This window comes from Pseudomonas sp. HN2 (genome assembly GCF_020736465.1).
GTDB lineage: Bacteria > Pseudomonadota > Gammaproteobacteria > Pseudomonadales > Pseudomonadaceae > Aquipseudomonas > Aquipseudomonas moraviensis_A.
Genome location: NZ_CP085885.1, coordinates 3842568 through 4765313 on the forward strand (window position 1 = coordinate 3842568; position 922746 = coordinate 4765313).

The window sequence follows — 922746 nt, forward strand, 5'->3', positions numbered from 1 at the left end:
GGTCTTCAGCTCGTCGCGGGAGATCGCGCCGGCCAGTTCATTCATCGCATCGGCACCGATGTGCGGCAGGCGATCGGCCAGTTGCTGGCCCTGCTCGGTCAGCTTCAGCTGCACCTGACGACGGTCACCTTCGCTGCGCTGACGAAGCAGAAAAGCCTTCTGCTCGAGACGATCGAGCATGCGCGTCATCGAACCGCTATCGAGCGACAGATGCCGGCACAGCTCGGCCGGGGTGTCGACGCCAAACTGGGCCATGATGATCAACACCTTGAACTGCGCAGCGGTGATGCCGTGGGGTTCCATGTGGGTGTCGATGATCCGGTCCTTGAGCAACGCGGCACGCCCGAGCAACAGGCCGAGGTGGCAGTGTTTGAATTCTTCCGGAGTGAAATGCTTCATATGTCGACCTGATGACTGCCTAGGCAGTGAATGTATGTCGAGATGTTACTGCTTAGGCAGCGAATGTCAACGCAATAGTTAGGGGGCTTGGTAATTAGTTGCGTTTTAGCGATGCAGAGGCGCTGGAATGCATTCCCCTGTAGGAGTGAGCCTGCTCGCGATGGCGTCCTTTCATCCACCATCAATGGCGCGGCTGATGGCCTCATCGCGAGCAGGCTCACTCCTACAGGGGAACGCATTCCAACTGTGGGAGCGAGCCTGCTCGCGAAGGGTGCGACTCGGTTGAAATGAGCAGATGCGCTCTAGAAATCCCGCTTGTAGAAAATATCCAGCGAACTCGCGACGCCGCTCGCCGCTTCGACGTAGACCTTCTTGCTCAGCTTGTAGCGCAAGGCGATGGTACTGGCCGGTTCGAAGACGCCGACGCCGTAGCGCAGGCTGAGTTTTTCGGAAATGTTGCCGCTGGCGACGACGCTGGTGTCGTTGCCGCTGCCCTGGGTGTCGAGCTGGAAATCCTCGATGCCCAGATCCTTGGCCAGCCCACTGGTGACCCCGGCGCTGCCCATCAGACCGAGGCCGAGCGCGGCTTGGGCGAGCATGTTGTTGTCTTCGCCGCTGGTGCTCAGCGGACGGCCCAGCACCAGATACGACAGCGCCTGTTCCTGACTCATGGCCGGTTCGGAAAAGATCTGCGTGGTCGGTTGTTCGGCGCTGCCGCTCAGGCGAATGCCGGCGATGACGTCGTCGGTCTGGCGGATCGCTTCGATGTCCAGATACGGCTGGTCGATGGGGCCGGCGAACAACAGACGCGCACGCCGTACCGTGAGGCGCTGGCCATAGGCGCGATAGCGGCCGTCGTTGAGCCAGAGTTCGCCACGGGTGTCCATATTGTCGCCGATGTGCACCTGGCCTTGCAGATTGGCGGTCAGGCCGAAACCGGCGAAGCTCAGCTTGTCCTGGCCGACGATCACGTCGATGTCCATTTTCATCGCGATCGGCGGTTTGCCCTCCTCGGTCTGCGCGCCAACGATGATGGTGTCGTCGGAGACTTTCACCGTTGATGGTGGCAGCTCGCGCACGGTGATTTCGCCTTTGGGCACCAGCACCTTGCCCGCAACCTTCAGCTCATCGCCGGCCATGGAAATCTTCAGATCCGGGGCCATTTCGAGTTTGGCGTAGGGTTCGACGCTGACGGGCAATTGCGTGCCCTTGAGCGCCAGATCGACCACCAGCGCCTGGCCCCAGGCGACGTTGCCGTTGAGGCTGCCCCGGCCGGTCTTGCCGCTGTTCCAGCCGCCGTCCAGACGCACCGATTCGCCGGCAATCGCCGCGGTCAGTTGCAGGTTCTGCAGCTCCATCGGCAGTTCAGCGCCGGACACTTCGCCGTCGCTGAGCTGCACGGTGCCATTGACCAGCGGCGCGAGCAGGCCGCCGGAGAGCGTACCGCTGCCGTTGAGCCGGCCGGTGAGTTTTTCCACCATCGGCACAAACGGCCGCGCCACCGACAAATCGAGCCCGAAGAGGCGGAACGAGCCAGTCAGCGGTTTGTTTTTCGGCAATGGATTGAGCTGCGCCTGCACCATCAATTCGCCGAGTTTGCCGCCGACAAAGTTGAGCTCGGTGTCGACGCGCTTGGGCGTGAGTTTGCTGCTGAGCTTGAGCGTCTGGTAGGGAAAATCCAGCCACTGATCCTTGTCGCGCACGCGCAGGGTGCCGCCGCTGGCATCGATACTGACCACGCCGTTCGGGCCGCTGGCCGGCAGGTCCAGTTGCAGATCGGCATTGAGCCGGCCCTGCCAGGCGAAGTCCTTGGGCAGCCATTGCGCGAGGCTTTCGATCGGGAATTGCTTGAGGTGATAGCGCAGCTTCGGCTCGGGCATCAGGCGCTGGTCTTCACCACACAGGCTCGCATTGCCGGACAGCCAGCAATGCGCGCCGAAATTGATCTGGCCGTCCGCCAGGCGCTCCAGTCTTGCCGGGTTTTGCAGTTTCCAGTCCTGGCCACCGGCCTGAATATCGCCGCTGGCCAAGCGACCGCGCCAGTTGCCCTTGTCCACATTGCCGTCCAGTCCCAGCGCCAGTTTCAGCTTGGGTCCGAGCAGATCGAGGCTGAGTTTCTGGCTCTTGATGTCGCCCTGAGCACTGGCGGTCAGGGTGCCCAGGGAGGTGTCGCCGGTGTGAATGCCGCTGCCTTTGAGATTGATTTTCGCTCGTTGCGCACTGTCGAGGGTGGCGTCGAGGTTGAGGCTTTGCAGGCGATTATCCTGAAAGGCCAGTTGCGAACCTTGCAGATCGAGCTTGCCCTGTGGCGCCTTCAGCGTGCCAGCGACGTTGACCTGACCGTTGACCTGCCCGCGCAATTGCGGCCATAGCTGCGCGAGACGCGGCAGCTTGATATCAATCTGCCCGCCGAGCTTGTCCTGCAGGCTGCCCTTGCCGCTGATGCTGTTATCGCCGAGGCGGATTTGCAGGGCATTGAGGTTCCACCGCTCGCCCGCGCCGTCAGCCTTGGCTTGCAGAATCGCCGGTTGGCCGCGCAGTTTGCCTGTGAGGTCGAGGTCGGCGCTGAGGCTCAGTCGCTCATTTTTCATCTCGCCTTTGCTCTTCAACGGCCCAGCCAGGGTGCCCGGCAGTTCCGCAACCCAGTACGCCGGGTTGAGCGCCGACAGATCCAGCGCGGTATCCCAAGCGATGCCGTCGGCGAAGCGCACATTGACGTGCCCTTCCGCCCTGCCCTGCCCGGCCTGCATGACCAGTTGCGGCAAGGCGATCTGTTCGAGGCTGCCGCTGAACGGACTGCTCAGGGTGAACGCCCCGGCCGGGCCATCCAGCGCAGCGTCGAAGTTGCCGAGGTACTGACCGTCGGTGTAGGACACTTCGCCGGTGAAGGTACGCAAGGCGACTTGTGGCTCGTCGATTTCTGGATAGAGGCGATGCCACGGGAAGTCTTGCCAGTTGATGTTGGCCTGGGCGCTGAGGCCTTTGCTCCAGTCGACATTGCCGGTGAGCTTGAGGCTTTGCTTGTCGCTGGCGTTGAGATCGAGCCCGGCGATTTGCGCGCCGCTGGCGTCGACCTTGCCTTTGAGCAGCAACGCCACCGGCGATTTTTCCGCGGGCAGCGTGGCGTTGCCGAGCAGTTGATAACCGTTTTTCAGGTCGCCTTCGCCGGTCAATACCAACTGGTTGAATTGCAGGGTGTCCGGCAGATCGGCGCTCGGTTTGAACGCGTCGCTGGTGATGCGCAACCTGGCCGGGAGGTTTTCCGCCAACGCTTGCAGCTCGCCGCTCAACTGGCCGTCGAGGTAGCCACGGCTGTCGGCGTGCAGGTTGAGGGTTTTCAGCAAATCGCCGTCGATTTTCAGCGCCAGGGTCCACGGCTCGCTGCCGGGCGCGGGCAAGGTCAGATCGCCCTGAATGTTCAACGGCCAGTTACCGCTCGGCTGCAGCAGGCCGGACAGGTTCAGGCTGAGTTCGTCACGCTGCAATTTCACGCTGTCGATCTGCAGACCCTGAGCGGTCCAGTGCGCCGCCAGTTGCAAGCCCTTGAGCTGTTCGCTGCCGTTGAACAACAGACTGCCGACCTCGACGTCACCCAGTTCAACGGCCAGCGGCAATTGCAGATCGGGCAGTTTGATCGGGCCGCTCTCGGTGGTTTCTTCGCTCGGCGGGAATTGCAGAATCACCTGATCGGCCTTGAGCTGATCGATGCACAAGGTCATGCGCGTCAGGCACAGCGGCGACCACGCAAAGATCGCCCTGTTCAGCTCGACGCGGCTTGTGTCCTGCTGCCACACCAAATGATCGGCGCTCCATTGGCCACCGAGGCGACCCTGGAAATTCTCCACGCTCAAACCCGGCACCAAGCCCAGCGCCCAGCGACTGCCCGCCTGCGTACCGAGCAGCGCGGCGAGGGTCAAGACGATCAATAAAACCAGCGCCAACAACGTCAGCGCCGTAATTTTCAAACCACGCTTCACAGCTCAGGCCCCATGGAAAAGTGCAGCCGGATGCCGCCGTCGTCGTCCAGCGCATGAGCGAGGTCGAGGCGGATCGGCCCGACCGGCGAGACCCAGCGCACACCTACGCCGACCCCGGTCTTGAGGTCGGGCAGTTCGAGTTTGTTGAAAGAGTTGCCCTGGTCGACGAAGGTCGCGACCCGCCATTTCTCGGCGATCGAATATTGATATTCGACGCTGCCGGCAATCATGTAGCGGCCACCGATGCGGTCGCCGTCGGAGTTTTTCGGCGACAGGCTCTGGTAGTCGTAACCGCGCACGCTCTGATCGCCACCGGCAAAGAAACGCAGCGACGGCGGGATCGAGTTGTAGCCATTGGTGGCGCTGCCGCCAACCTGCACGCGGCCGAGCAAGCGGTGCTTGTCGAAAACAGTGGTCAGGCCTTTGACCTGCGCGGTGCCATATAAGAGGTTGTTGTCCGAACCGAGGCCTTCCTTGGCCACTTTGCTTTCGAAGCTCAGGCGGTAGCCGTTGCGCGGGTCGATGCGGTTGTCGCTTTTGAGGTAGGAATAACTGATGCCGGGCATGAGCAACGTGCTCAGGCCGGAGTCGTCGCCGAGTTCGTATTCTTCACGTTGCCATTTCAGCGAGATCACCCGCTGCCAGCCGCTTGGCAACTTGCTGTGCCATTCCGGGCCGAAGGTCAGCAGTTTGCTCAGGGTGTCGGAGCCTTCGATGTCTTCGAACTGATAGCCGCCGGCCCAGCGCAGTTTGTCGGTCAATGGCGGGTCGAGCGGGATGTCATAGAACAGCCCGACGTTCTGCCGGGGCGCCGAGAGTTCGGCCTCCCAGCCATAACTGTCGCCCTGGGGATTGACCCAGTGACGCGTCCAGTTGGCCTTGATGCGTGGCCCGACGTCGGTCGAGTAACCGAGACCCAGGCCCATGGTGCGCGGCTTGCGCGTGTCGAGTTTGACCTCGACCGGAATCACCTGATTCTTCGCCGCCGTCGGTGCGGCGTCGACGCGTACGCCTTCGAAATAGCCGCTCGATTGCAGATCGCGGTTGAGTTCGGCGATCAGTTCCGAATCGTAGGGCTCGCCTGCCTTGAACGGCACCATGCGTTGCAGCAGGTCTTCGTCGAACGGCGTGTCGCCTTCGAAGCTGACTTTGCCCAGCGCATAACGCGGGCCGCTGTCATAGATCAATTCGATATCGGCGACACCCGCGCGCGGATCGACCATGAGCTTCTGGCGGGTGAAATGGCCGCTGAAGTAACCGAAGCGCGAGGCCTGATTCTGGATGACCCGTTTGGCGTCTTCGTATCGGCCATGGTTGAGTACCGCGCCGGACTTGAGCAGGTCGCTTTTCGGTACGCGGAAGGATTTCAGCGAGGCCGCCGGGCCGTCGACGCGCACGGTGACGTTGCGCAGGCGAATCGGCTCGCCGGGATCGATGTTCAGCACCAGACGCGGTTTTTCCCCGCCCTTGACGTCGCTGTCGATCTGCGGCTGGTAGTAGCCCAGCGCCTGAGCGGCTTTGCGCGCCTGCTCTTCGGCACCGCGACTGAAGCGCAGCAAGGCTTCTTCGTCGCGATCGCCGAGGCTGCCGATATAGCCTTCTATATTGGCCTTGAGTTCATCGTTGGACGGCTTGATCCGTACATCCAATTCACTTTGCGCCAGCGCCGCGCAGCTGGATAACAGCATCAGCACGCCGCTGGTAAATCTTCGTGGAAACTTCATAGGCGCGGATGCTATCACGGGCTCGGGAGCCTGATAGAACAGGTAATTTGTGAAGAAGTTCGATCATTATCCCGTGGCTGTTTGTAACACCTGCGGATTGGCGTGGAAAAATACGTGTTCACGCACTGGTCCGACGGCAACCTCGCCGATCTCCTGATAACCCTGCCTTTTATAGAATTCCAGGTAGCGCGGGTTGCCGGTGTCGAGCACCACCCCTTGCGAGGTTTCATCGACCGCGCACCAGTTGTGCACGGCAGTGAGCAGCTGTTCGCCGTAGTGCTTGCCCTGAAACTGCGGATGCACGCCGAGCAGCGGCAGCATGTGCACGGAGTCGCCAGGCACGCACGCGGCGACGGCATCGTGATATTCCAGATAACGCCGGGTGCAGCGAAACCCGGTGCTGAGCACCATGCGCAGGCGCCACGCCCAGCTCTCAGTCACCCCCAGGCGCCTTTGCGGCGGCGCAATCAGGGCGATGCCGATCAGGCGATCATTGACCAACAGGCCGATCGCCGGCAGGTCCTGGAGGAAATGCTGTTTGACCAGCTCACGCACCGTGGCCCGCACCCGTTGTTCGTAGCCGGGACGCTCGGCTTCGAACAGGTAGCCGAAGGTCGGCTCGTGGCGATAGGCCTGATACAGCAGAGAGCGGGCCTCGCGCGAATAGCCGCGGTCGAGCATGTGGATGGCGGCGCTGACGAACTGGGTTTCAGGCATGGCAATGATTCTCCCCGGGGCGCGCTCGGAGGCTGGCGCGCTTGTTGGTACGAACCTTGGGCGGGTGTGGTGGTTCTCCTGACAGGTTAGACCAGCCCTGGATCTTCATCGACTGGGAGGGCGCTATCGCGAGCAGGCTCACTCCTACATTTTGGAATGCGTTCCCCTGTAGGAGTGAGCCTGCTCGCGATAGCGTCATCACTAACAACATAAATCCCACAGGCCAAAATGATTTCTCCCACACTGGCCCATCTCCCCCATGTCAGCTAGCATCGCCCTTTTGCCAGGACTGCCGACCATGAAGATCGTTTCCTTCAACATCAACGGACTGCGTGCCCGTCCGCATCAGCTGGCAGCGCTGATCGAAAAACATCAGCCCGACGTGATCGGCCTGCAGGAAACCAAGGTTCACGACGACCAGTTCCCCCTCGAAGAGATCCGCGCCCTCGGCTATCACGTGCATTTTCATGGCCAGAAAGGTCATTACGGTGTCGCCCTGCTTTCGCGCAACGAGCCGATCGCCATTCATAAAGGCTTTGCCACCGACGAAGAAGATGCGCAGCGGCGCTTTATCTGGGGCACTTTCGCCGATGCCAACGGCGTGCCGGTGACGATCATGAACGGCTATTTCCCACAGGGTGAAAGCCGCGACCACCCGACCAAATTCCCTGCCAAGCAGCGTTTCTACAGTGATTTGCAAGCACTGCTGGAGAGCCAGTTCCACAACGAGCAGCCACTGGTGGTGATGGGCGATGTGAACATTTCCCCGGAAGACTGCGACATCGGCATCGGCCCGGACAACATGAAACGCTGGCTGAAAACCGGCAAATGCAGCTTCCTGCCGGAAGAGCGCGAGTGGATGGCGCGCCTGAAAAACTGGGGCCTGACTGACAGCTATCGCCACCTGAACCCCGACGTAACCGACATGTTCAGCTGGTTCGATTACCGCAGCCGTGGTTTTGAAGACGAGCCCAAGCGCGGCCTGCGCATTGACGTGATTCTGGCTTCCCATGGTTTGCTGCCACGGGTCAAGGATGCCGGTGTGGACTACGAACTGCGCGGCATGGAAAAGCCCTCGGACCATGCGCCGATCTGGCTTGAACTGGCCTGATTCCGGACTCAACACATTTCCCCTGTAGGAGTGAGCCTGCTCGCGATAGCGGTGGATCAGTCGACATAAATGTTGACCAGTAAATAGCTATCGCGAGCAGGCTCACTCCTACAGGGGATCAGTGTCATCTGAAAGTCATCTTTCTGACTTAATCTCCCCGGCAATCCCCTTGGCTTGATTCGGTGCCGGCATGACCCTGCGTGTTCTCTGCGTTTTCCTGTTGAGTGGCTGGCTGTCGGTCTACGCCGCCGTCCTGCCGATCCCCGAAAACGGCCCGGCGCTGCGCATTCAGGGTTCCAACACTATCGGCGCCGAGCTCGGCCCGGCGTTGGTCGAAGGCCTGTTGCAGGAACAAGGCCTGCTGAAAATCCATCGTGAAACGCCGGATACCGCCAACGAACAGCGCATCGTCGGTCAGACCGCGCAGGGGCAACGCGTGGTCATCGAAGTCGCCGCCCACGGTTCCAGCACCGGTTTCGCTGCGCTGAAAAACACCAGCGCCGATCTCGCCGCTTCTTCCCGGGAGATCAAGGACAGCGAGCTGCTCGCCCTGCAAACCCTCGGCGATCTGAAAAGCCCGGCGGCTGAGCAAGTCATTGCCATCGACGGTCTGGCGATCATCCTCAACCCGGCCAATCCGCTACAGCAGCTGGATACCGAACAACTGGCGCGGATTTTTGCCGGCGAAGTGAAAACCTGGGAAGACCTCGGTGGCCGTGGCGGCGCCATACATCTATATGCGCGGGATGATCAGTCGGGGACCTACGACACATTCAAGGAACTGGTCCTGAGTCGGCGTGGGAAAAGTCTCAGCAGCACGGCGAAACGTTTCGAATCCAGCGAGCAGTTGTCCGATGCGGTCAGCGCCGATGCGCAGGGTATCGGCTTCATCGGCTTGCCTTACGTACGTCAGGCGAAAGCCGTGGCAATCACCGATGGTGCGTCGCAAGCGATGTTGCCGCTGAACAGTCTGATCGCTACCGAAGATTATCCGCTGTCGCGGCGCCTGTTCTTTTATCTGCCGCCGGACACCCGCAATCCTTGGGCGCAGGCCCTGGCCACGTTCGCGCAGAGCCCACAGGGTCAGGCAATCGTCGCCGCCAGCGGTTTTGTCAGCCAGACCGTGCAGGCCATGAGCGTGGCGCCGAATGCGCTGATGCCCGAGGGTTACCAATCCCTCAGCCGACATGCCCAGCGTCTGACAGTGAATTTCCGGTTTGCCGAGGGCAGCGCCGGCCTGGACAACAAGGCGCGGCAGGATCTGGCGCGAGTGCTCGACTATATAAAGCGCAATGGCAAGACCGAGCGCGCGGTGACCCTGGTGGGTTTTGGTGACCTCAAGGATGACCCGGCCCGGGCAGACCTGCTGTCGAAGCTGCGGGCGATGGCGGTGCGCCGCGAGCTGGTCAGGAACGGCGTGGTCATGCGCGAAGTGCGCGGCTTCGGCGCGCTGATGCCGGTGGCGACCAACAGTGCGGATGAGGGGCGGATCAAGAATCGGCGGGTTGAGGTTTGGGTGTATTGACCCTGATGTTGATGTGCTGAATGTTCAGGCCCTTTCGCGAGCAGGCTCGCTCCCACATTGGATCTGTGGCGGTCACAAATCCTGTGGGAGCGAGCCTGCTCGCGAATTAGGCGACTCGGTATTACTGACCGCTACGCAACATTTCCTTCGGCACATACTTGCCGATCTCGAACTTGCCGATCGCCGCGCGGTGCACTTCGTCGGGGCCGTCGGCCAGGCGCAAGGTGCGTTGCATGGCGTACATATAAGCCAGCGGGAAATCGTTCGACACCCCGGCGCCGCCGTGCATCTGGATCGCCCGGTCGATCACCCGCAAGGCGACGTTCGGCGCCACAACCTTGATCTGCGCGATCTCGCTCTTCGCCACCTTGTTACCGACAGTGTCCATCATGTACGCCGCTTTCAACGTCAGCAGGCGGGCCATGTCGATCTCCATCCGCGAGTCGGCGATCTTGTCGATATTGCCGCCCAGGCGCGCCAGCGGTTTGCCGAACGCGGTGCGGCTCACCGAGCGTTTGCACATCAGTTCCAGTGCCCGTTCAGCCATGCCGATCGAGCGCATGCAGTGGTGAATGCGTCCTGGGCCAAGGCGGCCCTGGGCGATTTCGAAGCCGCGTCCTTCACCGAGAAGGACGTTTTCGTACGGCACCCGCACGTTATCGAACAGCACTTCGGCGTGGCCGTGCGGTGCATCGTCGTAACCGAACACCGGCAGCGGCCGGACGATCTTCACGCCAGGGGTGTCGACCGGCACGAGGATCATCGAGTGCTGGGCATGACGTGGCGCGTCGGGGTTGCTCAGGCCCATGAAGATCAGAATCTTGCAGCGCGGATCGCAAGCGCCGGAGGTCCACCATTTCTTGCCGTTGATTACCCACTGATCGCCATCGCGCACGGCGCTGGCGGCCATGTTGGTCGCATCGGAGGACGCCACGTCAGGTTCGGTCATGGCGAACGCCGAACGGATCTCGCCGCGCAGCAGCGGTTCGAGCCAGCGCTGTTTCTGTTCTTCGTTGGCGTAACGCACCAGCACTTCCATGTTGCCGGTATCCGGCGCCGAGCAGTTGAACGGCTCCGGCCCCAGCAGGGAACGGCCCATGATTTCCGCCAGCGGCGCGTATTCGAGGTTGCTCAGGCCGGCACCCAGTTCGGACTCGGGCAGAAACAGATTCCACAGCCCTTCCGCCTTGGCCTTGGCCTTGAGCTCTTCCATGATCGCGGTCGGCTGCCAGCGATCGCCCTCGGCGACCTGGCGCTCGAACACCGCTTCGGCCGGGTAAACGTAAGTGTCCATGAACGCAGTCACGCGCTCACGCAGTTCTTGCACCTTGGGCGAATAAGCGAAATCCATGGGTAGTTACCTTCTCGGGCAGAGGTTGTTCAAGTCATGCAATCGATGCTAGAACAGCACTGATAATTTACCTAGCCTATTCTCGGCGTGTATAAACATTCATCACCGATATATGATCGGCTGATCCTGAGCCCCAAAACACTTGCACTTAATAACAAGAGAAGCCGCGTTATGAACCTGAGCAAGGTCGACCTCAACCTTTTCATCGTCTTCGACGCGATCTACACCGAAGCCAACCTGACCCGCGCCGGGCAGATTGTCGGCATCACCCAACCGGCGGTGTCCAACGCCCTGGCCCGGCTGCGCGAGACCTTCAACGACCCGCTCTTCGTGCGTACTGCCCAAGGCATGGTGCCAACGCCGATGGCGCAGAACATCATCGGCCCGGTGCGTAATGCCCTGTCGCTGCTGCGTGTGTCGGTGCAGGAAAGCCGCATCTTCAACCCGGCGCAGGCAGTCAAGACTTATCGCATCAGCATGACCGACCTCACGGAAGCAATCATTTTGCCGCCGTTGTTCCAGCGTCTGCGCCGCCTGGCGCCGACGGTGATCATCGAAAGCTTTCTGTCGAAACGCCGGGAAACCACCAAGGAACTGGCGGCCGGGCGCCTGGATTTCGCCGTGGATGCGCCGCTCAATACCGACCCGCAGGTGCGCCACGTCAAGCTGATGGACGACCGTTACGTCTGCGCCATGCGCAAGGGCCATCCGATGGCAGGCAAGGAAAAACTCAGCCTTGATGATTATCTGTCGCTGACCCACATCCATATCTCCAGCCGCCGCAGCGGTCTGGGTTATGTCGATCTGGCGCTGGGCAAAATGGGCATCCAGCGCAAGATCGCCCTGCGCTCGCAGCACTATCTGATGGCCTCGCAGGTGATGCAGCAGACCGACATGGTCATGACCGTGCCGGAACGCTTCGCCCGTCGTCATGACTTGCAGGCGTTCAATTTGCCGGTGAATGATGTGCCGTCGGTGGAAACGCATTTGTACTGGCACGAAAGCACCGACCAGGACCCGGCCAACCGCTGGATGCGTGAGCAGATGATCGAGTTGTGCCAGCAAGTGACGGCGCAGGAGAAGAAGCTGGATAAGCAGGCGGTTTGAGGCAAATCAGAAGATCGCAGCCTTCGGCAGCTCCTACATTTGGAATGCATTCCCCTGTAGGAGCTGCCGAAGGCTGCGATCTTTTTCTTGCTTGACGTAAACGTAAACCACCGATTAGCTTAGCGCCATGCCCCTTTTCCGAGCGCTTTCATGAGCAGTCAGACCTACAGCATTTCCGACCTCGCCCGCGAGCTGGACATCACCACCCGGGCGATCCGCTTTTATGAAGAGCAAGGCCTGCTCAGCCCCGAGCGTCGTGGCCAGGAACGCATTTACTCACCACGGGACAAGGTCACGCTGAAGCTGATCCTGCGCGGCAAGCGCATCGGCTTTTCCCTCGCCGAATGCCGCGAGCTGATCGAGCTCTACGACCCGTCCAGCGGTAACACCCGACAGCTCAATAGCATGCTGGCGAAAATCAGCGAACGCCGCGAACAGCTTGAGCAGCAGTTGCTGGATATCGAACAGATGAAACTTGAGCTTGATACCGCCGAAGAACGCTGCGTGCAGGCGCTGGAGCAGACGCTTAAAAGCCAGGCGGTCTAGCAAACACTACATCCCCCCTGTAGGAGTGAGCCTGCTCGCGATAGCGGTGTATCAGAAAAAAATATGGCGACTGACACTCCGCTATCGCGAGCAGGCTCACTCCTACAAGGGATCTCCACGAATTCAAAAGAGCAGGTCCCGCCCATGTCCCTCCCCTCCCAAGTACGCCTGATCGAAGTCGGCCCGCGCGATGGCCTGCAGAACGAAGCCCAGCCGATCAGTGTGGCTGACAAGGTGCAACTGGTCGATGCACTGAGCGCCGCCGGGCTCGGCTATATCGAAGTCGGCAGTTTCGTTTCGCCCAAGTGGGTGCCGCAGATGGCCGGTTCCGCCGAGGTGTTCGCGCAGATTCAACGCAAGCCAGGCGTGACCTATGGCGCGCTGGCGCCGAACCTGCGCGGTTTTGAAGACGCGATTGCCGCCGGGGTCAAGGAAGTCGCGGTGTTCGCTGCGGCCTCCGAGGCGTTCTCGCAGCGCAATATCAATTGTTCGATCAGCGAGAGCCTGGCGCGCTTTGCGCCGATCATGGAGGCGGCGAAACAACACGGCGTTACCGTGCGCGGTTACGTTTCCTGTGTGCTGGGTTGTCCGTATGAAGGCACGGTCGCGCCGGAGCAAGTGGCGATGGTCGCCCGTGAGCTGTACGCGATGGGCTGCTACGAAGTGTCGCTGGGCGACACCATCGGCACCGGTACGGCGGGCGCGACCCGGCGCCTGTTCGAGGTGGTTTCGGCGCAGATGCCACGGGACAAGCTCGCCGGGCATTTCCACGACACCTATGGCCAGGCCATGGCCAACATCTACGCCAGCCTGCTCGAAGGCATTGCGGTGTTCGACAGCTCTATCGCCGGCCTCGGCGGCTGCCCGTACGCCAAAGGCGCGAGCGGTAACGTCGCCACCGAAGACGTGGTGTACCTGCTCAACGGCTTGGGCATCGAGACCGGTATCGACCTGGACGCCTTGATCGCCGCGGGCCAGCAGATCAGCGCAGTGCTCGGCCGCCCGACCGGTTCGCGAGTGGCGAAGGCATGCAGCGCCCAGTGAGGTGTTACCGCTGGGTCAGTGATGTGGGCAAAAGCGAGTAACACGGAAACAAATTGTCTGGCTTTGCCCAAGGCTGAAAACCTCTGAAAATCGTAACCCGTTGATCTAGAAAGCTTTTCAAAAGTTGGCACGACACCTGCTATCTCTATCGCATAACAAGAATAAAAAGCCGCAAACCAATAAAAACAAGACGAAACGACTCTGACATAACAAGAACAACACGGCAGAGACGCAGCTAACAGATTTTTTTGGAGAAGGTGTGCTTTTCAGGGTGCTCTCAGGAGTGACCCGCAACCGGGCAGAGAACAATAAAACTACCTTCAGGTAGTTCCCGAATCGGTTGGATCGTTTGACGAGAAAGCAGATCAGCGCTCAAAAAAATACGTTTGCTCTTGACCCCGGATGGGGGTCGCCAAAAGCTGTACAGGGCCACGGTTGCCAAAAACAACAACAGACCGCCCCTCAATAATAAAAAGAGCACGCAACGACAAATTAAAGGGGAGCCTCGGCTCCCCTTTGTGCTTTCTGCAATTCCTGAATTCACCCGATCCCCTGTAGGAGTGAGCCTGCTCGCGATAGCGTCATATCAGCCGATGCAAATATTGACTGATACACCGCTATCGCGAGCAGGCTCACTCCTACAGGGATTTGTGTCAGGCGTTATTGATGCGCAGCTCTTCGATACTGATCTCACGCATCCTGAATTTCTGGATCTTCCCCGTCACTGTCATCGGAAACGCGTCGACGAACTTGAAGTAACGCGGTGTCTTGAAGTGCGCAATCCGCGCTTTGCACCAGGTGTGCAGCTCCAGTTCAGAGGCGCTGTGGCCGGGGTGGAGTTTGATCCAGGCGACGATCTCTTCACCGTAGCGCGGGCACGGAATTCCGATCACCTGCACGTCCGCCACCGCCGGATGGGTGAAGAAGAATTCCTCCAGCTCTCGGGGATAAACGTTCTCGCCGCCACGAATGATCATGTCTTTGTTACGCCCGGCGATGTTGACGTAACCCACCTCGTTCATGCTCGCCAGGTCGCCGGTGTGCATCCACCCCGCCTCATCGATGGCCTCGGCGGTGGCCTTCGGGTTGTTCCAATAGCCGAGCATCACGCTGTAACCGCGGGTGCACAATTCACCGATGGTGCCGCGTGGCACGACGTTGCCTGCGTCGTCGATAACCTTGCTTTCCAGCTGTGGCTGAGTGCGCCCGACCGTGGTGACGCGCAGCTCAAGCTCGTCGGCCGGCCCGGTCTGCAGCGACACCGGGCTGGTTTCGGTCATGCCGTAGGCGATCTGCACTTCGCTCATGTGCATTTCGCTGATCACTCGACGCATGACCTCGATCGGACAGGTCGCTCCGGCCATGATCCCCGTGCGCAGGCTCGTCAGGTCGAAAGCCTGCCGCTGCGGCTGATCGAGCATGGCGATGAACATGGTCGGCACACCGTACAGCGCCGTGGCTTTTTCTTCGGCCACCGCTTGCAGAGTCACCGCCGGATCAAAAGCGTCGCTGGGGTAAATCATCGTACTGCCATGGGTGACGCAGCCGAGGTTGCCCATGACCATGCCGAAGCAGTGATACAGCGGCACCGGGATCACCAGACGATCGGCAGACGTCAGCCCGAGGCTTTCGCCGACCATGTAGCCGTTGTTGAGAATGTTGTAGTGACTGAGGGTTGCGCCCTTGGGAAAACCGGTGGTGCCAGAGGTGTACTGGATGTTCACCGGTTGATCGAAATGCAGGCTGGCGCTGCGCTCGGCCAGGTGATCAGGCGAGACGCTGGCAGCCAGCTCGCTGAGCTGCGACCACGGCAGAAAGCCAGCTGGCGGGTTTGCATCGAGGCTGATCACGCCGCGCAAATCCGGCAGACGTTCGCTGCGCAGGTGACCGATGGCGTGCTCGGCCAGCTCGGTCGCCAGGCCTTGAAGCATCTCATGGTAATTCGAGGTTTTGAACGCGCCCGCGCAGACCAGCCACTGACAGCCGGATTGCTTGAGCACGTATTCGAGTTCCGAGCTGCGATAGGCGGGATTGATGTTGACCAGGATCACTCCGATCTTCGCCGTGGCGAATTGGGTGACGCACCACTGCGCACAGTTCGGCGCCCAGATGCCGAGGCGATCACCGGTCTGCAAACCCAATGCGAGCAAAGCTCTGGCCTGCTCATCCACGGCGTCGGCCAGTTGTCGCCAGGAGTAACGCAACTGCTGGTGGCGCACCACCAGCGCCTCGCCATCCGGGTATTGCGCGACCGTTTGATCGAAGCGCTGACCGATGGTCAGCGCCAACAGGGCCTGGTGCTGAGAGCCACGGGTGTAGCTGCGCGGCGGGTTTGCAGTGGGTTGATCCATGACGAGCCCTATTGTCTTTATTTATGGGTAACGACGACCCTGTAGGAGTGAGCCTGCTCGCGATAGAGTCGTGTCAGCAAACGCAAATATTGACTGACACACTGCCATCGCGAGCAGGCTCACTCCTACAGAAAGCTCTGCGCTTTCTATCCTGAACTGTCCTTACTCTCGCGCAAGTTGACGCTTACGTAAAGCTGATTGACAGCCGAACTCGGGAAGCTTTACGTTAACGTAAAGCTGAGCGCCGATCTGACGTGCACTCCACCCGATAAAAAAGCCAAAAGGTGACCCATGAGCTATCCATCCCTGAACTTCGCCCTCGGTGAAACCATCGACATGCTGCGCGATCAGGTGCAGTCCTTCGTCGCCGATCAGATCGCCCCGCGTGCCGCGCAGATCGATCACGACAACCTGTTCCCGGCCGATATGTGGCGCAAATTCGGTGACATGGGTCTGCTCGGCATCACCGTGCCGGAAGAGTACGGCGGCGCGGGCCTGGGTTATCTGGCGCACGTGGTGGCCATGGAAGAAATCAGCCGTGGCTCGGCGTCTGTGGCCTTGTCCTACGGCGCGCACTCCAACCTCTGCGTCAACCAGATCAACCGCAACGGCAACCACGAACAGAAAAGCAAATACCTGCCGCAGCTGATCAGCGGCGAGCACGTCGGCGCCCTCGCCATGAGTGAGCCAAACGCCGGTTCCGACGTGGTTTCGATGAAGCTGCGTGCCGACAAGCGCGGCGACCGCTTCGTCCTCAACGGCAGCAAGACCTGGATTACCAACGGCCCTGACGCCAACACCTACGTGATCTACGCCAAGACCGATCTGGAAAAAGGCCCGCACGGCATTACTGCGTTCATCGTCGAGCGTGACTGGAAAGGCTTCAGCCGCAGCAACAAGTTCGACAAGCTGGGCATGCGCGGCTCCAATACCTGCGAGCTGTTTTTCGATGACGTCGAAGTGCCGGAAGAGAACATCCTCGGCGTGCTCAACGGCGGCGTGAAGGTGCTGATGAGCGGCCTCGATTATGAGCGCGTGGTGCTGTCGGGCGGCCCGACCGGGATCATGCAGTCGTGCATGGACCTGATCGTGCCGTACATCCACGACCGCAAGCAGTTCGGCCAGAGCATCGGCGAATTCCAGCTGATCCAGGGCAAAGTCGCCGACATGTACACCCAGCTCAACGCCAGCCGCGCCTATCTGTACGCGGTTGCGCAGGCCTGCGAGCGCGGCGAAACCACGCGCAAGGATGCCGCTGGAGTGATTCTCTACACCGCCGAACGCGCCACACAAATGGCCCTCGATGCCATCCAGATTCTTGGCGGCAACGGCTACATCAACGAATTCCCCGCCGGCCGCCTGCTGCGCGACGCCAAGCTCTACGAAATCGGCGCCGGCACCAGCGAAATCCGCCGCATGCTGATCGGTCGCGAACTGTTCAACGAGACGAAATGAATTTCGTCAGTTGCAAGCCGCAAGTTTCAAGCTGCAAGAGAACCGCGCTCTTGCCCCAACCTGCAGCTTGCCGCTTGTAGCTAGAAGCTGCTTACGGAGTAAGCCCCATGATCCTGCACACTCAGCTCAACCCGCGCTCCGCGGAGTTCGCCGTCAACAGCGCGGCGATGCTCAAACAGGTCGACGCGCTGCACACCCTGCTCGCTCAAGTGGCCCAGGGTGGCGGTGCCAAAGCTCAGGAACGCCACACTTCGCGTGGTAAATTGCTGCCGCGTGAACGCATCAATCGCCTGCTCGATCCGGGCTCGCCGTTTCTGGAAATCAGCCAACTGGCCGCTCACGCCGTGTATGGCGAAGACGTCCCCGCCGCCGGGGTGATTGCCGGGATCGGTCGCGTCGAAGGCGTGGAATGCATGATCGTCGCCAACGATGCGACGGTGAAAGGCGGTTCGTACTACCCGCTCACAGTGAAGAAACACCTGCGTGCACAGACCATCGCCCAGCAGAATCGCCTGCCGTGCATTTATCTGGTGGACTCGGGCGGCGCCAACCTGCCGCGTCAGGACGAAGTGTTTCCGGATCGCGAGCACTTCGGACGGATCTTTTTCAATCAGGCCAACATGAGCGCCATGGGCATCCCGCAGATCGCCGTGGTCATGGGCTCGTGCACCGCTGGCGGCGCGTATGTGCCAGCGATGGCGGACGAAGCGATCATGGTGCGCAACCAGGCGACGATCTTTCTCGCCGGCCCGCCGCTGGTGAAAGCTGCAACCGGTGAAGTGGTCAGCGCCGAGGATCTGGGCGGTGCCGATGTGCATTGCAAGACTTCCGGCGTGGCCGACCATTACGCCGAGAACGACGAACACGCCCTCGCCCTCGCCCGCCGCAGCGTCGCCAACCTCAACTGGCGCAAGCTCGGCGAGGTGCAGCAACGCACGCCGATTGCGCCGCTGTACGCCAGCGACGAGTTGTACGGCGTGGTTCCGGCTGACGCCAAGCAGCCATTCGATGTGCGCGAAGTGATCGCGCGACTGGTCGATGGCTCGGTGTTCGATGAATTCAAAGCGCTGTTCGGCACCACGCTGGTTTGCGGTTTCGCTCACTTGCACGGCTACCCGATCGCAATCCTGGCGAACAACGGCATTCTCTTCGCCGAAGCCGCGCAAAAAGGCGCGCACTTCATCGAACTGGCCTGCCAACGCGGTATTCCACTGCTGTTTCTGCAGAACATCACCGGCTTCATGGTCGGACAGAAATACGAAGCCGGCGGCATTGCCAAGCACGGCGCGAAGCTGGTTACCGCAGTGGCCTGCGCCAAGGTGCCGAAATTCACCGTGATCATCGGCGGCAGCTTCGGGGCCGGCAACTACGGCATGTGCGGTCGCGCTTACGACCCACGTTTTTTGTGGATGTGGCCGAACGCGCGGATCGGCGTGATGGGCGCCGAACAGGCCGCCGGCGTGCTGGTGCAGGTCAAACGCGAACAGGCCGAACGCAGCGGTCAGGCGTTCAGCGCCGAGCAGGAGGCCGAGATCAAGCAGCCGATTCTCGACCAGTACGAAGAGCAGGGTCACCCCTACTACTCCAGCGCGCGGTTGTGGGACGACGGCGTCATCGACCCGGCGCAGACCCGCGATGTGCTGGCCCTGGCCTTGTCCGCGTCGCTGAACGCGCCAATCGAACCGAGCCGCTTCGGCGTGTTCCGGATGTGATGGGGAGAACCTGATGAGCGACTTCAATACCCTCGAACTGCAAACCGACCCGCGCGGCTTCGCGACGCTGTGGCTCAACCGCGCCGAGAAAAACAACGCCTTCAACGCCGAGATGATCCGCGAACTGATCCTCGCCCTCGACAAGGTGGCCAGCGATTCGAGCCTGCGTTTTCTGCTGCTGCGCGGGCGCGGCAAGCACTTCAGTGCCGGCGCCGACCTGGCCTGGATGCAGCAGTCGGCGGAGCTCGATTACCACACCAACCTCGACGACGCCCGCGAACTGGCCGAGCTGATGTACAACCTCGCCAAGCTGAAAATCCCCACCCTCGCCGTGGTTCAGGGCGCGGCGTTCGGTGGCGCGCTGGGCCTGATCAGTTGCTGTGACATGGCGATTGGCGCCGATGATGCGCAGTTCTGCCTGTCGGAAGTGCGCATCGGCCTGGCGCCGGCGGTGATCAGCCCGTTTGTAGTGCAGGCGATCGGTGAGCGGGCGGCGCGGCGTTACGCGCTGACCGCCGAGCGCTTCGGCGGACAGCGGGCGCGGGAGATCGGCTTGTTGTCTGAAAGCTGCCCTACCGCTGAACTGGAGCAGCAGGTCGAGCAGTGGATCGACAATCTGTTGCTCAACAGCCCCGCCGCCATGCGTGCCAGCAAGGACTTGCTGCGTGAAGTCGGCAACGGCGCGCTGACCCCGGCCCTGCGCCGCTACACCGAAAATGCCATCGCGCGGATTCGCGTCAGCGCCGAAGGCCAGGAAGGCTTGCGCGCCTTTCTGCAAAAACGCCCGCCGAGCTGGCAAGCCGCATCCACCAAGGAGTCGCGTTGATGAGCGCACCTGTGATTACCACCCTATTGGTGGCCAACCGCGGCGAAATCGCCTGCCGGGTCATGCGCACCGCCAAGGCCTTGGGCCTGACTACCGTCGCTGTGCACAGCGCCACCGACCGCGATGCGCGGCACAGCCGTGAAGCCGATATCCGCGTCGATCTGGGCGGCAGCAAGGCCGCTGACAGTTATCTGCAAATCGACAAATTGATCGCTGCTGCCAAGGCCAGCGGCGCCGAGGCGATTCATCCCGGCTACGGCTTTCTCTCGGAAAATGCCGGATTCGCCCGCGCCATCGAAGCTGCCGGCCTGATCTTTCTCGGCCCGCCTGCCTCTGCCATCGATGCGATGGGCAGTAAATCCGCCGCCAAAGCGCTGATGGAAAAGGCCGGCGTGCCTTTGGTGCCGGGCTATCACGGCGAGGCGCAGGATCTCGACACCTTCCGTGAAGCCTGCGAACGCATCGGTTATCCGGTGCTGCTCAAGGCCACGGCCGGTGGCGGCGGTAAAGGCATGAAAGTCGTGGAGGACGTCAGCCAATTGGCCGAAGCCCTCGCCTCCGCTCAGCGGGAAGCGTTGTCCTCGTTCGGCGACTCGCGAATGCTGGTCGAGAAATATCTGCCGAAGCCGCGTCATGTGGAGATTCAGGTGTTCGCCGACCAGCACGGCACCTGCCTGTATCTCAATGAGCGCGATTGCTCGATCCAGCGTCGGCATCAGAAAGTCGTCGAAGAAGCCCCGGCGCCGGGCCTGACGCCGGAATTGCGCCGGGCCATGGGCGAAGCGGCGGTGCGTTCGGCACAGGCAATCGGTTATGTCGGCGCTGGCACCGTGGAGTTTCTGCTGGATGCGCGCGGCGAGTTTTTCTTCATGGAAATGAACACGCGCCTGCAGGTCGAGCACCCGGTGACCGAAGCGATTACCGGGCTCGATCTGGTCGCCTGGCAGATTCGCGTCGCCCGGGGTGAAGCGCTGCCGATGACCCAGGCGCAGGTGCCGCTCAACGGTCATGCGATTGAAGTGCGCTTGTATGCCGAGGATCCGGCGAATGATTTTCTGCCGGCCACCGGGCGTCTGGATCTGTACCGCGAATCGGCACAGGGTCCGGGGCGGCGAGTGGACAGCGGGGTCGAGGAAGGTGACGAGATTTCGCCGTTCTACGACCCGATGCTCGGCAAACTGATTGCCTGGGGTGAAGATCGCGAACAGGCGCGCCTGCGTCTGCTGAGCATGCTCGATGAGTTTGCGATTGGCGGACTGAAGACCAACATCAACTTCCTGCGCCGGATCATCGCGCATCCGGCGTTTGCCGCCGCAGAACTGGATACCGGGTTCATTCCGCGTTATCAGGAGCAGTTGCTGCCAGCGCCAGGTACGTTGAGCGATGAGTTCTGGCAAGCGGCGGCGCAGGCTTTCGCGCAGAGTCTGCCAGCACGTAAGCGGACGGATGATCCCGCCTCGCCGTGGTCTTGCGGCAGTGGTTTGCGGGCAGGCTTGCCGGCGGAGATCACTTTGCATTTAAGTTGCGAGGGACAGGATCGTGCGCTGACATTGGCAGCTGCGGCCCACGTCAGACTGTTGGGCGAAGCGCTGGCGGTCGAGCATGACGGCGTGCGCCGCACGTTGCGGGCAATTCGTCAGGGCGATTCGTTGTATCTGCAGTGGGAGGGAGAGCTGCGACGCATCGAGGCCCATGATCCGATCAGTGCCGTTGAGGCCAGCCACAGCCACCAGGGCGGTCTGACCGCGCCAATGAACGGCAGCATCGTGCGCGTGCTGGTCGAGGTCGGGCAAGCGGTCGAGGCCGGGGCGCAACTGGTGGTGCTCGAAGCCATGAAGATGGAACACAGCATTCGTGCGCCACAGGCGGGCGTGGTCAAAGCGCTGTATTGCCAGGAAGGCGATATGGTCAGCGAAGGCAGCGCTTTGGTTGAACTGGAACAAGTGTGAAATTGCAGGATTGATCCGGGCCTTGAGCGAGGATCGATCCGGTCAGAAACGCGCCGTCGCCTGAACCACCACGCCAACAATCCGGCATTCATCGGTGAACAGCGCTTTCGGCCAGGTCGGATTGAGCGGCACCAGGTAACGCTGGCCGCCCTGTTCGTCGAGTTTGCGGAAAATCGCTTCTTCGCTGTCCGGCCACTGGGCAATCACCAGTTTTCCAGGCACCGCCTCCAACTCCGGGTCGACCAGAATCAGCATGCCCTCGGCAATGCTCTGACCGCTGGGCGCGGTCATCGAATCCCCCGTCACGGTCAGCCAGAACGCCGCACCGCGAGCGTGGTAATCGGTAAGTTCGAAGCGCTGCTTCGCCGATGCGCCGGCGTAGCTCGCCGAATCGTCGCGCACCTCACAGGGCGCGTGCCAGTCACGAACCGGGTAGCGGAAGTACGGGTTGTACTTCTGCGCCAGCGGCATTTCATCCTCCGGCGTCGGCTGCGGTTCGCGGATCACCAGAACGACTTCGAGGAAATCCATTCCCAGCGCTTTGAGCACACGGTTCATTTCGGTAACACCGGGTTCGCGACGCTTGTTCAGCCAATGACCGATCCCGCCCTGGGACATGCCGACGCGCTCTCCGAGCTCTGTTTGAGTGACTTTGAGTTCACTCATCTTGGCCTTGACCAACTCAATCCATTTATCCATGTGCCGCACCTTACGCGGACGTCTTCGACCGGCAAAACACATATTGTAGTATTTAAATTCTGGTCACAAATACAGGCGGTACTATCCTAGGTAAACGGACTTTCAATCGAACATGGAGTGCCTTCTCATGATGAACATCAGCAGCAAAGACCTGCCCGATCTGCAAATCGACACCAGTTTCACGTCGCCCCAAGGCACCGCCGCCGCACAACGCGCGCTGGACTACTACTTGAAACCGGCAATTTCAGAACCGGAGACGGAAGAACGGTTCTTCGATGTCAAAGGCCATCTCAGCGGCGAGGAAGCGCTGGTGCATGCCTCGGACCTGTTGCGATGCGCAGCCGCCACGGCCTTCAAGGCCGCAGAAAACCTGCAGGGCACGAATCGCGACCTGGCCTTCTCGGTGGTGCACATGGTGGATATGGCGCGGGCGATGGTCGATCACTCGATCGACAACGATGAAGTCATAGCAAACAAGGTACGGACGGACAGGAAAGAATTTTCCCATCGCGCAGATAAAAACATTTGACTTGCAAATGATAATGATTATTATTGCAAGCAGCTGGTCGCGAGATCAGTCGATGGACCAGAGACCTTAGGTCGGTCTTCTGGACTATCTCCTCATCAGGCTAATCACGGTTTTTGACCCGGCTTTTTGCCGGGTCTTTTTTTGCCCGTTTTTCGGGCTTGTGTCTTCAGGCTAATGAAGTCTTTGGGTGTTGCAAATTCGATGGCGCGGATAATATCAAAAGAATATTGATTGGCAAGCCGAGCCCGGCCACATTGGCCGAAACTAACGGCAATCAGCACTTGAGAATCAATCGCATAGCCTCTAAGCTGCTGGCGCGTCACGGAGGACGCCCCCGCCAGCACCCTGCAATTCCCCTCGGTTTCACCCCAGCCTGCGTGTAAAGTACCGGTCATAAAAATCCTGCTCAGGAAGCGACTATGACCGTGGCCAAATCTTCGTTCGACATCAGCGCCAATTTTGACAGCGGCAACATCCAAGTCATCGACATCAGCAACCCTCTCAATCCGGTTCTGGCGATCCGCCCGGACACCCGCAGCCCTCATTTCCAGTGGTTCCACTTCAAGGCCAGCGGCCTGCACGTTCATCAGGAACACTGGTTTCGCCTGGTCAACGCCAGCCAATCGACCTACAGCAAAGGCTGGCCGGGCTATCAAGCGGTGGCGTCGTATGATCACGTCAACTGGTTCCGCATTCCCACCAGCTTCGAAGGCGACAGCCTGCGCTTCTGCCTCGAAGCCGAACAGACCCACGCCTGGTTCGCCTACTTCGAACCCTACAGCCGCGGCCGCCACGATTGGTTGATCGAGCAGGCGCTGAGCAAGGCTGGCACCGAATTGCTGGCGACCGGCAAAAGCGTCGAAGGCCGCGACATTCAGCTGCTGCGCAAGGGCAGCGGCGCCGACGGCCAGCGCAAGATCTGGATCATCGCCCAGCAGCATCCGGGCGAACATATGGCTGAATGGTTCATGGAAGGCGTGATCGAGCGTCTGGAACGACAGGACGATCCGGTATTGAACAAACTGCTGGCCGGCGCCGATCTGTATCTGGTGCCGAACATGAACCCGGACGGCGCCTTCCACGGGCACCTGCGCACCAACGCCATGGGCCAGGATTTGAATCGCGCCTGGCAGAACGCCAGTCAGGACATCAGCCCGGAAGTGCTATTCGTTCAGCAGCAGATGGAAAAGTACGGCGTCGATGCGTTTATCGACGTACACGGCGACGAAACCATCCCCCACGTCTTCACCGCGGGCTGCGAAGGCAACCCTGGCTTTACGCCGCGCATCGAAAAGCTGGAAGAGCATTTCCGCAGCCATTTGAAGCACACCACCAAAGACTTCCAGACCACCTACGGCTACACCCGCGACGAACCGGGCCAGGCCAACATGACATTGGCCTGCAACAGCGTCGGACAGAAATATGACTGCCTGTCGCAGACTCTGGAGATGCCGTTCAAGGACCACGACGACCACCCGGACAAGATCACCGGCTGGTCGGGCAAGCGTTCGAAGCAATTGGGCAAGGACGTGCTGACCACTCTCGCCGACATGGTCGATATCCTGCGCTGATCCCCGGCGTCAGGAACAAAAGATCGCAGCCCGCCTGCGATCTTTTGTTCCTGACTCAGCCGCGATCGCGCCCGTGCAACATGCTGTCGAGCACTTCGTCACGACGCACCCAGCCATGAAACAGCGCCGCCGCCAAGTGCAGCAGCACCGTCAGAAACAGCAGATACGCCAGATAGCCATGGGACTTGCGCAACAGCGCGAACAGTTGCGCATCCGCCGGCACAATCGACGGCAGATGCAGCGACGCCGTGAGCATCACTGGCTCGCCCGATGCACTGATCATCGCCCAGCCGAGCAGCGGCAGCACCAGCATCAACGCGTACAGCAAGACGTGGGAAGCCCTGGCTGCCAGCACCTGCCAGCCCGGCAGATCATCCGGCAACGGCGGTTGACGTGTGGTGAAGCGCACCACCAGGCGCACAATCACCAGCGCCAGAATCGCGATGCCCAGCGGCTTGTGCAGATGAATCAGCCATTCATGGCGAGACGACACCGAAGTGACCATGCCCGCGCCGATAAACAGCATGGCGATGATCATCAGCGCCATCAGCCAATGGAGCAAACGCGCCAGCAATACGAAATGAGTCGGGTGCTTGCTCATGGGCGAGCCTCCTGTCTGGCGGCGGGCAATTGGCTGACTTCGCTGGTGCGACGCAGGTAGGAATCGGCGTAACCGGCCGAGCGCGCGGCGAGCAATGGGTCTTCCGAGCCTTGAATCCCGGCTGGCAGCACCAGCGGGTCGTAGTTGATATCGCGGCACTCGCCACTCAGCTGCGGCTGGGTTTTCTCCAGCACCAAAGTCCCGGCGTTCAGCACTTTGCGATCTGTGGGCCAGGACTTGCTGGCATCGTTGACCGGGTCGTCAGCGTTGGCCAAGGTGATGTTCAGCTGGAAGCGCAAGGGTGCTGCTGCCAGGCGTTGCACCAGATCCTTCTCGAGAAAATCCGCGCCTTCAGGGGCCGTGGCCCCCGCCGCGTCCTGCGCCAGCGGCGTCATGCTCCAGCGCACTGCCTGTTTCTTGCCGTTGCCATCGACCAGATAGAACGCATTGATGCTGTTATAGGTTTCGGTGGCGTAGCTGGCCGAGGGCTTGGCGGTCTTCACCCAAGTCAAGAACGGCACGGCTTCCGGATGTGCGGCGAAGAACGCCGGTACCTTGGTCGGGTCGGGTTTGCCGGTGGCCGGATCCGGCGACTGCGCTTGCTGCAATTGATAGAACGCCTCGGGGGTGCCGATCGGGAACACCGGCATGCTGTTCATGCCGGTGCGCCACTGCTGGCCGTCCGCCTGAGTGAAACGCAGCGCCAGGCTGCGGATCGGCACGGCGCTGTCCGGCGCATAGGGATTGCCGGCGGGCAAGGCAAAGCGCCCGACCACCGGCGTCTGCGGCAGGTTGAACACCTGCGCAGTGGAGTACGCCCGCGCCTCACCGCTGCTCTCGAAATGGCCAATCACGCAGACACCTTTGGCGTGATTGCGACGAAAACCGGGATGCACGCCGTTGTTCTTTTCCAGCACATCGACCAACGCCTTTGGCGTCAGGCGCTGTGGGTCAAGGTTGCCGTGCACGTAGGCAAACGCCCCGGCCACGGCGGCGACAATCACGGCAATGCCGCCCAGACGGAAAACCAGGCTCGCAGCGCTCAGTGGCTGGCGCGGCGGCCTGCCGGGCGGTGCAGCGTTGGGGGATGAGCGATCAACCATGAATATCTCCAGGCCATCGGCCACAAGTGGAAAGAGTCAGCAAGACGCACCCCGCCAGGGTTTATTCCACGGCGCCGTATTTATTTTTGCGCACGGGGAATAACCTGCGCTGACGGGCGTCTTCCTAGTCCACAGCGTAGCGACCAGCAGAAATTCATGAGCGAATTCGACGAACAGTTGAGAGAAATCATTCCCAGATTGCGCCGCTTCGCCGTGTCGTTGACGCGCAACAGCAGCAGCGCTGACGATCTGGTCCAGGCCAGCCTCGAGCGGGCGCTGTCGGCGTGGGGCGAAAAACGCGCCGAAGGCGACTTGCGCGCCTGGCTGTTTGCGATCCTCTATCGGCAATTTCTCGATGCCCACCGTCGCTCGCGGCGCTATGCGCGGATGCTCGAATTTTTCACTGGTCGCGACGATGCCGAGCCGTCGGTGGAACGCACGGTGATCGCCCAATCCACCCTGCAAGCCTTCGAACGCCTGCCCACCGAACAACGCGCCCTGCTGCTGATGGTGTCGGTGGAGGGCCTGTCCTATAAAGAGGTCGCCGAGATCCTCGGCGCCCCGATCGGCACCGTGATGTCGCGCCTGTCCCGCGCCCGCCAGGCCTTGCGCCAACTCAGCGACGGCGAAATCAGCAGCCCTTCCCTGCGGATACTCAAATGATCAGCCTCCCTCCCAATGAGCGTGACTTGCACGCCTACGTCGATCACCAGCTCAGCGACGCCGACCGGCGCATGCTGGAAACATGGCTGGCCAGCCACCCTGAAGAAGCGGCGCAGGTTCGTGCCTGGCAACGCGATGCCCAGCAGTTGCGCGCGGCGCTCAGTGGTGCGCTGCAGCAGCCGAGTAATCCGGCGTTGGATCCGACGATGATTCGCCAGCGTCGCCGCGAGCAGTCACGTGGTCATCTGGCCCGCGCAGCGGTGTTGCTGATTGCCGTGAGCATTGGCGGTTTCAGTGGCTGGCAGGCACGGGAAATGACCCTGGTGCGCCCTGCGCAATTGCCGATGACCGACGCGTTGCAAGCCTACCGCCTGATTGCCCAGCAAGGCGTGCTGCCCGCCGATTACAAGGTCGACAGCGGCGGCGACATGCAGCGTTGGCTCGACCGTTACTTCAGCGGCGCCGGGCGCTTGCCCGATCTCAGGGCGGCCGGGTTCGAGCCGGTCAGCGGGCGCTTGCTCAGCACCGATGAGGGCCCGGCGGCGATGGTGATGTATGAGGATGGCAGCGGCCACAAGGTGAGTTTCTACCTGCGTCCGCCGGGGCCGAAAAACACTCTGCTGCCGCGCGGTTCGCGCAGCGATGGCGATCTGCAGGCCGATTACTGGTCGGGGCCCGGCTACAACTATGCAGTGGTCAGCCCGACGGACTCGCCGGCGGCGCAATTGCTCAAGCAATCACCACCGCTCTGAAATCCGCCCCCTGTAGGAGTGAGCCTGCTCGCGATAGCGGTTTGTCTGTCACATCGCCTTTGGCTGACACACCGCTATCGCGAGCAGGCTCACTCCTACAAGGGACCGTGCACATATTTCATGGAGCCAACGCTGGAGGTCTGGTTACACTTGGACCACCGCGCTCCCGGTGGAGCCGGCCAATCAACCAGGAGCCTGTGCCGCGTGCCCGCAAGAACGCCGAAACGATCACGACTGAGCCAACGCTGGCCGTTGCTGCGCCGCCTGTTCGGCAAAGGCCTGCCCGCCAGCGCCGGGCACGATGCCAATGCCGCGATCATCCGCGATTACTTTCGCGACAAGGCCCACAGTCAGGGCTACACCCTCAGCCGCAGTCAGCAGCACGTCATTGATTGCATGGCGCAACAGGCCAGCGTGCTGTTGGGCGACAGCGGACTCACACCACCCAGTCTGTATCTGTACGGCGCGGTCGGGCGCGGCAAGAGCTGGCTGCTCGACGGCTTCTTCCAGGCACTGCCGATCACCCGTAAACGCCGCCTGCATTTCCATCAGTTCTTCGCCCGACTGCATGACGGCATGTTCCGTCATCGCCAGCAGGAGGACGCGCTGGAAATCACCCTGGACGAGCTGCTGGAAGATTGTCAGGCGCTGTGTTTCGACGAGTTTCACGTGCATGACATCGGCGATGCGATGCTCATCACGCGCCTGTTCAAGGCGCTGTTCAAACGGCGGATCATGCTGTTGGTCACGTCCAACTATGCGCCGGAGGGCCTGCTGCCCAACCCGCTCCATCACGCACGCTTCAAACCGGTGATCGAGCTGATCAACACGCGCATGCAGGTGATGGAAGTCGGCGGCGCCCACGATTACCGCACGCTCAACCGCCAGCACACGCATCAGGTGTTCACCCAGGGGCATTACGTGTGGCCGGCGACGTCAGAGCAGCGCCAGGCCTTGAGCCTGCCGCCAGCCGATGCGCCTGCCATAGCGCTCGAGGTCGCCAAGCGCCAGCTTCAGGCGCGATTGTGCGAGGGCCGGCGCGTCGCTTTCACCTTCAATGACCTGTGCGAACAACCGACGGCAGTCATGGATTATCTGCAGCTCTGCCAGCGTTTCGACCAGTGGATCATCGATGACCTGCCACTGCTCGGGGACTGTCCGATCGCCGTGCAACAGCGCTTCATCAATCTGATCGACGTGCTTTACGATCAGGACAAACACCTGACCCTGCTCGGCCAACTGCCGCTGGGCCAGAGCCTGGAAGGTCACGCCATCGACCTGGCGCGCACACGCAGCCGATTGGGGCAATTACAGGAAATCCACGAATCTGGCTGACACCCGGCCCCCTGTAGGAGTGAGCCTGCTCGCGATAGCGCTCTTTCAGATGCTGATGATGTGACTGACAACCCGTCTTCGCGAGCAGGCTCACTCCTACAATGACCGGGTGTGATTCCAGCATCCTGCCCCGTTCAACATCCGCTTTACCGCTATCATGTCGCCCATCCTCAGCGCCCCCGCGTCGCTCCACCGATCAATAGCGAAACCAAACATGCATACTCTTGCTCAACTGCGCGCCGGCGAGCTGTCTGGCATTACCCGCCTCGATCTGTCTTGCGGACTCACCGAATTCCCCCGGGAAATTTTCCAACTGGCCGACACGCTGGAAGTGCTCAACCTCAGCGGCAATGCCTTGAGCACCCTGCCCGACGACCTGCACCGCCTGACACGCCTGCGCGTACTGTTCTGCTCCGACAACCAGTTCAGCGAACTGCCGACCTGCCTCGGCCAGTGCGCGGCGCTGACGATGGTCGGCTTCAAGGCCAATCGCATCGTCGATGTCCCCGGTGCCGCCCTGCCGCCGCAGCTGCGCTGGCTGATCCTCACCGATAACCGCATCGCAAGCCTGCCGAGCGAACTCGGTGAACGGCCCGCCCTGCAGAAACTGATGCTCGCCGGCAATCGCCTGCAATCGCTGCCGGAATCCCTGCGTCACTGCCATCGGCTGGAATTGATCCGCATTGCCGCCAACCAACTCGACGAGCTGCCACAGTGGCTGCTGACCTTGCCGAGCCTGACCTGGCTGGCCTACGCCGGCAATCCGCTGGAAACCGAAGCCGATGCCGCTGCCCTTGAGGCCACGCCGCCAATCGACTGGTCGGCGCTGCGCCTTGAGCAACAACTGGGCGAAGGCGCTTCCGGGGTGATTTCCCGGGCGATCTGGCAGCGCGACGATGGCACGACGCAGGCGGTCGCGGTGAAGTTGTACAAAGGCGAGATGACCAGCGACGGCTCGCCGTTGCACGAGATGAATGCCTGCATCACCGCAGGCTTGCACCCGAACCTGATCCGCGTCGAAGGACGCATCAGCGGCCATCCCGATCAGCAGCAGGGATTGGTGATGCAGTTGATTGATCCGAGTTTCCGCAATCTGGCGGGTTTGCCGAGCCTGGCCTCATGCTCTCGGGACGTCTATGCCGAAGATTGCCGGTTCTCGGCCGACGTGGCCCTGCGCATCGCCAAGGGCATCGCTTCGGCGGCGGAGCATCTGCATCGACAAGGCATCACCCACGGCGACCTCTACGGTCACAACATTCTGTTGAACACTCAGGGCGATTGTCTGCTGGGGGATTTTGGCGCGGCGTCGTTTCATGCCACCACCGATGACGCACAGACACGCGCGCTGCAGCGGCTGGAAGTGCGCGCGTTCGGCGTGTTGCTCGGGGAGCTGCTGGAGCGTGTCGACTCGGGGTTGAGTACAGAGCGGCGCTTGGCATTGGAAGCGCTGGAGCGGCGCTGCTGTCAGGCGGATGTCTTGGGACGCCCGGCATTCAGCGAAGTGATAGAACTTCTGCAAGATCACTGACGGAGACGAACACTGTGGCGAGGGAGCTTGCTCCCGCTGGATGGCGAAGCCGTCCCGAAAAAGCGACGACTGCAGCGCAGCCGAGCGGGAGCGAGCTCCCTCGCCACAGATCAATACAGCAGCAGATCAGCCAGCCAGGCCGACAAACATGTCCTGCACATCATCATGGTTGTCGAGGCCTTCAAGGAACGCTTCGACTTCAGCCATCTGCTCGTCGCTCAAGCCGCTGACCGGGTTCTTCGGCTGGTAGCCGAGCTTGGCCGACAGCACAGTGAAGCCTTGTTCCGGCAGGGCTTTCTGCACGGCATCAAGATCAGTCGGGTCGGTGAGGAACAGCGTCGCGCCCTCTTCACCCGGCTCGAAATCCTGGGCGCCGGCTTCAATCGCAGCCATTTCCGGATCGGCGTCGGGGCTGTCCGGTGCGGCTTCGATCATGCCGACGTGGTTGAACATCCATGCCACCGAACCGGAAGCGCCCAACTGGCCCTTGCGGAACGCCACGCGGATTTCCGCGACGGTGCGGTTGATGTTGTCGGTTACGCATTCAACGATCAGCGGCACCTGATGCGGGGCAAAGCCTTCGTAGGTGACGCGATGGTATTGCACGGTTTCACCCAACAGACCGGCGCCTTTCTTGATCGCGCGATCGAGGGTTTCTTTTGGCATCGAGGCTTTCTTCGCCTGTTCGACCACCAGACGCAGGTGTGCGTTGGTGGCGGTATCGGCGCCGTTGCGCGCAGCAATGGTGATTTCCTTCACCAGTTTGCCGAAGATTTTTCCTTTGGCGTTGGCTGCCGCTTCTTTGTGTTTAACCTTCCACTGTGCGCCCATTACTCACTCTCTTGATCTGTGGCGCCGAGACATCTATTGGCCGACGCGTGGCGGCAAGTTTATACGGCCTAAAGTCGGCAATCGACCAAAAAAACCGCTGACGGAATCGACATCTTCACCAAAGCGTGTAGGGGAATTCTGAAAAGCGCCTTTGACATGACCATTCAGCCCGACGGTTTCGTACCCTTGATTCCCCGTATCGCCTGACAGGGCTTGCTCGAATGCTCAATGACAAGGAAAGTCCGTTCACCCTTACCCTGACCGACAGTGGATTGCGCCTGCCGGTGGTGCGTTTTCGCGGCGAGGAAGCGCTGAACCAGCCCTACCGTTTCGACATCGAACTGCTCGGCCTGGCCCCGGCCATCGCTCCGGGATCCTTCCTGCACAGGCCAGCCTTTTTGCGGCTGAGTGAACAGCAGGGCTTCCACGGCACAATCTCCAGTGCCAGTTGCGAGCATCGCGGCACGCATCGCGTCGGGTATCGGCTGATTCTGGTGCCGTATCTGCAACAACTGGCGCAAGCGCAGCAACGACGCGTGTTTACCCACCTCAGTGCGCCGCAGATCATTCAACAACTGCTCGAAGAACATGCCCTGCCAGCGCACAGCTACCGCATGGAAATGACCGTGGGCCACTACCCGGCCCGGGCGTTTTGCATTCAGTACGAAGAAACTGATCTGGCGCTGCTGCAACGGCTCTGCGAAGAAGAAGGCATCCACTATCACTTCGAACACGGGCCGGACGGACACGTCGTGGTGTTCGCCGACGACAGCCTGAGCCTGCCGCAGGAACCGGTCGAAATCCCCTTCAATGCCGAAGACCAACCGCCATCGCCCTGCGTAAGCGTTCTCTACCAACAGCATCGTGCGGCACCGGTGCCGATGCTGCATGCGGTGCGCAATCGCGGCCAGCCAGCCTGCAACGGCGAAGCGGCGAACGAAGTTTCCCCGCCGCTGCCGGTGCCAGCACGCTCACTGGAGCGCCTGCACGCCGAACAACGCAGTCGTCGTCATCTGCAGCGACAACGCTGCCAACTGCGCTCCATTCACGGGCGCAGTGATTGCTGCTCTCTGCTCAGTGGCCGTTTGCTGCTGGTCGCAGATCACCCGATCAGTCATTTCAATGAACAGTGGCTGATCAGTGCCGTACGTCACCATGGGCAACACCCGTCGATCCTTGATCCGGCGCCAAACACTCATCGCTATCACAACGACTTTACCGCTCAACCCTGGTCGAACGATTTTCGTCCGCCACTCAAACAGCCGCGTCCGAATGTGGCCGGTTATCACGTGGCGCGGGTGGCGGGCGCGCCGGGGCAGCCTGCGCAAGTGGACGAAAACGGCTGTCTCGCCGTGACCTTGTGGCCCGCAGACCATCAGCCCGGCAATGACAGTGACGCCCTCTGGCTGCCGATCGCCATGAGCCGGCTGAACGGCCCCGTCGCCGTCGATGAACTGCCAGGTGCCGGCAGCGAAGTGTGGGTCAGCTTTCTCGACAGCGATCCGGACCGACCGATCCTGTGCCTCGGTCACGCCCGCCAGCCACCGGCCCGGGAGTCAGAGCCCGCGCGTGACAGCCTGCTGCTCGACTGGCTGATCAACCGCGCCGAACACTAGAGCAAAGTCAAAGATCGCGGCCGTCGGCAGCTCCCACATTCATTGCGCCAAACGCAGAACTCATGTGGGAGCAAGCCTGCTCGCGCAGGAGTCACCTCGGCTTCAGTCGGGCGCCAGATCAAAAAAGGCCTGGATCAAGCGCAACGCGCGTCGTCGCTCCATGCAGCCAAGCAGGTGTCGATTGACCAGCCCTTCCCCGGCAATGGGAATCGCCACCACGCGCGGGTCGTGGCTGACCTCCACCGATGACACCACACCGACACCCAACTGCGCCGCGACCGCCTCGGTCACCGCCTCGCGACTGTCCAATTCCAGCAACACTCGGGGATTGATCGACGCCTGCGCACACGCCTGATCGAACGTGCGGCGGGTGATCGAACTCGGCTCGCGCAAAACCATGATCACCTGATCCAGCTCCTTGAGTTTCACTTCCCCCGCGCGGGCTGCCCATTGATGCGCTGCCGGCAACAGCGCGCAGATCCGTGACTCGCTCAGTGCTTGCAGATGCAGGCCTTTGCGCGGCTCGACCTCGGTCAGCACTGCAACGTCGGCGTGCTCCGACAACAGCGCCGCCAGGGTTTCCTGGGCATTGCCCAGACGCAGGTTCACGGTGATCCCCGGGTAGCGCGCGCGCAGGCTCGCCAACATCGGCATGACCAGGTGCGGCCCGTCCGCCGCCACCTCCAGACGCCCCGTCAGCAGCTGCCGATTGGCTTCGAGCAGTGTCTGCGCTTCTTCTGCCAGGCCAAACATGGCCCGGGTGATCGCTGCCAGTCTGGTGCCCTCCTCGGTCAGCTCCACCCGTCGCGCGGTGCGCCGCAACAAGGTGATCTGGTAGTGCTCCTCCAGCGCCTTGATGTGTCCGGTAACTGCCGGCTGGCTGATGAACAACCGCGCAGCAGCGCGGGTGAAGCTGCCTTCGCGGGCCACTGCATCGAAGGCGCGCAGCTGGAACAGGTTCATGAATAACTCTCACTGATGGCTGGCATAACAACAAACAATTTGATTGATGAAGCGGCGAATTGCAACGTACGCCCCATAACTTCATCCCAGCGTATTCCCGAGGACACACGAATGAGCACCGCCGCACCGATTCTTCTCACTCCCGGGCCGTTGACCACTTCGGCCCGCACCCGTCAGGCCATGATGGTCGAGTGGGGTTCGTGGGATGATCGCTTCAACCAGTTGACCGCCAGCCTCTGCGAGCAATTGCTGGGCATACTCAACGGCGCCGCCAGTCATCATTGCGTGCCGTTACAGGGCAGCGGCACGTTTGCCGTCGAAGCGGCGATCGGCACGCTGGTGCCGCGCGATGGACAAGTACTGGTGCTGATCAACGGCGCCTACGGCAAGCGTCTGGCGAAGATCTGCGAAGTGCTCGGCCGCTCGTTCAGCACCTTCGAAACCGCCGAAGACGAACCGACCAACGCCGCCGACGTCGACCGACTGCTGCGCGCCGACGCCAACATCACTCACGTAGCGCTGATTCACTGCGAAACCAGTACCGGCATTCTCAATCCGCTGGCGGAAATCGCTGAGGTCGTTGCGCGACACGGCAAACGTCTGATCATCGACGCCATGAGTTCCTTCGGCGCGTTGCCCGTGGATGCGCAGAAAGTGCCGTTCGATGCACTGATCGCCGCCTCTGGCAAATGCCTGGAAGGCGTACCGGGGATGGGCTTTGTCATTGCCCGCAAGGAATCTCTGGCCGCCGCCGCTGGCAACTCGCACTCGCTGGCGATGGACCTGTCCGACCAGCACGTCTACATGATGAAAACCGGCCAATGGCGCTTCACCCCGCCGACCCACGTGGTCGCCGCGCTGCACGAAGCCTTGTTGCAATACAGCGAAGAAGGCGGCCTGCCGGCGCGGCATGCGCGCTATGCAGCCAACTGCCAGGCGCTGATGGCAGAAATGAACAAAATCGGTTTGCGCAGCTTTCTGCCAGCAGCAATTCAGGCGCCGATCATCGTCACTTTCCATGCGCCGCAGGACGCGCGTTATCGCTTCAAGGACTTCTACGAACGGGTCAAGGCCAAGGGTTACATCCTCTACCCCGGCAAGCTGACCCAGGTCGACACCTTCCGCGTCGGCTGCATCGGCCACGTCACCCCGGACGACATGCGCCAAGCGGTGGCAGCCGTGGCTGAAGTGCTGCGGGAGATGGAAGTGCTCGACATTTAAATCCCACCACAAATCCCCTGTGGGAGTGAGCCTGCTCGCGATGAGGCCCTGTCAGTCGACGAAGATGTTGAATGATCAACCGCTATCGCGAGCAGGCTCCCTCCTGCATTTGAATCGTATTGCCAAATCAGGAATTGATTGCCATGAACTACACTAATCCAACCAGCCTGCAAGCCGCGATTCTCGACTGGGCCGGCACCGTGGTCGATTTCGGCTCGTTTGCGCCGACGCAGATTTTCGTCGAAGCCTTCGCCGAGTTCGACGTGCGGGTGTCGATCGAAGAAGCCCGCGGGCCAATGGGCATGGGCAAGTGGGACCACATCCGCACCCTGTGCGACCAGCCGCAGGTGGCCGAGCGTTATCGCAAGGTGTTCGGCCGCACGCCGACCGATGACGACGTCACCGCCATCTACAACCGCTTCATGCCGCTGCAGATCGAGAAGATCGCCGAGCACTCGGCACTGATTCCCGGCGCGCTGGACACCATCGCCCAACTGCGCGAGCAAGGGATCAGGATCGGTTCCTGCTCCGGCTACCCGAAAGCGGTCATGGATAAAGTCGTCGAACTGGCCGCCAGCAACGGCTATGTCGCCGACCACGTCGTCGCCACCGACGAAGTACCAAACGGTCGCCCATGGCCGGCGCAAGCGTTGGCCAACGTGATCGCCCTGGGCATCGACGATGTGGCAGCCTGCGTGAAGATCGACGACACCGTGCCGGGCATTCTCGAAGGTCGCCGGGCCGGCATGTGGACGGTTGCGCTGATTTGCTCGGGCAACGCGCTGGGTCTGGACTACGAGGCTTTCCGCGCGCTGGGTAGCGACGAACTGACCAGCGAACGCACGCGCATTCATGCACTGTTCGAAAGCTCGCGCCCGCATTACATGATCGACACCATCAGTGATTTGCCGCAAGTGATTGCCGACATCAACAAGCGTCTGGCCAATGGTGAGATGCCTCAAAACGCCTGACGCTGAAAAACCAGAACACCGCTGATCAATAACGATCAGCGGTGTTTTTTTTTGCGCGGTCCTGGAATCAGGCCAGTGCCAGGTAATTACTTACGCCGACACCAGATTGCTTTCTGCGTCGTATGCAAGGCCATCGGGATGTTTAACACTACCGTCCGGCAACTGTTCAGTTCCATCTTCCCAGACAATACGGCCATCAGGATATTCAACAGTGTTATCCGGCCAGACGATACGCCCGTCCGGATACTCTACACGGCCGTCCTCATATTGAATGATGCCGTCGGGACGTTTGATGGATGTGTTATCGACATCCACCACGCTACCATCCGATAGTGTGGTGGAACCATCAGCATTGACGGTCGCGCCGATAGTTTGAATCAGCGTTATCAGGGCCACCGGATCAACATTAACATTGATGGTCGGCCATGGCATTGGCGGCCGCTTGTTGTCGACGGGCGTGGTCGGCGCTACTGGCTTGGTTGCCACTGGCTTGGGTGGCGCTACGGGCCTGGTCGGTGCGACCGGTTTAGTTGGCGCAGGTTTGGGTGGCGCTACAGGTTTGCTCGGTGCAACCGGTTTGGTGGGCACAGGCTTGCTCGGTGCAACTGGTTTGGTTGGTGCAGGCTTGCTCGGTGCTACCGGTTTGGTTGGCGCAGGTTTGCTCGGTGCCGGTGGTTTGGCTGGCACAACCGGCCTGGTCGGTACGACTGGTTTTGGCGCAGTGGTAGAGGGGCGAGGCTTCGGGGTCGGACTTTTCATATTCATACTCAAATTAAAAAATAGACATTAAATCTTTAACAATCAACTAAAGACTCGACCAGACAATAATCAACCAAAACCAACTATTCAAACCAAAACAAAACACAAGATATAAACAACATAAAGTTACGCCAGATATAAAAACATATAACAGGTTACTTCCAACTAACTGGCAAATTAAAACCGGGCAGTAAGCAGTTATCCTGGCTGCAAAACATCTCACCTTGCAGGCATAAATATTCCGGCGGATTCACAGTTAACTGAGTAGCGTAAGGACGGTGTTCGATGAGGTGGTGCGCAATAACACCTTGCTGCAAAGAATGCCCAAGCGCGGCTGAGCTTCACGGCGTCGCGGCAATCCCGCGCCGCCCTTGCAGGCCACCGGTGTGGACGAAAATCAGACGAGTACCGGCGGCGAATCCGCCCGATTCGACATGCCGCTTGAGCGCCAGCACGGCCTTGCCGGTGTACAGCGGTTCCAAGGGAATGCCGGTCGCCTGCTCGGTCTGTTCGATGAAGTTCAGCAACGCCTCATCAACCTTGGCGAAGCCGCCACGGCTGGCATCGATCAGCCGATAGTCCGCCGCAGGCCCGTTGGCGTGCGCAAGAATCGATTCGATATTCGGCGCCACGCCGTGATCATCCGGCACCGCCAGCGCGCCGTACACTGAGCGCTTGCCTTTCTCGACGATTGCCAGCCCGGCCAGCGTCGTGCCCGTGCCACAGGCCAGCCACCAGGCGTCGAAATCATTCCATCCCAGCCTGGGCAATTGTTCATCGACCTGCTGCCTGATCGCCGCGCACCCCAAGGCACCGGCCAGTCCGCCACCGCCCTCGGGCACCGCCTGCAACGTTGGATACTGAGTCTGCCAGGGCGTCCAGAATCCCGGCTCGTGCCGGGCGCGGTAGCCGGCGTAACCCAGCCAGTGCAACTGCATGCCGAACGCTTGCAGATCCTCCACCGTCGGCGTGTCCTGCGGGTGCCCACGCAGCAGCCCTACAGTTTTGAATCCCAGCCGCCTGCCCGCCGCCGCCAGCGCGTGCAGGTGATTGGAATGCGCACCGCCGAGGCTGATGATGCCGTCGGCACCGGCGCGCTCGGCGGCTTTGAGGTGTTCGGCGAGTTTGAACCACTTGTTGCCACTGATCAGCGGGTCGATCTGATCGAGGCGCAGGATCGCGACTTCGATGCCGGCGCTTGCCAGCCAGTCCAGATGGAGGGGTTCGAGGGGAGCTTGGGGTAGCCAATTGGCGGGAGGCAGAAGCATGGGTACAGCACAATCTGGAAAAGACGACATATTAGTAGGAGCTGCCGCAGGCTGCGATCTCTTGATCTTGCTTTCGAACACAAGATCAACAGATCGCAGCCTGCGGCAACTCCTACAAAATGTGTTTACAGCTCAGCGGCCAGGCGCGAACCCTGATTGATCGCCCGCTTGGCATCCAGCTCCGCCGCCACATCCGCGCCACCGATCAAGTGCACATTCTGTCCGGCTTCGACCAGGCCATCGTGCAACTCACGCAACGGATCCTGCCCGGCGCAGATCACGATGTTGTCCACCGCCAGCAATTGCGGCTCGCCGGTTTCGCCGATGCGGATATGCAAGCCCTGGTCATCGATGCTCAGGTACTCAACGCTGTTGAGCATCTGTACCTGTTTGTTCTTCAGACCGGTGCGATGAATCCAGCCAGTGGTTTTGCCCAGACCGTCGCCGACCTTGGTTTTCTTGCGTTGCAACAGGAACACCTCACGGGCCGGCGCATGGGGTGCCGCTTTGATCCCCGCCACACCACCACGGGCTTGCAGTTGCGTGTCGATGCCCCACTCTTTCCAGAATGCCGCGCGATCAAGACTGGTGGCCACGCCTTGATGGACGAGGAATTCCGACACGTCAAAACCGATCCCGCCCGCACCGATCACCGCGACCCGCTTGCCGACCGGCTTGCGCTCGAGGATTACGTCCAGATAACTCAGTACCTTGGCGTTCTCGACACCCGGAATCGCTGGCACGCGCGGGGCAATACCGGTGGCGAGAATGATTTCGTCGTAGCCACCTTCAACCAGTTTCGTCACGTCGACGCGGGTGTTCAGGCACACCTCGACATTCGTGGTCTGCAACTTGCGCTTGAAATAGCGCAGGGTCTCGAAAAACTCTTCCTTGCCCGGCACGCGCTTGGCGATGTTGAACTGGCCACCGATCTCACTGGCCGAATCGAACAGCGTTACCTGATGACCGCGCTCGGCGGCCACGGTGGCGGCGGACAACCCGGCAGGCCCGGCACCGACCACGGCGATTTTCTTGATCTGCTGCACCGGCAGGTAATTGAGTTCGGTCTCGTGGCAGGCGCGCGGGTTGACCAGGCAACTGGTGAGCTTGCCGCCAAAGGTGTGGTCCAGGCACGCCTGGTTGCAGCCGATGCAGGTGTTGATTTCGTCGGCGCGGCCTTCGGCAGCCTTGTTGACGAACTCCGGGTCGGCGAGGAACGGCCGCGCCATCGAGACCATATCGGCATCGCCTTCGGCAAGAATCTGCTCGGCGATTTCCGGGGTATTGATGCGGTTGGTGGTGATCAGCGGAATGCTCACCGAGCCGCGCAACTTGGCCGTGACTTTGCTGAATGCCGCGCGCGGGACTTTGGTGGCGATGGTCGGAATCCGCGCTTCGTGCCAGCCGATGCCAGTGTTGATGATGGTCGCACCGGCCTGCTCAATGGCTTTGGCCAGGGTGACGATCTCGTCCCAGGTGCTGCCGCCCTCGACCAGATCGAGCATCGACAGACGGAAAATAATGATGAAGTTCGGTCCCACCGCTTCGCGCACACGGCGGACGATTTCCACCGGCAGGCGCATGCGGTTTTCGTAGCTGCCACCCCAGCGATCGGTGCGGTGGTTGGTGTGGGCGGCGAGGAACTGGTTAATGAAATAACCTTCCGACCCCATTATCTCGACGCCGTCGTATTCGGCGGACTGCGCCAGCACCGAACAGGTGACGAAATCGCTGATCTGCTTCTCGATGCCCTCCTCGTCCAGCTCTTTGGGCTTGAACGGGTTGATCGGCGCCTGGATCGCGCTCGGCGCTACCTGCTTCGGGCTGTAGGCATAACGGCCGGCGTGGAGAATCTGCATGCAGATCTTGCCGCCGGCCTCATGCACGGCGCGGGTGACGATGCGGTGCTTGAGCGCCTCTTCTTCGCTGGTCAGTTTCGCCGCGCCAGAGTACACGCCGCCTTCATCATTCGGGCCGATGCCGCCCGTGACCATCAGGCCTACGCCGCCCCGGGCACGTTCAGCGAAGTACGCCGCCATGCGTTCGAAGCCACCCGGTTTTTCTTCCAGGCCAGTGTGCATCGAGCCCATCAGGGTGCGGTTGCGCAGCGTGGTGAATCCCAGGTCCAGCGGGGCCAGCAGATGCGGGTAATGAGCGGCGGTCATCGGTAACTCCACAACGAGCGATCACGGAAAATTGCGGGAGCTCTGCGTCCCCCGTCAGTCATGTTCGACAGACTAAGAGGCGCACCGCTGTCACTCAATGACCGTAACTGACAAGTTATTGATCCAAATGCGCAGGGCCCCTTGGCAATCCGGGCCATGGGCCCTAACCTAGGCGCCACACTCTGTACCCGGCTGTTGTTGGTTTTCATGCGCAAACTTCTGTATCTGTTTTTCTCCATGGCCCTCGTTGCCGCTTTGACCACCTACGCCATGTGGGCGGCGGACCGGCCGGCGGGGCATTACCTGTCGGATCTGCGCATCAAGCTTGCTGTCGATCAGGGCACACCCGCCGATCGCGGCAACCTCCTGGGCATTCAGCCCGAACTGTTTCCCACCGATTATCAAAGCTCCGCACGCCTGCACCGCAAGCTCGCGGCTTATCTTCAGCAAGCCCGCGATCAAGGCTTGCTCAATGAGAAAACCGTGGTGGTCTTGCCCGAGCATGTCGGCACCTGGCTGATGATCAGCGGCGAGAAAGACGAGCTGTACCAGGCGCCGACCCTGGCTGAGGCGATGAACTGGCTGGCGGCGAGCAATCCGTTGCTGTTCGCCCGCGCCTGGCTGAGTGCAAAGGGCGAGCAACGTCTGGACGACGCGCACCTGCGGATGAAATCGAAGGCCATGGCCAAGGATTATCAGGCGCTGTTCGGGGGCCTGGCCAAGGAGTTTCAGGTCACACTGGTGGCCGGCTCCATCGTGCTGCCGGAGCCAAGCATTCGCGACGGTCAGCTCAAGCCCGGTAGCGGCGCCCTGTTCAACAGCAGCGTGGTCTTCGGCCGCGACGGCGTGCCGCTGGGCCAGCCGCAACGGCAGATGCACCCGATCTTCGATCAGCAAGGCGTGATCAAGGCCGAGGACAAACACGCCATCCAGGTCGTCGACACACCGGCCGGACGCTTGGGCATCCTGATCGGCAGTGACAGCTGGTATCCCGCCAACTACCGCACCCTCGATGAACAAGGCGCGCAACTGGTGGCCGTACCAGCGCAGGTCATTGGCCAGGGTGCCTGGGACAAACCGTGGCGGGGCTACAAAGGTTCGAGCACGCCAGGGTCGGTCAGCCTCAAGCCCGGCGACCTCAGTGAAGGCCAGGCCTGGCATCGACTGACCCTCACCGCACAACCGCCGAGCAGCCGCGCGATTGCCGGCGTCAGTGTGTTCATGCGCGGGCAGTTCTGGGACAAGCCGAGCACCGGCAGGAGCTTTCTCAGCAGCAACGGACAGCAGTTCGCCGATAGCGAAACCCGTGGCGCGCGTTTGCTGAACGTCTGGCTGTAAATCATGAAGCCGCAGCCGATGCGTCTCGGGGATCTGTCGGTAGGCTTCGTGCACAGCCTGGCTGATGCCGTGCGCAGCCACGACGCCGACCCGCTGCCGTTATTGGAGCAATACGGCCTCGATGCTGCGCGACTGGCCGAGGCAGGAGCGCGTTTATCAATCCCGCGCTACATGCGCCTTGGCCATGCCGCCATCCAGCTGACGGGCGACCCGGCCCTGGGCCTGCGCATGGGCCGGATGATTCGCTTGAATCAGGCAGGTCTGGCCGGCATCACCGCCGCGCAGGCGCCCACCGTACGCGAAGCGGCCCGCTGCCTGACCCGCTTTGAACCGCTTTACGGTTCCAATTACCGCGGGCAATCCAGTTTCCATGAAGACGCCAATGGCGCCTGGTTGCGTTTCTACTCGATCAGCCCGTACAACGCCTATAACCGCTTCGTGGTCGATTCGATCCTCGCCGGCTGGCTGCACCAATTGTCGGGGCTTTGCGGCCAATTGTTGCGCGCCGAAAGGATCGAAATCGAGTTCGAAGCGCCGGACTACCGCGACGCGTACACCGTGCTCGGCGACTGCCCGATCCAGTTCAGCGCCGAACGCAATCAATTGCGCCTGAGCTTGGGCAGCCTCGCCCTGCGCAACCCCGAGCATTGTCCGAGCACCTGGCGACATCTACTGCAACTGTGTGAGCGGGAACTGGAGCAATTGACCCGCACCCGCAGCCTGCGCGAGCGCATCACCCAATTGCTCGGCCCCCTGCTCAATGGCGGCCGCGAACCGGATCTTGAAGAAGTCGCCGCACGCCTGAAACTGCCCACCTGGACCCTGCGCCGCAAGCTTGCCGAAGAAGGCACGCAGTTCCGCGCAATCCTCAACGACACACGCCGCGACCTGGCGATGACCTATATCCGCGACACCGAACTGGCGTTCGGCGAAATCGCCTACCTGCTGGGCTTCGCCTCAGCCGAAGCTTTCCAGCGCGCATTCAAACGCTGGAGCGGCCAGACGCCCGGCGAATCCCGACGCAATTATCGCTCGGGAGCTTGAAGCTCAGAGCTCCGTTGCATCGTCAGCCGGCTCTGGTTGATCCAGTTCAAAGGCCTGGTATTCGAGCAGTTCTTCCTGATACTCATCCATCGTATAAATCCCCCAAACCGCTCGCGGTGAAAATGGCTGATCAATCGACCTGTGCCCCGAGCATAAAGTGCCCGTGTGAAGGAAAAGTGAAACGCGACCTTCATGAATAAAACGTAGCAGGTGATTGGAGATTTATCGCGCAATGGTATGGCAGCTATGTAACGAGATCTTAAGCCACCCCAAAACAATGTAGGAGTGAGCCTGCTCGCGATAGCGGTGTATCAGTCATTGATGAAGTGACTGATAAACCGTCATCGCGAGCAGGCTCACTCCTACAGTTTGAAACGCGGGGTTATTGGCCCGACGCAGGCATCGCCGGGATCGGCTCGGACGGCGGTGGAATATCCGGGTTGGTCGGTGGCGTGATGGTTTCGCTGGCCGGCGCTGGCTCCTGCGCGGGCGCAGGCGCTGGTGTGATCGGCGTCGACTCAGCTGGCGGCACCACTGGCTCGGAGCTCACTGGCGCGGTTTCAACCGGCGCAGGCGCCGGTTCCGCTGCAGGTGCTGGCACCAATGGCGCAGCAGCGGGTGCAGGCGTCGCCTTGGGCTCTGGCACGCCGAGATCGGTTTTCGGTTTTTCTTCGATGTGCGCAGCCTTCTTCGCATCGGCGGGGAGGAACTGCTCCACCAAGGTGAAGAAACGCTCGTAGAACTTCTGCGCAGTGACCGTCTCGCTGGCGACCTTGACCATCGAGTCGTCTGAAGAACCGATCGGCATCGATACCGAACCCAACACGCCAACCCCGAGGCTGGCCGAGTTGTTGGTCTTCTTCAGCGCGTAACGGTCCTGCAGGGCGTTGGCGAACACCGTAGCGTGATGCCCGGCGCTGCCGTCTTCGGCACAGACCACGTTGAAGCTGATCTCCAGGTGCGTCTCGCCGGTCTGCTGGAAACTCTTGTGACCGCTGACCAGCTTCGGATCACTGCTGGTAATGATGTAGCCCTGACTGAGCAACGCACGCCGCGCCGCTTCGCAACTGGCGGTATCGGTCACCGGGTAATTGCGCGAAAAGGTGCCGGAGTCATCGAAGTTCTCATGCTCATAGATCGGCTTGTCCTTCGAACAACCGGCCACCGCAGTCAACAAAAGCGCCAGCCCGACAACACGCATGGGAGTGGAAATCAACATTGAACATCCTGAGGGAAAACAGTCCGGGGCGTATTGTGCAACAGATCGCCGCCCCATGGCGCATGGAATAGTGTCAAGAATCGGTTACAACTCTACCGGTCATGGCCGCAAGGAAAAAGCCGCGCCGACAAATGATCTGCCAGCGTGTGCAATCCGCCGTGGCCCGGCGACTCGACGGCCACACTACCCAGAACTGCCGCGCATGCCGGGGAAAGTGTACATCTGAAGAAACAGGTCGGCCGTCAAGCCGCCTTCGCGAGCAGGCTCGCTCCCACAGAACCACCCCCCCCAAGCGCACGACCGGCCCAAAAACCACCGGCCCAAAAACGAAAAAGCCCCGACCAACCAGGCCGGGGCTTCCTCAATCCACCTCAGGCAAAAGATCAGAACCGCTCGATCTTCGCCTCAGCTTCCAATTGCTTGCGATAAGCCGCAAAGTCCTGCTGCCCCTCACGGGAAGCGAGGAAGCGACGATATTGCGCCTTCTCCTCATCCGTCGGCGCAGCCGCTTCATTGACGCCATTCAGACGCACGATCATCAGACTACCGTCCGGCAACGTAACGCTGGTGAACGTCGGCTTGTCCTTGGCAGCCGGCTTCGGCATCCGGAACAACGCCTGCAGCACAGCCGGATCAACCCCTTCCTGACCACGGGTGGCCGCTTCAGTGGTTTTCCAGTTCTGACCGTCAACCGCCTTGTCCAGCGGCGCCTTGCCGTCACGCAGATCAGCAATCAGCTTCTCGGCACGGGTCTTGGCCTCGGCACTGGCGTGCTCCTTGGTCAACTGAGTGCGGATCGCCGCGCTCACGCTTTCCAGGGGCAATTGCGCAGGCTTCAGGTGTTCCTTGGCACGCAGCACGATCACCGTTTCCGGGTCCAGTTCGATGGCGGTGCTGTTGGCACCTTCATCAATCACTTCGGGGCTGAACGCGGCAGTGACCACGGCACGGTTGGCCGCAACACCTTCGCCACCTTCACGGCCAAACGGCTTGGAGGTGTGTACGGTCAGTTTCAGGTCCGCTGCTGGCTGAGCTAGGTCAGAGGCTTCGAACGCCGAGTCTTCCAGCTGCTTGGTCGCTTCAACGAAACGCTGCTCGACCTGAGCGGCTTTCAGCTCGCGGGTCAGCTTGTCTTTCAAGCTAGCGAGGGTCGGCACTTCAGGCGCTTCCACGCCCAGCAGCTTGATCAGGTGGAAACCGAAGTCAGTACGAATCGGCTCCGACACCTGGTCTTTCGACAAGGAGTACAGGGCTTTTTCGAAAGCCGGGTCATAAACGCCAGGACCGGCATAACCGAGGTCACCACCGTTGTTGGCAGAACCCGGATCCTGCGAGAACTCCTTGGCCAGCGCTTCGAACTTCTCGCCCTTGGCCAGACGCGCCTGGACTTCATCGATCTTCGCTTTGGCCTGCGCCTCGGTGGTCTTGTCGTTCACTTCAATGAGGATGTGAGCGGCACGACGCTGTTCCGACAGGTTGGCGATTTCTTTCTGATACGCCGCCTCAAGGTCTTCATCCTTGACCGCGACCTGATCGAAGAACGACGACTTCTTCAGCTCGACGTAATCGATGATCACCTGATCCGGCGTCATGAATTCCTTGGCGTGCTCGTCGTAGTAAGCCTTGACCTCGTCGTCGGTCAGCTTGACCGCAGCCGGGTCGGCCTTAACGTTCAGAGTGGCGAAATCGCGGGTCTGTTTTTCCAGACGGGCGAATGCCAGCACTTCGGCGTCGGTGACGAAACCGCTGCCGGCAACGCCTGCGCGCAACTGGCCGATCAGCATTTCCTGAGCCAGCATCTGGCGGAACTGCATGCGGCTGTAACCCAGTTGGCGGATTACCTGGTCGAAACGCTCGGAGCTGAACTTGCCATCGACCTGGAATTCAGGCGTCTGCAGGATCACCTGATCCAGCGCGGCTTCGGAGAAAGAGAACTTCGCCTGTTCGGCGCCTTGCAGCAGCAGCTTGCGGTCGATCAGGCCTTTGAGAGCCGATTCGCGCAGCATTTTTTCGTCGAGCAAGGAAGCATCGAAGTCCTTGCCCAGCTGTTGCATCAGCTGACGGCGTTGCATGTCAACGGCCTGGCTCAGCTCGTTCTGGCTGATTTCGTCACCGTTGACCTTGGCCGCCTCGTTCTTGTGAGTCGTGGCCTGGAAAATGGCGTCGAAACCGGTCAGGGCCATCAGTGCAACGATGACCCCGATAATGGTCTTGGCAATCCAGCCTTGTGAATTGTCCCTGATATTCTGCAGCATGCGTCCCCCAGAAACGGTTGAACTTCAATTTAGGCAACCGTGGAGCGTGGGTAGAATCCGGATAGAAGAAAGGCGCATCCGAGGATGCGCCTTCTCGTAACTGGCGGAGCGGACAGGGCTCGAACCCTCGATCCCGGCGTTACAGGTGCCTGTTCCAGCCACCTGCTCTACCGCTCCGCTGCCAAGTCAGGCTTGACCCCGACCCGGATGGGTAAAAACCTGAAAACTCAGTTAACAGCTTCTTTCAGTGCTTTACCGGCTTTGAAACCTGGCTTCTTGGCAGCCGGGATTTCCAGAGTCTTGCCGGTTTGCGGGTTGCGACCGGTACGAGCCGGACGGTCAGTCACGGAGAAAGTACCGAAACCAACCAGAACAACGGAGTCGCCAGCCTTCAGAGCGCCAGTGACGGATTCGATTACAGCGTCCAGCGCACGGCCAGCAGCAGCTTTCGGGATATCAGCGGATGCAGCGATAGCATCAATCAGTTCCGACTTGTTCACTCTAAGTCCCCTTATATCTATTTTGAGATGTTTCTAAGTTTTTTGGTGAAAGCAAAAACGAGTGCTGAATGGCCTACAGACACTTAAGAGCCGCTTTATAACAAGGGCTCTAAAAAGCTGTCAAGGAAAGCCCCCCAGGCTAAAACGTATTAATGCGTGCTAATTCTTTCCTTGGCATCAGACTCGCGTTTTTCGTCCTTGGCAACTATCTCTGGAGCCACATCCGGCAAGGGCTCCGGCGCGTATTGCAGCGCAATTTGCAGGACCTCGTCAATCCATTTAACCGGTTTGATCTGCAGATCCTGCTTGATATTGTCAGGAATCTCCTTCAGATCGCGGACGTTTTCTTCCGGAATAATCACAATCTTGATTCCGCCGCGATGCGCCGCCAGCAGTTTTTCTTTCAGGCCGCCAATCGCCAGCACCTGCCCACGCAAGGTGATCTCACCGGTCATGGCGACGTCGGCGCGCACCGGAATACCGGTCAATGCCGAGACCAGCGCCGTGCACATACCGACGCCAGCGCTAGGACCGTCTTTCGGCGTCGCCCCTTCCGGCATGTGAATGTGGGTGTCGCGCTTCTCGTGGAAGTCCAGTGGAATGCCCAGGCTCTTGGCGCGGCTGCGGACCACGGTCTGCGCGGCAGTGATCGATTCGACCATTACATCACCGAGCGAACCGGTCTTGATCAGCTGGCCTTTGCCCGGAATCACAGCGGCTTCGATCGTCAGCAATTCGCCGCCAACCTGAGTCCATGCCAGGCCAGTCACCTGCCCCACCTGATCCTGTTGCTCGGCCAGACCGTAGCGGAATTTACGCACGCCCAGGAAATGCTCAAGCAGATCAGCTGTCACTTTTACCGAGAAACGTTTTTCCAGCGCATGCTCTTTGACCGCCTTGCGGCAGACCTTGGCAATCTGCCGCTCAAGGCCACGCACGCCCGCTTCACGAGTGTAGTAACGGATGATGTCGCGGATCGCTTCCTCGTCGAACTCCAGCTCGCCCTTCTTCAGACCATTGGCGGCGATCTGTTTTGGCGACAGGTATTTCACGGCGATGTTGATCTTCTCGTCTTCGGTGTAACCCGGCAGACGGATGACTTCCATCCGGTCCAGCAGCGCTGGCGGGATGTTCATCGAGTTCGAGGTGCACAGGAACATCACATCGGACAGGTCGTAGTCGACTTCCAGATAGTGATCGTTGAAGTTGTGGTTTTGCTCGGGATCGAGCACTTCCAGCAACGCAGACGCCGGGTCGCCACGCATGTCGCTGCCCATCTTGTCGATTTCATCGAGCAGGAACAGCGGGTTACGAACGCCCACCTTTGTCATTTTTTGAATCAATCTTCCCGGCATCGAACCGATGTAGGTCCGGCGATGACCACGAATTTCCGCTTCATCACGCACACCGCCGAGGGCCATGCGCACGAATTTGCGATTGGTGGCGTGGGCGATCGACTCCGCCAGCGAGGTTTTACCCACACCTGGAGGCCCGACCAGGCACAACACCGGGCCACGGATTTTCTTCACGCGCTTTTGCACGGCGAGGTATTCAAGGATGCGTTCCTTGACCTCTTCAAGACCGTAGTGATCGGCGTCGAGAATATCTTCAGCACGGGCCAGATCGAGGCGTACCTTGCTCTGCGCCTTCCACGGCACCTGCACCAGCCAGTCGATGTACGAGCGCACCACGGTGGCTTCAGCCGACATCGGCGACATTTGCTTGAGCTTGTTCAGCTCGGCGGTGGCTTTGGCCAGTGCGTCTTTCGGCAGGCCGGCAGCATCGATGCGCTTTTTCAGCTCTTCGATTTCGTTGTGGCCTTCGTCACCATCGCCGAGCTCTTTCTGAATGGCCTTCATCTGCTCATTCAGGTAGTACTCGCGCTGGCTCCGCTCCATTTGCTTTTTGACGCGACCGCGAATGCGTTTCTCAACCTGCAGCAGGTCGATTTCGGCGTCCAGCAGCGCCAGCACGTGCTCGACACGGGCCGACAGATCGATGATCTCGAGGATTTCCTGCTTCTGCTCGATTTTCAGCGCCATGTGCGCGGCCATGGTATCGACCAGGCGACCCGGCTCATCGATGCTGTTGAGGGATGACAGGACTTCAGCCGGGACCTTCTTGCCCAGCTGCACATATTGTTCGAACTGCGACAGCAACGTGCGCACGAAGACTTCCGACTCGCGCTCGGCGGCATCGACTTCTTCGATCAAAGAGACTTCGGCGCGGCAGTGGCCATCGACTTCGCTGAAGCGTTCGACGGTACCACGCTGCTCGCCTTCGACCAGAACCTTGACCGTGCCATCAGGCAGCTTCAGCAGCTGCAGAACGGTAGCAATCGTACCTACGCGATAGAGAGCGTCTTCACCGGGATCATCGTCAGCCGGGTTTCGCTGGGCCAGCAGCAGAATCTGCTTGTCACCCGTCATCGCGGCCTCGAGGGCTTCGATGGATTTCTCGCGCCCCACGAACAGCGGGATAACCATGTGCGGATAAACCACGACATCACGCAATGGCAGGAGAGGCAATTCGATGGTTGTCTTCATGATTTCGCCTCTACGGCGGCCATATGGCCGTAATCAGATGGAATTGAGCTTGAAACCAAGATGGGGGCTGCCTCGAAAAAAAACAAGCGTAAAGCGGAGGTAAAAAACGACTTAAAAAAAAAGAGGCCCGAAGGCCCCTTCTTTGTTGCGGCGCGGTGGACGCTTACGCGTCCGGCGCTGCCTTGGCCGCCGGCTCACTGTTTTCGTAGATATACAGTGGCTTGGACTTGCCTTCGATCACGCTTTCATCGATCACGACCTTGCTCACCTCGGACTGCGAGGGGATCTCATACATCGTGTCGAGCAGCACACCTTCGAGAATCGAACGCAGGCCACGAGCACCGGTTTTACGTTCCAGGGCACGCTTGGCGACCGATTTCAGCGCGTCGGAACGGAATTCCAGGTCCACGCCTTCCATCTCGAACAGCTTGGCATACTGTTTGGTCAGAGCATTTTTCGGCTCGGTGAGGATCTGCATCAGCGCAGCCTCGTCGAGCTCGTCCAGTGTCGCCAGGACCGGCAGACGACCGACGAACTCCGGGATCAGACCGAACTTGACCAGATCGTCAGGCTCGACTTCACGCAGGGATTCACCGACTTTCTTGCCTTCTTCCTTGCTGCGCACTTCGGCGTTGAAGCCGATGCCGCCTTTGGTGGAACGGTTCTGAATGACCTTTTCCAGGCCTGAGAACGCACCACCGCAGATGAACAGGATGTTACGGGTGTCGACCTGCAGGAACTCCTGCTGCGGATGCTTGCGGCCACCTTGCGGCGGTACCGAGGCGACCGTGCCTTCGATCAACTTGAGCAAGGCCTGCTGCACGCCTTCACCGGAAACATCACGGGTGATCGACGGGTTGTCGGACTTGCGGGAAATCTTGTCGATTTCGTCGATGTAGACAATACCCATCTGGGCTTTCTCTACGTCGTAATCGCACTTCTGCAGCAGCTTCTGAATGATGTTCTCGACATCTTCACCCACGTAACCGGCCTCGGTGAGGGTGGTTGCGTCGGCGATGGTGAACGGAACGTTCAGCAAGCGGGCCAGCGTTTCGGCCAGCAGGGTTTTACCAGAGCCGGTCGGGCCGATCAGCAGGATGTTGCTCTTGCCGAGTTCGACGTCGTCAGCCTTTTTGTCACGCTGGTTCAGGCGCTTGTAGTGGTTGTACACCGCTACGGCCAAAACCTTTTTCGCACGCTCCTGACCAATGACGTACTGGTCAAGGATGCCGCTGATTTCTTTAGGCGAAGGCAATTTATGCGCGCTGCTTTCGGCCTGTGCTTCCTGCACCTCCTCGCGGATGATGTCATTGCACAGGTCGACGCACTCGTCGCAGATAAAGACCGAGGGGCCGGCAATCAATTTGCGCACTTCATGCTGGCTTTTGCCACAGAAGGAGCAATAGAGCAGCTTGCCGTTGTCCTCGCCGTTGCGGGTGTCAGTCATTCGTTCGATCCAAATCCGATAGGCTTGCAACACAAGATGAAGGCTATTGCGGGCTTTTTCAAGCCCGCCGCTGATCGGACATGCCGATCAGGCCTGTTTTGCGCTGCTTATATTAAGCTGGACGCTGGTTGATCACTTCATCGATCAGGCCGTATTCCTTCGCAGCTTCGGCACTCATGAAGTTGTCGCGATTGGTGTCGCGCTCGATTTCTTCCAGAGTACGGCCGCTGTGCTTGGCCATCAGCATGTTCAGACGCTCGCGGATGAAGAGGATTTCCTTGGCGTGGATTTCGATGTCCGACGCCTGGCCCTGGAAACCACCCAGTGGCTGGTGAATCATCACGCGCGAGTTCGGCAGGCAGAAACGCTTGCCCGGAGCACCTGCGGTGAGCAGGAATGCGCCCATGCTGCAGGCCTGACCGATGCAGGTGGTCGATACGTTCGGCTTGATGAACTGCATGGTGTCGTAGATCGACATGCCTGCAGTCACCGAACCGCCCGGCGAGTTGATGTACAGATGGATGTCCTTGTCCGGGTTTTCCGCTTCAAGGAACAGCAGTTGCGCACAGATCAGGTTGGCCATGTAGTCCTCTACCGGGCCCACCAGAAAGATCACTCGCTCCTTGAGCAGGCGCGAGTAGATGTCGTAGGCGCGTTCGCCACGAGCGGACTGCTCGACAACCATCGGGACCAGGCCGCCGGCGGCCTGGATATCAGAGTTCTGCTGAATATAAGAATTACGGAACATGCTCTGCAGTCGCTCCCAAATAGTTATGTCTTGAATACGCATAAGCCAGCTCGAGAGCTGGCTTATGGTGTGCACTTCTAACGCAAAATCAATCAGTCGGCTGCTGGAGCTTCTACCGGCTTGACTGCTTCTTCGTAGGAGACCGATTTGTCGGTCACACTAGCTTTCTGCAGAACAGTATCCACAACTTGTTCTTCCAGCACAACCGAACGCACTTCGTTCAGTTGCTGCTCGTTTTTGTAGTACCACGACACGACCTGCTCTGGCTCCTGGTAAGCGGAAGCCATTTCCTGAATCATTTCGCGAACGCGAGCTTCGTCAGGCTTCAGATCGAACTGCTTGACCACTTCAGCGACGATCAGGCCCAGCACGACGCGACGCTTGGCTTGCTCTTCGAACAGCTCGGCCGGCAGTTGGTCTGGCTTGATGTTGCCACCGAACTGCTGAACAGCCTGCACGCGCAGACGGTCAACTTCGTTGGACAGCAGGGCCTTTGGCACTTCGATCGGGTTGGTGGCCAGCAGACCGTCCATGACCTGATTCTTGACCTTGGACTTGATCGCCTGACGCAGTTCACGCTCCATGTTCTTGCGAACTTCGGTGCGGAAACCGTCGATGCCGCTTTCCTTGATGCCGAATTGAGCGAAGAACTCTTCGTTCAGCTCAGGCAGCTTAGGCTCGGACACAGTGTTGACGGTCACGGTGAACTCGGCCGCTTTGCCAGCGAGGTCGAGGTTCTGATAGTCCTCAGGGAAGGTCAGGTTCAGAACGCGCTCTTCACCAGCTTTAGCGCCGACCAGGCCTTCTTCGAAGCCCGGGATCATGCGGCCGGAACCCAGTACCAGCTGAGTGCCCTTGGCGGAACCGCCAGCGAACACTTCGCCGTCGACCTTGCCAACGAAATCGATGTTCAACTGATCTTCGTTCTGGGCGGCACGATCGGCCACTTCAAAACGGGTGTTCTGCTTGCGCAGGATGTCCAGCATCTTGTCCAGGTCAGCGTCAGCCACTTCAGCGCTCAGGCGCTCAACGGTGATGCCTTCGAAACCGGCAACGGTGAACTCAGGGAACACTTCGAATACGGCCACGTATTCCAGGTCCTTGCCCGCTTCGAGGGATTTTGGCTCGATCGAAGGCGAACCGGCTGGGTTCAGCTTCTGCTCGACCACAGCTTCGTAGAACGAAGACTGGATCACGTCGCCTACCGCTTCCTGGCGCGCGTCAGCACCGAAACGGCGCTTGATTTCGCTCATTGGCACTTTGCCTGGACGGAAGCCAGCAATTTTGGCCTTTTGGGCAGTCTGCTGCAGACGCTTGTTGACCTGAGTCTCGATGCGCTCTGCCGGCACGGTGACGCTCATGCGGCGCTCGAGAGCAGTAGTATTTTCAACAGAAACTTGCATGGATATTCCTCGTTGCACAGACGTTAGCCGGCCGTTTCCGACCCCAGAATCAAGGGCATGCATTCTAGTGGGTCAAACTCAAGAAGTCACCCTACTGGAAACGGGTAAAAAAACAGCAGGCAATTTATAGGGAGCGCCGCACGAATGCCGCGCACTCCACAGGCGAATACAAGCGATCACTTCAGGGCTCTGCATCAACCCTTCTATATATAGAAGGACAATCAATTGGCCCTGACAGCTATACCGGCAATGACCGGAACAGCGAGCAGCTCAGCCCCATCGGAACCTGTAAATTCGATGAAGTGCCCTGCCCTGCGGCCTGAATCCGGCCATAACCGGATTTCAGAACCACTAAAACAAAAAAGGCGCCAGACTGTTAAATCTGGCGCCTTTCGAAATATGGGGTGGACGATGGGGATCGAACCCACGACAACGGGAGTCACAATCCCGTGCTCTACCAACTGAGCTACGCCCACCATATTGCGTAACAAAAAAGCCAAACAACTTCTTTGTCGAAACCTCATCAGGCCCGAAGCACAAATGAAGCTTTATTTGGTGCGGATGAAGAGACTCGAACTCTTACGCCTCGCGGCGCTGGAACCTAAATCCAGTGTGTCTACCAATTCCACCACATCCGCGGATGAAGCTTTTAAAGCAAAGGCGCCAGACCGTTAAATCTGGCGCCTTTCGAAATATGGGGTGGACGATGGGGATCGAACCCACGACAACGGGAGTCACAATCCCGTGCTCTACCAACTGAGCTACGCCCACCATATCGCGTTACTTGTGCCAAAGCTGCCTAATGGCGCACCCGGCAGGACTCGAACCTGCGACCATCCGCTTAGAAGGCGGATGCTCTATCCAGCTGAGCTACGGGCGCCTTGTTAATCTGTACTCTTAAAGGACTACAAACTAAGTGCTTTCCAGTGTCGCAGAACCTTGATTCCGCTTCACCTTCTTAACCAGTGCTAGGCTGTGCCCGACAAGTGCGACGAATAGTATAGAGGGCTCCAAAGGTCGTCAAATCCTTTTTGAAAAAAATTCATTTAATTAAAGGAGTTAGAGGAATTTGCTGACCAAGCGCCTTTGCCCTCACCGCTCGACATGCGAGAATGCGTTCTCATTTTTTCCCCTCTCGATGGTTAATCACGCGCAATGACTGCACAACTAATCGACGGCAAATCGATCGCCGCCAGCCTGCGCCAGCAGATCGCCCAACGAGTTGCCGAGCGTCGCCAGCAAGGCCTGCGCACCCCCGGCCTCGCGGTGATCCTGGTCGGCAGCGATCCTGCCTCTCAGGTTTATGTCTCGCACAAGCGTAAAGACTGTGAAGAGGTTGGCTTCCTCTCTCAAGCCTACGACCTGCCCTCCGACACCACTCAGGACGCCCTGACCGACCTGATCGATCGTCTCAATGACGACCCGGCCATCGACGGCGTTCTCCTGCAGCTGCCTCTGCCCGACCACCTCGATGCGTCCAAATTGCTGGAACGCATCCGCCCGGACAAAGACGTCGACGGTTTCCACCCCTACAACGTCGGTCGTCTGGCCCAGCGCATTCCGCTGCTGCGCCCGTGCACCCCGAAAGGCATCATGACCCTGCTCGAAAGCACCGGTGCTGACCTTTACGGGATGGACGCTGTAGTCGTCGGCGCCTCCAATATCGTCGGTCGCCCGATGGCCATGGAACTGCTGCTGGCCGGCTGCACCGTCACCGTGACCCATCGCTTCACCAAGGATCTGGCCGGTCACGTCGGCCGAGCCGATCTGGTGGTCGTTGCCGCCGGCAAGCCGGGCCTGGTCAAGGGCGAGTGGATCAAGGAAGGCGCGATCGTGATCGACGTCGGCATCAACCGTCAGGACGACGGCAAGCTGGTCGGTGACGTCGTCTACGAAACCGCCCTGCCCCGCGCCGGCTGGATCACCCCGGTACCGGGTGGCGTCGGCCCGATGACTCGCGCCTGCCTGCTGGAAAACACCCTGTACGCGGCAGAAACCCTGCACGCCTGAGCGGTTTTTTTCCACCGTATCGGAACCCCGCCTTGTGCGGGGTTTTTCATGCCTGAGAAAAAACTTCAACCGTTCGCCGGAAACCGCTCTTTTTACAGGCCTTTTCACGAGATTTTCAGGTCTCTCAAACAACCATCGACAGTTCTTCAGCCATACTCCTAAAATGCGCCGGTTTTAAGAAATAACCCGTTACAAACTAACGGAATATCCAACCCTTATGAGTTCGCCCGCGTGAAAATTCGTCTCTCGATTCTGAGCCTGTTTTTTGCTGTCACAGGCACATTCATCACGCCAACGATCAACGCTGCGGAAACCACCGCTGTCCCGCGCGACGCTTCGACCCTGAAGATTGCGTCCGGCAGCGCCCTGCTCATGGATATGCAGACCAATAAAGTCATTTATTCCAGCAACCCTGACGTGATCGTGCCGATCGCCTCTGTCAGCAAGCTGATGACCGGCCTGGTGGTGGTAGAAGCTCGACAGAACATGGACGAATGGATCGATGTCGATATCAGGAACACGCCGGAAATGAAGGGTGTGTTCTCCCGGGTCAAACTCAAAAGTGAGCTGCCGCGCCGCGAGATGCTGCTGATCGCGTTGATGTCTTCGGAAAACCGTGCTGCCGCCAGCCTTGCGCATCACTACCCGGGCGGCTATGCAGCTTTTATTGCGGCGATGAACGCCAAGGCCAAGGCGCTGGGCATGACCAGCACACACTTCGTCGAGCCGACCGGCCTGTCGGAACGCAACGTCTCCACTGCCCGCGACCTGAGCAAATTGCTGGTAGCTGCACACAAGCAGCCATTACTCGTGCAGTTGACCACCACCAAGGAAAAAACCGTGGCGTTCCGCAAGCCCAACTACACCCTGGGCTTTCGCAATACCGATCATCTGGTCAACAAGGCCGATTGGGACATCAAGATCACCAAGACCGGCTTCACCAATCCGGCCGGCCATTGCCTGGTGCTGGTGACGAAGATGGGCAATCGCCCGGTCGCCCTGGTGATTCTCGATGCGTTTGGCAAGTACACGCATTTTGCCGATGCCAGCCGTATCCGCAGCTGGGTGGAGACCGGGCGCAGCGCGAATGTTCCTGCGGTAGCCCAGCAATACAAGGCCGACAAAAACCTCAAGAGTCGTCAGAGTGGCGTGGTCGAAGCGGCAAAGTAGATCCTGCGAGCATGAAAAAGCCCCGAGTTTTCGGGGCTTTTTTTCGTCTGCTGCTTTTTCAGTCGTTGGGCAGCGGCATCTTGTCGTCATCGGGGATGCCATCGCCCGAGCTCGGCTCTGGCGAAACGTCGGGCGTCAGCACATTGGGCCGCGCCAGTGGATCGCGCATCGGACTGCCCGGATCCAGCACCGGATCAACGTCTGGCTCCGGCGTGGTCGGGACGCTGTCAGGTTTGTGATCGTCGAAGCTTGAATCGGTACTCATACGCACCTCGCATCAAGGTTTCAGATCGGCCATCGGATCGTAGGGCTTGGCCGGTTTCTTCGGATCTTCACCAGGCTCGACATCCAGCGGCGCCTTGGCCGGACCGACCGGATCGACTTGCGGATCGTCAAGGTCCGGCGAATCCGGATCGAATCCCAGATCATCACCCGAGGAGTGATCGGACGAATGCGGGCCTTTCGGGGTTGAGGAATCTGCCATGTTGCCTCCTTGATTCACCCGCGAAGCACGGGTACTGATCTTCAGAGGCCTGCCGGGCGCAGTCGTGCCCGGCAGATGACGAACGGAGCCTTACTGCGCCGCCAGAGCTTTTCTCGCTTGCGCCGCGGCGTTTTCTTCACCAGCCTGCGCCAGCTCATCGGCGGCTTTCAACCAACGGGCACGGTCTACAGCGGCCGGGATCTGCGACGGCTTCTGGATCAGAATCGCCCAGCCACCGGATTTGTCGAACGCCGACTCGAAGCTGCCAAAATCCATCAATTGCCGACGATTCATGCCGGCGCGCAGCAGGACCTTCTGCTTATTGCGGTCGTAGCCGGAGAGGATCGCGTAACGCGGTTCAGCCCAAAAGGCCGAACCCTCGCTGAAGCGCACCATCACCGGATAACCTGCCGCAACCTGAGTCAACAAGGCTGGCAGCTTGCTGTCGAGCGGATAGACCACCAAGCCATATTCGCGGGCGAGGTTCTGCATGTTTTGCTGCAGCTTGTCTTCAGCGCCCGGCAAGTTCAGCGGTTTTTCCAGAAGTCCCGGAGTGATCACGATGCCTTGTTGCGACAGCAGACTGGCCAGCACCTGTGGCCCGCTCTGATTGGCTTCGCCGCGATAAAAAGTGCCACTGAGTTCAACCCGCTCCGGCAAGCGTTTGACTTCCGGCACCACATTGCCTGCGCATCCGCTCAGCGCCGCCACGCAGGCGCCGATAAGCAACGCCCCACGCATTCGAGAAAATACCTGCACCATCTTCACTCTCTTCACAGACGCCGGACATCGTGTTCCGGCAACGCCAGCGATCATAGAGCCGCACCTGCTCGCGGTATAGCCTTAAACCGCAGACACCGCGATTACATAGAGCAAAGTGATTGGTCACTAACGACCTTTGGTCAATAGCTTGAAACACCCCATTGACTAGACTGTCACTGAAATAGAGCGAATTGCGAAAAGCGAGCGCCCGACGCAGGGCGAAGAGGAGGCACCAATGAGCCTGACCATGACCATCGTGATGTTGATAGCCGGCTGGCTGGCCGTGGCGACTGCCATGTTGTGGGGCGTGTTGCGGATTTCCCGGCGGCATCATCACCCGGTGCAGACGCCGACGGTTGAGAAGACAGAAAAGCATTCCGTACGGCACGTTGCCGCGCACTGAAGATCAAGAGCCCCTCACCCTAGCCCTCTCCCGGAGGGAAAGGGAACCTACCGGGTTGTTCTTTTGAATGACGCCGACCTGAATCATCGAGCCGAACTCAGGATTTGAAGAGCCCCTCACCCCAGCCCTCTCCCTCGGGAGAGGGCTGGGGTGAGGGGCTGGTTCTCCAACACACCGCCAACATCAACGCGAAAAAAAACCGCCTGGACTCAACCAGCCCAAGCGGTTTTTTTGTTGTCAGCCATTACGCCTGCTGAGCAACCTTCTTCTGCTTCGCCCGGCGCGACATCATGTTCAACACCTCGATACCGGCCGAGAACGCCATGGCCGCATACACATAACCTTTCGGTACATGGGCGCCGAAGCCTTCGGCGATCAGCGTCATGCCGATCATGATCAGGAAGCCCAGCGCCAGCATGACCACGGTCGGGTTGTCGTTGATGAACTTGGCCAGCGGATCAGCCGCGAGCAGCATCACCAGTACCGACACCACCACCGCGATGATCATGATCGGCAAGTGTTCGGTCATGCCGACAGCGGTAATGATGCTGTCGATCGAGAACACCATATCCAGCATGAGGATCTGGCCGATGGCCGCGGCGAAGCCCAGGGTCACGGTCGACGTCGCAGTCTTTGGATCTTCCGGCGCCGGGTCCATGCTGTGATGGATCTCGGTCGTGGCTTTCCACACCAGGAACAGGCCACCGGCGATGAGGATCATGTCCTTCCAGGAGAACGCATGGCCGAGGATTTCGATCACCGGCTCGGTCAACTGAACGATGAAGGCGATGGTGCTCAACAGTGCCAGACGCAGGATCAGGGCCATGCCGATACCGATACGGCGCGCCTTTTGCCGGTGCTGCTCGGGCAATTTGTTGGTGAGGATCGAGATAAAGATCAGGTTATCGATGCCGAGCACGATTTCCATCACCACCAATGTGGCCAAAGCAACCCAGGCGGTCGGGCTGGCGGCGAGTTCTAACAGATATTCCATGGGTCAGTCCTGACTCTGTGTAAGACGGTTCAGATGGTCTCGGAGGAAGATTCGGATTCTTCCGTTTGTTTTTCCGGCGTTTCTTTTTTCTGGATCAAGCCACCAGTGGCATCGCTGAGCGCTTGCTCGGCGGCCTTGTGGGTGTCGTCGATCGCTTGCTTGGCGGTCTCGGCCGCAGCGCCCATCAATTGCTGCGCGCTTTTTTCCGCCTGATCACAACCGGCCAGAACCAGTAAAGACGCAAACATCAATGCGGGAAATGTATATTTCATAAGGTTTCCTTCGAATGAACAGACAGGCGCACACACCGGCCGTCGATGGCTGGGCATTCTAGGGAGATGAACAGTTCAGGAAAATTCGTATTTTTAGCGGCTATACTTCGGTTTTCACGAAGTGGCGATCGATATGCTCAATTACCGACAACTGCATTACTTCTGGGTCGTGGCTAAAACCGGCAGCATTGTCCGCGCCTGCGAGCAGCTCAATCTGACGCCGCAGACCATCAGCGGGCAGATTTCCCTGCTCGAACAAACCTATAACGTGGAACTGTTTCGTCGCGTTGGCCGGCAGCTGGAGCTCACCGAAGCCGGGCGCCAGGCCCTGCCCTACGCCGAGCAGATGTTTCAGTTGGGCGGCGAGCTGGAGCTGATGCTGCGCGCGCAACCCAACGAGCAGCAGATCCTGTTCCGTGTTGGCGTCGCCGATGTGGTGCCAAAATCCATTGTCTATCGCCTGATCGCACCGACCATGGAGCTGAGCGAGCCGCTGCGCATCACCTGTCGCGAGGACAAACTCGAACGCCTGCTCGCGGATCTGGCCATTCAACGTCTGGATCTGGTGATTTCCGACAGCCCGATGCCCTCGCATCTGGACATCAAGGGCTACAGCCAGAAGCTCGGTGAATGCGGCATCAGTTTTTTCGCCACCGCCGAACTCGCCGCACAGTATGGCCAGGATTTCCCGCGCAGCCTGCACGGCGCGCCGCTGTTGATTCCCGGGGCCGAAACCGTGGTGCGCAGCCGCTTGCAGCGCTGGTTCGCCGAACAGCAGATCCAGCCGCAGATAGTCGGCGAGTTCGATGACAGTGCTTTGATGCAGGCCTTCGGCCAATCCGGCAGCGGGATCTTTATCGGCCCGAGCGTGATTGCCGAGGAAGTGAAGCGTCAGTACGGCGTCGAACTGATCGGCCAGACCGATGCGGTGAGCGAGTCGTTCTACGCCATTTCGGTGGAGCGCAAGGTCAAGCACCCTGGCATCGTTGCGATTACCGAGGGTGCCCGACGCGAGCTGTTTACCGGGTTATGAAGCGCAGGCTTCACGCGGCTTCAGCGTCATCAGCACCATGGCGAGGAACACCGACAGCAGGATGAAGCCGGCAGCGGCAAAGCCGAGAAAGCCCAGACCAGCACTGTCGATCACCCGACCGCCGACCATCGCGCCCAGGCCGATACCGAGATTGGCCCCGGCGATGTTCAGCGATGCGGCAAACGCAGGCGCTTGCGGCGCGGCTTTCATCAGGCGCACATGGCTGACCAGGAACAGCGCCGCCTGGGTTACGCCCCAGATGCCCATCGCCACTGCCAGGCCGACGGGCGAATGAATGTTCGGCACCAGCGAGACCATGCCAGCGATCATGAACGCGCAGAACAACACCGACGCTCCCAGCGGATGCCGATCCACCGCACGTCCACCGAGCGAGTTACCAATCAGCCCGACCGCGCCAAAGGCCATCAGGCACCAGCCGACTACGGTGCCGTTGAACCCGGCAAGGCGCTCGAGGATGTCGGCGAGGTAGGTGTAGGCGGTAAACATGCCGCTGAACACCAGAATCGACAACACGATATGGCCGATCATCAACGGACTGCGCAGGATCTTGAATTGCGAACGGAAGCTGACCTGATGCTGGTGCAGACTGGTTTTCGGCAGGTAGACAAACAGCAGCAAGGCTTTGGCAAACGCGATCAGCGCGAGAATGCCGAATGCGCTGCGCCAGCCGAACGCGTCGGAAATCAGCGTGCCGACCGGAATGCCGAACACCGTGGCGCAGACAATACCGAAGCCGATCTTGGCAATCGCCCGACCGGCGAAATCCGGGCCGACGATGTCCACCGCCGTCTCGCTGGCCAGCGCCCAGAACACCGGCAAGCCCAGCGCCGGAATCAAGCGCGCGATGGCCATCACCCAGATGTTCGGCGCCAAAGCTGCAACTGTGTTGGCCAGGCCGAACATGATCAGGATGCTGATGAACAGTCTGCGCCGTTCGAAACGGGCGAAATAAGCGGTCAGGAACGGGCCGAACAGCGCCACGGTAAAGGCGAACAACGTCACCAACAGCCCGGCTTGCGGGATGGTGACTTCGAGGTCTCGGGCTATCGCCGGCAGCAGGCCGACAATGACGAATTCCGTGGTCAGCACCGTGAACCCGGCGGCGGACAACAGAAGAATAGGCAACAGCATGCGCAACTCCAGCAAAACGACGACGCCAGCGATGACCCGGAGGCCCGCTGGCAGAACTAGAAAATGAGGATGGCGAATCTTAACAGACTGTGTCTGCACTGAGTTGCCCAAAACTGCCGATCTGCCCGGTTGATGCGGTGGCAGATCGTCACAGGCTGAAGGTTGGCGCCTGCGCTGTGATAAAGTCCGCGCCCTGAAAATCGTACAGCTGATCAACGTGCCGTTTGGCGGCGTTGATGTCACTTCGACAGGCGTTTCGTGACTGCCCACGACGCTTCGCACCCTATAAAAAACAGAGATGCCGTCATGACCGCTTCATCCCCTTCTCTTTTGCAACGCCTGAAAAACCTCAGTCTGGTCAGCCAGATTGTCATCGGCCTGATCGCCGGCATCGCCCTGGCTCTGTTCGCCCCGGAAGCGGCGAAGTCCACCGCGTTCATTGGCAAAGTGTTTGTCTCGGCGTTGAAAGCCGTGGCGCCGATTCTGGTGTTCGTGCTGGTGATGGCTTCGATCGCCAACCACAAGCATGGCCAGGAAACCCACATCCGGCCGATCCTGTTCCTCTACCTGCTGGGCACGTTCGCCGCGGCGGTGGTGGCCGTGGTTGTCAGCATGAGCTTCCCGTCGAGCCTGGTACTGTCCACGGACAACGTTACGGTCACCGCGCCCGGCGGCATCACCGAGGTCCTGCAAAGCCTGTTGCTGAGTGTTGTCGACAACCCGGTCAGCGCGCTGATGAATGCCAACTTCATCGGCATTCTCGCCTGGGCGATCGGCATGGGCATCGCCATTCGCCACGCCGGCGATACCACCCGCGAAGTGCTCGATGATCTGTCCAACGGCGTGACCCTGATCGTGCGCGTAGTGATTCGCTTCGCGCCGCTGGGCATCTTTGGCCTGGTGGCGTCGACGCTGGCCACTTCCGGTTTCGGCGCGCTGCTCGGCTATGCGCACCTGCTGGCCGTGCTGCTGGGCTGCATGCTGTTCGTTGCGCTGGTGATGAACCCGCTGATCGTGTTCTGGAAGCTGCGCCGCAACCCGTACCCGCTGACCCTGATGTGCCTGCGCGAAAGCGGCATCACCGCATTTTTCACCCGCAGCTCGGCGGCGAACATTCCGGTCAATCTGGAGTTGAGCAAGCGCCTGGGCCTGCACGAAGACACCTACTCGGTATCGATCCCGCTCGGCGCCACCATCAACATGGCGGGCGCGGCAATCACCATCACCGTGCTGACCCTGGCGGCCGTGCACACCCTGGGCATCACCGTGGACATCCCGACCGCGATCCTGCTCAGCGTCGTCGCAGCGATCTGCGCCTGTGGCGCTTCGGGTGTGGCCGGTGGTTCGCTGCTGCTGATTCCGCTGGCGTGCAGCCTGTTCGGCATCCCGAGCGAGATCGCCATGCAGGTCGTGGCGGTAGGCTTCATTATTGGCGTGCTGCAGGATTCGGCGGAAACCGCGCTCAACTCGTCGACCGATGTGCTGTTTACCGCAGCGGCTTGCCTCGGTGAGGAAGAGAAGGCTCAGCGTACGGCGTAATTTCTCGCGCAACGAAAAGCCCGCCTTGGTGTGAACCTTGGCGGGCTTTTTTGTGGCTGGAATCTACCCCCTCACCCCAACCCTCTCCCCCAAGGGGGCGAGGGGGAAAGGGAGCCGATCTGTGTCGTTTTCATACCTGAGTTCGGCTTGATAGCTCACGTTAGCTTATCTCGGGCAAACACCACGGTCAGTTGATCTGGCTTAATGATTCTGGACACCCCTAAAGGGCGGTAATCTACGCCCATAGACGAGGTGTGATTTGACCAGACGATATTTTTCGACAGATTTCAAACGGGATGCGGCTTGCCTGGTTTTGGATAAAGACTATTCGGTGAGTGAAGCCTGCGAAGCAATGGGCGTGGGCCCTACAGCTCTGCGTCGCTGGGTTGAGCAACTGCGTGCGGAGCGCAGCGGCAAGACGCCTGAGAAGTCCAAGGCCATGACCGTTGACCAACAACGCATCCAGGAACTGGAAGCAACAATTCGACGGATTGAGCGCGAGAAGGAAATTTTAAAAAAGGCTACAGCTCTCTTGATGTCGGATTCCCTCGATCGGTAAGGCTGGTCGAGGAGTTAAGCGAGCAATATTCAAGATCCGAGTTGTGCGTTGTATTTGGAATCAACCGCAGCAGTTATTACGAGCGTCTGAAACAGCGGGCGAAAGTAGATGACGGGCGCAATCGCCTAAAGATCAAAGCTGCTGAATTACATGAGCAAAGTCGCGGCTCAATGGGCGCGCGCAGCCTGTCAAAGGCGCTATGTAACGAAAAAGAGTCGGTGGGTCGTTACATGGCTCGTAGCCTGATGCGCGAGCTCGGGTTGAAGAGTCAGCAACGGCGCAGGCATCGTTACAAACCCAGCGGTGCGGAGGCGCAATACGCCCCCAATCATTTGGAGCGTAAATTCAATGTCGAGGTCCCCAATCGAGTGTGGTGTGGCGACGTGACTTACATTTGGGCCGGTACTTACTGGGTTTATCTGGCTGCTGTACTTGATCTGCATGCCCGGCGCATCGTCGGCTGGGCGATGTCCAGAAGTCCGGATTCAGCTCTGACCTGTCGAGCGTTAAAGATGGCTTTCGAGTCGCGAGGACGCCCTGAAAACCTAATGTTCCATTCGGATCAGGGCTGTCATTACAGCAGTAAAGTATTTCGTGAAATGCTGGCGGACATGCGCATAAAACAAAGCATGAGTCGACGAGGAAACTGCTGGGATAACGCCCCGATGGAGCGTTTCTTTGGCAGTTTGAAATCTGAATGGATACCCAAGGCTGGCTACCGAAACGAAGATGAGGCTAGTACCGATGTGTTGCGCTACCTGACCCATTATTACAATCGGATCAGGCTGCACAGTCACAACGGATATCGGACTCCGGTAGCAATGGAAGCCTTGGCAGCATGAGAAATGACCTAAACCCTATAACCGTGTCCAGTATCGTTTGACCAGAACAAGTCCCCTCTCCCTCCGGGAGAGGGTTAGGGTGAGGGGCTCTTGCAGGCTTAGAACGCGCCCATGTAGTCGCGCTTGCCCACTTCAACGCCGTTATGACGCAGCAGCGCATAAGTGGTGGTGACGTGGAAGAAGAACTGCGGCAAGCCGTAAGTCAGCAGATACGCCTGACCACTGAAGCGCTTCTCTTTCGGCGTGCCCGGACGGGTCACGATTTCGATGCCTTCCTTGCCGTCGATCTGCTCTGGCTTGATCTCGCCGATGAAGGCCAGAACCTTGGCAATCAGCGCTTGCAGCTCGGCGAAGGTGGTTTCGGTGTCGTCGTACTTCGGCAATTCGACCTCAGCCAGACGCGCCGACACGCCTTTGGCGAAATCCACAGCGATCTGCACCTGACGCACCAGCGGGAACATGTCCGGGTACAACCGCGCTTGCAGGAAGACGCTCTGGTCGATGTTTTTCGCGCTGGCGTGGGCTTCAGCCTTTTTCAGCACATCGCTCAGGGCGTTGAGCATTTGTTGAAAAACCGGGACGGATGCGGCGTACAGTGAAATGGTCATGGCAATCTCATGTGATGGCTGGGTAATACGTGGTGGCGATTATAGCCATGCTTGATGACCGCACGGCTTGCCTTTTGTTTGGCAAGGATTAGGCTAGGCGGCTTCGACTGCAGAGGGAACGCGCGATGAGCAACGAACAAGAATCCACCGCCGAACAGCCACGGCTCAATGCCACGGAAATCCGCATCCTCGGTGCGCTGATCGAAAAGCAGGCCACCAGCCCGGAAACCTATCCGCTGACCCTCAACGCGCTGGTGCTGGCCTGCAATCAGAAGACCAGCCGCGAACCGGTGATGAACCTCAATCAGGGTCAGGTTGGCCAGAGCCTGCGGGCGCTGGAAGGTCGCGGCTTCACCAGACTGGTCATGGGCAGCCGCGCCGACCGCTGGGAGCACAAGGTCGACAAGGCGCTGGAACTGGTGCCGGCACAGGTGATTCTGACGGGTTTGATGTTTCTGCGCGGTCCGCAGACCGTCAATGAACTGCTGACCCGCAGCGGGCGCATGCATGAGTTCGAAGATAGCGAACAGGTCGTGCATCAGCTTGAGCGATTGATCGCTCGTGGTCTGGCGGCATTGATTCCGCGTCAGGCCGGGCAGCGCGAGGATCGCTACACCCATGCGCTGGGCGATCCGGCGGATATCGAGGCGATATTAGCGGCGCGGCACAATCCTGGGGAGCGTTCGAGCGGTGGCATTTCGCTGGAGCGCATCGAAGAACTGGAAGCGCGGATTGCAGCGCTGGAAGAACGCCTGGCCCGTCTCGAATAACCCTGGGATCCCCGTGTAGGAGTGAGCCTGCTCGCGATAGCGGTGTGTCAGTCACAGCGGATTTGACCGACATACCGCTATCGCGAGCAGGCTCACTCCTACAAGAGACATCAGCGCATTTCAGATTTTTTATTCGCCATCCCAATAATCCACCCCATCCGCCTGCCGCGCGACAGCGACAAACCCCGAGGCATTGCCCTCGGCATCCACCGCGAAGTTATCCATCACCGCGTACTTGTTCGAATCCGGATACTCGCAAATCTCAGGCTGCTGCTGAGTGCTCACCGCCAGATAACGCAGTTCGCCCGCGCCGGTATTGATGATCTGATGGGCGTTCTCCGGCCCGCCCGCTGGGCAGGCGATCACATCACCGGCGCGGATCGAAAAACGCTCGCCTCCCAACCGCACCTCGCCCTCCCCGGCCACCACGTAGAACATTTCCTCATTGACCCGATGGCTGTGGAACGGACTGCCGCGCATGCCCGGCGGCAGCGCATACAGGCGATAACCGAGTTTCTGCGCACCCAGTTGCTGACCTATGCGCGCGATACGCTGCTGATAACGCCCGGCGGTTTCGCCTTCGGGGGCGAGGGCTTCGGGCAGGGGCTCGAGTTCGACCTCGTTGAGGTTGAGGATGGGCGGATGCATGGGTGGCCTCGGTTACGGTTTTTGTGTGGGCACATCTGTGCGTGCTGGCGAGAATTATAGAGAGTGATCCAGAACCGCAGCGCGGCCTTCGCGAGCAGGCTCGCTCCCACATTCAATCGCATTCCAGCGCAACCTGTAGGAGTGAGCCTGCTCGCGATGAGGCCAGACCAGCCCACTACAAAAATCACTCAGCTACGGGCAAATTCCACCGCCGCCGCAAACTGCGCCTCATTCGGCCGCACCCCGGTGTACAGCACGAACTGCTCCAGCGCCTGGATCGCAATCACTTCCAGCCCGGTGATCACCCGCTTGCCTTCGGCCCGCGCCCGCACGATCAGCGGCGTTTCCGAAGGGATCGCCACTACATCGAACACGGTCTCGGCCGCCTGGATCATTTCAGGCTCGAACGCCAGTTGCCCCGCCTCCGGCCCGCCGTCCATGCCCACCGGCGTGACGTTGATCAGCATCTGCGGGCGCTCGTCACCCAACTCGGCCTGCCAGCGATAACCCAGCGAATCTGCCAAAGCACGTCCGGCCCGCTCGTTGCGGGCGACGATCAAACCGTTCCTGTAGCCGCCATCGCGCAGGGCGCTGGCCACCGCTTTGGCCATGCCGCCGCTGCCACGCAGGGCGAAGGTCGAATCTTTCGGCACCGCGTGGCTTTCCAGCAACTGCGCGACGGCGATGTAATCGGTGTTATAGGCCTTGAGGTGGCCGTTGGTGTTGACGATGGTATTGATCGACTGGATCGCCGCTGCCGAGGCATCCAGCTCATCGACCAGGGCAATGCAGGCTTCCTTGAACGGCATCGACACGCCGCAGCCACGAATACCCAGTGCCCGGATGCCACCGACTGCGCCGGTCAGGTCCTGGCTGCTGAATGCCTTGTAGTAGAAATTCAGGCCCAACTGCTCATACAAATGGTTGTGAAAACGCAGACCGAAATTCCCCGGCCGCCCGGACAGGGACATGCACAATTGGGTGTCTTTGTTCGGGTTCATCTGCATGAAACTTCTCCTTCAAACGCACTTTCGGATGGACGGGATTGGCCAGCCCACCGGGTTCTGAATCATCATTGCGGCTTGTTCGAGGCGCCGCGCTGCCGAGTAAAAAAGCCGCTACAGACCTTACACAAAATTTACCCAGCGGCTGTGCTGAATTTCGCAAATTTGCTGTCTTAGCTGTATCCCCGCGACAACTGTGGGCCTGGTTCAGGCCCAGCCGCCGGGTCGAAGAACCGAGGACTTATCATGATTCGTAAACTTCCCATCATGGCTTTGTTGATTGGCGCACTCGCCGTCACCGGTCAGGCTGAAGCGGGTGGTGGCCATGGCTGGCAGGGCCCTGCAGTGTTTGGCGCGATCGTCGGCTCGGCCATCATCGGCTCGGCACTGATCAACCAGGATCGGCCGGTGTACGTGCAGCAACAGCCGGTTTATGTTCAGCCGCAACCGGTCTACGTGCAGCAACCGCCGCCACCGGTCTACTACCAACCGGCACCGGTGTATGTGCAGCAACCGGTTTACGTGCAGCCGGCCCCTGTTTACTACGGCCCGCCTCGCGGTTATTACGGTCGGCCCCATGGCTACTATGGCGGCCCGCATGGTTACTACGGCGGTCCACGCTGGTAAGCGCAACACAGAGCCCCGCTTTCGAGCGGGGCTTTTTTATGACCGCTGGTCGGCGAAGGTCCGAAAAAATCTCGCCGAGGTCGTTGTGAGGACAGTTCGAGCAGCTAAAGTCGGCATGATGGAATCGACCGTAGGCAGTTCTTTCATCAAACGGTCACCGTTTTGTCATGGCGGAACCGCAATCTGAATCCGTCCGTAAACAACAGATCGATAACAACAAGGACGACTGTATGCCCACACAAAATCCGCACCGCATCGTCGGTTTGTGCACCTCGAGCAAGGTCTACAGCGCGCTCACCGAGCTCAAGCATCTGGAAGGCCATCGGTGCGCCAAGTTGCTGTCCCTGCTCGCCGAAAACCTTGTGCACAAGGGCCTGCTCAATGAACGTGAAGTCATGCACATGCTCGATCAGGTGGTCGAATGACGCCGTACCTCACTGGCATCAATGACCACTATCGAAAGCGTTGATTGTCCGTCGCGCCGGCAAATCCCTAAGGTAGCCCCATCAGTTTGATGGAGGTTTTCCCATGGCTCAGGTTCAAATCATGTCGGTGATCGGCAGCGCAGTTCCCGCTTCGCTGCGCGCGTCGGGCTTGCTCGCCTGCTGGTATCTGGTGCGCGATGGCGAGCCAATCAGCGGCCCGCTCACCTCTTTGCCGGCGGCGCAGGCCTTGTCGCAACAGGTCACCAGCACCGCGTTGCATGCCTAAGGCAGTTGCACTTTGGGCTTGGTCTCGACGAACAGCGCCCAGCTCGACAGGAATAGCGCGGCGATCAGCGGGCCGATCACGAAGCCGTTGAGGCCGAACACCGCAAGCCCGCCAAGGGTGGAAACCAGAATCAGGTAGTCGGGCATTTTCGTGTCCTTGCCCACCAGAATCGGGCGCAGCACGTTGTCGACCAGGCCGATCACGAAGACGCCGAACAAGCCCAGCACCACGCCCTGCCAGATCATGCCGCTGAGCAGGAAGTACACCGCCACCGGCGCCCAGACAATCCCCGCGCCCACCGCAGGCAACAGCGAGAGAAACGCCATCAGCACCGCCCAGAGCAACGCGCTGGGAATGTCGAGAAACCAGAAAATCAGCCCGCCCAGCGCACCCTGGGTCACGGCCACGACCACGTTGCCCTTGACTGTCGCACGCACCACGCGGTTGAACTTCAGTTGCAGGCGACGCTTGTGGTTTTCCTCCAGCGGCACCGCCGTGCGCATCTTGCGCGCCAGCTCGGGGCCGTCACGCAGAAAGAAAAACAGCAGATACAGCATGATGAAAAAGCTCACCACGAATTCAAAGGTGCCCTGGCCGAAACTGAACGCCTGGGTCGCCAGCACCTGACTGCCCTGCATCGCCGTCTTGACGATTTTCTCCCGCAGGCTGTCGAGTTCGCCCATGCCAAAGCGATCGAGCAAATGCTGAAAGTACGGCGGCAGGCTGTGCTTGAACTGCGCCAGATACGCGGCGATGTCCAGCTCACCGCTTTCGATGTTCTTGTAGACCGTCGCCCCTTCCTGCACCAGCAAAATGCTGACGATGATCACTGGCAGAATCGCGATCACCAGACACAGGCTCAACGTGCACAGCGAGGTCACGTTGCGTGGCCAGCCGAATTTCAGCTGCACCTTGCGCTGCACCGGCGCAAACAGAATGCCGAGGATGACAGCCCAGAACACCGCGCCGTAAAACGGCAGCAGAATCCAGATAAAAGCTACCGTGACCAGCACCAGCAGCACTGTCAGGGATTTGAATTGCAGACTCTTTTCGTTCATATCCGGTCCATGTCAGTCAGGCGTCACGCACGCCCGCCCCACTTAGTCAGCCGCCGCGCGCGCGAGTGCCATGTTTATTCATGGAGCATAGATCCAGATCAATAAACCCTCGCGACAGCTGCCCTACCCTGCGTGGCTTTTGCGACCGACCCCCAAATGCCGACTCTCATCGCTCCCGAGCTGCTTGCCCCCGCTGGCACCCTGAAAAACATGCGTTACGCCTTCGCCTACGGCGCCGATGCTTGGCCGAGGTGAAGGTGGAGAATCGGTTTGTCATCGGCGATCATCTGGAATTGATGACGCCCAAGGGCAATTTTCATTTTGATCTGCATGAGTTGCGCAGTGTCAGCGGGGCAGCGATAGAGGTGGCGCCGGGGGATGGGCATACGGTGTATGTTCCGGTACCGGATGGAGCGGACTTGCGCTTTGGGTTGTTGATGCGGGATTTGGTCCCGGTTTAATTCCGAGGCACGCCTGCCGAAGGCTGCGATCTTTTGATTGTGATCGCTCCCACCCTCCAGCGTGGGAGCGAGCCTGCTCGCGAAGCGGCCGACACATTCAACGAAAAATCCAGGCTTCAGCGCATATCATCCGACAACGGCGTCGGCTCATCCGCCGGCGGCACATCCTCGTCATCCGGCGGATCCTTCCAGTCATCCGGCCGGTCGCCATCGCTCAGTGGATCGCGCCCCGGATGCATGCCCGGCGGTGCGTCGTGATCGCTCAGGGTCGGCTCGTCGGTGCCGGATACGGGGCGGGTCTGGTCGGTGGGCGCCATGCCACCGGGAACAAGCGAGTCATCAGCCATGCTGCACCTCACAATACTGGCCCGGATTATCCGGGGCGTATAAGTTGGAAGCGCGGCCATCGACGGCGTGCGATAGATCAGACCAGCGGCATCAATCCTGGGCAATAAAGCGATCACGACTGTTGGTCAAGTGCAGCCACATGGCGGCACGGGCGGCGTCGGCGTCCTGACGCTTGATCGCATTCAGAATCGCCTCGTGCTCCAGATTCGCCAAATGCCCGAGCTTGCTCAGATCCGCCGCGCCGCGTTCGGCGGCATTCAGACGATTGCGCGGGATCATCGCGCTGCCCAGGTGCTGCATGATCTCGCTGAAGCAGGCGTTGCCGGTGGCCTCGGCGATCAACAGATGAAAACGCCGATCGGCCTCCACGCAACTGTCGTTGTTGGCCAGCAGCCGCTGATAGTCATCCAGCGCCTGACGCATCTGCAGCAACTGCTGCTCACTGCGTCGCTGCGCCGCCAGCGCTGCGGCTTGCGTTTCAAGGCCCATGCGCAATTCGAGAATGCTGCGCACACCCAGCGCCGTGTCGACATTCAGGCGCAGGCCCTGCTCCGCTGCGCGCTCGATCACGAAGGTACCGATGCCGTGGCGCGTCTCGACCAGCCCCGAGGCCTGCAACTTGGAGATCGCCTCGCGCACTACCGTGCGGCTGACGCCGTGCTCCTGGACGATGGAATTCTCCGACGGCAGTTTGTCACCGGGCGACATCTGTCCGAGCAGGATGCTCTGGGTGAGTTTTTCCACCAGGTCATGAGCGAGGTTGTGCGTGCGTTTGCGCGCAGGCGCGTCGAGGTCTTCTTGCATGGTCGGTTCCGGTGATCGGGGCTTGCCGATCGTAGCACCGCGGGATGACGGTTGAGATGGATTCTAGCGCTGTATGCCACGACTACTTGTATGACAACATCAGAGACGTCGAAATTCGCTGTGTTGATCCTACGGTGTTACCGATATGCCTGAAGCAAGCAAGCCACTACGCACATCTCGCTATAACCCCCGAAAATATTGGGCTTAACCCGATTTTTTCATAAGAAACTCTATGTTCAGACGAATTTAATAACCCCTCCCCACTTGTAGGACAAAAAAACACAGTTGTATGATGTCTATCAACAACGCAACACCAGTCCTACCCGCATAAAAATAATCAGTGGGAGAAAAAACAAGTGAAAACCTCCGTCTCGCGGATGCAGGAAAGCGTTGATCCAACGCTCGCCTCGGCCATCTCGAAAGTCAAACGCCACGTCCTGCCGCTCTTCGTGATCATGTTTATCGTCAATTACATTGACCGGGTGAACATCGGTTTCGTCCGCACCCACATGGAAACCGATCTGGGCATTGGTGCTGCCGCCTACGGCTTCGGCGCCGGCCTGTTCTTCATCGGCTACGCGCTGTTCGAAGTGCCGTCCAACATGCTCCTGCAAAAAGTCGGCGCGCGCATCTGGCTGACCCGCATCATGTTCACCTGGGGCATCGTCGCGGCCTGCATGGCCTTCATCCAGAACGAAACCCACTTCTATATCCTGCGTTTCCTGCTCGGTGTCGCCGAGGCCGGGTTCTTTCCCGGGGTGATTTATTACTTCACCCGTTGGCTGCCAGGCGTCGAGCGCGGCAAGGCGATCGCGATCTTCCTCAGCGGCTCGGCGGTGGCCTCGCTGATCTCCGGTCCGCTGTCCGGTCTGCTTCTGCAGATCAACGGGCTGGGCATGCACGGCTGGCAGTGGATGTACTTCATCGAGGGGATGTTCTCGGTGTGCCTGTGCGTCTTCGTCTGGTTCTGGCTGGATGCCAAACCCCACGATGCGAAATGGCTGAGCCGCGCCGAACAGGATGCGCTGGTCAGCGCCATCGACGACGAGCAAAAGGCCCGCGAAGCCGCGACGCCGATCAGGCCCTCGCTGGGCAAACTGCTCAAGGACCGGCAGATCATTCTGTTCTGCCTGATCTACTTCTTCATTCAGTTGACCATTTATGCGGCGACCTTCTGGCTGCCAAGCATCATCAAGAAGATGGGCGAACTCAGCGACGTTCAGGTCGGCCTGTTCAACTCGATTCCATGGTTGCTGTCGATTGTCGGCATGTACGCCTTTGCCTCGCTGTCGGCGAAGTGGAAACACCAGCAAGCGTGGGTGGCTACGGCGCTGCTGATCGCCGCAGCTGGGATGTTCATGTCCACCACTGGCGGGCCGATCTTTGCCTTCGTCGCGATCTGCTTTGCGGCGCTGGGCTTCAAATCCGCCTCGTCGCTGTTCTGGCCGATTCCCCAGGCCTACCTGGACGCACGCATCGCGGCGGCGGTGATCGCACTGATCAACTCGGTGGGCAACCTCGGCGGTTTCGTCGCCCCGACCACCTTCGGCCTGCTGGAACAACACACCGGCTCGATTCAGGGCGGCCTCTATGGTCTGGCCGCGACCTCGATCATCGCCGCAATCATCGTCTTCGCTGCGCGCACCACGCCGAAACCCGCTGCTGAAAAAGCGCTGGCCGACGCCGCGCCGAAACACGCCTGACTCCGTCTCGACAAGGAAAACAACAATGACTGTTCATGACACCGCCAAAGCTCCGATCATCACCGAGATGCAGGTCATTCCGGTGGCCGGTCACGACGGCATGCTGCTCAATCTGAGCGGCGCCCACGGGCCGTTTTTCACCCGCAACATCGTCATCCTCAAGGACAACGCCGGCTATACCGGCGTCGGCGAAGTGCCCGGTGGCGAGCGCATTCGCCAGACCCTGGAGGACGCGCGCAACCTGGTGGTCGGCAGCCCCATCGGCACGTACCAGAAGATCCTCAACCAGGTGCGCCAGACCTTCGCCGACCGCGATGCCGGCGGCCGTGGTCTGCAGACGTTCGACCTGCGCATCACCATTCACGCGGTCACCGGCCTGGAAGCCGCCCTCCTCGACCTGCTCGGCCAACATCTGGATGTGCCGGTGGCGGCGCTGCTCGGCGAAGGTCAGCAACGCGATGAAGTGAAGATGCTCGGTTATCTGTTCTACGTCGGCGATCAGCACGAAACCGATCTGGCCTATCGCAGCGAACCGGACGCGGACAACGACTGGTTCCGTGTGCGTCACGAAAAAGCCATGAGCGCCGAAGCGGTGGTGCGTCTGGCCGAGGCGGCGCACGCCAGGTACGGTTTCAAGGATTTCAAACTCAAGGGCGGTGTGCTCAGTGGCGATGCCGAGATCGAAGCGGTGACGGCACTGGCCGAGCGCTTCCCCGATGCGCGGATTACCCTCGACCCGAACGGCGCCTGGTCGCTGAAAGAAGCGATTCGTCTGTGCCGCGATCAGCATCACGTACTCGCCTACGCCGAAGACCCGTGCGGTGCGGAAAACGGTTATTCCGGTCGCGAAGTCATGGCCGAATTCCGCCGCGCCACCGGGCTGAAAACCGCGACCAACATGATCGCCACCGACTGGCGCGAAATGGGTCATGCGATTCAGTTGCAGTCGGTGGACATTCCGCTGGCCGACCCACACTTCTGGACCATGCAGGGTTCGGTGCGCGTCGCGCAGATGTGCCACGAGTGGGGCCTGACCTGGGGCTCGCATTCCAACAACCACTTCGATATTTCCCTGGCGATGTTCACTCACGTCGCCGCCGCTGCACCGGGCGACATCACCGCCATCGACACTCACTGGATCTGGCAGGACGGCCAGCGCCTGACCAAGGCACCGCTGCAGATTGTCGATGGTCTCGTGCAGGTGCCGAAAAAACCGGGGCTGGGTGTGGAACTGGACATCGATCAAGTGGCCAAGGCCCACGAACTGTACAAAGGCATGGGCCTCGGCGCGCGGGATGACAGCGTCGCGATGCAGTTTCTGATTCCGGGGTGGAAATTCGATAACAAGCGGCCGTGTCTGGTGCGGTAAACCTGATCTCCCATCCACCACGGTCCCTGTAGGAGTGAGCCTGCTCGCGATAGCGGTGTGTCAGTCAAAATTGATATCAACTGACACACCGCTATCGCGAGCAGGCTCACTCCTACAAGGGATTTGCATTAACCAGAGATTTGCAGCAACCACGCCTTGAACGCTTTCATCGCCGCTGTCTCGGGTCGCGACTGCAACCGCGTCAGCCAATAACTGCCGGTGGTGATCTCGATCGCAAACGGCTGGCAGATCGCATCCGCCGCCAGTTGCCGGGCGAACATCAGCGGAGGTGCCAACGCCACCCCGCCGCCCTGCAATGCCGCCTCCATCATGGCCAGCGACGAATCGAACACGATGCTTTGCGGTGGCGCGGCCTGGGTCGCCAGACCCGCCGCGTGAAACCATTCCGGCCATTCATCGGTGCGGTAGGAACGCAGCAAGGTCTGCTGCAACAGGTCCGCCGGCGAATGCAATTGACGGGCAATCTCCGGCACACACAGCACCGACAACGGCGCATCGAGCAAGCGTGTTGCCTCGATGCCATGCCACGCGCCGGCGCCGAAACGAATCGCGTAATCCAGCCCCTCCGCCGCAACATCCACCCGGTTGTTATGAGTCGAGAGGCGTAAGTCGATCAGCGGATATTTCGCCCGAAAGTCCGCCAGCCTCGGCAGCAGCCAGCCCACGGCAAACGTGCCCACCGCGCCGACCGTCAGCATGTCGCGATACTGGCCACCGGCCAAGCGCTCGAGCATCTGCGCAATATGATCGAATGAGGTAGTGAGCACCGGCAGCAAGGTCTCGCCTTCACTGGTCAGCATCAGTCCACGGGGCAGGCGTTTGAACAGGGTCAGATTGAGTTGCGCTTCCAGGCTTTTGACTTGATGGCTTACGGCAGCTTGCGTCACGCAGAGCTCGACGGCAGCGCGGGTGAAACTCAAGTGGCGTGCCGAGGCTTCAAACGCGCGCAGAGCGTTGAGCGGCAGTTGTGGTCGAATCATGCGCTGTCCAGAATTTTTCTAATGGCTCGTCCGAGTTTTCATCGTTTGTCGAGGGCCGGCGATGTGCCTAAATTAACCGCGCTGATCAGCCGCCCGATGAAAAATCACCCGCAGTGTAGCGGTATACAACAATCGACACTCATGGAGAGTGACTCACTCATGCGTTCCTTCAAACCGAGCAAGGCCTTTTCCTACAGCGCTTTCGCCCTGTTCTTCGGCAGCGTTGCCTGCCATGCCGCCACGCCGAGCGATGCGCAATTGCAGGCACTGGTCGCCCAAGCCGTGACCCCGGTGATGCAGCAAAACAACATCCCGGGGCTGACCGTGGCGATCACCCTGAATGGCCAAGCGCATTACTTTAACTACGGCATTGCCGACAAGGATGTAGGGCAAAAGGTCACTGAAAACACTCTGTTCGAAGTCGGCTCGGTGAGTAAAACCTTCACCGCCACCCTCGCCGGCTACGCCCAGGCCACAGGCAAACTCGACCTGTCGAGCAAGGCCAGCCAGCTCTGGCCTGAGCTCAAGGGCAGTGCCTTCGACAATGTCAGCGTGCTGCAACTGGGCACCTACAGTGCTGGCGGTCTGCCGTTGCAATTTCCTGCTGAGGCGGATTCTTCCGACAAGATGCTCGGCTATTACCAACAGTGGAAACCGCAGTTTCCCGCCGGCAGCCATCGCCTGTATTCCAACCCGAGTCTCGGCCTGTTCGGCTACCTGACGGCGAAAAGCCTCGGCCAGCCGTTCGACCAAGCAATGACGCAAACCCTGCTGCCGAAACTCGGTTTGCAGCACACCTTCCTCAGCGTGCCGTCAGCGCAGTCAAAGCTTTACGCCCAAGGCTACGACAGCGCCGACCAACCAGTGCGCGTCAGCCCCGGCGCCCTTGACGCCGAGGCCTACGGCATCAAAACCAGCGCCGCCGACCTGCTGCGCTATGTCCAGGCACAGCTGAAACCGGCCAGCCTCGCGCCTGATCTGCACAAAGCCATCGTCAATACACACCTCGGTTATTACCGCGTCGGCGACATGACCCAAGGCCTCGGCTGGGAGCGCTACGCCTACCCGATCACTTTGGAAAAACTGCAAAACGGCAACTCGATCCCCATGGCCATGGAACCGCACAAAGTCGAGTGGCTGACCCCGCCGCAAGCTGAACCGGCCAACGTGCTGTTCAACAAGACCGGTTCGACGCGGGGCTTTGGCGCGTACGTGGCGTTCGTGCCGTCGCGGGATATGGGTATCGTGATTCTGGCCAACAAGAATTACCCGAATGCCGAACGGGTGAAGATTGCGCATACGGTTTTCGCGGCGCTGGCGGATTAAGAGCAAAAGATCGTCCGATCGCGGCCCGAGCCTTCGGCAGCTCCTACGGGGTCGGGTTTTCACACGGTCGATGGAGCTGTCGCAGGCTGCGATCTTTTCGTTTCAGCGCTTAAAGCTGCGCCTGCAACTTCCAGCCGATGACATCCATCAGGTCGCAACTGTCACGCAGCACAGTCGCCGAGACCCGGGCCAGATCCTGCAGCAACAAGGCGTCGTGGCCCTTGCCGTCACCCAGCGCCAGGGTTTCCAGCAATTGCGTTACGCAGCGCAAGCGATACGCTGCAGTGCCGTGTAGAACATCCAGTGGAGCTTCGCTGTCGATCAGCAGACAGGGGATCTTGCAGTCAATCCCGGTGATGGGTATGTAGCGCGCCATGTAGAACCTCCCTGTTCAATGTTGAGTCGCCGTTGTGGGTGAATCGAGATTGTCCAGCGCGCGGTCGACCAACAGTTCACCGAGCACGGCCAATTGCTGGATCGACAATGTCAGGCTGCGCTGCGCACCGCTCAATTCGCAGGCCAGATCAGTGGTCAACACGTTCAGTGAGGCCAGGGTTTCGCAGGCGTGACTCAAGAGTGTTGCTGTGTCGATGTCGGGGAGAATGGTGAAGACGTGGCTGATGGGATCGGGGTTGCCGGGATGGCGGAGACGCGGGTTATTGGAGTCGAAGGAGCTTGAATCCATAAGGGATTCTGGGGGATTTGGAGTGTGTTTTTTCATGTGTTTATTACCGTTGTGGATTGTAGGAAACACTACCTGTCTCACTTCCACATGAGGGTGGCAGCAGTACGCAGGTGTGGAAGACCAGGCCAATCCACCAAGACCCGGCGCACTCGAAAGTGCTCCTGCGCACAGCCGCCAAAACGCGGCGATGTTGACATAAAACCCGTCGACATGCGCTTTTGAGACATTGATGGATGTAACCGAACAACCAGACTTCCACATCCGACCACTGTTTTTCTCAGCGGCCAAAAGAGGTTATCCCTCTGCGCCACAACGCACCAGTTCACCCCGGCCGCCGCGTCTTGCAGGAAAAATCCACCGGGTTTGAAGGGTGTTAGTGTCGGACATTTCGGCGGGCACATGCTGCAACGAGTTTTGATTAGCGGATGAATTCGTTGTATCTACACTCCACATTTTCCTGCAATCCGAGTACCGCTCAAAAGGCGCATCCATGGAAATCCAAAGCTTCAAACTCTCGAACGTCGGACATTTTGGCGATCTGGATATCGAGTTTGCACCGACCCGGACACATTCATCGAATATCACGGTACTGGTGGGCAACAACGGCACGGGCAAAACCACTGTGCTGAAATCCGTTAACACCTGCCTGACCTGGTTGATCGCGCGAATCCGTTCCGATAAAGGCAAGGGCAGACAGCTTGCCGACGAAGAAATCAGGAACGACGCCCCGGCAGCCGTCGTTTCGATTGGCCTCGCGGACCGTTCTCACCCACGGGCTGCTGTCTGCAATGCCGATGACGAAAACCATCTGTTCGTATGGGGCAGCGCTCGCACTCGAGGAGAACCTGCGGTCTCTGACCGTGGCTTTCTGAGAGACGTCAGAGAGCTTGCCGATCACTACCGTACGCGCCTCACAGCCGATGCCAGCGCCTCACTCCCGCTGATCGCCTACTACCCAGCCGAACGGTGTGTGAACGATATCTCGCTGAAACCCAGCGGCAGACAGGCCTTCGATCAGCTCGATGCCTACGACAGCAGTTTTAGCGATGGCGCCGATTTTCGCGGCTTTTTCGCATGGTTTCGTGAGCGCGAGGACAGCGAAAACGAGGATGGGTTATCTGCTTCGGCACTGGCAGCAATCTCGGAAAGATTCGGTACCGACAGCGACGTCTGGAAAGAACTTGCCACAATAAAGACCTCGGCGCGCGACAGCCAGTTGACTGCTGTTCGCTCGGCTATCGCGGCATTCATGCCGGAGTTTACGAATCTGCGCGTGCAGCGCCGAGCGCGCCTGTTTATGGCCATCGACCGGCAGGGCACATCGCTGGATGTGAGCCGGCTCTCCCAAGGCGAAAAATCGATGATCGCGCTGGCAGGCGATATCGGCCGACGTCTGGCACTGCTTAATCCATCACTGGCTGATCCGTTGCAAGGCGACGGCATCGTGCTGATCGACGATGTCGACTTGCACCTCGATCAACGCAGGCAACTCGGTCTGATCGAGCAATTGAGCGCAACCTTTCCCAACTGCCAATTCGTATTGACCACCCGCTCGCCTATGATCATTGAGCGTGCAAAAGGTGCATTGGTGTACATGCTTGATGACAAGTGATATGCCGACCTGCACATTTTTTTTGCAGGCAGCGCCGGTCAAACTGTAGGAGTGAGCCTGCTCGCGATCGCGGTTTGTCAGGCAACATATTCGCAGGCTGATTCGCCGCCATCGCGAGCAGGCTCACTCCTACAAGGGATTTGTGACTGCCTCGGGTTTGTGTTCTGACAAAAAAATGTGGGAGCTGGTTTGCCAGCTCCCACAGGGATTTTGCTTCATTCAGTCAACGCGCGATCAATCATCCGGCATCTGCGGCGGCTTGCTCGGTTTCGCCGGTTTGCTCGGTTTGGCGCCCTTCGCGCCTTTGGCCGGTTCCGGCTCGGTGGCGGCGGGTGTTTGCGCAGCGGCGGCAGCAGCGGCGGCTTCTTTTTCGGCCATGGGCATGGCGTCGATGGTTTCGAAGATTTTCGCCAGGCTCAACGCCTTGGCTTCGTCACCTGAGGCGGAGAGCTTGGTCTCGCCGTCCTTGCCCACCAGGAACACTTTCGGATACGCCCCGGCCCCCAGCTTCAGCGAACGCAGCAGCGCCATGGTGTCCTGCTGGCCCATGTCCTTGCCATCGAGTTGGCCGGACATGCTGAGGATGGTGTAGACCTTGATGTTGCGGTCGGTGACGCCCTTTTTGTTGGCGGGGTCTTCCAGCGACTTTTTCAGGCTCAGCCATACCGGGTCGACGGTGCTTTGCGCAATCACGATCAGCGGGCGGGCGCGGCCCACGTCCCCGGCCAGGGGTGAATCGCTGTCGGCGGCGAACAAGGGGCCGGCGATCGCCAGCAAGAATGTCAGGGTCAGGGACCTGATGAGCATGCGCATCTCCTTTTGATATCCACGCACTACTGATTGCGCATCGTAGCGATTGTTCCGGCGGCGTCTGGCAAAAAGGCATTGCCCTGTCAGAAGCTTAGGTCAGGGCGCGCTTTGCGCAACATGGCAGACGTGATCACGCTGTCGATTTGCTTACCGGCCAACGGCGCACTACGGTGGCTGCTCTGCCAATGAAATGGAGTTCACCCGCATGCACATCGACTATCTGTGCAATCACCCCGAATTTATCGAAGAACTGGCCACACTCAACTTCAAGGAATGGGGTGATTTCGCGCCTGGCGACAGCCTGGAGGCCCGCATCGAGTTGATGCGCTCTGCGTGTGGCAAGGGCGAGATCCCCAGCGTGGTGGTGGCTTTGGAAGGCGCGGAGCTGCTCGGCGGTGCCTTGCTGATCGACAGCGATCTTGACCTGCGGCCGGAATTGACGCCGTGGCTGGCCGGGGTCTACGTCAAAGCCGGACACCGCGGCAAAGGCGTGGCTTCACAACTGGTCAATCGAGTGGTTGAAGAAGCAGCGGCGCTGGGCGTACCTGAGCTATATCTCTACACCGACACTTCGCAGTCGCTGTATGCGCGACTGGGCTGGCAGGTAGTCGAGGAACTGGTTTACGAAGAACTGCCGGTAACGGTGATGAAGTTCGTCATCCAACGCTGACCCCTGTGGCGAGGGAGCTTGCTCCCTCGCCACAGTTCTGTAGGGCGCTCAGCAGGATCAGAACGCCAACTTATACCCAATCAACACCAGCATCGTAGCCAGGCACGGGCGCAGGACTTCGTCGGAGATGCGGCCGGTCAGGTGGCTGCCGAGCCAGATGCCTGGCAGCGAGCCCACCAGCAAGAAACCCAGCACACCCCAATCCATATTGCCCATGCTCGCGTGGCCGAGGCCGGCGACGAGGGTCAGGGGCACGGCGTGGGCGATTTCCGTGCCGACCAGGCGGCGGGTTGGCAGCAACGGGTAGAGGATGAAGAGCGCGACGGTGCCCAGTGCGCCGGCGCCGATCGAGGTCAGGGCAACCATGGTGCCGAGGATCAGCCCGGTGATCACGGTCATCACGTTGAGCCGCGAACCGCTAGGGTTGTAGTTGCCACCCGCGCGTTTGTGGGCGAATTCGAGCAAGCGTTTCTTGAAAAAGATTGCCAGCGCCGTGGCAAAGAGGACGAAGCCCAGCGCCTGTTTGATGATGGCGTTCATCGCTTCCGGCGCGGTGTGCAGAGTGCTGAGGAACCACAGGGTCATGGCCACAGCGGGCACACTGCCCAGGGTCAGCCAGCCGGTGATGGCCCAATCGATGTTGTTGTTTTTCCTGTGAACGAGGACGCCGCTGGATTTGGTGATCGCCGCATACAACAGGTCGGTGCCCACCGCGGTTGCCGGGTTGATGCCGAACCACAGGAGAATCGGCGTCATCAACGAACCGCCGCCGACACCGGTCATGCCGACGATAAACCCCACCACCAGCCCGGCAATCACCAGGCCGAAATTTGCCAATTCCATTCAAACGTCCAGAAAACGACAGGAAAAATCTGGCCCGCAGCATAGCGATTTTTCATATAACCACATATATCGATGCGGTCTATGGTTATGCCATATCGAATTTACCCGGGATTAAAATTGTAGGAGTGAGCCTGCTCGCGATAGCGGAGTGCCTGTCGACTCATCAAAATCTGAAAGACGGCTATCGCGAGCAGGCTCACTCCTACAGAGATCTCTGCACTAGCCGAAACCGTGGGGCTCACTGCACCGGCAGGAAATTCAGAAACAACAGACTCTGCGCGTAATTCAAACCAATCCTGCGATAGCGCTCATCGAGCATCTGCGTGAGCAGGTCCAGGCGCGCGACGATTTTGCTGAATTCGGTGGCGAAGCTGAGGTTGCTGCCCTCCTCCGAAATTTCATTGGAGAACAGCAATGGCTGGCCTTCCTTGTTCTGCCGTTGCGAGAGGATCCACATGGCTTTTTCGATATTACGTGCAGCGTTGTGGACGAAGGTCGGGTTGATCGCGTCGGTCATGTAGAACTCGGTGCGATTGCCGTGGGCGGTGACCAGCATGCTGCCGATCGCATAGATGAACGCGCCGACGCGGTCGCCGAGGAATTCCGGGCTCATCGCATAGCTCAGCGCCGCCAGATCCTTGCGCCCGCCGAGCACGGGCAGCGGCTGCTGTTGCTCAACGGCGAGGCGCACCTGTTTCACGGCGGTGTTGATGTTGAGGAAGCCGGACTTGCGCAGTTCTTCCGGGTTGCGCAGGTAGAGCTTGCCCATCAATCGGTAGAGGCTGTCGAGGTTGTCGCGCATCGCCAGGGTGGCCATACGGTCGACGCTGGTCTGCAGGAATTCCTGCGGCTGCCCTTCACGCATCTGGTTGAAGAACCCGTTGCCGTTCTGGTGGCTGCAGCCGCTGAGCAACAGCGAGACCAGGCAGGCCAGCAGCAGGCACGGGCGGCGGTGAGCGACGGTGATCAGGGCAAAAACACTCGGCATGAAATCTCGGGACAGGCACATTCCTGTGCGGCGGGAGTCACCGCATCCTGGCCATGCATAGAGCCGCCGATTGGGAAAAAGTGCAGTGCTTGGGCGTTTAGCCGACCTTCGGTGACAGGCGACTCATCAATTAGTCGGACTTTATATTTGCCAACACCGGCAAATCCGCTATAAATCTTCTCTCTCGACTCAAATAGCATGACTAGTGATATGTAGGAGCTGCCGAAGGCTGCGATCTTTTGATCTTGCTTCTAAAAATCAAAATCAAGATCAAAAGATCGTCCGATCGCGGCCCGAGCCTTCGGCAGCTCCTACGGTCAATACGAAAACAACAACAAAAAGGAAGGTCAACCATGCTTCAATCCCGTCACCTGCTCTCCGGCCTCGGACTGTCCCTGATGATCGCTACCCTTTCCGCCAACGCGGCGGGACTGACCGCCGAACACAAAGCCTTCGGCAAGACCAATGACGGCACGCCCGTCGAACAGTACATCCTGCGCAACAGCCACGGCATGCAAGCCACTGTCATCACTTACGGCGCGACCCTGCAAGCACTGAAAGTTGCCGACAAGCACGGCAAGTTCGACGACGTGGTGCTGGGTTTCGATGATGTGCAGGGCTACCAGAAAGGCACCGCGTACTTCGGCGCGACCATCGGCCGCTTCGGCAATCGCCTCGCCGAGGGTGCTTTCGAACTCGACGGCAAACGCTATCAAGTGCCGCAGAACGACAAGTCCAATGCCTTGCATGGCGGCCCCGAAGGTTTCGACAAGAAAGTCTGGAAGGCCAAAGAGACCAAGGACAAGGATTCGGTTGGCGTGACCCTGACCTATTTGTCGGCCGACGGTGAAATGGGCTTCCCTGGCAACCTGACCACCGAAGTCACCTATCGCCTGACCGACAACAACGAGCTGCGCATCGACTACAAGGCCAGCACCGACAAGCCAACCGTGCTCAACCTGACCAACCACAGCTACTTCAACCTGGCCGGCGCAGGCAATGGCGACATTCTCAAACAGGTCGCGACCATCCACTCCAGCCATTACACGCCGGTCACCGCGAAACTGATCCCCACCGGGGAACTGGCGCCAGTCGCCGGTACGCCGATGGACTTCAGCAAACCGACGGCGATCGGCACGCATATCAAGGCTGATCATCCGCAACTGAAATTTGCCGAGCCGAAACAGGGTGGTTTCGATTTCAACTGGGCGCTGGACACCAAGGGCGATGTCAGCAAAGTCGCCACCGAAGTCAGCGATCCGCAATCCGGACGTGTCCTGCAACTGTTCACCACCGAGCCGGGCGTGCAGTTCTACACCAGCAACTTCCTCGACGGCACGGTCAAGGGCAAGGGCGGCAAGGTCTATCCGCACTGGGGCGCGTTTACCCTCGAGACCCAGCACTACCCGGATTCGCCAAACCAGCCGGACTTCCCGAGCACGCGGCTTGATCCGGGACAGACTTATGCCCACAGCGTGGTCCTGAAATTCTCCACAAAATAACCTGCAACACGCGCCCCTGTGGCGAGGGAGCTTGCTCCCGCTGGACTGCGCAGCAGGCCCCTGCTTTTCAATTCAAGGAAAAGCGAGGGCCGCTGCGCGCCCCAGCGGGAGCGAGCTCCCTCGCCACAGGAGTTTCAGCGTTCCGACACACCTTCGTTGGGGAACCCTTGGTCTATCCTGCTGCCCACTAAAGATATCGACTCTTTAAGCCAGGAGGTTTGAATGCGTACCCTTGAGTTGGCCGGCGTACAGGTTCCCGTGATTGGCCAGGGCACTTGGCGCATGGGCGAGGATCGCTCGGCGCACACCCGTGAAGTCGCGGCGCTGCGCACCGGCATCGAGCTGGGCATGACCCTGATCGACACTGCAGAGATGTACGCCGAGGGCGGTGCCGAAACCGTCGTCGGCGAGGCCATTGCCGGTCAGCGCGACAAGATTTTCCTGGTCAGCAAGGTCTATCCGCACAACGCCAGCCGCCAAGGCATCCCGCAAGCCTGCGAGCGCAGCCTGCGTCGGCTCGGCACCGACTACATCGATCTGTATCTGCTGCACTGGCGCGGTCAATACCCGCTGGAGGAAACCGTCGAAGCCTTCGAACGTTTGCGCGAGGAAGGCAAGATCGGCCGTTGGGGCGTGTCGAATTTCGATGTCGACGATCTCGAAGAACTGTCCAGTTCGGCCTGCGCCACCAATCAAGTGCTGTACAACCTCGAAGAGCGCGGCATCGAATTCGATCTGCTGCCGTGGTGCCAGCATCAGCGCCTGCCGCTGATGGCTTACTGTCCGATCGGCCAGGGCGGCGCGATGCTCGCCGAGCCGGTTCTGCAAGACATTGCCAGTCGTCACAACGCCACCCCGGCGCAGGTTTCGCTGGCATGGATTCTGCGCCAGGATGGCGTGATTGCGATTCCCAAGGCTGTGCGCCCGGAACATGTGCAACTCAATGCTGAGGCGGCGCAGCTGCAATTGGACGCCGGGGATCTGGCGGCGCTGGACAAAGTATTCCCGGCGCCACAACGCAAGCAGCGGCTGGCCATGGTCTGAGCCGCCGACTGCGAGGACTTGGCGATGAGAAGCACAGATCTGCACGACCCGTTTGATCTGCAACGTTTTGTCCAGGCGCAGGACCCGGTGTTCGACCGCGTTCAACGCGAACTCGAAGAGGGCCGCAAGCGCAGCCACTGGATGTGGTTTGTCTTCCCGCAGTTCGCCGGGTTGGGCGGCAGCGAAATGGCCCGACGCTTTGCCATTGGTTCAGCCGATGAGGCCCAGGCTTATCTGGCCCACGAACTGCTTGGCGCGCGATTGCGCACCTGCACGCAGTTGGTACTCAACGTGCCGCAGCGCTCGATTGCAGAGATTTTCGGTCATCCCGATGACTTGAAGTTTCATTCTTCGATGACCCTGTTCGCCCAGTTCAGCGCCGAGGAAAGCCTGTTCAATCAGGCGCTGGAGCGCTATTTCCACGGCATTCTCGATGAGTGGACACTGCAACTGCTTGATTCAAAACAGGCCCAGTTGCCCACCGATCAGGGTTGAGAAGTCGTCGTCGACAAACGGCAGGATTGCATCCGCCACCGGTTGCAGCTGGCGGGTGATGTAGTGATCGTAATCGATGGCGGCGCGGCGTACCTCCAACGGTTCCGGGCCGGCCAGCGTGATGACATAGCTGATCCAGCCGCCGTTCTGATACTGCCGGGGCCGACCCTGCTCCGCGTTGTAGTCGTCGGCCAGCCGTGCCGCACGGACATGCGGCGGCACGTTGCGTTCGTAATCGTCGAGCGTGCGACGCAGACGCTTGCGATACACCAGCCGATCATCGAACTCTCCGGCGAGGGTCTTGCGCACGTAGTCGCGCACGTAATCCTGATACGGCTTGCGCTGGAAAATCCGCTCATACAGTTCCTGCTGAAATTGTCGGGCCAGCAGTGACCAGTCGGTGCGCACGGTCTCCAGGCCCTTGTAGACCATTTCCTCGCTGCCATCGCTACGGGTGACCAGACCGGCATAGCGCTTCTTGCTGCCCTCCTCCGCACCGCGAATGGTCGGCATCAGGAAACGCTTGTAGTGAATCTCGAACTGCAACTCCAGCGCGCTTTCCAGCCCGTATTCGTCGCGCACATGGGCGCGCCACCAATCGTTGACGTGCTTGACCAGCGCATGGCCGATCTGCGCTGCTTCTTCCTGGCCATGCAGTCGGCGCAGCCAGACGAAGGTCGAATCGGTATCGCCGTATATCACCGCGTGGCCTTGTTCCTCGATCAACTGGCGAGTGCGCAGCATGATTTCGTGGCCGCGCAAGGTGATCGACGAGGCCAGTCGGGTATCGAAAAAACGGCAGCCGCTGGAGCCAAGCACGCCGTAGAAGGCGTTCATGATGATCTTCAACGCCTGGGACAGCGGCGCGTTGTGCTCGCGCTTGGCGGTCTCACGCCCTTCAGCCACCCGCGCCACGATGGCCGGCAGGCAATGCCGGGTACGTGAGAAACGGGCGCCACGGAAACCCGGCACCGAGTCAGCGTCGTCGGGATGTTGCAGGCCTTCGATCAGGCCCACCGGGTCGATCAGAAACGTGCGAATGATCGACGGGTACAGGCTTTTGTAATCGAGCACCAGCACCGACTCGTACAACCCCGGCCGCGAATCCATGACAAACCCGCCGGGGCTGGCCTGCGGCGGGTTGGTGCCGAGGTTCGGCGCAACAAAGCCCTGGCGATGCATCAACGGCATGTACAAATGGGTGAACGCGGCGACCGAACCGCCGCTGCGGTCGGCTGGCAAACCGGTCACGCTGGCGCGCTCAAGCAAAAACGTCAGCAGTTCGGTCTTGGCGAAGATCCGCGTGACCAGTTCGCAGTCCTTGAGGTTGTACTTGGCCAGCGCCGGTTTGTCTTGGGCGAACATGCGGTTGATCTCGTCCATGCGCTGGTACGGATTGTTGATCGCCTTGCCTTCGCCGAGCAGGGTCTGCGCAACATTTTCCAGGCTGAACGACGGAAAGCTCCAGGTCGCCGACCGCAACGACTCGATGCCATCGATGATCAGCCGCCCCGCTGCCGAGGCGAAGTAGTGATTGCGGCTGCCGTGCTCGCGCCACTGCATTTCTTCGCCGCCACGGCCGATTTTCAGCGGCACGCCGAGACGCCGGGCGTGTTCGTGAAGGATGCGCAGATCGAACTGCACAACGTTCCAGCCGATGATTGCGTCAGGGTCGTGGCGGGCGAACCAGTCGTTGAGTTTTTTCAGGATCACCGCGCGTGAGTCGCAGTACTCCAGATCGAAATCGACAATGCTGGCGTCGCCGTTCGGCGCGCCGAGCATGTACACCTGGCGCTCGCCGCAACCTTCCAGGGCAATCGAATACAGCTCGCCGTTTTCCGTGGTTTCGATGTCGAGCGAGACCAGGCGCAGTTTCGGCCGGTAATCGGGGTCGGGTTTCAGCTGGGCGTTGAGCAGCACGCCCTCTGCATCCGGGGTGCCGCCGAACAGCACCGGCGCGGTGATGAAGCGCTCCATCAGATAGCGTTCCGGCGGGCGCACGTCGGCTTCAAAAACATCGACGCCGGCGCGGTTCAGCGCGGTTTCCAGGCGCATCAACTGGCCGTGTTGCTGGCAATACAGACCGAGTACCGGACGATGCTGAAAATCCTGCAGGGCGAGCGGGCGCAGTTCGACATTGTTTTCATCGTGCAGCAGACGCTCGGCCGCTTCACGCTGGGCGGCGGGAATGAACGCTACCGACGGCTGATGCGCCAGGCGCACACGGCGTGGCCCGGCGTCGGTCGCCAGCCAGAACTCGACTTCGGTGCCGGCCGGCGTATCGCGCCAATGCCGGGTCAGGACGAAGCCCTGCTGTAAATCCACCACTGCGACCTCGAAAAATCAGACTGACCGGCATTCTACGCGGCATTACCACGCCTGGCCTCGGCAAAAAACACCGCGGATCTGCGGAAAAACCCGGCGAATGGCGTTTTTTGCACGCTAACTGCCGCTTTGCCACCTTGCTCTGCGCGGCTGCGTCTACGATGCTTGATGAACAACGACAACACCTGAGTAACCGCCATGAAGACCGTCGCCCAACTGCTCAAGCTCAAAGATCAGAAAAATCAGGAAGTGCACCAGATCAAACCCGATCACATGGTGCTCGAAGCGCTGATGAAGATGGCCGAGAAAAACGTCGGCGCCTTGCTGGTGGTCGAAGACGACAAAGTGGTCGGCATCATCAGCGAGCGCGACTATGCACGCAAACTGGTGCTGCACGGCCGCTCCTCGGTAGGCACGCCGGTGCGCGACATCATGGTCAAGGACGTGATCACCGTGGACACCCGGCAAACCGTCGACACCTGCCTAGGCATCATGTCGGACAAACGCCTGCGCCACCTGCCGGTGGTCGAGGACGGCCAGTTGATTGGTCTGCTGTCGATTGGCGACCTGGTGAAGGAAGCGATTGCCGAACAGGCTGAATTGATCAAACAGCTCGAGCAATACATTCGCGGCGAATGAGCCCACCGCCGTGCCGTTGTGGGAGCGAGCCTGCTCGCGAATGCGCTGGGTCAGTAGAAACATCTTTGGCTGACACACCGCTTTCGCGAGCAAGCTCGCTCCCACAAGGGGCTATTTGTCAGCCTTGAGAGGGCCAATGCCGTTCGAACACCGGTGCCAGCACCGGGTGTCGGTCAATCCTTTGCAACCACGCATAAAACCCCGGGCGGGTCTGGCGCAGATGTTCGCGGCTGCCGGCCCAGCGGCTCACCACCGCCGCCAGCACATCCAGTGCCCCGGGGGTTTCATCGTCCAGATACAGCTCGCCGGAAAACTGATCGGCAAATATCTCCCAACTGAAGTGCAGGCGCTGGCGCGTGCCAGCGATCAGGTTCTGCCGTGCGCTCTCGTCGGGCGTGATCAACCAGCGCTCGGGGTAATCGATGATGCCGACCGCCGCGTAGCAATTGCCGACGATATAGGCGAGGCCGCGAATCGCCTGATCGCGATCAGCCGCCTCGCTCGGCAGCAGGCCGGACTTGGGAAACGTCAGGCCCAGGTGGATCAGGATCGCCGCACTTTCAGTCATGGCGCTGCCGTCCGGCAGTTGCAGGGTCGGGATCTGCTTCAGCGGATTGAGTTTTCCCAGCGCCTCGGCAGCCTCGGCGCTGGCTTCGGTATCAATGAAGCGGTAAGCGATCTGGCACAACTCCAGTGCCGCCTCGATGGCGGCCGCGCCGGAATTCTTGTGCCCGTAGAGCTGGTACATGTCCGTTTCCCCCGATTAGGCCTTAGCACAGGGTAGATGGCTGTGGCTCGGGTGTAAAAGTCTCCGACGTAACCCCCTGTAGGAGTGAGCCTGCTCGCGATGGCGTCGTGTCAGCAAAACTTATATAGCAGGCATACCGCTATCGCGAGCAGGCTCACTCCTACAGGGTTGTGGCGAGTCATCAAAAATATTCTCCCGGCACTGCATCCAATCGCCTCCGCCACGGGTAGTCCTTGTAACAGCCCACTCTGGTGCTGTCAGCGCCCTACCCTTTTCGGAGAATCATCGGATGAACATCACCCAGCTGATTGGCTTCACCGGTTTGCTCGCTTTCACCGCCAGCACGTTTGCCCAGAGCAGTTATCCCGACGCGATCAAAGTGCCGGACGGGCACAGGATTGCCCTGGAAACCACCGGGGTTGGCGAGATTACTTACGAATGCCGCGACAAGCCCAATATGGCCGGGCAGACCGAGTGGACTTTTGTCGGGCCGAAAGCGGTGCTCAATGATCGCAGCGGCAAACAGGTCGGCACCTACTTCGGCCCACCGGCGACCTGGCAAGCGAAAGACGGATCGAAAGTCACTGGCACGCAACTGGCCGTGGCACCGTCGAGCCCGGGCAACCTGCCGTATCAACTGGTCAAGGCCAATCCGGCCGAGGGCAAAGGCGCGATGACCGGGGTCAGCTACATCCAGCGTGTTGCGCTCAAGGGCGGCGTAGCGCCGGGCAGTGAGTGCACCATGGCGAACAAGGGCAAGCAGGAAATGGTGAAGTACCAGGCGGATTATATTTTCTGGGCGGCGAACTGATATCTCGATCCCAGCACAAATCCCTGTAGGAGTGAGCCTGCTCGCGATAGCGGTATGTCAGTGAACGATCTGCCGGCTGACACAGCGCTATCGCGAGCAGGCTCACTCCTACAAGTGGGACTGTGTGATTCTGGAGAATGTGAGCTAGATTGCACGCCATGCCTTTAGCCGAATCCGTTTTCGATTACGAAGCCCGCCTCGCTGCCTGTGCCCGGGGCGAGCGGGCGGCCTTGCGCGATTTGTATGTGCAGGAAGGCCCGCGCCTGCTCGGTGTGGCCAAGCGGCTGGTGCGCGATACGGCGCTGGCAGAGGACGTCGTGCATGAGGCGTTCATCAAGATCTGGAATGGTGCTTCCGGGTTCGACCCGGCGCGCGGTTCCGCGCGGGGCTGGATGTTCAGCGTGACCCGGCATCTGGCCTTGAATCAGCTGCGCAGACAAAGTCGGGAAACGCCCTTCAGCGAAGAACATGAGGCAGCGGCGCCTGATGAGTTGGCCGATGTTCACTCGGCGCGCATCCATCGCTGCCTCGAGCAACTGGAACCGCAGCGGCGCAGCTGTATCCTCCACGCCTACGTCGACGGTTACAGCCATGCGCAGATTTCCGCACGCCTCGACACGCCGCTGGGCACGGTCAAAGCGTGGATCAAGCGCAGCCTCAATGCTTTGCGGGAGTGCATGGGATGACCGGCGAATCAGCGCAGGACCGGGATGAACTGGCCGGCGAATACGTGCTCGGCACGCTGTCGTTCGAGCAGCGCATCGAGGTGCAACGGCGTTTGCCCGACGAACCCGAATTGCGGGCCGCCGTGGATGCCTGGGAACGCCGGCTGCTGGAGCTGACCGATCTGGCCGAGCCACAGCAACCGTCGGCGCAGCTGTGGCCTCGCATCGAGCGCAGTCTCGAACGGCTGACGGAGAGCAAACCGCTGACTTCGTGGTGGAACCTGCTGCCGCTGTGGCGCGGTCTGAGCGCCGCCGGTCTGGCGGCGACATTGATCCTCGGCACGATCCTGCTGACCCAGACTGCGCCGAAGCCGAGTTATCTGGTGGTGCTGGTGGCGCCGCAGGACAAGGCGCCGGGTTGGGTGATTCAGGCGAGCGATTCCCGGGAGATCCAGTTGATTCCGCTGGGCGTGGTCGAGGTGCCGGCGGACAAGGCGCTGGAGTTCTGGACCAAGGCTGACGGCTGGTCGGGGCCGGTTTCCCTGGGCCTGGTCAAACCGGGGCAGGCTTTGTCGGTGCCGCTGGACAAATTGCCGCCGCTGCAGCCCAACCAACTGTTCGAGCTTACGCTGGAAGGCGCGAGCGGCTCGCCGATCGGCAAACCGACCGGGCCGATTCAGGCGATCGGGCGTGCGGTCAAAGTCTTGTAGTGTGCCCTGTAGGAGCTGCCGAAGGCTGCGATCTTTTGATTTTTCTTAGAATCAAGATCAAAAGATCGCAGCCTTCGGCAGCTCCTACATCAATCATCATCGACGTCGATGTTCACCATCACGGCAATGAAGTTCTCATAAAAAATTCCGGGCGTAACATCGGCTCCATACCAACCAACAACACCCCGGAGCACACCATCATGAAACGCCAGACCCTTCTCAGCATCGCTTTCTCGGTTTTCGCAGTTAACGCTTTTGCCGCCACCCCGGCGCACACCATGATCGCCGAAGGCGGCTCGGACAAACTGATCGAAAGCCGTCTGGCCGAAGGCGGCTCGGATCGTCTGATCGAACGTCGTGTTGCCGAAGGCGGTTCGGATCGTCTGATCGAACGCCGTGTTGCCGAAGGTGGCTCGGATCGCCTGATCGAACGTCGCGTTGCTGAAGGTGGCTCGGATCGCCTGATCGAACGCCGTGTTGCCTGATGCATGACTGCAAGCGCAACACCGCAGAGAAACCCGGCTCCCGCAGCCGGGTTTTTTATGTCTGCCTGTTTTATCCGGCCTTGGCCATGCAGCGTTTGTAGCGCTCGTCCACGCGTTTGGCGAACCAGGCTGTGGTGAGTTTGCGGGTGATCTTCGGGCTCTGCAGCACGATCCCCGGCAATAGCGCACGCGGTAATGCCTTGCCTTCGGCTCGCTCCGCCAGTTCGAACACGCGCTGATAGAGTTTGGTCTCTTCGAATTCCAGGGTTTTGCCCTTCTCCAGTTGATCGCGAATCGTCGGGTTGCGCATGCCCAGCGACTTGCCAAGGGTGCGTACCGCCAGTTCGGTGCTGCCGGGCATGATCGAATCGTAGCGGATCAGGTCGCCGTCCAGGGTCAGCGGAATGCCGGACGCGCGACTGACCGCGTTCTGAAACGCAGCATTGCGGCTGGCGTACCAGCCGGCGTTGAAATCGGCGAAACGATACAGCGGCTCGCGGTAATTCACCGGATAGCCGAGCAAATGGGCGATGCCGAAATACATGCCGCCGCGCCGGCTGAACACTTCACGGCGAATCGTGCCGTCCACCGGATACGGGTAATCCTTGGCGTGCTCTTCGGCGAATTCGATGCTGACCTGCATCGGCCCGCCGGTGTGCACCGGGTTGAAGCCGCCGAACAGGGTGCGCCCCATCGGTACCATGCCGATGAAGTCATCGAAAATCGCGCTCAGCTCCTTTTCACTGCGTGCCGCATTCAGGCGTTCGCTGTAGGTCTTGCCATTGGGCGAGCGCACTTGCAGAGCGCCGCTGACCAACAAGCTGGGGATGTGCACCTTGGCGGCGCGGCGATCGATCTCGTCGCGGGCAATCTTGCCCAGACCGGGCACCGTCGGATCGGCCTGGAAAGTGGATTCCTGTTCCGCCACGGCCAGTACCGAACAGAGATTTTGCGTGGTGGTATTGATGCCCTGCGCGGCGAACGCGGCGTAGATGTCCGTGGCCCAGCCTTGGCGATCAGCGGTTTTCGCCGGCAGCAAGCGGACGATTTCCGCTTTCACTTCAGCCGGCGGGCGCGGTGCCGGTTCGTTGCTGCGCTGGCTGGCGCAACCGGCGAGCAGCAGCAAGGCGCTGAGTGTGGCGAGTAATCTTGAGGGGTGCATCGTTGCTCCTTCCAGTCCGGTGTGCCGCGTTCCCCCTGCAAGCCCACAAATCCTGTGGCGAGGGAGCTTGCTCCCGCTGGGCTGCGGAGCGGCCCCGAATCCTGCCATCCGCGTCAACCAGAAACAACCGGGAGTCCAGGATTGCGACGGCTGCGCCGCCGAGCGGGAGCAAGCTCCCTCGCCACAATGTGCAGCTCTTACGGGGCTGATGACAAACTGATTGCAAAACGTTACTGCGAAACCCTATCATTTGCGCCTGGAGTCGCATTAGCGCAAGGAGTTCCGCGCCGCCCTTATTTTATTCATTGGCCGCTCGCCTCCAGGTATCCGACATGCCCGCTTCAGCTCGACTTGGCGCTCCGTTCCGCCCGACTTTGCTTGCCCTGCTATGTTCCCTGACCGTTACCGCCCACGCCGCTGAAGACAACAGCAAAGAGCTCGTGCTCGACGACGTCAACGTCAACGCCCAGGCCCCAACCCCCAACGCCCTGCCCCCGGTCTACGCTGGCGGTCAGGTTGCACGCGGCGGCCAATTGGGCGTGCTGGGCAATCAGGACATGATGGACGTGCCGTTCAGCGCGGCGTCCTACACCGAGCAACTGATCCAGGACCAGCAGGCGGAAAACGTTGCCGATGTGCTGCTCAACGATTCCTCGGTGCGCCAGGCCTCGGGCTTCTCCAACCAGGCGCAGGTCTTCATGATTCGCGGCCTGCCGCTCAATGGCGATGATATTTCCTACAACGGCCTGTACGGCGTCTTGCCCCGGCAGATCATTTCCACCGATGCACTGGAACGCGTAGAAGTGTTCAAAGGCCCCAATGCCTTCATCAATGGCGTAACCCCGACCGGTTCCGGCATCGGCGGCGGCGTCAACCTGCAACCAAAACGCGCCGGCGATGTGCCGCTGCGCCGTTACACCACCGACATCAACAGCGAAGGTCGCATCGGTCATCACTTCGATATCGGCCAGCGTTTCGGGGAAGACAATCGCTTCGGCGCGCGGGTCAACCTGTCCCAGCGCGAAGGCGACACCGGCATCGATCACGAGAACCAGCGCTCGAAACTGTTCGCCATCGGTCTGGATTATCGCGGCGATGCGCTGCGGCTTTCCGGCGACTTTGCCTATCAGAAAGAACGCGTCAACGGTGGCCGCAGCTCGGTCAACCTCGGTACCGCCACGCACCTGCCGGACGCGCCATCGGCGGACACCAACTACGCGCCGAAGTGGGGCTACACCGACATCGAAGACACCTTCGGCATGCTCCGCGCCGAGTACGACCTCAACGACAACTGGACCGCCTACGCCGCCGGTGGCGCCAAGCACACCCGTGAAGTCGGCCGCTACAACTCGACCACCCTGGTCGGCAACAGCGGCGCTTCGTTCACCACCGGCTCGTTCGTGCCCCATGACGAGGACAACACCAGCGTCATGGCCGGCCTCAACGGCAAATTCAACACCGGCCCGGTCAGCCACAAGCTGAATTTCGGCCTGACCGGGATCTGGGCTGAGCAGCGCAGTGCCTATGATTTTGATAGAACACAAACCGCAAACAATATTTATCATCCGATTCAAGCCCCGGCACCAATAACTGGGAATGTCGGTGGGGACCTTAGTGATCCTGGCATCGTCGGCAAGACCTTCAACCGCAGCGTGGCGATTTCCGACACCCTCGGTTTCTTCGACGATCGCCTGCTGGTCACCGCCGGCTTGCGCCGTCAACAGCTGGTTGTACAGGGTTATAACTACGCCAGTTGGGGCAGTGGCGGACGTAAGTCGAGCTACGACGAATCGATCACCACGCCGGTGTACGGCATCGTGTTCAAGCCGTGGGAGCATGTGTCGATCTACGCCAACCACATCGAGGGCCTGGCGCAGGGTCCGACCTCGCCGACCAGCTCCGGCGGTTTCCGCGTGACCAACGGCAACGAAGTCTACGCACCGAAACGCTCCAAGCAGACCGAGCTGGGCGTGAAAGTCGACATGGGTACCTACGGCGCAAGTCTGGGTGTTTACCGCATCGAACAGCCAAGCGATGGCTACTGCGAAATCAACGGTCCGACCACTTGCACCTACGTCCGTGAAGGCGAACAGATCAACAAAGGCGTGGAAATGAACGTGTTCGGCGAGCCGATCGATGGCCTGCGCCTGATCAGCGGCCTGACCCTGATGGACACCGAACTGAAAAACACCCTCAACGGTGCCAACGATGGCAACCACGCCATCGGCGTGCCGACCTTCCAGTTCAACGCTGGCGTGGATTGGGACGTGCCGGGTCTGCAAGGCGTCGCGCTGAATGCGCGGATGCTGCGCACCGGCGGGCAATACGCCGACGCGGCGAACAACCTCAGCCTGCCAACGTGGAACCGCTTCGACGCAGGTGCGCGCTATGCGTTCAAGGTGTCGGAGAAAGACGTGACGCTGCGTTTCGGCGTTGAGAACGTGGCGAACAAGAAGTACTGGGAATCGGCTCAGGGCGGGTACCTGACCCAGGGTGAACCGCGGGTGGCGAAGCTGTCCGGAACGATTGATTTCTAAGCACTAAAAAGATCAAAAGCCCCTCACCCTAACCCTCTCCCAAACCCTCTCCCAAAGGGAGAGGGGACTGACCGAGATGTTCTCTCGAACTACGCCGACCTGAAATATCCAGTCGAACTCAGGACTGGAAAAGCCCCCGATCGGCTCCCTCTCCCTCGGGAGAGGGCTGGGGTGAGGGGTTGCAGCCGTGCAGCCCATTCCCAGGTATGCACAAAACAGCCGCCCTGTCCCGTCCGGCCGACCACACTGGCCACCCTCTCCCGCTGATCCATACTTGCTGCACAGCCAGAGGAGGACAGCCCCATGAACCGCAGCGACGTGCTGATCATCGGCGCCGGCCCGACCGGTCTGGTCCTGGCGCTGTGGCTGAGCAGACTCGGCGTGCGCGTGCGCATCATCGACAAGACTACAGCGCCCGGCACTACTTCCCGCGCTTTGGCCGTGCAAGCGAGAACCCTCGAGCTGTATCGCCAACTCGACCTGGCCGACACCATCGTGCGGCGTGGCCATCAGGTCGCGGCGGCGAACTTCTGGGTCAACGGCAAACCGGTCGCGCTGTTGCCACTCAAGCGCATCGGCGAAGGCCTCACTCCCTACGCCTTCGTCGAAATTTTCCCGCAGGACGAGCACGAACGGCTGCTGCTCGAGCGCCTTGAAGATTACGGCGTCAGCGTCGAGCGCAATACCGCGCTGGACAGCTTCGAGGACACCGGCGACACCATCACCGCGCATCTGCGCCTGCCGGATGGCCAGCAGGAAGTCTGTCAGGCCTGCTATCTGGCCGGTTGCGACGGCGCCCGTTCGGTGGTGCGCAAAACCCTCGACACCGATTTCCCCGGCGGCACCTATCAGCAGATTTTCTACGTCGCCGATGTCACGGTCAGCGGCCCGGCGCTCAATGGCGAGCTGCATCTGGATCTGGACGAAGCGGACTTTCTCGCGGTGTTCCCCCTGGCGGGCGAAGGCCGCGCGCGGCTGATCGGCACCGTTCGGGACGAACGCGCCGAGCGTGCCGAAACCCTGCAATTTTCCGACGTAAGCAGCCGCGCCATCGAGCATCTGAAAGTGCATATCGAAGACGTGCACTGGTTCTCCACCTACCGCGTGCATCACCGGGTGGCCGAACACTTCCGTGATGGCCGGGCATTTCTGCTCGGCGATGCCGCCCACGTACACAGCCCCGCGGGCGGCCAAGGCATGAACACCGGCATCGGCGATGCGATCAATCTGGCCTGGAAGCTCGCCGCCGTGCTCAGCGGTGGTGCCGAACCGAAACTGCTCGACACCTACGAAACCGAGCGCATCGCCTTCGCCCGCCGACTGGTCTCGACGACCGACAAGGTCTTCAGTTTCGTCACTGCCGAGGGGCGCATGGCCGACCTGCTACGTATGCGTGTAGCGCCGTTTCTGCTTCCGAAAATGGCCGCGTTCGAAGCAAGCCGTGAGTTCCTCTTTCGCACCGTCTCGCAAGTCACCCTCAACTATCGCGGCTTGCCGCTGAGTCAGGGCGAAGCCGGCCATGTGCACGGCGGCGACCGCTTGCCGTGGGCGCATGATGGCGAAGGAGATAATTTCGGACCGCTGCGGCAGCCGTGCTGGCAGGTGCATGTCTACGGCGACACCAGCGACGAGATGATCGCCTGGTGCGCCGAACATCACTTGCCGCTGCACGTCTTCGACTGGCGCCCGGCGTTTGAAACAGCCGGATTGGGCCGCAACGGCTTTTACCTGCTGCGCCCGGATACCTATGTGGCGATTGCGGATAACAGTGCCGATCCAAAAGTGATCGAGCGCTACTTCCGCGATCACGGCATCCGCCCGTTCTTCAACTGACACACCACAACCCCCTGTAGGAGTGAGCCTGCTCGCGATAGCGTTGTGTCAGTGGAGAAAATTCATGTCTGACACACCGCTATCGCGAGCAGGCTCACTCCTACAGTCTGGATTTGTGCTGGGCTTAGATCCCGGCCAGTGCCAGATCCATCGCAAAGTAAGTGAAGATCAGATCCGCGCCCGCACGCTTGATGGCGCCAAGGCTTTCGCGCACCACGCGATCTTCATCGATCGCCCCGGCCTGGGCGCCGAACTTGATCATCGCGTACTCGCCGCTGACCTGATACGCCGCCAATGGCAGGTTCGAAGCCTGACGAATGTCACGGATGATGTCGAGGTAGGCGCCAGCCGGTTTTACCATCAGCGCATCCGCGCCTTCCTGCTCATCGAGCAGCGATTCGCGCAGGGCTTCGCGACGATTCATCGGGTTCATCTGATAGCTCTTGCGATCACCCTTGAGCGCGCTGCCGCCGGCCTCGCGGAACGGACCGTACAGCGCAGAAGCGAATTTGGTCGAGTAGGCCATGATCGGAATCTGCGTGAAGCCGGCCGCGTCCAGTGCCTGGCGAATCGCGCGCACCTGGCCATCCATTGCTGCCGACGGTGCGATTACGTCAGCCCCGGCGCGAGCGGCGGCCACGGCTTGCTTGCCAAGATTGATCAGGGTCTGGTCGTTGTCGACTTCGTGATTGTGCATCACACCGCAATGGCCGTGGTCGGTGTACTCGCAGAAGCAGGTGTCGGACATCACGATCATTTCCGGCACGGCATCCTTGGCGATGCGCGACATGCGCGAGACCAGGCCGTCTTCGCGCCAGGTGTCGCTGCCGTTGGCGTCGAGATGATGGGACACGCCAAAGGTCATCACCGACTTGATCCCGGCACGGGCATAGCGCTCGATTTCACTGGCCAGTTTGCGCTCGGGGATGCGCTGCACGCCGGGCATGCTGGTGATCGGCACGAAGTCGTCGATCTCTTCCTCGACGAATATCGGCAGCACCAGATCGTTGAGGCTGAATTCGGTTTCCTGGAACAGACTGCGCAGGCTCGCATTGCGGCGCAGACGGCGGGGACGTGCTTCGGGGAACTGACTGGACATGGGGCCTTTCCTGAAAACAGCGGATGAGACGAAAGTCGTAGGGGGCGAAGCTTATGCCTTGCGGCGGGTGCGGGACAAACCTGGATCGGCCAAGAGAGCGTTACCGGGCTTGCAATAATCGATAAAACGCAACAAATCCCCCTGTAGGAGTGAGCCTGCTCGCGATAGCAGTGTGTCGGACATAAATTTCTCCACTGATACACCGCTATCGCGAGCAGGCTCACTCCTACAAAAGGAACGCGGTGGGTCAGGAAGGAATGGTCAGGCCGCGGATGACTGCCGGGCGAGCGAGGAACCGCTCCAGCACCCGGGTGACGTTGGGGAAATTCTGAATCCCGACCAGATCCCCTGCCTCATAGAAGCCGAGCAGATTGCGCATCCACGGGAACGTGGCGATATCGGCAATGGTGTAGCGCTCGCCCATGATCCAGTCGCGGCCTTCAAGGCGGGTGTTGAGCACGTTCAACAGGCGTTTGCTCTCCTCGACATAGCGGTCACGCGGGCGCTTGTCCTCGTAATCCTTGCCAGCGAATTTGTTGAAGAAACCGAGCTGGCCGAACATCGGGCCGATGCCGCCCATCTGCCACATCAGCCATTGAATGGTCTCGTAGCGCAGCGCGCCTTCCTGAGCGAGCAACTGGCCGCTCTTGTCGGCCAGATAAATCAGGATCGCGCCGGATTCGAACAGCGGCAGCGGCTGATCTTCCGGGCCATACGGGTCGAGGATCGCCGGGATCTTGTTGTTCGGGTTCAGCGAGAGAAACTCCGCCGAGGTCTGGTCGTTGGTGTCGAAGCCGACGCGGTGCGGCTCGTACGGCAGGCCGATCTCTTCGAGCATGATCGACACTTTGACGCCGTTGGGGGTCGGCAGGGAGTAGAGCTGAATCCAGTCCGGGTACTGCGCCGGCCATTTCTGAGTAATCGGGAATGCAGACAGATCGGTCATTGGAAGCATCCAGTCACAAATTGAAAGCCGATCATAATGTAGGCCCGGGTTGGCGCCTACACGAACCGTAACATCCTGTCGCTAACCTGCCTGCATGCCCGCAAAGGTTGCCGTTAGAGTGCTGCGCACTGGCCCGGATCGAACCAAACGGGCATTACAGGACTCTGAGCTATGCCTTTCTCGCAGAGGAAGCTGTTCACGACAGGGAAACACCCGGTGCTGGGAGCCCGCGGTGCAAAGGTTTGTCAGCCTTAACCGATTTTGCTGAAGAATCTTCGAATTGATGACGAACCTGATGAGTTTCGCCAAACGTTTCAAACATCGCGCGTACGTGGCCCTGCCCTCCCTGCTGGCAGTCAGTGCGCTATTTCTGTCCCTCGAATCCAGTGAAAGCCGCGCGCAACCGGCGGACGGCACGCAGACCCTGGTGTTCCTGCGTCATGCGGAAAAACCCGAAGGCGGCTTAGGCCAGCTCAACTGCCAGGGCCTGAACCGCGCCATCGATCTGTCGACACTGCTGCCGGAAAAATTCGGCAAGGCCGACTACGTGTTCGCCGCCAACCCGACACGCAACGTTGAAGAAGGCGAGCTGGATAACTCCTACAGCTACATTCGCCCGCTGATGACCATCAGCCCGGCCGCGATCAAGCTTGGCCTGCCGGTGAACATCGAGTTCTCCGCCAACGACACCAGCGATCTGGCCCGCGAGCTGCTGGACGAGAAATACCACAACTCGACGATCTACACCGCCTGGTCACACGGCTATCTGCCGGAGCTGATCAACAAGGTCGCCGGCAATGCGGTGGGCGAGCGGCAGAAGATCACCGATGACTGGGCTGGAGACGACTTCGACTCGCTGTACGTGCTCACCCTGAAGTGGCACAACGGCAAGGCCAGTCTGCAGAGCCATAGCTACAAGCAGGGGCTGGATAACGGCAAGGACACCTGCCCGACCTGAGATTTTTATCGCCTGACCTGGCCCTATCGCGAGCAGGCTCACTCCTACATTTGGAACGCGTTCCACCTGTAGGAGTGAGCCTGCTCGCGATGAGGCCGGTACAACCGACGCTAAATCCTCTGATTCACCCGCTCGCGCAAATACTCGATCACCGCCTGACGCTCCCCGGCGAACTCGATCCGCCCTCCCTTCTTTTCGCGCTGGAACACATACATCGGGTCGTAGTACTCACGCAGCAACACGCTTGTCCAATCGCGAAACAGCTCGACCGAACCGCTCCGGGCCTGTTCGGCCAGTGCCGCCTCCATCTGACCGTACAGTCGTTGATAGCGCTCGCCACCCAGGCGACGCTGAATATTGTTCAGGCTGGCAATCAATCGCTCGGCATATAGGGCGAAACCCACCTGCTCGCCATGCAAGGCGACGAACTCGGCGTGCAGGTCAATCACGTAATCCTGGAGGATTCGCTCGACCCGATTCTCAAGGCTGTCTTCAAGCCAGACCAGCGGTGCCGCTTGCATGCTCCGGTACAGCGGCAACGGCAAAGCACAGCTGCCGACCACCCGACTCTCGTCTTCCAGGACAAATTGCCCGATCCCGCGGGCGCGCTTTTTCAGCACATCGACAGCCAGGCGATTCTCGAAATCGATGTTGCCCGGTTGCCCGGTGGCGCGCTTGCCGAAACTCGAACCGCGGTGATTGGCATGGCCTTCCAGATCCAGACCATTGCTCAACTGCACCAGCACTTCGGTCTTGCCAGTACCGGTCATGCCACCGAGCAGAACCAGATCGCATTCGGCCACAGCCTGATCGACCGTTTCCAGGAGGAACGTGCGCATGGCCTTGTAGCCACCGCCCACACGCGGGTAATCGATACCACCTTCGTCCTTGATCCATTGCTGGACGATCTGTGAACGCAGACCACCGCGGAAACAATAGAGATAGCCGTCGGGGTGGTTACGGGCGAATTCGACCCAGCCCTGGATGCGTGCCTCCCGAACCTCGGCCGACACCAGCCGCTCACCCAGAGCAATCGCGGCTTGCTGCCCGTGCTGTTTGTAACAGGTGCCGACCTGTTCGCGCTCACGGTCGTTCATCAGCGGCAGATTGATCACACCCGGGAACGCGCCGTGGGAAAATTCAACCGGCGCACGGACATCCATCATTGGCCGGTCGTTGAGGAAAATATCGCGGTAGTCAGTGCAGTCGCGGAGCATCAGATCACCTCGACTGCGTTCGTCTGTCGCTCAACCAGTTCGCCGATCGGCTCAAGGTTCAGCCCCAGTTCGGCAGCAACGCCGAGGAACTCTTCATTGCCCTCGGGCGTGACCGCAATCAGCAGACCGCCACTGGTTTGCGGATCGCACAGCACGCGCTTGTGCAGTTCCTGCACGCGGCCGACCTTGCTCGAGTAGCTGTCGAAATTGCGCAGCGTACCGCCTGGCACACAGCCTTGATCAAGGTAGTACTCGACGCTGTCCAGACGCGGCACGCGGTCGTAGGCGATGCGCGCGGTCAACTGGCTGCCGTCGGCCATTTCCACCAAGTGCCCGAGCAGGCCGAAACCGGTGACATCGGTCATCGCCGTAACGCCGGCGAGCTTGCCGAAACGACTGCCGGGCTTGTTCAGGGTACACATCCAGTCACGGGCGACACCGACGTCGGCGGCGCGCAATTTGCCCTTCTTTTCTGCGGTAGTGAGGATGCCGATGCCCAGCGGTTTGGTCAGATACAACAGGCAACCGGCGGTGGCGGTGTCGTTGCGCTTCATGTGGCGCTTTTCCACCAGACCGGTAACGGCAAGACCGAAAATCGGCTCCGGCGCATCGATCGAATGCCCCCCCGCCAACGGTATGCCTGCGGCGTCACACACCGAGCGACCGCCACGAATCACTTCCCGCGCCACTTCCGGCGCCAGCACGTTCACCGGCCAGCCGAGGATCGCAATCGCCATCAACGGATCGCCACCCATCGCGTAGATGTCGCTGATCGCGTTGGTCGCGGCGATGCGGCCGAAGTCGAACGGGTCATCGACAATCGGCATGAAGAAATCGGTGGTCGACACCACACCGCGCTCGGCATCGATCTCATACACCGCAGCGTCATCGCGCGACGCGTTGCCGACCCAGAGCTTGGGATCGAGGTTCTGTGCGCCGCTGCCGGCGAGGATCACTTCCAGCACCTGTGGGGAAATCTTGCAGCCACAACCGGCGCCATGGCTGTATTGGGTCAGACGAATCGGCTCGCTCATGGGAGAGTCTCTGGCAATGAATGGGGCGGATTCTAGCAGAGCCGGTGCAGGTGGAGACTTTCACCCTGGAACCCATTGTGGGAGCGAGCCTGCTCGCGAACAGGCCGTTTCAGTCGACGAATATTGCGACTGACACAGCGTCTTCGCGAGCAGGCATGCTCCCACAGGTTATCCGGGTGGCTGAGGGAATGGCGTCCTTCAAGGAATCAAAATGATCTTGTCGCCACCACCCTGATTGACCTCTGCATAACGCGCCAACCCTTCCGCCAGCGGCACTTCCACCAGGCCCTGCGGCAGCGGCAAGCGATCTTCGTCGAAGAACCGCCCGAACTGCTCAAGCATCGCCGCACATGCCTCGACGCCGTACAGCAACGAGTTGATCCCGACCACCGAGCCGCCCTTGCGATACAGCGCCAGCGCCGGCAGGTGCACGTGGCCGTCGACCGGGGCGGCGATGATGGCGATGCGGCCGAAGGTGGCCAGTGCGGCGACCGAGGCCGGCAGCCAGAAACCGGTGGTATCGAAGATCACATCGGCGCCGCCGCGGTACACCGCGTTGACCTGCGCACCCAGCTCGTCAGGCTTGTCCAGTTGAATCGTCTGATAGCCCTGCTTCTGCAAATCCGCCACCTGCTCGGGCCGGCGCGCGGCGGCCAGCAACTGCGCGCCGCGCACTTTCGCCAAGGCCAATGCCGCCGTCGCCACCGCCCCGCCGCCGATCACCAGCAAGCGCGTGTCGGCGCTGACCAGGCTGCGCTCCAGCGCATCCCACGCCGTGGTGTACGGCACGCCGAGGCTGGCCGCCTGGGCAAAACTCAGATGCGCCGGTTTGTGCGCCACGCCATTGGCCGGCAGTTTGACGAATTGCGCATGCGCGCCGTCGGCGAAGAAACCCAGCTCGCGGCCAGTGCCCCAGACTTCCTGACCGATCAACGCTTGCGGTCCCTCGACCACCACCCCGGCAAAATCCCGTCCCGGTACCCGCGGCAAAGTGGTGTAAGGGAAACGACCGAGGACGTTTTTCACATCGCTGGGATTGAGGCCCGCAGCCTTGATCTGCACCAGCACTTCATCGACGCCGGGCACCGGGGTCGGCACGTCGACGAAACGCAGGGAAGACAGGTCGCCGGTCTGATCGAATTGCAACGCTTTCATGGGCACATCCACCGTGAAAAAAGGGAAATTCAGGACAACCAGCCAGCGACCAGTTGCCGGCCCATCGGCCACAACTGCTCACCGGCCAACATGCCGAGCAGACCGACCAGCGCTATGGCCGGCGGTGCGGGAGAACGGAAATCGAGCGCGCCGTAGAGCAGGCCGACGCCCAGGCCAATGGTCAGAGAAATGAGGTAGTTCATGGGGGGAACTCCGCCGCGACAAGTGATGGGCAGAGTCTAGGGAAAGGGACGGAGCGGTATCGGCCAAGGACTTCTGAATTTCGGACAAAACCAAAAGGTCACCACAACGCCCTGTAGGAGTGAGCCTGCTCGCGATAGCGGAGTTTCAGTCAACTCATCAACATCTGAAAGACCGTTATCGCGAGCAGGCTCACTCCTACAGGGGGTTGTGTTCAGCCAGTGGAGAATTGCGAAGGCGCGACGCCCAGCTCTCGGCGAAACATGTCGCTGAAGCTGCTCGGTGAATAACCCAGTTCGCGAGCGATGACGCTCACCGCCACGCCCTGAATCAACGCCGCCACCGCCGTCGCCAGTTGCACTTGGCGCCGCCATTCGGCGAAGCCCATGCCGAGGCTGTCCTTGAACAACCGCGCCAGAGTGCGCACGCTGGCCCCAGCGTTTTCCGCATGCTGCTCGAACGGGATCTCCAGTGACGGCGCGGCCATCACTGCCTGACACAGGTTCATCAGACGCCGGTCGGACTCATCCGGCAGTGGGATCTTCAGTTGCGAACGCCTTGCCCGCCGCAACTCCAGCAACGCCAGCCCGACCAGCGCCTCGTAATACTCAGCCTCGCCATCATCGCCCTGCGCCACCAGCCCGACGATCAACTCGCGCAGCAAACCGCCGACTTGGATCACCTGCACCGTCGCATCCAGCGTCGCCGCCAACGCCGGGCGCAGGTAGATATTGCGCATCTGCAAGTCCGACACCACGCGAATCCCGTGGGGCACCCCCGGCGGCAACCACACCGCCCGCTGCGGCGGCACCACCAGTGCTTCGTGCGGGGTTTCCACCCACATCACCCCGCTCATCGCATACAGCAACTGCCCCCAGACATGCTCGTGCGGCTCGACGAACAAACCACGCGGGTACGTCCGCGCCAGCGGTTGCACGGGCACATCGGTGTCGGTCAGATCAGGGGGCGCGGCGAGGGCCATGGCGAGCGTTCACAGGGGGTTGGCGAAGCCGCCATGGTAACCAGCACGCCCCGCCCTCGCCAACGATAGATACCGTCGGACAATCCAACTGAATTTTCTCGGCACAGCGCGATCCGTTTATTACCACAGGGAGGAATACGGGCTTTATGAACAACGCAAAACTTTACGTCATCGACTACACACTGCATGGCACCCCCAAGTCGTTCATTATCCGCTCGGACAAAATGGACAACGCCGAAGCCTGGCACTGGGCAAGCTGCGACGCGGGCGTGGGTCGCATCCCGCGCTTCGGCCGCGAAAAAGTGCAAAAGACCAGCAAACCGATGGCAGAAAAATTCGGCCTGGAAAACGTCACCTGGCGCCAGACCAACTGACCCCATCGCCTTCACCGCAGGCTTGACAATCGCAAGGGGGAATCGACGATGACCGACACTTATCACCCGGCCCGACTGGATTACGGCCTGACCACCTTCTTCGGCCAGATCAGCAAAACGGTGGATTGCGAGGTGGCACTGGAAACGGTGGCGGATGACCCCTACCGCTTCACCTTGTGCGTCCAGGCACCGGTGCCGGAGGATCTGGACCAGGCCAAGATCGTGGTGGTCAAGGTCAAGGGGCGAACGTTGCAAGGCACGGTGAGACACTTTGAACGACAGGAAGACGACAGTCTGAAAATGGAAGTGGAGCCTGATTAGGCTCCACTTTTTTTTGCCCTGATTATTTCGGATGGGCGCAACCGCAGCCCTTCATCGCACATTCTTCACCGTGCTTGTGGTGATGAGCGCAGGCCTCGCAGCAATAGTGTTTACCGTGCACAGCATAGGAATGTTCGCCCTCTTTGAGGGTGCAGTTGCAGCCGGGGCAGTCGCATTTTTTATCGGACATGGGACAGACTCCTTGCGTGGTGGTTGTCTGGGGCTTGAGTGGTAAGCCGTAAGAGACAGTGTAGGAGGTGATTTTGCAGGCTGGGCAATTGATGAGAGATTGGGCGCCGCGCAGATGGCTTCCGCGAGCAGGCTCGCTCCCACAAGAACGACTTCGCGCAGCACAGACCTGCGCATGACATCAAAAGCCCCTCACCCTAGCCCTCTCCCGGAGGGAGAGGGGACTGACCGAGGTGATTGCGAGAAACCCGCCGACGTGGAATACAGAGTCGAACGCAGATTTGAAAAGCCCAAAAATCGGCCCCCTCTCCCTCGGGAGAGGGCTGGGGTGAGGGGCGAACCCACCAGAAAAACCAAGGCAGGCACCACCCGCTATTCACCACTCAAAACAATGAGCGCAAGCTCGAGTACCGCTCTTGATCTTGCCGTGCCGGCCCCATCGGCAGGCTGAGTGGAGGGATCGATCCGGGCGTGGGAGCGCAGCGACCGTACGACGCAGTCGTACACAGCGGGAGGAGGTGCAGCGAAGCAAACCGGAGACGCTGCGCCCGGATCGATTCCGGAACGAAGGAACCCCGAGCCCCAGCGAGCGGGCCGAACGCCGGGGCCAAGCCTTTTGGTTACTTTTTGGCGTCTGAAAAAGTAACCCGCTGTAAGAGCGGAACCGTAATGAGCAACACCCGAAGCAACGGATATGTCCTCAAATCCAATCACTCAGCAGAACGCAAACTGCTCCGATACATGAAAACCAAAGCCACCGCCAAACAAACCATCGCCAGCATCCGGCTCGAAGACAAGCCGATCGCCGGATTCCCCAACCAGCCAAAATTGTCGATCAACATCCCCATCCCCAACTGCCCGACAATCACCGCCACGGTCGCCACAGCCGTCCCGACCACTGGCACCGCGCCGACCATCACCATCATGTACACCACGCCAAACAGCGCCCCGGTCAACTGCCACTTCGGCACCTCCAGCAGACTCACCGCCTGCGCCGGCTCGAAAAACAGGATCAACAACCCGGTCACCACCGCACCCACGGCAAAGGTCAGCAGACTGCTACGCAGCACACCCACCGTCTCACCCAAGCGACCATTGATCGCCGCCTGAACACTCAATACCGCCCCGGCCAACACCACCACCGCCAACAAAATCACCAGACCCATCATTCACCCCCGAGCAATCAGAACCAAAGCCACCACAATCAAACCCAACGCCAGCCAGCGCTCGCCGTTGACCTTCTTGCGCGTCGCGCCGAACCAGCCGAAATGGTCGATCAGCACACTCTTGCCGACCTGCCCGGACAAAATCGCAATCATCGTCATGGCAATGCCGATGTGCGGCGTCGCCAGCGTCAGCACCACCACGTAGATCGGCCCCAGAAATCCGCCGATCAACTGCCAGCGTGGCAGTTCGGTCAGCGCCGGACCTTTTCGCGGGCCGGCGAACAGCAGCAGCAAAAACAGAATCGCCGAGCCCACGCCGAAGATGCTCAAAGTTGCCCACAAATGCCCGACCTGCTCGCCCAACGGCCCGAGCAAGCCCGCCTCCACCGACAAGCCCATGCCGGCGAGAATCACCAGCGGCAGCAACAACAGACGTAACACCGACCGCTTCACCGGCGCCGCGACCAACCCCTCATCCAACGTCTGCATACACAACCTTCCACGCTCATAAACAATGGCGCGAATTATCGGCTGGCGCCGCTGTGCGATAAATGGGAGCATCCGGACAACACTTTTGCGCAAAACGCACAGCGAGACACAGCATGCACGGGCTCAATGAACTCGGATTCAAGGCGTTACGGCTGTTTGTAGCGGTCCTCGACCACGGCAGCTTTTCCGAAGTCGCCCGCCGCGAAGGCGTGGCGCCCTCGTCTATCTCGCGACAGATCCAGTTGATGGAGCAGGCGCTGAATCAGCAATTGCTCTACCGCCACACCCGTGCCGTCACCCCGACCGAAGCCGGGCGCACGCTCGGCCATCATGCGCGGTTGCTGCTGGTGCAATTGGAAGAAGCCGAGCAAGCGTTGCAGGAGCAGCAAAGCGAACCCACCGGACTGGTGCGGATCAACGCGCCAGTGGTGTTCGGCCAACGCCACCTGACGCCGTGGCTGGGCGAGCTCTGCGCGCGCTATCCGAAGCTGCAACTGGACATCCAGCAAACCGACCATTACGTCGATCCGTTGCAGGAAGGCGCCGATCTGCTGTTTCGCATCGGTGCGCTGCACGACTCGAGCATGCAGGCTCGGATCCTCGCTCCGCACCGCTTTCAGGTCGCCGCCAGCCCGGCCTATCTGCAGCGCCACGGCACCCCACAGCATCCCGACGAACTCGCGCAGCATCAGTGCCTGGCCTACAAAGGCGCGGCCGGTCAGCAGCGCTGGTTTTTTCGCCGTGACGGTGCGAACTGGACGCCGTACACGGTCAGAGGCCCGATCACCGGCAACCACGCCGACACCCTCACCCAGGCCGCTCAGCAGGGGCTGGGGCTGGTGATGTTTCCGTCGTGGCTGATTGGCGAAGCGGTGCGCGAAGGCACACTGGTGCCGGTGCTCGGGGAGTATCAGGTGTCGAACAGTCTGGAGCCGCAGCAGATCGCGGTGCTGTGGCCGGGGAGCCGACGGTTGTCGGTGAAGGTGAGGACGGTGATTGATTTTTTTGTTGAATGCTTTGGCGAGATTCCCTATTGGGACAGAGCTTGAAGATCAAGAGCCCCTCACCCTAGCCCTCTCCCGGAGGGAGAGGGAACTGATTGGGGGATGCTCGAGAATTTCGCCAACCTGAATGTCCCGCTTTGAATCCACCATCGACCGGATTCAGCTGGACGCAGAACCAGATCGTTTTTGGATTCACCCGAGAGCGTTCAAGTCGGTGCAGCTCCCGAGGATCGCGCGGTCGGTCCCCTCTCCCTCTGGGAGAGGGCTAGGGTGAGGGGCATTTCAGGCGATCAGATACGGAACTGACCAACCAGCTTGCCCAGCCGCTGCCCCAGCTCCGCCAGACTGCGCGAGGTCTGCGCACCCAACTGCGTTTCATCAGCGACGCTGTCCACCGCCACGGCAATCTGATGCACGCTGCGGTTGATCTCTTCGGCCACCGCTGTCTGCTCTTCCGCTGCGCTGGCGATCTGCGCGTTCATCGAGTTGATCGTCGCGATCAACTGCGCCATGGCATCCAGCGACGCGCCGGCCTGATTAGCTTGCTGGGAAGTGCCGTCGCCGGCCTCGCTGGAGCGGCGCATCGCCTCGACCGCCTGCTGCGTGCCCGCTTGCAAGCGGTCGATCATGCCCTGGATTTCCTGGGTGCTGATCTGCGTTCGGCTGGCCAGCGCGCGCACTTCGTCGGCGACCACGGCGAAACCACGCCCGGCCTCGCCAGCACGGGCCGCTTCGATGGCTGCGTTCAAGGCCAACAGATTGGTCTGCTCGGCAATCGAACGGATCACCCCGAGCACGCCGACAATTGAACTGACGTCCTGCTGCAGGCTGTCCAGCGACACGCCGCTGTTGCGGATGTCATCGACCAGCGCATGAATCTGTTTGATGCTGCCCGCGACCACGCGCTTGGCGCTCTGGCCTTCTTCGTCAGTCTGCTGGGCGGCGACGGCGGCGTTCTGCGCGCTTTTCGCCACCTCCTGGGCGGCGGCGGACATTTCGTTGATCGCCGTAGCGACCTGATCGGTTTCGTGGCGCTGACGCTCCATGGCCTGATCGGAACGCTGCGCCTGTTCCGAGACCTGGGTGACCAGGCCGGTGAGTTGCGTGGTCATTTCAGTGATCTGCCGCACCAGGCCGTGGATCTTGTCGACGAAACGATTGAACGAGCCGGCCAGCTCACCGAGTTCGTCCTGGCTGGTGATGTTCAGGCGTCGGGTCAGGTCGCCCTCGCCCGCCGCGATATCGTCGAGGCTGGCTTTCATTTGCGTCAGCGGGCGCAGAATGGTGTTGGCCAGCAGCATGCCCGCCGCCGCGATCACCAGCAGCACCAACACGGCAACGCCGACGATGCTCAGCACCACGCCTTGCACACGCTCCTGCACTTGCGCTTCGACCTGCGCGACTTGCGCTTCGATGCCGTCGAGGTTGACCGAGGTACCGACCGCCATGTCCCACTTCGGCAGGTATTCGGTGTAGCCGAGTTTCGGCACCAGCACCTTGGCGTTGCCCGGCAGTGGCGAGCTGTATTGCAGATAGTGGGTGCCGTCCTTGGCCACTTTGACCAGGCCGAGGTTGACGTAGACGCCGTTCGGATCGCGGTTGTCCTTGAAGCTTTTGCCGACGCCGTCGGGGTCGTTGGCCTTGAACAGGCGCACGGTCTCGGAATCGTAGCCGAAGAAGTAACCGTCCTTGCCGTAGCGAATGCCCGAGAGCAATTTGATCGCCTGCGCCCGCGCCGCGTCGTCGCCCGGTGCGGCGGCGTCGTAAAGGGGTTTGATCGTGGTCATGGCCACGGCGACGTAACTTTGCAGGGTGGCCTTGGCATCGCTGAGCAGCCGCTCGCGGGTCTGTTCGACTTCCTTGCGCGCCTGTTCCTGGAGGATGAACAGCGTGGTCACGCTGATGACCAGCGCAAAGAGCAGCACCGGCAGAACGGCAAGGGACAGGACTTTAGCCTTCAGACTCAGGCGCATCGGGGGACTCACTTTTTTGTTTTATTGGCGTGGTTAAAGGCTTTAACGGCACGCCGGGGCAAAAGTTGAGTCCGGGAACAACCCAATCCCCTGTAGGAGTGAGCCTGCTCGCGATAGCGGTGTATCAGTCAGCGGATGAGGCGACGGATACACCGCCATCGCGAGCAGGCTCACTCCTACAAGAGGGTTGGTGGGCCGTTTAGAGAACCATCGCCGCCACCCAGCCAAACGCCAACAGCGGCAAATTGTAGTGCAGGAAGGTCGGTACGACGGTGTCCCAGATGTGGTGATGCTGGCCGTCGATGTTCAGGCCGGAGGTCGGGCCGAGGGTCGAGTCCGAGGCCGGCGATCCGGCGTCGCCGAGCGCACCGGCAGTGCCGACGATGCAGACGATGGCGATCGGACTGAAGCCCAGTTGCACGCACAGCGGCACGAAAATCACCGCGAGAATCGGCACGGTGGAAAACGACGAGCCGATGCCCATGGTCACCAGCAGCCCGACCAGCAACATCATCAGGGCACCGACGCCCTTGCTGTGATCGATCCACGCCGCCGAGGCTTCTACCAGGGTCTGCACTTCGCCGGTAGCCTTGATCACTTCGCCGAAACCGGACGAGGCGATCATGATGAAGCCGATCATCGCCATCATCTTCATGCCTTCGGTAAACAGATCATCGGTCTCGCGCCACTTGACGATGCCCGATGCCGAGAAGATCAGAAACCCGGCCAGCGCACCGATAATCATCGAGTCCAGCAACAGCTGAATGACGAACGCGGCGGCGATCGCTACACCGGCAATCATCAGGCTCAGTGGGTTGTACTGCACCGCGGTCTGCTCGACCTGTTCGATCTTCGCCAGGTCATAGACGCGCTTCTTGCGATAGCTGATAAACGCGATGCCGAGGCCGACCAGCATGCCCAGCGCCGGAATACCCATGGCATGGGTGACATTGATACCGCTGATGTCGACGCCGCTGCGCGCGACGTTGGCCAGCAGGATTTCATTGAGGAAGATGTTGCCGAAGCCCACCGGCAGGAACATGTACGGAGTGATCAGGCCGAACGTCATGACGCAGGCGATCAACCGGCGATCGAGTTGCAGCTTGGTCAGTACATAAAGAAGCGGCGGTACCAGCAGCGGAATGAACGCGATGTGGATCGGCAGAATGTTCTGCGAAGCAATCGCCACCACCCAGAGCAGGCCGATCAGCAGCCATTTGACGTTACCGCCGCCGGTCGCATGTTGCCGATCGACCATGGCCAGAGCCTTGTCGGCCAACGCATGGGCCAGGCCGGATTTGGCGATCGCCACGGCAAAAGCGCCGAGCAAGGCGTAGGACAACGCCACCGTCGCGCCGCCGCCCAGGCCGCTGTTGAACGCCTTGAGCGTCGCTTCGATGCCCAGACCACCGGTCAGGCCACCGACCAGCGCCCCGACGATCAGCGCGATCACCACATGCACGCGCGCCAGGCTGAGGATCAGCATGACGCCGACGGCTGCTATGACTGCATTCATTTCACTACCTCAAAAAACACTGCGGGTGAAAACACACCGCCAGACAGGATGAGTCCGCCCGGAATTGGCCGGCGGATTTGCAAAGAGGGTCTTATTAGAGGGCGCGCACTGTGCCGCAGCGAACAGTCCTTGTCAAAGTCACACGGCCCTGTAGGAGCTGCCGAAGGCTGCGATCTTTTGATCTTGTTCCAGAGCAAAAACGCAAGATCGCAGCCTTCGGCAGCTCCTACATGGATCGCATGCGCAATTGGTCATATTGCGCTGGAGGGATAAAGAAAGCGCAAACGCAGCCGCTACAGTGCAAAGTCTCAGATATTTATCGGATAAGGATGTTTTCCATGTCGCTCAGACAACTTTCCATCCAATGGAAAATCACCCTGCTCGCCGGCCTCTGCCTGGCCGGTATCGTGACCCTGTTGGTCGGTCTTTCGCTGTATCGCATGGAACACAGCTCGGCGCTGGTCAAGGCCTCGAGCATGGAGATGCTCACCGAATCGGCGCAGGCGCGGATCGAATCGCAAGGTGAAGTGCAGGCTGCGGGCATTCGCCAGCAGTTCATGGACGCCTATCAGTACGGCCACGGTTTCTCGCGGCAGGTGCTGTTCTTGCGTGAACAGGCCGAGAAGCGTTTTCTCGATGCCTTCGACCTGCGCGAGGACATGACCCGTCAGGTCAAGTCCGCGCTGCAGGCCAACCCGGACCTGCTCGGCCTGTCGCTGGTGTTTGAAGCCAACGCGCTGGACGGCAAGGATGAACTGTTCGCCGATCAGGCTGAGCTGGGCAGCAACGACAAGGGCCGCTTCGCGCTGTACTGGTCGCAGCCGACCCCGGGCAAAGTCACCTCGATGGCGCTGCCGGAAAGCGACATGAGCGACACCAGCACCGGCCCCAGCGGTCAGGCCGCCAACGCCTGGTTCACCTGCCCGCGCACCACCCTCAAACCCTGCGTGATCGAGCCGTACTTCTATGTCATCGACGGGCAGAAAGTGCTGATGACCAGCATCGTCTTCCCGCTGCAGGTCAACGGCAAAGTCATTGCGTCGTTGTCGGTCGACATCAACCTCAACAGCCTGCAAGCGATCAGCCAGAATGCCAGTCGCAAACTTTATGACGGTCAGACCGCGGTAAGCATCGTCAGCCCTGCCGGCCTGCTCGCCGGTTACAGCCCGGATGCCGGCAAGCTCAGCCAGCGCCTGGATGCGGTGGATCAGGCCAGCGGCAGCGAGTTGCTGCGCCTGCTCGCCTCGAGCCCTGGCGTGAGCAGTCTGCGCAGCAACGGCCAGTTGAAAGTGCTGTCGCCGTTCCAGCCGATTCCCGGCGGGCCGGCGTGGGGCGTGTTGTTGGACGTGCCGGAAAAAGTCCTGGTCAGCCGCGCCGAGGCGCTCAAGCAGCAACTGGATGCGAGCAATAATTCGGGCACGCTGATCGAACTGAGCCTCGGTCTGCTCGCCGCGCTGATCGGTTTGCTGCTGGTGTGGCTGATGGCGCGCAGCGTGACCAAGCCGATCCTCGGCGTCGCGCACATGCTTGAAGACATCGCCAGCGGCGAAGGCGATCTGACCCGGCGCCTGGCCTATGACAAGCATGACGAACTCGGGCAACTGGCCGGCTGGTTCAACCGTTTCCTCGACAAGCTGCAGCCGATCATCGCCGAGGTGAAACGCTCGGTGCAGGACGCGCGCAATACCGCCGACCAGTCCTCGGCCATCGCTACCCAGACCAGCGCTGGCATGGAGCAGCAATACCGTCAGGTCGATCAGGTCGCCACCGCCTCCCATGAAATGAGTGCCACTGCGCAGGACGTCGCACGCAGCGCCGCGCAGGCCGCCGAAGCCGCCAAGGACGCCGACCGCGCTACCCGCCAAGGCCTGACGGTGATCGATCGCACCACCGCGAGCATCGACACCCTCGCCGCCGACATGAGCGCAGCGATGGTGCAGGTCGAGGGCCTGGCCGCCAACAGCGAGAAGATCGGCACGGTGCTGGAAACCATTCGCGCCATCGCCGAGCAGACCAACCTTTTGGCGCTTAACGCTGCCATCGAAGCGGCCCGCGCCGGTGAAGCCGGACGCGGTTTCGCGGTGGTCGCTGACGAAGTGCGCAACCTCGCGCGCCGCACCCAGGAGTCGGTGGAGGAAACCCGCCAGGTCATCGAGCAATTGCAGAACGGTACGCAGGAAGTGGTCGGCTCGATGGGCAACAGCCATCGTCAGGCCCAGGGCAGTGTCGAGCAGGTGGGCCAGGCCGTGACGGCGCTGCGGCAGATCGGCGATGCGGTGACGGTGATCAGCGACATGAACCTGCAGATTGCCAGCGCCGCCGAAGAGCAGAGCGCGGTGGCCGAGGAGATCAACAATAATGTGGCGACGATTCGCGATGTGACCGAATCGTTGTCGGGACAGGCGAATGAATCGGCGCGGGTGAGTCAGTCGCTCAATAGCCTGGCGAACCAGCAGCAGCGGTTGATGGATCAGTTTCGCGTTTGATCTGAGATTGCGGGGTGTCAGTCAGATTCCCCCCTCACCCCAGCCCTCTCCCCCCAAGGGGGGCGAGGGGGAAAGGGAGCCGATCTTCACACCATTCAAACCTGAGTTCGGCTCGGTATTTCAGGTCGACGTATCTCGTCCAATCACCACGGTCAGTCCCCTCTCCCTCTGGGAGAGGGTTAGGGTGAGGGGCTTTTCAAGGGCTCACCGCCGAGGCAGTTCGATCACCACTTTCAACCCGCCCCACTCGCTCTCGCCCAACACCAGCAAGCCGCCCCAGGTATCGACGATATCCCGCACGATGCCAAGGCCCAGCCCATGCCCGTGGGTCTGCTCATCAAGCCGCGTGCCACGGCTGAACACCTGAGCGCGTTGTTCCTCGGGGATTCCCGGCCCGTCATCTTCCACGCTCAGGGCAAAGCCGTCAGCGCGCTCGATGACGCTCAAGCGCACCTCGGCATCGGCCCATTTGCAGGCGTTGTCGAGCAGGTTGCCGAGCAGTTCCAGCAAGTCCTCGCGATCCCACGGCAGTTGCAGGCCCGGCGGTGCGACGTAACTCAAGGCCAGGTGTTCGCCATGAATCATGTTCAGCGTCGCCAGCAACCCCGGCAGCTCGGCATCGCAATCGAACAACGCGCCGGGCAGCGCATCACCGGATAACCGCGCCCGATTGAGTTCACGATTGAGGCGCTGCTGCACCTGCTCGAGTTGTTCCTTGAGAATCCTGCGCAGCTCGGGATGGTCGTCGAGCTTGTCGCTGGAGGCCAGGCTCAGCAGCACCGCCAGCGGTGTTTTCAACGCGTGGCCGAGGTTGCCCAAGGCATTGCGCGAGCGCTTTAGGCTGTCTTCGGTGTGAGCGAGCAAATGGTTGATCTGCGCCACCAGCGGTTCCAGTTCCACCGGCACCTGATCGTCGAGTTGCGAGCGCTGGCCCTGCTGCAACTGAGCGATCTGCTCGCGCGCGCGCTCCAGTGGTTTGAGGGCGCGGCGCACGGTCAGGCGCTGCAGGAACAGGATCAGCAACAACGCCGCCAGCCCCAGGCCGAGGCCGATCTGGCGCATGCGCTGGAAGCTGTCGCTGACCGGCGTGTAATCCTGGGCGACGCTGATCGAGATCGACTGGCCCAGGCGCCGATAGTCCGAACGCAATATCAGCAGGCGTTGACCGCCGGGGCCCAGTTGCAGGTTACTGTGCAGCCCCGGGTGGTCGAGCAAGGGCAGATCCTGATCCCATAACGAGCGCGAGCGCCAGTGACTGTCAGAGAAGTCGATGCGAAAGTAATGCCCGGAAAATGGCCGCTGATAGGCCGGCGACAGATGCCGCTCATCCAGCTGCAACCCTTGCGGGCCGCGCACCAGCGCCACCAGCAGGCTTTCGCTGTCATTGCGCAGGCCGGCTTCGAGGTAGCGCTGCAAGCCGACCTCGAATAACCACAGGCTGGTTTGCGCCAGCACCAGACCGACGATCACCATCACGCTGATCAAACCCAGGCTCAACCGGCGCTGGATTGATCTCATGAAGCTTGCCCGCCGAACAGGTATCCCTGACCGCGACGGGTTTCGATGACGCTTTTGCCGAGCTTGCGCCGCAGGTGATTGACGTGGACTTCGAGAACGTTGGAATCGCGCTCGGTCTCACCGTCATAGAGGTGTTCGGCGAGGTGGCTTTTCGAGAGGATTTGTTCGGGGTGCAGCATGAAATAGCGCAGCAGGCGGAATTCGGCGGCGGTCAGCTGGATGTCGGCGCCGTCGCGAACCACGCACTGGCGGCCCTCGTCCAGATGCAGACCCGCGGCTTGCAGGGTGGGCTGGTTGGACTGGCCCTTGGAGCGGCGCAACAGCGACTGAATGCGCAGGAACAGCTCTTCCGGGTGAAACGGTTTGGTCAGGTAATCATCCGCGCCGGCCTTCAGGCCTTCGATGCGCTCGGCCCAGGAATCGCGCGCGGTGAGGATCAGCACCGGTATCGCCAGACCGGCCGCGCGCCACTGCGCAAGCACGTCCAGCCCCGGTACGCCGGGCAGGCCGAGGTCGAGGATGATCAGGTCATAGGGCTCGCTGCTGCCCTGATACACCGCGTCACGGCCATCGGCCAGCCAATCCACCGCGTAGCCCTGGCGCTGAAGGCCAGCGAGCAATTCGTCGGCCAGCGGTACGTGGTCTTCCACCAGAAGCAAACGCATCGATCAATCTTCCTTGTCTTTGACTAACTCGCCGGTATCGGCCTTCAAGTGCAGCTCGCGCGCCACGCCTTCGACCGTCAGCAATTCGACTTCGTAAATGTACACGTCGTGTTTTTCTTCCAGCTCGACTTCCAGCAGTTTGGCACCGGGGTAGCGATCCATGGCCTGCTGCAGCACTTGCTCCAGCGGCAGGATCACGCCATCGCGACGCAGGGCCAGCGCCTCGTCCTGATCGAGATCGCGAGCCATGGCCGTACTGCACAACAACACCAGCGCCAGCGCCGTCAGGCGGGTGGCGCGAATATTCAGCTTCATTACGTATCCTGATGATCCCTGAGCACTTCACCATCTACCGCGTTCAACTCCAGATCCCACTTCACACCTTTCGGGTCGCGCAGTTCGATCTGGTAAATGAACTTGCCGTACTCTTCTTCCAGCTCGGTTTCGGTGATTTCCGAACCGGGGTGTTTTTCCAGCGCGATGGCGTTGAGCTTCTCGAAGGAGACGATAGTACCAGCGTCGCGCAAACGAAGCGCTTCGTCAGGCCCGAGATCGCGCGCGTGAGCGGTGCTGGCAGTGAGGCCGATGAGCGAGGCAGTGGTCAGGGCAGTCAGGGTTTTCATGGTGTCTCCGAATTCTTATATGTTGCATACGGTGGGCACCTTAGCGGGGTCAACTTAACTGAAACTGAATGGCCATCATTGTGCCCTTTCATTACCAATCCACCGCCTGGAACAAGACTGTGTAGGAGTGAGCCTGCTCGCGATAGCGGTGTGTCAGCCAACACATCTGCCACTGATGCACCGCTATCGCGAGCAGGCTCACTCCTACAAGGGTTCGCAACATCGGCTTATAATTCGCAGCTTGCCAACGATCGAGACCGGTATGACCGCCATCCACATCAAGTTCCCCGCCCTCACCCTCAAGGCCGGCCCGCGGGCCATGGCGCGGATTCGTGCGCAGGGCTTGCACGCCGCTGACGTCGGCACCCTGCCCGGTGCGGCCGGTGGGCCGAAGGCGCTGGGGATTCAGGGGCTCGATCTGGCGTTGTTCGGCGAGTGGCTGCCGAGTGCGCCGCGCGAGCGTTCGCTGATCGGTGCATCTGTGGGTTCCTGGCGCTTCGCCAGTGCCTGCCTGCCGGACGCCGCCGAAGGCATTCGCCGCCTCGGTCAGCTGTACGCCGAGCAGAATTTCAACAAAGGCGTGACCATGGCCGAGATCAGTCAGAGCTCGCAACGCATGCTCAACGATCTGCTCGACGGCCGCGACGCGAGCATCCTCGAAAACCGCGATTACCGCCTCAACATCATGGTGGTGAAAAGTCAGGGCCGCCTCGCCGAAGACCATCGCGGGCGCCTCGGTCTGGCGCTCGGTTCGGTGATTGCCGACAACCTGCGCGGGCGCGCCCGGCTGTCGCGGCACTTCGAACGGCTGATCATCCACGATCCGCGCCTCGCCCCGCCGCTCGATGCCTTGACCGATTTCCCCTCGCGCTTCGTTGCCCTCAATGCCGGCAACCTGCGTCAGGCGCTGCTCGCTTCGGGGTCGATTCCGATGGTCATGGAAGGCGTGCGCGACTTGCCCGGCGCCGGCGCAGGTACGTTCCGTGACGGCGGCCTGCTCGACTATCACCTCGACCTTCCCTACAGCGGCGACGGCATCGTGCTTTATCCGCACTTCACCGACCGGGTGATTCCCGGCTGGTTCGACAAGACCCTGCCGTGGCGCCGCGCCTCGGTGCAGCGTTTGCAGGACGTGGTGCTGGTCGCGCCGTCGAAGGAATATCTGGCGCGCCTGCCCTACGGCAAACTGCCCGATCGCAACGACTTCAAACGCTTCATGGGCGATGCGCCGAGCCGGCAGAAATACTGGCACGCGGCGATGGACGAGAGTCGCCGACTGGGCGATGAATTCCTCGAACTGACGGCCAGCGGTCGCCTCGCCGACCGCTTGCTGACCCTTTAGTCAGCACGGCCAAAGACAAGCTGATAAACTCGCCGCCTGCCCGAATCGCTGCGGCGAACGCCATCTGAACAGAGCCGAAAATACCGTGGAAATCTTCAAAGAGTTTACCTTCGAATCCGCCCACCGCCTGCCCCACGTCCCCGACGGCCACAAGTGCGGACGCCTGCACGGTCACTCGTTCAAGGTCGCGCTGCACCTGAGCGGCGACCTCGATCCGCACACTGGCTGGATTCGCGATTTCTCCGAGATCAAAGCGTTCTTCAAGCCCCTGTACGAACGCCTCGACCACAACTACCTGAACGACATTCCCGGCCTGGAAAACCCGACCAGCGAAGTGCTGGCCAAATTCATCTGGAACGAGATGAAGCCGTTGCTGCCGGAACTCAGTGCGATCCGCATTCATGAGACGTGCACCAGCGGGTGCATTTATCGCGGCGAATAAGCACCACACATCTCCTGTGTAGGAGCTGCCGCAGGCTGCGAGCTTTTGATCTTTGTTTTTTACAATCAAAATCAAAAGATCGCAGCCTTCGGCAGCTCCTACAGGGGCATCGCGTTCCCTCAGGGAAATGGAGAACAGCCTTTACGGCTGTTTTTTTATGCCTATGCTTTTCGTTCTCCCGCCAAGAGGACAGACCCATGACGGAATGGCTGCTGGATCAGGTCTTTGACTTCAACGGGCATCAGGTGCGCTATACCGTGCGCGGTGACGGTCCGCCGCTGGTGTTCGTGCATGGCACACCGTTCTCGTCTTACGTATGGCACCGCATCGCCCCGCACTTTTTCGCCACGCACCGTGTGCACTACTTCGATCTGCTTGGTTACGGACAGTCCGCGCAGCCAGACGCCGACGTCTCCCTCGGCGTGCAGAACGAACTTCTGGCGCAACTGCTTGATCACTGGAATCTGCAAACTCCAGACGTGGTCGCCCATGATTTCGGCGGTGCCACGGTGTTGCGCGCGCACGTGCTCGACGGCAAGGATTACCGCAGTCTGACCCTGATCGACCCGGTCGCCTTGACGCCGTGGGGCTCGCCGTTTGTACAGCATGTGCGTCAACACGAAGCAGCGTTCAGCGGCCTGCCCGATTACATCCAGCGCGCCATCGTGCCGACCTATATTAGGGGCGCGATTCACCGCCAGATTGCCGATGAGCAACTGGCGCCGTATGTGCAGTCGTGGCTGGGGGATCCGGGCCAAGCGGCGTTCTACCGGCAGATTGCGCAGATGGACGAACGCTATACTCGCGAAGCCGAAAGTCTGTACCCGACGATACGCTGCCCGGTGCAGATTCTCTGGGGCGAAGAGGATCAGTGGATTCCCATCGAACGTGGCCGGGCCTTACAGCAGATGATTCCCGGGGCGCAATTTCACGCCATCGCCAATGCCGGCCACCTCGTCCAGGAAGATGCGCCCGAAGCCATCGTCGCCGCCCTGCTGCGCTTTCTCTGAATCACACACCTGCACCTGTAGGAGCTGCCGCAGGCTGCGATCTTTTGATCTTTGTTTTTTACAATCAAAATCAAAAGATCGCAGCCTTCGGCAGCTCCTACATTGGGCTTCGGTGTGGTCAGGTGCACCGTTTTCGCGCCTGACTTCACCATGTCGCCTATACAGACCCGGCCCGACCGCGTTTGGCACGACCGCTGCAACCCTCCTGCGTCTTCCCCTTCCAGCAAGGACTGCCCCATGACGCAGAACGCCTCCGGCAACGATTACCCGCTCAGTGAAGTGCCGATGCACGCGCGCAAAGGCCTGGCCTCTACGGCGATGGTGTTACTGGGTTTCACGTTTTTCACCGCGACCATGTTTGCCGGCGGCAAGCTGGGGGTCGCGTTCGGTTTTGCCGAGATGATGGCGGTGATCATTGTCGGCAACCTGTTGCTCGGTCTGTACGCCGCGGGCCTGGGTTACATCGCCTTCAAGAGCGGCCTCAATTCGGTGCTGATGGGGCGGTTCTGTTTTGGCGAAGTCGGCAGCAAGCTCAGCGACCTGATCCTCGGTTTCACTCAGATCGGCTGGTACGCCTGGGGCACGGCGACGGCGGCGGTGGTGATCGGCAAATACTTCGATCTGAATGAGGCCACGGTGCTCGGCCTGATGGTGTTGTTCGGTCTGGGCTTCTGCGCCACGGCGTACATCGGTTATCGCGGACTGGAAATTCTCTCTTACATCGCGGTGCCGGCGATGATGTTGCTGTTAATGCTGTCGATGTGGGTGGCGACGGTGAAAGTCGGCGGCTTCGAAGGTTTGCTCAGCGTGATACCGACGGGTTCGCTGGACTGGTCGACAGCGATCACTCTGGTGTTCGGCACTTTCGTCAGCGGCGCTACGCAAGCCACCAACTGGACGCGATTTTCGCGCTCGGCAAAAGTGGCGGTGCTCGCCAGTCTGATCGGCTTTTTCATCGGCAACGGCCTGATGGTGCTGATCGGCGCATACGGCGCGATCGTCTATCAGCAGCCGGACGTGGTTGAAGTGCTGCTGTTGCAGGGCTTCGCCATGGCCGCGATGGCCATGCTCCTGCTGAACATCTGGAGTACGCAGGACAACACCATCTACAACTTCGCCGTGGCCGGCTGCAACCTGCTGCGTACCGGGCGGCGCAAAACCGTAACCCTCGGTGGTGCGGTGATTGGCACCCTGCTCGCCCTGCTGGGCATGTACGACATGCTGGTGCCGTACCTGATCCTGCTCGGCACGGTGATTCCGCCGATTGGCGGGGTGATCATGGCTGACTTCTTCTACCGCTGGCGCGGGCACTATCCGCGTCTGGCCGACGCACGGTTGCCGGCGTTCAACTGGCCGGGGCTCGGGGCCTATGGGGTGGGCACCGTCGCTGCGTTCAGCTCGCCATGGGTCGCGCCGCTGGTAGGGATCGCCGCTGCCGCGCTAACGTATGTCATCGTCACCGGTGTGCTCGGCGCCCGTCGCCTAAGCGCGCCACTACAAGACCTATAAAAAGGATTCGCCTGATGCACATCATCAACGCCCGCCTGCGCAACCAGGAAGGCCTGCACGAATTGCACCTCGAAGACGGCCTGATCCACAGCATCGCTCGCCAGACCGAAGCGCCGACCCTCGGCCCGGATGACCTCGATGCCGGCGGCAATCTGGTGGTGCCGCCCTTCGTCGAGCCGCACATTCACCTCGACGCCACCCTTACCGCCGGCGAGCCGCGCTGGAACATGAGCGGCACGCTGTTCGAAGGCATCGAGTGCTGGGGCGAGCGCAAAATCACCATTACCGAAGAAGACACCAAGACCCGCGCCAAGAAGACCATTCAGGCGCTGGCCGCCCACGGCATCCAGCATGTGCGCACCCACGTCGACGTCACTGACCCGCAACTCACTGCGCTCAAAGCCATGCTCGAAGTGCGCGAGGAAAGCCGGCACCTGATCGACCTGCAAATCGTCGCGTTCCCGCAGGAAGGCATCGAGTCGTTCCGCAACGGTCGCGAGCTGATGGAGGAAGCGATCCGCATGGGCGCCGATGTGGTCGGGGGCATTCCGCATTTCGAATACACCCGCGATCAGGGCGTCAGCTCGGTGAAGTTCCTGATGGACCTGGCCGAGCGCACCGGCTGCCTGGTCGACGTGCATTGCGACGAGACCGACGACCCGCATTCGCGCTTCCTTGAAGTGCTCGCCGAAGAAGCGCGCAGCCGCGACATGGGCGCCCGCGTCACCGCCAGCCACACCACGGCGATGGGCTCTTACGACAACGCCTACTGCGCCAAACTGTTCCGCCTGCTCGGCCATTCCGGGATCAGTTTTGTTTCCTGCCCGACCGAAAGCATCCACCTGCAGGGACGTTTCGACAATTTCCCGAAACGCCGCGGCGTCACCCGCGTCAACGAACTGCTCGAAGCCGGGATGAACGTGTGTTTCGGCCAGGATTCCATCGTCGATCCCTGGTACCCGCTGGGCAACGGCAACATCCTGCGCGTGCTTGAAGCGGGTCTGCACATCTGTCACATGCTCGGTTATCGCAACCTGCAAAGCGCGCTGGACCTGGTCACCGACAACAGCGCCAAAGCCATGCACCTGGGCGAGCGTTACGGCCTGGAACAGGGCCGCCCGGCGAACCTGCTGATTCTGTCGGCGGACAGCGATTACGAGGTGATCCGCAGCCAGGGCCTGCCGCTGTATTCGATTCGTGACGGCAAGGTGTTGATGAAACGGCAGATGCCGGTGGTGGAGTTCAGCCGAGAATTGCGCTGAGTCGAATGCAAATATTCCATTTGCCACAAACCCTGTAGGAGTGAGCCTGCTCGCGATAGCGTTCTTTCAGTCGATGGAAATGTGGCTGACACACCGCCATCGCGAGCAGGCTCACTCCTACAAGAGCATCGCTAGTGGCCGAATCAAGCGATCAACCGCGCCGTGCCAAACAATCTGACGCGCAGCAACTCCCCTTCTGAAACCTCAAGCAAAACCGGTGCAGTGCCGCCAGGCATGGTCACTTGCACTTCCCCCGCCTCGACCCAACCCACCCGCCACGCCGCACAAGCCACTGCGCTGGCACTGGTGCCGGATGACGCGGTCGGCCCCTCGCCGCGCTCGAACACCCGGGCAAGGATTTGCTGCGGTGACGCCAGCGCAGCCCATTGCAGATTGACGCCCGCCGGGCAGGGATTGCCGGCACCGGTGGGCATGGCATAGGCAATAGCGGTCAGCCGTTCGTTCAGGGGCGATTCACGCATCTGTTGGTTGCCCGGCAACGCGGCCGCATCGCTGAGCAGCGTTACGCAGTGGGGATTGCCGATGCGCACGAACTGGCTGTGGGTCCAGTCGGGATCGAGTTGTGCCAGGGGCCGGACATGACTGACGTCACGGTGATTGAAGTGAACGCTCTCAACTGACTGCGCCCCCACGGCTCGCGCGCCGAATCCGGGCTGTCCGAGATCAAGCCAGAAACCGCGCACGCCTTCGACCTCGGCCGGTTTCACCGAGGTTTCCAGCGCCTCGCCCTTGTCATGATGAACGCGCAACACTGCACCCTGCGCCGGCATCAGGCCTTGCTCGGTCAGCGCCTGAGAAAAAATCGTCAGGCCGTTGCCACTGCGTTCGGCGAGGCTGCCGTCGGTGTTCACGATCAGCACATCGAACGGTGCACACGTCTGAAACGGGCCGATCAGCAGACCATCACTGCGGTGCGGTTTGCTGTTGGCCGGGCGCAGGCCTTCGGGCCAATGGCAGCACAGGGCGATGGCGGCTTTGCTCCATTGCTGCCGAGACGTGGCGCATTCGGCGGCGCTGACCGGCAAAGCAATCCCGGCCTCGCGCAAGGCTTGGGGCGAAACCACGGCGTAGATATTGCCGCGTGCGTCGTAGAAGCTCGTCATGCCTTGGTCCCGTATTCCATGCTGGCGAAAATCCAACTGTAAACCGCAATCCCCTGTAGGAGTGAGCCCGCTAGCGATAGCGGTGTGTCCGTTAAAAAATTGTCGACTGACACACCGCTATCGCGAGCAGGCTCACTCCTACAGGGTAGGATGTTCACCGTTATGCCCCGAAGGCCTGAGATCGAACCTCAACGCCGTCAGAATGTCACTCGGGATGCAGTTGTTTTTTTGCCAAGGATCGATATGACCAGCCTCAACCCCCAAGACACGTTCGTCCCCGGACGCCTGGAACAGATGTCCACGCGCGTCGCTTTTTTCATCGCCGGCCTCGGCATCGCCGCGTGGGCGCCGCTGGTGCCGTATGCCAAGGCGCGGGCCGGGCTGGATGAGGGCACGCTGGGGTTATTGCTGTTGTGCCTGGGCGTCGGCTCGATTCTGGCGATGCCGCTGGCGGGGATTCTCGCGACGCGCTTCGGCTGCCGGCGTGTGGCCACCGGCGGCACGTTGCTGATCTGCGCGGCGCTGCCTTTGCTGGCGACGGTGTCGTCGATCCCGGCGCTGATCGCCACGCTGTTCATGTTCGGTGCCGGCCTCGGCACGGTGGATTCGACGGTGAACCTGCAAGCCGTGATCGTCGAGCGCGCCAGCGGCAAGCACATGATGTCGGGCTTCCACGGCTTGTTCAGCCTCGGCGGCATTGTCGGTGCGGCGGGCGTCAGCGCATTGCTCGGCCTCGGCCTGACGCCGCTGGCGGCGATGCTGGTGGTGGTGGTTTTGCTGATCGGCGCCTTGCTCAAGTGCGTGCCGCACATGTTGCCCTACGGCAGTGAAAGCTCCGGCCCGGCCTTCGCCATTCCCCACGGCATCGTGCTGTTTATCGGCGGCATGTGCTTCATCGTGTTCCTCACCGAAGGCGCGGCGCTGGACTGGAGCGCCGTGTTCCTCGCCCAGGAACGCGGAATCGACACGGCGTACGCTGGAATGGGTTACGCAGCGTTCGCCCTGACCATGACCGTCGGACGTCTGCTGGGTGACCGCATCGTGCGCAAGCTGGGTGCCACGCGGATCATTCTGTTCGGCGGGCTGCTGGCGGCGACGGGGTTGTTTCTCGCCACCTTCGCGCCGAGCTGGCAAGCGGCGCTGGTCGGTTACGCGCTGGTCGGCGCCGGTTGCTCGAACATCGTTCCCGTGCTGTACACGGCGGTAGGCAAGCAGACAGTGATGCCGGAAAGCATCGCGGTGCCGGCGATTACCACGCTCGGCTACGCAGGGATTCTCGCCGGGCCGGCGGTGATCGGTTTTGTCGCCCATGCCAGCAGCCTGAGTTTTGCCTTTGGGCTGATGGCGGTGTTGCTGGTCGCTGTGGCGATCGGCGGGAAAGTCCTGAAGGTCTAAAGCAAAAGATCGCAGCCTTCGGCAGCTCCTACAGGGCGAACATCCTGTAGGAGCTGCCGAAGGCTGCGATCTTTTGATCTTGTGTTTTAAAAACCGACGCTGGCCTGCACGAAGAACGTGCGCGGTGCGCCGACATACATCCCCGAGTTGTTGTCGCTGGAGCGGGTGAAGTACTGCTTGTCGAAGACGTTTTTCACCCCGGCGCCGAGCTTGAGGTTCGACACCTGCGGGCCGAAGTCATAGCCGCCGCGCACGTTCCAGGTCACGTAACCCGGAATGTCGCCGTACTGCCCGTCCGCTGTGCCTTCGGTGATGTAGTTGCCATTGAAGCTGCCATCGGCATTCACTCCGGTGCCCGGCGAACGTTGTTTCGATTGGGCGAAGCCGTCGATGTTCCAGGTCCAGCGATTGATGTCGTAACGCAGCCCGACCGTGGCCACCTGCCGCGAATAGAACGGCAGATCGCGGCCCTTGAAGCCGGGAATCTCGCCTTCATAGGTGGCGCGGGTGTAGGTGAAGCCGGCATTGGCGGTCAGGCCATCGAGGCGCGGGTCGAGTGCCGCCATGTCGTAGTGCACGGACGCTTCGATGCCCTGGTGCTTGGTGGCGCCGAGGTTGGTCCAGCCGACGTCGTTGCTGATGTATTGCAGCTCGTCGTCGAAGTCGATGTAGAACAGCGTCACCTCGCCACCCCAGACATCATCGTTGTAGCGCGTGCCGATCTCGTAGGTCTTGGCCTTTTCCGGCTCCAGACCGTTGGCGGTGCTGTCACCCGAACCGCCCTGGCCGAGCTGGAAATACTGCAGGCTGCCGAACGAGGTCTCGTAATTGGCGAACAGCTTCCAGGCGTCCGACAGGTGATACATCACGCTCAGCGCCGGCAGCGGTTCGTTGCTTTCGATGCTGCGTTTTTTTTCCGGGACCGGCCGGCCAGCGGTGTCGAGCACGGCGCGGTCATGCCAGTCGGTACTGATGTGTTCAAAGCGGATGCCCGGGGTGATGGTCCAGTTGCCGACGTCGATCTTGTTGTCGACATACACCGAGTTGGCCTCGGTGCCACCGGTGCGATCCTGGAACACATGGCCGTCGGAGGTCGGTGTGACCACTGGCTGGTTGTTGACCAGCGCCAGACGGCTGGATTCTTCGTGCATTGCTTCTTTCAGATAGCGATAACCAACGCTGACTTCCTGGGTGGTCGGGCCGACATCGAACACCCGCGACACGCGCGGCTCGATGCCGAGGGTGTAATAGGAACGCGGGTACGAGCTGAGGGTGCGCTGATCGCGCGCGGCGATGGTACTGCCGCGAAAGCTGTCGGTGTAATAGGTGAGGATCTCCGCCTGAGTGCGCTCATCGATCTGGCGAATCCACTTGAACGACACGTCTTTGCGCCGGCCACTGAACTGATCGTAGTCACGCACCGATTGGTAAGGCTTGTCGTCGTACTGACGCTGGGTCAGGCCGCCGGGCATGTCGGCGCTGGCGTCGTAGTAGTGAAAATTGAGACTGAAATCATCCTGATCGGTCGGCGCCCAATGCGTCTTGAGCAGCACGTCGTCGATGTCATTGCCGTTGTTGCGTTCGCGATAGCCGTGGCCGTTGACGCCGGAGTACAACAGTGCGACGCCCATGCCGTTGTCGGCCGTGCCGCCGAGGAACGCCGTGTCGATGTGTTTCCAGCCGCCGTACTGCGTGGTCTCGAGGGTGGTGCCGATTTCACCGGTGGTTTTTTCCGGAATCGCACGAGTCACGAAGTTGATTACGCCGCCGACGTTCTGCGGCCCGTAACGCACGGAACCGGCGCCCCGCACCACGTCGATGCTGTCGAGATTGCCCGAGGAAATCGGCGCCATCGACAGTTGCGGCTGGCCGTACGGGGCAAACGCGGCAGGTACGCCGTCGATCAGCACGGTCGAGCGTGGCGACAGGCGCGAAGTCAGACCGCGCACGCCAACGTTGAGAGAAATATCGCTGCCGCCGGTGCCGTTGGAGTCCTGCACCTGCACACCGGGCACGCGTTTGAGCACGTCGCTGACGTTCATCGCACCCTGCTCGACCATCGCTTCGCGGCGAATCACCGTACGTGCGCCGGGATGGTTCTGCACCACCGCCGCATCGGCGTCACCGAGCCAGTCGCCGACCACTTTGATGTCGGTCACGCCGAGCTCCAGCGGGCCACTGCTGGCAGCCGAAGTGGCGGCCGGCGCGAGCGTCACCGAGCCATCGCTGATCTGATAATCGAGGCCGCTGCCCTGCAACAACTGGCGCAGCGCCTGCTCCGGCGAGAGGTCGCCGTCGACCGCTGGCGCCTGTTTGCCAGCCACCAGCTCAGGGCTGAAAAACACCTGCAGCGAGGTCTGCTGGCCCAGCTCGCTCAAGGCCTGGCCCAGCGGCTGCGCGCGGATATGAATGGCTTCGGCGGCAAATGCCAACGGCATCGCCGTGTTGACCGCGAGCGCCAGCGCGAGTGGCAACCAAGGGGATTTTTTATTGTGGGTTATGGTGATGTTCACGTCGTACGGAGTCCTGTAGATCGCAAGAGTGTGCGGCTGTTAATGCAAACCAGTTGCAGTTGAACAGGAAGACGCTGAACGGGAAAAAAACCTGAATGCTATCGGGAAATTATTTCCTGACTGCCATCGGCGAGGGTGCGCACGGTCACCGGCAGGATGCTCGGCAAGGCTTTAAGCAAGGCCTCGGTGTCGTCGGATTTGAACACGCTGGTCAGGCGCAGGCTGGCCACGTTCGGCTGAGTGACGGTGAGCGGCTTGTCGCGATAGCGTGATACTTCTGCCGCCACTTCGCTGAGGCTAGCGTTGTTGAACACCAGTTTGCCGTGGCGCCATGCAGTCAGTTCCGCCGGGTTGACCGGGTATGCCGGCAGGACTTTGCCTTGCGCATCGACCGAAGTGCCGAGGCCTGCGCTGAGGTTGATGAACTCGTCGTCCCGCGCATGACTTCCCTGCACTTTCACCGTGCCCTGCTCCACCGCCACACGGGTTTGCGTGGCCTCGCGGCGCACATCGAAACGTGTACCGGTGACCGTGACCTTGCCGCTACCGGCCTCGACGACAAACGGCCGCGAGGGGTCATGTGCAACGCTGAACATCGCCTCGCCTGCGCTCAACTCGATCACCCGTCGATCCTGCTCGTAACGCACCTGCAAGCGGCTGCGACTGTTCAGATCAATCACCGAGCCATCCGGCAACGCCACATGTTTGCGCTCGCCCTGCGCCGTGGCGAACCCGGCGCGGTAACCGCCGGGATGATTCAGCCCACTGAACAGGCCAAGTCCCAGCGCAACGGCCAGGACACTCGCGGCCACGGCATAACGCAACAACGGACGTCGTTCGCGGCGAGGTGGCGCAGTTTCAACAAGCGCTTGCAGACGCGACGTCGGCAGCCGATCAGCCGCCGCCCACAATCCTTGCAGCAGTTGGAATTCTTCGCGGTGTTGCGGATGCTCGTTCAGCCAGGCGTCGAAGCGCTGCTGTTGTTCGACGCTGACATCCGGCTCCTGCAAGCGCACGAACCAGCCTGCCGCCTCGTCACGCATCGCGGTTTGCCCACAGGCGCAATCACCCGTCTCCATCATGGAATGTCCTGTCCGGCTGAGAATGAAAAGGTGCGAGCGCTCATGATTGCATCCCATCCAGCCGCTCACGCAGATGCCGCAGGGTGCGGATCATATACTTTTCGACCATGTTCTTGGACAGCCCGAGGCGCTCGGCAATTTCTGCCTGCGTCAGGCCTTCGATTTTCTGCCAGACAAAGATCTTGCGACAGTTGAGCGGCAGCTCGGTGAGCGCGCGTTCGATGGAATCCGCCAACTGGATCGCGTGCATGTAGTGCTCCGGGTCGCCCGCTGATGACGCACTGTCATCGACCGCCTCCGACTCCATGGCGCCCCGCCGGTCCTCACGCCGGTAACCATCGACCGCGATATTGCGCGCGGTCTGGTGCAGATACGCGCGCGGCTGCTGCACCGCCGCCGAATCCGCCTCGAGCACCCGCACAAAGGTGTCGTGCGCCAGATCCTCGGCCTGCGCGCGATTGCGCAGGCGCCGAGTCCAGGTGCCGATCAACTCTTCGTAATGCTCGAAAAAGCCGGATCTGCGGGAGCGCATGGGGGATGGACGGCGTGGTGAGGAAAGGGGCGTGAATAGTAATGCTTCCTATTAAGCCCGGCAATTCATTCCTTTGCATGCAAACGCGCTCAGCAACAACGCTACACCATTGCACACGATCAGCGTTGCGCCCAACGCCTGAAGCCGACCGACAAGCATTAGTCCCGCGCCTATCAGCAAGTAATACATCAACCCCAGCAACGCCCCGGCAGTACCCAGCCGATCGGCGTAATCCACCAGCGCCAGGCCCAGAACGTTGGGAATGGCCATGCCGAATGCCAGCACGATCAACAGCATTGGCAGCAGGAACGCGGCGCTGTCTTGCAGTAACCAGACGCCAATGCCACCAGCCAGTCCGCACACCGCTGCGAGCCGGATCAATTGCATCGCCGCGTACCCGGCCAGCAACAGACGCTTGTTGAACCACGCGCCAAGACCCGAACCCAGCGCGAGCAACACGCCGCTGTAGCCGAACCACTTCTCGCTCATGCCCAAGCGCTGGAACATGAATGGCGCGAGGCTGTAGTAACTGAACAGCGCGACGTTGAATGACGCAACCCACAACGCTGAGCGCCAGATCCCGAGGTCGCGCAGCATGAGCCAGAGGGTTTCGGAAAGACGGATGTCCGGCGTCTGTTCCGGCCGCGACTCCGCCAGGCCGTACCAACTCCACAGCCACAAACAAGCCGCGAGCAGCACCAACGCGCCGAGCACACCGCGATACCCGAACACCTGCACCAGACTGGCACCGCTGAACAATCCAATCGCCGGGCTTGCCGCCAGTGCGACGCCCACCAGCGAGAAGACCTGCGCCAGTTCGGCGCCCTTGAAGCGATCACGCAATACGGTTTGCGTGACCACCGAAGCCACCGCCGCGCCAAACGCTGCCAGCCCTTGAACCAACAGCAAAGCGTTGAAACTGCTGACCCCCAGGCCGACCAGCATGGCTACGGCATAAAGCGCCAGTCCCGCCAGCATCACCGGACGCCGTCCGAAGCGATCACACGCGCGGCCCCACGCAACTACGCCGAACGCAAACGCGAGAAAAAATACCGACAAGGATTGCGCGGCCGCTTGCGGACCGACAGCAAACGCTTGCCCCATGTCAGCCAAGGCCGGGCTGTACAGCGTTTGCGCGATTTGCGGGAACATCAGCAACCCGATCGCCAGCGCCAGAAAACTTCGGTTATTCATCCCTCACGACTCCTCTACGAAAGCAGAGAAGTTTAAGAACCAACCGTTGGCGTATTATCCAGACCCCGCCAATTTATCGCTGAAATCGGACAACCCCATGGCCTGGCTCGATGCCCATACGACGTTTGATGCAGACAGTTTTGCCGCCCCGGTCATCGGCCTCGCCTCGACCCTGGGTGAACACGATTCCGGTATGCATCAGCATCGGCGCGGGCAATTGCTGTACACCCGGCAGGGCTGCATCCGGATTACCCTGGCGCAGCAGTTGTGCCTGTTGCCGCCGTCGCGGGCAGCATGGATTCCGGCTGGCGTCAGCCATCGCGCGGTGATGCAGCAGAGCGTCGATTATCGTTCGATCTACCTGGTCGATGACTTATGCCATGAGTTGCCGCATGAGGTCTGCGTCATTGAAGTCAGACCCTTGCTGCGCGCGGTGCTCGAACCCATGGCGACGGCGGCGTTCGACACTGACTGGCGAACAGGCAAATTCGCCCACTTGCTCGGGCTGTGTCTGAGTGAAATCAATGACGCGGCGCAGCAACCGATGCTGTTGCCATTGCCTTGGGACAAACGAATTGCACCGCTGCTGGCGATGCCCGAACGCCTGCCACCCGCGCTGCATGTGCTGGAACAGCAGATCGGCGCCAGCAGCCGCACGATCGGGCGGATCTTCCAGCGCGAGACCGGCATGAGTTATCAGCAATGGCGTCAGCAGTGGCGCTTGATGCGCGCGATCGAACTGCTTGCCACCGGGCGAAGCCTGAGTTACTGCGCTTTTCAGTTGGGGTTTGCCAGCGACAGCGCGTTCATCGCCTTTTTCAAATCAATGACCGGCAGCACACCGGGCCAGTGGCTCAAGTAAGCAACTGACGATCGACCGCAGAAATAATTTGCCACGAAATATTACTCGCGTCATATTACAGCCGTAATAACGAACCGTTTCCTCAGGTACTGACGCCATGACCAGCATGCCCTCCCCCGATTCTGTTCCGGTCAAGACCCGGCCTCCCCTGTTCAAACGCCTGTTGATCGCCGGCAGCGTTTTGCTGGTGTTGATCCTGGCGGGCATGTACGCCTTGCACTGGTGGGGCGCCGGACGCTTTCTGGAGGAGACCGACGATGCCTACATCGGTGGCAACGTCACAGTGATCGGGCCGAAAGTGGCCGGTTATATCGAAGAGGTGCTGGTGGGCGACAACCAGTCGGTGAAGGCCGGCGATGTGTTGATCCGCCTCGATGCCCGGGACTATCGCGCCAATCTGGCCAAGGCCGAAGGCGCTGTGGCGGCGGAACAAGCGCTGCTGGCCAACCTCGACGCAACCGAGCAATTGCAGCACGCGGTGATCGGTCAGGCCCGCGCCGGTATCGACGCAGCAAGCGCGGAAACGGCGCGGTCACGGGATGACAACACACGCTACAAACGTCTGGTGAGCAGCAACGCAGTGTCGGTGGAAAGTGCGCAGCGCGCTGACGCCACGTTCAAGACCGCACAAGCCCTGAGCGCCCGAGCGCAGGCCGAACTGCTCGCCGCGCAACGGCAACTGGCGGTGATCGAAACCCAAAAACAACAAGCCCGCGCCGCCCTGCAGCAGGCCCGCGCTGAACGTGATCTGGCCGAGTTGAACCTCGGTTACACCGAACTGCGCGCGCCGGTCGATGGGGTGATCGGCAATCGCCGCGCCAGGGTCGGCGCCTATGCCCAGGCCGGTTCGCAACAACTGTCGGTGGTGCCGGCCAGCGGTCTGTGGGTCGATGCCAATTTCAAGGAGGACCAACTGGCGCGGATGAAACCCGGGCAACGCGTGAGCATCCGCGCCGACGTGCTGTCCGGGCAGGAATTCCACGGCCATCTCGACAGCCTCGCCCCGGCCACCGGCTCACTGTTCAGCGTGTTGCCGCCGGAAAACGCCACCGGCAACTTCACTAAAATCGTTCAGCGCGTGCCGGTCAGAATCGTCCTTGATCCGGCCGATGGCGTGCTCGGTCACCTGCGCCCGGGTCTGTCGGTGACCGCTGAAGTCGACACCCGCGCCGAGCCGCAAACCTCCGCCGTGGCTGTCGCGCCATGAGCACCCGCCTCGCCGCTCCTGCGCAACCGTTCAATGCGGCAGACATGAGCACTGCGACAAAGGTGTTTGCCTTCGCCACCATGTGCATCGGCATGTTCATCGCCCTGCTGGATATCCAGATCGTCTCGGCGTCGCTGCGCGATATCGGCGGTGGCCTGTCCGCCGGCACCGACGAAACCGCATGGGTGCAGACCAGCTACCTGATCGCCGAAATCATCGTGATTCCGTTGTCGGGCTGGTTGTCGCGGGTGTTTTCCACGCGCTGGCTGTTCTGCGCCTCGGCAGTCGGTTTCACCCTCGCCAGTCTGCTCTGCGGCCTGGCGTGGAACATCCAGAGCATGATCGCCTTCCGCGCATTGCAAGGCTTTCTCGGCGGCTCGATGATTCCGCTGGTGTTTACCACCGCGTTCTTTTTCTTCACTGGCAAGCAACGGGTGATTGCCGCCGCGACCATCGGCGCGGTGGCTTCGCTGGCACCGACGCTGGGGCCGGTGATCGGTGGCTGGATTACTGACATTTCTTCCTGGCACTGGCTGTTCTATATCAATCTGGTGCCGGGGATTTTCGTCGCCGTGGCGGTGCCGATGCTGGTCAGGATCGATCAGCCGGAACTGTCGCTGCTCAAGGGTGCGGACTACCTGAGCATGGTCTTTCTCGCGCTGTTCCTCGGTTGCCTGGAATACACCCTCGAAGAAGGCCCGCGCTGGAACTGGTTCAGCGACCAGACGATCCTCACCACCGCGTGGATCAGCGGCCTGGCCGGGCTGGCCTTCATCGGCCGCACTCTGCATGTAGCCAATCCGATCGTCGATCTGCGGGCCTTGAAAGACCGCAATTTCGCCCTCGGCTGCTTCTTTTCCTTCGTCACCGGCATCGGCCTGTTCGCGACGATCTACCTGACGCCGCTGTTCCTCGGCCGCGTGCGCGGCTACAGCGCGCTGGACATTGGTATGGCGGTTTTCTCCACCGGGGTGTTCCAGATTCTGGCGATTCCGCTGTATGCCTTTCTGGCCAATCGCATAGATCTGCGCTGGATCATGATGCTCGGCCTGGGCCTGTTTGCCTTGTCGATGTGGGAGTTCAGCCCGATCACCCACGACTGGGGCGCCGGGGAATTGATGCTGCCGCAAGCACTGCGCGGGATTGCCCAGCAACTGGCGGTGCCGCCCGCGGTGACGTTGACGTTGGGTGGACTGGCACCGGCGCGACTCAAGCACGCGTCAGGGTTGTTCAACCTGATGCGCAACCTCGGCGGTGCGATTGGCATCGCGGCCTGCGCGACGATTCTCAATGACCGCACCAACCTGCATTTCACCCGGTTGGCCGAGCATTTGAACAGCAGCAATGAGGCGATGAACCAGTGGCTGTCGCAGGTCGGCGGCAACTTCGCCCATCTCGGCCAGAGCGGCGATGTCGGCGTCACTGCCAGCCTGCGCCAGTTGTGGCTGGTGACGTATCGCGAGGCGCAGACGCAGACCTATGGCGATACGTTTCTGATGATCATGGTCTGCTTCATCATCGCCACGGCGATGGTGCCCTTGATGCGCAAGGTGCAACCACCGGCGGCGCCGACTTCACAAGCACATTGAAGATTCCCTTGTAGGAGTGAGCCTGCTCGCGATAGCGGTGTGTCAGGTAGCAAACATGGTGACTGACATACTGCTATCGCGAGCAGGCTCGCTCCCACAAGGGATCTGCGTGAATGCCTTAAGCCTGCGGCAGTTTGCGGAAGCCCACCGCCAGGCGATTCCAGCCATTGATGGTGTTGATTGCCACGGTCAGGTCAACCAGTTCCTTCGGCGAGAATTGCGCAGCCACCACGTCATAGTCTTCGTCGGGTGCGTGGGTCAGGCTCAGTTGCGTCAGGGATTCGGTCCACAGCAGCGCGGCACGTTCGCGCTCGCTGAAGAACGGCGCTTCGCGCCATGCCGTCACGGCGAACAGGCGACGCGGGGTTTCGCCATCCTTGATGGCATCGGCGGTGTGCATGTCGATGCAGAACGCGCAGCCGTTGATCTGCGAGGCACGCAGCTTGACCAGTTCGATCAGGCTCTTTTCCAGCGGCAGTTTCGAGACGGCATTTTCCAGCGCCATCATCGCTTTCAGGGCATCGGGGGAAGCGGTGTAGAAATCGGCACGAGGTTGCATGGTGGGCTCCGGGGTAGCGATTGAATGTGTGGCTACGTTAGTCCCCGGGGGTGGTTCGGCAAATAGCCAATATTGCAGAAGAACGGTAGGCCACTCAGCGCGGCAACTGACCGCTCGTCACTCGACCGGCACCAAGGCTTGGGCGCGCGAGACCAATATCAGGTAATCCCCTTTATCAGGAGACGTACCATGATGACGCGCAAATTCACTTCGTTGTTGTTGGCCGGCCTGCTCGCCACGGCATCTGCCGCCAGCTTCGCCGCCAATGACAGCACCGACGCGACGGGCACCAAGTCAGGCGGCCCCACCAGCTCGACCATGCCGCCAGACAACACCCCGGGCTCGCCATCGGGCAGCACCGGCTCCGGCACCAACAACGGCACGGGCACGGGCACTGGTTCGAGCATGGGCACCGGCACGGGCACGGGCACCAATGGCGGCGCCAGCGGCTCCGGTTCCGGCGCGGGTGGCGGCACCGGTTCGGCCGGCGGCGGCACAGGTGGCGCGGGCGGTGGCACGGGCGGCTGAACGAACAAGAGTCATCCCAGATAGTCCTGAATACATCAGGACGATTGTGGAAGCGAGCCTGCTCGCGAAAGTGGTGTATCAGTCAACAAATAGGGTGACTGACATGCCTCTTCGCGAGCAGGCTCGCTCCCACTTTCTATTTATGTAAATTGAAAGAATCAGCGATCCGAACGCATCAGCTCGGCAAAACCTTCTTCCGGCGCGAACACCGCCGCCCGATTACGCCCGGCATTTTTCGCCTGATACAACGCCGCATCTGCACGCTGGATAAACACCTGCGGGCTGTCATTGCCATGGGGAATAAATGAATAACAGCCCAGGCTCACGGTGAGATAACCGGTCGGCGAGCCACTGTGAATAATGTGCTTGTCGATAACGCTGCGGCGTATCTGCCCGGCGATTGCCAGTGCCCCATTGATATCGGTGTCCGGCAACAGCACCGCGAACTCTTCACCACCGTAACGCACCGCCAGATCCGACTTGCGCTGGCAGCAGGTCTTCACCACTTGCGCCACTTGCGCGAGGCATTGATCGCCGGCGACATGGCCGTAAGCGTCGTTGTAGCGCTTGAAGAAATCGATATCGAGCATGATCAGGCTGACCGGACTCACCTGGCGCGCGCCACGGGCAAATTCGATGTCCAGCGAACGCTCGAACAAGCGTCGATTAGCCAGTCCGGTGAGGCTGTCGTGGGTGGCGATCTGCTCCAGCGCCAGTTGCGCCTTGCGCAGGTTTTTCTCGATGCGCTCACCATCGCGCACCTGATGAATGAACACCCAGCCGAACAGGCCAACCCCGAGAATCACCAGCGCGACAATCACGCTGGACTGGAATGCGCGGTCGTGCCAGCCCTGCAGAATGGTGTCTTGCGAAGTCGCGGCGGAGACCACCAGCGGATACGAGGCGAGCTGTCGATAGCCATACAAGCGGGTCACGCCATCGACCACTGAATTGAGCATCGCCGTGCCCGCGTTAGCGTTGGGCAACAGGGTTTGATAGATCTCGCCGTGGGCTACCGAGGTATTGATCAGCGACTCATCGAAAGGCCGTCGCGCCAGCAAGGTGCCGTCGGTCAACGCCATGAACATGATGCCGCTGTCATCAAGGCTGAAACTTTTGAAGAACTGATCGAAGTACGACATGCGGATGCCGGCCATCAGCACGCCCTGAAAATTGCCAACCTGGTCGTTGACGCGTCTGGAGATCGGGATGATCCACTCGCCATTTTCACGGCTGCGAATCGCCGGGCCGATGTGCGCCACGGTCGAGGCATTCTGCTGATGGAACTTGAAATATTCGCGATCGGCCACGCCGTTGCCACGGGGCAGATTGGCGAACGAAGTGATGACCCACTGCCCCTCGCGATCGAACAGAAATATGCCGTGCAACTGATCCAGCTGCTGCGCGCGGCGGGCGAAGATCCGTTGTAATCGAGGACGCTGCACCGCTCCGTAACCGTCATCCTGAATCCAGTCGACCAGGCTGGTCATCACCAGATCCGCTGCCCGCACGGTGTCTTCGGCCTGCTGGGCCATGGCTCGGGTCAGGTTGCCCGAAGCCATCTTCGCCACCGCCAGATCCTGCCGCCGCGACTGCTCCAGTTGCAGATACAACAAGCCGCACAGGCACAGGCTCACCGCAACGATGAACAGCACCGCCGCTTTGCGTAGCGGCAGGCGCTTGAGCGTGCCGGGGGCTTGATGCGGATCGTGAATGGGGATTGGCAAAAGCATGTCCTGGGCAGGTACGACAGGGGCGCGAGCCCGAAACCCTTGTGTTCGTGAGCGTAGCCCACCGGGATGCACGGAGCAAACGCCCGCCTCCCGCCCAGTTATCGGCGCCTCGCGAGTTTGGATGATCGCTTTTCGTCGATTTATTTGCGATTGCTTCTTTCCGGTTAATCAGTTGTGCAGGGCCAGCCGCCGCATCGCGCTGCTCAGATGCGCGCGAGCACTTTGCGCATCGCCTTCGCGCATTTGCTCGCTGGCGCGTTGCGCTATGGCATGCGGCACCGGTTTCAATTCGCGCTGGGTGGCCATGGCCAGCAGTTGAACCTGCGCGGCGCGTTCCAGGTAATACAGATCATCCCAGGCTTCGGCGATAGTCGGCGCGGCAACGATCACACCGTGGTTTTTCAGAAAAAGAATATCGGCGTCGCCCATGACGCTGGCGATGCGGTCGCCTTCGGATGCGTCCAGCGCGAGGCCGTGGTAATCCTCGTCCACGGCCGTGCGTCCGTAGAACTTCAGCGCGGTCTGCCCCAGCCACAGCAGCGGCGGGCCTTGCAGCAGGCACAACGCCGTGGCGTGCGGCATGTGCGTGTGGAACGCAACTTTTACCCGTGGCAACTGTTTGTGCAGGCGCGCGTGGATGTAGAACGCCGTGGCTTCGGGCTCGCCCTCGCCAGCGACCACGTTGCCGGCGAAGTCGCAGACCAGCAGATTCTGCGCGGTCACTTCCGAGAAAGCGTAGCCATAGGGATTGACCAGAAACAGATCATCATGCCCCGGCAGCATCGCCGAAAAGTGATTGCAGATGCCCTCCTCCAGGCCATGCAAAGCCGCCAGTTGAAAGCATGCGGCGAGTTCGTTGCGAGCCGTGCTGATCGCCTCGGTTTCGAGGTTCGGTGTCGATGCTCGTCTGGTTTTGGCTGTGCCGCTCAAGGTGTGCGCCATGGCAGTTCTCCTTAGGTCCAGCCGAGAGATTTGAACAGCGGCAGCACTTGATCGAGGCTCGGCAGAATCGCGTCGGGGCGATAGTCCGGCAACAGCTGGCGGCCCGTGCCGCGATCGATCCACACGCAACGAAAACCCATGTCCCGCGCCGCTGTGTGATCAAGCATGGGGCTGGCGCAGATGTGCACCACTTCATCCCTTGTCACGCCCAATTGCTGATGAGCGTAGTCGAACAGCCGCGGCGCCGGTTTGTAGGCACCGGCCTGTTGCGCGGTGATCACCCGGTCGATATGACCACCGAGTTGCGCGACGTTGCCAGCGATGATGTCGTCGTCGGTGTTGGACACAATGCACAGCTTGAAACCCATCGCCTTGAGTTGCGCGAGGGTGTCGAGCACTTCGGCAAAGGGCGGCATGTTCGGGATGGCGGCCGCCAAGCGTTGACTATCTTCCGGCAAGCTCGGCAAGCCAAGTTCTTCCAGAGCCAGTTGCAGACCGAGGGTGCTCAATTCGCGGAAGGAACGGTGCGGCGGGGTTTGTTCGAGGCGGTGCTCGTGACGGTCGTAGACTTCAATCAGCTTATCGGCATCGATTGCGTGCTCGCCCTTCTCGCCGAGGATTTTTTCGACAACGGCTTTCAGTCCTTCGTCCCACTGAATCAGCGTGCCGTAGCAATCGAAGGTCAGCCATTGCGGGCGTGGCGTGTTGTTCAAGGTCATCGGTCAATTCCTCCAGAGTCAGGACTTCAGCTTATGAGCGCACGGTGATAGTGTGAAATTAAATAAACACGCGATCGTCATTCGCAAAACCACTATCAGGACCGTCGCCATGCTGGATCTGGAACTGCTGAAAACCTTCGTCTGTGTGGTCGACGAAGGCAGCTTCACCCGCGCCGCCGAGCGTGTGCACCGCACGCAATCAACGGTCAGCCAGCAGGTGCGCAAACTCGAAGATCTGGTCGGCCACCCCCTGCTGTTGCGTGACCGAAGCGGATTGAACGTTGCCGTCACCGAGCACGGCGAATTGCTGATCCACTACGCGCGTCGATTGCTGGCGCTGTCCGCTGAAGCCAGCCAAGCACTGGCCAGCGATGTCGACCTCGAAGTGCTGCGCATCGGCATGCCGGAAGACTTCGATGCGCGGCGCATGGCGCTGATCCTCGCCGGCTTCACCCGCAGCCACCCGCAAGCGCGCCTGGAAACGATCAGTGGCATGAGCCTCGACCTGCGCCAACGCCTCGATGCCAGCGACATCGACATCGCCCTGATCAAACGCGAACCCGACAGCGGCCCGGCATGGGCGACCTGGCCGGAGCGACTGGTGTGGGTCAAAAGCCCCGGGTTCGATACCTCCAGGGGCGTGCTGCCGCTAGCGCTGTTTCCTCAGGGTTGCCTGTATCGACAACGGGCGATCCGCCTGCTCGACGTGGCGCAACGACCGTGGCGGGTGGCGTTCGGCAGTCATAGCCTGACCGGGATTCAAGCGGCGGTGGCGTCCGGGCTGGGGGTTTCGGTGCTCCCGGTTTCGGCGGTTTTGCCGGAGCATGAGGTGTGTGCGGATTTGCCGGAGCTGGCGCCGACGGAACTGGCGCTGGTTAGTCGTGAAGGGGTTTTGAGCGGGTTGCAGCGGGGGTTGGTGGAGTTTTTGCGTGGGGAGTTGGGGGTGGATGCGGGGGGATTTGCGTGAGCCCCCCCGGGGTTTCTTATTCGGGTTTGTTGATTTCCCGGAGCAGGTCGGCGGTGGGGATGTTCATGGTGTTTGAGTAGTAGGGTTTGTAGCCGTAGGCGGTGATGACGACTTTGCAGGGGATTTGGGTTTTATTGGATAGGAGGTTGTTCAGCTCCGCTACTGACAAATGTCTTTCCGAACTCTGATCGCTGGAAGTTTCACTCATGAACGCTCGGGTGAAGTAAGAGAATTTGGCACTTTCGCTTTTTGTTTTCTCGGATCTGATCAATCCGTATGAGGAAAACCGAATGCCTTTGCCCACTGAGAAATCCTGATCGTCAGCCAAAGCGCATTTGAGCATGCCTGAGATCATTCCTTCCCGCTCGCCTAGTCCAAAAAGATCCAGAATATCAACATCAGACTGATATCTGATTACGTATAAAACAGACTGCTCTCTTTCAACTGACATGAATTTCAGGTGGGCGGCAGGCATAACATGGTCTTTGGCGCACCCTGAGCAAATAGCCAGAAACGCGCAAAGCAACGTCCTGTTCATGCTGGAAACTCCTTCATGATCGAGTCGAAGAGAAGATCACTCGCCGTTTTTCCCCCGGCGATACGCGCGGTGAACAATCCCAATGCATTCGCGTGATTGGTGTCAACATTGGTGTTCAATGAAGGTCCGCATGAAATTGTCCATTTCTCGCCAAAATCCGCGACTCCGTCTGATGAGTCTCTTCTGGATGGCGTTGCCTTGACGTTTATCCAGTCAAGAGCGACTGGATCGGGAGCGCCAAAGTAGATGTCTGAGCCAGCCCAGACCAAAGCCCCCTCACCCACCGGGTCAAGGGTAATTAACATTTGAACTCTGTAATTCCAATCCGACATCAACTTCGTCAAGTGCGCGCCATTCCACCCACCGAGGCTATGCCCAATGATGTAAACGGGACAGCTTTTATAGGGGATCAGACTTAGGACGTACCGCTGTATATCCTGCTTTCCTTTGACTTGGTTGTAACCCAACCAATCCGACTTGTATTTCCCTTCCCTCGCGAGCGTTAAAGCTCGCTCATCAAATTCCTTGCGCGCCTCTTGGATGTTTCCATACGGCCCAGAAAAGTAATAACTCTCCTTATCCCCAGCCCCACCAATAAAAAGCACAATCGCCCTGGTACTTTCCACCGGCACAGGCTTGGCACTGACATCCTTCTTGTCGGTCAGCACATGTTCCTTATGCAGCTTGTAAGTGTTGCCCTTCGCGCACGTTACCGTCTCAGCCGTCATTGCCTCACTCCTCCAGAAACAGCTTGATTGTTTCAGGCAGGTGCGAACTGACCTCATGGGTAAATCCGGCGGCATCAGAAACGCCGTGCTCCATGCGCCCGTCGGCGCGCTGGATCATGTAGGGGTGATCGGGCATCGGTTCACCGGTCACATCGTTGACCAGGTTCAACTTGTCGGTGAAGTGCACCGGCATCGGCAGGCGCCACGACTACGGTGTCGCCAATGATCACCGTGCCTGAACCTCCGATGACGACATTACCGTGGCCACCGGTGCTGTCCAGCGTCGCCGCGCTCAGGCCATTGATGAACACGGTGCCGGATACAGCGCCGCTGATCGCGCTGCCGCAAGCGGACTTGTCGGTCATGCGTGCAGCCGCCAGACCGTCGAAATTCACGTTCGGCGAGCCGCTGACGATCGGGTTGGTGCCGTGTCCTGGCAATGGACAGGCGGTCGGGTCGGTGACGCGGGCAGCGGGTTTTCCGCTCATGAACAGCTCCTTGCAATGTGTCGTGCAGATCCTTTGAGGCGCGCAGCATGCGTGAATTTGCCAAGCGCTTCAAATCTTCAGGCGAAAAAAAGGCGCTCACGGGAGCGCCTGTTTGTCCTGGCTCATTACGGATGTCTCACCGTGCCGGCGGAACCCGAATATCCCCCGCGCGGCACTGAGTCTTCACCCCGTTGCCACACGCGCCGAACTGCAAATCCTTGTCCAAGCACACCCGCACTTCCGACAGCTGCGGGCCGCTGCAAACCACCGCGATTCCATCCTCGGGAATACCCGGATTGGCCTTGCGAAACAGATCGACAATCTCCTGCGCTTCGAAGTAGTACGACGTCGAGCCGAACGGTTGCAGTTCCTGCGGAATCTTCACAGCGCCGAGAGCCTGATCTGACTTGTCGAGATAGCCCATCGCACCGAGACCGCTGCAGGTGCCGTGCTTGGACCATTCGTGATCGAGGAGTTTTTTCGTGGGGTACATCGTCAGGCCCTTGCTGGTTTCTGCCGCCGATAGCCTGATCAGCGGCGGACAGGATTCTGGCCAGCCGCCCTTGGCGTATTGCGGCCACAAACCGTGCAGGACAAACCCATAACCCTTGCCGGTGCATTGCGCGTCGTCCTTGTGCGTCAGACAAAAGGTCGGCGACCAGGACAGCGCCAGCAGGTAGTAGTCGAACACCCCTGCCACCGACTCCGCCTGCGCTTTGTTAGATGACGGCTGACGCGCCGAGCTTATGCCGATGCTACCGGCCGTCAGCGCAATCAGCGCCAGAATTGTAAACAGCTTTTTCATTAACCCATTCCTTGGGACGCCTGCGTCCGTGGTTTTCGTTGATGGCCACGCTTGGCCAGCGCTGATTTCGACACGTTTGTATTGCAAGCGCATGACGCAAGGCAAGGCCCTGCGCCGTGCAAAGGTCTACGCTGAACAGGCAGACATCCAACAAGGGAACCGACATGAGTAAAGCAGACGAACTCGCCGCCAGACTCAAGCAGACCCGGCATACCCAGGCTGATGCGGCGCTGGAAATCGATTGCTGGCCTGCTCAGGTGTACGACTTGTACCACCGCATCGAGGGCTGGCTGCAGCCAGTCACCGAAGTAGGACTGAAGATTCGCCGCAATCCTACGCACGTTTGCGAAACTTCGCCGGATGGCGAAGCCCGTGACTACGCCATCGACCAACTGGTGATCGAGGCCAACCATCACAGCCTGACGTTCGATCCGATTGCGCGGTTTACCGAGGATGGTTGCGGGCGTGTCGAAATCAAGGTGCCAGGGCGCGATCAGTCGTTGCTGCGCACGGTTGACGAGCATGGCGAAAGTCACTGGTGGCTGCAAACTATCGAGACCGGCCAGGAGCTGGATGCGATTGCGTTGACGGAAAACAATCTGCTGCAAGTGGTGCAGCAAGGGCTGGGCCTCTAACGGATCAACATTGACGGTGACAGCGGACTGGATCAACGGTGAGAACGTGGTTAACTTCGAACACGTTCTTCCCGCCCACTCCAGAGAAAAGTCCGACAGATGCCAACGACAAAAACCACATTCCTGCTCGGTGCATTGCTCGCGTTGCCTTTCACCGCTCAGGCAGCCGAACCGTCAACCCACCTCGACAGCATCCAGCAACAAGGCCAGTTGCGCGTCTGCACCACCGGCGACTACAAGCCGTACACGTTCAAGCGCAGCGATGGCGACTTCGAAGGCATCGACATCAGCATGGCCCGCTCCCTGGCCGACAGCCTCGGCGTCAAAGTGCAATGGGTGCAAACCACCTGGAAAACCCTGATGCCCGATATGCAGGCCGGCAAATGCGACATCGGCATGGGCGGCATCTCCGTCACCCTCGAACGGCAGAAAAAAGCCTACTTCAGCAACACCCTGGATACCGACGGCAAAATCCCGCTGGTGCGCTGCGCCGACCAGTCCAAATACCAGACCATCGACCAGATCAACCAGCCCAACGTGCGCCTGGTGGAACCGGCCGGCGGCACCAACGAAGCTTTCGTTCACGCCTTCCTGCCCAGAGCGCAACTGGCCCTGCACGACAACGTGACGATCTTCCAGCAACTGCTCGACAACAAAGCCGACGTGATGATCACCGACGCGTCGGAAGCGCTGTATCAGCAGAAACTCAAACCCGGTTTGTGCGCGGTGAATCCGCATCAGTACATGCAATACGGTGAGAAGGCGTACTTGCTGCCGCGTGATGACATCAGCTGGAAACTGTATGTCGATCAGTGGCTGCATTTGAGCAAGGTCACTGGCAAGTATCAGCAGACGTTGAGTGAGTGGATTGCGGTGCCGTCTCAATAACGGTTAATCGTCGTGCAGCGGTGACGGCGACTTTTCAGCTAACCATATAGCCTCGCGGTGACGGATAAGCGCTCCGTCACCGCGAGGTTCGCTTCAAGCCTTCACTTCAACTTTGTCCAACGCCTGATTCACTGCGATCTCTCCCAGCATCACTACCTGGGCGATGCCCAATAACGTCTTGCGGTGCGAGTTTTCCAGTAACGCGGCGAAGTCGTTGAGCATGGTGCTGGCCGAACCCAGCGATTCGCTGGCATTGGCCAACAGGGATTCGCTGTCGTACGCAGGGTTGGCGAGGAACATGCGTTCGGGCTGGTTGGTGGAGGCTTTGATGTGACTGGCGGGAGGCAGGTAGTAATCCAGCGCACGCTCGGCGGCGTCGTGGAGTTTTTTTGAGTCTGGGGATTTGTACGGGGATGCGGGATCGGTGTCCGGCGGATTGGGTGTGGGTTTGAACATGGGTGAATCCTCTAGCGCGATTACCAAAAGGAGCCATCACCCTCGCTACCAAACGAAGGGTGGCGGCCATACGCGGGTTGGTAGACCGGTCGCACTAGAACCCGGCGCCCACGAATGGACCCCACGCATGACCACCATGATATTCGAGCGCTGAGAAGCGACCTGAATCAGGTGACGCAATGCATCTAGACACGAAGCGGGCTACCAAACCCGATCACTGATTTCAGTGACCCAGGGACGATAGAACCCGCAGGCTAGACGCACAAGCCGGCGGATTCTGTCTTAGGTGTAGGGGGAGGCGCAAGACAACGTAGGCTTCGAATGACTTTCACTAGTCAGATTTAAACAAGCGCCCGCGTAACCGTTTAAACGGATATTGAAGGACAGAAAACAGGCAGATATACACTTCCTCCCATCAGGCCGAGCGCGTCGGAGCCCAGTTCAAACCACAAACAGCGCCTCGCAAGCCTTTGCTGGTTCGCAGACCTGATAAACTCTTGCGCCTTCGCCTTCATGATCCAGATTCCTCACATGTCCCTACAACCCGCCCCACTCTCCCGCCGTTTTTCCGTCGCCCCAATGATGGATTGGCACGGCTAATTCTACAGGCCGCTAAAGTCGCGGCCTCCAGCACCATCTAGAAACGCACGTACCATTTTCGTACCACCCCATTTCTTTTTCTCCCCCTGGCGGGACAAGCGACAGTCCTCTCGCATCATCGACACATACGCCAGTCGCTCCAATCCCAAGCACTTCCTACAAGCGTTTCCGCACGGGCAAAAGGTCCTGCGCGAGAGTGTCCCTTTATCATCTGCGTGAGTGAGCCCAGCGGCCATCGGCTGCGCCGCCTTATAGGAGATGCCGTTGTTCGGGAAAGGCATCGGAAAAAGGTAATTTTGGTAAGCCGAACGGTCAATCTTGCTGAGAGCCTTGATTTTACTGGGCTGCAAAAGATCGGCATGAAGTAATTTTTGAGTAATGTAGAAGTAAGGTAATTACCTTTTAAGGAAGTAATATTTGTTTTTGTGCATCCCTTCTAAATCAACCACTTGCAGCCACATTACCTTTTTCATTACTCAAAATTACTTTCCGAAGTAAGCCAGCAAAGCCAATGAATACGGGGCTTTTACCGGTGTTCCGATATTTGAATTACCACATTACTTTTTTCCGATGGCGTTCCTGAAAAACCCGCATCGAAAGGTTTCGTCTACCTGCCTCCCGCTTCGCCAGATCCGCCCTGTCAGACCCTACCCTTCGCAGGGATCCGCAGGCTTTTGGACCTTCGACGCCACTACTACAGCGCCCGGCTGTGGGGGCGCTTGGCCAGGTGCAGAACTGCGGAAAAAAAGACCCATTTAGCCCGCAGGCGAGGTGGGGGGACGACGGCGCGCGCCAGAGTTGGAAAAGGACTTCATGGGCGAATCCCGCGGATAAATTTTGATAAAAAAAAACCACCTAGAAGGTGGTTTCAATAGATATTAATTCTGGCAATCAATAGATCCCGTTATTCTCGCCAAGATTGAAAAGACCATCTAGACCTTTCAATAATACTGAATTATCAACAGGACACTCCAACTGATACTTTTCGGATATTGCTTTTACAGCCGACGCATACGGTTCAATCGCATATGGGGAAACAACAATTTTTTCCAAAAAATTTAATCCTTTGACCTTTACTGCATACGACTTGGCACTAGGAGAGTCTCGGCCCACCTTGAACTCTGAAGGTAAGAAATATGCACGCACTTCATTTTCATGAGCGAACGACATCCTTTTCATTACTGGCCCCAACCCAGACTTCACAAGATGGCGCAGACTTTCATCGGATGGCTCTTCGTAATCCGTATAGATCACCTTTGCAATTTTTATCGTCTCCGTCGATAACAATGCTTCTTGGAGCAGTTGAACGGTGGATTGTATCGCCACCCCCTTATGCCCCTCACCATAAAGTTTCCACATTGCTTCGGACTCAAATTCATTAGCATGCCAGCAGCTGACAACGTGTCCCTTGAACATATTAGTTACAAACACCGTAAAATTACGATGTTCCTCATCTATCGATTCTGCCAGCGACTCGCTCAAATCTTTTGACAATCTCAAATCTGCATCTTTCGGCATGGCCTTCAAAGCAGCTAAATCTTTTTTAATTCTTGAGTCAACAGGCACTAATTGACGAATTTTTTTTATAATCCGCAACGGCGGCATACCTTCGAACGGATCGCTGCGCGAATACTCATTCAAAGTGCTAAAATATAAGGTTTCCGAATCCAGCAAGTGAATATACTTATCTAAGGTCATGTACCGCCATATTTTGGTGTCTGGCCTCAGATCGCCCAACAAATCGATTCCCATCCTTCTTCTCCCTAATTACTACGCTAAGCAACCTTCAAATCTGACCTCCATGCCGAGATACTAGCTGCCTTGGTGTCCGAGATCATAGAGGCTTTCCTCAACAAGCAAAACTTTACACATCGTCTGAGTTGGCACCCACATCAGGTTTAAATGGATCCCTTCCCCCTCTTCAAAATTTTTTGGCCTTGCCGTAAATATGGTATACAAATCTATCGGTCTATCATCACCTATAAAATCGCACATCCACCGCCTACTACTTCCAACCTCTAAATAGCACTCATAAAAATAGCACTTTAGATATATTCGCGTAATTGATTCGATATACTCCTCCAGCAATGGAAGAAGATGAAACCTCTCAGCTTGAAGAGCGAGCTGCTTCTTAACTATCACCCCCCATTCCGAATAAGACTCTAATAAAGCGTCTCGATCAAGGGTTACTTCAATTTTTACCTCATTCTCCCTGACTGGCGAGTGATCCATGGTAAAGTGTAGAGGTGGCATCCCACAATGCTGAGTATAATTTCTAAGCTTATAAAAGAAGCCATATGAAAAATAGCTATCAAATTCCAACGCAGTATGCGCCTTGAAATTTGCGAGTTGCGAAGAATCCTTGCCAAACTTTCTTTTTATCGCCGTTTCGCGATGATCTAGGAAAGTACGAACACTATACAAAACATTTAGAAGCATTCTATTCCCGTACAGAATCAACCCTTCATAAAAGGCTGCATTAAGTACGTGATCAGCACCAGCCTGCTGATGAGCAACCTTAATCAAATTAGATATCAACTCTTGAAAGCTATCTTGCACACATTGAATCAACTCATATCCACGAGCAAACTCAGCCAAAATTTTGGTATGCTTTTTATAAATAGCTAGTTCCTCCGGCGTAACCTCTCTAATACCCGAAATACAGCCTTCTTTGAAAACCCCCAACTCCATCGGCAAAACCGTTGCATCAGTCACGGGCAAGCTCCACATGATTGTAAATCGTGAGATTAGTCCAAAGCCCTAAGGTCTGACAGGGATTTAAATCTAATCACCTCATCTCCCACCCAGTCATTAAGCTGCGCCATACGCGATTGTATTGGTGCAAGCTCGTTTTCCATCCAGACGTCTGTCGCCTCTTTTATTGATCCGAACCCGCCCGCATTCTGCGGAACAATCCCCATCAACTGCGGCGGAATCCGCAGGCTCGCCAGCACGTCATCCCGCGTCTGATTCTTGATCGAGTTAAATTCATCCTTCGCCGCCACCTCGCTCACCGGGATCAGCTGAATCCCGTCCTTTTTGCCGGTCGGCGAGTAAACAAACAGATTCCGGAAATTCCCCGGCCCTTTCGATTCCTTGAGTGCCTTGCGCAGCGCATCGATGTCCGCTTCTGTCTGCGCCGCATCAGTCATGTAAAGGATGAACCCAGCATGACTTCCGTTCTCGTAGTACTTGCGTCGGAACAGGGTTGCGGACTCATTCAACAACGCCGACTGCAAAGCGCTGATCCACTCCGGCAACCCATATATCTCCTGGTGCAAATCCGCCTCACGCAAATGAAAAATGCTGTCCGGCTCAAACGCGTGTTCATCCTTCCACCCTCGCACTTGGTAAAACTGCCCATCCGGCCCGGCGCGCATGTATTTGGCCAATGGCGTCTCCAGCTTCCGAACCCCGCCCAACCGCGAACGCCGCCCCTCAAGATACCCATTGCCCAAGCACAGAAAGTCCAAAGCAAACTGCTCAAACGAAGCCCGTGACAACAGCGGATGCGGGATAAACGTCTTGCTCAACAGGTTGCGCTTGAACATCAACCCTGAATGCAGATGCACACTCGCTCCCACCGACCGGGCCAGCCCATCCAGCGACAGTGGCGGCTCATACCACCGCCCGTTGAACCAGCACTCCAGATAGTCGAAGACCTCCCGACCACCCAGCACCGGCGTCGGCTCGCCGAAGGAAAACACCTGAGTCCCGGCGCCTGTAGCGGATGTGGTCGCGGGCAACGTCTGGTTGGCCATTTGTTCGGTCATCAGTAAATCTCCATACGCCCGGTGTTGGCAGTGGTCTGCCCCTCAAGCGGTTCGTGGTGCAATGCGTGAAAGAGTGCCCAAGCCAGGTCGGCGTGGCCGGTGTTGTCGTTTCTGCCGGCGGTGTAGGTGTACTGGCGCCCGCCGGCGGTGACCGTCTTGCGGATCGCCATCAGCGACTGGGCCATGTCGGTCCAGCCGGCATCGAATTCGAGCCGGCCCTTGTGGATCACGTCATACGCCTTGAGTACCAGGCGGGTTTTGACTTCGGGCGAGTAGCTGAAGGTAGTCACCGCCGGGAAGAACTGGCGCACCAGCTGGGCCACGCCGCTGCCCAGACCGGTCACGTCAATGCCGATGTAGGTCACCCAGTAGCGGTCGCAGACGCTCTTGATGAACGCGGCCTGCGCGGCGAAGTCCATGCCCCGGAATTGGTGGCGCTCGAGGATGCGGAATTTGCCACCGGGCACCAGCGGCGGCGCGACCACCACCATGCCGGAACAGTCGCCTGTCTCGGCCGGGTCGTAACCGATCCAGACCTGACGGTCGCCGAACGGGCGCATGGCGAAGGGCTTGTAGTCCTCGGCCCACTCGACCCAGCTGTCCACCATGCAGGACTGCAACAGGGTCAGCGGAAAGATGCTCGCGCCGTCGTCGACGAACTCGCACATGAGCAGGTTGGCGAACGCCTCGGGACTGTATTCGCGGCGCAGTTCCTCGATGTCGAACAGATCGCAACCGCCGCGTTCCGCGTCCAGGATCGTGACGATCTGCCGCCACAATCGATCCTCACAGAACCGGCCCTGCTGGAGCGCGCCGTGGGACACGTCCACCTTCGTATGCTGCGCGGCGGGCTTGCCCTTGTTGAAACGCTCGCCGGTCCAGAAGGTGTATGCCTCATGGGCCATGCTAGACGGAGTGGAGAAGTACGTTTTGCGCCACTTCTTGTGCATCGCCATGCCCGAGGCGACTTTGTTCAGTTCCTCGAACTTGAACGTCCAGAAGAACTCATCGAAGTAGAAATTGCCGTGATAGCCCTGGGCGGTACGCGCATTGGTACCGAGGAAAAACAGCTCGGCGCCGTTGGGCAAAACGATGGGGTCGCCAGTCAGTTCGACGCCGATAATCTCGCGGCAGAACGCCTGAATGTAGCCCCGAAACAGGTAGGCCTGGTTCTTCGAGGCCGACAGGAAAATCTGGTTGCGCCCGGTGTCCAGCGCATCGATGAACGCCTCGCGTGCGAAGTAGTAAGTCGCACCGATCTGCCGGCTCTTGAGAATGACGCGGGTGCGCTGATTGCCAGCCCGGTACCAGTCTTTCTGATAGTCGAAACAGCCATCGATGAAGGCCTCGCGCAGCAGCTCGATCTGGTCTTCATCAATCTCGTTTTTGACGGCCTTTTTCTTCGGCTCGGCGTTGCGCTTGGCAAGGTTCGGGTTCAGGTCGGTTTCGGTACCACCACCCTGAAAACGTTGAATCCGCGCCTGCCGCTCCAACTGCCGGTGCAGCAAATCAATCTCTTTGAAGTCGCCGCCGCTTTTTCCCTCCTTGAGGATCAGTTGCACCAACCGCGCTTCCAGTGCCCCGCCAATGCGTTCGACGTTGTCCGCCCGGTCCCACTCATCGCGAGCTTTCCAGCTGTGTAGCGTTTTTTCCTTTTCGCCCGTAGCCTCGGCAATCTCGCAGATGCGCCAACCCATCCAGTAGAGAAACTTGGATTGGCGGCGGGGGTCGATAGGCAGCAGTTCGGTCGTAGTCATGGCCGCGATGCTGCCGCCCGCGCCCGCGACTCAATAGCGCTGCCGCTTGTACCGCCCTGCCCTACAGTCCTGCCTCATTGCCGCAACTCGCGCGCGTCACGACCATGCCCTTCATCGCAACGCACTGCTCACCCAACAGCAGGCGCCCCAAGCAATGAGGATTTTCGGCATGAAGAAATTTCGCAGCAACTGGTTCCGCGTGGCCGTCGAGGGCGCTACCTCCGACAAGCGCATCATCAAACGTACCTGGCTGGAACAGGCTGCGAAAAACTTCAATCCGTCCACCTACGGCGCCCGCATATGGCTGGAGCACTACCGTAGCGTGATGCCGGACAGCCCATTCAAGGCCTATGGCGACGTGCTGGCTGTGAAGACCGAAGAAGTGGACATCAACGGGCAGAAGAAACTGGCGCTGTTTGCCCAGGTTGAGCCGACGTCCGATCTGATCGCCATGAACAAGGCGAAGCAGAAGATTTACACCTCCATCGAAATCGACGACAGCTTTGCCGATACCGGCGAGGCGTACATCGTCGGGCTCGCGGTAACCGACTCCCCGGCCAGTCTCGGCACCGATGTTCTGGCGTTCTCCGCGCAGAAGCCAGACGCCAACCCGTTCAAGGATCGCCACTATTCCGCGACCTCGATGTTCACCGAAGCGCTGGAAACCGAGCTGACCTTTGAAGAAATCGAGGAAAAACCAAGCCTCGGCGCTCAGCTTTTCAGCAAAGTGCAAATCCTGCTCGGCGGCAAACAGGCCAAGGATGACGCCGAGTTTTCGCAGATCAGCCAAGCCGTCGAAGCCGTCGCCGAGCACGTCAAGGACCTGCCGGACCAACTGACCGCCGAGAAGAAATTCTCCGCCGGCCTGAGCACCCGGCTGGACCAACTGAGCAAGGACTTCACCGAGTTGAAGGCAAAGCTCTCGAACACCCAAGACCACAACCAGAAGAAGCGCCCTCCGGTCACCGGTGGCGACAACCAGGTCATGACCGACTGCTGACAGCCGGCCCACCCACAGCCCCCGACCCACGAAGGACGATATTCATGCGTAACGACACTCGCGAACACTTCAACGCTTACCTGAGTCAGTTGGCGCGCCTCAACGGCGTATCCTCGACTGCCGCCACCTTCGCGGTCGATCCGACCGTGCAGCAAACGCTGGAAACACGCATGCAGGAATCCAGCGAATTCCTCGGCCAGATCGGCATCATCGGCGTCGATGAGCTGCAAGGCGAAAAAGTTGGCCTTGGCGTCAGCAGCACAATCGCCGGCCGTACCGACACCACCGGCAACGGCGTGCGCCAACCTCGCGACGTGTCGTCACTGGACAAGAAAGGCTACGAAGCCAAGCACACAGACTTTGACACCGCGATCCGCTACGCGCAGCTCGACGCCTGGGCGAAGTTCCCCGACTTCCAGGCACGCCTGCGCGACGCGATCCTCAAGCGCCAGGCCCTCGACCGCATCATGGTCGGCTTCAACGGCGTCAGCGCTGCCGCCACCACCGACCGCCAAGCCAACCCCCTGTTGCAAGACGTCAACATCGGCTGGCTTCAGCAGTACCGCAACAACGCCTCGGCACGCGTGCTCAAGGATGGCAAAACCGCCGGCAAAATCGTCATCGGCACCGGTGCAGAAGCGGACTACAACAACCTCGACGCGCTGGTGTACGACGCCATCGCCAATCTGATCGATCCTTGGCACCGCAAGGACCCGGGCATCGTGGTCATCCTCGGCAGCAACCTGGTGCACGACAAATATTTCCCACTGATCAACAAGGAGCAGCCGGCCACCGAGAAATTGGCAACCGACATGATCCTGTCGCAAAAGCGCATGGGCGGTAAGCAGCCAATCGAAGTGCCGTATGTGCCCGACGGCGCTGCACTGATCACGACGCTGAGCAACCTGGCCATCTACTGGCAGATCGGTGGACGCCGTCGCTACGTGAAGGAGGCGCCGGAAAAGAACCGCATCGAGAACTACGAATCCAGCAACGATGCCTATGTCGTTGAGGATTATGGCCTCGGCTGCCTGGTCGAAAACATCGAGCTTGAAGGGGCATAAGCCATGGCCAGCAGCCTCGCCAAGCAGCATTTCCAACGAGTCACTGCCGCCATTGAGGCGGCAGCGACCGAACCCACGCAAACCATGGCCGGCGCCACGGCCTACGAACATCAGCTCAACCAGTTGCTGCAAGATCGCCTGCGCCTGAAACAGGTGCAATCGAACCAGGGCAAGGCCGAACTCAAGCGTCAGCTGCTGCCCGAATACGTCCCCTATGTGCAAGGCGTGCTGGACGCTGGCCAGGGTGCCCAAGACGAAGTGCTGACCACCATCATGGTCTGGCGCTTCGACGCCGGCGACTTCACCGGTGGCCTCGACATCGCGCAGTACGTGCTGCAATACAAGATGGTCATGCCGGACCGCTTCGCCCGCACGCTGGGCTGTCTGGTCGCCGAAGAAGTCGCGACCGCCGCGTTCAAGGCGCAAAAGGTCGGCGAGCCTTTCGACCTGGCCGTCCTGCACCGCACCGCCGAACTGACCGACGCCGAAGACATGCCCGACCAGGCACGTGCGAAGCTGTTCCTCGCCATGGGCCGCGCAACACTAGAAGGCGTCACCGACGAAAAGCCCGGCCAACCCGGCCAGGTTCAAGCCGGCATCGACTTGCTGAAAAAAGCCATCGACCTGCACGACGCCTGCGGTGGCAAAAAGGATCTGGAGCGGGCCGAACGCCTGCTCAACAAACTTGCTGCCGCTGGCAGCTAACCGAGCGTCCCCACGCACCCCGCCGGCTCGGGGCGGATCGGCCAGGCTGCTCCTCCTGAACGTGAAGCCCCGACCACCGGCGACCTACAACAGAGCGCAGATCCATGAGCGGATTCGTAGCGGGCGGCAGCGGTACTCCGGCCCCCAGCGGCCACATCAACACCGACCCCTTTTGGCCATCGATCGACCTCGACGACGTGCGCGGCACTTTGCGCATCGACTCCAGCGTCACGCCGATCCGACTGGAAACCGCGACCATTGCCGCCGCCATCAGCGTAAACCGCGAGTTTGCCACCTGGCGCCGCGCCAAACAGGCCGAAGGCTACACCACCCTCGCGGACGTACCGGCCGAGCAGATCGAGGACAAATCTGAACTCGTTCACCTCTACCAACGGGCGATCTATGCCGCGACCGGCGCGGAGATTTGCGAGCGCTACCGTTCCTATGACAGCACCAACAGTGGCAACCAAAACGCCGAGGAACTGACGCCGAGCATCGACGAACTGCGCCGCGACCAGCGTTGGGCCGTGCGCGACTTCCTCGGTCTCGGCCGTACCACTGTGGAGCTGATCTGATGGCCGTCAGCATCCGCGCCCAACAAAACGACACCGTCGATGCCCTGTGCTGGCGTCACTACGGCCGCACCGCCGGTGTCACCGAAGCAGTACTCGAAGCCAACCCCGGCCTTGCCGACCACGGCCCGACCTTGCCGCAAGGCCTCCTGGTGCAAATGCCAGAAGCCCAAGCCGCCGCCCCGCAACGGCAAATGGTGAACCTATGGGACTGAACCGCCCGCACCGCGCCCTTGAACCCAACCACTCTGGATCATGGAATGAAACGCATGCCTGACCGTCCCGACACCTGGGCCTGGCTCGCCGCCTGGCTCGAACAGAACTGGCCCGCCATTTACTCCGGCCTGCTGGCCGTGATCATCGCAAGCCTTCGAGTGATCTATGGCGGCGGCACCGTGCGCCGGATGGTGATCGAGGCTCCCCTTTGCGGCGCACTCGCTCTGTCCGCGAGTCACGGGCTGTCGCTGCTGGGGATTCCAGCCTCGACTGCGCCGTTCTTCGGAGGCGTCATCGGGCTACTCGGCGTTGAGGGCACGCGCGCGGCTGCCAAGAAGATTTTCAACCGCAAGGTAGAACAGCTATGACCACACTTCGCCACGGTGACCGCTCGCAAGCGGTGCGCAATCTGCAAAAGAGCCTCAACCAACACGGCGCCAAACTGAACGTCGATGGTGATTACGGCGACGCCACGGAACACGCCGTGCGCGCCTATCAACTCAAGGTTGGTTTGGTGGCTGATGGCGTCGCCGGCAGCAAAACACTGAGCGCGCTCACTGGCACCGACTGCCAGCAGTTGCTAAAGAATGCAGACCTAGTCAACGCCGCCGAACGCCTCGGCGTGCCGCTGGCCAGCGTCTACGCGGTCAATGAAGTTGAATCGAAAGGCAATGGCTTTCTCGATAATGGCAAACCGGTGATCCTGTTCGAACGACACATCATGTATCGCCAACTGGCGAAAGTTCGGCACGAAGGCGACGACCCCGCCGCGCTCAAACGCCACGCTGATCAGTTGGCCGCAACCAACCCGGCCATCGTCAATCCGAAATCCGGCGGCTATGCCGGCGGCAGCGCTGAACACCAGCGGCTGTCGACCGCGCGCCTGATCGACGACACCGCCGCACTGGAATCCGCGTCATGGGGTGCGTTCCAGATCATGGGCTTTCACTGGCAGCGCCTGGGCTACAACAGCGTGCAGGAATTTGTCGCCGCCATGAGCGCGGGAGAATCGCAGCAGTTCGACGCGTTCGTCCGTTTCATTGAAACCGACCCGGTGCTACACAAGACGTTGAAGGGCCGTAAATGGGCCGAGTTCGCCAAGCTCTACAACGGACCGGACTACCAGCGAAACCTGTACGACATCAAACTTCAGCGCGCCTACGAACGGCACGACGACTGCGGTTGCGGGCAGGCGGTGGCGGCATGATCGACTTCAACGCGGTGCAGCGGCTGGATGTCCAAGACGGTGATCTGCTGGTAGTGCCAGAGAACAGCGATCAGCAGGACATGGTGCAGCTGCGCGACGCGCTCTGCATCCAGAACCCTCAGCGCAAAGTCATCATCATTCGCGGCCCGATCCAGCACATGGACGTCGGCGACATGAATCAGCTTGGCTGGTACCGGGCGTGAGCATCCTACGGCAGGCCTTGCTCGGAGTTGCATTGCTTGCAGCGCTGGGGCTGCTGATCTGGAGCCAAGAGCTGCGCATCAGCGGGGCGAACAAGGACACGCAACTGGCCGAGCAAGACGCCAGCCGCGCACGAGAACAAGCCGAACGCAACCTCGCCAATGCCAACGCGTTGCGCGACACCCTGCAACAGGAACGCAACGCCCAGACCACCCTGCGCGCGCAACAGGATCAACTACGCCAAGGCCTGGCAAAGCGCGAACTCACCATCGAGGCTCTGAAACGTGAAAACGCCGACCTACGCAATTGGGCTGCCCAGCCTTTGCCTGATGCTGCTCGCCGGCTGCGCGAGCGCCCCGCCTTCACTGGCGCCGACGCTTATCGTCAGTGGCTGTCCGGCCGTGGTGCCGTGCACGCTGCCGGCGACCAGCCCGCGCAGTAACGGCGATCAGCTCACCGACCAGGACCGTGTCGAAGCCGCTTGGGCAGACTGTGCGAGCCAGGTGGACATGGTTTACCAACACCAGCAGGCCCAACCATGAACAAGCCCGACAGCCTGAAAGCCCACCTGCTCGCCACGGTGGCCGAACTCAAGCACAACCCCGACCGACTGTTGATTTTCATCGACAACGGCAAGATCCGCTGCACCGCCGCGCAGTCGCTGTCGTTCGAGTACATCTTCGACCTGCAAGTCATCCTCACCGATTTCGCCGGCCATCCCGATAGCGTCATGTTGCCGCTGCTGGGTTGGCTGAGCGTTCACCAGTCCGAACTGCTGGAAAACCTGAACAAGGCCGCTGATGGCATTCAGTTCGAGGCTGACATTCTCGACAACAGCAAAGTGGATATGAGCCTGACGCTGCCGCTGACCGAGCGTGTGGTAGTGGGCAAGGATGACCAGGGCAACACAACCATTCGACATCCTGGCGAGCCGCAACGGGCTGCTGACTTTCTTGATCCGAACTGGATACCTGGTGCGCAGGGTACTGGTAGCGAATGGGTAGTGCCCAAATGACCAATCGACTGGAAGCGCTGGAAGACTGGGCAGCGGGGCTGCTTGGGCAGCTCGAACCGGCGTCGCGCAACAAGCTTGCACGAAGCGTTGGGCAGGCATTACGTCGCAGCCAGCAGCAGCGAATCATTGCCCAGCAGAACCCGGACGGCAGCGAATACGCACCGCGCAAGCAGCGCAATCTGCGTGGTAAACAGGGTCGGGTGAAGCGGAAGGTGAAGATGTTTCAGAAGCTGCGCACCGCCACGTTTTTGAAGGTAAAAGCCGACGGAAGCACTATTAGAGTTGGGTTTACAGGACGCATCGCGAGAATTGCTAGAGTGCATCAATTTGGACTAAAAGATCGCGCGGAACGCGACGCACCGGACACCCGGTATGAGCAGCGGGAATTACTAGGCTTCACCGATACAGATCTAGGATTAATTCGAGACGCTTTGTTAACCCACCTGATTGATCAATAAGCTTCTATTCTCAATATTGCCTCCGCCGTGCAATGCTAACGAAATAATTGTACGAAAATGGAGAGTGGAGTTGGAAGAAGCCAAGATAGTCAAAGCGCTTTGCCCCCGCTGTAAGGGAGAAAGGAAATGCGTAGAGCACGGCTTTGTAAGCGTCCCCTGGGAGCTAGGAGACGAGGTCAACTACAACTGGGGCAACGACGAGTCGAGACTCCTACAATGCTGTGGTTGTGAGACTGTTTTCCTCCACATCAAAAGCTGGGACAGCGAACTGTTCGAAATCGAATACGATTACATCAAACGTGATCAGGTGCAGGTCCCCATTGTAAGGGTGACAACCTTCCCAGCTATTGAAGTTGAGGGAAACCGAAAACCTGATTGGATTTGGGAGATTGCACGTGTCGACCCGCAGCTTCACAGAATTCTTGATGAAACGTATATGGCTTTTGAGGCTGGGTTGCTCATCTTGGCAGCAGTTGGCTTGAGGACAGCGTTCGACCGCGCCACCGAAGCATTACAGATTGACCCTGGCCATACACTGGATGAAAAAATACGGAAGCTCAAAGAACGGGGTTTCATTGGAGAAACTGAAGCATCGACTTTGGGAGTCCTCGCAAATGCGGGAAGTGCGGCAGCCCACCGCGCCTGGTCTCCTACCGAAGCAGAGTTTAAACCCCTACTTGCAACACTAGAGCATTTCCTACAGCGCACCGTGGTCAGTGGTAAATCCGCTCTGAGCATCGCGGACAAAATCCCTCCTCGCCAACCACGACCGAAGAAACAATGAAAATTAGTGGTATTGAAAAAAAGTAAAATCACAAACGCATAAACGTCGATTTGTAAGAGCAGCGTCTACACACCAGCAAGACTGCACTCGCACACGCATGGCGCCACCATCGGCGCCATGAATGACTTAGCCACCCTCGCCCGCCTGATCGAAAACCTCATCCGCCTCGGCACCATCGCTGCCGTCCAGATGAAGCCCCCGCGCGTGCAGGTTAAAACCGGAAACCTCACCACCGGTTGGCTGCCATGGCTCGCCGCCCGAGCCGGCGCCGACCGGGAATGGAACCCGCCCACCGAAGGCGAGCAGATCATCCTCTTCAGCCCATCCGGCCAACTCGGCAATGGCATCGTCCTGACCGGCCTGTTCAGCGACAACATCCCAGCCAACGGCGACCGTGAAGGCCTGCACCGAACGACCTACCGCGACGGCACCGTCATTGAGTACGACAGCGTCGCTCACCACCTCAACGCCACATTGGCCGAAGGCGGCACCACCAACTTGGTCAGCACCGGCGGCATCCACATCGTCGGCCCGATCAACCATGAGGGCGACTACACCCAGACCGGCAACCAGAACGTCACCGGCATGGTCACTGTGTCCGAAGATGTCATCGCTGCAGGCATCAGTCTGGTGAAGCACCTGCACGGCGGTGTCATGCCTGGCGGCGCGAAGACGGGGAAACCGGAATGAACCGAGAAACCGGCGCAGCCCTCGGCTTGGTCGAACATATAGCCCAGTCCATTACCGACATCCTGACCACTCGTATCGGCACCCGCGTCATGCGCCGCGAATACGGCAGCCTGCTCCCCGAGCTGGTGGATCAGCCGTTCAATGACTTCACCCGTTTGCAGGTCTACGCCGCCACCGTCATGGCGCTGATGCGTTGGGAAACCCGCATCAGCCTCAGCCGTATCCAGTTCATCGGCGCGAACCTTCAGGGCCAGGCGTCGCTGGAGTTCGAAGGCACCATCGTCGACAACAATCAGCCGCTGAGCCTAAGCGTGCCTCTACAACTGGGGGGCAGCGTATGAATACTTTTGTCGCCATCGACCTCGGCCAACTGCCAGCGCCGCAGATCGTTGAACAGATCGACTACGAGCAGATCCTCGCCGAGCGCAAGGCCTACGCCGTCAGCCTCTGGCCCGCTGAGGAACAAGCCGAGATTGCCGCCCGCCTCAACATGGAGTCGGAGCCGCTGACCAAATTACTCGAGGAAAACGCCTACCGCGAAACTGTCTGGCGTCAGCGGGTCAATGAAGCATCCGTCGCCAATATGCTCGCCCTGGCCAAGGGCACCGACCTCGAACAGCTCGCCGCCAACTTCAACGTGAAGCGCCTGGTCATTCAAGCTGCAAACCCGACTGCCGTGCCGCCCCTCCCCAAGCTGATGGAAAGCGACGACAGCCTGCGCGAACGTGCGCAAATGGCATGGGAAGGCCTCAGCACCGCCGGCCCGCGCAACAGCTACATTTTCCACGCTCGGTCCGCTGACGGTCAGGTCGCCGACGCCACTGCCGAAAGCCCGGCGCCGGCCGAAGCCGTGGTTACCGTGCAATCGGTGCTGGCCGATGGCACCGCGTCGCCGGCGCTGCTCGACAAGGTCAAAACCTACCTCAGCGACGACGACCGCAGGCCCGTCGCCGATCGGCTTACGGTCCAAGGCGCGGAGATCATCAATTACCAGATCAAAGCCAGAATCTACCCGCTGAGCAACGGCCCTGAAACTGAATTGGTCCTCGCAGCGGCCGAAGCCCAGTTGCTCCAGTTCGTGCATCAGCGCCGACGCCTGGCACTGGAAGTTTCCGAATCCATCGTGCATGCCGCGCTGCACGTCGAGGGTGTGCGCAAAGTAGTGCTGGAAGACTGGGAAGACATCGTCGCCACCAAGTACCAGGCGCCGTATTGCACGAGCGTGGAACTGACATTGGGGGTTGAGTGATGACCTACCAGCCATTGCTACCCGGCAACTCGACACCACTGGAGCGCCAAGCCGCACAGGCCTTGGCAGAAATCCAACGCGTACCGATTCCGTTGCGCACGCTCTACAACCCTGACCTGTGTCCCCTGCCCTTATTGCCGTATCTGGCCTGGGCGTTTTCGGTCGATCGCTGGGACAGCAAATGGTCAGAAGCCGCCAAGCGTGCCGCCTGCCGTGCCGCGTATTACGTGCACTCGCACAAGGGCACCATCGGCGCTTTGCGCCGGGTCGTTGAACCTCTCGGCTACCTGATCGAGGTCGCCGAATGGTGGCAGACCGTTCCCCCCGGCACACCGGGCACCTTCGCCTTGCGCATCGGCGTTCTCGACTCCGGCATCACCGAAGCGATGTACCAGGAACTGGTCTGGCTGATCGACGACGCGAAACCCCTCACCCGGCACCTGACCGGTCTCGACATCGTGCTTGAAACCAAACTCGACGCCTTCGTCGGTTTCGCTGTTTACGACGGCGATGAAATCGACGTGTACCCCTGGAACAACCCGGACATCGATGTCGCGATCCGGGGCTACAGCGGCGTCAGCCTTTTCACCCTCGACGAACTGGATGTGTATCCCCATGGTTGACCAGAATTCTATTTTCGGCGGCATGCTGACGACGCAGGGCGTCGCCAAGAAAACCAACTGCGACGCCCTCGGTATACCGTGGGAGCCGAGCCATATGCTGATTGGCGACGCCAACGGCACCGACCCGGTACCGAGTCCTTCGCAGACCAAGCTGATCAATCAACGGTATCGCGCTCAGATCAACCAACTGTTCGTTTCACCTACCGATGAAAACGTCCTGATTGCCGAGCTGGTATTGCCGCCCGACGTCGGCGGCTGGTGGATCCGTGAACTGGCCCTTGAAGACAAGGACGGCGTGTTTAGCGCGGTGGCCAACGTCGCGCCGAGCTACAAACCTCTGCTCGCCCAAGGCTCTGGCCGCAACCAGGTGGTGCGGATGCACATCATCACCAGCGGCACGTCGAACATTCAGTTGAAGATTGATCCGTCGGTAGTGCTAGCGACACGGAAATACGTCGATGACTCCGTAAAAAGTGCGCTGCCCGCAGACAAACAGGCAGGGCAATTCACTCGCGTCAAGACCGATACCCGAGGGATCGTGCTATCGGGCGATAACCCGGAAACACTGGCCGCGATGGGCATCAAGGACACCTACACAGCGGCCGAAATAGACGAGCTGATTGCCAAGGCGACGGCACTGCCAGTGGGCACCGTCGTGTCGTTCCCGCTGAATAAGATGCCGGCAGGCTTTGTTGAGCTGGATGGCAGCGTCAAGAGCAGCATCGTCTATCCGGATCTGTCGGATTATCTGGGGACTGCTTTCAACAAGGGCAACGAGGGCGCCGGCAACTTCCGTCTGCCGGATCTGCGCGCTGAGTTCCTGCGGGGTTGGGATCATGGCCGGGGTATTGATGCGGGGCGAGCGATTGGCAGCGCCCAGCTCGGCACGCTCGTGGTGTTTGACAGCAACTATAGCGGCGGCGCATCGGTTGATATCGCACGCGCTACGGCGGTCGAGGCTCAGGCGGATACCTATAAGGATTCGGATTATCCCAACGTCGGAATCTCTTACACGACAGCGGGCGTAACCGCTGGCGCGTACCCTTCCGGCGGCGGCGTCGCCCGGCCGCGTAACGTCGCGGTGATGTGGTGTATCAAGGCTTGGAGTGCGCCGGTTAATCAGGGCGTGATTGACGTCGGTGTTTTGGCCGATGAAGTGCGCAAGGCGACGGGGCGTCTGATCGGCACGCGGCGAATTCGTGCGACTCAGATTTACTGGTCGACGCCTGGAACCAACAAAATCCGGGTGAAGGGACAGGGGGCAGGCGCTGCTGGCGGCGGTGCAGCATCCACCGCGACTGGGCAGGTTTCCGCCGGCTGCGGCGGCGGTGCAGGGGCGCCATTCGATACGTGGATTTATAGCGGCTTTGACGGTGTGGTAGCCACGATCGGCAAGGGCGGCACCGGTGTGCTGGTTGGTCCGGGTAATAACGGCGGGGCCACTTCATTCGGGTCGCATGTTACCGCGCCGGGCGGTATCGGTGGCGGGTTGTCGGCGAACGTGGTGCCGCCGCTATACCTCGGCCAGACCCCAAACTCACAGCCGGCGGTCGGCGCGACCGTGAATAATGGATCGGGCAAAGGGGGCGGTGGCGTCATTGGGCCAAAAGCGGACTTTGTCGTATCTGGCGAGGGCGGTGCGAGCGAAATGGGGCCGGGTGGTAACTCCATCTCAACCAGCGCGCCGGGTGCTGATGCGGTCAACCCAGGTTCAGGTGGCGGCGGTGCCGTTGCGCTTCCTTCATACCCTGCGCATTTGCGCGGCGGTCACGGCGCTGATGGTTGGATCGATGTTGAGGAGTGGACATGAGTATTTATGCGCGGATCTATGCCGATCAGGTGTTTGAGTTTGTCGAGGTGAGCGGCGATATCTCGACGATGTATCACCCCTCCATGATCTGGGTGTGTATGGACGGCATCGAGCCAGCGCCGGCCATTGGCTGGAAAGCGATCGAGATGGACGGAGCGTGGCAATTTTCGCCGCCAGGGTTGCCCATCGTGGTTCCTGAACCGCTCAGTGAAATTATCGCCGCCGAGCGTTTCAGGCGGGAGGGCTCCGGCGTCACAGTCGAAGGGCTGTCCATCGAGACGACACGCGACAGCCAGGCGTTGATTGCCAGCACCGGATTGTCCGCAGTCCTTGATCCGGACTATCGCTGCAACTTCAAAACGGCCGCCGGTTTCGTCGAGATCGGGTCGGCGCAAATTATTGCCATAGCCAAGGCCGTGCGTGCACACGTTCAGGCATGTTTTGACCGCGAGCATGCATTGTTGCAGGCGATTGAAGCCGGCGAGTATCGCGATGAGATGCTCAATGAAGGTTGGCCGGACTCAGCGACACCAACTACGAAACCGTAATCGGTCTCGTCGGGAGGCGCTGTCCTGTAGCGCCTCTCCCTACAAGTCCCAGCTCTCGCCCATCCGGCGCGCGCGCGGCAGCCTGTGCACTGTCATCCCATTTACTGCGCAGGCAAATCCATGGCCGATTATCTTCACGGCGTGCGGGTGCTCGAACTCAACGACGGCACCCGCCCCATTCGCACCATCCCCACCGCCGTCATCGGCATGGTCTGCACGGCCGACGATGCCGACGCTACCGTCTTCCCGCTCGACACGCCGGTGCTGCTCACCAACGTGCAGACCGCCGTCGGCAAAGCCGGCACCACCGGCACCCTCGCCGCCAGCCTGCAAGCCATCGCTGACCAGACCAAGCCCTACACCATCGTCGTGCGCGTCAAGGCAGGCGCCACCGAGGCGGAAACGGCCAGCGCGTTGATCGGTACCACCACCGCCGATGGCAAATACACCGGCATGAAAGCGTTGCTCGCCGCAAAGGCCAAAGTCGGTATGGTGCCGCGCATCCTCGGCGTGCCAGGCCTCGACAGCCAACCGGTGGCCACCGCTCTGGCGAGCATTGCCCAACAACTACGCGCCTTCAGTTATGTCAGCGCCTGGGACTGCAAAACCAAGGAAGAAGCTGTCGCCTATCGCGAGAACTTCGGCGCCCGCGAAGTGATGGTGATCTGGCCGGACTTCCAGAACTGGGACACCGTCACCAGCGCCACGGTGAAAGCCTCGGCTGTCGCCCGTGCCCTCGGTCTTCGCGCCAAGATCGATCAGGAAGTGGGCTGGCACAAAACCCTGTCCAACGTCGCGGTCGATGGCGTTACCGGCATCAGCGCCGACGTGTTCTGGGATCTGCAAAACCCGGCCACCGATGCCAACTACCTCAACGGCAACGAAGTCACCACCCTGATCAACGAAGGCGGTTTTCGCTTCTGGGGTAGCCGCACGTGCAGCGACGATCCGCTGTTCGCTTTCGAGAACTACACCCGCACCGCGCAGATCCTCGCTGACACCATGGCCGAAGCGCAGATGTGGGCCGTAGACAGGCCCATGCACCCGTCCCTGGTGCGCGACATGATCGAGAGCATCAAAGCCAAGTTTCGCGAAATGGTCGGCAGCGGCTACCTGATCGGCGGCGACTGCTGGTATCCAGAGGACATCAACGACAAAGACACGCTCAAGGCCGGCAAGCTCTACCTCGATTACGACTACACACCCGTGCCGCCGCTGGAAGACTTGACCCTTCGTCAGCGCATCACCGACCGCTACCTGATCCAGTTCGCCAGCAAAGTGAACGCCTGAATCGGCGCTTCCCTATGGGAGAGTCCGTACCCCGGAGACCAATGCCATGGCCATGCCTCGCAAACTCAAAAACATGAACCTGTTCAATGACGGCAACACCTACCAGGGCGTTGCCAAAAGCGTCACTCCGCCGCCGCTCGGTCGCAAGATGGAAAGCTATCGCGGCGGCGGCATGAACGGCCCGGTCAAGGCTGACCTCGGCTTCTCCGATGATGGCATCCAGTTCGAATGGAAAACCGGCGGGCTGGATCTGATCGCGCTTCGGCAGTTCGGCAGTGTCAACGCGTCCGGCGTGCAGCTGCGCTTTGCCGGCTCTTTCCAGCAGGACGACACCGGCGAAATCAGCGCCGTGGAAATCATCGTGCGTGGCCGTCACGAAACCATCGAGATGGGCGACGCGGCGCCCGGTGAAGACACCGAACACAGCATCACCACGACGTGCAGCTACTACAAGCTGATCGTCGACAACGAAGACATCATCGAGATTGACTTGCTCAACTTCATCGAGAAGGTCAACGGCGTGGACATGCTGGAGAAACAGCGTTCCGCCATCGGCCTTTGAACTCCTTCCTAAAACCATTACCTGGAGCAACACATGAACACCGAAGACACCAACACCGAAGCTCTGCCGGCAGTCGATGACAACACCGTCAACCTCGACACGCCCATCGTTCGCGGCAAGTCCTACATGACCAGCCTCACCCTGCGCAAACCGTCATCCGGCGAACTGCGCGGCGTCCATTTGGTGGACCTGCTGAACCTCGACGTCGCCGCCCTGCTCAAGGTGCTGCCGCGCATCACTTCGCCAAGCATCACCGCCACCGAAGCCGCCGGCATGGACCCGGCCGACCTGCTCGCCTGCGGCAACAAGGTTGCGCATTTTTTGTTGCAGAGGTCGGTGAAGACGGACGCCTCCCTCGTTGCGTAGAAGACGCCATGGCCGATCTGGCCGTGGTCTTTCACTGGGCGCCAGCTGATATGGATCAACTCGGCCTGCAAGAACTGATGGACTGGCGCGAGCGCGCCAGGGTGCGGAGTTCCACCGATGGCGAATGACTTAAAGCTTCAGGTACTGCTCAACGCGATTGACCGGGCGAGCGGCCCCCTGAAGGCCATCGACAAGGGCAGCATCGGCGCGGCGCGCGCACTCAAGGACGCGCGCGACCGCCTCAAGGAACTCAACGCGCAGCAGAAAGACGTCAGCGCCTGGCGCACCCAGCGCGCCGCCGCTGAACAGACCGAAACCGCCCTAACCTCCGCCCGCGACAGAGTACGCGCGCTCAGTCAGCAGTTCGCCGCCACGGGCGTTCCCACCAAAGCGCTGGCCAAGGACTTCCGCACCGCCGTGCGTGAAGCCCAGCGGCTCAAGGAACAACACCAGCAACAGTCCGAACAGTTACAGACCTTGCGTTCGAAGCTGTACAGCGCAGGGATCAGCACCAAAGACCTCGGTACACACGAACGCCAGCTGCGCGAGCAGATCGGCGCCACCAGCACCAAAATCAGCGAACAGGGCAAACGGCTGGTCGCGCTGAATGCCCAGCAGAAACGCATGGCCGCCGAACGCGCCAAACTGGCGAAGACCCAAGGCCTTGCCAGTGACATGGCGGTCAACGGTGCGGCCGGGTTGGGAGTTGGTTACGCGGCCAGCCGCCCGATAGCCAAAGCCGTGGGCGCATTTGCACCGAACGAAGACTCGGCCACACAGCTGAAAGTGTCGATGATGGACAACACCGGCAAAGTCGCCGAGGACTTTCAGAAAATCACCGACCTGGCCACCAAACTGGGCGACCGTTTGCCCGGTACGACGGCCGACTTTCAAGAAATGATGACCATGCTGCGGCGCCAGGGCCTCAGCGCGCAAAGCATCCTCGGCGGTACCGGCGAAGCGGCCGCGTACCTGGGCGTACAGTTGAAAATGCCGGTGGCCGAAGCCGCCGAGTTTGCCGCCAAGATGCAGGACGCCACGCGCACCACCGAGAAGGACATGATGGCGCTGATGGACACCATCCAGCGCGGGTTCTACTCCGGTGTCGATTCGACCAACATGTTGCAGGGCTTCAGCAAGATCGCCCCGGTGATGGACACCATCAAGAAATCCGGGATTGAGGCCGCCAACGAACTGGCCCCGCTGCTGATCATGATGGATCAGGCCGGCATGGAAGGCGGCGCCGCTGGTAACGCCTTCCGCAAAATCTTTCAGGCGGGCTTGAACAAGGACAAGGTCGACGACGTCAACAAGATCCGCCAACTCAAGGGCCAGAAGATCCAATTCAGTTTCACCAACAAGGAAGGCAACTTCGCCGGGCTGGAGAACCTCTTCGCCCAAGTCGAAAAGCTGAAAGCACTGAACGACGAAGACCGTACCGAGACCATCAAGGACTTGTTCGGTGATGACTCGGAAACCATGACCACCCTCAACACCATGATGAACAAGGGGCTGGCGGGTTACAAAGAGGTGCAGCAGAAGCTCCAGAATCAGGCCGACTTGCGCACCCGCGTCAATGAACAACTCAGCACTTTGACCAACGTCATGGAAGCCGCCGAAGGCAGCTTCACCAACGCCATGGCCGAGTTCGGCGCCGCCGTTGCACCTGAATTGAAAGAACTGATCAACACCCTCGGCGAAGTCGCCAACAACGTCGGCGCCTGGGCGCGGGAAAACCCAAAGCTCGCCGGCGGACTGGTCAAAGTCGTGGCACTGGTCGCAGGTTTGTCGTTCGTGTTCGGCGGCTTGGCCATCGGCATGGCCAGCCTGCTCGGCCCGTTTGCCGTGATTCGTTACGGCATGGCGATGTTCGGTATGCAGGGCGGTGGCACGCTGAGAGTCATGCAAAAGCTCGCCCCCACCATCACCGGTCTGGCCCGTAATGCACTTCCCATGCTGGGCCAGGGCCTTCGCACGCTGGCCAGCACACTCAGCGGCGCACTGGTGACCGCCCTGCGAACCGTCAGCATCGCTATGTGGGGCCTCGCCACCAACCCGGTCGCGCTCGCCATCGGCGCAGTAGTCGCGGCTCTCGCCGGTGCGGCCTATCTGATCTACACCAATTGGGACGCGGTGAAACTGTACTTCAGCAACGCCTGGACCGAGATCAAAGCCGGTTTCAGTGGAGGCATCGGCGGCATCCTCACCACGCTCGCCAACTTCAGCCCTATCGGCCTGATCTACCAGGCCTTCGCCGGCGTGCTGAGTTACCTGGGCGTAGACCTGCCGAGCCGCTTTACTGAGTTCGGCAACATGCTGGTCAACGGCCTGATCAACGGACTGCTTGCAGGGTTGGGCCAGATCAAGGACGCCGTCAGCTCAATCGCTGATTCTGCCATCAACATGTTCAAGGAGAAACTCGGCATCCATAGCCCGTCCCGTGTGTTCACCGCGCTCGGCAGCTTCACTATGGCCGGGCTGACTCAAGGTCTTGAAGGTGGCCAGGACGGCCCGCTCGGCGCCATCACCGACATGGGCAAACAGGTCGTGTCTGCCGGGCAACGTGCGCTCGGCGCCGTGGCTGGCCCGCTCGGCTCCATTGGGCTGCCGCAGTTGCCGACTGGCGCCGCCGCATCCTCTTCAGTGTCGATCGACAATCGCGCGCCCATCAGCCCGGCGCCGGCCGCAGCCTACGACAGTCACGACACCTACGAAATCAACATCCACACCACGCCCGGCATGGACGAGCGCGCCATCGCCCGCGCCGTGCGCGCCGAGCTGGCCCGCGTCTCCAGCGAAAAGAACGCCCGCCAGCGCAGCAAATTGTCCGACCTGGAGTAACCCGCCATGATGCTTGCCCTGGGCATGTTCGTTTTCAGCCTCTCCACCGCCGCCTACCAGGAACTGCAACGCCAAACCGAATGGCGCCACGCCAGCAGCAACCGCGTCGGCGCCGCGCCGGCCCGCCAGTTCGTCGGCCGTGGTGATGATTCCATCACCCTACCCGGCATCATCCTGCCGGAACTCGCCGGCAGCGCCCTCAGTCTCGACGCTCTGCGTCTGATGGCCAACACCGGCAAGGCGTGGCCAATGGTCGAAGGCAGCGGCCGAATCTACGGCTTGTGGATCATCGAAAGCCTGAGCGAAACCAAAACGTTGTTCTTCCGCGACGGCACGCCGCGCCGTATCGAATTCACCCTCAGTCTCAAGCGCATCGATGACAACCGGATCGACCTGATCGGCGCCGGTACCAGCGCCGGCGTCAGCATCATGAGGGCGCTGCTGTGATCGATGCCGCCCTCTCCCGCGTCACCGGTTTTCTGGACAAGACCATCGAGCGCTACAAGCGCGAGGCCGCCTACCCGGTGCCAGCGTTCCGTATCACCGTGGACGGCAACGACATCGCCCAACTGATCAGCCCGCGCCTGATGAGCCTCGACCTGACCGATAATCGCGGCATCGAGGCTGATCAACTGAGCATCACCCTAAGCGACCACGACGGATTGCTCGCCATCCCGCCCAAGGGCGCGGTGATTCGGTTGTGGCTGGGCTGGAGCGATACCGGACTGGTCGACAAGGGCACCTACACTGTCGATGAAACCGAACACTCCGGCACGCCCGACGTGCTGAGCATCCGCGCCCGCTCGGCAGATCTACGCAAAGGCCTGAAGACCAAACGCGAACGAAGCTGGAGCAACACCACCCTCGGCGACGTGCTGGGCGACATCGCCCTGGGCAACGGACTGACCTCAACCGTCGCTGGCGCCCTCGACGGCTTGCCCATCCTTCAACTGGACCAGGCCAACGAATCCGACGCCAACCTCATCAGCCGCGTTGGTGAAGAGTTCGACGCCGTGGTCACCGTCAAAGCCGGATGCTTGCTGTGCCTGCCCGCCGGCGGCGGTAAGACTGCCAGCGGTACCGAGCTGCCCCACGTCACCCTCTCCCGCGCCGATGGCGACCAGCACCGATACCTGCAAGCTGACCGCGACAGCTACGATGGGGTGCGCGCCTATTTTTACGACGTGAACAGCGCCAAGAAACAAGAAGCCATCGCCGGCAGTGGGGAGAATCTCAAGGATCTGCGGCATACCTACAGCGACAGGCAATCTGCCCTGCGTGCCGCCCGGGCTGAGTTCAATCGGTTGCAACGAGGGAGTGCGACGCTCAGTTACACCCTGGCCACGGGCCGGCCGGATCTGATACCGGAGCTGACCTATACGTTGGAAGGTGTGAAGCCTGAGATCGACGAAATCATTTGGTACGGCGGGAATGTGCAGCACACGCTCAGTGCGGACAACGGATACACCGTCAGCCTGGAGCTGGAGAGCAAGCTGCCGGAGGATACGGTTGAGGACTTGGCCGAAGAAAATAAGGGGGACTTCACAGGTATCATCGCGTACTACCGCGACAAGAAGACCGGAAAAGAGAAGACAGTCACAGCCGGTGATCAGACAAGGCCCAGACGATTGCGTTGGTTATATGCGAGTGAACGAACAGCAAAGCGTGCTTTAGACAGGGAATGGCTTAGAGCAAAATCCAAATATTAGACAAAATGAGTATGGCCCAGATTGAGTCTGGGCCTTCGTGCCTAGCTCAATCGATGAGCCAGTTCCACAATTTTTTTATAGGATTGTAAAGCCGCAATATTATCACGTGCAGAATAATACACCTCTGTTTTCCAGCCATCCAAACGACTCCCCATCTCTCTTAACCTATGAGAATCAGCATTCAAAAGACTTAAATAAAATGAAACTAAACTGTCGATATCTTGCATAGTAGTGGTAAATGAAAACGTAACTCCGGGTCTACTTTCATTATAAGCGGTGAACGCCCCAGCGCCTTTCTCTCTGTCAAAAAGCAACCCGTACCCCTCATGCTTTGAGTTCTTATAAAACACGAGGAACGCGAGCCAGAAAAAATGAACTGCGCCATCAATCGAATCAGCCGCACTCTTAATCTGCTTTAGATAGTTAACCAGCTCACGCAACTCTACATCAAAGTAACGACACAAGCCGACTACAAATATAGCATTTTCAGAAAAATCCTTTATATCTGAAACCACCGTATTTTTTTGAGGATGCTTAGGTTCCTTATCACCACGGAAATAGCGAGCGTCAAATTTCCCGCTAATGTTTACACCCAATTTTAAACTATTAATTTCCGGAAGAGAATGATGCACCATCGAGAAAATATCTTGATTGTCAAGGTTAAACTCTACATCAAAAAATCTATTCAAGTATCTTTCAGATGCAAAACCCTCACCATAAACAGCTCGAATTGAGTGAGCTAACTGAGCCGAATCGGATGCAATAATAAAACGACAATCGTCCAACTCAAAAAAATGCTTGATACGCTCCAACAACTCAATTGCATATGTAGGGCGACAGCGATCGAGCTCATCTATAAATATAAATGCGGGCGCTTTCTTCCCTTGATTCGACGCAGCACTTGCAAGACGGGACCTGACCTCCTTTTTAAACTCCTCAACATTACCTTTCGTCTCAGCCTGCTCTTCAATGAGCGCTTTGATAACATCATCGGCCGCATCACCCGCTCCGTCGCCGATCAGCTCATCAATTTCTACACCACTGAACTTCTTAACCAACCCCTTCATAATCAACGGGCCAGCTTTTTTTATCAGCGCGGAACTTACATTGATTATTCCCTTGCCAACTTTGGTTGACTCCAAAGCAAGAGGATCCATAACTTGTTGCTCAATACATGAGATAAGCGCAACCAATGGCTCTGTTGTATAATCGGAATCCCACGCATTGAAATTTACGCACACATGATCTTCAGAAAGAGCCTTCGACCAACGCTGTAAAAAAAATGACTTCCCTGACCCCCAAGGCGAGTTGACGTTCAATACTTTTACATGACTATTCGCCAATAAATAATTAGTCAAAAATTTTGCACTTGGCTGGCGATCCATGAGATCACCTTCCCAAAAATCAACACCTGCTTTCTTACTCGCCACTATAATCCCTCATCTTTTACGAGTTGGTAGAATCAACAGAGGCCCCGGCAGTTTTCCCGGAGCCGCCCAAAAATATCGCCTTACTTCGATGACTGCACAAGCGCCTCCATGATCCTCAGCACGTCTTGACGCTGCTGTTCATCCAGCTTTGCCAGTAGCTGCAAAAAAAGGTGCTCCAAAGGGGTAAGGTTTTCCATCATACGTACTCCATTTCCTTGTGATGGGAGGGGTGCTATTCGCAGCACTTGAACCGCCCGGGAGTCACCCATTCTCAGCACGTTTTTCTGTGCCACCAGCCCCTACAGCTCATTTGGGTCCGGACTGAATGGGTGTCGCCTCCGAGATGGCTACTCCTGTACCTCTGCACCACATTGGAAATGTAAACAGCCGTTGCTTGTGCCCTACAGCGTCGGCGAACGCGGTGGCAGCGTCATGTAGGCACCGTTCTCACCCCATCCCTGCAAGTTTCCCTTCGCGTCGACTACGTAGTACTCGCCGAAGCTGTTTTCAGGCTCATCCAGGCGAAGTCCGCCATCAGGAAGGTTCTTCGCCTGATAGCTTTCCGTGTTTTTTCCGCCATTAGGGAAAATTGAATCGATGGCGTATTTGCCGTTCCGCTTGTACAGAACCATCACGTGGCCAAGTGCACCATCCCGTATCCAGCTGCCTAACTTGTCTGGGTAAGCCTTCAGGTCGAGAGCTTGCAGGTTCTGATAATCTTGGGCACTAAGGCCGATGAGAGAGCTTTTGTAATCAGGATCAAAACTGGCGTTGGCCCAGTAGGCCTTGTCGTTCTGGCCTTCGACCCTGAAGCCGATGAATGTCGTCTTGGGCTTCGACTTCGTATCGGCGCGAACGGCCTTGGCCACTTCAGACAGCTCCGCATCACTTACACGTTTGGGTAAGACGACTTCAACCTTACGAGGTCGCCCCTCTTGGAAATCGTCTTTAGTGATCGTGTATGCCTTGGTCGCAACGTTCTGCGTAACCTGTTCGACAGGCTCGTCTTTGTTATCCCGAGAGCACATCGACACTGTCACAGCGATGATGACTACCAGAATGATAAACCCGCCGATCTTTTGGCCGAGGGTGACTCCTGGATCGGCCACGCCACAGCTGGGACAAACCTTCGCTGAAATATCTACTTTGTGTTTGCAAGACTTGCAGGGCTTCAAAGCCATTCGAACCGCTCCTTTCTATATCCATGAAAAAGCCGGCCATCGTGGCCGGCGTGTTGCACCCACTTTCCTGACCAGTGTTTGCTCGGTCAGCTTTTTTCCTTTGTCACATCACACTTGCGGCCTTCGCAAAAGCCGCGGCCATGCGAAACAGAACCTCCCGATCAGGTTCGCCAATGTGCTGATAGACCTCAAGAAACTTTGCCGCCTCGGTACTGATGCTCCCTGCGGCGGTTGGTTTGCGCTCGCCTGTCACGACATAAAGAACGTCTACGCCCAATTCGGCAGCGGCAGCCAAGTACTTAGCGTCGGGACTACCTGAACCTTTTTCATAATTTATTTGGGTGGTTTTACCGACACCACCAGCAGCACCTAAATCAGTCTGGCTGAGGCCTAGACGCGACCTCTCTTCCTTCAGCCGTTCACCGATGGTCATATTTTTTGAACCCCACACATTGACAGGTTCAATTTACTGAACCAATATCATCAAACCATTACGCGAAATCACACGAATTTGAACTATGCACGCCACCTATGCACCCGAGCAAGCCTGCCAGGCCGCTAGAACGCGGCTGGAACGCAAAGGCATGTCCGTAAAGGACTTTGCCCTTCAGAACGATTTGCACCCCTCAACCGTGTACGCGGTATTGAACGGCCAGAAGAAGTGCCTGCGGGGCGAAGCCCACCGCGCCGCAGTACTTCTCGGTATCAAAGATCGCGTGATTGAAAACTAAGCCCGTTGGCTCAGGGAGGAAACCAGAAGATGAAACGCCCCGTTCTAGCCAACAGGAAAGACGTTGTCAGTGCAGTGATCGGCGCCTACCAGGGCGGGCGGATTTACGCCGCTGCCGACTTGGGAATGCCGCTCAAAAAATTCGATAACCAGGCTTACGAGAACGCCGGTAGCCGACCGCTGAGTGACGACCATATCCATCGTCTCGAACAAGTAGCAGGTACGACCTTCCTGCCGGACTACATCGCAGCCAAATACGGCGGCATGTTCGTCCCACTGACGGCGCCAGCGGATCTGGACAACGTCGAGCTGTACAACCGCTCAGTCAAAGCCGCCGCCAAACGCGGAATGGTGGACCAGATCATCGCCAAAGCACTCGACGACGGCGTCATTGAGTCCTGCGAAGCCCAAGCCATCATCAACGCCCTGATGCACTACATGTCCGCCCGCTACGCCGAAGTGTTGGCCACCATTCAATTGCACGGTCGGGGGTTCGCCGGGTGAGTACTTACAAACTTGTCTGCCCGCACTGCCTCGGCCGCATGCGCATCCGCACCAGCGAAGGCACACACATTTTCCTGCGCGTGGCCTACCTCCAATGCACCAACGAGGCCTGCGGCTGGTCGGTGCGTGCCGAGTTCGAAATGACTCACGAAATGAGTCCCAGCGGCATGGCCAATCCATCGGTGCGTTTGCCCATTGCCGACATCGCCCTGCGCCGCGCCGCGATGAAGACCGCCAACGATCAACCCGACCTGCTCGACCAAATGGAAATGGAGTGTGCGCAATGAACCTCGATCAGTTGACTCACGATTACCGCAGCAGCATGCAACGTGCCGCGTTCGCTTACCTGCAACGGCACGAAGCGCAGTACCTGGTGGATTCGGACCTGCTTTATGAAAACTGCGTTCGCCACTTGGCTACGTCTCTTGAGGTGCCTGTCTTCATGGCGGAGCGACTGGTGCATAACGCCTGGACTGAATTGCAGGTGATCAATCAGCGCAAGTGGATCGGTGTGGACTGGGGCAACAGCCCCGGCTGCACGGTCGTGCACTTGATCGACACCCGTGCTGATCTGCGCTACCCGGTACCGGCGAGGCTGCTGCCGCAAAGCCTGCTCGCCCAGCGCGGTTCCGCGCACAAGCACCACCCTCAGTAACCCCTTTTTAAACACCCCGCCCTGCCCCGCTTCCCGTGGGTTTGGGTGAGCTTTGCCTGAAATCCGAGGTGGACCATGGAAATCGACATCGCCATCACCGCAAAACTGCCCCGCGCACAGGCCGAAGCCCTGCTCCAGGCACTGCGCGCCCAGTACTCCATGCAGTTCAACGAGTACTGGTATGACGACCGGTTTCGCATGATCCCCGAGGGTTTACGGCACGGCTCGCTGCTGTCGGCCTTCCCCGTGATGGCCGCGCAAAAACGCCTGATTGGCGCCCTTAAACACAGTCTCGGCGAAGTGAAGTAAGCCCCGATGAACATGAAACACGATTTGCGCGCCGACATTCTGCAACGCCTTGAATCCGACTACGGACTCAAACACAAAGCCGGCAAATACATGCGCCAGGGCGAATGCCCGGCATGCAAGAAGAAGGAGCTGTACGCCTTCCACGATGACCCGTGGATGATCCGATGCGGCCGGGGCAAGTGTGGCCAGACTTGGCACGTTAAAGAGATTTACGAAGACCTATTCGAAGACTGGAGCAAGCGCGCGCCGGCCAGCGAGCAACACCCCAGCGCCACCGCCCGTGCCTATCTGGAATTTGCCCGAGGCTTTCAGCTTGATCTGATTCAAGGCTGGTTTACGCAGGAAACGTATTTCTCCGGCGAGCTGAATGCCGGCAGCGCGACGGTGCGTTTTGCGTTGGAAAAAGGTGGCTACTGGGAGCGCCTGATCGACCGGCCGCACCGGTTCGGCAAGATGAAAGCGCGGTTCAAGCCTGGCGATAGCCCGCGTGGGTACTGGTGGTGCCCGCCATGTGTCGAGCTGCTGGATGTCAAAGAGCTGTGGATTGTCGAGGGCATCTTTGACGCCATCGCTCTGGTGCATAACGGCATTGCAGCCGTGTCGGCAATGTCGTCTGCCTTCTTCCCTGAAGAGTCTCTGAAAGAGCTGGCCCGGCAGCGCGGCGGCAAATTGCCCAAGCTCATTTGGGCATTGGACAACGAACCCGGCGCGCACAAATACACCAAGCGATGGGTGCGTCAGGCTCGCGCTCTGGGCTACGAGTGCGAAGCGGCACAGATCCCGCAATCGGACAGCCGCAAGGTTGATTGGAACGATCTGCATCAGCGCTGGGCATTCATCGATGACGAGAGCGAGCGTGCCGAGCAGATCGACAAGGATCTGGCCACGGCGCGCTATCACGGCTCCTTGCTGATCGCCGAAAGCGCGTCAGAGAAAGGCGTGCTGATGTACGAATGGCGCGAGCGCCATGAGTTTCACTTCGGCTTCGACAGCCGGCTCTACTGGTTCAAGATGGACCTGGAGAAATTCAACAAGGCCATGCAGGCGCTGGAGTCCTCCGATCGCCACGAAGACCAGCTGTTGAACGAAAAGCAGCGTCGTGAAAAGGCCCTGCGCCAATGTGGTGGCGTGGTGGAAATCGCCAACTGCTACCCACAGGCGCTGTACTTCCAGCGCAACGAAGTCACCGACGAATCCTGGTACTACTTCCGCGTCGATTTCCCGCACGACAGCGGCAGCGTCAAGAACACTTTCACCGGTGGCCAGGTCGCGGCCGCCAGCGAATTCAAGAAACGCTTGCTCAGCATGGCCGCCGGCGCGGTGTTCACCGGCAGCGGACAGCAGCTCGACAAGATCATGAAGGACCAGCTGTTCGGCCTGAAAACGGTCGAGACCATCGACTTCATCGGCTACAGCAAACTGCACGGCTGCTACGTGTTTGGCGATATCGCGGTACGCGGCGGCATTGTCAGCGTGGTGAACAAAGAAGACTTTTTCGAGTTCGGCAAGCTGCGGCTCAAGACATTGCAGAAGTCTATCGCCATGCACATTCAGCGCGACAGCAAGCAGTACCGCACTGACTGGCTGCCGATGCTGTGGCTGTGCTTCGGTGCCAAAGGAATCGTCGCCCTGGCGTTCTGGTTTGGCTCGCTGTTCGCCGAGCAGATCCGTGCACAGTACAAGTCCTTTCCGTTCCTTGAGGTCACTGGTGAAGCGGGCGCCGGCAAGACCACGCTGCTGACTTTCCTGTGGAAACTGCTCGGCCGCGAGCATGAAGGTTTTGACCCGTCGAAATCGACCCGCGCCGGCCGTCAGCGCGCCATGGGCCAGGTCTCCAACATGCCAGTGGTGCTGATCGAGGGCGACCGCAACGAGCCGGATAAAGCGCACGCCAAGGGTTTCGACTGGGACGAGCTGAAAGACTTCTATGGCGGCGGCACGCTCGGCACCAAAGGCATGAAGACCAGCGGCAACGAGACCTACGAACCGCCGTTCCGTGGCGCGATTGCGATCAGCCAGAACGCTGATGTCAGCGCATCCGAAGCGATCCTGACCCGGATTATCAAATCCCACTTTGCGCGGCCGGAAGTCACCACCGAGAGCCGTGCAGCGGCTGACAACCTGAACCTGATCCCGGTCGAGCAACTGAGCCACTTTCTGTTGCTGGCCGTCCGTGCCGAAGCCCAGGTGATGGCCAAGTTCTCCGAACGCGTGCTGGTCCATGAGCAGCAACTGCGAAAGCTCAAAGAAATCCGCGTGGAGCGCATCATCAAGAACCACAGCCAGTTGATGGCCCTGGTCGATTGCCTGCGCCTGGTCTGCCCGCTCGATGACAACCACGTCGCCACAACGCATCAGGCTCTGATGGTCATGGCGCTGGAGCGGCAAGCCGCGATCAGTGCCGACCACCCGCTGGTTGCCGAATTTTGGGAAGTCTACGAATACCTCGAAAGCCTGGGCGAAGGCCCGCAGGTCAACCACAGCACCGACCCGAAACTCATTGCGATCAACCTCAACGAGTTCGCCGAAAAGGCCAGCGAGCATCGGCAGAACCTGGCCGACCTCAAGACCTTGCGCGGGCTGCTGGTCAACAGCCGCAGCCACAAATGGCTGGAATCCAATAAGGCCGTGTACAGCGCCGTGCGCGCTTCACAAGCCGCCGGCAACGCGATGTTCAACAAACCCACCACTGTGCGCTGCTGGATTTTTCAGAGCGCGTAAACCGCAACCAGCGCTGCAACGCTGGGCACATTCCAAAGGAGAAGCACCATGCAAGTTCAAGTCATCACCGGCAATGCAGGCACGGGCAAGACGACAAAACTGAGGTCGATCGAGGCCCAGCAACTGGCCGAAGGAAAACCGGCCGCGATCATGTACGCGGAAGCGTATTCGCATCGAGGCCTGCTCATAGCCTTGGAGGTCAGGTTGGAACGCGGCGAGCGGACGCTGCTTGTCGACGATTGCTCGAGCAAGCAGATCGAGGAGGTTTTGCAGTGGCAACGGGAGGTCGATGGCAACGAGCGGTTCAAAGACTTGGCGATTCACCTGGTTCGCCGCGCGGGCTGAACGAAGTTCATGCCAGAAAGAAGTGATGCCGAGGGGCTGCAACCCCTCGACACCGACCACCGCAAAGGAGAAGCACCATGCAAGCACAAAACCCAAGTGGCAGCAGCACAGAGGCTATCACGAAGCCACTGGAATTCGGCGTCGCTGACTTCGACACCCTGCTGCGTGAGGTGGAACAACTCAGACAGTTCAAGGAATCCATCAAGCGCACCTGTGAAAACCCGAAAAATCGAACGAGGCAGACCCAGTTGCAGATGTGCAGATTTCTCGATGAGCTGCGGCTGACGGCGATCAATGTAGGCGCGGTAGGTGCGGGAAACGCGGAGGCGCGATGAACGCAAATCCCGATCCTGCTTCGCGCATCCGCCCGCCCATGGCCAGTCATCGCCTGGACCTGCCCAGTTGCTGCGACATTTGCGGCAAAGCCCGATCCACCCGCAAGCATCAACGGTGTAGCCGGATCAGGCAGCAGCGCAAGTCTGTTGAGTGGGCCGAGTTGATGGCAGCGCGAGCTGAAGCGAAGAACAAAAAACTTCGGCGCTACACGCGCTGAACCGAATCACAGGGCGAACAACGGGGAGCTGCAACTCCCCATCGCCCGCAACGGGGAGAAGCACCATGCAAATGCTCAAACGTATAGAACCGAACATCTCTCAGCAGCAGGCCGCGCTATGACTGTTTTCCTGCTGCTGTACCTGTGCGCAGATGCGTCTCGGACAGATTGCCAGGTATTTCCGGCGCAGCACTGGATTGGCGATACGGCATATGAACAGTGCCTCGACGCTGTTCCCGGACTCACCAAAGCCCTGACCGCAACCAACCGTCAACGGCACAGATTCGTCTGTGAGATCCAGACGGAGGCCGCAAAGCCGGCGGAAGAAGTAGCCCGGACGAGGTTCATTCATCAATCGTTTCGGATGTGAGGGGAGCATCATGAACACAGCTTTTATTCTGATGGCCCAGTACGAAGGCCAAGCGATTATCCCGCTTGACCGGGTGTGTCGGGACTACTTCACACACCTGACGCCGGACATGTTCCAGCGCAAGGTGATGAGTGGGCAGATAAAAATTCCGATCACCCGACTCGAGCCGAGCCAGAAGTCCGCCAAGGGCATCCACATCGGCGACCTGGCGGCTTACCTCGATCTCCAGCGCGCCGCCGCGGTGAAAGAGAACAACCAGCTCAACGGCTTAAAACCCGCCTTTTGAGCCACTTCATTGATGCGGCGCCCAGTTGGACGGGCGCCCTCAATATCTTTTCGTGCCACTCCCACCCCACATACCGATCACCCTTACCGCGCAGGTGGGTGTAGCGTCGCAGCGAGTTCCAGTCTCTGTGCCCCGACACGCTCGCCACGCGCGGAATGTCCCAGTCCATTTCGAACAACCGGCTGACACCTTCATGCCGGAGGTCGTGAAAGTGCAGGTCAGCGATTTCCAGGAATTTGCAGGCCTTCGCCCAGGAGGTGGAAATAGACTCAGGGCTGTACGGGAAAATGTCTTCGCCGGCCTTCGGCATCGTTTGGAGGATCTGCCACGCTTCATCAGGCAAGTAACACCAGACGTCGTTGCCGATCTTCTGGCCAGGGTTCTTCATGTCCCGAACCAGGACTCGCTGGCCGGCCTCGTCCACGTCCGCCCAACGAATGCGGGTGATTTCATCGAGACGGCGGGTTGAGAATAGGGCGAAGCCGACGACCTTCAGCATGTTGGTGACGCTGCGGCGGCGGGCCTGCATTTCCTCGTAGTGCGTCATGAGCTTGCCCAACTCTTCAAGTGTCGGACGGCGGTCCCGCTCGCGACTCTTGAGGTTGTAGCCGAGTTTGCGCAGCACTCGCCGGGCGCCGGCCATGGCCAGCGGATCGACCTGATAACCCCATGCGTCCCGAGCGATGGAAAGCACAGCGCCGAGGTGCGCGAGATCGTTTCCAGCCGTTTGCGGCTGGACGCCCCCGCCTTCGGCGCTCATCCGCCACAGGGCGAAGTCCACCAGGCATTGGGTATTGATGTCGGTGTCATTGAGCTTGCCGAAGTAGCTGGCACCGATAGCCGTGAGCGTGGCCTTCTTGGTTTTGCCCAGCGGCCGCGCTTTTTCAACTTCGCGCAGGTATTGATCGATCATTTCCTTGGCAGTGGCGCCTTTGCGGCTCGCCCGCTCGATCGCACCTGGTTCATCCAGTTCCGATTCACGCTTACGCGCCCAGGCCTGGGCGGCCTGTTTCCGGGCGAAGGTCTGGCTCTCTTGGTAGACTTGCACTCCGTCACGCTTGATGCGGATCTGAGCGGTGTAGCTCATAGACCCATCCGCCAGTTTTCTTGCCCTGATAGCTGCCATATCGAAAGTGGTACGCGTCGGTTTTGAAGTGGTACATCGTACCACCGAGACCTGAAAAAGGCCTGAAAACGCCCAAAAACACGCCGAATACACGTTGAGTAAAATGGTACAGAATCAGAGCTTTAGCCCAGTAAAACCAAGGCCTACGCTGTCTCGGCGGTTTAGCGTCGCACCCATGATGGATTGGACGGACCGCCATTGCCGGTACTTCCTGCGCCTGCTTTCCAAGCACGCCCTGCTCTACACCGAAATGGTCACCACTGGCGCGTTGCTCAACGGCGATCACGAACGTTTCCTCCGTCACCACGAAGCCGAGCACCCGCTCGCGTTGCAGTTGGGCGGTAGCGTTCCGCTTGATCTCGCGGCCTGCGCGCGTATGGCGCAAGAGCACGGCTACGACGAAGTGAACCTGAACGTTGGCTGCCCGAGCGATCGTGTGCAGAACAACATGATCGGCGCGTGCCTGATGGGGCATCCGCAGCTTGTGGCGGATTGTGTGAAGGCGATGCGCGATGCGGTGTCGATTCCGGTGACGGTAAAGCACCGCATCGGCATCAACGGACGCGACAGTTATGCCGAGCTGTGCGATTTCGTCGGTACGGTGCGCGATGCCGGGTGCACGAGTTTTACCGTGCATGCGCGGATTGCGATTCTCGAAGGGTTGTCGCCGAAGGAGAATCGCGACATTCCGCCGTTGCGTTATGACGTCGCGGCGCAGTTGAAGGCGGATTTTCCGGAGCTGGAGATTGTGTTGAACGGCGGGATCAAGACCATGGAGGCCTGCCATGAGCATCTGCAGACTTTCGACGGTGTGATGTTGGGGCGTGAGGCTTATCACAATCCGTATTTGCTGGCAGAGGTCGATCAGCAGTTGTTCGGCAGTAACGCGCCGGTGATCAGCCGGGCTGGAGCGTTGGCGCAGTTGCGGCCTTATATTGCCGAACATCTGCTGGCCGGTGGTGCGATGCATCACATCACGCGGCATGTGCTGGGTTTGGGTACCGGATTCCCCGGGGCGCGCAAGTTTCGGCAGCTGTTGTCGGTGGATATTCACAAGGCCACGGATCCGCTGGCGTTGCTGGGTCAGGCGGCGGAGTTGCTCGAAGGGCGTTGATGCCCTGCCCTCAACAGCCGGGCGGTTTGATCCGCCTGGCTTGACGCCTCAACCGGCCGCAGCCGCCGTCCAGTTCACCCAGCCAAACACCCACGTCGCCAGAATCAACAAACCAAAACCGATCCGGTACCACGCGAACGCCGCATAGCTGTGGTTGGCAATAAACTTCAGCAAGCCACGCACGGCGATCATCGCAAAGATGAATGCGGTGACGAAGCCGAGGGCGAAGACTGGCAGGTCGTTGGGCTGAAACAGGTCGCGGTATTTATAGCCGGAGTACACCGCGGCGCCGACCATGGTCGGCATGGCGAGGAAGAACGAGAACTCGGTCGCGGCTTTGCGTGAGAGGCCGAAGAGCAGACCGCCGATGATGGTCGAACCGGAGCGCGAGGTGCCGGGAATCATCGCCAGGCATTGTACGAAACCGACTTTTAGCGCGTGAGACCAGCGCATGTCGTCGACATGTTCGACGCTGACCACATGGCTACGCTGTTCCGCCCATAACATGACGATGCCGCCGACAACCAGGGCAACCGCAACGGTGATCGGGTTGAAGAGATATTCATGGATCGCGTCGGCGAATAACACGCCGAGAATAACGGCGGGGAGAAACGCGATCAGCAGATTAAGGGTAAAACGTTGTGCATTGCGCTCGGTGGGCAGACCTTTGACGATTTCGAAGATCTTCGGACGGAATTCCCACACCACCGCAAGAATAGCCCCCAGTTGAATAATGATGTTGAACGCCATCGCGCGTTCGCCGCCGAATTCGAGCAGGTCGGCGACAATAATCTGGTGACCGGTACTCGAGATCGGCAAGAACTCGGTCAAGCCTTCTACCGCGCCCAATATCAACACCTGGAAAAGGGTCCAGAAATCCATTAATCCTCCGTCAGAGCACTCAAGACGAGCGACCGGTCAATAACACTCAGGGGTTGAGTATCTGAAGTTACACAATTGGCTTTTATGAATATCAAAAGATCGCAGGCTTCGGCAGCTCCTGTAGGGGAACGCATTTCAAGCGTAGGAGCTGCCGAAGGCTGCGATCTTTTGGTGTTGAAGAATAGGTCTAACGGATTGCCACACTCAAGTCATGTTAGTAATCGTCGGTCGACGAACTTAACTGGAAAAATTTACATCTATCACAACAATTATTTCAGTTCAGATATGAAATGTGATCAACTTCACACAATCAGGACATGGCCAACCCATGGCAAAAGGACATAGACAAAGCCATCGCTATAAGCTCAAAATAGTGGCACCATTGCATATAGCCATCACACACGCATTAGTTCACAACCCCCGAAAAATCAACTAAAAGCTTGAAAAGCTTACTTATTGTTAGAAAACTCGGGAGACACGTCTAAAATCCGCGTAAATGTTACCAATTGTCAGTCACAGATGAGAACCGGTGCTTTAACATCCCGATGTCAGCACCTAATTCGAGTCAACGCATGATGCTCTCAGGGAACTTGGCGACTAGAAGTCCGCGCCCGACAAATGATGAATCCGGTGTTCTTGCTCTGGGTCGTACCTTGGGTGTGGCCGATCATTTTACGACGCTGATCGCAAAGCACGTGCAGCCCGATATGATCTTGGAAACAGGTGCTTTCACTAGTTCATATAAACAGCAGCGTTACATCGATTCCTATCGCGCCATCTTCCTCATCATCGATAGCCCACAGGCCCTCGAAGACAATTTGGCGCTGATACAGAATCTGCGCGATGCGAACTTGAAACCGCTTATTTGCGCAGTCATCACCGGCCGCGGGGCGGTCAACAAGATCAAGTATTATCTCGCCGGCGCCGATGCCTGTATCAAGCTCAACACACTGAGCGATGACAGCGACGACTTGCTCACGGAGTTCTTCAACAGCGAAGACTGGCAGCGGGATATCACTCTGACGCTTGATCCGACGCGGATCTGCCTGCTGGACAGTCGGCGCAAACTCGATATTTCTTTCGCCGAGATGAAGATCCTCGAGGCCTTTGCGCAGACCGCCAATCACATTCTGAGCCATGATGAAATCGCCAGCATCATGGGCCTCAACGCCAATTTCTACGATCCTCGGGCACTGGAGAAATCTATCAGCCGCTTGCGTGGAAAAATCAAGGACATGTATGGTACAAACGCGATTCAGAGCATCCGCGGCTACGGCTATCGCCTGATGCGGGGCCTGATATCGACTGCCTGAGTCTCGGGCAGTCTTCCCTTTTGCATACGTACGAAGGATCGTCTGATGCAGCCATATCGTTTCAGTTCCGCTTCATATTTATTAAAACTCAAGCACTTGAATGAGCGCGGCAACACGCCACATAACAATAAAACTCCATAACATAGCAGCAGATCGAGTGGAATTTATCGACGGCCATTTTCGGCCCGAACCCTGCCTACGATTACTTCCGAGGAAGTCATTGCTCGCCTGCCGATTTATCTTTTAGCCAATTTTGGTGTGTATTTAGGAGAGAGACATGGAAACGAGTACAACCCTCCCCAGAAAATATTTTGTAGTTGTGACGCACAGCACAACGTCGCAGCGTGAACTGGAAAGCATTTTGTCCAGTGAGCGTTTCAATTCGTTTGGCACGTCGCAGGCACAAATGTTTGTTGAAGGTGTTGCTTCGCCCTCTTCCGCCCCGATGGTCATGGAGTTCAGTTACCCAAGTCTTAGCCGAAAGAACGTTGCGCGCAGTATCGAACATGATACTCAACGCATACTGGCCACCCTTGAAAATGAATGGCGAGCCGCGCAAACAGACAACCCGTTCCAGAGCTTTCCGGCAGTTAGTGCAGAACGAGCACATATCTCGAATGTCAGCGAGAGTCCTGACGCCTGCAGCGACACCTGGCATCTTGACGATGATCAAGGCGTACTGCTCAAGGACAACATCGCAATCAGCCTGACTGGCCTGGAAACCGCCCTGGTCCGGAAAATGCTGACCCATGAAGAACGGGTGGTCAGTCGCGATGACTTGATCATCAGTATTGGCCGGGAACCGGAGCAATACCGTGGTCTGGAGATGTGCCTGAGCCGCTTGCAGGATAAATTCAAGAGCGCGAGTAATGGCGAGCGATTGTTTCGAGCCGTAAGAAATCGCGGATATTGCTTGATCCAGGAAGTCGTCGCGTAATCACAGGCGACATTCTAACCAAGACAAACAGATATAAAGTGCGACTACAACAACAAGAAGAGCACTCTGTTTGGTTTTTCCTCCCTGATTCAATAAAAGCTTCCCTGCCTCCACCCCGCCAACAGTAACAAATACATCCCCGCCTTTTCATCCCCCTCTCTACGACCTTTTCTAACAGACTGGTATTTAAATATTAGAAAGTTGGCATTATGCCATCTTGTTAGAACTCGTCAGACACCATTCCCAACAATAACTTAGTCTATTGGCTGACGACAGTTCGGCTCTCGATGTTGTTACCTCAAGACACTCGCTAAAACAAAAACAATAAGTCTGCATAACAACTCGGCTTTCAACTGTTGAAACCTGAATGGACGTCTTTTGGGGATATCGTATGGATCTTTCTCTCAGTATTAATCGAAGCACGGGCCTCAAGGGACTGACCTTTTGGGGCCAATGGGCGCTGGCACAGGCTTTCGTTGTGACGCTGTTGTTCATCCTCGCTGAACAGCACACCGGCACCGTCGCGTTCTACTACCGAATGTGCGCTACCCTCGCCGTCCTGGCCTCGGTGCCGGCTTACACATTCAGCGGCGTTTATCGCAAACGCGACAACTACCTGACTGGCCTCGGCCGTCTGTTCATGGGTTGGTCGATGACCATGGCCGCGCTGGCGTGCATCGCGTTTGTCTGCCAGGCCGATGAGCTGTTTTCCCGTCAGGTGATCCTGAGCTGGGCGGTGTACGGCTTCCTCGGTCAGGCCTTCCTCTACGCGCCGCTGCATGCGTTTTCCAAGTACTACCAGCGTTCGCGTAAAAGCGAGCACCGGACGCTGATCGTCGGCACTGGCGAACTGGCGCTCGGCCTGGCGAAGAAACTCAGCCAACTGGAAAACCTGCCGCTGATCGGTCTGGTCAGCAACGGCGACAAACCAGTCCTCGCCGCGGACGCACCACGCGTCGTCGGCGCTCAGGATGAGTTGCTCGAACTGATCGAGGCTCACGACATCCGCCGCTTGTACATCACCCTGCCGCTGTGCGAAGCCGCCAAAATCGAGGCGATGTATGTCGATCTGCTCGGGGCCAACGTCGATGTGGTGTGGGTGCCGGATCTCAACAGCCTGACCCTGCTCAACCACTCGGTGAAAGTCGTGGACGGCCTGCCGGCGATCTACCTGAACGAAAGCCCCCTGACCAGCCGCCCGACCGCTGCCCTGAGCAAAAGTCTGGTTGAGAAGACCGTGGCGTTCCTGGCGATCATTGCCCTCAGTCCGCTGCTGTTGATCATCGCGCTGGCGGTTAAACTCAACTCGCCCGGCCCGGTGTTTTTCAAGCAGGATCGTCATGGCTGGAACGGCAAGGTGATCAAGGTCTGGAAATTTCGCTCGATGCGTGTCCACGATGATCGCGAAGTGAAACAGGCCAGTCGTAATGACTCGCGTATCACCGCTGTGGGTCGCTTTATCCGCCGCACGTCGCTGGATGAGTTGCCGCAACTGTTCAACGTGTTGCAGGGGCATATGGCTCTGGTGGGTCCGCGTCCACATGCTGTTGCGCACAACAACTACTACTCGGGCAAGATCCTCGCCTACATGGCGCGTCACCGAATCAAACCGGGGATCACCGGGCTTGCACAGATCAGTGGCTGCCGCGGCGAAACCGACACCATCGACAAGATGCAGAAGCGTGTCGAGATCGACCTGCAGTACATCAACAGCTGGTCGTTGTGGCTGGACCTGAAGATCCTGGTAAAAACCCCGTTTACGTTGTTATCGAAAGATATTTACTGAGGTTCACAACTTCAGATCGCAAGGGGACGAAAGTCCCCTTTTTTGTGGGCGGGATTTGGCACAAGGGTATCGAACACAGGTGCGCCCCCTGTGGGGGTTGGGTTATGGCCGGGTTCTGTAATTGGATGACGATCAAATGTAGGAGTGAGCCTGCTCGCGATGGCGGTGTGTCAGTCAATGATGATGTCGGCTGACATGACGCTATCGCGAGCAGGCTCACTCCTACAAGGGGCTTTGAGACATGGCCGGGATGTGTGGCGCGACGCAGATCAACTGTAGGAGTGAGCCTGCTCGCGATGGCGGTAGGTCAGTCAACAACGATGTCGGCTGATCGGACGCTATCGCGAGCAGGCTCACTCCTACAAGGGTTTTGTGTCGGGCTTGGGAGGCCAGCGCTTACTCGGTAATCTTCTCGAAGTTGCGATAGAACATGTCCCCTTCCCGGCTATCCGTCATCGAGTGCAGTTGATAGCTGCGGCTCAGTCGGGCGCCGCCATCTCGGGTCAGTGGCGCCCAGACCAGGTTGGCGCGACGCATGGTCGACATGCTCATCATTTCGTCGAACGGGATCGACAGGTACAGGCCCTTGTCGAAACTACCTTCGCCGTATTCGGCGCTGCTGGCCGTGGTAATGGTCGCCCACGCACCGACGCGCACGCCGTTGAAGAACTCGCGGGAGATGTCCACGGTCGTGCCCCAGTCCCCGGCCAGATAACGACCGACACTGACCGCGGCCAGCGTGTCGAAAGGCAGATCGGTATAGCCAGTGATATGCCCGGTCACCACGGAGTAATCGCGCAACGCGAAGCCTTGATCGAAATCGCGCTGGCGCACCCAGTTCAAATCCGCTCCTACCGACCAGCGTTCGCCTGTCGGGCGGAACAGCACTTCGGCACCGACGCCGGCAAACATCGATTCCAGATAACCGCCATAAACCATGCCGTAGAGATCCTTGTCCAACTGCTCGGCATGGCTGAGCTGGAACAACGGCATGGTCGTGTTGGAGGTGGTCAGGTACTGGCGCAAATCCGTGCGCACGCGCGGTAATCCGCTCGGTGCGTCGTAGACGAATTTGTCGAAGTTGTTGACCAGATTGGCGCTGAGCAAACCGCTCCACCAGGTGTTGCGGTTGAAGCGATATTCCGCGTCCGCGTCGGCACTGAATTGATAGAGCAGACCGTCCGGGCCGCCGACGTTTTGCTTGAAGCCCAGACCGACGCCATAGCTGAAATGCTGCGGCGCTTCGGTGTAGAGGGTTTTCTCGTTGCGCGGCATCGCCGGGTTGATTTCGGTGGTGCGGTGCAGCGACTGCAACGGCTCCTCGTTGTTGATCACCTCGCGAAAGGTCTGGCGCGGCAGGCTGGTTTCTTCCAGCGGCAAGTCGTAGCGCTTGTTGACCACGGTGAACCAGTCGATGTCGTCGTTGACGCTGTTGTCGAGAATCCGGCTCGCGCGGCCGACAGCCTTGGACGAATGAAAATATCGCTGCTGCTCGCCATACACGATCAGCTCGGAATCGCGCTGGCTGATGCGCTCGACCTTGTACCCGGCATTCTGCTGCAGACGCCGCGACACATCGGCCCAGTTGACCTGCTCCATCGAGGTCGTCGGGGCCTTCGCCGGCAACGGTTCGGGCGTCGGGTCGTAGGTCTTGGCCGGGGCGTTGCGGCTGACGAAATTGGTGTGAAAGGTCACGCCGAACATTGCCGTATTGCCCCGTTCCCACGCAGCGCTCAGATCGATCGAATCGGTGACCTTGAACACCGCGCCGAGGTTGATCGGCGAGTCCTGTTTGATTTCGTTGTCCTTCGGCTCGTTCTTGTAATCGTTGCCTTCGAACTCCAGTTTCAGGCTGAGACGATCCCAAGGCGTCTGGTAGCTCACGCCACCGAACAGCGACGGTTTGCCACGAAAGTACGAGCCGGAGTTGACGTCACCGGTGCCTTCAAGGGCCGGGCGGGTATCGAAGCGATTGCTGACGTAGCCCAATGGGTTGTCGAAGTCGCCGCGATTACCGATGTAGCCCCAGGCGATGCCCGCGCTGAAATCGAAATTGTCGAAACGCTTGTTGGCGACGAAGAATTCGCTGGAGAACAAACCGGTACCACCGATATCTCGAAAGCCCAGCGCCACTTCCGGCGCCCAGTGGCTTTCCTGCCACAGGCGCACTTTGGCGTCGACCGCCTTGTCCTTGTAGCTTTGACTGCCGCTCAGGGCCTCCGAGCCATACGGCCGGTTGGTGATCGCGGTGTAGCGAAACGAACCTTCGAGCCAGTCCAGCGGCTGCAACGACACGCTGTAGCGGCTGTAAGGGTCGGTGCGATTGGCGTTGACGCTCAGCTCGCCGGCCGGGGCCATGCGCGCCGTCGGCGTCTGCAACAGGCCGGTGCCACCGAAGTCATTCTGGGTGATGCGCGGCTCGGCGTGGGCCAGACCGCAGGGCAATAACAACACAGCTGCAAAACGTAACTTCAACGAACCACCTCGGCCAGCTGCGTGGCAATGAATTCGGCCAACTGCTGATTCAGTTCAGGAAGAGGCGGATCCAGATCATCATTTTTTATCGGCACCAGAATCCTGCTGCCGGCCACCGGGAACTGTCCGGACTCGCGATTCCAGTGCGCGATACCGACACGCCGCGACACGCCGTTGGGCTGGATCAGCCACAGGTAATCGGCCTCGGCGTCGTCGAGAATCGAGCAACCTTCCAGGTATTCGCGAGCCTCCTGCAACGGCTGATACGGCAGGTGGCACGGCTCGGCGACTGCGCCCAATACCTGCACTTCGTCGACCCGTTTCGGGTAGATCAGCCGATCGCCGTCATCCAGACGAATGTTGCGCGCGAAGCCGACTTCCACGGCCACCGGGTCGAGGTCAGCGATCTGCCGCCCGGTCACCGGCATCTGCCGCACTTCTTCGGCAATGCGCTGTGCCAGTGCTGCGCGGCCTGGCCGGTCGAACAACGTGGCCATGCGCTGCAGCACATCGAGGTCGAACAGCACGCCGACCTTGAGCCGTGTCTGTTCCTCGACCAGCGACTGACGCAACAAACCGCCCGCCAGCCAATAGCCTTCGGCATTGGGCACGGCTTCGCCGATCACATCGAGCAGGCGACCGCCCGGCGGCAGTGCGATCGGCCCGGGATTGGCGACATCGCCGGACACCGTGACGGCGGCCTGACTCGCCCCGGCGATCAGCAGAAAGCCCACCGCGATAAGGCTGAAGCGCTTCACGGCAGGTGCCTGCGATCAGGGGTCAGCTGCACCAGCTTGACGCGCAGTTGCGAGGTCAGCTGTTGCTCGCTCTGCAGAATGAAACCGTCACGTGGGTCGACCCAGTAACGGTTGGTCGCACTGAGGCCGATGGCTGGCGCGTCAATCTGCTCATCGACGCGCAGTACCGAGTAAGCCTTGTCGAGAATCTCCAGGGTCTCGGTGGAACGGCGCGAGAAGCGGCTGTTGACCACCACGCCGACTTCCTGGCCCTTGTACAGGTCGATCCAGCGCCGCGTGGTGTAACCATCGGCAACATGATGCAGGCCTTGCTTGAATGGCGAGTCATCGGCCAGCCGCGTGCCATCCAGATCGCCCTCCAGTCCCAGGCCAATGCTGCGCACGGCAAGGCCATCGCGCAGCAGCAAAACCTGCTTGCCAGAGGCGACCCAGAACTGCAGGTCTTCACGCTCGCGCACCAGCGCCAGCACGCCGGAGCCGGAGGGCGTGGTCAGTTTCAGTTGCGAATAGTTGACCCCGGCAACTTCGGCCGCCGAAACGTCAACTTCATCGGGGCCGACGACGGCGGCCTTGAGGTTGTTCAGCGACGCGCTCATCAGCGGGTTACAGCCGCACAGCAACGACGCCGCCATCAGGCAGACGCCCACTTTCAATAGGTTCACAGTCGGGCGGCCTTATTTGCTGTTGTTGCTGTATTCGCTCCAGTTCTTCGCTGCCGAAGCCCCAGTGCCGACAATCGACGCCGACGGCACCAACTGGCTGATGAAACGGTTCCAGCGAGTGACGTTGGCCGGGCCGACGTAGACGACATCCTGCGGCCGCACCTGGAAGTGCGAAGCCAGTGCCATGGCGGTCGGTGATTCGGCTTCGAGCTGATAGATCTTCGCTGGCTCGACGTCGAGATTTTCTACCCCGCGAATGACGTAGACCGCGTTGCCGTTGGAGCTGGTCTGACTCAGGCCGCCGACCGAACCGAGCACGTCGGAAAGGTTCATGGTCGCAGTCTTGAAGCTCAGCGCGCGTGGCTGGTTGACCTCGCCCATGACGTAGATGCGCTTGTTGTCGTTGTATGGCAGGTACAGCTGATCGCCGCCCTTGAGGTAGACGTTCTGCAGTTCGGAATCCTGCTGATTGAGCGAGTCGAGATTGAGCGGATAGACCCGCCCGTTGCGCGTCAGCAGCAGGCCCGACAAGTCGGCGTTATTGGTGTCGATGCCGGCGGAACCGAGGGCCTCGACCACGCTCAGCGGATTGGTCGAAATCGCTTGCGGGCCGGCCTTCGTTACGGCACCGGTGACCACGACTTTCTGGCTGGCGAAGCGCAACACCGCTACATCGACCTGGGGCTCGGCGATGAATGCCGACAAGCGTTGTTCGATGTCCGCGCGCAGTTGCTGGATGGTCCGGCCAGCGGCCTGGACTTCCTTGATGAACGGGTAATACAGCGTGCCGTCGGAGCGCACCAGGCGGCCGTTGGCATCGATCTGCTGTTGCGCGCCGGAGGGGGCGGTCAGCTCCGGGTGATCCCAGACGGTGATGTACAGAACATCATTGTTGCCGATGCGATATTCCGCCGGCGTTACCAGCAGCTCCGCCGGCAGCGACTCACGCTTTTGCGTGGCGCGGTTCATGGCGATCAGCTTCGGGGTGATCGGAATCAGCTCGACCCGACTGCTTTCGCTGGCGCCCTGGCGGGTGATATCGCTGGTGCTCAGGTACTGACCGGGGGAAAACATGCAACCTTGCAAAGCGAGACTTGCCAACATTAAAAGATAAACACTACGAGTCATAATGGCACTACGCTATTCAAGGGCGAATCCAAAAAACAAAGTCACCCGACTTGCGTCGGGCGACTCTGTACTGCACTAACAAATGTTCCTGTTAGTTATGCGTGCCGGTTGTACCGGTGGTACCTGTCGTACCGGTGGTACCGCCATTGGCACTGCCACCGCTGTTGGACGCCGCTACAGCACTGGCAACCATTGCAGTACTGGCGGCGGGCGCTTGCGAAGCCGCCACACTGCCACCTACATTGGTTACCGCTGTCAACGGCGCTTCAGCTGCGGCAGCCCAGTTGCTCAACATCGTCAACAGGGCAACTGCCATCACTTTTTTCATAACAACTCCTTTCTAACATTCGACCTGTTAAAAAACCGGTCTGTGTCAGAGCTGGTAGCGTTCGAGTCCGCAAAGAGCGCGAACACGATCCGTTGTTCTTTCACAGTCTTACCCAACTGATAAAAGTCGAACGGCAGGTTTATATCTACGGACTTGCAAAAGGCATTGCCAGTGTAATTTCCCGACGTTATCTAACAACCTGACTGAAACTAACATCGGACTAAAAGGCCATCATCGCGAATAACCGTTGGGGTGATTCGATTGCCAGCGCCAAGTGTCGGCGACCATGTCCTGCAAGTTGCGCGTGGCCTTCCAGCCGAGTTCTTTTGCGGCTTTCGAAGCGTCGGCGAAACTTTCGGCAATGTCACCAGCCCGACGCGGCATCATCCGGTACGGCACCGGCCGCCCGCAGGCCTGTTCGAAGGCATGCAGCACTTGCAGCACGCTGTAGCCATCGCCGGTGCCGAGGTTCCAGGTGTGGATGCCGGTGCGTTCACTGATCGACTGCAACGCCTTCAAGTGGCCGTCCGCCAGATCGACGACATGGATGTAATCGCGCACGCCGGTGCCATCGGCTGTCGGGTAATCGTTACCGAAGATCGACAACTCACGCAGGCTGCCGACCGCGACCTGGCTGATATAAGGCACCAGATTGTTCGGAATGCCGTTCGGGTCTTCGCCCATATGCCCGCTGGCATGGGCGCCGATCGGATTGAAGTAGCGCAGCAGTGCGATGCTCCAGCGTGGCTCGGCCAGGCTCAGGTCGCGCAGCACGTTCTCGACGATCAGCTTGGACTGGCCGTAGGGATTGGTCGGATTGCCCGTCGGAAAATCCTCGCGGATCGGCATCTCCTCAGGTTCGCCGTACACCGTCGCCGAGGAACTGAACACCAGTCTGAACACCCCCGCCGCCGCCATCGCCTGACACAGGGTGATGCTGCCGCCGACGTTGGTTTCGTAGTATTCGAGCGGCTTGCGCACGCTCTCGCCCACGGCTTTCAGCCCGGCGAAATGCAGCACGGCGTCGATCTGATGTTCGCGGAAAATACGATCCAGCAATGGGCGATCGCAAACATCGCCGCGAATCATCCACGGGCTTTTGCCGCAAATGGCTTCAACGGCGTGGAGTGCCGCATCGCTGCTGTTACAAAGATTATCCAGAACGACAACTTCATAACCTGCTTCAAGCAATGCAAGTGTGGTATGCGAGCCGATATAGCCGGCGCCACCCGTTACTAGAATCTTCATAGCGCGATCCGTCATTGAATAAATACCCGGTAGCGTGTCAAGCCTTGCCTGGTGGATATGCGGGGCAATTCACACAAACAAGGCGACAACAACCTCAAACAAATTTAGTTCAACCACTGGCAATAAATATTTTCGCCGGTCAAACTATCTGCGGGTACTTATTAGCACTCCCCGTGCACTTATCACTATCAACGGATACCGACTAAAAATAACTTAAAACACAGTAGTCGACATCTCATAACATTAACGCCTTTTAACGGCGCAACTAATTGCCACCCACAGCCTGACTCGGGTATTAAAGTAAGCCTTCAATAATCATTGAAACTTGCCGCCACTCTCTGGTGCGCAACCGTCGCCTGTGTTCCATGACTGTCCAGGATACTTTTATGATTCGTAAATGTTTGTTCCCCGCTGCCGGCTATGGCACGCGTTTCTTGCCGGCAACCAAAGCCATGCCGAAAGAGATGCTGCCGATCGTCAACAAGCCGTTGATCGAATACGCCGTTGAAGAAGCACGGGACGCCGGTCTGCAACACATGGCCATCGTCACCGGCCGGGGCAAACGCGCGCTGGAAGACCACTTCGACATCAGCTACGAACTCGAGCACCAGATTCGCGGCACGGAGAAAGAGAAATTCCTGGCCGGCACCCGTGAGCTGATCGACACCTGCACCTTCTCTTACACCCGTCAGGTGGAAATGAAAGGTCTGGGTCACGCGATTCTCAGCGGCCGTCCGTTGATCGGCGACGAGCCGTTTGCCGTGGTACTGGCCGACGACCTGTGCCTGAACCTCGAAGGCGACGGCGTGCTGTCGCAAATGATCCAGCTGTACAAGAAATTCCGCTGCTCGATCGTTGCCATCCAGGAAGTCCCGGCCGACCAGACTCACAAGTACGGCGTGATTGCCGGCGAGCTGATTTCCGACGGCATCTACCGGGTCAACAACATGGTGGAAAAACCGGCACCGCAGGATGCGCCGTCGAACCTGGCGATCATTGGGCGCTACATCCTTACGCCGGATATCTTCGACCTGATCGCCGACACCGAACCGGGCAAGGGCGGCGAAATCCAGATCACCGACGCCTTGATGAAACAGGCGCAGAACGGCTGCGTGCTGGCGTACAAATTCAAAGGCCTGCGCTTCGATTGCGGCGACGCCGAGGGTTATCTGCAGGCGACCAACTTCTGCTACGACAACGTGTACCTCAAGGGCCGCTGAGACGGCTTTCCACTTCCCCACAGGCAGGCAACCATGAACATTGCACAACATTCGACAGAGATTGAACGTGAGGTGGGCAACCTCGGGGTGATGAGCTGGTTGTCGCGCCATCAACCGCTGCCCAGCGCCAACGAAACCTGGCTGGGCACGATTCTGCTGGTGGAGCGGATCGGTGTGTTTCCTGCGTCCGGCGATATTCGCCGGCCGATGCGCGATCCCTACCCGCTGCTCGCGCACCTGAAGGCGCTATACGGTGGACAAGCGCTGGAGATGGACGACCGCGATGGCCTGAAAGTGATCTTCAGCGACTGGCGCTTTCGCGTGCGCATCTGCTGCAACGACCCGGCGATCATCATCAACGTCGAAACCCGTTGTGATGCACGGTTGATGCCGCAGAAGCTTGACGAACTGCTGGGGCTCATCGACGCCTTCAAGCACGACGCCTGATCACCCGGGCTTCACGCCAATCCATTGTGGGAGCGAGCCTGCTCGCGAAAGCGGTGGCACAGTCAGCACTTCGGTATCTGACACGGCGCCTTCGCGAGCAGGCTCGCTCCCACATTCAGATTTTTGCAGCGCTGCCGCACCCAGTCTCGTGCCCCATAATCCAGCCATAAAAATAATCGGCAATCACCTTCCCGCCCGTGGCCGGCAATGGATGAATCCTGTCCGGGCCGATCATCGCGCTGGCGTAGCGTTTGACGTCGGGGCCGAATGCGCATTGCAGGTTGGCGAATCCGAGATGCTGTTCACGCGCCCAAGGCTCGAGCACCTGCGCATAGGCCGACATCGGGTAAGCGCTGGAACGCGTGGTGTCCTGGCGCATGATCAGGTTGATGCTCGCCGCTGGCTGGATCTCGCGCAGCATGCTCACCAGGCCCTGAACGTTCTGCAGATACTGCGCAGGCTTGACGCCAAAACCCTGATCGTTGCCGCCGAGCATGATCAGGTAAACGTCGGCCGGAATCTTCGACACCACGGCTTTCCATTGCGTCTGCCACTGCGGATCGGCGTGATAGAAATCGGCCGATGCCGCACCTGACGCCGCCAGTTTCGACACCCGCACACCCTTCTGCTCGTTGCCCAGCCACAGGCCGAACAGCGTCGGCGCGCCTTTCACCACTTCCAGTTTGAATGACCAGTCTGCGGCTGATGGAGCACCGGGTAGCGCGACTTCCTGAACGCCCGAGCCTGCGAGCTGCAACGGGCGCCAGTCTTGCGTGGGCGACCAGCGATAGCGCAGTTCGTCGGATCCGCCGTTACCCACATACAACAGTTTCGCCTGAGTCACCGCGGTATCGATGCGCGGCGAAGGGTTGGCATCCACCTGCAACCAGGCGCCAGGTTTGCCGCTGATCGTGCGACTGTCCGGGCTGGCCTGGCCCAGCTCGGAAACCTTCCAGTCGCCACCGAAGTATTTGTCGCTGCTGCGGGTGTATTTGAAATGCGTGCCGCCCAGCGCCGCGCCGTGATTGAACCCGACGTAACCGGGGCCGGCGAAACCCACCTCGGCAGCCACTCGTTGCACCAGTTTGTTCAGGTAAAAATCCTGCCCGGCGGTGTAGCTGTCGCCGATCACCGAAACGGACAACACCTTGCCGGCCTTGCCCTCGCGCCATTGCGCAAAACGTTCGCTGGCATCCTCTACCGTGATGGCCGAGGTGGCGACTGGTTGAGGGGCGTCTACTGGCATCATTCAATATTTCCTTTGTCCGGGATGGCCCTTTCGCGAGCAGGCTCGCTCCCACAAGGATGTGTGACTTGCACGGATCCACTGTAGGAGCTGACGAGTGCAACGAGGCTGCGATCTTTTGATCTTCGCAAGCCACGACAAAAGATCAAAAGATCGCAGCCTCGTTTCACTCGTCAGCTCCTACAGGGATGATTGCGTGTGTACCACGGGGGTGACGGGCGCCAACGGTTTCTTACTCGCCGCGCGCTCGCCAAGGAACAACACCGAGGTGAAGTTGAACCGACTGAACACCATCGCCAACACCACCGGCCCGAGCAAACCGCTGCTCAAACCACCGAGCACCAGCAAGCTTTCATCTTTCACGCCCATGCGTCCCAGCACAAACCGCGAGGTCGCCGCGAACAGCACATGAAACAGGAAAATCGCATAGGAATATCCGCCCAGCCAGGTCAGCGCTTTCGAGCGCATGTCACTGGACAGCAACGCGATGCAAGACACACACCCCACCGCCAGACCGATCACACTGCGACGATCGACAATCAGCTCACGATCGATCGCCGCGACATACAGCAACGTCAGCGAAATCAGCACAAACAGCAGCGGGCCGAGCACCTTGAAACGCTGCTTCAAAACATCGACATTTTCCTGGCCAATCATCCCCGCGACGAAAAACGGTAGCAGGTATATCGCACCGTTGATGCCGAACGCATCCAGCGGCAACGGCGGCAGCAGGAACAACACCGCCGCAAACGCAAACAACCCATACAACCGCGTCGCTGAACGCAGCAGGCCGCGCCATTCCAGCAAGCCGACGAAGATGAAAATGATGAACACCGCCTGCAGGAACCAGAAGTGGTTGATCGGCACCCAGAACGACAACAGCGCATCGATCACGCCGACGTCCTTGTTCACCCCCGGCCCCACCGCTTGCAGCACCGAGAACGGCACGCCGACGCACAGCAGTGGCACGATCAACCGACGCACCTTGCCGCTAAAGAACGCGGAAAAGTCATTGCCGCGAATCTTGTAGATCGAATAGATGTAGCCGGAGATAAAGGTGAACAGCGGCATGCGCACGTACACCATCGAGTCGGCGATGACCCGGAACGGCGAGCCGATGTCGATCTTCAAGCCGCCGCCCAGCGGGCCGATGACGTGATAGAGCACCAGCAGCAGGCACGCCAGGCCGCGCAAAGTTTCGATCTCCAGGGATTTTTTCTTGCTCGACATAGAGCACCTGCCTTAAGTGAGAATGCGTGATTCAACCTGCGCCGGCTTGTTCGCGCGCAGCATCAAGCCCAGGCCGACGAACAACACCGGCACGACCATCGAGAAGTGGCGGGCGAAGGAGCCGAAGTCCGGCTCGAACAAGCCTTGCACCAACAGAAACGCCAGCGGAATCGCGATCAGCTCCTTGGGTTTGGTCTGGATCGGCGCTCCCTTGTAGTCGGTCGACGTGATGACTTTGAACAGCAGCAGCGCGGTCATGATCATCAGCGCGACGAAGATCACCTGCCCCGGCCCGGACAGCAGAATCAGCTCCACAGGGAACGACAGGCGGAAGAAAATGATCATCGAGTCCAGCGCCTGGGAGACGAAGTCGCTGCCGCTGAGCCACGAGACGATCAGCGACTTCGAACCCTCTTCGCCCGCCGTGCGCAGTTCGTTGTTGCTAGCGCGAATCGACGACACGGGAAAGCCCAGCGCCAGCTGAATGGCCATGGCCACCGCCAGATAAAACAGGAACAGCATCAGAAAGAAGGTGAAGCGCGACACGTACTTTTTCATCACACAGACGCCGACCCACGACAGCGAAAACAGAATCCAGTACGGCCGGATCAGCACGCCATAAATCACCGCCGAGAGAAAAAACCCGCCGCGATACTTGCGCGTCAATGCGCTGAGCAGAATGCTCAACACCGCCACCGAGACGATGATTTCCTTGGTCAGGTTCTCGAGGAAAAACGAACGCACGATGCCCCACAGACACAGGGTGCCGAAGATGGTCAGCGGCATGCGCCGGAACACCACCACCGGAATCGCCGTGAGGAAGAAATTGCAGAACATGCCGTAGGCCCAGGCATTGGTCAGGTTGATCCCGGTGGGCCGCAGCAGGAACGCCGAACACTCGTAGGACGAACGATCCGGCGAGAACGGGTTCCAGAAATTGCAGTTGTCCGCACGCGCATACGACGACCACAGGGTCATCGCATCCGGCCCCGGATCGCGTGGCACCAGCAGCGGCATCGCCACTGACAGGAACAGCCCGGTGAACAGGATCAGAAAGGAAATCGACGAATCGAATTTGCGCCCGCGAAATTCGATGCGCGGCAGTTTCAGGCCCATGACAGCGCAGCCTTTTTCGCGCCGGTGACGCGGGTCAATAACGCGATCACGCCAAGCTGCACGACGATGGCAAACACGTTGCCCCACGCCGCGCCATAGATAGAGTAATGCTTGATCAGCATGTAACTGACCGGCACCGAAATCAGCAGACAGAGGGCCGCGCTGGCCAGCGACACCCGACTGTTCTTCGAGGCAATCAAACCGCCCCAGACGATGTCGCCGATTGCACGCAAGGCGAAAGAAAAAATCAGCACCGCGAGGAGAGCGTTATCCGGACGCGGCACGCTGCTGGCGACGTAATCGAGCACCAGGTTGAAAAACACATAGATCGCCACGGCCACAACCGCGGAGACCACCAGCGAGCGCATGACCCATTTATTCACGAACAGTTGCCTGACCGTGAACGCCTGCTGATCCGCCTGAAAACGCTTGGCCAGCACCGGGATGCCGACCACCGCCACTACTGCATACGACAACGCCTGCAAAGTGTTGGCCGCCGACCACGCGTAGACATATTTTCCGAGGCTGGCGTAGGGTTCCAGATCGATGATCAGAAAGCGTTCGGCGTACTGACTCAGGGCGATCAGACCGGTGCCGAGATAGAACGGCAACCCGGCCTTCCACACCGTCGCGGTGTCCAGCACCGCTGCCTCGCGACCCTTGTGCACGTTCACCACGATCAGGTATCCGGCGATGATCACCAGCACGTTGGCGGCGACCCACAGCCACAAGACGCTGGCGATGCCCGCGACCCAGCCGAGCATCATGCCGCCGACCGCCAACATGGCCCAAAGGCCGGTCTTGATGAAGAACAGCAAGGCACCGGCGGTGGCTTTCTGTGCGGAGAACACAAAGGAATTGATTTCGAACGACAGGTGCTCGGTGAGCAGCACCAGGGTCACGCAAAGGATCAAGGTGGCGGTTGCTTCGACCGACTGAAACAGCGAATAGATCAGCACGGTCAGCACCGACAACAACAGCCCCACTGCCAGGTACAGCAGCAGGACTTTGTCGACCACCCGCCGCGAACTGCCGCCGACGCTGATCAGCCGATTGATCTCGGAACTGAAGCCGACGCTGTAGAACTTCGAAGCGATCAGCGACGCCGCGACCACCACGCCGTAAAAACCCAGCGCCTCGTACCCGAGGTAATGGGTGATGGCCAACACCAGCAAGAACTTCGCCCCCAACGCTCCGCCGCGAAGCAACAGCCGAAATATCATCGAACGACACCCTTGATGATCTCGTCCATCGCAACGGTTTTCGCCTCGATCTCGCGGCAGGTGTCGGTCAGACGCTTGCCGAAATCCGCCAGCGCATTCGGTGCGTAAACAGTATTGATGATGGTGTCGACGTCGATGTCGCCGCCGTTGATGACCCAGTCCTCGACGCCCATGTCCTGATAGGCGCCAAAGCCTTTGCGCTCGTAGCTGATGTGGTACGCCGGCACGCCGGAGAGCAGCGATTCGATGGCGCCGTGCAGACGCACCGAGATCACCAGGTCCGGTTGATATTTGGCGATGGTTGCCTTCAGCGACAGCAGGTCTTCGTTGATGCCCAGCTCGCGGTAGAACGCGCCGTCATCGTTGCCACGCACCGCGCTTTGCACGGCGCAGACCACTTTGCTTTTGTTCTTCAGACGCTGCAGCAGCAGTTTCAGGTTGGCCACGTAGGCGACCTTCTTTTCTTTGCTCCACTCCGGCGGCTTGCGCAGCACCACGCACACTGTCGTCGGCGAGGCGGCGCAGCGGGTGAATTTCGGTTGCTGAAGAATCTTGCCTGCCAGCGATTGCACCGCCAGATCCGGCGCGCGATAGACGTTTTCGCAAGCGTCGAAAATCGCCGAGGAGCGGTTGTCGCGCACGAACACCGCATCGGCGCTGGCGTAATGCTCAACGATCTTGTTGCTCTCGCCATGGAACGGACCAATGCTCTGCGGCAGGTACACCGACGGCACCTTGCTGAGGATCGCCGTTTCCAGTTGCTTGGCGTGGCCAAGCTTCAGCTTGATGTGCTCGAACGCGCTCTTCGAACGCATGTAGCCACCGCCGACACCGACGATCAGATCGGTCTTCTTCAGCAGCTCGGCGAGCCCGGCGTAGGACTGATTGAGAAACACCGCTTGCTTGACCCGGCCCAGGCCTTTGGCCGCCATCACCGGCGCATCGAAACGCGGGTGCGGCAGGTAGCTGAACGACTCGGGATCGGACGCCACGACATTGATCGCGGTGTCTTCACCGAAGTTACGCTGCACCAGAGCAATGGCCAGATCGACAAGCAGACCGTCACCGGAGTTGGACGCACTGTAGCCATGCAAAATCGTTACGTTCATAAGCTTGAGTTCTACTTAATAAGTGGGAGCGTGATACAGGTCGTAGGTCTGACGGATCATCAATGCGGCGCTGAAGCGTTCGCGGACGATGCTCCGGCCTTCGTTGCCGAGGTCGAGCAGGCGCGGCTTCTGGATGATCGTCAACACGTCGGCCAGCGCCTGGTGGTCGCCGGACGGAAAGACGTAGCCGGACACTTCATTGGTGACCAGTTCCGGCAGCGAGGTGCAGTTGCTGGCAATCACCGGCAGCCCCATGGCCATGCCTTCCAGCGGCACCATGGCGAAGCCTTCCCAGCGACTGGGCACGATCAGCGCATCGGCCTTCTGATACAGCGCCTGCACTTCGCTCGGGGTCACCCAGGGCAGGTACTCGACCGAATCCATCGGCGGGCACTCCACCGAATCCTCGTTGACCGCACTGCCGACCACGGTCAGTTTCAGGTCGTTGCGATTGACCTTGGCGTAGGCCTTGAGCAGCACGTCGAAACCTTTCTGATAGTCCAGGCGTCCGACAAACAGCAGATGAATCGGGTCTGCGCCAGCACGCTTCGGCGCCTCGTCCTTGTGGTGAATGCCGTTGTAGATCAGCTTCATGCGCTTGCGCTCGATGCCGAAGCGCGCAGCTTTGTCGAGTTCGTACTGGCTGACGCAGATGATCACGTCGGTGACTTTCTGCAGCACCCGTTCGATCCACGCGTAGACCTTCTGCTTGGTCGGCGAGCTTTCCATCAGGAACGAAAACGCGTGCGGGCAATAGACGATTTTCGGCTTGCGCCACGGCCGCAACAGCACGCAGACACAACGGCCAATCACCCCGGAAAAAGTGCTGTGCAGGTGCACGATGTCGGGTTTTTCCTTGAGCAGCACCTGGCTCAGGCGCCAGGCGAAACGCAGCAGCGACGTCACGTTACGGCCACTGCGCGGGAAGGTGCGCACCTGCTGGGGCGCGATGCCGTGCAGTTCTTTGGCCTGATCCTCCGGGACCAGATAGACCAGTTGATAATTCGCCGTGTCGTCGTCAGGCGATGCCGAAATCGTACGGATCACCGTCGCCACGCCACCTTTGATCGTCTCTGCCACGTGCAGTATTTTTTTCACAGCTCACCCACTTCAAACAGGAAAGAACAATCGGCAACCATCAGGATTTGTCGGACGCGTATTCGTAGTTGTAATAGCCAGTGCCGCCGTAATAGCTGGCGGCACGCTTCTCGACGCCGTTGAACACCGCGCCTTTCAACTCGATGCCGTTCTGGGCGAAGCGGCGAATGGTCAGTTCGATCTCTTTGGCCGGGTTCACGCCGAAGCGGGTGACGATCAGGCTGATGCCGGCCTCACGACCGACGATGGCGGCATCGGTCACCGCCAGCAGTGGCGGCGTGTCGATGATCACCAGGTCATAGCGCTCGCTGAGTTGCGCCAGCAGCTCACGGAAGTTGGCGTGCATCAGCAACTCGGAAGGATTGGGCGGCACCTGTCCCCGGCTGATGAAATGCAGGTTGTCGATCTCGACAGTGTTGATCGCCTGCTCGAGGGTGCAGCGCTTGACCAGCAGGTCGGACAGACCGTTGCTGATCGGTGTGTTGAGGGTTTTGTGCAGATGCCCTTTGCGCATGTCGGCGTCGATCAGCACCACGCGCTGGCCGCTCAGGGCCATGACCGCCGCGAGGTTGGACGAGACAAAAGTCTTGCCGACCTGCGGGCTCGGCCCGGAAATCATGATGCGGTTGTTGGTCGAGTCGAGCCCGGCAAAGTGCAGGCACGTGCGCAGGCTGCGGATCGATTCGATCGACAGATCGGTCGGATTGCGCAGCGCCAGCAAGTAGGCCGGTTTATCAACGCCATCCCGGGCGCGGCCCTTTTTACTGTCCTCTTCCTCCTGCAAGGCACTGTAGGGAATCGACGCATAAACCGGCAGGCCCAACTGCTCGATGCCCTCCGGGCCTTCGAGGCCTCGACTGAGGGATTTGCGCAGCAACACCACGGCCACGCCGATGAACGCACCGAGCAACGTCGCGATCAGCACGATCAGCGGTTTCTTCGGTTTGATCGGGCTGGTCAGGTCGACGTCAGCGGTGTCGATCAAACGTACATTGCCAACGGCCCCGGCGCGGACGATGTCCAGCTCCTGGGATTTGTTCAGCAACTGCGTGTAGATCTGCGAAGCCACTTCAACGTCGCGGGTCAGGTTGAGCAATTCCTGCTGGGTGGCGGGCAGGTCCTGAACCTTGCCTTCGAGGGATTTCTGCTGCTGGGTCAACTCGCCGATCTGCGTCATCAGGGCGCGATACGCCGGGTGCTGTTTGGTGAACTTGCGATCGAGCTCGGCCTGCTGCATTTTCAGTTCGGAGATGCGCGTTTCCAGCGCCACCGACTGGCCCAGCACCGACTGGGTTTCCAGTGAGATATTCACGGTCTTGCCATGGGTCTGGTAGGCATTCAAGGCGTCGCTGGCCTTGGCCAGATCGCGTTTGACCTGCGGCAACTGACTCTGCAGGAACGCCAGGCTTTGCGCGGCCTCCGCCGAGGTGCGGCGCACGTTTTGCTCGACGTAGAGCGAGGCGATCTTGTTGAGAATCTTCACCGCTTCGCCAGCGTCCGAGCTGGCCAGCGCCAGACGAATGATCCCCGACTCCTTGCCTTGCTCGGAAATATCCAGCGCGTCCTGATAGCCCTGAATGGTCACGATCCGTGGATTGCGCACCACTTGAAAACGCGTACCCGGGTTGGCCGCCAGTTGCGCGATCTGCCCTTCTACACCGTCGTTGGCAAACGCTTCACCGGCCACACCTTCGGCGAGCAGATTGTCGTTCTCATCGAACAACTGGAAGCGCTGTTGCTCGCCGGCGATCAGGGTGAGTTTCTTGCCGAGCAGGTCTTTCGGCAATTCCAGTCGTGTGAACTCCAGACGCTCACCGCCCCAGGCATAACTGCTCAGACCGAAGCGCGGCGGCGCTACGCTGGTCTCGCTTTCGCCGCGATAGCGCCGCGAAAGAAAGCCGCCGATCAACGGAAACGTGTTGGGAGTGACGTCGATATCCAGGCGCAGGTCATCAACGGTTTTGCCGATTACCGCGCGGGATTTGATGATGCCGATTTCGGTCACCGATGGCGATTGCCCACCGAGCATGCTGTTGAGGTCGGAGAAACCGAGCATGTCGTTCTTTTTCGGTTCGACCTGCACCAGCGCGTTCGCCAGATACACCGGCGTCGCCAGCACCGCATAGGCGACGCCAGTGACCATGAAGGCACCGGTCAGCGCGCCGATCAGCCACTTCTGGTCGATCAGGCTGCCAAAGATGCCGAGCAGATCAATACTGTCTTGATCATTGTCGCGGGAGCCGATTACGGACGGTAACTGCATAAGTCTGTTCTTACCATTCACTGTTCTGAAGAATATTCATCAATGCCCGAGACGCTTTGCCCATGAACTAACAGCATCTTCAATCAATGCGTGGGCATGAATAAAAGCGGCCTTGCCTTGACGATACGGGTCATGTATTTCGCGCTCGCTCTGCCATTTGCCGAGCAGAAACACTTTGCCTCTGGCGTGCGAGGCAATCTTCAGCACTTGATTGACGTGGGCCTTTTCCATGACCAGGATCAGATCCGAGTCATTGACGATGTCCGAAGTCAGTTGCCGCGCCTTGAACGCCTCGGCGCAGTGCCCGTGTTCTTCGAGAACCTGCCGCGCCGAGGCTTCGACGCCCTCGCCCACGCGGGCGGACAGGCCAGCGGAGGACACCGTGATGGCGGACGGGCCCAGCGCGTTGCGCAGCAGCAGTTCAGCCGTCGGACTTCGGCATATATTGCCTACGCAGACAACGAGGATCTTTTTGAACAAGTCTTGCTTTCCTGTGTAATATCAAACAGCCAACATGCCGTGAAAGTTAATGAACCCCCACGACTTTCCTGCACTCAGAAATAGCTTCGCCCTGTTAGTACAGGAACATTAAGTACCACAGCGTTTTAAGCCGCCCCAACCACAATTAGCGGACTAAAAATAACTGTGATTTTCAGTTGCTGTTTTCCTGACAAAAAATAACATTCACGCACTTAGTGCCATCATCGTTATCGGAAATTGAGTAACGGGATAAATATTCGTAGTTGTCATTCTCTTCAGGAGAGCAGACATGAAATCAGCACAGCGCAATAAACTCGCCGCCCTCGTCCTGATGGCAATCGGTGCCACCAGTCAGGTTCATGCCAGTGAGCTGTTCCCCAACCTTCCAGCGAAAACCATCGGCGTTCAGGTGAAGATCCAGAGCTTTACCGCTGCCGATGCCGCGCAGATCAAAGCGGCAGGTTTCAGCTTTGTGCGCTTCGGCGTGTGGAGCGACAGCCTCACCGCCAAGGCTTATCAGAAACAGGTCAGCGACGCCTTCGCCGCCGCTGCTTCCGCCGGGCTGCCGGTGTTGCTGACCGTGCGCGCTATCAAGGCTTTGCCCGCGACTTCGCCCGCTGAACTGAACGCAGCCGGTGCTACGTTTGCCAACGCCGTGACCGGGCTGGAAAAATCCTGGAGTTCGCAATTGGTCGCGATCGAAATCTGGAACGAGCCGGATCTGGAAACCTACTGGCCAACCCGCAATTTCGACACCACGTTCGTGCCGTTCATGGCAGGTATGTGCAAGGCCTTCGAAGGCCAGCCGCAGACGACACCGCGCGTCGGTTTCGGCTTCGCCCGGCCGCCAAGCGCCGGTTCTGCCTCAACGGTGGCGCTGAAAAGCATCGTCAGCGATTATCCCAAATGCCTCAATGCGGTGTCCTATCACCCTTACGGCATGACCGCTACGCAGATCAGCAACGCGCAGACGTTTATCCAGCAGAACTTCAATCTGCCGGGGGTCATCAGTGAGTGGGGAGTTTCCGCCCTCGCCTCCAACGGCGGGCCTGAGGGGCAAGCGACCAAGATCAACGCGTTTATCGCTGACGTTAAACGTCTGAATATCCCGCTGACATCTATCTATGAATGGCGCAACAGTGATTCAGGCAGCAATGATCGCGAGAAGAACTTCGGCTTTCTCACTTCCGACGGTCAGCCAAAACCGGCCCGCTTGTCCGTGGAAGGTTTGTTGAACGCTGAGTAGGGCTTGGGCAACCGGTCTGTTCACAGGTCGGTTGCTTTGAACCTGTGGGCTGTTTTGGCATCGTATTCATCGACACCGCGCCCCGCCTTTCAAACAATCGTTGTCAGGTTGTTGCCGCAGGGGCCATCGATCCACGAATGCACCCTTGAGTGCCCGTCAGCGCTCGGGTAATGTCTTCAGACCCATAGGATAGAGCACGCCCATGACTTCCAAGCTGGAACAACTCAAACAGTTCACCACCGTGGTTGCCGACACCGGCGACTTCGAAGCGATCGCCCGGGTCAAACCGGTCGACGCCACCACCAACCCTTCCCTGCTGCTCAAGGCCTCGGCGATTCACGGTTACGCCGAACTGCTGAACGATTGCGTCCGCGACTGCAAGGGCGATGTCGGCCTGGCCAGCGACCGTTTCGGCGTCGCAGTGGGCAAGGAAATCCTCAACGTGGTTCCTGGCCGCATTTCCACTGAAGTGGACGCACGCCTGTCCTTCGACCAGGACGCGATCCTCAAGCGTGCACACCGCCTGATCGAGCTGTACGACAAGGCTGGCGTCGGCCGCGACCGCGTGCTGATCAAGATCGCCTCGACCTGGGAAGGTATCCGCGCCGCCGAGATCCTCGAGAAAGAAGGCATCCAGACCAACCTGACCCTGCTGTTCTCCTTCGCCCAGGCCGCCGCCTGCGCCGACGCCGGTGTCTTCCTGATTTCGCCGTTCGTGGGCCGCATCTACGACTGGTACAAGAAGGCCAACGGTAACGACTACACCGGTGCCGATGATCCGGGCGTGCAGTCGGTGACGCGCATCTACAACTACTACAAGGCCAATGATTACAAGACCGTGGTCATGGGCGCCAGCTTCCGCAACATCAACCAGATCGAACAACTGGCTGGCTGTGATCGCCTGACCATCAGCCCGGAACTGCTGGAAAAACTCGCCGCCGACACCGGCAAGCTGGAACGCAAACTGGCACCGGGCAACGCCGGGGAAGCGCGTCTGAGCCTCAACGAAGCGCAATTCCGCTGGTTGTCCAACGAAGACGCGATGGCCACCGAGAAACTGGCTGAAGGCATCCGTCAGTTCGCACGCGACCAGGAGAAGCTGGAAGCGTTGCTGCAGGCCAAGCTGTGATTTGAGTTTGTAGAATGCAAAAAGGGCGAACCTTCACAGGTTCGCCCTTTTTTGTGTACGCGCAATTCGCTGTCAGCCAGTCACCTGTGGCGAGGGAGCTTGCTCCCTCGCCACAGGCCATCAGTGTCTTTCGAGGGCATTCACCAGATCATGAAACGCCTCACGATTGGAATCGTTCAGGCCCATGAGGATCTTGTGCGCTTCCAGCACTTTGATGCGCACCACCTCTTCCGACTGATCCTGATCCGGCAGGTCGTCCAGGCACTCCGGGCACGGCACCGGGTGGTTGACGATGTTGAACACCTGCTCGAAGCCCATCGACTGCAATAGCCGGGTGATGTCTTCGTGGGTGGTGACAACCGTCGGCAACAGACCGACCTTCTGCCGCGACAGGATCGACAGTTTGGCCAGCAGGCCGAGGGTGGTGCTGTCGATGCTGCGGGTTTCGGTCAAATCGATCACGATCGCGTTGAAGTTCAGCGCGGTGAAGATTTTCTCAATAGTCGCATCCAACGCCGAACACAGGGTCAGGCGAACTTCACCGACGAACTTCAGGACGAAGGTGCCGTCCTGCTCGGCGAACTGGATTCTACCGGTACTCATTGAAGATTCCTGCTCAACACCAACAGGGCGATATCATCCGGCATCTCCCCTAGCGTGGCCAAACCAAACACTTGCCGCAGACCATCCAGGCTGCCGCCCGCTGACTTCACCCGTTCGGGCAAAGCAGCCTCTTTTTCTTTGAGCGTTGCTTCCGGCAAAAGGTCCAGAATGCCATCAGACATCAGCGTCAGGCTGAACGTCGGCGGCAGCTCAAGCACGTGGTCTTCGTAGGTGGCTTCATTGAACAGCCCCACCGGCAGACCACGACCTTCGAGATAACGAACACTGTCAGGCGTGTACAACACAGGCAACGGCAGATGGCCGCCGATGCTATAGGTCAACAAACCGGTCTCCTCGTCGATGACTCCACCGACCATTGTGACGTGTTTACCCAGCTTACAACTGATCAGCCCCCGGTTGATATGACCGAGCACTTCCGAAGGCTTGAACTCCGGCAAGGTACCGCTGCGTTTCGATTCGAAGAGCAGACGCGTGGTCATGAACTTCAACAGCACAGTGACGAAGGCGGATGACGCGCCATGCCCGGAAACATCCGCCAGGTAGAACGCGACCCGACGCTCGTCGACGCGGAAATAGTCGACAAAATCACCCGACAGGTACAACGACGGGATGATCTGGTGGGCAAAGTTGAATTCGTCGATGCTCCACGGGCTGTCCGGCAGCATGTTCATCTGCACCTGGCGACCGGCGTTCTGGTCTTCCTGGAGCAGGTTCAGGCTGGCTTCGAGCTCGCGGTTGGCCTTTTCCAGCTTCTCGCGGTAACGCTGGTTTTCCAGCAGCAGCCGCGCACGATCCAGGGCCCGGCGCACAGAGTGCTCGAGCACAGCCAGATCTTCGAGAGGCTTGATCAGGTAATCTGCCGCGCCGAGGCGCAGGGCCTCGACCGCGTCGTTCATCACCCCGGCACCCGAGACCACGATCACCGGCGTTTGCGGCGAGCGCTCGGTGACCTGACGGATCAGTTCGAGACCGCCCATCTGCGGCATGCGCAGATCGCAGATCACCAGATCGGGCTCGTCTTGCTCGAATACCTGAAGACCCTGTTGGCCGTTGCCGGCCTGCAGGACGCTGAAACCACTGTCTTCCAGATAGGCCGCGAGGCTCGCGCGCACTACCTCGTCATCATCGATTATCAGCAGCGTGGCACTGGTTTTTGGCATGTGGGCAAACGGCGCCAGAATTAGGTTGGCGTAGTGAGCGGGGCAACGGCCCTGCGCAGACTACTGGATTCGCTTTCTAGCCTCTCTGCTGCAGCGCTTTCAAGCATTCGCCTGGCGCGCGGTTTTAAACAGAGGTGCCCTTCTAAGGCGCAGACGGTACTCCCATCCGCAGAGCGTTTCAAGCATGCGCCGATTGTCGCTTGACGACTTTGTTTGTCAAATCACCGGGAGTTATAAGAACCGCTCCAACCGTAACCCGATGGAAGGTAGCGACAGTCGATGGCGATGCTCTGGCGCAGACAAAAAAGGCGACCCGAGGGTCGCCTTTTTGGCATCGGTCGAAATCAGAAATCGTCTTCGACTTGTCCGTCCTTCACCTTGAACTCGCGGTTCTGCAGGTAAGCGTTGCGGATGAAGGTGTACTTGTCGCCGCTGATCAGCTTCTCACTCGACAGCAGGCTGGCGCGGGTGTCGACGATGTTGAGGCCGAAGATCGAGTTACGCGTGGGCACGTGATCGATGTAGCGGTACATCCCGGTGTAGCTGTCGACGTATTTCGACGGTGCGTCACGCAGGGTGCTCGGGCCCATCAGCGGCAGCATCACGTACGGGCCGCTGCCCACGCCCCAGTAACCGAGGGTCTGACCGAAGTCTTCGTCGCTGCGGTTCAGGCCCATCTGGGTGCCAACGTCGAAGAAGCCGAGCAGACCGAAGGTGGTGTTGAAAATCAGTCGGGCAGTATCAACGCCCGCTGCAGCCGGTTTGGCCTGGAGAATGTTGTTCGCCAGGTTGGTGACGTCACCGACGTTGCGGAACATGTTGTGAATGCCATCTTCAACGAACTGCGGGGTGACGAACTCATAGCCCTGCGCCAATGGCTTCAGCGCGTAGGTGTCAACGAAGTCGTTGAACCGGAATATCGGCCGGTTGACGCTTTCCCAAGGGTCTTCTTCCGTGGCCGCCTGAGTGGCGAACGGCGCCAGCAACAGGCTGGCACATACACTTAGCTGAGCGAGCGAAGGGCTCCAGCGCATAGAAAAACTCCTTGGATTTGATACTGGCGCGGACCTCTGGGCCCACGCATTAAGGCCGCTAGTATAAGCGTAAACGGCGATTTGGGCAGTCTGCCAGGCAAGGATATGCAGGAAGTTTCCTACGTCGTCTTTCACAGGGCTGTCATGCAACTGTCACCCGCGCGCCATAGCCTTGAGCGTTATTTCAGGGACGTTGCCATGACTCACGCCGAAACCTTGCCCGTCGCCGCGCCCAGTCTGACTGCCGTGCTGTTCGGCCTGAGCGGTTGCCTGGTGGATTTCGGTTCCCGCGCCGCGCAGCAGCTCACCGCCGCCCCGGAACACGCCGAAGCCACCCCGGGCGCCCTCGATAGCCTGAGAAGCTTGCAGCGTCAGCGGATACCCTGTACCTGGCTCGACGAATTGCCCCCCGCCCTCGCTCATTCACTGGCCGCTTCGCTGCCAACCTGGATCAAGCCGACGCAACATTCAGCAACAATGAATCCATGGCCGGCACCCAATGCGTGTTGGCAAGCATTGATGGATCTGAACATCGACCGCCTCGATGGCTGCGTGCTGGTCAGCGGTGAGCCGCGCCTGTTGCAGGCCGGCCTGAATGCCGGACTGTGGACAATTGGTCTGGCGTCCTGCGGCTCGTTGTGCGGCCTGAGCCCGAGCGAATGGCAGGCGCTCTCGCAAGCGGAACGCGAACAGTTGCGCGGCAAGGCGACCGTGCAGTTGTTCAGCCTTGGCGTGCACTCAGTGATCGATCATCTCGGCGAACTGGATGCCTGTCTTGCCGACATCTGCTCGCGCCGCGCCAAAGGCGAAAAGCCCTGACCGACGTCATGCAGGTTCACCGAGAGTGGATTAATCTAAAGGTCAGCCATAGACCTTTGGCGCGCGGCTGCGGTCAATGCCAGTGCCTATTGATAAAAGGAAACCACCATGCCCGCCCAAGAACTGCAAAAACAGCTCGATACCCTGCGCGAGCAGCTGGAACAGAATCCACCGCTGTCGGAAGTCGAGCGTGAAGATCTGCGTGCGTTGATGGCGCAGATCGAATCGGAAATCCAGCTGGAAACTGCCACCCAGGACGCGAGCATCGCCGATGGTGTGAACCTGGCAGTGGATCGCTTCGAGCTTGAACACCCAGCTATCGCCGGCACTCTGCGCAACATCGTCAACGCGCTGGGCAGCATGGGCATCTGACGCCCCGTCGCGCAAAAAAGCCCTGCCAGCGATGGCAGGGCTTTTTCATTTCCACAATTTGAAACGCAATCTCCTGTAGGAGTGAGCCTGCTCGCGATAGCGGTGGACCAGTCGACATCAACGTTGAATGTCAGTCAGCTATCGCGAGCAGGCTCACTCCTACAGTTACTGACGCACCAGACGATGGTTCGGCAGTTGCACCTCTTCAGTACTGCGATACGGGTTGATATCCAACCCGCCGCGCCGAACATATCGCGCGAATACAGTGAGCTTCTGCGGCTTCAGCAACCGCTGCAGATCAAGAAAAATCCGCTCCACACACTGTTCATGGAAATCCGAGTGCTGGCGGAAGCTGACGATGTATTCCAGCAGGCTGGCGTGATCCAGCGCCGCGCCGCGATATTCCACGACCACGCTGCCCCAGTCCGGCTGGCTGGTCACCGGGCAGTTGGATTTGAGCAGATGGCTGTGCACGCTCTCTTCAACGATTCGCGAATCGTCGCAACGCAGCAATTCCGGGCGCGGATGTTCGTAGTTGCTGACGCTGATATCCAGATCGTCGATGCACACGCCCGGCAGTGCCACGACGCCTTCAGCCTCAACGTCCTTCAAACTGCGAACCCGCACGCCCACCGGTTTGCCGGCGGCGGCGGACAGATCCTTGACCAGCGTCGCCTCCAGCGTGGCGACGTCGGCGAACGGCGTCTGGTTCAGCGAGTTGAGGTACAGCTTGAACGACTTCGATTCGATGATGTTCGGCGAGTCCGCCGGGATGCTGAATTCAGCGATCGCCACCACCGGTTTGCCCGACGGCAGCAGCCACGACAGCTCGAAGCAGTTCCAGAAATCTACGCCTTTATACGGCAGGGTTTCGGCGCTCAGGCCCAGCTCTGCCCATTTCGCGGTGCGCGGAATCGGGAACAGCAGGGACGGCGTGTAGGTGGCGATGTATTCGCTGGATTTGCCCAGCGGCGAATGTTCGGCTGCGGGATGCATGGCGGAAACCTGACTGAAGAATCAGCGGATTCTACCAGCCTTTGCCCGCGCCTTTGAGTGCTTACTGACTGACTGTCAGGTTGCCGACCATGCCCGCCTGGTAATGCCCCGGAATATTGCAGGCGAACTCAAGCGCCGTGGCCTTGCTGAAGGTCCAGGTCAACTCCGCGGATTTACCCGGTTCGACCAATACACTGTTGGGGTCGTCGTGTTTCATTCCGTGGCCCATCGCCGCGTGATCCATGCCCGCCATGTCGTGGGACATTTCTTTTATCCCTGTCGGCGTGAGCATGCCGCTCTGCTGCATCTGTAACATTTCCTGCTGGTGACTGGCATGCATCGCCGCGTCACCCAAGTTGAATTCGTGCAGCAACTGGCCTTTATTCACCAGCACAAAGCGAACCGTCTCACCCGCCTTGACCTGTATGGTTTTCGGATCGAAGTTCATGTCGCCCATGACGATTTCGATACTGCGCGTGGCCTGGCTGACCGCTGCCGGCTGGCCGAAGGCGTAGGTGTGCGCCGGTGTCGCCCAGGCTGGCGAACTCAATGCCAGCAGACAAGCCGCTACTGTAAGAGGTGTGGGAAAAAACATGGTCACGCTCCAGCAAGAGAAGGTTCAGCCTGTGGGAAACTCTAACCACCCTGGGCTGGCACCGACCTGACAGACAGATTACAACTTTGTCAGCTTGGCGCTTATCGCCGGATCTCACGGTATAACGCCCTCGCCCTTCTAAATACCACCCCGTCCGAGTCGCCCATGAAACTGTTGATCGTTGAAGACCAAGCCAAAACCGGGCAATACCTGCGCCAGGGCCTGACCGAGGCCGGGTTCAATACCGAGCTGGTGGCAGACGGCATCAGCGGCCAGCAATTGGCCTTGAGCGGCGAGTACGCGCTGCTGATCCTCGATGTGATGCTGCCCGGACGTAATGGCTGGCAGATTCTGCAAGCGGTGCGCAGCGCCGGCCTCGACACGCCGGTACTTTTTCTGACGGCCAAGGACGCCGTGGACGACAGGGTTCACGGCCTCGAACTGGGTGCTGACGATTATCTGGTCAAGCCATTCGCCTTCTCCGAACTGCTCGCCCGGGTGCGCAGCCTGTTGCGGCGCGGCAGCGCGATCGCCCAGGAAACCAGCCTGCAACTGGCCGATCTGCGCCTGGATCTGATCCGCCGCCGGGTCGAACGCAGCGGCCAACGCATCGACCTGACCGCCAAGGAGTTCGCCCTGCTGGAAATGCTCCTGCGCCGCCAGGGTGAGGTCCTGCCGAAGTCGCTGATCGCTTCGCAGGTCTGGGACATGAATTTCGACAGCGACACCAACGTCATCGAAGTGGCGATCCGCCGCTTGCGCCTGAAGATCGACGACGACTTCCCCAACAAACTGATCCACACCGTGCGCGGCATGGGTTACGTGCTCGAAGAGCGTGCGCTGTGATGCGTCACTTGTCCCTGAGCACGCGCCTCGCCCTGTTGTTTGCCGCCTGCACCGCGGTGGTCTCGCTGTTCGCCGGGGTACTGTTCGACCGCGCCAGCGAGGCGCACTTCATCGAGCTCGATCAGCAACAACTGGAGGCTAAGCTGATCGGCCTGCGCCGCGCCTTGCAGGATCTCCAGCCTGCTCAGCGCGAAGCGCGGCTGGCCGATGAGCTGAGCCGCCAGGCCGACTTGTCGTTGCGCATCACCAGCGGCGACGGTCAGCACTGGTACGACAGCTCGGTGCAGATCCCCAAGAGTCTGCCGCTGCAAACTGGCCTGTCGACCATCAGCCATGACGGCACCGACTACCGTGTACTCCGGGCCCCGCTCTACCCGGACTCAACGGATTCGCCGCAACTGACGCTGCTGCTGGACATCACCCATCACCAGCATTTCCTTGCGCGCATGCAGCATCTGATCTGGCTGACCGTCGGCCTCTCAGCGCTAGCCACGGCGTTGCTCGGTGCCTGGGCCGCGCGCAGCGGACTGCGCCCGTTGCGGCGGATAAGCGCGGTGGCCCGTGGGATTTCTGCGCAATCGCTGAATGCCCGACTGCCTGAAGAGAAAATGCCGCCAGAGCTTGCGGAAATGGCCCACAGTTTCAACGCCATGCTCGCACGCCTCGACGACTCGTTTCAGCGCCTCTCGGCGTTCTCCGCCGACATCGCCCATGAACTGCGCACGCCACTGTCGAACCTGCTCACCCACACCCAGGTCACCCTCACCCGTCCGCGGGCACTGGAGGATTACCGCGAAGCGCTGCACAGCAACCTCGAAGAGCTGCAATGGATGGCGCAACTGGTCAACGACATGCTCTACCTCGCGAAGGCCGATCACGGCCTGCTGATGCCCAAGCGCGAACCGCTGGAACTGGCGAACGAGGCTGACATGTTGCTGGAGTTTTTTGCGCCATTGGCCGAAGACGCTCGCGTTAACCTGAGTCGTGAGGGGGCGGCGCGTATCGAGGGTGATCGCGGCATGTTGCGCCGGGCCTTGTCGAATCTGCTGGATAACGCGCTGCGCTTTACCCCAGCTGAAGGTGATGTTCGGCTGAGCATTGTCGAGCAGCCGCAGGCTGTACGCGTTTGCGTCGAGAACAGTGGTGAGGGGATTTCAGGGCAATTACTGCAACGTCTGTTTGACCGGTTCTATAGAGCGGATCCGGCGCGGCAGGAAGGCAGCAGTGAGCATGCGGGGTTGGGGCTGGCAATTACCCAGTCGATCGTCCGTGCGCATGGCGGGACGATTCATTGCGAATCTGAAGCGGGCTGGACGCGGTTTGTGATCGAGTTGCCAAAGGAAGAATGAGGCCAGCAGTACCGGCCCTATCGCGAGCAGGCTCACTCCTACAGAGGGAACGCATTCCAATTGTAGGAGTGAGCCAGCTCGCGATAGCGGTTTTGCAGGCTACGAATATCTCAAGGCATGCGCCGGTTCGATCTTCGCCGCCCGCCACGCCGGATACACCGTCGCCAGAAAGCTCAGAACGAAGCCCGCCGAGCAGATCAACAGCACGTCGCCGCCCTGCAGTTCCGAGGGCAGGTTGCTGACGAAATACACGTCCGAACTGAAGATGTGCTGCCCGGTCACGCGCTCGACCCAGCCGACCAGTTCGCTGACATTTAGCGCGGCGATAACGCCCAGAACGCCACCAATGATGGTGCCGACAATGCCGATCACCGTGCCCTGCACCATGAAGATCGCCATGATCTGCCGCGGTGTGGCGCCGATGGTGCGCAGGATCGCGATGTCGGCGCCCTTGTCGTTCACCACCATGATCAGCGTCGCGATGATGTTGAACGCTGCCACCGCGACGATCATCAGCAACAGCAGGCCGATCATGGTTTTTTCCATTTTCATCGCGCTGAACAGGCTGCCCTGGGTGTGGGTCCAGTCGTCAGCCTTGAAGTCGGCGCCAAGGCCACCGGCAATGTCCGCAGACACCTTCGGCGCGGCGTACAGATCCTTGACTGCAAGGCGCACGCTCTGCACCTGATTCGGCTGCCAATGCTGCATGGTCGCCGCATCGGCGACATGGATCAGGCCCATCGAACCGTCCAGCTCGGCACCGACCTTGAACACGCCAACCACATTCAGGCGCTGCATGCGCGGAGTAATGCCTCCCGGCGCGGTGCTGACTTCCGGAACGATCAGGGTGATCTTGTCACCGACGTTCAGGCGGAAACGTCGCGCGGTGATTTCACCGATCACCACGCCAAATTCGCCCGGTTTCAGAGCATCAAGACGCCCTTGGACGATGTGCTGAGCAACGATCGACACCTTGCCTTCCTGGGACGGGTCGACGCCGCTGATCTGGATCGGCTGCATCGAACCCTTGTACGAAAGCATGCCTTCCATTTCGGTGAACGGCACGGCGGCGGTCACTTCGGGATTTTTCATCGCGGCGGCGGCCACCGGTTGCCAGTCGTCGATCGGCTTGACGCCGACGATGGTCGCGTGGGGCACCATGCCGAGGATGCGCGAGCTCATTTCGCGCTGAAAGCCGTTCATCACCGACAGCACCACGATCATCGCCAGCACGCCAAGGGCGAGGCCGATCATCGAGGTCATCGAAATGAATGAAACAAAGCGATTGCGGCGCTTGGCGCGGGTATAGCGCGTGCCGATAAAGATCGATAACGGTCTGAACATTCGCTGGGGCACCGTATAGAAATAAAAGACCCGGCGCCGTTACCAGCGCCGGGTTTCAGCCAGTCAGATGGGGGTGAGGCAGCCTTCCTGCAGCTGCAGAACGCGATCCATCTGGCGAGCCAGGTTCATGTCGTGCGTCACCACCAGGAACGCCGTCCGCATCGACGTGCTCAGCTCGAGCATCAGATCCTGAATGCCTTCGGCGGTGTGCAGGTCGAGGTTGCCGGTTGGCTCATCGAGCATCACCAGCCCCGGGTTGTTGACCAGGGCACGAGCGATGGCTACGCGCTGACGTTCGCCGCCGGACAGTTCCGCCGGCTTGTGCTCGAGGCGATGGCCCAGACCGACACGCTCCAGCAACGCCGTGGCACGCTGGCGCGCCTCCGGGATGGCGGTCTTGCCGATCAACAGCGGCATGCAGACGTTTTCCAGCGCAGTGAATTCCGGCAGCAAGTGGTGAAACTGATAAACGAAGCCGAGCGCGCGGTTGCGCAGCAGGCCGCGCTTCTTCTCGCTCAACGCCGACAGCTCTTCGCCATCGAGCCAGACGCTGCCCTTGCTCGGCGTATCGAGACCGCCGAGCAGGTTGAGCAAGGTACTTTTGCCGGAACCGGATTTACCCACGATCGCCACGCGCTCGCCCGGATGCAACTCCAGTTGCAGGCCGGCCAGCACTTGTACCGACTCAGGGCCTTCCTCGTAGGATTTGCCCAGGTTACGGCAGCTCAGAATTGCTTGTTCACTCATGCCCGACTCACTCATAACGTAACGCCTCCGCCGGCTGGGTGCGCGCGGCACGCCAGGCGGGATACAGGGTGGCGAGGAAACTCAGGACCAACGCAGCGGCGCAGACCATGACGACGTCCTGGCTCTGTACCTGCGAAGGAAGATAATCAATGAAATACACGTCAGCATTAAGGAACTTGTGGCCGATCAGCCCTTCAAGCGCCGAAATGGCCGCACTGACATTCAGCGCCGCGAGAATCCCGACCACCGCGCCGATGGCCGTGCCGACCACGCCGATTACCGTGCCCTGAACCATGAACGTGCGCATGATCGTGCCCGGTGTGGCGCCGAGGGTGCGCAGAATGGCGATGTCGCCCTTCTTGTCGTTCACCACCATCACCAGCGTGGAAATGATGTTGAACGCGGCGACGGCGACAATCAGCAGCAACAGCAGACCGATCATGGCTTTTTCCATGCGGATCGCCTGATAGAGGTTGCCGTGGGTGCGGGTCCAGTCGCGGGCGTAGTAACGGTCCTCGCCGAGCTGCTGGGCGATGTTCCACGCCTCGCGCGGGGCCTGGAACAGGTCGTCGAACTTCAGACGCAGGCCCTGCACCTGATCGGCTTTCCAGCGGTGCATTTTCGCCAGATCCTGCAGATTGGTCACGCCGAGGTAGCCATCGAGCTCACCGGCGCCGACATGGAAAATGCCGACCACGGTGAAGCGCTTCATGCGCGGGAACATCCCGGCCGGGGTCACGCTGACCTCCGGCGCGACAAAAGTAACCTTGTCGCCGATGCCGACGCCAAGCTTGGTCGCGGCCTTGTCGCCGATGACGATGCCGAAGCTGCCGGGCGTCAGGTCGTCGAGTTTGCCCTGCTTCATGAAGTTGTCGATGATCGACACATTGCGCTCGAGCGCAGGATCAATGGCATTGAGCAACACTTTGGAGACCTGACCGTTATTGGTCAGCAGGCCCTGCATCTGGGTGAACGGCGCTACTGCCGTGACCTGCCGGTTCTGCTTGACCTTATCGGCCAGGCTCTGCCAGTCATTGATCGGCTCGCCGGTCTCGAGAGTAGCGTGGGGCACCATGCCCAGCACGCGGGTGCGCATCTCATGGTCGAAGCCGTTCATCACCGACAGCACGACGATCATCACGACCACGCCAAGGGCGAGCCCGATCATCGAAGTCAGGGAAATGAATGACACAAAATGATTGCGACGCTTTGCACGGGTATAACGCGTGCCGATAAATACGAAGAGAGGTCTGAACATGTCGGGGCTTGTTCGGAGGGAAAAGGAACGTCCTTGTGGCGGGGGTCGAAAACCAGCTTTACACTCAGACCACCGCCGCTACCATGGGTTCGCCATGTCGACATTAGATGAAGAAGATCGCCGCGAATACTACCGTATCGAGGACACGATCGCACTGGAAATTCGGCCCCTGTCCGCTCCCGAAGCCGCAGGCCAGGAAGTGTTGCAGGATGCTTCCCCACTGTTCAACCTGCTCAGCGAATTGCACCTGAGCGAATTCGAGTCGCAGCACCTGCTGCGGCAGATCAGCGAGCGCGACCGCGCCATCGCTGCATTTCTCAAATCGCAGAACAAACGCATCGACCTGCTCAGCCAGGTGATCGCCCTGACCGCGCTCGGCCACATCGGCGAGCCGCAGCCGGTGATCATCTCCGAAGGCGGGATCGACTTTCAGTACCCGACCCCGATCGCCACCGGCGCGCACCTGTCGGTGAAACTGGTGCTGATGCCGCAGGCGCTGGGCCTGCTGCTGCGCGCCCGGGTCACCCATTGCGATCCCAAGGGCGATGGCTATGACGTCGGTACCGAGTTCGAACGCCCGACCGATGCGCAGCGCCAGTTGCTTGCGCGCTACATCTTGCAAAAGCAGGCTCAGGAACGCCGTCTGGCCCGCGAACAGAACGAATCTGGCATTTAACTTAAGGAAGCACCGTGACCCTCATCTACGGCCACCGCGGCGCCAAGGGCGAAGCACCGGAAAACACCCTGAGCAGCTTTCAGGAATGCCTCAAGCACGGCGTGCGCCGCTGCGAACTGGATCTGCACCTGTCCAAGGACGGCGAGCTGATGGTCATCCATGACCCGACGCTCAAGCGCACCACCGAACGCCGCGGCAAAGTCGTCGAGCACACCGCTGCCGAACTGGTGACCTATGACGCGCGCAAGGGTGGCCCGGGCTGGATCAAGCCGTGCCCGATTCCGACGCTGGAAGAGTTGTTCGAGAAGTGTGATTTCGAGCACTGGCAGCTGGAAGTCAAAAGCGCTTCGCGCACCCGCGCGGCGACGACCGTGCTGGCGATTCGGGAAATGGCTCAGCGCCACGGACTGCTCGACAAGGTGACGATCACCTCGAGTTCGCGGGAAGTCTTGAAGGCAGCGCTGGATCTGGTACCGGACGTGTCGCGTGGGCTGGTGGCCGAATACGCCTGGCTCGATCCGTTGAAGGTCGCCGCCAGCTACGGCTGCGAGATTCTCGCCTTGAACTGGACGCTGTGTACGCCGGAACGCCTGCAGAAGGCGCAGCGTCAGGGCCTGCATGTGTCGGTGTGGACCGTCAACGAGCCTGCACTGATGCGCAGACTCGCCGACTTCGGCGTTGACAGCCTGATTACAGACTTTCCCGGTTTGGCCACTGCCACCCTTGAGAATTGCTGAAATCGGTCTCCCCGGCCGGCTCAGGCCACCGGCCGGAGCCCGTCAAAAAAGCCGGTTGAGGCCGTCGTACGCTGCTACCCGATAGGCTTCGGCCATGGTCGGGTAGTTGAACGTAGTGTTGACGAAATACTTCAGGGTGTTCAGCTCGCCCGGCTGGTTCATGATCGCCTGACCGATGTGAACGATCTCTGACGCCTGATAACCGAAGCAGTGCACACCGAGCACTTCCAGCGTCTCGCGATGGAAGAGGATTTTCAGCATGCCTTGCGGCTCGCCGGCAATCTGCGCCCGCGCCATGCTCTTGAAGAAGGCCTTGCCGACTTCGTAGGGCACTTTGGCCTGGGTCAGCTCCTGCTCGTTCTTGCCGATCGAGCTGATCTCCGGAATCGTGTAGATGCCGGTCGGTACGTCATTGACGAAGCGCCAGCTGCCATTGTCGACGATGCTGCCAGCGGCCGAACGACCCTGGTCGTGGGCGGCACTCGCCAGGCTTGGCCAGCCGATCACGTCACCGGCGCCGTAGATGTTCTCCACGCAGGTGCGGTAGTTCTGGTCGACTTCGATCTGGCCACGGCTGTTGACCTTGACCCCGATGTTTTCCAGACCCAGCGTGTCGGTGTTGCCGGTACGGCCGTTGCACCAGAGCAAGGCATCGGCCTTGATCTTCTTGCCGGACTTGAGGTGCAGGATTACACCGTTGTCCACGCCTTCGACGCGGTCGTACTCTTCGTTGTGGCGCACGGTGATGTTGTTGTTGCTGAAGTGGTAGCTCAGCGCCTGGGAAATTTCCGAGTCGAGGAAGCTCAGTAACTGGCCCCGGTTGTCGACCAGTTCGACCAGCACCCCCAGACCACTGAAGATCGACGCGTATTCGCAACCGATCACACCAGCGCCGTAAACGATCAGTTTGCGCGGGGTGTGGCCGAGGCTGAGGATGGTGTCGCTATCGTAGATACGCGGGTGGTGGAAATCGATGTCCGCCGGGCGATACGGACGCGAACCGGTGGCGATGATGACGTGCTTGGCGACCAGTTTTTCGACCACGCCGTTGCCGCAGACCACTTCGATGGTTTGCTCGTCGGCAAAGCTGCCGGTGCCGAAGAACACGTCTACGCGGTTACGGGCGTAGTAGCCGGTGCGCGAAGCGACCTGCTTGGAAATGACTTTCTCGGCGCTTTTCAACACGTCCGGGAAGGAGAACCAGCGTGGCTCGCCGATCGCGCGGAACATCGGGTTGGTGTTGAACTGCATGATCTGCCGCACCGAGTGACGCAGTGCCTTGGACGGGATGGTGCCGAGGTGGGTGCAGTTGCCGCCGACCTGGCGACGGCTGTCGACCATCGCGACCTTGCGCCCCGCTTTGGCGGCGTTCATTGCCGCGCCTTCTCCCGCCGGGCCGGAACCCAGTACCACCACGTCGTAGTTGTAGACAGCCATGCGTACTCCTCAGAACAGGCCGCGATGCCAGCAGCACCGGCGGCTAAATCACGCCGAACGGCGGCGCGAAGGAACAATTGGGGGCCAGTGAAGAACCCGGACACAGTCTATAGAAGCGTCAACGCCGCGCACATTAACCCTTGGTCGCGTCGTAGGCTACTTTTGCCTGCACTACAACGCCAGCTTTCGTCTTGTCTTCAGTCAGTTTTTTTCGTCGACAAGCTGCGCAAATGCCTGACTGCTGCGGGTGACGAAACCTGTATCGGCACGCAGGACAAAGAATGCAGCAATGTCATGCTTTTGGGCATAGTCCTGCGCCCTTTCCGGCCCGAGAATCAGCAACAGCGTCGATAGTCCATCGGCCATCAACGCTGAAGGATGAATCACCGTGACTGACGCCAGCTCATGTAGGACCGGTCGCCCAATGCGTGCATCGAAGGTGTGGGAATAACGCCGGCCGTCCTGCAGAAAATAGTTGCGGTAGTCGCCGGAGGTGGATACGCCGTAACCATCGACATCGATAATCCGCTCGGCCACTTGCTGGTCATCCCGGGGCTCTTCGACGGCGATGCGCCACGCTGAGCCATCTGGCTTGCTGCCCTTGGCTTTGAGTTCGCCCGTGGCTTCGACCAGGTAATTGGCGATGCCCATGCCCTGCAATCTGGCGGCGATGGCATCCACGGCATAACCGGCGGCGATGCTGTTGAAGTCGACTTCGACAGCGGCGTCCTTGCACAAATGGATGCCGTCGATACGCAGATGCTGATGGCCGACCCGCTGCATGACCTCGGCCAGGGCAATCTCATCGGGGATGATCTCTTCGCGTCCTTGCGGGCCAAATCCCCAGAGATTCATCAGTGGCTCCACGGTCAGATCGTAGGAGCCTTCGCTTTGCGTCGAAAGCTGTTCACCGACGCGGATCAACTCAAGCACCGCTGCCGGCATCGATTGGCAACTGTCGGCAGGCAACGAGTTGAAACGCTCGATGGCGGAGTCACTTCGGTAAGTCGACATCTGTTGATCGACTTCACCGAGGATGGTCTCCACTTCGCCGCGCACCTGTGCAGGATCGGCAACCCCGGCGTGGCGCACGTACTTGACCGACCAGGTGCTGCCCATGGTCGAGCCGCCGACCTGTTCCAGGGAATCGCCGTTGCCGCAGCCGCCGATTGCCCCCGCCAAGACCACAAGCCCCAACCAGCGTCCAGTTAACAATTCTTCATCTCCCCGCAAAACCACGGCGGCCATTATGAACTACAAGCGCCCGCTCGCTTCCCCATGGCAGCAACGCCTTTATACAAAATTGAACAGTGAGTACCTCCCATGTCCTCGACCACGGGCAAAGGCAAAGCGATCTTTCGCGTTGTCAGCGGCAACTTCCTCGAAATGTTCGACTTCATGGTCTACGGCTTCTATGCCACGGCCATCGCCAAAACCTTCTTCCCCACCGACAGCGCGTTCGCTTCGCTGATGCTGTCGCTGGCAACCTTCGGTGCCGGCTTCCTGATGCGCCCGCTCGGGGCGATTTTTCTCGGCGCCTATATCGACCGTCACGGACGGCGCAAAGGGCTGATCATCACTCTGGCGATGATGGCCGCCGGTACAGTGCTGATTGCCTGCGTGCCCGGCTACGCGACGCTCGGCGTCGCCGCGCCGCTGCTGGTGTTGTTCGGCCGTCTGTTGCAAGGCTTTTCGGCGGGCGTGGAACTGGGCGGTGTGTCGGTGTATCTGGCGGAAATCTCCACGCCGGGGCGTAAAGGCTTTTTCGTCAGTTGGCAGTCCGCCAGCCAACAAGCTGCGGTGGTGTTCGCCGGCCTGCTCGGCGTTGCTCTGAATCACTGGCTGAGTCCGGAGCAAATGGGCGAATGGGGCTGGCGCGTACCGTTTCTGATTGGCTGCATGATCGTGCCGGTGATTTTCTTCATCCGCCGCTCGCTGGAGGAAACTCCGGAATTCCAGGCGCGCACCCACCGCCCTACCCTCGGCGAAATCGTCCGTTCGATCGGCCAGAACTTCGGCATCGTCATCGCCGGCATGGCACTGGTGGTGATGACCACGGTGTCGTTCTACCTGATCACCGCCTACACCCCGACGTTCGGCAAAGCCGAACTGCACCTGTCGGACCTCGATGCCTTGCTGGTGACCGTGTGCATTGGTTTGTCGAACTTCTTCTGGCTGCCGGTGATGGGCGCTGTTTCCGACAAGATCGGGCGAAAGCCCTTACTGCTGGCGGCGACGATTCTGGCGATCCTGACTGCGTATCCGGCGCTGTCGTGGCTGGTGGCGAATCCGAGCTTCAGCCATTTGCTGATTGTCGAACTGTGGCTGTCGTTCCTCTATGGCTCCTACAACGGTGCGATGGTGGTGGCGCTGACCGAGATCATGCCGGTGGAAGTGCGCACGACCGGGTTTTCACTGGCCTACAGCCTGGCGACGGCGACGTTCGGCGGGTTCACTCCGGCGGCGTGCACCTACCTGATTCATGTGCTGGACAACAAGGCAGCACCGGGCATCTGGCTCAGCGGCGCGGCGGTATTGGGCCTGGTTGCCACGCTGGTGTTGTTCCGTGGCAATCGGCATGAGTTGCGCACGGCGCAGGCTTCGGTTGCCAGCGGCGCCTGACAGAATGCTTTCGCGAGCAGGCTCGCTCCCACAGGGAATTGTGAACGCCCCCCTGTAGGAGTGAGCCTGCTCGCGATGAGGCCTACGCAGGCAACACAACTCTATAAAGCAGACAAACAAAAACGCCCCGACAAAATGCCGGGGCGTTTTCATTCAAGCCTGAGGCTTAGCGCGGGAACGCTGGCGGATTCACATCAGCCATGTCTTCCATCACGCGAACCACCTGGCAGCTGTAGCCGAACTCGTTGTCGTACCAGACGTACAGAACAACGCGGTTGTCCTGCACGATGGTCGCTTCAGCGTCGACTACACCGGCGTGACGCGAGCCGACGAAGTCAGTCGACACAACTTCCTGCGAATTGACGAAGTCGATCTGCTTGTGCAGCTCGGAGTGCAGCGCCATGTAGCGCAGGTACTCGTTCATCTCTTCACGGGTGGCGGCTTTCTCAAGGTTGAGGTTGAGAATGGCCATCGACACGTTCGGCGTCGGCACACGAATCGCGTTGCCGGTCAGCTTGCCGGCCAGCTCTGGCAGCGCCTTGGCCGCAGCGGTGGCGGCGCCGGTTTCGGTGATCACCATGTTCAGCGCGGCGCTGCGACCACGGCGATCGCCCTTGTGGAAGTTGTCGATCAGGTTCTGGTCGTTGGTGTACGAGTGAACGGTTTCGACGTGACCGTTGATGATGCCGAACTTGTCATTCACAGCCTTCAGCACCGGCACGATGGCGTTGGTGGTGCAGGAAGCGGCGGACACGATCTTGTCGTCAGCGGTGATTTCACCGTGGTTGATGCCGTGAACGATGTTCTTCAGCTTGCCCTTGCCAGGCGCGGTCAGAACAACGCGGTCGATACCCGGGCAGGCCAGGTGCTGACCCAGGCCATCGGCGTCACGCCATACACCAGTGTTGTCCACCAGCAGCGCGTCTTTGATGCCGTACTGGGTGTAATCCACCTCGGTCGGGTTCTTCGCGTAGATCACCTGGATCAGGTTACCGTTGGCGGTGATGGTGTTGTTTTCTTCGTCGATGGTAATGGTGCCGTTGAACGAACCGTGTACCGAATCGCGGCGCAGCAGGCTGGCGCGTTTGGTCAGGTCGTTCTCGGCGCCTTTGCGCACGACGATGGCACGCAGACGCAGACCGTCGCCACCACCGGTTTTCTCGATCAGGATGCGCGCCAGCAGACGGCCGATACGACCGAAGCCGTAAAGAACAACGTCAGTGCCTTTGCGGGCCGAGGCGTTTTGCTGACCAACCACGTCAGCCATCTCTTCACGCACGAACTGCTCGGCGCTGCGGCCGTTGCCTTCATTGCGGAATTTGAACGCCAGCTTGCCCAGATCCACCGACGCCGCGCCGAGCTTGAGCTCGCTCATGGCCTTGAGCAGTGGGAATGTTTCGTGGACGGAGAGTTCGCTGTCGTCGGAAGAACGGTGGCGAGCAAAGCGGTGAGCTTTGAGAATCGCGATGACAGACTGGTTGATCAGGCTGCGGCCATAGATCGAGCTAACCACGTTGTTATTGCGGTAGAGCTGACCGATAAGCGGGATCATCGCTTCTGCGAGTGCTTCACGGTCGATCCATTCACCAAGACACTGGTCGGGCTTCTGAGTCACGGTAACCTTCCACATGTAGGGGCAGAAAAAAGGGGCTACATTATGCCGCCGACAAGCCCTTTCAGCAATGCGCGCTTGTCGCGCAATCGGTAACAAAATCCCGTTCAAAAAATTTACGCCTTTCTCCAGCCCAGTAAAACCGGGGCTTTCAGCGCAGTCAATTTTTCGACGACTGTTAGACGATGTCTGTAACCCTCCGTAACACCGCGCGGTTTCGGCACTACATAACCACGAAAAAAGTGCCCGTTTTTATGGTTACCACTACATTTCGTCCAAACCGTGAAGATAGACGCAGTCTGCAACTGACAGGCGGCACCGGAGGCCGCTACAATTACCGACTTTGTCGCAACGCCTGGAGCTCAACCTTCCGTGCCTGTTCTGCGTCTACCGCTACTCCCTGCCGAAGCAGGTAAACAGCATTGGGGCAATCTGCCCGGTGCCGCCCTCAGCCTGGCGATTGCCGAGGCTGCCAGCGCTGCCAAGCGCTTTACCCTGCTGCTGACCGCCGACAGCCAAAGTGCCGAACGGCTGGAACAGGAGCTGAGTTTCTTCGCCCCGGATTTGCCCGTGCTGCATTTCCCCGACTGGGAAACCCTGCCCTACGACCTGTTCTCGCCGCACCAGGACATCATTTCCCAGCGCATCGCCAGCCTCTATCGCCTGCCGGAACTGGCCCACGGTGTGCTGGTGGTGCCGATCACCACCGCCCTGCACCGTTTGGCGCCGACCAAATTCCTGCTCGGCAGCAGCCTGGTGCTGGACATCGGCCAGAAGCTCGACGTCGAACAGATGCGCGCGCGGCTCGAAGCCAGCGGCTATCGCTATGTCGACACGGTGTATGAGCACGGCGAGTTCACCGTACGCGGCGCGCTGATCGACCTGTTCCCGATGGGCAGCAAGCTGCCCTATCGCATCGACCTGTTCGATGACGAAATCGAAACCCTGCGCACCTTCGATCCGGAAACCCAGCGTTCGATCGACAAGGTCGAGTCGGTCAAGCTGCTGCCGGCTCGTGAGTTCCCACTGCAGAAAGACGCAGTCACCCGCTTCAAGGCACGCTTTCGCGAGCGCTTCGACGTCGACTTCCGCCGCTGCCCGATCTTTCAGGACCTGAGCAGCGGCATCACCCCGGCCGGTATCGAGTATTACCTGCCGCTGTTCTTCGACGAAACCTCGACCTTGTTCGATTACCTGCCCCAGGACACTCAGGTGTTCTCGCTGCCGGGCATCGAGCAAGCGGCGGAAAATTTCTGGAACGACGTGCGCAACCGTTATGAAGAACGCCGCGTCGATCCTTCGCGTCCTTTATTGCCACCGGCCGAACTGTTCCTGCCGGTGGAAGACTGCTTTGCGCGCCTGAAGAACTGGCCGCGGGTCGTCGCCAGTCAGCAGGACGTTGAAAGCGGCGTGGGCCGTGAACGCTTCCCGGCGCACGCGCTGCCGGATCTGGCCATCGAAGCCAAGGCCACGCAACCGCTGGCGGCGCTGGCAGGTTTCCTCGAAGATTTCCCCGGGCGCGTGCTGTTCACCGCTGAATCGGCGGGGCGTCGCGAAGTCCTGCTGGAACTGCTGGAACGTCTGAAGCTGCGGCCGAAAACCGTCGACAGCTGGCCGGACTTCGTCGCCAGCAAGGATCGTCTGGCGATCACTATCGCCCCGCTCGACGAAGGTCTGCTGCTCGACGACCCGGCGTTGGCGCTGGTCGCGGAAAGTCCGCTGTTCGGCCAGCGCGTCATGCAACGTCGTCGCCGCGAGAAGCGCAGCGACGTCAGCAACGATGCGGTGATCAAGAACCTCACGGAGCTGCGCGAAGGCGCGCCGGTGGTGCATATCGATCACGGCGTCGGCCGCTACCTGGGCCTGACGATTCTGGAAATCGACAATCAGGCCGCCGAATTCCTCACCCTCGAATACGCCGAGAACGCCAAGCTCTACGTGCCGGTCGCCAACCTGCACCTGATCGCACGCTACACCGGCAGCGACGATTCGCTCGCGCCGCTGCATCGCCTCGGCTCGGAAACCTGGCAGAAAGCCAAGCGCAAAGCCGCCGAACAGGTGCGCGACGTCGCCGCTGAACTGCTCGACATTTATGCCCGTCGCGCCGCCCGTGAAGGTTATGCCTTCGCCGACCCGAAGGCCGATTACGCTACGTTCAGCGCCGGTTTCCCGTTCGAAGAAACTCCCGACCAGCAAGCCACCATCGAGGCCGTGCGCGAGGATATGCTCGCGCCGAAACCGATGGATCGCCTGGTCTGTGGCGACGTCGGCTTCGGCAAGACCGAAGTGGCCATGCGCGCCGCGTTCATCGCCGTGCACGGCGGGCGTCAAGTGGCGATTCTGGTGCCGACCACCCTCCTCGCCCAGCAGCACTACAACAGCTTCCGCGACCGCTTCGCCGACTGGCCGGTGACGGTGGAAGTGATGAGTCGCTTCAAGTCGGCCAAGGAAGTCAACGCGGCAATCGCCGATCTGGCGGAAGGCAAGATCGACATCGTTATCGGCACGCACAAGCTGCTGTCCGACGACGTGAAGATCAAAAACCTCGGGCTGGTGATCATCGACGAAGAACACCGTTTCGGCGTGCGCCAGAAGGAACAGCTCAAGGCCCTGCGCAGCGAAGTCGACATCCTGACCCTGACCGCCACGCCGATCCCGCGCACGCTGAACATGGCAGTGTCGGGCATGCGCGACCTGTCGATCATCGCCACTCCGCCGGCGCGACGCCTGTCGGTGCGCACTTTCGTCATGGAGCAGAACAAGAGCACGGTCAAAGAGGCGTTGCTGCGTGAACTGCTGCGTGGCGGTCAGGTTTACTACCTGCACAACGATGTGAAGACCATCGAGAAATGCGCCGCCGACCTCGCCGAACTGGTGCCGGAAGCGCGCATCGGTATCGGCCACGGGCAGATGCGCGAGCGTGAACTCGAACAGGTGATGAGCGATTTCTACCACAAGCGCTTCAACGTGCTGATCGCCTCGACCATCATCGAGACCGGCATCGACGTGCCGAGCGCCAACACCATCATCATCGAGCGCGCCGACAAGTTCGGTCTGGCGCAGTTGCACCAGTTGCGTGGTCGTGTCGGTCGCAGTCACCACCAGGCTTACGCCTACCTGCTGACGCCGCCGCGCCAGCAGATCACCTCGGATGCGGAAAAGCGTCTGGAGGCGATCGCCAACACCCAGGACCTCGGCGCCGGTTTCGTCCTGGCCACCAACGACCTGGAAATCCGTGGCGCCGGCGAACTGCTCGGCGATGGTCAGAGCGGGCAGATTCAGGCGGTCGGTTTCACCCTGTATATGGAGATGCTCGAGCGCGCGGTGAAGTCGATCCGCAAAGGCGAGCAACCCAACCTCGATCAACCGCTTGGCGGCGGCCCGGAAGTCAATCTGCGGGTGCCGGCGCTGATTCCGGAAGATTATCTGCCGGATGTGCATGCGCGGCTGATTCTGTATAAACGCATCGCCTCGGCCACCGATGAGGAAGGGCTCAAGGATCTGCAGGTCGAGATGATCGACCGCTTCGGCCTGCTGCCGGAGCCGACCAAGAACCTGGTGCGGATCACCGCGTTGAAACTGCAGGCGGAAAAGCTCGGCATCAAGAAGGTCGATGGCGGGCCGCAAGGCGGGCGCATCGAGTTCGAAGCGCAGACGCCGGTTGACCCGATGACCCTGATCAAGCTGATCCAGACGCAGCCCAAACGCTACAAGTTCGAAGGCGCAACGATGTTCAAATTCCAGGTGCCGATGGAGCGCCCGGAAGAACGTTTCAATACTGTCGAGGCGCTGTTTGAGCGCCTCATCCCGAAATCCGCTTGAAGGACGCCCGATGCGCCTGTTCCGCTCTCTGACTTTGTTGCTTGCCTCGCTCTTGATTACAGTGGCAGCACCAGCGGCGTTTGCCGATGACACGTATCAGGTCGAAATGATTCTGGTGCGCCAGAATGCCGTACCCGCAATCGTCAGCCGCGCCGCCCCGGAAGACTGGGCCGCTGGCGCCCAGCGTTTGGGCAACGACAGCCAGCGCACGCCCGCGCTCAATGATGTGGTAACCAAACTCACGGCCAGCGGCGAGTACACGGTGCTGATGCACAAAGCCTGGCAGCAGAGCCTCGGCGAAGCGCCAGCGAAAGTCGCAGTCAGTGAAGGTCAGGAGCAGTTCGGCCAGTTCCCCATCGAGGGCACGCTGGAAATGAAACTCGGCCGCTTCACCGACGTGACCGCCGACTTCTGGGTCAATCAGATCGACGCCAATGGCCTGGTCACCGCCAGTGAGCGTCTGCGCCAGGACAGCCACACCAAGAACGGCCAGCTCAACTACCTCGACAACGGTCATCTGGCCTTGCTGATCAAGATCACTTCCCTCACCGCGCCAGCGCCGCGGGAAGCGCCTGAAGTCGTGCCGGACTGATCGAAGTCCTTATGCCGCCGCCCCTGAGCAAACCGCTGGCCCCGTCGTGGGTCAGCCGATTCAAAGAACAGAGTCTGGAGCGCGGCCGTCGCTACGCTTTGGAGAATCGGGTGCGCATCGCCCAGGTCGGCGATGCGACCATCACCGCCAGTTGCGAAGGTTCTGGCGGCAGTGTCTACCGGCAGACTATCCATCTGCGCGAGTCAGCCAAAGCCACCCTGCTGCTGGTCGACGCCACCTGCACCTGTCCGGTGCGCAGCAACTGCAAACACTGCGCTGCGGTGCTGCTGAAAATCCAGGAAACCCTCGACTACCCCGCCGCCGCGAAAGATGCCGAACTGCTGGAGAAACTCCAGGCGGTGCTGGAAAACCGCAGTCCGAAAGCGCCGCCGCAAGTGCTGGTGGACAACGTGCAGCCGGTGCCGCGCTTGTGGCTGGCGAGCGTCGAGTTCAGCGCCTTCGAGCCGCGCAACGGCAAGATGCAGCGTTACATTCAACACCGCGCGGCGCTGTCGTTCAGCTATCTGGACGAATACGTCAGCGGGCAAAAACACAGCGATATCCTGATCCGTCAGGAAACCCAGACCCTGCGGATAAAACGCCACCCGGATGTTGAACAGTCCTACCGCGAACAGCTACGCATCCTCGGTTTCCGCATCGCCACCCGGCAGAGCAAAGCTCTGCCGGAAAGCGCCGGCGAACTTTACGAAATGGTCAACGACAGCGCCTGGCTGACCTTCACTCTCAACGATCTGCCGAAGTTGCGCAGCCAGGGCTGGGAGTTGCAGATCGATGAAGAATTCGGCTTCGACCTGACCGCCGTCGACGACTGGTACGCCACCGTCGAACAGGCGCCGGAGCGCGACTGGTTCGATCTGGAACTGGGCATTATCGTCAACGGCGAACGCCTGAGCCTGCTGCCGATCCTGCTCAATCTGATGCGCTCGCACACCGAGATCCTCAACCCGGAACGCCTCGCCCGCCGTCGCGATGACGAATTGATTCTGGTAAACATTCCGCAACGCACCAGCGAGCACGGCCCGTTGCAAGTGGCGCTGCCGCTCGGCCGCTTGAAGCCGGTATTGATGACGCTGGGCGAGTTCTATTTGCAGGAGCCGGGCGAAACCACCCTGCGCCTGAGCAAGGCTGACGCCACCCGGCTCAATTCGCTGGAAGGCCTGCCGCTGCTGTGGGAAGGCGGCGAGCAGATCCGCACCTTCGCTCAGCGCCTGCGCGACATCCGCGATTTCAGCGCCGAAGCGCCGCAAGGCTTGAACGCAACGCTGCGCCCCTACCAGCTCGAAGGCTTGAGCTGGATGCAATCGCTGCGGCAACTGGAAGTCGGCGGGATTCTTGCGGATGACATGGGCCTGGGCAAAACCCTACAGACCCTGGCGCATATTCTCACCGAGAAGAACGCCGGACGCCTCGATCGCCCGTGCATGGTGGTGATGCCGACCAGCCTGATCCCCAACTGGCTCGACGAGGCCGCGCACTTTACTCCGCAACTGAAAGTACTCGCGCTGTATGGCGCCACGCGCAAGAAACACTTCGACAATCTCGCCGACTTCGATCTGATCCTCACCACCTACGCCCTGCTGCCAAAAGACGTCGAGCGCTTGGCCAAACAGCCGCTGCACGTATTGGTGCTGGACGAAGCGCAGTACATCAAGAACCCCAACAGCAAAGCCGCCCAGGCCGCGCGCGACCTGAATGCGCGCCAGCGCCTGTGCCTCAGCGGTACGCCGCTGGAAAACCACTTGGGTGAACTGTGGTCGCTGTTTCACTTCCTGCTGCCGGGCTGGCTCGGCGACGTGAAGAGCTTCAATGCCGACTACCGCGTGCCGATCGAAAAGCGCGGCAGTGAAGTCAGGCTGCAGCACCTCAACGGTCGGATAAAACCGTTTCTGCTACGCAGGACCAAAGAGCAGGTCGCCACTGAGCTGCCGCCGAAAACCGAAATCATCCATTGGGTCGAACTCAACGAAGCGCAGCGCGATGTGTACGAAACCATGCGCCTGGCGATGGACAAGAAAGTCCGCGACGAGATCACCCGCAAAGGTGTGGCGCGCAGCCAGATCATCATTCTCGAAGCACTGCTCAAGCTGCGTCAGGTCTGCTGCGACCTGCGTCTGGTCAACGACGCCACCCTGCCTGCACGCGGCAGCACCTCGGGCAAACTCGACAGCCTGATGGAAATGCTTGAGGAATTGTTCGAAGAAGGTCGGCGGATTCTGCTGTTCTCGCAATTCACTTCGATGCTGTCGTTGATCGAGGACGAACTGAAAAAACGCAAGGTCGCCTATGCCCTGCTCACCGGCCAGACCCGTGACCGGCGCACCCCGGTAAAGGAATTCCAGAGCGGCAAGCGTCAGATCTTTCTGATCAGCCTGAAGGCTGGCGGTGTCGGTCTGAACCTGACCGAAGCCGATACGGTGATTCACTACGACCCGTGGTGGAACCCGGCGACCGAGAACCAGGCCACCGATCGGGCCTATCGCATTGGCCAGGAAAAACCGGTGTTCGTGTACAAGATGATTGCCCGGGGCACGGTGGAAGAGAAGATTCAGCACCTGCAGAAGGAAAAGTCCGACCTCGCCGCGGGCGTGCTCGATGGGCGCAAGGCCGGAGACTGGAAGTTGCAGAGCGATGATATTGAAGCGCTGTTTGCGCCGTTGCCGGACAAGATCGACAAGCGTTGAAATCGTCGTCGCCGGTTAGATAGCTTTCGCGAGCAGGCTCACTCCCACACGATCCAGATTCACTGAAGATCAAATGTGGGAGCGAGCCTGCTCGCGAAGGGCCTCACCGCGGTTCAAACCCTTCAACCTCTGGAAACAGGCAACGGCGCAAACAACGCTTCGATATCACTCTGTTCCAATTTGAAGCCGCCCGTCGTGCCCCCCTCAAGCACAGCCCCGGCCAGCGCAGCCTTCTCCTGCTGCAACGCCTGGATCTTCTCCTCCACGGTGCCTTTGGCAATCAGCTTGTAGACGAATACCGGATTGTTCTGGCCGATACGATAAGCCCGATCAGTCGCCTGATTCTCCACGGCCGGGTTCCACCACGGATCGAAGTGAATCACCGTGTCCGCCGCCGTCAGGTTTAGACCAGTACCGCCGGCCTTGAGACTGATGAGGAACAACGGCACCTTGCCGCCCTGAAAATTCTTGACTGGCGTGCGCCGGTCGGTGGTGTCGCCGGTCAGCAACGAATAACCGAGCCCACGCTGCTGCAACTCCTCCTCGATCAGCGCCAGCATCGAGGTGAACTGGGAGAACAGCAGAATTCTGCGACCTTCACCGAGCAATTCTTCAAGCATCTCCATCAGGCTGGTCAGCTTGCCGCTGCCCGAGCGCAACGCCTTCGCCGTGAGCGGCATGTTGATCAAGCGCAGATCGCAGCAGACCTGACGCAGCTTGAGCAGCGCATCGAGAATGATGATCTGACTGCGCGCCACGCCGCTGCGGGCGATTTCGTCGCGGACCTTTTTGTCCATGGCCACGCGCACCGTTTCATAGACGTCGCGCTGACCATCGCTGAGTTCGACCCAGTGAATGATCTCGGTTTTCGGCGGCAACTCGGTAGCGACCTGATCCTTCTTGCGCCGCAGCAAAAACGGCTTGATCCGCGCCGTCAGGTGCTGCATGCGCTGCACGTTGCCGTGCTTCTCGATCGGTGTGCGGTAATCGCGGTTGAACGACTTGCTGTCGCCGAGCCAGCCGGGCATGAGGAAATGGAACTGCGACCACAGCTCCCCGAGGTGGTTTTCCAGTGGCGTACCGCTCAGACACAAGCGCTGACGGGCCTGCAAGTCACGTGCGGCCTGCGCGGCTTTGCTCAGCGGGTTCTTGATGTTCTGCGCTTCGTCGAGAATCAGTACGCTCCACGCCTGCGGCTGCAACGTCTCCAGATCCCTGGGCAGCAATGCGTAAGTGGTCAGCACAAGGTCGTATTCGGCGAGATTGGCGAAGTCTTTTTGCCGCCCGGTGCCGTGCAGCGCCAGCACTTTCAACTGCGGCGTGAAGCGCTCGGCTTCATCGAGCCAGTTGGGAATCAGGCTGGTCGGCATTACCGCCAGTGCCGGGCAATCGAGACGCCCGGCGTGCTTTTCCGTGAGCAGGTGCGCCAGGGTCTGCAGGGTTTTGCCCAGGCCCATGTCATCGCCAAGAATGCCGCCGACCTCCAGCTCGCGCAGGGTTTGCATCCAGTTCAAGCCTTCGAGCTGATACGGGCGCAGTTGCGCATTGAGACCGGCCGGCGCAGCAACGTGGGCGTGACTGGAATTCTGCAGGCGCCTGGCAAAGGACCGCAGGCGCTCGCCGCCCTGCCAATCCAGCGGCACGCCATCGAGCATACTCAGGCGCGCGGCGTCTGGAGCGGTCAAGCGCAGCGCATCGCCCTGATGTCCGCCCAGGTACAGTTCACCCAGCGTCGCCATCAGCGGTTTGACCCGACTCAGCGGCAACGCGACCTTGGCACCCGCCGGATCGCCAAAACCGTTGGGCTTGAGTTCGATCAGGAGTTTTTCGTCATCGCTGCGTTGCGCCAGATTGACCGGGTCGAGCAAGCGCGGCTGGGTGCGCAACAGATGCAGAAGGATCGGCAGCAAGCTGTAGCGCTCGCCATTGACGACGATGCCCAACTGCAAATCAAACCACTGATGCCCGGCCTCTTCTTCGACCTCGGCGTACCACTGTTCAACCGGTTGCACATTGAAATGGAAGCCGGGACTGATCTCGATTTTCCAGTCTGCGGCGCGCAGTGTGGCAAGCCCTTCGTGCATGAATCCGAGCCAGGCGGAATCATCCGGCAAGGTAAACATCTCGCCGGGACGATCCATAGCGCTCTTGCGCGTGGCTTTTTTGAAGCCGTGCTTTTGCAGGCTCTGGCGCAGCTTCTTTTCCAGCGCAGGCTGACGTTGAATGCGCTGGGTTTCGCTGCCGTTGAGGATCATTACTTCCGGGTTGCGATCCACCACCGGATGGCCGTTGTAGGTAAACAGCAGAGCGGCGCGGTGCTCCAGCACGTATTCCCAGCGCGAGCGTTCTCGACCGCTGACGAGGGTCAACTGCGGCTGCGGCAGCACGTCATCGATGATTCGTTCGGTGAGCTTGTGCGGCGGCGGGATTCTGGTCGTCGCGCTCATGCGATGACTGAACTGCATGGCCTGACGCGCCGGAATGTCTGGGGCGAGGGTCAAATGGCAGGCGAGTTTTTCTTCCAGCTCACTGAACAGAGGGCCAACCTGTCGCTGCTCACGATCGAGGTAATAAAGCGGCTCCAGCGCCAGCACGGTTTCCTGTGCGGCTTCGGCACTGCTCCACTGCGCGCGGAAGCCGCCGTCGGCCTGCTCGGCCCAAGAGAACTGGCCCACGCGTTTCGCGCCCGGCGTCAGGGGCTGCAAGTCTTCGAATTCGAGGAACAGGCGCGAGGTGCGCAGGAGCATTTCCAGCAGTTCGGCGCCACTGCTGCCTTCCAGCGGATAGCCGCTGTAATAGGCGTGATGGGAGTGCATGGCGACCAGCAGCCTGGCGACGCGCAGATCCAGCTCGGACAGGTAGCCGGGCTGGCGCATGAGCATGTCCGAGAGCGAATACATCGGTTTTACTTCGCGCAACTCGCCGCTCTTGAGCTGATAGACCTTGAAAATATCGAGCAGCCACTTGCCGTTCGCAGGCGTCGGTTTGAGCTTGTAAAACAGACGCGTGCCTGCGGTTTGCGCACTTTCTTCAGCAGGCTTGGCCGGCACGGGAATTGTCGACAGCCAATGCTCCAGGGCCCGGCCCAAGGGGACCGCTGCGTCACTTTCAGACGTATCGTCGCCAGTGCCCTGCAGGTGATAGAGCACCGCTGCACAATGCTTGCAATCGATCGCAACGGGACAGGTACACAAGCACCGCAAATTAACCGATCCCAGGCGATCTTCGGACAGGTAGATGCTTTGCTCATACGCCTGAAGTTCCGAACCGACGCAGAACGCCTCGATTTTTTTGTCATCGATTTCGATGATCTCGACCCGGTCATCGGCAGCATAAGCGCGGGCCTTGGCCAACGCCTTGCTAGTGAATGCGTGGGTCCATATCAGCCCTTTAAGCCGCTCGATGAAAATGCTCATGGACAGTCCTTAGCTGGCCAGCACCCGTGCCAACGTAGATTTCACCTTGCCCATGCCATCGTGCAGTGCCTGCTCGATTTCTGCCATGGTGATCACTTCTGTGGTCTTGCCCGCGGCTGGATTCACCACCAGCGCCAGACAGGCGTAATCCAGATCCAGCTCACGGGCCAGCGCGGCTTCCGGCATGCCGGTCATGCCGACGATGTCGCAGCCGTCACGTTCCAGTCGGACGATCTCCGCGACCGTTTCCAGACGTGGGCCCTGGGTGCAGGCGTACACGCCCTGATCGCTGTATTCGCAGCCTTCAGCGGCGAGCGCGGCAATCAGTTGCTGACGCAACGGCTCGCTGTAGGGAAAGCTGAAATCGATATGAGTGACGTGTTCCAGATCGTCGGCGAAATAGGTGTGCTCGCGCCCGCTGGTGTAGTCGACGATCTGATGCGGCACGCAGAAATGCCCGGTGCCCATGGCCGAATGAATCCCGCCGACCGCATTCACTGCGATGATCGCTTCGGCACCGGCCTGCTTCAATGCCCAGAGGTTGGCGCGGTAGTTGACCTTGTGTGGCGGAAAGCGGTGCGGGTGACCGTGACGGGCGAGGAACAGCACTTCCTTGCCCGCGTACTCACCAATCTGCACTTCGGCCGAAGGCGCGCCGTAAGGAGTGTCGACTGCCAGCGACTGGCGGATGCTCAAGCCTTCGAGCTGAGTCAGGCCGGTGCCACCGATGATTGCGTAAACGGTCATAACGAAAAATCCTTAATCGATCAGTTGGGCGTCTTTGAGCGCGCCGAGGGCGGTGAGCCAACGCGGGTCCTGACGATAATCGGTGCTGGCGAAAGCCTGACCGCGCATCTTCGCGATACGCGCGGACGGCTTGACCTTCATGCGCTGGGCGGCGCTGAGGGCCAGTTCGGCAGCGGCGCGGTCGTTGCATACCAGGCCCATGTCGCAGCCAGCAGTGAGCGCAGCTTCGATGCGACTGGCGGCGTCCCCGACCACATGGGCGCCGGCCATCGACAGATCATCACTGAAGATAACGCCATCGAACTGCAACTCGCCGCGCAGGATCTCCTGTAGCCAGCGCCGGGAGAAGCCGGCGGGCTGTGAGTCGACTTGCGGATAGATGACGTGGGCCGGCATGACGGCGGCCAGGTGTTTGCTGAGTTTGGCAAACGGCACGAGATCGTTGGCGCGGATCTCGTCGAGGCTGCGCTCGTCGTTCGGGATCGCCACGTGAGAATCGGCTTCGGCCCAACCGTGGCCGGGGAAATGTTTGCCGGTGGCGGCCATGCCAGCGCTGTTCATGCCGCGAATGAATGCCCCTGCGAGCAAGGCAGCACGCTCGGGATCGCCTTCGAAAGAACGGGTTCCGACCACGGCGCTGCGCTGATAGTCCAGATCCAGCACCGGGGCGAAACTCAGGTCGAGCCCGACCGCCAGCACTTCGGTGGCCATGATCCAGCCGCATTGCTCGGCGAGGTATTCGGCGTTCGGGTTGTCGGCGATGGCGCGCATGGCCGGCAGACGGACGAAACCCTGACGCAGGCGCTGCACGCGCCCGCCCTCCTGATCCACCGCCAGCAACAGATCCGGACGAATCGCACGGATAGCCGCGCTGAGTTCACGCACCTGGCGCGGGTGCTCGATGTTACGGGCGAAAATGATCAGGCCGCCCACTTCGGGCTGACGCAACAATTGGCGATCTTCGGCCGTCAGCCAGGTACCGGCGACGTCCACCATCAACGAGCCTTGCAGGCCAGCAGTCATAGAGATTCCTTGAAAACGAAAAACCCGACCTGCCTGTGTTCGCTACCGTGGGCAGCGCCCGGACGGTCAGCAGAACTCATGCAGATCGGGTTCAGTACGAGAGTCGGCATGGCCGGCTAGCTTAGCGGATCCCCGCTGCCGCGCCCACCCGTGCGCGGTCAAACCTTGGCGGCGACCGGCGTGGATTTGCTGCGCGGCCGCAATTGCGCACTGGCCATGGCTGTATCGGTAACGCCGGTTTCGGCGCGCATGCCGGCGGCGAGGAACGGCACCATCAGGCGCATCACTTGCTCAATGGACGTGTTGACGCCGAAATCGGTTTCGGCAATCGCGCGCAAGGCCTTGATCCCGGACATGCTGAACGCGGCGGCGCCAAGCATGAAGTGCACGCGCCAGAACAGCTCGATCGGCGGAATGCGTGGCGCCGCTTCGTTGACCAGGAGCATGTAGCGGCGGAACACCTTGCCGTACATGTCTTCCAGATAACGCCGCAAGTGGCCCTGGCTCTGACTGAACGCGAGGCCGAGCAGGCGCATGAAGATGGACAGGTCGTTGCCGCTGCGAGGCTGCACGACGAGTGCTTGCTCGACGAGGATTTCCAGCAACTCTTCGAGCGTCGGCTTGTTTTCCGGCTTGGCCTGACGGCGCTCGAGCTCTTTGTCGAGACTGACGCAGAATGGTCCGAGAAAACGCGAAAACACCGCCTGGATCAGCGCCTTCTTCGAGCCGAAGTGATAATTCACCGCAGCCAGATTGACGCCAGCCTTGCTGGTGATCAAACGCAATGAGGTTTCAGCGAATCCTTTCTCCGCGAACAACTGCTCGGCAGCATCAAGAATGCGTTCAACGGTTTCCGACTGGGCCATGGCTACTCCGCCTGACAAACACTTGTTTGAAACATACGTTTCAGCCTGTGCCTTGTCAAGCCTGCCGGTTCGTTTTGGGAATGGTCGGTCAGCTATTTAACCACACAAGACCACAGCATTAATAAGCGCCCTTGGCGACCGCTCGGCGGGCGGCAAAAAAACGCCCATTGCCAAGAGCGCTTCACTGTATATAATCCCAGTCACTGTATAAAAAGACAGAGCGATCAATATGCTAAAGCTGACGCCACGCCAAGCCGAGATTCTGGCCTTTATCAAACGTTGCCTAGAAGACAACGGCTATCCGCCCACCCGTGCGGAAATCGCTCAGGAACTGGGTTTCAAATCGCCCAATGCGGCGGAAGAACATCTCAAGGCCCTGGCCCGCAAGGGCGCGATCGAGATGACGCCCGGCGCTTCCCGCGGCATCCGTATTCCCGGCTTCGAAGCCAAGGCCGACGACTCCACCCTGCCGATCATTGGCCGAGTGGCTGCCGGCGCGCCGATCCTCGCCCAGCAGCACATCGAAGAATCCTGCAACATCAACCCGACCTTTTTCCATCCTCGCGCCGACTACCTGTTGCGTGTGCACGGCATGAGCATGAAGGACATCGGCATCTTCGACGGTGATCTATTGGCCGTCCATACCACCCGTGAAGCACGTAACGGCCAGGTCGTGGTTGCCCGTATCGGCGACGAAGTCACGGTCAAGCGCTTCAAGCGGGAAGGCAGCAAAGTCTGGCTGATCGCCGAAAACCCCGAGTTTGCCCCTATCGAAGTCGACCTGAAAGATCAGGAACTGGTGATTGAAGGCTTGAGTGTCGGCGTCATTCGCCGCTAAAGGAGGCTCCATGCAGTTCCCACACACACCTCAGCAAACACAACTGCCTTTATTCGAAGCGTTTCTGGCCCAGCCTATGGCGCCGATTCTGAAAGACGTGGTCGAGCGTGATTGGAATGCCAAACCCGATGCCTTCAGTGAACTGTCACTGCGTGGTGCTGCCGGGAACTGCCTGAACCTGCTCGCGCCGATCCTGCGCGAGCTCAGCGAGGATCAGGATGCTCGCTGGCTGACGCTGATCGCTCCGCCCGCCAGCCTGACGCAAACCTGGCTGCGCGATGCCGGACTGAATCGCGAACGCATTCTGCTGCTGCAACCGCGGGGCACTCAAAGCGCTCAGCAACTGGCGTGCGAAGCTTTGCGCCTGGGTCGCAGCCATACCGTGGTGACCTGGCTCAACCCGTTGAACGCCAACTCGCGGCAACAACTGATCAGCGCCGCGCGTACGGGCGAAGCTCAGAGTCTGAACATTCGTTTGGGGTAATTGCCTGGTGATGCGGGCTGTGTGAAGCGCAGGGCTTCTCCATGGATAGAGAAGCCGATCTGAAGTGCAAGCGATCGAGAAAAGGTCAAGGCGTGGATCAATGAAGAACCCGCGGCCCCTCTTCCTTATCAAACTCGCCTTCAACCATACGCCCCGCCATCTGCACGCCGACGCTCAGCATCGCTTTGGCAATTTCGACGTGCTGGCCTTGCAGGAACGCCTTGGCATCCTCGGAGAAATCCAGCGTCACCAGGGAGCCTTCGTCCTCAGCCCTGCGCAGTTCGATTCGGCCGTCTGGTAACTCGACAATTTCTAGAAAGGACGTTGGCATATAAGTCTGTTCTCCACGAAAGGCAGCGATTATATAGACATCATTCGAGCTTCGCTCGGGATCTTGACCAGCAGCATGTTTCTGATTGCCACTGCATCAAACCCCGTCAGCACTCGTTCAAGCCTTCACGGAATCTAATGGCCAAGCCTTTGAGGCTCTGTCGCCAGCTCTCCAGTTCCTCTCGAGTCAGCTCTTCTGACGCCTCTTCTTCATCCAGGTTGATGGCCTGAATCAGCGGCTGTGTCACGTCGCCTTTCGGCTTGCGTGGCACCCTGGGAGGTTGAAACAGTGCCGCGTGCGCCGCCAGCAGTTTGGCCAGCCAGGTTTCCGGATTACCGGCCAGCTCGACCATTTCTGCGAGCTCCGGGATAGCGATCGATTCCAGAACTTCCTGCTTCAGCAACTCCTCCGCCCTCGGCGAATTGGCCTGCGGTAGCCGGTAAAAACCGGCAATCTCATGACACAGACCCAGCAGTGCGCCGTAGAGGTGGAACAGCGCCGACTCACGCCCGGCCTGAATCAGCGCCAGAGAATTCATCGCCCGCCCTTCTTCAGCACGAGCCAGAGCTTCAAGTGACAGGCCGGCGAAATAGATTTTCTGGTTGGTGCGGGTATAGAGTTCGTGGGCCATGACGGCAGCCTCCACAACGAAATAATTGCTTCACACAGGCCCGACAGTGTCGTGGATCAGCCAATGCCACCGCAAGCACAAAACAAAAAGGCCGCATGAAATCCTTAAGGTTTCATGCGGCCTTTTCGCTGTTCAGACTAACGCTTACTCAGCCTTGGCCTTCGCGCTGCGCTTGTCTTCAACTGTCCACTTGCCACCGTCGTAATACGCCTTCCATCCTGTAGGCTTGCCATCGACTTCGGTCTGCACGTATTGCTCCTTGGTCTTGCGGCTGTAGCGGATGACCGCCGGCAGACCGTCAGGATCCTTCTGCGGAGCTTCGCACAGGAAGTGGTACTTCGGATCGATCTCGTCCTTGTGCGGCAGAATCTCGATTACCAGCGGAGCACGGGTCTCGCGGTTTTTCGGGAACTGACTGGCGGCCAGGAACAGACCGGATGCGCCGTCGCGCAGGATGTAGGTGTCGTTGACCTTTTCGCATTTCAGCTCAGGCATCTTCACCGGATCCATCTTCGGTGGCGCTGCGTCACCGCTCTTCAGCAGTTTGCGGGTGTTTTTGCACTCCGGGTTGGTGCAACCGAAGAACTTGCCGAAACGACCGGTCTTGAGCTGCATCTCGCTGCCGCACTTGTCGCACTCCAGACTAGGACCTTCATAGCCCTTGATGCGATAGCTGCCCTCTTCGATTTCATAACCGGCGCAATCCGGGTTGTTACCGCAGATGTGCAACTTGCGCTTTTCGTCCAGCAGGTAGGCGTCCATCGCCGTGCTGCAGATCGGGCAACGATGCTTGCCACGCAGTACCAGCGATTCCGATTCACCCTCGTCGTCCGCTGCGATTTCATCGCCCGGCACCAGGTTGACCGTGGCCTTGCAGCGCTCTTTCGGCGGCAGGCTGTAGCCCGAGCAGCCGAGGAACACGCCAGTCGAGGCAGTACGAATCTGCATCGGGCGGCCGCAGGTGGTGCACGGAATGTCGGTCATGACCGGCTGGTTGGCGCGCATGCCGCTGTCCGGATTTTCCGCTACTTCGAGTTTCTTCTTGAAGTCGCCGTAGAACTCGTCCAGTACGTTTTTCCAGTCGCGCTCGCCTTGCGCCACGTCATCGAGGTTCTCTTCCATGCCGGCGGTGAAGCCGTAGTCCATGAGATTGGAGAAACTCTCGGAAAGACGCTCGGTGACGATGTCGCCCATCTTCTCCGAATAGAAACGGCGGTTGTGCAGCGTCACGTAACCGCGATCCTGAATGGTCGAAATGATCGCAGCGTAGGTCGAAGGACGACCGATGCCGCGTTTTTCCATTTCCTTGACCAGACTGGCTTCGGAGTAGCGCGCCGGTGGCTTGGTGAAATGCTGCGACGGATCGAGCTTGATCAGCTTCATCACATCGCCCTGCGCCATATCCGGCAGTACGTCGTCATCGCCGGGCTTGGCAATTTGTGGCATCACGCGGGTGTAACCGTCGAACTTGAGGATACGGCCCTTGGCGCGCAGCTCGAAGTCGCCAGCGCCAACGCTGACGGTGGTCGACAGGTACTGCGCCGGCAGCATCTGGCAGGCGAGGAACTGACGCCAGATCAGCTCATACAGACGCTCGGCATCGCGCTCCATACCCGCCAGTTTGCTCGGTGTGGTGTTGGCGTCGGAGGGACGAATCGCTTCGTGAGCCTCTTGCGCACCTTCCTTGCTGCTGTAGACGTTTGGCGATTCCGGCAGGTATTTCTTGCCGAACTCGTCTTCGATGTAAGTGCGCGCCATCGCTACGGCGTCGGCCGAGAGATTGGTCGAGTCGGTACGCATGTAAGTGATGTAGCCGGCTTCGTACAGACGCTGGGCCATCATCATGGTTTTCTTCACGCCGAAACCGAGGCGGTTGCTCGCGGCCTGCTGCAAGGTCGAGGTGATGAAAGGCGCCGACGGCTTGCTGCTGGTCGGCTTGTCTTCGCGCTTGACGATGCTGTAGCTGGAGGATTTGAGCTTCTCCAGCGCAGCCATGGCCTGGGCTTCGTTGAGCGGCTTGAAGGCTTCGCCTTTTTCGCGAGCCACTTCGAAACGCACGGTCGAGCCTTTGGCAGTGCCGAGATCGGCATGCACTTCCCAGTATTCTTCCGGGATGAACGCACGAATTTCGCGCTCACGCTCGACCACCAGTTTCACCGCTACCGATTGCACACGACCGGCGGACAGACCACGGGCGATCTTGGCCCACAGCAGCGGCGACACCATGTAGCCGACGACGCGGTCGAGGAAGCGACGCGCCTGCTGGGCGTTGACACGATCGATGTCCAGCTCGCCCGGCTCGGAGAAGGCTTCCTGAATCGCCTTCTTGGTGATTTCGTTGAACACCACGCGCTTGTAGCGGCTGTCATCACCACCGATGGCTTCGCGCAGGTGCCAGGCAATGGCTTCCCCCTCGCGATCCAAGTCGGTTGCGAGATAGATGGTGTCAGCATCCTTGGCGAGCCGGCGCAGCTCTTCGATGACCTTCTCTTTACCCGGAAGGATCTCGTACTTGGCTTTCCAGCCGTGCTCGGGATCGACGCCCATACGCGAGACCAGCTGCTTGCGAGCTTTGTCTTTCGGCGAGAGCACCGGACCTTCGCCCGCAGCCGCCTTGCCACGCTTGGCGGCTGGCTCTTTGCTGGCGCTAGCCGAACCGCTGGTGGGCAGGTCTCGGATATGGCCGATACTCGACTTCACCACGTATTGGTTACCCAGATACTTGTTGATGGTCTTGGCCTTAGCCGGGGATTCCACAATGACCAGCGATTTGCCCATGGATCAGAAAATTCCTGAATTCTAGAAGTGAAAGGCGGTTGGCGCCTGACGCGGCACCGCTATATATAGTTGATACAAGGTGAGGTCAAGCGCAGGGTTCTCTGCGCAGTCGCCTCAAACCTCGTCAAAAAGGCTCGGTTCGGCTTGCACCAAAGCAAAGCGCGGTACCTGCTCGCCGTCAACCTCGACCGACTCGACGAACATGCTCAGCGGGCGCACCCAAAAGCCGTAATCGCCATACAGGGCTTGGTAAAAGACCACTTCTTCTTCGGTCTCGGAATGCCGCGCAATACTGAATACACGGTATTGCGGACCTTTGTAATGTTGATAGAGCCCAGGTTGTATCGGCATGCTTCGGCCCTCACTGAAATCATTTCAAAAATAAATAAAAAACCCAAAAACAAAAACCGGGGCACTGGGCCCCGGCTTCCATCGACGAGACGCTTAAACGCGTTCGAAGACGGTGGAGATACCTTGGCCGAGACCAATGCACATAGTGGCCACCCCGAAGGTACCGCTATTCTGCTTCATCACGTTCAGCAGGGTGCCGGAAATACGCGCACCGGAGCAACCGAACGGGTGACCCAGGGCGATCGCGCCGCCGTGCAGGTTAACCTTCTCGTTCATCTTGTCGAGCACTTTCAGATCTTTCAGCACTGGCAGGGCCTGTGCAGCGAAAGCTTCGTTGAGCTCGAAGAAGTCGATATCGTTGATACCAAGGCCCGCACGCTTCAGGGCTTTTTGGGTCGCTGGCACTGGACCATAGCCCATGATCGCCGGATCCACACCCGCCACTGCCATCGAACGGATCACCGCCATCGGCTGGATACCCAGGTCCTGCGCGCGCTGCGCCGACATCACGATCATGCACGAGGCGCCGTCTGTGATCTGCGACGAAGTGCCCGCCGTCACGGTACCGCCCTTCGGATTGAATGCCGGCTTGAGCGCCGCCAGACTTTCCAGGGTAGTTTCCGGACGAATGGTTTCGTCGTAGTCGTACAGTTTCAGGAAACCGTTCTCGTCGTAACCCTGCATCGGGATGATTTCATCTTTGAACTTGCCTTCCACAGTTGCCTTGTGGGCCAACTGGTGAGAACGCACGCCAAAAGCATCCTGCTGTTCGCGGGTGATGCCGTGCATCTTGCCGAGCATTTCAGCGGTCAGGCCCATCATGCCCGAGGCTTTCGCCGCGTACAGCGACATATGCGGGTTCGGATCGACACCGTGCATCATGCTCACGTGGCCCATGTGCTCGACACCGCCGACCACGAACACGTCACCGTTGCCGGTCATGATCGCTTGCGCAGCGGTGTGCAGCGCGCTCATCGACGAGCCGCACAGACGGCTGACGGTCTGACCTGCAGAGGTGTGCGGGATCTGGGTCATCAGCGACGCCATGCGCGCGATGTTCCAGCCCTGCTCCAGGGTCTGGTTGACGCAGCCCCAGATCACGTCCTCGACTTCCGCCGGGTCGACCTTGCTGTTGCGTTCCAGCAGTTTGCTGATCAGGTGCGCCGACATGTCTTCAGCGCGGGTGTTGCGGTGCATGCCGCCCTTGGAGCGGCCCATCGGAGTACGACCGAAGTCGACGATCACAACGTCTCTAGGATTCAAGCTCATAAGTTCACTCTCACTCTAGTTGGGGGCGCTTAACCGAAGAAGCTCTGGCCGTTTTTGGCCATTTCGCGCAGCTTCGCGGTCGGGTGGTACAGCGCGCCCAAATCAGCGTACTGGTCAGCCAGGGCAACGAACTCGGCGACACCGATCGAATCGATGTAGCGCAGCGCGCCGCCACGGAATGGAGGGAAACCGATACCGTAAACCAGACCCATGTCGGCTTCGGCGGCGGTTTCGACGATGCCGTCTTCCAGGCAGCGCACGGTTTCCAGGCACAGCGGGATCATCATCCAGTTGATGATGTCTTCGTCAGTGACTTCGCGCTGCTCGTAAACGATCGGCTTGAGCACTTCCAGCACCGACGGATCGGCGACTTTCTTCTGCTTGCCTTTCTTGTCGGCCTCGTAGGCGTAGAAACCCTTGCCGTTCTTCTGGCCCAGGCGCTTGGCTTCGTACAGCACGTCGATGGCCGAACGACGGTCATCCTTCATGCGATCCGGGAAACCTTCAGCCATGACGTCACGACCGTGGTGACCGGTGTCGATGCCGACCACGTCCATCAGGTACGCAGGACCCATCGGCCAGCCGAATTTCTCCATGACTTTGTCGATACGGACGAAGTCGACACCGGCGCTGACCAGCTTGGCGAAACCGCCGAAGTACGGGAACAGCACGCGGTTGACCAGAAAGCCCGGGCAGTCATTGACGACGATCGGGTTCTTGCCCATTTTCTTCGCGTAGGCAACGGTGGTGGCAATGGCCAGCTCGCTGGACTTTTCGCCACGGATCACTTCCACCAGCGGCATCATGTGCACCGGGTTGAAGAAGTGCATGCCGACGAAGTTTTCCGGACGCTTGAGGGCCTTGGCCAGTAGGCTGATGGAAATGGTCGAAGTGTTGGAGGCGAGGATGGTGTCCTCTTTGACCTGACCTTCGACTTCAGCCAGTACCGCTTGCTTGACCTTCGGGTTCTCGACCACAGCTTCGACGACCAGATCGACGTGACCGAAGTCACCGTAGGACAAGGTCGGACGAATGCCGTTGAGCACTTCAGCCATTTTCGCAGCGGTCATGCGACCTTTATCAACGCGGCCAACCAGCAGCTTGGCGGCTTCGGCCAGACCCTGTTCGATACCTTGCTCGTTGATGTCCTTCATCAGGATCGGCGTGCCTTTGGAGGCCGACTGATAGGCGATACCGCCACCCATGATGCCAGCGCCGAGTACGGCGGCCTGCTTCACGTCTTTGGCGATTTCGTCGTAGGCCTTGGCCTTTTTCTTCAGTTCCTGATCGTTCAGGAACAGACCGATCAGGCTCTGCGCAGCAGAGGTCTTGGCCAGTTTGACGAAGCCTGCGGCTTCCACTTCCAGAGCTTTGTCGCGCCCGAAGTTCGCGGCTTTCTGGATGGTCTTGATTGCTTCGACCGGCGCCGGGTAGTTCGGACCCGCTTGACCGGCGACGAAACCTTTGGCGGTTTCGAAAGCCATCATCTGCTCAATGGCGTTCAACTTGAGTTTTTCAAGTTTCGGCTGACGCTTGGCCTTGTAGTCGAACTCACCGGAAATGGCGCGCTTGATCAGCTCGAGGGCAGCTTCCTGCAGCTTCTCGGGAGCAACCACGGCGTCGACGGCGCTGACTTTCAGGGCGTCTTCAGGGCGGTTTTCCTTGCCGGCGGCAATCCATTCGATGGCGTTATCGACGCCGATCAGGCGTGGCAGACGTACGGTACCGCCGAAGCCCGGGTAGATGCCCAGTTTGACTTCCGGCAGGCCGATCTTGGCCTTGGTGGACATGACGCGATAGTCGGCCGCCAGGCACATTTCCAGACCGCCACCGAGGGCGATGCCGTTGATGGCCGCGACGGTTGGCACGTTGAGGTCTTCGAAATCGCTGAAGATCTTGTTGGCTTCGAGATTGCCAGCAACCAGCTCGGCATCCGGCAGCTTGAAGTTGTCGACAAATTCGGTGATGTCGGCGCCGACGATGAACACGTCCTTGCCACTGCTGACGATCACGCCCTTGATCGAAGCATCTGCCTTGATGATGTCTACGGCCTGACGCAGTTCGTTCAGGGTTAGACGGTTGAACTTGTTGACGGACTCACCCTTGAGGTCGAATTTCAATTCGACGATGCCACTTTCAAGAGCTTTAACCGTGATGGCTTTACCTTCGTAAATCATCAACTGATCTCCACGATATGGAAGCTGAACAGTACACGTCGGACGCAGGCATATGGCTCAGAAGGACGCTTTGTTCGTCAATGCTGATACCTGTCCGCCTGGCACACCCGCCAACGCGATAGTCGGGATTCTGTAGGAGCAGTCTGTAAGACAAACGCTCAATTCATACGCCCGTTTGATTCGGGTACGTCACATTCACGGAATTTCTGACAATTGTCAATCGCCCTAAATTCGGGCTGAAACGCGACTTTGTAGTCATTTCTGCACCATGATGAGCAGCAACACGCGCCCGCATGGTCAGCTATTCATAGAATCAATAGTTAGAAAAGTCGCCCTAATTCCCGACGTGCCCTGTTCAGGAGGCTACGCTAGGTGGACTTCAGAGAATTTGCCGAGGCGAACCAAGCGCCTGCCGCGAAAAAGTTTACCAGCCTGCCTGGCCAACCCGCCCGACGAATCATGTCGGGCTTTTTAATGCGCGTCTGCCGGACGCATCACACCGTTGCAGTGAGAAAAATCGCCACGTCACGCGAGCGCTTTCAGCGTCGCGTCAATATCCTGCAAAACCGTCGCTTCGCCCTTCTCGCCCCAGTACAAGGCGATCATCTGCCTGTCCGCTTCGATCTTGAAAACATTGCCCGGCAATTTTTCGAAATAATCCAGCAGCGTCCGGTCCTCGCAGACTTCCTGCCACTGATTGACCCAGACTCCGGGAGTCTTCTGCCAGTAGGTCCAGCACGCCGGCTGACTGCCACGCCGCGGCCGGTGGTACTGGGCGCAGGGATTCGGCGGCTCAGGCAACAGCCAGTGCGGCCACTCCTGCGGCGCCAGCTGCATGGCCAGGCCGATGCGCCGCGCTTCCATGCGCAGGGCCATGCGCCCGCTCTGTGTACGCGATGGGCGCAACCATGCCAGCGGACTTAAAACTACCAGCAGGATTGACACCACCAGCCAGACCGTCATATCTGTACTCCCGATTTTTGATGAGCCCATTGTGTCACTAGCGAACCAATGCGCTTGAAACCAGCCATACTTACCAATATCGAACCCTCAGGAGGAGCACCTCATGCCCTACCACCACATACTGGTCGCTGTAGATCTGACCGAAGAGTGCGACCCTGTGATCCACCGCGCCCGCGAGCTGTCGGTGAGCAACGGTGCCAAGTTGTCGCTGGTGCACATCGTTGAACCGATGGCCATGGCCTTCGGTGGCGACGTGCCGATGGACCTGTCACAACTGCAACAACAGCAGTTCGATCAGGCCAAGGAGCGCCTGGAAAAACTGAAATCAAAATATCCCGAACTCGAAGGCGCCAATTGCCACCTGACCTACGGCCAGCCACGCCAGGAAATCCACCACTTCGCCAAAGACCAGGCGTGCGATCTGATTGTGGTTGGCAGCCACGGCCGTCATGGTTTGGCGCTATTGCTCGGCTCGACTGCGAATGACGTGCTGCACGGTGCGCCTTGCGATGTACTGGCGGTGCACCTGGTCAAACGCTGACTTGTCTTGCTCATTGTGGGAGCGAGCCTGCTCGCGAATACGTCGGCGCATTCAAAATGAGTGCTGCCTGACACACCGCTTTCGCGAGCAGGCTCGCTCCCACAGGTAATTTGATTCATCCTTTATCGCATTACATATGAAAAGCCCGGCGCTCATTACTAAGCGCCGGGCTTTTTCATATCAGGATCAATCAGGCATCCAGCTCGGCCCAACGCTCCACCAACGCATCCAGCTCGGCCTGCAGTTGCTCCAGCGAAGCTATCACCTTGGCCGTTTCCGCCGGCGGACGCTGGTAGAAACCGGCCTCAGCCATTTCCGCCTCAACCGCCGCAATCTGCTGTTCCTTGGCGTCGATGTCGCCCGGCAAGGCTTCCAGCTCACGCTGGAGCTTGTAGCTCAGCTTCTTCTTGGCAGCCGGTGCAGCAGCGGCTGGCGCAGCAACCACAGCAGGTTCAGCGGTAACCACTGCCGAGTTGAGATCCGCCTTGCCCGACTTGCTTTCAGTCACGCCCAGCAGGCGCGGCGAACCGCCTTGACGGATCCAGTCCTGGTAGCCGCCGACATATTCTCGAACCTTGCCTTCACCTTCGAAAACCAGAGTGCTGGTCACTACGTTGTCGAGGAATGCCCGGTCGTGGCTGACCATCAGCACGGTGCCGTTGAAGGTCAGCAGCACTTCTTCGAGCAGTTCAAGGGTTTCCACATCGAGGTCGTTGGTTGGTTCGTCGAGTACCAGCAGGTTGGCCGGTTTGCTGAACAGCTTCGCCAGCAACAGACGCGCGCGCTCACCACCCGACAACGCCTTGACCGGCGTGCGCGCACGCTGCGGGCTGAACAGGAAGTCGCCGAGGTAACTCAGCACGTGGCGGCTCTGCCCGTCAATGTCGATGAAGTCGCGACCTTCGGCGACGTTGTCGATCACGGTTTTTTCCAGATCCAGCTGATGGCGCAACTGGTCGAAGTAGGCCACGTCGATGCGCGTGCCCTCTTCGACTTTGCCGCTGGTGGGTTGCAGACCGCTGAGCATCAGCTTCAGCAGTGTGGTCTTGCCGGTACCGTTGGCGCCGAGCAGACCGATACGGTCGCCGCGCTGCAGGACCATGGAGAAGTCCTTGATCAGGAACGGCCCGCCCGGATGCGCGAAGCTCACGTTCTCGAGCACCATCACCTGCTTGCCGGACTTGTCGGCGGTTTCCAGCTGAATGTTGGCTTTGCCGGTACGCTCGCGACGCTCACTGCGCTCGACGCGCAGGGCTTTCAGCGCACGCACGCGGCCTTCGTTACGGGTACGCCGGGCCTTGATGCCCTGACGGATCCACACTTCTTCCTGAGCCAGACGCTTGTCGAACAGCGCGTTGGCGGTTTCTTCAGCGGCCAGCGCCGCCTCTTTGTGCACGAGGAAACTGGCGTAGTCGCCGTTCCAGTCAATCAGGCCGCCGCGATCCAGTTCGAGAATGCGCGTGGCCAGGTTTTGCAGGAAGGAACGGTCGTGCGTGATGAACAGCACGGCGCCCTGGAAATCCTTCAGTGCCTCTTCGAGCCAGGCGATCGCCCCGATGTCCAGGTGGTTGGTCGGTTCGTCGAGCAGCAGCAGGTCCGGCTCGGACACCAGGGCCTGCGCAAGCAGCACCCGACGACGCCAGCCGCCGGACAACTCGGCGAGGGTCTTGTCGGCCGGCAGTTGCAGGCGGCTCAGGGTGCTGTCGACCAGGGTCTGCAAGCGCCAGCCGTCACGGGCTTCGAGGTCGTGCTGGACGTGCATCAGCTTGTCCAGGTCGGCGTCGGTGACGATGTTCTGGCTCAAGTGATGATATTCGGCGAGCAACGCGCCGACGCCGTCGAGGCCTTCAGCCACCACATCGAATACCGTCCGGTCGTCGGCCACCGGCAATTCTTGCGGCAATTCGCCGATTTTCAGACCGGGGGCACGCCAAACCGAGCCGTCATCGGGCTTCTGATCGCCCTTGACCAGTTTCATCATGCTGGATTTGCCAGTGCCGTTGCGGCCGATGATGCACACCCGCTCTCCACGGGCGATCTGCCAGGATACCTTGTCCAACAACGGCATAGCGCCGAACGCAAGGGACACATCGCTGAATTTGAGCAGGGTCATGAGCTTCTCCAAAAACCGGGGGCGCATTCTACCCGACTTGGGGCTTCAGCAGGCCGGCAATTTGTCGGTCGAAGCACTCTGCACAACATTTGTTGCGAACTTGTGCAGCGAGGCTCGCAAAGCTTTCGCCGCTTGCTGGCAAAAGGCTAAGCTACAGGCAATTCAGTGCGGATTTCGGTCAGCACTTGTCATGATTTCTCTGCCCGGATGTCTCATGCGCAGTCGCCTTCTCAGTGTTTTGTCCTGCTTGTTACTCACCGCCGCTGCCGCTCAATCCGCCCAGGCGGTGGACCTTTCCACCCAACGCCAGTATTACGATGAAGCCAAACGCGCCCTTGCCAAGGGTGATACCGGCCCGTATTTGCGCTACAGCCAGGCGCTAGCCGATTATCCGTTGGAACCGTACCTGGCCTACGACGAACTGACAGCGCGCCTGAAGACGGCGAGCAATGCGGAGATCGAGAAATTCCTTGCCGAACACGGCGACCTGCCGCAAGCCAACTGGATGAAACTGCGCTGGTTGCGCTGGCTCGCGGACCGCGGCGACTGGGCGACCTTCGTCAAGTACTACGATCCGAAGCTGAATTTCACCGAGCTCGACTGCCTCAACGCGCAGTACCAGATCAGCCACGACAAGAAAGCCGAAGGCTATGCCAGCGCGGAAAAGCTCTGGCTCACCGGCAAATCGCAACCGGCCGCCTGTGATGCCTTGTTCGGCATCTGGGCTGCCGACGGCCAGCTCACCGAGCAGAAACGCTGGGAGCGCACCAAGCTCGCCGCGCAAGCACGCAATTATCCGCTGGCCAACAGTCTGATCAACGGCTTGACCACCCTCGCCCCGCGCGGTCGTTTGCTGGTCGACGTGGCCCAGAAACCCGAACTGCTCAATCAGCCGTCGCGCTTCGCCCCGGCCGACGAGCCGATGTCCGACGTGGTCAGCCTCGGCCTGCGTCGCCTCGCCAGGCAGGACCCGGACAAGGCCATGGCATTGCTCGACGGTTACGCCAGCAGCATGCATTTTTCTCGTGATGAAAAAGTCGCGATTGCCCGTGAGATCGGCCTGACCCTGGCCCGCCGTTTCGACAGCCGCGCATTGGACGTAATGACCAAATACGATCCAGAGCTGCGCGACAACACCGTCTCGGAATGGCGCCTGCGCCTGCTGCTGCGTCTGGCACGCTGGAACGATGCCTACGAACTGACCAAACGCCTGCCGCAAGATCTGGCTACCACCAATCGTTGGCGCTACTGGCAGGCGCGCAGCCTGGAACTGGCCCAGCCGCAGAACCCGCAAGCGCTGACCCTGTACAAGAATCTGGCGCGTGAACGGGACTTCTATGGCTTCCTCGCCGCAGACCGCTCGCAGTCGCCTTACTCGCTGAACAACAAGCCACTGGTGCTCAGCCAGGCGCTGATCAATAAAGTGCGTAACACCCCGGGCGTACGCCGCGCGCTGGAGTTTCATGCACGCGGCCAGATCGTCGACGGGCGTCGCGAGTGGTATCACGTCAGCCGTCATTTCAACCGCGATGAAATGGTCGCCCAGGCCAAACTGGCCTACGACCTGAAGTGGTACTTCCCGGCGATTCGCACCATCAGTCAGGCGCAGTACTGGGACGATCTGGACATCCGCTTCCCGATGGCTCACCGCGATACCCTCGTGCGCGAAGCCAAGGTGCGTGGGCTGCATTCGAGCTGGGTGTTCGCTATCACCCGGCAGGAAAGCGCCTTCATGGACGATGCACGCTCCGGCGTCGGCGCCAGCGGTCTGATGCAATTGATGCCCGGCACCGCCAAGGAGACCGCACGCAAGTTCAGCATTCCACTGGCCTCGCCCCAGCAAGTGCTCGATCCAGACAAGAACATCCAGCTCGGCGCGGCCTACCTCAGCCAGGTACACAGCCAGTTCAACGGCAACCGCGTGCTCGCCTCCGCCGCTTACAACGCCGGCCCCGGCCGCGTGCGTCAGTGGCTGCGCGGCGCCGATCACCTGAGCTTCGACGTCTGGGTGGAAAGCATCCCGTTCGACGAAACCCGGCAATACGTGCAGAACGTGCTGTCGTACTCGGTGATCTACGGTCAAAAGCTCAACTCGCCGCAACCGCTGGTGGATTGGCATGAGCGGTACTTTGATGATCAATAACCGGTAATCCCGGTCAGGCGGGAGCTGCCGAAGGCTGCGATCTTTTGATCTGGCTTTTCAAAAAATGCCCGCACGCGATGCGGGCATTTTTTTGCTGCAGATCTATCTTTTCGCCAGCCCAATCTTGAGCCTGCCCGTTTCGGTGAGCAAATATTTCTGAACTGGACTGTTCGGGCTTTGAGGATCCGACATCTTTACAAATCCCGCTACCAGCGCGGGTTTAAGGTAGTTGGATCGAAACGTTGCTTTATGTCTAAGGCCCAACTCGCCCATTAGCTCGCTGGTTTTCAGCGCTCGGTTTTCCAACGTTAGCAACAGCCTCTTTACTGGGTCGGTTACTAGGTCGTTTACTGGGTCGGTCACAGACTCGCTTTCGACGGCTTCGCGCAGTGCAAGGCTCAACGCCTGGAGCATGTATTCAACAAACGGCGTCGATTCTGCCGTCCGGTCCGCTGTCGAGAGCGCAGCGTAATAGGCGTCCTGTTGATCTCGGATAACCGCCTCAACTGGCAGGTAGGCAAGCACCGGTCGCCACTGACTGAGAATCAGCGTTTGCCAGAGACGCCCCATCCTCCCATTTCCATCCGCGAAAGGATGAATAAACTCGAATTCGTAATGGAAGACACAACTGATGATCAACGGATGCCAATCAGATGAGCCAAGCCATGCCAAGAGGTCATCGACCAGATCCGCAATCCGGCTCGGGGGCGGCGCCATGTGCACCAACTGATCGCCTCGATAGATGCCAACGCCTGTACGGCGAAGTTGCCCGCATTCTTCGATCAAACCTTTCATCAATAGCTCGTGGGCCCGCAAAAGATCAGCCTTGCTGGCCGGATTCCAAGCGGCCAACAACTCATAAGCCGCGAAAGCGTTGTGGACCTCCTGTATCTCTTTGGGCAGCCCCAGGACTCTGCGTCCGGCAATGACCGCGGTGACCTGCTCAACGCTCAGTGTATTGTTTTCGATAGCCAGCGACGCCTGAATCGTGCGGATTCGATTGCTTCGACGGAGCTGAGGCGTCTGCCTGCTGTCGTCTACAGCCAGGAGCTGACCTATCTGTTCGCTGATGTCAGCGATCAAGGTAATCATTCGTGCAGTCAGGGTCAGCGGCGGCTGATAACGACTCATATCCTCATCCCAGCAATCATGCAGTTCGTCATGATGCCCGATGTAGGCGCGATGTATCAGTCCCGTTTGCTCGTCTCATCGCCATCATTGAACTGCAACGCCGCCAGGCGCGCGTACAGCGGGTTGCTGGCGATCAATTCCTGGTGCGTCCCCACCGCGACCAGCTTGCCTTGATCCATCACTGCAATTCGATCAGCGTTCTTCACGGTGGCCAGCCGGTGGGCGATGACCAGCGTTGTGCGGTTTTCCATCAGCGTTGGCAAGGCTTGCTGGATCAGATGCTCGCTCTGTGCGTCGAGGGCGCTGGTGGCTTCGTCCAGCAGCAGGATCGGCGCGTCCACCAGCAGGGCGCGAGCAATGGCCAGGCGCTGGCGCTGACCGCCTGACAGCCCGAGACCGCCATCGCCCAGATGAGTCTGATAACCATCAGGCATTTGCTCGATGAAATCGTGGGCGTGGGCGATTCGCGCAGCTTCCTTGACCTGCTCCAGCGTGGCGGTTGGGCAGCCGTAGCGAATGTTCTCCTCCACACTTCCGAAGAACAGCGCAGGGGTTTGCGAGACCAGTGCAAAACAGCGGCGCAGATCCAGCGGATCGAGGCTGGTGAGCGGCACGCCATCCAGCAGAATCTGGCCCTCGCGCGGATCGTAGAAGCGCAGCAACAGGTCGTAGACCGTGGACTTGCCCGCGCCGGACGGTCCCACCAACGCCAGGGTTTCGCCCGCCCTGACCGTCAGATTCAAGCCATCGACTGCGTAGCTTTGCGGACGCGACGGGTAGGAAAAGCGCACATCGCGCAGTTCAAGCTCACCTTTGACTCGGGCTGGCAAAGTAACCAGTCCGGTCAACGGTGGCTGGATGATGTTTTCCGAGCGCAGCAATTCGGCGATGCGTTCGGCGGCGCCCGCAGCGCGTTGCAGCTCACCGATCACTTCGCTCAATGTGCCGAACGCACTGCCGACGATCAGGCTGTAAAAAACGAATGCCGCCAGTTCTCCGGCGGAAATCCGCCCGGCCATGACGTCCATGCCGCCGACCCACAACATCACTGCCACCGCGCCCAACACCAGCACGATCACCAAGGTGATCAACCACGCCCGCTGAAAAATCCGTTTGCGCGCGGTGTCGAACGCCTGCTCGACGGTCGCGGCGAAGCGCTGTTGATCCTGCACCTGGTGGTTGTAGGCCTGCACGGTTTTGATCTGGCCAAGGGTTTCCGACACGTAGCTGCCAATATCAGCGATGCGGTCCTGGCTCTGGCGCGACAGATTGCGCACGCGGCGGCCGAAAATCAGGATCGGCGCGATCACCAGCGGCAGCGCAATCACGACGATGCTGGTGAGTTTGGGGTTGGTAATGAACAGCAACACCACACCGCCGATCACCATCAGCAAATTGCGCAGGAATAGCGAGAGCGACGAGCCGATTACTGATTGCAGCAGCGTGGTGTCGGCAGTCAGGCGCGACTGGATTTCCGAGCTGCGGTTGTCCTCATAAAAGCCCGGATGCAGATACACCAGATGGTTGAAAACCTGGCGACGAATATCGGCGACCACCCGCTCGCCGATCCACGACACCAGATAGAAACGGGCGAACGTTCCCAGCGCCAGCCCGAGCACCAGCAGCATGAAAATGCCGATGGACTGATTGAGCAGATGCGGCGATCGGGTCATGAAGCCCTGATCCACCAACAACTTGATGCCCTGCCCCATCGACAAGGTGATGCCGGCCGTGACGATCAGCGCGAGTAACGCGCCGAAGGCATGCCAGCGATATGGAAGGAGAAAATGACTGGTCAGGCGCAGGGCGCGCCGGTGTCGGGAAGAAAGCATGGAGATCATGGAGTTCACGTCTGCGCAAATGGATCGGGCCAGCCTACAGACTCAGATGGGGTGGAACTCTGTAAATCACAATGAGTCAGGTTAAATATGCCCGGGATGTCCGGATGCTAGAAACGATTGGTCTAAGGTTGCGGTTGAGACGAGCGGTCATTTCTGTTTGAGTAGAGATGCCGCCCGCCGACAGACCGCAGGGAGTTGTCACAGCCTGGTCACGTGGCGGTTTTAACTTAGGCACACAACCTGATGAGGAGACAGGCCATGTCCTTGCAACACAGCAGCGAAGACAAGATTGAAGTGATCCGCACCCAACCCGACCAGTCTCTGGGTTGCTCGATTATCGATGAACAGGGCCGCGAAGTACCGATCACTGAAAACATGATCCAGGACGCTTGCCGCGAACTGGAGAAGCGATTGGTCAAGCCTGCCGAACAAGAGTGATATAGCCACCGTCTTCCTGACCCGGCCCTGATTGGCCGGGTTTTTTCTGTCTGCAATTCAGGATCGGGGGTGCCGCTTTCGCGAGCAGGTTCGCTCCCACACAAATCGGATGTTCATTGAAGATCCCTGTGGGAGCGAGCCTGCTCGCGAATGAGCCGCTTCGGTTTCTAGACAGCCACAGCCCCCAGCGCCTCGACAATCTGGCGCAACGCCGGCCCATCCCCTTCAATCCGCACCTTGAGCCCTTCGATCTCGCGTCGCACCGGATACTGCTTGCGCAACATATCAAACGCCGCACGCTGTTCAGCGACATTTCCCACCAGACTGCGGCGGAAATCCGCATCATCGCGGCGCGGGTCGTACACGCCCCGGCACAACATCGCCAGCGCCCACGCCGGGTCACTGCCGCCGTGCAGGGAAACTTCCGACAGCCACGCTGCCGGCAAAAGATCACTGAGCTGGATATCTGCGGGCTGCCCGATGAACGCGCAGTAAGCCTGATAGATTTGCGCAGTCCCGCGTTGCTTGCCATCGAGGCTGTAACCGGCAATATGTGGCGTGGCCAATACACAGAGTTCGGCCAGCGCAACATCGACTTCAGGCTCCTTTTCCCAGACATCGAGCACTGCCTGCAAGTCTTCGCGCTCGAGCAGCACCTCACGCAGCGCTGCGTTGTCCACCACAGGGCCGCGCGCCGCGTTGATCAGCCACGCACCCTGTTTGAGTTGCCGCAGACGCTGTTGATCGAACAGATGCCACGTTGCATCGTCGCCGCTACGGGTCAGTGGCGTATGCAGACTGATCACGTCGCACTGCTGGATGATCTGCTCAAGGCTGACGTAATCGCCGCCTTCAATCTGACGCGGCGGATCGCACACCATGACGTTCCAGCCCAAGCCCTTCAGGACCTTGATAAAGCGACCACCGACTTCACCGGCGCCAACGACGCCGTAGGTACGCTGACTCAGGTCAACGCCTTCGATTTCGGCCAGTGTCATGAGACTGCCCAGTACGTAATCGACCACACCCCGGGCGTTGCATCCCGGCGCGCTCGACCAGGTAATCCCAGCCTCGTTGAAATAATCGAGATCCAAATGGTCGGTGCCGATGGTGCAGGTGCCGACGAAGCGCACCTTGCTGCCCTCAAGCAGCGCGCGGTTGACGTTGGTCACCGAACGCACCAGCAACACATCGGCCTGCTCGACCGTCGCACGGTCAATGGAGCGGCCCGGGACCCGGCGGATTTCACCGAAACCGGCAAAAAAGGCGTCGAGCAGCGGGATATTTTCATCGGCAACAATCAGCATGGCGGGCTCCTTGGGCGGATCGGCAGTTTAGGTGCAGACGCGTCGATCAGCCAGCAGGCTTTGCGTTTACAAATACGCAACAGAGGATTTTTCCTGACCGGGGCGTCAGCGGCGTAGAATGCCCCGCCTCGCGCATCACTACTTTCTGGACGCTTTGCCTGTGAACCCTGTAACTGACCAACCTGTCGCCGTCTCCCTGACCCGCCCTGCGCGGATTCGCCTGGAGTTGAAAAACCTGCTCGCCCTGGCCCTGCCGATCATCATCGCGCAACTGGCGACCACGGCCATGGGCTTCGTCGATGCGGTGATGGCCGGGCGCGTCGGGCCTAAGGATCTGGCGGCGGTGGCATTGGGCAACTCGATCTGGGTGCCGGTGTTTCTGTTGATGACCGGCACTCTGCTCGCCACCACGCCGAAAGTGGCGCAACGTTTCGGCGCCGGCAAGCACAGCGAGATCGGCCCGATCGTGCGTCAGGCGCTGTGGCTGGCATTGGTGGTGGGACTGATCGCCACCTCGATGCTGGTCGCCGCTGAACCGGTGTTGCACCTGATGAAGGTCGACCCAGAGCTGATCGGCCCGTGCATGCAATACCTGCACGGCATCGCCAGCGGCTTGCCGGCGGTGGCCTTCTATCACGTGTTGCGTTGCACCAGTGACGGCATTGGCCGCACCCGCCCGGCCATGGTGTTGGGCCTGTGCGGTCTGGCGCTGAACATCCCGCTGAACTACATCTTCATCTATGGCCACTTCGGCGTGCCGGCCATGGGCGGCGTCGGCTGCGGCTGGGCCACGGCAATCGTGATGTGGATGATGGCGCTGGGTCTGGCCGGTTACGAACGCTGGGCGCCGGCCTATCGTTCGAGCGAGCTGTTCAGTCGCTTCGACTGGCCGCAGTGGGCGGTGATCAAGCGTCTGCTGTCGATTGGTTTGCCGATCGGCATCGCGGTGTTTGCCGAATCGAGCATCTTCGCCGTGATCGCCCTGCTCATCGGCAGCCTCGGCGCGACGGTGGTGGCCGGGCATCAGATTGCATTGAACGTCAGCTCGCTGGTGTTCATGATTCCGTATTCGCTGGGCATGGCGGTCACCGTGCGTGTCGGGCAGGCACTGGGCCGTGAAGAACCGCGGGAGGCGCGTTTTGCCGCCGGAGTCGGCATGGGTACCGCCCTCGCCTACGCCTGCCTGTCGGCGAGTCTGATGCTGTTGCTGCGCGAGCCAATTGCAGCGATCTATACCGCCGATCCGACGGTGATTCACATCGCGGCGATGCTGATTGTGTATTCGGCGCTGTTCCAGTTTTCCGATGCGATCCAAGTGACTGCTGCCGGCGCGTTGCGTGGTTATCAGGACACTCGCGTGACGATGATCCTGACCCTGTTCGCTTACTGGGGGATTGGTTTGCCGGTCGGTTACGCGTTGGGCCTGACCGACTGGCTCGGCGCGCCACGTGGCCCGAGCGGCCTGTGGCAGGGGTTGATCGTCGGTCTGAGCTGCGCGGCGCTGATGCTCTCGATCCGTCTGACGCGCAGTGCGCGCAAGCGGATTCGGATCAGTCGTTCGGCGGGTTGATCACCCATAAAAAAGACCTGCATTTGCAGGTCTTTTTTTGCCCAGAGTCAGGACTTCTTGCGAATCCAGTACAGATAAGTACCGGCCTCTTCATGCTGGCTCACCAGTTCATGGTCGAGGAACACACAGAACTTGGGAATGTCGCGTTTGGTCGAGGGGTCCGTGGCGATCACCTTGAGCAGGCCGCCGGGCAGCAGATCGCGGATGTACTGGTGCAACATCATCACCGGTTCCGGGCAATTGAGGCCGGTGGCGTCGAGGGTGCGGTCGACCGGGGTATCGATCATTTCACTCATGGTTCACTCCAGAAACTGGCCTGCATTGTCGCGCATTGCCGGATATCGTCCAACCCATGTGGGAACGAGCCTGCTCGCGAATACGCTGTTTCATCCAACATTGGTGTCGGCTGACAAGACGCTTTCGCGAGCAGGCTCGCTCCCACAAGGGTTTGCGCTGCTTCAGCGGGACTTGGCTTTTTTGCTGTCGTGCCGACGCAAGTGGCAGGTCACTTCTTCGCGGTCGTGATACAGCTGCTTGCAGCCGATATCAACCTTGATCCCGCGCGCCTTGAAACCATCGGCAATACGCTCCAGCAGACGCTTCACTTCGGCATAACGCTGTTTCATCGGCAGCTTCAGGTTGACCACCGCCTCGCGGCAATGTCCCTCGCCGATCCATTCTTCCAGCATCGCGGCGTTGCGCGCCGGTTTCTCAACGATATCGCAGACCATCCAGTCAACTGGCTGTTTCGGCTTGAAGGTAAAACCATCCGCCATCAGATGCTGGACGAGCCCGGTTTCCATCAGGCTTTCAGCCATCGGGCCGTTGTCGATGGCGGTGACCAGCATGCCACGGTTGACCAGTTGCCAGGTCCAGCCGCCCGGCGCGGCACCGAGGTCGACGCCGGTCATGTCACTGTGCAGACGATCTTCCCACTGATCACGCGGAATGAAGTGGTGCCACGCCTCTTCCAGCTTCAAGGTGGAACGACTGGGCGCTTCGCGGGGAAACTTCAGGCGCGGAATGCCCATCGGCCACATTGCCGAGTTACCGGCGTCGGCCATGCCAAGAAACACCTCGCGACCGCTTTTGAAGGTCAGCAACAGACGCGGCTTGCTGGCGTCTTCCACCAGTTTTCCGGCGGCGGTCAGTGCCTTGCGCAGCGGGCCTTCGAACTTCTTGCAGAAGTTCGACAGCTCCTTGCCGTCGTTGGTATCGACCACTTCCAGCCACAGACTGCCACACACCGGGAAATCGGCCATGTGCGCGAGGATCACGCTGATCCGGTCGTTTTCCGGCAGATCGATGAAAAAGCCGCGCGCCCACTGCCGCGGGAAGATCAGTTCGGCGAAACGCTGACCGCGCATCAGGCGTTCGGCGCCGTCGGCTTCGGTGCAGACAAACTCGGCGCAGGCCGCGGCCGTTTTGGCTTTGGCGTAGCCGGCGACGTTGAGACGGGCGGCGAGGTCGGAAACTTCCGAACAGACTTCGCCTTCGAAGCCGGGCCGGCAATGCATGAATAGGGTGTTCATTCTTACTCCTGGGCAGCGCTCGATGATTCGGCCGCTGCGCGATGCTCAAGCCTTGCGTTGCCGCAATGCCTGTCACGAAAACCGGCGCATGATAGCCGAAGTCGGAACCTTGGTTCCGCCCATAGAGTCCAGTTATTAGCCAGCTACTCAAAACAGAGCTAGGTTTAATGCTCTGCCCGTCCCCTCAGTCCGTAGCCGTGCGGACTCAAAGGAGTGATCGTAATGCCGTCCCTCGATAGTCTGAAATCACTGAAAACCCTGCAAATCGACGCCACGACCTACCATTATTTCAGCCTGCCGGAAGCCGCCAAAAGCCTGGGCGACCTCGACAGGCTGCCGATGTCGTTAAAGGTACTGCTGGAAAACCTGCTGCGCTGGGAAGACGAAAAAACCGTGACCGGTGCCGACCTCAAGGCCCTTGCTGCCTGGCTCAAGGAGCGCCGCTCCGATCGGGAAATCCAGTACCGCCCGGCGCGCGTATTGATGCAGGATTTTACCGGTGTCCCCGCCGTGGTCGACCTCGCCGCCATGCGTGCGGCGATGGCCAAGGCTGGCGGTGATCCTCAACGGATCAATCCGTTATCACCGGTGGATCTGGTAATCGACCACTCGGTGATGGTCGACAAGTTTGGCAGCGCCAGTGCGTTTGAACAGAACGTCGACATCGAAATGCAACGCAACGGCGAACGCTATGCGTTTCTGCGCTGGGGCCAGAGTGCGTTCGATAACTTCAGCGTGGTACCGCCGGGCACCGGCATCTGCCACCAGGTCAACCTCGAGTACCTCGGTCGCACCGTGTGGACCAAAGAAGAGGACGGCCGCACCTACGCTTTCCCCGACACGCTGGTCGGGACCGACTCCCACACCACCATGATCAACGGCCTCGGCGTACTCGGCTGGGGCGTCGGCGGGATCGAAGCGGAAGCGGCGATGCTTGGGCAACCGGTGTCAATGCTGATTCCGGAAGTGATCGGCTTCAAACTCACCGGCAAGCTCAAGGAAGGCATCACCGCGACCGACCTGGTGCTGACCGTGACGCAGATGCTGCGCAAGAAAGGCGTGGTCGGCAAATTCGTCGAGTTCTATGGCGACGGCCTCGCCGACCTGCCACTGGCCGACCGCGCGACCATCGCTAACATGGCTCCCGAGTACGGGGCGACATGCGGCTTCTTCCCGGTGGACGATGTCTCCCTGGAATACCTGCGCCTGTCCGGCCGGCCAGCGGAAGTGGTGAAACTGGTCGAGGCTTACACCAAGGCTCAAGGTCTGTGGCGTCTTCCGGGTCAGGAGCCGGTGTTCACTGACAGCCTGGCGCTGGACATGGGCAGCGTCGAAGCCAGTCTGGCGGGACCGAAGCGCCCGCAGGATCGCGTCTCGCTGCCGAACGTTGCGCAGGCCTTCAGTGACTTTGTCGACCTGCAATTCAAACCCACCAGCAAAGAAGAAGGACGCCTGGAAAGCGAGGGCGGTGGCGGCGTCGCCGTGGGCAATGCCGATCTGGTGGGCGAAGCGGATTATGAATACGAGGGCAAAACCTATCGCCTGAAAAACGGCGCCGTGGTCATCGCCGCGATCACCTCCTGCACCAACACTTCCAACCCGAGCGTGATGATGGCGGCCGGGTTGCTGGCGAAAAAAGCAGTGGAAAAAGGCCTGACGCGCAAGCCGTGGGTCAAAAGCTCGCTGGCCCCCGGGTCGAAAGTCGTCACCGACTACTACAAGGCTGCCGGGCTGACCCAATACCTTGATCAACTAGGGTTTTCTCTGGTCGGCTATGGCTGCACCACCTGCATCGGCAACTCCGGGCCACTGCCGGAGCCGATCGAAAAAGCCATTCAGAAAGCCGATCTTACGGTCGCGTCGGTCCTGTCCGGCAACCGCAACTTCGAAGGTCGCGTGCATCCGCTGGTGAAAACCAATTGGCTGGCCTCGCCACCGCTGGTCGTCGCCTATGCATTGGCGGGTAGCGTGCGCACCGATATCAGCAGCGAACCACTGGGTGAGGATCAGCAGGGTAATCCGGTGTATCTGCGCGATATCTGGCCGAGCAGCCGAGAGATCGCCGAAGCGGTGAATCAGGTCAATACGGCGATGTTCCACAAGGAATACGCCGAAGTGTTTGCCGGTGATGAGCAATGGCAAGCCATCGAGGTGCCGCAAGCGGCCACTTACGTGTGGCAGGACGATTCGACCTACATTCAGCATCCGCCTTTCTTCGACGACATTTCCGGCCCCCTGCCGGAGGTCAAAGATGTAAAAGGCGCACGGGTATTGGCCCTGCTCGGTGATTCGGTAACCACAGACCACATCTCCCCCGCCGGCAATATCAAGATCGACAGCCCGGCCGGGCGTTATCTGCAGGAAAAAGGCGTCGAGCCTCGCGACTTCAACTCCTACGGTTCACGTCGCGGCAATCATCAAGTGATGATGCGCGGCACGTTTGCCAACATCCGTATTCGCAACGAGATGCTCGGGGGCGAGGAAGGTGGCAACACCCTCTACATTCCCACCGGGGAAAAAATGGCCATTTATGATGCAGCCATGAAGTACCAGGCTTCGGGCACTCCGCTGGTGGTGATTGCCGGACAGGAATATGGCACAGGGTCAAGCCGTGACTGGGCGGCAAAAGGTACCAATCTGCTGGGGGTCAAAGCGGTCATTGCGGAAAGCTTCGAGCGCATTCACCGCTCCAATCTGGTGGGCATGGGTGTGCTGCCGTTGCAGTTCAAGCTTGACCAGAATCGCAAGAGTCTCAATCTGACTGGCAAGGAAACATTCGAGATTCAGGGGCTGAGCGGTGTCGAGTTGACGCCGCGGATGAATCTGCCTCTGGTGATTACTCGCGAGGACGGGCGTCAGGAGAAGGTCGAGGTCTTGTGCCGGATTGATACGTTGAACGAGGTTGAGTACTTCAAATCCGGGGGGATTCTGCATTATGTGTTGCGGCAGTTGATTGCTTCGTAACGGGTGACATTTGCAGCAGGCTGCGGTTTTTTTGACTTTGGCTTTAAAAGCAAGATCAAAAGATCGCAGCCTTCGGCAGCTCCTACGTGCAGACGAAAAAAAACCCGCCGAAGCGGGTTTTTCCCAAGACCATTATCGACTCCCTGTCGGTAGCGATCCTTGCAAATGGTCGATCATCCATGATCCTGAAACACTCCCTGTGTCTCAGTTGATGTGTGTAGATTACCCAGTGGATCCAATCAGCAATAGTCGTAAAAGCTACCAACGCGTGTAAGACATTCGCTATACAAACACTTCCGAAAACCCTTAGACCTGTCAGGCACTACCGCTTTCACGGGCCTTGGCACTTTCAGCGAGGAACTGTTCAAGCCTGCTCAATTGTTCCTCCCAACCGCGACTGTCCATGTAATACGCCTCTTTCTGGCGAACATCGGGGATGTGGGCGAAGCCGGATTCCGAAACCTTGAGCAACGTACCGTCCTCGAAATCCTGCAGCTCGAACTTGACCAGGGTGGTGGGCTCTTGCGAGTAGTCGATCTTCGGGTTGACCGCATACGGATGCCAGCGGAAAGAAAACAACTGCTGCGGCTCGACCCGCTCGATCAGCACGTTCCACAATACGTGTTCATAACCGGGGTACGTGACCTGGCCCTGCGTCCATTCGCCAGCGATGAATCGCCGGCCCTCGAGCGCCACGCCAAACCATTGTCCAAACGCCTCGGCATCGACTAATGCACGCCAGACGTGGGAACGCGACGCCTTGAGCTTGATTTTGCGTTCGAAACTGTTAGGTACTGGTTTCATACGTCACCTCCTGTTCTGAACACTAGGCTTGTATGACCACATGTCCAATGGGAAGTTGTATCCAAGCGCTGCAGCTTTGACTCGTGCAGACACATTCTGCCGTAGTTTGCGCTCTGTAATCAGCGCCGATTGACCTGCTATCTTGCCAGCGAATTCGCAGAAACAAGGACGAACCATGCAGCCCTCTCTAGCCGATCGTTATCGCGGCGCCCTTCTAGGCCTGGCTTGCGGCGACGCGGTCGGCACCACGGTCGAGTTCCAACCGCGAGGATCATTCCGGCCGCTGAGTGATATGGTCGGCGGTGGCCCGTTTCAGCTCAAACCGGGGCAATGGACCGATGACACCTCAATGGCGCTGTGTCTGGCCGAGAGCCTGCTGAGCAAAAACGGCTTCGATGCGGCTGATCAGATGGGCCGCTATCTCAATTGGTGGAAATGGGGATACCTGAGTTCTACCGGTGAATGTTTCGACATCGGTATGACCGTGAGCCAGGCGCTGCAACAGTACCAGCGCACCGGGGAGCCTTTTGCCGGCTCGACTGATCCGTTGACTGCTGGCAACGGGTCGCTGATGCGACTGGCCCCCGTCGTGCTGTTTTATTTTCCCGATGTTCGACAGATACAGACGTTCGCTGCCGACAGCTCACGCACAACCCATGCCGCGCCGGAGGCAATCGAGTGCTGCCAATTGCTGGCTGATCTGATCGCAAGAGCCCTTGAGGGTGCGGAGAAAACCCAGCTTCGCCGGGCGCCACTGCTAGCGCTTTCCCAGCCGGGGGTGGCTGCGATCGCACGGGGTGAATACCTCGACAAAGGGGAAACTGAAATCAAGGGCAGCGGCTATAGCGTCCAATCGCTGGAAGCCGCGTTGTGGTGCTTCCACCACACGCAGACCTACGCCGACGCGGTGTTGCAAGCAGCCAATCTCGGTGATGATGCGGATACAACCGCTGCTATCGTGGGTCAGTTGGCAGGTGCTTACTATGGGGCTCGGGCGATTCCCGAGCACTGGCTGGAGCGGCTGCATGAATGCGAGGAAATCGCCGCCACTGCGGATCGCCTGCTGGAAGCTTCCAGGTTACGCACTCAACCCTAGCTACACTGTTTGCACTTTTCCATTCGGTACAGCGAGAACCTTATGTCAGTACGACTGCTTCTGGCCTTTGCGCCCTTTGTTTTTTCCCCATTCGTCCACGCCGCCGTTGACTGCGCCAATGCCAGTGATCAAGCGACAATGAATCAATGCGCGGGGCAAGCATTCAAAGCGGCAGACAAGGAATTGAATGCGGTTTACCAGCAGATCACCGGCCGCTTGAAAGACAATCCGGACGGCAAGAAGCTGCTGGTGGGCGCGCAACGGGCATGGATTGGATTCCGCGACTCTGAATGCAAGTTTTCGGCATCAGGAGTGGCGGGCGGGAGTGTTTATCCATTGATTTACAGCGATTGCCTGACGGGCATGACCAAGACGCGTGTCGAGGCGCTCAAGCAATATTTGAAATGTGAGGAAGGCGACATGAGTTGCCCGGTACCCGGTGCGTAATCACAGGCTCCGCTGGAGCCTGTGCCATGAAGCTACTACGCTTTAGACGTGGGGGTCGCCCGGGGCTTTGCTCGGCGCGGCGTATTGCTGCTTGAGATGACCATCCTGATCGAGTAACCAGGCATCCATGATCTGCCGGACTACCGGCCCTGCGACCCGCCCGCCGGCCTCGCCGTTCTCGATCATTACCGAGATGGCGATTTTCGGATGCTCTGCCGGCGCGAATCCTACGAACAGGGCGTTGTCACGGTGGCGCTCAAGGGTTTTCTCACGGTTGTAGCGCTCCCCCTGCTTGATCGCCACGACTTGCGCCGTACCACTTTTGCCGGCAATGCGGTATTGCGCGCCCGCAGCGGCCGCTCGGGCAATGCCTCGAGCATCGTGCATGACCATCTGCATGCCGTGGTTGACCTGCTCCCAATCACGCGGATCCTTGAGCAGGATGTTCGGCATCGGGTGCTCGTCAACCGGCGCTACGCCGTCGACCGATTTGGCCAGATGCGGCCGATTCCATATCCCTTTATTGGCGATCAGTGCGGTAGCTTGGGCCAATTGCAGGGGTGTGACCTGCATGTAGCCCTGGCCGATGCCCAGGATAACGGTTTCACCGGGATACCATGCCTGCCGCCGCGTTGCGCGTTTCCAAGCCTGCGACGGCATCAGACCGGGGGACTCTTCAAACATGTCGAGCGAGACCTTTTCACCGAGGCCGAACATCGCCATGTAGTCGTGCAGGCGATCAATGCCAAGCTTGTGCGCCAAATCGTAAAAGTAGGTGTCGTTGGATCGCATGATCGCCGCGTCCATATCCACCCAGCCGTCACCGCTGTGGTTCCAGTTGCGGTACTTGTGATCGAAGTCCGGTAGTTGGTAATAGCCGGGATCGAATACGCGTGTTTGCGGGGTCACGACGCCTGCGTCCAGACCTGCGATGGCGACTTCCGGCTTGATCGTCGAACCGGGGGCGTACAAGCCGCGCAATACGCGGTTGAACAGCGGCCGGTCGATGGAATCGCGCAGGGCGGAATATTCCTTTGAGCTGATGCCAGTGACGAACAGATTCGGATCGAAGCTGGGGTTGCTGACCATCGCCAGTACTTCTCCCGTGGACGGATCAAGAGCAACCACGGATCCACGACGATCGCCCAAAGCAGCTTCGGCGGCCTCCTGCAGTTTCACATCGAGGCTGAGGACGATGTTTTTGCCTGGCACCGGGTCGGTATGCTTGAGCACCCGCAGCACTCTTCCTTGAGCGTTGGTTTCGACTTCTTCATAGCCGACATGGCCATGCAGCTGCGCTTCATAGAAGCGCTCGATACCGGTTTTACCGATGGATTGCGTACCACGGTATTCAACGGAGTCGAGAGCCTTCGATTCTTTCTCGTTGATCCGACCGACATAACCGATTGAATGGGCGAAATGCGCGCCAAGGGGATAGTGCCGGACAAACTGCGGTTCGACATCGAGGCCCGGCAGGCGGAACTCATTGACCGCCAGGACGGCAATCTGCTCTTCCGTCAGCTCATAAAACAGGGTAACCGGTGTGAACGGATGCCGGGATTGCTTCATCGCCTTGTCGAATACCATGCGGTCCTCAGCAGGCAAGTGCAGCAAGTTGATGACTTCGTCCAATTCCTGATTGACGTCAGTTGCACGCTCACGAGTGATGGTCAGGTTGTAGCTGGGACGGTTGTCGGCGAGAAGTACACCGTTGCGGTCATAGATCAATCCGCGCGTCGGCGGAATCGGCAGGACATGCACACGGTTATTTTCGGAGATGGTCGAGTGGTAGTCGAATTCCACCACCTGAAGGATATACAGACGCACCACCAGAGCACAGCTGATGGCAAAGACGAACAGAGCACAGGCAATCAAGCGTTTGTTGACCAGCCGCGTCTCTTTTTCATGGTCCTTGATCGGGATTGGTTCAGGCATTTCTACAGCAACTCTTCGACATAAATGAGTGCCGATCCATGGGCAGGACATCAGTCCGTTAAAAAAAGGAGCTGCACCATACCAAAACTGGCCGTCCACTTCAGGATGTATTTCCCCGGTGGCGCTGTGAAAAACTTTCTCGCAGGCAAAACAAAACCCCAACTGCTTTCGCAATTGGGGTTTCGGAATTTAATCTTGACGATGACCTACTCTCACATGGGGAAACCCCACACTACCATCGGCGATGCATCGTTTCACTGCTGAGTTCGGGATGGGATCAGGTGGTTCCAACGCTCTATGGTCGTCAAGAAATTCGGGTACTGAGTCGTGACCAGAGGGCCTCGCTTCAGCAAATTAGGTATGTGACAGCTGTCGGTGTTTGTGCGCTTCGAACTTTCGGTTCGTTTCGTCTTCACACACCGCAATCTGGTGCCTTCTCAGGTCAGCAAATTGCTTGGGTGTTATATGGTCAAGCCTCACGGGCAATTAGTATTGGTTAGCTCAACGCCTCACAGCGCTTACACACCCAACCTATCAACGTCGTAGTCTTCGACGGCCCTTCAGGGAACTCAAGGTTCCAGTGAGATCTCATCTTGAGGCAAGTTTCCCGCTTAGATGCTTTCAGCGGTTATCTTTCCCGAACATAGCTACCCGGCAATGCCACTGGCGTGACAACCGGAACACCAGAGGTTCGTCCACTCCGGTCCTCTCGTACTAGGAGCAGCCCCTCTCAAATCTCAAACGTCCACGGCAGATAGGGACCGAACTGTCTCACGACGTTCTAAACCCAGCTCGCGTACCACTTTAAATGGCGAACAGCCATACCCTTGGGACCGGCTTCAGCCCCAGGATGTGATGAGCCGACATCGAGGTGCCAAACACCGCCGTCGATATGAACTCTTGGGCGGTATCAGCCTGTTATCCCCGGAGTACCTTTTATCCGTTGAGCGATGGCCCTTCCATACAGAACCACCGGATCACTAAGACCTACTTTCGTACCTGCTCGACGTGTCTGTCTCGCAGTCAAGCGCGCTTTTGCCTTTATACTCTACGACCGATTTCCGACCGGTCTGAGCGCACCTTCGTACTCCTCCGTTACTCTTTAGGAGGAGACCGCCCCAGTCAAACTACCCACCATACACTGTCCTCGATCCGGATAACGGACCTGAGTTAGAACCTCAAAGTTGCCAGGGTGGTATTTCAAGGATGGCTCCACGCGAACTGGCGTCCACGCTTCAAAGCCTCCCACCTATCCTACACAAGCAAATTCAAAGTCCAGTGCAAAGCTATAGTAAAGGTTCACGGGGTCTTTCCGTCTAGCCGCGGATACACTGCATCTTCACAGCGATTTCAATTTCACTGAGTCTCGGGTGGAGACAGCGCCGCCATCGTTACGCCATTCGTGCAGGTCGGAACTTACCCGACAAGGAATTTCGCTACCTTAGGACCGTTATAGTTACGGCCGCCGTTTACCGGGGCTTCGATCAAGAGCTTCGCGTTAGCTAACCCCATCAATTAACCTTCCGGCACCGGGCAGGCGTCACACCCTATACGTCCACTTTCGTGTTTGCAGAGTGCTGTGTTTTTAATAAACAGTCGCAGCGGCCTGGTATCTTCGACCGGCATGAGCTTACGGAGCAAGTCCTTCACCCTCACCGGCGCACCTTCTCCCGAAGTTACGGTGCCATTTTGCCTAGTTCCTTCACCCGAGTTCTCTCAAGCGCCTTGGTATTCTCTACCCAACCACCTGTGTCGGTTTGGGGTACGGTTCCTGGTTACCTGAAGCTTAGAAGCTTTTCTTGGAAGCATGGCATCAACCACTTCGTCACCCAAAGGGTAACTCGTCATCAGCTCTCGGCCTTAAGATCCCGGATTTACCTAAGATCTCAGCCTACCACCTTAAACTTGGACAACCAACGCCAAGCTGGCCTAGCCTTCTCCGTCCCTCCATCGCAATAACCAGAAGTACAGGAATATTAACCTGTTTTCCATCGACTACGCTTTTCAGCCTCGCCTTAGGGACCGACTAACCCTGCGTCGATTAACGTTGCGCAGGAAACCTTGGTCTTTCGGCGTGGGTGTTTTTCACACCCATTGTCGTTACTCATGTCAGCATTCGCACTTCTGATACCTCCAGCAAGCTTCTCAACTCACCTTCACAGGCTTACAGAACGCTCCTCTACCGCATCACCCGAAGGTGATACCCGTAGCTTCGGTGTATGGTTTGAGCCCCGTTACATCTTCCGCGCAGGCCGACTCGACTAGTGAGCTATTACGCTTTCTTTAAAGGGTGGCTGCTTCTAAGCCAACCTCCTAGCTGTCTAAGCCTTCCCACATCGTTTCCCACTTAACCATAACTTTGGGACCTTAGCTGACGGTCTGGGTTGTTTCCCTTTTCACGACGGACGTTAGCACCCGCCGTGTGTCTCCCATGCTCGGCACTTGTAGGTATTCGGAGTTTGCATCGGTTTGGTAAGTCGGGATGACCCCCTAGCCGAAACAGTGCTCTACCCCCTACAGTGATACATGAGGCGCTACCTAAATAGCTTTCGAGGAGAACCAGCTATCTCCGAGCTTGATTAGCCTTTCACTCCGATCCACAGGTCATCCGCTAACTTTTCAACGGTAGTCGGTTCGGTCCTCCAGTCAGTGTTACCTAACCTTCAACCTGCCCATGGATAGATCGCCCGGTTTCGGGTCTATTCCCAGCGACTAGACGCCCTATTAAGACTCGCTTTCGCTACGCCTCCCCTATTCGGTTAAGCTCGCCACTGAAAATAAGTCGCTGACCCATTATACAAAAGGTACGCAGTCACAGAACAAAGTCTGCTCCCACTGCTTGTACGCATACGGTTTCAGGATCTATTTCACTCCCCTCTCCGGGGTTCTTTTCGCCTTTCCCTCACGGTACTAGTTCACTATCGGTCAGTCAGTAGTATTTAGCCTTGGAGGATGGTCCCCCCATATTCAGACAAAGTTTCTCGTGCTCCGTCCTACTCGATTTCATGACTAAGAGATTTTCGCGTACAGGGCTATCACCCACTATGGCCGCACTTTCCAGAGCGTTCCGCTAATCTCAAAGCCACTTAAGGGCTAGTCCCCGTTCGCTCGCCACTACTAAGGGAATCTCGGTTGATTTCTTTTCCTCAGGGTACTTAGATGTTTCAGTTCCCCTGGTTCGCCTCTTGCACCTATGTATTCAGTACAAGATAACCATCTTATGATGGCTGGGTTCCCCCATTCAGACATCTCCGGATCAAAGTCTGTTTGCCGACTCCCCGAAGCTTTTCGCAGGCTACCACGTCTTTCATCGCCTCTGACTGCCAAGGCATCCACCGTATGCGCTTCTTCACTTGACCATATAACCCCAAGCAATCTGATTATACTGTGAAGACGACATTCGCCGAAAATTCGAATTTCTCAACTAAGAGAACTCACAAATTTTACCTTAGCCTGATCCGCTACCAGTGAAAGTAACGTTCAGTCTATCTTTCTATCACATACCCAAATTTTTAAAGAACGATCTAGTCAAAGACTAGAAATCAATATTCACTACGAATATTCATTTCTAAACTCTGTAACGGCGAAGCAGTTTATGGTGGAGCCAAGCGGGATCGAACCGCTGACCTCCTGCGTGCAAGGCAGGCGCTCTCCCAGCTGAGCTATGGCCCCATAACAAAATTGGTGGGTCTGGGCAGATTCGAACTGCCGACCTCACCCTTATCAGGGGTGCGCTCTAACCAACTGAGCTACAGACCCAATTTCGAGCTTGTAACTGTTAGCTCAGAGCTATCAGCTTGGAGCTTAAAGCTGCTTCTATCGTCTTCTTCAATGAATCAAGCAATTCGTGTGGGAGCTCATGCAGCAGCTGATGTCGTCGATTAAGGAGGTGATCCAGCCGCAGGTTCCCCTACGGCTACCTTGTTACGACTTCACCCCAGTCATGAATCACACCGTGGTAACCGTCCCCCCGAAGGTTAGACTAGCTACTTCTGGTGCAACCCACTCCCATGGTGTGACGGGCGGTGTGTACAAGGCCCGGGAACGTATTCACCGCGACATTCTGATTCGCGATTACTAGCGATTCCGACTTCACGCAGTCGAGTTGCAGACTGCGATCCGGACTACGATCGGTTTTACGGGATTAGCTCCACCTCGCGGCTTGGCAACCCTTTGTACCGACCATTGTAGCACGTGTGTAGCCCAGGCCGTAAGGGCCATGATGACTTGACGTCATCCCCACCTTCCTCCGGTTTGTCACCGGCAGTCTCCTTAGAGTGCCCACCATAACGTGCTGGTAACTAAGGACAAGGGTTGCGCTCGTTACGGGACTTAACCCAACATCTCACGACACGAGCTGACGACAGCCATGCAGCACCTGTCTCAATGCTCCCGAAGGCACCAATCCATCTCTGGAAAGTTCATTGGATGTCAAGGCCTGGTAAGGTTCTTCGCGTTGCTTCGAATTAAACCACATGCTCCACCGCTTGTGCGGGCCCCCGTCAATTCATTTGAGTTTTAACCTTGCGGCCGTACTCCCCAGGCGGTCAACTTAATGCGTTAGCTGCGCCACTAAGAACTCAAGGCTCCCAACGGCTAGTTGACATCGTTTACGGCGTGGACTACCAGGGTATCTAATCCTGTTTGCTCCCCACGCTTTCGCACCTCAGTGTCAGTATCAGTCCAGGTGGTCGCCTTCGCCACTGGTGTTCCTTCCTATATCTACGCATTTCACCGCTACACAGGAAATTCCACCACCCTCTACCATACTCTAGCTTGCCAGTTTTGGATGCAGTTCCCAGGTTGAGCCCGGGGCTTTCACATCCAACTTAACAAACCACCTACGCGCGCTTTACGCCCAGTAATTCCGATTAACGCTTGCACCCTCTGTATTACCGCGGCTGCTGGCACAGAGTTAGCCGGTGCTTATTCTGTCGGTAACGTCAAAATTGCAGAGTATTAATCTACAACCCTTCCTCCCAACTTAAAGTGCTTTACAATCCGAAGACCTTCTTCACACACGCGGCATGGCTGGATCAGGCTTTCGCCCATTGTCCAATATTCCCCACTGCTGCCTCCCGTAGGAGTCTGGACCGTGTCTCAGTTCCAGTGTGACTGATCATCCTCTCAGACCAGTTACGGATCGTCGCCTTGGTGAGCCATTACCTCACCAACTAGCTAATCCGACCTAGGCTCATCTGATAGCGCAAGGCCCGAAGGTCCCCTGCTTTCTCCCGTAGGACGTATGCGGTATTAGCGTTCCTTTCGAAACGTTGTCCCCCACTACCAGGCAGATTCCTAGGCATTACTCACCCGTCCGCCGCTGAATCCAGGAGCAAGCTCCTTTCATCCGCTCGACTTGCATGTGTTAGGCCTGCCGCCAGCGTTCAATCTGAGCCATGATCAAACTCTTCAGTTCAAACATCTTTGGGTTTTTAAGAAACCCTAAACTTGGCTCAGCAATCGTTGGTTACATCTTTGATTTCTCGCGGAGTAACTTGTGATGCTGATAATCTTGTTGACTATCAGTCTGACTGCACAAGCACCCACACGAATTGCTTGATTCAGTTGTTAAAGAGCGGTTGGTTAAGATCTTTCGTCTCAACCGAGGCGCGCATTCTACAGCAGCCTCATTTGCTGTCAAGTGATTATTTTCAGAAGTTTTCGAAGAATTCTTCAACAACTTCAACCACTTGCGCTTCCGATCTCTCGTTAGCGGGAGGCGAATTCTACAGCGTTAATCGCTGCTGTCAACACCTCTTTTTCTCCGCTTTCGACCGAGAAGATCGAACCGTTAAAAGAGCCAAACATCACTGCTCTTTCAACTCCTTCCAGGCTTCGATGATCTGAAGCGAGCCGCTGCCGAAAACTGCGTAACTCTTTGAATCTCAAGGAGTTTTCCGTTTCGACTGCGCCGGAAGTGGGGCGAATTATAGACCTCTGGAATCTGCCGTCAACCGTTAATTTCGCTTTTCTTACAAATCAGCAAAAACCTCCTCTATATATAGACGCGCCCCCATCCAATGCGCAATATATTGCCCACTCCCATAACAACACTCTGCTTTTGCCTGGATGCCGCCCTGTAATGAATGACCAACCTCGCTCCCTAGCCTCCATGTTGTTTCCGGTAGGCCTGCTCATGATAGCCATGGCATCCATCCAGTCAGGCGCCTCCCTAGCCAAAAGCATGTTCCCGATTATCGGCGCTCAAGGCACGACCACGCTGCGCTTGATCTTTGCCAGCGTGATCATGCTGCTATTACTCCGGCCATGGCGCGCAAAGCTGACCGCCAAGTCTCTTCGTACCGTGATCGTCTACGGCATGGCACTGGGCGGGATGAACTTCCTCTTCTATATGTCTCTGCGCACGGTGCCGCTGGGCATCGCCGTAGCTCTCGAGTTCACCGGCCCTCTGGCTGTAGCGATATATGCCTCTCGCCGCGCTATCGATTTTCTCTGGATCGCGCTGGCTGCGGCCGGCTTGCTTCTATTGATACCTACTGGGGCAACCACTGCTGGCATTGACCTGGTCGGAGCGGGCTATGCACTGGGAGCCGGGGTTTGCTGGGCGCTGTACATACTGTTCGGGCAGAAGGCCGGCGCTGATAACGGAGTAACTACGGCTGCGTTGGGCGTGATGATCGCCGCGCTGTTCGTAGCGCCGATCGGTATCGTTCATGCCGGCGCTGCGCTGCTGACACCCTCACTGATTCCAGTCGCTATCGGAGTCGCCATTCTGTCCACCGCCCTGCCCTACACCCTGGAAATGGTCGCCCTGACGCGAATGCCCGCGCGCACCTTCGGCACACTCATGAGTATCGAACCCGCGTTCGGCGCGCTATCGGGCCTGCTTTTTCTGCAGGAATACCTTTCATTGTCACAATGGCTGGCCATCCTGTGCATTATTCTGGCCTCCGTGGGCGCAACGATGACCATGGGCAGCGGAGCAAAGCCTGCTGTCGCGGCGGACTGAAGGGTAATGAAAAGTGGCTCTGGTAATTGGCGCTTATTTAGGCCATGTTTAGCTTCGTAACCCATCGCCAGGCATGGATTTTTTCGCAAAGGAACGGCACAACGCTGCAAACGCGAGCGAATACAGGCAGACCCGAGCACAAGACTCGCGGCCGCTATTAAGGATGGTAATGAAACGAATTTTGCTATTGATCGCCCTGCTGGCGATCGCAAGTTGCGCAGCGACCTCGGAAACCCAGGTCAAGCGGGGAAAGAAGGGCCTGCATATCAACTGTTCCGGACTTTCATCCTCATGGGACAAGTGCTACACCAGCGCCGCCAACTCCTGCGCGCCCAAGGGGTACAAGGTGATCGCCAAATCCGGGGATGCCGTGGAAGAACCAGGCGATTATCCGTTCGGCCTGAACCCCGCCGGCTATACCAGCCGCAGCATGATCGTCATCTGCAAATAACTACTCGGCTCGCGGGGAAGCGAGCTGACGCGTGATTTCCTGATGGCTCGAGCGCAACACCGTTCGCTGCATGTCCGGTGTTGCCAGCATCCGCGCGACCACCAGCGCACCCACGCATTGCGCAAGCACCGACCAGGCCAGGCTCTCGCTTTCCAGTATCTCAGCCCAACTTTGCTGGAGACGGCAGATCCATTCTTCCGCCTGCTCACGCACCTGCACATCGGCACGGGCGATCTCTGCACCCAATGTCGGCAGCGCGCAGCCGGACTCGGGTTGCTCGACGTGGGCCATGCTCAGGTACTGCTTCAGACAACGCTCCAGCCGCTGCCGATCTGCGCCGCCCTGCCCACCAAGGCGCTCAAGACTCTCACTCAGCTCTCGCTCGACAATGGCAGCAAACAACCCATCCTTTGAGGAAAAGTGACTGTAGAACGCTGCGCCACTCAAACCGATAGCCTTCATCAGACCATCCACGCCCACCGTGGAAAACCCCGATTTCTTTGCCGAGAGCGCGCTGCTTTGCAGCAATCTTTCGCGGGTTTCCGATTTGTGGCCTGCCGAATAACGCATGTCCTCTCCTGAAATGGTTCGCCTTGACGCTGCCCGAATCCTAGCATAACGTTCGTTAACTAAACGATCGTTAACCTAAAGGGATTCACCCATGAATAACAAGAAGGTCGTATTGGTTGTCGGTGCGGGCGATGCCACTGGCGGCGCGATTGCCAAGCGTTTTGCCAAGGAAGGTTTCACTGCCTGCGTGACCCGGCGCAGCGCCGAAAAACTGCAGCCATTGGTCGACGCCATAGTCGCTGAAGGCGGTGAGGCTCATGGGTTCGCTTGCGATGCGCGCAAGGAAGAAGACGTCATCGCGCTGATCGAAGACATCGAGACACGCGTCGGTCCGATCGAGGCCTTTGTCTTCAACATCGGAGCCAACGTGCCGTGCAGCATTCTCGAAGAAACCGCGCGCAAGTATTTCAAGATCTGGGAGATGGCCTGTTTCTCCGGGTTTCTCAATGCCCGTGAAGTGGCCAAGCGCATGGTGACCCGGCAGCGCGGCACGATTCTGTTTACCGGTGCCACCGCCGGACTGCGCGGCGCTTCCGGATTCGCCGCTTTCGCTGGCGCCAAACACGGTATCCGCGCACTGGCCCAAAGCATGGCCAGGGAACTGGGACCGATGAACATCCATGTCGCCCATGTCGTAGTGGACGGTGCGATCGACACCGACTTCATCCGCAACAGCTTTCCCGAAAAATACGCGACCAAGGATCAGGACGGCATTCTCGACCCGGAGCACATCGCCGAAAACTACTGGTATCTGCACCGTCAGCCACGGGATGCATGGACCTTCGAGCTGGACCTGCGCCCATGGAACGAGCGCTGGTAAGCCCTCCCCCTCATCACAACAATAAGAGCGCGACTTGATCATGACGAAAACCGTGGAATTCTATTTCGACCTCGGCAGCCCCACCACCTATCTGGCGCACACCCAGCTGCCGAACATTTGCGCCGAAACCCGCAGCGAACTGATCTACATCCCGATGCTGTTGGGTGGCGTATTCAAAGCCACCGGCAATGCCTCGCCGGCGGTGATTCCGGCCAAGGGTCGTTACATGTTTCAGGACCTCGACCGTTTCGCCAAACGCTACGGCGTACAGCTCAGGTTCAATCCGCACTTTCCGATCAATACGCTGATATTGATGCGCGCCGTCACTGGCATGCAGTTGCATCAGCCGCAGCGTTTCGCCGACTTCGTCGATTGCCTGTTCAAGGCACTTTGGGTGGAAGGCCGTAACCTTAACGATCCGCAAACCATCGCAGGGGTGCTGACTGAAAACGGCTTCGATACCCAGGAAATAATGGCGTTGACCAACGATGAATCAGTCAAGGCCGCACTCAAGGAAAACACCGAAAGAGCCATCAAGCGCGGCGTTTTCGGTGCTCCAAGCATGTTCATTGGCGATCAGATGTTCTTCGGTCAGGATCGACTCGACTTCGTAGAAGAGGCATTGCGCAAGGATTGAAGCCAAGCCCAAGGCACCGCGGGCAGTGCCTTGGGTACATCGATCAAATTGCCACAGTGCGCTCGTTCAGCCAGCCCAGCGCCGCACCCTCCAGCAATGGGCTCAAACGCTCGCGCACTTCACTGTGATAAGCATTGAGCCAGTGCTTTTCTTCCTGGGTCAGCAGATCCGCAATCAGGCAACGGGTATCGATCGGGCACAACGTCAGGGTTTCGAACTTGAGGAAATCGCCGAATTCGCTGGTGCCGGCCTCGCGGTTCATCGCCAGGTTCTCGATGCGCACACCCCAACGGCCTGGACGATAAGTACCGGGTTCGATCGATGTGATCATTCCCGGTTGCATCGCCGTTTGCGGCGCCGGCGCGGCCTGATAGGCGATCACCTGCGGACCTTCGTGAACGTTGAGGAAATAGCCCACGCCGTGACCGGTGCCGTGACCGTAATCGACGTTTTCAGCCCAGATCGGCGCACGGGCGATGGCGTCGAGCAGCGGCGACAGAATGCCTTTCGGGAAGCGTGCCCGTGACAGGGCAATCACGCCTTTCAACACACGCGTGCAATCCTGCTTCTGCTCTTGGGTCGGCGTTCCCACCGGGACCATGCGGGTGATGTCGGTCGTACCGCCGAGGTATTGGCCACCGGAATCGATAAGCAACAGACCATCACCCTCGATCACCGCATGCTCCTCTTCGGTAGCGTGATAATGCGGCATCGCGCCGTTGGCATTGAACGCGGCAATGGTGTTGAAACTCAGCGAAACATAATCGGGGCGACGTTCACGAGCGGCGGTGAGTTTCTCGTCAATGGTCAGCTCGGTGATGCGCTCGCGACCCCACGCCGATTCCAGCCAGGCGAAGAATTCGCACAACGCCGCGCCATCCTGCTCCATCGCTTTGCGGATGTGCTGAGCGTCGGCTTCGCTTTTCTGCGATTTGGCCAGCGTGGTCGGGTTCAGGCCTTCGACCAGTTTCACGCCACTGTCCAGGTGATCCAGCAAACCTGTGGTCACTCGCGCCGGATCGACCAGCAGGCTCGCGCCACTCGGCACAGCACGCAATGCATCGGCCACTTCGCTGTAGTCACGCAGCGTCACGCCATCCTGTTCGAGCACGCCGCGCAGATCGGCATCGACCTTGCTCAGGGCGACGAATAACGTCGCCTGTTGCTGATTGATCAAGGCGAACGAAACAAACACTGGATTGAACGAGACATCACCACCGCGCAGGTTGAACAGCCAGGCGATGTCATCCAGGGTGGCGATGAAATGCCAATCGGCCCCACGCTCTTGCAAGGACTCGCGCAGCTTCGCGAGTTTCTCACCGCGGCTGACAGTCGCTTGCGGCGGCAGATGCTGATAGACCGGCGCGTCGGGGAGGCTCGGGCGATCGCGCCAGACTTCCTGCAACAGGTCGATATCGGTGCGCAGACGAGCGCCGCGTGCTTCGAGCTTGCTGCTCAGTGTGCGCGCCGACGCCACTGCCATCACCGCACCATCGACCGCCACCACGCCGCCCTCTGGGGTTTGCTCGGCCAGCCAGTCCAGCGGGCTCGGCTGCCCCGGTTGCAGCTTGACCAGTTCGATGCCGCTGCCGTCGAGTTCCTTGGTCGCCTGTTCCCAGTAACGACTGTCGGCCCACACGCCAGCGAAATCAGTAGTGACAATCAGCGTACCGACCGAACCGTGGAAACCCGACAGCCATTGCCGGCCCTGCCAGTAACCCGGCAAATATTCCGACAGATGCGGGTCGGCGGACGGCACGAGCAGCGCATGGATGCCTTCGCGGCGCATCAGTTCACGGGTATGCGCCAGGCGCTGAGGCACCGATCCTTCGGTCAAGGTGTGGGAACTCATCATGTCTCCTGCTAATCGCGTCATCGTTATTGTTCGTAGCCTTCACGGCCATGGAAAGCGTCGGCTGTTTTAAAGCCCTGTCGCCCAGAATGCCGGGGCACTGGCGCAGGCGGTTCTGATCAGTTCGACGGCCTTGTCGACATCCTCGGCGGTGGTAAACCGCCCGAGGCTCAAGCGAATGGTGCGCCCCGCCAGCCGCGCATCGTGGCCGAGCGCGAGCAGCACGTGGGACGGCGCGTTGCTTGCGGAATTACACGCCGACGTCGCGGAAAACGCGATCGAATGGCTCAACGCAGCACTGTTGAACTCGCCCTCGCTGAAGGTCAGGCTCAGGGTGTGCGGAATACGTTGCGAGGCACTGCCATTGAGGCGCACGCCAGGCAAACTCAAAAGCTGTTCGAGCAAACGTTCGCGCAAAGCGACGATGGCTTTTTTCTCTTCATCGAATGCGTCGGCGGCCAGAGCGAATGCTGCGCCCATACCAGCAATCTGATGAGTCGCCAGGGTTCCGGAGCGCAAGCCGCCTTCGTGACCGCCGCCATGGATCTGCGCCTGCAAGCGTTGCTGCGCGTGCGGACCGACATACAAGGCGCCGATGCCCTTGGGGCCGTAGAGTTTGTGTGCGGAAAACGACATCAGGTCAACCGCCAGGCGGCTCAGATCGATCGCGACTTTGCCAGCGCCCTGCGCGGCGTCGACATGGAATAGCGCCTGCCGACTGCGCACCACCTCACCAATCGCCTCGACATCGTTGACCGTGCCCAGCTCGTTGTTGACCAGCATCAGCGACACCAGAAACGTGTCGTCGCGCATCGCTTCACTGACCGCTTGCGGTGTGATCAAGCCTTCAGCGTCCGGCACCAGATAAGTCACGGCAATGCCCGAATCCTGCAATTGTCGGGCGGTGTCGAGAATGGCCTTGTGTTCGATCTGGCTGGTAATGATGTGCCCGCCGGAAACGCCACGGGCCTGGGCGACGCCTTTGAGGGCGAGATTGTTGGATTCGGTGGCACCGGAGGTCCAGACGATCTGCTCAGGCTGCGCGCCGACCAGATCGGCGACTTGCCGACGTGCCTGCTCGACCGTCTGCCGGGCCTGCTGGCCGAAGGCGTGGGAGCTGGAAGCCGGGTTACCGAAGTTACCGTGAAAACCCAGACATTCGGTCATCACCCTGATGACCCGCTCGTCCACCGGGGTGGTGGCGGCGTAATCGAGATACAACGGACGTGTGTTCATAAAGGACTCGCAGAGCGTGTTCCGGGATCAGGAGGCTCGTGTCTGCAAACGACGGTGCACAGCCTCGTGAGCTGTGCATGGGTTCGAGAGCGTCATCAATACCTGATCGGATGCCGTTAAAGAAGTAGGGCTTCATTTAAAAGTGCGTAGGAACGCTCCTGAAACCGAGCTTAACAGGCATCGGGCCGGCGATTGAAGCAATGCGTCAGTGAAAGCTTTCGAGAAGTAACGGATACAGCGAAATTACCAGTAGCGCCGCCATGCCCCAATTGAACACACGCAACCACCGCGGATCCTTGAGTACATTGCGCAGCAGCGTGCCGCACGCGGCCCACAGGCCAACACTTGGAAGGTTGATGATGGCGAATACCGCCGCGATGACCACCACATTGTAGAAATAGCCCTGCATCGGCGTGTACGTGCTGATCGCACCGATGGCCATGATCCACGCCTTGGGATTGACCCACTGAAACGCGGCGGCGCCCAGATAGCTGATCGGTTTCGCCTCGCCGTCGGCACCGTCGCCGACCGGGCCGGAGTGGGCGATCTTCCACGCCAGGTAGAGCAAATAGGCGGCGCCGACATAACGCAGCACCGTATAAAGAATCGGGTAGGCCTGAAACACCGCGCCCAGGCCGAAGCCCACCGCCACCACTAACAGGAAGAAGCCGCAGCTGATGCCGAGCATGTGCGGAATGGTGCGGTTGAAGCCGAAATTCACTCCGGATGCCAACAACATGGTGTTGTTCGGCCCCGGTGTGATCGAGGTGACAAGGGCAAACAGGGCAAAGCCCAACAGCAGATCAAGCGAGAGGTTCATCGAGGCAGTCCATCCAGGGTCATTCAGGTGTTGACCCTATCCCACGGCGTCCGGCAAACCCACGGACAGTTAGGGAAAACTTCAAGCAGTACAGTTTGCTTTCAGCTAGGACGTCCGTGCAGCTGTACGGCACGCTCGGCGCTCATCTCACCCTGCTGGTCAAAACCGAAAGTCTTCTGCGGCTGGCCGAGCAACTGGGCTTTTTTTGCGTGGTATTCGTCGAACGACAGGCCGCTGCGGTTCAGCGCCTCCAGTGCCAGTTCGCGGGATTCTTCAGCGGTGTAAGGGCGCAGCTCTGGCGAAACGTGGCCGGCACAGCCAGCGAGTACGGAAACAGCGAGCATCAGCGAAACAGTCAGTAAACGGTTCATGGGGGCGTCCTGGCGAGCAATGTGGGGTCGATGGAGAAAGGCTACGCCCAGGCACGCTCGCGCAGAAATCAACGCTCTCAATAGTGGCTATCAGGTTTGCGCTAATCCTGGCTAACCCGGCAGACGGCAATGCAGCGCATCGTCGTGGCTGCGGGCAATGCTGCTGCGTACCTGGAAGGAATTGAAGGTCACGGTTTTCGCGCGATGAGTGCGGATCAGTTGCCAGAAATCCTGCTCACCGTTTTCGAAACTGTGAAATGCCGCCTCCCCCGCCTCGCGGCTTTGCCATTGCAGAAAGCTCAACACGCGGCGGCCGTCGTCGCTGGCCTGCACGCTGGCACTGAGAAAACCGTCGTAACGCTGAGCCAGACGCTCGGTTTGCATCGCCAATGCCGAAACCAGCGCGACTTGCTGACGCGGTTCGATCTCGAATTCGATCAATTGGGTAAAGCTGCGATTGCTCATGGAAAGCCCCCACTCATCTTGAAGCGAGCCTTGCGACCCGAAGAGCTGCAGGGTAAAACCTCTAGTTAAGTCAAGGTCAAGAGCATTTTCCCCATGATCAGCAAAGACCAGGTGCATAAACCTCTTACCGTCGGCGAAGTTGCCGCGCGCAGTGGCGTCGCGGTCACCGCGCTGCATTTTTACGAAGCCAAAGGTTTGATCAAAAGTGAACGCAACGCCGGTAACCAGCGCCGCTATCCCCGTGCCGTGTTGCGCCGGGTAGCATTGATCAAAGTCGCGCAACGACTAGGGATACCGCTGGCGGAGATCGGCGAAGCGCTGAAGATCCTGCCGCAGGATCGCGCGCCATCGGCGGCGGACTGGAAAATGCTGTCTGAACAATGGCAGCGCGAACTCGACGAACGAATCAGGCAACTGACGCTAATGCGCGATCAGCTCACCGGTTGCATCGGCTGCGGCTGTCTGTCGATGGAGGCGTGTCCATTGCGCAATAAGGGTGACGTGCTCGGTGACCGAGGCCCAGGCCCGCACTTTCGCGATGCGTGATGCGCGCTGCTCGTCGGCAGAAAACCTGCGCTGCGAGGACGGTTCTATAGTAATTGCTCCGGACAAATCCGGAGCAACCCCATCTGTTGAAAACAAAAACAGGGAGAACGTCATGAGCGTCAAACCCATTCCTGAGGGGTATCACAGCATTACCCCGTATCTCGGCATCCAACAGGCCGCCGAGGCCATCGATTTCTACAAGAAAGCCTTCAATGCCAGCGAAGTCATGCGTCTGACCATGCCCGACGGCAATATCGGCCACGCCGAACTGCGCATCGGTGACAGCGCGATCATGCTCGGCACACCTTGCGACCAAGGGCCGTTGAGCAATCCGCAGCAGGCGGTTTCGATCGGTTTGCACCTGTACGTGCCCGATGTCGATCAGGCCTTTCAACAAGCACTGGATGCCGGCGCGCAAAGCGTCTCCGAGGTCAAAGACCAGTTCTACGGCGACCGCAGCGGGACTTTGAGAGATCCGTTCGGCCATTTATGGTTTCTCGCCACCCACAAGGAAGACCTGAGCGAAGAGCAGATTCGCCAACGAGCGATGGAAATGTTCAACCAAAACTAAAGCCTTGTTGCCGGAACCGACCGACAAAACGCTGTGCCGATGTAACTGCGAAACATTTGCTTTCATATCCGCTTTCGGGATTTTCTTCGCTCATACGTCTTATAGGAATGCAGGCCGTTCGCGTAGGCAAAAGCCACGAACGGCCTCCCGGGGAGTTCCGTGCTGCGAAGCCCGTAGCCCGGCCCCTTCCACCGCTATCAAGACGCGCAATCATGTCGAAGAAATCCCGTTCCAAACTGTGGTTCCTGGTGCATAGCTGGCTGGCGTTGCCGATCTGGTTCTTTGTGCTGATCGTCTGTGTCACCGGCACGCTGGCGGTGGTCAGTCAGGAAATCGTCTGGCTGGCCAACCCGCAAATGCGCGCCAGCCAGCCGTCGGACGACGCGCCGCGCCTGAGCTACGACCAGATTCTTGCCGCGATCAAACAAGCCGAGCCGCAAACCCTGGTGCAGAGCATCAACCGCCCGGACGAGTCGCACTTTGCCCTCGACGTCGAAGTCAGCTACCCCGACGGGCGTTCGTTGACGGTCTATGTCAATCCGTACACCGGCGTCATTCAGGGCACTGCGCCGGCCTTCGATTTCAAGGCCTTCACCCGCGCCCTGCACGGCTGGTGGCTGGTGCCGTTCACCAATGGCTACAGCTGGGGCTGGTATCTGGTGTCATTGCTCGGCGTGCCGATGCTGGTTTCGCTGATTACCGGGCTGGTGGTCTACAAGCGCTTCTGGAAAGGTTTTCTGCGCCCGACCCTACGCGTACGCCATGGCGCGCGGATCTTTTGGGGCGATTTCCATCGCCTGTGCGGCATCTGGTCGATCTGGTTCATTGCGGTGATTTCCATCACCGGCATCTGGTTCCTGATCAAGGCATTCCTGTTCGATAACCAGATTTCCATTTCCAGCGAACCGATCATTCCGGCGATGTCCCGGGAAAGCGTGCCGATCTCCGCCGCCGGCACTCCGCCACCGCGGATCAGTCTGGACCGCGCCATCGAAATCGCCCAGCAGAAAATTCCGGGGCTGGAAGCCAGCTACGTCAACCTGCCGGGCAATGCCTACTCGCACATGAGCGTCAGCGGTCGCGGCTGGTATCCGCTGATGTACCAGACCGCGACACTCAACCCATACAACGGCGAAATGGCCTCATCACGCTTGCTGTCCGACCGGTCCTCGCTGGAATTCGTCACCGAATCCATGCGCCCGCTGCACACCGGTGACTTCGGTGGGATCTGGATCAAATTGATCTGGTTCTTCTTCGGTCTGTTGCTGAGCATGATGATCCTCAGCGGCCTGCTGATCTGGACCAAACGTACCGCGCTGGCCACCGCCAATGCACTGAAGCGCGAGGACAAGAAAAACCGCGTCACCGCCCAACCAGCGATGCGCCGTGAACCTTCGGAGGCCAGCCTGTGAACAAAGCCATCTCGGTCACACCGCCGTCTCGCCTGTCGCGTTTCTGGCACAAGTGGCGCTTCCACATCAATGTTCTGTTGTTGCTGATCCCTTTGGGGTTCATGCCGAAATACTTTGCCGATGCCTCGCTTTTTCGCGGCGACAGTGGCTTGGGCCAACGGGAAATAGGCACCGTTCAGGTCGGCCCGTGGAGCCTGCGCCTGGCCGAGCTGCGCGAAGAAGCGCCGCACCTGAGCGGCCCGGCTGGCTATATGAAGGATTTCACTGCTGCCGTCTGCGATACCTGCGTCGAACAGGTCAAGGCCACTTACCTGCGCATCGGCAAACCGCGCAGCCTGCGTGCCGCCGGCACGATCTTCTTCGGCACCCCTTACCGCATGGGCACGCAGATGCCGATCCCGGCGAAAACCAAACCTGACGCCGAGCTGTGGATCACCATGGAAGGCTGGGACGGCAGCATGCACCAGGCCGCGATTCCCCTGAGCCAAGCCTCCCCCGCCACCGTTGCCTGGCTGAACAAACAAGGAGCCAAACCATGACTCGCTCGCCACTCCACCCGCGCTTGCTGGCAAGTGCCGCGCTGCTGGTCCTGAGCGCCGGTTTCAGTGCCGGCGCTCTGGCGCACAACCCGATGTGCGAATGCAAAGCCATCGATGCCGAACAGATCAAATGCACCGGCGGTTTCTCCGATGGGAGCGGCGCGCCGGGCGTGACCCTCGACGTGATCGGCTACGACGAAACCATTCTGGTGCCCGGCAAACTGGGTCAAGACTCGACGCTGACATTCAAGAAACCCGGTAGTGAGTTTTATGTCCTGTTCGACGCCGGCCCCGGCCATGTAGTGGAAATCGACCAGGCGGATATCGAAGCCCCATGAGTACCCCGACAACTCAAGTGGTACGCCCGGCGGGTGCCGGCCATGAAACCCTCAACGTGCTGCTGTTGTGTCTGTTGATCCTCGCGGTCGCCGGTTCGGTGGTGGCGTGGCGCGGGGTTTCCCATGAGCCGGAGCCCGTCGCGAGCAACCAGTACGACGCCCGCCGCGACCTCAGCGCCGCCGAGCAAGGCATCTATGCCGACCTGCGGGTGACCCTCGACGAAATCCGCTTGCTGCGCGAAGAGCAAAAAACCCTGCCGACCCCACAGGTGCTGGCCGAAGAGGGTTTCGCGCCGTTCGCACAGGATGCCAGTTCGGTCAGCCGTGGCGGTCATGCATGGCAGATGCTCGCCGACCGCGCCTACTTCGGTCGCAGCGCGACGCCTGATGTCGCCGGGTCATTTCTGATGCGTGTCGGTGCCGATGCCAACGCTGCGCCGGACATCTGGCTGAACCGCAGCGCCGACCTCGCGCCAGCGGAGGATCTGTCCGATGCCGCGCTGTCCGCCGCTGGCTGGAAACAGATCGTCGCGCAATTCGATGCCGGGGTTACCCGCGAACATCGCCATTGATTCCTCGCCTTCATCCGAGAGAAGACTGCTTGCCCATGTCCATTTCATCTCCTCGCCGTCCATTGTTACGCCTGTTTCTCCTCGGCCTGTGCGCCTGCCTGCTGAGCCCGCTGGCCAACGCCGAACAGGGCAAACGCCTGCGCATCGGCATCACCCTGCATCCGTATTACAGCTATGTCGCGAACATCGTCGGCGACAAGGCGGAAGTGGTGCCGTTGATTCCCGCCGGTTTCAACCCGCACGCCTATGAGCCACGAGCCGAAGACATCAAGCGCATCAGCGGTCTGGATGTGATCGTGCTCAACGGCGTCGGCCATGACGACTTCGCCGATCGCATGATCGCCGCCAGCGAAACGCCCAACGTCAAAACCATCGAAGCCAACGAGAATGTGCCGTTGCTGGCCGCTACCGGTGTCGCTGCGCGCGGCGCCGGCAAAGTGGTCAACCCGCACACGTTCCTGTCGATCAGCGCCTCCATCGCCCAGGTCAACAACATCGCCCGCGAGCTGGGCAAGATCGACCCGGACAACGCCAAGACCTACACCCAGAACGCCCGCGCCTACGGCAAACGCCTGCGGCAGATGCGCGCCGACGCGTTGGCCAAGCTGACCCAGGCACCGAATGCCGAACTGCGTGTGGCCACGGTGCACGCGGCTTACGACTATCTGTTGCGCGAATTCGGTCTGGAAGTGACGGCCGTGGTCGAGCCCGCCCACGGCATCGAGCCAAGCCCAAGTCAGCTGAAAAAAACCATCGACCAGCTGCGCGAGCTCGACGTGAAAGTGATCTTCTCGGAAATGGATTTCCCCTCCAGCTACGTCGATACCATCCAGCGCGAATCCGGGGTGAAGCTGTACCCGCTGTCGCATATTTCCTACGGCGAATACACCGCCGACAAGTACGAAAAGGAAATGACCGGCAACCTCAACACCGTGGTCCGGGCGATTCAGGAGTCAGGGGCATGACGTCGAAAGAAACCCTCGCCCCAGAAAACACCGAGTCCCCTGTAGGAGTGAGCCTGCTCGCGATGGCGTCCGCTCAGCCAACATCTTCATTGGATGAAACTCCGCTATCGCGAGCAGGCTCACTCCTACAGGTTACGGGGCCATCGCTGGAGTTTGCGGAAGTCAGCCTGACGCTGGGGCGCACAACGATTCTCGACAAGGTCAGCTTCCAGGTGCAGCCCGGCAGCGTGCATGCGCTGGTCGGCCCCAACGGCGGTGGCAAGAGCTCGCTGATCAAAACCCTGCTGGGGCAGATGCCGCATCAGGGCCAGCTCAGCCTGCACTGGTCCGGCGAGGCCGGCACCATCGGTTACGTCCCGCAGGCGCTGGAGTTCGATCGCGGTTTGCCGATGACCGTCGACGATTTCATGGCCGCCATGTGTCAGCGCCGTCCGGCCTTTCTCGGCTTGAGCAAACACTACGCCGCTGCCATCGGCGAGGCGCTGGAGCGTGTCGGCATGCAGGACAAGCGCAAGCGGCGCATGGGCGCGCTGTCCGGCGGTGAGCGGCAGCGGGTGCTGCTCGCGCAGGGCCTGATTCCGCCGCCGCAATTGCTGGTGCTCGACGAGCCGATGTCAGCCCTCGATGAGGCCGGGATTCAGGTGTTCGAACGTCTGCTGAATGACTGGCGCGCGGCGGGCATCACCGTGTTGTGGATCGAACATGATCTGGAAGCGGTGGGGCGGCTGGCCGATCACGTGACCGGCCTCAACCGTCGCGTGCTGTTCGACGCCACGCCGCAACAGGCGCTGACGCCGGAACGTCTGCTGACGCTGTTTTCCACCCATCCACGGAGCGCTCTCTGATGAGTTACGAAGCCTTTCGTTTGATGGTCCAGGGTTGGGCATCTTCGGGTTATCTGCCGGAAGCGCTGGCCTACGGATTTGTGGTCAACGCCCTGCTCGCCGGTCTGCTGATCGGCCCGGTGCTCGGTGGGCTCGGCACGTTGGTGGTGGTCAAGCGCTTCGCGTTCTTCTCCGAAGCGGTCGGCCATGCGGCACTTACCGGCGTGGCCATCGGCATTCTGCTCGGCGAACCCTACACCGGCCCGTACGGCAGCCTGTTCGGCTACTGCCTGCTGTTCGGCATCCTGCTCAATTACCTGCGCAACCGCACCGGTCTGGCACCGGATACGCTGATCGGTGTGTTTCTGTCGGTGTCGCTGGCACTCGGCGCGAGCCTGCTGCTGATCCTCGCCGGCAAGATCAACGTGCACATTCTGGAAAACGTGCTGTTCGGTTCGGTACTGACGGTCAACGGCAATGATCTGGCGGTGCTGGCGATCGTCGGGTCGCTGGTCATGGCCCTCGCCCTGCCGCTGTACAACCGCATCATGCTCGCCAGTTTCAATCCGCAACTGGCGGCGGTGCGTGGCGTGGCGGTCAAGACGCTGGATTACCTGTTCGTGATCCTGGTGACCTTGATCACCGTCGCGGCGGTAAAAGTCATCGGTGCAATTCTGGTCGGCGCCTTGCTGGTGATTCCGGCTGCGGCGGCGCGCTTGCTCAGCCAGTCGCTCAAAGGGTTTTTCTGGTGTTCGGTGCTGATCGCTACCGTCAGCACGCTGTGCGGCATTCTTGCGCCGATCGTGTTCGACCTGCCGATTCCATCCGGCGCCGCGATCATTCTGGTCGCCGGCATCGCTTTCGCCCTCGCCGCCATCGCGCGAGGTGTTGTCCCCAGCCTGAAAGGGAACCTTGGATAAATGGCTTTTTCATTGCGAAACCTGACTCTGGCCATGGCCCTGTGCGGCGTGGTCTGCACGCCGTTGATGGCTGCTGAAAGTGCAAAACCCTTGCGCGTTCTGGCCTCGTTGCCGATTACCTTCGGCCTCGGCGAAGCGCTGCTCAAAGGCACCGACGTCAAGCTCGAACGTGCAGCGCCGGCCAACCTGCCCGGCAGCCGCCAGACTGCGTATTTCACTGGCCGTGGCGCTCCGGCCCTGAGCAAACTGGCCACCGACGCGGACGCGGTGATCGGTCTGCGTTCGCTGTGGGCCGATGATCCGCTGTACCCGATCGCTCGGCGCAGCAACATCCGTATCGTCGAAGTCGACGCTGCCCGCCCGGTCGACGGCGCCCTGCCCGGCATCGCTGTGCAGCCGGGCGTGCAGGTTGATGGCCTGAACAGTCAGCCATGGCTGGCGAGCAACAACATGGGGCGCATGGCGGATGTGATGGCGGCGGACCTGGTGCGCCTGGCACCGAGCGCCAAGCCTGCGATCGAAGCCAATCTGGCGGCGTTGAAACAGCGTCTGCTGAAACTCAGCGCGGACACCGAAGCGCGTCTGGCCGAGGCGGACAATCTGAGTGTGATGAGCCTGAGCGATCACTTCGGCTATCTGATTGGCAGCCTCAACCTTGAACTGGCGGGACAGGATGCGCGTCCTGATGCCGAGTGGACGCCTGAAGCACTGAAGAAGCTGACCGCAACACTCAAGGACAACGACGTAGCGGTGGTGCTGCACCATCGCCAGCCAGCCGAACCGGTGAAAGCGGCGATTGCCGAATCCGGCAGCCGACTGGTGGTGTTGAGTACTGATGCGGCGGATCCGCTGGCGGAGCTGGAGGGCAATGTGGATTTGTTGCTCAAGGGGCTGAGCGGAGCGTAATTTCAGGCACGACCGCGTTATCGTTTATCGCGAGCAGGCTCACTCCTACAGGGGATCGCATTTCAACTGTAGGAGTGAGCCTGCTCGCGAAGAGGCCAGCACTGACAGCGCCACTCTCCAGACATGAAAAAACCCGCTGCCCATCATTGGTCCAGCGGGTTTTTTTTCTGCCCGGTCGCTTATTGCGCCGCGACTTGCGCATCCATCTTCTGACGCAGACTCAACGGGCGCATGTCGGTCCAGACTTCTTCGATGTAGGCCAGGCATTCCTTCTTCAGGCCGCTCTTGCCCACGGTGCGCCAGCCTTCTGGTACGGCTTTGTAATCGGGCCAGATCGAGTATTGCTCTTCGTGGTTGACCACGACCTGAAAGAGGATGTCCTCGCGGTCGAATACTGACGTCATGCTGGTTCTCCATCGTTGTAAGGTCGGCTGCACAACGGATGCAGCCGGGGTATGTAGAAAGAACGTTCGCCGCGCGGAAAAATTTACAGTGCGGCGGTGGCAGCGACCAAAGCGCGACCGAAAATCTCCGCGACGCGGTCGATTTCCGCAGCGGTAATCACCAACGGTGGCAGGAAACGCACCACTGCGCCATGGCGGCCGCCCAGCTCCAGAATCAGGCCGCGCTTGAGGCATTCACGCTGAACCAGCGGCGCCAGACGTGCGAATGCCGGCGGGTGACCGAGCGCGTCGGGTAGGCCGCTCGGGTCGACCAGTTCGACGCCGAGCATCAGGCCGCGCCCGCGGACGTCGCCCAGTTGCGGGAAGTCGCGTTGCAGAATGCGCAGATGCTCGCTGAGTCGATCCCCCATGGCGGCGGCGTGTTCGCAGACCTTGTGCTCTACCAGATAGCGCATCACCGCTGAACCGGCGGCCATGGCCATCTGATTGCCACGGAACGTGCCGGCATGGGCGCCCGGTTGCCAAGTGTCGAGCCAGTCGCGGTAAACCACCACCGCCAACGGCAGGCTGCCGCCGATGGCTTTGGACAACACCACCACATCCGGAACGATGCCCGCATGCTCAAAGGCAAACATCTTGCCGGTACGGGCGAAACCGCTCTGGATCTCATCGACAATCAGCGCCACACCGGCCTTCTCGGTGATCCGGCGCAAACCGCGCAGCCACTCGATATCAGCGGGTATCACCCCGCCCTCGCCCTGCACCGCCTCGACAATCACCGCTGCCGGCAACTGCACGCCAGCCTCGGGATCGCTCAGCAGGTTTTCCAGATAGCTCAGATTGGCTTTGACGCCCGCCGCGCCGCCGAGGCCGAACGGGCAACGGTAGTCGTAGGGGAACGGCATGAATTGCACGCCATTGCTGAGCAAGGCACCCAGTGGTTTTTTTGGTCCCAGGCTGCCCATCAGGCTCAATGCGCCCTGACTCATGCCGTGATAACCGCCGGAAAATGACAGCACGGTGCTGCGCCCGGTGGCGGTGCGTACCAGTTTCAGCGCTGCCTCCACGGCGTCGGTGCCGGTCGGGCCGCAGAACTGGATTTTCGCCTGCGCCGCCAGTTCCGTCGGCAGCAAGCCGAACAGATCCTGGACGAATTGATCTTTGACCGGCGTGGTCAGGTCGAGGGTGTGCAGCGGCAATTCATCGGCGAGCACCTGCTGGATTGCCTCGATCACCACCGGGTGGTTATGCCCCAGCGCCAGCGTGCCGGCCCCGGCCAGGCAGTCGATGAATGTGCGCCCCTCGACATCCTCGACATACAGGCCCTTGGCACGCTTGAGCGCCAGTGGAATACGCCGAGGGTAGCTGCGTGCGTTGGACTCCTGCTGGCTCTGGCGCGCCAGCAACGGTGATTCGTGGAATTCGTACAACGTCTCCGCTGGCGCCGAGGCGACCCGGGCCGGCGATTCTTCGATAAGGCTGGTGGCGACTGACATCTCTCGACCCCTCAATTCGCTATGGATAGTGACCAAAACAGCACACCAACAGGTGCGCGTTCCGGTGGCGGGGCGCACTTGCAGGTTTTCCTGTTCTGGAAACGCTTCAGCGCGGCGCGGATTTACACCCTTGATCGAGTTGTCGGGCCGGTGCGGACAAAGGTTTGTGCAGCGGCACGGTCTGCAAGCCGTCGCAGATGCCGGATGGCGCCGCTTGTTGATAACCCAGATGCCGATAGAACGGCTCGGCGGTGCAGGAACTGTAGAGGTGAACATGCTGCACGCCACGAATGCGCAACCAGCCTTCGAGATCCTGCATCAGCGCCCGTCCGACGCCCCGGCGAAAGGATTCCGGCTGCACGTAACACAGGGAAATCTCGCCGCTGGCCTGGGCCATGCCGACACCGACCGGTTTGTCCGCCAGTAAAGCCAGACATAAATGGAAGTGGGGGTCAGCGAGTCGGGCGCTGATGAAGTCAGCGGATTGCTGAGCGATCCAGGTGCCGACCCGTGGCGGATCGTTACGGTGGTCGAGCGCGCAACCGATGCGGATGGAACGCTCGATAATGCGGCTGATGATGCCAGCGTCGGCCAATCGGGCCGGACGAATGCAGATGGGTGCTTCCATGGCGCAGTTCCCTCAATCCATTGAGTCAAGCTGCGTTGACCTTAGCCCCGGCCCTGCCGAATAGCGAACGGCGAGAAGTTACATTTCATGTGGCAGAACATGTTCCCTTGTGGGAGCGAGCCTGCTCGCGAAAGCGTCAGGCCAGTCAACGTCGATGTTGAATGACTTACCGCATTCGCGAGCAGGCTCGCTCCCACAGGGGATCTGAGGTGCGGTCAGAGGGCTTGCAACGGCATGGTCAGTTCGACCCGCAAGCCATCCGGGCGGCTGTCGAAATGCAGGGCGCAGTCGCAGCGCTGAACAATTGCCTGGACAATCGCCAGACCCAGCCCGCAACCGGTGCTCTGACCGTTGCGCCAGAAGCGCTGAGTCAGATGCTGCAAGTCATCCGGCGCAATGCCCGGCCCATGGTCGCGCACGACAAAGCGCACACGGTTGCCGATGCTTTCGAGATTGACCTCGACCGCACAATCTTCAGGCGTGTGGCGCAGAGCGTTGTCGAGCAGGTTGCGCAGCGCAGCAATCGCCAGCACTGCAGGCATTTGCAGCGGCGCGGCGGACAGCTCGTCCGGCACGTGCAGTTTGATCCGCAGCCGTTCACCGCCCGTGGCGTCCTGAATCGCCAGCCTGGCCACTTGCTCGGCGCTGCATTGCGAGCCGTCATCGAATGACAGACTGCCTTCGACCCGCGCCAGCAACAGCAACTGTTCAAGGGTGCGGTGCAGGCGATCGGCACCCTCCTCGGCGCGGGCCAGCGATTGATCGCGGGCGCTGCCATCGGTCATGCGCGCGACTTGCAGGTGGGTCTTGATCGCCGTCAGCGGACTGCGCAATTCGTGCGCGGCGTCACCGGTCAGGCGGCGTTCACGCTCGATGGTCTTGCCGATGCGCTGGAACAATTGGTTCTGGGTTTCCAGCAGCGGCTTCAATTCGCTGGGAAACGCCTGCAACTGCAACGGTTCAAGCGAATCGGCATTGCGCCGCATCAGCGCTTCGCGCAGACGATTCAGTGGCGCCAGGCCTTGACCGATCCCCAGCCACAGCAAGCACAGACAACCCAGCAAGGCCACGCCGACCGGTACCGAAGCGGCGAGCAGGATCGACATGTTCAACGCTTCACGCTCGATCTGCCGGTCTGCGGTAGTGATCCGCACATCGCCGCGGGCCAGGGTGAAACTGCGCCACGGTGCGCCGTCGATCATCTGATCGTGGAAGCCCATTTTTTCCGCTTCCAGCGCTTGTTCGGGATTGTTGTGGCTACGGGCAAGAATCTCGCCGCGCAATGAGCTGACCTGACAGGCCATCCCCCCGGGAATATTCAGCTGTTCAGCGCTGAAGTGAGTGCCTTCGCCCTTGCTCGGCAGCGTCGGCAACTGCTCGAGCAGACCGGCGACCATGCGCGCCGAGGCAACCAGGCGCTGGTCGAGGGAAAACATCATCTGATTGCGCAGATCGCTGAGCATCCACGCCGCAGCCAGCGCCCAGATCAGCGCAAATGCGGCGCCGAGCGTCAGGCTCAGGCGCAGGCGCAGACTCATCACTTGCCCTGCTCCCCGCCATCGGCAGGCCCGAGGCGATAGCCCAGACCGCGCACGGTTTCGACGATGCCTTTGCCAAGCTTGCTGCGCAGATGATGGATATGCACGTTCAGCGCATTGCTTTCCAGCTCATCGTTGAAGCCATAGACGCTGTCCTTCAATTGCTCGGTGGACAAAACGCGGCCGCGGTTGTGCAGCAGCGCCTGCAACAGCGATTGCTCGCGGCGCGACAAGTCCACCGGTTGTCCGCCCAGGCGGGTTTCCCGGCTGCTCGGGTCGTAGGTGAGCGCGCCATGTTCGATCAGATTGACGCTGCGTCCGGCCACTCGGCGCAACAGGGTTTGCAGGCGGGCGAACAGTTCGCGCAGGTCGAAAGGCTTGAGCAGGTAATCGTCGGCGCCGGCCTGCAAACCGTCGACACGATCCGTCACAGAATCGCGGGCGGTGAGAATCAGCACCGGAATCTCCAGGCCGCTCTGGCGCAATTGCTGGAGCAACTTGAGGCCATCTTCGTCGGGAAGGCCAAGATCGAGCACCATCACGTCGAACTCGGCGACCTTGAGCATCGCCCGCGCTTTCGACGCCGTGTTGACGTGCTCGACGGTCAGGCCCTGAGCCGTGAGCCCGGCAACGATGCCGCTGGCGATCAGCTCATCGTCTTCGCAAACCAGTACGTGCATGGTGAATCCCACAGGAAAAAAGCGGATTAGGCGGTTGGCCGATTAAGCTGACATTATGGCGCCGAACGTCACTGCGACAAGGGCATCGCGGTTAATCATCGGTTAATCGCCGCTGCCCATTGTGCACCTCAATTGCACAGGGACAAGGCTCCTCCATGCGTCATTTTTTTCTTCTGTTTGCTTTACTGATTTCCGGTCTGGCCCAGGCCGGAAACAATCCGTTCGAGTCCAAGCCGGACTTTTTACCCGTCGACAAGGCATTCGTCCTCACCTCCGAGCGTCTGGAGTCGGGGGAAACCCAGCTGTTCTGGCAGATCACCGACGGCTACTACCTGTATCAGAAACGCTTGAAGTTCGACGGACTGGCCGCCGACCAGCAGCCGGTGCTGCCTGAAGGCGAATCCCACAGCGATGAGTTCTTTGGCGAGCAGCCGGTGTATCGCCAAGGCCTGGAAGTGAAAATCCCGGCTGCGGCCAGCGGGCAGATCAAGGTCAGTTACCAGGGCTGCGCCGATGCCGGCCTGTGTTATCCACCGCAAACCCGGGTGATTGACCTGGGCGGCAAAGCCGCAGCGACAACTGGCGGGGAAGCGCCGGATCAGGCCTTGGCCAGCAGCTTGCAACAACGGGCGCTGGGCTGGAGTCTGCTGGTGTTCTTCGGTCTCGGCCTGCTGTTGGCGTTTACCCCGTGTTCACTGCCAATGCTGCCGATTCTGGCCGGAATGATCGTCGGCAGTGGCGCCACACCACGGCGCGGCTTCGCCCTGGCCAGCAGCTATGTGATCTGCATGGCGCTGGTGTATGCGGCGATGGGTGTGATTGCCGCTCTGCTCGGTGCGAACCTGCAGGCGTGGTTGCAGAATCCCTGGCTGCTCGGTGCGTTCGCGGCGATTTTCGTGGTGCTGGCATTGCCGATGTTCGGCTTCTTCGAGCTGCAGTTGCCGGTGGCGCTGCGTGATCGACTTGAACACGCTTCACGCAGCCGCAGCGGCGGCAGCCTGATCGGCGCCGGTGTGCTCGGTGCATTGTCCGGTCTGCTGGTCGGGCCGTGCATGACCGCGCCACTGGCCGGTGCGCTGCTGTACATCGCGCAAAGCGGTAACGCGTTGCACGGCGGTCTGATTCTGTTTGCACTGGGCATCGGCATCGGTGTGCCGCTGTTGCTGCTGGTCACCGTGGGCAATCGATTCCTGCCCAAACCAGGGGCGTGGATGAACCTGCTCAAGGGCATATTCGGTTTTCTCTTTCTCGCAACCGCATTGCTGATGCTGCGCCCGGTACTGGATCCGTCGTTGTGGCTGGGTCTGTGTGGCGCGCTGCTGCTGATTGCCGCCTACAGCGCCTGGAAACAGTCCGAAGGTTTTGGCCGCGTCGCGCAGATGTTCGGCGCCCTGTCCCTGTTGCTCGGTTTGTGGGGCAGCTTGCTGGTGATCGGTGCGGCTGGCGGCAGTGATGATCCGTACCAACCATTGCAGGTCTACAGCGCCGGCCGGGTCGCCAGCGCCGCACCAAGCGGTCATGACGCCTTCACCACCATCAAGGAACCGGCCGCCCTGCAACGTGAACTCGACGCCGCCAAGGCCCAAGGCCAGTGGGTACTGCTCGATTACTACGCCGACTGGTGCGTGTCGTGCAAAGTCATGGAGAAGAAGGTATTCGGCGAGGCCAAGGTCATGCAGGCATTGAGCGACGTGCGTCTGCTGCGCCTGGATGTGACCGCCGACAACGCCGCCAGCCGCGAGCTGCTCGGTCGCTATAAAGTGCCCGGTCCGCCGACTTTCATCTGGGTCGGTACTGACGGTGAAGAACGCCGCAGCCAGCGCATCACCGGCGAGGTCGATGCCGACACGTTCCTGCAACGCTGGTCCACTACCCGAGACGCCAACTGATGCTGACGTTCACCCTCGGCACTTTTGCCATCGCGCTCAACCACCTGCTGCTGATCAGTGCGCTGGCACTGGCGACATTTGTCGGCTGGCGGGTAGCCAAGCGCGGTGGCGATAACCCCGAGTCGGCGCTGTTCAGCCTGTTTTTGCTGGGCATGCTTACGGCGCGCATTGCCTTTGTCGCGCTGTACTGGTCGCATTATCGCAATGACCCGTGGCAGATCATCGATCTGCGCGACGGTGGATTCCTCGCCTGGCCCGGGGTGATCGTGCTGCTGCTGGCGGCGTTGTATCGCGGCTGGCGTCGTCCCGGTCTGCGCCGACCGTTGGGCTTTGGTGTGGTCAGTGGCGTGGCGTTCTGGCTGCTCGCCACCCTCTCGCTGAACATCTACGAACAAGGCACGCGCCTGCCGGACATTTCCCTGCGCAATGCCGCCGGGCAAACCATCAAGCTCAGTGACTATCAGGGCGGCCCGCTGGTGATCAATCTGTGGGCCACCTGGTGCCCGCCGTGTCGGCGGGAAATGCCGGTGCTGGAAAATGCCCAACAACAGCGCCCTGACCTGACATTTCTGTTCGTCAATCAGGCCGAAAGCATGCAAAGCGTGGCGACGTTCCTGGAAACCCAGGGCCTGAGCCTGAACAACGTGCTGTTCGACCGCAACGGCCGTCTCGGTCAGGCCGTGGGGTCCATGGCGTTACCGACTACGCTGTTCTATAGCCCGGACGGTCGCTTGCTGACCAGTCACCTCGGTGAACTGTCGAACGCCAGCCTCGCCCGCGCTCTGGAAACCTTCGACACTTCCCCTTCAAGCCCGAATCAGGCCGTTGCCCCGGCCAACTCTGCAAGGAAACTGCCATGCCCCGCCTCCGCCACCTGCTGACGCTGACCCTGGGCACCGCCCTGCTGCACTTGCCGTCGGTGCAGGCTGCTGAAGAACTGCCCGCGGCGATCAAAAAGATCGAAGCCAAGGGCGCGAAAATCGTCGGCCAGTTCGACGCCCCCGATGGCCTGCGCGGGTATGCCGCGCAATACCAGAATCGCGGCATGGCGCTGTACCTGACCCCGGACGGTAAACACGTGGTAGTGGGCAACCTGTACGACGCCGACGGCAAGGACCTGAGCAGCGAGCCATTGCAAAAACTGGTTTACGCGCCGATGTCCAAGGAAGTCTGGGCCAAGTTCGAGGCGAGCAACTGGATTCAGGACGGCAACAAGGATGCGCCGCGCACGGTGTACCTGTTCAGCGATCCGAACTGCCCGTACTGCAACATGTTCTGGGAGCAGGCGCGGCCATGGGTCAAGGCCGGCAAAGTGCAGTTGCGCCACATCATGGTCGGCATTATTCGTGAAGACAGCCCGGGCAAATCCGCCGCGCTGCTGGCGGCGAAAGACCCGGCCAAGGCCCTGGAAGATCACGAAAAGGCTGGCAAGGGCAGCGCGCTCAAGGCTCTCAAAGACATTCCGGTCGCCGTGCAGAGCAAACTCGCGGCGAACATGCAATTGATGGAAGACCTGGAACTGCAGGCCACTCCGGCGATTTTCTACCTGGACGACAAAGGCGAACTGCAACAACAGCAAGGCGCGCCTTCGCCGGACAAGTTGGTGAAGATCCTCGGGCCCAAGTAGTTTTTCATCGCCTGAACCGGCCCCAATCGCGAGCAGGCTCACTCCTACAGTTGACTGCATTCCTTCAGCAAGAATGCGATACCTGTAGGAGTGAGCCTGCTCGCGATTGGATCAAACGGTGTGTCTGTTGCACTCGCTCAAGAAGCCAAGCAGCGCCTCAGTCACAAACCCGGGATTCTCCAGATTGGAGATATGCCCCGCCTCCGGTACCAGCACACACGGGCAACCAATCAATTCAGCCATTTCCCGGGCCTCCGAGGGTGGTCGTGGTTTGTCCTGATCGCCGCACAGCACCAACGTGGCCGCTGCGTTGAGTTCGCCCAAACGTGGCAACAGATCGTCGCGACCAAACGTAATGCGCCCCATCGGTACGATGCTTTCGCGCAAACGCTCGGGCGAGTAGTTCTGCAGTTTTGCGCGGAAGTTCTGATACAGCGGCGACTGCGGATCGATGCCCGGGCGGAAGAAGATCGGTACGACGATGTCCAGCAGTTGTTCGGAGATGGTCCCGGTGTCTTCGATCAGCTTGAACAGCGAGAAGTAATACTGCCGGGTCGGTTCCGGCTCGACGCCGACGTAGGTGTCCATCAGCACCAGACCGTTGAGACGTTGCGGCGCGGCCAGTGCCAGGCGCGTGCCCCACATGCCGCCGACCGATAGCCCGACGAGGGTGACGCGGTCGATGTCCAGATGATCGAGCAAGGCCTGCGCCTGACGGGCGATGTCGTCCAGCGATGTGGTGCCTTCAGGTAACTTGCCGGACTCGCCATGCCCCCACAGATCCAGGGCAATGACGCGATAGTGCGGGGTCAGCGCGGCGATCTGCGGCGCCCACATGGCCTGATCCCAGAGATAACTGCCAGCGAGCAACACGGCCGGGCCGGTGCCGTGATCAATGTAGTGCAGCGCTTGTCCGTCAACCGTGAAAAAGGGCATCGACCACCTCCGGGAGAAAAAACAGAACCGGCAGACTGAGCTGCCGGTTGTTGATCGTCAAGGGTGGAAATGTACAGTCATGTACCGTTGATTTGTGTTGAATCCACCGACGCCATCGCGAGCAGGCTCACTCCTACAATTGGAATGCATTTCAACTGTAGGAGTGAGCCTGCTCGCGATGGGGCCAGTACAAACCCTAGAGAACTACAGCCCCTCCAACTCCGCCATCAGATCATTCAACCGATCCACCTTCTCCTCGGTAATATCACTGGCCGCCAATCCATCGATGTACTCAGCCAGTTCCTCTACCGTGCTGCACTCGAACATCGCGCGTAGCGGCACGTTGCGTTGCAGGGCTTTCTGCACCCGCGATGCAATCTGCGTCGCCAGCAAGGAATGCCCGCCGAGTTCGAAGAAGTTGTCGCGCACGCCGACCTTTTCCACCTTCAACACCTCGGCCCAGATATCAGCCAGGGTCTGCTCCAGCTCGTTGCGCGGGGCGAGATAATCCTCGCTCTGCAATTGACCGATCTCCAGCGCCGGCAGGGCTTTGCGGTCGAGTTTGCCGTTGGCATTGAGCGGCATCTGCTGCAGCCACAGCCAGTGCAGCGGCACCATGTATTCCGGCAGTTCGGCGCGCAGGCGCTGCTTGATCCGTTCAAGGCGTTCGCCCGGATTGAGCGCTGCATCGGCAGCAACCAGATAACCCACCAGATGCTTGCCGTTGACGCCTTCCTGCACGCCAACCGCAGCGTCGCGCACTTCCGGCTGTTCATGCAGGCGCGCTTCGATTTCACCAAGTTCGATGCGGTAGCCGCGAATCTTCACCTGATGATCGACGCGGCCGACGTATTCCAGCACGCCGTCAGCGCGGCGCCGCGCCAGGTCGCCGGTACGGTACAGACGCTCGCCCGGCGCGCCGAACGGATTCGGCACGAACACTGGCGCGGTGCGCAGCGGATCACTGACGTAGCCGCGCCCGACACCGGTGCCGGCCACGCACAGTTCGCCCACCGCGCCCAGCGGTACCAGATCCAGCGCACCATCGAGCAGATAGAGCAAGTTGTTGTCGGTCGGCGTGCCGATCGGCAAATAACTGCCGCGCGTCGAGGCCAGGTCAACGCGGAAGAACGCCACGTCGTCGGAACATTCCGCCGGGCCATAAGCATTGACCAGACCGATGTCCGGGTAACGCAGCAGCCATTGATGCGCCAGTTCGGGCGGCATCGCTTCGCCGGTCGGCAGCATCCAGCGCAGACCGTCGAGGCTCATGTGGTCTGCGCCGAGCATGCCCTGGATCAGCGAGGGCACACTCTCCAGCACGGTGATGCCCTGCGCCTGCACATGCGCCAGCAGACCTTGCGGATCGTGTGCGATGGTGTTCGGCACGATGTCGACCCGCGCGCCGAACAACGGCGCGGCGAGGAACTGCCAGACGGAAATGTCGAAGCTTTGCGAAGCGGTCTGCGCGATCACGTCGGCCTCGCTCAAGTCGAGGTACGGGCGTTTGCTCACCTGGTTGTTGAGCATGCCGCGCTGCTCGACCATCACGCCTTTTGGCAAACCGGTCGAACCCGAGGTGTAGATCACATAAGCGAGGTTATCCGGGCTGCTGTGAATCCCGGGATTCTCAGTCGCCGTCCCCGATACCTGCACCTCTTCCCAGACCAGCAGGCGCGGACGATTCGAACATCCAGACTCCTCGAGCAAACTCTGCGCCTGTCCAAGGCAGGCGGCGCTGCACACCAGTAACGGCGTGCGGCTCATCTCGATGATGCGGCTCAGGCGCTGGCTCGGCAGGCCCGGGTCCAGCGGCAGGTAACCGGCGCCGGCCTTGAAGCTGCCGATGATCATGCCGAGCAGGTCGAGATTACGCTCGGCCAGCAGCGCCACCGGTTGATCCATGCGCACCCCGGCGGCGATCAGCGCATGACCCAGGCGGTTGGCGTTGTGATTCAGCTCGGCATAGCTCAATTGCTGATCGAGGCAACTGGCGGCAATGCGCTGCGGATGCGCCGCGACCTGGGCTTCGAACAGCGCCACGTAGCTTTGCTCCAGCGGATAGTCGTGGCCACTCTGGTTGCAACCGTGCAGAAGGAAATCGCGTTCTTCGTCGCCCAGCAGCGGCAAGTCGGCCATGTCGCCATGAAAGCCGTCGACCAGCGCCAGCAGCAACCGCTTGAACTCAGCGAGCATACGCTCGACCGTCGACTCGTCGAAATAACGCTGGTCATACGACAGGTGCAAACCAAGGTCATCGCCCGGGTAGCACACCGCTGTCAGCGGGAAGTTGGTGTGGGTCCGGCCGGAATCCGAGGTCGCGTTCAAGCTCTGTGCACGATCCAGCACCGAGACTTCCACCGGAGCGTTTTCGAACACGAACAGGCTGTCGAACAGCGGCTGGCCTTTGGGCAATTCGCTCTGTTCCTGGATGTTCACCAGCGGCAGGTATTCGTACTCGCGCAGTTGCATGTTGCTGTAGAGCAACGCGCTGAGCCACTGGCGCACGCTGCTGCACTGATCGTCCGCAGGCATCTTCACCCGCAGGGCGATGCTGTTGATGAACAGGCCGACGGTACGTTGCATCTCCGGCATGTCCACCGGGCGCCCGGCCACGGTCACGCCGAAGAGCACGTCGCGGTCGCCGCTCAAGCGTCGCAGAACCAGAGCCCACGCCGCCTGGGCAAAGGTGTTGACGGTCAATTGATGGGCCTGCGCCAGCTCGCGGAGCCGCGCACCGTCCTCGACATTCAGGCGGGTGTAGCGGTCGCCGACGATCATGCCGCCGCTTTCACCGGCATGCTCGCGCAGGAACGGCCGGTCGCTCGGGATCGGCGTGGTGCGCTCGAAGCCCTGCAGATTCTGCCGCCACCACTGCCGCGCTTCGGCCAGGCTCTGCCGTTGCAGCCAGCCGATGTAATCGCGATAACGCGGCGGCACGCTCAACTGCGCTTCACGACCTTCGCCGAGGGCAGTGTAGATCTCGAAGAAGTCGTTCATCAGCAGCGAACGGCACCAGGCGTCGATGAGAATGTGGTGGTTGCTCATCATGAACCAGTAGCGCGCCGCGCCGACCTTGATCAGGCGCAGGTGGAACGGCGCCTGATTGAGCAGATCGAAACCGGCCTCGCGCTCGCTTTTCAGCAGCGCTTGCAGTTTCGGTTCCTGCTCGGGTTCGGCGAAGGCGCTCCAGTCCAGATACTCGATCGGCGTGCGACCCGGGGTGTGAATCACTTGCAGCATGTCTTCGCCGACGTTCCAGCAGAACGAGGCGCGCAACGCTTCGTGACGGGCGACCACCGCTTGCCAGGCCTGGGCGAAACGCTCGGGATCGAGTTCGCTGTTGATGCGATAACGATCCTGCATGTAATACAGACCGGTGCCCGGTTCCAGCAGGGTGTGCAGGAGCATGCCCTCCTGCATCGGCGTCAGCGGATAGACATCTTCGATGTGTGCGGCCGGCACCGGCAAGGCGTCGAGTTGCGTCTGGGTCAGTTTTGCCAGCGGGAAGTCCGACGGCGTCAGACCGCCGCCCCCTTCCTGCAGGCAATGTTCGATCAGGCTTTGCAGCTCACCGACGTAAGCATCGGCCAGATCGTGGATGGTCTGCGCGTCATAACGCTCGGCGCTGAAGGTCCAGCGCAGGAGCAATTCGCCGCCATACACCTGACTGTCGACGCTCAGCTCGTTCGGCAACGGCGCCTGCGGATCGTGGGCGGCACCGACCGGCTCATCGAGCGGACGGAACAGCGCATCGCTGGCAAAACTCTGGTCGAACTGGCCGAGGTAATTGAAGGTGATCGGCGCGCTCGGCAGCGTAGCCATGCTTTGCCGGCAACCGTCATCGGCGAGATAGCGCAGCACGCCATAACCGAGACCTTTGTGCGGCACGGCGCGCAGTTGTTCCTTGATCGCCTTGATCGAAGCGCCCTGCCCGGCGGCCTCTTCGATGGTGAATGGAGTCAGGCGCAGCGGGTAGGCGCTGGTGAACCAGCCGACCGTGCGGGTCAGGTCGATCTCGTCGAACAGGGTTTCGCGACCGTGGCCCTCCAGTTGAATCAGTGCCGACGGCTGGCCGCTCCAGCGGCACAGCACGCGGGCCAGTGCGGTCAGCAGCAGGTCGTTGACCTGGGTGCGGTACGCGCTCGGCGCCTGTTGCAGCAACTGCCGGGTACGCTCGGCATCGAGGCGCACGCTGACGGTTTGCGCATGACGATTCTGCCCGTCGCCCTGCGGATTCTCGCAAGGCAGGTCAGCGCTCGGCCCGGCCAGTTGCGCTTGCCACCAGCTCAATTCTTCACGTAGCGATTCGCTGCCAGCGTAGGCCTGCAAACGCGCGGTCCAGTCCTTGAAGGCGCTGGTTTTCGCCGGCAGTTTCAGCGGCTGCGCCGCGTCGAGTTGGCGATACGCCGTTTGCAGATCGTCGAGCAGCACGCGCCAGGAAACACCGTCGACCACCAAGTGATGGATGACGATAAACAAGCGTTGCTGCGCATCGGCGCCATCGACCAGCACTGCGCGCAGCAACGGGCCGTTGTGCAGGTGCAGGCTGCGTTGCGCGTCGGCAAACAGGCCTTCGCATTCGTTCAGCGAATCGATACTGAACTGCCACAGCACATCCTCATCCGTCAGCGCTTGATGCGTCGCTTGCCATACGCCATCGGTTTCGCTGAAACGCAGACGCAGTGCATCGTGCTGCTCGATCACCGCCAGCAAAGCCTGGCGTAAACGTTGCGGCGCGAGCGGCACAGTCGGTTCCAGCAACAGCGCCTGGTTCCAGTGCTGACGCTCGGGGATATCCGTATCGAAGAACCAGTGCTGAATCGGTGTCAGACGCGACTCGCCGTCGACCAGACCTTGCTCGGCAGTCACTTGCTGCGTGCGACTGGCAACTGCAGCGAGTGTCTGCACGGTCTGATGCTGGAACAGATCACGCGGGCTGAAGTGAATACCCTGCTGACGCGCGCGGCTGACCACTTGAATCGACAGAATCGAATCACCGCCGAGTTCGAAGAAGTTATCGCTGAGACCGACCTGCCTGACGTTGAGCACGTCGCACCAGATCTGCGCGAGGGTCTGCTCCAGCGCGTTGCTTGGCGCGACGTAGTCCTGCCGATTGAGCTGCGGATCCGGAGCCGGCAAGGCGCGGCGGTCGAGCTTGCCGTTGGCGGTCAGCGGCATGCTCGCCAGCAGTATGAGGTGGGTCGGCACCATGTAATCCGGCAGTTGCGCCTTGAGGTGAGTCTTCAGTGCCTCGCGCAGTTCCGCTTGTTGCGCCTGATTTTGCTCGGCTACGTCGGTCACCAGGTAGCCCACCAGTTGCTTGCCACTCGGTGCGTCCAGCGCCAGCACTACGGCTTCGCGGATCGAAGGGTGATCGAGCAGGCGCGTTTCGATTTCGCCCAGCTCGATACGGAAACCACGGATCTTCACCTGATGGTCGATCCGGCCCAGATACTCGACCAGACCATCGGCACGCTGGCGCACCAGGTCGCCGGTGCGATACATGCGTCCGCCATCAGCGGCAAACGGGTCAGCGACGAAACGCTCGGCGGTGATGCCCGGACGGTCGTGATAGGCCTGGCCCAGACCGGCGCCGCCAACGAACAGTTCACCGGTCGCACCTTGCGGCACCAACGCCAGGTCGGCGTCGAGAATGTACGCGACCCGCGCGCCGATCACGCTGCCGATCGGCACACTGCCGGCGCCCTCTTCCAGCACCTGCGGCGCCAGACTGGCCAGCGGCATGACCACGGTTTCGGTCGGGCCGTAGGCGTTGAAGAACTGCGCCGGTTGGAACGCCGCGCGGATGCGCTGCAGATGCTCGCCGGTCAGCGCTTCGCCGCCGGTGATGATCATCCGCACCGGCAGGACTTGGTTCTGTGTCGCGAGAAACTGCGCCAACTGGCTGCCGTAGCTTGGCGTGAAGCCAAGGACGTTGATTCGATGCGTACGAATCAAACCGCAGATTTCTTCCGCGTCCCATTGGCCCTGCGCCCGCAACACCACCTGCGCACCGCTGAGCAGCGGCACCAGCAGACGTTCGGTGGCAGCGTCGAAGTTGATCGAATAGAAATGCAGTTCACAGTCGTCCGGGCGCATGCCGAAGCGTTCGATCACGGCCTGGCAGTGCATGGCGATTTCGCCGTGGGAGACCACCACGCCTTTCGGTTTGCCGGTCGAGCCCGAGGTGTAAATCAGATAAGCCTGATGTTGCGGCAGGCTGATGAACGGCAACTCGCTGGCCGGGTAGTCGGCCAATGCCGGGCTGTCATCTTCCAGGCACCAGCGCGCCACGCTTGGCGGCAACTCGCCGAGGGCTTCGAACATCGCCCGATCGCTGAGCAGCAGGCCGATGCGACTGTCTTCGATCATGTAGTGCAAACGGTCGAGCGGGTATTCCGGATCCAGCGGCACATAGGCGCCACCAGCCTTGAGAATCGCCAGCAGGCCGATGACCATTTCCAGCGAACGCTCCAGCGCCAGACCCACCCGCACTTGCGGGCCGACCCCGCGTTCGCGCAGCGCCCAGGCCAAGCGACTGGCGCGGGCATCGAGCTCGGTGTAGCTCAGGGTCTGCCCGGCGAAGGTCAGCGCTGGCGCGTCTTTGCGCGCCAGTGCCTGTTCGGCAAACAGATGATGAATGCACTGATCGAGACGATGCTCGCCCGGCTCGATGCCGAGGCTGTCGAGCAGTTGCTGTTGCTCAGGCTGATCGAGCAACGGCAATTCGCTGAGGCGTTGCTGCGGATTGGCGATCAACGCCTCAAGCAGGTTGCGCCAATGCCTGGCCATGCGCGCGATGGTCGGTTCGTCGAACAGATCGGTGCTGTAGGTCAGGCAGCAACCGAGGCGATGGTCGAGGTCGGTGACTTCCAGATTGAGGTCGAACTTGGTCGCCCGCGCATCGTTGGCCAGATACTCGACGGTCATGCCGGCCAGCGTGCGACTCTGCTGGAATTCCCAGCGCTGGACGTTGCACATCACCTGGAACAGCGGGTTGTAAGCGGCGCTGCGCGGCGGCTGCAAGGCTTCGACCAGATGATCGAACGGCAGATCCTGATGGGACTGGCCTTCGATCACCGTGTGGCGCACTTGCTCGAACAATTCGCCGACCGACATCTGCCCGTCGAGCTGGCAACGCAGCACCTGGGTGTTGAGGAACGCACCGATCAGCCTTTCGCTTTCCGGGCGGATGCGGTTGGCCACCGGCGCGCCGATGCGCAGGTCGGTCTGGCCGCTGTAGCGGTAGAGCAACGTGGCGAGTGCGGCAGTCATGGTCATGAACAGGGTCAGACCGTTTTGCGCGTTGAACGCCCGCACCCGCGCGGCGAGATCGTCGCTCAGATCGAAACGGTACAGCTCGCCCTGGTGGCTTTGCACCGGTGGACGCGGACGGTCGCCGGGCAATTCCAGCAGCGGATGTTCGCGGCCCAGTTGTGCAGTCCAATAGTCGAGTTGGCGCTGACGCTCGCCGGATTCCAGCCACTGGCGCTGCCAGACGCTGTAGTCGAGGTATTGCACCGGCAGCGGCTCGAGCGGTGATTCGCGCTCATCGACGAACGCTTCGTACAACGCGCTGAGTTCACGGGCGAAGATGTCCATCGCCCAGCCTTCGGTGACGATGTGGTGCAGGGTCAGAACGAAGTAATGCTCGTGCTCGGCAGTCTTGACCAGACAGGCGCGCAGCAGCGGGCCGGTTTCCAGGTCGAACGGCTGGTGCGCTTCTGCATCGGCCAGTTGCTGGACTTGTTGTTCACGCACAGCCGCCGGCAGGCTGGAGAAATCCTTCCAGCCCATGCGCACGCCGGTCTCGGCATGCACGTGCTGGCGGGCGACACCGTCAACACTTGGGAACGTTGTGCGCAGGGTTTCGTGACGCAGGATCAGCGCCTGCAACGCGGCCTCGAAATGCTCGACATGCAGCACGCCACGCAGGCGCGCCATGCCACCGACGTTGTACGCAGGGCTGTCCGGTTCCATCTGCCAGAGGAACCACATGCGCTGCTGCGAATAGGACAACGGCACCGCTTGGCTGCGATCGACTTTGCCGATCGGCAACTGTTGGTTGGTGCGGCCGCTGGCCTGGATCTGGCGGATCTGTTCGGCGTAATCGCCCAGTTCGCTGTGCTCGAACAGCGTGCGCAGCGGCAGTTCGACGTCACAGGCCTGACGTGTGCGGGAGATGATCTGAGTGGCCAGCAGCGAGTGACCGCCGAGGGCAAAGAAATCGTCGCTCAGGCCAATCTGATTTAGGCCGAGTACTTCACGCCAGATGGCGGCGATTTGTTGTTCCAGTTCGCTGACCGGTTCGACGTGTTCACGCACCTGCCATTGCGGTTCAGGCAAGGCGCGGCGGTCGAGTTTGCCGCTGGGGCTGAGCGGCATCGCGTGGAGGCGCAGCAGTTGCGCCGGGACCATGTACTCCGGCAGCTCGGCAGCCAAAGCGGCTTTCAGGCGAGCGATTTGCTCATCGGCATCTTCAGGCAAATCGGTTGTCGTGAAGTAGCCGATCAGTTGCCCACCGGCAGCGGTTTCGCGCACCAGCACCACGGCTTGGGCGACGCCCTCCTGAGCGAGCAGCCGCGCCTGGATTTCTTCCGGCTCAACCCGAAAGCCGCGCAGCTTGACCTGCTGATCGAGACGGCCGAGGTATTCGATCACCCCGTCGGACGTCCAGCGCGCACGGTCGCCAGTACGGTACAAGCGGGCGCCCTGCTCGCCCGATGGATCGACGACAAAACGTTCAGCGGTCAACGCCGGACGGCCGAGATAGCCACGGGCCAGACCGCTGCCGCTGATGCACAGCTCACCCGGCACGCCCGCTGGAACCGGGTTGAGATCGGCATCGAGGATGCGGCAGATCACGTTGCCCAGCGGCCGGCCAATCGGCGAGCGCTCGCCATCGGCGCTGGTGCAATGCCAGTGCGTGACGTTGATCGCAGTTTCAGTCGGGCCGTAACGGTTGTGCAGTTGCACCGCCGGTAGTTGCGCGAGGACACGATTGCGCAGTTCGGCCGGCAGTGCTTCACCGCCGGAGAATACCCGACGCAGGCTGGTGCATTCGGCGCTCAGCGGTTCATCTATGAACAGCGAGAGCAGCGGCGGCACAAAGTGCAGCGTGGTCACGCCATGTTCTTGAACCAGTTGCGCGATGCGATGGGGATCGCGGTGTTCGCCGGGGCCGGCAATCAGCAGACGCGCGCCAGTGATCAGCGGCCAGAAGCATTCCCACACCGAGACATCGAAACTGATCGGCGCTTTTTGCATCAGCACGTCGGTTTCATCGAGGGCGTAGGTGTTCTGCATCCATTGCAGGCGCTCGGCCAGCGCTGCGTGGGTATTGCCGACGCCTTTCGGTTGCCCGGTGGAACCCGAGGTGTAAATCACGTAGGCGAGATTGTCGCCGTGCAAATGCAGGCCCGGTGCATGGCTCGGCCATTTTTCCAGGTGCAACGCGTCCATGGCGATCACACTGACACCGTCGCTGGCTGGCAGGCGCTCAAGCAGTTCGGTCTGGGTCAGGAGCAGTTCGACGCCGCTGTCGCTGAGCATGTAGGCGAGGCGTTCCGCCGGGTAATCGGGGTCCAGTGGCACATAGGCGCCACCGGCCTTGATGATCGCCAGCAGACCGATCAGCAGTTGCGGCGAACGCTCGGCGGCGATGGCCACGCACACGTCCGGGCCGACGCCTTTGTCGCGCAGGTAATGGGCGAGCCGGTTGGCTTGCGCGTGCAGCTCGGCAAAATCCAGGCTACCGGTCTCCCACGCCAGCGCGGTGCGGTGCGGGGTTTTATGCAGTTGCTGGTCGAGCAGCTCCGGCAGCCACTGTTGCGCCGCGGTGCACGGTGCGACGCTCCAGTCCTTCTGCTGGTGTTGCTCGCTGGCGGTCAACAGGCGCAGATCGCCGATGGCCTGCTGTGGCTGTTCGCACACTTCGCTCAGCAGATTGTGGAAATGCGCGGCCAGTCGCTCGATGGTCGTGGCGTCGAACAGTTCGCTGGCGTAGTCGAACGACAAGCTCAGACGTCCGTTGCGGTCTTCTTCACTGTGCAATTGCAGATCGAACTTGGCCTCCCGGCTGTGCCACGGCAGCTCTTCGGCGAGCAGACCGGGCAAGCGCTTGAGTGCACCGAGGTCGCGCTGCTGATGGTTGAACATGACCTGGAACAGACCCTGTTCGCGGGCCTGCGGGAAGGCTTCAAGCAGTTGCTCGAAGGGCAGATCCTGATTGTCCTGGGCACCGAGTGCGGCCTGGCGCGTCTGGCTCAGCAACTCGGCAAACGGCAGGCGCGAATCGACGTGCGCACGCAGTACCTGGGTGTTGATGAAGAAGCCGATCAGGCCCTGGGTTTCCAGGCGCGGGCGGTTGGCATTGGGTACGCCGATACGAATGTCGCGCTGACCGCTGTAGCGGTGCAGCAGGCTCTGCAACGCGGCGAGCAGAAGCATGAACGGCGTGGCTCGGTGCGCCTGCGCGGTCTGGCGGATGGCCTCGCTGAGCTGGGCACTCAGGCGCACGCTGTGGCGCGCAGCGCTGTGGTTTAGTCTGGCCGAGCGGGGATGATCGGTAGCCAGTTCCAGTGTCGGATGCTCATCGCCCAACTGCGCTTTCCAGTACGCCAGTTGCCGCTCGCCCTCGCCTTGCGCCAGCCATTGCCGCTGCCAGTTGCCGTAGTCGGCGTATTGCGTGGGCAGCACTGCCAGGTTTGCCGTTGTACCCTGCGCAGCGGCGGCGTAGAGGCGCGAGAACTCGTCGAGGAGAATATTCAGCGACCAGCCGTCGGCGATGATGTGGTGCATCGTCACCAGCAGTTGATGTTCTTCATCGTCCAGACGCACCAGGGTCACCCATAGCAACGGGCCTTTTTCCAGGTCGAACCGAGTGCGCGCCTGGTCTTCGCGAATCTGCTCGGCCCGGGCTTCACGCTCGGCCGCTGGCAGGTCGCTGATGTCGATCAATTGCAGATTGAATTCGGCGGCGGCGAGCACTTGCTGCAATGCCACACCGTCGCGTTCGAAGAAACGCGTGCGCAGGGATTCGTGGCGTTCGATCAGTTGCTGGAAGCTGCTGCGCACGGCGTCTTCGTCCAGCTCCCCACGCAGGCGCAGGCCACCGGGAATGTTGTAGGCGCTGCTGTGCGGGTCGAGCTGCCAGGTGATCCACAGACGATTTTGTGCCAGCGACTGCGGCATCGCCTCGCTGCGCGACAGCGCGGTGATCGCACCCTGGGCGCTGCCACCGTCCTGTTGTTGCTGCGCCACAGCGGCGGCGAAGGCGGACAAGGTGGGCGCTTCGAATAGCAGGCGCAGGCTCAGCTCGACACCTAATGCTTCGCGAACCCGCGCAACCACTTGCGTGGCGGCGATCGAGTTGCCGCCGAGCAGGAAAAAGTGATCATCGGCGTTGACCTGCTTGACGTTGAGTTGCTCGGCCCAGACTTGCCCGATCAACGTTTCGAGATCCGACGTGCTGCGGGTCGCGGTCTGGGTTTCGGCAGCGGTCGACGGGAACAGCGCATAGCTGTCGAGGCTGCCCTCGGCCAGACGATTGCGGCATGCCGAGCGCTGCAGTTTGCCGCTGGAGGTTTTCGGCAAAGCGCCCGGATTGAGCAGCACCACCACGCTTGGGGCTTGCTGATACGCCTCGGCGACGGCTTGGCGAATGGCTTTGATCAGCGCTTGCGGCGGGAGGATTTTCTGCACGCTGCGGCTGATTTCTGCGGCGATGCCAATGCCCTCTTCACCGTCGTCAGTGACTGCGAAGGCTGCGACGCGGCCCTTGCGCACGACTTCGACTTCGCGTTCGACGGTCTGCTCGATGTCCTGCGGATAGAGGTTGTGCCCGCGGACGATGAGCATGTCTTTCAGACGCCCGGTGACGAACAATTCCCCGTCACGGACAAAGCCCAGATCACCGGTGCGCAGCCAGGTGCGGCCGGCGTGCTGAACGAAGGTCTTGGCGCTGGCTTCGGGATTGCGCCAGTAGCCGTGGGCAATGCTCGGGCCGGCGGCCCAGACTTCACCGACCGCGTTGTCCGCCAGTTCCTTGAGCGTATTCGGTTCGACGATCAGCACCGCGTGTTCCGGCTGGCTGATGCCACAGCTCATGATCGCGCCGCCGTCGCCCGGCTCGGCACGGTTTTGCGCCAGCGCCTGATCGTTCACGCGCAGCGCCGGGATGCCGTTGCCGCGCGGCGTGCCGGCGACAAACAGGGTCGCCTCGGCCAAACCGTACGAAGCCATGAAACTCTGTTCACTGAAACCGCAGGCAGCGAATTTCTCGGCGAAACGTTCAAGGGTATCGAGGCGGATCGGCTCGGAGCCGGAATAGGCCACGCGCCAACGGCTCAGATCGAGGCGCTCCAGCGCCGATTCGCTGACCCGCTCGCTGCACAGGCGGTAGGCGAAATCCGGCCCGCCGCTGATGGTACCGCCGTATTCGGCGATCGCTTCCAGCCAGCGCAATGGTCGGCCGAGGAAGTATGCCGGCGACATCAGAATGCACGGCACACCGCTGAAGATCGGCTGCAGCAGGCCGCCGATCAATCCCATGTCGTGATACAGCGGCAACCAGCTGACGATGACGTCGTCCGGGTTGACGTCGATGCCGAAACCGTGACGGATCAGCAGTTCGTTGGCGACCAGATTGCCGTGGCTGACTTGCACGCCCTTGGGCAGCGCAGTGGAGCCGGAGGTGTATTGCAGGAAGGCGATGTGCTCGGGCGGCAGGCTCGGCTCAATCCAGCGCTCGGCCAGTGCGCTGTCGAGGGTGTCGACGCACAACAGCGGCGGCGCGCCCTCGATTTGCTGCAAGGCATCGCGCAGGTCGGCGCTGGTCAGCAACAGCCTGGGCTCGGCGTCGGCGATGATCGACAGCAAGCGCTCCTGATGGTGACGCCGGGCGGATTCCGGCGGATAGGCCGGCACCGCGATCACACCGGCATACAGGCAGCCGAAAAACGCCGCGACGTAATCCGCGCCACTGGGGAACAGCAGCACCGCGCGCTCACCGAAACCGGCCTCGGCCTGCAATGCAGCGGCGATGGCGCGCGCGCGTTGATCCAGTTCGCGATAGCTGAGCACCACAGCCTGCTCCGGGTTTTCGGCGAGAAAACGCAAGGCCAGTCGGTCCGGCGTCAGGGCCGCACGACGCTTGAGGGCATGGACCAGGGTGCTGGGGAGTTCGAACGCGTCGGTCATGAGGTTTCCTGCCTGAATTCGGCTTGCAAGTGGAATCGGTGGCTGCGTCACGCCTGTCGAGAGGCGTGCAGGGCGCGGTCTGTGCCGACCGCGCAAGGCATCGGAATGCGCTGTGGCCGGGGATCAACACCCGGAACCATTCACCAATGAGAACGGATGACGTCTTGAAATAATTAGTCGGCAGGCTCGACGTTCAACGGGGCCAGGCTGCGGCAGCGTGTCGCAGTTCGCAAAACACATCGACTTACAGCAGTACTTCTCTTTCTCATTTGACAATCATTATCATTCAACATAATTTGTCGCTCGATGTGTAGGACGGCGCCGTCCCCCAGGCCCTCCCACTAACCTATTGGCAGCAAGGTGATTTCCATGACGGAACAAGTATCCACAAGCAGGTGCGATTCACCGCTACTTCAGGCATTCGTCGACAATCGACTGATTCTGGTCAAGATTGCAGCCCGCATTACCGGCTGCAGGTCTCGTGCCGAAGACGTGGTTCAGGATGCGTTTTTCCGACTGCAATCGGCGCCGCCGATCACGTCGTCGATCAAGGCTCAGCTGAGCTACCTGTTCCAGATCGTGCGCAACCTCGCCATCGATCACTACCGCAAGCAGGCGCTCGAACAGAAATACTCAGGCCCGGAGGAGGAAGGCTTGAACGTGGTGATTCAGGGCGCTTCGCCGGAAACGTCGCACATCAACTTCTCGACCCTGGAACACATCGCCGATGCGCTGACCGAATTGCCCAGCCGCACCCGCTACGCCTTCGAGATGTATCGCTTGCACGGCGTGCCGCAGAAAGACATCGCCAAGGAACTCGGCGTATCGCCGACCCTGGTCAACTTCATGATTCGTGATGCGCTGGTGCACTGCCGCAAGGTGTCGGGCAGTCGACGGGATGGGGTGATCGCGGGTCGTCGCTGAGACCGCGTCGTCTGATCAAAAAAGATCGCAGCCTTCGGCAGCTCCTACTTGAGAATGCATTCCTCTGTAGGAGCTGCCGAAGGCTGCGATCTTTTGCTTGATGCGATATCAGGCCAACCGGCACCGATCAAAAAACCGCTCCCGCCCCAGAATCATCAGCGCCGCGCGCTTGTGCGGGAAATCGAATTCCTTTTCGCAGTGGAAACACTGGTTGTGCATATGCCCGATCATCCTCGCGTTATCGGCACGCGGCTCGGCGACCACGCGCTGGGTGCGTGGGTCATCGAGAAACAGGTAATGCACCAGCGCCGATAACCAGCTCGCCACTTTGTGCGGGCCGCGATGGCTTTCCTCGCCGACCAGCATGTGAATCCCACGGTCGTAATCGCCGGCATCGTAGAACGGCGCGATGCGGTCTTCCTTGGCCCAGTAGGCTTCAAAATAGGCGAATGGCTGATCGTCAAAACAGCCGATCAGCGTCAGCGTGTGCGGATCGGCATCGAGCTTGCTCAGGTATTCGCGATGCTGCTCAAGGCTGCCCTCCTCCTGCCAGAAGCTCGCCACGCGCGGACTGTTCTGCCAGCGATTGAAGCGCGACAGGTCTTCTTCGATTTCCAGCGTACGCAGGGAAATCCACGCGCCGAGCCGCGCATCGAAACGTCGATAGACTTCACCCCGCGGCTTCACCGGGCGCAGCGGATGGCGCTTGCCCTGGCTGATGACCATTTGCTGCGGATAGCTGCCGGTCAGTGAAGCGCCGAGCCACGGTAGCGGCAGTTGCCAGAACAGCGTGCGCTCGCAGCGATATTCGCCAGCCACTTCGGTATTGATCAACAAACCGCTGAGCAATGCCTCGGTGGGCGGTTGGTCGAGTTGCCAGGTCAACTGCTGACACGCCGGGTCACGGGCGAACAACCAATAGCAGGCCGCCCACAAAGCTTGCCCGGGCGGCAGGGCGAAACGCTCGTCGAGCTGGATCGGGCCTTTGCCCTCGCGGTCGAGACGCAGCCGAATCAACGGCTGACCGTCCAGGCTCAGGCTCAAGCGGCTCTCGGTGGCATCAGCGATCAATTGACTGCCCGAGGGCAAAGCCAGGGCAGTCAGGTCATTCAGATTGGACATGGGTCGGGCTCACGTAATCGTCGACAGTTCAACGAAGTGACGTGAGCCGGGAGGGGAAATTTAAGCGCGGGATGAAAACCGCACCTCAGCGCTGAGGCACCGGCACCACCGCAATCCGGTAAGGATCGAAGATCCTCAGCAATTCCCCGTTGTCGCGCAGCCCTTGCAGCAGCTTGCCGAAAGCTTCGCCAGTGATCGGAGCACTTGTGCGCAGAATCGCGTAGTGGTGATAGATCTGATCGGTACGCTGCGAGGGCAGCAAGGCATCGCGGACCTTTTCGTTGCGCAGCAGGTAATCGAACAGATAGGAACGGGTAACCAAGGCAATGTCGGCGCGTCCGCGCAGGACCATCAGCAGGTTGCTGTCGTGGGAATAGGTCAGCGTGGCGTTGTAGTTTTTCGCGAGGTATTTCGGATCGGCGTTGAAGTTGGCAAATTCGTAGTGATAACCGCTGAACAACGCCAGACGCTTGCCCGAAAGGCTGGAGAAATAGCTCTGCTGGCGGCCGTCTTCGCGTTGCGCGACGAAAATCTCGGCGTCTTCCAGGCCCATGTCGACGTCATCGTGGGGAATGTCTTTCCAGCCCCACTCGGGGTTTTCGAAGATCGCCATGTCGATGCGGCCCTGCTTGAAATCACCGAAACGGCGCGGGATCGACGTTGGCACCAGGACGAACTGATAGTCGCTCTGCGAACTGTTCAGCGCCTCGATCAATTGCGGCAACAGGCCGGTGTCGGCGCCGTTTTCCGGGCGAATCGTATAGGGCGGAAAATGCGCGGCGCCGACCCGGACCAATTGCGCTGACTGAACGGGCAATACCCATAACACAGCCAGCGCAGCGAGCATCAGCCCGGCGGCTGTCCGAATTGGCGAAGACTTCAAAACACCCCACTCCCCGAAAAAAAATAGCGATCAATGCATTCAAGCTAGGCGGTTTCGCCGACTTAGCCAGTTTCCCGGCCGGTCCGACAACCGTTCAACGCGCTTCGAGGACCAGAATCAGCGCTTCATCGGCGAGTTGATCGAGGCTCAAACTGCCGCCGGCACGGAACCAGGTGGTGGTCCAGGACAGTGCGCCGGTGAGGAAACGTCGGGTAATAAAAACGTCGCCGCGAATATAACCGGCGTCCTTGGCCTCGCCCAGAACCTGCAGCCAGATGTCTTCATAAACGTCACGCAAAGCGAGGACTTTAGCCTGGCCGTCTTCGGACAATGAGCGCCATTCATACACCAGCACCGCCATCGCTTCGCCGCTGCCGCCCATGATCGACTGCAACTCGCAGCGAATCAGTGCCAGGACTTTCTCGCGCACATCGTTTGCCTCGGCCAGGGCTGCGCGCATCAACGCGGTGTTGTAGCGGATGGTTTCCTCCATCACCGCGCGAAGGATTTCATCCTTGCTTTTGAAGTGATGAAAAATGCTGCCCGACTGAATGCCCACGGCGCTGGCCAGATCGCGCACCGTGGTGCGCTCGTAGCCTTTGTTGCGAAACAGGTGAGCCGCCACTTGCAGCAATTTGCCACGGGCGCTGTCCGGGTCGGTCAACTGGCCTGACTCGACCAGTTCGCGCATGACCCGCAGGGCTTTTTGCTCGTCCACCCGTTCTCTCCTACAGTCGATCAGTGTGTTGCCCCCTGTAACCGCAGGGTTGCGCGCAATTTAAGCCGCGCGCGGGCACCAAGCAAGCGCTTGGGCAGAAGAATGTTTCCCCTGTTTACAAACCAAGCGCTTGCTTGGTAGCCTCCAGACACTTCTGTCGCAGGTTCCTGAGTCGGAGATAAAAATGCCAACCACCGTGCGTATCGGCTGCGCCAGCGCCTTTTGGGGCGATACCTCCACCGCTGCCGCCCAACTGGTGACGGGCGGAGACCTCGATTATCTGGTGTTCGATTATCTGGCCGAGATCACCATGTCGCTGATGGCCGGCGCGCGTCTCAAAGACCCGCAGGCCGGGTACGCCGGCGACTTCATCGAAGTGCTGACGCCGCTGCTGACGCAACTGGCCGAACAGCAGATCCGCGTGATCAGCAATGCCGGCGGCGTCAATCCGCAGGCCTGCGCGGCTGCCCTGCAAGCGGCGTGCGACCAGGCCGGGGTCAAGTTGAAGATTGCCGTGTTGCTCGGTGATGACCTGCAAGGACACCTCGAAAACCCCGCCGACATCCGCGAAATGTTCAGCGGCGCCCCGCTTCCACGCGTGTGCGTGTCGACCAACGCCTACCTCGGCGCGCCGGGGATTGTCGAAGCGTTGCGTCTGGGTGCCGACATCGTCATTACTGGTCGGGTGGTCGACAGCGCCGTGGTCAGCGCAGCGCTGGTCCATGAATTCGGCTGGTCGTGGCATGACTACGACAAACTCGCCCAGGCCGCGCTGGCCGGGCACATCATCGAATGCGGCGCGCAATGCACCGGCGGCAATTTCACCGACTGGCGCGAGGTACCGGATTACGAGCACATCGGTTTTCCGATCGTCGAAGTCAGCGCCGATGGCCAGTTCCTCGTCAGCAAACCGGAAGGCTCCGGCGGGCTGGTCACGCCGCTGACGGTCGGCGAGCAGATGCTCTATGAAATCGGCGATCCGCAGGCTTACTTGCTACCCGACGTGGTCTGCGACTTCACTCAGGTCAAACTCCAGCAGCAAGGCAAAAACGTCGTGCAGGTGCACGGCGCCAAAGGCCTGCCGCCCACCGACAAATACAAGGTCAGCGCCACTTGTCCGGACGGCTTTCGCTGTACGGCGAGTTGCCTGATGGCCGGCATCGACGCAGTGGACAAGGCGCGGCGGGTCAGCCAGGCAATCATCGACAAGACCGCCGAGATGTTCAGCCTGCGCGGCTGGGCGCCCTACAGCGAAACCCATATCGAACTGCTCGGCAGCGAAGCCACCTATGGCCCCCACGGTCAGCGCCGTGACAGCCGCGAAGTGGTGATCAAAATCGCCGTGCGGCATCCCGACAAACGCGCGCTGGTGCTGTTTTCCAAAGAGATCGCCCAGGCTGCGACCGGTATGGCGCCTGGCTTGACCGGCATCGTCGGCGGTCGCCCGAGCGTTTACCCAGTCATCCGCCTGTTCTCGTTTCTCATCGAAAAAAGCGCCTGCACCCTGCAAGTAGACATGGCTGGCGAGCGTCATCCGTGTGCCCTGCCCGCCGTGGTCGCTCTGGACAGTGCAGACTTGCCCGTCGTCCAGCATCCGCCCAAACCCCAGGGCCGCGCCGATGCCAGTGTGCCGCTGGTGAAACTGGCGGTGGCGCGCTCCGGCGACAAGGGCAACCACAGCAACATCGGCGTGATGCCGCGCCATCCCGATTACCTGCCGTGGATCGCCGAAGCGCTGACAACTTCGGTGGTGGTCGACTGGATGCGCCACGTCCTTGATCCAGTGCTCGGGCGTGTTGAACGTTGGTACCTGCCCGGTACCCACAGCCTCAACTTTCTCTTGGAAAACGCCCTCGGCGGTGGCGGTGTCGCCAGTCTGCGCATCGACCCGCAGGGCAAAGCCTTCGCCCAGCAATTATTGGAAATCCAGATCCCGGTGCCGCAGAGCATCGCCGAACAGCTCGACTAGAGGATGGTGTGCATGGCTTACGCGTCGATTTTTCGCGCCGATCTGTTCAGCGGCCAGAACCTGATTGTCACCGGTGGCGGCAGCGGCATCGGTCGCTGCACCGCCCATGAACTGGCGGCGCTCGGCGCCCATGTGCTGCTGGTCGGGCGCAAGCCGGAAAAGCTCGAAAAGGTCGCCTCCGAAATCACCGAGGACGGCGGCCGCGCGCACTGGAAGGCTTGCGATATCCGCGATGAAGAAGCGGTCAAGCAACTGGTCAAAGAGCTGATCGCCGAACACGGACCGATTCACGGTCTGGTCAACAACGCCGGTGGTCAGTACCCGTCGCCGCTGGCGTCGATCAATCAGAAGGGTTTCGAAACCGTGTTGCGCACCAATCTGGTCGGCGGTTTTCTGATGGCCCGCGAAGTGTTCAACCAGTCGATGAGCAAACACGGCGGCAGCATCGTCAACATGCTCGCCGACATGTGGGGCGGCATGCCCGGCATGGGCCACTCGGGCGCCGCGCGTTCGGGCATGGACAACTTCACCAAGACTGCCGCGTTCGAGTGGGGCTATGCCGGGGTGCGGGTCAACGCTGTGGCACCGGGCTGGATTGCGTCCAGCGGCATGGACACTTACGAAGGCGCCTTCAAAGCAGTGATCCCGACGTTGCGCGAGCATGTGCCGCTCAAGCGCATCGGCACCGAGTCGGAAGTCAGTGCGGCGATCGTGTTTCTGCTCAGCCCGGCGGCGGCGTTCATCAGCGGCACCACGGTGAAAATCGACGGCGCCGCCAGCCTCGGCAGTCGCGCCTGGCCGCTGCACAAGGCCAGCCACAGCGAATCCTTCAACGGCTTTCACCGCGCCTATTCACCAGAAGTGTTGCGTCCCGACGTGCCCAAGGACGAGGAATAAGCCATGGCGCAGATTCAGTCGCAACTCGACCCGCACAGCGAAGCGTTCGCGCGCAACCGCGCCGCCATGCTCGCCGCCATCGAGCAGGTCCGGCAGCTTGAACAGAAGCTGCTGGACAAGGCCGCCGACGCCAAAGACAAATTCAGCAAACGCGGGCAACTGTTGCCCCGCGAGCGTCTGAACCTGTTGCTCGACCCTGGCGCGCCGTTCCTCGAACTGGCCAGCCTCGCCGGCTACAAGTTGCACGACGACAAGGACGGCAGTTCGGCCGGTGGCGGGCTGATTGCCGGCATCGGTTACGTCTGCGGCATCCGTGCGATGGTGGTTGCCAACAACAGCGCGATCAAGGGCGGCACGATCTCGCCGAGCGGTCTGAAAAAATCCCTGCGCCTGCAACAGATCGCTCGGGAAAACAAACTGCCGATGATCACCCTCGCCGAAAGCGGCGGCGCCAATCTCAATTACGCGGCGGAGATTTTTGTCGAAGGCGCGCGCAGTTTTGCCAATCAGGCGCGCATGTCGGCCATGGGGTTGCCGCAGATTACCGTGGTGCACGGCTCGGCCACCGCGGGCGGCGCTTATCAACCGGGTTTGTCGGATTACGTGGTGGTGGTGCGCGGCAAGGCCAAGCTGTTCCTCGCCGGCCCGCCATTGCTCAAAGCGGCGACCGGCGAAGTGGCCAGCGATGAGGAGCTGGGTGGCGCCGAGATGCACGCGCAGGTCGCCGGTACCGCCGAATATCTAGCCGAGAACGATGCTGACGGCATACGTCAGGTGCGCGAAATCATGCGCATGCTGCCATGGAATGCACAGCTGCCATGGCAGCCGGAGGCGCAATTCAAAGAACCGCTCTACCCCATCGATGAACTGCTCGGGTTGATCCCGGACGATGCGAAAAAGCCCTACGACGTGCGCGAAATCATCGCGCGGATCGCCGATGAATCGGATTTTCTCGAGTTCAAGGGCGAGTTCGATCAACAAACCATCTGCGGCCAATTGAAAATCCAGGGCCGCGCCTGCGGCTTCATCGGCAACAACGGCCCGATCACCCCTCAAGGTGCGAGCAAGGCGGCGCAGTTCATCCAGTTGTGCGACCAGAGCCAGACGCCGCTGCTGTTTTTCCACAACACCACGGGTTTCATGGTCGGCACCGAATCGGAACAGCAAGGCGTGATCAAGCACGGCTCGAAACTGATTCAAGCGGTGGCCAACGCGCGGGTGCCTAAACTGACCATCGTCGTCGGCGGTTCCTACGGCGCCGGCAACTACGCGATGTGCGGGCGCGGTCTCGACCCGCGCTTCATCTTCGCCTGGCCCAACAGTCGCACCGCAGTCATGGGCGGTGCGCAGGCCGGCAAGGTTTTGCGCATCGTCACCGAGGCCAAACAGCTCAAGGACGGCATCGAGCCCGATCCGAAAATGCTTGACATGCTCGAGCAGATGACCGCGCAGAAACTCGACAGCCAGTCCACCGCACTGTACGGCAGCGCCAACCTGTGGGACGACGGCCTGATCGACCCGCGCGACACCCGCACCCTGCTCGGTTACTTGCTGGATATCTGCCACGAAGCCGACAGGCGTGCGCTGCAACCCAACAGCTTCGGCGTCAGCCGCTTCTGACCGCCACGGATCCTACGGAGAACAACAACAATGATCTTCACCCCGGAACACGAAGCCCTGCGCCGCACCGTCCGCCAGTTCGTCACGCACGAGATCAACCCGCACGTCGAAGAATGGGAAAAGGCCGGGCGCTTTCCCATCCACGATATTTTCCGCAAGGCCGGCGAACTGGGCCTGCTGGGCATTTCCAAACCGGAAAAATTCGGCGGTATGGGCCTCGATTACAGCTATTCGATTGTCGCCGCCGAAGAGTTCGGCACCATTCATTGCGGCGGGATTCCGATGTCGATCGGCGTGCAGACCGACATGTGCACTCCGGCACTGGCGCGTTTCGGCTCCGATGAACTGCGCGAAGAATTCCTTCGTCCGGCCATCACCGGCGAACAGGTGGGTTGCATCGGCGTTTCCGAAGTCGGCGCCGGCTCCGATGTCGCCGGGCTGAAGACCACGGCGCGCAAGGACGGCGATGACTACGTGATCAACGGCAGCAAGATGTGGATCACCAACTCGCCAAGCGCCGACTTCATTTGCCTGCTGGCCAACACCTCGGACGACAAGCCGCACATCAACAAGTCGCTGATCATGGTGCCGATGAACACCCCGGGAATCAGCCTCAGCTCGCACCTGGACAAGCTCGGCATGCGCAGCTCGGAAACCGCGCAGGTGTTCTTCGACAACGTGCGCGTGCCGCAGCGCAACCGCATCGGCCATGAAGGCGCGGGGTTCATGATGCAGATGCTGCAGTTCCAGGAAGAACGCCTGTTCGGCGCGGCGAACATGATCAAAGGCCTGGAATATTGCATCGACAGCACCATCGAGTACTGCAAGGAGCGCAAGACCTTCGGCAATACGCTGATCGACAATCAGGTCATCCACTTCCGCCTCGCCGAATTGCAGACCGAAATCGAGTGCCTGCGTGCGCTGGTCTATCAGGCCACCGAGCAATACATCAAAGGCCAGGACGTCACGCGACTGGCGTCGATGGCCAAGCTCAAGGCCGGACGCCTCGGCCGCGAAGTCAGTGACAGCTGCCTGCAATACTGGGGCGGCATGGGTTTCATGTGGGACAACCCGGTGGCCCGCGCCTACCGCGATGTGCGCCTGGTGTCGATTGGCGGCGGCGCCGACGAAATCATGCTGGGCATCATCTGCAAACTGATGGGCATCCTGCCGGGGAAAAAGAAATGAGCGACCTGCCGGATTGCCAGACGCTGTTGCTGGAACTGCATGGCGGTGTGCTGCATATCACTCTCAACCGCCCGGACAGCCGCAACGCGATGAGCCTGCAAATGGTCGCCGAACTGCGCGCGGTGCTCGCGACGATACGCGATGACCGTACGGTGCGGGCGTTGGTGCTCAGCGGCGCCGGCGGGCATTTCTGCGCCGGTGGCGACATCAAGGACATGGCCAACGCACGGGTGCAGGGCACGGAGGCTTACCGTGAGTTGAACCGGGCGTTCGGCGCGTTGCTGGAGGAAGCCCAGCACACGCCGCCAGTGCTGATCACTGTGCTGCAAGGCGCGGTGCTCGGCGGCGGATTTGGTCTGGCCTGTGTCAGCGATATCGCTTTGGCCGATCACAAGGCGCAGTTCGGGTTGCCGGAAACCAGCCTCGGCCTGATCCCGGCGCAAATCGCGCCGTTTGTGGTGCAACGGATCGGCCTGACCGAAACCCGCCGACTCGCGCTGACGGCGGCGCGTTTCGATGGCGCCGAGGCGCAGCGATTGGGGCTGGTGCATTTCGTTGAACAGGATGCGCAAGCACTGGCCGAACGGCTGGATGAAGTGTTGCAACAGGTGCTGCGCTGCGCCCCGCAAGCGAATGCGATGACCAAGAAATTGCTGTTGGCGAGTGCCGGGCAACCGTCGAATGAATTGCTGGACGACGCGGCGCAGTGGTTCAGCGCGGCGGTGACTGGAGACGAAGGGATCGAGGGGACTATGGCTTTTGTGCAAAAGCGCAAACCGCGGTGGGTCAACTAAAAGCTTCGCGAGCAGGCTCGCTCCCACAGGTCGAAATTGCATTGCAAATGTGGGAGCGAGCCTGCTCGCGATGAGGCCATCACATTCACCGCCATCATTTCAGGAAATTCACCATGCCCACTCTCCACAAAATCCTGATCGCCAACCGCGGTGAAATCGCCTGCCGCATCCAGCGCACGGCCCAGGCGCTGGGCTATCGCACCGTCGCGGTGTTCAGCGATGCCGACGCCGATGCGCTGCATGTGCAAATGGCCGATCAGGCGGTGCACATCGGCCCGGCGCCGGTGCAGCAGTCCTACCTCAACATTCCGGCGATCATCGAAGCCGCCCGACGCAGCGGCGCCGATGCGATTCACCCCGGCTACGGCTTCCTCTCGGAAAACGCCGATTTCGCCCGCGCCTGCGCCGAAGCCGGGCTGATCTTCATCGGCCCCAGCGCCGACGCGATCGAACTGATGGGCAGCAAACGCCTGTCGAAGATCGCCATGCTTGATGCCGGTGTTCCATGCATTGCAGGCTACCAGGGCGCCGCGCAGGACGACGCGACTCTGCTGGCCGAGGCCGAGCGCATCGGTTATCCGCTGATGATCAAGGCCAGCGCCGGTGGCGGTGGACGCGGCATGCGCCTGGTGCACGAGGCCAGCGAACTGGCGGCGCAACTGCGCACGGCTCGTTCCGAAGCACTGAACGGTTTCGGCAGTGACGAGTTGATCCTTGAGCAGGCACTGATCGAACCCCGCCATGTGGAAATGCAGCTGTTCGGCGATCAGCACGGCCATCTGGTCTACCTCGGCGAACGCGATTGCTCGATCCAGCGCCGCCATCAGAAAGTCATCGAAGAAGCACCCTGCCCGGTGATGACCGCCGAGCTGCGCCAGGCCATGGGCGAGGCGGCGCTCAAGGCCGGGCGCGCGGTGGATTACGTCGGCGCTGGCACCGTGGAGTTTCTGCTCGACGCGCGCGGGCAGTTCTATTTTCTGGAGATGAACACGCGCCTGCAGGTCGAACACCCGGTGACGGAAATGATCACCGGACTTGATCTGGTCGCATGGCAGTTGCTGGTCGCCGAAGGCCAGCCGCTACCGCTGACGCAGGAACAGATCCATCTCGACGGTCACGCCATGGAAGTGCGCCTCTACGCTGAAGATCCCGCCGCGGACTTTCTCCCGCAAACCGGCCGGATCGCCGCATGGCAGCCAGCGCTGGGGCACGGCGCGCGCATCGATCACGGTCTGCTTGAAGGTCAGTCGGTCAGCCCGTTCTACGATCCGATGCTGGGCAAACTGATCGCCCACGGCGCCACTCGTGAAGAGGCGCGGCGCAAGCTGTTGCGTGCGGTGCAGGACACCGTGCTGCTCGGGGTGCAGAGCAATCAACGTTTGCTCGAAGGCCTGCTGCAACATCCGCAGTTCATCAGTGGCGACTTCAGCACCGCTTTCATCCAGCAGCACTTTTCCAGCCACGCCAGTCTCAACGCCCATGTGCCAACGACGGAGCAACTGGCGATTGCCGTGGTGTTGTTCTATCAGGCCAGCGCCCTGCCCCATCGCGCCCCTTTGAACGGCTGGCGCAACAACGCCAGTGTGCCGTTGCACTATCGACTCGGCAGTGACGAGCAGGACTGGGCACTGTCAGTGCTGGCGCGCAAATCCGGTGAATGCGTCGTGCAGGTCGGCGAACGCGCGCTGGAATTGAAAGTCATCGAGCACACCGCGCAATCGGTCACCATGGAGGTCAACGGTCTGCGCCAGCGCCACGCCTATCGCCTGCACGACGGGCAGCTCTGGCTGTTCACCCATCCGGGCAGCCTGCGCCTGGAGGATCGAACTCATGCGCAGATCGGCAGTCAGACCAGCGTCGCCTCCGGCACCCTGAAAGCACCGATGGACGGTGCCATTGTCGACGTGCTGGTCAGCGAGGGCAGTACGGTCCGCAAGGGTCAATTGCTGGTGGTACTGGAGGCAATGAAAATGGAGCATCCGCTGAAAGCCGGCATCGATGGCGTGCTCAAACGGGTGCAAGTGAAGGTCGGCGATCAGGTAAAAAATCGTCAGGTTCTGTTGCAGGTCGAGTAGTCGCCCGGACACAAGCGCGGGGTTTGACTACGCTCTGATAAATCAGAACGCGGAAATCAGGAACCCTGCGATGCCCCATTGGCTGGTCATAGATCTGGAAGCCACCACAGACGAGGGTGGCTGGCCGGTGACGGAAATGGAAATTATCGAGATCGGTGCGACGCTGGTCGATCGTGCCGGGCGCGAGCAGGATCACTTCCAGCGCTTCGTCAAACCGACCCGCCGTCCATTGCTGACGCCGTTCTGTCGGGAGCTGACGCACATCACCCAGGCCAATATCGATTCGGCGCAACCGCTGAGCGAAGTCTGGCCGGCTTTCGAGCGCTGGCTGGCGCAGCATCAGGCTCGCCTTGAAGGCTGGGCCAGTTGGGGCGGTTACGATCGCCAGCAGCTGCTGCAGGAATGGCAGCGCCTGAACATCGACAGTGGGCTGAACAAAGTGCCGCACATGAACCTCAAACAACGCTTCGCCAAGGCCCGCCGCCTGGAACGACCGCTTGGGCTCAACGGCGCGCTGCAACTGGCGGGCATGCAGTTCAGCGGTCAACAGCATCGGGCCCTGGAAGATGCGCGCAATACTGCACGATTACTGCCGCTGGTCCTGCCGCTTTAGGGGCGTGACGAGGTTGCAAGCCTTGTGCATACTGGCCGCCCCCTTTCAAGCCCTTTTCGAGGAATCCGCCCATGTTTAAAGTCAACGAGTACTTCGACGGCACCGTCAAGTCGATCGCCTTTGGCACCGCTGAAGGTCCGGCGACCATTGGCGTCATGGCCCCGGGCGAATACGAATTCGGCACCAGCCAGCGGGAAATCATGCACGTCGTTTCCGGCGCGCTGAGTGTAAAACTGCCAGACAGCAGCGACTGGGAAACCTTCGCCGCCGGCAGCCAGTTCAACGTCCCGGCCAACAGCAAGTTCCAGCTGAAAGTCGCCGTCGATACCGCTTACCTGTGCGAATACCGCGGCTGATCCCGCCGGTTTTCACAGCGCAAAAAAATGCCCGTGTCCAGAAGACACGGGCATTTTTCATTTCAGCGACAGCCTATTCGAGAACTTCCACCGGCATGCCGACTTCCAGGCGGCCGTTGCCGTCGTTGACCAGATTCTGCCCGAACATCGCGCCGTCGGCGGTGCTGCGGTTTTTCTGCAGCGTCGCGAACGGCTCGCGATCGGCGCTGCGCTCACCGGTTTGCGGGTCGACGGTAGTCATGATGCAGCGCGCGCACGGCTTGACCACGCGGAATTCGATGTCGCCGATGCGAATACGCTTCCAGTTGTCCTCGGCGTAAGGCGCGCTGCCTTCGATGACCAGGTTCGGGCGGAAACGCAGCATCTCCAGCGGTCGCCCGACTGTTTCCGCAAGCGCCAGCCGCGAGGCTTCGCCGATCAGCAGCAACGGATAACCGTCCGCGAACGCCACTTGATCGTCGTCCTTGCCGAATCCCGACTGGGTGGTGCGCGCCCGCTCCAGTGGCATTTGCACCAGACGCGTCGGTTTGCCGAGGAAGTCGCTGACAAATCGCGCGGCTTGATCACCGGCGTCCGGCACACGCAGGGTGTCACGCCAGATCGTCACCCCGCGCAGCTCGGCGTCGGCCGCAGGCAATGGGACTTCGATGGAGCCCTGGTCTGGAGCGCTCAGGGTCAGACCGCCGCTGGCATTCCACAATGCCGACAACTGACTCATTTTCGCTTCGGCGCGCTGGGTCAGAAAGCGTCCGCTGGCCTCGTCCACCAGCATCCAGCGTCGATCGCCCGCCAGGCCCAGCTTGTCCAGCTCGATGCTTTGCAGGATTTCGCCCTTGCCGGATTTCAACGGGTAACGATAAAGCGCGCTCAGACGCAGCATGGCCAGCTCCCTGATGGAAAAACGCCACCCTATACGAGCTTCAATGCTGAATCAAAGCCGTAGTGGGTTTGAACATATCCGTTGTGGGAGCGAGCCTGCTCGCGAAAGCGCAGGCTCAGACAGCATTGATGGTGAATGTGCCGGCGTCTTCGCAAGCAGGCTCGCTCTCACAGGAAGCAAAATCTGCGTGTTTCAGGCTGGCACGGCGTCGAGCATCAGGCGCTGGCGCACCACATCGACCAGTTTGTCCGGCTGGAACTTGGACAGGAAGTTGTCGCAGCCGACCTTCTTCACCATCGAGTCGTTGAAACTGCCAGACAGCGAGGTGTGCAGCACTACGTACAAGCCACGCAGACGCGGGTCATTGCGGATTTCCGTGGTCAGACGGTAGCCGTCCATTTCCGGCATTTCTGCGTCGGTGAAGATCATCAGCAGTTTGTCGGTCATGTGCACGCCGGTATCGGCCCAGGCCTTGAGCATGTTCAAGGCTTTCAAACCGTCGCTGGCGATGTGCATTTTCACCCCGAGCTGGCCGAGGGTGTCGCGCAATTGCGAAAGCGCCACGTTGGAATCATCCACCAGCAACACTTCGCGCCCACGGGCGCGCTCCAGTACCGGGTCGTCGAGTTTCTCGCGCGAGACCTTGGCGTTGTACGGGACGATTTCGGCGAGGACTTTTTCCACGTCGATGATCTCGACCAGTTGATCGTCGACCTTGCTGATCGCAGTCAGGTAATGCTGGCGGCCGGCACTGGTCGGCGGCGGCAGAATGGCTTCCCAGTTCATGTTGACGATGCGGTCGACACCGCCAACAAGGAAGGCCTGCACCGAACGGTTGTATTCGGTGACGATGATCGTGCTGTTCGGGCCCGGCACCAGTGGGCGCATGCCGATCGCCTGGGACAGGTCGATCACTGGCAATGTCTGGCCGCGCAGATTGACCACGCCGCAGACAAAGGGATGACGCTGCGGCATCAAGGTCAGCTTCGGCAGTTGCAGTACTTCCTGAACCTTGAACACGTTGATCGCGAACAACTGCCGTCCGGCCAGGCGAAACATGAGGATTTCCAGGCGATTCTCACCCACCAGTTGCGTGCGTTGGTCTACCGTGTCGAGAATGCCGGCCATCAATGACTCCTGGGCTTGTTCTGATGAATTCACTATGGGGGTTTATCGGCCGCGTTCAGCTAATCTTGATTGCTGTAAGCAGCGCCGGTAAAAATGCCATAAACGCCCATTGATGTCACACTGACATCATGCTTTACTGGCGTTCGTGATTTCATCTGCTAGATTCATTGCGGCGCGACCTCGGTTTGCACGTTAGGTTCCCGCGCCTAAGGGATTCCCCTAGCCACAATCAGGCCCAACCTGATATTCGCCCTTTCCAATAGCCATTACTGTGACGCCATTCTCATTGCATGAACGGAGTCAGGCTATTGTGTGCGATCGCAATTCAGTGGCAACCCACCCTCTGGAACCCCTCGGTCCGTGCACCTGCACCGCCGGGCGCGATCTGCCGACGATCCACGATCGTCGCCACACACGGCCATCCGTCAACCAACACGACGTGGTGGAGATGAACATGCCAATCGACCGTAAAGACTGGGCGCAGCGCTTCCCCGAATTTCTGGTCGAGGCCGAAACGCTTCTCGCCAAGTCCGAAGAATGCCTGAATCACCTGCAACTGATCAGCAATGACAAGGATGCCATCGACTGCATGCTCGGCACCCTGCTCAAGTTGGCGGGCCGGGCCGAAGCATTGGCGCTGGAAGCGATCTCCGAGTTTTCCCTGCATATCTACAACCTGCTGAATCTGACCCAGGGTCATGTCGACCTGCACGAGCAGGCCCTCGATGCACTGCGAGACTGCTTCACCCTGATGGCGTGGCAGCTTGAACTGGTCGATCCTAAAACCGGCCAACTGAGCCTCGATGAAAGCGAGCAGGCAGCCTTGCTTGAAGCGTTCGCGGCGCACATGGGCCAGGACACCCTTGAGCCGAAGACGGCGAGCAAACGTTTGCTCCCGACGTCTCTGACCGCGCGCCAGGCTTGAGAAACCAGGCCGCGATACTGTCGTAATTGAATAGTTGATACCTGCCAGCGACAATGCGGGCCAAACAATCAGCCCGACCAACGGCTGAGTTCCAAGTGCCGGCATCAGGGTTTTCCCTGTGTGCACTCGGCGATACTTCCAGGCAAATCGAAGTCGTCCAAATACAATAATTCCAACTTTTCCAATATGGAACTTGCGTCCACGATCCGGTATTTCCTGACCAGATAGACATATATAGCGACCGCGACCAACGGTATGTTAAGTGGTATTATGCCGCCGGTTAGTTGCCTGCCGATTAATGGCACACTGACTTCAGCGTTTCGGTACCGATGTTATTGCCGGTCAATGATTGCTTAACGAATGCGGTTTGAATCAATAACATAATTGACAGTATTTCCACACAGAGATCCGCCCCTTACCGGCCGGTCTGCCCGCAGCGAACATCCATTGGCTCCATCCGTTATGTACGCCAGTCTCAAGTCACTCATTACATGGCCACCCTCACGGGAAAACGCCCGGCGCTTCACACTGGTGCTGTGTGTTCTGGCGACCCTTGGCAGTTTACTGGCCTATTGTTTTTCCGCGAGCATTCCGTTGGGGTTGCTGGCGATCGAGATCGCCGCGACCGCCTGCGTCTGGGTGCAATATCGCTTGTCGCGCAAGTCGATCAAGTTCCAGCCGCAAGAGCTGGCCGATCGTCTGCTGCAAGTCCAGGAAAACGAACGGCACCGCCTCAGCCGCGAATTGCATGACGATATCGGCCAATTGCTCACCGCCGCCAAACTGCAAAGTGACTGGCTCAAGCGTCGCCTGCCGGAAGAGCTGCAGGAACAATGCGCGGTGCTGTGCGACACGCTGGACGAAACCCTGACCAAAGTGCGTGACGTCTCGGCCATTCTCAATCCGCGGCAATTGACCAGTCTGGGGCTTGAAGCCAGCCTGCGTGCGCATTTGCTCAAGACGCTGGCCAACAGCTCGGTCAACTGGAGCCTCGACTGCCAGCAACGGCTCAACGGCATTCCCGAGGAAATGGCGGTCGCGGCGTTTCGCATCGCTCAGGAAGCCGTGACCAATATCCTGCGCCACGCACAGGCAAAAAATCTGTTGATTCGAGTGCAGCGTCTGCCGCAAGGTCTGACTCTGCTGATCAGCGATGACGGTCTCGGTTTCGCCCCGGCGGCCGACCCGGCCAGAGAAGGCCAACGCGGCATGGCCGGGATGGCCGAGCGCATCGAACAGTTGGGCGGCACATTGAGCGTTGTCAGCGAGCCGGGCAAAGGCACAAGAATCGAAGCACGTTTCCCCTGGGCGCCGCGAGCGCTCGAACGGGCCAGTACGAATAAGGTTATGCGTTGACTTGTAACTTACTTCTGGTGGATGACCACTCGCTGATCAGGGCCGGCGTGCGCGCTCTGGTACTGGATATTCCCGGTTACGCGGTAATCGGCGAAGCCAATGATGGTTCGCAACTGCTCGAAATGGTCGAGCAATTGAGCCCCGACATCGTATTGCTGGACATTTCGATGAGGGAAACCGGGGGCCTGGAAGCGCTGCAACGCCTCAAGCGCGTGCGCCCGCAGAGCAAGGTGCTGATCCTGTCGATGCACACCGATCCGGCGCTGATCATGCAGGCGCTGGAGTCCGGTGCCCATGGTTACCTGCTCAAGGACACCACGGCCACCGAGCTCGAACACGCACTGGAAGCCCTGCGCAATAACGAACGCTACCTCAGCCCCGCCATTGCTCATACGGTGATCAACCAGGCATTGACCCGTAACCAGAAGAGCCAGCCGGACATCGCCGATTCGCACAACCTGACGGCGCGCCAGCTGGAAATCCTTCGGCTGATCGTACGAGGCAAATCCACCCGGGAAATCGCCAACGGCCTGGGCTTGAGCGTCAAGACCGTGGAAACCCATCGCGCGCAGATCATGAAACGCCTGCAGATCTACGACGTAGCGGGTCTGGTGCTATTCGCCGTGCGTGAACAGATCATCAGCCTGGATGACTGATTGACGCTTGTGGGCCCAATAGCGGCGAGTCTTTCGGCAGGTGCACCTGCAACGCTGCGGGTTTCGCCACGAAGCGCAGACTGTCGCCTTCCAGCGGCTCGCCGTCGAGATTGATGCTCAGCCCTTCGGCGACCTTGATCTCGACCCACGGCAACCGCGCGCGTACAAACATGTTGTCGAGGCCAAAGCCCTCGCTCAGCAAATTCTTCAGTGTCCCGACCAGTTCCTGCGGCGCCGGCAAAATGCTGATATCCAGCAGACCGTCGTCGACCCGCGCCTCGGGGCACAACACATGCCCGCCACCCGCCTGCCGACCGTTGCCGATGCCCAGTGCCAGCAGTTCGCCCTGCCAATGGAAATCCGGCCCCTGCAACTCACCGTAAGCGGCGTGCAGCTCGCTGAACCGGGTCAGGCCAGTGAACAGATAAGCCGCGCCACCCAGGACTTTTTTCAGGTCTTCCGAGGTATTGGCGGTGACCTGGCTGCCGAATCCACCCGTCGCCATGTTGAGGAAAATCTGCCCGCCGACTTCGCCCAGATCGATATCCGAAGGCTCGACGTCCAGCAGATCGAGGGCCTGCGCCGGCTCCAGGGAAATGCCGGCAGCCCGGGAAAAATCGTTGGCGGTGCCCAGTGGCAGCAAGACGAGACTGGCTTTTTGCGGATGCTGAGCCAATGCTTCGGCGATATCACGCAAGGTGCCGTCGCCGCCGCCGGCGATGATTTTCGTGTAGCCGGCGGCCAGCGCTTCTTCTACCAGACGCTGGGCGTCGCCGGCTTCCCAGGTCACTCGCACCGCAAGCTCCCAGCCTGACTCGCGCCTGGCCTCAACAGCGGCGCGGACATCCTCGTTGAGTGCCTGTTTGCCATGCAAGATCAGCAGTGCCCGGCGTTCACTCATAACGTCACTCCAAGAATTGAATCGGTTGAAACATCTTGACCACGGCGTGCCTCGAAAAAGCCACCGGGGAGAGCAATTAATTGCTGTTCGAACAGCACGCTTCCTGCACAGCGGTATTTTTTCTTACGAAACAACAGGAATCGGCTTAATTGACCGCGCCCGGCCCTTGGGTCACCGTGTGCTGACAGCATCAACCTTCAACCCAATAACACAAGGATGTGCCGGTAATGAACGGATCCCCCCCGATTTATTTTCATGAATCGCGTCATGGAAACATCAGCAAGCGTGCAGTTGATTCATTCAGCGAGTACTTCCATGCACAACCATGAAACCAAGGCACCGGTGAGCCCGGTCGCCGCGCTGGCCGAAAGTCGTGCCAGTAAAAAAGCGGATTTTTGCAACAGCGCCAAACCCACTGGAGAGTTTGATATGGAGCCCCGTGTCAGCGAGCTGGAAACCCATTTCAAATACATGCGCCGCGACATGGACGAAATGCTCAATGACGTCCGTACCATCAAACACCGTCTGGCCTATTCGGCGGGTGCGACCGCTGTCATCCTGGGACTGTTGGGATGGGTGGCCAACAGCCGATTCGACCAGTTGGTGACACTGATCAGCAACTGACCGAACCAATCGTTGCACGCGCCGTGCGTACCCGCCGACGCGTGCATGGGTGAGAAGGTCTACCCCAGAAGCTCACTGAGCGGAATGAAGTTCACTTCATCACCCTCGCTCAGCGTGCGGCCTTCTCGGACTTCGACCAATCCGTCGGCCCACGCCGCGCTACGCAGCACACCCGAACTCTGGTTGCGGTAGATGATTGCCCGCCCGTGCTCGAGACGTCCGCGCAAATATTCGCGACGGTTTCCGGCGACCGGCCAGACAAAACCTGCTGGCACTGCAAACTTGAGCGGTTCGACGTCTTGCACACCCAGGCGTCGCAACAGATAAGGCCGCGTCAGCAATGCGAACGTCACCAGCGTGGAGGCGGGATTGCCGGGCAGGCCAATCACCGGCACGTTGCGGAAATGGCCGAAGGTCAAGGGTTTTCCAGGCTTGATGGCGAGCTTCCACAAGGCCAGTTCGCCTTCTTCACGCAAGGCAATGCCGAGGAAATCCGCCTCACCGACCGAGACACCGCCGGTGGAAAGAATCAGATCGACATTTTGCAACTCGCCCAGCCGGGCCCTTGTGGTGGGCAGATCGTCCGGGAGAATTCCGCCATCGATGACTTCACAGCCCAGACGCTGCAGCCAGCTGCACAGAAGCACGCGGTTGCTGTTGTAGATCTGGCCCGGGCCCAGTGCCTGGCCGGGCTCAACCAGTTCGTCACCGGTGGACAATACCGCCACGCGCGGCTTGCGCACGACATTGAGGCCGGCGCAGCCAAGCGAAGCAGCCAGACCTTGCTCAATCGGCCCCAATCGGGTGCCTGCCTGCAGCACCAATTCGCCAACCGTGGTTTCCTGGCCCTGCGGACGAATGTTCTGGTCTGGTTTCAGCGTTTCAAGGAAACGCACTCGGCCGTCGGCCTGAACTTCAGCGTTTTCCTGCATCTCGACGCAGTCCGCGCCCGGCGGCAGCGGTGCCCCGGTAAAGATGCGAGCGCAAGTGCCTCGCTCCAACGGTTGCGGAGACTGCCCGGCGAAGACCTTTTGACTGACGGCCAGCGGCTCACCCTTCCAGTCAGCAAGGTTCAAGGCGTAGCCGTCCATGGCGCTGTTCGGCCAGGGCGGCAAATCCAGTGTCGAGATCAGATCTTCAGCCAGCACCCGTCCTTCCACCTGAGCCAGCGGCAAGTGCTCGCGCTCGACAATGCGCGATGCATCGGCCATGTCCAGCAAACGCTCGAGCGCCGCTTCGACGGGCAACAAACTGCCGGTCTTGCCTGGCTTACCCACGGGATTCACAAGGCGCCGCCTGCTTCAGATGGGTGACGAAGTTGCACGGACGATGACGGGCGTCCAGTTGCTCAGCGAGGATGCCGTCCCATCCGGTACGCACCGCATTGGTCGAACCTGGCAGGCAGCACACCAGCGTGCCGTTGGCCAGACCTGCCAGGGCACGGGACTGTACGGTCGACGTACCGATATCGGCCACGGAGATCTGGCGGAACAGTTCGCCAAAACCGTCGACCTGCTTGTCGAGCAGGCACGCCACTGCTTCCGGTGTGCTGTCACGGCCGGTGAAGCCGGTGCCGCCAGTGATCAGCACCACTTGAACGACATCGTCGGCAATCCAGTTGGCGACTTGCGCGCGAATTTTATACAGATCATCTTTTAGCAGAACGCGCTCGGCCAGCGCATGGCCGGCCGCGATCAAGCGATCGACGAAGACCTGGCCGGAGGTATCGGTTTCCAGGGTTCGGGTATCGCTGACAGTCAGCACCGCGATATTGAGCGGCACGAAAGGTACATCAGCCTTGGCTTTCATAGGCTCTTCCAGTTGTAGGGGAAACAGCCCGGTGTTATATCACAGCGGCTCATTTTTCTGCCGCCCCTCTGGAGAGTCGTCATGCCCTTGAACAGCCCATTGCCACCCTGCTCTGTACTGCTTCTGGCCGGTGGACGCGGCCAGCGCATGGGCGGTCAGGACAAGGGGCTCATCGAGTGGCTGGGCGAGCCTTTGATCGCGCATTTGCAGCGTAAGGTGCGGCCGCTCACCGACGATCTCATTATTTCGTGCAACCGCAATCGCGAGCGTTATGCCGCGTTTGCCGATCAGTTGGTCATGGATGATGAGGGGGACTTTCCGGGCCCGTTGGCCGGGATTCGTGCAGGGCTGAAAGCGGCGCGCCATGCGCACTTGCTGGTGTTGCCATGCGATGTGCCACGGATCGACGAGGCGTTGCTGCAAGCCATGCTTGCCACCGCCGATCAGCAACATGAAAAACCTTTAATGCTGCGCCACGGCGAGCACTGGGAACCACTGCTGTGCGTGATTCCTGTGGCGCTATTGCCGGCATTCGAAGCGGCGTGGCACAGCGGTGAACGCAGCCCCGGGCGGGTGATGCGCGGTCTGGGCGCCGTCGCATTGCAATGCCCCGACAACGACCCACGACTGGCCAACCTCAACACCCCCGAATTGTTACATCTGCATAACACTGTGTCAGACTGACATTATCCAAGGAACTCTCACGCCTTGTTTACGTCTCAAGCTCAGTAACCAGAAGATTTCCCATTCGGAGACACACTCATGACTCAACGGACCCTCGCCACTTTCATGCTCGCACTGGGCCTGGCAACCCTCGCCGGTTGCTCCTCGCCAACAGTGATCACCTTGAATGACGGTCGCGAAATCCAGGCCGTCGACACCCCGAAATACGATGATGATTCGGGCTTCTACGAGTTCCAGCAACTGGACGGCAAAGAAACCCGCATCAACAAGGATCAGGTTCGTACCGTTAAAGAGCTGTAAGGCTCCGGGTCGATACCGGATACACAAAAGCCCGCATTGCGATGCGGGCTTTTTCATGGGCGTAGCAAAAGTGATCGGTTGTCACCACTGCAAGGTGATCCGGCTTTCGAACTCCCGTAATTCACCCGTCACCGGATCAATGAAGCGCAGGCCTTGCGCAAGCAGCTTCAATGGGTTGGCGTAGTCGTCCTCGACATCTTTCAGCACAGTCGGATAAAAAGGATCGTTGCAGATACTCGCCCCCAGCGCGGTCATGTGCACACGCAGCTGATGCTTTTTGCCGGTCACTGGAAACAGGCCATAGCGCCACAGATCGCCGTTTTTCTCGCACACCTCGACCGCCGTTTCGGTATTACTGACACCAGGCCCCTCTTGCATGCGGAAGAATGGCTCGCCATCGACCAACCGGCTCTTGTGTACCAACGGAAAATTCAGATCGGGCAGCGCCGGGGCAATCGCTTCGTAGCGTTTGTCGATCTGCCGCGTCGGGAACAACGACTGATAGGCGGAACGGGTTTGCGGATTGGCCGAGAAAATCACCAGCCCCGCGGTGTGCCGATCGATGCGGTGCAGCGGGACCAGATGCGGATTGTCCAGCCGACGGATCAGCCGCCGCAGCAGGGTCTGCTCGACATATTCCCCGGCCGGCGTGACCGGGAGGAAATGAGGTTTGTCGGCCACCACCAGATGTTCATCTGCGTAGAGAATCGATTCGACCACCGGGATCGGTTTCTCATCCGGTACTTCGCGGAAGTAATGAATGCGCAAACCTTCCTTGTACGGCAAGTCCGGCGCAATGGGCTGGCCCTGTGCATCCAGCACCCGCCCCCGAGCAATCCGGTCGAGCCACTGCTCGCGGCCGATGGCACTGAAGTGCTCGCACAGGCAATCGAGTACCGTCAGCCAGGGACCGGGCGGCAAGTACAACGTGCTGGCCTGATTGTGCGCAGCGGAAAAAAAGGGAGTGGACATACGAAACAGGAATCCTCAATGCAGGCCGGCATTATCCAACACCGAGGCAAAGCCACCTAGCGCAGTTTCTTCACGCCGGCACGGATTTGAGTGCCGCCGCTTCGGTGAACTCCTTCAGCCAGCGCAACACATCGACCGCCTCCCAGCGCCCCGGATCGTACAAGGCATACAGCAGGCCCTGATAACCGACCACATCCAGCTGCTTGTGATAACCGGCGCGTTGAAACAGGGCTTCGATTTCGGCAAAGCAGGTATTGAAATGCAGCTTGTTGAACGGCGTCTTGCCTTCCGTGACCAGCCCGTCCAGGCGCAATTCGAGGACGGCCTCGCGCACCACGTCGACCGACATCCGGTTAACGCTGCTCTTCAACTGTTCGACATTGACCACGGTTCATCCCTCTGACTCGATTGCTGTATGAACATACAGTAACCGAAGAAGCCGGGGACTGCCAACGCAAGGATGGGTTGCTGCGACCAGCGGAATGAACAGGACTACTCTGCGTCAGCGTAAAAACGCCACGATTTCATCGCCACTGAACGGCCAATCCAGCTCCGCGCCAGTGTCGACCCGCCGCAGTACCGGAATGCGCAAGCTGTACTTTTGGAACCACGATTCGTCTTCGGCGATGTCCACCAGTTCCACCAGCAGACCATGCTCGACAAAGGGCATCAGCTCGGCTTCGGCGACTTCACACAGATGACACCCGAGGGTGCCGAACAACTGACATTCAGGAGGCATGACGGCATTACCGGAAAACAAGTGAGCCCATTCTAGGACGGTGCCGAACCCTCGTCGACCCGCCACCGCCCAAAGGATGCAACGCTGCTGGCGCAAAATCCTGACGCAAATCATTCGGCGCAAATTGCAATTGCGTCATCCTCGCGGACTTTTTGCCTCTACGCTTCAGAGGCCAACGCCCTGACAGCGGAGTGTCCCGTGTTTGCAAATCTGTTGATCATTCTCGCCTCGTCCCTGGTGGTGATTGCCCTGTTCCGGCGCCTGCGACTGCCACCGGTGCTGGGCTACCTGTGCGTGGGATTAATGGTCGGGCCGAACGCGTTCGACTGGGTCAACCAGAGCGAACATCTGCCGGATGTCGCTGAGCTGGGCGTAGTGTTCCTGCTGTTCTCGCTGGGCCTGGAGTTTTCCCTGTCGAAGATGATTGCGCTGCGTCAGGTGGTGTTTCGCCTCGGCAGTCAGCAGGTGCTCATCAGCACAGCCTTGCTCGGCACACTGTTGATGGGGCTGGGCATGCCGATGATGCCAGCGCTGTTGCTCGGTGCCGGTCTATCGCTGTCATCCACGGCGATTGTGACCAAGGAGCTGGGCAGTCTCGGTGAAGTATTCAGCAGCCACGGCCAGAACGCGGTCGGCGTGCTGTTGTTTCAGGACGTCGTCGCAGTGTTGCTGCTGACACTGGTGCCCGTGTTCGCCGGGACCAGCGAGCAGCCCTGGTACTGGGCCTTGCCGTTGACCCTGGGCAAAACCGTGGTGCTGTTCTTCGGCCTGCTGCTCGCCAGTCGCTGGTTGCTGCCAAGGCTGTTTCATGAAGTGGCGGCGTCACGCTCGGCGGAGCTGTTCGTCCTGCTGGCACTGGTGATCGTGCTGCTCACCGCATGGCTCACGCACTTGTTGGGCCTGTCGCCAGCCCTCGGCGCCTTTCTGGCCGGCATGTTGCTCGGGGAGAGCCATTATCGGCACCAGATCGAAGCCGACATCCGGCCTTTTCGCGACATCCTGCTCGGCGTGTTCTTCGTCAGCATCGGCATGCTGATCGACCTGCAATTGTTCGTCAGTCACAGCCTGTTGATCATCGGCCTGACGCTGGGACTGATGTTGGTCAAGGGCATCGTGGTTGCGCTGCTGGTGAAGTGGCGTGGCAGCGACAGCGAAACCGCGTGGCGCAGCGGTCTGGCGCTGGCCCAGGGCGGCGAATTCTGTTTTGCCTTGATGGCGCAGATGCAACAGAACAGTTTGCTGCCGGCCGAACCGGGTGCCCTGCTGCTCGCGGCGACGTTCTGTTCGATGCTGCTCACGCCGCTGCTTTTGCGCGCAGCGCCGCGCCTTGCCGCCGTGCTGCACCGCAAGCCCAATCAGGAAGCGCAGATCGAACAGATCAGCGCGCTCAACGCCGATCTCGACCAACATGTGGTGATCTGCGGCTACGGTCGCGTTGGCCAGTCCATCGGGCGCTTCATGGGCAATGCCGGGCAAGCCTATGTCGCGCTGGACAACGACCCGGTACGGGTACAGGAAGCCGCTAGCGGGGAAAGCGACGTGCATTACGGCGACTCGGCGCGTGGCGAACTGCTTACTGCCGTTGGCCTGCTACGCGCGAGGCTGCTGGTGATTGCCGTAGATCAAAGTGATGTGGCGTTGCGCATCCTCCGCGAAGCGCGCCGACTCAACCCACAGGTGCCGATTCTGGTGCGCACCCGTGACGACAGCCAATCGGCCGAGCTCAGAGCCGCCGGCGCCACCGAGGTGGTGCCGGAGCTTCTGGAGTCGAGCCTGATGCTCGCTTCACACGCACTGATCATGCTTGGCCTGCCAGCGCATCAGGTGCAGGAGAAAGTCGATCAGGTGCGCATCGATCGCTATCGCCTTCTCCACGGTTTCTACCCCGGAGCCAATGATGAGGAAATCTAGTCCTGACTCACCGCGCCGATCTTGTGCAGCGACAGGTCGGCGCCGTAATACTCTTGTTCCTGACTCAGGCGCAGCCCATGCAGAGCCTTGATCGCGCCGTAAACTACAAAGCCGCCGACCAGCGCCACCACGACGCCGAGCACGGTGCCGATCACCTGGCTGATCAGACTCACCCCGCCCAGACCTCCCAGCGCAGTCTGGCCGAAAATGCCGCAGGCAATTGCGCCCCACACGCCACACACGCCGTGCAGCGGCCATACGCCGAGGACGTCATCGATGCGCCATTTGACTTGAGCAGCGGTAAAGCACCAGACAAACAAGGCTCCGGCAATTGCCCCCGTCACCAGTGCGCCGACCGGGTGCATCAGGTCGGATCCGGCACAGATCGCCACCAGACCGGCCAACGGGCCGTTGTGCAGAAAGCCCGGGTCATTGCGCCCGACGATCAACGCCGCAACGGTGCCGCCGACCATGGCCATCAGCGAGTTGACGGCGACCAGGCCACTGACACCTTGCAGCGTCTGCGCGCTCATCACGTTGAAGCCGAACCAGCCGACAATCAGGATCCACGACCCCAGTGCCAGAAACGGGATGCTCGATGGCGCAAATGCGACCAGCCGACCATCGCGATAACGACCATTGCGCGGCCCGAGCAACAACACGGCGGCCAACGCCAGCCAACCGCCCATGGCGTGCACCACCACCGAGCCGGCGAAGTCGTGGAATGCGGCGCCAAACTTCGCCGCCAGCCAGCCTTGCAGGCCGAAGTTGCCGTTCCAGACCAGGCCCTCGAAAAACGGATAGATGAAGGCCACGATCAGCGCCGTCGCGCACAGCTGCGGGACGAAATGCGCGCGCTCGGCAATACCGCCGGAAATGATCGCCGGGATCGCGGCAGCGAAGGTCAGCAGAAAGAAAAACTTCACCAGTCCATAGCCATGGTCGGCGCTGAGCACCGCGGCGGGTTGCATGAAGGTCACGCCATAGGAGATCCAATAGCCTATAAAGAAATAGGCCAGGGTCGAGACGGCGAAATCGCTGAGGATTTTCGACAGTGCGTTGACCTGATTCTTCTGCCGGACCGTGCCAACCTCCAGAAAGGCGAAACCGGCGTGCATCGCCAGTACCATCACCGCACCGATCAGAATGAACAACGTGTTGGAACTGTGAACCAGCGTGTCCACAGCACTTTGCAGATTTTCCATGAGGAGGCAGACCTGAAGGCTAAAAAGGCACCAAAGCGGTTCATGGGGACATTTCATGCACCAAGTTGCGCCCCGTCAGTCATCCATCCACAAATGGGATGAACTGATTTGGCGCACTGTTGATGTCCGATCACGAACCGCAAGCAGATGAATTGGATTTTTTCGCCCGGCAACAGCGCACGGATACCAAGCGACGCACCACGACACAGCAAAAGTTGTACCAGGCATTTGCACTGAACCTTCACGCAAGGCTCATACTCGAACGCTTCAAAGCCACCTACGGAGATCCACCAATGGCCAGCATCAAGGCAAAGACTGCTCAAGAAATCCTGATGAACGACTTCCAGACTCTGGTTGCCGACACCGAACGCTTGCTCGAGCACACCAAGACCCTCGCTGGCGATCAGGCCGATGAGCTGCGCGCCCAGATTCATGACAGCCTGCTGCGCGCCCGCGAGACCCTGAAAGTGACTGAAGACACTCTGCGCGAACGCGGTCAGGCGGCGGTCACCGCTACTGAAGACTATGTGTCCGCCAACCCATGGCAATCGGTGGGCATCGCTGCCGGCGTCGGTTTCCTGGTTGGCCTGCTGGCTACTCGGCGCTGATCATGTCGATCGGTGAATCCGGCCCGACTGCGGGCACCGCCTCCTCCACGCGTCGTCTCGGCGCCGCCGTTCTGGGCCTGCTGCACAGTCATGTCGAGTTGTTCGGCATCGAATTGCAGGAGCAGAAATCACGCACCGTCAGCCTGCTGCTGTTTGCCGGTCTGGCGCTGGTGTTTGCCCTGCTGTTGCTGGTGGGCCTGTCGACGCTGGTGATGATCATCTTCTGGGACACCTACCGTCTGGCGGCGATCATCGGCCTGTGCGTGTTCTACACGCTGGCGTCGATCTTCTGCGGCCTGCGCCTCAAAGCGGCGATTTTCGACGAGTCCTCGCCTTTCCACGGAACGCTCGAAGAGCTCGCCAACGACCGGGAGCGCCTGCTGCCATGAGCCTGCCTGAACTTCCGCACAACAGCTCGCGCCGGGAAATGCGCAAGGCCCTGATCCGCCTGCGCATGGAAATGCACCGTCAGGAAATCCGCCACGAAACCGCGCAAGTGCTGCAACCCTTGCAGCGCATGCGTGGCATGAAGCAGAACGTGCAGGACGGTTTCGGCATCAAGCATGCGCCGTTGTGGGGCGTGGCGGCGGTAACGCTGCTGGGTTTCCTCACCGGCAAAGGCTCGAAACGCAGCGGCGGTGGCGGTCTGACCCGACTGCTGCGTCTCGGCACCACGCTCGGACCGCTGATCAAACTGGTCATGCACAGCTCGGGCAAACGCTGAGTCGGTGTCTCTGGCTACAATCTTGCAATAGCGCCGGGGTGAATCTCCTTATCGGGGGATTCAATCCCGCGTGCCTATCCGGCAAACGCGGCCAACAAACAATAAGATTAAGGACTTGCCGTGATCGACGGGCAACCGCTCGCCTGCTTTCAGCCTTTCATTGACACCGCCACCGGACGCATTGCAGGCGTCGAAGCACTCGGCCGCTTGCGTCACGGCGATGGTCAGTTGACCTCGGTCGGACCGTTATTCGCCGATCCGCGCACCCCGGCCACGGCCCTGCGTCGTCTCGACCGGCAGATCCGTGATCATGCCTTGAGCCGCCTGCATGAGGCGCCGCCCGAATGGTTTCTCAGCCTCAACATGTCGCCACGCTGGATCAGTAGCCTGCGTGCGGATCAGGCCTTGCCCAGTCTCAAGCAGTTGGCCCGGAACAAGGTTGATCCGCAGCGCATCGTGTTCGAAATCACCGAGCTGGGTGGCAACAGCGAACGTTTGTCACAGGTGGTCGGACGCTACCGCGACGCAGGCGCAAGAATCGCCATCGATGATTTCGGCGCTGGCTATTCGCAGCTGGATCGGGTGCTGGCCCTGCAACCGGACATTCTCAAGCTCGACATGCGCCTGTTCCAGGCAGCGGCCCTTGGTGGCCCGAGCAGCGATGTGGTCAAAGCACTCGCGCAAATGGCCGAGAAAACCGGCTGCTGGATCATCGCTGAGGGTGTCGAAACCGAAGCGCAGCTCAATTTCGCACTGGAATGCGGCTCGCGCTACGTGCAGGGTTTTCTCTTCGCCCGTGCGCAGGAAGATTTCTTCGCTACGGACGCTTTCGTCGCGCACTTCGCTCAACTGCGCCAGCGTTATGTGAAGCAGAAACTCAGCGAGCGCGGACGCCTGATGCAGATGCGCCAGCAGCTCAGTGAGTTGATGGCGATTCTGCAGCAATGGGCGCAGGCCCGCGCTCCGCTCAGCGCACTGCCAAAGCTGCAGGCGTTTCCCTGGCTGCTGCGCTTTTATCAATGTGATCGTCACGGCACGCAACTGACGCCCAACCTGGAATGGCGACACGACGGCTGGTTCGCCGATGATCGCTACCTGGGGCACAACTGGTCGTGGCGACCCTACTTCTATCATCTGCTCGCCGAAGGCTGGGAAGAACGCCGCCTGACCCTGTCGAGTACTTATCGCGATGCCACCAGCAACCAGTATTGCCTGACCGCCGGGCAGTTCTTCGATAACGGTGAACGCTTGCTGTTGATCGATATCGATGCGGCGGGCCTGTAGTTCTGCTTGCAGGCACGGGGCCGAACCGGGAAGCTAGGGCGATCAGTCACCAGACGGAGAGAATCAGCCTTGGATTGGCCTACCCTGCTCAACCGCGAACGCCTCGGCAAGCCGCTGCACAGCCCGCAAGAACTTGGCCGCAGCCCTTTTCACAAAGACCATGACCGCATCATTTTCTCCGGTGCCTTCCGCCGCCTCGGGCGCAAGACCCAAGTGCACCCGGTCACCAGCAACGATCACATTCACACGCGCCTGACCCACTCGCTGGAAGTCAGTTGCGTCGGCCGGTCGCTGGGCATGCGCGTCGGCGAAACCCTGCGCAGCGCGCTGCCGGAATGGTGCGACCCCGCCGACCTCGGCATGGTGGTGCAGTCGGCCTGCCTGGCTCACGACATCGGTAACCCGCCGTTCGGCCATTCCGGCGAAGACGCCATTCGCCACTGGTTTCAACAAGCCGCCGGGCGCGGCTGGCTCGATGGCATGAGCGAAGCCGAGCGCGGTGACTTCCTCAATTTCGAGGGCAATGCTCAAGGCTTTCGCGTGCTGACACAGTTGGAATATCACCAGTTCGATGGCGGCACCCGCCTGACCTACGCGACGCTGGGCACCTATCTGAAGTACCCGTGGACCGCGCGCCACGCTGACTCCCTTGGCTACAAGAAACACAAGTTCGGCTGCTACCAGAGCGAACTGCCGCTGCTCGAACAGATCGCTCACAAGCTCGGCCTGCCACAACTAGAAGATCAGCGCTGGGCACGCCATCCATTGGTGTATCTGATGGAGGCAGCCGACGACATCTGCTATGCGCTGATCGATCTCGAAGACGGTCTGGAGATGGAGCTCCTGGAATACGCCGAAGTCGAATCGCTGCTGCTCGGATTGGTCGGTGACGACCTGCCGGAAACCTATCGCCAGCTCGGCCCGCAGGATTCCCGACGGCGCAAGCTGGCGATCCTGCGCGGCAAGGCCATCGAGCACTTGACCAACGCAGCGGCGCGGGCCTTTGTCGAACAACAGGAAGCACTGCTTGCGGGCACGCTGCACGGCGATCTGGTCGAACACATGCACGGGCCGGCGAAACGCTGCGTGTTGAACGCCAAGGACATTGCCCGCAAGAAAATCTTTCAGGACAAGCGCAAGACCTTGCACGAAATCGGCGCGTATACGACGCTGGAAATCCTGCTCAATTCGTTCTGCGGCGCCGCGCTGGAGCAACACAACGGCCGCACGCCGTCGTTCAAGAGTCGGCGCATCCTCGATCTGCTCGGTAATAACGCCCCGGACCCGCGGGGGTCGTTGCACAGCTCGTTTCTGCGCATGATCGATTTCATCGCCGGCATGACCGACAGCTATGCCAGCGACATGGCGCTGGAAATGACCGGCCGCTCCAGCCACTGAGTCTGCTGCATCCAGTCGGGCGGGCACCGTGACCGACTGGATACAACCAGCTGCCCCCGCGATCATTCAGAAAACGCCGTGCTGGCCAGGGCAGCGCGTGAGCTGATAGCGGAAAAGATAAACACCATGACGGCGCACTGTTAAACCCATATTTAAACACTTGCAAAATTATCAAAGCCCAACACTTGCAAACTCTGACAAGCCAACAGTGAAGTCCTGCCAACCCCGCACTTCCTTACGTCAAACCTAATTTTAACGTAGTCCCTTTCCTTATTACGCGTAGGACTAATCCTATAAGGTAGTCACGACACTGCCAGTCCATGCGAGTGCTCACGCATCTGAGCTAAGGTGCGCGCTTTATTCATGCTTGCATGGGACTCTATTTATGAACTCCGTTTTTATTGTGGACGACCATCCGGTTATCCGTCTCGCCGTCCGAATGCTGCTGGAACATGAAGGCTATAAGGTCGTCGGTGAATCCGATAACGGTGTCGATGCCATGCAAATGGTCCGCGAATGCATGCCTGACCTGGTCATCCTGGATGTCAGCATTCCCAAGCTGGACGGCCTCGAAGTGCTGGCCCGCTTCAACACCATGGGTTCGAATTTCAAAATTCTCATTCTGACCGCGCAATGTCCAACGCTGTTCGGGATTCGTTGCATGCAGTCCGGTGCCTCCGGTTATGTCTGTAAACAGGAAGATCTGAGCGAACTGGTCAGCGCAATCAAAGCGGTACTCTCCGGTTATAACTACTTCCCCAGCCAGGCACTTAATCCGGTGCGCTGTGACGACATCCGTTATGTCGAACTTGAATTATTCAAATCCGTCAATGATCGCGAATTGATGGTGCTGCAGTTATTTGCCCAGGGCCGTACCAATAAAGAAATTGCCAAGGGCATGTTTCTAAGTAACAAGACGGTGAGCACGTATAAAAAACGCCTGATGCAAAAACTCAAGGCCAGATCCCTTGTAGAACTTATCGAGATGGCCAAACGCAACGCTCTTGTGTGAGACCCTTCATGCCCAGCCGTTTAAAGGACTATCTAATCGCCTGGAGCGCAGGTCTGTGCCTGAGCGCCAACGCATCTGCCATGCCAGGCGTCTCACCGGACTACGCCTTGCTCAGTCGCTCGGCCAGCGAAGCCGTCCAGGTTGTCTTGCAGCCTGCTCAGCGGCAATGGCTGCAGACTCGCAGCGAACTGGTGCTGGGAACCTCTGCACCTGACTACCCGCCATTCGACATGACCGTGAGCGGCAAGGACTACGAAGGACTCACCGCCGACTACGCGGGCATCCTCGGCCAGGCCACCGGCTTGCCGATCAGGGTGCAACGTTTCCCCTCCCGCGACGCTGCCATTCGCGCTCTGGTCGACGGCCAGATCGACCTGCTCGGCACAGCCAACGGCTACGAAGCGGGCAACGCCAATCTCGCGTTCTCCAGACCTTACGCGGTCGATCAGCCAGTACTGGTGACCCGCGAGGATGAAACCCGCTCTCTGACCGAGGGTCTGGCCGGGCTGCGCCTGAGCATGGTTTATCACTACTTGCCACTGCCCGAGATCAGAGCGCTGTATCCCAAGGCGCTCATTACCTGTTATCCGTCCTACCAGAATGCAATCAACGCCGTGGCGTTCGACCAGGCCGATGTGTTTCTCGGCGATACCCTTTCCACCCACTACATGATCAACAAGGGTTATCTGAACAATGTGCGCATGGCCAACTTCGGCAAGCAGGAAGCCCAAGGGTTCAGCTTCGCCGTAAGGCGCAGCAATCCGCAACTGCTGGCCATTGTCGACACGGTGCTCGACGCCATTCCGGGCAGCCAGCGCGACGAAATCGGCAAACGCTGGAGCGCTGGCAGCGACTTGCTGCTCACCGACAGAAAACTGCAGTTGACCCATCGCGAGGAGAGCTGGCTCAAGCAGCATCCCGTAGTCAGCGTAGTGGTCAATGAAGCGTTCGCACCGTTGACCTTCTTCGACAGCGCCGGCAACTTTCGGGGCATCAGCGCCGATCTGCTCGAACTCATTCGCTTGCGCACCGGCCTGCGTTTCGAAATTCAGCGCAGTCGCAACGATGCGGAAATGATCAAACAGATCGACAACCACAAGGCCGATCTGATCGCCGCGCTGCTGCCCAGTGCCGAACGCGAAAAAACCCTGAGCTTCAGCCGGCCCTACCTTGAAAATTCCTACGTGCTGCTGACCCGCAAAAGCGCCGACGGCCCGACCAACCTGGCACAACTCAAAGGCAAGCGGCTGGCGATCGCCCAAGGCAATCCACTGGTCGATTACTTGCGGGAAGACTTCCCGGGCATTGAAGTGATCGAAACGCCCGACAGTTTCAGCGCGGTGTCGATGCTGGCTGAAAACCATGTCGACGGCGCCGTGAACTCACTGGTGATCGCCAACTACTTCATTTCATCGCGCATCTTTGCCCGGCCATTGCAGATCACCACCACCATCGGCACCGGTCAGGCCGCGTTTTCGCTGGCTACCGCCCGTGACAACAGCGAGCTCTCCTCGATCATCAACAAGGCACTGCTGAGCATCGCTCCGGAAGAACTCGGTGTGATCAACGGTCGCTGGCGTGGTTACTCCACCGCATCGCAGAACATCTGGCAAAACTATCAGCGCCTGTTCTATCAAGTCATCGCTGCCGCCGGCCTGATCCTGCTGCTGTTGCTGACATGGAACGCCTACATGCGCCATCAGATCAAACAGCGCCGCGCCGCCGAGCGCGCGTTGAACGATCAACTGGAGTTCATGCGATCTCTGGTCAACGGCACGCCGCATCCGATCTACGTGCGGGATCGCCAGGGTCTGCTGCAGAGTTGCAATGACAGCTATCTCCAGGCGTTCAACGCCAAGCGTGAGGACATCCTTGGCAAAGGGGTGATGCAGGGCACAGTGAGCAATGCTTTCGAGGCCCAGGCCTTCCACGCCGATTACCAGAGAGTCATCGCCGAAGGTACTGCGCTGATACTCGACCGCCCCCTGCACATCGGCAACCGCCGTCTGACGATTTACCACTGGATCCTCCCCTACCGCGACTCCAGCGGCGACGTCCAGGGCATCATCGGCGGCTGGATCGATATCAGTGAACGCCGTCAGTTGTTCGAGGAACTGCGCGCGGCCAAGGAGCAGGCAGACGAGGCGAACCGGGCCAAGAGCACGTTTCTGGCGACCATGAGCCATGAAATCCGCACACCGATGAACGCCGTGATCGGCATGCTCGAGCTGACCCTCAAACGCATCGAGCCCCAGCATCCGGATCGAGCATCCATCGACACGGCGTACCATTCGGCGAAGGATCTGTTGGGGCTGATTGGCGATATTCTCGACATCGCCCGCATCGAATCCGGGCGACTGAGCCTGTGTCCGGACTGGATCAACCTAGTCGACACGGTGACATCCGTGGCGCGCATCTTCGACGGTCTCGCCCGGCAGAAAAACCTCGCCCTGCAAGTCGTCTTCAATCCGCCGGACCCGGCCGTGGAGGTGCATCTGGATCCGCTGCGTTTCAAGCAGGTGCTGTCCAATCTGGTCAGCAATGCCATCAAATTCACCGACCACGGCCACGTGCGGATTACCCTTGACTTGATGACATCGGACGCAACCGGACGGGCTCTGATGCAATTGACCGTGCAGGACAGCGGTGTCGGGATCAGCGCCGAAGATCAACAGCGCCTGTTCGAACCGTTTGCCCAGGCACAAAATGGCAGTCGCCAGGCCACAAGCGGCGCCGGGCTGGGGCTGGTCATCAGTCGCAACCTGTGTGAAATGATGGGCGGACAACTGCAGCTCAACAGCCAGCCGGAACTGGGCACTCAGGTCTGCGTGTCCCTGCCATTGCAAATCCGCCCGGCAACGACACACCCAGCGAAAAGCGAGCCGGCGATCAAACCTGCAACGACGCCCCTGCATGTCCTCGTGGTCGACGACCATCCCGCCAACCGTTTGCTGATGTGCCAGCAGCTCGAGTTTCTCGGTCACCGCTTCAGCATCGCCGAAGATGGCCGCAGCGGCCTGGAACTGTGGCAGGCAGAGCATTTCGATCTGGTGATTGCCGACTGCAACATGCCCGTGATGAACGGATATGAGCTGACTCGCGCCATCCGCCAGTTCGAGCTGCAAAATCGTCGTCCGCCGTGCACCGTGCTGGGTTTCACGGCCAACGCCCAGCCAGAGGAAGTCCAGCGCTGCAAACTCGCCGGCATGAACGATTGCCTGTTCAAGCCACTGAGCCTGACCCTGCTCGGACAGTGGATCGACGGGATCACGCCAACGTCTCCCGCATCGGTGTTCGACCTGCAGAGTTTGTGCCTGCTGACCGGCAGCAACCCGGCGCAGACACGCCGCTTGCTGGTGGAGCTGCTCAAAAGCAGCCGCCTCGACCGCCAGGAACTGCTCACTCTTTCGCCCGCCGATGATCGCGAAGGACTGACAGTAGTCGCCCACAAGATCAAGGGCGCGGCACGCATCGCCCAGGCATCGCGGGTGATCGAATGTTGCGATGCCCTCGAGGACGCTTGCCAGCAAGCGCTTCCCTCGCTGGAGATTGGCCGCCGATGGCAAGCAACCAGTCAGGCGATGCTCGAACTGGAGCAAGCCCTGCAACATCAATTGGCATTGGCCGACCAAGGCACAGTGAGCGAGTCTTAACTATGCTTGGGGCTGAGCAGTGAGTTAAACATTCATGGAGAGCCTGCAATGCCCAGCCCACTGCGCCCCGAGCAGCGCCGCTTGCCGCTGCACGTGCACATCAGCGTCATGTTCACTTTTCTTTTGTTGCTGACGGGCGTAGTGCTGGGCCTGTTCAATTACCGCCAGACCACGCAGATCATTCTGTCGAGCAGCGAGAAACTGTTCGATCGCATCGAACAGGATGTGCGCGATGACCTGCAGGCGACTTACCAGCCGATCCGCCATCTGTTGAGCCTGCTGGCAGATACCCCGGCGGCCCAGTCTGCTGATCTTGAGCATCGCCTGCCCTTGCTCAAGCCCTTCAGCCAGTCATTGGTCGACAACCCGGCGCTGGCTTCGCTGTATCTGGGTTACGCCAATGGCGACTTTTTCATGGTGCGGGCGCTGCGCACGGCGGCGCTCAAGGCCCAGTTGCAGGCGCCGGACACGGCGGTGTATCAGGTGTGGAGCATCGAGCACGATCCCCAAGGCGCCATACGCTCGCAATCACTGTTCTTTGATCAGGGCCTGACCCCGATCAGCCGCCGCGATCATCCGCAGGACGCCTACGATCCACGCAACCGGAACTGGTTCAGCGACGCCCTGCAACAGGCCGGGCAGATCACCACCGAACCCTACGTATTTTTCTCCACTCACAATGTCGGCACCACGCTGGCCCGGCGCAGCGGCGAGAACGCCGTGATTGGCGCCGACCTGACCCTCGCCTCGCTGTCGACCGCCCTTGGCAGGCACCGGGTCACGCCCTCTACGGAAATCGCGTTGTACGACACCGACGGCAATGCCGTGGCCTACCCCGACAGCCATCGCCTGATCGTCGACGACCGCTCGGCGCGGCTGGCCCGAGCGGCCGATCTGAGCCCCGAGCTGAACGCACTTTTCAGCGCAGGAGATATTGGCAAGCGCCTGCAGGTGAACGGCCGGCAATGGATCGTCGCCCGTACCGGCATTGAGGAAGGTGGGCCAAAAGGTCTGCAACTGGCGCTGCTGGTGCCGGAAGATGAATTACTGGCCGACGCTTTCCGCCTGCGCTGGCAAGGCGCGCTCATCACCTTGGCGATCTTGCTGCTGTGCCTGCCACTGGGCTGGGTGACTTCGCGGATCCTCGTCAAACCGCTGCATGCATTGGTCAAGGAAGCCGATGCCATTCGCAGCTTCGACTTCAACTTCCCACTGACCCGCCGCTCAGCCGTGCTGGAAATCGACCGATTGAGCCTGTCCATGGCGCGGATGAAGGACACCCTGGGCAGTTTCTTCCGGATCACCGACAGCCTGTGTGCCGAAACACGCTTCGCCCCGTTGCTTGAACGAGTGCTCTTCGAAACCGTGCAAATCGCCCAGGCTCAGGCCGGCCTGATCTATCTGCGTGAAGCCGACGGTGCCCGCATGGAACCTTATGGGCTGATCATCGATGGCGTACCGCAAGCACTGGAGGCATTTGACATTCAGGGCCGTGAGCTGCATCAAAACAGCGGGCCGGCGTGGTTCGAACAATTGGCCAGCGCCAACAATACCGTCAGCCATCTGGGCTTCGATCAGGCCGGCGACTTGCAGAAAATCCTCCTGGCGATGCAGTCGCCACGCATCCACCTGATTGGTATCCGCCTGCACAACCAGCATGATGAAACCATCGGCCTGCTGATTCTGCTGGTCGATGACAGCGGTGCGCCGAGCGATCTGGAAAAACTGCGGCCTGACCGCATCGCCTTTTTGCAGGCGGTGTCCGGCGCGGCGGCGGTGAGCATCGAAAGCCAGCGCCTGCAGGCCCGGCAGAAACAATTGCTCGATGCTTTCATCCAGCTGCTCGCCAGCGCGATCGACGCCAAGAGCCCGTACACCGGCGGCCACTGCCAGCGAGTACCGGAACTGACGCTGATGCTCGCCCAGGCTGCCGCCGCCAGCCAGGCGCCGGCGTTCAGTGCCTATCAGCCCAGTGAGGATGAATGGGAGGCGTTGCACATCGCCGCGTGGCTGCACGATTGCGGCAAGGTCACGACGCCGGAATACGTGGTCGACAAAGCCACCAAACTTGAAACCATCAACGACCGCATCCACGAAATCCGTACGCGTTTCGAAGTGCTCAAGCGTGATGTGTGGATCAACTACTGGCAGACGTTGGCGAACGGTGCAGACGACGCTGCGCTGGCCCGCTCGCGTGACCTCGAGTTGATGACGCTGGACGACGATTTTGCCTTTGTCGCCCGCTGCAATCTCGGTGGCGAGGCCATGGCCGAGGCTGATCTGCAACGCCTTGATCAGATCGCGCAACGCACCTGGCTGCGCACGCTTGACGATCGCCTCGGTGTGTCATGGGAAGAACACCGCCGCCAGACGAAAACGCCTGCGCCCACGCTGCCCGTCAGCGAAAGACTGCTGGCCGACAAACCCGAGCATCTGATCGAACGCGACCCGAACGAGCTGATCCCGGAAGACAATCCCTGGGGCTTCAAACTTGATGTGCCCAAATACAAATACAATCGCGGCGAGCTCTACAACCTGAAGATCGCCCGGGGCACGCTGACCCGCGAAGAGCGCTACATCATCAATCACCACATGGTGCAGACGATCATGATGCTCAGCCGCCTGCCCTTCCCCGGCCACCTCGACAGCATCGCCGAGATCGCTGGCGGCCATCACGAAAAAATGGACGGCACCGGCTACCCGAAACGGCTGAAGCGCGAGCAGATGAGCCTGCCGGCGCGGATGATGGCGATTGCCGATATTTTCGAAGCGCTGACCGCCGCCGATCGCCCTTACAAGAAAGCCAAGTCGTTGAGCGAGGCGCTGGGGATCATGGCGACCATGTGCCGCGAAGCGCACATTGACGCGCCGCTGTTCGGCCTGTTCATCAACGAGGGGGTGTACATGCAGTACGCGACGCGGTTTCTCGATCCCGCGCAAGTCGACAGCGTGGACACGGCCAGCCTGTTGCACAAGGCTGGCCTCAGCGGTTGATCAGCAGTCGGTCAGGCGCAGGAAAATCGCCGCCAGTTGCTCGATGCCGGCCTGGTCTGCGGCGCCGAAACGCGCCAGCTTCGGGCTGTCGAGGTCAAGCACGCCAATCAGGCGACCGTCCTTGACCAACGGCACCACCAACTCACTGTTGGACGCGCTGTCGCAGGCGATGTGGCCGGGGAAGGCATGCACATCTTCGACGCGCTGAGTCTGCAGACTGGCAGCCGCCGCGCCACACACACCACGCCCGAACGGAATGCGCACGCACGCGATCTGGCCTTGAAACGGGCCGAGCACCAGTTCTTCGTTGCGATTAAGGTAGAAACCGGCCCAGTTCAAATCATCGAGCTGATTGAACAGGAACGCGGAAAACTGCGCGGCATTGGCGATGAAATCGCGCTCGTCCGCCAGCAGCGACTCCAGTTGGGCAGCCAACATACCGTAGCCTTCGAGGCCCTGGCCGCTGTGTTGCAAATCAATCATGCCTTGTGCTCCAGCAATTTCAGTCCCACCCAGTAGCGGGCGAATTGATACGCGCAACGTCCGTTGCGATTACCGCGGCCGGTGGCCCAGCGCACGGCGAGAATGTCCAGTGCTTCGTCGCGCTGCCAGCTCAGGCCGGCCTTGGCGGCCAACTGGCCGATCCAGTGTTCGACGACATTGAGGAAGTGTTCCTGGGTAAACGGATAGAACGACAGCCACAGACCGAAGCGGTCCGACAGGGCGATCTTGTCTTCCACCGCTTCGCTGGGGTGCAGTTCGCCGTCGACGCGCTTCCAGTTTTCGTTGTCGCTTTCCTTTTCCGGCACCAGGTGGCGGCGGTTGGAAGTGGCGTACAGCAAGACGTTGTCGGGGGCCTGCTCGAGCGAACCGTCAAGCACGCTTTTCAGCACGCGGTAGTCGCCTTCGCCGGATTCGAACGACAAGTCATCACAGAACAGCACGAAACGTTGCGGCAATTTGGCGACCTGCTCGACCACCCGTGGCAAGTCCGCCAGATGATCGCGCTCGATCTCGATCAGACGCAGGCCCGCTCCGGCATGCTCGGCCAGCAACGCCCGTACCAGCGAGGACTTGCCAGTGCCGCGCGAGCCCCAGAGCAAAGCGTGGTTGGCCGGCATGCCATCGAGAAACTGTTGCGTGTTGCGCCCCAATTGCTCCAACTGACGGTCGACGCCGATCAGGTCCGACAGGCGCATGTCGAGGCTGACTTCCAGCGGCAGCAGATAACCGCTGCGCCCGTCACGCTGCCAGCGCGCCGCCAGACACGTATTCCAGTCAATGACAGGACGCGGTGCCGGCAACAGTGGTTCGATTCGCGCCAGAACCGACTCGGCGCGTTCAAGAAAAGCATTCAATCGGGAATCCACGTCTTCTCCTCGGGCACTTTCACAGTGATGATGACGATCCGGCGACCCCGCACAGATAGAATTGCCCGACCAAGCCTTGTTACAAGGCGATTCGGGAACCTCGGTATCCATACATGATCGACTATGCTTGAGCAGCGAAGGGAAACGGAAGTGGTTCAACACCTCATGGATATCAAATTCACCCACCGGCTGTCATACAAGCAAGCCAGGCTTACCGTGCTGGTCGGGTTCATTCTGGGCACCCTGCTCAGTCTGCTGCAGATCGGCATCGATTATGCCAGCGAAGACGCTTCCATCAACCGGGAAATCCTCGCCCTGCTGGAAATCAGCCACAACCCGGCCTCGCGCATCGCCTACAACATCGACGCCGAACTGGCGCAGGAACTCACCCTGGGCCTGCTGCGCTCGCCGGCGATCATCGCCGCGCAACTGATCGACAACAACGAGACCGTGCTGGCCAACGTCAAACGCCCGGAACTGCAGAGCAACTATCGGCTGATCAGCGACTTCCTGTTCGGCGCCAAGCGTCATTTCGAAGACCGCCTGTACCTCGACCACTTGCCCAATGAATCCCTCGGCGTCCTCAAGCTCGAAGTCGACACCTATGCCTTCGGCAGCCGTTTCCTGCGACGTGCAGAAGTCACCCTGCTCAATGGCTTCGCCCGCAGCCTGCTGCTGACCGGGATCCTGCTGGCGCTGTTCTACGTGATGCTGACCAAGCCGCTGGTGCGAGTCATCCGCGAGCTCAGCGGCCGCGATCCACGCAGCGCCGAGCCGACCACGCTGGAGTGCCCCGCCGGCCACGGCAATGATGAAATCGGCGTACTGGTAAAAGTCGCCAATCAGCAATTCGAAAACATCGCCACGGAAATCCAGCAACGGCGTACAGCGGAAAACCGCCTGACCGAATACCTCGCGCAACTTGAAGACATCGTCTCGGCGCGCACCGCCGAGCTCAAGGCGATCAACGCCCGCCTCAGCCAGTCCAACGAAGAACTCGAAGTGGCGCGCCGCACGGCGCTGGACATGGCCGAAGCGCGTTCGGCCTTTCTGGCCAACATGAGCCATGAAATCCGCACGCCGCTCAACGGCTTGCTGGGGATGATCGCGCTGTCGCTGGACGGCCCGCTGAACGCCGAGCAGCAGCAACAATTGTCGATTGCCCACGACTCGGGCAAGGTGCTGGTGGAACTGCTCAACGATATTCTCGACCTGTCGAAATTCGACGCCGGGCAACTGGAGCTGGAAAACATCCCGTTCGATCTCGGCTCGCTGATCGAGGACACGGCCAATCTGCTCTCACAAAATGCTGCGCCGAGCGTTGAGCTGACCTGTTTGATCGAGCCGCACTTCCCGGCCCTGGTGCTGGGGGACCCGACGCGAGTGCGGCAGATTGTCAGCAACCTTTTGTCCAATGCACTGAAATTCACCCGCTTCGGTCGGGTCGACGTGCGTTTGTCGGCGCACAAGCATGGCGTGCGCATCGAAGTCTGCGATACCGGCATCGGTATCGCCCAGGAAGCTCAGGTGAAAATCTTCCAGCCGTTCACTCAGGCCGGCGCTGGCATTACCCGTCAATACGGCGGCACCGGGCTGGGTCTGGCGCTGACGTACAACCTGTGCGAAGCCATGCAGGGCCGCCTGACCATCAGTTCCGAGAGCGGTTTCGGCAGCCAGTTCTGCGCCGACCTGCCCCTGCCAAGCCACACCCGCGCACTGGCGCCGGAGCCGTTACGCGGCAAGGTCCTGGCGATCACCGCCGCCAGCAGTGGTCTGGCAGAGCTGCTGAAAAGCCTGTTGCCGGTGTGGGGGCTGGAATACACGCAGCGCACCATCGATGACTCGCTGCTGGGCCTGAATCCTGACGTACTGATCACTGATTGCCCGGAGTGCCTGTTCGGTCTGCGCCCGAACATCACCGCACCGATTCTGCTGGTGACGGCTTACGGCAGTTTCCTGCCCAGCGAAGAAGCCGCCGCCCTCGCCCCCTTGCAGCAGCAAGCCCGGCCGCTGGCGCGCAACGCGCTCTATCAGCACCTGCGGCGGATTCTGCAACCGGATGTTGCCACCCTCAGTGAAACGCAAGCGGATGCCTCGCCGTCCACGCGTCGGGGCAAGGTGCTGCTGGTCGAGGACAACCCGGTCAATCAGTTGGTCGCCAAAGGCATGCTCGGCAAGCTTGGCTGCGATGTGGTGGTGGCGGGCCATGGCGCCGAGGCGCTGGACCAGCTGGAGTTTGCCGATTTCGATCTGGTGCTGATGGATTGCAACATGCCGGTGATGGATGGCTATGAAGCCAGTCGGCAGATTCGCCAGAGCGGACGCTGGCCGAATCTGCCGATCGTCGCGCTGACCGCCAATGCCATGTCCGAGGAGCGCGAACGCTGCCGCGCGGCCGGCATGAGCGATTATCTGGCCAAACCCTTTCGCCGCGAAGAACTCGCGGCGTTGCTCGATCAGTGGATGCCGACTACGTCAGCGCTTTGATCTGCCCCAGCAAGTGATCGAGGCCGGCGCGCAAGTCGTCGAGACGGTCGAGATCAACGCCGCTGTCGCATAACAGGCGCGCTTTCAGCGGCCCGACCTGTTCGCGCAATGCTGCGCCGACAGGCGTCAGGCTCAAATGCACCTCGCGTTCATCGCGCTCCGAGCGCCGACGCTGGACCAGATCGATGTGCTCCAGCCGCTTGAGCAACGGCGTCAACGTGCCCGAGTCCAGCGCCAGACGCTCACCGAGGGCTTTTACCGTCGGCTGCTCCGGTGCAGCGTCCTGCCACTCCCACAACACCAGCATCGCCAGGTACTGCGGGTAAGTCAGGCCCAACTGATCAAGCATCGGCTTGTAGGCGCGAATCACCGCCCGCGAGGCTGCGTAAAGCTTGAAGCACAACTGGCTGTCGAGCTTCAGCGAATCAACCGCCAGACTCATTTCAGCAAGGCTTCGATCTCGCCGCTCAGATCCTGCGGCTTGGTCGTCGGGGCGAAACGCTTTACCAACTGGCCGTCCTTGCCGATCAGGAACTTGGTGAAGTTCCACTTGATGCCCTGCGAGCCGAGCACGCCCGGGGCGCGTTTCTTCAACTGCACGAACAGTGGATGAGCATCGGCGCCATTGACGTCGATCTTCTTGAACAGCGGGAAGCTGACGCCGAAATTCAGCTCGCAGAATTCGCTGATGGCGCCCTCAGTGCCCGGTTCCTGCTTGCCGAACTGGTTGCAGGGAAAGCCCAGCACCACCAGCCCCTGGTCCTTGTAGGTCTGCCAGAGCTCTTCGAGGCCTTTGTATTGCGGAGTGAAGCCACACTTGCTCGCCGTGTTGACCACCAGCACTGCTTTGCCAGCGAAGTCGGCGAGGGTCTTTTGCTCACCCTTGATGGTGGTGCAGGGGATATTCAGCAGGTTGTCGCTCATGAGATGGCTCCGCAATCGTGAGGAAAGGGCGAACATAACGAGCAATTGAATTGTGTGCAATTTAATTATTCGAAAAACAGGCGACATCGCGTCGCCTGGTTCGGTTATTCGCGGGGCTCGAGATTCAGGCACACCGAGTTGATGCAGTACCGCAGGCCAGTCGGTGGCGGGCCATCCGGGAACACATGGCCAAGATGCGCATCGCAGCACGCGCATTTCACTTCGGTGCGGATCATGCCGTGGCTGGTATCACGGATTTCGGTCATCGCGCTTTCGCCGATCGGCGCGTAGAAGCTCGGCCAGCCGCAACCGGAATCGAACTTGGTCGTGGAATCGAACAGTGGTTCATTGCAGCAGATGCAGTGGTAGACACCGTCGGTTTTGGTGTCGTTGTATTTGCCGGAGAACGGGCGCTCGGTGGCACTCAGACGGCAGACGTTGTACTGCTCGGGGTCGAGCATGGCTTTCCACTCTTCCAGGGTTTTCTGCAACTTTTCCATCATCACACCTCAGCGGCTGAAAAAGCCCGATCTGTACCTTTTCCACGGATCGGGCGGCACGTATGATTGCGCCTCGTCACGCGCCAGTCTGGCAGCCAGACCGGGCGCATTCAAACGGATTCTGAGCGCTCAAGCGACAGACCTCCGCCTGTGCGAAGACGCAGCAATCCCAGTACGGTTGTCCACTTGCCGTCTGGATCGTTCATTTTCGGGATCACATCGCCATGCAGTTCAGCAAATCGAACAAGCTCGCCAACGTCTGCTACGACATTCGCGGCCCGGTGCTCAAGCACGCCAAACGACTGGAAGAGGAAGGCCAGCGCATCCTCAAGCTGAACATCGGCAACCCGGCGCCGTTTGGTTTCGAAGCGCCGGACGAAATCCTCCAGGACGTGATCCGCAACCTGCCGACCGCGCAAGGCTACAGCGATTCCAAAGGCCTGTTCAGCGCGCGCAAGGCGGTGATGCAGTACTACCAGCAGAAACAGGTCGAGGGCGTCGGCATCGAAGACATCTACCTGGGCAACGGTGTTTCCGAGCTGATCGTGATGTTGCTGCAGGCGCTGCTCAATAACGGCGACGAAGTACTGGTGCCAGCGCCGGACTATCCGCTGTGGACCGCCGCCGTCAGCCTCGCCGGCGGTAATGCCGTGCATTACCTGTGCGATGAAGGCGCCGACTGGTTCCCGGACCTGGCCGACATCAAGGCCAGGATCACCCCGAACACCAAGGCCATGGTGATCATCAACCCGAACAACCCGACCGGTGCGGTGTACTCGAAGGAAGTGTTGCTGGGCATGCTGGAAATCGCCAGGGCGCACAACCTGGTGGTGTTCTCCGATGAAATCTACGACAAGATCCTGTATGACGATGCCGTGCACATCTGCACCGCTTCGCTGGCGCCGGACCTGCTCTGCCTGACCTTCAACGGCCTGTCGAAATCCTACCGCGTGGCCGGTTTCCGCTCCGGATGGATCGCCATCTCCGGGCCGAAACACAACGCACAGAGCTATATCGAAGGCATCGACATGCTGGCCAACATGCGTCTGTGCGCCAACGTGCCGAGCCAGCACGCGATCCAGACCGCGCTGGGCGGCTATCAGAGCATCAACGATCTGGTCCTGCCCCAGGGCCGCCTGCTGGAACAGCGCAACCGCACCTGGGAACTGCTCAATGACATTCCCGGTGTCAGCTGCGTCAAGCCGATGGGCGCGCTGTACGCATTCCCGAAAATCGACCCGAAGGTCTGCCCGATCCATAACGACGAGAAATTCGTCCTCGACCTGCTGCTCTCCGAGAAGCTGCTGGTGGTGCAAGGAACGGCATTCAACTGGCCTTGGCCGGATCACTTCCGTGTGGTCACCCTGCCCCGCGTCGATGATCTGGAAATGGCCATCGGCCGTATCGGCAACTTCCTCAAGTCCTACCGCCAGTAATAGGCCAGCAGTGCGCAACGGATCAGCCGTTGCGTACTGTCTGATTCAGCAACACATCTTTGTTCCGCACCTTTGCAGCCCTTCTACACTTGCGATGCGAGGCGTGCAGACGTGTCCGACCTAATGGCAGCGGGGCGCGAAGCTGTGTCATCCGCATCGGAATTGAGAGTGGGAATTTTCTTTTTCCTCAGGAAACCGCTGTAGGACACAGTTTGAAATAGTCACTCGGTTGAATAGCCCGGTGCCGCACCTTATATACCCCGCAGTACGCTACATCTTTAGCTTGAGGAGAGTTCTACAACCATGATGCGCATCCTGCTGTTTTTGGCCACTAACCTGGCGGTCGTGCTGATAGCCAGCATCACCCTGAGCCTGTTCGGCTTCAACGGGTTCATGGCGGCCAACGGGGTCGATCTCGACCTCAGTCAGCTGCTGGTTTTCTGTGCGGTCTTTGGTTTCGCCGGCTCGCTGTTCTCACTGTTCATCTCCAAGTGGATGGCGAAGATGAGCACCGGAACGCAAATCATCAGCCAGCCACGCACTCGTCATGAGCAATGGCTGCTGCAAACGGTCGAGCAACTGTCCCGCGAAGCCGGGATCAAGATGCCTGAAGTCGGGATTTTCCCGGCCTACGAGGCGAATGCCTTCGCCACCGGCTGGAACAAGAACGACGCGCTGGTCGCGGTCAGCCAGGGCCTGCTCGAGCGTTTCTCGCCCGATGAAGTGAAAGCCGTACTGGCCCACGAAATCGGTCACGTTGCCAACGGTGACATGGTTACGCTGGCACTGATCCAGGGCGTGGTGAACACCTTTGTGATGTTCTTCGCGCGGATCATCGGCAACTTCGTCGACAAGGTGATCTTCAAGAACGAAGAAGGCCAGGGCATCGCCTACTACGTCGCGACCATCTTCGCCGAACTGGTGCTGGGCATTCTCGCCAGTGCGATCGTCATGTGGTTCTCGCGCAAGCGCGAATTCCGCGCCGACGAAGCCGGCGCCCGCCTGGCCGGTACCAGCGCGATGATCGGCGCGCTGCAACGCTTGCGCGCCGAACAGGGCTTGCCGGTGCACATGCCCGACACCCTGAACGCCTTTGGCATCAACGGTGGCATCAAACAGGGCTTCGCCCGCATGTTCATGAGCCACCCGCCGCTGGAAGAGCGTATTGACGCATTGCGTCGTCGCGGTTGATCTGATCGCAATAAAAAAGAAGGCCCGCAGTGATGCGGGCCTTTTTTTGTGTCCGACGATTATGCGCTGGCAGTGCCAACCCTTTCGCGAGCAGGCTCGCTCCCACCTTTGGAATGCATTCCCCTGTGGGAGCGAGCCTGCTCGCGAAGACGCCGGAACTGTTAACAAAAAACTATCTGGAAGAAACCCGATAAACCCGCTCCACCAACCACTCAGCCCCGCCCTGCAGAAACTTGGGGCTCTCAGCCAGAATATCCCGCTCTTCCAGCCTCTCCACCTGCCAACCCTGGCCCAGCAACCGCTGCACTTCACCATCGCTCACCGCAAAAGGCGGCCCCGGGATCTGCGTCTGATCGTAATCCAGAGTAATCACCAACCCTTTCATCCCCTGCGCCAGCAACTGCTGCAGGTGCGTCGCGTAGCGCTCGCGCATCGCTTCCGGCAAGGCAATCAACGCGGCGCGGTCATACAACGCAGTGCAACCCGCGACATCCTCCGCCTTCAGCGCGAAAAAATCCCCGCACCAAAGTTCGACGGCATCACTTCGATAAACCTTGAACGCGCCCTGCTCGCTGATCTGCGGCTCAAGCTTGTGCTCAACGAAAAAATCCTCGACCGCCCTTTCCGCGAGCTCCACCCCAAGCACCTGATGCCCCTGCCCGGCAAGCCAGAGCAGATCCAGACTCTTCCCGCACAGCGGCACCAGCACACGCGCCGACGGTGCAATCGCCAGATCCGCCCAGTAGCGCTGCAAATACGGGTTGGCCTCGGGCTGGTGAAAGCCGATCTGGTTCGAATCCCATTTCTTGTACCAAAACTCAGGCTGCATGGATCACTCCCGAAAAACCGATGAAAAACCGCAGAAACTTATATTGGATTCAGATCGATGACCTGACTGAAGATGGCTCATCTTAACGCTGAGGAGTCCGTCCATGTTGCCCAGCCTGTTTATCTCCCACGGCTCACCGATGCTGGCGCTGGAACCCGGTGCCAGCGGCCCGGCACTGGCGCGACTGGCCGCCGAACTGCCGCGCCCCAAAGCCATCGTCATCGTCTCGGCACACTGGGAAAGCCACGAACTGCTGGTCGGCAGCCATCCGCACCCGGAGACCTGGCACGACTTCGGCGGCTTTCCGCGAGCGTTGTTCGAAGTGCAATATCCGGCGCCGGGCAATCCGCAGTTGGCAGCCGAAGTGGCTGAGCTTCTCAACACCAATGACCTGCCGTCGCGCCCCGATCCGCAACGACCGTTCGATCATGGCGTCTGGGTGCCGTTGTCGCTGATGTATCCGCAGGCCGATATTCCGGTGGTGCAAGTCTCGCTGCCGAGTCGCGGCGGCCCGGCACTGCAGACGCGAGTTGGCCGTGCTCTGGCGAGCCTGCGCGAGCAAGGCGTTCTGTTGATCGGCTCCGGCAGCATCACCCACAACCTGCGCGAACTGGACTGGCACGCCGGGCCGGAAAGCATTGAGCCGTGGGCGCGGGATTTCCGTGACTGGATGATCGCCAGGCTTGCCGCCGACGATGAGGCGGCGCTGCATGATTATCGCCAGCAGGCACCGAGCGCCGTGCGCAGCCACCCGAGTGAAGAGCATTTGTTGCCGTTGTTCTTTGCTCGCGGTGCTGGCGGGATTTTCAGCGTGGCGCATCAGGGCTTTACGATGGGCGCGTTGGGTATGGATATTTATCGCTTCGGTTGAGGCCTTCGCGAGCAGGCTCGCTCCCACAGACGCCAAAACACAGGCAAAAAAAATCCCCGAACCAGTCGGGGATTTTTTATCTGCGATCAATCAGCCCAGAGGCGGATCAATCTTCGCGATAGCGACGCAGCTTCAACTGCTTGCCAGCAACGCGAGTGTCCTTCAGTTTGGTCAGGAGTTTTTCCAGACCTTCTTCCGGCAGCTCGACGAGGCTGAAGCTGTCACGCACCTGGATGCGACCGATCGCTTCACGGGCCAGACCGCCTTCGTTGAGGATGGCGCCCAACAGGTTTTTCGCAGCGATACCGTCACGCGCACCCAGCGCGGTACGGCAACGAGCACGGCCTTCGCCCAAAGGCATTGGCGCGCGACGCTCGCGATCACCACGGTCCGGACGATCGCCGGAACGCTCAGGACGGTCGCCACGCGGTGCGTTGTTCGGCACCAGTGGACGTTCCTTCTCGATCGCCGCCAGGTTCAGCGCTTGACCGTTGGTAGCCTTGCGCAGCAGCGCAGCGGCCAGTGCACGCGGGGTGCAACCGATGTCGGCGGTCAGGCGATCGAGCAGCTCACCGTGAGTCGATTCGGCATCAGCGACCAGCGGCGACAGGCTGTTGGTCAGTTTCTTGATGCGGGCATCGAGCACAGCCTGAGCGTCCGGCAGACGCACTTCGGCAACCTTCTGACCGGTTACACGCTCGATCACTTGCAGCATGCGGCGCTCACGTGGAGTCACCAGCAGCAGGGCACGACCTTCGCGACCGGCACGGCCGGTACGGCCGATACGGTGCACGTAGGATTCCGGATCGTACGGCATGTCAACGTTGAACACGTGAGTGATGCGCGGAACGTCCAGACCACGGGCAGCAACGTCGGTCGCCACAACGATGTCCAGACGGCCATCCTTCAGCGAGTCGATGACGCGCTCACGCTGGTTCTGGGCGATGTCACCGTTCAGCGCGGCGGCTTTGTAGCCTTTGGCGTCGAGGGCGCTGGCCAGGTCCAGGGTGGCCTGCTTGGTGCGCACGAACATGATCAGTGCGTCGAAGTCTTCGACTTCCAGCAGGCTGAGCACGGCCGAGGTTTTCTGGTCAGCGTGAACCAACAGGTGAGCCTGTTCGATCGCGGTAACCGTCTGGGTCTTGGTCTGGATCTTGACGTGTTGCGGATCGCGCAGGTGGCGTTCGGCAATGGCGCGGATCGACTGCGGCAGGGTCGCCGAGAACAAAACGGTCTGACGGGTCGCTGGCAGAGCCTTGAAGATGACTTCCAGGTCATCCATGAAGCCCAGCTTCAACATTTCGTCGGCTTCGTCGAGAACCAGATGGTTCACGGTCGACAGGACTTTCTCGTCGCGACGCAAGTGGTCGCACAGACGACCCGGAGTGGCGACAACGATCTGTGCGCCATTACGGATTGCCTTGAGTTGCGGGCCCATCGGCGCGCCGCCGTAAACGGCCACGACCGTAACGCCTGGCATTTGCTTGGCGTAGGTTTCAAAAGCGGTTGCTACTTGCAGCGCCAACTCTCGGGTTGGCGCCAGGATCAGGGCTTGCGGTTCGCGCTTGGCAGGATCGATGCGGTGCAGAATAGGCAGTGCGAACGCGGCGGTTTTACCGGTACCGGTTTGCGCCTGGCCAATCATGTCCTGGCCGGCCATGATGATCGGGATCGATTGCTGCTGAATCGCCGAAGGCTCCTCGTAGCCGGTCGCTGCGACGGCTGCAAGAATATTCGGGTTGAGATTAAAAGCGGCGAATCCGCCGGTTTCCTGGGTCATGGGTCTGCCTCTAAGTGCATCCGCAAAGACCCATGCTCCAAAGCTGCGCATGCCGTGTTGAGACTCAAGAGTCGCCCTGGCAGCTTTGTCGGCGGGGATTTGCGAAAACGAATGAATGAAGATGAATCGTCAAGGAAGAGCCCGCAGTGCGGACGTGCAGCCGAAGCTGACTTCGGGAAATTGCGCTACCTAAACGCGGCCCGGTTAAAGGCCGGCGCGCACTATACCGGATTTTGCCCAAAAAGGGAGCTTTTTTTATCGCCACAACCCGTGTGTCACCGCCGTGTAACGGGCTTTTGCGGATAATCGTGCAACGGTCTATTTTGCAAAGGCCCGGCCCTGCGGGTGATGACGCTTAAACGGTTCACCGACCTGCGGCAAAGCGCCGCGCACCCGTCCATCCTGCTCGAGGAATTCTTCATGAATCAGCCCTGCGCCGGCCGTGTCAGCCGAGAAAGTCGTGGTCACGTGTACCTGATCGGCCTTGATCGGGCGGCCAAGCGCAATGCCTTCGACCTCGATCTGCTCAATGAGCTGAGCCTGGCTTACGGCGAGTTCGAAGCCGACCGCGAAGCGCGGGTGGCCGTGGTGTTCGGCCACGGCGAGCACTTCACCGCCGGGCTCGATCTGGTCAATGCCAGTGCCGCACTGGCCGAAGGCTGGCAGGTTCCGAGCGGCGGTTGCGATCCCTGGGGTGTTTTCGTCGGGCCCCGGGTGAGCAAACCGGTGATCGTCGCCACGCAAGGTTACTGCCTGACCATTGGCATCGAGTTGATGCTGGCGGCAGACATCAACCTGTGCGCGAGCAACACCCGCTTCGCGCAGATGGAAGTGCAGCGTGGGATCTTTCCGTTTGGCGGGGCGACTTTGCGTTTCCAGCAGATCGCCGGCTGGGGCAATGCGATGCGCTGGTTGCTCACGGGCGATGAGTTTGATGCCCACGAGGCGTTGCATCTGGGCCTGGTGCAGGAAGTGATGGCCAGTGAAGACCTGATGCCGCGGGCGATCGAGCTGGCCGAACGGATTGCCCGGCAGGCGCCGCTGGGCGTGCAGGCGACTTTGCTGTCGGCGCGAAAGGCGCGCTATGAGGGTGAGACGGCCGCGGCGCAGGCGTTACCGGCACTGGTGAAGAAGTTGCTTGCTACTGAGGATGCCAGGGAGGGGGTGCGGTCGCTGGTGGAGCGGCGGCCAGGGATCTTCAAAGGAGTTTGAGAAGTCTGGCGCCTGTCGAGGCGACATCGCGAGCAGGCTCACTCCTACATTTGAAATGCAATCCCCTGTAGGAGTGAGCCTGCTCGCGATAGGGCCGGCACGGCCCTCGTTTCAGGTCGCCGGGCGAATCGCCTTGATCAACGACTGCAACGAATACCCCAGCTGTGGCGCCAGCGCTTCGGCCCGTTGGGTCAGCGCCTGCAGATCCAGCGTCTGATCGAGGTCCGCCGGGACGATCAGAATCACGTTGCCCTCCTTCACCGGCAGCTCCCAGTAATGCCGGTGATAAAGGCCGCGCAACAACGCCGCGCCCAGTGGTTTGCCATCGTCGGTGGCCCACTGGTTGATCACCAGCCAGCCGCCCGGATTCAGGCGCTTCTGGCAATCGCCGAGAAAGCTCCAGGCCAGATGCCCGACCCCGGGGCCGACATCGGTGTACAGGTCGACGAAAATCAGATCCGCCGGCTCGGCAGTCGGCAGCAGCTCAAGCGCATCGCCGACGCGGATGTACAGACGCGGATCGTCATCCAGACCGAGGTACTCGATGGCCAGACGCGGCACGTCCGGGCGCAGTTCGATGGCTTCGACGTCTTCCAGCGGCAGAAACTTGAGACAGGCCTGGGTCAGCGTGCCCGCGCCCAATCCGAGAAACAGCGCGCTCTCAGGTTGCTCGTGACACAGCGCGCCGATCAGCATCGCACGGGTGTAGTCATACTCCAGCCAGCTCGGGTCAGCGGTGAACACGCAACTCTGCTCGATCGCATCGCCGAATTCGAGAAAGCGGTAATCGGCCACTTCCAGCACGCGAATCACGCCGAACTCATCCTGTACTTCGGCGAGCAGATGCTCGACGCGCTCCTCAGTCATTTCGTCTCCTGATGGTCACCGGGCGCGGTGACGCGATGGCGCCGCTGTGGCACCGTGGCAAAGCGGCGATTGTCGGCGATGGGGCGGGAACAGGTCACGCACTAATTGCTGCTAACATGGCGCTCCCCTGCGTACGAACTTCGAGACCGTGATGAGCCAACCGTGGAGCCCTGACAGCTGGCGCGCCCTGCCGATCCAGCAACAACCGCAATACCCCGACGCCGCGCACCTGCGCCAGGTCGAGCAAACGCTGGCCAGTTATCCGCCGCTGGTGTTCGCCGGCGAAGCGCGCGAGCTGCGCCGTCAGTTCGCCGAAGTCACCCAGGGCCGGGCGTTTCTGTTGCAGGGCGGCGATTGCGCGGAGAGCTTCGCCGAGTTCTCCGCAGCGAAGATCCGCGACACCTTTAAAGTGTTGCTGCAAATGGCAATCGTCATGACCTTCGCCGCCGGCTGCCCGGTGGTCAAGGTCGGGCGCATGGCCGGTCAGTTCGCCAAGCCGCGTTCGGCCAACGACGAAACCATCGGCGGGGTGACTTTGCCGGCCTACCGTGGCGACATCGTCAACGGTATCGGCTTCGACGAAAAGAGCCGCGTGCCGGATCCGGAACGTCTGCTGCAGTCCTACCATCAGTCCACGGCGACTCTGAACCTGTTGCGCGCTTTTGCTCAGGGTGGTTTTGCCGACCTGCATCAAGTGCACAAGTGGAACCTGGATTTCATCGCCAACTCGGCGCTGGCCGAGAAGTACAGCCACCTCGCCGACCGCATCGATGAAACCCTGGCATTCATGCGCGCCTGCGGCATGGACAGCTCGCCGCAACTGCGCGAAACCAGTTTCTTCACCGCCCACGAAGCGTTGCTGCTGAACTACGAAGAAGCCTTCGTGCGCCGCGACAGCCTGACCAACGATTATTACGATTGCTCGGCGCACATGCTGTGGATCGGCGACCGCACCCGCCAGCTCGACGGCGCGCACGTCGAATTCCTGCGCGGGGTGAACAACCCGATCGGGGTCAAAGTGGGTCCGAGCATGAACCCCGATGACCTGATCCGCCTGATCGACGTGCTCAATCCCGACAACGATCCGGGCCGTCTGAACCTGATCGCGCGGATGGGCGCAAACAAGGTTGGCGATCACCTGCCAGCACTGATCCGCGCGGTGCAGCGCGAAGGCAAGCACGTGCTGTGGAGCTCCGATCCGATGCACGGCAACACCATCAAGGCCAGCAGCGGCTACAAGACCCGCGACTTCGCGCAGATCCTTGGCGAAGTGAAGCAGTTCTTCCAGGTGCACGAAGCGGAAGGCAGTTATGCCGGCGGCATCCACATCGAAATGACCGGACAGAACGTCACCGAGTGCATTGGCGGCGCGCGACCGATTACCGAGGATGGCTTGTCCGATCGTTATCACACCCATTGTGATCCACGGATGAATGCCGACCAGTCGCTGGAATTAGCGTTTCTGATTGCCGAGACCCTGAAGCAAGTCCGCCGCTAGACCGGATCCCGTGTAGGAGCTGCCGAAGGCTGCGATCTTTTGATCTTGATCTTCAAAAACAAGAGCAAAAGATCGCAGCCTTCGGCAGCTCCTACAGGGAGCCGGTGCCATCCAGTTGCGCCAATGCCAGCCTGAGCCGAGCCGCACTCTCGCGCTGACAATTCAACTGCACCCGCTCAAGCCCTAACCAACCCGCCATCCGCCGCAAATTCAGGGCCAGCGCCAACATCCCCTCCTCGTCCAGCCCCGGCTCTTCCTCGTGAACCGCATGCACCGCCAACTGCCCCGCCGCTCTTTCGGCGCGTAAATCGACTCGCGCCGCGATCCGCTCGTTGTGCAAAAACGGCAGCACGTAATAGCCGTAAACCCGCTTGGGCTGCGGCGTGTAAATCTCCAGGCGGTAACGGAAATCGAACAGGCGCTCGGTGCGGCTGCGTTCCCAGATCAATGAGTCGAACGGCGACAACAGCGCACTGGCAATGACCTTGCGCGGCACCTTGGGCTCCGGCAGGCAATAGACGATCTGCCGCCAATCGCCGACTTCGCACATCTGCAATTGCCCCGCCTCGACCAGCTCAGCCAGACGCGGCCGTGCATCCGCAGGATTCAGCCGGAAATAATCGCGCAAATCTTTCTCCGTACCGACGCCCAGCGCTTGCGCTGCGTGCAACAGCAAACCGCGTTGTGCTTCGGCCTCATCCGCCAGCGGCTGCTGCAGGATCGCTGCCGGAATCACCCGCTCGGGTAAATCGTACAAACGCTCAAACCCGCGTCGCCCCGCCACCGTCACCTCGCCGGCAGCGAATAGCCATTCCAATGCCTGTTTCTCAGCACTCCAGTCCCACCACGGCCCGGCCTTGTCTTCGCGGGTCGACAGACTTCCCGCGCCCAACGCGCCCCGCTCTTCAACCGTGGCCAGCACGCGGCGAATGATTTCCTGTTGTTCGCGACCAAACTTCGCCAAGTGCTGATAGATGTCCTCGCCCCGCCTGGCTCGCTGCATCCGCCAGCCCAGCAACGGATACATCGACAGCGGCAGCAGCGACGCTTCATGGCCCCAGTATTCGAACAGCGTACGGCGACGCCCCGAACTCCAGGCAGCCTGGTCGAGCAAGTCGGAAGAATAGGAACCAAGGCGGGAAAACAGCGGCAGGTAGTGCGAGCGCACCACGGCATTGACGGAATCGATTTGCAGCAGACCCAGCCGATCGATCAGCCGGTTGAGGTGGCTGGCGTTGACGGTCGGCGGCTGGCGCCCATTGAACCCTTGGGCAGCCAGCGCCAGACGTCGCGCCTGTTTGATGGAAAAGGACACTGTCGCGGGCATTGATTCCTCCATGTCTGCTCGCAACCTACCTCACCTGAAAGGGGTTTGTGTAGCGATGGCCTCATCATTTATGCATCGGGTCGTCCCAGAACGGCCGCACGGTTTCGTGTTCGACATCGGCGCGGCTGATGCCGATGTCCTTCAACGCTTCGTCGCTCAGCCCGGCGAGCATTTCCCGCTCACGGTGCAGCTCGTACCAACGGCTGAACTTGTGCAGCAGATCGGACACGATATGCCCGTGGCCAGCCTGCTGTTGTTCACTTACATACTCTCTTTGACCTTTCATCGTCTTGCCTCCTTTTGTGGATGGCTCAAGTCTCGCGCCGGCGCTAAGATCAATCCAACGAATGTTTCTGATGGCATGCATCACGGAGATTCATCAATTGTCCGCGTACCCCAGTATCGATACCGATGTCCTGCGCACCTTCGTCGCGATTGCCGATCAGGGCGGTTTCACCCGTGCTGGCGAGATGGTCAATCGCACCCAGTCGGCGGTGAGCATGCAGATGAAACGCCTGGAAGAAGACGTGTTGCAGCGCCAGCTGTTCGAGCGCGATGGTCGCCAGCTGCGCTTGACCGCTGAGGGCCAGGTGCTGCTCGGTTACGCGCGGCGCATCCTCAAGCTGCACAGTGAGGTGTTCAACACCCTGCGCGAGCCGCACATGGTCGGCACCGTGCGCATCGGTACTCCGGATGATTATGTGATGCGTTTTCTGCCGGGGATCCTGTCGCGATTTGCGCAGTTCTATCCGCTGATCCAGATCGAGGTGCATTGCGAGTCGAGCAAGCAGTTGCTGCAACGCACTGATCTGGATTTGTCGATCGTCACCCGTGAACCGGGTAACGAGATTGGCCAGTTATTGCGCAAGGAGCGCTTTGTCTGGGCCGAGGCGCAGAACTTCAGCGCCCACGAACAGACGCCGTTGCCGTTGGCGATGTTCAACAGCGACTGTTTCTGCCGCTTGTGGGCGTGCAATGCGCTGGACGCGATGGGCCGCGATTACCGCATCGCCTACAACAGCAGCAGCCTGTCGGCGCTGATGGCGGTGGTCAGCGCGGGTCTGGCGATCACCGCGCAGCTGGAAAGCCTGATCACCCCGGACATGCGCATCCTCGGCGCCGCCGAAGACCTGCCGCTGTTGCCCGAGGCGAGCATCATGCTGATCCGCAACCTGAACAACCCGTCGCCGATCACCGAGTGCCTGGCCGAGCACATCGTCGAAGGCTTCAAACTTTAAACGCGAGCATCACCGCACACAGCACCAGGAAGCCGCAGAACAGCCCGCGCAGCAGTTTCTCCGGCATGGCGTGGGCAACTTTCACGCCCCAACTGATGCTGAGCAGACCACCGACTGCCAGCGGCAAACCGATCATCCAGTCGACTTCGTGGTGCACCGCGTAAGTCACTAGCGTCACACCGGTGCTCGGCAAGGCCAGCGCCAATGACAAGCCCTGAGCGACCACCTGCGTGGTGCCGAACAGGCTGGTCAGCACCGGCGTGGCGACCACGGCGCCACCCACGCCGAACAAGCCGCCCATGGTTCCTGACGCCGCGCCAAGCACACCCAGCCAAGGCCACGAATAGCGCATCTCGGCAGTCGGCGCCGGGCGCGGGCCGAACATCTTCAACAGGTTGTAGGCCGACAGCGCCACCAGAAACGCGACAAAGCCGATGCGCATGGTTTGCGCATCAATGCCCACTGCCCAGATCGAGCCGAGCCAGGCGAAGCAGAAACCCATCACCGCCAGCGGCAGCGCATGGCGCAATTCGATGCGGTTGCGCTGGTGATAACGCCACAGCGCCAGCATGACGTTGGGCACCACCATCACCAGCGCCGTGCCTTGGGCGATCTGCTGATCAAGGCCGAACCACACGCCGAGCAACGGAATCGCGATCAAACCGCCGCCAATGCCAAAGATCCCGCCCAATGTGCCAAGGGCAGCGCCGAACAGCAGGTACAACAGAAAATCCATCACAAGCGTAATCCTCTAACGACAGGCGGCCAATGCTACGCACTCGCGCCTAGCGGGGAAACGCACAGCAACGCACAATGGCTGTGCCGATTTTGCACAAGCGTGGTTTCACATGAATCCCAACCAATTGACAGAGCAGCTTGGTCTGTTTCTCGACGTGCTGGAGAGTGGCAGCTTTTCTGCCGCGTCGCGCCGTCATCCGCTGACGCCTTCCGCTGTAGCCCGGCGGATCGACAGCCTGGAAAGTGCCGTCGGCAGCCAGCTGTTTGTGCGCAGCACCCATGCCGTGCTGCCGACTTCGGCCGGACTGGCCTTTGCCGAACGGGCGCGGCGGATCATCGCCGAATTGCAGCTGGCCCGCGCCGAGGCCGTTTCGTTGAGCAGCGCGCCGGAAGGCTTGATCCGCATCGATGCGCCAGCAGCGTTCGGACGGCGGCATCTGGCGCCGGTGATCGCCGACTTTCTCCTGCTGTACCCGGGACTCGATGTGCAGATGCATCTGATCGACAGCTTCATCGACATGGCCGGCAGCAGTCTGGGCAAGGTCGATCTGGTGCTGCGTACCGGGCAGTTGGCCGACTCGCGTCTGGTCGCCACGCCCTTGGCCAGCATGGTCCGCGTGGCCTGCGCGAGTCCTGACTACCTCAAGCGTCGTGGCATGCCCAATCATCCCGCGCAGTTGAGCGAACACGACGGCCTCGATTGGGAAGGCCTCGCCCCGCCCTTTGCCTGGAAATTCGAAGTGGATGGGCAGCTGCAACTACACCGTCCGTCGCGCGTGCGCCTGAGCGCCAACAATGCCGAAGCCCTGGCATGTGGCGCGGCGGCGGGTCTGGGCGTCGCACACCTGCCAACCTGGCTGGCCAGTGAATACCTGCTGCGCGGCGAGCTGGTGCCGCTATTCTGCGAAAACGGCCTGCCGCCACCGGAGTCCACCGGCATTTACGCACTGCGCATGGAACAGCAGATCCATTCACGCAGTCGCCTGCTGCTGGAATACCTCAAAACCCGCTTCAGTCCGGTGCCGCCGTGGGATCTGGCGCTGCAACGGCAATTCGCCGGGCACTGACGCCGGGCATATTTATCTGGCGCATTAAAGGTTCGAGCGCTAGATTCAAAACGATCAACGATCAAGGCTTTGACATGACTTCCGAACGCGACAATTGCGACGACCTGCTGCTCGACAATCAGGCGTGCTTCGCCCTGCACTCGACCTCGCTGATGATGACCAAGGTCTACAAGCCGCTATTGCAGGCGCTGGGGCTGACCTATCCGCAGTATCTGGCGATGATGGTGTTGTGGGAGAAGGACGGTTTGACCGTCGGAGAAATCAGCGCGCGCCTGCTGACCGATCCGGGTTCGCTGACACCGTTGCTCAAACGACTGGAAGCCGAAGGCCTGCTCAGCCGCACCCGCAGTCGTGAAGATGAACGCGTGGTGATTGTCGAGCTGACCGCAGCAGGCCGGGCATTGCGCGACAAGGCGCAGACCGTGCCGCAGTGCATTCTTGGCGCCAGCGGCTTCACCCTTGAACGCCTGCAGAAGTTACAGGCCGAGCTGCAAGCGCTGCGCGGTCATCTGCAAGACAGCCTCAACTGAACGCACGCAGCCCCCTGTAGGAGTGAGCCTGCTCGCGATTGCGGTCTGTCAGGCTACACAGGCGGTGACTGACCCACCGCAATCGCGAGCAGGCTCACTCCTACAATTGATCTCCACCGCCAGAAAATATTTCACCCTTCACCTTTCCCTCCGACCGCTCTAATTCAAGTCTTTCAAGCTAATTGATCTTCAGACAGTCGCATTCCTCCAAGTTTTTTCGAAAATTTATCTTGCGCGCTAAACATTAGCGCTATACATTCTCTTCACACCTACTTAGCGCGCAAACAATTAGCGCACAACACCACAACCAACGAGGCTCACATCATGCAAACTCTCTACACCGCAATCGCAACTTCCACTGGCGGCCGTGACGGTCGTGCGATCTCCAGCGACAACGTTCTCGACGTCAAACTGGCCACTCCGAAAGAACTCGGCGGTGCTGGCGGCGCGGCGACCAACCCTGAGCAACTGTTCGCTGCCGGTTACTCGGCCTGCTTCATCGGCGCACTGAAATTCGTTGCCAGCCAGACCAAGCGCAAAATTCCTGACGACGCATCAATCACCGCCCACGTCGGCATCGGCCAGATCCCTGGCGGTTTCGGTCTGGACATCGACTTGCACATCAGCCTGCCGGGCCTCGAACAGGCCGACGCGCAATCGCTGGTCGACGCTGCTCACCAGGTCTGCCCGTACTCCAACGCCACCCGTGGCAACGTCGATGTCCGTCTGCACGTGACCGTGTAAGCACTGAAGCCCCCGGCCCGAACAAGGAAATTGAACATGAACACTTTCAGCAAAGTCTTGACCGGTACCCTTCTCGCCCTGTCGGTGCACAGCGCTTTTGCCGGTGATGTCGAACACAACACCCAGGCATTTCTCGATGCGCTGAATGCCGGCAGCGGCAAACCGATCGAGCAGCTGTCGCCCAAGGATGCCCGCGCCGTGCTGGTCGGCGCGCAATCCGGGGTCAAGTTGACACTGCCCAAAGCCGATGTCAGCGAGAAGACCGTGCAGGTCGATGGCCAACCGTTGAGCCTGACCATCGTCCGGCCGGCCGGGGTCAAGGGTGAGCTGCCGGTGTTCATGTTCTTCCACGGCGGCGGCTGGGTACTGGGGGACTTCCCGACTCACGAACGTCTGGTGCGGGATCTGGTGGTCGGTTCGGGGGCGGCGGCGGTGTTCGTCAATTACACCCCATCGCCGGAAGCGCATTACCCGGTGGCAATCAATCAGGCCTACGCTGCGACCAAGTGGGTGGCGGAACACGGTAAAGAGATCAATGTCGACGGCAAGCGCCTGGCCGTGGCCGGCAACAGCGTCGGCGGCAACATGGCCGCAGTGGTCGCGCTGATGGCCAAGGACAAGGGCACCCCGGCAATCAAATTCCAGGTGCTGCTGTGGCCGGTGACCGATGCCAACTTCGACACCGGTTCGTACAACCAGTACGCCGAAGGGCACTTCCTCACTCGCAACATGATGAAGTGGTTCTGGGACAACTACACCACCGACGCCAAACAGCGCAACGACATCTACGCCTCACCGCTGCGCGCCACCACCGCGCAACTCAAAGGCCTGCCGCCTGCACTGGTGCAGACGGCCAGCGCCGATGTACTGCGCGATGAAGGCGAAGCCTATGCGCGCAAACTCGACGAAGCCGGAGTGCCGGTTACGTCGGTGCGCTACAACGGCATGATCCACGATTACGGTTTGCTCAACGTGGTCAGCCAGGTGCCAGCGGTGCGTTCGGCGATGTTGCAGGCTTCGCAGGAGCTCAAGGAACACCTGAAATAACCGCAGCCCTCCTGTAGGAGTGAGCCTGCTCGCGATAGCGTCGTCTCAGTCAACATCTTCAGCGACTGAATCACCGCCATCGCGAGCAGGCTCACTCCTACAAGGGATTCGCGCTGCCGCAAATACCGCAGGCACAAAAAAACCCGACTCAATGGTCGGGTTTTTTCTTTCCGCAAAAAGCAGTGCTTATTTGGCACGGCCTTTGTAGGAACCGCCTTCGCGGGTGTCGATCTCGATCATGTCGCCGATTTCGATGAAGTCGGCAACCGACAGTTCGGTACCGTTCTTCAGTTTGGCAGGCTTCATCACCTTGCCGGAAGTGTCACCGCGAGCGGAGCCTTCGGTGTAGTCGACCTGACGCACGATGGTGGTCGGCAGCTCTACGGAAACCAGACGCTCTTCGAAGAACACGGCTTCGCAAACGTCGGTCATGCCTTCTTCAACGAAAGGCAGAACGCTTTCGATGTCTTCGGCGTTCAGCTCGTACATGGTGTAGTCAGTGGTGTCCATGAACGTGTAGGTGTCACCGCTGATGAACGACAGGGTGGCTTCTTTACGATCCAGGATCACGTCGTCCAGTTTGTCGTCCGCACCGTAAACGGTTTCGGTCTTGTAACCGGTCAGCAGGTTCTTCAGCTTGGTCTTCATGATCGCGCTGTTACGGCCCGACTTGGTGAATTCAGCTTTCTGAACCAGCCAAGGATCGTTGTCGATACGGATCACGGTACCGGGTTTGAGTTCTTTACCAGTTTTCATTGCGAATATCCGAATTTGGATGGGATTTACAAAAATCTAGGCCGCGTATCATATCCAATTTACATAAAACTGTACCAGCGCCGTGGCAAGATCCGCCTGCAAGGCCTGTTCCAGACACCATGCCTCGGCGTTTTCCTCAAGTTCCGGCCAATGTTTTCGCACCCTCAGCCAGTGCTCGCCGATCGGTTGACCAGCGCTCCAGGCGCGCCACAGACCGTTCATCGCCTCAGCGGCCGCAGGTGAAAGCCCTTGGGTGTAGAGCGCGAGGAAAGCATCGAGCTTGTCCAGATGGATGTCGTCGTCCTGCTGATAGATGTGCCAGAGCATCGGCCGCCCCCCCCATTGCGCGCGCACGAATGAGTCTTCACCGCGCACCGCATTGAAATCGCAGCACCAGAGCAAATGATCGTATTGGTCCTGACGGACGAATGGCAGCACTTGCACGGTCAGCGACTCGCGCACATGAATCGCCCCGACCGTCAGGATCTCCACGTCCAGCCAGCGCGCCACATCACCGAGAATCCGCCCTTCCGGCACCAGCAGGTGCGTCGGCTGTGCATCGGCGGCCAGCACATCCAGCCAACTGGCCAACCCGGCATTCTCGTAAGCAAACAGCGAGATCAGCTGTGCGCCGGGCGCAGGATCGATGCCCAGGCCCTGCAGGAATTGTCGCTGCGCCGGTCGATCCTGCTGAAACTGCCGACGCTGTTCGAGCAGTCCGCGTTCACGCAGCAGGCCGCCGGTGCCCGGTTTGAAGCCCGGAAAGAAGAAGAACTTCTGCACCGATTTGTATTTCACCGACGGCAAGCCGTGGCAACCGGTGACCCAGTCTTCGGCGCTGAGATAATCGAGGTTGAGCCACAGCGGCGGCGTTTTCCGGGCGGCCATGCTGTCCATGTAATCAGTCGGCAGTTGACAGGCGAAGGCTGCGATGACTACGTCGGCAGCGTCCGCATGCCGCCACTCGCTCGGCCACTGTCGCACGTCGACACCCTGCTGCCACTGCTGCGCAAGATCGATATCGATCTCTGGGCAGAGGCGCTCGAACGCACGCAGATCATCTACCCACAGGCGCACCGGCAAGGCCTGTTCGGCCACCAATTGCCGGGCCAGGCGCCAGGTCACGCCGATGTCGCCATAGTTGTCGACCACGGTGCAGAAAATATCCCAGCGGGGTTTCGCTTCAGGCATGCCGTTCTCCCGTTGGCAAAAAACCTCGATTGTCCGCATAAATGCGCTCGCGCAGAAGAGCCGACGGCGATTAATCTTCGTGCGACAATCGTCACTTGCCTGCAACCATCCGCCAGGAGGCCGCCATGCCCTACCGTCCGAATCCGCGTCGTCCCTTGCCTGTTCAGCTTAGCGCGCTGCATCTGACCGGCAGCATCGCATTGGGCCTGTGGCTGGGGTTTCTCGCGATCGCGCTGACTTGCTGGCTGCTCTCGCGTCTGTTTTTTGCCGAGCAACTGGCCCCTGTCGCGCAAGCGGTGCAGCAGCGCGTCAATCCACCAGCAGCCGTCGAGCCACAGCCGGACGTTGCGCCGCCGCCAACGCCGATGTTCCAACAGTACGAAGAAAACCTGCGCAAGAATGAACAGCAGGCGCGACTGGATCAGGCACGCGCCAATTCGCGCAATGCATCCAATCCGAAATGCCAGTTCTGGCTGCAGCAGGACCAGACCGCGCCAACCGAAAAGAGCCGCGCCAACGTTTTGCAATTCTGCGATTGATCATGAACAAACACAGCGTCCACCAATTGATTCTCGACAAGCTGCGCATCGACCTCGACATTGCCGAGCGCGCCGCGCAAACCGCTTACGAAACCGCGACCCACGAAGAAAACATCGCCGAAAACAAATACGACACCCTGGGGCTGGAGGCTTCGTATCTGGCGGCCGGTCAGGCGAAACGGGTTGAGGAGATCCGTCAGTCACTGGCGCTGTGCCAGAACCTGACGTTGCGTGCCTACGATGAAAACCGCGGTATCGAAGTCGGCGCCCTGCTCGGTCTGGAAGACGAAAAGGGTCGCGAGCAATGGCTGTTTCTGGCGCCGGATGCGGCGGGCCTGAAAGTCGATGTAGTGGGTCAGCCGATCACCGTCATCACCCCGCGCTCGCCACTGGGCAAAAGCCTGCTGGGCAAGTTCGAAGGCGATGAGGTGGAGATTCTGGTGGCGGGCACCCGGCAACAGTTCGCTGTCACCGAGGTGCTTTGAGGCGGGACCTTAGTGGACCGGCAGTTCGACACCGTCGAACAGCTCTTCCAGTTCCTGCTTGTTGTGGCACTGAATGGCTTTGGCCATGACTTCGCGGGTCAGGTGCGGGGCGAACTTCTCGATGAAGTCGCACATGAAACCACGCAGGAACGTGCCGCGACGGAAACCGATCTTGGTGATGCTCGACTCGAACAACTCGCTGGCATCCAGCACCACCAGGTCGTTATCGAGTTTGGTATCGACGGCCATTTTCGCCACGATGCCCACGCCCAGGCCCAGGCGCACGTAGGTCTTGATCACGTCGGCGTCAGCAGCGGTGAATACCACTTTCGGGGTCAGCCCACGATGGCTGAACGCTTCGTCGAGTTTGGAGCGGCCGGTAAAACCGAACACATAAGTAACGATCGGGTATTCGGCCAGCGCTTCGAGGGTCAGCTTCGGCAGCTTGGTCAGCGGGTGCCCATGAGGCACGACCACGCAACGGTTCCAGCGGTAGCACGGCATCATCACCAGATCCCCGAACAGCTCCAGCGCTTCAGTGGCGATGGCGAAATCGACGGTGCCATCAGCGGCCATTTCGGCGATCTGCATCGGCGAGCCCTGATGCATGTGCAGCGCCACGTCCGGGTATTGCTTGATGAAATTGCTGATCACCGGCGGCAGCGCATAACGTGCCTGGGTGTGGGTGGTGGCGATCGACAGCGTGCCTTTTTTCTCGTTGGAGAATTCCTGGGCAATCTGCTTGATGCTCTCGACCTTGCGCAGAATCTCGCCGGCGGTGGTGATGATGCGCTCGCCGGCCGGGGTGACGCGGGTCAGGTGCTTGCCGCTGCGGGCGAAGACTTCGACGCCCAGTTCGTCTTCCAGCAGGCGGATCTGCTTACTGATGCCCGGTTGCGAGGTGTACAGGCTTTGGGCGGTAGCGGAAACGTTGAGGTCGTGGTGCGCCACTTCCCAGATGTAGCGCAGTTGTTGAAGCTTCATATCAATCCCTCAAAGCAGGTAGACGCCACGGGCATCAGCGACGGTATATAACTATATTAATGGTTTGAAGAATAAATCTAGAACTTTTTATCAAAACGCCATTATTCCTGCTTCAACGATCTTCCCGCCGCCGGCGCTCCATCAACGGCACCAGATACACCGGCACCTTGGCCAGTTGCAGCACCCGCGCCGCCGTGCGCCCCAACGGCGTTTCAGCGCCGACGCCATGGCTGTGACTGCCGACGATCAGCAGATCGACCGAGAGCTTGTGCACCTGATCGAGAATCACCTGCGACGGATCGCCCTGCAGCACGCGCACTGCGCGAATGCGCTGCAGATCCTGTTCGCCGTCGTCCCCCAGTTCTTCACGAAAGCTGTCGAGCACCCGCTGTTCGATATTGGCGATGACTGTTTTCAGACCCTGACTATGGAATTCGTTCAATGCCTGTTCGTCGAGATAGCTTTGCAGCACCGACTCGGCAAACAGGCCCATGGGTTCCACCGCGTGCACTACATACAGATCGGCATTGAAGGTGCGCGCTAACGCCAGGGCATGCTGCATCACGAACGGTGCATAGAGACCGAGGTCGGTGGCATACAGCATTGAGCGAATCATCGGGACCTCCTCGCGAGCCAACGATGGCGGAGATTGATTCAGCTTAGCAGTGCCTTGGCGAGTGCGACGTGCGACGCAACGTCCTGAATGAAAAGGCTCTAGATCGGCGGTTCGTTGCTGATGCCATGGGGTACATGGCCGGTGGCGACCACTTCACGGGCCAGCTCGCAATGGCCGGTCTGGTCATCGAAGAACACGTCAGCGGCGAAGGCTTCGAGGAACGCCGATTTGGTCAGGCCACCGAGAAACAGCGATTCATCGAGACGGATATCCCATTCCCGCAAGGTGCGAATCACCCGCTCATGGGCCGGCGCCGAACGCGCGGTCACCAGCGCCGTGCGGATCGGGCAGTCGTCGTCGGGAAACTCGCGCTGCAACAGATTCAGCGCAGCCAGGAAGCCTTTGAACGGCCCGCCACGTAACGGCTCGCGGGCCGACTCGCGTTCCTTGGCCTGAAACGCTTCCAGACCACCAGACTGATAGACGCGCTCGGACTCGTCGGAAAAAATCACCGCGTCACCGTCGAAGGCAATGCGCAATTCATCGCTGGCCGCGCGGCTGGCGCCACCGGACAGGATCGTTGCCGCGGCAAATCCTGCATCCAGCGCCGCGCGCACGTCTTCAGCGTGAGTCGAGAGAAACAGGTCACAACCAAACGCTTTCAGGTACGGATACGGACTGCGCCCACCAACGAACGCCGCGCGGGAAATCGCCAGCCCATAATGGTGAATCGAATTGAACACGCGCAGCCCGGTGTCGGCGCTGTTGCGCGAGACCAGAATCACCTCGACCCGCGCGCGGCCGAGGCGACTGTTCAGGCTCAGGAGTTTTTCCACCAGCGGGAACGCATCGCCCGGCGCGAGAATTTCGTCTTCGTGCTCGATCTGATATTGCCGATAGGCTTCGACGCCGCTCGACAGATAGACCTTGTGGCTTTCGCTCAGGTCGAACAAGGCGCGCGAGGAAATCGCCAGCACCAGTTTGTCATCGATGTTATTGGCCATGCCTTCCCCCAGAACAACCGACTCAAGTATTGCGTCGGTCGATGAAACCCAAATGGCGATACAACGCCTCGATGCGCGGCAACTCGCAGCCCGCCGCTTTCGCCGCCGCCAGTGGCCGGGCGTAGATCGCCTCCAGCTCCAGCGGGCGTTTGTGTGAAAAGTCGTGGTACATGCTCGGCCAGTAATCGGGCATTTTTTCCGTCATGGTAAACAGGTACTCGCCATAGCCGGGCGGGATCTCGTATCCGCAAGCCCTCGCGCCCTGCACCACTTCGGCCATCAGCGCCTGAATCGACACGCGGCTGTCGGCATCGGCCATCAGCGCTTCAGTGCCCGCGCCGAGCAATACCGAAAGTCCGTTGTAGGGAATATTCCACACCAGTTTCTGCCAGCGCGCCTGATGCACGTTGGCCATCGCTTGAGAGTCGATGCCAGCGGCGCGGAACAACCCGGCGCCTTCTTCGACAATCGCCATGCGCGCCACTTCATCAATGGCCGGACCGCTGTGGTAACCAACGTTCACCGCGCCAAGGGCCTGGTGGGTAATCTGCCCCGGGCCTTCGCGATTTACGCAGATCAGACACAGGCCGCCGAGCAGATGCAGCGAATCCGGCAGCAGCGGCCGCAGGCTGTCTTCGACATCCAGACCGTTTTGCAGCAACAGCACTTTTGCGTCAGGTTTGGCCGCTTGAATGATCGCCGGCGCGAGACCTGCGTTGCTGGTGGTTTTGGTGCCGACCAGCAGCCAGTCGCAGCGCGGCATGTCTTCGGCAGCGCAATAGGCATTCGCCGGATTCAGCGTCAACGCACCGTGCACCGAACTGTTGATCTGCAAACCACGCTCCGCCACTGCGGAAAATTCGCTGCGCAACAAGAAGTGCACGTCGAAACCGGCACGCGCCAGCATCACCCCGTAAAAACCGCCGATTGCACCGGTGCCGATAATCCCCACCACCGGTTTGCTGACTGTCTCGCTCATGGCAACTCCTCTGCAATTCGACCCAGCGCCTGCGCCACGGCCTGGTTGAGACCGTCAACCGTCAGGCGGCTGTGCACTGCGCCAAAGAACTCGCCGTCGCGCACCACAAACAGCGCCGGCAAATGAAACACCTGATAACGCTCGACCAGGCCGCCATTGTTGCCGGCGTCGATCCAGCACAGCCGATCGATTGCCAGCGGCATGCCCGGCAACACCTCGCGGGCATAGCGACAACTGGCGCAGCCGACGCTGGTGAAAATCACCAAGCAAACCCCTTTCATCGCCAGCAGCCGCTGGTCGGCGTCAAAGTCGGTCAGCTCGGATTCGGCCACTATACTGGGAGAAACAATGTCAGATGGCCGACACAGGGAGTCTGTGCTCATGGGACGTTTCATTCCTCATCCGGACGAAGTGCCGGTTGAATTGACGTTACTCAAGCCTGAATGCATTTCCAGACAACAGCTGCACACTATCAGCCTCGGCGGCATCGCTTGCAATTACCACCGCGCCTGGCGCCACGGCACCGCGTTGCAAGTGCGCATGCCGACGCTGAATGCCGACTTCTGTTGTCCGGGCTATGTGGCCTGGTGTCTGCGCCGCAAAAAAGGCTATCTGGTGGGCATCGCCTTCACTGACGAACAGACTCTGTTCAGCGCGCGAATGGGTGAGCAGGTGTGTCAGATCGAACGCTATTCGCGCATGCAGGACAGCCACGATGACCTGCAGGATATTCAGGCGCTGGCCCTGCAATGGGTCGAGGAGCATGCCGAAGAGTTCTCCCACGACAACCTGCGCAAGGCTTTTGCGCAGCCAGCGCTGGACTAAAGCACGGTTTGCCCATTGTCGAGCCGCGTCTGACGCGCTAAGGTTCGGCTCCCCCGACGCGCTAAATCTGCTGTGCTCCGCCGCGCGGGGATCGCTGGCGGCCGGCACCCGTGACCTGACGAGTAAACGATGGCTGATTTACCGATCAACGACCTAAACGTCGCCTCTAACGAGACCCTGATCACTCCCGATCAGCTCAAGCGTGATATCCCCCTGAGCGACGCCGCCCTGCGCACTGTCACCAAGGGCCGCGAAGTCATTCGCAACATTCTCGATGGCACCGACCACCGTCTGTTCGTCGTGATCGGCCCGTGCTCGATTCATGACATCAAGGCTGCCCACGAATACGCCGATCGCCTCAAGGTGCTGGCCGAGGAAGTCTCCGACACCCTGTACCTGGTCATGCGCGTGTATTTCGAGAAGCCGCGTACCACCGTCGGCTGGAAAGGTCTGATCAATGATCCGTACCTGGATGACTCGTTCAAGATCCAGGATGGCCTGCACATCGGTCGTCAGTTGCTGCTGGACCTGGCCGAAAAAGGCCTGCCGACCGCGACCGAAGCCCTCGACCCGATCTCCCCGCAATATCTGCAGGATCTGATCAGCTGGTCGGCCATCGGCGCGCGTACCACCGAATCCCAGACTCACCGCGAGATGGCTTCCGGCCTGTCCTCGGCGGTCGGCTTCAAGAACGGCACCGATGGCGGCCTGACCGTGGCGATCAACGCCTTGCAGTCGGTGTCCAGCCCGCATCGTTTCCTCGGCATCAACCAGGAAGGTGGCGTATCGATCGTCACCACCAAAGGCAACGCCTACGGTCACGTGGTGCTGCGCGGCGGTAATGGCAAGCCGAACTATGACTCGGTCAGCGTGGCCCTGTGCGAGCAGGCGCTGAACAAGGCGAAGATCAAGCCGAACATCATGGTCGATTGCAGCCACGCCAACTCCAACAAGGACCCGGCCCTGCAACCGCTGGTGATGGAAAACGTCGCCAACCAGATCCTTGAAGGCAACCAGTCGATCATCGGCCTGATGGTTGAAAGCCACTTGAACTGGGGCTGCCAGGCGATCCCGAAAGACCTCGCCGACCTGCAATACGGCGTGTCGATCACCGATGCCTGCATCGATTGGTCCGCCACTGAAAACACCTTGCGCAGCATGCACGCCAAGCTCAAGGACGTATTGCCGAAACGCCAGCGCACGTAAGCATGGTTTCGCGGACATAAAAAAACGCCGGGCAATGCCCGGCGTTTTTGCGTGTGCGATTCAGATTTTTGCGGCGCGGCGCTGATGACGTTCCATGTAGCGCTCGACGTAGGAGCAGGACGGGATCACCGTGTAGCCCATTTCTTCGGCGTATTGCAGCGCGCGTTCAGTCAGCGCTGCGGCGATGCCACGACCGCGCAGGGCATTGGGCACGAAGGTGCGATAGATATCCAGGGTCTGCTTGCCCAGATCCATGTAGGTCAGGTAAGCACGATGACCGTCCACGGTGGTCTCGAATTGATGACCAGCCTGGTCATGGTGGATGGACAACGCCTCGCTCATCACTACTCCTCGCGGGTCTTGAATTGTGACCCCTACCTTACCGATGTTTTCCCGGCGAAGGAACATCTACGCCACCCCGTGCCTGATGGACACCGAGAAGAGCCACACCGATCTCGCGCAACCTGACACCAATTGAATAGTAGGCACCATTGGCAAAAATGCTCAAGGTACGCTCGTCATCGCACAGTCGGTGGGCGAAGGCTTCGATGCTCGCAGGATGGCCGCAAGACGTTCTTCGCGTGCCGTTTGCCTGAACATTGCCGGAATGTTGAGACTTAAGACGTGCGACCTTTTTTAAAGTCACCTGAACATCAACAAAGATACGCGAAGCGGTTCGCAGAAGCAGAACAAAAGTGTGGACGAATTCATTTAGAAAGACTCTCGCCGAACTCGCAAAAAGAGCATGCAAGGGTGGGAACTTTTTCCGTTTGAGTCGCTCACACCGGGGCTTGCAGCTGGATATTTTTTATACAGCGCAGTTAAAAGTTGCTCGAAAAAGAATCAACGCCTACAATTTTTTTTGCTTCTTGCGCTACGTCAGTTTACTTACTACAAGTAATGGGTAGTATGTACGCCGGCTATTTCCTCAATCGTGAGGAGACAGCCACTTAATTTGAAAGTCCTTGAAGGGGAACACGATGAACAACGTTCTGAAATTCTCTGCTCTGGCTCTGGCCGCAGTTCTGGCTACCGGTTGCAGCAGCGCATCGAAAGAAACCGAAGCACGTCTGACAGCTACTGAAGACGCAGCTGCTCGCTCCCAGGCTCGTGCAGACGAAGCTTACCGTAAAGCTGATGAAGCTCTGGCTGCTGCTCAAAAAGCACAACAGACTGCTGACGAAGCTAACGAGCGTGCTCTGCGCATGCTGGAAAAAGCTAGCCGCAAGTAATAATCCCTCGGGATTGTTATCGAGCCGATCCGGTTTCCGGGTCGGCTTTTTTGTGCCCGGTACTTTCCTCCGGGCACTAAAAAACCCGCCGACGCTCTCGCATCGGCGGGTTTCGATCAACGCTTATTGCTGCAGATCGATCGGTGCACTGCTCACCATCGGCGCCGAAGCGTTCGGCACGGCGATCTCGACCGGCAGGCCATCTTCGGCCGCGACCACATCACGCACCACGTCCCAGTTCATGCGCAGGTTACTGGTGATGTCTTCACGCTTGAGCATCGCGTTGATCACCGCCGTGTGCTTGTCGACTACAGACGGGTTGCCGTTGTCGTCGAGCGGCGTGTGCGCTTCCAGATAGACCTTGCCGCCGCTGCGTCCGAACTTGTACGGGTCGTTGATGATGCGCACCGAGGTGCCGACCGGGACCATGCCGGCCATCTCCAGCACGTTGTTGTTGAACATGCGGAAGCAACCGTGACTGGTGCGCATGCCGATGCCGAACTTCTTGTTCGAACCGTGGATCAGGTAACCCGGCGTGCCGAGAGTGAACTTGAACGGGCCCAGCGGATTGTCAGGTCCGGCTGGTACCACGTTGGGCAGCGGATCACCGTCTGCGGCGTGCTCAGCCTTGATCGAGGCCGGAGGAGTCCACGTCGGGTTCGGCGTCTTGGCGATGATCGAGGTATGCGCGATCGGCGAGCCCCAGCCTTCACGGCCGATGCCCAGCGGGAAGGTGTACACCACGTCCCGGCCTTTCGGGTAGTAATAGAGGCGGTATTCGGCGAGGTTGATGACGATGCCTTCACGCGGGCCCGGCGGCAGGATGAACCGGGTCGGCAGGACGATCTCGGTGCCGGCGCCCGGCAGCCAGGCATCGATGCCCGGGTTGGCCGCAACCATCTCCGAATAGCCCAGATCGTAAGTAGTGCCCAGGTCGGCGAAGGTGTCTTCGTACTTGGCTTTGATCACCTGCACCTGACCGACGATGTCCTCGCCGGGTGGTGGCAGGGGAAGCTCCAATGCAGCAACGGGACCGGCCACACACAGGGCGGCAAGTGACAGGCAGCGGGTGACGGCAGGAAAGCGCGGCAACATCCGGAAAATCCTTCGCATGATCATCAAGGGTATAAGGGCGCGATTGTACACCGCGGCTTGGGGATTCGGGGAGGTAGCGCGGCCATAGGCGACAGGGTGCGTTCAGGGTGGGAGCGAGCCTGCTCGCGGAAGCAGTGTGTCAGCCAGCATGAATGTCGATTGAAAAGACCTTCGCGAGCAGGCTCGCTCCCACATTTTTGATCTTGAACACTCAGAGCTCGAAACGCAGCTCGGGCCAGATCGGCGAGGTACCGCGCTTCTGCGATTCGAGAATCGCCCGGCACAGCGAGCACAGGCGCTGATCCTGAAACACCCGGCGATCAACATTCGACCAGCGCGGTTGCGCCGGCAGCAGCGTGCCACAGAGCGTGCGGTCAGCCGAGCCTCCGAGTTCCAGCTGACGCGTCACCAGATGTACCCGCACTTCCTGGCAGGCGAACAGGTCCAGCTGCTCGTCAGGCTCGATCAGTTGGTAGGCAAACAGGGACCAGGCAGGACGCGGCATCGGGGGCTCCAAATTAGGGGGCGCCACATTAGCCGAAAGCCTGCCTGTAGAAAAGCCTCATAACAGCGGTTTCAGCGTCGGCCAGACATTTTCCAGCAACTTGCCCTGAGCCCCGGCGGCCGGGTGCAGACCGTCGGCTTGCATCAGGTCCGGATGACCGCCGACGCCTTCCAGAAAAAACGGCACCAGCGGGACCTTTTTCTCGTCAGCGAGCCTGCCGTAAACCTCGGCGAACGAATCGGTGTAACGCTTGCCATAGTTGGGTGGCAGTTGCATGCCGAGCAACAGCACTTTGGCGCCGCTCTGGCGCGAGCTGTCGATCATCGAGGCAAGATTTTGTTGCAATTGCGTTGGCGGCATCCCGCGCAGGCCATCGTTGCCACCCAGTTCGAGGATCACCAACTCAGGCTTATGCTCTGCAAGCAGCGCCGGCAGCCGCGCCTGGCCTCCGGCGCTGGTGTCGCCACTGATCGAGGCGTTGACCACTTTATCGTCGAAACCCTCTTGTTCGAGCCGCTGCTCAAGCAGCGACACCCACCCCAGACGGGTATCCAGGCCGAAACCGGCGCTGATACTATCGCCAACGATCAGGACAGTACCCGCCGCTGCGTTCTGGGCCATGCACATCAAGGCCAGGCCAGCACTCAAAAACCATACACGCATCGGATTCTCCATGGGCGCAAGCATTCTCACCGCGAAGAACCTCAGCAAAGTGGTCCCTAGCGCGGAAGGTGAACTGACTATCCTGCACGAACTCAGCCTGGAACTGAACAAGGGCGACAGCCTGGCCATCGTCGGCGCGTCCGGTTCCGGCAAATCCACCCTCCTCGGCCTGCTCGCCGGCCTCGACCTGCCGAGCAGCGGCGAAGTCACCCTCGCCGGCCAGGGCCTGAGCAATCTCGACGAAGACCAGCGCGCGCGAATCCGCGCCGAGCACGTCGGTTTTGTCTTCCAGTCGTTCCAGTTGCTCGACAGCCTCAATGCGCTGGAAAACGTCATGCTGCCGCTCGAGCTTGATGGCCGCAAAGATGCCCGCGAGCGCGCCACGCAACTGCTTCAGCGCGTCGGCCTCGGCCAGCGCCTGACCCACTCGCCGCGCCAGCTCTCCGGTGGCGAACAGCAACGTGTGGCCATCGCCCGCGCCTTCGCCGCCGAACCGGACGTGCTGTTCGCCGACGAACCCACCGGCAATCTCGACAGCCACACCGGCGAGCGCATCAGCGACTTGCTGTTCGAGTTGAACAAGGAACGCGGCACCACTCTGGTGCTGGTGACCCACGACGAACGCCTGGCCCATCGCTGCCGGCGCCTGATCCGTCTTGAAGCCGGGCTGCTGGTCGCCCCTCTGGAGCCTTGATGGCACGTCTGCCGCTGTTGCGTCTGTTCAGCCTCGCCCTGCGCCAGCTCATGCGCGATGCCCGCGCTGGTGAGTTGCGCGTGTTGTTCTTTGCGCTGGTGGTAGCCGTCGCGGCGAGCACCGCGATTGGCTATTTCGGCGCTCGCCTCAATGGCGCGATGATGCTGCGTGCCACCGAGTTTCTCGGTGCCGACCTGGTTCTGGAAGGCAGCTCGCCGGCCCGCGAGGAGCAAATCCGCAGCGGCACCGAACTGCGCCTGAATCATGCGCAAGTGGTGGAGTTCTCCAGCGTCATTGCCACCGACAACGGCATTCAGCTGTCGAGCATCAAAGCTGTCGACCGAGCCTATCCACTGCGTGGCGAGCTGAAAAGCGCGCCCGCGCCATTTGCCCAGGAAGAAGTCGGCGGCGAACCGCAACCCGGTGAAGCCTGGGTCGAGGCGCGCCTGTTGACCGCGCTGGATCTGAAGATCGGCGACAGCATCGATGTCGGCATGAAGACTTTGAAGCTGACGCGCGTGCTGACCTACGAGCCGGATCGCGCCGGCAACTTCTACAGCCTGACGCCCCGGGTGCTGATCAACCTCGATGACCTCGCCGCCACCGGCGTGGTGCAACCGGGCAGCCGGGTGAGCTACCGCGAACTGTGGCGCGGCGAACCGCAGGCGCTGGAAACCTATCGCGAACTGATCAAACCGGGCCTGGCTGCAAACCAGCGAATCCAGGATGCCCGTGATGGTAACCGGCAGATTGGCGGTGCGCTGGGCAAAGCCGAGCGCTATCTGAACATGGCCAGTCTGGTCGCGGTGTTGCTGGCCGGGGTGGCGGTGGCGTTGTCGGCCAACCGTTTCGCCAGCCGGCGGTTCGACGCCAGTGCCTTGCTGCGCTGCCTCGGATTATCGCGGCGGGAAACCATGGTGCTGTTCAGTCTGCAGCTCACCGCGCTGGGTCTGATTGCGGCGATCAGTGGCGCCCTGCTCGGCTGGCTGGCGCAACTGGGCCTGTTCGCACTGCTGCATGATTTGCTGCCGAGCGATGTGCCGCCGGGTGGCCTGTTTCCAGCCATTGCCGGGATCGGCACCGGGCTGGTGGCATTGGCCGGTTTTGCCCTGCCGCCGCTGGCCGCCCTCGGTCGCGTGCCACCGCTGCGGGTATTGCGTCGCGACATGCTGCCGATCCCGTCGAGTACGTGGATGGTCTATGGCGCGGCGCTGGGTGCGCTGGGCCTGATCATGTGGCGTCTGAGCCTCGACCTGCTGCTGACTTTCGCCCTGCTCGGCGGTGGCGTGGTCGCCGCGCTTGTGCTCGGCGGCCTGCTGCTGTTGTTGCTGCAAAGCCTGCGCCGCATGCTCGCCCGCGCTTCGTTGCCATGGCGCCTGGGCCTTGGCCAGTTGTTGCGGCATCCGTTGGCCGCGGCCGGACAATCCCTGGCCTTCGGCCTGATCCTGTTGTCGATGGCACTGATCGCGCTGCTGCGCGGTGAGTTGCTGGACACCTGGCAGAACCAGCTACCGAAAAATGCGCCGAACTACTTCGCGCTGAACATCCTCCCGGCTGACAAGCAGGCCTTCGCCGATCACCTGATCAAGGTGTCCGCGCAAGCGGCGCCACTGTATCCAGTGGTGCCGGGGCGGCTGATCAGCATCAATGGCGAGGCGGTGCAACAAATCGTCAGCAAGGATTCCGCCGGAGACCGCGCCATTCAGCGCGACCTGAGCCTGACCTGGGCGGCGGATCTGCCGGCCGGCAACAAGCTCACCGCTGGCTCATGGTGGAGCGGTCAGCCGTCCGACGATGTGCCAGGCGTTTCCGTGGAAGGCAAAGTTGCCGAAAGCCTGAAACTCAAACTCGGCGATCACATGGTGTTCAGTGTCGGCGGGGTCAATCGCGAAGCGAAGGTCACCAGCCTGCGCGAGATCAACTGGGACAACTTCCAGCCGAACTTCTTCATGATCTTCCAGCCGGGCACCTTGAAGGATCTCCCGGCGACCTACCTCACCAGTTTCTATCTGGCACCAGGGCACGATCAGCAGATCGTCGAGCTGTCGCGGACCTTCCCGGCGGTGACCATCCTGCAGGTCGAAGCCTTGCTCGAACAGCTGCGCAGCATCCTCGCCCAGGTCACCCTGGCGGTGGAATATGTGCTGTTGTTTGTTCTCGCTGCGGGGATGGCGGTGCTGTTCTCCGGCCTGCAGGCGACGCTGGATGAACGCATCCGCCAAGGTGCGCTGTTGCGTGCGCTGGGTGCCGAGCGGCAGTTGCTGATCAAGGCGCGGCGTATCGAGTTCGGTTTGCTGGGCGCGGTCAGCGGCTTGCTCGCGGCGATCGGTTCGGAGGTGGTCAGCCTGGTGCTGTACCGCTTCGCCTTCGACCTGCCATGGCATCCGCATCCCTGGCTGCTGGTGCTGCCGTTGATTGGCGCCGCATTGATAGGGGGAGCCGGGGTGTTCGGCACGCGTCGCGCACTGAACGCCAGCCCACTGACAGTGTTGCGCGAGGGTTGATAGACTCAGGCGGTCTTAATCACAAGAAGTTGCCATGAGCCGTTATCGCCCTCCCCGCACCGCCGGCACCGCGCTGATCACCCCCGAAGGTGAAGCGCGGATGCGCGCTGAATTCCATGAGTTGTGGCATGTGCGTCGCCCGCAGGTCACCCAGGCGGTGAGTGAAGCGGCGGCGCAGGGTGATCGTTCGGAAAACGCCGAGTACACCTACGGCAAAAAAATGCTGCGCGAAATCGACAGTCGCGTACGTTTTCTCACCAAGCGTCTGGAAGCGCTCAAGGTAGTCAGCGAAAAACCCAGTGACCCGAACAAGGTCTATTTCGGTGCCTGGGTCACTATCGAAGACGAAGACGGCAAGCAGTCGCGCTACCGCATCGTCGGCCCCGATGAACTGGACCTCAAACTCGGTTTGATCAGCATCGACTCACCGCTGGCCCGCGCTCTCATCGGCAAGGCACTCGACGCCGAAGTGCGGGTGCAGACGCCGACCGGCGAGCAGTTCGTTTACATCGTGGCGATTGAATACCCGTAAGAACAATCAGCGCCGGGTGATCAAGCCCTGCCGCGCAACGCGGGTCAGTTGCTTGATCATTTCCGGCGCCTCTTCTGCGCTCGGCGCCTGAATCACCGCCAGATCAAAGCTGTCAGTGGCGAAACGCGCCAGCGACTCGCCATCATCGACAAACTGGATCAGGAACGCGGCAGGACCGCCGCTGCGACGTGGCCAGCCATCGAGATAACGCAACAGCGTCGGCTGGTGTTTGCCGCCAAGAAGAATTTTCGGGTTGCGCTGGGTGACATGGGCCGTGATCGGCGCGGGACGTGCTGGAGGGTGTAGTGCATTCATCGTGTCGTGTCTCTGCCTCAAAAGTCTGCATGGCAGGTGAGAGGCAACACCGAACCAGCGCTTTAGCGGTATTTCGAAGCCCTGTTCCGGCTTCTGACGGTAACTGTAGAAGTCACCTGGCGCCCCGCAAGTAGCTGTTTAAATCGGCGCATGAGCAACATCCTAGAGAACGTGACCGACCAGTGTCAAGAATCGCCCGCAACAAAAAAAGGCCCGCGCAATGCGGGCCTTTGCCTTGAGCCAGAGCCTTCAACCGGCGATGGCGCGATCCGCCGAAAGCTTGCCGGCACCTTCGATCAGTACCGCGATGCTACCGGCCAGCAGAGCCAGGGCGAACTCATAACCGTTGTTGGCCATGAACAAACCGTTGCCGATGTGCACCGAGAAGATTGCCACCAGCGAGAGGAACGCCAGACCGAGTGCTGCCGGGCGTGCCAGCAGGCCGATGATCAGGGCCAGACCGGCGAAGAACTCGGTACCACCGGCCAGCGAGGCCATCAGGTAGCCCGGGGTCAGGCCGATGCTTTCCATCCATTGCGCGGTGCCGGCCAGGCCGTAGCCACCGAACAGACCAAAGAGTTTCTGCGACCCGTGGGCGGCGAAGATCACGCCAACAGCAATGCGCAGGACAGTCAGGCCGTAACCGGCGCGGGTGAACAGAACCTTGTTGATCAAAGAGCTCATGGTGCATTCCTTGTTGTGCAGAAGTGTTTGTGTGTTTGGGTTGGTCGCTATATTAATCAGTTTATTTCATGTTAAAAGCGAAAATATTTCGCCATAACAATCAAATTTTTAGATTATTTTCGTGTGACCACTTTCTGCTGGCGGGGCTCGAGCGACTCACGCTCCCGGTCGAATGCCAGGTAGTACTTGTTCACGCTATTAACATAGCTGACGGCGCCCATTCCCACCTGCTCCATGGCGATACGCTCGACCTGGAAAAACCACTGGTTGGGATTCAGGCCACGGCGGCGCGCTTCGGCACGCATGCCCTGCACGCGCTCAGGGCCGATGTTGTACGCAGCGAGGGTGAATGCCATGCGCTCACGCTCGTTGAGTTTGGGGCTGCTGAAAAATTTGCGGCGGATCATCGCCAGATACTTGGCGCCGGCCTGCACATTCGCATCGAGATTCTGGATATTGCTCACCCCGACCCGTTGCGCGGCGGACGGAGTGATCTGCATCAGCCCGGTCGGGCCGCTGCCGCTGCGGGCGTCGGGCTGCAGACGCGATTCCTTGAACGCCAGCGCCGCAAGATTGAGCCAGTCCATGTTCTGCGCGTCGGCGTGCTTTTGCAGGGTCGGGCGGAGTTTTTCCAAACGCTGGCGATCCCCCTTGGCCAGCGGATTGTGCACCTGGTACAAGCGCCGATAGATGCGCAGAAATGCGGCGTCTTCGTCAGAGGGTTTCTTGTAACCGGTGAGAAAGCGATCGATGCTCGCGCGCAACATCGACGCGTCGCGGCGCACGAACCAATGTTCCTCGCCCGGCTCGCCGAGGCTCAGTTGCCGGTCGAGGCGCAGCTTCGGCAGGATCTTGCCCCAGCGCTCGGCAATCGGCTGCTCGACGATGGTCAGGTGGAAAATCCCGCCCTGGACCATTTCCAGCACATCCTCCACGGCCAGCGTTGGATCGACCCATTCGATATTGATCGGTGCCAGTTTGTGCAGCGCCAGTTTCTGGTTGAGCTGGCTGACCACCTCCCCCGCCGCACTGCCAGTGGGCAGGGCCAGGGTTTTGCCAGAGAGTTGCTCGACCCTGGTGTAGCGGCGCTGGCCCTTGATGCCGACCAGCACCAGCGGCACGTTGCTGGCGATCGGCTCACTGCTGGCGACCGCATAGCCCGAAGGCAGATCGAGCAACTCGCCCGGCGCGACCATGTCACCTTCGCCGCGCTGCAAGGCGCCGAGCAATTGATCCTTGGCTTTGGGAATGATTTTGAGGGTGACTTGCTGGCCATCACGGGCATGGCCGTTGAGGTATTGCTCGAAGGCGCGCAGGCGGTGGTATTCGACACCAATGGCCTGGCCCTGCACTTCGCCGGAGCTGTTGCGGCTCTGATTGACCAGCACGCGCAACACGCGGCTGCTGCGAATGTCCGAGAGGTCGCGAACCTTGGTCGCCGGCACGGCTTGCAGCGGCCCGGGCAGGCGCGCGACCGCCGTCATCGGCAGCAGCAACGCAGCGCACAACAGCAGCAGAACCGAGGGACGATGCATCCACTCTCCGAAAAGAATACGGGGCGACTTCACCATGAAAGCGGCGAGATCACCGACGAAAACAGAGCGCTTGTGCGCTGGTAAAGTGCGAGAGACTGGCACAGTGATGGCATTGCCGCCACCCCGGAGTTCCCCGCGGCCCCAACAGACAGCCATAAGTCGTTGTAGTTCTTGCCTTTTCTTATAAATCTACAGCTCTGATATGCTTTCCGGCCTTCGGCCCGAGGTAGCACCATGCAACTCATCGATATCGGCGTCAACCTGACCAACCCCAGTTTCGCCGACAAACACCAGACGGTGCTCGACCGCGCCTACGCCGCCGGCGTCTGCCAACTGGTGCTCACCGGCACCAGCGTCGAGGGCAGTGAGCAGGCGCTGGAGCTGTGCCAGCAACTGGACGAAAGCGGCCAACGACTGTTCGCCACTGCCGGTGTTCACCCACATTCGGCCAGCGACTGGAACGCTGACAGCGCGCGTCGTTTGCGCAGCCTGTTGAACGAATCCAATGTCGTCGCGGTAGGTGAATGCGGTCTGGATTTCAACCGCGACTTCTCCCCGCGTGCGCAGCAGGAAAAGGCCCTCGAAGAACATCTGGCGCTGGCCGCCGAGCTGCAACTGCCGGTGTTCCTGCATGAGCGTGATGCCAGCCAGCGCCTGCTGGAAATCCTCAAGGACTTCCGCGATCAACTGCCGGCGGCAGTGGTGCACTGCTTCACTGGCGAACAGAAAGCCCTGTTCAGCTACCTCGATCTGGATCTGCACATCGGCATTACCGGTTGGATCTGCGACGAGCGCCGCGGCACGCATCTGCATCCGCTGGTCAAGGAGATCAAGCCGGGACGGCTGATGCTGGAAAGCGATGCGCCGTATCTGCTGCCTCGCACGCTGCGGCCGAAGCCGAAAAACGGGCGCAATGAGCCGGCCTATCTGACCGAGGTGTTGCGCGAGGTGGCGTTGCATCGCGGCGAGACCGAAGAAGCACTGGCCGCGCACACCACCGCGTGTGCCCGGGCATTCTTCGGTTTACCGATCATTTCCTGACACACCCAAATCCCATTGTAGGAGTGAGCCTGCTCGCGATAGCGGTGGGTCAGTCGCTTACATCATTGACTGACACACCGCTATCGCGAGCAGGCTCACTCCTACAGAAAAGCAGGCCAGCGGCATCTGTTGATTCATATCAAAACTCCCTTATCTGCATAGCGGCACAATAATGGCACCTTGCCAAAACTGTTTCCGCTATCAGAGAAGACCTCCATGGGTGCCTGGCTTAGCAACATCTCGCTGAAATACAAATTCTGGGCGGTCAATGCGGTCGCCTTTGTCACAACGCTGCTGCTGGTGCTGTACGCCGTACATCTCGAACAGCAGGCCCGTAGCGACGCCGCTCAGGCATCCGCGCAGGCGCAGGCGCAATTGCTCAAAGCCTGGCCGCCCGGGCAGGCGCTGCCCAGATCCGCTCAGGTGCTGACCTTCAAACGCGGTGAAGCGCCGCGCCTCAATGATCAACCGCTGCTGGAAATCAGCGGCAGCGTCGGTTGGAACGCCATCAATCATCTGTCGCTGTTTGGCGAAAATCCATTGATCGGCGCCGAGGTGTTCAGCCGTGCCGACGGCGAACGAGTGGCAGTCATCGCTTATGCCCCGAGCCTGAGCCAAGTGTTCAGCGAGCGCTTCGCCAACTACGCGCTGGCAGTCTTCGTCCTGATGCTGGCAATGCTCGGCGCTTCGCAACTGTTGATCCGCTTTCTGCTCAGCCAGCTCAACACGTTGAAAGACGTGATGCTGCACGTTGAAAAAACCGGCGACCTTTCAGCTCGGGTGCCGCTGGTGGGCAGGGATGAAGTCGGGCAGATGGCCAATGCCTTCAACGCCATGCAGGCCGGATATCAACGCGTCGTGACGACAGTGGCCAACACCGCACGGCAACTGGATGTCGGTGCCGCGCGGCTGGCGGCGAGCATGAACGATGTGCGGCACGGCATGCTCGGGCAGCAGAGCGAAACCGATCAGGCCGCCACCGCGATCAACGAAATGACCGCCACCGTTTATCACATCGCACAACACGCCGGCGCCACTCGCGATCTGTCGAAAACCGCCGACGGCCTCGCCGGCAGCGGCCAGCAAGTGGTCGCCCGGGTGCAGCAGTCGATTGCCGGGCTATCCAGTGGCGTGCAGCAGACGGCGCAAATGATTCAACGCCTGGCCGAAGACAGTCAGAAGATCAGCGGCGTGGTCAGCGTGATTCACAGCATCGCCGAACAGACCAATCTGCTGGCGCTCAACGCGGCGATCGAAGCTGCCCGTGCTGGGGAAATGGGTCGCGGCTTTGCCGTGGTCGCCGATGAAGTGCGTAACCTTGCCAAGCGCGTGCAGGCCTCCACCGACGAGATCACCGGGATGATCGCGGCGTTGCAGGCCGGCACCCGCGATGCGGTGGATTTCATGCAGGAGAGCTCGTACAAGGCTGACGATTGTGTGCAGCAGGCGCAGGAGGCCGGCGCAGCCTTGGCAGAGATCACCGGCGCGGTGGCGCAGATGCGCGAGAGCAACACGCAGATCGCCGTGGCGGCGGAGCAACAGAGTCAGGTTGCCGAGGAGATGAACCGGGCGGTGGTGAGTATTCGTGATGTGACCGAGAACACCGTACAGCAGACCGTGGATTCGGCGACGACCAGTGATGAGTTGGCGACGTTGGCCGGGGAGTTGAGCAAGGCGATTGGGCAGTTGAAGCTTTAACATCAGAAGATCAAAAGATCAAAAGATCGCAGCCTTCGGCAGCTCCTACGGGGGGAACGCATTTCAAATGTAGGAGTGAGCCTGCTCGCGATGGGGCCAGATCGGGCACCATCAAAAACGGCCATTGCCGCTATCAACTCAATAGCCAACCTTGATTCGCCGCCCTCCGCGCCCGGGCCTATTCTTCAACCATGAAGTTCAACATGGATCGAGGAGTAGTAAACATGGGCAAACGTCACCCCAATCTTCCCGCGTGGCAATGGCGCGCCTACCCGGGCAATCATCAGCATCCGACCAATCTGGTTCTGCACCTGATTGCCGTGCCGCTGTTCATCGTGGCGTTTCTGCTGATCGTGTCGGGGGTGTTCAGCCTGAGCCTGGCCAGCGTCGCCATCGGCGTGATCGGTATCGTCGCGGCGCTGGGTCTGCAGCGTCACGGTCACAGCCTGGAGGCGCAAGCCTCCGAGCCGTTCAGTGATCGCCAGGATGCCGTCTCACGTTTGCTGGTCGAGCAGTTTCTGACCTTTCCACGATTCTTTCTCAGCGGTGGCTGGTGGCGCGCCTGGCGTGAGCGCCACCGTCGGCATTGAGTCAGGCAAAGATCGTCACGGTCTGGCGACTCATGGCTATCAACTCTCCCTTCGCGCTCCACAGCTTGGCGGCGACATGGCCGTAGCCGTCGGCCGCGTATTCGATATCGGCCAGGTATTGGCACCAGTCCAGCGTACTGAAGTCGTGTAACGGCTGAACGAATTCAATGGTCCAGGTCAGCGTGCTGCCCGGTGCAGGCTTCTTCAGATACGGCAACAGCGCCGGTGGCCAGGCATCCACCAGCGCCAACAGATGCGCCTCGTTGACCGGCTCCTCTTTGACATCCCCACGCAAGCGCACCCAACCGCCCATCAAGCGCGATGGCGTGCCGGAGAACGGAATGCCACCGACGCTCCAGCGCATGGCCAGGTGGCGCATGAATTCCGGGGTCACGCCTTTGATATACGGCAGCTCCTGACATTCGTCCCAGTGTTTCATCGCTGGCGCTGGATAGGCTTCGACGGCGACTTCCGAGGGCCGCGAGGCACCGAAGCTGCCCTGAATGATCGTCACCACCTGGCCATTCTGCATGGCTCGGCCCAACACCTGGCTGACCGCTTTGCCTTCGCGCAGCACGTCGACTTCGAAACTCACCGGCACGTCCGGCTCGACCGGGCCGACAAAGGTGATCGCCAGCGAACGCACCGGACGTTCCGACGGCACCCTGGCGCGCATGACTTCAAATTGCAGCGCGGCCACCAGTCCGCCAAAACTGGCGCGGCCCTGCCCCCATTCGGCGGGGATGGTCACTTCAGGTTGTTGGCGGACAGCATCGAGCAGATCGCAAAAGCGCATGGCAACCTCGGAAAGCGAAAAAGGAATGCGGGGATCTTAACCAGCCCGGGGCGGCGGCGCAGCGTCTATTCCGGTCAAATGGGCTGACAGATAGGCCTTGCACCTTTATCCGTCACACCGAATTCTCCTGTAGGAGTGAGCCTGCTCGCGATAGCGGTCTATCTGGCAGCGAAGTGTCGACTGATGAATCGCTATCGCGAGCAGGCTCACTCCTACAAGGGACCGTGTGGATTTCAGGGTTTGAAACAAGTGGCGCTGAGTTTTTCCAGCACTTGATCGGCCTTCAGTTCTGCCTTGATCAACCCCGCCTGCCAGGTTGCCACACACGGTTGCAGATCGGCCTCTTGCTCTGCGCGGGCCAGCCATTGCCAGCAATCGTGCCAATCGCCCAATGCGCCTTGCGCGGATTTCAGTTGTTTGTAAGCCGGTTTCGGCAAGCGATCCAGTTGCGGATAAGCTTCGATGCCGTAGCGCACGCGTTTGATCAGCAGGCGCAGACGATGACGGTCGTGGGCGGGATCGTGCAGCGCCGCGTCGAGCTTCTGCCATTGTTTGCCCAGACGTTTTTCAATGCGCTTATCCAGATCCTTGAGCAGCCCCTGACGCTCGGACGCGCGCAAGAACCGTGGAAAGGCGTCAAGAATCATCAGCAACGAAGCCAATTCCGCACTCGCCGCCAGCGCCGGATAGGCTTCGGCCATTTGCGCCAGACGCCGCTGCGCAGCCTCGGGCTGATCATGCTCGAGCAGATACGCCGCGAGCACTTCGCGATCACGCCACGGTGTGGTCAGATCGCCCACCGCCGAAGCCGCCGCCTCCAGTTGCTCGACACCCGGCAACCCGCGCAACGGCCGCAACAGACTGCGCAAGCGCCGCACCGTGGTGCGCAAATCATGCAACGCCTCGGGATCGGTGCGCGCATTCAACCTTGCCTGACACGCCAGCAGCCGCACATCCAGGCTCAACACATGAGCCACCAAACGATCGATCATAGGGGTCTACTCCGTAGGACAGCTGCAAGTTGCAAGCTACAAGCTTCAAGCTGAACGCGGTCGTTTTAAGCTTGCCGCTTGCAGCTAGAAGCTTGCAGCTGCTTTTTTAACGTCCTGCTCGGGATTCGCGAATGTAGAATCGGGCTTTTTCGGCTTTCTTGCTGCAGCCTTCGAAGCCTTCGAATTGTTGCTGGGTCTTGGCGGCGGTCAGCAGCGACAGCGCTTTGGAATAGCTGACGGTGCCGGCGAAGCCTTCAGCCTTGGCCAGGTCCAGTTCGTGCCAGGCCGTATCGAGTTGGCTGCCGCAGCTGTCGCGGTACGCGGTTTTGCCGGCGCAACCGGCCAGAACCAGGGCCATCAACGGTACACAGATCCAGGCTTTCATCACTCACACCTCAAGGTAGGTCAACAGTCGTGCAGGTAAGACGGTCGAGCGGCGAAAAAGTGCCTCGCCCGCCGGCCAAACCGTGTGGCGCAGAGCATAGCGCGCAAGCGTGCGGCGCGAGCGAAAAACGACGTCACTGCCTCGCGCAACGACCTTGACGATTGAGCCGCTTGGCCGATGCGTGCATTGTGCAGGCTTGTCCGGAGGAAGTTTGATGAAAAAGCGTGTCGCACTGGTGCTGGGCTCCGGTGGTGCCCGGGGCTATGCCCATATCGGCGTTATCGAAGAGATTGAAAGACGCGGCTACGACATCGCCTGCATTGCCGGTTGTTCGATGGGCGCGGTGGTCGGCGGGATCTATGCCGCCGGCAAACTGGATGACTACCGGCGCTGGATCGAAAGCCTCGATTACCTCGACGTGCTGCGTCTGGTCGACGTCAGTTTCCGCCTCGGCGCGATTCGCGGTGAAAAGGTCTTCGGGCAGATTCGCAAGATCGTCGGCGAGATCAACATCGAAGACCTGCGCATCCCCTACACCGCTGTCGCCGCCGACCTGACCAATCAGCAGGAAATCTGGTTTCAGGAAGGCTGCCTGCATCAAGCCATGCGCGCCTCGGCGGCGATTCCCAGTCTGTTTACGCCGGTGATGCAGGGCAACCGCATGCTGGTCGACGGCGGCATCCTCAATCCGTTGCCGATCGTTCCGGTGGTGTCCAGCCACTGCGATCTGATTATCGCGGTCAACCTCAACGCCACCAATCAGCGTCATTACAAATTACCGGTGATCGAGCGGCCCGCCGCGTTCCGTTCGCGCTTCGACAGTCTGATCAAATCCATGGGTTCGAAGTTGCCATTCCGGCGCAAACAGGCCGAGCAGTTGTTGAAACTGGAACAGGAGGCCCTGCGCGCCGAAGCGGCGGAAATCAATCCGTGGCTCGAAGGCGTCGAACCGGAAAGCCAGCAACCGGCCGCCGCCCCGGAACGCGAAGGCGCACCGAAATCCGCCACCGGTTCGTTCATCATCGATAACGTCGGGCCGGCGTCGCTGCTGGATCTGATCAACCAGAGTTTCGAGGTGATGCAGACCTCACTGGCGCAGTACAAGATCGCCGGCTATCCGCCGGATATCCTGATCAACGTGCCGAAGCGGGTGTGCCGGTTTTTCGAGTTCTACAAGGCGCCGGAATTGATTGCGCTGGGCAGACAGATTGCCAGTGATACGCTGGATCGGTATGAGCAGGAGCAGGGTTGAGATCTCCGTTGGCTGTCAGGCCCTCATCGCGAGCAGGCTCACTCCTACAATGGATTTATGCACGACGCAACCCCCCTGTAGGAGTGAGCCTGCTCGCGATGAGGCCATAAAAGACAACAAAAAATCTACAGCCCACCCTCCCCCAACAACCGATACCCAACCCCAGCCTCAGTCACAATAAACCGCGGCCGGGTCGGGTCATCCGCCAGCTTCTGCCGCAGATGCCCGACCACGATCCGCAGGTAATGACTGTCCTCGGTGTGCGTCGGTCCCCAGATATCCTTGAGCAATTGCTGCTGGGTGATCACTCGCCCCGGATGCCGCGCCAGTTGCGCGAGCACCGCGTATTCCTTGCGGGTCAGGGCGACTTCGGCGCCGTCGAGCAGCACCCGCCGATAGGCCAGATCCACGGTCAACGGGCCGACGTTCAGCGCCGCCGGCTGCGCCTCGCCCGCCGGGGCCTGGCGCAATAGCGCGCGAACCCGGGCGAGAAATTCCTGGATGCCGAAGGGTTTGGTCACGTAGTCATTCGCGCCGCCATCCAGCGCTTCGACCTTCTGCCCTTCACTGGCGCGCACCGACAGCACCAGCACTGGCGTGCTCGCCCATTCGCGCAACTCGCGCAGCACTTGCTGACCGTCCATGTCCGGCAGGCCGAGGTCGAGCACCACCAGGTCCGGTTTGCTCAGCGCGGCTTGCGCCAGGCCTTCGGCGCCGGTACCCACTTCGAGCACTTTATAGCCTTGTGAAGCGAGGCTGATGCGCAGGAATTTGCGGATCTGCGGTTCGTCGTCGATGACCAAAATGGTCGCGGTCTGGCTCATGAATTCACATCAACACAAAAGAGTGGCAAGAGAGTAGCGCAGTCGGCCTCAGGCTTCATTGTCCATCCCAGGTTGCGCTTGCAACGGCAGGTGCAAGGTGATGCAGGTGCCCCGCCCGTCGATGCCGTCAGCTACGGCGATGCGCCCACCGTGAGCGCCGACCATGCCCTGACAGATCGCCAGTCCCAATCCGGTGCCCTGGCCGCCGCGATCACCGCGCGCGGCGGTGTAGAACATGTCGAAAATCTTCGCGCGGTCCTCTTCGGGGATGCCCGGGCCCTCATCGCTGACCGAAAAGAAAATCTCCTGCTCATCCGCCCCGGCGTGCAGTTGCAAGCGACCGTGGCTCGGCGAAAAACGCGCGGCGTTTTCCAGCACGTTGACCAGCGCTTGCTCGATCAACGCCGCGTGCACGTACAGCAGTGGCAACTCGGCCGGCACCTCGGTGCTGACCTGCAAAGGCGCCAGCACCGCGCGCAGGCGATTGAGCGCACTGCCGACGATATCGGCCGGTGACACCCAGTCCCGCGCCAGCTTCAAGGCGCCGTGGCCGAGGCGGGTCATGTCGAGCAGGTTCTGGATGTAGCGGTCGAGGCGTTCAGCTTCATCGCGGGTGCCTTCGAGCAACTCGCGGCGATCCTCCAGCGGGATCGCTTCGCCGAGGGCCAACAGGCTGTCGATGCTGCCGCGCATGGCGGTGAGTGGCGTGCGCAAATCGTGGGACACCGAGGCCAGCAAGGCGCTGCGCAGTTGCTCGGTTTCGCCATGCAGCCGCGCCGCTTCGAGGTCATCGGCCAACTGCGCGCGTGCCAGGGCCTGCGCGAGCGGCTGGCTCAGCGCAGTGAGCAAGCGTCGGCGCTGACCGCTCAAGGTCTGGCCTTCCCTGGCGCAAACACCGAGCAATGCCAGCGGCCCGTCCTCGACCGACAGCGGCCACCACCACCAACGCCCAAGCGGCAAGGTGCCGGTGCCCTTGCCCGCTGGTTGATCGTGTTGCCACGCCCAATCGGCGGCGGCGCGTTCGGCCTCGGTGAATTGCAGCGGCCCGCCGGTTTCGACTTTCCAGCCGCCCTGCCCGTCGCGGTTGAGCAGGCACAGTTGCAGGTCGCTCCAGCCTTCGAGGTGCTGCGCGGCGGCGCTGACCACGGCCTGGCGATCAGTCGCGGCGGTGAGTTTGCGCGACAGGTCGAGCAATTCGCTGGTCTCTTCCTGGGTATCGCGCAGGGCCTGCAATTGCCGCCGCTGACGTGCCGCGAGGTTGCCGGTGAGCGCCGCCATCAGCAGGAAAAACAGCAGCGTCAGCACGTCTTCTTCGCGCTGGATGCTGAGCGAGAAATTCGGCGGGATGAACAGGAAATCGTAGGTCAGAAACGACAGCGCCGCACACGCCAGCGCCGGGCCAAGGCTGCTGCGCACCGCCACCAGCAACACCGCTGCGAGAAACACCAGCGAGATGTTCGGCAGCGGCAACACGCTCGACACCGCCCAGGCCAGGGCACTGGCCAACAACGTCGCGACCAGCGCCAGCGCATAGTCGAACCACACCAGCGTGAGCGGATTGCGCGGGCGCGGTGGGTGCTGTTCGTGGTCACTGTCGAGGACGTTGATTTCCAGCCCATGAGCCTGACGCAGCAGCCGCGCCGCCAGGCCACCGCCGAACAATCGACGGCGCAATCGCGGCCGCGACTGGCCGACCAGCAACAGACTGGCGCGGCGCTCGGCGGCGTGTTGAATCAGGGTTTTCGCCACTTCACCGGCCCGCAGCAGCACCACTTCGCCGCCGAGGCGTTCGGCCAATTGCTGGGCGCTTTGCAGACGCAACCGCGATTGCTCGTCGCGGCCACTGCCGTTGTCGACATGCACCAGACTCCACGGCAGATGCCGGCGCTGGGCGACGCGGCTGGCATGACGCACCAGACGCTCGGCCTGCGCATCGCCATCGACACCAACCAGCAAACGCCCGCGCACCGCCGGCGCAGCCTGACCGAGCTGGCGATAGCCTTGGGCGAGATCGTTATCGACCTGCGCAGCAGCGGTCTGCATCGCCAGTTCACGCAGGGCGGTGAGGTTGGTCTGGGTGAAGAACGCGTCGATAGCGGCGCGCGCCTGCTCCGGCACGTAGACCTTGCCTTCGCGCAGACGCTCGAGCAATTCACGCGGCGGCAGGTCGATCAGCAGCAGCTCATAAGCCTCCTGCAAGACCCAGTCCGGGAGCGTCTCGCGCACTTGCACGCCGGTGATGCCGCGCACCTGATCGTTGAGGCTTTCCAGGTGCTGGACGTTGACCGTGGTGAACACGTCGATGCCGGCGGCGAGCAGTTCCTGAATGTCTTGCCAGCGCTTGGCATGACGACTGCCGGGGGCGTTGCTGTGGGCCAGTTCATCGACCAGTACCAGCTTGGGTCTGGCAGCGAGAATGCCGTCGAGGTCCATTTCTTCAAGCAGCACGCCACGGTACTCGCTGCGCACCAGCGGTTGCTGCGGCAGGCCACCAAGCAAGGCTTCGGTTTCGGCGCGGCCATGGGTTTCGACCACCCCGGCGAGAACTTTCACGCCCTGGCGCAGTTGCGTGTGGGCGGCCTGAAGCATGGCGTAGGTCTTGCCGACACCGGGGGCGGCGCCGAGAAAAACCTTGAGCCGGCCACGGCCATCGCGGGGCAGGTCTGCTAACAGCGCGTCGGCGCGGCCGGAGTCGCTCATGCTGGGATTGCCTTGTTCGGTTTGAGATTGGTGTGAAGCGTCAAGAGATCGCTCCTACAGGGTAATGCGATTCATGTAGGAGCTGCCGAAGGCTGCGATCTTTTGATCTACAGGTTTTGCAGTGCCAGGTTCAGCTCCAGCACATTCACAACCGGCGGCCCCACCAGCGGCTGTTCGATGTGCTTATCGAGCAGTTGCTGCAAGGTCGACACCGGCAGGTTACGCGCCGCCGCAACACGCGCCAGTTGATAGGCAATTGCTGCCGGTGGCAAGTGCGGATCGAGGCCGCTGGCGGAGGTGGTCAGCAGTGCCAGTGGCACCGGGCCCTGGCCGGGGACTTGTTGTTTGTGGGCGTCTTCGATCACTCGGGCTGCCAAGGCCGGATTGCTCGGCGCGAGGTTGCTGGCGCTGCTGGCCACTGTGGCAAAAGCCCCGGCGGACGGGCGTGGGTGAAACCAGTTGTCGCCGCTGAAATCCTGGGCGATCAGCGACGAGCCGCGGACCTTGCCGTCGGCGTCGTGGATCAGGCTGCCGTTGGCTTGGGCCGGGAATGCGACCTGGGCGATGCCGGTGACCACCAGTGGATAGGCGGCGCCGGTGACCAAGGTCATCAGCACCAGAAGGCTCAGGGCCGGGCGTATCATTGTGGACATTTCAAGATCCTCGAATTCGTTGGGCAAACTTTTGCGGGGTGTCAGGGAGATCTTTTCCCCCTCACCCCAGCCCTCTCCCCCAAGGGGGCGAGGGGGAAAGGGAGCCGATCTATGTGCAGTTCAAAACCTGAGTACACCTCGGTATTTCAGGTCGATAAAGCTCCCGTCGTCACCTCGGTCAGTCCCCTCTCCCCCCGGGAGAGGGCTAGGGTGAGGGCCTCTTTTCTAATCGTCACACCAGATGCAACGCCGTAAGCAGCATGTCGATCGCTTTGATCCCCACGAACGGCACGACAATCCCGCCCACGCCATAGATCAGCAGATTGCGCCGCAACAACGCCGCCGCACTCGCTGCCTGCACGCGCACGCCGCGCAATGCCAGCGGAATCAGCACGACAATGATCAACGCGTTAAAGACGATGGCCGAGAGAATCGCGCTCTGCGGACTGCTCAGGTGCATGATGTTCAGCACGCCCAGCTGCGGATAAATCGAGGCGAACAGTGCCGGCAGAATCGCGAAGTATTTGGCGATGTCGTTGGCGATGGAAAAGGTCGTCAGCGCGCCACGGGTCACCAGCAATTCCTTGCCGATCTGCACCACGTCGAGCAGCTTGGTCGGGTCGCTGTCGAGATCGACCATGTTCGCCGCCTCGCGCGCCGCTTGCGTGCCGTCGTTCATCGCCATGCCGACGTCTGCCTGGGCCAGTGCCGGGGCGTCGTTGGCACCGTCGCCGCACATGGCAACCAGACGACCGTCGTTCTGCTCGTGACGAATGCGCGCGAGTTTTTTCTCCGGCGTGGCTTCGGCAAGCACGTCATCGACGCCCGCTTCGGCGGCGATGGCCGCAGCGGTCAGCGGGTTGTCGCCGGTGACCATCACCGTGCGAATCCCCAGTTTGCGCAGCTCGGCAAAACGCTCGCGGATGCCTGGCTTGACCACGTCCTTGAGATGAATCGCGCCAAGCAATTTGCCGTCAGCGCAGACCAGCAACGGCGTGCCGCCGCTCTGGGCGATCCTGTCGATTTCCCGCGCCAGCGCCGGGGCCAGATCGGTGCGCTGCTGACCGAGAAACGCCAGCAGCGAATCCACCGCACCTTTACGATACACGCGGCCCTGATAATCCACGCCGGACAAGCGGGTTTCCGCGCTGAACGGTACGGCGGTCAGGGTTTCCGGGGCAGGCTCCGGTTGTGGATGCAGACCACGGAGGAACTCGACGATCGATTTGCCTTCAGCGGTTTCATCGGCAAGCGACGCAAACAACGCACCTTCGGCCAGCTCACGGCCGGTCACACCCGGCGCCGCGTACACCGCGCTGCAACGACGGTTACCGAAGGTGATGGTGCCGGTCTTGTCGAGCAACAGCACATGCACGTCACCCGCCGCTTCTACTGCGCGACCGGACTTGGCAATCACGTTGAGGCGCACCAGACGATCCATCCCGGCGATACCGATGGCCGACAGCAGACCGCCGATGGTGGTCGGAATCAGCGTGACCAATAACGCCACAAGGAACACCAGCGGCAGGCTGCCATTGGCAAAGTGGGCGAACGGTTGCAGGGTGACGACCACCAGCAGAAAGATCAGGGTCAGGCCGATCAGCAGAATGTCCAGTGCCACTTCGTTCGGGGTCTTCTGGCGTTTGGCGCCTTCGACCAGCGCGATCATGCGGTCGAGCGTCGATTCACCGGGGTTGGCGGTGATCTTCACCAGCAGCCAGTCGGACACCAGCCGCGTGTTACCGGTGACGGCGGAACGGTCGCCACCGGATTCGCGGATCACCGGCGCCGATTCGCCGGTAATCGCCGCTTCGTTGACCGCCGCGATGCCTTCGATGACTTCGCCGTCACCGGGGATCATCTCCCCGGCCTCGACACGCACCACGTCGCCCTTGCGCAGATTGGCAGCCGGCACGATCTTGAAACTGCCATCGGCCTGGCGGCAGCGCGCACTGAGGCCTTCGCTGCCCGCCTTGAGGCTGTCGGCGCGGGCCTTGCCGCGACCTTCGGCCAAGGCCTCGGCGAAGTTGGCGAACAGCACGGTGAACCACAGCCACAGGGCGATTTGTGCGGCGACGAAGGTCGGCACGTCGGCATCCGGGATGAAGCACAGCACGGTGGTGAAAATCGCCGTCAGTTCGACCACCAGCATCACTGGCGAACGCGCCAGTTGCCGTGGGTCGAGCTTGACGAAGGCTTGCACCAGCGCCGGCCGCCACAGGGCCGAGATCGCGGTTTTTGCTTGTTCCGGCGCCTTGACAGCGGCGGGTTTGATTGCAGGCATATTCATGGATGGATTCCTTGGAAGCCCATACTTAAATGTTCGGCGACAGGACCGAGCGCCAGCGTCGGCAAGAACGTCAGGCCGCCCACCAGCAAAATGGTCACGGTCAACAGAGTCACGAACAGCGGGCCGTGAGTCGGGAAGCTGTTCTGGCCGACCGGTGCACTTTTCTTCATCGCCAGGCTGCCGGCCAATGCCAGCACCGGCAGGATGTAGCCGAATCGACCGATCAACATGCCCAGGCCGAGCATCAGGTTGTGAAACGGGGTGTTCGCGCTCAGGCCACCGAATGCCGAGCCGTTGTTGGCGCTGGCCGAGGTGTAGGCGTAAAGCAACTGACTGAAACCGTGGGGGCCGGGGTTGCTGATGGTCGCCGCCGGGCCGGGTAGCACCGCAGCAATGGCGCCGAGCACCAGCACACCGACCGGCATCACCAGCAGCGTCACCACCAGCAACTGCACTTCGCGGGCCTGGAGTTTCTTGCCGAGGTATTCCGGGGTGCGGCCGATCATCAGACCGGCGAGGAACACCGCGATCAGCACGTTGAGCAACATGCCGTACAGCCCGGCGCCGACACCGCCGAAGATCACCTCGCCGACCATCATGTTGACCAGCGCGACCATGCCGCTGAGCGGGTTGAGGCTGTCATGCATGGCGTTGACCGAACCGTTCGAGGCCGCCGTCGTCGTCACCGACCACAGCACCGTGGCGGTGGTGCCGAAGCGCGCTTCCTTGCCTTCCAGCGGCGCGGTCTGCTCGACGGCGGTGTTGTTCAGGGTCGGATTCGGCTGATACTCGGCCCACAGCGAGGTCGCGCCGCCGATCAGGAACAGCGCCAGCATGCAGGCGATGATCGCGCGGCTCTGACGCAGATCCTTGACGTAGTGGCCGAAGGTGAACACCAGCGCCACCGGAATCAGGATGATCGAAGCGACTTCGAACAGGTTGCTCCACGCCGTCGGGTTTTCGAACGGATGCGCCGAGTTGACGCCGAAGAAACCGCCACCGTTGGTGCCTAATTGCTTGATCGCGATCTGGCTGGCGGCCGGGCCGAGCGGGATCACCTGATCGACGCCTTGCAGGGTCACGGCATTCACATACTGGGCGAAGGTTTGCGGCACGCCCTGCCAGACCAGATACAGCGCCAGCAGCAGGCACAGCGGCAGCAGGCCATAGAGGGTGGCGCGGGTCATGTCGACCCAGAAGTTGCCGAGGGTTTTCGTCGATTTACGGCCGATGCCACGGCACAGCGCGACCAGAACGGCGAGGCCGGTGGCAGCGCTGACGAAGTTCTGCACGGTGAGGCCGACCATCTGGCTCAGGTAGCTGAGGGTTGCCTCGCCGCTGTAGGACTGCCAGTTGGTATTGGTCATGAAACTGACCGCGGTGTTGAATGCCTGCGTCCATTCCTGGCCCGGCAGGTTTTGCGGGTTCAGCGGCAGGTGATCCTGGAACAGCAGAATCGCAAACAGCAGCAGGAAACCGGCGAGGTTGAAGGCCAGCAGCGCCAGCGTGTACTTCTGCCAGCTCTGCTCCGCCTGCGCATCGACCCCGGCGAGACGATAGCAACCGCGCTCGACCGGGCCGAGAATCGGCGTCAGCCAGGTGCGCTGGCCCTCCATGACCTTGTAATAAAAGCGCCCGAGAAACGGCGCCGGCAACAGGACCAGCGCGAAAAACCCGAGGATCAGCCAATAGTCATAACTGTGCATAGCCGCTCCTAGTTCCGGTCCGCGCGCAACAGCGCAACCAACAGATAAATGAACAGCCCCACTGCCAACAGCAGTGACACCCCGTCCAGAACGCTCATGGAAGATCTCCGTGTTACGGCGTATTGCCGTGTGTGCGCTGATTGTCGGGAAGGTCGCTGTAAAGGAACGAGAGCGAGGCGCGGCGCGGGACATAAAGAAAGTGTAAAGAGTGGGTTTATGCGGGCTTTACAGGGAGATTTCTGGTGTTTGTACAGGCCCCATCGCGAGCAGGCTCACTCCTACATTTGGAATGCGTCGCCCTGTAGGAGTGAGCCTGCTCGCGAAGGCGGCGGCGCAGACAACATCGCACCCAACTGGCGCACAAAACCCACACATCCAGCGCCAATCATCCCCGCTGCGACAGCTTTGAACTCATTACGACTTGTTTCACGGCAGTGGCACGCCCACTGCACGCGCCCTCCCCGGAGCTTTCCAACCATTTCGGGAGCAAGCGCATGAACACACAACTCAAACCCACGCTGGGCACGTTGCACCTGTGGGGCATTGCCGTAGGGCTGGTGATTTCCGGGGAATATTTCGGCTGGAGTTACGGCTGGGGCGTGGCGGGCACGCTGGGCTTTCTGGTGACTTCATTCATGGTCGCGACCATGTACACCTGTTTCATCTTCAGTTTCACCGAACTGACCACCGCAATTCCCCATGCCGGCGGACCATTCGCCTACAGCCGCCGTGCGTTCGGCGAGAAAGGTGGATTGATCGCCGGGCTGGCCACACTGATCGAATTCGTCTTCGCCCCGCCGGCGATTGCCTTGGCGATCGGTGCTTATCTGAATGTGCAATTTCCGGCCCTCGACCCGAAACACGCAGCGGTTGGCGCGTACATCGTGTTCATGAGCCTGAACATTCTCGGGGTGAAACTGGCGGCGACGTTCGAGCTGATCGTCTGCGTGCTGGCGGTGGCTGAGTTGCTTGTTTTCATGGGCGTAGTCGCTCCGGCGTTCAGCTTCAGCAACTTCGCGCTGAATGGCTGGGCCGGCTCCGACGTCTTCGGCGCGCCGGCGATTGCCGGGATGTTCGCGGCGATTCCCTTCGCGATCTGGTTTTTCCTCGCCATCGAAGGTGCGGCCATGGCGGCCGAAGAAGCCAAGGACCCGAAACGCACGATTCCCAAGGCTTACATCAGTGGCATCCTGACGTTGGTGCTGCTGGCCATGGGCGTGATGTTCTTCGCAGGCGGCGTCGGCGACTGGCGCACCCTGGCCAACATCAACGATCCGTTGCCACAGGCGATGAAAACCGTGGTCGGTGACAACTCCGGCTGGCTGCACATGCTGGTGTGGATCGGCCTGTTCGGCCTGGTCGCCAGTTTTCACGGGATCATCCTCGGCTACTCCCGACAGTTCTTCGCCCTCGCCCGCGCCGGCTATCTGCCTGCTTCGCTGGCTAAGCTCTCGCGCTTCCAGACACCACACCGCGCGATCATCGCCGGCGGGCTCATCGGCATTGCCGCGATCTACAGCGATGGTCTTATCAACCTCGGCGGCATGACACTGACAGCTGCGATGATCACCATGGCCGTGTTCGGCGCAATTGTGATGTACATCATGAGCATGCTCAGCCTGTTCAAACTGCGTAAAACGGAACCGAATCTGGAGCGCACCTTCAGGGCGCCGTGTTACCCGCTGGTGCCGTTGATTGCGCTGATACTGGCCGTGGTTTGCCTGGTGGCGATGGCGTGGTTCAACACGCTGATCGGGCTGATTTTCCTCGGCTTCATGGCGGTCGGGTTCTGTTACTTCCTGCTGACCGGACAACTGCGCGCCGATGCACCGGCGGATGCGATGCTCACAGGCCTGTAACGCCCCGTCCCCTACAAAAATTTGGGATCCACCGGGGGCAAGCGGCCTGGAAGGGAACCACTGCGAGTTCACTTCGCTCAAAAGTGGTATGCAGCATCGCACGGCGAAATCCTCGCCCGTCGAGCTGCCATTAAGGAGAGCCGTTATGCCCTGGTATGCCTGGTTGATTCTGGTCGTTGCGATCGGCTCGATTGTTGGCGGATTGATGATGTTGCGCGACACCGCCAACAAGGTCGAACTGACCGATGAAGAACGCAAGCGCGTCGCACAGCGCAATGCCGAAGCGGACGCCAAGGACGCACAGGACCGCTGACACCAGACCCCGCTGCAATGGCGGGGTTGGTTTTTCCAATGCAATCGGACTTACTGGCAGGCTTTTAGATTTTAGAAGTACAGTCACCATTTAATCTTCCGTGGTTAAGATGGCAACATCGTCGCGGAGAGCTCCACATGCGTTACTCGCCAGATCACAAAGCCCAGACCCATCAGCGCATCATCAAGGAAGCCTCGGCGCGCTTTCGCAAGGACGGCATCGGCGCGACCGGCCTGCAACCGTTGATGAAAGCCCTCGGCTTGACCCATGGCGGTTTCTACTCGCACTTCAAATCAAAGGAAGAACTGGTCGAAAAAGCCCTGCAAGCGGCCGGCGCGCAGGTCGCGGGCCTGTGCGAAGACATCTTCGCGCAGGAAAACCCTCTGCAGGTCTTTATCGATACCTACCTGTCAGAGTGGCATCAGACCTCGCCCCACGAAGGCTGCCCGCTGCTGACCATTTCCTCAGAGCTGGGCCTGCGCGGCCAGCCGAGCCCAACCAGCGACGAAGTCCTCAATGCTCGACTCAGCCAGATTCAAGGCACACTCGCAGGCGACAATATTGCCGATCGCAGCATTGTCATCATGGCGACCCTGGCGGGTGCACTGCTGCTGTCGCGCAGCGTCGCCGATGCCGACTTCGCTCAGCGCATCCTCGACGTCACCCGCGAGCATCTCAAGCAATCGACCGATTAACCTCCCCAGCGCTTGAACAACACACTCGCATTGACCCCGCCAAAACCGAAGCCATTGGACAACGCAAACTCGATCGACATCGACCGCGCCTCGCCATGGACAATGTCCACCCCTTCGCTCGCTGGATCCGGGTTTTCGAAGTTGAGCGTCGGCGGCACCACCTGATCACGGATCGCCAGCAGGGTGAAAATCGCTTCCAGCCCACCCGCCGCGCCGAGCAAATGACCGGTGGCGGATTTGGTCGACGTTACGGCGATTTTGTTCTGCGCACCGAACACCGCCTTGATCGCGGCCAACTCGCCCAGGTCGCCAACCGGCGTTGAAGTGGCGTGAGCGTTGAGATGTTGCACCTGCGCCGGCGTCACGCCACCCTGGGCCAAAGCCAGTTGCATCGCCCGCCGCGCGCCGCTGCCGTCTTCTGGCCCGGCGGTCAGATGATACGCATCGGCGGTGGTGCCGTAGCCCACCAGTTCGGCCAACGGTTTTGCCCCCCGCGCCAGAGCATGCTCCAGCGACTCGATGACCAGCAGGCCGGCCCCCTCACCCATAACGAAGCCATCGCGCCCGCTGTCGAACGGACGGGAAGCTTTCTCAGGGGTGTCGTTGTAACCGCAGGACAACGCCCGCGCGGCGGCGAAACCGGCCAGACTGACGCGATCGATCGAAGCTTCCGCGCCGCCACATACGGCGATGTCCGCCTCTCCCGAGCGAATCAACCGCGCCGCGTCGCCGATCGCCTGAACCCCGGCGGCACATGCGGTCACCGGTGCGCCCAACGGCCCTTTGAGGCCATGCTGGATCGAGACATGACCGGCCGCAAGATTGACCAGAAACGATGGAATGGTGAACGGTGACAAACGCCGAGGACCACGGCTGTCGGTGGTACGCACGGCGTCGGCAATGGCCCCGAAACCGCCGACGCCCGAGCCGATGATCGTCGCCGTGCGCTCCTGGCTTTCAGGGTCCGCTGGATGCCAGCCGGCCTGCTCCAAAGCCTGCCGCGCCGCTTCCATGGCAAACAGGATGAAGCGATCCATCTTCTTCTGTTCTTTGGGTGGCGTTGCGCGATCCGGGTCGAACCCGGCCTCGGCGTCCTCCTCGACCGTCGGCACACTGCCGCCCACTCGGGTCGGCAGATCAGCCACGACCGCGTCAGGCAAATTGCGCAACCCGGAATGCCCGGCGAGCAAACGCTTCCAGACGATTTCAACATCACTGCCCAAGGGTGAAACCAGGCCCATGCCCGTGACGACGACTCGACGTTGGTTCATACCGTGGTGACCCCTTTATCAGTTCAAATATTCGACGTATCGCGGCGTGCTGCGATTCGGCTACTGCGTCAGCGACGAAATGCCGAGCAGCTCGGCCGCTGCCGTTTCGGCTGCTGAATCAGCCCCAAGCGGAATTTATTATAGGCATAATCAAGGCGCAATATGATAACCGTAATTTTCAGCTTGCAAGCTTCCACAGGTCGGCAGCCAATAAAAAGGCCGGTCAATGACCGGCCTCTCGGCGTTGAACTGTCAGCTTAGTTCACTTCCAGCTTTTCACGGTTGCGATCCAGGATCGCCTTGCCGATCCCCTTCACTTCCAGCAACTCATCCACCGATGCGAACGGCCCGTTTGTATCACGATACGCAACAATCGCTTGCGCCTTCGCCTCTCCCACACCCGACAACTCCTTTTGCAGTGTCGCCGCATCCGCGCCGTTGAGATCGACCTTCGCGCTTGCCGAGGGCGCAGCCGCCTCCATCAGCAAAGGCGCCTTTGTTGTCTCGGTCGGGGCTACAGGGGCAGCAATGGCAGCGATCGAGGCGCTGGTGAGGAAAGCAAAGATCAGCGAGTAGAAATAACCGGTACGCATAAGTGACGCTCCATCATCGTTTTAGAAAGCAGCTTTTCCGAAGCTGCTCTCCAAACGTAGGTCATGCTGGAGCGATGTCAAAAATGCGTGCGTTACAGAATGTGAAACAATCAAGGCTCGAGGCGGCGTTGCTGGTAGATCCAGTCGACGATGTCGCCGTCGGGTGTATAGCCGCTGACGGTTTCGCGCAGGAGCTGCCGGACGTGGGTGTAGTTGTCGCTATCAACGGCTGACAGCAGTTCGCTTAGCCGCGCTTTCAGTACATCCCATGGCAGATGGTCCTCATGGGCGCTCATGATCATCGGATGCGGGGTGGCGGCGACGTTATCGCCGATCAACAACTCTTCGTAGAGCTTTTCGCCGGGACGCAGCCCGGTGAACTCGATGGAAATATCGCCTTGCGGATTGCGGTCCGAGCGCACACTCAGACCGGAGAGATGGATCATTTTCTCGGCGAGCTCGACGATCCTCACCGGCTCGCCCATGTCCAGCACGAATACATCGCCACCTTGCCCCATGGAGCCGGCCTGAATCACCAACTGCGCCGCCTCGGGAATGGTCATGAAGTAGCGGGTGATTTTCGGATGGGTAACCGTCAGCGGCCCGCCGGATTTGATTTGGCTGTGGAACAATGGGATCACCGAGCCGGACGACCCCAATACATTGCCGAACCGAACCATGGTGAAGCGGGTTTTGTTGACCCTTGAAACGTTGGACTTGTCGCCAAACAGTACCGGAGCAATCTCGTGACTGAGCGCCTGCAGCACCAGCTCGGCCAGGCGTTTGGTACTGCCCATCACATTGGTCGGGCGTACAGCCTTGTCGGTCGAGATCAGCACGAAATTGGCAACACCCGATTGCAGGGCGGCCTGCGCAGTGTTCAAGGTGCCGATCACGTTGTTCAGCACACCTTCGGCAATATTGTGCTCGACCATGGGTACATGTTTGTAAGCGGCGGCGTGATAAACAGTGTCGACGTGCCAGGTTTTCATCACGTCCAGCAGCTTGTGCGGATGGCGCACGGAGCCGAGGATGGGCAGCAGTCTGACCTTTCCCGCCTCCCTGCAACTGCGCTGCTCGAGTTCGGACAGAATGCTGTAAAGATTGAATTCACTGTGATCGAACAACAGTAGCGTGGTCGGTCCCAAGGAAAAAATCTGCCGGCACAGCTCGGATCCGATCGACCCACCGGCACCGGTCACCATGACCACTTTGCCCTTGATGCAGCGCTGGAGCAGGTCCGGTTGCGCCGGCACCGCATCGCGCCCCAACAGGTCAGCAATGTCGACTTCCTGAATATCCTCGACTCTCACCCTGCCACTGGCCAGATCGGTGAAATTTGGCACGCTGCGGATATGCAGAGGAAAACCCTCGAGCAGATTGAGGATTTCCCGCCGCCTGGCCCGGGTGGAGGATGGCAGGGCCAGCAGGATTTCCTGCGCACCGGTGACGTCGATCATTTCCTGAATGTGCTTGGGTTTATAGACATGCAGACCCGAGATCGAACGGTCAGCGATACTGGCATCATCGTCGATGAAAGCCACGGGGCGCATGACCTTGCCCATGCGCAACGCGGCAACCAGCTGATTGCCGGCGACGCCGGCGCCGTAAATGGCGACCTTGGTCAGGCCGTTGTCACGATTGGTGAAGGGAACGTGCTGTGCTGCAGTGAACCAGTCGCCCATGAAGTACTGGCGCATGCACAGGCGCAGTCCGCCGATGATGACCAGGCTCAACCACCAGTAATTGAAAATGATCGAACGCGGGACCACAGCCTCATGATTGCTGTACCAGTACACGACAACGGCCAGGATCAACGAAGAGAGACTGACGGCCTTGATGATGGCAATCAGGGCATCATTGCCGAAGTAGCGCATGACCGCCCGATACATACCGAAGCGGATGAACAGGGGAATGGCGACCACGGGTGCGCAGACAAACAGCCAGACATGCACCCTGAACGGGTTATACATGTCATCGATGCCCAGGCGCACGATGAACGCCAGCCACAGGGCTGCCCAGACCAGGACGATGTCCGTTGCCACCTGAATCAGGCGCTTGCGTCGCCTCGGCAATGCGACGAGCCGTTCCCGAACCTTGTCCATCAACTCTTCAAACACTCAGTTTTCTCCCTTCAACTGCTGTATTCCTCTGCGAAACTGCTGGCATGCCCTGCACTGTAAACCCAAATGACAGAACTGCTACCCGCGGATCTCCGAGCTCTTTTCCAGTTCGCCGGCGCGATACCTGATCGCCAGCCACAGCAAAGGAGCATAGGCGACAATAATGCCCACGCTCCCGTCCAGACCGAAATGCATGACGGCCACGGCAATCGGCAACAGCCAAAACATATTGATCACGGCAACGGCAATAGTGACGGGCAGATGACTGCCAAACCGACGAGAGGCATATTGATAGGCATGACTGCGGTGCGCCTCATAAACTTTATCGCCGCGCAGCAGGCGCCGAAACAGCGTGAACGTCGCGTCGACAATGAATACGCCGAGCAGAATCAACCAGCCCCACAGCAGTTCGCCATTCTGTCCTGCCGCCTGGAGCGACAAGCCTCCCAGCACGATACCGAGAAACCCGCTGCCGGCATCGCCCATGAAGATCCTCGCGGGCGGGAAATTCCAGAACAGGAAACCGCCGACGCAAACTGCGAGCAACAACGGGGCCCATATCAGCTGCGGCCAGCCACCCAGCCAGCCAAGAAGACAGGCGCCGAGGCACACGCAAATGGCTTCGACACTGGCGATACCATCGATGCCATCCATGAAGTTGTAGAGGTTGAGCAGCCAGACCAGATAAAAGGCCGCCAGCACATCACCGACAACGCCCAGGTCGACCAGCACGCCCCAAATCCGCAAGGCAGGCAGTCCGCCCATCCACCAGAGCAACCAGATCGCCGCGGCAAAATGCCCTAACAAGCGCCAGCGTGCGGCGATGTGTCCATGGTCGTCCATGAAACCAACCACGGCGACCAGCGTGCCCGCTCCGGCGATGGCCAGAAATGGCGCAAACGCGATCAGATCCCGCCACAGCAGATAAACCAGCGCCACTATGAATGTCAGAACAATCGCCACCCCGCCCCCGCGCGGGGTTGGCACCGAATGCGAGCTTCGCGCGTTGGGAATATCCATCAGGCTGCGTGACAGTGCGTAATGGCGCAAAGCCCAGGTCAGCGTGAGGGAGAAAAGCGCGATGATCGCGATGAACCATCCGTAATTCATATTTCGCGAGTATCCAGAAAATGCTGCGCCGTCAGGCTCAAGGCGCGATCAAGGGGCACAGGAGGCACCCAGTTCAATAGTTGGCGGTTCTTGCTGACGTCGACCTGCAGAGAACCGAAGATTCTCTGCGACAGGGCTTCACGCCCCAGCAACCTGGCCACACCGCTCATCAAGCCGACAGGGACCGGCACCAACCGGGCCGGTCTGCCGAGCGCAATGCCAAGCCTGCGCAACAGTTGAGTGGTCGACACATCTTCACCATCACTGGCCAGGAATACCTGGTTTGCAGCGGCCGGGTGCTCGACGCACGTCAGCAAAAGGTCGATCAGATTGTCCAGCCCCAGCAGGCTGCGCCGATTGTCGACAGTACCGAATGGCAGCGGCACGCCTCGAACGAGCCAGCGCATCATGTCGAGGAAATTGGCTTTGACCCCAGGCCCGTAAACCAACACCGGTCGAATGATCACGACTTCCATGCCAGTCTCCTTCGCCAGCGCCTGCAACACCTGCTCCGCCTCGTATTTCGAGATACCGTACGGATCGACCGGAGCAGGTACGTCGTCGGCGCAGTACGGCCGGCCCGGCGGAGTACCTTCGCCATTGACCTTGATCGAACTGACGAAGATGAAACGCCGCACTCCGGCCGCCGCCGCTTGCCGGGCAAGATCCAGAGTGCCTTGGACATTGACCTGACGAAACGCTGCCAGCGGATCAGCAGCCACCTCGTTCATGACGTGGACCCGGGCTGCCGCATGAATGACGCAATCGACGCCCTGCAGCGCTTCCGACAGATCCTGCCCGCTGCCAAGACCGGACCACTGGATCGCACGCATGCGAGGGTCAACAGCCGTTTCGGCGCGGCGCAGAGGGGCCACGACACGGCAGTCCGCTGACGCGAGCAATTGCCCGATCAATGCCCGGCCCACGAAACCGTTGCCACCCGTTACCAGAAATGTCTTGGTGCTCATGGGCGACCCTTGGAAGAAATGGATGCTGCAAACACACTGCAGCGACGCTGTTGCAAGTGGCGGAACCGCACGTGTGGCGCGACGCCAGGAAAATCGGATCGGCTATCGACTTGAGGCGGGCAGTTTATTGAATCGTCGACGTCATAGCCACTTCTGTGGCGACAGCAATCCTGCAAGCTGCATCTACCGCATAGCCCGACACTGGCGCTAATTGCACTTTGCTGTTGGAGCGGACTCAGGGTACGGATAGAATCCGTGCGGAAAAGTGATCAGAGCGCTCGCCGCTACAGGATTTTCAGATCCGTCATCACGCCAAATCTCGGCTAACACCGGCCAAAATCAAGATAGCAGACGCCTTTTGCTTCGAAATGGAGAGCACCCATGCAACAGATCAACAACCTCGCAGCGAAGATCGACAAGTTCAAGTCGCAGATTAATGCTTCGGTGCAGCGCGTGGTCGACAGCGGGTGGGTGGTTTTAGGACCGGAAGTCAAACGCTTTGAAACGGCATTCGCAGAGTATCTGCAGGCTGGCCATTGCGTCAGCGTCGCCAATGGAACCGACGCCATCGAGCTGGCGCTCAAGGCACTCGGTGTCGCTGATGGCGATCAGGTCGCTACAGTGGCCAATGCCGGCATGTACACCACCACATCGGTACTGGCCATCGGCGCCACTCCGCTGTTCATGGATGTTGACCTGGACACTCATGTAGTCACATTGGCGAGCGTCAAGCAGGCGATCGAAGCCGGGGCCAAAGCCGTAGTCGTCACCCACCTGTATGGTCTGGCAGTGCCGGACATCAAGGCGATCGCCGCGTACTGCGCGGCGCACAAGGTTGCCCTGCTGGAAGATTGCGCCCAGGCTCATGGCGCCGAGCGCGATGGTCAGCGGGTGGGTACCTTCGGGGACGCTTCCAGTTTCAGCTTCTATCCTACGAAGAATCTCGGCGCCCTGGGCGACGGCGGCGCTGTCGTGACCAATTCGGCTGCGATAGCCCAGCGTGTGGCGCAATTGCGTCAGTACGGCTGGTCCTCCAAGTACTGCGTGGAGCTCGCGGGCGCCCGCAATAGCCGCCTGGATGAAATGCAGGCAGCCATCCTGTCCGAGTTCCTGCCGCACCTCGATGAGGGCAATGCCCGCCGTCGCGAAATTGCCCAGCGCTACCGCAACGAGATCCGTCACGCAGAGGTCAGTCATGCGCAGGATGCAGGCCTGGCCTCGGTGGCCCATTTGTATGTGATCAAATCCCCGAAGCGCGACGCCCTGCAGCAGCACTTGCGTCAGGCGCAGATCGCCTCCGACGTTCACTATCCGATTCCCGACTACAAACAACCGGTGTTCGGTGAGCAGTTTGCCGGCCTGAGCCTGGCCAATACCGAACAACTGGCATCGCTGATCCTGACGCTGCCCTGCTACCCGGAAATGAGCGATGCAGAAGTCGGCAACGTCATCGCTGCGGTCAATGGATGGGCTGCATGAGATATTCGGTCATCGTCCCGGTCTATAAAAACGCGGATTCCATCCCCCGGCTGATCCAGGCGCTGACGGACATGAACACCACCCTCGAGAACCAGCTCGAGGTGGTATTCGTCGTGGACGGCAGCCCTGACGATTCGTTTCTGCTGCTCAAACAGGCTTTGGGCGCAATGAGCTTTTCCGCACAATTGCTGGCCCACTCGCGCAACTTCGGTTCGTTCCCCGCCATACGCACCGGCCTGATGGCTGCCAAGGGTGATTATTTCGGTGTGATGGCCGCTGATCTGCAAGAGCCGCCAGAACTCCTGATCAACTTTTTCAGGTCGCTTGCCAACGATGAGTGCGACGTCGCCATCGGTACGCGCAACGCCCGCCAGGATCCGTTTTCCAGTCGGATGGCGTCATCGATCTTCTGGGGCCTGTATCGCCGCCTGGTGGTGCACGACATGCCGCCAGGAGGGGTCGACATCTTCGGCTGCAACAAAGCGTTTCGCGAGCAGCTGCTGCAGTTGAACGAGTCGCGCTCGTCGCTGATTGCGCTTATTTTCTGGCTCGGCTTTCGGCGCAAGTTCATCGAATACGAACGGCAGACACGCCTGGAAGGCAAATCGGCGTGGACCTTCAAGAAGAAGCTCGAGTACATGATGGACAGTGTGTTCGCGTTTACCGATTACCCGATCAGACTGCTCACACGCATGGGCGCCATGGGTTCGCTCATTTCGCTGTTCATCGGTTTCATGGTGATCATTGCGAAGCTGTCTGGAGCTATCGAGGTGCCAGGGTATGCCGCCACCATGCTGGTGGTGCTCTTGTTGGGCACACTCAATCTGCTCGGCCTGGGACTCGTGGGCACCTATGCCTGGCGCGCCTACGAAAACAGCAAGCAGCGACCGCTTGCCATTGTCTGCATGAAACTCGACAACAAGGAACATTCCAATGACTGAGCCGTTCATCCACGCCAGCGCCGATGTAAAGAGTTCGAAGATCGGCAAGAACACACGCATCTGGCAATACGTTGTGGTCTTCCCGGACGCGGTGATCGGTGACGACGTCAACGTCTGCTCGCACTCACTGATTGAAAATGACGTGGTGATCGGTGATCGCACCACCATCAAGTCCGGTGTCTACGTGTGGGACGGCTTGCGGATCGGCTCCGACGTATTCATCGGCCCGAACGCCACGTTCACCAACGACAAGTTCCCACGCTCGAAGGTATATCCGGAGTCGTTTTCGCAGACGGTCATTCAGGACGGCGCCTCGATTGGTGGCGGCGCGGTCATTCTGCCTGGCGTCACCATCGGTACCGGCGCAATGGTGGGTGCAGGTGCGGTCGTTACCAAATCCGTACCTCCGTACGCCATCGTGACCGGCTCTCCGGCCCGTATAACAGGCTACGTGGAAAACTCCGCATCCAGTGATGCAACCAAGACTCCTGCCGTCAAAACCCAGGAGCAGGATGATGCGGTAGTGCGTATCGGCGTCGGCGATGTCACCACCCACCGCTTCAAATACATTGCGGACATGCGCGGCGACCTCTCCGTGGGTGAGTTCCACAAGGAAATCCCGTTTACCCCCAAGCGTTATTTTCTCGTGTTCAATGTCCCGAGCCAGAAGACCCGCGGCGAGCATGCCCACCACAAGTGCCACCAGTTTTTGATTTGCGTCAAAGGCAGCTGCGCAGTGGTGGTAGATGACGGTACCAACCGTGCCGAAGTGTTGCTCGACGCTCCGAACAAAGGCATCTATCTGCCGCCACTGACTTGGGGCATCCAGTACAAATATTCCGAAGATGCGGTACTGCTGGTGTTCACCTCGGACTATTACGAAGCTGACGATTACATCCGTGATTATTCAGAGTTCACCAAGCTGACCGCAAAAAAAACAACGCCGTGACTACACTGAAGGACAATCCGCAAGTTCGCCGCTGGATCAGCTTCCTGATCGGCGGCGGACTCAATACCGGAATAACCTACTGCCTCTATCTGTTGCTCAGCTATGTGATCAACTACCAGATAGCCTATGCGATCGCCTATGTTGCCGGAATAGTCTTTGCCTACTTCTTCAACTCGAAAGTCGTGTTCAAGGTCGAGCACTCGGTAATCGGCATGCTTGTTTATCCGAGCATTTATCTCGTGCAGTACGTACTCGGCGCAGTTTTACTCAATGTGCTGGTCGAGCACTTGAATATGCACAAGGCTGTCGCACCGATTCTGGTCATATTGCTTCTCCTACCCTCAAGTTACCTTCTAAACAAAGTCGTTCTCAAGGCAACTCATAAAACCAAGCCCGCGAAGGATTAACAGGCGCCCCATGACAACTACGAAACCGGCATTGCCTGCGATGCCTATTCATACCTATAGCAGGTCGATGCTATGGCTTGCCCACTTGGCTCCGGCACTGCTGACCGTTGTGTTCATATGGCTGCCCTTCGGATTTTTGCTGACCGGGCTTATTGAGGAATGGGGTGTAATCGGCCTCTTCAGCAGAGCGGGGCTGTTTTTCGTAACAGACATTTCAAGCCCCTTGCCTGCTCATGCCTTGCGACCACTGACGGTATTTCCCCACGCGGTTGCTTATTTTCTCGACCCGAACAGTTTCAATTTCTGGCACATATTGCTGATGGTTGCACTGACGATCAAAGGCGCCTCATTGAGTTTGCTTACCACGCGGGTGACAGGCTCTATCAAATGGGGAATGTTCGCCAGCATTCTGGTCATCATTTATCCAGCTGACACGATGCAGCTCTCGTTCCGGGCGATCCACATCAATTGGGCATTGAGCCTGGTATTGATTGGCAGCGTCTTGCTGCTCGCAGCAACTGACCAGAACAGCAAACTCCGCGGGACACTCCTGAGCCTGGCTGCTGGCTTTCTGCTGGCTTGTGCCAGTGCAATGTATGAAGCCTCCCTGCTGCTCGTCGCAATTCCGTTTCTGGTCGCGTTCGCACAGACGGGATTCAAGCGATTGTTTTCGAATCTGAAAGACAATTGCCTGTACTACGTGATCTGGGTTTCCGGCGCCCTGACGTATATTGCTTATGTCATTCATACTGCGCCGCTGGTAAAAAGCTATCAAAGCGTGCTGGCTGGCGGCAGCGCACTGACGACGCTGATGACGTACTATCCCAACCTGTTCAAAGTGGGCCTGTTTCGCAGTATCTTCGGCGGCTGGATCGATGCACTGCGCATCACCCGCATCGAGATAATCAGTTATTGGTACCTGGTAGTTGCGACTGCACTACTGTTGGGATTGATTTATATCTTCTTGAAGAGATCAGTAAAACCCGTCGCATTCGAAGAAAAAAGCGCCAACCTCGCAATCGTTTTCCGGCTCGCCTTGATCGGCCTCGCCCTTATTTGCATCGGCTACGCTCCGTTTCTGCTTTCGCCTCCGCATATGGCGATCAGCCAACGGACCTTTTTATTCGCCACACCGGGCGCCGTCCTGTTCGCAGTCTCAATGCTCTGGGCTTTGAGCAAAGCATCCAAAGCACTGACCTCGGCAGGATTCGCCGCGCTCATCTTCACTGGCCTCGCCTTCCAGCTGTTCCAGTTTCACCATTACATTGAAATTTCCAGGCAACAACAGCTCGCGCTCAGGGACATTGTTCAAAATTTCGACGGCAACGCAGCTGATAAGACCCTGTTGATACTCGACTACAACAATCAGCTCAATCATGTCTGGATGTTCTTGAATCCTGATCTGGCAAACGTTCTTACTTACATTTATGGCAAACCCGTCAACGACATTCAGGTTTGCTATATGCCTAGTCGCGAATGGCAAGCTCCAACACCTTCGGTACAACGCAAGGGCACTTGCGAAGAGGGCAAAGATGACTGGACATTCAACTTTCCATCGCCTGTTACTGGCCCAGGCATGGAGTTGGCACCCGCTACCCCGAGCATAAAGCTCTCCAAGTCGAAAGTGGTCACGGTGGTAGTCGGGGACAGAAAGCCGAACGCGGAAAATGGTTTATCGGCATCCTACCGCACGGAGCTGGAATCGGGCGATACGCCGACCAGCCTGCGCTACCGTGGAATTACCGAAACCAAACCGTGGTTTGATTTTTTCAAATTTCGCGACCAATTGGCCAAAGATGAATACTCCTGGGGCTTTGGCAACTGGTGGAATCTCGACCTTCCTACGGCTGGCTCTGGATGGCGCGACGCAGATTGGGAACCTCGCCGGTTCAATCACATTGCTACCGCCTGGATGAATGCACCGCAAGCGTCACTTTACTTCGATATCGAGCCGAAAAACGCGCCTTACGTACTGAGCGGTTTTTTCGACGCGTTCCCGAACGAGGCGAGCCGCAGCAACATGAAGTTCAGAATCAACGGCGCAGAGATTCCTGTTGAATGGAGCGAGGTTGGAAAGTTCACTGGATCAGTGGACCCTAAACTTTTGAAAACGGGACGCAATGTACTCGAGTTCGAGACGGTCCCGAACCATGATTACTACGGTTACTCTGCCCGGCTGGACTGGGTCAAGATCGTACCTGAATAACCCTGCAGCCCCGCATCCTTGCCGAGTCAAAAATGCAGATGCGGGGTTTATCGGAATTTATTTCACGTCGAGCCAGCACACTCTTCGTTGAAAACGGAGCAACAACATGGATGCGATGAAAATCGATACCCGCACCCCGTCAGAGCAATCGGCAATGTATACCTTCAGACTAAGCGAGAAATTCGTCGCCTTCATATTGGCCACGCTACTGATGTTCATGGCCCAGCTTTACATCAACCCACAGACATTCCTGGGTGATGCCTATAACTATTGGGACCTGAGCTCAAAAGTCTGGGATTTTTCATTTCCAAAATCTTTGCGCGGTTACTTTTATCCATTGCTGCTCTCGCCAGCGAGGATATTCTTCGACGCTTATCCTGCAACGGGATATCTGGCTGTCCATTTGATCCAGGCACTGGCCTTCTCCTACTCACTGTGCATTTCGCTTCCATACGTGTTCAGCAAGGTCATCGGGGGCAAAGTCACTCTGCCGCGCCGCCTGTTGGTTCCCGCGCTGGTAGCCATTTTCTTCCCGCCGCTGATTGCTTACACACTTAGCGACCTTCCCGCTTTCTGCCTGATCATTGGCGCGCTGGCCCTGATTCTCAAAGCAAGCGAGCAAAAGAGTGTTGCAACAGCAATCGTCCTGATGATCGTGGCAGGGGTACTGGCATACGGGGCATACAATACTCGAACGATTTATCTGTTCACTCTCATTGCCTTGCTGCCGGCTATTCCCCTGCTCGCCCTTAAGAATCAATGCCTGCGTAAAAAAATGCTGTTATTGGCATTCTTCGTTATCGGCTCGGCGATCGCAGCCATTCCTCAGTCTTTGATAAACAAAAAGCACCTGGACTCTGCAACCCCGCTGGTTGTCGCGAGCGTCAACGACGCTTCACTTTTTGCAAGTCAGCTGAAATGGGGGATTACCCTGCAGCGTTATGAAACAGGCCACGACACAGAGACCGGCGCAATCTTTCCTATCTTCTATCTCGATCCGATAGGTGTGCGATTGACTGAAGAATTAAAGTTTAAAGGTACTGTTCCAACACTACCGTGGTACTTCCAACTGCTCCTCTCGGAACCGGTTTCATTCCTCAAGATATACACCAAGCATTTTGTGAACGGGCTGGATGTTCGCGACTATGACACCTACACAAAGGTTCGTTCCAAGGAAAATGACGTTCGTTCGGCGACCAGTATCGCAACCGCTTTTTTTGGACTGATCTGCTTATTCCTTTTAGTGATTCGAAAATCGGACAAACCGGCGCAGGGCCTATATCGCATTGGCTGGCTGGCGGTTATTGTGCTGCCAGTATTCGCAATTCTTCCGGGCGCCATTGAGACCAGGTTTTTCTTGCCTCTGCATGTGATGGCTTACTGTGCGATTGCGTTCGGAGTTTCAAAACAGTGCGCACGAGCGACTTCGGCAAAAGTCCTGATTCCCTTGGGCATTTTGTTTGTGGTCGCCGTACCTATTGCGTTCATGATTGCAAAAGCTGCGATATCCAACCCGGTATTTCAGCTGAATTGAGAATCGGATGTCAGTGTAAGGGCGCCGCGCGAGACGCCCTTACATGCAGATTGAGCCGACGCGCTCACGATGGCTGTACGGAAGATTCTACGACGCTTGTGCGAAGCTCTCGGACCTCAGGGCTTTCGCAGCAAGCGCCGATAGATTGCCGCGTACGCTGAAACCATGGATTGCGCAGAAAACACCTCAGAGTATCGACGCTGCGCATTCTCACCGAAGGCCTGAGCGCGCTCAGGTGCGTTCGACAACGTCAACATTGCGCTGGCAAGGGCACCGGAGTCTCGAGGCGGAACCACAAGACCAGTCTCACCAGCAATGTTGATGAAGGTCGTACCCGAACCGATTTCACAGGAAATGAGCGGTTTGCCATACATCGCCGCCTCAAGCAGCGAGATGCCAAATGACTCCGAACGCAAGTGTGATGGAAACACAAAGGCATAACACAGCGTCAACAGCGCAGCCTTGTCCTCATCATCCAACCCTCCCAGGAAATGCACATTGGCAAGGCCGAGCCGCCCAGCCTGCTCTTTTAGTTCGGACTCCTGATGCCCACCCCCGAGGATCACTACTGGCAGTCCGCTGATCTTTGCCGCATCCAGCAGGTAATCGAGCCCCTTGTAATATCGCAAGGCACCGACGAACAGGAAGAACTTCGACCCCACCCTGCTCCGCCAGAAATCAAGCCTGGTTTCGGGGACGACCGGATAGGTAGCCCTGTCCAACCCATAAGGAATGATTTCGACCTTGTCGCGGAACCGTGACAGCACCGGACTGCTTTGCGCGTAGTTAGGTGAAGACGCCACGATACAATCCACGCTCGAGAGAAAGCGGTTCATCAGTGGCTGATACAACTTGAGCAGTGTCTTTTGCTTGACGATATCGGAGTGATAACTGAGTACCGAGGGTTTGCCATGCCGAGTCGCAAAATGGACCAGGTCCATATAAGGCCATGGGAAGTGGTAATGCACCACGTCAGCCTGTTTGGCCAATTGCGAAAAATCCTTGAACGCGGACAGAGAGAATCCCGTCGAGGCAACATGCATATCCAGCCTGGAGCGATGGGTCAGGTGGTTACCCACTGTTTCATTACGAGCAGCGCCCCGTTCACTGAGGTACAGCACTTCGGAGGAAAACCCGTGTTCCGCGCCACCTTGGGCTATCTGGAAAATGACCTGCTCGATCCCACCCATCGTTTCCGGGTAATAGGTTTTGAAGAAGTGCAGAACCTTGATCATTTGGCGTCGATAACCTTTTGGTAGACCTGCAGCGTTTCTCGAGCGCAACGCTCCCAGGAAAAGCCTTGAGCGTGCTTCATTCCCTTGATGACAGCGGCATCGCGCCAACACTGATCGGTCAGCCCGCGCTCGATAAGACCGGTCAGCGCTTCGACGTCCAGCGCGGCGCACATCAGCGCAGCATCACCCGCCACCTCAGGCAGCGATGAACTATTGGAGCAGACCACCGGCACCCCGGAGCTCATGGCTTCCAGAACCGGTAGACCGAAACCTTCATAAAGCGACGGAAACGCGAACAGACGTGCACCGGCAAACAGCAGGGGCAAGTCTGCGCTGGGGACGAATCCGAGATAGTGCGCCCAGCCTTCTCGCCTGGCGCTTTCGAGCTTCTCGTGAATCGCGTCGTTGCGCCAGCCGTGATACCCGGTAAGGATCAACGGCCAACGGGTTCGCAATGCAAGCGGCAATCGACCATAGGCGGCGAGTAAGGTCTCGATGTTCTTGCGTGGCTCGATCGTACCGACAAAAAGCGTATAGCCATCGGGCTTCAAGCCATGGCGTGCAAGCACATCGCGAAGCTCGTGCGGCGCGCGAGGAAAGAACTCCGGAGAGCTGGCCAGCGGCACAGTATGGATTCGTTCGATGGGCCAGGAAAAATAGCTGGCCAGTTCCTGTCGCGTGAATTCCGAATCAGTGATCAGGGCATCAGCCCTGACCAGTGTGGTTTTCAGCTCTTTTTGCAGGTAACGGACTAACTGCGGCGCGTGACAATGCGCCCAGGTGAAGGGCGACAGGTCGTGAAACGTCGCCACGCTGCGCCCGGCAAAAGGCGGCAGATAATAATTGGGACTGTGGTAGAGAAAATCCCCGTGACCTTTCAGGGCAGCCTTTCGCAACATCGGCATCAATAGCCGATAAGCTTCTACTGCCAGGAAGTTCTTCTGCACCGCACGCTTTAAGCCGTAGCCACTGCCTGACTCATTGGCAGCTGTGGGAAGTTCAGGCAGAAAATGTCGACCGGCAAAAAATTGCAGGTCGGTAATTTCAGGACTTTGCTGAAGTCTCAGCGCAAGTTCATAGGTATAGCGGCCGATGCCAGTCAGCGGAAAGCGGATCGGCTCAACTGAAAGAACTAGCTTCATTTATTCCGCCGCAAGCATCCAGCTCAGAGTTTCTTCCAGCCTTGGCGTGTCCCAGCCCTGGACCAGCTCGCAAAGACGGGTATTGTCGCCGCACAGGATTTTGACTTCGTTGGCTCGGACGAACGCCGGGTTCACTTCGACTGCAAGCTGATGCCCCGTGATAGCCGAACACATGTCGATCACTTCACGCAGGGAATGACTTTTTCCCGAACTCACATTGACCGTCTGGCCAACAGGCCGCGCCTCGATCAAACCGCGATAAGCCTTGACCACTGCACGCACATCACTGAAGTCGCGAGATACATCAAGGTTGCCCAGCTCGATCTTGTCCGCACGCTGGCGGAAATGAGCGACGATCTTCGGCAGCAGAAAGCTCTCGGCCTGGCCGACACCGGTGTAATTGAAAGGACGTGTCACCACTATCGGCAAGCGGTTATGCCAAAGACTGGCCATGTATTCCATGGCCAGTTTGCTGACTGCGTAATCGTTGGCCGGTGCTGGCGGTGTGGTTTCGCTGAGCAAACCCGCCGAAGCATTGCCATAGACATTGGCACTGCTTGCCAGCAGCACGCAGTCCGGCACCTTGCCACAGGCTGCGACGGCTTCAAGCAGGTGACGGGTGCCGATGAGATTGACGCGGTAAAAGGTATCGGCCGCACCGTGGGCCACAAAGGCGAGTGCGGCCAGATGAATTACCACGTCGGGTTGAATAGTTGCCAGTAACTCGCGCAAGGCAGGACCGTCGGCCAGATCAACCTGATAATAGCCAGGTTCATCCGACGGCTGTGTACCCATCCCTATCACTTCATAGCCACCGGCTTTCAGCTCAGCAGCCATGTACCGCCCGGTGAAACCTTGAATACCTGTGATCAACGCGCGTTTACCGGCAATACTCATCAGAACGAAAACCCTTTCTCATTTCGACGCAGATCCGCTTCGACCATCATGCGGCACAGCTCTTCAAGCGTGGTTTTTGGCTCCCAGCCCAGCGCCGCTTTGGCTTTGGCAGGGTTGCCGATCAACAGCTCGACTTCGGTAGGACGGTAGAATTTCGGATTGATCGTGACCAACACCTTGCCAGTTGCCAGGTCTGTGCCCTTCTCGTCTTCAGCCGCACCGCTCCAGGCCAGATCGATCCCGACAGCCTTGAAGGCCATGGTGACAAAATCACGCACGGTTTCGGTACGGTTGGTCGCGAGTACAAAAGTATCCGGCTCGTCTGCCTGCAGCATGCGCCACATACCTTCGACGTACTCTTTGGCAAAGCCCCAGTCACGCTTGGCGTCCAGATTGCCGAGTTCCATCTTGTCGAGCAGGCCCAGCTTGATCTTCGCCACGGAGTCGGTGATCTTGCGGGTAACGAACTCGCGTCCGCGCAGTGGCGACTCGTGGTTGAACAAAATGCCGCTGGTGGCAAAGATGTTGTAGGACTCGCGGTAGTTGATGGTCATCCAGTGCGCGTACAGTTTGGCAACGCCATAAGGACTGCGCGGGTAGAAAGGTGTGCTCTCGATCTGGGGAATCGCCTGCACCTTGCCGAACATCTCGGAAGTCGACGCCTGGTAGAAACGCACTTTCGGATTGACGATCCGGATCGCTTCCAGAAGGTTCACACAACCCATGCCGGTAATGTCACCGGTAGTCAGAGGCTGATCGAATGACACGCCAACGAAACTCTGGGCTGCGAGGTTGTAAACCTCAGTCGCTTCAGTGGTCTGAAGCAGACGGATGCTGGCCGAAAGATCGGTCAGGTCGTACTCGACCAGATGCAGATTGGGATGCTTTTCAATACCAAGCTCCTCAATGCGCCAGAAGTTGACAGAACTGGTTCGACGGTAGGTGCCGTACACCGTATAACCCTTTTCCAGCAGCAGTTCCGCCAGATAGGCGCCGTCTTGCCCAGTAATGCCGGTAACGATAGCTTTCATGCGAATCCTCTAAACTCCATTAGAGAGCCTTTGCCAGGCTCCGTTGTGTCATGTGCGCCCATTGAGCTCTAAGTGGAAGAGCCATGAAATCTTGCAGATCATACAGAATGCGGCTCGGAACGACGATACCAAAGCTGTTCGCAAGGCGTAACAGGATCATTATGCCAGCAGCCCATGACATTCCTCCGCATGTCGAGGATTGCATTCTGCCCGATCCCTGCCACGCCTACACGGATATATAAATCAAGAAGTTGCTGCTACCGATCGAAATCTCCCAGCGCGTGCGACAGGCAATAAAGAAATAACTCAGAAAGAGTGACACTCCCCGCACCCAAGCCTAAAATGGCGTGTTTTTTTGATCAACAATCTGGTGCTATTAATGCGCAATGGTTCAGTAAGTATCGCCGTGTCGGACATCATCGCCGCGACGAGACGGTACGCTTTAGTAGGGATGCTAGGCTGGCAGGACGTTCGACAGCGCTATAGAAGGTCGGCACTCGGACCGTTCTGGCTGACCATCAGCATGGGTGTCATGATCGCCACGATCGGCGTGGTTTTCGGTCAGATTTTCAATTCTCCGATTCAGGAATTCCTGCCCTTTCTCGCTATCGGCATGATTCTCTGGAGTTTCATGTCCACGGTGATCACCGAAGGCTGCACCGGCTTCATTGCCGCCGAAGGCATCATCAAGCAACTACCGATCCCCCTGTTTGCCCACATCATGCGCATGATCTGGCGCAACATCCTGATTCTGGGTCACAACATCGTGATCTTTCCACTGGTACTGCTGGCCGTCGGCAAGCCGCTGACGTGGCTGGCCCTGATCAGCATTCCGGGTTTTTTCCTGGCACTGCTCAACTTGACCTGGATCGCCCTTCTGCTGGGCATTCTGTGTGCGCGCTATCGTGATCTGCCCCAGATTGTCGGAAGTTTGTTGCAAGTCGTGTTTTACCTCACGCCAATCATGTGGATGCCAAGCTTGCTGCCGCAACGGGCAGGTCTGTACCTGCTCGATCTCAACCCGGCCTACCATGTCATGTCGGTGGTTCGATCACCGCTGATCGGGCAGTTGCCAACCGCCACCAACTGGTGGGTTTCCCTGGGCATGGCCGTCGTCGGCTGGGCTTTCGCGCTCGTGGTTTATGGCCGTTACAAGCGCCGCATCGCATACTGGCTCTGAGAAGAACGACTAATGTCCTTGATCGAATTCAAAAATGTCTGTGTAGATTTTCCGATCTATAACGCGAACGGGCGCTCGCTGAAAAAGCGTCTGATGCAAGTGGCTACCGGCGGTCAGTTAGGTGCGGATCAACAGGGTCGAGTGATTGTCAGAGCTCTCGAAGACCTGACGTTCACACTTCGCGACGGGGATCGGGTCGGTCTCCTTGGACACAACGGCGCCGGCAAGAGCACGCTGCTGCGCTTGCTCAGCAGCGTGTACGAACCTTCCTCCGGCACCGCCGTGATCAAGGGAGAAATCGGCTCGTTGATCGACATATCACTGGGTACGGATCCGGAGGCGACCGGCCGGGAAAACATTTTCCTGCGCGGCGGCATTCTTGGCATGACCAAGTCGGAGATCGCTGAAAAGCTCGACGAGATCATCGAGTTCTCGGAGCTTGGGGATTTCGTCGACATGCCGATCCGTACGTATTCGTCAGGGATGCACTTGCGTCTGGCGTTTGCAGTTTCGACGACGATAAAACCGGAAATCCTGTTGATGGACGAATGGCTTTCGGTGGGCGATGAAGGCTTCAAGCACAAAGCCGAAATCCGCATGAACGAGCTGGTGAAATCGACCAATATCCTGGTGATTGCCAGCCACTCGCGCGAACTCGTCATGCACACCTGCAATCGAGTGCTGTGGCTGGAGCACGGGAAAATAAAAATGGATGGCGACCCGGCGACGGTCACCGCGGCTTATTTCGGAGCTTGAGGCAGATGAACAGCATTAAGCGCAACGGCGTGGATATACAGGTGGCTTTCACGCTGGCCTCCAGCCGCCTGCACGCCAAGAACATCATTGAAACGGGCGGTGATGTCCCGGCGGAGGTCGTAGCGACCAAGCCAGGCATGAAACTGATCGTACGCCACTATACGAAGCAGGCGCTTGTGCGTATTGCGCATCGCCTTGTCAGAGCGGCCCGACCGGTCACCCGTCCGCTATTGTTCCGCCTGCGCAACTACTTCACCTCCACTCTCCGCCAGGAGATGCTGGAAGAGTTCACCAAACTGCAGAAGATTCAGTACCAGCAGCACCAGCAGATTGTTCTCGAATTCCAGCGCCTGGCGAACTCGGCGAAGATCCAGACCCGACTGTCGCAAAAAATCTTTTCCGGCCAGCACTCGCTGGAAAGCCTGCAACAACAACTGGACCGTATCGAACAGAAATGTCCGGGTGCCGACCGTCAAGCGGCTGTCGATTCGCTTCAGGACGACGCCGCGGCCGCTCCTCGACAAGCCAGAGGTGAAGGTGCATGAAAAGTGAAGTGATCGTCGTCGGTGCCGGTGGGCACGCCAAGGTGTGTATCGAATTGCTGCGCGCCCAAGGCGATAGCGTCGCTTACTGCGTAGGTAATCCGGACAGTCCGGATACCTGCCTGGGGGTTCCCGTACTTAAGAATGACGAACACCTCGCCGCGCTTCGCAAGGACGGCTACGAAAAGGCGTTCATCGCGATCGGGTCCAATTCAGTGCGAAACAAGCTGGCCGCGAAGGCGACCCAACTGGGGTTTGGCCTGGTCAATGCGATCAGTCCGGCAGCAGTGGTATCGCCTTCAGCTACCTTGGGGAGGGGAATTGCCGTCATGGCTGGCGCCGTTATCAATGCCGAGGCGAAGATTTCGGATCTGTGCATCGTCAATACCGGCGCCACTATCGATCACGATTGCGTGATTGGCGAGGCGGTCCATGTCGCTCCGCAATGCGCGCTGGCGGGCAATGTGCATGTGGGCAATTTCAGCTTTATCGGTGTCGGCAGCAAAATCATCCCCGAGGTTCATATTGGTGAGTCGGTGATGGTAGGTGCCGGCAGCGTCGTCATTTCGAACATCGGGTCGGCAACCACAGTCGTAGGCGTGCCAGCCAAAGCTCTACACAAAATTTGAAGGAACAAGCATGAATCGTATTTCTGTTGCACAACCGAAGCTTGCCGGAAACGAACGTAAGTATGTGCTGGATTGCCTGGATACCAACTGGATTTCCTCGAACGGCAAATACATCGGCGCCTTCGAAGAAAGCTTCGCAGCATTCTGCGGCGTCAAGCATGCGATCGCCACCAACAACGGCACTACTGCACTGCACCTGGCATTGGTCGTGCTCGACCTGCAACCGGGCGATGAAGTCATCATCCCGACAGTGACTTACATTGCCACCGCCAATGCCGTGCGCTACTGCGGAGCGACGCCTGTACTGGTGGACGTGTGCGCCGATACGATGAACATCGATCCGCAGACCATCGAAAGCAAGATCACCGCGAAGACCAAAGGCATCATCCCGGTGCACCTGTACGGTCACCCGGCGCAGATGGATGTCGTCAACGAAATCGCCCGCAAACACAACCTGTGGGTGGTGGAAGACGCGGCCGAAGCTCATGGCGCCGAAGTCAAGGGCAGCAAGGTTGGCAGCCTCGGCACGTGCGCAACCTTCAGTTTTTTTGGCAACAAGATCGTCACCACCGGTGAAGGCGGCATGATTACCACCAACGATGATGAGCTGGCGGCGAAACTGCGCCTGTTCCGTGGTCAGGGCATGGATCCTAAGCGTCGTTACTGGTTTCCAGTGGTCGGCTACAACTACCGCATGACCAACATTCAGGCAGCCATCGGTCTGGCGCAGATGGAAAACATTGACACTGCCCTGGCTGATCGTGATCGGCTCGCTGGCTGGTACAACGAAGCGCTGGCCGACCTTGCTGGCAAAATCGTGTTGCCGACCGAGGCTTCCTGGGCCAAACAGGTTTTCTGGATGTACAACATCTTTCTGAGCGATGGCGACGAGCACAAACGTGACGAAGTCATGCAAAAACTTGATGCCATGGGTATCGAAACCCGCCCGGTCTTCTACCCGATGCACGTGCTGCCACCGTACATGGAAGACAGCACCTACCCTGTTGCAGACTTGTGGTCGGGGCGGGGCATCAATCTGCCGACGCATCAGGACCTGACTCAGGATGACATCATCAGAATTGCAGCCAGCCTGCGTGAGGTCCTGGCCGACTGATGAAAATCGCCCTTTGCTCCACATTCGTGCCCTTCATCAGAGGGGGCGGAAGGAATATCGTCGACTGGCTGGCCTCTACACTGACGGCTGCCGGCCATCAGGTCGAAGTCATCTACTTGCCCGAACTGGATGCGCCGGATCTGTTGTTTCAACAGATGATGGCGTTGCGTTGGGTCGATCTGCAGAGCGCTGACCGGGTGATATGTTTCCGGCCACAGTCGCACCTGATTCCCCATCCGCACAAGATCCTCTGGTTCATCCATCACATTCGTGCGTTCTACGATATGTGGGACAGCCCGTACCGCGATTTCCCGGACGATGCCAAGCATCGCGCAATTCGCGATGCGCTGGTGGATGCCGATACCCGAGCCCTGGGCGAAGCAAAGGCGATCTTCACCAATTCGAAGGTCGTATCCAAGCGACTCAAGACCTACAACGACTTCGATAGCGAGGTGCTTTACCCTCCGGTCTTCGAGTCGGAGCGTTTTTTTTGCGCTGGCTACAACGATGAAATCGCTTACATCTGCCGCCTCGAACATCACAAGCGCCAACACCTGCTGATCGACGCACTGAACTATACGACGACGCCGGTCCGCCTGCGGTTGCTGGGAACGGGCGCGGGTCCTGACTACGGCATCGCCCTGCGAGAAAAAATCGAAGAGTACGGCCTTTCGGACCGAGTGACCCTGGATGATCGCTGGATCACCGAAGAAGAAAAGGTCGCGCAGTTGTCAGTTTGCCTGGCTGCCGCTTACCTTCCGGTTGATGAAGACTCCTACGGCTATCCCAGCCTCGAAGCCAGTCACGCGGAAAAACCGATCCTCACCACTACCGACTCGGGTGGCGTTCTGGAGTTGGTGCAGGATGGCTACAACGGTTATATCGCCGAGCCGACTCCAGAGTCTCTGGCCGTTGCGATGGACAAACTCTACCGGGATCGAAGTCTGACCGAAGCGATGGGCAAGAATGCCCGGCAGCGCCTGGTTGACTTGAAAATTTCCTGGTCACATGTGCTGGAGCGTCTGTTGGCATGAAAGTCCTGATTGTGAACAACATGGCTCCGTTCATCTGGGGCGGCGCAGAAGAATTGGCGGTCAATCTGCAAAGAAACCTGCTCATGGCCGGTCACGACGCCGAAGTCATGCGCATCCCGGCTCAGTGGGAACCGGCATCGCGCATCCCCTCGCAGATGTTGCTGACCCGCACGCTGGAAATCTTCAATACCGATCACGTCATCGCCTTGAAATTCCCGGCGTACCTGGTTCGCCACCACCGCAAATCACTGTGGCTGCTGCACCAGTATCGTCAGGCCTACGACCTTTACGACGTCGGCCAGACCAACCTGCCGGCAGACAAAAGCGGCACCGACATTCGCAACGCCATTATCAACGCGGACAACGAAACATTCGCGGAGAGCCGCAGCATCTACACCAACTCCGAAGTGACCAGACAGCGGTTGTTCAAGTACAACGGCTTCGACTCGCAGGTGCTGTTGCCGCCCGTAAACGATCCTGAAGCATTCACCGGCGGTGAATATGACGATTACATATTTGCCGGCGGACGCGTCAACGGCATGAAGCGTCAGCACTTGCTGCTGCGAGCACTTGCCAAAGCCGACAAACGGGTCAAGCTGGTCATTGCCGGGCCTCCCGAGTCGCACGCCGACACGCTGCAATTGCATTCGATCATCAATGAGTTCGGCCTGCATGATCGCGTCAAACTCGACCTTGGCTTCCTGCCTCGGTCCACCTACGTCAATTATGTCAATCGTGCACTCGCCGTTGCTTACATCCCGTTCGATGAAGACTCCCTGGGTTACGTCGCGATGGAAGCCGCCACTGCGCGCAAGGCACTGATCACGACGACCGACAGCGGTGGCATCCTGGGCCTGGTCAATCCGCAGGAGTCCGGATGGCGAGCAGAGCCCACTGCAGAAAGTCTGGCCGAAGCGATGAATGCGGCGTTCGAAAGCAAAACCCGAACCATCGAGTACGGCGAAGGCGCGGAGGCGCTGTGGAACACCCTGGGCATCAACTGGCCCGAGACCATAGAGGCGCTACTTAAATGAAACTGGTCATTTTTACCCCCGGCGTCAAATCCTCCGCCATCGGAAGGATGACTCGTCTCGTGGTTCGCGCCCTGCTCAGTCAGCAGCACCACATTGTGCTGGTGCGCACTGAAAGCCCGCATGTTCTCGACAAAGAGGCTCATGACTTCGGTTGCACCGTCATTGCCTGGACGGATGAAGAACGGGTTAGCACCGAAGTGGCCGACGCTGACTGCCTCGTCTACCAGATCGGCGACAACTACGAGTTTCACGAAGGTGGCGTGGCCTGGCTTCACAAAGCCCCAGGCATCGTCTGCCTGCATGACTTCTTCCTCGGCCATCTTTTCTGGGGCTGGGCGCAGCAGCGGCGCGATGAAGCCCATCACATCCTGACGCAGTGGTACGGACGCAGAATCGCCACCGACTACTTCAACGTCAGCGACAGTACGACCTTCATCAACTCGACGCGAGAAACCGCACCGCTGACCGAATGGATCAGTTCGATGGCCACCGGCGTGATTACCCATAGCAACTGGGGATGCAAGCGGGTAATGGCCGCGTGCGCGGGTCCGGTTTTCGTGACACCGCTGGCCTACGACGCTCCCGGGGCCGTCGATGTGCAACCGGTACACAATGACAATCGCAAGTTGCGCTTGTTGACCATCGGCCACGTCAACCCCAACAAACGCGTGGAAAGTTGCATCAAGGCGATTGCCAGCAACGCCTCACTTCGAAAGAACGTGAGTTACCGTCTGGTGGGGGCGATTCTTCCGGATGTCGAACGGAAATTGACCGAAATGGCCGCCAAGGCCGGGGTCGAGCTGATCATTTCCAACGAAGTCGATGACGCCCCGTTGTCAGAGGCCATTCGCGAAGCTGACGTCATCAGTTGCCTGCGCTGGCCCAGCCTCGAAGCTGCGTCGGCCTCTGCGATTGAAGCGATGCTCTACGGTAAAGCCACCATCGTTACCAACACTGGCTTTTACAGCGAACTGCCCGATCAGTATGTATTGAAGGTATCGCCTGAAAGGGAAATAGAAGATCTGAAGAAGATCCTTCTATCACTGCGCGGCAGCCCCTCCTCGGCGATCGATATCGGCAAGCAGGCGCAAACGTGGGCACAGGATACATTCACGGCCGAGAACTACGCCCACAAACTTGCGCAGGCTGTGCCTGTCGCGCTTCGGGCGAAGGTCATCATTTCAGCGGTCGACCATTTTGCGACCATCATCGAGAAATGGTCAGCGAGCCCCGAATTGCTCGGTACGCCCGAGATTCTCAAGTCGCTGAATCTGTTCAACACCAATACGATTGCCTGAATACCAGCATGCGGTGGATCGCCCCTGATCCACCGCATGCTGTAATCGTTACTTCAGGCTATCGAAAACAAACTGCGCCGTCTCTTTCCAGGCAACGGGTTTGTAATCACGTTTGATCGCCGCTTCCTTGGCCGCCAGCGCCAGCGGATCGAAAGCATATTTGTGCAGTTCAGCGACCCACGCCGACACATCCCACGGCTCCAGGTAGTCCAGCAGATGCCCGCCTACTTCCGGAATCGAAGCCGCATTGGAGGCCAGGCAATACTTGCCGGCAGCCAGACTTTCGGCAACAGGCAACCCCCAGCCTTCATACAAGGAAGGGAACGCGGTCATCATGCAGTTGCGATACAGATGCATGAGGTCAGAGTCCGAAACGTTGTTGAGAATCCGTATGTAATCCCGGGTTCTCGGGTCAAGGGAGATGTCCGATAACAAGTCACCCACGCCCCAACCCGGCATTCCGACGAAGACCAGTTTAGGCAGATCCTCAACACCGCTATCGATCAGGCGCGTATAGGCGCGATATAGCACTTCGTGGTTCTTGCGGCGCTCGATCGTGGAAACGAACAGCACGAAACGCTCTTTCAACAATGTTTCGACGTCGGGGCTGACGGTGTCGCTCAACTCGTGGGATAGCTGGCAGCCCAACTTGACCACCGCCGTTTCAGGAATCGGCGCACCCAATTCATCGAGCAACGCGATCAGATCCTTGCGCGTGCATTCGGAAATGCACAGGATCTTGTCCGCGCACCAGGCGACGTCAGCAAAGTAATTGGCAAACTTGGCCGCAACATCACCCACGCACAAGTGTGGCAGCCTCACCGGAATCACGTCGTAGCAGAAGAGAATGACGCGCAAACCGACCTGCTTCTTCAACTCATAGAGATGCGCAAGGTCTTTATTGTCCCAGTCCAGCCCCACCGATATGTAGCTGTCGCCTTTGGCAAAGGGATGGCCGCCACTGTGCACTTTGCGTGACGAAGGATTGAATACATGGCTGCGCTGGGCCGGTTTGAAAAAAGCCCGTGCGGCCGAGATCAAATGGCGGACGCCGATCACCGCTTCAACGATGGAGGTACGGCGCAGCTGGAAAAACTGATAGATACGCCCGCTCAACTTGGGGGGCAGGCGGTTCAGTACCTTGGTCGCCTTTTCTTTCAGGCGCGCCTCTATCGAACGTTTATGGGTAGCGCCCGCAACTGTCCGGCCTGGCGCTGCTGCGTGAGCCCCGGAAATTCTCTTCAGGGTCGCTGCCACGTCGGCCGCATCGATCGCGCTGTATCCGGTGGCATGACTGAAGAAGCAGAACTTCACCTCTTCCCCCGCCGCAATCAGTTCGAGCGCATGGGCCGCAGCCTCGGCCTCGGTACGAATAATGCCTACGGCAGGCCGACGCCAGCCAAGAATGGTTGTTACATCAAACCAAGTGGTCATGCTTGCGCCTTCTGAACGATTACGTCTGCCGCTGTACGCGGAATTGATTCCAGACTCCGAGCCCACGTCAATGGCTCGCGCGATGCTCTGTCCGGGCCGTCACCACTGATCGTCGCAGGCCCGGTGAGACGCGCGCGGATTGCCGCATGAAACTCGTGTGGCGTACGCGCAACACTGAGCTCGGGAAGCAGAAGATGCTGTTCAAAACCACGAAATGCCGCTTCGGTACCGATGACGTACTTGCCAGAGTAAATGGCTTCCGCGGTTTTGATATTCGAGCCGCCACCGTGGGGGATCGGTAACAGAAATGCGTGCGCAAGTGTCTTGACGGCGTCCAGATCTTCGTCCGGCAGCATGTACAGCAGTTGCAGGCGCGAAAGGTTCAGTTGTCCCCAGCGACTGTCGCGAAGTGTGGTTTCGAGGTGCTCACATACACTGCCGACCACCACCAGTTTGCTGTCCGGAGGAATGCACGCCAGAGAACTGCCGAGGCATTCATTGAAACCCTTGAAGTTGGGCGGATGGGCACTGGCAACATAGAGAATCCAGGGCGACTGCGGCAGCCGCTCCTTCCAACTGGCGAGCAACTCCGCCCTGGCCGACCACGGCGCGATACCGTTGGACGCCAGCAGCGGTCTTTTCGCGCCCCAGGCCTTGAGAATATCGAAATCGGCCTGGGTTACCGCCACGGCGATATCTGCTTCCAGCGTCGCCTTGCGCTCGAGCGTCTCGATGTCGGCGATCACCGATTCGGCGCCCTTGATGCCGTAGCTGTCGAGGATCTCCTGCTTCAGCGGAGCCTCGATGTTCTGCGAGCCGTAAATGAGGCAGGCATTGGCGTATTGCGGCATCTGGCGGATCTTCAGCACCAGCGGCCATAGCCATGGCTGCTCGACATGAATGACGTCGATCACTGGCGGCAGTTTCTTGAGAATGTCAGCGAACCCGCCCTGCTCCGACGCTGCGAATTCCCCGGACAGCAAATCGTTGATCAATGGCACGTACGTGCCCTTGTATTTCCTGAAGTCGCTGCCAGCCGGAAAGCTGACATCGTTGGCACCCAGGGTAGATGGCGGATAACCTTCCGGCTCATAGACAGCCAGATGAGTCACATCCCAACCATTTTCGCGAAAGGTCTTGGCGATGTTGGCGACCCGGACCTGTCCGCCGTGGCGGGGACTGGCAATCGGGTACGTGCTTAGCAATAAAACCGTTTTCAAAATGGCAACCTATAGAAATGATGTTTCGCAACCCGCGCCCGCATCGCTGTGCTTCGCTCACCAAAGCACCGGCGCCGCTGAATACCAGACGGGCGAAGCTTCAAGCACCTTTGATCAACAACTCGATCTCTTTCAGACGCGCCCACATCAACGCCTGATCGCCACGGGTCTCGACGTTGAGGCGCAACAGCGGCTCGGTGTTGGAGCCGCGCAGGTTGAAGCGCCAGTCGGCAAACGACACGCTGATGCCGTCAGTCCTGTCGAGCGCGGGATTGAGCGGCAGGAAATGCTCCAGGACTTGGTGCAGCATCGCCGGCACATCTTCAACGCGATAATTGATCTCGCCGGTGCATGGATAAGCGGCAATACGCTCATCGACCAGTTGCGCCAGGCTCTTGCCAGTGCTGGACATCAGGGCCGTGACCAACAACCAGGGGATCATCCCGCTGTCACAATAGGCGAAATCACGGAAATAGTGGTGGGCACTCATTTCGCCGCCATAAATGGCGTCCTCGATACGCATGCGCTCTTTGATAAAGGCATGTCCGGTCTTGCACAGCACCGGTACACCGCCAGCTTGCTCGACCTGCTCGATGGTGTTCCAGGTCAGCCGCGGGTCATGAATGATCTTGCTGCCCGGGTGTTGCTTGAGCAACATTTCCGCCAACAGACCGACCAGGTAATAACCTTCGATAAACCGGCCGGTTTCGTCGAAAAAGAAACAACGGTCAAAATCCCCATCCCACGCCAGCCCCACATCGCAGCCATTTTCAAGCAATGCCTGGCGCGTCAGCTCGCGATTTTCCGGCAGCAGGGGATTGGGCACGCCATTGGGGAAGTGACCGTCCGGCTCGGCATTGATCAGCGTCCATTCGAATGGCAACTTGCCCATCAACTCCTGCAGGACCGGCCCGGCAGCACCGTTGCCAGGGTCTGCCAGGATCTTCAGCGGCTTGAGGTCCGCCACGTCGATGTAAGTCAGCAGGTGATCGATGTAACGGCTTTTATCGAACGCCTCACGCACGTTACCGACGGCATCCGCCAACGCGCCAAGGTCACCACTCTCTACCCGATCACGGATGGCGTTCAGCCCGGTGTCACCGCTGATGGGCCGTGACTGCGACTTGACCAGTTTCATCCCGTTATAGCCTTTGGGGTTGTGACTCGCCGTGATCATTACGCCACCGTCGGCATTGAAGGCACTGGTGGCGAAATAGACTTCTTCAGTTCCGCATAGTCCGATATCGATGACATCGGCACCTGCCTCTCTCAGACCACGGCTCATCGCCTCGGCCAGCATCGGACTTTCCAGTCGCATGTCCCGCCCCAGCACGATGCTTTTGGCTTGCAACTCGACGACCATGGCCCGGCCGATCCGGTAAGCGACATCCTCGTTCAGATCGACCGGTACTTCACCACGGATGTCATAAGCCTTGAAGCAGCGGGTCTTGATAGGGGTATGCATTTCGATCTCTTGCCTGGGAATCCGAGACAGCCGCCGGTAAATGCCGCAGCTGTGAATCATCGATAGGGAGTGAAGTCGCGTGAAGCCACATGCAAATAAGCCCGACCGGTAAAAAATCGCCGATCAGGCTTAAGGCTGCAACCCGCTGTTATTTGTCGACGCGGCCGTAGTTGTCTTCGAAGCGGACGATATCGTCTTCACCCAGATAATCGCCGCTCTGCACCTCGATCAGCACCAGGTCAATGACGCCCGGGTTCATGAGGCGATGCTGGTGACCGGCACGGATGAACGTCGACTCGTTGGTGTTGAGCATCAGTTCCTGCTGGTCGTTGACCACGACCGCCATCCCGCTGACGACGATCCAGTGTTCACTGCGGTGATGATGCATCTGCAGCGACAGCGACGCCTTGGGCTTTACGACAATCCGCTTGATCTTGAAGCGTTCGCCATTTTCCAGGGTCGTGTAGGTACCCCATGGACGGTGGACCGTACGGTGCAGCAAATGCACGGTGTGGCTGCACGCCTTGAGCTGATTGACGATGTGTTTCACGTCTTGAGCGTGATCCTTATGAGCAATCATCACCGCATCAGGCGTGTCGATGACCAACAGGTCTTCCACACCGACCAGCGCAGTCAGACGCCCTTCGCTGTTCACATAATTATTGCGCGAGCCATGGGACAGCACTTCGCCTTCAAAGCGGTTGCCGTTTTCATCCGGCGCAGTCAGTTCGCTCACCGCGTTCCATGAGCCGATGTCACTCCAGCCGATGTCACACGGAATGGTTGCGACTTTCTGGGAACGCTCCATCAATGCATAGTCGATGGAAATATCCGGCACCTGCGCAAAGCTTTCGCTGTCCAGCGCCAGGCAACGATATTTGTTGGAGGAAGTCAGGCGAGACACCTCGATGGTCTTTGCAACCGCCTCGACAACGTCGGGGGCGTGCAGCCGAAGCTCTTCCAGGACGGTGCCTACACGGAAACAGAACATGCCCGAGTTCCAGAAATAGTTGCCGGCACTGACGTAGTTCTGTGCAGTCTCCAGATCAGGCTTCTCGACAAACCGGGCGACCTTCAGCCCGCCTTTGAGCGGCGCCTCTTTCTGCGCCTCGATGTAACCGAAACCGGTTTCCGGATAGGTCGGCTGAATGCCAAACGTAACCAGCCAGCCTTCACTGGCCAGCGCCACGGCATTGGACACGGCCGCGGCAAAGGCTTTTTCGTCCTGGATCAAATGATCGGCGGCGAGCACCAGCATGTGTGCATCGGGACCATGGGTGGTCTCCAGTTGCAGAGCCGCCGCCGCCACTGCCGCTGCAGTATTTCGCCCAAAGGGTTCGAGGATGAAGCCTTGCGCGTGCCTGGCCGTGTTGACGACGCCGTATTCATCTTCAGTCTTGAACAGCAACTCACGATTGGTCACGGTGAGGACTTCCACCACACCGTCCAGCCGTGAGGCGCGCAGGAACGTCTTCTGGATCAGATTCTGACCATCCGGCAACTCCATGAAGGGCTTGGGATGGGCTTCTCGGGACACAGGCCACAACCGGCTGCCCACTCCGCCAGACAAAATTACGGGAATCAGTTCCATGCTCAAAGTCCTTAACCCTCTCTCCCGCCAATGATTGTCAGGAAAGCAGTCTCAATTATGTTTGCAATCGAACTGCACCAAACCCAGTGCAGAATCCTTGCCCCGCCTCTCGATCTCAAGACAACGGGACTGATGACACATGCGCCCTCGCGAGCGCGGAATACGTTGCGTAATTGCCTGCCATTCTACATCGCCAATCGCAATTGATACCTCGACAGAATGCAACAAACAGCGCTCGATAAACCGCGCCCGTCAACGTGCTGGCTGATCGAGCAGCTTCTGCAGATATTGCCCGTAGCCGGTTTTCTTCAGGCGCAGCGCCTGAGCTTCGACTTGCTCTGCGCTGATCCAGCCGTTGTGGTAGGCGATTTCTTCAAGGCAAGCGACTTTGAGCCCCTGACGGTGTTCGATAGTGTGGACGAAATGCCCGGCTTCCAGCAGCGAGTCATGCGTACCGGTATCCAGCCAGGCAAAGCCGCGCCCCAACATTTCGACGTTCAGGGTTTTCTGTTCCAGATACGCGCGATTGATGTCGGTGATTTCCAGCTCGCCTCGTTCCGACGGCTTGATGTTCCTGGCGATTTCGACAACCTGGTTATCGTAGAAGTACAACCCGGTCACGGCGTAGTTGGATTTCGGCTTCAGTGGCTTTTCTTCGATGCTCAGCGCACAGCCATTGGCATCGAATTCCACCACTCCGAAACGCTCCGGGTCGGACACGTGATAGCCGAACACTGTCGCGCCTGAGGGCTGAGCGTTGGCAGAGCGCAGGTTTTCAGTGAAGTACTGACCGTAAAAGATATTGTCGCCGAGAATCAGGCAGCAAGGGTCGCTACCGATAAACGACTCGCCGATGATGAACGCCTGCGCAAGGCCGTCCGGGCTCGGCTGCTCGGCATAACTCAACTCGATGCCATACAGACTGCCGTCACCCAGGAGCTTGCGGAAATTGGGCAAGTCTTCAGGCGTCGAAATGATCAGGATTTCTCGTATGCCCGCGAGCATGAGCACCGACAACGGATAGAAAATCATCGGCTTGTCGTAGATAGGCAACAGCTGCTTGGACACCCCCAGCGTGACCGGATGCAAACGTGTCCCGGAGCCACCTGCCAGAATGATGCCTTTACGATTGGTCTTGATCATTTATTCAGAATTTCCCTGAGCATTCGGGTTACACCACTTTGCCAATCCGGCAAGTGTAGAGAAAAAGTAGCGCGCAGCTTTTGAGTATTCAGTCGCGAGTTCAGCGGTCGGTGTGCGGGCGTCGGAAACGCAGTGGTTTCGACCGGCTCGATAGCCTTCACCGCGAGTAATTCACCATTGGCTTTAGCGAAAGCGATCACCTCGCTTGCGTAGCCATGCCAGGACACTTCACCAGCGGCTGCCAAGTGGTACAACCCCGCCAGCTCGGGCTGTTGCAGGGCCTGGCGAAGCGCCTGAGCCGTTACGTCGGCAATCAGATCTGCACCGGTAGGCGCACCAATCTGATCCGCGACCACGCTCAACGTTTCGCGATCGGTGGCCAAGCGCAGCATCGTCTTCGCGAAGTTGTTACCGCGAGCGCCATAAACCCAGCTGGTACGGAAGATCAGGTGCTTGCAGCCCGATGCAGTGATTGCCCGCTCGCCGGCGAGTTTGCTGGAGCCATAGTGGTTCACCGGCGCAACGGCATCGGTTTCCCGCCACGCGGCAGTGCCCTGGCCATTGAAAACGTAATCGGTTGAGTAATGAACCAGCCAGGCACCGGAGGCGGCGGCTTCTTCAGCCATAACACCCGCTGCAATGCCGTTTACACGGTCAGCCAACTCGGTTTCCGATTCGGCTTTATCAACGGCAGTGTAAGCAGCAGCGTTAACGATAACGTCGGGCTGCACCTGCCGAATCGTCGCGCGAAGAGCCTCGGGATTCGACAGATCGCCATTCAATCCATCGGCCTGATGGCGATCAAGTGCAATCAACTCTCCAAGCGGAGCCAGAGAGCGTTGCAGCTCCCAGCCCACCTGACCGCTCTTGCCCAGCAACAGAATTTTCATGCGTTGTTCGAGCGATCCGTGTAGTTCTGATCGATCCACTGCTGATAGCTGCCGCTCTTCACGTGCTCAACCCAATCAGCGTTGTTCAAATACCACTCAACCGTCTTGCGGATTCCGGTCTCGAAGGTCTCTTCAGGCGCCCAACCCAATTCCCGCTGGATCTTGCTGGCATCGATTGCATAACGCTGATCATGCCCCGGGCGATCCTGCACATAGGTAATCAGGCTGGCATGGGGACGATGGGCCGAATCAGGCCGCAACTCATCGAGCAACGAACACAGGGTATGCACCACGTCGATGTTCTGTTTTTCGTTGTGTCCACCGATGTTGTAGGTCTCACCGATGACGCCTTCGGTGACGACTTTGTACAACGCACGAGCATGATCTTCGACATACAACCAATCGCGAACCTGATCGCCTTTGCCGTACACCGGCAGCGGCTTGCCTTCAAGTGCGTTGAGAATGATCAGCGGGATCAGCTTCTCAGGGAAGTGACATGGGCCATAGTTGTTCGAGCAGTTGGTCACCAGCGTAGGCAAGCCATAAGTGCGTGCCCAGGCACGAACCAGATGATCGGAGCTGGCCTTGCTCGCCGAGTAGGGTGAGCTTGGTTGATAAGGCGTGGTTTCGGTGAAGAGGTCTTCCGGACCTTCGAGGTCTCCGTAAACTTCGTCAGTCGAAATGTGGTGGAAGCGGAAGCGCGCTTTACGCGCATCGTCCAGCGCGGCCCAGTAGTGGCGCGCGGCCTCGAGCAGCGTGTAGGTACCGATGATATTGGTCTGGATGAAGTCGGACGGGCCCGATATCGAGCGATCGACGTGGGATTCTGCGGCCAGGTGCATGATTGCATCCGGTTGATGCTCACGCAGAACGCGGTCGATCTGCTCACGATCACAGATATCGACTCGCTCGAACGCATAACGCGAATTCTGGCTGACTTCCGCCAAGGACTCCAGATTGCCGGCGTACGTGAGTTTATCGACGTTAACGACTGCATCGGAAGTGTTGGAGATGATGTGACGGATGACTGCCGAGCCAATGAAGCCGGCACCGCCGGTAACTAGAATTTTCACGCGAAGCGATACCCTTGAGCTGCGGACAGCGCTGCTAGCGAGCGCGGTCTAATCCATGAATGCAGAAGCCACTATCAGTCGGCATCCGTCAGAGTCAGTCTGAATCGACATGCAGAAGGCACGATCGAACAAGGGACGCATTTTACAGCTTAATGATGGTTTTACTAATGGATAAAGGCAGGCCGAGGCGCAATTTCGACAGATGCCTTGCGCCTGCCGTTTTCAGACCATTCGCTTGCGTGCGGCTCTGGACGAACGCCCCAGAAACCAGCCCAATACCGGGCCGATCAGCATGCCAATCAGCAGCGCCAACACTGCAACCACCGAGACTGGCAACTGCGGGCCGGAAAAACCCAGAAACAAAAGCGCAACCGATTGCTGGTTCTCCAGTACAAACGCCAGAACAACCAGAACCATCAACAGAAGAAATACGCCAAGCAGTATGCGTTTCAGATTACGCATTCACACGCCCTCGAATTTGAATAGCGAAGATCAAGCGCCCTCCTCCTCTTCCTCGTTCACGCGGTCACGCAACTCCTTGCCTGGCTTGAAATGCGGAACGAATTTGCCGTCCAGACTGACAGACTGGCCGGTCTTTGGGTTACGGCCGACGCGGGGCGCGCGGTAGTGCAGGGAGAAGCTGCCGAATCCACGGATCTCGATGCGATCACCGGTGGCAAGGCACTGAGACATTTGTTCAAGCATGGTCTTGATAGCCAGCTCAACATCCTTGGATGAGAGTAGCCCTTGATGGGTGACAATTCGTTCGATCAACTCCGACTTCGTCATATTTTTCCCTTCTTTTTCAAGCAGCTAGATCAGCGCTTGAAAGGTTTTAGCATGCCCCGAAGAATTTGAACAGCCCAGGGATTGACATATCTTCCCCCGCGTTAAAACGCCCATTTTCAGGGCATCGAACCCGCGAGCCGGAACGCTGCGCACCTAGCGACACATCACCAGCATGGTCCGGGTGACAAAGCCTGCGGGATTGAAGCCGAACGGATAGTCGTCTTCATCTTTCGCATCATCAGAGCGGGTGATGACCTTGTAGCCTTTGCCCTTGCACTCTTTAGCCGCACGCTTCTGGCACTTCTCCCAGCTGGAACCGAGCCCCGAACAGTCGACTTCGATACCGCTGACACCACGTACTGCATGGGTCTTCGCACTGGTGGCACAACCTGCCAGCGCCATTACCATTGCAACAACAAGTAACTTGTTCATCCACTTCCTTATGCCAGGCAAGCCCGACGACTACACGCTCAAGACCAAGCTTAGTCGCGAATAGGCGATTGATCCGATTAAAGAAACAGACCCACAGGCGGACGCAATGGTTTCATGCACGGGCGTACAAAGACCAAATCGCAGACACAAAAAAGGGCGACCGAAGTCGCCCTTTTTCATGATCAAGCAGAACTTAGTTCTGTTTGGCCATTGCTTGACGCAGCAGTGCCGCCATAGTGGTGTCAGCTGCTTCACCTTCCGGAGCTGCTTTCAGGCTCTGGATGGCTTCTTTCTCTTCAGCATCGTCTTTCGACTTGATCGAGAGCTGGATTACGCGGCTCTTGCGATCAACGCTGATGATCTTGGCTTCAACTTCCTGGCCTTCTTTCAGAACGTTGCGCGCGTCTTCAACGCGGTCACGGCTGATTTCGGAGGCTTTCAGGGTAGCTTCGATGTCGTCGGCCAGAACGATGATGGCGCCTTTGGCGTCAACTTCTTTCACGGTACCGGTCACGATAGCGCCCTTGTCGTTAACCGAGACGTACTCGGAGAACGGATCGCTTTCCAGTTGCTTGATGCCCAGGGAGATGCGCTCGCGCTCCGGGTCAACCGACAGGATGACAGTGTCCAGCTCGTCGCCCTTCTTGAAACGACGTACGGCTTCTTCGCCCACTTCGTTCCAGGAGATGTCGGACAGGTGAACCAGACCGTCGATGCCGCCGTCCAGACCAATGAAGATACCGAAATCGGTGATCGACTTGATGGTGCCGGAGATCTTGTCGCCCTTGTTGAACTGGCCAGAGAAGTCTTCCCATGGGTTCGACTTGCACTGCTTGATGCCCAGGGAGATACGACGACGCTCTTCGTCGATGTCCAGAACCATGACTTCCACTTCGTCGCCGACTTGTACGACTTTCGAAGGGTGGATGTTCTTGTTGGTCCAGTCCATTTCCGAAACGTGTACCAGGCCTTCAACGCCTTCTTCCAGCTCAGCGAAGCAGCCGTAGTCGGTCAGGTTGGTTACACGAGCGGTTACGCGAGTGCCTTCTGGGTAACGGGCTTTGATAGCAACCCATGGATCTTCGCCCAGTTGCTTCAGGCCCAGGGAAACACGGTTGCGTTCGCGATCGTATTTCAGAACCTTGACGTCGATTTCGTCACCAACGTTGACGATCTCGGAAGGATGCTTGATGCGCTTCCAGGCCATGTCGGTGATGTGCAGCAGGCCGTCCACGCCACCCAGATCGACGAATGCGCCGTAATCGGTGAGGTTTTTGACGATACCTTTGACTTGCTGGCCTTCCTGCAGGGATTCCAGCAGAGCTTCACGCTCGGCGGAGTTCTCGGCTTCGAGGACGCTGCGACGGGAAACGACAACGTTGTTGCGCTTCTGGTCCAGCTTGATGACCTTGAATTCCAGCTCTTTGCCTTCCAGGTGCGTGGTGTCGCGCACAGGACGGACGTCAACCAGGGAACCTGGCAGGAACGCACGGATGCCGTTAACGTCGACAGTGAAGCCGCCTTTAACCTTACCGTTGATAACGCCCTTGACCACTTCCTCGGCTGCGAAGGCTGCTTCCAGAACGATCCAGCATTCAGCGCGCTTGGCTTTTTCACGGGACAGCTTGGTTTCGCCAAAGCCGTCTTCAACCGAATCCAGAGCAACGTGAACTTCATCACCAACGTTGATGTTCAGTTCGCCAGCATCGTTGTAGAACTGCTCAAGCGGGATGAGTGCTTCAGACTTCAGACCAGCGTGAACGGTTACCCAGCGAGCCTGGTAATCGATATCAACGATAACACCGGTGATGATGGAGCCTGCCTGAAGGTTCAGGGTTTTCAGGCTTTCTTCAAAGAGTTCCGCAAAGCTTTCGCTCATTTTAATTCCTGTAGATGAGGGCGAAGTAAACGCCCATCTCCACACCCCAGACGGTGTGGGTTAGTTTCATTTAAAAGAAGCACCGCAGGACTATGACTGGTCCCCTGCGGCCCTCTTGGTCACCCGGCGATATCGCGAATGGCGATCTCGCTCATGATGCGTTCAAGCACCTGATCGATGGAAAGCTCCGTGGAATCCAGCTGAATCGCGTCGGCCGCCGGCTTGAGCGGGGCTACTGCGCGCTGGGTGTCACGCTCATCGCGTGCACGGATCTCATCTAGCAGACTCGACAGACTAACACCCTCGACTTTGCCCTTCAACTGCAAATATCGACGGCGCGCCCGCTCCTCGGCACTGGCGGTCAGGAAAATCTTCAGCGGTGCATCCGGAAAAACCACCGTACCCATGTCGCGACCGTCAGCCACCAGGCCTGGCGCTTCCTGGAATGCGCGCTGGCGCTGCAGCAGCGCCTCGCGCACGGCGGGCAGCGCAGCCACTTGCGAGGCACCGGAACCGACGCTTTCAGTGCGAATGACATCGCTGACTTCATCGCCTTCCAGAATGATCCGCTGTAACTGACCTTCGGTCGCGGCGATGAACTGCACATCCAGATGAGCGGCCAATGTCTTCAGCAGCTCTTCGTTGGTCAGGTCGACGCCATGATTGTGCGCAGCGAACGCGAGCAAACGATAAAGCGCACCGGAATCCAGCAGGTTCCAGCCCAGACGCTTGGCCAGAATCCCGGCGACCGTGCCTTTGCCGGAGCCGCTTGGCCCATCGATGGTGATGACCGGTGCAATGTTTTTCACGACTGAGCCTCTTGTGCCACACGAATGCCGACTTGCCCGCACAGCGCGAGGAAGTTGGGGAACGAGGTCGCGACGTTGGCGCAATCGTGGATACGGATCGGTGCGGTAGCGCGCAACGAGGCAACGCTGAAAGCCATGGCAATACGGTGATCGCCGTGACCGTGCACTTCACCGCCGCCGATCGGGCCGCCGTCGATGATGATGCCGTCCGGGGTCGGTTCGCACTTGACGCCCAGCGCCAGCAAACCGTCCGCCATGACCTGGATCCGGTCGGATTCCTTGACCCGCAGCTCTTCGGCGCCAGTCAGCACGGTCCGCCCTTCGGCGCATGCAGCAGCGACGAACAGTACCGGGAATTCGTCGATCGCCAGCGGCACCAGTTCTTCCGGAATCTCGATACCTTTGAGTCTAGCTGCCCGCACGCGCAAGTCAGCCACTGGCTCACCGCCGACTTCGCGCTGGTTTTCCAGAGTGATATCAGCGCCCATCAAACGCAGGATGTCGATCACGCCAGTACGGGTCGGGTTGATACCGACGTGCTCCAGCACCAGTTCGGAACCCTCGGCGATCGAGGCCGCGACGAGGAAGAACGCCGATGACGAGATATCGCCCGGCACTTCGATGTGAGTTGCAGTGAGCTTGCCGCCGGACTCGACCGAAGCCGTGGCACCGTCGACGCTGACCGGATAGCCGAAGCCACGCAGCATGCGCTCGGTGTGGTCACGGGTCGGTGCTGGCTCGGTGACGGTGGTCTTGCCTTCGGCGTACAGGCCGGCGAGCAGCAGGCAGGATTTCACCTGAGCGCTGGCCATCGGCATGGTGTAGGTCAGGCCTTTGAGCTTGTGGCCACCGCGAATGGTCATCGGCGGACGACCTTCAGCGGCGGTTTCGATCACGGCGCCCATTTCCCGCAGAGGATTGGCCACACGATTCATCGGACGCTTGGACAGCGACGCGTCGCCGGTCAGGGTGCTGTCGAAGTCCTGCGCCGCCAGCAGGCCGGAGAGCAGGCGCATCGAGGTGCCGGAGTTGCCCAGATAGATCGGGCCCGGCGCCGGTTTCAGGCCGTGCAGGCCGACACCGTGAATGGTCACGCGGCCGTGGTGCGGGCCTTCGATGACCACGCCCATGTCGCGAAACGCCTGCAAGGTCGCCAGGGCGTCTTCGCCCTCGAGGAAGCCTTCGACTTCGGTGACGCCTTCGGCCAGCGAGCCGAGCATGATCGAACGGTGGGAAATCGATTTGTCACCCGGTACGCGAATCCGACCGGACAGGCGGCCACCAGGTTGAGCCAGGAAGATCAGATCGTTGGAATTCATAGCGTCCACATAGGCCCTGCGGGCCAGGATTTTACTGAAATGCTCGCGGGCAACCCGGGCGCGCGTGAAAACGCCCAACAATTGGTGCCCATCCCCTGCATCGACCGCGTCGCGCAAGGCGTCGAGGTCGCTGCGAAATGTATCGAGTGTGCGCAGGACAGCCTCGCGGTTGGCGAGGAAGATGTCGTGCCACATCACCGGGTCGCTTCCGGCGATTCTTGTGAAATCGCGAAAACCACCGGCAGCGTAACGGAAGATCTCCAGATTTTCATTGCGCTTGGCCAACGAATCGACCAGACCGAAGGCCAGCAGGTGCGGCAGATGACTGGTCGCGGCAAGCACTTCGTCGTGACGCTCGACCTGCATGTGCTCGACATCGGCGCCCAGCTCGCGCCACAGGCGATCGACCAGCGCCAGCGCGGCAGGATCGGTCTGCTCGAGCGGCGTCAGGATCACCTTGTGCCGGCGGAACAGCTCGGCATTCGAGGCTTCCACTCCGCTCTGCTCGGAACCGGCAATCGGGTGGCCCGGCACGAACCGCGCCGGCATGCCGCCGAACGCTTCGGTCGCCGCGCGCACCACATTGCCCTTGGCGCTGCCGACATCCGTGAGGATCGCCTGCCCCAGATCCATTACAGCCAGACGTGCGAGCAGTTTTTCCATCGCCAGAATCGGCACCGCCAGCTGAATCACATCAGCGCCGACGCAAGCTGCCGCCAAGTCGTCTTCACAGCGATCGACCACACCCAACTCGACCGCGAGCTTGCGCGATTGCGGATCCAGATCGACGCCGACCACTTCACGGCACAGGCCGCTCTCACGCAAGCCTTTGGCAAACGAACCACCGATCAATCCCAGACCGACCACCACAAGGCGACCGATCATAGGTGCAGCAGGTTGCAGCGCAGTGACATCAACCACGAGCCAGAACCTTGCGCAGCGCCTCGAGGAAACGGCTGTTTTCCGCTGGCAGACCGATGGTCACCCGCAGGTGGTTCGGCATGCCGTAATTGGCCACCGGACGCACGATCACGCCTTCGCGCAGCAAGCCCTGGAAAACCGGCGCCGCGACCTGGCCGAGATCGACGCAGATGAAGTTGCCTTTGGACTCGATCCAGCCCAGATCCAGCTCACGGAAACCAGCCTGCAACTGCTGCATGCCCGCTTCGTTGAGCTGACGGCTCTGCGCCAGATACTCATCGTCCTTCAATGCTGCACAAGCTGCGGCGAGGGCGAGGCTGTTGACGTTGAACGGCTGGCGAACGCGGTTCAGCACATCTGCCACCACAGGCGTCGACAAGCCATAACCGACGCGCAGCGCTGCCAGGCCATAGGCTTTGGAGAACGTGCGCGACACCAGCAGGTTTGGATAAGCCGCGAGAAAGTCGAGGCCGTCCGGCAAGTCGCTGCCTTCGGCGTATTCGATGTAAGCCTCGTCGAGCACCACCAGCACGTGCTCGGGAACGTCCTGCAGGAACTCGTCCAGCGCTTCTGCGCCGAACCAGGTGCCGGTCGGGTTGTTCGGATTGGCAATGAACACCACACGGGTATTGGCATCGATAGCCGCAAGCATCGCCGGCAGATCATGCCCCCAATCCTTGGCCGGCACGACTTTGGCTTGTGCGCCGACCGCTTGGGTGGCAATCGGATATACGGCGAAAGCGTGCTCGCTGAACACCGCATTCAAGCCCGGTGCCAGATAGGCACGGGCAACCAGCTCAAGAATGTCATTGGAGCCATTGCCCAGGGTGACCTGATTCAGCTCGACGCGGCACTGCTCGGCGAGCAGCGATTTCAGGGCGAAACCATTGCCGTCCGGGTAGCGGGTCAGCTCGGCCAGCTCTTCGCGAATCGCCGCCAAGGCTTTCGGGCTGGCGCCCAGCGGGTTTTCATTGCTCGCCAGTTTGACGATTTTTGCCGGATCCAGATCCAGCTCGCGCGCCAGTTCGTCCACAGGCTTGCCCGGAACGTACGGCGAAAGTTGTTGCACGCCCGGCTGTGCCAGAGCGAGGAAGTTGCCACTCATTTGCTACCACCCCTTAGAGAACTGCTTTCGGGTAGGAACCCAGCACTTTGAGTGCTACTGCTTCCTGACTGATCTTTTCCAGCACACCTTTGATCAACGGATCACGGTGGTGGCCGACGAAGTCGATGAAGAACACGTAGGTCCATTTGCCGCTGCGCGACGGACGTGTTTCGATGCGGGTCAGGTCGATGCCATTGTCATGGAACGGCACCAGCAGCTCATGGAGCGCGCCGGGCTTGTTGCTCATCGACACAATGATCGAGGTCTTGTCGTCGCCGGTCGGCGGCACTTCCTGATTACCGATCATCAAAAAGCGCGTGGAGTTGTCCGGACGGTCTTCGATCTTCTCGGCCAGGCGCGTCAGGCCGTACAGCCCCGCCGCCATGTCGCCGGCGATCGCCGCGGAATTCCACTCACCCTTGACCCGCTTGGCCGCTTCGGCGTTGCTCGACACCGCGACGCGCTCGACATTCGGGTAATGCGCGTCCAGCCACTTGCGGCACTGGGCCAGCGACTGCGCATGGGAATAGATGCGGCTGATGCTGTCGGTCTTGGTGTTTTCGCCGACCAGCAGATGATGGTGGATGCGCAGCTCGACTTCGCCGCAGATCACCATGTCGTGCTCGAGGAAGCTGTCCAGCGTGTGGTTGACCGCGCCTTCAGTGGAGTTTTCCACCGGCACCACGCCGAAATTCACCGCACCGGCGGCGACTTCACGGAACACTTCGTCGATCGCCGCCATTGGCTTGCTGATCACTGCGTGACCGAAGTGCTTCATCGCCGCCGCTTGGGTGAAAGTGCCCTCAGGACCCAGATACGCCACTTTCAACGGCTGCTCCAGCGCCAGGCACGAGGACATGATTTCGCGGAACAGCCGCGCCATCTCTTCGTTGCCCAGCGGCCCCTGATTGCGCTCCATCACGCGCTTGAGCACCTGAGCTTCGCGCTCGGGACGATAGAACACCGGCACTTCGCCTTCGGCCAGCGAGGCCATCTTCACGCGGGCGACTTCCTGGGCGCAACGCGCACGCTCACTGATCAGCTCGAGGACTTTGGTGTCCAGAGCGTCGATGCGAACGCGCAGTGCCTTGAGTTCTTGCTCGGACATCAGCCGTGTTCCTTCTCGAATTCCGCCATGTAGGCCACCAGCGCGTTGACCGCAGTGATGTCGACAGCGTTGTAGATGGAGGCGCGCATGCCGCCCACCGAGCGGTGGCCCTTGAGGTTGAGCAGACCGCGCTCGTCGGCACCGGCGAGGAACGGCTTGTCCAGACGATCGTCAGCCAAACGGAACGGCACGTTCATCCACGAGCGATCCGACTTGTTGATCGGGTTGCTGTAGAGGCCGCTGGCATCGATGAAGTCGTACAGGGTGCGCTGCTTGACGTCATTGAGCCTGGCGATCGCTTCGACGCCGCCCTGCTCTTTCAGCCACTGGAACACCAGACCGGACAGGTACCAGGCCAGGGTCGGCGGGGTGTTGTACATCGAGCCGTTGTCGGCCGCGACCTTGTAGTCGAGCATGGTCGGGCACAGCGAGCGGGCCTTGCCGAGCAGGTCTTCGCGGATGATGTTGACGAGGATGCCGCTCGGGCCGATGTTCTTCTGTGCGCCGGCGTAGATCATGCCGAAACGCGAGATGTCGACCGGACGCGAGAGAATGTCCGAGGACATGTCGGCCACCAGCGGCACGTCACCGGTTTGCGGGATCCACTGGAATTCCAGACCACCGATGGTTTCGTTCGGCGCGTAGTGAACGTACGCGGCGTCTTTCGACAGATTCCACTCGTTCTGGCCGGGAATGGCGAAATAGTCGTAAGGCTTGGCGGTGGCGGCAACGTTGACGTGACCGTAGCGCGAGGCTTCTTCGATGGCTTTCTGCGACCAGATACCGGTGTCGATGTAGTCGGCCGAACCACCTTCGGGCAGCAGGTTCAGCGGGATCTGTGCGAACTGCTGGCTGGCGCCGCCCTGCAGGAACAGCACTTTGTAGTTCGACGGGATATTCAGCAGGTCACGCAGATCCTGCTCGGCCTGGGTGGCAATGGACACGAACTCATCGCTGCGATGGCTCATTTCCATGACCGACAGACCCTTGCCGTGCCAATCAAGGAGTTCACCCTGGGCGCGCTGCAGGACAGCTTCAGGCAGCGCCGCAGGACCGGCGCAGAAGTTATAGGCTCGCTTGCTCACATCCAATCTCGCTCTGATTTGATATCACGCATTAAATCGTATCGACCGTCGACACTGGAACGGCGATAAACCGCTTTCCAGTGTAGGAGTGAGCCTGCTCGCGATAGCGGTGTGTCAGATAAACATTCGCTGACTGAAACACCGCTATCGCGAGCAGGCTCACTCCTACAGGGGATCTCCTTGCCTGACGATATTTCATACCGGACAAATAACAAGGGGGCGAATTCTCATCCGCCCCCTCGTTTTTCCGCTTATTCCTGCGGTTCTTCGTCAGCTGCGGCGTCCAGTTGCTGGTCTTCACCTGCCTCGTCGATGCCGACGCTGCCTGCGAATTCCTCGCCCTCTTCACCTTCGAGCTCTTCGCCTTCGACTTCCGAAGGCTCCTGGACCCGCTCCAGCCCGACCAGGGTTTCATCCTTGGCCAGCTTGATCAGCGTCACGCCCTGAGTGTTACGGCCCAGGCTCGACACTTCGCCGACACGGGTACGCACCAGAGTGCCCTGATCGGAGATCAGCATGATTTCTTCACCGTCGAGCACCTGCACCGCGCCGACCAGACGGCCGTTACGCTCGTTGCTGACCATGGCGATCACGCCCTGGCCGCCACGCTTGTATTCAGGGAACTCGGTGATCGCGGTGCGCTTGCCATAACCACGCTCGGAAGCGGTGAGGATCTGGCTGCCTTCTTCCGGGATCAGCATGGAAATCAGCTTCTGCCCTTCCGGCAGACGCATGCCGCGCACGCCGCGCGCGGTACGGCCCATGGCACGTACATCGGACTCTTTGAAGCGGGTGACCTTGCCGCCGTCGGAGAACAGCATCACTTCGCGCTCGCCATCGGTAATGGCCGCAGAGATCAGCACGTCGCCTTCGTCCAGCTCCAGCGCGATCAGACCGACGCTGCGCTGACGGCTGAAGGATTCCAGCGGGGTCTTCTTCACGGTGCCGTTGGCGGTGGCCATGAAGATGTAGTGACCTTCGGTATATTCCTCGACCGGCAGCATGGTGGTGATGTATTCACCGTCATCCAGCGGCAGCAGGTTGACCAGCGGACGACCACGGGCCGCGCGGGATGCTTCCGGAATTTCGTAGGTCTTGAGCCAGTACACCTTGCCCTTGCTGGAGAACAGCAGCAGCGTGGTGTGGCTGTTGGCGACCAGCAGGTGAGCGATGTAGTCCTCGTCCTTGACGCCGGTGGCCGACTTGCCTTTGCCGCCACGACGCTGAGCCTGGTACGCAGCCAGCGGCTGGGTCTTGGCGTAGCCACCGTGGGAAATGGTCACGACGCGCTCTTCTTCCGGGATCATGTCGCCCAGGGTCAGGTCAAGACGGGCATCGAGAATTTCGGTACGGCGCACGTCGCCGTATTCGGCGCGGATCACTTCCAGCTCTTCGCGGATCACTTCCATCAGGCGCACAGCGCTGTTGAGGATGCGGATCAGCTCGCCGATCTGGTTGAGGATCTCCTGGTACTCGGCCAGCAGCTTCTCGTGCTCCAGACCGGTCAGGCGGTGCAGGCGCAGTTCGAGAATGGCTTGAGCCTGTTCTGGCGAAAGGAAGTACTTGCCTTCGCGCAGACCGTATTGCGGATCGAGGTTTTCCGGACGGCACGAATCGGCACCGGCACGTTCAACCATCGCCACCACCGCCGAGGATTCCCAAGGCGTGCTGATCAGCGCTTCCTTGGCTTCCGACGGCGTTGGCGAGGCCTTGATCAGGGCGATCACCGGGTCGATGTTCGACAGGGCAACGGCCTGGCCTTCGAGAATGTGCCCGCGCTCGCGCGCCTTGCGCAGTTCGAACACGGTGCGGCGGGTGACCACTTCGCGACGGTGACGGACGAAGGCTTCCAGCAAATCCTTGAGATTGAGGATGCGCGGACGGCCGTCGATCAGCGCGACGATGTTGATACCGAACACCGATTGCAGCTGGGTCTGGGCGTAGAGGTTGTTGAGGATCACCTCAGGCACTTCGCCGCGACGCAGTTCGATCACGACGCGCATACCGTCCTTGTCGGACTCGTCACGCAGCTCGGTGATACCTTCGAGCTTCTTCTCCTTGACCAGTTCGGCGATTTTCTCGATCAGACGCGCCTTGTTCAACTGGTAAGGCAGTTCGGTGATGACGATCTGCTGACGGCCACCGACCTTGTCGATGTCTTCGATGATCGAGCGGGCACGCATGTAAATGCGCCCGCGACCGGTGCGATAGGCTTCGATGATGCCGGCGCGACCGTTGATGATCGCGGCAGTCGGGAAGTCCGGACCGGGGATATATTGCATCAGCTCATCGACGGTCAGCTCGGGATTGTCGATGAGGGCCAGGCAACCGTCGATGACTTCACCGAGGTTGTGCGGCGGAATGTTGGTCGCCATGCCCACGGCGATACCGCTGGAACCGTTGACCAGGAGGTTCGGTACGCGGGTCGGCATGACCGCCGGGATCAGTTCGGTGCCGTCGTAGTTCGGCACCCAGTCCACGGTTTCCTTGTGCAGGTCAGCCAGCAGCTCGTGCGCCAGCTTGGTCATGCGCACTTCGGTGTATCGCATGGCCGCGGCGTTGTCGCCGTCGACCGAACCGAAGTTGCCCTGGCCGTCGACCAGCAGGTAGCGCAGGGAGAAAGGCTGGGCCATACGAACGATGGTGTCGTACACGGCAGTGTCGCCGTGCGGGTGATACTTACCGATCACGTCGCCGACGACACGGGCAGATTTCTTGTACGGCTTGTTGTAGTCGTTGCCCAGCTCGCTCATCGCGAACAGTACGCGACGGTGCACGGGCTTGAGGCCATCGCGCGCATCCGGCAGTGCACGGCCGACGATCACGCTCATTGCGTAGTCGAGGTAGGACTGTTTCAGCTCGTCTTCGATATTGACCGGGAGGATTTCTTTGGCCAGTTCGCCCATGAGAAGCCTGATTCCTTTTTCTGGTGAAACTTCGTCATATCCATGTGGGAGCAACGAAGCTTGTCGGGGCCGGCCGAGTGCCATGCGCCGACTTACGACAAATCAACATTGGATCGCGGATTTGCGCAGTAAAGACAGCTCCGTGGAGCCGCCTCGGAAAACGCCGGATGTTATCACAAAGGCCGCCACGCACCTATCCCCCAGATGCGCATGGAGCATAGTTAGTTGACCGATGACAGGCTTGAGGGGGACGAGAGAGGCTCAGAGCTTCGTTGAATGTGAAATCTCGGCCTGAATTGGAGTTGTTTATTGACTTTACCGGCCTCTTCGCGAGCAGGCTCGCTCCCACAATGGTCTGTGGCGATCACGAAACCTGTGGGAGCGAGCCTGCTCGCGAAGGGCTCAATGCAACACCAGAGCCTGTCAATGCAGGCGCTTGCGGCACATCAGCTGGGCCATTTTCGCGGTGTCCGGCCGCTCGACGATGCCTTTTTCGGTGACGATCGCGTCGATCAGATCCGCCGGAGTGACATCGAACACCGGGTTGAACGCTTCAACGTCGGCACCGACGCGTTTGCCGCCAACTTCCAGCAGCTCGGCGCCATCACGCTCTTCGATCGGGATGTCATCGCCGCTGGCCAGATTCATGTCGATGGTCGAACTCGGCGCCACCACCATGAAGCGCACGCCATGATGCATGGCGTTCACCGCCAGTTGATAAGTCCCGATCTTGTTCGCCACGTCGCCATTGGCAGTGATGCGATCAGCGCCGACGATCACCCAGGTCACGCCTTTGGTTTTCATGATGTGCGCGGCGGCGGAGTCGGCGTTCAGGGTCACCGGAATGCCTTCGTTGGCCAGCTCCCACGCGGTCAGCCGCGAGCCCTGCAGCCACGGTCGGGTTTCGTCGGCGTAGACGCGCTCGACCATGCCTTCTATATAAGCGGCGCGGATCACACCCAGCGCAGTACCGAACCCGCCGGTCGCCAGCGCGCCAGTGTTGCAGTGAGTCAGAATGGCCTGAGCGTTGCCCTGATGCTTGCGAATCAGATCGACGCCGAGTTGCGCCATGGTCAGGTTGGCTTCGCGGTCGCTTTGGTGAATGGCGATGGCTTCGGCCTCGAGCGCCGCCAGCGGATCGGCGTTGCTTTTCAGGCGATCAAGGCGATCATGCATGCGGCCCAGCGCCCAGAACAGATTGACCGCGGTCGGCCGCGAATCCGCCAACAGGGCAAAATCCTCTTCCAGCGCCGCGTACCAGTCGCCACCCTCGGCAATCCGCGCCCGCGCCGCGAGGACGATGCCATAAGCCGCGCTGATGCCGATGGCCGGCGCGCCACGCACGACCATCGAGCGAATCGCCTCGGCCACGCCGGCGGCGCTGGTGTAAGCGATCCAGGTTTCCTCGAACGGCAAAATACGCTGATCCAGCAGGTGCAGCGCGCCATCACGCCAATCGATGGCCTTCACTTTCTCCGCAGCCAACAGTCGATCGCGCATCCCACACCCCGCACTCATGAACAAAAGCCGCCGATTATAGCGATCCCCCCGCGAAGACGCTCGGGTATACTTCGCCATCCTTTACAAAAGCACTGGAACCGACCCTCGATGCCGAAACCTGCCATTGCGCTCGACCTGTTATTGCTGCCGACCTGGCTGGTTCCCGTCGAACCTGCAGGCGTGGTGCTCAAGGAGCACGGCCTGGGCATCCGTGATGGTCGCATCGTATTTATCGGCCCGCGGGCTGAAGCATTGAAGTGTAACGCCACGCAGATCCGTGAACTGCCGGATATCTTGCTGGCGCCGGGGCTGATCAACGCCCACGGCCATGCGGCGATGACACTGTTCCGGGGCCTGGCCGACGATCTGCCGCTGATGACCTGGCTGGAAAATCACATCTGGCCGGCCGAAGGCAAATGGGTCGATGAAGACTTCGTCCGCGACGGCACCGATCTGGCGATCGCCGAGCAGATCAAGGGCGGCATCAGCTGTTTTTCGGACATGTATTTCTTCCCGAAAGTCGCCAGCGAGCGCGTGCACAACAGCGGCATCCGTGCGCAGATCGCCATTCCGATCCTCGATTTCCCGATCCCCGGTGCCAGCAGCGCCGACGAAGCCATTCGCCAGGGCGTCGAATTGTTCGGCGACCTCAAGCATCACGAACGCATCAAGATCACTTTCGGCCCTCATGCACCCTACACCGTCGGCGATGAGAACCTCGAGAAAATCAGGGTGATCGCCGAGGAGCTGGACGCCTCGATCCACATGCACGTGCACGAAACCGCATTCGAGGTGCAGCAGGCCGTCGAGCAGACAGGCGAACGGCCACTGGCGCGCCTCGCTCGCCTTGGCCTGCTCGGCCCGCGGTTCCAGGCCGTGCACATGACCCAGATCAGCGATGACGACCTCGCCCTGCTGGTAGAAAGCAACAGCAGCGTGATCCACTGCCCGGAATCCAACCTCAAACTGGCCAGCGGCTTCTGCCCGGTCGAGCGTTTGTGGCAGGCTGGGGTCAATGTGGCTGTCGGCACCGATGGCGCGGCGAGCAACAATGATCTCGACCTGCTCGGGGAAACCCGCACTGCCGCCCTGCTGGCCAAAGCCGTCGCTGGCTCCGCCACCGCGCTGGATGCCCATCGCGCCTTGCGCATGGCCACGCTGAACGGCGCCCGTGCATTGGGCATCGAGACGCAGGTCGGCTCGCTGGAGATCGGCAAAGCCGCGGACATCGTCGCTTTCGATCTGTCCGGTCTGGCGCAGCAACCGGTGTACGACCCGGTGTCGCAGCTGATCTATGCCACCGGGCGCGATTGCGTGAAACACCTGTGGGTCGCCGGCAAACAACTGCTCGACGATCGGCGCCTGACCCGCATGGACGAACAACAGCTGGGCGAGACCGCCCGCCACTGGGGCCAGCGCATCAGCGGCCATACCGAATCGTAAACACCGCGGCGCAATATCCGCGGCTACAGCCCTTTTTCAGGTTTTTCGAGGAATTGAACATGAGCAACGTCGACCACGCCGAAATCGCCAAATTCGAGGCCCTGGCCCATCGCTGGTGGGACCGCGAAAGCGAATTCAAGCCACTGCACGACATCAACCCGCTGCGGGTCAACTGGATCGACGAACGGGTCAACCTGGCCGGCAAGAAAGTCCTCGACGTCGGCTGCGGCGGCGGCATCCTCAGCGAAGCCATGGCCCAGCGCGGCGCCACGGTGATGGGCATCGACATGGGCGAAGCGCCGCTGGCGGTCGCGCAACTGCATCAGCTGGAATCCGGGGTCAGCGTCGAATACCGGCAGATCACCGCCGAAGCCCTCGCCGACGAAATGCCCGAGCAGTTCGACGTGGTCACCTGCCTGGAAATGCTCGAGCACGTGCCGGATCCGTCCTCGGTGATCCGCGCCTGTTTCCGCATGGTCAAGCCGGGCGGCCAGGTGTTCTTCTCGACCATCAACCGCAACCCGAAGGCGTATCTGTTCGCGATCATCGGCGCCGAATACATCATGAAGCTGCTGCCGCGCGGCACCCATGATTTCAAGAAATTCATTCGCCCGTCCGAGCTCGGCGCGTGGAGCCGCATGGCCGGCCTGACCGTCAAGGACATCATCGGTCTGACCTACAACCCGCTGACCAAGCACTACAAGCTGGCCAACGACGTTGACGTCAACTACATGATCCAGACCCTGCGCGAGGAATAAGCCGATGGCCATCAGAGCGGTACTTTTCGACATGGACGGCACCCTGCTCGACACCGCGCCGGACTTCATTGCCATCTGCCAGGCAATGCGCGCCGATCGCGGTTTGCCGCCGATCAACGACAAGCACATTCGTGATGAAATCTCCGGCGGCGCCAAGGCGATGGTCGCGGTGACGTTCTCGATGGATCCGGAATCGCCAGGCTTCGAGGAGCTGCGCCTGGAGTTTCTCGAGCGCTATCTGGTCGGCTGCGCAGTGCACAGCAGACTGTTCGACGGCATGAGCGAACTGCTCGCCGACATCGAAAAGGCCAATCTGATCTGGGGTGTGGTCACCAACAAACCGGTGCGCTTCGCCGAGCCGATCATGCAACGTCTTGGGCTGGCCGAGCGTTCGGCGCTGCTGATCTGCCCGGACCATGTGAAGAACAGCAAGCCGGACCCGGAGCCGTTGATCCTCGCCTGCAAGATGCTTGATCTGGATCCGTCGACCGTGCTGTTTATCGGCGATGATCTGCGCGATATCGAATCGGGCCGCGACGCCGGCACCAAGACCGCTGCGGTGACCTACGGCTATATTCACCCTGACGACAACCCGCGGCATTGGGGCGCGGACGTGGTCGTGGATCACCCGCTGGAGTTGCGCAAGGTGCTCGATAGCGCGCTTTGCAGCTGCTGACCAAAATCAAAAGATCGCAGCCTTCGGCAGCTCCTCCAGGAGAATGCATACCCATGCAGGAACTGCCGAAGGCTCGGGCCGCGTTCGGACGATCTTTTAAGGACTATGAGGTTTTTATGTTTGATTACACCGCTCGCCCCGAATTGCTCAAGGACCGGGTGATTCTCGTCACGGGTGCCGGTCGTGGCATCGGCGCGGCTGCGGCGAAGACTTATGCCGCATACGGCGCCACCGTGCTGCTGCTTGGCAAGACAGAGGCCAATCTGACCGAGGTCTACGACGAGATCGAAGCGGCCGGTCATCCGCAGCCGGCGGTGATCCCGTTCAACCTTGAGACTGCCCTGCCCCATCAGTACGATGAACTGGCAGCGATGATCGAAACCGAGTTCGGCCACCTCGACGGGCTGCTGCACAACGCCTCGATCATCGGCCCACGCACGCCGATCGAGCAACTGTCCGGCGAAAACTTCATGCGCGTCATGCAGGTCAACGTCAACGCGATGTTCATGCTGACCAGCACCCTGCTGCCGCTGCTCAAGCTGTCGCAGGATGCTTCGGTGGTGTTCACCTCCAGCAGCGTCGGGCGCAAGGGCCGTGCGTATTGGGGCGCCTACGGTGTGTCGAAATTCGCCACCGAAGGCCTGATGCAAACCCTGGCCGACGAAGTCGAAGGCGTGGCGCCGGTGCGCTCCAACAGCATCAACCCCGGCGGCACCCGCACCAGCATGCGTGCGCAGGCGTACCCGGCGGAAAATCCGCTGAACAACCCGACGCCGGAAGAGATCATGCCGGTGTATCTGTACCTGATGGGTCCCGACAGCACAGGCGTCAATGGCCAGGCTTTCAACGCTCAATAACGCCATACGTCGCATTTGTTGCCGCGGCAGAATGCTGTCGCGGCAAATCATTGCCGCTCAGAAGCGTCACAAAGCCGCCAATTACCCAGCGCGGGACGCTGGCACCTTTCAGCAAGTCATTGATTGGAAAAGCTTTAAATAAAATCGAACCGAATGGCACGGGTTTCGCTCTAAATTCCCTCAAAACATGCCGTGTGATGGCCATGGGGCAACGCCGATTTCGATAGCTGACTGATCGTCCTGCGGCAGACTAAACTTACGCCAAACGTCCTACGGGACTGATGGATCAGTACGACGCGCAGCCCATAGCCGCTCTCACCCAGCCTGTAAGACAGACTTACTGCTTAGGGGCTCACGCCATATGAAATCTCCTTCCCAGACCCATGCAATTGACTTTGACAGTGCCAAATTGCAGCGCCTGGGCTTCGGTCAACTACCGGCGCTGATCGAGCGCCCGACCAGCCTGGCGCAATTGCGTCAGCAAATGAGCCTGCAACTGCAAACCAGCCTTGAGCCACAGCGCATCCTTGGCCTCTTTTTCCGCGAAATCCAGCGTCTGGTGCCGTTGGACGCGCTGAGCTACGTGCATAAGGCCAGTGATCTGCGCCTGGAGTTCGGCGCGCGCGGCCACCATTCGGTCAGCTACACCCTGAGCCACGAAGGCGAGCACATGGGCGAGCTGGTCTTCCGCCGCAATCAGCGTTTCAACGACAAGGAACAGGGCGACCTCGAGTCGCTGCTGTCCTGTCTGTTGTACCCGATGCGCAACGCCCTGCTCTATCGCGCCGCCACTCAAAGTGCCTTGCGCGACCCGTTGACCGGCGCCGGCAATCGCGTGGCGATGGAGCAGACCTTACAGCGCGAGATCGACATGTCGCGCCGCCATGTGCAGCCGCTGTCGGTGCTGATGCTCGACATCGACCACTTCAAACGGGTCAACGACGAACACGGCCACGGCGCCGGGGATGACGTGCTCAAGGCTATCGCAGCGTCGATCAAGGCGCAGCTGCGCAACGTCGACATGGTGTTCCGTTATGGCGGCGAGGAGTTTCTGATCCTGCTGTCCAACACCGGCCGTGAAGCGGCGGCGATGGTCGGCGAGCGTTTGCGCCAGGCGACGCAGTCGGAGGAATATTTCGCCGATGGCCAGTTGATCGAGATCACCGTGAGCCTGGGATGCTCGACGTTGTTGCCGGGCGAATCGGCGGACAGCTTGCTGCGCCGCGCGGACAGTGCGCTCTATGTCGCAAAGCGCGAGGGGCGTAACCGGCTGGCGATGGCCGGCTAGAAATCATTGTGGGAGCGAGCCTGCTCGCGAAGAGGGAGTGTCAGACAACGATTCGTTGAGTGACCCACCGCTTTCGCGAGCAGGCTCGCTCCCACAGTTCTATCAGCTCTCGGTGACGGTCCTGCGCTCGCGGTTGACCAGCAACCGCTCCGACGTTTCAAGCTGCATGCACCGTTCGAGGAACAGATACATGTAGTCGTAGCTCTTGCAGATCGCCTGCCGCAGCTCGGCCTGCAAAGCCTTGGTCGGGTTCAGGCCGGCCAGGGTGCAGATGATTTCCAGCGCTTCCCACGGGTGGGCATCATCGTACTGGGCGTGCATCTTCAACCACTTCATCGCGCGCTTGCGGTCCTCTTCCGGGAACGCCGCCGCATAGACCCCGGTCGAGCAGACCACCGCTGACCACTCCCCGGTCGCGCCCTCGATCGCATAGTTGGTCGCGGCGATCGCGACGATCAGCGAATCCGCCGAGCTGGTGTGCCAGCACCAGTGACTCAGGGCGTGCAGCTCCGGTGGCACTTGCTGAGCCTGGAGATCTTCGAGGCTGACGCCATGGGCGCGGCTCCAGTGCATCCAGTAGTCGGCGTGATTGAGTTCGACGCGGATGTTGCGCATCAGCCAGCGCCGCGCCATGTCCTCGCCGGGATGGCGGGCGAAGCGGGTCTTGGTGAGGTTCTGCGCCATGTACAAGGCAAACTGCTCGACCACCGGCCAGCCGCCGATCAGGTACTGGCGCATGGTTTTCGCGCTGAGTTTGTTGTCACGCATGCGCTGATAAAGTTCATGTTCGACAACCCGGCGCTTGCTCTCGCTGCAATCCTTGATGAGCTGTTGTGCCCAGGCAGGATAACTTGCAGCTTCCATGAGGGGTCCGGTTCGGTTGAATGTGTCGATCACTGTTCGGCTCCTTTTGAGTTGTGATGGCAAGGATCGGCGAGAGACTTCAACGGAACGTGCCAGGCGCTTTGAACAACAACGGCTGCGGTCTGGCAGGGCGACTTTGCAAACTGTCACAGGTAAACAACTGCGGACGCTCTATGACATAACCCTGAGCGTAATCCACACCTATTTCAAGCAATGCCTGTTCGATCTGGTTAGTTTCAACAAACTCGGCAATTGTCTGCTTACCCATAACATGGCCAATGTGATTGATCACCTCGACCATTGCCCGATTAATCGGGTCGTCCAGCATGTCCTTTACGAAACTCCCGTCGATCTTCAGGAAGTCTACAGGCAAATGTTTCAAGTAAGCGAATGAAGACATTCCGGCACAAAAGTCATCCAGGGAAAAGTGACAACCTAAGCCTTTGAGTTCATTGATAAAACGAATTGCGCTGCCAAGATTGGCGATTGCACTGGTTTCAGTAATTTCAAAACAAATCATTTCAGGCGGTATAGCGTAGTTAACAAACTGTTCGCGCAGGAAGTGCAAAAACGCGTCATCTCCGATAGTAATGCCTGACAGATTAATCGCACACATCGCTAACGGAAGTTCATGTTCCTGCTCAATACACTGAGCAATTACCTTAAACACGTTTTGAACTACCCAGCGATCTAACTGGGTCATCAAACCATAGCGCTCTGCCGCCGGAATAAAGCTGTCAGGCAAAATCATCCGCCCCGACTCATCGTGCAGACGCAGGAGGATCTCGATGTGCCCGGCCTGACCGGGTTGCGGCTTGAGCGGCGCGATCTGTTGCGCATACAGGCAGAAGCGGTTTTCCTCCAGCGCCATGTGCAGCCGTTGCACCCAGGCCATTTCACCGAAGCGCATGGACAGTTCGGAATCGTCGGCGTGATAGACCTGCACGCGGTTGCGGCCCTTTTCCTTGGCCATGTAGCAGGCCATGTCTGCCGCCCGCAGCGAGGCCTCAAGGGTGGTCGGATTCTGCGCCACGTGGACCAGGCCGATACTGACCGTGGTCAGAAACGGCCGCCCTTTCCAGACAAAATGCAGGTTCTGCACGGTCTGGCGCAGGCTCTCGGCAATCTTCTCCGCCACCTCCGGCGGGCAGTTCTCCAGCAGGATGCCGAATTCGTCGCCGCCCAACCGCGCCAGCGTGTCGCCCTCGCGCAGGCCCGATTGCAGCAGCGTGCAGATATGCCGCAACAACTCATCGCCTGCCGCATGGCCGCAGGTGTCGTTGACCAGTTTGAACTGGTCCAGGTCGAGGAACATCAGCGCATGCCGCCCGGGCTGGCGTGTCAGGTTGTGCAAGGCCTGTTCGAGGCGATATTCGAATTCGCGGCGGTTGGCCAGCCCGGTCAGCGCATCATGGGTCGCCTGCCAGGACAGATTGGCGATGTACTGCCGCTCCTGGGTCATGTCGTGCAACACCAGCACGGTGCCGCTGACATTGCCGGCATTGCGGATCGGCGCACCGACCAGGGTCACCGACAACGTGCTGCCATCCAGACGCTGAATCAATTTGGAATGCTCGCTGCCGCCGCTGAGCTGACCGCTGAGAATGTGCTCGATCAAGGTCAGCCCTTCGGTCTGGGCATTCTCGTCGAGCAGGTTGAACAGCGCCGACAGCGGCAGGCCCGCCGCCTGCTCGGCCTTCCAGTGGGTCATGGCTTCGGCGGCCGGGTTCATGTAATCGATCGCGCCGTTGACGTCGGTGGTGATCACGCCATCGCCAATCGACTGCAAGGTGATATGCGCGCGATCCTTCTCCAGTTGCAGTGCCTGGGCAAACTCATGTCGTTGTTTGAGCAGTTTGTGCGTGCGCCACAGCGCCAGCACGATCAGACCCAGCGCGGTGGCCAGGTTGGTGAACAGCAAAATCCGCATGATCACCCGCGACCCTTCGCCCAAGGCATCGCTGAAAGCCCTGGCTGCCGGGGTCACGGCATCGTTGATGGCGAAGATCTGCACTTTCCAGCGCTGCACATCGCCGGGGCTGGCCTGGTTCCGGGCAATGCCCTGATGCATCTCCTGCGCGACGTCGTGCAATCGGTCCAGATAGGCGTCGCCGATCGTCCAGCGATCGATGGCGGTTTCGAGATAACTGAAGTGACGAAAATTGAGGTACAGCCAGATCAGGCTGGAGACGTCGTCGGGGTGATTACCGCCCTTGAGTATGCCTTCGCGCGCGGCCTGCAGATCCGGCGGCTGACGATCCAGCGCCAGGCGCAATTCGTGCCCGCCCTGGGGCACAGCGATGGCCGTCAGGTACTTGCGGTAGATCGCCTCGTCACGGCTGTCGGCGTAGAGGTTCAAATAATAGATGGCGTCTTTCTGGCCCTTGGACCACAGGCTTTCTCCAGCCACGTAGCCACGCACGGCCGAAAGCACGTAAAGGCTCACGCCCCCGAGTAATGCCTGGAACACCACGACAGCAATAAAGGGCCAGACGATACCCAACAACCGTGGTGTTCCCAGAGTCTGCTTTTGCTTCATGAGAGTCCTTGCATGAGCACTGCCCGCTCGCCTTCCGGGCGAATTCGCTATGACGAGACTAGGTGGGGTTCTCGTTCAAGGCAAGGCGCGGCCTTACACCGCGCGCAGAACGTCTGACAGGTCGGCGAAGGTTTCGATCAGTGCTGTTGCAAGTTGCCGTAGAGCTTGGCGTACAGACCGCCGTCGGCGATCAGTTGGCGATGGTCGCCGTCCTCGGCGATCTGCCCGCCGTCGAACACCAGCACCCGGTCCGCCTGCTTAACCGCCGAAAGGCGATGGGCAATGATCAATGTGGTGCGACCGTTGAGAAATTTCGCCATCGCCTGATGCAGGTTGTACTCGGTGGCGGCGTCGAGGGCCGAGGTGGCTTCGTCGAGAATGACCACTTTCGGCTCGGCGAGGATCATCCGTGCGATCGCCAGACGTTGGCGCTGGCCGCCGGACAAACGCACGCCGGAACGACCGACGATGCTGTCGAGGCCATCTGGCAGCGCGCGGATGGTCGAGGCCATTTGCGCAATTTCCAGAGCCTGCCAGCAGGCTTCGTCGCTGCGAATCCGGCCCATGGTCAGGTTGGCGCGCACGCTGTCGTTGAACAGTGCCGGATGCTGCAGCACCACCGCGACGTTCTCGCGCACCGTCTCCAGACCGATTTCCTGCTGGGTCGACCCGCCAAAGCGAATGGTCCCGGCCGCTGGCGTGTACAGGCCCAACAGCAGCTGCACCAAGGTACTCTTGCCGCCGCCGCTGGCGCCGACAATCGCAACTTTCTCGCCGGGCAGGATCGACAGGTTCATCTGATCCAGCACCAGCTCGTCGCCATAACCGAAGCTCAGGCCTTGCACCTCGATGCCGACGGTGTCGCGGCCCTTGAACGGATCGACGCCGCCGGGATACTGCGGCTCGTCGGCGCGCGCCAGCAGTTCATTGATCCGCGCCAGTGCGCCGCCCGCCGCGTAGTAGGCGTATTGCAGGTTAAGCAACTGTTCGACCGGGCCGATCATGAACCACAGGTAACTGAACACCGCGAGCATCTGGCCGATCGACAGGTCGGAAAACAGCACGGTGAGCATCGCTGCTGCGCGGAAGATGTCGATGCCGAACTGGAACAGCAAACCACTGGCGCGATTCGAGGCGTCGGTTTTCCACTGCGAGTTGACCGCGTAGTTGCGCACTTCCTGCGCTCGTAACCCGAGACGCCCGAGGAAATAGCCCTGGCGGTTGCCGGCGCGCACTTCCTGAATCGCATCGAGGGTTTCACTCAGCGCCTGGGTGAAGCGCGAAGTGCTGTCGTTCTCCAGTTTCTTCAGATGTTTGACGCGCTTGCCCAACTGCACCGTGGCGTAGATCACCAACGGGTTGAACAGCAGAATCAGCAGCGCCAGCTTCCAGTGCATCCACATCAGGATGCTGGCGGTGCCGACCAGGGTCAGCATGGCCACAAGGAAGCGGCTAAGGGTTTCGCCGACGAATTTATCCAGCGTGTCCAGATCGGTGACCAGATGCGTCGTCACCGTGCCGCTGCCAAGGCTTTCGTATTCGCCGAGGGAGATACGCTTGAGCCGTTCGATCAGACGCACGCGAATCCGGTAGACGATGTCCTTGGCCAGCCGCGCGAACAGCCGCGACTGCAAAACACCAAAACACAGGGCGCTGCAACGCAGAGTCAGGGTCACCACCAGCATCAGGCCGATATAACCCGCCGCCTGCTGCCACATGCTCGGCAGGAAATGGTTCATGACTTTCAGTGCCGCATCGCCGTGGCCGAGCAGGACTTCGTCGACCAGCAATGGCAGCAGCAACGGAATCGGCACACTGCACAACGTCGCCAGCACAGCGACGCCGTTGGCGATCCACAGGGATTTCTTGTGATGCAGTGCCAGACGCCGGACTTCGGCCCAGCTCAGCCGGTCGACACGCTCTACGGCTGGCGTGTCATCGGCCCGGTCAGACACAGGCCGCGCGCTCCAGCCAGCGGCCGAGCAATGGCGACAGCTCGCTGAGTGGTTGATAGCCGTTGGTCAGCAGCGCCAGTTGACCGTTGCGCTCGGCGAGCAGGGTCGGGAATCCGGCGATGCCCAGATCCTGCACCCAGCTGAAATCGGCCTGGGTCGCCTTGTGCTGCTCGGCATGATCGAACAACGCGGCGAATTCGATACGCGGCACACCGGCCTGCTCCGCCAGTTCGACCAGCACGCTGGCCTGGGTGACATCGCGACCTTCGGCATAGAACGCCTGCTGGATCAGCCCGACCAACGTCCACGCGCAATCCGGCGCCAGACTGCGCGCGGTGACGATGGCGCGACAGGCCGGTTCGGTGTCGTAGACAAAACCGTCAGGCAACGCGCCGTCGAATTTGAACGGCTGGCCGGTGGCCTCGGTGACCGCTTGCCAGTGCTCAAGAATGTAGCGTCGCGTGGTCGGCTCCAGCGCCGAACCGCTGCCGGTACGCAACCCGCCAACCACCAGATGCAGCTCGACCCCGGCTGCCTGCGCCTGCTCGACCAGTGACTTGGCCACCGGAGCAAATCCCCAGCACCACGAACACATCGGATCCATCACATAGAGCAGGCGCGCAGACATGGTTAAGCCTCGGTGGATGCTTGCTTATAGTTGTAGCCGATCGGGTGCGGCTGGTTGCGCGCCTTGGCCAGTTCGATCTGCTTTTGCCGATCGATGGCGCTGCGCCGGGTCTTCTCGCTGAGCTTGTCCCAGCAATGCGGGCAACTGATGCCGGCGACGTAGTGCTCGGAGGCGCGATCCTCAACGCTGACCGGTGTGCGGCAGGCATGACATTGATCGTAGTCGCCTTCCGTCAGGTCGTGACGCACGGTCACGCGGTTGTCGAAGACGAAGCAGTCGCCGCGCCACTTGGTTTCTTCCTGCGGCACCTCTTCGAGGTATTTCAGAATGCCGCCCTTGAGGTGGTAGACCTCTTCGAAACCTTCGCCGAGCATGTAGCTCGAGGCTTTTTCGCAGCGAATGCCGCCGGTGCAGAACATCGCGACCTTCTTGTGCACGGCCGGGTCGAAGTGTTCTTTGATGTAGTCGGGAAACTCGCGAAAACTGGTGGTTTTCGGATCGATGGCGCCTTCGAAGGTGCCGATCGACACTTCGTAATCGTTGCGCGTGTCGATCAGCAGCACTTCCGGGTCGCTGATCAGCGCATTCCAGTCCTGCGGCTCGACGTAGGTGCCGACCTTCTTGTTCGGGTCAACGCCTTCGACGCCGAGGGTGACGATCTCTTTCTTCAGCTTGACCTTGGTGCGGTAGAACGGCTGCTCGTCGCAGTAGGATTCCTTGTGGTCGATATCGACCATGCGCGGATCGTTCTTCAGCCAGGCGAGCAGACCATCGATACCCTCACGGCTGCCGGAAACCGTGCCGTTGATGCCTTCTTCGGCGATCAACAGGGTGCCTTTGATGCCGTTGTCGACCATCGCTTGCAGCAGGGGCTCGCGCAGGTCAACGTAATCTTCGAGGGTGACGAACTTATACAGTGCCGCCACGACAATCGGTTGTGTCATGGGTATTTCTCCAGGTGGCTACCCTCGCAAAGGGTGAACCGGATTCAAAAAAAACGCGCCGGCTAAGCGGCGCGTTGCGGATTCTAGCAAAAAACACGGTCAATTGACGGTGCACTGATATCTCTGTGGCGAGGGAGCTTGCTCCCGCTTGGCTGCGCAGCAGTCATAAAACCAGCAAGCGCATTCCTTCAGCCCGTGCACCTTTGCAGCCTCGGGAGCGCTGCGCACTCCAGCGGGAGCAAGCTCCCTCGCCACAACAGCCCTCACTATCCTCAGTGTTTGCTACCGCCAGCACAGGTCGGCGACGCCGGGGCGCCATCGAGCTCTGCCCATTCCTGCGGGGTATAGGTGTGCAGCGCCAACGCATGGAACTCGCCCATCAGCTCGCCGAGCGTGCCGTAGACTTTCTGGTGACGCTTGACCCGGTTCAGGCCTTCGAACTGCGCACTGACCACCACAGCCTTGTAGTGGGTCTGTAACCCGCGACTGTGCATGTGGCTTTCGTCCAGCACTTGCAGGTGCTCAGGCTGTAACAGTGCCAGCGTCGATTCGATGCGTTGTTGCATGGTCATCACGAACTCCGCTTACTTCTTCTTGGCCGGCGCAGCAGCGCCTTTCGGGTCCAGCTCTTTGGTCATGTCGTCGAGCAGCTTGTTGACCACAGGCACCGCGCTTTCGAGTTTGCCCTGGGTCATCTGCGCCGACTGCTGGGTCAGCTGCGGCATTTTTTCGAGGACTTTCTTGCCCAGTGGCGACTGGTAGAAAGCCACCAGATCCTTCAGCTCGGATTCGCTGAAGTTGCTGGTGTAGAGCTTGACCATGTCCGGCTTGAGCTTGTTCCAGCCGATGGCCTGGTCCAGCGCGGCGTTGGCCTTGGCCTGGTAGGTTTCGAGAACGGCTTTCTTCGACTCCGGCGCTTTGGTCTGTTCAAAGCGCTGGGCGAACATTTGCTGCACTTGCATGTACACCGGGGTGCCCAGCTTGTCAGCGTGAGCCAGCGTCAGGAAAGCTTCGGCACTGGCGTTGTGGCTGGCGGTATCGGCAAGCACCTGGCCGCTGGCGCAAACCAGTGCAACCGCGGTACAGATGGCGCGAAGACGAGTCATCGAGTTTCCTTTAAGCAAAGCGAGGTCGAACCCCAAGGGCGACCATTCTGCGCCTAACAATCGCTGTGGCTCAACCCCCGCCCCTTGCCGCGCTTGATTGGCGGGGCTTTGCGGTCAACAATCGAGCCGATGGAACCACCCGGGCCGATGCCGGCCTAAATTGCGCCAACAGACCAACAGGAGTGTGCACGATGAGCCGTATCGAAACCGACAGCCTGGGCCAGATCGAAGTCCCGGACGACGCTTACTGGGGTGCTCAGACGCAACGCTCGCTGATCAACTTCGCCATTGGTCAGGAACGCATGCCGCTACCGGTGCTGCATGCCCTGGCGCTGATCAAGAAAGCTGCCGCGCGGGTCAACGACCGCAACGGCGATCTGCCCGCCGACATCGCCCGCCTGATCGAACAGGCCGCCGATGAAGTCCTCGCCGGCGAGCACGACGAGCAGTTTCCGCTCGTCGTCTGGCAGACCGGCAGCGGCACCCAGAGCAACATGAACGTCAACGAGGTGATCGCCGGCCGCGCCAACGAACTGGCCGGCAACCCGCGCGGCGGCAAGTCGCCGGTGCACCCGAACGATCACGTCAACCGCTCGCAAAGCTCCAACGACTGCTTCCCTACCGCGATGAGCATCGCCACCGCCAAAGCGGTACAGGAACAGCTGCTGCCGGCGATTGCCGAGTTGTCCGGCGGCCTCGCTGAACTGGCGGCGCGCCATATGAAACTGGTGAAGACCGGGCGCACGCACATGATGGACGCGACGCCGATCACCTTCGGTCAGGAGCTGTCCGGGTTCATCGCGCAACTGGATTATGCCGAGCGCGCGATTCGTGCCGCATTGCCCGCGGTCTGCGAGCTGGCGCAGGGCGGCACTGCGGTGGGCACCGGGCTCAATTCGCCCCACGGCTTCGGTGAGGCGATTGCCGCCGAGCTCGCTGCGCTGTCCGGCTTGCCGTTCGTCACCGCGCCGAACAAATTTGCCGCGCTGGCCGGCCATGAGCCGCTGGTCACCCTGTCCGGTGCGCTGAAAACCCTCGCTGTGGCGCTGATGAAAATTGCCAACGACCTGCGTCTGCTTGGCTCGGGTCCTCGCGCGGGGTTCGCGGAAGTGAAGCTGCCGGCCAACGAACCGGGCAGCTCGATCATGCCCGGCAAGGTCAACCCGACCCAGTGCGAAGCGCTGTCGATGCTCGCCTGTCAGGTGCTCGGCAACGACGTGGCGATCGGTATTGCTGCGAGCCAGGGGCACTTGCAGTTGAACGTGTTCAAACCGGTGATCATCCACAACCTGCTGCAATCGATCCGCTTGCTCGGCGATGGCTGCAGCAACTTCCAGCAGCACTGCATCGCCGGACTCGAGCCGGATGCCGAGGCCATGGCCAAACATCTGGAGCGTGGGCTGATGCTGGTGACTGCACTGAACCCGCACATCGGTTATGACAAGTCGGCGGAGATCGCCAAGAAGGCCTACAGCGAAGGGCTGACCCTGCGTGAGGCGGCGCTGCAGTTGGGTTATCTGACCGATGAAGAGTTCGATGCGTGGGTGCGGCCGGAGAACATGATCGAAGCGGGCGCCAAGGGCTAGATCTGTAGCGTCTGTTAGTCAGTCATCGCGAGCAGGCTCACTCCTACAGGGGGTACGCATTCCAACTGTAGGAGTGAGCCTGCTCGCGATGAAGCTGACGCGGTTTAACTGGCTGCCATCTTCAGCCGGCGCGCCCTGAGCCCGGCAATCAACGATGGCCCCAGCGCCACCAGCGCCGAACCCAGCACCACCAGCACCGCCCCGCCATAGCCCAGGGCATTGATCTGCTCGGCATGCACATACTCGGGCCAGATCCGCGCCGCAATGGCCACCGCAACGAACGTCACCAACGGCGTGATCGCCAGCGTCGCACTGACCCGCGACGCTTCCCAATGCGCCAGCGCTTCGGCGAATGCGCCGTAAGCGATCAAGGTATTCATGCAACACGCCAGCAATAGCCAGCCCTGCAGCGGGCTCAGCGCCAGCGCTTCCAGCGGATGCACCCACGGCGTCAGCAACAGCGCGCAGAACAGGTAGATCACCATCATCACCTGCAACGAATTCCACACCGTCAGCAATTGCTTCTGGCCCAGCGCGTAAAAGGTCCAGACGGTCGACGCCAGCAACACCAACAGCACGCCAGCGGTGTAATCGGACAGCGAGGTCAGCAGTTCGGCCAGGCGCTGATTGAAGAACAGACCAAACCCGAGCAGCAGCACCAGCAAGCCGATGCCCTGGCCGATGCTGAAGCGTTCCTTGAACACGAACAGGCTGGCAATCAGCAACATGATCGGGCCCATTTGCACCACCAGTTGCGCGGTGCCGGGGCTGAGCAGGTTGAGGCCCATCAGGTACAGCACGTAATTGCCGACCAGCCCTAGCACGGCCATCAGCACCAGCCAGCCGCCCTTGGGGCCGAGCACCTTGCGACTCGGCAGGCGTTTGACCGAGGCCAGATAGATGAACAGGCAGCCGCCGGACACCAACAGGCGAAACCAGGTCACCGTGACCGGGTCCATCACCAGCAGCACCTGTTTGAGCTTGATCGGCAGGATGCCCCACAGAAACGCGGTCAGCAGCGCCAGGAACAGTCCGTATACCCAGCGCCCCGATGAAATGTGCATGCGAACCCCAAAAGCCTGCTGACAAGAGCGGTCATTCTAGGCGCCCTGTCCCGTGCAACACAGGGACAGTTGCCGGCAGGCCGCGAATGAAACTGTGCAGGTCGCAGCAGTAAACCGCCACGCCGCCGTTGATCGGCCGGACAGGCGCGCCAAGTGCTTCAGGCATAAGCTGATTGCAGACTTTTCCACACATTGATCAGGGAGACCGACATGTACGCCATGCGCGCCGAGGACAGCGCCCCCGCCACCCGTTTTCGCAGCGACCGTGTGTGTCGGGTCAATGGCGAGCTGTATTTCAGCACCCGGGAAAATACCCTTGAGGGGCCGTTTGACGGTCAGGTGATTGAGCGGGAGATTCAGGCTTATATCGCGCGGATGCAGCGGCAGGATTCCAATCGGACAACCGGTTGATGCCATCGCGAGCAGGCTCACTCCTACATTTGGAACGCCTTCCCCTGTAGGAGTGAGCCTGCTCGCGATAGCGGTTGATCAATCAACGCATCAGTCAGGGCTTAGCGCACCGCCTCAAACAACCCCGTCGCCCCCATCCCGCCACCCACACACATGGTGACGATGCCGTAACGCAGATTGCGCCGCTGCAACTCGCGAATCAGATGCCCGACCTGGCGCGAGCCGGTCATGCCGAACGGGTGGCCGATGGAAATCGAGCCGCCATTGACGTTGTACTTCTCGTTGTCGATCTCCAGCCGATCGCGGCTGTACAGGCACTGCGAAGCGAACGCCTCGTTCAATTCCCACATATCGATATCCGCCACTTGCAGGCCCTTGGCCTTGAGCAGTTTCGGCACCGAGAACACCGGGCCGATGCCCATTTCGTCCGGCTCGCAACCGGCCACAGTGAAACCGCGGAAAAACGCTTTGGGTTTGAGCCCCAGCTCCAGGGCTTTGTCCAGACTCATCACCAGCGTCATCGACGCACCGTCGGACAGCTGTGATGAATTGCCCGCCGTGACCGAACCGTCGTCGGCGAATACCGGCTTCAAACCGGCAAGGCTTTCGTAGGTCGTGTCCGGACGGTTGCAGTCGTCGCGCTCGACGACCCCGTCGACAATCTGCACCTCACCGCTGGTCTTGTCCTCGACGCGGTATTTCACCGCCATCGGCACGATCTCGTCATCGAACAGGCCGGCTGCTTGCGCTTGCGCCGTACGCATCTGGCTTTGCAGCGCGTAACGATCCTGCGCTTCGCGGCTGACACCGTAACGGCGCGCCACCACTTCGGCGGTCTGGCCCATGGTGTAGTAGATGCCGGGGGTCTGCTGCTTGAGCAGAGGGTTGATCAGGTGATCGGTGTTGACGCTTTTCAGGGTCAGGCTGATCGACTCGACGCCGCCGGCAACGATGATCTCGCTGCAACCGGAGGCGATCTGGTTGGCGGCGATCGCAATCGCCTGCAGGCCCGACGAGCAGAAGCGGTTGAGGGTCATGCCCGCGGTGCCGGTGCCCAATCGCGAGAGCACCGCGACGTTGCGGCCGATGTTGTAGCCCTGCGCGCCTTCGTTGGAGCCCGCGCCGACGATGCAATCCTCGACGCTGGCCGGGTCGATATCGTTGCGTGTCAGCAGCGCATTGACGCAGTGGGCCGCCATGTCATCGGGGCGGGTCTGGTTGAACTTGCCGCGAAAGGATTTGGCCAGGCCGGTCCGCACGCTGTCGACGATCACCACTTCACGCATGGCATACCTCATTGTTGTTGTCGGTTGAGAGTGGACCTGAGCATAAGTCCACCTTCTTGCCGACCGCGAGGATCATTCACCCGGCGTATGCGCGGCCATCGTCTCAGTCCTTGTGCTTCCGGGCCTTCTTGTCGGATTTCTCGAACGCGTCTTCCAGCGCACGGTTGATGGTGCGCAGGACTTTCACCCGTGCCCAGCGCTTGTCGTTGGCCTCGACCAAGGTCCACGGCGCGATCTCGGTGCTGGTGCGATCGACCATGTCACCGACTGCTCCACGATAGGCGTCCCACTTCTCCCGATTGCGCCAGTCGTCTTCAGTGATCTTGAAACGCTTGAAGGAAATCTCTTCGCGCTCCTGAAAGCGTTCCATCTGGGTGTCCTTGTCGATGGCCAGCCAGAACTTGACGACGATGACCCCGGCGTCGGTCAGCTGCTCCTCGAAATCATTGATCTCGCCATAGGCGCGCAACCAGTCGGCCTGGGTGCAGAAGCCTTCGACGCGCTCGACCAGCACCCGCCCATACCACGAGCGGTCGAACACGGTGAATTTGCCCCGTGCCGGAATGTGTCGCCAGAACCGCCACAGGTACGGTTGCGCGCGCTCTTCTTCGGTCGGCGCGGCAATCGGCACGATGCTGTACTGACGCGGGTCGAGCGCCGCCGCCACCCGCCGGATCGCGCCGCCCTTGCCGGCCGCATCGTTGCCTTCGAACACCGCAATCAGCGCATGGCGACGCATGCGTTTATCGCGCATCAGCCCGGACAGGCGCGCTTGCTCGCTGATCAGTTGTTCTTCGTAGTCTTTCTTGTCCAGACGCTGTGTCAGGTCGAGGCTGTCGAGCAGGTTCAACTGATCGACCGGCGCCCCCAACGGCGCGGCGCTCACCTCACGCGGATTGACCTCGGCGCGTTTGAGCGCACTCTGCAGGCCTTCAAGGAGGATCTTGCCCACTGCCAGGCTACGGTAGTTGGCGTCGGCGCCTTCAATGATGTGCCACGGCGCGTAATCGCGGCTGGTGCGGCGCAACACGCGCTCGCCGTATTTGACGAACTTGTCGTAGGTCTGCGATTGCTGCCAGTCCAGCGGACTGATGCGCCAGCTGTGCAGCGGGTCGTCGGCCAATGACTTGAGCCGCGCTTTCATCTGCTTTTTGGACAGGTGAAACCAGAACTTGAAGATCAGCGCACCTTCATCGCAGAGCATCTTTTCCAGACGCTCGGCGCCGGCAATGGCCTGATCCAGACGGGGATCCTTGAACAACCCATGAACTCTGCCCTGCAGCATCTGGCTGTACCAGTTGCCGAAGAACACCCCCATCCGCCCCTTGGCCGGCAGCATCCGCCAGTAGCGCCAGGCCGGTGGCCGCGCGAGTTCTTCATCGGTTTGCTGGTCGAAAGTGCGCACTTCGATCAGGCGCGGGTCCATCCATTCATTGAGCAGTTTGACCGTCTCGCCCTTGCCCGCCCCTTCGATGCCGTTGATCAGGATGATCACCGGGAAGCGCTTCTGCTGCTGCAACTCGAACTGCGCTTCCAGCAAGGCTTCACGCAGCGCAGGGACCGCCGCCTCATAAGTGTCTTTGTCGATGGCGTGACCGATTTCAGCGGATTCAAACATGGGACGGCTCCTTCCAGGGTTCAGCAAGACTAGCGGATTGGGCACGGGCGCGGCGCAGAAATTCCCTGTGTTCAACGATTGTCCCCGAGCGGTCGATGCTGGACCTTGCGCTGGATCAGGCAGCCCTCGCGCGATCGGCTAGAATGGCCGCCTTGTGTTTGCCGAGCCTGCCATGAAAGCCGAAATGCCCCACGCCCAACTCGACTGGGATGACCACGGGCGCCCACGTTCGCGGGTGTTCGATGACGTGTATTTTTCCGACCAGTCGGGGCTGGAGGAAACCCGTTACGTGTTCCTCGAACAGAACCGTCTGGCCGAGCGTTTCGCTGCGCTGCCGGCCAATGGGCGCCTGGTCATTGGCGAAACCGGCTTCGGCACCGGGTTGAATTTTCTCTGTGCCTGGCAGCTGTTCGAGCAACACGCAGTGGCGGCCGCGCGCCTGCATTTTGTCAGCGTCGAGAAGTACCCGCTGGCGCCTGCGGACATGCACCGAGCCTTGGCATTGTGGCCGGAGCTCAAGCCGTTGGCCGATCAGTTACTCAAGCACTACGTAGCGATTCATCCAGGCTTTCAGCGCATCACGCTGGCCGGAGGTCGGGTGACGCTGACCTTGCTGATTGGCGATGCACTGGAGCAACTGCCGCAACTCGATGCGCAGATCGACGCGTGGTTTCTCGACGGTTTCGCTCCGGCGAAAAACCCCGACATGTGGACGGCTGAACTGTTCGTCGAACTGGCGCGTCTGGCCGCGCCGGGCTCGACCATCAGCACCTTCACCAGCACCGGTTGGGTGCGACGCTTGCTCAATGCTGCCGGGTTCAAGATGAAACGCACGCCGGGCATTGGCCACAAATGGGAAATCCTGCGTGGCGAGTTTCTCGGCTGGCCCGCCGAGGTGGCGGCGCCAGTGCCGGCAAAACCCTGGTTTGCCCGCCCTGCTCCGTTGCGCGGCGAACGCCGGGTGTTGGTGATCGGCGCCGGTCTCGCCGGCTGCGCAACGGCGTCGAGCCTGGCGGCACGTGGCTGGCACGTGAGTCTGCTGGAGCGTCATGCTGAGGTGGCGCAAGAAGCCTCGGGCAATCCGCAAGGCGTGCTCTATCTGAAGCTGTCCGCCCATGGCACCGCATTGTCGCAGTTGATTGTCAGCGGCTTCGGTTACACCCGGCGACTGCTCGAAACGCTGCAGCGCGGTACTGACTGGGATGACTGCGGCGTGCTGCAATTGGCGTTCAATGCCAAGGAAGCCGAACGTCATGGGCAACTGGCGACGGCGTTTCCCGAAGATCTTCTGCAATGGCTGGAACAGCCTGAAGCACAGGCGCGTGCCGGTGTCGGCGTGGCCCATGGCGGTTTGTTCTATCCCGAGGGCGGTTGGGTGCATCCGCCGGCGCTGTGTCAGGCCCAGGCGATGCACGTCAACATCGAACTGCTCAGCCATCACCATGCCCTGGAGCTGCGCAAGGTCGCTGACCAGTGGCAAGCCCTCGACGGCGAACGGCTGCTCGCCAGTGCAGCGGTTGTGGTACTGGCCGGAGCCGCAGACATCCAACGCTTTGCCCAGAGCGCCGAATTGCCGCTCAAGCGCATTCGCGGACAGATCACGCGTCTGGCTGAAACCGCAGAAAGTCATGCCTTGGCGACGGTGGTGTGCGCCGAAGGCTACGTCGCCCCGGCACGTCTGGGCGAGCACACCCTGGGCGCCAGTTTCGACTTCAACAGCGACGATCTGACGCCCACGACTGCCGAGCATCAAGGCAATCTGGCAATGCTCGAAGAGATCTCCAGCGATCTGCTGGCACGCCTGAACATCAGCGAGCAGCCGCTTGAGCACCTTGAGGGCCGCGCCGCCTTCCGCTGCACCAGCCCGGACTACTTGCCGATCGTCGGCCCGCTCGCCGATCGCGCAGCCTTTGTCCAGACCTACGCGGCCCTGAGCAAGGATGCCCGGCAAGTGCCAGACAATCCCTGCCCATGGCTCGACGGACTCTACGTCAACAGCGGCCACGGTTCTCGCGGACTGATCACCGCGCCGCTGTCCGGCGAACTGCTCGCCGCGTGGCTGGACAACGAGCCGCTGCCGTTGCCACGCAGCGTGGCCGAAGCCTGCCATCCCAACCGTTTCGCATTACGGCAGTTGATTCGCGGCAAGTGAACCTCACGTATCGGGCATCGCGCAGAGGCCGAGGTCCATCAAGCGGATCGATTCTTCGGTCAGGCGTTTGATCACGGCCTCTTGCGCCTGTTCCTTCTCAAGTTTGAGGGCATCCGCCTGACTCACATAGTCGGCACTGAGCAGTGTGTCCGCCTGCTCATCCAGCGCACTCATTCGCGGAGCAAACGATTCATCGATCAGCGAAAACTTGCGTGTAAACGTACGCTTCAGGTAGTCACGCCAGAACGTTTGCGCCTGGATGAATTTCAGCCACTGAGGCGAGAGTTCGGCGGTCGTGATGCGGTTTTTTGCGGTTTCCAGATCCGTTGCAGTGACGCCGCTCTGCGCATTGAACAGCATGCTTTGCGGCTGGCCGGGCAGCTCCAGCGCTTTGGCCAGCCCGACGCGATACGCCAGATTGACCTCCAACGGATCCGACTTCACAGCCTTGACGGCATGTTCGCGGGCAATCGCGTTCAACCGATCCAGCCGGAACAGGCCGCGCCCCAGATTGAGCAGCGGTTTGGCCGTGACTCTGCCGCCTGCCCCCTTGGTGACCTGATCAACTTCAACGGCGACTTCCAGGTGACTGAAATTGAGCGCCGCGCTGTCAATGCAGTTGATCGGGTTGGCGGCCAGATCGAGCAACTGATCGCACAGAGCACCGTCAGCCTCCGCCGCCTTCAACACTCTCCAGACCCGTCGCTGCATGTCTGCGCTGCCCTTGGTGGCGTCGGCTGTGTCGCCCAGTTGCGCGAGCAAATGAAACAGGCCTTCGGCGCGGGTATCGTCACGAAATGCCGCCCAGATTCGCGCCTGCTCGGCCGAGTCTGCAGCGGACGTTCTGGTCAACCATAACGATCGCGCGGTCTGCTCGTTGAGGCGGGGAATGTCATCGGCGGAATAGCCCATTCCGATACCGAAATTTTCGCGATAGTCATCCAGATGCGTTTTGCTTGTTTCGTTGAAGGGATTCAGCCCCAGTTCGAGCACGCCGGTGAATCGTCGATTTTTTTCAAACAGCCAGTCGGGCAGTTCCCTGATCTGGTTTTTGCTCAGATCCATCCATTCAATGTGCGCAGCATTGTTGAGGCCTTCGGGCAATTCCGTGATGCCTGTCTCGCGCAGCGTCAATCGACGCAGGTCGGTCATCTGACTGACATCAGGGGTAGCGCCCAACGGATTGCTGTCCAGATTCAGATACCGCACCGTCCGCAGCCGATTCAGTTTCGCCAGTGTCTGCTCGGTCAACTTCAGCTTATTGCCCGGCAGACTCAACCGTTTGAGCCTGGGCATATACGAGAGCACTTCAGGGAGCCGGGTGATTTTATTGTTGTCCAGTTCCAGCGACTCGAGCTGTTTGAAGGATTTGAGGAAGTACACGATATCGTCATCCTGCTCCATGTTTCTCATCGACAGGTGCTGGATATGGGCAAAGCTCAAACCCGTTGGCAGGGTCGGCAGTTTACCGACCCGCATGCCGTCCAGATTGAGGGCGCAGACCCGGTCGCCCTGCTCATCATTGATCCAATTGAATCGACGAAAGCCCTCCTCGATCAGTTCAGCGGCCATTTTGCGGCTGTGTCGCGCCTCTGCCCGATCACCGCCCATGGCCGCCAGGGCAACGCCATCCTCACTCCAGGTAAACAGCGCGTCGCGCAGGGTTTTCACGTCCTCGCGCAAGGCTTTGACCCGGGTTGCGCGGCTCAGCGAATCGTCGCCCAGTTCATCGAGCAATTTGCCGGCCTGGGTGTCGTCCAGGCGTGGAAACAGTTTGCGCACTTTGCGCAGCAGCTTGCGTGAATGAGCTGTCGCGGGGACCTGATCGCCTTGCACACAGGCCGGCTCGACAGCCGATGGTTCAATGCTGTCGCCGAGCAATGTCCGCGCAGTGACCTCGCGTTCGTCGAGTGCAACATTGAGCAGCTTTTTGCGTAACTGTTGCGTACTGACCTGTCCGGCGTCGGCAAATCCGAGCGCTGCCCGCTGACGTGACGGCAGCGCCTTGAGGATGGCCATGTATAACGCGCCGGGGCCGGATTTCACCTTGCCCAGGGATTTCCTGTCGCCGCCAAAGGCTTCATAGCCCTCAGTGGACTTCACCAGATAGCCGGTATTGTCGGAGGTCGCCGACGCATCGCCGACCTCTTCGAGCAACGGTCCGGTCAAGGCCTTGTCGCGTACCTGCAGACGCAGTTGAGCGTCCCATCCGCTGAGGCGCGGCAGCAATTTCACGGCCAGCTTGTCTGTGTCGGCATTGGCCAGTCGCGACCAGTGCAATCCGCTCAGCGCCCGGTCAAGCCGCACCTCGGCCACACCGGCCCGAACCCGCTGCCCCAGGCGCAATGGCACGCGCCCGGTCGAACGCAGGTGCAGGCGCTCGACACTCGGAGCGCGGTCAATCAGCCTTTGGCCAAGGCGCGCCGGAATGTCGGCGAAGACCTTGCGCAATTTGTCCAGATCCTGCGCGTCACTGTGGTCGTAGCGCTTGTACATCCGCTCGAACGCCGCGCGGTAATCCGCCTTGAGCGCAGCAGCCAGTTTTTTCGCCAGCGCAGAAGCCTGGGTGGTTTTCGCGACTTGGCCGCCGAGCATGGCCTCGACTTCATGCGGGTAAAGGCCACCGATCACGGTTTGCAGCAAGCGTCCGAGTGCCAACTGGCCTTGAGTGACCGGCACTTCCAGGGTTTCGTCGAGCGTGCTGTTTGCAGGATAAGTGGTGTCGACGTCGCCTTCATGACCGGCGACCTTGATGTAGCGGTCAGTCGGCCAGCCCGGCAGTTGCGTCAAGGCATGCATCTGTTCCTCGACAGGTTGCCCGGAGTGAAACTCGCCATTGGCCAGCTCCGTCGTCAGCTCCCGCAGCTGCCGCCCGATGCGCACGCGCTCGACGGTATCGCGCAGGCGTACCGGCAACTTCAGATTGTCATTGAACGTGTCGAGCAGGGTCTGCTGCGAGGTGTCGCTCAGCCGGCGCAGCATGTCCAGATCACTGTCGGCAAATTCGCTCAACTGCGGATCGATGCGCTTGAGCGTGTAGGCGGAACTGCCCCATTCTTCGGGCTCCTCGGCAGGGAGCCGCCAGCCGCCTTCGACGTGGCGGATCAGTTCGGGGGCATAGGCTTGTGCGCGGCCGGCGTGTTCCAGGCGCCAGCGCTGGGTGTCGGTATCAAAGTTGCCGGCCAACAGGCGGTGCTCGAGGCGGCCGATAGTCTTGCTGCCGATCTGGTAGAACTCCTTGGAGCCGGCATCGATGGTGAATCCGGCCGGCAGAGAATGCTCGTACGGGCTCAAATCAGCCTTCCACAGGCGTGGCTTGCCGGCCTGGCCGAGAATGGCGGTGAACTGCGCGAAGAACTGCGGATGCTCGCGCAGCAGTTTTTTGCCCAGTGTTCCCAGCGCTTTCTGCCCCCCGGCAAAGACGCCCATCAATGCGACGTTCTCGACCACACTGAGCAGATGTGACAGCGCTTGTTGATGATCACCGCGACGCCAGTCCTCGACGCCTTCATACACTTCGCCGAGCAATTGCCCGACCGCGACGCCCATCATCAATTGCCCCAGGACCGGCACGAACAGCCCGGCCACCGACGCCACGCTCACCCCGCGCTGAACGAAATCCAACAGACGTTTCTGCCGCGCCGCTTCATCGATATCAGCCGTCGGCACCGCCAGTTTGCGCGCGTCGATCTGCAGCTTGCCGACATGGCTCTGCACCATGAAATCGAAGAGCGGCACGTTGATCGGCCACTGTTCGACCAACCCCAGATCAGGTTTTTCGGCAAGCGATTTGAAGAAGTCGGCCTTGTCATCTTCATCGAGACTGCCGGAGAAATACCGCTGATATTCGGTGCTCTTGAGTTGTTGCGCGAGGTAGCGCTTGAACGCGTTGAAACTCGGATATTCATACACCGCTCGCTCGGGCTCGCCGGGCATGTACACCATGCATCCGTCCTCAGGGTGTTGCTGCACGGAGCGTTTGGAAAACACGACCACGCCCCACACGCAACTGTCGAGGATTTTGATGCCCTGCATGATCATCGGGTCTTTGCCGTAGCGCAGGTTTTGCGCCGACGCCACGCCCTCGGCCACCATCAGATCCTGCAGCATGCGCAGACCTGCCGTGGTGATATCGCCCTTGAGCGCGGCCAGATGGGCGTCCAGTTCCAGCAGCGATTGCTTCAATGCGGCGATATCGCGGGTCATGGCACTGGTCGCGACGACTTTGCCGCTGTCATCACGCAGACCGAACACTTGCTGCAGATGCTCCTGGTACTTCTTGCCCAGATCCAGCTTGCGGCAAAACGCTGCGAACGCTGCCGGCGTCAGATCTTTCACGCCAGCGGGCGCACTTTTGATGCGCACCAGACTGCCGGCGGGGAAACCGTCGGCCAGTTCCTCGTCTTCGGTGAAATTCTGCATGGCTGCTTGCAACAGGGTCTGGGTTGCGTGTCTGACCAGGTCGATATCGGCCTGATCCGTCGCCGTCGCATCGCAGCCGCAATCGACGCCCGGCAGACTGAGCACATCCTCGCCTGCGTCATAGACCGCTGGCCATTTCGCGCTCAGCACCGCGTCGAGTTCGCTGATGCAGAAGCTGTGCAAGGGTTTGAGCCGGGTCAATTGCTTATCGACCTTGAGTTGCAGGGTGTGCAGCTCACGATTGATTTCGTCCAGCTTGACCAGCGTGGCCGTGGACGCCTTGAGCAAATACGCCGGCAAGCGTTTTTCCAGGACTTCAGCGGTGTCGAGGTCGCCTGTAGCGTCGTACAGGGTGCTCAGGACCGAGGCCTGAATCGGTGGATTTGTCTTGTCTTGGGTGGGCATGGCAATAGTCCTTTATTGCGATTTGAACCCTCGACCCTAGCGGTGCCGGACGGCCAATAACAGTCCAAATTCCTGGGCCGAATCCGCGCAGATCAACCGTGTTTTTGTATGGAAAAAATAGCCCTGCACCACCCGCGCGGAACGTCGACGCCCAGCGGGGGCTTATGCACAAAAAGTGTAAAGGCACGCAGGCAAATCCGGCGCTCGATCCGCGCTGATAGCGTGACGACAGGAGGCAGCGCGGCCGACTTATAACTTATCGATCTAAAACTCCACATACCGAGACAGGTCAGTTTCTGAGTACCCGCACTTTCCGCGTGGTACGGCTTGACCTTCCCCAACGGAAAAACCGGTAAGGACTTTATGTGCGGATTAGCTGGCGAGTTACGTTTTGATCAACAACCTGCAGACCTTGCAGCGATCGAGAGAATCACCCATCACCTGGCCCCTCGCGGCCCTGACGCGTGGGGCTTCCATGCCCAAGGGCCGATTGCCCTGGGGCATCGACGCCTGAAAATCATGGACCTGTCGGACGGCTCGGCACAGCCGATGATCGACAGCCAGTTAGGCCTGTCCCTGGCCTTCAACGGCGCGATCTACAACTTCCCGGAATTGCGCGAAGAGCTCGAAGGGCTGGGTTATGCCTTCTATTCCGGTGGCGACACCGAAGTGCTGCTCAAGGGTTATCACGCCTGGGGCGAGGCGCTGCTGCCGAAACTCAACGGCATGTTCGCCTTTGCCATTTGGGAGCGCGATGCCCAGCGCCTGTTCATCGCTCGTGACCGTCTCGGCGTGAAGCCGTTGTACCTGTCGCGCACAGGGCAGCGCTTGCGCTTTGCCTCGGCACTGCCAGCCCTGCTCAAGGGCGGCGATATCAACCCGATCCTCGATCCAGTGGCGCTCAACCACTACCTGAATTTCCACGCAGTCGTGCCTGCGCCGCGCACATTGCTGGCCGGCATCGAAAAACTGCCGCCGGCCACCTGGATGCGCGTTGAAGCCGATGGCCGCACCGAACAGAAGACCTGGTGGACCCTGCCCTACGGCCCGCATGAGGACGAGAAAAACCTCAACCTCGAAGACTGGGTCGATCGCGTTCTCGACAGCACCCGCGAAGCGGTGGCGATTCGTCAGCGTGCGGCGGTTGATGTCGGTGTGTTGCTCTCGGGCGGTGTCGATTCGAGCATGCTCGTCGGCCTGTTGCGCGAAGTCGGTGTAGAAAATCTCTCGACCTTCTCCATCGGGTTTCAGGATGCCGGCGGCGAGCGCGGCGACGAATTCCAGTATTCGGACCTGATCGCCAAGCACTACGGCACCCGCCACCATCAATTGCGCATCGACGAGAAAGAAATCATCGAGCAACTCCCCGCCGCGTTCCGCGCGATGAGCGAGCCGATGGTCAGCCACGACTGCATTGCCTTCTACCTGTTGTCCCGGGAAGTGGCCAAGCACTGCAAAGTGGTGCAGAGCGGCCAGGGTGCCGACGAGTTGTTTGCCGGCTATCACTGGTATCCGCAAGTCGACGGCGCGGCCGATCCTTACGCGGCTTACCGCGATGCGTTTTTCGACCGCAGCTATGACGACTATGCCGCAACCGTGCAGCCGAAATGGCTGGTCGATCACGACGCAGCAGGCGACTTCGTCAAAGATCATTTTGCCCAGCCTGGCGCTGCTGCCGCGGTGGACAAAGCCTTGCGTCTGGACAGCACGGTGATGCTGGTCGATGACCCGGTCAAACGCGTCGACAACATGACCATGGCCTGGGGCCTGGAAGCGCGCACACCGTTCCTCGACTATCGACTGGTCGAACTGTCGGCCCGCGTGCCCGGCAAATTCAAGCTCCCCGATGGCGGCAAACAAGTGCTCAAGGAAGCCGCGCGTCGGGTCATTCCAAGCGAAGTGATCGACCGCAAGAAAGGCTATTTCCCGGTGCCGGGCCTCAAGCATTTGCAGGGCGACACGCTCAATTGGGTGCGCGAACTGCTGCTCGATCCAAGCCAGGATCGTGGCCTGTTCAACCCGACCATGCTCGACAAGCTTTTGACTGATCCACAAGGCCAGCTGACCCCGTTGCGGGGTTCGAAATTGTGGCAACTGGCGGCCCTGAACCTGTGGCTCAGTGAACAAGGAATCTGATTGATGAAACCCCATGCCACGTCCATCAACCAACGTCTGTTGCGTGGTCAGGCCCCTTCGTATGAACGTTTGCAGGCGCGCCTGGCCGAAGACGGCAGCGAACCTGCCACCGCCCCGATTGCCGTGCATTGCGGTTGGGGTCGGCTGCTGATCGGTCACACCTTTCCCGACCCGGCGTCACTGGCGCAGGAACTGCTCAACGAGCAGCCCGGCGAGCGCGACATCGCCCTGTACGTCGCCGCACCGCAGCAGATTCTCGGCCTCGAGCCGACTCAGCTGTTTCTCGATCCATCCGACACCCTGCGCCTGTGGTTCAGCGATTATCGTCAGGCGACACGGGTGTTTCGCGGCTTCCGCATTCGTCGTGCGCAGAGCGAAACCGACTGGCAGGGCATCAACCGTTTGTATCAGGCGCGCGGCATGTTGCCGATCGATCCGGAGCTGCTGACCCCGCATCATCAGGGCGGCCCGGTGTACTGGCTGGCGGAAGACGAGGACAGCGGCGCGGTGATCGGCAGTGTCATGGGCCTCAATCATCAGAATGCCTTCAACGACCCGGAACACGGCAGCAGCCTTTGGTGCCTGGCGGTCGATCCGCATTGCTCGCGTCCGGGCGTCGGTGAAGTGCTGGTGCGGCACCTGGTCGAGCACTTCATGAGTCGCGGCCTGGCTTATCTCGATCTGTCGGTACTGCATGACAACCGTCAGGCGAAAAGCCTTTACGCCAAACTGGGCTTCCGCAACTTGCCGACCTTCGCCATCAAGCGCAAGAACGGTATCAACCAGCCGCTGTTTCTCGGTCCGGGGCCGGAGGCGAATTTCAATCCTTACGCACGGATCATTGTCGAAGAAGCGCATCGGCGCGGTATCGATGTGCAAGTGGATGACGCCGACGCCGGGCTGTTTACCCTCAGCCATGGCGGCCGCCGCGTGCGCTGCCGCGAGTCGCTGAGCGATCTGACCAGCGCGATCAGCATGACCCTGTGCCAGGACAAAAGCCTGACCCATAAAGTGCTGAAGGCCGCAGGCCTGAAACTGCCGGCCCAGCAACTGGCGGGCAATGCCGACGATAATCTGGCCTTTCTCGATGAGCATCAGCGTGTAGTGGTCAAACCTCTCGACGGCGAACAGGGCCACGGCGTGGCTGTGGATCTGCGCACCATTGAAGAAGTGCAGAAGGCCATCGAAACCGCCAAGCAGTTCGACAGTCGCGTGCTGCTGGAAAGCTTCCATGAAGGCCTTGATCTACGGATTGTGGTGATCGGTTTCGAAGTGGTTGCGGCAGCGATTCGCCGTCCGGCGGAAGTGGTTGGCGATGGTCAGCATTCGATCGGTGCGCTGATCGAAGCGCAAAGCCGCCGTCGGCAAGCGGCCACCAGCGGCGAGAGCAAGATCCCACTGGATCACGAAACCCAACGCACGCTGCACGCCGCCGGCTATGACTACAGCAGCATTCTGCCGGCAGGCGAGCATCTGTTCGTGCGGCGCACGGCCAATCTGCACACCGGCGGGACGCTGGAAGACGTGACGGCGATTCTTCATCCGACCCTGGTCGACGCGGCGGTGCGTGCGGCGCGAGCGCTGGACATTCCGATGGTCGGCCTCGATCTCATGGTGCCGGCGGCGGATCAGCCCGAGTACGTTTTCATCGAAGCCAACGAACGTGCCGGCCTGGCCAACCATGAACCGCAGCCGACGGCGGAGCGCTTTGTCGATCTGTTGTTTCCGCACAGTCAGCCGGCTGCCTCTTGAACCTTCATTGTTCCGGCTGACGCCTTCGCGAGCAGGCTCGCTCCCACATTTGGAATGCGTTTCCCCGTGGGAGCGAGCCTGCTCGCGAAGAGGCCCGAACGTCATCACAAATTTCTCTCATCGAAACCATCGGTGTGCTCAACCCATCAGGAGTTTCCATGACCAAGACCCCACACATCCCTGAACCGGATCTGGCTTACCTGCAAAAAGTCCTGCTGGAGATGCTCGCCATTCCCAGCCCCACCGGCTTCACCGACACGATCGTGCGCTACGTCGCCGAACGTCTTGAAGAGCTGGGCATTCCGTTCGAAATGACCCGGCGCGGCACCATTCGCGCGACGTTGAAGGGCAAAAAGAGCAGCCCCGACCGCGCCGTGTCTGCGCACCTGGACACCATCGGTGCCGCCGTCCGTGCGGTGAAAGACAACGGTCGCCTGACCCTCGCCCCGGTCGGTTGCTGGTCGAGCCGCTTTGCCGAGGGCAGCCGGGTCAGCCTGTTTACCGACACCGGCGTGATTCGCGGCAGCGTGCTGCCGCTAATGGCTTCCGGGCATGCGTTCAACACTCAGGTCGATGAAATGCCGATCAGCTGGGATCACGTCGAACTGCGTCTGGACGCCTACTGCACGACCAAGGCCGATTGCGAATCCCTGGGCATTCATGTCGGTGACGTGGTGGCGTTCGACCCGCTGCCGGAGTTCACCGAAAGCGGCCATATCAGCGCGCGCCACCTCGACGACAAGGCCGGCGTTGCCGCACTGCTCGCCGCACTGAAGGCGATTGTCGACAGCGGCCAGGAACTGAACATCGATTGTCATCCGCTGTTCACCATCACCGAGGAAACCGGCAGCGGCGCGGCGGCGGCATTGCCGTGGGACGTCAGCGAATTTGTCGGCATCGACATCGCTCCGGTCGCGCCGGGCCAGCATTCCAGCGAACACGCGGTGAGCGTGGCGATGCAGGATTCCGGTGGCCCATATGATTATCACTTGTCCCGGCATCTGTTGCGCCTGGCCGATGAACACGAACTGCCGGTGCGCCGCGACATGTTCCGCTATTACTTCAGCGATGCGCACTCGGCGGTCACCGCCGGCCACGACATCCGCACCGCCCTGCTCGCTTTCGGCTGCGACGCCACGCATGGTTACGAACGCACGCACATCGACAGCCTGGCGGCGCTCAGCCGTTTGCTCGGCGCGTACATTCTGAGCCCGCCGGTCTTCGCCAGCGATGCGGCGCCGGCCAATGCATCACTGGATCGCTTCAGCCACCAGATCGAGCATGACACGCAGATGGAAAGCGAGACCCGCGTGCCGCCGGTGGACAGTCTGGTGGGGCAGCGTTCCGACAGTTAAGACTGGTTGCCTGAAACATCGCTATCGCGAGCAGGCTCACTCCTACATTGGGAATGCGTTCCCCTGTAAGAGTGAGCCTGCTCGCGATGGCGCTGGTCGAGGCACTACAAAAACTGGCAGGCAAAACCCAATCCCCGTAGCATCCCGACATCGATTTGACCGAGGTGCCCATGCTCATCCCCCACGACCAGCTTGAAGTCGACACCCTCACCCGCCTGATCGAGGATTTCGTTACCCGCGACGGTACCGACAACGGCGATGACACACCGCTGGAAACCCGCGTACTGCGCGTGCGCCAGGCATTGACCAAAGGTCAGGCGCTGATCGTGTTCGACCCGGAAAGCGAACAGTGCCAGTTGATGCTCAAGCACGACGTACCCAAGCATCTGTTCGACTGAAACCGTCAGCCAGCCTTCGCTGCGGCCTCCTTGCGCTTGATCCGGTCATAGACCTCGGCGCGGTGCACATGGACTTTCTTCGGCGCCTCGACGCCGAAGCGCACGCTGGAGCCATTCACCGACAGAACACGCAGGGTGATGTCGTCACCGATTGAAATCAACTCACCGACCACACGGCTGAGTACAAGCATGGGATTCATCCTTCAGGACTGGCAAACCCTGAAGATGCGCGGCTTACAGCGGCTCCACAATGCATGACGAGCAAATCAGTCTTGCCCTACAGCCTCCCATGCCCGCAGCCGTCAGACGCTTCGCACAAAGGTATCAGGCGGCGGAAAAGCGCGGCCCCAACAGAATCACACTCGCACCGACCACGCATAGCGCCATGCCGATCCAGTCCGAGCCCAGCGGGCGCACCCGTTCGACGACCGCGAGCCAGCCGATCGAAGCGACGATGTAGATCCCGCCGTACGCGGCATAGGCGCGCCCGGCGTAGGCCGCTTCAACACGGGTGAGCAACAGTGCGAACAGGGTCAGGCTGAGTAGCGCGGGAATCACCCACAACGCACTTTTGCCCTGGCGCAGCCACAAATAGAAAGCAAAACACCCGGCGATCTCAAACAGCGCCGCCAGGAAGAACCACAGGTAATTGAGCATGGAATGCGTCTCGACAGGGTGACCATGGCGGCCACCCTAACCACGCGGCGGGCAACGAACAAGATCACGCGTTGTTTTGTCGGGCCTTGGCGCGCATTTTCTCCGCCATCGAAGTCATCTCGTTGTAGAGCAGTTGCGGATTTTTCTGTTTCAGCGCCCAGGCCATGCGCCCTTGTTCGTGGGGCAGAATCATGAACTCGCCAGCGGCGACTTGCTGATAGATGTATTCCGCAATATCGGCTGCACTGATCGGCGAACTTTCCAGCAACTTGCCGACCTGCGCTTTCATTGCCGGGGTTGGGCCGCGGAAGGAATCGAGCAAGTTGGTCTGGAAGAACGATGGGCAGACCACGTGCACCGCCACTTCCTGCTGCGCCAGTTCGATCAGCAGGCTTTCCGACAATGCCACCACGCCCGCTTTGGCGACGTTGTAGTTGCTCATCGCCGGGCCTTGCATCAGCGCGGCCATGGAGGCGATGTTGATGATCTTGCCCTTGCTCTGTTCCAGCAGTGGCAGGAACGCCTTGCAGCCTTTGACCACGCCCATCAGGTTGATCGCGATCTGCCAGTCCCAGTCTTCCAGGGACAGTTCGCTGAAGAACCCACCCGAGGCGACCCCGGCATTGTTGACGATGATGTCGATGCCGCCGAGCTTCTCTTCACAGGCTTGGGCGAACGCGGTGAGCTGGCTGTAATCACGCACATCGCAGCGCTGGATGAAACCGTCGCCGCCCGCCTCGCGCACCAGTTTGAGGGTTTCCTGCAGGCCGGGTTCACTGACATCGGACAAGGCCAGCCGCCAGCCTTCACGGGCCCAGCGCAGCGCGATTTCGCGACCCAGGCCGGAGCCTGCACCAGTGATCATCATGCGATTTTGCATAGCGGACAGCCTTGTTGTTCCGGGAGAGATGCGCCGAGTGTAGCGAAGGAACTGCGTCCGCCCACGCTCCATCCAGTTGCTGAATGGAGGATCAAAAGATTGCAGCCCCCGCCAACTTCGCCATCCAATCCCGTAGGAGCTGACGAGTGCAACGAGGCTGCAATCTTTTCGCTGGAAAGGAAATAACAGAGCAATCCAAATACATTAAAAAAACATTGAATTTTTTTTCATTCGCGCAAGTCGGAACATGTAAGCCGGCTGGAATTTAGTTGCTATCCAGCTGCCCACTGAGCGTCAAGACTCTTCCAGACTCTGAACAAGGAAATCACCCATGGGCACAATTCTAATCATCATCCTGATCCTGTTGCTGATCGGTGGTCTGCCGGTCTTCCCGCACTCCAGAAGTTGGGGTTATGGCCCGTCGGGCATTATCGGCGTGGTGTTGGTCGTGCTGCTGGTGCTGTTGTTACTCGGCAAGATATGACGATTTGAAGCTGTAAAAAAAGAGGCCCTTTTTCAAGGGCCTCTTTTTTATTGCGTGGACTTCAACGAGTCATCAATCCGGCTTGCCGTGAATCACACCGGCGGTGTTATCGAGCAGGCTTTTGGTCGCGGTTTGCAGGAACGCCTCGAGTTTGAGTTTGAGTTCGGCAGTACGCGGCGCATTTGGCACAACTTCGGCGTGCGGAGTGGCACCGAGCTGGTATTGCCAGATTTTCGGGCCCATGTCCTTGTCGCGCGGCAGCACCAGAATCTGGTCAGCGGTGACGATGGCGGTGGTCTGCTCGCTGCCCGATGGCTTGATCACACCGAAACCGGTGTCGCCCTGCGGCAGGTTGAGCAGGTCACGGCCCCAGCACTGGTGACGCACTTCACCACCGAGACGGCCCATGATGGTCGGCACGATGTCGATCTGCGTGCCCACGGTGTGGTCACGGGCACCGAACTTCTGCTGAATGCCCGGGGCGATCATCAGCATCGGCACGTTGAAGCGGCCCAGGTCCATTTCAGTGATCTGGCGCTCGTTGCCGAAGCCGTGGTCGCCGACGATGATGAACAGGGTTTCGTTGAAGTACTTCTCTTTGCGCGCCTTCTCGAAGAACTGGCCGAGCGCCCAGTCGGAGTAACGCATGGCGGTCAGGTGTTCGTTGAGGCTGCCACGGTCAGTCACGCGCTCGACCGGCAACGGTGTCGGCAAGGCGTACGGCGTGTGGTTGGACAGGGTTTGCAGCAGGGCGTAGAACGGCTTGCCGTTTTCCCGCGCCTTGAGCTCCTGCAGGCCACGATCGAACATGTCCTGGTCGGACACGCCCCAGGTCGGATCGGAGAACACCGGATTGACGAAGTCGTTACGGCCAACGAAGTTGGTCATGCCCTGGTTGCTGAAGAAGCCCGACTGGTTGTCCCAGGCGAAGTCGCCGTTGTAGACGTACACGTCGTCGTAGTCGCGAGCACTGAGCACCTGCGGCAGGCCGGACAGCTTGTGGCTGCCTTCCGGGGTCTGCATCAGGTATTCGAAGCCGGGCAGGTTCGGGAAGCAGGCCATGGTCGCAAACATGCCCTGGTGGGTGTGCGTACCGTTGGAGAAGAAACGGTCGAACAGCAGGCCTTCCTTGGACAGCTTGTCCAGGTAAGGCGTGATGTTGCCCGGAGCACCCAGGGCGCCAACCGAGTGACCGGCCATGCTTTCCATCAGGATCACGACAACGTTCTTGATCGGCAGGGTCTTGCCGGCTGGCGGCATGTAATCACGGCGCACGGCGGCAATATCGGCGTCGACCAGTTTGTCGTCAGGCATCAGCAGCATGTCACGCACGATTTTCTGCGCCTGTTCCTGCGGCAGCGTGGCTTTCCAGATGTTGTCGCGATCTTCGCCCATGCGCGACTTGGCGGCCTCGATCAGCGACAGCGTGGCGTTAAGACCGAGCTGGTTGGCGAAGTTGGAATCAGTGGTGTACACGTCACCCCAGCGCATTGGCGGGCCTTGACGCAGGGTGCCACGGGCGGCAACCACGCAGATCAGCAGGCAGACCACAAACACCGCCAGGCGGGTGTACCACGGCGCAACCTGACGGGAGCTGACGCTGCCGCCGCTGAACGGCCCGCGCGGGCGGGTGGCGCGGTCGGCGCCCTTGAATGCCAGGGTCAGAATGACCGTGCCGATGACCCACGCCAGCAGGTAGCGCACCACCGGGAAACCGTACCAGAGCATGCTCATCACGGTTTTCGGATCTTCTCTCACGTATTGGAACACCAGACCGTTGAGGCGCTGGTGAAACTCGCGGTAGAAGTCCATCTCCATCAGGCCGAGGAACAGCGCGATGCTCGAGGCGATGGTCAGCCACAGGCGAAAGAAGCCGCGCGCGGCCATGGCCCGGGCGCTGAACAGCGCCAGCACCAGCGGAATGCACAGGTACACCACCAGGCGCAGGTCGAAACGCAGACCGTTGACGAACGCTTCGAGGAAGGTCGCGGCCGGGGTGTCGAGGATCATCTCGCGGTTGTAGACCAGCAGCGCGAGGCGCAGCGCGGAAAACATGACCATCATGACCAGTGCGCACAGCAGCGTGTAGGCCAGATGCGATTTGACGGTCGGTTGCAGCAGGCGAGCAGAAGATCGCTGCTGATTCAGGGCGTCCGGGTTTGCCATGTCGTTTTAGGACCCATTGGAAGTTGAAGTTGCAAAAATACAGCGGCGCCAGGCCCTCTATTGGTCATTCCAGACCCCGGGGCGTGCGCGGTGCGCAAATGTTGCACGATCGTTCACACCATTGCCATTGATTACTGCCCTGCTCTTCGAGACTTTCATTCAAAGGGCTGACAGCGCTGTAGCAGGCAACAAGTGCGGGCGAATTGTCTTGAAGGCTTTGTGAAAATTTCGTGCAACGCATATCTGGAAATACAATTTAGAGACAAAACAAAACGCCCCGAACCGGTCGGGGCGTTTTGCTTAGAGCGCGAAGATTATTTCTCGGCGCGTTCTTTCAGCGCTTTCAGCGTATTGAATGGCGCATCGACGACGAACTTGTTGGCAACCATCGCCGGTACGCTGCCACCTGGCTCGGTGTGTACTTGATAGGTCACTTCGACCTGATCGCCTTTAGGCACGAACTTCCAGAAGCCTTTGACTTGCTGAACCCGTACGAAGCCTTTTTCTTCCGGCAGATAGGTCGGCACGCCTTCAAGATTCCGCGTCAGGCTGCCATCGGCACCTTCAACAGTGGTGATCTTCAACACCGAATCACGCGGAGTCACCGGCCATGGTGTATTGAATTGCGAATAGGTCCAGCTCAGATCGCCTTCATGCTTGAGCAGTTTCTGGCTCTTGCACTCGTGAATCCAAGCGCAGGCGCCGGAGACGTCTTCCTGCAAGGCGCGCAGTTTGGCAATGGTGGTCTTCATCAGCGCGACGCCCTGATAGGACTTGTAGTCCGAACCGGGTATTTCACTCAGGGAAACCTTGATACCGTCTTCGTTCTTGGCGACTTTCCAGTCTTCCGCCTGGGCGACCGAAGTGGCAAGTACGGCAGTCAGACCACACAACACAGCGATACGATGCAGCGAACCCATAGTGTTATTCCTTATTGTTGAAGTTCCGTTGGTGAACACATCACGCCGCCGTCATCTGCTCCCACCAGCCGATCAATCTGATCGCCTCTTCCGAACTGCTGCCGCAAACCTCGACATCCGCAGCGAAACCCGAGCAGACAGGCGGACGTTCCGGACGGCCGAAAATGCTGCACAGGTTATCGACCGACAGTTGCACGCAACGTTCGCCAGCGGGTTTGCCATCGGGCATGCCGGGGATCGGTGAACTGATGGAGGGGGCAATGCAGCAAGCGCCACAGCCTTCGCGGCATTTCATGACGTACAGATCCTCGGGACGGGCGATGTGTAAAGAGACGGGGAACAGAGTAACCGCTAAAACGGCTGTTTCAAATTGTTGGAAGCGGGTTTTCAACGATAAGTAAAAGTGACCGGGCAGTCTCCGACGAAGCGTCTGGTCTGCGCATCACAGATGACCCGTTCTACTGTTTGAATTCAAAATCCAGCGCGGCGCCTTCCACATCGCGTCGCGCTTCATTGCGCAGTTGCAACTGCATTTCGTTGCTGAGCAAGCGCCCGTTGAGCTGGAAACCGGCGTCCTTCTCACCGAACATCTGCGGCAGGATCGCCTCGCGCTTGGGCAGCTCCACCGTGCCCTTGGGCTTCAACTCTTCAACCATATCCTTGGGCAGGCTGAGATCGAGTTTTGCCGGCGGCAATTTGGTCTTCGCCACTTCGCTGGCGGATTTCGATTTCGAAGCAACCGGGCGGCGCTTCTTCACTGTGGCGGTTTTTTTGGCCTGGGCTTTTTTTGCTGGAGCCGCGGTTTTCACGGTTTTGTTCGTCGTACTCGTCGCTGCCGGTTTTTCCTGGGCTGCGGCCACCATGACACCCGGTACCTGACCGATCATCAGCCAACCCAACAATACCCACGCGGCAGGAACAATGGCTTTCATGGACCCAACGAACTAACGGCAGAGGGCCACATGCTCGCCTGTTGCGCGTCACATGACAAGCATCACCTGCCCCCTCGTTCAGAAACCGCCAGCGGTTTCCTGACACAGTTGCGTCGCCAGCAGACCCAGCGTCATCAGCGCCCGCTCCGCCTCGCGATTCCACGGAATGCCGCAATTGAGGCGGATACAGTGGTTGAACTGCTCGGTGTTACTGAAGATCAGCCCCGGCGCGATGCTGATGCCTTGTTGCAGCGCGCGGACATGCAATTCCTGGGTGTTGACCCGTCCCGGCAAGCTCACCCAGAGGATGAAACCGCCGGTGGGCCGGGACATTTGCGTGCCCTCGGGGAAGTGCTGCTGCACCGCCAGCTGGAACGCGCTGAGGTTTTTTCGGTATTCCTGGCGGATGTACCGTAAATGCCGGTCATAACCGCCGTTTTCCAGATAGGCGGCGATCGCCATTTGCGTAACGCTGCACGCCGAATGGGTGCTGAAGGTTTGCAGTCGCTGGATTTCCTGCTGGTACTTGCCAGCGATCATCCAGCCGATGCGCACACCTGGCGACAAGGTTTTGGAGAAGCTCGAGCAGTAGATCACCCGATCCAGCCGGTCATAGGCTTTCAGCGCTTTGGTGCGGCCTTGCTCGAACATCAGTTCGCCATAGATATCGTCTTCGACAATCTGAATGTCGAAATCCGAGGCCAGGCGCAGCAACTGTTTCTGCCGCTCTTCCGGCATGGTTCCGCCGAGGGGATTACTCAATCGCGTGGTCAGCACCAGTGCCTTGATCGACCATTGGTTGGCGGCCAGTTGCAAGGCTTCCAGGCTCATGCCGGTGGCGGGATCACTGGGGATTTCGATGACTTTCAGACCGAGCAGATCAGCCAGTTGCAGCAGGCCGTAATAGGTGGGTGATTCCGCAGCGATCAGATCGCCCGGGCGGGTCAGCACGCGCAACGACATCTGCAGGGCATCGACACAGCCGTGGGTGATCACCACTTCCGATGGATCGACCACCACGCCGGCGTCACGCATGCGGATCGCGACCTGGCGGCGCAGCGGTTCGAAACCGGGGCTGAACATGTAGCTGAACGCCCGCGGACTGTGGAATCGGGTGACCTTGGCGAGCTGCTGATGCAGGGCACGCACCGGCAAATAATCGACACTCGGCACCGCAGCGCCCAGCGGAAACACGCCTTCGCGTCGAGACTCGACCAATACCTGTTGGATGATGCTGCTGCGCGTGACCAGCCCCGGCCGCTCGACCCGGGCAATGTCCGGGGTCGGCGCGGTCAGCGCGGGGGTCTGGTGCACGTAATAACCCGATTGCGGACGCGCGCGGATCAGGCCCTGGTCTTCGAGGTTGGCATACGCCTGCAACACCGTCGCGTGGCTGACGTTGAGCTGCGAACTCATCTTGCGCACCGAAGGCACGCGCTCCCCGGGTTGATAGACACCACGGCGGATGTCCTCGGCCAGTTGCTGAGCAATACGTTGGTAGAGCAAGAGATTGGTCATGAGCGCAGCACTCGATTTCACGGGTGTTTTATTCTTGTGTGAAACAATACCGGAACAGTTTAGAAGTGTACTGGGACAGTTGCCAGATTACTCGACCGTACAGTGCGGTGTCTGCCCCATCTGTACGGTTTTGCGCGGCAATCGACAGACGTAAAAAAGCCCGGCACTGCATGACAGGCCGGGCTTCCCAGAGACGCAACCCTCAGCGGGCGGCGCCGAGCTGGCCTTTTTCGTCGGAGAAAACAATTTCCACCCGGCGGTTCTGTGCCCTGCCGCGCTCGGAAGCGTTGGCGTCGACCGGGAACTGGTCGCCGTACCCTTCGACCTGAATGCGTTTTTCATCGACACCCAGATCGACCAGCACGTCAGCCACCGATTGCGCGCGGTCGCGGGACAGTTTGAGGTTTTCCTGCTTGCCGCCGGTGCTGTCGGTATAACCCTCGATGCGCACCACGCGCTTGGGGTTCAGTTGCAGGAACTGAACGATCTTCAACACGACACGGTTGGCCGAGTTTTTCAGTTCCGCTTCGCCGGTGTCGAACAACACATCACCGAGAGTCATCACCAGACCACGATCGGTCTGCGTGGTGGCCAGCGCCACGATCTGTTCCTCCAGCCACTTGCCTTGCTGCTGCACGCTGAGCAGTTTCGACTCGCGCAGGGCCAGTTGCAGACGCTGCCGCTCCAGTTCGAGTCTGGCCGCCTGCTCCTCGTTGAGTGCCTGGTTGGTGTGCTCGCGAGCGATTTCGCTGTAGCGCTGGCTCAGGTAGGCGTAATGCACAACGTCAGCACCGCTGCCCCAATAAGTCGACAGACGATCGGCGCGGGCCAGGGATTCACCGGCGCGGATCACGTCTTTCGGCGCAATCCGCAGCACGTTGGAATCTTCCTTGACCTTCTGGAAATCAGCCCCGGCCTGTTGCAGCGCCGCCTCACTGTGCTGGCCGACGCAGCCGTAAAGGCTCGCGCACCCGGCGAGCAGCAGAATACCAATAGCGTTGGATCTGAGGCTCATTGCGCTTCCCCCAGTTGCAGCTGCTTGCGCAGGCGGACAATGCGGGTATTGAGCACATTGAGTTGCTCTTCGCTTTTTTTCGTCAGCACCTTGGCTTCGGCCAGACGTGCATCCAGTTCGGCCTGCTCGGCACGCATGCGCGCATTGCGATAGGACTCGTCCGCCATGTTGCCTTTGGCGCGGTTGTACTTGGTTTCGGCCAGTTGCATTTCCGGCACTTCGTCAGCGGTGGCGCCGACTGCCTTGGCCTGCACGATGGCCTGTTCGGTCAGACGCATTTGTTCACTGGGTGCCGGATCGGTTGCGCACCCGGCCAGGGCCAGAACGGCCACAGCCGCGAAAAGAGGTCGAATACTCACTAAGAATCCCTACTGTTTTGGGGCACTGACAGGTTGTGGCGGCTGTTGCTGTTGCGCCTTCCAGCGCTCGATGTTGCGTTGCAGCGCGGCTTCCGTCAGTCCGGACGCGGGCAATTCTGTCATCTTTTTGGCGAGCTGTCCGCGCAACCACGGATCGTTGCAGGCCGAGTTATGGGAAACCGCGAGGAACAGTCCCGGACGATCAATGGGTTGCTCGAACGCCAACAGATCGCTGGTCATGCCCAATGTCTGCGCGGCGGCCAGGCCTGAGTAACGTCCGGCGAGGACATATTCCACCTCGCCCAACAGAAGTTTCTGTAGGGCCTGGGTAAGGTTGGCTGTCCGCGTCAGGGTCAGATTCTGTTCGGCGAAAGTGCCGAATGCCTGGGTCATCCGAGACTTTTCCGACACCGCGCCGGCATGGCCTTTCAGATCGACCGCCTCGGCATAGGTCAGCGTCGAGCCTTTGCGCGTCCACACCAGATAGTCGTTTTCCAGTAGTGGCGGATGAATGTAGTCGAGGTTTTCCAGCTCATTCACGGTCAGCGGCGCGTCGGCGAGCATGTCCATGCGCCCGCTGCGCACTTCGTCGAGCGCTTGCGAGCGTTTACCGGCATACAGCAGGTCGACTTTGATGCCGAGGTCCTTGGCCACTTGCTGCAACAGATCGGCACTGGCACCGATCAAGCGCTTGGGGTTTTGCGGGTCCTGCCACAGGTACGGCGGCGCATCCGGGCTACCGGTGACGACCAGGCGCTCGCACTTGCCAGCGGCCGTGGCCAGACCTGGCAACAGCATCAATCCCAACAACCATCCGCAGCGCAGATCCATGGCAAACCGTTCCCCACTCAAATCCGAGACAAAAAAAAGCCCGACCAACAGGCCGGGCTCTTTATAAGTGAAGCCGCCGGATTAGACCAGCTTCTCCAGCTCAGGTACTGCTTCGAACAGATCTGCCACCAGACCGTAATCGGCCACCTGGAAGATCGGCGCTTCTTCGTCCTTGTTGATCGCAACGATCACTTTGGAGTCTTTCATACCGGCCAGATGCTGGATCGCGCCGGAGATACCGACGGCGATGTACAGCTGTGGCGCAACGATCTTGCCGGTCTGACCGACCTGCATGTCGTTCGGTACGAAACCTGCGTCGACCGCAGCGCGGGAAGCACCAACAGCCGCGCCGAGCTTGTCGGCCAGAGCGTACAGGTGTTTGAAGTTGTCGCCGTTCTGCATGCCGCGACCGCCGGAAACGACGATCTTTGCAGCGGTCAGCTCAGGACGATCGGACTTGGCCAGCTCTTCGCTGACGAAGCTCGACGTACCGGCGTCGTGGGCAGCGCCAACCGCTTCAACGGCAGCCGAACCACCTTCAGCGGCAACCGGGTCGAAACCGGTGGCACGCACGGTGATCACTTTGATCGCAGCAGTCGATTGCACGGTAGCGATGGCGTTACCAGCGTAGATCGGACGCTTGAAGGTGTCAGCGCTTTCCACCGAGATGATCTCGGAGATCTGGTCAACGTCCAGCGCAGCAGCAACGCGCGGCAGGATGTTTTTGCCGTTGGAGGTCGCGGCAGCCAGGATGTGGCTGTAGCCAGCGCCGAGTTCGGCTACCAGCGGCGCGATGTTTTCCGGCAGCTGATGCGCATAGGCGGCGTTGTCAGCGTTGAGGACTTTGCTCACGCCAGCGATTTTCGCCGCGGCTTCGGCCACCGGGCCAGCGCCCTGACCTGCCACCAGAACGTGGATGTCGCCGCCGATTTTGGCAGCAGCGGCCACGGTGTTCAGTGTGGCCGGGGCCAGCACTTTGTTGTCGTGTTCAGCGATTACCAAGATAGTCATTTTTAGATTACCTTCGCTTCGTTTTTCAGTTTCTCGACCAGTTCAGCCACCGACTTGACCTTGATGCCTGCGCTGCGTGCTGCCGGCGCTTCGACTTTCAGAGTCTTGTTGGTGGAGGCGGTGGAAACGCCCAAAGCGTCCGGAGTCAGCACTTCGAGAGGCTTCTTCTTGGCTTTCATGATGTTTGGCAGAGACGCATAGCGCGGCTCGTTCAAACGCAGGTCGGTGGTGACGATGGCCGGCAGTTTCAGCGAAACGGTCTGCGCGCCGCCGTCGATCTCGCGGGTCACGGCAACGCTGTCGCCGGAGACTTCGACTTTCGAAGCGAACGTGCCCTGACCGTAGCCGCTCAGTGCAGCGAGCATCTGACCGGTCTGGTTGTTGTCGCTGTCGATCGCCTGTTTGCCAAGGATCACCAGCTGAGGCTGTTCCTTGTCGACGACGGCCTTGAGCAGCTTGGCCACGGCCAGCGAAGTCAGGTCTTCAGCGGATTCGACGAGGATGGCGCGGTCGGCACCCAGAGCCAGTGCGGTACGCAGCTGCTCCTGAGCGGTGGTCGGGCCGATCGAGACGACGACGATTTCAGTCGCAACGCCCTTCTCTTTCAGGCGAACGGCTTCTTCCACGGCGATTTCGCAGAATGGGTTCATCGACATCTTGACGTTGGCGAGGTCGACGCCGGAATTGTCCGCCTTGACGCGGACCTTGACGTTGTAATCCACAACGCGTTTGACAGCTACAAGAACCTTCATGGATTCCTCGTTACTCTCCGGTGAAAAGAAAGTCGCCTAGGCGAACCTGGCGGATGATGCTCATCGGGCGACAAGGGCACCTCTAAAAACGCCGGCTTGAATGTGAGGTGATTCACTTGGCGAAGGGTGATGACCGTTCGTCAGGGGTGACTGCCGGGTCATTCATTCCCACGCTGTGTAAACTGCGCGCCGGACTTGCGCTGCGCATCACCGTCTACTGCCTGTGCCCTGTCTTTAGAGGTGCTCTTGAAACCGCCAGTCTGCCTACGGCGAGCGCAAAACCGCCCGTATCTTGACCGGAACGCCCATTCTGGTCAATACGCCAAAATGCCCTGTCATAAGCCGCGCTTCTTTGATTTATCAGGGCTGGAGGCGATTCAAACAAACGTTTGTATTGGACGTTAGGAGTGGTGTAGATATAATGCGCCGCCTAGAGAGAAAGGTAGATTCGCCAATATTCCCTTTGACGTTAACGTAAAGGCAATACGGAAGCGACATCAAACCTCCAAATCAGAAAAAAAACTGTTGAGCCTTGAGTAGGAGATAGCCTGTGGAACGCGAATACATGGAATTCGACGTCGTCATCGTCGGTGCCGGCCCCGCTGGTCTGTCCGCCGCCTGCCGCTTGAAGCAGAAGGCCGCTGACGCCGGTAAGGAAATCAGCGTCTGCGTGGTCGAAAAAGGCTCCGAAGTCGGCGCGCACATCCTCTCCGGTGCGGTGTTCGAACCGCGCGCATTGAACGAACTGTTCCCGGACTGGAAAGCACTCGGCGCACCGCTGAACACGCCAGTCACGCGCGATGACATTTTCGTGCTGAAAAACGCCGACAGCGCGCAGAAGATCCCCGACTTCTTTGTGCCCAAGACCATGCACAACGAAGGCAACTACATTATCTCCCTCGGCAACCTGTGCCGCTGGCTGGCTCAACAGGCCGAAAACCTCGGTGTGGAAATCTACCCGGGCTTCGCCGCTCAGGAAGCGCTGATCGATGAAAACGGCGTGGTGCGCGGGATCATCACCGGTGATCTGGGCGTCGATCGCGAAGGCCATCCGAAAGAAGGCCTGTACACCCCGGGCATGGAATTGCGTGGCAAATACACGCTGTTCGCCGAAGGCTGCCGTGGCCACATCGGCAAGCAACTGATCAAGCGCTACAACCTCGACAGCGATGCCGACGTCCAGCATTACGGCATCGGTCTGAAGGAAATCTGGGAAATCGACCCGGCCAAGCATCAGCCAGGCCTGGTGGTGCACACCGCCGGCTGGCCGCTGGACATCATGGGCACCGAAAATACCGGCGGCTCGTTCCTCTATCACCTGGAAAACAATCAGGTGGTGGTCGGTCTGATCGTCGACCTGTCCTACAGCAACACTTACCTGTCGCCATTCGACGAATTCCAGCGCCTCAAGCATCACCCGGTGCTCAAGCAATACCTGGAAGGCGGCAAGCGCGTCAGCTACGGCGCCCGCGCCATCGCCAAGGGCGGCCTGAACTCGCTGCCGAAAATGGTCTTCAAGGGCGGCGCGCTGATCGGTTGCGACCTCGGCACCCTGAACTTCGCCAAGATCAAAGGCAGCCACACCGCGATGAAGTCCGGCATGCTCGCGGCTGAATCGGTGGCAGATGCGCTGTTCGCCGAGCAGGACTGCACGGTCGAACTGACGACTTACGTCGACGCGTTCAAGAACAGCTGGCTGCACGAAGAACTGTTCGCCAGCCGCAACTTCGGCGCGGCGATTCACAAGTACGGCGCGATCATCGGCGGAGGTTTCAACTGGCTGGACCAGAACATCTTCGGCGGCAAACTGCCGTTCACCCTGCGCGACACCAAGCCGGATTACGCCTGCCTCAAGCTCGCGGCCGACTGCAAGAAGATCGACTATCCGAAACCCGACGGCAAACTGAGTTTCGACAAACTCAGCTCGGTGTTCATCTCCGGTACCAACCACGAAGAAGAACAGCCGTGCCACTTGAAGCTGACCGACCCGAGCATCCCGATCAGCAAGAACCTGCCGCTGTACGACGAACCGGCGCAGCGCTACTGCCCGGCCGGCGTGTACGAAGTGATCACCAAGGAAGACGGCGAGAAGCGCTTCCAGATCAACGCCCAGAACTGCGTGCACTGCAAGACCTGTGACATCAAGGACCCTGCGCAGAACATCACCTGGGTGGCGCCGGAAGGTGCCGGCGGCCCGACTTATCCGAACATGTAAGTCGACGCGCTGAACAACAAGGTTCCCGAAATGGGGGCCTTTTTGTTGCCCAAAATTCCTGCAACACCGCCGAACCAATGTAGGAGTGAGCCTGCTCGCGATAGCGGTGCTTCAGTCAGCATCATCGTCAACTGATACACCGCTATCGCGAGCAGGCTCACTCCTACAGGGGATCTCCATCGGCTCAAGCAGCGCGCTCATCGCCCGGGCTACGTTCGAAGTAGCGCTTGTACTCGCGGCTGAACTGCGACGTGCTCTGATACCCCACCCGATGCGCCACCTGTGCCACACCCAGCCCTTCCGCCACCAGCAGCGTCTGCGCCTTCAACAAGCGCAAACGCTTGAGATACTGCACCGGCGACAACAACGTGCTGCGTTTGAAATGCTCGTGGAAGGTCGACACGCTCATGTTCGCGCAACCGGCGAGGGTCTCGACATTCAGCGGCTCGGTGTAGTGCGCATGCAGATGGCTGATCGAAGCCGCCACCCGGGCGAATTGCCCTTGTTGCTCGACCAGCGCGCGCAACACATCCGCTTGCGGCCCGCGCAGCGCGACGAACAATAATTCGCGAACCCGCGCCGGGCCGAGAATCTGGCATTCCAGCGGATCGTGCAGACAGCTGAGCAGGCGTTCGACGCAACCGCGCATGCCGTCATCGAGCACCACCGAGGTCATCGACTCCGGTGTCTGCGCCGGAATATGCCGCCCCGGCGCCAGCCCCATGGCCAGCACCAGTTCGCCGAGCAGTACGCGATCAATCGCCACCGAGACCCCAAGCAACGGCGCATCGGGCAAGGCAAAGGTTTCGCATTCGAACGGCACCGGCAGCGCCTGGATCAGGTAATGCCCGGCGCCATATTCCATCGTCCGTGGGCCGAGAAACGCCAGTTTGCTGCCCTGGGCGATGATCATCAGGCTCGGCTCGTAAATGTGCGGGCCACGGGCGACGTCGCAACTGGCGCGCAGGATCTGCACACCGGGCAGGCCGGTCTGGCTGTAGCCATCGCGCAGCGCCAGCGGTTCGATCAGCGAAACCAGCCGGGCATTGGCATCAAGATGACGGGTCAACTGCATCGAATAGGTCTTCGTAAAAAATCAGGGAAAAGGGGATGAAAACATCATCGCAGATCTGCTGGCCAATACGACTGCCGCAACCCGCATCCCGGAGGATTAGGCATGAGACCCGGAGAAATCGTCATGGCCGCACCCGCGCCTGGCGCCCAGAATTCACCGCCTCACTTGTCACTGTTTTTGCGAGGTCACTCATGTACACCGCCATCGGCTATGCCGCCCAATCGGCCACCACTCCCCTCGCCCCGATGAAATTCGAACGCCGCAGCCCGCGCGCGGACGACGTGGCGATCGAAATTCTCTACTGCGGCGTCTGCCACTCCGACATCCATCAGGCGCGCAACGAATGGGGCATCGCCGTTTATCCGCTGATGCCCGGCCATGAGATCGTCGGAAAAGTCACCGCTGTCGGTGCGAATGTCACCCGTCACAAAGTAGGCGATCTGGTTGGCGTCGGATGCATGGTCGACTCCTGCCGCAGTTGCGAAGCGTGCCAGGCGAACCTCGAGCAATATTGCCTCGAAGGCCCGACCATGACCTACGCCACCCCGGACCGGGTCGATGGCAGCAACACCATGGGCGGTTATTCGGACAGCATCGTGGTCAGCGAACACTTTGTCGTGCGCATCCCGGAACGCCTGGCGCTGGCCAGCGCCGCACCGATTCTCTGCGCCGGCATCACCACCTACTCGCCGCTCAAGCACTACGGCGTCAAGGCCGGTGACAAGGTCGGGATTCTCGGCATGGGTGGCCTCGGTCACATGGGCATCAAGTTCGCCAAGGCCATGGGCGCGGAAGTCACGCTGTTTACCCGCTCGGCGAGCAAGGCTGAAGAAGGTCGCCGTCAGGGTGCCGATCACGTCATTGTCTCCACCGACGCCGAACAGATGAAGGCCGCGGCCGGTTATTTCGACTTTCTGCTCGACACCATTCCGGTCCAGCACGACCTCAACCCGTACCTCGACACCTTGCGCTTCGATGGCGTGCACATTCTGGTCGGTCTGATCGAGCCGGTGAACCCGCCGGTCCACGCCGGCAAACTGGTGATGAGCCGTCGCGTACTGGCCGGCTCGCTGATCGGCGGTATCGCCGAAACCCAGGAGGTGCTGGATTTCTGCGCCGAGCACAACATCACCTGCGACATCGAAATGCTCGACATCCGCAATATCAACGAAGCCTACGCGCGGATGATTGCCGGTGACGTGAAGTACCGTTTCGTCATCGACATGGCGACGCTGAAGGCTTAAACCTTCACGGCTTACACCTTCAAGCCAAGCTCCGCCGACAGCCGGGTTGTGACCCCTTTGAGCAGGGGGATCAACTCGGCCATTTTTTCCAGCGGCATGTACGGCACAGTGCTGGCGATGCTGATCGCCGCGACAATGCCCTTGCTCGCATCGCGAATCGGCGCCGCCACACAGCGGATCGACGGTTCGTTGTCTTCCAGATCGAAGGCGTAGCCACCAGTGACGTATTCGCCCATGCGCTGCTCCAGCTGTTCCCACGACTGCTGGGGATGCTGCGGCCAGAACTGACTTTTGCCACCCGCCGGAAGGCTGATGTCATACAGCCGCCGCCAATCCTGCGGCGAGTCATCGAGCATCAATGCCTTGCCGATCCCGGTGCGCACCAGCGGCATGCGATGGCCGACCCGAGAGCGCATTTCCGGGCCGTTGCGCCCAGGATTCTTCAGCAGATACAACACCTCGTCGCCTTCGCGAATGCCCAGATGCACGGTATCGCCGGTCAGCGCCGACAACTCGTCCAGATACGGCCCGGCCAGGGTCACCAGCGGCAACTCTTCGCGGGCCTGAAAGCCCAGTTCGATCAGTTTCGGCCCAAGCAGATAACCGATTTGCGGCACCACGCGCAGATAACGCTCGTCGACCAGGCAACTGGCCAGCCGATGGGTGGTGCTGCGCGTGGTGCCGATCAGCCGGGCGATCTCCTTGAGATCACGTGCGCCGCTGGCCACCGCTTGGACTACACCGAGGCCGCGCAACAGCGTCTGGGTGCCGGTGGGCGCGGCGTCCTTGGTTTTTTCCGGGGCGTTTTCCTGCATATCCAGCCTTTTACCGTTGAGCGAAGGAACGGGCGGCATTATGGTCGCCCGACGCAGAGCACTACAACTCGATACGCTCGACCTTGCCCACCAGCAGCACGTAGGACAGGGCACCGACCAGTGCGAGCACGGCGATATAGGTAATCGCCGGCGCGAACGAATCGCCGCTGGCGAGGAAGCCGATCACGATTGGCGTCGCGATCGCCGAGAGGTTGCCGATGAAGTTGAACACGCCGCCGGTCAAGCCGAGCAAACGCGCCGGCGCCAGCGTCGACACCAGCGACCAGGTGATCGACGCCAGACCATTGCCGAAAAATGCCAGGGCCAGGAAGGCGATCACCAGCGATGTCGACTCGACGAAGTTGGCGCCGATGATCGAGGTCGAAATCAGCAGCCCGCCAATGATCGGCAACTTGCGCGCGAAGCCCACGGTGTAGCCACGGCGAATGAGGAAGTCGGAAAAGAATCCCGAACACAACACTCCCACGAACGCGGCGAGAAACGGCAGCGACGCGAGCAGGCCGGACTTGATGAAGTCCATGCCGCGATATTTCACCAGGTAGGTCGGGAACCAGGTGAGGAAAAACCACAGGGTCGAGTTCAGGCAGAACTGGCCGAGGTAGATGCCCCACAACTTGCGTTTGCTGAGGACGATGCCCAGATCGGTCCAGCTGAATCTGGCTTTGACCTTGGCCGCGTCAGCCTGGATATCGACCAGCCCGCCACCCTCGCGGATCAGATCGATTTCCGCCTCATTGGCGCCTTTGAAATCGCGCGGCTCGCGATACACCGCGTACCAGATCAGCGCCCACAGAATACCCACGGCGCCGGTGGCGACGAACACCATGTGCCAACCGAATTCATGTTGCAGCCACGCCAGCACTGGCGTCAGGAAGGCCAGGCCGACGAACTGCCCGGAGGTGTAGAAACCGATCGCCGTGGCGCGTTCGCGCTCGGGAAACCAGGTGGTGACCACGCGGCTGTTGATCGGATAGGCCGGCGCTTCCAGTGCACCGACGGCCATGCGCAGCACGAACAGTGCGATGAAGCTGCTGACGAAACCGAGCATCACCGTGGCCACCGACCACAGCAGCAGCGCGACGCTATAAAGGATCCGAGGCGGCACGCGATCGACCAGCCAGCCGCCGGGGATCTGCATCGCGGCATAAGTCCAGCCGAAAGCGGAGAAGATCAGCCCGACGTGTACCGGATCGATGCCCAGCTCACTGGTCAGCGCCGGTGCGGCAATCGACAGGTTACTGCGGTCGAGGTAGTTGATGACCACGGTGATGAACAGCAACACCATGATGAAAAACCGCTTGCGGCTGGGCGTGACTAAAGACGCCTGCCCGGAGAGGGTGTGCGTTTGCATGAGGAGAGCCTCTTTTTATGTTTATTGAGGTCGGCCTGAGGCCTTGCACAAATCCCTGTAGGAGTGAGCCTGCTCGCGATAGCGTTCTGTCAGTCACAAACATTCCGGATGTAAAACCGAATCGCGAGCAGGCTCACTCCTACATTGGGATTGTGGTGTTTCGCAGACGACTTACCACTCGGCAAAGCTGCCATCGGCATGGCGCCAGATCGGGTTGCGCCAGCGGTGGCCGACGGCGGCGCGTTCGATCACGTATTCCTCGTTGATCTCGATGCCCAGCCCCGGGCCGTTCGGAATTTTCACGAAGCCCTGATCGTAGTCGAACACCCGCGGGTCCTTCACATAGTCGAGCAAGTCATTGCTCTCGTTGTAATGGATGCCCAGGCTCTGCTCCTGGATAAACGCGTTGTAACAAGCCGCGTCGAGTTGCAAACACGCCGCCAGCGCAATCGGCCCCAACGGGCAATGCAGGGCCAGCGCGACGTCGTAGGCTTCGGCCATGTTGGCGATCTTGCGGGTTTCGGTGATGCCGCCGGCATGGGACGCGTCCGGCTGGATGATGTCGACGTAGCCTTCGCTCAACACCCGTTTAAAATCCCAGCGCGAGAACAGCCGCTCGCCGAGGGCAATCGGTGTGCTGGTCAGCGGCGCCAGTTCTTTCAGCGCTTCGTAGTTTTCGCTGAGTACCGGTTCTTCGATGAACATCAGTTTGTAAGGGTCGAGTTCCTTCATCAGCACCTTGGCCATCGGCTTGTGCACGCGGCCATGGAAGTCGACGCCGATGCCGACGTTCGGCCCGACCGCGTCACGCACGGCGGCAACGTTGGCCAAGGCGAGATCGACTTTTTCGAACGTGTCGAGGAACTGCAGCTCTTCGGTGCCGTTCATTTTCACCGCAGTGAAACCACGGCTCACCGCCTCTTTCGCCGCACGCGCGGTGTCGGCCGGGCGGTCGCCGCCGATCCACGAGTAGACACGGATCTTGTCGCGCACCTGGCCACCGAGCAGGTCGCTGACCGAGACGCCGAGGGCCTTGCCCTTGATGTCCCACAGGGCCTGATCGATACCGGCCAGCGCACTCATGTGGATCGCGCCGCCGCGGTAGAAGCCGCCGCGATAGAGCACGGTCCAGATGTCTTCGATATTGCGTGGGTCTTTACCGATCAGGTAGTCGGACAATTCTTCCACCGCAGCGGCGACCGTGTGCGCGCGCCCTTCGACCACAGGCTCGCCCCAACCGGTCACGCCCTCGTCGGTTTCGACCTTGAGGAAGCACCAGCGCGGCGGAACGATGAAGGTCGTGAGTTTGGTGATTTTCATCTCTGCTCTCTTTTGTAAATGCAGCTTTTATTAGATGCAGCGCACACAGCGCCAAAACGTCTTTAACGCAGGGCTTTCCAGGCAGCCACGTAGGCCTTGGCATTGACCGCCACCTGCTCGGGCGTCATGCCCGGTTTGAACAGGCCGGAACCGAGGCCGAAACCTTTCACGCCAGCGTCGATAAAGTCCTGCATGTTGTCCGGGGTAATGCCGCCGACCGGCGCCAGCACCGTGCCGGCCGGCAACACCGCAAGCCAGGCTTTGACGACTGCCGGCCCCATCTGCTCGGCCGGGAACAGCTTGAGAATGTCCGCACCCTCGGCCAGCGCGGCGAAGGCTTCGGTCGGCGTCGCCACGCCCGGCGACAGGTACAGCCCCGCCGCTTTCGCCGCGCGCAACACCTTGGCATCGCTGTGGGGCATAACGATCACTTGTCCGCCAGCAGCTTTGACCTGCTCGACCTGCTCGGGGGTGAGCACCGTGCCGGCACCGATCAGGCAATCGGCGGGCAGCGCATCACGCAGAATGCGGATACTGTCGTACGGCGATGGGGAATTGAGCGGTACTTCGATGACGCGAAATCCGGCGGAATAAAGGACTTCTCCGACAGCCGCCGCTTCCTGCGGTTGCAGGCCACGCAGAATCGCGATCAGACCGTTTTGTGCCAGTGCTTGCTTGAGCATGTCAGGCCTCCAGTCAGGGTTAACGGGATGAGGAATCGATTAGCCCGGCGGCACGCGCCAGTTGCCACAGGCCACGCTCGGTCGCCTGCTCGGCCAGCGTCACCCGAGCAAAGCCGCAGGCATCGAGCGCGCGTTGATAGCGCGTGCACAATTGCGCATTGCCGATGAGCACGATCGCTGGAAGATTCGCTTGATTGCGCCGGCGCCGCTGCACATTGGCGAGCGCGGCCAACTCGTGGCCGATCATCAGACCGGACAGATAATCCGCTTGAGCGCTCGGGCTCAGTTCACCAGTGAGGCCGAGGGTACGGGCGCTGAACAGGGTCGAGAGCACACCGAGCTCGGCATCCGCCGACAGCGCGATCTGCACGCCACGGTCAAATGCCTGTGCGTCGAAGATCGGGCTCGGCTGTTGGGTACGGCCAAGAATGCTGTGTTCGCTGAGTACGGCGAAGACTTCGCCAGTCATGAAGGTGTCGAAATGCGTGATGCGGCCATCGACCACTTCCACCCATTTCGAGTGGCTGCCGGGCAGGCCGATCAACAGATCGTTACCCGCCTCGGCCGGCAGACTTTGCAGCACGCCGAGGACTTGGGTTTCTTCGCCGCGCATCACATTCGGCAGCCGCGAACGCTGGATCACGCCCGGGACGATATGCACTGGCGTGCCGCGAAGACTGATAACGGTCTGTAGGGAATTTCCGAGATGGGCGACGTCGGCCGGCGTCTCGCAGTAAGCCGCTTCGCGCCAGCCCTGGGCACTGCCGACCATACCGCAAGCGATCACCGGCAGATCCGGCTGCGCGTCGAGCCAGTCACCGCAGGCTTCGTCGAAGGCCAGTTCAAAACCATCGGCGCATTCACGACCGTGGATGATTCGCGGAGTCTTGTGCAACTGCATGATCCCGGACGACAGCGCACGCTGCTCCAGCACCACACCGTCCGCCGCGAGTTTGTAAGCACGTAATGAGGTTGTCCCCCAATCGAGCGCGATCAATTGCGCCTGCATCGCTTCACCTGTTTTGTTTTTGGCAGTGAGTGCGACGGACTATAAACCCGGGCGAGCTAAAATCTCAATATATAAATATCAATCCCATATTTTGGGATGAAAGCAAAAAAAGATCGCAGCAGTTCCTGCCGAGTGAGCAGAATCTGCCAAAGGCTGCGATTTACTTAAGAAATTCAGTTTCCTTCGGCGAACTCGCGCAACACCTTGCCATCCATGCGATACCGCACCCACTCCTCCTGCGGTTGCGCGCCGAGGGATTTGTAGAATTCGATGGCCGGGGTGTTCCACTCCAGCACACTCCATTCGAAGCGGCCGCAGTCGTTGGCGCAGGCGATTTTCGCCAGGTGGCGCAGCAGGGTTTTACCGGCGCCGCCGCCGCGTTGTTCCGGGGTGATGTAGAGGTCTTCGAGGTACAGGCAGTTGCTGCCCAGCCAGGTCGAGTAACTGAAGAAGAACACCGCGAAACCGATCGGCAAGCCGTCGCGCAGGCAGATCAGGCCGTGGGCGGTGGCGCCGTCGCCGAACAGGCTGCGTTCGATGTCGGCGACGCTGGCGATGACTTCGTGACGGGCCTTCTCGAAATCTGCCAGTTCGGTGATGAAGGCGAGGATTTGCGGCGCATCGCTGGGGGTCGCCGGGCGGATTTCGATCGTCATGGACGGGCCTTGTGTGCAAATTAAAGCGCCATACTAAGGCGCGCAGCGGCGCTCGTCACATGGCAAAACATCCTGACCTGCCCAATTTGGTGAACACTGCTGCCCCAGTGGGACCGAGCCTGCTCGCGAAAGCGTCCTTCCAGTCAGCCTCGAGTCAACTGACATAATGTCTTCGCGAGCAGGCTCGCTCCGACAGCTGATACCGCACATTCTGAAAGGATGCTTATGACCGTTAACTGTTTCGCGCCGATGGAAACATTGGCTTCAGCGCTGATTCGGCACGCACTGGAACCCTCGGACGACGGCGCCCACGACCTCGCTCACCTGCAACGGGTCTGGCACAACGCACGCACCTTGCATGAAACCGAAGGCGGCGATCTCGAGGTGCTGCTTGCGGCCGTGCTGCTGCACGATTGCGTCGCGGTCGAGAAAAACTCAGCTCTGCGCTCGCAGGCTTCACGTCTTGCCGCGGACAAGGCTTCATCGGTGCTGCAGGAAAAAAACTGGCCCCGCGAGAAAATCAGCAACGTCGCCCACGCCATCGAAGCCCACAGTTTTTCCGCCAACATCACCCCACTGACACTCGAAGCGAAAATCGTCCAGGACGCTGATCGTCTCGACTCGCTGGGCATGCTCGGCGTTGCTCGAACCTTCTACGTGGCCGGGCGCATGGGCTCGGCACTGTACGATCCGCAAGATCCCGAAGCGCATGAACGCGAATACGACGACAGACGTTTTTGCCTCGATCATTTCCAGACCAAACTGCTGCATCTGGCCGACGGCTTTCAGACCGCGACCGGCCAGCGTCTGGCACAGATTCGTCATCACCGTCTGAAGGATTTCATGGAGCAGTTCAAGGAAGAGATCGGCATCGCCTGAACAGCAAAGACGTACCTCGGTGAAGACCGTTCGTCGATCATCAGGCACCAATCCGACACCAGGGCTGACCAACCAAGTGTATGGATTCCAATCACTGGAGAAGCCCTATGATCTCGTCAAGGTTGACCGCTCTTGTCTTCAGCGCCCTGCTCTGCCCTGCGGTGTTCGCCGCCTCGTCCACGGCAGCAGGCACTGGCCCTACCGATCCGACCCCGCCACGTGCGCCCGCCATCAACAGTGCTCCCGGTGTGAACACCGATGGCTCCGGTGTGCCGCTGATCAATCAGCCACCGGCCACCGGTACCGACCCGCGCACTCAGGGCAGCGATCCTGGACGTCAGGGCGGCATGAACACCCCAGACTCCCCGGCCGCCACGCCTGACAATGCCGGCCCGGGTGTCGGCTCGAAAACCACCACCGGTGGCTCCGGTTCCGAAGGTGCCGGTCAGTAGTTCGCCGACGCGAGCGCCCTATTCACTCCCATGAAGAGGTAACCATGAACGTCGACAAAGACCTGGAAAAAGAAGTCCTCACCCGTCTGCTCCACGCGCATCCCAATGGTCTGGGCAAGGAGGTGCTGGACAATTACCGGGGCGAGAAAGTCGTGGCCAGCGCCCTCGCCGCCCTGCAGGATCGCGGGCTGATTCACCACGGTCATGTGACATGCAGTGAAGCGGGCGAACACTCGCTGAACCTGCCGATCAAGCTCAGTTCAGCCGGGGTTGAAGCGGCGAAGAAACTCGATAGCTGACGCTGGTTGGGGCTGCGGACTTTCGATTTCGGACGTGTGATTCGTCTCGAGAGATTCGCAGCCCTCGGCGCAACGCACCACATCCTGACGCAAGGAGAAATCCCATGCCTCGTGGAAGCAAAGACAAATACACCACCGAACAGAAGCGCAAAGCCGAGCACATCGAAGACAGCTACGAGAAAAAGGGCGTGTCGAAAGATGAAGCCGAGGCGCGCGCCTGGGCGACGGTGAATAAACAATCCGGCGGCGGTGAGAAGTCCGGCGGTTCAGGGCGCAAAAAGCCTGCGAGCGCCAAGTCGCAAGAACGCAAAGAGTCATCGCGCCGCGCGGTGGCCAGTCGCAAGGGGCACTCGCGTAACAGCGAAACTTCGAAGGACACCCAGACTGTCGACAGCCTGATGAAGGAAGCCCGGGCGAAGAATATTCCGGGGCGCTCGTCGATGCGCAAGCAGGAGTTGATCGAGGCATTGCGCAAAGCGGGCTGAGCCGAGAATCTTTAGCGTGTTTGATGGCCCTATCGCGAGCAGGCTCACTCCTACACTTGGAATGCGTTCCCCTGTAGGAGTGAGCCTGCTCGCGATGGCCGTGGATCAGTCGCCACAGGACTCGCGGATAAACTCATCAACCTCAGCGGCCCCCGGCGATGTCGCCGGCCCCCAGCGCGTCACCGCCAGTGCCGCTGCCGCATTTGCCCGCCGCGCCGATTCCCACGCATCCAATCCCTGCGCCAATCCGGCAACAAACACCCCGGCATGGGCATCGCCGGCGCCATTACTGTCCAGCGCTTTCACAGCAAATCCCGGCACTTGACGACGCTCGCCACGCTGTTGAATCCAGCAACCCTGCGGCCCGTCGCGCACCACCATCAGCACATCTCCAGGCAAAAATTTCGCCAGACGATCCATTGCCGCGCCAATCTCATCAGCACCGGTAAAGCGCAGCGCCTCGACACTGTTGCTGGTCCACACATCGATGCGCGGCAGCAACGCTTGCATCATCGGCGCGTCCGGCGATTCCACCAGCGGTCCCGGGTCGAACACCACGTTGACCGATCCCGGCAGCGCCAGTGTCCAGTCGAGCAACGCCTGCGCCTTGCCCTCGTGCAGCAGGCTGTAACCACTCAGGTAAACGTAATCACCGGCCTCGGCCGGCACGCTGTTCAAATCCTCCGCGGTCACCTCGCCTTCGGCGCCGATGTAGGAAATAAAACTGCGTTCGGCCGAGGCATCGGTCAGCGCCACACACAACCCGGTGTCGCGCTCGGCCGGTTCACGGATGCCAATGCAGATACCTTCCGCCTGCATCGCTTGGCGTGCCAGATCGCCGAAGCGCCCGCTACCATGGCGACCGAGATAGACCACCGGCAAGCCGTTACGCACCGCCGCCGCCATCACGTTGAAACCGCCACCGGCTTCGAATCCCGCCGACTGCGCCAGTACGTCGCCGCCAATCTGCGGCAATTTATCCACGGCCATGACCAGATCGATGATGACCTGGCCGGTGTGCAACATCTTAGGCATGAGCATTCTCGGGTTGCGCGGCGCGGCGATCTTTCGCGCCGCCGAGTATCAGGTAAAGGCCACCGGCGACGACGAAGGTCACGATCCAGCCGAGGCCGTTGTGGCCCAGCCAGGAGTCGGACAGAAAGCCCTTGAACCAGACGTTTTCCGCCGTGGTGCCGATGGTGGTGAAGCTGAAGCCGAGCACGATGGCGATCGCCCAGGCGCCGAACGCGCGCCACTCGATGCCGCCGCGATACCAGTAGGCGCTGCTCGGGCTGACGTCGAGCAGGTCTTTGGGGCTGTAGTAGTGACGGTGAATCAGGTCGACCACGAAGATCCCCACCCACGCAGTGATCGGCACCGCCAGCAGGGAAATGAAGGTGATGAACGGGCCGTAGAAACTGTCGGCGATCAGCATGAAGTAGATCGAGCCGGCGAAGATCGCGACGATGTCGACCACCACCGCGTAGACGCGTTTGACCTTGAGGCCCAGCGTCAGCGTGGTCAGGCCGGCCGAGTACACCGACAGGTTGTTCGACAGCAGCAGGCCGCCGAACGCGGTGATCAGGTACGGCACGGCCATCCAGGTGGGCAGCATGTCGCGGATCGCCACGATCGGGTCAGTCGCCGAAGCCAGGTCATTGTTGCCCACCGAGAGCAAGCCGCCGAGGGTGATCAGCAGCACCAGCGGAATGCCCGCGCCGAATGCCGCCGACGCTACCAGACGCACAGCCTTGACGCTGCGGTGCTGATAGCGCGACATGTCGGCGCCGGCGTTGGCCCAGCCGATGCCGGTGCCGGCAGCCATGGTGCCGATACCGATGATCATCGCGCTCAGCGGCGCCGGCGTGGCGTTGAACACCGCACTCCAGTCGATGGTCGCGCAGAGGAAGCCGCCGACGAGAATGTTCAGCGCGCCGAACACGTAGGTCGCCCACTTCTGGATCACCAGCAGTGTCGCGTGGCCGAGGCCGGACACCGCCAACGTCAGCAGGACGAAGATGGCGATAAAGATCAGCGTCAGTACCGGCGCGCTTTTCGCCTCGACCGGCGAGCCGAACAGGATCGAACACAGCGACAGCAGTACGAACGCCGCGGTGGTGGTGTTGACGGTTTCCCAACCCAGACGCGACATCAGCGAAACCAGCGTCGGGCCGATGTTGCCGCGTACGCCGAAGATCGCCCGCGACAGCGTCAGGCTCGGCGCGCGGCCACGACGTCCGGCAATCGAAATGATGCCGACCACCGCAAACGAACCGGCGGCACCGAGGATCGCGACGATGATCGCCTGCCAGATCGCCAGCCCGCGAAACGCCACCAGCGTGGCGCCCAGCGGCAGGCCGAGAATGGAAATATTGGCGGCAAACCAGACCCAGAACAGCTGCAGCGGATGACCGTTGCACTCGGCTTCCGGCACCGGCTCGATGCCGCGGGTTTCCAGTTGCCCGACGCTTTGCCCGGCGGTTGATGAACTCATGAAGATGCTCCTGTTTGCCTTTTTTGTGGTTGTGGCAATGATGCAAAACGACAAGACAACCGGCCTTCCGAGGCCTGTCTGTGCGATCCATTGCTGTGTGAATTCTTTAGAAATGCGCCGCCCCTTTCGCGAGCAGGCTCGCTCCCACAAGGAAATGCATTCCAATTGTGGGAGCGAGCCTGCTCGCGAAGAGGCCAGCCAGTCAACGCAAGGCCAAAAGCCCCTGCACCAATGGCTCGAGCTCGAGTTGATTAACCGCTTTCACCGTCTCGATCATCTGTACCGGCCAGCACTCAAGCCCCAGGCAGGCCCCGAGCATGGCACCGAGAATCGCCGCGATGGTATCGGTGTCGCCACCCAGGCTGGCGGCCATGCACACCGCGTCAAAAGCGCTCATCTCGCCAATGGCCACTTGTTGCGCCAACGCGAATGAAACCACCACCGACTCCTGCGACGCCACCGATGTACCGATCACGTCATAGAGCAGATCGGCGAGCAGTGTTTTGTCACTGTCGACACTGATGCTGCGCGCCCAACTGATCCGTGAGGCGATGCGCCCACCGGCGACCCAGTGCCCGTGGACTTCGGCTTGCTGGGCAATCTGCTGGCCGAGGTTCAGCGCCTCGCCCAGATCGACGCCATTGATCCCGGCCGAGACCACCGCCGCCACCGCCGCCGCGCTGGAAATCCCCAACGTGGTGTTGTGGGTCACCTGACAGGCTTGCACCACCGCCGCAATGAAGCGCTGCGGATCGGCCACGTTCGCAGCTATTCCCACCGGGGTGATGCGCATCGCCGCGCCGTTGGTAGTGCCGTAGCGCCCGGCTTCTTCCGGGGAATGCCCGGCGAGGATCATTTCGATGGCGCGTTTGGTCGACGGGCCGAGCAAGTCCTGTGAGCCTTTGGCCTGCATCTGTGCTTCCCATTCGATCAAGCGCTGGGCAAGCACGGCGGGTTCGATCCGGCCCTGACCTTCGACCAGCAACTCGCCAACCAGAATCGCCTGTTCGGTGTCATCGGTGATTGAGCCCTTGGGCATGTTCGCAGCGATCGGTTGCAAGGGACCGGCATCCTGCAGATCGGTGATCTGTCCGAAGCGCGCTTTTATCGTTTCACGATCGAGCGACTGCGTCGGCATGCCCAGCGCATCACCCAGGGCCAGACCGTAGAAAGCGCCGAGCGCACGGTTGAGCGCGGTCATTTCGATTCTCCAAATTGCAGGTGCAGACGAAAGTGCACGGGATCGAGCAGACTTTCGACCTGCTCCATGAAACGGTTCTGTCGGTCGTAGGTGGTGCGCAGCGCCTTGAGGAACACCGTGCCGGCCGGGCGACCGAGCAACTCGGCGTCTTCGGCACTCAGCGGCTCGGCGCCGATCCACTGATCGCCGCGTTCGCCGATGTACCCGTAGGCGGCCAGGGTGATGGTCAGGGAATTGTCGATCAGACCGACACGCGGCAGGCTTTCCAAGCCGCCGTTGGCCGGCATCAATGCACGTTCCAGAGACACCAGCGTACCGTCGGTGGCGCGCCGGCGACGGTCGAGGGTGATGAATTGATCGGTGCCGAAACGCACCAGCAGATCAGGTCGGGTTACGGCTTCGAGGCGCAACACTTCGGTGTTGATCAGCGCCCCGCTGTCGGCCAGCGCCTGCGCCCAGCCGCTGCGCTGATCCAGCGCGACACCGTCGAAGGTCACGATCGAACCGACCCCACTTTGCGTGGCGATGTACTTGCGCCGCTTCAGCTCGGCCAGCGCCTCACGCAAGGTGCCACGGCTGACCTGGAATTCTTGAGCCAACTGATGTTCGCCGGGCAACAGAAAGCCGTCCTCCATGAGGCCGCTTTCGATGCGTCGGACGAGCTCGTCGACCACCCTTTGTTTCTTGTCGAATCGTACCTGTCTAATCATGTACAAATTGATAACCGAAACGGGTGCGGGCGAGCAAGGAAAATCTCGGGGAAGAGACAGAAGGTTGAAAGTCAAAAGCACCCTCACCCTAGCCCTCTCCCGGAGGGAGAGGGGACTGAATGGGGGATGCTCAAGAGGTATGCCGACCTGAAAGTGCTCCGCCGAATCCATAATCGACGAGAGCTTTCAGGTCGACGGATTACGCAAGACACCTCGGTCGGCCCCCTTTCCCTCTCCCGGAGGGAAAGGGAGAGGGTGAGGGATGCTCAGGAGATACGCCGACCTGATATTGCTTTAGCGAATCCACAATCGACCCAACCTTCCAGGTCGATGTAGACCGCAAGACACCTCGGTCGGCCCCCTCTCCCTCCGGGAGAGGGCTGGGGTGAGGGTAGTTCTTGACGTTAGCGTTGTTTCAGGCGGTCAATGACCACGGCCAACAACAGGATCGAACCCCGAATCACATACTGATAAAACGTATCGATGTTCTTCAGGTTCATCGCGTTCTCGATGATCGCCAGAATCAACACCCCGGCAATCACATGGCGGATCATGCCGATGCCGCCGCTCAGCGAAACCCCGCCCAGCACGCAAGCCGAGATCACCGTCAGTTCAAAACCCTGACCAATCATTGGCTGCCCGGAAGTCATCCGCGAGGCCAGGATCACCCCCGCCAGCGCGCCGATCACACCGTGCACGGCGAAGATGATGATCTTGGTGCGGTCGACGTTGACGCCCGCCAACAGCGCCGCTTCCTGGTTGCCACCGATGGCCATGGTGTTGCGCCCATAGGTGGTGTAGTTCAGCAGCCAGCCGAAAAACAGGAAGCAGACAATGGTGATCAGGATCGGCACCGGCACGCCGAACAACTGGCCGTTACCGAAGACGAAGAAGGATTCCTGCGAGACGCCGACCGCTTTGCCGTTGGCAAAGATATAAGCCAGACCGCGAACGATCTGCATGGTCGCCAGCGTCGTGATCAACGCATTGACGCGCAACTTGGCAATCACGATGCCGTTGATCAACCCGACGATCAGGCCCATCACCAGCGCCGCACTGACCCCGAGAAACACGCTGTTGGTGTCACGCATCACCACCGCCGCGACCACGCCGGCACAGGCAATCACCGAACCAACCGAGAGGTCGAAGTGTCCCGACGCCAGGCAGTAAAGCATGGTGCACGCGGCGATGCCGGTGGTGGAAATCGCCAGGCCCAGACCGCGCATGTTCAGCGGCGAGAGGAAGTTATCGATCAACAGCGTGCAGGCGACAAAGATGCCGATCGCCGCCAGCAGCATGACCCAGTCATCGAGGAAGCGCCGCAGGTCCAGCGGTTTGCGCTCGTTCGGCAGGGTTTCGTTTTGGGTAGTCATCATAGTCACCTCTCAGTTCGCCACGCCGTCAGCGCGGTGGCGTGGCAAAGCCAGTTGCAGCAGGTTGGATTCATTGGCCTGGTCGCGGCTGACTTCGCCGCGCAGGGCGCCTTCGCACAGCACCAGGATGCGGTCGGAAATGCCCATCACTTCCATCAGATCGCTGGACACCACGATCACCGAAATGCCGTCGGCGGCGAGGTTGTGGATGATCTGGTAGATCTCGGCCTTGGCGCCGATGTCGATGCCACGGGTCGGTTCGTCGAGCAGCAAAACCTTCATCGGCATCGACAGCCAGCGGCCGAGAATGGCCTTCTGCTGGTTGCCGCCGGAAAGGAACTTGATCTGCTGGCCGGCGTGCGGGGTTTTCACTTTCAGGGCTTTGATCTGCTTGTCGGCGTTGCCCTTTTCCCACAGGCCACGGATCAGGCAGCCAAGCCCGGAATGCGCACCACGGGCACTGATGTTGATGTTCTCGGCGACGCTGGCCAGCGGGATGATGCCTTCCTTCTTACGGTCTTCCGGGCAAAGCAGAATGCCGGCGGCAATCGCGTCACGGGGCGAGCGCAGTTTCAGCTCATGGCCGCGCAATTCAAGGCGTCCGGCGGTGTTGCGCTCCAGGCCACTGAGCAGACGAAACAGCTCGGTGCGCCCTGCCCCGACCAGGCCGAACAAGCCAAGGATTTCGCCCTTGTGCGCTTCGAAACTGATCGGCTCGCGCAGGCCCGGGCCAAGCAGACCATCGACTTTCAACGCCACGGCGCCACGGGGGCGATGGCGGTAGTCGTAGATGTCCTGAATGTCGCGACCGACCATGCAGGTCACCAGTTGATCGTGGGTCAGCTGGCTCATGTCTTCAAACGTGCGCACGTAGCGGCCGTCCTTGAACACCGTCACGGCGTCGCAGATGCGGAACACTTCTTCCATGCGATGGGACACGTAGAGCACGACTTTGCCCTCATCGCGCAGGCGCCCGATGATCGCCATCAAGCGATCGATCTCGCGTGCCGAGAGGCTGCTGGTCGGTTCGTCGAAAGCGATGACGTGGGCACCACGAGACAACGCTTTGGCGATTTCGACCAATTGGCGCTGGCCCAGCGACAAGCGCCCGACTTTGGTTTGCGGATCGATTTCGTCCGCCAGGCCTTTCAGGCAATTCAAGGCCTTCTGGCGCAGTTCGCCGCGATTGATCAAACCGAAACTGGCCGGCAGATGACCGAGAAACAGGTTCTCGGCCACGGTCATTTCCGGAACCAGATGCAGTTCCTGGTGAATCACCGCGACACCGCTGCCAATGCTGTCGGCAGTCGACTTGAACGCCATCGCCTGCTCGCCGATCTGCAGTTCGCCGCTGCTCGGAATATAGGCGCCACCGAGGATTTTCAGCAGCGTCGACTTGCCCGCACCGTTCTCGCCCATCAAGGCATGAACCTGGCCGGGGTGGGCGACGAAGCTGATGCCATCGAGCGCTTTTACCCCGGGAAAGGTCTTGCCGATCCCGTTGAAACGCAGGCTGCCGCTGGCGCCATGTTGTTGTTCTTGTGTCTGTACTTGCGCGTGCATAAAGCCACCTCTTCACACCGAAAAACGGCCCGGCTGCCCGGGCCGTCGCTGCCTCAGTTCCACAAGCCGATTTTTTCCAGCTCTTGCTTGAAGTTTTCGCGGGTGATCAGGGTGACGTCATCCATGGCGGTGTACTTCGGCGGTTCTTTGCCGGCGGTGATCCACTCGTACATCATCTCGGCGGTTTTGTAGCCTTCGATGTGCGGACTAGGCAGCATCGAACCGAAGAAGCCGCTGTTAGGTTTCTTCAACTCGCCAATGGCGTCGGTGCCGTTGATGCCGATGCCGATCACGTTGCTCGCGGCAAACCCGGCCGCTTCGGTAGCACGCACGCCGCCAAGCACGGTGTTGTCGTTCATGCCGCCGATGATCAGGTTTTTCGCCGCACTCGGCAGTTTCACCAGCGCCGAGTTGGTGGCGTCCATGCTGCCCGGTACGTCGAGGGTTTTCAGCGCGGCGAAGAGGATGTGATCCTCTGGCATGCCGGCCTTCTTCAGCGCATCGACCGAACCATCGGTGCGTTTCTTGCCGGTGTCGAGTTCGTTGTAGGTATTGACCACCGCGTAGGTGTCTTTCCAGTCCCAGTTACGTTTCTTCGCTTCGGCAGCCATGGCGGCGCCCTGCTTCTGCCCGACTTCGAACGCGGCCATGCCCAGGTACGGCACGTCTTCCATGAATTTGCCGTTGGCGTCGACGAAACGGTCGTCGACGGCAATCACTTTCAGATCGTTGATCTTGGCCTTGGCCATGATGGCCGGGCCGAGGGACACGTCCGGCGGGCAAATCACGAAGCCCTTGGCGCCGTTGGCAGCCAGGCTGTCGATGGCCGAAAGAGTTTTTTCGCCATCGGGCACAGCGATCTTGATCAGTTCGAAGCCCTTGTCCTTGGCGGCCTTTTCGGCAAAAGCCCATTCGGTCTGGAACCACGGTTCTTCGGCCTGCTTGACCAGAAAACCGATCTTCACCGCGTCGGCGGCGAGCAGCGCACTGCTCAGGCTGAACGCAGTGACCGTCAGGGCAGTGCTGCACAGGGTACGAATCCCGAAACGACGTTTCATCAGATGACTCCTTGTTATTTTTTTTGAGCAAATTAAACAGCTTGTGGCGAGGGAGCTTGCTCCCGCTGGGCTGCGAAGCGGCCCTAAAACCGGTTACCTCGGTCAATCAGACACACCGCATTGCCCGAATTTACGACTGCTGCGCAGCGGAGCGAGAGCGAGCTCCCTCGCCACAGGTGTGGTGGCGTGACACGTACTGCTGCAAAGCTATTTGAAAATAGTCATATCGTATGATGATTGGATTTCAAGCGTAGTTCAGCGCTGGAAATCCGTTCTATTCAGTCGTGGTACATCACCGAGCGACCACCATCGATGGTGATGCACGAGGCGTTGATAAACGGTGCTTCATCGCTGGCCAGAAACACTGCGGTCATCGCCACTTCGATCGGCTGGCCGATGCGCTTGGGCGGATGCAGGTCGAAGGCGCGCTGCCGCTCGGCGTGGGGATCGGCAAAGCCGTTCCAGTAATCGACGTTCAGCTGGGTTTCGATGTAGCCCGGGGCGATGGCGTTGACGCGAATGCCTTTGGCCGCATATTCGATGCCGAGGGCGCGGGTCAGGCCGAGCAAGCCGTGCTTGGCCACCGGGTACGGAAAGCAGCCAGGAATGATGTGGCTGGAATGAGTCGAGGCGATGTTGATGATGCTGCCGACGCCCTGCTCGATCATTTGCGGCAGCACGGCTTTGCAGCCATACCAGGCGCCATCCAGATCAATGGCGAAGCAACGATGCCAGTCTTCCTCGGTCATCTGCAGCGGATCGCGGAACACATTGACCCCGGCGCAGTTGACCAGCACGTCGATGCGGCCATGCAATTCCACGGCGCGTCTGGCAAGGGCATGCAGGTCCTGCTGATTCGACACATCGACCTTCAGTGCCTGCACGTCATGGCCTTGTGCACGCCAATGGGCGGCGACCTGCTCGACCTTGTCGGCCTGGATATCGCTGATCAGCAGTCTGGCCTGCTGTGAGGCAAAGGCGGCAACGATCGCTTCGCCAATGCCCTGAGCGGCGCCAGTCAGCAGCACAACCTTGTTTTTCAGGCGTTCGCCTTTTGGCGTTGGCGGCACGGCAGGCAATGTGAGCGCTTCACCCATGGTTCAGGCCTCCCGCGCGCAGACGCAAAAAAACCGGGCATCGGTCGATGTCCGGTTTTCACGGCTTGGGAAAAGAAACAGGCAAGCGTCGCCAACGGCATTGAGCCGTGACGAAAGGCGGATCCCGCCTAAGCGGGCGACAAGAATTCGCTGCATCACTTCACCTGTTTTGTTCTTTTTAAGTGTGAGTGCGTGTTACTGCTGGAGCCGACTATAAACCCGACCCGCAAATAATCTCAATATATAATTTTGCATCCCATATTTTGGGATTTAACCGGCAAAACGCGTACAGAGTTTTCCTGCAACATCGACGCGCATGCTCAGCACCGCACCATCGAGTGGATGATTGAGCGGACTTTTTGCACTGGTGATGTACAAGGTTCTCAGGTCTTCACCACCGAATACGCAACTGGTCGGGCGACTGACCGGCAGGTCGATTCTGCGATCCACCTGCCCGTCCGGCGTCAGGCGCAACAGGCAACTGCCGTCCCAGCGCGCATTCCACACATAGCCTTCGGCATCCATGGCCGAGCCGTCGGGGCCGCCGTGCTGATCGGATGAATAGAAAACCTGTGGCGCATCGAGACTGCCGTCGGTGCGGATGAAATATCGATTGAGCGTGCTGTCGAGACTTTCGCCGAACAGCAGCGTGGTGCCGTCGTCGCTCCACAGCAGGGTGTTGGGAATGCCCAGACCGAGCAGCAGTGGCGTGACGCGCTGATCGGGATCGACGCGGAACAGGCCACCGGAACGACGCACGATCGGCAGATCCTCGCCATGCTCGCCGATGTTGTTCTGCATGGTGCCGAGCCACAAGCGGCCCAGCGCATCACAGCGGGCTTCGTTGGGCCGATTGCCCGGTTGCGGGTCGGCAACGCAGAACAGGGTCAATCGAGGCTCAAGCCCGGGAGAATCGAGATCCAGTCGATACACGCCGCTGCTCAACGTGACCAGCGCATCGCCGCTGGCGCAGGGAATGAAGGCGGAGATGTGCTCGGGCATTTGCCAGATCTGCACGTTCTGGCCAATCAGGCGCAATGCTTGTTTGCCAGCGATGTCGACCCAGTACAACGCATGGGTCGGCGCATCCCAGAACGGGCCTTCGCCAAGTAGCGCGCGGTGTTGGGTCAGGGCGGTGCAGGTCATCTGGAATCCTTCATGTTCTTGTTGTTCGCATTGTAGGAGTGAGCCTGCTCGCGATAGCGGTGTATCAGTCGACATCATTGGTAGTGAACCACCGCTATCGCGAGCAGGCTCACTCCTACAGGGGATCTCGGTGTTCAGCTGGCTTTCCGGTCGGCCATGACTTTCGGGTAAAAGCGTTTTATCGCCAGATCGGCATTGTCGATCAAGGTCATGCACGCCCACACGCCACGGGTCGAATCCCGTGCGGCGATGGCGTCGGCCATGTCTTTATGGATCGGCAAGGTGCGACGCAGTTCATCGGGGTCGGCGGCGGAGACTTCGAACGACACCGCCAGCAACGCGCCGAGAGCCGGGACCATTTGTTCGATGAACTGATTATGGCTGGCGGCCAGGATGCATTCGTGGAAAGCCTGGTCGGCGCGGTTGTAATCGATGCCACTATCGACCGCACGCTCCAGCGCATTGAAGGCCAGTTGCACCGCTTCGATCTGCTCCGGGGTCGCCCGTTCACAGGCCCAGCGCACCGCCATCGGCTCAATGGTGCGGCGCAAATCCAGCAAGTCATCGACGAAATTTTCCGGCAGGCCATTGCGCGACAGCCAACCCACCACTTGCGGATCGAACAGATTCCAGCGGCGCACCGGCAATACCCGCGTGCCGACTTTCGGCCCGACTTCGAGCATGCCTTTGGCGACGAGGGTTTTGATCGCTTCGCGAATCACCGTGCGGCTGACACCGAGTTGCTCGCCCAGATCCGCCTCGACCTTGATGGTCTGCCCCGGCTTGACCTGGCCAGCGGCAATCCAGCTGCCCAGCCAGTCAACGGTCGACGCATGAAAGCTGCTGGACATGAACACCTCAAGGCGAATCGCGATGGGTGCCTACGCTAATCATCATATGAATAACAGTCAACCGGGATTTTCCGCTGGAACACGAAACAGATGTAGGAGTGAGCCTGCTCGCGATAGCGGTGTACCAGTCAATGCAAATATCAACCGTCATACCGCCATCGCGAGCAGGCTCACTCCTACAGGGGATTTATTCAGGGTTCGAGACCGATGCGAAAGAACTCGCCGCCGCTCCACACGCCGAGCCAGCGCTGACCATCAATCTCGCGGCTCACCGCCAGTTCCACCAGCTGATAAAACACATTGCGGTGAATCAGCGCTTCCAAATTGCTGCGCACATGCACATAGGGCGCAGGCTCCTGGGTCTCAGGATCAATCTCGACGCGAATCGGATGCTCCGGTCCCGCCTCGGTGGTTTCCTCGACATTGGTAGTAAAGCGCAAAAGCTGCGTCTCGCCCTCGCCTTCTACTTCCACGGCAACCGCCACAAACGGCGCGTCATCGACCTTGATGCCGACCTTCTCGACCGGGGTAATCAGGAAATAATCATCGCCATCGCGGCGGATGATGGTGGAGAACAATTTGACCATGGGCTTGCGCCCGATCGGCGTGCCCAGGTAGTACCAGGTGCCATCGCGGGCGATGCGCATGTCGATGTCGCCGCAGAAATCCGGGTTCCACAAATGCACCGGTGGCAGGCCTTTGGTCTTGGGAATCTGTCCCAGCAGGTCATTGGCTGTTTGCGGGTCACTCATGGCGTACTCCTTGATTACTGGTCGCCGATCCCCAGCAGGCGGCGTGCGTACTGCGCCAGCGGCGGACCGATGAGGTCTTCGGGTTTGGAGTCATGGAACGTCAGTAAACCGCCACGACTCTTGATCCGTGCAGTATCAATCAAATACTGGGTGCTGGTCTCGATCAACATGATCTGAATCACGCCGCCGTCGATACCGAGGCGATCCACCGCTTCCTGATCCAGCCACTCGTCGGAGTTGCCGATGCGGTCGTCTGCCTTGGCGAAACGTGTGTAGAGCAGGTAATGCGCGCCGGCGTCGCGGGCTTCGCCCATGGCCTGGTCGAGGCCTTCCGGCGCGCGGGCGCGGCGGACCATCGGGAAGTATTCGACGAAGCCCTTGAAGGCTTCTTCGGCGACCACATTCGGCCGTGGATAGGAACCACCCGGCGGCGCGAATGCGCCCTGGGCGATGAAGATGAACGAGTCCGGCTGAATGCGGATATTGTTCACCCGGCGGCTGTCGCTATGGTCCAGAAGTCCCGCATCGCTCATGTGATAGCGAGTGCCTTCGGCCATGTCGCTGACATTCATGCAGCCGCCAAGCGCCAAAACGGCCAGCAGCAAAACCAGGCTACGCATCCTATTCCTCCAGAAGCCGGTGTCGGAAAACCGGCGAATGGCCGTTGGATGCAGCTTTTGCGCCAGCTCGGCTAATTCGGTGACAGAGGCATTCGCGAGCAGGCTCGCTCACACAGGGAAATGCCTTTTCAAGGTGGGAGCGAGCTTGTTCGCGAAAGCGGTAGATCAGCCGCCAATAATCTTCATGACCGTAGCGCCGCCAGAGAACGCCACCTCCTGCTTGTCACCCAACGCCTTGACCAGCAAACGCTGCAGCGCCGGCAACGCCTGATGCCGCGGCTTGTCGAGCAAATCGCCGACGTAGTGACGGTTGCTCGACGACAGGCAGCCATGCAGCCAACCGGTCGACGACAGGCGCAAGCGCGAACAGGTGCGGCAGAACGGCACGCTTTCATTGGCGATCACGCCGAAGGTGCCGCGACCGGGAATCGCGTAGCGTACGGCCGTGGCATCCACAGGCGCGTCGGTCTGGGCGTATTCATAACGTTCGCCGATCAGACCGAGCAACTGCTCAAGGCTGACGAACTGCTGCAGGAAGGCGTTCGAGTCTTTGGCCAGGTGGCCCATGCGCATCAACTCGATGAAACGCAGTTCAAAGCCGCGTTCCAGACAATAATCGAGCAGCGGCATGACCTGATCGAGGTTCTGCCCGCGCAACGGCACCATGTTGACCTTGATCTTCATCCCGGCGGCGGCAGCCTGATCCATGCCGTCGAGCACGCTGGCCAGATCGCCGCCACGAGCGATGCTGCGAAAAGCAGCGGCATCAAGAGTATCGAGGGAAACGTTGATTCGACGCAGACCGGCATCCACCAGCAGCGGCAGTTTTTTCGCAAGAAGTTGACCGTTGGTGGTCAGGCTGATGTCGTCGAGGCCCATCTGGCCGACGGCAGTCATGAACGATTCGAGCTTGGGGCTGACCAGCGGCTCGCCGCCGGTGATGCGCAGGCGCTCGATGCCGGCCGCCTCGATCAGGTATTCGACGCCCCGCGCCATGGCTTCGGCCGACAGTTCATCCTGCGCAGCGACCAACCGCTTGCCGTTGGGCACGCAGTAGGTACAGGCATAGTTGCAGGCAGAGGTCAGGCTGATGCGCAGATTGCGAAAACGCCTGCCTTGACGGTCAACGATCATGAAACACTCCGGCGAAAGAAAGTCGAGCGCGGAAAACCTGACTGAGAAATCAGGTTTTAGCAAGCCCTATGCCTGAGTATATTCCTGCGCTACTGCGCCATGTAGCTAAAACATGGCGCAATCAGATCGCTGAATGGCTCAAGTGCTCGGCGTTTCCGGGTCGCGCTTGCGCTTGTTGCCCATGCGCACGCCGATGTCCATCAGGAACTGGAAGAAGCCTTCCTGATCTTCCAGCACATTGCTCCAGAACGGCGAGTGATACAGCGCCACCGCGCCGTGCACCAACGCCCAGGATGCGCAGTAGTGGAAGTACGGCGGCACATCTTCGAGCTTGCCTTCGCTGATGCGACCCTTGATCAGCAGGGTCAGGCGTTCGAAGTTCGAGGCACGGATCTTGTGCAGTTCCTCGACCATCTCCGGCACCTGATTGCCCTTGACCACTTTCTCTTCGAGGCGGTCAAACAGGCGATAGCGCTGCGGGTCGCGCATGCGGAATTCGAAGTAGGCGCGGGACAGCGCTTCCTTGTCCTTGTCGACATCGGCCGAATGCAGCAACTCGTTCAGATCGCGCTCGTAATCGAGCATCAGGCGCAAGTAGATCTCGGCCTTGGATTTGAAGTGCTTGTAGATCGTGCCTTTGCCGATACCCACGGCATCAGCAATCATCTCGACGGTGACACTGTCTTCACCCTGGTCGAGGAACAGCTTGAGCGCGGTATCGAGAATTTCCTGCTCGCGGCGACGAAATTCACGGACCTTACGAGGTTCTTTATGCATAAGAAAAAGGTCTGAAGGGTCAAAATTCGAAGCCGCGTATTATGCCTAACTTGCACAAAAAAGCACGGTTCATCGACCAAATCTGTGTTTCTTGTTCATTTCGAGAACGATTTGAGCGCAATGAGAACTCAACTGAAGCAAACGTATTCCAAATTTGTTTAAAAACCCCGACCGGCTCACTGGACTGAACGCCAGACTGATCAATACTTGAACTGTCGGCCGACATCTCCCCCAAGTGTCGCGCCGGTAAAGGTACCAACGGACCGCGTGCCTTTGTTTTACTCCTAATGGTCTTAACCCGGATTCACCCCCCAGAACCCGGGTTTTTTTTGCCTGCGATTTGGTCAGCCGTCACAGGGCAGATTTAACACTCGCCAGCGGGAACAGACGCTTGAAATTTTCTGTGGTCTGCTCGGCAAAGCGCTCGTAGTTCTCACCACGCAGCATCGCCAGAAACTCCGCCACTTCGCGCACGTACTGCGGCAGGTTCGGCTTGCCACGATAAGGAATCGGCGCCAGATACGGCGAATCGGTTTCCACCAGCAGGCGATCGGCCGGCACTTTGCTCGCCACATCGCGCAGCGCGTCGGCGTTGCGGAACGTAACGATGCCTGACAGGGAAATGTAATAGCCCATGTCCAGCGCCGCTTTGGCCATGTCCCAGTCTTCGGTGAAGCAATGCAACACGCCGGCCTGGGGCAACGCCGCTTCGCGCAGCAGTTCGAGGGTGTCGGCACGCGCGCCGCGAGTGTGGATGATCACCGGCTTACCGGTCTGCTGCGCCGCCTGCAGATGCAGGCGAAACGACTCCTGCTGCAATTCGGCGGCTTCCGGCTCGTAGTGATAGTCGAGGCCGGTCTCGCCGATTGCCACCACTTTCGGGTGGTTGAGTTCGTGCAACAACCAGTCAAGCGCCGGTGCCGCGCCCGGCTGCACATCCAGCGGATGCACGCCCACCGAGCAGTCGACGTCGGCATGACGCTCGGCGAGGGCTTTGACGTCGGCGGCGTTGTCGGCACTGACGCCGATGCACAGAAAATGTCCGACCCCGCGCTCACGGGCCGCAGCAAGTGCGGCATCCAGCGAGCCGTCATGGGCGGCGAGGTCGAGGCGATCAAGGTGACAATGGGAATCTACGAGCATAAAAAAGACTGCAACTTACATCGTATGAGTGGGACGGTCGGATTTCAGCGCTCCGGCCAGATGAGTTTCGATGCGACTGCGCGCGGTGTCGTCGCCGTCGTTGAATTGCACGCCGACACCGGCGGCGCGATTGCCTTGCGCGCCTTTGGGGGTGATCCAGGCGACCTTGCCGGCGACCGGAATCTTTTCCGCTTCATCCATCAGGTGCAAAAGCATGAACACCTCGTCGCCCAACCTGTAGCTTTTGTTGGTCGGGATGAACAGACCACCGTTCTTGATGAACGGCATATACGCGGCGTAAAGCACCGACTTGTCCTTGATGGTCAGGGACAGGATGCCGTTACGCGGCCCCGGGCTGACAGGTTCAATCATGTTCACCTCCACTGCTGATCTTCAGAGTCTAGATACACATTCTTATCTTTGACCAGGCAATCCCACCCATTGCACCAACAACGCTTCCAGCAACAGCGCCGGATTGAGGTTGGCCTTGCTCAGGACTTTCTGCCGTTGGGCGAGAATCCAGTCCTGAATCTCCAGCACTTTGCCCTGCGCGCTTTTCTGCGCCAGATATTGCACAACCTTGCGCATATCGGCCAGGCCAAGGCCGGCTTCGTCCTGGGTCAACTGATAGCGCAGGATCAGGCTCGACCAGTCGCAGAACCAGTCGAACAGACGCAGCATCGGAATGCTTTTCCACTCTTCCGCCAGCTGCGTCGGCGATTGCTGCCCTTTGAGCAACTTCTTCACGCCTTCGACCACTAGCGCGCGCTGTTCACGCACGCCCTGGGCTTGCAGGCTGACCGCCATCAGCGGCGAGCCGGCGGCGAGGGTCAGCAGTTCGACGCGTTCTTCTTCGGCGCAATCCGGCAGCGCCTGAGCCAGCCACTCCAGGCTCATCGCCTCGCCCGGCAGCGGGCAGGCCTGCTGCACGCAACGGCTCTTGATGGTCGGCAACAAACGGCTCGGCTGATGGCTGACCAACAGCAGCACGGTATCCCCGGACGGCTCTTCGAGGCTTTTCAGCAAGGCGTTGGCAGCGTTGATGTTCATCGACTCGACCGGCTCGATCAGCACCACTTTGCGCCCGCCGAGCTGTGCGGTCTGCACGACGAAACTGACCAGATCACGAACCTGATCGACCTTGATCGCCTTGTCCGCTTCTTCCGGCTCCAGAATGTAATTGTCCGGGTGACTGCCGGCCTTGAGCAGCAGGCAGGATTTGCACTCGCCACAGGCCTCGGGGGTTGGCCGCTGGCACAGCAGGCTGGCCATCAGACGTTCGGCAAGCGCACGTTTGCCGATCCCGGCAGGGCCGTGCAGCAGATACGCGTGGGCGTGCTGACTGCGTCCGGCCAGTTGCTGCCAGAGGCTGTCCTGCCATGGATAGGCCTCAGCCACGGGCCAGCTCCAGCAGATTCGGCAGCAAGGTGTCCAGCGATTGCTGGACCTTGGCCAATGGCTGACCGGCATCGATGCGCACATAGCGCGAAGGGTCGGCTTCGGCGCGTTTCAGGAACGCATTGCGCACGCTTTCGAAAAACGCCCGCCCTTCCAGTTCGAAACGGTCCAGTCGACCACGGGCACTGGCACGGGCCAGACCGATTTCCACGGGCAGATCGAAAATCAGCGTCAGATCGGGACGCAAGTCGCCCTGCACGAAAGTCTCCAGAGTGGCGATGCGCTCCAGCGACAAACCCCGACCGCCGCCCTGATAGGCGTACGTCGAATCGGTGAAGCGATCACACAGCACCACGGCGCCACGGGCCAGCGCCGGGCGAATCACCTCTGCCAGATGCTGCGCGCGTGCGGCGAATACCAGCAACAACTCGGCGTCCGGGTGCATCACTTCGTCGGCCGGTGTCAGCAGCACCTCGCGAATCCGCTCGGCCAGTGGCGTGCCACCCGGCTCACGGGTGAGCACCACTTCGATGCCGGCGGCGCGCAGGCGCTCGGCGAGGTATTCGCGATTGGTGCTCTTGCCCGCGCCTTCCGGGCCTTCCAGGGTAATAAACAAGCCAGTCACAGGCAGTCCTTCATCAAAGTCATTGCGCGTTCTGCGGTGCAGCGGCGTCCGGTTCTTGGGCTGGCGCCGGATCTTGCGGCGGCGCTTTCGATGGCACTTCGGGCAGCGCCTCTGGCGCGGTGTTCGGCGAAGCGGCCGGAATCGCCTCATCGGCGGCCGGCGCCGTTTCGGGCGCGTTCACTGGCGCCGGGCTGGAACGGTAATCGGCACGGCGTTTGAGCTGGTACTCGCGCACTGCGTTGTTGTGCGCATCCAGATCATCGGAAAACACATGGCTGCCATCGCCACGGGCGACGAAATACAGGCTGCTGCCTTCTACCGGATTGAGCGCAGCGTGAATCGCTTCGCGTCCGACCATCGCAATCGGCGTCGGCGGCAAGCCGGGAATCACGTACGTGTTGTAAGGCGTCGGCTCTTTCAAATGCGCGCGGGTCAGTTTGCCGGTGTAGCGATCACCGAGGCCATAAATCACCGTCGGGTCGGTCTGCAACTGCATGCCCAGCGCCATCCGCCGCACAAAGACGCCGGCAATCTGGCCGCGTTCCTGCGGAACGCCGGTTTCCTTCTCGACCAGTGAGGCCATGATCAGCGCTTGATAGGGTTCGGTGTAAGGCACATCGCCGGAACGCTGTGCCCACTCTTTGGCAAGCACCTCGTCGAGGCGGTCAAAGGCCTTCTTCAACAGCTCGGCATCGGACATGCCGCGCACGAAACGATAGGTGTCCGGGAAGAACCGGCCTTCAGGGAACAAGCCCTTGTGGCCAATCTTGGCCATGACGTCGCCGTCGCTCAGACCGTTGAGGGTCTGCTCGAGCTTGTCGTCCTTGGCCAGGGCGGCGCGCACTTGATGGAAAGTCCAGCCTTCGACCAGAGTCAGGCTGTACTGAACAACGTCGCCGCGCTTCCACGAATCGATCAGACCGTTGACGGTCATGCCCGGCTGCATGCGGTACTCGCCGCTGTGAATCGGCGTGCCGGCGAGGTTGAAGCGCCAGTAGACGCGCAGCCAGAACGCGTCCTTGATGACGCCATCGGTCTCGAGTTCAAGGAAGGTACGGGTCGGAGTGGAGCCTTTCGGCACATCCAGCAGTTGCTCCTGCGGGATGTTCAGGGGCTGTTCCAGTGCCGAATGAATTTTCCAGGCGCTGGCGCCCAACAGCAGCCCTGCCAGAACCAGTCCGGTTTCCAGCAGCAGCAAAAGTTTACGTCTCACGAATCAAGCATCCAGTAGCGCGCGGGCAATGGTTTGCAGTTTACGGGTGAGCGGGCCAACCGACCAGCTCAGTGCGGCACAGGCGCGTACCGGCCAGACGCCATAAACGCTGTTGCAGACAAACACTTCATCAGCCCATTGCAGGTGATCGAGGCTGATATCGGCGATTTGCGCAGGGATGGCCAGTGACTCGGCCTGAAACAATATTTCCGCGCGCATCACACCAGCGACGCCGCAGCGCTTCAAGTCGGGCGTGATCAGACCACCGTCGCGCACCAGGAAAATATTGCTGAACACGCCTTCGACGACGCGCCCGGCCTGATCGAGCATCAAGCCTTCGGCATGCTCGCTGTCCTGCCACTCGGCGCGGGCAAGCACCTGTTCGAGTCGATTCAGATGTTTGAGTCCGGCCAACAACGGCTGCGTGGACAAGCGGGTGTTGCAGGGAAAGAGGCGGATGCCGTGCTCGGCATGGGCAGCGGGATAAGCCGCCGGCGGATTGCCTTGCAGAATGCGTCGGCCCTGCGCCGCAGGGTCGGGCGCATAACCGCGCAGACCGTCACCGCGAGTGAGGATGAGCTTGAGCACGCCCTCGCCCATCGCTGTCGCATAGCTCAGCAGCTCGTGGCGAATCAGCTCGATATCGGTAGAGATGGCCAGACGCATACAGCCCTCGGCCAGACGCGTCAGGTGCCGATCCAGCAGGATCGGCCGACCACTGCGCACAGCAATGGTCTCGAACAGACCATCGCCGTAAGCCAGGCCGCGATCTTTCAGCGACAGCGCGTCAGCCGGTTGACCGTCGACCCAGCTCTCCATCAGCCCGCGAACCGGCGGAACGCCAGAGTGCCGTTGGTGCCGCCAAAACCGAAGGAGTTGGACAGCACGACATCGATATCCATGTTGCGCGCAGTGTGCGCGACGAAATCGAGATCGCAGCCTTCGTCCGGCTCATCGAGGTTGATGGTCGGCGGTGTTACCTGGCTGTTGATCGCCAGCACGCTGAAGATCGCCTCGACGGCGCCCGCTGCACCCAGCAGGTGACCGGTCATCGACTTGGTCGAGCTGACCGCCAGCTTGTAGGCGTGATCGCCGAACACTGACTTGATCGCGTTGGCTTCGGCAAGGTCGCCGGCCGGGGTCGAAGTGCCGTGAGCGTTGATGTACTGCACTTGATCGACATTGATCTTCGCGTCGCGCAGGGCATTGGTGATGCAGCGCGCGGCACCGGCGCCGTCGGCGGGTGGCGAGGTCATGTGGAACGCATCGCCACTGGTGCCGAAACCGATCAGCTCGGCGTAGATCGTCGCGCCGCGCGCCTTGGCGTGTTCGAGTTCTTCAAGAACCAGCGCACCGGCGCCGTCGGACAGGACGAAGCCATCACGGCCCTTGTCCCATGGACGACTGGCGCGGGTCGGCTCGTCGTTGCGGGTCGACAGCGCACGGGACGCGCCGAAGCCGCCCATGCCCAGGCCGCAAGCGGCCATTTCCGCACCGCCGGCAATCATCACGTCGGCTTCGTCATACATGATATTGCGCGCGGCCATGCCGATACAGTGCGTACCGGTGGTGCACGCGGTGGCGATAGCGTAGTTGGGTCCCTGTGCGCCCAGATGGATCGACAGGAAACCGGAAATCATATTGATGATCGAGCCAGGCACAAAGAACGGCGAGATCCGTCGCGGACCGGTCTCGTGCAGGGTGCGACTGGTTTCTTCGATGTTGGTCAGACCGCCGATACCCGAACCCATGGCCACGCCAATGCGCTCACGGTTGGCGTCGGTGACTTCCAGACCGGCGTTGCGCACGGCTTGAAAACCTGCGGCGAGGCCGTACTGAATGAACAGGTCGAGCTTGCGCGCTTCCTTGACCGACAGGTACTCCTCGACATTGAAGCCTTTGACCGAACCGCCAAAGCGGGTCGAATAGGCAGAAAGGTCGGTGTGTTCGATCAGACCAATGCCACTGCGGCCAGCCAGAATGCCCTGCCAACTGCTCGGCACATCCGTGCCCAGTGGCGACAACATACCCATACCGGTGACTACGACGCGTCTACGCGACACAGCACTCTCCTTTTTCAAATGACGACTTTGCATCAGGCCTAAAGAAAAAACCGCACGCCATGATGGCAGTGCGGTTTTTCCATGACAGCAAGCAACGATTACAAACTATTACGCCTGGTGGCTGGTAACGTAGTCGATTGCAGCTTGTACAGTAGTGATCTTTTCAGCTTCTTCGTCAGGGATTTCGGTCTCGAATTCCTCTTCCAGAGCCATCACCAGCTCAACGGTGTCAAGGGAGTCGGCACCCAGGTCTTCTACGAAGGAAGCGGTGTTGACCACTTCTTCTTCTTTAACACCCAGTTGCTCGGCAACGATTTTCTTGACGCGCTCTTCGATGGTGCTCATACCTTGTTTTCACTCCTAATGGACAAATTCAGGCAGCTGGCCAGTGGGTAAGTGTATAGAAAGACTTTTCAGCTTTTCAACTGAAAGCTTCACTCCTCAAACCCTGCGACCCTCTGCCTATAAATAGATTGCAGCTTTATAACGGATTTTAGACAGCTCGTATGACATTTTTTTGAAGCAATCCGTCACATTTTACTTACATGTACATCCCACCGTTCACCGGGATTGTAGCCCCGGTAACGTATGCCGCACCGTCGGATGCAAGAAAAGCGACCACGGACGCGATCTCTTGAGCTTGTCCCAGACGACCCAGCGGAATCTGCGTCTGCAAGGCTTCACGCTGTGCTTCAGGCAGCTCGCGGGTCATATCGGTGTCGATGAACCCTGGGGTTACCGAGTTGACCGTAATCGAACGCGAACCGACTTCACGCGCCATCGCCCGGCTGAAACCTTCCAGACCGGCCTTGGCGGCTGCATAGTTTACTTGGCCGGCGTTGCCCATGGCACCCACCACCGAGCCAATACTGATAATTCGACCCCAACGTGCCTTGGTCATGCCGCGCAGAACGCCCTTGGACAAGCGATACAGACTGTTCAGGTTGGTATCGATTACGTCGTACCATTCGTCGTCTTTCATGCGCATCATCAGGTTATCGCGGGTGATACCGGCATTATTGACCAGAATCGCCACCGGCGCACCGAACTGCTCCTGAATGCCCGCCAGCACGGCGCTGACCGATTCGTCGCTGGTGACGTTGAGTTCGAAACCGGCACCCTGGATGCCGTTTTCCTTCAGGGTCGCAGAAATGCGCTCGGCGCCCGACGCGGAGGTCGCGGTGCCAACAACGATGGCGCCCTGACGACCCAGTTCCAGTGCGATGGCCTGGCCGATACCGCGGCTTGCACCGGTGACCAGTGCAACTTTACCTTGCAGACTCATGCAAGTTTCTCCTGATTCAGGCCTGCGCTGCACGAGCGGCAGCGAAGGCGTCTGGGGTATTGAGATTGGAAGTCGAAACGCCTTCGGCGCAACGTTTGTTCAGGCCGGCCAGGACTTTGCCCGGGCCGCATTCGACCAGATTCGTGGCGCCCTTGCCCGCCAGGGTCTGCACCGATTCAACCCAGCGCACTGGCTTGTAGAGTTGTTCCAACAGATCACGCTTGAGGATTTCCAGATCGGCCGGCACTTGTGCGCTGACGTTCTGGACGACCGGGATCTGCGGCGCCTGCCAGTCGATGGCAGCGATCGACTCAGCGAAGCGCTCGGCAGCCGGACGCATCAGTTCACAGTGCGATGGCACGCTCACCGGCAACGGCATGGCGCGTTTGGCACCACGGGCCTTGCAGCCTTCGATGGCGCGCTCGACGGCTGCCTTGGCGCCGGCGATCACCACTTGGCCTGGCGAGTTGAAGTTCACCGCGCTGACGACTTCGCCTTGCGCCGCTTCGGCGCAGGCTGCCAGCACATCGGCATCTTCCAGACCGAGAATCGCGGCCATGCCGCCCTGCCCGGCCGGCACCGCTTCCTGCATCAACTGGCCACGGCGCTCGACGAGCTTGACCGCGTCAGCCAGGCTCAGGCTGCCGGCGGCGACCAAGGCGCTGTATTCACCCAGGCTATGACCGGCGACGAATGCCGGACGCGCGCCACCTTCAGCCAGCCACAGACGCCACAGGGCGATCGAAGCGGTCAGAATGGCCGGCTGGGTTTTATCGGTTTGGTTGAGCAGCTCTTCCGGACCCTGTTGGGTCAGTGCCCACAGGTCATAGCCCAGCGCAGCAGAGGCTTCTTGGAATGTTTCGAGGATCAGCGGATGTTGCGCGCCCAGCTCGGCCAGCATGCCGAGGGACTGCGAACCCTGTCCTGGAAAGACGAATGCGAGGGAAGCAGACATGTAACAAGCCCCTAATGATCTTGTCGTCGGAAAATAACGTCCCGCTCGGGACGGGAGAAACTGACAGTTTGGATGGCCCTTTGAACCGGGCGGTCACATTTAAGCATTGTCCGACGAAAACGCCTAAGACAACAGATCCTCCAGACGACCGTGGAGGCGCTCGGGCAGGTTCTCTTGAATCTCGATCAGCGCCCGCTGAATCGCACTCTGAAAGCCCTGCACCCCGGCCGATCCGTGACTTTTCACGACGATGCCCTGCAAGCCGAGAAAGCTTGCGCCATTATGTCGCGCCGGGGTCAGATCGGCCTGCAGACGCTTCATCAACGGCATCGCGAGCGCACCTACAGCGCGAGAAGCCAGGTTTTTCTTGAACAGAGCCTCGATGCGCGCCGCAATCATCGTCGCCAGCCCCTCGCTGGATTTGAGCAGAATATTGCCGACGAAACCGTCACAGACCACCACATCGGCCTCGCCGCGATACAAGCCGTCGCCTTCGATGAAGCCGATGTAGTTGATCCCGCGCGCAGCCTGCAACAGCGTCGCCGCCAGTTTGACCTGCTGATTGCCCTTGATGTCTTCGGTGCCGATGTTCAGCAGCGCCACACGCGGACGGGCAATCCCCAAGGTCTGCGCAGCCACCGAACCCATCACAGCGAACTGCAACAGGTGCTCGGCACTGCAATCGACGTTGGCGCCAAGATCGAGCAACTGGCAATAGCCGGTCTGCGTCGGAATCGCCGCCACCATGGCCGGACGATCAATGCCGGGCAGTGTCTTCAGGACAAAACGCGACAACGCCATCAACGCGCCGGTATTGCCGGCACTGACACAGGCCTGCACCTTGCCATCGCGGAGCAATTCGAGGGCGACACGCATCGACGAATCCGGCTTGCCACGCAGGGCCTGGGCAGGTTTTTCGTCCATGGTGATGACTTCGCTGGCCGGAACAATCGTCAGGCGCGCGCGATCGGCAGCCGATTGGCCGTGGATCAGTTCTTCAAGAAGGGAGGGTTGACCGACGAGGGTCAGGTGCAACGAGGGCGTAGCAGACAGACAAGCGAGACTGGCCTGAACAATGCTGCGGGGACCGAAGTCCCCGCCCATTGCGTCAATCGCGATGACTTGAGCGGACAAGTGATTACTCGTCAGCGCCCTTGTCGATCACTTTACGGCCACGGTATACGCCTTCTGGCGATACGTGGTGACGCAGGTGAACTTCACCGGTGGTTTTTTCTACAGACAGGGTGCTAGCCTCGAGAGCGTCGTGCGAACGGCGCATGTCACGGGCAGAGCGGGATTTTTTGTTCTGCTGAACAGCCATAATTGATTAACTCCTAAACGTTTGGGTCACGCTTTAACTGCGCCAATACACTGAACGGGTTGGACCGCGTTACCTCGTCCTCGCTCGGTTCGGGCTCATCTGCTCCCGCCGGCTGCTGGCATTCTTCCGGATGATGAGCAGGCACAATGGGCAAGGCGAGCAGAAGCTCCTCCTCGATCAGTGACTGCAGATCCAATGGATCTTCGCCCAGTTCCAGCACGTCATAACCTTTCGGCAACGACTGGGTATTCGCACCCTCCTTCACCACCGCGTAACTGCATTCGCTGTGGATCGGCAGGGTGACCAGCTCAAGACAACGCTGGCAAACCATTTTGACTTCGGTGTCGATAAAGCTGTGGATGACCACAGACTTACGTTCATCTCGTTCAAAAACGAATTTGGCCTGCACCGTACCGACATCGTCGGAAAGCGGGTCGCAGAGTCTCTTCAAATCGGCCAGCAGCAGCTCACCTTGAAGGGTGGTGCCACGGTCAGCCAATTTGCGCGGGTCAACGTGAGGTGGAATCGGGTCATTCAACATAGGCGCAGCATTATAGGGATGCACCCACCCATGTCAAAGGAAATTGTGCCCTGTCCGTCACTTGCGCGCCTCCGCTAGAATCCGCACCTGCCTCAGGAGACGTCCATGCTGCCTTTATTACTCGCTTCAAGCTCGACTTATCGCCGCCAATTGCTGGCCCGCCTGCACCTGCCGTTCGTCTGCAGCTCGCCGGACATCGATGAAAGTCATCGCCCGGGCGAGTCCGCGCTCGACCTGGTCAAACGTCTTGCCGAGGAAAAAGCCCGGGCCTTGGCGGACAGCCACCCTGCTCATTTGATCATTGGCTCGGATCAGGTCGCCGTCCTCGGCGAACAGATCATCGGCAAGCCGCACACCTTCGAAAAGGCCCGCGATCAGCTGATGGCCGCCAGCGGCGCGAGCGTGACCTTCCTCACCGGCCTGGCGCTGCTCAACAGCCAGACCGGGCAATGCCAGGTCGACTGCGTGCCGTTCACCGTGCACATGCGTCAGCTGGATCAGGCGCGCATCGAGCGCTACCTGCGCATTGAGCAGCCGTACGACTGCGCCGGCAGCTTCAAGGCCGAAGGCTTGGGTGTAAGCCTGTTTCAATCGACCGAAGGTCCGGACGCCACCAGCCTGATCGGCCTGCCGCTGATTCGCCTGATCGATATGTTGCTGACCGAAGGTGTGCAAATCCCTTAAAAGCAAAAGATCGCAGCCTTCGGCAGCTACTACAGAATCGGCGTCACCGCAAAAAAAGCGAGTGAACATTAATCCTGTAAGAGCTGCCGCAGGCTGCGATCTTTTGATCTACCGGCAATTTACCGCAACGAAGGCCCGTGGAAACCCATCCACATCGCCAATTGCTCCGCCACGCTGGCACCAAGCTTCTTCGAGAAACGATCAAACGGCGACTCCTGCACAGTGAAGTCCACCAGTTCCTTCTCGCCAATCACATCGCGCGCCACCGAACTGGCACTGCCCAGGCCGTCGATCAGGCCCAGCGGCAGCGCCTGCTCACCCGACCAGACCAGCCCGGAAAACAGCTCCGGATGCTCTTTGTCTTTCAGGCGTTCGCCACGACCCTGCTTGACGCTGTTGATGAACTGCTTGTGCGTAGTGTCGAGCACGCCTTGCCAGAACGCGGTTTCTTCAGGCTTTTGCGGCTGGAACGGATCGAGAAACGCCTTGTGCTCGCCGGAGGTGTAGGTACGACGCTCAACACCCAGCTTTTCCATGGTGCCGACGAAACCGTAACCCGCCGCTGTCACGCCGATCGAACCCACCAGACTGGCCTTGTCGGCGTAAATCTGGTCCGCCGCGCTGGCGATGTAGTAAGCACCGGAGGCACCTAGATCGGAAATCACTGCGTAAAGCTTGATCTCCGGGTGCAGAGCACGCAGACGCTTGATCTCGTCGTAGACATAACCCGACTGCACCGGACTGCCGCCCGGGCTGTTGATGCGCAGGATCACGCCCTTGACCTTTTTGTCTTCGAACGCCGCGCGCAGGCTGCCCACGATATTGTCGGCGCTGGCTGGCTCCTTGTCGGCGATTACGCCGTCGATCTCGATCAACGCCGTGTAGTTCGGGCCGCGGGTGGCGCTTTTTTCCATGTCCATCAGCGGCGTGAACAGCAGCAGCACAACAAACAGATAAACAAACGTCAGCAGCTTGAAGAAAATCCCCCAGCGCCGCGAACGGCGTTGTTCCTGCACACCAGCCAGCAGAGTTTTTTCCAACAGCTTCCAGCTTTTCGCGTCACCGTCGTCGGCACTTGCCTTGGCCGGTGCTTTCCATTCGTCGGTCATGCCATCTACCCCAGCAAAAACGTATTAAGCCCGCTGACCCAGCCAGGCATGCAATTCAGAAAAACGGTCGATCGACAGCCGCGGCTCAAACTGCTGCAGGGACTCGATCGATTGCGCGCCATAACTGACCGCCACCGAATCCATTCCCGCATTGCGCGCCATCAGCAGATCGAACGACGAATCACCGACCATCAACGCCTGCTCCGGGCGCACGCCGCAGTGGCTGACGATCTGCTCAAGCATCAGAGGGTGCGGCTTGCTGGCAGTTTCATCGGCGGCACGGGTGATATCGAAATAATCTTCCCAGCCATTGGCCTTGAGCACGCGATCCAGTCCGCGCCGATTTTTGCCAGTCGCCACCGCCAGGTGATAGCCCTGCTCGCGAAACGACGCCATCGACTCGACCACGCCTTCGAACAGCGGCGAAGGCACGGCCTCGGCAGCGATGTAGTGATCGGCGTAGTACTCGCGGAACGCGAGCAGTTCTGCGTCGCTGATTTCGGGGTACAGGGTGCGAATCGCTTCCGGCAATCCGAGGCCGATGATGCCTTTTACGGCGAAGTCATCGCGCAGCTCGAAACCGGAACGGCCGGACGCCGAATGCATGGCCTCGACGATCCGGTGAATGGAATCGGCGAGGGTGCCGTCCCAGTCGAAAATCAGCAGCTTGTAATCAGATGGGCGCACTCAATCGCTCCACGGTCTTGGCCCACATTTCGTCAACCGGTGCCTGAAGGGTCAGCTTGCCGCCGTCGGGCAGCGGCACGGTCAGCATGTAGGCGTGCAGGAACAGGCGCTTGCCACCCAGATCGCGGATTTCCCTGGTGAAATCGTCGTCGCCGTACTTGCTGTCGCCGGCGATGCAATGCCCGGCGTGCAGGGTGTGCACACGAATCTGGTGGGTACGCCCGGTAACCGGTTTGGCCTCGACCATGGTGGCAAAGTCGCCGAAGCGGCGCAGCACCTTGAACACGGTCAGAGCTTCCTTGCCTTCATCGTTGACCTCGACCATGCGCTCGCCGGAACGCAGATTGCTCTTGAGCAATGGCGCACGGACTTGCTTGATCGACGTTGCCCAGTTGCCGCGAACCAGTGCCATGTAGCGCTTGTCGACGCCATCGCCGCGCAGTTGCTCGTGCAAGTGGCGCAACATGCTGCGCTTCTTGGCGATCATCAGCAGGCCGGAGGTGTCACGGTCGAGACGGTGAACCAGTTCGAGCTCCTTGGCATCGGGACGCAACTGACGAAAGGCTTCGATCACCCCGAAATTCAGCCCGCTGCCGCCGTGAACCGCAATGCCGGCGGGCTTGTTGATCACGATCAGGGCTTTGTCTTCGTAGACAATCGACGCTTCCAGCCGCTGCAGCAGCCCTTGGGCCAGGGGCACCGGCTCGTCGCGCTCAGGCACGCGAACCGGCGGCACGCGCACGATATCGCCGGCCTGGAGCTTGTATTCGGGCTTGATCCGACCTTTGTTCACGCGCACTTCGCCTTTGCGCAAAATGCGGTAAATCAAGGTCTTGGGCACGCCTTTGAGCCGGGCGAGGAGAAAGTTGTCGATTCGTTGGCCGGCATACTCCGGCGAGACTTCAAGCAGTTGAACGCCTGGAGTCGAAGGGGCAGTAGTTGTCATGCCGCGGATGATAACAATTTTTATGGAATTGAAGCACTTAATCATTGCTGCTATAGTCGCGAACGCCGCCAAAAGCGGCCTGGACAGCGGAACCACGGTCAAAGACCGGCCCTGACCAACGCAATTCACCAGGGCGCGAGGCCGTCCTACGGGGCTTTCGCTACGTAACGGTGGAGTTTGCGGTTGTAACGAGCGCAGGTGACATGAGGCCTGAATTACACCGTCGAGCAGAGTTCTCACTCGCCCGGCAGGCAACATTCGAGGCCAGTTCACAAAGTGCAGTCGACTGCGAATGACCCCGAGCGAATGTTTCGGAAACATCGCCTGAATTAGCCATGATGCGTGACCTCCCCTTTCGGAGCTCACGGTAAATGCCAACCCGCTGCGGATTCTGCGCGCGGCAGCACCCGAATTATCAGGGATACGTGTAGGGTGGAGATGCACAACCGCCGGACTGTGTAGCAACAAGCTTTGATCAAGACGCTTCATCTCGTCCACAGCCGCTGGTTGATTCCTCCTCCTGACTGAGTGCTTAAGTAGCCACAGCAAGCAGGACGCGTACGTCGCGGTATCGGCCCAATTGGCCGGACATCGCTGGACACGGGAATGGCCAACCACTCCCGACGCACCTGACACCGACCGTGAGAAGTCGTGTGTGCCGAACGCCGTTTCCGGCAGCCCGGAAACCGACGGTACTACATGAAAAGAATGCTGATTAACGCAACTCAACCCGAAGAGTTGCGTGTTGCACTGGTAGATGGCCAGCGCCTCTACGACCTGGACATCGAATCCGGTGCACGCGAGCAGAAGAAGGCCAACATCTATAAAGGCCGCATCACTCGCATCGAACCAAGCCTTGAGGCTGCCTTTGTCGATTTCGGCTCCGAGCGCCACGGCTTCCTGCCCCTCAAAGAAATCTCCCGCGAATACTTCAAGAAAGCCCCCGAAGGCCGCGTCAACATTAAGGACGTCCTGAGCGAAGGCCAGGAAGTCATCGTTCAGGTCGAGAAAGAAGAACGTGGCAACAAGGGCGCCGCCCTCACCACCTTCATCAGCCTGGCCGGTCGTTACCTCGTGCTGATGCCGAACAACCCGCGTGCCGGCGGCATCTCCCGTCGCATCGAAGGCGAAGAGCGCAACGAACTGCGTGAAGCGCTGAACGGCCTGGTCGCTCCGGCCGACATGGGTCTGATCGTGCGCACTGCCGGCCTGGGCCGCAGCAGCGAAGAAATGCAGTGGGACCTCGACTACCTGCTGCAACTGTGGACCGCCATCAAAGAGGCTTCGCTGGATCGCTCCGCGCCATTCCTGATCTACCAGGAAAGCAACGTGATCATCCGCGCCATCCGCGATTATCTGCGCCAGGACATCGGCGAAGTGCTGATCGACAGCGTTGAAGCCCAGGACGAAGCCCTGACCTTCATCCGCCAGGTGATGCCGCAGTACGCCAGCAAGATCAAGCTGTACGAAGACAGCGTGCCGCTGTTCAACCGTTTCCAGATCGAAAGCCAGATTGAGACCGCGTTCCAGCGCGTCGTCGAACTGCCTTCCGGCGGCTCCATCGTCATCGATCCGACCGAAGCCCTGGTGTCCATCGACATCAACTCGGCGCGCGCCACCAAAGGCAGCGACATCGAAGAAACCGCCCTGCAGACCAACCTTGAAGCCGCCGAAGAAATCGCCCGTCAGTTGCGCCTGCGCGACATCGGCGGCCTGATCGTCATCGACTTCATCGACATGACCCCGGCCAAGAACCAGCGCGCCGTGGAAGAAAAAGTCCGTGAATGCCTGGAAGCCGACCGCGCCCGTGTGCAGATCGGTCGCATCTCGCGCTTCGGCCTGCTGGAAATGTCCCGTCAGCGCCTGCGTCCATCGCTTGGCGAAAGCAGCGGCATCGTCTGCCCGCGTTGCAACGGCACCGGCATCATCCGTGACGTTGAATCGCTGTCGCTGGCAATCCTGCGTCTGATCGAAGAAGAAGCCCTGAAGGACCGCACCGCCGAAGTTCGCGCGCAAGTGCCGATCCCGGTCGCCGCCTTCCTGCTCAACGAAAAACGCAACTCGATCACCAAGATCGAACTGCGCACCCGTGCCCGCATCGTCATTCTGCCGAACGATCACCTCGAAACGCCGCACTTCGAAGTTCAGCGTCTGCGTGATGACAGCCCGGAAGCCGCGACCAACCAGTCCAGCTACGAAATCGCTGCGGCAGCTGCCGAAGTCGAAGAAGTCCAGCCAGCCGCTGCCACCCGTACCCTGGTTCGCCAGGAAGCTGCGGTGAAGACTGCGCCGGCCCGCGCCAACGCGCCGGTGCCGACTGAAGTTGCCCCTGCCGCCCCTGCTCCGGCACCGGTTGCCGCGCCTGAGCCGAGCCTGTTCAAAGGTCTGGTGAAGTCGCTGGTCAGCCTGTTCGCCACCAAGGAAGAGCCAGCCGCACCGGTTGCCGTTGCAAAACCGGCTGCCACCGAGCGTCCAGCGCGTAACGAAGAGCGTCGCAACGGTCGTCAGCAGAGCCGCAACCGTAACGGTCGCCGCGATGAAGAACGCAAGCCGCGCGAAGAACGTGCTCCACGTGAAGAGCGTGCGCCGCGCGAACCGCGTGAAGAGCGTCAGCCACGTGAAGTCCGTGAGCCCCGTGAAGCTCGCAGCGAAGCACCGGTTGCCCGCGAAGAGCGCGCACCACGTGCCCCGCGTGAAGAACGTGCACCGCGCGCACCGCGTGAAGATCGCAAGCCGCGTGGCGAGCGTGAAGAACGCGTACGTGAACTGCGCGAGCCACTGGACGCCGCGCCAGCCGCAGCCGCAGCCACCGCTGCCGTGTCGGCTGAAGAGCGTCCGGCCCGTCAGCCACGCGAAGAACGCGCTCCGCGTCCGCCGCGTGAAGAACGTCAACCGCGCGCCGAACAAGCCGCTGCTGCCGTCGCTGAAGAAGAAGTGAACACCCATAACGAAGAGCAACTGCCGGAAGACGGTCAGGACAGCGCCGAAGGCGATCGTCCACGTCGTCGCTCCCGTGGTCAGCGTCGTCGCAGCAACCGTCGCGAGCGTCAGCGTGATGCCAACGGCAACGTGATCGAAGGTTCAGAAGAATCCGAGTCCGCTGAAAACGCTGGTGAGCCAAGCACTGCCGATCTGGCCGCTGGCCTGGCCGTCACCGCCGCCGTTGCCAGCAGCACCATCAGCGCGCCGGCTGAAGCCCAGGCCCACGAGCAGGCTGAACGCGCCACCGCCGCCACACTGGAAACTGCTCCAGTCGAAGCGCCGGTTGTCGAAGCCACCACCCCTGTGGAAGTGACCGCTGCACCGGAAATCGAAGTGGCCCCGGTTCGCGAAGCCCAACCTCAGGCTGAAGCGGCGGCTGAACCAGAAGCTACCGTTGAAGTGCCAGCTGCCGTCACTGAGCCAGCGGTTGAAACCGTCACTGAAGACGTGACCAAAACCGTGCGTGAAGTTCGCGAAGAGCAGACTGCGTTCAACTGGGTTGCCGAGCCAGCCGTCACCGAAGCGCCAGCGCCAGTCGCTGAAGTCGAAGTGCCGCAGGCCATGGTTTCCGAGCCAGTAGTTGCAGCGGCCGAACCGGCTCCAGAGCCAGTGGTTGAAGCACCAGCTGTCGAAGCACCGGTTGCGAAAGCTCAGGTTGAAGAAGCACCAGCCGTAGTCGAAGCGCCTGCCCCGGTAGTTGAAGCACCGGCCCCGGTCAGCGCCCTGACGCCAAACGGCCGCGCGCCAAACGACCCGCGTGAAGTGCGTCGTCGCAAGCGTGAAGCCGAGCGTCTGCAGAAGGAAGCCGAACTGGCTGCCGCTGCGGCGCCAGTGGCTGCCGAACCAGCCCCTGCGGCTGAAGTGGTCGAGGCAGCCCCTGCCCCGATCGCGGAAGAAGCATCGGTTGAAGCGGTGATCGCTGAAGCACCACGCTCCGTTCAGGACGCGGTCGAGCAGCGCGAAGAAGCCCAGGAAAAACACCACGAGCCTAAACCACTCGTGTAATTCCTGAAGCGATTAAAAAGCCCCGCCAGGTGAAAGCCTGGCGGGGCTTTTTATTGACTGCGATTCAGGCCGCACCGATGTTCATTGTAGGAGTGAGCCTGCTCGCGATAGCGGTGTGTCAGTCAGCACACATGTAGCTGAACGACCACTATCGCGAGCAGGCTCACTCCTACAGGGGATTTGTGCATGGCTCAAGAATGAGGAAATACCAAAGATTCAGGCACATCGATATCCCACAATACACCAGGATCTTCCACCGCCACTTCCACCATCCTACCCTGCGCAAACAACGGCCGGGCCCCACGATCACCGGTCAGCGTCTGCAACTGCGCGCCAAACGAACGACCGAACCCCACCGGATGGCCAAACTCGCCGTTCAGCACCGGCACACTCACCGCATCGTCAGCCATCGCCGCGACCACTCGCTCAATACTCGATGGCAAGATAAACGGCATATCACCCAGCACGATCAACCAGCCATCGGCGTCAGGGCAAGCGGCAACACCTGCGGCGATACTGTCACCCATGCCTATCGATGCGATCGACACCACATCGCAGCCGTAAGCCTGGGCCATGCGCATCGCCTGCGGGCGCGCTTCGGTCGTGACCAGTACGCGCTTGTCGAGACTGGCCGGCAGGTTCACGAGTACTTGCTCGATCACCGAGCGCACGACGTCGTCGCGCCCCGTGCAGTCAGCGAGCAACTTGTCTTTGTCAGGGCCGGCGATCTGGCGAAAGCGCTTGCCCTCGCCCGCTGCCAGCACGATCACTGCGATGGATTGGCTCATGCACCCTCCAGCGGTTTTTTCTGCTTCAACTCCACACCGTTCTTGATCGCGACAATTTCCGCCAGCAACGACAAAGCGATCTCCGCTGGCGAATGACTGCCGATGTGCAGGCCGATCGGCCCGTGCAGGCGATCAATCGATGTTTGCGACAAGCCTAGCTGAGCGAGGTTATCCCGGCGCTTCTGGCTGTTGACCCGCGAGCCCAGCGCGCCGACGTAGAACGCCGGCGAGTCGAGCGCGGTGAGCAACGCCATGTCGTCCAGCCGAGGATCGTGGGTCAAGGCAACGATCGCCGTGCGCTCGTCGGTCTGGATGTTCAGCACTGCTTCGTCCGGCATGCCGGGAACAAAACGGCCATGTTGCTCTTCCCAGCCGTAAACGAACTCGGTGCGTGGATCGCAGATCAGCACTTCGAAATCCAGCAGCCGCGCCATGTCGGCGACGTAGCGCGACAACTGCCCGGCGCCGATCAACAACAGGCGCCAGCGCGGGCCATAAATCGCTCGCAGGACTTTGCCGTCGAACACCAGTGAGTCGGATTTAGTCGCCGGAGTTAACAGCACCTCGCCGGTTTCGATGTTCAGTTCCCGGGCAACGATTTCATGGTTTTCGCAACGCTGCAGCAGCTCGGCCACCCACGCCGGATCCCCGACGCGCTCCTCGGTCAGGCGCAGGGTGCCGCCGCATGGCAGGCCGAAACGCGCGGCCTCCTCGCGGGTCACGCCGTAGGTAATCATCTGCACTGGCGGGCCCTCGGTGGCGATGCGACCGTCGTGCAGGCGCGCGATCAGGTCATCCTCGACACAGCCGCCCGACACCGAGCCGATCACCACGCCATCTTCACGCAAGGCGAGCATGGCGCCGGGCGAGCGCGGTGCGGTGCCCCAGGTCTGCACCACACTGAACAGCACCACCCGCTGCCCGGCGCGGCGCCATTCGAGGACGCTGCGCAGGACGTTGAGATCGACGCTGTCCATTACGCCTCCGCCTTCTGCCAGCCTTGCAACTGATAACGCACCGGCAGATTGCGGATGCGCTTGCCGGTCGCGGCGAAGATCGCATTGCACAGCGCCGGAGCAATTGGCGGTACGCCCGGCTCACCAACGCCACCCAACGGCACGTCCCCCGGCGGCGTGACCAGATGCACCGCAACTTCCTTCGGTGCCAGCGACATGCGCGCGACCTCGTACATATGGAAGTTGTCCTGCTGCACCTTGCCGTCCTTGAAGCTGATTTCACCGAGTACGGCATTGCCCAGGCCCATGACGCACGCGCCTTCGAACTGCGAACGGATACGCTCAGGGTTGATTTGCGGTCCGCAGTCCACGGCGATGTCGGCCTTGTGCACGATCAGCGAACCGTCGTCCTTGACCTCGACCTCAATCACCGCCGCCACATAGGTGACGAAGCTGTAATGCACGGCCAGACCGAGCCCCCGGCCCTTGGGCAGCTTGCGCCCCCAACCGGCAGCCTTGGCGGCCGTTTCCAGCACCGTGCGCATGCGACCGGTGTCGATCGGATAACGCTCGGGCGATTCGCCGTAGTTCCACTCTTCGCTCAAGGTGCGAGGATCGATCTGCCGGTCCGGCCCGAGCAGTTTGATCTGGTACTTGAGCGGATCTTCACCGGCCTTGTGCGCCAATTCATCAACGAAACTCTGAATCGCAAAGCCATGGGGAATGTTCGATACCGAGCGGTACCAGCCGACCCGCGTGTGCACTTTGGCTTCGGGGTTTTCCAGGCGCACGTTGGGAATCGCGTAGGCCATGCTGGTAAAGCCCATGCCCAGCTCGAACGCGGCTTCATGGTTCATGTCCGGGGCAAACAGTGCAGTGATGCTTGGCGCCACGGTGCGATGCAGCCAACCGGAGGGCATGCCGTTCTTGTCGATGCCGGCCTTCAGGTACTCCGCCGATACGGTGTGGAAATACGAATTGTGGATGTCGTCTTCACGCGTCCACTGCACCCGTACAGCCTTGCCCGGAAATTCCTTGGCGAGAATCGCCGCTTCGACGACGAAGTCCGGTTTCGACTTGCGCCCGAACCCACCGCCCAGCAGCGTTACGTTGAAAGTGACCTTTTCGAACGGTACGCCCAGGCGCTCGGCGATGCGCTCACGGGTGACCTGCGGTGCCTGGCTCGGCGCCCAGGCTTCGCACACACCGTCCTTGAACCGCGCAATCGCAACCATCGGTTCCATCGGCGCCTGCGCCAGATGCGGCAGGTAATACGAGGCTTCGAGGGTGCTGGCAGCGCCGCTCAGGGCCTTGTCGATGTCACCGGTGTTGCGCACCACTTTGCCGGCTGTCAGCGACGCGGCTTCAAGCTCTTTGCGATAGGCAATCGAGTCATAACTGGCATTCGGGCCGTCGTCCCACTCGATCTTCAGCACCTCGCGGCCCTTGATCGCCGCCCAGGTGTTGCTGGCGACGACTGCGACGCCGCCCAACGGCTGAAACTCCGACGGCAACGGTCGGCCTTCGATCTGAATGACTTTTAGCACGCCCGGGACTTTCAGTGCGGCGCTGTCATCGAGGCTTTTGACCTTGCCGCCATACACTGCCGGGCGAGCGATGGTGGCGTAGAGCATGCCGTCGAAATGCACGTCGGCGCCGTACACTGCGCGGCCATTGACGATGTCGGCACCATCAATGGCCTTGGTGCCTTCTTTGCCGATGTAGCGAAACTCCGACGGCTGCTTGAGGCGCAGGCTGTCACGCGCCGGTACTGCCAGCGCACTGGCCGCAGCGGCGAGCTCGCCATACCCCAGCTCACGGCCGGAGGGTTTATGAATAACTTTGTGCAGTTGCGCATGGCATTCGCCGACCGGCACTTTCCATTGCGCAGCGGCCGCCTGTTCGAGCATGGTCCGCGCGGCCGCGCCGCAACGACGCATCGGCTCATACCAGTGACGCATGCTGCGCGAACCGTCGGTGTCTTGGTTGCCGAAGCGCACTTCGTCACCGGGCGCCTGCTGCACTTTGACCTGCGCCCAATCGGCCTCCAGTTCATCGGCAACCACCATGCTCAGGCTGGTGCGCACGCCCTGGCCCATTTCCGAACGGTTGCACACCACGGTGACGCTGCCATCGGCGGCAATGCTTACATAGACCTTGGGATCGTCGACCCAACCATTGGGCATGCCGTCGGCGCCGAACTTCTTCGCCGCGTCATCGGCCAGCGCATCCTGCCAGCCCCAACTCGCCGCAAGGACCAGCGCGCTGGTGGCGCCGACGCCTTTGAGAAAGCCACGGCGGCTGAGGTTGCTCAGGGCGAAATCATTCGGGACGCGGCTCATGCCTTCACCTCCTTCAGTTGCGTGGAGGCCTGGCGGATCGCGGTTTTGATCCGGTTGTAGGTGCCGCAGCGGCAGATGTTGCCGACCATGGCTTCTTCGATCTGCTCGTCGCTCGGGTTGGGATTGGTTTTCAGCAGAGCGGTGGCCGACATGATCTGCCCGCCCTGGCAATAACCGCATTGCGCGACCGCGCTGTCGAGCCAGGCTTGCTGAACGACCTTGCCCACCGGATCGGCGTGGAGGTTATCGATGGTGGTGACATTCTGGCCGATCACCGAGCCGATCGGCGTGATGCAACTGCGCGCCGGCAAGCCGTCGATGTGGATGGTGCAGGCGCCGCACAGGCCCATGCCGCAACCGAACTTGGTGCCGTTGTAACCGGCTACGTCACGAATCGCCCACAGCAGCGGCATGTCTTCGGTGACATCGAGGGAGTGGTCTTGACCGTTGAGTTTCAGGGTAATCATGGGCACGCCCGCATATTTTTTAGTGGTTATGGGGTCGAGCAATCTGCCGCCGGAAAATCAGCGGTGGGTTCGCGCAGATCGACTCAGGCTAATCAGGCTCTCTTGCGCCGACGGGAACGTCTGCACCGGGCCTTTGGGTGGAGCAAATGGTAGGTATCGTTAGGTCGCTAAGTTAACCCAGCATTAACAAAAAAGCCCTGCACTTTTTTCAGCAGTGCAGGGCTTTGGATGGCGTCAGGCAAGCGTAGCCTCAATACCGATTGGGCTCCATTTCCAGTTCGACATGGAAGCGCTCGGCGATGTCTTTCTGGATACGTTGCGCCAGGTCGAGCAGTTGCAGACCGGTGGCCGTGCCGTAGTTGACCAGCACCAGTGCCTGCAACTTGTGCACGCCGGCATCGCCGTCGCGAAAACCCTTCCAGCCGGCGCGTTCGATCAGCCAGCCGGCGGCCAGTTTCATCTGTCCATCGGCTTGCGGGTAAGCCACCAGATCCGGGTGCTGCGCTTTGATCTGCGTGACTGCAGCGGCGGGCACCAGCGGGTTCTTGAAGAAGCTGCCGGCGTTGCCGAGCACCGCCGGGTCCGGCAGTTTTTCGCTGCGGATGCTGCAGATGGCGCGGCTGACGTCGGTGGGCGTCGGCTGCTCGATGCCCTGCTCGCTCAAGCGCTGACGCACTGGGCCGTATTCCAGATGCAGGTGCGCTGCGCGATCGAGCCTGAAGCGCACCCGCAGGATCAGCCAACGTCCCGGCTGCTGCTTGAACAGGCTGTCGCGGTAGCCGAAGTTGCAGTCTTCCAGACTGAAATCACGCAGCTCGCCGCTCTCGCGGTCGAGCGCGGTCAGCCCGGCAAACACGTCTTTGATCTCGACGCCATAGGCACCGATATTCTGCATCGGCGCGGCGCCGACGGTGCCAGGAATCAGGCTGAGGTTTTCCAGCCCGGCCAGCCCCTGGGCCAGCGTGTGCTGGACGAACGGGTGCCACGGCTCGCCCGCTTCCGCCTCGATCACTACGCGACTGCCATCATCGCTGAGCAGCCGAATGCCACGAGTGGCCATGCGCAACACCAACGCCTGAACATCCGCCGTCAGCAGCAAATTGCTGCCGCCGCCGATCACCAGCAACGGCACGTCATGGGACGCGGCATAGGCCAGCGCCTCGCGGACGTCGGCGTCGCTGTGGGCTTCGGCAAACAGTTGCGCACGCACATCGACGCCAAAGGTGTTGAACGCTTTCAGCGACACTTGTGCTTGGATCTGCAAACTCATAAGCGGCCCTTCACTTCGATCAGCAGTTGATCGCAGGCCGCTTCGATCAGATCGAGCACCTGCTCGAAACCCTGATCACCGTCGTAATACGGATCTGGCACTTCATCGATCAATCCAGCATAGCGACGCAGGAACAGGTCAAGCTCGGCCTTGCCGGCGGACGGCTGCAAGGCTTTGAGGTTGCGCAGGTTGCTGTTATCCATGGCGAGAATCAGGTCGTAGCTGGCGAAATCGGCCCGGCTGACCTGCTGCGCGCGTTGCGTCGACAGGTCATAACCGCGCAGTTTCGCCGCGGCCTGGCTGCGCTTGTCCGGCGGGTTGCCGACGTGCCAGTCACCGGTGCCGGCGGAGGCCACTTCGACCACGTCCGCCAATCCGGCTTCGCGCAACTTGTGGCGCAACACGCCTTCGGCGGTGGGCGAACGGCAGATGTTGCCCAGGCACACAAACAGAACGCGCATCAGGCCCCCAGCAGGCGACGAACCCGCTCAAGGTCTTCGACGGTGTCGACGCCGGTCGGCGGCGCGATCAGCGCGTCGGCGACATGAATGCGCACGCCGTGCCACAAGGCACGCAGTTGCTCGAGGGATTCGGTGTTTTCCAGCCAGCACGGCCCCCAGCTCACGAAGTCGTGGAGGAACCCGGCGCGATAGGCATAAATACCGATGTGGCGGCGATAGGGCACGCCTTCCGGCAGTTGCTCGCGGTTTCTGGCGAATGCATCGCGAGCCCATGGCAAGGTTGCACGACTGAATGTCAGGGCCAGACCGTTGATGTCGCTGGAAACCTTCACAACGTTGGGGTTGAACAGGGTTTCCACATCTTCGATCGGCTCGGCCAGCGTGGCCATGCGCGCTTCGGTATGGGCAGCAAGGTTGGCGGCGACCTGATCGATCACGCTCGGCGGAATCAGCGGCTCATCGCCTTGCACGTTGACCACGATCGCATCCGGCGCAAGGCCCAGTTTCGTCGCGACTTCGGCCAGACGATCAGTGCCGGAATTGTGATCTTCACGGGTCAGCACCACTTCGGCGCCAAAGCTGTTGCACGCCTCGACGATGCGCGCGTCATCGGTAGCCACCACGACGCGGGTCGCGCTGCTTTTGCTCGCCTGTTCCCAGACATGCTGGATCATCGGCTTGCCGGCGATATCGAGCAACGGCTTGCCCGGCAGACGGGTCGAGGCGAAACGCGACGGGATGACAACGGTGAAGGCTGTGGTCATTTATCCAGGCGCTCGTCGGTGGTCAGGGTGCGCGCTTCGCTTTCCAGCATTACCGGGATGCCGTCGCGGATCGGGTACGCCAGGCCGGCGCCCTTGCTGATCAGTTCGGTCTTGTCGGCGCTGAGCTTGAGCGGGCCTTTGCACACGGGGCAAGCAAGGATGTCGAGCAGTTTGGTGTCCATGAACATTCCCAGAAATAAAAACAGTTAAGGCAACAGACGATCCGGCAACAGGCGCATCAGCTGCGTGTCGAACCAGGCCACGAAGGCCGACGATGGCACGGCATCGACCGCCAGATACCACCAGTCGGCAGCAGCAAAGGCACGGCACTTCACCGCGTCCTTTTCGGTCATTACCAAGGGCAATGACGGGGTGAAATTCAGGGCCTGCACGCTGTACTCGGCGTGGTCGGCAAACGCATGCGGAACTGGCCGCCAGTCTAGCGCTTCGAGGGTATTGAAGAAACGTTGCGGATTGCCGATCCCGGCTACCGCGTGCAGCGCCTGGCCGGGCGGAAAATGCTCGAGCGACTGCCGTTCGCCGCTGTGCAGATTGACCAGCGCCGTCGGTTGCAGGCGGAAGGCGAAACCGTCGTCGCGATCAGCCAAGGCGCCGTTGAACAATACGCCGTCGACACTTTGCAGGCGCTCGACCGGCTCACGCAACGGTCCGGCCGGCAGACAGCGCTGGTTGCCCAGGCCACGAGCCGCATCGATCAGTACCAGTTCCAGATCCCGTGCGAGGCGGTAATGCTGCATGCCATCGTCGGACAGGATCAGGTCCAAGGGCTCACTGGCGATCAAGGCTTTGACGGCGGCGCTGCGATCAGGGTCGATCATCAGTGGCACGCCGGTGCGCTGGACAATCAGCAGCGGCTCGTCACCGGCAACCTCGGCGCTGTGCGCAGCCTCGACGCGCCACGGCAGGTGCGGCGGCCTGGCGCCATAACCACGACTGACCACGCCAACCCGCAGTCCACGGCGCCGGCAATGCTCGATCAGCCAGAGAATCATCGGTGTCTTGCCGGTGCCGCCGACGGTGATATTGCCGACCACAATCAGCGGCACGGGCGATTGGTAGATTTCACCTTCGCCGTCGAGAAAGCGCTGACGTTTGTTGATCACCACACGGCGATACAACATTTCCAGCGGCCGCAGCAGCGTCAGGGCCGGGTGCCCCTGATACCACGCGGCGAGCAGGCGATCGGAGAGGCTCATCAGGATTTCGGCGCCGCCTCGACCGTGGTCATGCGCAGATGGCTGAAACCGAGCTTGCCGGCCGCGTCCATGGCGGTGATCACCGATTGGTGCTGGGCCTTGCCATCGGCACTGATCGACAGCGGCATGCTGGTATCGCCGTTGGATTCTTTCTGCATGGCTTCCATCAGCGTCGGCAGGTCATTCTTCGGCAGAATCCTGTTATTCACCGAGAACACGCCTTCGGCGCTGATCGCGACGTCCAGTTGTTTGACTTGCTGATCTTCGGCCGGCGAACCGCTGACTGCTTCCGGCAAATCCACGCGCAACTGGGTTTCACGGGTGAAGGTGGTAGTGACCACGAAAAACAGCAGCAGAATGAACACCACGTCGATCAGCGACGCGAGGTTGATATCGATGGTTTCCCGAGGCTTGCGACGGAATTTCACGCGCGGCCCTCGGCCAGATCGACATCACGGTCGCCCTGCACCACTTCCACCAGTTTGATCGCTTCCTGCTCCATGCCGACCACCAGCTCGTCGATACGGCGTTGCAGGAAACGGTGGAAGAACACCGCCGGAATACCGACCATCAGGCCCGCCGCCGTGGTGATCAGCGCCTTGGAAATACCGCCGGCCAGCACCGATGCATTGGTGGTCATGCCGGAACCGGTGAAGGCACTGAAAATGTCGATCATGCCGAGCACAGTGCCGAGCAGACCGAGCAACGGCGACATCGCGGCGATGGTGCCCAACGCGTTGACGTAGCGTTCGAGCTCATGAATCACCCGCGCGGCGGCCTCTTCGATGCATTCCTTCATGATCTCGCGACCATGCTTGGAATTGGCCAGGCCCGCGGCGAGGATTTCCCCCAGCGGCGAGTTGGCGCGCAATTCCTTGAGTTTTTCCTTGTTGAGCTGCTTGTCCTTGATCCAGACCCAGACCTGACCCAGCAGATGCTCGGGGGTGACGCGACTGGCGCGCAGTGTCCACAGGCGTTCGGCAACGATCGCCATGGCCGCAATGGAACTCAGAATGATCGGCAACATCATCCAGCCGCCGGATTTGACCAATTCCCACACAGTGACAGTCCCCTCGAAAAAGTGCGCCACTTTACCATACCGATCCGCGATTAAGACCCGCCGCCCCGACGACCGTAAGGTGGCAACCATGCTGGCACCGATCAACGGCCAGGCGCCGGCGGCTCGCGCCAGAAGCGCCGCTGGTGACGCATCGTCCACGGCGGTTTGAAGCTGCCCAGTTGCAGATGGATGGCGCCCTGCTCGGCGCTGTCATAGATGCGCAGGCCTTGCTTGCGGTAGCGCGCAAGCACGGTCGGATGCGGGTGACCGAAGGAGTTGCCGTGGCCACGGGAGATCAGCACCGCTTCTGGCTGCAAGGCTTTGAGCAGGGCCATCGACGATGAGCTGCGACTGCCGTGATGCGGCGATTGCAGCCATTGCGTCGGCACCGCCAGTGGACTGTCGAGCAGAACGCGCTCGGCGTGAATGTCGATGTCGCCGGTGAGCAGCAGGCGCTCGCCGTTGGCTTCGATCTGCAAGACACAGGAGCGCTGGTTGCTGTCATCGGCCGCCGACCATTGCCAGAGCTGGAACTGCACGCCATCCCATTGCCACTGTTCGCCATTTGCGCAGGCTTCGGCGCTCAACTCCGGCGGCAGGTTTGGCGGGTCGCCACTGACGATGCGGTGCACGTTCAATCCACGCATCACCGCCCCGGCGCCGCCAGCGTGATCGGCGTCGGCATGGCTGAGCAGCATCAGGTCGAGCGTTTGCAGATTGAGTTTGCGCAGCGCTGGCAGCACCACCCGCTCGCCGAGATCGAACTCGCCGAAACGCGGCCCGGCGTCATAGAGCAACGCGTGATGGCGGGTGCGCACGAGGATGGCCAGGCCTTGGCCGACGTCGAGTTGCCAGACATCGGCCCGCCCCTCTTCTATTCGCTCTCGCGGCGGCAATATCAGCAGCAACATCAACGGCCAGCCCAATGGACGTAGCGGCACACCACGGGGCAACAGCAATAACAAGGCGCCGAGGCTGCCCAAGACCAGCGCCCACAATGGAATGGCGGCGGGTATCCACGCCGGCCATTGCCCGGCAATCAGCGCCAGTCCGATAAACAGCCAGTCGATCAAACCACCGGCCAGCCACAACAACCCTTCGCCAACATAAGGCACGGGCAGCAATAGCGTGCCGAGCAACGCCGGCGGCAATACCACAAGACTGACCCACGGCACCGCAAACAGATTCGCCACGGGGCCACTGACGCTGATCGGCAGGCTGAGCGCCAGCAACACCGGACACAAGCCAATCGCGATCAGCCACTGCGCGCGGGTCCAGGTCTGCCACCAGCGCCAAGCGCCCAGCCGCCCGCCGAAGGTGAAAATCAGTACGGCCACCGCCGCGAAAGACAGCCAGAACCCGGGACGCAAACTGGCCAACGGATCAAACAGCAGCACGCCGTTGAACGCCAGCAACAACGGCCTCCACGCACCGAGATGGCGAAAACGCAGGCGCCACAACAGCACCAGCGCCACCATCACGCAGGCGCGCTGCACCGGCACATCGAAACCGGCGAGCAAGCCATAACCCAGCGCCGCCGCGAAGGCCAGGCCGCATGCCCAGGGCAGCCATGGCCAGCGCAACGGCCACAAACCGTATCGCGAAAGCCCGGCGACCAGCAGATACATCACCGCGGCGAGCAAACCGATGTGCTGGCCGGAAATCACCAGCAAATGCACGGTGCCGGTGTCTTGCAGTACCTGCCAGTACTCGCGACTCAGACCCGAACCGTCGCCGAGCACCAGCGCCGCCAACGCGCCCTCTCGCCCCTGCGCATCGACCGCCAGCAGGCGCTGACGAACGCTGTCGCGCCAGGCGTACCGGGCCTCAGCCAGACGCTGGCCATCTTTGATCGTACCGGTCGCACCGATGCGCTGGGCGAGCAGCCAGGCCTCGTAATCGAAGGCGTCCGGGTTGAGCAAGCCACCCGGGCGCTTCAACTTCACCGCCAGACGCCAGCGTTCGCCGCTGTTGACCGGCGGCCCGGCGTACCAGGCCAGGCGCATCAGCGATGGCAGCTTTTCGTGGCGCGAGCGGGCGTCAGCCAGTTCGAAACGCACCACACCGTCGCCGTGCTGCGGCAAGCCGACCACACGCCCCTCGAGCCAACGGGTTTCGCCGTCCAGTGGCGGCGGCAAGCGGTCATTCAGAGCCATCTGCGCGCCGACGCAGACCCATGTGAAGCCAAACAACAAAAATGCCAGTGGATAGCTGCGAAACGGTAGGAGCATCAGCGCCACCACCGGCAGTACCACCCACCAACCGACCGGCGGCAAGGCCGGCAAAAAAACCGGGGCCAGCAGACCGACTGCCAGCGCCATCATCCCTGTGCGCATATGCCCGTCCTTGAGAGTCCCCTCCTTAGGCATAGCGGGTCTGCGGCACCACTGTGGTCAACAATTGTCACAAAGTCTGAATGGGCGGTTCGTAGAATCCAGACATACTTGCCGCCTTAACCGACCGAGAAGCCTTATGCCCCGGCGCTTATTCAAACGTTACATGCCCGACCCGACGAGCATCAGGGAACACAAATCCTTACGCTTTCTCGGCAAGTTGCTGCATGACCCGAACCTCTGGCACCTCAACCGCCACTCGGTGGCCCGGGCGATGGCGGTCGGCCTGTTTGCCGCGTTCCTGCCGATACCAGCACAGATGCTGGTCGCGGCGGCGCTGGCGGTGATGGTGCGCGGCAACATGCCGATCGCGGTGAGTCTGGTCTGGCTGACCAACCCGATCACCATGCCGGCGGTGTTTTTCTGTACCTATCAGGCCGGGGCGTTCCTGATGGATGTGCCGGCGCGACATCTGCCGGACGAGTTGACCTGGGAATGGATCAGCGGCGAATTGTCGACGCTTTGGCAACCGTTTCTGTTGGGCTCGGTGGTCGTCGGCCTGGTGCTGGGCATCCTCGCCTACTTTCTGGTGATGCTGTACTGGCGCTGGTGGGTGGCGCGGCAATGGCGGCGGCGCAAGAAAAGCCGGCAGAAATGAATGCAAAACGGCCTCCGCGATGGGAGGCCGTTTTTTCGTTGTGTCTGGGCTGGCCCCTTCGCGAGCAGGCTCGCTCCCACGGACATCATTCCAGTGTGGGAGCGAGCCTGCTCGCGAAGAAGGCGACGCGGTCCTGGATCAGGTACGCATGCCGCGCCCGCTCACCAGCAACCGCGCACAGCCGAGATACAGCACCACGGTCGCTACCAGCATGAACGTAATGGCGATGCCGATGCGGATATCCGAGACACCAAGGATGCCGTAGCGGAAGGCGTTGACCATGTGCAGCACCGGGTTGGCCAACGACACGGTCTGCCAGAACGGCGGCAGCAAGGTGATCGAGTAGAACACGCCGCCCAGGTAAGTCAGCGGAGTCAGCACAAAAGTGGGGATGATCGAAATATCATCGAAGTTGCGCGCAAACACCGCGTTGATGAAGCCCAGCAACGAGAAGATCGTCGCGGTCAGCACCACCACCAGAATGGTCACGCCGAGGTGATGGACCTGCAAATCGGTGAAGAACAGCGACAGAATCGTCACGATCAGACCCACCGCCAGACCGCGCAATACACCACCAATGGTGAAGCCGATGAGGATCGTGTGCGGGGACACCGGTGAGACCATCAGCTCTTCGATCGAACGCTGGAACTTGCTGCCGAAGAAGCTCGATACCACGTTGCCGTAAGAGTTGGTGATCACCGACATCATGATCAGGCCCGGCACGATGTACTCCATGTAGGTGAAGCCACCCATGTCGCCGATCTGCCGGCCGATCAGGTTGCCGAAGATCACGAAGTACAGAACCATGGTAATCGCCGGCGGCAGCAGCGTCTGCGGCCAGATCCGCATGAAGCGTTTGACCTCGCGGTAGACGATGGTTTGCAGGGCGACCAGGTTGGGACCGAACTCGGAACTCATACCGCCACCTTCGACAGATTTTTCTCCACCAGGGACACGAACAACTCCTCGAGGCGATTGGTTTTGTTGCGCAGGCTCAGCACTTCGATGTTCTGCCGCGCCAACTGGGTGAACAGCGCCGTAATGCCCATGGATTTGTCGACCTGGACTTCCAGGGTATGACTGTCAAGCAACCGGGCGGGGTAGCCGAGCAATTGCGGCGCCGCATGCAGGTCGTTTTTCAGATCCAGCAAAAAGGTTTCCACGTGCAACTGGCCCAGCAATTGTTTCATGCTGGTGTTTTCGACGATGGTGCCGTGGTCGATGATGCCGATGTTGCGGCACAACTGCTCGGCCTCTTCCAGATAATGCGTGGTCAGGATGATGGTGATGCCTTTCTGGTTCAGCTCGGTGAGGAAGGTCCACATCGAACGGCGCAGCTCGATATCAACGCCAGCAGTCGGCTCATCGAGGATCAGCAGACGCGGTTCGTGCACCAGTGCACGGGCGATCATCAGACGACGTTTCATGCCGCCGGACAGCGAACGCGACGGCACATCGCGCTTGTCCCACAGGCCGAGCTGGGTCAGGTACTGCTCGGCGCGCTCCTTGGCGACTTTCGCCGGAATGCCGTAGTAACCGGCCTGGGTCACGACGATGTCGAAGGTCTTCTCGAACTGGTTGAAATTGAATTCCTGCGGCACCACACCGATCGAGCGCTTGAGCGCCGCCGGGTTCTTGTCCAGATCGTGGCCGAAGATATTCACCGTACCGCTGGTCTTGTTGACCAGGGTCGAGAGGATGCCAATGGTGGTGGATTTGCCGGCGCCGTTGGGGCCGAGCAAGGCGAAAAAGTCACCTTCGGCGACGTCCAGATCGATACCACTCAAGGCCTGGAACCCGTTGCCGTAGGTTTTGGTTAGCTGCCGGATGGACAGAGCGGAACTCATATCGGATTTACGCACCAAGAAGGAAGGAAAGGAATAAATTAGGGCGGGCGGCGAGGGAAACAACCGCGGCGCAAGTTCGCAATGGTGCTTGCCGCCGCCGCACAAGTACAGTCAAGTGTGTCGATAGTAATTATCAAGTCAACGCGGTCATGACCGCTTTCTGATAGGCCGCACGCTGCTTCAAACGTTCATACCAGGCTTGCAGGTGGGGCTGCGGAGCGCGCTCGATGGGCATTTCGAACCAGGCATAAATGAAGCTGCCCAGCGGGATGTCACCCATGCCGATGTCATTGCCGGAGAGATAAGGCTGGCTGATCAGGGCATGGTCGGCCATGTTCAGCAATTCATCGCATTCCTTGATCGCGCCGTTGATCGCCTTCCAGTCCTGCTTCTCGGAGGGCGTGCGCAGCACACCCCAGAACACCGTGCGAAACGGCCCGGCGAAGCTCGAAGTGGTCCAGTCCATCCACTTGTCCGCCGTGGCGCGGGCTTGCGCATCGGCCGGATACCAGGCGCTGTCCGGTGCATGTTTGGCCAACAGATAGCGAACGATGGCGTTGGATTCCCACAGCACGAAACCATCATCTTCGATCACCGGCACCCGGCCATTGGGGTTCATCGCGCGGTACTCGGGCGTGTCGACCACACCGAACGCGCCACCGGCATCGATGGCCTCGTAAGCCAGGCCCAGCTCCTCGGCAGCCCACAAGGGCTTCCTGACGTTCGATGAATTTTTCCGTCCCCAGATCTTCAGCATGACCGCCTCTTTGCACATGAGTGGACGGCCAGCATACGCCGGATCAGGTGCGGCTCAAATCAGTCTGCATATCACCCAGCAGCACGGGCAGTTGCTCGCTGAACAGATGCGGATAGCACTTTTGCAGGTGCTCGAAGAAGAAGGTTTCCGGCACGTCGGTGAACTGACCGTGATCGAGCAGATACTCCATCAACTGCGCGCCGTCCCGGTTGAACGGGTGGAAAACGCTGTCGTTGATCCCGTCGAACTCCAGCGCTGCGACGTTGAACAGCTCGCACAGTTGCTGGTTGAACGCCGGCGTCGCCTTGACCCAGCGGCCGGCGAGAAACAGCTCGGTGTAGCCATGCATGGCAAACACATCGCTTTTGAGCAACTCAAGCAGCCGCGGCGTCGACAGGTGATTGCGTACATCGGCCAGACCGATGCGCGCCGGGATCCCGCAATGCCGCGCGCACCCGGCAAGCAGCGTGGCTTTCGGCACGCAGTAACTCTGCCCCGCTGCCAGTGCGTAACTGCCGCGCAAGGTTTGCGGATCACGGCTGAAGGTGTAAGGGTTGTAGCGCACCGCCTCGCGCACGGCGTAATAAAGACTGATCGCCTGCTCACGCGGATCATTGCTGGCACCGCGATGCTGCTCGGCGAACTCCACCACTGCCGGGTGGTCACTATCGATGAAGCGGCCGGGGCTCAGATACTCGTGCATGGCGGCAATCTCCTGGTTAAGCCACGAGTCTAGCGACAGCCTGAGCACAGAGATAACGACGTTTCGGCCAAACCTGAAAGCAAAGCTGCGCAGCAACGAACGATTTCCCACACGTGTTGCCCACCGAACCTACGAAAACCATCCGGGGTTTCCCACGATTTCAATCACCATGCTCTGACCACCCGGATTTACAGATGCCGTCTAAGCTCTGGAGGGTCGATTTGCCTTGGTTCACGGAGGACTGAATATGCTGTTGTTGTGGATACTGGTTTTGATCGTCGGCGTGGCGTATCTCGCCCATCGACGCATCGCCCCGCTGCCCGCGTTGGGCATCGTCGCCGTCTATTTGCTGGCGATGGGGATTTTCAGTCACGCGCCGGGCTGGCTGCTGTTCATCTTCTGGGTCTTGCTGGCAGTGGTCGCCGCGCCATTGCTGTTGCCTGACCTGCGCCGCAAGCACTTCACCGCGCCACTGTTCAACTGGTTCCAGAAAACCCTGCCGCCGATGTCGCAGACCGAACGCGACGCAATCGACGCCGGCACCGTATGGTGGGACGGCGAGCTGTTCAGCGGCCGTCCGGACTGGGACAAACTGCTGGCCTATCCCAAAGTGCAGCTGAGCGAAGAAGAACAGGCCTTCATCGATGGTCCGACCGAAGAACTCTGCGCGATGGTCAGCGACTGGCAGATCGGCCAGTCGATGGATCTGCCGCCCGAGGCCTGGACGCACATCAAGGAACACGGCTTTTTCGCCCTGATCATTCCCAAGGAATACGGCGGCAAAGGCTTCTCCGCCTACGCGCACTCACAAGTGGCGATGAAACTGGCCACCCGCAGCGGCGACCTCGCCTCTACCGTGATGGTCCCGAACTCCCTCGGCCCGGCCGAATTGCTGCTGCATTACGGCACCGATGAACAACGTAATCACTACCTGCCGCGCCTGGCCCGTGGCGACGATATCCCGTGCTTCGCCCTCACCGGTCCGCTGGCCGGTTCCGACGCTGGCGCGATGCCCGACACCGGGATCATTTGCAAAGGCCAGTGGCAAGGTGAGGAAGTCATCGGCCTGCGCCTGAACTGGGAAAAGCGCTACATCACCCTCGGCCCGGTCGCGACCCTGCTCGGCCTGGCATTCAAAGCCTACGACCCGGATCACCTGCTCGGTGAAGAGGAAGACCTTGGCATCAGTCTGGCGCTGATCCCGACCGATACTGCAGGCGTGGAAATCGGTCGTCGTCACCTGCCGCTGGGCGCCGCGTTCATGAACGGCCCGAACTCCGGCAAGGACGTGTTCATTCCGCTGGACTACCTTATCGGTGGTCAGGAAATGCTCGGCAAGGGCTGGATGATGCTGATGAACTGCCTGTCGGTCGGGCGTTCGATTTCGTTGCCGGCCGTCGGTACCGGCGCGGCCAAGTTCACCAGTCTGGTGACCGGCCAGTACGCGCAGATTCGTGAACAGTTCAATGTGCCGCTGTCGGCGTTCGAAGGCATCCAGGAAGCGATGGCGCGCATCGGCGGCAACGCGTGGATGATGGACGCCGCCCGCATGCTCACCGCCAACGCGGTGGACCTCGGTGAAAAACCTTCGGTGCTGTCGGCGATCCTCAAATATCACCTCACCGAACGCGGCCGCGAATGCATCAGCCACGCCATGGATGTGCATGGCGGCAAAGCGATCATCATGGGGCCGAACAACTACCTCGGCCGCAGCTGGAACGGCGCACCGATCTTCATCACCGTCGAAGGCGCAAACATCCTGTCACGCAACCTGATGATCTTCGGTCAGGGCGCAATCCGCTGCCATCCGTTCGTACTCAAGGAAATGGCCCTGGCTGGTCGTGCGGACAAGGAACAGGCACTCAAGGAGTTCGATGGCCTGCTGCTCAAGCACATCGGCTTCGCCGTCAGTAATGCCGCCAGTACATTGGTGCTGAACCTCGGGCTCGGTCACTTCGAACATGCACCGGGCGACAGGATCAGCCAAGGCTACTTCCGCGCGCTCAACCGTCAGGCTGCCGCATTCGCCATGCTTGCCGACTTCAGCATGATGCTTCTGGGTGGCGAACTGAAACGTCGCGAACGCCTGTCGGCGCGGCTCGGTGATGTGTTGAGCAACCTGTATCTGGCCTCCGCCTCGCTCAAGCGTTATCACGACCTGGATTCGCCGGCCTACATGGAGCCGCTGTTCCGCTGGGCCATGGAAGAAAGCCTCGGCCAGTCGGAGCGCGCGCTGGATGAACTGTTGAGCAACTTCCCGAACAAGGTCTTCGGCTGCCTGCTGCGGGTTATCGTGTTCCCGTTCGGCCGCCGACACAAAGGCCCGTCGGACAAACTCGGCGCCGAAGTCGCTGCGGTCATCGGTCGCGCCAAAGGCGATCCGGCCCTGGAAGAACTGCTCGCCGGCTGCTACCGCCCGCAATCGGCGGACGATGCCGTGGGCGCACTGCAACACGCGAGCGACCTGCTCAACGCTGCGCAACCTCTGCACAAAAAGCTGCACATCGCGCTGAAAAGCGGCCAGGTCAAACCGGCAGCAGGCGAACATGCCATTGATGCCGCCCTGGAGGCCGGCGTGCTGCAAGCTGTCGAAGCGCAAAGCCTGCGCGACGCCGAAGCGGCCCGCCGCAAGGTGATCGACGTCGATGATTTCGACAAAGACGAACTGACCCAGGCAGAGGGCAAAGTCCGCTGATCCCGGTTTTTGTGAAAAAACGGCGCGAGGGCTTTATACTCCCGCGCCCGTTTTGCTCTTGAGGACTTATCTCGTGTCCAACGTCGTTGCCGATCATCTCGTGTTGCTCGACCACCTGCGCAGTATCCTGGTCGCCGTAGGTGAGGCCGAACAAGTGCCCGAAGAAAGCCATGCCCTGTTCCTCGAGCGCTTCGACGAACTGCTGGCCTCCCTGCCGATCGACCCTATCGAAAGCCAATACCTGGGTCAGGACATCCTTACCCAAGTCATCACCCGCTACCCGCAAATCGCCCACCTGATCCCCCGCGACCTGCTGTGGTTCTTCGCCGGCGACTGCCTGCACTACCTCTCCGACGAAGAAATCGACCTGTACCAGGCCCTCGAAGAACGCCGCTACGACGCCGAACAGAACGACGAACCGTTCGACTGGAACCAGGAAAAACAACTGCTGGCCATGTCCGCACAGGACAGCAAGCACTGATTCTCGACAGGTAATCAAAGGCCCGCATTGGAGATTCCATGCGGGCCTTTTTTTAAGATCAAAAACACCCTCACCCTAGCCCTCTCCCGGAGGGAGAGGGGACTGAACGGTGTGATTGGGCGAAGCACGCCGGCCTGGGATATCGAGTTGAATGCAAATACGCACAAGATCAAAAGCCCCTCACCCTAGCCCTCTCCCGGAGGGAGAGGGGACTGACCGCGTTGGTTGGACGAGGTACGCCGACCTGGAATTACCGAGTCGAATGCAGATTCTGAAAAACCCGCAAATCGGCTCCCTCTCCCTCGGGAGAGGGCGGGATGAGGGGCGAATCCAACGCAGATCCAAAGCAGACCACCCGCTTTTCACCACTCAACAATGAGCGTTAGCGCGAGTGCTTTTGATCTTGATCCACGGGCGACGTCGGAAGGCTGAGTGGAGGGATCGATCCCGCAGCGAAGGAACCCGAGCCTGCGAGGGCCGAACGCAGGAGCTAGCGTTTTGGTTACTTTTTGGCGCCTGAAAAAGTGACTCGCCGTAAGGGCGAAACCGCCATCAGCAACACCCGAAGCAACGGATATACACCCAAAACTTCAAAGCAACCCCTCACTCTCCGGCAACTCATACGCCACAGCCGCGTTGCTCCCGCCGGCCGACTTCCCGGGCCTGCCCAACGTCGGCTCCTTCTGCAGACACTCCACCAGATAATCAATAAACACCCGCAACTTCGGCGGCAAATAACGCGTCGGCGAATGCAGCAACCACAACCCGCCATGGTAAGAGGCCAGAAACGTCCAGTCCGGCAACACCTGCACAATCAACTTCTGCTCCAACGCATAACGCGCGGTGAAATACGGCAGACTGCCAATTCCGATGTGCTGCAATACCGCCCCCAACCGCACGCCAGTGTGATTGGCGGCATAGCGCCCCCGCACACCGACCGTGACAGCCTTGCTGCCCTTCTTGAATTTCCAGCGCGCATCGCTCGGAGTTTCACCCAGATAAATACAACTGTGATTGAGCAAGTCGTGAGGATGCGTCGGCGTGCCGTGTTCGGCCAGGTATTGCGGCGTGGCGCAGAGCAAATGATCGATAGTCAGCAACTGCCGACCGACCAGCCCGGCCGGCGGACGATCAGTGATACGAATCGCCAGATCGACATGATCATCGATCAGATCGACCTGACGATCCTCCAACAGCAACTCCACATCGACCTTGGGATAGCGGCGCAGAAAATCCGGCATGTGTGGATGGATCACAAAGCGCCCTACCGCCTTCGGCACGCTGACCCGGACCAGACCTTCCGCTTCGTGGGTGAACTGGCCGCTGATCTCCATCACCGATCTGGCCGCACTGACCATTTCCTGGCAACGCTTGAACACCTCTTCCCCGCCATCGCTCAAACGCAGTTTGCGGGTGGTGCGTTGCAGCAAGCGCGTGGCTAACGCCTTCTCCAGTCGGGAAATACTGCGACTGACCGCCGAGGGTGAGGAACCCATCTGCCGGGCCGCTTCAGAGAAGCTGCCGGTCTCGACAACCTTGACGAAAATCGCCATTTCACCCAGCAGCGGCAGCGGAAGATTGATGCTCACAACGCACAAGTCCTTTGATGTTCGAATGGATTATCACGTTATTGCACGATTCATATAATAAAAACAGAACTTCGATCAGGGCACGGAATATGACGCTTCGCCTGTTTTTTCACAGTGATGACCTCAAGGCGAATGTCGAAGTCCTCGACTGCACACCCCACGAGCACGAATTCGCCGTAGTGCTGCGCGCTACTCTGTTCCACCCGCAGGGCGGCGGGCAGCCTTGCGATACCGGCTGGATCGGTGAAAGCCAGGTCTCGCGGGTGGTGCAAGAGCCGGAGCGCATTGTGCATTTCGTCGACCGACCGGTGCCGCTGGGCATGACCGTCATCCGGGTCGATGAACAGCGCCGCCGCTTCAATACGCGCATGCACTCGGCCGGGCACTTGATCGGACATTTCATTCAGGCCATGGGCTGGATGCCGATCAAGGCGCATCACTGGCCGGACGAAGGTCGGGTGCAATTCAAGCCGGGTGATGGCGCTGAAGAGGTCGACGCGCCAACGCTGCAAACCGGCATCGAGCAGTGGATCGAACACGATCTGCCGCGCCTGACCTCACTGCGCGAAGGCGCGCGGGAAATCAGTTTTGGTGAACTGCCAGCCTATGGCTGCGGTGGCACCCACGTACGCAGCCTGAAGGATCTGGGCACAGTCACGATCGCGTCACTTTCGCAGAAGAAAGGCACGCTATCCGTCCACTACAGCGTGGATTGAGCATTTCGGACGTTGCCGTCGCGCAGCGTCCGCCGCCGGGGAACCGCAATCGCCGGTTCCGTTGACTATCGATAGATGGACCTAAAACAAATGATGCTAGACGTCGAGCGTCTCGATGAGACGTGCATAAAAAAACTGGCCAACGAAGAAGTCCTCGCCATCCGCGTCAAACGCTTTCTGCCCGAGCCGCTGGCAGTCGAGATTGGCGACAAGATCCTCGCCCCGGGCTTTGAGGGCTACATCAACGCACCGAGCATCGGCCGCATCGGCATGGCCTTTTATGAGGCGGAAAACCAGCCGCTGCTGATCGAGGATTACTTCGAACGCGCCACCCGCAACATCGACGAACTGCGCCAGCGCTGCGCGCCCTACTCTTCGCCGATCGACACCCTGCGCTGCATGCTCGACGAATCCTGGCCCGCCGGCGCGCATCTGGAAAACCTCTACGGGCGCAAGATGTATGTCGGCTTGTCGCGGGTGGTCAAACCCGGCGTGTGCTTTCTCGCCCACCACGACATCTTCGCCAAGGACGCCCCGGACAGTTTTCAGGCACGCAGCCTGGAAGCGCAATTCGCCTGCAACGTCTACCTGAACATGCCCACCGAGGGTGGCGCTTTGCAGATGTGGGACGACGACATCACCCCGGACCAATTCGATGAAATGCGTGGCGACAGTTATGGCATCGAGCCGTCGCTGCTGGGGCCTCCAGCGCTCGAAGTGCGCCCGCAGCCCGGCGATTTCATCATGTTCAACTCGCGCCGCATGCACTCGGTGACCCCGGGCGTAGCGGATCCGCGTTTGAGCCTGTCGTTCTTTGTCGGCTATCGCGGCAATGCTTCCCCTCTGACTTTCTGGAGCTGACATGCTTTCCAATTACCTGGGCGAATTTCTCGCATTGGCGACTATCCACTTCCTCGCCGTCGTTGCACCCGGCCCGGACTTCGCCGTGACCATCCGCCAGAGCGTGCGCTTCGGACGCCTCGTCGGCATCTGCACCGCGCTGGGCATAGGCGCGGGGATTTCCGTGCATGTGCTGTATACCTTGCTCGGCGTCGGCGCCTTGATGCACACCACGCCTTGGCTGCTCACCGTCGCCAAGGTTGTCGGCGGTGCCTACATCCTTTATCTGGGCGTCAGCCTGATCCGCAGCAAACCGAAAAGCAGCGTCGAAGGCGAAAAAAACGCTGACGAGCCGCTGGTCGAACAGTCGCTGTTCAAAGCCTTCAGCACCGGTTTTCTGACCAATGCGACCAACCCCAAGGCCACGCTGTTCTTCCTGGCTATTTTCACCACGATCATCAGCGCCAGCACACCGCTGCAGATCCAGGCGTTCTATGGATTGTGGATGTGCTTCGTCAACGCGCTGTGGTTCGTCATCGTCGCGCTGTTTTTCTCCAGCAACAAAGTGCGCCTGCTGTTCATGCGCCTTGGACATTGGTTCGAGCGCAGCATGGGCGTCATTCTGATTCTGTTCGCCGGACGCCTGATGCTGTCGATGTAATCCACCCAAAAAAGTCCCGGCCATCACCCGCCGGGACTTTTTCATTTGTGCGTCTCTTTTGCATTTCTGTGCGACAGATCAAGTTTGCGACTCCCTCTCCCAGCGCTCGCAGTGTTAGGTTTACAAAATGTTTCTGTCACAAGCGTCAGAAATACTTTCCCAATCCTTTGCAAAGGAATGCCTGCTCCATGGTCTTTTCCCTGAAAAAACTGGCCGCCGCCACTCTGGTCATGGCCAGCCTCGCCACGTTTACCAGCGCCGCACAAGCCAACATCACTGCCGAGCAAAGCGCAGCGATCCTGAAATCCTTCGACGGCAAGAACCTGGCGGACTTCCGTAGCTTCCTTGGCAGCCTGGCGCAAAGCGATCTGGCCAAGACGGATAACCTCAACCCGTCCATCAGCGCCTTCCTCGACAACAAGCCCCTGAATGCCGAACAGCAGAATGAAATCCACCGTCTGCTGGGTATCTACACTCGAGTGAAATACGGCAAGGCGGCGCTGGAAACCCTGCGTCAACTCGTCGAGATTCCAACCTTCCGCAAGGACGGCGTGGCGCAGCACGACAACCCGGAATTCATCAAAATTGCCGGCGAGATTCTAAAGCTCTCCGAATCCTTTGGTTTGAAATTCCGCAACATCGATAACCGTGTCTACGAAATATCTCTGGACGGCAAAGGCGACGAAGTCGTCGGTATTCACGCGCACGCTGATGTGGTGCCAGTGACCCCGGAAAACTGGGTGCTGAAAGACGGCACCAAGCTCGACCCGTTCAAAGTCACGCTGATTGGTGATCGCATGTACGGTCGCGGTACCGAGGATGACAAAAACGCCATTGTCGTCGCGCTGTACGCCATGAAAGTGATCAAGGACGAGAAGCTGCCGCTGGCACGCAATTTCAAATTGCTGGTCGACACCACCGAGGAAACCAGCGGCGACGCCATCCCGTACTACTTCGAGCGCAACCCGACGCCGAACTACAACATGGCGCTGGACGGCGGCTATCCGGTGGTGATTGCCGAGAAAGGCTACGGCACGGTGATGGCCAACTTCGCCAAGCGCAAAGGCGAAGGCAACGGCGCGGAAATCGTTTCGATGACCGGCGGCAAGGCGACCAACCAGATTCCATCGGCTTCGGTGGTCACCCTGGTAACCGACAAGCCTGCCGAGCTCGCCGCCAGTCTGCAAAAATCCGGCGACGCCTATGCCAAAGCCAACGGTGGCGACTTCCAGGTCGCTGCGAAGGTTGATGGTAAAGACGTGAAACTGACCGTCACCGGGGTTTCTGCGCACTCCTCGGAACCAGAGTCCGGCGTCAACCCGGTCGCGCGGATGTTGAGCTTCATCAACAGCCTGGACGGCAAAGTCGCGCTCAAGCACAACCAGTTCACCGACGCGGCGCGTTATGCCGACGACAACTGGGGCCTGGATTACTTGGGTAAAAAACTTGGCGTGGGCTTCTCCGATTCGTTCATGGGACCACTGACCACCTCGCTGACCTATGTCGGCGAGGACGACAAAGCCTTCAAACTGGCGGTGAACCTGCGGGTGCCGAAGGGTAAATCCCCGGAAAAGCTCAAGGCCGAGATCGCCGAGAAACTGGACGCCTGGAGCAAGAAGACTCACGTTGCCGTGGCGTTCGACTACTCAGTGGCAGAACCGATGTACCGCAATCCCGAAGGTGAGTGGGTCAAGGCGCTGCTCGCGGTGGCCAGCGAAAACCTCGGCATGAAGTCGGAATTCGGTACTTCCGCTGGCGCGACTTCGGTTCACGAATTGCCGAACGGCGTGCAATTCGGCCTGGCGCGACCGGAAGCCAAATACACCGGCCACACCGATGGCGAATTCAAGACCGTCGACCAGTTCCTGCTGGATCTGCAGATCGTCACGGAAATGATGGGGCGTGTCGGGCAGTTGCCGAAGCTCTGATGCGCTGTTTTAACCCGGTCGCTTGTGACCGGGTTAAACATAAGGAAGGACCCGCATCGGGTCCTTTTTTTTGCCCCCAAAAAACGCGCGCGTCGAGGCTGTCAGCCCCCTGAGCAGGTCGCACTTCGATCGCCTGCAACCGTCACCCAACTTCGTTGCACTTGCAATCACATGCAAGCGTTGAGTAAGGTGCAGGCACGACGGAACGTACGGAGATCGTGGAATGATCGGCTTTTCCAGCTTCACTAAGACGCCAGAAACCAGCCTGGCCGCTCAGGCCTGCATCGATAAGATCCGCACAGTTCCACCGCAGCAGACTGCGGGCTCTTCCTCGCCGCTGCTCACCATGGTCGATATCGCCAATCGCCTCGAGAGGGATCCGGGAACAGCCAGGCATATCTGGGTCGTCCGCTCCAGCAAACAGAGCCAAACCGCAAATGCCCACACCCGGATCAGCGCCTGGCCCCTGCGTTTGAACGCCACAGCCCGCTGCAGTGAGAGGCAGCTGCTGTACCTGACCACTTCGGCAACCTCGGCCGAGTTGTGTGCACTTTCCAATGAATCGGCCCATCGCGGCATTCTGTGCAATGACATCGAAACCTTGCCTTCACGCTGGCCCAAGGGGGCTCATCCCTGGGTGCCACTCTGGCTGGTCGCCAACACGCACTGCCTGCCCTTTGACCCCGCCAGCGGCGCCGAAGCGCAGGCCATTACCCTGGCGGCTTTGCAAAGTCTGTATGTGGAAGGCAACGACGGTTTTTATTACATGGCACTTCACGATGAGCCCAGTGACTTCATCGCTCCAACCAACCGACTCAGCGCCAGCGAGGCTTTCAAGGGCATGTACCGGCTCAGCAGCATCGATATCGATTCAGCGCGCCCTAAAGTGCGCTTGCTCGGGGCGGGGCTGGCGTTGCAGTCGGTGACGACGGCGGGGCAGCTGCTACGCGAGGACTGGGGCGTGGCCAGCGAACTGTGGAGCTGCCCCAGCTATACCCGCCTTGCCCGCGATGCGGACAATGCGCACCGCTGGAATCGCCTGCATCCCGAGATGCCGCGCAGGTCAGCGCATTTGTTCGATTGCCTGGACAACGAGGATTGGCCGGTGGTGGCCGTGACCGGGTATGGCCGGCATGTCGCCGAGCAGATCGGTGCACATGTGAAGTCACGGTTCGCGGCCCTCGGTGCCGACTCGATCGGGTCCGCCATGGGCCGGGTGGATGAGCGCTGGATCGTGGTGCTGGCCCTGCAGGTTCTGGCTGAGGAAGGCGTCATCAGCCCAGCGTTCATCCAGCAGGCCATGGATCGGTACCTGCTCCAATGAAAAGCCCCCTCACTTCCCCCGCCCACTGCTGCGCGCAGCGCTGGCCGCGCGCTCGAGGGCATCGCTGAAAAGCCGTTGCTCGGCGTCGTCAAATTGCGACAAGAACAGTTCGTCCACTGCGCCTTCGTAGATGGCCCACATTTTCTTGCGTAACGCCTTGCCCTGCTCGGTGATGCTGGCATAAGCGCCGCGACCGTCATCGCTGGCGCGGCTGCGGATGACCAGACCTTCGGCTTCCAGGCGGTCCACCAGACGCGTCAGGTTGTAGCGCTCGATGGCCATCACATCCGCCAGTTCGTTCATTCGCCGGCTGCCTTCGGGGCCGCTTTCCAGCCCCCATAACGCGTCGTACCAGGCGTAGGCCGGAAGTCCGGCGGCCGCCAGCCGACGCTCGATCTCGCGGATCAGGCAGCGGTGTGCCCTGACGAATCTGAACCAGGTATCCGGCTCGTTGGATGACATACATCACCTTTTTCATGAAATCGATTTAGTTGCAATTGTAGCGCACGGCAGGCTAAGTTCTTTCACGTAGTTGCAACTGCAACTACAAACTCGAAGGCTGGCGCTGACCCACGCCCCTTGGTCAGGCACCAAACGACTCGGTGCTGCTGCAATGTTCAGGAGACGACAACGATGGCACAACAACCCGCTTTTCTCGACGAGGATCCACAAGAGACTCGCGAATGGCTCGAATCGATTGAGTCGGTGGCGAGTGTCGAAGGACGCCCTCGCGCCCACTATCTGATCGATCAGATGCTGGATTTCGACGCCAACCGTCACGGTGACTTCTACGGGCGCGTGACGACGCCCTACGTCAATACGATCCCGGTCGAACGCCAGCAGCCCTATCCCGGCGATCTGGCCGTGGAGCGCCGGATCAATGCCTATATCCGCTGGAACGCGCTGGCCATGGTGCTGCGCGCTGGCAAACATTCGAACGTGGGCGGACACATTGCGTCCTACGCATCGGCGGCGGTTTTGTACGACGTCGGCTTCGAGCATTTTTTCCGTGGCCGCACCGAGCAGTTCGCCGGCGACATGGTGTACATCCAGGGCCACTCCTCACCGGGCATCTACGCACGGGCGTATCTGGAAGGACGCCTGAGTGAAGAGCAACTGGACAACTTCCGCCGCGAAACCGATCGTGACGGTATCTCATCCTATCCGCATCCGCGGCTGATGCCGGAGTTCTGGCAATTCCCGACGGTGTCCATGGGGCTCGGGCCAATTACCGCCGCGTATCAGGCCCGGTTCATGCGTTACCTGGAGGACCGCGGGCTGAAGGAACATCAGGGGCGAAAAGTATGGGCATTTCTCGGCGACGGTGAAATGGACCAGCCGGAATCCCTGGCGGCGATTTCGCTCGCAGGCCGGGAAAAGCTCGACAACCTCATCTTTGTCGTCAACTGCAATCTGCAGCGCCTGGATGGACCGGTGCGCGGCAACAGCAAGGTGATTCAGGAGTTCGAAAGCCTGTACCGGGCGGCTGGCTGGAATGTACTCAAGGTAATCTGGGGCAGCGGCTGGGATGCCCTGTTGCAGAAGGACAGGACCGGCCTGCTGCGCCAGCGGATGATGGAGTGCGTCGACGGCGACTATCAGAACTACAAGTCGCAGAACGGCGCCTATGTGCGGGAGCATTTTTTCGGCAAATACCCTGAGCTGCTGGAGCTGGTCAGTGACCTGAGCGACGACGACATCTGGAAACTGTCCCGTGGTGGCCACGATCCGGAGAAAGTCCACAACGCGTACGCCGCCGCCATGCGCCACATCGGCGGACCGACCGTGATCCTCGCCAAGACGGTGAAGGGTTTCGGCATGGGCGAAGCCGGTGAAGGTCAGAATATCAACCACCAGCTCAAGAAGATGGGCGACGACGCGGTCAAGGCGTTCCGTGATCGGTTCGGACTGGAACTCAGTGACGATCAGCTCGGCGACATGCCTTACCTCAAACCGGCTGCGGACAGCGTCGAAAGCCTGTACCTGCAAGCCAGGCGCAGCCAGTTGGGCGGTTACATCCCGGCCCGTTTCAATGCCGTGGCACCATTGCAGGTCCCGCCTTTGTCGACGCTGGATACACAGCTCAAAGGGACTGGCGAGCGGGCGATCTCCACGACCATGGCGTTCGTGCGCATCCTCGGCACGCTGCTCAAGGACCCGAACATTGGCAAACTGATCGTGCCGATCGTGCCCGATGAATCACGCACCTTCGGTATGGAAAGCCTGTTCCGCCAGATTGGCATCCACTCCCACGTCGGCCAGCTCTATACGCCTCAGGACGCCGGCCAACTGAGTTATTACAAGGAGGCCAGAGATGGCCAGATCATGCAGGAAGGCCTGAACGAATCCGGCGGAATTTCTTCCTGGATCGCCGCGAGCACTTCCTACAGCACCCACGCCGTAATGACGGTGCCCTTCTATATTTTCTACTCGATGTTCGGCTTCCAGCGCGTGGGTGACCTCGCTTGGGCGGCAGGTGACGCCCGTGCCCGGGGCTTCCTGCTCGGCGCCACGTCCGGCCGGACCACGCTGATGGGCGAGGGCCTGCAGCACGACGACGGCCATAGCCATGTCCTGTCCTCCACCATCCCCTGCTGCGTGTCCTACGACCCCACTTACGCCTATGAACTGGCGGTGATCATCCAGGACGGGATGCGGCGGATGTATGCCGAAAACGAGGATATCTTTTACTACATCACGCTGCTCAACGAGAACTACGCCCATCCGCCGATGCCCGAGGGTGTCGAGCAAGACATCCTCAGAGGCATGTACCGGCTCAGCGCCAGTGCGCACCCCGCCGAAGGCAAGCATGTGCAACTGATGGGTTGCGGTTCGATCCTGCAGGAAGTCGTCGCCGCAGCCCAATTGTTGGAGCGGGATTTTGCCGTCAGCAGTGACGTATGGAGCGTCACCAGCCTGACCGAACTGCGTCGGGAGGGCCAGGATGCCGAACGCTGGAACCTGCTTCATCCACAACAGACACCTCGCATCAGCCATGTTGAAAGCTGCCTGCAGGATGCACAGGGTCCGGTGGTGATCGCGACCGACTATATGAAAATATTCGCCGATCAGATCCGCCCGTTCGTGCCCAATCGCCGCTTCGTCGCCCTGGGCACTGACGGTTTCGGCCAATCGGACACCCGCGAATCGTTGCGTCGGTTTTTCGAAGTGGATCGCCATTTCATTGCCTTGGCGGCCCTCAAAGCGCTGGCTGACGACGGAGCGATCACACGGGAAAAAGTCGCCGAGGCGATTGTTCTTTATGGGATTGACCCCGAGAAGCAGAATCCTGCAGCTGTATGATTGGGTGATTCCATTGAAACTGGAAAGGCACCCTGCACTGGTTCCAGGGCAGGGTCCTTTTTTTTTGCCGCTACAAAACGCGCACAAACAAAAACGCCGATCATCACTGATCGGCGTTTTTGTGAAATTGGAGCGGGAAACGAGACTCGAACTCGCGACCCCGACCTTGGCAAGGTCGTGCTCTACCAACTGAGCTATTCCCGCAAATGGCGTCCCCTAGGGGACTCGAACCCCTGTTACCGCCGTGAAAGGGCGGTGTCCTAGGCCACTAGACGAAGGGGACACGCTACCCGGAACACATGGTGTGTGTTTCGGTGTCCAGATCCGCGTCCGAAGACTTGGTTCTGGTTTCACTCAGCACCGCCCGAAAGCACTGCTGTTTAAAATTGGAGCGGGAAACGAGACTCGAACTCGCGACCCCGACCTTGGCAAGGTCGTGCTCTACCAACTGAGCTATTCCCGCATTGGCGTCCCCTAGGGGACTCGAACCCCTGTTACCGCCGTGAAAGGGCGGTGTCCTAGGCCACTAGACGAAGGGGACACACTACAACATTCACTCCCTGCCGCGTTTCGCTGTGTGCTTTACGCTGCAAGTGGCGCGCATTCTATGGATGGATTGAGAGGTCGTCAACCCCCTGATATAAATTTATTTAAATCAATGACTTCGACCTGGATTAAGGGCTACGCAGGGCTTTTCCGTCATCCGAAACCTGACGCCTATATTCCGCCACTCGCCAAGACGTTATAGTCCACCGCACAGTGATGGCAATCTGCACATCAAGCGCCAGCATTCATCTATACAGCCGGCGGCCGATACAGATTGCAGCAGCCGATCAAACCCGTCGAGCGGCGCTAGGCGCCTAAATGCCCAGCCACTACACTCGCATGCGAACCCTATAAAGAGGTCTTACCGGTGACACCACTCATGATCACCCTGCTAGTCGTAGCCGGGATCGCAATTCTGATCGCCATTGGCTACATGAACCATGTGGTGGAAAACAATAAACTGGAGAAGGCCCGCACCAAAGTCGAACTCAACGACCGCCTGCGCCGCTGCGGCGAACTGACCGAAACCTTCCCCGGCCAGTTCATGACCCCGGCGCTCAAGCTGCTGCTGACCCGCCTGGAACTCAACGTCTGCCAGCGCCTGCTCAATCTGGAAAAAACCAGCGCGACCACCAAGGCCCGGATCACCGAACTCAGTGCCCTGGTGGCCCAGGGCGAATCGATCCCGGTCAACAACCCGCCGGCGCCGATCCTGACCGAAGCCAAGGCCAAAGACGTACGCTTCCTCCTCGAAGCCCTGCACGGCCAGATCACCCGCGCCGCCCACGACGGCTTCCTGCCACCGAACGAAGCCAAACAATGGATTCGCGAAGTGCGCCACATCCTTGTTCTGCTGCACATCGAATTCTTCAACAACCTGGGCCAACAGTCCCTGCAACAAAACCAACCCGGCCAGGCCCGCCTCGCCTTCGAACGTGGCGTGCAATATCTGCGCAAACAACAGGATCCGCAGATGTACGCCGAGCAACTGCAATACCTGGAAAAACTCCTCGCGCGCGCCAATGCCCAGGTCATGGACAAGATTGCCCCGGTTGAAGGTGAAGAAAACCAATTGACCGCTGGTTTGAAGGATGTCGAAGCGGATGCGGACTGGAAGAAGAAAGTGATTTACGACTGAGGCGCGAATGCCGGGAAAGAAGCCACCGTAATCGGTGGCTTCTTTGTGGGGGGGTTAAAAGAGGGTGTGATTTGAAGATCGCCATCGCGAGCAGGCTCGCTCCCACAGAAAAGCAAAGTCAAAAGCAAAAGATCGCAGCCTTCGGCAGCTCCTACAGGCGGATCGCGTAACACTCAAGAACAGGTCGGCTGTCAGACCGCCTTCGCGAGCAGGCTCGCTCCCACAACAGCAACAGCAACAGCAACAGCAACAGCAACAGCAACAGCAACAGCAACAGCAACAGCAAAAGATCGCAGCCTTCGGCAGCTCCTACACACGATGAGCGTTAGCTCGAGTTCCGCTTTTGATCTTGATCTGGGAGCCCGTCGGCAGGCTGAGTGGAGGGATTGATCCGGGCGTGGGAGCGCAGCGACCGTACGACGCAGTCGTACACAGCGAGTGTAGGTGCAGCGAAGCAAACCGGAGCCGCTGCGCCAGGATCGATCCCGTAGCGAAGGAACCCCGAGCCCCAGCGAGGGGCCGAACGTCAGGGCACAGACCTTTGGTTACTTTGGGGCGTTTGCCAAAGTGACCCGCCGTAAGGGCGGAACCGCCAGAAGCAACACCCGCAGCAACGGATATTCACGCCATCAACCCACAGCCTGGTCGGCCCAGAGGCCGCCAAGGCTCAAAGCCGAAAATGCCCAACCATCGAGCGCAACTCCCCCCCCAACTGCGCCAGCTCAACACTCGAAGCCGCATTCCCGCGCATCGCCAGCGAAGAGTGATCCGCGCTCGCGCGAATCTGTGTGACACTGCGATTGATTTCCTCCGCCACCGAACTCTGCTCCTCCGCCACCGCCGCAATCTGCTGATTCATCTGCTGAATCAACGACACCGCCGCCGCAATACTCCCCAGCGCACTCTCGGTCTGCAGTGCATCGCTGACCGCCAGCTTCACCAGCTCGCCACTGCTGCGAATCTGCTGCACCGACGACTGCGCCGCCGCCCGCAAGGCACTGACCAGACGCTCGATCTCCTCGGTCGATTGCTGCGTGCGCCGTGCCAGTGCGCGCACCTCATCGGCCACCACCGCAAATCCCCTGCCCTGCTCACCGGCCCGCGCCGCTTCGATGGCCGCGTTCAGCGCCAACAGATTGGTTTGCTCGGCCACGCTCTTGATCACCTCCAGCACCGTGCCGATATTCTGAATCTCGGCGCTGAGGCTCTCGATACTCGAACTGGCGGAAGTCGCCGAATCGGCCAACTGCTCGATCCGCGCCATGCTCTGGCGCACAACCTGCTGGCCGCTCTCGACCTTGTCATCCGCTGTCTGCGCTGCCAGCGCCGCTTCTTCGGCATTGCGCGCGACGTCATGCACAGTGGCGGTCATCTGATTCATGGCCGTGGCCACCTGCTCGGTTTCTTCTTTCTGGCTGTTGACCTCCAGGTTGGTTTGCTCAGTCACTGCTGACAGCGATTGCGCGGAACCGGCCAGGCGTTCGATCCCGGCCTGCAAGCCACTGACAATCGTGCCAAGGCCTGCAGCCATCTGCTGCATCGCCAGCATCAGCTGACCCATTTCATCGCGGCGCGTCACCTCGACCTTCGCCGTCAGATCACCCGCAGCAATCTGCTGAGCCACGCGAATCACACTGCGCAGCGGCGCCACGATCAGCCGCGTGATCACCCAGGCGGCGAGCAATCCGACCAACAAGGCCAGCGCCGAGGAGCCGATGATCAGCATCGAGTTCTTCTTCAGCTCGGCCTGCATTGAAGCGTCTTCGGCGACATAGGCCTGATTCACTCGATCCATCACCTGCGCGGCACGCTGATGCAGTTGGTCGTAGACAGTTTTTTCCTGCGCCAGCAGGCCAGTGTATTCAGCGAGTTTTTCGTTGAACCCGGCGATGTGCCCCGACACTTCATTGAGCACGGTCAGATAGCCCTCGTCCTTGACCGTGGTTTTCAGCGCCTCGGCCTGCTCTTGTGCTTGCGCCGCCTGTTCAATATTGCCTTGACCCGCATTGTCGGGATCGCCCTTGCGACTCTGATCCAGGCGCACGCGCGCTTCGTTCATTGCCTGCAACATCAGCCGCGAGACCTGACTGACCTGACTGGCCTGTTCGATGAACTGGGCGCCGTCCTTGCCCTCGGTGTCTTTGAGCGTGTAGGCGCCATCATCGGCGAGCCCGGCCTGCAACACGTCGAGATTATTCGCCACGCTGGACACCGACCAACTGGCCATTTCCAGCGCGAGGTCCTTGGCCTGGCTCAGCGAAACGAATTCATCGAACGCCTTGCGATACGCGCCCAGCGCTTGCTCGACATCGCTCATCACCGGCACATTGGCCGGCGTATGCGCCTTGAGCTCACCGGCAAGGACGATCAGCCCATCGACACCTTCGCGCAGGGCATCGGCGGTTTTCGGATTGCCACGCAGGGCGTACTCCTGCTCGAGCAGACGCACCTTGAGCAGGCCGCTGTTGAGCGCAGACATCTGCTTCAAGCCGTCGAAACGCAGACTGATGGCTTGCAGGGACCAGACCCCGATCGCCGCGACCAATGCAGTCAGCAGCAAGACCAGCACAAATCCGATACCCAGTTTTTTCGCCATACCGAGGTTGGCAAAACGTCCTTGCACGGCCGAAATCATTGCGCGTAGTCCCCTGCCAAAGTCTGTTGCCGAAGATTCGCAACGGGCTCGAACCAGCACAAGTCTCGGGCGTCGGAATAATGGCAAAAAGCTACGCCCGCGTCGTTTTCAGAATGCTGGAGGTCGATCCGCGCAGGTATTGCGGAAAAACTGCCGGGCACGCGGGTCGCAGGCACAGGCGACATTGATGCGCTGCCAGTCACCGGCCTCGCCGCTGGGACTGAAGGCGTCCGCTGCCGATAACTCCAGCCCGCAACGCTGCGCCTGCCTGCGCACCAACGCCTGATCCTTCAACCGCGCCCGCGCCCAGATGAACAGCCCGCCAACCGGCTTGCCGAACACTTCCCAGTCGGCATCTTCCAGGGCCTGCAGGGCCGCCGCGCGATCAGCATTCAAGCGCTGGCGCTGACGCTGCACCAGTTTGCGATACGCGCCCGTCGCCATCAGGCGGGCCAGCACTGCCTCGGCCAGCCTTGAACAACCCAGGCCGCTGATCATCTTGACCTCGGCCAGGCGCATGACGAGTTCGCGCTCAGCCAGCACAAAACCCACCCGCAACGAACTGCTCAGGGTCTTGGAGAAACTGCCCACATAGATGACCCGCCCCTCATGGTCCAGCGCCGCGAGGCGGGTGCCGTTGCCCGTGTGCAGATCGGCATAGACATCGTCCTCGATCACGCGCAGATCGTAGGTCTTGCTCAGTTGCACGATGCGCTGGGCGACAGCGGGCGTCAGGCAACTGCCGGTGGGATTGTGGTGGTGACTGCCGATGAACAGGGCGATGGGACGAAACTGACGCAGCACCGATTCAAGCATTTCGATGTCCGGCCCGTTCGGCGTACGTCGGACTTCGAGCATGCGTACGCCGTGCATGCGCAACAGGTCAAACAACGGTGCATGACCAGGCGTTTCCACCACCACACAGTCGCCGGCCTTGAACAAGGTGCGCACGATAAGATCCAGCGCATGACTGGCGCCGCTGGTGCTCATCAACCGGCTGCCACAGGCTTCGATATTCATCGTTTTGAGACGCTTGACGATCTGCTCGCGCAACGCTGGCAGGCCCAGCGGCGAGCTGTAATTGAACAGACTGGCCATGTCGGTCCGCGCTACCTCGCGTAACGCGTAGCTGAGGTCGTCGGGCTCACGCCAGCTCGGCGGCAGGCTGCCCTGCCCCAGCTTCAGACGACTGGTCGTGGCGCTCATCTCATCACACCAGGCATGGCGCCCCTCGAACACGCCCAGTTCCGGCTCTGCACCGCTCACGGTCGCCGACGCCGCGACGATAAATCCGGCCCCCTGACGCGTGGTCAGAATGCCCTGCGAAACCAGGCGCTCGCAGGCTTCGACGACGCACGACTGGCTGAGCAGATTGCCCCGGGCGATTTGCCGCACGGAGGGCAACCGGGTGGCCGGCGGGATGCCGCTTTGCACGATCCAGTCCGTCAGTCCGTCCACAATCTGCTGCACGACCGGCACCATTGCCTGTCGGTCAATTCTCAGTTCCATGAGCTCGCAAACTCCTGTCAGTTTTGCTGGCAGCAGTAAATCACAGCCGCGCCGCCGAGGCTGTGCGACAACGCCGCCAAATGCAGCAGTTCTAACTATTTGATACACATTGTTTAACGGATTCACGCCCACAGAACGCGGGACAAAAAAACCCGCACGAAGGCGGGCTCTTTAGAAGCGGACACATTCAGAACGCCGTCACGCCACCGTCCACCGCCAGTGAGTGCCCGGTAGTGAACGCCGCGCCATCGCTGCACAGGTACAGCACCGCACTGGCGATTTCCTCGACCTTGCCGATGCGCCCGACCGGGTGCATGGCGTTGGCGAATTCGCCCTTCTTCGGATCGGCTTCGTAAGCACGCCGGAACATGTCCGTATCGATCACCGCCGGGCACACCGCGTTGACGCGGATTTTCTTCTTCGCATATTCGATTGCCGCCGATTTGGTCAGGCCGATCACTGCATGTTTCGACGCCGCGTAGATACTCATTTTCGGTGCCGCGCCCAGCCCGGCCACCGATGCCGTGTTGACGATCGCCCCACCGCCCTGAGCCAGCAGCAACGGCAACTGATACTTCATGCACAGCCAGACGCCTTTGACGTTGACGCCCATGATCGCGTCGAATTCGTCGAGCGAACCGTCGGCAAGTTTGCCTTTCTCGATTTCGATCCCGGCGTTGTTGAAGGCGTAGTCGAGCCGACCGTAGGTATTGATCACCTCGTCCATCAGATTTTTTACATCACTTTCCAGCGTTACGTCGCAGCGCACGAAGGCCGCTTCGCCACCGGCTGTACGAATCAGCGCCACCGTGCCTTCACCACCGGCCGCATCCAGGTCAGCCACCACGACTTTCAGGCCCTGCGCGGCAAACGCCAGAGCGGTCGCCCGGCCGATGCCGTGGGCCGCTCCCGTGATTACAACCACCTGACCGGAAAACGTCATGCTCATGGATATGTCCTCGAAGGCAAAGAAGCCGGGATGTTGGCGTTGCAGCATAGCCAGCTGCGGTGGCGGTGCGTCAGCACTATCCAGAAGCCGTTTATGGGTCCATGCGTTGCAGTGATAAAACCCCACCTGCAACCATCACTGCACTGGATCGACCTGCATTCGCCGTATCAGCCAACCTTGCGACATCGGCGCTGAAGGTCTATCAACAAAGCTTCATTCCGTTCGAGTGCCTGTCATGACCAACCAGACCAATCGCCAGTTCCTGCTCGCCAAACGCCCAGTAGGCGCCGCGACCCGCGAGACTTTCACTTATCAGGAAGTACCGGTCGGCGAACCACAGGCGGGACAGATTCTGGTCAAGAACGAATATTTGTCTCTGGATCCGGCCATGCGAGGCTGGATGAACGAAGGCAAGTCCTACATCCCGCCGGTCGGCCTCGGTGAAGTCATGCGCGCACTGGGCGTGGGAAAAGTCATCGCCTCGAACAATCCCGGTTTTGCCGTGGGCGATTACGTCAACGGTGCCCTCGGCGTGCAGGATTATTTCCTCGGCGAGCCGCGCGGCTTCTACAAGGTCGATCCGAAACTCGCACCATTGCCGCGTTACCTGTCTGCGCTGGGCATGACCGGCATGACCGCCTACTTCGCCCTGTTAGATGTGGGCGCCCCAAAAGCCGGTGACACCGTGGTGCTGTCCGGCGCGGCAGGTGCGGTGGGCAGCGTCGCCGGGCAGATCGCCAAAATCAAAGGCTGCCGCGTCGTCGGCATTGCCGGCGGTGCCGACAAGTGCAAATTCCTCATCGACGAGTTGGGCTTCGACGGCGCCATCGATTACAAGGCTGAAGACGTGGTGGCGGGACTGAAGCGCGAATGTCCGAAAGGCGTCGACGTGTACTTCGATAACGTCGGCGGCGACATTCTCGATGCGGTGCTGAGCCGCTTGAACATGAAGGCGCGGGTGGTGATCTGCGGCGCGATCAGCCAGTACAACAATAAAGAGGCGGTCAAGGGGCCGGCCAATTACCTGTCACTGCTGGTCAATCGCGCGCGTATGGAAGGTTTTGTGGTGATGGACTACGCCGCGCAGTTTGCCAGTGCCGCGCAGGAGATGGCCGGCTGGATGGCCAACGGGCAGCTCAAGAGCAAGGAAGATGTGGTTGAAGGGCTGGAGACGTTCCCGGAGACGCTGATGAAACTGTTCAACGGTGAGAACTTTGGCAAATTGGTGTTGAAGGTTTAAGACAGAAGATCAAAAGATCGCAGCGTTCCGCAGCTCCTACAGGTGTTCACATGGCTCTGTAGGAGCTGCCGAAGGCTGCGATCTTTTAGGCGATTTCGGCTACGACCGCGGCCAAGGCTTGGGCCGGGTTCGCCGCCTGGCTGATCGGGCGACCGATCACCAGGTAGTCGGAACCGGCATCCAGCGCCTGACGCGGGGTCAGAATGCGGCGCTGATCGTCCTGCGCGCTGCCCGCCGGGCGAATCCCCGGGGTGACCAGTTGCAGCGACGGGTGCGCGGTTTTCAGCGCCGACGCCTCCAGCGCTGAACACACCAGACCGTCCATCCCGGCCTTCTCGGCCAGGGCCGCCAGCCGCAGCACTTGCTCCTGCGGTTCGATGTCCAGACCGATACCCGCCAGATCCTCGCGCTCCATGCTGGTCAGCACGGTCACACCGATCAACAGCGGTTGCGGGCCGCTGCGCTTGTCCAGCTCTTCACGGCAGGCGGCCATCATGCGCAGGCCACCGGAGCAGTGCACGTTGACCATCCACACGCCCATCTCCGCAGCGGCTTTCACGGCCATCGCCGTGGTGTTGGGGATGTCGTGGAATTTCAGGTCCAGGAACACTTCGAAGCCCTTGTCACGCAGGGTGCCGACGATTTCCGCCGCGCAACTGGTGAACAGTTCCTTGCCCACTTTGACCCGGCACAGTTTCGGGTCCAACTGATCGGCCAGCTTCAGTGCGGCGTCACGGGTGGGAAAATCCAGGGCGACGATGATAGGAGTCTGGCAGGCGGACATGGATGGGCTCTCAGGCTGGTCGAAAACGGCGCGCATTGTAGCGGAACCGGCGGCGGCGCGGCACCCGATGATCGGTAAATCGTCGCGCCGGCGGTGTTCAGCGTAGCCGCCACGGTCATTGTGTCGACTCCGATACACAACCGACACGCCGGCAACACGCACCCGGGTTAGCCTCGTCCGGCGCAACACGCCCTTACAACAGCACTTCCCGCCTCCCGGCTGGACGCCTATGCTGAAACCACCCCTGGTAGTGAACAGCCCCATGCCCAACGCCCCGACAACCGTGACGGATGAAAGCAAAGACGACAAGCGCTGGAGCATCCGCGCGCTGATCGTCGACGATGACGTGCCGATCCGTGAGCTGATGATCGATTACCTCGCCCGCTTCAACATCCACGCCAGCGGCGTCACCGACGGAGCGGCAATGCGCCAGGCGCTGCAGGCCGAACACTTCGATGTCATCGTCCTCGACCTGATGCTCCCCGGCGAGGACGGTCTGTCGCTGTGCCGCTGGCTGCGTGCCGAATCGGACATCCCGATCCTGATGCTCACCGCTCGCTGCGAACCCACCGATCGCATCATCGGCCTGGAACTGGGCGCCGACGACTACATGGCCAAGCCTTTCGAACCGCGCGAACTGGTGGCCCGCATCCAGACCATCCTGCGCCGCGTGCGCGACGACCGCACCGAGCAGCGGGCGAACATTCGCTTCGACCACTGGCGCCTGAACAGCGTCCTGCGCCAAGTGATCGCCGACGACGGCCTGGTAGTGCCGCTGTCCAACGCTGAGTTCCGCCTGCTCTGGGTCTTCCTCGAACGCCCGCGCCGCGTGCTCAGCCGCGAACAACTGCTCGACGCCGCCCGCGGTCGCTCGATCGAAGCATTCGACCGCAGTATCGATCTGCTGGTCTCGCGCCTGCGGCAAAAACTCGGCGACGACCCGAAAGCCCCGCAGTTGATCAAGACCGTGCGCGGTGAAGGCTACCTGTTCGACGCGCGGGACATTGGCTGATGAGGGTGCGCTTCGACACATTGTTCGGCAGGCTGTTCGGTGTGCTGTTCGTGGCAATTGTCCTGGCCCACCTGCTGGCCTTCGCCTGGTTCAAACTCTACGGCCCTCCGCCGCCCCCACCGCCGCCCGCGTTCACAGCCAACATCGACGGCCAACCGCCGGTGCACGATTCCGCTTACCCACCGAGGCAAGCGCGTCCCTGGTTCGGTGGCCCGGTGGTGCCACTGACCTTTCAGTTCATCACGCTGATGATCGCTGCGTGGTACGGCGCCAAACTGCTCAGCCGGCCGATCCAGCGCCTGAGCGACGCCGCCGAGCGCCTGAGCGAAGACCTCGACAGCGACCCCCTCGACGAGTCCGGCCCGCGCGAAGCCCGGCAAGCCGCGCACACTTTCAACCTCATGCAGCGGCGTATCCGCGAACAGGTCCAGCAACGCGCCCGCATGCTCGGCGCCGTCTCCCACGACCTGCGCACGCCACTGTCACGGCTGAAACTGCGCCTGGAAAACATCAGCGACGACAGACTGCAAAATCAGATGCGCCAGGATCTGGACGACATGATCGGCATGCTCGACGCCACCCTCACCTATCTGCACGAACAACGCACCAGCGAAGCCTTGCAACTGCTGGACGTGCAGGCGCTGGTCGAATCGCTGTGCGAGAACGCCCAGGACCAGGGCGCCGATGTTCAGGTCAGCGGCCACTGCGCGCCCCTGCCGGTGCAACCGATGGCGCTGCGCTCATGCATCAACAACCTGCTGGATAACGCCCTGCGTTACGCCGGACAGGCACAGATTGAACTGCTGGAACAGCGTGAAGCATTGCTGATTCGGGTAATCGATCACGGACCGGGCATTGCTGAAGACCAGCGGGAAGCGGTGTTTGAACCGTTCTACCGACTGGAAGGCTCGCGCAACCGCAACTCCGGCGGCGTAGGGCTGGGCATGACCATCGCCCGCGAAGCCGCGCAGCGGTTGGGTGGGCAATTGACGCTGGAAGACACACCGGGCGGTGGGCTGACCGCTATTGTCCGGTTGCCGCGGTGCTGACTCTCTGTGGGAGCGAGCCTGCTCGCGAAGGCGTCTGTTCATTCAATGTCTGTGTTGAATGTACGCCCCCTTCGCGAGCAGGCTCACTCCTACATTGGAGTGGTGTTCATCCGGGATAATGGGTTGGCTGTGAGGGCGCTGTTGCTGGCAAGCCAGCTCCCACAGGGGATCGAGTGATCTCAGAGGACGATGGGTTGGCAGTGAGGACGTCATCGCGAGCAGGCTCACTCCTACACTTGGACTGGGTACAACCTCAAGAAACAGGTCGGCTGTCAGGCCGCCTTCGCGAGCAGGCTCGCTCCCACATTGGAGTGGTGTTCATCCGGGATAATGGGTTGGCTGTGAGGGCGCTATCGCTGGCAAGCCAGCTCCCACCGGGATCGAGTGGTCTCAGAAAGAAATGGGTTGGTTTTAAGGACGCTATCGCGAGCAGGCTCGCTCCTACAGTGGATCGCGTATCACTCAAGAGCAGGTCGGCTGTCAGGCCGCCTTCGCGAGCAGGCTCGCTCCCACATTGGAGTGGTGTTCATCCGGGATAATGGGTTGGCTGTGAGGGCGCTATCGCTGGCAAGCCAGCTCCCACCGGGATCGAGCGGTCTCAGAAAGAAATGGGTTGGTTTTAAGGATGCTATCGCGAGCAGGCTCGCTCCTACAGTGGATCGCGTATCACTCAAGAGCAGGTCGGCTGTCAGGCCGCCTTCGCGAGCAGGCTCGCTCCCACAGAAAAGCAAAGCAGCGCAGCTGCCCGCGGCGAAGCCGCCCCACTCAACAATGAGCGTTAGCTCGAGTGCTTTTGATCTTGCTTTTGATCCACTGGCGACGTCGGGAGGCTGAGCGGAGGGATTGATCCGGGCGTGGGAGCGCAGCGACCGTACGACGCAGTCGTACACAGCGAGTGTAGGTGCAGCGAAGCAAACCGGAGCCGCTGCGCCAGGATCGATCCCGCAGCGAAGGAACCCGAGCCTGCGAGGGCCGAACGCAGGAGCAAGCCTTTTGGGTTACCTTTTTGGCGTTTGAAAAAGGTGACCCGCCGTAAGGGCGGAACCCTAAGTCGCCGTTACCGCAGAAATGGATATTCACCCAAAACCCCAAGCAGCATGGTCGGCCCAAAGGCCGCCAAGCCCCCCTAGACCCGAGCCTGACTCTTACTCCAATCCGTCAACAGACTATAAGCCACCGCCAACAACGTAGGCCCAATAAACAACCCGATAAACCCAAACGCAATCAACCCGCCAAACACCCCGAGCAACACAATCACCAACGGCAGATTGCCGCCACGGCTGATCAGATACGGCTTGAGCACATTGTCCACGCCACTGATGATGAACGTCCCCCAGATCCCGAGAAACACCGCCATCCCGTAATCGCCCTTCCACGCCAGCCACGCCGTGGCCGGCACCCACACCAGCGGCGGCCCCATCGGGATCAGGCTGAGCAGGAACGTGACGATCCCCAGCACCAGCGCCCCCGGAACGCCAGCAATCAAAAAGCCGATCAACGCCAGTACCGCCTGCGCAGCCGCCGTACCAATCACGCCGTTGACCACCCGCTGAACAGTTCCGGCCACGAGCTCGATGTAATACCCGGCACGATCGCCGATCAAGCGCTGCAGCAGACTGTGCACGAACGCCGCCAGTCGCGGCCCGTCACGGTAGAAAAAGAATACGAACACCAGACTCAGCGTCAGCTCGAGAATCCCGCCGCCGATCTGCGCGCTGCGTGCCAGCAGCCAGTTGCCGACCTGCCCCAGATACGGTTTGATCGAGACCATCAACGCCGCGCCCTGCTGGTCGATGCTGTCCCACATCGCCACCAGCCGCTCACCGACCAGAGGCACGCTGCCCAGCCAGGTCGGTGCTTCGGGCAGACCGTCGACCTGCACATCCTTGATGAATGCTGTGGCATCGCGCACATGATCGGCGAGATTGAACCCCAGCCAAACCAACGGTGCGGCCACCAGCAACATCCAGCCCAGTGTCAGGATCAACGCGGCCAGCGATTCGCGGCCATTGAGCGCACGGGTCAGCAAACGCATCAGCGGCCAACTGGCGAACGCCAGCACCGCGCCCCAGAACAGCGCCGACCAGAACGGCGCCATCACCCACAGGCTGGCGCCAAACAACACCAGCAGCAGAATCTGCACCAGCAGGCGATCGTTATTGAGCATGGAAAGTCCCGGCAAAGTCAGTCAGCGAAAGAGTAGGCGAACATGCATCGCATGCTCGCCGGGCACAGCTTATCGCAACAGGTCGATGCGCAGGCCAGAGCCTTCGAGATTGCCGGTTTCCAACCTCGCCGCCCGCACGCCCTGAGTGATCAACGCCTGGCGCCAGGCTTCGGCCCTGGGCCCGGAAACCGTGACCCGCAAGGTCGTATCGAGATTCAGCCCACGGGAAATCAGGCGCAGCCAGGTAGCATCCGGGTCATCGGCGAGTTTCGGGAAATCCAGTTCGCCAGTGCTTTTCAACTGCCGCAACAGGGTCGCTGAGGTTGGCAGCAACTCGCCCAATGGCGCAGTCGCCTCGAACTGCTCGACATGCAGATAGGCTTTGCGATTGCCGCGCGTGATGCTGTAGAGCGCCACCAACGTGTTGTCCTTTGGCGCCGCCAGCCTGAGCAACAGATAGGCCTGCTGCTCATCGGAACCGTACAACTTGGCGTTGCCGAACACCTCGTTGGCCCACAGGCTGCTTTCGCCGCAATCGCGGGCCTGACACCAGAACAGCAGCTCGGCGTCCTGCTTTTGCAGGGCTTCGCGGGCGGCGGTGAAGGCTTCGGTAGCGGAATGTTCCGGCGGCAATTCGTAGGTCACCGAGGTGGTCTGGCCGCGGGCGGTGATCTGCCCGTCGAAACGCAACTGGCCGCTGATCTTGCGGATCGAGCCCAGCGGATAGATGCGCTCCAGCTCGGCGGCCGGGCGATAGTCGACGATCTGCGCGTCGGCCAGACGCGGCACGATTTGCAGATCATGGCTGCCCGGCACATCGGCGGCGAACGATAAGGAGCTGAAGCAGCCCAGCGCGAAAAGACTGAGTGACCGCATAGTCAGGCTCACCGGACGGTCAAGGCTGGGCGGGTCGGGGTCGCAGCGGTATAGAAATCCATCGAGTTTGTCTCCCATTTCAACCCGCCCAGCCTCGGCAGTTGCCCGCAGCAAGTCAAGGCATGGCGAAGAAGCGATTGAAACAGTCTGCTACAAGACCTGCGCCAGCCTGGTCATTCAGGTGCAGATGATGCCCGCCCGGCAACTGTTCGTGACTGAACGGTAGACGCTGCAGCAGCTCGGGATGCCTGGCCAGCATGCCATCCGCCGCGACCACCAGATGGGCCGGACAGCTGACGCGCAGAGCGAATGCCATCGCCTGTTCCTCGGTCAGGCGCAGCGGCGATGGCAGCGTCAGGCGATTGTCGGTGCGCCAGGTGTAACCGCCGGGCACCGGCATCAAGCCGCGTTGGGCCAACAGTTCAGCGGCTTCGCGACTGACCGCCACCAGGCCTTTCATCCGCGCCTCGATGGCACGCTCGAGGGTGGTGTAGACCGGTTTGCGCTTTTCCCGCAGATCGAGTTGCGCCTGCAGGGCCATGCCCATGCGCTCGGCGGCGTTTTCTCCTTTGTCTGTAGGAGGAATCACCCCATCGATGAGCGCCAGATGACTGATGCGCTCCGGCAGCGAACCGGCGAGGACCATCGAGACGATCGCGCCCATCGAATGCCCGAGCAGGCCGAAACGCTTCCAGCCCAGTTGTTCGGCGACTTGCAGCACATCGTGGGCGTAGTCCCACAGGGCATAACCGGCGCCGTTCGGCCGATGCCCGGAATGGCCATGCCCGGCCATGTCCAGCGCGACGATGCGCAGGCCTTTGAGCATCGGCGCCAGCCGGGCAAAGCTGTTGGCGTTGTCGAGCCAGCCGTGCAGCGCGATCACCGGCAAGCCGTCGTCAGGGCCGAACAAGTGCGCGGCCAGCTCGATGTGCGGCAGGTTCAGGCGTACTTCTTCGCAGGTCGGGCTCATGCGCAATCCTTGCTCTGTCGCTGTTCCCAGCGCATGAACAGGCTCTTGAGCAACCGTGCCGTGTCCTGCGGGCGCTCCAGCGGAAACATGTGCCCGCCGGGCATGCTCAGCGCCTCGCCTTGCGGCAGACGCGAAACGAAGCGTGTGTGATGACGCATGACCACGCGGCTCTTGTGCCCGCGCACCATGGCCAGTGGCACCTGCAATTGCCGGGTACGCCCGGGGCTGGTGTGCGGCACGCCGCGATAAATGCTGATCTCCGTGGCGGGATCAAAACGCAGACGCAGTTTGTCGTCGACCTGATGCAAACCGTGTTGCAGGTAGGCGTCGAAGCATTCCGGGTCGAAGCCACGAAAAAGGGTTTTGCCGGCAAAGTAACTGCGCGCGCTGTCCAGATCGGCGAATTCTTCACGGCGCCCGAGCGTGCGCCCGGCCGGGGTCAGCTTATCGATGAAACCAAAGCGCTTGGCCGCGCGAATCACCCACTGATCGGTGCGGGTCAGCACCGGCGAATCGAGCATCACCACGCCCCGGTACAGCTCGGGACAGCGCAACGCTGCGTGCAGGTGCAGCAGACCGCCAAAGGAATGCCCGACGCCCCACACCGGCTGCTCCTGCTGTTCCAGGTGATGGATCAGCTCATCGACGAGGTTGTACCAGTTGTCGTCCGCCGGAAAACGCGGGTCATGGGCATGCTGCTCCAGATGCGCGACCCGGTACTCCGGCGCCAGCGCCGCGAACAACTTGCCATAGGTCCCCGAAGGGAAACCGTTGGCGTGGGCGAAAAAGATCGGTTGCGACATGCGGGCAAATCCACTGGGCGAGAAACGTGGCGTTGATTGTCCGCAAGACCCGGCGCCGCAGCAATGACTGTAAGTGCCAGGAATGATGACAGTCTGGTCAGGCTGATGTGTGTCAGCGAGACTGCTTCCCCCTCTCCCCCAAAGGGGGCGAGGGGGGAAAGGGACTGATCGGGGATAATTCAATTCTGAAGGTCGGAGCGAAACCGCCGATCAGAACTCACTCTGGAACACGCAGATCTCTAAGGTCTACGACGATCGCCGAAACCACACGGTCGGCCCCCTCTCCCTCTGGAAGAGGGCTGGCCCTGACGCAACTCGATAATTGTCAGCGCAATGGTGGCTGTTCCCCCAGCGGCACCACCGCCATGGTCAGGCGCGATACGCAACTGGCCTTGCCTTCATCGCTGGTCAGGCGGATGTCCCAGACGTGTGTGGTGCGGCCAATGTGGATCGGCGTGGCCACCGCGGTCACTCGCCCGCTCCGCAAGCCACGCAAGTGGTTGGCGTTGATCTCCAGGCCGACGCAATAGAACTTGCTGGCATCGATGCACAGATAACTGGCCATCGAGCCGACGGTTTCCGCCAGCACCACCGATGCGCCGCCATGCAGCAGACCGTAGGGCTGATGGGTGCGATGGTCGATGACCATGCTCGCGGTCAGCGATTGTTCGTCGAAGGCTTCGAAGCGAATGTCCAGCACTTCGCCAATGGTGTTCTTCTGGATTGCGTTCAACTGTTCGATGTCGGGTGCAGTACGCCACAAGCTCATCGCAGACTTCCTTTGTTGTTGTAGTCGACGCTCAATCCTGCCACAGCACCGCCTCACTGCGCGCGCTCCATTCTTCGAAGCGCGCGCCGTAGCGGTCTTCAATGACATTGCGTTTGATTTTCAGGGTCGGCGTGAGGAAGCCGTTGTCCACCGCCCAGTTGTCCTTGACCACCACCAGCCGGCGCAGGCGTTCGTGTTTGTCGAGGGCGGCGTTGACCTCTTCCAGGAGCTTTTCCAGGCTCGCGTGCAGGTTCGCTCGGGGCTCCTGCTGATTGACCGTCGACAGCACGCACAACCCCAGTGGCGCACTCAGGCCATCGCCGACCACGCACACTTGTTCAATGCGCGAATGCACGGCCAGACGGTTTTCGATCGGCGCCGGCGCGACGTATTTGCCTTTGCTGGTCTTGAAGATTTCCTTGAGACGCCCGGTCAGGCGCAGGCGCCCTTCACTGTCCTGCTCGCCCTTGTCGCCGGTGCGCAGAAAACCGTCGGCGGTCAAAGTCTCGGCGGTCTTCTGCGGCTCCTTGAAATAACCGAGCATGTTGGCCTGGCTGCGCACCTGCACTTCGCCCGATTCATCGATGCGCACTTCCACTTCCGGGCACGGCTGACCAATCCAGCCCTGCTTGTATTGCCCGGGGAGGCAGATATGCGAATAACCGCAGCCCTCGGTCATGCCGTAGACCTCCAGCACATCGAGGCCGAGTTTCTGATACCAGGCAAGCAAGGTCTGTGGCACTGGCGCGGCACCGGACAACGCCACGCGCAAGGCATCCAGGCCAAGCCCGGCCAGCACTTTATGCCCGACCCGCTTGCCGATGAAGGGCAGCCCGAGGAGAAAGTCCAGACGCTGCGCCGGGATCTTGCTGTACACCCCCATCTGGAATTTGGTCCAGATACGCGGCACGCCAAACATGGCCGTCGGCCGCGCGCGCTGCAGATCGGTAATAAAGGTGTCGAGGCTTTCGGCGAAAAAAACCGTCTGCCCGGTGTAGATCGACGCCAGTTCGACAAACATGCGCTCGGCGACGTGACACAGCGGCAAGTACGACAGCAGCCGATCGTTCTCGTTGAGCCCGAACAGCTGCGTGCCCCGACTGGTGGCGAAACCGAGATTGGCGAAACTGTGCATCACGCCTTTGGGCAGGCCGGTGGTGCCGGAGGTGTAGATGATCGTCGCCAGTTGCTCGGCGGCCGGACGCGGATCGTCCTGGATCGGCGAACAGTTTTGCAGGTCCGCCCAACTGAAATCGAATTCGCCCGGCGGATGCAGCGGCAGGCTGATGGTCGGCAAACCCGCCGGCACGCCTTGGGACATGCCTGCCCAGTCATCGAGCTTGCCGATGAACGCCAGCGCACTTTCCGAGTGGGTCAGCACCTGCGTCACGGATTCCGCGGTGAGGTTGGGATACAGCGGCACCGAGACATGCCCGGCCATCCAGATCGCCAGGTCGGCGATGATCCAGTGCGCGCAGTTTTTCGAGATCAGGGCGATGTGGCTGCCGGGCGGCAGTTCCCGCGCCCGTAGCCAGTGGGCAGCGCAGCGTGCCTGATGGCCGACGTCCGCCCAGCTCAGCGTCTCGACCTGGCCGCCACCGATGGGCTGCACCAGAAAGCGCTGGCGCGGGTGCCGGGCTTCCCGTTCGTAGAACACGTCCAGCGGTAAACGGAAGGCGGCAGACATGCGACTCGCTCCTGTTTTTTTGGGTCTGGAGCAAGCGTAGTCAACCAAGCAAGTGCTTGGTTGAATTTTTTACCAAAAGAGACAAGATGAAGAGATCGCAGCCTTCGGCAGCTCCTGCAGGGGTATGCATTCCAATGTAGGAGCTGCCGAAGGCTGCGATCTTTGCTTTTAAGGGTGCTTAAGGCTATTGAGCTTCATTGAGCCAATCAGCAGTTCACTGTGTTCGAGCTCCGCCAGTCCCGCTGTACTGACTCGCTCCGGTGGATGCCCGGCGCCATGTTGCAAATAGCTGAGCAGATTGCCCACCAACGGGTTGTGGCTGACCAGCAGTACATTGCTCACCGCAACCAATTGCTCGGCCACCTTGTCGGGATCAGTATCCGGCGTCAGCCAGTCGACCGTGCGAATCTCCGGCTCGAAGCCGAGTACCTCACGAACGATTTGCGCAGTCTGCTGCGCGCGCAGATAAGGGCTGGCGTAAATCGCGGTCAGCGGCTGGCCCATCAGATGCGCCGCGCTCGTCAGGGCTTCCTTGCGGCCGTGCTCGGTCAGCTCACGTTCGGAATCGATTTTCGAGCCGTGAGGCACCGCCTCACCGTGACGCAATACCCAGAGTTTCATAGTTTTGGCTCCTCATCGCGCACCGGATGCGCGGCCGGGGCGACGGTGTGCGGCGTTTCCCCTTCCGGGGTGCGCGGCGCTGGCCAGTCGGCGAACGGCCAGGGCTTCTGGTCACTGTGGAACGTGCCGAAGCGGCCGATCTGCGCGAGGAACTGGCTGAGGCTGTCGCCAAAATTCATCAGGCTGGCGCTCGGTGCGCCGTAGATCAAACGGTAGATCAGTTGCACCAGTACCACCGCGCCGAGGATGAATTGCGCGACTTGCCAGACCAGCAGATAAACGATCATCCACAACACCCGCAGGAGAATGGATTCGTACTGGGTTTCGGTTTTCGGATCGTTCATGGCTTGCTTCCTGTCCGTGTAACAGCTGAATCAGTTGAAACCGCTGGTGGAAATAAAGTCGACGTCGGTTTTCGGCTCGGCACGCATCAGTAGACCGATCACCTGCTCCAGCGTGCGTCCTTCGAACAGGATTGCGTGCAGCCCGGCGACCAGCGGCATGTACACACCGACTTCCTGGGACTTGGCCTTGAGCACTTTGAGGGTATTGACCCCTTCGGCGACTTCGCCGAGACGCGACACCGCTTCGTCGAGGCTCAAGCCCTGACCAAGGGCGAAACCGACCTGATAGTTGCGGCTCTTGGGCGACGAACACGTCACGATCAGATCGCCGACCCCGGCCAGGCCGAGAAAGGTCATCGGGTTGGCGCCTTGATTCACAGCGAAGCGGGTCATCTCGGCCAAGGCGCGAGTGATCAGCATGCTCTTGGTGTTCTCGCCCATCTCCAGCGCCACCGCCATGCCGGCGATGATCGCGTAAACGTTTTTCAACGCCCCGCCCAGTTCGACACCGAACCGGTCGGCGCTGGCGTAAACGCGGAAGGTGCGCCCGTGCAGCGCGGCTTGCACCTGTTTGCACAGCTCTTCGTCTTCGCTGGCGACCACTGTGGCGGTCAATGCATGTTCGGCGATTTCCCGCGCCAGGTTCGGCCCCGACAACACGCCGATCCGCGCCTGCGGGGCGATCTCTTCGAGGATCTGGCTCATCAGTTTGAAGGTCTGCGCTTCAATGCCTTTGGTCAGGCTGACCAGCATCTTGCCGCTCAAGCGCTGGGCGTGGGCCGCAAGCACCGTGCGCAAGGCGCTGGAGGGCAGCGCGACAAAGCACAGATCGCAGGCGTCAAGGGTGGCCTGCAGGTCGGTGACGGCGCTCACCCCCGGCAGAATCTTGATGCCTTTGAGGTAGCGTGGGTTTTCGCGATTGACCCGGATGGCCTCGGCCTGCTCGGGGTCACGCATCCACTGAAGGACTTGATGGCCGTTCTCGGCCAGCAGATTGGCCACGGCGGTACCAAAACTTCCGCCTCCCAGGACCGCAATCGGGCGCTGTTCAGTCATATGCAATCCGTTAATCCATACCAGTGGCGATGCCGGGCATTATACGGGGCGCCCCGGTGGCGGCCAGCCCCAGCAACAATTACCGACATTTGTAGGAAGAAGACCAATAAAGCCTAGGAAAATGCCTGTAACGTCACTGGAAAAGTCGCCGCCCTCGGTTAACATGCGCGCCAATTCTTCTCTCTACAGGCTGTGTCGTGTTTTCTGGCCCTCCTCCCCCGCGCTCGCCCCTGCTACTGGCACTGCTGTTCAGCCCGCTGGTGCTGGCGGACGACCTGTTCGTCGACAGCCAGACGCTGCCGCCGGTGCTCACGGCCACGCGGCTGAAGCAGACGCCGGCAGAAGTGCCCGGGAGCATGACCGTCCTCGACAACGAATTGATCACTGCCAGCGGTGCCCGCGATATCAGCGAACTGTTGCGGCTGGTGCCGGGGATGATGGTCGGCAACATCAACGGCAATCAGCCGGCGGTGAATTACCACGGCACCAACGCCAGCGAAGCACGACGCATGCAGGTGCTGATCGATGGCCGTTCGGTGTACCGCGCCGGTCTGGCGACGGTGGACTGGAGCGATATTCCAGTGGCCATGGAAGACATCGAGCGGATCGAGGTGTTTCGCGGCCCGAACACCGTCAGCTACGGCGCCAACGCATTGATGGCGGTGATCAACATCATCACTCGCCACCCGGCGGACAGTCACGGCACGCGCCTGAAAATCACTCGCGGCCAGCGCGGCATCAACGACTTTTATGCCAGCCAGGGCACCGGTTGGGATGGCGGCGATTTGCGCCTGTCGCTGTCCGGCCAGGAAGATGACGGTTTCGACAGCGACCGCAACGGCGCCGATTACCGTGACAGTCGGCGCTTGAATCGTCTGAGTCTGGCGATCAGTCACGACCTCAATGAAGGACAAAGCCTCGACTGGCAGCTCAACGCCAAGGACGGCAGCAATCAACGGCCCTATACCTACCGCCCGGTGTTCTCCGGGATTACCGACGCCGGGAACAATTCCGACGTGGTCGCTAAGGATTACGCCGGCTCGGTGCGCTGGAACCTCGATATCAACCCGGAACACAGCCTTTACGTGCAAGGCTCGGCGCAGCATTGGGACCGCCAGCAAGTCTGGCGCGCCTGCGATGCCGAGGTGTCGTTCAGTCCTGAACTGACGCAATTGTGGCAGCTCAACCCGAATTACACCGAACGCCTGGCGCGCAACATCAGCCAGTTCACCGGCCCCGGCGCGGCACCCGGCACGCCAGAGGAAATGGCCCTGGCCAATCAGGTGCTCGAACAATGGCGTAACGGCGCGAGCAGAACCCTGTGCGGCGACATCGATCAGAGCGCCCGCGAGTCGCGTTACGACCTCGAACTGCAAGACACCCTCAGCCTGTCCGACAGCCTGCGTCTGGTCAGCGGCCTCAACTACCGCTACGACCGCGCCGACTCCGAGACCTACTTCAACGGTACCCTCGACGACACCACCTGGCGCGCCTTCGGCCAACTGGAATGGCGCGCTACCGAGCACTGGCTGGTGCAGGGCGGTGCGATGTTCGAAGACACGCAACTGATCGGCAGTTCGCTGACCCCGCGCTTCGCGGTCAACTACCTGATCAACCCGCGTCACGGCCTGCGCGCGGTGTACTCGGAGGCGATCCGTTCGCCGGACATGTTCGAGAACAACGTCAACTGGAGCTATCAGGTCAGCAACCTGCGACCTTCGGCGTATGGCCAGTCGTCGGCGCGCTATTTCGTCAAGACCCGCGGCCCCGGCGATCTCGATCAGGAGCACATGCGCTCGCGGGAATTGGGCTACAACGGCTATTTCGCCGAACTCGGACTGGCCGTAGACGTGAAGCTGTTCTACGACGAAATCACCGGGATGATCAGCGAGCCGCTGCGCAACAATCAGTACATCGCCAGCAACGCCAACAGTTCGCGCTTTCGCGGCACGGAAACGCAACTCGACTGGCGCCTCAGCAGCGCCGACCGTTTGCGCTTCACCTACGCCTTCGTCGACGCCGAGGCGAGCAATCCGCTGGATCAGCAGTTCACCTCGCGCAACAGCGGTTCCGCCGGTTGGCTGCGCAGTTGGGGCCATGGCTGGAACAGCGCCCTCTTCTATTACGGTGACAACGCGCTCAACGGCTATCGCTTCGAACGCGTCGACACACGCATCGCCAAACGCATCGCCATTGGCAAAGCGCAGCTGCAACTGGCGGGCGTGCTGCAACGGCGTCTCGACCATCAGCCGAACACCTTCGTCGATAACAATTATGACGAACGCCGGGTGATGTATTTCAGCGCCGAGCTGGAGTTCTAGGATGCGCAACGGCTCGTCACGGAAGACGCCAACCCTTGGCCACTGGCTGGCGGGGCTCTGCCTGTTCTTGACCGCGTGGCTGCACGGGGTCGCGGTGCAGGCCGCCGACATTCTCCTGACCGGCGCCGAGGAAAGCCCCGGCGTGCAGGCGTTCGTCCAAGCATTGAGTGAACTGCGCCCGACCGACAACGTGCGGTTTCAGCCGCTGGCGAGCCTGCCGGCGCCGGGCAAACTGCCGGCCAGCCTGCGCCTGATCCTGCTCGATCTGCCGAGCCTCGACTGGCGCCTGCAGGACGCGCAAGGCCCGTCGACCCTGGTGTTGCGCATCAGCCGCTTGCAGGCGCGCCAGCGTTTCGCCGATGCCCACCCGGCGCGCCTGAGTCTGCTGTGGAGCGACCCGCCGCTGAGCCGACAACTGCAACTGATCCGGCGAATTCTGCCCCAGGCCCGGCGCGTCGGCGTGCTGTTCGATGAGCACGGCGAATTCCTTCTCGACGAACTGCGCGTGGCTGCCCGGTCCTTGAATCTGGACATCGTCAGCCAGCGCTGGGACAACACCCACGACAGCCGTCCGTTGCAAGCCGTGCTGAAAAACAGCGACGTATTGCTCGGTCTCGACGACCCCGATCTGTACAACTCACAAACTGCAAAGAATCTGTTGCTCAGCAGCTACTCGCGGCAGGTTGCGCTGATCGGCCCCAACATTGCATTCGTTCGCGCTGGCAGTCTCGCCAGTACCTACAGCGATCAAAGCGACTGGCTGGCGATCCTCGACCATTTGCTCGATCAGCCGACCAGCGCATGGCCGCGGGCGCTCTATCCCGATCGTTTCAAAGTCTCAAGTAATGCGCAGGTGGCTCGTTCCCTAGGCATCGAACCGTTGAATGAAGCATCTGTCGCCAGTGCCTTGGCCGAAGGAGAGCGTCGCCCATGAATTTCCGTCGCCGTTGGGACATCAACACCCGCACGCAGCTGATCAGCCTCGGCCCGGCGCTGTTGCTGACGTTGCTGCTGATCAGCTTCTTTACCTTCGTGCGCATCCAGGATTTGCGTCAGGAGCTGAACCACACCGGCCAGTTGATCGCCAACCAACTGGCCCCGGCCACGGAATACGGGGTGATTTCGGGCAACAACGAAGTGCTGGAAAGCCTGCTCAAAGCGACACTGGCCACGCCCAATGTGCGTTTTCTCGAAGTGCAGGACAGCGCCAACCGGATTCTGGTGTATGTCGAACAACCGGCCGACAGCCACAGCCGCCCCCATCAGGTCGAAGTGTTCCAGGCCCCGGTGCGCCTGCAGCGGATCGCTTTGCACAATGATTTTTTCCAGGACGGCAAAGTCAGCAACAGCGCCGCGGGCGAGGATTATCTGGGGCGGGTGATCGTCGGCCTGTCCAACGACGCTTTCAGTCAGCGCCAGCAGGAGATCCTTTTCAAGGCCGGGATTCTCGCGCTGTTTGCCCTGCTCTTCACCTTCGTCGTCGCCCGGCGTCTGGCCGGCAGTCTGTCGCAACCGATCCGCGACATCGGCGACGCAGTCAAGGCGATTCAGGAAGGCGACTACAAAACCCCGCTGCCGATCGTCGACGACACCGAACTGGGCGCGCTGTCGCAGCACATCAACAACCTCGCCCAGGCGCTGGAACAGGCCAGCCGCGAACAGCAACAGGCGATGGCGCAACTGATCCAGACCCGCGAAGAAGCGGAAAAGGCCAACAACGCCAAATCGGATTTCCTGGCGATGATGAGCCACGAACTGCGCACCCCCATGAACGGCGTGCTGGGCATGCTGCAGTTGCTCGAAACCACCGAGATGACCGACGAGCAGGTGGAATACGCCGCTCTCGCTTCGGAGTCGACCGAGCATTTGCTCAAGGTCATCAACGACATTCTCGACTTCTCGCGAATCGAGCGTTCGGAGCTGGAGCTTGAGCACATTCCGTTCAACCTCGCCGAGCTGATCGGCGCCTGCGCGCAATCGTTCCAGCACAGTGCGGTGCAGCGAGGCCTGGCGCTGAATCTGCGCATTCCCGACGACATGCGCGGTTTGCAGGTGCAGGGCGATCCGACGCGGATCCGGCAGATTCTGGTCAATCTGGTCGGCAATGCCTTGAAGTTCACCGAGCAGGGCCGGGTCAGCATCGAGGCGCAATGGCAATCGCTGGATCATGAACTGCTGTGGTTCACCTGCTCGGTGCGCGACAGCGGCATCGGCATTTCATCGCAGAGTCTGGAGCTGATGTTCAATGCCTTCCAGCAGGCCGACAGCTCGATCTCTCGCCGTTACGGCGGCACCGGCCTGGGTCTGCCGATCGCGCGCACGCTCGCCGAACGCATGGGCGGCACCTTGCGCGCGCAGAGTGAGGAAGGACGCGGTTCGGTGTTCACGCTGGAAATTCCATTGGCGCTTTATAAGCAGGCAATGCCGGCGCTGGCCGCGCCGCGTGCGCTGAACGGCAGCGGTCAGGGCGACGGGCGTCATGTGTTGCTGGTAGAAGACAACCCGGTCAACCAGACCGTGATCGAAGCGATGCTGCGCAGTCTGGGTTTTGCCGTCAGCGTGGCGACCGATGGCGCGCAAGCGGTGCGCAGCGCCGGGGACGGCGAATTCGAAGTGATTCTGATGGATTGCCGCCTGCCGGTCATCGACGGCTACGAGGCCACGCGACAGATTCGCGGCCTGCCCGGACGCCGCGATGTGCCGATCATCGCGCTGACTGCCAATGCCTTGCAGGGCGACCGCGAAACCTGTCTGGCGGCGGGTATGAACGATTACCTGGCCAAGCCGTTCAAACGCAATGACCTGCAGCAGATTTTGCAGCGCTGGGTGTCGTAGTGTGGGCCTTTCGACCATCTGCGACTGGCGTGAAAAGCGAAAGTGCGGCAGTCTTAGGCACCCGAACGAGCCCCAAAAGGGGCTTGATTAAAAATTTCAGTGCACAAGTGTACATTCATGTCCTTGGTGCTGTGACTTTCACCACAACGCAATAGTCTATGAGTAGGCTGCCGGTTCGAGGCATGAACGCTTCGAACGGTCGGGAAGATCTGCCCCACCTGCCGCATGGGATTATTGAGGAGCTCGCATGACCAAACAAAACGCCTTTACTCGGGAAGACCTGCTGCGCTGCAGTCGCGGTGAGCTGTTCGGCCCAGGTAACGCGCAACTGCCCGCCCCGAACATGCTGATGGTGGATCGCATCACCCATATCAGCGAAGAAGGCGGCAAGTACGGCAAAGGTGAATTGGTCGCCGAACTGGATATCAACCCTGACCTGTGGTTCTTCGCCTGCCATTTCGAAGGCGATCCGGTGATGCCGGGCTGCCTGGGTCTGGATGCCATGTGGCAACTGGTCGGCTTCTTCCTGGGCTGGCAAGGCCTGCCGGGCCGCGGCCGTGCGCTGGGTTCGGGCGAGGTGAAATTCTTCGGTCAGGTGCTGCCGACCGCCAAGAAAGTCACTTACAACATTCATATCAAACGCGTCCTCAAGGGCAAGCTGAACATGGCCATCGCCGATGGTTCGGTGAGTGTCGACGGACGCGAAATCTACACCGCCGAAGGCCTGCGCGTCGGCGTGTTCACCTCCACTGACAACTTCTAAGGGTTATTCGCATGCGCCGCGTCGTTATCACTGGTCTGGGCATCGTTTCGTGCCTGGGCAATGACAAAGAGACCGTCTCCGCTAACCTGCGTGCAAGCCGCCCTGGCATCCGGTTCAACCCGGAATATGCTGAAATGGGTCTGCGTAGCCAGGTTTCCGGCTCCATCGACCTCAACCTTGAAGAGCTGATCGATCGCAAGATCTATCGCTTCGTCGGCCATGCAGCGGCTTATGCCTACCTGGCCATGAAAGACGCCATCACTGACTCCGGCCTGACCGAAGAGCAGGTGTCCAACCCGCGCACCGGCCTGATCGCCGGCTCCGGCGGTGCCTCCACGCTGAACCAGATGGAAGCGCTGGACATCCTCCGTGAGAAAGGCGTGAAACGCGTCGGCCCGTACCGCGTCACGCGGACCATGAGCAGCACCGTTTCCGCCTGCCTGGCCACGCCATTCAAGATCAAGGGCCTGAACTACTCCATCGCGTCTGCCTGCGCCACCAGTGCTCACTGCATCGGTACCGCCATGGAACAGATCCAGATGGGCAAGCAGGACATCGTCTTCGCCGGTGGCGGTGAAGAAGAGCACTGGAGCCAGTCTTTCCTGTTCGACGCCATGGGCGCCCTGTCCAGCAAGCGCAATGACACCCCGGAACAAGCTTCCCGCGCCTACGACAAGGACCGTGACGGTTTCGTCATCGCTGGCGGCGGCGGCATGGTTGTCGTCGAAGAGCTGGAACACGCTCTGGCCCGCGGCGCGAAAATCTACGCAGAGATCGTTGGCTACGGCGCAACGTCCGACGGCTACGACATGGTTGCCCCGAGCGGTGAAGGCGCAATCCGCTGCATGCAGCAGGCGCTGTCCACCGTCGACACCCCGATCGACTACCTGAACACCCACGGCACTTCGACTCCGGTCGGCGACGTCGCGGAAATGAAAGGTGTGCGTGAAGTGTTCGGCGACAAGGCTCCAGCGATCAGCTCGACCAAGAGCCTGTCCGGTCACTCCCTGGGCGCTGCCGGCGTGCACGAAGCGATCTACTGCATGCTGATGATGGAAGGCAACTTCATTGCCGGCTCCGCCAACATCGACGAGCTGGACCCGGAAGTGGCCGATCTGCCTGTGCTGACCAAGACCCGCGAGAACGCCACCATCAACACTGTGATGAGCAACAGCTTCGGCTTCGGCGGCACCAACGCCACGCTGGTGCTGAAGCGCTGGGAAGGCAAGTAAGTCCTCGCTGCCGAGCCACACATGAAAACGCCCCGACTGGTTCGGGGCGTTTTTTTTGGTCTATGGAATCTCCGAGCCGACAAAAATCCTTTGTAGGAGTGAGCCTGCTCGCGATAGCGCTGGATCAGCCAACATCTTCTGTGACTGACACTCCGCTATCGCGAGCAGGCTCACTCCTACAGGGTTTCGCGGTGCGCTGGAGATGAAAGATTCGTCATGAAACCAATCACCCTGCGACCGAATGTCGCGGTTTACGCGGGCTGCAGCACTGTTGCGAAATCCGCAACAACACCTTGCGCCAATCGGCGGTTTACTTAGCTGGCTAACAAATCCTATAACGGAGTCCTGCACACGCCTTGGTGCAGCAACTTGAGATCTGGAGCTAGCAGATGACTGTAAAAGTAACTGAACGCGACGATTCACACATGTCCCACGAAGGCTTGGCCGCCGGTATCCGTATCTGGGACGTGCATCAACAAGACTTGCTGGTCGGCATGTTCCACAACGAGATCGATGCCCACAACTACAAGGCCGAACTGGAAATGCAGGAACAGCAAAGAGAACTGAAGTCCGCCTGATCAGGCAAACATTGCACATTGTGGCGAGGGAGCTTGCTCCCGCTGGACTGCGCAGCAGGCCCTGCTCTCAGGATAAAGAGCGGGGCCGCTTCGCGCCCCAGCGGGAGCAAGCTCCCTCGCCACAATCGCTTACCACATCAGATCGTCAGGGATCTGATAAGCCGCGTACGGATCGTCCTCGGCGTTGACCTCTTCGGTCTGCACGTTGAGCTGGACGATGCGCTGCGGGTCGCGCTCCTGGATCTTGAGTGCCGCTTCACGGGGAATCACTTCATAGCCGCCGTTGTGGTGCACGATCGCCAGCGAGCCGCTGCTGAGCTTGTTGCGCATCAGCGTGTTGACCGAGATGCGCTTGACCTTCTTGTCGTCGACGAAGTTGTAGTAGTCCTCGGTGGTCAGCTTGGGCAGACGCGAGACCTCGATCAACTGCTTGACCTGTGCGGCGCGGGCCTTGGCCTCGGCCTTCTCCTGCTGCTGACGGTTCAGCTCCTGGTCGCGCTTGACCTTCTCGGCCATGGCTTCCTGGGCGGCGCGCTGCTGCGAATCATCCAGCTCGGCCTGGCCTTTGTGGGCCAGACGCTGTTGCTTCTGCTTGTCTTTGCTGACCTGCTTGGCCTGCTTTTGATTGACCAGGCCTGCTTTGAGCAACTGGTCGCGAAGGGAAAGGCTCATCAATGCTTACTCACTTGGGCAACGGCTCAGCCGCAGCTGGGCTCATTCTTTTCCTGGCGTTTGGCTTCGCCCCACAGGGCGTCCAACTCTTCGAGGGTGCAATCTTCCATGGGACGGTGGGTGTCGCGCAATGCCTGTTCGATAAAACGGAAACGTCTTTCAAACTTGCCGTTGGCGCCGCGCAAGGCGGTTTCCGGATCGACCTTCAGATGCCGGGCCAGATTGACCACGGAAAACAGCAGGTCGCCGATCTCGTCGGCCACCGCCACCGGATCGTTTTCGGACATGGCTTCGAGCACTTCATCGAGCTCTTCGCGGACCTTGTCGAGCACCGGCAAGGCGTCCGGCCAGTCGAAACCGACCTGCCCGGCGCGCTTCTGCAACTTGGCTGAGCGCGACAGTGCCGGCAACGTGGCCGGCACATCGTCGAGCAGCGACAACTGCTCGGGCGCCGCGGATTTTTCGGCGCGCTCTTCGGCCTTGATCTCTTCCCAGCGCTGCTTGACCTGCTCTTCGCTCAAGCGCGGCACGTCAAGCGGCGCGTACAGGTCGCCGGTGGGGAATACGTGGGGATGACGACGAATCAGTTTGCGCGTGATGCTGTCGATCACTCCGGCGAATTCGAACCGCCCTTCTTCCTTGGCCAACTGGCTGTAATACACCACCTGAAACAACAGATCACCCAACTCGCCCTGCAAATGATCGAGATCGCCGCGTTCGATGGCATCGGCCACTTCATAGGCTTCTTCGAGGGTGTGCGGGACGATGGTCGCGTAGGTTTGCTTGATGTCCCACGGACAACCGAACTGCGGATCGCGCAGACGGGACATCAGATGGAGCAGGTCTTCGAGGGTGTACTTCATTTATCTGGCTCACCACAAATCCCATGTGGGAGCGAGCCTGCTCGCGAAAGCGGCGTGTCTGCAACAAAGATGTCGACTGACACGCCCTCTTCACGAGCAGGCTCGCTCCCACAGGGAACAATCAATTGCATCACGGAGTTCGGTTACGCCGCGTTTCAATGATGTTCGGCAATTGCGAAATCCGCCCCAGCAGCCGCCCGAGCGCATCCAGACCGGGGATCTCGATGGTCAGCGACATCAGTGCGGTGTTGTCTTCCTTGTTCGAGCGGGTGTTGACCGCCAGCACGTTGATGCGCTCGTTGAGCAGCACCTGCGAGACGTCACGCAGCAGCCCGGAACGGTCGTAGGCGCGAATGATGATGTCCACCGGATAGGTGAGCACCGGCACCGGGCCCCAGCTGACCTGAATGATCCGCTCCGGCTCGCGCCCGCCCAGTTGCAGCACCGAGGCGCAGTCCTGACGGTGAATGCTCACGCCACGGCCCTGGGTGATGTAACCGACGATCGCGTCGCCCGGCAGCGGCTGGCAGCAGCCGGCCATCTGCGTCATCAGGTTGCCGACGCCCTGAATCTGGATATCGCCGCGCTTGCCCGGCTTGTAACCAGTAGCCTTGCGCGGGATCAGCTCCAACTGTTCGTTGCCGCGCTCCGGCTCGACCAGTTGCTGCGCGAGGTTGACCAGATGCGCCTGACGCAGGTCGCCGGCCCCAAGGGCCGCGAACATGTCTTCGGCGGTTTTCATGTTGGCTTTTTCGGCCAGCTTGTCGAAATCCACCGCCGGCAGGCCAAGGCGATTGAGTTCGCGCTCGATCAGGGTTTTACCAGCGGCAACGTTCTGATCGCGAGCCTGCAACTTGAACCAGTGAACGATCTTCGCCCGCGCCCTCGAGGTGGTCACGTAACCGAGGTTCGGGTTCAGCCAGTCGCGGCTCGGGGTGCCGTGCTTGCTGGTGATGATCTCGACCTGCTCGCCGGTCTGCAGGCTGTAGTTCAGCGGCACGATACGGCCGTTGATCTTCGCGCCGCGACAGTTGTGGCCGATTTCCGTGTGCACCCGGTAGGCGAAATCCAGCGGCGTCGCGCCTTTCGGCAAGTCGATGGCGTGACCATCGGGCGTGAAGATGTAGACCCGATCGGGCTCGATGTCGACGCGCAGCTGTTCAGCCAGACCGCCGATGTCACCGAGCTCTTCGTGCCATTCGAGAACCTGACGCAGCCAGGAAATTTTCTCTTCGTAATGGTTTGAACCGGATTTGACGTCGGTGCCCTTGTAGCGCCAGTGCGCGCAGACGCCAAGTTCGGCTTCTTCGTGCATCGAATGAGTGCGGATCTGCACCTCGAGGACCTTGCCCTCCGGGCCGATCACCGCCGTGTGCAGCGAGCGGTAGCCGTTCTCTTTCGGGTTGGCGATGTAGTCGTCGAATTCTTTCGGGATATGCCGCCACAGAGTGTGGACGATGCCGAGCGCGGTGTAGCAGTCGCGCATTTCCGGCACCAGCACGCGCACGGCGCGAACGTCGTAGATCTGGCTGAATTCCAGGCCCTTGCGCTGCATTTTGCGCCAGATCGAGTAGATGTGTTTGGCCCGGCCGCTGATGTCGGCGTCGACGCCGGTGGCCTGCAGTTCGTCCTTGAGCTGGGTCATCACGTCGCTGATGAAGCGCTCGCGATCCAGCCGCCGCTCGTGGAGCAACTTGGCGATCTGCTTGTATTGATCCGGTTCGAGATAGCGGAAGGACAAGTCCTCCAGCTCCCATTTGATGTGACCGATGCCGAGACGATGCGCGAGCGGCGCATAGATGTCGAAGACTTCCCGGGCGACGCGGTTGCGCTTTTCATCGTCGGCGGTTTTCACCGCACGAATGGCGCAGGTGCGTTCGGCCAGTTTGATCAGCGCAACGCGCACGTCATCGACCATCGCCACGAGCATCTTGCGCAGGTTTTCGACCTGCCCCTGGGTGCCCATGACCATCGACTGCCGTGGGCTGAGACTGGCGCTGATGGCCGCCATGCGCTGCACGCCGTCGATCAGTTTGGCCACCACCGGGCCGAAGCGCTGGCCGACTGCCGCCAGTTCGATCTGCCCTTCGCGCACGCCGCGATACAACACGGCGGCGACCAGTGAATCCTGATCGAGCTTGAGGTCGGCAAGGATTTCGGCGATCTCAAGGCCAGTGCTGAAACTGCCGGAGCCTTCGGCCCACAGGTTCTTCCTGGCGTTGGACTGTTGTTCGGCCTCGCGAGCGAACTCGCAGGCTTCTTTCAAGGCCTCGCGATCCAGTGCCAGATCGACACTGACCGCGTGATCGAGCCAGGCCTCGAGATTGATACTGCCGTCGGTGTTGATCGGCTGGTGTGCTCTCACCTGTACCATGCTGCTTTACCTTCCCTACGACGCAGATTCAATGCGTCAAATCGCTGATCCTCAGTGTCCGTTCGCGCTCGCGGGGCTCAGGCGAGCGCTGCGCGGACAGATCAGACGGATTCAGACGAGCCGTCCTGGCTCGCTTCAAATAACGCCATGGCCTCGACATGTGCCGTCTGAGGAAACATATCGAGAATCCCGGCACGTTTTAACCGGTAGCCCTGCTTGATCAATTCCTGCGTATCGCGCGCCAGCGTGGCCGGGTTGCACGACACGTATACCAACCGTCTGGCGCCCAGGGTCGCGAGCTTGCGCACCACCTCGAAAGCACCGTCACGCGGTGGGTCCAAGAGTACCGCAGAAAAGCCGTTTCCGATCCACTGAGCATCGGTCAAAGGCTGGGATAAATCGGCTTGAAAAAACTTTGTGTTATGCAAATTGTTACTGAGGGCATTCGCAGCGGCACGCTCGACCATGGTCTGCACGCCCTCTACCGCCACCACTTCACGTACGCTTTTGGCCAGCGGCAGGGCAAAATTGCCCAGCCCGCAGAACAGATCGAGCACGCGCTCGTCAGCCGTCGGCTGCAGCCACTCCAGCGCCTGAGCGATCATCGCTTCGTTGACCCCGGCGTTGACCTGAACAAAGTCTCCCGGCCGGTACGCCAGTTCGAGATCCCACTGCTCCAGGCGATAACCGAGGCTCTGACCGGCCTCGACCGGTTGCGGTTCACCTTCGCCATGCAACCACAACTGCGCCTGATGGAACTGGCAGAAATCCTTGAGAATCGTCAGATCCGCTTCGGACAAAGGCGCCATGTGCCGCAGCAACACCGCCAGAGATGAGCCGCTGAACAACTCGACATGGCCCAGCGCCTGGGGCTTGCTCAGGCGCCGCAGCATCTCCGGCAAACGGGTCATGATCGGTTGCAAGGGCTGTACCAGCACCGGGCATTCGCTGATCGCAACGATGTCCTGACTGCCGGCGGCGCGGAAACCCACTTCGAGCTTCTTCGCTTTCATGTCCCAGCGCACGGCGATGCGCGCGCGCCGACGGTAACCGAATTCCGGGCCGGTCAGCGGCGCTGCCCATTCTTCGGGTTCGACACCGGCAACTCGCGACAATTGCTCGGCGAGCATGCGCTGTTTCAGGGCGAGCTGTTCGGCGTGGGGCAAGTGCTGGACGCTGCAACCGCCACAGCGGCCGAAGTGCGCGCACGCTGCCGGACGACGCAAGTCGCTTGCGGTAAACACACGCTCGGTGCGCGCTTCGACCACTTTGCCGTGGGCGCCAAGCACCCGCGCTTCGACCTCTTCACCGGCAAGGGCGCCGAGGACGAACCAGGTTTTGCCTTCGAAAAACGCGATACCGCGACCGTCACTGGCCAGGCGCTCGATGCTCAAGCGCTGCTTTTTACCGGTCGGAATTTGCGGCGCCTTGCTGCCGCCCGTGGGCTGGAAGCGCAGGCCTCTTTCGTGTTTGGCCATCAGTTGGGCGCGTCGAAAATGCCGGTCGACAGGTAACGGTCGCCACGGTCGCAGATGATCGCGACGATCACCGCGTTTTCAACTTCTTTGGACAGGCGCAGCATCGCTGCCACCGCACCGCCCGAGGACACGCCGCAGAAGATGCCTTCTTCGCGGGCCAGACGACGAGTGACGTCTTCGGCTTCGCTTTGCGCCATGTCGACGATGCGATCGACGCGGTCAGCCTGATAGATCTTCGGCAGGTATTCCTGCGGCCAGCGGCGGATGCCGGGAATAGCCGAGCCTTCCATCGGTTGCAGGCCGACGATCTGCACGCTGTCGCTCTGCTCTTTGAGGTAGCGCGACACGCCCATGATGGTCCCGGTGGTGCCCATCGAACTGACGAAATGGGTGATGCTGCCTTGGGTCTGACGCCAGATTTCCGGACCGGTGGTGGTGTAGTGCGCTTCTGGGTTGTCGCCGTTGGCGAACTGGTCGAGCACCTTGCCACGGCCTTCGGCTTCCATACGCTGGGCCAGATCGCGGGCGCCTTCCATGCCCTCTTCCTGAGTGACCAGAATCAGCTCGGCGCCGTAAGCGGTCATCGCCGCTTTGCGCTCGGCGCTGGAGTTGTCCGGCATGATCAGGATCATCTTGTAACCCTTGATCGCAGCGGCCATCGCCAGAGCGATACCGGTGTTGCCGGAGGTCGCCTCGATCAGCGTATCGCCGGGATTGATCTGCCCGCGCAGCTCGGCACGGGTGATCATCGACAGCGCCGGCCGGTCCTTGACCGAACCCGCCGGGTTGTTCCCTTCGAGCTTGAGCAAAAGGGTGTTGCTGGTGGCGCCGGGCAGGCGCTGCAAACGCACCAGCGGCGTGTTGCCGACGCAATCGGCGATGGTTGGGTACTGCAGGGTCATGGCGTATTCGCAATCCAGACGTGCGGGGGCGCCTATCATACCGGCAAACCCGCGCAGGCCATATCACGCAAAGTGCGGTGCTTATGGTTTATGGGAATAAGGGATCACTGGTCGGGTTTTCCATATGGGCTGTATCCAAGGCGTAAAACTCATGGAGCTTGGCTTGCAGCAACTGTTTATCCGGCAAGCATGTTTGATATTGCGCAATCAATGCGGGCGAAAGACTGCGGTTGAGGGCGTACTCGACGACCTCGTCCTCTTTGCTGGCACAGAGCAACACACCGATCGCCGGATTTTCGTGGGGCTTGCGGACATTGCGATCCAGCGCCTCCAGATAGAAATCCAGCTTGCCCAAATACTCTGGCTCGAAACGCCCGACCTTGAGTTCAATCGCGACCAGGCAATTAAGCCCCCGGTGGAAGAACAGAAGATCCACAGCGAAATCCCGGCCGCCGACTTGCAGCGGATATTCGGAGCCGACAAAGCAGAAGTCCCGACCCAGCTCAATGAGGAAGTCCTTTAGCCTTGTCAGGAGCCCTTGGTGCAGATCGGTTTCAGAATGAGCAGAAGGCAGGTCGAGAAATTCGACCATGTAGGAATCGCGGAATATCTCAAGCGCTGCCGGGTGCGTTTGTTTGAGCGCGGCGGAGGCTTTCGCTGGATCGGCGATGGTTCGCTCGAACAGAGCGGCTTTAAGTTGCCGCTCCAGTTCGCGCTTTGACCATTTTTCTCGAACGGCCATTCGTACATAGAATTCGCGCTCTTCCGGCCTTTTGCACTGGCTGAAAATGATCAAATTGTGGGACCAGGACAATTGTCGCACCAGTGGTGCGACTTTCTCTTCGGCGTGATAAAGCTCATAAAACTGGCGCATGCGAAACAAGTTGGAGCGTGTAAAGCCTCGCAGCCCCGGTTGCGTTTTGGCCAGATGCTCAGCCAATTGGCCGACCACCGAATCCCCCCACTCCGCCCGCTCAATCTTGCGACTGATATGCGCGCCCACCTGCCAGTAAAGCTCGATCAGGTGAGTATTGACCGCTTGCATGGCCTTGTGTCTGGAACTGTGAATCAGCGCGAGCACTTCATTGAAACGATCGCCATCTGAGCTGCCGGTAAGGCTGGATGCATTCATGCGCAATTCCTTGAAGGTTTGGTGAAGCACGAGCCTAAACCGTTCAGGAAGCTTGAAATGACCGCTGGTGCAGCTTGGGAAATGTCATACAGAAAAAGACGAGCGCTCCGGCAAGTCAGTGGGATTGGGAGCGCGAATGGACTACATCGCGAGCAGGCTCACTCCTACAAGGGGATTTATGTTGTTCAAATAATCTGCGGCGTACGCAATTCCACTGTAGGAGTGAGCCTGCTCGCGATAGCGTCATTCGGCGCAACACCATCATCCGCCAACAAGCGCAAATTCAACCGCAACCCAGCCCCTGCATTTTCCGCCCAGAGCAACCCGCCCTGGCGCTGCACCGCGTTACGCGCAATGCTCAACCCCAGCCCAAACCCGCCATCCCCGGGCCGCGATCCGTCCAGGCGAATGAACGGCGAAAAGATCCGCTGCAGATCCTCTTCAGCCACGCCGCCGCCCTGATCCTCCAGCCACAAGTGCCAATACTCACCATCGCGCCGGCCATCCAGCCGCACAATCCCGCCGTCGGGCGAGTGACGAATGGCATTGCGCAAAATGTTTTCCAGCGCTTGCGCGAGAGTGTTGAGGTTGCCGCGCACCCAGCACGATGCTTCGACCGAGCATTGCAGTTGCAGACTCGGCCAGCCGCTTTCATAACAGGCGTTGTCGGTGAGCATTTCCCACAGTGCCTGAATCTGGATCGCTTCATCCGGCAATGGCGAGCGGTCGGTGTCGAGCCAGGCCAGTTGCAGGGTGTCTTCGACCAGGCGTTGCATGCCGTCCACCTCGCGGCCGATGCGTTCGCGCAGTTGCGGCAGGCCCTGTTCGCTTTCGCTGGCCACGCGCAAGCGGCTCAGCGGCGTGCGCAACTCATGCGACAGGTCGCGCAACAATTGCTGTTGCAGGGCGACGGTGGTTTGCAGGCGTTCGGACATGGAATCGAAGGCCCGCGCCAGCTCACCGAGTTCATCCGGGCGCTGGGTGATGCCGCTCGACAGGCGCACATTCAATTGGTCGGCGCGCCAGGCGTTGGCCTGTTCGCGCAGGTTGTTCAGCGGCACCACCAGCAGGCGGTACAGGCCGACGCAGAGCAACAGGGTGAACAGTCCGGGAATCACGCCGTTGGTGATCACGCGCCAGAACACCCGGTACTTGCCCGGGACAAAGCGCTCGGGCAATTCGATGACCAGAATGCCGGCGGCCGGATCCTGGGGAAACGGTACCCGCAGCCACGGCCGGCCCTTCTTGTGGATCGGCCAGTCGAGGCCACGCAGAAAGGTCAGGTGCTGCACTTCTGCCGCGTTCAACGGGCGGCTGCTCAGCGATTGCAGGTCCGCGCCAATCACCCCCACCCAACTGGCCTCGCGCAATTCCATGCTTCGCAACCAGTCATCGACACCATCGCGCCCGCCGCGCTGCCACGCCTGTTCGGCTTGTGTGGCATACCGGCTGAGAGTGTTGCGCGCTTCACTGGAAAGGAACTGATTGCGTTCCTCCATGTAGCGCCCCCACGACCAGCTCAGCCAGATCATCAACAGACAGAACGCTACCAACAGGCACGCCAGTTTCCAGAACAGCGAATGCCGCCCTGGCAGCTCAGACAGTTTCATCGGCACCGCTCAAGACATAGCCTTTGCCCCACACCGTGCGCACTTCGCGTTCGGTGTAACCGATGGCTTTGAGTTTGCGGCGGATCTGGCTGATGTGCATATCGAGGCTGCGGTCGTGGGCAGCAAAACCGCGTTGCAGGACGTGCTGATAAAGGAAGGCTTTGCTCAGCACTTCTTCGTGGTTGCGGTGCAGGGTTTCCAGCAAACGGAATTCGCTGCGGGTCAGCCCGGCCGCTTGCTCGCGGAAGAACACGTCGCACTGTTGGTCATCGAAACGCAGGGTGCCTCCGACCTGAGCAGCGGCCACCGCAGGTGGGCGCCGATCCAGTGCGACTCGCCGCAGGATCGCTTCGATGCGCACATGCAACTCGGCCATGCTGAACGGCTTGGGCAGGTAATCATCGGCACCGAGACGGAAGCCGCTGATGCGATCGGCCTCGGCGCCCAGCGCGGACATCAGCAACACCGGCGTCGAGTGGCTCTGGCGCAATTGCGTCAACAGTTTCAGACCATCAAGCCCGGGCAGCAGAATGTCCATCAGCACCACGTCGAAAGGCTGACGCTGCGCAATATTGAGACCTTCCTGGCCGTTCTGGCACCAGGTCACCTGAAAACCGCTGCGGCCCAGATGCTCGTGCACATAGGCGCCGAGGACCGGATCGTCTTCAATGGAAAGGATGCGTGGCTGGCCAGCGGAAACAGGAGTCATGAGTATCTGCAAGTAATTCTCAGTTGGCGGATTATTCAAGATTGTCCGACAGCGGGCAACACAAGCTTGGCCTGTCGGACGAACGCGTGCTGGGGCGCGCTGCATTTTCCGCAAGATTGCCCGCCAGCAAATCGCTACACTGCGCCCATGTCGCGTGCTGGATGCACGCATGTGTCAACAGATCAGCGGGATGCGGGAGATAGGCGTGCTCAAGAAACTGGGAATCAAAGGTCGCGTGTTGTTGCTGACCTTGTTGCCGACCAGCCTGATGGCGCTGGTGCTGGGTGGCTATTTCACCTGGACCCAGCAGACCGACCTGCAGAGCCAATTGATGCAGCGCGGCGAAATGATCGCCGAGCAACTGGCGCCGCTGGTCGCGCCGGCGATGGGCCACGGCGATGCCGATCTGCTCGAGCGCATCGCCACCCAGTCCCTTGAACAACCTGACGTGCGCGCGGTGACCTTCCTCGCGGCGGACCGCTCGCCACTGGCCCACGCCGGCCCGACCATGCTCAATCAGGCGCCCAGCGGCGACAGCGCATTGTTGCAACGGCGCAGCGGCAACGACGCGACGCGCTACCTGATGCCGGTGTTCGGCAAGCACCGCAACCTCGCCGGTGAAATCATTCCCGAGGAGTCCGAGCGGTTGCTCGGTTGGGTCGAACTTGAGCTGTCGCACAACGGCATGCTGTTGCGCGGTTATCGCAGCTTGTTCGCCAGCCTGCTATTGATCGCCGCCGGACTCGCCGGCGCCGCCCTCCTCGCGCTGCGCATGGGCCGCACCATCAACCGTCCGCTGAGCCAGATCAAACAGGCTGTCGCGCAGCTCAAGGACGGGCATCTGGAAACCCGTTTGCCGCCCCTCGGCAGTCAGGAACTGGACGAACTGGCCTCCGGCATCAACCGCATGGCCGGCACCCTGCAGAACGCTCGTGAAGAGTTGCAGCACAGCGTCGATCAGGCCACCGAAGACGTCCGGCAGAACCTGGAAACCATCGAAATCCAGAACATCGAACTGGACCTGGCGCGCAAAGAGGCGCTGGAGGCCAGCCGGATCAAATCCGAATTCCTTGCCAACATGAGCCACGAAATCCGCACCCCGCTCAACGGCATTCTCGGCTTCACTCACCTGTTGCAGAAAAGCGAACTGACCCCGCGCCAGCTCGACTATCTCGGCACCATCGAAAAATCTGCCGACAGTCTGCTGGGGATCATCAACGAGATTCTCGATTTCTCGAAGATCGAGGCCGGCAAACTGGTGCTCGATCACATTCCGTTCAATCTGCGTGATCTGTTGCAGGACACCCTGACCATTCTCGCCCCGGCAGCGCATGCCAAGCAGCTGGAGCTGGTGAGTCTGGTCTATCGCGACACGCCGCTGTCGCTGGTCGGCGATCCGCTGCGCCTCAAGCAGATCCTCACCAACCTGGTGAGCAATGCGATCAAGTTCACCCGCGAAGGCACCATCGTCGCCCGGGCGATGCTCGAAGACGAGCACGAAGACAGCGTGCAATTGCGCATCAGCATTCAGGACACCGGCATCGGTTTGTCGAGCCAGGATGTGCGCGCGCTGTTTCAGGCCTTCAGCCAGGCCGACAACTCGCTGTCCCGCCAGCCCGGCGGCACCGGTCTGGGGCTGGTGATTTCCAAGCGCCTGATCGAGCAGATGGGCGGCGAGATCGGCGTCGACAGCACCCCGGGCGAAGGTTCGGAATTCTGGATCAGCCTGAGCCTGCCGAAGACTCGCGACGACGCCGAAGACCTGCCCGCCGCGCCATTGCTCGGGCGCCGCGTGGCGGTACTGGAAAATCACGAACTGGCGCGTCAGGCCTTGCAGCATCAACTGGAAGACTGCGGCCTCGACGTCACGCCGTTCAATACTCTGGAAAGCCTGAGCAATGGCGTCACCGGCGCACATCAGACCGATCAGGCGATCGATCTGGCGGTCATCGGCATCACCAGCAACGACATGCTCCCGGAGCGTTTGAACCAGCACATCTGGGACCTCGAACACTTGGGCTGCAAAGTGCTGGTGCTGTGCCCGACCACCGAGCAGACGCTGTTCCATCTGTCGGTGCCCAACCCGCACAGCCAGCTTCAAGCCAAACCGGCGTGCACGCGCAAGTTGCGCCGGGCGCTGGCCGATCTGGTCAATCCGCGCCAGATCCGCAGCGAACCGGGCGAGCCGCTGTCGAGTCGTGCGCCGCGCGTGCTGTGCGTAGACGACAATCCGGCCAATCTGTTGCTGGTGCAAACCCTGCTCGAAGACATGGGCGCCCGCGTGCTCGCCGTGGAAAGCGGCTACGCGGCAGTCAAAGCTGTCCAGAGCGAATCCTTCGATCTGGTGCTGATGGACGTGCAGATGCCGGGCATGGACGGTCGCCAGACCACCGAAACCATTCGCCAATGGGAAAGCGAACGGCATTGCACACCGCTGCCGATCGTCGCCCTCACCGCCCACGCCATGGCCAACGAAAAACGCGCGCTGCTGCAAAGCGGCATGGACGACTACCTGACCAAACCGATCAGCGAGCGGCAACTGGCGCAGGTGGTGTTGAAGTGGACCGGACTGGCCCTGCGCAATCAGGCGCCGGATCGTAGCGGCGACAGCGCGGCGAGTCAGCAGGAACTGCCGGTACTCGATCACGAAGAAGGCTTGCGTCTGGCGGCCGGCAAGGCGGATCTGGCGGCGGACATGCTCGCCATGCTGCTGGCCTCGCTGGAAGCCGACCGCGAAGCGATTCGCGCGGCGCGGGACAGCCACGACCAGAATGCCTTGCTCGAACGCGTGCACCGCCTGCACGGCGCCACCCGTTATTGCGGGGTGCCGCAACTGCGCGCCGCCTGCCAGCGCAGCGAAACCCTGCTCAAGCAGGACGATCCGAAAGCCGCTGCCGCGCTGGACGAACTGGAACGCTCGATCAACCGACTCGCGGCGCAGGCGCGCATCAGCGCCTGATCCACGGCAAGGCACGGTGCGCGCAAAGCGCTACAGTTGTCGCGGGCGATTGCCGCCCGCGTCGATGTTCCAGGAGGATTCATGCGCACGATCTTTTTCAGCAGCCAGACCTACGACCGCGACAGCTTCCTCGGCGCCGACTGCCCGGCCGGGCTCGAACTGCACTTTCAAGCGGCGCGACTGAGCGTAGATACGGCGGCTTTGGCCGAGCAGCACGAAGTGGTCTGCGCGTTCATCAATGACGACCTCAGCGCCCCGGTGCTGGAACGCCTTGCGGCTGGCGGCACGCGGCTGATTGCCCTGCGTTCCGCCGGTTACAACCATGTAGACCTGCCCGCAGCAAAACGCCTCGGCCTGGCCGTCGTGCGTGTGCCGGCCTACTCGCCGCACGCCGTGGCCGAACATGCCGTCGCGCTGATCCTCGCCCTCAATCGTCGCCTGCACCGCGCCTACAACCGCACCCGCGAAGGTGATTTCAGCCTGCATGGCCTGAGCGGTTTCGATCTGGTGGGCAAAACTGTCGGCATCGTCGGCACCGGGCAGATTGGCGCAACCTTCGCGAAAATCATGCACGGCTTCGGCTGTGAATTGCTGGCCTGCGACCCGTATCCCAATCCCGAGGTGCTGGCCTTGGGCGCGCGTTATCTGAGCCTGCCGGAGTTGCTCGCGCAGTCGCGGATCATCAGCCTGCATTGCCCGCTCAACGAGCAGAGCAAACACCTGATCAATCGCCAGTCACTGGCACACATGCAGGCGGGGGCGATGTTGATCAACACCGGGCGCGGTGGTCTGGTGGACACCCCGGCGCTGATCGACGCCCTGAAGGACGGTCAACTCGGGTATCTGGGGCTGGATGTTTACGAGGAAGAGGCGCAGCTGTTTTTCGAGGATCGCTCCGACCTGCCGTTGCAGGACGATGTGCTGGCACGCCTGCTGACGTTTCCCAACGTGATCATCACGGCGCATCAGGCATTTCTGACCCGCGAGGCGCTGGGCGCGATTGCCGCCACCACCCTGGATAACATCGCGACCTGGGCGGCAGGTGCGCCGCAGAACCAGGTCGAGGGTTGAACCGTTTTACTTGGGCAGCGAAGACGCCAGGATCAGCAAGCCCAGCCAACCGAAACCGAGCAGGCGCTGCTTGCTCGAATGGCCGCTGCGCAGCAGGAACCAGACGAAAAACGCCGGCAACAGGAACACCATGATTTTCAGCCAGCCTTCCACCGGGCGGCTGCCATCGGCGTTGAGCGGTTGTTGTGCCTGGCGAGCCTGTTCTGCCGCCTGCTGACGACGACGCCGCCCTGCTGCTGCGGGCATCACTTTCGGTAACGGCTCGGCCACTGGCGGTACAACCGCTTCGGGCACAGCCTTGTTGCGTGGCAGGCTGCCGAAGGAAATCGTCGAGGTCTGCGCCGATGCCGCAATGGACTGCGCCTGCATGGCGGCGTGCTCGGCCATCGGGGCGCCGCAGTGAATGCACACCAGCGCTTCGGAACTGATGCTCCGCTTGCATTCATAACATTCGATCAGCGCCATGTTCCGTTCCTTCAGATTCGGGGGCCGGCAGTTTGCCATGACTGTCGGCCTATTTGAACCGGATCGAAGGTCGCACGCGTGCATCATTCTGCAATCGAGCCCGTGCTAGCATGTCGCGCATATTTGGAGGACCCATGGTCGAACACGATTTCCGCTACACCCTGATGAACCCGCAACACACCCTCACCGAATGCCGCGCCCTCGTTCCGGGCCGCTATCAGGTGACTGGCAACGGTGGCTCGATCCGCATCGGCGATGCCCTGTTGGTCACCCTCAAAGGCAGCAAGGACTTGTCCATGCGCCTGACCGTCGACACGGTCCGCCACCTGATCAACCCGCCGGGCCAGTGGACCGCAATGACCACAGGCCCGGTGTTCGGCGAACTGGCCATTCACACCTGGCAGGTCAATTGCGACAGCTGCGCGAAAGAGCTGAGCTTTGAATTCGCCGTGGACGCCAAACTCGGCAAAACCGCAGAAAAACCGGCTGCCACTGCGCGCATCGCCGAGCTGGGCTGGAAAGCCGTTGGCGACAAGCACCTGTGCCCGAAATGCCAAGAGCCTGCGTGATGAAACGGCTCGTCCTGACCGCGCTGATCGGTGTCGGCCTGGCCGGTTGCGCCGCAGAGCCGGTGCAACTGCAACACAACCGCAGCTACATTCTGGAATGGATCGGCGAGCGGCCGCTGATGGATTACAGCCATCTGACGGTAACCCTCGGCGATGACGGCCGCGCCTATGGCAATGGCGGCTGCAACCATTGGTTCGCGCCCTATACGCAGGACGGCGACAAGCTGACCTTCGGCAAGATCGGCAAGACCCGCAAGCTCTGCGCCCTGGCGCTGATGGAGCAGGAACAGCGATTCCTGCAGGCGCTGGAAAAGGTCGAGCGCTGGGACATTTCGCCGATCGAGCAGATACGCTTCTGGCCGGCTGAAGGCAAACCGTTGCGCTGGTGGCTGGAAGAGGGTTGATCGCTTGGACCGCCAAGCCCCTCACCCTAGCCCTCTCCCAGAGGTAGAGGGGACTGATTGGGGGATATTCGAGAGATACGCCGACTTGAAAGCTCTTCGCTGAATCCCTGATGTACTGGCCCCTCTCTAGCGGATGCATAATCGACCCGGTGTCTCAGACACCTCGGTCGGCCCCCTCTCCCTCGGGGAGAGGGCTGGGGTGAGGGGCTTCTGGCGGTTTACTTCGTAGCCTGCAACGCCTCCAGCTTCGCCATCACCCCCGCCGCCGTCTGCTCACCCAGCAACTGTTCACGCACCTTGCCCTTGTCATCGATGATGAAGGTCACCGGCAGCGCCTCACTGCGCGGCAGGTCGAACAGCTCTGCCGGATCCTGCGCCAGCACGGTGAACTTGATGCCCAGTTTCTCGCTGGCTTCTTTCAGCTCCGCGCCCTGCACATTGTCGAAATTGACTCCGAACACACCGACGTTCCTGCCTTTGAGTTCGTCAGCCAAATGATTCAGTTCAGGAATCTCCGTACGGCACGGGCCACACCATTCGGCCCAGTAGTTAAGGACCACCCATTGTTTGTCCAGACGTTCGGACGCAACCTTCTGGCCGTTCTGGTCGATCCCGTAATCATTGCCGCAGCCCCCCAGCATCAACGCCCCGATAATGGTCAATGCCGCTGCCAATCGCCGTGTCATGTCGTGTTCCTTGTGAAAATTCGAAAGCGCCTGCGACCCATCGCCTCTGACGGTTCTGGATTGCGCGCCGCACAGTTAGAATAGCCGCCACTTTACGCCAGAAGCGACCCGCCATGACCGATCTGACGCTTTATCACAATCCGCGCTGCTCGAAATCCCGCGCCGCGCTGGAACTGCTCGAAGCCCGCGGCTTGCAGCCGACTATCGTGCGCTACCTGGAAACGCCGCTGAACGCCGCGCAAGTCAAGGCCCTGCTCGGCAAGCTCGGGATCAGCGCGCGGCAACTGCTGCGCAGCGGCGAAGAGGAATACAAAACCCTGAACCTGGCGGACGCCAGTCTCAGCGAGCAGCATTTGATCGACGCCATCGCTGCGCACCCGAAACTGATGGAGCGGCCGATTCTCGAAGCCGGCAACAAAGCCGTCATCGGTCGCCCACCGGAGAACGTGTTGGAGTTGTTGCCATGAGCGCGCCGTACATTCTGGTGCTCTATTACAGCCGCAGCGGTTCGACCAACGAGATGGCCCGGCAGATCGCCCGGGGTGTCGAGCAGGCTGGAATGGAAGCGCGTCTGCGCACGGTCCCGGCGATCTCCACCGAATGCGAAGCGGTGGCCGCGGACATTCCCGATGAAGGCGCGCTCTACGCCAGCCTCGACGATCTGAAGAACTGCGCCGGTCTCGCACTGGGCAGTCCGACACGTTTCGGCAATATGGCCGCGCCGCTCAAATATTTTCTGGACGGCACCAGCAACCTCTGGCTGACCGGCGCGCTGGTCGGCAAACCGGCCGGCGTGTTCACCTCCACCGCCAGCCTGCACGGCGGCCAGGAAACCACGCTGCTGTCGATGATGCTGCCGCTGTTGCACCACGGCATGTTGATCACCGGCCTGCCCTACAGCGAATCGGCCCTGCTCGAAACCGAAGGTGGCGGCACGCCTTACGGGGCCAGCCATCACGCCGGTGCCGACGGCAAGAACGGTCTCGATCAGCACGAAGTGGCGCTGTGCCGCGCACTCGGTCTGCGTCTGGCGAAAACCGCGCAAAAACTGGTGGGCTGATGGCGAAGAAGCCGAAAGTCCTGCCCTCGGTGGCGTGGCTTGAGCCACGGGTCAAGGCGATGCGCGTGCTCAGCCTGCTGAGCTTTTTCGCCCTCGCCGGGTTGCTCGCCGCCTATTACCTGCTGTTCGCCGACCTGCACGGCGCACGGCCGTGGGTGATTCTGCTGGTCGAGCTGATCCCGTGGCTGGTGCTCGCCCCGGCGATGATCATGGGCAGCGCCCGTGGACATTCGTGGATGTGTTTTGTAGTGAACCTGTATTTCATCAAAGGCGCACTGGCCGCATACGATCCCAACCGGCACGTGTTCGGCCTGCTGGAAATGGCCGCGAGCCTGGCAGTGTTCTGTTCGGCGCTGCTGTATGTGCGCTGGCGCTATCAGTTGAATCGCAAATTGGCTGGCGAAGGCGAAGTCTCCGTCGCCTGACAAATAGCTATCGCGAGCAGGCTCACTCCTACAGGGGATTTGTGTACGCCACAGATCCCCTGTGGGAGCGAGCCTGCTCGCGAATGCAGCGACGCGGTCTTAATGGTTCACGGTGTAGGCCAGCATCATCGAGATCTGGCTCATCGGCCGTCCGCCACTCTGTTCGTGCCACTGGTTGAACGCGTTCTGCACCGTTGCCAGATCACGCTGGCTGGTCGGCACTTTGTCGACGATCTTCTGCGCGTTCAACGCTGCGACCACGTCGTAGCTCGGCACGAATGTGTCCTTGCCGACCATGCGCAAAAACCGCGGCGCCGACAGCCCGCCGAGTTGGTGGCCGTGCTTTTTCAGGTACGTCCACAGACCAACGATGTCGGTCACCGGCCAGTCGGCGATCAGCGCGCCGAAGCTGCCCTTGTCCTTTTCCACATCGAGGATGAACTGCGCATTGCGCGGCACGCTTTTCAGCTTGCCCAGATGGCGGATGATCCGCGCGTCCTGCATCAGGCGCTCCAGGTGTTCGGCGCTCATCAGCACGACTTTTTCCGGATCGAACTTGAAGAACACTTCTTCGAAGGCCGGCCACTTGGCGTCGACCAGGCTGTGCTTGAGCCCGGCGCGAAACACCCGCAGGGCCATGGTCGAGAGGTAGCGGTCGTCGCGGATCTTGCGCAATTGTGCGGGGGTCTTGGGAACGGGCAGATGGGCTTCCAGTTCAGCCGCCGAACCAAAACGGTTCAGACAGTATTCGTGCAGCCACTTGTAATCGCGCATGCCCTCTCCTATTGAATGAAACGAACAGATCCCTGTGGGAGCGAGCCTGCTCGCGAAGGGGTTGGATCAGTCAACACTTGGGCTGAATGACACACCGCTTTCGCGAGCAGGCTCGCTCCCACATCTGGATCGGGTTTACAGATTGACGACATTGACGAAACGCGAAGCCGCGGTCTCGTCGATCTTCAGGCTGGTGAAGTCGAACAGGTTACGGTCGGCCAGTTGCGACGGCACCACGTTCTGCAGGCTGCGGAAAATCGATTCGGTGCGGCCCGGGGTCTTGCGGTCCCAGTCCTGAAGCATTTCCTTGACCACCTGGCGCTGCAGGTTCTCCTGCGAGCCGCAAAGGTTGCACGGAATGATCGGGAATTGCTTGAAGTCCGAATAGGCCTGGATGTCTTTCTCGTTGCAGTACGCCAGCGGCCGAATCACCACGTTGCGGCCATCGTCGGCGCGCAGTTTCGGCGGCATCGCTTTCAGGGTGCCGTTGAAGAACATGTTGAGGAAAAACGTCTCGACGATGTCGTCGCGGTGATGACCGAGGGCCATCTTCGTCGCGCCGATTTCGTCAGCAAAGGTGTACAGCGTGCCGCGACGCAGGCGCGAGCACAGCGAGCAGGTGGTCTTGCCTTCCGGCACCAGTTCCTTGACCACCGAGTAGGTGTCTTTCTCGACGATGTGATACTCGATGCCCAGTTCTTTCAGGTAGGCCGGCAGCACGTGCTCGGGAAAGCCCGGCTGTTTCTGGTCCATGTTCACCGCGACGATGTCGAATTTGATCGGCGCAACCTTCTGCAGGTGCATCAGCACGTCGAGCATGGTGTAGCTGTCCTTGCCCCCGGACAGGCAGACCATGACCTTGTCGCCGTCTTCGATCATGTTGAAATCGGCGACCGCCTCGCCGGCCAGGCGGCGCAGGCGCTTTTGCAGTTTGTTCTGGTTGACCGTAAGAGTGCCCATGACGCGAAATCCGTGAGGTGTGACGAAAGGCCGGCATTTTACGCAAAAACCCGGCGCGGGCGAAGGGCCGCAGTCGAATTGACTCACCTCTACTGTGGCGAGGGAGCTTGCTCCCGCTGGGGTGCGAAGCGCCCCCAAACCTGCAACGGAATTTTTCCTGACACGGCGAGCCGGGAGGGTTTGCGACTGCTGCGTAGCCGGGCGGGAGCAAGCTCCCTCACCACCGAACCATTCGGTTCCTTCAAGATTCTGGCGCGATTAAGCCCTTTGTTTACAGCGCGATTTGCTCTAAGCCCGGCATACCGGTGCGCTGGAGTCCTTTCTATACTGCGACATAAGGTCGCACACGTCTTTAGACCTGTATTTGCTCGGCCACCTTGGCCCGTAGGCGCTCCGTTGGGGGGCGATGGCAATGACAAGAGGAGTGAATGGCATGATCCATCACGTAGTGGGACTGTTTACCCACCCCGATCAGGAATGGAAGGAGATTCGTGGCGACCAAGAGGAAAGCATCAGCCACATGTACTTGACCCACACGCTGATTCTGGCGGCGATCCCCGCTGTCTCGGCGTTCATCGGCACGACCCAGGTCGGCTGGGTGATCGGCAACCGCGCGCCGGTGATGCTGACGTTCGAAAGTGCCTTGTGGATGACCATCATGTCGTACCTGGCGATGCTCGGCGGGGTCGCGGTGATGGGGGCCTTCGTGCACTGGATGGCGCGCACCTATGACGCCAATCCAAGCCTGGCCCGTTGCGTGGCGTTTGCCACTTACACGGCGACACCGTTGTTCGTCGGCGGCCTGGCGGCGCTGTACCCGCACATGTGGCTGGGGATGATCGTCGGCACGGCGGCCATCTGCTACACGGTGTACCTGCTGTACGTCGGCCTGCCGACCTTCATGAACATTCCTTCGGATGAAGGTTTTCTGTTTTCCAGTTCGGTGCTCGCGGTCGGGCTGGTAGTGCTGGTGGCGATCATGGCGTTTACCGTGATCATCTGGGGGCTGGGTGTCGGGCCCGTCTATACCAACTGACTCGTTTCCTCCCTGAGAAAAACAACCTCTGCCAATACAGGCCGCCGCAAGGCGGCCTTCTCGTTGGGCGACGACCATTCGGCAGGTCGGCGATTCGCAAGTCGCCGGGGTTGCGGCATACTCGGCTTCTCTGGAGATCCATCAAGCATGCCCGAGCAACTCAATACCCGCGTCGAAGATTGTTACCAACTCGCTGAATCCTTTTTCAAACGTTCCTTCAAACGCCCCGTCGTCAGTCTCAAGCTGCGCGGGCAGAAAGCCGGTGTCGCGCATCTGCACGAAAACCTGCTGCGCTTCAACCCGCAGTTGTACCGGGAAAACACCGAACACTTCCTCAAGCAGACCGTGGCCCACGAAGTCGCGCATCTGATCGCTCATCAACTGTTCGGCGACCGCATCCAGCCCCATGGCGAGGAGTGGCAATTGATCATGCGCGGCGTATACGAACTGCCGCCCGACCGCTGCCACACCTACGAGATCAAGCGGCGCAGCGTGACCCGCTATATCTACAAATGTCCGTGCCCCGACAGTGACTTCCCGTTTACCGCCCAGCGCCATGGCCTGGTACGGCAAGGGCGGCGGTACTTGTGCCGGCGCTGCCGAAGCACCTTGGTGTTCAGTGGTGAGATGCGGGTGGAATAGTTGGTTTCTGTGTTGCTTTGACCGGTCCCATCGCGAGCAGGCTCGCTCCTACATTTGGAACGCGTTTCACCTGTAGGAGTGAGCCTGCTCGCGATAGGGCCATCACAAGCACTAAAGGATTACTTTGGCGGAACGCAGCTCAGCGATCTTCGAAGCACTCAACCCCAACTCCTCCAACACCTGATCCGTATGCTGCCCCAACCCCGCGCCGACATGCCTTGGCGCCGGTAACGCTTCAGAGAATTTCAACGGACAGGCGATCTGCGCCTGCGTCGTGCCATCGCCGCGCGGCACCTGGGTCACCAGCTCCCGCGCCTGCAATTGCGGATGGCGCAGCGCCTCGCCCAGATTCAACACCGGTTCGACACAGGCATCGACTCCGGCGAACAGCTCACACAGTTCAGCAAAATCATGTCGCTCGAATTCGATCCGCAATGCCTCTTTCAGCGCCTGTTGCTGCTCTGCCCTGGGGGACAATCCCTGCGCCGCCAGTTCCGGTCGGCCCAGCGCCGTGCACAGTTGCTGCATGAACGCCGGCTCGAGACTGCCCACTGACATCCAGCGCCCATCCCGCGTGCGGTAATAATCGTAGAAACTGCCGCCGTTGAGCATCTGATCTTCCCAGCCCGGCTCCGCGCCACAGGCCAGATATCCCGCACCTGCCATGGCATTCAGGCTGAACGCGCAATCGGTCATGCTCACATCCAGATGCGTGCCTTGCCCGCTCTGCTGGCGAGCGATCACCGCCGCCAGCAAGCCGATCACCCCGTGCAACGAGCCGCCGGCCACGTCCGCCACCTGCATGCCCAGTGGCAAGGGCCCGCTGTCGGCGCGGCCGGTGTAACTGGCCAGCCCGGCCAGCGCCAGATAGTTGATGTCATGCCCCGCACGCTCTTTGTACGGCCCGGTCTGGCCGTAACCGCTGATCGACACGAAAATCAGCCGCGGGTTGATCGCCCTCAACGCCTCATAGCCCAGGCCCAGACGCTCCATCACCCCGGGGCGGAATTGCTCAAGAACGATGTCGTACTCACCCAGCAGCTGCTTGATGATCTCCAGCGCCGCGGGCTGTTTCAGATCCAGCGCCAGACTGCGCTTGTTGCGGTTCAGGTAGGCGTGGCTGGCCGATACCCCGCCATCATGCGGCGGCAGCACCCGCAGCAGATCCATACGCGTCGGCGATTCGATGCGCAGCACCTCGGCGCCCATGTCCGCCAGCAGCAGCGAGGCGAAAGGCCCTGGCAGCAAGGTCGAGAAATCAAGAATCTTCAGTGAGGCCAGCGGTGCGGACATGGGCGAACTCCTTGGGCGATGCACTCAGCCTAGGCAGCCATCGTCGATGCGGCAATCACCGCAAATGTCAGCAGGTGTGACCGTTGCGCTCAAATCCCGGGCAAGAAAAAACCCGCCGAAGCGGGTTTTTCCGTGCAAGCGATGCTTACTTCACATTGCTCGGGGTTGGGCCTTCAGCCACACCCAGGTCGTCTTCTTCACGCTCGTCGGAGATACCGCGACCGCCGGAAGCCAGCTCGGCCTGCAGTTGATCGGTATCCAGCTCCTTGACCCACTTGGCCACGACGATGGTCGCTACCGCGTTACCGACCAGGTTGGTCAGCGCGCGGGCTTCGGACATGAAGCGGTCGATGCCGAGGATCAGCGCCAGACCGGCCACCGGCAGGTGACCTACCGCCGACAGGGTTGCGGCCAGCACGATGAAGCCCGAACCGGTTACACCCGCCGCACCTTTGGAGGACAGCAGCAGTACCAGCAGCAGGGTGATCTGGTGGGTGATGTCCATGTGCGTGTCAGTCGCCTGGGCGATGAACACGGCAGCCATGGTCAGGTAGATCGAAGTACCGTCAAGGTTGAACGAGTAACCGGTCGGGATCACCAGACCCACCACCGATTTCTTCGCGCCCAGACGCTCCATCTTGATCAGCATGCGTGGCAGTGCCGATTCCGACGAGGACGTACCCAGTACGATCAGCAGCTCTTCACGGATGTAGCGCACCAGTTTGAACACGCTGAAACCGTGAGCCCGACAGATCGCACCCAGCACCAGCACGACGAACAGTACGCAGGTTATGTAGAAGCAGATCATCAGTTGACCCAGCTGCACCAGCGAGCCGACACCGTAGGCACCGATGGTGAACGCCATGGCGCCCAGCGCACCGAGTGGCGCCAGTTTCATGATCATGTTGATGATGTTGAACATCACGTGGGCGAAGCGATCGATCATGTCCAGCAGCGGACGACCGTACGAACCCAGGCGATGCAGGGCGTAACCGAAGATCACCGAGAACATCAGCACTTGCAGGATATCACCGGTGGCAAACGCGCCGACGATGGTGTTCGGGATCACATTGAGGAGGAAGCCGACAATGCTCTGGTCTTTACTGGCCGTCACGTAGGTGGCGATTTTCGAGGCGTCGAGGGTGGTGACGTCGATGTGCATGCCGGCGCCCGGTTGCACAACGTTGACCACGACCAGACCGATCAGCAGGGCAATGGTGGAAACGATTTCGAAGTACAGCAGCGCGTAGCCGCCGGTCTTGCCTACCGACTTCATGTTCTGCATGCCGGCGATGCCGCTGACAACAGTACAGAAGATGATCGGGGCGATGACCATTTTGATCAGCTTGATGAAGCCGTCACCCAGTGGCTTGAGGGCCACGCCGGTCTGCGGGTAGAAGTGACCGAGCAGGATGCCGATGGCGATGGCAACGATCACCTGGAAATACAGGGATTTGTACAGTGGCTGACGAGTCGTCATTGCAGGTTTCCTCAAGCGTCCAGCGGCAACATCCATCTGTCGAGCGCCGAACCTTAATTGCGAACCCTCCTGCACTGGAGGGATTTGTTGTTGGAACGGCATCCTCCCCAGCGGGAGAAATGCACGCTTCTGTCGCTTGTATCGCAAACGTCGTGCCAGATTGGTGCGATTAGCAGCAAGCCTTTTGATATCAGGCATTGCAGGATTTGTCCGGACCGCGTTGACTACTTCAGCGTGGCGGATTTCCGCCAACTCACCGCAGCTCGTCCTACAATTTGGCGGAAATCCGCCTTGTTGCGTTGCAGGCCCGCCGTTACGATCGGTGCCAGAACAAGGATTGCCGCTTATGCGCGAACGCACCATCGCCAGCCATTTCGCCCGCGCCGCCCTTGGCGGCGCACGCCGTCGCGGTTTCGATTACTCAAACCTGTTGCAGCAACTGGGAATCAGCCCGGAGTTGCTCGACGAGCCCCGCGCACGCATCGCGCCGGAGCAGTTCACCCGCCTGATTCAGGGGTTGTGGCTGGCGCTGGATGATGAATACCTGGGTTTCGGCAACTCACCGAGCAAGCCCGGCAGCTTTGCCATGATGTGCCACGCCTCGATTCACTGCCGCAATCTGGAGAAGGCCCTGCAACGCGGTTTATTGTTTTATAGCCTATTCCCTGATGCCCCGCGCCTGAGCTTGAGCCGCGAAGACGAATGGGTGCGGTTGAGCCTGGATGACGCGCAGTTGTGGGACCCGGACCACTTTCTCAGCGAAAGCCTGCTGGTGATCTGGCACCGCCTCGGCAGTTGGCTGATCGGCCAGCGGATTCGCCTTGAGCAGGCCACCTTCAGTTATCCGCGCCCCGCTCACGGCAGCGAATACGACCTGCTGTTCCCCTGCCCCCTGACCTTCGACGGCGCCCGGAGCAGCCTGCTGTTTCACAGTCGCTACCTGGCCATGCCGCTGTTGCAGGACGAACGCACCCTCAAACATTTTCTCGAACGCTCCCCTGCCGACCTGCTCTCACGCCCGGACGACGGCGACAGCCTGAGCAGCCGCCTGCGCCGCTTGCTCAGCCGTGACGCTGCGCGCTGGCCGGATCTGGAAGCCGTCGCGGCGCATCTGCACATCAGCCCGCAAACCTTGCGCCGGCACTTGCGCGAGGAAGGCACGAGTTTTCAGGAGCTCAAGGATCAACTGCGGCGGGATATCGCCATCTATCATCTGGGCCGGGCGGATTTGTCGTTGCAGCAGATTGCCGAGCAGCTCGGATTTTCCGAACCGTCGGCGTTTCATCGGGCGTTCAAGAAATGGACGGGGCTGACACCGGGGGCTTATCGGGCGCAGGAATTGTGAAAGATCAAAAGCCCCTCACCCTAACCCTCTCCCAGAGGGAGAGGAGATTGATTGGAGGATGCTGAAGATCTGGACCGGCCTGACAGTTATTCAGTGAATCCATATCCACTGCAAGTTGCTCAGGTCGATAAATTTCTCAAGACACTTAGGTCAGTTCCCTCTCCCACTGGGAGAGGGTTAGGGTGAGGGCCGCTTCATTCACACCGCAGGAAAATGAATCCTGAACGCCGCCCCACCCATCGGCGAATCGCCCAGGGCCAAGCGGGCGTTGTAACTCTCGATGATGTCCTTGACCACCGCCAACCCGATGCCCTGCCCCGGATGCTGGGCGTCCAGGCGTTCGCCGCGCTCGAGAATCCGCGCCCGCTGATCGAGCGGCACGCCCGGCCCATCGTCCTCGACACACAATTCGATCCCGGCCAGTGACTCGCGCACGCTGACCCGCACTTCGCCCAGGCACAGGCGATAGGCGTTTTCCAGCAGGTTGCCGAGCATTTCCAGCAAGGCGCCCTGCTCGATCGGCACGTAGCAATGTTCAGGCAGATCAAAAGTCACGCGCACGTGTTTGTCGCGGTAGACCTTGTCCAGCGTATCGCACAGGCTTTTGAGCACAGGTTGCAGGCGCACCTGATGGCGAACCAGGCCGCTTTTGCGCAGGCTGGCCCGTTGCAGCTGGTAGCTGATCTGCTGGCTCATGCGCTCGATCTGGCTTTGCAGGACCCAGGCCTGATCGCGGTCTTCGGGACGCTGGGCCATGTCTTCGCTGACGCCTTGCAGCACCGCCAATGGGGTTTTCAGGCTGTGGGCGAGGTCGTCGAGGGAGTCGCGATAGCGGCTGCGCTGCTGGCGTTCGCTGAGCAGCAGGCGGTTGAGCGAGCCGGTCAGGCGCAGCAGTTCGCGCGGGTGTTTTTCCGTCAGGCTTTCGCGGGTGCCACCTTCGATTTCGTCGAGTTCCTGGCTCAATCGCCGCAGAGCCTTGAGGCCCCAGGTCAGGCCGATCCACAGCAATGCCAGCAGTACCAGCAATGCCGCGCCGAAGCCCAGATAGAGATTTTCGCGCAGGCCTTCCAGGGTGGTTTCGTACTCACGGACCGGTTGCAGAGCGACGATGCTGAATGCCGCGCTCTTGCCGCCGAGCAGTTTGACTTCGACGTCGTAGACGAAGAATTCCTGACCGCTGGCTTCACGGATCCGCGCGAACTCGTTGCCGAGGCCGTCGTAACGCGGTTTGTAGTTGATCTGCTCTTCCTGGGTGGCTTTCGAACGCCACACCAGATTGCCGTCGCGGTCGTAGATATAGCCGAGCAAGCGGAAATCGGTGAGGTTGAAGCGCTCGTCCGGCAATTGCGAGGGCATCACCAAATGACCGTTTTCCACCCGCGCGGCGGAGATCAGTGTGGTGACGTCGGAGGCCAGGCGTTGCTCGATCGAATCCTGCAACGCGAGGCTGAACGCGCCCTGCATCGCCGGGAGCAAGGCGAGCATGAACAACACCGCCAACGTGGTGGCGGCAAGCATCAAACGAACGCGGAGGGAACGGATCAAGTGCAGCGCTCATTGAACAGGTAGCCGAGGCCGCGCACGGTGTCGATCGGCTTGAACCCGGCCGGGCCTTCGAGCTTGCGCCGCAGACGGCCGACCAGCACTTCGATGACATTTGGATCGCGCTCGTCGTCATCCGGATAGAGCTGCTCCATCAAGCGATCCTTGGGCACCACTTGCTGATGGTGGCGCATGAGGTATTCGAGGATGCGGTATTCGTAGGCGGTCAGCGCCAGCGGTTGTTCATCGAGGCTGGCCTGTTTGCGATTGAGGTCGAGCAGCAACGGCCCGGCAACGATGGTCGACTGGGTGAAACCGCTGGAGCGGCGCAACAGTGCGTTGAGGCGTGCGTCGAGTTCTTCGAACTGGAACGGCTTGACCACGTAATCGTCGGCACCGGCGGCAAGGCCCTCGACTTTGTCCTGCCAGTTGCCGCGCGCGGTGAGGATCAGGATCGGGAAGGTCTTGCCGCCCGAGCGCAACTGGCGGATCAGGTCGAGGCCGCCCATGCCCGGCAGGCCGAGATCGATCACCGCCAGATCGAAGTTGTACTGGCCGGTCTGGTACAGCGCCTCCTCGGCATTGGCCACGGACTCGACCACGTGGCCGCTCTCCGTCAGGCGGGTTTGCAGGTGATGACGCAACAGCGCCTCATCTTCGACGACCAACAGTTTCATGCCCTTCTCCCCATCACTTGAACACTCCAGACACAACCTGTGGGAGCGAGCCTGCTCGCGAATGCGGGTATTCAGTCAACGATGACGTTGAATGAAACATCGCTTTCGCGAGCAGGCTCGCTCCAACTATTCAATCGGCGACAACTGCTTAGAAATAGTAGTTGGCCGACAGGTAGGTCTGCGCGCTGCTGGTCAAGTCCAGCGAGCCCTGTTTGCTGCCGCCGCTCTCTTTCATTTCGGTGCTGGCGTTGCTGCGCAGGTAACGGTAACCGAGTTCCACCGAGGTGTTCTGTGAAACTTGCTGCAAGACACCGACCTGGCCACCGATGGCGTAACCGATGTCGCTGTCACGGCTGAAGCCTGGCGAATCCTGAGTCAGTTTGGTCAGACCGGCCGTGGCGCCGCCGAACAACTTGGTGCTGCCGCCCACCGGATAGAACAGGTCATAGCTGCCGAGCAGGTTTTCCTGGCGCAGTTTAACGCCATTGTGCGAGCCGGAAACGTTGTCGTAGGTGGCGTAGTAGCGGCCCTGGCTGTTTTGCTGACCGAGGCGCATGCCGTAGGTGTTGTTGCCGTCGATGGCTCCGGTGGCGTTGGGGTGGCCGAGGTTATTGTTCAGTGCGTGGGACTTGTCGATCTTGTCGCTGGTCTGGCCGAACGTCAGGCCGGCGAAGTTGCTGGTGTCGTCGGCGTTGGCCGCGATGCTGGAGCCTAACAGGGTAAAAGCCAGCAGCAGTTTGTTGATACGAGTCATGGGTATTTCCTCTTTCACAGTGCTGTTTGGGTATGGCGCAAGGTTACTGAGCCGCCCCTGTACGGCCCCTGAACCATCTCTGAACCTGACCTGAACCAGATCGACTAGGCTGTTCTGACCCACTTTCCATAAGGAGACCCGACCATGCGCCTGTTCCTCGCCCTTGCTTTGCTGGCGGTCAGCAGCTTCACCCAGGCTGCGATCAAGACTGAAGAAATCCCTTATCAAAGCGCCGACGGCAGCAAACTGATCGGTTACTACGCCTATGACGACGCGATCAAAGGCCCACGCCCCGGCGTTGTCGTGGTCCACGAATGGTGGGGGCTGAACGATTACGCCAAACGCCGCGCACGGGATCTCGCCGAACTCGGCTACAGCGCACTGGCCATCGACATGTACGGCGATGGCAAAAACACCGAGCACCCGAAAGATGCCATGGCCTTCATGCAGGCAGCGACCAAGGATGCCGATGCCGCCAGTAAACGCTTCGCCGCCGGGCTGGAGCTGCTGAAGCAGCAAACGCAGACCGACCCGAACAGGATTGCCGCCATCGGCTACTGCTTCGGCGGCGGCGTGGTGCTGAATGCAGCGCGTCAGGGTGTGCCGCTGGCCGGTGTGGTGAGTTTCCATGGCGCGCTGGCGACCAAGACCCCGGCGACCCCGGGCAGCGTGAAGGCGAAAATCCTGGTCGAGCATGGTGCGCTGGACAGCATGGTCACGCAGGACAACGTCACTGCGTTCAAGGCGGAGATGGACAAGGCCGGGGCGGACTACCAGTTCGTCAGCCTGGATGGCGCCAAGCACGGCTTCAGCAATCCGGAGGCGGACCGCTTGAGTCATGGCGAGCATGGTGGGCCGGACATCGGGTACAACAAGGCGGCGGATGAAAAATCCTGGGCGGACATGCAGGCGTTCTTCAAGAAAATTTTCGGCTAACCCGCCTTTGTGGCGAGGGAGCTTGCTCCCGCTCGGCGACGCAGTCGTCGCCAAACCTGCTGGCTACCTTCTCGCTGACAGATATCAGCAGGTTTTTTTGGGGGCGCTTCGCGCCCCAGCGGGAGCAAGCTCCCTCGCCACAAAAACAGGGCCTACTGTTCAGCCTCGAAGCTAACCGGCAAAATGCCCGCCATGCATACCATCCCCGCCCTGCCCGCCTGCTGCACCGCGCTCGACAACCACTGGCCGTTGCCGACGGTGTTGGCCGACACCGTGCTGCTCAGTACCCACTTCAACCCGGCGCAGTTGCTTGGCGATGACTTTCAGCGCAGCGCTGTCATCGCGCCGCCGAGCATTCAGCGTTCAGTGGCCAAGCGTCAGGCCGAGTTTCTCGCCGGGCGAATCTGCGCCCGTGCCGCGCTGCAACAACTCGAAGGTTTGAACGTCATCCCGCCGATCGGCGAGGACCGCGCGCCGGTGTGGCCAGCGCATATCTGCGGCTCGATCACCCACAGCACCGGCCGCGCCGCAGCGATTGTCGCCAACAAGCGGCACTGGCGCGGCTTGGGCATGGATCTGGAAAACCTGCTGAGCCATGAGCGCGCCGAACGTCTGGCCGGGGAAATTCTCACCCCGGCGGAAATGCAGCGCATGGCCGCTAGGTCGCAGGATCAACTGGCGCTGCTGGTTACCTTGACGTTTTCGGTCAAGGAGAGTCTGTTCAAGGCGCTGTACCCGATCGTCCAGCAGCGCTTCTATTTCGAGCACGCCGAAGTGCTGGAATGGACTGAGGCGGGTCAGGTCAGGCTGCGGTTATTGACGGATCTGTCGAGCGAATGGCGCAACGGTTCGGAGCTGGAGGCGCAGTTCGGGGTGCAGGATGGGCAGTTGTTGAGTCTGGTCAGCATTCAGGCCTGAAGATTTGCATTGTCGGCACTGGCGCTATCGCGAGCAGGCTCACTCCTACAGGGTGAACGCATTCCAAATGTAGGAGTGAGCCTGCTCGCGATGAGGCCAGCCCTGCCACCACACAACCTACCGGCGCTCCTGATTCCTCGGCCAACTCAGACTGAAACACGCCCCGCCCAGACTCTTGCTCTTACCAATGATCGCCCGGCCGTCGTGCCAGTGAATGATCCGCCGCACGATCGACAACCCTAGGCCATGCCCGCCCGACGCCCGCGTGCGGCTGTCGTCCAGGCGCAGGAACGGCGTGAAGATCCGCTCCCACGCCACTTCCGGCACGCCCGGTCCGTCGTCCTCGACGTCGATGCGACAGCGCAGCTGGCCGACCTGATAACTCACCGTCACCTGTGAATGGGCATGACGCATCGCGTTGCCCACCAGGTTCTGCAGCGCCCGATGCAGATAACGCGGCTCGGCCTCGACCCACGCGCCGTCGTTGTCGGCGGATGACAGGCACAAGCCGCGCTGCACCGTGACCTCGGCGCGTAGCGGCGCCAGCTCCTCGATCACCTGATTGACCAGCGCATCCAGATCGATGCGCTGGAAAGTCAGCGCTGGCGAGCCCTGTTCCAGTCGCGCGTAGGTGAGCATTTCGTCGACCAGCTTATCGAGGTCCTCGATGTCGTGATCCATGCCTTCGCGGTATTTCTCCAGCGCTTGCGGCGTGGTCGCGGTGCCGATCATTTCCAGACCGAAACGCAGGCGCGCCACCGGCGTGCGCAGTTCATGGGACACCGCGCGCACCAGTTCACGCTGGATCGCCAGCAGCTGTTGCAGGTGCTCAGCCATGCCATTGAACGCCGATGCCAGACGCCCGACCGAGTCGGCGCCACGCGCCGGCACGCGGGTTTCCAGACTGCCCTTGGCAATGCGCGTGGCCGCCGCTTCGAGGCCGCGCAGACGCCGCTCGAGCTGACGCACCAGCAGATAAACGATAAGGCCGATCAGCGTCAGCCCCAGCGCGGCGATCAGCACCAGCCATTCCGGCGGGTACGGATTCATTTGATACAGCGGGCCGATTTCCAGCACCCACGGCGTACCGACCATGCCGGCAAACACGCGGATCGAATCGCCGCCCTTGCCCAGCGCCATCACCGTGTCGCCCTCGGCCACCCGGCGACTCTGGTCTTCGTCCATGTCGGCGTCATTCACCGTGACCAGACGCAGATCGAAGCCGAAACCCTTTTCCTGCTTTATCTGCGCAAGACGTCTGGGCTGTTCGCCGACCGGCACCCGCACCAGTTCATCGGCGAGCAGGTAAATAGTCGCCCGAGCCAGTTGCTCGCTGATCTGCTGCACCTCTCCTACCAGTACAAGCTGCTCTTTTTCACTGATCAGCCGATAGACCTTGGCCGCGTGCGGCCCGGTCTGCTCGACCAGCGCCTGACCGCGCAGCACGCGGGTACGCTGGGCCAGATCGAGGTCGGTTTCGGCGAATTTCTTCAGCGTCAGCGGAATACCGAGCAGCCGCTCCCACACCAGCAGCGCGCGATGGCGCTCGGTCTGGTTCATTGGTTGCAGGTTGTCGGCCATCAGCGAGAATGTGCCGTGGGCCAGGCGCTCGCGGTATTGCTCGCTGCGCACCTGATTGAGCAGGTTCAGCGCCAGCACGCCAAGCACCGCCACCAGAATCAGCGCGGCGCACATGCCGCCATAGATGCGCAGGAAAATCGAATTCACAGGGCCAGGTCTGCGCAGGCTTCAGGGACGAACAGGTAGCCTTTGCTGCGGATGGTCTTGATCAGACGCGGATGGTCGGGGTCGTCGCCGATTTTCGGGCGGATGCGTGAGATGCGCACGTCGATCGAGCGATCCTGGCCGTCGTAGCCGATGCCGCGCAGGGCAGTGAAGATTTCTTCGCGCGAAAGAATCCGCCCGGCGTTGGAGACCAGCAGCCAGAGCAGGTCGAACTCGGCGCTGGTCAACTCGATGCCGTTGTCGCTCAGCCAGGCTTCGCGCAACGCGTTGTCGACCACCAGCGGACCGAATTGCAGGCGACGGGATTTTTCTGCGACCGGCTCGGGTGTGTCACTGCGTCGCAGCAACGCCTGGATGCGCGCCAGCAACAAGCGCGGGCGCACCGGTTTGCACACGTAATCGTCGGCACCGAGGTCGAGGCCGTGGATCTGATCGGCGTCGTCGGTGCGCGCGGTGAGCATCAGGATCGGCCCGTCGTACCGGTCGCGCACCTTGCGGCAAATGCTCAGGCCATCCTCGCCGGGCAGCATCAGATCGAGGATCACCAGATCCGGTTGCTCCTTGATGATCCGCGCCGCCGCCAACGCACCGTTGCCTTCGATCTCCACGCGCAGGCCATTGGCTTGCAGGTAATCGCGGGTCAGCTCGGCCAGTCGCTGGTCATCCTCGACGATCAATACCTGCCAGGTTTGTTGCTCCACCGGTGACCTCTGCTTGCTGTTTTTATTGATATGAGAAGGCTGTGCTGAATGAACGCGGTCCCTCCTCCCGTTCATTTGTCATGTTTCGGGAGGATAAAAATGCCCGTGCACCCAGCGATTGTATAAACGCCGGTCACCCGGAAAACAAGTCGGTAAATGCGTTCGGACAAGGCGGAATTCTGTGGTAGGGTTCGCGCCCTTAAAAAACCGCTGAAGCGTTTTTCCAGGCAAAAAAACAGTGACAAACGGTCTGGCTCAGCAGGTTCGCGGCCTACACGCGTTTTCCCTGTTTCTTACACAAATTACGCACAGGCTTATCCACAGGTAGTACGTTGCAATCCTCCCCTGAAACGCATTATCTTGTAGCACCGCGAAAACGCAGACCCTACATATGGGGTTTTCGTCAAAATCGCCCAACCACATTTCAGACCTGAAACTCAAGTGCTTTATGGCCAGTTTCCGGTAGAACGAACGAGTTTTTTCAAGTCCGAACCGCACTGGCGGATGGCACCGTTTTATTTGGTCCGAAACGGACAAAACGGTATGGGTGTTGCAGTCATGACTGTCACCCGCGAAGGAATCCGGTAGCGAGCTTCGGCTCACGACCAAAACTTCGGCAAGGATGCGGCGTTGCAGCCTTTTTCCTACTGTTCCGAAGTTTGTAATGCCGACGCCCGTCGGTTGCAGTGCTTCGGTACAGAACGGTGAGCACCATGACGGTGCCAAACAAACATAGAGAATGTGGAGACCACCCCCCATGCAAACCGACACAACTCGCGAGAACCCGCAGGGCAGCTTGCCGCAGGCCGCCGATTCGACTTCGGATCTGGCAGCCACCGCGCCTGGCCAGCTGCGCGTGATCAAGCGTAATGGCACTGTCGTTCCTTACACCGATGACAAGATCACCGTCGCTATCACCAAAGCGTTTCTCGCAGTTGAGGGCGGCACCGCTGCCGCTTCGTCGCGAATCCACGATACCGTTGCACGCCTGACCGAGCAGGTCACCGCGACTTTCAAGCGTCGCATGCCATCGGGTGGCACCATCCACATCGAAGAAATCCAGGACCAGGTCGAACTGGCCCTGATGCGCGCCGGCGAGCAGAAAGTCGCGCGTGACTACGTGATCTACCGTGACGGTCGTTCGAAAGAGCGCGCTGCCCACGCCCCGGCCGAAGCAGCCGTCAATGCACACCCGTCGATCCGCATCACCCGCGCCGACGGCAGCCTCGCGCCCCTGGACATGGGCCGCCTGAACACCATCGTCACCGAGGCCTGCGAAGGTCTGGAAGAAGTCGACGGCGACCTGATCCAGCGCGAAACCCTGAAGAACCTGTACGACGGCGTGGCCCTGACCGACGTCAACACCGCCCTGGTAATGACCGCCCGTACCCTGGTCGAGCGCGAGCCGAACTACTCGTTCGTCACCGCCCGCCTGCTGATGGACACCCTGCGTGCCGAAGGCCTGAACTTCCTCGAAGTCGCCGAAAGCGCCACCCATCACGAAATGGCCGACCTGTACGCCAAGGCACTGCCGGCCTACATCGCCAAAGGTATCGAGTTCGAACTGCTGAACCCTGTGCTGGCCACCTTCGACCTGGAAAAACTGGGCAAGGCGATCAACCACGAACGCGATCAGCAATTCACCTACCTGGGCCTGCAGACCCTGTACGACCGTTACTTCATCCACAAGGATGGCGTGCGTTTCGAACTGCCGCAGATCTTCTTCATGCGCGTGGCCATGGGTCTTGCGATCGAAGAGAAGCAGAAAGAAGACCGTGCGATCGAGTTCTACAACCTGCTGTCCTCGTTCGACTACATGGCTTCGACCCCGACCCTGTTCAACGCCGGTACCCTGCGTCCACAGCTGTCGAGCTGCTACCTGACCACCGTGCCGGATGACCTGTCGGGCATCTATCACGCGATCCACGACAATGCCATGCTGTCGAAGTTTGCCGGCGGCCTGGGCAACGACTGGACGCCAGTGCGTGCACTGGGTTCGTACATCAAGGGCACCAACGGCAAGTCGCAAGGCGTGGTGCCGTTCCTCAAAGTGGTGAACGACACCGCTGTGGCCGTGAACCAGGGTGGCAAGCGCAAAGGCGCTGTGTGTGCCTACCTGGAAACCTGGCACATGGACATCGAAGAGTTCATCGAGCTGCGCAAGAACACCGGTGATGATCGTCGTCGTACCCACGACATGAACACCGCCAACTGGATCCCTGACCTGTTCATGAAGCGTGTCTTCGATGACGGCAAGTGGACCCTGTTCTCGCCATCCGAAGTACCGGACCTGCACGACCTGACCGGTAAAGCCTTCGAAGAGCGCTACGAGTACTACGAAGCGCTGACCGAGTACCCGGGCAAGGTCAAGCTGTTCAAGACCATCCAGGCCAAAGACCTGTGGCGCAAGATGCTGTCCATGCTGTTCGAAACCGGCCACCCATGGCTGACGTTCAAGGACCCGTGCAACCTGCGCAGCCCGCAGCAGCACGTCGGCGTGGTCCACAGCTCGAACCTGTGCACCGAGATCACCTTGAACACCAACAAGGACGAGATCGCCGTTTGCAACCTGGGCTCGATCAACCTGCCGAACCACATCGTCGACGGCAAGCTCGATACCGCCAAGCTGCAACGCACCGTGAACACCGCCGTGCGCATGCTCGATAACGTGATCGACATCAACTACTACTCGGTGCCGCAAGCGAAGAACTCCAACTTCCGCCACCGTCCGGTCGGTCTGGGCATCATGGGCTTCCAGGACGCTCTGTACCTGCAGCACATCGCCTACGGCTCCGACGCTGCCGTCGAGTTCGCCGACAAGTCGATGGAAGCGGTCAGCTACTATGCGATCCAGGCGTCCTGCGACCTGGCCGACGAGCGCGGTGCTTACGAGACGTTCAACGGTTCGCTGTGGTCCAAGGGCATCCTGCCGCTGGATTCGCAACAGATCCTGATCGAGCAACGTGGCCAGAAGTACATCGATGTCGACCTGAATGAAACCCTGGACTGGGCACCGGTTCGCGCCCGTGTACAGAAAGGCATTCGTAACTCGAACATCATGGCCATCGCACCGACCGCGACCATCGCCAACATCACTGGCGTCTCGCAGTCGATCGAACCGACCTACCAGAACCTCTACGTGAAATCGAACCTGTCGGGCGAATTCACCGTGATCAACCCGTACCTGGTTCGCGACCTGAAAGCTCGCGGTCTGTGGGACTCGGTGATGATCAACGACCTGAAGTACTACGACGGTTCGGTGCAGCAGATCGAGCGCATCCCGCAAGAACTCAAAGAGCTCTACGCGACCGCGTTCGAAGTGGACACCAAGTGGATCGTTGACGCCGCCAGCCGTCGTCAGAAGTGGATCGACCAGGCCCAGTCGCTGAACCTGTACATCGCCGGCGCATCGGGCAAGAAGCTCGACGTGACCTACCGCATGGCCTGGTACCGTGGTCTGAAAACCACTTACTACCTCCGTGCCCTGGCCGCGACCAGCACTGAGAAGTCGACCATCAACACCGGCAAGCTGAACGCTGTTTCCAGCGGCGGCAACCATGGCGACGATTCGGTCCTGGCCGCTCCGGCAGGTCCGGCGCCAGTGCCAAAGGCTTGCGCGATTGACGAGCCGGATTGCGAAGCTTGCCAATAAGCTGAGCTGATCCCAGGCGTTGTGAGACGCCTGGGATCTTCAGGCAAAAGAACCCCCCGACAGACTTCTGGTTTGTCGGGGGTTTCTTTTGCATGGAAAAAACCACAGGCATAAAAAACGGCGAGGCCCTATTACGGGACTCGCCGTTTCAACATTGCAACCTTCGTCAGCCCATCACGGACTCGGTCATTGCCTGCCCCACTACCGGAATAGTGAAGGAATCGCCGTTGTTGGTGTAGAAGGTTTCAATGGTGTTGGCTCCCTTGTACCAGTCTTTCAGGAACACGCCAGAGTCCAGATTGCCGCTTTGCAGGTCGGCGGCGTTGAAGATGTAGGCGCCCTGATCGTTTTGCATGATCCGGACATCGCTGACACTCTGGATGTTTCTGAGAGTGACCAGATCGATCCCTGTGGTGCCGTCATCGAAAATCGCGACCATGGTTTTGGAAGATACAAAATACGCATCGCTGCCCTCTCCACCATAACCGTCACCGGAAGCGCTCAGATACAGCTTGTCGGCACCGGCACCACCGCGCAGCTCATAGCCATGACCCAAGCCCATTAACGTGTCATTGCCATCGCCCCCGTCGGCGATACCCGAAATGACCGTAATGTTGTCATTGCCGGCTTCGCCATAGAAAACTGAACCGACATCACGCACATACCCAATGATGTAATCATCGCCGTTACCACCATAGATGGTATCAGCCTGATTATCCGTCGAGAAAGGTACAGTCAGGGCGCCAGTATCCGTGAAGCTATGACCATAGAGAGTGTCATTGCCATCACCGCCATACAGGACGTCGTTACCGTCACCGCCCTCTAACATGTTGGCGTAGGCATTACCGGTCAAGGTGTCACTGAAGGCTGAGCCCACAAGGTTATCGATATTTATGAGTGCGTCCCCTTGGGCATCACCGCCAGTGCCGAAACCTGTCAGCAGATTGACCTGTACCGCATCGGAGCTATTGACGTACCAGGCAGAGTCTCCACGCCCAACACCAATCAAACTATCCGCACCAGCGCCGCCAATAAAGGTCTCTCTCACGGCGGCGGAGCCAGTGAAGGTATCGGCATAGGCGGAACCTTGGAATGCCTCGATCGACGCATAGATATCCCCCGCCGCAATACCGGTAAGCACCGCAGCACTCAGATCCAGCGTAACGCCCGAATCCTCACCCGCAAAGCTGAGAATGTCGTTGCCATTGCCACCATCAAAACGATCCACGCCGGCACTACCGACAAAGATATCGCCGTAATTGGAGCCCCGGATCTGTTCAATACTATTGTAGGAATCGCCGGCAGCGATACCCGTGCTGACTCCGGTTTTGGAGTTGATTGTCACGCCCGTGAGGCTGTCAACGTAGCTGACCGTGTCAAAACCATCGCCACCGAAGAATTGGTCAGCACCTGCTCCGCCCGACAGCGTATCGGCACCGGCCCCGCCCGTGATGATGTTGTCTGAGGCATTGCCGTAACCGGTAAAATTACCGGTGCCGACGTAAGTAAGACGTTCAACGTTGGCTGCCAGGGTGTGATTGAGCAAAACAGTGCGTACTTCATCATCACCGCCGCTAACTGCTTCAACCACGTTCACCGAAGTGCCGTTGACGTAGTAGATGTCATCGCCGGCGCCGCCGTTCAGGACATTGCCCGTGGTTTGCCCGGTCAACACGTCACTGAAAGACGAGCCGATGACGGTTTCGAAGTTCCACAGCTTGTCACCCTGGGCATCACCACCGACACCCAGAACACCTCCGACCAGACTTACTGTCACACCGCTGGACGAGCCGGAGTAGTCAATGGTGTCCGTGCCGCCCGAACCGAAAAACTGATCCGCAGCTTCGCCGCTGATAAAGGTGTCATTGCTGCCAGAACCTTGCAGGAACTCGATACCGACGTATGTATCACCGAAAGCGATCCCGGAGTTTACCCCGGTTTTGGTGTTGATCGTCACACCCGAAGGGCTGTCGCCATAACTCACGATATCGTTACCGGCGCCACCGATGAACTGGTCAGCACCTGCTCCGCCCGACAGCGTATCGGCACCGGCCCCGCCCGTGATGATGTTGTCTGAGGCATTGCCGTAACCGGTAAAATTACCGGTGCCGACGTAAGTAAGACGTTCAACGTTGGCTGCCAGGGTGTGATTGAGCAAAACAGTGCGTACTTCATCATCACCGCCGCTAACTGCTTCAACCACGTTCACCGAAGTGCCGTTGACGTAGTAGATGTCATCGCCGGCGCCGCCGTTCAGGACATTGCCCGTGGTTTGCCCGGTCAGGACGTCATTGAAAGACGAGCCGATGACCGTTTCAAATTCCCACAGCTTGTCGCCCTGGGCATCGCCACCCACGCCTGCAACACCGCCGACCAGACTCACCGTCACACCGCTGGAAGACCCAGAATAGTCAATGGTGTCAGTACCGCCCGAACCATCAAACTGATCGGCAGTTGCACCACTGATAAAGGTGTCGTTGCTGCCGGAGCCCGCCAGCATCTCGATGCCGACGTAGGTATCACCGGCAGCAATCCCGGAGTTCACTCCGGTTTTGGTGTTGATCGTTACACCCGAAGGGCTGTCGCCATAACTCACGATATCGTTACCGGCGCCACCGATGAACTGGTCAGCACCTGCTCCGCCCGACAGCGTATCGGCACCGGCCCCGCCCGTGATGATGTTGTCTGAGGCATTGCCGTAACCGGTAAAATTACCGGTGCCGACGTAAGTAAGACGTTCAACGTTGGCTGCCAGGGTGTGATTGAGCAAAACAGTGCGTACTTCATCATCACCGCCGCTAACTGCTTCAACCACGTTCACCGAAGTGCCGTTGACGTAGTAGATGTCATCGCCGGCGCCGCCGTTCAGGACATTGCCCGTGGTTTGCCCGGTCAACACGTCACTGAAAGACGAGCCGATGACGGTTTCGAAGTTCCACAGCTTGTCACCCTGGGCATCACCACCGACACCCAGAACACCTCCGACCAGACTTACTGTCACACCGCTGGAAGACCCAGAATAGTCAATGGTGTCAGTACCGCCCGAACCATCAAACTGATCGGCAGTTGCACCACTGATAAAGGTGTCGTTGCTGCCGGAGCCCGCCAGCATCTCGATGCCGACGTAGGTATCACCGGCAGCAATCCCGGAGTTCACTCCGGTTTTGGTGTTGATCGTTACACCCGCAGGGCTGTCGGTATAACTCACGGTATCAGTGCCTGCACCGCCGATGAACTGGTCAGCACCTGCGCCGCCCATCAGAATGTCGTTACCGATCCCGCCGGTAATGACGTTGTCCGACGCGTTGCCGTAACCGACAAAGTTGCCGGTACCGACGTAGGTCAGGCGTTCGACGTTGGTTGCCAGGGTGTGATTGAGCAGGATGGTCCGTACTTCGTCATCACCGCCGCCCACCGCTTCAACGACGTTTACCGAAGTGCCGTTGACGTAGTAGATGTCATCGCCGGCGCCGCCGTTCAGGACGTTGCCCGTGGTTTGCCCGGTCAACACGTCATTGAAAGACGAGCCGATGACGGTTTCGAAGTTCCACAGCTTGTCACCCTGGGCATCACCACCGACACCCAGAACACCTCCGACCAGACTTACTGTCACACCGCTGGACGAACCGGAGTAGTCAATGGTGTCCGTGCCGCCCGAACCGAAAAACTGATCCGCAGCTTCGCCGCTGATAAAGGTGTCATTGCTGCCAGAACCTTGCAGGAACTCGATGCCGACGTAGGTATCACCGGCAGCAATCCCGGAGTTCACTCCGGTTTTGGTGTTGATCGTTACACCCGCAGGGCTGTCGGTATAACTCACGGTATCAGTGCCTGCACCGCCGATGAACTGGTCAGCACCTGCGCCGCCCATCAGAATGTCGTTACCGATCCCGCCGGTAATGACGTTGTCCGACGCGTTGCCGTAACCGACAAAGTTGCCGGTACCGACGTAGGTCAGGCGTTCGACGTTGGTTGCCAGGGTGTGATTGAGCAGGATGGTCCGTACTTCGTCATCACCGCCGCCCACCGCTTCAACGACGTTTACCGAAGTGCCGTTGACGTAGTAGATGTCGTTACCAGCGCCACCGCTTAAAGTGTTGCCGGATGCTTGGGCGGTGAGAATGTCATTAAATGCAGAACCAATCACGGCCTCTATAGACGTCAAGGTATCGCCCTGAGCATCTCCGCCAACACCTGTTCCAGCGGTCAGATTGACGGTTACTCCTGCCGTCGAGCTGGCATAAGACGCGGTATCGATACCGTTCCCGCCATTCAAGACATCAGCACCTGCTCCGCCATCCAGCAAGTCATTGCCATCGCCGCCACTCAGCGAGTCATTTCCTGCAACCCCATACAACTCATCCGCACTTGACGTGCCTACCAGTGTGTCCGTACCCGACGTTCCGTTTATAACTGCCATTGTCTCTTCCTTGCCTTTTTGATGAATCGATAGTCAGCGCAATACTTCAGAATCGCCTCGATAAGGCCGAGTACTTTTGAGCGTGGTCATTGATGAGACGCTTAACCGCCTTGCAACCAGAGGTCTCCATGACCTGCGAAAGTTTGACGCGCCCCTTCTTCTGCTGGGGGCAACTGCAATTACTGCACCACAGCTGCCGACGAACGGTAGGTATTTGAGAAAAGCCTGACAGCGCGCAAAAAAAACCGACGCCCTAGGACGTCGGTTTTCAGTGCAGCAATCAGATCACATCAAGTCATCTGAATGATGGTCTGCATGATGGTGCTCTGAGTGGAGATGGTCTTGGCGTTCGCCTGATAGTTGCTCTGGCCCTTGATCAGATCAACCAGCTCGTTGGTCAGGTTAACGTTCGACTCTTCCAGCGAGTTGGACACCACCTCACCCAACGTACCGGTCTTCGGCGCGTCGTAGCCCGGAATACCCGAAGCGAAAGTCTCTTTCCAGCTAGTACCACCGACAGCCTGCAAGCCCTGCTCGTTGGTGAAACTGGCCAGTGCAACCTGACCAATCGCCTTGCTCTGGTTGTTGCTGAAGTTGGCGAACAGCGTACCTGTACCGTCGATGGTCAGGTTGGTGATCTGTCCAGTGGCGTAGCCATCCTGAGTCGGGATCGTGCGCGAAGTATCAGCGTTGTACTGGGTGGTCTTGGCCATCGAAATGGTCACGCCAGCCGGATTTGCTGCCGCGCCGTTAGGCGTAAAAACACCGTTGGTCACGGTGCCTGGTTTCCAGTTACTCAACGTCAAGTCGCTGCTGATGAGCGGATTTGGCGCCGGCGGCGGCAAAGTACTCGGTGTACTCACCTGAAGCAATTTGCCGGAACTGTCGAACGTCAATGTCGAAGCAACCGGAGGCGTGGCGGCGTTGGTTGGATCGCTACCGGTGGCATCCGGGTTGCGTCCATCAACCAGGGTGTAAACCTTCCAGGTATTCTCGCCAGTCTTGACCATGTACTGATCCATGACGTGGGAGTTACCCTGAGTGTCATAGATCGGCGTGCTGAAGGACTTGGTGTAAGTTTCAGGCTTCGACGGGTCGAATTTGACGGCGCTGGCGCCGGTATCAACGATCACTGGCGAAGACGAATTGAGGTTGATGCTCGAGGTCACCGAAGAAGACGACTTCGGCGCCAGGTTCGAGGTGTCGATCTTCAGATCGGTCAACACGCCGTTGATGATCTTGCCGTTGGCATCCACACCGTAACCCTGCAGACGCGAGGTGTAGTCGGTGTTGGTGATGTAACCGGCGTTGTCGACCTTGAACGTACCGGCACGGGTATACGAGATCGAGCCATTGTTGCTCATGGTGAAGAAGCCGGAACCGTTGATGCCCATGTCCAGCACGTTGCCAGTGTTGTTGATGTCACCCTGGGTGAACTGCTGGGACACGTTGGCCAGGCGCACGCCGTTACCGATGACTTTGCTGCCGCTGCCCAGGCGGGTCGACGAATACACGTCCTCGAATTCCGCGCGGGAGGATTTGAAACCGGCGGTGGCGACGTTGGCGATGTTGTTGCCGGTCACGTCGAGTTGTTTGTTGGCGGCATAGAGACCGCTAAGGCCGATGTTAAAAGACATGTTCCACTCCTTCGTGCCGGGTTAGTCGGCTCTATATACCAATGGTTTGTACTTTGGACAGGGCAACGGTGCCCTTGCCGGCCAGGTTGAGCATCAGCTCGCCACCGGTCTGGCTGATCGTCACGCTGTTGACCGTCGCTGGCAGGTAGGTCGCCAGGTCGGTCGCGGTGCCGTTGATCGGTGCGTTGGCCTTGAACGTGTAAGTGCCGACCGGAACCACGGTGCCGGCGGTGTCCTTGCCGTCCCAAGTGAAGCTGGCATCGCCGGCGGCGCGGCTGCCGAGGTCGATGGTGCGCACGGCTTTGCCGTCCTTGTCGGTGATGGTCACGGTGCCGCCGGCAATCGACGAAGGCACGGTGACCGAACCGGTCAGGCCTTTGCTCGGGTCATCGAGCTGGGCGGTGTTGGTCTGCACGATCACGTTGCGACCGACCAGCGACGACGCCTGCAGCGCCTGCGACGAGTTGTAGTTGCCGGCAAGGCCACTGACGGTGGAGTTCAGCGTGGTGATGCCTTCAAGACTGCTGAACTGCGCCAGTTGCGCCACGAAAGCGCTGTTGTCCTGCGGGTCGAGCGGGTTCTGGTTTTTCAGCTGGGTGACCAGCAATTGCAGGAACGCATCCTTGCCCAGCGCCTGGCCGCCGGTGGCACTGTTGGTCGCCGAGGCGATGCCGCCCGGCGTCGTGCTGCTGGCCGTCTTCGACGAGTTGGCCAGGATGTCCTTCATGCTCAGGGTGCTGGTGGTGTCCGTAACGCTCATGGCATTCGTCCCTTATTACTGACCGAGGGTCAGTACCTTCTGCATCATGGTTTTGGCGGTGTTCATCATTTCGGCGTTGGTCTGGAACGAACGACTCGCGGAAATCATGTCAGCCATTTCTTCCACCACGTTGACGTTCGGGTAATAGACATAGCCCTTGGCGTCAGCGGCCGGATGGTTCGGCTCGTAGCGCGCTTCGAGGTTGCTCTGGTCTTCGACCACGCCAAGCACCTGCACGCCCTGCCCGGCTGCGTCCTGGTTCTGGAACAGCGAATCGCTGCCGCCGGCCTGGCCGCCCTGGAACATGGTGGCGAACACCGGGTGACGGGCGCGGTAGGTCTGGTCGATGCTCGACGAAACGGTTTCGGCGTTGGCGATGTTCGACGCCACGGTGTTCAGACGCGTGGTCTGCGCGCTCATGCCGCTGCCGGCAATGTTGAAAACGCTGGACAGGGACATGGATTATTCTCCGCGCAGGGCTGACACCAGCCCTTTGAATTTGCTGTTGAGCAAGGTGAAGCTGGCCTGGAAGCCGACCGCGTTTTCCGCGTAGTTCGACTGTTCCAGTTGAGCGTCGACGGTGTTCTGGTCGATGGAAGGCTGCATCGGCGTGCGATACATCAGCGACTCGTCGCCGTTGCCCAACCCTTCAGCCTCGATGTGGCGGCTGTTGGTCATGTTCAGGGCAAAGTGGCCGCCGGTCTTGGTCTTCTCGGTCTGTGCTTCGAGCACTTTGGAGAAATCCAGATCCCGCGCCTTGTAGTTCGGGGTGTCGGCGTTGGCGATGTTGTTGGCCAGCACTTCAGCACGCTGGGCACGGAAGCCCAATGCCTTTTCGTGAATGCCCAGCGCTTTGTCGAAGCTGATGCTCATGTCGGGAACCTTCAGGTGACCGGTTTTTCGTAACTGAGCTTTAGCAAGCGCCGTGCCAAATGGAAGAACCCCCGTATTCCGGGGCTTTGCGCCGAACAGGCAAAGCGGCAATGCCAGAAAAGCGGCAACCGGTTTCCGCTGGATGCCGCTTTTCTGCCGCTTGCCGTCCCTCTCCCTGACGCCGCAGATCCATTGTAGGAGTGAGCCTGCTCGCGATTGCGGTGTATCAGTCACTTATGTGGCATCTGGTAGACCGCTATCGCGAGCAGGCTCACTCCTACAGAGGAGCCATGGAGTTTCGCAGAGAACATTCAGGCATAAAAAACGGGAGACCTTGAGGGCCTCCCGTTTTTGTATTGCCGCGAACCGGTTATTTCGCCTTGTAGATAATCCCCGGGCTGCACTGAACCATCTGGTAATGATCCGGCAAACCGTTCAGCGCCTCAGACGCGCCAAGGAACAGATACCCGCCCGGCTTCAACGTGCTGTGAATGCGCAACAGGATGTCTTTCTTCACTTCGGCAGAGAAGTAGATCAACACATTGCGGCAAAACACGATGTCGAACTTGCCCAGCGCTGCGTAGCTGTCGAGCAGGTTGAACGAGCGGAATTCCACCCGGCTCTTGATTGGCGCCTTGACCACCCAGCGCCCCGGCCCTTTCGGGTCGAAATAGCGTTGCAGGCGTTCCGGCGACAGTCCGCGACCGATCGCCAGGCTGTCGTACTCGCCGGTCTTGCAATTGTTGAGCATCAGTCCCGACAGGTCAGTGGCAACGATCTGCACGCCCATCTTCAACTGGCCCAGGTTGCTGCGCTCGAACTCGTCGATCGACATCGACAGCGAGTACGGTTCCTGACCCGACGAGCAGGCCGCCGACCAGATCCGCAGACGCTGGTTGGGGCTGGCCTTGATCGCTTCCGGCAGTACCTTGTTCTTCAAGACTTCAAACGGATAGGTGTCACGAAACCACAGGGTTTCGTTGGTCGTCATGGCATCGACCACCTGCTCGCGCAAACCGCTGCGCGGCTGGGTCTGGATGCGCTGAACCAGCTCACCCAAAGACTTGATGCCTTGCTGCTCCATCAGTTTGTTGAGACGGCTCGAGACCAGATACTGCTTGTTTTCACCGAGCAGAATGCCACAGGCTTTTTCCAGGAAGACCCGGAACTGTTCGAAATCCAAATTACCCGTAGACAATGATGCCGCCTCTTAAATCGTGTTGAACGCCAGGGGCAGAAGGCCCTTAGCTGATATCTGCTGCTTTGATCCGGTCGACTACCCGGGACGCGAGGTCATCAGGACGGAATTTGGCCAGAAAGTCATCAGCACCGACTTTCTTGACCATCGCCTGGTTGAATACCCCCGACAACGAAGTATGCAGGATGATATGGAGCTTTTGCATGCGCGCGTCGCCGCGGATTTCCGCCGTCAGGGTGTACCCGTCCATCTCCGGCATCTCGATGTCGGAAATCATCATCAGGAACTCTTCTTCCGGCTTCTTGCCCTCGTCGACCAGCTTGCGCAGGTAATCCAGCGCCTGCTTGCCGTCGTTCAGCGCCACCACTTCGACACCGATGGTCTGCAGACAACGCGTGACCTGCTTGCGCGCCACCGACGAGTCATCGACTGTCAGCACCCGCAGCGACAGCGCTTTGGTCTGCGTCTCGACATCGACCACGCCCACCGAAATCGCTTCCGGCGTCGGCGCTACTTCGGCCAGCACCTTCTCGACGTCGATGATTTCGACTAACTGGTTGTCGACCCGAGTCACAGCGGTCAGGTAGTGATCGCGACCGGTGCCCTTGGGAGGCGGATGGATCTCTTCCCAGTTCATGTTGACGATGCGCTCCACCGAGCGGACCAGGAAACCCTGGGTCTTGGTGTTGTACTCCGTGATGATCACGAACGGACTGTTCTTGTCTTTCAACGCACCGGAGCCCGTTGCCATTGCCAGATCCAGGATCGGAATGGTCGCTCCCCGTATATTCGCTACCCCGCACACGACAGGACTGGATTTGGGCATCAAGGTCAGTGACGGGCACTGCAACACTTCCCGTACCTTGAACACGTTGATCCCGTAGAGCTGCGGCCCGTCAAGACGGAACAACAGCAGCTCGAGGCGATTCTGCCCTACCAGTTGCGTGCGCTGGTTCACCGAATCCATTACACCAGCCATGCCCAGACTCCTACATCAACGCCAAGTGTTGTTGCGACGCACATTCATTGCTAAACGGCACGGCGCTTGCTTTTTAACTCGTATGAACGCTCAAACGACATTTTCCCGACGCCTGACATCTTCCCTTCGCAAAGGGCTTTGCGCGGTGTCCGCCGTTTGCTGCTTGCTTGCCGGCAGTCCTGCCAATGCTGATGCGGTTACCTTGCCTGATATGCTTATCGGCGTGACTCAGGGCTTTCTTGAATTCACCGTAGAAGACTATTTGGCTTCCAGTCAAACCGAAGGCCGCTACGAAATCGAAGTCAACCAGCTCGACCCGCGTATGCGCATGCCCATGTGCGACAAGGAATTGACAGCCACTCTGGAGAGCCCGGCCCGCCCGCTGGGCCGCGTTACGGTGAAGGTCCGATGCGAAGGCAGCTCGCCCTGGACGGTGTTCGTACCCGCTCAAGTCCGCCTGTTTCGCGAGATCGTCACGACCACTCGTCCGCTGAAACGCGCCGGCATCATCGAGCCGCAGGACGTGACGTTGCGCGAGCGCGATGTCAGCACGATCAACCAGGGTTTCCTGACCTCGGTCGATGAAGCGATCGGGCAGAAACTGACCCGACCAACGGTCGCCGATCAGGTCATCACACTGGTGCATCTGGAACAGGCCGAAGTGGTGCGCAAGGGCGATCAGGTGGTGATCACTGCGCGTAGCGGCACCCTTGCCGTACGCATGCCGGGGGAAGCCCTCTCCAATGGCGGCATGAAAGAACAGATTCGAGTAAAAAACCTTAATTCTCAAAGAGTTATCAAGGCGCAGGTGATTGCGCCGGGACAGGTCGAAGTGGCCATGTAAAAGCCCTGTGGAGAAAACTGGCGCCGATCCCGTCGCTTCCCTAAACTGTGCCGCAGCAGGTCTCGCAACGGCGCATGCAAGCTTATGGTTGATTGGGCCTAAAGTTTTTCAGGGGATAGCCGAAAACATGGCAAGCGTCCAAATTCCCAGAGGTTTTTTATCATGGTTATCGATTTCAACCGATTGAACAGTTCCTCGTCACTTACCGGCAGTACACGTACCAGCAACGCCAAGGAAAGCGCTGAAAACAGCCCTTCCGCGCCGCTGAATACCCAGGCCGAACCGGCCAGTGCCGCCAAAAGCGGGGAATCGGTACACCTCAGCAATGAGGCTCAACAGTTGCAGAAGGTCACTGACAAGCTGCGCGATCAACCTGCTGTCGACAAAGCCCGCGTGGCCGAGTTGAAAGCCGCGATTGCCGATGGCAGCTATAAAGTCGACAGCAACCGTGTAGCCAGCAAACTGCTCAACTTCGAAGCCCAGCGCTAGGCTTTTGCCGGCGCCAGGCTTTTGGACGCTTAAACCCCAAGGCCAGCCATGCACGACACTAACTTATTGCAACTGATCAACGACGACTTTGCTCCAGCGCAACAATTGCTGGAGTTATTGCAAACCGAATCCCTCGCTTTGCACGGTCGTGACATGCCGCTGCTGGAAGAAATTCTGGCAACCAAGCAGGCGTTGATCATTTTGCTTGAACAGCATGGCCGCAAGCGCAGCGAAATCCTCGCCAGCCTCAACCTGCCGACCGACCGCAGCGGCCTTGAGCAACTGGCCAGCCAGTCGAGCATTGGCGACCAGTTGCTGGCCCAGGGCGATGCCCTGACCGCGCTGATCGCGCAATGTCAGGACGCCAACACTAAGAACGGCCGGTCAATCCAGATCCAGCAGGCGACCACGGCCAATCAGTTGAAGATCCTCACCGGCGGTGAGCCGCCAGCGCTTTACGACGCCAGCGGGACCTTTGCCAAACCGGTCAAGCCGCGAACGCTCAGCCAGGCATGAGCCATTCGGTGGCCCTGCACTATCCACTCGCGCAACATGCTGGCAAAATACTGGCCAGTCGTAGTCTTATTTTGTCTGGAGATTGAAGAACCGTGTCCAACACCCTAAGCGCGGATGATGCTCCGCAGCCTCCGAAGGTGCTCACCACGCCACTGGAAATCTCCAGCAACCTGCGCCAGCTGCAAGACAGCCATGACCCGCTGATCATCACCTTCCATGAACGCAGCCAGCGCTTCCAGAGTTACCTGATCAAGGTCGACCGTGAAACCGCGACGATTGCGCTGGACGAAATGATCCCCCGCGATGGCGAGCGTTTCCTGCAGGCTGGCGAACCGTTCAAGGTCGAAGGCTTTCATGACGGCGTACGCATCGCCTGGGAATGCAACGGCACGCTGAACATCGAAGAATCCGACGGCGACCGTTTCTACACCGGCGACCTGCCGAGCGAAGTGGTCTATCACCAGCGCCGCAACGCCTTCCGCGCTGCGTTGAAACTCACTGACCTGGTCAGCGTTGAACTGGGTGGCGAAAAGCTCAAGTCGCCTCTGCACGGCAAGCTGCTGGATATCTCCGCCACCGGTTGCAAGTTCCGCTTCGAGGGCGACATCACTGACCGCCTGCAACTGGGCCAGGTCTACGATCGCCTGATCGCCCCGCCGCTGTTCGGCAACCAGCCAACGTCGGTCGAGCTGCGCTATCTGCACTTCGAAGAAAAACTCAACATCACCTTCGCCGGTCTGCGCTTCCACAACATCAGTGGTCAGGCTGCACGCAACGTCGAGCGGTTTGTTTACCAGTTGCAACGCGAAGCACGACGTTTCGACAAAGACGACCTCTGAGTCGCAGCGACAAATAAAAAGGGCAGTCCCGCAAAGGACTGCCCTTTTTTTCATGCCGACGAAGCCTGTGTGGCGAGGGAGCTTGCTCCCGCTGGACTGCGCAGCAGGCTGCTTTTCAACAAAGAAAGGGCCGCTTCGCGCCCCTGCGGGAGCAAGCTCCCTCGCCACAGTTAGCGCGTGATATCTCAGGGTCTGCCGCCGCTGATATCCGCTGCAGGTGTGTCATGTTCATCGGCGGGATCGGTTTCGACCCCTGCCTCCGGCTGGGCGACGGGTTCCGGCTCAGAAGAGGCCGGCGCCGGATCCTGGACCATCTGCTCCTGCACCACCTGCTCATCGACACGCGGGTCAAGTGCCGCCACCAGTGGCGAGCTCGACATGCTGTCCGGCATTGCCACGTGATGCAGCGGCGCGTCGTCGACCTGATGCAGATTGGTGACCGCTTTCGGGCGAATCCGCCAGACCAGCACCAGCGCAAAGAAGCTGAAGAAGGCATACAGGCTCTGGCTGCCGAGAAACTTCATCAGCACACCGGCAAGCAGCGGCCCGATGCTCGCGCCGACGCCGTAGGTCACCAGCAACATGGCGGTCAGTGACACGCGGCGATCACCTTCGACGTGGTCGTTGGAGAACGCCACCGCCAGCGGATACAGGCAGAACTGCACCAGCGAACAGAAGAAGCCCACCACGAACAGCACCTCCAGCGGCACCTGCGGCAAGATCGCCAATGGCAATGCCGCCACCGCGAGAAACCCGGCAAAGCAGCGAATCAGCAGCGCGCGGTCGTAGCGGTCGGACAACCAGCCCAACGGCCACTGCACCAGCAAACCGGCAAAGATGCAGCTACCCATGAACAGACCGACCTGCTCGGTGGACAGCCCTTGTTGCGAGGCATACAGCGGCGCCAGACCATAAAACGAACCGATGATCAGACCCGCACCGAGCACCGTACTCAGCGATTGCGGCACGCGTTTGATAAAGAAGCGCGGCTCCATCGGCGCCGGATGCAGCGGCGCCGGGTGGATCCGCTGGGTCAGGGTCACCGGTACCAGACACAGGGCAAAGCACAGCGCCACCAGCATCAGCAGTTCCAGGCCCAGGCCGGGGTGCATGACCAGAATCAGTTGGCCGAGCACCAGCCCCAGATACGACGCGATCATGTAACCGCTGAACACCAGCCCGCGCTGATTGGCGTCGGCCTGTTCGTTGAGCCAGCTCTCGATGACCATGTACTGACACATCATGCCCAGACCGACGATCGTCCGCAGCACTATCCACGCCGGCAGCCAATCCACCAGGCCATGGCCGAGCACCGCCGCGCCGACGATCCCGGCACACGCCGAGTACGCACGGATATGCCCGACCCGGGCGATCAGGCGATGGCCGATCTTGCCGCCCAGCACCAGACCGAAATAGTTGGCCGCCATCAGCGCACCGACCCACAGACCGTCGACATTGTCGGCGGCCAGACGCAAAGCCAGATAAGTAGAGAGAAGGCCTGAGCCGATCAACATCATCAGCGAGGCGAAATACAGCGCTCGAAAGGATTTCCAGATTTGGCGCATCGGCGTTCCGAGCGGCTCCTTGCAGTAAGTACCGGGCTATCGCAACGATAGCCCGGTGGCGGCGAAACGTCAGGCCTGGGCGGCCAGCACACGGCGCTCCCAGGGAGTGATTTCATCAAAGAAGCTGGTCAACTCCATGGTCTTCGAAGCGATGTAGCCTTCGATGAACTCCGCTCCGAACAGTTCCCTGGCCAACTGGCTACGTTTCAGACGTTCAAGCGCGGCGTGCAAGGTACATGGCAAGGCGAGGTTATCCGGCACGGCGAATTCGCCCTGAATCGCCGCGCTCGGCTCCAGCTCCTGTTCGATGCCGTGCAAACCCGCGGCCAGACTAGCGGCGATGGCCAGATACGGATTCGCGTCGGCGCCCGGCAGACGATTTTCGACCCGACGTGCGGCCGGCGAGCTGGCGGGAATACGCAAGCCGGCGGCGCGATTGTCATGGGACCAACAGGCATTGTTCGGCGACGCGTACGGATGACACAGGCGCTGATAGGAATTCACGTTGGGCGCGAACAGTGCGGTGAAATCGGCAAGGCCGGCCTGCTGCCCACCAATGAAGTGGCGGAACATCGCCGTCGGCTCGCCGTTCGAGTCGGTGAAGACATTCTTGCCGCTTTCGATGCCGACGATGCTCTGGTGAATGTGCATCGAACTGCCCGGCGTGTGCGCCAGCGGCTTGGCCATGCACACCACGCTCAGGCCATGCTTGAGCGCGACTTCCTTGAGCAGGTGCTTGAACAGGAACGTCTGATCGGCCAGCAGCAGCGGATCGCCGTGCAGGAGGTTGATTTCGAACTGGCTGACGCCCATCTCATGCATGAAGGTGTCGCGTGGCAGGCCGAGGGCCGCCATGCATTTATACACTTCGCTGAAGAATGGCCGCAGACCGTTGTTGGAACTGACGCTGAAGGCCGACTGGCCATCTTCGCGACGGCCATCGAGGCCTACCGGCGGACGGAACGGCTGGGTCGGATCGGTATTCGGTGCGAAGACAAAGAATTCCAGCTCGGTCGCCACCACCGGCGCCAGACCGTGCGCGGCATAACGGGCAATGACCGCTTTGAGCTGGCCGCGGGTCGAGAGGCTGGAGCTCTCCCCGCTCAGTTCGTCGGCGTCGCAAATCGCCATCGCGCGGGGCTCGTCGCTCCAGGGCAAACGATGGATCTGCGCCGGATCGGCGACCAGCGCCAGATCGCCGTCATCGCTGCCGTAAAACCGCGCCGGCGGATAACCGCCCATGATGCATTGCAGCAGCACACCCCGCGCCAGCTGCAAACGCCGCCCTTCGAGGAAACCCTCGGCGGTCATCACCTTGCCCCGTGGCACACCGTTCAGATCCGGGATGACACATTCAATCTCATCAATGCCGGTCAATCGCTGCGCGAGTGAACCCTGGCCATCGGTTGTCATGACGCAATCCTTGTTATTGTGCGAGCCGCGAACGGCGACCCGGACAAAATAGGCTGCGCCTGTTCGGAATATCAAGCAGCGTCCACAAAAATCCCGGATCTTGCGTAGGAGCCGTAGGAGCTGACGAGTGCAACGAGGCTGCGATCTTTTGACTTTGATTTTTCAAGATCAAAAGATCGCAGCCTCGTTGCACTCGTCAGCTCCTACAGGTCATGTCAGGGCAGGTAGAGGCTGAATACCCCACCACCCAACGGCCCGCCATTGCTGATTTCGGTGCGCCCTTCGACACCATTGCGCTGATGCAGCGCCGCGATCCGATTGGCGAAATACAAACCCAGGCCGGTGCTGCCGCTGCTGTGATTGATGCCCTGCACATAATCGGCCTGACGCTCGAGCATCTGCGCCGGGTAGCCGTCGCCGTCGTCATTGATGCTCAGCACCAGTTGCCCGGCTTCGTCGCTGACGGTAATCAGCAGCGACTCGCGGGCGTAACGGATGGCATTGTTGATGCAGTTGCCGAGCACCGAGGCGATCAGCTCGCGATCGAAGAAACCCAGCGGGCTCAGCGGATCGACTTCGTAGGTGGCGATGATGCCGCGACTGGCGAACACCTCTTGGTGCGCGGCCAGTTGCGCCTCGATGAAATCGTCGAGTTCGTGATAGGCCGGCTGCAATGGCAACTGATTCACGCCGAGTTTGTACAGCCCGAGCAACTGCACGAGCATGCCGTTGAGGTGGGCGAACTCGAAATCGATCACGCCCTGCTCCGAGCCGTCGCGCAGCTCTTTCGGCAAACGTGCGAGCCACTGGCTGTGCGCCTGCATCAACATCGCCAGGGAGTTCTTCATGTCGTGAACGGTGGAGGCAATCACCGTGGAAAAATCCAGCGCCGGATCAATTGGGTTCATTCGCCAAACGCCTTGCTTTTCAGCTTCTGATAACGCGCAAACCGCGCGTCGGTGTCGGGCATCAGGCCAACCAGTTTCAGGCAGGCCCGACATTCTTCCAGCTCCGCCGACGGCACACTGGTGTCGGTACCGTGCAGCAGCGACTGGGCCAGGTTCAGCGCAATACTGATGTTTTTCGGTTGCAACTTGAGCGCCTTGCGGAACACCTCGCGGGCCTCGACCAGATTGCCGGTCTTGTACACGCGCACGCCCTGACGGTTGAGATCGGCCGCAGCGTTACTCGAGCTGAGGATGGTCGGATCGTCGGTGAGCTTGGCAATGTCTTTCATCACCGCCGGGTCATCGCCGTAGATCTCCGCGCAGCTCTTGAGCATCGAAGTGCCCGCCTCGGCCTGACCGAGCATCTGCAACTGCTTGGCCACCAGCAACGCCGCCTCGGGACTCATGAATTGCTCCATACCATCGAGGCGCATCAATGCTTGTTCGGTAAGTTTGTCTGCGGTTTCGGCGTCGTTGAGCAACAGGCTGGTGGCCTTCATCAGCCGCGCACGAATTTGCAGGCCGGGATCGCTCGGGTTCTCTTTAGCCACAGCGCTGAGCGTCATGTTGATTTCCAGCCGCGTGCGCGTGTCGAGGCCGCGATCACTGCCCTTGCTGATCAGCGCGTGCGCCAGACCGAGGTTGCTTTCCGGGTCCTTGAAACGCGACTGCGCGCCCTGCGCCACGGCCTGACGATAAGCGCGCGAGGCGGTTTCAAAATCCTCGTTGGCCATCGCCAGTTTGCCCAGCAGAGCCTGACGACGCACCGCCAGCGGCGACAAACGAATCGCCTCTTCCAGCACGCGCTGCGCGCCTTTGCTGTCGCCTTCGGCCACCAGCACATCGGCCATGCCGTCATACAGCGCTGGCATCATCGGGAAGACTTTCAGGGCTTTTTCATAAACTTCTTTGGCCTGCGTTACCTGCCCGCGCTTGAACAACAACTTGCCCAATCCGGCGAAGGCCCAGGGCAACGGGCGGTCGGCGATGATGCCGTCGTAGAGCCGCTCCAGCGCTTCGTTCTGGTTCATGTCACGCAGCGCGTCGGCACGGTAGCGCAGGCACAGCGGCGAATAGCGGATGTCCTGTTTGCACAGGGCGATACAGGCATTGAGCACCTCGACCGGCTTACCGCGATCAAGGGCTTGCAGAATCGGTTTGAGCAAAGTCTTGCGTTGTTCCAGACGCTCAAGGCGCTGGGCCAGTCCGGAACGGTTGAACGGCTTGGTCAGGTACGCATCCGGCTCATGCTCCAACGCGCTGAGCACCATCGCCTGACTGGTCTCGGCGGTGACCATGACGAAAACGGCTTCGTGGCTGATGAGCTTTTCCGACATCAGGTCTTCGAGCACCTGCTGGCCGTTCTTCTTGCCGTCGCCGAGGTGGAAGTCCTGAAGAATGAAATCGTAGGACTTCTGCGAGCACATCTTTAGCGCCTGCTCGCCGGTGTCGGCGGTATCGACATCCTTGACGCCGAGCTCACGCAACATCGAACGCACGGAACTGCGGAAATCGGAAAAATCATCGACGATCAGAAAGCTTTTTTGGTGATACGACGACATCGAGGATTTCCAGGCAATTGAAGAAAACGAACCGAGGCGATTTCAGGCGCGCAGATGATAGCTGGAGGCCATGCACCATCAAGCGATTTCGCGCGAGTGTGAACTCACCGTTCGGGTTATCGGCCAAAAGTGCCGGGGCCTGAGGGTGGTGCTTCAAGAATATTGCTTCGAGTATTACTCTGCGCGCCTGCTCAAGGATTTCCATAAGGACTGAATCGTGTACATCAAGGGACGCTACATCCTGTCAGCCTGTTTGCTTCTGTTTATCCAGCCAATCAGTGCGGCGGCAATGGACTGCACAAAAGCGGCGAACGACGCGGAAAACACCATTTGCGCGAATAAAGCGCTGCACGAGCTCGATGTGCAGATGGGCAGCCTGTATCGCCAACTGATGGCAACGGCCACAGCGACGCAAACTGAACTCAAGGGCACCCAGCGCGCCTGGCTGAAAACCCGCAATGCCTGCGCAGACGATGTCGCTTGCCTGGATGGCAGCTACCGCCAGCGCCTGCAAGCATTGCAGGCACAATGGACGCACGCCGCAATGTGGCAGCCGGACGCCGTGGATCTTCAGGCGATGAACGATCTGCAGGAAAGCATTCGCGCCGAGAGCAAAAGCCACCCGGAATTTGCGCTGGAACGCGCCTTGGCCGCGCGGGCTTTCGATTCTTCGCAGACATCGTTCGCGGGCGATCCAGTCGACAGCTACGGCGAGCAAACCAACTTCCCCAAGTCGCGCCCCAAAGGCGTGAGCGCGGATGAGTGGAAAGCATTGAACGCCTCAAGCATCGACGGCGCCGCCGAAACCGGACGGACTTCCTACGCACTGCTGGATCTGGACAATGATGGCCAGCGCGACCTTATCGTCGACACATACGCAGGCGGCACCGGCCTGTTCACCTACGTGGAAACCTGGCGCCGGGCGGGCGAGCGGTTTGTCAAAAGATCGGTCGAGCCGGAAAGTTCGCTGTTCTACACCAACGACCGTGGCGCCAATCAGGCAGTCAGCTGGATCAAGCTTCACGACAGGATTTATGCCGCCTACCGAAACAGCGCCTACGGTGTCGACAACCTGTATCTGCTCAATCCGCTGAAGATCAACCGCCAGGTACCGACGGTGTCCGTGCGTTACGCTTACTCCCTGCAAGTGCCCACGACTCAACATAAAGAGGATGGCACCAGCACCTATGAGCTTGACGCGGATCTGCACGCGGCACTTGAGCAATCCATCACTCAAGCGATGAAAGTCGCCCTAAGCTCGGCCGATCACGCGCCGCTTTGCCCAATTCCTCCCACGGGCGCCGGTGACGACGATTACTACAGCTACGGCCCGACGCACTACGCCATCGAGAAGATCACCGATCTGCCCGTGATGATCGAGGGCGAATGTCATATCGGCGCGCTGATCGACTGGTTCGGCAGCTACAGCGAGAAAACCGGCTTATCTGCTCAACTGGCCGTGCGCAAACCGGGGGTCGAGTCGAGCGGGACTGGTTACGAGGTCTATGGACGTCGGCATATCACCGACGTCAGCAGTACCCTCGGCAAAGTCGAACTGAACAGCGACTGATCGGCGGTAGCACCGCCCCGCGAAATCATCGCCACGGTCGCTAATGACAGGGTGCCAAAAGCACAGGCCGCGCAACGTAAAAGCCCCGTCGCACGGTTAAATGCGGCGGGGCTTTTCGGTGTTGAAGAGGTGGTGTCCCAGGCGGGGTTCGAACCTGCAACCTTCCCCTTAGGAGGGATAATTTTGCACCCGGCCCGCTTGGACAGCGCCCAGTAATCACGGGTTATGCGTCCGGTTGCGTCCGTGAAAACGGCGCCGTATAGTTCTTTTTGCACCCACCCTGCACCCATGGGAACAACGTGAAAGAGAAGATTACGGCCAAGCTGCTTGCCGGCCTGCAAGTCACCGGCCGGGAGTATGAGGTCCACGATACCATCATCACCGGGCTATTCGTGCGAGTGACGGCTGCGGGAGCGAAGTCCTATGTGGTGACTTGGGCGCGCGGCCGCAAAAAGACTTTGGGCCGAGTAGGCATCCTCACGCTAGACCAAGCTCGCCAGGAGGCAACACAGTACCTCGCCGACGCGAGGAAGCACGGCGAGCCGCTGGCCGTCACCCAAGGAAGAAAGGGCTCCGCCCTACCCTCCCTGCGTCAATTCATCGACGACACCTATATGCCCTGGTTCAAGACGCACCACAAAGGGCATGAGAAAACACTGCATACGCTCGACAACAACTTCGAGGCCATCATGGCTCAACGTCTCGACGCAATCACCGGCCGTGATCTGGACCAGATCCGCACCGGATGGATGAAGTCGGGCAACAAGCCGTCGACGGTCAACCGCAAAATGGGCTCGATCAGCGGTCTATTCAGTAGAGCAGTTGAATGGGAGTACATCGGCGCCCATCCGATGGACAAGCTCAGAGCCCTCAAGGTCGATGCAATGGGTCTGGTCCGCTATCTGGATGCCGACGAGACCAAGCGCCTACGCGAAGCGCTGGACGCGCGCCAAGACGAAGCGCGGGCCGAGCGCGAGACTGCGAATAAGTGGCGGGCCGACCGCGGCAAGGAATTGATGCCGAGCCTTCTCGAGCTGCCCTTCACCGATCACCTGAAGCCCATGGTGCTAGTGTCTTTGAATACCGGTATGAGGCGCGGTGAGCTGTTCGACCTTAAATGGTCGGCGGTGAGCTTTCAAACAAAGACGATCACCGCCGCCGGCGCCACCACCAAAACAAGCGACACGCGGCATATCCCGATGAACAAGGAAACCTTTGGCGTGCTGGAGGATTGGAAAAAGCAGGCCGGGAAGTCTCAGTACGTTTTCCCGAGCCAGGCCGGCGGCCGCCTGGAGGACGTTAAAAGCGCCTGGCTCAATCTGCTGGAGCGCGCCAAGATTGAGGGCTTCCGCTGGCACGATATGCGTCACGACTTCGCGTCACGCCTGGTGATGGCCGGCGTACCGCTCAACACGATCCGGGATCTGCTGGGGCACGCCGATATCAAGATGACCCTGCGCTATGCCCACCTCGCACCCGACAGCAAGGCGGCAGCAGTAGAGCTGATTTGATGGCCTAAAAGGGGATGTCGTCGAACTCAACCACGGATGGTGAATTTTTATATTCTTCGACATGTTCTTTCAGTAGTGGCCAGTTAAGCCGAAGCTTCCACTCGTTAAGATGCTCTCGGTATTCGGTGGGATAACCAACGGTCCAGAAAATTTTGGAGAGCTTAATCGTGTCCCAAATCCGTAGCTCGTCGTAAGTCAGCATCATCGGGACTTCGAAGCACATATTTATGAACCTAGTCGCCTCATCCGTAGACCAGATTGAGTCGATAGCCTCTGTGATTTTCGTAGGACCCTTTGAGCTTTCGATTGCCTGCTGACTCATTGCGTTAGAAATCGCCCACTCGATCACCGCGGTCAGCGACCGTTTTTGTAACCGTCCCATCATGTCTAGAGCGAACTTGATCTTGGGATCGATTCTTATCCCGACACTCACAGTAGTGCTGGTTTCGCCCACGCGCTTGCTCGTCTTGGTAGCCATACCCATCCATCTGCTCTGTGAAGGTCAGTTGCGCCGACCTGATGACTATAGCTTGCGCGACGTGCAAATCACTGTCAATCCATGCGAGTACGAGACTGTTTAGCATTTGCTTGCACTGATAGTTTTATGCGTTGTAACCTAGCAACATCTGGCACCCTCTTCGGCGCCGGAAATTCAGGAGACAACCATGGAACAAGCTCAACAACAAATGGCACCGCTGTCGGTGAGCGTCGAAGAATCAGCCCGAATTTTGGGTATTTCGCGATCTGCTACATACGAGCTCATCGCTCAAGGTCAAATCAAGACTTTCAAGATTGGTCGCCGGCGCCTGGCGTTGGCGTCGGAACTAAAGGCATTCATCGAGCGCGCGGCCGAGGCTGGTGCAAGGTGAAGCGAGAAAAAAACAGGGAACATGAATTGCGCAGGGCTGCGCAGGAGATTGCCACGGCGGTGCTGGAACACCGCCATGGCGAAAACACACTGGATAGCACCAACGTGAAGAGCAAACTATGACACGCCATTCTTCTACCGAGCAAGACCGCAAGATGATCGAGGCGCTGCGAAACGGGCCGATAACATCCGTTGAAGCAGCGCAAGCACTCGATATCGTTCAACCACCAAGCACCATTCGCCGCCTCAGGAAAAAGGGGCACGAAATCCGCACCTACTGGACGCAGCAGTCGACAGAGCCGGGGCGCCCGCCGCATCGGGTCGCCAAGTACATTCTAATGCGCGAAGCCTCGTAAACCATTGACCTGCAGGATGTCCCTGGGTTTTGGGGCGTCCTGCGCCTGCCTGCGAGCCATTGAATGGCATCTTCAAGAACAGTCCGGACCAAGAAAGCTAAAACGCCTCCTTTCGCGATGCTGTTTCTTGCTATGGGCCAGTCTGCCAATTACAGGGCTATGGGGCCTTGGTCTCGGTGCGTGCTTAACGAACTCATGATGCAGTATCGCGGCAACAACAACGGCGATCTTTCAGCGACGCGGACGATGGCAAAAGAGTGGGGTATTGCCTCTGACAACACCCTCCGAAAAGCTCTGGTAGAGCTGGAGGCCGGCGGCTGGATCATCCAGACCAGAAGCAGCATCTTTTCGCGTCATGGCGCGCGCTGTGCGCTCTATGCTCTGAGCTGGTTCGCTATCGACGAATGCCCAGGCAAGGATCTTGAAATAGGCCCTACTCGCGCACCTCCTCGTACGATCCGCAGCCTGGCAACTTCGAATTCTTCCGGCGCAGAAAATGCGCATATACCGGCGCAGTAAATGCGCACGCAGAACCATCAATTTGTACAGCTCCGTCCGGTTGTGTCTTTCACCTGTTCCTATGTGCGCAGAAAGTGCGCCGTAATTGCCCTTTTACGTGCGCAGAAAGTGCGCACCCTTATAGATATCTACCATGCTGTCTGAGCTTTTAGTGCAGACCCGAGAGGATCAGGACGAATAGAAACCAGATGCGTGCGGCCATGACTGACAACCTCGTCTTGCCGATGTCGGTGATGGACAGTGAGTAGTGGCGAGGTATGCCGCCTGTGTCGAGAGTGGTCCTTTGGGATCTGATGCCTCAGGTGTGGAGTGCCCGGCCGAGAGAGATTTTTCCAGCCAGAGCCGTTACCTTTTCTGAACATCTGAAGTGTCGCAGAGCCCTGAATGACCTGGTTGAGCGCGGCCTGATTATCCGGACCATGACCAAGCCGGACCGCTACGCGCTCAGCTTTCCACCCTCCTCAGAACGCCCGCATTCCGGCCGATGAGCGAAAAAGGCACCACCCCGTTGCAGGGTAGTGCCGTCGATACAACGAAAGTTTCGTAGTTGCTCAGTCGGTCTCCGCAGGCATGAATGGCTGAGCACCTTCACGCAGTGCACGAAGGCCGACCATCGCGGCCAGAGCTACGTGCTCGATAAAGCCAATTTCAAGGCAGGTATAGCGCCCGCCCATCCCGACAAGCGCGAACCGGATCGCGTCGAAGGCTTCAGTTTCGTCATGGGTCGCCAAGTCGCGCACTTCGCACTCAAAGAAGTCGATACCCTTCTGCCAATCGGCCGCCGCGCCGGGATTGTTCCGTGGCCAGTTGATCAACCGCCCCTCAACGTCGCGCTGGGTGAAGCTCAAATCTTCTCTCGTTCGAACAGAACCATTCATTGCATATCCCCCTTGCCGACCACGCCGTGAGACTCGCCCAAGTGACGATGCTTCCAGCAGAAGTTGCCGCTGAACAGGCGGATCTGCTCGATGTGACGGGCAATGTCGGAAGCGGTTGTGTTTGTCTCGTCCAGAAGCATGACATCCAGCAGCGGGCACAGGACGCGAGCCAGCTTGTCGAACTCCTCTCTGGCGAAGTTCATCGAGCACATTTGCTCGGGAGTGAGCACGGCTTGGCCAAGCACCTCAGGCTGAATTGCGTAGGGTTGCAGATTCATTGCACGCCCCCTTCCAGCAAGCGCTCGTAGTCTTCGATGAAGCAGTCGACGACGTTGGCATGATCCATTGCGACGAACGCACCGAGCGAGGCGAGACGCGCCTGGTTGGAATGCTGCGGCGCGGAATCCTTGAGGGCGACCATCAGCGCCTCCAATTGCTGCAGGATCTCCTTGCAGCCCCTCAGTTGCTCGAAAGCATCATACGCGACGTTGTGCACAGACCTGTCGGCGGAAGTCATAGCACACTCCCTACGCTCAGTCCTTTGAAAGCCGGAGCGCCCGGTAAGACCCTCACGCTGATATCGCCGAGGACCTTCAATGGTGCCAATTGGGTCAGCTTGATGTTTGCCGGCAGCACCATGGTGGTGATGATCTGACCGTGCGCGTCCAAAATTTGGATGGTATTCTGTTTAAATTGCATGACGTGTACCTTCAAGTTGTGTCGTGCGATAGCCGGCCCGGTGGTTGCACACCGGGTTGGCACCTTTTCTGTGATGGCTCGGATCTGAGCCATCGTCTCGATCAGCTAAATGTTCAGCCGATTAATCCTTACCCTTCTCGCTGATCCAGCCCGCCGCCCAGCTCAAGGGGTCTTTCGTGCCCATCGGCTTGAGTGGCTTGCCGTCTCGCGCTGCCTGCCTACCCTCCTCCTCGGTTTCACCGTGAATCCATACGGTTGTTTGCCTAAAACCAGCTTCGCGCTGACGCTCTTTGTAAATCCTCTGGCGATCGGCCGCAGATAGCGGGCCTTTCGGTTCCTCTCTCTTCACAACAACCTCCGTTAGCAGTCACGATGGACCAATAATGGATCATCGTTAGCAGTCACGCAAGAGGGAGGGTGAAAAATAATTGCAGCCCCCAAACTTGGGGAAAGATGCGCTCAAAACTGAGCACATCACAGATGCGCGGACTTTTGCTCACATCTGCCGGGCTTGCCGACACTTTCGCGAGGAGGTCGTAAAAGGGGTGGGGAGGTTTACTCCAATGGCGGAAACCTCGATGCGCCACCAATCGATTTCCACCACCGGTGGGAGTTACAGACGCATCTGCCTGATTACCTGGCGCGGATGGGCGCCGGCGGCTATCGCTGAGACTGCGTCTCGGGTGAGCTGATCGAGCGCCTGCTGTTCGAAGGCGTCGGCAAGCGATGCGGCCTTGCGGACGATGAGCAGGGCCAGCTCGGGCGGGAATGCGGTTTTGGATGGGTCGGGCAGGTAATCGCAATCGATGATCGACATATAGGCTCCGGTAGATGTCCTCAAAACTGAGGATATCTCCGAATGTAGTGATAACCCCTTCAAATTCTCACTTCCATAGCGAAATATCTCGACGTGTGACGTTTTGGTCTCACTGAGACGGTTTGATCTCACTCTCTATCGTGCCATTACATTACAGAGTCAAACGATCAATGGTCGATCCGAACCAAAATTGCCTTGCCTTCCATGATGGCTAATTCCTATCATCCGGAGCGGACCTAAGAAGGAATACAGCGGTATTTTATGAGGCCGGAGGAAGGAATTCGCATGGACGGGAAAATCAACTTTCTTTACCAAGCTATATCAGATTGCCAAGCAACAATTAGAGCTATTGATGCAAAGATAGGTTTTTTGATGGTTATTATCTTTATTCCGCTTGCAGGAATAAAAGAAATAATTCTACTTTATAAGCAATTAAATCCGATATGTCTATATATTGCCCCATCAATGTGGGCAATAGCTTCAACTTGGGCAGCTACTGTGCTCATTCTCTTTCGGGCATTATGGTCCGTAAAAAACCCAGGAAAAAGCGTGATAGGTGGTGAAGGCTTAGGTTCTTTTTTCAATAGCGCAAACTATAAACTAAGCCTGATCGACTGTGTTTTTAATTTCCCAATAAAATCAAACAGCAGCCTAGCAGAAGCTATTTCCAAGCTCCCAAACAACTCCGAGCGAGTCATTCAAGAACTCATGTACGAGAAGATGAAGCTTGAATATATAAGAGATATAAAAATGAGGCGATGCAGCGTAAGTGCGGCGCTAATCTTGACTTGGGTCGGTTTCGGAATCGCCATATATACTTTTTCTTTACTGAGGTAACAACAGTGCTGAATATCCAGGAAGAGAATGACATCAAAGAATGCATAAGAGAGTCACTCGATAGAGCCGAGAACCACTGGAGGCAGGGAGGATATAAACTACTAGCAAAGGCGGCAACTTTAGATTCAGTTAACGAACGCATGGAGTCTGCACCTTCACACATACCGGGCCATAGTATCGTTCAAGACGACATCACAATAATTGACGAATTTATCGCACTTGTGGCAGATATGCGTGACTCCAGCAAACACCTGAACTCGGCGATAAGTGAGAAAACCGCCAAGGTATCTCAACTACAGCGCGTTTACTATGAAACATCTGCACTATTACCGGCTTTAGCTTTAACAGTGAAGTTTGAGAAGGGCAGCGTAACCGAATATTTAGGCGACGGCATACTTGCTCTGTTCAAAGTAGACCCCAATGAAAAATCGATCGCGATTTATGCAGCGTATGAAGCTGCTGCGAACTCGATTGGCCGTACAAGAGAATTAGTAAACGAAGCATTAAGAGAGCGATACAGTCTTCCAGATATAAACCTAGGGGTAGGACTCGCTATGAGTAAAACCATTGTAACTCTCATCGGCCTCCCTGGCGAAAAACACCCAAAGGCTTTCGGCGAGTGCGTATTCAGAGCTACAAAATTATCAGGCGGCAAGAATGAAATATACGTCGATGAACTTGTACGGAAAACTTGGCCTCAAGCAAAAGGCGGTACTCTTCAGTTTGTTCAGCGATCAAAAAATGACGTAAACGGATACCTTATTTCAAAATAGCAAGCAAATTCGAAACGATCAGCGCCTGATGTCTGATGACCAATGAGTTGATACCAACAAGTCTATGCTTCATCGATCGAGGCCGGATTCAGGGGGAAACTATGCCGCAGATAACAATCACTCGGCCCATTAAGATCAAGGAGCAAGGTAGGCCGTCGACCTTTAAACCAGTTACCGGATTCAGCGAGACAGGCCAAATGATCCGAGTCAGACCGTATCGTCTGAGTGGCAGGTAACGGTCTCAGCGTTACCAGGTCCCGGTGGTGTGTACGTGAGGCATTGCCATTGCGCGCCGCCTGGGCAACCATGAGGATTCTTGACAGACCCTAGACAGATTCCAGCCCATGGCCGCGCTTAACAACGAAATCAAAGCCTTCATCATCCAGGCGTTGGCCTGTTTCGACTCGCCCTCTCAGGTCGCCGGCGCCGTCAGAGAGCGTTTCGGGGTCGCCGTGTCGCGCCAGCACGTCGAAGCCCACGATCCGACCCGAAAGAGCAGCAAGGGCCTGGCCAAGCGCTGGGTGACGCTGTTCAACGATACCCGCGAGGGTTTCCGCGATGAGGCGATCAGGGAGCCGATCGCAAACCGTGCTGTGCGACTGCGTGCGCTGGGTAGAATGCTCGAGGAGGCCGAAGCGCGCGGGAATCTGGTGATGGCCATGAGGCTGCTGGAGCAGGCCGCCCGGGAATGCGGCGACATGAACACCAATCGCCGGGCAAAAACCGAGGGAGAGCCGATGGCGCCGGCCGCGCCAGTGGGTGTGGATTTCTCTTTCGCAGGTTCCGCCGCGATCAGGCCTGAGTAACGCATCCACCGTTACCTAACCGTTCTCTAACGTTAAAACATCCCTGACAGCAGGTCGGAGCAGGCTCGGTTGTGCTACCCCAGCGGGGGAAGACGCGTCCAAATCTGGACGCATCAAGTACGCGACACGTTTTCAGATCCGGCAAAACGTGTCGCGACACCTGTCATACCGAAATGGGATGGCAGGTCCGGCCCCCAACGGGGGTTGGATCGTTCAACTTCCCCCACTGGGGGTTGTTCCTCAAATTGAGGAAATCCCGCCACTCCCCGTAATTATCCAACCTCAGATTGAGGGTGAATGATGCGTTCATTTGGGCAGCTGTATCACTTTGCCTAATATCGACTTACTGCAACAAAAATGCCTCCTTCCGATCCGCCCAAACCAACTATTTCAGTCCCATTCCGTCCCGTTCCGTGTAGCACCTTAGGTGCACCCTAAAAGCACTGGATATGCGGCCAGATACTGCCTAATGTGAGCATTGCAAGGCTTTCAACTGCTCACAGAGGATTGATCATGTCAGTCACCGCCAGCACCGCTAAACCCCGTGGCCCCCAAGCCAAACCGACCCGCGCCGAAATCAATGCCGCATGGGGCCGCCTGCGTTCGGCCGCCGAACAAGGAAGTGTTCAGGCAAGCGCTCTGCTGATCGCGCTGGTTGAGAACCGTCCACTTCATGTCGACGCCGCCTAATCAACTCACAATTCAAAGGTAACCGAATGAAAATCGGCAAACGCTCCGTCCTCAAGGTTGGCTTGGCTAACCTGCATTATTCCGAATACGACCACGCTCATATCGAAAGCCGAACATTCGGCATCCAGCGCCCAGACGGCACCAAGGGAACCTGGCAAGCAGGTGGCCTGCTTAAGTCGGTCCGCCACCTACAGGGGCTCGCCCTTGAGACTTTTAAGGATATCGGCGAGGAAATTCTCGCAGTCCGCAATAACAATGATCTGAACGCCGCCGCAGTCGAGCGAATGAGCAAGGAGCAGATTGACGACATCGCTCCAACGCTCATGCCGGCCATGGAAAAAGTGGCCAAGGATATGCTTGCACTTGCTCAAACCGTCGCCGAGGGTTTTGCACCAGTTACGCCTCGCGCCAGCTGTGATGTAGTTGGCTTTCTCGCCGATCAGGAGCTTCGCGCCATCGTACGAGGGCTGAGCCCGGAAGAGCGCCGGGCGTTGATCGCCGAGGCGCGCGCCGGTAGCCATCCCGACATCGTCGAAGCGGTGCTCCGCGCCAACCCTATGCTTTCCGGCCTTTCTACTGAAGCTGCCGAGAGTTTGTCACGCGCGGGCATTGCCGCATCGCGCGCCGAGGACATCGCGGAGCTGAAGCAAATGCTCGCCGTCTACGACGATGTACTGGCCACCGCTTCCAATGCCGGCGTTGCACTAAGCGGGATGGTTGCAAATTCGAACGGTTACACGGGTCGATTTGAGAAATGGAAATCCGGTTGCGAAGGCTCGATCGCGCTTCGTGAATGGCTCGCCAAGATGCCAACACGTCCTGCCACCAACGCAGCCGCAGAAGAATCCGAAGCCGCCTGAGCAGACCGGCTTGCGGCCGCGACTACGCGGTCGCCATTCAAGGAGCAGCACCTTGACCAACTACCAAGATCGCTTCGCCGAAGCCTGCAAGACAACATACTTTTCGCCCTACTCGCTGAAACAAGGCCCCGACTCTGGCTACGTGGTGTGGGATGTCCAGCACGTCCGCGACGGCCAGAAGGTGACGATTGACGGGCCGTTCTTCACCGAGGACGAAGCCCGGGTTTCGGCCGACCTTCTGCGCGGCACCTTCCGGGGTGCCAGGGCCTACCAGGGGATTTACGACCGGATCTGGAACTACGACCCGCGCCACGAGCAGGTGATGGTCGACCAGGCGCGTATGTCGCGTTCGCTGCTCGCCATCCGACTGGGTGTTTCGGTACCCAACAGCAGCGCCCAGCGCGCCAAGGAGTAAATCACTGCTATGGCCACCAACTACGGCACCAAAACCCGAATCCTGCTTGGCGGCTCGGCCGGCAAACTGTTCGGGCGCGAACACGTTTACGAACTCTCCACCGGCGACACGCGGGAGGCAGTGAAGGCCATCGACGTCAACCATCCCGGGTTCGCGAAGTACCTCGCCGACGCAAAAATGAAGGGCCTTGAGTTTGCGATTTTCCGCAACCGAAAAAACATCGGCGAACAGGAGCTGAAGATGGGCGGAGCAAAGGAGATCCGCATCGTGCCGGTGATCGCCGGCAGCAAGCGCGCCGGTCTTCTGCAAACAATCCTCGGTGTCGCCCTAATCGTCATGAGCCCCTTCACGAATGGTGCAACGTTGGCGCCGGGTATCGCCCTGGCAGCGGGGGGTGTGATCCAGATGCTCAGCCCGCAGGCAACCGGACTGAAGCAAAGTGCCTCACCCGAGAACTCTCCGTCCTACGCCTTCGGCAGCGCCAAGAACACCACTGCCAGCGGCAACCCGGTACCGATCTGCATCGGCGAACGTCGGTGGGGTGGAATGATCATCTCAGCCTCGGTCCTGGCTGAAGACAAGGTCTAACCTATCTGGTGTAAAGTCAGCCCTCCAAACATTGAGGACGAATCATGCACAGGATTTTGCCAGCGGCCGCGGCGATCGGGTTGATTGCTGGGTGCTCAAGCACCCCCGTTGATTCTGGGTCAGCAAAGCGAGTACCAGCCGATCGCGTATATGCCTATCAGACTGCGGCGCCGGGTGGTGCAACGCTTGTTGTCAGCCGCGACAAAGGATTTTGGGCTTCTGGCGGATGCTTCGCCACGCTGCTCATTGATGGCAAGAGAGCGGCCCGCCTTGATACTGGCGAGGTCGCAAAATTTCACGTTAAGCCGGGTCGGCATATCGTGGGCGTTGGAGGAGATGAAGATGGCGGTGGCTTGTGCGCAATGCAGATTGGCCAGCCAGTGAAAGAGACGGCGACTGAGCTTGTCGCCGACGAGGTTCAGAAGTACCGGATATCAGGCACGCAAAACGGCACAGATATCCGCCCCAGCTCGCTTTGACCTGCCCCCGCGTCGAAAACAACACAGTGTGTTGAGACCTCCACGCTGTGGCGTTTTCGCCACTCAACCGACCCATTGTCATATCTCAAAATAGCGGCCGGGATCGTGGGGATCGATCAAAATGATCTTGGCCCAATCACGTTTTTCTATCGAAACGGAATCCCTGAATAGCTCCTGATCAAACTCGCTCAACCCCCATCCAATCATGTCAACAAGCACAAGCCACCACGTTTGATAGTTGGCTCGAACCTTGTCGATTTTTTTGGATTTTTCATCAATGCATAGCTGCAGGTTTTTTTCCATCATATCGAGTAACCAGCCAGCACTATCCCGATCAGATGCCGAGGCAAAGACAAATTCCAGATCGTGAACGATCTCAGCCGGAACAAGCTTTACTGAAAATCCTTCAACCACAGCAATTTTCTGCTCGCCGTCGCGTGGATGATCACGAAACTCTAGCAGAGCCTTTTTCAGCAGCCTGGGGATATCCTTGTAGCCCTTGATAGGCCTTCTCACTGTGTAACACACCCACCAGCTTTGCCCGTGAGTGGGCGGCCCAATCTCCCTCAGGATTTCCTTCACAGTGTTCCATATCGCTACGCCTTTCTTGTCCAGTGACTCAGGGGCTTCTCCATCGGCCTCGAAGTGATGGTTTAGCCTTCGCACTTCGACAGCGATCTGACCATCGCATAAAAAATCGGGAGGTATATTACCATCGGGCTCGTATTCGACCGTGTTAAATCCCTGTGAACGCAAGAAAGCCTGTGACAGCATTTCGGCTGAATCCATTTCACTTTCTCTCCAGGGTGAAAAGGTAAAGGATAAACCACCAGACATTTGAAATGCGCTCAGCTTTGAGCACATCTCAGTGTGATCAAAACTGCTCGTATCTATTTATATGGGACGCACGACTGCATAAAGATGACGGAAAATCTGGACATAAACCATCACTGCAGAGAAGCTTTTCAGGTAGAAGAACATGATGCTGGGCCAGTTGAGAATCGGGGGCGCGTCAAGCTCAGTATCGTCGGCAACATTTCGCCGCTCCTGGATTCTGGTAAATATCCCCCACGCTGAAGATGCATAAAAGTATTGAGCAAAATCGAACGCCAGCGCAGCTACTACCCAAAGCAGCGCCCAATATAGCGGCACAGGTAAATTTGTGACCTGATTGGCATCCTGCTTGAACACCCATATGATTGCCACTGCCGATATACACAAGGATCGGACGTTGTCGCTCACCTTGCCGCTGTGGACATAGTAGCCCTCTCGGAAGTCCTCCAATTTAGCCATTGTCTTTGTCCCTCGGTCCGGTAGAGCCTGTCCCCTTGCGCGCAACGGTCGGCTTCTTGTCAGTTTCAACTGTAACCACTAATGGCCCGCGCCCAGCTTGAGTAGCTCTTCCTTTTTGCGTGGCTTGCCGGATATAGCCTTTAATAACAGGGTGTTTAGAAGTGCCCTTAGTGATGCGAACGGGAGCTATGGGTTCGACCGAAATAACCAAGTCACCATCTATCCACTCGTACCGTGCAACGAACCCCTTGGGCACATTCACCTTGATTTTCAATCGATCACTCCTTTGATTTCAGCTCGCTGTTTTGAGCAGTGTACCTCTAGGTATGCCTGAGCTGATACGCGCAAATTCGTCTTAATTTGCGCAATGTGCTTGATAAGTGACACTCATAGTGCAACAGTATTAGTAGAACACCTTAACTGATACGGACAGCACATCATGTTCATCCGCGCATACCTCCGAGCATCAACCGAAGAGCAGGACGCCGGCCGCGCCCGGGCATCGCTCGAGCAATTCGCTACCGACCACAACAAGGTGATCGCCAGCGTGTACCTGGAGAACGCCAGCGGCGCGTCGGCAGATCGGCCTGAGCTGCTGCGCCTGCTCAAAGATGCGCGCAAGGGTGACGTCCTGCTGGTGGAGTCGATAGACCGCCTCTCACGCCTTCCTGTGGAGGATTGGCATAAGCTCAAGGCTGCGATCGACTCCAAAGGCTTACGCATCGTTGCGCTCGATCTGCCTACCAGTCACCAAGGAATGCACGACACCAAAGGCGACGAGTTCACCGGCCGAATGCTGGGCGCGATCAACTCAATGCTGGTGGAGATGATGGCGGCGATCGCGCGCAAGGATTACGAGCAGCGCCGCGAGCGGCAGGCCCAGGGCATCGAGAAAGCGAAAGCCGCCGGCAAGTACCAGGGGCGGCCGGTGGACGCCGATCTGCACAAACGCGTTACCGAGCTACTTAGCGCTGGCTTGGGTATTCGCGCAACCGCCCGGCACGCGAACTGCTCGACGACCACCGTACTCAGGATTAGAGACTTGGCGCAGCCCTAGACACGGTAGCTAAAGTGGATTCTGCGTGCCGTAACGCTGCCTCGCCAAACTCCCGCCCGCTGAGCAATTGATCCAAGGTTTTGAATAGCTGTCTATCAAACTGCCCGTTTAGCCATTGAATACGAGAATGGGAAAGGGTCTTGAACTCGCCTAACAGTGATTCGCCAAGTAGCGCACCAATCATCCGATGGATGTTTTCATCTTCATACCAGATGAGCTTTTCGGGCTTTCTTTTACCCTCCCGAAAAAGATAAATGATACGCCCCAGCATCCCATGAAAGCCTGCGAATTGAGCCCAAATCACCTCTCCCAGAAAAGGGCGATGATCTTCAACATTGGCGAAAAATTTGGTAATAATCCCGAACTCAATCGATCGAAGCTCTGGGCCTAACACACTGCTGTAAGCATTCTTAAGTTCTGATTTGGTCAGTACGTCGGAGGCAACGATTGATGACGGCATCAGTCTCCTTCCTTCAAGCACAGCCAACCATAAAGCCTCTACAGCCTCAATTTTTCGAACGATGATCACTTTTTGCACTTCAGAGAACGACGCTGAAGCTATGCGAAGCTTATCCGCTTGGCGATCTATTTCCGACGTTAGCTCGGCTAGGTTTGCGTCACCTTCTTGCCTCAGCTCGGCCTTCAGGTTTTCGAGCCGGTCATCGTACTCATGCTTGACGCTAGCTTTGAACCGTTCTCCTATCCATGTCCTCAGTAACCATCCCAGCGCCAGCAAGAGCAGAGCACTCACGCTAGCGGATGCGATTGTGGTCAACACGAAATCGATCAACGTATCCATCCCTTTCCTTGATGTTGAGGGCCACGGTTACGAAAAAGCCCCGACAGGCACTTACCTGAACGGGGCTTTTGAATGCCTGAAACAATTCTAGTGCACCCGCTCTGCACCCATGGAGCTTTTACGGTTAGAGCTAAAATCGCTGAAGGCCTTTATTTATATGGTGTCCCAGGCGGGGTTCGAACCTGCAACCTTCCCCTTAGGAGGGGGATGCTCTATCCAATTGAGCTACTGAGACACTGATTGACGCGGGCTGTATGCGGCGCGACAGACGGCGTGCATGTTAACGGCCAGCCCCTGTTTTGTCATGTCGTCCGTAGGGCTTTTTAAGTGTAGGCAAGCGCCCTGCAAGATTGCGGGAACTTTTACCGGGCAATTTGCACTACGCGAAAATGCGCTCATTGCAGATTGCAATCAGCGCATTCCTAAAAACCTTACCAAACCCTTGTTTTTAAAGGACTTATCAGCCGTTACACTGTTGGCACGGCGACTGCTATGCCTGTTCTATCAAAAAGAACAATTTGGAGCGTCGTGCCATGAACAGCACCCTCTTGCTTGCAAACGCAGCGGCTTTGGCTTTCTTGCTCGGATCGCATTTTTTCCCCAAGGCTGAGGTTGAGCAGCCAGTGGCGCAACGCATGCCGCATTACCTGCAGGTGCAGAAAGCGCCGCAGTGGGCAGTGTTGAGTGATCGCAGCGACGCTTCTACGCACATGGTCAGCGAACCTGAGCAAGCCTCGGCGCCAACCACCGAACGTCTGGTTTTTTGAAATATCTTCAGGAGTACAACATGTCCAAATCGGCGACAGGATTTCTGATCCTCGCTTTACTGAGTGGCGTTACCCATCTGGCGCTGTTCGAGGAGACGGAAGTCACCTTGCCTCTGGTTGGCTGTGGCGTCTTTGCGGTGCTTTTCGTGCTGGCTCTGATCGCCGGGCGCAAGATCAAATTCGATCCGGTTCTGCGTTGAGCCGAATCAATTCCAGTAGCGCGGAAACAGCGTCAGCAAGGTCACCAGAATTGTCGATGTGATAAACGGGGCTGTCGCTGGATCTGCGGTCTTTGAACAGCGCATTGCGCGCCAGCCTGGCATCGATCTGCTCAGGGGTTTCCCGACCCCGCCTGAGCAGTCGCTGGCGCAGAACCTCGTCGTTGACCGTCAGCAGGATCGGCACGAGGGCCGGGTACAACTCCATCGCTTGGCGCAGGTTTGCTCTTGAACCATTGACCAGGACATGGCGCCCACCTCGCAACCATTGATCCATTTCCCTGGGAATGCCGTAAGACAGGCCATTTGCTTGCCAGGCCAGAGAAAACGCTCCGGCCTGCTTTTGCCGATCGAACTCTTGCGGCGTCACGCCAATCGCATCCTCGCCGACGGACTCCGCTGATCGGGTGATCACCCGACGCATGATTTCGCAGTTCAACTCACGCAATGGCTCACGCGATGCGTCGATCAGGCTGTCCTTGCCCGAACCGGACGGTCCCATCAGGTAAAAAAGCTTGCCATCCATCCTGTAAACGCCCTCCGACGGGACCTGCCTCTAGTAAATCGGCAAATTGCCACTATCCTGTACACATAGGGATAAGAATAGCGAGCCGCATAGCATGCACGTTCCGAGGTCTTCGGACATCAACAGATGCGCATGTCGAAGCATGCAGCGATACGGATGGATGGAAAGTTTTCCAACCAGTCCGCATTTCTGACAACTGGTGCTGGCATTACGCCTTTACCCGGCTCAATATTTGTCACAGAATTGGCGCCAATGATCTGGCAATTTTGAGGCATGATGCCGGCCTCTTAACAATTCAGGTTGAACCAATTGGTCCGGATGCTTGTCCTACCACACATCCTGCGGCCAATCCCGAGAACCGCTCCCCTGAACTAACCGGTTAAATATATGCGCCCATTGAAACAGGCAATTTATTCCAGCCGTACGGCTGACAAGTTTGTCGTACGTCTGCCAGACGGAATGCGTGAACGCATTGCCGAGGTGGCTCGCAATCATCATCGCAGCATGAACTCCGAGATCATTGCGCGCCTTGAGCAGAGTCTTATTCAGGAAGGCGCACTGGGCGAAGAGCTGAGCATGCGCCTGGACAGCCCGGAGCTGTCGCTGCACGAGCGCGAGCTGTTGCAACGCTTCCGTCAGTTGTCGCATCGTCAGCAAAACGCCCTGGTGTCGCTGATCGCCCACGACGCTGAAATGGCCGCAGACGCGTCCTGAGTCATACCGAACACATTAAAGCCAGCATGATTGCTGGCTTTTTTTTGCCTCGGTTTTGAGTTTTCGCAGCCATGAAAAAGCCCGTCAATTTGACGGGCTTTGTATTTGTTTTCAGATGATCAGAGCAGGAAGATCGTCGCCAGGCCCAGGAAGATGAAGAAGCCGCCACTGTCCGTCATTGCGGTGATCATCACACTGGCGCCCATCGCCGGATCCCGGCCCATCTTCGCCAGCGTCATCGGGATCAACACCCCCATCAACGCGGCCAGCAACAGGTTGAGCGTCATTGCCGCCGTCATCACCACGCCGAGCGACCAACTGCCGTAGAGCATGTACGCGACCACACCGATCACCCCGCCCCAGACCAGACCGTTGATCAAACCGACCGCCAGCTCTTTGCGCATCAAGCGCGAGGTGTTGCCGGTGCTGACCTGATCCAGCGCCATGGCGCGCACGATCATGGTGATGGTCTGGTTGCCGGAGTTGCCGCCGATACCGGCGACGATCGGCATCAGCGCCGCCAGCGCTACCAGTTTTTCGATCGAGCCTTCGAACAGGCCGATCACCCGCGATGCCACGAACGCAGTGATCAGGTTCACCGCCAACCAGGCCCAACGGTTGCGCAGTGATTTCCACACCGACGCGAAAATGTCTTCCTCTTCACGCAGACCGGCCATATTGAGGACTTCGCTTTCGCTTTCCTCACGGATCAGGTCGACCATTTCATCGATGGTCAGACGGCCGATCAGCTTGCCGTTCTTGTCAACCACCGGGGCCGAGATCAAGTCGTAACGCTCGAATGCCTGAGCGGCGTCGTAGGCATCTTCGTCCGGGTGGAAACTCACCGGATCGCTGGCCATCACTTCGGCGACCTGCTTCTCCGGATCGTTGACCAGCAGACGCTTGATCGGCAGCACGCCTTTGAGCACGCCGTCGTAATCGACTACGAACAATTTGTCGGTATGACCAGGAAGCTCTTTGAGGCGACGCAGGTAACGCAGAACCACTTCGAGGCTGACGTCCTCACGGATCGTCACCATCTCGAAGTCCATCAGCGCACCGACCTGATCCTCGTCATAAGACAGGGCCGAGCGCACGCGTTCGCGCTGCTGGTTATCCAGACTTTCCATCAGCTCATGGACAACGTCTCGCGGCAGCTCGGAAGCCAGGTCAGCGAGTTCGTCGGCGTCCATGTCCTTGGCCGCGGCCAGGAGCTCGTGATCGTCCATGTCGGCGATCAGCGTTTCACGGACGGAATCGGATACTTCGAGAAGAATGTCGCCGTCGCGATCGGCCTTGACCAGTTGCCAGAGGGTCAGACGATCGTCCAGCGGCAAGGCTTCGAGAATGTAGGCGACGTCGGCGGAGTGCAGATCATCGAGCTTGCGTTGCAGCTCGACAAGGTTTTGCCGGTGAACCAGGTTCTCCACGCGGTCGTGATGCGGACCTTCCTGACGATGAGTCAGGTCTTCAACGACACGCTGGCGCTGCAGCAACTCGACGACCTGAGCCAGGCGGTCCTGCAGGCTTTCCTGAGTTTTCTTTACTTCGATTTCGGACATAGGCGAACTCCACTCCCAGCAGCGGGGCACGCCGGAAGGATCAATCAGTCAATTCATGATTGGTGAAACGGTTTACTGAACAACTACTGGGTAAGTCCATGGAGGATTTCCATAAGCCCCGGCGGGGCTGACGGGCGCAATGATACACGCCTGACGGTTTAAAACGTTGAAAAAATCACGGCTGAAACAAGCGCTTGCGAAACAAACCTGAGCGCCTTCCTGACCCGTGCAAATGCGACGACTCATCTTGAAAAGAAAACACACCGACAATGGAAAAAGCAGCGACTACCCTTGAGCGTAGATCGTCATGGAGGACATCGAATGCCAGCAAAACCCGCGCTTTTTCTACTGACCGCTCTGCTCCACCTCACGCCTTCCGAGGCCACCACACTTCATCGTTGCCAGGCCGCTGACGGTGGCGTCACATTTACATCGATGAGCTGCGCTGCCGACGAACAGCTGTCGCTTCAGGAGGTTCATCCTTATTCCCCCGGCTGGGTCGCAATCATGCCGGAGTTCAATCACGAAGCCGTGAACGGCATGAAAGACAGCGGACGCGAACCGGGCATCATCGGCGGCACTGAACATAAATGTGGAAACCTGATCGATAACAGGCAGCGGCGCGAAGCGATCATCAACCGGCGAGTCATTGTCGGCATGAGCCAGCGGGATGTCGAAAGCGCGCTGGGCAAGCCGGACAAGATCAATACGCGTACGTCGACCACAAGCTATCGTTACGACCTCAAGCGAGGGCGCAGTGCTCAAATTGATTTTGATGAAAGAGGCTGCGTGAAGGGAAAAGCCAAATCCCGGACAGCAAAAAGCCCGCGTTAAACGCGGGCTTCTTGGTATATGGTGCACTCGACAGGATTCGAACCTGTGACCGCTCGGTTCGTAGCCGAGTACTCTATCCAGCTGAGCTACGAGTGCATTTTGTGTTTTTAAACCAGACCACAACTGGCTGAAACCGAGTTACTCACCTTACAGCAAATAACTCTTAAATGGTGCACTCGACAGGATTCGAACCTGTGACCGCTCGGTTCGTAGCCGAGTACTCTATCCAGCTGAGCTACGAGTGCATTTGTTGCCGCGCATTATAGGCCGTCTAATCTCTATGTCAAACACTTTTTCTAGTAATTTCAACAACTTACAGAAGAAGCCAGATTACGACGTACTAAGCAAATAATGGCGGAGAACGGGGGATTCGAACCCCCGACACCCTTTTGAGGTGTACTCCCTTAGCAGGGGAGCGCCTTCGGCCACTCGGCCAGCTCTCCGCAACACGGGGCGTATATTAACCAGCTTCTTCCCCGTTTGCAAACATAAAAATCGATAAAAATTAATGGCTTGGTTCTTCGTCCTTCTCTTTCTTTATACGCAGGTAAATTTCCTCACGGTGCACCGCAACCTCTTTCGGAGCGTTGACGCCGATACGCACCTGGTTTCCTTTGACGCCGAGCACGGTCACGGTGATTTCGCCGTCACCGATAATCAGGCTTTCCGCGCACCGACGAGTCAGAATCAGCATACCTTTCTCCTTACGCCATTCATTTCAGGGACAACAGTCTGCAAAAAAAAGGCACCCGACCTACAACCGCAGCGATCGTAGCCCTACATGCCTGAGTATTGACCAGCGCGAGCAAAAGAACAGTTCAGGGCCCGCGCCATTCAAAAAATAAAGGGCGCGGTCAGACCGCGCCCTTCACAGAATCGGATTACTCGCCCTGACGGGCCGGAGCATCCAGTTCGAAAGCCGTGTGCAGCGCGCGCACGGCCAGTTCCAGGTACTTCTCTTCGATCACTACGGAAACCTTGATTTCCGACGTCGAGATCATCTGGATGTTGATGCTTTCTTTCGCCAGGGATTCGAACATGCGGCTGGCCACGCCTGCGTGGGAACGCATGCCGACGCCGACGATCGAAACCTTGGCGATTTTGGTGTCGCCAACCACTTCACGGGCACCGATCTCACGAGCGGTGTTTTCCAGCACGGTCTGTGCGGCCTGGTAGTCGTTGCGGTGCACGGTGAAGGTGAAGTCGGTGGTGTTATCGTGCGCGACGTTCTGCACGATCATGTCGACTTCGATGTTCGCGGCACTGATCGGGCCGAGAATCTTGAACGCCACACCCGGGGTGTCTGGCACGCCACGGATGGTCAGCTTGGCTTCATCGCGGTTGAAAGCGATGCCGGAAATGATCGGCTGTTCCATGGTTTCCTCTTCATCAATAGTAATGAGGGTGCCCGGACCCTCCTTGAAGCTGTGCAGTACGCGCAGCGGTACGTTGTACTTGCCGGCGAATTCCACCGCACGGATCTGCAGCACCTTGGAACCGAGGCTGGCCATTTCCAGCATCTCTTCAAAGGTGATCTTGTCCAGACGCTGAGCAACCGGCACCACACGCGGGTCGGTGGTGTAGACACCGTCGACGTCGGTGTAGATCTGGCATTCATCCGCCTTCAAGGCTGCCGCCAGCGCCACGCCAGTGGTATCGGAACCGCCACGCCCGAGGGTGGTGATGTTGCCGTGCTCGTCGACGCCCTGGAAACCGGCGACAACCACCACGCGACCGGCCTTCAGATCACCGCGAATCTTCTGGTCATCAATCTGCAAGATACGCGCTTTATTGTGCGCACTGTCGGTCAGGATCCGCACCTGATTACCGGTGTACGACACCGCCGGCACACCGCGCTTGATCAGCGCCATGGCCAACAGGGCAATCGTCACCTGCTCACCGGTGGAAACGATCACGTCCAGCTCGCGCGGAACCGGTTGCGCCTCGCCACTGATTTGCTTGGCCAGATCGATCAGACGGTTGGTTTCGCCGCTCATTGCAGACAGCACAACCACCAGGTCATCGCCGGCATCGCGGAATTTCTTAACCTTGTCGGCGACCTGCTCGATTCTCTCGACAGTGCCGACCGAGGTGCCTCCAAATTTCTGTACGATCAAAGCCATTTCAAAGCCGCCTCTGCCCATGAAGGGCGCCCAATAATCTTTCCAACAGTCGCCGGGGCCGCCACTGGACTGCGGGCCCGGCGAGCCGTCTTATAAAGCCTGCTCGACGAATGGAACGGTCAGCGCCAGTGCGCCATCCAGCGCTGCGGCATCGACGCCACCGCCCTGCGCCATGTCCGGACGACCACCGCCCTTCCCGCCCACTGCCGCAGCGGCCTGTTTCATCAAATCACCGGCTTTGAGTTGGCCAGTCAGGTCCTTGGTTACGCCTGCAACCAGTACGACCTTTTCCTCATGGACACCGCCGAGCAGGATCACTGCGCGGCCGAGTTTGTTTTTCAGCTGATCGACCAGCGCCAGCAGCGCCTTGCCATCCTGACCGTCCAGACGGGCGGCCAGCACCTTCACATCCTTGACGTCCACCGCCGAGGCCGACAGATCGTCGCCCGCAGCGCTGGCAGCCTTGGCCTGCAACTGCTCGAGTTGTTTCTCCAGCAGACGGTTGCGCTCAAGTACCGCCGAGAGCTTGTCGATCAGGTTGTCGCGGCTGCCCTTGACGAGGCTGGCCGCTTCCTTGAGTTGTTCTTCCGCCGCGTTCAAGTAGGCCAGTGCTGCAGCACCGGTAACTGCCTCGATACGACGCACGCCCGATGCCACACCGCCTTCGCTGATGATTTTCAGCAGGCCGATGTCGCCGGTACGGTTGGCGTGGATACCGCCGCACAGTTCGACGGAGAAGTCGCCCATGCTCAGCACGCGCACGCTGTCGCCGTACTTCTCGCCGAACAGCGCCATGGCGCCTTTGTTCTTCGCGGTTTCGATATCGGTTTCTTCGGTTTCAACCGCGGAGTTCTTGCGAATCTCGGCGTTGACGATGTCTTCCAGCTGCTTGATCTGCTCTGGCTTGATCGCTTCAAAGTGACTGAAGTCGAAACGCAGGCGCTGACTGTCGACCAACGAGCCTTTCTGCTGCACGTGCTCGCCCAGCACCTGACGCAGGGCGGCGTGGAGCAAGTGGGTGGCCGAGTGGTTCAGCGCGGTGGCGTGACGCACTTCGGCATCGACGTGGGTTTGCACCGGCGCGCCAATGGTCAGGCTGCCCGAGGCCAGCACGCCGTGGTGGAGGAACGCGCCGCCGGTCTTGGTGGTATCACGAACGTCAAAACGGCTGTCGCCGGCCTGAATGAAACCGCAGTCGCCGATCTGGCCACCGGACTCGGCGTAGAACGGCGTCTGGTTGAGCACGATCACCCCCTCCTGACCTTCGCTCAGCACGTCGACCGACTGACCATCCTTATAGATGGCGACGATTTTTGCCGAACCACTGGTGGCGGCGTATCCGGTGAATTCGGTGGCTACATCAACCTTGACCAGGGTGTTGTAGTCCAGACCGAACGAGCTGGCCGAACGTGCACGAACGCGCTGGGCTTCCATCTCGCGCTCGAAGCCGACTTCGTCGACGGTCAGGCCGCGTTCGCGAGCGATGTCGGCGGTCAGGTCCATCGGGAAACCGTAGGTGTCGTAGAGTTTGAACACCACGTCGCCCGGCACCACGGTGCCTTTGAGCTCGGCCAGATCCTGCTCGAGGATTTTCAGGCCGTGCTCCAGGGTCTTGGAGAACTGCTCCTCTTCAGCCTTGAGCACGCGCTCGATGTTGCCTTGCTGCTTCTTCAGTTCCGGGAAGGCTTCGCCCATCTCGGCGACCAGCGCCGCGACGATCTTGTAGAAGAAGCTGCCGCTGGCGCCGAGCTTGTTGCCGTGACGGCAGGCGCGACGGATGATCCGGCGCAGCACGTAACCGCGACCTTCGTTGGACGGCAGCACGCCGTCGGCGATCAGGAAGCCGCAGGAACGAATGTGGTCGGATACGACCTTGAGCGACGACTGATCGCCGTTTTCGCAGCCGATCGCTTGCGCCGAAGCCTTCAGCAGGTTCTTGAACAGGTCGATGTCATAGTTGGAATTGACGTGCTGCATCACCGCACTGATCCGCTCCAGGCCCATGCCGGTGTCCACCGACGGCGCTGGCAACGGATGCAACACGCCATCGGCGGTGCGGTTGAACTGCATGAACACGTTGTTCCAGATCTCGATGTAGCGGTCGCCATCTTCTTCCGGCGAGCCCGGCGGGCCGCCCCAGATGTGCTCGCCGTGATCGTAGAAGATCTCGGTGCACGGGCCGCACGGGCCGGTATCGCCCATGGTCCAGAAGTTGTCGGAGGCGTAAGGCGCGCCCTTGTTGTCGCCGATGCGGATCATGCGCTCGGCCGGTACACCGATTTTCTGTGTCCAGATGTCATACGCTTCGTCGTCGGTGGCGTAGACGGTGACCCAGAGCTTTTCCTTCGGCAGCTTGAGCACGCCGGTGAGGAAGGTCCAGGCAAAGGTAATCGCGTCGTGCTTGAAGTAGTCGCCGAAGCTGAAGTTGCCGAGCATTTCGAAGAACGTGTGGTGACGCGCGGTATAACCGACGTTTTCCAGGTCACTGTTCTTGCCGCCGGCGCGCACGCATTTCTGGCTGCTGGTGGCACGGGTGTACGCACGTTTTTCCTGGCCCAGGAAGCAGTCCTTGAACTGGTTCATCCCCGCGTTGGTGAACAGCAGGGTTGGGTCGTTGCCCGGAATCAAAGAGCTGGAGGCTACACGGGTGTGGCCTTGCTCTTCGAAGAAGCGAAGGAAGGCTTCACGGATTTCTGCGCTTTTCATTAGGTTCTTCCACGGAGGCTGCGGCCAAAGGCCTGTTCGAAACGTCGTGAGACGAAGCGACGGCAAAGGGCCGCATTATATCGGCCCTGCGCGCGGGGTACAGCGTGTTTATACGATAGAAACGGTCAATTGGACGGCTAACGCTGTCACTTGCGCGAAAACTCGACGAATGTCGCGATCACTTGCTCGATTTGCGCGCGGCTGACGTCCATGTGCGTGACCATGCGCAACCGTGCGGCGGCGCTGAGCTTGATCCCGCGTTCGCCGGCAAAGGCCTTGAGCGCTTGAGCCTTGTCGCCCATTTGCACATAAACCATGTTGGTTTGCACGGGTTCGACGACGAAACCGGCCTCACGCAGACCATCGGCGAGCACTTGCGCGTTGGCGTGATCGTCGGCCAGCCGTTCAACATGGTGATCCAGCGCATACAACCCAGCCGCCGCCAGCAAACCGGCCTGACGCATCCCGCCGCCGACCATTTTGCGCAAACGCCGCGCCTTGCCGATCAACAGTTCGGAGCCGCACAGCACCGAGCCGACCGGCGCACCGAGGCCCTTGGACAGACACACCGACACCGAATCGAAATGCTGGGTGATCTCGCGGGCATCGACGCCGAGTCTGACCGCTGCGTTGTACAGCCGCGCACCGTCGAGGTGCAATTGCAGGCCGTGATCCTGCGTAAAGCGTCGGGCGCGCGCCAGATATTCCAGCGGCAGCACCTTGCCCTGCATGGTGTTTTCCAGCGCCAGCAGGCGTGTGCGGGCGAAATGGAAGTCGTCAGGTTTGATCGCCGCCGCGACCTGATCCAGATCCAGCGACCCGTCGGCCTGCACTTCCAGCGGCTGCGGCTGGATCGAGCCAAGCACCGCCGCCCCGCCACCCTCGTACTTATAGGTGTGTGCCTGCTGACCGACGATGTACTCGTCGCCGCGCTCGCAATGGGCCATCAAGCCGAGCAGATTACTCATGGTGCCGGTGGGCACGAACAACGCAGCGGCGAAGCCCAGGCGTTTGGCCAGTTCGGCTTCGAGGCGATTGACCGTCGGATCTTCGCCGTACACATCGTCTCCGGTGTCCGCTGCGGTCATCGCTTCGAGCATGGCGGGAGTCGGTTGGGTAACGGTGTCGCTGCGAAGATCGATAACGCTCATGAACCTGGCCTCTGGTCAGCAGGGAGAATCCCTTTGTGAAGTGGGATTACTGCGGTCAACGCGCGGATTAATCAAGCCTTGAACAAGGAAAAATCCTTTTCTTCCTAAAGCGCACACCGCCAATGTGGGAGCGAGCCTGCTCGCGAACGCGGAGTAAGAGTCAGCATATTCGTTGAATGTGAAACCGCTTTCGCGAGCAGGCTCGCTCCCACAGGGGTTATGTGTTAAAAATCCTGCGCCGCCCGCCTATGGGCGGCGAAAACGTTCTCAGGGCGGGGTGCAATTCCCCACCGGCGGTAATTGCGCGCAATGCGCATAGCCCGCGAGCGCTTGGCGCTGCACACGACTTGATCGGGTGCGTCGGCAAGGTCAGCAGACCCGGTGTGATTCCGGGGCCGACGGTCATAGTCCGGATGAAGAGAGAACGGGATTGACGCCAAAGGGCCGTCCGCGTGCATTCGTGCCTGCGCTCGCACCCTTGCATCCCTTTCGATTCATAACGCCCTGTTTTTCACACAAACAGGAGTCAGAACATGCAACCCACCGCTATCGACAGCAAAAGCAAACACCCACAGGGCGAGCGCGTCGCGTTCATCCAGGCCTGCTGGCACAAGGAAATCGTCGACCAGAGCCGCAAAGGCTTCGTCGCCGAAATGCTGGTGCAGGGTTATCAGGAATCGGACATCGATTTCTTCGAAGTCGGCGGCGCTTTCGAAATGCCGCTGCACGCCAAGCTGCTGGCCAAGTCCGGCCGTTACGCCGGCATCGTCGCCGCCGCCCTGGTGGTGGACGGTGGCATCTACCGCCACGAGTTTGTTGCGCAATCGGTGGTCAGTGGCCTGATGCAGGTGCAGCTGGAAACCGAAGTGCCGGTGTTCTCGGTGTCGCTGACCCCGCATCACTTTCATTCGGGCGAAGAGCACCAGAAATTCTTTTTCGAACACTTTGTGCACAAGGGCCAGGAAGCGGCGCGGACTTGCGCCGATACGCTGCAGAAGATTCGCGCACTGCGCCGTACGGAGCCGCGGGCGGTAGCGGTCTGATTCCACCCGGCCGGGTGGGGACTCAAGCCCCACCCGAATTTAAATGTGGGAGCGAGCCTGCTCGCGAATGCGGTGTGTCAGCCACCATCATTTTTGGCTGGCAGTCAGCATTCGCGAGCAGGCTCGCTCCCACAGGAATTTGCTCCAGCCGCCAGATTGCGTCAGGCGAGGTTTTCGTCGGTGGTCGGGACGATCAGGATGCCGGCGCGCAGGCCGTTCTTGACCTTGGGATTGGGGAAGATGATCCGCGCGCCCTGCTCTTCGATCACCCAACGGGTATTGGCCAGGTCTTCGGCCAGCACATAACCCGGCTCCAGCTCGGAAAAATTCTCGATGTCCGCCGGCAGGTTCAGGCGGAACGCGTCGCTGTGCTTGATGATTTCCCGCGCCACGCTGAACAGTTGCAAGCCATCCAGCCCTGCTTCTGTCTCCGGCTCATTGCCTTCGATGATCTGCTTCAGGCGGGTTTCCAACAGTGAGACATTGACGCCGTCGTTCTGCCCGAACGGCCGCGCCTTGCCCAGTTCCAGGGTGAAAGCCTCGGCGTCGAGCTTGTCGTAGGTATACGAACTGAAGACGATCGACGGCTTGTTCTGCAACAGCACCGCTTCCATGCCGGCGGCGCGCAGGCGCGCCAGCTCACGACGGGAATGCTGACGCCCTTCCTTCCATGGGTACAAGGCGAACTGCTCGATCTTCGAACCACGAATCGCCGTGTGCAGGTCGTAGTGCAGGCGCTGGCGCTCGGGCTTGCTGAAGAAACTCGCCGCCAGCCGCTCCAGCTCACAGGCGCGCAACGCTTCCGAGCCGCTGCTTTGCTCATGACGACCGTTGAACAGCCGATTGACGTCCTGCTCGACGAAACGCTCACCCTTGCGAATCGCTTCCGGGTTGCCGAACAGGAACAGAATGCGTGCGCGCGGCTTCAGGTCGCCGCGTGCGATGTCGTGCAGCAACCGATCGAGCAACTCGATCGGCGCGGTTTCATTGCCGTGGATACCTGCCGAGAGCAGCAGGTCCTGGCCATTGTCGCGCGCTTCCGGGGGCCGGACTTCCAGCGCCCCTTCGCTCAACCAGCGCATGCGCACGCCTTCGACAGTCAGTTGAGTCTTCTCCGCCGGTTCGCGGCCGGCGAGGGTCAGTTCAAGCAGTTTGCCGAGGGCGAGCATAGAGCGATTTCCTTAGTGGTCGTGGTTGCAATCCGGGCCGTGTACGTGATCCTCGTCAGCGCCGAGGTCAGCCGGTTCCATTTCCAGTTGCAGACTTACCAGATTAGTCGCCAATGGGCGCAGCAGCAGGTTGGCGTACTCTTCGTCACCTTCCTCCACGTCCACGCCGATCAGCAGTTGGCCACGGCCATCCTGCTGGATCCACAGCTCTTTGCCTTGCCACATGACCGCAACGCGGGTGCACGAGGTTTGCAGTTGCGTGCCGTCGGTGTCTTCAAGGATCAGCTGCAGGGAATCGCTCATGTTTTTACTCTCTTGGGGTGACACGCCGCGCGCCGGGTTCAGGCCGCGCGCTGGCGATCAATTGATCTGGAAAGGATAAACCGCGCCCAGTTTAAGGATTTGCGTCAGTTCATCCAGTGCCGTCCGGCATTCAAGCAGCAACTGCGGGTCCGCCAGGTCGGTTTCGCTCAGGCGGTCGCGGTAGTGCTTTTCAACCCATGCGGTCAACGAACCGTACAACGGGGCCGTCATGATAACCCCTGGGTTGACCGCCGCCAGTTCGGTTTCATTCAGCGCCACGCGCAGACGCAGGCATGCCGGGCCACCGCCGTTCTGCATGCTTTGCTTGAGATCGAAGACTTTCACTTCGCGGATCATTCCACCCGAGCTGGTCAAACTCTGCAGATAAGCCCAGACGCGTTCGTTGGCCTGGCATTCCTGCGGCACGATCAGCAGCATCGAACCGTCGGGACGCGACAGCAACTGGCTGTTGAACAGGTAGGAACGCACCGCGTCATCGACGCTGACCGCCGAACGCGGCACGCAAACGGACTGGAAGTTGCCGCCGACCTTGGCCAGTTTGCCTTGCAGTTCGGCGAGCATCTTGTCGGTCTCGAGGAACGCGTCCTCGTGATAGAACAGAACCTCGCCGTTGCCCACAGCGATCACGTCGTTGTGGAACACGCCCTGATCGATGACGTTGGGGTTCTGTTGCGCGTAGACCACGCCTTCGTCACGCAGACCGTGCAGACGCGCGACGGCTTGCGAGGCTTCGAGGGTCTGGCGCGCCGGGTATTTTTGCGGCGCCGGGAAACGGTTGTCGAACGCACTGCGACCGAACACGAAAAACTCGACGCCGGCTTCACCGTACTCACGGCAGAAGCGCGTGTGGTTAGCCGCGCCTTCGTCGCCGAATTGCGCTACCGCTGGGAGCGCAGCGTGATGGGCGAAGTGCTGCTGATTGGCGAACATAGCTCCGAGCACGCGACTGGTGGTCGGGTGTTCGATGCTGCGGTGGTATTTGCAATTGAGGTTGGCGGCGGTGAAGTGCACGCGGCCGTCGGCAGTGTCGGCACTCGGGCTGACCGTGGCGGCGTTGGCCACCCACATGCTCGACGCCGAGCAGCTGGCGACCAGCAGCGGCATCGCTTCTTTGGCGGCCCGCTCGATCACCTGCGCATCGGTGCCGCTGAAGCCCAGACGGCGCAGCGCGGCCACGTCGGGACGTTCCTGCGGAGCCAGTACGCCTTGCTGAAAGCCCATGTCCATCAGCGCTTTCATTTTCGCCAGACCTTGCAGCGCCGCTTCCTTCGGATTCGAGGATTGCTGACTGTTGCTCTGCGAGGCGACGTTGCCGTAGGACAGACCACCGTAGTTATGGGTCGGCCCCACTAGACCGTCAAAATTGACTTCATAGGATTTCATCAGCGAGGCTCCACGAGAATCTGTTGTTATAGGCTTCAGTAACTATTCTTTGCGACCGAGGCGCGGCCTTCGCGAGCAGGCTCGCTCCCACAGGAAAATGCATTCCAATGTGGGAGCGAGCCTGCTCGCGAATGGGCATCACGCCATTTTCACGCCAGGCGTCAGGGCCGATGGCAACACCAGGCTCGGGGTTTCCAGCGATGCCACCGGGTACGCGCAGTAGTCCGCTGCGTAATAGGCGCTGGCGCGGTGGTTGCCCGAGGCACCGACGCCGCCGAATGGCGCGCTGCTGGCGGCGCCGGTCAGCTGTTTGTTCCAGTTGACGATGCCGGCGCGGCTTTCCAGCCAGAACTGCTGGTAACGCGCTTCGGAATCCGAGAGCAAACCGGCGGCCAGCCCATAAGCGGTGTTGTTGGCTTCAGTGATCGCCGCAGCGAAATCGGCGTAGCGGATCACTTGCAGCAACGGCCCGAACAGTTCTTCGTCCGGACGCTCAGCGACTGCCGTTACATCGACGATGCCCGGGGTCAGCAAGGCCGACTGCGCCTGCGGCTGAGTCATTTCCAGCAGCGCCACCGCGCCGTTGGCCAGCAGTTGTTCCTGCGCATCCATCAGCGCTTTCGCCGCGCCGAGGGAAATCACCGAACCCATGAACGGCGCCGGTTGCTGATCGAACGCACCGACTTCGATGGTCGCGCTGACTTCTACCAGACGCTTGAGCAGGCTGTCGCCCCACGCGCCTTCTGGCACCAGCAGACGCCGGGCGCAGGTGCAGCGCTGACCGGCGGAAATGAATGCCGACTGAATGATGGTGTACACCGCCGCATTCAGATCGGCGACCTGATCGACCACCAGCGGGTTGTTGCCGCCCATTTCCAACGCAAGAATCTTGTCCGGGCGACCGGCAAATTGCTGATGCAGATGATTGCCGGTGCGGCTGGAACCGGTGAAGAACAGACCGTCGATGCCCGGGTTCGCCGCCAGAGCGATACCGGTTTCCCGCGCGCCTTGCAGCAGGTTCAGCACGCCTGCCGGCAGACCGGCTTCGATCCAGCACTTGACCGTCAGCTCGGCGACTTTCGGTGTCAGTTCGCTGGGTTTGAACAGCACGCTGTTACCGGCCAGCAGCGCCGGCACGATATGACCGTTGGGCAAGTGACCGGGGAAGTTGTAAGGACCGAACACCGCGACCACGCCGTGGGGCTTGTGGCGCAATACGGCGGTAGCGTCACCCAGCGGGCCGCTCTTCTCGCCGGTACGCTCGCGGTAGCTCTGCACCGAGATGGCGATCTTGTTGACCATGCTGGTGACTTCAGTCGCGGACTCCCACAGCGGCTTGCCGGTTTCTTCACCGATGGTGCGAGCCAGTTCGTCAGCGTGGTTTTTCAGCGACGCGGCGAAAGCCTCGAGCACGCTGATGCGCTCTTCGAGCGTGCGACGTGCCCATTGAGGAAAGGCCTGACGGGCAGCCTGCACCGCCGACTCGACCTGCGCGGCCGTCGCGCCCTCACCCGCCCACAGCACTTGCTGGGTCACCGGGTTCAGCGACTGAAAGGCTTCGCCCTGACCGGCCAGCCACTCACCTGCGATGTATAGCGAATTCATTATTTCGACTCCCGTGCAGCGGACAGCGCCACGGCGCGAACCTGATCGCCGGCGCTGAGTTGAAGACGTTTTGCGGTCTGCGGATCGACCACCAGGGTGCCCGCTGCCAGACGCGCTGGCGCGGCAGTGATGCGGCAATCCTCGCGCTTGCGGTTGTGGATGATGAAGGGTGTGGCGTCATCACCCGGCGTGCCCACGGCCAACACCAGCGCTTCGCTGTCACGCACTGCGCGGATCTTGCTGGTTTCGCATTCGATGGCCGGGCCGGCGTCGAAGATGTCGACGTAACCCTGGTAGCTGAAGCCTTCGCTCTTGAGCATGGCCAGCGCCGGCTCGGTATCCGGGTGTACCTGGCCGATGACATTGCGCGCGTCCGGCGAGAGGAAGCAGGTGTACAGCGGGAATTTCGGCATCAGTTCGGCGATGAATGCCTTGTTGCCGACGCCGGTCAGGTAATCGGCCTGGCTGAATTCCATCTTGAAGAAATGCCGGCCAAGGCTCTCCCAGAACGGCGAGCGCCCGGCGTCGTCGGACACGCCGCGCATTTCGGCGATGATCTTGTTGCCGAACAGCTCCGGGAACTCGGCGATGAACAGCATGCGTGCCTTGGACAGCATGCGGCCGTTCAGTCCGTTGCGGTAATCGGCGTGCAGGAACAGCGAGCACAGCTCGGAATTGCCGGTCAGGTCGTTGGCCAGAAACAGCGTCGGAATTTCGCGATAGATGTTCAGCTCTTGCGACGCGCTGACGGTCAGACCGACGCGGAAATTGTACCAGGGCTCACGCAGGCCGACCGCTCCGGCGATGGCGGAAATGCCCACCACGCGGCCGTCGTCGTCTTCGAGCACGAACAGGTAGTCCGCATCGCCACGCCCGGCTTCGCCGCGAAAGGTCTTCTCGGCCCAGCCGACCCGGTGGGTCAGGCGCTCTTCGTTGGCCGGCAAAGTGGTCAGGCCGGTGCCGGTGCTGCGGGCCAGGTCGATCAGCGCGGATAAATCGCTGCTGCGTACGGGACGAACAATCATGCTATCTCCTCAAACGGGCCGCTCGCGCCACCCGTGAAACTCGCTAAGGCGTTAAACCGCCACCAGGCGCACGCTGGCACCTTCACCGACGCCCAGGGCTTCGGCCGCTTCCATATCCAGCGTCACCGGTTTGCCCGGCGCGTAATCCAGCTCCAGCAACACCGCGCGGTAATCCTGCAACTGCGCATTGGCCACAAGGTACTGACGCCCGGCGCCTTTGACCGGCTCGCCGATCTTCACCGGCACCACGCGGCTCTGCGCGATTGAACGGATCCCGGAAACCCGCGCATGCAGGGTCGGGCCGCCGTCGAAGATGTCGATGTAGTGATCGGTCTCGAAGCCTTCGCGCATCAGGATGTCGAAGGTGATCTGCGCCCGCGGGTGCACCTGACCCATCGCCTCTTGCGCGGAGTCCGGCAGCAGCGGCACGTAGATCGGATAATGCGGCATCAGCTCGGCGAGGAAGGTGCGGCTTTTCAGCCCGCACAGACGCTCGGCTTCGGCGTAGTTGAGGTCGAAGAAGTTGCGCCCGATCGCATCCCAGAACGGCGAGTCGCCATTCTCGTCGCTGTAACCGACGATCTCGGTCACCACCGAATCGGCAAAACGCTCCGGGTGACTGGCGACGAACAGCAGACGGCCACGGGAATTGAGCTCGGCCCACGGCGACCCGACCAGCTCGCGCTGCACGTAGAAACTGGTCAGCAAGCTGTTGCCGGTCAGGTCGTGGCACTGCGAGAGCACGTGGATCTTGTTGTGAATCTTCAGCTCGCGGGAGGCATGCACGAACGTCTCGTTGCGGAAGCTGTAGAACGGCTCGGAGTAACCGGCCGAAGCGACGATGGCCGAGCAGCCGACCAGTTTGCCGGTGCTCGAGTCTTCGAGGACGAAGAAGTAACTCTCTTCACCGTTGAAGCTCACTTCGGCGGCGAACGATGCTTCGCTCGCGGCGATCTTGTCGCTCAGACGTTCAACGTCATCCGGCAAGGAAGTGACACCAATCGGGCTGTCCGCAGCCAGACGCTGTACCTCGCCCAGATCAGCCATTTGCGCGGGGCGCATCACCAGCATGGTGTCACTCCTTTCTCTTCAATATTCACAGAAAAAAACACCGGACCTTGTAGGAGTGAGCCTGCTCGCGATAGCAGTCTGTCAGAACCCGATGAGTCGACTGACAAACCGCTATCGCGAGCAGGCTCACTCCTACAGTGAACATGCCCGGTATCAAAAATTGGCTTCGGCACCTGAAAAACTCCAGGCGCCGAAAGGTCCATCAGGCTTGCGTCAACTTCGCCGCAGCGCGTTCGAAGCGGTCCAGACCGGCATCGATATCGGCGTCTTCCACCACCAGACTCGGGGCGAAACGGATCACGTCCGGGCCAGCCTGGAGAATCATCAGGCCTTCCTGTTCGGCGGCGTTGAAGATGTCCTTGGCCTTGCCTTTCCAGGCGTCGCTCAGCACGCAACCGATCAGCAGACCGAGACCACGCACCTGAGTGAACAGGCCGTATTTCTCGCCGATCTGTTGCAGGCGGGTCTTGAACTTGTCGTGCTTGGCGTTCACGCCGTTCAACACTTCAGGAGTGTTGATCACGTCGATCACTGCCTCAGCGACAGCGCAGGCCAACGGGTTGCCGCCGTACGTGGTGCCGTGAGTGCCGACCACCAGATGTTTGGCCAGCGCTTCGGTGGTCAGCATCGCCGCGATCGGGAAACCACCGCCCAGGCTCTTGGCGCTGGTGAGGATGTCCGGGGTCACGCCGTAATGCTGGTAGGCGAACAGCTTGCCGCTGCGGCCCATGCCGGTCTGCACTTCGTCGAACACCAGCAGCGCGTTGTTCGCATCGCACAGTTCGCGGGCAGCTTGCAGGTATTCAAGCTCGGCCGGCAGCACGCCGCCCTCGCCCTGGATCGGCTCGAGCACGACCGCGCAGGTCTTCTCGGACACCGCGGCTTTCAGCGCGGCCAAGTCGTTGTAGGGAACGTGGGTGATACCGGTGATTTTCGGGCCGAAACCGTCGGAGTATTTCGACTGACCACCGACGTTGACGGTGAACAGGGTACGGCCGTGGAAGCTGTTCAGCGCGGCGATGATTTCGTATTTCTCCGTGCCGAAACGGTCGAATGCAACGCGACGGGCCAGCTTGAACGCGGCCTCGTTGGCTTCAGCGCCGGAGTTGCAGAAGAACACGCGCTCGGCGAACGTGGCGTCGATCAGCTTGTGCGCCAGGCGCAGGGCCGGCTCGTTGGTGAACACGTTGGAGACGTGCCACAGCTTGTTCGCCTGTTCGGTCAACGCGCCGACCAGCGCCGGGTGCGCGTGGCCCAATACGTTGACGGCAATCCCGCCGGCGAAGTCGATCAGCTCGCGGCCGGCCTGATCCCAGACCCGGGAACCGGCGCCACGCACCGGAATGAAAGCGGCAGGCGCGTAGTTGGGAACCATTACCTGGTCGAAATCGGCGCGTTGTACCGCAGCGTGCTCAACGGACATCGGAGTCTCCTGAAGAGGAACACCCGCCTGGAACTGGCGAGCGATGGGGGGATTGTAAGGACAGTTTGGTGCCCGGCCTTGTCGCCAAGCGACAACTTCTTATAGCGCAAACCCCGGATTTTCCCGGGTTTACGGCAATGCGACATATAGCGTCGCAAAGGCGCAGTTTACCGGGCACGGCCGATTTGCGGGAGGCCGCGCAGAATACCAAGTCAGCCTCGCGAAAGAGATATGAATATGTACCGCACGGCAGGCGCTTGCTGCTGATTTGCTGAGGGTTCTTATCACGGCCAAGGAATGCTCATGCACCTGTCTGATCGACACTTACCGACAACCTCGAGCAAGACGCCCGATCCCCAACATCCGGACGAGCATTATCAACCACTGAAAAACGCGATTCCCCAGTGGCTCGGCAACACCTCCGCCTCCCGGCGCCAGGCACTGAAAAACAGCACTGCGCAAATGCCGGAGACACTCAGGCTCGCTGCCACCGAACAGCACGCTGTGCTGAAAGACCTCACTGCAACAAGTATCACCGCGCACAGCCAGGTGGACAAAAGCCTGGAACATCTGCAGGACGCCGCCGCTTTCGCCGAGCCGTTGCTCAAGGCGGAACTGAAAAAATGCTTCGATCTCGATCTGGACGTCAGAGGCACCTTCGTGCGCCTGTACATCCCCGTGACGACGCCATGGTTTGCCATCAGCACGGGCGCCCGCGTCTGGACGGTATCGTTGCTGGATGCCGCGCTGCATAACTTCGAGGACCGGGAAACCCACGAAAACGCTTTCGAAGCGGCATCGACCTACACCACTGCGCCCTCCCCAGGCGGGCAGTTCGAGCCACTGCCGCAGATCAAGGCCAGACTCAGTATTGCGGCCTTCACCCAACTGTGTCGCCGCCTGGACATCGGTGCGCAGTACAAAGCCAGCCTGGAAAACAATCTCGGTTACTCCGATCCGATGGTCGCGACGGTGTTACGCGGCAAACTGGACGCCAGCGAGAAAGCTGCGATGAAAGCCGCGCTGCAATGGGCGCGGATGAACCGTGACGTATCGGAGAATCACTTTCGTCTGGTCGACGCCATTCTCGACGGCATGACCGGCATTTACATCAACGGTGCACCGGTGCTGCGCCATGACATGACCATGCTTTGTGCGCCGCTTACCGGCATCGTCGTGTTCGCTGCGGATCTGTACGTGACACGCGACGCTGCACGCGTCGTGGCCTATGTACCGAACGACCCCGAGCATCCGTTCAAGGAATACGCGTCGCCAGCTGAAATGCTCGTCGAGCTGACGCGCCAGTTGCGGTCAACGGAGTACCAGCAATTCTTCAGCCGCTTCGTCAATCACGAACAACGGGGCTACTTCTTCAGCACACTCAACAGCCGCCTGAGCGAAATCAAATGGCACCCGCACGAGCCCGGCAGCGCCCTGCCCGCCTGGCGAGAAGCACCTGTGGAACGGCCCGATCTGCAGAGCGCGCTCGTGCCGTTCTACGACGACCTGTGGCAGCACTTGCACCAGGCCAAACTGAACAAGGTCTTCAACGATGCCCGAGTCATCGCCGTCCCGACGGCCTGGGTCGACCAACGCGCGCGCTGGGCGTTCTGGGATTCGGTGGTCAATATCCTTTCCAGCATCGTCCAAAGCGCTGCCTTGATCGTCGCGCCATTCGTGCCGGTGCTGGGCGAGGCGATGATGGCGTACATGGCTTATCAGATGCTCGACGAAACCTTCGAGGGCATCGTCGAGTGGGCACAGGGTCGCAACACCGAAGCCATCGGGCACCTGATGGACACCGTCGATTCGATGATTCAGTTGGGCCTTTTCGCGGTGGGCGGGGCGATTGGCGCGGCCGAATTCCGCAAGGTACTGCCCACAGAGGTCGTGGCGTTCATCGACCGCTTCAAACCGGTGAAACTGGCCAAAGGCGAAACCCGCTACTGGCAGCCCGATCTTGAGCGTTACAGGCACCCGCTGCGTCCGCCAGCCGATTCGCAACCCGACGGACTGGGCCTGCATGCCCATCAGGACAAGCAACTGCTGCCCCTCGACGATGCGCATTTTTCAGTGAAACCCGACGAGATGTCCGGGCAGTACCGCATCGAACATCCCACCCGACCCGACGCCTACCAACCGGTGGTCCGCCATAACGGTGAAGGCGCCTGGCACACGGAGCTCGAGCAACCGCTCGAGTGGGACGGCGAAACCGCACTGCGCCGCATCGGCCCGTCGGTCGAGAGCTTTTCGCCGGCCGAGCGGGAAACCATTCTGCAGGTCAGTGGCGCCAGCGAAGACGTTTTGCGCAAGATGCATGTCAATCGGGAAAAGGTCCCGCCGCTGCTGGCCGACAGCATTCAGCGCTTCAGGATCGACCAGCAGCTGCAGCGCTTCATCGATCAGCTTGCCAGCGAAGCGTCTGAAGATTTCTTGCGTGCCGATCCGGTCACCCAGTTGCAATTGCTTGCCGACCACGGCCGTTGGCCGAGCAACAGCCGACTGCGTCTGATCGATCGACAAGGCGAACTGCTCTGGCAATCCTCTGCAGACGAAAGCCTGCCCCTGACAGAGCTGCAGCAGGATCGCCTGGTCGGTGGCGACCTGCTCAAATCCTTGCTCGCGGTCCTCGATGAAGCGCAGATCAAGGCGCTGCTGGCTGAACCCTTTGCGCTGACGCCATCACTGGACGTTCGCAGCCAGACCCTGCGCAAGCAACTGGTCGGCCTCGCGAAAACCCACAGAAACACATTGTTCGAATCGCGCTACCAGGCGCTGCAACCCATCGACGACCCACTGGCACAGCCGCTCCAGGCGCAAGCCCCCGACCTGCCGGTCAGCATCACCCGCGAACTGCTCGACACCGCCACCGGCGGCGAACTGTTACAGCTCGACCAGGGCCAGGTCCCGCCGCGCCAGCAGGAGCTGCTGCAACTGGCCCGCCAGGAAGTGCGCGTCGCCCGCGCCTACGAAGGGCTGCAGCTCGGTTCAGTGAGCAATCCCGATTCCGATGCCCTCGCCCTGCATAGCCTCAAACTGTTGCCCGGCTGGAGCGGCGATGTGCGCATCGAAATCCGCGACGGCCGTCACGACGGCCCGGTACTCGACAGCATCGGCCGCGAAGACGCCCCCGAGCAAAAAGTCCTCGTGCGCACCGACGACGGGCGCTATCAACCCTACGATGAGCGCGGCCAGGCACTGCATTCGCTCAGCGATTTCTATTCCGGCCTGCTCCATGCCCTGCCCGACAGCGAGCGCCAGAGTCTCGATCTGCGGATCGATGAGGGACAGGCGCTGAAGGCCGCAATCCGCGAGCGCACGCTGGAACGCAGCGAGCTGCGGGAGGTGCTGGCGGAACATCCGGTCACCCCGCCGAAAATCGATACATTACGCCTGGTGGGTGCCGAGGGTTACCCACGGCTTTCCCGTGCGATCGCGCTGGAGGACGCCCCACAACGCACCCTTGAAGCAGACATACGGGTCCTCTACCCGAGAATGTCGGATCGCCGCATCCAGCACCTGGCGCGGAGCATGCGCGCCAGTCCGTCCGGCGCTCGCGCAGAACTGGTTCGTTTGCAAGATGACTATCTGCAACTGCAGCACGAGCTGCAGGTCTGGGCCAACGACCCGCCCGCCCGACATCCAGAGACGGGTAGCGTGCTCACGGCAATCGAGCGACGCGCGGACATTCGCAACCGGCGATTGCTCAGGGAACAACTGCTCCAGGGCTGGCGACGTGAGAACGTCGTCGGGATCGATCCGCAGGGTGCCGCCTCGGGCCACGCCTTGTTGTTGACCCACGGCATCCTGGACGACTTGCCTGTGCTGTCGGCCGACTTCAGCCACATCACTCTGCTCGCGATCGACGGCAATGCCACGACCGGTTCTCTCGACAGCTTTCTCCACTCTTTCACGCAACTGCAAAGCCTGGATGCGCGCAATCTCAATCTGCCCAGCCTGCCCCAGGCGCTCGGCTCGATGCCGGCGCTGCGCGAATTGAGATTGCGCAATTGCCGAGTCAGCCTGACCACCACGACCCAATCGGTGCTGGCCTCATTACCGCAACTCACCCTGCTCGATCTGCACGGCAATTCGTTGGGCCTGCCTCCCGATCTGCACGCAATGCCCTCGCTGCGTTACGTCAACTTGTCGAACACCGGCCTCTACGCCGTACCGGATGACGTACTCGATCATCCGCGATTGATCTCTGCGCAGTTCGACGGCAACCGGATCACGCGCATCCCCGATGGTTTCTTCAACCTGGCCAGCTCTCTGAGCGATGGCTACACCTTTGCTGACAACCCGTTGTCCACTGCGTCTCGCGAACGGGTAAAAAGCTTTTACAGCCACACCGGCAAACACTTCGGCGTCCGCCCGAAGTCGCAAGACCTGCGACGCACCATCAACCTGTTCCCCAACCTGGATGCCGAGCAGGCCACTCAGGTGTTGTACCGGCTACCCGGCACCTGGGCCGACGCCCGCGCCCAGTTGTCATGCTGGGAGACAGAGCTGAGCCAGATGAACGTCGAACTGGATCAATGGATCGCTCAGGCTTCCATCGCTCCACCTGAATCCGGCACGTCGACGACGTTTGAAGAAGACCCCCGCGAAATCAATGCCAGGCGTTCCTTTGCCCGGCAACTCAAGTTGTTCTGGCGCAGCCGGACCGCGTTCGGCCGCGCTGATGAACTGAGGGCAAATGCCGAGTTCAGCGGCACCATGCCGATACTCAGCGCCAATTTCGACCACGTTTCGCGATTGAACCTGATCGGCAACAGGAACCTCTCCGCCATCGCGCCATTCCTGGAACGTTTCCCCAACCTGACTACCCTGCGCCTAGACGGCTTCGACCTGGACACAACTACACTGGCGGGAGTCAGCCTGCCCGGCCTGAGCGAGCTGGAGCTGAAGAACTGCGGCGTGATCCTGACCCCGGAAAACCAGGCTGCGCTGGTGTCGCTGAACAACCTGCGCAGGCTGGACCTGAGCGACAACCCGCTGGGGACATTTCCCGACCTGAACCTGCTGCCGGAACTGAGGTATATCGACCTGTCCAACAGCGGTCTTAGCGTGGTGCCCGATGGGCTGGCCAGCCACCCGAATCAGCCCATTGCAGTGCTGACCGGCAACCGCATCACCGACCTTCCCGATGCCCTGTTCGACATTCCGGCAACTCGCAGCGACGGCATTTATCTTTCCGACAATCCGCTCTCGGCCGCAGCGCGGGACAAGATCAAAGCCTATTACCGCGTTTATCAAAACGACTTTGAAGTGCCCGCCGACGGCCAGGACATTGCCCTCGCCCGCCAACTGTTTCCCGACCTCGACCAGCAACAGGCCAGCGATATGATTTACGACCTGCCCGGCACCCTGGCGGACAGCCGTATCCAGCTTGATCAATGGCATGCAGAGCTGGAACAGATGCAGCTCGATCTCGCGCAGTGGACAGAGCAGATCACAGCCACCCATCCGGTTACCGGGCAGTTGCTGTCCGCCGCTGAATTACAGGCGCAGACAACTGCGCGAACCGCGTTCAAACAGGCCCTGGAGGCGTTATGGCGACAGCGGTCGAGCGAGACTGCAGCGCGAAGCGGTTTCTTTTCGGCCGACCTGAAATTCTTTGGCGACATGCCCCGGCTGACCGCGGATTTCAGCCACGTTGAAAGCCTGAAGCTGAGCGGAAACGCTGCAATCAGCAACATCGGGACGTTCGTCGAACAATTCCCCAACCTCCAGGCTCTGGAACTGAAAGCCATCGCCCTGAAGGAAATCCCGGCTTTCGTGGCAGGCCTGCGGACGCTCAAGGAACTGCGCCTGCGTCACTGCGCCGTGACGCTCACGAGCGCCGGACAGGATGTACTCGATTCCTTGCCTACCCTCAAGCTTGTGGATCTGAGCGATAACCCGTTGGCCATGGCACCCGATCTGCGGGGCATGCAGGCGCTGGGGGATATCTTCCTGATGAATACCGGCCTGACTGCCCTGCCTGAAGGGATCATCGACCACCCGACACTGCAGAGCGCATACCTCAACGACAACCACATGACTGAACTGCCGCAGGCTTTGTTCACGGCCAGCCCACAGCGTGCCGATGGCATACATCTGACCGGCAACCCGCTGTCCCTCAATGCGCGCGAGCGGATCAAGGCCTACCACGCAGTGCACGGTCGCAACTTCCGGGTCAGGCCCGCCACAGCGGATATAACCTTGGCGCGCCGGCTGTTTCCGCTGCTGGACGACGCTACAGCCAGCGACATGATTTACCGACTCCCCGGTACGTTGCAGGCCGGTACGGGGCAACTGATCCGCTGGGAAGCGGAAATCGCCCGCATGATCAGTGACCTCAACACCTGGCGCGAGCAAGTGCCCGTCAGCAACCCTGCTACAGGACAACCGTGGACGGCCGAAGCGCGGGCGGCGCAACTTGTCGCCAGGCAACAGTTCGGTGAGCGCCTCGAAGAGCTTTGGCGCGGCCGACGCACCCGGGACCTGGCGCTACGCCTGGACAGGTTCGAAACGGAGGCGAAATTTGCCGGCGAATTACCGCAGTTGAGCGCAGATTTCAGCCACATCACTCATCTGCAGATCGCGGGCGATGGCGGCTCAGGCGTTCCGGACGGTTTCCTCAGAAGCTTCAGCGGCTTGAATGGACTGGAACTCAAAGGCTGCAACCTGGGCCGGATGCCGCAGGCGCTGGAGAGCATGCGGTCGCTTGAAACGCTGATGTTGAGCCGCTGCGAGATCACGCTCGATGCGGCCGGGCAAGCGACGTTGTCCACGCTTGTCCGCTTGAAGGCACTGGACCTGTTCGGCAATCCTTTACAGGCCACCCCCGATGTATCGGCGCTGACGGACCTCAGGTTCCTCGATCTGATAAGGACCGGCATCGACGCAGTGCCTGCAGGGCTTGAGCAACTGCCGCAGCTGGGCGCCGCGTTATTGAACGACAACAACATTACCGAGTTGCCGGGAGACCTCGTTCCCTACACCGGTAATGGCGTGGATATCGGCGCCAATCCGCTGTCGGCGGCGTCGAGAGAACGCATCAAAGCGACCTTTCAGACCACAGGCGACAATCTGGGCGTGTGGGGCGAATCAGCTGACTTGAGCCTGATTCAGTCGCTGTACCCCTCGTTGACCGCTTTCGAAGCCAACGACCTGCTGTATCGTCTGCCCGGCACGCTGGCCGACGGTCGCGTCGAGCTGATGCGCCGACAGACCGAAATAACCCGATTGCTGACGCGCCTTGATACCTGGAGCAACGAGACTGCGCACGACCCGGTGCTCCGCACGCCCCTGAAAGGAGAAGCCGCGCGCCGGGAATCGGCCCGCCGAAAACGCTTCAAGGAAAATCTGGAAGCACGTCTGCGGCGCTATCCGAAATCGCCAGGGGACAACGCGTTCGTCTGTGATTTGTCGTTCACTGGAGAGCTGCCGCCATTGTCCGGACGCTTCGACTACATCGAACAGCTGGGGCTGACCAGCACGGCCGCTTCGCCGCCGGACGTCAATCGATTGGTGGAGCTGTTTCCGAAGCTGCGCGGGGTCGACATTCGCAATTATCCGCTAAGGGAAATCCCGCCTGCGATTCTCGGGCTCGATTCACTGGCGAACCTGAGCTTGCCAGACTGCCGCATCACGCTTCCACGGCAAGCCGCAGACGCCATCGCCGGGATGAAAAACCTTCTTTCCCTGGACCTGGGCGACAACCCGCTGGGCAACGTGCCCGACCTGAGCAGACTGGTCAATCTGCGGGTATTGCGTCTGAACAATATCGGGCTGAGCGAAACGCCCAAAGGGCTGTTCGATTTGCCCGGGATTGAGTCGGTGAACCTGGCCGATAACATCATCAGCGAGCTGCCGAGTCAGTTCCCATCCAGTCCCGGCGAGGTGGCGACGCATTACAACTTCAGCGGCAATCCCTTGAACCCGCAGAGTCAACTGCGTCTTGAGACCTACAATGCCGCTCGGCAAATGCGTCTGTTTGAAAAACAGGCAAGTCAGATCGACCTGAATCCAGCGCGCGATGGCAGCGACGAGTCAGAGATTTCCATCGGTGTGGAGTTCAACCGCAACAACTGAACCGCGATCAGCCCCGCTCCGGTGGCATTGACGACAATTCGAACGGGCTGCTGCTGCGCCGCTGGTTGCGATCTTCCCGCGGCGTGGCACCGAAGAAGTTGCGGTAGGCGCTGGAGAAATGCGGCCCCGAGGAGAAGCCGCAGGAGAGGCCGATCTGGATGATCGACTTGCTGGTCTGCATCAACATCTGCCGGGCCTTGTTCAAACGCAGCTCGAGGTAGTACTGGCTCGGCACGCGGTTGAGGTATTGCTTGAAAATCCGCTCCAGTTGCCGACGGGATACGCACACGTGCTGGGCGATTTCGTCGGTGGTCAACGGCTCTTCGATGTTGGCTTCCATCAGCAACACCGCTTGGGTCAGTTTCGGATGGCTGGAGCCGAGGCGATTCTGCAGTGGAATGCGCTGACGCTCACCGCCCTCGCGGATGCGCTCGACCACCAGTTCTTCCGAGACCGCGCCGGCCAGTTCGGCGCCGTGATCACGAGCGAGCACCGCCAGCAACAGATCGAGCACGGACATGCCGCCGCACGCGGTCAGGCGATCGCGATCCCAGTCGAACAAGTGGCTGGTGGCGATAACCTTGGGGAAGCGCTCAGCGAAATCGTCCTGCCAGCGCCAATGCACGGCGGCGCGATACCCGTCGAGCAACCCGAGCTGGGCCAGCGGATAGACACCGGCCGACAGACCACCGATCACGCAACCGGCGCGCACCACTTGCTTGAGCGCACTGCTCAGCGCCGGCGCCAAGGTAGTCGGCGGCTCGTCAGCGAGCAGAAAGAGTTTCTGGAAGTTTTCAAGCTTGCCGGCCCAGGGTTCACCGGGCAATTGCCAGGCACCTTCGGCAGGCGGCTCGGCCTGCAAGAACGACAGTTCGTAAACCACATCCGGGTGCACCCGCTGCGCAACACGCAAGGCCTCCTCCGCCAGCGCCAGCGTCAAGGCTTTAGTGCTGGGCCAAATCAGGAAACCAATTCGATGGGCAGTCATGGGCGGGCAATCCGAAACGAACAACGGTGATGAAGGCATGGGCCAATGCTAGCCCGGAAATGAACACAATTCACAAGACAGCGCAGATCCCTTGTAGGAGTGAGCCTGCTCGCGATAGCGGTGGTTCAGGCAATCATAATGTTGACTGTTACACCGCTATCGCGAGCAGGCTCACTCCTACAGGGAACTTTGTCAGCTCCCGAAGGCTGCGAAGCATGACCTAATCGGGTGCACAACGGCAGCGCTGATTTATTTCAGGCTACCCGACAGGAATTGCTGCAAACGCTCCGACTGCGGGTTGACCAGCACTTCGCGCGGGTTGCCGCTTTCTTCGACGACGCCTTTGTGCAGGAATACCAACTGGTTCGACACTTCACGGGCGAAGCCCATTTCGTGGGTCACGACGACCATGGTGCGGCCTTCCTGCGCCAGCGCCTGCATGACTTTCAGCACGTCGCCGACCAGTTCCGGGTCGAGGGCCGAGGTCGGTTCGTCGAACAGCATCACTTCCGGCTCCATCGCCAGCGCCCGGGCGATCGCCACACGCTGCTGCTCGCCGCCGGACATGTGCCCCGGGAACGCGTCTTTGCGATGGGCCACGCCGACCTTGTTCAGGTAGTGCTCGGCTTTCTCGCGGGCTTCGGCTTTGGACACACCGAGCACATGCACCGGCGCTTCCATGATGTTTTCCAGCGCAGTCATGTGCGACCACAGATTGAAATGCTGGAACACCATCGACAGGCGCGAACGCATGCGCTGCAGCTGCTTCGGGTCGGCGGCTTTCAGCGCGCCGTCCTTGTTCGCCACCAGTTTCAGCTCTTCGTTGTTGAGCAGGATCCTGCCGGCGTGCGGCTGCTCGAGCAGGTTGATGCAGCGCAGGAAAGTACTTTTGCCGGAGCCACTGGAGCCGATGATGCTGATCACATCGCCGGCGGCGGCTTTCAGGGACACGCCCTTGAGCACTTCGTGACTGCCATAGCGTTTATGCAGGTCTTGGACTTCAAGTTTGTACATGCGGTCGGTTCTCACAAAAACAGTCAGTCAGTCGTTGAGCAAGCGCCCGTGACGCAGCGCTTCGCGCCCCGCCACCTTGGCCAGCCAGAAACCGGGTTGGGCATAGCGCAGCCGTTCAATGGCAAACAGCACCCCGGACGTACCAGCACTTACCGTGCTGACCCGATCGGACACAGGGTCGATCACTTGAAAAATCTCGTCGCCCGCCTCGACCCATTCGCCGGGCCTGCGGGAAAAACTCACCACACCGGGGTGCGGCGCAAACAACAATTCGGTGCCTTCGAAGGGCATGCCTTCGCAGGGTTCAAACGCCGGGGTCGGCCACTCGCCAGTGATCAGGCCTTGCTCGGCCAGAAACGCCAGAATGCCTTCGGCGTAAGCCTCGGCTTCGACACGACCGGTGTCGGCCTGCCCGCCCAGCTCGATGGTCGTCGCCAGACAGGCCAGCGGAATCTGCGCATCGGGGAACTGCCGCGACAGGCGCAGCCACGGTAGCGAGCACGCCTCGTCGAAGGAGCTGCCACCGGAATCTTCCGCAAGCAAACCGACCTTGACGTTCAGATGCGCCGACAGTGAACGCCACTGCGGCCAGTGCTGCGGCAGCGCGTACATGTGCAGCGCGGCTTCGGCGTCGCAGTGCAAATCCAGCACCACGTCGGCGGTGCAGGCGTGGCTGAGCAACACCCGCTGCATGCCTTGCAACTGGCTGCTCGCCTCAGGCAGCGCGGCCAGGTGATCCGCCATGGCCTGACGGATCAGCCGCACGTTGGCATGCGGATCATCACCGAGCCTGTCGCCCAGCGCGGCCGCGACCGGCGCGCTCAGCTCGACGAAATCACGGTTGAAATTCTTGCCGCTGCCCGCCTCGAAACGGCCCTGGAAATTACCTTGCAGCAATTGCCCCAGCCCGAGTGGATTGGCCACCGGCACCAGCTCGATCACACCGTTGAGCAAGCCCTGGGCTTCGAGTTCGCCGAGACGCTTTTTCAGCTCCCAGGCAGTGCGCATGCCCGGCAATTCATCAGCATGCAGGCTGGCCTGGATGTAGGCCTTGCGCTCGCCGCTACCAAACCGGAAAACCGAAACCCTGCGCTCGCTGCCCAGATGGCTCCATGGCAATAGGTGATCGATGCGTTGCATATCAGTGCTTCCGTGGCGCGAGGTAGCTCAACCAGCGACGCTCGGCCAGTTTGAACAGCTTGACCAGAATGAAGGTCAGGCACAGGTAGAACACGCCGGCGGTGATGTACGCCTCGAACGGCAGATAGAACTGCGCGTTGACGGTACGCGCCGCGCCGGTGATGTCGATCAGGGTCACGATCGACGCCAGACTGGTGGTCTGCAGCATCATGATCACTTCGTTGCTGTACTGCGGCAGCGCCCGGCGCAGGGCCGACGGCAGCAGAATGCGCTTGTACAGTTTGAAGCGCGACATGCCCATGGCCTTGGCCGCTTCGATCTCACCGTTCGGCGTGGCCTTGAGGCTGCCGGCGATGATCTCTGCGGTGTAGGCGCTGGTGTTGATCGCAAAGGCCAGGCAGGCGCAGAACGTCGCGCTCGACAGCCATGGCCACAGGAAGCTTTCGCGCACCGCTTCGAACTGGGCCAGACCGTAGTAGATCAGGAACAGCTGCACCAGCATCGGCGTGCCACGAATCACGTAGGTGTACAGCCACGCCCCGCCATTGATCATCGGGTTTTTCGAGACGCGCATCAGCCCCAGCGGCAACGCCGCGAGCAAGCCGAAGAACAGCGACAGCGCAAGCAGTTTGAGGGTGGTCAGCAGGCCGCCGAAGTACAGCGGCAGCGCCTCCCAAATGACGTTGTAGTCGAAGATCATAGATCAGCCGCCCTTACGCCTACCGAGTAGCGCTTCTCAAGGTGACGCAATGCCAGCAACGAAACACTGGTGATCACCAGGTACATCGCCGCCACTGCGAGGAAGAAGGTGAAAGGCTCACGCGTGGCATCCGCCGCCTGCTTGGCCTTGAACATCATGTCTTGCAGACCGACCACGGAAATCAGCGCGGTCGCCTTGGTGAGTACCAGCCAGTTGTTGGTAAAGCCCGGGATGGCCAGACGAATCATCTGCGGCACCATCACCCGGAAGAACACCTGAAAACTGCTCATGCCGTAGGCCATGCCCGCTTCGGCCTGGCCCTTGGGGATCGCCATGAACGCGCCACGGAAGGTTTCCGACAGGTACGCACCGAAGATGAAACCGAGAGTACCGATACCGGCCGCCAGCGGGTTCAGGTCGATGTAGTCGTCATAGCCAAGCATCGGCGCAACGCGGTTGAGCAGGTCCTGACCGCCGTAGAAGATCAGCAGGATCAGCACCAGGTCGGGAATCCCGCGGATCACCGTCGAATACAGGTCGCCCAGCCACGCCAGCCAGCGCACCGGCGACAGGCGCAACGCAACACCGATCAGCCCGAGAACGATGGCCAGAGCCATGGACGACAAGGCGAGCTGAAGCGTCAGCCATGCGCCATCGAGGATGACAGCCCCGTAGCCTTTCAACATGATTCAGGTCCTCGAAAGTTGGGATGAAAAAATGGCGCAAACCGCAGAGATTCTGTTGCTTGCGCCATTTCGGACTTGTCGCAGAGACGTCTTACTTGCCGTAGATATCGAAGGCGAAGTACTTGTCCTGGATTGCTTTGTATTTGCCGTTTTCGCGGATGGCCGCGATGGCAGTGTTGATCTTGTCTTTCAGGGCGTCGCCCTTGCGCACCGCGATACCTACGCCGTCGCCGAAGTATTTGACGTCGGTGAAGGCCGGGCCGACGAACGCGAAGCCCTTGCCAGCGTCGGTTTTCAGGAAACCGTCGTCGAGGAGGGTTGCGTCAGCCACGGTACCGTCGAGACGACCGGCGGCCACGTCGAGGTAGATTTCGTTCTGCGAGCCGTACGGCTTGATCTCGGCGCCCAGTGGAGCGAGAACCTCGCGGGCGAAACGCTCGTGGATCGAACCACGCTGTACGCCGATGTTCTTGCCCTTCAGCTCAGCCAGGTTTTCGCTGACCTGAGTGCCGGCCTTCATGACCAGACGCGCCGGGGTGTTGTAGTACTTGTTGGTGAAGTCGACCGACTTCTTGCGGTCTTCGGTGATCGACATCGACGACAGGATCGCGTCGATCTTGCGCACTTTCAGCGCCGGGATCAGACCGTCGAACTCTTGCTCGACCCACACGCACTTGACCTTCATTTCTTCGCACAGCGCATTGCCGATGTCGTAGTCGAAACCGACGATGCTGCCGTCCGGAGCTTTCGAGGCGAATGGAGGGTAAGCCGCTTCGATGCCGATCTTCACAGGTTTTTCGTCAGCGACGGCATTCAACGACAGCACGGACAGTGCCAGGGCGCCAAGCAGCACAAGTTTCTTCATCTTGGGACTCCATCGGTAAAGGGCAAAAACGGCAGAGTGAGCGACAGCCCAATATGCGAATGGGTGAATCGGAAATCGGTTGCGCATCGGCGGAAATTTCCCGTTGAAACCGCAGGTGATTTCAACATCAGCCACGATGAGCGAGTGATCGGCATTCTAACGACAGGCCCGAAGCCGATATTTCTTCAATGCGACAACTAATTACAGATGCACCGAGAAAGCGGTTTGAGCTCATTGACAGCCCTGCAATTTCATGCAAGAGCGAAAGACAGTGAACCGATACATATTGCAAGTTGCGGGCCCATTATTCGCAAACCCTTCTAATCCGGCAAGCGCAGCGTTGTGTCTTATTTTTCACTGGTGGCTGTGAGGCTCTAAAACGGGGCATGACGTTTCCCTTCGCCCCGGTTTGGCGCAGGGGGTTACACATTGGGTTGTGACGGGTAACAGAAGCAAGGGTCCTGCGGCGCAGATCGATAATTATTGGTTGGGGTGTTGCGGTTTCCTACAAGCGGCTACAGCGGCGTCTGACAGATTGCTATCGCGAGCAGGCTCACTCCTACAGTGACTGCATTCCAACTGAAGAAACCCAATCCCCTGTAGGAGCGAGCCTGCTCGCGAAGAGGCCAGCCCGGCCACCACAAAACCTCCAGACACAAAAAAGCCCCGTCCGGTAATACCGGACGGGGCTTTCTGTGCTTCTAACGCTTAAGCAACATTCATGGTCTTGTGCGTATCAATCAAATGCTGCACCACACCCGGATCCGCCAGGGTCGAGATATCCCCCAACCCGTCGTATTCGGCCGTGGCGATCTTGCGCAGAATGCGCCGCATGATCTTGCCCGAACGGGTTTTCGGCAGCCCCGGCGCCCACTGGATCACGTCCGGCGAAGCAATCGGGCCGATCTCCTTGCGCACCCAGTTCTTCAGCTCCAGACGCAACTGCTCGGTCGGCTCCTCGCCATTCTTCAAGGTTACATAGACATAGATGCCCTGCCCCTTGATGTCATGCGGCACACCCACCACCGCCGCTTCAGCGACTTTCGGATGCGCAACCATCGCGCTCTCGATCTCGGCGGTGCCCATGCGGTGGCCGGACACGTTGAGCACGTCGTCCACGCGCCCGGTGATCCAGTAGTAACCGTCGGCGTCACGACGCGCGCCGTCACCGGTGAAGTACATGCCGCGGAAAGTCTTGAAGTAGGTATCGACAAAGCGGTCGTGATCGCCATACAGCGTGCGCGCCTGGCCTGGCCACGAATCGAGAATCACCAGATTGCCTTCGGCCTCGCCCTCGATGATGTTGCCCAGGTTGTCGACCAGCGCCGGCACCACGCCGAAGAACGGACGCGCCGCCGAACCCGGTTTCAGCGCATGAGCCCCCGGCAGCGGGCTCATCATGTTGCCGCCAGTCTCGGTCTGCCACCAGGTATCGACGATCGGGCAACGGGACTTGCCGACATTCTTGTAGTACCAGTCCCAGGCTTCCGGGTTGATCGGCTCGCCCACCGAGCCGAGCAGACGCAGGCTGCTGCCATCGGCGCCTTCGACCGCGGCCTGACCCGAAGCCATCATCGCGCGGATCGCGGTCGGCGCGGTGTAGAGAATGTTGACCTTGTGCTTGTCGATGATCTTCGCCACCCGGGTGATGTCCGGGTAGTTCGGCACACCTTCGAACAGCACGGTGGTCGCGCCATTGGCCAGCGGGCCGTAGACGATGTAACTGTGGCCGGTGACCCAGCCGACGTCGGCGGTGCACCAGTAGATTTCGCCCGGGCGGTAGTCGAACACGCGCTCGTGGGTCATCGCCGCATAGAGCAGATAACCGCCGGTGGTGTGCTGCACGCCCTTCGGCTTGCCGGTGGAGCCGGAGGTATAAAGGATGAACAGCGCTTCTTCGGCGCCCATCTCTTTCGGCGCGCAAACGGTGCCCGCGACTTTCATCAGATCTTCGTACCAGATGTCGCGATGCTGGTTCCACTTGATGTCGCCACCGGTGCGCTTGCAGACGATGACTTTCTGGATGCTGCTGGTTTCCGGGTTGGTCAGAGCGTCGTCGACGTTGGCCTTGAGGGAAATCTTCTTGCCGGCGCGGATACCTTCGTCAGCGGTGATCACCACTTTCGATTTGCAGTCGATGATGCGACCGGCCAGGGCTTCCGGCGAGAAACCACCGAACACCACCGAGTGAATCGCGCCGATCCGGGTGCAGGCCAGCATGGCGACCACGGCTTCGGGGATCATCGGCATGTAAATGGTCACCACGTCGCCACGGTGCACATCCTGACCACGCAGCGCGTTGGCCAGTTTGCACACTTGCTCGTGCAGTTCGCGGTAGGTGATGTTGCGGCTTTCGGAAGGATCGTCGCCTTCCCAGATGATCGCGATTTGATCGCCGCGCTCGGCCAGATGACGGTCGAGGCAGTTATAGGAAACGTTCAGGGTGCCGTCGGCAAACCACTTGATGTCGACATGGTGATCGTCGAACGAGGTCTGTTTCACCGTGGTGAAGGGCTTGATCCAGTCCAGACGCTGGGCTTGCTCGCGCCAGAAGCCGTCAGGGTTGACGACCGACTGCTGGTACATGGCTTTGTAGGTCGCCTCGTCAGTCAGCGTGTTTGCCAGAACCTCGGGACGAACGGGATACAGAGAAGCCGCACTCATCTTTCCTACCTCGGTGTAATAGTTGTTTTTGTATGACCCCGTTGTAGCCGGGTGGGCCCCATAGAACCATTCGACGATGGTTGTAGGAGCTGCCGCAGGCTGCGATCTTTTGATCTCCAAAGCAAGATCAATAGATCGCAGCCTCGTTGCACTCGACAGCTCCTACAAGGGCCGCGCGGGGGATTGTTACCAAATATGCCAAAAGTGTTTATCAAAACCCGGTCTGTTTACCCCGCGCCCGACTCCCTAAAATTGACCTCGCCAACAAGGCAACCGCGATTAACAACGTTACAGCCCCCACGAAGGCCGTTAATCCAGCTCTCCAAGTAACGCATCAAATACCCAAGCTCCACACGCAACCCTAAAAAGGTTGCGTGACCCCACTCGACCTCAAAAAGGTGAATTAGAAATGAAAGCTTTATTGGTTCTGGCCCTCAGCAGTCTGTGCGCAACCGCCATGGCAAACGAGGGTCCGACTGATGTCGCACAGCAACAACCGGTTATCGAGGAATACACCTACTCCACACACCTGGACATCGCCAAAGTTGTATCGATGAGCGAAATTCCAAATGTCTGCGAAGTAGTACCGGCAAAAATGGAATACGACGACTCCAAAGGCCAACGCCACATCCTGCGCTACAGCATCATGGGCAACGGCTGCACGAACTGAATCAGACTGCACCGAATCGGATCGCTCAGCGCTACATTGAGGGTCGATTCCAGCCCGGCCTCGGTCGGGCTCAGTTGTGTCTGGAGACGCCCAGAAGGGTTGCAAAACACAAGATATAGTGAAAACCGTACTTTTCTGGCTATTTTTTAAACAGAAAACCATCTGCCAAAAATTTAACGAAAAAAAATCTGCACGCGCTGAATCCGCGCAAAGCCCTGTAATCCCTCGGTCGGATCGAAATCCACCCCCTCCCCGGCCTCGCCATGAGCCGATTCGCCGCACCACGCCGGTAAAAATTTCCCTATAATGCCGCCCCATACGGGTCAGCAATATTCCCTTACAGGGAGCAAAAGCCATTCTGAAGCCCCGCAACAGTGCCAGACGCTGATTGCGCCCATCAGAGGCTCTCGGAACCCGTCAAAATTTCTGTTTATTTGCCTGCGTGCAGCGCTGCAAAAAACGACATCCAACGCGGCTTGTTTGGCCGTGTGAAAAGCCAACCCATCAGGTTTCACACGGGCACAAGCCCTCACGCAGGAGACGACACGTCATGCTGAGCTGGGACGAATTCGATAAAGAAGACAGTGAAGTCGCAACCGTGAAAGGCGCCAACGCCGGCCACGCAAGCGAAGCCAACATGGACCGCCTCGACAACGCCGGCGGCGCCGCGGCGCTCGAAGCCCGCGCCGTGACCGCCGACGACTCGGCCGCCGTGGCCCGCGCCAAGGCTGCACTGAACTCCCTCGACGTCGCCGAAGGCCTCGCCGAACTCGAAGGCGCCTCCGCCCGTGTCGCCGTTGACGAAAAGCGCATGATCAACTGCCGCGCCGACCTCAACCAACTCGTGCCATTCAAGTACGACTGGGCCTGGCAGAAGTACCTGGACGGTTGCGCAAACCACTGGATGCCGCAAGAAGTCAACATGACCGCCGACATCGCCCTCTGGAAAAACCCGGAAGGCCTGACCGACGACGAGCGCCGCATCGTCATGCGCAACCTCGGCTTCTTCTCCACCGCCGACTCCCTGGTTGCCAACAACCTGGTCCTGGCCGTGTACCGCTTGATCACCAACCCGGAATGCCGCCAGTACATCCTGCGCCAGGCTTTCGAAGAAGCGATCCACACCCACGCCTACCAGTACTGCATCGAATCGCTGGCCATGGATGAAGGCGAGATCTTCAACATGTACCACGAGATCCCATCGGTCGCGAAGAAAGCAGCTTGGGGCCTGAAATACACCCGCTCGATCTCCGATCCGAAGTTCGAAACCGGCACCCCGGAAACCGACAAAGAGTTGCTGCGCAACCTGATCGCCTACTACTGCGTTCTGGAAGGCATCTTCTTCTACTGCGGCTTCACCCAAATCCTCTCCATGGGCCGCCGCAACAAAATGACCGGCGTCGCCGAGCAGTTCCAATACATCCTGCGCGACGAATCCATGCACCTGAACTTCGGCATCGACGTGATCAACCAGATCAAAATCGAAAACCCGCATTTGTGGGATGCTGAGATGAAGGAAGAAGCGACCCAGATGATCCTGCAGGGGACTCAGCTGGAGATTGAATACGCACGGGATACCATGCCTCGCGGGGTGTTGGGTATGAATGCGGCGATGATGGAGGATTATCTGAAGTTCATCGCTAACCGTCGTTTGAGCCAGATCGGTTTGAAGGAGGAGTATCCAGGGACGACTAACCCGTTCCCTTGGATGAGCGAGATTATGGACTTGAAGAAAGAGAAGAATTTCTTTGAGACACGGGTTATTGAGTATCAGACTGGTGGTGCGTTGAGCTGGGATTGATTCCTTTGAGCTTTCCGCAATTTGACGATTAAATCGACAAATCAAAATACGAAAAGCCCCGATCCGATCGGGGCTTTTTTATTGATTAGGAAAATACTAACTCAACTACCCACACCCATTAGATTGGCATCGCCGACGTAGTCGTCGAGACCTTCAGGAAGCAAAATACCTTTATCTCAAGGTTACTCTCAAATATAGCGCTCATTGACGATCTCTGCGATGAAACTCTAGAAGGTCGTAGCGAGGGTTCACAAAGGTGTTTAACGCACGCGGGAGCAAATGCGATCCGTACTCTACAGCACTAAAGGAAAATTCATTTTGCGCAGATCATTTGTCCGCAACATTTAGACATTCGGCAACCCGACGACAGACAACATCATAAACAGTTTTCGCTATTTTTTTTGCCAACAATGGCGGCACCGCATTACCAACTTGGTGGTATTGCTGGGTTCTGTTCCCTTCGAAATAATAGTTGTCTGGGAATGTCTGAAGCCGCGCAGCCTCGCGAACGGTCAAGCTTCGGCACTGCGCAGGGTCGTAGTGAATAAAGTAGTGCCCATCCTTAGAGATATGACTAGTGATAGTAGTTGCAGGAAGCTCTGCAAGCTGCACCCTGAAACGGTCATTGAACTTACCGCTTTCCCAATTCTTGTGAGCGGGAGCGAGACCAGGAAGAGAAAATTGTTGATGCCCCTTGGGCGAGTATTTTTTGTGCTCAGCGAACGTACTCGCAAACACATATCGCCGCAAGTCCGACAGCATATGGCTTCGGGCATCGTGACTCATCCAATACTTGATCTTGGGATCCTGATACCAAGCATCTAGGGATGGTATACCTGTATTACCTTGACCCTGCTCCTTTAGCACTCGTTCACCACCTGAACTCTTTGGCGCATTGAAAAGTGCTTGCCGAGTATCGCGCAAAGGCGCAATCAGTTCGCCCCTTTCAAGTTCTGCGTGATGCAGCAGATCATCTACTTCGTCAGCAACAGCTTGATACCAAGCCTCTTGAGAATCCGAACGTTTTGACAGTTTGCTTCTAAGCTTGGGCAGGCCACCAATAGCTTGCCTCACCGATACGGGGTCGGTTGGCTTCAAAAGGTCATGGGGCGGAACATTACCGTGCTCGTCAATCGCTATTCCCAGAAGGATGACACGATGGCGAGCTTGGGGGATTCCGTATTTTTCTGCTTCGATAATAAAAGACTTCGGATTTACCTTATCCATACAATCCGCAGAGCTGAACGACTCTTCGGAAACCAGAGAACATATCTTGTATTTTTGTCCGCCCTCTTTGTTATCTAATGCTTTTGTAGGATCCACCAAATCTTCCAAAATTTGAGCAAAGATCCCTTTACCTCCAACTTTTGAAGACAAGATCCCCTTCACATTTTCCATAACGAAAACAGTAGGGCGATAATCCTTGATGATGCGTAAATAATCCTTATACAAAAAGTGCCGATGATCATTCTCGGGAATATAACCCTGTTTTGTTTGGTTTCTGGATCGACCAGCAAGTGAATACGCTTGGCATGGAGGACCGCCAATTAAGACCCACGGGCGCCCGTCCTTTTTCAATCTGGCGTTGATGAGACCATTCAACTCCTCGTCGCCAGCATCCGAACCCAAGGTTATTTGCCGTGCCTCCTGATCGGCCCGACTCCAGAACTCTGCTGTTTCAGAGGTACTAGGCTCTGCTGCCTCGCCATTGCAGTATCGGTAGTAATCCTTAAGTCCTTCAGGGTAGTCGCGCTTGAGCAAGCGGTAGAAAGCTCGCAGTTTAAGCGTCCTCCTAGCGACAGGATCCATTTCGGCAGAAACAATGATATCGAAATGACGGCCATCACCGGAGGCCGAAAAACCCTCACCCAAACCACCGGGGCCAGCGAAAAGGTCGACGATCTGGATCGCGTCCTCAACTGCAACAGCTGGCTCAGCGATTGTCCTCGGCGGGAAAAGAAGGTTCTGATATTGAGTCATGGGCATCATTGGTCAAAAAATCAAGAATGGCAACTGCGTAGGCTGCCGAGTCGCGACACTCTACCAGGATTAGAACAGCAGCGCACTTCAGCCGCGCTCGCGACGATCACATCCTCAGTACAGGCGGGCTGGTGCGTCGAATCGACTCTTGGCAGGAAACTAAACTCAATCTCTAATAAGGCTGAGACTTCAAACCGGAAAGATCAACTCTATACTCAATCTGAACAACGCCTTCTGGGAGCACTCCACCTATAAAACTCGCAGGCGATATTCGGGGAAAGCTGTCATCAACCGTATAGGACCGCGCCTCGAGCAGGTTGTATTCCTCTTTCCGAGCGGAACATCCTGCCTCCATCCCGAGCCGCTGCAACGCGCCCTCCAGCATGACTGCGTCAACGCCGAGCGCAATGAGACGATCACAGATTAGATCGATCGACAGACCATCATTGACCGGCTCAAACCTGAAGTAGACCAGTTTTAACTGTTTATCGGATGAGGCGGCCAGCTGGAACTGCCCGGAGATATTGATCACAGAGCCGTAGCGACTGATCGTTGACTTGACCTCGTAATCCGTCGTTGGAGTCTTGATATCAACTACGCCGCCGAAGGGGCCGCTCCACTCATAGGTAGCTCCTTTGATGACCAGCGCTTCCAAGGCCAGCAGTTCGGCAAGCACGTCATAACCATGCTTGTCGACTAATGCATTGCCCAGCAAATGCCGCCACCGTTGCCACCAGGCTAACGGGTCTGCCAGCAGCGCCTGACGTACAGCAATCCCGGATTCAACGCTGATCATATGCTCGCAGATTAGACCGAACTCGTTGCGGAGCCATTCAATGGATGACTCGAGCCGCAGGAACCTCTGATGCTTTCCCGCGACAACCCGTTCCACTGTCCGGAGCTTGGCGCCGGCGAACCCTTCTGAAATCTCTAAGGGTTCGGAGCACTCGACGGCAACGCCGAACCTGTCGCCTTCACGAAAGACCCACGCTGGGCACGCTGCAGGCATCGCCTTGATGGGCAAAATACGGCCACTGTGGTCAAGGTTAGCGAAGCCTTCCTGAATCTCTTTCAGTAAATCAGTCATGATCATTATTCAAATCGATGGGTGCGCATCCCACGTCGGCAAACAGTGCGTCGACGTAGCCAGACAAACCGCCTGCGCAGAAAACGGGCTCCTTCAGCACAATCTGCGCCGTATTTAGCTTCATGATTGCCCTGAACTGATCCTGAGTTGGTTTGCGCAACCTTCGCATCCTGAAAATCAGCCGTGTCAGATCAATCCTGAAACCGCCTTTGCCAGGCCGTTCGACCAGTTGTACGACCGTATCCGTGGTCACACTCTCCAGTACTTTTCGAGTGCTTTCCTCGGAGCCCTGCCACGTCAGATGAACGGTCCACCACATCGCCCTTAGCCAGATGCGGCTTCGCCCCTTCCAGAACCGCACGGGCGGTGTGCCGCCCCAACGACTTTTCACCAAATCCGGTAGAACGCGCAGGGTAAGAAAGCGCCACCACCCATCATCTGCGGCGGTGCGGATGTCCATGCCCGCCTCTGCCAATATTCGGTATAGGGCAAGGCCAACTTTCATGTCATAGGCGCCAGGACCTGAAGCGTTGCTCCTTGCGGTTGGATCATACAGCGACACAATGGCAAGTAGTTGGCAGCGTATTTTTTCCAGTTCCGGGTTGGATATATCGGGGAGAAACGCATCGCTTTTGACCATTTCGTCAAAGTGGCGCTGCGACAGTTTGGGGTTCAGTATCGGGAAACTCATGCCGCGTTCTCCACTTCCCGGACCCGGTAATCAAGCCAGCATTGAGTAGATATGAAAAGATCCGGAAGTGAGCCTACGTTCAGATTCCCCATTCGAATGAATGAGCGCACAGCCTCTGCGATACTCGCGATGCCTTGATCGGCGTCGGGCGCGCCCAGATACGCATCAAACTGTGCGCCCATATCTTCCTTGACTTGGGCAATGACCAACGCAAGCCAAGCGGCGAACACTTGGCGCATCAACGGCGACTGCTCGATATTTAAAGCCCGGCGGTCGCGCAATTGTTCGAAATGCGGATGTGCGTTGTTAAGTACAAGGGCTACGTAGTCGCTGGAGAATGGCTCGTCCCGCGGATCACTCCAACAAGCTCTCAACTGCCACAGTGGTCCCTCTGCGCCCAGAGACTCTTCCAGCACCGGAAAAAGGGAGCCGTCACCGTCAATTACGATTTCGATTGGTTGTGCCAACGGACCTAGTCGTGAACCTGATTGATGCGCAAATCCGGGAAAGAACCCTGCCTCGGATTGGCCTAGAAACGCTTGAACCGAGAGAAAACCGCTACCTCTGACAGTCCCAGGCTCCAGTTCGATGTTGAGCAGCACAGTCCCGCCCTCTTCGTCGTGCTGCAGTTCATGAACGGTCCCAAGCGTTCGCCAGCAGGAATCTGCAGATGCCCATTCCAGCGCCAGCAACACCTTAGCGTCCGTGCTCGCTACACCGTCGGGACCAAAGATGGCCTCAAGAAGCGGCGCCCGCTCGATCAAACATTCAACCATCAAGGGATGTTCAGCCGGGTTCCAGTCACTATCCTTACCCAAGGCATATTGATCGCCACTCACCGCCGTCGCGCCTGGATCAAGACCGTGAAGTGACCGGAAGACATACTTCACTTCTGACTCGCTTCCATCGCCGAGTGGTGCATTCAGCATTCGATATAGCGGCAGTCGAGTACTCATTCAGCCGCTCCATTCGTATCCGAAATCCGAACTCCGATCACCGGCCGCAACAACTTGCCACCGGGGTCAGTCATCCTGACGTGGAGTTCCCCCTCCAGCATGAGCCCCGGTTGAACAAGCGCAGCACCAACCCTCAGCATGACACCGGTTCCATTCGCAGTTTCCATGCTTTTTACAGAAGGGATCACACTATTAATGCGGGGTGAGTCCAGTTGAAACGGAAACGTGCCGAGTCCGCTATCGACCCAGTTATCAAAGGTGATTGGCCCGGCTTCGGAATCTACAGAAACGGTGATTTCCCTAGGTATGTTTGGCTGCAGCATCCCCCATCTCAAACACCATTTCATGACGATGGCGGATGCTGTATGCCTAACCTCCATTATCTCCAGTTCGGGCGTAGGCAGCGCACCTCCTTTGGAACCTAGTCCAATGGCCGCACGGGGTGCCGCCTTGCCAAACCGCCCATCTGCACCAAACCCACGGCTCGGCAGCACGAGCTCCGCGAGTTTGCGTGACATCCGCATCGATGGTTTGACGGTCACGCTGGGCTGGGACGGTACGCCGAAATCCTTCAAGGCCCGGCCACACTGGGCACGAATCTTTTCTACGACTCTCCCTCCGTTTACGTCTACCCACTCTGCATGATCCGCACGTTCGCAACTCCTCAGATACCCTTCGAGATTCTGTACGGTCGAACGTAACCCTCGAGCTTCGGATGGCTGGAGTTGCTGGTCCGAATCGGGTAGAAAGAGCCCCACAACGTATCGCCCGTCCGCAAAGCCGGCGAATCCACCGGCCCAACCTCGAGAATCAATACTGTCATCCCAACAGATGTTCATACCGGGCGAGCGCATGAAGGTCATAATCGGTCGATGGGGCGCACCGCTGTCTGGTTTGGAGAAGATGCAGGTTTCTGGGCTTGGCGCGTTGTCTGGCGCATCCATTTGCAACTGGCGCGGGGTTATCGCCAAGGCAAGCAGCCAGCCCGCCTGACTGCCACTTACAAATTCCCCGCGCAACTGAACAGCTCTGCAGAGCAGATCATTACTCTTGATGCCTCGAGCCGTCAGATAATCTGCCTCCTCAGGCGCTTCTCCTACTGCGCGGTCATACAGGCATTGACTCACTCGAAATATCGGCAACATATCCGCACTAGTGATCTCCTTGCCATTCACCGATGCACTCAGATATCTACCACTAGCGTAAAAGGGGTTATCCAGCCGCGCATTGAACCAGCGCTGGATCGCAACGTTCAAGTAATCTTCATAACTGCTGCACCACCAAGGCGCCGGTCCTCTTTCTTCGTCGAATACCGGCAAAAGGTTTTCTTTAAGCAGTGGAATGATGATTGCCGTTCCAGTTGTGTTACCGGTGAAAGGCTGAGCACCGAATACGTCCAAGATTTCGTGAATGTGCTCGGGCGCAGTGATTGCTCGCAAGCTATCATTCGCCACCCACCAAGCAATACCGGTTTGCGTCGTGAGCTGCAGGCGATCAACACGGTTTTCATCTTCGACCAGCGAAGCCACCAGCCGCTCTTCATACCCTTCGACCGTCTTAATCCGGCTGTAGTAGATAACTAGGCCTGCACCCATGCGGAAGTAACAGGTCTTGCCCAATCCCCACGAGCCGCCCGCACCATCGTCCGCACGAGTCCGACCGATTTCGAACGCAAGCTTCAGGAAGTTGCCATGCTGACCGTTCGCTTCCACGCTATCGAAGGTCATCGGCCCAGTCAGTCCCTCGGTACCCGAGTCGCGAATTTCAAGCAGTTTCGGTGTACGCGGATAACGTTTCTCGAGCATCTGCAAGTTCAGTCCGTCACTGAACGTCGAGGCAATGGCGTCCAGCGAATGCTCGCGAATATGAAAATCCACCGAAACCGGAATCGCTCGATTTCCGTTGCGTCCTGCGTCGAGCGCATTCTGAATGGATTCACGTACCAGCAGATCCAGAAGAGGCGTTTCTTCGTTCTGCAGCGCGCGAAGAAGGAATGCACCAGATTCCTGCATGGGCTGCAGTTGAAGACTGTGATACTTCATGGGTCAGATCCCGTCTATCGTTTCTTCGAGATTATCTTCCGACACAGTGAAGGTTTCCGGGATATTGACCGTGACGTGAGTGACGTAGTTTTTCTGCTTGCCTTGCGAACCTGGCAGATAAAGGCTGATGCCTACGATGTGCGCCTTGGCATTGAGTGAATCCCTCTCCCGGCGCGGCGCAGCGGCGATTTTTCTAGAGCGATCATAGGGACTGTCTTTGTCGATGAGGTAGATCAGCAGCTGAGGTACTTTTCCTACACCACCTTTGCAGCGAAGCTTTGCCACCTCGAAATTAGTGAAACCTGCCTTCGAAAAGTCACGCTCTTCAAGACCTTGGGCATCAGCCAGCAGATCCTTCGGATCTCGCAGTGCACCAATGGACACGCCATCATCCGAACGTTTGTCAGCGAAGCGGCTACGGTTGACCCGACCAACAGTCTTCCCAGAAACCTCCCAGCTGTTTTCCGGCTTAGATGTGCTGCCTGCAACCACGACGTTCCATTTCGTGTAGTTGGCGTTCTCAGCGTGCTCATCGAGCCATTTCAGAAAGGCCTTCATGTCGGAGAAGAATTGATTCCCGGGGTGGAACGACAGGCCTCCCAGATAATCGGCTACCCGATTGACGCCAACGTTACGCCAAACAAGGCTATTGGCTCCTTTCAATTCGGAGTTTTCTAGGTTTGTACCTGCCGAATTCAGAAATCTTTCCGTTAACGACAAATTGGCATCGAGCACCGCGGCAGCAGCATCGTCGTCATGAAAAACTGTTGTTTGCCGGTTTATTCCCGAAAAGTCGAATTCTGCCTTGATAGCGCGCTGCATCCTGTTCGCGCCTGTTGGGCGAATCCAAGCGAGCCGCGAATGTACACGGACGCGAGGCCCGAACTCCTCAGGCTTGGCGCCGCCATGCATGAAGCGCTGCAGATCGTCACGAAGCTCCTCCTCCGCCACTGTCATGAACTCGTACTTCACTCTCGTATCATCGGACATCCAGATACGAGGCAGCAGTTCATAGCCCTTACGGTAACCAAACCATCGTCCCATCTGCATGAGGGAATCTGCTTGCGCTGAGCCACGCAGGAAAAAGGTACTGACCAGATTTTCAATTGTCAGCCCTCGGGAAAGCGTCCCGCCGCCGATGACAATGAACGCCGTACAAAAATCAAGGCCTTGAGCCGTGTCAGGATAGAACAACCGCCGAACTTCGTTCTCATCTGTCACCCCGTTATTCGCGCAGTTATCGACACACACGTGGATACCGCGGTGGTAAGTCCGTTTGGAGTCTGCATCCAGCTGGATTGCCGTCACCGTATCGAGAAGTATCCGGATTTCTGAAAAGAAATTATCAAACGTTGGCAGTTCACAAAGCTCGGAGAGCCGTCCATAGTCGGGAAAACGCTCGGCAAACTGCGCAACATCCAGACCTGACGAAACCCTTTCCCACACAGGTCTTAAAGTATCGGCCAGTTCATCATCGCCATACTCCGACCACGTCTGAAGCGCTGCCTGCACCGCTTCGCTCATATAGTCATGATGAAGCTGCCTCGCGCTGGTATGGATCAACATGCTTACGGGCTTTGCAGCGCCGGACAATCGCATCACGGCGACGCAGCATAGGTACCAAATCAGACTTTCTTGTAGCGCTAGCGGCAGTGCCAGGTTTTCTCCCTTGTGAAGCCTACCAATCTGTTTCAAATCCTCGTTGGAGACTTCACGAACGATTCCAAGCGGCTCCTTGTTATGTTCGGCGTAACCGAAAATTTGCACAGGACCGAAATGTTCGTCCGCCTGCGGCAGAGCCGCGATGAAATCCACGGGATAAAGAGTATCGCCAGGTCCTTCATTCAGAAAGTTAGCGGCAGGTGTGGCTGTGAACGCGACGTAGTTCACGCATTGAAGCGGCAAACTGATCAACCGCAGGATGAGTTCATTAATGACCGTACGTTCATCCTTCGAAACGTCATTCGAATTAATTCCCGCCTGATCCGCCTCGTCATCAATCACTACGAGCCGCATTTGCGACATCCCCAAAGAATGCGCCTCGATCCAGTCAATAAGATGCCTCAGCCGTGCCGGGTTCTTCAAACAAACAACAAGATGCCGGTCTCGTCGGCCAGCGTCGAACTGCATGTCCTGTGCACGGGCTCCATAAGGGCTGTTCCTCGACGGATGCTCGATCGCCTTCCAACTAACGTTGGCATCATGCTGGAACAAGTCGCCGACTAGACGCTTGCTGGTTTGTACCCGCAGGTTTTCGAGTGTCCCGGTAAGCACGACGAAAAGGTTCCATCGATAGTCGGCTGCCATGGAAATCAGGCCCGCCATGTTGGCTGTCTTGCCGGACTGTACATGTCCGACCACCAACCCTTTCACAGGCATGCGATCTTTTGTTGTCTGCCGAAGGTGCTGCAGGACGCGCACGGCAGATCTCTGAATATTATCGACCGAGGTTCCCTTCCAGCCCTGTGCGATCAGATATTTTCTGTAGAGCTGCCATGCACTTCGCCCGTCTTGTGGCACTGCCATGCCGGGCTCGGCCTCTTCCGCCCCTACAATGATCAAGGGGCTCGCCGCGGCTACAGATTGCTGTTCCGCCTGCTCTTTGTGCCGAACAATCTCCTTCCAGCATTCAAAGCGCTCTTCCGGGCTATTGCCTAGCGAAGGCCAGTCGTCCATTTCCTCCTGCACAAGGAGCCAGTCATTGACTTTATCAAGTGACTCTCCCATTCGGCCGAGCTTGGCAATATCCTCCCAACTCCTGCCTTTCAGGCGCCAACCATCAATGAACGCGCGACATTTGTCGTACGCTGGGTCAACAATGTAATCAGCCATTAGCATCCCTACTGTATTTAGGAAGACAACTCGATTCAGGAATATCGCCTGCATCAAAGTCAGGGATAGGGATAGTGGCATAGCGCTGGCAGCCTTGCAAAACCCCTTGCCGAGCGGTCACGAATCGCAAGCATTTCATTGCTTGCATAAATTTCGTCGCCGTCAGAAAACGATATCTTTTCAGTCTATTCAAAGATCCTTTGAATTATCTACTAAAACACTGTTGCCATAGGTCGACAGCCGCGTGAGTGAGAACTCATCATGAGCGGCCAAGCGGCAATGCCTTCTTTTTGTATAACTGGCAGGTTGTCAGCGACGCGGTTACAGTTTGCCTATTCCATTCGCCCCTATGTCGGCAGGTGAGTGAGGACGTCCTTCGATCTCAGGGTCGAAAGGCAATTTTGCTGTTCGCTCAAAAATCTCGATCAATAAATCGAATCTACAGACTAGCGCGGGTGCCTTATTGGATGAGTGCAGACATTGTCTCCCCCGAACACCGCTCCAAGATAATGTCAATGATCAAGAGCAAAAACACCAAACCTGAAATGATCGTGCGTTCGATATGCCATGAAATGGGGTTTCGTTATCGCCTGCATCGAAAAGATCTGCCAGGTTCTCCTGATCTGGTATTCCCCAAACATCGATTATGTATCTTCGTCCACGGCTGCTTTTGGCACCGACACCCGGGCTGCAAATATGCGTACACACCAAAAAGCAGACCCGACTTTTGGCTTCCTAAACTCGCGAGGAATGTTGAGCGGGACTTGCAGGTTCAGGAGAGGCTGAAGGCGCTTGGGTGGAAAGTAGTAATCGTCTGGGAGTGCCACACCAAAGACAGAGAAATCCTACACAATGAAATCCGTTTTGCATTTGGTTTGGATGCGTAGACCTACGGGCATCGGGCAAATAGTCGATGATCAATTTTATAGGATTGACCATACCGTTTTGACGCCCTAGGCTTCTGTTCCGGCGCCTAAGAAACGCCTCAACCAGAGCGGTCCTCCGCACCCGACAGTCATGCGGCTTTTTTCGTCTGCGGTTTCTCTACGTCTGCGAAAAATCCCGTTATGTCGGGAGTGGGCGAATACAAGACCCGAAAGGGGAATATGTCCGGCCCGTCTCTGGTGGGTTTCTTAGCTCCCGACACCCTAACGAATGCCCTAAGAAAGCAGCCAGAGGTAAATGGAAATGCCTGGATATCAAACCTTCATGATGAAGGTGAATTGCTGTACCCGCCGTTCGAATCGCGTGCTTCCAGCTCAGGAGGCATGCCATGTCTGAATCACTTCTTCCGACTCGTTTCACCCGCAACAAAACCCATCTGCACGCCCTTCTGGTCGAGAACCAAGCATGGTTTTGCGTCCATGAAATGGGCCGGTTGATGGGCAAACATCTTGATGAGCGCCAATTGCGCAAACTCGACGCTGATCAGCGGCAGATGATGCGCCTGGAGACCTATGGCGAAGCTGAGGACCAGGTGATGGTGAGTGAGTCCGGCGTGTATGCCCTGTTGATCTATCACTACTGTCCTGAGTATCGGCAGCTTCGTGAGTGGCTGACGCATCAGGTTGTGCCTGCGCTGCGTGACGCTCGTCCGGCGCGAGATGTAGAGCGGCCAACGCTGAGTGTTTTGAGCTGGCCGCAGATGTCGCTGAGTACTTTGCACTGGCAGGATGAGCCGTGGATTCGATTGCGGGATATGCCTTGTTTATTGGCGGAGAATCCACTCAATCCGCAGGAATCCTGGTGGCGTAGGGCTTCGCGATTGTTGCGTGGTTGCTGAGAGTTTCAAGATCCGCTGTTTGAAGTTCAAGCAGCGGATTTTTTGTGCCTCAAAATGCTTGGGACTGCTTCGCAGCCCAGCGGGAGCAAGCTCCCTCGCCACAGGGGGATATGTGGCCTGCAATTGCGGTGTGAGTATTGGAATCTGGTTGATGCGGAGAATCGCCAGCAGGCTGGCTCCCCCAGATTCCGCATCATCCTGAAAACAATCAGTGCAACCCGCCCCGCCTCCCGCTATTAATAACCCTCCCCCACTCAAGGATCCGAGCCCCACCATGAAATTCGATCTCGCTTACTGCCTCAGCCTCGACGACAAGTTGTCGATCTATGATGTTCGCGATCTCAATTTCGATGAGACGGTGGCGTTTGACTCTGCGAAGGAACACTTCCAGTGTCCCAACGATGTCTGCCGCTCTGCGTTCGAGGCTTTCAACGAGTTGGGCACGTTCAACGCCAAGAACGTGAACTACGTGCGCACGCCGCACTTCAAGAATCTGCCCACGACGCAGCATGTGGCGGGTTGTCCGTATGTGAGTTTGAAAGCTTCAGCGTCTGGCGTTGAGACAGCGGATGGCGAGGTGGATGACGGTCGTGAGGAACACTTCCCGTCAGAGTTATTGCTGACGCGGCGTGAGTATGTGCGCAAGCCTGTCGCGCCAGCGGGAGCTGCGGATGTGTTGCGCGATGATCCGGTTCGGATGGCGGCGGACAGTGGTAAGGAATCAGCGAGTCGTGAGTCGGCGCCGGACAAGACCAGTGTTTTCGCGCATCCGGTGGAGTGTTTTGTTTCGAACTTCGCCGACAAGGATTTGCTCAAGCGCATGCCGCTGAAGGTCGGTGAGCATTCGGCGCCGTACAGTTCGTTCTTCAAGAAGATTGAGTATCTGACGGACAACAAGGGACTGATTTACTGGGGGCGGATCAAAAAGATTGAGGACTTCCACAGTGGCGCCAGTTTCCGGATCGATTTCGAAGACAAGGTCTGGTTCAAGAAGCCCGAGGACAGTAAGAAGAAGCCTTATCCGGTCAGTGTTTATCTGAACAAGAAGCTGATCGACAACTACCGCAAGCGCAAGGCGTTTCTGGAGGAGATCAAGCACGCTGCTGATAGCGACAAGGCGTTGTTCTGTTTCTTCTATGGCGTGACGCCGGAGTTGAAGCAGGTGCCGGGCAAGAAGAACCCCGAAAAGCCTTTCGAGGTCTTCAATGCCAATATCGAGAACCTGGATCACTTCATTATTCGTGAAGCGCCGGGGTTGGAATGAGAGTTAGCTTTCGGGCAGTTGCAGTTTCACGGCGCCCGGATGCTGCTTGAGCAGACCATAGGGTAGAATGCCCCATTCGACGTATCCGCAAACTGCCATGACATGCGGATAGGACGGAAAAAAGGTGACGCCGTTTTCTCCGAACTGCCACGTAGGAAATTGCCAGTGTTCTGGCTCGTCATAGCCGCAATCATCTTCGCCCTCAGCGACAACGGTCATTTCGGTAGGGTAGCGCTTCGACAATTGTGCGACGAGCCAAGGGGCGAGTTCTTTGGCGCGGTAATTGGAGTTTTCCTCCGAAGATGCGTCAGGTGATTCTTCACGATGCAGCGGCTCGCCCTGCCCCACCCATAGCACATCTTCAAGGCTCAACAGTTGCCCTGTCCGCGCATCGAAGTTCAGCGATTCATTATTTTGATCAGGATACGCACCGCCGCAATAATACTCGGTGGAAACTCGCACGCTCATGACTGAAGACGACATCCACAGCGGCTGCGCGGATTGCCTGTAACTCCCCGAACAACCGAAATGCTGCGACACTTCGCTCCATAACCGCGCCCTTAAATATTGATTGATGCGTTCCTGCGCTGCCGGGTCGTAACCCGATACCACTTCAAACAGCGAAGCCCCCGACTTCGGCTCTCTCCACCATTGCAGGGTGTAGCCCATGAAGATTTCGGTCTTGCCTTTTTTCAACAGCAAACCCTGAAGCCGCAGGTATTCGTAGGGCTGTGTGTCGTGCAGTTGCGCCAGAAAAGGCGCGGCATCTGCAGGAAGATCAGGAAGCCTGGCGGGTTGCAAATCCACTTTAAGCGTTTTTCCGGAAGGGGCTTTCCACTCGCCGCTCCAACCGCTGAGTGTGGGCAGCAAGCGCAAGGTCGGGCGCGAGTCGTCCATTGCGGCGCCTTCCAGCATCACCAACGCATTGCCCTCTTTACTAGTTTCCAGCGCAAGGTCGGTTCGGTATTTTCGGTAAAAATAACGTCCTTCGTTGTAGCGCGCGTCGAGTTCAACAACAATCGCGGCTTTACCCAAGGTGCCGGTGAAGACTTGCCTACTGTCTTCGGCCCAGACGCGCGGTGAGAGACATTAAGCTACAAGTGCTAAAGCCAAGTTGATGCGCAACAGTCCAAGATGCATCGTTTCATCCTTGAATGAGCGGGCCGTTGCCCGTAAAAAAAAGTCGCAGGTGGTGACGGGCCAGACTCAATTCCTCGAACGCTGTCTCTCATACTCTTCCATAAAAGCCTTGCGCTCCATCGCCGCTATTTCCCGCGCGACCTGTAGCCGACGTTCTTTGGCGGCATGAAGCTGGACATCATCGAGAAAGCAATAATGGCGCAGCCAGTGAAGCGTCATCTCCTCGTCCGGGAAGTAGTAGGACTTGGCTCCCTTGCTGTTTCTCGGCGTGTCGTTCATTTGTTCATCGAACACCATCGCCGTGACTTCATCGGGCGGCAAGCAACCCGTTCCAGCCACCTTGCTTCGGAAACACCAAGCAATTTCATCAATGTGTTTTTGCGCGCTGCGATGGCCGCGCCGATAGAATCGCTGGTGCTCACAAGTCTGTAGCATCCGCGCCAACATCAACTCGGTGTCTAGCCATTGTCCGAGACCATGGTTCTGGGCATTGATCATCAGTCCATTCACCCAACGCTCGGTGAAGCGCACAACGAACCCGTGATCGTCGGCTTTTTTCGCGTTAGCCAGGATCACGCAATAGCGGGTTTTGATGTGCAGGATCAACAATACATGTTTGCGCTGCACAGTGATCGCATGGACCAGCCACTGTTCGTCCGCGCCGTTCAGCTCATCATCCTCAATAACCGATGACGGCGGTTTGGTGTCCACCGGCGTGATCGTTTTGCCTTTATGAACACGGCTGAAAAACTTGCTGGCGGCTTCGGTGCAATTGAAGATCAACATCCTGGATCTCTGCTGGTGACTGGCGGGCAACGCTCAGTCGCCGATTCTGATTTCTTTCGCCCGCACCAATCAACGATTCATTTGAGGGAAATGCTCAGCAGCACGATGACGAGCAATCCAATATAGACCCACGCATGCACCCGATCCGGTATCCGCCCAATCCATCGCGAAGCCAATTTAATCCCCAGCAACGAGCCAACCGTCAGCACTGCAAACGCCAGCACATCGACATACCCGAGATACCAAACGCCCAAATCAGCCCCGGTGAACCCGGCCAGCGCCATGTACGTCAGGGTGCCAGCCAGCGCCACTGGCACGCTGAGCGGATTGGCCATGGATGTGGCTTGCGACATGTTGAGCCCGCAACGGCGCAGCAGCGGCACGGTCATGACGCTTCCTCCTACGCCGAGAAACGTCGCGATAGCGCCAATGCTTACACCGCCGGCGGATGTTTCCGTCGTGGTCAGTCGCCGTGGGATTGTGGTTTGAGGCTGTGTGAGAAATCCGCGGCGCAGCAGGCAATCGACGATGGTCACGCCCAGGTAGGCGATGAAGGCGTAGCGGATTACTTCGCCGCTGACCCACATGGCGGCGATGGCGCCGACGACCGCGCCCAGGCCGATAAATCCGCCCAATGGCCAAAGGTAATCCCGAATGAGATTGCCCGCGCGTTGGTGTTTGCGTGTGGCGATCAGGGCGTTGACGATCATCACGCAGGTCGAGGTAGCCACGGCGATGTGCATGGCCGACTGGGCGATGGGGTCGTCAGCTGCGTGGCTGGCGGTGAGCATGCGGTAGAGCAGCGGCACGATGACGAAGCCACCGCCGAAACCGAAGAGCACTGCGCTGATACCGGTGAGGCAGCCGAACATTGTAAGCAGGAGGTCGAACATGGTGAGCGTCCTGGATTGGGAAGCCCACGACATTAGTCGTAGCATGCATTGGCCGGCTTCAGTAGTTCAGCCAATAATGTTCGCGTTTACGCCAATCGCCGGAACCACGCCTGATGCGCAATATTTCGATCAATCAGCTCGATGACACGCCTCGCACGGTCGTGGCCATCGGTACCGATTATTCCCACGGCCACCTACTCCCGTTTCATACGCATCGACGCGGGCAATTGCTCTACGGCGCCACCGGCGTGATGCAGGTCAGCACTCAGAACGGTAATTGGGTGGTGCCGCCGCAGCGCGCGGTGTGGATTCCGCCGGGTGTGGCCCACGAGGTTTTGATGCTCGGGGTGAGCACGCGCAGTGCATATATCGAACCGGGCAAGGTGGATCTGGGGCCGGACTGCCAAGTGCTGAATGTCACGCCGCTACTGCGGCACTTATTGATGGAAGCAGTGGACGTGCCGCTGACGTACGACGAGTCCGGACGTGACGGCGTGCTGATCAATTTGCTGTTGCATGAACTGACGAGCAGTGCGCCTCTTCCCCTACACATTCCTATGCCTGCCGAAGGAAAGCTCCTCAGTCTGTGTCAGACCTTTCTGAACATGCCCAATACCCATCAATCCCCGCAGCATTGGGCAGACCAGTTACACATAAGCTTGCGTACCTTTAACAGATTGTTTCGGCAGCAGACCGGGCTCAGCTTCCGCCAATGGCGACAGCAAGCCTGCGTGGTGCAGGCACTGGCACGGTTGGCGGCGGGGGAAGCGGTGACGCGGATTGCCCTGGACTTCGGCTATGAAAGTCCGGCGGCCTTTTCAACGATGTTTCGGCGAGTGCTCGGTGAGGCACCGTCCGTCTGGTTGGAGGCGGCGAACTAGGCAAATTCAAAAATTGCGTTTGATCCCGGCCGAAAACAACTGTACAAAAACACAGTACATTTTCAATCAGCACTTTTGAGCCCGGAGCACACCATGGCCTCTCTTGCGATGAACCACGTCCTCGAACGCATTGCCCTTTTCCAGTTCACCCCGACCCACTGCATCCAGGCCCGCGCCATGCTGGGCTGGAGCGTTGAGCAACTGTCCCGCGAGGCCGAGGTGGCGGTGGCAGATATTCAGCGGTTCGAAGCGCAGCAGGACGTGGCGGATGCCGCGAGGCTGGCACTGGCTTATCGGTTCGAGGCGCAAGGGTTGGTGTTCTTCCCGGGGTTTGCACCGGGGCGCAGTGTCAGGGCGCAGGGTATGGCGGGGGAATCGGTGGGGCGTGGGGATTTTGCGATGGCTGACTGAAATGGCAATTTGATTATTATCCCAATATAGGTATATTTCTCATGAGTGCAAGGAAGCCGCTTATGTGGGTCTGCAGTAGCAAGAAAGATCTCAAGCAGATGCCCACAGAGGTACAAGACGTATTTGGTCACGCACTGGATCTGGCTCAATGTGGCTTGAAGTATTCAGATGCAAAACCATTGAAAGGGTTTGTAGGCGCGGGTGTCCTGGAGTTGATAGAAGACTTCGATACTGACACCTACCGTGCCGTTTATACGGTTCGTTTTGGCAGTGCAATTTACGTTTTGCACTGTTTTCAGAAAAAGTCTAAAAGCGGGATTAAAACCGCCCAGACAGACATTGATCTGATCAGAAACAGACTTCGAGCCGCCCAGGAACATGCGAAAGGATCAGAAAACCATGGAGATTGAAGTAGGTAGCGGAAACGTCTATCAAGATCTGGACTTACCCAATGCAAGTGAGATGCAGGTCAAGTCGCAGCTCGCAGCAAAAATTGGCGCAATCATCAAGGCGCGTCATCTCACTCAAATCCAAGCGTCGGAAATCCTGGGACTGTCACAACCCAAGCTTTCCGAAATGTTGCGTGGCAAATTTCGCGGAATCAGTGAGGCAAAAATGATGGAATGCCTTGCTCGTCTCGGACGAGATGTGCAAATCGTAGTCAAATCGGCCCCCCGATCAAGAAAAGAGGGCCGTATCGAGGTGGTATTCGCTTGAGGCCAACCCGTCAGGCATTCTGAGCAACCACCTCCCCCTCCTCCACCGCCATCCACCAAGCGCTCCCCCGTTCTGGTTGCGCAATGTTGAACGCCTCCCCCATTCGCGGTGTGGTAATCGCAATACTGCGTTCCCATGCGAGGGCGAGGATGCGGTCGAAGGGTTCGTGCCAGGCGTGCATGGCCAGGTCGAAGGTGCCGTTGTGGATCGGGAAGAGCCAGCGGCCCTTGAGGTCGATGTGGGCTTGCAGGGTTTCTTCCGGTTGCATGTGAACGTGGGGCCATTCGACGTTGTAGGCACCGGTTTCCATCAGGGTCAGGTCGAACGGGCCGTATTGTTCGCCGATGCGTTTGAAGCCGTCGAAGTAACCGCTGTCGCCGCTGAAAAAGATGCGTGTGTCGCCATCGATCATCACCCATGACGCCCACAGCGTGCTGTTGCCGTCGAACAGGCCACGGCCGGAGAAGTGCTGCGATGGAGTGGCGATGAAGCGGATGCCGGCGAGTTCGGCGCCCTGCCACCAGTCGTACTGGCGCACTTTGCTGGCGTCGATGCCCCATTTGATCAGAGTGTCGCCCACGCCCAGCGGGGTCAGGAAGTACGTGGTTTTGGCGGCGAGTTTGAGTACCGCTTCGTAGTCGAGATGGTCGTAATGATTGTGCGAGAGGATCACCGCCTCGATCGGCGGCAACTCGTCAATGCTGATCGGTGGCTGATGAAAGCGTTTCGGACCCGCCCACTGCACGGGCGAGGCGCGCTCGGCGAAGACCGGGTCGGTGATCCAGAACTTGTCGCGCATCTTCAGCAACAGGGTTGAATGCCCGAGGCGATAGACGCTGTGGTTGGGCGCTGCGAGCAGATCTTCGCGCGTCAGCGGCTGCACCGGAATGGCGGCGGTCGGACGGGTGTTGCGCGGTTTGTGGAAAATCATGTTCCACATGATCCGCAGCATTTTGCGCAGGCCTTCGCGTTGCACCGGCGCGTGATTGCGAAACAGCCCTTGATCCTGTCGAGAGGCTTCAGGCGCGGGAGTGTTATCCGGGAGGGAGACTGGATTGGCCATGATTGAACGACTCCGAAAAACCGTGTGCTGCACGGTATTCCACGGGGAATGAAAATGGCCAAGCTGCACGCAAGGGCCAAGCGCTCTGGTTTGTAAGGTGCGAGGATTAACGCAACATTACACTGAGCGGTGTAGTTTCTAGGTTGCATCAAAGCCGACGCCAAGTAAACTGCCGAGTGTAATTTCCTCCCTTCTCTGCCGAAGCCCGCTCATGACCGCTCCACAACGCCTCACCGACCGCAAACGCGAAGCCATCATCCAGGCGGCGATAGCCGAATTCCGTGCCCATGGGTTCGAAATTACCAGCATGGACAAGATCGCCGCCACGGCCGGCGTGTCGAAGCGTACGGTGTACAACCACTTCCCGAGCAAGGAAGAGCTGTTCGCCGAAATCCTCAATCAGTTGTGGGCGCGGATCATTGCCGAGCCATCGGTGCGCTATAACCGCGATCAGCCGCTGGAAGACCAGCTCAGGCAGATACTGACGGAGAAGATGCAAATGATGGCCGACGAGAATTTCCTCACCCTCGCGCGGGTCGCAATCGCCGCAACCATTCATTCCCCCGAGCGCGCGCAGAACATGATCGAGCGCATGGGCGAGCGCGAGGAAGGCCTGACTGTCTGGATACGCGAGGCGCAAGCCGACGGCCGGCTCAAACCGGTGGATCCCGAGTTCGCTGCGCATCAAGTGCAAGGCTTGCTCAAGGCTTTCGCCTTCTGGCCACAGATCTCGCTCGGCCGCGCGGCCCTTGATCCAGACGCGCAGAACACGGTGGCGGAGTCGGCGCTGGAAATGTTTCTGGCGCGGTACCAGCGCTGACTCAAAGCGTGTGTCGAAGCGTGTACAACTAATCTCGCAAAAAGTTATACAAACTTGCTAAAAATTCCTTTCTTGTACAACTTTATGAAGTTTTGTATAAGTAGCCATCTGCCAGTAACGGAACGCTGGCATTGAGCAGTCACCGCCGAAATGCCGCCTGTGCATTTCGGTCTGCCGGCGCAGGAATAGGGACTGAATCCTTTTGATTTTCCCCACTCCCGAGTATCGCAAGCATGTTTTTCAATCGCCACAAAGCCGCCCTCGAAGAACTGCAACACACCGTTTTTGACCAAGCTGCAATGCTCGAAGCGATCAACCGTTCAATGGCGGTGATCGAGTTCGATCTTGATGGCGTGGTGTTGCGTGCCAATGACAATTTCCTCAAGACCATGGGTTACACGGCTGCCCAGGCAATCGGCCAGCCACACCGGCATTTCTGCACGGCGGAATTCGGTCGTAGCGCCCAATACACTGAGTTGTGGTCGCGTCTGAAAAACGGCCAGTTCCAGTCAGGCACCTTTGAACGGGTCAACAGCAAAGGCCAGCCGATCTGGCTGGAGGCCAGTTACAACCCGATCAAGGATGCATCGGGACGGGTGATCAAAGTGGTCAAGTACGCGATGGATGTCACCACCAAAGTGCAGCAGGAAAACGAGGCCAACGCCAAATTGCAGGCAATCGATCGCGCGATGGCGGTGATCGAGTTCGACCTTGAGGGCAACATCCTTACCGCCAACCAGAATTTTCTCACGCGCATGGGTTACAACCTCGCGGAGTTCAAGGGCCAGCATCACCGTTTGTTCTGCACCCCGGCGCTGGTCAACAGCGGCGCCTATCAGGATTTCTGGCGACGCCTGAATCAGGGCGAGTTCTTTCACGGTCAGTTCGAACGCGTGGACAAGCGCGGCCAGACCGTGTGGCTGGAGGCTAATTACAACCCGGTGTACGACGCCTCGGGGCGCTTGTACAAAGTGGTGAAGTTCGCTTCGGACGTCACCGCTCGTGTCGAACAACACGAGCAGGACGCGCGCAGTGCCAGCACCGCTTATCACATCTCGGTAGCGACGCGAAAAGTCGCCGAGCAAGGTACGCAAGTGATTCAACAGGCTGCCAGCGAAATGCGCGAAATCGCCGAAGACATCAGCCAGTCTTCAACATTGATCGCGCAACTGGGCGACCGCTCCGAGCAGATCACCGCGATCGTCAACACCATCCGCGCGATTGCCGATCAGACCAACCTGCTCGCGCTGAACGCAGCCATCGAAGCGGCACGCGCCGGTGAACAGGGGCGCGGTTTTGCCGTGGTCGCCGATGAAGTGCGGCAACTGGCGGCGCGCACCAGCGGCTCCACCGCCGAAATTTCCAACATGATCAGTCTGATCCAGAGCGAAACGCGGCAAGCGATCAAAAGCATGCAAGGCACCCGCGACCGCGCGGCCGAAGGCGTGGAACTGGCCAATCAGGCCGGGACGGTGATTCTGCAGATTCGCGACGGCGCCAGTGAGGCCGTGGATGCGGTGAGCATGTTTGCCAATGAGCGGGTGCCGGGGTGATGGGAACTGACATCGGTTCGTGGTCGGGTGGGAATTGCGGCTGGCGATGAACCGAGGTGCCGCCTTCGCGAGCAGGCTCGCTCCCACAGGGGATCTGTGGCGTTCACAAAATCCCTGTGGGAGCGAGCCTGCTCGCGAAGAGGCCCGCAACCACACTACAAACCTCAGCTGCGCACCAGACTTCGCACTGCAACAATCTCCGGTACTTCGACCTTGCTCATGTAAACCCGCAACGGTTCGCTGATGTTGATGCGCTCGTCGATGTGTTGATCAAGCAGCAACTGAATCAGTTCGCGCTTGAGCGTCATGGTGGTGTCCGATAGCGGTGCCCATACGAACTCACTGGTCGGGATGATGCCGTCATCGGCCACGTCCATGCCGAACGAATCTTCGCTGAAGCGCACGATGTATTGGCCGGTCTTGCGGTTGAGGCCGACGAAGCCTTTGAGATTGTCGGCGGCCTGGCAGATGAGTTGGGAGGTGATGCGCATGGTAAACCTCACGAAAGATGATCGATGGTTTACACGCAGGGCAACACAGCGGCGCGCCCTCTGCCGGGGCGTCTGCCGTGGGCAAGCGTACTGCAAACAGCGCCACAAAAGTGCAGGAAGTTTCCGTTTTGCTCGCTTTATGTCGGTCTGGCGATAGCCCTGCGGCGCTTCAATTGTTAAAAGGTACGTCTCGAAAAAAACCTGCGAAAGGAACTCGACCATGCCTGCCACTTTTACCCGAAGCGCCCTGGTGCTGAGTCTGTTGTTCGGTCTCGGTCAGGCGCACGCCGACAGCCATCCTGAGCCCAAGGCAATTGCTGCCGCCCATGGCATTCCGCATCCGGCGGTGATCGCCCACCGTGGCGCGTCGTTCGATGCCCCGGAATCCACCGCAGCGGCCTACAAACTGGCCCGCGACCTCGGCGCCGATTACCTGGAAATGGACTTGCAACGCAGCAAGGACGGCGTGCTCTTCGCCCTGCACGACGACAATCTGCAACGCACCACCGACGTCGCCAGCAAATTCCCCGAGCGCAAGGACAGCCCGGCCACCGCGTTCACCATGGCCGAACTGAAAACCCTCGACGCCGGCAGTTGGTTCAACACCAAGTACCCGGACCGCGCGCGCCCCTCTTACGCCGGGCTGAAAATCCTCACTCTTGATGAAATCATCGACATCGCCCGCGCCAACCCGCAACACAAGCCGGGCCTGTACATCGAAACCAAAGAGCCACAGCTGTTTCCCGGCATCGAACACGACCTGAAGGAAAAACTGCAGGATCGCGGCTGGCTCAGTCCGGCCGGTTCGAAACTGGCGAAAAGTGCGCTGGGCGTCGGTCAGGGCAAAGGCAAGGTGATCCTGCAAACCTTCGACAAAAACAGCCTGCAACTGCTGGAAAAGGAAATGCCGCAAGTGCCGAAGATCCTGCTGTTGTGGGTCGGCGAAGGCAGCATCGAGCCGAAATCCGGCGTGACGTTTGCCGCGTCCGGTGAGAAAGACAAAAACGTTTTCTACGGCAAGCAGGAGCCAAAATCCGAAGCTGAATTCAAGCAATGGGTCGACTACGCCAAGGCCCAGGGCGCGATCGGCACCGGCCCTTCGGCGAAGCTGACGCATGGCGGTGACCAGAGCTATTCCGATCTGGTGCAACCGTGGATGAACCAGTACGCCCACGACCAGGGCATGCTGGTGCACGTTTATACCGTCGATGAGCCGGTGGACTACGAGAAAGTCATGGCGGCCGGGGTTGATGGCATCTTTACCAACCGCGCCAGTGAACTGTTGAAGTTTTACAAGCGTCCGGCGGCTGGCAGTGTTGATGAAGTTTTGAAGAAGAACGGTTTCTGATTTGTTATCGAGTCGTCTGCTTCGCGAGCAGGCTCGCTCCCACAAGAGCGGTTTTCTCGCGAGGCGCAGATTTAAGGGTGGATTAAGTTGCGCTGGTTAATCTGAACCCACTTACACAGATCAACCACTTCAACGCACTGCCAAGGAATGAACCGATGAAAACTTTGACTGCCCTGTTTACCGCCGCTGCCCTGACTCTTACCGCTGGCCTGGCTCAGGCTGACGTGCGTATCGACCAGATCCCGCAACTGGTCAAGGACGGCAAGATCAAGTCGCTGGAATCGATGAACGAAGCAGCCCTGAAACTGCATCCGGGCGCAACGATTACCGACACCGACCTGGATAACCACTTCAACGGTTACGAGTACGAAGTCGAACTTAAAACTGCTGACGGCAAAGAATTCGACGTGGACTTTGATGCCACCACCGGTAAAGTCCTGAGCGACAAGCAAGATACTTGATAGACCGTTGTTAAAGAGCCGCACGATTTAAGATCGTGCGGTTTTTTTATGATTTGCGTTTGGCTTTGTTGATAAGTTGTCAGTGAAAACTTTACCCCCTCACCCCAGCCCTCTCCCCCAAGGGGGCGAGGGGGAAAGGGAGCAGATCGGGGAAATTTCGGAGCCTGAGTTCGCCTCAAAATTCAAAAGCCATCACCAAGGACTACCAGCCTGAGTGCACCTCGACATCTCAGGTCGGCGTACCTCGAACAATCAACACGGTCAGTCCCCTCTCCCTCTGGGAGAGGGTTAGGGTGAGGGGCAAAAGCCATCACGCCGAAAACACTGACAAACCGCCAGCCAAAATCAGGCACTCAACCGCGCCGTCACTTCATTCAACTGCCCCGACAACCCATGCAGATTCTGACTGGCACTTTCGGTGCGCTGCACGTTGTCCAGATTGGTGCTGGCAATCGCGGTGATTTCAGTCAGGTTGCGCGAGATATCCTCGGCTACCGACGTCTGCTCCTCGGCTGCGGTGGCGATCTGACGGTTCATGTCGCGAATGGCTTCCACGGCCAGGGTGATGCGCTCCAGCATCGCGCCAGCCTGGGTCACTTGCTCGACACTTTCGTCACTGCGCGCCTGTCCGCTCTCGATAGCCTGCGCGGCGTCGACAGCCCCAGTCTGCACGTTCTGAATGATCTGGTTGATCTCGATGATCGACTCCGCCGTGCGCTGGGCGAGGTTGCGCACCTCGTCGGCCACCACCGCAAAACCGCGCCCGGCCTCGCCGGCCCGTGCCGCTTCGATGGCTGCGTTGAGCGCCAGCAGGTTGGTCTGCTCGGCGATGCCGCGAATCACCTCCAGCACCTTGCCGATACGACCGCTATCGGTTTCCAGACGACGGATCACCGTGGCCGTGTTGGCGATTTCGCCGCGCATCTGCGTGATGGAATGAATGGTGGTTTGCATGACCTTTTCGCCCTGCTGCGCCGACTGATCGGCATCGTCGGCAGCACGCGCGGCATCAGCGGCGTGGCGGGCGACTTCCTGAGCGGTGGCGGACATTTCATTCATCGCCGTGGCCACCTGATCGGTGCGGTTGAATTGCTCGTTGGTGCCGCCGGCCATGGTCGTGGCAATGGCATTGAGCTCGCCGCTGGCGCTGTCCAGATTGCTGGCGCTGCGCTGCAACCGAGTGAAGGTGTCGGCAAGGAAATCGCGCAGGGTGTTCGCGGCGGCGGCGAGGTTGCCCAGCTCATCGCGGCGCGCGCTGACTACACGTTCGGCCAACTGGCCACGGCTCAAGCGAGTGACGTAATCGATGAGGTTGCGGATCGGCTCGATCAGGTTGCGGCTGACCAGCCACAGGCTCAGCAACCCGATCAGCAAGCCTGACCCGAGCATCACCAGAAGCCCCAGCCACACGGTGCGCTCAGCGCTGGCACTGATCAGCGCCGATTGCTCGGTGCCCTGCTGGCGCAACTCGGCGACCAGTTCGCTCATCTGCTCGCTGGTGGCGCGGTCGACGCCTTTGACCGCTGCGTCGCCGGCGCTCGGCTCACCACCGGCTGCCACGTAGGCATCACGGCCCTTCTGGTAGGCAGCACCCAACTGGCGATGCTCTTCGCGCAAACGTTCGATGCGTGATTTCAGATTTGTCTCGATGCCTTTCTGCCCGGCCAGTTCGCCGAGAATGTTCTGCACGTCGCGCTGACGCTCTTCGAACTGGCTCCAGTATTTCGCCAGATCCGCCGGTTGCTTGCCGCGCAGCAGGACGTTTTTCCACTCCTGAACCTGCACTTTGAATTGCAGGTTGGCTTCATCGATCAGTTGCGAAGTGTGCAACGGGCCGGCGATCAACTGGCTGTAGCTTTGCACGCCGTTGGAAAGGAAATGGAAGCAGGCCAGCGCGATCAACAGTATCGCCAGCAGACTGCCGCTCAGCAGGGCGAGGATTTGCGCTCTCAGGGATTTTTGCAGCATTGCAAGGTACTCGAAGCAGGGATGAGGCACGCCCGAACGGACGTGGAAATTGGCCGGACTTCCCTGTCGACACACCATGACCGAAAGCCAATGGCGCGCAACCTAACTCACCTGGGATCGGCGCGCCAGAGCGCTTCTTGAGAATCTTCCGACAGTCGGTAACGCATTGATTTGACGTCACTTCACTGTCACAAAACGGTCATGTGAGCTTGCGATGATGCCGCTCAGGTGAACCTGAAAATCCGCACCAGACACCCTCCTCCCAGCGAGCCGCCATGAACCATAGCCTCGATATCAGCCATCGCGATTCGGATCTGTTCGGCCTGCTCTACGGCTTTCGCTTCCTGCCCGGTGAGCGCGGTCGCGAGATCGATTCGGCGACGGCATTGCGCTGTTTGCAGGACGACAGCGAAAGCGGCGAATTCCTCTGGCTGCACCTGAACCTGGCCCATGCTGCGTGCGAGCGCTGGATGAAAAGTCACCTGCAATTACCCGACGAATTTTTCGAGGCGTTGCACGAGGGTTCGCGGTCGACGCGCATCGAGCATGTCGACTCGGCGCTGCTGGCGGTGGTCAACGATGTGGTGTTCAACCTCAGCAGCATGGTCTCCTCGGACGTGTCGACGCTGTGGGTCTGCGTGCGCAGCAAATTGATCGTCAGCGCGCGCCTGCAACCGCTGCACTCGGTGGATAAATTGCGCTCGTCGGTGAAGGCCGGCGAGTGCTTCCGTTCGCCCTCGGAATTGCTCGTGCACCTGCTGCGCGATCAGGGCGAAGTGCTGACGCAGATCGTGCGCAAGACCAGCCTGAGCGTCGATCTGGTCGAGGACCAATTGCTTTCCTCGCGTCTGTCGACCAACCGCGCCGAGCTTGGCGCAAATCGCCGCGTGCTGGTGCGCCTGCAACGGCTGCTGGCACTGGAGCCGGGTTCGCTGCTGCGCCTGCTCAACCGCCCGCCGCCGTGGTTGCAGAAGGAGGACGTCAAGGAGTTGCGCAAATCCACCGAGGAGTTTGCGCTGATCATCAACGACCTCACCGCCCTCGGCGAGCGGATCAAATTGCTGCAGGAAGAAATCGCCGCCAACCTCAACGAACAGAGCAACCGCACGCTGTTCACCCTGACCGTGGTGACGGTGCTGGCCCTGCCCATCAACATCATTGCCGGTTTTTTCGGCATGAATGTCGGCGGTGTGCCGCTGTCGCAGGACCCGCACGGGTTTTGGGTGCTGGTTGCGCTGGTGGCGACGTTCACGGTGATCGCCGGGCGCTGGGCGTTCCGCAAGCGTGGGGATTATTGAGCGCAAATCCCACACACAAGACAGTCGTCCCTGTGGGAGCGAGCCTGCTCGCGAAGTCGGTGTGTCAGATAAATCAATGTTGAATGACAGGGCGCTTTCGCGAGCAGGCTCGCTCCCACAGGTTTCTTCTCCAGCCTTCGGATCAGCGGCGGGCTTGAACACCCAAACACTGACCTGACGCAGTCTCTCTGTAACATTCTGCAACGATCATGGGCGACATTCCTTTCCTCGCTCAGGATTGTCCGCCATGGCCACGCCCTCACTGACCGCCAGCCCTGCGTCCGCCGCCAGTGGCAGACCGGCGCTCGACAAGAAAACCGGTCCGTTCACCTACGTCATCTTTTTCGCCGTGCTCGCCATGGGCATGCTGTTTACCGCCTACAGCCTGATGCACGACATGCACGAACTCGGCACAGTGGTCACCACCTGGACGCCGTTCCTGTTGCTCGGCGTGGCGCTGTTGATCGCGCTGGGATTCGAGTTCGTCAACGGTTTCCACGACACCGCCAACGCCGTCGCGACAGTCATCTACACCCACTCGCTGCCGCCGAATGTCGCGGTGGTCTGGTCGGGGTTCTTCAATTTCCTCGGGGTGCTGCTGTCGAGCGGTGCGGTGGCGTTCGGCATCATTGCGCTGTTGCCGGTGGAGCTGATTCTGCAGGTCGGCTCGTCCGCCGGGTTTGCGATGATCTTCGCCCTGTTGATCGCGGCGATTCTGTGGAACCTCGGCACCTGGTGGCTGGGCTTGCCGGCGTCGTCTTCGCACACCTTGATCGGCTCGATCATCGGCGTCGGCGTGGCGAATGCCTTGATGCACGGCCGCGACGGCACCAGCGGTGTCGACTGGGCGCAGGCGACCAAGATCGGCTATGCGCTGCTGCTGTCGCCGCTGGTGGGTTTCGGTTGTGCCGCGCTGTTGCTGTTGGCGTTGCGCGCGTTCGTCAAGAACCGTGCGCTGTACAAGGCGCCCGAAGGCAATACTCCACCGCCACTGTGGATTCGCGGTTTGCTCATCGCCACCTGCACCGGCGTGTCGTTCGCCCACGGCTCCAACGACGGCCAGAAAGGCATGGGCCTGATCATGCTGATTCTGGTCGGCACGCTGCCAATGGCCTACGCATTGAACCGGACCATGCCGGAAGAACAATCGCTGCAATTCGCCGCCGTCGCCCAAGTCACTCAGCAAGCGCTGGTGAAAAGTGCGCCACTGCCGGCACCTGCCGATCCGCGCCCGGTCCTTTCGGATTACGTGCGCAGCAAGGAACCCACGCCGCAACTGATCCCCGCCCTCGCCGCCCTGACCGGGCATATCGGCGAGGAAGTCAAAGGCTACGGTTCGCTGGCAAAGGTCCCGGCCGAAGCCATGGGCAACGTGCGCAACGACATGTACCTGGCGAGCGAAAGCATTCGCCTGATGGACAAGAACAAGGTCGGCAACTTCGATGCCGACACCAACAGCAAACTGCAGCTGTTCAAACAACAGATCGACAACGCCACGCGGTTCATTCCGCTGTGGGTGAAGATCGCCGTGGCGATTGCGCTGGGACTCGGCACCATGGTCGGCTGGAAGCGCATTGTCGTGACCGTCGGCGAGAAGATCGGCAAGACTCACCTGACCTACGCCCAGGGCGCCTCGGCGGAAACCGTGGCGATGCTGACCATCGGCGCGGCGGACATGTTCGGTTTGCCGGTATCGACAACCCATGTGTTGTCCTCGGGCGTGGCCGGGACCATGGTTGCCAACGGCGCCGGGTTGCAGATGCGCACGATCCGCAATTTGCTGATGGCCTGGGTGTTGACGCTGCCAGCGGCCATCCTGCTGTCGGGCAGCCTTTACTGGCTGTTCACCCAAATCTTCTGACCCTGCGCAAATCCCCCTGTAGGAGCTGCCGAAGGCTGCGATCTTTTGATCTGGTTTTTACAAATCAAAGTCAAAAGATCGCAGCCTTCGGCAGCTCCTACACAGGGTTGCATTCCCAAGTCAGAGCGTTGAGCGGACCACGTCGCCGAGCCAATCCATAAACACCCGCACCCGCAGTGGCAAATGCCGTTGTCGCGCATACAACAAGGAAATCGCCATCGGCGGGGCGGTGTACTGCGCCAGCACGGTCACCAGTTCGCCATTTTCCAGATGCGGTTGCATGCCGGTGCGCGGTACCTGGGTCAGGCCGAAACCGCCCAGGCACGCCGCTTCGTAGGCATCGGTGCTGTTGACCGTGACACTGCCGGCCATCGCCACGCGCCGCACCTCACCGTCCTCCTCATAGACAAACCCTTCCGAACGCGAGCCCAGCACGCCGACGTAATGCACCAGCCGATGCTGTGCCAGATCTTCCAGGGTCTGCGGCACGCCGTAACGTTGCAGATAATCCGGGCTGGCGCAGTTGACCATCGGGAAGTCGCCCAGATGCCGGGCGACCACCGACTGATCCGGCTGCGCGCCGATGCGCAACACGCAGTCGAAGCCCTCGCTCAGCAGATCGACACGGCGATCGGTGCTGCTGATTTCCATCTGCAGATTCGGGTGGCGGTCCATGAATTCTGGCAGGCGCGGCATGATCAACCGTCGCGCGAGAATATTCGGCATATCAACCCGGATGCGCCCGGTCAGCGAACCCTCGTCCTGCCGAAACAGCCCTTCGATCTCATCCATGTGCGAGAGCAGATCCTTGCTGCGTTCATACAACACCAGGCCGTCCTGGGTGGCCTGCACCTTGCGCGTGGTGCGCTGCAACAGGCGCGTGCCGAGCAAGGCTTCAAGTGCCTGCACCTGCTCGGACACCGTGGAGCGCGGCAGGCCGAGGCTTTCACCGGCGAGGGTGAAACTCGACAGTTCGCTGACCCGGACGAAGGTACGCAGCAGTTCCAGTTTGTTCATCACAGGCCTCGGTGATTGTTCGGCTGCGCCGATCAGTGATTCCGCTTTTGCCGTGTTTATCACCTCAGGGCGGATAAATAAACTTCTTCCATCCCCACTCAACGCAATCGAGGAAGTCCGCATGAATCGCAAAATCGCACTGATCACCGGCGCCAGTCGCGGCCTGGGCCGCAGCGCCGCCCTGCATCTCGCCGCGCAAGGCATCGACATCATCGGCACCTACAACAGCCGCGCCGACGAGGCGCAGAATCTGGTCATTGAGCTACAGGCACTCGGCGCGAAAGCGGCAATGCTGCAACTGGACGTCGGCCACAGCGAACACTTTGCCGCGTTCGCCGCGCAGGTTGCACAAGTACTGGAGCAGACCTTTGAGCGGCAGCGCTTTGATTTCCTCATCAACAATGCCGGGATCGGCGTGCATGCGCTGTTCAGCGAAACCAACCCGGAGCAGTTCGATCTGCTGATGAACGTGCAACTGAAAGGGCCGTTCTTTCTGACTCAGCAACTGCTGCCGCTGATCAACGACGGTGGTCGCATCGTCAATATTTCCAGCGGTCTGACCCGCTTCAGCCTGCCGGGTTATGGCGCCTACGCGGCGATGAAAGGCGCGATGGAAGTGCTGACCCGTTATCAGGCGAAGGAGCTTGGCGCGCGGCAGATTGGTGTGAATATTCTGGCGCCGGGTGCGATTGAAACCGATTTTGGTGGCGGTACGGTGCGCGACAACAGCGCTGTCAACGCGATGGTCGCAAGTAACACCGCGCTGGGTCGCGTCGGGCAGCCGGACGATATTGGCGGTGCACTGGCGCTGCTGCTGTCACCGGGTGGGCAGTGGATCAATGGCCAGCGGGTCGAGGCATCGGGCGGCATGTTCCTGTAGCGCTTGACCCGTGTAGGAACTGCCGAAGGCTGCGATCTTCTGACTTTGATTTTCAAAAAACAAAATCAAAAGATCGCAGCCTTCGGCAGCTCCTACAGGGGGATCGGCGTCAGCTTTCATAGGCGCGGCGCGCCATGAAGCGCTCGCGCAGGACGTCATAACCCCAGTGATAGACGTAGGTGTACGGCAGGAAAAACAGCAGCACACCGATGTCGAGCAACAACGCCTGCCACAGGCTGACCGACAGCCACCAGGCAATCAGCGGCACGCCCATCACGATCAGTCCACCTTCGAACAACAATGCATGCACCACCCGCACCCAGGCGTTGTGCGACAGATTCATCCGCGCCAGAGCACGGTCGAAAAAACGGTTGAACACCACGTTCCATGCCAGCGCCAACATCGCAATCAGTACGGTCACGGCCCCCATGTCGAGCAGAGGTTTTTGCATGATCCACGCCAGCAGCGGTGTGCAGATGAGGATGGCGAGAAATTCGAACCCGACAGCCTGGAAAACGCGTTCGGTGATGGACTTGTGGACAGTCATGGCCTGACTCCTTGTTTGACGATGGTTGCCATGATCCAACCGATTCCCGATACTTCACAATCAATAACCATCGATCAAGGCGATAGTTCATGGCTTCGCAGGAAGTGCTGTTGGCGTTTGTGCAGGCGGCGACGCAAGGCTCGTTTTCCGCCGCTGCGCGTAAGTTGGGGCGCAGTCAGTCGACCATCAGCTCAGCGGTCGCCAGTCTGGAAATCGATCTGGATTTGCAACTGTTTGATCGCAGCAGCCGCAAACCCACGCTCACCCCCGCCGGCCACGTCATGTTGCAGAAAGCCGAAGCGATTCTGGCCGCCACCAGTCGCCTGGAGATGAGCGCACGGCAATTGGCGCAAGGCGTCGAGCCGAAGCTGACCGTGGCGATTTCCGATACCTATCAGTCGTATCGTTTCGAGGCGGCACTGGTGAGTTTCGAGCAGCGATATCCAGAGCTGGAGCTGGAATGCCTGATTGCCGAATGCGATGACCTGATCGAACTGGTCCAGCGCGGCCGCGCGCATCTGGCCTTCGCGGAAATGCAGGACAACTACCCGCCGGATCTGGTCACCTCGACCGTCGCCGAGCGCACGGAGATCGCCCTGTTCGTCAGCCGCGAGCATCCATTGGCGAAACTTGAGCATGTCGATCAGCAGATCCTCGAGCAACATCGCGAGTTGCGCCTGGCGACCATCGTCAATCCCTATGACAGCCGTGGCAAAGGCCGGGTGTGGTCGGCGCCGAGTTATCTGATGCTGCTGGAAATGGCGGAAAAGGGATTTGGCTGGGCGCCATTGCCGAGGTGGCTGGTGCAGCGCTATGCCAATGATTTGCTGGTTGAACTGGACGTGCGCGGCTGGCCGAAACCGGTGTTTGTCGATGCCTTGTGGTCGCGGCTATATCCGCCGGGGCCGGCGGGGAGCTGGTTGTTGAGCAAGATGCTCGAATAAAGCTGCCAAGATCAAAAGCCCCTCACCCCAGCCCTCTCCCGGAGGGAGAAGGAGCCGACCGAGGTGTCTGGCGTTATGCATCGACCTGAAAAACCTTATCGATTATGGATTCAAGACAATTCGTTCAAGTCGGTGAATCTCTCCAATATCCCCCAATCAGTCCCCTCTCCCTCTGGGAGAGGGTTAGGGTGAGGGCAATCCACAGGCTGCCCACCGTCGCGAGAGCGCCAAGATCAGGGCATTTCCAGCGCCTTGATCCGTCCTTGAATAAACCGCCGCTCCGGCTCCTGCCGCGTCAACTCCAGCGCCCGCTGATACGCAGCCCGCGCCTCCTCCACCCGGCCCAACTGCCGGCAAAACTCCGCCCGCGCCGAATGCGCCAAGTGGTAATCCTGCAACTCGCCTCGGGCCAAAATCCCTTCTATCAATGACAACCCGGCCAACGCTCCATCACGCTTGGCCACCGCCACTGCCCGGTTCAGCTCGATCACCGGCGAGGGCACCGCGCGCAGCAAGACATCGTACAGCCCGACAATCTGCCGCCAGTCGGTTTCCGCCGCCGACGGCGCTTCCGCATGCACCGCTGCAATCGCCGCCTGCAGGCAATACGGCCCGAAGCGTCGTGTACTCAGCGCGCGCTCGACCAGCGCGCAACCTTCTGCCATCAACCCGGCGTCCCACAACGCGCGATCCTGATCGTCGAGCAGCACCAGCTCACCGCTCGGCGAGGTGCGTGCCGGCCGGCGTGATTCGTGCAGCAGCATCAGCGCCAGCAGGCCCGTGACTTCCGGTTCCGGCAGCAACTCCATCAACAAGCGCCCCAGCCGAATCGCTTCGCGCGTCAGATCCTCGCGGGTCAGCTCGGCGCCAACCGAGGCCGAATAGCCTTCGTTGAACACCAGATAGATCACCCGCAGCACGCTGTCGAGGCGCTCGGGCAATTCGTTCAGCGTGGGTACTTGATAAGGGATTTTCGCGTCGCGGATCTTGGCTTTCGCGCGCACGATGCGCTGGGCAATCGCCGCCGGCGCCGAGAGAAAAGCACGGGCGATTTCTTCGGTGGTGAGGTCGCAGACTTCGCGCAAGGTCAGCGGCACCTGCGCATCCGCCGCCAGTGCCGGGTGACAGCAGGTGAAGATCAGCCGCAAGCGATCGTCTTCCACGTCTTCGCCACTCCAGTCAGCCTGTTCCAGCTCATCGAGTTGCGCCAGCAGCAGCGGTTGCGAGGCCTTGAACCGCGCGCGCCGACGCAACACATCGATGGCTTTGAATCGTCCGGTCGAGACCAGCCAGGTGCGCGGGTTGTCCGGCACGCCGTCGCGCTGCCAGCGCTCGACCGCGACGAAGAACGCCTCGTGCAAGGCTTCTTCGGCGAGGTCGAAATCACCAAGCAGGCGAATCAGCGTCGCCAGGATCCGCCGCGAATCCTCGCGGTAGACCTGCTCGACCCGCGCCCGGACGTCAGACATTCAACTGCCGCACCGGGCGCACTTCAACGCTGCCGACCCGGGCTGCCGGGATGTTGCCGGCGACCTGAATCGCTTCGTTGAGATCCTTGGCATCGATCAGGTAGAAACCGGCCAGTTGCTCCTTGGTTTCAGCGAAAGGCCCGTCGGTGATCGACAACTTGCCGTTGCGCATCCGTACGGTGGTTGCGGTCTCTACCGACTCCAGCGCTTCGGCGGCGATCATCCGCCCGCTGCCCTGCACCGACTCGGCGTAGGCCGAGCATTCAGCGTCTTCGGGACTGTCGGGCGACGAGTGCAGCAGGCGTTCATCGCTGTAGACCAGGCATAGGTATTTCATGGCGATCTCCTGATTCGAACGGATCAACTATGGCTGAAGATCAGGGGGTCACATCGAACAGTGTCGCGCCGCTCATCGGATCGAACGGTGCCGACCAGTGCTCGTGAGCGATCTTCCACGCCCCGCCGATCTGCCGATAGCACGCGGTGACGCGCATCCAGCAGCTCTGGGTTTCGCCCTTGTCATTGGTGCCGCCGCAGTTGGCGACCCAGTGGGCGAAGGCGATGTTGCCGGCAGTTTCGATGACGAGCTCCTGAAACTCGAAGATGTGCGGGCCGGGGCACATCTCCATGCACTCGACCCAGTGCGTACGGTAGGCCGCTTTGCCCTTGAATTGCAGGGCCTTGATCGCGTCGAACGAGACGATGTCATCGGCGTACAACGCCATGACTTTCTCCACGTCCTTGGTCATGACGGCGTCGCGGTAGCTATTGATCAGGGTTTGAATTTCAGACTGTGCGCTCATGGTGTTCTCCGTGGTTTTTGTTGTTGAAGACACCCTTAGTCGTTTGCCCTTTGCGCAGATCGACAAGGCAAACAAAAAAAATCCGCCGACGACAATGTCGCTAGAATCCGAGGCTCATTCTTTGTAGGAAAAAGGAAATTCCCGTGTCAGCCCAACTCGTGCCGTACGACAGCCTCAGCCCTTTGCAGCGTCAGCAAGTCGAGGCCATTGAAATCCACCCCGAGCAGATCAGATTCTCCGGCGACATCCACGGTGCCTTGCACACCCTGCTGTCGAAACCCGGCCCCGGGGTAAAGGGTTTTGCCCTGCTGGCTGACGACGTGCCGGTGGCATTTTTGCTGCTCAAGCGCCCGCCGGTATTGCCCGACTGGGCCGACGAACACAGCGCCACGTTGCATGCCTTGCAGGTCGATCGCCGCGCCCAAGGCAAGGGCTACGGCAAGGCTTGTCTGCAAGCACTGCCCGCCGTCGCGCGTGAAGCATGGCCGGAGATCAAGGGGCTGGAATTGTCGGTGGACGCCGATAACGAGGCGGCGATTGCGCTGTACGCCAGGCATGGCTACGTCGACAGCGGCGAAGCGTACAAGGGACGGATTGGGTACGAGCGGCGGATGGGGCTGGTTTTCTGAGTATCCAGAAACTCTCTGCTGACACGCCACGATCCTCTGTAGGAGCTGCCGAAGGCTGCGATCTTTTGATCTGGCTTTTGAAGATCAAGATCAAAAGATCGCAGCCTTCGGCAGCTCCTACAGTTGTGATAGGTGTTGGCTTCAGAGGGTCAGGATCATCTCGTGCCACGCCATGCCGCCATGGTCGGACTCGGACGGTTTGATGTAGGCAAAACCAAACCCGGCATACAGTGCAATGTGCTGCTCTTTGCACATCAGATGAATCGTCGCTTTGTCCATCGCGCGCATGCGCTCGATGAACTCTGCCAGCAGGCGCTTGGCCAGGCCCTTCCCCTGGTAATCCGGGTGCACTACCACCGACATGATCACCACGTTCGGGCCTTTCGGGTCGTGCCCGATCAGTTCCTTGAAGGCCTCGTCGGACATCTGCACGTCGAACGCCGCGCCGGAATTGATGAAACCGGCAACCACGCCGTCTACTTCGGCGACGATGAAGCCGTCCGGCCAAGTGGCAATGCGCGTGGCGATCTTCTCGCGGGTGGCGGCTTCATCGCCTTCATAGGCAACGGTTTCGATGGCGTAGCAGCGCTCGAGGTCGGCGGCGCTGACGTTGCGGATCACGGTGTTCATGGCAACTCGAAAATCTGTGGAAACAAGGCCCACCAGCATAAAGCACAACCACCGGGGCGGACATGCTCCGCCTCGATTCGAACGCCGGTCAGGCCTTGATCGGCAGCCAGATTTCCAGGGTGCCGGTGTTGAGCTTCGGGTTGTAATCCTCGCTGTAGCGCTCGAATTCCGGCGCATCCGCCGCTTCGTAACCGGACCGCGGCAGCCAGGTTTTCCAGATGTACTGGAAGGTGTCGGGGAGTTGCGTCAGGGGCCCTTTGTGCGCGAACACCGCATATTCCTGCGGCTGGATTTCAACCCAGCGGTACTGCTCCGGCAGGTCATCGAGCTTGTCGATCTGCACGCCGGCGATGTACTCGAAACCTCCCTCGCCGTCCGCGTTGCAGCAAACGCCGTAGGTCACTTCGTTGACCTGCGCAGGGATTTTTCCCAGGTGCGGGATAAGCTTTTCCCACAGCCTTGGAATGTCTCCTGTGGTTTCCTGAGTGAATCGCCCGCCGAACCCGGCAATCAGCAGAAATTGCCCGTGTTCGAAGCGAGGTTCGGCTATTTCGACGCGTGTCTGTTCATCCATAACGCGGCTCCTCAGAACGGAAAAGTGGGTTCGGCTGGGAGTATAGAAAGCCCGACCCGTTTCGCACGTTTACAGCGCATGCAACTGCTCGACGGCGCCCGACCCGACAAACTCGTTATAGCCAGATACGATCACGTACACCGCGAAATAGCAGAAGATCGCCGCAGATGCCATGTAGGAGTAGCGCAGCAGTTTATCGCCCAAGAGCTTGCCGCCATGGCTTGCAGCGAAGCACAAACCGGCCGACCACAACAGCCCGGCGCACAGAAAACCACCGAGGAACAACGCCGAGCTCAAAGGCCCGCCGCCACCCGAGCGGGCGATCAAGGTGCCGCCTACCGCAGCGAACCAGAGAATCGCGCTGGGCGACGACATGGCGAGAAAGATGCCGCGAAAGAATTCCTTGCGATGGGAGTTCTGCCCCACCTCGGCCGTCTCCGCCAGCAGCGCTTCGTGGTGGATCGCCGAATAAATCATCTTCGCCGCGAAATAGATCAGCAGCGCCGAACCGCCGATCCACAGCACCCAGCGTACGGTTTCGTATTGCAGCAAAACGGTCATGCCGGCCAGTGCCAGCACCGCATAAATCAAGTCGCCGACGCAGGTGCCCAGGCCAAGGGCGAAGCCCTGAAAGTAGCCGCGCTGCATGGCCAGGGTGATCATCGCGATGTTGGCCACGCCGATATCCAGGCACAGCGAAAGGCTCAGCAGGAAGCCGCTGGTGAATTCCATTGACCGATTTTCCTTGAAAAAAATGTTTACAACCGCGCTGGACAGTATGCCATCACTGCCCTTATCTTCCGCCACAGGTCACCGCAGTGACCAGCGTCGCTCGGACGGTTCCGGGCGCTTACGTTATCCGAGGCAACAATGGCCGAACAAGGTTCGCCGCGCCGCTTTGCGCGCATAGATCGACTCCCCCCTTACGTTTTCAACATCACCGCCGAGCTGAAGATGGCCGCTCGCCGCCGTGGTGAAGACATCATCGACCTGAGCATGGGCAATCCCGACGGCGCCACGCCGCCGCACATTGTCGAAAAACTCGTGCAGGTCGCCCAACGTGAAGACACCCACGGCTACTCGACGTCCAAGGGCATTCCGCGCCTGCGCCGGGCGATTTCCAACTGGTACAAGCAGCGCTACGAAGTCGATATCGACCCGGAAAGCGAAGCCATCGTCACCATCGGTTCCAAGGAAGGCCTGGCGCACTTGATGCTGGCGACTCTGGATCAGGGCGACACGGTGCTGGTGCCGAACCCGAGCTATCCGATTCACATCTACGGCGCGGTGATTGCCGGCGCTCAGGTGCGCTCGGTGCCGCTGGTGCCGGGGGTGGATTTCTTCGATGAGCTGGAGCGGGCGATTCGCGGCTCGATCCCCAAGCCGAAAATGATGATCCTCGGTTTCCCGTCAAACCCGACGGCGCAGTGCGTGGAGCTGGATTTCTTCGAACGGGTGATCGCCCTCGCCAAGCAGTATGACGTGCTGGTGATTCACGATCTGGCTTACGCCGACATCGTCTACGACGGCTGGAAAGCGCCGTCGATCATGCAAGTGCCGGGCGCCAAGGACATCGCGGTGGAATTTTTCACCCTGTCCAAGAGCTACAACATGGCCGGCTGGCGCATCGGCTTCATGGTCGGCAATCCGGAACTGGTCAACGCCCTGGCGCGGATCAAGAGCTACCACGACTACGGCACTTTCACCCCGCTGCAAGTTGCGGCGATTGCTGCGCTCGAAGGCGACCAGCAGTGCGTGCGCGACATCGCCGAGCAGTATCGCCAGCGGCGTAACGTGCTGGTCAAGGGCCTGCATGAATTGGGCTGGATGGTCGAGAATCCAAAGGCCTCCATGTATGTATGGGCGAAGATTCCCGACGCGTATGCACATCTGGGCTCGCTGGAATTTGCCAAGAAACTGCTGGCCGAGGCCAAGGTCTGCGTGTCGCCGGGGGTGGGTTTTGGCGAGTACGGTGACGACCACGTACGCTTCGCCCTGATCGAAAACCAGGACCGCATTCGTCAGGCCGTGCGCGGGATCCGCGGAATGTTCCGCGCGGATGGCTTAGTCGCAAAAACTGGCGGCTAACACAGTACCTGCAGAAGAACCCTTATGTGGCGAGGGAGCTTGCTTCCGCTGGACTGCGCAGCAGGCCCAAATCCTGCAATCGCGGTCTGTCTGATTCACTGGGTGCAGAGGTTTTTACGACTGCTGCGCAGCCGAGCGGGAGCAAGCTCCCTCGCCACAACATCCGTGTTACCACAGATTTTTTACCCACAAAAAAACCGCATCGCTGCGGTTTTTTTGTGCCTGCGCTTTCTTTAAACAAAGAACAGCTTAAACGAACAGCGACAACAGCAGGATAAAGCCCAGGGCCACCACCGACAGAATGGTTTCCATCGCGGTCCAGGTCTTGAAGGTTTCGGCCACGGTCATGTTGAAGTACTGCTTGACCAGCCAGAAACCGGCATCGTTGACGTGGGACAGGATCAGCGAACCGGCACCGGTGGCCAGCACCAGCAGCTCACGGTTGACGCCCGGAATCATGCCGACGACCGGCACAACGATACCGGCGCCGGTGATGGTCGCCACCGTCGCGGAACCGGTTGCAATACGGATCACCGCCGCCACCAGCCACGCCAGCAGGATCGGCGAGATCTGTGCGCTGACCGCCATGTGGCCGATCACATCACCCACGCCGCTGGTCACCAGCATCTGCTTGAAGCCACCGCCGGCACCGATGATCAGGATGATCGCAGCGGTTGGCGCCAGGCTTGCGTCGAGCCATTTGAGCATCTGGTTGGAACCGATGCCCTGCTTGTAGCCGAAGGTGTACAGCGACAGCAGCAACGCCAGCAGCAATGCGGAGATCGGGTGACCGATCATGTCCATCCAGATGCGGAAGAAATTGCCGTCCGGCAGCGCCACATCAGCGAAGGTTTTCAGCAGCATCAGGAACACCGGAAGCAGCACGGTGACCAGGGTGATGCTGAAGCTCGGCAGGTTGGCCGAATCGTTTTCGCGGGCCAGTTGATCGACCAGTTCCTGATTCGGGTGACCGGGAATGTGCTTGGCGATGAACGTACCGAAGATCGGACCGGCAATGATGGCGGTCGGCAGCGCGACGATCAGGCCATAGAGAATGGTCTTGCCGATGTCAGCGCCGAACACGCCGATGGCCAACAATGGGCCCGGATGCGGTGGCACCAGACCGTGCACAGCGGACAGGCCGGCGAGCAGCGGGATACCGATCTTGATGATCGATACGCCAGTGCGGCGGGCAACGATGAACACCAGCGGAATCAGCAGCACGAAGCCGATTTCGAAGAACAGCGGGATGCCCACCAGGAACGCGGCGAACATCATTGCCCACTGCACATTGTCCTTGCCGAAGGCGCGGATCAGGGTCTGGGCGATCTGATCGGCGCCGCCGGATTCGGCCATCATCTTGCCGAGCATGGTGCCCAGGGCGAGGATGATGCCGACGAAACCGAGTACGCCACCGAAGCCATCCTGGAACGCCTTGATGATGGTGTTGATCGGCATGCCGGAAGTCAGGCCGAGGAACGCGGCGGCGATGGTCAGGGCGATAAAGGGGTGAATCTTGAATTTGGTGATCAGGATAATCAGGCCGATTACCGTGACCACCGCATCGAGCAGCAGGAACGTCTCGTGGGACATGCCAAACATGGGGGGTGTCTCCTGGATTGTTGTTGTTATTAAAGCGGGTTGAACAGAAGTCGGGAGGACAGCGCTGTCTTTTTCAACATGCTCATATCGCCTGTTTCAAGCCGTTGGCCTGCCACCAGACGTGAGCCTGCAGGGCCAGCTCTTCAACGCTGTGTACTGAGGCATTGAGCGCCAGGGTCAGCGGCTCGCCCTTGGGCGATTCGAGCGTGGCGAACTGGCTTTCGATCAACGTCGCCGGCATGAAGTGGCCCGGGCGGTGCGATACACGCTCGGCGGCGACTTCCGGGGTCAATTCAAGAAAGACGAAGCCCAGGCCCGGCAAGGCGCTGCGCAGACGTTCGCGATAACTGTGTTTAAGGGCCGAGCAGGTCAACACCGGGCGCTGGCCTTTGGCATCGACGCGACGCAGTTCATCGCACAGGCTGTCGAGCCAGCCGGCACGGTCTTCGTCGTTCAGGGGGATCCCCGCGCTCATCTTTTCGATGTTCGCGGCCGGATGGAAAGTATCGCCTTCAATGGCAGTGGCGCCGCTCAAATGGCACAGGGCCTGGCTGACGCACGTCTTGCCGCAACCGGCAACGCCCATGATGACCAGGGCGGTGATGGGATGACTCATATAACACCTCAGCGCGCAGACAGCGCTACCTTTGCTAGCTATGACTCTAGTGCACAGGCAGAAGTTGCCGACGCCTTCTTGTCGTTTTTTTGGGTTGCAGCAGGTTTGTTCCCGATACCAAAGCGCGCAGATCAGGCAGGACCGCGCTCACGCATTTGCAGCTGCATCAGGACAGCGCTACCTTAGTGCCTTGATTTTTGTTTGGCAAGCCGCCCGATGACCTCCCCCAAGAACGATAAAAATACCCGCACCACCGGCCGTCCGACCCTTAACGAAGTAGCCCGCCTGGCCGGCGTCAGCCCGATTACCGCCTCGCGCGCTCTGCGCGGGGTCAGCACGGTGGCCACCGAACTGGTGGAAAAAGTGCAGAAAGCCGCGCTCGAACTCAACTATGTAGTCAACCCCGCCGCCCGCGCGCTGGCCTCGGCGCAGAGCCATTCGGTGGTGGTGCTGGTGCCGTCGCTGTCCAACCTGCTGTTCATCGACACACTGGAAGCCATTCATCGGGTGCTGACGCCCAAGGGCTTCGAAGTGCTGATCGGCAACTTCCACTACTCGCGCGATGAAGAAGAAAACCTGCTGCGCAATTACATGGCCTATCAGCCGCGCGGGTTTCTGCTGACCGGTTTCGATCGCACCGAGAGTTCGCGGCGGATGATCGAGCTCAGCAATATTCCCTGCGTGTACATGATGGAGCTGGACAGCGCCGCCGGGGTCAATTGCGTGGGTTTTTCGCAGTTGAGCGCCGGTGAAACGGCCGCGGAGCATTTGCTGTCTCGCGGGCGCAAACGCTTGGCCTACATTGGCGCGCAGCTGGATCAGCGCACGTTGTTGCGTGGCGAGGGTTTCCGCAAGGCACTGCAGAAGGCTGGCCGCTACGACCCGGATCTGGAAGTGCTGACGCCGCGCGCTTCGTCGGTGGGCTTGGGTGGTGAGTTGTTTCTGCAACTGCTGGCGGCGCATCCGGATGTCGATGCGATTTTCTTTGGCAACGATGACCTGGCCCAGGGTGCGCTGCTGGAAGCCTTGCGCAATGGCATCAAAATTCCCGAGCAAGTGGCGATTCTGGGCTTCAACGACCTGCCAATGTCCGAGCACATGGTCCCGCGCCTGAGCAGCATCAACACCCCGCGTGAGGCCATCGGCCGGCGCGCGGCGGAGCAGATGCTGACGTTGATGGCGGGCAACAAAGTAGCGCGGCCGGTGGAAGATATGGGATTTGAGCTGAAGGTGCGCGAGAGTACCTGAAACTCACGCGATCCCCTGTAGGAGCTGCCGAAGGCTGCGATCTTTTGATTTTGCTTTCAAGAACAAGATCAAAAGATCGCAGCCTTCGGCAGCTCCTACAGGGGTTTTGTGTTGGGCTCAATGGTTGAGCAGGTCGACCAAGGCCTGCGCGCCCTTCTGCAATGGCTGGCTCTTGAGCCATACCGCATGCACCGGCAGCACCAGACCATTTTCGATGTTGCGAAAATTCAGCCGTTTCAAGCGTCCGGACTCCAGCCACGGCTGCACCACCGACAGCGGAAAATTGCCCCAGCCCAATCCCGCCTCGACCAACTCCATCGCCGTTTCGAGGTTATCCGTACGCCAGTAGGATTCCGCCACCAACGGCCGCGTCTCGCTGATAGGCAAGTCGCGACTGGCGACGATGATCTGCCGCACCTGCACCAGATCTTCGAGAAACACATCCCGCCCCTGCAGCAACGGACTGTCCGCCGCCAGCGTGGCGATAATGCGTTCGCTGCCGACGAACTGAAACCGCTCCAGCGCATTTACGCTCAACCCGGCGAAGGCCAGGCACACGCTGACCCGGCCACTGTGCAACATCGCCAGCACATCATCCTGCGGCGCGGTCAGCACTTCGACGTCGAGCAGCGGATGACGCTCGGCAATCACCTTGATCGCGGCCAGCAAACGCCGCCGATCAATGTCCGCGACCACGCCGATCGACAATCTGCTTTCCAGCCCCAGCGACAACTCCACCGCGTGCACTTGCAGTTGCTTGAGCTGCTCGGCGATCAGTCGCGCGTGCGGCACCAGCGATTGTGCCATCGCCGTGGGTTGCGGCTCACGGTGACTGCGATCAAACAACGGGTAACCGAGTTCGGCTTCAAGATTGGCAATGCCCATGCTCACCGCCGAAGGCACCTTGCCCAACTGCCGCGCGGCGGCGGAAAACGAGCCGCGCTCGATCACTGCGAGAAACAATTCAATGCTGTCGCTATTGAAATTCAATCTGCCCACCTATCAATAAAACTGAAAGCTACCGACTTTTTCTGTCAGGTCTATTGAAGCTATCTTTCCCCGCCTTCGCCAGCCCTGCTGGCCCCCATCGGCAAGAAAGAGGCAAATCTGCATGCAAGGCGTGAAACGCAAACTGGTCTACGTATCGCTCTACGAAGTGATCGGCATGACCTTCTCGGCCCTCGGTCTGGCGTTGCTGTCGGGCACATCGCCGGGCAGCACCGGGCCGCTGGCGGTGATCATCACCAGCATCGCCGTGACCTGGAATTTCATTTACACCTCGTTGTTCGAGCGCTGGGAAAGCCGCCAGGTCTCGCGCACCCGCACGGTCAAACGGCGCATCGCCCATGCCGTCGGTTTTCAACTGACGCTGATCGTGTTTCTGATTCCGCTGATTGCCTGGTGGATGAACATCAGTCTGGTGCAGGCCTTTGTGCTGGATCTGGCGCTGATCATTTTCATCCCGTGCTACACGTTCGTGTTCAACTGGCTGTTTGACCGGATCTTCGGTTTGCCAAACTCGGCGCTGCCTGATTCTGCCGCTGCGGCATAAATCGAGTCTGCTGATTGGCATGTTTCTGGATAACTTCGGCACGCCGGGGGTGTTGGCATTCATTGCCAGCAGCATGCTGATCGTGATGCTGACCATCGGCTGGTTCGGCCCACGCACGCGCAATCTGGCCCTGGAGAATATTGCCCATCGCTGAAGGCCAATACAGGACTCCACTGTGGGAGCGAGCCTGCTCGCGAAGGCGCCGTGTCAGACAGGCATGTATTAGTTGACATAACGCTTTCGCGAGCAGGCTCGCTCCCACATTGGGCATTGGTGATGTTGAAACAGGTCAGTTCAATTGCAGGGTTTCATTGAACTGACTGATCGCATCCACCACATGCCGTGAGCCCTGCTGAATTTCCAGAATCACCTCGCCCGCCTCGTTCGCCAGTTCCACGCCCAGCCCGGTGCGGCTTAGGCTCGACTGCATGCTCGACACCGCACTTAGCGACAGGTCATGGTTCTTGCGCACCACGTCGACAATTTCCAGCGTCGCCTGACTGGTTCGCGCGGCTAGGCTGCGTACCTCATCGGCCACTACTGCAAAACCGCGTCCATGTTCCCCGGCACGCGCCGCTTCGATGGCAGCATTGAGCGCCAGCAGGTTCGTCTGATCGGCGATCCCGCGAATGGTCTGGACGATGGTGCCGATGATGTCCGACTGCTTGCTCACCGCATCGATACTCACCGCGGCCTCATTCAGATCGCGGGAAATGTCCTGAATGATCTGCACGGTCTGCTGCACCACCTGTGAGCCTTTTTGCGCGCAGGCGTCGTTTTGTACCGAGGTGCTGTGGGCCGATTCCGCAGCATTTTGCAAAGTGGTCATCTGCCGGGTGATGTCGCTGGCGAACTTGACCACTTTGTACAAGCGGCCTTTGGCGTCGAACAGCGGGTTATACGAAGCCTCCAGATAAACCATCTGCCCGGACTTGTTCTTGCGTTCGAAGCGGTGCGAGTGATATTCGCCGCGATTGAGCGAAGCCCAGAACGCCTTGTACTGCGCGGATTCGGCTTCGGCGCGGTGACAGAACAGGCTGTGGTGCTGGCCGACAATTTCATTGTGCGTGTACTGCATGGTTTGCAGGAAGTTGTCGTTGGCGCTGATGACATGGCCTTCAGGGGTGAACTCGATCACCGCCATGGAACGGCCGATCGCCGCCAGCATGGCTTCTTCTTCATGCTCTTTGTTGATGCGTGCGGTGATGTCCGCCGCAACCTTGATGACACTTCTGACCTGTTTGTCGGGACCGAACACCGGCATGTAACTGGCCTCGAGCCAGATCTCCCGCCCGCTCTTGTTCAACCGCAGAAAAGTCCCGCTGAGGGGTTCACCACGGGCCAGGTCACGCCACAACTTTGCGTAGTCCTCGCTGCGATAAAAGCTTTCTTCGCAGAAGATCCGATGGTGTTTGCCGCGCACTTCATCGGCGTTGTAACCCATGGTCTTGCAGAAGTTTTCGTTGGCGTCGAGGACGATGCCTTCGGGCGTGAACTCGATCATGGCCATCGAGCGGCTGATCGCTTCGATTTTCGCGTTGGCCTCGGTCAGCGCACAGCTGAAGCGCTCGATTTCCCGCAGGTCAGCCTTGCGATGTAGGTTGAACATGGTTGTATCACCTTCCGCGCGTTCTTTGATTTGATGAAAGTCCAGGTCCTTCAAGATCCACCACTACGTTCCACAGAACAGGCACACGCCTTCCTCCAAGAGAGGAAGTTGTCAGGTGATAAATGATGATCAATCGGAGGGGTCGTGCAGCGACGCTCTGATCAAGACATCCTTTTCTTGATAGCCCGCATGCGGGCCAGCCCTAACGCGTAGAAGAACTTCCATGTAGGTGACGCTCCTTGTTGGTTCAGTGTCGGTGCCTTGGATCGCGCACTCTGGCAGCATGAATCACGGACCAACCGTGATGCCGCTGTCATGGATGGCATGACGCTCGACATGGTTAGTTACCTGCAAGGATAGCCAGCGTGACGCCGGGCGCAAGGCCACTAGTCGGCCAGTATCTGGCATTTTTTGTACAAGAAACGGTTCAGCGCCCGGAAAAATGTTGCCTGAGCGGACGCTTTCGCGAGCAGGGTCGCTCCCCCAGTGGGTACGCATTCCAATGTGGGAGCGAGCCTGCTCGCGAAGACGTCATTTGATGCACCACAAAAACATCGGAGAACAACTACAAACTCCCCTTCACCTTATTCGCCACCTCCCCCGGCACCCAAGCTGTCCAGACCTGCGGCTGATCACGCAAAAACGCCTCGGCCACCGCCCGCGGTTGCAGGCGTTTTTCACTCATGCCGGCCAATGTCTGGTTGAGCAGATCAATCGGCAGATCGACTTTCTCAAAGAACGCGACCAGCTCCGGGTACTGCGCCTTGAACGGCGCCGACACGCCAATCGCCAGGCTCGCCGGCATCGAGCGCGTGCCCTGCGGATTCGGGTTGTTGGCATCGGCAAGGGTTTTCCATGCCTCGGCATCGAACGGTGGCTCTTCCAGCTTCACCAGTTTGAAACGCCCAAGCAACGGCGTCGGCGACCAGTAATAGAACAGCACCGGTTTGCCGCGTTTGATCGATGACGCCACCTCGGCATCCAATGCCGCGCCGGAGCCGGTGCGGAAGTTGACGAAGCTGTCGCTCAGACCATACGCCTTGAGCTTCTGGCTGTTGACGATTTCCGAGGTCCAGCCGGTCGGGCTGTTGAGAAAGCGCCCGCGGCCCGGGTCTTCCGGGTCCCGGAACACATCCTTGTAGCGCGGCAGGTCAGCGACCGATTTCAGTTCCGGCGCCAGCGCCTTGATTCCGCGTTCCGGGTCGCCCTTGATCACATATTCCGGGACCCACCAGCCTTCGGTGGCACCTTTGACCGTGTCGCCGAGGCCGAATACCTTGCCCTCGGCGGCAGCCTTGACCCACGCCGGACTGCGCCCGGCCCACTCTTCGCCGATTACCTGAATGTCGTTTTTCGCCAACGCCGCCTCCAGGCTGACCGTGCTGCCCGGCAACGTGTCGGTCGGATAGCCGTAGCCTTTTTCCACGATCAGACGCAGCACTTCAGTGATGAAACTGCCGCTCTCCCACGTGATGTCGCCGAAGTGAATCGGTGCGCTTTTTTCGGCTGCGCAAACAGCCCCGACGCTCAGGCTCAGCGCCAGCAGCGTGCGGCCGAGCAGGGTTTTGATCGATGTCATGCAGACCTCTTTTCTTCCAGGAATTGGTTGGCGCTGTGGCGATCGCACAGCGCTTGGGAACGAGCCATGTACACGCTCACCGAACGCTGTGAGATGCCCAGTTCGGCAGCGATTTGCGGGTAGGTCAGGCCATCGATACGCGCCAGCAGAAAGGTCGACCGGACCTTGGCCGGCAAGCGATGCAGGCTGCGATCAAGGCGATCGAGAGTTTGCGAGAGCTGAGCGAGGTGTTCAGGCGACGCCGCGACATCGAGGTCGGACTGCTGACGATGCCGGCGTTGCAGATCCGCACGGCGCCAGTGCTGATAGAGCACACGCTGCGCGATCGTCGTCAGTAAGGCGCGAGGTTCGCGAATCGCCGTCAGCGACGGGGCTTCGAGCAGTTGAGCGAAGGTTTCGCCGGCAATGTCTTCCGCGCCGGCCACGTCGCGCGAGTGTCGACGCAGGTAATCACAGAGCCAGCGATAATGCGCGCGGAACAGGCGTTCCACGGTGTCGCGATGGAATTGATCGGCGCCGGACATAGGGGCTCCTGGGCAAGGGTCGCTGAATGTCCGGTGTTCCGGTGGCGCGATCGTAGCAAGGCGCCTTATGCGTTAATAATATTTAAATATTATTTTTATATTCACTTTGGTAATTAGGTCGAACTAGCGCAGTTGCCCATAGCCCTGAGCTTCAGCGTCTCGCTGATAGTCGAGCAGCACCTCATAGTCGCTTTCAGTTGCCGGCAGAACTTCAGGCAAACCCAAGGTCTGCACTACCTCAGGCAATTCATGCAACGTCTGATTCATCACTTGCAGCAGCCGTTCGACCTGCGCGTCGCTGGCACTGGCAGCCGTGATGAATGGCAGCGTCGGGCTCAACGCACTGAGCGCAACCACACGTAATCCGCTGACTTCTTCGGGCGCGTGCCGGGCGATATAAGCGAACGTGACGCTGTCGATCGCGGCCAGGTCGGCGAGGTTTTCCCGCAGCCAGCGCAGGCTCTCGCGGTGGCCGCCACTGATGCCGACACTGGCGAAAAACCGGCCGTCCAGCTGCAGCGGCGCCAGACGCTGGCGCAGCAGGTTCATCCCGCTGTTGGAATCTCCGCTGTTGATCACGCCCCGGCTGTGGCGAAAGTCGCCAAGCGAATAGCGCGGATCAACAGCGCGGCCAACGATCAGGCTGCAATGCTGGCCGCCGCTGGCCTCAGGCAATTCATAGCGCGGCCGGCCAATGAGACGGACCCGGCCACGCAGCGCTGTCATCAGCGGATAGCCGCAGGTCTGGGTGAGCAGCAGATGCGGCGATAGCCACAGTTCGGGCAGCGTCAGCTTTGTCGCGTCGAGTCGGCTGTGGCCGAGGTGTTCGAGGATGCGCGCCAGCCATTGTTCATTGGCCACGCGGACGGGCTCCGGGGCCGGGTACATCAGCAGTTCGGCGTGGTGTTGGGTCATGCAAATTTCTCCCCGACAACAAAATCCCCCTGTAGGAGTGAGCCTGCTCGCGATAGCGGTATGTCAGTGACAAACTCAGTTACTGATACGACGCTATCGCGAGCAGGCTCACTCCTACAGGGGATTGTGGTGTTTCTGGATCAGTGAAACGGATGCTCCGGGCTATCAATCGGTTTGAAGCCATGTTGTCGCCACAACTCCCCATACCCCCGCACGACAAACCCGCCACTGCGCGCAATCCACTGCTCGCGGTGCAGCCGGTAGACCTTGGGCAAGTCGTACCATGCCAGCCCCGGCAGGTCGTGATGCACCAGATGAAAATTCAGGTTGAGAAACAGCCAGCGCCACGGCCAGCCAGCCTCGTTGAGCACGGTGCGTTGCTCGGCCTGGGCATGCGGTCGATGCTCGTGAAACGAACGGATCATCGCGATCGACAGCGCCGGTACGCTGATCAGCAACAGGTAATGCCACACCGGCAAAATGCTGTAGCGGGCAATGAAACCCAGCATCAATAGAGTAACCACGCCGTGGCTCAGCCACATCAGCCAGGCTTGCGGATCAGCGTTTCGCAAGCGCTGCTGCTCCTCGCGCGCTAACGCCGTCAACGCCAGCGGCGCGCCAATCACGAAGCGTCCGAGCACCGTTTTGTTCAGCCAATGCACGCTGCGCTCGAACGCCGAGCCGTCCCGCCAGCTCGCCGAGGTCAGATAACGACTTTCCGGATCGACGCCCGGCACCGTCAAGTCTTCCTCGCGGTGATGACGCAAATGGCTGTCGCGATACAGCGTGTACGGATACCACACGGCAAACGGCGCGTAGCCGAGGATTTTATTGTTGAAGGTCGAGCGGGTCGGATGGCCGTGAAGCAATTCATGCTGCAGCGACAACCACAACACCAGCAGCGGGATCAGCAGCAACGTACTCAAGCCGCGTCCCAGCCAGGCGCTGTTGAGGAGGATGGCGAACCAGCCGGCGTACACACCGATCAGCAACAGCCAGGTCGGCCATTCGCTGCGGGCGGTGAAGCGCTGGCGCAGGGTTTCGATCTGCTGGCGATGCTCGGCATCAAAGTAAAAAGCCATGGCGTTGCTCGGAACGGAAATCGTCCCCTTCTGTGCAACGAGGCGGTGCAATCTTGCAGATTATTTTTCTGATGGCGTGGAAGCCCGAGAGACGGGCTTCCGAAGGGTTTGCTCAATGGCCGAAGATGTCGACTTTCTTGGCTTTCTTTTCTGCGCGTTTTTCAATTGCGGTCTTGGCCGGCTTCTTCTTCGCGGCTTTCTTTGAATCCATACCTTTGGACATGATCGGTACTCCACTCACAGGGATGTGAGATCAGGTATACACCTATCCCGCGCCGCGCGTTCTTTTATAATCGGCGCTTTTCGAACCGACAGTCCGAACCATGCCCGACATCCACTACAGCCAGCTCGACGAACCGTTGTGGCCGCTGATGAACAAGTTCTACCGCAGCCACCAGTCCTCGATGAAGGCCGTGCGCGAGGCGCAACTGTGGGTCGCGCGGAGTGGCGAGATCGTGGCGGCGCTGTGCCTGCGGCAGGTATCGGGCGGCCACTGGCTGACAGGGTTGTTTGTCGATCCGGGGTGTCGGGAACAGGGAATTGCCGGGCAGTTGATTGCGGCGGCGGTTGCTCAGGTGGACGGGCCGGTGTGGCTGTTCTGTCATCCGGATCTGCGCGGGTTTTATGAGCGGCGCGGGTTCAGCGTTGATCCGGCGCTGCCGCAGGCGATGGCCGAACGGTTGAGCCGGTATGCGCGGAGCAAGCCGATGATTGCGATGGGGCTCAATCCCCCAGCCTGACGCAGTCCCCTTGTAGGAGTGAGCCTGCTCGCGATAGCGATCTATCAGTCACCGGATTCGTCAATGACAGACCGCTATCGCGAGCAGGCTCACTCCTACAGGGAATTGTGGTGAGTCTGGATCAGTCGTCGGCCATGGGATCAAGATCCGGGAACAGCACTTCGGTAAAGCCGAACTTGCTGAAATCGGTAATCCGCGACGGGTACAGCCGACCGATCAGGTGATCGCATTCATGCTGCACCACTCGCGCATGAAAACCCGAGGCCACGCGCACGATCGGCTCGCCCTTGGGATCGAAGCCCTCGTAGCGAATCTGCTGATAGCGATCCACCGCGCCGCGCAGGCCAGGTACCGACAAGCAGCCTTCAAAACCCTCTTCCATCAGCGGATTCAAAGGCGTGATCAGCGGATTGATCAGGATCGTCTGCGGCACAGCCTCGGCGTCCGGGTAACGCTCGCTGTGCTCGAAGCCGAAGATCACCAGTTGCAGATCGACGCCGATCTGCGGTGCCGCCAGACCCACGCCACCGACGCTTTCCATGGTCTGGAACATGTCGTCGATCAACTGCCACAGCTCGGCGCTGTTGAACATCTCCGGCGGTACCGGCGGGGCGATGCGCAGCAGGCGCTCGTCGCCCATTTTCAGAATTTCACGGATCATGGTCGCGCTTCATCAGTGTCCGGCTTGAGCGAATGATCGCGGCCCAGGCCCGAGACGTGTTGTTTGCTGGATTCGTCGGGCTCGCCAGGGGCTTTCTCGCCCTTGTCCTTGCCTTCGGCGGACATGTGCTCGATCACCGCATTCATTTCCGCGCCGAGCAACAACACCGCCGCGGAAATATAGAAATACAGCAAGAGCACGATGATCGCCCCGATGCTGCCATACATCGCGTTGTAGTTGGCGAAGGTTTTCACGTAGAAGGCAAAACCCAGCGAGGCGAGGATCCACACCACCACCGCCAGCACCGAGCCGGGTGTGATGAAGCGGAAGTCCTGTTTGACGTCGGGCATCACGTAGTAGATCAGCGCCACCGCGACCATCATCAGAATCACGATCACCGGCCAACGCGCAATCGTCCACACCGTGACGATGAAGTCTTCCAGCCCCACTTGTGCGGCGATCCAGCCCATCACCTGCGGCCCGAGCACCATCAGCGCGGCAGCGATCAGCAGCATGCCGGCAATGCCGACGGTGTAGACGATCGATAGGGGAAAACGCTTCCAGACCGGCCGGCCTTCGACCACGTCGTAAGCGGCATTCATCGCGCTCATCATCAGGCGCACGCCGGCGGACGCGGTGTACAGGGCGATCACGATACCGATTGAAAGCAGGCCACCCTTGGATTGCTGCAACTGGTCGATCACCGGGTTGACCTGCTCCAGCGCCTGCGGCGGCAGGACCAGTTCGGATTGCAGGCGCAGCCAGGAGAAGAAGTCCGGAAGATGGAGGAAACCGATCAGGGCAATCAGGAAGAGAATGAAGGGAAACAGCGAGAACAGCATCTGGTAGGCCAGTGCCGAGGCGTAGGTCGACATTTCGTCATCGACGAACTCAGTGACCGTGCGCACCATCACCCGGTGCAGGGGCAGACCTTTCATGTCCGGAAATATCATTCGCGTCTCCTTGCGCCGCAAAAGGTTGAAGTCGTGGCGACTCAGGGGCCGTTTTTTACCTCAAGGTAGCCTGTTTGGCGATCCTTCGGCGGATGACCGCAGGGTTCTGATACAAAAACGGCCATCTTTGGATGGCCGCTCGTGTGATTCGTTCAAGGCTCGCTTACGCCTTGTCGACGCCTTTTTTCACAGCGTCCTTGGCGTTGCCGACCGCTTGCTGGGCTTCGCCTTTTTTCTCTTGAACTTTGCCTTCCGCGCGCAGTTTGTCGTTGTCAGTGGCCTTGCCGACGCCCTGTTTGACGTTACCGACAGCTTCGTTGGCCATGCCTTTTACTTTATCGCCTGTGCTACTCATGGTGTTTCTCCGTGATGCATATAGGGAAGAAAAGTCATTACGTAACGATTGACCGGTGCGCTTTGCGCCGAGTTTCATTTATTTTTGCGGGATTTCGTCGCGATGCGCAGGTTGCGCTTTATGTTTGCCGGCGTTGCCCCGAGAATGCTCAGCCTATGGGCGTTGCGCCCCGCACACCGATTCGCAGGAATGTCATGAAGCTCAATAAAACCCAGGCCATCGCCCGTCGCAACCAGCAACTGGGCGGCGCCGTGCTCGGCACCAACAACTGCCACTTCGCCGAACTGAACCGCAACCGCAACATCTGGTGGTTCGACCTGCCGGTGTCGCGTCTGGCGATCGGTCAGTACGAGTGGATTCACTTGTTGCTGCACACCCCGGCCACCGATGAGTTGCTGCACTTGAAAGTGCCGACGGTGTTCCTGCGCGAAAAGCTCGAAGGTCTGGTGATCCGCAATGAAGGCAAGCGCAAGGCGGCGCTGAGCCTGGAGCTGAGTGCCGACAAGGATTCGTATCTGCAGGACATGCGTCCGGCGGGGACCAACGTGAATTTTGCGCCGTTTCGTCAGTAGGATTTGTGGCGTCAGCCCTTCCCCTCACCCTAGCCCTCTCCCAGAGGGAGAGGGGACCGAATGGGGGATATTCAAGAGATACGCCGACCTGATCGAGCTTACTGAATCCATAATCGACTCGGTTTTTCAGGTTGATGCTCAACGCCAGACATCTCGATCGGCTCCCTCTCCCTCGGGAGAGGGCTGGGGTGAGGGGCCGCTTCACCGCATGATCAAAGCCCTGCTCTGCACCAACAAAAAGCCCCGCATCTGCGGGGCTTTTTATTTACGCGGCAGACGCGGCCTTGAGCTTCTTCAGCTCTTCATCACGCAACTCGCGGCGCAGGATCTTGCCGACGTTGGTGGTCGGCAGCGCGTCGCGGAATTCCACCGAGCGCGGCACCTTGTAGCCGGTGACGTTGGCGCGCATGTGGTCCATGACCTGCTCCTTGGTCAGGGTCACACCCGGTTTGGCGACAATGAAAATCTTGATCGCCTCGCCCGATTTCTCGTCCGGCACACCGATCGCCGCGCACTGCAACACGCCCGGCAAAGTCGCCAGCACGTCTTCCAGTTCGTTCGGATAAACGTTGAAACCGGACACCAGAATCATGTCTTTCTTGCGATCGACAATGCGCATGTAGCCGTCCGGCTGGATCAGCGCGATGTCACCGGTTTTCAGCCAGCCGTCGCTGTCGAGCATTTCATCGGTGGCTTCCTGACGCTGCCAGTAGCCCTTCATCACTTGCGGGCCCTTGACGCACAGCTCGCCGATTTCGCCCAGCGGCTGCTCGACACCGGCATCGTCGATGACCTTGCACAGGGTCGACGGCACCGGAATACCGATCGTGCCGATCTGGATGTGCTGGATCGGGTTGACCGTGGCCACCGGGCTGGTTTCGGTCATGCCGTAGCCTTCGCAGATGGCGCAACCGGTCACGGCTTTCCAGCGCTCGGCTGCGGCCAGTTGCAGGGCCATGCCGCCGGACAGGGTGACTTTCAGCGCGGAGAAATCCAGCTTGCGGAAACCTTCGTTGTTGCACAGCGCCACGAACAGGGTGTTCAGACCGACGAAACCGCTGAACTTCCACTTCGACAGCTCCTTGACCATCGCGGGCAGGTCGCGCGGGTTGCTGATCAGGATGTTGTGGTTGCCGATCAGCATCATCGCCATGCAGTGAAAAGTGAACGCATAGATGTGGTACAGCGGCAGCGGCGTGATCAGGATCTCGCAGCCTTCGTTGAGGTTGGAGCCCATCAGCGCCTTGCATTGCAGCATGTTGGCGACCAGGTTGCGGTGGGTGAGCATCGCGCCCTTGGCCACGCCGGTGGTGCCGCCGGTGTATTGCAGCACCGCGACATCGCCGCTGTCCGGGTTGGCTTCGGCCACTGGCTGACCGTGGCCCTTGCTCAGCACGTCGTTGAACTTGATGGCTTTGGGCAGGTGATAGGCCGGGACCATTTTCTTCACGTACTTGATGACGCTGTTGATCAGCAGGCGCTTGATCGGCGGCAGCAGGTCGGCGACTTCGGTGACGATGATGTGCTTGACGCCGGTCTTCGGCACCACGGCTTCGGCCAGGTGCGCCATGTTCGCCAGGCACACCAGCGCTTTGGCACCGGAGTCGTTGAATTGGTGTTCCATTTCCCGCGCGGTGTACAGCGGGTTGGTATTGACCACGATCAACCCGGCGCGAATGGCACCGAAGACCGCGACCGGGTATTGCAGGACGTTGGGCAGTTGCACGGCGATTCGATCACCGGGCTGCAAGTCGGTATGCTGTTGCAGATACGCGGCAAAGGCACCGGACAGTTCGTACAGTTCACCGTAGGTGATTGTCTTGCCCAGGTTGCTGAAAGCCGGTTTGTTGGCGAAGCGTTGGCAGGATTGCTTCAACACTGCCTGAATGTTCGGATACTCGTCTGGATTGATCTCGGCTGCGATTCCCGCCGGGTACTTATCCTTCCAAAAGTCTTCGATCATGGAAGCCCACTCCTCAGCAACGCGAATTCTTCACCGCATTTGATGCGATTATTATTGGTGTGTGTTTTGTATTGGTGAATCCGGCGTTTTACAGGCCGAGAAGTCACAAAGCGCGCCGAGAGTAGCAGCTTTGCCGAGGGTCGACCAGAGCCAAACGTGGGCCCTACAGTCATATTGATGACTCAAGACTTGCCAGCGGTCATTTTAGAGCAAAAATCCTATTAAACCGTAAAAGCCCCATAGTCAGGGGTGTAAAAGCAAAAGATCGCAGCCTTCGGCAGCTCCTACAAAGGGAACGCATTCCAAATGTAGGAGCTGCCGAAGGCTGCGATCTTTTCGCTTGTGACCTTTATGCGATATCGCGCAACTCGCGCCGCAGAATTTTCCCTACAGGCGTCATCGGCAACGACTCACGCAGCACGATGTGTTTCGGCACTTTGTAGGCGGTGAAATTCTCTTTGCAGTAGGCCTTCAGCTCTTCAAGACTGACACCGGTTTCCCGCGCCACGACAAACAGCTTCACCGCCTCCCCCGAACGCTCGTCCGGCACACCGATCACCGCGCAATTGGCGACTTTCGGGTGCGCCATGACCACGTCTTCGATTTCGTTCGGATACACGTTGAAGCCGGAGACGATGATCATGTCCTTCTTGCGATCGACGATACGCACGAAACCGTCCGGGTCGATCACGGCGATGTCGCCGGACTTGAACCAGCCTTCGGCATCGAGCACTTCGGCGGTGGCCTCGGGTTTGTTCCAGTAGCCCTTCATGATCTGCGGGCCTTTGATGCACAGCTCACCGCGCTCGCCCAGCGGCTGCTCAACGCCGTCATCGTTGATGATTTTCACCAGCGTACCCGGCACCGGCAGGCCCACCGTGCCCAAGCGCGATTGGTCGCCGTAAGGGTTAGTGCAGGCCACCGGCGAGGTTTCGGTCAGGCCGTAGCCTTCGGTGATACGGCAACCGGTCATCTGCTCCCAGCGCTCGGCGGTGGCCTTGACCAGCGCGGTGCCGCCGGAGTTGGTCAGCTTCAGGCTGGAGAAATCCAGGGTCTTGAAATCGGGATGGTCCATCAGCGCAACGAACAAGGTATTCAAACCCAGCAATGCCGAGAAGCGCCAGTTCTTCAACTCCTTGATGAAGCCGGCGATGTCGCGCGGATTGGAGATCAGCACGTTGTGGTTGCCCGACACCATCATGCACATGCAATTCGCGGTGAACGCATAGATGTGGTACAGCGGCAGCGGCGCAATCATCACCTCCTGGCCCTCGCGCAACAGCGGCTGACCGTCCGGGCCGAGCTGGGCCAGACAGGCGCGCACTTGCTGCATGTTCGCCACGAGATTGCCGTGGGTGAGCATCGCGCCTTTCGCCAGGCCGGTGGTGCCGCCGGTGTATTGCAGCACGGCGATGTCCTCAAGGCCGACGCTCAGCGGTTTGATACCCAGGCCACGCCCCATGCGCAGCGCGCTTTTGAAGGAGATCGCCTGGGGCAGCGAATACTCGGGAACCAGTTTTTTCACCTTGCTGACCACGGTATTGACCAGCCAGCCCTTGGCGGCGGGCATCAGGTCGCCCATCTTCGCTTCGATCAGGTATTGGATATCGGTGTCGGGCAGCACTTCCTGGACTTTCTGCCCGAACAGATTCAGGTAGACCAGCGCACGCGCACCGGAATCCTTGAATTGATGGCGCATCTCGCGCGGCGTGTAGAGCGGGTTGGTGTTGACCACGATCAGCCCGGCGCGCAAGGCCCCAAACACGGCGATCGGATAATGCAGGACGTTGGGCATCTGCACCGCGATGCGGTCTCCCGGCACCAGATCGGTATGGGCCTGCAGATAACCGGCAAACGCCGCGCTCTGGCGCTCAAGCTCGGCGTAGGTCAGGGTGATGCCCATGCTGCTGAACGCGGGGCGGTCAGCGAACTTCTTGCAGGAACGCTCAAACACTTCGATGACCGACTTGAACTCGCCCATGTCGATGTCCAGCGGTACGCCGGCCGGGCGTTTGTCATTCCAGAAATCAGGTTGCATTGTTCTTGTCCTCTTTACCTGAGCCGATCCGGGAGCCGCTTTCTGTCGTTTCTGCTTCGTCCATGGAAGGCGAAAAGCACAAAGCGGAGCTTCACGGACACTAGCAGCTATGGCCATTGAGGCAAATATGACGCAAGCCCTCATTGATCCCGTGAATCTTCCTGCCGTGGCGTGGGCTGATCAGACGCGCTATACACTGTGGCGATGCTGAGCAAAGGAATCGCCATGACCCACGACACCTTCTGGCTGGACGCGAGTGACCGCAGCCGCCTGTACGTAAACCGCTGGCTGCCGGCCACGCCCTTGAAAGCGGTGATTCTCGTCGCCCATGGCATGGCCGAGCACAGCGCTCGCTACGCCCGCCTCGCCGACACCTTTTGCGACAAAGACTATGGCGTCTACGCACCGGATCTGCGCGGCCATGGCCGCACCGCCGACAACGGCACCCTCGGCCATTTCGCCGATGACGATGGCTGGTGCAAGGTCGTTGGCGATCTGGCCAGCCTCAACCAGCACATCGGCCAGCAACACCACGGCGTGCCGATCATTCTGCTCGGGCACAGCATGGGCAGTTACCTCGCCCAGGCCTATCTGCTGCACCACAGCGCCAGTCTGCACGGGGCGATTCTCAGCGGATCGAATTTCCAGCCAGTGGCCCTGTATCGCGTCGCCCGGCAGATTGCCCGGTTGGAAAAACTGCGTCAGGGCGGCAAGGGCCGCAGCGCGTTGATCGAGTGGCTGTCGTTCGGCTCGTTCAACAATAAATTCAAACCGCTGCGCACCCGTTTCGACTGGCTGAGCCGCGATCCGGCCGAGGTCGACAAATACGCCGCCGACCCATTGTGTGGCTTTCGCTGTACCAATCAGTTCTGGATCGACCTGCTCGGCGGCTTGCAGCAAATCAGCAAAGCGTCCAATCTCGCGCAAATCGATCCGGGCCTGCCGCTGCTGGTGATTGGCGGCGAATGTGATCCGGTGAGCGAGGGCAAGCGTCTGACTGATCTGGCCAACGCCTTGCGCAGGGCCGGCAGCCAGCACCTGCAACTGAAGATCTACCCGCAGGCCCGGCACGAATTGTTCAATGAAAGCAATCGCGACGAAGTGACCGCCGATGTGCTCGCCTGGATCGATCAGGCCCTGAGCCATCCGCGCCCGCAGCGCAGCGAATAATTTTTTGTGGATTCACTGAATCCGTCACAGGAATCGAAACCGATGACCCAGGTTACCAACATCCCTTACGAAGCCCTCGAAGTCGGCCAGACCGCCAGCTACAGCAAGACTGTCGAAGAGCGCGACATCCAGCTGTTCGCCGCGATGTCGGGCGACCACAACCCGGTGCACCTGGACGCCGAGTTTGCCGCCGCGAGCATGTTCAAGGAACGCATTGCCCACGGTATGTTCAGCGGTGCGCTGATCAGCGCCGCGGTCGCTTGCGAACTGCCTGGGCCGGGCACTATTTATATCGGTCAGCAGATGAGCTTTCAGAAACCGGTAAAGATCGGCGACACGCTGACGGTGCGTCTGGAGATTCTCGAGAAACTGCCGAAATTTCGCGTGCGCATTGCCACTCGCGTATTCAATCAGCGTGATGAGCTTGTGGTGGATGGCGAGGCGGAGATTCTCGCGCCGCGCAAGCAGCAGACGGTAACGTTGCCGACATTGCCGGCGATCAGTATTGGCTGATGGGTTGTAGGGTGTCAGGTAGAGCCTTTCCCCTTCACCCCAGCCCTCCCGAAACGTCGGACCGCCCCCAAGGGGGCGAGGGGGAAAGGGAGCAGATTTGAGTGTTTTTCAAATCCTCAATCGACTCGATCATTCAGGTCGATGTTTAGCGAAAGACACCTCGGTCAGTCCCCTCTCCCTCCGGGAGAAGGCTAGGGTGAGGGGCTTTTCCTGCGGGCACAAAAAAACGCCAGACTAGCTGGCGTTTTTTGTAGCCGACTAACTCTTACGAGTTGGCACGAGCCTGGTTACGCAGGGCTTTCACCTGATCGTGGTTGCGTTGTACGCCGTGGTACTGACGCTCAACCAGGTCACGAATACCCACCAGATTGTGCTTGGTGATTTTTTCCAGCGCTTCCTTGTAAGCCTTCAGGGCATGGTCTTCACCGCGCTCGGCTTCGTTCAGCACAGCCTCTTCGTCTTTGCCGGTGAACATGGCTTTCACGTCGACCCAGCGACGGTGCAGGTCACCGCTGACGCTGGTGGAAGTTTCCGGATCGCCGCCCAGCGAACGAACTGCCGCTTGCAGCTCAGCTGCGGCAGCGGCGCAATCAGCTGCGCGAGTCACAAACAGGCTTTTCAGCTCTGGGTGCTTGATGTCTTCGGCGCAAGTCTTGAAACCTTCCTGACCGTCCTTGGAGGTTTCGATCAGGTCATTGAGTACCGAGATGGATTCTTTGTTTACGTCAGTCATTTTCCAATTCCTTGCGGTTGGTTGAAGATGCAAGGGATATTGCAGTGTGCGTGCCAGTTTCCTTATTGAGAATAAAACCTTGTTTTTCAGTGACTTATAAAAGATTGAACCATCTGTATGCTGGTTTTTTGCATGATCTGTCATTTGGCCTGCATGCAGAATGCCTGTATTTTCCAGACTGATCTGAAAACCAACGAAGCGCGCTGATGAATCCGGAAAAACTCGAACTGCTGATCACCCGCGAGATGCCTTTCGGCAAGTACAAGGGCCGAATCATTGCCGACCTGCCCGGCCCCTACCTGAACTGGTTCGCCCGTGAAGGCTTTCCCCACGGCGAACTCGGTGGTCTGCTCGCGCTGATGCAGGAGATCGACCACAACGGCCTGTCCGACCTGCTTGAGCCGCTACGCGCCAAACATGGCAAACCCGCCCCGCGCCACTGAAGCGCCCTCCTCTCTTGAGCCATGCCGACCATGCCTGACAACACCCGCCGAGCCCGTGACGAAGCTTTCTGGCAAACCTTTGCCGACCGATACGATGTGCAGCCCGGCCCGGTCAACCTGGAGAACGGTTACTTCGGACGCCTGTCGCGCACGGTGATCGAGGAATACCAGCGCAACATCGAGCTGATCAACACCAGCAACTCGGTTTACGTGCGCCAGCGCTTTGAACAGCACGACAACCTCGAGATCCGCGCGCAACTGGCCGAACTGATTGGCGTACGCGCGCAAAGCGTGGCCCTGACGCGTAACGCCACCGAAGGCCTGCAATCGCTGATCCGCAATTACAATCGCCTGCAGCCGGGCGATCAAGTGCTGATCTGCGACCTCGACTACGACACGGTCAAAGGCGCCATGCGCTGGCTGGCGAAACACCGCGGGGTCGAGGTCATCGAAATTGCCCACCGCCATCCGGCCAGCTTCGAAAGCCTGCTGGAAAGCTACCGCGAGGCGTTCATCCGCCATCCGAAACTCAAACTGATGGCCCTGACCCACGTCACCCACCGCACTGGTCTGGTCATGCCGGTGCAGGCTATCGCCGCGCTGGCCAAAGAGCATGGGGTCGACATTATCCTCGACGGTGCCCACGCCCTCGGGCAGATCGAATTCGATCTGCAAGCGTTGGGCATCGCTTTCGCCGGCTACAACCTGCACAAGTGGATCGGCGCGCCGCTGACCCTCGGCTTCATTTATGTTGCCCCGCAGCGTCTGGCCGACATCGATCCGGACATGGGCGAGATGCACTATCCGGTCACCGACATTCGCGCGCGCACCTCGTACAGCACGCCAAACATCCCGGCGCTGATGACCCTGCCGCTGGTGTTCGAAGAGCACAACGCCCTCGGCGGTGCCGCAGCCAAAAGCGCACGCCTGAATTACCTGCGCAATCTCTGGGTCAGCGCGGTGCGGGAGCTGCCGGGCATCGAGGTGCTGACGCCGGATGATCCGCAACTGTATTGCGGGATCACCTCGCTGCGCTTCACTCGTCATGCCGATCAACAGGTCATGGTTGAGCGCCTGCTCAACGAGTTCAACCTGTTCACCGTGGTGCGCACCGGCGCCGCATGCGGGCCGTGCATCCGCGTTACACCGGGGCTGACCACCACGGCTGGCGAAATGGAGCAACTGGTAGGGGCGCTGAACCAGCTGCGCTAGAACGGCACACCGGATTTTTTTTCGTAGCCTTCAAGGCCAAGCTGCGACGATACGGCGAAGGTGTCGATGCCGAGCGTCTGGCAGGCGAAGGCACCGTCGTCGAGATCCGTGCCGGCGATCGGCTGCAACACCAACCGCAAGGCTTCCTCGGCGGGCACTTCACAGTCGCAGCAGCCGGGCAGGTGCAAGGTGCCGGCCCAGGCTTCGTGGTGAGCCTGGGCGCTTTTGTCGTCGCTGGGGATGTATACGTTCAGGGAAAGGCAAGATGTGCCAAGCGCCGGGCGATCCGGGTAGATGCTGGTGAAACGGACGATGCCATGGCTGTCGGTCAATTGGCTGCCGCAGAGGCTGGTGTGGCTATCGACACGCTGCTGAATGCGCACCAACGCGCCGGTAACCGGCTCGCCGGTCATGGCATCGACCAGCAACAGACGCAGGATCAGCGGCAGGCCTTCGACCCCCTTGCTGATATTGCGCACCTGGGGTTCGGCTGCTCGGCCATCGGGGCGGCCATGGGTGGCCAGCTTCGGTTGATAAAGGGATTGTGGCGTAAGGGTCAGAGACTGAAGGTCGTCCATGAGGCGTTCTCTCTTCCATAAGATGAACGCAGGTTAACCCCGTGAAACAGCCAGCGTGCGGTAACTATGTATCGCGGCATGTACCGGCGGTTTTTTCAGCGCAAAAAAAAGGTGCGCCGACCAAGCGCACCATAAAGCCGTAAAGCACACAACGAAGTGTCGGTTAACGATCAGTCCAGCAGCGCCAGAGCTTCGGCGGTGCATTCCTGAATGCGGGCCCAGTCGCCGTTCTTGATCCACTCCGGATCAAGCATCCAGCTACCGCCCACGCACATGACGTTTTTCAGCGCCATGTAGCTCTTGATATTGGCCGGGCCGACGCCGCCAGTCGGGCAGAATTTCACTTCGCCAAACGGACCGCCAAGGGCCTTGATTGCCGCTACGCCACCGCTGACTTCCGCCGGGAACAGCTTGAAGCGGCGATACCCCAGGCCGTAGCCTTCCATGATCCCCGAGGCGTTGCTGATGCCCGGCAGCAGCGGGATCGGGCTGTCGACACTGGCTTCGAGCAGGTCGCGGGTGATGCCCGGGGTGACGATGAATTGCGAGCCTGCCGCTTCCGCCGCCGCGAGCATGTTGCGGTCGAGCACGGTGCCAGCACCGGTCATCAGTTCCGGGCGTTGTTCGCGCAGGATCTGGATCGCTTTGAGGCCGAACTGCGAACGCAGGGTCACTTCCAGCGCGGTCAGGCCACCGGCGGCGAGGGCGTCGGCCAGCGGCAGCACGTCCTGTTCGCGGGCGATGGTGATCACCGGCAGGATCCGCGCCTTGGCGCAGAGACTGTCGATCAGGGCAACTTTGTCCGCCATGGAAACGGTCGGGGATGGGGTTGTCATAGCGGCTGTTCCTTGGCTTATGGGCACCAGTAAATCTCTAACGTAGGTTGCAGAAACGCGCGCACCGGCATGGCCGCGACGTCATCGGATGCCAGCGCGGCATTCAGGGTGGTCAGTTTCGATTGACCGGAAATCGACAGAATCTTGTGTTTGGCCGAAGCCAGCAGCGCACGGCTCATGGTCAGGCGCTGACGCGGCACGCTTGGCGCCAGCATCGGCCAGCAACGGCGCGTGCCTTCGGCTTGCAGGGCCTCGGCGAGGTTCGGGCTGTCGGGGAACAACGACGCGGTGTGACCGTCATCGCCCATGCCGAGCACCAACACGTCGATCGGCGGCAGCTCGGCGAGCAGACGGTCGGCCTGTTCCGCAGCCTGCTCGACATTCGCCGCAGCGCTGTAGAGGCTGAGGAACTGCGCCTTGGCTGCCGGGCCTTTGAGCAAATACTGCTTGAGCAGACCGGCATTGCTGTCGGCGTGTTCGACCGGCACCCAACGTTCGTCGGCCAGGGTCACAACGACTTTCGACCAGTCCAGTTCCTGTTTGGCCAGATGCTGGAAAAACGCCACCGGGCTGCGCCCGCCAGACACCACCAGCACCGCGTTGCCGCGAGCCGCAATGGCCTCGCTCAATTGCTGGGCAACGTTAAGTGCCAGGCCTTCGGCCAGCAACACCGGGCTGTTGAATTCGCGGGCAGTCACGCCCGCCGGCAGTTGCACATCAGATATCGCCATACCACGACCTCCCGTCCCGCGTGATCAATGCAATGGAGCTCATCGGCCCCCACGATCCGGCCGCATACGGCTTGGGCGCGTCACCGGATTTTTTCCACCCGGCGATCAACTGGTCACACCACTTCCACGCGGCTTCGATTTCATCTTTACGGACAAACAGGTTCTGATTGCCGTTCATCACTTCCAGCAACAACCGCTCGTAGGCATCGGGGATTCGCGCGCTACGCCAGGTGTCGGAGAAATTCAGTTGCAGAGGCCCGCTGCGCAGTTGCATGCCCTTGTCCAGGCCCTGCTCTTTGGTCATCACGCGCAAGGAAATGCCTTCGTCCGGTTGCAGGCGGATGATCAGTTTGTTGCTGATCTGCAGGCGCTGCTCCGGGGCGAAAATGTAGTGCGACGGTTCCTTGAAATGGATGACGATCTGCGACAGCTTTTGCGGCATGCGCTTGCCGGTGCGCAAATAGAACGGCACGCCGGCCCAGCGCCAGTTGCGGATGTCGGCACGCAGGGCGACGAAGGTTTCAGTGTCGCTCTGGGTGTTGGAATTCGGTTCTTCGAGGTAACCCGGGACGGATTTCCCCTCGCTGTGGCCAGCGATGTACTGGCCGCGCACCACTTGTGTAGTCAGGCCTTCCGGGCTGATCGGCGCCAGCGCCTTCAGCACCTTTACTTTCTCGTCACGGATGCTGTCGGCGGACAGGTCGGCCGGCGGGTCCATGGCAATCAGGCAGAGCAGTTGCAGCAGGTGATTCTGGATCATGTCGCGCAGCTGTCCGGCCTTGTCGAAATAGCCCCAGCGGCCTTCGATGCCGACCTTCTCGGCCACGGTGATTTCCACGTGGGAGATGTAATTCTGGTTCCACTGGGTTTCGAACAGGCTGTTGGCGAAACGCAGGGCGATCAGGTTTTGAACGGTTTCCTTGCCCAGATAATGGTCGATGCGGTACGTGCGGTCTTCCGGGAAGAACTGCGCCACCGCGTCGTTGACCTTGCGCGACGATTCCAGGTCAGAGCCGATCGGCTTTTCCAGGACCACGCGGGTGTTCTCGGCCAGACCGACTTTTTCCAGGTTCTCGCAGATCGCGCCGTACACCGCCGCCGGCGTGGCGAAGTAGGCGATCATGCGCTGACTGTTGCCGGCCAGTTCGGCCAGTGCCACGTAGTCTTCGGCCTTGAGGAAGTCGACGTGGAGGTAGGTCAGGCGCGCGAGGAAGCGCTCGGCCACGGTTTCGTTCAGCTCTTTGCCGACGTAACGGCGCAATTCGGCGGCGATGAACGCCATGTGCTGCTGCTCGCTGCCGGGCTCACGGGCCAGCGCGATGATGCGCGTGTCCTCGTGCAGCAGGTCGGCACCGTCAAGGTGATAAAGGGCAGGAAACAGCTTGCGCAGGGCCAGATCGCCCAGCGCGCCGAACAAGGCAAAGGTGCACGGTTCAACCGTAATGGAAGGCATGATGTTTGTTCTTTTATCAAGTTAAGCTACAAATACCTTTTTTCAAGGCATCACTCAAGGGAAAATGTAGTAATAACCACAACATTTTCCCACAATGCACAATCCGAGTGGTGGTCGCCCGGACGCATCAGTAGGATAGGCCACCGTCCCGGGCCATATCAAAGGCCCAATTTGCATAGCCCGACGCAACTCTGCGTTGGTGAATCAGGAATTCCATATGGACCGCGTGCGAAATTTACTGGAACAGATCCAGAGTCGCCTTGAAGAGCTGAACAAGGCTGAACGCAAGGTCGCCGAGGTGATCCTGCTCAATCCGCAGCAGGCCACCCGCTTCAGCATCGCCGCCCTCGCCCAGGCCGCCTCGGTGAGCGAACCGACGGTCAACCGTTTCTGCCGTTCGTTCGGCGTCAGCGGTTATCCCGAACTCAAGCTGCAATTGGCCCAGAGCCTGGCCAGTGGCGCGGCGTATGTCAGCCGCGCGGTCGAGGCTGACGACAATCCCGAAGCCTACACACAGAAGATTTTCGGCAGCGCCATCGCCTCGCTGGACAGCGCTTGTCAGGCGCTGGACCCGAACCTGATCAGCCGCGCCGTCGACCTGTTGATCCAGGCCCGGCAGATCCACTTTTTCGGCCTCGGTGCTTCGGCACCGGTGGCGCTGGATGCGCAGCACAAGTTCTTCCGCTTCAACCTTGCGGTGACTGCGCATGCCGACGTGCTGATGCAGCGGATGATCGCCTCGGTGGCGCACACCGGTGAGCTGTTCGTGATCATTTCCTACACCGGGCGTACGCGCGAACTGGTGGAAGTGGCGCGGATCGCCCGGGAGAACGGCGCGTCCGTGCTGGGCCTGACGGCGGAGAATTCGCCGCTGGCCAAGGCCAGTACGCTGAGCCTGAACATTCCGCTGCCGGAAGACACCGACATCTATATGCCGATGACCTCGCGGATCATTCAGTTGACCGTGCTGGATGTGTTGGCGACCGGGATGACCTTGCGTCGCGGGGTGGATTTCCAGCCGCATCTGCGCAAGATCAAAGAGAGCTTGAATGCAAGCCGGTATCCGGTTGGGGATGAATTCAACTAAAGATCAAAAGCCCCTCACCCCAGCCCTCTCCCGGAGGGAGAGGGGGCCGATCGAGGTGTCTTGCGCTATACATCGACCTGGATGATCGAGTCGATTATGGATTCAGCACTGCACTTTCACGTCGGCGTAACTCTTCAGCATCCCGCAATCAGTCCCCTCTCCCTCCGGGAGAGGGCTAGGGTGAGGGTATCGGTGTACTTGACGCACTAAGCCGCCGCCCACGCGTGCAAACTCAAGTGCGCCTTCTCCCCCGGCGCCAAGTGCAGACTGTCGGTGCCGCCCGCCGCTGCTTCTACACAAACGAATTCCGATACCTCGTCCCAACTCACCCCCAGCAACGGTCGCGCGCCCGGATGCCACACGACGGTGTCGCCACTTTCACCCGTATCGATGCACAACTCGCGCTGCCAGGCGTGATCCTTGAGCTGCAATTCGCCGTCATGCTGGAACACCCGCTGACACCCGCCATCCACCCGCAACTCGCCTTCCTGCTGGCAAGACTGGCGACTCAACTGGTCATAACCCTGTGCGCCTTCGAGGCCAGACAGCGCTATCTCACCGACATCGCCAATACGCCAGTAAGCGTGCAAAGCCTGGCTCAACTGGCACGGCATGTCGTCCTGATGCTCGGTGCTCAGACGTAATTCCATGCGTTCGCCCAGATGCGCGTGCAGGTCGACCTGCCAATCGCACAGCTGCAATTGCCAGTGCAGGCGGACGCCATCCTCGGTGCTGCTGCTGTCGAGCAGTTTCCAGTCGAGCAGTCGCGCCCAACCATGCGATGGCCAGGCGTTTTCGCTCGGATGACGGCCATACCAGGGCCAGCACACCGGCACGCCACCGCGAATCGCGCCGACATGCGGCCACTTTGCCGCACACCACAACCACGGCTTCTGTCCACGCGGCTGAAAGTGCAGCAACTGCGCGCCCTGACGACTGAACACCGCCTGACACAGCGGATGATCGATCACCAACACGTCGCGCATCTGATAGCGCTCCCAGGCGAACACCGGTCGCTCGCGCAGGGATTTGAAGAAGCGTTGCAGCGGATGCTCATGCATTTGCCACGGTCCTGAAAATCATCGAGTACTCAAATTCCACATTGCTTTTGTGGCGAGGGAGCTTGCTCCCGCCGGGCTGCGAAGCGGCCCCAAAACCATTCACTGCTGTGTGTCGGCAAGACTGCATTGACCGGGTTTACGACTGCGGCGCAGCCGAGCGGGAGCAAGCTCCCTCGCCACAAATGCCTACGACACAAGCCTTGTGTACGGGTCTGGCAAAAAAAAGCGGACAGCCTGGGCTGTCCGCAAAATGCGCACATAGAGAGGAGCTTATCGCAGACGCGTCAGAACGTTGACTGAATTTTCAGGCCAGCGACCAAAGCGTTATCGACTTCATCCACACCGCCCGGATGGGTGATGTATTGCAGGTTTGGACGCACGGTCAGCCAGTTGGTGACGTGGAAACCGTAGTTCAGCTCGTAGTTGTATTCGGTTTCACGAATCGGCGAGAACGCGGCGTTGTCGTAGTCGGACACACCGTTGGAAGCGTTCAGCAGTTCCGCGTTGCGCTTGACGTCCTTGTTGACGTGGATACGCGCCGCGCCGATACCGATGTCATCCTTCGGACGCGCATCGAACGGACCTTTGTAGACAAACATCACCGATTGGTAGTTGTCGATGAAGTTGGTGTCCTTGTCATGGAAGGTCGCGTTGGCAGCGATGTTCAGACCGCGAGTCGCGTCACCGTTGTGGCTGGTGAGTTGTTGTTGCGCGACGAACCAGTAGCCGTGTTTGCTGCTGTGCGACTTGTACTCGTCACCAGTGGTTGCCGCGTCGAAACCGTTGACGTCTTCGCGAACGTCGTCGGCATCGGCCGTGCTCTTGTAGTAACCGACGCGGTATTCGCCCGGCAGGCTGTTGACCTTCGGCGACCAGACCAATTCGATCGGCAGCACGGTACCCTTGGTGCCGCTGCCGCTGAGCTTGAAGCCGTTGCCGTGTTCCAGCTGCGACGGGTTCTGGTTGTACGCACCGATTTGTGCATAGAGCTCGTCGTTGATGTTGTACTTCACACGGATCGCAGCCTGGCTGACTGGCCAGTTGTACCAGATGTTGGTCGCCCAGTTACCCACTTGCGAACCGCAGAATGCGAGGTTCTGGAAGTCGCACGGGAAGGTGTTGAAGTCTTCGCCTTCGCCGAAGTAACCGGCCTTGACGTCGAGCTTGTTGTCGAAGAACTGGTGCTGAATCCACAGTTGAGTCAGACGCACCATGTGGCCACGGCCGTAGACTTCCTGCGAGGAGCTGAGGGTGCCGGCACGCGGATCGCCAACGCGGTCGTTGGAGATGTTGTAGCCGTTACGGTTGGTCAGCTGGATCTTCGCTTGCGTGTTGTCCCAGCCCCACAGTTTCTGCAGGTCGAGGGCCACGCCGAGGCCGAACTGGTCGCTGTAGCGGCCGGTCTTGTCGTCGTCATAACCGCCGTGCAGATTGGCGCCCATCTCGCCAACGTAGTCGGCCTTGATGTCGATACCCTGCTCGATCAGCTTGGTGCGCTCGCCGCCCCAGTCGCCGGTCATCCATTTGGAGTCGGAGCTGAAGGCATCCGCCGCCATTGCATTACCGGCCAGCACCAGTGCAGCTGCCGCTGAAACCTGGCAGATCAACCGGGCATTGACGTGTTTCTTTTTCATCCCTACATCCTCGTCTTTATTGTTATTAACTGTTTTTATCTAACGCGGTTTACATAAATTGCGGTGCTCGACAGGCCGGGCACCGCGTGCTCCTTGTAGGAGTGAGCCTGCTCGCGATAGCGGTTTTACATTCAACATCTCTGTCGACTGATACACCGTCATCGCGAGCAGGCTCACTCCTACATTGTTTTTCAGCGCCCTTTGAATTGGGCGACGTTCGCAGACCGCGCATCGGTCTGTGGTTGACCGGCAGTGCCGAGGCGCTCGCCGGTATTGGCGTCGAACAACAACACTTTCGATGGATCGAATTGCAGCGTCAGGCTTTCGCCCACCTGCGGAGCCACGTCCGGTGCCAGTCGGCAGCAGACCTTGGTGTCATTCAGGTTGACGAACACCAGGGTGTCCGGCCCGGTCGGTTCCGTGACCTGCACTTCCGCGCGGATGCTTGGCAGGCCATTGCCCTCGCCGTTCGCCAGCACAATCTGCTCCGGGCGCAGGCCGAGGATCACTTCGCGGTCTTCAAGCCCGGCGTCCTGCATGCTCATCGGCAATTCACAACGCGCCTGACCGCTGTCGAGCAGCGCCAGCAGACGACCGTCCTTGCGCTGCAGACGCAGGGGGATGAAGTTCATCGGCGGCGAACCGATGAAGCTGGCGACGAACAGGTTCGCCGGGTCGTTATAGATGTCTTTCGGCGTGCCGAACTGCTGAATGATGCCGTCCTTCATCACCGCGACTTTGTCGCCCAGGGTCATCGCTTCGATCTGGTCGTGGGTCACGTAGACCGTGGTGGTTTTCAGGCGCTGGTGCATCAGTTTCATTTCGGTACGCATCTCGACGCGCAGCTTGGCGTCGAGGTTGGACAGCGGTTCGTCAAACAGGTAGATCTTCGGCCGCCGCGCCAGCGCACGACCCATCGCCACGCGCTGTTGCTGACCACCGGAGAGCTGGCCCGGCTTGCGATTGAGCAGGTGTTCGATCTGCAGCAGCTTGGCCACGCGGGCGACTTCTTCGTCGATCGCTGCCTGCGGCATCTTGCGGATTTTCAGGCCGAACTCGATGTTCTCGCGCACACTCATGGTCGGGTACAGCGCGTAGGACTGGAACACCATGGCGATGTCACGATCCTTGGGGCTCATGCCGCTGACGTCCTGATCACCGATCATGATCGCGCCGCCAGTGATGGTTTCGAGGCCGGCGATGCAGTTCATCAAGGTCGATTTGCCGCAGCCCGACGGGCCGACGAGGATCAGGAATTCACCGTCCTTGATCGACAGTTCGATGTTCTTCAGGGTGTCCGGCAGGCCGGCCCCGTAGGTCTTGTTTACGTTGCGAAGTTCAAGCGTAGCCATGATTACCCCTTGACCGCGCCGGCCGTCAGCCCGCGCACGAAATACTTGCCTGCGACCACATAGACCAGCAGGGTCGGCAGGCCGGCGATCATCGCCGCTGCCATATCCACGTTGTATTCCTTGGCGCCGGTGCTGGTGTTGACCAGGTTGTTCAGCGCCACGGTGATCGGTTGCGAATCACCGCTGGAGAACACCACCCCGAACAGGAAGTCGTTCCAGATCTGGGTGAACTGCCAGATCAGACAGACCATGATGATCGGCGTCGACATCGGCAGGATGATGCGGCGGAAAATCGTGAAGAACCCCGCGCCATCCAGACGCGCAGCCTTGACCAGCGCATCGGGAATGCTCACGTAGTAGTTGCGGAAGAACAGCGTGGTGAACGCCAGACCGTAAACCACATGGACAAACACCAGGCCGGTGGTGGTGCTCGCCAGGCCCATCTTGCCGAGGGTGAACGAGGCCGGCAGCAGCACGGTCTGGAACGGCAGGAAGCAGCCGAAGAGCAACAGACCGAAAAACAGTTGCGAACCCCGGAAACGCCACATCGACAGCACGTAACCGTTCAACGCACCGATGGCCGTGGAGATGATTACGGCCGGTACGGTGATCTTGATCGAGTTCCAGAAGTAGCCGTCAACCGTGGCCCAGGCCTTGACCCAGCCGATGCCGCTGACCACGGTCGGCCAGCTCAGCAGGTTGCCGGTGCTGATGTCTTCCGGGGTCTTGAAGCTGGTCAGCAACATGACCACCAGCGGCACCAGATAGAGAAACACCGCGAAGATCAGCACCGCGTAGATCGCGATACGGCTCAAGCTGATGGCGGGTTTGGCAGCAAGACTAGTCATTACGCTTGGTCCTCAGCTCGGAGTACAGGTAAGGCACGATGATCGCGAGGATCGCACCGAGCATCAGAATCGCACTGGCCGAGCCCATGCCCATCTGGCCGCGACTGAAGGTGAAGGAATACATGAACATCGCTGGCAGGTCGGAGGAATAACCCGGGCCACCGGCGGTCATTGCCGCAACGAGGTCGAAGCTCTTGATCGCGATGTGCGCAAGGATCATTACCGCACTGAAGAACACCGGACGCAGGCTTGGCAGTACGACTTTCCAGTAGATGCGCGGCATGCTCGCGCCATCGATCTGCGCGGCACGGATGATCGATTGATCGACGCCACGCAGGCCGGCGAGGAACATCGCCATGATGAAGCCCGAGGCTTGCCACACAGCGGCGATCACCAGGCAATAAACCACGCGATCGGGGTCGATCAGCCAGTCCAGACGGAAGCCTTCCCAGCCCCAGTCACGCAACAATTTGTCCAGGCCCATGCCCGGGTTGAGCAGCCATTTCCACGCGGTACCGGTGACGATCATCGAGAGCGCCATCGGGTACAGGTAAATGGTGCGGATAAAGCCTTCGCGACGGATGCGCTGGTCGAGGAACACCGCCAGCAACACGCCGATCACCAGGGTGATGCCGATGAACATGCCGCCGAACACGGCGAGGTTCTTGCTCGCCACCCACCAGCGATCGTTGTCGAACAACCGCGCGTATTGCGCCAGGCCGGCCCACTTGTAGTTGGGCAGGAAGGTCGACGTGGTGAACGACAGAATGAACGTCCACAGGATGTAGCCATAGAAGCCCACCAGCACGATGAACATGCTCGGCGCCAGCACCAGTTTCGGTAGCCAGCGCTGCAATGCATCGAACGGCGAGGCCTTGCTGAACACAGCAACAGAACTCATGGGGAAATCCACAATAAGGGTTTACGAAAGCATTCCCCTTGTAGGAGTGAGCCTGCTCGCGATTGCGGTGTGTCAGTCACTCAGACGGTGGCTGACAGATTGCTATCGCGAGCAGGCTCACTCCTACAGGGGCCAAGCATTACTTGGCTGACTGAACTGCCGCGCCCAATTTCTTCGCGGCATCGGCCGGGTCGGCTTTCGGGTCGTTGATGTAGTTGGTGACTACGTCAAAGAACGCGCCCTGCACCGCCAGCGTGGTTGCCATGTTGTGCGCCATGCTTGGTTGCAGGCCGCCGGACTTGGCGTCCGCGAGGAAGTCCTTGGCAGCGGTCTGTGCGCAGGAATCGAAGCCGAGCTTGTCCATGTTGTTCAACATGTCGTTGCGCACCGGGATCGAGCCTTTGTTGATGCTGAAGACTTTCTGGAAGTTCTCACCCAGCACGACTTTGGCGATGTCCTGCTGACCGGCCGCAGTGCCTGCGTCCTTCTGCTTGAACACGGCCAGCGAGTCGATGTTGTAGGTGAACGCCTTGTCGGTGCCCGGGAACGCTACGCACTCGTAGTCCTTGCCGGCGACTTTCTTGGCGGCGGTCCATTCGGACTTGGCCCAGTCACCCATGATCTGCATGCCGGCCTTGCCGTTGATGACCTTGGCCGCTTCGAGGTTCCAGTCCTGGCCTTTGCCGTCAGCGTCCATGTAGGTCGCGACTTTCTTCAGCTCGGTGAGCGCCTTGACCATTTCCGGGCCGGTCAGCGCCTTGTTGTCGAGATCGACCAGGGCTTTCTTGTAGCCATCCACGCCCATGACCGAGAGCACCACGGCTTCGAACACGGTGCTGTCCTGCCAAGGCTGACCGCCGTGGGCCAGCGGAATGAAGCCCGCGGCTTTCAGCTTGTCGCCGGCGGCGTAGAACTCTTCGAGGGTGGTTGGGTTCTTGGTGATGCCGGCTTTCTTGAAGACTTCCGGGTTGATCCACAGCCAGTTCACACGGTGAATGTTCACCGGCACGGCCACGTAATCACCGTCGTACTTCACGGTATCGGAGACCTTCTTGTCGAGCAGGCTGTCCCACTTTTCCGACTTGGCGACGTCTTTAAGCACGTCGGTGTCGAGCAGACCGGTCGACGCCCATTCCTGGATGTCCGGGCCTTTGATCTGCGCAACGCCAGGCGGGTTACCGGCGACGGCGCGGCTCTTCAGCACGGTCATGGCAGTCGCACCGCCACCACCGGCGACAGCGCCGTCCTTCCAGGTGAAACCGTCTTTTTCGACTTGGGCCTTGAGCACATCGACAGCGGCTTTTTCGCCACCGGAGGTCCACCAGTGCACGACTTCGACCGAACCTTTGGAGTCGGCAGCGGAGACACTGAGCGGCAGGATTGCGAGCGGGAACAGGGAGGCGACAGAAATGACAGTAGCGAGGCGAGAAATCGCATTCATTCGAGATGTACCTTTCTTGTTGTTATGCATTGCAAGTCTGGTGCTTGCGCTGCACGGAGTTTAAACAGAGCGTTTCGCTTCGCAGGTAACGAAGGGACGCGTAAATGTCACGACATGGTTACACAGGAACAGGCCGAGATAACCGTGCCAAAGCCGTGGCCATGCTCGGCGCCAGCGGCAACCGCGGAATCAGCACAGCCTGCCAGGCGTGATACAGATCGGGCTTGCCCGGCCAGATATCGGCACTGGGCACATTCTGTGGATTGAGTTCGTGGTGCCAGCTGCCGTTGCAGCGGTCGATGAAATTCGTCTCACAGAATTCCCAGAACAGTCGGTACCAGGTTTCGTATTGCACGTCGCCGGTGCGTTTGAGCAAGGCACTGGCGGCGGCGCTGGCTTCGGCATGCGTCCAGTGCAGGCGATGGCGAACGACGGCCTGGTTATCCCAGTCGAGGGTGTAGACGATGCCCGGCGCACCATCGACATCCCAGCCGTGGCGGCAATTGTTTTCAAACAGCTTTTGCGCATCAAGGGCCAGCCAGCCCGGCGTGAGCATACCCGCCTGCCCCCGCGCGGCTTCGAGGTGCAGAAGCAATCGTGCCCACTCGAAACCGTGGCCCGGCGTGGTGCCATACGGACGGAAACCGTCAGCAGGATTGTCGTGGTTGTATTCGCGCAGCGGCTGCCAGTCACGATCGAAGTGTTCGATGACCATGTAATCATTGGCCGCCGCGTGACCGTGGATCACCCGCTCAACGATGCGCTGAGCACGCACCAGCCAGCGCGGATCTTCGGTGACATCGGCCAGCGCGAGGAATGCTTCGGTGGCGTGCATGTTGCTGTTGGCGCCGCGATAGGCTTCTTCTTCGCTCCAGTCGCGATTGAAGAATTCGCGCATGGCGCCCTCTTCTTCGCTCCAGAACCAGGTGTCGATGATATCGATCGCGTCATCGAGCAAGGCCTGGGCGCCGGGCCGTTGTGCAACCACGGCGGAACTGGCGGCGAGGGCGACAAAGGCGTGCAGGTAGGCGTTCTTGCCGGTGTTGTCATCGCGGTGCCCGGCGACTGCAAACCAGCCGCCGTGCAACGCATCACGCAGCGGCCCGCGCAGGGCGGCGATGCCGTGATCGATCAGCTCGGCGAACCCCGGCAGCCCCTGAATGTGGGCCATGGCGAAGCTGTGGGTCATGCGCGCGGTGTTCATGGTTTCGGCTTGCGCGTGCGCCGGCAGACGGCCGCGCTCGTCGAGATTGCCGAAACCTTCAGGCAGCTTCGAGGCCTTGGCAAAATCCAGCAGACGCAGGCCTTCGGCGGCAAGCCATTGCTGGTGGGCAGGGGCATTCAGCCAACTGCTGAAGTCTGGGTGAAAGGTGTCCATGGAGTGACCCTTTTTTGTTGTTAGGACTGCGGGCAGTCTAAACAACGGGCCGGGGCGGGCTTGTAACGAAGGGGACGGGGTTTGTCACTGACTCGTGACAAAAGAGAAGAGCAAAAGCACCCTCACCCCAGCCCTCTCCCGGAGGGAGAGGGGGCCGACCGAGGCGTCTTGCGATCTCCGTCGACCTGAACCATCGAGTCGATTATGGATTGGGCAATGCACCGGATCGACTCTGGATTCGACATCGCACGCTCAGGTCGGCGTATCCCTCAAATATCCCCCAATCGGTCCCCTCTCCCTCCGGGAGAGGGCTAGGGTGAGGGGCTTTTCGGGATTAATCCACAGAGCGCGGCAACTGCAATGTCACCCGCAACCCACCTTCACGCAGGTTCTGCAGCGTCACCTCACCGCCATGGCTATGGGCAATGTTGCGCGCAATACCCAGACCGAGTCCGTAGCCCTGCTGCTGCCCCGCCAGGCGGAAGTGGGGTTCGAACACCTGCTCCAACCGTTGCTGCGGCACGCCCGGGCCTTCATCGTCGACGTGCAAGACGAACGCGCTGTCATCGTCATCGATGTGCAGGTGCGCGTTCTGTCCATACTTCAAGGCGTTGTCGATCAGGTTGCCGATGCAGCGCTTGAGCGCCAGCGGCTTGCCCGGATACGCCGACAGCGCGCGCCCATGCTGGGTTACGCGACCGTTGCCATTCGGCGCCAGGTACGGCTCGACCAGGCAATCGAGGACATGGTTGAGATCCACCGGCTCGATGTTCTCGTGGATGTCGGTGTCTTTCACGCATTGCAACGCGCCTTTGACCAGCAGCTCCAGCTCATCCAGATCGCGGCCGAACTTGGCTTGCAGCTGTTCGTCCTCGAGCAGCTCGACGCGCAAGCGCAAGCGGGTGATCGGCGTGCGCAAGTCGTGGGAAATCGCGCTGAACAACTGGCTGCGCTCGGTCAGGTAGCGGCTGATGCGTTCGCGCATGGTGTTGAACGCGCGCCCGACCTCCACCACTTCACTGCCGCCGCCCTCCGCCACTGGCTCGACGTCGGCGCCCAGCGACAGATCCCGCGCTGCTCGCGCCAGACGCTTGAGCGGCCGGCTCTGCCAGTGCACGAGCAGGCCGATGAACAACAACAGAAAGCCGCTGGTCAGGACGATGAACCACACCTGCTGCGCCGGCAGGCCTTGCTCTTCGAGACTGGTGTAGGGCTCGGGCAGCAACGAGGCGATGTACAGCCACTCGCCCGGGGCCATCTGAATTTGTGTGACCAGCACCGGCGGATTCACCGGTTCAAGCGTCAACGCGTAGTGCGCCCAGGAGCGCGGCAATTCATCGAGTTTCAGTCCGGCGTTGAAAATGCGCAGGTCTTCGGGACTGACGAAGGTCACCGAAATATCCGTGTCATGGCCCAGCGACTGGCGCAGCACTTCATCCACCGCTTGCATCACCGCGGCCTTGCGCGGCGTCACTGGCAGCACGTCCATGCCCAAGGGCTTGTCGTTGAGGGTCACGACAAACCGGGTGCCGCCCATGCTGCGCAATTGATCGAGCACCAGCGGTCGATAGGCCACCGGCAAGGAACGGAAATAACTGACGCTGGCGGTCATCGAATGGGCCAGGCTGCGGGCGCTGGTGACCAGGCCTTCGAGCTGGGTGGCGCGCAACTGCGAAACCCAGATCACACTCGACAGCGTCTGTGCGAACAGCACCGCCAGCAGGGTCAGCAGCAACATCCGCCCGAGCAGCGAACGCGGCACCGGAATGCGGTTGGCGAACTTGCGCAGTGACTCAGTGAGCATTGCCGGCAACCACATTGGCTGCCAACTGGTAACCGCTGCCACGCACGGTGCGGATCAGCCGTGGCGGTTTTTCGGTGTCGCGCAGGCGTTGGCGCAAACGGCTGACGGCCATGTCGACGATGCGATCGAGCGGCATCAGATCGCGGCCACGGGTGGCGTTGCCGATGGTGTCGCGGTCGAGGATTTGCTGCGGGTGGTCGAGGAACAGTTTCAGCAGGGCGAAATCGGCGCCGGAGAGAATCACCTCTTCACCGTCAGTGTGGAACAGCCGATGGCTGACCGTGTCCAGGCGCCAGTCGTCAAAGGCCAGCACTTCGCTGCCGCTGCGTTCGTGGGCGAATTGCGCACGGCGCAGCAAAGCCTTGATTCGCGCTTGCAGTTCGCGCGGGCTGAACGGTTTGCCGAGGTAGTCATCGGCGCCGAGTTCGAGACCGATCACGCGGTCGGCTTCGTCGGAACTGGCGGTCAGCATGATGATCGGCACCTGCGCCTGACGCGGATGCTGACGCACCCAACGGCACAGGCTGAAGCCGTCTTCGTCGGGCAGCATGACATCGAGGATCACCAGATCGCTCGGCGCCTCGTTGAGCGCCTGACGAAAACCGGCGCCATCGGCGGTGGCCCGCACCTGAAACCCGGCGCGGGTCAGGTAGGTTTCCAGCAACTCGCGTATTTCCTGGTCGTCATCGACCAACAATATCGACTTGTTGACTGAGCTCACTTCGAAGGCATCCTTGTTGTTGGAGTTGGGGCGGATTATGCCTTAAGCGCTGATTTTACAAACACCACAAAACCACTGTGGGAGCGAGCCTGCTCGCGATAGCGGTTTCACATACAACGGATTCGTTGACTGATGTACCGCTATCGCGAGCAGGCTCACTCCTACAGTTGACCGTATTTCAGGGTCGAGTTGCTTGATCCAGCGCGACGCCGGCGCCCACCAGGCCGGAGTACGGTGCCGTCACCAGCCACACCGGGATGCCTTTGAAGTAGTCGCTCATGCAGCCCTTGTCGGCGAAGCAGCGAGCGAAGCCGCTTTCGAGGAAGAAATCGGCGAAGCGTGGAATCACCCCACCGACGATAAACACGCCGCCGCGCGCGCCGGTGGTGAGCACGTTGTTACCAGCGACGCGACCGAGCCAGCAGCAGAACTGCTCGAGCACTTCCAGAGCAATCGGGTCACCGGCAAGGCCGGCGGCAGTGATGGCTTCCGGCGTCTCGAGCGTCGGCTCATGGCCATCCACCGCACAGATCGCCCGGTACAGCCGCGGCAGGCCGCCGCCGCTCAATGCGGTTTCCGCGCTGACATGGCCGATCTCGTTGTGGATGTGCTGCCACAATTGCGTTTCCCGCGGGCTGCTCAGTGGCAGGTCGACGTGGCCGCCCTCGCCCGGCAGCGCGGCAAAGCGACCTCCGCCGAGATCGAGCAGGGTGCCCACACCCAGGCCAGTGCCCGGGCCGATCACCACCGCCGGGCGCAACGGCTCCGGCGTGCCTTCGCAGACCACGCGGAATTCGCCCGGCTGCAAACGGGTCATGCCCAGTGCCATCGCCGAGAAGTCGTTGGTCAGCAACAATTGGTCGACCTGCAAGGTCTTGCAGAACGCGCTGCGACTCAGCCGCCAGTGATTGTTGGTGAACTTGAATTCGTCGCCGCTCACCGGTCCCGCCACCGACAGGCACACCGAACCGATTGAACCCGGCGCCAGGCCAAGCCCGCTCAGGTACAGGCCGATCGCCTCTTCCGGCGTGGCGAAGTCGGCCGTGGCCAGCACCTGAACCGATTGCAGTTGCTGGTTTTGCCACAACGCGAAACGCGCGTTGGTGCCTCCGATGTCACCGACCAAAGCCAGTTTCAATTAAGCGTCTCCAGGGCAGAAGTGAAGGCGCTGGCGCCCTGCTCCGCCGAGCTGAAGGCCATGCGCATGAAGCCAAACAGCTCGCGGCCGCTGCCAATGTTGTTGCCCAACAGGCCCTTGGCAGGTTCGCGCGCTGCAAATTCGGCGGCGTCGACCTTCAGTTCCAAGGTGCCTTTGACGCCATCGACGCGGATGATATCGCCCTCTTGCACCCGCGCCAAAGCACCACCGACATAAGCTTCGGGGCTGACGTGAATCGCCGCCGGGATTTTCCCTGACGCGCCGGACATGCGCCCGTCAGTGACCAGCGCGACTTTGAAGCCGCGATCCTGCAGCACGCCGAGGAACGGCGTCATCTTGTGCAGCTCCGGCATGCCGTTGGAACGCGGGCCCTGGAAGCGCATCACCGCGACAAAATCCTTCTCCAGCAGACCGGCCTTGAACGCATCGGCCAGATCCTGCTGATCCTGGAAGACCATCGCCGGTGCTTCGACGATCTGGTTTTCCAGCGCGACGGCAGACACTTTCATCACGCCGCGACCGAGATTGCCTTCCATCACCCGCAGTCCGCCTTCTTGCGAGAACGCACGGGACACCGGACGGAGGATGTTTTCGTCGAGGCTGTCGGTCGGGCCTTCGCGCCAGACCAGCTCACCGTTATCGAGGAACGGTTCCTTGGTGTACTGGCTCAGGCCATGACCGAGCACGGTGTTGACGTCTTCGTGCAGCAGACCGGCGCCGAGCAGTTCGCGAATCAGGAACGACATGCCGCCGGCGGCCTGGAAGTGATTGATGTCAGCTTTGCCGTTCGGGTAGACGTGGCTCAGAGTCGGCACGACTTCGGAGAGGTCGGCCATGTCTTGCCAGGTCAGTTGAATGCCCGCGGCCATGGCGATGGCCGGCATGTGCAGGGTGTGGTTGGTCGAGCCGCCAGTGGCGTGCAGGGCAACGATGGAGTTGACCAGCGCCTTCTCGTCGACGATTTCGCCGATCGGCATGAAGTTGCCGTTCTGCTTGGTCAGGCGCGTGACCTGGTGCGCGGCTTCGCGGGTCAGCGCGTCGCGCAGCGGTGTATTCGGGTTGACGAAGGACGCGCCCGGCAAGTGCAGGCCCATGACTTCCATCAGCAACTGATTGGTGTTGGCGGTGCCGTAAAACGTGCAGGTGCCCGGGCTGTGGTAGGACTTCATCTCCGATTCCAGCAGCTCTTCACGGGTGGCCTTGCCTTCGGCGTACTTCTGGCGGACGTCGGCTTTTTCCTTGTTGGAAATCCCCGAAACCATCGGCCCGCCCGGGACAAAGATCGTTGGCAAATGACCGAAGCGCAGCGAGCCCATCATCAGGCCCGGCACAATCTTGTCGCAGATGCCGAGCATCAGCGCACCGTCGAACATGTTGTGCGACAGCGCCACGGCGGTCGACATGGCGATCACTTCGCGGCTCGGCAGGCTCAGTTCCATGCCCGGCTCGCCTTGGGTCACGCCGTCACACATCGCCGGAGTGCCGCCGGCGAACTGGCCGACCGAGCCGATCTCGCGCAGGGCGTTCTTGATCTGTTGTGGGAAAACTTCGTATGGCTGATGCGCCGAAAGCATGTCGTTATACGAAGACACAATGGCGATGTTCGCCGAGTTCATCATCCGCAGGCTGTGCTTGTCTTCCGTGCCGCACCCGGCCACGCCGTGGGCGAAGTTGGCGCATTGCAGCTTGCCGCGCATCGGGCCGTCGGTGGCAGCGCCGCGAATCAATGCAAGGTAAGCCTGACGCGTGGCGCGGCTGCGGGCGATAAGCCGTTCGGTGACCTCAAGAACGCGGGGATGCATGTGTAGAACTCCAGGCTAACGGATGTGGCGACCTGATTGTCTATGCTGATCAAACGCCGTTGTTGTTGGAATGACAGACGGCTTTTTTGACCATTCGGACCAGTTAATTCAGGTCACTCGTTGTAGATAAAACAAAATATTGCCACTAAAAAGGCTTGTTTTCTATTTTTATGCGAATAATCTTGTAATTCCAACAACAAAACGACGGCGGCGCTGTTCCATGACTCTTCGAATCGCAATCAATGGTTTTGGCCGCATCGGCCGTAATGTCCTGCGCGCACTGTATACCCAAGGCTATCGTCAAGACCTGCAGATCGTCGCGATCAACGATCTGGGTGACAGTTCGATCAATGCCCATCTGCTCAAATATGACACCGTCCACGGCACGTTCGACGCCGAAGTGGCCCACGATAACGAAAGCCTGACGGTCAATGGCGACCGCATCGCGGTCAGCGCCATTCGCAACCCGGCCGACCTGCCATGGGCCGCGGAAAAGATCGACGTGGTCTTCGAATGCACCGGTCTGTTCACCGACCGTGCCAAAGCCGCCGCGCACATCAGCGCCGGCGCCCGCAAAGTGATCATCTCGGCCCCGGCCAAAGGCGCCGATGCCACCGTCGTATACGGCGTCAACCACGACATTCTGCGCCAGTCGCACCAGATCATCTCCAACGCTTCGTGCACCACCAACTGCCTCGCGCCAGTGGCGCAGGTGCTGCATCGCGAGCTGGGCATCGAGAGCGGTCTGATGACCACCATCCACGCCTACACCAACGACCAGAACCTCACCGACGTCTATCACAGCGACCCGTACCGAGCCCGTTCGGCCACGCAGAACATGATCCCGAGCAAGACCGGCGCTGCCGAAGCGGTGGGCCTGGTGCTGCCGGAACTGGCCGGCAAACTGACTGGCATGGCCGTGCGCGTACCGGTGATCAACGTGTCGCTGGTCGACCTCACCGTGCAATTGAAGAAAGAAGCCAGCGCCGACGAAGTCAACGCCCTGCTGAAAGCGGCCAGCCAGCATTCGAAAATTCTCGGTTACAACACCTTGCCGCTGGTTTCCAGCGACTTCAACCACAACCCGCTGTCGTCGATCTTCGACGCCAACCACACCAAAGTCAGCGGCAAGTTGCTCAAGGTGCTGGCCTGGTACGACAACGAATGGGGCTTCTCCAACCGCATGCTGGATAACTGCCTGGCGTTGTGTAACGCGGAATAATTGCGGGTATCCCCAAACCTGTGGGAGCGAGCCTGCTCGCGAAAGCTTTCTGTCAGTCGATATGGAATTGACTGACACGACGCCTTCGCGAGCAGGCTCGCTCCCACAGGGATATGCATTGAAATCGATGAAATCAGCACTTGACCATTCAGCCAGATGATAAGCATTATCATTCGCTCGAAATGGATCAGGTCCTCCCGTGAGTCAATCGCGCTTCAACCACGTCTTCCTCGCCCAGCGCACTTCCCTGCTGCGCACGCTGGAACGGATGGTCAACAATCACAGCACCGCTGAGGACCTGTTGCAGGAGACTTACCTGCGCGTGAGCCGTGCGTTGAGCGAGCGGGCCATCGATCACCTTGAACCCTTTGTCTTCCAGACCGCGCGTAACCTGGCACTGGACCATTTGCGTGCGCGCAAGATCCATGCGCGAACCATGGTCGATGACGTGCCGCAGGACGTGGTGCAGAGCATCGCCGCACCGGCCAGCAGCGCCGAAGACGCCGCCCATGCCGAACAACTGCTGGAGCGTTTGAACGTGAGCCTCAGTCAACTCAGCCCGCGCCAGCAGCAGATCTTCATCCTCAGTCGCCTGCACGGGCACAGCTATCAGGAAATCGCCGATGAACTGAAGGTGTCGCTGAGCACTGTGCAGAAGGAGCTGAAACTGATCATGTCGATTTGCATCGGCGTTGCCGAACGACATGACAGCAGCGGCAAGCTTTGAGCAGCAAGCTACAAGTAAAAGCAAAAAGCAGTAACGCATCCGGCTTGCAGCTTGCAGCTTGAAGCTGGAAACTGCTTCGCCAGAAGCCTTGAGGAACCACCGTGACGGACACCCACCGCCCGCCTTCGCCCGATTCGGCGCGGGACGCTGCAGCAGCAATGGACCAGGCGCTGGACTGGCTCATCGTGCTCGGCAGCCCGGACGAGGAACAGACCCGGCAATTTCATGCCTGGCTGGCGGCGGATCCGTTGAATGCCGAAGTTTTCGCCAAGGCCCAGGCGATCTGGGATGGCCCGCAAGTGGTGCTGTGCGCCCAGGCCCTGGCAGCGAAACCGGCGAAAGTCACTGTCCTGCAACGTCTGCGTCCGCACTGGAAACCGCTGGCCAGCGCTGCGGTGTTGATCCTCGGTCTGTTCAGTTTCAGCAACCTGCCGATGCGCCTGCAGGCCGATCACCTGACCGTGGTCGGCGAGCGCCAGCGCCTGCAATTGGAGGACGGCTCGAAAGTGCTGCTGAACACCAATTCGGCATTCTCCAGCACCATTAATGACCAGCAACGCGTGGCCCGGCTGTTTCAGGGCGAGGCGTTTTTCGAGATCGCCAGCGGTCGCAATCAGCCGCTGGAGATCGATGCGGGGCCGGTAACGGCCAGTGTGCACGACACCGCATTCGCCGTGCGCTACCTCGACGGGGTCGCGCAGGTGAATGTGCAGCGTGGCGATGTCGATCTGCGCGCCACCCACAACGATGCCCGCGTGCGCTTGCGTGCCGGGGAAAGCATTCGTATCGGTCCCAACGGATTTGATCGTCCGGCCAAGCTCGACGCCAATGCGGATCTGGCGTGGATTGAAGGCCGTCTGGTGTTCGAGAACTGTCCGCTCAATCAGGTGCTGGCCGAGCTGCGCCGCTACTACCCGGGCTGGATCATCAACAACAACGAGCAACTGGCCGACGTCGCCGTCACCGGCAATTACCGTCTCGACCAGCCGCTCGACGTGGTGCGCTCCCTCGCCCACATCACCTCGGCGCGCCTGCAGGAATTCCCCGCGCTGGTCATCTTGAACTAAATGAGAATTATTTTTACTCGATAGCCAACGGCAGTACGTCTCGTTATAGCCAATGCAATTGATTCGCATCTAACCATGCCGATCAGCACCTATAAAGATTCGTGCGACACGGAGCGCTATCGATGTCCTCACGCCTTACCCGCCAGACTTCCTCCCCTTCCCGCGTACTGTCGCTGCTGACTGCGGCGATTCTCATGGCCGGCACCGCGCCGCTGCTCGCAGCCACCGAGCAACCGGCGCGCAACATGGGCGACTACGCGTTCGCCATCGGCCAGCAACCGCTGGTTTCAGCGCTGAATGCCTTTACCGCCGTGACCGGTTGGCAGGTCGGCTTGCCGGCAGAGCTGGGTCAGAACGTTTCGTCGCCCGGCGTGCGCGGTTCGCTGCCACCGGAGAAAGCCCTCGAGCGCCTGTTGGTGGGGACCAACCTGAGCTTCCGCAAGCTGAGCAGCAACAACGTCGTGCTGGAAAAACGCAACAGCAGCGGAACGCTGAATCTCGATCAGGTGACGATCAGCGCGACGCGTCAGGAACAGTCGGTCAACAGCGTGCCTTCGACAGTCAGCGTGCAGGATCGCCAAGAGCTCGACCGCAACAACGTCAACACCATCAAGGATCTGGTGCGCTACGAGCCGGGCGTTTCCGTTGGCGGTGCCGGTCAGCGTGGCGGCATCAGCGGCTATAACATTCGCGGTATCGACGGCGACCGCATCCTGACCCAGGTCGACGGCGTGGAAATCCCCAACGGGTTCTTCAACGGTCCGTACGCCAAGAGCCAGCGCAATTACGTCGACCCGGAAATCGTCAAGCGCGTGGAGATCCTCCGCGGCCCGGCCTCGGTGCTGTACGGCAGCAACGCCATCGGCGGCGCGGTCAGCTATTACACGCTGGACGCCGACGACATCATCAAACCGGGCAAGGATGTCGGCGCACGCTTGAAAAGCGGTTACAGCTCCGCCGACGACAGCTGGCTGAAATCCGCCACCGTCGCCGGGCGCAGCGGTGAGTTCGACGGTCTGCTGCATTACAGCCAGCGCGACGGTCACGAAACCGAATCCTTCGGCAGCCACAACGGCACTGGCCTTGCGCGCACCGCGGCGAACCCGGAAGACGTCCGTGCGACCAACGTGCTGGCCAAGCTCGGCTGGAACTACAACGACGATTCCCGCCTGGGCCTGACCTACGAAAAGTACAAGGACGACCGCGACACCGATCAGAAAAGCGCCTACGGCGGCCCGTACTTCAACGGCGCCCCGACCATCCCCGACAGCGTACTGCCTGGCGGCATGTACCAGTGGCGCACTGGCAACGACACCATCACCCGCGAGCGTTTCGGCATCGACCATTCGTTCGCCCTCGACAGCCTGCTGGCAGATAACGTGAAGTGGAGCCTCAATCACCAGATCGCCAAGACCGACCAGAGCACCGAAGAGGATTACTTCCCGATGACCCGCAGGGTGCTGCGTACCCGCGACACGATCTACCAGGAAAAACAGTGGGTGTTCGACGCGCAACTGGACAAGGCTTTCGCCATCGGTGATACCGATCATCTGCTGACTTACGGCACCACGATCAAGCAGCAGAAAGTCACCGGCTCGCGCAGCGGCGACGGCACATGCCTGGCAGTCGGTCGCGGCTGCACGGCGATTGGCGCGACCAGCGCGGCGGACGTGCTGGCCAAGGCCAGCGACTTCCCCGATCCGACCATCAACACCTACAGCCTGTTTGCCCAGGATCAGATCAGTTGGAACGACTGGACCTTCCTGCCGGGTCTGCGCTACGACTACACCCAGCTCAAGCCGCACATCACTGAGGAGTTCCTCAACACCGTAAACGCCGACGGCCAGGGCACGGTCAGCGACAAGAACAAGACCTGGCACAAAGTCTCGCCGAAATTCGGCCTGACCTATGCGCTGACGGAACACTACACTTGGTACGGCCAGTATGCCGAAGGCTTCCGCACGCCGACGGCGAAAGCGTTGTACGGGCGTTTCGAGAACAACACCAGCGGCTACACCGTCGCGCCCAACTCCGACCTTGAGCCGGAAAAGAGCAAAGGCTTCGAAACCGGCCTGCGCGGGAATTTCGAGCAGGGTTCGTTCGACGTCGCGGTGTTCTATAACAAGTACCGCGACTTCATCAACGAAGACGCAGTCAAGCCGGGTGACGATCAGCTGACCTTCCAGAGCAACAACATCAAGCGCGCCACCATCAAGGGCGCGGAAGTCAAAGGTCGTTTGAACCTGGATGCATTCGGTGCGCCGCAGGGCCTGTATACCCAGGGCTCGATCGCTTACGCCTACGGTCGCAACAACGACAACGGCGAACCGATCAACAGCGTCAACCCGCTCACCGGCGTCTTCGGCCTCGGTTACGACCAGGACACCTATGGCGGCCTGCTGAGCTGGACCGTGGTGAAGAAAAAGGACCGTGTCGACGACAGCAACTTCAAATCGCCGGACGGCGTCAGCAGTCAGTTCAAGACCCCGGGCTTCGGCATTCTCGATCTGGCCGGCTATTACAAGGTTAGCGACGACGTCACCGTCAGCGGCGGCATCTACAACCTCACCGACAAAAAATACTGGCTGTGGGACGACGTGCGCGGTTACGACAGCGTCGGCGAAGCCTCGGTGACGCAACCGGCCAACCTCGATCGCCTGACCCAACCGGGACGCAACTTCGCGATCAATCTGATCTGGGACATCTGATCGGCCCGTCCTCACTGCGCTTAACGGCGCAGTGAGTATTTTTACTGTCCGGCGCCCGCCCGTACGTCTTGTTATCAAGCGCCTCATTTATCAAGGACACCCCATGACTGCCTCGGAAAAAGCCCTGCGTTCGCAACGCTTGAACCAGATCACCCATGAGCCGCACAGCAAACTCGATGCGCTGGTCAAAGCCCACGCGCCCTTCGAAACCCGCGCCAGCTTCGCCCGATTCGTTGTTGCGCAATACCTGTTCCAGGCGGAACTGGTCGAGCTGTACAACGACGCTGAACTGACTGCGATCGTCCCTGACCTGCCGGCCCGTTGCCGCGCCGAAGCGGCCAAGGCTGACCTCGCCGACCTCGATACCGACGTCCCGGCCCCAGTGGCTGGCGCGTTGAAAAACCCGAGCAAGGCGCGGGCGCTGGGCTGGATCTTCGTGTCGGAGGGTTCCAAACTCGGCGCGGCGTTCCTGATCAAGCGCGCCGTGGCGCTCGAGCTGAGCGAAACCTTCGGCGCCCGGCATTTGGCTGAACCGCAAGGTGGCCGCGCCGAGGGCTGGAAAAGCTTCGTACGCACCCTCGACGCTTTGCCGTTCACGGCAGAGGAAGAGGCCGAAGTGGAGCAAGGCGCGCTGGACGCGTTCAACCGCTTCACCGTGCTGCTGGAACGGGCTTATGCGACAGAAGCCGAACCTGCCTGACACACCGCCATTTCCCTCTGTAGGAGTGAGCCTGCTCGCGATAGCGTCCTTTCATTCAACATCGATGTCGACTGATACATTGCTATCGCGAGCAGGCTCACTCCTACAGGGGGCTGCGTAAGTCTGTAAGATCCCCGTTCCGCTCCAGAAGCCACCTCGAGCCCATGCCCGCACCCGCCTCTTCGAAACTCGCCCGTCTGCTGTTCGCCCTGCTGGCCTATGTCAGCCTCGGCATTGGCCTGATCGCCATCGTCGTGCCCGGTCTGCCGACCACCGAGTTCATCCTCCTTGCCGCGTGGGCCGCGACCCGCAGTTCGCCGCGCCTGAGTGCCTGGCTGGAAAACCATCGTCTGTTCGGGCCGATCCTCAGTAACTGGCGCAACGGCAAGATCATCGCGCGCAAGGCCAAGGTCAGTGCCACCGTGAGCATGCTGCTATGCGCAACATTGATGCTGGTGCTGCTCGATCACGGCTGGCCGATTTATCTGGCAATGGTCGGCATGGGCCTGGGCAATCTGTGGATCTGGTCGCGCCCGGAAGCGCCCGCTGCTGTCGCGAAACATCCCTGTAATTAAAGATTTTTCAGCACTTCCCCCTGCGCAAACGTTTAGCGGCGACCGTCTGTCGGCGGGCGCCTCATGCCGTCTCGCTCGACGCCGATGAGCATTGAATGGCGCTGAATGGATTTGGCAAACCGGGCTGCGGCCCAGGCCACCTGTCTATTTCATTCGCGAGATCGCCCCATGTTCGACGCTCTGTCCATTCGCCTGAAAATCGTCCTGCTCTCCGGCCTGTGCCTGCTCGGAGTGGTGGCGCTGATTGTCAGCATGAACATCTACCAGACCAACCAGAACGACGAACTGGTCAGTCAATCCAGCAACCAGTTGCTCACCGCCAGCGTGCAGAACCTGCTGCAGGCCAAGGCCGCCGAGCAGGCAGTGCGGGTGCAGAAAACCTTTGGCGAAAGCCTGCTGGTGGTCACCGCCCTCGCCGACCAGATCAAGGATCTGCGGACGATGGCGGCCAAGCGTTCACTCGAACCAGGCGCGGTTCGTGAAGAGTTGAACCAGAGCCTGAAAACCGCGTTCGAGCGCAACGATAAAGTCCTCGGTATCTGGCTGGCCTTCGAACCCAACGGCCTCGACGGCAAGGACAGCGAGTTCGCCAACGACGCCGCGCGGCAGTCCAACGAGGCTGGGCGCTTCGCTTCCTACTGGAGCCGTGCCGCCGGCGGCGCGCTGAATACGATCATGGTCGAAGATGACCTGACCAAGACCACCCTCAGCGTCAGCGGCACGCCGTACAACAGTTGGTACACCTGCCCTCGCGACAACAAGCGCACCTGCCTGCTCGACCCGTATGCCGACACCGTCGGTGGCAAGGAAATGCTCATGACGACCATTTCCGTGCCAGTGATGGTCGACGGCAAAGCGATCGGCGTAGTCGGTGTCGACATTGCCCTCGACGCGCTGCAAGCCGCCGCCGTCGACTCGCAACGCAGCCTGTTCAACAACGCCGGGCATATGCTGATCGTTTCCGGCAGCGGCGTGCTGGCGGCCGACAGTGCTGACGCGACGCGGGTCGGCAAAAAGATCAGTGACACCCTCGGCGCGGACGGCAAGGATGTTCTGCAACTGGTCGGCAGCGGCACGGCGAAAATTCTTGAACAGGGGGAGCTGATTCGCGCGGTTTACCCGGTCGATCCGATCGGCAATTCGCGGGCGTGGGGCGTGGTCATCGACCTGCCCAAACAAGTGCTGCTGGCTGACTCGGTGAAGCTGCAAGCGGTGCTGGATGATGCGCAGGAAACCGGCGTGATCACTGCTCTGCTGGTCGCCGTGGTGGCCGGTCTGGTCGGCCTGCTGCTGATCTGGCTCACCGCCTCCGGGGTCACCCGTCCGATCAACAGTGTCGCCGAAATGCTGAAGAACATTGCCAGCGGCGAAGGCGATCTGACCCAGCGTCTGAACTACAGCAAGAAAGACGAATTGGGCGAGCTGGTGAACTGGTTCAACCGCTTTCTCGACAAGCTGCAGCCGACCATCGCGCAGATCAAACAGAGCATCACCGAAGCCCGTGGCACGGCTGATCAGTCTTCGGAAATTGCCCGGCAGACCAGCGAAGGCATGCAGGTGCAGTTCCGCGAAATCGATCAGGTCGCCACCGCGTCCAACGAAATGAGCGCCACCGCCCACGATGTCGCCGACAGTGCCTCGAACGCCGCCAATGCGGCCAAAGGTGCCGACCAGTCGGCCAAGGACGGTATGGCGATCATCGAGCGCAGCACCCGCGACATCAATCAACTGGCCGATGAAGTCAGCAAAGCGGTGACCGAAGTCGAAGCGCTGGCGGTCAACAGCGAGCAGATCGGCTCGGTGCTGGAAGTGATCCGCAGCATCGCCGAACAGACCAACCTGCTGGCCCTCAACGCTGCTATCGAAGCCGCCCGCGCCGGCGAAAGCGGTCGCGGTTTTGCCGTGGTCGCTGACGAGGTGCGCAACCTGGCCAAGCGCACGCAGGATTCGGTGGAAGAAATCCGCGTGGTCATCGAGCGCATCCAGACCGGCACCCGTGGCGTGGTCGCGACCATGCACTCGAGCCAGACCCAGGCGCACAACAACGCCGGGCAGATCCGCCAGGCGGTCGATGCATTGGGCAAGATCAGCGACGCGGTGACGGTGATCAGCGACATGAACCTGCAGATCGCCAGTGCTGCCGAAGAGCAGAGCGCAGTGGCCGAAGAGGTCAACCGCAACGTCTCGGCGATTCGCACCGTGACCGAAACCCTGACCGAACAAGCCACGGAATCAGCGGCGATCAGCAGCCAGCTCAACAGCCTGGCGAGCCAGCAGATGAAATTGATGGATCAGTTCCGCGTGTAACAATCCAGCATAAATCCCTGTGGGAGCGAGCCTGCTCGCGAAGAGGTCGTCATATCCAACATCAGTGTTGACTGACACGACGCCTTCGCGAGCAGGCTCGCTCCCACAGGGAACGGGTCCACATCCTGGTTTCATCTAAACCGCGATTTTTTTGCACTATCATCCCCCTCTCGCTCAGGAGGGCTTCGATGACTGATCTGCTTACGTCCATCCAGACCGCACTCGACCTGCCGCGCACGCCAATCCCCTTCAACGGTGACGGCGCGCTGCCCTCGGCGTTCGCGGTCACCGAGCTGGCCTGCGCCAGCATCGCCGCTGCCGGGCAAGCGGTCAGCGAATTGCTCCACCAGCAGACCGGTGACATGCCCGCCGTTGCGGTCGATCGACGTCTGGCCTCGTTCTGGTTCTCCACCTCGCTGCGCCCGATCGGCTGGCAAGTGCCGCCGCTGTGGGATCCGGTCGCCGGCGACTATGCCACCCGGGACGGCTGGATCCGCCTGCACACCAACGCCCCGCATCACCGCGCCGCCGCTGAACGGGTGCTTGGCGCCTGCGCCGACCGTGCAGCAATGGCGGCGAAAGTTGCGCAATGGGCAAGTACGGATCTGGAACAAGCGGTGGTCGACGCCCAGGGTTGCGCCGCTGAAATGCGCAGTTGGGCGCAGTGGCAGCAGCACCCGCAAGGGCTGGCAGTGAATGCTGAGCCGTTGGTGCATTTCATTGCGCAGACAGACGAGCACCGTGCCGAATGGCAAGGTTCGATCGCGCGACCACTGGCCGGGATCAAGGTGCTCGATCTGACCCGCGTGCTCGCCGGCCCCACCGCCAGCCGCTTGCTCGCCGGGCTGGGCGCCAATGTGCTGCGCATCGATCCGCCGAGCTGGAACGAACCCGGTGTGGTTCCGGAAATGACCGTCGGCAAACATTGCGCGCGGCTGGACCTGCAGACTCCGGCGGATCGCGCAGTGTTCGAAGGTTTGTTGCAAGACGCCGACATCCTGCTGCACGGCTATCGTGCCGACGCTCTGGAACACCTCGGCTTTGGTGTTGAGCGCCGTCGACAACTGGCGCCCGGTCTGATCGATGTCTGCCTCAACGCCTACGGCTGGAGCGGCCCGTGGCAGAACCGCAGGGGCTTCGACAGCCTGGTGCAGATGAGCAGCGGCATCGCCGAGGCCGGACAGCGCTGGAAGCACAGCGATAAACCGACGCCGTTGCCAGTGCAGGCGCTGGATCATGCGACCGGGTATCTGATGGCGGCGAGTGCGATCAGGCTGCTGACTGAACGCCTGGCCAACGGTCGCGGCGGGGCGGCGCGGCTGTCGCTGGCGCGCACGGCGAAGCTGTTGGTCGAGCATGGGCCGGGGACGCTTGATCCGCTGCGGGCCGAAAACGCGCTGGATCAGGATTCGGCAATTGAACACACCGCGTGGGGCCCGGCGCGGAGGTTGCGCGTGCCGGTGCAGATCAGCGGGGTGGCAGTGCGGTGGGATTTGCCGGCGACGGAGTTGGGCTCGTATCCTGCGCAGTGGCTCTAGAAGAAGCCCCTCACCCCAGCCCTCCTGGAGGGAGAGGGGGCCGACCGAGGGGTCTTGCGCTATACGTCGACCTGAAAAACCAGTCGATTATGGATTCGGTCAAGGTCTTTCACGTCGGCGTAATTCGCCAATATCCCCCGGTCGGCCCCCTCTACCTCAGGCAGAGGGCTGGGGTGAGGAGCTGCTTTTCAGATCACAACGCCAACACCCCGCTATACAACCCATACGCCGCCAGCCCCGCGCCAATCACCACGCAGGCAAAAATCCCTTTCTCCACCGTGGTAAAAACCGGCTGGCCCTGTTCATGCTTGGCCTTGGCAAACAGAATCACCCCGGGGGCATACAACAGCGCCGACAGCAGCAGATACTTCACCCCGCCGGCGTACAACAGCCACACCGCGTAAATCAGTGCGATGCCGCCAATCAGCAGATCCTTGGTGCGTTCGGCCGAGGCGTGTTCGTAGGTTTCACCGCGCCCGCTGAGCAGCACCGCGTAGGCCGCCGACCACAGATACGGCACCAGAATCATCGACGAGGCCAGATAGATCAGACTGGTGTAAGTACCCGCCGAGAACAGCGTGATCAGCAGGAAAATCTGGATCATCGCGTTAGTCAGCCACAGCGCGTTGACCGGCACGTGATTGTTGTTTTCCTTCTTGAGGAACGCCGGCATGGTTTTGTCCTTGGCCGTGGCGAAGAGGATTTCTGCGCACAGCAGAGCCCACGACAGCAACGCGCCCAACAGGGAAATCGCCAGCCCGACGCTGATCAGCAACGCGCCCCACGGCCCGACGATGTGTTCGAGCACCGCCGCCAGTGAAGGATTCTGCAGATTGGCCAGTTCCGGCTGGCTCATGATCCCCAGCGACAGCACATTGACCAGCACCAGCAGCGCCAGCACGCCGATGAAACCGATCACCGTGGCGCGGCCGACATCGCTGCGTTTTTCCGCCCGCGCCGAATACACACTGGCGCCTTCGATGCCGATGAACACGAACACGGTGACCAGCATCATGTTGCGCACCTGGTCCATCACCCCGCCGAAGTTCGGGTTGCTGCGGCCCCAGATGTCGCGGGTGAAGATGTCCGCCTTGAACGCCACGGCAGCGATGACGATGAACATGATCAGCGGTACGACCTTGGCCACGGTGGTCAACTGGTTGATCAGCGCCGCCTCCTTGATTCCGCGCATCACCAGAAAGTGCACCGCCCACAACAGTACCGAGGCGCAGCCGATGGCGATCGGCGTGTTGCCCTGGCCGAACACCGGAAAGAAGTAGCCGAGGGTGCTGAACAGCAAGACGAAATAACCGACGTTGCCCAGCCAGGCGCTGATCCAGTAACCCCAGGCCGACGAAAAGCCCATGTAATCGCCAAACCCGGCCTTGGCATAGGCATAGACGCCCGAGTCCAGCTCCGGTTTGCGATTGGCCAGGGTCTGAAAGACGAAGGCCAAGGTCAGCATGCCGATCGCGGTAATGCCCCAGCCAATCAGGATCGCCCCGGCATCGGCGCGCGCCGCCATGTTCTGCGGCAACGAGAAAATCCCCCCGCCGATCATCGAGCCCACCACCAGAGCGATCAACGCACCAAGGCGCAGCTTTTGCGTCGGTTGCGACATGCAGATCTCCTTGAACAAGCCGCTGTTATTTATTTGTAACAACAGCTGACTAAAAGCCTAAGAGTAGATGACGTTTATCAGGTAATGCATAGGCGAGCACATTTATATATAGCGGATGACGATAACGCGTAGCACGTTAAGTCAGTTTTGTGCGCTGATCCTGATAATTCGATTCTGTACTGAAAACAGATGACGGACATTTGCCAAACCCGCAAAAGCAACTAGCGTCATAGTTCGAAAGCATTAATAGCTATTCCCAATTGCATTAGCGAAAAGGCTCTGTCGCGGGCCTTTCAGAGCACAGCGTTATGCCCGCAACGGGTGGATAAGTCATTCATTAACAATGGAATGTGGCCATGCACTGATCCAAGTCAGCTATTCGAACAGACAACGGTACTAGGCTGTGAGCTCTCCTTTCCTGCAATGGAGTCATGCAAATGTCTGAAGCGCCCGGAAAACTAAGACTCGGTGCACTGGTTGCACTGGTAGTCGGTTCAATGATCGGTGGCGGGATATTTTCGTTGCCGCAAAACATGGCCGCCAGCGCCGACGTCGGTGCCGTGCTGATCGGCTGGGCCATCACCGCCGTCGGCATGCTCACCCTCGCTTTCGTCTTTCAGACCCTCGCCAATCGCAAGCCTGACCTGGACGGCGGGGTCTACGCCTACGCCAAGGCCGGATTCGGCGACTACATGGGCTTCTCGTCTGCCTGGGGTTACTGGATCAGCGCCTGGCTGGGCAACGTTGGCTACTTCGTTCTGCTGTTCAGCACCCTCGGCTACTTCTTTCCGATCTTCGGCGAAGGCAACACGCCGGCGGCGGTGATCGGCGCGTCCTTGCTGCTGTGGGGCGTGCACTTCCTGGTGCTGCGCGGAATCAAGGAAGCGGCGTTCATCAACCTGGTGACCACGGTCGCCAAGGTCGTGCCGCTGCTGCTGTTCGTGCTGATTGCGGTCTTCGCGTTCAAACTGGACATCTTCACCGCCGACATCTGGGGCGTGAAAAACCCGGATCTGGGCAGTGTGATGAACCAGGTGCGCAACATGATGCTGGTCACCGTCTGGGTGTTTATCGGCATCGAAGGCGCGAGCATCTTCTCCGCCCGCGCCGAGAAACGTTCGGATGTCGGCAAGGCCACCGTGATCGGCTTCATCACCGTGCTGCTGTTTCTGGTGCTGGTGAACGTGCTGTCGCTGGGCATCATGACCCAGCCGGAACTGGCGAAACTGCAGAACCCCTCGATGGCCGCCGTGCTTGAACACGTGGTCGGGCACTGGGGCGCGGTGCTGATCAGCGTCGGTCTGATCATTTCGCTGCTGGGCGCGCTGCTGTCATGGGTGCTGCTGTGTGCGGAGATCATGTTCGCCGCCGCCAAAGACCACACCATGCCGGAGTTCCTGCGCAAGGAAAACGCCAACCACGTGCCGGTCAACGCGCTGTGGCTGACCAATGCCATGGTGCAGATTTTCCTCATCATCACGCTGTTCTCGGCCAGCACGTACCTGTCGCTGATCTACCTCGCCACCTCGATGATTCTGGTGCCCTACCTGTGGTCGGCGGCCTATGCCCTGCTGCTGGCGGTGCGCGGCGAGAGCTACGAAGGGTTTGCCGCCGAGCGGCGCAAGGATCTGATCATCGGCGGTATCGCCCTGATCTATGCGGTGTGGTTGTTGTACGCCGGCGGGGTCAAGTACCTGCTGCTGTCGGCCCTGCTTTATGCGCCCGGTGCGATCCTGTTCGCCAAGGCCAAGCTGGAACTCAAACAACCGGTTTTCACCAACGTCGAGAAGCTGATTTTCGCCGCAGTGGTCGTGGGCGCCGTGGTGGCGGCCTACGGTCTCTACGATGGCTTCCTGACGCTGTAACCCCTGATTGATCTGTCATCTGGAGGAACACAGAAATGACCACGGAAAAAGTGAAGTACGGCGTCCACTCCGAAGCCGGGAAACTGCGTAAAGTCATGGTTTGCTCCCCAGGTCTGGCCCATCAGCGGCTGACCCCGAACAACTGCGATGAACTGCTGTTCGACGACGTGCTGTGGGTGGCACAGGCCAAGCGCGACCACTTCGACTTCGTCACCAAGATGCGCGAACGCGGCATCGACGTGCTGGAAATGCACAACCTGCTGACCGACATCGTCGCCATTCCCGAAGCCCTGGACTGGATTCTTGAGCGCAAGGTCACCGCCGACTCGGTGGGCCTGGGCCTGATCAGTGAGGTCAAATCCTGGCTGAAAAGCCTTGAGCCACGGCACATCGCCGAATTCCTGATTGGCGGCGTCTCGGCCGATGATCTGCCGGACAGCTTCGGTGGCAAGACCATCCAGATGTTCCGCGACTTCCTCGGCCACTCCAGCTTCATCCTGCCGCCGCTGCCGAACACCCAGTTCACCCGCGACACCACCTGCTGGATCTACGGCGGCGTGACGCTGAACCCGATGTACTGGCCGGCGCGCCGTCAGGAAACCTTGCTGACCACCGCCATCTACAAATTCCATCCGCAGTTCACCAACGCCGAATTCGAGATCTGGTACGGCGACCCGGACAAGGACCACGGCAACTCCACCCTCGAGGGCGGCGACGTCATGCCGATCGGCAACGGCGTGGTGCTGATCGGCATGGGCGAGCGTTCATCGCGGCAGGCCATCGGCCAACTGGCGCTGAACCTGTTCAACAACAAAGCGGTGGAAAAAGTCATCGTCGCCGGCCTGCCGAAGTCCCGCGCAGCAATGCACCTGGACACCGTGTTCAGCTTCTGCGACCGCGACCTGGTGACGATCTTCCCGGAAGTGGTCAACCAGATCGTCGCCTTCACCCTGCGTCCTGACGAAAGCAAACAGGGTGGCATCGACATCCGCCGCGAAGAAGGCAGCTTCCTCGACACCGTCGCCGCTGCGCTCAACCTGCCGAAACTGCGCGTGGTGGAAACCGGCGGCAACAGCTTCGCCGCCGAACGCGAGCAATGGGACGACGGCAACAACGTGGTGGCGATGGAACCCGGCGTGGTCATCGGCTACGACCGCAACACCTACACCAATACCCTGCTGCGCAAGGCCGGCGTGGAAGTCATCACCATCAGCGCCGGCGAACTCGGTCGCGGCCGTGGCGGCGGCCACTGCATGACCTGCCCGATCGTGCGTGACCCAATCGACTACTAAACCTCTGAGCCCTGGCCGGCACTTACCCAGTGCGGCCAGGGGGATAACCGACACCGAAGGAGATCCATCATGGCTTTTAACATCCACAACCGTAATTTGCTGAGCCTGGAACACCACACCCCTCGCGAATTGCGTTACCTGCTCGACCTGTCCCGCGATCTCAAACGCGCGAAATACACCGGCACCGAGCAGCAACACCTGAAGGGCAACAACATCGCCCTGATCTTCGAAAAAACCTCGACCCGCACCCGTTGCGCCTTCGAAGTGGCGGCCTACGACCAGGGCGCCAACGTCACCTACATCGACCCGAACTCCTCGCAGATCGGCCACAAGGAAAGCATGAAGGACACCGCCCGCGTGCTCGGGCGCATGTACGACGCCATCGAGTACCGTGGCTTCAAACAGGAAATCGTCGAGGAACTGGCCAAGTTTGCCGGTGTGCCGGTGTTCAACGGCCTGACCGATGAATATCACCCGACCCAGATGATCGCCGACGTGCTGACCATGCGTGAGCACGCCGACAAGCCGATCCACGAAATCAGCTACGCCTACCTCGGCGATGCGCGCAACAACATGGGCAACTCGCTGTTGCTGATCGGCGCCAAACTCGGCATGGATGTGCGCATCTGCGCGCCAAAAGCCCTGTGGCCACTGGACGATCTGGTAGCGCGCTGCAAAAAATACGGTGAGGAAAGTGGCGCACGCATCACCCTCACCGAAGATCCGAAGGAAGCGGTCAAAGGCGTCGACTTCATTCACACCGATGTCTGGGTATCGATGGGCGAACCGGTGGAAGCCTGGGCCGAGCGCATCCAGCAGCTGCTGCCGTATCAGGTCAACGCCGAGCTGATGAAAGCCACCGGCAACCCGCGCACCAAGTTCATGCACTGCCTGCCAGCGTTCCACAACAGTGACACCAAGGTCGGCAAACAGATCGCCGAACAATATCCGCATCTGAAAAACGGCATCGAAGTGACCGACGACGTGTTCGAGTCGCCGGCCTGCATCGCCTTCGAGCAAGCGGAGAACCGCATGCACACGATCAAGGCGATCCTGGTCTCGACCCTGGCTGATCTCTAAGAGCGGCACCGCTCCATGTAGGAGTGAGCCTGCTCGCGATAGCGGTCTGACATTCAACATTAATGTCGACTGATGCTCCGTCATCGCGAGCAGGCTCACTCCTACAATTGATCGAGTCGTTTGCCACTCCTCTGCTTAGAAGGATTGCACCATGCGTATCGTCGTAGCCCTGGGCGGTAACGCCCTGCTCCGCCGTGGTGAGCCGATGACCGCTGACAATCAGCGCGCCAACATCCGCATCGCCACCGAGCAAATCGCCAAGATCCATCCCGGCAACCAACTGGTCATCGCCCACGGCAATGGCCCGCAAGTCGGCCTGCTGTCGCTGCAAGCGGCGGCCTATACGTCTGTCACTCCGTACCCGCTGGACGTGCTCGGCGCCGAAACCGAGGGCATGATCGGCTACATCATCGAACAGGAACTGGGCAATCTGCTCGACTTCGAAGTGCCGTTCGCCACCCTGCTCACCCAGGTCGAAGTCGACGCCAACGACCCGGCCTTCAAGAACCCGACCAAGCCGATCGGCCCGGTGTACGAAAAAGCCGAAGCGGAAAAACTCGCCGCCGAAAAAGGCTGGGCAATTGCTGCCGACGGCGACAAGTTCCGCCGTGTCGTCGCCAGTCCACGGCCGAAACGCATCTTCGAAATCCGCCCGATCAAGTGGCTGCTGGACAAGGGCAGCATTGTGATCTGCGCCGGTGGCGGCGGCATTCCGACCATGTATGACGAACAGCGCAATCTCAAAGGCATCGAGGCGGTAATCGACAAGGACCTGTGCTCGTCGCTGCTCGCCGAGCAACTGGAAGCCGACCTGCTGGTGATCGCCACCGACGTCAACGCGGCGTTCATCGACTACGGCAAACCCACCCAGAAAGCCATCGCCGAAGCCCACCCGGACGAACTCGAACGCCTCGGTTTCGCCGCCGGTTCCATGGGGCCGAAGGTGCAGGCAGCTTGCGAGTTCGCACGCCATACTGGCAAGGTCGCGGTGATCGGTTCGCTGGCCGATATCGAAGCCATCGTCCAGGGCACCGCCGGTACGCGGGTCAGCACGGCGAAGCCGGGGATCAGCTACCGATAACAATAAACGCCGGAGCAGGCACAAGACCTGCTCCGCTCCCATGCCTTGAAAGGAGTAGCTCAATGGCCCAATTCGAACCCGGTCATCTGCATATCGAGCGGCACGCGTTGACCGACGATGACGTCAATTACAACGTGCATCTGGACTATGAAGTGTTCACCGATCCGCAGAAAGGCAAAGGGATTCAGTTCAACCTGCATGGCAGCATGCAGGGCAAGGACATGAAGGAAACGTTTTTCCTGCCTAAGGAGGAGGCCTACAACTTCGCCCGTGACGTGACCCGGATCGCCGAGAAGTACGGAATCCCCAAGACCCACAGCCAGATCGGCTCGGTGCACAAGCATTACGACCTGATGTTCGAAGACATTCGGCAGAAGTTGAATATGCAGTCAGGGGATCCGGTCAATCTCGAGCATTTCGAATAAAAATCCAAAGCCCCTCACCCTAACCCTCTCCCAGAGGGAGAGGGGACCGATTGGGGGATGCTGCAGCATTGCGTCGACCTGATCCTGCATCACTGAATCCATAATCGCCCGGTACTTTCAGGTCGATGCATAACCCCAGACACCTCGGTCGACCCCCTCTCCCTCCGGGAGAGGGCTGGGGTGAGGGTGCTTTTGCTTTCACCTCTCTTCAAGCCCAAGGCATACTTGCCCCCCTCCGCTCTGCAGATCACTGAACCGCCCCATGCGTATCCACGTCAGCTTCATCGACCGCGTCGGCATCACCCAGGAAGTCCTGGCTATCCTCGGTGGGCGCAATCTCAATCTGGATGCGGTGGAGATGATCCCGCCGAACGTCTACATCGACGCGCCAACCCTGAGCCCGCAAGTGCTCGAAGAGCTGAAAGATGCGCTGTTTCGGGTGCTCGGCGTGGTAGCGGTAACCGTGGTCGATATCCTGCCCGGCCAGCGTCGGCATTTGCAGCTCGATGCCCTGCTCGCGGCGATGACCGATCCGGTGTTGGCCCTAGATAGCGCCGGCAAGGTGCTGCTGGCCAACCCGGCGTTGATCGCGTTGTACGGTCGCGAACCCGCTGGCGAAAGCGTGTCGGCGCTGTTCAATGATCCCGGCCTGCTCGGCACCCTGCTGGAAAACGGCTTCCGCCTGCCGCTGCGCGAGATCACCGTCAACGGCCAGACGCTGTTGCTGGATGCCACGCCGATCACCGACGCCGGCGCCCTGCTGACCCTCTATCAGCCGAACCGCATCGGCGAACAGCTCTCGGCGCTGCATCACGACCACGCCGAAGGCTTCGACGCGCTGCTCGGCGAATCCCCGGCGATCCGCACCCTCAAGGCCCGCGCGCAAAGGGTCGCGGCGCTTGACGCACCTTTATTGATTCAAGGCGAAACCGGTACCGGCAAAGAACTGGTCGCCCGCGCGTGCCACGCGATCAGTGCGCGGCACAGCGCACCGTTTCTCGCCCTGAACTGCGCGGCACTGCCGGAAAACCTCGCCGAAAGCGAACTGTTTGGCTACGCCCCCGGTGCTTTCACCGGCGCCGCGCGTGGCGGTAAACCGGGGCTGATGGAACTGGCCAATCAGGGCACGGTGTTTCTCGATGAGATCGGCGAGATGTCACCGTACTTGCAGGCCAAGCTCCTGCGTTTCCTGAACGACGGCAGCTTCCGCCGCGTCGGCGGTGATCGTGAAGTGAAGGTCAACGTGCGCATCCTCAGCGCGACCCACCGCGATCTGGAAAAAATGGTCAGCGAAGGCCTGTTCCGCGAAGACCTGTTCTATCGCCTCAACGTGCTCAACGTCGAAGTGCCGCCGCTGCGTGAACGCGGCCAGGACATTCTGCTGTTGGCGCGGTATTTCATGCAGCAAGCCTGTGCGCAGATCCAGCGCCCGGTCTGCCGCCTGGCGCCGGGGACTTATCCGGCGCTGCTCGGCAATCTCTGGCCGGGCAACGTGCGGCAACTGCAGAACGTGATTTTCCGCGCGGCAGCGATTTGCGAGAGCAGCCTGGTCGATATCGGCGACCTCGACATTGCCGGCACCTCAGTGGCGCGCCAGGCCGACACCGACGTCGACAGTCTTGAACAAGCCGTCGAGTCCTTCGAGAGAGAGCTGCTGGAAAAGCTCTACGTCAGCTACCCCTCGACCCGGCAACTGGCGAGCCGCTTGCAAACTTCGCATACCGCCATCGCCCATCGATTGCGCAAGTACGGCATTCCCAATAAACCCTGACTCATTGCCGCTCCCCCTTGTAGGAGTGAGCCTGCTCGCGATAGCGGTTTAGTCAATTAATTTGTCGTCTGCCACACCGCTATCGCGAGCAGGCTCACTCCTACAATGATTTGTGACGGATTCGAAATCTGTTCAAAAGCGACCTTCACCTGTACCGAAAGCGCTACAGCGGAACGATATCGCTACACCCGCCTATGACCTGTGCTGCGCAACGCTTTGATCCCGCTCAGCTTTTCTCCTCGCCCCAAGCTGTAGCGATTTCGCTACAACAGCGATATCCCGAGAAGTGCGAAAATCAGCCAACCCATTGATTTACATCGACAAATTAACCTTGGCCGCATTCTTGCTACCTGTCTCCTCATCTATGAGGGCTTCCACGCCCCAAGCTTTCCACCGCGTCCACCAGACGCGTCTGGCCCCCTGAGGAGTTTCCATGAGCGAGTTGCGTTTTACTGAAGATCACGAATGGCTGCGCACCGAAGCCGACGGCAGTGTCACTGTCGGCATCACCGCGTTTGCGCAGAACGCCCTGGGCGACGTGGTGTTCGTGCAACTGCCTGAGCTGCAGGCTTACGAAAAAGGCGCCGAAGCCGCCACCGTGGAATCGGTGAAAGCCGCCAGCGGCGTGTACATGCCGCTCGACGGCGAAGTACTGGCCGTCAACCCGGCTCTGGAAAACGCTCCTGAGCTGGTCAACGAAGATCCGCTGGGCGAAGGCTGGTTCTTCCGCTTCCAGCCAAGCGACGCCGCCGCTGTCGGCCAACTACTCGATCAAGACGCTTACGACCGTCTGATCAAAGCCCAAGCCGAAGCCTGAGGAATTACGCCATGAGCCAGATCAATCTCGGCACCGCCAACGAATTCATCGCCCGTCACATCGGCCCGCGCGCCGGTGACGAGCAAGCCATGCTCAACAGCCTCGGCTTCGACTCGCTTGAAGCGCTGAGCGCCAGCGTCATCCCGGAAAGCATCAAGGGCACCAGCGTGCTCGGCATGGACGACGGCCTCAGCGAAGCCGACGCCCTGGCGATGATCAAATCCATCGCCGGCAAGAATCAGCTGTTCAAAACCTACATCGGCCAGGGCTACTACAACTGCCACACGCCGTCGCCGATCCTGCGCAACCTGCTGGAAAACCCGGCCTGGTACACCGCTTACACCCCGTATCAGCCAGAAATTTCCCAGGGCCGTCTCGAAGCGCTGCTGAACTTCCAGACCCTGATCAGCGACCTCACCGGCCTGCCGATCGCCAACGCCTCCCTGCTCGACGAAGCCACCGCCGCTGCCGAAGCCATGACCTTCTGCAAACGCCTGAGCAAGAACAAGGGCAGCCACCAATTCTTCGCCTCGATCCACAGCCACCCGCAAACCCTCGACGTGCTGCGCACCCGTGCCGAGCCGCTGGGCATTGAAGTTGTAGTGGGCGATGAGCGCGAGCTGACTGACGTGACGCCGTTCTTCGGCGCGCTGCTGCAATACCCGGCGAGCAACGGTGATCTGTTCGACTACCGCGAACTGACCGAACGCTTCCACGCCGCCAACGCTTTGGTCGCCGTGGCCGCTGATCTGCTGGCCCTGACCCTGCTCACCGCACCGGGCGAATTCGGCGCCGACGTGGCGATCGGTTCAGCGCAACGCTTCGGCGTGCCGCTGGGCTTCGGTGGCCCGCACGCCGCTTACTTCTCCACCAAAGATGCGTTCAAGCGTGACATGCCCGGCCGTCTGGTCGGTGTCTCGGTTGACCGCTTCGGCAAGCCGGCCCTGCGTCTGGCGATGCAGACCCGCGAGCAACACATCCGCCGCGAAAAGGCCACGTCGAACATCTGCACCGCGCAGGTGCTGCTGGCCAACATCGCCAGCATGTACGCCGTCTACCACGGCCCGAAAGGCCTGACCCAGATCGCCAACCGCGTGCACCACCTGACCGCGATTCTGGCCAAGGGCCTGAGCGCACTGGGCGCTAACGTCGAACAAGCCAGTTTCTTCGACACCCTGACTGTAGCCACCGGCGCACACACCGCCGCGCTGCACGACAAGGCGCACGCTGCGCAGATCAACCTGCGCGTGGTCGACGCTGAACGTCTGGGCCTGTCGGTCGATGAAACCACCACCCAGGCTGATATCGAAACCCTGTGGGGCCTGTTCGCCGACGGCAAGACCCTGCCGGACTTCGCTGCACTGGCTGCTTCGGTGCAGAGCACCATCCCTGCTGCGCTGGTACGTCAGTCGCCGATCCTCAGCCACCCGGTGTTCAACCGCTATCACTCGGAAACCGAGCTGATGCGCTACCTGCGCAAACTGGCGGACAAAGACCTGGCGCTGGATCGCACCATGATCCCGCTGGGCTCGTGCACCATGAAACTCAACGCCGCCAGCGAAATGATTCCGGTGACCTGGGCCGAATTCGGTGCGCTGCACCCGTTCGCCCCGGCCGCGCAAAGCGCCGGTTACCAGCAACTGACCGATGAACTGGAAGCGATGCTCTGTGCCGCCACCGGTTACGACGCGATCTCGCTGCAACCGAACGCTGGTTCGCAAGGTGAATACGCAGGTCTCCTGGCAATCCGCGCCTACCACCAGAGCCGTGGCGATGAGCGCCGTGACATCTGCCTGATCCCGTCGTCGGCCCACGGCACCAACCCGGCTACCGCGCAAATGGCCGGCATGCGCGTGGTCGTCACCGCGTGCGATGCCCGTGGCAACGTCGACATCGAAGACCTGCGCGCCAAAGCCATCGAGCACCGTGAACACCTCGCTGCATTGATGATCACTTACCCGTCGACCCACGGCGTGTTCGAAGAAGGCATCCGCGAAATCTGCGCGATCATTCACGACAACGGCGGCCAGGTGTACATCGACGGCGCCAACATGAACGCCATGGTCGGCCTCTGCGCCCCGGGCAAGTTCGGCGGCGATGTCTCCCACCTGAACCTGCACAAAACCTTCTGTATCCCTCACGGCGGTGGCGGCCCGGGCGTCGGCCCGATTGGCGTCAAATCGCACTTGACCCCGTTCCTGCCAGGCCACGGCCAGATGGAACGCAAGGAAGGCGCGGTCTGCGCAGCACCTTTCGGCAGCGCAAGCATTCTGCCGATCACCTGGATGTATATCCGCATGATGGGTGGCGCCGGTCTGAAGCGCGCTTCGCAACTGGCGATCCTCAATGCCAACTACATTTCCCGTCGTCTGGAAGAGCACTACCCAGTGCTGTACACCGGCAGCAATGGTCTGGTGGCGCACGAATGCATCCTCGATCTGCGTCCGTTGAAAGACAGCAGCGGCATCAGCGTCGATGACGTCGCCAAGCGCCTGATCGACTTCGGCTTCCACGCGCCGACCATGTCGTTCCCGGTCGCTGGCACGCTGATGATCGAGCCGACCGAAAGCGAATCCAAGGAAGAACTGGATCGCTTCTGCGACGCCATGATCCGCATCCGCGAAGAAATCCGCGCAGTGGAAAACGGCACCCTGGACAAGGAAGACAACCCACTGAAAAACGCCCCGCACACCGCAGCGGAACTGGTCGGCGAGTGGACTCACCCGTACAGCCGCGAGCAAGCGGTGTACCCGGTCGCCTCGCTGATCGAAGGCAAATACTGGCCGCCGGTCGGCCGGGTCGACAACGTCTTCGGTGATCGCAACCTAGTGTGCGCCTGCCCATCGATCGAAAGCTACGCTTAACCGTATAGGGGGATCAGTTGCACCGATCCCCCACACGCCGCAGCCCCCTGTAGGAGTGAGCCTGCTCGCGATAGCGGTGGATCAGCCGACTCAATTGTTATCCGACATACCGTTATCGCGAGCAGGCTCACTCCTACAGGGGAATGTGGTCAGCCGCACGAACCTGCCAATCCCCATAACAAGAAACCGGAGAACCACTCATGTCGTTAAGCGTGTTCGACCTGTTCAAGATTGGCATCGGTCCCTCCAGTTCCCACACCGTCGGCCCGATGCGCGCGGCGGCGCGGTTCGCCGAAGGTCTGCGCCGTGAAAACCTGCTGTCGGCCACCGCCAGCGTGCGCGTCGAGCTGTACGGTTCGCTGGGCGCTACCGGCAAAGGTCACGGCAGCGACAAAGCCGTGTTGCTCGGCCTCGAAGGCGAGCACCCGGACACGGTCGACACCGAAACCGTTGCCGCGCGCCTGCAGGAGATTCGCGGCAACGGCCGGCTGAATCTGCTCGGCGAGCACAGCATTGCGTTCAACGAAAAAGAACATCTGGCAATGATCCGCAAGCCGTTGGCCTACCACCCCAACGGCATGATCTTTCGCGCCTTCGATGCGGCGGCAATTCAGATTCGCAGCCGCGAGTACTATTCGGTCGGCGGTGGTTTTGTTGTCGATGAAGATGCCGCCGGTGCCGATCGCATCGTCGAAGACGCCACGCCGCTGACTTTCCCGTTCAAAAGCGCCAAGGACTTGCTGGGCCATTGCAGCACCTACGGGCTGTCGATCAGTCAGGTGATGCTGACCAACGAAAGCGCCTGGCGCCCGGAAGCCGAGACTCGCGCCGGCCTGCTGAACATCTGGCAAGTGATGCAGGACTGCGTGGCTGCGGGCTGCAGAAACGAAGGCATTTTGCCCGGCGGTCTGAAGGTCAGGCGCCGGGCCGCCGCGCTGCATCGGCAATTGTGCAAGAACCCGGAGTCGGCCCTGCGTGATCCGCTGTCGGTGCTTGACTGGGTCAACCTTTATGCACTGGCGGTCAACGAAGAAAACGCCAACGGCGGACGCGTGGTTACCGCGCCCACCAATGGCGCGGCGGGAATCATTCCGGCGGTGCTGCATTACTACATGCGTTTTATCCCCGGGGCGAATGACGACGGCGTCGTGCGTTTTCTGCTGACCGCTGCCGCTATCGGCATTCTCTACAAGGAAAACGCCTCGATCTCCGGCGCCGAAGTCGGCTGCCAGGGTGAAGTCGGTGTGGCCTGTTCGATGGCAGCCGGCGCCCTGTGCGAAGTGCTCGGGGGCAGCGTGCAGCAAGTCGAGAACGCCGCGGAAATCGGCATGGAACACAACCTCGGCCTGACCTGCGACCCGATCGGCGGCCTGGTGCAAGTGCCGTGCATCGAGCGCAACGCGATGGGCTCGGTGAAAGCCATCAACGCGGTGCGCATGGCCATGCGTGGCGACGGTCAGCATTTCGTCTCCCTCGACAAAGTCATCCGCACCATGCGCCAGACCGGCGCCGATATGAAAAGCAAATACAAGGAAACCGCCCGCGGCGGTTTGGCAGTCAACATTATCGAATGCTGATCACGAACCAAGCCAAACGAAATTGACCACCTCTCCCCTAGGGAGAGAAACGTAATTTGATCTGGCTTAATGATTCTGGACACCCCTAAAGGGCGGTAATCTACGCCCATAGACGAGGTGTGATTTGACCAGACGATATTTTTCGACAGATTTCAAACGGGATGCGGCTTGCCTGGTTTTGGATAAAGACTATTCGGTGAGTGAAGCCTGCGAAGCAATGGGCGTGGGCCCTACAGCTCTGCGTCGCTGGGTTGAGCAACTGCGTGCGGAGCGCAGCGGCAAGACGCCTGAGAAGTCCAAGGCCATGACCGTTGACCAACAACGCATCCAAGAACTGGAAGCAACAATTCGACGGATTGAGCGCGAGAAGGAAATTTTAAAAAAGGCTACAGCTCTCTTGATGTCGGATTCCCTCGATCGGTAAGGCTGGTCGAGGAGTTAAGCGAGCAATATTCAAGATCCGAGTTGTGCGTTGTATTTGGAATCAACCGCAGCAGTTATTACGAGCGTCTGAAACAGCGGGCGAAAGTAGATGACGGGCGCAATCGCCTAAAGATCAAAGCTGCTGAATTACATGAGCAAAGTCGCGGCTCAATGGGCGCGCGCAGCCTGTCAAAGGCGCTATGTAACGAAAAAGAGTCGGTGGGTCGTTACATGGCTCGTAGCCTGATGCGCGAGCTCGGGTTGAAGAGTCAGCAACGGCGCAGGCATCGTTACAAACCCAGCGGTGCGGAGGCGCAATACGCCCCCAATCATTTGGAGCGTAAATTCAATGTCGAGGTCCCCAATCGAGTGTGGTGTGGCGACGTGACTTACATTTGGGCCGGTACTTACTGGGTTTATCTGGCTGCTGTACTTGATCTGCATGCCCGGCGCATCGTCGGCTGGGCGATGTCCAGAAGTCCGGATTCAGCTCTGACCTGTCGAGCGTTAAAGATGGCTTTCGAGTCGCGAGGACGCCCTGAAAACCTAATGTTCCATTCGGATCAGGGCTGTCATTACAGCAGTAAAGTATTTCGTGAAATGCTGGCGGACATGCGCATAAAACAAAGCATGAGTCGACGAGGAAACTGCTGGGATAACGCCCCGATGGAGCGTTTCTTTGGCAGTTTGAAATCTGAATGGATACCCAAGGCTGGCTACCGAAACGAAGATGAGGCTAGTACCGATGTGTTGCGCTACCTGACCCATTATTACAATCGGATCAGGCTGCACAGTCACAACGGATATCGGACTCCGGTAGCAATGGAAGCCTTGGCAGCATGAGAAATGACCTAAACCCTATAACCGTGTCCAGTATCGTTTGACCAGAACAATTAGCCCCCTCTCCCTCTGGGAGAGGGCTGGGGTGAGGGGCTTTTGATCTTGATCTTGCTTCTTACCCCCAAACTCTAATTTCCAAGGAGCTACGCATGTCCACCGAAACCCTGTCGAAAACCCCGCTGCACGCGCTGCACCTCGAACTCGGCGCGCGCATGGTGCCGTTCGCCGGCTACGACATGCCCGTGCAATACCCGCTCGGCGTGATGAAAGAACACCAACACACCCGCGACCAGGCCGGGTTGTTCGACGTCTCGCACATGGGCCAGATTCGCCTGACCGGTGCCAACGCTGCCAAAGCCCTGGAAACCCTGGTACCGGTCGACATCATCGACTTGCCGGTGGGCATGCAGCGTTATGCGATGTTCACCAACGAAAGCGGCGGCATCCTCGATGACCTGATGGTCGCCAACCTCGGCAATGACGAGCTGTTCCTGGTCGTCAACGCGGCCTGCAAGGATCAGGATCTCGCGCATCTGCACAAACAGATCGGCGATCAGTGCACCATTACGGCGCTGTTCGAGGAGCGCGCCCTGCTCGCCTTGCAAGGTCCGGCAGCGGTAACGGTGCTGGCGCGCCTTGCGCCGGACGTGGCGAAGATGACCTTCATGCAGTTCAAACGTGTGTCGTTGCTCGGCATTGATTGCTTTGTCAGCCGTTCGGGCTACACCGGTGAAGACGGTTTCGAAATCTCGGTACCGGCTGCCGAAGCGGAAAAACTCGCCCGCGCCCTGCTCGCCGAACCTGAAGTCCAGGCCATCGGCCTCGGCGCGCGCGATTCGCTGCGCCTCGAAGCCGGGCTGTGCCTGTACGGCCACGACATGAACACCGAAACCACACCAATCGAAGCCAGCCTGCTCTGGGCGATTTCCAAGCCACGCCGCGCCGATGGCGCACGGGCCGGCGGTTTCCCCGGCGCGGAGCAGATTTTCGCTCAGCAACAGAATGGCGTCGCACGCAAACGCGTGGGCCTGCTGCCACAGGAGCGCACCCCGGTGCGTGAAGGTGCAGAAATCGTCAACGAGGCTGGCGAGATCATCGGCAGTGTCTGCAGCGGCGGCTTCGGTCCGACTCTGGGCGGGCCGTTGGCAATGGGTTACCTCGACAGTGCTTACGTAGCGCTCGAAACGCCCGTGTGGGCCATTGTCCGTGGGAAAAAGGTGCAGATGCTTGTAAGCAAAATGCCATTTGTTCCACAACGCTACTATCGTGGTTGATCGACTGTTTCTATAAGTAACGCGATTGCGTTATGCGTGCACTAATGTGTAACGCAATCGCCATAAAACAGTGCGTTTTTTAACATCCGAGTGAAATATGATCGTTGCTTATAACGTTTATAAAAAACAGAACCAGACAATCGTCTAAGCCCGGACTAGTGAGCTGACTAACAGCCGTTCAGAGCAGTAAAACCGGGGCCTTCGCGGGGCTTGTTTTTTCTCCCGTAGTTGGCGTAGAGTTTGTCCACTGTGTTTGCATGGGTCAGCTTGGAATCGTGACCTGGGCAGTAGCCTACAAGTTAGCTACATCCCGCTCGACGTCTTCTTACTCCTTGCAACCAGCTCCAGTACTCTTTCATGTGAAAGGGGCTGTCATCAATTTATGCGTCAAAGGAAATAAGAAATGTCCACACGTCAGAGCGGTACCGTCAAGTGGTTTAACGACGAGAAAGGTTTTGGTTTTATCACTCCAGAAAGCGGTCCGGATCTGTTCGTACATTTCCGCGCCATTCAGGGCAACGGCTTCAAAAGCCTGAAAGAAGGCCAGAAAGTGACTTTCGTTGCTGTGCAGGGCCAGAAAGGCATGCAGGCTGACGAAGTACAAGCAGAAGCCTGATCTTCTGATACGAAAAAGCCCCTGATATTGATATCAGGGGCTTTTTTGTGCGCGCTAATCCGTAAAATGGCGCTTCCATTCGCGTCCCGAGGCTGCCATGTCGAAAAACCTGCTCACGCCCCAAGGGGACTTCCCTCCTGTCGCGCTTGGTCGTCGTCTGGCGGCGATGTTCTACGACTTCCTGCTGTGCACCGCCCTGCTGATCGTCACTGGCTTCATCTACAAGTTGATCCAGGGCGCGATCATCGGCGAAGAACGCCTGCGGGCAATGACCGATGCTGGCCAGCTTGACGGTGATCCGCTCTACTCCACAGTGCTGCTGTTGGTGTTGTTCGGCTTCTTCGCCAAGTTCTGGACCCATGGCGGGCAGACCCTCGGCATGCAGGTCTGGGGCATTCGCGTGCAGAACGCCAACGGCACAGCGATCAGCCTGTGGCAGGCGCTGTTGCGCTTTATGGTGTCGATTGCGTCGTGGCTATGTATCGGGCTGGGATTCTTCTGGTCGCTGTTCGACAAGCAGAAGCGCACGTGGCATGACATTTATTCGGATACCCGCGTGGTGCGGATCCCGAAAAAGGCCAAATAACTTCCAGACACCGAATACCAATGTAGGAGTGAGCCTGCTCGCGATAGCGGTGTGTCAGTCAACGTATCGCTGACTGACACACCGCTATCGCGAGCAGGCTCACTCCTACAGGTTTTGTGTTGTATCTGAAAGGTTTTAGGCGTTACCGGCCAATTTCATCCGCGCTGCCTGGGTGAAGTCCAGCATGCGCTTCAACGGGCGGATCGCCTGCGGGATCAGCGCCGGATCAACGAAGATCTCGTTCGTGCCCTCCTTCAGGCTCTTGAGCGTGCGCTCAAGGGTGTTCATGGCCATCCAGGGGCAATGCGCGCAACTGCGGCACGCCGCGCCGTTGCCGGCGGTAGGCGCCTCGATGAAGACCTTGTCCGGGCACAGCTGCTGCATCTTGTAGAAGATGCCGCGGTCGGTCGCCACGATGAAGGTCTTGTTCGGCAGGCTCTGTGCGGCTGCGATCAACTGACTGGTGGAACCGACGGCGTCGGCCAGCTCGATCACCGATGTCGGCGACTCCGGGTGAACCAGAATCGCCGCGTCCGGGTACAACGCCTTCATGTCTTCGAGCTGCTTGGACTTGAACTCTTCGTGAACGATGCAGGCACCGTCCCAAAGCAGCATGTCGGCGCCGGTCTTGCGCTGAATGTAAGTGCCCAGGTGCTTGTCCGGGCCCCAGATGATCGTTTCGCCGTTGTCCATCAGGCTTTCGACGATTTCCAGTGCGCAGCTCGACGTCACCACCCAGTCAGCCCGCGCCTTCACGGCGGCGGAGGTGTTTGCGTAAACCACCACGGTGCGCTCCGGATGCTGATCGCAGAACGCCGAGAACTCGTCGACCGGGCAACCCAGGTCCAGCGAGCAGGTCGCCTCCAGGGTTGGCATCAGCACGCGTTTTTCCGGGTTGAGAATTTTTGCCGTCTCGCCCATGAACTTCACGCCGGCGACCACCACGGTCTTGGCCGGGTGGGCGTTGCCGAAGCGGGCCATTTCCAGGGAATCGGAAACACAGCCGCCGGTTTCTTCGGCCAGGGCCTGAATCACCGGATCGCAATAGAAGTGGGCCACGAGCACCGCGTCCTGAGCCTTGAGCTCGGCGGCGATGGCGGAACGGTAGTAGGCCTCTTCCTCTGCCGTCAGCGGTTTGGGCTGCTTGGCGTCGAGGTGGGCTTGAACCAGAAGGCGTTCGGAAATCTGCGTCATGTTCGCAAGACCTGCAGGCGCATTCGCGCGAAAGTCGAGTATACACCCGGCTCCGGACCGCTAGAGGTACCGCCGGGAGAGTGAGTATCATCAGGCACGGACAGCGTTGAAGCTGCGCAAGGCTACAGAATATCCCGTTGATACAAAAGATGATTCTGACCTGTGTCAGGCACGGCGGCGCTGAAACACAACGCAGCCGAATCGCAGGCAAAAAAAAACCCGGAAATCCTCACTTTCGTGGGCCTTCCGGATTTTCTAAACCGCCAAATATGGTGGGTCGTGTGGGATTCGAACCTACGACCAATTGGTTAAAAGCCAACTGCTCTACCAACTGAGCTAACGACCCGCTGTGTTGTGGCGCGTATAATACTGATTTTTAAGGACTATTCAACACCTTTTTGAAAATAATCAAAAATAAGGGGTTGGATCGTCCACACCAGCTGCCGCGAAGCCTTCTGCACGCAGGCGGCAGCTGTCGCATTTGCCGCACGCGCGCCCGTCATCGTCTGCCTGGTAGCAGGAAACCGTCAGGCCATAATCCACGCCCAGCTTCACGCCGGCCTGGACGATCTGCGCCTTGCTCAGGTTCTGCAACGGTGCCTGAATCCGGAAGCCGTTGCCCTCCACGCCCGCCTTGGTCGCCAGATTGGCCATGCGCTCGAACGACTCGATGAACTCGGGACGGCAATCCGGGTAGCCGGAATAATCCACCGCGTTGACGCCGATGAAGATGTCGCGGGCGCCGAGCACTTCCGCCCAACCCAATGCCAACGACAGGAACACGGTATTGCGCGCCGGCACGTAAGTCACCGGAATGCCTTCGCCCAGCTCCTCCGGGATGTCGATACTGGTGTCGGTCAGGGCCGAACCGCCCATGCCATTGAGATTCAGGCCAATGACCTTGTGCTCGACCACGCCCAGATCACGAGCAACGCGGGCGGCGGCATGCAATTCGGCATGCGAGCGCTGACCGTAATCGAAACTCATGGTGTAGCAGGCGTAGCCTTCGGCGCGGGCCATCGCAACGACGGTGGCCGAGTCGAGGCCGCCTGACAGCAGGATGACCGCACGTTTTTCGGTAGTGTTCAGTTGCTCAGTCATCTCAGCGCCCCGGTTCGTCGTTCCAAAGATATTTATGCAGCTGCAATTGCAGGCGTACCGGCAGATTGTCCGCCACCACCCAGTCTGCCAGCTCGCGAGCATTGAGGTCATGGTGGCTTGGAGAAAACAGCACTTCGCCGGCACGCTGGTCGAGACCGTACTGGATCAGCTTGGAGACCGCCCAGTCATAGTCCTCCCGCGAGCAGATGACAAACTTCACCTGATCGTTGCGGGTCAGCAGTTCGATGTTCTCGTAGCGGTTGCGATGCGCTTCTTTCGAGCCTGGGGTCTTCAGGTCAACCACGCGACTGACGCGTGAATCCACCGCCGAGACGTCGAGGGCGCCGCTGGTTTCCAGCGAAACCTCGTAGCCGGCATCACACAACCGTTCAAGCAAAGGAATAGCGTTTGGCTGAGCCAACGGCTCACCGCCGGTGACACAGACGTAGCGCGGGCGAAACCCGGCCACTTGCTCAAGGATGTCGTCGAGGGTGCGGACGGTGCCGCCACTGAACGCATAAGCGCTGTCGCAGTATTGGCAACGCAACGGGCAACCGGTCAGGCGCACGAAAACCGTGGGCAGCCCGGCAGTCCGAGTTTCCCCCTGCAACGAGTAGAAAACTTCGGTGATTCTCAATGTGTCTTGCATAGTCGCCACGGGCGTAACAGCTAAACAGGCTGTCCGCCTCCGTCAGGCACTTCAGGCAATCCCGCCAACGCGTAGACCGCAAGAAGCGTGTTTCAGAAAAAGGGCGTGAATTCTAACGAAAAAACCCGCGACAAGCGCGGGTTTCTTCAAAACACGGATAAACAGGCTTACATGCGCTGCAGATCACGCTGGGCCAATTGCGCGGCGGACGTGCCCGGATATTGGGACACCACCTGCTGCAGAATGCCTTTGACCTTGTCGGTATGACCGAGGCGGCGTTCTACGTCAGCCAGTTTGTACAGCGAGTCCGGCACTTTGTTGTGCTTGGGATACAGCTGCGAAACCTTGGCAAAGGCCTGACCTGCACCTTGCAGATCACCCTTGGCCAGGTTCACTTCGCCCAACCAGTATTGAGCGTTGCCCGCGTACTGGCTGTTCGGATATTTGCGCAGGAAAGCCGCGAAGGCCTGGCTGGCCTTGTCGAAATCCTTGGCTTTGATCAGGTCGAAAGCGGCATCGTAATACAGCTTTTCCTTGGCCGGATCAGCCGGTTCGCTACCCGCAGCAGGGGCTTGGGCGGCCGCAGCAGCACCCGCGCCTGCGGCAGCACCGGCAGCAGCACTTGCATCGCCGCCGGCAGAAGAATTCTCGGGAGTCGCGGCTGGTGCAACGCCGGATCCTATGCGCCGATCAAGATCCTGGTATCGCTCCAGGGATTCCTGCTTCATGCGCGCAACCTGATTCTGCAGTTCTTCGATCACGCCCTGTTGGCGCGAGATCTGATCCTGCATCTGTTGCAATTGGTTGAACAGCATGCCTTGTGCCGAGGCAGGGGCCGAAGCCGCTCCCCCGGCATAGGCGCCGTTCGTACCGTAACCCGCAGGCGGATAACTGCTCCCGCTATTGTTATAACCGGAGTTGTCATCGACCACAGGAACCGCAGCCCACGCCGCAAGCGGCGCGAGGCTGAGAGCCAGAACAGTTACAGCACGACGGCACGTTCGCATATCGAATTACTTACGCAGTTCGACGCGACGGTTCTGGGCCCAGGACTGCTCGTCGTTGCCGGTAGCAACTGGACGCTCTTCGCCGTAGGAAACCAGTTCCAGCTGAGCTGGGGAAACACCTTGCAGTACCAGGTAGCGCTGAACGGCTTTCGCACGACGCTCGCCCAGTGCCATGTTGTACTCACGAGTACCACGTTCGTCGGTGTTGCCTTCCAGAACAACGCGAGCGCCGTTTGCTTTCAGGTCTTTGGCGTGAACGTCCAGAGCGCGCATGGCTTCTGGCTTCAGGTCCGAGCTGTCGTATTCGAAGTAGAAGGTGGTGATTGCGCGCAGAGCAGCTTCTTCGCTCAGGGAGCCGTCAACGGCACCGGTGTTTGCGCCGTAACCAGCGTTTGGATCAACAGCGCCTTCGCCGGCGTTGTCGCCGCCTTTGGACGAGCAACCTACAGCTACAGCCATGGCCAGAGCCAGCGCAGCAAATTTACCAAACTTCAGCATTTCCATCGTGAAACTCCTAATGAACCCCAGTGTGTTAAGTAAAACGTGTAGCGCCCGCTCACTTCAGGTAAGGGGACCAGGACGGTTCTCTGACTTCGCCTTGAGCGGTAGGAAGCGGGAGCCTCACGCGCCCATTAATGGACACGAGCATCAAGACTCCCCGGCCCTGTTGGCGGGTGGCGTAGATTACCATGGTGCCGTTGGGCGCAACAGTAGGTGACTCGTCCAGAGTGCTATCAGTGAGGATCTTTACACTACCCCGCTGCAGATCCTGAGCTGCCACCTTGAAATTGGTGAAGCCATCCTGACGATGGATCATCACCAAAGTCTTTTCATCAGCCGAAAGTTTCGGGTTGGCGTTGTAGTTGCCCACGAACGTCACACGCTCGGCACCACCGCCACCGACGCTGGTTTTATAGATTTGCGGCTTGCCGCCACGGTCGGAGGTGAAGTAGATGGTCGAGCCATCCTTGCCCCAGAACGGTTCGGTATTGATGCCCTGACCATTGGTTACACGGCTGATCTGGCGCGAACCGAGGTTCATCACGTAGATGTCCGGGTTACCGTCTTTCGACAGAACGAACGCCAGGCGATTGCCATCCGGCGACCAGGCTGGCGCGCCGTTGAGGCCTTCGAAGTTGGTGATCTGCTCACGGCGACCGGTGTCGATGTTCTGCATGAAGATGCGCGGACGCTTCTGCTCGAACGACACATAGGCGATACGTTTGCCGTCCGGCGCGAAACGTGGCGACAGGATCGGCTCGCGGGATTGCAGCAGCGTCACTGCACGAGCGCCGTCGTAGTCGGAACGTTGCAGGGTGTAACGCGTGTTCTTCTCGGAGAAGCGCTCGGCGGTTACGTACAGCAGACGCGTCGAGAACGCGCCGTCGATGCCGGTCAGCTTCTGGAACGACTGATCGGAAATGAAGTGCGCCATGTCACGGATCTGGTCGGTAGTACCGGAAACACTGCCGTCAGCCACTTTCTGTTCGGTGGCAACGTTGAACAGTGCCCACTGCACCTGCAGACGACCGCCCGCTGGAGCAATGCTGCCGACCATCACGTATTGAGCGCCCAATGCCTTCCAGTCACGGAAGATGATTTCGCTCGGCTGGCTTGGCTGGCTGATCATGTTCTGCTTGGGGATCGGCGCGTAATAGCCAGAGTTGCGCAAATCGTTACCGATAATTTCTGCCATGTCATCCGGCAGCACGGCACCGCCCTGCATGCCGAATGGAACGACGGCGATCGGCGTAGCCCGGTCAGTGCCACTGCTGATCAGGATGTTCTTTTCGTCTGCTACCGCTATCCCTGCAAGGCAGCAGATAACGACCAGCATTGATCGAAGAATAGTTCTCACAAGCCTAAATCCTCAGGATTGAATGTCATCTTGAATGAGCGATACGGAGCAAAATCAGCGGGGCTCAAGCCCTGCATTTCCGTCAATCGCCCGATATTCTTAACCGCGGCTACCGCAGAAGCGTCAAATGGAGCATCGCCGCTGGACTTTGTGACCGTAGCACCCGTTACGGTACCGTCCGGCAACATACTGATCCGAAGCTCCACTTTCATGCCTTTACGCGCCGAAGGTGGAAGATTCCAACCCTCCGAAACACGGAGCCTGATCAGGTCATCGAAATCACCCGCTACGCTGTCGCCAAGTTCGTCCGCCTTGGTCGCTGCCCGATCCGTCTTGTCCGAAAGCAACTCAGCCAACGCCTGAGCCTTTTTGTCTTCAGCCGACTTGCGCGCTGCATCCTGGGCCTTTTTCTTGGCAGCGTCAGCAGCAGCCTTTTTCTTCGCGTCTTCGGCGACTTTCTTCTTCGCCTCTTCAGCTTCAGCTTTCTTCTTGGCGTCTTCGGCGGCTTTCTTCTTCGCGTCTTCGACGATCTTCTTCTTGGCTTCTTCGGCAGCGGCTTTCTTGGCCTCTTCCTCAGCAGCTTTTTTCGCTTCGTCTTCGGCCTTCTTCTTGGCTATATCAGCCAATTGTTTCTCTTCGGCTTTTTTGGCTTCGGATTTCTTCGCGTCATCGGCTTTTTTGGCTTCATCAGCCTTTTTCGCTTCGTCCGCTTTTTTTGCCTCGTCGGCCTTCTTCGCTTCCTCGGCCTTTTGAGCCGCTTCCTCTTTCTTTTGTTCCGCCGCTTTCACCGCTTCCTGCTCGATCTTTTTCTGTTCGAGCTGTTCGACTTCAGTCTGGCGCGCGGCAGTTTTCTTCGCCTCACCCGCAATCTTCTGATTGGTCTGGGTAGTCGCCGGACTTTTCGATTTCAGCTGGTACAGAGTCGCCTGGACGATCGGCTTGGCCGGCGGCAGTTCGGGCGTGAAGGCAAAACTGACGAACAGCATGCCGAATACCAGCACGTGCAGGACAATTGCCAGAACACTAGGCCAGAAGTAGCTTTCCGAGGCGGACGGCTCTCGCTGTTGCTGCATCAGGGGGCCTCGGTAATCAGACCAACGTTACCGACCCCGGCTTTCTGCAACCCGCCCATGGCACCCATGACGGCGCCGTAGTCGACAGTCTTGTCGCCACGAATGAACACCTGGGTGCGTTTGCCGCCTTCGGTGCCGACGCGAATGATCTTGGTCACTGCGTCAGTCATCTGCGGCAGGGTCATGGCCCTGTCCTGTTGCTTCTCGGTGTCGACTTCGCTGCCAAGGTTCCAGTAGTAGGTCTTGTCAGCCTTGATCGAAATGGTCAGGACCTGGGTGTTGTTGTCCTGCGGCAAGGCTTCGCTGGAAACCTTGGGCAGATCAACTTTCACGCCCTGATTGAGCATCGGCGCGGTCACCATGAAGATGACCAGCAGCACCAACATCACGTCGATGTAGGGCACCACGTTCATCTCGGCGACCGGCTTGCGCTTTTTGCGAGCTCGAGCGATTAAAGCCATCGGGAAATACCTGCTTATTCTTCGCTGGTGTGCACTTTGCGGTGCAGGATCGCCTGGAATTCATCGGCGAAGGTGTAGTAGCGGCCCAGCAAGGTTTCGCTGCGTGCAGCAAAACGGTTGTAAGCGATGACCGCCGGGATCGCAGCGAACAGGCCGATCGCCGTGGCGATCAGGGCTTCGGCGATACCCGGGGCAACGGTGGCAAGGGTCGCCTGCTGAGCGCTGGCCAGACCGCGGAAGGAGTTCATGATCCCCCAGACGGTACCGAACAGACCGATGTACGGGCTGACCGAACCGACGGTGGCGAGGAACGGCAGGCTCTGTTCGAGCTTCTCTTCTTCACGGGAGATGGCCACGCGCATGGCACGAGCGACACCTTCCATCACGGCTTCAGGATCGACGCCTGGCTGCTGACGCAGACGGGAGAATTCCTTGAAACCGGCACGGAAGATCTGCTCGACGCCCGAATCCGGATCCGGATTGCTGCCGGCCTGACGGTACAGTTTGGACAGATCGATACCCGACCAGAAGCGCTCTTCGAAGCTCTCCAGGGCGCGTCGACCGGCACGCAGCAAGTTGCTGCGCTGAAAGATCATGATCCATGAGGTCACCGATGCGGCCACCAGGGTCAACATTACCAACTGCACCACGATGCTGGCATTGCTGACCAGGCTCCACATGGAGGAATGGTCGACGACGTTAGCTTCCACGCTTTATCTCCTGCTCTGAGTGTGTACCCGGGCCGACCGCGTCGGCAAAGGCCGCACGCAGGTCTTCGGGAAGGGCCCGGGGTTTCAAACTGTCGGTGCGCACGCAGGCCACCAAAAACTGCCCTTCGCAGAGCAGCACATTATCCGTGGCCCGCCTGACCTGCTGTCTGAAGCGCAGGCTGGCACGGTTCAATTCGGTTACATCAGCGCTTACCAGCAGTTCGTCATCCAGTCGCGCCGGCGCGTGGTAGCGCGCTTCGCTGGAATGCACGACGAACAACAGGTCCTCTCCGGCCAGCTGCGATTGGGCAAAGCCCAGTTCCCGTAGCCGTTCGGTTCGAGCCCGTTCCATAAACTTGAGGTAATTAACGTAATACACGATGCCGCCCGCATCGGTGTCCTCGTAATAAACGCGACAACGATGTGCGAACGGCCCAAGCCCGTTTTGCGCGCGCATACTCTAGTGCTTACTCCTCAGGTTGCCAATCCGGCAGACAACTGTTTTTCGTGGTTTCAAAGCTATAACGCAAAAGTACCGTCCTATGACCGTACAAACCCTGAATAAATCACCAACAAATGTGTATCAATCGTCCACGGCGTCGAGAAACTCGTCTGCCACGGGCATCTCACCCATACGCGATGGAACGTTCAAACCGAAATGCAGGTAGGCATGGCGCGTCACCACCCTGCCCCGGGGTGTGCGCATGATATAGCCCTGCTGGATCAGATAGGGCTCGAGTACGTCTTCAATGGTGTGGCGTTCTTCACTGATTGCCGCCGCCAGACTGTCGATCCCGACCGGGCCGCCGTCGAACTTCTCGATCATGGTCAGCAGCAGTCGCCGGTCCTGGTGATCGAAACCGTGTTCGTCGACATCCAGCAGGTTCAGCGCCAGATCTGCGACCGCTTTGGTGATGTGGCCCTTGGCGCGGACCTCGGCGAAGTCGCGTACTCGGCGCAGCAGCCGGTTGGCAATTCGTGGCGTGCCACGAGCACGACGGGCGATCTCGAACGAACCTTCCGGATCCAGCGGCAGACCCAGAATCGCCGCCGAACGGCTGACGATCGTTGCCAGGTCGGCGGTGCTGTAGAACTCCAGGCGCTGGACGATACCGAAGCGGTCACGCAGCGGATTGGTCAGCATGCCCGCGCGGGTAGTCGCACCGACCAGAGTGAACGGCGGCAGATCCAGCTTGATCGAGCGGGCCGCCGGCCCTTCGCCGATCATGATGTCGAGCTGGAAATCTTCCATCGCCGGATACAGCACTTCTTCAACGATCGGCGACAGTCGATGGATTTCGTCGATGAACAGCACGTCGTGCGGTTCAAGATTGGTCAGCAATGCGGCCAGATCACCAGGGCGCTCGAGCACCGGGCCCGAAGTGCTCTTGATCGACACGCCCATTTCCTGGGCAATGATGTTCGCCAGCGTGGTCTTGCCCAGACCCGGTGGGCCGAAGATCAAGGTGTGATCGAGGGATTCGCTACGGCCACGAGCGGCCTGGATGAACAGTTCCATCTGCTCGCGCACGGTCGGCTGGCCAATGTAATCGGCCAGGCTGACGGGACGAATCGCCCGGTCCTGGACTTCTTCGCGCTCGCGCGGGCTGTGCGCGGCGGCGATCAGACGGTCAGCTTCAATCACTTAAATCATTCCCTTCAGAGCGCGGCGGATCAGGTCTTCGCTGCTCAGGTTCTTGTCTTTGATCGCGGAAATCGCCTTGCTCGCTTCCTGCGGCTTGTAGCCCAAGGATATCAACGCACTGACGGCATCGGTCTCGGCGCTGTTGACCGGCGCCGGGCCGTCCGGCTGATTCGGCACCAGCGCGAACATCGCCGGCGAAGTTTCCCAGGCTTTGAAACGGTCTTTCAATTCGACCAGCAAACGCTCGGCAGTCTTCTTGCCAACCCCAGGCACCTTGGTCAGCGCCGAGGTGTCCTGAGACTGCACGCAACGCACCAGCTCATCGACTTCCAGGCTCGACATCAGCGCCAGCGCCAGTTTCGGCCCGACCCCGTTGAGACGGATCAGCTCGCGGAAGAAGTCTCGCTCACGCTTGCCGGCAAAACCATAGAGCAATTGCGCATCTTCGCGTACGACCAAGTGGGTGTGCAGGGTCAGCGGTTCACCGACCGACGGCAGGCGATAAAGGGTGGTCATCGGCACTTCCACCTCATAGCCGAGGCCGTTTACATCGAGAATCAGGTGCGGCGGCTGTTTCTCAGCCAGAGTGCCGCGCAAGCGTCCAATCACGTTTGAAATCCTTGAGCGCTGGCCAGCCGTGGGCTGGCGACGATTGAAGGGGGCTTGCGCGCCGGCAACACAGGCACCGAAAAGCCACTTTCAGGAAAATTGATGCTGATGCTATCAGAGACGCAGGCGCCCGCCACGACTGCGTGCGGTTCCCAGACCGTGGGGGAGCAGGCTCGAGCGTGTATGCGCATGGCAGATGGCGATCGCCAGGGCGTCGGAGGCGTCGATTTGCGGCTTGCTGGTCAATTTGAGCATGTGCATGACCATCATCTGCACCTGCTCTTTATTGGCCGCGCCCGTGCCGACCACGGCCTGTTTGACTTGCGTGGCGGTGTACTCGGCAATTTCGAGGCATTCTTCAGCGCCAGCAACAATCGCAGCGCCGCGCGCCTGACCGAGCTTCAGCGCCGAGTCGGCGTTTTTCGCCATGAACACCTTTTCGATGCCCATGGTCACCGGGCCATAGGTCTTGATGATCTCGCGCACGCCGCGATAGACGATCTGCAGACGCTCATGCAGCTCGCCGGAACCGGTGCGAATGCAGCCCGAAGCCACATAGATGCAGCCGCCCCGCCCGGTATCGCGAACGATCCCGTAACCGGTGATGCGCGAACCGGGGTCGATACCAAGAATTAGAGTCATAACGCCTGCAGATTCATAAAAACGATTTATCTGACAACCAATAGCAAATGTGGGAGCGAGCCTGCTCGCGAACGCGGTATATCAGCAACACAGGTGCTGAATGACACACCGCTTTCGCGAGCTGGCTCGCTCCCACAGGGAAGACTAGTCGCTAATCAACCCAACTGAGCAGCGACGTCTTCCGGGATATCCGCGTTGGAATAAACGTTCTGCACGTCATCCAGGTCCTCGAGCATGTCGATCAGCTTGAGCACCTTTTCCGCGCCTTCCAGATCCAGCTCGGCGCTGGTGGTTGGCTGCATCACGATTTCCGCGTCGTCGCCCTTGAACCCGGCCGCTTCCAGCGCGTTGCGCACCGCATAGAAACCGGTGAACGAGGTGAACACGTCGATCGAACCGTCTTCGTGGGTGACCACGTCATCGGCGTCGGCTTCCAGCGCCGCTTCGGTCAGCGCGTCTTCATCGATGCCCGGGGCGAAGCTGATCTGGCCCTTGCGTTCGAACAGATACGCCACCGAACCGTCGGTGCCGAGGTTGCCTCCACACTTGCTGAACGCGTGACGCACAGCCGCGGCGGTACGGTTGCGGTTGTCGGTCATGCACTCGACCATCACCGCCACGCCGCCCGGGCCGTAGCCTTCGTAGGTCAGTTCTTCAACGTTGTCCGCTTCGGTGGCACCGGCACCGCGCGCGACGGCGCGGTCGATGATGTCGCGGCTCATGTTGGCGCTCAACGCCTTGTCCAGCGCCAGACGCAAACGCGGGTTGGAACCCGGATCACCGCCACCCTGACGGGCGGCAACGGTCAGTTCACGGATCCACTTGGTGAAGATCTTGCCCCTCTTGGCATCCTGACGTTCTTTGCGGTGCTTGATGTTTGCCCACTTGGAATGACCTGCCATAACTTGCTCCGAATGCTCTTTGAAACCTTGCCCGCCCTGCCGAGGCAGCGGCCGGCAATTGAAAAATTCGACCTGAGAAAGAAAAAAGGCGCATCCGAAGATGCGCCTTCAGGCCCGTCTTACTCAGCCTTTGGCGTTTCGCGCAGGCGAATGTGCAGCTCGCGCAATGCCTTCGCGTCGACCACGCCCGGAGCCTGCGTCATCACGTCGGCAGCACTCTGGGTTTTCGGGAAGGCGATCACTTCACGGATCGACTGGGCGCCGGTCATCAGCATCACCAGACGGTCCAGACCGAAGGCCAGACCACCGTGCGGCGGTGCACCGTACTTCAGCGCGTCGAGCAGGAAGCCGAACTTCTCTTCCTGTTCCGCTTCGTTGATGCCCAGCAGACGGAATACCGCTTGCTGCATTTCCTTGCGGTGGATACGGATCGAACCGCCGCCCAACTCGGTGCCGTTCAGCACCATGTCGTACGCACGGGACAGCGCGCCGGCCGGGTTGGCTTCGAGTTCCTGCGGGGTGCACTTCGGTGCGGTGAACGGGTGGTGCAGCGCGGAGAAGCTGCCGTCGTCGTTCTCTTCGAACATCGGGAAGTCGACGACCCACATTGGCGCCCACTCGCAGGTCAGCAGCTTGAGGTCGTGACCGAGCTTGATACGCAGCGCGCCCAGGGCTTCGCTGACGATCTTGGCCTTGTCGGCACCGAAGAACACGATGTCGCCGTCGACTGCGCCGACGCGATCGAGGATCACGTTGAGCTTGTCTTCAGGAATGTTCTTCACGATCGGCGATTGCAGACCTTCAACACCGGCCGCGCGCTCGTTGACCTTGATGTACGCCAGGCCCTTGGCACCGTAGATGCCGACAAACTTGGTGTAATCGTCGATCTGCTTGCGCGGCATGCTCGCCCCGCCTGGAACGCGCAGTGCGGCGATACGGCACTTCGGATCATTGGCCGGGCCGCTGAATACCTTGAAGTCGACTTCTTTGAGCTGGTCGGCAACGTCGACCAGTTCCAGCGGAATACGCAGGTCCGGCTTGTCCGAACCGTAGCGGCGCATGGCCTCTTCGAAGGTCATGTGCGGGAATTCGCCGAATTCCAGATCCAGCACTTCCTTGAACAGGTTGCGGATCATCTGCTCGGTCAGGCCCATGATCTCTTTTTCATCGAGGAAGCTGGTCTCGATGTCGATCTGGGTGAATTCCGGCTGACGGTCCGCACGCAGGTCTTCGTCACGGAAGCACTTGGCGATCTGGTAGTAACGGTCGAAGCCGGCCACCATCAGCAGCTGCTTGAACAGCTGCGGCGATTGCGGCAGGGCGAAGAACGAACCGGCGTGGGTGCGGCTCGGCACCAAATAGTCACGCGCACCTTCAGGGGTGGCACGGGTCAGGATCGGCGTTTCGACGTCGAGGAAGCCGTTCTCGTCGAGGAAGCGGCGGATGCTGGTGGTCATGCGCGAACGCAGACGCAGCTTCTCGGCCATTTCCGGACGACGCAGGTCGAGGAAGCGATAGCGCAGGCGGATTTCTTCGCCGACGTCGGAGAACTCGTTGAGCGGGAACGGCGGGGTTTCCGACTCGTTCAGCACTTCCAGTTCATAACCCAGCACTTCGATCATGCCCGACGCCATGTTGGCGTTGGTCGCACCGGCCGGACGCAGACGCACCTTGCCGGTGATCTTCACGACGTATTCGCTGCGCACGCGATCGGCGGCGGCGAAGCTCTCGGCGCGATCCGGATCGAACACCACCTGAGCCAGACCGTCACGATCACGGATATCGAGGAAAATCACCCCGCCGTGGTCGCGGCGACGGTGGACCCATCCGCAAAGGGTAATTTCCTGGCCTTCCAGGCTTTCGTTCAGTTGGCCGCAATAGTGGCTGCGCATCATGGTGTCGTTCGCTTCTCGTAATTCGAAATTCGGTGGAGTAACCGTCGCTTCAAGCAATGCGGCCACTCACGCGTGTCGTTCGTTCAGGGTTTGAACCCTAGTCAGCTTTGTCGCCACCGGCCAGATTCTTCTTGGCTCCGGTCTTGAAATCGGTCTCGTACCAACCGTTGCCGCTGAGGCGAAAACCCGGCATGGACAGCTGCTTCTTCAGATCTGGCGCCTGGCAGGCAGGGCAGTCGACCAGCGGTGCGTCGCTGATCTTCTGAATGGCTTCCAACTGATGACCACAGGAAGCACATTGGTAATCGTACATTGGCATGGGGGTGTCTCGGCGATCGGATTGCTGCCGCGCGCAGGGCTTTGCGGCGAAAGCGCGGGATTATATCGATTAAATGCGCCCTGTGCAGCCGTAACACTGCACAGGCCGCAACCTCGTTGCACCTTCCGTTTCAGCGCGAAACGCCGGGTGCGAGATCCTTGATCCCGTTCATGACGCACACTACCCGAATCAGCGCACTGAAGTTCTTCACCCCGCCGTGCCGCAGATGCACCTCACGATCGACGTGGGATAACAATGTGCTGATCGTACAATGATTGTCCTCGGCCATGCCGCCGAGGATGTTCCAGTAGACCTGCTCGAGTCGCAGGCAGGTCGCGAAACCGTTGAGCCGGATTGATCGGGACAAGGGCCGGATCAGGTTCATGTCGAACTCGCTGACAAACGGATCGACCTTTATTACGTGCCGCGAAGCCGACATCCTGTCGCTTCGCCTGTCTCCTTCTACCATAGCGTTGACACTCCTTTGCCATGACTGCTGATTTATAAGGCAACATCCTGCGCCTTCATAAAAACCCAGTGACAAAGTTATCGCCATACGACTTGTTGACCAGCCTCGTAGGATAAGCCAACGACAATGGTAAGAGCCTGGACAGGGTGCGGACGGCTTGACGGCGCCCGCACCGGCCGACTTACTCCTCGAGCAGTGCGCGCAGCATCCAGGCGGTTTTCTCGTGCACCTGCATACGCTGGGTCAGCAGGTCGGCTGTCGGCTCGTCGCTGACCTTGTCCAGCAGCGGGAAAATACCCCGCGCGGTGCGGGTCACCGCTTCCTGGCCCTCGACCAATTGCTTGATCATGTCCTCGGCGCTCGGCACACCGACCTCTTCTTTAATAGAGGACAGCCGCGCGTAGGTCGCATAAGCCCCCGGCGCCGGAAAGCCCAACGCACGAATACGCTCGGCGATTGAATCGACGGCCAGCGCCAGCTCGTTGTATTGCTCTTCGAACATCAGATGCAGCGTGCGGAACATCGGGCCAGTGACGTTCCAGTGGAAGTTATGGGTTTTCAGATACAGCACGTAGGTGTCCGACAGCAGTCGCGACAGCCCTTCGACGATGGATTTGCGGTCTTCTTCACTGATACCGATATCAATTGCCATGCTTACCCCCTAACAGTGATTGAATTCATCCAGCAGGTTCAGCCCCACTTTAGCAAGGCAAGCGCTGGCTCGCAGCTATGAATCGGTGATCAGACTGCGACAAATCGACCGTTTCCGTGCCGCTGGCCGGGCTGATTTGAGTAGCCGCAGGCTTTGCTGTTAAATAGGCAGTGTGTCGCCACCCCCCATTTTCCGGGGTGTTGCGCATAGGCTGATCAGTGTACGTGTCCACCGCCTCTTATTTTGTCCTGAAGCGAACCGTGCGCCTTCAGCTCTTCCTTGTGAGCCGTCATAACGTGAGCCAATCAAAATGTTGAAAATCGTCCACTTGCTAATGGGCGCAGCAGCCTTGCTGCTGTCGTTCATACCCAGCCTGAAAGCCGAAGCCGTTCCTTACCTGCAACAGCCCGATGCACTTTACCTGGCCTTTTTCGGCCTGCTGAACCTGGTCATCGCTCCAGTGATTCCCTACTGGAACAAAGGCCCGCGCCAGCATCTGCAAAATCTGGTCAGCGCGCTGCTGGTGCTGACCGTCGTCCTGCAAACCCTGACCCTGATCGCACCGATGCCGGTCATCGCTGGCCAGCCGGCCGTGCTGTTCAGCCTGGCGATTGCGCTGGTTGCCGTGCTGCTGCACCTGGCCGTCAGCTTCTACAAATCGTCACCGGCCGCCGCGCCGACTACCTATGACATGAGCAATCGCGATACCGGCACCGTGAAGTGGTTCAACACTTCCAAGGGTTTCGGTTTTATCTCCCGGGACTCCGGCGATGATATTTTCGTGCACTTTCGCGCCATTCGTGGCGAAGGCCATCGCGTCCTGGTCGAAGGCCAGCGCGTCGAGTTCTCGGTGATGAACCGCGACAAAGGCCTGCAAGCCGAGGACGTGATCGCCGCCCTGCCGCGTCGCTGATCCAAAGCAAAAAAAACCGCGAGCAGCCTGACTGTTCGCGGTTTTTTTGTGCCTGCCGAATGGCTCAATAATGCGGCGGCGGTGCATCTTCTTCAAAAGCACCAAACTGCCCGACCATTTCCTCGTGACGCTTGATCAGCGCTTCCATCTGCAATTGCAGGCGCTCGATAACCCTCTGCTGGGCCACCAGCACATCGTTCAATGCCTGAATGGTGTCATCCTGAAAGGCCAGACGGCTTTCCAGGTCGGTAACGCGTTCTTCAAGGCTCATGACTCAGCCCTCCACAAAAGTGAATTCTTCAGTCAGTACCAGGCGCAGGCGCTCGCGAATGGCTACCACCTGGTCCCCGCTGTACGGCTTGGCCGGATGCTTGCCCCAGACCGGCGCAGGCCAGGCGGCATCGTCGCGTTTGCGCACGATCACATGCATGTGCAATTGACTGACAACGTTCCCCAGGGTCGCCACGTTCAGCTTGTCGGCATCGAACGAATCCTTGAGCAACTCCGCAAGGGTGGTGGTTTCCCGCCAGAGTTGCTGCTGATCGGCGACATCCAACTGAAACAACTCGCTTGTATCCTCGCGGCGAGGCACCAGGATGAACCACGGGTAATTACTGTCGTTGGACAGCAACAGCCGGCACAACGGAAAGTCGCCGATGACCAGGGTGTCCTGTTGAAGTCGTGAATCCAAAGCAAACACTGTACGTACTCCCGGCTGATCATATGACTCAGCTTAGCGGCCGGTTCCGAAAACCGGCGCGCCAAGCGACAGAGCGGCAGCATACCTGCGAATGCAGCGGGCTTCACGCTGCCTCCGGCGCTAAATCGCCAGGCGCTCCGACATGAGACATTTATCCCATCCGCGCACCAACACCGCCCCTGACATGAGCCTGAACGTGAAGAGACGCATGAAAATCCTTGATCTGCCGAGTCTCGAGTCAGTCCTCGCTCGATCGCTCCAGGCTTGATCGTGTATTTTTGCACCAAAATTGCACAACGGGTCTACGCTCACTGGGTCAGGCATCCGCCAAATACTCACGGCGGGGTGAACCGGTAACGTTTTTGGTTGTCCTGCGCGTCTTTGGTGCGTTGCAACACGATTGGGAGAATCTCGTCAAGCCCGCGACCAAACAGGCCCGAGGCCCCGTTTTCACAAGGTTTTCACATATGCGGGCGGCACCCGAAAAAATAACCGCACCGATTTTGCGGTTTGTGCACGCTTGTTGCATTCGTAACCGTATGGACTAAAAGCGCACCACTGGAAGTGGTCGGCTGAAGCCAATAAAAACAGTGGCAGGGTTGCCCGATGGAGATTCAAGTGTTTTGCCAGGGACTCTTTTTATCGATGCAAAAAGGCCCGGATACAGCGATTGAAGTTGTCAGTCAGGCTGCATTGGTACTGTGAATTTGCGACATCCAGCGCTCCTTCCGCGACAACGCCGTAAAGAAGCTGAAAGGTTGGTTTCGCAAGTATCGCCAACATTGTCGGCGTGATATAAGTTTGCGCCGACACAAAAAGAAAGAGCCGCCCAGATAATAAAACAGGTGGGACGGCAGTACTCTTCTAAAACCAAAGGAGCAAATCACGATGCGCGTGATGAAGTGGAGCATGATCGCACTGGCCGTTGCAGCAGCAGCCAGTTCGCAGTTGGCTACGGCCGCCCCGTTTGTCAGTGACCAGGCTGAAGCCAAAGGTTTCGTTGAAGACGCGAAACTCACCGAGACGTTGAAGAACTACTACTTCAACCGCGACAACAAGAACGGTGGCCGCGACCAGAAAGACTGGACCCAGGGCTTCCTCGGCAACTTCACCTCCGGTTATACCCAAGGCACCGTGGGTGTAGGTATTGATGCATACGGTTATCTGGCCTTGAAACTGGATGGCGGTGACGGTACTTCCGGTACTGGCAACATGAGCCGTAGCGATACCGTGAAGGCCAACGGCTATGGCCGCGACGTCAATGACAGTCAGGGCAAGGCAGGCGCTTCCATCAAGTTCCGCGTCTCCAAGACCGAACTGAAATTCGGCGACATGCAGCCAAGCACTTCTCCGGTGTTCGCTGTCGGCGGTTCCCGCATCCTTCCGCAAACTGCCACTGGCTTCCAGTTGCAGAGCAGCGAAGTGAAAGACCTTGACCTCGAAGCCGGTCACTTCTACTCCGGCTCCAGCCAGGACAAGAACGCCCGCGATGGTGGCCTCTACGCTACCTACGCCGGTGTTGAAGCGAACAACATCGACTACTTCGGCGGCAAGTACTCGATCACTGACAACCTCAGTGCATCGCTGTACGGCGCAAAACTGGAAGACATCTGGAACCAGTACTACGCCAACGTGAACCTCACCACTCCGTTCGGTGGTGACACTTCGCTGAACACCGACTTCAACATCTACCGCACCACCGACACCGGTAGTGCCGAAGCGGGTGACATCAGCAACACCACGTTCTCCCTGGCAACCGCTTTGTCGTTCCTCAAAGCGCACACCTTTACCCTGGCCTTCCAGAAGGTCAACGGCGACACCCCGTTCGACTACATCGGCGTGGGCAAGAACAACCGTGGTGGCGACTCGATCTTCCTCGCCAACTCCATCCAGTACTCTGACTTCAACGGCGCAGGCGAGAAATCCGTCCAGGCCCGTTACGACCTGAAAATGGCCGAGTACGGCGTTCCTGGCCTGAGCTTCATGGTTCGTTACGTCAAAGGTTGGGATATCGACGGTACCAACACTCCAGCGGGCAGCGCTTACGCCGGTCTGTATGGTGATGATGGCAAACACCACGAAACCAACTTTGAAGCCAAGTACGTTGTTCAAAGCGGCCCGGCCAAAGATCTTTCCTTCCGCATTCGTCAAGCCTGGCACGTTGCCAACGCTGACGAAGGTGAAGGCGATGTCAAAGAGTTCCGCCTGATCACCGAGTACCCGCTGAACATCTTGTAATCGTCAGTGGTTAGTTTCAAAGCATAAAAAAAGGCCCATCTTCCGATGGGCCTTTTTTATTTGCCTGGCACTGATTAAGAGTCTGGCTACGAGAGCAATTACTTAGCTAGCAACCTATCATTGTGTCGCCGACTCCTGAACAACGCGTATAACTCGCTGCGGAAATGGAATATCAATCCCGGCAGCCTTCAAACGATCACGCGCCTGTTCATTAAACATGAACATCACATCCCAATAGTCTGCGGTTTTAACCCAGACGCGCAGGGACACCGTGATCGAACTGTCGCCCAGTGTCGAAATTACCGCCTGCGGTTCCGGGTCCTGCATGACGCGCGCATCCTTGGCCAGATCCAGCAGCACCTGACGGGCCTTTTGCAGATCCGCTTCGTAATCCACGCCCACGTCGAACACCACTTTGCGGGTTGGCTGGCGGTTGGTGTTGGTGATGATGCCGTTCGACAGATTGCCGTTGGGCACGATGATGGTCTTGTTGTCGCCGGTGCGCAGCACGGTATGGAAGATCTGGATGCTGTCGACGGTACCCGCCACGCCTTGGGCTTCGATCCAGTCACCGATGCGGAACGGGCGGAACAGCAGAATCAGCACGCCGCCAGCGAAGTTTGCCAGGCTGCCCTGCAGGGCCAGGCCGATCGCCAGACCGGCAGCACCAATAGCCGCGACGAACGAGGTGGTTTCGACGCCGATCATCGACGCGACGCTGACAATCAGCAGCACCTTGAGAATGATGTTGGCCAGGCTGCTGATAAAGCCTTGCAGCGCCAGGTCGGCATTGCGCAGGGCCAGCAGACCGCCGAGTTTTTGCGTGACCTTGTTGATCAGCCACCAGCCGATGGCCAGGGTAATCACTGCCAGCAGCACGCGACTGCCGTATTCCATGATCATCGGGATCCACGCCTGGGACGCCTTGACCAGGTGGTCCACTTCAGCATTCAAATCCATGTTCTATCTCCTGATTTCCGGCTTCCCGGGGTGTATTAAAAACAACTGTGGGAGCGAGCCTGCTCGCGAAAGCGTTGTTTCAGTCAACTCATCGCTGAATGAAACACCGCATTCGCGAGCAGGCTCGCTCCCACACAGCATTCAGACCAGGCTTAGTCGCGGAAGTTGTTGAACTGCAGCGGCATGCCGAATTCCTTGGCACGCAGGGCCGCGATGGCTTCCTGGAGGTCGTCGCGCTTCTTGCCGGTGACACGCACCTGCTCGCCCTGAATGGCGGCCTGCACTTTCAGCTTGGCCTCCTTGATGTGGCCGACGATCTTCTTCGCCAACTCTTTATCGATGCCTTCCTTGAGGATGGCGTCCTGCTTCATCAGTTTGCCGGAAGCGTAAGCCTCCTTGACCTCGAGGCACTGCACGTCGATCTTGCGCTTGGTCAGCGCCAGCTTGAGGATTTCGATCATCGCTTCGAGCTGGAAAGCGGCTTCGGCGGTGAGGCTGACGGTCAGGTCTTTTTCCTTGAACTCGAAGCTGCCTTTGCCTTTCAGGTCATAACGACGATCGAGTTCCTTCACGGCGTTCTCGACCGCGTTGGTGAGTTCGTGTTTGTCCAGTTCGGATACCACGTCGAACGACGGCATGTAATCTCTCCAATAAAAAGGCGCGCTCGATGTGGATGGAGCGCGCTTGGCTTGCGGTTAAAATCGGGCTCATTATAACGGGTCTTTTCCTACCGATACGGCGAGCCGCACATGCCTGCAAGCAATCGAGCAAAAAACTGATGTCGACCATCTGGCATGTCTTGGGCGCCGGCAGTCTCGGCACACTCTGGGCGACACGGCTGGCCCGCGCCGGCTTGCCCGTGCGACTGATCCTGCGCGACCCGTCACGCTTGCGCAGCTATGCAGCTGGTGGCGGATTAACCCTGGTAGAAAACGGACAAGCTCATACCTATGCAGTTCCCGGCGAAACCCCGGACAGCCCCGAGCCGATTCGCCGTCTGCTGGTCGCGTGCAAGGCCTATGACGCCGAAGAGGCCGTCGCCCGCCTCGCTTCACGCCTCGCTCCGGATGCCGAATTGATCCTCCTGCAAAACGGTCTGGGCAGTCAGGACGCCGTTGCCGCGCGGGTGCCGCAAGCGCGCTGCATCAGCGCATCCAGCACCGAGGGCGCGTTTCGCGATGGCGATTGGCGGGTGGTGTTCGCCGGCCACGGTTTCAACTGGCTGGGCGATATCGGCAATCCGCTGGCACCGGTCTGGCTCGACGATCTGCAAGCGGCAAATATTCCCCATGAATGGAGCGCCGACATCCTCACTCGGCTGTGGCGCAAACTGGCGCTGAACTGCGCGATCAACCCGCTGACCGTGCTCCACGACTGCCGTAACGGCGGCCTGACAGCGCATCACTGCGAGGTCGCTACGCTCTGCGCCGAACTGACTGAACTGCTCGAACGCTGTGGTCAGCCGACAGCGGCAGACAATCTGCAAGCGGAGGTCGAACGGGTGATCCACGCCACCGCCGCCAATTACTCTTCGATGTATCAGGACGTCGCCAACCAGCGCCGCACCGAAATCAGCTATCTATTGGGCCACGCCTGCAAAGTCGCTGAGCGCCATCAGTTGAACCTGCCGCACCTGCACCAGTTGCAGCAACGTCTGGTCGCTCATCTGCGCAACCGTGGATTGCCCAGCGACTGAGCAGCCGCTAGGCTGACGGCTTGTTCCCCTGCTGCGATAAACCCGATGCCATTGCGCCAGCGCCTCGAAAACCTGCCGGTCGGCCAGAAACTGCTGGCCGCCCTGCTGGTGTTGTTGACCACGGTTCTGCTGGTCGCCAACCTGACCTTTATCAGCGCCGCCTACTACATTTCCCAGGAAAGCATGGCGCCACAGGCCCTGCAGACCATCGGCCGGCTGATCGCCAATCCGAGTCTGGTCAGCGACGCGCTGGAGTCGCCGCGCAGCGCCGAGCGCCTGCTCAAGGAACTCGACAGTTATTCACCGTTGCGCGCCGCTGCCCTGTACGACGGCAAGGGTGAACGTCTGGCGCAGGTGCAGCGCGGTGAAAAGCTCAGCCTGCCCGAGCGCTATCGCCATGTCGAAGCCTGGCAACTCACCGAATTTCGCAGCAATCAACTGATCACCCTGCCCCGCCCCGGTGCCGCGCCGGGGCATCTGTTGCTGGTCGCCAGCAGCGAATTGCCGATGGCGTTCTACACCGGCACCCTGACCGCCAGCCTCGGCATCCTGATCTTCAGCGTCTTGTTGTGGCTGGTGATTGCCCGGCAGATCAAACGTCTGATCACCCGCCCCATTCATCAGCTCGAGGAGCTGTCCCGCCAGGTCACCCGCGAAGAGAACTACGCGCTGCGCGCTGCACGGGGCAATCACGATGAAATCGGCAGTCTGGCCGAGGCGTTCAACACCATGCTCTCGCGCATCGAAGCCCGCGAGCAGCAGCTCAAACGCGCCCGTGATGACTCGCAAGCCGCCTACGATCAGGCGCAGGGGCTGGCCGAGGAAACCCGCCACACCAATCGCAAACTGGAGCTGGAAGTCCAGGTGCGCAGCAAGATCGAGAAGAAACTCACCGGCTTCCAGAATTACCTCAACAGCATTATCGACTCGATGCCTTCAGCGCTGATCGCCCTCGACGAGCAGCTTTACGTCACCCAGTGGAACCAGGAGGCCAGTGCGCTCTCCGGCACGCGCCTGGACGAGGCTCTGAACCAGCCGATCTTCCTCGCCTTCGAACCGCTCAAGCCGTTTCTGCCGCAGCTCAAAGCTACCGTCGAGCAGCACACCGTGGCCAAAGTCGATCGGGTGACCTGGTTCAAGGACGATGAACCGAAACATTACGCGCTGACGTTTTATCCGCTGATGGGCGGTGCCGGGCGCGGCGTGGTGATCCGTATCGACGACATCACCCAGCGCCTGTCGCTGGAAGAAATGATGGTGCAGTCGGAGAAGATGCTCTCGGTCGGTGGCCTTGCGGCTGGCATGGCCCATGAAATCAACAACCCGCTTGGCGCGATCCTGCACAACGTGCAGAACATCCGTCGGCGGCTGTCGGCGGATCTGCCGAAGAACATCGAGACCGCCGAACAACTGGGCATCGAACTGGATGCCGTCAACCGTTACCTGCAGGGCCGCGAAGTCCCGCAATTGCTCGATGGCATTCAACAGGCGGGCGCCCGCGCGGCGAAGATCGTCACGCACATGCTCAGCTTCAGCCGTCGCAGCACCCGGCAGATGGCGCCGTGCGATCTGCCGGCGCTGATCGATCAGGCGGTTGAAATCGCCGGCAACGACTTCGATCTGGCGATTGGTTTCGACTTCAAGGGTCAAGCGATCATCCGCCAGTTCGATCCGGCACTGGGGCCGGTGCCGGGCACCGCCAACGAGCTCGAACAGGTGCTGCTCAATCTGCTGAAAAACGCCGCCCAGGCGATTCATCAGCGCGAAGACGACAGCGAACCGGGACGGATCATTTTGCGCACCAGACTCAATCCGCCGTGGGCCGAGATTCAGGTCGAGGACAACGGCATCGGCATGAGCGAGAACGTGCGCAAGCGTACCTTCGAGCCGTTCTTTACCACCAAGGAAATCGGCCAGGGCACCGGCCTTGGCTTGTCGGTGTCGTACTTCATCATCACCAACAACCACAAAGGCCAGATGGAAGTGCAGTCGGCGCCCGGCCAGGGCACTTGCTTCACCCTGCGTCTGCCGCTGGTACAACCGGCGCCGTTGACCGCCGAAACCAATTCACTACCGAGGTAACCCATGGGCTTTCGCTTGTCGAAGATCTACACCCGCACCGGCGACAAAGGCGAGACCGGCCTCGGTGACGGCCGTCGCGTCCCCAAGGATCACCCGCGCATCGAGGCGATTGGCGAGGTCGATACGCTGAACAGTCAGGTCGGCGTGCTGCTGGCGGGTCTGCTCGCCGAGCGTGAAGTGCATCCGGGGCTCAACGAGATCATTGAGGTGTTGGCGCCGTGTCAGCACCGCTTGTTCGATCTCGGCGGCGAACTGGCGATGCCGGCGTATCAGGCGCTGAACGAGACGGAAATCCAGCGGCTGGAAGCGGCGATCGATGTCTGGAATGAAGAGCTGGGGCCGCTGGAAAACTTCATCCTGCCCGGCGGTTCGATGTTGATTGCGCAAGCGCATGTCTGCCGCAGTCTGGCCCGCAGCGCCGAGCGCCGGTGTCAGCATTTGAACGCGATCGAACCGTTGGCCGGGGTTGGCCTGGCGTATATCAATCGGTTGTCGGATTTGCTGTTTGTCGCGGCGCGATTGATTGCGCGGAGGCAGGGAGTGGCGGAGATTTTGTGGCAGCCGGCTGCGAAACCTGAAGATTTGTAGTGTTTGAAAATAAGCTATCGCGAGCAGGCTCACTCCTACAGTGACCGTATTTCTTCAGTTGAAACGCGGTCATTGTAGGAGTGAGCCTGCTCGCGATAGGGCCAGTAGCCGCTATACAGGATCAGGCCAGAACGCCCGAATCCCCGCAACACCCTGAGCCCCTACATCCCAAGCCTTCTCACGCTCCGCCGGCCCTACCCCACCGAGCAGGAACACCGGTTTGCTGAAACCGTCAATCAACGCCGCAGCCTGCTCCCAACCCAACGGCTGTGCATCCGGGTGCGTCAGCGTCGGCTGCACCGGCGACAGGGTGACGAAGTCGACGCCCATCTGCTCCGCCAGCGCCAATTCCTCAGCGTTATGGCACGACGCCGCGAGCCAGCGCTCCGCCGGCAACGGACGCCCTGCCGCCGCGTATTTCCGCAGCTGGGCGGCGGTGATGTGCCAGCCCGCCGACGGGAAATCGCCGAGCCACTCGAACGGCCCCTTGATCATCAACTGCGCCTTGCCCGCGCACAGGCCAACCGCGTCCACCGCCAGATCGCGGTATTTCGGGTCGTAGCCATTCGGTGCGCGCAGCTGGATCAATTTGATGCCGCCAGCAATCGCCTTCTGGATGCCGCGCAACAACGCCGGGCCTTCGAGATCTTCCGGGGTGATCAGGTATTCGGCAGGCAAACGCGCCGCCGCGACGATTGGCTGGTTAGCCGCCGGGAATTCATAGTTGACCAGCTCTCTGGCGCTGACCCAGGCCAGTGGCTGGCCTTCAGCACCGTGGGGTTCGCCGCTGAATGCCGAGACTTCCCAGACATCCAGCAACACCTGTTTGTCCGGGTAGTCGTGGCGAACCTTGATCAACGGACGGGCAGCATCAACGACGATGCCCAGCTCTTCGTGCAGCTCGCGAGCCAGTGCCGATTCGACTGATTCGTCAGCCTCGACCTTGCCACCGGGAAATTCCCACAAGCCGCCCTGATGCTGAGTGTCGGCGCGGCGGGCGATAAGGATTTTGCCGGCGCCGTCACGAATGACGGCAGCGGCGACGTGGACGCGTTTCACGGGTTTAACTCCTCCAGTCCAGCCTTTTGCCACGCCTTGAAGGCGGGCCATTGGTAGACGGTTTCAACATAAGCTTCGTCGATCGCAGGCAGCTTCACCTGATAGGTGCGCAGGCGCACGGCGATCGGCGCGAAAAAGGCATCGGCGAGGCTGACCCGCCCGAACAGGTATGGCCCGTCTTCCGTTGCCGCCGCACGGCATTCGGCCCAAAGCGCGAGCATGCGTTCGATATCGACCTTCACTTCTGGCGGCACCGGGTTCAGCGGCGCGTCCTGGCTGAGGTTGAACGGCATGTGGTTGCGCATGGCGAAGAAGCCGCTGTGCATTTGTGCGCAGGCCGAGCGGGCCCGGGCGCGGGCGAAGGTATCGCTCGGCCAGAGCTGCTCGGACGGAAACTGCTCCGCGAGGTATTCAGCGATAGCCAGCGAATCGGCGATGGTGCCGCGGGTGGTTTGCAGCAGCGGCACCTTGCCGGTCGGCGAATGCTTGAGCAGGCGTTCGCGGGTGTCGGGCTTACCGAGTTTGATCAGCTCTTCGCTGTAGGGTGCGCCGGTCAGCTCCAGCGCCAGTGCCGCACGCAGGGACCAGGAGGAAAGCAGTTTGTCGCCGATGATCAGGTGCAGGGACATGGTGTGGCGCCTTTTCGTCAGAGGGAAAACTCTAATTTTGTAGTGTCCGGACTGGCGCTATCGCGAGCAGGCTCACTCCTACAGTGGATGTGTGAAACGACACATATCTCTGTGGGAGCCAGCCTGCTGGCGATGCAGGCGACTCGGTCCCAGGCTGGATCAGGTGCGGTATTCAGCGTTGATCTTCACGTATTCATGCGACAGGTCGGTGGTCCAGATGGTTTCGCTGCAATCGCCGCGACCCAGTTCAATGCGGATGGTGATTTCTTCCTGCTGCATCACTGCCGAGCCCTGAGCTTCAGTGTAGGTGGCGGCGCGGGCGCCACGGCTGGCGATGCACACGTCGCCGAGGAATACGTCGATCTTGCTCACGTCCAGGTCCGGCACACCGGCACGGCCCACGGCGGCGAGGATGCGCCCCCAGTTCGGGTCGGAGGCGAACAGCGCGGTCTTGATCAGCGGCGAGTGCGCCACGGTATAGCCGACGTCCAGGCATTCCTGGTGGTTGCCGCCGCCATTCACTTCGACAGTGACAAACTTGGTCGCACCTTCGCCGTCACGCACGATGGCCTGCGCCACGTCCATGCACACTTCGAACACGGCTTGTTTGAGCTTGGCGAACAGCTCGCCTTCTGCGCGGGTGATTTCCGGCAGCGCGGCCTTGCCAGTGGCGATCAGCATGCAGCAGTCGTTGGTCGAGGTGTCGCCGTCGATGGTGATGCGATTGAACGACTTGTTGGCACCGTCGAGCATCAGGTTGTGCAGCACGTCGCGGGAGACTTTGGCGTCCGTGGCGATGTAACCCAGCATGGTTGCCATATTCGGACGAATCATGCCGGCGCCTTTGCTGATGCCGGTGACGGTGATGGTCACGCCGTCATGCTCGAACTGGCGGCTCGCGCCCTTCGGCAAAGTATCGGTGGTCATGATGCCGGTGGCAGCAGCTTCCCAGTTGTTTTCCGACAGGTCGTCCAGCGCGGCTTGCAGTGCGCCTTCGATTTTCTCGACCGGCAGCGGCTCGCCGATCACACCCGTGGAGTAAGGCAGGATCTGGCTGGCGTCGACGCCGGTCAGCTCAGCCAGTCTGGCAGTGGTGCGCTCGGCGGCGGCCAGGCCTGGTTCGCCGGTGCCGGCGTTGGCGTTGCCGGTGTTGGTCAGCAAGTAACGCACAGCGTTGTTCACGCGTTTTTTCGCCAGGATCACCGGCGCGGCGCAGAACGCGTTAAGGGTGAACACGCCAGCCACGGTCGAACCTTCAGCGCAGCGCATCACCACCACATCCTTGCGCCCCGGGCGCTTGATGCCGGCCGAGGCGATACCGAGTTCAAAACCGGCAACCGGGTGCAACGTTGGCAAAGGACCAAGACCAACAGCCATGAATGCGCTCCTTACTCAATGATGTCAGCACCGCCACGGGAAAGGACGGTGGGATAAATGGCAAAACGCCGCGACGGCAGGAGCCGGTCGCGGCGCGGGGTGTTCAGCGATTGAAACGGGTTTTACTGGATCTGCCCGTGGCAATGCTTGTATTTCTTGCCCGAACCGCAGAAGCACAGTTCGTTGCGGCCCAGCTTCTGCTCATTGCGAACTGGGGCAGCGGCGGTGGCCAGCGCCACATCGACCTCTTCACCCAACGCTTCCGGCTGATCCAGCCCAGGGGCTTCGGCGTGTTCGAACTGCATGCGCGCCGCCAGTGCTTCGGCTTCCTGACGCAGGCGCTGCTCTTCGGCTTCCGGATCTTCGCGGCGGACCTGAACGTGCGAGAGCACGCGGATCGAGTCGCGCTTGATCGAATCGAGCAGCTCGGAGAACAGGGTGAACGACTCGCGCTTGTATTCCTGCTTCGGGTTCTTCTGCGCATAACCACGCAAGTGAATGCCGTGACGCAGGTGATCCATGGTCGACAGGTGGTCTTTCCACAGGTCGTCGAGTACGCGCAGGACGATCTGCTTCTCGAACGAGCGCAGCGCCTCGGCACCGGCCTGGTCTTCTTTCTCGTTGTACGCCGCCATCAGCTCGGTCATGAGCTTCTCGCGCAGGGTTTCTTCGTACAGGTGATCGTCTTCGTCGAGCCATTGCTGGATCGGCAGCTTCACGCCGAAATCGCTTTCGATGGACGCTTCCAGACCGGCCACGTCCCACTGCTCTGGCAGCGATTGCGGCGGAATGTGCGCGCTGACGGTGGCGTTGAGCACGTCCTGACGGAAGTCGGCGATGGTTTCACCGATGTTGTCGGCGGCCAGCAACGTGTTACGCATGTGATAGATCACTTTACGCTGTTCGTTGTTGACGTCGTCGAACTCGAGCAATTGCTTGCGGATGTCGAAGTTGCGGCCTTCAACCTTGCGCTGCGCCTTCTCGATCGCGTTGGTCACCATGCGGTGCTCGATCGCTTCGCCCGGCTGCATGCCCAGGGCTTTCATGAAGTTCTTCACCCGGTCAGAGGCGAAGATGCGCATCAGGCTGTCTTCCAGCGACAGGTAGAAGCGGCTCGAACCGGCATCGCCCTGACGGCCGGCACGGCCACGCAGCTGGTTGTCGATACGACGCGATTCGTGACGCTCGGAAGCGATTACCTGCAAGCCGCCGGATTCCAGCACTTGTTGGTGACGCTTCTGCCAGTCGGCCTTGATCTGGGCGATCTGCTCAGGGGTCGGGTTTTCCAGCGAAGCGACTTCCACTTCCCAGTTGCCGCCCAACAGGATGTCGGTACCACGACCGGCCATGTTGGTGGCGATGGTCAGCGCACCCGGACGACCGGCCTGAGCGATGATTTCGGCTTCTTTCTCGTGGAACTTGGCGTTGAGAACCTTGTGTTCGATGCCTTCTTTGACGAGCAATGCGGACATGTGCTCGGAAGTCTCGATGGTCGCGGTACCCACCAGCACTGGACGACCGGCCGCCATGCTTTCCTTGATGTCCGCCACGATTGCCGCGTATTTCTCTTCGGCGGTGAGGAACACCAGGTCGTTGTAGTCTTTACGCGCCAACGGTTTGTTCGGCGGGATGACCATGACTTCCAGACCATAGATCTGGTGGAATTCGAACGCTTCGGTGTCGGCGGTACCGGTCATGCCGGACAGCTTGGTGTACAGACGGAAGTAGTTCTGGAAAGTCGTCGAGGCCAGGGTCTGGCTCTCGGCCTGAATGTTCAGGCCTTCCTTCGCTTCGATCGCCTGGTGCAGGCCTTCGGACAGACGACGACCCGGCATGGTCCGGCCGGTGTGCTCGTCGACCAGTACGACCTGGCCGTCCTGCACGATGTATTCGATATTGCGGTTGAACAGTTTGTGCGCACGCAGACCGGCATAGACGTGGGTCAGCAGACCGAGGTTGTGCGCCGAGTACAGGCTCTCGCCTTCGGCCAGCAGGCCGACGCGGGTGAGCATGTCTTCGATGAACTGGTGACCGGCTTCGTTGAGCTCTACCTGACGGGTCTTTTCGTCAACGGTGTAGTGTCCGGCCTTGGTGACCTGGCCTTCGACTTCCTCGACATGCAGTTCCAGCTGCGGGATCAGTTTGTTGATCTCCATGTACAGCTTGGAGCTGTCCTCGGCCTGACCGGAAATGATCAGCGGGGTACGCGCTTCGTCGATGAGGATGGAGTCGACTTCGTCGATCACGGCAAAGTTGAGTTCGCGCTGGAATTTTTCATCCATGCTGAACGCCATGTTGTCGCGCAGGTAGTCGAAACCGAACTCGTTGTTGGTGCCGTAGGTGATGTCGGCGGCGTAGGCGGCACGCTTCTCTTCCGGCGGCTGGAACGGCGTCACGACGCCGACGGTCAGGCCGAGGAATTCATACAGCGGGCGCATCCAGTTGGCGTCACGGCGGGCCAGGTAGTCGTTCACCGTCACAACGTGCACGCCCTTGCCGGACAATGCGTTGAGGTAAACACCCAAAGTGGCCACGAGGGTCTTGCCCTCACCGGTGCGCATTTCGGCGATCTTGCCTTCGTGCAAGGTCATGCCGCCGACGAGTTGCACGTCGAAGTGGCGCATGCCCATCACGCGTTTGCCGGCCTCGCGGGCTACGGCAAAGGCTTCCGGCAACAGCTTGTCGAGGGTTTCCCCTTTGGCGATACGGGCCTTGAACTCGGCGGTCTTGGCACGCAATTGATCGTCCGAAAGGGCCACCATTTGCTCTTCGAAGGCATTGACGAGCTGCACCGTCTTGAGCATGCGTTTGACTTCACGCTCGTTCTTGCTTCCAAAAAGTTTCTTTAACAAAGGCGCAAACATATCGGCAGGATCTTCCACACTAAAGGGATGGAGGGCGGCCCCGTGAGTCGCCCGTGCAGCCCTCATGGCCGCATGCGAACGAGCATTCTACCCGGAAACGGTGGTGAGGAAAGTGGCGATGTTCCACGATGCTGGCACTGCGCTTTGACGGGGCTCACTTAAAATAGGGGCGTTTTGCTCAACTTCAACCCGTCGGGGAAAGAAGTCAGGCGTTGATTTAATGAGCAAAGCAGGGACAAAAGCAATGGGCCAGTGGTTCCACAGCTTTCTGCTAACATGGCGCCTCTGTTACTTCAGGTGTTCGATCATGGCGTTTCGCCCTCTCACGGCCAGAGCACCCGCCGTCCTGTTACGCGAAGCCAGGCCGCTCAAAGCCATCCTCGGCCATGCCCAGCGCCTTGAGCATTTGCAGCGCCTGCTCGAAAGCCAGCTGCAACCGGCCGCCCGCGAGCATTGCCGGGTGGCCAAGTGGCGCGAAGGCGAACTGTCGCTGGTGGTCACTGACGGTCACTGGGCCACGCGCCTGCGCTACCAGCAAAAACGCCTGCAACGGCAGCTGCAATTGTTCGAAGAGTTCGCCAGCCTGACGCGGATCAAATTCAGTGTGCGCCCGCCGATCGTCCAGCATCGGGCGACTGGGCACACGATGGATTTGTCGAGCAGCGCGGCGGAGACGATTCAGTCGACGGCCGACGGGATCAGCGATCCGGGATTGCGCGCGGCGCTGGAGCGGTTGGCGGCGCATGCCAAGGGTAAAGCCTGAAGCAAAATCAAAAGATCGCAGCCTTCGGCAGCTCCTACAGAATGAATGCATTTCAACTGTAGATACCGTCTTGAGCCTTACCGGGCAAGCGCAAGTTTCGGGTCATATGGCAGTCCTGACTTGAGCACTCCGTAAACGAAGTGCAGCAGCTTGCGCATTGCTGCGCAGATGATCTGCTTGGGAGCCTTGCCGTTGGCTTCCAAGCGTTCTTTCATCGCCTTGATCGCCTTATTGTGTTTCAGCGCCACCATGCCAGGCATGTAGAGGCCTGCACGCAGCCGTGCTGACCCTACTCTTGAGATCAGGGTATGACCTTTGAGCTTTCCTGATTCCTGCAGCTTTGGATTGAGCCCCGCAGCAGCGACCAGTTGGCGAGGGTCACTGTATTTGCGCAAGTCACCCAGTTCGGCCAGCAATCGTTCAAGCGTTTTTTGTCCGATGCCGTCGATGGTTACGATCAGATTCCGCATCTGACGCATATCCGGGTCGTCATCGATGTGTTTTTTGATCGCCTTATGCGTTTCCACGATCTCTTTTTCGATATGGCGCAGAACAGAGTTGATCGAGTCTTTGACCTTTTCGTCGGAAACGTCCAGACGATTAAGCTCCATTTGTTCCATTTCCTGAAGGTCATCCAGGCGGCGCACCATTGCTTTCAACTGGCGGTATTTCAGCGGCTCAGGCGCCCATGGGTGAAGTTTTTGATCCTTTTCCCGGGCAAAGTCGGCGATCAGTTTGGCATCACTTTTATCAGTCTTTATGCGGCGCAGTTCGCTGTCAGCGTACGCTTTGGTCGTAGCCGGGTTCACGACGCAGACCCGGAAGCCTTTGTTGTAAACGAACTCCGCGAGCTCCAAGTGGTAGACGCTCGTGGCTTCCATCACGATCAGGGCCGAACGCTCGGCGTTTTTTTCTAGCCACGCCTCAAACTCTTTAAAGCCCTTTGGGTCGTTGGCCAGCTTGGCCTTGGTTTTGTGCTTGCCGTTGGGCAGGTGTGTAGCGATATCAAAGGTGTTCTTTGCGATGTCGACGCCAACGAAACCAGACATGATCGTTTCTCCACTTGTTCCCTGTTGCGATCATCACTTCACTCTGTCCAACCTTGCGAATGCGGGCTCTCGCCGGAGGCGGGCCCAAGATACCGTGCGAACTGTACGAGTGAGTGTGGAGGGCTGGAGCACGATCTACGTCACAGGCAAAAAGCCTAAGGAGCTGCGCGGCTTCCAAGTCCCTCCCTCGATGATCAGTCGAGAACTATCGCTCCTGGCGGAGCGCTAGTCGAGATACAAGGAGCTGCCGAAGGCTGCGATCTTTGCTTTTAGCGGCGCTTGCTGCCGCCGAGCAGCGACCCCATCAACCCGCGCACCAACTGCTTGCCGAGGTTATTGGCCGCCTGGCGCATCGCCGATTTCAGCGCCTGCCCTGCCGCCGTGCCGAGGAATTCGCCCGCGCGATCAGCGAGGCTTGGCTCTTCAGCCTGTTTACCTGCAGGCGTTTCGGCCTCAGGCGCCAGCCCTTTGCGGCCCATCAGGATTTCATAGGCCGACTCACGATCGATCGGCTTGTCATAGCGACCCCTGAACGGCGAGCCGGCGATCAGCATGGTGCGTTCGGTTTCGGTCAACGGCCCGATCCGCGATTGCGGCGGCGCCACCAGCACGCGCTGGACCATTTCCGGCGTGCCCTTGTCGGTCAACGTGCCCACCAGCGCCTCGCCAATGCCCAGTTCGGTCAGCACCGACAGGCTGTCGAACGCCGGATTCGGCCGGAAACCGTCCGCCACGGCGCGCAGGGATTTCTGCTCTTTCGCGGTAAATGCGCGCAGACCATGCTGAATGCGCAAGCCCAACTGCGCCAGCACATCGTCCGGCAGATCCGCCGGCGATTGGGTGACAAAGTAAACCCCCACACCTTTGGATCGGATCAAACGCACCACTTGCTCCAGACGCTCCTGCAAAGCCTTGGGCGTGTCGCCGAAGAGCAAATGCGCCTCGTCGAAAAACAGCGCCAGCAGCGGCTTTTCGGCGTCGCCGCGTTCGGGCAGTTGCTCGAACAACTCGGCCAGCAGCCACAGCAGGAACGTTGCGTAAACCTTCGGCGCCTCGTGCACCAGCCGGCTGGCGTCGAGCAGATGGATGCGGCCACGGCCATCCGCCCCCGGTTGCAGAATGTCCTCGAGTTGCAGCGCCGGCTCACCGAACAGCGCTTCGGCGCCCTGCTGTTCCAGCGTCGCCAAGCGGCGTAACAGTGCCTGGCTGGAACCGGTGGTCATCAGCGCCGCGTCTTCGCCGAGCAACTGCGGGTTGTCCTTGAGGTGATTGAGCAGCGCTTTCAGATCCTTGAGATCCAGCAGCAACAGCCCTTCGCGATCCGCCACTTTGAAGGCCGCGTAAAGCGCCGACTGCTGACTGTCGGTCAGCTCGAGCAGGCTGCCGATCAGCAACGGGCCCATTTCGCTCAGGGTGGTGCGCAGCGGATGACCGGATTCACCGTGGATGTCCCACAGCGTGACGGGATAAGCCTGAGGCGTGTGACCGAGCCACGGCATGCCGGCAATGCGCTCGGCCACTTTGCCCTGCGGGTTGCCAGCGGCGCCGAGGCCGCACAGGTCGCCCTTGATGTCGGCGGCGAACACCGCCACGCCAGCATCGCTGAACGCTTCGGCCAGGCGCTGCAACGTCACGGTTTTACCGGTGCCGGTGGCGCCGGCGATCAGTCCGTGGCGGTTGGCCAGGCGCATGGCCTGAGCAATGGGTTGCGCGGCCGGATCAGCGCCGATAACGAGTTGCAAGGAGTCAGGCATTTTCTCACCCAATGGTTAATCTTTGATGACACATGGCCGATACATAAATTGGACAGACCCGTCAGAAATTCGGGTCGGACATTTCCCTAAGGAGAGCCGGAAATTTCAGTTTTTCAACCTTGCCCATAGTGCGCGCCCCTATCAAAGCACGCCCAGGACATTAAGACCTTAGCGGAACCCCAAGCCATGAACAAAAACCTGCGCTTCAGCCATAAGATTTTGCTTGCCGCCGCCCTCATCGTCATTGCCGCTTTCGCCTCGTTCACGTTGTACAACGATTGGCTGCAGCGCAATGCGATCCGCGATGATCTCAATAACTACCTCAATGAAATGGGCGAGGTCACTGCCGGCAATATCCAGACCTGGCTCAGCGGGCGCATCTTGCTGATCGAGAACGCCGCGCAGAACATCGCCATCAACCCGGAACCTGCCACGGTCGCCAGTCTGCTGGAGCAGAAAAGCCTGACCTCGACGTTCATGGCCACCTACCTGGGCGATGCCACCGGGCATTTCACCATCCGCCCGGACGTGAAGATGCCGGACGGTTTCGATCCGCGCGTACGCCCTTGGTATAAAGGTGCCGAAAGCAGCAGTACGTCGACCCTGACCGAACCCTACATCGATGCCGCCACCGGCCAGTTGATCATCTCCATCGCCACCGCGTCGAAAAAGGCCGGGCAGAGCGTCGGCGTGGTCGGCGGCGATCTCAGCCTGCAATCGCTGGTCGATACCCTCGCCGCGCGGGATTTCGACGGGATGGGCTATGTGTTCCTGGTCAGCGCCGACGGCAAGATCCTCGTCCACCCGGACAAGGCTCTGGTGATGAAATCGCTCAAGGAAGCCTACCCGCAGGACACCCCGCGCATCAGCAGCGACTTCAGTGAAGTGACGGTGGATGGCAAAACCCGCATTGTCACGTTCGCTCCGATCAAAGGCCTGCCGTCGGTGAACTGGTACATCGGTCTGTCGATCGACAAGGATCAGGCCTACGCGATGCTCAGCGAATTCCGCACCTCGGCGGTGATCGCGACCATTATTGCCGTGGCGATCATCATTGCCCTGCTCGGCATGCTCATCCGTCTGCTGATCCAGCCGCTGCACGTGATGACCCGCGCCATGGAAGACATCGCCGACGGTGAAGGTGACCTGACCAAACGTCTGAACATCGTCAATAACGATGAATTCGGCATTCTCGGCACCGCGTTCAACCGTTTCGTCGAGCGTATTCACGGCTCGATCCGCGAAGTGTCCTCAGCCACCGGCCAGGTCAATGAGGTTGCCCTGCGCGTCGTTGCTGCGTCGAACTCGTCGATGTACAACTCCGACCAGCAAGCCTCGCGCACCAGCAGCGTCGCTGCCGCGATCAATCAGCTCGGCGCCGCCGCGCAGGAAATTGCCCGCAATGCCGCGCAAGCTTCGAATCAGGCCAGTGACGCACGGGGTCTGGCCGAGGATGGCCAGCAAGTGGTCGAGCGCAGCATCAAGGCGATGAATCAATTGTCGAGCATGCTCAGCGCGTCGAGCACCAACATCGAGTCGCTGAACAGCAAGACCGTCAACATCGGTCAGATTCTCGAAGTGATCACCAGCATTTCCCAGCAGACCAACCTGCTCGCGCTCAACGCTGCCATCGAGGCGGCACGTGCGGGTGAGGCAGGTCGCGGCTTTGCGGTGGTGGCCGACGAAGTGCGCAACCTCGCGCACCGCACTCAGGAATCGGCGCAACAGGTGCAGACCATGATCGAGGAGCTGCAGGTCGGCGCCCGGGAATCGGTGAGCACCATGAGCGACAGTCAGCGCCACAGCCAGGACAGCGTGGAGATCGCCAATCTCGCCGGCGAACGCCTGAACAGCGTGACCTTGCGCATTGGTGAGATCGACGGGATGAACCAGTCGGTGGCGACCGCGACTGAAGAGCAGACTGCGGTGGTCGAGTCGATCAACGTCGACATTACCGAGATCAATACACTGAACCAGGAAGGCGTGGAAAACCTGCAGGCGACCTTGCGCGCGTGCTCGGATCTGGAGCAGCAGGCTTCGCGTCTCAAGCAACTGGTGGGCAGCTTCCGCATTTAAGATCAAAAGCCTAACCCCCTCACCCCAGCCCTCCGGAAACGTCGGACCGCCCCCAAGGGGGCGAGGGGGAAAGGGAGCAGATCTTCAAGCTTTTCAATGCCTGTGTTCGACCGGATATCGCAGGACATCGCAACAATCCCAAACACCCCGATCAATTCCCTCTCCCTCCGGGAGAGGGCTAGGGTGAGGGGCGCGCAATCCCGACCGAACATCTATTCTGGATAACGGTCAACCAAGGGAGAACAACACAGCGGAGGGTTGCTCACCGTGCATATCGCCGACATCACCATGTTCTACGCCCCGGCCAGCGGAGGCGTGCGTACTTACCTGGATGCCAAACACCGTCGCCTCGGCGACCGCAACGCCATTCGTCACAGCCTGCTGATCCCCGGCGCACGACTGGGTGAACATGACGGCATTTACACGGTTCCAGCGCCCGCCCTGCCCTTCGGCAAAGGCTATCGCTTCCCGCTGCGCCTGGCGCCGTGGCGCAATGTCTTGCAGGATTTGCAGCCGGACCTGATCGAAGTCGGCGATCCCTACCTCACCGCGTGGGCGGCGCTGGATGCCCGGCGGCAGCTGGATGTGCCGGTGATCGGCTTTTATCACTCGGATCTACCGCTGCTGGCGGGCAATCGCATGGGCCATTGGGTCACGCCGAATGTCGAGGCCTACGTCACCCGTCTCTATGGCAATTTCGACCGGGTGCTTGCGCCGAGCCAGGTCATGGCCGACAAGCTCACCGGGCTTGGCGTGCGCAATGTTCATGTGCAGCCGCTCGGCGTCGATCTGCACACCTTCCATCCTGACGCCCGCGACCCCGGCCTGCGTGCCGAACTGGGCATTGCCGAAGACACCCGCCTGCTGATCTTCGCCGGGCGCGGTTCCAAGGAAAAAAACCTGCCGGTGCTGCTCAAGTGCATGCAACGCCTAGGCCCGCGCTATCACCTGCTGCTGGTCGGCTCGTCGATGCCCGCTGCGGTGCCGGACAACGTCAGCGTCATCGACGAGTTCTGCCCGGCGCCAAAAGTCGCGCGGCTGATGGCCAGCGCCGATGCGCTGCTGCATGCCGGTGATCAGGAAACCTTCGGGCTGGTCATCCTTGAAGCCATGGCTTGCGGCATTCCCGTGGTGGCCGTCGCCGCCGGAGCGTTTGAAGAAATCGTCAACGATTCCTGCGGCCTGCTCTGCGCGCCGAACAATCCGCAAGCCATGGCCAATGCTGTGCGCGAACTGTTCAGTCGTGGCTGTGATCGACTCGGCCGCCAGGCACGCCAACATGTCGAGCGGCACTACGCTTGGGATACCGTGGTCGACAGCCTGCTCAGCCACTACCACGCGGTGCTTGGCCATACGCTGCCACGGGTGGCCAATGGCTGAGCAAATGAAAACGGTTTGTCTGGTGTTGCATGATGTGGCGCCCTCGACCTGGGCGGATTACCAGCCCTTCGTCGAGGCCGTCGATGCGTTGGGCAATGTACCGATGACGTGGCTGGTGGTCCCGGATTTCCATCGCCACGATGCCCTCGATGCCAACCCGGCGTTTCGGCAAGTGCTCGATGCCAGGGTTGCCAGAGGCGATGAACTGGCGCTGCACGGTTACTACCACGACGATCAGGAACCCATGCCGAACACCCCGCGCGACTGGTTCATGCGTCGGGTCTACACCCATGAAGGCGAGTTCTATCGCCTGTCCCGCGAAGCCGCCCTCGCCCGCCTGCACGCCGGGCTGGAAATTTTTCAGCGCTACGACTGGCCAGTGCACGGCTTCGTCGCCCCGGCCTGGCTGATGAGCGCCGGCACCCGCCAAGCCTTGCGTCAACTGCCGCTCAGCTACACCAGCGATCCCCAGCATCTTTATCGCTTGCCCGACTTCAGCGCTATCGATGCACCCGGACTGGTGTGGAGTGCGCGTAGCGCGTGGCGGCGCGGATTGTCGAAAATCGTCAGCGACCAACGTCAACAGCGCTGGCGCGAGGCACCAGTGATTCGCCTCGGCCTGCATCCCGTCGACATGCGCCATCGTTTCTCTCGAGATTATTGGTTACGCACACTGGAACGCCTGCTGGCAGACGGACGCGTGCCGCTGACCAAGATCGACTGGCTCGCCCGACAGTACGGTCAACTGGAACGCGCAGCATGAAGCGCAGCCTGTTGTTGCTGATCGGCCTGCTCGCCGCGGTGCTGATACCGGTGCTGCTTGGCGGCGGCGAAACCTGGGCACGCCTGCGCAGTTTTCCGCTGAACTGGCTGTTGATCATGTTCGGCATGATCCTGCTGTGCTGGGGCATCAATACCCTGCGCCTGCGGTTGTTGCTGGGCGATCAGCGTGAAAAGGTCGCGCCGTTGAAAAGTCTTGGCGTGGTGATGGCGGCCGAGTTCGCCTACTGCGCTACGCCCGGGGGCAGCGGCGGGCCGCTGACCATCATGGCCTTGCTGGCCCGTTGCGGCGTGCGTCCGGCGCGGGGCAGCGCGGTGTTTGCCATGGACCAGCTCAGCGATCTGCTTTTCTTCCTCTGCGCGCTGAGCGGAATTCTGATTTACGCGCTGTTCCAGCACCTGAGCGATCGCCTCGAGTGGCTACTGACGGTCAGCGCCGTGTCGCTGTTCGGCGGCTTGTGCAGTTGCGTATTGATTGCGCGCTATCACCGGGCGTTGATTCGCCTGAGCGGCCGGCTGTTGGCGGGGATGAACGTTACGGCGCGCACTCGCCGCCGCTGGGCGCGCAAGTTGCTGCACTTTCTCGCGGCCTTTACCGATACCTTGAAGTTGCCCTGGCAGACGCTTGTCCAGGTGTTCGCCCTGACCTGCGTGCACTGGCTGCTGCGCTACAGCGTGCTGTATCTGGCCTTGCGCGGGCTCGGTGCCGACTTGCAGTGGGCATGGAGTTTTCTGGTGCAGATGCTCTCGCTGGGCGCCGGCCAGTTCAGTCTGTTACCCGGCGGCGCAGGAGCGGCGGAATTGACCTCGGCCGCGCTGCTCGCGCCGATGGTGGGCAAATCCACCGCAGCGGCGGCGATCCTGATCTGGCGCGTAGTGACGTATTACTTCTATCTGCTGGTCGGCGGCCCGGTGTTCGTGTTGATGCTGGGCAAGCCGTTGCTGAAGAAGCTGATGAACGTCAGGCAGGCTTCTTAAGTTCGTCGTGCTCTTGCTGCAGCTGCTCCCATAACTCGGCGGCGCCGGGGAATTCGGTGCCGTCCTCGGGGCTCATGTCGTCGGGGTCGTAGCGACTGAGGCAACCATCACCAAGGGTGGCAGGTGCTTTGGAGGTGGCTTTGTCCAGTGGATCGCTCATGGCTTTTTCTCGGGCTCAAATGACAAGGGCCTGAGCGATTCAACGCCCAGGCCCTTGGTTTTTCAAGCAGGTCGTGTGCTATCAGAACACGACCGTCTTGTTGCCGTGCACCAGCACACGGTCTTCGAGGTGATAACGCAGGCCGCGGGCCAGCACCATCTTCTCGACGTCACGGCCGAAACGCACCATGTCTTCGATGCTGTCGCTGTGGCTGACACGCACCACGTCCTGCTCGATGATCGGGCCGGCGTCCAGCTCTTCGGTCACGTAGTGGCAGGTCGCGCCGATCAGCTTGACGCCGCGCAGGGACGCCTGGTGGTACGGCTTGGCGCCGACAAACGAAGGCAGGAAGCTGTGGTGAATGTTGATGACCTTGTGCGCATATTCGCGGCACATGTCCGGCGGCAGGATCTGCATGTAGCGCGCCAGCACCACCACTTCGGCGTCGTGCTGTTTGACCAGGCGCGACACTTCGTCGAACGCTGGCTGCTTGTCCTGCGGATTGACCGGTACGTGGTAGTAAGGAATGCCGTGCCACTCGACCATGCTGCGCAGGTCGTCGTGGTTGGAAATCACGCAGGAAATTTCGCAGTCCAGCTCATCGCTGTGCCAGCGGTGCAGCAGGTCGGCGAGGCAGTGGGATTCGCGGCTGGCCATCAGCACCACGCGTTTTTTCTGCTCGGTGTCGGTGATGCGCCAGTCCATCGAGAACTCTTCGGCGATCGGCGCGAACTTCTCGCGCAATTCTTCGATACCGAACGGCAGCGAATCGGCACGAATTTCGTGACGCATGAAGAACCAGCCCACTTGATTGTCAGAGTGGTGGCTCGCTTCGGTGATCCAGCCGTTATGAGAGGCCAGAAAATTACTGACTTTGGCAACGATGCCAACGCGGTCCGGGCAAGATATCACCAGCCGAAAAGTGCGCATGAGGGGGAAACTCCAGAACTTCACAAAGGCCGCCATTCTAACGACTGTGCAGGAAAACTGCAGTACGCATGCGTGCCGGGCGAAACGAAGCCCGGCGAAACGGCTTTCTGACGCAGGTCTTCGTCAAGACCGTGACGCTTTAGCGAGGCGTTTGTCAGACAACTGTAAATATCTGTGCTGACTGCATCACATTATTTAACGGAACATTCAATTGACGGCTAATTCCTGTAACTCATTTAAATAAAAAGCCCATCTAAATGTTTACTTGATGAAACAGCCTGACTATTATTGCGGCACTGTCCCCTGTCATTCAGCATTCTACAAAAGGTAGTACTCATGTCCTTGATCAACGAATATCGCGCCACCGAAGAAGCCATCAAAGAGCTGCAAGCCCGTCTGAAAAACCTGTCCGAAGACGACAAACTGCAAGCCGAACTGGAATTCGAAGGCAAATTGCGCACGCTGATGGGTGAATACTCCAAATCGCTGCGTGACATCATCGCGCTGCTGGACCCGGAAGCCAAATCCAAGGCTCCACGTGGCGGCGCAGTGAAAACTACCGGCACCAAGCGTGCACGCAAAGTTAAACAATACAAAAACCCGCACAACGGTGAAGTCATCGAAACCAAAGGTGGCAACCACAAGACTCTGAAAGAGTGGAAAGCCAAGTGGGGCGGCGACGTGGTTGAAGGCTGGGCTACCCTGCTGGGCTAAGCCGCGACACCTTCGCCGAGCGATCCGCGAACAAAAAAACGCCAGCTTGCGCTGGCGTTTTTTTATGCCGGTAAATTATTACCGGGCATGTTCGATTTCACAGATTCAAACGTTTGCGTAATGCCTGGACATAGTTCTGCCAGTCATTGAGCACCTCTCGCTGCATTGGCGTCGCACTAAGCGACCATTGCTCGGCACTCTCGATAAATGACTGCACGGTATTCGGTGCGCCTGCCTCGGGTTGCGTCAGACGCTGCTGACAAAATAATCTCCAGCGTTCCTGCTCGGCAACATCCAGGGTCTGAGGAAAGTTGCGTGCTCGATATCGAAAAAGTAATTCGGGCAAACGTTCATCATCGAACGGCCACGGCTCTTGCGCTAGTTGCGCAGGGTCCGCCATTCGAACTTGCTCACATAGGCGGCGGTCACGATCGCCGATAAATCCGTCGTACAACTGCTGCTCGGGATCTTCGTTGGGGGTGAAATCTTCGCTGGCATAAATCGCCGCGATTTTATCTTTCCAGACTTGTTGTGCGTCAGTTAGTCGCAGTGCCCGCTCCTGATAAAGCGCCATATCCAGCCCAAGCCGTTGCTGATCTTCTGCACGCAATACCGCCAGCGGCGCTACAACCGGACAACGATTGATGTGAATCAGCTTGAGCGGCACCGGCAACTCACCTTCGGCCAACTCATCGCGGCGGGTATAAAGACGCTGGCGCAGGGCGTGCGCGTCCAGGTCCAGCAGTCCCTGCGGATCGAGATGCAAGTCACAGACGATCAAGGCGTTACGGTTCTTCGGATGCCAGGCCAGCGGCAGGACCACGCCGATATAACTGCGCACCGCCGAGAAACGTCCGGACACATGCACCATTGGCTGCAACAGGCGGATCTGATCCATGACTTTCTGTTTGCTGCGCAACTGGAACAGCCAGTCGTAGAGTCTGGGTTGTTTCTCGCGAATCAGCCGCGCCAGTGCGATGGTGGCGCGCACGTCCGACAGCGCCTCGTGGGCATGGCCGTGATCGATATTATTGGCCGCCGTGAGGCGTTCGAGCTTGAGGGTCACGCGGCCCTCGTCATCCGTCGGCCAGACCAGACCGTCAGGACGCAATGCGTAAGCGGCACGCACCACGTCGATCAGATCCCAGCGACTGTTGCCGCCCTGCCATTCCCGGGCATAGGGGTCGAAGAAATTGCGATACAGGCTGTAGCGAGTCATCTCGTCGTCGAAACGCAAGGTGTTGTAGCCGGCGCCACAGGTACCCGGTGCGGCCAGTTGCGCATGCACACGGGTCATGAAATCGGCTTCGCTCAAACCCTTCTCGGCAAGCTGAGCGGGCGTGATTCCGGTGATTGCGCACGCCGCCGGATGCGGCAGGATGTCTTCGCTGGGCTGGCAATACAGATTCACCGGCTCGTCGATTTCGTTGAGCGCATGGTCGGTGCGAATCCCGGCCACCTGCAGCGGACGGTCGTTGCGCGGATTGATGCCAGTGGTTTCGTAGTCGTACCAGAAGATTGAAGTCACGGGCGAATCCTGAACAGAAGATCGGCGAAGTCTAGGCGCTCCAGGGTTACCACGGCCAGCCTCGGAGCCCTTGAACAGCAATTTCTCCAGATTCCTACAGCTGAATTGCATTTCCCTTGTGGGAGCGAGCCTGCCCGCGAAAGCTTTCTGTCAGTTGCACATGGGCTGACTGATCCACCGCATTCGCGAGCAGGCTCGCTCCCACACCCGAGAGACTGCTAGCATCAGCCGCACTTGCATCCCGAACAGGCGAACATCAGGTAGCCCATGCTCGAACCCACAGCACCGCCAAGGAAAGCACCGCTGGATACGCGGCATCAGGTCGAAACGCCGGAAGGCATCGACCTGCCTTTACGCCCCGCCGGGCTGATGGTGCGCGCCGTGGCGTTTGCCATCGATCTGGGCATTCGCGGCTTGATTCTGGGCGTGCTGTTTATCGCACTGGCATTTCTCGGCAAGCTCGGCATGGGCCTCGGTTCACTGCTGCTGTTTGCCATCAGCTGGTGGTACATGGTGCTGTTCGAAGTGCTGCGCCAAGGCCGCTCGCCGGGCAAGCAATGGCTGGGTTTGCGCGTCGTCCATGACGACGGCACGCCGATCGGCTGGTCGGCCTCACTGCTGCGCAACCTGCTGCGTGTTGTCGACCTGCTGCCCTTCGGCTATTGCCTCGGTGCGATCAGTTGCCTGCAACACCCGACCTTCAAACGCCTCGGCGACATTGCCGCCGGCACACTGGTGGTCTACAGCGAACGCCCGCTCAGTCGCCCGCAATTGCCTGAGGCCGAACCTCGCCGCTGCCCCGTCGCTCTCACGCTCAGCGAGCAACGCGCGGTGCTCGGTTTCGCCGAGCGTCAGGCCGAGCTGTCGCCGGCGCGAGTCAATGAGCTGGCGGCATTGCTGGCGCAGCCGCTGCATATTTCCGCGCCCAGGGCCGTGTCCGAACTCAATGGCATCGCACGCGGACTGCTGGGGCCGACCCCATGAAGCAGAGCCTGTTCGAAACCCGCCACAAAGCCGAATGGGAGCGCTTCGCCCTGGCGCTGGAACGCCTCGAACATGGCAAGGACACCGCGCAGGTGAGCGCCTTTCCCAAAGCCTATCGACGTCTCTGCCAACATCTGGCTCTGGCCCAGGAGCGCGGCTACAGCAGTTTTCTGATCGATTCATTGCAGCAGCAGGTGTTGCGCGGCCATCAACAGCTGTATCGGCATCGCAGTCGCCTCGGCGCGCAAATCATCAGTTTCATCCTCGCCGACTTTCCGCGACTTGTGCGCGAAGAGTGGCGCTTCGTTGCGGTTGCCAGCCTGCTGTTCTTTGGCAGTCTGATCGGTTTCGCAGTGCTGGTTTATCTGTTTCCGCAGCTGATCTACAACCTGATCCCCGCCGAACAGGTGCGCGAGATGCAAGGCATGTACGACCCCGTCGCCGGCCACCTCGGACGCTCGGCGGAACGCGCAGCGAGTGAAGACTGGGTGATGTTCGGCTATTACGTGATGCACAACATCGGCATCGCCTTCCAGACCTTCGCCAGCGGTTTGCTGATGGGCGTGGGCAGCGGTTTTTTCCTGCTCTACAACGGCATGATCATCGGCGCGGTGGCCGGACATCTCAGCGAAATCGGCTTCGGCCAGACCTTCTGGTCCTTCGTGATCGGCCACGGCGCATTCGAACTGACCGCCATTGCCCTCGCCGGTGCCGCGGGCCTGAAGCTGGGCTGGGCGCTGATCGCACCGGGACGCCTGACCCGCGGCGAGGCACTGCGCCTGGCCGCGCAAAAAAGCGTGCTGCTGGTATGCGGGGTCATGCTGTTCTTGCTGATTGCAGCCTTCATCGAGGCTTACTGGTCGTCGAAGACCAGTGTCGCACCGCTGACCAAATACACCGTCGGCGCCGCGCTGTGGCTGGCCGTTGCGGTATATCTGCTGTTGGCCGGAAGGACTCGCCATGCGCCTGAGTGACGCCAGTGTGGTGATCCGCCCGCGCACGACCTGGGAAGCCATGGACCTGGGCGTGTTGCTGAGCCAGCAGCATCGGCGGTTGTTGATGACCAGTTGGGCGCTCGTCACCCTGCCGCTGTTCGCCCTGCTCAGCGTGCTGCTGTGGGATTCGCCATCGCTGGCGGTGTTTGTGTTCTGGTGGCTGAAACCGGCGTATGAACGCCTGCCGCTGTACATCCTCTCCAAAGCGCTGTTCGGCGAGACGCCGACGCTCAAACAGGCCTTGCGTGAATGGCCGCGCCTGCTCAAGCCGCAACTGCTGGCCAGTCTGACCTGGCGCCGGCTGAGCCTGAGTCGCAGCTTTGTGCTGCCGGTGACGCAACTCGAGGGCCTCGATGGCGAGGCCAGACAACAACGCCTGCAGGTGCTGCTGCAACGCAACGGCGGCGCCGCACAATGGTTGACGATCATCGGCGTGCATCTGGAAACCGCACTGTGGATCGGCGTGATGCTGCTGTTCTACATGTTGCTGCCGCAGCAGATCGAAACCGATTGGGACTGGCAGTCGCTGCTGCTCGCGGCCGATCAGGACTGGCGTTGGCTGGAACACCTGACCAACGCGTTTTATGCGCTGATCCTGGTGGTCTGGGAACCCGTCTATGTTGCCTGCGGTTTCAGCCTGTACCTGAACCGCCGCACGCAACTGGAAGCCTGGGATATCGAGCTGGTCTTCCGGCGTTTGCGCCAGCGTTTGAACAACAGCGTGCTCGGCGTTTTGCTGGCCGCGTGTCTGCTACTGCCGAACCTGCAACCGGTATGGGCGGCTGATACGCCGGACGCGCCACGACTGCTCAATCAACCGCTGACCAGTCAGGCCTCGCGCGACAGCATCCAGTCATTGCTTGAACAGCCGCCGTTCAAGAACAAGGAAAGCGTCACCCGTTACCGCTTTGGCGAGGATCCGGCGAGCCCGGCGAAAGACGCGCAACCGGGTGAGGCGCCGCAGTGGCTGAAGACCCTGCTCGGCTGGCTCGACGGGCAACGCCTGAATGCCGTGGCCAATGTCATTGAAGCGCTGTTGTGGGGTGCGTTGATCGCCGCGCTGGGCTGGCTGGTCTGGCGGTATCGCGAATTCTTCCGGACCTTTGTCAGTCGTCGCCCGAACCTGCCATCGCGCAGCAAACCACCGGCGCCACCGCAAGTTTTCGGCCTCGATCTGAACCGTGAAACCTTGCCTGACGACATCGCCGCCAGCGCCGAACAATTGTGGTTCAGCGAACCTCGCGCCGCGCTGGGCCTGCTCTATCGCGGGCTGCTCAGCCATCTGCTGCACGATTTCGACCTGACGCTGAAAGCCGCCGACACCGAGAGCCAGATCCTCGAACGCATCGAGCAATTGCAACGCCCCGACCTGCTCGCCTACAGCCGCAACCTTACCGGCCACTGGCAGAACATGGCCTACGGACACCGGGTTCCACCGGCACATTTGCAAGCGGAGCTGTGCAACGGCTGGCGTGCATTGTTTGCCAAAGGTGCTGCGCATTGAACCGGCGCATCGGCTGGTCGATCGGTGCGCTGGCGCTTTTGCTGCTCGGCGGCTTGAGCCTTTTTCTGTTCCTCAAAGCCCGGCCGTATCAGGAAGTTATCGATCATGGCCCCTCGCCCACCGCGCAAGCCAACCCGTATCTGGCCGCAGAAATGTTCCTGCGCGAACGTGGTCTGGCGGTCAATCACGCCGAGACCCTGGCGGTGCTGCCGCAGATCGATCCGCACAACCACACCTTGCTGTTGTTCGGTGAACGCGCGCGGATGACGCCGCGTGAAGTCGATCAGGTGCTGAACTGGACTCGCGCCGGCGGGCGTCTGGTGTTTGTCGCCGAGTCGCTGTGGGATGCGCAAAACCGGCAAAGCGACGATCTGCTGCTCGACCGCGTGCAACTGCACCAATCGCTGAGCAAAGACTTGAAAGATCCTCCGCAAGAAGTGGGAAAGGATCGCTTCCCGAAACTGACCAAGCTGTATCTGGAAGACGAAGATGCGCCGGCCTACGCCAGTTTCGACACCGACTTCCACCTCGATGACCCGAACAACGTAGCCCAGGCCTGGGCCAACAGCGCCAAAGCCACGCATATGATGCAACGGGTATACGGCCTCGGCACGGTCACCGTGGTCACCGATGCCGAGCTGTGGAAAACCCCGGCCATCGGCCAATACGACAACGCCTGGCTGCTCTGGTACCTCAGCGCCGACACCGACGTCACGCTGATTTACAACACCGCCCACGATGGTCTGTGGACGTTGCTCTGGCGCTACTTCCCGCAGGCTATCGTCGCCCTGCTCGCCTTGATCGGTCTGTGGTTGTGGCAGGCGAGCGTGCGCCACGGGCCGGTGCAAATGCCCGCGCCAGCGGGTCGCCGTCAACTGCTGGAGCATCTGCGCGCCAGCGCCGATTTCCTGCTGCGCCACAACGGCCAGCAAGCGCTGTTGCAAGCGCTGCAGCAAGACGTCCTGCGTCGTGCCCGTCGCCGCCATCCCGGTTTCGATCAATTGAATGTGGCCGAACAATGGCTGGCGTTATCGCGCCTGACCCGGCAACCCACCCGCGCTATCAGCCAGGCCCTGAGCCCACGACCGAAGCAGCGTTTGTCCAGCGCCGAATTCAGCCGTCAGGTCGCTCATCTGCAAACCTTGAGGAACGCGTTATGACTGAACAGATCGAGCCCGGCAGCGCGACTCACGCCGCCCAGCAACGCCAGCGTGCCAGCCAGTTGGCGCAGGCGGTACGCAATGAATTGAACAAGGCGCTGATCGGCCAGGAGGCAGTGGTCGACGACGTGCTGACCGCACTGATTGCCGGCGGCCATGTGCTGCTCGAGGGTGTCCCCGGTCTGGGCAAGACCTTGCTGGTGCGGGCGCTGGCGCGTTGCTTCGGCGGCGAGTTTGCGCGCATTCAATTCACCCCCGACCTGATGCCCAGCGACGTCACCGGCCATGCCGTGTATGACTTGCAGACCGAGCAGTTCAAGCTGCGCAAAGGCCCGTTGTTCACCAACCTGCTGCTGGCCGATGAGATCAATCGCGCCCCGGCGAAAACCCAGGCGGCCTTGCTCGAAGCCATGCAGGAACGCCAGGTGACACTTGAAGGACGCGCCCTGCCCATCGCGCAACCGTTCATGGTCCTGGCCACGCAGAACCCGATCGAACAGGAAGGCACCTATCCGCTGCCGGAAGCCGAACTCGACCGGTTCATGCTCAAGGTGCGCATGGATTACCCCGATGCCGATCAGGAACTGAACATGGTCCGTCAGGTGTGTCGTTCGACCCGCGCCGACATGCTCGACGTGCAACCACTGCGCACCGTGTTGCAGGCCAAGGATGTGCAAGCCCTGCAACGGATTGCCAGTGATTTGCCGCTGGACGATCAGGTTCTCGATTACGCCGTGCGCCTGGCGCGCAGTACGCGAACCTGGCCGGGGTTGACCCTTGGTGCCGGGCCGCGCGCCTCGATCGCCCTGGTGCGTTGCGCCCGCGCCAGGGCGCTGTTGCGCGGCGGCGAATTCGTGATTCCCGATGACATCAAGGGGTGCGCGCTTGCCGTGCTGCGCCATCGCGTGCGCATCGCGCCGGAACTGGATATCGAAGGTCTGCAGGTCGATCAGGTGCTCGCGCAATTGCTCGATCAAGTCCCGGCGCCGCGCCTGTGAAACCCTCGTGGCTGCTGCTGAGCTGGCTCGCCCTGCTGCTGGTCGTCAGCCTTGTGCTCGGCGTCTTTCAGGCACTCGGCAGGGAGCTCCCGTCGAGCCTGATTGCGATCAACTGGGGTTTGCTCCTGGCTCTGTTGGCGTTGGCAGTTATTGACGCACTGCGCCTCAAACGCCTGCCCTCGCCACGCATCAAGCGGCATATGCCCGGCAGCCTGGCATTGGGGCGCTGGGCAGAGGTGCAGCTGGACATTGCGCATGACTTCGCCGAGGCGCTCAACGTCAATCTTTTCGACCACGTTCCCGACGGCCTCGCGTTTGAACATCTGCCATGGGTCGTTGAGCTTCAACCCGGCCATTCGAGCCAGATCCGCTACCGTCTGCGCCCGGCCAAACGCGGGCATTTCCGCTTTGAACAGTGCGAAGTCAACCTGCCGAGCCCGTTCGGATTATGGTCGGGAAAACGCCTGATCGAGGTCGCCGATCAGACCCGCGTCTATCCCGATTTCGCCCGGCTCTATGGCGCAGAGTTACGCGCCGTCGACAACTGGCTCAGCCAGCTTGGCGTACGCCAGCGGCAACGTCGCGGTCAGGGTCAGGAGTTCCATCAGTTGCGCGAATTTCGTGAGGGCGACAGCCTGCGCCAGATCGACTGGAAAGCCACTGCCCGCCAGCGCACACCGATTGCCCGCGAGTATCAGGACGAGCGCGACCAGCAAATCATCTTTCTCCTCGATTGCGGCCGACGCATGCGCAGCCAGGACGATGAACTGTCGCACTTCGACCACGCGCTCAATGCCTGCCTGTTGCTCAGTTATGTGGCGTTGCGTCAGGGCGATGCGGTGGGATTGAGTACGTTTGCCGATGATCAACCGCGCCATGTCGTGCCAGTCAAAGGCAGCGGGCAACTGAACGTGCTGCTCAACGCGGTTTACGACCTCGACAGCACGCAGCGTCCGGCTGATTATCAGGCCGCCGTCAACCAACTGCTGACGCGCCAGAAGCGCCGGGCACTGGTGGTCATGGTGACCAACCTGCGCGACGAAGACGATGAGGAGCTGCTGAGCGCGATCAGGCGTCTGAGCGCACATCATCGGGTAATGGTCGCCAGTCTGCGCGAAGAAGCGCTGGATACGTTACGCCAGTCACCGGTGCAAACGCTGCCAGAGGCGTTGGCTTATTGCGGCACGGTGAACTACCTGAATGAGCGTGCAGAACGCCATGAGCGCTTGAGTGCTCATGGCGTTGCCGTGATGGATGTTCGGCCCGCAGCGTTCGGCGCCGAGCTGGTGACGCAGTATCTGAGCTGGAAAAGTAGTGGGGCGCTTTGATCACTCCAGAATCGGCACATACACCGACCCACTTTCGGAGGTGCCGTCAGCATTTTCCACTTCAACCTCAAGGGAAACGATTTCCGACGCGGACATCACTTTCCAGCCAGTCTTGAATTCACCCTTGCTGTCTGTAATGGAATCAATGAAAGGCTTGCCGTTCACGCGGACCCGAATTTTTCTTTGAGGCAGCGGTGCTGCCGACGTTTTGTCCACGACCAATGCAGTCATCGATACATAGGCGCCCACATAGGCAGGATTCGGCGTCGCAACAACAGACGCCACAACAGCTGGACGCTCAGTGACAATCAGTGGCAGCGATTTCATATCCCATCCAGCCACGCCCCCCTTCACCGCCGCCCACACATGCCCCTCCCCCGGAACACCCAGCGACAAGCGAAGCTTTGCGTGCCCTTGAGCGTTGGTACGGGTTGACGGCAAGAATTCATCCGCGTAATTCCACATGACCTCAACGTCACTCTGCGGCTGACCATCGAGTGCTGACACGACGCTGGCTTGAAGCTCTACCGGTTCACCCGGATAGCCAGCGGACTGGATAAGGACCAGTTCGTTGATTTCAAGCGGCGCATTGAGCGTGAATCGATAATGGATGGAGCGTGCGCCCGCGCCTGCTCCCACGGTCGCAGTCAACTCGTTCAATCCAGGACAGGCAGGGATAAAGCCTATTTTCGCCATTCCGTAAAAGTCCGAGACACTCATCAATTCATTGATCCCGGCACCGAGCCATTTTACCGTTATGCCTGGCATCGCTTTGCCGCTGATCGATGACTGCAATCTGACTTGCCACTCAAGTGTCTCTCCCCAATCAAGCACTCTGTCCGCAACGGTATGTTCGGCAAACTCTACGACCCGCGAACCTGAACCCTGCGACATCGCATTGGCCGGCGACAGCCGTGCCAGCCGTTCGGCGGAAAGCCGCAAGGCAAAACTGCCGTCCGTGAAATCTCCCGCGCGCAACCCGAACCTTGCCATGCCATTCGTGACGACCTGCGCCATGCCCAGCTCTGGCTCATAGCTATTGCCCAGTACCGCGGGCGCCGTGCCGGTGTGCCCCATACGTACGGTCTGCCCGTTAAATTCTTCCGGGAAAAACGCCACGATACTGTGCCGACCGTTGCGACGCGGGAATCCGGTGGTGACACCCCAGACCTGACTGGTCTGACCATCGAAACTGACCTTGACTCGCGGCCAGAGATCTTCTGCCAATGTTTTGAAGGTGACGCTTCTCTGCTCTGAGGTATTGTCGAAGAGACTGAGCAAAGTCGCCTGCACCGTATGCATGTCGGCGCTCACGGGAAGCACGGCGAAGCCGGAGTTACCACTGCTGTCCGTGTTGACCACTACGGGGTCTGCGCCTGCGTACCATGTGACCGGCACATCGGCAACTGCCTCCCCGGTAAATCGTGATACCACATTAGCCCACGTCCAGGCCCGATCAAGATCCACTACCGGATCCACCGGTGATTCCAGTATGGAATTGAAACTCAAGGCGTTATGTCCCAGATCCATGGGTGTGACGGGGGCGAGGAATGCCAATTGAGGCAGGTTTACAGCGAGCGCAAAGTCACCCGCTTTTGTGCTGCTGCTGAAGTCGAGTTGCCAGAAAGCACCCTCGGCACCCAGCGGTTGAGATTGCGCCAGGGGCGGACGCACGCCCGCGTTCAATTCTTCGGCGGGCGTTCCCGACCACTCCAGCGCTGTTGACAGACCCACCAGCGGGCTCAGCTCATTGAGCCAGACGGTGAACTGATGATCCGCACCGAGGCAGGGATATAGCGTCTGCCCATCGAGTGCTGCCGTTACGCGGTCCAGCCTGACGCCAAGCTCCCGAGTCAGGTCTGCATTGACGAATCGCCCGCACAACTCGCGATCATCTGCAACAGCTTCAGCGCGCAGACGCAACTCAAAGGGTCTGCTCAGACTTTCGGCGGCGCTGGAGGACAGGTTCCATGTCAATCCATCAGCCCCCAGCGGGAAAAAACTGCCCGGGTCAGCCGGGTTCAGACCGATCAGCGGATCGCCCTCTCGCCAATCCAGACTGATGCGTTTGTTGTCGACCCATGGGCTGCCCTCAACAGGGGTGACCTTCAGCACATGTGTCTGTCCATGCCGGCACACCAGACCGATGGTTTGCAGATCCACTGCTTCGTCATCCAGAGTGATCTGCACATGCTCCTTCCAGACATTGGTCGCGATCGCCTTCACGACGAATTCCATCTCGCTCGGCTCGGCATCTTCATGAGCCTTGATGGTGGCAGTCACACGATGGTCTCCCGCAGCGCCAGGCTGATGGCTATGACTGGCCCAGCCACCGATGCCTGTCAGGGTCTTCGTCACGCTCCCATCCGGCTCCGTCCAGAACACCAGTGCTCCCTCGACCTGGCCACCGGTTCCCGATGCCGTCTTGTGCAGTACCTGCACCCACATTCTTGCGCTGTCGTTTTCATCCACCACACAAATCCTGTCAGGCCCTCGCACCTCACCAGGTTCAACGACATTGCGCGCCAGCAACATGGGTTTGGCAGGCGAACTTTCCAACAGATGCGCAGAGGTCAACCGCAGAGAAAACTGGCCATCGTCTCTGTCCTCGTTATCAAATCGATACTCAAGCAGTCCACCCGAACCTATACGAGCGGCTGTTTCAAGCGGTGGCGTGACAGTAACTCCCAGCTTCTCGGCAGGGTCGCCACTCCAGCGCAACGTCACGTCTGTGTCCCACAGTTCCTCGGGGAAGCGGATTTGCAAACGATAGGTCGTTCCGCGATTGGGATAGCCTTTCTGATCCCACGGCCGCTCGTCTCCCTCTCCAATGATCGTGCGGATCTCTTGCAACGGGTCGGTCGCCAGCACCTTGACTTCAAAGGCCTGACTCACTGCGCCGCTGGCGTAGTAGAGACTTTCGACCGACGCTTGGATCTGCACATCGCCGGCCGCGCTCGGTTGTTGTTCAAACCAGGCCCAGCCCTCACGATCGGTCGGCGTTGTGGTTTTTACGTCCGTGCCGTCTACCGTCCAGGTGACTGTTATGCCCTCGAGCGCCTTGTCGGTGTAATACGAACCGACGCAGACGCCAACCCTGATGGATTGGCCATACTCCATTACCACGTAATGCGCCGCCTCTTTCAGTTGAATGAACTTTAGGCGGTGGTCACCCAGTGAGAGCGGAATATCCAGCACGGGGGAGTTGAACTCGTTCGCTAACTGCAGAGTGAAAAGATAGGGGGGGTCGCCGTCAAGTTCAGGGCAAACGAGACTCCAGGTATCATCCAGCGGTTTATCCCTGCCCCAATCCGGATCGGCGACAATTGCGCCCTGTGGGTTGTTCCTGATGTTCAACGACGCCCGAGTACCCTGCCAGGCATCATCCTGCGCATGGATGCATTTGAAGCGGTGCGCAGTCGAACCCAGCGCGCCCAGACAAAGAGGCAAGACGCGCGCCAGTGGCAATTGTTCTGCGTCCAGTTGCAACGTCAACACATGCGCGGCCGGCAAATGCAACTGCAGGTTGATCCGGGTGATACGCAACGAGGAGAAGTAGTCGCCCTCTTTGTTGAGCGGACTGATGGCGTGGACTTTCAGAAGCTGTGTATCCAACAGCGGCAGTGTCACATCCACTTCGTACGTGTGTGGCCGGAACAGCCGAGGCAGACCATCGCGCTGGCGCTGGAGGTCGGCATTGCGGTCGCGAAGTGCGCCCACGCGCAGGGGAATTTTCTGCGTATCGGGCAGCCCGGCCACACTGAGCTCCAGCAGCCCTTCCTCATCGTGGTCCATTTCACAAAGAAAGCTGATGACATACCTGACGTCGTTGCTGGCACTTTTGAATAAGGTAATTTCCTGATACGCGGAAGCCCCGTCGAGAGCGGACAGGATGTTCAGGCGCTCACCACTTTCCAATTGCTCGGCCTTGGTCACGACATAAGCCGGGTTGACCGGCCCTCTTTTCCACTCTCGCAGGCTCTGAGAGAAGTCGCCGTTGAGGATCAGATTGCGCTCGGCTTGAATCCCGGGTTTACGCATGATGGCGGCTCCGTTCGGCATTGCGCTGCAAAGCATCCGCTTTGGCTTCTGTCACCAGGTTTTCCACTGCCAGTACGAAGGTCGGCTCACCGGGCCAAGCCGAATAGCGGATAGTGATAATGAGGTCGGTAATGGATGCAAGCACGGCAGATTGAGCCGGCTCGCCCCACCACGGAAAATGGATTTCCCAACAGGAAACAGCCCCCGAGCACTCAAAGGCGCGAAGCAGCCCCGTATCCTGGTCTTCCATGACGCGCCCATCATCGGCAACGCCTTGGGAAATGCCGATTTGCTGCCCCGAGCGCGTGTTGAACACCACATCGGCAGGTGCTGCCTTGCTCTCGGGGTTATGCAGATATTCCACCGCCTGTGGCACTGGCCGGACGACGGTACGACTGCCAGTCTGGGTCAGCGTGGCCCTGAGGTTTTCGTAGGGTCCGAGCAATGCCGGGCAGTCAAATTCAACCGAGCGGATCAACCGGCAGTATTCACCGGGATGGTCGCGATTGAAGTTCAACTCACTCACGCAAAAAGCGAGGCGTCCTCGAGTCTGCAGGTTTCCAAGCGCCGTCGCCCAGTCGGGGGCGTCGGGCTGCGGCTCGACGGTATCAGCGAAAAGCTGTCGCAAGGAAACGGTCTTGACCCGCTCGATACGTCGCTCGAAGCTTTGCAGGTGATCGCGCTGCTCGCGCATCAGAAAGCCCGCCAACTGCTGGCCAGCCAACAAACCGTGATGTTTATCGGACCATGCCTGGGCCAAAATCGACGCTGAATCGTAATCACCGGTTTGTGCAATGCGCGATGCCTGAGCACTGACGCACAGACTGTAAGTTGCGTCATAAGCCTGGTAGTACAACGCCTTGAGTTGTGCCAGCAGCCAATCGTAAAGCTGACTGTGGGTGGTGCGTTTTTGCAGAAAGTCGTACACGGCCATGGACTGAAGATTGGTTTGCAAGACCAATTGCAGACTGGCCCGGGCAGCATCCACAGCAATCACCTGCGCATTGATCTGCTCATCCAGCGCCTGCAGTTCGGCGAGTGCCAGGTTGCGTTGCAAACCCCACTCGCGGCGACGCAGACGATAGCCTTCAGTCACCGCTCTTTTTTCCGCGTCGGCCTGCTTGCCCAGTGAGGCAATCTGCAAGCCCTGTGCGATGGCATGCAAAACACCTTCTGGAAAGGCATTGCCGTTGGCCATACCAAATACTTTGGGAATGACCGAAATCCCCCCCGCCGCAGACTGAACGGCGACCGAGCCCTGATTGAGTTCCTTGGCAGCGTGAAGGTCATCCATGACCTTGTATTCCTCTGCCGTGACGTTTTCGTCAAACCACGCGGCGTACTCATCGGCGCGTTGCTTGACGGCGGCGTGACTTTGGCGCAAGGCCGTCAGCGTCACGTCCATCTGAGCGAGGGATTTTTCCTGAATGGTTTTCGTCCATTCGGCTTGTTCCAGCAAATGCCTTTGTTGCAACTCAATCTGTTGCGCTGTGTCGCGCTGTTCCATGAAGCGCAGCAGTTCACTGCCGAGGTTTTGCAGCTCCTGTGCAGACCGCAGGGCAAATTCGCTGGTGACTCGCCAGCCGTAGCCGTTCAGGACTGGTCGCCCCCCCATTCGCCGTGGCCCGGCGTTGTTTCCTGCCGCCAGATCACGTAACAGTTGCGCAGGATCACCCGGCGGTTCATACAGCGGCAATTCGAGCGGTTTGCCATCAATGGTCAACCAATGGCGCAAGTTGTAGAGGCGCTGCCGAGGCAGTTGGATCAGCGCCAGCAAGCGATCATTGGTCGGCAGTTTGAACGGTGGTGTCGCCAGCAGCCCCATCGCGGGTGCGAAATCAGCCGCGGGCGGTACGTCGGCAAGGGAATACACATGCGTTCTCTCGAACGCTTCCAGCGTTGGACGCGCGCCGCTCTGGTCAATCAGCGCTCCGAGCGTCTGCGTCTGCCAATCGGTCACCGAGCGCGCCGTAGGCGGGTCGCCCATCAAGTCCTGCGCCTGCTGATAACACTCCTTGGCCAGCACCAGACTGTCCCGCGTCTGCTGGCGGTAATACCAGTCCCCCTCCTCGACCAGATTCTTGACGAACTCCATGAAGGTCAGGATCTGAAAATGCTGTGGCGCCGCATAACTGATGGCGTACGGATCATCTTCTACCAGACACTCAGAGCCGGCATTGCCGGGACTCACCAAGGGCCGGCAGCGCCAGTAGTCCGGCTTGTCGCTTGGCTGCGGGGGATTGGAAACCTGCGCGGTCGCTTGCGGATCGAACACCCTGCGCCACCAGGCTTCAGCCTCGCGATAACGATTTTCGTCGCGAAAGCGGATACCCACCAGATGAATCACATGGTAGTACAACTCCCAGAAGTACAAGCCATTGGCACTATTGAAGGCACCGTTGGGCTCATTGACCGGCCCGGCTTCCGAGGTCGGCTCATCGAAAAACTGCGCCTCCCAGGCGTACACCGCATCTACAGAAAAATTGGCGAGGCCGACCAACCGCGGACCGAACAGCGAATTAAGGCGTACCCGTGCCAGGGTTCCAGGCTTGTTGAAGGCCAGAAACTGCGCCGCGTCATGCCGATTCTTTTCCAGTACCGCGGGATCGAAACCCACGATGCCGGTCATTGTCAGCACGAACTGTTTCCGGCCATAGGTTGCAGAGGCAGTAGTCGCGCCGAAAGTGAAGGTGATGGGGCTGATGAAGCCGCCTGAACCACGCGTGTAGGTAAGCCAGTCGGTGGCCCATCCACCGTCTGTCGAATACGTTCCACTGGTTTCCTCCGGATCCCCGCCTGAGGGTTCGCTGGCCAGCGTCAAATCGAAACCAACATTTGCCACACCCCCGGTGCCATTTGGCCTGCAAATGCCCCTGACGGCCAGGATGTCTCCCGTCGAGTGAGTCAGCACAAACGCATCCAGTTCGTAGAAGTCAGTCAGCGTCCCGGACGTCGGGATCGTCGTAACCATTTTTGGCCGCATCTGTTCAGTCAGCGAATGCTGGACAGTGAGCACACTGTCGAAACGTTGCGCGAGTTTTTCCAGCCAGCCGCCCTCATACGCAGGGAGTGGCCGAAACAACACATCGCGCATTACCGGCGTCTGCGCTTCATGACCTTTGAAAAACAAGATGCCGAGAAAACCATTGGGATGACTTTCGGTAACACGGATCGTCGCAATCAAGCGGCTATCGGCTGGCGGAGGCGCGTCGAGATCTCCAATGCTTTGCAGATTGGTTGCCGGCGACCACTCTCCGTTCTGCGATCTGAAGGCTATGTTGATGCTCACCTTGTAGGGAACATAGCCATCCTTGCCTATCTCCCCGAGTTTGTCTGAAGGCTCGGCCCAGACCAGACACGGCCTGCCGTTCCAGAACACCGGGCGCACATCCAGCACGGTTCCGGTCACCCCGACATCGATCATGTCCCACTCGTACCACGCCGCCGGATTGACGCTGGTACAGGTCGGCGTCAGTTCAATCTGCGCTTCGCGCCAAAAGTATCGGTAAGGCGCCACCCGTTCGCGGCCGACAAGGAAATAGCGCCCATCCACGGCCGTGGTGCCATGCAGAAAAGCACTGATGACTTCCAGGTTGCAGATTTCTTCAAAAGACTTCAGATAGGCACGCAAAGCGATCAGTACCGAATCGGTGCTTAACCGTGTCTGGTTCAGATCGGTCATCAACGTCAGGAACAAACGAGTCATGCGAGACCGCGCGAACGGCGTCATGTAGTTTTCCGGGTAAATGAGGAGCAACATCAACGCCGACCAGTCCGAATAGTTTCTGTACAGCTCCCAGCGTTTCAGATCCTCTTCAGGGAACTCTGTCTTCGAATACCCCGGCTCAAGCTTGCGGTAGGCAGCATTGATGAATTTCTGCGCGCAGCTGATTGCCTCGGCACCCAGTGCACTGGGCACTTTTTGCGTGTCGAGCGAGTCCAGACGCAACAATTCATTCAGATGGTCAGCGTTCTTTATGATGCTGAACCGGCCATCGCTCTCGCCGAAGTGGCCCAGGCAATACTCCGTCAGTGCTGTGCGACGTTGTTCGAGCAAATCGTTGATGATGCTTTGGCTCATGATCTTCACCTTCTGGCGGGGCTGCGCAAACGTCATGCTTCATTCGGAAGGGGGGGAGGCGCGAATTCAATCGGTGCAAAGTCCACTGTGTTTTTGCTGCTCTCCGAGAACACGGTGCAAATGAATGTGCCTCCCGTCGGACTTGAGATAACCGCTCGGGCAACGCCTTGCTGAGTGGCCTGGCCCTGCTGAGGCCGAATCACCGCCTCAACCGCCAGTAAAGCCGCGTCATCAACAGCTGTGGCGGACCAACGCACCCCGCGGTTTTTGCCCAGATTGCCGAAGCGATCCATGAGCACGGCCGATAACTCGACCGCTTGCCCCGCTGGCACAACGTTGGTGGGCACTCTGGACATGAAAGGCGCGGGGAAATCCAGGTGCAGCTCGTCGTCGGTCACCTGGATGAGCGGCCCCTCCTGCGGCGCGATCAAGGGTAACCAGAACAGCGGACGCTCAGCGCCCATGACCTTCCCTGGCGTGTAGGTTGCCGTGGCGATACCGGTTTGTGGCTGGGTGTTGCCGATAACCAGGGTGCCAAGACTGGCCTGTCCGCGAATGGACACACCGCTGAGCGCCGTGCCGTCCTGATCTGTCAGCCTGATGGTGAAAATGATCTTGCCCTCACTTCCGGCAATCACCTCGAAGTTATCCGGCACAATCTGCATGTTGATGAGCGGCGCCCGCAGCTCGGCGGATGGGCGAACCGCTGCCGCCGCTTCCCACAGACTCAACGAGGCATGCTCGGCAGCGTCTTTGTAAACCGGCTTGTCGACGGTTTCAGGCAGCGTCCCCAGGAGAAAAATGGTCAGCGCATCCATCTGGGTATGGGTGGCCAGTTCGCGCACCCGAACCAACAGATCCAGTTGCTGGAGATTTTTCAAGAGCCTGTATTTCGGGTCGATTCGCCCGATGCATTCGTGCACTTCCTGCTCGCTCCAGTCGAAAAACCGTGCCAGCCAGACCTCCGATGCCTGCTGTGCAAGGCGCAGCGCGTGGGTGGACAAACCCTCCGGATCTCCCCATTCATGGATCTGCCTCAGGTACTCAAGCAACTCGGTATGAGGCTGCTTGCTGATCTCGAAGGCATGAGTCAGAACCGTCAGGTAGTACAGGGTTGCGACGCTGAAGACTTCAGGGTCGTTCTGCTGCCACCAATCGTTGAGTCCGTAATCGAGCAGGGCATTAAGGGTTTCGAGGCTTATGTCGAGTTCAGCCACGACGGCGCTGAGCCGACGTATGTCAGCCAGCAGAAAAAACAGCGGATCAAGAGGTTCCTCACGCAGGGTGTGTGACAGCTCCCAGTCCTCACCCATTTGCTCGACGATTCTGACCAACAGCTCATAAACGCTCGAATTCGCCCAGGTCAAAACCTTCAGCGCCCTCTCTGCATCCAGCCCGGTATAAACGGCCAGACATTCACGCGCGACTGACAGCTGAGCAGCACGCGCCTGCAGCAGAACCGTGAGCATGATTTCGACGATGGGCGCACGCACACTGATGTCATCTTCAATCAGCCCCTCCCTGACCGCCTTGTCGAGTTCCTCTCTGGCGAAAACAACGTATTGGTCTTCCGTACCCTCGCGGGATTTCACCAGCCCCAGCGGGTCAGTCAGCGAAGAAAGCAGATCTTTCCAGTTATGGCCCACCTGCAGCGGCGGCACACCGGCGGTCACAAATCCGGTATGCGTCAATAATGCCTCGCCCAGCAAATTGCGGACCTGCTCGAACAAGCGCAGTTCTGGCTCGGCCGCCACATTGGACACCTGAGGAACCGCCACCTGTTGCAGCATCCACAGCACCGGCAAATCGCGCGTTCGACACCAATAGCGGCATGCAACCAGTGCCGAAATGAGGTTCAACACATCGGGAACAGTGTCGCCGGCCGTGGGTTCTCCCGTGATCACCGGAATGCCCGCCAGTCCGTCAGCCCATGCCTCCCCGCCAAGCACCATGAGCATCAACAGCCCCTCGACCGGCGTCATGCCCAACAAGCGGGGCAATTTCACCAGTCGGTAAAACGCCGACAGAATCTCCGGGCTGCGCTCGAGCGTCCCGGTTCGGCCATGGGCACGGGCAATCGCCAGCGCCAGATACTGGTAGGTCTGCAGGTCGATTTCCAGCGCGCTGCAGATTCGGCTGATGGTGAGTTCGGGCACACCCTGCGACGGTAGCAAGAGAAACTCACCGTTATCCAGGAGCAATGGATCGCGGTAGTGTCTCTGGACATTATTGAATATCTGATCAAACTGTGACGCTAGCTGCCCGCGGCCATAGATCGAGAATTTGTCGATAAACACCGCGAACTCCGCAGCCGTGCACTCGAAGCCTTCACGCAAGGTCTGGAACAACCCCAGCGCATGCACGGTATGGTCGGTAACCCAGATGGCGGGTTTTACAGGTTTTTCAGGGGAGTCCGGGATGCCAGCCCACTCGGCGTTGAAAGCGGCCACCAGCAGCGAATCGACCTCTTCGGGAGGCAGCCTCAGCCATAAATCCAGGCGTCGCTTGCGGTTCATCCGGTCGTATCGCCTCGGGTTGAGGGGGGATTCGCTCAACCGGTGCTGAAATCTTTCGTAATTGACACTGACGGCGGGTGATTCGCCGCCGTTGATAAAAACCGAACCGGAACGCTCGCTTTCCTCCTTTTCGGCAGCCGCATAGATACTCACGTTATCCGATCGTGTTGGTGCGTAACGGCCAATGGACAGAAATGCTTCCACGCCATCGGCATCCAGTTTGGTGCGCTTGGCGAAAAAATTCACTTGATTGAGGTTCTGCCAGTCCACCCCGGTGGCGCCGTAATTCTTCAGATAGAATGCGTTTCTGGTGTCGGCGTCGTCGGGAACGGGCCTCTCGGTCAACAAGTCTCGCTGAAACGGCCCCAGCCGCGACGCATGCGCCAGCGCACGACCGGCGTCGTCATCCCAGGCATCCGGGAGAAGAAAGTTTGGATATTCGATATCTGTCCAGCGGGCGAAGTGCCCTACCGAAAGACCGTGATCAGCGACCAGCGCATTGATGGTTGCCCAATGCTTGTAGTACGGCAAACCGTTCGGATAGCGCCGCAGGATCATGGCCTCTTCCAGCTCCGCTTCAGTTTTGCCGATAAACCTTTCCAGTACCTTGAGCGTGATCTCCACTGCTGAAACGGTCTGGTGCATCGCGTTGTGGTCGATGAGCAGCTCGCTGATATCGGCCCGACGCGTGTGGATCGGAATCATGCCGGTTAGTTCATTGGGGTCACCATGTTCCTCGATATTGTCCCTGACCCACTTCCACTCCTCTACCAGATAAGCGACAAGCCCCGTGGCATCTTCGAGCGCGCCAACCGGCGCGAACTGGTCAAATGCCGGGCGGAACAGGAGTTCGAAACTGGGCCCGGTATTGAACCCACCCGCCTCGAACGGTGCCGGTGTCGTCTCGCCGGCCAATGACTGCTCGATGAACTGCCGTCGCAGGTAAACCGCCAGGCCATTCAACCGACGCAGCAACTTTCTGGCGTCCTCGACATTGATGTCGAAGTCTTTCGCCAGGCCCTCGGCGCCCTTCTCCACCAAGGGAAAAATCGACTCACCACGCTCCAGCCAGGATCTCAGACCGGCGAACTTCTCCAGGCTCTGCTGCTCGCCAAAGACCTGCTCGAACAACTCCAGGGCGGGTTTTTTCGCCGTACTTTTACTGGCCATGCTGTCAGTCCTTGAACAGTTGATGTGCGCTGGCGGGGAACCTGGCCGGCATCGGTTGATACAGAGCATTCAGCGCTTCGGAACAGACATAGTCCACTGTCATAAATGACAGGTTTTACGACCATTCATCGGAAAACCTTCAAGCGTTGTCTGGCGAATCGACACGCACATCAAAACGCGCACTTTCTGCATCGTCTGACATTGGCGCCCCTGTGTCGGAGATTTGCCGGAAACGGCACCACTGGGCGCCGCTGTGGAGCGGCTCCGTCGGCGAGGCCGTCCAGCCAGCGTCAGTGACGGTAATGGGGCCGGCAAGCACGACATCCGCGCTGTACCAGCTCAAGAGTGTCCCGATGCCCGGTTTGCCCAAGCCAGTGACGGCCACCAAGGGAGGAACCCAGAGGCCTGGCCCTGGGTAGATGAATTGCGGGAGAAAAAGCCTTACCTGACACTCCCATTCGCTGGGGACCGAATGATATTCACCCTTGGAGGCCATAACGCTCAATGTGACAGCCCCATCGGGTAGCTCCAGCGTTGCGGGGATTGACCAGCTTGCGTCGTCAAGCACCGGGGCCGTGCCCAATACGCATTCTCCGCGCTTGAGCGTGATCAGGTCTCCAGGAACGCCGAACCCGGACACCGTCACCGTAGCGCCGAGGAATTCTTCGGGAGTGGGTGATTCCGGCATCACCGCGACGGGTACGACCCGACACGGCACGTCAAGGCTGGGTTTTGAAGTTTTGCCCTCGAACGTCTGAGTTGCCCAAAGGATTTCGTCTCCGACCTCCAACTCAACTCTGGCTTCCCACGTACCGTCCACACCGATCTGGACATCGCGCAACAACGGCTCATCGAGCCCGCGGCGCCAGACGGTAACCAACCCGTCTCGCCGACCTGTACCCGACAGAACTGCCCGGCGCGTCAGATCGCCTCCAGGAAGCGGCCGCACGAACTCGGGCGGCATGACCACGACGTCGAATTGGCGCACCTCACTGTCGGGTGAGGCCCGGTCGTTGAGGGTTTGCTGCGCGGTGATGAACCATGTCTTGATGGCGAGTCCGGTGAGGCGCACCGACCAAGGGCCGTCCTGCCCGAGAACCACGGGATCGCCCAAGGGCTTTCCGTCCTGTAAATTCCACAGCCGCATCGAAGCGCCTGCCATGCCGAAGTCACCGGTCACCGTCAGATCACTGTCCGTTTCCTGTTCGGGCAGCGGCGTTCTGATCGTGGGCTTGAGCCGCTCCCTGTAGACCATGAAGCTGGTGGAGGCAGGCTCTGAGGTCTGCCCGTTGAGCGTCTGAGTCGCCTGGACGGCATAAGCCATACCTTCAGTGAAAAAGAGGTCGCGCTGAAAGCGCCAGGTGTCTCCAGATACATCTGCTTCAAAAAAGCGCTCGTCATCACTGAACTTGAGAAGGACGGTCGCTGTGCTGTGGCAACTTCCACTGAATTCGGGTGAAAGCGTGTCTTGGTCGAACGGATGTATTTCAGGTTTTCGCGGCCGGATGGTGACTTTTAACGTCACCCAGCTGGGGGATGCATGTTCGTCCATGAACTGCCTGATACGAACCTCGCGATCACGCACCGGTCCCCACTCAGCAATGGTCCGGGTAGACCACCGCCCCGCAGTGGGCACCAGTACCGGTTCAGCCGCGACCGTGTCATCAGGGCCAAGCAGCCTCACCGTTGCGCCGGGATAGCCCATCCCGGAAATGGTCGGCTGATAATCCTGGTCATGTTCTATCGCTGCCGGATCCGGCAATTGCAGCGAAATCGTTATCCGCGCAGGCTCAGACTCGATCCACCCGGCAGGGACATCACGAATTTTTTGCACAACGTCCAGAATGACAGTCCCAAGCGGCCAGCCATTCACCTGTGTTTGAAATTCCCCCCCTATGACCTCTGCAGGCGGCGGAGTTGTGGCTTCAGGCGGACTGACAACCTTGAACTCGACCGTAGCGTCATCAATACCCTCGCCCGACAACGTTACAACGGTACCCTCCACCACTACATCGACTTCCCCCAGCCTCGGCGGGCGAATTCTGAAGTAACGAGCCACACTGGCGGATGATGGAGGGCTGCCGGTGAATTGCTGCCTGGCGACCAACGAGCGACGGCCGGGGGAGACATCGACCTCTACCTTCCAGCTACCTGCCATATCTGTGATGGTCGACGATCCGAGGACCGGACCGGTTTCCAGATCCGGATAGATGGAAACCGTTGCCCCGAACGCACCCTGGTCGCCTTCCAGAGTAAATTGGGGATTCTGGGGAGTGCCTTCCATCGGTTTTGTAATGCGAGGTGCACCCATCGTGACAAACGTGCGCTCGACCGGAGCATGGGAGCCGCCAAACCCGTCATGAGAAGCCTGAATGGTCAGCGAAGAAGTGGGCGGAGGGATGATGCTCACTTCCCAGAAACCATACGTACCGGCAACACAGGTACCCAAGGTTTGGCCTGTCGCAACATTCTTTACCGTAACCGTCGAGCCCGTTATGGCGTCTCCTTTCAGTAGAAAAGGCTGAGCCGGCGGTACGAACGCGCCTGCAGCAGGAGATGTAATCGAGGTCCCGCAATTCTTCCGCCAGATAATGTCTACCGATACACGCTGCACAGGGTCGCGGATTCTTGCCGCTATGTTCAGATTCGGATAGGGCAGACTCTCAAGATCATCTTCTACATACCAATACCCGTTACCGTCTCGAGGTGGATAAAGTGTCCGGTTAACCTCCACCACCACCTCTTGAGAAGGATTCTGCGGAACAGCTCTGCCTCGCACGATTACCTTGCTGCCCAGCAAAGCGTTCGGAGGAGGGAAATCGATCTGAAGTATCTGCGCCTTTCCTTCATTCATTTTCGAGGAGGACGCGCTTTCGGTCTGCGGATCGACATTCTTGTCAAAGTCTTCCATCTAGCTTTCCTCGACGGGTTAAGAGCTGGTGCAAGCGGTAGCCGGAGCCTGAGTGTTTAATACCCACTCGTGCCTCGGCCGCCACCTGTCAACTCTGACAGTCCCGACCAGCGGTAACTATTCCCACACCGCAACATGCAGACGTCCTTCAGCCATTAACACGCGGCTACACCGGGTTGCGCCGTTGCCTACACATCACTCAGAATCCGCCGGCTTGTGCGCTTTGAAGCTGCCCTGTAACGTGATCCGTGCCGCTGCCAATCAGTGGTCGGGTTTAGTCGCCCGGGGGTTTGTCATCAAGGTGTATAAGCGTCATCAAGTCGGGTAATCCCTATTCCCGCACTCGATGGTGGCTGTACGCAGGGCGCTTCGGCGCGCCGGTTTTTGGTGATACCCCCGGTCGACTAACCTGCGTCCAGCCGCCACCCCATTCGTTTAGTCGCGAGGGGTGAAGGCCCCCAACCAAGGGTTATCACCATGATCAAACCAACACCCAATCCCCCCGAAACCGAAGACTCGACCTCCCCCTACGCGTCCCCCGATTCCAACAGACTTCACGAGGCCGCTGAAAAAGCCCTCGACCACTACCTGAAAAAACCCGCAACTGCGCCGTCGTGCAATTCTGTAGATCGCGGCATGCAGATGTTCATGGTTGCGCCTGATATCAACCCCGAAGCGATGGCCATTCAAACCTACGAGACCTTTTCTTCGGTCAGCATTCTGCTGCTCGATCTGGCGGACAGCCTCGAGGACAAGCCACGACATCTGGCGATGGCGATCTATCAGTTGAGCGAGATGGGGTTATTGCTGGCGGAGAAGGCGCTGGATCAGGAGCGGGCGATCACGACGGCGTGACGTCAAGATCAAAAGATCGCAGCCTTCGGCAGCGCCTGCATTTGCAACGCGTTCCCTTGTAGGAGCTGCCGAAGGCTGCGATCTTTTGCTGTTCAGGCCGAGGCTGGCAGCGGCTGAAAGCTGAAGTACTGCTGCAGCGCCAGCACCAATTGACCGAACTCCGCTGGCGCGCGGCGCAGGGTGAAACCGGCGTCGTAGTGCAGCGGCGTGGCGTCTTCATGGCACCACACGCAGCAGGCGCTGAAATCGATGACTTGCTGGCCGCCATCGCGGGTGGGGACTTTGAGGCGTAACTGGAAATCCATCCCGACCATCATCGGCAATTGACTGATCAGCATCAGCCCGTCTGCCGACACGTTGCCGAGAAAGCCAACGGGTTTGTCGGTCACGCTGTTGAACACTCTGAGGTAGTACGGCAACTGGTGCCGTTCGATCCGGCGGTCGGTAAACATGATCAGCAGTTCGCCCTGCATGGCTCCGTCAGGAGCCGCACCTGTGCTTCGGAACGAACCTGTTCGGCAGGCCCGCTCTCCCCGCTTCCGGTGTGACGGTCGCGATCATCGCCGTCACCTTTACAACTGCCAGTCGCAGGTGTTGCGCCGCCATGAAGACAAGGCTTCAGGCGGTTTCCTTGACTATAGCGGAGCTTGTACAGACGGCCAGATTTTGTACGGCAAGCATCATCAGAAGCGTGTCGGCCGCACCACCGCAGCGGCACTGCGCGTCGGGTAATGGCCCAGACTCTGCAGGGTTTCAAGACGCGCACGGGCGCGGTAGGCGTATTCGCTGTCGGGGTACGAAGCGATGATGAACTGGTAGGTCTGCACCGCGTCGATGTACAGCTTCTGCCGTTCCAGGCACTGACCGCGCATCATCGACACTTCCGGCCACACGTACGGGCGGGCACGGCTGGCGCGTTCGACCTTGGAGAGTTCGAGCATGACCTGCTCGCAATTGCCCCGCTCGTAGGCGCTGTAGGCGTTGTTCAAGTGATGGTTCATCGACCAACGGGTGCAGCCCGTCACGGCGAGGACGCTGAGGGCAAGGGCGGCAATGGGCAACAATCGCATGGGGGTTCTCCTGTCTTGTGCTCTGTATCGACCCCTGGTCGGAAATCTTCAGGCGCGCTGATCGCAAAGTTGCCGCGTTCAATAAAGAAAACGATAAGTAGTGCATTCGAACAATGACTACACCCTTCGAGCATAGTAGCCTCTGCCTGCGCTTGAACTCAGGAGTCTTTGCATGTCCGTCCGTCGTACCAAAATCGTCGCTACCCTTGGCCCGGCCAGTAACTCGCCGGAAGTTCTCGAACAGCTGATTCTGGCTGGTCTGGACGTTGCCCGTCTGAACTTCTCCCACGGCACCCCCGACGAGCACAAGGCTCGCGCGAAGCTGGTGCGTGACCTCGCTGCCAAGCACGGCCGCTTCGTCGCCCTGCTCGGCGACCTGCAAGGCCCGAAAATCCGTATCGCCAAATTCGCCAACAAGAAGATCGAGCTGAAGATCGGTGACAAGTTCACCTTCTCCACCAGCCATCCGTTGACCGAAGGCAACCAGCAAGTGGTCGGCATCGACTACCCGGATCTGGTCAAGGACTGCGGCGTGGGCGACGAGCTGCTGCTCGACGACGGCCGCGTGGTGATGCGCGTTGAAACCGCCACCGCCACCGAACTGCATTGCGTCGTGACCATCGGCGGCCCGCTGTCCGATCACAAAGGCATCAACCGTCGCGGTGGCGGTCTGACCGCGCCGGCCCTGACCGAAAAAGACAAGGCCGACATCAAGCTCGCCGCGGAAATGGAAGTCGACTACCTCGCGGTGTCCTTCCCGCGTGATGCCGCGGACATGGAATACGCCCGTCAACTGCGCGACGAGGCCGGCGGCACTGCCTGGCTGGTGGCGAAGATCGAGCGCGCCGAAGCCGTGGCCGACGACGAAACCCTCGACGGGCTGATCAAGGCGTCCGACGCAGTGATGGTTGCCCGTGGTGACCTGGGTGTGGAAATCGGCGACGCCGAGCTGGTGGGCATCCAGAAGAAAATCATCCTGCACGCACGTCGCCACAATAAAGCGGTGATCGTCGCGACGCAGATGATGGAGTCGATGATCCAGAACCCGATGCCGACCCGCGCCGAAGTGTCCGACGTGGCCAACGCCGTGCTCGACTACACCGACGCCGTAATGCTGTCGGCCGAATCCGCCGCTGGCCTGTACCCGCTGGAAGCCGTGCAGGCAATGGCGCGCATCTGCGTTGGCGCCGAGAAGCACCCGACCGGCAAAACCTCCAGCCACCGCATCGGCAAGGAATTCAGCCGTTGCGACGAAAGCATCGCGCTGGCGACCATGTACACCGCCAACCACTTCCCGGGCGTCAAAGCGATCATCGCCCTGACCGAAAGTGGCTTCACTCCGCTGATCATGTCGCGTATCCGCTCCTCGGTGCCGATCTACGCCTTCACCCCGCACCGCGAAGCCCAGGCTCGCGCAGCCATGTTCCGTGGCGTCTACACCATCCCGTTCGACCCGGCCTCGCTGGAACCGCACGAAGTCAGCCAGAAAGCCATCGACGAACTGACCAAGCGCGGCGTTGTGGAAAAAGGCGACTGGGTCATCCTGACCAAGGGCGACAGCTACCACACCACCGGCGGCACCAACGGCATGAAGATCCTGCACGTGGGCGACCCGCAGGTCTGAGTGACCGACAGCTGAAACGCAAAAGCCCCGCCATGTGAATGGCGGGGCTTTTTGTTGGCGGGGCACAAAGTCAACACGGCTGTCTACTGTCAGACCTGACAGTAGACCGGGTCGATTGTTGGGTAGCTAATCGGGTCGTAACCATCCACTCAAGGAGAGCGGCATGAACGATTCGATACGGTTGACCCAGGACGACGATGGGCGTGACAAAAACTTTGCAGACAACGGTGTTTTTTTACTGGATCGCGTCTCTCTCGGACGCGAATCCATACTGTATGGCGTCCAGACGCAATACACCCCTACCGTCGAGCGGATTTATTTCACGGGGCAGGCACGCACGGGCGTCACCGAAAGACCCTACGTGTTGGGCTGCCTGAAAGCCGATGGCACGCTCGATCCCGACTTTGGCGATAACGGCATCGCCAGTGGCAATTTCATTCAACGAACGGAGTCAGCGGGCACCACCATCACGCTGCTCGATGACGGGAAAATCCTGCTGACCGGATGGATCTACGACACGGCAACTCCGGCGTTGGCCAGATTCTTCGCTGACGGCAGACGCGACACCTCTTTCGGTGTCGACGGCTACGTGATCCTCAGGCGGCCGGTTTCCAGCGTTGATCAGGATCTGGCTGGCATAGCAGAGAAGAATGCCAGTCAGGAATTTTCGACCAGCGTCACACCGCTGGCAGATGGAAAAATCCTCGTGGGCAATACCTATACCGTCACTCACGTGACAGACACCCTTGCGTACCTGTTCCTGCTCAACAGCGATGGTTCGTACGACACGGATTTCAACGGCACAGGTCATGTCCAGGTGATTTATCCCGGAGCAGATCCCGCTCAAGTGAAACTGCGCAGTGCATGTGTGGATCACGATGGCACGATTGTGGTGGCGGGAGGCCTGGTTTCTGATCCGAATCTGAGAGTGCCGTTGATGGCGCGCTACACGCGCGCCGGCAAACTTGTACCCGGCTTCGGCACGGCGGGTTTCTTCGCCCCACCACAAACCTTGTTCGAATTCGCCGAATTCGAAACGGTCATTGCCCAGCCGAACAAGCGGCTGCTGGGGATCGGCTCAACCAGCGATGGGCGAGGCCTTTTGATCAGCCTTGAAGCGGATGGCAAGTACAACATTCAATTCAATGGCGCAACACCGTTGCTCAACCGGCTCGACGACAGCACTACCAAATGGGAAGCAGGCGCAATGCAACCCGATGGCAAAATTGTTCTATGCGGAGCCATCAAGCCTGCGGACGAGTCGTCGCCCGGCGTGGTGGTGCGCTTGCTGGACAACGGCGCGCTGGACACGACATTTCACCAGCGCGGCTGGACAAGCACTCGGGTCGACGGTCACACCCGTTTCTATGGGCTGGCGTTGCAGAAGGACGGGAAGATCGTCGTGGCCGGTTTTCGGCACGGCGACGGAGCCTTCCAAGGCCTGATCCTGCGTTACCACGCCAACGGCACAGGTAAGCGACCATCGACTTCGAACAATGAAGGGCAACTCGATCCCGCTTTCGGCACCCACGGTCTAGTGCTTCTGAACGCTTCGGGAACTGAAGGGGCTTCGATTCAGCCCAGGGGGCTGGGCGTCGATTCCACTGGCCGGATCTACGTCGTCGGCGCTGAGTACAGCGACAGGGTTTCCTACTGGTGCATGAGGATGAGTGCCAATGGAGTCGTCGACAGCACATTCGGCAAGGGTGGACATGTCACCGGCGAGTTCGATCCAGATGAAGGCGGACGTGCCCACTCGGACATCCTTGAAGTCGTAGCGCTGCCTGACGGCAAAATATTGCTGATAGGCGACTACCGCGACGGCAGCTTTGACGCGTGGGTCGGGCTCGTGCGCCTGTTACCCGATGGCCGTCCGGATCCGGACTTCGGCGACAAGGGGGAAGTGCTGATCCCCCTTGGCAGCCTGAGCGCCGACCGGAAACTGCGCGATGAGAACTCCCGCGCAACGCCGCTGGCTCAATCGGTCAGCCACGGCCCTGTGCTGCCTGATGGCAAGATTCTGGTACTGACGCGGATTTATGACGGTAATGAACAAACGCAGTCGGTCGTGCTTCGTTTCATGCCCAATGGTGCACTCGACACCAGCTTCAACCAGACCGGAATGGTCCGCGTCGCACACCCTGACTATCCTCATACCGTATTGACCGATATGGTCGTCGACCATGAAGGAAAGTACGCTCTGAGCGGGTATTGCCTCGGAAAAAACCATCGGCCGGGCGACGCGCTTTTCAGCAAACTGGAAATCACTGGGGCCCTGGACACTTCCTTCGCCACAGCGGGCTATTTGGTGGTCAAGCCCAATAGCGACGAACTGCGCTTCTTCACTGACAAACTCGTTGCCCAGGCCAATAGACGTCTGTTGAGCATTGGCTATGAACAACACTTGGACAAGAATCGGGGATTGTTGATCAGTCGGGAATCCGATGGCAGCGCGAACATCCAGTTCAATCGGGGCGAACCGTTGCTGACCAGACTGGAGGGGCGCTCGGCCAGTTGGTCATCGGCAGCCACCCAGCCGGACGGGAGTATTCTGGTGTTTGGATACCTGTATGATCCAGGTCGCACCGTGATCGCGAAGTTCACTGACCGGGGCGAACTGGATAAAACGTTCGGGGCCGGAACAGGGTGGCTGCAGTTCGATGTCATGAGGGGTTTCATGCCTGCATCGTTGCTCACCGACCACAGCGCGCTGTTCATTGCAACCGTAATGGACAATGGTCGACGAGTGTCCTGCGTGGCGCGCGGTCTGCTGACACCGAAGAGTCAAACCCTCGATAGCGCAGGCAAGCCTGACCTGGAGTTCGGTACCGACGGGACAGTAATGATCAATGTCCCCGACATGCCATTGGCGCGGGTCTCCGGCGTTCGTATCGGCCCGGACAACAAGATTTACTGCGCGGGCAACGGTGAAGATGTCGCCGATCCGAACCCCAGGTATTTCCTTGGTCGGTTCAACAGTGACGGCAGTGTCGATCGCAGTTTTGCAACCTCCGGTTTTGCCCAGGACATTTATCCTGACTGCACCCTGTCGCAAATCAAATCCTTCACGTTTCAACCCGATGGAAACATCGTCATCTTCAGTGAAGTCTACGCTGGAGGCCAGTTGGTGCCCGCCTTCTCCCGCTACGACGCTCACGGGCAACTGGATCCCTCGTTTGGTACCAACGGACACACCGTACTGGATATCAAGCTGTCGCCACCCGGCAGGTCGGCATCCAGCGACAGATCTCGAAAAATAGACGCCAGCGCCACCCATCCACACGGCGTCGAAATACTGCCGGACGGCAAAATCCTCGCATCCCATAACTATTTTTTCGATTTACAGCAGTCCCATGGCCTCATTATCCGCCTGGAAAAAAATGGCGCACTGGATCTGGGCTTCAACCAGATCGGTTATATCCCGGTGATTCATCCCGATTACCCCCTCAATGCCACGGTGTTGAGGAATGTGACCGTGCAACCGGATGGCAAGTACCTGGGTTGCGGCAATGTGTACGACGACTCCGGCAACCCCAGCCCGGCCATGTTCGTACGCTACAACGCCTCCGGTGAGCTGGACGAGCAGTTTGGCGACAATGGATTTGTCACTGTTGCCAGCCCACTGCACGCGCATCTGATCCAGGCTACTGTGCTGCAACCCAATCAACGCATCCTCGGGTTCGGCGATAGCCTTGGCAACGAAGGCGTGATGATCAGCCTTGAACCTGACGGCAGTCCCAACATTCAGTTCAACCGGGGTCAACCTCTCTATACGGAGCTGGAATCCGGTTCGATTACGTCATGGACAGGCGCAGCCATTCAGAAAAACGGCAGGATTGTGGTCGCCGGGGCGATCGGAGTACGGGGACAGGCTGACATTGTCATCGCACGGTTCATCGACGCAGACTTCGATCCGGAGTTCAACGATGGCCAAGGCTGGCTACGCACACGCCTGGAGGACGGCGTGCAACTGGCTACCGGTTTGACACTGCAGGAGGATGGCCGGATTTTGATCTGCGCCACCCTGCCCGGCAGAAAAATCGCGTTGCTGCGCTACCACGGCTGAGTTTCGCCAACCGCCTCAAATGCAACGCCCTGCCAGGTAAATGGCAGGGCGTTCCATATTGGGCCTGACAAATGTGCTCGCTGACTTGGCCCCTTCGCTCACAAGGCCAGTGCAGTCGCCGCCATTTCAGTGCCGTTTGATAAATCCGTTCAACGCCGCCAACGCTTCCGGGGAACGCAGCCGCTGGGTGAACAACGCGCCCTCCTCCTCGATGACTTTGCGCAGCAACTCGCGATCCGGCGCTCGCATTAATTGCTTGCTGATGCGTACCGCTTCGGCCGGCAGTTCATCAAACCGCAGCGCCATCTCCCGGGCCTTGCTCAGCACCTCATCACCGCTGTCCAGCGCTTGGGTGGCGATCCCCCACTGCGCAGCCTGCTCGCCGCTGAAGCTTTCGCCGAGCAACAACAATTCTGCCGCTCTGGCCTGCCCAAGCAGACGCGGCAGGATCAGGCTGGAACCGAACTCAGGGCACAAACCGAGGTTGACGAATGGCATGCGCAGGCGTGCATCGCGGCTGACGTAAACCAGATCGCAATGCAGCAACAGGGTTGCGCCGATGCCAACCGCCGCGCCGGCCACAGCGGCAATCACCGGTTTGCGGCACTCAAGCAAATTGAGCATGAAATGAAACACCGGGCTGTCGAGGTCGCTCGGCGGTTGCTGGATGAAGTCGGCGATGTCGTTGCCGGCGGTGAAACACTCGGCGCTGCCGGTGATCAGCACGGCGTTGATCTGCGGGTCGCCATCGGCCTGCTTCAATGCGTCGGCGAGGCGGCCGTACATGGCACGGGTCAGGGCGTTTTTCTTGTCCGGGCGATTGAGGCGCAGGGTCAACAGACCGCGCTCGCGCTCCAGCAGAATGGCTTCGGTCATGGCGTGTCTCGCGTCTGGAAGTCAGCGCTCAACCACGGGACAGAAACACATCGGCCAGCAGTTGATTGCGCGGCAATCCGGCCAGATACAAGCGCCTGGCGAAGGCGTCGACACTGGCCGTCGAGCCGCAGACTAAGGCCAGGGTCTGTCGGGAAACAAGGCGCAGTTGCGCCAAAGCGGCGGCCGACTCGGCCGCCGTCCACAGCTCGACGCTGAGGTTTTCCCGCTGCGCGGCCAGTGCCGCAAGGGGTTTGGCCAGATAGTGCTCGCGTGCGTCATGAGCCAGGTGAATGACACGGATGGCGCCTTGGTGATCCTGACGCAGTGCTTCGCGCAGGACACCGAACAACGGGCCTAGACCGGTGCCGGCGGCGAGCAGCCACAGCGGCCGGGCGTGCCAGTCCGGGTCGTAGTGCAAAGCGCCGCCGCGCAGTTCACCGAGGCGGATCGAGTCGCCGATCTGCAGGTGACGTGCGGCATCGATGAATTCGCCGGGCTGGCGGCAATCGAGGTGAAACTCGAGAAAGCGGTCTTCTTGCGGCAGGCTCGCCAGCGAGTAAGGCCGAGCGATGTGGTCAATCCACAACACCAGATGCTGACCGGCGCTGTAGCGCAGCGGCCGCTGCGGGGCCAGGCGCAGGCGCAGAACGCTGTCGCTGAGCCAGTCCAGCGCCTCGACCACGGCCGGACGACCGTCGGCGAGCGGATCGAAGGTGTGCACCTGCAGATCTTCGGTCACCTGGCATTGGCAGGCCAGGCGCCAACCGTCCTGACGTTGCTCGGCACTCAAGGCGTCCGGACGGTTGTCGGCAGGCAGGCCTTGGGTGCATTGCACCAGACAGGCATGGCAACTGCCGGCGCGACAGCTGTAGGGCACGACGACACCGTTCTGGTTGAGGACATCGAGCAGATTGCTGCCCGCCTCAACCGTCCATTGCCGATCACCGACGCGCAGTTCAGGCATCGACGTTTTCCCATGCCGCGGCACAACGATTGCGCCCGTCACGCTTGGCCCGATACAGCGCCTGATCGGCGCGCTGCAACGCCTCATCCAGATCATCGCCAACGCACAGCAGGGTCATGCCCGCCGACAGGCTCAGGTTGCGCACTTGCAGGCCCATCAATTCCACCTCACTGAAGGCGATGCGCAAACGCTCGCAACACGCGGTCAGGCGTTCGGCATCGCAGTCGGGCAACAGCACCACGAATTCCTCGCCACCATAGCGCGCCAGCACGTCGCCGTCGCGCAGGCACGCTTGCGCGACAGCGGCAAACGCCTGCAGCACCTGATCGCCGGCGGCGTGGCCGTGCAGGTCGTTGATGCGTTTGAAGTGATCCAGATCGATCAGCGCCAGACCGTGCATCACGTCGCTGTCCAGCGCGTTGAGCTCGCGCGAGGCGATGCGCAGGAAGTGACGGCGATTGAACAGGCCGGTCAGTTCATCGGTGGCGACCAGGTCTTCGAGCTGGCGCATCATTCCGCGCAAGGTGTCCTGATGCGCCTGCAAGGCAAACCGGCGCTGGCGCTGACGTTGTCGGGAAACCTGGACAAAACGTGCGTAAAGCACCAGCCACGCCAAGACCATCGCCAGAATGCACACCTGCAATGCCGCAAGCGCAGGCTCGGCGAGGCGGAAGTGGTAGGCGTCCCACAGGGTAATCGCGGAGAAACTGAAAAACACCAGCAGCGCGCAGCGGATGAACACCCGGCGGGTGAGATGGAACAGGCCGAACAGCAGAATCAGCACGTAAAACACCAGAAACGCCCCGCGCGCCTCGTCGACATGGGCGATCAGCCAGGTCTGCCAGCCCAGGCCCATCAACACTTGCGCTTCGGTCAGGCTGGGGTCGGCGAAGCGCTGGTTGCGACCGCTCCAGAACAGCCCGAACAGGGTCGCCTGACTGATGACTACCATAGCGCTGCCGATCGCCACGCCACTGAGCGATTGCTGGTAATGCCCGGTAAAAAACGCCAGCCACAGCAGCAGCAAAGCCAATCCGTAGGTGGCCGCAGCGAGGGCGAAGCGTTTGAGCAACAGGCGTTGAATGGCGTTATGGGTCAATCGTTGACTCACCGTGCGATAGGAGGCTGACCGAGTGTCCTACTCTACAGACCGGATGCCACTTTAGAGGCCCGGTCGCTAAATGACCACCGATTTTCGGGCCGGGAAAATGGCGTCAAAAGTGTGGCCCGCCCGGCCCGGAAGGGCAGCTACAAGCCGCAAGCTTCAAGCGGCAAGCTCAAGCTGTCCGCGTCCTGCTTTGACTTGCCGCTCGAAGCTTGCAGCTTGCAGCTACTGCAATGAATGACTGCTGGCGCGTGTACGCCCAACCGAGCCGCGGTATACTGCCGCGCCTTTTTAGCGTCGCGCCACAAAGGGACAGCCGCAAGCCTCAAGCGGCAAGCTCAAGCTGTCCGCGTAATGCTTTAACTTGCCGCTCGAAGCTAGAAGCTTGTAGCTGCCCCACCGTGTTTTTCGAGGAGCGCGACTCATGACCGTGATCAAGCAAGATGACCTGATTCAGAGCGTTGCCGACGCTTTGCAGTTCATTTCCTATTACCACCCCGTGGATTTCATCCAGGCGATGCACGAGGCCTACCTGCGCGAAAAATCGCCGGCGGCCCGTGATTCGATGGCGCAGATCCTGATCAACTCGCGCATGTGCGCCACCGGCCATCGGCCGATTTGCCAGGACACCGGTATCGTCACCGTGTTCGTCCGTGTCGGCATGGACGTGCGTTGGGATGGCGCCACCATGGGCCTGGACGACATGATCAACGAAGGCGTGCGTCGCGCCTACAACCTGCCGGAAAACGTCCTGCGTGCCTCGATCCTCGCCGACCCGGCAGGCGCTCGCAAGAACACCAAGGACAACACCCCGGCCGTGATCCACTACTCCATCGTCCCGGGCAATACCGTGGAAGTGGACGTGGCGGCCAAGGGCGGCGGTTCCGAGAACAAGTCGAAAATGGCCATGCTCAACCCGTCCGATTCGATCGTTGACTGGGTGCTCAAGACTGTTCCGACCATGGGCGCTGGCTGGTGCCCGCCAGGCATGCTCGGCATCGGCATCGGCGGCACCGCGGAGAAAGCCGCGGTGATGGCCAAGGAAGTGTTGATGGAATCCATCGACATTCACGAACTCAAGGCCCGTGGCCCGCAGAACCGCATCGAAGAAATGCGTCTGGAGTTGTTCGAGAAGGTCAACCAGTTGGGCATCGGCGCCCAGGGCCTCGGTGGCCTGACCACCGTGCTCGACGTGAAGATCATGGACTACCCGACCCACGCCGCCTCGCTGCCGGTGTGCATGATCCCCAACTGCGCAGCCACCCGTCACGCGCACTTTGTGCTCGACGGTTCCGGCCCGGCCTCGCTGGAAGCGCCACCGCTGGACGCCTACCCGGAAATCGTCTGGGAAGCCGGCCCGTCGGCCCGCCGTGTCAACCTCGACACTCTGACCCCGGAAGACGTGCAGAGCTGGAAGCCGGGCGAAACCGTGCTGCTCAACGGCAAGATGCTCACCGGCCGCGACGCCGCGCACAAGCGCATGGTCGAGATGCTGAACAAGGGTGAAACCCTGCCGGTGGACCTCAAGGGTCGCTTCATTTACTACGTCGGCCCGGTTGACCCGGTGGGTGACGAAGTGGTTGGCCCGGCTGGCCCGACCACCGCGACGCGGATGGACAAGTTCACCCGGCAGATCCTCGAGCAGACCGGTTTGTTGGGCATGATCGGCAAATCCGAGCGCGGCCCGACTGCGATCGACGCGATCAAGGACAACAAGGCTGTGTACCTGATGGCCGTCGGCGGCGCGGCTTACCTGGTTGCGCAAGCGATCAAGAAGTCCAAAGTGCTGGCGTTTGCCGAACTGGGCATGGAAGCGATCTACGAGTTCGAGGTCAAGGACATGCCGGTCACCGTGGCGGTGGACAGCAAAGGTGAGTCCGTACACATCACTGGCCCGGCGATCTGGCAGCAGAAGATCAGCGAGAGCCTGGCGGTAGAAGTGCAGTAAGCCCTTCACTTCCATGAAACGGCCGATTCATCCGCAGGGATGAATCGGCCGTTTTCATATGTGCGAACCGATCGCGATAAAAAAGCTGCCGGAGCATACAAAATGATCTTGCGCACCTGTCAGATCTGACAGGTTCATTTACCTGCCATTCTTGTTAGCGTCAGTCCAGTCACGCCCACCCCGCGCGCAATGGATTCGACCATGCCTGAACAACAAGAGCTGAGCATCACCACCCCCTCCATCGCCAAAAGCGCATCGATCGCCACCATTGGCAAAAGCTGGGGCGCGGTGGGGCCGACCGGAGCGGCTTCGTTCGAACTGCCGATTCCGACGACGGCCGGGCGCGGCTGGGATGCGCAGTTCTCGTTGAACTACAGCAGCCAAAGCGGCAACGGTCCGTTCGGGCTTTCCTGGCACTTGGCCGGCGCAGGTCAGATCAGCCGTAGAACCAACAAAGGCGTGCCGCGCTACACCGATCACGACGAGATCATCGGTGTCGACGGCGAAGTATGGATGCCGGAGCTGGATGTAAACGGTGAAATCAGATTCCGGGAAGAACACACCTATAACGATGTCGACATCGGCCCGCACAGGGTCGTGCGCTACTGGCCGCAAGTGGAAAGTGATTTCGCCCTGCGTGAGCGCTGGCAAGCGCAAACCCGAGAGGCCGATCCACCGTCATTCTGGCTGATACACGGTGCCGACGGTTCGCTGCACCTCTACGGCAAGACCGAAGCCAGCCGAATTGCCGACCCCGACGCGCCTGGACATATCGCTGCCTGGTTAATAGGCGAAAGCATGAACGCGCGCGGCGAACATATCTGTTTCGACTACAAGGCCGACGATCAGGATCCCGACCCGCTGCATGAATACCGCGCCCAGCGTTATCTGGCCCGCGTGTGCTACGGCAATTTCACGGCCAGCAACAATCTGTACAGCTGGACCACAGAACACCCCGCCGAACTGGACTGGCATTTTCATCTGCTGTTCGATTACGGCGAACGCAGCACGTCACTGAGCGATATCCCAGCGTACGACGGTGACACCCTGAAACCCTGGGCGCTGCGAGCGGACAGCTTTTTGACCCATGGTCAGGGGTTTGAGCTGGGCACGCGCAGACTCTGTCAGCAAGCGTTGCTGTTCCATCACTTCCCCGCACAGTCGACTGACCAACCGAAACTGGCGAGCCGCCTGCTACTGGAATACCGGCAACCGCAGGACGGCGCAAAGTGGACCTATAGCCAGATCAGCGCGGCGCACTATCAGGCATTCGATGCCACAGGCTTCGTCGAAAATACGCCACCGGTCGAGTTCGACTACGCCCCTTTTGACCTCAATAAAACCCCGCTTCGCTTTCTTGAGTTCGATACGCAGCCGGGTATCGAGGACGGCGGTTTTTATCAGTGCGTTGATCTTTTTGGCGAAGGTGTGCCGGGTTTTCTCTGCCGCCATGACCAGAGCTGGTACTACCGCGAACCGCGGCGCGCGACCCAAGGCACTGATGCAATCGACTATGGGCCCTGGGTCGCGCTGGACAGGATTCCGGTGGCTGATCGCAACCGGCCGGTCCAGCAACTGTTGACCGACCTGACGGGTGACGGTCGGCTCGACTGGGTTACTGCCCGACCGGGCATCACTGGGTTTCGCACCCTGACAGAGCAACGCACGTTTGCCGACTTCATTCCGTTTGGCAAATTCCCACCGGAATTTTTCAACACGCTCTCGACACTCGGCGATTTGACTGGAGATGGTTTGAGTAGCCTGGCATTGATCGGGCCGAACTCGGTGCGACTGTATGCCAACGAACGTGAACAGGGCTTTGCTGCTCCCGAGGAGGTCGCTCACAAACCCGACGGCGACCGCTTGCCGTTGTTCAGCAGCTCCCGCACAGAACTGGTGGCGCTGAGCAGTTTTCTGGGCAGCGATATGCCTGAGCTGTGCCGGATTCGCCACGATGAAATCCGTTGCTGGCCGAACCTGGGCCATGGTCGGTTTGGCCGTGGCCGCAAGATCAGCGCATTGCCCTTCAGCTATGAGCAATTCGATTCGTCCCGGGTACGCCTTGCCGACCTCGACGGCTCCGGTGCCCCGTCGCTGATTTATCTGAACTCCGACACCTTCGATATCTACTTGAATCGCGGCGGCAATGGCCTGGAGCAAACACCGATCAGCGTGCCGTGGCCCGACGGCGTGCGCTACGACCGGTTCTGTCAGGTGAATTTCGCCGACCTGCAAGGCCTGGGCTGCGCCAGCCTGATCCTGACGGTAACGCACATGCAGCCGCAGCATTGGCGTTACGACTTCGTTTCGGCCAAGCCGTATCTGCTGACCAGCAGTAACAACAACATGGGCTGCAGCGCCAGCGTGGTCTACCGCAGCTCGGCGCAGGAATGGCTGGATGAGAAACGCCATTTGCCCACCCTCAGACGTTTTCCGGCGTGCCACCTGCCATTCCCGGTGACGGTGGTCAAAAAACAGCAGCAACTGGATGAAATCACCGGCAACTGTCTGACGCAGGTTTTCACCTGGCGGGAAGGTTTCTACGACAGCCGCGAGCGCGAGTTCCGCGGTTTCGGCCTGTTGCAGCAAACCGACAGCGAGAGCGCCGGCGACGATCAGGGCGACGGCTTCAGCGAGCCGATGCGGGTCTTCACCTGGTTTCATACCGGGCAATCGATGAACCGCTCGCGTGACGACTATTTCACTCACGACGCACATGCAGTGCCACTGGGCGATACGCTGTTCAGCCGCTACCACGAGGCGGACGATTGCGAGGAACAGCTGGATGCTCCTGACGCAGACACTTGCTACCAGATTTCCCGGGCACTGGTTGGCGCGGTCACGCGCATCGAGACCTATGCCGATACAGGCGAGGATGTTCCGCGGGTCACCACGCCTTTTACCGTCGAAGAAACCCGTTATCGGGTGCGCGAGGTGGGTAAACAAGGCGCGACCGCCGCCGCCGTCCTGCTGCCGCGGGTGGTGGAAAAAATCAACTACCAGTACGACGGCTTCGTCGACGATCCCATGTGCCGCATGGATCTGGTCCTGCGCTACAACGCTTACGGCCAGGCGACGCACTCAATCACCGTGAGCTACGCCCGGCGGCTCACCGACGACGATACGCCGCCGTTCGACGATCCTGATGAACGGCAGTGGTGGTCAGACGCCCATGACCCGGCGCAACAATCGTTCTACCTGAATGAAAGCCGCTCTGCGTTCATCGATCTGGACAAGGATCCGCAGCATTGGCGGCTCGGTTTGCCCTATCAGCAGCGCGGCAATGCGCTGGTCTTGCCCAAAGGCACACTGCCCACCGGGCTTATGCCTGGGCAGGTCTCTTATGACTGCCTGATGGAACATGAGGATTCGCCGCAATGGAACGCCCAGCGAGTGCTGACCACACAGTCCGTGCAACGTTACGTGAGTACCGACGGCAAACTGCTGGACGACGGCACTGCCAGCTTCGAAGCCTTGTTCGGCCCGTTGGAAGTGGCACAACTGGACAAGACGGCGCTGGACGCTTACAGCGTTCTATCGAATTTCGACGTGCGGACCGAATTGGCAAGAATCGGTTACACACCGATGCCGTTCCTGTTCTGGGTCCACCCCATGGGCAGCACGGAGCAGGATCTCTGGTCGGCGAATTTCGGCTACGCCGAATATGCCGGCCCCGAGCGTTTCTACAAGGTACGGCGTTACCGTGAAACGCTCAGCCATGGCTATACCAGTGCCGAATACGACCCTTACTCGCTGGCCATCATCTGCGTGGAGTTACCGGACGGCTGTCTGACGCGTATCGAGTACGACTATCACGCGCTGCAACCGCTGCAAATCATCGATGCCAACCTGAACATTCATCAGGGTTTTTATGACCCCGCCAGGCAGCCTCTGGCCACCAGTTTTCATGGCACCGAGAACAACAGGGAGGCGGGGTTCAAGCCACTGAGCGAATACAGAATTCCGGATGACCGCAGCCCCGCCGCCGCCATTGCCCACCCATCCGATGCCGTACAAAAAGCCGCGAGTACCCTGCGCAAGGACCTGTTCAGCTGGATGGGTCGGATCGCCAGTGATACCCGCGCCGCCTTGGCCTGGATCGCCCAGGGTTATCTGCTACCCAGCGGCCACATCAGGGCCAGCGCGCGCCGCCGACTTGCCCGGCCTGGTAACGTCCTGACGCCCGATGAGCGAGCCCTGCAAGATGCCATCGCCGCCGTGCATCGCGAACCGGTCCACAGCGTGATCCTCAGTGCCGACCGCTACCCGGACGATCCGCTGGCGCAGATCCAGATCATCAAAGCCTGTGTCGACGGCTTTGGCCGCGCTCTGCAAACCCAGCAGCTGGTCGATCCGGGCGAGGCGTATGCCGTGGACGCTGACGGTTCTCTGATTATCGAAAATGGTCAGATCAAAGTGGTCGATGCCAATCCGCGCTGGCGCATCAGCGAGCGTGTCGAATTCAACAACAAGGGTTTGCCGGTTCGTCAGTACCGCGCGTTTTTCGCCGATACCTATACCTACGTCAACGATCAGTCCCTGCGCACCCTCGGCCATCACGACAAGGTTTTCTATGACGTCATGAGCCGGCAGGTGCGATTGATCAATGCCAAGGGGCACCTGTCCCGAGTGGCCTACCATCCCTGGTTTCAAACCAGCGAAGATTTCAACGACACTGCCGAGGCATCATCTCCAACCCAGGCGCCAGGGTCGTGACCGCCAGCGTGCATCGCCGCACACCCGCGCTGGTCGTGAGCGATGCGCGTGGCTTGGCAGTGCGTCAGGTCGGGTACTTGCGCAGTGTGACGGCCGACACTCCCAAAGCCCTGGTAACCCGGCAGCAGCACGACTGCGCCGGGCGGCTGGTCGAACAATGGGATCCGCGCCTGTCGGCGCCGTGCCTGACCACGGTTTACCGGCTGGACGGATCGGCCGTGAAAACCGACAGCGTCGACGCCGGCTGGCGCCTGACCCTGCCCGGGCTGGCCGGTGAGCCTTTGCGCCGCTGGGACCAGCGCGGCAGCCATTGGCAGACACTCTTCGATGAGCAACTGCGGGTGGTCGCCGTCGGGGAAAATGGCCGGCCCAACGTGGATGTTTTCATCTACGCCGACGCCTCGGCCGAGGCGGGGCTCAACCAGCGCGGCCAGTTGCTGGAACAAAAGGATCGTGCCGGCTCACTGCTTACCGACAGTTTTTCCCTGACCGGCCCGTCTCTGAGGGAAACCCGCACGTTCCACGACGGTGAGCCATTTACCAGCCACCAAGTGTTCAGCCCCCTCGGCGCACTGCTGGAGCAGACCGACGCCGGCGGCCACCGGCGACGCTTATGTTACGGCCTGGCCGGGCAACTCAAGGATGCGCAACTGCTGATCAGCGGCACGTCTGACTGGCAACCGGTGTTGATCGACGCGCAGTACAACGCCAACGACCAGATCATCGAACAACTGGCCGGGAATCGGGTGCACAGCACGTGGACGTATGACCCGGCGGATAATCGTTTGCACACCCAGTCCAGCCACCACGAAGACCGTGGGGTCCTGCAAGACCTCGAGTACTTCTACGACCGCGTCGGCAACATCACCCGCATCGAAGACCACGCTTTTGCACCGCGATATTTCGCCAACCAACGGGTCGACGGCCACCGCGATTTCATCTATGACTCGCTTTATCGGCTGATCAGCGCCACTGGCCACGATGCGGGCCCGCCGCCGGACATCCCCGGTCTGCCGCAACCGGGTGACCCTAACAATCGGCTCAACTACACCCAGACCTATCAATACGATCACGGTGGCAACCTGATCGAACTGTGCCATGTACGGGCGGGCAACCATTACACCCGGCAAATGCGCATCGATCCGAACAGTAATCGCGGGGTACGCTGGAAAACAGACGATCCGGAACCGGAGTTCGACGTTCTGTTCGATCGCCACGGCAACCTGAATGCGATGCACCCCTGCAAACCGCTGACCTGGAATGCCCGCGACGAGCTGCAAAGCGTGACCCTGATCCAGCGCGCGGACGGCCCCGATGATGCCGAGCATTACCGCTACAGCCAGGGCATGCGCGTGTTCAAGCGCCACGAAACCTTGGCGGCCAACACCGCACACTTTCATCAGGTGCGCTACTTGCCGGGGCTGGAAATCCGCACCCGCGACAACGGCGAAGAACTGCACGTCATCACCCTCGGCAACGCCCGTTGCCTGCATTGGGCAGCGAAACAACCCGAGGGCATCGCCACCGATCAACTGCGCTACAGCCTGGAAGATCACCTCGGCTCCTGCGTGATGGAACTCGGTCAGCAGGCGCAACTGATCAGCGCCGAAGGTTACTACCCGTTCGGCGCCACGGCGTGGATGACCGCGCCGTCAGAGATCGAGGCCCCCTACAAGTTCATCCGCTATTCGGGCAAGGAGATGGACGCCAGCGGTTTGTATTACTACGGCGCCCGTTATTACGCGCCATGGTTGCAGCGCTGGGTCAGCGCCGACCCGGCGGGGGATGTGGATGGCCTGAACCTGTATGGATTCGTTGGCAATAATCCGCTGCGGTACTTCGATGCTCAGGGGCAACAGCGAACACCTTCTGAATTACTGACCGTGGCGACAGACTACGAAAACCTGCTTGCTGTTGTTACAGGCAAACTGGACAAATCGATCTATCAACTCAGCCATTTGAACTCCACCAGGGATATCTACCGTTCCAGCGGGAAGCGTGCAGCCCTGACCCTGCTCAACGTTCTGGCCTCTGCCCTCACTGCGGGTACGGCGCTTACTGCAGGGACATTCGTCGGAACATTTGCCACGTTCAACCCGATCACCGGGTTGGGTATCGGCATAGCCACAGCAGCCATCGCCGCAGACGTGACAGGTGCAGGGATAGACAAGCTAGGCGCAGACAATCCTTACGGCTACAAACTGTTGCCCGACAGCGCAGATTACGATGTCGGTCGTCTGGCTGAAGAAGCCAAACCCACGGACGGGAAAAATAAAATCAAATCCTTTCTCTCAAAATATGACCCCCGCACCACCGACGGTAACAAGGAAAGTCTGATAGCAGGAACCATTGGAGTCGCTGATGACATCACAGGAGGCACTCATCTGGAAAAATGGCTGGCCTTTTTCCGTCTCAGTGTCGAAGTGACGGAGGCACTCAATAATTCGCTCGGGCAGCGCGATCTGGACCTGGTAGGACAAAGTATCGAATTGACCGCCGATTACCTCGCTGCCCGGAAGGAGCTGTATGACCAGGCATTGGCAGAGCTTGAAGGTCTCGGTCGAGAGCACATTGCAACGGCCCAAGGCACCCGCTATCGCCTGGGACAGGTCGAGACCGCTGTGCTGGGCAAGTTGAACCGTGTCACCGAGTTGCTGCCGAGAGTGTCGGCACACCAGCAGAAAAAAAGTGCAGCGAATCACTTATGAACGCTCGCGCCTTGACTCGCACACCAGACATAGTCGCTTGGGATGGCAGAGGCCTGGCTGTCAGACAGATCGCCTGTTTGCGCAAACCCGGTGACCCTGCTGTGCAAATGCTTGTCGCTCGCCAGTATTACAATGCGACAGGCGCGGTGGTTGAAAAATGGGATGCGCGTCTTTTTGGCTCAAGCCCCCGTCCCAACCTTGCCCTCGTCTATTCACTGAACGGCGAGCCCTTGAAAACCGACAGCGTCGACGCCGGCTGGCGCCTGACCCTGCCCGGGCTGGCCGGTGAGCCTTTGCGCCGCTGGGATCAGCGCGGCAGCCATTGGCAGACGCTCTTCGATGCGCAACTGCGGGTGGTCGCCGTCGGGGAAAATGGCCGGCCCAACGTGGATGTTTTCATCTACGCCGACGCCTCGGCCGAGGCGGGGCTCAATCAGCGCGGCCAGTTGCTGGAACAAAATGATCGTGCCGGTTCACTGCTTACCGACAGTTTTTCCCTGACCGGCCCGTCTCTGAGGGAAACCCGCACGTTCCACGACGGTGAGCCATTTACCAGCCTCCAAGTGTTCAGCCCCCTCGGCGCACTGCTGGAGCAGACCGACGCCGGCGGCCACCGGCGACGCTCATGTTACGGCCTGGCCGGGCAACTCAAGGACGCGCAACTGCTGATCAGCGGCACGTCTGACTGGCAACCGGTGTTGATCGACGCGCAGTACAACGCCAACGACCAGATCATCGAACAACTGGCCGGGAATCGGGTGCACAGCACGTGGACGTATGACCCGGCGGATAATCGTTTGCACACCCAGTCCAGCCACCACGAAGACCGCGGGGTCGTGCAAGACCTCGAGTACTTCTACGACCGCGTCGGCAACATCACCCGCATCGAAGACCACGCTTTTGCGCCGCGATATTTCGCCAACCAACGGATCGACGGCCACCGTGATTTCATCTATGACTCGCTTTATCGGCTGATCAGCGCCACCGGCCACGATGCGGGCCCGCCGCCGGACATCCCCGGTCTGCCGCAACCGGGTGACCCTAACAATCGGCTCAACTACACCCAGACCTATGAGTACGATCACGGTGGCAACCTGATCGAACTGTGCCATGTACGGGCGGGCAACAATTACACCCGGCAAATGCGCATCGATCCGAACAGTAATCGCGGGGTACGCTGGAAAACAGACGATCCGGAACCGGAGTTCGACGTTCTGTTCGATCGCCACGGCAACCTGAATGCGATGCACCCCTGCAAACCGCTGACCTGGAATGCCCGCGACGAGCTGCAAAGCGTGACCCTGATCCAGCGCGCGGACGGCCCCGATGATGCCGAACATTACCGCTACAGCCAGGGCATGCGCGTGTTCAAACGCCACGAATTCCACAGCTCCACAGCCGCCCACTTTCATCAGGTGCGCTACTTGCCGGGGCTGGAAATCCGCACCCGCGACAACGGCGAAGAGCTGCACGTCATCACCCTCGGCAACGCGCGTTGCCTGCATTGGGTAGCGAAAAAACCCGAAGGCATCGCCACCGATCAACTGCGCTACAGCCTGGAAGATCACCTCGGCTCCTGCGTCATGGAACTCGGTCAGCAGGCGCAACTGATCAGCGCCGAAGGTTACTACCCGTTCGGCGCCACGGCGTGGATGACCGCGCCCTCAGAGATCGAAGCCCCCTACAAGTTCATCCGCTATTCGGGCAAGGAGATGGACGCCAGCGGTTTGTATTACTACGGAGCCCGTTATTACGCGCCATGGTTGCAGCGCTGGGTCAGCGCCGACCCGGCGGGGGATGTGGATGGGCTGAACCTGTATGGGTTCGTGCGCAACAATCCGATGACTTACTTCGACACGACAGGCAACAAAACAGAAGAAGCCCAGCCGTCAAGCACAGGCGCTCTGGCGTTTATTACCGGAAACACTCCCACAGAGCGTATGCAGAAGAAACTGGCCTTCCATAACGAGCTGCTTTCAGCGGTCGATCTGGCTGTCAGGGATGTCACCACACAAATACTCAATCACCGTTCCGAGACCAACAGCAGGGTATCAACCGCGAAACGAACAGGTTTTTTCCTTGCGGAAAAGGGCGCGTCCAACGCGGTTGGCATAGGCATGAGCGCAGCCGGGGTAGCACTGGGAATCCCTGGCGGCCCTCTGGGAATGCTGATTGGCGGAGCTCTTGGTTTCGTCGTCGGAAAAACCGTGAGTAGAACGACGAAAGCGATCGGCAAAAAAACCGGTTTGAACACCTCCATCAGCTTGCAAACGGATCGATTGAAAGGACCCAGGCTGTTAAAGCAAACACAGGGCGAACAAGGGCCCGTGATCAACTTTAAAGCTATCGCCGGTTACAACCCGCTCACACCCGAAGGACGGCAAGAGATCCAACAAGGCGGCATCGCGGCTGGCAAGGAACTGGCCTTGGCAGCCGCTGGCAAGATCCCCTACGTCGGGCCGGCCATCAAGGTGATTCCGGACACCCTCGATCTCTTGAATGAAATAGTAACCAGCGCAAATGATCTTACCGAGGATGAGGTGACTGCACTGGATGCCGACATTACCGACACGATCAATATGCTGCAGTATCGCTCGAAACATTTAATCGAAACGGTCAAGACCCTAAGTCGTACGGACCCCTCCAAGCGCATTGAACGCATTGAACGCGATACAGGACAGCGAATAAGAAGGCTTCGAAACCTGAGGACCGTGCTTCATTCCAATTCGTCGACTTTTACTGCCGTATGAAAAGGTGACGCCGCCGCTCCTGGCCTGAACAGTGCTCATGGTAAGGTGCCTGCCCGTCCTTATTCCTGCGCCCAGCATGCTGCCGACTTCCCGTACCCTGCGTCTGTCGTTGTATTCCCTGCTGATCATCGCCGGCACTGTCGTGGCCGCGACGCTCGCCATGCGCCACGCCGAGCGTCAGGCACAGGAAGAAGACGCCACCCGCGCGAACCAGCAACTGGGGCTCTACGCCAACTCATTGCACACCCTGATCGACCGCTACCGCGCGCTGCCCGCCGTGCTGGCGCTGGATCCGCAATTGCGTTCGGCACTGGCCGGCCCTGTCGATGCGACGCAGCAGACCGCACTGAATCTGAAGCTGGAAAAGATCAACGGCGCGGCGCAGTCCTCGACCCTTGAACTGCTCGACCGCACCGGCCTGGCCGTGGCCGCCAGTAACTGGCGCTTGCCGAGCAGTTACGTCGGTCACAATTACGGCTTCCGCCCCTACTTCAGCCAGACCCGCACCCAAGGCACCGGGCGTTTCTATGCGGTGGGTGTGACCAGCGGCATTCCCGGTTATTTCCTCTCCAGCGCAGTGCTCGGGGACAACGGCGAGTTCCTTGGCGCGATGGTGGTCAAGCTGGAATTTCCCGAGCTGGAGCGCGAATGGAGCCAGGGCAGCGACACGCTGCTGGTCAGTGATGCGCGCGGGATCATCTTCATCGCCAACCAGCCGGGCTGGCGTTATCGCGCCTTGCGGCCGTTGAGCGCCAGCGATCTGGCCGAGATCAAAACCACCCGCCAGTACGACAAGCAATCGCTGGTCCCTTTGACCCATTTGCCGCTACGGCGCTTCGATGACAACAGCGATCTGCGCCGGGTCGAAGGCCCGCAGGGCACGGCGGATTATCTGTGGGAATCGCTGCCGCTGACGACCGAAGGCTGGACCCTGCACCTGCTGCGCCGCCCGCAAGTGGCCTTCGAGGATTTGCGCAACGCCGCGCTGGCCGCCGCTGGGGTGTGGCTGGCGCTGGTGTTTCTGTTGCTGTTTCTCAACCAGCGCTGGCGGCTGGCCAAGGTCCGCCAGCGCAATCGCGAAGAACTCGAGCGTCTGGTCGAGGAGCGCACCCGCGACTTGCGCACTGCTCAGGAAGGTCTGGTGCAGTCGGCCAAGCTCGCCGCGCTGGGGCAGATGTCCGCCGCGCTGGCCCATGAAATCAATCAACCGCTGACCGCTCAGCGCATGCAACTGGCGACCCTGCGCCTGCTGCTCGAACATGGCCGCGTGGATGACGCGTACAAGGCGCTGAAACCGGTGGATGACATGCTTACGCGCATGGCCGCCCTCACCGGCCACCTCAAGACTTTCGCCCGCAAAAGTCCGAGCGGTTTGCGTGAACGTCTGGATCTGGCGACCGTGGTCGATCAATCGCTGCAATTGCTCGATGCGCGGCTGCGCGACGAGCAGGTCAGCCTGGTGCTGCATCTGACACGCCCGGCATGGGTACGCGGTGATGCGATTCGTCTCGAACAGGTGCTGATCAACCTGTTGCGCAATGCGCTGGACGCCATGCAAGGCAAAGCCTGCAAGCGGCTGCAAATCCGTCTGGAGGCCGACGAGCAATTGTGGCGGCTGAGCGTCAGCGACAATGGTGGCGGCATTGCCGAGGAGCATCTGGGCCAGGTGTTCGATCCGTTCTTCACCACCAAACCGGTGGGTGACGGCCTGGGCCTGGGGCTGGCAGTATCCTTCGCCATCGTGCATGAATCCGGCGGCCGTCTGAGCGCCGAGAATGCCGACAACGGCGCGGTGTTCAGTCTTACTTTGCCAATCGATCTGGAGGCACACATCTGATGCTCAATTCGGTGATGGTGGTCGACGACGAAAGCAGCATTCGCGACGCCGTCGAACAATGGCTGAGCCTGTCGGGCTTCGAAGTGCAGCTGTTCAGCCGCGCCGAAGAATGCCTCGCCGCGCTGCCGGAGCATTTTCCCGGGGTGATCCTCAGCGATGTGCGCATGCCCGGCGTGGACGGTTTGCAATTGCTCGCCGAGGTGCAGAAGCGCGACGCGGATCTGCCGGTGATTCTGCTCACCGGCCACGGCGACGTGCCGATGGCAGTTGAAGCCATGCGCGACGGTGCCTACGACTTCCTGGAAAAACCGTTCAGCCCGGAAACCCTGCTCGGCAGTCTGCGCCGGGCGCTGGACAAACGCCGCCTGGTCCTGGAAAACCGCGCCCTGCACGAACTGGCCGACAACCGCGCGAAGCTGGATGCGACGTTGCTGGGCGTGTCCCGGGGTTTGCAGACGTTGCGTCGGCAGGTGCTGGATCTGGCGGCGCTGCCGGTCAACGTGCTGATCCGTGGCGAAACCGGCAGCGGCAAGGAACTGGTCGCGCGCTGCCTGCATGATTTCGGCCCGCGCGCCGACAAACCGTTCGTGGCGCTGAACTGCGCGGCGATCCCGGAACAACTGTTCGAGGCCGAACTGTTCGGCCATGAGAGCGGCGCGTTCACCGGCGCCTCGGGCAAGCGCATCGGCAAACTGGAGTACGCCGATGGCGGCACGCTGTTTCTCGACGAGATCGAAAGCATGCCGCTGGCCCAACAGGTGAAATTGCTGCGGGTGTTGCAGGAGCAAAAGCTTGAACGGCTGGGCTCAAATCAGAGCATTCGCGTCGATTTGCGCATCGTTGCGGCGACCAAACCGGACCTGCTTGATGAGGCCCGCGCCGGACGTTTCCGCGAAGACCTGGCTTATCGCCTGAACGTCGCCGAACTGCGCTTGCCGCCGCTGCGCGATCGCCGCGAAGATATTCCGTTGCTGTTCGAAACATTTGCCCAGAACGCCGCCCAGCGTCTGGGCCGGACCTTCCCACCGTTGACCGGCGCCCAGCTGAGTCACCTGCTCAGCCACGACTGGCCGGGCAACGTCCGCGAACTGGCCAACGTTGCCGAGCGTCAGGTGTTGGGGCTGGATGAACCGGTCGCCGGAATCGATCCGGGGCAATCGCTGGCGGCGCAGCAGGAAGCCTTCGAAGCGCAATGCCTGCGCGCGGCGCTGACCCGGCACAAAGGCGATGTGAAAGCCGTGCTCGAAGAACTGCAACTGCCGCGCCGCACGTTCAATGAAAAGATGCAGCGCCATGGGTTGAGTCGGGAGATGTTTTTGGCCGAGTGAGGCAGAGATTTGTGGTGTAGCTGAAATCCATCCCCCTCACCCCAGCCCTCTCCCCCAGAGGGGCGAGGGGGAAAGGGAGCCGATCTTCATGCTTTCCCGAATCTGTATTCGACTCGATATTGCAGGTCGATGTAACCCACGAGAACACCTCGGTCAGTCCCCTCTCCCTCTGGGAGAGGGCTAGGGTGAGGGGCTTTGATCTTCACGCCGATAAGCGGAAATCCGCTCACACAAACCAATCAGTCGGCACAAATCCGCTCACCCATTCCCTCTACCCCCCTCTAAACCGGCCCCCCGCCCCTTGGCACACCTCCTGCTATAGCCCCAACAGGCTGCGTTCCGACGCGCTCCACAAAAACAATTAAACGAAGGATCCTTCAATGGATAACTCCAACGCCCTGCCCCTTGGGTCGGCTGCCGTGCCGGCCAAACCGAGAACCACCGCCAGCCGGATCAAATCGATCTTCAGCGGCTCTGTCGGCAACATGGTCGAGTGGTACGACTGGTACGTGTATGCCGCCTTCTCCCTGTACTTCGCCAAGACCTTCTTCCCCGCCGGTTCCACCACCGCGCAACTGATGAACACCGCAGCGATCTTCGCCGTCGGCTTCCTGATGCGCCCGATCGGTGGCTGGCTGATGGGCATGTACGCCGACAAGGTCGGACGCAAGAAAGCGCTGATGGCCTCGGTGTACCTGATGTGCTTCGGCTCGCTGCTGATTGCCCTGAGCCCGAACTATGAAACCATCGGCATCGGCGCGCCGATCCTGCTGGTGTTCGCCCGCCTGCTGCAGGGCCTGTCGGTCGGTGGCGAGTACGGCACGTCGGCGACGTATCTGTCCGAGATGGCGACCAAGGAACGTCGCGGCTTCTTCTCCAGCTTCCAGTACGTAACGCTGATCTCCGGCCAGCTCATCGCCCTCGGCGTGCTGATCGTGCTGCAAAACATGCTGACCACCGAACAGCTGTACGCGTGGGGCTGGCGCATCCCGTTCGCCATCGGCGCGCTGTGTGCGGTCGTGGCGCTGTACCTGCGTCGCGGCATGGAAGAAACCGAGTCGTTCACCAAAAAGGAAAAATCCAGGGAAAGCGCCATGCGCACCTTGATGCGCCACCCCAAAGAGCTGTTGACCGTGGTCGGCCTGACCATGGGCGGCACCCTGGCGTTCTACACCTACACCACCTACATGCAGAAATACCTGGTGAACACGGTCGGCATGAGCATCTCCGACTCGACCACCATTTCCGCCGCCACGCTGTTCCTGTTCATGTGCCTGCAACCGATCATCGGTGGCCTGTCGGACAAGATCGGCCGGCGCCCGATCCTGATCGCCTTCGGCGTGCTCGGTACGATCTTCACCGTGCCGATCCTGATGACCCTGCACACCATCCAGACCTGGTGGGGCGCGTTCTTCCTGATCATGGCGGCGCTGATCATCGTCAGCGGCTACACCTCGATCAACGCGGTGGTCAAAGCCGAATTGTTCCCCACTGAAATCCGCGCCCTGGGCGTCGGCCTGCCGTATGCACTGACCGTATCGATCTTCGGCGGCACCGCTGAATACATCGCGCTGTGGTTCAAGAGCATCGGCATGGAAACCGGTTACTACTGGTACGTCACCGCATGCATTGCCGTGTCGCTGCTGGTGTACATCACCATGAAAGACACCCAGAAGCATTCGCGGATCGTGACTGACTGACCGTGCTTTTGATCAACACAAATCCACTGTAGGAGTGAGCCTGCTCGCGATAGCGGTGTATCAGTCGCCATCACTGATATCTGACACACCGCCATCGCGAGCAGGCTCACTCCTACAAGGTTTGTGTCCGGGTGGAAATATGCGCTGGGTCCTTGCACTATGGCTGCATCCGAATGCAGCTCAGGAATCCGCTCCCCATGCCCGATGACATCCACTTCTACGAACCTGCCAATGGCCACGGCCTGCCTCACGATCCGTTCAACGCCATCGTCGGCCCGCGCCCCATCGGCTGGATCTCTTCGCAGGATGCCGAAGGCCGGCTCAATCTGGCGCCGTACAGTTTCTTCAACGCCTTCAACTACATTCCGCCGATCATTGGTTTTTCCAGCATCGGGCGCAAAGACAGTCTGAACAACATCGAGCAGACCGGTGAGTTCGTCTGGAACCTCGCCACCCGCCCGTTGGCCGAGCAGATGAACCAGAGCTGCGCGATGGTCGCGCCGGAGGTCAACGAGTTTGAACTGGCGGGGCTGACGACCGTGGCGTCGAAGGTGATTTCCGTCCCACGGGTCGCTGAAAGCCCGGTGTCCTTTGAGTGCAAGGTCACGCAGATCATTCAGCTGCAACGCGCCGATGGCGCAACCGTGCCGAGCTGGCTGATTCTCGGCGAAGTGGTCGCCGTGCACATTGCCAAATGGCTGCTGAAAGATGGCGTCTACGACACCGCCGCCGCACAACCGATTCTGCGTGGCGGCGGGCCGGCGGATTATTTCCAGCTGGGGCCTGAAGCATTGTTCAAGATGTGGCGCCCGGGGGCGCAGAAATAACTACCAGATCAGCTCGGCGTCATCAGTGACGCCCTGGAGTTTATCCAGCTCGTTGATCGCCGCTTCATCGGCTGCGATGGCGCCGGGAAACACCTGATCGTTCAGCAATTTGTGAAAGCGCGGTGCGCCGCCATCGATCAGGGCCTTGACCGCGATGGCCGCGTAATAACCCTTGTTGCCGCCCAGCTCGACGGGGACGACTGCGGAGACTGCTTCGAAGCGTTCAAACTCTTTACGTGCCATGTCGCGGATCCTGGCTCAATCAATTAAGCCGGACATTAAACCCTCAACCGGCGAGTTTGTGTATCGGCGCCGAACATTGACCGAGGGCCTGCGCGGCGGAAACGTCCCTGAAGGTGTGGAAGTCGAGGCTGTTGACCACCAGGTCCTGGACCAGCTCGGCGAAGACTTCCATCGACGGACTGTTGAAGTAAGCAGTCATCATCTGCTGGCTGCTCCAGTAGCCGCTGACCAGCCACAGGTCGGCGTCGCACTGCGATTGTTGCAACGAGAAACTCAGGCAACCGGGCGCAGCGCGCGAGACCTCGATCAAAGCGCTCAGGCGCACACCGAGTTCCGCCGAGCGCCCGGCCTGGGCACGAACGAAGGCCATATGACTGACAGGCATCTGCTTGGACATGATCAACCCTCCATGAAATCGCGTGGCAGCCGGGGGACGGGCTGCGACTGAAGCAAAGATTAAGGGTGGGGCCGGCAGCGCCGTTAGTCGATTCCTGCCTTCGCGTTGCACAATCCTGCGAGACTGTGCAGACGACCTGTAACAACCTGTAAACCTGCGCAACACGTGGGTCATACGCGTTTTGTGTAGGAGCTGCCGAAGGCTGCGATCTTTTGATTTTGCCTTGAAGATCAACGGATCGCAGCCTTCGGCAGCTCCTACAGGGTTGTATGGCGGGAGTCATGTGCGCACCTCAGGGCAGAATCAGGCAAGCATTTGGCAGAATGTGTCTACCGCCGCTGCTTGCACAAACATATGCTCTGTTGCATTCCCCCTCACTTGCCGAGGATGCCGTGCATGACGTCATTCGATCGTTTTCAAGCCGAACCCAGCGCCGACATGGAAAAACAGCGCGCGGAGCTGGCGGCGATCATCCGCCGCAACACCAGCGATGATGGCAGCTACCAGACCGCCATTGGCTCGCTGGTCATGTCGCGCCACACCAAGTCCCATGATTTCGCCCCGGTGCTCGCGCAGCCGGCGCTGTGCATCATGGCGCAGGGGCGTAAAGAGGTCCGACTGGCTGACGAGTTCTTCAATTACGACCCGCTGAATTATCTGGTGGTGTCGGTTTCGATGCCGCTCAGCGGGCGGGTGGTCAACGTCTCCCCCGAAGAACCGATCCTCGCCGTGCGCCTCGACATCGACCCGACGGAAATCACCGCGCTGATCGCCGACGCCGGCCCGATGGGCGTGCCGACGCGCCCGACCGGCCGTGGTCTGTACGTGGAAAAAATCGACAGCGCCATGCTCGACGCGGTGTTGCGTCTGGCGCGATTGCTCGACGCGCCGAAAGACATCGCCATGCTCGCGCCACTGATTCGCCGGGAGATTCTCTATCGCCTGCTGCGCAGCCCGCAGGGTCATCGCTTGTATGAGATTGCGATTGCCAACAGCCAGAGCCATCGCATCAGCCAGGCGATCAAATGGCTCAACGGCAATTTCGAGCAGCCGTTGCGCATCGATGATCTGGCGCGGGAAGTGAACCTCAGCGTGTCGACGCTGCATCACCGCTTCAAGGCGATGACGGCGATGAGTCCGTTGCAGTATCAGAAGCAGCTGCGCCTGCAAGAGGCGCGGCGACTGATGTTGACCGAAGGACTGGAAGCGTCAGCGGCGGGGTATCGCGTGGGCTATGAAAGCCCGTCGCAATTCAGCCGCGAGTACAGCCGGCTGTTTGGCGCACCGCCGTTGCGGGATCTGGCGCGGCTGCGGCTGTCGGTCTGACCGTTAAAAGCCCCTCACCCTAGCCCTCTCCCAGAGGGAGAGGGGACAGATTGGGGAATATTGAAGAGGTTCACCGACTTGAACGATTACCTTTGAATCCATAATCGACTCGATTTTTCAGGTCGGCGAACATCGCAAGACACCTCGGTCGGCTCCCTCTCCCTCGGGGAGAGGGCTGGGGTGAGGGTCGGCTTTTACACCGCTCGAATCACATGCTTGATCTCCTGAAACGCCGCCAACCCCCAAGGCCCCAGTTCGCGGCCAATACTGCTCTGCTTGTATCCGCCCCACGCCGTCTGCGGGAAGATCACCTGCGGTGCATTGATCCACACCAGCCCCGCCTGCAACCCATTGGCCACGCGATCTGCTGCGGCGGCATCGCGCGTCACCACACTCGCCACCAGGCCGAACCGGGTGTCGTTGGCCAAGGCAATTGCTTCGGCCTCGCTGCCGAAACTGCGCACACACACCACCGGCCCGAAAATCTCCTCTCGCCATAACGCGCTGTCCAGCGGCACGTCGGTGAACACCGTCGGTTGCAGAAAATAGCCCCGCGGCAAATCTGCCGGGCGATTGCCGCCACAGAGCAAACGCGCCCCCGCACTCAAGCCGCGATCAATATGTCCGAGCACCCTTTGGTATTGCGCCTGATTGACCAGCGCGCCCATCTCCACGTCCGGGTCGAACGGATCGGCGACCCGAATCGCCTGCGCGCGTTTTTGCAGACGCTGAAGGAATTCATCCATCAATTGCTTGGCGACCAGCACCCGACTGGTGGCCGAACACATCTGCCCGGCGTTGAAGAACGCACCGCCACACGCCAGTTCCACCGCCAGATCAACATCGGCATCCGCCAGCACCAGCAACGACGATTTGCCACCGAGCTCCAGGCTGACTCCCTTCACGGTTTCGGCAGCGCGTTGCATCACCTGCACGCCAACTGCGTTGCTGCCGGTGAAGGAGATTTTGGCAATACGTGGATCCGCCGACAACGGCGCCCCCACCGCCAGACCAGTACCGCAAACCAGATTGAACACGCCGTCGGGCAAACCGGATTCAGCGATGATCGCCGCCAGTTCCAGCTCCGGCAACGGCGTTACCTCGGACGGCTTCAGCACCACGCAGCAACCGGCGGCCAGCGCTGGTGCGAGTTTCCATGCGGTGGTGACCATGGGGAAATTCCACGGCACGATCAGCCCGACCACGCCGCACGGCTCACGACGCAGGCGCGCGCTGAAATCCGCGCTGGGCAGCGGCACATGGCTGTCCTGTTTTGCGTCGAGGCCTTCGGCGAGTTCGGCGTAATACTCGAACGTGGCGATCACGTCATCGACATCGATCGCCGCTTCGAACTGCGGTTTGCCGTTGTTGCTCGATTGCAGGTTCATCAAATGCTCGCGACCCTTGCGCACGCCATTGGCAATGGCGCGCAGGATCGCAGCGCGCTCGGTGCCGGTGGTCTGCGACCAGTGTTTGAACGCTTCGCACGCGGCGCTGATCGCTTGATCGACGGTCTGTTCGTCACCGCCATTGACCGTGGTCAGCAGCGCCTCCGTAGCGGGGTTGATCACCCGCAGGTGTTCACGGCCCGATGACCATTGGCCGTTGATGTAGAGGCCATCGAGTGTGGTTGGAAAATTGCTCATGGGGCCACCGCCTGCATCCACTGGTTCTGGTCGATTTCAATCAGCGTCGGGCCTTGCCGGTCCGTCGCCTTGCGCAGCGCTGCGCGCAGTTCGTCGACGCTGCTGATGGCTTGCGCGGCGCAACCGAGGCCCTTGGCCACGGCGACGAAGTCCGGGGTGTAGATGTCCACGCCGACCGGTTCGATGGCGCGGTTGACCATGTACTTTTTGATCTCCTCATAACCCTGGTTATTCCACAGCAGCACGATCACCGGCACCCGCGCTTCGACGGCGCTGGCCAGTTCCGGCAGAGTGAATTGCAAGCCGCCGTCGCCGATCAGGCACACCACGGGCGGACGGGCGCCGTTATCGAGTTGTCCACCGAGCCACGCACCAATCGCCGCAGGCAACGCATAGCCGAGGGTGCCGTAACCGGTGGAGGCGTTGAACCAGCGGCGGGGACGCTCGGGGTTGAAAGTGAGGTTGCCGGTGTACACGGGTTGCGTGGAATCGCCGACGAACACCGCGTCGGGCAATTCATGCAACACCGTTTCAAGGAAGCGGGTTTGCGCCAGCGTCGGCGCATCCCAGCTCGCGGCCAGCTCATCGCGCAAGCGCGCAGCCCGAGCGTGGCCCCAATCATCGCGGCGCTCGGCCAGCGGTTTTTGCATCAGCGTGCTGAGCAATGCCTGCGCGGCGTTGCGCGAATCAGCGACCAGTGCGACGTGCGGCGGGAAGTTGCGCACGGTCTGATCGGGGTCGATGTCGATGCGCAGCAGCCTGCCGGGAATCTCGAAGCCGCCAGCGAACGTGACGTCGTAATCGGTCTCGGCCAGCTCGGTGCCAATCGCCAGCACCACATCGGCCTCGGCAACCAGTGCGCGGGTGGCGACCAGGCTTTGCGTCGAACCGATCAACAGCGGATGGCTGGTCGGCAGCATGCCTTTGGCGTTGATGGTCAGCGCCACTGGAGCGTCGAGCAGTTCGGCGAGTCGCGTCAGCTCCGGCGCCGCGTCGATAGCACCGCCGCCGGCGAGAATCAGTGGCCGTTGCGCGCTGGCGAGCAGTTCGCTCATGCGACTCACGGCAGCCGGTGCGGCGCCGGCACGGTCGATGTTCACCGGCATGCTGGCGAGCAATTCATCGGCCTCCTCCACCAACACGTCCAAGGGAATTTCGATGTGCACCGGACGCGGTCGCCCGGCCTGGAACAAGGCAAACGCACGGGCCAGCACCACCGGCAACTCGGCGGCAGACATCAGCGTGTGCGAGAACGCTGCAACGCCCCCGACCAGTGCGCTCTGGTTCGGCAGCTCATGCAACTTGCCGCGGCCACCGCCCAACTGATGGCGCGACTGCACGCTGGAGATCACCAGCATCGGAATCGAATCGGCGTAAGCCTGGCCCATGGCGGTGGTGATATTGGTCATGCCCGGGCCGGTGATGATGAAACACACACCGGGTTTGCCGCTGGTGCGCGCATAGCCGTCGGCCATGAAGCCGGCACCCTGCTCATGGCGAGGCGTGACGTGGTTGATGCTCGAACGGGCGAGGCCTCGGTACAGCTCAACGGTGTGCACACCGGGAATGCCGAACACCTGCTCGACCCCGTAATTCTCCAACAGCCTGACCAGTACTTCGCCGCACGTTGCCATGTTGATTGCCCTTTCTCGTTCGCTGAAACACAGCTTGTGCAGGAGTGAGCCTGCTCGCGTTAGCGTCATGAAATTCAACATTGCGGTGACTGACTCACCGCTATCGCGAGCAGGCTCACTCCTACAGAAAAGCCGTGGAATGCGTTCATTGGAACGGTGCACAACTGGCAGCAACAATCGATTAAAAGTCATACTAGCCATGTCCTCCCGTCATACCTCGGATCGCCATGAAACGCCTGCCTCCCCTGCCCGCTCTGCACACGTTCTGGATCACCGCGCAATGTTGCAACTTCACCCGCGCCGCCGAGCAGTTGCACATCACTCAGGGCGCGGTGAGCCGGCAGATCGCCGGGCTGGAGGAACAGCTCGGTTATCCGTTGTTCATTCGTCTGGCCCGCGGTCTGGCGTTAACGGCCGAAGGCCGCGAATGGCTGCCGCAGGTGGAAAAGGTCTTCGGACTGATCGGCGAAGCGACCGAGCAGATCGGGCTCAAACATCAGACTTTGCAACTCAAGGCCCCGAGCTGCGTGATGCGCTGGCTGCTGCCGCGTCTGCTGCAATGGCAGAAGGAGCGCCCGGACGTGCCGGTAAAACTGACGGCCTCGCTGCAACACGGTGTGGATTTTCAGCGCGAGCAATTCGACGCTGCCGTGATCTACGGCTCGCCACCGGATAATTCGCCAGGCGCGCTGCATCTGTTCGACGAGCAACTGACACCGGTCTGCTCGCCGCAATTGCTCAAGGGCTCGCCCGCGCTGAATTCACCGGAGGATCTGCAGGCGCATCTGTTGTTGCACCCGACCCACGACCTTCAGGACTGGTCGGTGTGGCTCGATGCGGCGGGTTTGCAACTGAGTAACCTGGGTAGCGGGCAGCATTTCGAAACGCTGGATCAGGCGATGTCGATGGCCTCCCATGGCACAGGCGTGGCGATCGGGGACTGGTCGCTGATTGGTGATGATCTGAACGCCGGGCGGCTGGTGATGCCGTTTGCGTTGAAGGTGAAGACGGGGTTGGCGTATTACGTGGTGGTGCCTGCTGCAGCCAAGCCCTCGCCGCAGTTGGAAGAGTTGATGCTTTGGCTGGTTGAGCAGGCACATTTGCGCTGAAGCTTCTCCCCTCACCCTAGCCCTCTCCCCAGGGAGAGGGAACTGATTGGGGGATGCTCAAGAAATTCATCGACCTGACACAGCCGCGCCGAATCCATAATCGACACGGTCGTTCAGGTCAATGCGTGATCCAAGACAACTCGGTCGGCTCCCTCTCCCCCCGGGAGAGGGCTGGGGTGAGGGGAAAAGTCTTGACTCAATATCCGACCGTATAACGCTGGCGCGAATGCTTCGGCGTTTCCACTTCGTCAATCAGCGCAATCGCGTAATCGGCAAACGTGATCCAGCTACGCCCTTGCGCACTGACCAACAGATGATCCTTGCCGACACGGAAGGTGCCACTGCGCTCACCTTCGACAAACTCCGCCGACGGCGACAGGAAAGTCCAGTCCAGTTCCTGTTCCTGACGCAACGCTTCAAGAAACGCCGCCCCCGCACTCGCCTCGGTTTTGTACTCGGCCGGGAACGCGGCACTGTCGATCACCCGCGTGTCATCCGGCAGCAACAGCGAACCGGCGCCGCCCACCACCAGCAAGCGTTTAACGCCCGCCTGCTTGACCGGCCCGACAATCGCCGAGGCCGGCACGGTGGCGAAATGCGCTGCGCTGATCACCACGTCGTGACCGGCTACCGCCGCCTGCAGCGCCGCCGCATCCAGCACGTCGAGATTTTTGCTGACGACACCGGCGCGATTACCGATCTTCGAAGTATCGCGGGCAATGGCCGTGACGCTGTGACCGCGACGCAGGGCTTCTTCCAGCAGTTGGCTACCGGCACGTCCGGTGGCGCCGATGATTGCAATCTTGCTCATGAGATTCTCCAGTTGGCTTGAAAAGGCTGCGTGTTCAGGTTCGGCTTACCACTGCATCTCACCCTTGGCGACTTTCGCGCTGAGTTCCAGCGAGCTTTCCTCGCCAAGTTGCGGGTAGCGCTTTTTCATCGCCGCGATCAACGCAGCAGAATCTTTGGCCTTGGCGGTTTCGGCATCGAAGGCCTTGATGTAATCAGCGGTGAATTTCACGCTGTCCAGCGAGCGGCTGCTATCACCCAGGTAATGGCCAGGCACCACGGTTTGCGGTTTCAGGCTTTCGATGGTGTGCAAGGTGTGCAGCCAGTCGGCGTGGGATTGCGCAGTCTGGGTGTCGGCCATCCACACATGAATGTTCTCGGCGACCACCACGCCGCCGACCACCGCCTTCAGCGACGGAATCCACACGAAGCTGCGATCCGGCTGTTTGCCGTCGAGGCCGATCACCTGCAACTTCTGCCCTTCGAGGGTCAGGCTGTCGCCCTTGAGCACGTCCGGGACGATGGTTTTCGCTGGCACATCGGCACCCATTTTCGGGCCCCAGTAGGCCAGTTTGCCATCGACGGTGTGCTTGATGTGATCAACGGTCGGCTGCGAGGCCAGCACTTTCGCCTGTGGAAATGCTTGGGTCAGGGTGTCGAGACCGAAGTAGTAATCCGGATCGCCGTGGCTGATGTAGATGGTGGTCAATTGCTTGCCGCTGGCGCGGATCTTTTCCACCACCTGCTCGGCTTGGGATTTGCCGAATTGCGCGTCGACCAGAATCGCCTCTTTCTCGCCACTGACCAGCACCGAGCTGACCGGGAAAATCGCCTGGGTGCCCGGGTTGTAGATATCGAGGCTCAGCTCGGCAGCGGACGCATGGGCGGCAAAAGCGAAAAATGCTGAGGCGAGCAGCACGCGTTTGAACTGGGTGAAACCGATCATCTGTTGCTCCGAGTTTCGAATGCCAGGTTGGCGATGCAACAGAGCTTAGTTGCCAGACTCAGTACAAAAAATGCGATGCTTGAACATAGTTTGTTTCTGAAAGCGGGCAAATCATGGATCGGCTTCAAGCAATGCGCGTATTCGTCACGGTGGTGGATCTGGGCAGCCAGTCAGCGGCGGCCGACCACCTCGACCTGTCGCGGCCGGTGGTCTCGCGCTATCTGGCGGAGCTGGAAGACTGGGTCGGCGCGCGGCTGATGCACCGCACCACGCGCAAACTGAGCCTGACCGCCGCCGGCAGCGAAATCCTCCCGCGCTGTCGGCAGATGATCGACCTGTCGCACGACATGCAGGCCGCCGTCAGCGAACCCGATGACGCCCCGCGCGGACTGCTGCGGATCAGCGTCAGCACCTCGTTCGGCCAGGCGCAACTGGCCGATGCCATGGCGGCATACGTCAAGCTCTACCCAGGCGTGAGCATCGATCTGCAAATGCTCGACCGCACGGTGAATCTGGTCGATGAACGCATCGATCTGGCGATTCGCACCAGCAACGATCTCGATCCGAATCTGATCGCCCGACGCCTGACCGTTTGTCGTTCGGTGGTCTGCGCAGCGCCGGCTTACCTGCGAGAGCATCCGGCGCCGCGGACAGTTGTAGATCTGAGCCGACACAATTGCCTGACCCATTCCTACTTCGGCAAGAGCCTGTGGCATTTCGAAGAGGATGGCCAACCGGTCTCGGTGCCGGTGCAGGGCAATATCAGCGCCAACGAGGCCAGCACCCTCCTGCGCGCAACCCTGGCCGGCGCGGGTGTGGCGATGCTGCCGACCTACCAGGCCGGGGTGCACATTCACAACGGCGAACTGCTGCGTTTGCTGCCACATGCCGAACCGCGACAGATGAACATCTACGCGGTGTACGCCTCACGCAAACACATGCCCGCAGCGCTGCGCAGCCTGCTCGACTTCCTCGTACAGCGTTTTCCGGAGAACCCCGCGTGGGATGCCGGCCTGTAAAGCAATCCCTTGTAGGAGTGAGCCTGCTCGCGATAGCGGTATTTCTGTCGGCACAGCGGTGACTGACACACCGCTATCGCGAGCAGGCTCACTCCTACAGGGGCTCATCAGTGTGCTGAATGGCCAGGTAAATCCTCAAGCGAACTCGCTGGCAAGTGTGCACCGCTGACCTATGCTCAAAGTAATACCGCAAGGTAGACGTTCAGAGGTCTACGCCATGAACATCAAAACAAAAAGGTACGCCGCGATTTTCATCACCTGCGCCGCCACGCTGGCGTTGTATGGCGCCGCTGCCTGGCGGGTCGAGCAGTTACGCCAGCTGCCGCGCGAGTATGCGAGCTGCAACTATGAGCGGTGTATTCCGCACAATGCCACGCTGAATGCATTGCGCTGATTGACCTGGGCTGGAATGCAATCCCTGTGGGAGCGAGCCTGCTCGCGAATGCGCTGTGTCAGCCAGCATCGTTGCTGAATGAAAGGCCGTATTCGCGAGCAGGCTCGCTCCCACCGGGGGTGTTCTCAGGATTGCTGCTCGGCCTTCAAGCGGTCGCGGAATGCCTTTGGCGAAATCCCCACCCGGCGGCGGAACAGGCGCGTGAAGTTGGTCGGGTCGGAAAAGCCCAACAACTCCGACATCTCGTAAATGGTCATGCTGGTGTAGGTCAACAGGCGCTTGGCTTCCAGCAACTGGCGCTCGTGCATGATCTGCAACGCCGGTTGCCCGGCCAGTTCACGGCAGGTGCCGTTGAGGTGCGATACGGAAATGCCCAGGCGATGGGCGAGGTCTTCCACTTTGACGTGCTGGCGGTAAGTCTCTTCCACCAACTGAATGAAACCGTTGAGGTACTCGCGCTGACGTTGTGGGCGCTGACTGGCCTTGTGGCGGACGATCGCCTGACGGCTGACCCAGACCATGATCACGCTGACCAGCGAATGCATGAGCATTTCCCGCGCTGGTTGATGGCCGTTGTACTCGGCCTGCAACGCTGCAAACAGACTGTTGAGGTAATCGCCGTCCTCGCCGGCCGGGTAGTTTTCCGCCCGGGCCAGGGCGTGTACCGAGTCGCCCAGTTGCGCCTGCAAATGGTTGATCAGTGGCGTCGCCAGGGTGACGATGAAGCCCTCGACGTCCTCGGAAAAGCGAAAACCGTGCACCGACAACGGTGGCAACACCTGAATCGCAGGCGTCTCGAGTTGCGTGCGCTGGCCTTCGATTTCAAGCTCTGCCTGACCTTTGAAAACGAATAGCAGCTGGCACAGATCCGCATGGCGGTGAGGTTTGATTTCCCATTGATGTTCGCGACTGCGCGAGGAAATGGTTTCACAGTGCAGCAAGTCCGGGGTCGGCCAGTCCAGGCTTTCACCATAGAGCTTGAACACCGGAATCGAAGGCAGGGCAGGCTTGTTCATCACTTCAATCCAGGCCTCGGGTTTATGGGCGATAATCGCACCGATTGGCAGAATGTACAGGTATCGGCTCAGTTTTCACCTTCAATTGACAGACCCGCAAGGGAAAAATGCAAGCACTCGATCCATAAAATCATTCACCGGCTATTGCTGCGTGAAGCTTGCGAGTCATAAAAACAATGAAAACCCTGAAAACCCAAGTCGCCATTATCGGCGCCGGTCCTTCCGGACTGCTCCTCGGCCAGTTGCTGCACAACGCTGGCATCGACACCCTGATCCTCGAACGCCAGACCCCTGATTACATTCTCGGGCGCATCCGTGCCGGTGTGCTTGAACAAGGCATGGTAGAGCTGCTGCGTCAGGCCGGGGTCGGTCAGCGAATGGATGCCGAGGGCCTGATTCATGGCGGATTCGATCTGGCGCTGGACGGTCGTCAGGTGCATATCGACCTGCACGCGTTGACCGGTGGCAAAACCGTAATGGTCTACGGCCAGACCGAGGTCACCCGCGACCTGATGGCCGCTCGTCGGGAGGCCGGCGCGCCGACTATTTATCAGGCGAGCAATGTCGTTCCCCACGACATGAAAAGCGACGAAGCTTTTGTCACCTTCGAAAAGGACGGTGAATCGTGGCGCGTCGACTGCGATTACATCGCCGGTTGCGATGGCTTCCACGGCGTCGCGCGGCAGTCGATTCCTGTCGATTGCCTGAAGATCTTCGAGCGGGTTTATCCGTTCGGCTGGCTGGGCATTCTTGCCGACACACCACCCGTTCACGATGAACTGGTCTACGCCCGTCACGAGCGCGGCTTCGCCTTGTGCAGCATGCGTTCGGCCACCCGCACGCGTTATTACCTGCAAGTGCCAGCGGATGAAAACGTCGATGACTGGAGCGATCAGCGTTTCTGGGATGAGTTGAAAAACCGCCTGCCGGTGGCCCTCGCGGAAAAACTGGTGACCGGCCCTTCGATCGAAAAAAGCATCGCGCCGCTGCGCAGCTTTGTCGTTGAACCGATGCAGTACGGCCGGATGTTCCTGGTCGGCGACGCCGCGCACATCGTCCCGCCCACCGGTGCCAAAGGCTTGAATCTGGCGGCCAGCGATGTCAGTACGCTGTTCAATATTCTGCTGAAGGTCTATCGAGAAGGTCGTAGCGATCTGCTGGAAAAATATTCAGAGATTTGCCTGCGTCGGGTGTGGAAAGCCGAGCGGTTTTCCTGGTGGATGACGTCGATGCTGCATCGCTTCGACGAGCACGATGAATTCAGCCAGCGCATCAGCGCTTCGGAACTGGACTACTTCGTCAGCTCGGAAGCCGGGCAGAAAACCATTGCAGAAAATTACGTCGGGCTCCCGTACGAGGCTATCGAATAGCCTGCTATCGACTTACACTGGCGAGCACTTACCCGCTCGCCTTGCCCGTGCGGGTCAATCACTGCCCGCAGGTTTTCCGTGACCACTCTCAATCAGCCTGAAACGCCCAAACCGGCCATTCGCAGCGTGCTGGTCGCCTTGATGATGGCGATCTTTCTTGGTGCGCTGGACCAGACCATCGTCGCCGTGTCGATGCCGGCGATCTCCGCGCAGTTCAAGGACGTCAGCCTGCTGGCCTGGGTGATTTCCGGTTACATGGTGGCGATGACCGTCGCGGTGCCGATCTACGGCAAGCTCGGCGACCTGTACGGGCGACGCAAACTGATGCTGTTCGGCATGGGCCTGTTCACCCTCGCCTCGTTGTTCTGCGGCATGGCGCAAAGCATGGAGCAGCTGGTGCTGGCGCGCATTCTTCAGGGCATCGGTGCTGGCGGCATGATCTCGGTGAGTCAGGCGATCATCGGCGACATCGTCCCACCGCGTGAACGCGGGCGCTATCAGGGTTACTTCAGCAGCATGTACGCCGTGGCCAGCGTTGCCGGGCCGGTGCTCGGCGGCTACATGACCGAATACCTGTCGTGGCGCTGGGTGTTTCTGATCAACCTGCCGCTGGGCCTCGGCGCGTGGTGGGTGGCGCGGCGCAACCTGCGCGGCTTGCCGATTCCGCAGCGCAAACCGGTGATCGATTACCTCGGCACGGTGCTGATGATCATCGGTCTGACTGCATTGCTGCTCGGCATCACCGAAGTCGGCCAGGGCCATTCATGGCGCAGCAGCGAAGTGCTCGGCCTGCTCGCCTGCGCCGTGATCGTCCTGGCGTTGTTCGTCTGGCATGAGCGCCGGGCACGCGAGCCGTTGCTGCCGATGCACCTGTTCGCCAACCGCAATGCCCTGCTGTGCTGGTGCACGATTTTCTTCACCAGTTTCCAGGCCATCTCGCTGATCGTGCTGATGCCGCTGCGCTTTCAAAGCGTCACCGGCGCCGGCGCCGACAGCGCCGCGTTGCACTTGCTGCCGCTGGCGATGGGCTTGCCGATCGGCGCCTATTTCGCCGGCCGCCGCACGTCGATTACCGGACGCTACAAACCGCAGATTCTCACCGGGGCGATCCTGATGCCGATCTCGATTCTCGGCATGGCCTTCAGTCCGCCGCAAGCGACGTTGCTCAGCGGGTTGTTCATGTTGCTCAGTGGTATTGCCGGCGGCATGCAGTTCCCGACCTCGCTGGTCGGTACGCAAAACTCAGTGGAACAACGCGACATCGGCGTCGCTACCAGCACCACCAACTTGTTTCGCTCACTGGGCGGTGCGGTAGGCGTGGCGTTGATGTCGGCGCTGTTGCTCGCGTTGCTGCACGACTCCAGTTTCGCCCACCT

The 922746-nt window shown here is 59.9% G+C and carries 827 protein-coding genes, 15 tRNA genes, 3 rRNA genes, 12 pseudogenes and 1 riboswitch (2 of these 858 running past the window's edge); of the genes and pseudogenes, 373 read left to right on the forward strand and 484 right to left on the reverse strand.

What is annotated here, in order from left to right:
- The 4 genes from LIS66_RS16770 to LIS66_RS16785 form a co-directional block, all read right to left on the reverse strand.
- Positions 1-399, reverse strand: the 5' portion of a protein-coding gene (locus LIS66_RS16770; RefSeq protein ID WP_042609199.1) for a MarR family winged helix-turn-helix transcriptional regulator. The gene continues 84 nt to the left of window position 1, outside the view; 399 of the gene's 483 nt are visible here — the first part of the coding sequence; its start codon is at positions 397-399; its stop codon lies beyond the left edge, outside the window.
- Between the two features lie 302 nt (positions 400-701).
- Positions 702-4376: a translocation/assembly module TamB domain-containing protein gene (locus LIS66_RS16775; RefSeq protein WP_227972618.1), complete on the reverse strand. Its 3675-nt coding sequence runs from the start codon at positions 4374-4376 to the stop codon at positions 702-704.
- Entirely contained in the window at positions 4373-6100 is a 1728-nt protein-coding gene (locus LIS66_RS16780) for an autotransporter assembly complex protein TamA (RefSeq protein WP_064363644.1), read from the reverse strand. The genes LIS66_RS16775 and LIS66_RS16780 overlap by 4 nt, the downstream gene beginning before the upstream one ends.
- 66 nt (positions 6101-6166) lie before the next feature.
- Positions 6167-6817 (reverse strand): GNAT family N-acetyltransferase, encoded by a 651-nt coding sequence (locus LIS66_RS16785; RefSeq protein WP_227972619.1) that lies wholly within the window; start codon positions 6815-6817, stop codon positions 6167-6169.
- A gap of 298 nt (positions 6818-7115) precedes the next feature.
- Between LIS66_RS16785 and xthA the strand changes: the two genes are divergently transcribed.
- Together xthA and LIS66_RS16795 are read left to right on the forward strand one after the other, a co-directional pair.
- Positions 7116-7928 carry an exodeoxyribonuclease III gene (gene xthA / locus LIS66_RS16790; RefSeq protein WP_065616015.1) on the forward strand — a complete coding sequence of 271 codons (813 nt, stop codon included), beginning with the start codon at positions 7116-7118 and terminating at the stop codon, positions 7926-7928.
- Between the two features lie 190 nt (positions 7929-8118).
- A complete protein-coding gene (locus tag LIS66_RS16795; RefSeq protein WP_227972620.1) occupies positions 8119-9453 on the forward strand; it encodes a substrate-binding domain-containing protein in 1335 nt (444 codons plus the stop codon).
- Positions 9454-9574: 121 nt separating this feature from the next.
- Here LIS66_RS16795 and LIS66_RS16800 read toward each other — a convergent pair whose 3' ends face one another.
- The gene (locus LIS66_RS16800) at positions 9575-10804 is read right to left on the reverse strand and encodes an acyl-CoA dehydrogenase (RefSeq protein WP_042609193.1); all 1230 of its coding nucleotides are present in this window, start codon (positions 10802-10804) and stop codon (positions 9575-9577) included.
- Between the two features lie 171 nt (positions 10805-10975).
- Between LIS66_RS16800 and LIS66_RS16805 the strand changes: the two genes are divergently transcribed.
- From LIS66_RS16805 to LIS66_RS16815, 3 genes are all read left to right on the forward strand, one after another.
- Complete coding sequence (locus LIS66_RS16805) at positions 10976-11911, forward strand: LysR family transcriptional regulator (protein ID WP_064363647.1); 936 nt, start codon at positions 10976-10978, stop codon at positions 11909-11911.
- A gap of 150 nt (positions 11912-12061) precedes the next feature.
- Positions 12062-12457: a MerR family transcriptional regulator gene (locus tag LIS66_RS16810; RefSeq protein WP_042609191.1), complete on the forward strand. Its 396-nt coding sequence runs from the start codon at positions 12062-12064 to the stop codon at positions 12455-12457.
- A gap of 144 nt (positions 12458-12601) precedes the next feature.
- Complete coding sequence (locus LIS66_RS16815; RefSeq protein WP_227972621.1) at positions 12602-13501, forward strand: hydroxymethylglutaryl-CoA lyase; 900 nt, start codon at positions 12602-12604, stop codon at positions 13499-13501.
- Between the two features lie 653 nt (positions 13502-14154).
- Here the strand turns inward: LIS66_RS16815 and LIS66_RS16820 are convergent.
- Positions 14155-15852 carry an AMP-binding protein gene (locus LIS66_RS16820; protein ID WP_227972622.1) on the reverse strand — a complete coding sequence of 566 codons (1698 nt, stop codon included), beginning with the start codon at positions 15850-15852 and terminating at the stop codon, positions 14155-14157.
- Between the two features lie 291 nt (positions 15853-16143).
- Between LIS66_RS16820 and LIS66_RS16825 the strand changes: the two genes are divergently transcribed.
- From LIS66_RS16825 to LIS66_RS16840, 4 genes are all read left to right on the forward strand, one after another.
- Positions 16144-17307 (forward strand): isovaleryl-CoA dehydrogenase, encoded by a 1164-nt coding sequence (locus LIS66_RS16825; protein ID WP_065616012.1) that lies wholly within the window; start codon positions 16144-16146, stop codon positions 17305-17307.
- Positions 17308-17414: 107 nt separating this feature from the next.
- On the forward strand, positions 17415-19019 hold the full coding sequence (locus tag LIS66_RS16830; protein WP_064363650.1) for a carboxyl transferase domain-containing protein: 1605 nt from the start codon (positions 17415-17417) through the stop codon (positions 19017-19019).
- Positions 19020-19032: 13 nt separating this feature from the next.
- A complete protein-coding gene (locus tag LIS66_RS16835) occupies positions 19033-19845 on the forward strand; it encodes a gamma-carboxygeranoyl-CoA hydratase (RefSeq protein ID WP_227972623.1) in 813 nt (270 codons plus the stop codon).
- Positions 19845-21794 (forward strand): acetyl/propionyl/methylcrotonyl-CoA carboxylase subunit alpha, encoded by a 1950-nt coding sequence (locus LIS66_RS16840; protein ID WP_227972624.1) that lies wholly within the window; start codon positions 19845-19847, stop codon positions 21792-21794. Before LIS66_RS16835 ends, LIS66_RS16840 begins: the two co-directional genes overlap by 1 nt.
- Before the next feature lie 42 nt (positions 21795-21836).
- On the opposite strand, the gene LIS66_RS16845 is transcribed toward LIS66_RS16840, so the two are convergent.
- Entirely contained in the window at positions 21837-22493 is a 657-nt protein-coding gene (locus LIS66_RS16845) for a LexA family protein (RefSeq protein ID WP_042609184.1), read from the reverse strand.
- 130 nt (positions 22494-22623) lie between these two features.
- Between LIS66_RS16845 and LIS66_RS16850 the strand changes: the two genes are divergently transcribed.
- A complete protein-coding gene (locus tag LIS66_RS16850) occupies positions 22624-23022 on the forward strand; it encodes a DUF6124 family protein (RefSeq protein WP_065616958.1) in 399 nt (132 codons plus the stop codon).
- A 104-nt stretch (positions 23023-23126) separates the two neighbouring features.
- Here the strand turns inward: LIS66_RS16850 and LIS66_RS16855 are convergent, their stop codons facing one another.
- Positions 23127-23417 carry a hypothetical protein gene (locus LIS66_RS16855; protein ID WP_227972625.1) on the reverse strand — a complete coding sequence of 97 codons (291 nt, stop codon included), beginning with the start codon at positions 23415-23417 and terminating at the stop codon, positions 23127-23129.
- A gap of 24 nt (positions 23418-23441) precedes the next feature.
- Here LIS66_RS16855 and LIS66_RS16860 point away from each other — a divergent pair, with 24 nt between their 5' ends.
- The gene (locus LIS66_RS16860; protein WP_123419220.1) at positions 23442-24593 is read left to right on the forward strand and encodes a M14-type cytosolic carboxypeptidase; all 1152 of its coding nucleotides are present in this window, start codon (positions 23442-23444) and stop codon (positions 24591-24593) included.
- Positions 24594-24648: 55 nt separating this feature from the next.
- On the opposite strand, the gene LIS66_RS16865 is transcribed toward LIS66_RS16860, so the two are convergent.
- Positions 24649-25194 (reverse strand): cytochrome b, encoded by a 546-nt coding sequence (locus LIS66_RS16865; protein ID WP_042609182.1) that lies wholly within the window; start codon positions 25192-25194, stop codon positions 24649-24651.
- Complete coding sequence (locus tag LIS66_RS16870) at positions 25191-26297, reverse strand: catalase family peroxidase (RefSeq protein ID WP_042609181.1); 1107 nt, start codon at positions 26295-26297, stop codon at positions 25191-25193. The genes LIS66_RS16865 and LIS66_RS16870 overlap by 4 nt, the downstream gene beginning before the upstream one ends.
- 156 nt (positions 26298-26453) lie before the next feature.
- Between LIS66_RS16870 and LIS66_RS16875 the strand changes: the two genes are divergently transcribed.
- From LIS66_RS16875 to LIS66_RS16890, 4 genes are all read left to right on the forward strand, one after another.
- A complete protein-coding gene (locus LIS66_RS16875; protein ID WP_016775320.1) occupies positions 26454-26960 on the forward strand; it encodes an RNA polymerase sigma factor in 507 nt (168 codons plus the stop codon).
- Entirely contained in the window at positions 26957-27712 is a 756-nt protein-coding gene (locus tag LIS66_RS16880; RefSeq protein WP_064363655.1) for an anti-sigma factor family protein, read from the forward strand. The genes LIS66_RS16875 and LIS66_RS16880 overlap by 4 nt, the downstream gene beginning before the upstream one ends.
- Before the next feature lie 204 nt (positions 27713-27916).
- Positions 27917-29047 (forward strand): cell division protein ZapE, encoded by a 1131-nt coding sequence (zapE, locus tag LIS66_RS16885; protein ID WP_227972626.1) that lies wholly within the window; start codon positions 27917-27919, stop codon positions 29045-29047.
- A 214-nt stretch (positions 29048-29261) separates the two neighbouring features.
- Positions 29262-30575, forward strand: a complete 1314-nt coding sequence (locus tag LIS66_RS16890) for a leucine-rich repeat-containing protein kinase family protein (RefSeq protein WP_227972627.1) — start codon at positions 29262-29264, stop codon at positions 30573-30575.
- A gap of 126 nt (positions 30576-30701) precedes the next feature.
- On the opposite strand, the gene LIS66_RS16895 is transcribed toward LIS66_RS16890, so the two are convergent.
- The gene (locus LIS66_RS16895) at positions 30702-31406 is read right to left on the reverse strand and encodes a YebC/PmpR family DNA-binding transcriptional regulator (RefSeq protein WP_016775324.1); all 705 of its coding nucleotides are present in this window, start codon (positions 31404-31406) and stop codon (positions 30702-30704) included.
- Between the two features lie 221 nt (positions 31407-31627).
- Here LIS66_RS16895 and LIS66_RS16900 point away from each other — a divergent pair, with 221 nt between their 5' ends.
- Positions 31628-33022, forward strand: coding sequence for a type VI secretion system Vgr family protein (locus LIS66_RS16900; RefSeq protein ID WP_227972628.1), 1395 nt, complete (start codon positions 31628-31630; stop codon positions 33020-33022).
- A gap of 102 nt (positions 33023-33124) precedes the next feature.
- Here LIS66_RS16900 and LIS66_RS16905 read toward each other — a convergent pair whose 3' ends face one another.
- Complete coding sequence (locus LIS66_RS16905; protein ID WP_227972629.1) at positions 33125-33985, reverse strand: LysR substrate-binding domain-containing protein; 861 nt, start codon at positions 33983-33985, stop codon at positions 33125-33127.
- Positions 33986-34096: 111 nt separating this feature from the next.
- Here LIS66_RS16905 and LIS66_RS16910 point away from each other — a divergent pair, with 111 nt between their 5' ends.
- Both LIS66_RS16910 and phnX read left to right on the forward strand, forming a co-directional pair.
- Positions 34097-35206, forward strand: a complete 1110-nt coding sequence (locus LIS66_RS16910; protein WP_227972630.1) for a 2-aminoethylphosphonate--pyruvate transaminase — start codon at positions 34097-34099, stop codon at positions 35204-35206.
- 143 nt (positions 35207-35349) lie between these two features.
- Positions 35350-36177, forward strand: a complete 828-nt coding sequence (gene phnX, locus LIS66_RS16915) for a phosphonoacetaldehyde hydrolase (protein WP_042609174.1) — start codon at positions 35350-35352, stop codon at positions 36175-36177.
- Positions 36178-36267: 90 nt separating this feature from the next.
- On the opposite strand, the gene LIS66_RS16920 is transcribed toward phnX, so the two are convergent.
- The 3 genes from LIS66_RS16920 to LIS66_RS16935 all read right to left on the reverse strand — a co-directional run bounded on the left by LIS66_RS16920 (position 36268) and on the right by LIS66_RS16935 (position 40369).
- Positions 36268-36609: a hypothetical protein gene (locus tag LIS66_RS16920; RefSeq protein WP_064363662.1), complete on the reverse strand. Its 342-nt coding sequence runs from the start codon at positions 36607-36609 to the stop codon at positions 36268-36270.
- A 668-nt stretch (positions 36610-37277) separates the two neighbouring features.
- Positions 37278-38204, reverse strand: coding sequence for a 1-aminocyclopropane-1-carboxylate deaminase/D-cysteine desulfhydrase (locus tag LIS66_RS16930; RefSeq protein ID WP_227972631.1), 927 nt, complete (start codon positions 38202-38204; stop codon positions 37278-37280).
- Positions 38205-38329: 125 nt separating this feature from the next.
- Complete coding sequence (locus LIS66_RS16935) at positions 38330-40369, reverse strand: NADPH-dependent 2,4-dienoyl-CoA reductase (protein WP_227972632.1); 2040 nt, start codon at positions 40367-40369, stop codon at positions 38330-38332.
- Between the two features lie 207 nt (positions 40370-40576).
- Here LIS66_RS16935 and LIS66_RS16940 point away from each other — a divergent pair, with 207 nt between their 5' ends.
- Together LIS66_RS16940 and LIS66_RS16945 are read left to right on the forward strand one after the other, a co-directional pair.
- Positions 40577-41707 (forward strand): nitrilase-related carbon-nitrogen hydrolase, encoded by a 1131-nt coding sequence (locus LIS66_RS16940; protein ID WP_042609170.1) that lies wholly within the window; start codon positions 40577-40579, stop codon positions 41705-41707.
- Between the two features lie 3 nt (positions 41708-41710).
- Positions 41711-42751: an AraC family transcriptional regulator gene (locus LIS66_RS16945; protein ID WP_227972633.1), complete on the forward strand. Its 1041-nt coding sequence runs from the start codon at positions 41711-41713 to the stop codon at positions 42749-42751.
- 382 nt (positions 42752-43133) lie between these two features.
- Here LIS66_RS16945 and LIS66_RS16950 read toward each other — a convergent pair whose 3' ends face one another.
- From LIS66_RS16950 to LIS66_RS17000, 11 genes are all read right to left on the reverse strand, one after another.
- Complete coding sequence (locus LIS66_RS16950; RefSeq protein ID WP_227972634.1) at positions 43134-43970, reverse strand: DUF2242 domain-containing protein; 837 nt, start codon at positions 43968-43970, stop codon at positions 43134-43136.
- A gap of 383 nt (positions 43971-44353) precedes the next feature.
- Entirely contained in the window at positions 44354-46225 is a 1872-nt protein-coding gene (locus tag LIS66_RS16955) for a SurA N-terminal domain-containing protein (protein ID WP_227972635.1), read from the reverse strand.
- 227 nt (positions 46226-46452) lie between these two features.
- Positions 46453-46725, reverse strand: a complete 273-nt coding sequence (locus LIS66_RS16960; protein WP_003183171.1) for an HU family DNA-binding protein — start codon at positions 46723-46725, stop codon at positions 46453-46455.
- Positions 46726-46874: 149 nt separating this feature from the next.
- A complete protein-coding gene (gene lon, locus LIS66_RS16965) occupies positions 46875-49271 on the reverse strand; it encodes an endopeptidase La (protein ID WP_016775334.1) in 2397 nt (798 codons plus the stop codon).
- 163 nt (positions 49272-49434) lie between these two features.
- The gene (gene clpX / locus LIS66_RS16970) at positions 49435-50718 is read right to left on the reverse strand and encodes an ATP-dependent Clp protease ATP-binding subunit ClpX (RefSeq protein WP_007951558.1); all 1284 of its coding nucleotides are present in this window, start codon (positions 50716-50718) and stop codon (positions 49435-49437) included.
- 112 nt (positions 50719-50830) lie between these two features.
- Entirely contained in the window at positions 50831-51466 is a 636-nt protein-coding gene (clpP, locus tag LIS66_RS16975) for an ATP-dependent Clp endopeptidase proteolytic subunit ClpP (protein WP_016775336.1), read from the reverse strand.
- Between the two features lie 92 nt (positions 51467-51558).
- Complete coding sequence (gene tig, locus LIS66_RS16980; RefSeq protein ID WP_042609166.1) at positions 51559-52869, reverse strand: trigger factor; 1311 nt, start codon at positions 52867-52869, stop codon at positions 51559-51561.
- Positions 52870-53269: 400 nt separating this feature from the next.
- A tRNA-His gene (locus LIS66_RS16985) sits at positions 53270-53345 on the reverse strand.
- 77 nt (positions 53346-53422) lie between these two features.
- Positions 53423-53507 (reverse strand) — tRNA-Leu (locus tag LIS66_RS16990).
- Between the two features lie 57 nt (positions 53508-53564).
- Positions 53565-53640, reverse strand: a tRNA-His gene (locus LIS66_RS16995).
- Between the two features lie 32 nt (positions 53641-53672).
- Positions 53673-53749: transfer RNA gene (locus LIS66_RS17000), tRNA-Arg, on the reverse strand.
- 275 nt (positions 53750-54024) lie between these two features.
- Here LIS66_RS17000 and folD point away from each other — a divergent pair.
- Positions 54025-54879: a bifunctional methylenetetrahydrofolate dehydrogenase/methenyltetrahydrofolate cyclohydrolase FolD gene (gene folD / locus LIS66_RS17005; RefSeq protein ID WP_227972636.1), complete on the forward strand. Its 855-nt coding sequence runs from the start codon at positions 54025-54027 to the stop codon at positions 54877-54879.
- A gap of 231 nt (positions 54880-55110) precedes the next feature.
- Positions 55111-56049, forward strand: coding sequence for a D-alanyl-D-alanine endopeptidase (gene pbpG, locus LIS66_RS17010; RefSeq protein WP_042609165.1), 939 nt, complete (start codon positions 55111-55113; stop codon positions 56047-56049).
- A gap of 58 nt (positions 56050-56107) precedes the next feature.
- Here the strand turns inward: pbpG and LIS66_RS17015 are convergent, their stop codons facing one another.
- The 3 genes from LIS66_RS17015 to LIS66_RS17025 all read right to left on the reverse strand — a co-directional run bounded on the left by LIS66_RS17015 (position 56108) and on the right by LIS66_RS17025 (position 57349).
- On the reverse strand, positions 56108-56314 hold the full coding sequence (locus tag LIS66_RS17015; protein WP_042609164.1) for a hypothetical protein: 207 nt from the start codon (positions 56312-56314) through the stop codon (positions 56108-56110).
- Between the two features lie 12 nt (positions 56315-56326).
- Positions 56327-56533, reverse strand: coding sequence for a DUF6021 family protein (locus LIS66_RS17020; protein ID WP_042609163.1), 207 nt, complete (start codon positions 56531-56533; stop codon positions 56327-56329).
- A 90-nt stretch (positions 56534-56623) separates the two neighbouring features.
- The gene (locus LIS66_RS17025) at positions 56624-57349 is read right to left on the reverse strand and encodes a peptidase C39 family protein (protein ID WP_185054032.1); all 726 of its coding nucleotides are present in this window, start codon (positions 57347-57349) and stop codon (positions 56624-56626) included.
- A 181-nt stretch (positions 57350-57530) separates the two neighbouring features.
- Between LIS66_RS17025 and LIS66_RS17030 the strand changes: the two genes are divergently transcribed.
- Positions 57531-57698, forward strand: a complete 168-nt coding sequence (locus tag LIS66_RS17030; RefSeq protein ID WP_165839200.1) for a hypothetical protein — start codon at positions 57531-57533, stop codon at positions 57696-57698.
- Positions 57699-57942: 244 nt separating this feature from the next.
- On the opposite strand, the gene LIS66_RS17035 is transcribed toward LIS66_RS17030, so the two are convergent.
- Positions 57943-58692, reverse strand: coding sequence for a TerC family protein (locus LIS66_RS17035; RefSeq protein WP_042609161.1), 750 nt, complete (start codon positions 58690-58692; stop codon positions 57943-57945).
- A gap of 29 nt (positions 58693-58721) precedes the next feature.
- Positions 58722-58964, reverse strand: a complete 243-nt coding sequence (locus LIS66_RS17040) for a hypothetical protein (protein WP_227972637.1) — start codon at positions 58962-58964, stop codon at positions 58722-58724.
- A 133-nt stretch (positions 58965-59097) separates the two neighbouring features.
- On the opposite strand from LIS66_RS17040, the gene nhaR reads away from it, so the two are divergent.
- The gene (gene nhaR / locus LIS66_RS17045) at positions 59098-59997 is read left to right on the forward strand and encodes a transcriptional activator NhaR (protein ID WP_042609159.1); all 900 of its coding nucleotides are present in this window, start codon (positions 59098-59100) and stop codon (positions 59995-59997) included.
- Here the strand turns inward: nhaR and LIS66_RS17050 are convergent.
- Positions 59992-61149: an MFS transporter gene (locus tag LIS66_RS17050; protein ID WP_042609158.1), complete on the reverse strand. Its 1158-nt coding sequence runs from the start codon at positions 61147-61149 to the stop codon at positions 59992-59994. The two genes, nhaR and LIS66_RS17050, sit on opposite strands and share 6 nt — an antisense overlap.
- Positions 61150-61455: 306 nt before the next feature.
- Here LIS66_RS17050 and sstT point away from each other — a divergent pair, with 306 nt between their 5' ends.
- Positions 61456-62688: a serine/threonine transporter SstT gene (gene sstT, locus LIS66_RS17055; protein WP_042609157.1), complete on the forward strand. Its 1233-nt coding sequence runs from the start codon at positions 61456-61458 to the stop codon at positions 62686-62688.
- Between the two features lie 259 nt (positions 62689-62947).
- Positions 62948-64089 (forward strand): IS3 family transposase gene (locus tag LIS66_RS17060; RefSeq protein WP_371919907.1). Its coding sequence is split into 2 segments (ribosomal slippage): positions 62948-63209 and positions 63209-64089, totalling 1143 coding nucleotides; the frame shifts between segments, so codons are not numbered across the junction.
- A 98-nt stretch (positions 64090-64187) separates the two neighbouring features.
- On the opposite strand, the gene LIS66_RS17065 is transcribed toward LIS66_RS17060, so the two are convergent.
- Positions 64188-64697, reverse strand: coding sequence for a DUF1993 domain-containing protein (locus LIS66_RS17065; RefSeq protein ID WP_016775348.1), 510 nt, complete (start codon positions 64695-64697; stop codon positions 64188-64190).
- 125 nt (positions 64698-64822) lie between these two features.
- Between LIS66_RS17065 and LIS66_RS17070 the strand changes: the two genes are divergently transcribed.
- Positions 64823-65467: a YceH family protein gene (locus LIS66_RS17070; RefSeq protein WP_227972638.1), complete on the forward strand. Its 645-nt coding sequence runs from the start codon at positions 64823-64825 to the stop codon at positions 65465-65467.
- Between the two features lie 129 nt (positions 65468-65596).
- Here LIS66_RS17070 and LIS66_RS17075 read toward each other — a convergent pair whose 3' ends face one another.
- Positions 65597-66115 (reverse strand): cupin domain-containing protein, encoded by a 519-nt coding sequence (locus LIS66_RS17075; RefSeq protein WP_227972639.1) that lies wholly within the window; start codon positions 66113-66115, stop codon positions 65597-65599.
- A 188-nt stretch (positions 66116-66303) separates the two neighbouring features.
- Positions 66304-67122: a shikimate 5-dehydrogenase gene (locus tag LIS66_RS17080; RefSeq protein ID WP_227972640.1), complete on the reverse strand. Its 819-nt coding sequence runs from the start codon at positions 67120-67122 to the stop codon at positions 66304-66306.
- A 243-nt stretch (positions 67123-67365) separates the two neighbouring features.
- Here LIS66_RS17080 and LIS66_RS17085 point away from each other — a divergent pair, with 243 nt between their 5' ends.
- The 3 genes from LIS66_RS17085 (at position 67366) to LIS66_RS17095 (ending at position 68457) form a co-directional block, all read left to right on the forward strand.
- A complete protein-coding gene (locus LIS66_RS17085) occupies positions 67366-67746 on the forward strand; it encodes a hypothetical protein (protein ID WP_024013471.1) in 381 nt (126 codons plus the stop codon).
- Positions 67747-67976: 230 nt separating this feature from the next.
- Positions 67977-68171 (forward strand): hypothetical protein, encoded by a 195-nt coding sequence (locus LIS66_RS17090; protein ID WP_016770691.1) that lies wholly within the window; start codon positions 67977-67979, stop codon positions 68169-68171.
- 103 nt (positions 68172-68274) lie between these two features.
- Entirely contained in the window at positions 68275-68457 is a 183-nt protein-coding gene (locus LIS66_RS17095) for a hypothetical protein (protein ID WP_042609153.1), read from the forward strand.
- Here LIS66_RS17095 and LIS66_RS17100 read toward each other — a convergent pair.
- The gene (locus LIS66_RS17100) at positions 68454-69515 is read right to left on the reverse strand and encodes an AI-2E family transporter (protein ID WP_039763392.1); all 1062 of its coding nucleotides are present in this window, start codon (positions 69513-69515) and stop codon (positions 68454-68456) included. The genes LIS66_RS17095 and LIS66_RS17100 overlap by 4 nt on opposite strands.
- A 230-nt stretch (positions 69516-69745) precedes the next feature.
- Between LIS66_RS17100 and LIS66_RS17110 the strand changes: the two are divergent.
- Positions 69746-69976, forward strand: a pseudogene (locus LIS66_RS17110) (U32 family peptidase C-terminal domain-containing protein); the annotation flags it as partial.
- Positions 69977-70092: 116 nt separating this feature from the next.
- Here LIS66_RS17110 and LIS66_RS17115 read toward each other — a convergent pair.
- Both LIS66_RS17115 and LIS66_RS17120 read right to left on the reverse strand, forming a co-directional pair.
- Positions 70093-70323 (reverse strand): hypothetical protein, encoded by a 231-nt coding sequence (locus LIS66_RS17115; protein WP_064363677.1) that lies wholly within the window; start codon positions 70321-70323, stop codon positions 70093-70095.
- A 91-nt stretch (positions 70324-70414) separates the two neighbouring features.
- Complete coding sequence (locus LIS66_RS17120) at positions 70415-71128, reverse strand: FadR/GntR family transcriptional regulator (RefSeq protein WP_042609150.1); 714 nt, start codon at positions 71126-71128, stop codon at positions 70415-70417.
- Positions 71129-71484: 356 nt separating this feature from the next.
- On the opposite strand from LIS66_RS17120, the gene LIS66_RS17125 reads away from it, so the two are divergent.
- Positions 71485-72831 (forward strand): MFS transporter, encoded by a 1347-nt coding sequence (locus LIS66_RS17125; protein ID WP_227972642.1) that lies wholly within the window; start codon positions 71485-71487, stop codon positions 72829-72831.
- A gap of 25 nt (positions 72832-72856) precedes the next feature.
- Positions 72857-74200 (forward strand): glucarate dehydratase, encoded by a 1344-nt coding sequence (gudD, locus tag LIS66_RS17130; RefSeq protein ID WP_227972643.1) that lies wholly within the window; start codon positions 72857-72859, stop codon positions 74198-74200.
- A 128-nt stretch (positions 74201-74328) separates the two neighbouring features.
- On the opposite strand, the gene LIS66_RS17135 is transcribed toward gudD, so the two are convergent.
- Positions 74329-75201 (reverse strand): LysR family transcriptional regulator, encoded by an 873-nt coding sequence (locus tag LIS66_RS17135; RefSeq protein WP_064363680.1) that lies wholly within the window; start codon positions 75199-75201, stop codon positions 74329-74331.
- Positions 75202-75360: 159 nt separating this feature from the next.
- Between LIS66_RS17135 and ampC the strand changes: the two genes are divergently transcribed.
- The gene (ampC, locus tag LIS66_RS17140; RefSeq protein ID WP_227972644.1) at positions 75361-76527 is read left to right on the forward strand and encodes a class C beta-lactamase; all 1167 of its coding nucleotides are present in this window, start codon (positions 75361-75363) and stop codon (positions 76525-76527) included.
- Positions 76528-76636: 109 nt separating this feature from the next.
- Here the strand turns inward: ampC and LIS66_RS17145 are convergent, their stop codons facing one another.
- Together LIS66_RS17145 and LIS66_RS17150 are read right to left on the reverse strand one after the other, a co-directional pair.
- Complete coding sequence (locus LIS66_RS17145) at positions 76637-76903, reverse strand: hypothetical protein (RefSeq protein WP_083352415.1); 267 nt, start codon at positions 76901-76903, stop codon at positions 76637-76639.
- A 15-nt stretch (positions 76904-76918) separates the two neighbouring features.
- Positions 76919-77212 (reverse strand): DUF6124 family protein, encoded by a 294-nt coding sequence (locus tag LIS66_RS17150; RefSeq protein ID WP_416220736.1) that lies wholly within the window; start codon positions 77210-77212, stop codon positions 76919-76921.
- A gap of 490 nt (positions 77213-77702) precedes the next feature.
- Here LIS66_RS17150 and LIS66_RS17155 point away from each other — a divergent pair, with 490 nt between their 5' ends.
- On the forward strand, positions 77703-78824 hold the full coding sequence (locus tag LIS66_RS17155; RefSeq protein WP_227972645.1) for an AAA family ATPase: 1122 nt from the start codon (positions 77703-77705) through the stop codon (positions 78822-78824).
- A 234-nt stretch (positions 78825-79058) separates the two neighbouring features.
- Here LIS66_RS17155 and LIS66_RS17160 read toward each other — a convergent pair whose 3' ends face one another.
- On the reverse strand, positions 79059-79631 hold the full coding sequence (locus LIS66_RS17160; protein ID WP_042609143.1) for a DUF4174 domain-containing protein: 573 nt from the start codon (positions 79629-79631) through the stop codon (positions 79059-79061).
- Positions 79632-79839: 208 nt separating this feature from the next.
- Here LIS66_RS17160 and LIS66_RS17165 point away from each other — a divergent pair, with 208 nt between their 5' ends.
- A complete protein-coding gene (locus LIS66_RS17165) occupies positions 79840-80304 on the forward strand; it encodes a GNAT family N-acetyltransferase (RefSeq protein WP_227972646.1) in 465 nt (154 codons plus the stop codon).
- 57 nt (positions 80305-80361) lie between these two features.
- Here the strand turns inward: LIS66_RS17165 and LIS66_RS17170 are convergent, their stop codons facing one another.
- On the reverse strand, positions 80362-81147 hold the full coding sequence (locus LIS66_RS17170) for a sulfite exporter TauE/SafE family protein (RefSeq protein WP_123419196.1): 786 nt from the start codon (positions 81145-81147) through the stop codon (positions 80362-80364).
- Positions 81148-81385: 238 nt separating this feature from the next.
- On the reverse strand, positions 81386-82135 hold the full coding sequence (locus LIS66_RS17175) for a hypothetical protein (protein ID WP_227972647.1): 750 nt from the start codon (positions 82133-82135) through the stop codon (positions 81386-81388).
- 353 nt (positions 82136-82488) lie between these two features.
- On the opposite strand from LIS66_RS17175, the gene LIS66_RS17180 reads away from it, so the two are divergent.
- The 3 genes from LIS66_RS17180 to LIS66_RS17190 all read left to right on the forward strand — a co-directional run bounded on the left by LIS66_RS17180 (position 82489) and on the right by LIS66_RS17190 (position 85176).
- A complete protein-coding gene (locus LIS66_RS17180) occupies positions 82489-83637 on the forward strand; it encodes an aldose epimerase family protein (RefSeq protein ID WP_042609139.1) in 1149 nt (382 codons plus the stop codon).
- A 222-nt stretch (positions 83638-83859) separates the two neighbouring features.
- Complete coding sequence (locus LIS66_RS17185) at positions 83860-84681, forward strand: aldo/keto reductase (protein WP_227972648.1); 822 nt, start codon at positions 83860-83862, stop codon at positions 84679-84681.
- 24 nt (positions 84682-84705) lie between these two features.
- Positions 84706-85176: a DUF1810 domain-containing protein gene (locus LIS66_RS17190; protein WP_227972649.1), complete on the forward strand. Its 471-nt coding sequence runs from the start codon at positions 84706-84708 to the stop codon at positions 85174-85176.
- Here the strand turns inward: LIS66_RS17190 and LIS66_RS17195 are convergent.
- Positions 85141-87501, reverse strand: coding sequence for a DNA polymerase II (locus LIS66_RS17195; RefSeq protein ID WP_227972651.1), 2361 nt, complete (start codon positions 87499-87501; stop codon positions 85141-85143). The genes LIS66_RS17190 and LIS66_RS17195 overlap by 36 nt on opposite strands.
- A 198-nt stretch (positions 87502-87699) precedes the next feature.
- On the opposite strand from LIS66_RS17195, the gene LIS66_RS17200 reads away from it, so the two are divergent.
- Positions 87700-88140: a CBS domain-containing protein gene (locus tag LIS66_RS17200; RefSeq protein ID WP_016775372.1), complete on the forward strand. Its 441-nt coding sequence runs from the start codon at positions 87700-87702 to the stop codon at positions 88138-88140.
- A 118-nt stretch (positions 88141-88258) separates the two neighbouring features.
- Here LIS66_RS17200 and LIS66_RS17205 read toward each other — a convergent pair whose 3' ends face one another.
- Positions 88259-88888 carry a glutathione S-transferase N-terminal domain-containing protein gene (locus LIS66_RS17205; protein WP_042609135.1) on the reverse strand — a complete coding sequence of 210 codons (630 nt, stop codon included), beginning with the start codon at positions 88886-88888 and terminating at the stop codon, positions 88259-88261.
- Between the two features lie 289 nt (positions 88889-89177).
- Between LIS66_RS17205 and LIS66_RS17210 the strand changes: the two genes are divergently transcribed.
- The 4 genes and pseudogenes from LIS66_RS17210 to LIS66_RS17225 form a co-directional block, all read left to right on the forward strand.
- Positions 89178-89699 (forward strand): DUF3455 domain-containing protein, encoded by a 522-nt coding sequence (locus tag LIS66_RS17210; RefSeq protein ID WP_042609126.1) that lies wholly within the window; start codon positions 89178-89180, stop codon positions 89697-89699.
- A 158-nt stretch (positions 89700-89857) separates the two neighbouring features.
- Positions 89858-90385: a sigma-70 family RNA polymerase sigma factor gene (locus tag LIS66_RS17215; RefSeq protein WP_227972652.1), complete on the forward strand. Its 528-nt coding sequence runs from the start codon at positions 89858-89860 to the stop codon at positions 90383-90385.
- Positions 90382-91074, forward strand: coding sequence for an anti-sigma factor domain-containing protein (locus tag LIS66_RS17220; RefSeq protein ID WP_227972653.1), 693 nt, complete (start codon positions 90382-90384; stop codon positions 91072-91074). Before LIS66_RS17215 ends, LIS66_RS17220 begins: the two co-directional genes overlap by 4 nt.
- 200 nt (positions 91075-91274) lie before the next feature.
- A pseudogene (locus LIS66_RS17225) lies at positions 91275-91556 on the forward strand (hypothetical protein); the annotation flags it as partial.
- Between the two features lie 73 nt (positions 91557-91629).
- On the opposite strand, the gene LIS66_RS17230 reads toward LIS66_RS17225, so the two are convergent.
- Positions 91630-92721: a DUF1615 domain-containing protein gene (locus LIS66_RS17230; protein ID WP_227972654.1), complete on the reverse strand. Its 1092-nt coding sequence runs from the start codon at positions 92719-92721 to the stop codon at positions 91630-91632.
- 332 nt (positions 92722-93053) lie between these two features.
- On the opposite strand from LIS66_RS17230, the gene LIS66_RS17235 reads away from it, so the two are divergent.
- Positions 93054-95258: a TonB-dependent receptor gene (locus LIS66_RS17235; protein WP_227972655.1), complete on the forward strand. Its 2205-nt coding sequence runs from the start codon at positions 93054-93056 to the stop codon at positions 95256-95258.
- Between the two features lie 303 nt (positions 95259-95561).
- Positions 95562-97091: an FAD-dependent oxidoreductase gene (locus LIS66_RS17240; protein WP_227972658.1), complete on the forward strand. Its 1530-nt coding sequence runs from the start codon at positions 95562-95564 to the stop codon at positions 97089-97091.
- A gap of 124 nt (positions 97092-97215) precedes the next feature.
- Here LIS66_RS17240 and hemB read toward each other — a convergent pair whose 3' ends face one another.
- Together hemB and LIS66_RS17250 are read right to left on the reverse strand one after the other, a co-directional pair.
- Complete coding sequence (gene hemB / locus LIS66_RS17245; protein ID WP_042609118.1) at positions 97216-98190, reverse strand: porphobilinogen synthase; 975 nt, start codon at positions 98188-98190, stop codon at positions 97216-97218.
- A 247-nt stretch (positions 98191-98437) separates the two neighbouring features.
- Positions 98438-99136 (reverse strand): glutathione binding-like protein, encoded by a 699-nt coding sequence (locus LIS66_RS17250; RefSeq protein ID WP_227972659.1) that lies wholly within the window; start codon positions 99134-99136, stop codon positions 98438-98440.
- 283 nt (positions 99137-99419) lie between these two features.
- Between LIS66_RS17250 and LIS66_RS17255 the strand changes: the two genes are divergently transcribed.
- Positions 99420-100094, forward strand: a complete 675-nt coding sequence (locus LIS66_RS17255) for a hypothetical protein (RefSeq protein ID WP_039763430.1) — start codon at positions 99420-99422, stop codon at positions 100092-100094.
- Positions 100095-100204: 110 nt separating this feature from the next.
- Here the strand turns inward: LIS66_RS17255 and mnmH are convergent, their stop codons facing one another.
- The 5 genes from mnmH to LIS66_RS17280 all read right to left on the reverse strand — a co-directional run bounded on the left by mnmH (position 100205) and on the right by LIS66_RS17280 (position 104683).
- Positions 100205-101311, reverse strand: coding sequence for a tRNA 2-selenouridine(34) synthase MnmH (gene mnmH, locus LIS66_RS17260; protein ID WP_042609116.1), 1107 nt, complete (start codon positions 101309-101311; stop codon positions 100205-100207).
- Positions 101311-102345 (reverse strand): selenide, water dikinase SelD, encoded by a 1035-nt coding sequence (gene selD / locus LIS66_RS17265; protein ID WP_042609115.1) that lies wholly within the window; start codon positions 102343-102345, stop codon positions 101311-101313. The genes mnmH and selD overlap by 1 nt, the downstream gene beginning before the upstream one ends.
- Positions 102346-102543: 198 nt before the next feature.
- Positions 102544-103500 carry a quinone oxidoreductase family protein gene (locus LIS66_RS17270; RefSeq protein ID WP_227972660.1) on the reverse strand — a complete coding sequence of 319 codons (957 nt, stop codon included), beginning with the start codon at positions 103498-103500 and terminating at the stop codon, positions 102544-102546.
- Positions 103501-103529: 29 nt separating this feature from the next.
- Complete coding sequence (locus tag LIS66_RS17275) at positions 103530-103703, reverse strand: DUF1427 family protein (protein ID WP_080902507.1); 174 nt, start codon at positions 103701-103703, stop codon at positions 103530-103532.
- 212 nt (positions 103704-103915) lie between these two features.
- Positions 103916-104683: an AraC family transcriptional regulator gene (locus LIS66_RS17280; RefSeq protein ID WP_227972661.1), complete on the reverse strand. Its 768-nt coding sequence runs from the start codon at positions 104681-104683 to the stop codon at positions 103916-103918.
- A gap of 146 nt (positions 104684-104829) precedes the next feature.
- On the opposite strand from LIS66_RS17280, the gene LIS66_RS17285 reads away from it, so the two are divergent.
- Together LIS66_RS17285 and LIS66_RS17290 are read left to right on the forward strand one after the other, a co-directional pair.
- Positions 104830-105057, forward strand: a complete 228-nt coding sequence (locus tag LIS66_RS17285) for a DUF6555 family protein (RefSeq protein WP_016775403.1) — start codon at positions 104830-104832, stop codon at positions 105055-105057.
- A 48-nt stretch (positions 105058-105105) separates the two neighbouring features.
- Positions 105106-105378 (forward strand): hypothetical protein, encoded by a 273-nt coding sequence (locus tag LIS66_RS17290; protein ID WP_227972662.1) that lies wholly within the window; start codon positions 105106-105108, stop codon positions 105376-105378.
- Between the two features lie 22 nt (positions 105379-105400).
- Here LIS66_RS17290 and LIS66_RS17295 read toward each other — a convergent pair whose 3' ends face one another.
- The 3 genes from LIS66_RS17295 to LIS66_RS17305 form a co-directional block, all read right to left on the reverse strand.
- Complete coding sequence (locus tag LIS66_RS17295; protein WP_080902506.1) at positions 105401-105568, reverse strand: metallothionein; 168 nt, start codon at positions 105566-105568, stop codon at positions 105401-105403.
- A 709-nt stretch (positions 105569-106277) separates the two neighbouring features.
- A complete protein-coding gene (locus LIS66_RS17300; protein WP_065616957.1) occupies positions 106278-106733 on the reverse strand; it encodes a DMT family transporter in 456 nt (151 codons plus the stop codon).
- A gap of 3 nt (positions 106734-106736) precedes the next feature.
- Complete coding sequence (locus tag LIS66_RS17305) at positions 106737-107222, reverse strand: DMT family transporter (protein ID WP_064361382.1); 486 nt, start codon at positions 107220-107222, stop codon at positions 106737-106739.
- Between the two features lie 113 nt (positions 107223-107335).
- Here LIS66_RS17305 and LIS66_RS17310 point away from each other — a divergent pair, with 113 nt between their 5' ends.
- Positions 107336-108271 carry a LysR family transcriptional regulator gene (locus tag LIS66_RS17310; protein ID WP_227972663.1) on the forward strand — a complete coding sequence of 312 codons (936 nt, stop codon included), beginning with the start codon at positions 107336-107338 and terminating at the stop codon, positions 108269-108271.
- A gap of 245 nt (positions 108272-108516) precedes the next feature.
- Here LIS66_RS17310 and LIS66_RS27995 read toward each other — a convergent pair whose 3' ends face one another.
- The 3 genes and pseudogenes from LIS66_RS27995 to LIS66_RS17320 all read right to left on the reverse strand — a co-directional run bounded on the left by LIS66_RS27995 (position 108517) and on the right by LIS66_RS17320 (position 111715).
- Positions 108517-109338: a methyl-accepting chemotaxis protein gene (locus LIS66_RS27995; RefSeq protein WP_370695145.1), complete on the reverse strand. Its 822-nt coding sequence runs from the start codon at positions 109336-109338 to the stop codon at positions 108517-108519.
- A gap of 84 nt (positions 109339-109422) precedes the next feature.
- A pseudogene (locus LIS66_RS28000) lies at positions 109423-110199 on the reverse strand (cache domain-containing protein); the annotation flags it as partial.
- Between the two features lie 199 nt (positions 110200-110398).
- The gene (locus LIS66_RS17320) at positions 110399-111715 is read right to left on the reverse strand and encodes a Na+/H+ antiporter family protein (RefSeq protein WP_227972664.1); all 1317 of its coding nucleotides are present in this window, start codon (positions 111713-111715) and stop codon (positions 110399-110401) included.
- Positions 111716-113238: 1523 nt separating this feature from the next.
- On the opposite strand from LIS66_RS17320, the pseudogene LIS66_RS28005 reads away from it, so the two are divergent.
- Together LIS66_RS28005 and LIS66_RS28010 are read left to right on the forward strand one after the other, a co-directional pair.
- Positions 113239-113295: pseudogene (locus tag LIS66_RS28005) on the forward strand (hypothetical protein); the annotation flags it as partial.
- Positions 113296-113496: 201 nt separating this feature from the next.
- The gene (locus LIS66_RS28010) at positions 113497-114201 is read left to right on the forward strand and encodes a methyl-accepting chemotaxis protein (RefSeq protein ID WP_416220764.1); all 705 of its coding nucleotides are present in this window, start codon (positions 113497-113499) and stop codon (positions 114199-114201) included.
- A 204-nt stretch (positions 114202-114405) separates the two neighbouring features.
- On the opposite strand, the gene LIS66_RS17330 is transcribed toward LIS66_RS28010, so the two are convergent.
- Genes LIS66_RS17330 through LIS66_RS17345 form a run of 4 tightly spaced genes read right to left on the reverse strand, consistent with a single transcriptional unit; the run spans position 114406 to position 117007 of the window.
- Positions 114406-115719, reverse strand: a complete 1314-nt coding sequence (locus LIS66_RS17330; RefSeq protein ID WP_042609105.1) for a sensor histidine kinase — start codon at positions 115717-115719, stop codon at positions 114406-114408.
- Entirely contained in the window at positions 115716-116384 is a 669-nt protein-coding gene (locus LIS66_RS17335; RefSeq protein ID WP_042609104.1) for a response regulator transcription factor, read from the reverse strand. Before LIS66_RS17335 ends, LIS66_RS17330 begins: the two co-directional genes overlap by 4 nt.
- Positions 116385-116387: 3 nt before the next feature.
- Positions 116388-116699 carry a PepSY domain-containing protein gene (locus LIS66_RS17340; RefSeq protein WP_227972666.1) on the reverse strand — a complete coding sequence of 104 codons (312 nt, stop codon included), beginning with the start codon at positions 116697-116699 and terminating at the stop codon, positions 116388-116390.
- Positions 116699-117007 (reverse strand): PepSY domain-containing protein, encoded by a 309-nt coding sequence (locus LIS66_RS17345; protein WP_227972667.1) that lies wholly within the window; start codon positions 117005-117007, stop codon positions 116699-116701. The genes LIS66_RS17340 and LIS66_RS17345 overlap by 1 nt, the downstream gene beginning before the upstream one ends.
- Positions 117008-117269: 262 nt before the next feature.
- Between LIS66_RS17345 and LIS66_RS17350 the strand changes: the two genes are divergently transcribed.
- From LIS66_RS17350 to codA, 5 genes are all read left to right on the forward strand, one after another.
- On the forward strand, positions 117270-118349 hold the full coding sequence (locus LIS66_RS17350; protein ID WP_042609101.1) for a hypothetical protein: 1080 nt from the start codon (positions 117270-117272) through the stop codon (positions 118347-118349).
- Between the two features lie 85 nt (positions 118350-118434).
- Positions 118435-118791: a 6-carboxytetrahydropterin synthase QueD gene (gene queD, locus LIS66_RS17355; RefSeq protein WP_042609100.1), complete on the forward strand. Its 357-nt coding sequence runs from the start codon at positions 118435-118437 to the stop codon at positions 118789-118791.
- Positions 118792-118988: 197 nt separating this feature from the next.
- Positions 118989-119801: an alpha/beta fold hydrolase gene (locus LIS66_RS17360; RefSeq protein ID WP_227972668.1), complete on the forward strand. Its 813-nt coding sequence runs from the start codon at positions 118989-118991 to the stop codon at positions 119799-119801.
- A gap of 237 nt (positions 119802-120038) precedes the next feature.
- Positions 120039-121310 carry a cytosine permease gene (gene codB / locus LIS66_RS17365; protein ID WP_116658891.1) on the forward strand — a complete coding sequence of 424 codons (1272 nt, stop codon included), beginning with the start codon at positions 120039-120041 and terminating at the stop codon, positions 121308-121310.
- Positions 121311-121324: 14 nt separating this feature from the next.
- Positions 121325-122572, forward strand: coding sequence for a cytosine deaminase (codA, locus tag LIS66_RS17370; protein ID WP_227972669.1), 1248 nt, complete (start codon positions 121325-121327; stop codon positions 122570-122572).
- A 143-nt stretch (positions 122573-122715) separates the two neighbouring features.
- Here the strand turns inward: codA and LIS66_RS17375 are convergent, their stop codons facing one another.
- Complete coding sequence (locus tag LIS66_RS17375) at positions 122716-123696, reverse strand: diaminopimelate epimerase (protein ID WP_227972670.1); 981 nt, start codon at positions 123694-123696, stop codon at positions 122716-122718.
- A gap of 243 nt (positions 123697-123939) precedes the next feature.
- On the opposite strand from LIS66_RS17375, the gene LIS66_RS17380 reads away from it, so the two are divergent.
- Positions 123940-125091 carry an MFS transporter gene (locus LIS66_RS17380; RefSeq protein ID WP_064361391.1) on the forward strand — a complete coding sequence of 384 codons (1152 nt, stop codon included), beginning with the start codon at positions 123940-123942 and terminating at the stop codon, positions 125089-125091.
- A gap of 86 nt (positions 125092-125177) precedes the next feature.
- Here the strand turns inward: LIS66_RS17380 and LIS66_RS17385 are convergent, their stop codons facing one another.
- The 4 genes from LIS66_RS17385 to LIS66_RS17400 all read right to left on the reverse strand — a co-directional run bounded on the left by LIS66_RS17385 (position 125178) and on the right by LIS66_RS17400 (position 130412).
- Entirely contained in the window at positions 125178-127604 is a 2427-nt protein-coding gene (locus LIS66_RS17385; protein WP_227972671.1) for a TonB-dependent siderophore receptor, read from the reverse strand.
- 98 nt (positions 127605-127702) lie between these two features.
- Positions 127703-128686, reverse strand: a complete 984-nt coding sequence (locus LIS66_RS17390; RefSeq protein WP_227972672.1) for a FecR family protein — start codon at positions 128684-128686, stop codon at positions 127703-127705.
- 40 nt (positions 128687-128726) lie between these two features.
- On the reverse strand, positions 128727-129218 hold the full coding sequence (locus LIS66_RS17395) for a sigma-70 family RNA polymerase sigma factor (protein WP_227972673.1): 492 nt from the start codon (positions 129216-129218) through the stop codon (positions 128727-128729).
- A gap of 51 nt (positions 129219-129269) precedes the next feature.
- Entirely contained in the window at positions 129270-130412 is a 1143-nt protein-coding gene (locus LIS66_RS17400) for an MFS transporter (protein WP_227972674.1), read from the reverse strand.
- Positions 130413-130509: 97 nt separating this feature from the next.
- On the opposite strand from LIS66_RS17400, the gene LIS66_RS17405 reads away from it, so the two are divergent.
- The 3 genes from LIS66_RS17405 (at position 130510) to LIS66_RS17415 (ending at position 134070) form a co-directional block, all read left to right on the forward strand.
- The gene (locus LIS66_RS17405) at positions 130510-131274 is read left to right on the forward strand and encodes an AraC family transcriptional regulator (protein ID WP_227972675.1); all 765 of its coding nucleotides are present in this window, start codon (positions 130510-130512) and stop codon (positions 131272-131274) included.
- 97 nt (positions 131275-131371) lie between these two features.
- Positions 131372-132481 carry an HlyD family secretion protein gene (locus LIS66_RS17410; protein ID WP_227972676.1) on the forward strand — a complete coding sequence of 370 codons (1110 nt, stop codon included), beginning with the start codon at positions 131372-131374 and terminating at the stop codon, positions 132479-132481.
- Entirely contained in the window at positions 132478-134070 is a 1593-nt protein-coding gene (locus LIS66_RS17415; protein WP_064361397.1) for a DHA2 family efflux MFS transporter permease subunit, read from the forward strand. The genes LIS66_RS17410 and LIS66_RS17415 overlap by 4 nt, the downstream gene beginning before the upstream one ends.
- Before the next feature lie 118 nt (positions 134071-134188).
- Here the strand turns inward: LIS66_RS17415 and LIS66_RS17420 are convergent, their stop codons facing one another.
- A complete protein-coding gene (locus LIS66_RS17420; RefSeq protein WP_042609087.1) occupies positions 134189-134629 on the reverse strand; it encodes a carboxymuconolactone decarboxylase family protein in 441 nt (146 codons plus the stop codon).
- A gap of 189 nt (positions 134630-134818) precedes the next feature.
- On the opposite strand from LIS66_RS17420, the gene LIS66_RS17425 reads away from it, so the two are divergent.
- Positions 134819-135157, forward strand: a complete 339-nt coding sequence (locus LIS66_RS17425; protein ID WP_227972677.1) for a hypothetical protein — start codon at positions 134819-134821, stop codon at positions 135155-135157.
- A 158-nt stretch (positions 135158-135315) separates the two neighbouring features.
- On the opposite strand, the gene LIS66_RS17430 is transcribed toward LIS66_RS17425, so the two are convergent.
- From LIS66_RS17430 to LIS66_RS17440, 3 genes are all read right to left on the reverse strand, one after another.
- The gene (locus tag LIS66_RS17430) at positions 135316-136884 is read right to left on the reverse strand and encodes a sensor domain-containing diguanylate cyclase (protein ID WP_227972678.1); all 1569 of its coding nucleotides are present in this window, start codon (positions 136882-136884) and stop codon (positions 135316-135318) included.
- Between the two features lie 174 nt (positions 136885-137058).
- The gene (locus tag LIS66_RS17435; protein WP_227972679.1) at positions 137059-137832 is read right to left on the reverse strand and encodes an aldolase; all 774 of its coding nucleotides are present in this window, start codon (positions 137830-137832) and stop codon (positions 137059-137061) included.
- 11 nt (positions 137833-137843) lie between these two features.
- Positions 137844-138551, reverse strand: coding sequence for a haloacid dehalogenase type II (locus tag LIS66_RS17440; RefSeq protein ID WP_042609084.1), 708 nt, complete (start codon positions 138549-138551; stop codon positions 137844-137846).
- A gap of 109 nt (positions 138552-138660) precedes the next feature.
- Here LIS66_RS17440 and LIS66_RS17445 point away from each other — a divergent pair, with 109 nt between their 5' ends.
- Complete coding sequence (locus tag LIS66_RS17445; protein WP_227972680.1) at positions 138661-139518, forward strand: LysR family transcriptional regulator; 858 nt, start codon at positions 138661-138663, stop codon at positions 139516-139518.
- A 16-nt stretch (positions 139519-139534) separates the two neighbouring features.
- Here LIS66_RS17445 and LIS66_RS17450 read toward each other — a convergent pair whose 3' ends face one another.
- The 4 genes and pseudogenes from LIS66_RS17450 to LIS66_RS17465 all read right to left on the reverse strand — a co-directional run bounded on the left by LIS66_RS17450 (position 139535) and on the right by LIS66_RS17465 (position 142077).
- Positions 139535-140056, reverse strand: a complete 522-nt coding sequence (locus LIS66_RS17450; protein ID WP_227972681.1) for a hypothetical protein — start codon at positions 140054-140056, stop codon at positions 139535-139537.
- Complete coding sequence (locus LIS66_RS17455) at positions 140053-140784, reverse strand: alpha/beta hydrolase (RefSeq protein WP_227972682.1); 732 nt, start codon at positions 140782-140784, stop codon at positions 140053-140055. Before LIS66_RS17455 ends, LIS66_RS17450 begins: the two co-directional genes overlap by 4 nt.
- Before the next feature lie 4 nt (positions 140785-140788).
- Positions 140789-141272, reverse strand: a pseudogene (locus LIS66_RS28015) (PAAR domain-containing protein).
- A gap of 136 nt (positions 141273-141408) precedes the next feature.
- Positions 141409-142077 (reverse strand): ribonuclease T2, encoded by a 669-nt coding sequence (locus tag LIS66_RS17465; RefSeq protein ID WP_227972683.1) that lies wholly within the window; start codon positions 142075-142077, stop codon positions 141409-141411.
- A 164-nt stretch (positions 142078-142241) separates the two neighbouring features.
- Here LIS66_RS17465 and LIS66_RS17470 point away from each other — a divergent pair, with 164 nt between their 5' ends.
- On the forward strand, positions 142242-142712 hold the full coding sequence (locus LIS66_RS17470; protein ID WP_042609078.1) for a hypothetical protein: 471 nt from the start codon (positions 142242-142244) through the stop codon (positions 142710-142712).
- Positions 142713-142811: 99 nt separating this feature from the next.
- Entirely contained in the window at positions 142812-143600 is a 789-nt protein-coding gene (locus tag LIS66_RS17475) for a transporter substrate-binding domain-containing protein (protein WP_227972684.1), read from the forward strand.
- 93 nt (positions 143601-143693) lie between these two features.
- Here LIS66_RS17475 and LIS66_RS17480 read toward each other — a convergent pair whose 3' ends face one another.
- The 5 genes from LIS66_RS17480 to LIS66_RS17500 form a co-directional block, all read right to left on the reverse strand.
- The gene (locus tag LIS66_RS17480; RefSeq protein WP_042609076.1) at positions 143694-144056 is read right to left on the reverse strand and encodes a DUF6124 family protein; all 363 of its coding nucleotides are present in this window, start codon (positions 144054-144056) and stop codon (positions 143694-143696) included.
- Positions 144057-145547: 1491 nt separating this feature from the next.
- The gene (locus LIS66_RS17485) at positions 145548-146408 is read right to left on the reverse strand and encodes a DUF2971 domain-containing protein (RefSeq protein ID WP_227972685.1); all 861 of its coding nucleotides are present in this window, start codon (positions 146406-146408) and stop codon (positions 145548-145550) included.
- 60 nt (positions 146409-146468) lie between these two features.
- Positions 146469-147371 (reverse strand): hypothetical protein, encoded by a 903-nt coding sequence (locus tag LIS66_RS17490; protein WP_227972686.1) that lies wholly within the window; start codon positions 147369-147371, stop codon positions 146469-146471.
- Positions 147372-147403: 32 nt separating this feature from the next.
- Positions 147404-148417 (reverse strand): phage portal protein, encoded by a 1014-nt coding sequence (locus LIS66_RS17495; protein ID WP_227974526.1) that lies wholly within the window; start codon positions 148415-148417, stop codon positions 147404-147406.
- Positions 148418-148428: 11 nt separating this feature from the next.
- Complete coding sequence (locus LIS66_RS17500) at positions 148429-150186, reverse strand: terminase ATPase subunit family protein (protein WP_160769722.1); 1758 nt, start codon at positions 150184-150186, stop codon at positions 148429-148431.
- Positions 150187-150355: 169 nt separating this feature from the next.
- Between LIS66_RS17500 and LIS66_RS17505 the strand changes: the two genes are divergently transcribed.
- The 26 genes and pseudogenes from LIS66_RS17505 to LIS66_RS17630 all read left to right on the forward strand — a co-directional run bounded on the left by LIS66_RS17505 (position 150356) and on the right by LIS66_RS17630 (position 169096).
- Positions 150356-151186 carry a GPO family capsid scaffolding protein gene (locus tag LIS66_RS17505; RefSeq protein ID WP_227972687.1) on the forward strand — a complete coding sequence of 277 codons (831 nt, stop codon included), beginning with the start codon at positions 150356-150358 and terminating at the stop codon, positions 151184-151186.
- 44 nt (positions 151187-151230) lie between these two features.
- Positions 151231-152250 (forward strand): phage major capsid protein, P2 family, encoded by a 1020-nt coding sequence (locus tag LIS66_RS17510; protein ID WP_227972688.1) that lies wholly within the window; start codon positions 151231-151233, stop codon positions 152248-152250.
- A gap of 3 nt (positions 152251-152253) precedes the next feature.
- Positions 152254-152955 carry a terminase endonuclease subunit gene (locus LIS66_RS17515; RefSeq protein ID WP_227972689.1) on the forward strand — a complete coding sequence of 234 codons (702 nt, stop codon included), beginning with the start codon at positions 152254-152256 and terminating at the stop codon, positions 152953-152955.
- 104 nt (positions 152956-153059) lie between these two features.
- Positions 153060-153530, forward strand: coding sequence for a head completion/stabilization protein (locus tag LIS66_RS17520; protein ID WP_227972690.1), 471 nt, complete (start codon positions 153060-153062; stop codon positions 153528-153530).
- The gene (locus tag LIS66_RS17525; RefSeq protein WP_160769727.1) at positions 153530-153742 is read left to right on the forward strand and encodes a tail protein X; all 213 of its coding nucleotides are present in this window, start codon (positions 153530-153532) and stop codon (positions 153740-153742) included. Before LIS66_RS17520 ends, LIS66_RS17525 begins: the two co-directional genes overlap by 1 nt.
- Positions 153743-153787: 45 nt before the next feature.
- Entirely contained in the window at positions 153788-154111 is a 324-nt protein-coding gene (locus LIS66_RS17530; protein WP_197047888.1) for a phage holin, lambda family, read from the forward strand.
- On the forward strand, positions 154108-154950 hold the full coding sequence (locus LIS66_RS17535; RefSeq protein ID WP_227972691.1) for an N-acetylmuramidase domain-containing protein: 843 nt from the start codon (positions 154108-154110) through the stop codon (positions 154948-154950). The genes LIS66_RS17530 and LIS66_RS17535 overlap by 4 nt, the downstream gene beginning before the upstream one ends.
- Positions 154947-155153: a hypothetical protein gene (locus LIS66_RS17540; RefSeq protein WP_227972692.1), complete on the forward strand. Its 207-nt coding sequence runs from the start codon at positions 154947-154949 to the stop codon at positions 155151-155153. The genes LIS66_RS17535 and LIS66_RS17540 overlap by 4 nt, the downstream gene beginning before the upstream one ends.
- Positions 155150-155593, forward strand: a complete 444-nt coding sequence (gene lysB / locus LIS66_RS17545; RefSeq protein ID WP_227972693.1) for an Rz-like lysis system protein LysB — start codon at positions 155150-155152, stop codon at positions 155591-155593. The genes LIS66_RS17540 and lysB overlap by 4 nt, the downstream gene beginning before the upstream one ends.
- Positions 155508-155693, forward strand: a pseudogene (lysC, locus tag LIS66_RS17550) (Rz1-like lysis system protein LysC); the annotation flags it as partial. The gene lysB and the pseudogene lysC, both read left to right, overlap by 86 nt.
- A complete protein-coding gene (locus LIS66_RS17555; RefSeq protein WP_227972694.1) occupies positions 155690-156166 on the forward strand; it encodes a phage tail protein in 477 nt (158 codons plus the stop codon). The pseudogene lysC and the gene LIS66_RS17555, both read left to right, overlap by 4 nt.
- Positions 156163-156624 (forward strand): phage virion morphogenesis protein, encoded by a 462-nt coding sequence (locus tag LIS66_RS17560; protein ID WP_227972695.1) that lies wholly within the window; start codon positions 156163-156165, stop codon positions 156622-156624. Before LIS66_RS17555 ends, LIS66_RS17560 begins: the two co-directional genes overlap by 4 nt.
- 70 nt (positions 156625-156694) lie before the next feature.
- Complete coding sequence (locus tag LIS66_RS17565; RefSeq protein ID WP_227972696.1) at positions 156695-157408, forward strand: DUF4145 domain-containing protein; 714 nt, start codon at positions 156695-156697, stop codon at positions 157406-157408.
- A 117-nt stretch (positions 157409-157525) separates the two neighbouring features.
- A complete protein-coding gene (locus tag LIS66_RS17570; RefSeq protein WP_227972697.1) occupies positions 157526-158098 on the forward strand; it encodes a phage baseplate assembly protein V in 573 nt (190 codons plus the stop codon).
- Positions 158095-158439 (forward strand): GPW/gp25 family protein, encoded by a 345-nt coding sequence (locus LIS66_RS17575; protein ID WP_115989328.1) that lies wholly within the window; start codon positions 158095-158097, stop codon positions 158437-158439. The genes LIS66_RS17570 and LIS66_RS17575 overlap by 4 nt, the downstream gene beginning before the upstream one ends.
- Entirely contained in the window at positions 158436-159347 is a 912-nt protein-coding gene (locus tag LIS66_RS17580) for a baseplate J/gp47 family protein (RefSeq protein ID WP_227972698.1), read from the forward strand. The genes LIS66_RS17575 and LIS66_RS17580 overlap by 4 nt, the downstream gene beginning before the upstream one ends.
- Positions 159347-159970 carry a phage tail protein I gene (locus LIS66_RS17585; RefSeq protein ID WP_227972699.1) on the forward strand — a complete coding sequence of 208 codons (624 nt, stop codon included), beginning with the start codon at positions 159347-159349 and terminating at the stop codon, positions 159968-159970. The genes LIS66_RS17580 and LIS66_RS17585 overlap by 1 nt, the downstream gene beginning before the upstream one ends.
- On the forward strand, positions 159963-161780 hold the full coding sequence (locus tag LIS66_RS17590) for a phage tail protein (protein WP_227972700.1): 1818 nt from the start codon (positions 159963-159965) through the stop codon (positions 161778-161780). Before LIS66_RS17585 ends, LIS66_RS17590 begins: the two co-directional genes overlap by 8 nt.
- Positions 161777-162328 (forward strand): DUF4376 domain-containing protein, encoded by a 552-nt coding sequence (locus LIS66_RS17595; RefSeq protein WP_227972701.1) that lies wholly within the window; start codon positions 161777-161779, stop codon positions 162326-162328. The genes LIS66_RS17590 and LIS66_RS17595 overlap by 4 nt, the downstream gene beginning before the upstream one ends.
- A gap of 120 nt (positions 162329-162448) precedes the next feature.
- Complete coding sequence (locus tag LIS66_RS17600; protein WP_227972702.1) at positions 162449-163618, forward strand: phage tail sheath protein; 1170 nt, start codon at positions 162449-162451, stop codon at positions 163616-163618.
- Between the two features lie 46 nt (positions 163619-163664).
- A complete protein-coding gene (locus LIS66_RS17605; RefSeq protein ID WP_095189078.1) occupies positions 163665-164180 on the forward strand; it encodes a phage major tail tube protein in 516 nt (171 codons plus the stop codon).
- A gap of 33 nt (positions 164181-164213) precedes the next feature.
- On the forward strand, positions 164214-164546 hold the full coding sequence (locus LIS66_RS17610; RefSeq protein ID WP_095189079.1) for a phage tail assembly protein: 333 nt from the start codon (positions 164214-164216) through the stop codon (positions 164544-164546).
- 8 nt (positions 164547-164554) lie between these two features.
- Entirely contained in the window at positions 164555-164674 is a 120-nt protein-coding gene (locus LIS66_RS17615; RefSeq protein ID WP_041752072.1) for a GpE family phage tail protein, read from the forward strand.
- The gene (locus LIS66_RS17620; protein ID WP_227972703.1) at positions 164664-167387 is read left to right on the forward strand and encodes a phage tail tape measure protein; all 2724 of its coding nucleotides are present in this window, start codon (positions 164664-164666) and stop codon (positions 167385-167387) included. The genes LIS66_RS17615 and LIS66_RS17620 overlap by 11 nt, the downstream gene beginning before the upstream one ends.
- Before the next feature lie 6 nt (positions 167388-167393).
- Entirely contained in the window at positions 167394-167834 is a 441-nt protein-coding gene (locus LIS66_RS17625) for a phage tail protein (RefSeq protein WP_227972704.1), read from the forward strand.
- Entirely contained in the window at positions 167831-169096 is a 1266-nt protein-coding gene (locus tag LIS66_RS17630; protein ID WP_227972705.1) for a phage late control D family protein, read from the forward strand. The genes LIS66_RS17625 and LIS66_RS17630 overlap by 4 nt, the downstream gene beginning before the upstream one ends.
- Before the next feature lie 41 nt (positions 169097-169137).
- Here the strand turns inward: LIS66_RS17630 and LIS66_RS17635 are convergent, their stop codons facing one another.
- The 3 genes from LIS66_RS17635 to LIS66_RS17645 form a co-directional block, all read right to left on the reverse strand.
- Positions 169138-170526, reverse strand: coding sequence for a KAP family P-loop NTPase fold protein (locus tag LIS66_RS17635; RefSeq protein ID WP_227972706.1), 1389 nt, complete (start codon positions 170524-170526; stop codon positions 169138-169140).
- Between the two features lie 401 nt (positions 170527-170927).
- Positions 170928-171707: a zinc ribbon domain-containing protein gene (locus LIS66_RS17640; protein WP_227972707.1), complete on the reverse strand. Its 780-nt coding sequence runs from the start codon at positions 171705-171707 to the stop codon at positions 170928-170930.
- A gap of 103 nt (positions 171708-171810) precedes the next feature.
- Positions 171811-172140, reverse strand: a complete 330-nt coding sequence (locus LIS66_RS17645; RefSeq protein WP_227972708.1) for a helix-turn-helix domain-containing protein — start codon at positions 172138-172140, stop codon at positions 171811-171813.
- Between the two features lie 85 nt (positions 172141-172225).
- Here LIS66_RS17645 and LIS66_RS17650 point away from each other — a divergent pair, with 85 nt between their 5' ends.
- The 10 genes from LIS66_RS17650 (at position 172226) to LIS66_RS17695 (ending at position 178180) form a co-directional block, all read left to right on the forward strand.
- Positions 172226-172438, forward strand: coding sequence for a DNA-binding protein (locus tag LIS66_RS17650; protein WP_227972709.1), 213 nt, complete (start codon positions 172226-172228; stop codon positions 172436-172438).
- A gap of 29 nt (positions 172439-172467) precedes the next feature.
- The gene (locus LIS66_RS17655; RefSeq protein ID WP_130887528.1) at positions 172468-172941 is read left to right on the forward strand and encodes a YmfL family putative regulatory protein; all 474 of its coding nucleotides are present in this window, start codon (positions 172468-172470) and stop codon (positions 172939-172941) included.
- Positions 172938-173228, forward strand: coding sequence for an ogr/Delta-like zinc finger family protein (locus tag LIS66_RS17660; RefSeq protein WP_038979812.1), 291 nt, complete (start codon positions 172938-172940; stop codon positions 173226-173228). Before LIS66_RS17655 ends, LIS66_RS17660 begins: the two co-directional genes overlap by 4 nt.
- Entirely contained in the window at positions 173225-173596 is a 372-nt protein-coding gene (locus LIS66_RS17665) for a hypothetical protein (RefSeq protein WP_227972710.1), read from the forward strand. Before LIS66_RS17660 ends, LIS66_RS17665 begins: the two co-directional genes overlap by 4 nt.
- A gap of 75 nt (positions 173597-173671) precedes the next feature.
- Positions 173672-173905 carry a hypothetical protein gene (locus LIS66_RS17670; RefSeq protein ID WP_086793340.1) on the forward strand — a complete coding sequence of 78 codons (234 nt, stop codon included), beginning with the start codon at positions 173672-173674 and terminating at the stop codon, positions 173903-173905.
- Between the two features lie 6 nt (positions 173906-173911).
- Positions 173912-176626 (forward strand): bifunctional DNA primase/helicase, encoded by a 2715-nt coding sequence (locus tag LIS66_RS17675; protein WP_227972711.1) that lies wholly within the window; start codon positions 173912-173914, stop codon positions 176624-176626.
- 48 nt (positions 176627-176674) lie between these two features.
- Positions 176675-176971, forward strand: coding sequence for a TGBp1 family protein (locus tag LIS66_RS17680; protein WP_227972712.1), 297 nt, complete (start codon positions 176675-176677; stop codon positions 176969-176971).
- Between the two features lie 77 nt (positions 176972-177048).
- Complete coding sequence (locus LIS66_RS17685; protein ID WP_227972713.1) at positions 177049-177306, forward strand: hypothetical protein; 258 nt, start codon at positions 177049-177051, stop codon at positions 177304-177306.
- Complete coding sequence (locus tag LIS66_RS17690; protein ID WP_227972714.1) at positions 177303-177524, forward strand: hypothetical protein; 222 nt, start codon at positions 177303-177305, stop codon at positions 177522-177524. The genes LIS66_RS17685 and LIS66_RS17690 overlap by 4 nt, the downstream gene beginning before the upstream one ends.
- Positions 177525-177904: 380 nt before the next feature.
- A complete protein-coding gene (locus tag LIS66_RS17695) occupies positions 177905-178180 on the forward strand; it encodes a pyocin activator PrtN family protein (protein ID WP_186566141.1) in 276 nt (91 codons plus the stop codon).
- On the opposite strand, the gene LIS66_RS17700 is transcribed toward LIS66_RS17695, so the two are convergent.
- Positions 178155-179306, reverse strand: a complete 1152-nt coding sequence (locus LIS66_RS17700; protein ID WP_227972715.1) for a site-specific integrase — start codon at positions 179304-179306, stop codon at positions 178155-178157. The genes LIS66_RS17695 and LIS66_RS17700 overlap by 26 nt on opposite strands.
- A 103-nt stretch (positions 179307-179409) precedes the next feature.
- Between LIS66_RS17700 and dusA the strand changes: the two genes are divergently transcribed.
- Positions 179410-180420, forward strand: a complete 1011-nt coding sequence (dusA, locus tag LIS66_RS17705) for a tRNA dihydrouridine(20/20a) synthase DusA (RefSeq protein WP_227974527.1) — start codon at positions 179410-179412, stop codon at positions 180418-180420.
- 48 nt (positions 180421-180468) lie between these two features.
- Here the strand turns inward: dusA and LIS66_RS17710 are convergent, their stop codons facing one another.
- Entirely contained in the window at positions 180469-181302 is an 834-nt protein-coding gene (locus LIS66_RS17710) for an undecaprenyl-diphosphate phosphatase (RefSeq protein ID WP_065615901.1), read from the reverse strand.
- Between the two features lie 572 nt (positions 181303-181874).
- Here LIS66_RS17710 and LIS66_RS17715 point away from each other — a divergent pair.
- The 3 genes from LIS66_RS17715 to LIS66_RS17725 all read left to right on the forward strand — a co-directional run bounded on the left by LIS66_RS17715 (position 181875) and on the right by LIS66_RS17725 (position 185338).
- Entirely contained in the window at positions 181875-182615 is a 741-nt protein-coding gene (locus LIS66_RS17715) for a winged helix-turn-helix domain-containing protein (RefSeq protein WP_042609073.1), read from the forward strand.
- Positions 182616-182892: 277 nt separating this feature from the next.
- On the forward strand, positions 182893-183552 hold the full coding sequence (locus tag LIS66_RS17720) for a winged helix-turn-helix domain-containing protein (RefSeq protein ID WP_227972716.1): 660 nt from the start codon (positions 182893-182895) through the stop codon (positions 183550-183552).
- Positions 183553-183943: 391 nt separating this feature from the next.
- Positions 183944-185338 carry an undecaprenyl-phosphate glucose phosphotransferase gene (locus tag LIS66_RS17725; protein WP_042609071.1) on the forward strand — a complete coding sequence of 465 codons (1395 nt, stop codon included), beginning with the start codon at positions 183944-183946 and terminating at the stop codon, positions 185336-185338.
- Positions 185339-185734: 396 nt separating this feature from the next.
- Here the strand turns inward: LIS66_RS17725 and LIS66_RS17730 are convergent, their stop codons facing one another.
- The 6 genes from LIS66_RS17730 to galE all read right to left on the reverse strand — a co-directional run bounded on the left by LIS66_RS17730 (position 185735) and on the right by galE (position 191937).
- Positions 185735-187813, reverse strand: coding sequence for a YjbH domain-containing protein (locus LIS66_RS17730; protein ID WP_227972717.1), 2079 nt, complete (start codon positions 187811-187813; stop codon positions 185735-185737).
- Entirely contained in the window at positions 187810-188571 is a 762-nt protein-coding gene (locus LIS66_RS17735; RefSeq protein WP_227972718.1) for a capsule biosynthesis GfcC family protein, read from the reverse strand. Before LIS66_RS17735 ends, LIS66_RS17730 begins: the two co-directional genes overlap by 4 nt.
- Complete coding sequence (locus LIS66_RS17740) at positions 188568-189233, reverse strand: YjbF family lipoprotein (protein ID WP_227972719.1); 666 nt, start codon at positions 189231-189233, stop codon at positions 188568-188570. The genes LIS66_RS17735 and LIS66_RS17740 overlap by 4 nt, the downstream gene beginning before the upstream one ends.
- 12 nt (positions 189234-189245) lie before the next feature.
- Entirely contained in the window at positions 189246-190307 is a 1062-nt protein-coding gene (locus tag LIS66_RS17745; RefSeq protein ID WP_042609067.1) for a polysaccharide biosynthesis/export family protein, read from the reverse strand.
- A 145-nt stretch (positions 190308-190452) separates the two neighbouring features.
- Positions 190453-190689: a hypothetical protein gene (locus LIS66_RS17750; RefSeq protein WP_016775457.1), complete on the reverse strand. Its 237-nt coding sequence runs from the start codon at positions 190687-190689 to the stop codon at positions 190453-190455.
- A 231-nt stretch (positions 190690-190920) separates the two neighbouring features.
- Positions 190921-191937, reverse strand: coding sequence for a UDP-glucose 4-epimerase GalE (gene galE, locus LIS66_RS17755; RefSeq protein WP_064361413.1), 1017 nt, complete (start codon positions 191935-191937; stop codon positions 190921-190923).
- 386 nt (positions 191938-192323) lie between these two features.
- On the opposite strand from galE, the gene galU reads away from it, so the two are divergent.
- Both galU and LIS66_RS17765 read left to right on the forward strand, forming a co-directional pair.
- Positions 192324-193157 (forward strand): UTP--glucose-1-phosphate uridylyltransferase GalU, encoded by an 834-nt coding sequence (gene galU, locus LIS66_RS17760; RefSeq protein WP_042609065.1) that lies wholly within the window; start codon positions 192324-192326, stop codon positions 193155-193157.
- Positions 193158-193190: 33 nt separating this feature from the next.
- A complete protein-coding gene (locus tag LIS66_RS17765) occupies positions 193191-193604 on the forward strand; it encodes a mannose-1-phosphate guanylyltransferase (RefSeq protein ID WP_123419130.1) in 414 nt (137 codons plus the stop codon).
- Between the two features lie 115 nt (positions 193605-193719).
- Here LIS66_RS17765 and LIS66_RS17770 read toward each other — a convergent pair whose 3' ends face one another.
- The 8 genes from LIS66_RS17770 to LIS66_RS17805 form a co-directional block, all read right to left on the reverse strand.
- Complete coding sequence (locus LIS66_RS17770) at positions 193720-194853, reverse strand: SGNH/GDSL hydrolase family protein (RefSeq protein WP_227972720.1); 1134 nt, start codon at positions 194851-194853, stop codon at positions 193720-193722.
- A gap of 177 nt (positions 194854-195030) precedes the next feature.
- Positions 195031-196080 (reverse strand): acyltransferase family protein, encoded by a 1050-nt coding sequence (locus LIS66_RS17775; RefSeq protein ID WP_227972721.1) that lies wholly within the window; start codon positions 196078-196080, stop codon positions 195031-195033.
- Between the two features lie 12 nt (positions 196081-196092).
- Positions 196093-197196 (reverse strand): hypothetical protein, encoded by a 1104-nt coding sequence (locus LIS66_RS17780; protein ID WP_024013616.1) that lies wholly within the window; start codon positions 197194-197196, stop codon positions 196093-196095.
- A complete protein-coding gene (locus LIS66_RS17785; protein WP_227972722.1) occupies positions 197187-198419 on the reverse strand; it encodes a phosphoribosylaminoimidazole carboxylase in 1233 nt (410 codons plus the stop codon). The genes LIS66_RS17780 and LIS66_RS17785 overlap by 10 nt, the downstream gene beginning before the upstream one ends.
- Positions 198416-199528 (reverse strand): polysaccharide pyruvyl transferase family protein, encoded by a 1113-nt coding sequence (locus tag LIS66_RS17790; protein WP_123419126.1) that lies wholly within the window; start codon positions 199526-199528, stop codon positions 198416-198418. Before LIS66_RS17790 ends, LIS66_RS17785 begins: the two co-directional genes overlap by 4 nt.
- 15 nt (positions 199529-199543) lie before the next feature.
- The gene (locus tag LIS66_RS17795; RefSeq protein ID WP_227972723.1) at positions 199544-200626 is read right to left on the reverse strand and encodes a glycosyltransferase; all 1083 of its coding nucleotides are present in this window, start codon (positions 200624-200626) and stop codon (positions 199544-199546) included.
- 40 nt (positions 200627-200666) lie between these two features.
- Positions 200667-202889, reverse strand: a complete 2223-nt coding sequence (locus LIS66_RS17800) for a polysaccharide biosynthesis tyrosine autokinase (RefSeq protein WP_227972724.1) — start codon at positions 202887-202889, stop codon at positions 200667-200669.
- Between the two features lie 39 nt (positions 202890-202928).
- Positions 202929-203369, reverse strand: a complete 441-nt coding sequence (locus LIS66_RS17805; RefSeq protein ID WP_016775466.1) for a low molecular weight protein-tyrosine-phosphatase — start codon at positions 203367-203369, stop codon at positions 202929-202931.
- 289 nt (positions 203370-203658) lie between these two features.
- Here LIS66_RS17805 and LIS66_RS17810 point away from each other — a divergent pair, with 289 nt between their 5' ends.
- Together LIS66_RS17810 and tal are read left to right on the forward strand one after the other, a co-directional pair.
- Positions 203659-204615 carry a cellulase family glycosylhydrolase gene (locus LIS66_RS17810; protein WP_227972725.1) on the forward strand — a complete coding sequence of 319 codons (957 nt, stop codon included), beginning with the start codon at positions 203659-203661 and terminating at the stop codon, positions 204613-204615.
- A gap of 202 nt (positions 204616-204817) precedes the next feature.
- The gene (gene tal, locus LIS66_RS17815) at positions 204818-205744 is read left to right on the forward strand and encodes a transaldolase (RefSeq protein WP_041477315.1); all 927 of its coding nucleotides are present in this window, start codon (positions 204818-204820) and stop codon (positions 205742-205744) included.
- 120 nt (positions 205745-205864) lie between these two features.
- Here the strand turns inward: tal and rssC are convergent, their stop codons facing one another.
- From rssC to LIS66_RS17830, 3 genes are all read right to left on the reverse strand, one after another.
- The gene (gene rssC / locus LIS66_RS17820; RefSeq protein WP_003226553.1) at positions 205865-206347 is read right to left on the reverse strand and encodes an anti-sigma factor antagonist RssC; all 483 of its coding nucleotides are present in this window, start codon (positions 206345-206347) and stop codon (positions 205865-205867) included.
- Positions 206344-207528, reverse strand: coding sequence for a two-component system response regulator RssB (rssB, locus tag LIS66_RS17825; protein WP_064361422.1), 1185 nt, complete (start codon positions 207526-207528; stop codon positions 206344-206346). The genes rssC and rssB overlap by 4 nt, the downstream gene beginning before the upstream one ends.
- Positions 207529-207872: 344 nt before the next feature.
- On the reverse strand, positions 207873-208562 hold the full coding sequence (locus tag LIS66_RS17830) for a VacJ family lipoprotein (protein ID WP_042609055.1): 690 nt from the start codon (positions 208560-208562) through the stop codon (positions 207873-207875).
- 198 nt (positions 208563-208760) lie between these two features.
- Here LIS66_RS17830 and LIS66_RS17835 point away from each other — a divergent pair, with 198 nt between their 5' ends.
- Both LIS66_RS17835 and LIS66_RS17840 read left to right on the forward strand, forming a co-directional pair.
- Entirely contained in the window at positions 208761-209381 is a 621-nt protein-coding gene (locus tag LIS66_RS17835; protein WP_227972726.1) for an HAD family phosphatase, read from the forward strand.
- 108 nt (positions 209382-209489) lie between these two features.
- Positions 209490-209753, forward strand: coding sequence for a DUF4404 family protein (locus LIS66_RS17840; protein ID WP_042609053.1), 264 nt, complete (start codon positions 209490-209492; stop codon positions 209751-209753).
- Positions 209754-209918: 165 nt separating this feature from the next.
- Here LIS66_RS17840 and queF read toward each other — a convergent pair whose 3' ends face one another.
- Both queF and LIS66_RS17850 read right to left on the reverse strand, forming a co-directional pair.
- Positions 209919-210749, reverse strand: a complete 831-nt coding sequence (queF, locus tag LIS66_RS17845) for an NADPH-dependent 7-cyano-7-deazaguanine reductase QueF (protein ID WP_083352315.1) — start codon at positions 210747-210749, stop codon at positions 209919-209921.
- 61 nt (positions 210750-210810) lie between these two features.
- Positions 210811-211344, reverse strand: coding sequence for a cupredoxin domain-containing protein (locus LIS66_RS17850; RefSeq protein ID WP_227972727.1), 534 nt, complete (start codon positions 211342-211344; stop codon positions 210811-210813).
- A 165-nt stretch (positions 211345-211509) separates the two neighbouring features.
- Here LIS66_RS17850 and LIS66_RS17855 point away from each other — a divergent pair, with 165 nt between their 5' ends.
- Both LIS66_RS17855 and LIS66_RS17860 read left to right on the forward strand, forming a co-directional pair.
- Positions 211510-212190 (forward strand): heavy metal response regulator transcription factor, encoded by a 681-nt coding sequence (locus tag LIS66_RS17855; protein ID WP_064361427.1) that lies wholly within the window; start codon positions 211510-211512, stop codon positions 212188-212190.
- The gene (locus LIS66_RS17860; RefSeq protein ID WP_227972728.1) at positions 212190-213539 is read left to right on the forward strand and encodes a heavy metal sensor histidine kinase; all 1350 of its coding nucleotides are present in this window, start codon (positions 212190-212192) and stop codon (positions 213537-213539) included. The genes LIS66_RS17855 and LIS66_RS17860 overlap by 1 nt, the downstream gene beginning before the upstream one ends.
- Positions 213540-213638: 99 nt before the next feature.
- On the opposite strand, the gene LIS66_RS17865 is transcribed toward LIS66_RS17860, so the two are convergent.
- The 3 genes from LIS66_RS17865 to LIS66_RS17875 all read right to left on the reverse strand — a co-directional run bounded on the left by LIS66_RS17865 (position 213639) and on the right by LIS66_RS17875 (position 216888).
- A complete protein-coding gene (locus tag LIS66_RS17865) occupies positions 213639-214883 on the reverse strand; it encodes a lipoprotein-releasing ABC transporter permease subunit (RefSeq protein WP_227972729.1) in 1245 nt (414 codons plus the stop codon).
- A gap of 63 nt (positions 214884-214946) precedes the next feature.
- Positions 214947-215645 (reverse strand): lipoprotein-releasing ABC transporter ATP-binding protein LolD, encoded by a 699-nt coding sequence (gene lolD, locus LIS66_RS17870; protein WP_024013628.1) that lies wholly within the window; start codon positions 215643-215645, stop codon positions 214947-214949.
- A complete protein-coding gene (locus tag LIS66_RS17875; protein WP_024013629.1) occupies positions 215638-216888 on the reverse strand; it encodes a lipoprotein-releasing ABC transporter permease subunit in 1251 nt (416 codons plus the stop codon). Before LIS66_RS17875 ends, lolD begins: the two co-directional genes overlap by 8 nt.
- Positions 216889-216982: 94 nt before the next feature.
- Between LIS66_RS17875 and LIS66_RS17880 the strand changes: the two genes are divergently transcribed.
- Entirely contained in the window at positions 216983-217564 is a 582-nt protein-coding gene (locus tag LIS66_RS17880) for a PilZ domain-containing protein (protein ID WP_042609045.1), read from the forward strand.
- Positions 217565-217578: 14 nt separating this feature from the next.
- On the forward strand, positions 217579-218301 hold the full coding sequence (locus LIS66_RS17885; RefSeq protein ID WP_007910500.1) for a glycerophosphodiester phosphodiesterase: 723 nt from the start codon (positions 217579-217581) through the stop codon (positions 218299-218301).
- 42 nt (positions 218302-218343) lie between these two features.
- On the opposite strand, the gene sthA is transcribed toward LIS66_RS17885, so the two are convergent.
- On the reverse strand, positions 218344-219738 hold the full coding sequence (sthA, locus tag LIS66_RS17890) for a Si-specific NAD(P)(+) transhydrogenase (RefSeq protein WP_042609044.1): 1395 nt from the start codon (positions 219736-219738) through the stop codon (positions 218344-218346).
- Between the two features lie 201 nt (positions 219739-219939).
- Complete coding sequence (locus LIS66_RS17895; protein WP_227972730.1) at positions 219940-220986, reverse strand: FAD:protein FMN transferase; 1047 nt, start codon at positions 220984-220986, stop codon at positions 219940-219942.
- A gap of 75 nt (positions 220987-221061) precedes the next feature.
- Here LIS66_RS17895 and LIS66_RS17900 point away from each other — a divergent pair, with 75 nt between their 5' ends.
- Positions 221062-222360: an MFS transporter gene (locus tag LIS66_RS17900; protein WP_042609043.1), complete on the forward strand. Its 1299-nt coding sequence runs from the start codon at positions 221062-221064 to the stop codon at positions 222358-222360.
- Between the two features lie 166 nt (positions 222361-222526).
- On the opposite strand, the gene LIS66_RS17905 is transcribed toward LIS66_RS17900, so the two are convergent.
- Entirely contained in the window at positions 222527-223990 is a 1464-nt protein-coding gene (locus tag LIS66_RS17905) for a glyceraldehyde-3-phosphate dehydrogenase (protein WP_016775482.1), read from the reverse strand.
- Between the two features lie 354 nt (positions 223991-224344).
- On the opposite strand from LIS66_RS17905, the gene mfd reads away from it, so the two are divergent.
- From mfd to LIS66_RS17920, 3 genes are read left to right on the forward strand one after another with little or no spacing between them, the layout of a single operon-like run.
- Positions 224345-227794, forward strand: coding sequence for a transcription-repair coupling factor (gene mfd, locus LIS66_RS17910; RefSeq protein ID WP_227972731.1), 3450 nt, complete (start codon positions 224345-224347; stop codon positions 227792-227794).
- A 10-nt stretch (positions 227795-227804) separates the two neighbouring features.
- Positions 227805-228386, forward strand: coding sequence for a CsiV family protein (locus LIS66_RS17915; RefSeq protein WP_227972732.1), 582 nt, complete (start codon positions 227805-227807; stop codon positions 228384-228386).
- Positions 228387-228397: 11 nt separating this feature from the next.
- The gene (locus tag LIS66_RS17920; protein ID WP_227972733.1) at positions 228398-231088 is read left to right on the forward strand and encodes a DEAD/DEAH box helicase; all 2691 of its coding nucleotides are present in this window, start codon (positions 228398-228400) and stop codon (positions 231086-231088) included.
- 122 nt (positions 231089-231210) lie between these two features.
- Here LIS66_RS17920 and LIS66_RS17925 read toward each other — a convergent pair whose 3' ends face one another.
- The 4 genes from LIS66_RS17925 to LIS66_RS17940 all read right to left on the reverse strand — a co-directional run bounded on the left by LIS66_RS17925 (position 231211) and on the right by LIS66_RS17940 (position 237140).
- On the reverse strand, positions 231211-234504 hold the full coding sequence (locus LIS66_RS17925; RefSeq protein WP_227972734.1) for a DEAD/DEAH box helicase: 3294 nt from the start codon (positions 234502-234504) through the stop codon (positions 231211-231213).
- A gap of 9 nt (positions 234505-234513) precedes the next feature.
- Positions 234514-235251 carry an S-methyl-5'-thioinosine phosphorylase gene (locus tag LIS66_RS17930; protein WP_042609039.1) on the reverse strand — a complete coding sequence of 246 codons (738 nt, stop codon included), beginning with the start codon at positions 235249-235251 and terminating at the stop codon, positions 234514-234516.
- 12 nt (positions 235252-235263) lie between these two features.
- Positions 235264-236274 (reverse strand): beta-N-acetylhexosaminidase, encoded by a 1011-nt coding sequence (nagZ, locus tag LIS66_RS17935; RefSeq protein WP_064365361.1) that lies wholly within the window; start codon positions 236272-236274, stop codon positions 235264-235266.
- A 158-nt stretch (positions 236275-236432) separates the two neighbouring features.
- A complete protein-coding gene (locus LIS66_RS17940; RefSeq protein ID WP_042609037.1) occupies positions 236433-237140 on the reverse strand; it encodes a TetR/AcrR family transcriptional regulator in 708 nt (235 codons plus the stop codon).
- 229 nt (positions 237141-237369) lie between these two features.
- Between LIS66_RS17940 and lexA the strand changes: the two genes are divergently transcribed.
- Together lexA and sulA are read left to right on the forward strand one after the other, a co-directional pair.
- Entirely contained in the window at positions 237370-237978 is a 609-nt protein-coding gene (gene lexA / locus LIS66_RS17945) for a transcriptional repressor LexA (RefSeq protein WP_016775490.1), read from the forward strand.
- 10 nt (positions 237979-237988) lie between these two features.
- On the forward strand, positions 237989-238462 hold the full coding sequence (gene sulA / locus LIS66_RS17950; protein WP_064365362.1) for an SOS-induced cell division inhibitor SulA: 474 nt from the start codon (positions 237989-237991) through the stop codon (positions 238460-238462).
- 97 nt (positions 238463-238559) lie between these two features.
- Here the strand turns inward: sulA and LIS66_RS17955 are convergent, their stop codons facing one another.
- From LIS66_RS17955 to LIS66_RS17985, 7 genes are all read right to left on the reverse strand, one after another.
- Positions 238560-238793 (reverse strand): hypothetical protein, encoded by a 234-nt coding sequence (locus LIS66_RS17955; protein ID WP_003226592.1) that lies wholly within the window; start codon positions 238791-238793, stop codon positions 238560-238562.
- 106 nt (positions 238794-238899) lie between these two features.
- On the reverse strand, positions 238900-239424 hold the full coding sequence (locus LIS66_RS17960) for a DUF6586 family protein (RefSeq protein ID WP_123419114.1): 525 nt from the start codon (positions 239422-239424) through the stop codon (positions 238900-238902).
- A 144-nt stretch (positions 239425-239568) separates the two neighbouring features.
- The gene (gene topA, locus LIS66_RS17965) at positions 239569-242202 is read right to left on the reverse strand and encodes a type I DNA topoisomerase (protein ID WP_042609034.1); all 2634 of its coding nucleotides are present in this window, start codon (positions 242200-242202) and stop codon (positions 239569-239571) included.
- A 114-nt stretch (positions 242203-242316) separates the two neighbouring features.
- Positions 242317-242553 (reverse strand): DUF1653 domain-containing protein, encoded by a 237-nt coding sequence (locus LIS66_RS17970; RefSeq protein WP_123419112.1) that lies wholly within the window; start codon positions 242551-242553, stop codon positions 242317-242319.
- A gap of 93 nt (positions 242554-242646) precedes the next feature.
- A complete protein-coding gene (fadA, locus tag LIS66_RS17975; protein ID WP_016775495.1) occupies positions 242647-243822 on the reverse strand; it encodes an acetyl-CoA C-acyltransferase FadA in 1176 nt (391 codons plus the stop codon).
- Between the two features lie 29 nt (positions 243823-243851).
- Complete coding sequence (gene fadB, locus LIS66_RS17980; RefSeq protein ID WP_227972735.1) at positions 243852-245999, reverse strand: fatty acid oxidation complex subunit alpha FadB; 2148 nt, start codon at positions 245997-245999, stop codon at positions 243852-243854.
- Between the two features lie 525 nt (positions 246000-246524).
- On the reverse strand, positions 246525-246962 hold the full coding sequence (locus LIS66_RS17985; protein WP_227972736.1) for a hypothetical protein: 438 nt from the start codon (positions 246960-246962) through the stop codon (positions 246525-246527).
- A gap of 103 nt (positions 246963-247065) precedes the next feature.
- Between LIS66_RS17985 and LIS66_RS17990 the strand changes: the two genes are divergently transcribed.
- Positions 247066-247503, forward strand: coding sequence for a universal stress protein (locus LIS66_RS17990; protein WP_042609030.1), 438 nt, complete (start codon positions 247066-247068; stop codon positions 247501-247503).
- A 190-nt stretch (positions 247504-247693) separates the two neighbouring features.
- On the opposite strand, the gene LIS66_RS17995 is transcribed toward LIS66_RS17990, so the two are convergent.
- A complete protein-coding gene (locus LIS66_RS17995; RefSeq protein ID WP_116658582.1) occupies positions 247694-249616 on the reverse strand; it encodes an ATP-binding cassette domain-containing protein in 1923 nt (640 codons plus the stop codon).
- Between the two features lie 214 nt (positions 249617-249830).
- Here LIS66_RS17995 and LIS66_RS18000 point away from each other — a divergent pair, with 214 nt between their 5' ends.
- On the forward strand, positions 249831-251759 hold the full coding sequence (locus tag LIS66_RS18000) for a transglycosylase SLT domain-containing protein (protein WP_227972737.1): 1929 nt from the start codon (positions 249831-249833) through the stop codon (positions 251757-251759).
- Between the two features lie 102 nt (positions 251760-251861).
- Here LIS66_RS18000 and LIS66_RS18005 read toward each other — a convergent pair whose 3' ends face one another.
- Positions 251862-252890, reverse strand: coding sequence for a Fic family protein (locus LIS66_RS18005; RefSeq protein WP_065615875.1), 1029 nt, complete (start codon positions 252888-252890; stop codon positions 251862-251864).
- Between the two features lie 56 nt (positions 252891-252946).
- Positions 252947-254731, reverse strand: a complete 1785-nt coding sequence (locus LIS66_RS18010; protein WP_227972738.1) for an ABC transporter transmembrane domain-containing protein — start codon at positions 254729-254731, stop codon at positions 252947-252949.
- Between the two features lie 258 nt (positions 254732-254989).
- On the opposite strand from LIS66_RS18010, the gene LIS66_RS18015 reads away from it, so the two are divergent.
- Positions 254990-255169 carry a PA1571 family protein gene (locus LIS66_RS18015; RefSeq protein ID WP_042609025.1) on the forward strand — a complete coding sequence of 60 codons (180 nt, stop codon included), beginning with the start codon at positions 254990-254992 and terminating at the stop codon, positions 255167-255169.
- A 167-nt stretch (positions 255170-255336) separates the two neighbouring features.
- On the opposite strand, the gene pdxB is transcribed toward LIS66_RS18015, so the two are convergent.
- The gene (gene pdxB / locus LIS66_RS18020; protein WP_227972739.1) at positions 255337-256476 is read right to left on the reverse strand and encodes a 4-phosphoerythronate dehydrogenase PdxB; all 1140 of its coding nucleotides are present in this window, start codon (positions 256474-256476) and stop codon (positions 255337-255339) included.
- Positions 256477-256636: 160 nt separating this feature from the next.
- Here pdxB and LIS66_RS18025 point away from each other — a divergent pair, with 160 nt between their 5' ends.
- Positions 256637-258046 carry an MATE family efflux transporter gene (locus tag LIS66_RS18025; RefSeq protein WP_083354297.1) on the forward strand — a complete coding sequence of 470 codons (1410 nt, stop codon included), beginning with the start codon at positions 256637-256639 and terminating at the stop codon, positions 258044-258046.
- A gap of 47 nt (positions 258047-258093) precedes the next feature.
- Here the strand turns inward: LIS66_RS18025 and tusA are convergent, their stop codons facing one another.
- Both tusA and rlmM read right to left on the reverse strand, forming a co-directional pair.
- The gene (tusA, locus tag LIS66_RS18030; protein ID WP_042609023.1) at positions 258094-258342 is read right to left on the reverse strand and encodes a sulfurtransferase TusA; all 249 of its coding nucleotides are present in this window, start codon (positions 258340-258342) and stop codon (positions 258094-258096) included.
- Between the two features lie 162 nt (positions 258343-258504).
- On the reverse strand, positions 258505-259578 hold the full coding sequence (gene rlmM, locus LIS66_RS18035; protein WP_227972740.1) for a 23S rRNA (cytidine(2498)-2'-O)-methyltransferase RlmM: 1074 nt from the start codon (positions 259576-259578) through the stop codon (positions 258505-258507).
- A 222-nt stretch (positions 259579-259800) separates the two neighbouring features.
- Between rlmM and acnA the strand changes: the two genes are divergently transcribed.
- Complete coding sequence (gene acnA / locus LIS66_RS18040; protein WP_227972741.1) at positions 259801-262542, forward strand: aconitate hydratase AcnA; 2742 nt, start codon at positions 259801-259803, stop codon at positions 262540-262542.
- Positions 262543-262857: 315 nt separating this feature from the next.
- On the opposite strand, the gene LIS66_RS18045 is transcribed toward acnA, so the two are convergent.
- On the reverse strand, positions 262858-263346 hold the full coding sequence (locus LIS66_RS18045; protein WP_042609019.1) for an SRPBCC family protein: 489 nt from the start codon (positions 263344-263346) through the stop codon (positions 262858-262860).
- 175 nt (positions 263347-263521) lie between these two features.
- On the opposite strand from LIS66_RS18045, the gene LIS66_RS18050 reads away from it, so the two are divergent.
- Together LIS66_RS18050 and LIS66_RS18055 are read left to right on the forward strand one after the other, a co-directional pair.
- Positions 263522-264442: an ADP-ribosylglycohydrolase family protein gene (locus tag LIS66_RS18050; RefSeq protein WP_227974528.1), complete on the forward strand. Its 921-nt coding sequence runs from the start codon at positions 263522-263524 to the stop codon at positions 264440-264442.
- 42 nt (positions 264443-264484) lie between these two features.
- Complete coding sequence (locus LIS66_RS18055; protein ID WP_042609017.1) at positions 264485-264889, forward strand: lysozyme inhibitor LprI family protein; 405 nt, start codon at positions 264485-264487, stop codon at positions 264887-264889.
- 42 nt (positions 264890-264931) lie between these two features.
- Here LIS66_RS18055 and mrdA read toward each other — a convergent pair whose 3' ends face one another.
- The 6 genes from mrdA to LIS66_RS18085 all read right to left on the reverse strand — a co-directional run bounded on the left by mrdA (position 264932) and on the right by LIS66_RS18085 (position 272243).
- Complete coding sequence (gene mrdA, locus LIS66_RS18060; protein WP_227972742.1) at positions 264932-266824, reverse strand: penicillin-binding protein 2; 1893 nt, start codon at positions 266822-266824, stop codon at positions 264932-264934.
- A 193-nt stretch (positions 266825-267017) separates the two neighbouring features.
- A 5S ribosomal RNA gene (gene rrf / locus LIS66_RS18065) occupies positions 267018-267133 on the reverse strand.
- 156 nt (positions 267134-267289) lie between these two features.
- Positions 267290-270183 (reverse strand): 23S ribosomal RNA (locus LIS66_RS18070).
- A gap of 237 nt (positions 270184-270420) precedes the next feature.
- Positions 270421-270496, reverse strand: a tRNA-Ala gene (locus LIS66_RS18075).
- Positions 270497-270506: 10 nt separating this feature from the next.
- A tRNA-Ile gene (locus LIS66_RS18080) sits at positions 270507-270583 on the reverse strand.
- Positions 270584-270706: 123 nt separating this feature from the next.
- Positions 270707-272243 (reverse strand): 16S ribosomal RNA (locus tag LIS66_RS18085).
- The 16S, 23S and 5S rRNA genes sit together here with 2 tRNA genes alongside, the layout of an rRNA operon.
- Positions 272244-272909: 666 nt before the next feature.
- On the opposite strand from LIS66_RS18085, the gene rhtA reads away from it, so the two are divergent.
- On the forward strand, positions 272910-273797 hold the full coding sequence (rhtA, locus tag LIS66_RS18090) for a threonine/homoserine exporter RhtA (RefSeq protein ID WP_064361587.1): 888 nt from the start codon (positions 272910-272912) through the stop codon (positions 273795-273797).
- Between the two features lie 169 nt (positions 273798-273966).
- Positions 273967-274248: a hypothetical protein gene (locus LIS66_RS18095; protein ID WP_039759777.1), complete on the forward strand. Its 282-nt coding sequence runs from the start codon at positions 273967-273969 to the stop codon at positions 274246-274248.
- Here LIS66_RS18095 and LIS66_RS18100 read toward each other — a convergent pair whose 3' ends face one another.
- Positions 274249-274818, reverse strand: coding sequence for a TetR/AcrR family transcriptional regulator (locus LIS66_RS18100; RefSeq protein ID WP_227972743.1), 570 nt, complete (start codon positions 274816-274818; stop codon positions 274249-274251).
- Positions 274819-274909: 91 nt separating this feature from the next.
- Between LIS66_RS18100 and LIS66_RS18105 the strand changes: the two genes are divergently transcribed.
- On the forward strand, positions 274910-275638 hold the full coding sequence (locus tag LIS66_RS18105) for an SDR family oxidoreductase (protein ID WP_227972744.1): 729 nt from the start codon (positions 274910-274912) through the stop codon (positions 275636-275638).
- 40 nt (positions 275639-275678) lie between these two features.
- Entirely contained in the window at positions 275679-276275 is a 597-nt protein-coding gene (locus tag LIS66_RS18110) for a 2-hydroxychromene-2-carboxylate isomerase (protein ID WP_227974529.1), read from the forward strand.
- A gap of 43 nt (positions 276276-276318) precedes the next feature.
- Here LIS66_RS18110 and LIS66_RS18115 read toward each other — a convergent pair whose 3' ends face one another.
- The 5 genes from LIS66_RS18115 to LIS66_RS18135 form a co-directional block, all read right to left on the reverse strand.
- A complete protein-coding gene (locus LIS66_RS18115; protein ID WP_227972745.1) occupies positions 276319-278127 on the reverse strand; it encodes an aminopeptidase P family protein in 1809 nt (602 codons plus the stop codon).
- Positions 278128-278196: 69 nt separating this feature from the next.
- Positions 278197-279363 (reverse strand): aminotransferase class V-fold PLP-dependent enzyme, encoded by a 1167-nt coding sequence (locus tag LIS66_RS18120; RefSeq protein ID WP_227972746.1) that lies wholly within the window; start codon positions 279361-279363, stop codon positions 278197-278199.
- 205 nt (positions 279364-279568) lie between these two features.
- Positions 279569-280183, reverse strand: a complete 615-nt coding sequence (locus tag LIS66_RS18125) for a LysE family translocator (protein WP_123419086.1) — start codon at positions 280181-280183, stop codon at positions 279569-279571.
- Positions 280184-280284: 101 nt separating this feature from the next.
- Positions 280285-280554 carry a hypothetical protein gene (locus LIS66_RS18130; RefSeq protein ID WP_123419085.1) on the reverse strand — a complete coding sequence of 90 codons (270 nt, stop codon included), beginning with the start codon at positions 280552-280554 and terminating at the stop codon, positions 280285-280287.
- 111 nt (positions 280555-280665) lie between these two features.
- Positions 280666-281019, reverse strand: a complete 354-nt coding sequence (locus LIS66_RS18135) for an antibiotic biosynthesis monooxygenase (protein WP_227972747.1) — start codon at positions 281017-281019, stop codon at positions 280666-280668.
- Positions 281020-281112: 93 nt separating this feature from the next.
- Here LIS66_RS18135 and soxR point away from each other — a divergent pair, with 93 nt between their 5' ends.
- The 10 genes from soxR (at position 281113) to LIS66_RS18185 (ending at position 288612) form a co-directional block, all read left to right on the forward strand.
- Positions 281113-281565, forward strand: coding sequence for a redox-sensitive transcriptional activator SoxR (gene soxR / locus LIS66_RS18140; RefSeq protein ID WP_042607823.1), 453 nt, complete (start codon positions 281113-281115; stop codon positions 281563-281565).
- Between the two features lie 112 nt (positions 281566-281677).
- Positions 281678-282136 (forward strand): VOC family protein, encoded by a 459-nt coding sequence (locus LIS66_RS18145; RefSeq protein WP_064361581.1) that lies wholly within the window; start codon positions 281678-281680, stop codon positions 282134-282136.
- A gap of 212 nt (positions 282137-282348) precedes the next feature.
- Positions 282349-283548 (forward strand): PepSY-associated TM helix domain-containing protein, encoded by a 1200-nt coding sequence (locus LIS66_RS18150; RefSeq protein WP_042607825.1) that lies wholly within the window; start codon positions 282349-282351, stop codon positions 283546-283548.
- The gene (locus tag LIS66_RS18155) at positions 283545-284087 is read left to right on the forward strand and encodes a hypothetical protein (RefSeq protein WP_064361579.1); all 543 of its coding nucleotides are present in this window, start codon (positions 283545-283547) and stop codon (positions 284085-284087) included. The genes LIS66_RS18150 and LIS66_RS18155 overlap by 4 nt, the downstream gene beginning before the upstream one ends.
- Positions 284084-284425 (forward strand): hypothetical protein, encoded by a 342-nt coding sequence (locus LIS66_RS18160; RefSeq protein WP_042607827.1) that lies wholly within the window; start codon positions 284084-284086, stop codon positions 284423-284425. Before LIS66_RS18155 ends, LIS66_RS18160 begins: the two co-directional genes overlap by 4 nt.
- Entirely contained in the window at positions 284422-284997 is a 576-nt protein-coding gene (locus tag LIS66_RS18165) for a DUF6162 family protein (RefSeq protein ID WP_227972748.1), read from the forward strand. Before LIS66_RS18160 ends, LIS66_RS18165 begins: the two co-directional genes overlap by 4 nt.
- A gap of 35 nt (positions 284998-285032) precedes the next feature.
- The gene (locus LIS66_RS18170) at positions 285033-285962 is read left to right on the forward strand and encodes a metal ABC transporter substrate-binding protein (protein ID WP_042607829.1); all 930 of its coding nucleotides are present in this window, start codon (positions 285033-285035) and stop codon (positions 285960-285962) included.
- Positions 285959-286807 carry a metal ABC transporter ATP-binding protein gene (locus LIS66_RS18175; protein ID WP_227972749.1) on the forward strand — a complete coding sequence of 283 codons (849 nt, stop codon included), beginning with the start codon at positions 285959-285961 and terminating at the stop codon, positions 286805-286807. The genes LIS66_RS18170 and LIS66_RS18175 overlap by 4 nt, the downstream gene beginning before the upstream one ends.
- The gene (locus LIS66_RS18180; protein ID WP_007917717.1) at positions 286807-287706 is read left to right on the forward strand and encodes a metal ABC transporter permease; all 900 of its coding nucleotides are present in this window, start codon (positions 286807-286809) and stop codon (positions 287704-287706) included. The genes LIS66_RS18175 and LIS66_RS18180 overlap by 1 nt, the downstream gene beginning before the upstream one ends.
- The gene (locus LIS66_RS18185; protein WP_227972750.1) at positions 287707-288612 is read left to right on the forward strand and encodes a metal ABC transporter substrate-binding protein; all 906 of its coding nucleotides are present in this window, start codon (positions 287707-287709) and stop codon (positions 288610-288612) included.
- Positions 288613-288791: 179 nt separating this feature from the next.
- Here the strand turns inward: LIS66_RS18185 and LIS66_RS18190 are convergent, their stop codons facing one another.
- The 3 genes from LIS66_RS18190 to LIS66_RS18200 all read right to left on the reverse strand — a co-directional run bounded on the left by LIS66_RS18190 (position 288792) and on the right by LIS66_RS18200 (position 291140).
- Positions 288792-289016 carry an MbtH family protein gene (locus LIS66_RS18190; protein WP_041478467.1) on the reverse strand — a complete coding sequence of 75 codons (225 nt, stop codon included), beginning with the start codon at positions 289014-289016 and terminating at the stop codon, positions 288792-288794.
- An 83-nt stretch (positions 289017-289099) separates the two neighbouring features.
- Positions 289100-290512, reverse strand: a complete 1413-nt coding sequence (locus LIS66_RS18195) for an aspartate aminotransferase family protein (RefSeq protein ID WP_227972751.1) — start codon at positions 290510-290512, stop codon at positions 289100-289102.
- 106 nt (positions 290513-290618) lie between these two features.
- A complete protein-coding gene (locus LIS66_RS18200) occupies positions 290619-291140 on the reverse strand; it encodes a GNAT family N-acetyltransferase (protein WP_227972752.1) in 522 nt (173 codons plus the stop codon).
- An 82-nt stretch (positions 291141-291222) separates the two neighbouring features.
- Between LIS66_RS18200 and LIS66_RS18205 the strand changes: the two are divergent.
- Positions 291223-291339, forward strand: a pseudogene (locus LIS66_RS18205) (metal ABC transporter ATP-binding protein); the annotation flags it as partial.
- 16 nt (positions 291340-291355) lie between these two features.
- On the opposite strand, the gene LIS66_RS18210 reads toward LIS66_RS18205, so the two are convergent.
- The gene (locus tag LIS66_RS18210) at positions 291356-292678 is read right to left on the reverse strand and encodes an ATP-binding protein (protein ID WP_042607835.1); all 1323 of its coding nucleotides are present in this window, start codon (positions 292676-292678) and stop codon (positions 291356-291358) included.
- Positions 292678-293358 (reverse strand): response regulator, encoded by a 681-nt coding sequence (locus tag LIS66_RS18215; RefSeq protein ID WP_227972753.1) that lies wholly within the window; start codon positions 293356-293358, stop codon positions 292678-292680. The genes LIS66_RS18210 and LIS66_RS18215 overlap by 1 nt, the downstream gene beginning before the upstream one ends.
- A gap of 155 nt (positions 293359-293513) precedes the next feature.
- Between LIS66_RS18215 and dsbD the strand changes: the two genes are divergently transcribed.
- The 3 genes from dsbD to dsbG are packed head-to-tail and all read left to right on the forward strand — an operon-like array spanning position 293514 to position 296874.
- Positions 293514-295247, forward strand: a complete 1734-nt coding sequence (gene dsbD / locus LIS66_RS18220; RefSeq protein WP_227972754.1) for a protein-disulfide reductase DsbD — start codon at positions 293514-293516, stop codon at positions 295245-295247.
- A complete protein-coding gene (locus LIS66_RS18225) occupies positions 295247-296128 on the forward strand; it encodes a TlpA disulfide reductase family protein (RefSeq protein WP_227972755.1) in 882 nt (293 codons plus the stop codon). The genes dsbD and LIS66_RS18225 overlap by 1 nt, the downstream gene beginning before the upstream one ends.
- Positions 296104-296874, forward strand: a complete 771-nt coding sequence (gene dsbG / locus LIS66_RS18230; protein ID WP_064361570.1) for a thiol:disulfide interchange protein DsbG — start codon at positions 296104-296106, stop codon at positions 296872-296874. Before LIS66_RS18225 ends, dsbG begins: the two co-directional genes overlap by 25 nt.
- Before the next feature lie 111 nt (positions 296875-296985).
- Here dsbG and LIS66_RS18235 read toward each other — a convergent pair whose 3' ends face one another.
- Positions 296986-297810 carry an alpha/beta fold hydrolase gene (locus LIS66_RS18235; protein WP_227972756.1) on the reverse strand — a complete coding sequence of 275 codons (825 nt, stop codon included), beginning with the start codon at positions 297808-297810 and terminating at the stop codon, positions 296986-296988.
- A 204-nt stretch (positions 297811-298014) separates the two neighbouring features.
- On the reverse strand, positions 298015-311013 hold the full coding sequence (locus tag LIS66_RS18240) for a non-ribosomal peptide synthetase (protein WP_227972757.1): 12999 nt from the start codon (positions 311011-311013) through the stop codon (positions 298015-298017).
- 369 nt (positions 311014-311382) lie between these two features.
- On the opposite strand from LIS66_RS18240, the gene LIS66_RS18245 reads away from it, so the two are divergent.
- A complete protein-coding gene (locus tag LIS66_RS18245; RefSeq protein ID WP_042607842.1) occupies positions 311383-311937 on the forward strand; it encodes an RNA polymerase factor sigma-70 in 555 nt (184 codons plus the stop codon).
- Positions 311938-312045: 108 nt separating this feature from the next.
- On the opposite strand, the gene LIS66_RS18250 is transcribed toward LIS66_RS18245, so the two are convergent.
- From LIS66_RS18250 to LIS66_RS18260, 3 genes are all read right to left on the reverse strand, one after another.
- Positions 312046-313059, reverse strand: a complete 1014-nt coding sequence (locus LIS66_RS18250; RefSeq protein WP_227972758.1) for a GNAT family N-acetyltransferase — start codon at positions 313057-313059, stop codon at positions 312046-312048.
- Positions 313060-313144: 85 nt separating this feature from the next.
- Positions 313145-313942 carry a substrate-binding periplasmic protein gene (locus LIS66_RS18255; protein WP_227972759.1) on the reverse strand — a complete coding sequence of 266 codons (798 nt, stop codon included), beginning with the start codon at positions 313940-313942 and terminating at the stop codon, positions 313145-313147.
- Positions 313943-314036: 94 nt separating this feature from the next.
- Positions 314037-314660 carry a TetR/AcrR family transcriptional regulator gene (locus LIS66_RS18260; protein WP_042607845.1) on the reverse strand — a complete coding sequence of 208 codons (624 nt, stop codon included), beginning with the start codon at positions 314658-314660 and terminating at the stop codon, positions 314037-314039.
- 184 nt (positions 314661-314844) lie between these two features.
- Between LIS66_RS18260 and LIS66_RS18265 the strand changes: the two genes are divergently transcribed.
- The 8 genes from LIS66_RS18265 (at position 314845) to LIS66_RS18300 (ending at position 324172) form a co-directional block, all read left to right on the forward strand.
- Positions 314845-316629 carry an acyclic terpene utilization AtuA family protein gene (locus LIS66_RS18265; protein WP_227972760.1) on the forward strand — a complete coding sequence of 595 codons (1785 nt, stop codon included), beginning with the start codon at positions 314845-314847 and terminating at the stop codon, positions 316627-316629.
- Between the two features lie 12 nt (positions 316630-316641).
- Complete coding sequence (locus LIS66_RS18270; protein WP_227972761.1) at positions 316642-317526, forward strand: SDR family oxidoreductase; 885 nt, start codon at positions 316642-316644, stop codon at positions 317524-317526.
- 3 nt (positions 317527-317529) lie between these two features.
- Entirely contained in the window at positions 317530-319146 is a 1617-nt protein-coding gene (gene atuC, locus LIS66_RS18275) for an acyl-CoA carboxylase subunit beta (protein ID WP_227972762.1), read from the forward strand.
- 30 nt (positions 319147-319176) lie between these two features.
- On the forward strand, positions 319177-320334 hold the full coding sequence (atuD, locus tag LIS66_RS18280; RefSeq protein ID WP_064361562.1) for a citronellyl-CoA dehydrogenase: 1158 nt from the start codon (positions 319177-319179) through the stop codon (positions 320332-320334).
- The gene (locus LIS66_RS18285) at positions 320331-321128 is read left to right on the forward strand and encodes an enoyl-CoA hydratase/isomerase family protein (protein ID WP_227972763.1); all 798 of its coding nucleotides are present in this window, start codon (positions 320331-320333) and stop codon (positions 321126-321128) included. The genes atuD and LIS66_RS18285 overlap by 4 nt, the downstream gene beginning before the upstream one ends.
- A gap of 113 nt (positions 321129-321241) precedes the next feature.
- On the forward strand, positions 321242-323203 hold the full coding sequence (locus LIS66_RS18290; protein WP_227972764.1) for an acetyl-CoA carboxylase biotin carboxylase subunit: 1962 nt from the start codon (positions 321242-321244) through the stop codon (positions 323201-323203).
- Between the two features lie 70 nt (positions 323204-323273).
- Positions 323274-323816: an exonuclease domain-containing protein gene (locus LIS66_RS18295; protein WP_227972765.1), complete on the forward strand. Its 543-nt coding sequence runs from the start codon at positions 323274-323276 to the stop codon at positions 323814-323816.
- A 71-nt stretch (positions 323817-323887) separates the two neighbouring features.
- The gene (locus LIS66_RS18300; RefSeq protein WP_039759849.1) at positions 323888-324172 is read left to right on the forward strand and encodes a pyrimidine/purine nucleoside phosphorylase; all 285 of its coding nucleotides are present in this window, start codon (positions 323888-323890) and stop codon (positions 324170-324172) included.
- A gap of 73 nt (positions 324173-324245) precedes the next feature.
- On the opposite strand, the gene LIS66_RS18305 is transcribed toward LIS66_RS18300, so the two are convergent.
- A complete protein-coding gene (locus tag LIS66_RS18305) occupies positions 324246-325052 on the reverse strand; it encodes an MOSC domain-containing protein (protein ID WP_042607853.1) in 807 nt (268 codons plus the stop codon).
- Positions 325053-325244: 192 nt separating this feature from the next.
- Positions 325245-326180, reverse strand: a complete 936-nt coding sequence (locus tag LIS66_RS18310) for a chemotaxis protein CheV (RefSeq protein ID WP_016770829.1) — start codon at positions 326178-326180, stop codon at positions 325245-325247.
- 454 nt (positions 326181-326634) lie between these two features.
- On the opposite strand from LIS66_RS18310, the gene LIS66_RS18315 reads away from it, so the two are divergent.
- The 3 genes from LIS66_RS18315 (at position 326635) to LIS66_RS18325 (ending at position 329117) form a co-directional block, all read left to right on the forward strand.
- Positions 326635-327105: a hypothetical protein gene (locus LIS66_RS18315; RefSeq protein ID WP_227974530.1), complete on the forward strand. Its 471-nt coding sequence runs from the start codon at positions 326635-326637 to the stop codon at positions 327103-327105.
- Positions 327106-327567: 462 nt separating this feature from the next.
- Positions 327568-328461 carry a sensor histidine kinase gene (locus LIS66_RS18320; RefSeq protein WP_227974531.1) on the forward strand — a complete coding sequence of 298 codons (894 nt, stop codon included), beginning with the start codon at positions 327568-327570 and terminating at the stop codon, positions 328459-328461.
- Positions 328458-329117 (forward strand): response regulator transcription factor, encoded by a 660-nt coding sequence (locus LIS66_RS18325; protein WP_042607856.1) that lies wholly within the window; start codon positions 328458-328460, stop codon positions 329115-329117. The genes LIS66_RS18320 and LIS66_RS18325 overlap by 4 nt, the downstream gene beginning before the upstream one ends.
- Here LIS66_RS18325 and yegS read toward each other — a convergent pair.
- Positions 329101-330018 carry a lipid kinase YegS gene (gene yegS, locus LIS66_RS18330; RefSeq protein ID WP_042607857.1) on the reverse strand — a complete coding sequence of 306 codons (918 nt, stop codon included), beginning with the start codon at positions 330016-330018 and terminating at the stop codon, positions 329101-329103. The two genes, LIS66_RS18325 and yegS, sit on opposite strands and share 17 nt — an antisense overlap.
- A 25-nt stretch (positions 330019-330043) precedes the next feature.
- On the opposite strand from yegS, the gene LIS66_RS18335 reads away from it, so the two are divergent.
- Complete coding sequence (locus tag LIS66_RS18335) at positions 330044-330277, forward strand: hypothetical protein (protein ID WP_227972766.1); 234 nt, start codon at positions 330044-330046, stop codon at positions 330275-330277.
- A 56-nt stretch (positions 330278-330333) separates the two neighbouring features.
- Positions 330334-330642: a hypothetical protein gene (locus LIS66_RS18340; RefSeq protein WP_173867389.1), complete on the forward strand. Its 309-nt coding sequence runs from the start codon at positions 330334-330336 to the stop codon at positions 330640-330642.
- Between the two features lie 59 nt (positions 330643-330701).
- Here LIS66_RS18340 and glp read toward each other — a convergent pair whose 3' ends face one another.
- Together glp and moaB are read right to left on the reverse strand one after the other, a co-directional pair.
- Positions 330702-331928, reverse strand: a complete 1227-nt coding sequence (glp, locus tag LIS66_RS18345; protein ID WP_227972767.1) for a gephyrin-like molybdotransferase Glp — start codon at positions 331926-331928, stop codon at positions 330702-330704.
- Positions 331912-332451, reverse strand: coding sequence for a molybdenum cofactor biosynthesis protein B (gene moaB / locus LIS66_RS18350; protein WP_016770598.1), 540 nt, complete (start codon positions 332449-332451; stop codon positions 331912-331914). The genes glp and moaB overlap by 17 nt, the downstream gene beginning before the upstream one ends.
- Positions 332452-332532: 81 nt before the next feature.
- Between moaB and mobA the strand changes: the two genes are divergently transcribed.
- Both mobA and LIS66_RS18360 read left to right on the forward strand, forming a co-directional pair.
- On the forward strand, positions 332533-333135 hold the full coding sequence (gene mobA / locus LIS66_RS18355) for a molybdenum cofactor guanylyltransferase MobA (RefSeq protein ID WP_227972768.1): 603 nt from the start codon (positions 332533-332535) through the stop codon (positions 333133-333135).
- A gap of 78 nt (positions 333136-333213) precedes the next feature.
- Positions 333214-333435, forward strand: a complete 222-nt coding sequence (locus tag LIS66_RS18360) for a YgdI/YgdR family lipoprotein (protein ID WP_016770600.1) — start codon at positions 333214-333216, stop codon at positions 333433-333435.
- A gap of 81 nt (positions 333436-333516) precedes the next feature.
- Here LIS66_RS18360 and LIS66_RS18365 read toward each other — a convergent pair whose 3' ends face one another.
- The 3 genes from LIS66_RS18365 to LIS66_RS18375 all read right to left on the reverse strand — a co-directional run bounded on the left by LIS66_RS18365 (position 333517) and on the right by LIS66_RS18375 (position 335146).
- Complete coding sequence (locus LIS66_RS18365) at positions 333517-334407, reverse strand: pseudouridine synthase (protein ID WP_227972769.1); 891 nt, start codon at positions 334405-334407, stop codon at positions 333517-333519.
- 70 nt (positions 334408-334477) lie between these two features.
- Positions 334478-334795, reverse strand: coding sequence for a hypothetical protein (locus LIS66_RS18370; protein ID WP_042607861.1), 318 nt, complete (start codon positions 334793-334795; stop codon positions 334478-334480).
- 114 nt (positions 334796-334909) lie between these two features.
- Positions 334910-335146, reverse strand: coding sequence for a glutaredoxin family protein (locus LIS66_RS18375; protein ID WP_227972770.1), 237 nt, complete (start codon positions 335144-335146; stop codon positions 334910-334912).
- Between the two features lie 198 nt (positions 335147-335344).
- Between LIS66_RS18375 and LIS66_RS18380 the strand changes: the two genes are divergently transcribed.
- On the forward strand, positions 335345-337057 hold the full coding sequence (locus LIS66_RS18380) for a cation:proton antiporter (protein WP_227972771.1): 1713 nt from the start codon (positions 335345-335347) through the stop codon (positions 337055-337057).
- On the opposite strand, the gene LIS66_RS18385 is transcribed toward LIS66_RS18380, so the two are convergent.
- Positions 337054-338262, reverse strand: a complete 1209-nt coding sequence (locus LIS66_RS18385; RefSeq protein WP_227972772.1) for an ammonium transporter — start codon at positions 338260-338262, stop codon at positions 337054-337056. The two genes, LIS66_RS18380 and LIS66_RS18385, sit on opposite strands and share 4 nt — an antisense overlap.
- A gap of 293 nt (positions 338263-338555) precedes the next feature.
- On the opposite strand from LIS66_RS18385, the gene LIS66_RS18390 reads away from it, so the two are divergent.
- The 8 genes from LIS66_RS18390 (at position 338556) to LIS66_RS18425 (ending at position 349935) form a co-directional block, all read left to right on the forward strand.
- Positions 338556-338870 (forward strand): DUF883 family protein, encoded by a 315-nt coding sequence (locus tag LIS66_RS18390; protein WP_227972773.1) that lies wholly within the window; start codon positions 338556-338558, stop codon positions 338868-338870.
- A 2-nt stretch (positions 338871-338872) separates the two neighbouring features.
- A complete protein-coding gene (locus LIS66_RS18395) occupies positions 338873-339259 on the forward strand; it encodes a phage holin family protein (protein ID WP_008079909.1) in 387 nt (128 codons plus the stop codon).
- Positions 339256-339594, forward strand: coding sequence for a hypothetical protein (locus tag LIS66_RS18400; RefSeq protein WP_042607865.1), 339 nt, complete (start codon positions 339256-339258; stop codon positions 339592-339594). The genes LIS66_RS18395 and LIS66_RS18400 overlap by 4 nt, the downstream gene beginning before the upstream one ends.
- A gap of 120 nt (positions 339595-339714) precedes the next feature.
- Positions 339715-340878, forward strand: coding sequence for an EAL domain-containing protein (locus tag LIS66_RS18405; protein WP_227972774.1), 1164 nt, complete (start codon positions 339715-339717; stop codon positions 340876-340878).
- Positions 340879-340947: 69 nt separating this feature from the next.
- The gene (locus tag LIS66_RS18410) at positions 340948-342276 is read left to right on the forward strand and encodes a deoxyguanosinetriphosphate triphosphohydrolase (protein ID WP_116657953.1); all 1329 of its coding nucleotides are present in this window, start codon (positions 340948-340950) and stop codon (positions 342274-342276) included.
- 385 nt (positions 342277-342661) lie between these two features.
- The gene (locus LIS66_RS18415; protein WP_042607868.1) at positions 342662-343288 is read left to right on the forward strand and encodes a response regulator transcription factor; all 627 of its coding nucleotides are present in this window, start codon (positions 342662-342664) and stop codon (positions 343286-343288) included.
- A gap of 8 nt (positions 343289-343296) precedes the next feature.
- Complete coding sequence (locus LIS66_RS18420) at positions 343297-346941, forward strand: transporter substrate-binding domain-containing protein (RefSeq protein ID WP_227972775.1); 3645 nt, start codon at positions 343297-343299, stop codon at positions 346939-346941.
- Between the two features lie 48 nt (positions 346942-346989).
- Positions 346990-349935 carry an HD domain-containing phosphohydrolase gene (locus LIS66_RS18425; RefSeq protein ID WP_227972776.1) on the forward strand — a complete coding sequence of 982 codons (2946 nt, stop codon included), beginning with the start codon at positions 346990-346992 and terminating at the stop codon, positions 349933-349935.
- Here the strand turns inward: LIS66_RS18425 and LIS66_RS18430 are convergent, their stop codons facing one another.
- Together LIS66_RS18430 and LIS66_RS18435 are read right to left on the reverse strand one after the other, a co-directional pair.
- The gene (locus tag LIS66_RS18430) at positions 349936-350418 is read right to left on the reverse strand and encodes a GAF domain-containing protein (protein ID WP_042607871.1); all 483 of its coding nucleotides are present in this window, start codon (positions 350416-350418) and stop codon (positions 349936-349938) included.
- Positions 350415-351305: an ATP-binding protein gene (locus LIS66_RS18435; RefSeq protein WP_041478431.1), complete on the reverse strand. Its 891-nt coding sequence runs from the start codon at positions 351303-351305 to the stop codon at positions 350415-350417. Before LIS66_RS18435 ends, LIS66_RS18430 begins: the two co-directional genes overlap by 4 nt.
- 165 nt (positions 351306-351470) lie before the next feature.
- On the opposite strand from LIS66_RS18435, the gene LIS66_RS18440 reads away from it, so the two are divergent.
- Positions 351471-353792 carry a hybrid sensor histidine kinase/response regulator gene (locus LIS66_RS18440; protein WP_042607872.1) on the forward strand — a complete coding sequence of 774 codons (2322 nt, stop codon included), beginning with the start codon at positions 351471-351473 and terminating at the stop codon, positions 353790-353792.
- On the opposite strand, the gene LIS66_RS18445 is transcribed toward LIS66_RS18440, so the two are convergent.
- From LIS66_RS18445 to msrB, 3 genes are all read right to left on the reverse strand, one after another.
- Positions 353776-354234: a MarR family winged helix-turn-helix transcriptional regulator gene (locus LIS66_RS18445; RefSeq protein ID WP_064361544.1), complete on the reverse strand. Its 459-nt coding sequence runs from the start codon at positions 354232-354234 to the stop codon at positions 353776-353778. The genes LIS66_RS18440 and LIS66_RS18445 overlap by 17 nt on opposite strands.
- Entirely contained in the window at positions 354231-354716 is a 486-nt protein-coding gene (locus LIS66_RS18450; protein ID WP_042607874.1) for a glutathione peroxidase, read from the reverse strand. The genes LIS66_RS18445 and LIS66_RS18450 overlap by 4 nt, the downstream gene beginning before the upstream one ends.
- Before the next feature lie 104 nt (positions 354717-354820).
- Positions 354821-355216, reverse strand: coding sequence for a peptide-methionine (R)-S-oxide reductase MsrB (gene msrB / locus LIS66_RS18455; protein ID WP_227972777.1), 396 nt, complete (start codon positions 355214-355216; stop codon positions 354821-354823).
- A gap of 224 nt (positions 355217-355440) precedes the next feature.
- On the opposite strand from msrB, the gene LIS66_RS18460 reads away from it, so the two are divergent.
- Both LIS66_RS18460 and htpX read left to right on the forward strand, forming a co-directional pair.
- Entirely contained in the window at positions 355441-356652 is a 1212-nt protein-coding gene (locus tag LIS66_RS18460) for a pyridoxal phosphate-dependent aminotransferase (RefSeq protein ID WP_227972778.1), read from the forward strand.
- A 303-nt stretch (positions 356653-356955) separates the two neighbouring features.
- On the forward strand, positions 356956-357843 hold the full coding sequence (gene htpX / locus LIS66_RS18465) for a protease HtpX (RefSeq protein WP_007908619.1): 888 nt from the start codon (positions 356956-356958) through the stop codon (positions 357841-357843).
- Between the two features lie 172 nt (positions 357844-358015).
- Here htpX and LIS66_RS18470 read toward each other — a convergent pair whose 3' ends face one another.
- Entirely contained in the window at positions 358016-358672 is a 657-nt protein-coding gene (locus LIS66_RS18470; protein ID WP_065616894.1) for a thiopurine S-methyltransferase, read from the reverse strand.
- Between the two features lie 103 nt (positions 358673-358775).
- Between LIS66_RS18470 and LIS66_RS18475 the strand changes: the two genes are divergently transcribed.
- Positions 358776-359543 (forward strand): DODA-type extradiol aromatic ring-opening family dioxygenase, encoded by a 768-nt coding sequence (locus tag LIS66_RS18475; protein WP_227972779.1) that lies wholly within the window; start codon positions 358776-358778, stop codon positions 359541-359543.
- Positions 359544-359649: 106 nt separating this feature from the next.
- Here LIS66_RS18475 and LIS66_RS18480 read toward each other — a convergent pair whose 3' ends face one another.
- Entirely contained in the window at positions 359650-361323 is a 1674-nt protein-coding gene (locus LIS66_RS18480) for a DEAD/DEAH box helicase (protein WP_042607879.1), read from the reverse strand.
- A gap of 420 nt (positions 361324-361743) precedes the next feature.
- Between LIS66_RS18480 and LIS66_RS18485 the strand changes: the two genes are divergently transcribed.
- Complete coding sequence (locus LIS66_RS18485; protein ID WP_227974532.1) at positions 361744-362535, forward strand: crotonase/enoyl-CoA hydratase family protein; 792 nt, start codon at positions 361744-361746, stop codon at positions 362533-362535.
- Between the two features lie 111 nt (positions 362536-362646).
- On the opposite strand, the gene LIS66_RS18490 is transcribed toward LIS66_RS18485, so the two are convergent.
- Positions 362647-363402 (reverse strand): spermidine synthase, encoded by a 756-nt coding sequence (locus tag LIS66_RS18490; RefSeq protein ID WP_042607880.1) that lies wholly within the window; start codon positions 363400-363402, stop codon positions 362647-362649.
- A 151-nt stretch (positions 363403-363553) separates the two neighbouring features.
- Here LIS66_RS18490 and LIS66_RS18495 point away from each other — a divergent pair, with 151 nt between their 5' ends.
- The gene (locus tag LIS66_RS18495) at positions 363554-364900 is read left to right on the forward strand and encodes a class II 3-deoxy-7-phosphoheptulonate synthase (RefSeq protein WP_042607881.1); all 1347 of its coding nucleotides are present in this window, start codon (positions 363554-363556) and stop codon (positions 364898-364900) included.
- A 91-nt stretch (positions 364901-364991) separates the two neighbouring features.
- On the opposite strand, the gene LIS66_RS18500 is transcribed toward LIS66_RS18495, so the two are convergent.
- Together LIS66_RS18500 and LIS66_RS18505 are read right to left on the reverse strand one after the other, a co-directional pair.
- The gene (locus LIS66_RS18500; RefSeq protein WP_042607882.1) at positions 364992-366227 is read right to left on the reverse strand and encodes a winged helix-turn-helix domain-containing protein; all 1236 of its coding nucleotides are present in this window, start codon (positions 366225-366227) and stop codon (positions 364992-364994) included.
- A gap of 64 nt (positions 366228-366291) precedes the next feature.
- The gene (locus LIS66_RS18505; protein ID WP_042607883.1) at positions 366292-366513 is read right to left on the reverse strand and encodes a DUF1127 domain-containing protein; all 222 of its coding nucleotides are present in this window, start codon (positions 366511-366513) and stop codon (positions 366292-366294) included.
- Positions 366514-366610: 97 nt separating this feature from the next.
- On the opposite strand from LIS66_RS18505, the gene LIS66_RS18510 reads away from it, so the two are divergent.
- Positions 366611-367465, forward strand: coding sequence for a LysR substrate-binding domain-containing protein (locus LIS66_RS18510; protein WP_227974533.1), 855 nt, complete (start codon positions 366611-366613; stop codon positions 367463-367465).
- Here the strand turns inward: LIS66_RS18510 and LIS66_RS18515 are convergent.
- Complete coding sequence (locus LIS66_RS18515; RefSeq protein ID WP_301291685.1) at positions 367455-368201, reverse strand: sulfite exporter TauE/SafE family protein; 747 nt, start codon at positions 368199-368201, stop codon at positions 367455-367457. The two genes, LIS66_RS18510 and LIS66_RS18515, sit on opposite strands and share 11 nt — an antisense overlap.
- A gap of 112 nt (positions 368202-368313) precedes the next feature.
- Here LIS66_RS18515 and LIS66_RS18520 point away from each other — a divergent pair, with 112 nt between their 5' ends.
- The 4 genes from LIS66_RS18520 to LIS66_RS18535 all read left to right on the forward strand — a co-directional run bounded on the left by LIS66_RS18520 (position 368314) and on the right by LIS66_RS18535 (position 371591).
- The gene (locus LIS66_RS18520) at positions 368314-369270 is read left to right on the forward strand and encodes a LysR substrate-binding domain-containing protein (protein ID WP_042607886.1); all 957 of its coding nucleotides are present in this window, start codon (positions 368314-368316) and stop codon (positions 369268-369270) included.
- Positions 369271-369344: 74 nt separating this feature from the next.
- Positions 369345-369800, forward strand: coding sequence for a MarR family winged helix-turn-helix transcriptional regulator (locus LIS66_RS18525; RefSeq protein ID WP_042607887.1), 456 nt, complete (start codon positions 369345-369347; stop codon positions 369798-369800).
- A 324-nt stretch (positions 369801-370124) separates the two neighbouring features.
- Positions 370125-370544: an organic hydroperoxide resistance protein gene (locus LIS66_RS18530; RefSeq protein WP_007940002.1), complete on the forward strand. Its 420-nt coding sequence runs from the start codon at positions 370125-370127 to the stop codon at positions 370542-370544.
- Positions 370545-370580: 36 nt separating this feature from the next.
- Positions 370581-371591, forward strand: a complete 1011-nt coding sequence (locus tag LIS66_RS18535) for an alpha/beta hydrolase (protein ID WP_227972780.1) — start codon at positions 370581-370583, stop codon at positions 371589-371591.
- A gap of 186 nt (positions 371592-371777) precedes the next feature.
- Here the strand turns inward: LIS66_RS18535 and LIS66_RS18540 are convergent, their stop codons facing one another.
- A complete protein-coding gene (locus LIS66_RS18540) occupies positions 371778-372347 on the reverse strand; it encodes an elongation factor P (protein WP_003226785.1) in 570 nt (189 codons plus the stop codon).
- 48 nt (positions 372348-372395) lie between these two features.
- Complete coding sequence (gene earP / locus LIS66_RS18545; protein ID WP_227972781.1) at positions 372396-373538, reverse strand: elongation factor P maturation arginine rhamnosyltransferase EarP; 1143 nt, start codon at positions 373536-373538, stop codon at positions 372396-372398.
- A gap of 125 nt (positions 373539-373663) precedes the next feature.
- On the opposite strand from earP, the gene LIS66_RS18550 reads away from it, so the two are divergent.
- Positions 373664-374077, forward strand: a complete 414-nt coding sequence (locus tag LIS66_RS18550) for a hypothetical protein (protein WP_042607890.1) — start codon at positions 373664-373666, stop codon at positions 374075-374077.
- 2 nt (positions 374078-374079) lie between these two features.
- Positions 374080-374562 (forward strand): GreA/GreB family elongation factor, encoded by a 483-nt coding sequence (locus LIS66_RS18555; RefSeq protein WP_042607891.1) that lies wholly within the window; start codon positions 374080-374082, stop codon positions 374560-374562.
- Positions 374563-374571: 9 nt separating this feature from the next.
- Here the strand turns inward: LIS66_RS18555 and cysB are convergent, their stop codons facing one another.
- The 5 genes from cysB to LIS66_RS18580 all read right to left on the reverse strand — a co-directional run bounded on the left by cysB (position 374572) and on the right by LIS66_RS18580 (position 378528).
- Positions 374572-375546, reverse strand: a complete 975-nt coding sequence (cysB, locus tag LIS66_RS18560; RefSeq protein WP_016770873.1) for an HTH-type transcriptional regulator CysB — start codon at positions 375544-375546, stop codon at positions 374572-374574.
- A 112-nt stretch (positions 375547-375658) separates the two neighbouring features.
- Positions 375659-376162: a universal stress protein gene (locus LIS66_RS18565; RefSeq protein WP_016770874.1), complete on the reverse strand. Its 504-nt coding sequence runs from the start codon at positions 376160-376162 to the stop codon at positions 375659-375661.
- A gap of 98 nt (positions 376163-376260) precedes the next feature.
- Positions 376261-377166, reverse strand: coding sequence for a 5'-nucleotidase (locus tag LIS66_RS18570; protein WP_024013777.1), 906 nt, complete (start codon positions 377164-377166; stop codon positions 376261-376263).
- A gap of 22 nt (positions 377167-377188) precedes the next feature.
- A complete protein-coding gene (locus LIS66_RS18575; RefSeq protein ID WP_227972782.1) occupies positions 377189-378145 on the reverse strand; it encodes a putative 2-dehydropantoate 2-reductase in 957 nt (318 codons plus the stop codon).
- The gene (locus tag LIS66_RS18580; protein ID WP_042607893.1) at positions 378142-378528 is read right to left on the reverse strand and encodes a thioredoxin family protein; all 387 of its coding nucleotides are present in this window, start codon (positions 378526-378528) and stop codon (positions 378142-378144) included. Before LIS66_RS18580 ends, LIS66_RS18575 begins: the two co-directional genes overlap by 4 nt.
- Between LIS66_RS18580 and LIS66_RS18585 the strand changes: the two genes are divergently transcribed.
- Both LIS66_RS18585 and LIS66_RS18590 read left to right on the forward strand, forming a co-directional pair.
- Positions 378527-378970: a PilZ domain-containing protein gene (locus tag LIS66_RS18585; protein ID WP_041478403.1), complete on the forward strand. Its 444-nt coding sequence runs from the start codon at positions 378527-378529 to the stop codon at positions 378968-378970. The two genes, LIS66_RS18580 and LIS66_RS18585, sit on opposite strands and share 2 nt — an antisense overlap.
- A gap of 129 nt (positions 378971-379099) precedes the next feature.
- Positions 379100-380176, forward strand: a complete 1077-nt coding sequence (locus tag LIS66_RS18590) for a 3-deoxy-7-phosphoheptulonate synthase (RefSeq protein WP_016770878.1) — start codon at positions 379100-379102, stop codon at positions 380174-380176.
- Between the two features lie 60 nt (positions 380177-380236).
- On the opposite strand, the gene LIS66_RS18595 is transcribed toward LIS66_RS18590, so the two are convergent.
- Positions 380237-380518, reverse strand: a complete 282-nt coding sequence (locus LIS66_RS18595; protein ID WP_016770879.1) for a GNAT family N-acetyltransferase — start codon at positions 380516-380518, stop codon at positions 380237-380239.
- A 638-nt stretch (positions 380519-381156) separates the two neighbouring features.
- Between LIS66_RS18595 and oprI the strand changes: the two genes are divergently transcribed.
- Positions 381157-381408 carry an outer membrane lipoprotei OprI gene (oprI, locus tag LIS66_RS18600; protein ID WP_003183784.1) on the forward strand — a complete coding sequence of 84 codons (252 nt, stop codon included), beginning with the start codon at positions 381157-381159 and terminating at the stop codon, positions 381406-381408.
- A gap of 123 nt (positions 381409-381531) precedes the next feature.
- On the opposite strand, the gene LIS66_RS18605 is transcribed toward oprI, so the two are convergent.
- The 3 genes from LIS66_RS18605 to LIS66_RS18615 form a co-directional block, all read right to left on the reverse strand.
- Complete coding sequence (locus LIS66_RS18605; RefSeq protein ID WP_042607894.1) at positions 381532-382503, reverse strand: L,D-transpeptidase family protein; 972 nt, start codon at positions 382501-382503, stop codon at positions 381532-381534.
- 211 nt (positions 382504-382714) lie between these two features.
- Positions 382715-383008, reverse strand: a complete 294-nt coding sequence (locus LIS66_RS18610) for a hypothetical protein (protein WP_016770881.1) — start codon at positions 383006-383008, stop codon at positions 382715-382717.
- A gap of 57 nt (positions 383009-383065) precedes the next feature.
- The gene (locus LIS66_RS18615; protein ID WP_227972783.1) at positions 383066-383671 is read right to left on the reverse strand and encodes an arylesterase; all 606 of its coding nucleotides are present in this window, start codon (positions 383669-383671) and stop codon (positions 383066-383068) included.
- Positions 383672-383681: 10 nt separating this feature from the next.
- Here LIS66_RS18615 and LIS66_RS18620 point away from each other — a divergent pair, with 10 nt between their 5' ends.
- The 3 genes from LIS66_RS18620 to greB are packed head-to-tail and all read left to right on the forward strand — an operon-like array spanning position 383682 to position 387401.
- A complete protein-coding gene (locus LIS66_RS18620) occupies positions 383682-384365 on the forward strand; it encodes an ABC transporter ATP-binding protein (protein ID WP_016770883.1) in 684 nt (227 codons plus the stop codon).
- Positions 384365-386869 (forward strand): ABC transporter permease, encoded by a 2505-nt coding sequence (locus LIS66_RS18625; protein ID WP_227972784.1) that lies wholly within the window; start codon positions 384365-384367, stop codon positions 386867-386869. The genes LIS66_RS18620 and LIS66_RS18625 overlap by 1 nt, the downstream gene beginning before the upstream one ends.
- Positions 386870-386903: 34 nt before the next feature.
- Positions 386904-387401 (forward strand): transcription elongation factor GreB, encoded by a 498-nt coding sequence (gene greB / locus LIS66_RS18630; protein ID WP_016770885.1) that lies wholly within the window; start codon positions 386904-386906, stop codon positions 387399-387401.
- Positions 387402-387407: 6 nt separating this feature from the next.
- Here the strand turns inward: greB and LIS66_RS18635 are convergent, their stop codons facing one another.
- The 3 genes from LIS66_RS18635 to LIS66_RS18645 all read right to left on the reverse strand — a co-directional run bounded on the left by LIS66_RS18635 (position 387408) and on the right by LIS66_RS18645 (position 389935).
- The gene (locus LIS66_RS18635; RefSeq protein ID WP_227972785.1) at positions 387408-387716 is read right to left on the reverse strand and encodes a class I SAM-dependent methyltransferase; all 309 of its coding nucleotides are present in this window, start codon (positions 387714-387716) and stop codon (positions 387408-387410) included.
- 249 nt (positions 387717-387965) lie between these two features.
- Positions 387966-388400, reverse strand: a complete 435-nt coding sequence (locus tag LIS66_RS18640) for a DoxX family protein (protein ID WP_016770887.1) — start codon at positions 388398-388400, stop codon at positions 387966-387968.
- A gap of 113 nt (positions 388401-388513) precedes the next feature.
- The gene (locus tag LIS66_RS18645) at positions 388514-389935 is read right to left on the reverse strand and encodes a transglycosylase SLT domain-containing protein (RefSeq protein WP_227972786.1); all 1422 of its coding nucleotides are present in this window, start codon (positions 389933-389935) and stop codon (positions 388514-388516) included.
- A 234-nt stretch (positions 389936-390169) separates the two neighbouring features.
- Here LIS66_RS18645 and LIS66_RS18650 point away from each other — a divergent pair, with 234 nt between their 5' ends.
- The 3 genes from LIS66_RS18650 to LIS66_RS18660 all read left to right on the forward strand — a co-directional run bounded on the left by LIS66_RS18650 (position 390170) and on the right by LIS66_RS18660 (position 393264).
- Complete coding sequence (locus tag LIS66_RS18650) at positions 390170-390976, forward strand: TatD family hydrolase (RefSeq protein WP_159245554.1); 807 nt, start codon at positions 390170-390172, stop codon at positions 390974-390976.
- Positions 390977-391192: 216 nt separating this feature from the next.
- Entirely contained in the window at positions 391193-392674 is a 1482-nt protein-coding gene (locus LIS66_RS18655; RefSeq protein WP_227972787.1) for a methyl-accepting chemotaxis protein, read from the forward strand.
- A 224-nt stretch (positions 392675-392898) separates the two neighbouring features.
- The gene (locus LIS66_RS18660) at positions 392899-393264 is read left to right on the forward strand and encodes an Mpo1-like protein (RefSeq protein ID WP_042607903.1); all 366 of its coding nucleotides are present in this window, start codon (positions 392899-392901) and stop codon (positions 393262-393264) included.
- Position 393265: 1 nt separating this feature from the next.
- On the opposite strand, the gene LIS66_RS18665 is transcribed toward LIS66_RS18660, so the two are convergent.
- The 3 genes from LIS66_RS18665 to LIS66_RS18675 form a co-directional block, all read right to left on the reverse strand.
- The gene (locus tag LIS66_RS18665; protein ID WP_227972788.1) at positions 393266-394060 is read right to left on the reverse strand and encodes an acyl-CoA thioesterase; all 795 of its coding nucleotides are present in this window, start codon (positions 394058-394060) and stop codon (positions 393266-393268) included.
- A 233-nt stretch (positions 394061-394293) separates the two neighbouring features.
- A complete protein-coding gene (locus LIS66_RS18670) occupies positions 394294-395052 on the reverse strand; it encodes a CHAD domain-containing protein (protein WP_042607905.1) in 759 nt (252 codons plus the stop codon).
- A gap of 106 nt (positions 395053-395158) precedes the next feature.
- Positions 395159-395437 (reverse strand): lipoprotein, encoded by a 279-nt coding sequence (locus LIS66_RS18675; RefSeq protein WP_042607906.1) that lies wholly within the window; start codon positions 395435-395437, stop codon positions 395159-395161.
- A 214-nt stretch (positions 395438-395651) separates the two neighbouring features.
- On the opposite strand from LIS66_RS18675, the gene LIS66_RS18680 reads away from it, so the two are divergent.
- Complete coding sequence (locus tag LIS66_RS18680; RefSeq protein WP_042607907.1) at positions 395652-396689, forward strand: patatin-like phospholipase family protein; 1038 nt, start codon at positions 395652-395654, stop codon at positions 396687-396689.
- A gap of 125 nt (positions 396690-396814) precedes the next feature.
- Here the strand turns inward: LIS66_RS18680 and LIS66_RS18685 are convergent, their stop codons facing one another.
- From LIS66_RS18685 to kdpF, 6 genes are all read right to left on the reverse strand, one after another.
- Entirely contained in the window at positions 396815-397513 is a 699-nt protein-coding gene (locus LIS66_RS18685) for a response regulator (RefSeq protein ID WP_227972789.1), read from the reverse strand.
- 48 nt (positions 397514-397561) lie between these two features.
- Positions 397562-400213 carry a sensor histidine kinase gene (locus LIS66_RS18690; protein ID WP_227972790.1) on the reverse strand — a complete coding sequence of 884 codons (2652 nt, stop codon included), beginning with the start codon at positions 400211-400213 and terminating at the stop codon, positions 397562-397564.
- Positions 400214-400320: 107 nt separating this feature from the next.
- Positions 400321-400866 (reverse strand): potassium-transporting ATPase subunit KdpC, encoded by a 546-nt coding sequence (kdpC, locus tag LIS66_RS18695; RefSeq protein WP_227972791.1) that lies wholly within the window; start codon positions 400864-400866, stop codon positions 400321-400323.
- A gap of 232 nt (positions 400867-401098) precedes the next feature.
- Complete coding sequence (gene kdpB / locus LIS66_RS18700; RefSeq protein ID WP_227972792.1) at positions 401099-403156, reverse strand: potassium-transporting ATPase subunit KdpB; 2058 nt, start codon at positions 403154-403156, stop codon at positions 401099-401101.
- Positions 403153-404862 (reverse strand): potassium-transporting ATPase subunit KdpA, encoded by a 1710-nt coding sequence (kdpA, locus tag LIS66_RS18705; protein ID WP_065616876.1) that lies wholly within the window; start codon positions 404860-404862, stop codon positions 403153-403155. The genes kdpB and kdpA overlap by 4 nt, the downstream gene beginning before the upstream one ends.
- An 8-nt stretch (positions 404863-404870) precedes the next feature.
- Complete coding sequence (kdpF, locus tag LIS66_RS18710; RefSeq protein WP_007899818.1) at positions 404871-404960, reverse strand: K(+)-transporting ATPase subunit F; 90 nt, start codon at positions 404958-404960, stop codon at positions 404871-404873.
- Between the two features lie 396 nt (positions 404961-405356).
- On the opposite strand from kdpF, the gene eat reads away from it, so the two are divergent.
- The 3 genes from eat (at position 405357) to LIS66_RS18725 (ending at position 407729) form a co-directional block, all read left to right on the forward strand.
- Positions 405357-406721 (forward strand): ethanolamine permease, encoded by a 1365-nt coding sequence (gene eat / locus LIS66_RS18715; protein ID WP_042607913.1) that lies wholly within the window; start codon positions 405357-405359, stop codon positions 406719-406721.
- Between the two features lie 145 nt (positions 406722-406866).
- A complete protein-coding gene (locus LIS66_RS18720; protein ID WP_016770901.1) occupies positions 406867-407034 on the forward strand; it encodes a DUF2897 family protein in 168 nt (55 codons plus the stop codon).
- A gap of 137 nt (positions 407035-407171) precedes the next feature.
- Positions 407172-407729: a TetR/AcrR family transcriptional regulator gene (locus LIS66_RS18725; RefSeq protein ID WP_042607914.1), complete on the forward strand. Its 558-nt coding sequence runs from the start codon at positions 407172-407174 to the stop codon at positions 407727-407729.
- On the opposite strand, the gene fabF (LIS66_RS18730) is transcribed toward LIS66_RS18725, so the two are convergent.
- The 5 genes from fabF (LIS66_RS18730) to LIS66_RS18750 all read right to left on the reverse strand — a co-directional run bounded on the left by fabF (LIS66_RS18730) (position 407726) and on the right by LIS66_RS18750 (position 413794).
- Positions 407726-409000, reverse strand: a complete 1275-nt coding sequence (fabF, locus tag LIS66_RS18730; protein WP_227972793.1) for a beta-ketoacyl-ACP synthase II — start codon at positions 408998-409000, stop codon at positions 407726-407728. The genes LIS66_RS18725 and fabF (LIS66_RS18730) overlap by 4 nt on opposite strands.
- A 257-nt stretch (positions 409001-409257) precedes the next feature.
- Positions 409258-409593: a ComEA family DNA-binding protein gene (locus tag LIS66_RS18735; RefSeq protein WP_042607916.1), complete on the reverse strand. Its 336-nt coding sequence runs from the start codon at positions 409591-409593 to the stop codon at positions 409258-409260.
- Between the two features lie 110 nt (positions 409594-409703).
- On the reverse strand, positions 409704-411698 hold the full coding sequence (locus LIS66_RS18740; RefSeq protein ID WP_227974534.1) for a polysaccharide biosynthesis protein: 1995 nt from the start codon (positions 411696-411698) through the stop codon (positions 409704-409706).
- A 96-nt stretch (positions 411699-411794) separates the two neighbouring features.
- Entirely contained in the window at positions 411795-412826 is a 1032-nt protein-coding gene (locus tag LIS66_RS18745) for an MraY family glycosyltransferase (RefSeq protein ID WP_227972794.1), read from the reverse strand.
- Entirely contained in the window at positions 412823-413794 is a 972-nt protein-coding gene (locus LIS66_RS18750; RefSeq protein ID WP_227972795.1) for a UDP-glucose 4-epimerase family protein, read from the reverse strand. The genes LIS66_RS18745 and LIS66_RS18750 overlap by 4 nt, the downstream gene beginning before the upstream one ends.
- A gap of 381 nt (positions 413795-414175) precedes the next feature.
- Between LIS66_RS18750 and LIS66_RS18755 the strand changes: the two genes are divergently transcribed.
- From LIS66_RS18755 to LIS66_RS18790, 6 genes are all read left to right on the forward strand, one after another.
- Complete coding sequence (locus LIS66_RS18755; RefSeq protein WP_227972796.1) at positions 414176-415273, forward strand: DegT/DnrJ/EryC1/StrS family aminotransferase; 1098 nt, start codon at positions 414176-414178, stop codon at positions 415271-415273.
- A complete protein-coding gene (locus LIS66_RS18760) occupies positions 415270-416214 on the forward strand; it encodes a glycosyltransferase family 2 protein (RefSeq protein WP_042607920.1) in 945 nt (314 codons plus the stop codon). Before LIS66_RS18755 ends, LIS66_RS18760 begins: the two co-directional genes overlap by 4 nt.
- On the forward strand, positions 416207-417163 hold the full coding sequence (locus LIS66_RS27815) for a WxcM-like domain-containing protein (protein WP_290127601.1): 957 nt from the start codon (positions 416207-416209) through the stop codon (positions 417161-417163). The genes LIS66_RS18760 and LIS66_RS27815 overlap by 8 nt, the downstream gene beginning before the upstream one ends.
- A complete protein-coding gene (locus LIS66_RS18780; protein WP_223259132.1) occupies positions 417160-417570 on the forward strand; it encodes a GtrA family protein in 411 nt (136 codons plus the stop codon). Before LIS66_RS27815 ends, LIS66_RS18780 begins: the two co-directional genes overlap by 4 nt.
- 10 nt (positions 417571-417580) lie before the next feature.
- The gene (locus LIS66_RS18785; RefSeq protein ID WP_227972797.1) at positions 417581-419776 is read left to right on the forward strand and encodes a hypothetical protein; all 2196 of its coding nucleotides are present in this window, start codon (positions 417581-417583) and stop codon (positions 419774-419776) included.
- A 106-nt stretch (positions 419777-419882) separates the two neighbouring features.
- On the forward strand, positions 419883-421310 hold the full coding sequence (locus LIS66_RS18790; RefSeq protein ID WP_227972798.1) for a hypothetical protein: 1428 nt from the start codon (positions 419883-419885) through the stop codon (positions 421308-421310).
- A gap of 116 nt (positions 421311-421426) precedes the next feature.
- Here LIS66_RS18790 and LIS66_RS18795 read toward each other — a convergent pair whose 3' ends face one another.
- From LIS66_RS18795 to gmd, 4 genes are read right to left on the reverse strand one after another with little or no spacing between them, the layout of a single operon-like run.
- Positions 421427-422545 carry a glycosyltransferase family 4 protein gene (locus tag LIS66_RS18795; RefSeq protein WP_322746232.1) on the reverse strand — a complete coding sequence of 373 codons (1119 nt, stop codon included), beginning with the start codon at positions 422543-422545 and terminating at the stop codon, positions 421427-421429.
- Positions 422542-423687: a glycosyltransferase family 4 protein gene (locus tag LIS66_RS18800; protein WP_227972799.1), complete on the reverse strand. Its 1146-nt coding sequence runs from the start codon at positions 423685-423687 to the stop codon at positions 422542-422544. Before LIS66_RS18800 ends, LIS66_RS18795 begins: the two co-directional genes overlap by 4 nt.
- Positions 423688-424584: a GDP-mannose 4,6-dehydratase gene (locus tag LIS66_RS18805; RefSeq protein WP_064361513.1), complete on the reverse strand. Its 897-nt coding sequence runs from the start codon at positions 424582-424584 to the stop codon at positions 423688-423690. It lies immediately after the preceding gene.
- Positions 424584-425615 carry a GDP-mannose 4,6-dehydratase gene (gene gmd / locus LIS66_RS18810; protein ID WP_039760002.1) on the reverse strand — a complete coding sequence of 344 codons (1032 nt, stop codon included), beginning with the start codon at positions 425613-425615 and terminating at the stop codon, positions 424584-424586. Before gmd ends, LIS66_RS18805 begins: the two co-directional genes overlap by 1 nt.
- 355 nt (positions 425616-425970) lie before the next feature.
- On the opposite strand from gmd, the gene LIS66_RS18815 reads away from it, so the two are divergent.
- Genes LIS66_RS18815 through LIS66_RS18850 form a run of 8 tightly spaced genes read left to right on the forward strand, consistent with a single transcriptional unit; the run spans position 425971 to position 433202 of the window.
- Entirely contained in the window at positions 425971-426795 is an 825-nt protein-coding gene (locus tag LIS66_RS18815; protein WP_227972800.1) for an ABC transporter permease, read from the forward strand.
- 12 nt (positions 426796-426807) lie between these two features.
- Complete coding sequence (locus LIS66_RS18820) at positions 426808-427551, forward strand: ABC transporter ATP-binding protein (protein ID WP_039760008.1); 744 nt, start codon at positions 426808-426810, stop codon at positions 427549-427551.
- A 5-nt stretch (positions 427552-427556) separates the two neighbouring features.
- Complete coding sequence (locus tag LIS66_RS18825; RefSeq protein ID WP_227972801.1) at positions 427557-428096, forward strand: hypothetical protein; 540 nt, start codon at positions 427557-427559, stop codon at positions 428094-428096.
- Positions 428093-428722, forward strand: coding sequence for an acetyltransferase (locus LIS66_RS18830; protein ID WP_042607926.1), 630 nt, complete (start codon positions 428093-428095; stop codon positions 428720-428722). Before LIS66_RS18825 ends, LIS66_RS18830 begins: the two co-directional genes overlap by 4 nt.
- 10 nt (positions 428723-428732) lie before the next feature.
- Positions 428733-429836, forward strand: coding sequence for a DegT/DnrJ/EryC1/StrS family aminotransferase (locus LIS66_RS18835; protein ID WP_042607927.1), 1104 nt, complete (start codon positions 428733-428735; stop codon positions 429834-429836).
- The gene (locus LIS66_RS18840; protein ID WP_227972802.1) at positions 429836-430870 is read left to right on the forward strand and encodes a glycosyltransferase family 4 protein; all 1035 of its coding nucleotides are present in this window, start codon (positions 429836-429838) and stop codon (positions 430868-430870) included. Before LIS66_RS18835 ends, LIS66_RS18840 begins: the two co-directional genes overlap by 1 nt.
- Complete coding sequence (locus LIS66_RS18845) at positions 430867-431904, forward strand: glycosyltransferase family 4 protein (protein ID WP_042607929.1); 1038 nt, start codon at positions 430867-430869, stop codon at positions 431902-431904. Before LIS66_RS18840 ends, LIS66_RS18845 begins: the two co-directional genes overlap by 4 nt.
- Positions 431901-433202, forward strand: a complete 1302-nt coding sequence (locus LIS66_RS18850) for a glycosyltransferase (protein ID WP_227972803.1) — start codon at positions 431901-431903, stop codon at positions 433200-433202. The genes LIS66_RS18845 and LIS66_RS18850 overlap by 4 nt, the downstream gene beginning before the upstream one ends.
- Positions 433203-433250: 48 nt before the next feature.
- On the opposite strand, the gene LIS66_RS18855 is transcribed toward LIS66_RS18850, so the two are convergent.
- The 18 genes from LIS66_RS18855 to mtnA all read right to left on the reverse strand — a co-directional run bounded on the left by LIS66_RS18855 (position 433251) and on the right by mtnA (position 455871).
- A complete protein-coding gene (locus LIS66_RS18855) occupies positions 433251-434702 on the reverse strand; it encodes a glycosyltransferase family 4 protein (protein WP_227972804.1) in 1452 nt (483 codons plus the stop codon).
- Positions 434633-435856, reverse strand: a complete 1224-nt coding sequence (locus LIS66_RS18860; protein ID WP_155400884.1) for a hypothetical protein — start codon at positions 435854-435856, stop codon at positions 434633-434635. The genes LIS66_RS18855 and LIS66_RS18860 overlap by 70 nt, the downstream gene beginning before the upstream one ends.
- Positions 435857-435956: 100 nt before the next feature.
- On the reverse strand, positions 435957-437321 hold the full coding sequence (locus LIS66_RS18865) for a phosphomannomutase (RefSeq protein ID WP_227972805.1): 1365 nt from the start codon (positions 437319-437321) through the stop codon (positions 435957-435959).
- Between the two features lie 148 nt (positions 437322-437469).
- Complete coding sequence (locus LIS66_RS18870; protein WP_042607933.1) at positions 437470-438912, reverse strand: mannose-1-phosphate guanylyltransferase/mannose-6-phosphate isomerase; 1443 nt, start codon at positions 438910-438912, stop codon at positions 437470-437472.
- Positions 438913-439164: 252 nt separating this feature from the next.
- Complete coding sequence (rfbA, locus tag LIS66_RS18875; RefSeq protein WP_227972806.1) at positions 439165-440055, reverse strand: glucose-1-phosphate thymidylyltransferase RfbA; 891 nt, start codon at positions 440053-440055, stop codon at positions 439165-439167.
- The gene (rfbD, locus tag LIS66_RS18880) at positions 440052-440945 is read right to left on the reverse strand and encodes a dTDP-4-dehydrorhamnose reductase (RefSeq protein WP_227972807.1); all 894 of its coding nucleotides are present in this window, start codon (positions 440943-440945) and stop codon (positions 440052-440054) included. The genes rfbA and rfbD overlap by 4 nt, the downstream gene beginning before the upstream one ends.
- Complete coding sequence (gene rfbB / locus LIS66_RS18885) at positions 440942-442018, reverse strand: dTDP-glucose 4,6-dehydratase (RefSeq protein ID WP_042607936.1); 1077 nt, start codon at positions 442016-442018, stop codon at positions 440942-440944. The genes rfbD and rfbB overlap by 4 nt, the downstream gene beginning before the upstream one ends.
- Before the next feature lie 222 nt (positions 442019-442240).
- The gene (locus LIS66_RS18890) at positions 442241-442480 is read right to left on the reverse strand and encodes a LapA family protein (RefSeq protein ID WP_042607937.1); all 240 of its coding nucleotides are present in this window, start codon (positions 442478-442480) and stop codon (positions 442241-442243) included.
- A 30-nt stretch (positions 442481-442510) separates the two neighbouring features.
- Entirely contained in the window at positions 442511-442807 is a 297-nt protein-coding gene (gene ihfB / locus LIS66_RS18895) for an integration host factor subunit beta (RefSeq protein WP_007950920.1), read from the reverse strand.
- A gap of 153 nt (positions 442808-442960) precedes the next feature.
- Entirely contained in the window at positions 442961-443239 is a 279-nt protein-coding gene (locus tag LIS66_RS18900) for a hypothetical protein (RefSeq protein ID WP_064361504.1), read from the reverse strand.
- 193 nt (positions 443240-443432) lie between these two features.
- Positions 443433-445118 carry a 30S ribosomal protein S1 gene (gene rpsA, locus LIS66_RS18905; RefSeq protein WP_016770920.1) on the reverse strand — a complete coding sequence of 562 codons (1686 nt, stop codon included), beginning with the start codon at positions 445116-445118 and terminating at the stop codon, positions 443433-443435.
- Between the two features lie 119 nt (positions 445119-445237).
- Positions 445238-445927, reverse strand: a complete 690-nt coding sequence (gene cmk, locus LIS66_RS18910; RefSeq protein ID WP_024013869.1) for a (d)CMP kinase — start codon at positions 445925-445927, stop codon at positions 445238-445240.
- Positions 445924-448131, reverse strand: a complete 2208-nt coding sequence (locus LIS66_RS18915; protein WP_042607971.1) for a bifunctional prephenate dehydrogenase/3-phosphoshikimate 1-carboxyvinyltransferase — start codon at positions 448129-448131, stop codon at positions 445924-445926. The genes cmk and LIS66_RS18915 overlap by 4 nt, the downstream gene beginning before the upstream one ends.
- A gap of 28 nt (positions 448132-448159) precedes the next feature.
- Positions 448160-449272, reverse strand: a complete 1113-nt coding sequence (gene hisC, locus LIS66_RS18920; protein WP_042607939.1) for a histidinol-phosphate transaminase — start codon at positions 449270-449272, stop codon at positions 448160-448162.
- A 13-nt stretch (positions 449273-449285) separates the two neighbouring features.
- Positions 449286-450380, reverse strand: a complete 1095-nt coding sequence (gene pheA / locus LIS66_RS18925) for a prephenate dehydratase (RefSeq protein WP_016770924.1) — start codon at positions 450378-450380, stop codon at positions 449286-449288.
- On the reverse strand, positions 450380-451465 hold the full coding sequence (serC, locus tag LIS66_RS18930; RefSeq protein WP_064361501.1) for a 3-phosphoserine/phosphohydroxythreonine transaminase: 1086 nt from the start codon (positions 451463-451465) through the stop codon (positions 450380-450382). Before serC ends, pheA begins: the two co-directional genes overlap by 1 nt.
- Positions 451466-451716: 251 nt before the next feature.
- Positions 451717-454371, reverse strand: a complete 2655-nt coding sequence (gyrA, locus tag LIS66_RS18935) for a DNA gyrase subunit A (RefSeq protein ID WP_065616859.1) — start codon at positions 454369-454371, stop codon at positions 451717-451719.
- 423 nt (positions 454372-454794) lie between these two features.
- Entirely contained in the window at positions 454795-455871 is a 1077-nt protein-coding gene (mtnA, locus tag LIS66_RS18940) for an S-methyl-5-thioribose-1-phosphate isomerase (protein ID WP_042607942.1), read from the reverse strand.
- 108 nt (positions 455872-455979) lie between these two features.
- On the opposite strand from mtnA, the gene LIS66_RS18945 reads away from it, so the two are divergent.
- From LIS66_RS18945 to LIS66_RS18960, 4 genes are all read left to right on the forward strand, one after another.
- Positions 455980-457314 (forward strand): TRZ/ATZ family hydrolase, encoded by a 1335-nt coding sequence (locus LIS66_RS18945; RefSeq protein WP_042607943.1) that lies wholly within the window; start codon positions 455980-455982, stop codon positions 457312-457314.
- A gap of 59 nt (positions 457315-457373) precedes the next feature.
- Complete coding sequence (gene ubiG, locus LIS66_RS18950; protein ID WP_024013875.1) at positions 457374-458072, forward strand: bifunctional 2-polyprenyl-6-hydroxyphenol methylase/3-demethylubiquinol 3-O-methyltransferase UbiG; 699 nt, start codon at positions 457374-457376, stop codon at positions 458070-458072.
- A gap of 4 nt (positions 458073-458076) precedes the next feature.
- Positions 458077-458748, forward strand: a complete 672-nt coding sequence (gene mupP, locus LIS66_RS18955; RefSeq protein WP_042607944.1) for an N-acetylmuramic acid 6-phosphate phosphatase MupP — start codon at positions 458077-458079, stop codon at positions 458746-458748.
- A gap of 116 nt (positions 458749-458864) precedes the next feature.
- Entirely contained in the window at positions 458865-459605 is a 741-nt protein-coding gene (locus LIS66_RS18960; RefSeq protein ID WP_227972808.1) for a YciK family oxidoreductase, read from the forward strand.
- On the opposite strand, the gene LIS66_RS18965 is transcribed toward LIS66_RS18960, so the two are convergent.
- Entirely contained in the window at positions 459592-459810 is a 219-nt protein-coding gene (locus LIS66_RS18965) for a hypothetical protein (protein ID WP_133247399.1), read from the reverse strand. The two genes, LIS66_RS18960 and LIS66_RS18965, sit on opposite strands and share 14 nt — an antisense overlap.
- Before the next feature lie 156 nt (positions 459811-459966).
- On the opposite strand from LIS66_RS18965, the gene LIS66_RS18970 reads away from it, so the two are divergent.
- On the forward strand, positions 459967-460893 hold the full coding sequence (locus tag LIS66_RS18970) for a GGDEF domain-containing protein (RefSeq protein ID WP_042607945.1): 927 nt from the start codon (positions 459967-459969) through the stop codon (positions 460891-460893).
- Between the two features lie 102 nt (positions 460894-460995).
- Here the strand turns inward: LIS66_RS18970 and LIS66_RS18975 are convergent, their stop codons facing one another.
- The 7 genes from LIS66_RS18975 to LIS66_RS19005 all read right to left on the reverse strand — a co-directional run bounded on the left by LIS66_RS18975 (position 460996) and on the right by LIS66_RS19005 (position 468929).
- Positions 460996-461757, reverse strand: a complete 762-nt coding sequence (locus LIS66_RS18975; RefSeq protein WP_371919864.1) for a TenA family transcriptional regulator — start codon at positions 461755-461757, stop codon at positions 460996-460998.
- A gap of 79 nt (positions 461758-461836) precedes the next feature.
- Complete coding sequence (locus tag LIS66_RS18980) at positions 461837-464296, reverse strand: EAL domain-containing protein (RefSeq protein ID WP_227972809.1); 2460 nt, start codon at positions 464294-464296, stop codon at positions 461837-461839.
- A gap of 137 nt (positions 464297-464433) precedes the next feature.
- A complete protein-coding gene (locus tag LIS66_RS18985) occupies positions 464434-466251 on the reverse strand; it encodes an ABC transporter ATP-binding protein (RefSeq protein WP_042607948.1) in 1818 nt (605 codons plus the stop codon).
- Complete coding sequence (locus tag LIS66_RS18990; protein ID WP_177434330.1) at positions 466244-466846, reverse strand: DsbA family protein; 603 nt, start codon at positions 466844-466846, stop codon at positions 466244-466246. The genes LIS66_RS18985 and LIS66_RS18990 overlap by 8 nt, the downstream gene beginning before the upstream one ends.
- Positions 466847-466881: 35 nt before the next feature.
- On the reverse strand, positions 466882-467823 hold the full coding sequence (locus LIS66_RS18995; RefSeq protein ID WP_016770934.1) for a rhodanese-related sulfurtransferase: 942 nt from the start codon (positions 467821-467823) through the stop codon (positions 466882-466884).
- A gap of 272 nt (positions 467824-468095) precedes the next feature.
- Entirely contained in the window at positions 468096-468395 is a 300-nt protein-coding gene (locus tag LIS66_RS19000) for a BolA family protein (RefSeq protein ID WP_065616855.1), read from the reverse strand.
- A 12-nt stretch (positions 468396-468407) separates the two neighbouring features.
- Positions 468408-468929, reverse strand: a complete 522-nt coding sequence (locus tag LIS66_RS19005) for a DUF2059 domain-containing protein (RefSeq protein WP_039760068.1) — start codon at positions 468927-468929, stop codon at positions 468408-468410.
- Positions 468930-469120: 191 nt separating this feature from the next.
- On the opposite strand from LIS66_RS19005, the gene LIS66_RS19010 reads away from it, so the two are divergent.
- Complete coding sequence (locus LIS66_RS19010; RefSeq protein ID WP_042607951.1) at positions 469121-470515, forward strand: class II fumarate hydratase; 1395 nt, start codon at positions 469121-469123, stop codon at positions 470513-470515.
- 104 nt (positions 470516-470619) lie between these two features.
- Here LIS66_RS19010 and LIS66_RS19015 read toward each other — a convergent pair whose 3' ends face one another.
- Positions 470620-471579, reverse strand: coding sequence for a DMT family transporter (locus LIS66_RS19015; RefSeq protein ID WP_042607952.1), 960 nt, complete (start codon positions 471577-471579; stop codon positions 470620-470622).
- Positions 471580-471789: 210 nt separating this feature from the next.
- On the opposite strand from LIS66_RS19015, the gene LIS66_RS19020 reads away from it, so the two are divergent.
- Entirely contained in the window at positions 471790-471990 is a 201-nt protein-coding gene (locus LIS66_RS19020) for a DUF6316 family protein (RefSeq protein WP_042607953.1), read from the forward strand.
- Between the two features lie 101 nt (positions 471991-472091).
- On the opposite strand, the gene LIS66_RS19025 is transcribed toward LIS66_RS19020, so the two are convergent.
- Complete coding sequence (locus LIS66_RS19025; RefSeq protein WP_227972810.1) at positions 472092-473276, reverse strand: thiolase family protein; 1185 nt, start codon at positions 473274-473276, stop codon at positions 472092-472094.
- Between the two features lie 103 nt (positions 473277-473379).
- The gene (gene pap / locus LIS66_RS19030) at positions 473380-474894 is read right to left on the reverse strand and encodes a polyphosphate:AMP phosphotransferase (RefSeq protein WP_042607955.1); all 1515 of its coding nucleotides are present in this window, start codon (positions 474892-474894) and stop codon (positions 473380-473382) included.
- Positions 474895-475066: 172 nt separating this feature from the next.
- Here pap and mnmC point away from each other — a divergent pair, with 172 nt between their 5' ends.
- Entirely contained in the window at positions 475067-477046 is a 1980-nt protein-coding gene (gene mnmC / locus LIS66_RS19035) for a bifunctional tRNA (5-methylaminomethyl-2-thiouridine)(34)-methyltransferase MnmD/FAD-dependent 5-carboxymethylaminomethyl-2-thiouridine(34) oxidoreductase MnmC (RefSeq protein WP_227972811.1), read from the forward strand.
- Between the two features lie 3 nt (positions 477047-477049).
- Here mnmC and LIS66_RS19040 read toward each other — a convergent pair whose 3' ends face one another.
- Entirely contained in the window at positions 477050-481873 is a 4824-nt protein-coding gene (locus LIS66_RS19040; protein ID WP_227972812.1) for an NEL-type E3 ubiquitin ligase domain-containing protein, read from the reverse strand.
- A gap of 363 nt (positions 481874-482236) precedes the next feature.
- Here LIS66_RS19040 and LIS66_RS19045 point away from each other — a divergent pair, with 363 nt between their 5' ends.
- From LIS66_RS19045 to LIS66_RS19060, 4 genes are all read left to right on the forward strand, one after another.
- Positions 482237-484009, forward strand: a complete 1773-nt coding sequence (locus tag LIS66_RS19045) for an N-acetylglutaminylglutamine amidotransferase (RefSeq protein WP_227972813.1) — start codon at positions 482237-482239, stop codon at positions 484007-484009.
- A gap of 3 nt (positions 484010-484012) precedes the next feature.
- Positions 484013-485761: an N-acetylglutaminylglutamine synthetase gene (ngg, locus tag LIS66_RS19050; RefSeq protein WP_064361486.1), complete on the forward strand. Its 1749-nt coding sequence runs from the start codon at positions 484013-484015 to the stop codon at positions 485759-485761.
- 158 nt (positions 485762-485919) lie between these two features.
- On the forward strand, positions 485920-487116 hold the full coding sequence (locus tag LIS66_RS19055) for an osmoprotectant NAGGN system M42 family peptidase (protein ID WP_042607960.1): 1197 nt from the start codon (positions 485920-485922) through the stop codon (positions 487114-487116).
- A 170-nt stretch (positions 487117-487286) separates the two neighbouring features.
- Positions 487287-487514, forward strand: a complete 228-nt coding sequence (locus tag LIS66_RS19060; protein ID WP_003199186.1) for a YheU family protein — start codon at positions 487287-487289, stop codon at positions 487512-487514.
- Between the two features lie 5 nt (positions 487515-487519).
- Here the strand turns inward: LIS66_RS19060 and csrA (LIS66_RS19065) are convergent, their stop codons facing one another.
- The 3 genes from csrA (LIS66_RS19065) to LIS66_RS19075 all read right to left on the reverse strand — a co-directional run bounded on the left by csrA (LIS66_RS19065) (position 487520) and on the right by LIS66_RS19075 (position 489051).
- Complete coding sequence (csrA, locus tag LIS66_RS19065) at positions 487520-487705, reverse strand: carbon storage regulator CsrA (protein ID WP_024013891.1); 186 nt, start codon at positions 487703-487705, stop codon at positions 487520-487522.
- Between the two features lie 133 nt (positions 487706-487838).
- Positions 487839-488171, reverse strand: coding sequence for a YnfA family protein (locus tag LIS66_RS19070; RefSeq protein ID WP_042607961.1), 333 nt, complete (start codon positions 488169-488171; stop codon positions 487839-487841).
- Between the two features lie 64 nt (positions 488172-488235).
- Positions 488236-489051 carry an SDR family oxidoreductase gene (locus LIS66_RS19075; protein ID WP_042607962.1) on the reverse strand — a complete coding sequence of 272 codons (816 nt, stop codon included), beginning with the start codon at positions 489049-489051 and terminating at the stop codon, positions 488236-488238.
- Positions 489052-489382: 331 nt separating this feature from the next.
- Here LIS66_RS19075 and LIS66_RS19080 point away from each other — a divergent pair, with 331 nt between their 5' ends.
- Positions 489383-489535 (forward strand): DUF3309 family protein, encoded by a 153-nt coding sequence (locus tag LIS66_RS19080; RefSeq protein WP_003183939.1) that lies wholly within the window; start codon positions 489383-489385, stop codon positions 489533-489535.
- Positions 489536-489607: 72 nt separating this feature from the next.
- Here the strand turns inward: LIS66_RS19080 and LIS66_RS19085 are convergent, their stop codons facing one another.
- The 10 genes from LIS66_RS19085 to LIS66_RS19130 form a co-directional block, all read right to left on the reverse strand.
- Positions 489608-491701, reverse strand: a complete 2094-nt coding sequence (locus LIS66_RS19085) for an LTA synthase family protein (protein WP_227972814.1) — start codon at positions 491699-491701, stop codon at positions 489608-489610.
- A gap of 314 nt (positions 491702-492015) precedes the next feature.
- Positions 492016-492621, reverse strand: coding sequence for an START domain-containing protein (locus tag LIS66_RS19090; protein WP_042610733.1), 606 nt, complete (start codon positions 492619-492621; stop codon positions 492016-492018).
- A gap of 40 nt (positions 492622-492661) precedes the next feature.
- Positions 492662-492916: a YkgJ family cysteine cluster protein gene (locus LIS66_RS19095; RefSeq protein ID WP_227972815.1), complete on the reverse strand. Its 255-nt coding sequence runs from the start codon at positions 492914-492916 to the stop codon at positions 492662-492664.
- Positions 492917-493079: 163 nt separating this feature from the next.
- Positions 493080-493553 carry a translation initiation factor 2 gene (locus LIS66_RS19100; RefSeq protein WP_227972816.1) on the reverse strand — a complete coding sequence of 158 codons (474 nt, stop codon included), beginning with the start codon at positions 493551-493553 and terminating at the stop codon, positions 493080-493082.
- 78 nt (positions 493554-493631) lie between these two features.
- A complete protein-coding gene (locus tag LIS66_RS19105; RefSeq protein ID WP_024013893.1) occupies positions 493632-495071 on the reverse strand; it encodes a PLP-dependent aminotransferase family protein in 1440 nt (479 codons plus the stop codon).
- Between the two features lie 202 nt (positions 495072-495273).
- Positions 495274-496086, reverse strand: coding sequence for an OmpA family protein (locus LIS66_RS19110; protein WP_227972817.1), 813 nt, complete (start codon positions 496084-496086; stop codon positions 495274-495276).
- The gene (locus tag LIS66_RS19115) at positions 496083-496445 is read right to left on the reverse strand and encodes a DUF4398 domain-containing protein (RefSeq protein ID WP_172667940.1); all 363 of its coding nucleotides are present in this window, start codon (positions 496443-496445) and stop codon (positions 496083-496085) included. The genes LIS66_RS19110 and LIS66_RS19115 overlap by 4 nt, the downstream gene beginning before the upstream one ends.
- A gap of 9 nt (positions 496446-496454) precedes the next feature.
- Positions 496455-497276 carry a substrate-binding periplasmic protein gene (locus tag LIS66_RS19120; protein ID WP_159245573.1) on the reverse strand — a complete coding sequence of 274 codons (822 nt, stop codon included), beginning with the start codon at positions 497274-497276 and terminating at the stop codon, positions 496455-496457.
- Positions 497277-497357: 81 nt separating this feature from the next.
- A complete protein-coding gene (locus LIS66_RS19125) occupies positions 497358-498287 on the reverse strand; it encodes an electron transfer flavoprotein subunit alpha/FixB family protein (protein WP_042610727.1) in 930 nt (309 codons plus the stop codon).
- Positions 498288-498289: 2 nt separating this feature from the next.
- The gene (locus tag LIS66_RS19130; RefSeq protein WP_007908338.1) at positions 498290-499039 is read right to left on the reverse strand and encodes an electron transfer flavoprotein subunit beta/FixA family protein; all 750 of its coding nucleotides are present in this window, start codon (positions 499037-499039) and stop codon (positions 498290-498292) included.
- Positions 499040-499589: 550 nt separating this feature from the next.
- Here LIS66_RS19130 and LIS66_RS19135 point away from each other — a divergent pair.
- Positions 499590-501254: an electron transfer flavoprotein-ubiquinone oxidoreductase gene (locus LIS66_RS19135; protein WP_064361479.1), complete on the forward strand. Its 1665-nt coding sequence runs from the start codon at positions 499590-499592 to the stop codon at positions 501252-501254.
- Positions 501255-501438: 184 nt separating this feature from the next.
- Here the strand turns inward: LIS66_RS19135 and LIS66_RS19140 are convergent, their stop codons facing one another.
- Positions 501439-502329 (reverse strand): AraC family transcriptional regulator, encoded by an 891-nt coding sequence (locus tag LIS66_RS19140; protein ID WP_016770956.1) that lies wholly within the window; start codon positions 502327-502329, stop codon positions 501439-501441.
- A 191-nt stretch (positions 502330-502520) separates the two neighbouring features.
- Between LIS66_RS19140 and LIS66_RS19145 the strand changes: the two genes are divergently transcribed.
- Positions 502521-503573 (forward strand): NAD(P)-dependent alcohol dehydrogenase, encoded by a 1053-nt coding sequence (locus LIS66_RS19145; protein WP_039760107.1) that lies wholly within the window; start codon positions 502521-502523, stop codon positions 503571-503573.
- Positions 503574-503584: 11 nt separating this feature from the next.
- On the opposite strand, the gene LIS66_RS19150 is transcribed toward LIS66_RS19145, so the two are convergent.
- From LIS66_RS19150 to LIS66_RS19175, 6 genes are all read right to left on the reverse strand, one after another.
- Positions 503585-504388, reverse strand: coding sequence for an IclR family transcriptional regulator (locus LIS66_RS19150; protein WP_227974537.1), 804 nt, complete (start codon positions 504386-504388; stop codon positions 503585-503587).
- Positions 504389-504449: 61 nt separating this feature from the next.
- Entirely contained in the window at positions 504450-505760 is a 1311-nt protein-coding gene (locus tag LIS66_RS19155; RefSeq protein WP_227972818.1) for an MFS transporter, read from the reverse strand.
- 171 nt (positions 505761-505931) lie between these two features.
- The gene (gene dgoD / locus LIS66_RS19160; protein ID WP_016770960.1) at positions 505932-507080 is read right to left on the reverse strand and encodes a galactonate dehydratase; all 1149 of its coding nucleotides are present in this window, start codon (positions 507078-507080) and stop codon (positions 505932-505934) included.
- Positions 507081-507142: 62 nt separating this feature from the next.
- On the reverse strand, positions 507143-507763 hold the full coding sequence (locus LIS66_RS19165) for a 2-dehydro-3-deoxy-6-phosphogalactonate aldolase (RefSeq protein WP_227972819.1): 621 nt from the start codon (positions 507761-507763) through the stop codon (positions 507143-507145).
- Between the two features lie 19 nt (positions 507764-507782).
- A complete protein-coding gene (locus tag LIS66_RS19170) occupies positions 507783-508772 on the reverse strand; it encodes a 2-dehydro-3-deoxygalactonokinase (RefSeq protein ID WP_227972820.1) in 990 nt (329 codons plus the stop codon).
- A 173-nt stretch (positions 508773-508945) separates the two neighbouring features.
- Entirely contained in the window at positions 508946-509428 is a 483-nt protein-coding gene (locus LIS66_RS19175) for a GNAT family N-acetyltransferase (RefSeq protein ID WP_042610720.1), read from the reverse strand.
- A gap of 225 nt (positions 509429-509653) precedes the next feature.
- Here LIS66_RS19175 and LIS66_RS19180 point away from each other — a divergent pair, with 225 nt between their 5' ends.
- The 4 genes from LIS66_RS19180 to LIS66_RS19195 all read left to right on the forward strand — a co-directional run bounded on the left by LIS66_RS19180 (position 509654) and on the right by LIS66_RS19195 (position 511543).
- Positions 509654-510307, forward strand: a complete 654-nt coding sequence (locus LIS66_RS19180) for an HD domain-containing protein (protein WP_116658880.1) — start codon at positions 509654-509656, stop codon at positions 510305-510307.
- A 107-nt stretch (positions 510308-510414) separates the two neighbouring features.
- A complete protein-coding gene (locus LIS66_RS19185) occupies positions 510415-510759 on the forward strand; it encodes a hypothetical protein (protein ID WP_042610718.1) in 345 nt (114 codons plus the stop codon).
- Positions 510760-510803: 44 nt separating this feature from the next.
- Positions 510804-511058, forward strand: coding sequence for a hypothetical protein (locus LIS66_RS19190; protein ID WP_041479421.1), 255 nt, complete (start codon positions 510804-510806; stop codon positions 511056-511058).
- 104 nt (positions 511059-511162) lie between these two features.
- Positions 511163-511543, forward strand: a complete 381-nt coding sequence (locus tag LIS66_RS19195; protein WP_064361470.1) for a Rho termination factor N-terminal domain-containing protein — start codon at positions 511163-511165, stop codon at positions 511541-511543.
- Positions 511544-511648: 105 nt separating this feature from the next.
- On the opposite strand, the gene LIS66_RS19200 is transcribed toward LIS66_RS19195, so the two are convergent.
- The 27 genes from LIS66_RS19200 to LIS66_RS19330 all read right to left on the reverse strand — a co-directional run bounded on the left by LIS66_RS19200 (position 511649) and on the right by LIS66_RS19330 (position 536863).
- Positions 511649-512578 (reverse strand): PfkB family carbohydrate kinase, encoded by a 930-nt coding sequence (locus LIS66_RS19200; RefSeq protein ID WP_227972821.1) that lies wholly within the window; start codon positions 512576-512578, stop codon positions 511649-511651.
- Complete coding sequence (locus LIS66_RS19205; RefSeq protein ID WP_042610715.1) at positions 512571-514037, reverse strand: purine-cytosine permease family protein; 1467 nt, start codon at positions 514035-514037, stop codon at positions 512571-512573. Before LIS66_RS19205 ends, LIS66_RS19200 begins: the two co-directional genes overlap by 8 nt.
- A gap of 202 nt (positions 514038-514239) precedes the next feature.
- Positions 514240-515238 (reverse strand): ADP-ribosylglycohydrolase family protein, encoded by a 999-nt coding sequence (locus LIS66_RS19210; RefSeq protein WP_042610714.1) that lies wholly within the window; start codon positions 515236-515238, stop codon positions 514240-514242.
- Positions 515235-515948 (reverse strand): GntR family transcriptional regulator, encoded by a 714-nt coding sequence (locus LIS66_RS19215; protein WP_042610713.1) that lies wholly within the window; start codon positions 515946-515948, stop codon positions 515235-515237. The genes LIS66_RS19210 and LIS66_RS19215 overlap by 4 nt, the downstream gene beginning before the upstream one ends.
- Before the next feature lie 404 nt (positions 515949-516352).
- The gene (araH, locus tag LIS66_RS19220; RefSeq protein WP_123419098.1) at positions 516353-517321 is read right to left on the reverse strand and encodes an L-arabinose ABC transporter permease AraH; all 969 of its coding nucleotides are present in this window, start codon (positions 517319-517321) and stop codon (positions 516353-516355) included.
- A gap of 12 nt (positions 517322-517333) precedes the next feature.
- Entirely contained in the window at positions 517334-518884 is a 1551-nt protein-coding gene (gene araG / locus LIS66_RS19225; protein WP_227972822.1) for an L-arabinose ABC transporter ATP-binding protein AraG, read from the reverse strand.
- Between the two features lie 53 nt (positions 518885-518937).
- Positions 518938-519942: a substrate-binding domain-containing protein gene (locus tag LIS66_RS19230; protein ID WP_227972823.1), complete on the reverse strand. Its 1005-nt coding sequence runs from the start codon at positions 519940-519942 to the stop codon at positions 518938-518940.
- Positions 519943-520220: 278 nt separating this feature from the next.
- A complete protein-coding gene (locus LIS66_RS19235; protein ID WP_042610711.1) occupies positions 520221-521039 on the reverse strand; it encodes an SDR family oxidoreductase in 819 nt (272 codons plus the stop codon).
- A gap of 270 nt (positions 521040-521309) precedes the next feature.
- Positions 521310-522185 carry an SMP-30/gluconolactonase/LRE family protein gene (locus tag LIS66_RS19240; RefSeq protein WP_227972824.1) on the reverse strand — a complete coding sequence of 292 codons (876 nt, stop codon included), beginning with the start codon at positions 522183-522185 and terminating at the stop codon, positions 521310-521312.
- A 134-nt stretch (positions 522186-522319) separates the two neighbouring features.
- Positions 522320-523036 carry a FadR/GntR family transcriptional regulator gene (locus tag LIS66_RS19245; protein WP_039760144.1) on the reverse strand — a complete coding sequence of 239 codons (717 nt, stop codon included), beginning with the start codon at positions 523034-523036 and terminating at the stop codon, positions 522320-522322.
- A gap of 191 nt (positions 523037-523227) precedes the next feature.
- Entirely contained in the window at positions 523228-523788 is a 561-nt protein-coding gene (locus LIS66_RS19250) for a DUF1285 domain-containing protein (protein WP_227972825.1), read from the reverse strand.
- 14 nt (positions 523789-523802) lie between these two features.
- The gene (locus LIS66_RS19255; protein WP_042610708.1) at positions 523803-524408 is read right to left on the reverse strand and encodes a DUF4823 domain-containing protein; all 606 of its coding nucleotides are present in this window, start codon (positions 524406-524408) and stop codon (positions 523803-523805) included.
- 165 nt (positions 524409-524573) lie between these two features.
- Positions 524574-525542, reverse strand: coding sequence for a GTP 3',8-cyclase MoaA (locus tag LIS66_RS19260; protein ID WP_041479439.1), 969 nt, complete (start codon positions 525540-525542; stop codon positions 524574-524576).
- Positions 525543-525680: 138 nt separating this feature from the next.
- Positions 525681-526319: a TetR/AcrR family transcriptional regulator gene (locus LIS66_RS19265; RefSeq protein WP_016770981.1), complete on the reverse strand. Its 639-nt coding sequence runs from the start codon at positions 526317-526319 to the stop codon at positions 525681-525683.
- Between the two features lie 351 nt (positions 526320-526670).
- A complete protein-coding gene (locus tag LIS66_RS19270) occupies positions 526671-527462 on the reverse strand; it encodes a TatD family hydrolase (protein WP_227972826.1) in 792 nt (263 codons plus the stop codon).
- Positions 527463-527477: 15 nt separating this feature from the next.
- Complete coding sequence (locus LIS66_RS19275) at positions 527478-527834, reverse strand: PilZ domain-containing protein (protein ID WP_016770983.1); 357 nt, start codon at positions 527832-527834, stop codon at positions 527478-527480.
- Between the two features lie 42 nt (positions 527835-527876).
- On the reverse strand, positions 527877-528860 hold the full coding sequence (locus LIS66_RS19280) for a DNA polymerase III subunit delta' (protein ID WP_227972827.1): 984 nt from the start codon (positions 528858-528860) through the stop codon (positions 527877-527879).
- Positions 528853-529485: a dTMP kinase gene (gene tmk, locus LIS66_RS19285; protein WP_042610705.1), complete on the reverse strand. Its 633-nt coding sequence runs from the start codon at positions 529483-529485 to the stop codon at positions 528853-528855. The genes LIS66_RS19280 and tmk overlap by 8 nt, the downstream gene beginning before the upstream one ends.
- A 19-nt stretch (positions 529486-529504) precedes the next feature.
- Complete coding sequence (gene mltG, locus LIS66_RS19290) at positions 529505-530698, reverse strand: endolytic transglycosylase MltG (protein WP_227972828.1); 1194 nt, start codon at positions 530696-530698, stop codon at positions 529505-529507.
- Between the two features lie 3 nt (positions 530699-530701).
- Positions 530702-531517: an aminodeoxychorismate lyase gene (gene pabC / locus LIS66_RS19295; protein ID WP_227972829.1), complete on the reverse strand. Its 816-nt coding sequence runs from the start codon at positions 531515-531517 to the stop codon at positions 530702-530704.
- On the reverse strand, positions 531517-532761 hold the full coding sequence (gene fabF / locus LIS66_RS19300) for a beta-ketoacyl-ACP synthase II (RefSeq protein WP_227972830.1): 1245 nt from the start codon (positions 532759-532761) through the stop codon (positions 531517-531519). The genes pabC and fabF (LIS66_RS19300) overlap by 1 nt, the downstream gene beginning before the upstream one ends.
- A 108-nt stretch (positions 532762-532869) precedes the next feature.
- Entirely contained in the window at positions 532870-533106 is a 237-nt protein-coding gene (gene acpP / locus LIS66_RS19305) for an acyl carrier protein (protein WP_003175607.1), read from the reverse strand.
- Between the two features lie 196 nt (positions 533107-533302).
- Complete coding sequence (gene fabG, locus LIS66_RS19310) at positions 533303-534046, reverse strand: 3-oxoacyl-ACP reductase FabG (RefSeq protein ID WP_227972831.1); 744 nt, start codon at positions 534044-534046, stop codon at positions 533303-533305.
- A 16-nt stretch (positions 534047-534062) separates the two neighbouring features.
- The gene (gene fabD / locus LIS66_RS19315) at positions 534063-535001 is read right to left on the reverse strand and encodes an ACP S-malonyltransferase (RefSeq protein WP_227972832.1); all 939 of its coding nucleotides are present in this window, start codon (positions 534999-535001) and stop codon (positions 534063-534065) included.
- Positions 535002-535124: 123 nt separating this feature from the next.
- On the reverse strand, positions 535125-536135 hold the full coding sequence (gene plsX, locus LIS66_RS19320; protein WP_080902545.1) for a phosphate acyltransferase PlsX: 1011 nt from the start codon (positions 536133-536135) through the stop codon (positions 535125-535127).
- 4 nt (positions 536136-536139) lie between these two features.
- The gene (rpmF, locus tag LIS66_RS19325; protein WP_003179396.1) at positions 536140-536322 is read right to left on the reverse strand and encodes a 50S ribosomal protein L32; all 183 of its coding nucleotides are present in this window, start codon (positions 536320-536322) and stop codon (positions 536140-536142) included.
- Positions 536323-536335: 13 nt separating this feature from the next.
- On the reverse strand, positions 536336-536863 hold the full coding sequence (locus LIS66_RS19330; protein WP_003204262.1) for a YceD family protein: 528 nt from the start codon (positions 536861-536863) through the stop codon (positions 536336-536338).
- Between the two features lie 105 nt (positions 536864-536968).
- Between LIS66_RS19330 and LIS66_RS19335 the strand changes: the two genes are divergently transcribed.
- Positions 536969-537547, forward strand: coding sequence for a Maf family protein (locus LIS66_RS19335; protein ID WP_227972833.1), 579 nt, complete (start codon positions 536969-536971; stop codon positions 537545-537547).
- Positions 537548-537666: 119 nt separating this feature from the next.
- On the opposite strand, the gene sppA is transcribed toward LIS66_RS19335, so the two are convergent.
- The 3 genes from sppA to rluC are packed head-to-tail and all read right to left on the reverse strand — an operon-like array spanning position 537667 to position 540289.
- Positions 537667-538656 (reverse strand): signal peptide peptidase SppA, encoded by a 990-nt coding sequence (gene sppA, locus LIS66_RS19340; RefSeq protein ID WP_227972834.1) that lies wholly within the window; start codon positions 538654-538656, stop codon positions 537667-537669.
- Between the two features lie 24 nt (positions 538657-538680).
- Entirely contained in the window at positions 538681-539343 is a 663-nt protein-coding gene (locus LIS66_RS19345; RefSeq protein ID WP_083352208.1) for an HAD-IA family hydrolase, read from the reverse strand.
- Positions 539330-540289 (reverse strand): 23S rRNA pseudouridine(955/2504/2580) synthase RluC, encoded by a 960-nt coding sequence (gene rluC / locus LIS66_RS19350; protein WP_064361456.1) that lies wholly within the window; start codon positions 540287-540289, stop codon positions 539330-539332. The genes LIS66_RS19345 and rluC overlap by 14 nt, the downstream gene beginning before the upstream one ends.
- Before the next feature lie 699 nt (positions 540290-540988).
- Between rluC and rne the strand changes: the two genes are divergently transcribed.
- Positions 540989-544276 (forward strand): ribonuclease E, encoded by a 3288-nt coding sequence (rne, locus tag LIS66_RS19355; RefSeq protein ID WP_227972835.1) that lies wholly within the window; start codon positions 540989-540991, stop codon positions 544274-544276.
- Positions 544277-544467: 191 nt separating this feature from the next.
- Here rne and LIS66_RS19360 read toward each other — a convergent pair whose 3' ends face one another.
- The 12 genes from LIS66_RS19360 to LIS66_RS19415 all read right to left on the reverse strand — a co-directional run bounded on the left by LIS66_RS19360 (position 544468) and on the right by LIS66_RS19415 (position 555937).
- Positions 544468-545064, reverse strand: coding sequence for a nucleotidyltransferase family protein (locus tag LIS66_RS19360; protein WP_227972836.1), 597 nt, complete (start codon positions 545062-545064; stop codon positions 544468-544470).
- Complete coding sequence (locus tag LIS66_RS19365; RefSeq protein ID WP_227972837.1) at positions 545061-546041, reverse strand: XdhC family protein; 981 nt, start codon at positions 546039-546041, stop codon at positions 545061-545063. Before LIS66_RS19365 ends, LIS66_RS19360 begins: the two co-directional genes overlap by 4 nt.
- Positions 546041-548362, reverse strand: a complete 2322-nt coding sequence (locus LIS66_RS19370) for a xanthine dehydrogenase family protein molybdopterin-binding subunit (protein WP_227972838.1) — start codon at positions 548360-548362, stop codon at positions 546041-546043. The genes LIS66_RS19365 and LIS66_RS19370 overlap by 1 nt, the downstream gene beginning before the upstream one ends.
- Complete coding sequence (locus LIS66_RS19375) at positions 548359-548829, reverse strand: (2Fe-2S)-binding protein (protein ID WP_041479453.1); 471 nt, start codon at positions 548827-548829, stop codon at positions 548359-548361. The genes LIS66_RS19370 and LIS66_RS19375 overlap by 4 nt, the downstream gene beginning before the upstream one ends.
- A 250-nt stretch (positions 548830-549079) precedes the next feature.
- Positions 549080-550099, reverse strand: coding sequence for a UDP-N-acetylmuramate dehydrogenase (murB, locus tag LIS66_RS19380; protein ID WP_227972839.1), 1020 nt, complete (start codon positions 550097-550099; stop codon positions 549080-549082).
- Positions 550096-550560 (reverse strand): low molecular weight protein-tyrosine-phosphatase, encoded by a 465-nt coding sequence (locus LIS66_RS19385; RefSeq protein WP_227972840.1) that lies wholly within the window; start codon positions 550558-550560, stop codon positions 550096-550098. The genes murB and LIS66_RS19385 overlap by 4 nt, the downstream gene beginning before the upstream one ends.
- Positions 550560-551324: a 3-deoxy-manno-octulosonate cytidylyltransferase gene (kdsB, locus tag LIS66_RS19390; RefSeq protein WP_227972841.1), complete on the reverse strand. Its 765-nt coding sequence runs from the start codon at positions 551322-551324 to the stop codon at positions 550560-550562. The genes LIS66_RS19385 and kdsB overlap by 1 nt, the downstream gene beginning before the upstream one ends.
- The gene (locus LIS66_RS19395; protein ID WP_003179363.1) at positions 551321-551506 is read right to left on the reverse strand and encodes a Trm112 family protein; all 186 of its coding nucleotides are present in this window, start codon (positions 551504-551506) and stop codon (positions 551321-551323) included. The genes kdsB and LIS66_RS19395 overlap by 4 nt, the downstream gene beginning before the upstream one ends.
- Before the next feature lie 24 nt (positions 551507-551530).
- Complete coding sequence (gene lpxK / locus LIS66_RS19400; RefSeq protein ID WP_227972842.1) at positions 551531-552541, reverse strand: tetraacyldisaccharide 4'-kinase; 1011 nt, start codon at positions 552539-552541, stop codon at positions 551531-551533.
- Positions 552541-552969 (reverse strand): ExbD/TolR family protein, encoded by a 429-nt coding sequence (locus tag LIS66_RS19405; protein ID WP_042610688.1) that lies wholly within the window; start codon positions 552967-552969, stop codon positions 552541-552543. The genes lpxK and LIS66_RS19405 overlap by 1 nt, the downstream gene beginning before the upstream one ends.
- A complete protein-coding gene (locus tag LIS66_RS19410) occupies positions 552966-553601 on the reverse strand; it encodes a MotA/TolQ/ExbB proton channel family protein (RefSeq protein ID WP_007908216.1) in 636 nt (211 codons plus the stop codon). Before LIS66_RS19410 ends, LIS66_RS19405 begins: the two co-directional genes overlap by 4 nt.
- A gap of 101 nt (positions 553602-553702) precedes the next feature.
- Positions 553703-555937: a DNA internalization-related competence protein ComEC/Rec2 gene (locus LIS66_RS19415; RefSeq protein WP_227972843.1), complete on the reverse strand. Its 2235-nt coding sequence runs from the start codon at positions 555935-555937 to the stop codon at positions 553703-553705.
- Positions 555938-556073: 136 nt separating this feature from the next.
- On the opposite strand from LIS66_RS19415, the gene LIS66_RS19420 reads away from it, so the two are divergent.
- A complete protein-coding gene (locus LIS66_RS19420) occupies positions 556074-556592 on the forward strand; it encodes a DUF2062 domain-containing protein (protein ID WP_042610686.1) in 519 nt (172 codons plus the stop codon).
- Between the two features lie 138 nt (positions 556593-556730).
- Here the strand turns inward: LIS66_RS19420 and LIS66_RS19425 are convergent, their stop codons facing one another.
- From LIS66_RS19425 to LIS66_RS19440, 4 genes are all read right to left on the reverse strand, one after another.
- Positions 556731-557510: an ABC transporter permease gene (locus LIS66_RS19425; protein WP_039760202.1), complete on the reverse strand. Its 780-nt coding sequence runs from the start codon at positions 557508-557510 to the stop codon at positions 556731-556733.
- The gene (locus LIS66_RS19430; protein WP_227972844.1) at positions 557507-558439 is read right to left on the reverse strand and encodes an ABC transporter ATP-binding protein; all 933 of its coding nucleotides are present in this window, start codon (positions 558437-558439) and stop codon (positions 557507-557509) included. Before LIS66_RS19430 ends, LIS66_RS19425 begins: the two co-directional genes overlap by 4 nt.
- A 133-nt stretch (positions 558440-558572) precedes the next feature.
- Positions 558573-559196 carry a glutathione S-transferase family protein gene (locus LIS66_RS19435; RefSeq protein ID WP_227972845.1) on the reverse strand — a complete coding sequence of 208 codons (624 nt, stop codon included), beginning with the start codon at positions 559194-559196 and terminating at the stop codon, positions 558573-558575.
- 43 nt (positions 559197-559239) lie between these two features.
- On the reverse strand, positions 559240-559899 hold the full coding sequence (locus LIS66_RS19440) for a transglutaminase-like domain-containing protein (protein ID WP_064361446.1): 660 nt from the start codon (positions 559897-559899) through the stop codon (positions 559240-559242).
- Positions 559900-560146: 247 nt separating this feature from the next.
- On the opposite strand from LIS66_RS19440, the gene LIS66_RS19445 reads away from it, so the two are divergent.
- Together LIS66_RS19445 and LIS66_RS19450 are read left to right on the forward strand one after the other, a co-directional pair.
- The gene (locus LIS66_RS19445) at positions 560147-562594 is read left to right on the forward strand and encodes an acyl-CoA dehydrogenase (protein WP_227972846.1); all 2448 of its coding nucleotides are present in this window, start codon (positions 560147-560149) and stop codon (positions 562592-562594) included.
- Between the two features lie 73 nt (positions 562595-562667).
- On the forward strand, positions 562668-563075 hold the full coding sequence (locus LIS66_RS19450) for a PA2817 family protein (RefSeq protein WP_042610681.1): 408 nt from the start codon (positions 562668-562670) through the stop codon (positions 563073-563075).
- A gap of 590 nt (positions 563076-563665) precedes the next feature.
- Here LIS66_RS19450 and LIS66_RS19455 read toward each other — a convergent pair.
- Entirely contained in the window at positions 563666-564664 is a 999-nt protein-coding gene (locus tag LIS66_RS19455; RefSeq protein ID WP_064361444.1) for a LysR family transcriptional regulator, read from the reverse strand.
- 89 nt (positions 564665-564753) lie between these two features.
- On the opposite strand from LIS66_RS19455, the gene LIS66_RS19460 reads away from it, so the two are divergent.
- The 5 genes from LIS66_RS19460 (at position 564754) to LIS66_RS19480 (ending at position 570133) form a co-directional block, all read left to right on the forward strand.
- Entirely contained in the window at positions 564754-565380 is a 627-nt protein-coding gene (locus LIS66_RS19460) for a hypothetical protein (protein WP_064361443.1), read from the forward strand.
- A 90-nt stretch (positions 565381-565470) separates the two neighbouring features.
- Positions 565471-566241 carry a 2OG-Fe(II) oxygenase gene (locus LIS66_RS19465; protein WP_042610678.1) on the forward strand — a complete coding sequence of 257 codons (771 nt, stop codon included), beginning with the start codon at positions 565471-565473 and terminating at the stop codon, positions 566239-566241.
- A gap of 1 nt (position 566242) precedes the next feature.
- Positions 566243-566881, forward strand: a complete 639-nt coding sequence (locus tag LIS66_RS19470) for a LysE family translocator (protein ID WP_042610677.1) — start codon at positions 566243-566245, stop codon at positions 566879-566881.
- 188 nt (positions 566882-567069) lie between these two features.
- Positions 567070-568809 (forward strand): dipeptidase, encoded by a 1740-nt coding sequence (locus tag LIS66_RS19475; protein ID WP_227972847.1) that lies wholly within the window; start codon positions 567070-567072, stop codon positions 568807-568809.
- A gap of 223 nt (positions 568810-569032) precedes the next feature.
- The gene (locus tag LIS66_RS19480) at positions 569033-570133 is read left to right on the forward strand and encodes a transketolase-like TK C-terminal-containing protein (protein WP_227972848.1); all 1101 of its coding nucleotides are present in this window, start codon (positions 569033-569035) and stop codon (positions 570131-570133) included.
- A gap of 9 nt (positions 570134-570142) precedes the next feature.
- Here the strand turns inward: LIS66_RS19480 and LIS66_RS19485 are convergent, their stop codons facing one another.
- The gene (locus LIS66_RS19485) at positions 570143-570595 is read right to left on the reverse strand and encodes a MarR family winged helix-turn-helix transcriptional regulator (RefSeq protein WP_227972849.1); all 453 of its coding nucleotides are present in this window, start codon (positions 570593-570595) and stop codon (positions 570143-570145) included.
- Between the two features lie 171 nt (positions 570596-570766).
- Here LIS66_RS19485 and aceE point away from each other — a divergent pair, with 171 nt between their 5' ends.
- Entirely contained in the window at positions 570767-573436 is a 2670-nt protein-coding gene (gene aceE / locus LIS66_RS19490; protein WP_227972850.1) for a pyruvate dehydrogenase (acetyl-transferring), homodimeric type, read from the forward strand.
- A gap of 128 nt (positions 573437-573564) precedes the next feature.
- Here aceE and LIS66_RS19495 read toward each other — a convergent pair.
- The 4 genes from LIS66_RS19495 to LIS66_RS19510 form a co-directional block, all read right to left on the reverse strand.
- Positions 573565-573640: transfer RNA gene (locus LIS66_RS19495), tRNA-Gly, on the reverse strand.
- A gap of 3 nt (positions 573641-573643) precedes the next feature.
- A tRNA-Glu gene (locus LIS66_RS19500) sits at positions 573644-573719 on the reverse strand.
- Positions 573720-573823: 104 nt separating this feature from the next.
- A tRNA-Gly gene (locus LIS66_RS19505) sits at positions 573824-573899 on the reverse strand.
- Positions 573900-573901: 2 nt separating this feature from the next.
- Positions 573902-573977 (reverse strand) — tRNA-Glu (locus LIS66_RS19510).
- A 384-nt stretch (positions 573978-574361) separates the two neighbouring features.
- On the opposite strand from LIS66_RS19510, the gene LIS66_RS19515 reads away from it, so the two are divergent.
- Entirely contained in the window at positions 574362-575120 is a 759-nt protein-coding gene (locus LIS66_RS19515; RefSeq protein WP_039764159.1) for a hypothetical protein, read from the forward strand.
- A 667-nt stretch (positions 575121-575787) separates the two neighbouring features.
- On the opposite strand, the gene LIS66_RS28020 is transcribed toward LIS66_RS19515, so the two are convergent.
- The 4 genes and pseudogenes from LIS66_RS28020 to LIS66_RS19530 form a co-directional block, all read right to left on the reverse strand.
- On the reverse strand, positions 575788-576681 hold the full coding sequence (locus tag LIS66_RS28020; protein WP_416220765.1) for a methyl-accepting chemotaxis protein: 894 nt from the start codon (positions 576679-576681) through the stop codon (positions 575788-575790).
- 15 nt (positions 576682-576696) lie between these two features.
- A pseudogene (locus LIS66_RS28025) lies at positions 576697-577755 on the reverse strand (HAMP domain-containing protein); the annotation flags it as partial.
- A 108-nt stretch (positions 577756-577863) separates the two neighbouring features.
- Positions 577864-579264: a PLP-dependent aminotransferase family protein gene (locus tag LIS66_RS19525; RefSeq protein WP_227972852.1), complete on the reverse strand. Its 1401-nt coding sequence runs from the start codon at positions 579262-579264 to the stop codon at positions 577864-577866.
- Positions 579265-579451: 187 nt separating this feature from the next.
- Entirely contained in the window at positions 579452-580213 is a 762-nt protein-coding gene (locus tag LIS66_RS19530; RefSeq protein ID WP_042610735.1) for an SDR family oxidoreductase, read from the reverse strand.
- A gap of 235 nt (positions 580214-580448) precedes the next feature.
- Here LIS66_RS19530 and LIS66_RS19535 point away from each other — a divergent pair, with 235 nt between their 5' ends.
- The gene (locus LIS66_RS19535; protein ID WP_016773662.1) at positions 580449-581453 is read left to right on the forward strand and encodes an NADP-dependent oxidoreductase; all 1005 of its coding nucleotides are present in this window, start codon (positions 580449-580451) and stop codon (positions 581451-581453) included.
- Positions 581454-581538: 85 nt separating this feature from the next.
- Here LIS66_RS19535 and pyrF read toward each other — a convergent pair whose 3' ends face one another.
- On the reverse strand, positions 581539-582237 hold the full coding sequence (pyrF, locus tag LIS66_RS19540) for an orotidine-5'-phosphate decarboxylase (RefSeq protein ID WP_041479471.1): 699 nt from the start codon (positions 582235-582237) through the stop codon (positions 581539-581541).
- Between the two features lie 262 nt (positions 582238-582499).
- Between pyrF and LIS66_RS19545 the strand changes: the two genes are divergently transcribed.
- Positions 582500-583249, forward strand: coding sequence for a response regulator (locus LIS66_RS19545; RefSeq protein WP_064361435.1), 750 nt, complete (start codon positions 582500-582502; stop codon positions 583247-583249).
- Positions 583249-584298, forward strand: a complete 1050-nt coding sequence (locus tag LIS66_RS19550) for an ATP-binding protein (RefSeq protein WP_227972853.1) — start codon at positions 583249-583251, stop codon at positions 584296-584298. Before LIS66_RS19545 ends, LIS66_RS19550 begins: the two co-directional genes overlap by 1 nt.
- Positions 584299-585424: 1126 nt before the next feature.
- On the opposite strand, the gene LIS66_RS19555 is transcribed toward LIS66_RS19550, so the two are convergent.
- From LIS66_RS19555 to LIS66_RS19595, 9 genes are all read right to left on the reverse strand, one after another.
- Positions 585425-586465 (reverse strand): AI-2E family transporter, encoded by a 1041-nt coding sequence (locus tag LIS66_RS19555; RefSeq protein WP_042607148.1) that lies wholly within the window; start codon positions 586463-586465, stop codon positions 585425-585427.
- Between the two features lie 69 nt (positions 586466-586534).
- The gene (locus LIS66_RS19560) at positions 586535-587341 is read right to left on the reverse strand and encodes a DUF4892 domain-containing protein (RefSeq protein ID WP_042607149.1); all 807 of its coding nucleotides are present in this window, start codon (positions 587339-587341) and stop codon (positions 586535-586537) included.
- Between the two features lie 115 nt (positions 587342-587456).
- Positions 587457-588311: an alpha/beta hydrolase gene (locus LIS66_RS19565; RefSeq protein WP_227972854.1), complete on the reverse strand. Its 855-nt coding sequence runs from the start codon at positions 588309-588311 to the stop codon at positions 587457-587459.
- Positions 588308-589114: an alpha/beta fold hydrolase gene (locus LIS66_RS19570; protein ID WP_227972855.1), complete on the reverse strand. Its 807-nt coding sequence runs from the start codon at positions 589112-589114 to the stop codon at positions 588308-588310. The genes LIS66_RS19565 and LIS66_RS19570 overlap by 4 nt, the downstream gene beginning before the upstream one ends.
- 325 nt (positions 589115-589439) lie before the next feature.
- Positions 589440-589883, reverse strand: coding sequence for a hotdog fold thioesterase (locus LIS66_RS19575; protein WP_042607152.1), 444 nt, complete (start codon positions 589881-589883; stop codon positions 589440-589442).
- 31 nt (positions 589884-589914) lie between these two features.
- Entirely contained in the window at positions 589915-591570 is a 1656-nt protein-coding gene (locus LIS66_RS19580) for an AMP-binding protein (RefSeq protein ID WP_227972856.1), read from the reverse strand.
- Between the two features lie 168 nt (positions 591571-591738).
- Positions 591739-592191 carry a phosphohistidine phosphatase SixA gene (gene sixA, locus LIS66_RS19585; RefSeq protein ID WP_042607154.1) on the reverse strand — a complete coding sequence of 151 codons (453 nt, stop codon included), beginning with the start codon at positions 592189-592191 and terminating at the stop codon, positions 591739-591741.
- Positions 592188-592535, reverse strand: a complete 348-nt coding sequence (locus LIS66_RS19590) for a DUF4389 domain-containing protein (RefSeq protein ID WP_083352189.1) — start codon at positions 592533-592535, stop codon at positions 592188-592190. Before LIS66_RS19590 ends, sixA begins: the two co-directional genes overlap by 4 nt.
- Before the next feature lie 30 nt (positions 592536-592565).
- Positions 592566-593591 (reverse strand): NAD(P)H-dependent glycerol-3-phosphate dehydrogenase, encoded by a 1026-nt coding sequence (locus LIS66_RS19595; RefSeq protein WP_042607156.1) that lies wholly within the window; start codon positions 593589-593591, stop codon positions 592566-592568.
- Positions 593592-593788: 197 nt separating this feature from the next.
- Here LIS66_RS19595 and LIS66_RS19600 point away from each other — a divergent pair, with 197 nt between their 5' ends.
- The 6 genes from LIS66_RS19600 (at position 593789) to LIS66_RS19625 (ending at position 601320) form a co-directional block, all read left to right on the forward strand.
- A complete protein-coding gene (locus tag LIS66_RS19600) occupies positions 593789-595912 on the forward strand; it encodes a TonB-dependent receptor plug domain-containing protein (protein WP_227972857.1) in 2124 nt (707 codons plus the stop codon).
- A gap of 1 nt (position 595913) precedes the next feature.
- Positions 595914-596846 carry an ABC transporter substrate-binding protein gene (locus LIS66_RS19605; protein ID WP_065616801.1) on the forward strand — a complete coding sequence of 311 codons (933 nt, stop codon included), beginning with the start codon at positions 595914-595916 and terminating at the stop codon, positions 596844-596846.
- Positions 596843-598747, forward strand: a complete 1905-nt coding sequence (locus LIS66_RS19610) for an ATP-binding protein (RefSeq protein ID WP_227972858.1) — start codon at positions 596843-596845, stop codon at positions 598745-598747. The genes LIS66_RS19605 and LIS66_RS19610 overlap by 4 nt, the downstream gene beginning before the upstream one ends.
- A gap of 247 nt (positions 598748-598994) precedes the next feature.
- Positions 598995-599510, forward strand: coding sequence for a 3-hydroxyacyl-[acyl-carrier-protein] dehydratase FabA (fabA, locus tag LIS66_RS19615; protein ID WP_024013962.1), 516 nt, complete (start codon positions 598995-598997; stop codon positions 599508-599510).
- An 11-nt stretch (positions 599511-599521) separates the two neighbouring features.
- Positions 599522-600742: a beta-ketoacyl-ACP synthase I gene (gene fabB, locus LIS66_RS19620; RefSeq protein WP_016773647.1), complete on the forward strand. Its 1221-nt coding sequence runs from the start codon at positions 599522-599524 to the stop codon at positions 600740-600742.
- Positions 600743-601131: 389 nt separating this feature from the next.
- Positions 601132-601320, forward strand: a complete 189-nt coding sequence (locus LIS66_RS19625) for a hypothetical protein (RefSeq protein ID WP_042607160.1) — start codon at positions 601132-601134, stop codon at positions 601318-601320.
- 129 nt (positions 601321-601449) lie between these two features.
- On the opposite strand, the gene LIS66_RS19630 is transcribed toward LIS66_RS19625, so the two are convergent.
- The 8 genes from LIS66_RS19630 to LIS66_RS19665 form a co-directional block, all read right to left on the reverse strand.
- Complete coding sequence (locus LIS66_RS19630; protein WP_016773645.1) at positions 601450-601992, reverse strand: DUF2058 domain-containing protein; 543 nt, start codon at positions 601990-601992, stop codon at positions 601450-601452.
- Positions 601993-602018: 26 nt separating this feature from the next.
- A complete protein-coding gene (gene mazG / locus LIS66_RS19635) occupies positions 602019-602855 on the reverse strand; it encodes a nucleoside triphosphate pyrophosphohydrolase (RefSeq protein ID WP_227972859.1) in 837 nt (278 codons plus the stop codon).
- A gap of 130 nt (positions 602856-602985) precedes the next feature.
- Positions 602986-605229, reverse strand: coding sequence for a GTP diphosphokinase (gene relA, locus LIS66_RS19640; RefSeq protein ID WP_064364824.1), 2244 nt, complete (start codon positions 605227-605229; stop codon positions 602986-602988).
- 101 nt (positions 605230-605330) lie between these two features.
- The gene (gene rlmD / locus LIS66_RS19645) at positions 605331-606707 is read right to left on the reverse strand and encodes a 23S rRNA (uracil(1939)-C(5))-methyltransferase RlmD (RefSeq protein ID WP_227972860.1); all 1377 of its coding nucleotides are present in this window, start codon (positions 606705-606707) and stop codon (positions 605331-605333) included.
- Positions 606707-607609 carry a cysteine synthase CysM gene (cysM, locus tag LIS66_RS19650; RefSeq protein WP_039757833.1) on the reverse strand — a complete coding sequence of 301 codons (903 nt, stop codon included), beginning with the start codon at positions 607607-607609 and terminating at the stop codon, positions 606707-606709. The genes rlmD and cysM overlap by 1 nt, the downstream gene beginning before the upstream one ends.
- 88 nt (positions 607610-607697) lie before the next feature.
- Complete coding sequence (locus LIS66_RS19655) at positions 607698-608741, reverse strand: PDDEXK nuclease domain-containing protein (protein ID WP_227972861.1); 1044 nt, start codon at positions 608739-608741, stop codon at positions 607698-607700.
- A gap of 185 nt (positions 608742-608926) precedes the next feature.
- The gene (locus LIS66_RS19660) at positions 608927-610351 is read right to left on the reverse strand and encodes a sensor histidine kinase (RefSeq protein ID WP_227972862.1); all 1425 of its coding nucleotides are present in this window, start codon (positions 610349-610351) and stop codon (positions 608927-608929) included.
- Complete coding sequence (locus tag LIS66_RS19665; protein WP_065616797.1) at positions 610338-611060, reverse strand: response regulator transcription factor; 723 nt, start codon at positions 611058-611060, stop codon at positions 610338-610340. The genes LIS66_RS19660 and LIS66_RS19665 overlap by 14 nt, the downstream gene beginning before the upstream one ends.
- A gap of 205 nt (positions 611061-611265) precedes the next feature.
- On the opposite strand from LIS66_RS19665, the gene LIS66_RS19670 reads away from it, so the two are divergent.
- Together LIS66_RS19670 and LIS66_RS19675 are read left to right on the forward strand one after the other, a co-directional pair.
- On the forward strand, positions 611266-614019 hold the full coding sequence (locus tag LIS66_RS19670) for a response regulator (RefSeq protein WP_064365099.1): 2754 nt from the start codon (positions 611266-611268) through the stop codon (positions 614017-614019).
- Positions 614020-614100: 81 nt separating this feature from the next.
- Positions 614101-615090, forward strand: a complete 990-nt coding sequence (locus LIS66_RS19675; protein WP_042607167.1) for a 2-hydroxyacid dehydrogenase — start codon at positions 614101-614103, stop codon at positions 615088-615090.
- A 6-nt stretch (positions 615091-615096) separates the two neighbouring features.
- Here the strand turns inward: LIS66_RS19675 and LIS66_RS19680 are convergent, their stop codons facing one another.
- Positions 615097-615555 (reverse strand): hypothetical protein, encoded by a 459-nt coding sequence (locus LIS66_RS19680; RefSeq protein WP_042607168.1) that lies wholly within the window; start codon positions 615553-615555, stop codon positions 615097-615099.
- A 134-nt stretch (positions 615556-615689) separates the two neighbouring features.
- On the opposite strand from LIS66_RS19680, the gene LIS66_RS19685 reads away from it, so the two are divergent.
- Both LIS66_RS19685 and LIS66_RS19690 read left to right on the forward strand, forming a co-directional pair.
- Positions 615690-616124, forward strand: coding sequence for a hypothetical protein (locus LIS66_RS19685; protein WP_039757838.1), 435 nt, complete (start codon positions 615690-615692; stop codon positions 616122-616124).
- Positions 616124-616528, forward strand: coding sequence for an META domain-containing protein (locus LIS66_RS19690; protein ID WP_227972863.1), 405 nt, complete (start codon positions 616124-616126; stop codon positions 616526-616528). The genes LIS66_RS19685 and LIS66_RS19690 overlap by 1 nt, the downstream gene beginning before the upstream one ends.
- Positions 616529-616746: 218 nt before the next feature.
- On the opposite strand, the gene LIS66_RS19695 is transcribed toward LIS66_RS19690, so the two are convergent.
- Complete coding sequence (locus LIS66_RS19695) at positions 616747-617214, reverse strand: TlpA disulfide reductase family protein (protein ID WP_042607170.1); 468 nt, start codon at positions 617212-617214, stop codon at positions 616747-616749.
- A 113-nt stretch (positions 617215-617327) separates the two neighbouring features.
- On the opposite strand from LIS66_RS19695, the gene arsC reads away from it, so the two are divergent.
- The 3 genes from arsC to LIS66_RS19710 are packed head-to-tail and all read left to right on the forward strand — an operon-like array spanning position 617328 to position 618699.
- Positions 617328-617681, forward strand: a complete 354-nt coding sequence (gene arsC, locus LIS66_RS19700) for an arsenate reductase (glutaredoxin) (protein WP_042607171.1) — start codon at positions 617328-617330, stop codon at positions 617679-617681.
- On the forward strand, positions 617678-618274 hold the full coding sequence (gene wrbA, locus LIS66_RS19705; RefSeq protein WP_042607172.1) for an NAD(P)H:quinone oxidoreductase: 597 nt from the start codon (positions 617678-617680) through the stop codon (positions 618272-618274). Before arsC ends, wrbA begins: the two co-directional genes overlap by 4 nt.
- Positions 618274-618699, forward strand: coding sequence for a DUF2069 domain-containing protein (locus LIS66_RS19710; RefSeq protein ID WP_042607173.1), 426 nt, complete (start codon positions 618274-618276; stop codon positions 618697-618699). The genes wrbA and LIS66_RS19710 overlap by 1 nt, the downstream gene beginning before the upstream one ends.
- 99 nt (positions 618700-618798) lie before the next feature.
- Here LIS66_RS19710 and LIS66_RS19715 read toward each other — a convergent pair whose 3' ends face one another.
- Both LIS66_RS19715 and ttcA read right to left on the reverse strand, forming a co-directional pair.
- On the reverse strand, positions 618799-619473 hold the full coding sequence (locus LIS66_RS19715) for a DNA-3-methyladenine glycosylase I (protein ID WP_016773632.1): 675 nt from the start codon (positions 619471-619473) through the stop codon (positions 618799-618801).
- 135 nt (positions 619474-619608) lie between these two features.
- Positions 619609-620433: a tRNA 2-thiocytidine(32) synthetase TtcA gene (gene ttcA / locus LIS66_RS19720; RefSeq protein WP_039757843.1), complete on the reverse strand. Its 825-nt coding sequence runs from the start codon at positions 620431-620433 to the stop codon at positions 619609-619611.
- A gap of 433 nt (positions 620434-620866) precedes the next feature.
- Here ttcA and LIS66_RS19725 point away from each other — a divergent pair, with 433 nt between their 5' ends.
- Positions 620867-621469 (forward strand): Yip1 family protein, encoded by a 603-nt coding sequence (locus LIS66_RS19725; protein ID WP_042607174.1) that lies wholly within the window; start codon positions 620867-620869, stop codon positions 621467-621469.
- Positions 621470-621616: 147 nt separating this feature from the next.
- On the forward strand, positions 621617-622111 hold the full coding sequence (locus tag LIS66_RS19730; protein WP_024013976.1) for a SprT family zinc-dependent metalloprotease: 495 nt from the start codon (positions 621617-621619) through the stop codon (positions 622109-622111).
- A gap of 111 nt (positions 622112-622222) precedes the next feature.
- On the opposite strand, the gene LIS66_RS19735 is transcribed toward LIS66_RS19730, so the two are convergent.
- Positions 622223-623404: a CaiB/BaiF CoA transferase family protein gene (locus LIS66_RS19735; RefSeq protein ID WP_042607175.1), complete on the reverse strand. Its 1182-nt coding sequence runs from the start codon at positions 623402-623404 to the stop codon at positions 622223-622225.
- A 145-nt stretch (positions 623405-623549) separates the two neighbouring features.
- Entirely contained in the window at positions 623550-624884 is a 1335-nt protein-coding gene (locus LIS66_RS19740; protein ID WP_042607176.1) for a dicarboxylate/amino acid:cation symporter, read from the reverse strand.
- Positions 624885-625230: 346 nt separating this feature from the next.
- Here LIS66_RS19740 and LIS66_RS19745 point away from each other — a divergent pair, with 346 nt between their 5' ends.
- Positions 625231-626229, forward strand: a complete 999-nt coding sequence (locus LIS66_RS19745; protein WP_042607177.1) for an AraC family transcriptional regulator — start codon at positions 625231-625233, stop codon at positions 626227-626229.
- Between the two features lie 198 nt (positions 626230-626427).
- On the opposite strand, the gene LIS66_RS19750 is transcribed toward LIS66_RS19745, so the two are convergent.
- From LIS66_RS19750 to LIS66_RS19760, 3 genes are all read right to left on the reverse strand, one after another.
- The gene (locus LIS66_RS19750; protein WP_042607178.1) at positions 626428-627774 is read right to left on the reverse strand and encodes an ATP-binding protein; all 1347 of its coding nucleotides are present in this window, start codon (positions 627772-627774) and stop codon (positions 626428-626430) included.
- Positions 627771-628448: a response regulator transcription factor gene (locus LIS66_RS19755; protein WP_016773623.1), complete on the reverse strand. Its 678-nt coding sequence runs from the start codon at positions 628446-628448 to the stop codon at positions 627771-627773. The genes LIS66_RS19750 and LIS66_RS19755 overlap by 4 nt, the downstream gene beginning before the upstream one ends.
- Before the next feature lie 148 nt (positions 628449-628596).
- Positions 628597-629202, reverse strand: coding sequence for a membrane protein (locus LIS66_RS19760; RefSeq protein ID WP_039757849.1), 606 nt, complete (start codon positions 629200-629202; stop codon positions 628597-628599).
- A gap of 144 nt (positions 629203-629346) precedes the next feature.
- Here LIS66_RS19760 and LIS66_RS19765 point away from each other — a divergent pair, with 144 nt between their 5' ends.
- Positions 629347-630138 (forward strand): dienelactone hydrolase family protein, encoded by a 792-nt coding sequence (locus LIS66_RS19765; RefSeq protein WP_227972864.1) that lies wholly within the window; start codon positions 629347-629349, stop codon positions 630136-630138.
- 192 nt (positions 630139-630330) lie between these two features.
- Positions 630331-631056 (forward strand): 4'-phosphopantetheinyl transferase family protein, encoded by a 726-nt coding sequence (locus LIS66_RS19770; RefSeq protein WP_227972865.1) that lies wholly within the window; start codon positions 630331-630333, stop codon positions 631054-631056.
- Between the two features lie 117 nt (positions 631057-631173).
- Here the strand turns inward: LIS66_RS19770 and LIS66_RS19775 are convergent, their stop codons facing one another.
- Together LIS66_RS19775 and LIS66_RS19780 are read right to left on the reverse strand one after the other, a co-directional pair.
- Positions 631174-632784, reverse strand: coding sequence for an ATP-binding protein (locus tag LIS66_RS19775; RefSeq protein WP_083352179.1), 1611 nt, complete (start codon positions 632782-632784; stop codon positions 631174-631176).
- A complete protein-coding gene (locus LIS66_RS19780; protein WP_042607182.1) occupies positions 632781-633503 on the reverse strand; it encodes a response regulator in 723 nt (240 codons plus the stop codon). Before LIS66_RS19780 ends, LIS66_RS19775 begins: the two co-directional genes overlap by 4 nt.
- A gap of 757 nt (positions 633504-634260) precedes the next feature.
- Here LIS66_RS19780 and LIS66_RS19785 point away from each other — a divergent pair.
- A complete protein-coding gene (locus LIS66_RS19785) occupies positions 634261-637155 on the forward strand; it encodes a ribonucleoside-diphosphate reductase subunit alpha (RefSeq protein ID WP_227972866.1) in 2895 nt (964 codons plus the stop codon).
- Positions 637156-637321: 166 nt separating this feature from the next.
- Here the strand turns inward: LIS66_RS19785 and LIS66_RS19790 are convergent, their stop codons facing one another.
- From LIS66_RS19790 to LIS66_RS19820, 7 genes are all read right to left on the reverse strand, one after another.
- A complete protein-coding gene (locus LIS66_RS19790) occupies positions 637322-641575 on the reverse strand; it encodes a beta strand repeat-containing protein (RefSeq protein WP_227972867.1) in 4254 nt (1417 codons plus the stop codon).
- Between the two features lie 290 nt (positions 641576-641865).
- A complete protein-coding gene (flgE, locus tag LIS66_RS19795) occupies positions 641866-643212 on the reverse strand; it encodes a flagellar hook protein FlgE (protein WP_042607184.1) in 1347 nt (448 codons plus the stop codon).
- A 31-nt stretch (positions 643213-643243) separates the two neighbouring features.
- A complete protein-coding gene (gene flgD, locus LIS66_RS19800) occupies positions 643244-643972 on the reverse strand; it encodes a flagellar hook assembly protein FlgD (protein WP_042607185.1) in 729 nt (242 codons plus the stop codon).
- A gap of 15 nt (positions 643973-643987) precedes the next feature.
- Entirely contained in the window at positions 643988-644431 is a 444-nt protein-coding gene (flgC, locus tag LIS66_RS19805; protein WP_042607186.1) for a flagellar basal body rod protein FlgC, read from the reverse strand.
- 3 nt (positions 644432-644434) lie between these two features.
- Positions 644435-644845 (reverse strand): flagellar basal body rod protein FlgB, encoded by a 411-nt coding sequence (flgB, locus tag LIS66_RS19810; RefSeq protein ID WP_016773613.1) that lies wholly within the window; start codon positions 644843-644845, stop codon positions 644435-644437.
- Positions 644846-645215: 370 nt separating this feature from the next.
- Complete coding sequence (cheR, locus tag LIS66_RS19815; RefSeq protein WP_016773612.1) at positions 645216-646043, reverse strand: protein-glutamate O-methyltransferase CheR; 828 nt, start codon at positions 646041-646043, stop codon at positions 645216-645218.
- A gap of 46 nt (positions 646044-646089) precedes the next feature.
- The gene (locus LIS66_RS19820; protein ID WP_016773611.1) at positions 646090-647022 is read right to left on the reverse strand and encodes a chemotaxis protein CheV; all 933 of its coding nucleotides are present in this window, start codon (positions 647020-647022) and stop codon (positions 646090-646092) included.
- Positions 647023-647104: 82 nt separating this feature from the next.
- On the opposite strand from LIS66_RS19820, the gene flgA reads away from it, so the two are divergent.
- From flgA to LIS66_RS19840, 4 genes are all read left to right on the forward strand, one after another.
- The gene (flgA, locus tag LIS66_RS19825; RefSeq protein WP_080902460.1) at positions 647105-647866 is read left to right on the forward strand and encodes a flagellar basal body P-ring formation chaperone FlgA; all 762 of its coding nucleotides are present in this window, start codon (positions 647105-647107) and stop codon (positions 647864-647866) included.
- Between the two features lie 162 nt (positions 647867-648028).
- Positions 648029-648355 carry a flagellar biosynthesis anti-sigma factor FlgM gene (gene flgM, locus LIS66_RS19830; RefSeq protein ID WP_042607188.1) on the forward strand — a complete coding sequence of 109 codons (327 nt, stop codon included), beginning with the start codon at positions 648029-648031 and terminating at the stop codon, positions 648353-648355.
- Positions 648356-648403: 48 nt separating this feature from the next.
- Complete coding sequence (locus LIS66_RS19835) at positions 648404-648871, forward strand: flagella synthesis protein FlgN (protein ID WP_042607189.1); 468 nt, start codon at positions 648404-648406, stop codon at positions 648869-648871.
- A 92-nt stretch (positions 648872-648963) separates the two neighbouring features.
- Positions 648964-649710 carry a flagellar brake protein gene (locus LIS66_RS19840; protein WP_042607190.1) on the forward strand — a complete coding sequence of 249 codons (747 nt, stop codon included), beginning with the start codon at positions 648964-648966 and terminating at the stop codon, positions 649708-649710.
- Between the two features lie 185 nt (positions 649711-649895).
- Here LIS66_RS19840 and LIS66_RS19845 read toward each other — a convergent pair whose 3' ends face one another.
- The 4 genes from LIS66_RS19845 to LIS66_RS19860 form a co-directional block, all read right to left on the reverse strand.
- Positions 649896-651275 carry an MFS transporter gene (locus tag LIS66_RS19845; RefSeq protein ID WP_123418930.1) on the reverse strand — a complete coding sequence of 460 codons (1380 nt, stop codon included), beginning with the start codon at positions 651273-651275 and terminating at the stop codon, positions 649896-649898.
- 69 nt (positions 651276-651344) lie between these two features.
- Positions 651345-652586, reverse strand: coding sequence for a glutamine synthetase family protein (locus LIS66_RS19850; RefSeq protein WP_172667873.1), 1242 nt, complete (start codon positions 652584-652586; stop codon positions 651345-651347).
- Positions 652587-652903: 317 nt separating this feature from the next.
- Positions 652904-653596: a sensor histidine kinase gene (locus LIS66_RS19855; protein ID WP_039757863.1), complete on the reverse strand. Its 693-nt coding sequence runs from the start codon at positions 653594-653596 to the stop codon at positions 652904-652906.
- Positions 653593-655197 (reverse strand): tetratricopeptide repeat-containing response regulator, encoded by a 1605-nt coding sequence (locus LIS66_RS19860; RefSeq protein ID WP_227972868.1) that lies wholly within the window; start codon positions 655195-655197, stop codon positions 653593-653595. Before LIS66_RS19860 ends, LIS66_RS19855 begins: the two co-directional genes overlap by 4 nt.
- 217 nt (positions 655198-655414) lie before the next feature.
- Between LIS66_RS19860 and LIS66_RS19865 the strand changes: the two genes are divergently transcribed.
- Positions 655415-656767 carry a lysozyme inhibitor LprI family protein gene (locus tag LIS66_RS19865; protein ID WP_227972869.1) on the forward strand — a complete coding sequence of 451 codons (1353 nt, stop codon included), beginning with the start codon at positions 655415-655417 and terminating at the stop codon, positions 656765-656767.
- Between the two features lie 299 nt (positions 656768-657066).
- Complete coding sequence (locus LIS66_RS19870) at positions 657067-658278, forward strand: site-specific integrase (RefSeq protein ID WP_227972870.1); 1212 nt, start codon at positions 657067-657069, stop codon at positions 658276-658278.
- A gap of 4 nt (positions 658279-658282) precedes the next feature.
- Here the strand turns inward: LIS66_RS19870 and LIS66_RS19875 are convergent, their stop codons facing one another.
- Complete coding sequence (locus tag LIS66_RS19875; RefSeq protein WP_227972871.1) at positions 658283-658756, reverse strand: hypothetical protein; 474 nt, start codon at positions 658754-658756, stop codon at positions 658283-658285.
- Positions 658757-658943: 187 nt separating this feature from the next.
- On the opposite strand from LIS66_RS19875, the gene LIS66_RS19880 reads away from it, so the two are divergent.
- The 3 genes from LIS66_RS19880 to LIS66_RS19890 all read left to right on the forward strand — a co-directional run bounded on the left by LIS66_RS19880 (position 658944) and on the right by LIS66_RS19890 (position 660021).
- Positions 658944-659147, forward strand: coding sequence for a helix-turn-helix domain-containing protein (locus LIS66_RS19880; RefSeq protein WP_227972872.1), 204 nt, complete (start codon positions 658944-658946; stop codon positions 659145-659147).
- A 118-nt stretch (positions 659148-659265) separates the two neighbouring features.
- On the forward strand, positions 659266-659502 hold the full coding sequence (locus LIS66_RS19885) for a helix-turn-helix domain-containing protein (RefSeq protein ID WP_227972873.1): 237 nt from the start codon (positions 659266-659268) through the stop codon (positions 659500-659502).
- A 180-nt stretch (positions 659503-659682) separates the two neighbouring features.
- Complete coding sequence (locus LIS66_RS19890) at positions 659683-660021, forward strand: hypothetical protein (protein ID WP_227972874.1); 339 nt, start codon at positions 659683-659685, stop codon at positions 660019-660021.
- A 551-nt stretch (positions 660022-660572) separates the two neighbouring features.
- On the opposite strand, the gene LIS66_RS19895 is transcribed toward LIS66_RS19890, so the two are convergent.
- From LIS66_RS19895 to LIS66_RS19920, 6 genes are all read right to left on the reverse strand, one after another.
- Positions 660573-660869 carry a hypothetical protein gene (locus LIS66_RS19895; protein ID WP_227972875.1) on the reverse strand — a complete coding sequence of 99 codons (297 nt, stop codon included), beginning with the start codon at positions 660867-660869 and terminating at the stop codon, positions 660573-660575.
- A gap of 26 nt (positions 660870-660895) precedes the next feature.
- Positions 660896-661177: a hypothetical protein gene (locus LIS66_RS19900; protein ID WP_227972876.1), complete on the reverse strand. Its 282-nt coding sequence runs from the start codon at positions 661175-661177 to the stop codon at positions 660896-660898.
- Positions 661174-661416 carry a hypothetical protein gene (locus tag LIS66_RS19905; protein ID WP_227972877.1) on the reverse strand — a complete coding sequence of 81 codons (243 nt, stop codon included), beginning with the start codon at positions 661414-661416 and terminating at the stop codon, positions 661174-661176. The genes LIS66_RS19900 and LIS66_RS19905 overlap by 4 nt, the downstream gene beginning before the upstream one ends.
- Positions 661413-661598 carry a hypothetical protein gene (locus tag LIS66_RS19910; protein WP_227972878.1) on the reverse strand — a complete coding sequence of 62 codons (186 nt, stop codon included), beginning with the start codon at positions 661596-661598 and terminating at the stop codon, positions 661413-661415. Before LIS66_RS19910 ends, LIS66_RS19905 begins: the two co-directional genes overlap by 4 nt.
- A 121-nt stretch (positions 661599-661719) precedes the next feature.
- The gene (locus LIS66_RS19915; protein WP_227972879.1) at positions 661720-661947 is read right to left on the reverse strand and encodes a hypothetical protein; all 228 of its coding nucleotides are present in this window, start codon (positions 661945-661947) and stop codon (positions 661720-661722) included.
- A gap of 264 nt (positions 661948-662211) precedes the next feature.
- On the reverse strand, positions 662212-662415 hold the full coding sequence (locus tag LIS66_RS19920; RefSeq protein WP_227972880.1) for a hypothetical protein: 204 nt from the start codon (positions 662413-662415) through the stop codon (positions 662212-662214).
- Between the two features lie 285 nt (positions 662416-662700).
- Here LIS66_RS19920 and LIS66_RS19925 point away from each other — a divergent pair, with 285 nt between their 5' ends.
- From LIS66_RS19925 to LIS66_RS19960, 8 genes are all read left to right on the forward strand, one after another.
- On the forward strand, positions 662701-663252 hold the full coding sequence (locus LIS66_RS19925) for a hypothetical protein (RefSeq protein WP_227972881.1): 552 nt from the start codon (positions 662701-662703) through the stop codon (positions 663250-663252).
- Between the two features lie 5 nt (positions 663253-663257).
- Positions 663258-664025, forward strand: a complete 768-nt coding sequence (locus LIS66_RS19930) for a hypothetical protein (RefSeq protein ID WP_227972882.1) — start codon at positions 663258-663260, stop codon at positions 664023-664025.
- Positions 664026-664369: 344 nt separating this feature from the next.
- Complete coding sequence (locus LIS66_RS19935; RefSeq protein ID WP_227972883.1) at positions 664370-664831, forward strand: DUF2280 domain-containing protein; 462 nt, start codon at positions 664370-664372, stop codon at positions 664829-664831.
- 513 nt (positions 664832-665344) lie between these two features.
- Positions 665345-665521 carry a hypothetical protein gene (locus LIS66_RS19940; protein ID WP_227972884.1) on the forward strand — a complete coding sequence of 59 codons (177 nt, stop codon included), beginning with the start codon at positions 665345-665347 and terminating at the stop codon, positions 665519-665521.
- Positions 665522-665547: 26 nt separating this feature from the next.
- Positions 665548-666381: a hypothetical protein gene (locus tag LIS66_RS19945; RefSeq protein ID WP_227972885.1), complete on the forward strand. Its 834-nt coding sequence runs from the start codon at positions 665548-665550 to the stop codon at positions 666379-666381.
- A gap of 52 nt (positions 666382-666433) precedes the next feature.
- The gene (locus LIS66_RS19950; protein WP_227972886.1) at positions 666434-666796 is read left to right on the forward strand and encodes a hypothetical protein; all 363 of its coding nucleotides are present in this window, start codon (positions 666434-666436) and stop codon (positions 666794-666796) included.
- 9 nt (positions 666797-666805) lie between these two features.
- Positions 666806-667384 carry a tail assembly protein gene (locus tag LIS66_RS19955; protein WP_227972887.1) on the forward strand — a complete coding sequence of 193 codons (579 nt, stop codon included), beginning with the start codon at positions 666806-666808 and terminating at the stop codon, positions 667382-667384.
- A gap of 44 nt (positions 667385-667428) precedes the next feature.
- On the forward strand, positions 667429-667863 hold the full coding sequence (locus LIS66_RS19960; RefSeq protein ID WP_227972888.1) for a hypothetical protein: 435 nt from the start codon (positions 667429-667431) through the stop codon (positions 667861-667863).
- Between the two features lie 78 nt (positions 667864-667941).
- Here LIS66_RS19960 and LIS66_RS19965 read toward each other — a convergent pair whose 3' ends face one another.
- From LIS66_RS19965 to LIS66_RS19975, 3 genes are all read right to left on the reverse strand, one after another.
- On the reverse strand, positions 667942-668652 hold the full coding sequence (locus tag LIS66_RS19965; protein ID WP_227972889.1) for a hypothetical protein: 711 nt from the start codon (positions 668650-668652) through the stop codon (positions 667942-667944).
- 105 nt (positions 668653-668757) lie between these two features.
- Positions 668758-669156, reverse strand: coding sequence for a hypothetical protein (locus LIS66_RS19970; RefSeq protein ID WP_227972890.1), 399 nt, complete (start codon positions 669154-669156; stop codon positions 668758-668760).
- On the reverse strand, positions 669149-669430 hold the full coding sequence (locus tag LIS66_RS19975; RefSeq protein WP_227972891.1) for a hypothetical protein: 282 nt from the start codon (positions 669428-669430) through the stop codon (positions 669149-669151). The genes LIS66_RS19970 and LIS66_RS19975 overlap by 8 nt, the downstream gene beginning before the upstream one ends.
- A gap of 165 nt (positions 669431-669595) precedes the next feature.
- Between LIS66_RS19975 and LIS66_RS19980 the strand changes: the two genes are divergently transcribed.
- Positions 669596-670213, forward strand: coding sequence for a recombinase family protein (locus LIS66_RS19980; protein WP_116657526.1), 618 nt, complete (start codon positions 669596-669598; stop codon positions 670211-670213).
- On the opposite strand, the gene LIS66_RS19985 is transcribed toward LIS66_RS19980, so the two are convergent.
- Both LIS66_RS19985 and LIS66_RS19990 read right to left on the reverse strand, forming a co-directional pair.
- Positions 670191-671012, reverse strand: coding sequence for a hypothetical protein (locus LIS66_RS19985; protein ID WP_116657527.1), 822 nt, complete (start codon positions 671010-671012; stop codon positions 670191-670193). The two genes, LIS66_RS19980 and LIS66_RS19985, sit on opposite strands and share 23 nt — an antisense overlap.
- Before the next feature lie 158 nt (positions 671013-671170).
- A tRNA-Arg gene (locus tag LIS66_RS19990) sits at positions 671171-671247 on the reverse strand.
- Positions 671248-671545: 298 nt separating this feature from the next.
- Here LIS66_RS19990 and LIS66_RS19995 point away from each other — a divergent pair.
- Positions 671546-671779: a hypothetical protein gene (locus tag LIS66_RS19995; protein WP_042607195.1), complete on the forward strand. Its 234-nt coding sequence runs from the start codon at positions 671546-671548 to the stop codon at positions 671777-671779.
- A 20-nt stretch (positions 671780-671799) separates the two neighbouring features.
- Positions 671800-671979, forward strand: coding sequence for a PA3371 family protein (locus tag LIS66_RS20000; RefSeq protein ID WP_016773599.1), 180 nt, complete (start codon positions 671800-671802; stop codon positions 671977-671979).
- Here LIS66_RS20000 and phnN read toward each other — a convergent pair.
- Positions 671954-672523 carry a phosphonate metabolism protein/1,5-bisphosphokinase (PRPP-forming) PhnN gene (gene phnN, locus LIS66_RS20005; protein WP_227972892.1) on the reverse strand — a complete coding sequence of 190 codons (570 nt, stop codon included), beginning with the start codon at positions 672521-672523 and terminating at the stop codon, positions 671954-671956. The genes LIS66_RS20000 and phnN overlap by 26 nt on opposite strands.
- Before the next feature lie 387 nt (positions 672524-672910).
- Here phnN and LIS66_RS20010 point away from each other — a divergent pair, with 387 nt between their 5' ends.
- A complete protein-coding gene (locus LIS66_RS20010; protein ID WP_003178899.1) occupies positions 672911-673237 on the forward strand; it encodes an Arc family DNA-binding protein in 327 nt (108 codons plus the stop codon).
- Positions 673238-673356: 119 nt separating this feature from the next.
- Here LIS66_RS20010 and mgtE read toward each other — a convergent pair whose 3' ends face one another.
- Positions 673357-674799, reverse strand: a complete 1443-nt coding sequence (gene mgtE, locus LIS66_RS20015; RefSeq protein ID WP_016773597.1) for a magnesium transporter — start codon at positions 674797-674799, stop codon at positions 673357-673359.
- A gap of 321 nt (positions 674800-675120) precedes the next feature.
- Here mgtE and LIS66_RS20020 point away from each other — a divergent pair, with 321 nt between their 5' ends.
- A complete protein-coding gene (locus LIS66_RS20020; RefSeq protein WP_227972893.1) occupies positions 675121-675633 on the forward strand; it encodes a cell envelope protein SmpA in 513 nt (170 codons plus the stop codon).
- Positions 675634-675652: 19 nt separating this feature from the next.
- Here the strand turns inward: LIS66_RS20020 and LIS66_RS20025 are convergent.
- From LIS66_RS20025 to ltaE, 7 genes are all read right to left on the reverse strand, one after another.
- A tRNA-Arg gene (locus LIS66_RS20025) sits at positions 675653-675729 on the reverse strand.
- Between the two features lie 72 nt (positions 675730-675801).
- Positions 675802-675878 (reverse strand) — tRNA-Arg (locus LIS66_RS20030).
- A 107-nt stretch (positions 675879-675985) separates the two neighbouring features.
- Positions 675986-676076 (reverse strand) — tRNA-Ser (locus tag LIS66_RS20035).
- A 62-nt stretch (positions 676077-676138) separates the two neighbouring features.
- Entirely contained in the window at positions 676139-676327 is a 189-nt protein-coding gene (gene csrA / locus LIS66_RS20040; protein ID WP_002554426.1) for a carbon storage regulator CsrA, read from the reverse strand.
- 187 nt (positions 676328-676514) lie between these two features.
- Positions 676515-677756: an aspartate kinase gene (locus LIS66_RS20045; protein ID WP_016773595.1), complete on the reverse strand. Its 1242-nt coding sequence runs from the start codon at positions 677754-677756 to the stop codon at positions 676515-676517.
- Positions 677757-677846: 90 nt separating this feature from the next.
- A complete protein-coding gene (gene alaS / locus LIS66_RS20050; protein WP_042607198.1) occupies positions 677847-680462 on the reverse strand; it encodes an alanine--tRNA ligase in 2616 nt (871 codons plus the stop codon).
- A 146-nt stretch (positions 680463-680608) separates the two neighbouring features.
- Positions 680609-681613, reverse strand: coding sequence for a low-specificity L-threonine aldolase (gene ltaE, locus LIS66_RS20055; protein WP_227972894.1), 1005 nt, complete (start codon positions 681611-681613; stop codon positions 680609-680611).
- A 259-nt stretch (positions 681614-681872) separates the two neighbouring features.
- Positions 681873-682043, forward strand: a riboswitch (FMN riboswitch).
- Positions 682044-682146: 103 nt separating this feature from the next.
- On the opposite strand from ltaE, the gene LIS66_RS20060 reads away from it, so the two are divergent.
- A complete protein-coding gene (locus LIS66_RS20060; RefSeq protein WP_016773593.1) occupies positions 682147-682656 on the forward strand; it encodes a 6,7-dimethyl-8-ribityllumazine synthase in 510 nt (169 codons plus the stop codon).
- 161 nt (positions 682657-682817) lie between these two features.
- On the opposite strand, the gene astE is transcribed toward LIS66_RS20060, so the two are convergent.
- From astE to LIS66_RS20095, 7 genes are all read right to left on the reverse strand, one after another.
- A complete protein-coding gene (gene astE, locus LIS66_RS20065; protein WP_227972895.1) occupies positions 682818-683825 on the reverse strand; it encodes a succinylglutamate desuccinylase in 1008 nt (335 codons plus the stop codon).
- A gap of 12 nt (positions 683826-683837) precedes the next feature.
- A complete protein-coding gene (locus LIS66_RS20070; protein ID WP_016773591.1) occupies positions 683838-684128 on the reverse strand; it encodes a hypothetical protein in 291 nt (96 codons plus the stop codon).
- 57 nt (positions 684129-684185) lie between these two features.
- A complete protein-coding gene (gene astB, locus LIS66_RS20075; protein WP_042607201.1) occupies positions 684186-685532 on the reverse strand; it encodes an N-succinylarginine dihydrolase in 1347 nt (448 codons plus the stop codon).
- A gap of 138 nt (positions 685533-685670) precedes the next feature.
- The gene (gene astD, locus LIS66_RS20080) at positions 685671-687140 is read right to left on the reverse strand and encodes a succinylglutamate-semialdehyde dehydrogenase (RefSeq protein WP_227974538.1); all 1470 of its coding nucleotides are present in this window, start codon (positions 687138-687140) and stop codon (positions 685671-685673) included.
- Positions 687137-688162 (reverse strand): arginine N-succinyltransferase, encoded by a 1026-nt coding sequence (gene astA / locus LIS66_RS20085; protein ID WP_024014014.1) that lies wholly within the window; start codon positions 688160-688162, stop codon positions 687137-687139. Before astA ends, astD begins: the two co-directional genes overlap by 4 nt.
- A gap of 51 nt (positions 688163-688213) precedes the next feature.
- A complete protein-coding gene (gene aruF, locus LIS66_RS20090; protein WP_024014015.1) occupies positions 688214-689233 on the reverse strand; it encodes an arginine/ornithine succinyltransferase subunit alpha in 1020 nt (339 codons plus the stop codon).
- A gap of 202 nt (positions 689234-689435) precedes the next feature.
- On the reverse strand, positions 689436-690656 hold the full coding sequence (locus LIS66_RS20095) for an aspartate aminotransferase family protein (protein ID WP_227972896.1): 1221 nt from the start codon (positions 690654-690656) through the stop codon (positions 689436-689438).
- 303 nt (positions 690657-690959) lie between these two features.
- Here LIS66_RS20095 and LIS66_RS20100 point away from each other — a divergent pair, with 303 nt between their 5' ends.
- Positions 690960-698738, forward strand: coding sequence for a dermonecrotic toxin domain-containing protein (locus tag LIS66_RS20100; RefSeq protein ID WP_227972897.1), 7779 nt, complete (start codon positions 690960-690962; stop codon positions 698736-698738).
- A 7-nt stretch (positions 698739-698745) separates the two neighbouring features.
- Here LIS66_RS20100 and argR read toward each other — a convergent pair whose 3' ends face one another.
- The 7 genes from argR to acs form a co-directional block, all read right to left on the reverse strand.
- Positions 698746-699726 carry a transcriptional regulator ArgR gene (gene argR / locus LIS66_RS20105; RefSeq protein WP_042607205.1) on the reverse strand — a complete coding sequence of 327 codons (981 nt, stop codon included), beginning with the start codon at positions 699724-699726 and terminating at the stop codon, positions 698746-698748.
- A 249-nt stretch (positions 699727-699975) separates the two neighbouring features.
- Positions 699976-700740, reverse strand: coding sequence for an ABC transporter ATP-binding protein (locus LIS66_RS20110; protein ID WP_042607206.1), 765 nt, complete (start codon positions 700738-700740; stop codon positions 699976-699978).
- Between the two features lie 27 nt (positions 700741-700767).
- Positions 700768-701880: a succinylglutamate desuccinylase/aspartoacylase family protein gene (locus tag LIS66_RS20115; RefSeq protein ID WP_227972898.1), complete on the reverse strand. Its 1113-nt coding sequence runs from the start codon at positions 701878-701880 to the stop codon at positions 700768-700770.
- A 1-nt stretch (position 701881) separates the two neighbouring features.
- Positions 701882-702580, reverse strand: coding sequence for an ABC transporter permease (locus LIS66_RS20120; RefSeq protein ID WP_227972899.1), 699 nt, complete (start codon positions 702578-702580; stop codon positions 701882-701884).
- Entirely contained in the window at positions 702577-703266 is a 690-nt protein-coding gene (locus LIS66_RS20125) for an ABC transporter permease (protein WP_016773583.1), read from the reverse strand. Before LIS66_RS20125 ends, LIS66_RS20120 begins: the two co-directional genes overlap by 4 nt.
- A gap of 91 nt (positions 703267-703357) precedes the next feature.
- Positions 703358-704131: an ABC transporter substrate-binding protein gene (locus LIS66_RS20130; RefSeq protein WP_039757969.1), complete on the reverse strand. Its 774-nt coding sequence runs from the start codon at positions 704129-704131 to the stop codon at positions 703358-703360.
- Between the two features lie 708 nt (positions 704132-704839).
- Positions 704840-706795, reverse strand: coding sequence for an acetate--CoA ligase (gene acs / locus LIS66_RS20135; RefSeq protein ID WP_042607209.1), 1956 nt, complete (start codon positions 706793-706795; stop codon positions 704840-704842).
- Positions 706796-707204: 409 nt separating this feature from the next.
- Here acs and LIS66_RS20140 point away from each other — a divergent pair, with 409 nt between their 5' ends.
- Positions 707205-707465, forward strand: coding sequence for a DUF2790 domain-containing protein (locus LIS66_RS20140; protein ID WP_042607210.1), 261 nt, complete (start codon positions 707205-707207; stop codon positions 707463-707465).
- A 550-nt stretch (positions 707466-708015) separates the two neighbouring features.
- The gene (locus tag LIS66_RS20145) at positions 708016-709266 is read left to right on the forward strand and encodes a ribonucleotide-diphosphate reductase subunit beta (protein WP_016773579.1); all 1251 of its coding nucleotides are present in this window, start codon (positions 708016-708018) and stop codon (positions 709264-709266) included.
- A 327-nt stretch (positions 709267-709593) separates the two neighbouring features.
- Here LIS66_RS20145 and LIS66_RS20150 read toward each other — a convergent pair whose 3' ends face one another.
- The 6 genes from LIS66_RS20150 to LIS66_RS20175 form a co-directional block, all read right to left on the reverse strand.
- Complete coding sequence (locus tag LIS66_RS20150) at positions 709594-711246, reverse strand: DNA cytosine methyltransferase (RefSeq protein WP_227972900.1); 1653 nt, start codon at positions 711244-711246, stop codon at positions 709594-709596.
- Positions 711247-711418: 172 nt separating this feature from the next.
- On the reverse strand, positions 711419-712333 hold the full coding sequence (locus LIS66_RS20155; RefSeq protein ID WP_227972901.1) for a PD-(D/E)XK motif protein: 915 nt from the start codon (positions 712331-712333) through the stop codon (positions 711419-711421).
- Positions 712326-713024: a hypothetical protein gene (locus LIS66_RS20160; protein ID WP_227972902.1), complete on the reverse strand. Its 699-nt coding sequence runs from the start codon at positions 713022-713024 to the stop codon at positions 712326-712328. The genes LIS66_RS20155 and LIS66_RS20160 overlap by 8 nt, the downstream gene beginning before the upstream one ends.
- Positions 713021-713980 carry a hypothetical protein gene (locus tag LIS66_RS20165; protein ID WP_227972904.1) on the reverse strand — a complete coding sequence of 320 codons (960 nt, stop codon included), beginning with the start codon at positions 713978-713980 and terminating at the stop codon, positions 713021-713023. The genes LIS66_RS20160 and LIS66_RS20165 overlap by 4 nt, the downstream gene beginning before the upstream one ends.
- The gene (locus LIS66_RS20170; RefSeq protein WP_227972905.1) at positions 713977-716022 is read right to left on the reverse strand and encodes a hypothetical protein; all 2046 of its coding nucleotides are present in this window, start codon (positions 716020-716022) and stop codon (positions 713977-713979) included. Before LIS66_RS20170 ends, LIS66_RS20165 begins: the two co-directional genes overlap by 4 nt.
- Positions 716023-716025: 3 nt before the next feature.
- Positions 716026-718854 carry a Z1 domain-containing protein gene (locus LIS66_RS20175; protein ID WP_227972906.1) on the reverse strand — a complete coding sequence of 943 codons (2829 nt, stop codon included), beginning with the start codon at positions 718852-718854 and terminating at the stop codon, positions 716026-716028.
- 467 nt (positions 718855-719321) lie between these two features.
- Here LIS66_RS20175 and LIS66_RS20180 point away from each other — a divergent pair, with 467 nt between their 5' ends.
- From LIS66_RS20180 to LIS66_RS20190, 3 genes are all read left to right on the forward strand, one after another.
- Entirely contained in the window at positions 719322-719741 is a 420-nt protein-coding gene (locus LIS66_RS20180; protein WP_227972907.1) for a very short patch repair endonuclease, read from the forward strand.
- 386 nt (positions 719742-720127) lie between these two features.
- Complete coding sequence (locus LIS66_RS20185) at positions 720128-720637, forward strand: Bro-N domain-containing protein (protein WP_227972908.1); 510 nt, start codon at positions 720128-720130, stop codon at positions 720635-720637.
- A gap of 274 nt (positions 720638-720911) precedes the next feature.
- Positions 720912-721901: a hypothetical protein gene (locus LIS66_RS20190; RefSeq protein ID WP_227974539.1), complete on the forward strand. Its 990-nt coding sequence runs from the start codon at positions 720912-720914 to the stop codon at positions 721899-721901.
- 3 nt (positions 721902-721904) lie between these two features.
- On the opposite strand, the gene LIS66_RS20195 is transcribed toward LIS66_RS20190, so the two are convergent.
- The 3 genes from LIS66_RS20195 to LIS66_RS20205 form a co-directional block, all read right to left on the reverse strand.
- The gene (locus tag LIS66_RS20195; RefSeq protein WP_227972909.1) at positions 721905-722936 is read right to left on the reverse strand and encodes a hypothetical protein; all 1032 of its coding nucleotides are present in this window, start codon (positions 722934-722936) and stop codon (positions 721905-721907) included.
- A gap of 171 nt (positions 722937-723107) precedes the next feature.
- Positions 723108-723827, reverse strand: coding sequence for a DUF6933 domain-containing protein (locus LIS66_RS20200; RefSeq protein WP_227972910.1), 720 nt, complete (start codon positions 723825-723827; stop codon positions 723108-723110).
- Between the two features lie 77 nt (positions 723828-723904).
- Complete coding sequence (locus LIS66_RS20205; protein WP_227972911.1) at positions 723905-724720, reverse strand: sulfite exporter TauE/SafE family protein; 816 nt, start codon at positions 724718-724720, stop codon at positions 723905-723907.
- Positions 724721-724833: 113 nt separating this feature from the next.
- Here LIS66_RS20205 and LIS66_RS20210 point away from each other — a divergent pair, with 113 nt between their 5' ends.
- The 4 genes from LIS66_RS20210 (at position 724834) to LIS66_RS20225 (ending at position 726729) form a co-directional block, all read left to right on the forward strand.
- A complete protein-coding gene (locus LIS66_RS20210) occupies positions 724834-725601 on the forward strand; it encodes an AraC family transcriptional regulator (protein WP_065616764.1) in 768 nt (255 codons plus the stop codon).
- Between the two features lie 93 nt (positions 725602-725694).
- Positions 725695-726012, forward strand: a complete 318-nt coding sequence (locus LIS66_RS20215) for an XRE family transcriptional regulator (protein ID WP_227972912.1) — start codon at positions 725695-725697, stop codon at positions 726010-726012.
- A gap of 98 nt (positions 726013-726110) precedes the next feature.
- On the forward strand, positions 726111-726422 hold the full coding sequence (locus LIS66_RS20220) for a type II toxin-antitoxin system RelE/ParE family toxin (RefSeq protein WP_227974540.1): 312 nt from the start codon (positions 726111-726113) through the stop codon (positions 726420-726422).
- The gene (locus tag LIS66_RS20225) at positions 726412-726729 is read left to right on the forward strand and encodes a helix-turn-helix domain-containing protein (protein ID WP_227972913.1); all 318 of its coding nucleotides are present in this window, start codon (positions 726412-726414) and stop codon (positions 726727-726729) included. Before LIS66_RS20220 ends, LIS66_RS20225 begins: the two co-directional genes overlap by 11 nt.
- A 10-nt stretch (positions 726730-726739) precedes the next feature.
- Here the strand turns inward: LIS66_RS20225 and LIS66_RS20230 are convergent, their stop codons facing one another.
- Positions 726740-727792, reverse strand: coding sequence for an MBL fold metallo-hydrolase (locus tag LIS66_RS20230; protein WP_227972914.1), 1053 nt, complete (start codon positions 727790-727792; stop codon positions 726740-726742).
- A gap of 211 nt (positions 727793-728003) precedes the next feature.
- On the opposite strand from LIS66_RS20230, the gene LIS66_RS20235 reads away from it, so the two are divergent.
- Both LIS66_RS20235 and LIS66_RS20240 read left to right on the forward strand, forming a co-directional pair.
- Positions 728004-728612 carry a TetR/AcrR family transcriptional regulator gene (locus LIS66_RS20235; protein WP_227972915.1) on the forward strand — a complete coding sequence of 203 codons (609 nt, stop codon included), beginning with the start codon at positions 728004-728006 and terminating at the stop codon, positions 728610-728612.
- 233 nt (positions 728613-728845) lie between these two features.
- Positions 728846-730165, forward strand: coding sequence for a methyl-accepting chemotaxis protein (locus LIS66_RS20240; protein WP_227972916.1), 1320 nt, complete (start codon positions 728846-728848; stop codon positions 730163-730165).
- Positions 730166-730329: 164 nt separating this feature from the next.
- Here the strand turns inward: LIS66_RS20240 and LIS66_RS20245 are convergent, their stop codons facing one another.
- A complete protein-coding gene (locus tag LIS66_RS20245) occupies positions 730330-730656 on the reverse strand; it encodes a DUF2025 family protein (protein ID WP_227972917.1) in 327 nt (108 codons plus the stop codon).
- A gap of 220 nt (positions 730657-730876) precedes the next feature.
- Between LIS66_RS20245 and LIS66_RS20250 the strand changes: the two genes are divergently transcribed.
- Both LIS66_RS20250 and LIS66_RS20255 read left to right on the forward strand, forming a co-directional pair.
- Positions 730877-732004 carry a glycerophosphodiester phosphodiesterase gene (locus LIS66_RS20250; protein ID WP_227972918.1) on the forward strand — a complete coding sequence of 376 codons (1128 nt, stop codon included), beginning with the start codon at positions 730877-730879 and terminating at the stop codon, positions 732002-732004.
- A 155-nt stretch (positions 732005-732159) separates the two neighbouring features.
- A complete protein-coding gene (locus tag LIS66_RS20255) occupies positions 732160-732465 on the forward strand; it encodes a PepSY domain-containing protein (RefSeq protein ID WP_042607223.1) in 306 nt (101 codons plus the stop codon).
- Between the two features lie 345 nt (positions 732466-732810).
- Here the strand turns inward: LIS66_RS20255 and LIS66_RS20260 are convergent, their stop codons facing one another.
- A complete protein-coding gene (locus tag LIS66_RS20260; RefSeq protein ID WP_227972919.1) occupies positions 732811-734433 on the reverse strand; it encodes a methyl-accepting chemotaxis protein in 1623 nt (540 codons plus the stop codon).
- A gap of 275 nt (positions 734434-734708) precedes the next feature.
- Between LIS66_RS20260 and LIS66_RS20265 the strand changes: the two genes are divergently transcribed.
- Positions 734709-735731, forward strand: coding sequence for a transporter (locus LIS66_RS20265; RefSeq protein ID WP_227972920.1), 1023 nt, complete (start codon positions 734709-734711; stop codon positions 735729-735731).
- A gap of 247 nt (positions 735732-735978) precedes the next feature.
- Entirely contained in the window at positions 735979-737592 is a 1614-nt protein-coding gene (locus tag LIS66_RS20270) for an inorganic phosphate transporter (RefSeq protein ID WP_227972921.1), read from the forward strand.
- A 120-nt stretch (positions 737593-737712) separates the two neighbouring features.
- Here LIS66_RS20270 and LIS66_RS20275 read toward each other — a convergent pair whose 3' ends face one another.
- Positions 737713-738609, reverse strand: coding sequence for a LysR family transcriptional regulator (locus LIS66_RS20275; RefSeq protein WP_227972922.1), 897 nt, complete (start codon positions 738607-738609; stop codon positions 737713-737715).
- 121 nt (positions 738610-738730) lie between these two features.
- Between LIS66_RS20275 and LIS66_RS20280 the strand changes: the two genes are divergently transcribed.
- On the forward strand, positions 738731-739489 hold the full coding sequence (locus LIS66_RS20280) for an SDR family NAD(P)-dependent oxidoreductase (protein WP_227972923.1): 759 nt from the start codon (positions 738731-738733) through the stop codon (positions 739487-739489).
- Between the two features lie 109 nt (positions 739490-739598).
- Here LIS66_RS20280 and LIS66_RS20285 read toward each other — a convergent pair whose 3' ends face one another.
- Positions 739599-740036 (reverse strand): multidrug/biocide efflux PACE transporter, encoded by a 438-nt coding sequence (locus tag LIS66_RS20285; protein ID WP_227972924.1) that lies wholly within the window; start codon positions 740034-740036, stop codon positions 739599-739601.
- 89 nt (positions 740037-740125) lie between these two features.
- On the opposite strand from LIS66_RS20285, the gene LIS66_RS20290 reads away from it, so the two are divergent.
- On the forward strand, positions 740126-740980 hold the full coding sequence (locus LIS66_RS20290; protein ID WP_227972925.1) for a LysR family transcriptional regulator: 855 nt from the start codon (positions 740126-740128) through the stop codon (positions 740978-740980).
- Positions 740981-741213: 233 nt separating this feature from the next.
- Here LIS66_RS20290 and LIS66_RS20295 read toward each other — a convergent pair whose 3' ends face one another.
- From LIS66_RS20295 to LIS66_RS20305, 3 genes are read right to left on the reverse strand one after another with little or no spacing between them, the layout of a single operon-like run.
- Positions 741214-742449 carry an RNA polymerase sigma factor gene (locus LIS66_RS20295; protein WP_227972926.1) on the reverse strand — a complete coding sequence of 412 codons (1236 nt, stop codon included), beginning with the start codon at positions 742447-742449 and terminating at the stop codon, positions 741214-741216.
- A complete protein-coding gene (locus tag LIS66_RS20300; protein ID WP_042607232.1) occupies positions 742442-742786 on the reverse strand; it encodes a YciI family protein in 345 nt (114 codons plus the stop codon). Before LIS66_RS20300 ends, LIS66_RS20295 begins: the two co-directional genes overlap by 8 nt.
- Positions 742787-742826: 40 nt before the next feature.
- Complete coding sequence (locus LIS66_RS20305; RefSeq protein WP_227972927.1) at positions 742827-743252, reverse strand: YybH family protein; 426 nt, start codon at positions 743250-743252, stop codon at positions 742827-742829.
- Positions 743253-743395: 143 nt separating this feature from the next.
- Between LIS66_RS20305 and LIS66_RS20310 the strand changes: the two genes are divergently transcribed.
- Positions 743396-743881: a GNAT family N-acetyltransferase gene (locus tag LIS66_RS20310; protein ID WP_042607234.1), complete on the forward strand. Its 486-nt coding sequence runs from the start codon at positions 743396-743398 to the stop codon at positions 743879-743881.
- A 141-nt stretch (positions 743882-744022) separates the two neighbouring features.
- Here LIS66_RS20310 and LIS66_RS20315 read toward each other — a convergent pair whose 3' ends face one another.
- The 3 genes from LIS66_RS20315 to LIS66_RS20325 all read right to left on the reverse strand — a co-directional run bounded on the left by LIS66_RS20315 (position 744023) and on the right by LIS66_RS20325 (position 745817).
- The gene (locus LIS66_RS20315; protein WP_227972928.1) at positions 744023-744511 is read right to left on the reverse strand and encodes a GNAT family N-acetyltransferase; all 489 of its coding nucleotides are present in this window, start codon (positions 744509-744511) and stop codon (positions 744023-744025) included.
- Between the two features lie 88 nt (positions 744512-744599).
- Positions 744600-745085, reverse strand: a complete 486-nt coding sequence (locus tag LIS66_RS20320; RefSeq protein WP_227972929.1) for a GyrI-like domain-containing protein — start codon at positions 745083-745085, stop codon at positions 744600-744602.
- A 69-nt stretch (positions 745086-745154) separates the two neighbouring features.
- The gene (locus tag LIS66_RS20325) at positions 745155-745817 is read right to left on the reverse strand and encodes a LysE family translocator (RefSeq protein ID WP_064119982.1); all 663 of its coding nucleotides are present in this window, start codon (positions 745815-745817) and stop codon (positions 745155-745157) included.
- Between the two features lie 138 nt (positions 745818-745955).
- Here LIS66_RS20325 and alaC point away from each other — a divergent pair, with 138 nt between their 5' ends.
- Positions 745956-747173, forward strand: a complete 1218-nt coding sequence (gene alaC / locus LIS66_RS20330) for an alanine transaminase (RefSeq protein WP_065616751.1) — start codon at positions 745956-745958, stop codon at positions 747171-747173.
- A gap of 249 nt (positions 747174-747422) precedes the next feature.
- Here the strand turns inward: alaC and LIS66_RS20335 are convergent, their stop codons facing one another.
- Both LIS66_RS20335 and LIS66_RS20340 read right to left on the reverse strand, forming a co-directional pair.
- Positions 747423-748775 (reverse strand): GntP family permease, encoded by a 1353-nt coding sequence (locus LIS66_RS20335; RefSeq protein WP_227972930.1) that lies wholly within the window; start codon positions 748773-748775, stop codon positions 747423-747425.
- Between the two features lie 82 nt (positions 748776-748857).
- Positions 748858-749391 (reverse strand): gluconokinase, encoded by a 534-nt coding sequence (locus LIS66_RS20340; protein ID WP_227972931.1) that lies wholly within the window; start codon positions 749389-749391, stop codon positions 748858-748860.
- Between the two features lie 216 nt (positions 749392-749607).
- Here LIS66_RS20340 and LIS66_RS20345 point away from each other — a divergent pair, with 216 nt between their 5' ends.
- A complete protein-coding gene (locus tag LIS66_RS20345) occupies positions 749608-750639 on the forward strand; it encodes a LacI family DNA-binding transcriptional regulator (RefSeq protein WP_042607241.1) in 1032 nt (343 codons plus the stop codon).
- Between the two features lie 117 nt (positions 750640-750756).
- On the opposite strand, the gene LIS66_RS20350 is transcribed toward LIS66_RS20345, so the two are convergent.
- Entirely contained in the window at positions 750757-751629 is an 873-nt protein-coding gene (locus tag LIS66_RS20350) for a LysR family transcriptional regulator (RefSeq protein ID WP_227972932.1), read from the reverse strand.
- Positions 751630-751750: 121 nt separating this feature from the next.
- On the opposite strand from LIS66_RS20350, the gene LIS66_RS20355 reads away from it, so the two are divergent.
- Positions 751751-752191 carry a PACE efflux transporter gene (locus LIS66_RS20355; RefSeq protein WP_227972933.1) on the forward strand — a complete coding sequence of 147 codons (441 nt, stop codon included), beginning with the start codon at positions 751751-751753 and terminating at the stop codon, positions 752189-752191.
- 1 nt (position 752192) lies between these two features.
- Positions 752193-752345, forward strand: a pseudogene (locus LIS66_RS20360) (MFS transporter); the annotation flags it as partial.
- Positions 752346-752480: 135 nt separating this feature from the next.
- Here the strand turns inward: LIS66_RS20360 and LIS66_RS28030 are convergent.
- The 6 genes and pseudogenes from LIS66_RS28030 to LIS66_RS20390 all read right to left on the reverse strand — a co-directional run bounded on the left by LIS66_RS28030 (position 752481) and on the right by LIS66_RS20390 (position 757900).
- Complete coding sequence (locus LIS66_RS28030; protein WP_223259141.1) at positions 752481-753020, reverse strand: methyl-accepting chemotaxis protein; 540 nt, start codon at positions 753018-753020, stop codon at positions 752481-752483.
- A gap of 54 nt (positions 753021-753074) precedes the next feature.
- Positions 753075-753800 (reverse strand): annotated as a pseudogene (locus tag LIS66_RS28035) (PAS domain-containing protein); the annotation flags it as partial.
- 565 nt (positions 753801-754365) lie between these two features.
- Positions 754366-755379 carry an ABC transporter substrate-binding protein gene (locus LIS66_RS20375; RefSeq protein WP_227972934.1) on the reverse strand — a complete coding sequence of 338 codons (1014 nt, stop codon included), beginning with the start codon at positions 755377-755379 and terminating at the stop codon, positions 754366-754368.
- Positions 755376-755903 carry a sigma-70 family RNA polymerase sigma factor gene (locus LIS66_RS20380; protein WP_227972935.1) on the reverse strand — a complete coding sequence of 176 codons (528 nt, stop codon included), beginning with the start codon at positions 755901-755903 and terminating at the stop codon, positions 755376-755378. Before LIS66_RS20380 ends, LIS66_RS20375 begins: the two co-directional genes overlap by 4 nt.
- Before the next feature lie 123 nt (positions 755904-756026).
- Positions 756027-756818 carry a phosphate/phosphite/phosphonate ABC transporter substrate-binding protein gene (locus tag LIS66_RS20385; protein WP_227972936.1) on the reverse strand — a complete coding sequence of 264 codons (792 nt, stop codon included), beginning with the start codon at positions 756816-756818 and terminating at the stop codon, positions 756027-756029.
- 140 nt (positions 756819-756958) lie between these two features.
- Entirely contained in the window at positions 756959-757900 is a 942-nt protein-coding gene (locus LIS66_RS20390; RefSeq protein ID WP_227972937.1) for a fatty acid desaturase, read from the reverse strand.
- Positions 757901-758223: 323 nt separating this feature from the next.
- Here LIS66_RS20390 and LIS66_RS20395 point away from each other — a divergent pair, with 323 nt between their 5' ends.
- Complete coding sequence (locus LIS66_RS20395) at positions 758224-758640, forward strand: GNAT family N-acetyltransferase (protein ID WP_227972938.1); 417 nt, start codon at positions 758224-758226, stop codon at positions 758638-758640.
- Between the two features lie 121 nt (positions 758641-758761).
- Here the strand turns inward: LIS66_RS20395 and def are convergent, their stop codons facing one another.
- From def to LIS66_RS20410, 3 genes are all read right to left on the reverse strand, one after another.
- A complete protein-coding gene (gene def, locus LIS66_RS20400) occupies positions 758762-759301 on the reverse strand; it encodes a peptide deformylase (protein WP_042607249.1) in 540 nt (179 codons plus the stop codon).
- Positions 759298-760254 (reverse strand): YihY/virulence factor BrkB family protein, encoded by a 957-nt coding sequence (locus LIS66_RS20405; RefSeq protein WP_039758093.1) that lies wholly within the window; start codon positions 760252-760254, stop codon positions 759298-759300. The genes def and LIS66_RS20405 overlap by 4 nt, the downstream gene beginning before the upstream one ends.
- Positions 760255-760417: 163 nt before the next feature.
- Positions 760418-760609 (reverse strand): CsbD family protein, encoded by a 192-nt coding sequence (locus tag LIS66_RS20410; protein ID WP_042607250.1) that lies wholly within the window; start codon positions 760607-760609, stop codon positions 760418-760420.
- A gap of 194 nt (positions 760610-760803) precedes the next feature.
- On the opposite strand from LIS66_RS20410, the gene LIS66_RS20415 reads away from it, so the two are divergent.
- Positions 760804-761181: a hypothetical protein gene (locus LIS66_RS20415; protein WP_042607251.1), complete on the forward strand. Its 378-nt coding sequence runs from the start codon at positions 760804-760806 to the stop codon at positions 761179-761181.
- Positions 761182-761446: 265 nt separating this feature from the next.
- On the opposite strand, the gene fadD1 is transcribed toward LIS66_RS20415, so the two are convergent.
- Together fadD1 and fadD2 are read right to left on the reverse strand one after the other, a co-directional pair.
- The gene (fadD1, locus tag LIS66_RS20420; protein WP_227972939.1) at positions 761447-763144 is read right to left on the reverse strand and encodes a long-chain-fatty-acid--CoA ligase FadD1; all 1698 of its coding nucleotides are present in this window, start codon (positions 763142-763144) and stop codon (positions 761447-761449) included.
- 349 nt (positions 763145-763493) lie between these two features.
- Positions 763494-765182, reverse strand: coding sequence for a long-chain-fatty-acid--CoA ligase FadD2 (gene fadD2, locus LIS66_RS20425; RefSeq protein WP_042607253.1), 1689 nt, complete (start codon positions 765180-765182; stop codon positions 763494-763496).
- 225 nt (positions 765183-765407) lie between these two features.
- On the opposite strand from fadD2, the gene LIS66_RS20430 reads away from it, so the two are divergent.
- Together LIS66_RS20430 and LIS66_RS20435 are read left to right on the forward strand one after the other, a co-directional pair.
- Positions 765408-766352, forward strand: a complete 945-nt coding sequence (locus tag LIS66_RS20430; RefSeq protein ID WP_227972940.1) for an alpha/beta hydrolase — start codon at positions 765408-765410, stop codon at positions 766350-766352.
- A gap of 42 nt (positions 766353-766394) precedes the next feature.
- Entirely contained in the window at positions 766395-766865 is a 471-nt protein-coding gene (locus LIS66_RS20435; RefSeq protein WP_003227420.1) for a MaoC family dehydratase, read from the forward strand.
- 265 nt (positions 766866-767130) lie between these two features.
- Here LIS66_RS20435 and LIS66_RS20440 read toward each other — a convergent pair whose 3' ends face one another.
- On the reverse strand, positions 767131-767598 hold the full coding sequence (locus tag LIS66_RS20440; protein WP_042607255.1) for a PA2169 family four-helix-bundle protein: 468 nt from the start codon (positions 767596-767598) through the stop codon (positions 767131-767133).
- A 206-nt stretch (positions 767599-767804) separates the two neighbouring features.
- Between LIS66_RS20440 and LIS66_RS20445 the strand changes: the two genes are divergently transcribed.
- Positions 767805-768041, forward strand: coding sequence for a DUF3820 family protein (locus tag LIS66_RS20445; protein WP_003227425.1), 237 nt, complete (start codon positions 767805-767807; stop codon positions 768039-768041).
- A 30-nt stretch (positions 768042-768071) separates the two neighbouring features.
- Positions 768072-769253 carry an aminotransferase class V-fold PLP-dependent enzyme gene (locus tag LIS66_RS20450; RefSeq protein ID WP_227972941.1) on the forward strand — a complete coding sequence of 394 codons (1182 nt, stop codon included), beginning with the start codon at positions 768072-768074 and terminating at the stop codon, positions 769251-769253.
- Here LIS66_RS20450 and LIS66_RS20455 read toward each other — a convergent pair.
- From LIS66_RS20455 to zwf, 4 genes are all read right to left on the reverse strand, one after another.
- Positions 769250-769831 (reverse strand): hypothetical protein, encoded by a 582-nt coding sequence (locus LIS66_RS20455; protein ID WP_042607256.1) that lies wholly within the window; start codon positions 769829-769831, stop codon positions 769250-769252. The two genes, LIS66_RS20450 and LIS66_RS20455, sit on opposite strands and share 4 nt — an antisense overlap.
- Positions 769832-770001: 170 nt before the next feature.
- On the reverse strand, positions 770002-770667 hold the full coding sequence (locus tag LIS66_RS20460) for a bifunctional 4-hydroxy-2-oxoglutarate aldolase/2-dehydro-3-deoxy-phosphogluconate aldolase (protein WP_016773539.1): 666 nt from the start codon (positions 770665-770667) through the stop codon (positions 770002-770004).
- A gap of 17 nt (positions 770668-770684) precedes the next feature.
- Positions 770685-771398 carry a 6-phosphogluconolactonase gene (gene pgl, locus LIS66_RS20465; protein WP_042607257.1) on the reverse strand — a complete coding sequence of 238 codons (714 nt, stop codon included), beginning with the start codon at positions 771396-771398 and terminating at the stop codon, positions 770685-770687.
- Positions 771385-772851 (reverse strand): glucose-6-phosphate dehydrogenase, encoded by a 1467-nt coding sequence (gene zwf / locus LIS66_RS20470; RefSeq protein WP_042607258.1) that lies wholly within the window; start codon positions 772849-772851, stop codon positions 771385-771387. Before zwf ends, pgl begins: the two co-directional genes overlap by 14 nt.
- A 226-nt stretch (positions 772852-773077) precedes the next feature.
- Between zwf and LIS66_RS20475 the strand changes: the two genes are divergently transcribed.
- Positions 773078-773938 carry a MurR/RpiR family transcriptional regulator gene (locus tag LIS66_RS20475; RefSeq protein WP_169842436.1) on the forward strand — a complete coding sequence of 287 codons (861 nt, stop codon included), beginning with the start codon at positions 773078-773080 and terminating at the stop codon, positions 773936-773938.
- A gap of 206 nt (positions 773939-774144) precedes the next feature.
- Here the strand turns inward: LIS66_RS20475 and LIS66_RS20480 are convergent, their stop codons facing one another.
- The 11 genes from LIS66_RS20480 to edd all read right to left on the reverse strand — a co-directional run bounded on the left by LIS66_RS20480 (position 774145) and on the right by edd (position 788039).
- Positions 774145-774999 carry a D-hexose-6-phosphate mutarotase gene (locus LIS66_RS20480; RefSeq protein WP_227972942.1) on the reverse strand — a complete coding sequence of 285 codons (855 nt, stop codon included), beginning with the start codon at positions 774997-774999 and terminating at the stop codon, positions 774145-774147.
- A 284-nt stretch (positions 775000-775283) separates the two neighbouring features.
- Positions 775284-776633, reverse strand: coding sequence for a carbohydrate porin (locus LIS66_RS20485; RefSeq protein ID WP_227972943.1), 1350 nt, complete (start codon positions 776631-776633; stop codon positions 775284-775286).
- Positions 776634-776824: 191 nt separating this feature from the next.
- Positions 776825-777985 carry an ABC transporter ATP-binding protein gene (locus LIS66_RS20490; protein WP_064364972.1) on the reverse strand — a complete coding sequence of 387 codons (1161 nt, stop codon included), beginning with the start codon at positions 777983-777985 and terminating at the stop codon, positions 776825-776827.
- 2 nt (positions 777986-777987) lie between these two features.
- Positions 777988-778833 carry a carbohydrate ABC transporter permease gene (locus LIS66_RS20495; RefSeq protein WP_042607262.1) on the reverse strand — a complete coding sequence of 282 codons (846 nt, stop codon included), beginning with the start codon at positions 778831-778833 and terminating at the stop codon, positions 777988-777990.
- A complete protein-coding gene (locus LIS66_RS20500) occupies positions 778826-779734 on the reverse strand; it encodes a carbohydrate ABC transporter permease (RefSeq protein WP_042607263.1) in 909 nt (302 codons plus the stop codon). Before LIS66_RS20500 ends, LIS66_RS20495 begins: the two co-directional genes overlap by 8 nt.
- Positions 779735-779873: 139 nt before the next feature.
- The gene (locus tag LIS66_RS20505; protein ID WP_024014061.1) at positions 779874-781175 is read right to left on the reverse strand and encodes an ABC transporter substrate-binding protein; all 1302 of its coding nucleotides are present in this window, start codon (positions 781173-781175) and stop codon (positions 779874-779876) included.
- Positions 781176-781293: 118 nt separating this feature from the next.
- Complete coding sequence (locus LIS66_RS20510; RefSeq protein WP_227972944.1) at positions 781294-782553, reverse strand: AGE family epimerase/isomerase; 1260 nt, start codon at positions 782551-782553, stop codon at positions 781294-781296.
- Between the two features lie 334 nt (positions 782554-782887).
- Positions 782888-784357 (reverse strand): ATP-binding protein, encoded by a 1470-nt coding sequence (locus tag LIS66_RS20515; protein ID WP_016773530.1) that lies wholly within the window; start codon positions 784355-784357, stop codon positions 782888-782890.
- A complete protein-coding gene (locus LIS66_RS20520; protein WP_039758123.1) occupies positions 784347-785078 on the reverse strand; it encodes a response regulator in 732 nt (243 codons plus the stop codon). Before LIS66_RS20520 ends, LIS66_RS20515 begins: the two co-directional genes overlap by 11 nt.
- 178 nt (positions 785079-785256) lie before the next feature.
- Complete coding sequence (locus LIS66_RS20525) at positions 785257-786216, reverse strand: glucokinase (protein WP_042607265.1); 960 nt, start codon at positions 786214-786216, stop codon at positions 785257-785259.
- Entirely contained in the window at positions 786213-788039 is a 1827-nt protein-coding gene (edd, locus tag LIS66_RS20530; protein WP_016773527.1) for a phosphogluconate dehydratase, read from the reverse strand. Before edd ends, LIS66_RS20525 begins: the two co-directional genes overlap by 4 nt.
- A gap of 220 nt (positions 788040-788259) precedes the next feature.
- Here edd and gap point away from each other — a divergent pair, with 220 nt between their 5' ends.
- From gap to LIS66_RS20570, 9 genes and pseudogenes are all read left to right on the forward strand, one after another.
- On the forward strand, positions 788260-789261 hold the full coding sequence (gene gap, locus LIS66_RS20535; protein ID WP_016773526.1) for a type I glyceraldehyde-3-phosphate dehydrogenase: 1002 nt from the start codon (positions 788260-788262) through the stop codon (positions 789259-789261).
- Positions 789262-789460: 199 nt separating this feature from the next.
- Positions 789461-789988 carry an RNA polymerase sigma factor gene (locus LIS66_RS20540; protein ID WP_227972945.1) on the forward strand — a complete coding sequence of 176 codons (528 nt, stop codon included), beginning with the start codon at positions 789461-789463 and terminating at the stop codon, positions 789986-789988.
- A gap of 101 nt (positions 789989-790089) precedes the next feature.
- On the forward strand, positions 790090-791055 hold the full coding sequence (locus LIS66_RS20545) for a FecR family protein (protein WP_064364981.1): 966 nt from the start codon (positions 790090-790092) through the stop codon (positions 791053-791055).
- Between the two features lie 122 nt (positions 791056-791177).
- Positions 791178-793763: a TonB-dependent receptor gene (locus tag LIS66_RS20550; RefSeq protein WP_227972946.1), complete on the forward strand. Its 2586-nt coding sequence runs from the start codon at positions 791178-791180 to the stop codon at positions 793761-793763.
- Positions 793764-793866: 103 nt separating this feature from the next.
- The gene (locus tag LIS66_RS20555; protein WP_083353432.1) at positions 793867-794463 is read left to right on the forward strand and encodes a biliverdin-producing heme oxygenase; all 597 of its coding nucleotides are present in this window, start codon (positions 793867-793869) and stop codon (positions 794461-794463) included.
- Positions 794464-794627: 164 nt separating this feature from the next.
- Positions 794628-795038, forward strand: coding sequence for a YbaN family protein (locus LIS66_RS20560; protein WP_227972947.1), 411 nt, complete (start codon positions 794628-794630; stop codon positions 795036-795038).
- A 441-nt stretch (positions 795039-795479) separates the two neighbouring features.
- Positions 795480-796439, forward strand: a pseudogene (locus LIS66_RS28040) (chemotaxis protein); the annotation flags it as partial.
- A 378-nt stretch (positions 796440-796817) separates the two neighbouring features.
- Positions 796818-797345: pseudogene (locus LIS66_RS28045) on the forward strand (methyl-accepting chemotaxis protein); the annotation flags it as partial.
- A gap of 188 nt (positions 797346-797533) precedes the next feature.
- Complete coding sequence (locus LIS66_RS20570) at positions 797534-798883, forward strand: CoA transferase (RefSeq protein WP_227972949.1); 1350 nt, start codon at positions 797534-797536, stop codon at positions 798881-798883.
- 193 nt (positions 798884-799076) lie between these two features.
- On the opposite strand, the gene arcD (LIS66_RS20575) is transcribed toward LIS66_RS20570, so the two are convergent.
- On the reverse strand, positions 799077-800504 hold the full coding sequence (arcD, locus tag LIS66_RS20575; protein ID WP_227972950.1) for an arginine-ornithine antiporter: 1428 nt from the start codon (positions 800502-800504) through the stop codon (positions 799077-799079).
- A gap of 437 nt (positions 800505-800941) precedes the next feature.
- Between arcD (LIS66_RS20575) and arcD (LIS66_RS20580) the strand changes: the two genes are divergently transcribed.
- The 13 genes from arcD (LIS66_RS20580) (at position 800942) to LIS66_RS20640 (ending at position 817015) form a co-directional block, all read left to right on the forward strand.
- Positions 800942-802369: an arginine-ornithine antiporter gene (arcD, locus tag LIS66_RS20580; protein ID WP_065616731.1), complete on the forward strand. Its 1428-nt coding sequence runs from the start codon at positions 800942-800944 to the stop codon at positions 802367-802369.
- 35 nt (positions 802370-802404) lie between these two features.
- Positions 802405-803661, forward strand: coding sequence for an arginine deiminase (arcA, locus tag LIS66_RS20585; protein ID WP_123418871.1), 1257 nt, complete (start codon positions 802405-802407; stop codon positions 803659-803661).
- Positions 803662-803730: 69 nt separating this feature from the next.
- On the forward strand, positions 803731-804741 hold the full coding sequence (locus LIS66_RS20590) for an ornithine carbamoyltransferase (RefSeq protein WP_041479782.1): 1011 nt from the start codon (positions 803731-803733) through the stop codon (positions 804739-804741).
- A gap of 151 nt (positions 804742-804892) precedes the next feature.
- Complete coding sequence (gene arcC / locus LIS66_RS20595) at positions 804893-805822, forward strand: carbamate kinase (RefSeq protein WP_016770621.1); 930 nt, start codon at positions 804893-804895, stop codon at positions 805820-805822.
- A 62-nt stretch (positions 805823-805884) separates the two neighbouring features.
- On the forward strand, positions 805885-806247 hold the full coding sequence (locus tag LIS66_RS20600) for a DUF5064 family protein (RefSeq protein ID WP_227972951.1): 363 nt from the start codon (positions 805885-805887) through the stop codon (positions 806245-806247).
- Positions 806248-806509: 262 nt separating this feature from the next.
- Positions 806510-808018, forward strand: a complete 1509-nt coding sequence (locus LIS66_RS20605; RefSeq protein WP_227972952.1) for a sigma-54-dependent transcriptional regulator — start codon at positions 806510-806512, stop codon at positions 808016-808018.
- Positions 808019-808451: 433 nt separating this feature from the next.
- Entirely contained in the window at positions 808452-808835 is a 384-nt protein-coding gene (gene gcvH, locus LIS66_RS20610; protein ID WP_042607278.1) for a glycine cleavage system protein GcvH, read from the forward strand.
- A gap of 11 nt (positions 808836-808846) precedes the next feature.
- Entirely contained in the window at positions 808847-811699 is a 2853-nt protein-coding gene (gene gcvP, locus LIS66_RS20615; protein WP_227972953.1) for an aminomethyl-transferring glycine dehydrogenase, read from the forward strand.
- A gap of 200 nt (positions 811700-811899) precedes the next feature.
- Entirely contained in the window at positions 811900-813276 is a 1377-nt protein-coding gene (locus tag LIS66_RS20620; protein WP_227972954.1) for an L-serine ammonia-lyase, read from the forward strand.
- Positions 813277-813400: 124 nt separating this feature from the next.
- Positions 813401-814542, forward strand: a protein-coding gene (locus LIS66_RS20625) for an IS3 family transposase (RefSeq protein ID WP_371919907.1) whose coding sequence is annotated in 2 segments (ribosomal slippage) — positions 813401-813662 and positions 813662-814542 — 1143 coding nt in all. Because the reading frame shifts where the segments join, the coding sequence is not laid out codon by codon here.
- 146 nt (positions 814543-814688) lie between these two features.
- Positions 814689-815813 (forward strand): glycine cleavage system aminomethyltransferase GcvT, encoded by a 1125-nt coding sequence (gene gcvT, locus LIS66_RS20630; RefSeq protein ID WP_227972955.1) that lies wholly within the window; start codon positions 814689-814691, stop codon positions 815811-815813.
- 403 nt (positions 815814-816216) lie between these two features.
- Positions 816217-816429 carry a cold-shock protein gene (locus LIS66_RS20635; RefSeq protein WP_003227496.1) on the forward strand — a complete coding sequence of 71 codons (213 nt, stop codon included), beginning with the start codon at positions 816217-816219 and terminating at the stop codon, positions 816427-816429.
- 97 nt (positions 816430-816526) lie between these two features.
- Positions 816527-817015, forward strand: coding sequence for an RDD family protein (locus tag LIS66_RS20640; protein ID WP_064365005.1), 489 nt, complete (start codon positions 816527-816529; stop codon positions 817013-817015).
- A gap of 135 nt (positions 817016-817150) precedes the next feature.
- Here the strand turns inward: LIS66_RS20640 and nadA are convergent, their stop codons facing one another.
- The 19 genes from nadA to LIS66_RS20735 all read right to left on the reverse strand — a co-directional run bounded on the left by nadA (position 817151) and on the right by LIS66_RS20735 (position 832201).
- Positions 817151-818209 (reverse strand): quinolinate synthase NadA, encoded by a 1059-nt coding sequence (nadA, locus tag LIS66_RS20645; RefSeq protein WP_042607283.1) that lies wholly within the window; start codon positions 818207-818209, stop codon positions 817151-817153.
- Positions 818210-818479: 270 nt separating this feature from the next.
- Positions 818480-818555: transfer RNA gene (locus LIS66_RS20650), tRNA-Lys, on the reverse strand.
- Between the two features lie 62 nt (positions 818556-818617).
- Entirely contained in the window at positions 818618-819310 is a 693-nt protein-coding gene (gene queC, locus LIS66_RS20655) for a 7-cyano-7-deazaguanine synthase QueC (protein WP_039758175.1), read from the reverse strand.
- A gap of 1 nt (position 819311) precedes the next feature.
- Positions 819312-819959 carry a 7-carboxy-7-deazaguanine synthase QueE gene (gene queE, locus LIS66_RS20660; RefSeq protein ID WP_042607284.1) on the reverse strand — a complete coding sequence of 216 codons (648 nt, stop codon included), beginning with the start codon at positions 819957-819959 and terminating at the stop codon, positions 819312-819314.
- A 167-nt stretch (positions 819960-820126) separates the two neighbouring features.
- Positions 820127-820966 carry a tol-pal system protein YbgF gene (gene ybgF / locus LIS66_RS20665; RefSeq protein WP_041479790.1) on the reverse strand — a complete coding sequence of 280 codons (840 nt, stop codon included), beginning with the start codon at positions 820964-820966 and terminating at the stop codon, positions 820127-820129.
- 6 nt (positions 820967-820972) lie between these two features.
- Entirely contained in the window at positions 820973-821470 is a 498-nt protein-coding gene (pal, locus tag LIS66_RS20670) for a peptidoglycan-associated lipoprotein Pal (protein ID WP_003178634.1), read from the reverse strand.
- 52 nt (positions 821471-821522) lie between these two features.
- Complete coding sequence (tolB, locus tag LIS66_RS20675) at positions 821523-822803, reverse strand: Tol-Pal system beta propeller repeat protein TolB (RefSeq protein ID WP_082367955.1); 1281 nt, start codon at positions 822801-822803, stop codon at positions 821523-821525.
- A 17-nt stretch (positions 822804-822820) separates the two neighbouring features.
- On the reverse strand, positions 822821-823897 hold the full coding sequence (tolA, locus tag LIS66_RS20680) for a cell envelope integrity protein TolA (protein WP_227972956.1): 1077 nt from the start codon (positions 823895-823897) through the stop codon (positions 822821-822823).
- Positions 823897-824349, reverse strand: coding sequence for a protein TolR (gene tolR / locus LIS66_RS20685; RefSeq protein ID WP_161806102.1), 453 nt, complete (start codon positions 824347-824349; stop codon positions 823897-823899). Before tolR ends, tolA begins: the two co-directional genes overlap by 1 nt.
- 23 nt (positions 824350-824372) lie before the next feature.
- Positions 824373-825068, reverse strand: coding sequence for a protein TolQ (tolQ, locus tag LIS66_RS20690; RefSeq protein ID WP_008080223.1), 696 nt, complete (start codon positions 825066-825068; stop codon positions 824373-824375).
- Positions 825058-825525 carry a tol-pal system-associated acyl-CoA thioesterase gene (gene ybgC, locus LIS66_RS20695; RefSeq protein WP_064365011.1) on the reverse strand — a complete coding sequence of 156 codons (468 nt, stop codon included), beginning with the start codon at positions 825523-825525 and terminating at the stop codon, positions 825058-825060. Before ybgC ends, tolQ begins: the two co-directional genes overlap by 11 nt.
- Positions 825526-825651: 126 nt before the next feature.
- Entirely contained in the window at positions 825652-826713 is a 1062-nt protein-coding gene (ruvB, locus tag LIS66_RS20700) for a Holliday junction branch migration DNA helicase RuvB (protein ID WP_024014087.1), read from the reverse strand.
- Positions 826714-827322 carry a Holliday junction branch migration protein RuvA gene (ruvA, locus tag LIS66_RS20705; protein ID WP_024014088.1) on the reverse strand — a complete coding sequence of 203 codons (609 nt, stop codon included), beginning with the start codon at positions 827320-827322 and terminating at the stop codon, positions 826714-826716. It abuts the gene before it with no gap.
- A gap of 114 nt (positions 827323-827436) precedes the next feature.
- A complete protein-coding gene (ruvC, locus tag LIS66_RS20710; RefSeq protein ID WP_016773501.1) occupies positions 827437-827964 on the reverse strand; it encodes a crossover junction endodeoxyribonuclease RuvC in 528 nt (175 codons plus the stop codon).
- Positions 827965-828119: 155 nt separating this feature from the next.
- Complete coding sequence (locus tag LIS66_RS20715) at positions 828120-828866, reverse strand: YebC/PmpR family DNA-binding transcriptional regulator (protein ID WP_065616725.1); 747 nt, start codon at positions 828864-828866, stop codon at positions 828120-828122.
- 119 nt (positions 828867-828985) lie between these two features.
- On the reverse strand, positions 828986-830761 hold the full coding sequence (aspS, locus tag LIS66_RS20720; RefSeq protein ID WP_227974541.1) for an aspartate--tRNA ligase: 1776 nt from the start codon (positions 830759-830761) through the stop codon (positions 828986-828988).
- A 97-nt stretch (positions 830762-830858) separates the two neighbouring features.
- On the reverse strand, positions 830859-831080 hold the full coding sequence (locus LIS66_RS20725; protein ID WP_042607290.1) for an FmdB family zinc ribbon protein: 222 nt from the start codon (positions 831078-831080) through the stop codon (positions 830859-830861).
- A gap of 130 nt (positions 831081-831210) precedes the next feature.
- Positions 831211-831549, reverse strand: a complete 339-nt coding sequence (locus LIS66_RS20730; RefSeq protein WP_042607291.1) for a ribbon-helix-helix domain-containing protein — start codon at positions 831547-831549, stop codon at positions 831211-831213.
- 181 nt (positions 831550-831730) lie between these two features.
- Positions 831731-832201: a Dps family protein gene (locus LIS66_RS20735; RefSeq protein WP_016773497.1), complete on the reverse strand. Its 471-nt coding sequence runs from the start codon at positions 832199-832201 to the stop codon at positions 831731-831733.
- A gap of 310 nt (positions 832202-832511) precedes the next feature.
- On the opposite strand from LIS66_RS20735, the gene LIS66_RS27825 reads away from it, so the two are divergent.
- Entirely contained in the window at positions 832512-833114 is a 603-nt protein-coding gene (locus LIS66_RS27825) for a cold-shock protein (RefSeq protein WP_042607292.1), read from the forward strand.
- Between the two features lie 64 nt (positions 833115-833178).
- Here the strand turns inward: LIS66_RS27825 and LIS66_RS20745 are convergent, their stop codons facing one another.
- Both LIS66_RS20745 and LIS66_RS20750 read right to left on the reverse strand, forming a co-directional pair.
- Entirely contained in the window at positions 833179-833385 is a 207-nt protein-coding gene (locus tag LIS66_RS20745; protein WP_016773495.1) for a SlyX family protein, read from the reverse strand.
- A 3-nt stretch (positions 833386-833388) separates the two neighbouring features.
- The gene (locus tag LIS66_RS20750) at positions 833389-833814 is read right to left on the reverse strand and encodes an HIT family protein (RefSeq protein ID WP_227972957.1); all 426 of its coding nucleotides are present in this window, start codon (positions 833812-833814) and stop codon (positions 833389-833391) included.
- A gap of 888 nt (positions 833815-834702) precedes the next feature.
- Between LIS66_RS20750 and LIS66_RS20755 the strand changes: the two genes are divergently transcribed.
- Complete coding sequence (locus LIS66_RS20755) at positions 834703-836052, forward strand: OprD family porin (RefSeq protein ID WP_042607294.1); 1350 nt, start codon at positions 834703-834705, stop codon at positions 836050-836052.
- A gap of 117 nt (positions 836053-836169) precedes the next feature.
- On the opposite strand, the gene LIS66_RS20760 is transcribed toward LIS66_RS20755, so the two are convergent.
- Both LIS66_RS20760 and LIS66_RS20765 read right to left on the reverse strand, forming a co-directional pair.
- Complete coding sequence (locus tag LIS66_RS20760) at positions 836170-837012, reverse strand: mechanosensitive ion channel family protein (protein ID WP_042607295.1); 843 nt, start codon at positions 837010-837012, stop codon at positions 836170-836172.
- A 152-nt stretch (positions 837013-837164) separates the two neighbouring features.
- Positions 837165-837650, reverse strand: coding sequence for a YajQ family cyclic di-GMP-binding protein (locus tag LIS66_RS20765; protein ID WP_042607296.1), 486 nt, complete (start codon positions 837648-837650; stop codon positions 837165-837167).
- A gap of 140 nt (positions 837651-837790) precedes the next feature.
- On the opposite strand from LIS66_RS20765, the gene LIS66_RS20770 reads away from it, so the two are divergent.
- Genes LIS66_RS20770 through LIS66_RS20780 form a run of 3 tightly spaced genes read left to right on the forward strand, consistent with a single transcriptional unit; the run spans position 837791 to position 841378 of the window.
- Positions 837791-838708, forward strand: coding sequence for a putative 2-dehydropantoate 2-reductase (locus LIS66_RS20770; RefSeq protein ID WP_123418861.1), 918 nt, complete (start codon positions 837791-837793; stop codon positions 838706-838708).
- 45 nt (positions 838709-838753) lie between these two features.
- Complete coding sequence (locus LIS66_RS20775) at positions 838754-840790, forward strand: HAMP domain-containing sensor histidine kinase (RefSeq protein WP_042607298.1); 2037 nt, start codon at positions 838754-838756, stop codon at positions 840788-840790.
- A gap of 3 nt (positions 840791-840793) precedes the next feature.
- On the forward strand, positions 840794-841378 hold the full coding sequence (locus LIS66_RS20780) for a cob(I)yrinic acid a,c-diamide adenosyltransferase (protein WP_227972958.1): 585 nt from the start codon (positions 840794-840796) through the stop codon (positions 841376-841378).
- Positions 841379-841489: 111 nt separating this feature from the next.
- Here the strand turns inward: LIS66_RS20780 and LIS66_RS20785 are convergent, their stop codons facing one another.
- The 4 genes from LIS66_RS20785 to secA all read right to left on the reverse strand — a co-directional run bounded on the left by LIS66_RS20785 (position 841490) and on the right by secA (position 847307).
- Complete coding sequence (locus LIS66_RS20785) at positions 841490-842437, reverse strand: Nudix family hydrolase (RefSeq protein ID WP_042607300.1); 948 nt, start codon at positions 842435-842437, stop codon at positions 841490-841492.
- Complete coding sequence (locus LIS66_RS20790; protein WP_042607301.1) at positions 842434-843066, reverse strand: glutathione S-transferase family protein; 633 nt, start codon at positions 843064-843066, stop codon at positions 842434-842436. Before LIS66_RS20790 ends, LIS66_RS20785 begins: the two co-directional genes overlap by 4 nt.
- A 159-nt stretch (positions 843067-843225) precedes the next feature.
- Positions 843226-844443, reverse strand: a complete 1218-nt coding sequence (gene argJ, locus LIS66_RS20795; RefSeq protein ID WP_065616720.1) for a bifunctional glutamate N-acetyltransferase/amino-acid acetyltransferase ArgJ — start codon at positions 844441-844443, stop codon at positions 843226-843228.
- A 122-nt stretch (positions 844444-844565) separates the two neighbouring features.
- Positions 844566-847307, reverse strand: coding sequence for a preprotein translocase subunit SecA (secA, locus tag LIS66_RS20800; protein WP_042607303.1), 2742 nt, complete (start codon positions 847305-847307; stop codon positions 844566-844568).
- A gap of 307 nt (positions 847308-847614) precedes the next feature.
- Here secA and LIS66_RS20805 point away from each other — a divergent pair, with 307 nt between their 5' ends.
- Positions 847615-848070, forward strand: a complete 456-nt coding sequence (locus LIS66_RS20805; protein ID WP_042607304.1) for a DUF721 domain-containing protein — start codon at positions 847615-847617, stop codon at positions 848068-848070.
- A gap of 77 nt (positions 848071-848147) precedes the next feature.
- Here the strand turns inward: LIS66_RS20805 and LIS66_RS20810 are convergent, their stop codons facing one another.
- Positions 848148-849119: an IS110 family transposase gene (locus LIS66_RS20810; RefSeq protein ID WP_083353292.1), complete on the reverse strand. Its 972-nt coding sequence runs from the start codon at positions 849117-849119 to the stop codon at positions 848148-848150.
- A 269-nt stretch (positions 849120-849388) separates the two neighbouring features.
- Complete coding sequence (locus tag LIS66_RS20815) at positions 849389-850873, reverse strand: helicase HerA-like domain-containing protein (RefSeq protein WP_064365102.1); 1485 nt, start codon at positions 850871-850873, stop codon at positions 849389-849391.
- Positions 850874-851059: 186 nt separating this feature from the next.
- Here LIS66_RS20815 and LIS66_RS20820 point away from each other — a divergent pair, with 186 nt between their 5' ends.
- The 4 genes from LIS66_RS20820 (at position 851060) to LIS66_RS20835 (ending at position 856087) form a co-directional block, all read left to right on the forward strand.
- On the forward strand, positions 851060-852949 hold the full coding sequence (locus LIS66_RS20820) for a methyl-accepting chemotaxis protein (RefSeq protein WP_064365027.1): 1890 nt from the start codon (positions 851060-851062) through the stop codon (positions 852947-852949).
- A 288-nt stretch (positions 852950-853237) separates the two neighbouring features.
- Positions 853238-854329 carry a glycosyltransferase family 4 protein gene (locus LIS66_RS20825; protein WP_173867404.1) on the forward strand — a complete coding sequence of 364 codons (1092 nt, stop codon included), beginning with the start codon at positions 853238-853240 and terminating at the stop codon, positions 854327-854329.
- Between the two features lie 4 nt (positions 854330-854333).
- Positions 854334-855092 (forward strand): DUF2334 domain-containing protein, encoded by a 759-nt coding sequence (locus LIS66_RS20830; protein ID WP_416220738.1) that lies wholly within the window; start codon positions 854334-854336, stop codon positions 855090-855092.
- The gene (locus LIS66_RS20835) at positions 855089-856087 is read left to right on the forward strand and encodes a lysylphosphatidylglycerol synthase transmembrane domain-containing protein (protein ID WP_042607308.1); all 999 of its coding nucleotides are present in this window, start codon (positions 855089-855091) and stop codon (positions 856085-856087) included. Before LIS66_RS20830 ends, LIS66_RS20835 begins: the two co-directional genes overlap by 4 nt.
- On the opposite strand, the gene LIS66_RS20840 is transcribed toward LIS66_RS20835, so the two are convergent.
- On the reverse strand, positions 856071-856247 hold the full coding sequence (locus tag LIS66_RS20840) for a hypothetical protein (protein ID WP_227972960.1): 177 nt from the start codon (positions 856245-856247) through the stop codon (positions 856071-856073). The two genes, LIS66_RS20835 and LIS66_RS20840, sit on opposite strands and share 17 nt — an antisense overlap.
- Before the next feature lie 81 nt (positions 856248-856328).
- Positions 856329-857177, reverse strand: a complete 849-nt coding sequence (gene purU / locus LIS66_RS20845; protein ID WP_016773477.1) for a formyltetrahydrofolate deformylase — start codon at positions 857175-857177, stop codon at positions 856329-856331.
- A 336-nt stretch (positions 857178-857513) separates the two neighbouring features.
- On the opposite strand from purU, the gene mvaT reads away from it, so the two are divergent.
- The gene (mvaT, locus tag LIS66_RS20850) at positions 857514-857891 is read left to right on the forward strand and encodes a histone-like nucleoid-structuring protein MvaT (RefSeq protein WP_016773476.1); all 378 of its coding nucleotides are present in this window, start codon (positions 857514-857516) and stop codon (positions 857889-857891) included.
- Between the two features lie 97 nt (positions 857892-857988).
- Here the strand turns inward: mvaT and sbcB are convergent, their stop codons facing one another.
- Positions 857989-859419, reverse strand: a complete 1431-nt coding sequence (sbcB, locus tag LIS66_RS20855; protein WP_227972961.1) for an exodeoxyribonuclease I — start codon at positions 859417-859419, stop codon at positions 857989-857991.
- Positions 859420-859686: 267 nt separating this feature from the next.
- Between sbcB and LIS66_RS20860 the strand changes: the two genes are divergently transcribed.
- From LIS66_RS20860 to LIS66_RS20885, 6 genes are read left to right on the forward strand one after another with little or no spacing between them, the layout of a single operon-like run.
- Entirely contained in the window at positions 859687-860403 is a 717-nt protein-coding gene (locus LIS66_RS20860) for an RDD family protein (RefSeq protein WP_042607310.1), read from the forward strand.
- Complete coding sequence (locus LIS66_RS20865; RefSeq protein ID WP_042607402.1) at positions 860400-861377, forward strand: stage II sporulation protein M; 978 nt, start codon at positions 860400-860402, stop codon at positions 861375-861377. The genes LIS66_RS20860 and LIS66_RS20865 overlap by 4 nt, the downstream gene beginning before the upstream one ends.
- Complete coding sequence (locus LIS66_RS20870) at positions 861364-862902, forward strand: DUF4129 domain-containing protein (protein WP_227972962.1); 1539 nt, start codon at positions 861364-861366, stop codon at positions 862900-862902. Before LIS66_RS20865 ends, LIS66_RS20870 begins: the two co-directional genes overlap by 14 nt.
- On the forward strand, positions 862899-864062 hold the full coding sequence (locus tag LIS66_RS20875) for a DUF4350 domain-containing protein (RefSeq protein ID WP_227972963.1): 1164 nt from the start codon (positions 862899-862901) through the stop codon (positions 864060-864062). Before LIS66_RS20870 ends, LIS66_RS20875 begins: the two co-directional genes overlap by 4 nt.
- Positions 864059-865060, forward strand: coding sequence for an AAA family ATPase (locus LIS66_RS20880; protein ID WP_042607313.1), 1002 nt, complete (start codon positions 864059-864061; stop codon positions 865058-865060). Before LIS66_RS20875 ends, LIS66_RS20880 begins: the two co-directional genes overlap by 4 nt.
- Positions 865057-866388 carry a DUF58 domain-containing protein gene (locus LIS66_RS20885; protein ID WP_042607314.1) on the forward strand — a complete coding sequence of 444 codons (1332 nt, stop codon included), beginning with the start codon at positions 865057-865059 and terminating at the stop codon, positions 866386-866388. Before LIS66_RS20880 ends, LIS66_RS20885 begins: the two co-directional genes overlap by 4 nt.
- On the opposite strand, the gene LIS66_RS20890 is transcribed toward LIS66_RS20885, so the two are convergent.
- The 4 genes from LIS66_RS20890 to LIS66_RS20905 all read right to left on the reverse strand — a co-directional run bounded on the left by LIS66_RS20890 (position 866389) and on the right by LIS66_RS20905 (position 881107).
- Positions 866389-870429, reverse strand: coding sequence for a hypothetical protein (locus LIS66_RS20890; protein WP_227972964.1), 4041 nt, complete (start codon positions 870427-870429; stop codon positions 866389-866391).
- On the reverse strand, positions 870422-874510 hold the full coding sequence (locus LIS66_RS20895; RefSeq protein WP_227972965.1) for a neuraminidase-like domain-containing protein: 4089 nt from the start codon (positions 874508-874510) through the stop codon (positions 870422-870424). The genes LIS66_RS20890 and LIS66_RS20895 overlap by 8 nt, the downstream gene beginning before the upstream one ends.
- A gap of 32 nt (positions 874511-874542) precedes the next feature.
- Positions 874543-878196, reverse strand: coding sequence for a Tc toxin subunit A (locus tag LIS66_RS20900; RefSeq protein WP_227972966.1), 3654 nt, complete (start codon positions 878194-878196; stop codon positions 874543-874545).
- A 139-nt stretch (positions 878197-878335) separates the two neighbouring features.
- A complete protein-coding gene (locus tag LIS66_RS20905; protein ID WP_227972967.1) occupies positions 878336-881107 on the reverse strand; it encodes a hypothetical protein in 2772 nt (923 codons plus the stop codon).
- A gap of 477 nt (positions 881108-881584) precedes the next feature.
- On the opposite strand from LIS66_RS20905, the gene LIS66_RS20910 reads away from it, so the two are divergent.
- Positions 881585-881962, forward strand: a complete 378-nt coding sequence (locus LIS66_RS20910) for a DUF6124 family protein (protein WP_227972968.1) — start codon at positions 881585-881587, stop codon at positions 881960-881962.
- A 92-nt stretch (positions 881963-882054) separates the two neighbouring features.
- Here the strand turns inward: LIS66_RS20910 and LIS66_RS20915 are convergent, their stop codons facing one another.
- Both LIS66_RS20915 and LIS66_RS20920 read right to left on the reverse strand, forming a co-directional pair.
- Complete coding sequence (locus tag LIS66_RS20915; protein WP_227974542.1) at positions 882055-882414, reverse strand: PilZ domain-containing protein; 360 nt, start codon at positions 882412-882414, stop codon at positions 882055-882057.
- A gap of 231 nt (positions 882415-882645) precedes the next feature.
- Complete coding sequence (locus LIS66_RS20920; protein ID WP_042607317.1) at positions 882646-883032, reverse strand: tetratricopeptide repeat protein; 387 nt, start codon at positions 883030-883032, stop codon at positions 882646-882648.
- 172 nt (positions 883033-883204) lie between these two features.
- Between LIS66_RS20920 and pyk the strand changes: the two genes are divergently transcribed.
- Positions 883205-884656 carry a pyruvate kinase gene (pyk, locus tag LIS66_RS20925; RefSeq protein ID WP_024014116.1) on the forward strand — a complete coding sequence of 484 codons (1452 nt, stop codon included), beginning with the start codon at positions 883205-883207 and terminating at the stop codon, positions 884654-884656.
- 163 nt (positions 884657-884819) lie between these two features.
- Complete coding sequence (locus LIS66_RS20930) at positions 884820-888722, forward strand: hypothetical protein (protein ID WP_227972969.1); 3903 nt, start codon at positions 884820-884822, stop codon at positions 888720-888722.
- Between the two features lie 126 nt (positions 888723-888848).
- Here the strand turns inward: LIS66_RS20930 and LIS66_RS20935 are convergent, their stop codons facing one another.
- The 3 genes from LIS66_RS20935 to LIS66_RS20945 are packed head-to-tail and all read right to left on the reverse strand — an operon-like array spanning position 888849 to position 891661.
- Entirely contained in the window at positions 888849-889598 is a 750-nt protein-coding gene (locus tag LIS66_RS20935; RefSeq protein ID WP_227972970.1) for an enoyl-CoA hydratase-related protein, read from the reverse strand.
- Positions 889599-889626: 28 nt separating this feature from the next.
- Complete coding sequence (locus LIS66_RS20940) at positions 889627-890562, reverse strand: iron-sulfur-binding ferredoxin reductase (protein ID WP_042607320.1); 936 nt, start codon at positions 890560-890562, stop codon at positions 889627-889629.
- On the reverse strand, positions 890555-891661 hold the full coding sequence (locus LIS66_RS20945; RefSeq protein WP_227972971.1) for a sensor domain-containing diguanylate cyclase: 1107 nt from the start codon (positions 891659-891661) through the stop codon (positions 890555-890557). Before LIS66_RS20945 ends, LIS66_RS20940 begins: the two co-directional genes overlap by 8 nt.
- A gap of 430 nt (positions 891662-892091) precedes the next feature.
- Between LIS66_RS20945 and LIS66_RS20950 the strand changes: the two genes are divergently transcribed.
- The 8 genes from LIS66_RS20950 to LIS66_RS20985 all read left to right on the forward strand — a co-directional run bounded on the left by LIS66_RS20950 (position 892092) and on the right by LIS66_RS20985 (position 909481).
- Positions 892092-893615: a fumarate hydratase gene (locus tag LIS66_RS20950; RefSeq protein WP_227972972.1), complete on the forward strand. Its 1524-nt coding sequence runs from the start codon at positions 892092-892094 to the stop codon at positions 893613-893615.
- 201 nt (positions 893616-893816) lie between these two features.
- Positions 893817-898331: a SpvB/TcaC N-terminal domain-containing protein gene (locus LIS66_RS20955; RefSeq protein ID WP_042607322.1), complete on the forward strand. Its 4515-nt coding sequence runs from the start codon at positions 893817-893819 to the stop codon at positions 898329-898331.
- A complete protein-coding gene (locus LIS66_RS20960) occupies positions 898328-901039 on the forward strand; it encodes an RHS repeat-associated core domain-containing protein (protein ID WP_227972973.1) in 2712 nt (903 codons plus the stop codon). The genes LIS66_RS20955 and LIS66_RS20960 overlap by 4 nt, the downstream gene beginning before the upstream one ends.
- Positions 901040-901146: 107 nt before the next feature.
- A complete protein-coding gene (locus tag LIS66_RS20965; protein ID WP_322746246.1) occupies positions 901147-903789 on the forward strand; it encodes an RHS repeat-associated core domain-containing protein in 2643 nt (880 codons plus the stop codon).
- 76 nt (positions 903790-903865) lie between these two features.
- Entirely contained in the window at positions 903866-905626 is a 1761-nt protein-coding gene (locus tag LIS66_RS20970) for a sensor histidine kinase (RefSeq protein WP_227972975.1), read from the forward strand.
- Positions 905626-906954: a sigma-54-dependent transcriptional regulator gene (locus LIS66_RS20975; RefSeq protein ID WP_042607325.1), complete on the forward strand. Its 1329-nt coding sequence runs from the start codon at positions 905626-905628 to the stop codon at positions 906952-906954. The genes LIS66_RS20970 and LIS66_RS20975 overlap by 1 nt, the downstream gene beginning before the upstream one ends.
- A gap of 380 nt (positions 906955-907334) precedes the next feature.
- On the forward strand, positions 907335-908654 hold the full coding sequence (locus LIS66_RS20980; protein WP_042607326.1) for an MFS transporter: 1320 nt from the start codon (positions 907335-907337) through the stop codon (positions 908652-908654).
- A gap of 197 nt (positions 908655-908851) precedes the next feature.
- On the forward strand, positions 908852-909481 hold the full coding sequence (locus tag LIS66_RS20985; RefSeq protein WP_227972976.1) for a flavin reductase family protein: 630 nt from the start codon (positions 908852-908854) through the stop codon (positions 909479-909481).
- Here the strand turns inward: LIS66_RS20985 and LIS66_RS20990 are convergent, their stop codons facing one another.
- Both LIS66_RS20990 and LIS66_RS20995 read right to left on the reverse strand, forming a co-directional pair.
- Positions 909482-909724, reverse strand: a complete 243-nt coding sequence (locus tag LIS66_RS20990; RefSeq protein ID WP_065616695.1) for a hypothetical protein — start codon at positions 909722-909724, stop codon at positions 909482-909484.
- 43 nt (positions 909725-909767) lie between these two features.
- Entirely contained in the window at positions 909768-910121 is a 354-nt protein-coding gene (locus LIS66_RS20995) for a putative quinol monooxygenase (RefSeq protein WP_039758266.1), read from the reverse strand.
- A 396-nt stretch (positions 910122-910517) separates the two neighbouring features.
- Here LIS66_RS20995 and LIS66_RS21000 point away from each other — a divergent pair, with 396 nt between their 5' ends.
- The gene (locus tag LIS66_RS21000; RefSeq protein WP_042607330.1) at positions 910518-911447 is read left to right on the forward strand and encodes an AraC family transcriptional regulator; all 930 of its coding nucleotides are present in this window, start codon (positions 910518-910520) and stop codon (positions 911445-911447) included.
- 194 nt (positions 911448-911641) lie between these two features.
- Here the strand turns inward: LIS66_RS21000 and LIS66_RS21005 are convergent, their stop codons facing one another.
- Together LIS66_RS21005 and LIS66_RS21010 are read right to left on the reverse strand one after the other, a co-directional pair.
- Positions 911642-913093, reverse strand: a complete 1452-nt coding sequence (locus LIS66_RS21005; protein WP_227972977.1) for an aldehyde dehydrogenase family protein — start codon at positions 913091-913093, stop codon at positions 911642-911644.
- Complete coding sequence (locus tag LIS66_RS21010; protein ID WP_042607332.1) at positions 913090-914727, reverse strand: 5-guanidino-2-oxopentanoate decarboxylase; 1638 nt, start codon at positions 914725-914727, stop codon at positions 913090-913092. Before LIS66_RS21010 ends, LIS66_RS21005 begins: the two co-directional genes overlap by 4 nt.
- A gap of 227 nt (positions 914728-914954) precedes the next feature.
- On the opposite strand from LIS66_RS21010, the gene LIS66_RS21015 reads away from it, so the two are divergent.
- The gene (locus LIS66_RS21015) at positions 914955-915836 is read left to right on the forward strand and encodes a LysR substrate-binding domain-containing protein (RefSeq protein WP_042607333.1); all 882 of its coding nucleotides are present in this window, start codon (positions 914955-914957) and stop codon (positions 915834-915836) included.
- Positions 915837-916032: 196 nt separating this feature from the next.
- On the opposite strand, the gene LIS66_RS21020 is transcribed toward LIS66_RS21015, so the two are convergent.
- The gene (locus LIS66_RS21020) at positions 916033-916647 is read right to left on the reverse strand and encodes an NAD(P)-dependent oxidoreductase (protein ID WP_042607334.1); all 615 of its coding nucleotides are present in this window, start codon (positions 916645-916647) and stop codon (positions 916033-916035) included.
- A 45-nt stretch (positions 916648-916692) separates the two neighbouring features.
- Positions 916693-917571 carry an MBL fold metallo-hydrolase gene (locus LIS66_RS21025; RefSeq protein WP_042607335.1) on the reverse strand — a complete coding sequence of 293 codons (879 nt, stop codon included), beginning with the start codon at positions 917569-917571 and terminating at the stop codon, positions 916693-916695.
- A gap of 113 nt (positions 917572-917684) precedes the next feature.
- Here LIS66_RS21025 and LIS66_RS21030 point away from each other — a divergent pair, with 113 nt between their 5' ends.
- A complete protein-coding gene (locus LIS66_RS21030) occupies positions 917685-918590 on the forward strand; it encodes a LysR family transcriptional regulator (protein ID WP_216594656.1) in 906 nt (301 codons plus the stop codon).
- Between the two features lie 217 nt (positions 918591-918807).
- Positions 918808-918984, forward strand: a complete 177-nt coding sequence (locus LIS66_RS21035) for a hypothetical protein (RefSeq protein WP_173867352.1) — start codon at positions 918808-918810, stop codon at positions 918982-918984.
- 125 nt (positions 918985-919109) lie between these two features.
- Here the strand turns inward: LIS66_RS21035 and LIS66_RS21040 are convergent, their stop codons facing one another.
- On the reverse strand, positions 919110-920000 hold the full coding sequence (locus LIS66_RS21040; RefSeq protein WP_042607337.1) for a helix-turn-helix domain-containing protein: 891 nt from the start codon (positions 919998-920000) through the stop codon (positions 919110-919112).
- A 176-nt stretch (positions 920001-920176) separates the two neighbouring features.
- Here LIS66_RS21040 and pobA point away from each other — a divergent pair, with 176 nt between their 5' ends.
- Both pobA and LIS66_RS21050 read left to right on the forward strand, forming a co-directional pair.
- Positions 920177-921370 (forward strand): 4-hydroxybenzoate 3-monooxygenase, encoded by a 1194-nt coding sequence (gene pobA, locus LIS66_RS21045; RefSeq protein ID WP_042607338.1) that lies wholly within the window; start codon positions 920177-920179, stop codon positions 921368-921370.
- A 78-nt stretch (positions 921371-921448) separates the two neighbouring features.
- Positions 921449-922746: the 5' portion of an MDR family MFS transporter gene (locus LIS66_RS21050; protein ID WP_042607339.1), read on the forward strand. Its footprint extends 220 nt past the window's final position; only the first 1298 of its 1518 coding nucleotides appear in the window; the start codon lies at positions 921449-921451; the stop codon falls past the right edge of the window.

Excerpts from the sequence above, each read along its gene's own strand:
- LIS66_RS16780 (WP_064363644.1), bottom strand. The coding sequence starts at position 6,100 with ATGAAGTTTCCACGAAGATTTACCAGCGGCGTGCTGATGCTGTTATCC.
- LIS66_RS16785 (WP_227972619.1), bottom strand. The coding sequence starts at position 6,817 with ATGCCTGAAACCCAGTTCGTCAGCGCCGCCATCCACATGCTCGACCGC.
- xthA (WP_065616015.1), top strand. The coding sequence starts at position 7,116 with ATGAAGATCGTTTCCTTCAACATCAACGGACTGCGTGCCCGTCCGCAT.
- LIS66_RS16795 (WP_227972620.1), top strand. The coding sequence starts at position 8,119 with ATGACCCTGCGTGTTCTCTGCGTTTTCCTGTTGAGTGGCTGGCTGTCG.
- LIS66_RS16800 (WP_042609193.1), bottom strand. The coding sequence starts at position 10,804 with ATGGATTTCGCTTATTCGCCCAAGGTGCAAGAACTGCGTGAGCGCGTG.
- LIS66_RS16805 (WP_064363647.1), top strand. The coding sequence starts at position 10,976 with ATGAACCTGAGCAAGGTCGACCTCAACCTTTTCATCGTCTTCGACGCG.
- LIS66_RS16810 (WP_042609191.1), top strand. The coding sequence starts at position 12,062 with ATGAGCAGTCAGACCTACAGCATTTCCGACCTCGCCCGCGAGCTGGAC.
- LIS66_RS16815 (WP_227972621.1), top strand. The coding sequence starts at position 12,602 with ATGTCCCTCCCCTCCCAAGTACGCCTGATCGAAGTCGGCCCGCGCGAT.
- LIS66_RS16820 (WP_227972622.1), bottom strand. The coding sequence starts at position 15,852 with ATGGATCAACCCACTGCAAACCCGCCGCGCAGCTACACCCGTGGCTCT.
- LIS66_RS16825 (WP_065616012.1), top strand. The coding sequence starts at position 16,144 with ATGAGCTATCCATCCCTGAACTTCGCCCTCGGTGAAACCATCGACATG.
- LIS66_RS16830 (WP_064363650.1), top strand. The coding sequence starts at position 17,415 with ATGATCCTGCACACTCAGCTCAACCCGCGCTCCGCGGAGTTCGCCGTC.
- LIS66_RS16835 (WP_227972623.1), top strand. The coding sequence starts at position 19,033 with ATGAGCGACTTCAATACCCTCGAACTGCAAACCGACCCGCGCGGCTTC.
- LIS66_RS16840 (WP_227972624.1), top strand. The coding sequence starts at position 19,845 with ATGAGCGCACCTGTGATTACCACCCTATTGGTGGCCAACCGCGGCGAA.
- LIS66_RS16845 (WP_042609184.1), bottom strand. The coding sequence starts at position 22,493 with ATGGATAAATGGATTGAGTTGGTCAAGGCCAAGATGAGTGAACTCAAA.
- LIS66_RS16850 (WP_065616958.1), top strand. The coding sequence starts at position 22,624 with ATGAACATCAGCAGCAAAGACCTGCCCGATCTGCAAATCGACACCAGT.
- LIS66_RS16855 (WP_227972625.1), bottom strand. The coding sequence starts at position 23,417 with ATGACCGGTACTTTACACGCAGGCTGGGGTGAAACCGAGGGGAATTGC.
- LIS66_RS16860 (WP_123419220.1), top strand. The coding sequence starts at position 23,442 with ATGACCGTGGCCAAATCTTCGTTCGACATCAGCGCCAATTTTGACAGC.
- LIS66_RS16865 (WP_042609182.1), bottom strand. The coding sequence starts at position 25,194 with ATGAGCAAGCACCCGACTCATTTCGTATTGCTGGCGCGTTTGCTCCAT.
- LIS66_RS16870 (WP_042609181.1), bottom strand. The coding sequence starts at position 26,297 with ATGGTTGATCGCTCATCCCCCAACGCTGCACCGCCCGGCAGGCCGCCG.
- LIS66_RS16875 (WP_016775320.1), top strand. The coding sequence starts at position 26,454 with ATGAGCGAATTCGACGAACAGTTGAGAGAAATCATTCCCAGATTGCGC.
- LIS66_RS16880 (WP_064363655.1), top strand. The coding sequence starts at position 26,957 with ATGATCAGCCTCCCTCCCAATGAGCGTGACTTGCACGCCTACGTCGAT.
- LIS66_RS16890 (WP_227972627.1), top strand. The coding sequence starts at position 29,262 with ATGCATACTCTTGCTCAACTGCGCGCCGGCGAGCTGTCTGGCATTACC.
- LIS66_RS16895 (WP_016775324.1), bottom strand. The coding sequence starts at position 31,406 with ATGGGCGCACAGTGGAAGGTTAAACACAAAGAAGCGGCAGCCAACGCC.
- LIS66_RS16900 (WP_227972628.1), top strand. The coding sequence starts at position 31,628 with ATGCTCAATGACAAGGAAAGTCCGTTCACCCTTACCCTGACCGACAGT.
- LIS66_RS16905 (WP_227972629.1), bottom strand. The coding sequence starts at position 33,985 with ATGAACCTGTTCCAGCTGCGCGCCTTCGATGCAGTGGCCCGCGAAGGC.
- LIS66_RS16910 (WP_227972630.1), top strand. The coding sequence starts at position 34,097 with ATGAGCACCGCCGCACCGATTCTTCTCACTCCCGGGCCGTTGACCACT.
- phnX (WP_042609174.1), top strand. The coding sequence starts at position 35,350 with ATGAACTACACTAATCCAACCAGCCTGCAAGCCGCGATTCTCGACTGG.
- LIS66_RS16920 (WP_064363662.1), bottom strand. The coding sequence starts at position 36,609 with ATGCCATGGCCGACCATCAATGTTAATGTTGATCCGGTGGCCCTGATA.
- LIS66_RS16930 (WP_227972631.1), bottom strand. The coding sequence starts at position 38,204 with ATGCTTCTGCCTCCCGCCAATTGGCTACCCCAAGCTCCCCTCGAACCC.
- LIS66_RS16935 (WP_227972632.1), bottom strand. The coding sequence starts at position 40,369 with ATGACCGCCGCTCATTACCCGCATCTGCTGGCCCCGCTGGACCTGGGA.
- LIS66_RS16940 (WP_042609170.1), top strand. The coding sequence starts at position 40,577 with ATGCGCAAACTTCTGTATCTGTTTTTCTCCATGGCCCTCGTTGCCGCT.
- LIS66_RS16945 (WP_227972633.1), top strand. The coding sequence starts at position 41,711 with ATGAAGCCGCAGCCGATGCGTCTCGGGGATCTGTCGGTAGGCTTCGTG.
- LIS66_RS16950 (WP_227972634.1), bottom strand. The coding sequence starts at position 43,970 with ATGTTGATTTCCACTCCCATGCGTGTTGTCGGGCTGGCGCTTTTGTTG.
- LIS66_RS16955 (WP_227972635.1), bottom strand. The coding sequence starts at position 46,225 with ATGCTGCAGAATATCAGGGACAATTCACAAGGCTGGATTGCCAAGACC.
- lon (WP_016775334.1), bottom strand. The coding sequence starts at position 49,271 with ATGAAGACAACCATCGAATTGCCTCTCCTGCCATTGCGTGATGTCGTG.
- clpX (WP_007951558.1), bottom strand. The coding sequence starts at position 50,718 with ATGACTGACACCCGCAACGGCGAGGACAACGGCAAGCTGCTCTATTGC.
- clpP (WP_016775336.1), bottom strand. The coding sequence starts at position 51,466 with ATGTTCCGTAATTCTTATATTCAGCAGAACTCTGATATCCAGGCCGCC.
- tig (WP_042609166.1), bottom strand. The coding sequence starts at position 52,869 with ATGCAAGTTTCTGTTGAAAATACTACTGCTCTCGAGCGCCGCATGAGC.
- folD (WP_227972636.1), top strand. The coding sequence starts at position 54,025 with ATGACTGCACAACTAATCGACGGCAAATCGATCGCCGCCAGCCTGCGC.
- LIS66_RS17015 (WP_042609164.1), bottom strand. The coding sequence starts at position 56,314 with ATGAGTACCGATTCAAGCTTCGACGATCACAAACCTGACAGCGTCCCG.
- LIS66_RS17020 (WP_042609163.1), bottom strand. The coding sequence starts at position 56,533 with ATGGCAGATTCCTCAACCCCGAAAGGCCCGCATTCGTCCGATCACTCC.
- LIS66_RS17025 (WP_185054032.1), bottom strand. The coding sequence starts at position 57,349 with ATGATCGCTGGCGTTGCCGGAACACGATGTCCGGCGTCTGTGAAGAGA.
- LIS66_RS17030 (WP_165839200.1), top strand. The coding sequence starts at position 57,531 with ATGAGCCTGACCATGACCATCGTGATGTTGATAGCCGGCTGGCTGGCC.
- LIS66_RS17035 (WP_042609161.1), bottom strand. The coding sequence starts at position 58,692 with ATGGAATATCTGTTAGAACTCGCCGCCAGCCCGACCGCCTGGGTTGCT.
- LIS66_RS17040 (WP_227972637.1), bottom strand. The coding sequence starts at position 58,964 with ATGAAATATACATTTCCCGCATTGATGTTTGCGTCTTTACTGGTTCTG.
- nhaR (WP_042609159.1), top strand. The coding sequence starts at position 59,098 with ATGCTCAATTACCGACAACTGCATTACTTCTGGGTCGTGGCTAAAACC.
- LIS66_RS17050 (WP_042609158.1), bottom strand. The coding sequence starts at position 61,149 with ATGCTGTTGCCTATTCTTCTGTTGTCCGCCGCCGGGTTCACGGTGCTG.
- sstT (WP_042609157.1), top strand. The coding sequence starts at position 61,456 with ATGACCGCTTCATCCCCTTCTCTTTTGCAACGCCTGAAAAACCTCAGT.
- LIS66_RS17065 (WP_016775348.1), bottom strand. The coding sequence starts at position 64,697 with ATGACCATTTCACTGTACGCCGCATCCGTCCCGGTTTTTCAACAAATG.
- LIS66_RS17070 (WP_227972638.1), top strand. The coding sequence starts at position 64,823 with ATGAGCAACGAACAAGAATCCACCGCCGAACAGCCACGGCTCAATGCC.
- LIS66_RS17075 (WP_227972639.1), bottom strand. The coding sequence starts at position 66,115 with ATGCATCCGCCCATCCTCAACCTCAACGAGGTCGAACTCGAGCCCCTG.
- LIS66_RS17080 (WP_227972640.1), bottom strand. The coding sequence starts at position 67,122 with ATGCAGATGAACCCGAACAAAGACACCCAATTGTGCATGTCCCTGTCC.
- LIS66_RS17085 (WP_024013471.1), top strand. The coding sequence starts at position 67,366 with ATGATTCGTAAACTTCCCATCATGGCTTTGTTGATTGGCGCACTCGCC.
- LIS66_RS17090 (WP_016770691.1), top strand. The coding sequence starts at position 67,977 with ATGCCCACACAAAATCCGCACCGCATCGTCGGTTTGTGCACCTCGAGC.
- LIS66_RS17095 (WP_042609153.1), top strand. The coding sequence starts at position 68,275 with ATGGCTCAGGTTCAAATCATGTCGGTGATCGGCAGCGCAGTTCCCGCT.
- LIS66_RS17100 (WP_039763392.1), bottom strand. The coding sequence starts at position 69,515 with ATGAACGAAAAGAGTCTGCAATTCAAATCCCTGACAGTGCTGCTGGTG.
- LIS66_RS17115 (WP_064363677.1), bottom strand. The coding sequence starts at position 70,323 with ATGGCTGATGACTCGCTTGTTCCCGGTGGCATGGCGCCCACCGACCAG.
- LIS66_RS17120 (WP_042609150.1), bottom strand. The coding sequence starts at position 71,128 with ATGCAAGAAGACCTCGACGCGCCTGCGCGCAAACGCACGCACAACCTC.
- gudD (WP_227972643.1), top strand. The coding sequence starts at position 72,857 with ATGACTGTTCATGACACCGCCAAAGCTCCGATCATCACCGAGATGCAG.
- LIS66_RS17135 (WP_064363680.1), bottom strand. The coding sequence starts at position 75,201 with ATGATTCGACCACAACTGCCGCTCAACGCTCTGCGCGCGTTTGAAGCC.
- ampC (WP_227972644.1), top strand. The coding sequence starts at position 75,361 with ATGCGTTCCTTCAAACCGAGCAAGGCCTTTTCCTACAGCGCTTTCGCC.
- LIS66_RS17145 (WP_083352415.1), bottom strand. The coding sequence starts at position 76,903 with ATGGCGCGCTACATACCCATCACCGGGATTGACTGCAAGATCCCCTGT.
- LIS66_RS17150 (WP_416220736.1), bottom strand. The coding sequence starts at position 77,212 with ATGGATTCAAGCTCCTTCGACTCCAATAACCCGCGTCTCCGCCATCCC.
- LIS66_RS17155 (WP_227972645.1), top strand. The coding sequence starts at position 77,703 with ATGGAAATCCAAAGCTTCAAACTCTCGAACGTCGGACATTTTGGCGAT.
- LIS66_RS17160 (WP_042609143.1), bottom strand. The coding sequence starts at position 79,631 with ATGCTCATCAGGTCCCTGACCCTGACATTCTTGCTGGCGATCGCCGGC.
- LIS66_RS17165 (WP_227972646.1), top strand. The coding sequence starts at position 79,840 with ATGCACATCGACTATCTGTGCAATCACCCCGAATTTATCGAAGAACTG.
- LIS66_RS17170 (WP_123419196.1), bottom strand. The coding sequence starts at position 81,147 with ATGGAATTGGCAAATTTCGGCCTGGTGATTGCCGGGCTGGTGGTGGGG.
- LIS66_RS17175 (WP_227972647.1), bottom strand. The coding sequence starts at position 82,135 with ATGCCGAGTGTTTTTGCCCTGATCACCGTCGCTCACCGCCGCCCGTGC.
- LIS66_RS17180 (WP_042609139.1), top strand. The coding sequence starts at position 82,489 with ATGCTTCAATCCCGTCACCTGCTCTCCGGCCTCGGACTGTCCCTGATG.
- LIS66_RS17185 (WP_227972648.1), top strand. The coding sequence starts at position 83,860 with ATGCGTACCCTTGAGTTGGCCGGCGTACAGGTTCCCGTGATTGGCCAG.
- LIS66_RS17190 (WP_227972649.1), top strand. The coding sequence starts at position 84,706 with ATGAGAAGCACAGATCTGCACGACCCGTTTGATCTGCAACGTTTTGTC.
- LIS66_RS17200 (WP_016775372.1), top strand. The coding sequence starts at position 87,700 with ATGAAGACCGTCGCCCAACTGCTCAAGCTCAAAGATCAGAAAAATCAG.
- LIS66_RS17205 (WP_042609135.1), bottom strand. The coding sequence starts at position 88,888 with ATGTACCAGCTCTACGGGCACAAGAATTCCGGCGCGGCCGCCATCGAG.
- LIS66_RS17210 (WP_042609126.1), top strand. The coding sequence starts at position 89,178 with ATGAACATCACCCAGCTGATTGGCTTCACCGGTTTGCTCGCTTTCACC.
- LIS66_RS17215 (WP_227972652.1), top strand. The coding sequence starts at position 89,858 with ATGCCTTTAGCCGAATCCGTTTTCGATTACGAAGCCCGCCTCGCTGCC.
- LIS66_RS17220 (WP_227972653.1), top strand. The coding sequence starts at position 90,382 with ATGACCGGCGAATCAGCGCAGGACCGGGATGAACTGGCCGGCGAATAC.
- LIS66_RS17230 (WP_227972654.1), bottom strand. The coding sequence starts at position 92,721 with ATGCACCCCTCAAGATTACTCGCCACACTCAGCGCCTTGCTGCTGCTC.
- LIS66_RS17235 (WP_227972655.1), top strand. The coding sequence starts at position 93,054 with ATGCCCGCTTCAGCTCGACTTGGCGCTCCGTTCCGCCCGACTTTGCTT.
- LIS66_RS17240 (WP_227972658.1), top strand. The coding sequence starts at position 95,562 with ATGAACCGCAGCGACGTGCTGATCATCGGCGCCGGCCCGACCGGTCTG.
- hemB (WP_042609118.1), bottom strand. The coding sequence starts at position 98,190 with ATGTCCAGTCAGTTCCCCGAAGCACGTCCCCGCCGTCTGCGCCGCAAT.
- LIS66_RS17250 (WP_227972659.1), bottom strand. The coding sequence starts at position 99,136 with ATGACCGATCTGTCTGCATTCCCGATTACTCAGAAATGGCCGGCGCAG.
- LIS66_RS17255 (WP_039763430.1), top strand. The coding sequence starts at position 99,420 with ATGACGAACCTGATGAGTTTCGCCAAACGTTTCAAACATCGCGCGTAC.
- mnmH (WP_042609116.1), bottom strand. The coding sequence starts at position 101,311 with ATGCTCCGCGACTGCACTGACTACCGCGATATTTTCCTCAACGACCGG.
- selD (WP_042609115.1), bottom strand. The coding sequence starts at position 102,345 with ATGAGCGAGCCGATTCGTCTGACCCAATACAGCCATGGCGCCGGTTGT.
- LIS66_RS17270 (WP_227972660.1), bottom strand. The coding sequence starts at position 103,500 with ATGAAAGCGTTGCAATTCGATCAGACCGGCGACCTGTCTTCCCTGCGT.
- LIS66_RS17275 (WP_080902507.1), bottom strand. The coding sequence starts at position 103,703 with ATGAACTACCTCATTTCTCTGACCATTGGCCTGGGCGTCGGCCTGCTC.
- LIS66_RS17280 (WP_227972661.1), bottom strand. The coding sequence starts at position 104,683 with ATGGCCCTCGCCGCGCCCCCTGATCTGACCGACACCGATGTGCCCGTG.
- LIS66_RS17285 (WP_016775403.1), top strand. The coding sequence starts at position 104,830 with ATGAACAACGCAAAACTTTACGTCATCGACTACACACTGCATGGCACC.
- LIS66_RS17290 (WP_227972662.1), top strand. The coding sequence starts at position 105,106 with ATGACCGACACTTATCACCCGGCCCGACTGGATTACGGCCTGACCACC.
- LIS66_RS17295 (WP_080902506.1), bottom strand. The coding sequence starts at position 105,568 with ATGTCCGATAAAAAATGCGACTGCCCCGGCTGCAACTGCACCCTCAAA.
- LIS66_RS17300 (WP_065616957.1), bottom strand. The coding sequence starts at position 106,733 with ATGGGTCTGGTGATTTTGTTGGCGGTGGTGGTGTTGGCCGGGGCGGTA.
- LIS66_RS17305 (WP_064361382.1), bottom strand. The coding sequence starts at position 107,222 with ATGCAGACGTTGGATGAGGGGTTGGTCGCGGCGCCGGTGAAGCGGTCG.
- LIS66_RS17310 (WP_227972663.1), top strand. The coding sequence starts at position 107,336 with ATGCACGGGCTCAATGAACTCGGATTCAAGGCGTTACGGCTGTTTGTA.
- LIS66_RS27995 (WP_370695145.1), bottom strand. The coding sequence starts at position 109,338 with ATGACCACGCAACTCACCGGCCTGGTCACCCAGGTCTCGGAACAGGCG.
- LIS66_RS17320 (WP_227972664.1), bottom strand. The coding sequence starts at position 111,715 with ATGAATGCAGTCATAGCAGCCGTCGGCGTCATGCTGATCCTCAGCCTG.
- LIS66_RS28010 (WP_416220764.1), top strand. The coding sequence starts at position 113,497 with ATGAGTGCCACTGCGCAGGACGTCGCACGCAGCGCCGCGCAGGCCGCC.
- LIS66_RS17330 (WP_042609105.1), bottom strand. The coding sequence starts at position 115,719 with ATGAGATCAATCCAGCGCCGGTTGAGCCTGGGTTTGATCAGCGTGATG.
- LIS66_RS17335 (WP_042609104.1), bottom strand. The coding sequence starts at position 116,384 with ATGCGTTTGCTTCTGGTGGAAGACCACGTACCGCTGGCCGACGAATTG.
- LIS66_RS17340 (WP_227972666.1), bottom strand. The coding sequence starts at position 116,699 with ATGAAGCTGAATATTCGCGCCACCCGCCTGACGGCGCTGGCGCTGGTG.
- LIS66_RS17345 (WP_227972667.1), bottom strand. The coding sequence starts at position 117,007 with ATGAAAACCCTGACTGCCCTGACCACTGCCTCGCTCATCGGCCTCACT.
- LIS66_RS17350 (WP_042609101.1), top strand. The coding sequence starts at position 117,270 with ATGACCGCCATCCACATCAAGTTCCCCGCCCTCACCCTCAAGGCCGGC.
- LIS66_RS17360 (WP_227972668.1), top strand. The coding sequence starts at position 118,989 with ATGACGGAATGGCTGCTGGATCAGGTCTTTGACTTCAACGGGCATCAG.
- codB (WP_116658891.1), top strand. The coding sequence starts at position 120,039 with ATGACGCAGAACGCCTCCGGCAACGATTACCCGCTCAGTGAAGTGCCG.
- codA (WP_227972669.1), top strand. The coding sequence starts at position 121,325 with ATGCACATCATCAACGCCCGCCTGCGCAACCAGGAAGGCCTGCACGAA.
- LIS66_RS17375 (WP_227972670.1), bottom strand. The coding sequence starts at position 123,696 with ATGACGAGCTTCTACGACGCACGCGGCAATATCTACGCCGTGGTTTCG.
- LIS66_RS17380 (WP_064361391.1), top strand. The coding sequence starts at position 123,940 with ATGACCAGCCTCAACCCCCAAGACACGTTCGTCCCCGGACGCCTGGAA.
- LIS66_RS17390 (WP_227972672.1), bottom strand. The coding sequence starts at position 128,686 with ATGATGGAGACGGGTGATTGCGCCTGTGGGCAAACCGCGATGCGTGAC.
- LIS66_RS17395 (WP_227972673.1), bottom strand. The coding sequence starts at position 129,218 with ATGCGCTCCCGCAGATCCGGCTTTTTCGAGCATTACGAAGAGTTGATC.
- LIS66_RS17400 (WP_227972674.1), bottom strand. The coding sequence starts at position 130,412 with ATGAATAACCGAAGTTTTCTGGCGCTGGCGATCGGGTTGCTGATGTTC.
- LIS66_RS17405 (WP_227972675.1), top strand. The coding sequence starts at position 130,510 with ATGGCCTGGCTCGATGCCCATACGACGTTTGATGCAGACAGTTTTGCC.
- LIS66_RS17410 (WP_227972676.1), top strand. The coding sequence starts at position 131,372 with ATGACCAGCATGCCCTCCCCCGATTCTGTTCCGGTCAAGACCCGGCCT.
- LIS66_RS17415 (WP_064361397.1), top strand. The coding sequence starts at position 132,478 with ATGAGCACCCGCCTCGCCGCTCCTGCGCAACCGTTCAATGCGGCAGAC.
- LIS66_RS17420 (WP_042609087.1), bottom strand. The coding sequence starts at position 134,629 with ATGCAACCTCGTGCCGATTTCTACACCGCTTCCCCCGATGCCCTGAAA.
- LIS66_RS17425 (WP_227972677.1), top strand. The coding sequence starts at position 134,819 with ATGATGACGCGCAAATTCACTTCGTTGTTGTTGGCCGGCCTGCTCGCC.
- LIS66_RS17435 (WP_227972679.1), bottom strand. The coding sequence starts at position 137,832 with ATGGCGCACACCTTGAGCGGCACAGCCAAAACCAGACGAGCATCGACA.
- LIS66_RS17440 (WP_042609084.1), bottom strand. The coding sequence starts at position 138,551 with ATGACCTTGAACAACACGCCACGCCCGCAATGGCTGACCTTCGATTGC.
- LIS66_RS17445 (WP_227972680.1), top strand. The coding sequence starts at position 138,661 with ATGCTGGATCTGGAACTGCTGAAAACCTTCGTCTGTGTGGTCGACGAA.
- LIS66_RS17450 (WP_227972681.1), bottom strand. The coding sequence starts at position 140,056 with ATGAACAGGACGTTGCTTTGCGCGTTTCTGGCTATTTGCTCAGGGTGC.
- LIS66_RS17455 (WP_227972682.1), bottom strand. The coding sequence starts at position 140,784 with ATGACGGCTGAGACGGTAACGTGCGCGAAGGGCAACACTTACAAGCTG.
- LIS66_RS17465 (WP_227972683.1), bottom strand. The coding sequence starts at position 142,077 with ATGAAAAAGCTGTTTACAATTCTGGCGCTGATTGCGCTGACGGCCGGT.
- LIS66_RS17470 (WP_042609078.1), top strand. The coding sequence starts at position 142,242 with ATGAGTAAAGCAGACGAACTCGCCGCCAGACTCAAGCAGACCCGGCAT.
- LIS66_RS17475 (WP_227972684.1), top strand. The coding sequence starts at position 142,812 with ATGCCAACGACAAAAACCACATTCCTGCTCGGTGCATTGCTCGCGTTG.
- LIS66_RS17480 (WP_042609076.1), bottom strand. The coding sequence starts at position 144,056 with ATGTTCAAACCCACACCCAATCCGCCGGACACCGATCCCGCATCCCCG.
- LIS66_RS17485 (WP_227972685.1), bottom strand. The coding sequence starts at position 146,408 with ATGGGAATCGATTTGTTGGGCGATCTGAGGCCAGACACCAAAATATGG.
- LIS66_RS17495 (WP_227974526.1), bottom strand. The coding sequence starts at position 148,417 with ATGGCCAACCAGACGTTGCCCGCGACCACATCCGCTACAGGCGCCGGG.
- LIS66_RS17500 (WP_160769722.1), bottom strand. The coding sequence starts at position 150,186 with ATGACTACGACCGAACTGCTGCCTATCGACCCCCGCCGCCAATCCAAG.
- LIS66_RS17505 (WP_227972687.1), top strand. The coding sequence starts at position 150,356 with ATGAAGAAATTTCGCAGCAACTGGTTCCGCGTGGCCGTCGAGGGCGCT.
- LIS66_RS17510 (WP_227972688.1), top strand. The coding sequence starts at position 151,231 with ATGCGTAACGACACTCGCGAACACTTCAACGCTTACCTGAGTCAGTTG.
- LIS66_RS17515 (WP_227972689.1), top strand. The coding sequence starts at position 152,254 with ATGGCCAGCAGCCTCGCCAAGCAGCATTTCCAACGAGTCACTGCCGCC.
- LIS66_RS17520 (WP_227972690.1), top strand. The coding sequence starts at position 153,060 with ATGAGCGGATTCGTAGCGGGCGGCAGCGGTACTCCGGCCCCCAGCGGC.
- LIS66_RS17525 (WP_160769727.1), top strand. The coding sequence starts at position 153,530 with ATGGCCGTCAGCATCCGCGCCCAACAAAACGACACCGTCGATGCCCTG.
- LIS66_RS17530 (WP_197047888.1), top strand. The coding sequence starts at position 153,788 with ATGAAACGCATGCCTGACCGTCCCGACACCTGGGCCTGGCTCGCCGCC.
- LIS66_RS17535 (WP_227972691.1), top strand. The coding sequence starts at position 154,108 with ATGACCACACTTCGCCACGGTGACCGCTCGCAAGCGGTGCGCAATCTG.
- LIS66_RS17540 (WP_227972692.1), top strand. The coding sequence starts at position 154,947 with ATGATCGACTTCAACGCGGTGCAGCGGCTGGATGTCCAAGACGGTGAT.
- LIS66_RS17555 (WP_227972694.1), top strand. The coding sequence starts at position 155,690 with ATGAACAAGCCCGACAGCCTGAAAGCCCACCTGCTCGCCACGGTGGCC.
- LIS66_RS17560 (WP_227972695.1), top strand. The coding sequence starts at position 156,163 with ATGACCAATCGACTGGAAGCGCTGGAAGACTGGGCAGCGGGGCTGCTT.
- LIS66_RS17570 (WP_227972697.1), top strand. The coding sequence starts at position 157,526 with ATGAATGACTTAGCCACCCTCGCCCGCCTGATCGAAAACCTCATCCGC.
- LIS66_RS17575 (WP_115989328.1), top strand. The coding sequence starts at position 158,095 with ATGAACCGAGAAACCGGCGCAGCCCTCGGCTTGGTCGAACATATAGCC.
- LIS66_RS17580 (WP_227972698.1), top strand. The coding sequence starts at position 158,436 with ATGAATACTTTTGTCGCCATCGACCTCGGCCAACTGCCAGCGCCGCAG.
- LIS66_RS17585 (WP_227972699.1), top strand. The coding sequence starts at position 159,347 with ATGACCTACCAGCCATTGCTACCCGGCAACTCGACACCACTGGAGCGC.
- LIS66_RS17590 (WP_227972700.1), top strand. The coding sequence starts at position 159,963 with ATGGTTGACCAGAATTCTATTTTCGGCGGCATGCTGACGACGCAGGGC.
- LIS66_RS17595 (WP_227972701.1), top strand. The coding sequence starts at position 161,777 with ATGAGTATTTATGCGCGGATCTATGCCGATCAGGTGTTTGAGTTTGTC.
- LIS66_RS17600 (WP_227972702.1), top strand. The coding sequence starts at position 162,449 with ATGGCCGATTATCTTCACGGCGTGCGGGTGCTCGAACTCAACGACGGC.
- LIS66_RS17605 (WP_095189078.1), top strand. The coding sequence starts at position 163,665 with ATGGCCATGCCTCGCAAACTCAAAAACATGAACCTGTTCAATGACGGC.
- LIS66_RS17610 (WP_095189079.1), top strand. The coding sequence starts at position 164,214 with ATGAACACCGAAGACACCAACACCGAAGCTCTGCCGGCAGTCGATGAC.
- LIS66_RS17615 (WP_041752072.1), top strand. The coding sequence starts at position 164,555 with ATGGCCGATCTGGCCGTGGTCTTTCACTGGGCGCCAGCTGATATGGAT.
- LIS66_RS17620 (WP_227972703.1), top strand. The coding sequence starts at position 164,664 with ATGGCGAATGACTTAAAGCTTCAGGTACTGCTCAACGCGATTGACCGG.
- LIS66_RS17625 (WP_227972704.1), top strand. The coding sequence starts at position 167,394 with ATGATGCTTGCCCTGGGCATGTTCGTTTTCAGCCTCTCCACCGCCGCC.
- LIS66_RS17640 (WP_227972707.1), bottom strand. The coding sequence starts at position 171,707 with ATGGCTTTGAAGCCCTGCAAGTCTTGCAAACACAAAGTAGATATTTCA.
- LIS66_RS17645 (WP_227972708.1), bottom strand. The coding sequence starts at position 172,140 with ATGACCATCGGTGAACGGCTGAAGGAAGAGAGGTCGCGTCTAGGCCTC.
- LIS66_RS17650 (WP_227972709.1), top strand. The coding sequence starts at position 172,226 with ATGCACGCCACCTATGCACCCGAGCAAGCCTGCCAGGCCGCTAGAACG.
- LIS66_RS17655 (WP_130887528.1), top strand. The coding sequence starts at position 172,468 with ATGAAACGCCCCGTTCTAGCCAACAGGAAAGACGTTGTCAGTGCAGTG.
- LIS66_RS17665 (WP_227972710.1), top strand. The coding sequence starts at position 173,225 with ATGAACCTCGATCAGTTGACTCACGATTACCGCAGCAGCATGCAACGT.
- LIS66_RS17670 (WP_086793340.1), top strand. The coding sequence starts at position 173,672 with ATGGAAATCGACATCGCCATCACCGCAAAACTGCCCCGCGCACAGGCC.
- LIS66_RS17675 (WP_227972711.1), top strand. The coding sequence starts at position 173,912 with ATGAACATGAAACACGATTTGCGCGCCGACATTCTGCAACGCCTTGAA.
- LIS66_RS17680 (WP_227972712.1), top strand. The coding sequence starts at position 176,675 with ATGCAAGTTCAAGTCATCACCGGCAATGCAGGCACGGGCAAGACGACA.
- LIS66_RS17685 (WP_227972713.1), top strand. The coding sequence starts at position 177,049 with ATGCAAGCACAAAACCCAAGTGGCAGCAGCACAGAGGCTATCACGAAG.
- LIS66_RS17690 (WP_227972714.1), top strand. The coding sequence starts at position 177,303 with ATGAACGCAAATCCCGATCCTGCTTCGCGCATCCGCCCGCCCATGGCC.
- LIS66_RS17695 (WP_186566141.1), top strand. The coding sequence starts at position 177,905 with ATGAACACAGCTTTTATTCTGATGGCCCAGTACGAAGGCCAAGCGATT.
- LIS66_RS17700 (WP_227972715.1), bottom strand. The coding sequence starts at position 179,306 with ATGGCAGCTATCAGGGCAAGAAAACTGGCGGATGGGTCTATGAGCTAC.
- dusA (WP_227974527.1), top strand. The coding sequence starts at position 179,410 with ATGGTACAGAATCAGAGCTTTAGCCCAGTAAAACCAAGGCCTACGCTG.
- LIS66_RS17710 (WP_065615901.1), bottom strand. The coding sequence starts at position 181,302 with ATGGATTTCTGGACCCTTTTCCAGGTGTTGATATTGGGCGCGGTAGAA.
- LIS66_RS17715 (WP_042609073.1), top strand. The coding sequence starts at position 181,875 with ATGATGCTCTCAGGGAACTTGGCGACTAGAAGTCCGCGCCCGACAAAT.
- LIS66_RS17720 (WP_227972716.1), top strand. The coding sequence starts at position 182,893 with ATGGAAACGAGTACAACCCTCCCCAGAAAATATTTTGTAGTTGTGACG.
- LIS66_RS17725 (WP_042609071.1), top strand. The coding sequence starts at position 183,944 with ATGGATCTTTCTCTCAGTATTAATCGAAGCACGGGCCTCAAGGGACTG.
- LIS66_RS17745 (WP_042609067.1), bottom strand. The coding sequence starts at position 190,307 with ATGTTTTCCCCCGGTCAGTACCTGAGCACCAGCGATATCACCCGCCAG.
- LIS66_RS17750 (WP_016775457.1), bottom strand. The coding sequence starts at position 190,689 with ATGAAAAAAGTGATGGCAGTTGCCCTGTTGACGATGTTGAGCAACTGG.
- galE (WP_064361413.1), bottom strand. The coding sequence starts at position 191,937 with ATGAAGATTCTAGTAACGGGTGGCGCCGGCTATATCGGCTCGCATACC.
- galU (WP_042609065.1), top strand. The coding sequence starts at position 192,324 with ATGATTCGTAAATGTTTGTTCCCCGCTGCCGGCTATGGCACGCGTTTC.
- LIS66_RS17765 (WP_123419130.1), top strand. The coding sequence starts at position 193,191 with ATGAACATTGCACAACATTCGACAGAGATTGAACGTGAGGTGGGCAAC.
- LIS66_RS17770 (WP_227972720.1), bottom strand. The coding sequence starts at position 194,853 with ATGATGCCAGTAGACGCCCCTCAACCAGTCGCCACCTCGGCCATCACG.
- LIS66_RS17775 (WP_227972721.1), bottom strand. The coding sequence starts at position 196,080 with ATGTCGAGCAAGAAAAAATCCCTGGAGATCGAAACTTTGCGCGGCCTG.
- LIS66_RS17780 (WP_024013616.1), bottom strand. The coding sequence starts at position 197,196 with ATGGGCCTGAAACTGCCGCGCATCGAATTTCGCGGGCGCAAATTCGAT.
- LIS66_RS17785 (WP_227972722.1), bottom strand. The coding sequence starts at position 198,419 with ATGATATTTCGGCTGTTGCTTCGCGGCGGAGCGTTGGGGGCGAAGTTC.
- LIS66_RS17790 (WP_123419126.1), bottom strand. The coding sequence starts at position 199,528 with ATGAACGTAACGATTTTGCATGGCTACAGTGCGTCCAACTCCGGTGAC.
- LIS66_RS17800 (WP_227972724.1), bottom strand. The coding sequence starts at position 202,889 with ATGCAGTTACCGTCCGTAATCGGCTCCCGCGACAATGATCAAGACAGT.
- LIS66_RS17810 (WP_227972725.1), top strand. The coding sequence starts at position 203,659 with ATGAAATCAGCACAGCGCAATAAACTCGCCGCCCTCGTCCTGATGGCA.
- tal (WP_041477315.1), top strand. The coding sequence starts at position 204,818 with ATGACTTCCAAGCTGGAACAACTCAAACAGTTCACCACCGTGGTTGCC.
- rssC (WP_003226553.1), bottom strand. The coding sequence starts at position 206,347 with ATGAGTACCGGTAGAATCCAGTTCGCCGAGCAGGACGGCACCTTCGTC.
- rssB (WP_064361422.1), bottom strand. The coding sequence starts at position 207,528 with ATGCCAAAAACCAGTGCCACGCTGCTGATAATCGATGATGACGAGGTA.
- LIS66_RS17830 (WP_042609055.1), bottom strand. The coding sequence starts at position 208,562 with ATGCGCTGGAGCCCTTCGCTCGCTCAGCTAAGTGTATGTGCCAGCCTG.
- LIS66_RS17835 (WP_227972726.1), top strand. The coding sequence starts at position 208,761 with ATGACTCACGCCGAAACCTTGCCCGTCGCCGCGCCCAGTCTGACTGCC.
- LIS66_RS17840 (WP_042609053.1), top strand. The coding sequence starts at position 209,490 with ATGCCCGCCCAAGAACTGCAAAAACAGCTCGATACCCTGCGCGAGCAG.
- queF (WP_083352315.1), bottom strand. The coding sequence starts at position 210,749 with ATGCATCCCGCAGCCGAACATTCGCCGCTGGGCAAATCCAGCGAATAC.
- LIS66_RS17850 (WP_227972727.1), bottom strand. The coding sequence starts at position 211,344 with ATGTTTTTTCCCACACCTCTTACAGTAGCGGCTTGTCTGCTGGCATTG.
- LIS66_RS17855 (WP_064361427.1), top strand. The coding sequence starts at position 211,510 with ATGAAACTGTTGATCGTTGAAGACCAAGCCAAAACCGGGCAATACCTG.
- LIS66_RS17860 (WP_227972728.1), top strand. The coding sequence starts at position 212,190 with ATGCGTCACTTGTCCCTGAGCACGCGCCTCGCCCTGTTGTTTGCCGCC.
- LIS66_RS17865 (WP_227972729.1), bottom strand. The coding sequence starts at position 214,883 with ATGTTCAGACCGTTATCGATCTTTATCGGCACGCGCTATACCCGCGCC.
- lolD (WP_024013628.1), bottom strand. The coding sequence starts at position 215,645 with ATGAGTGAGTCGGGCATGAGTGAACAAGCAATTCTGAGCTGCCGTAAC.
- LIS66_RS17875 (WP_024013629.1), bottom strand. The coding sequence starts at position 216,888 with ATGTTCAGACCTCTCTTCGTATTTATCGGCACGCGTTATACCCGTGCA.
- LIS66_RS17880 (WP_042609045.1), top strand. The coding sequence starts at position 216,983 with ATGTCGACATTAGATGAAGAAGATCGCCGCGAATACTACCGTATCGAG.
- sthA (WP_042609044.1), bottom strand. The coding sequence starts at position 219,738 with ATGGCTGTCTACAACTACGACGTGGTGGTACTGGGTTCCGGCCCGGCG.
- LIS66_RS17895 (WP_227972730.1), bottom strand. The coding sequence starts at position 220,986 with ATGGCCGCCGTGGTTTTGCGGGGAGATGAAGAATTGTTAACTGGACGC.
- LIS66_RS17900 (WP_042609043.1), top strand. The coding sequence starts at position 221,062 with ATGTCCTCGACCACGGGCAAAGGCAAAGCGATCTTTCGCGTTGTCAGC.
- LIS66_RS17905 (WP_016775482.1), bottom strand. The coding sequence starts at position 223,990 with ATGTGGAAGGTTACCGTGACTCAGAAGCCCGACCAGTGTCTTGGTGAA.
- LIS66_RS17915 (WP_227972732.1), top strand. The coding sequence starts at position 227,805 with ATGCGCCTGTTCCGCTCTCTGACTTTGTTGCTTGCCTCGCTCTTGATT.
- LIS66_RS17920 (WP_227972733.1), top strand. The coding sequence starts at position 228,398 with ATGCCGCCGCCCCTGAGCAAACCGCTGGCCCCGTCGTGGGTCAGCCGA.
- LIS66_RS17925 (WP_227972734.1), bottom strand. The coding sequence starts at position 234,504 with ATGAGCATTTTCATCGAGCGGCTTAAAGGGCTGATATGGACCCACGCA.
- LIS66_RS17930 (WP_042609039.1), bottom strand. The coding sequence starts at position 235,251 with ATGACCGTTTACGCAATCATCGGTGGCACCGGCCTGACTCAGCTCGAA.
- nagZ (WP_064365361.1), bottom strand. The coding sequence starts at position 236,274 with ATGACTGCTGGCCTGCAAGGCTCGTTGATGGTGGACGTCGCCGGTACC.
- LIS66_RS17940 (WP_042609037.1), bottom strand. The coding sequence starts at position 237,140 with ATGGCCCAGTCGGAAACCGTTGAACGCATTCTTGATGCTGCCGAGCAG.
- lexA (WP_016775490.1), top strand. The coding sequence starts at position 237,370 with ATGCTAAAGCTGACGCCACGCCAAGCCGAGATTCTGGCCTTTATCAAA.
- sulA (WP_064365362.1), top strand. The coding sequence starts at position 237,989 with ATGCAGTTCCCACACACACCTCAGCAAACACAACTGCCTTTATTCGAA.
- LIS66_RS17955 (WP_003226592.1), bottom strand. The coding sequence starts at position 238,793 with ATGCCAACGTCCTTTCTAGAAATTGTCGAGTTACCAGACGGCCGAATC.
- LIS66_RS17960 (WP_123419114.1), bottom strand. The coding sequence starts at position 239,424 with ATGGCCCACGAACTCTATACCCGCACCAACCAGAAAATCTATTTCGCC.
- topA (WP_042609034.1), bottom strand. The coding sequence starts at position 242,202 with ATGGGCAAATCGCTGGTCATTGTGGAATCCCCGGCTAAGGCCAAGACC.
- LIS66_RS17970 (WP_123419112.1), bottom strand. The coding sequence starts at position 242,553 with ATGCCGATACAACCTGGGCTCTATCAACATTACAAAGGTCCGCAATAC.
- fadA (WP_016775495.1), bottom strand. The coding sequence starts at position 243,822 with ATGAGCTTGAATCCTAGAGACGTTGTGATCGTCGACTTCGGTCGTACT.
- fadB (WP_227972735.1), bottom strand. The coding sequence starts at position 245,999 with ATGATTTACGAAGGTAAAGCCATCACGGTTAAAGCTCTTGAAAGTGGC.
- LIS66_RS17985 (WP_227972736.1), bottom strand. The coding sequence starts at position 246,962 with ATGACGGTCTGGCTGGTGGTGTCAATCCTGCTGGTAGTTTTAAGTCCG.
- LIS66_RS17990 (WP_042609030.1), top strand. The coding sequence starts at position 247,066 with ATGCCCTACCACCACATACTGGTCGCTGTAGATCTGACCGAAGAGTGC.
- LIS66_RS17995 (WP_116658582.1), bottom strand. The coding sequence starts at position 249,616 with ATGACCCTGCTCAAATTCAGCGATGTGTCCCTTGCGTTCGGCGCTATG.
- LIS66_RS18000 (WP_227972737.1), top strand. The coding sequence starts at position 249,831 with ATGCGCAGTCGCCTTCTCAGTGTTTTGTCCTGCTTGTTACTCACCGCC.
- LIS66_RS18005 (WP_065615875.1), bottom strand. The coding sequence starts at position 252,890 with ATGAGTCGTTATCAGCCGCCGCTGACCCTGACTGCACGAATGATTACC.
- LIS66_RS18010 (WP_227972738.1), bottom strand. The coding sequence starts at position 254,731 with ATGATCTCCATGCTTTCTTCCCGACACCGGCGCGCCCTGCGCCTGACC.
- LIS66_RS18015 (WP_042609025.1), top strand. The coding sequence starts at position 254,990 with ATGTCCTTGCAACACAGCAGCGAAGACAAGATTGAAGTGATCCGCACC.
- pdxB (WP_227972739.1), bottom strand. The coding sequence starts at position 256,476 with ATGCTGATTGTTGCCGATGAAAATATCCCGCTGCTCGACGCCTTTTTT.
- tusA (WP_042609023.1), bottom strand. The coding sequence starts at position 258,342 with ATGAGTGAAATGATCGATACCCCGGTCGACCGCACCCTCGACGCCACC.
- rlmM (WP_227972740.1), bottom strand. The coding sequence starts at position 259,578 with ATGAACACCCTATTCATGCATTGCCGGCCCGGCTTCGAAGGCGAAGTC.
- acnA (WP_227972741.1), top strand. The coding sequence starts at position 259,801 with ATGCCGTCCCTCGATAGTCTGAAATCACTGAAAACCCTGCAAATCGAC.
- LIS66_RS18045 (WP_042609019.1), bottom strand. The coding sequence starts at position 263,346 with ATGAAACCAGTACCTAACAGTTTCGAACGCAAAATCAAGCTCAAGGCG.
- LIS66_RS18050 (WP_227974528.1), top strand. The coding sequence starts at position 263,522 with ATGCAGCCCTCTCTAGCCGATCGTTATCGCGGCGCCCTTCTAGGCCTG.
- LIS66_RS18055 (WP_042609017.1), top strand. The coding sequence starts at position 264,485 with ATGTCAGTACGACTGCTTCTGGCCTTTGCGCCCTTTGTTTTTTCCCCA.
- mrdA (WP_227972742.1), bottom strand. The coding sequence starts at position 266,824 with ATGCCTGAACCAATCCCGATCAAGGACCATGAAAAAGAGACGCGGCTG.
- rhtA (WP_064361587.1), top strand. The coding sequence starts at position 272,910 with ATGAATGACCAACCTCGCTCCCTAGCCTCCATGTTGTTTCCGGTAGGC.
- LIS66_RS18095 (WP_039759777.1), top strand. The coding sequence starts at position 273,967 with ATGAAACGAATTTTGCTATTGATCGCCCTGCTGGCGATCGCAAGTTGC.
- LIS66_RS18100 (WP_227972743.1), bottom strand. The coding sequence starts at position 274,818 with ATGCGTTATTCGGCAGGCCACAAATCGGAAACCCGCGAAAGATTGCTG.
- LIS66_RS18105 (WP_227972744.1), top strand. The coding sequence starts at position 274,910 with ATGAATAACAAGAAGGTCGTATTGGTTGTCGGTGCGGGCGATGCCACT.
- LIS66_RS18110 (WP_227974529.1), top strand. The coding sequence starts at position 275,679 with ATGACGAAAACCGTGGAATTCTATTTCGACCTCGGCAGCCCCACCACC.
- LIS66_RS18115 (WP_227972745.1), bottom strand. The coding sequence starts at position 278,127 with ATGAGTTCCCACACCTTGACCGAAGGATCGGTGCCTCAGCGCCTGGCG.
- LIS66_RS18120 (WP_227972746.1), bottom strand. The coding sequence starts at position 279,363 with ATGAACACACGTCCGTTGTATCTCGATTACGCCGCCACCACCCCGGTG.
- LIS66_RS18125 (WP_123419086.1), bottom strand. The coding sequence starts at position 280,183 with ATGAACCTCTCGCTTGATCTGCTGTTGGGCTTTGCCCTGTTTGCCCTT.
- LIS66_RS18130 (WP_123419085.1), bottom strand. The coding sequence starts at position 280,554 with ATGAACCGTTTACTGACTGTTTCGCTGATGCTCGCTGTTTCCGTACTC.
- LIS66_RS18135 (WP_227972747.1), bottom strand. The coding sequence starts at position 281,019 with ATGAGCAATCGCAGCTTTACCCAATTGATCGAATTCGAGATCGAACCG.
- soxR (WP_042607823.1), top strand. The coding sequence starts at position 281,113 with ATGATCAGCAAAGACCAGGTGCATAAACCTCTTACCGTCGGCGAAGTT.
- LIS66_RS18145 (WP_064361581.1), top strand. The coding sequence starts at position 281,678 with ATGAGCGTCAAACCCATTCCTGAGGGGTATCACAGCATTACCCCGTAT.
- LIS66_RS18150 (WP_042607825.1), top strand. The coding sequence starts at position 282,349 with ATGTCGAAGAAATCCCGTTCCAAACTGTGGTTCCTGGTGCATAGCTGG.
- LIS66_RS18160 (WP_042607827.1), top strand. The coding sequence starts at position 284,084 with ATGACTCGCTCGCCACTCCACCCGCGCTTGCTGGCAAGTGCCGCGCTG.
- LIS66_RS18165 (WP_227972748.1), top strand. The coding sequence starts at position 284,422 with ATGAGTACCCCGACAACTCAAGTGGTACGCCCGGCGGGTGCCGGCCAT.
- LIS66_RS18170 (WP_042607829.1), top strand. The coding sequence starts at position 285,033 with ATGTCCATTTCATCTCCTCGCCGTCCATTGTTACGCCTGTTTCTCCTC.
- LIS66_RS18175 (WP_227972749.1), top strand. The coding sequence starts at position 285,959 with ATGACGTCGAAAGAAACCCTCGCCCCAGAAAACACCGAGTCCCCTGTA.
- LIS66_RS18180 (WP_007917717.1), top strand. The coding sequence starts at position 286,807 with ATGAGTTACGAAGCCTTTCGTTTGATGGTCCAGGGTTGGGCATCTTCG.
- LIS66_RS18185 (WP_227972750.1), top strand. The coding sequence starts at position 287,707 with ATGGCTTTTTCATTGCGAAACCTGACTCTGGCCATGGCCCTGTGCGGC.
- LIS66_RS18190 (WP_041478467.1), bottom strand. The coding sequence starts at position 289,016 with ATGACGTCAGTATTCGACCGCGAGGACATCCTCTTTCAGGTCGTGGTC.
- LIS66_RS18195 (WP_227972751.1), bottom strand. The coding sequence starts at position 290,512 with ATGTCAGTCGCCACCAGCCTTATCGAAGAATCGCCGGCCCGGGTCGCC.
- LIS66_RS18200 (WP_227972752.1), bottom strand. The coding sequence starts at position 291,140 with ATGGAAGCACCCATCTGCATTCGTCCGGCCCGATTGGCCGACGCTGGC.
- LIS66_RS18210 (WP_042607835.1), bottom strand. The coding sequence starts at position 292,678 with ATGAGTCTGCGCCTGCGCCTGAGCCTGACGCTCGGCGCCGCATTTGCG.
- LIS66_RS18215 (WP_227972753.1), bottom strand. The coding sequence starts at position 293,358 with ATGCACGTACTGGTTTGCGAAGACGATGAGCTGATCGCCAGCGGCATC.
- dsbD (WP_227972754.1), top strand. The coding sequence starts at position 293,514 with ATGCGTCATTTTTTTCTTCTGTTTGCTTTACTGATTTCCGGTCTGGCC.
- LIS66_RS18225 (WP_227972755.1), top strand. The coding sequence starts at position 295,247 with ATGCTGACGTTCACCCTCGGCACTTTTGCCATCGCGCTCAACCACCTG.
- dsbG (WP_064361570.1), top strand. The coding sequence starts at position 296,104 with ATGCCCCGCCTCCGCCACCTGCTGACGCTGACCCTGGGCACCGCCCTG.
- LIS66_RS18235 (WP_227972756.1), bottom strand. The coding sequence starts at position 297,810 with ATGCCCTTTTTCACGGTTGACGGACAAGCGCTGCACTACATTGATCAC.
- LIS66_RS18240 (WP_227972757.1), bottom strand. The coding sequence starts at position 311,013 with ATGACCGACGCGTTCGAACTCCCCAGCACCCTGGTCCATGCCCTCAAG.
- LIS66_RS18245 (WP_042607842.1), top strand. The coding sequence starts at position 311,383 with ATGACGGAACAAGTATCCACAAGCAGGTGCGATTCACCGCTACTTCAG.
- LIS66_RS18250 (WP_227972758.1), bottom strand. The coding sequence starts at position 313,059 with ATGTCCAATCTGAATGACCTGACTGCCCTGGCTTTGCCCTCGGGCAGT.
- LIS66_RS18265 (WP_227972760.1), top strand. The coding sequence starts at position 314,845 with ATGCCAACCACCGTGCGTATCGGCTGCGCCAGCGCCTTTTGGGGCGAT.
- LIS66_RS18270 (WP_227972761.1), top strand. The coding sequence starts at position 316,642 with ATGGCTTACGCGTCGATTTTTCGCGCCGATCTGTTCAGCGGCCAGAAC.
- atuC (WP_227972762.1), top strand. The coding sequence starts at position 317,530 with ATGGCGCAGATTCAGTCGCAACTCGACCCGCACAGCGAAGCGTTCGCG.
- atuD (WP_064361562.1), top strand. The coding sequence starts at position 319,177 with ATGATCTTCACCCCGGAACACGAAGCCCTGCGCCGCACCGTCCGCCAG.
- LIS66_RS18285 (WP_227972763.1), top strand. The coding sequence starts at position 320,331 with ATGAGCGACCTGCCGGATTGCCAGACGCTGTTGCTGGAACTGCATGGC.
- LIS66_RS18290 (WP_227972764.1), top strand. The coding sequence starts at position 321,242 with ATGCCCACTCTCCACAAAATCCTGATCGCCAACCGCGGTGAAATCGCC.
- LIS66_RS18295 (WP_227972765.1), top strand. The coding sequence starts at position 323,274 with ATGCCCCATTGGCTGGTCATAGATCTGGAAGCCACCACAGACGAGGGT.
- LIS66_RS18300 (WP_039759849.1), top strand. The coding sequence starts at position 323,888 with ATGTTTAAAGTCAACGAGTACTTCGACGGCACCGTCAAGTCGATCGCC.
- LIS66_RS18305 (WP_042607853.1), bottom strand. The coding sequence starts at position 325,052 with ATGCTGCGTCTGAGCGCGCTTTATCGTTACCCGTTGAAATCCGGCAAG.
- LIS66_RS18310 (WP_016770829.1), bottom strand. The coding sequence starts at position 326,180 with ATGGCCGGCATTCTCGACACGGTAGACCAACGCACGCAACTGGTGGGT.
- LIS66_RS18315 (WP_227974530.1), top strand. The coding sequence starts at position 326,635 with ATGCCAATCGACCGTAAAGACTGGGCGCAGCGCTTCCCCGAATTTCTG.
- LIS66_RS18320 (WP_227974531.1), top strand. The coding sequence starts at position 327,568 with ATGTACGCCAGTCTCAAGTCACTCATTACATGGCCACCCTCACGGGAA.
- yegS (WP_042607857.1), bottom strand. The coding sequence starts at position 330,018 with ATGAGTGAACGCCGGGCACTGCTGATCTTGCATGGCAAACAGGCACTC.
- LIS66_RS18340 (WP_173867389.1), top strand. The coding sequence starts at position 330,334 with ATGCACAACCATGAAACCAAGGCACCGGTGAGCCCGGTCGCCGCGCTG.
- moaB (WP_016770598.1), bottom strand. The coding sequence starts at position 332,451 with ATGAAAGCCAAGGCTGATGTACCTTTCGTGCCGCTCAATATCGCGGTG.
- mobA (WP_227972768.1), top strand. The coding sequence starts at position 332,533 with ATGCCCTTGAACAGCCCATTGCCACCCTGCTCTGTACTGCTTCTGGCC.
- LIS66_RS18360 (WP_016770600.1), top strand. The coding sequence starts at position 333,214 with ATGACTCAACGGACCCTCGCCACTTTCATGCTCGCACTGGGCCTGGCA.
- LIS66_RS18365 (WP_227972769.1), bottom strand. The coding sequence starts at position 334,407 with ATGTCCACTCCCTTTTTTTCCGCTGCGCACAATCAGGCCAGCACGTTG.
- LIS66_RS18375 (WP_227972770.1), bottom strand. The coding sequence starts at position 335,146 with ATGCCTCCTGAATGTCAGTTGTTCGGCACCCTCGGGTGTCATCTGTGT.
- LIS66_RS18385 (WP_227972772.1), bottom strand. The coding sequence starts at position 338,262 with ATGGAAAATCTGCAAAGTGCTGTGGACACGCTGGTTCACAGTTCCAAC.
- LIS66_RS18390 (WP_227972773.1), top strand. The coding sequence starts at position 338,556 with ATGGCCAGCATCAAGGCAAAGACTGCTCAAGAAATCCTGATGAACGAC.
- LIS66_RS18395 (WP_008079909.1), top strand. The coding sequence starts at position 338,873 with ATGTCGATCGGTGAATCCGGCCCGACTGCGGGCACCGCCTCCTCCACG.
- LIS66_RS18400 (WP_042607865.1), top strand. The coding sequence starts at position 339,256 with ATGAGCCTGCCTGAACTTCCGCACAACAGCTCGCGCCGGGAAATGCGC.
- LIS66_RS18415 (WP_042607868.1), top strand. The coding sequence starts at position 342,662 with ATGAACTCCGTTTTTATTGTGGACGACCATCCGGTTATCCGTCTCGCC.
- LIS66_RS18420 (WP_227972775.1), top strand. The coding sequence starts at position 343,297 with ATGCCCAGCCGTTTAAAGGACTATCTAATCGCCTGGAGCGCAGGTCTG.
- LIS66_RS18425 (WP_227972776.1), top strand. The coding sequence starts at position 346,990 with ATGCCCAGCCCACTGCGCCCCGAGCAGCGCCGCTTGCCGCTGCACGTG.
- LIS66_RS18430 (WP_042607871.1), bottom strand. The coding sequence starts at position 350,418 with ATGATTGATTTGCAACACAGCGGCCAGGGCCTCGAAGGCTACGGTATG.
- LIS66_RS18440 (WP_042607872.1), top strand. The coding sequence starts at position 351,471 with ATGGATATCAAATTCACCCACCGGCTGTCATACAAGCAAGCCAGGCTT.
- LIS66_RS18445 (WP_064361544.1), bottom strand. The coding sequence starts at position 354,234 with ATGAGTCTGGCGGTTGATTCGCTGAAGCTCGACAGCCAGTTGTGCTTC.
- LIS66_RS18450 (WP_042607874.1), bottom strand. The coding sequence starts at position 354,716 with ATGAGCGACAACCTGCTGAATATCCCCTGCACCACCATCAAGGGTGAG.
- msrB (WP_227972777.1), bottom strand. The coding sequence starts at position 355,216 with ATGGAAAAGTTGCAGAAAACCCTGGAAGAGTGGAAAGCCATGCTCGAC.
- LIS66_RS18460 (WP_227972778.1), top strand. The coding sequence starts at position 355,441 with ATGCAGTTCAGCAAATCGAACAAGCTCGCCAACGTCTGCTACGACATT.
- htpX (WP_007908619.1), top strand. The coding sequence starts at position 356,956 with ATGATGCGCATCCTGCTGTTTTTGGCCACTAACCTGGCGGTCGTGCTG.
- LIS66_RS18470 (WP_065616894.1), bottom strand. The coding sequence starts at position 358,672 with ATGCAGCCTGAGTTTTGGTACAAGAAATGGGATTCGAACCAGATCGGC.
- LIS66_RS18475 (WP_227972779.1), top strand. The coding sequence starts at position 358,776 with ATGTTGCCCAGCCTGTTTATCTCCCACGGCTCACCGATGCTGGCGCTG.
- LIS66_RS18480 (WP_042607879.1), bottom strand. The coding sequence starts at position 361,323 with ATGACCCAGGAAACCGGCGGATTCGCCGCTTTTAATCTCAACCCGAAT.
- LIS66_RS18485 (WP_227974532.1), top strand. The coding sequence starts at position 361,744 with ATGAATCAGCCCTGCGCCGGCCGTGTCAGCCGAGAAAGTCGTGGTCAC.
- LIS66_RS18490 (WP_042607880.1), bottom strand. The coding sequence starts at position 363,402 with ATGACTGAGGAGCGCGTCGAGCATCTGCTCGCCGAAGTACAGGATGAG.
- LIS66_RS18495 (WP_042607881.1), top strand. The coding sequence starts at position 363,554 with ATGAGCCAACCGTGGAGCCCTGACAGCTGGCGCGCCCTGCCGATCCAG.
- LIS66_RS18500 (WP_042607882.1), bottom strand. The coding sequence starts at position 366,227 with ATGCCCGCGACAGTGTCCTTTTCCATCAAACAGGCGCGACGTCTGGCG.
- LIS66_RS18505 (WP_042607883.1), bottom strand. The coding sequence starts at position 366,513 with ATGAAAGGTCAAAGAGAGTATGTAAGTGAACAACAGCAGGCTGGCCAC.
- LIS66_RS18515 (WP_301291685.1), bottom strand. The coding sequence starts at position 368,201 with ATGGATTTTCTGTTGTACCTGCTGTTCGGCGCTGCCCTTGGCACATTG.
- LIS66_RS18520 (WP_042607886.1), top strand. The coding sequence starts at position 368,314 with ATGAATCCCAACCAATTGACAGAGCAGCTTGGTCTGTTTCTCGACGTG.
- LIS66_RS18525 (WP_042607887.1), top strand. The coding sequence starts at position 369,345 with ATGACTTCCGAACGCGACAATTGCGACGACCTGCTGCTCGACAATCAG.
- LIS66_RS18530 (WP_007940002.1), top strand. The coding sequence starts at position 370,125 with ATGCAAACTCTCTACACCGCAATCGCAACTTCCACTGGCGGCCGTGAC.
- LIS66_RS18535 (WP_227972780.1), top strand. The coding sequence starts at position 370,581 with ATGAACACTTTCAGCAAAGTCTTGACCGGTACCCTTCTCGCCCTGTCG.
- LIS66_RS18540 (WP_003226785.1), bottom strand. The coding sequence starts at position 372,347 with ATGAAAACTGGTAAAGAACTCAAACCCGGTACCGTGATCCGTATCGAC.
- earP (WP_227972781.1), bottom strand. The coding sequence starts at position 373,538 with ATGCCTGAAGCGAAACCCCGCTGGGATATTTTCTGCACCGTGGTCGAC.
- LIS66_RS18550 (WP_042607890.1), top strand. The coding sequence starts at position 373,664 with ATGCCCTACCGTCCGAATCCGCGTCGTCCCTTGCCTGTTCAGCTTAGC.
- LIS66_RS18555 (WP_042607891.1), top strand. The coding sequence starts at position 374,080 with ATGAACAAACACAGCGTCCACCAATTGATTCTCGACAAGCTGCGCATC.
- cysB (WP_016770873.1), bottom strand. The coding sequence starts at position 375,546 with ATGAAGCTTCAACAACTGCGCTACATCTGGGAAGTGGCGCACCACGAC.
- LIS66_RS18565 (WP_016770874.1), bottom strand. The coding sequence starts at position 376,162 with ATGATTCGCTCAATGCTGTATGCCACCGACCTCGGTCTCTATGCACCG.
- LIS66_RS18570 (WP_024013777.1), bottom strand. The coding sequence starts at position 377,166 with ATGGCCAATAACATCGATGACAAACTGGTGCTGGCGATTTCCTCGCGC.
- LIS66_RS18575 (WP_227972782.1), bottom strand. The coding sequence starts at position 378,145 with ATGAGCGAGACAGTCAGCAAACCGGTGGTGGGGATTATCGGCACCGGT.
- LIS66_RS18585 (WP_041478403.1), top strand. The coding sequence starts at position 378,527 with ATGGGACGTTTCATTCCTCATCCGGACGAAGTGCCGGTTGAATTGACG.
- LIS66_RS18580 (WP_042607893.1), bottom strand. The coding sequence starts at position 378,528 with ATGAGCACAGACTCCCTGTGTCGGCCATCTGACATTGTTTCTCCCAGT.
- LIS66_RS18590 (WP_016770878.1), top strand. The coding sequence starts at position 379,100 with ATGGCTGATTTACCGATCAACGACCTAAACGTCGCCTCTAACGAGACC.
- LIS66_RS18595 (WP_016770879.1), bottom strand. The coding sequence starts at position 380,518 with ATGAGCGAGGCGTTGTCCATCCACCATGACCAGGCTGGTCATCAATTC.
- oprI (WP_003183784.1), top strand. The coding sequence starts at position 381,157 with ATGAACAACGTTCTGAAATTCTCTGCTCTGGCTCTGGCCGCAGTTCTG.
- LIS66_RS18605 (WP_042607894.1), bottom strand. The coding sequence starts at position 382,503 with ATGTTGCCGCGCTTTCCTGCCGTCACCCGCTGCCTGTCACTTGCCGCC.
- LIS66_RS18610 (WP_016770881.1), bottom strand. The coding sequence starts at position 383,008 with ATGCCGCGTCCTGCCTGGTCCCTGTTTGCCTACCAACTGATCGAGCCT.
- LIS66_RS18615 (WP_227972783.1), bottom strand. The coding sequence starts at position 383,671 with ATGCGTGTATGGTTTTTGAGTGCTGGCCTGGCCTTGATGTGCATGGCC.
- LIS66_RS18620 (WP_016770883.1), top strand. The coding sequence starts at position 383,682 with ATGGGCGCAAGCATTCTCACCGCGAAGAACCTCAGCAAAGTGGTCCCT.
- LIS66_RS18625 (WP_227972784.1), top strand. The coding sequence starts at position 384,365 with ATGGCACGTCTGCCGCTGTTGCGTCTGTTCAGCCTCGCCCTGCGCCAG.
- greB (WP_016770885.1), top strand. The coding sequence starts at position 386,904 with ATGAGCCGTTATCGCCCTCCCCGCACCGCCGGCACCGCGCTGATCACC.
- LIS66_RS18635 (WP_227972785.1), bottom strand. The coding sequence starts at position 387,716 with ATGAATGCACTACACCCTCCAGCACGTCCCGCGCCGATCACGGCCCAT.
- LIS66_RS18640 (WP_016770887.1), bottom strand. The coding sequence starts at position 388,400 with ATGAGCTCTTTGATCAACAAGGTTCTGTTCACCCGCGCCGGTTACGGC.
- LIS66_RS18645 (WP_227972786.1), bottom strand. The coding sequence starts at position 389,935 with ATGCATCGTCCCTCGGTTCTGCTGCTGTTGTGCGCTGCGTTGCTGCTG.
- LIS66_RS18650 (WP_159245554.1), top strand. The coding sequence starts at position 390,170 with ATGCAACTCATCGATATCGGCGTCAACCTGACCAACCCCAGTTTCGCC.
- LIS66_RS18655 (WP_227972787.1), top strand. The coding sequence starts at position 391,193 with ATGGGTGCCTGGCTTAGCAACATCTCGCTGAAATACAAATTCTGGGCG.
- LIS66_RS18660 (WP_042607903.1), top strand. The coding sequence starts at position 392,899 with ATGGGCAAACGTCACCCCAATCTTCCCGCGTGGCAATGGCGCGCCTAC.
- LIS66_RS18665 (WP_227972788.1), bottom strand. The coding sequence starts at position 394,060 with ATGCGCTTTTGCGATCTGCTCGATGCTGTCCGCCAACAACCTGAAGTG.
- LIS66_RS18670 (WP_042607905.1), bottom strand. The coding sequence starts at position 395,052 with ATGATCGATCGTTTGGTGGCTCATGTGTTGAGCCTGGATGTGCGGCTG.
- LIS66_RS18675 (WP_042607906.1), bottom strand. The coding sequence starts at position 395,437 with ATGAAAGCCTGGATCTGTGTACCGTTGATGGCCCTGGTTCTGGCCGGT.
- LIS66_RS18680 (WP_042607907.1), top strand. The coding sequence starts at position 395,652 with ATGAAAAAGCGTGTCGCACTGGTGCTGGGCTCCGGTGGTGCCCGGGGC.
- LIS66_RS18685 (WP_227972789.1), bottom strand. The coding sequence starts at position 397,513 with ATGAGCCAGACCGCGACCATTTTGGTCATCGACGACGAACCGCAGATC.
- LIS66_RS18690 (WP_227972790.1), bottom strand. The coding sequence starts at position 400,213 with ATGAGCGACTCCGGCCGCGCCGACGCGCTGTTAGCAGACCTGCCCCGC.
- kdpC (WP_227972791.1), bottom strand. The coding sequence starts at position 400,866 with ATGTCCACAATGATACGCCCGGCCCTGAGCCTTCTGGTGCTGATGACC.
- kdpB (WP_227972792.1), bottom strand. The coding sequence starts at position 403,156 with ATGAATATGCCTGCAATCAAACCCGCCGCTGTCAAGGCGCCGGAACAA.
- kdpA (WP_065616876.1), bottom strand. The coding sequence starts at position 404,862 with ATGCACAGTTATGACTATTGGCTGATCCTCGGGTTTTTCGCGCTGGTC.
- kdpF (WP_007899818.1), bottom strand. The coding sequence starts at position 404,960 with ATGAGCGTTCTGGACGGGGTGTCACTGCTGTTGGCAGTGGGGCTGTTC.
- eat (WP_042607913.1), top strand. The coding sequence starts at position 405,357 with ATGAACACACAACTCAAACCCACGCTGGGCACGTTGCACCTGTGGGGC.
- LIS66_RS18720 (WP_016770901.1), top strand. The coding sequence starts at position 406,867 with ATGCCCTGGTATGCCTGGTTGATTCTGGTCGTTGCGATCGGCTCGATT.
- LIS66_RS18725 (WP_042607914.1), top strand. The coding sequence starts at position 407,172 with ATGCGTTACTCGCCAGATCACAAAGCCCAGACCCATCAGCGCATCATC.
- fabF (WP_227972793.1), bottom strand. The coding sequence starts at position 409,000 with ATGAACCAACGTCGAGTCGTCGTCACGGGCATGGGCCTGGTTTCACCC.
- LIS66_RS18735 (WP_042607916.1), bottom strand. The coding sequence starts at position 409,593 with ATGCGTACCGGTTATTTCTACTCGCTGATCTTTGCTTTCCTCACCAGC.
- LIS66_RS18740 (WP_227974534.1), bottom strand. The coding sequence starts at position 411,698 with ATGGACAAGGTTCGGGAACGGCTCGTCGCATTGCCGAGGCGACGCAAG.
- LIS66_RS18745 (WP_227972794.1), bottom strand. The coding sequence starts at position 412,826 with ATGAATTACGGATGGTTCATCGCGATCATCGCGCTTTTCTCCCTCACG.
- LIS66_RS18750 (WP_227972795.1), bottom strand. The coding sequence starts at position 413,794 with ATGAGCACCAAGACATTTCTGGTAACGGGTGGCAACGGTTTCGTGGGC.
- LIS66_RS18755 (WP_227972796.1), top strand. The coding sequence starts at position 414,176 with ATGCAACAGATCAACAACCTCGCAGCGAAGATCGACAAGTTCAAGTCG.
- LIS66_RS18760 (WP_042607920.1), top strand. The coding sequence starts at position 415,270 with ATGAGATATTCGGTCATCGTCCCGGTCTATAAAAACGCGGATTCCATC.
- LIS66_RS27815 (WP_290127601.1), top strand. The coding sequence starts at position 416,207 with ATGACTGAGCCGTTCATCCACGCCAGCGCCGATGTAAAGAGTTCGAAG.
- LIS66_RS18785 (WP_227972797.1), top strand. The coding sequence starts at position 417,581 with ATGACAACTACGAAACCGGCATTGCCTGCGATGCCTATTCATACCTAT.
- LIS66_RS18790 (WP_227972798.1), top strand. The coding sequence starts at position 419,883 with ATGGATGCGATGAAAATCGATACCCGCACCCCGTCAGAGCAATCGGCA.
- LIS66_RS18795 (WP_322746232.1), bottom strand. The coding sequence starts at position 422,545 with ATGATCAAGGTTCTGCACTTCTTCAAAACCTATTACCCGGAAACGATG.
- LIS66_RS18800 (WP_227972799.1), bottom strand. The coding sequence starts at position 423,687 with ATGAAGCTAGTTCTTTCAGTTGAGCCGATCCGCTTTCCGCTGACTGGC.
- LIS66_RS18805 (WP_064361513.1), bottom strand. The coding sequence starts at position 424,584 with ATGAGTATTGCCGGTAAACGCGCGTTGATCACAGGTATTCAAGGTTTC.
- gmd (WP_039760002.1), bottom strand. The coding sequence starts at position 425,615 with ATGAAAGCTATCGTTACCGGCATTACTGGGCAAGACGGCGCCTATCTG.
- LIS66_RS18820 (WP_039760008.1), top strand. The coding sequence starts at position 426,808 with ATGTCCTTGATCGAATTCAAAAATGTCTGTGTAGATTTTCCGATCTAT.
- LIS66_RS18825 (WP_227972801.1), top strand. The coding sequence starts at position 427,557 with ATGAACAGCATTAAGCGCAACGGCGTGGATATACAGGTGGCTTTCACG.
- LIS66_RS18830 (WP_042607926.1), top strand. The coding sequence starts at position 428,093 with ATGAAAAGTGAAGTGATCGTCGTCGGTGCCGGTGGGCACGCCAAGGTG.
- LIS66_RS18835 (WP_042607927.1), top strand. The coding sequence starts at position 428,733 with ATGAATCGTATTTCTGTTGCACAACCGAAGCTTGCCGGAAACGAACGT.
- LIS66_RS18840 (WP_227972802.1), top strand. The coding sequence starts at position 429,836 with ATGAAAATCGCCCTTTGCTCCACATTCGTGCCCTTCATCAGAGGGGGC.
- LIS66_RS18845 (WP_042607929.1), top strand. The coding sequence starts at position 430,867 with ATGAAAGTCCTGATTGTGAACAACATGGCTCCGTTCATCTGGGGCGGC.
- LIS66_RS18850 (WP_227972803.1), top strand. The coding sequence starts at position 431,901 with ATGAAACTGGTCATTTTTACCCCCGGCGTCAAATCCTCCGCCATCGGA.
- LIS66_RS18865 (WP_227972805.1), bottom strand. The coding sequence starts at position 437,321 with ATGCATACCCCTATCAAGACCCGCTGCTTCAAGGCTTATGACATCCGT.
- LIS66_RS18870 (WP_042607933.1), bottom strand. The coding sequence starts at position 438,912 with ATGGAACTGATTCCCGTAATTTTGTCTGGCGGAGTGGGCAGCCGGTTG.
- rfbA (WP_227972806.1), bottom strand. The coding sequence starts at position 440,055 with ATGATCAAGACCAATCGTAAAGGCATCATTCTGGCAGGTGGCTCCGGG.
- rfbD (WP_227972807.1), bottom strand. The coding sequence starts at position 440,945 with ATGAAAATTCTGTTGCTGGGCAAGAGCGGTCAGGTGGGCTGGGAGCTG.
- LIS66_RS18890 (WP_042607937.1), bottom strand. The coding sequence starts at position 442,480 with ATGCGTAATCTGAAACGCATACTGCTTGGCGTATTTCTTCTGTTGATG.
- ihfB (WP_007950920.1), bottom strand. The coding sequence starts at position 442,807 with ATGACGAAGTCGGAGTTGATCGAACGAATTGTCACCCATCAAGGGCTA.
- LIS66_RS18900 (WP_064361504.1), bottom strand. The coding sequence starts at position 443,239 with ATGAACAAGTTACTTGTTGTTGCAATGGTAATGGCGCTGGCAGGTTGT.
- rpsA (WP_016770920.1), bottom strand. The coding sequence starts at position 445,118 with ATGAGCGAAAGCTTTGCGGAACTCTTTGAAGAAAGCCTGAAAACCCTG.
- LIS66_RS18915 (WP_042607971.1), bottom strand. The coding sequence starts at position 448,131 with ATGATCGGTCGCCTTGTGGTGGTCGGTCTGGGATTGATCGGTGGTTCG.
- hisC (WP_042607939.1), bottom strand. The coding sequence starts at position 449,272 with ATGAGTGGCAACTTCCTCGCTCTGGCACAGCCGGGCGTGCAACAACTT.
- pheA (WP_016770924.1), bottom strand. The coding sequence starts at position 450,380 with ATGTCCGAGCAAGAACTCAAGGCACTGCGCGTTCGCATCGACGCTCTG.
- gyrA (WP_065616859.1), bottom strand. The coding sequence starts at position 454,371 with ATGGGCGAACTGGCCAAAGAAATCCTCCCGGTCAATATCGAAGACGAG.
- mtnA (WP_042607942.1), bottom strand. The coding sequence starts at position 455,871 with ATGCGCGATCGACTGTTGGCTGCGGAGAAAGTGAAGGCCATCGATTGG.
- LIS66_RS18945 (WP_042607943.1), top strand. The coding sequence starts at position 455,980 with ATGCCGAAACCTGCCATTGCGCTCGACCTGTTATTGCTGCCGACCTGG.
- ubiG (WP_024013875.1), top strand. The coding sequence starts at position 457,374 with ATGAGCAACGTCGACCACGCCGAAATCGCCAAATTCGAGGCCCTGGCC.
- mupP (WP_042607944.1), top strand. The coding sequence starts at position 458,077 with ATGGCCATCAGAGCGGTACTTTTCGACATGGACGGCACCCTGCTCGAC.
- LIS66_RS18960 (WP_227972808.1), top strand. The coding sequence starts at position 458,865 with ATGTTTGATTACACCGCTCGCCCCGAATTGCTCAAGGACCGGGTGATT.
- LIS66_RS18965 (WP_133247399.1), bottom strand. The coding sequence starts at position 459,810 with ATGGCCATCACACGGCATGTTTTGAGGGAATTTAGAGCGAAACCCGTG.
- LIS66_RS18970 (WP_042607945.1), top strand. The coding sequence starts at position 459,967 with ATGAAATCTCCTTCCCAGACCCATGCAATTGACTTTGACAGTGCCAAA.
- LIS66_RS18975 (WP_371919864.1), bottom strand. The coding sequence starts at position 461,757 with ATGGAAGCTGCAAGTTATCCTGCCTGGGCACAACAGCTCATCAAGGAT.
- LIS66_RS18980 (WP_227972809.1), bottom strand. The coding sequence starts at position 464,296 with ATGAAGCAAAAGCAGACTCTGGGAACACCACGGTTGTTGGGTATCGTC.
- LIS66_RS18990 (WP_177434330.1), bottom strand. The coding sequence starts at position 466,846 with ATGTGTTCGTGGTGCTGGGGATTTGCTCCGGTGGCCAAGTCACTGGTC.
- LIS66_RS18995 (WP_016770934.1), bottom strand. The coding sequence starts at position 467,823 with ATGACACAACCGATTGTCGTGGCGGCACTGTATAAGTTCGTCACCCTC.
- LIS66_RS19000 (WP_065616855.1), bottom strand. The coding sequence starts at position 468,395 with ATGACCATGCAACAACGCATCGAATCGACGCTGGCACTGTTACAGCCT.
- LIS66_RS19005 (WP_039760068.1), bottom strand. The coding sequence starts at position 468,929 with ATGACTCGTCTTCGCGCCATCTGTACCGCGGTTGCACTGGTTTGCGCC.
- LIS66_RS19010 (WP_042607951.1), top strand. The coding sequence starts at position 469,121 with ATGAGCCGTATCGAAACCGACAGCCTGGGCCAGATCGAAGTCCCGGAC.
- LIS66_RS19015 (WP_042607952.1), bottom strand. The coding sequence starts at position 471,579 with ATGCACATTTCATCGGGGCGCTGGGTATACGGACTGTTCCTGGCGCTG.
- LIS66_RS19020 (WP_042607953.1), top strand. The coding sequence starts at position 471,790 with ATGTACGCCATGCGCGCCGAGGACAGCGCCCCCGCCACCCGTTTTCGC.
- LIS66_RS19025 (WP_227972810.1), bottom strand. The coding sequence starts at position 473,276 with ATGCGTGAAGTGGTGATCGTCGACAGCGTGCGGACCGGCCTGGCCAAA.
- pap (WP_042607955.1), bottom strand. The coding sequence starts at position 474,894 with ATGTTTGAATCCGCTGAAATCGGTCACGCCATCGACAAAGACACTTAT.
- mnmC (WP_227972811.1), top strand. The coding sequence starts at position 475,067 with ATGAAAGCCGAAATGCCCCACGCCCAACTCGACTGGGATGACCACGGG.
- LIS66_RS19040 (WP_227972812.1), bottom strand. The coding sequence starts at position 481,873 with ATGCCCACCCAAGACAAGACAAATCCACCGATTCAGGCCTCGGTCCTG.
- LIS66_RS19045 (WP_227972813.1), top strand. The coding sequence starts at position 482,237 with ATGTGCGGATTAGCTGGCGAGTTACGTTTTGATCAACAACCTGCAGAC.
- ngg (WP_064361486.1), top strand. The coding sequence starts at position 484,013 with ATGAAACCCCATGCCACGTCCATCAACCAACGTCTGTTGCGTGGTCAG.
- LIS66_RS19055 (WP_042607960.1), top strand. The coding sequence starts at position 485,920 with ATGACCAAGACCCCACACATCCCTGAACCGGATCTGGCTTACCTGCAA.
- LIS66_RS19060 (WP_003199186.1), top strand. The coding sequence starts at position 487,287 with ATGCTCATCCCCCACGACCAGCTTGAAGTCGACACCCTCACCCGCCTG.
- csrA (WP_024013891.1), bottom strand. The coding sequence starts at position 487,705 with ATGCTTGTACTCAGCCGTGTGGTCGGTGAGTTGATTTCAATCGGTGAC.
- LIS66_RS19070 (WP_042607961.1), bottom strand. The coding sequence starts at position 488,171 with ATGCTCAATTACCTGTGGTTCTTCCTGGCGGCGCTGTTTGAGATCGCC.
- LIS66_RS19075 (WP_042607962.1), bottom strand. The coding sequence starts at position 489,051 with ATGCAAAATCGCATGATGATCACTGGTGCAGGCTCCGGCCTGGGTCGC.
- LIS66_RS19080 (WP_003183939.1), top strand. The coding sequence starts at position 489,383 with ATGGGCACAATTCTAATCATCATCCTGATCCTGTTGCTGATCGGTGGT.
- LIS66_RS19085 (WP_227972814.1), bottom strand. The coding sequence starts at position 491,701 with ATGGCAAACCCGGACGCCCTGAATCAGCAGCGATCTTCTGCTCGCCTG.
- LIS66_RS19090 (WP_042610733.1), bottom strand. The coding sequence starts at position 492,621 with ATGGGTTCGCTGCATCGTATCGCTGTGTTGTGTGGTCTGACTGCCGTA.
- LIS66_RS19095 (WP_227972815.1), bottom strand. The coding sequence starts at position 492,916 with ATGAAATGCCGCGAAGGCTGTGGCGCTTGCTGCATTGCCCCCTCCATC.
- LIS66_RS19100 (WP_227972816.1), bottom strand. The coding sequence starts at position 493,553 with ATGAAAGCCATTGTTCCTGCCGCGTGGGTATTGTTGGGTTGGCTGATG.
- LIS66_RS19105 (WP_024013893.1), bottom strand. The coding sequence starts at position 495,071 with ATGACCAATCTCTTGCTCTACCAACGTATTGCTCAGCAACTGGCCGAG.
- LIS66_RS19110 (WP_227972817.1), bottom strand. The coding sequence starts at position 496,086 with ATGAGCCTCAGATCCAACGCTATTGGTATTCTGCTGCTCGCCGGGTGC.
- LIS66_RS19120 (WP_159245573.1), bottom strand. The coding sequence starts at position 497,276 with ATGGATCTGCGCTGCGGATGGTTGTTGGGATTGATGCTGTTGCCAGGT.
- LIS66_RS19125 (WP_042610727.1), bottom strand. The coding sequence starts at position 498,287 with ATGACTATCTTGGTAATCGCTGAACACGACAACAAAGTGCTGGCCCCG.
- LIS66_RS19130 (WP_007908338.1), bottom strand. The coding sequence starts at position 499,039 with ATGAAGGTTCTTGTAGCTGTCAAACGCGTTGTGGATTACAACGTCAAG.
- LIS66_RS19140 (WP_016770956.1), bottom strand. The coding sequence starts at position 502,329 with ATGCAGTTGACCCGTCATCTTGATGCCAATGCCCGGCTGGTTTCGCTG.
- LIS66_RS19145 (WP_039760107.1), top strand. The coding sequence starts at position 502,521 with ATGTACACCGCCATCGGCTATGCCGCCCAATCGGCCACCACTCCCCTC.
- LIS66_RS19150 (WP_227974537.1), bottom strand. The coding sequence starts at position 504,388 with ATGCAGGAAAACGCCCCGGAAAAAACCAAGGACGCCGCGCCCACCGGC.
- LIS66_RS19155 (WP_227972818.1), bottom strand. The coding sequence starts at position 505,760 with ATGCAAACGCACACCCTCTCCGGGCAGGCGTCTTTAGTCACGCCCAGC.
- dgoD (WP_016770960.1), bottom strand. The coding sequence starts at position 507,080 with ATGAAAATCACCAAACTCACGACCTTCATCGTTCCGCCGCGCTGGTGC.
- LIS66_RS19165 (WP_227972819.1), bottom strand. The coding sequence starts at position 507,763 with ATGCTCAAGCAAGCACTGGCACAAAACGGTCTGATCGCGATTCTGCGT.
- LIS66_RS19170 (WP_227972820.1), bottom strand. The coding sequence starts at position 508,772 with ATGCAGGCGCAATTGATCGCGCTCGATTGGGGGACAACCTCATTACGT.
- LIS66_RS19175 (WP_042610720.1), bottom strand. The coding sequence starts at position 509,428 with ATGACGATCGAAATCCGCCCGGCGACCCCCAGCGATGCGCCGCAAATC.
- LIS66_RS19180 (WP_116658880.1), top strand. The coding sequence starts at position 509,654 with ATGACCGTTAACTGTTTCGCGCCGATGGAAACATTGGCTTCAGCGCTG.
- LIS66_RS19185 (WP_042610718.1), top strand. The coding sequence starts at position 510,415 with ATGATCTCGTCAAGGTTGACCGCTCTTGTCTTCAGCGCCCTGCTCTGC.
- LIS66_RS19190 (WP_041479421.1), top strand. The coding sequence starts at position 510,804 with ATGAACGTCGACAAAGACCTGGAAAAAGAAGTCCTCACCCGTCTGCTC.
- LIS66_RS19195 (WP_064361470.1), top strand. The coding sequence starts at position 511,163 with ATGCCTCGTGGAAGCAAAGACAAATACACCACCGAACAGAAGCGCAAA.
- LIS66_RS19200 (WP_227972821.1), bottom strand. The coding sequence starts at position 512,578 with ATGCCTAAGATGTTGCACACCGGCCAGGTCATCATCGATCTGGTCATG.
- LIS66_RS19205 (WP_042610715.1), bottom strand. The coding sequence starts at position 514,037 with ATGAGTTCATCAACCGCCGGGCAAAGCGTCGGGCAACTGGAAACCCGC.
- LIS66_RS19210 (WP_042610714.1), bottom strand. The coding sequence starts at position 515,238 with ATGACCGCGCTCAACCGTGCGCTCGGCGCTTTCTACGGTCTGGCCCTG.
- LIS66_RS19215 (WP_042610713.1), bottom strand. The coding sequence starts at position 515,948 with ATGATTAGACAGGTACGATTCGACAAGAAACAAAGGGTGGTCGACGAG.
- araH (WP_123419098.1), bottom strand. The coding sequence starts at position 517,321 with ATGACTACCCAAAACGAAACCCTGCCGAACGAGCGCAAACCGCTGGAC.
- araG (WP_227972822.1), bottom strand. The coding sequence starts at position 518,884 with ATGCACGCGCAAGTACAGACACAAGAACAACAACATGGCGCCAGCGGC.
- LIS66_RS19230 (WP_227972823.1), bottom strand. The coding sequence starts at position 519,942 with ATGAAACGTCGTTTCGGGATTCGTACCCTGTGCAGCACTGCCCTGACG.
- LIS66_RS19235 (WP_042610711.1), bottom strand. The coding sequence starts at position 521,039 with ATGGGTGAAGCGCTCACATTGCCTGCCGTGCCGCCAACGCCAAAAGGC.
- LIS66_RS19240 (WP_227972824.1), bottom strand. The coding sequence starts at position 522,185 with ATGACCTGCACCGCCCTGACCCAACACCGCGCGCTACTTGGCGAAGGC.
- LIS66_RS19245 (WP_039760144.1), bottom strand. The coding sequence starts at position 523,036 with ATGTCCAGCAGCTTTCATGCGTCGACCGTTGACTGGCTGGGCAGCTGG.
- LIS66_RS19250 (WP_227972825.1), bottom strand. The coding sequence starts at position 523,788 with ATGAGTGACCCGCAAACAGCCAATGACCTGCTGGGACAGATTCCCAAG.
- LIS66_RS19255 (WP_042610708.1), bottom strand. The coding sequence starts at position 524,408 with ATGCGTAGCCTGGTTTTGCTGCTGGCCGTTTTGGCGCTTGGCGGCTGC.
- LIS66_RS19260 (WP_041479439.1), bottom strand. The coding sequence starts at position 525,542 with ATGATCGTTGACCGTCAAGGCAGGCGTTTTCGCAATCTGCGCATCAGC.
- LIS66_RS19265 (WP_016770981.1), bottom strand. The coding sequence starts at position 526,319 with ATGCATAAAGAACCTCGTAAGGTCCGTGAATTTCGTCGCCGCGAGCAG.
- LIS66_RS19270 (WP_227972826.1), bottom strand. The coding sequence starts at position 527,462 with ATGCTCGTAGATTCCCATTGTCACCTTGATCGCCTCGACCTCGCCGCC.
- LIS66_RS19275 (WP_016770983.1), bottom strand. The coding sequence starts at position 527,834 with ATGATTGAACCTGTCAGCCCGGGGCCGCGTAACGGCATCCTGTCCCTG.
- pabC (WP_227972829.1), bottom strand. The coding sequence starts at position 531,517 with ATGGAGAGCTGGGTCGACGGTCAACCGGCTGACGCGCTGTCGCTGAAA.
- acpP (WP_003175607.1), bottom strand. The coding sequence starts at position 533,106 with ATGAGCACCATCGAAGAGCGCGTCAAGAAAATCGTTGCCGAGCAACTG.
- fabG (WP_227972831.1), bottom strand. The coding sequence starts at position 534,046 with ATGAGTCTGCAAGGTAAAGTTGCACTGGTCACCGGTGCAAGCCGCGGT.
- fabD (WP_227972832.1), bottom strand. The coding sequence starts at position 535,001 with ATGTCTGCTTCCCTCGCATTCGTCTTTCCAGGACAGGGTTCGCAGTCC.
- rpmF (WP_003179396.1), bottom strand. The coding sequence starts at position 536,322 with ATGGCTGTTCAGCAGAACAAAAAATCCCGCTCTGCCCGTGACATGCGC.
- LIS66_RS19330 (WP_003204262.1), bottom strand. The coding sequence starts at position 536,863 with ATGTTGAATGACCCGATTCCACCTCACGTTGACCCGCGCAAATTGGCT.
- LIS66_RS19335 (WP_227972833.1), top strand. The coding sequence starts at position 536,969 with ATGCTGCCTTTATTACTCGCTTCAAGCTCGACTTATCGCCGCCAATTG.
- sppA (WP_227972834.1), bottom strand. The coding sequence starts at position 538,656 with ATGACCGACGAATGGAAAGCACCGGCCAAGGCAAGTGCCGACGACGGT.
- rluC (WP_064361456.1), bottom strand. The coding sequence starts at position 540,289 with ATGACAACTACTGCCCCTTCGACTCCAGGCGTTCAACTGCTTGAAGTC.
- rne (WP_227972835.1), top strand. The coding sequence starts at position 540,989 with ATGAAAAGAATGCTGATTAACGCAACTCAACCCGAAGAGTTGCGTGTT.
- LIS66_RS19360 (WP_227972836.1), bottom strand. The coding sequence starts at position 545,064 with ATGAGCCAATCCATCGCAGTGATCGTGCTGGCAGCGGGCGAGGGCAAG.
- LIS66_RS19365 (WP_227972837.1), bottom strand. The coding sequence starts at position 546,041 with ATGGACAGCGTCGATCTCAACGTCCTGCGCAGCGTCCTCGAATGGCGC.
- LIS66_RS19370 (WP_227972838.1), bottom strand. The coding sequence starts at position 548,362 with ATGAGCCGCGTCCCGAATGATTTCGCCCTGAGCAACCTCAGCCGCCGT.
- LIS66_RS19375 (WP_041479453.1), bottom strand. The coding sequence starts at position 548,829 with ATGATTACCCTGAAACTCAACGGTCAAGACCACTCCCTCGATGTCACC.
- murB (WP_227972839.1), bottom strand. The coding sequence starts at position 550,099 with ATGAGTTTGCAGATCCAAGCACAAGTGTCGCTGAAAGCGTTCAACACC.
- LIS66_RS19385 (WP_227972840.1), bottom strand. The coding sequence starts at position 550,560 with ATGCGCGTTCTGTTTGTGTGCCTGGGCAACATCTGCCGTTCGCCCACC.
- kdsB (WP_227972841.1), bottom strand. The coding sequence starts at position 551,324 with ATGACCACAGCCTTCACCGTTGTCATCCCGTCGCGTTTCGCCTCGACC.
- LIS66_RS19395 (WP_003179363.1), bottom strand. The coding sequence starts at position 551,506 with ATGGACACCAAACTGCTCGACATCCTTGCTTGCCCCGTGTGCAAAGGC.
- lpxK (WP_227972842.1), bottom strand. The coding sequence starts at position 552,541 with ATGAGCCTCTCCGATCGCCTGCTCGCCGCGTGGTATCAGGGGCACCCG.
- LIS66_RS19415 (WP_227972843.1), bottom strand. The coding sequence starts at position 555,937 with ATGCGCACAGGGATGATGGCGCTGGCAGTCGGTCTGCTGGCCCCGGTT.
- LIS66_RS19420 (WP_042610686.1), top strand. The coding sequence starts at position 556,074 with ATGCCCCGGCGCTTATTCAAACGTTACATGCCCGACCCGACGAGCATC.
- LIS66_RS19425 (WP_039760202.1), bottom strand. The coding sequence starts at position 557,510 with ATGAGTTCCGAGTTCGGTCCCAACCTGGTCGCCCTGCAAACCATCGTC.
- LIS66_RS19430 (WP_227972844.1), bottom strand. The coding sequence starts at position 558,439 with ATGAGTTCCGCTCTGTCCATCCGGCAGCTAACCAAAACCTACGGCAAC.
- LIS66_RS19435 (WP_227972845.1), bottom strand. The coding sequence starts at position 559,196 with ATGCTGAAGATCTGGGGACGGAAAAATTCATCGAACGTCAGGAAGCCC.
- LIS66_RS19440 (WP_064361446.1), bottom strand. The coding sequence starts at position 559,899 with ATGCACGAGTATCTGAGCCCCGGCCGCTTCATCGATAGTGACCACCCG.
- LIS66_RS19445 (WP_227972846.1), top strand. The coding sequence starts at position 560,147 with ATGCTGTTGTTGTGGATACTGGTTTTGATCGTCGGCGTGGCGTATCTC.
- LIS66_RS19460 (WP_064361443.1), top strand. The coding sequence starts at position 564,754 with ATGACGCTTCGCCTGTTTTTTCACAGTGATGACCTCAAGGCGAATGTC.
- LIS66_RS19465 (WP_042610678.1), top strand. The coding sequence starts at position 565,471 with ATGATGCTAGACGTCGAGCGTCTCGATGAGACGTGCATAAAAAAACTG.
- LIS66_RS19470 (WP_042610677.1), top strand. The coding sequence starts at position 566,243 with ATGCTTTCCAATTACCTGGGCGAATTTCTCGCATTGGCGACTATCCAC.
- LIS66_RS19475 (WP_227972847.1), top strand. The coding sequence starts at position 567,070 with ATGGTCTTTTCCCTGAAAAAACTGGCCGCCGCCACTCTGGTCATGGCC.
- LIS66_RS19480 (WP_227972848.1), top strand. The coding sequence starts at position 569,033 with ATGATCGGCTTTTCCAGCTTCACTAAGACGCCAGAAACCAGCCTGGCC.
- LIS66_RS19485 (WP_227972849.1), bottom strand. The coding sequence starts at position 570,595 with ATGTCATCCAACGAGCCGGATACCTGGTTCAGATTCGTCAGGGCACAC.
- aceE (WP_227972850.1), top strand. The coding sequence starts at position 570,767 with ATGGCACAACAACCCGCTTTTCTCGACGAGGATCCACAAGAGACTCGC.
- LIS66_RS19515 (WP_039764159.1), top strand. The coding sequence starts at position 574,362 with ATGATCACCCTGCTAGTCGTAGCCGGGATCGCAATTCTGATCGCCATT.
- LIS66_RS28020 (WP_416220765.1), bottom strand. The coding sequence starts at position 576,681 with ATGGGTCAGCTGATGCTGGCGATGCAGCAGATGGCTGCAGGCCTTGGC.
- LIS66_RS19525 (WP_227972852.1), bottom strand. The coding sequence starts at position 579,264 with ATGGAACTGAGAATTGACCGACAGGCAATGGTGCCGGTCGTGCAGCAG.
- LIS66_RS19530 (WP_042610735.1), bottom strand. The coding sequence starts at position 580,213 with ATGAGCATGACGTTTTCCGGTCAGGTGGTTGTAATCACGGGAGCGGCC.
- LIS66_RS19535 (WP_016773662.1), top strand. The coding sequence starts at position 580,449 with ATGACCAACCAGACCAATCGCCAGTTCCTGCTCGCCAAACGCCCAGTA.
- pyrF (WP_041479471.1), bottom strand. The coding sequence starts at position 582,237 with ATGTCCGCCTGCCAGACTCCTATCATCGTCGCCCTGGATTTTCCCACC.
- LIS66_RS19545 (WP_064361435.1), top strand. The coding sequence starts at position 582,500 with ATGCCCAACGCCCCGACAACCGTGACGGATGAAAGCAAAGACGACAAG.
- LIS66_RS19550 (WP_227972853.1), top strand. The coding sequence starts at position 583,249 with ATGAGGGTGCGCTTCGACACATTGTTCGGCAGGCTGTTCGGTGTGCTG.
- LIS66_RS19555 (WP_042607148.1), bottom strand. The coding sequence starts at position 586,465 with ATGCTCAATAACGATCGCCTGCTGGTGCAGATTCTGCTGCTGGTGTTG.
- LIS66_RS19560 (WP_042607149.1), bottom strand. The coding sequence starts at position 587,341 with ATGCGGTCACTCAGTCTTTTCGCGCTGGGCTGCTTCAGCTCCTTATCG.
- LIS66_RS19565 (WP_227972854.1), bottom strand. The coding sequence starts at position 588,311 with ATGAGCCCGACCTGCGAAGAAGTACGCCTGAACCTGCCGCACATCGAG.
- LIS66_RS19570 (WP_227972855.1), bottom strand. The coding sequence starts at position 589,114 with ATGTCGCAACCGATCTTTTTCGCCCACGCCAACGGTTTCCCTTCGGGG.
- LIS66_RS19575 (WP_042607152.1), bottom strand. The coding sequence starts at position 589,883 with ATGAGCTTGTGGCGTACTGCACCCGACATCGAACAGTTGAACGCAATC.
- LIS66_RS19580 (WP_227972856.1), bottom strand. The coding sequence starts at position 591,570 with ATGTCTGCCGCCTTCCGTTTACCGCTGGACGTGTTCTACGAACGGGAA.
- sixA (WP_042607154.1), bottom strand. The coding sequence starts at position 592,191 with ATGAAACTCTGGGTATTGCGTCACGGTGAGGCGGTGCCTCACGGCTCG.
- LIS66_RS19590 (WP_083352189.1), bottom strand. The coding sequence starts at position 592,535 with ATGAACGATCCGAAAACCGAAACCCAGTACGAATCCATTCTCCTGCGG.
- LIS66_RS19595 (WP_042607156.1), bottom strand. The coding sequence starts at position 593,591 with ATGACTGAACAGCGCCCGATTGCGGTCCTGGGAGGCGGAAGTTTTGGT.
- LIS66_RS19605 (WP_065616801.1), top strand. The coding sequence starts at position 595,914 with ATGCGCAACGGCTCGTCACGGAAGACGCCAACCCTTGGCCACTGGCTG.
- LIS66_RS19610 (WP_227972858.1), top strand. The coding sequence starts at position 596,843 with ATGAATTTCCGTCGCCGTTGGGACATCAACACCCGCACGCAGCTGATC.
- fabA (WP_024013962.1), top strand. The coding sequence starts at position 598,995 with ATGACCAAACAAAACGCCTTTACTCGGGAAGACCTGCTGCGCTGCAGT.
- fabB (WP_016773647.1), top strand. The coding sequence starts at position 599,522 with ATGCGCCGCGTCGTTATCACTGGTCTGGGCATCGTTTCGTGCCTGGGC.
- LIS66_RS19625 (WP_042607160.1), top strand. The coding sequence starts at position 601,132 with ATGACTGTAAAAGTAACTGAACGCGACGATTCACACATGTCCCACGAA.
- LIS66_RS19630 (WP_016773645.1), bottom strand. The coding sequence starts at position 601,992 with ATGAGCCTTTCCCTTCGCGACCAGTTGCTCAAAGCAGGCCTGGTCAAT.
- mazG (WP_227972859.1), bottom strand. The coding sequence starts at position 602,855 with ATGAAGTACACCCTCGAAGACCTGCTCCATCTGATGTCCCGTCTGCGC.
- relA (WP_064364824.1), bottom strand. The coding sequence starts at position 605,229 with ATGGTACAGGTGAGAGCACACCAGCCGATCAACACCGACGGCAGTATC.
- rlmD (WP_227972860.1), bottom strand. The coding sequence starts at position 606,707 with ATGGCCAAACACGAAAGAGGCCTGCGCTTCCAGCCCACGGGCGGCAGC.
- cysM (WP_039757833.1), bottom strand. The coding sequence starts at position 607,609 with ATGACCCTGCAGTACCCAACCATCGCCGATTGCGTCGGCAACACGCCG.
- LIS66_RS19655 (WP_227972861.1), bottom strand. The coding sequence starts at position 608,741 with ATGAATGCATCCAGCCTTACCGGCAGCTCAGATGGCGATCGTTTCAAT.
- LIS66_RS19660 (WP_227972862.1), bottom strand. The coding sequence starts at position 610,351 with ATGAAACTGTCTGAGCTGCCAGGGCGGCATTCGCTGTTCTGGAAACTG.
- LIS66_RS19665 (WP_065616797.1), bottom strand. The coding sequence starts at position 611,060 with ATGACTCCTGTTTCCGCTGGCCAGCCACGCATCCTTTCCATTGAAGAC.
- LIS66_RS19675 (WP_042607167.1), top strand. The coding sequence starts at position 614,101 with ATGCGCACGATCTTTTTCAGCAGCCAGACCTACGACCGCGACAGCTTC.
- LIS66_RS19680 (WP_042607168.1), bottom strand. The coding sequence starts at position 615,555 with ATGGCGCTGATCGAATGTTATGAATGCAAGCGGAGCATCAGTTCCGAA.
- LIS66_RS19685 (WP_039757838.1), top strand. The coding sequence starts at position 615,690 with ATGGTCGAACACGATTTCCGCTACACCCTGATGAACCCGCAACACACC.
- LIS66_RS19690 (WP_227972863.1), top strand. The coding sequence starts at position 616,124 with ATGAAACGGCTCGTCCTGACCGCGCTGATCGGTGTCGGCCTGGCCGGT.
- LIS66_RS19695 (WP_042607170.1), bottom strand. The coding sequence starts at position 617,214 with ATGACACGGCGATTGGCAGCGGCATTGACCATTATCGGGGCGTTGATG.
- arsC (WP_042607171.1), top strand. The coding sequence starts at position 617,328 with ATGACCGATCTGACGCTTTATCACAATCCGCGCTGCTCGAAATCCCGC.
- wrbA (WP_042607172.1), top strand. The coding sequence starts at position 617,678 with ATGAGCGCGCCGTACATTCTGGTGCTCTATTACAGCCGCAGCGGTTCG.
- LIS66_RS19710 (WP_042607173.1), top strand. The coding sequence starts at position 618,274 with ATGGCGAAGAAGCCGAAAGTCCTGCCCTCGGTGGCGTGGCTTGAGCCA.
- LIS66_RS19715 (WP_016773632.1), bottom strand. The coding sequence starts at position 619,473 with ATGCGCGATTACAAGTGGCTGCACGAATACTGTCTGAACCGTTTTGGT.
- ttcA (WP_039757843.1), bottom strand. The coding sequence starts at position 620,433 with ATGGGCACTCTTACGGTCAACCAGAACAAACTGCAAAAGCGCCTGCGC.
- LIS66_RS19725 (WP_042607174.1), top strand. The coding sequence starts at position 620,867 with ATGATCCATCACGTAGTGGGACTGTTTACCCACCCCGATCAGGAATGG.
- LIS66_RS19730 (WP_024013976.1), top strand. The coding sequence starts at position 621,617 with ATGCCCGAGCAACTCAATACCCGCGTCGAAGATTGTTACCAACTCGCT.
- LIS66_RS19735 (WP_042607175.1), bottom strand. The coding sequence starts at position 623,404 with ATGTCCGCACCGCTGGCCTCACTGAAGATTCTTGATTTCTCGACCTTG.
- LIS66_RS19740 (WP_042607176.1), bottom strand. The coding sequence starts at position 624,884 with ATGACGACTCGTCAGCCACTGTACAAATCCCTGTATTTCCAGGTGATC.
- LIS66_RS19745 (WP_042607177.1), top strand. The coding sequence starts at position 625,231 with ATGCGCGAACGCACCATCGCCAGCCATTTCGCCCGCGCCGCCCTTGGC.
- LIS66_RS19755 (WP_016773623.1), bottom strand. The coding sequence starts at position 628,448 with ATGAAACTGTTGGTCGTCGAAGATGAGGCGCTGTTGCGTCATCACCTG.
- LIS66_RS19760 (WP_039757849.1), bottom strand. The coding sequence starts at position 629,202 with ATGACTCGTATCAACAAACTGCTGCTGGCTTTTACCCTGTTAGGCTCC.
- LIS66_RS19765 (WP_227972864.1), top strand. The coding sequence starts at position 629,347 with ATGCGCCTGTTCCTCGCCCTTGCTTTGCTGGCGGTCAGCAGCTTCACC.
- LIS66_RS19770 (WP_227972865.1), top strand. The coding sequence starts at position 630,331 with ATGCATACCATCCCCGCCCTGCCCGCCTGCTGCACCGCGCTCGACAAC.
- LIS66_RS19785 (WP_227972866.1), top strand. The coding sequence starts at position 634,261 with ATGCAAACCGACACAACTCGCGAGAACCCGCAGGGCAGCTTGCCGCAG.
- LIS66_RS19790 (WP_227972867.1), bottom strand. The coding sequence starts at position 641,575 with ATGGCAGTTATAAACGGAACGTCGGGTACGGACACACTGGTAGGCACG.
- flgE (WP_042607184.1), bottom strand. The coding sequence starts at position 643,212 with ATGTCTTTTAACATCGGCCTTAGCGGTCTCTATGCCGCCAACAAACAA.
- flgD (WP_042607185.1), bottom strand. The coding sequence starts at position 643,972 with ATGAGCGTTACGGACACCACCAGCACCCTGAGCATGAAGGACATCCTG.
- flgC (WP_042607186.1), bottom strand. The coding sequence starts at position 644,431 with ATGTCCCTGTCCAGCGTTTTCAACATTGCCGGCAGCGGCATGAGCGCG.
- flgB (WP_016773613.1), bottom strand. The coding sequence starts at position 644,845 with ATGAGCATCAGCTTCGACAAAGCGCTGGGCATTCACGAAAAGGCATTG.
- LIS66_RS19820 (WP_016773611.1), bottom strand. The coding sequence starts at position 647,022 with ATGGCTGGTGTAATGGATTCGGTGAACCAGCGCACGCAACTGGTAGGG.
- flgA (WP_080902460.1), top strand. The coding sequence starts at position 647,105 with ATGAACGCTCAAACGACATTTTCCCGACGCCTGACATCTTCCCTTCGC.
- flgM (WP_042607188.1), top strand. The coding sequence starts at position 648,029 with ATGGTTATCGATTTCAACCGATTGAACAGTTCCTCGTCACTTACCGGC.
- LIS66_RS19835 (WP_042607189.1), top strand. The coding sequence starts at position 648,404 with ATGCACGACACTAACTTATTGCAACTGATCAACGACGACTTTGCTCCA.
- LIS66_RS19845 (WP_123418930.1), bottom strand. The coding sequence starts at position 651,275 with ATGCGCCAAATCTGGAAATCCTTTCGAGCGCTGTATTTCGCCTCGCTG.
- LIS66_RS19850 (WP_172667873.1), bottom strand. The coding sequence starts at position 652,586 with ATGACCGCCGAGGGTTTCCTCGAAGGGCGGCGTTTGCAGCTGGCGCGG.
- LIS66_RS19855 (WP_039757863.1), bottom strand. The coding sequence starts at position 653,596 with ATGAACCCAATTGATCCGGCGCTGGATTTTTCCACGGTGATTGCCTCC.
- LIS66_RS19860 (WP_227972868.1), bottom strand. The coding sequence starts at position 655,197 with ATGTCGTCGTATCACCAAAAAAGCTTTCTGATCGTCGATGATTTTTCC.
- LIS66_RS19875 (WP_227972871.1), bottom strand. The coding sequence starts at position 658,756 with ATGGCTACCAAGACGAGCAAGCGCGTGGGCGAAACCAGCACTACTGTG.
- LIS66_RS19880 (WP_227972872.1), top strand. The coding sequence starts at position 658,944 with ATGGAACAAGCTCAACAACAAATGGCACCGCTGTCGGTGAGCGTCGAA.
- LIS66_RS19885 (WP_227972873.1), top strand. The coding sequence starts at position 659,266 with ATGACACGCCATTCTTCTACCGAGCAAGACCGCAAGATGATCGAGGCG.
- LIS66_RS19900 (WP_227972876.1), bottom strand. The coding sequence starts at position 661,177 with ATGAATCTGCAACCCTACGCAATTCAGCCTGAGGTGCTTGGCCAAGCC.
- LIS66_RS19905 (WP_227972877.1), bottom strand. The coding sequence starts at position 661,416 with ATGACTTCCGCCGACAGGTCTGTGCACAACGTCGCGTATGATGCTTTC.
- LIS66_RS19910 (WP_227972878.1), bottom strand. The coding sequence starts at position 661,598 with ATGCAATTTAAACAGAATACCATCCAAATTTTGGACGCGCACGGTCAG.
- LIS66_RS19920 (WP_227972880.1), bottom strand. The coding sequence starts at position 662,415 with ATGTCGATCATCGATTGCGATTACCTGCCCGACCCATCCAAAACCGCA.
- LIS66_RS19925 (WP_227972881.1), top strand. The coding sequence starts at position 662,701 with ATGGACGGGAAAATCAACTTTCTTTACCAAGCTATATCAGATTGCCAA.
- LIS66_RS19935 (WP_227972883.1), top strand. The coding sequence starts at position 664,370 with ATGGCCGCGCTTAACAACGAAATCAAAGCCTTCATCATCCAGGCGTTG.
- LIS66_RS19940 (WP_227972884.1), top strand. The coding sequence starts at position 665,345 with ATGTCAGTCACCGCCAGCACCGCTAAACCCCGTGGCCCCCAAGCCAAA.
- LIS66_RS19945 (WP_227972885.1), top strand. The coding sequence starts at position 665,548 with ATGAAAATCGGCAAACGCTCCGTCCTCAAGGTTGGCTTGGCTAACCTG.
- LIS66_RS19955 (WP_227972887.1), top strand. The coding sequence starts at position 666,806 with ATGGCCACCAACTACGGCACCAAAACCCGAATCCTGCTTGGCGGCTCG.
- LIS66_RS19960 (WP_227972888.1), top strand. The coding sequence starts at position 667,429 with ATGCACAGGATTTTGCCAGCGGCCGCGGCGATCGGGTTGATTGCTGGG.
- LIS66_RS19965 (WP_227972889.1), bottom strand. The coding sequence starts at position 668,652 with ATGGATTCAGCCGAAATGCTGTCACAGGCTTTCTTGCGTTCACAGGGA.
- LIS66_RS19970 (WP_227972890.1), bottom strand. The coding sequence starts at position 669,156 with ATGGCTAAATTGGAGGACTTCCGAGAGGGCTACTATGTCCACAGCGGC.
- LIS66_RS19980 (WP_116657526.1), top strand. The coding sequence starts at position 669,596 with ATGTTCATCCGCGCATACCTCCGAGCATCAACCGAAGAGCAGGACGCC.
- LIS66_RS19985 (WP_116657527.1), bottom strand. The coding sequence starts at position 671,012 with ATGGATACGTTGATCGATTTCGTGTTGACCACAATCGCATCCGCTAGC.
- LIS66_RS19995 (WP_042607195.1), top strand. The coding sequence starts at position 671,546 with ATGAACAGCACCCTCTTGCTTGCAAACGCAGCGGCTTTGGCTTTCTTG.
- LIS66_RS20000 (WP_016773599.1), top strand. The coding sequence starts at position 671,800 with ATGTCCAAATCGGCGACAGGATTTCTGATCCTCGCTTTACTGAGTGGC.
- phnN (WP_227972892.1), bottom strand. The coding sequence starts at position 672,523 with ATGGATGGCAAGCTTTTTTACCTGATGGGACCGTCCGGTTCGGGCAAG.
- LIS66_RS20010 (WP_003178899.1), top strand. The coding sequence starts at position 672,911 with ATGCGCCCATTGAAACAGGCAATTTATTCCAGCCGTACGGCTGACAAG.
- mgtE (WP_016773597.1), bottom strand. The coding sequence starts at position 674,799 with ATGTCCGAAATCGAAGTAAAGAAAACTCAGGAAAGCCTGCAGGACCGC.
- LIS66_RS20020 (WP_227972893.1), top strand. The coding sequence starts at position 675,121 with ATGCCAGCAAAACCCGCGCTTTTTCTACTGACCGCTCTGCTCCACCTC.
- csrA (WP_002554426.1), bottom strand. The coding sequence starts at position 676,327 with ATGCTGATTCTGACTCGTCGGTGCGCGGAAAGCCTGATTATCGGTGAC.
- LIS66_RS20045 (WP_016773595.1), bottom strand. The coding sequence starts at position 677,756 with ATGGCTTTGATCGTACAGAAATTTGGAGGCACCTCGGTCGGCACTGTC.
- alaS (WP_042607198.1), bottom strand. The coding sequence starts at position 680,462 with ATGAAAAGCGCAGAAATCCGTGAAGCCTTCCTTCGCTTCTTCGAAGAG.
- ltaE (WP_227972894.1), bottom strand. The coding sequence starts at position 681,613 with ATGAGCGTTATCGATCTTCGCAGCGACACCGTTACCCAACCGACTCCC.
- LIS66_RS20060 (WP_016773593.1), top strand. The coding sequence starts at position 682,147 with ATGCAACCCACCGCTATCGACAGCAAAAGCAAACACCCACAGGGCGAG.
- astE (WP_227972895.1), bottom strand. The coding sequence starts at position 683,825 with ATGCTCGCCCTCGGCAAACTGCTTGAACTGACCCTCGCCGGCCGCGAA.
- LIS66_RS20070 (WP_016773591.1), bottom strand. The coding sequence starts at position 684,128 with ATGAGCGATTCCCTGCAGCTGATCCTTGAAGACACCGACGGCACGCAA.
- astB (WP_042607201.1), bottom strand. The coding sequence starts at position 685,532 with ATGAAATCCTATGAAGTCAATTTTGACGGTCTAGTGGGGCCGACCCAT.
- astA (WP_024014014.1), bottom strand. The coding sequence starts at position 688,162 with ATGATTGTTCGTCCCGTACGCAGCAGCGATTTATCCGCGCTGATCGAC.
- aruF (WP_024014015.1), bottom strand. The coding sequence starts at position 689,233 with ATGCTGGTGATGCGCCCCGCGCAAATGGCTGATCTGGGCGAGGTACAG.
- LIS66_RS20095 (WP_227972896.1), bottom strand. The coding sequence starts at position 690,656 with ATGTCCGTTGAGCACGCTGCGGTACAACGCGCCGATTTCGACCAGGTA.
- LIS66_RS20100 (WP_227972897.1), top strand. The coding sequence starts at position 690,960 with ATGCACCTGTCTGATCGACACTTACCGACAACCTCGAGCAAGACGCCC.
- argR (WP_042607205.1), bottom strand. The coding sequence starts at position 699,726 with ATGACTGCCCATCGAATTGGTTTCCTGATTTGGCCCAGCACTAAAGCC.
- LIS66_RS20110 (WP_042607206.1), bottom strand. The coding sequence starts at position 700,740 with ATGTACAAACTTGAAGTCCAAGACCTGCATAAACGCTATGGCAGTCAC.
- LIS66_RS20115 (WP_227972898.1), bottom strand. The coding sequence starts at position 701,880 with ATGCAACGCATCGATCACCTATTGCCATGGAGCCATCTGGGCAGCGAG.
- LIS66_RS20120 (WP_227972899.1), bottom strand. The coding sequence starts at position 702,580 with ATGATCTTCGACTACAACGTCATTTGGGAGGCGCTGCCGCTGTACTTC.
- LIS66_RS20125 (WP_016773583.1), bottom strand. The coding sequence starts at position 703,266 with ATGTTGAAAGGCTACGGGGCTGTCATCCTCGATGGCGCATGGCTGACG.
- LIS66_RS20130 (WP_039757969.1), bottom strand. The coding sequence starts at position 704,131 with ATGAAGAAACTTGTGCTGCTTGGCGCCCTGGCACTGTCCGTGCTGTCG.
- acs (WP_042607209.1), bottom strand. The coding sequence starts at position 706,795 with ATGAGTGCGGCTTCTCTGTATCCCGTTCGTCCCGAGGTTCTGGCAAAC.
- LIS66_RS20140 (WP_042607210.1), top strand. The coding sequence starts at position 707,205 with ATGAAAGCTTTATTGGTTCTGGCCCTCAGCAGTCTGTGCGCAACCGCC.
- LIS66_RS20145 (WP_016773579.1), top strand. The coding sequence starts at position 708,016 with ATGCTGAGCTGGGACGAATTCGATAAAGAAGACAGTGAAGTCGCAACC.
- LIS66_RS20150 (WP_227972900.1), bottom strand. The coding sequence starts at position 711,246 with ATGACTCAATATCAGAACCTTCTTTTCCCGCCGAGGACAATCGCTGAG.
- LIS66_RS20155 (WP_227972901.1), bottom strand. The coding sequence starts at position 712,333 with ATGACTGATTTACTGAAAGAGATTCAGGAAGGCTTCGCTAACCTTGAC.
- LIS66_RS20160 (WP_227972902.1), bottom strand. The coding sequence starts at position 713,024 with ATGAGTTTCCCGATACTGAACCCCAAACTGTCGCAGCGCCACTTTGAC.
- LIS66_RS20165 (WP_227972904.1), bottom strand. The coding sequence starts at position 713,980 with ATGAGTACTCGACTGCCGCTATATCGAATGCTGAATGCACCACTCGGC.
- LIS66_RS20170 (WP_227972905.1), bottom strand. The coding sequence starts at position 716,022 with ATGAAGTATCACAGTCTTCAACTGCAGCCCATGCAGGAATCTGGTGCA.
- LIS66_RS20175 (WP_227972906.1), bottom strand. The coding sequence starts at position 718,854 with ATGGCTGATTACATTGTTGACCCAGCGTACGACAAATGTCGCGCGTTC.
- LIS66_RS20180 (WP_227972907.1), top strand. The coding sequence starts at position 719,322 with ATGAGTGCAGACATTGTCTCCCCCGAACACCGCTCCAAGATAATGTCA.
- LIS66_RS20185 (WP_227972908.1), top strand. The coding sequence starts at position 720,128 with ATGTCTGAATCACTTCTTCCGACTCGTTTCACCCGCAACAAAACCCAT.
- LIS66_RS20190 (WP_227974539.1), top strand. The coding sequence starts at position 720,912 with ATGAAATTCGATCTCGCTTACTGCCTCAGCCTCGACGACAAGTTGTCG.
- LIS66_RS20200 (WP_227972910.1), bottom strand. The coding sequence starts at position 723,827 with ATGTTGATCTTCAATTGCACCGAAGCCGCCAGCAAGTTTTTCAGCCGT.
- LIS66_RS20205 (WP_227972911.1), bottom strand. The coding sequence starts at position 724,720 with ATGTTCGACCTCCTGCTTACAATGTTCGGCTGCCTCACCGGTATCAGC.
- LIS66_RS20210 (WP_065616764.1), top strand. The coding sequence starts at position 724,834 with ATGCGCAATATTTCGATCAATCAGCTCGATGACACGCCTCGCACGGTC.
- LIS66_RS20215 (WP_227972912.1), top strand. The coding sequence starts at position 725,695 with ATGGCCTCTCTTGCGATGAACCACGTCCTCGAACGCATTGCCCTTTTC.
- LIS66_RS20220 (WP_227974540.1), top strand. The coding sequence starts at position 726,111 with ATGCCCACAGAGGTACAAGACGTATTTGGTCACGCACTGGATCTGGCT.
- LIS66_RS20225 (WP_227972913.1), top strand. The coding sequence starts at position 726,412 with ATGGAGATTGAAGTAGGTAGCGGAAACGTCTATCAAGATCTGGACTTA.
- LIS66_RS20230 (WP_227972914.1), bottom strand. The coding sequence starts at position 727,792 with ATGGCCAATCCAGTCTCCCTCCCGGATAACACTCCCGCGCCTGAAGCC.
- LIS66_RS20235 (WP_227972915.1), top strand. The coding sequence starts at position 728,004 with ATGACCGCTCCACAACGCCTCACCGACCGCAAACGCGAAGCCATCATC.
- LIS66_RS20240 (WP_227972916.1), top strand. The coding sequence starts at position 728,846 with ATGTTTTTCAATCGCCACAAAGCCGCCCTCGAAGAACTGCAACACACC.
- LIS66_RS20245 (WP_227972917.1), bottom strand. The coding sequence starts at position 730,656 with ATGCGCATCACCTCCCAACTCATCTGCCAGGCCGCCGACAATCTCAAA.
- LIS66_RS20250 (WP_227972918.1), top strand. The coding sequence starts at position 730,877 with ATGCCTGCCACTTTTACCCGAAGCGCCCTGGTGCTGAGTCTGTTGTTC.
- LIS66_RS20255 (WP_042607223.1), top strand. The coding sequence starts at position 732,160 with ATGAAAACTTTGACTGCCCTGTTTACCGCCGCTGCCCTGACTCTTACC.
- LIS66_RS20260 (WP_227972919.1), bottom strand. The coding sequence starts at position 734,433 with ATGCTGCAAAAATCCCTGAGAGCGCAAATCCTCGCCCTGCTGAGCGGC.
- LIS66_RS20265 (WP_227972920.1), top strand. The coding sequence starts at position 734,709 with ATGAACCATAGCCTCGATATCAGCCATCGCGATTCGGATCTGTTCGGC.
- LIS66_RS20270 (WP_227972921.1), top strand. The coding sequence starts at position 735,979 with ATGGCCACGCCCTCACTGACCGCCAGCCCTGCGTCCGCCGCCAGTGGC.
- LIS66_RS20275 (WP_227972922.1), bottom strand. The coding sequence starts at position 738,609 with ATGAACAAACTGGAACTGCTGCGTACCTTCGTCCGGGTCAGCGAACTG.
- LIS66_RS20280 (WP_227972923.1), top strand. The coding sequence starts at position 738,731 with ATGAATCGCAAAATCGCACTGATCACCGGCGCCAGTCGCGGCCTGGGC.
- LIS66_RS20285 (WP_227972924.1), bottom strand. The coding sequence starts at position 740,036 with ATGACTGTCCACAAGTCCATCACCGAACGCGTTTTCCAGGCTGTCGGG.
- LIS66_RS20290 (WP_227972925.1), top strand. The coding sequence starts at position 740,126 with ATGGCTTCGCAGGAAGTGCTGTTGGCGTTTGTGCAGGCGGCGACGCAA.
- LIS66_RS20295 (WP_227972926.1), bottom strand. The coding sequence starts at position 742,449 with ATGTCTGACGTCCGGGCGCGGGTCGAGCAGGTCTACCGCGAGGATTCG.
- LIS66_RS20300 (WP_042607232.1), bottom strand. The coding sequence starts at position 742,786 with ATGAAATACCTATGCCTGGTCTACAGCGATGAACGCCTGCTGCACTCG.
- LIS66_RS20305 (WP_227972927.1), bottom strand. The coding sequence starts at position 743,252 with ATGAGCGCACAGTCTGAAATTCAAACCCTGATCAATAGCTACCGCGAC.
- LIS66_RS20315 (WP_227972928.1), bottom strand. The coding sequence starts at position 744,511 with ATGAACACCGTGATCCGCAACGTCAGCGCCGCCGACCTCGAGCGCTGC.
- LIS66_RS20320 (WP_227972929.1), bottom strand. The coding sequence starts at position 745,085 with ATGGATGAACAGACACGCGTCGAAATAGCCGAACCTCGCTTCGAACAC.
- LIS66_RS20325 (WP_064119982.1), bottom strand. The coding sequence starts at position 745,817 with ATGGAATTCACCAGCGGCTTCCTGCTGAGCCTTTCGCTGTGCCTGGAT.
- alaC (WP_065616751.1), top strand. The coding sequence starts at position 745,956 with ATGGCCGAACAAGGTTCGCCGCGCCGCTTTGCGCGCATAGATCGACTC.
- LIS66_RS20335 (WP_227972930.1), bottom strand. The coding sequence starts at position 748,775 with ATGTTTGGCATGTCCCACGAGACGTTCCTGCTGCTCGATGCGGTGGTC.
- LIS66_RS20340 (WP_227972931.1), bottom strand. The coding sequence starts at position 749,391 with ATGAGTCATCCCATCACCGCCCTGGTCATCATGGGCGTTGCCGGTTGC.
- LIS66_RS20345 (WP_042607241.1), top strand. The coding sequence starts at position 749,608 with ATGACCTCCCCCAAGAACGATAAAAATACCCGCACCACCGGCCGTCCG.
- LIS66_RS20355 (WP_227972933.1), top strand. The coding sequence starts at position 751,751 with ATGCAAGGCGTGAAACGCAAACTGGTCTACGTATCGCTCTACGAAGTG.
- LIS66_RS28030 (WP_223259141.1), bottom strand. The coding sequence starts at position 753,020 with ATGACCACTTTGCAAAATGCTGCGGAATCGGCCCACAGCACCTCGGTA.
- LIS66_RS20375 (WP_227972934.1), bottom strand. The coding sequence starts at position 755,379 with ATGACATCGATCAAAACCCTGCTCGGCCGCACGCTGCTGGCGCTGAGC.
- LIS66_RS20380 (WP_227972935.1), bottom strand. The coding sequence starts at position 755,903 with ATGTCCGGCGCCGATCAATTCCATCGCGACACCGTGGAACGCCTGTTC.
- LIS66_RS20385 (WP_227972936.1), bottom strand. The coding sequence starts at position 756,818 with ATGACCCAACACCACGCCGAACTGCTGATGTACCCGGCCCCGGAGCCC.
- LIS66_RS20390 (WP_227972937.1), bottom strand. The coding sequence starts at position 757,900 with ATGGCTTTTTACTTTGATGCCGAGCATCGCCAGCAGATCGAAACCCTG.
- LIS66_RS20395 (WP_227972938.1), top strand. The coding sequence starts at position 758,224 with ATGCCCGACATCCACTACAGCCAGCTCGACGAACCGTTGTGGCCGCTG.
- def (WP_042607249.1), bottom strand. The coding sequence starts at position 759,301 with ATGATCCGTGAAATTCTGAAAATGGGCGACGAGCGCCTGCTGCGCATC.
- LIS66_RS20405 (WP_039758093.1), bottom strand. The coding sequence starts at position 760,254 with ATGATATTTCCGGACATGAAAGGTCTGCCCCTGCACCGGGTGATGGTG.
- LIS66_RS20410 (WP_042607250.1), bottom strand. The coding sequence starts at position 760,609 with ATGAGTAGCACAGGCGATAAAGTAAAAGGCATGGCCAACGAAGCTGTC.
- LIS66_RS20415 (WP_042607251.1), top strand. The coding sequence starts at position 760,804 with ATGAAGCTCAATAAAACCCAGGCCATCGCCCGTCGCAACCAGCAACTG.
- fadD1 (WP_227972939.1), bottom strand. The coding sequence starts at position 763,144 with ATGATCGAAGACTTTTGGAAGGATAAGTACCCGGCGGGAATCGCAGCC.
- fadD2 (WP_042607253.1), bottom strand. The coding sequence starts at position 765,182 with ATGCAACCTGATTTCTGGAATGACAAACGCCCGGCCGGCGTACCGCTG.
- LIS66_RS20430 (WP_227972940.1), top strand. The coding sequence starts at position 765,408 with ATGACCCACGACACCTTCTGGCTGGACGCGAGTGACCGCAGCCGCCTG.
- LIS66_RS20435 (WP_003227420.1), top strand. The coding sequence starts at position 766,395 with ATGACCCAGGTTACCAACATCCCTTACGAAGCCCTCGAAGTCGGCCAG.
- LIS66_RS20440 (WP_042607255.1), bottom strand. The coding sequence starts at position 767,598 with ATGACTGACGTAAACAAAGAATCCATCTCGGTACTCAATGACCTGATC.
- LIS66_RS20445 (WP_003227425.1), top strand. The coding sequence starts at position 767,805 with ATGAATCCGGAAAAACTCGAACTGCTGATCACCCGCGAGATGCCTTTC.
- LIS66_RS20450 (WP_227972941.1), top strand. The coding sequence starts at position 768,072 with ATGCCTGACAACACCCGCCGAGCCCGTGACGAAGCTTTCTGGCAAACC.
- LIS66_RS20455 (WP_042607256.1), bottom strand. The coding sequence starts at position 769,831 with ATGGACGACCTTCAGTCTCTGACCCTTACGCCACAATCCCTTTATCAA.
- LIS66_RS20460 (WP_016773539.1), bottom strand. The coding sequence starts at position 770,667 with ATGACAACCCCATCCCCGACCGTTTCCATGGCGGACAAAGTTGCCCTG.
- pgl (WP_042607257.1), bottom strand. The coding sequence starts at position 771,398 with ATGGCGATATCTGATGTGCAACTGCCGGCGGGCGTGACTGCCCGCGAA.
- zwf (WP_042607258.1), bottom strand. The coding sequence starts at position 772,851 with ATGCCTTCCATTACGGTTGAACCGTGCACCTTTGCCTTGTTCGGCGCG.
- LIS66_RS20480 (WP_227972942.1), bottom strand. The coding sequence starts at position 774,999 with ATGCATGAGCATCCGCTGCAACGCTTCTTCAAATCCCTGCGCGAGCGA.
- LIS66_RS20485 (WP_227972943.1), bottom strand. The coding sequence starts at position 776,633 with ATGAAAAAGAAACACGTCAATGCCCGGTTGATCTGCCAGGTTTCAGCG.
- LIS66_RS20490 (WP_064364972.1), bottom strand. The coding sequence starts at position 777,985 with ATGGCTACGCTTGAACTTCGCAACGTAAACAAGACCTACGGGGCCGGC.
- LIS66_RS20495 (WP_042607262.1), bottom strand. The coding sequence starts at position 778,833 with ATGACTAGTCTTGCTGCCAAACCCGCCATCAGCTTGAGCCGTATCGCG.
- LIS66_RS20500 (WP_042607263.1), bottom strand. The coding sequence starts at position 779,734 with ATGAGTTCTGTTGCTGTGTTCAGCAAGGCCTCGCCGTTCGATGCATTG.
- LIS66_RS20505 (WP_024014061.1), bottom strand. The coding sequence starts at position 781,175 with ATGAATGCGATTTCTCGCCTCGCTACTGTCATTTCTGTCGCCTCCCTG.
- LIS66_RS20510 (WP_227972944.1), bottom strand. The coding sequence starts at position 782,553 with ATGGACACCTTTCACCCAGACTTCAGCAGTTGGCTGAATGCCCCTGCC.
- LIS66_RS20515 (WP_016773530.1), bottom strand. The coding sequence starts at position 784,357 with ATGCTCACTGAGTCACTGCGCAAGTTCGCCAACCGCATTCCGGTGCCG.
- edd (WP_016773527.1), bottom strand. The coding sequence starts at position 788,039 with ATGCATCCCCGCGTTCTTGAGGTCACCGAACGGCTTATCGCCCGCAGC.
- gap (WP_016773526.1), top strand. The coding sequence starts at position 788,260 with ATGACTCTTCGAATCGCAATCAATGGTTTTGGCCGCATCGGCCGTAAT.
- LIS66_RS20550 (WP_227972946.1), top strand. The coding sequence starts at position 791,178 with ATGTCCTCACGCCTTACCCGCCAGACTTCCTCCCCTTCCCGCGTACTG.
- LIS66_RS20555 (WP_083353432.1), top strand. The coding sequence starts at position 793,867 with ATGACTGCCTCGGAAAAAGCCCTGCGTTCGCAACGCTTGAACCAGATC.
- LIS66_RS20560 (WP_227972947.1), top strand. The coding sequence starts at position 794,628 with ATGCCCGCACCCGCCTCTTCGAAACTCGCCCGTCTGCTGTTCGCCCTG.
- LIS66_RS20570 (WP_227972949.1), top strand. The coding sequence starts at position 797,534 with ATGACTGATCTGCTTACGTCCATCCAGACCGCACTCGACCTGCCGCGC.
- arcD (WP_227972950.1), bottom strand. The coding sequence starts at position 800,504 with ATGTCGCAACCGACGCAAAAGCTGCGCCTTGGTGCGTTGATCGCTCTG.
- arcD (WP_065616731.1), top strand. The coding sequence starts at position 800,942 with ATGTCTGAAGCGCCCGGAAAACTAAGACTCGGTGCACTGGTTGCACTG.
- arcA (WP_123418871.1), top strand. The coding sequence starts at position 802,405 with ATGACCACGGAAAAAGTGAAGTACGGCGTCCACTCCGAAGCCGGGAAA.
- LIS66_RS20590 (WP_041479782.1), top strand. The coding sequence starts at position 803,731 with ATGGCTTTTAACATCCACAACCGTAATTTGCTGAGCCTGGAACACCAC.
- arcC (WP_016770621.1), top strand. The coding sequence starts at position 804,893 with ATGCGTATCGTCGTAGCCCTGGGCGGTAACGCCCTGCTCCGCCGTGGT.
- LIS66_RS20600 (WP_227972951.1), top strand. The coding sequence starts at position 805,885 with ATGGCCCAATTCGAACCCGGTCATCTGCATATCGAGCGGCACGCGTTG.
- LIS66_RS20605 (WP_227972952.1), top strand. The coding sequence starts at position 806,510 with ATGCGTATCCACGTCAGCTTCATCGACCGCGTCGGCATCACCCAGGAA.
- gcvH (WP_042607278.1), top strand. The coding sequence starts at position 808,452 with ATGAGCGAGTTGCGTTTTACTGAAGATCACGAATGGCTGCGCACCGAA.
- gcvP (WP_227972953.1), top strand. The coding sequence starts at position 808,847 with ATGAGCCAGATCAATCTCGGCACCGCCAACGAATTCATCGCCCGTCAC.
- LIS66_RS20620 (WP_227972954.1), top strand. The coding sequence starts at position 811,900 with ATGTCGTTAAGCGTGTTCGACCTGTTCAAGATTGGCATCGGTCCCTCC.
- gcvT (WP_227972955.1), top strand. The coding sequence starts at position 814,689 with ATGTCCACCGAAACCCTGTCGAAAACCCCGCTGCACGCGCTGCACCTC.
- LIS66_RS20635 (WP_003227496.1), top strand. The coding sequence starts at position 816,217 with ATGTCCACACGTCAGAGCGGTACCGTCAAGTGGTTTAACGACGAGAAA.
- LIS66_RS20640 (WP_064365005.1), top strand. The coding sequence starts at position 816,527 with ATGTCGAAAAACCTGCTCACGCCCCAAGGGGACTTCCCTCCTGTCGCG.
- nadA (WP_042607283.1), bottom strand. The coding sequence starts at position 818,209 with ATGACGCAGATTTCCGAACGCCTTCTGGTTCAAGCCCACCTCGACGCC.
- queC (WP_039758175.1), bottom strand. The coding sequence starts at position 819,310 with ATGACTGAGCAACTGAACACTACCGAAAAACGTGCGGTCATCCTGCTG.
- queE (WP_042607284.1), bottom strand. The coding sequence starts at position 819,959 with ATGCAAGACACATTGAGAATCACCGAAGTTTTCTACTCGTTGCAGGGG.
- ybgF (WP_041479790.1), bottom strand. The coding sequence starts at position 820,966 with ATGCGAACGTGCCGTCGTGCTGTAACTGTTCTGGCTCTCAGCCTCGCG.
- pal (WP_003178634.1), bottom strand. The coding sequence starts at position 821,470 with ATGGAAATGCTGAAGTTTGGTAAATTTGCTGCGCTGGCTCTGGCCATG.
- tolB (WP_082367955.1), bottom strand. The coding sequence starts at position 822,803 with ATGCTGGTCGTTATCTGCTGCCTTGCAGGGATAGCGGTAGCAGACGAA.
- tolA (WP_227972956.1), bottom strand. The coding sequence starts at position 823,897 with ATGCAGCAACAGCGAGAGCCGTCCGCCTCGGAAAGCTACTTCTGGCCT.
- ybgC (WP_064365011.1), bottom strand. The coding sequence starts at position 825,525 with ATGCGCGCGCAAAACGGGCTTGGGCCGTTCGCACATCGTTGTCGCGTT.
- ruvC (WP_016773501.1), bottom strand. The coding sequence starts at position 827,964 with ATGACTCTAATTCTTGGTATCGACCCCGGTTCGCGCATCACCGGTTAC.
- LIS66_RS20715 (WP_065616725.1), bottom strand. The coding sequence starts at position 828,866 with ATGGCAGGTCATTCCAAGTGGGCAAACATCAAGCACCGCAAAGAACGT.
- aspS (WP_227974541.1), bottom strand. The coding sequence starts at position 830,761 with ATGATGCGCAGCCACTATTGCGGCCAACTGAACGAAAGCCTGGAAGGC.
- LIS66_RS20725 (WP_042607290.1), bottom strand. The coding sequence starts at position 831,080 with ATGCCAATGTACGATTACCAATGTGCTTCCTGTGGTCATCAGTTGGAA.
- LIS66_RS20730 (WP_042607291.1), bottom strand. The coding sequence starts at position 831,549 with ATGGTAGAAGGAGACAGGCGAAGCGACAGGATGTCGGCTTCGCGGCAC.
- LIS66_RS20735 (WP_016773497.1), bottom strand. The coding sequence starts at position 832,201 with ATGGCAATTGATATCGGTATCAGTGAAGAAGACCGCAAATCCATCGTC.
- LIS66_RS27825 (WP_042607292.1), top strand. The coding sequence starts at position 832,512 with ATGTTGAAAATCGTCCACTTGCTAATGGGCGCAGCAGCCTTGCTGCTG.
- LIS66_RS20745 (WP_016773495.1), bottom strand. The coding sequence starts at position 833,385 with ATGAGCCTTGAAGAACGCGTTACCGACCTGGAAAGCCGTCTGGCCTTT.
- LIS66_RS20755 (WP_042607294.1), top strand. The coding sequence starts at position 834,703 with ATGCGCGTGATGAAGTGGAGCATGATCGCACTGGCCGTTGCAGCAGCA.
- LIS66_RS20760 (WP_042607295.1), bottom strand. The coding sequence starts at position 837,012 with ATGGATTTGAATGCTGAAGTGGACCACCTGGTCAAGGCGTCCCAGGCG.
- LIS66_RS20765 (WP_042607296.1), bottom strand. The coding sequence starts at position 837,650 with ATGCCGTCGTTCGACGTGGTATCCGAACTGGACAAACACGAACTCACC.
- LIS66_RS20770 (WP_123418861.1), top strand. The coding sequence starts at position 837,791 with ATGTCGACCATCTGGCATGTCTTGGGCGCCGGCAGTCTCGGCACACTC.
- LIS66_RS20775 (WP_042607298.1), top strand. The coding sequence starts at position 838,754 with ATGCCATTGCGCCAGCGCCTCGAAAACCTGCCGGTCGGCCAGAAACTG.
- LIS66_RS20780 (WP_227972958.1), top strand. The coding sequence starts at position 840,794 with ATGGGCTTTCGCTTGTCGAAGATCTACACCCGCACCGGCGACAAAGGC.
- LIS66_RS20790 (WP_042607301.1), bottom strand. The coding sequence starts at position 843,066 with ATGTCCCTGCACCTGATCATCGGCGACAAACTGCTTTCCTCCTGGTCC.
- argJ (WP_065616720.1), bottom strand. The coding sequence starts at position 844,443 with ATGGCTGTTGGTCTTGGTCCTTTGCCAACGTTGCACCCGGTTGCCGGT.
- secA (WP_042607303.1), bottom strand. The coding sequence starts at position 847,307 with ATGTTTGCGCCTTTGTTAAAGAAACTTTTTGGAAGCAAGAACGAGCGT.
- LIS66_RS20805 (WP_042607304.1), top strand. The coding sequence starts at position 847,615 with ATGGCGTTTCGCCCTCTCACGGCCAGAGCACCCGCCGTCCTGTTACGC.
- LIS66_RS20810 (WP_083353292.1), bottom strand. The coding sequence starts at position 849,119 with ATGTCTGGTTTCGTTGGCGTCGACATCGCAAAGAACACCTTTGATATC.
- LIS66_RS20815 (WP_064365102.1), bottom strand. The coding sequence starts at position 850,873 with ATGCCTGACTCCTTGCAACTCGTTATCGGCGCTGATCCGGCCGCGCAA.
- LIS66_RS20820 (WP_064365027.1), top strand. The coding sequence starts at position 851,060 with ATGAACAAAAACCTGCGCTTCAGCCATAAGATTTTGCTTGCCGCCGCC.
- LIS66_RS20825 (WP_173867404.1), top strand. The coding sequence starts at position 853,238 with ATGTTCTACGCCCCGGCCAGCGGAGGCGTGCGTACTTACCTGGATGCC.
- LIS66_RS20830 (WP_416220738.1), top strand. The coding sequence starts at position 854,334 with ATGAAAACGGTTTGTCTGGTGTTGCATGATGTGGCGCCCTCGACCTGG.
- LIS66_RS20835 (WP_042607308.1), top strand. The coding sequence starts at position 855,089 with ATGAAGCGCAGCCTGTTGTTGCTGATCGGCCTGCTCGCCGCGGTGCTG.
- LIS66_RS20840 (WP_227972960.1), bottom strand. The coding sequence starts at position 856,247 with ATGAGCGATCCACTGGACAAAGCCACCTCCAAAGCACCTGCCACCCTT.
- purU (WP_016773477.1), bottom strand. The coding sequence starts at position 857,177 with ATGCGCACTTTTCGGCTGGTGATATCTTGCCCGGACCGCGTTGGCATC.
- mvaT (WP_016773476.1), top strand. The coding sequence starts at position 857,514 with ATGTCCTTGATCAACGAATATCGCGCCACCGAAGAAGCCATCAAAGAG.
- LIS66_RS20860 (WP_042607310.1), top strand. The coding sequence starts at position 859,687 with ATGCTCGAACCCACAGCACCGCCAAGGAAAGCACCGCTGGATACGCGG.
- LIS66_RS20865 (WP_042607402.1), top strand. The coding sequence starts at position 860,400 with ATGAAGCAGAGCCTGTTCGAAACCCGCCACAAAGCCGAATGGGAGCGC.
- LIS66_RS20870 (WP_227972962.1), top strand. The coding sequence starts at position 861,364 with ATGCGCCTGAGTGACGCCAGTGTGGTGATCCGCCCGCGCACGACCTGG.
- LIS66_RS20880 (WP_042607313.1), top strand. The coding sequence starts at position 864,059 with ATGACTGAACAGATCGAGCCCGGCAGCGCGACTCACGCCGCCCAGCAA.
- LIS66_RS20890 (WP_227972964.1), bottom strand. The coding sequence starts at position 870,429 with ATGCGTAAACCCGGGATTCAAGCCGAGCGCAATCTGATCCTCAACGGC.
- LIS66_RS20895 (WP_227972965.1), bottom strand. The coding sequence starts at position 874,510 with ATGAGCCAAAGCATCATCAACGATTTGCTCGAACAACGTCGCACAGCA.
- LIS66_RS20900 (WP_227972966.1), bottom strand. The coding sequence starts at position 878,196 with ATGGCCAGTAAAAGTACGGCGAAAAAACCCGCCCTGGAGTTGTTCGAG.
- LIS66_RS20905 (WP_227972967.1), bottom strand. The coding sequence starts at position 881,107 with ATGGAAGACTTTGACAAGAATGTCGATCCGCAGACCGAAAGCGCGTCC.
- LIS66_RS20910 (WP_227972968.1), top strand. The coding sequence starts at position 881,585 with ATGATCAAACCAACACCCAATCCCCCCGAAACCGAAGACTCGACCTCC.
- LIS66_RS20915 (WP_227974542.1), bottom strand. The coding sequence starts at position 882,414 with ATGTTTACCGACCGCCGGATCGAACGGCACCAGTTGCCGTACTACCTC.
- LIS66_RS20920 (WP_042607317.1), bottom strand. The coding sequence starts at position 883,032 with ATGCGATTGTTGCCCATTGCCGCCCTTGCCCTCAGCGTCCTCGCCGTG.
- pyk (WP_024014116.1), top strand. The coding sequence starts at position 883,205 with ATGTCCGTCCGTCGTACCAAAATCGTCGCTACCCTTGGCCCGGCCAGT.
- LIS66_RS20930 (WP_227972969.1), top strand. The coding sequence starts at position 884,820 with ATGAACGATTCGATACGGTTGACCCAGGACGACGATGGGCGTGACAAA.
- LIS66_RS20935 (WP_227972970.1), bottom strand. The coding sequence starts at position 889,598 with ATGACCGAAGCCATTCTGCTGGAGCGCGAGCGCGGTCTGTTGACCCTG.
- LIS66_RS20940 (WP_042607320.1), bottom strand. The coding sequence starts at position 890,562 with ATGCCTGAACTGCGCGTCGGTGATCGGCAATGGACGGTTGAGGCGGGC.
- LIS66_RS20950 (WP_227972972.1), top strand. The coding sequence starts at position 892,092 with ATGACCGTGATCAAGCAAGATGACCTGATTCAGAGCGTTGCCGACGCT.
- LIS66_RS20955 (WP_042607322.1), top strand. The coding sequence starts at position 893,817 with ATGCCTGAACAACAAGAGCTGAGCATCACCACCCCCTCCATCGCCAAA.
- LIS66_RS20965 (WP_322746246.1), top strand. The coding sequence starts at position 901,147 with ATGCTTGTCGCTCGCCAGTATTACAATGCGACAGGCGCGGTGGTTGAA.
- LIS66_RS20970 (WP_227972975.1), top strand. The coding sequence starts at position 903,866 with ATGCTGCCGACTTCCCGTACCCTGCGTCTGTCGTTGTATTCCCTGCTG.
- LIS66_RS20975 (WP_042607325.1), top strand. The coding sequence starts at position 905,626 with ATGCTCAATTCGGTGATGGTGGTCGACGACGAAAGCAGCATTCGCGAC.
- LIS66_RS20980 (WP_042607326.1), top strand. The coding sequence starts at position 907,335 with ATGGATAACTCCAACGCCCTGCCCCTTGGGTCGGCTGCCGTGCCGGCC.
- LIS66_RS20985 (WP_227972976.1), top strand. The coding sequence starts at position 908,852 with ATGCCCGATGACATCCACTTCTACGAACCTGCCAATGGCCACGGCCTG.
- LIS66_RS20990 (WP_065616695.1), bottom strand. The coding sequence starts at position 909,724 with ATGGCACGTAAAGAGTTTGAACGCTTCGAAGCAGTCTCCGCAGTCGTC.
- LIS66_RS20995 (WP_039758266.1), bottom strand. The coding sequence starts at position 910,121 with ATGTCCAAGCAGATGCCTGTCAGTCATATGGCCTTCGTTCGTGCCCAG.
- LIS66_RS21000 (WP_042607330.1), top strand. The coding sequence starts at position 910,518 with ATGACGTCATTCGATCGTTTTCAAGCCGAACCCAGCGCCGACATGGAA.
- LIS66_RS21005 (WP_227972977.1), bottom strand. The coding sequence starts at position 913,093 with ATGAGCAATTTTCCAACCACACTCGATGGCCTCTACATCAACGGCCAA.
- LIS66_RS21010 (WP_042607332.1), bottom strand. The coding sequence starts at position 914,727 with ATGGCAACGTGCGGCGAAGTACTGGTCAGGCTGTTGGAGAATTACGGG.
- LIS66_RS21015 (WP_042607333.1), top strand. The coding sequence starts at position 914,955 with ATGAAACGCCTGCCTCCCCTGCCCGCTCTGCACACGTTCTGGATCACC.
- LIS66_RS21020 (WP_042607334.1), bottom strand. The coding sequence starts at position 916,647 with ATGAGCAAGATTGCAATCATCGGCGCCACCGGACGTGCCGGTAGCCAA.
- LIS66_RS21025 (WP_042607335.1), bottom strand. The coding sequence starts at position 917,571 with ATGATCGGTTTCACCCAGTTCAAACGCGTGCTGCTCGCCTCAGCATTT.
- LIS66_RS21030 (WP_216594656.1), top strand. The coding sequence starts at position 917,685 with ATGGATCGGCTTCAAGCAATGCGCGTATTCGTCACGGTGGTGGATCTG.
- LIS66_RS21035 (WP_173867352.1), top strand. The coding sequence starts at position 918,808 with ATGAACATCAAAACAAAAAGGTACGCCGCGATTTTCATCACCTGCGCC.
- LIS66_RS21040 (WP_042607337.1), bottom strand. The coding sequence starts at position 920,000 with ATGAACAAGCCTGCCCTGCCTTCGATTCCGGTGTTCAAGCTCTATGGT.
- pobA (WP_042607338.1), top strand. The coding sequence starts at position 920,177 with ATGAAAACCCTGAAAACCCAAGTCGCCATTATCGGCGCCGGTCCTTCC.